At 35.0% G+C, this 922,746-nt stretch carries 784 protein-coding genes, 13 tRNA genes, 3 rRNA genes, 2 pseudogenes and 2 riboswitches (2 of these 804 cut by a window edge); of the genes and pseudogenes, 406 read left to right on the top strand and 396 right to left on the bottom strand.

What is annotated here, in order from left to right:
* Window positions 1–1,558 carry the 5' portion of a TonB-dependent receptor gene (locus tag G7A72_RS11405; protein ID WP_165152570.1) on the bottom strand. The gene continues 1,553 nt to the left of window position 1, outside the view, so 1,558 of the gene's 3,111 nt are visible here — the first part of the coding sequence; its start codon is at window positions 1,556–1,558; the stop codon falls past the left edge of the window.
* A gap of 349 nt (window positions 1,559–1,907) precedes the next feature.
* Between G7A72_RS11405 and G7A72_RS11400 the strand changes: the two genes are divergently transcribed.
* Complete coding sequence (locus G7A72_RS11400; RefSeq protein WP_165152569.1) at window positions 1,908–4,778, top strand: triple tyrosine motif-containing protein; 2,871 nt, start codon at window positions 1,908–1,910, stop codon at window positions 4,776–4,778.
* Between the two features lie 64 nt (window positions 4,779–4,842).
* On the opposite strand, the gene murF is transcribed toward G7A72_RS11400, so the two are convergent.
* Both murF and gldJ read right to left on the bottom strand, forming a co-directional pair.
* Window positions 4,843–6,129 (bottom strand): UDP-N-acetylmuramoyl-tripeptide--D-alanyl-D-alanine ligase, encoded by a 1,287-nt coding sequence (gene murF, locus G7A72_RS11395; RefSeq protein WP_165152568.1) that lies wholly within the window; start codon window positions 6,127–6,129, stop codon window positions 4,843–4,845.
* A gap of 65 nt (window positions 6,130–6,194) precedes the next feature.
* Window positions 6,195–7,889 (bottom strand): gliding motility lipoprotein GldJ, encoded by a 1,695-nt coding sequence (gene gldJ / locus G7A72_RS11390; protein WP_113667168.1) that lies wholly within the window; start codon window positions 7,887–7,889, stop codon window positions 6,195–6,197.
* A 214-nt stretch (window positions 7,890–8,103) separates the two neighbouring features.
* On the opposite strand from gldJ, the gene porU reads away from it, so the two are divergent.
* From porU to G7A72_RS11365, 5 genes are all read left to right on the top strand, one after another.
* Window positions 8,104–11,940 carry a type IX secretion system sortase PorU gene (gene porU / locus G7A72_RS11385; protein WP_165152567.1) on the top strand — a complete coding sequence of 1,279 codons (3,837 nt, stop codon included), beginning with the start codon at window positions 8,104–8,106 and terminating at the stop codon, window positions 11,938–11,940.
* Between the two features lie 38 nt (window positions 11,941–11,978).
* Complete coding sequence (porV, locus tag G7A72_RS11380) at window positions 11,979–13,148, top strand: type IX secretion system outer membrane channel protein PorV (RefSeq protein WP_165152566.1); 1,170 nt, start codon at window positions 11,979–11,981, stop codon at window positions 13,146–13,148.
* Between the two features lie 85 nt (window positions 13,149–13,233).
* The gene (gene cdd, locus G7A72_RS11375; RefSeq protein WP_113667165.1) at window positions 13,234–13,716 is read left to right on the top strand and encodes a cytidine deaminase; all 483 of its coding nucleotides are present in this window, start codon (window positions 13,234–13,236) and stop codon (window positions 13,714–13,716) included.
* Window positions 13,717–13,858: 142 nt separating this feature from the next.
* Window positions 13,859–14,857 carry a pyruvate dehydrogenase (acetyl-transferring) E1 component subunit alpha gene (pdhA, locus tag G7A72_RS11370; RefSeq protein WP_113667164.1) on the top strand — a complete coding sequence of 333 codons (999 nt, stop codon included), beginning with the start codon at window positions 13,859–13,861 and terminating at the stop codon, window positions 14,855–14,857.
* A 7-nt stretch (window positions 14,858–14,864) separates the two neighbouring features.
* On the top strand, window positions 14,865–16,538 hold the full coding sequence (locus tag G7A72_RS11365) for a pyruvate dehydrogenase complex dihydrolipoamide acetyltransferase (protein WP_165152565.1): 1,674 nt from the start codon (window positions 14,865–14,867) through the stop codon (window positions 16,536–16,538).
* Window positions 16,539–16,593: 55 nt separating this feature from the next.
* Here the strand turns inward: G7A72_RS11365 and G7A72_RS11360 are convergent, their stop codons facing one another.
* Window positions 16,594–17,835, bottom strand: coding sequence for a glycosyltransferase (locus tag G7A72_RS11360; protein ID WP_165152564.1), 1,242 nt, complete (start codon window positions 17,833–17,835; stop codon window positions 16,594–16,596).
* 111 nt (window positions 17,836–17,946) lie between these two features.
* On the opposite strand from G7A72_RS11360, the gene G7A72_RS11355 reads away from it, so the two are divergent.
* Entirely contained in the window at window positions 17,947–18,528 is a 582-nt protein-coding gene (locus tag G7A72_RS11355) for a tRNA-(ms[2]io[6]A)-hydroxylase (protein WP_099713544.1), read from the top strand.
* Window positions 18,529–19,960: 1,432 nt separating this feature from the next.
* Here G7A72_RS11355 and rrf read toward each other — a convergent pair.
* The 6 genes from rrf to G7A72_RS11325 all read right to left on the bottom strand — a co-directional run bounded on the left by rrf (window position 19,961) and on the right by G7A72_RS11325 (window position 27,401).
* Window positions 19,961–20,070: ribosomal RNA gene (gene rrf, locus G7A72_RS11350) — 5S ribosomal RNA — on the bottom strand.
* A 152-nt stretch (window positions 20,071–20,222) separates the two neighbouring features.
* Window positions 20,223–23,106, bottom strand: a 23S ribosomal RNA gene (locus tag G7A72_RS11345).
* Between the two features lie 128 nt (window positions 23,107–23,234).
* Window positions 23,235–23,308, bottom strand: a tRNA-Ala gene (locus G7A72_RS11340).
* A 91-nt stretch (window positions 23,309–23,399) separates the two neighbouring features.
* A tRNA-Ile gene (locus G7A72_RS11335) sits at window positions 23,400–23,473 on the bottom strand.
* A gap of 124 nt (window positions 23,474–23,597) precedes the next feature.
* Window positions 23,598–25,111 (bottom strand): 16S ribosomal RNA (locus G7A72_RS11330).
* Together the 16S, 23S and 5S rRNA genes with 2 tRNA genes alongside form the textbook arrangement of a ribosomal RNA operon.
* Window positions 25,112–26,174: 1,063 nt before the next feature.
* Window positions 26,175–27,401, bottom strand: coding sequence for an ABC transporter permease (locus G7A72_RS11325; RefSeq protein WP_165152563.1), 1,227 nt, complete (start codon window positions 27,399–27,401; stop codon window positions 26,175–26,177).
* Window positions 27,402–27,513: 112 nt separating this feature from the next.
* Between G7A72_RS11325 and G7A72_RS11320 the strand changes: the two genes are divergently transcribed.
* Entirely contained in the window at window positions 27,514–28,731 is a 1,218-nt protein-coding gene (locus G7A72_RS11320; RefSeq protein ID WP_165152562.1) for an exo-beta-N-acetylmuramidase NamZ domain-containing protein, read from the top strand.
* Window positions 28,732–28,773: 42 nt separating this feature from the next.
* Here the strand turns inward: G7A72_RS11320 and G7A72_RS11315 are convergent, their stop codons facing one another.
* Window positions 28,774–29,268: a YkgJ family cysteine cluster protein gene (locus G7A72_RS11315; RefSeq protein WP_165152561.1), complete on the bottom strand. Its 495-nt coding sequence runs from the start codon at window positions 29,266–29,268 to the stop codon at window positions 28,774–28,776.
* 73 nt (window positions 29,269–29,341) lie between these two features.
* Here G7A72_RS11315 and G7A72_RS11310 point away from each other — a divergent pair, with 73 nt between their 5' ends.
* Together G7A72_RS11310 and G7A72_RS11305 are read left to right on the top strand one after the other, a co-directional pair.
* Entirely contained in the window at window positions 29,342–30,058 is a 717-nt protein-coding gene (locus tag G7A72_RS11310; RefSeq protein ID WP_165152560.1) for a bifunctional 2-polyprenyl-6-hydroxyphenol methylase/3-demethylubiquinol 3-O-methyltransferase UbiG, read from the top strand.
* Window positions 30,059–30,074: 16 nt separating this feature from the next.
* On the top strand, window positions 30,075–30,617 hold the full coding sequence (locus G7A72_RS11305; protein ID WP_165152559.1) for a YfiT family bacillithiol transferase: 543 nt from the start codon (window positions 30,075–30,077) through the stop codon (window positions 30,615–30,617).
* A 66-nt stretch (window positions 30,618–30,683) separates the two neighbouring features.
* Here the strand turns inward: G7A72_RS11305 and G7A72_RS11300 are convergent, their stop codons facing one another.
* The 7 genes from G7A72_RS11300 to G7A72_RS11265 form a co-directional block, all read right to left on the bottom strand.
* Window positions 30,684–31,316: a 7-carboxy-7-deazaguanine synthase QueE gene (locus tag G7A72_RS11300; protein ID WP_165152558.1), complete on the bottom strand. Its 633-nt coding sequence runs from the start codon at window positions 31,314–31,316 to the stop codon at window positions 30,684–30,686.
* 212 nt (window positions 31,317–31,528) lie between these two features.
* Complete coding sequence (locus G7A72_RS11295; protein WP_165152557.1) at window positions 31,529–33,196, bottom strand: lipopolysaccharide assembly protein LapB; 1,668 nt, start codon at window positions 33,194–33,196, stop codon at window positions 31,529–31,531.
* Window positions 33,197–33,212: 16 nt separating this feature from the next.
* Window positions 33,213–34,133 carry a PstS family phosphate ABC transporter substrate-binding protein gene (locus tag G7A72_RS11290; protein WP_165152556.1) on the bottom strand — a complete coding sequence of 307 codons (921 nt, stop codon included), beginning with the start codon at window positions 34,131–34,133 and terminating at the stop codon, window positions 33,213–33,215.
* 233 nt (window positions 34,134–34,366) lie between these two features.
* A complete protein-coding gene (locus G7A72_RS11280) occupies window positions 34,367–35,167 on the bottom strand; it encodes an energy transducer TonB (protein ID WP_165152554.1) in 801 nt (266 codons plus the stop codon).
* A 38-nt stretch (window positions 35,168–35,205) separates the two neighbouring features.
* Entirely contained in the window at window positions 35,206–35,754 is a 549-nt protein-coding gene (locus G7A72_RS11275; protein ID WP_113664347.1) for a biopolymer transporter ExbD, read from the bottom strand.
* Between the two features lie 19 nt (window positions 35,755–35,773).
* Window positions 35,774–36,385, bottom strand: a complete 612-nt coding sequence (locus G7A72_RS11270; protein WP_113664348.1) for a biopolymer transporter ExbD — start codon at window positions 36,383–36,385, stop codon at window positions 35,774–35,776.
* Window positions 36,386–36,461: 76 nt separating this feature from the next.
* Window positions 36,462–37,280 (bottom strand): MotA/TolQ/ExbB proton channel family protein, encoded by an 819-nt coding sequence (locus tag G7A72_RS11265; RefSeq protein ID WP_113664349.1) that lies wholly within the window; start codon window positions 37,278–37,280, stop codon window positions 36,462–36,464.
* A 372-nt stretch (window positions 37,281–37,652) separates the two neighbouring features.
* On the opposite strand from G7A72_RS11265, the gene G7A72_RS11260 reads away from it, so the two are divergent.
* Window positions 37,653–39,173 (top strand): helicase HerA-like domain-containing protein, encoded by a 1,521-nt coding sequence (locus G7A72_RS11260; protein ID WP_165152553.1) that lies wholly within the window; start codon window positions 37,653–37,655, stop codon window positions 39,171–39,173.
* Between the two features lie 8 nt (window positions 39,174–39,181).
* Window positions 39,182–39,544, top strand: a complete 363-nt coding sequence (locus G7A72_RS11255) for a cupin domain-containing protein (RefSeq protein ID WP_113664351.1) — start codon at window positions 39,182–39,184, stop codon at window positions 39,542–39,544.
* 54 nt (window positions 39,545–39,598) lie between these two features.
* On the opposite strand, the gene G7A72_RS11250 is transcribed toward G7A72_RS11255, so the two are convergent.
* Both G7A72_RS11250 and G7A72_RS11245 read right to left on the bottom strand, forming a co-directional pair.
* Complete coding sequence (locus G7A72_RS11250) at window positions 39,599–40,936, bottom strand: NAD(P)/FAD-dependent oxidoreductase (protein WP_165152552.1); 1,338 nt, start codon at window positions 40,934–40,936, stop codon at window positions 39,599–39,601.
* A gap of 62 nt (window positions 40,937–40,998) precedes the next feature.
* Window positions 40,999–43,389: a penicillin acylase family protein gene (locus G7A72_RS11245; protein WP_165153743.1), complete on the bottom strand. Its 2,391-nt coding sequence runs from the start codon at window positions 43,387–43,389 to the stop codon at window positions 40,999–41,001.
* A gap of 176 nt (window positions 43,390–43,565) precedes the next feature.
* Here G7A72_RS11245 and G7A72_RS11240 point away from each other — a divergent pair, with 176 nt between their 5' ends.
* Complete coding sequence (locus tag G7A72_RS11240; protein ID WP_165152551.1) at window positions 43,566–44,207, top strand: flavin reductase family protein; 642 nt, start codon at window positions 43,566–43,568, stop codon at window positions 44,205–44,207.
* Between the two features lie 3 nt (window positions 44,208–44,210).
* Window positions 44,211–45,743: a cryptochrome/photolyase family protein gene (locus G7A72_RS11235; protein ID WP_165152550.1), complete on the top strand. Its 1,533-nt coding sequence runs from the start codon at window positions 44,211–44,213 to the stop codon at window positions 45,741–45,743.
* A gap of 78 nt (window positions 45,744–45,821) precedes the next feature.
* Here the strand turns inward: G7A72_RS11235 and G7A72_RS11230 are convergent, their stop codons facing one another.
* The gene (locus G7A72_RS11230; protein WP_165152549.1) at window positions 45,822–46,253 is read right to left on the bottom strand and encodes a YMGG-like glycine zipper-containing protein; all 432 of its coding nucleotides are present in this window, start codon (window positions 46,251–46,253) and stop codon (window positions 45,822–45,824) included.
* Window positions 46,254–46,342: 89 nt separating this feature from the next.
* The gene (gene kynU / locus G7A72_RS11225; RefSeq protein ID WP_091173326.1) at window positions 46,343–47,629 is read right to left on the bottom strand and encodes a kynureninase; all 1,287 of its coding nucleotides are present in this window, start codon (window positions 47,627–47,629) and stop codon (window positions 46,343–46,345) included.
* 181 nt (window positions 47,630–47,810) lie between these two features.
* Here kynU and G7A72_RS11220 point away from each other — a divergent pair, with 181 nt between their 5' ends.
* Window positions 47,811–48,545, top strand: a complete 735-nt coding sequence (locus G7A72_RS11220; protein WP_091173323.1) for an SIMPL domain-containing protein — start codon at window positions 47,811–47,813, stop codon at window positions 48,543–48,545.
* A gap of 216 nt (window positions 48,546–48,761) precedes the next feature.
* Here G7A72_RS11220 and queA read toward each other — a convergent pair whose 3' ends face one another.
* The 10 genes from queA to G7A72_RS11170 form a co-directional block, all read right to left on the bottom strand.
* Window positions 48,762–49,811, bottom strand: coding sequence for a tRNA preQ1(34) S-adenosylmethionine ribosyltransferase-isomerase QueA (gene queA / locus G7A72_RS11215; protein WP_091173319.1), 1,050 nt, complete (start codon window positions 49,809–49,811; stop codon window positions 48,762–48,764).
* Between the two features lie 187 nt (window positions 49,812–49,998).
* Window positions 49,999–51,222, bottom strand: coding sequence for a 3-phosphoshikimate 1-carboxyvinyltransferase (aroA, locus tag G7A72_RS11210; protein ID WP_165152548.1), 1,224 nt, complete (start codon window positions 51,220–51,222; stop codon window positions 49,999–50,001).
* Window positions 51,223–51,322: 100 nt separating this feature from the next.
* The gene (locus G7A72_RS11205; RefSeq protein WP_091173312.1) at window positions 51,323–51,649 is read right to left on the bottom strand and encodes a nucleotide pyrophosphohydrolase; all 327 of its coding nucleotides are present in this window, start codon (window positions 51,647–51,649) and stop codon (window positions 51,323–51,325) included.
* A gap of 1 nt (window position 51,650) precedes the next feature.
* Window positions 51,651–52,103, bottom strand: a complete 453-nt coding sequence (dtd, locus tag G7A72_RS11200) for a D-aminoacyl-tRNA deacylase (protein WP_091173308.1) — start codon at window positions 52,101–52,103, stop codon at window positions 51,651–51,653.
* Between the two features lie 47 nt (window positions 52,104–52,150).
* Window positions 52,151–53,128: a ribosome small subunit-dependent GTPase A gene (gene rsgA / locus G7A72_RS11195; RefSeq protein ID WP_091173304.1), complete on the bottom strand. Its 978-nt coding sequence runs from the start codon at window positions 53,126–53,128 to the stop codon at window positions 52,151–52,153.
* A 268-nt stretch (window positions 53,129–53,396) separates the two neighbouring features.
* Window positions 53,397–54,479: a bifunctional 3-deoxy-7-phosphoheptulonate synthase/chorismate mutase type II gene (locus G7A72_RS11190; protein ID WP_165152547.1), complete on the bottom strand. Its 1,083-nt coding sequence runs from the start codon at window positions 54,477–54,479 to the stop codon at window positions 53,397–53,399.
* A gap of 82 nt (window positions 54,480–54,561) precedes the next feature.
* Window positions 54,562–55,419, bottom strand: coding sequence for a prephenate dehydrogenase (locus tag G7A72_RS11185; protein WP_165153741.1), 858 nt, complete (start codon window positions 55,417–55,419; stop codon window positions 54,562–54,564).
* A gap of 184 nt (window positions 55,420–55,603) precedes the next feature.
* Window positions 55,604–56,749, bottom strand: a complete 1,146-nt coding sequence (locus tag G7A72_RS11180; RefSeq protein ID WP_165152546.1) for a pyridoxal phosphate-dependent aminotransferase — start codon at window positions 56,747–56,749, stop codon at window positions 55,604–55,606.
* A 51-nt stretch (window positions 56,750–56,800) separates the two neighbouring features.
* A complete protein-coding gene (locus tag G7A72_RS11175; RefSeq protein WP_113664364.1) occupies window positions 56,801–57,628 on the bottom strand; it encodes a prephenate dehydratase in 828 nt (275 codons plus the stop codon).
* A 390-nt stretch (window positions 57,629–58,018) separates the two neighbouring features.
* Window positions 58,019–59,272, bottom strand: coding sequence for a dicarboxylate/amino acid:cation symporter (locus G7A72_RS11170; protein ID WP_165152545.1), 1,254 nt, complete (start codon window positions 59,270–59,272; stop codon window positions 58,019–58,021).
* A gap of 148 nt (window positions 59,273–59,420) precedes the next feature.
* Here G7A72_RS11170 and gldA point away from each other — a divergent pair, with 148 nt between their 5' ends.
* Window positions 59,421–60,317 (top strand): gliding motility-associated ABC transporter ATP-binding subunit GldA, encoded by an 897-nt coding sequence (gene gldA, locus G7A72_RS11165; protein ID WP_165152544.1) that lies wholly within the window; start codon window positions 59,421–59,423, stop codon window positions 60,315–60,317.
* Window positions 60,318–60,385: 68 nt separating this feature from the next.
* Here the strand turns inward: gldA and metF are convergent, their stop codons facing one another.
* From metF to G7A72_RS11080, 17 genes are all read right to left on the bottom strand, one after another.
* Window positions 60,386–61,342 carry a methylenetetrahydrofolate reductase [NAD(P)H] gene (metF, locus tag G7A72_RS11160; RefSeq protein WP_165152543.1) on the bottom strand — a complete coding sequence of 319 codons (957 nt, stop codon included), beginning with the start codon at window positions 61,340–61,342 and terminating at the stop codon, window positions 60,386–60,388.
* 95 nt (window positions 61,343–61,437) lie between these two features.
* Window positions 61,438–64,116 carry a methionine synthase gene (gene metH, locus G7A72_RS11155; protein WP_165152542.1) on the bottom strand — a complete coding sequence of 893 codons (2,679 nt, stop codon included), beginning with the start codon at window positions 64,114–64,116 and terminating at the stop codon, window positions 61,438–61,440.
* 173 nt (window positions 64,117–64,289) lie between these two features.
* Window positions 64,290–65,291: a homocysteine S-methyltransferase family protein gene (locus G7A72_RS11150; protein ID WP_165152540.1), complete on the bottom strand. Its 1,002-nt coding sequence runs from the start codon at window positions 65,289–65,291 to the stop codon at window positions 64,290–64,292.
* A gap of 333 nt (window positions 65,292–65,624) precedes the next feature.
* Window positions 65,625–65,743, bottom strand: a riboswitch (SAM riboswitch).
* Window positions 65,744–65,835: 92 nt separating this feature from the next.
* The gene (locus G7A72_RS11145) at window positions 65,836–66,888 is read right to left on the bottom strand and encodes an NAD(P)/FAD-dependent oxidoreductase (protein ID WP_165152539.1); all 1,053 of its coding nucleotides are present in this window, start codon (window positions 66,886–66,888) and stop codon (window positions 65,836–65,838) included.
* Between the two features lie 110 nt (window positions 66,889–66,998).
* Complete coding sequence (locus tag G7A72_RS11140) at window positions 66,999–67,589, bottom strand: bifunctional precorrin-2 dehydrogenase/sirohydrochlorin ferrochelatase (RefSeq protein ID WP_165152538.1); 591 nt, start codon at window positions 67,587–67,589, stop codon at window positions 66,999–67,001.
* 2 nt (window positions 67,590–67,591) lie between these two features.
* A complete protein-coding gene (gene cobA / locus G7A72_RS11135) occupies window positions 67,592–68,365 on the bottom strand; it encodes a uroporphyrinogen-III C-methyltransferase (protein WP_165152537.1) in 774 nt (257 codons plus the stop codon).
* Entirely contained in the window at window positions 68,358–70,448 is a 2,091-nt protein-coding gene (locus G7A72_RS11130; protein ID WP_165152535.1) for a nitrite/sulfite reductase, read from the bottom strand. Before G7A72_RS11130 ends, cobA begins: the two co-directional genes overlap by 8 nt.
* 29 nt (window positions 70,449–70,477) lie before the next feature.
* Window positions 70,478–71,722: a sulfate adenylyltransferase subunit 1 gene (locus tag G7A72_RS11125; protein ID WP_165152533.1), complete on the bottom strand. Its 1,245-nt coding sequence runs from the start codon at window positions 71,720–71,722 to the stop codon at window positions 70,478–70,480.
* Window positions 71,723–71,896: 174 nt separating this feature from the next.
* The gene (gene cysD, locus G7A72_RS11120) at window positions 71,897–72,796 is read right to left on the bottom strand and encodes a sulfate adenylyltransferase subunit CysD (RefSeq protein WP_113637736.1); all 900 of its coding nucleotides are present in this window, start codon (window positions 72,794–72,796) and stop codon (window positions 71,897–71,899) included.
* Between the two features lie 110 nt (window positions 72,797–72,906).
* Window positions 72,907–73,608: a phosphoadenylyl-sulfate reductase gene (locus G7A72_RS11115; RefSeq protein ID WP_165152531.1), complete on the bottom strand. Its 702-nt coding sequence runs from the start codon at window positions 73,606–73,608 to the stop codon at window positions 72,907–72,909.
* 15 nt (window positions 73,609–73,623) lie between these two features.
* Window positions 73,624–74,526, bottom strand: a complete 903-nt coding sequence (locus G7A72_RS11110; protein WP_113637740.1) for a sulfite exporter TauE/SafE family protein — start codon at window positions 74,524–74,526, stop codon at window positions 73,624–73,626.
* 115 nt (window positions 74,527–74,641) lie between these two features.
* Complete coding sequence (locus G7A72_RS11105; protein WP_113664375.1) at window positions 74,642–75,052, bottom strand: Rrf2 family transcriptional regulator; 411 nt, start codon at window positions 75,050–75,052, stop codon at window positions 74,642–74,644.
* A 73-nt stretch (window positions 75,053–75,125) separates the two neighbouring features.
* On the bottom strand, window positions 75,126–76,298 hold the full coding sequence (locus G7A72_RS11100; protein ID WP_165152529.1) for a PLP-dependent aspartate aminotransferase family protein: 1,173 nt from the start codon (window positions 76,296–76,298) through the stop codon (window positions 75,126–75,128).
* A 62-nt stretch (window positions 76,299–76,360) separates the two neighbouring features.
* Window positions 76,361–76,786: an OsmC family protein gene (locus tag G7A72_RS11095; protein WP_113664377.1), complete on the bottom strand. Its 426-nt coding sequence runs from the start codon at window positions 76,784–76,786 to the stop codon at window positions 76,361–76,363.
* Between the two features lie 177 nt (window positions 76,787–76,963).
* On the bottom strand, window positions 76,964–79,378 hold the full coding sequence (gene thrA / locus G7A72_RS11090; RefSeq protein WP_165152527.1) for a bifunctional aspartate kinase/homoserine dehydrogenase I: 2,415 nt from the start codon (window positions 79,376–79,378) through the stop codon (window positions 76,964–76,966).
* A gap of 18 nt (window positions 79,379–79,396) precedes the next feature.
* A complete protein-coding gene (locus tag G7A72_RS11085) occupies window positions 79,397–80,359 on the bottom strand; it encodes an alpha/beta fold hydrolase (protein WP_371807547.1) in 963 nt (320 codons plus the stop codon).
* Between the two features lie 78 nt (window positions 80,360–80,437).
* Window positions 80,438–80,545: riboswitch (SAM riboswitch) on the bottom strand.
* 232 nt (window positions 80,546–80,777) lie between these two features.
* Window positions 80,778–80,987, bottom strand: a complete 210-nt coding sequence (locus G7A72_RS11080) for a hypothetical protein (protein WP_165152523.1) — start codon at window positions 80,985–80,987, stop codon at window positions 80,778–80,780.
* Window positions 80,988–81,737: 750 nt separating this feature from the next.
* Here G7A72_RS11080 and metK point away from each other — a divergent pair.
* Window positions 81,738–82,988: a methionine adenosyltransferase gene (gene metK / locus G7A72_RS11075; RefSeq protein WP_165152521.1), complete on the top strand. Its 1,251-nt coding sequence runs from the start codon at window positions 81,738–81,740 to the stop codon at window positions 82,986–82,988.
* 72 nt (window positions 82,989–83,060) lie between these two features.
* Here metK and G7A72_RS11070 read toward each other — a convergent pair whose 3' ends face one another.
* The gene (locus tag G7A72_RS11070) at window positions 83,061–85,811 is read right to left on the bottom strand and encodes a carboxypeptidase-like regulatory domain-containing protein (RefSeq protein WP_165152520.1); all 2,751 of its coding nucleotides are present in this window, start codon (window positions 85,809–85,811) and stop codon (window positions 83,061–83,063) included.
* Window positions 85,812–85,837: 26 nt separating this feature from the next.
* Entirely contained in the window at window positions 85,838–86,737 is a 900-nt protein-coding gene (locus tag G7A72_RS11065; RefSeq protein ID WP_165152518.1) for a GLPGLI family protein, read from the bottom strand.
* A gap of 114 nt (window positions 86,738–86,851) precedes the next feature.
* Between G7A72_RS11065 and G7A72_RS11060 the strand changes: the two genes are divergently transcribed.
* Window positions 86,852–87,643, top strand: a complete 792-nt coding sequence (locus G7A72_RS11060) for a hypothetical protein (RefSeq protein WP_165152516.1) — start codon at window positions 86,852–86,854, stop codon at window positions 87,641–87,643.
* Complete coding sequence (locus tag G7A72_RS11055) at window positions 87,643–88,257, top strand: deoxynucleoside kinase (RefSeq protein WP_113664383.1); 615 nt, start codon at window positions 87,643–87,645, stop codon at window positions 88,255–88,257. The genes G7A72_RS11060 and G7A72_RS11055 overlap by 1 nt, the downstream gene beginning before the upstream one ends.
* Before the next feature lie 83 nt (window positions 88,258–88,340).
* Here G7A72_RS11055 and G7A72_RS11050 read toward each other — a convergent pair whose 3' ends face one another.
* The 5 genes from G7A72_RS11050 to G7A72_RS11030 form a co-directional block, all read right to left on the bottom strand.
* Window positions 88,341–90,800: a sodium-translocating pyrophosphatase gene (locus G7A72_RS11050; protein WP_165152514.1), complete on the bottom strand. Its 2,460-nt coding sequence runs from the start codon at window positions 90,798–90,800 to the stop codon at window positions 88,341–88,343.
* A 111-nt stretch (window positions 90,801–90,911) separates the two neighbouring features.
* The gene (locus tag G7A72_RS11045) at window positions 90,912–91,442 is read right to left on the bottom strand and encodes an inorganic diphosphatase (protein ID WP_165152512.1); all 531 of its coding nucleotides are present in this window, start codon (window positions 91,440–91,442) and stop codon (window positions 90,912–90,914) included.
* A gap of 107 nt (window positions 91,443–91,549) precedes the next feature.
* Complete coding sequence (locus G7A72_RS11040; RefSeq protein ID WP_165152510.1) at window positions 91,550–92,152, bottom strand: DNA-3-methyladenine glycosylase; 603 nt, start codon at window positions 92,150–92,152, stop codon at window positions 91,550–91,552.
* Between the two features lie 141 nt (window positions 92,153–92,293).
* Window positions 92,294–94,780 carry a DUF5686 and carboxypeptidase-like regulatory domain-containing protein gene (locus G7A72_RS11035; protein ID WP_165152508.1) on the bottom strand — a complete coding sequence of 829 codons (2,487 nt, stop codon included), beginning with the start codon at window positions 94,778–94,780 and terminating at the stop codon, window positions 92,294–92,296.
* Between the two features lie 126 nt (window positions 94,781–94,906).
* On the bottom strand, window positions 94,907–95,887 hold the full coding sequence (locus G7A72_RS11030; RefSeq protein WP_066082989.1) for a pyruvate dehydrogenase complex E1 component subunit beta: 981 nt from the start codon (window positions 95,885–95,887) through the stop codon (window positions 94,907–94,909).
* A gap of 290 nt (window positions 95,888–96,177) precedes the next feature.
* On the opposite strand from G7A72_RS11030, the gene G7A72_RS11025 reads away from it, so the two are divergent.
* The 4 genes from G7A72_RS11025 (at window position 96,178) to G7A72_RS11010 (ending at window position 99,638) form a co-directional block, all read left to right on the top strand.
* Window positions 96,178–96,924, top strand: coding sequence for an electron transfer flavoprotein subunit beta/FixA family protein (locus G7A72_RS11025; protein WP_165152506.1), 747 nt, complete (start codon window positions 96,178–96,180; stop codon window positions 96,922–96,924).
* Between the two features lie 83 nt (window positions 96,925–97,007).
* On the top strand, window positions 97,008–97,976 hold the full coding sequence (locus G7A72_RS11020) for an electron transfer flavoprotein subunit alpha/FixB family protein (protein WP_113664388.1): 969 nt from the start codon (window positions 97,008–97,010) through the stop codon (window positions 97,974–97,976).
* 138 nt (window positions 97,977–98,114) lie between these two features.
* Window positions 98,115–98,744 carry a bifunctional nuclease family protein gene (locus tag G7A72_RS11015; protein ID WP_113664389.1) on the top strand — a complete coding sequence of 210 codons (630 nt, stop codon included), beginning with the start codon at window positions 98,115–98,117 and terminating at the stop codon, window positions 98,742–98,744.
* Window positions 98,745–98,813: 69 nt separating this feature from the next.
* The gene (locus G7A72_RS11010; RefSeq protein WP_165152504.1) at window positions 98,814–99,638 is read left to right on the top strand and encodes a thymidylate synthase; all 825 of its coding nucleotides are present in this window, start codon (window positions 98,814–98,816) and stop codon (window positions 99,636–99,638) included.
* 25 nt (window positions 99,639–99,663) lie between these two features.
* Here the strand turns inward: G7A72_RS11010 and G7A72_RS11005 are convergent, their stop codons facing one another.
* Entirely contained in the window at window positions 99,664–99,960 is a 297-nt protein-coding gene (locus G7A72_RS11005; RefSeq protein ID WP_165152502.1) for an isoamylase early set domain-containing protein, read from the bottom strand.
* 238 nt (window positions 99,961–100,198) lie between these two features.
* Here G7A72_RS11005 and G7A72_RS11000 point away from each other — a divergent pair, with 238 nt between their 5' ends.
* The 4 genes from G7A72_RS11000 to G7A72_RS10985 all read left to right on the top strand — a co-directional run bounded on the left by G7A72_RS11000 (window position 100,199) and on the right by G7A72_RS10985 (window position 103,056).
* Window positions 100,199–100,534: a 2TM domain-containing protein gene (locus G7A72_RS11000; RefSeq protein WP_165152501.1), complete on the top strand. Its 336-nt coding sequence runs from the start codon at window positions 100,199–100,201 to the stop codon at window positions 100,532–100,534.
* 9 nt (window positions 100,535–100,543) lie between these two features.
* Window positions 100,544–101,026, top strand: a complete 483-nt coding sequence (locus tag G7A72_RS10995) for a dihydrofolate reductase (RefSeq protein WP_165152500.1) — start codon at window positions 100,544–100,546, stop codon at window positions 101,024–101,026.
* Between the two features lie 592 nt (window positions 101,027–101,618).
* Window positions 101,619–102,350 carry a bifunctional demethylmenaquinone methyltransferase/2-methoxy-6-polyprenyl-1,4-benzoquinol methylase UbiE gene (ubiE, locus tag G7A72_RS10990; RefSeq protein ID WP_113664394.1) on the top strand — a complete coding sequence of 244 codons (732 nt, stop codon included), beginning with the start codon at window positions 101,619–101,621 and terminating at the stop codon, window positions 102,348–102,350.
* 1 nt (window position 102,351) lies between these two features.
* A complete protein-coding gene (locus G7A72_RS10985; protein WP_113664395.1) occupies window positions 102,352–103,056 on the top strand; it encodes a porin family protein in 705 nt (234 codons plus the stop codon).
* Window positions 103,057–103,108: 52 nt separating this feature from the next.
* Here the strand turns inward: G7A72_RS10985 and G7A72_RS10980 are convergent, their stop codons facing one another.
* Window positions 103,109–103,834 (bottom strand): RNA methyltransferase, encoded by a 726-nt coding sequence (locus G7A72_RS10980; protein ID WP_165152499.1) that lies wholly within the window; start codon window positions 103,832–103,834, stop codon window positions 103,109–103,111.
* A gap of 37 nt (window positions 103,835–103,871) precedes the next feature.
* On the opposite strand from G7A72_RS10980, the gene G7A72_RS10975 reads away from it, so the two are divergent.
* The 3 genes from G7A72_RS10975 (at window position 103,872) to accD (ending at window position 108,498) form a co-directional block, all read left to right on the top strand.
* Window positions 103,872–106,439 carry a BamA/TamA family outer membrane protein gene (locus G7A72_RS10975; RefSeq protein ID WP_165152498.1) on the top strand — a complete coding sequence of 856 codons (2,568 nt, stop codon included), beginning with the start codon at window positions 103,872–103,874 and terminating at the stop codon, window positions 106,437–106,439.
* 61 nt (window positions 106,440–106,500) lie between these two features.
* Window positions 106,501–107,568, top strand: coding sequence for a class II fructose-bisphosphate aldolase (gene fbaA / locus G7A72_RS10970; RefSeq protein ID WP_165152497.1), 1,068 nt, complete (start codon window positions 106,501–106,503; stop codon window positions 107,566–107,568).
* Window positions 107,569–107,643: 75 nt separating this feature from the next.
* Window positions 107,644–108,498: an acetyl-CoA carboxylase, carboxyltransferase subunit beta gene (gene accD / locus G7A72_RS10965; RefSeq protein ID WP_165152496.1), complete on the top strand. Its 855-nt coding sequence runs from the start codon at window positions 107,644–107,646 to the stop codon at window positions 108,496–108,498.
* 162 nt (window positions 108,499–108,660) lie between these two features.
* On the opposite strand, the gene G7A72_RS10960 is transcribed toward accD, so the two are convergent.
* Entirely contained in the window at window positions 108,661–109,911 is a 1,251-nt protein-coding gene (locus tag G7A72_RS10960; RefSeq protein ID WP_113664400.1) for an ABC transporter permease, read from the bottom strand.
* A gap of 194 nt (window positions 109,912–110,105) precedes the next feature.
* On the opposite strand from G7A72_RS10960, the gene purH reads away from it, so the two are divergent.
* The 6 genes from purH to rodA all read left to right on the top strand — a co-directional run bounded on the left by purH (window position 110,106) and on the right by rodA (window position 117,321).
* Window positions 110,106–111,632: a bifunctional phosphoribosylaminoimidazolecarboxamide formyltransferase/IMP cyclohydrolase gene (purH, locus tag G7A72_RS10955; RefSeq protein WP_165152495.1), complete on the top strand. Its 1,527-nt coding sequence runs from the start codon at window positions 110,106–110,108 to the stop codon at window positions 111,630–111,632.
* 54 nt (window positions 111,633–111,686) lie between these two features.
* Window positions 111,687–112,715, top strand: coding sequence for a rod shape-determining protein (locus tag G7A72_RS10950; protein WP_113664402.1), 1,029 nt, complete (start codon window positions 111,687–111,689; stop codon window positions 112,713–112,715).
* 92 nt (window positions 112,716–112,807) lie between these two features.
* A complete protein-coding gene (gene mreC, locus G7A72_RS10945) occupies window positions 112,808–113,632 on the top strand; it encodes a rod shape-determining protein MreC (RefSeq protein ID WP_165152494.1) in 825 nt (274 codons plus the stop codon).
* On the top strand, window positions 113,625–114,131 hold the full coding sequence (locus tag G7A72_RS10940) for a rod shape-determining protein MreD (RefSeq protein WP_113664404.1): 507 nt from the start codon (window positions 113,625–113,627) through the stop codon (window positions 114,129–114,131). The genes mreC and G7A72_RS10940 overlap by 8 nt, the downstream gene beginning before the upstream one ends.
* Entirely contained in the window at window positions 114,128–116,080 is a 1,953-nt protein-coding gene (gene mrdA / locus G7A72_RS10935; protein WP_165152493.1) for a penicillin-binding protein 2, read from the top strand. The genes G7A72_RS10940 and mrdA overlap by 4 nt, the downstream gene beginning before the upstream one ends.
* Window positions 116,081–116,085: 5 nt before the next feature.
* Window positions 116,086–117,321 carry a rod shape-determining protein RodA gene (gene rodA / locus G7A72_RS10930; RefSeq protein WP_165152492.1) on the top strand — a complete coding sequence of 412 codons (1,236 nt, stop codon included), beginning with the start codon at window positions 116,086–116,088 and terminating at the stop codon, window positions 117,319–117,321.
* Window positions 117,322–117,463: 142 nt separating this feature from the next.
* Here rodA and G7A72_RS10925 read toward each other — a convergent pair whose 3' ends face one another.
* The gene (locus G7A72_RS10925) at window positions 117,464–118,315 is read right to left on the bottom strand and encodes a DNA/RNA non-specific endonuclease (RefSeq protein ID WP_165152491.1); all 852 of its coding nucleotides are present in this window, start codon (window positions 118,313–118,315) and stop codon (window positions 117,464–117,466) included.
* A 175-nt stretch (window positions 118,316–118,490) separates the two neighbouring features.
* The gene (locus G7A72_RS10920) at window positions 118,491–120,671 is read right to left on the bottom strand and encodes a carboxy terminal-processing peptidase (protein ID WP_165152490.1); all 2,181 of its coding nucleotides are present in this window, start codon (window positions 120,669–120,671) and stop codon (window positions 118,491–118,493) included.
* 207 nt (window positions 120,672–120,878) lie between these two features.
* On the opposite strand from G7A72_RS10920, the gene surE reads away from it, so the two are divergent.
* From surE to G7A72_RS10895, 5 genes are all read left to right on the top strand, one after another.
* On the top strand, window positions 120,879–121,658 hold the full coding sequence (gene surE, locus G7A72_RS10915; RefSeq protein ID WP_165152489.1) for a 5'/3'-nucleotidase SurE: 780 nt from the start codon (window positions 120,879–120,881) through the stop codon (window positions 121,656–121,658).
* Entirely contained in the window at window positions 121,651–121,923 is a 273-nt protein-coding gene (locus tag G7A72_RS10910) for a hypothetical protein (protein ID WP_165152488.1), read from the top strand. Before surE ends, G7A72_RS10910 begins: the two co-directional genes overlap by 8 nt.
* Before the next feature lie 82 nt (window positions 121,924–122,005).
* Complete coding sequence (gene lpxB / locus G7A72_RS10905) at window positions 122,006–123,118, top strand: lipid-A-disaccharide synthase (protein ID WP_165152487.1); 1,113 nt, start codon at window positions 122,006–122,008, stop codon at window positions 123,116–123,118.
* Window positions 123,119–123,164: 46 nt separating this feature from the next.
* The gene (locus G7A72_RS10900; protein WP_113664411.1) at window positions 123,165–123,683 is read left to right on the top strand and encodes a C40 family peptidase; all 519 of its coding nucleotides are present in this window, start codon (window positions 123,165–123,167) and stop codon (window positions 123,681–123,683) included.
* A gap of 84 nt (window positions 123,684–123,767) precedes the next feature.
* The gene (locus G7A72_RS10895) at window positions 123,768–125,804 is read left to right on the top strand and encodes a ComEC/Rec2 family competence protein (protein WP_165152486.1); all 2,037 of its coding nucleotides are present in this window, start codon (window positions 123,768–123,770) and stop codon (window positions 125,802–125,804) included.
* Window positions 125,805–125,810: 6 nt separating this feature from the next.
* Here the strand turns inward: G7A72_RS10895 and G7A72_RS10890 are convergent, their stop codons facing one another.
* The 4 genes from G7A72_RS10890 to G7A72_RS10875 are packed head-to-tail and all read right to left on the bottom strand — an operon-like array spanning window position 125,811 to window position 131,849.
* The gene (locus tag G7A72_RS10890; protein ID WP_113664413.1) at window positions 125,811–126,269 is read right to left on the bottom strand and encodes a thioredoxin family protein; all 459 of its coding nucleotides are present in this window, start codon (window positions 126,267–126,269) and stop codon (window positions 125,811–125,813) included.
* Between the two features lie 44 nt (window positions 126,270–126,313).
* On the bottom strand, window positions 126,314–128,119 hold the full coding sequence (locus G7A72_RS10885) for a peptide MFS transporter (RefSeq protein WP_113664414.1): 1,806 nt from the start codon (window positions 128,117–128,119) through the stop codon (window positions 126,314–126,316).
* Window positions 128,120–128,123: 4 nt separating this feature from the next.
* The gene (locus G7A72_RS10880) at window positions 128,124–129,668 is read right to left on the bottom strand and encodes a peptide MFS transporter (RefSeq protein WP_165152485.1); all 1,545 of its coding nucleotides are present in this window, start codon (window positions 129,666–129,668) and stop codon (window positions 128,124–128,126) included.
* Window positions 129,669–129,677: 9 nt separating this feature from the next.
* Window positions 129,678–131,849: a S9 family peptidase gene (locus G7A72_RS10875; protein WP_165152484.1), complete on the bottom strand. Its 2,172-nt coding sequence runs from the start codon at window positions 131,847–131,849 to the stop codon at window positions 129,678–129,680.
* A 179-nt stretch (window positions 131,850–132,028) separates the two neighbouring features.
* Here G7A72_RS10875 and G7A72_RS10870 point away from each other — a divergent pair, with 179 nt between their 5' ends.
* Window positions 132,029–133,345 carry a hydroxymethylglutaryl-CoA reductase, degradative gene (locus G7A72_RS10870; protein ID WP_165152483.1) on the top strand — a complete coding sequence of 439 codons (1,317 nt, stop codon included), beginning with the start codon at window positions 132,029–132,031 and terminating at the stop codon, window positions 133,343–133,345.
* Between the two features lie 51 nt (window positions 133,346–133,396).
* Window positions 133,397–134,314 (top strand): GYDIA family GHMP kinase, encoded by a 918-nt coding sequence (locus G7A72_RS10865; protein WP_165152482.1) that lies wholly within the window; start codon window positions 133,397–133,399, stop codon window positions 134,312–134,314.
* A 98-nt stretch (window positions 134,315–134,412) separates the two neighbouring features.
* On the opposite strand, the gene G7A72_RS10860 is transcribed toward G7A72_RS10865, so the two are convergent.
* From G7A72_RS10860 to G7A72_RS10835, 6 genes are all read right to left on the bottom strand, one after another.
* The gene (locus G7A72_RS10860) at window positions 134,413–136,509 is read right to left on the bottom strand and encodes a peptidylprolyl isomerase (RefSeq protein WP_165152481.1); all 2,097 of its coding nucleotides are present in this window, start codon (window positions 136,507–136,509) and stop codon (window positions 134,413–134,415) included.
* Window positions 136,510–136,617: 108 nt separating this feature from the next.
* Window positions 136,618–137,877, bottom strand: a complete 1,260-nt coding sequence (locus G7A72_RS10855) for a hemolysin family protein (protein WP_165152480.1) — start codon at window positions 137,875–137,877, stop codon at window positions 136,618–136,620.
* 3 nt (window positions 137,878–137,880) lie between these two features.
* Window positions 137,881–138,078: a hypothetical protein gene (locus G7A72_RS10850; protein WP_165152479.1), complete on the bottom strand. Its 198-nt coding sequence runs from the start codon at window positions 138,076–138,078 to the stop codon at window positions 137,881–137,883.
* A gap of 12 nt (window positions 138,079–138,090) precedes the next feature.
* The gene (gene lptC / locus G7A72_RS10845) at window positions 138,091–138,645 is read right to left on the bottom strand and encodes an LPS export ABC transporter periplasmic protein LptC (protein ID WP_165152478.1); all 555 of its coding nucleotides are present in this window, start codon (window positions 138,643–138,645) and stop codon (window positions 138,091–138,093) included.
* Window positions 138,646–138,684: 39 nt separating this feature from the next.
* On the bottom strand, window positions 138,685–139,935 hold the full coding sequence (locus G7A72_RS10840; protein WP_165152477.1) for a hypothetical protein: 1,251 nt from the start codon (window positions 139,933–139,935) through the stop codon (window positions 138,685–138,687).
* On the bottom strand, window positions 139,928–140,662 hold the full coding sequence (locus G7A72_RS10835) for a type III pantothenate kinase (protein WP_165152476.1): 735 nt from the start codon (window positions 140,660–140,662) through the stop codon (window positions 139,928–139,930). Before G7A72_RS10835 ends, G7A72_RS10840 begins: the two co-directional genes overlap by 8 nt.
* 98 nt (window positions 140,663–140,760) lie before the next feature.
* Between G7A72_RS10835 and G7A72_RS10830 the strand changes: the two genes are divergently transcribed.
* From G7A72_RS10830 to acs, 9 genes are all read left to right on the top strand, one after another.
* Window positions 140,761–140,833 (top strand) — tRNA-Phe (locus tag G7A72_RS10830).
* Window positions 140,834–141,195: 362 nt separating this feature from the next.
* Entirely contained in the window at window positions 141,196–141,615 is a 420-nt protein-coding gene (locus G7A72_RS10825; protein WP_129752527.1) for a helix-turn-helix domain-containing protein, read from the top strand.
* A 102-nt stretch (window positions 141,616–141,717) separates the two neighbouring features.
* A complete protein-coding gene (locus G7A72_RS10820) occupies window positions 141,718–143,097 on the top strand; it encodes a porin (RefSeq protein ID WP_113664426.1) in 1,380 nt (459 codons plus the stop codon).
* 22 nt (window positions 143,098–143,119) lie between these two features.
* Window positions 143,120–144,655, top strand: coding sequence for an MFS transporter (locus G7A72_RS10815; RefSeq protein WP_165152475.1), 1,536 nt, complete (start codon window positions 143,120–143,122; stop codon window positions 144,653–144,655).
* A gap of 10 nt (window positions 144,656–144,665) precedes the next feature.
* Window positions 144,666–144,893 carry a DUF6814 family protein gene (locus G7A72_RS10810; protein WP_113665423.1) on the top strand — a complete coding sequence of 76 codons (228 nt, stop codon included), beginning with the start codon at window positions 144,666–144,668 and terminating at the stop codon, window positions 144,891–144,893.
* A 326-nt stretch (window positions 144,894–145,219) separates the two neighbouring features.
* Complete coding sequence (locus G7A72_RS10805; RefSeq protein WP_165152474.1) at window positions 145,220–147,925, top strand: sensor histidine kinase; 2,706 nt, start codon at window positions 145,220–145,222, stop codon at window positions 147,923–147,925.
* Between the two features lie 3 nt (window positions 147,926–147,928).
* The gene (locus G7A72_RS10800; protein ID WP_165152473.1) at window positions 147,929–148,291 is read left to right on the top strand and encodes a response regulator transcription factor; all 363 of its coding nucleotides are present in this window, start codon (window positions 147,929–147,931) and stop codon (window positions 148,289–148,291) included.
* 17 nt (window positions 148,292–148,308) lie between these two features.
* The gene (locus G7A72_RS10795; RefSeq protein ID WP_165152472.1) at window positions 148,309–150,207 is read left to right on the top strand and encodes an acetate--CoA ligase; all 1,899 of its coding nucleotides are present in this window, start codon (window positions 148,309–148,311) and stop codon (window positions 150,205–150,207) included.
* A 14-nt stretch (window positions 150,208–150,221) separates the two neighbouring features.
* Window positions 150,222–152,129, top strand: a complete 1,908-nt coding sequence (gene acs / locus G7A72_RS10790; protein WP_165152471.1) for an acetate--CoA ligase — start codon at window positions 150,222–150,224, stop codon at window positions 152,127–152,129.
* Window positions 152,130–152,252: 123 nt separating this feature from the next.
* On the opposite strand, the gene G7A72_RS10785 is transcribed toward acs, so the two are convergent.
* The 5 genes from G7A72_RS10785 to G7A72_RS10765 form a co-directional block, all read right to left on the bottom strand.
* Window positions 152,253–155,150 (bottom strand): alpha-amylase family glycosyl hydrolase, encoded by a 2,898-nt coding sequence (locus G7A72_RS10785; protein ID WP_165152470.1) that lies wholly within the window; start codon window positions 155,148–155,150, stop codon window positions 152,253–152,255.
* Window positions 155,151–155,216: 66 nt separating this feature from the next.
* Window positions 155,217–155,966 carry a SusE domain-containing protein gene (locus tag G7A72_RS10780; protein ID WP_113664432.1) on the bottom strand — a complete coding sequence of 250 codons (750 nt, stop codon included), beginning with the start codon at window positions 155,964–155,966 and terminating at the stop codon, window positions 155,217–155,219.
* 16 nt (window positions 155,967–155,982) lie between these two features.
* On the bottom strand, window positions 155,983–156,981 hold the full coding sequence (locus G7A72_RS10775; RefSeq protein WP_113664433.1) for a SusE domain-containing protein: 999 nt from the start codon (window positions 156,979–156,981) through the stop codon (window positions 155,983–155,985).
* A gap of 23 nt (window positions 156,982–157,004) precedes the next feature.
* Entirely contained in the window at window positions 157,005–158,618 is a 1,614-nt protein-coding gene (locus tag G7A72_RS10770) for a RagB/SusD family nutrient uptake outer membrane protein (RefSeq protein ID WP_113665424.1), read from the bottom strand.
* 10 nt (window positions 158,619–158,628) lie between these two features.
* Window positions 158,629–161,571 (bottom strand): SusC/RagA family TonB-linked outer membrane protein, encoded by a 2,943-nt coding sequence (locus G7A72_RS10765; protein WP_165152469.1) that lies wholly within the window; start codon window positions 161,569–161,571, stop codon window positions 158,629–158,631.
* 234 nt (window positions 161,572–161,805) lie between these two features.
* Between G7A72_RS10765 and G7A72_RS10760 the strand changes: the two genes are divergently transcribed.
* The 9 genes from G7A72_RS10760 to G7A72_RS10720 all read left to right on the top strand — a co-directional run bounded on the left by G7A72_RS10760 (window position 161,806) and on the right by G7A72_RS10720 (window position 174,086).
* Complete coding sequence (locus G7A72_RS10760) at window positions 161,806–162,828, top strand: LacI family DNA-binding transcriptional regulator (protein ID WP_113664435.1); 1,023 nt, start codon at window positions 161,806–161,808, stop codon at window positions 162,826–162,828.
* 190 nt (window positions 162,829–163,018) lie between these two features.
* Window positions 163,019–164,380, top strand: coding sequence for an MFS transporter (locus G7A72_RS10755; protein ID WP_165152468.1), 1,362 nt, complete (start codon window positions 163,019–163,021; stop codon window positions 164,378–164,380).
* A gap of 2 nt (window positions 164,381–164,382) precedes the next feature.
* Window positions 164,383–165,036, top strand: coding sequence for a beta-phosphoglucomutase (pgmB, locus tag G7A72_RS10750; RefSeq protein WP_165152467.1), 654 nt, complete (start codon window positions 164,383–164,385; stop codon window positions 165,034–165,036).
* A gap of 63 nt (window positions 165,037–165,099) precedes the next feature.
* On the top strand, window positions 165,100–167,403 hold the full coding sequence (locus G7A72_RS10745) for a glycoside hydrolase family 65 protein (RefSeq protein WP_165152466.1): 2,304 nt from the start codon (window positions 165,100–165,102) through the stop codon (window positions 167,401–167,403).
* 194 nt (window positions 167,404–167,597) lie between these two features.
* The gene (locus G7A72_RS10740; protein ID WP_165152465.1) at window positions 167,598–169,475 is read left to right on the top strand and encodes a glycoside hydrolase family 13 protein; all 1,878 of its coding nucleotides are present in this window, start codon (window positions 167,598–167,600) and stop codon (window positions 169,473–169,475) included.
* Between the two features lie 117 nt (window positions 169,476–169,592).
* Window positions 169,593–171,251, top strand: a complete 1,659-nt coding sequence (locus G7A72_RS10735) for an alpha-amylase family glycosyl hydrolase (RefSeq protein WP_165152464.1) — start codon at window positions 169,593–169,595, stop codon at window positions 171,249–171,251.
* Between the two features lie 80 nt (window positions 171,252–171,331).
* Window positions 171,332–172,009, top strand: a complete 678-nt coding sequence (locus G7A72_RS10730; RefSeq protein WP_165152463.1) for a glycerophosphodiester phosphodiesterase family protein — start codon at window positions 171,332–171,334, stop codon at window positions 172,007–172,009.
* The gene (locus G7A72_RS10725) at window positions 172,006–173,226 is read left to right on the top strand and encodes an NAD(P)/FAD-dependent oxidoreductase (RefSeq protein ID WP_165152462.1); all 1,221 of its coding nucleotides are present in this window, start codon (window positions 172,006–172,008) and stop codon (window positions 173,224–173,226) included. Before G7A72_RS10730 ends, G7A72_RS10725 begins: the two co-directional genes overlap by 4 nt.
* Window positions 173,227–173,351: 125 nt before the next feature.
* Complete coding sequence (locus G7A72_RS10720) at window positions 173,352–174,086, top strand: hypothetical protein (RefSeq protein ID WP_165152461.1); 735 nt, start codon at window positions 173,352–173,354, stop codon at window positions 174,084–174,086.
* Between the two features lie 8 nt (window positions 174,087–174,094).
* Here the strand turns inward: G7A72_RS10720 and G7A72_RS10715 are convergent, their stop codons facing one another.
* Window positions 174,095–174,571 carry a TspO/MBR family protein gene (locus G7A72_RS10715; RefSeq protein ID WP_113664443.1) on the bottom strand — a complete coding sequence of 159 codons (477 nt, stop codon included), beginning with the start codon at window positions 174,569–174,571 and terminating at the stop codon, window positions 174,095–174,097.
* Window positions 174,572–174,684: 113 nt separating this feature from the next.
* On the opposite strand from G7A72_RS10715, the gene G7A72_RS10710 reads away from it, so the two are divergent.
* From G7A72_RS10710 to G7A72_RS10685, 6 genes are all read left to right on the top strand, one after another.
* Window positions 174,685–175,767 carry a diphosphomevalonate/mevalonate 3,5-bisphosphate decarboxylase family protein gene (locus G7A72_RS10710; protein WP_165152460.1) on the top strand — a complete coding sequence of 361 codons (1,083 nt, stop codon included), beginning with the start codon at window positions 174,685–174,687 and terminating at the stop codon, window positions 175,765–175,767.
* A 41-nt stretch (window positions 175,768–175,808) separates the two neighbouring features.
* Window positions 175,809–176,003, top strand: coding sequence for a hypothetical protein (locus G7A72_RS10705; protein WP_113664445.1), 195 nt, complete (start codon window positions 175,809–175,811; stop codon window positions 176,001–176,003).
* Window positions 176,004–176,059: 56 nt separating this feature from the next.
* Window positions 176,060–176,998, top strand: coding sequence for a mevalonate kinase (locus tag G7A72_RS10700; protein WP_165152459.1), 939 nt, complete (start codon window positions 176,060–176,062; stop codon window positions 176,996–176,998).
* 92 nt (window positions 176,999–177,090) lie between these two features.
* Window positions 177,091–178,044 (top strand): geranylgeranylglycerol-phosphate geranylgeranyltransferase, encoded by a 954-nt coding sequence (locus tag G7A72_RS10695; protein ID WP_165152458.1) that lies wholly within the window; start codon window positions 177,091–177,093, stop codon window positions 178,042–178,044.
* 296 nt (window positions 178,045–178,340) lie between these two features.
* The gene (locus G7A72_RS10690) at window positions 178,341–179,249 is read left to right on the top strand and encodes a pseudouridine synthase (protein WP_165152457.1); all 909 of its coding nucleotides are present in this window, start codon (window positions 178,341–178,343) and stop codon (window positions 179,247–179,249) included.
* Between the two features lie 83 nt (window positions 179,250–179,332).
* Entirely contained in the window at window positions 179,333–179,695 is a 363-nt protein-coding gene (locus tag G7A72_RS10685; protein WP_073352809.1) for a nuclear transport factor 2 family protein, read from the top strand.
* A gap of 81 nt (window positions 179,696–179,776) precedes the next feature.
* Here the strand turns inward: G7A72_RS10685 and G7A72_RS10680 are convergent, their stop codons facing one another.
* On the bottom strand, window positions 179,777–181,924 hold the full coding sequence (locus G7A72_RS10680) for a M3 family metallopeptidase (RefSeq protein ID WP_165152456.1): 2,148 nt from the start codon (window positions 181,922–181,924) through the stop codon (window positions 179,777–179,779).
* 181 nt (window positions 181,925–182,105) lie between these two features.
* Between G7A72_RS10680 and G7A72_RS10675 the strand changes: the two genes are divergently transcribed.
* Window positions 182,106–183,869, top strand: a complete 1,764-nt coding sequence (locus G7A72_RS10675; protein WP_165152455.1) for a DUF885 family protein — start codon at window positions 182,106–182,108, stop codon at window positions 183,867–183,869.
* A gap of 114 nt (window positions 183,870–183,983) precedes the next feature.
* Here G7A72_RS10675 and G7A72_RS10670 read toward each other — a convergent pair whose 3' ends face one another.
* On the bottom strand, window positions 183,984–184,571 hold the full coding sequence (locus G7A72_RS10670; RefSeq protein ID WP_165152454.1) for a DUF937 domain-containing protein: 588 nt from the start codon (window positions 184,569–184,571) through the stop codon (window positions 183,984–183,986).
* Window positions 184,572–184,993: 422 nt separating this feature from the next.
* Window positions 184,994–185,075, bottom strand: a tRNA-Leu gene (locus G7A72_RS10665).
* Window positions 185,076–185,183: 108 nt separating this feature from the next.
* Here G7A72_RS10665 and G7A72_RS10660 point away from each other — a divergent pair.
* The 4 genes from G7A72_RS10660 to G7A72_RS10645 all read left to right on the top strand — a co-directional run bounded on the left by G7A72_RS10660 (window position 185,184) and on the right by G7A72_RS10645 (window position 189,075).
* A complete protein-coding gene (locus tag G7A72_RS10660; RefSeq protein WP_165152453.1) occupies window positions 185,184–186,572 on the top strand; it encodes a dipeptidase in 1,389 nt (462 codons plus the stop codon).
* Between the two features lie 318 nt (window positions 186,573–186,890).
* A complete protein-coding gene (locus G7A72_RS10655) occupies window positions 186,891–187,241 on the top strand; it encodes a hypothetical protein (protein ID WP_241258503.1) in 351 nt (116 codons plus the stop codon).
* A 2-nt stretch (window positions 187,242–187,243) separates the two neighbouring features.
* Window positions 187,244–187,618, top strand: a complete 375-nt coding sequence (locus G7A72_RS10650) for a BlaI/MecI/CopY family transcriptional regulator (RefSeq protein ID WP_121363828.1) — start codon at window positions 187,244–187,246, stop codon at window positions 187,616–187,618.
* The gene (locus G7A72_RS10645; protein WP_165152451.1) at window positions 187,615–189,075 is read left to right on the top strand and encodes an energy transducer TonB; all 1,461 of its coding nucleotides are present in this window, start codon (window positions 187,615–187,617) and stop codon (window positions 189,073–189,075) included. Before G7A72_RS10650 ends, G7A72_RS10645 begins: the two co-directional genes overlap by 4 nt.
* 178 nt (window positions 189,076–189,253) lie before the next feature.
* Here G7A72_RS10645 and G7A72_RS10640 read toward each other — a convergent pair whose 3' ends face one another.
* From G7A72_RS10640 to G7A72_RS10595, 10 genes are all read right to left on the bottom strand, one after another.
* Complete coding sequence (locus G7A72_RS10640) at window positions 189,254–189,943, bottom strand: hypothetical protein (RefSeq protein WP_165152450.1); 690 nt, start codon at window positions 189,941–189,943, stop codon at window positions 189,254–189,256.
* 154 nt (window positions 189,944–190,097) lie between these two features.
* Window positions 190,098–190,985: a hypothetical protein gene (locus G7A72_RS10635; protein ID WP_165152449.1), complete on the bottom strand. Its 888-nt coding sequence runs from the start codon at window positions 190,983–190,985 to the stop codon at window positions 190,098–190,100.
* 446 nt (window positions 190,986–191,431) lie between these two features.
* A complete protein-coding gene (locus G7A72_RS10630) occupies window positions 191,432–192,079 on the bottom strand; it encodes an HAD family phosphatase (RefSeq protein ID WP_165152448.1) in 648 nt (215 codons plus the stop codon).
* Window positions 192,080–192,572: 493 nt separating this feature from the next.
* Window positions 192,573–193,205, bottom strand: a complete 633-nt coding sequence (locus G7A72_RS10625) for a hypothetical protein (RefSeq protein WP_165152447.1) — start codon at window positions 193,203–193,205, stop codon at window positions 192,573–192,575.
* Window positions 193,206–193,677: 472 nt separating this feature from the next.
* Window positions 193,678–194,115, bottom strand: a complete 438-nt coding sequence (locus G7A72_RS10620) for a hypothetical protein (RefSeq protein ID WP_165152446.1) — start codon at window positions 194,113–194,115, stop codon at window positions 193,678–193,680.
* Window positions 194,116–194,302: 187 nt separating this feature from the next.
* Window positions 194,303–194,953 carry a DUF6624 domain-containing protein gene (locus G7A72_RS10615; protein ID WP_165152445.1) on the bottom strand — a complete coding sequence of 217 codons (651 nt, stop codon included), beginning with the start codon at window positions 194,951–194,953 and terminating at the stop codon, window positions 194,303–194,305.
* Between the two features lie 451 nt (window positions 194,954–195,404).
* Complete coding sequence (locus G7A72_RS10610) at window positions 195,405–196,082, bottom strand: SDR family NAD(P)-dependent oxidoreductase (protein ID WP_165152444.1); 678 nt, start codon at window positions 196,080–196,082, stop codon at window positions 195,405–195,407.
* 193 nt (window positions 196,083–196,275) lie between these two features.
* The gene (locus G7A72_RS10605; protein ID WP_165152443.1) at window positions 196,276–196,767 is read right to left on the bottom strand and encodes a gliding motility-associated C-terminal domain-containing protein; all 492 of its coding nucleotides are present in this window, start codon (window positions 196,765–196,767) and stop codon (window positions 196,276–196,278) included.
* A gap of 480 nt (window positions 196,768–197,247) precedes the next feature.
* Window positions 197,248–197,988 (bottom strand): DUF3667 domain-containing protein, encoded by a 741-nt coding sequence (locus G7A72_RS10600; RefSeq protein ID WP_165152442.1) that lies wholly within the window; start codon window positions 197,986–197,988, stop codon window positions 197,248–197,250.
* A gap of 449 nt (window positions 197,989–198,437) precedes the next feature.
* Window positions 198,438–199,808: a saccharopine dehydrogenase family protein gene (locus G7A72_RS10595; protein ID WP_165152441.1), complete on the bottom strand. Its 1,371-nt coding sequence runs from the start codon at window positions 199,806–199,808 to the stop codon at window positions 198,438–198,440.
* A 180-nt stretch (window positions 199,809–199,988) separates the two neighbouring features.
* Here G7A72_RS10595 and G7A72_RS10590 point away from each other — a divergent pair, with 180 nt between their 5' ends.
* The 3 genes from G7A72_RS10590 (at window position 199,989) to G7A72_RS10580 (ending at window position 203,324) form a co-directional block, all read left to right on the top strand.
* The gene (locus tag G7A72_RS10590) at window positions 199,989–200,381 is read left to right on the top strand and encodes a DUF423 domain-containing protein (protein ID WP_165152440.1); all 393 of its coding nucleotides are present in this window, start codon (window positions 199,989–199,991) and stop codon (window positions 200,379–200,381) included.
* Window positions 200,382–200,455: 74 nt separating this feature from the next.
* Window positions 200,456–202,057 carry a phosphoenolpyruvate carboxykinase (ATP) gene (gene pckA / locus G7A72_RS10585; RefSeq protein ID WP_165152439.1) on the top strand — a complete coding sequence of 534 codons (1,602 nt, stop codon included), beginning with the start codon at window positions 200,456–200,458 and terminating at the stop codon, window positions 202,055–202,057.
* Between the two features lie 166 nt (window positions 202,058–202,223).
* Window positions 202,224–203,324 (top strand): DUF4407 domain-containing protein, encoded by a 1,101-nt coding sequence (locus G7A72_RS10580; RefSeq protein WP_165152438.1) that lies wholly within the window; start codon window positions 202,224–202,226, stop codon window positions 203,322–203,324.
* Window positions 203,325–203,395: 71 nt separating this feature from the next.
* Here G7A72_RS10580 and G7A72_RS10575 read toward each other — a convergent pair whose 3' ends face one another.
* The 14 genes from G7A72_RS10575 to ruvC all read right to left on the bottom strand — a co-directional run bounded on the left by G7A72_RS10575 (window position 203,396) and on the right by ruvC (window position 215,582).
* Window positions 203,396–204,106, bottom strand: coding sequence for a PH domain-containing protein (locus tag G7A72_RS10575; protein ID WP_165152437.1), 711 nt, complete (start codon window positions 204,104–204,106; stop codon window positions 203,396–203,398).
* A gap of 587 nt (window positions 204,107–204,693) precedes the next feature.
* Window positions 204,694–204,984, bottom strand: coding sequence for an STAS domain-containing protein (locus tag G7A72_RS10570; protein WP_113664463.1), 291 nt, complete (start codon window positions 204,982–204,984; stop codon window positions 204,694–204,696).
* 177 nt (window positions 204,985–205,161) lie between these two features.
* Entirely contained in the window at window positions 205,162–205,509 is a 348-nt protein-coding gene (locus G7A72_RS10565; protein WP_113664464.1) for a hypothetical protein, read from the bottom strand.
* A gap of 107 nt (window positions 205,510–205,616) precedes the next feature.
* Window positions 205,617–206,324, bottom strand: a complete 708-nt coding sequence (locus tag G7A72_RS10560) for a LytTR family DNA-binding domain-containing protein (protein WP_113664465.1) — start codon at window positions 206,322–206,324, stop codon at window positions 205,617–205,619.
* Between the two features lie 13 nt (window positions 206,325–206,337).
* The gene (locus tag G7A72_RS10555; protein ID WP_113664466.1) at window positions 206,338–206,655 is read right to left on the bottom strand and encodes an Hpt domain-containing protein; all 318 of its coding nucleotides are present in this window, start codon (window positions 206,653–206,655) and stop codon (window positions 206,338–206,340) included.
* Window positions 206,642–207,679, bottom strand: a complete 1,038-nt coding sequence (locus tag G7A72_RS10550; protein ID WP_165152436.1) for an ATP-binding protein — start codon at window positions 207,677–207,679, stop codon at window positions 206,642–206,644. The genes G7A72_RS10555 and G7A72_RS10550 overlap by 14 nt, the downstream gene beginning before the upstream one ends.
* A complete protein-coding gene (locus G7A72_RS10545; protein ID WP_165152435.1) occupies window positions 207,679–208,812 on the bottom strand; it encodes an FIST signal transduction protein in 1,134 nt (377 codons plus the stop codon). Before G7A72_RS10545 ends, G7A72_RS10550 begins: the two co-directional genes overlap by 1 nt.
* Before the next feature lie 2 nt (window positions 208,813–208,814).
* Window positions 208,815–211,514, bottom strand: coding sequence for a PAS domain S-box protein (locus tag G7A72_RS10540; RefSeq protein WP_165152434.1), 2,700 nt, complete (start codon window positions 211,512–211,514; stop codon window positions 208,815–208,817).
* Entirely contained in the window at window positions 211,508–212,050 is a 543-nt protein-coding gene (locus G7A72_RS10535) for a heme NO-binding domain-containing protein (protein ID WP_165152433.1), read from the bottom strand. Before G7A72_RS10535 ends, G7A72_RS10540 begins: the two co-directional genes overlap by 7 nt.
* 2 nt (window positions 212,051–212,052) lie before the next feature.
* On the bottom strand, window positions 212,053–212,466 hold the full coding sequence (locus G7A72_RS10530; RefSeq protein ID WP_165152432.1) for a response regulator: 414 nt from the start codon (window positions 212,464–212,466) through the stop codon (window positions 212,053–212,055).
* Window positions 212,467–212,582: 116 nt separating this feature from the next.
* Window positions 212,583–212,948 carry an MmcQ/YjbR family DNA-binding protein gene (locus tag G7A72_RS10525; protein ID WP_165152431.1) on the bottom strand — a complete coding sequence of 122 codons (366 nt, stop codon included), beginning with the start codon at window positions 212,946–212,948 and terminating at the stop codon, window positions 212,583–212,585.
* Window positions 212,949–212,957: 9 nt separating this feature from the next.
* Window positions 212,958–213,755 carry a cyclase family protein gene (locus G7A72_RS10520; protein WP_165152430.1) on the bottom strand — a complete coding sequence of 266 codons (798 nt, stop codon included), beginning with the start codon at window positions 213,753–213,755 and terminating at the stop codon, window positions 212,958–212,960.
* 85 nt (window positions 213,756–213,840) lie between these two features.
* Window positions 213,841–214,977 (bottom strand): radical SAM family heme chaperone HemW, encoded by a 1,137-nt coding sequence (gene hemW / locus G7A72_RS10515; RefSeq protein WP_165152429.1) that lies wholly within the window; start codon window positions 214,975–214,977, stop codon window positions 213,841–213,843.
* Window positions 214,978–215,027: 50 nt separating this feature from the next.
* Window positions 215,028–215,582 (bottom strand): crossover junction endodeoxyribonuclease RuvC, encoded by a 555-nt coding sequence (gene ruvC / locus G7A72_RS10510; protein WP_165152428.1) that lies wholly within the window; start codon window positions 215,580–215,582, stop codon window positions 215,028–215,030.
* Between the two features lie 23 nt (window positions 215,583–215,605).
* Between ruvC and G7A72_RS10505 the strand changes: the two genes are divergently transcribed.
* Entirely contained in the window at window positions 215,606–216,568 is a 963-nt protein-coding gene (locus tag G7A72_RS10505; RefSeq protein ID WP_165152427.1) for a lysylphosphatidylglycerol synthase domain-containing protein, read from the top strand.
* 3 nt (window positions 216,569–216,571) lie between these two features.
* Window positions 216,572–217,681 carry a glycosyltransferase gene (locus G7A72_RS10500; RefSeq protein ID WP_371807546.1) on the top strand — a complete coding sequence of 370 codons (1,110 nt, stop codon included), beginning with the start codon at window positions 216,572–216,574 and terminating at the stop codon, window positions 217,679–217,681.
* Here G7A72_RS10500 and G7A72_RS10495 read toward each other — a convergent pair.
* The 3 genes from G7A72_RS10495 to G7A72_RS10485 are packed head-to-tail and all read right to left on the bottom strand — an operon-like array spanning window position 217,674 to window position 219,299.
* Window positions 217,674–218,387, bottom strand: coding sequence for a DUF4184 family protein (locus tag G7A72_RS10495; RefSeq protein WP_165152426.1), 714 nt, complete (start codon window positions 218,385–218,387; stop codon window positions 217,674–217,676). The two genes, G7A72_RS10500 and G7A72_RS10495, sit on opposite strands and share 8 nt — an antisense overlap.
* A gap of 3 nt (window positions 218,388–218,390) precedes the next feature.
* A complete protein-coding gene (locus G7A72_RS10490; RefSeq protein ID WP_165153737.1) occupies window positions 218,391–218,867 on the bottom strand; it encodes a hypothetical protein in 477 nt (158 codons plus the stop codon).
* Between the two features lie 42 nt (window positions 218,868–218,909).
* Window positions 218,910–219,299 carry a hypothetical protein gene (locus G7A72_RS10485; protein WP_165152425.1) on the bottom strand — a complete coding sequence of 130 codons (390 nt, stop codon included), beginning with the start codon at window positions 219,297–219,299 and terminating at the stop codon, window positions 218,910–218,912.
* A 51-nt stretch (window positions 219,300–219,350) separates the two neighbouring features.
* Between G7A72_RS10485 and G7A72_RS10480 the strand changes: the two genes are divergently transcribed.
* Window positions 219,351–219,851, top strand: coding sequence for a DUF456 domain-containing protein (locus G7A72_RS10480; RefSeq protein ID WP_165152424.1), 501 nt, complete (start codon window positions 219,351–219,353; stop codon window positions 219,849–219,851).
* Between the two features lie 124 nt (window positions 219,852–219,975).
* Here G7A72_RS10480 and G7A72_RS10475 read toward each other — a convergent pair whose 3' ends face one another.
* The 7 genes from G7A72_RS10475 to dnaE all read right to left on the bottom strand — a co-directional run bounded on the left by G7A72_RS10475 (window position 219,976) and on the right by dnaE (window position 228,247).
* Window positions 219,976–220,224: a GIY-YIG nuclease family protein gene (locus G7A72_RS10475; RefSeq protein WP_165152423.1), complete on the bottom strand. Its 249-nt coding sequence runs from the start codon at window positions 220,222–220,224 to the stop codon at window positions 219,976–219,978.
* Between the two features lie 67 nt (window positions 220,225–220,291).
* Window positions 220,292–220,368 (bottom strand) — tRNA-Asp (locus G7A72_RS10470).
* Window positions 220,369–220,650: 282 nt separating this feature from the next.
* A tRNA-Asp gene (locus G7A72_RS10465) sits at window positions 220,651–220,724 on the bottom strand.
* Window positions 220,725–220,810: 86 nt separating this feature from the next.
* Window positions 220,811–221,749, bottom strand: coding sequence for a DUF58 domain-containing protein (locus G7A72_RS10460; RefSeq protein ID WP_165152422.1), 939 nt, complete (start codon window positions 221,747–221,749; stop codon window positions 220,811–220,813).
* A gap of 167 nt (window positions 221,750–221,916) precedes the next feature.
* Window positions 221,917–222,234, bottom strand: coding sequence for a thioredoxin (gene trxA / locus G7A72_RS10455; RefSeq protein ID WP_024980008.1), 318 nt, complete (start codon window positions 222,232–222,234; stop codon window positions 221,917–221,919).
* A gap of 334 nt (window positions 222,235–222,568) precedes the next feature.
* Window positions 222,569–223,480: an outer membrane beta-barrel protein gene (locus G7A72_RS10450; protein WP_165152421.1), complete on the bottom strand. Its 912-nt coding sequence runs from the start codon at window positions 223,478–223,480 to the stop codon at window positions 222,569–222,571.
* 222 nt (window positions 223,481–223,702) lie between these two features.
* The gene (dnaE, locus tag G7A72_RS10445) at window positions 223,703–228,247 is read right to left on the bottom strand and encodes a DNA polymerase III subunit alpha (RefSeq protein ID WP_165152420.1); all 4,545 of its coding nucleotides are present in this window, start codon (window positions 228,245–228,247) and stop codon (window positions 223,703–223,705) included.
* 641 nt (window positions 228,248–228,888) lie between these two features.
* Between dnaE and leuC the strand changes: the two genes are divergently transcribed.
* From leuC to leuB, 4 genes are all read left to right on the top strand, one after another.
* Window positions 228,889–230,283, top strand: coding sequence for a 3-isopropylmalate dehydratase large subunit (gene leuC / locus G7A72_RS10440; protein WP_165152419.1), 1,395 nt, complete (start codon window positions 228,889–228,891; stop codon window positions 230,281–230,283).
* Between the two features lie 191 nt (window positions 230,284–230,474).
* Window positions 230,475–231,071, top strand: coding sequence for a 3-isopropylmalate dehydratase small subunit (leuD, locus tag G7A72_RS10435; protein WP_165152418.1), 597 nt, complete (start codon window positions 230,475–230,477; stop codon window positions 231,069–231,071).
* Window positions 231,072–231,210: 139 nt separating this feature from the next.
* On the top strand, window positions 231,211–232,737 hold the full coding sequence (locus G7A72_RS10430; RefSeq protein WP_165152417.1) for an alpha-isopropylmalate synthase regulatory domain-containing protein: 1,527 nt from the start codon (window positions 231,211–231,213) through the stop codon (window positions 232,735–232,737).
* A 33-nt stretch (window positions 232,738–232,770) separates the two neighbouring features.
* The gene (leuB, locus tag G7A72_RS10425; RefSeq protein WP_165152416.1) at window positions 232,771–233,832 is read left to right on the top strand and encodes a 3-isopropylmalate dehydrogenase; all 1,062 of its coding nucleotides are present in this window, start codon (window positions 232,771–232,773) and stop codon (window positions 233,830–233,832) included.
* Between the two features lie 162 nt (window positions 233,833–233,994).
* Here the strand turns inward: leuB and G7A72_RS10420 are convergent, their stop codons facing one another.
* On the bottom strand, window positions 233,995–234,357 hold the full coding sequence (locus G7A72_RS10420) for an RNA-binding protein (RefSeq protein WP_066079550.1): 363 nt from the start codon (window positions 234,355–234,357) through the stop codon (window positions 233,995–233,997).
* 153 nt (window positions 234,358–234,510) lie between these two features.
* Window positions 234,511–234,990, bottom strand: a complete 480-nt coding sequence (locus tag G7A72_RS10415) for a DUF6252 family protein (protein ID WP_165152415.1) — start codon at window positions 234,988–234,990, stop codon at window positions 234,511–234,513.
* Between the two features lie 198 nt (window positions 234,991–235,188).
* Here G7A72_RS10415 and G7A72_RS10410 point away from each other — a divergent pair, with 198 nt between their 5' ends.
* The 6 genes from G7A72_RS10410 to G7A72_RS10385 all read left to right on the top strand — a co-directional run bounded on the left by G7A72_RS10410 (window position 235,189) and on the right by G7A72_RS10385 (window position 240,428).
* Window positions 235,189–235,746: a 30S ribosomal protein S16 gene (locus tag G7A72_RS10410; protein ID WP_113664488.1), complete on the top strand. Its 558-nt coding sequence runs from the start codon at window positions 235,189–235,191 to the stop codon at window positions 235,744–235,746.
* A 15-nt stretch (window positions 235,747–235,761) separates the two neighbouring features.
* On the top strand, window positions 235,762–236,286 hold the full coding sequence (gene rimM / locus G7A72_RS10405; RefSeq protein ID WP_165152414.1) for a ribosome maturation factor RimM: 525 nt from the start codon (window positions 235,762–235,764) through the stop codon (window positions 236,284–236,286).
* A gap of 143 nt (window positions 236,287–236,429) precedes the next feature.
* Window positions 236,430–237,092, top strand: coding sequence for a tRNA1(Val) (adenine(37)-N6)-methyltransferase (locus tag G7A72_RS10400; RefSeq protein WP_165153735.1), 663 nt, complete (start codon window positions 236,430–236,432; stop codon window positions 237,090–237,092).
* Between the two features lie 232 nt (window positions 237,093–237,324).
* Complete coding sequence (locus G7A72_RS10395) at window positions 237,325–238,503, top strand: acyl-CoA dehydrogenase family protein (protein ID WP_113636539.1); 1,179 nt, start codon at window positions 237,325–237,327, stop codon at window positions 238,501–238,503.
* Between the two features lie 92 nt (window positions 238,504–238,595).
* Window positions 238,596–239,378, top strand: coding sequence for a DUF3050 domain-containing protein (locus G7A72_RS10390; RefSeq protein WP_165152413.1), 783 nt, complete (start codon window positions 238,596–238,598; stop codon window positions 239,376–239,378).
* Window positions 239,379–239,531: 153 nt separating this feature from the next.
* A complete protein-coding gene (locus tag G7A72_RS10385) occupies window positions 239,532–240,428 on the top strand; it encodes a serine/threonine protein phosphatase (RefSeq protein ID WP_165152412.1) in 897 nt (298 codons plus the stop codon).
* Between the two features lie 31 nt (window positions 240,429–240,459).
* On the opposite strand, the gene G7A72_RS10380 is transcribed toward G7A72_RS10385, so the two are convergent.
* From G7A72_RS10380 to trmB, 6 genes are all read right to left on the bottom strand, one after another.
* Window positions 240,460–240,777 (bottom strand): 2Fe-2S iron-sulfur cluster-binding protein, encoded by a 318-nt coding sequence (locus tag G7A72_RS10380; protein ID WP_165152411.1) that lies wholly within the window; start codon window positions 240,775–240,777, stop codon window positions 240,460–240,462.
* A gap of 186 nt (window positions 240,778–240,963) precedes the next feature.
* A complete protein-coding gene (locus G7A72_RS10375; protein WP_165152410.1) occupies window positions 240,964–241,203 on the bottom strand; it encodes a NifU family protein in 240 nt (79 codons plus the stop codon).
* Window positions 241,204–241,273: 70 nt separating this feature from the next.
* Entirely contained in the window at window positions 241,274–242,401 is a 1,128-nt protein-coding gene (locus tag G7A72_RS10370; RefSeq protein WP_165152409.1) for an Mrp/NBP35 family ATP-binding protein, read from the bottom strand.
* Between the two features lie 197 nt (window positions 242,402–242,598).
* Window positions 242,599–242,928, bottom strand: coding sequence for an MGMT family protein (locus tag G7A72_RS10365; RefSeq protein ID WP_165152408.1), 330 nt, complete (start codon window positions 242,926–242,928; stop codon window positions 242,599–242,601).
* 50 nt (window positions 242,929–242,978) lie between these two features.
* Window positions 242,979–243,614: a LysE family transporter gene (locus G7A72_RS10360; RefSeq protein WP_165152407.1), complete on the bottom strand. Its 636-nt coding sequence runs from the start codon at window positions 243,612–243,614 to the stop codon at window positions 242,979–242,981.
* Window positions 243,615–243,660: 46 nt separating this feature from the next.
* On the bottom strand, window positions 243,661–244,338 hold the full coding sequence (gene trmB / locus G7A72_RS10355; protein ID WP_113664497.1) for a tRNA (guanosine(46)-N7)-methyltransferase TrmB: 678 nt from the start codon (window positions 244,336–244,338) through the stop codon (window positions 243,661–243,663).
* A 232-nt stretch (window positions 244,339–244,570) separates the two neighbouring features.
* Between trmB and G7A72_RS10350 the strand changes: the two genes are divergently transcribed.
* Window positions 244,571–246,175: a murein L,D-transpeptidase gene (locus G7A72_RS10350; protein WP_165152406.1), complete on the top strand. Its 1,605-nt coding sequence runs from the start codon at window positions 244,571–244,573 to the stop codon at window positions 246,173–246,175.
* A gap of 262 nt (window positions 246,176–246,437) precedes the next feature.
* Window positions 246,438–248,483 carry a M13 family metallopeptidase gene (locus G7A72_RS10345; protein ID WP_165152405.1) on the top strand — a complete coding sequence of 682 codons (2,046 nt, stop codon included), beginning with the start codon at window positions 246,438–246,440 and terminating at the stop codon, window positions 248,481–248,483.
* Between the two features lie 93 nt (window positions 248,484–248,576).
* Here G7A72_RS10345 and G7A72_RS10340 read toward each other — a convergent pair whose 3' ends face one another.
* A complete protein-coding gene (locus G7A72_RS10340) occupies window positions 248,577–249,083 on the bottom strand; it encodes a nuclear transport factor 2 family protein (protein ID WP_165152404.1) in 507 nt (168 codons plus the stop codon).
* A 4-nt stretch (window positions 249,084–249,087) separates the two neighbouring features.
* Window positions 249,088–251,550 (bottom strand): AsmA family protein, encoded by a 2,463-nt coding sequence (locus tag G7A72_RS10335; RefSeq protein ID WP_165152403.1) that lies wholly within the window; start codon window positions 251,548–251,550, stop codon window positions 249,088–249,090.
* Window positions 251,551–252,154: 604 nt separating this feature from the next.
* Between G7A72_RS10335 and G7A72_RS10330 the strand changes: the two genes are divergently transcribed.
* Window positions 252,155–253,738, top strand: coding sequence for a murein L,D-transpeptidase (locus tag G7A72_RS10330; RefSeq protein WP_165152402.1), 1,584 nt, complete (start codon window positions 252,155–252,157; stop codon window positions 253,736–253,738).
* 189 nt (window positions 253,739–253,927) lie between these two features.
* Here G7A72_RS10330 and G7A72_RS10325 read toward each other — a convergent pair whose 3' ends face one another.
* Together G7A72_RS10325 and G7A72_RS10320 are read right to left on the bottom strand one after the other, a co-directional pair.
* Window positions 253,928–254,755 carry a Bro-N domain-containing protein gene (locus G7A72_RS10325; RefSeq protein WP_113664502.1) on the bottom strand — a complete coding sequence of 276 codons (828 nt, stop codon included), beginning with the start codon at window positions 254,753–254,755 and terminating at the stop codon, window positions 253,928–253,930.
* 192 nt (window positions 254,756–254,947) lie between these two features.
* Window positions 254,948–255,262: an HPF/RaiA family ribosome-associated protein gene (locus tag G7A72_RS10320; protein ID WP_091255890.1), complete on the bottom strand. Its 315-nt coding sequence runs from the start codon at window positions 255,260–255,262 to the stop codon at window positions 254,948–254,950.
* A 509-nt stretch (window positions 255,263–255,771) separates the two neighbouring features.
* On the opposite strand from G7A72_RS10320, the gene G7A72_RS10315 reads away from it, so the two are divergent.
* Both G7A72_RS10315 and G7A72_RS10310 read left to right on the top strand, forming a co-directional pair.
* Complete coding sequence (locus tag G7A72_RS10315) at window positions 255,772–256,164, top strand: (deoxy)nucleoside triphosphate pyrophosphohydrolase (protein WP_165152401.1); 393 nt, start codon at window positions 255,772–255,774, stop codon at window positions 256,162–256,164.
* Between the two features lies 1 nt (window position 256,165).
* The gene (locus G7A72_RS10310) at window positions 256,166–259,633 is read left to right on the top strand and encodes a DEAD/DEAH box helicase (protein ID WP_165152400.1); all 3,468 of its coding nucleotides are present in this window, start codon (window positions 256,166–256,168) and stop codon (window positions 259,631–259,633) included.
* Between the two features lie 229 nt (window positions 259,634–259,862).
* Here the strand turns inward: G7A72_RS10310 and G7A72_RS10305 are convergent, their stop codons facing one another.
* From G7A72_RS10305 to G7A72_RS10280, 6 genes are all read right to left on the bottom strand, one after another.
* Window positions 259,863–261,965, bottom strand: coding sequence for a prolyl oligopeptidase family protein (locus G7A72_RS10305; protein ID WP_371807569.1), 2,103 nt, complete (start codon window positions 261,963–261,965; stop codon window positions 259,863–259,865).
* Window positions 261,966–262,384: 419 nt separating this feature from the next.
* Complete coding sequence (locus G7A72_RS10300) at window positions 262,385–264,592, bottom strand: TonB-dependent receptor (protein ID WP_165152398.1); 2,208 nt, start codon at window positions 264,590–264,592, stop codon at window positions 262,385–262,387.
* 147 nt (window positions 264,593–264,739) lie between these two features.
* Entirely contained in the window at window positions 264,740–265,093 is a 354-nt protein-coding gene (locus G7A72_RS10295) for a hypothetical protein (protein WP_165152397.1), read from the bottom strand.
* Window positions 265,094–265,192: 99 nt separating this feature from the next.
* On the bottom strand, window positions 265,193–266,182 hold the full coding sequence (locus G7A72_RS10290; protein ID WP_113664507.1) for an aspartate-semialdehyde dehydrogenase: 990 nt from the start codon (window positions 266,180–266,182) through the stop codon (window positions 265,193–265,195).
* Window positions 266,183–266,544: 362 nt separating this feature from the next.
* On the bottom strand, window positions 266,545–266,961 hold the full coding sequence (gene mscL / locus G7A72_RS10285; RefSeq protein WP_113664508.1) for a large conductance mechanosensitive channel protein MscL: 417 nt from the start codon (window positions 266,959–266,961) through the stop codon (window positions 266,545–266,547).
* Between the two features lie 86 nt (window positions 266,962–267,047).
* Window positions 267,048–269,489, bottom strand: coding sequence for a bifunctional UDP-N-acetylmuramoyl-tripeptide:D-alanyl-D-alanine ligase/alanine racemase (locus tag G7A72_RS10280; protein WP_165152396.1), 2,442 nt, complete (start codon window positions 269,487–269,489; stop codon window positions 267,048–267,050).
* A 221-nt stretch (window positions 269,490–269,710) separates the two neighbouring features.
* On the opposite strand from G7A72_RS10280, the gene G7A72_RS10275 reads away from it, so the two are divergent.
* Entirely contained in the window at window positions 269,711–270,316 is a 606-nt protein-coding gene (locus G7A72_RS10275; protein WP_165152395.1) for a hypothetical protein, read from the top strand.
* On the opposite strand, the gene G7A72_RS10270 is transcribed toward G7A72_RS10275, so the two are convergent.
* The 5 genes from G7A72_RS10270 to G7A72_RS10250 form a co-directional block, all read right to left on the bottom strand.
* Window positions 270,311–271,012, bottom strand: a complete 702-nt coding sequence (locus G7A72_RS10270; RefSeq protein ID WP_165152394.1) for a porin family protein — start codon at window positions 271,010–271,012, stop codon at window positions 270,311–270,313. The genes G7A72_RS10275 and G7A72_RS10270 overlap by 6 nt on opposite strands.
* Before the next feature lie 434 nt (window positions 271,013–271,446).
* Window positions 271,447–271,533, bottom strand: a tRNA-Ser gene (locus G7A72_RS10265).
* A gap of 61 nt (window positions 271,534–271,594) precedes the next feature.
* A complete protein-coding gene (locus tag G7A72_RS10260) occupies window positions 271,595–272,623 on the bottom strand; it encodes an asparaginase (RefSeq protein WP_165152393.1) in 1,029 nt (342 codons plus the stop codon).
* Entirely contained in the window at window positions 272,613–273,749 is a 1,137-nt protein-coding gene (locus G7A72_RS10255) for a 1-acyl-sn-glycerol-3-phosphate acyltransferase (protein WP_165152392.1), read from the bottom strand. Before G7A72_RS10255 ends, G7A72_RS10260 begins: the two co-directional genes overlap by 11 nt.
* A gap of 65 nt (window positions 273,750–273,814) precedes the next feature.
* Window positions 273,815–274,594, bottom strand: coding sequence for a TatD family hydrolase (locus G7A72_RS10250; RefSeq protein WP_165152391.1), 780 nt, complete (start codon window positions 274,592–274,594; stop codon window positions 273,815–273,817).
* A gap of 155 nt (window positions 274,595–274,749) precedes the next feature.
* Between G7A72_RS10250 and G7A72_RS10245 the strand changes: the two genes are divergently transcribed.
* Complete coding sequence (locus tag G7A72_RS10245) at window positions 274,750–275,190, top strand: retropepsin-like aspartic protease (RefSeq protein WP_165152390.1); 441 nt, start codon at window positions 274,750–274,752, stop codon at window positions 275,188–275,190.
* Window positions 275,191–275,245: 55 nt separating this feature from the next.
* On the opposite strand, the gene odhB is transcribed toward G7A72_RS10245, so the two are convergent.
* Both odhB and G7A72_RS10235 read right to left on the bottom strand, forming a co-directional pair.
* Window positions 275,246–276,484, bottom strand: coding sequence for a 2-oxoglutarate dehydrogenase complex dihydrolipoyllysine-residue succinyltransferase (gene odhB / locus G7A72_RS10240; RefSeq protein WP_165152389.1), 1,239 nt, complete (start codon window positions 276,482–276,484; stop codon window positions 275,246–275,248).
* Between the two features lie 83 nt (window positions 276,485–276,567).
* A complete protein-coding gene (locus G7A72_RS10235; protein ID WP_165152388.1) occupies window positions 276,568–279,342 on the bottom strand; it encodes a 2-oxoglutarate dehydrogenase E1 component in 2,775 nt (924 codons plus the stop codon).
* Window positions 279,343–279,463: 121 nt separating this feature from the next.
* On the opposite strand from G7A72_RS10235, the gene G7A72_RS10230 reads away from it, so the two are divergent.
* A complete protein-coding gene (locus G7A72_RS10230; RefSeq protein ID WP_165152387.1) occupies window positions 279,464–280,006 on the top strand; it encodes a hypothetical protein in 543 nt (180 codons plus the stop codon).
* A gap of 8 nt (window positions 280,007–280,014) precedes the next feature.
* On the top strand, window positions 280,015–281,346 hold the full coding sequence (locus G7A72_RS10225; protein ID WP_165152386.1) for an alkaline phosphatase: 1,332 nt from the start codon (window positions 280,015–280,017) through the stop codon (window positions 281,344–281,346).
* Here the strand turns inward: G7A72_RS10225 and G7A72_RS10220 are convergent, their stop codons facing one another.
* Both G7A72_RS10220 and G7A72_RS10215 read right to left on the bottom strand, forming a co-directional pair.
* Complete coding sequence (locus G7A72_RS10220; protein WP_113664520.1) at window positions 281,347–281,697, bottom strand: hypothetical protein; 351 nt, start codon at window positions 281,695–281,697, stop codon at window positions 281,347–281,349.
* Window positions 281,698–281,854: 157 nt separating this feature from the next.
* Window positions 281,855–282,829 carry a polyprenyl synthetase family protein gene (locus G7A72_RS10215; RefSeq protein ID WP_113664521.1) on the bottom strand — a complete coding sequence of 325 codons (975 nt, stop codon included), beginning with the start codon at window positions 282,827–282,829 and terminating at the stop codon, window positions 281,855–281,857.
* A 210-nt stretch (window positions 282,830–283,039) separates the two neighbouring features.
* Between G7A72_RS10215 and G7A72_RS10210 the strand changes: the two genes are divergently transcribed.
* The 5 genes from G7A72_RS10210 to G7A72_RS10190 all read left to right on the top strand — a co-directional run bounded on the left by G7A72_RS10210 (window position 283,040) and on the right by G7A72_RS10190 (window position 289,972).
* Window positions 283,040–283,561: a YceI family protein gene (locus tag G7A72_RS10210; RefSeq protein WP_165152385.1), complete on the top strand. Its 522-nt coding sequence runs from the start codon at window positions 283,040–283,042 to the stop codon at window positions 283,559–283,561.
* A gap of 155 nt (window positions 283,562–283,716) precedes the next feature.
* Complete coding sequence (locus tag G7A72_RS10205; RefSeq protein ID WP_165152384.1) at window positions 283,717–284,313, top strand: TetR/AcrR family transcriptional regulator; 597 nt, start codon at window positions 283,717–283,719, stop codon at window positions 284,311–284,313.
* A 1-nt stretch (window position 284,314) separates the two neighbouring features.
* Window positions 284,315–285,655 carry a TolC family protein gene (locus tag G7A72_RS10200; protein ID WP_165152383.1) on the top strand — a complete coding sequence of 447 codons (1,341 nt, stop codon included), beginning with the start codon at window positions 284,315–284,317 and terminating at the stop codon, window positions 285,653–285,655.
* Window positions 285,656–285,659: 4 nt separating this feature from the next.
* Window positions 285,660–286,721 carry an efflux RND transporter periplasmic adaptor subunit gene (locus G7A72_RS10195; protein ID WP_165152382.1) on the top strand — a complete coding sequence of 354 codons (1,062 nt, stop codon included), beginning with the start codon at window positions 285,660–285,662 and terminating at the stop codon, window positions 286,719–286,721.
* 77 nt (window positions 286,722–286,798) lie between these two features.
* Window positions 286,799–289,972, top strand: coding sequence for an efflux RND transporter permease subunit (locus G7A72_RS10190; protein ID WP_165152381.1), 3,174 nt, complete (start codon window positions 286,799–286,801; stop codon window positions 289,970–289,972).
* A gap of 90 nt (window positions 289,973–290,062) precedes the next feature.
* Here G7A72_RS10190 and G7A72_RS10185 read toward each other — a convergent pair whose 3' ends face one another.
* On the bottom strand, window positions 290,063–290,503 hold the full coding sequence (locus tag G7A72_RS10185) for a LexA family transcriptional regulator (protein ID WP_113664529.1): 441 nt from the start codon (window positions 290,501–290,503) through the stop codon (window positions 290,063–290,065).
* Window positions 290,494–291,768: a Y-family DNA polymerase gene (locus G7A72_RS10180; RefSeq protein ID WP_165152380.1), complete on the bottom strand. Its 1,275-nt coding sequence runs from the start codon at window positions 291,766–291,768 to the stop codon at window positions 290,494–290,496. The genes G7A72_RS10185 and G7A72_RS10180 overlap by 10 nt, the downstream gene beginning before the upstream one ends.
* Window positions 291,769–292,170: 402 nt before the next feature.
* Here G7A72_RS10180 and G7A72_RS10175 point away from each other — a divergent pair, with 402 nt between their 5' ends.
* Complete coding sequence (locus G7A72_RS10175) at window positions 292,171–292,833, top strand: hypothetical protein (protein ID WP_165152379.1); 663 nt, start codon at window positions 292,171–292,173, stop codon at window positions 292,831–292,833.
* A gap of 96 nt (window positions 292,834–292,929) precedes the next feature.
* Here G7A72_RS10175 and G7A72_RS10170 read toward each other — a convergent pair whose 3' ends face one another.
* Window positions 292,930–293,802 carry an AraC family transcriptional regulator gene (locus G7A72_RS10170; RefSeq protein ID WP_165152378.1) on the bottom strand — a complete coding sequence of 291 codons (873 nt, stop codon included), beginning with the start codon at window positions 293,800–293,802 and terminating at the stop codon, window positions 292,930–292,932.
* A gap of 188 nt (window positions 293,803–293,990) precedes the next feature.
* Here G7A72_RS10170 and G7A72_RS10165 point away from each other — a divergent pair, with 188 nt between their 5' ends.
* Window positions 293,991–294,587 (top strand): hypothetical protein, encoded by a 597-nt coding sequence (locus G7A72_RS10165; RefSeq protein ID WP_165152377.1) that lies wholly within the window; start codon window positions 293,991–293,993, stop codon window positions 294,585–294,587.
* A 78-nt stretch (window positions 294,588–294,665) separates the two neighbouring features.
* Here G7A72_RS10165 and G7A72_RS10160 read toward each other — a convergent pair whose 3' ends face one another.
* From G7A72_RS10160 to aspS, 18 genes are all read right to left on the bottom strand, one after another.
* Window positions 294,666–295,649, bottom strand: coding sequence for a Gfo/Idh/MocA family protein (locus G7A72_RS10160; protein ID WP_165152376.1), 984 nt, complete (start codon window positions 295,647–295,649; stop codon window positions 294,666–294,668).
* A gap of 52 nt (window positions 295,650–295,701) precedes the next feature.
* Window positions 295,702–296,418, bottom strand: coding sequence for a DsbA family protein (locus tag G7A72_RS10155; RefSeq protein WP_165152375.1), 717 nt, complete (start codon window positions 296,416–296,418; stop codon window positions 295,702–295,704).
* A 197-nt stretch (window positions 296,419–296,615) separates the two neighbouring features.
* Complete coding sequence (locus tag G7A72_RS10150; RefSeq protein WP_165152374.1) at window positions 296,616–297,986, bottom strand: NADH-quinone oxidoreductase subunit N; 1,371 nt, start codon at window positions 297,984–297,986, stop codon at window positions 296,616–296,618.
* A 13-nt stretch (window positions 297,987–297,999) separates the two neighbouring features.
* Window positions 298,000–299,442 (bottom strand): NuoM family protein, encoded by a 1,443-nt coding sequence (locus tag G7A72_RS10145; RefSeq protein WP_165152373.1) that lies wholly within the window; start codon window positions 299,440–299,442, stop codon window positions 298,000–298,002.
* A 105-nt stretch (window positions 299,443–299,547) separates the two neighbouring features.
* Window positions 299,548–301,434, bottom strand: a complete 1,887-nt coding sequence (nuoL, locus tag G7A72_RS10140; RefSeq protein ID WP_165152372.1) for an NADH-quinone oxidoreductase subunit L — start codon at window positions 301,432–301,434, stop codon at window positions 299,548–299,550.
* 6 nt (window positions 301,435–301,440) lie between these two features.
* The gene (gene nuoK / locus G7A72_RS10135; protein WP_066079401.1) at window positions 301,441–301,761 is read right to left on the bottom strand and encodes an NADH-quinone oxidoreductase subunit NuoK; all 321 of its coding nucleotides are present in this window, start codon (window positions 301,759–301,761) and stop codon (window positions 301,441–301,443) included.
* A gap of 1 nt (window position 301,762) precedes the next feature.
* The gene (locus G7A72_RS10130) at window positions 301,763–302,275 is read right to left on the bottom strand and encodes an NADH-quinone oxidoreductase subunit J (RefSeq protein ID WP_165152371.1); all 513 of its coding nucleotides are present in this window, start codon (window positions 302,273–302,275) and stop codon (window positions 301,763–301,765) included.
* On the bottom strand, window positions 302,275–302,820 hold the full coding sequence (locus tag G7A72_RS10125) for an NADH-quinone oxidoreductase subunit I (RefSeq protein ID WP_113636426.1): 546 nt from the start codon (window positions 302,818–302,820) through the stop codon (window positions 302,275–302,277). The genes G7A72_RS10130 and G7A72_RS10125 overlap by 1 nt, the downstream gene beginning before the upstream one ends.
* A gap of 114 nt (window positions 302,821–302,934) precedes the next feature.
* Window positions 302,935–303,987: an NADH-quinone oxidoreductase subunit NuoH gene (gene nuoH / locus G7A72_RS10120; protein ID WP_113664539.1), complete on the bottom strand. Its 1,053-nt coding sequence runs from the start codon at window positions 303,985–303,987 to the stop codon at window positions 302,935–302,937.
* Window positions 303,980–305,029: a 2Fe-2S iron-sulfur cluster-binding protein gene (locus tag G7A72_RS10115; RefSeq protein WP_113664540.1), complete on the bottom strand. Its 1,050-nt coding sequence runs from the start codon at window positions 305,027–305,029 to the stop codon at window positions 303,980–303,982. Before G7A72_RS10115 ends, nuoH begins: the two co-directional genes overlap by 8 nt.
* An 18-nt stretch (window positions 305,030–305,047) precedes the next feature.
* Window positions 305,048–306,415, bottom strand: coding sequence for an NADH-quinone oxidoreductase subunit NuoF (gene nuoF, locus G7A72_RS10110; protein WP_165152370.1), 1,368 nt, complete (start codon window positions 306,413–306,415; stop codon window positions 305,048–305,050).
* A 1-nt stretch (window position 306,416) separates the two neighbouring features.
* Window positions 306,417–306,947 (bottom strand): NAD(P)H-dependent oxidoreductase subunit E, encoded by a 531-nt coding sequence (locus G7A72_RS10105; RefSeq protein ID WP_165152369.1) that lies wholly within the window; start codon window positions 306,945–306,947, stop codon window positions 306,417–306,419.
* An 85-nt stretch (window positions 306,948–307,032) separates the two neighbouring features.
* Entirely contained in the window at window positions 307,033–308,271 is a 1,239-nt protein-coding gene (locus G7A72_RS10100) for an NADH-quinone oxidoreductase subunit D (protein WP_165152368.1), read from the bottom strand.
* Window positions 308,272–308,306: 35 nt separating this feature from the next.
* On the bottom strand, window positions 308,307–308,828 hold the full coding sequence (locus G7A72_RS10095; RefSeq protein ID WP_113664544.1) for an NADH-quinone oxidoreductase subunit C: 522 nt from the start codon (window positions 308,826–308,828) through the stop codon (window positions 308,307–308,309).
* Window positions 308,829–308,831: 3 nt separating this feature from the next.
* Window positions 308,832–309,380 (bottom strand): NADH-quinone oxidoreductase subunit B, encoded by a 549-nt coding sequence (locus tag G7A72_RS10090; RefSeq protein ID WP_113664545.1) that lies wholly within the window; start codon window positions 309,378–309,380, stop codon window positions 308,832–308,834.
* Between the two features lie 86 nt (window positions 309,381–309,466).
* Entirely contained in the window at window positions 309,467–309,832 is a 366-nt protein-coding gene (locus G7A72_RS10085) for an NADH-quinone oxidoreductase subunit A (RefSeq protein ID WP_113664546.1), read from the bottom strand.
* Between the two features lie 286 nt (window positions 309,833–310,118).
* On the bottom strand, window positions 310,119–310,313 hold the full coding sequence (locus G7A72_RS10080) for a cold-shock protein (RefSeq protein WP_007137066.1): 195 nt from the start codon (window positions 310,311–310,313) through the stop codon (window positions 310,119–310,121).
* Between the two features lie 132 nt (window positions 310,314–310,445).
* Window positions 310,446–312,191 (bottom strand): aspartate--tRNA ligase, encoded by a 1,746-nt coding sequence (gene aspS, locus G7A72_RS10075; RefSeq protein WP_165152367.1) that lies wholly within the window; start codon window positions 312,189–312,191, stop codon window positions 310,446–310,448.
* Window positions 312,192–312,418: 227 nt separating this feature from the next.
* On the opposite strand from aspS, the gene G7A72_RS10070 reads away from it, so the two are divergent.
* Complete coding sequence (locus G7A72_RS10070; RefSeq protein ID WP_165152366.1) at window positions 312,419–312,763, top strand: toxin-antitoxin system YwqK family antitoxin; 345 nt, start codon at window positions 312,419–312,421, stop codon at window positions 312,761–312,763.
* A 241-nt stretch (window positions 312,764–313,004) separates the two neighbouring features.
* On the opposite strand, the gene G7A72_RS10065 is transcribed toward G7A72_RS10070, so the two are convergent.
* The 5 genes from G7A72_RS10065 to G7A72_RS10045 all read right to left on the bottom strand — a co-directional run bounded on the left by G7A72_RS10065 (window position 313,005) and on the right by G7A72_RS10045 (window position 320,579).
* On the bottom strand, window positions 313,005–314,675 hold the full coding sequence (locus G7A72_RS10065; RefSeq protein ID WP_113664549.1) for a sodium/sugar symporter: 1,671 nt from the start codon (window positions 314,673–314,675) through the stop codon (window positions 313,005–313,007).
* Between the two features lie 12 nt (window positions 314,676–314,687).
* Window positions 314,688–315,746, bottom strand: coding sequence for a UDP-glucose--hexose-1-phosphate uridylyltransferase (locus tag G7A72_RS10060; RefSeq protein ID WP_165152365.1), 1,059 nt, complete (start codon window positions 315,744–315,746; stop codon window positions 314,688–314,690).
* A 2-nt stretch (window positions 315,747–315,748) separates the two neighbouring features.
* Complete coding sequence (gene galK / locus G7A72_RS10055; protein WP_165152364.1) at window positions 315,749–316,915, bottom strand: galactokinase; 1,167 nt, start codon at window positions 316,913–316,915, stop codon at window positions 315,749–315,751.
* Window positions 316,916–317,035: 120 nt separating this feature from the next.
* A complete protein-coding gene (locus G7A72_RS10050) occupies window positions 317,036–319,432 on the bottom strand; it encodes a DUF4982 domain-containing protein (RefSeq protein WP_165153733.1) in 2,397 nt (798 codons plus the stop codon).
* A gap of 91 nt (window positions 319,433–319,523) precedes the next feature.
* Window positions 319,524–320,579 (bottom strand): aldose epimerase family protein, encoded by a 1,056-nt coding sequence (locus tag G7A72_RS10045; RefSeq protein ID WP_165152363.1) that lies wholly within the window; start codon window positions 320,577–320,579, stop codon window positions 319,524–319,526.
* A 99-nt stretch (window positions 320,580–320,678) separates the two neighbouring features.
* Here G7A72_RS10045 and G7A72_RS10040 point away from each other — a divergent pair, with 99 nt between their 5' ends.
* From G7A72_RS10040 to G7A72_RS10030, 3 genes are all read left to right on the top strand, one after another.
* Window positions 320,679–321,677 (top strand): GntR family transcriptional regulator, encoded by a 999-nt coding sequence (locus G7A72_RS10040; RefSeq protein WP_165152362.1) that lies wholly within the window; start codon window positions 320,679–320,681, stop codon window positions 321,675–321,677.
* Between the two features lie 314 nt (window positions 321,678–321,991).
* On the top strand, window positions 321,992–324,085 hold the full coding sequence (locus tag G7A72_RS10035; RefSeq protein ID WP_165152361.1) for a DEAD/DEAH box helicase: 2,094 nt from the start codon (window positions 321,992–321,994) through the stop codon (window positions 324,083–324,085).
* Window positions 324,085–324,750, top strand: coding sequence for a DUF2290 domain-containing protein (locus G7A72_RS10030; RefSeq protein WP_165152360.1), 666 nt, complete (start codon window positions 324,085–324,087; stop codon window positions 324,748–324,750). The genes G7A72_RS10035 and G7A72_RS10030 overlap by 1 nt, the downstream gene beginning before the upstream one ends.
* Before the next feature lie 151 nt (window positions 324,751–324,901).
* Here G7A72_RS10030 and G7A72_RS10025 read toward each other — a convergent pair whose 3' ends face one another.
* Window positions 324,902–326,242: a hypothetical protein gene (locus G7A72_RS10025; protein ID WP_165152359.1), complete on the bottom strand. Its 1,341-nt coding sequence runs from the start codon at window positions 326,240–326,242 to the stop codon at window positions 324,902–324,904.
* A gap of 1,228 nt (window positions 326,243–327,470) precedes the next feature.
* Between G7A72_RS10025 and G7A72_RS10020 the strand changes: the two genes are divergently transcribed.
* The 3 genes from G7A72_RS10020 (at window position 327,471) to G7A72_RS16765 (ending at window position 330,675) form a co-directional block, all read left to right on the top strand.
* Window positions 327,471–328,148 (top strand): recombinase family protein, encoded by a 678-nt coding sequence (locus G7A72_RS10020; protein ID WP_165152358.1) that lies wholly within the window; start codon window positions 327,471–327,473, stop codon window positions 328,146–328,148.
* A 681-nt stretch (window positions 328,149–328,829) separates the two neighbouring features.
* A complete protein-coding gene (locus G7A72_RS10015) occupies window positions 328,830–329,120 on the top strand; it encodes a hypothetical protein (RefSeq protein WP_165152357.1) in 291 nt (96 codons plus the stop codon).
* Window positions 329,113–330,675, top strand: coding sequence for a recombinase family protein (locus G7A72_RS16765; RefSeq protein ID WP_371807568.1), 1,563 nt, complete (start codon window positions 329,113–329,115; stop codon window positions 330,673–330,675). The genes G7A72_RS10015 and G7A72_RS16765 overlap by 8 nt, the downstream gene beginning before the upstream one ends.
* On the opposite strand, the gene G7A72_RS10005 is transcribed toward G7A72_RS16765, so the two are convergent.
* Window positions 330,629–330,708: transfer RNA gene (locus tag G7A72_RS10005), tRNA-Leu, on the bottom strand. The genes G7A72_RS16765 and G7A72_RS10005 overlap by 47 nt on opposite strands.
* Window positions 330,709–330,998: 290 nt before the next feature.
* Between G7A72_RS10005 and G7A72_RS10000 the strand changes: the two genes are divergently transcribed.
* From G7A72_RS10000 to pth, 3 genes are all read left to right on the top strand, one after another.
* Entirely contained in the window at window positions 330,999–331,940 is a 942-nt protein-coding gene (locus tag G7A72_RS10000; RefSeq protein ID WP_165152356.1) for a ribose-phosphate pyrophosphokinase, read from the top strand.
* Between the two features lie 43 nt (window positions 331,941–331,983).
* A complete protein-coding gene (locus G7A72_RS09995) occupies window positions 331,984–332,595 on the top strand; it encodes a 50S ribosomal protein L25/general stress protein Ctc (protein WP_073205004.1) in 612 nt (203 codons plus the stop codon).
* A gap of 287 nt (window positions 332,596–332,882) precedes the next feature.
* On the top strand, window positions 332,883–333,557 hold the full coding sequence (gene pth / locus G7A72_RS09990) for an aminoacyl-tRNA hydrolase (protein WP_113664564.1): 675 nt from the start codon (window positions 332,883–332,885) through the stop codon (window positions 333,555–333,557).
* 54 nt (window positions 333,558–333,611) lie between these two features.
* On the opposite strand, the gene G7A72_RS09985 is transcribed toward pth, so the two are convergent.
* On the bottom strand, window positions 333,612–336,311 hold the full coding sequence (locus G7A72_RS09985) for a reprolysin-like metallopeptidase (protein ID WP_165152355.1): 2,700 nt from the start codon (window positions 336,309–336,311) through the stop codon (window positions 333,612–333,614).
* A gap of 214 nt (window positions 336,312–336,525) precedes the next feature.
* On the opposite strand from G7A72_RS09985, the gene G7A72_RS09980 reads away from it, so the two are divergent.
* The 3 genes from G7A72_RS09980 (at window position 336,526) to bioB (ending at window position 339,369) form a co-directional block, all read left to right on the top strand.
* Entirely contained in the window at window positions 336,526–337,455 is a 930-nt protein-coding gene (locus G7A72_RS09980; protein WP_113665434.1) for a bifunctional riboflavin kinase/FAD synthetase, read from the top strand.
* A gap of 94 nt (window positions 337,456–337,549) precedes the next feature.
* The gene (locus tag G7A72_RS09975; protein ID WP_113664566.1) at window positions 337,550–338,005 is read left to right on the top strand and encodes a hypothetical protein; all 456 of its coding nucleotides are present in this window, start codon (window positions 337,550–337,552) and stop codon (window positions 338,003–338,005) included.
* Between the two features lie 278 nt (window positions 338,006–338,283).
* Window positions 338,284–339,369: a biotin synthase BioB gene (gene bioB / locus G7A72_RS09970; RefSeq protein WP_165152354.1), complete on the top strand. Its 1,086-nt coding sequence runs from the start codon at window positions 338,284–338,286 to the stop codon at window positions 339,367–339,369.
* Window positions 339,370–339,435: 66 nt separating this feature from the next.
* On the opposite strand, the gene G7A72_RS09965 is transcribed toward bioB, so the two are convergent.
* Window positions 339,436–343,290: a T9SS sorting signal type C domain-containing protein gene (locus G7A72_RS09965; protein WP_241258502.1), complete on the bottom strand. Its 3,855-nt coding sequence runs from the start codon at window positions 343,288–343,290 to the stop codon at window positions 339,436–339,438.
* A gap of 239 nt (window positions 343,291–343,529) precedes the next feature.
* Window positions 343,530–347,207 (bottom strand): T9SS sorting signal type C domain-containing protein, encoded by a 3,678-nt coding sequence (locus G7A72_RS09960; RefSeq protein ID WP_165152353.1) that lies wholly within the window; start codon window positions 347,205–347,207, stop codon window positions 343,530–343,532.
* A gap of 401 nt (window positions 347,208–347,608) precedes the next feature.
* Between G7A72_RS09960 and G7A72_RS09955 the strand changes: the two genes are divergently transcribed.
* A complete protein-coding gene (locus G7A72_RS09955) occupies window positions 347,609–348,088 on the top strand; it encodes a regulatory protein RecX (protein WP_165152352.1) in 480 nt (159 codons plus the stop codon).
* 15 nt (window positions 348,089–348,103) lie between these two features.
* Here the strand turns inward: G7A72_RS09955 and G7A72_RS09950 are convergent, their stop codons facing one another.
* The 5 genes from G7A72_RS09950 to G7A72_RS09930 all read right to left on the bottom strand — a co-directional run bounded on the left by G7A72_RS09950 (window position 348,104) and on the right by G7A72_RS09930 (window position 353,154).
* Complete coding sequence (locus tag G7A72_RS09950; protein WP_165152351.1) at window positions 348,104–349,258, bottom strand: beta-ketoacyl synthase N-terminal-like domain-containing protein; 1,155 nt, start codon at window positions 349,256–349,258, stop codon at window positions 348,104–348,106.
* A gap of 273 nt (window positions 349,259–349,531) precedes the next feature.
* Window positions 349,532–350,803 (bottom strand): adenosylmethionine--8-amino-7-oxononanoate transaminase, encoded by a 1,272-nt coding sequence (gene bioA / locus G7A72_RS09945; RefSeq protein WP_165152350.1) that lies wholly within the window; start codon window positions 350,801–350,803, stop codon window positions 349,532–349,534.
* Between the two features lie 85 nt (window positions 350,804–350,888).
* Entirely contained in the window at window positions 350,889–351,506 is a 618-nt protein-coding gene (gene bioD, locus G7A72_RS09940; RefSeq protein ID WP_165152349.1) for a dethiobiotin synthase, read from the bottom strand.
* Window positions 351,507–351,562: 56 nt separating this feature from the next.
* Window positions 351,563–351,955: a GxxExxY protein gene (locus G7A72_RS09935; RefSeq protein WP_165152348.1), complete on the bottom strand. Its 393-nt coding sequence runs from the start codon at window positions 351,953–351,955 to the stop codon at window positions 351,563–351,565.
* A gap of 47 nt (window positions 351,956–352,002) precedes the next feature.
* Entirely contained in the window at window positions 352,003–353,154 is a 1,152-nt protein-coding gene (locus tag G7A72_RS09930; protein WP_165152347.1) for an 8-amino-7-oxononanoate synthase, read from the bottom strand.
* Between the two features lie 346 nt (window positions 353,155–353,500).
* Here G7A72_RS09930 and G7A72_RS09925 point away from each other — a divergent pair, with 346 nt between their 5' ends.
* The 6 genes from G7A72_RS09925 to G7A72_RS09900 all read left to right on the top strand — a co-directional run bounded on the left by G7A72_RS09925 (window position 353,501) and on the right by G7A72_RS09900 (window position 359,377).
* Complete coding sequence (locus G7A72_RS09925) at window positions 353,501–353,989, top strand: hypothetical protein (RefSeq protein WP_165152346.1); 489 nt, start codon at window positions 353,501–353,503, stop codon at window positions 353,987–353,989.
* A 484-nt stretch (window positions 353,990–354,473) separates the two neighbouring features.
* Window positions 354,474–355,601, top strand: a complete 1,128-nt coding sequence (locus G7A72_RS09920) for a hypothetical protein (RefSeq protein WP_165152345.1) — start codon at window positions 354,474–354,476, stop codon at window positions 355,599–355,601.
* A gap of 81 nt (window positions 355,602–355,682) precedes the next feature.
* A complete protein-coding gene (locus G7A72_RS09915) occupies window positions 355,683–356,606 on the top strand; it encodes a hypothetical protein (RefSeq protein WP_165152344.1) in 924 nt (307 codons plus the stop codon).
* Window positions 356,596–358,152 (top strand): phosphatase PAP2 family protein, encoded by a 1,557-nt coding sequence (locus tag G7A72_RS09910; protein WP_165152343.1) that lies wholly within the window; start codon window positions 356,596–356,598, stop codon window positions 358,150–358,152. Before G7A72_RS09915 ends, G7A72_RS09910 begins: the two co-directional genes overlap by 11 nt.
* Before the next feature lie 122 nt (window positions 358,153–358,274).
* Window positions 358,275–358,742 (top strand): hypothetical protein, encoded by a 468-nt coding sequence (locus tag G7A72_RS09905; RefSeq protein WP_165152342.1) that lies wholly within the window; start codon window positions 358,275–358,277, stop codon window positions 358,740–358,742.
* A 92-nt stretch (window positions 358,743–358,834) separates the two neighbouring features.
* Window positions 358,835–359,377 carry a GNAT family N-acetyltransferase gene (locus G7A72_RS09900; protein ID WP_165152341.1) on the top strand — a complete coding sequence of 181 codons (543 nt, stop codon included), beginning with the start codon at window positions 358,835–358,837 and terminating at the stop codon, window positions 359,375–359,377.
* Window positions 359,378–359,425: 48 nt separating this feature from the next.
* On the opposite strand, the gene G7A72_RS09895 is transcribed toward G7A72_RS09900, so the two are convergent.
* The 7 genes from G7A72_RS09895 to G7A72_RS09865 all read right to left on the bottom strand — a co-directional run bounded on the left by G7A72_RS09895 (window position 359,426) and on the right by G7A72_RS09865 (window position 370,613).
* Window positions 359,426–359,707: a F0F1 ATP synthase subunit epsilon gene (locus G7A72_RS09895; RefSeq protein WP_091172385.1), complete on the bottom strand. Its 282-nt coding sequence runs from the start codon at window positions 359,705–359,707 to the stop codon at window positions 359,426–359,428.
* 80 nt (window positions 359,708–359,787) lie between these two features.
* Window positions 359,788–361,299 carry a F0F1 ATP synthase subunit beta gene (gene atpD / locus G7A72_RS09890; RefSeq protein ID WP_113636027.1) on the bottom strand — a complete coding sequence of 504 codons (1,512 nt, stop codon included), beginning with the start codon at window positions 361,297–361,299 and terminating at the stop codon, window positions 359,788–359,790.
* A 251-nt stretch (window positions 361,300–361,550) separates the two neighbouring features.
* Entirely contained in the window at window positions 361,551–363,101 is a 1,551-nt protein-coding gene (locus G7A72_RS09885) for an SGNH/GDSL hydrolase family protein (protein ID WP_165152340.1), read from the bottom strand.
* A 29-nt stretch (window positions 363,102–363,130) separates the two neighbouring features.
* Window positions 363,131–365,890: a TonB-dependent receptor domain-containing protein gene (locus G7A72_RS09880; RefSeq protein ID WP_165152339.1), complete on the bottom strand. Its 2,760-nt coding sequence runs from the start codon at window positions 365,888–365,890 to the stop codon at window positions 363,131–363,133.
* A 377-nt stretch (window positions 365,891–366,267) separates the two neighbouring features.
* A complete protein-coding gene (glmS, locus tag G7A72_RS09875; RefSeq protein ID WP_165152338.1) occupies window positions 366,268–368,115 on the bottom strand; it encodes a glutamine--fructose-6-phosphate transaminase (isomerizing) in 1,848 nt (615 codons plus the stop codon).
* 9 nt (window positions 368,116–368,124) lie between these two features.
* Complete coding sequence (locus G7A72_RS09870) at window positions 368,125–369,786, bottom strand: DUF4270 domain-containing protein (protein WP_165152337.1); 1,662 nt, start codon at window positions 369,784–369,786, stop codon at window positions 368,125–368,127.
* A gap of 20 nt (window positions 369,787–369,806) precedes the next feature.
* The gene (locus G7A72_RS09865; RefSeq protein WP_113664584.1) at window positions 369,807–370,613 is read right to left on the bottom strand and encodes a glycogen/starch synthase; all 807 of its coding nucleotides are present in this window, start codon (window positions 370,611–370,613) and stop codon (window positions 369,807–369,809) included.
* Window positions 370,614–370,721: 108 nt separating this feature from the next.
* On the opposite strand from G7A72_RS09865, the gene panC reads away from it, so the two are divergent.
* From panC to G7A72_RS09805, 12 genes are all read left to right on the top strand, one after another.
* On the top strand, window positions 370,722–371,570 hold the full coding sequence (gene panC / locus G7A72_RS09860) for a pantoate--beta-alanine ligase (protein WP_165152336.1): 849 nt from the start codon (window positions 370,722–370,724) through the stop codon (window positions 371,568–371,570).
* A gap of 14 nt (window positions 371,571–371,584) precedes the next feature.
* The gene (gene panD, locus G7A72_RS09855; protein ID WP_113636013.1) at window positions 371,585–371,935 is read left to right on the top strand and encodes an aspartate 1-decarboxylase; all 351 of its coding nucleotides are present in this window, start codon (window positions 371,585–371,587) and stop codon (window positions 371,933–371,935) included.
* Window positions 371,936–372,159: 224 nt separating this feature from the next.
* A complete protein-coding gene (locus tag G7A72_RS09850) occupies window positions 372,160–373,308 on the top strand; it encodes an alpha/beta hydrolase-fold protein (protein ID WP_165152335.1) in 1,149 nt (382 codons plus the stop codon).
* The gene (gene radA, locus G7A72_RS09845; RefSeq protein WP_165152334.1) at window positions 373,308–374,669 is read left to right on the top strand and encodes a DNA repair protein RadA; all 1,362 of its coding nucleotides are present in this window, start codon (window positions 373,308–373,310) and stop codon (window positions 374,667–374,669) included. The genes G7A72_RS09850 and radA overlap by 1 nt, the downstream gene beginning before the upstream one ends.
* Window positions 374,670–375,107: 438 nt before the next feature.
* Window positions 375,108–375,647, top strand: coding sequence for a DUF4375 domain-containing protein (locus G7A72_RS09840; RefSeq protein WP_165152333.1), 540 nt, complete (start codon window positions 375,108–375,110; stop codon window positions 375,645–375,647).
* Between the two features lie 337 nt (window positions 375,648–375,984).
* Window positions 375,985–377,256, top strand: a complete 1,272-nt coding sequence (gene serS / locus G7A72_RS09835; protein WP_165152332.1) for a serine--tRNA ligase — start codon at window positions 375,985–375,987, stop codon at window positions 377,254–377,256.
* Between the two features lie 121 nt (window positions 377,257–377,377).
* Window positions 377,378–379,183 carry a tetratricopeptide repeat protein gene (locus G7A72_RS09830; RefSeq protein ID WP_165152331.1) on the top strand — a complete coding sequence of 602 codons (1,806 nt, stop codon included), beginning with the start codon at window positions 377,378–377,380 and terminating at the stop codon, window positions 379,181–379,183.
* 69 nt (window positions 379,184–379,252) lie between these two features.
* Window positions 379,253–379,564, top strand: coding sequence for a DUF4286 family protein (locus G7A72_RS09825; RefSeq protein WP_113664590.1), 312 nt, complete (start codon window positions 379,253–379,255; stop codon window positions 379,562–379,564).
* Between the two features lie 147 nt (window positions 379,565–379,711).
* The gene (gene rsmA, locus G7A72_RS09820) at window positions 379,712–380,491 is read left to right on the top strand and encodes a 16S rRNA (adenine(1518)-N(6)/adenine(1519)-N(6))-dimethyltransferase RsmA (protein ID WP_113664591.1); all 780 of its coding nucleotides are present in this window, start codon (window positions 379,712–379,714) and stop codon (window positions 380,489–380,491) included.
* The gene (gene mgtE, locus G7A72_RS09815) at window positions 380,481–381,833 is read left to right on the top strand and encodes a magnesium transporter (RefSeq protein WP_113664592.1); all 1,353 of its coding nucleotides are present in this window, start codon (window positions 380,481–380,483) and stop codon (window positions 381,831–381,833) included. The genes rsmA and mgtE overlap by 11 nt, the downstream gene beginning before the upstream one ends.
* Before the next feature lie 178 nt (window positions 381,834–382,011).
* A complete protein-coding gene (gene proC / locus G7A72_RS09810) occupies window positions 382,012–382,788 on the top strand; it encodes a pyrroline-5-carboxylate reductase (protein WP_113664593.1) in 777 nt (258 codons plus the stop codon).
* A gap of 143 nt (window positions 382,789–382,931) precedes the next feature.
* Window positions 382,932–383,312, top strand: a complete 381-nt coding sequence (locus G7A72_RS09805) for a Dabb family protein (protein ID WP_165152330.1) — start codon at window positions 382,932–382,934, stop codon at window positions 383,310–383,312.
* A gap of 111 nt (window positions 383,313–383,423) precedes the next feature.
* Here G7A72_RS09805 and nhaA read toward each other — a convergent pair whose 3' ends face one another.
* Window positions 383,424–384,593, bottom strand: a complete 1,170-nt coding sequence (nhaA, locus tag G7A72_RS09800) for a Na+/H+ antiporter NhaA (protein WP_165152329.1) — start codon at window positions 384,591–384,593, stop codon at window positions 383,424–383,426.
* Window positions 384,594–384,739: 146 nt separating this feature from the next.
* Here nhaA and G7A72_RS09795 point away from each other — a divergent pair, with 146 nt between their 5' ends.
* The 4 genes and pseudogenes from G7A72_RS09795 to G7A72_RS09780 all read left to right on the top strand — a co-directional run bounded on the left by G7A72_RS09795 (window position 384,740) and on the right by G7A72_RS09780 (window position 386,950).
* Window positions 384,740–385,687 (top strand): 2-hydroxyacid dehydrogenase, encoded by a 948-nt coding sequence (locus G7A72_RS09795; RefSeq protein WP_165152328.1) that lies wholly within the window; start codon window positions 384,740–384,742, stop codon window positions 385,685–385,687.
* A gap of 36 nt (window positions 385,688–385,723) precedes the next feature.
* Window positions 385,724–386,085: pseudogene (locus G7A72_RS09790) on the top strand (VOC family protein).
* 42 nt (window positions 386,086–386,127) lie between these two features.
* Complete coding sequence (locus G7A72_RS09785) at window positions 386,128–386,511, top strand: DUF4234 domain-containing protein (RefSeq protein WP_091172353.1); 384 nt, start codon at window positions 386,128–386,130, stop codon at window positions 386,509–386,511.
* Window positions 386,486–386,950 carry a DUF2752 domain-containing protein gene (locus G7A72_RS09780; RefSeq protein ID WP_165152327.1) on the top strand — a complete coding sequence of 155 codons (465 nt, stop codon included), beginning with the start codon at window positions 386,486–386,488 and terminating at the stop codon, window positions 386,948–386,950. Before G7A72_RS09785 ends, G7A72_RS09780 begins: the two co-directional genes overlap by 26 nt.
* 73 nt (window positions 386,951–387,023) lie before the next feature.
* Here the strand turns inward: G7A72_RS09780 and G7A72_RS09775 are convergent, their stop codons facing one another.
* Window positions 387,024–388,826 (bottom strand): lysophospholipid acyltransferase family protein, encoded by a 1,803-nt coding sequence (locus G7A72_RS09775; protein ID WP_165152326.1) that lies wholly within the window; start codon window positions 388,824–388,826, stop codon window positions 387,024–387,026.
* A gap of 203 nt (window positions 388,827–389,029) precedes the next feature.
* On the opposite strand from G7A72_RS09775, the gene G7A72_RS09770 reads away from it, so the two are divergent.
* The 3 genes from G7A72_RS09770 to G7A72_RS09760 all read left to right on the top strand — a co-directional run bounded on the left by G7A72_RS09770 (window position 389,030) and on the right by G7A72_RS09760 (window position 392,187).
* The gene (locus G7A72_RS09770; protein WP_165152325.1) at window positions 389,030–389,791 is read left to right on the top strand and encodes an exodeoxyribonuclease III; all 762 of its coding nucleotides are present in this window, start codon (window positions 389,030–389,032) and stop codon (window positions 389,789–389,791) included.
* A gap of 169 nt (window positions 389,792–389,960) precedes the next feature.
* Window positions 389,961–390,902: an OmpA family protein gene (locus G7A72_RS09765; protein WP_113664601.1), complete on the top strand. Its 942-nt coding sequence runs from the start codon at window positions 389,961–389,963 to the stop codon at window positions 390,900–390,902.
* Window positions 390,903–391,149: 247 nt separating this feature from the next.
* The gene (locus tag G7A72_RS09760) at window positions 391,150–392,187 is read left to right on the top strand and encodes an aldo/keto reductase (RefSeq protein ID WP_165152324.1); all 1,038 of its coding nucleotides are present in this window, start codon (window positions 391,150–391,152) and stop codon (window positions 392,185–392,187) included.
* Window positions 392,188–392,286: 99 nt separating this feature from the next.
* Here G7A72_RS09760 and G7A72_RS09755 read toward each other — a convergent pair whose 3' ends face one another.
* The 5 genes from G7A72_RS09755 to G7A72_RS09735 form a co-directional block, all read right to left on the bottom strand.
* Window positions 392,287–394,254, bottom strand: a complete 1,968-nt coding sequence (locus G7A72_RS09755) for a transglycosylase domain-containing protein (RefSeq protein WP_165152323.1) — start codon at window positions 394,252–394,254, stop codon at window positions 392,287–392,289.
* Between the two features lie 202 nt (window positions 394,255–394,456).
* On the bottom strand, window positions 394,457–394,897 hold the full coding sequence (locus G7A72_RS09750; protein WP_113664604.1) for a hypothetical protein: 441 nt from the start codon (window positions 394,895–394,897) through the stop codon (window positions 394,457–394,459).
* Window positions 394,898–394,938: 41 nt separating this feature from the next.
* On the bottom strand, window positions 394,939–395,322 hold the full coding sequence (locus tag G7A72_RS09745) for a hypothetical protein (protein WP_165152322.1): 384 nt from the start codon (window positions 395,320–395,322) through the stop codon (window positions 394,939–394,941).
* Between the two features lie 143 nt (window positions 395,323–395,465).
* Window positions 395,466–395,990, bottom strand: coding sequence for a hypothetical protein (locus tag G7A72_RS09740; protein WP_165152321.1), 525 nt, complete (start codon window positions 395,988–395,990; stop codon window positions 395,466–395,468).
* A gap of 181 nt (window positions 395,991–396,171) precedes the next feature.
* Window positions 396,172–396,342 carry a hypothetical protein gene (locus G7A72_RS09735; RefSeq protein ID WP_165152320.1) on the bottom strand — a complete coding sequence of 57 codons (171 nt, stop codon included), beginning with the start codon at window positions 396,340–396,342 and terminating at the stop codon, window positions 396,172–396,174.
* Between the two features lie 247 nt (window positions 396,343–396,589).
* Between G7A72_RS09735 and metG the strand changes: the two genes are divergently transcribed.
* The 5 genes from metG (at window position 396,590) to G7A72_RS09710 (ending at window position 402,580) form a co-directional block, all read left to right on the top strand.
* The gene (gene metG, locus G7A72_RS09730; protein ID WP_165152319.1) at window positions 396,590–398,650 is read left to right on the top strand and encodes a methionine--tRNA ligase; all 2,061 of its coding nucleotides are present in this window, start codon (window positions 396,590–396,592) and stop codon (window positions 398,648–398,650) included.
* Between the two features lie 12 nt (window positions 398,651–398,662).
* A complete protein-coding gene (locus tag G7A72_RS09725) occupies window positions 398,663–399,559 on the top strand; it encodes a DMT family transporter (protein WP_165152318.1) in 897 nt (298 codons plus the stop codon).
* Window positions 399,560–399,595: 36 nt separating this feature from the next.
* A complete protein-coding gene (locus G7A72_RS09720; protein ID WP_113664609.1) occupies window positions 399,596–400,285 on the top strand; it encodes an HAD family hydrolase in 690 nt (229 codons plus the stop codon).
* A gap of 231 nt (window positions 400,286–400,516) precedes the next feature.
* On the top strand, window positions 400,517–401,773 hold the full coding sequence (locus G7A72_RS09715) for an OmpA family protein (protein ID WP_113665439.1): 1,257 nt from the start codon (window positions 400,517–400,519) through the stop codon (window positions 401,771–401,773).
* A gap of 177 nt (window positions 401,774–401,950) precedes the next feature.
* Entirely contained in the window at window positions 401,951–402,580 is a 630-nt protein-coding gene (locus tag G7A72_RS09710; protein ID WP_165152317.1) for a chloramphenicol acetyltransferase, read from the top strand.
* A gap of 85 nt (window positions 402,581–402,665) precedes the next feature.
* Here the strand turns inward: G7A72_RS09710 and G7A72_RS09705 are convergent, their stop codons facing one another.
* Window positions 402,666–402,998: a single-stranded DNA-binding protein gene (locus tag G7A72_RS09705; RefSeq protein ID WP_113664611.1), complete on the bottom strand. Its 333-nt coding sequence runs from the start codon at window positions 402,996–402,998 to the stop codon at window positions 402,666–402,668.
* Window positions 402,999–403,178: 180 nt separating this feature from the next.
* Here G7A72_RS09705 and G7A72_RS09700 point away from each other — a divergent pair, with 180 nt between their 5' ends.
* The 6 genes from G7A72_RS09700 to G7A72_RS09675 all read left to right on the top strand — a co-directional run bounded on the left by G7A72_RS09700 (window position 403,179) and on the right by G7A72_RS09675 (window position 409,970).
* Complete coding sequence (locus G7A72_RS09700; RefSeq protein WP_113664612.1) at window positions 403,179–404,708, top strand: bifunctional GNAT family N-acetyltransferase/carbon-nitrogen hydrolase family protein; 1,530 nt, start codon at window positions 403,179–403,181, stop codon at window positions 404,706–404,708.
* Window positions 404,705–405,055 (top strand): hypothetical protein, encoded by a 351-nt coding sequence (locus G7A72_RS09695; RefSeq protein ID WP_113635944.1) that lies wholly within the window; start codon window positions 404,705–404,707, stop codon window positions 405,053–405,055. Before G7A72_RS09700 ends, G7A72_RS09695 begins: the two co-directional genes overlap by 4 nt.
* Window positions 405,056–405,159: 104 nt before the next feature.
* The gene (locus tag G7A72_RS09690) at window positions 405,160–407,478 is read left to right on the top strand and encodes a M28 family peptidase (protein WP_165153727.1); all 2,319 of its coding nucleotides are present in this window, start codon (window positions 405,160–405,162) and stop codon (window positions 407,476–407,478) included.
* Window positions 407,479–407,489: 11 nt separating this feature from the next.
* Window positions 407,490–408,293 (top strand): SDR family oxidoreductase, encoded by an 804-nt coding sequence (locus G7A72_RS09685; protein ID WP_165152316.1) that lies wholly within the window; start codon window positions 407,490–407,492, stop codon window positions 408,291–408,293.
* A 1-nt stretch (window position 408,294) separates the two neighbouring features.
* Window positions 408,295–409,218, top strand: a complete 924-nt coding sequence (locus G7A72_RS09680) for a DMT family transporter (RefSeq protein ID WP_113664614.1) — start codon at window positions 408,295–408,297, stop codon at window positions 409,216–409,218.
* A 95-nt stretch (window positions 409,219–409,313) separates the two neighbouring features.
* A complete protein-coding gene (locus G7A72_RS09675) occupies window positions 409,314–409,970 on the top strand; it encodes a response regulator (RefSeq protein ID WP_165152315.1) in 657 nt (218 codons plus the stop codon).
* A 95-nt stretch (window positions 409,971–410,065) separates the two neighbouring features.
* Here G7A72_RS09675 and G7A72_RS09670 read toward each other — a convergent pair whose 3' ends face one another.
* Complete coding sequence (locus tag G7A72_RS09670) at window positions 410,066–412,129, bottom strand: M13 family metallopeptidase (RefSeq protein WP_165152314.1); 2,064 nt, start codon at window positions 412,127–412,129, stop codon at window positions 410,066–410,068.
* A 229-nt stretch (window positions 412,130–412,358) separates the two neighbouring features.
* Between G7A72_RS09670 and G7A72_RS09665 the strand changes: the two genes are divergently transcribed.
* From G7A72_RS09665 to G7A72_RS09645, 5 genes are all read left to right on the top strand, one after another.
* Entirely contained in the window at window positions 412,359–413,024 is a 666-nt protein-coding gene (locus G7A72_RS09665; protein WP_165152313.1) for an SCO family protein, read from the top strand.
* A gap of 151 nt (window positions 413,025–413,175) precedes the next feature.
* Window positions 413,176–413,418 carry a FeoA family protein gene (locus G7A72_RS09660; RefSeq protein ID WP_091172304.1) on the top strand — a complete coding sequence of 81 codons (243 nt, stop codon included), beginning with the start codon at window positions 413,176–413,178 and terminating at the stop codon, window positions 413,416–413,418.
* Window positions 413,412–415,514, top strand: coding sequence for a ferrous iron transport protein B (gene feoB, locus G7A72_RS09655; RefSeq protein ID WP_165152312.1), 2,103 nt, complete (start codon window positions 413,412–413,414; stop codon window positions 415,512–415,514). The genes G7A72_RS09660 and feoB overlap by 7 nt, the downstream gene beginning before the upstream one ends.
* 115 nt (window positions 415,515–415,629) lie before the next feature.
* Window positions 415,630–417,861: a TonB-dependent receptor domain-containing protein gene (locus G7A72_RS09650; protein WP_165152311.1), complete on the top strand. Its 2,232-nt coding sequence runs from the start codon at window positions 415,630–415,632 to the stop codon at window positions 417,859–417,861.
* 140 nt (window positions 417,862–418,001) lie between these two features.
* On the top strand, window positions 418,002–418,130 hold the full coding sequence (locus tag G7A72_RS09645) for a FeoB-associated Cys-rich membrane protein (RefSeq protein ID WP_121363983.1): 129 nt from the start codon (window positions 418,002–418,004) through the stop codon (window positions 418,128–418,130).
* Between the two features lie 2 nt (window positions 418,131–418,132).
* Here G7A72_RS09645 and G7A72_RS09640 read toward each other — a convergent pair whose 3' ends face one another.
* The 4 genes from G7A72_RS09640 to G7A72_RS09625 form a co-directional block, all read right to left on the bottom strand.
* A complete protein-coding gene (locus tag G7A72_RS09640; protein ID WP_165152310.1) occupies window positions 418,133–418,549 on the bottom strand; it encodes a hypothetical protein in 417 nt (138 codons plus the stop codon).
* Between the two features lie 47 nt (window positions 418,550–418,596).
* Window positions 418,597–419,415, bottom strand: coding sequence for a ZIP family metal transporter (locus G7A72_RS09635; protein WP_091172296.1), 819 nt, complete (start codon window positions 419,413–419,415; stop codon window positions 418,597–418,599).
* Window positions 419,416–419,417: 2 nt separating this feature from the next.
* Window positions 419,418–420,065, bottom strand: a complete 648-nt coding sequence (locus G7A72_RS09630) for a metal-dependent transcriptional regulator (RefSeq protein ID WP_165152309.1) — start codon at window positions 420,063–420,065, stop codon at window positions 419,418–419,420.
* 138 nt (window positions 420,066–420,203) lie between these two features.
* Entirely contained in the window at window positions 420,204–420,587 is a 384-nt protein-coding gene (locus G7A72_RS09625) for a Fur family transcriptional regulator (RefSeq protein ID WP_165152308.1), read from the bottom strand.
* An 89-nt stretch (window positions 420,588–420,676) separates the two neighbouring features.
* On the opposite strand from G7A72_RS09625, the gene G7A72_RS09620 reads away from it, so the two are divergent.
* The 16 genes from G7A72_RS09620 to G7A72_RS09545 all read left to right on the top strand — a co-directional run bounded on the left by G7A72_RS09620 (window position 420,677) and on the right by G7A72_RS09545 (window position 439,043).
* The gene (locus G7A72_RS09620; protein ID WP_165152307.1) at window positions 420,677–421,027 is read left to right on the top strand and encodes a MerC family mercury resistance protein; all 351 of its coding nucleotides are present in this window, start codon (window positions 420,677–420,679) and stop codon (window positions 421,025–421,027) included.
* Window positions 421,027–422,268 (top strand): GTP-binding protein, encoded by a 1,242-nt coding sequence (locus tag G7A72_RS09615; protein WP_165152306.1) that lies wholly within the window; start codon window positions 421,027–421,029, stop codon window positions 422,266–422,268. Before G7A72_RS09620 ends, G7A72_RS09615 begins: the two co-directional genes overlap by 1 nt.
* A 182-nt stretch (window positions 422,269–422,450) precedes the next feature.
* On the top strand, window positions 422,451–424,694 hold the full coding sequence (locus G7A72_RS09610) for a TonB-dependent receptor (RefSeq protein ID WP_165153725.1): 2,244 nt from the start codon (window positions 422,451–422,453) through the stop codon (window positions 424,692–424,694).
* Window positions 424,694–425,161 (top strand): thioredoxin fold domain-containing protein, encoded by a 468-nt coding sequence (locus G7A72_RS09605; RefSeq protein ID WP_165152305.1) that lies wholly within the window; start codon window positions 424,694–424,696, stop codon window positions 425,159–425,161. The genes G7A72_RS09610 and G7A72_RS09605 overlap by 1 nt, the downstream gene beginning before the upstream one ends.
* A gap of 21 nt (window positions 425,162–425,182) precedes the next feature.
* The gene (locus G7A72_RS09600) at window positions 425,183–426,349 is read left to right on the top strand and encodes a lycopene cyclase family protein (protein ID WP_241258501.1); all 1,167 of its coding nucleotides are present in this window, start codon (window positions 425,183–425,185) and stop codon (window positions 426,347–426,349) included.
* Window positions 426,350–426,450: 101 nt separating this feature from the next.
* Window positions 426,451–426,861, top strand: a complete 411-nt coding sequence (locus G7A72_RS09595; protein ID WP_091172289.1) for a BrxA/BrxB family bacilliredoxin — start codon at window positions 426,451–426,453, stop codon at window positions 426,859–426,861.
* A 140-nt stretch (window positions 426,862–427,001) separates the two neighbouring features.
* On the top strand, window positions 427,002–428,369 hold the full coding sequence (locus G7A72_RS09590) for a rhodanese-related sulfurtransferase (protein WP_165152304.1): 1,368 nt from the start codon (window positions 427,002–427,004) through the stop codon (window positions 428,367–428,369).
* Between the two features lie 6 nt (window positions 428,370–428,375).
* Complete coding sequence (locus G7A72_RS09585) at window positions 428,376–429,617, top strand: peptidase U32 family protein (RefSeq protein WP_165152303.1); 1,242 nt, start codon at window positions 428,376–428,378, stop codon at window positions 429,615–429,617.
* Window positions 429,617–429,847 (top strand): ferredoxin, encoded by a 231-nt coding sequence (locus tag G7A72_RS09580; protein WP_091172284.1) that lies wholly within the window; start codon window positions 429,617–429,619, stop codon window positions 429,845–429,847. Before G7A72_RS09585 ends, G7A72_RS09580 begins: the two co-directional genes overlap by 1 nt.
* A gap of 187 nt (window positions 429,848–430,034) precedes the next feature.
* A complete protein-coding gene (locus G7A72_RS09575; RefSeq protein WP_165152302.1) occupies window positions 430,035–431,333 on the top strand; it encodes a regulatory iron-sulfur-containing complex subunit RicT in 1,299 nt (432 codons plus the stop codon).
* Window positions 431,317–431,796, top strand: a complete 480-nt coding sequence (locus G7A72_RS09570; RefSeq protein ID WP_165152301.1) for a gliding motility lipoprotein GldH — start codon at window positions 431,317–431,319, stop codon at window positions 431,794–431,796. The genes G7A72_RS09575 and G7A72_RS09570 overlap by 17 nt, the downstream gene beginning before the upstream one ends.
* Before the next feature lie 9 nt (window positions 431,797–431,805).
* Entirely contained in the window at window positions 431,806–434,115 is a 2,310-nt protein-coding gene (locus G7A72_RS09565) for a penicillin-binding protein 1A (RefSeq protein ID WP_165152300.1), read from the top strand.
* 189 nt (window positions 434,116–434,304) lie between these two features.
* Window positions 434,305–435,006: a CoA transferase subunit A gene (locus tag G7A72_RS09560; RefSeq protein WP_165152299.1), complete on the top strand. Its 702-nt coding sequence runs from the start codon at window positions 434,305–434,307 to the stop codon at window positions 435,004–435,006.
* 38 nt (window positions 435,007–435,044) lie between these two features.
* Window positions 435,045–435,392, top strand: a complete 348-nt coding sequence (locus G7A72_RS09555; RefSeq protein WP_113664635.1) for a four helix bundle protein — start codon at window positions 435,045–435,047, stop codon at window positions 435,390–435,392.
* 51 nt (window positions 435,393–435,443) lie between these two features.
* Complete coding sequence (locus tag G7A72_RS09550; RefSeq protein WP_113664636.1) at window positions 435,444–436,103, top strand: CoA transferase subunit B; 660 nt, start codon at window positions 435,444–435,446, stop codon at window positions 436,101–436,103.
* A 192-nt stretch (window positions 436,104–436,295) separates the two neighbouring features.
* Window positions 436,296–439,043, top strand: a complete 2,748-nt coding sequence (locus tag G7A72_RS09545; protein ID WP_165152298.1) for a M4 family metallopeptidase — start codon at window positions 436,296–436,298, stop codon at window positions 439,041–439,043.
* A gap of 402 nt (window positions 439,044–439,445) precedes the next feature.
* Here G7A72_RS09545 and G7A72_RS09540 read toward each other — a convergent pair whose 3' ends face one another.
* From G7A72_RS09540 to hemA, 11 genes are all read right to left on the bottom strand, one after another.
* Window positions 439,446–440,885 carry a nucleoside recognition domain-containing protein gene (locus G7A72_RS09540; protein WP_165152297.1) on the bottom strand — a complete coding sequence of 480 codons (1,440 nt, stop codon included), beginning with the start codon at window positions 440,883–440,885 and terminating at the stop codon, window positions 439,446–439,448.
* A gap of 61 nt (window positions 440,886–440,946) precedes the next feature.
* On the bottom strand, window positions 440,947–441,660 hold the full coding sequence (locus G7A72_RS09535; RefSeq protein ID WP_099713896.1) for a 3'-5' exonuclease: 714 nt from the start codon (window positions 441,658–441,660) through the stop codon (window positions 440,947–440,949).
* A 164-nt stretch (window positions 441,661–441,824) separates the two neighbouring features.
* Window positions 441,825–442,295 (bottom strand): methylated-DNA--[protein]-cysteine S-methyltransferase, encoded by a 471-nt coding sequence (locus G7A72_RS09530; RefSeq protein WP_165152296.1) that lies wholly within the window; start codon window positions 442,293–442,295, stop codon window positions 441,825–441,827.
* A gap of 238 nt (window positions 442,296–442,533) precedes the next feature.
* Complete coding sequence (locus G7A72_RS09525) at window positions 442,534–442,920, bottom strand: c-type cytochrome (protein WP_165152295.1); 387 nt, start codon at window positions 442,918–442,920, stop codon at window positions 442,534–442,536.
* 40 nt (window positions 442,921–442,960) lie between these two features.
* Window positions 442,961–443,470 (bottom strand): DinB family protein, encoded by a 510-nt coding sequence (locus G7A72_RS09520; protein ID WP_165152294.1) that lies wholly within the window; start codon window positions 443,468–443,470, stop codon window positions 442,961–442,963.
* Window positions 443,471–443,472: 2 nt separating this feature from the next.
* Entirely contained in the window at window positions 443,473–444,465 is a 993-nt protein-coding gene (gene hemB, locus G7A72_RS09515) for a porphobilinogen synthase (protein WP_165152293.1), read from the bottom strand.
* Window positions 444,466–444,556: 91 nt separating this feature from the next.
* The gene (gene hemF / locus G7A72_RS09510) at window positions 444,557–445,465 is read right to left on the bottom strand and encodes an oxygen-dependent coproporphyrinogen oxidase (RefSeq protein ID WP_165152292.1); all 909 of its coding nucleotides are present in this window, start codon (window positions 445,463–445,465) and stop codon (window positions 444,557–444,559) included.
* Window positions 445,466–445,533: 68 nt separating this feature from the next.
* On the bottom strand, window positions 445,534–446,559 hold the full coding sequence (hemE, locus tag G7A72_RS09505; RefSeq protein ID WP_113635844.1) for a uroporphyrinogen decarboxylase: 1,026 nt from the start codon (window positions 446,557–446,559) through the stop codon (window positions 445,534–445,536).
* Between the two features lie 22 nt (window positions 446,560–446,581).
* Window positions 446,582–447,265: a uroporphyrinogen-III synthase gene (locus G7A72_RS09500; protein WP_165152291.1), complete on the bottom strand. Its 684-nt coding sequence runs from the start codon at window positions 447,263–447,265 to the stop codon at window positions 446,582–446,584.
* Entirely contained in the window at window positions 447,265–448,185 is a 921-nt protein-coding gene (gene hemC, locus G7A72_RS09495; RefSeq protein WP_165153721.1) for a hydroxymethylbilane synthase, read from the bottom strand. The genes G7A72_RS09500 and hemC overlap by 1 nt, the downstream gene beginning before the upstream one ends.
* Window positions 448,182–449,438 (bottom strand): glutamyl-tRNA reductase, encoded by a 1,257-nt coding sequence (gene hemA, locus G7A72_RS09490; RefSeq protein ID WP_165152290.1) that lies wholly within the window; start codon window positions 449,436–449,438, stop codon window positions 448,182–448,184. Before hemA ends, hemC begins: the two co-directional genes overlap by 4 nt.
* Window positions 449,439–449,667: 229 nt before the next feature.
* On the opposite strand from hemA, the gene G7A72_RS09485 reads away from it, so the two are divergent.
* From G7A72_RS09485 to G7A72_RS09450, 8 genes are all read left to right on the top strand, one after another.
* Window positions 449,668–450,543 (top strand): AraC family transcriptional regulator, encoded by an 876-nt coding sequence (locus G7A72_RS09485; protein ID WP_165152289.1) that lies wholly within the window; start codon window positions 449,668–449,670, stop codon window positions 450,541–450,543.
* A 99-nt stretch (window positions 450,544–450,642) separates the two neighbouring features.
* The gene (gene hemH / locus G7A72_RS09480; RefSeq protein ID WP_165152288.1) at window positions 450,643–451,698 is read left to right on the top strand and encodes a ferrochelatase; all 1,056 of its coding nucleotides are present in this window, start codon (window positions 450,643–450,645) and stop codon (window positions 451,696–451,698) included.
* Window positions 451,699–453,054 (top strand): MATE family efflux transporter, encoded by a 1,356-nt coding sequence (locus G7A72_RS09475; protein WP_165152287.1) that lies wholly within the window; start codon window positions 451,699–451,701, stop codon window positions 453,052–453,054. It begins immediately after the preceding gene.
* Entirely contained in the window at window positions 453,041–453,589 is a 549-nt protein-coding gene (locus G7A72_RS09470; protein WP_165152286.1) for a CopD family protein, read from the top strand. Before G7A72_RS09475 ends, G7A72_RS09470 begins: the two co-directional genes overlap by 14 nt.
* Before the next feature lie 53 nt (window positions 453,590–453,642).
* Window positions 453,643–455,115 carry a PAS domain-containing sensor histidine kinase gene (locus G7A72_RS09465; protein ID WP_371807545.1) on the top strand — a complete coding sequence of 491 codons (1,473 nt, stop codon included), beginning with the start codon at window positions 453,643–453,645 and terminating at the stop codon, window positions 455,113–455,115.
* A 10-nt stretch (window positions 455,116–455,125) separates the two neighbouring features.
* Window positions 455,126–455,908, top strand: a complete 783-nt coding sequence (locus G7A72_RS09460) for an enoyl-CoA hydratase/isomerase family protein (protein ID WP_165152285.1) — start codon at window positions 455,126–455,128, stop codon at window positions 455,906–455,908.
* A gap of 149 nt (window positions 455,909–456,057) precedes the next feature.
* Window positions 456,058–456,456 (top strand): hypothetical protein, encoded by a 399-nt coding sequence (locus G7A72_RS09455; RefSeq protein ID WP_165152284.1) that lies wholly within the window; start codon window positions 456,058–456,060, stop codon window positions 456,454–456,456.
* A 535-nt stretch (window positions 456,457–456,991) separates the two neighbouring features.
* A complete protein-coding gene (locus G7A72_RS09450; RefSeq protein WP_113664654.1) occupies window positions 456,992–457,309 on the top strand; it encodes an Hpt domain-containing protein in 318 nt (105 codons plus the stop codon).
* A 968-nt stretch (window positions 457,310–458,277) separates the two neighbouring features.
* Here the strand turns inward: G7A72_RS09450 and istB are convergent.
* Window positions 458,278–459,015 carry an IS21-like element helper ATPase IstB gene (istB, locus tag G7A72_RS09445; protein ID WP_113667236.1) on the bottom strand — a complete coding sequence of 246 codons (738 nt, stop codon included), beginning with the start codon at window positions 459,013–459,015 and terminating at the stop codon, window positions 458,278–458,280.
* A 17-nt stretch (window positions 459,016–459,032) separates the two neighbouring features.
* Window positions 459,033–460,580 carry an IS21 family transposase gene (istA, locus tag G7A72_RS09440; RefSeq protein ID WP_165151421.1) on the bottom strand — a complete coding sequence of 516 codons (1,548 nt, stop codon included), beginning with the start codon at window positions 460,578–460,580 and terminating at the stop codon, window positions 459,033–459,035.
* 60 nt (window positions 460,581–460,640) lie between these two features.
* Here istA and G7A72_RS09435 point away from each other — a divergent pair, with 60 nt between their 5' ends.
* Entirely contained in the window at window positions 460,641–460,925 is a 285-nt protein-coding gene (locus G7A72_RS09435; RefSeq protein WP_165152283.1) for a YncE family protein, read from the top strand.
* Window positions 460,926–461,282: 357 nt separating this feature from the next.
* On the opposite strand, the gene G7A72_RS09430 is transcribed toward G7A72_RS09435, so the two are convergent.
* From G7A72_RS09430 to G7A72_RS09420, 3 genes are all read right to left on the bottom strand, one after another.
* The gene (locus G7A72_RS09430) at window positions 461,283–461,936 is read right to left on the bottom strand and encodes an HD domain-containing protein (protein WP_113664669.1); all 654 of its coding nucleotides are present in this window, start codon (window positions 461,934–461,936) and stop codon (window positions 461,283–461,285) included.
* Window positions 461,937–462,026: 90 nt separating this feature from the next.
* Window positions 462,027–463,016, bottom strand: a complete 990-nt coding sequence (locus tag G7A72_RS09425) for an acyl-ACP desaturase (RefSeq protein ID WP_113664670.1) — start codon at window positions 463,014–463,016, stop codon at window positions 462,027–462,029.
* 10 nt (window positions 463,017–463,026) lie between these two features.
* Window positions 463,027–463,761 carry a 1-acyl-sn-glycerol-3-phosphate acyltransferase gene (locus G7A72_RS09420; RefSeq protein WP_113664671.1) on the bottom strand — a complete coding sequence of 245 codons (735 nt, stop codon included), beginning with the start codon at window positions 463,759–463,761 and terminating at the stop codon, window positions 463,027–463,029.
* A gap of 125 nt (window positions 463,762–463,886) precedes the next feature.
* Here G7A72_RS09420 and rnpA point away from each other — a divergent pair, with 125 nt between their 5' ends.
* Together rnpA and G7A72_RS09410 are read left to right on the top strand one after the other, a co-directional pair.
* Window positions 463,887–464,309 (top strand): ribonuclease P protein component, encoded by a 423-nt coding sequence (gene rnpA, locus G7A72_RS09415; RefSeq protein ID WP_165152282.1) that lies wholly within the window; start codon window positions 463,887–463,889, stop codon window positions 464,307–464,309.
* Between the two features lie 109 nt (window positions 464,310–464,418).
* On the top strand, window positions 464,419–466,050 hold the full coding sequence (locus G7A72_RS09410; RefSeq protein ID WP_165152281.1) for a S41 family peptidase: 1,632 nt from the start codon (window positions 464,419–464,421) through the stop codon (window positions 466,048–466,050).
* Window position 466,051: 1 nt separating this feature from the next.
* On the opposite strand, the gene G7A72_RS09405 is transcribed toward G7A72_RS09410, so the two are convergent.
* The 10 genes from G7A72_RS09405 to G7A72_RS09360 form a co-directional block, all read right to left on the bottom strand.
* Window positions 466,052–466,498 (bottom strand): GNAT family N-acetyltransferase, encoded by a 447-nt coding sequence (locus tag G7A72_RS09405; RefSeq protein WP_165152280.1) that lies wholly within the window; start codon window positions 466,496–466,498, stop codon window positions 466,052–466,054.
* Between the two features lie 44 nt (window positions 466,499–466,542).
* Window positions 466,543–467,520: a DUF4837 family protein gene (locus G7A72_RS09400; RefSeq protein ID WP_165152279.1), complete on the bottom strand. Its 978-nt coding sequence runs from the start codon at window positions 467,518–467,520 to the stop codon at window positions 466,543–466,545.
* Between the two features lie 48 nt (window positions 467,521–467,568).
* The gene (locus G7A72_RS09395; protein ID WP_165152278.1) at window positions 467,569–469,614 is read right to left on the bottom strand and encodes a LysM peptidoglycan-binding domain-containing protein; all 2,046 of its coding nucleotides are present in this window, start codon (window positions 469,612–469,614) and stop codon (window positions 467,569–467,571) included.
* Window positions 469,615–469,912: 298 nt separating this feature from the next.
* Window positions 469,913–471,100 (bottom strand): phosphoglycerate kinase, encoded by a 1,188-nt coding sequence (gene pgk / locus G7A72_RS09390; RefSeq protein ID WP_165152277.1) that lies wholly within the window; start codon window positions 471,098–471,100, stop codon window positions 469,913–469,915.
* Between the two features lie 442 nt (window positions 471,101–471,542).
* Window positions 471,543–472,505 carry a type IX secretion system membrane protein PorP/SprF gene (locus tag G7A72_RS09385; RefSeq protein ID WP_165152276.1) on the bottom strand — a complete coding sequence of 321 codons (963 nt, stop codon included), beginning with the start codon at window positions 472,503–472,505 and terminating at the stop codon, window positions 471,543–471,545.
* A 45-nt stretch (window positions 472,506–472,550) separates the two neighbouring features.
* Window positions 472,551–487,151 carry a T9SS type B sorting domain-containing protein gene (locus G7A72_RS09380; protein WP_165152275.1) on the bottom strand — a complete coding sequence of 4,867 codons (14,601 nt, stop codon included), beginning with the start codon at window positions 487,149–487,151 and terminating at the stop codon, window positions 472,551–472,553.
* 287 nt (window positions 487,152–487,438) lie between these two features.
* Window positions 487,439–490,924, bottom strand: a complete 3,486-nt coding sequence (locus G7A72_RS09375; RefSeq protein WP_165152274.1) for a type IX secretion system membrane protein PorP/SprF — start codon at window positions 490,922–490,924, stop codon at window positions 487,439–487,441.
* 1 nt (window position 490,925) lies between these two features.
* Complete coding sequence (locus G7A72_RS09370) at window positions 490,926–492,380, bottom strand: gliding motility-associated C-terminal domain-containing protein (protein ID WP_165152273.1); 1,455 nt, start codon at window positions 492,378–492,380, stop codon at window positions 490,926–490,928.
* Window positions 492,381–492,435: 55 nt separating this feature from the next.
* Window positions 492,436–493,719 (bottom strand): hypothetical protein, encoded by a 1,284-nt coding sequence (locus G7A72_RS09365; protein WP_165152272.1) that lies wholly within the window; start codon window positions 493,717–493,719, stop codon window positions 492,436–492,438.
* A 170-nt stretch (window positions 493,720–493,889) separates the two neighbouring features.
* Window positions 493,890–494,333, bottom strand: coding sequence for a hypothetical protein (locus G7A72_RS09360; RefSeq protein WP_113664682.1), 444 nt, complete (start codon window positions 494,331–494,333; stop codon window positions 493,890–493,892).
* 352 nt (window positions 494,334–494,685) lie between these two features.
* Between G7A72_RS09360 and G7A72_RS09355 the strand changes: the two genes are divergently transcribed.
* The 7 genes from G7A72_RS09355 to G7A72_RS09325 all read left to right on the top strand — a co-directional run bounded on the left by G7A72_RS09355 (window position 494,686) and on the right by G7A72_RS09325 (window position 500,513).
* Window positions 494,686–495,834 (top strand): DNA polymerase III subunit delta', encoded by a 1,149-nt coding sequence (locus G7A72_RS09355; protein WP_165152271.1) that lies wholly within the window; start codon window positions 494,686–494,688, stop codon window positions 495,832–495,834.
* A 4-nt stretch (window positions 495,835–495,838) separates the two neighbouring features.
* Complete coding sequence (locus G7A72_RS09350; RefSeq protein WP_113635803.1) at window positions 495,839–496,222, top strand: DoxX family membrane protein; 384 nt, start codon at window positions 495,839–495,841, stop codon at window positions 496,220–496,222.
* A 53-nt stretch (window positions 496,223–496,275) separates the two neighbouring features.
* Complete coding sequence (locus G7A72_RS09345) at window positions 496,276–496,785, top strand: acyl-CoA thioesterase (protein WP_113664684.1); 510 nt, start codon at window positions 496,276–496,278, stop codon at window positions 496,783–496,785.
* A gap of 201 nt (window positions 496,786–496,986) precedes the next feature.
* Window positions 496,987–497,994, top strand: coding sequence for a recombinase RecA (recA, locus tag G7A72_RS09340; RefSeq protein WP_113636065.1), 1,008 nt, complete (start codon window positions 496,987–496,989; stop codon window positions 497,992–497,994).
* Between the two features lie 142 nt (window positions 497,995–498,136).
* Entirely contained in the window at window positions 498,137–498,550 is a 414-nt protein-coding gene (locus G7A72_RS09335) for a membrane lipoprotein lipid attachment site-containing protein (protein WP_165152270.1), read from the top strand.
* Between the two features lie 17 nt (window positions 498,551–498,567).
* The gene (locus G7A72_RS09330) at window positions 498,568–499,110 is read left to right on the top strand and encodes an RNA polymerase sigma factor (RefSeq protein ID WP_165152269.1); all 543 of its coding nucleotides are present in this window, start codon (window positions 498,568–498,570) and stop codon (window positions 499,108–499,110) included.
* Window positions 499,107–500,513: a hypothetical protein gene (locus tag G7A72_RS09325; protein ID WP_165152268.1), complete on the top strand. Its 1,407-nt coding sequence runs from the start codon at window positions 499,107–499,109 to the stop codon at window positions 500,511–500,513. Before G7A72_RS09330 ends, G7A72_RS09325 begins: the two co-directional genes overlap by 4 nt.
* Here the strand turns inward: G7A72_RS09325 and G7A72_RS09320 are convergent.
* Window positions 500,497–501,258, bottom strand: coding sequence for a 1-acyl-sn-glycerol-3-phosphate acyltransferase (locus G7A72_RS09320; RefSeq protein WP_165152267.1), 762 nt, complete (start codon window positions 501,256–501,258; stop codon window positions 500,497–500,499). The genes G7A72_RS09325 and G7A72_RS09320 overlap by 17 nt on opposite strands.
* A gap of 257 nt (window positions 501,259–501,515) precedes the next feature.
* Here G7A72_RS09320 and trpS point away from each other — a divergent pair, with 257 nt between their 5' ends.
* Complete coding sequence (gene trpS, locus G7A72_RS09315) at window positions 501,516–502,493, top strand: tryptophan--tRNA ligase (RefSeq protein ID WP_165152266.1); 978 nt, start codon at window positions 501,516–501,518, stop codon at window positions 502,491–502,493.
* 100 nt (window positions 502,494–502,593) lie between these two features.
* Here trpS and G7A72_RS09310 read toward each other — a convergent pair whose 3' ends face one another.
* Together G7A72_RS09310 and dprA are read right to left on the bottom strand one after the other, a co-directional pair.
* On the bottom strand, window positions 502,594–504,222 hold the full coding sequence (locus G7A72_RS09310) for a hypothetical protein (protein WP_165152265.1): 1,629 nt from the start codon (window positions 504,220–504,222) through the stop codon (window positions 502,594–502,596).
* 188 nt (window positions 504,223–504,410) lie between these two features.
* On the bottom strand, window positions 504,411–505,511 hold the full coding sequence (gene dprA, locus G7A72_RS09305; RefSeq protein WP_165152264.1) for a DNA-processing protein DprA: 1,101 nt from the start codon (window positions 505,509–505,511) through the stop codon (window positions 504,411–504,413).
* A gap of 200 nt (window positions 505,512–505,711) precedes the next feature.
* On the opposite strand from dprA, the gene G7A72_RS09300 reads away from it, so the two are divergent.
* A complete protein-coding gene (locus G7A72_RS09300; protein ID WP_165152263.1) occupies window positions 505,712–506,659 on the top strand; it encodes an SPOR domain-containing protein in 948 nt (315 codons plus the stop codon).
* A gap of 57 nt (window positions 506,660–506,716) precedes the next feature.
* On the opposite strand, the gene G7A72_RS09295 is transcribed toward G7A72_RS09300, so the two are convergent.
* Complete coding sequence (locus G7A72_RS09295; protein WP_165152262.1) at window positions 506,717–508,984, bottom strand: helix-turn-helix domain-containing protein; 2,268 nt, start codon at window positions 508,982–508,984, stop codon at window positions 506,717–506,719.
* 55 nt (window positions 508,985–509,039) lie between these two features.
* Here G7A72_RS09295 and G7A72_RS16695 point away from each other — a divergent pair, with 55 nt between their 5' ends.
* On the top strand, window positions 509,040–509,168 hold the full coding sequence (locus tag G7A72_RS16695) for a hypothetical protein (RefSeq protein WP_256371144.1): 129 nt from the start codon (window positions 509,040–509,042) through the stop codon (window positions 509,166–509,168).
* Between the two features lie 112 nt (window positions 509,169–509,280).
* Here G7A72_RS16695 and G7A72_RS09290 read toward each other — a convergent pair whose 3' ends face one another.
* The 5 genes from G7A72_RS09290 to G7A72_RS09270 all read right to left on the bottom strand — a co-directional run bounded on the left by G7A72_RS09290 (window position 509,281) and on the right by G7A72_RS09270 (window position 516,731).
* Window positions 509,281–509,847, bottom strand: coding sequence for an OmpH family outer membrane protein (locus G7A72_RS09290; RefSeq protein WP_113664694.1), 567 nt, complete (start codon window positions 509,845–509,847; stop codon window positions 509,281–509,283).
* A 244-nt stretch (window positions 509,848–510,091) separates the two neighbouring features.
* Window positions 510,092–510,940, bottom strand: coding sequence for a bifunctional 2-polyprenyl-6-hydroxyphenol methylase/3-demethylubiquinol 3-O-methyltransferase UbiG (locus G7A72_RS09285; RefSeq protein WP_165152261.1), 849 nt, complete (start codon window positions 510,938–510,940; stop codon window positions 510,092–510,094).
* A 211-nt stretch (window positions 510,941–511,151) separates the two neighbouring features.
* Entirely contained in the window at window positions 511,152–513,023 is a 1,872-nt protein-coding gene (gene mnmG / locus G7A72_RS09280; RefSeq protein WP_165152260.1) for a tRNA uridine-5-carboxymethylaminomethyl(34) synthesis enzyme MnmG, read from the bottom strand.
* A gap of 145 nt (window positions 513,024–513,168) precedes the next feature.
* Window positions 513,169–513,588, bottom strand: a complete 420-nt coding sequence (gene ybeY, locus G7A72_RS09275) for an rRNA maturation RNase YbeY (RefSeq protein WP_165152259.1) — start codon at window positions 513,586–513,588, stop codon at window positions 513,169–513,171.
* Entirely contained in the window at window positions 513,585–516,731 is a 3,147-nt protein-coding gene (locus tag G7A72_RS09270; protein WP_371807567.1) for a hypothetical protein, read from the bottom strand. The genes ybeY and G7A72_RS09270 overlap by 4 nt, the downstream gene beginning before the upstream one ends.
* A gap of 309 nt (window positions 516,732–517,040) precedes the next feature.
* Between G7A72_RS09270 and gltX the strand changes: the two genes are divergently transcribed.
* Both gltX and G7A72_RS09260 read left to right on the top strand, forming a co-directional pair.
* Window positions 517,041–518,546, top strand: coding sequence for a glutamate--tRNA ligase (gltX, locus tag G7A72_RS09265; protein ID WP_165152258.1), 1,506 nt, complete (start codon window positions 517,041–517,043; stop codon window positions 518,544–518,546).
* Window positions 518,547–518,721: 175 nt separating this feature from the next.
* Window positions 518,722–519,711, top strand: a complete 990-nt coding sequence (locus tag G7A72_RS09260; RefSeq protein WP_113664700.1) for an SPFH domain-containing protein — start codon at window positions 518,722–518,724, stop codon at window positions 519,709–519,711.
* A 27-nt stretch (window positions 519,712–519,738) separates the two neighbouring features.
* On the opposite strand, the gene G7A72_RS09255 is transcribed toward G7A72_RS09260, so the two are convergent.
* The 4 genes from G7A72_RS09255 to G7A72_RS09240 form a co-directional block, all read right to left on the bottom strand.
* Window positions 519,739–520,011 carry a DUF6327 family protein gene (locus G7A72_RS09255; protein ID WP_165152257.1) on the bottom strand — a complete coding sequence of 91 codons (273 nt, stop codon included), beginning with the start codon at window positions 520,009–520,011 and terminating at the stop codon, window positions 519,739–519,741.
* Window positions 520,012–520,014: 3 nt separating this feature from the next.
* The gene (locus G7A72_RS09250; RefSeq protein WP_113664702.1) at window positions 520,015–520,365 is read right to left on the bottom strand and encodes a phage holin family protein; all 351 of its coding nucleotides are present in this window, start codon (window positions 520,363–520,365) and stop codon (window positions 520,015–520,017) included.
* Between the two features lie 36 nt (window positions 520,366–520,401).
* Window positions 520,402–520,731: a YtxH domain-containing protein gene (locus G7A72_RS09245; RefSeq protein WP_113664703.1), complete on the bottom strand. Its 330-nt coding sequence runs from the start codon at window positions 520,729–520,731 to the stop codon at window positions 520,402–520,404.
* Between the two features lie 302 nt (window positions 520,732–521,033).
* Entirely contained in the window at window positions 521,034–523,136 is a 2,103-nt protein-coding gene (locus G7A72_RS09240; protein WP_165152256.1) for a glutamine--tRNA ligase/YqeY domain fusion protein, read from the bottom strand.
* A 123-nt stretch (window positions 523,137–523,259) separates the two neighbouring features.
* Here G7A72_RS09240 and folB point away from each other — a divergent pair, with 123 nt between their 5' ends.
* Together folB and G7A72_RS09230 are read left to right on the top strand one after the other, a co-directional pair.
* Window positions 523,260–523,619, top strand: a complete 360-nt coding sequence (folB, locus tag G7A72_RS09235; protein ID WP_113664705.1) for a dihydroneopterin aldolase — start codon at window positions 523,260–523,262, stop codon at window positions 523,617–523,619.
* 83 nt (window positions 523,620–523,702) lie between these two features.
* Window positions 523,703–523,773 (top strand) — tRNA-Cys (locus G7A72_RS09230).
* Window positions 523,774–524,252: 479 nt separating this feature from the next.
* On the opposite strand, the gene G7A72_RS09225 is transcribed toward G7A72_RS09230, so the two are convergent.
* Genes G7A72_RS09225 through rnr form a run of 3 tightly spaced genes read right to left on the bottom strand, consistent with a single transcriptional unit; the run spans window position 524,253 to window position 527,832 of the window.
* Window positions 524,253–524,927 carry a LysE family translocator gene (locus G7A72_RS09225; protein ID WP_113664706.1) on the bottom strand — a complete coding sequence of 225 codons (675 nt, stop codon included), beginning with the start codon at window positions 524,925–524,927 and terminating at the stop codon, window positions 524,253–524,255.
* Window positions 524,928–524,968: 41 nt separating this feature from the next.
* Window positions 524,969–525,637 (bottom strand): head GIN domain-containing protein, encoded by a 669-nt coding sequence (locus tag G7A72_RS09220; protein ID WP_165152255.1) that lies wholly within the window; start codon window positions 525,635–525,637, stop codon window positions 524,969–524,971.
* Between the two features lie 5 nt (window positions 525,638–525,642).
* A complete protein-coding gene (gene rnr, locus G7A72_RS09215) occupies window positions 525,643–527,832 on the bottom strand; it encodes a ribonuclease R (RefSeq protein ID WP_165152254.1) in 2,190 nt (729 codons plus the stop codon).
* Window positions 527,833–527,951: 119 nt separating this feature from the next.
* Between rnr and G7A72_RS09210 the strand changes: the two genes are divergently transcribed.
* Together G7A72_RS09210 and rpiB are read left to right on the top strand one after the other, a co-directional pair.
* Complete coding sequence (locus G7A72_RS09210) at window positions 527,952–528,185, top strand: hypothetical protein (protein ID WP_091166467.1); 234 nt, start codon at window positions 527,952–527,954, stop codon at window positions 528,183–528,185.
* A gap of 741 nt (window positions 528,186–528,926) precedes the next feature.
* The gene (gene rpiB / locus G7A72_RS09205) at window positions 528,927–529,355 is read left to right on the top strand and encodes a ribose 5-phosphate isomerase B (RefSeq protein WP_165152253.1); all 429 of its coding nucleotides are present in this window, start codon (window positions 528,927–528,929) and stop codon (window positions 529,353–529,355) included.
* Here rpiB and G7A72_RS09200 read toward each other — a convergent pair.
* The gene (locus G7A72_RS09200; RefSeq protein ID WP_113664711.1) at window positions 529,352–529,630 is read right to left on the bottom strand and encodes a DUF1294 domain-containing protein; all 279 of its coding nucleotides are present in this window, start codon (window positions 529,628–529,630) and stop codon (window positions 529,352–529,354) included. The two genes, rpiB and G7A72_RS09200, sit on opposite strands and share 4 nt — an antisense overlap.
* 171 nt (window positions 529,631–529,801) lie before the next feature.
* On the opposite strand from G7A72_RS09200, the gene G7A72_RS09195 reads away from it, so the two are divergent.
* Genes G7A72_RS09195 through G7A72_RS09185 form a run of 3 tightly spaced genes read left to right on the top strand, consistent with a single transcriptional unit; the run spans window position 529,802 to window position 533,490 of the window.
* The gene (locus G7A72_RS09195) at window positions 529,802–530,851 is read left to right on the top strand and encodes a DNA-binding protein (RefSeq protein ID WP_113664712.1); all 1,050 of its coding nucleotides are present in this window, start codon (window positions 529,802–529,804) and stop codon (window positions 530,849–530,851) included.
* A 2-nt stretch (window positions 530,852–530,853) separates the two neighbouring features.
* Entirely contained in the window at window positions 530,854–531,315 is a 462-nt protein-coding gene (locus G7A72_RS09190; RefSeq protein ID WP_165152252.1) for a type II toxin-antitoxin system death-on-curing family toxin, read from the top strand.
* Window positions 531,316–531,366: 51 nt separating this feature from the next.
* Window positions 531,367–533,490 (top strand): Tex family protein, encoded by a 2,124-nt coding sequence (locus G7A72_RS09185; RefSeq protein WP_165152251.1) that lies wholly within the window; start codon window positions 531,367–531,369, stop codon window positions 533,488–533,490.
* A 39-nt stretch (window positions 533,491–533,529) separates the two neighbouring features.
* On the opposite strand, the gene tatA is transcribed toward G7A72_RS09185, so the two are convergent.
* On the bottom strand, window positions 533,530–533,703 hold the full coding sequence (gene tatA / locus G7A72_RS09180) for a twin-arginine translocase TatA/TatE family subunit (RefSeq protein ID WP_066075957.1): 174 nt from the start codon (window positions 533,701–533,703) through the stop codon (window positions 533,530–533,532).
* Window positions 533,704–533,915: 212 nt separating this feature from the next.
* Here tatA and G7A72_RS09175 point away from each other — a divergent pair, with 212 nt between their 5' ends.
* The 8 genes from G7A72_RS09175 to G7A72_RS09140 all read left to right on the top strand — a co-directional run bounded on the left by G7A72_RS09175 (window position 533,916) and on the right by G7A72_RS09140 (window position 543,099).
* Window positions 533,916–534,413: a peptidase gene (locus tag G7A72_RS09175; RefSeq protein WP_165152250.1), complete on the top strand. Its 498-nt coding sequence runs from the start codon at window positions 533,916–533,918 to the stop codon at window positions 534,411–534,413.
* Between the two features lie 38 nt (window positions 534,414–534,451).
* Entirely contained in the window at window positions 534,452–535,939 is a 1,488-nt protein-coding gene (locus G7A72_RS09170; RefSeq protein ID WP_165152249.1) for a GH3 auxin-responsive promoter family protein, read from the top strand.
* Between the two features lie 36 nt (window positions 535,940–535,975).
* Window positions 535,976–537,655, top strand: coding sequence for a hypothetical protein (locus G7A72_RS09165; RefSeq protein WP_113664717.1), 1,680 nt, complete (start codon window positions 535,976–535,978; stop codon window positions 537,653–537,655).
* A gap of 9 nt (window positions 537,656–537,664) precedes the next feature.
* On the top strand, window positions 537,665–538,654 hold the full coding sequence (locus tag G7A72_RS09160) for a hypothetical protein (protein WP_165152248.1): 990 nt from the start codon (window positions 537,665–537,667) through the stop codon (window positions 538,652–538,654).
* 105 nt (window positions 538,655–538,759) lie between these two features.
* A complete protein-coding gene (locus tag G7A72_RS09155; RefSeq protein WP_113664719.1) occupies window positions 538,760–539,308 on the top strand; it encodes a hypothetical protein in 549 nt (182 codons plus the stop codon).
* Window positions 539,309–539,442: 134 nt separating this feature from the next.
* On the top strand, window positions 539,443–540,711 hold the full coding sequence (locus G7A72_RS09150) for an oligosaccharide flippase family protein (protein WP_113664720.1): 1,269 nt from the start codon (window positions 539,443–539,445) through the stop codon (window positions 540,709–540,711).
* Window positions 540,711–541,976: a hypothetical protein gene (locus G7A72_RS09145; RefSeq protein WP_165152247.1), complete on the top strand. Its 1,266-nt coding sequence runs from the start codon at window positions 540,711–540,713 to the stop codon at window positions 541,974–541,976. The genes G7A72_RS09150 and G7A72_RS09145 overlap by 1 nt, the downstream gene beginning before the upstream one ends.
* Window positions 541,966–543,099 (top strand): glycosyltransferase family 1 protein, encoded by a 1,134-nt coding sequence (locus G7A72_RS09140; RefSeq protein ID WP_165152246.1) that lies wholly within the window; start codon window positions 541,966–541,968, stop codon window positions 543,097–543,099. Before G7A72_RS09145 ends, G7A72_RS09140 begins: the two co-directional genes overlap by 11 nt.
* Here G7A72_RS09140 and G7A72_RS09135 read toward each other — a convergent pair.
* Window positions 543,093–543,869 carry a 2OG-Fe(II) oxygenase gene (locus G7A72_RS09135; protein WP_113664723.1) on the bottom strand — a complete coding sequence of 259 codons (777 nt, stop codon included), beginning with the start codon at window positions 543,867–543,869 and terminating at the stop codon, window positions 543,093–543,095. The two genes, G7A72_RS09140 and G7A72_RS09135, sit on opposite strands and share 7 nt — an antisense overlap.
* A gap of 150 nt (window positions 543,870–544,019) precedes the next feature.
* On the opposite strand from G7A72_RS09135, the gene G7A72_RS09130 reads away from it, so the two are divergent.
* From G7A72_RS09130 to G7A72_RS09115, 4 genes are all read left to right on the top strand, one after another.
* Window positions 544,020–545,108 carry a DUF1972 domain-containing protein gene (locus G7A72_RS09130; RefSeq protein WP_165152245.1) on the top strand — a complete coding sequence of 363 codons (1,089 nt, stop codon included), beginning with the start codon at window positions 544,020–544,022 and terminating at the stop codon, window positions 545,106–545,108.
* Window positions 545,068–546,390 (top strand): O-antigen ligase, encoded by a 1,323-nt coding sequence (locus tag G7A72_RS09125; protein ID WP_165152244.1) that lies wholly within the window; start codon window positions 545,068–545,070, stop codon window positions 546,388–546,390. Before G7A72_RS09130 ends, G7A72_RS09125 begins: the two co-directional genes overlap by 41 nt.
* Window positions 546,387–547,370, top strand: a complete 984-nt coding sequence (locus G7A72_RS09120) for a UDP-glucuronic acid decarboxylase family protein (protein ID WP_165152243.1) — start codon at window positions 546,387–546,389, stop codon at window positions 547,368–547,370. Before G7A72_RS09125 ends, G7A72_RS09120 begins: the two co-directional genes overlap by 4 nt.
* A 113-nt stretch (window positions 547,371–547,483) precedes the next feature.
* The gene (locus G7A72_RS09115; RefSeq protein ID WP_113664727.1) at window positions 547,484–548,836 is read left to right on the top strand and encodes an exopolysaccharide biosynthesis polyprenyl glycosylphosphotransferase; all 1,353 of its coding nucleotides are present in this window, start codon (window positions 547,484–547,486) and stop codon (window positions 548,834–548,836) included.
* Here the strand turns inward: G7A72_RS09115 and G7A72_RS09110 are convergent.
* From G7A72_RS09110 to G7A72_RS09100, 3 genes are read right to left on the bottom strand one after another with little or no spacing between them, the layout of a single operon-like run.
* Window positions 548,833–550,017, bottom strand: a complete 1,185-nt coding sequence (locus G7A72_RS09110) for a glycosyltransferase family 4 protein (RefSeq protein ID WP_165152242.1) — start codon at window positions 550,015–550,017, stop codon at window positions 548,833–548,835. The two genes, G7A72_RS09115 and G7A72_RS09110, sit on opposite strands and share 4 nt — an antisense overlap.
* Window positions 550,017–551,105: a non-hydrolyzing UDP-N-acetylglucosamine 2-epimerase gene (gene wecB / locus G7A72_RS09105; protein WP_165152241.1), complete on the bottom strand. Its 1,089-nt coding sequence runs from the start codon at window positions 551,103–551,105 to the stop codon at window positions 550,017–550,019. The genes G7A72_RS09110 and wecB overlap by 1 nt, the downstream gene beginning before the upstream one ends.
* Window positions 551,106–551,109: 4 nt before the next feature.
* A complete protein-coding gene (locus tag G7A72_RS09100; protein ID WP_165152240.1) occupies window positions 551,110–552,423 on the bottom strand; it encodes a phenylacetate--CoA ligase family protein in 1,314 nt (437 codons plus the stop codon).
* Window positions 552,424–552,555: 132 nt separating this feature from the next.
* Between G7A72_RS09100 and purD the strand changes: the two genes are divergently transcribed.
* The gene (gene purD / locus G7A72_RS09095) at window positions 552,556–553,830 is read left to right on the top strand and encodes a phosphoribosylamine--glycine ligase (RefSeq protein WP_165152239.1); all 1,275 of its coding nucleotides are present in this window, start codon (window positions 552,556–552,558) and stop codon (window positions 553,828–553,830) included.
* 32 nt (window positions 553,831–553,862) lie between these two features.
* On the opposite strand, the gene G7A72_RS09090 is transcribed toward purD, so the two are convergent.
* On the bottom strand, window positions 553,863–554,093 hold the full coding sequence (locus G7A72_RS09090) for a uracil phosphoribosyltransferase (protein ID WP_113664732.1): 231 nt from the start codon (window positions 554,091–554,093) through the stop codon (window positions 553,863–553,865).
* A 132-nt stretch (window positions 554,094–554,225) separates the two neighbouring features.
* On the opposite strand from G7A72_RS09090, the gene G7A72_RS09085 reads away from it, so the two are divergent.
* On the top strand, window positions 554,226–555,155 hold the full coding sequence (locus G7A72_RS09085; protein ID WP_165152238.1) for a DUF6427 family protein: 930 nt from the start codon (window positions 554,226–554,228) through the stop codon (window positions 555,153–555,155).
* Here G7A72_RS09085 and upp read toward each other — a convergent pair.
* On the bottom strand, window positions 555,150–555,803 hold the full coding sequence (upp, locus tag G7A72_RS09080; protein WP_165152237.1) for a uracil phosphoribosyltransferase: 654 nt from the start codon (window positions 555,801–555,803) through the stop codon (window positions 555,150–555,152). The two genes, G7A72_RS09085 and upp, sit on opposite strands and share 6 nt — an antisense overlap.
* 86 nt (window positions 555,804–555,889) lie before the next feature.
* On the opposite strand from upp, the gene G7A72_RS09075 reads away from it, so the two are divergent.
* Both G7A72_RS09075 and G7A72_RS09070 read left to right on the top strand, forming a co-directional pair.
* Window positions 555,890–556,495, top strand: a complete 606-nt coding sequence (locus G7A72_RS09075; RefSeq protein WP_165152236.1) for a DUF4254 domain-containing protein — start codon at window positions 555,890–555,892, stop codon at window positions 556,493–556,495.
* A 53-nt stretch (window positions 556,496–556,548) separates the two neighbouring features.
* Window positions 556,549–557,577: a glycosyltransferase family 9 protein gene (locus G7A72_RS09070; protein WP_165152235.1), complete on the top strand. Its 1,029-nt coding sequence runs from the start codon at window positions 556,549–556,551 to the stop codon at window positions 557,575–557,577.
* A 131-nt stretch (window positions 557,578–557,708) separates the two neighbouring features.
* On the opposite strand, the gene G7A72_RS09065 is transcribed toward G7A72_RS09070, so the two are convergent.
* The gene (locus G7A72_RS09065; RefSeq protein ID WP_165152234.1) at window positions 557,709–558,761 is read right to left on the bottom strand and encodes a ferredoxin--NADP reductase; all 1,053 of its coding nucleotides are present in this window, start codon (window positions 558,759–558,761) and stop codon (window positions 557,709–557,711) included.
* Window positions 558,762–558,911: 150 nt separating this feature from the next.
* On the opposite strand from G7A72_RS09065, the gene G7A72_RS09060 reads away from it, so the two are divergent.
* The 23 genes from G7A72_RS09060 (at window position 558,912) to G7A72_RS08950 (ending at window position 580,723) form a co-directional block, all read left to right on the top strand.
* The gene (locus G7A72_RS09060) at window positions 558,912–559,253 is read left to right on the top strand and encodes a PadR family transcriptional regulator (protein WP_165152233.1); all 342 of its coding nucleotides are present in this window, start codon (window positions 558,912–558,914) and stop codon (window positions 559,251–559,253) included.
* Window positions 559,254–559,263: 10 nt separating this feature from the next.
* Window positions 559,264–559,944: a hypothetical protein gene (locus G7A72_RS09055; RefSeq protein WP_165150932.1), complete on the top strand. Its 681-nt coding sequence runs from the start codon at window positions 559,264–559,266 to the stop codon at window positions 559,942–559,944.
* A gap of 162 nt (window positions 559,945–560,106) precedes the next feature.
* A complete protein-coding gene (locus G7A72_RS09050; protein WP_165152232.1) occupies window positions 560,107–561,576 on the top strand; it encodes a DUF5687 family protein in 1,470 nt (489 codons plus the stop codon).
* A 49-nt stretch (window positions 561,577–561,625) separates the two neighbouring features.
* Window positions 561,626–562,321: an ABC transporter ATP-binding protein gene (locus G7A72_RS09045; RefSeq protein WP_113664739.1), complete on the top strand. Its 696-nt coding sequence runs from the start codon at window positions 561,626–561,628 to the stop codon at window positions 562,319–562,321.
* Window positions 562,322–562,646: 325 nt separating this feature from the next.
* The gene (locus G7A72_RS09040) at window positions 562,647–565,274 is read left to right on the top strand and encodes a tetratricopeptide repeat protein (RefSeq protein ID WP_165152231.1); all 2,628 of its coding nucleotides are present in this window, start codon (window positions 562,647–562,649) and stop codon (window positions 565,272–565,274) included.
* A 2-nt stretch (window positions 565,275–565,276) separates the two neighbouring features.
* Entirely contained in the window at window positions 565,277–565,663 is a 387-nt protein-coding gene (locus tag G7A72_RS09035) for a polymer-forming cytoskeletal protein (protein ID WP_113664741.1), read from the top strand.
* The gene (locus tag G7A72_RS09030) at window positions 565,653–565,889 is read left to right on the top strand and encodes an AtpZ/AtpI family protein (protein WP_113664742.1); all 237 of its coding nucleotides are present in this window, start codon (window positions 565,653–565,655) and stop codon (window positions 565,887–565,889) included. Before G7A72_RS09035 ends, G7A72_RS09030 begins: the two co-directional genes overlap by 11 nt.
* The gene (locus tag G7A72_RS09025; protein ID WP_113664743.1) at window positions 565,886–566,269 is read left to right on the top strand and encodes a hypothetical protein; all 384 of its coding nucleotides are present in this window, start codon (window positions 565,886–565,888) and stop codon (window positions 566,267–566,269) included. Before G7A72_RS09030 ends, G7A72_RS09025 begins: the two co-directional genes overlap by 4 nt.
* Window positions 566,270–566,400: 131 nt before the next feature.
* The gene (gene atpB / locus G7A72_RS09020) at window positions 566,401–567,552 is read left to right on the top strand and encodes a F0F1 ATP synthase subunit A (protein WP_165152230.1); all 1,152 of its coding nucleotides are present in this window, start codon (window positions 566,401–566,403) and stop codon (window positions 567,550–567,552) included.
* A gap of 41 nt (window positions 567,553–567,593) precedes the next feature.
* Entirely contained in the window at window positions 567,594–567,794 is a 201-nt protein-coding gene (atpE, locus tag G7A72_RS09015) for an ATP synthase F0 subunit C (RefSeq protein WP_031453874.1), read from the top strand.
* Between the two features lie 76 nt (window positions 567,795–567,870).
* Entirely contained in the window at window positions 567,871–568,362 is a 492-nt protein-coding gene (locus tag G7A72_RS09010) for a F0F1 ATP synthase subunit B (protein ID WP_113664745.1), read from the top strand.
* Window positions 568,363–568,364: 2 nt separating this feature from the next.
* Window positions 568,365–568,898: an ATP synthase F1 subunit delta gene (gene atpH / locus G7A72_RS09005; RefSeq protein ID WP_165152229.1), complete on the top strand. Its 534-nt coding sequence runs from the start codon at window positions 568,365–568,367 to the stop codon at window positions 568,896–568,898.
* A 9-nt stretch (window positions 568,899–568,907) separates the two neighbouring features.
* Entirely contained in the window at window positions 568,908–570,434 is a 1,527-nt protein-coding gene (locus G7A72_RS09000) for a hypothetical protein (RefSeq protein ID WP_165152228.1), read from the top strand.
* Between the two features lie 23 nt (window positions 570,435–570,457).
* Window positions 570,458–572,035, top strand: a complete 1,578-nt coding sequence (gene atpA / locus G7A72_RS08995) for a F0F1 ATP synthase subunit alpha (RefSeq protein WP_113664748.1) — start codon at window positions 570,458–570,460, stop codon at window positions 572,033–572,035.
* A gap of 85 nt (window positions 572,036–572,120) precedes the next feature.
* Entirely contained in the window at window positions 572,121–572,981 is an 861-nt protein-coding gene (gene atpG, locus G7A72_RS08990) for an ATP synthase F1 subunit gamma (protein WP_113664749.1), read from the top strand.
* 90 nt (window positions 572,982–573,071) lie between these two features.
* The gene (locus G7A72_RS08985) at window positions 573,072–573,515 is read left to right on the top strand and encodes a GNAT family N-acetyltransferase (RefSeq protein WP_165152227.1); all 444 of its coding nucleotides are present in this window, start codon (window positions 573,072–573,074) and stop codon (window positions 573,513–573,515) included.
* Between the two features lie 73 nt (window positions 573,516–573,588).
* Window positions 573,589–573,987 carry a hypothetical protein gene (locus G7A72_RS08980; protein WP_165152226.1) on the top strand — a complete coding sequence of 133 codons (399 nt, stop codon included), beginning with the start codon at window positions 573,589–573,591 and terminating at the stop codon, window positions 573,985–573,987.
* Between the two features lie 121 nt (window positions 573,988–574,108).
* Window positions 574,109–575,575, top strand: coding sequence for a lipopolysaccharide biosynthesis protein (locus G7A72_RS08975; RefSeq protein ID WP_165152225.1), 1,467 nt, complete (start codon window positions 574,109–574,111; stop codon window positions 575,573–575,575).
* A 154-nt stretch (window positions 575,576–575,729) separates the two neighbouring features.
* Window positions 575,730–576,164, top strand: coding sequence for a dUTP diphosphatase (gene dut / locus G7A72_RS08970; RefSeq protein WP_165152224.1), 435 nt, complete (start codon window positions 575,730–575,732; stop codon window positions 576,162–576,164).
* Window positions 576,165–576,249: 85 nt separating this feature from the next.
* Window positions 576,250–577,260 carry a sugar phosphate nucleotidyltransferase gene (locus G7A72_RS08965; protein ID WP_165152223.1) on the top strand — a complete coding sequence of 337 codons (1,011 nt, stop codon included), beginning with the start codon at window positions 576,250–576,252 and terminating at the stop codon, window positions 577,258–577,260.
* Window positions 577,261–577,311: 51 nt separating this feature from the next.
* Window positions 577,312–578,661 (top strand): lipopolysaccharide assembly protein LapB, encoded by a 1,350-nt coding sequence (locus G7A72_RS08960; RefSeq protein ID WP_165152222.1) that lies wholly within the window; start codon window positions 577,312–577,314, stop codon window positions 578,659–578,661.
* Window positions 578,658–579,446, top strand: coding sequence for a DUF4292 domain-containing protein (locus G7A72_RS08955; RefSeq protein WP_113664756.1), 789 nt, complete (start codon window positions 578,658–578,660; stop codon window positions 579,444–579,446). The genes G7A72_RS08960 and G7A72_RS08955 overlap by 4 nt, the downstream gene beginning before the upstream one ends.
* Window positions 579,447–579,505: 59 nt before the next feature.
* A complete protein-coding gene (locus G7A72_RS08950; protein WP_241258500.1) occupies window positions 579,506–580,723 on the top strand; it encodes a murein hydrolase activator EnvC in 1,218 nt (405 codons plus the stop codon).
* A 212-nt stretch (window positions 580,724–580,935) separates the two neighbouring features.
* Here the strand turns inward: G7A72_RS08950 and G7A72_RS08945 are convergent, their stop codons facing one another.
* A complete protein-coding gene (locus G7A72_RS08945; protein ID WP_165152221.1) occupies window positions 580,936–581,784 on the bottom strand; it encodes a polysaccharide deacetylase family protein in 849 nt (282 codons plus the stop codon).
* Window positions 581,785–581,799: 15 nt separating this feature from the next.
* A complete protein-coding gene (locus G7A72_RS08940; RefSeq protein ID WP_113664759.1) occupies window positions 581,800–582,825 on the bottom strand; it encodes a hypothetical protein in 1,026 nt (341 codons plus the stop codon).
* A gap of 279 nt (window positions 582,826–583,104) precedes the next feature.
* Between G7A72_RS08940 and G7A72_RS08935 the strand changes: the two genes are divergently transcribed.
* Entirely contained in the window at window positions 583,105–585,183 is a 2,079-nt protein-coding gene (locus G7A72_RS08935) for a TonB-dependent receptor domain-containing protein (RefSeq protein WP_165152220.1), read from the top strand.
* On the opposite strand, the gene G7A72_RS08930 is transcribed toward G7A72_RS08935, so the two are convergent.
* The 3 genes from G7A72_RS08930 to G7A72_RS08920 all read right to left on the bottom strand — a co-directional run bounded on the left by G7A72_RS08930 (window position 585,180) and on the right by G7A72_RS08920 (window position 589,345).
* A complete protein-coding gene (locus G7A72_RS08930; protein ID WP_165152219.1) occupies window positions 585,180–585,650 on the bottom strand; it encodes a cytochrome c in 471 nt (156 codons plus the stop codon). The two genes, G7A72_RS08935 and G7A72_RS08930, sit on opposite strands and share 4 nt — an antisense overlap.
* 3 nt (window positions 585,651–585,653) lie before the next feature.
* Window positions 585,654–586,778 (bottom strand): PQQ-dependent sugar dehydrogenase, encoded by a 1,125-nt coding sequence (locus tag G7A72_RS08925; RefSeq protein ID WP_165152218.1) that lies wholly within the window; start codon window positions 586,776–586,778, stop codon window positions 585,654–585,656.
* 236 nt (window positions 586,779–587,014) lie between these two features.
* Window positions 587,015–589,345, bottom strand: coding sequence for a glycoside hydrolase family 3 N-terminal domain-containing protein (locus G7A72_RS08920; protein WP_165152217.1), 2,331 nt, complete (start codon window positions 589,343–589,345; stop codon window positions 587,015–587,017).
* Between the two features lie 386 nt (window positions 589,346–589,731).
* On the opposite strand from G7A72_RS08920, the gene G7A72_RS08915 reads away from it, so the two are divergent.
* The 3 genes from G7A72_RS08915 to G7A72_RS08905 all read left to right on the top strand — a co-directional run bounded on the left by G7A72_RS08915 (window position 589,732) and on the right by G7A72_RS08905 (window position 592,083).
* Entirely contained in the window at window positions 589,732–590,151 is a 420-nt protein-coding gene (locus G7A72_RS08915) for a DUF2452 domain-containing protein (RefSeq protein ID WP_165152216.1), read from the top strand.
* Between the two features lie 205 nt (window positions 590,152–590,356).
* The gene (locus G7A72_RS08910) at window positions 590,357–590,920 is read left to right on the top strand and encodes a Crp/Fnr family transcriptional regulator (RefSeq protein WP_113664764.1); all 564 of its coding nucleotides are present in this window, start codon (window positions 590,357–590,359) and stop codon (window positions 590,918–590,920) included.
* Window positions 590,921–591,015: 95 nt separating this feature from the next.
* Window positions 591,016–592,083: an SDR family oxidoreductase gene (locus tag G7A72_RS08905; RefSeq protein ID WP_113664765.1), complete on the top strand. Its 1,068-nt coding sequence runs from the start codon at window positions 591,016–591,018 to the stop codon at window positions 592,081–592,083.
* 106 nt (window positions 592,084–592,189) lie between these two features.
* On the opposite strand, the gene G7A72_RS08900 is transcribed toward G7A72_RS08905, so the two are convergent.
* From G7A72_RS08900 to G7A72_RS08885, 4 genes are all read right to left on the bottom strand, one after another.
* Window positions 592,190–592,582, bottom strand: a complete 393-nt coding sequence (locus G7A72_RS08900; protein WP_206531504.1) for a Dabb family protein — start codon at window positions 592,580–592,582, stop codon at window positions 592,190–592,192.
* 143 nt (window positions 592,583–592,725) lie between these two features.
* A complete protein-coding gene (locus G7A72_RS08895; protein ID WP_165152215.1) occupies window positions 592,726–593,421 on the bottom strand; it encodes a hypothetical protein in 696 nt (231 codons plus the stop codon).
* A gap of 11 nt (window positions 593,422–593,432) precedes the next feature.
* Window positions 593,433–594,299: an alpha/beta fold hydrolase gene (locus tag G7A72_RS08890; protein ID WP_165152214.1), complete on the bottom strand. Its 867-nt coding sequence runs from the start codon at window positions 594,297–594,299 to the stop codon at window positions 593,433–593,435.
* On the bottom strand, window positions 594,300–595,406 hold the full coding sequence (locus G7A72_RS08885; RefSeq protein WP_165152213.1) for a hypothetical protein: 1,107 nt from the start codon (window positions 595,404–595,406) through the stop codon (window positions 594,300–594,302). It lies immediately after the preceding gene.
* Between the two features lie 142 nt (window positions 595,407–595,548).
* On the opposite strand from G7A72_RS08885, the gene G7A72_RS08880 reads away from it, so the two are divergent.
* The gene (locus G7A72_RS08880) at window positions 595,549–595,893 is read left to right on the top strand and encodes a helix-turn-helix domain-containing protein (protein WP_165152212.1); all 345 of its coding nucleotides are present in this window, start codon (window positions 595,549–595,551) and stop codon (window positions 595,891–595,893) included.
* A gap of 121 nt (window positions 595,894–596,014) precedes the next feature.
* Here G7A72_RS08880 and G7A72_RS08875 read toward each other — a convergent pair.
* Window positions 596,015–596,088: transfer RNA gene (locus G7A72_RS08875), tRNA-Asn, on the bottom strand.
* A 137-nt stretch (window positions 596,089–596,225) separates the two neighbouring features.
* Window positions 596,226–597,569, bottom strand: a complete 1,344-nt coding sequence (gene rseP / locus G7A72_RS08870; RefSeq protein WP_165152211.1) for an RIP metalloprotease RseP — start codon at window positions 597,567–597,569, stop codon at window positions 596,226–596,228.
* 190 nt (window positions 597,570–597,759) lie between these two features.
* Here rseP and G7A72_RS08865 point away from each other — a divergent pair, with 190 nt between their 5' ends.
* The 7 genes from G7A72_RS08865 to G7A72_RS08835 all read left to right on the top strand — a co-directional run bounded on the left by G7A72_RS08865 (window position 597,760) and on the right by G7A72_RS08835 (window position 607,682).
* The gene (locus tag G7A72_RS08865; protein WP_165152210.1) at window positions 597,760–598,827 is read left to right on the top strand and encodes an NADH:flavin oxidoreductase/NADH oxidase; all 1,068 of its coding nucleotides are present in this window, start codon (window positions 597,760–597,762) and stop codon (window positions 598,825–598,827) included.
* Window positions 598,828–599,131: 304 nt separating this feature from the next.
* Window positions 599,132–600,172, top strand: coding sequence for a Gfo/Idh/MocA family oxidoreductase (locus G7A72_RS08860; RefSeq protein WP_165152209.1), 1,041 nt, complete (start codon window positions 599,132–599,134; stop codon window positions 600,170–600,172).
* 168 nt (window positions 600,173–600,340) lie between these two features.
* Window positions 600,341–601,552, top strand: a complete 1,212-nt coding sequence (locus tag G7A72_RS08855; RefSeq protein ID WP_165152208.1) for an MFS transporter — start codon at window positions 600,341–600,343, stop codon at window positions 601,550–601,552.
* A 448-nt stretch (window positions 601,553–602,000) separates the two neighbouring features.
* On the top strand, window positions 602,001–604,838 hold the full coding sequence (locus G7A72_RS08850) for a carboxypeptidase-like regulatory domain-containing protein (RefSeq protein ID WP_165153713.1): 2,838 nt from the start codon (window positions 602,001–602,003) through the stop codon (window positions 604,836–604,838).
* Window positions 604,839–604,848: 10 nt separating this feature from the next.
* A complete protein-coding gene (locus G7A72_RS08845) occupies window positions 604,849–606,204 on the top strand; it encodes a DUF5689 domain-containing protein (RefSeq protein WP_165152207.1) in 1,356 nt (451 codons plus the stop codon).
* A 60-nt stretch (window positions 606,205–606,264) separates the two neighbouring features.
* Window positions 606,265–606,726, top strand: coding sequence for an FKBP-type peptidyl-prolyl cis-trans isomerase (locus G7A72_RS08840; RefSeq protein WP_113664791.1), 462 nt, complete (start codon window positions 606,265–606,267; stop codon window positions 606,724–606,726).
* 206 nt (window positions 606,727–606,932) lie between these two features.
* Window positions 606,933–607,682 (top strand): hypothetical protein, encoded by a 750-nt coding sequence (locus G7A72_RS08835; RefSeq protein ID WP_241258499.1) that lies wholly within the window; start codon window positions 606,933–606,935, stop codon window positions 607,680–607,682.
* A gap of 204 nt (window positions 607,683–607,886) precedes the next feature.
* Here G7A72_RS08835 and G7A72_RS08830 read toward each other — a convergent pair whose 3' ends face one another.
* A complete protein-coding gene (locus G7A72_RS08830) occupies window positions 607,887–610,004 on the bottom strand; it encodes a glycoside hydrolase family 97 protein (RefSeq protein WP_165152206.1) in 2,118 nt (705 codons plus the stop codon).
* Window positions 610,005–610,309: 305 nt separating this feature from the next.
* Window positions 610,310–611,956 carry a DUF6377 domain-containing protein gene (locus G7A72_RS08825; RefSeq protein ID WP_165152205.1) on the bottom strand — a complete coding sequence of 549 codons (1,647 nt, stop codon included), beginning with the start codon at window positions 611,954–611,956 and terminating at the stop codon, window positions 610,310–610,312.
* 240 nt (window positions 611,957–612,196) lie between these two features.
* On the opposite strand from G7A72_RS08825, the gene hflX reads away from it, so the two are divergent.
* The 4 genes from hflX to G7A72_RS08805 all read left to right on the top strand — a co-directional run bounded on the left by hflX (window position 612,197) and on the right by G7A72_RS08805 (window position 615,948).
* Window positions 612,197–613,447 (top strand): GTPase HflX, encoded by a 1,251-nt coding sequence (gene hflX, locus G7A72_RS08820; RefSeq protein ID WP_165152204.1) that lies wholly within the window; start codon window positions 612,197–612,199, stop codon window positions 613,445–613,447.
* Window positions 613,448–613,858: 411 nt separating this feature from the next.
* A complete protein-coding gene (locus G7A72_RS08815; RefSeq protein WP_165152203.1) occupies window positions 613,859–614,293 on the top strand; it encodes a GIY-YIG nuclease family protein in 435 nt (144 codons plus the stop codon).
* Window positions 614,294–614,447: 154 nt separating this feature from the next.
* Window positions 614,448–615,128 (top strand): hypothetical protein, encoded by a 681-nt coding sequence (locus tag G7A72_RS08810; protein ID WP_165152202.1) that lies wholly within the window; start codon window positions 614,448–614,450, stop codon window positions 615,126–615,128.
* Between the two features lie 265 nt (window positions 615,129–615,393).
* Window positions 615,394–615,948 (top strand): transposase, encoded by a 555-nt coding sequence (locus G7A72_RS08805; protein ID WP_165152201.1) that lies wholly within the window; start codon window positions 615,394–615,396, stop codon window positions 615,946–615,948.
* Between the two features lie 155 nt (window positions 615,949–616,103).
* Here G7A72_RS08805 and G7A72_RS08800 read toward each other — a convergent pair whose 3' ends face one another.
* The 8 genes from G7A72_RS08800 to G7A72_RS08765 form a co-directional block, all read right to left on the bottom strand.
* The gene (locus G7A72_RS08800) at window positions 616,104–616,952 is read right to left on the bottom strand and encodes a DUF3078 domain-containing protein (RefSeq protein WP_165152200.1); all 849 of its coding nucleotides are present in this window, start codon (window positions 616,950–616,952) and stop codon (window positions 616,104–616,106) included.
* Window positions 616,953–617,000: 48 nt separating this feature from the next.
* Window positions 617,001–617,516: a DUF2480 family protein gene (locus G7A72_RS08795; RefSeq protein WP_165152199.1), complete on the bottom strand. Its 516-nt coding sequence runs from the start codon at window positions 617,514–617,516 to the stop codon at window positions 617,001–617,003.
* 8 nt (window positions 617,517–617,524) lie between these two features.
* Window positions 617,525–619,357, bottom strand: coding sequence for an ABC transporter ATP-binding protein (locus G7A72_RS08790; RefSeq protein ID WP_113636247.1), 1,833 nt, complete (start codon window positions 619,355–619,357; stop codon window positions 617,525–617,527).
* Between the two features lies 1 nt (window position 619,358).
* Window positions 619,359–619,682, bottom strand: coding sequence for an SUF system Fe-S cluster assembly protein (locus G7A72_RS08785; RefSeq protein WP_113636249.1), 324 nt, complete (start codon window positions 619,680–619,682; stop codon window positions 619,359–619,361).
* Between the two features lie 182 nt (window positions 619,683–619,864).
* Window positions 619,865–620,284 carry a GxxExxY protein gene (locus G7A72_RS08780; protein ID WP_206531503.1) on the bottom strand — a complete coding sequence of 140 codons (420 nt, stop codon included), beginning with the start codon at window positions 620,282–620,284 and terminating at the stop codon, window positions 619,865–619,867.
* A 71-nt stretch (window positions 620,285–620,355) separates the two neighbouring features.
* Window positions 620,356–620,775, bottom strand: coding sequence for a SufE family protein (locus G7A72_RS08775; RefSeq protein ID WP_113664801.1), 420 nt, complete (start codon window positions 620,773–620,775; stop codon window positions 620,356–620,358).
* 23 nt (window positions 620,776–620,798) lie between these two features.
* Window positions 620,799–621,230, bottom strand: a complete 432-nt coding sequence (locus G7A72_RS08770; RefSeq protein ID WP_165152198.1) for a hypothetical protein — start codon at window positions 621,228–621,230, stop codon at window positions 620,799–620,801.
* Between the two features lie 19 nt (window positions 621,231–621,249).
* Window positions 621,250–622,464, bottom strand: coding sequence for an aminotransferase class V-fold PLP-dependent enzyme (locus G7A72_RS08765; protein WP_165152197.1), 1,215 nt, complete (start codon window positions 622,462–622,464; stop codon window positions 621,250–621,252).
* A 239-nt stretch (window positions 622,465–622,703) separates the two neighbouring features.
* Here G7A72_RS08765 and G7A72_RS08760 point away from each other — a divergent pair, with 239 nt between their 5' ends.
* Window positions 622,704–624,050, top strand: a complete 1,347-nt coding sequence (locus G7A72_RS08760) for a serine hydrolase (protein WP_165152196.1) — start codon at window positions 622,704–622,706, stop codon at window positions 624,048–624,050.
* A gap of 122 nt (window positions 624,051–624,172) precedes the next feature.
* On the top strand, window positions 624,173–624,862 hold the full coding sequence (locus G7A72_RS08755; RefSeq protein ID WP_165152195.1) for a hypothetical protein: 690 nt from the start codon (window positions 624,173–624,175) through the stop codon (window positions 624,860–624,862).
* 202 nt (window positions 624,863–625,064) lie between these two features.
* Here the strand turns inward: G7A72_RS08755 and sufD are convergent, their stop codons facing one another.
* The 5 genes from sufD to G7A72_RS08730 form a co-directional block, all read right to left on the bottom strand.
* Window positions 625,065–626,381: a Fe-S cluster assembly protein SufD gene (gene sufD / locus G7A72_RS08750; RefSeq protein ID WP_165152194.1), complete on the bottom strand. Its 1,317-nt coding sequence runs from the start codon at window positions 626,379–626,381 to the stop codon at window positions 625,065–625,067.
* An 81-nt stretch (window positions 626,382–626,462) separates the two neighbouring features.
* The gene (gene sufC, locus G7A72_RS08745) at window positions 626,463–627,215 is read right to left on the bottom strand and encodes a Fe-S cluster assembly ATPase SufC (RefSeq protein ID WP_099714056.1); all 753 of its coding nucleotides are present in this window, start codon (window positions 627,213–627,215) and stop codon (window positions 626,463–626,465) included.
* A 40-nt stretch (window positions 627,216–627,255) separates the two neighbouring features.
* The gene (locus tag G7A72_RS08740) at window positions 627,256–627,645 is read right to left on the bottom strand and encodes a four helix bundle protein (protein ID WP_165152193.1); all 390 of its coding nucleotides are present in this window, start codon (window positions 627,643–627,645) and stop codon (window positions 627,256–627,258) included.
* A gap of 70 nt (window positions 627,646–627,715) precedes the next feature.
* Complete coding sequence (gene sufB / locus G7A72_RS08735; protein ID WP_113664807.1) at window positions 627,716–629,164, bottom strand: Fe-S cluster assembly protein SufB; 1,449 nt, start codon at window positions 629,162–629,164, stop codon at window positions 627,716–627,718.
* Window positions 629,165–629,235: 71 nt separating this feature from the next.
* Entirely contained in the window at window positions 629,236–629,565 is a 330-nt protein-coding gene (locus G7A72_RS08730; protein ID WP_113636269.1) for an iron-sulfur cluster assembly accessory protein, read from the bottom strand.
* 168 nt (window positions 629,566–629,733) lie between these two features.
* Between G7A72_RS08730 and G7A72_RS08725 the strand changes: the two genes are divergently transcribed.
* The 3 genes from G7A72_RS08725 to G7A72_RS08715 all read left to right on the top strand — a co-directional run bounded on the left by G7A72_RS08725 (window position 629,734) and on the right by G7A72_RS08715 (window position 634,233).
* Entirely contained in the window at window positions 629,734–630,594 is an 861-nt protein-coding gene (locus G7A72_RS08725; protein ID WP_165152192.1) for an MBL fold metallo-hydrolase, read from the top strand.
* Between the two features lie 74 nt (window positions 630,595–630,668).
* Window positions 630,669–632,297, top strand: coding sequence for a S8 family peptidase (locus tag G7A72_RS08720; protein WP_165152191.1), 1,629 nt, complete (start codon window positions 630,669–630,671; stop codon window positions 632,295–632,297).
* Window positions 632,298–632,358: 61 nt separating this feature from the next.
* Complete coding sequence (locus G7A72_RS08715; protein ID WP_165152190.1) at window positions 632,359–634,233, top strand: M1 family metallopeptidase; 1,875 nt, start codon at window positions 632,359–632,361, stop codon at window positions 634,231–634,233.
* A gap of 63 nt (window positions 634,234–634,296) precedes the next feature.
* Here G7A72_RS08715 and G7A72_RS08710 read toward each other — a convergent pair whose 3' ends face one another.
* Together G7A72_RS08710 and G7A72_RS08705 are read right to left on the bottom strand one after the other, a co-directional pair.
* Window positions 634,297–635,502: an FAD-binding oxidoreductase gene (locus G7A72_RS08710; protein ID WP_165152189.1), complete on the bottom strand. Its 1,206-nt coding sequence runs from the start codon at window positions 635,500–635,502 to the stop codon at window positions 634,297–634,299.
* A 119-nt stretch (window positions 635,503–635,621) separates the two neighbouring features.
* Window positions 635,622–636,572 carry an L-threonine 3-dehydrogenase gene (locus tag G7A72_RS08705; protein ID WP_165152188.1) on the bottom strand — a complete coding sequence of 317 codons (951 nt, stop codon included), beginning with the start codon at window positions 636,570–636,572 and terminating at the stop codon, window positions 635,622–635,624.
* Between the two features lie 313 nt (window positions 636,573–636,885).
* Between G7A72_RS08705 and G7A72_RS08700 the strand changes: the two genes are divergently transcribed.
* Together G7A72_RS08700 and mfd are read left to right on the top strand one after the other, a co-directional pair.
* Window positions 636,886–637,491 carry a hypothetical protein gene (locus tag G7A72_RS08700; protein WP_165152187.1) on the top strand — a complete coding sequence of 202 codons (606 nt, stop codon included), beginning with the start codon at window positions 636,886–636,888 and terminating at the stop codon, window positions 637,489–637,491.
* Window positions 637,484–640,852, top strand: coding sequence for a transcription-repair coupling factor (mfd, locus tag G7A72_RS08695; protein WP_165152186.1), 3,369 nt, complete (start codon window positions 637,484–637,486; stop codon window positions 640,850–640,852). Before G7A72_RS08700 ends, mfd begins: the two co-directional genes overlap by 8 nt.
* Before the next feature lie 51 nt (window positions 640,853–640,903).
* On the opposite strand, the gene G7A72_RS08690 is transcribed toward mfd, so the two are convergent.
* The 4 genes from G7A72_RS08690 to G7A72_RS08675 all read right to left on the bottom strand — a co-directional run bounded on the left by G7A72_RS08690 (window position 640,904) and on the right by G7A72_RS08675 (window position 643,768).
* A complete protein-coding gene (locus tag G7A72_RS08690) occupies window positions 640,904–641,512 on the bottom strand; it encodes a transposase (RefSeq protein ID WP_165152185.1) in 609 nt (202 codons plus the stop codon).
* 67 nt (window positions 641,513–641,579) lie between these two features.
* The gene (locus tag G7A72_RS08685; protein WP_073354429.1) at window positions 641,580–642,236 is read right to left on the bottom strand and encodes an aspartate kinase; all 657 of its coding nucleotides are present in this window, start codon (window positions 642,234–642,236) and stop codon (window positions 641,580–641,582) included.
* Window positions 642,237–642,345: 109 nt separating this feature from the next.
* A complete protein-coding gene (locus tag G7A72_RS08680) occupies window positions 642,346–642,705 on the bottom strand; it encodes a YraN family protein (RefSeq protein WP_165152184.1) in 360 nt (119 codons plus the stop codon).
* A gap of 61 nt (window positions 642,706–642,766) precedes the next feature.
* Window positions 642,767–643,768: an LD-carboxypeptidase gene (locus G7A72_RS08675; RefSeq protein WP_165152183.1), complete on the bottom strand. Its 1,002-nt coding sequence runs from the start codon at window positions 643,766–643,768 to the stop codon at window positions 642,767–642,769.
* Between the two features lie 163 nt (window positions 643,769–643,931).
* Here G7A72_RS08675 and G7A72_RS08670 point away from each other — a divergent pair, with 163 nt between their 5' ends.
* The 3 genes from G7A72_RS08670 (at window position 643,932) to G7A72_RS08660 (ending at window position 647,352) form a co-directional block, all read left to right on the top strand.
* Window positions 643,932–645,041 carry an endonuclease/exonuclease/phosphatase family protein gene (locus G7A72_RS08670; protein WP_165152182.1) on the top strand — a complete coding sequence of 370 codons (1,110 nt, stop codon included), beginning with the start codon at window positions 643,932–643,934 and terminating at the stop codon, window positions 645,039–645,041.
* A gap of 40 nt (window positions 645,042–645,081) precedes the next feature.
* On the top strand, window positions 645,082–645,621 hold the full coding sequence (locus G7A72_RS08665; protein WP_113664816.1) for a 3-hydroxyanthranilate 3,4-dioxygenase: 540 nt from the start codon (window positions 645,082–645,084) through the stop codon (window positions 645,619–645,621).
* Between the two features lie 177 nt (window positions 645,622–645,798).
* Window positions 645,799–647,352, top strand: coding sequence for an aldehyde dehydrogenase family protein (locus G7A72_RS08660; protein ID WP_165152181.1), 1,554 nt, complete (start codon window positions 645,799–645,801; stop codon window positions 647,350–647,352).
* Between the two features lie 94 nt (window positions 647,353–647,446).
* On the opposite strand, the gene G7A72_RS08655 is transcribed toward G7A72_RS08660, so the two are convergent.
* Together G7A72_RS08655 and G7A72_RS08650 are read right to left on the bottom strand one after the other, a co-directional pair.
* Window positions 647,447–647,944 (bottom strand): DUF6646 family protein, encoded by a 498-nt coding sequence (locus tag G7A72_RS08655; protein ID WP_113665456.1) that lies wholly within the window; start codon window positions 647,942–647,944, stop codon window positions 647,447–647,449.
* 132 nt (window positions 647,945–648,076) lie between these two features.
* Window positions 648,077–648,802: a metallophosphoesterase family protein gene (locus G7A72_RS08650; protein WP_113664818.1), complete on the bottom strand. Its 726-nt coding sequence runs from the start codon at window positions 648,800–648,802 to the stop codon at window positions 648,077–648,079.
* Window positions 648,803–649,154: 352 nt separating this feature from the next.
* Between G7A72_RS08650 and G7A72_RS08645 the strand changes: the two genes are divergently transcribed.
* Window positions 649,155–649,934 (top strand): alpha/beta fold hydrolase, encoded by a 780-nt coding sequence (locus G7A72_RS08645; RefSeq protein WP_165152180.1) that lies wholly within the window; start codon window positions 649,155–649,157, stop codon window positions 649,932–649,934.
* Between the two features lie 20 nt (window positions 649,935–649,954).
* Here the strand turns inward: G7A72_RS08645 and G7A72_RS08640 are convergent, their stop codons facing one another.
* The 3 genes from G7A72_RS08640 to G7A72_RS08630 form a co-directional block, all read right to left on the bottom strand.
* The gene (locus tag G7A72_RS08640; protein ID WP_165152179.1) at window positions 649,955–651,094 is read right to left on the bottom strand and encodes an ATP-binding protein; all 1,140 of its coding nucleotides are present in this window, start codon (window positions 651,092–651,094) and stop codon (window positions 649,955–649,957) included.
* An 85-nt stretch (window positions 651,095–651,179) separates the two neighbouring features.
* Entirely contained in the window at window positions 651,180–651,935 is a 756-nt protein-coding gene (locus tag G7A72_RS08635) for an SDR family NAD(P)-dependent oxidoreductase (protein WP_165152178.1), read from the bottom strand.
* A 48-nt stretch (window positions 651,936–651,983) separates the two neighbouring features.
* A complete protein-coding gene (locus tag G7A72_RS08630; protein WP_165152177.1) occupies window positions 651,984–652,856 on the bottom strand; it encodes an aldo/keto reductase family oxidoreductase in 873 nt (290 codons plus the stop codon).
* Window positions 652,857–653,068: 212 nt separating this feature from the next.
* On the opposite strand from G7A72_RS08630, the gene G7A72_RS08625 reads away from it, so the two are divergent.
* From G7A72_RS08625 to G7A72_RS08590, 8 genes are all read left to right on the top strand, one after another.
* A complete protein-coding gene (locus G7A72_RS08625; protein ID WP_165152176.1) occupies window positions 653,069–654,073 on the top strand; it encodes a MoxR family ATPase in 1,005 nt (334 codons plus the stop codon).
* An 81-nt stretch (window positions 654,074–654,154) separates the two neighbouring features.
* The gene (locus tag G7A72_RS08620; RefSeq protein WP_165152175.1) at window positions 654,155–655,018 is read left to right on the top strand and encodes a DUF58 domain-containing protein; all 864 of its coding nucleotides are present in this window, start codon (window positions 654,155–654,157) and stop codon (window positions 655,016–655,018) included.
* Window positions 655,019–655,035: 17 nt separating this feature from the next.
* On the top strand, window positions 655,036–656,667 hold the full coding sequence (locus tag G7A72_RS08615) for a hypothetical protein (RefSeq protein WP_165152174.1): 1,632 nt from the start codon (window positions 655,036–655,038) through the stop codon (window positions 656,665–656,667).
* Entirely contained in the window at window positions 656,667–657,668 is a 1,002-nt protein-coding gene (locus G7A72_RS08610) for a VWA domain-containing protein (protein ID WP_165152173.1), read from the top strand. The genes G7A72_RS08615 and G7A72_RS08610 overlap by 1 nt, the downstream gene beginning before the upstream one ends.
* A 53-nt stretch (window positions 657,669–657,721) precedes the next feature.
* Entirely contained in the window at window positions 657,722–658,753 is a 1,032-nt protein-coding gene (locus G7A72_RS08605; RefSeq protein WP_165152172.1) for a VWA domain-containing protein, read from the top strand.
* 47 nt (window positions 658,754–658,800) lie between these two features.
* Window positions 658,801–659,568 (top strand): tetratricopeptide repeat protein, encoded by a 768-nt coding sequence (locus G7A72_RS08600; RefSeq protein WP_165152171.1) that lies wholly within the window; start codon window positions 658,801–658,803, stop codon window positions 659,566–659,568.
* 20 nt (window positions 659,569–659,588) lie between these two features.
* The gene (locus G7A72_RS08595; protein ID WP_165152170.1) at window positions 659,589–661,334 is read left to right on the top strand and encodes a BatD family protein; all 1,746 of its coding nucleotides are present in this window, start codon (window positions 659,589–659,591) and stop codon (window positions 661,332–661,334) included.
* 64 nt (window positions 661,335–661,398) lie between these two features.
* The gene (locus G7A72_RS08590) at window positions 661,399–662,142 is read left to right on the top strand and encodes a tetratricopeptide repeat protein (protein ID WP_165152169.1); all 744 of its coding nucleotides are present in this window, start codon (window positions 661,399–661,401) and stop codon (window positions 662,140–662,142) included.
* Window positions 662,143–662,163: 21 nt separating this feature from the next.
* On the opposite strand, the gene G7A72_RS08585 is transcribed toward G7A72_RS08590, so the two are convergent.
* On the bottom strand, window positions 662,164–662,667 hold the full coding sequence (locus G7A72_RS08585) for a CvpA family protein (protein ID WP_165152168.1): 504 nt from the start codon (window positions 662,665–662,667) through the stop codon (window positions 662,164–662,166).
* Between the two features lie 142 nt (window positions 662,668–662,809).
* Here G7A72_RS08585 and G7A72_RS08580 point away from each other — a divergent pair, with 142 nt between their 5' ends.
* The 3 genes from G7A72_RS08580 (at window position 662,810) to G7A72_RS08570 (ending at window position 664,798) form a co-directional block, all read left to right on the top strand.
* Window positions 662,810–663,166, top strand: coding sequence for a hypothetical protein (locus G7A72_RS08580; RefSeq protein WP_165152167.1), 357 nt, complete (start codon window positions 662,810–662,812; stop codon window positions 663,164–663,166).
* Window positions 663,167–663,276: 110 nt separating this feature from the next.
* Window positions 663,277–664,296, top strand: coding sequence for a phenylalanine--tRNA ligase subunit alpha (gene pheS, locus G7A72_RS08575; RefSeq protein WP_091166551.1), 1,020 nt, complete (start codon window positions 663,277–663,279; stop codon window positions 664,294–664,296).
* 94 nt (window positions 664,297–664,390) lie between these two features.
* Window positions 664,391–664,798 carry a hypothetical protein gene (locus G7A72_RS08570; RefSeq protein WP_113664830.1) on the top strand — a complete coding sequence of 136 codons (408 nt, stop codon included), beginning with the start codon at window positions 664,391–664,393 and terminating at the stop codon, window positions 664,796–664,798.
* 227 nt (window positions 664,799–665,025) lie between these two features.
* Here G7A72_RS08570 and G7A72_RS08565 read toward each other — a convergent pair whose 3' ends face one another.
* The 4 genes from G7A72_RS08565 to G7A72_RS08550 all read right to left on the bottom strand — a co-directional run bounded on the left by G7A72_RS08565 (window position 665,026) and on the right by G7A72_RS08550 (window position 668,513).
* Window positions 665,026–665,241, bottom strand: coding sequence for a hypothetical protein (locus G7A72_RS08565; RefSeq protein WP_165152166.1), 216 nt, complete (start codon window positions 665,239–665,241; stop codon window positions 665,026–665,028).
* A 35-nt stretch (window positions 665,242–665,276) separates the two neighbouring features.
* Entirely contained in the window at window positions 665,277–666,272 is a 996-nt protein-coding gene (locus tag G7A72_RS08560) for an NAD(P)H-dependent glycerol-3-phosphate dehydrogenase (protein ID WP_165152165.1), read from the bottom strand.
* A 308-nt stretch (window positions 666,273–666,580) separates the two neighbouring features.
* Complete coding sequence (locus G7A72_RS08555) at window positions 666,581–667,744, bottom strand: iron-containing alcohol dehydrogenase (RefSeq protein ID WP_165152164.1); 1,164 nt, start codon at window positions 667,742–667,744, stop codon at window positions 666,581–666,583.
* 4 nt (window positions 667,745–667,748) lie between these two features.
* On the bottom strand, window positions 667,749–668,513 hold the full coding sequence (locus G7A72_RS08550) for a type 1 glutamine amidotransferase domain-containing protein (protein WP_165152163.1): 765 nt from the start codon (window positions 668,511–668,513) through the stop codon (window positions 667,749–667,751).
* Between the two features lie 86 nt (window positions 668,514–668,599).
* Here G7A72_RS08550 and G7A72_RS08545 point away from each other — a divergent pair, with 86 nt between their 5' ends.
* Entirely contained in the window at window positions 668,600–669,496 is an 897-nt protein-coding gene (locus G7A72_RS08545; protein WP_165152162.1) for a LysR family transcriptional regulator, read from the top strand.
* Here G7A72_RS08545 and nadD read toward each other — a convergent pair whose 3' ends face one another.
* From nadD to G7A72_RS08520, 5 genes are all read right to left on the bottom strand, one after another.
* Window positions 669,497–670,108: a nicotinate (nicotinamide) nucleotide adenylyltransferase gene (gene nadD, locus G7A72_RS08540; RefSeq protein ID WP_165152161.1), complete on the bottom strand. Its 612-nt coding sequence runs from the start codon at window positions 670,106–670,108 to the stop codon at window positions 669,497–669,499. It lies immediately after the preceding gene.
* Window positions 670,109–670,196: 88 nt separating this feature from the next.
* Window positions 670,197–670,772, bottom strand: a complete 576-nt coding sequence (gene gmk / locus G7A72_RS08535; protein WP_165152160.1) for a guanylate kinase — start codon at window positions 670,770–670,772, stop codon at window positions 670,197–670,199.
* 116 nt (window positions 670,773–670,888) lie between these two features.
* Window positions 670,889–671,749 carry a YicC/YloC family endoribonuclease gene (locus tag G7A72_RS08530; protein ID WP_165152159.1) on the bottom strand — a complete coding sequence of 287 codons (861 nt, stop codon included), beginning with the start codon at window positions 671,747–671,749 and terminating at the stop codon, window positions 670,889–670,891.
* Between the two features lie 183 nt (window positions 671,750–671,932).
* A complete protein-coding gene (locus G7A72_RS08525; protein WP_165152158.1) occupies window positions 671,933–672,820 on the bottom strand; it encodes a DMT family transporter in 888 nt (295 codons plus the stop codon).
* A complete protein-coding gene (locus G7A72_RS08520; protein WP_121364157.1) occupies window positions 672,820–673,170 on the bottom strand; it encodes an arsenate reductase family protein in 351 nt (116 codons plus the stop codon). Before G7A72_RS08520 ends, G7A72_RS08525 begins: the two co-directional genes overlap by 1 nt.
* Window positions 673,171–673,246: 76 nt before the next feature.
* On the opposite strand from G7A72_RS08520, the gene G7A72_RS08515 reads away from it, so the two are divergent.
* Both G7A72_RS08515 and G7A72_RS08510 read left to right on the top strand, forming a co-directional pair.
* Entirely contained in the window at window positions 673,247–673,702 is a 456-nt protein-coding gene (locus G7A72_RS08515; RefSeq protein WP_165152157.1) for a DinB family protein, read from the top strand.
* Window positions 673,703–673,739: 37 nt separating this feature from the next.
* Window positions 673,740–674,198: a DinB family protein gene (locus tag G7A72_RS08510; protein WP_165152156.1), complete on the top strand. Its 459-nt coding sequence runs from the start codon at window positions 673,740–673,742 to the stop codon at window positions 674,196–674,198.
* A 278-nt stretch (window positions 674,199–674,476) separates the two neighbouring features.
* Here the strand turns inward: G7A72_RS08510 and G7A72_RS08505 are convergent, their stop codons facing one another.
* Together G7A72_RS08505 and G7A72_RS08500 are read right to left on the bottom strand one after the other, a co-directional pair.
* Window positions 674,477–674,932, bottom strand: coding sequence for a hypothetical protein (locus G7A72_RS08505; RefSeq protein ID WP_165152155.1), 456 nt, complete (start codon window positions 674,930–674,932; stop codon window positions 674,477–674,479).
* A gap of 118 nt (window positions 674,933–675,050) precedes the next feature.
* Complete coding sequence (locus tag G7A72_RS08500; RefSeq protein WP_165152154.1) at window positions 675,051–675,794, bottom strand: DUF3298 and DUF4163 domain-containing protein; 744 nt, start codon at window positions 675,792–675,794, stop codon at window positions 675,051–675,053.
* A gap of 101 nt (window positions 675,795–675,895) precedes the next feature.
* On the opposite strand from G7A72_RS08500, the gene G7A72_RS08495 reads away from it, so the two are divergent.
* Window positions 675,896–677,041 carry a cystathionine gamma-synthase gene (locus tag G7A72_RS08495; protein WP_165152153.1) on the top strand — a complete coding sequence of 382 codons (1,146 nt, stop codon included), beginning with the start codon at window positions 675,896–675,898 and terminating at the stop codon, window positions 677,039–677,041.
* A 94-nt stretch (window positions 677,042–677,135) separates the two neighbouring features.
* Here the strand turns inward: G7A72_RS08495 and G7A72_RS08490 are convergent, their stop codons facing one another.
* Complete coding sequence (locus G7A72_RS08490) at window positions 677,136–677,933, bottom strand: glutamate dehydrogenase (RefSeq protein ID WP_113664844.1); 798 nt, start codon at window positions 677,931–677,933, stop codon at window positions 677,136–677,138.
* Window positions 677,934–678,210: 277 nt separating this feature from the next.
* Between G7A72_RS08490 and gdhA the strand changes: the two genes are divergently transcribed.
* The 8 genes from gdhA (at window position 678,211) to G7A72_RS08450 (ending at window position 688,322) form a co-directional block, all read left to right on the top strand.
* Complete coding sequence (gene gdhA, locus G7A72_RS08485; RefSeq protein ID WP_113664845.1) at window positions 678,211–679,554, top strand: NADP-specific glutamate dehydrogenase; 1,344 nt, start codon at window positions 678,211–678,213, stop codon at window positions 679,552–679,554.
* A gap of 124 nt (window positions 679,555–679,678) precedes the next feature.
* A complete protein-coding gene (locus G7A72_RS08480; RefSeq protein WP_165152152.1) occupies window positions 679,679–681,967 on the top strand; it encodes a T9SS type A sorting domain-containing protein in 2,289 nt (762 codons plus the stop codon).
* 74 nt (window positions 681,968–682,041) lie between these two features.
* Entirely contained in the window at window positions 682,042–682,755 is a 714-nt protein-coding gene (recO, locus tag G7A72_RS08475; protein ID WP_165152151.1) for a DNA repair protein RecO, read from the top strand.
* Window positions 682,756–682,866: 111 nt separating this feature from the next.
* Window positions 682,867–683,331, top strand: a complete 465-nt coding sequence (locus tag G7A72_RS08470; protein WP_165152150.1) for a hypothetical protein — start codon at window positions 682,867–682,869, stop codon at window positions 683,329–683,331.
* On the top strand, window positions 683,321–683,524 hold the full coding sequence (locus G7A72_RS08465) for a helix-turn-helix transcriptional regulator (protein ID WP_113664849.1): 204 nt from the start codon (window positions 683,321–683,323) through the stop codon (window positions 683,522–683,524). Before G7A72_RS08470 ends, G7A72_RS08465 begins: the two co-directional genes overlap by 11 nt.
* A gap of 267 nt (window positions 683,525–683,791) precedes the next feature.
* Window positions 683,792–687,250: an isoleucine--tRNA ligase gene (gene ileS, locus G7A72_RS08460; protein WP_165152149.1), complete on the top strand. Its 3,459-nt coding sequence runs from the start codon at window positions 683,792–683,794 to the stop codon at window positions 687,248–687,250.
* Between the two features lie 6 nt (window positions 687,251–687,256).
* Window positions 687,257–687,637 (top strand): TraR/DksA C4-type zinc finger protein, encoded by a 381-nt coding sequence (locus G7A72_RS08455; protein WP_073209154.1) that lies wholly within the window; start codon window positions 687,257–687,259, stop codon window positions 687,635–687,637.
* 85 nt (window positions 687,638–687,722) lie between these two features.
* Complete coding sequence (locus G7A72_RS08450) at window positions 687,723–688,322, top strand: lipoprotein signal peptidase (protein WP_113664851.1); 600 nt, start codon at window positions 687,723–687,725, stop codon at window positions 688,320–688,322.
* A gap of 63 nt (window positions 688,323–688,385) precedes the next feature.
* On the opposite strand, the gene G7A72_RS08445 is transcribed toward G7A72_RS08450, so the two are convergent.
* The 3 genes from G7A72_RS08445 to G7A72_RS08435 are packed head-to-tail and all read right to left on the bottom strand — an operon-like array spanning window position 688,386 to window position 690,181.
* Complete coding sequence (locus G7A72_RS08445; RefSeq protein ID WP_091166339.1) at window positions 688,386–688,583, bottom strand: hypothetical protein; 198 nt, start codon at window positions 688,581–688,583, stop codon at window positions 688,386–688,388.
* Window positions 688,584–688,626: 43 nt separating this feature from the next.
* A complete protein-coding gene (locus G7A72_RS08440) occupies window positions 688,627–689,190 on the bottom strand; it encodes a 5-formyltetrahydrofolate cyclo-ligase (RefSeq protein ID WP_165152148.1) in 564 nt (187 codons plus the stop codon).
* Window positions 689,191–689,200: 10 nt separating this feature from the next.
* Window positions 689,201–690,181, bottom strand: coding sequence for a succinylglutamate desuccinylase/aspartoacylase family protein (locus G7A72_RS08435; protein ID WP_165152147.1), 981 nt, complete (start codon window positions 690,179–690,181; stop codon window positions 689,201–689,203).
* Between the two features lie 130 nt (window positions 690,182–690,311).
* Between G7A72_RS08435 and uvrC the strand changes: the two genes are divergently transcribed.
* The 11 genes from uvrC (at window position 690,312) to G7A72_RS08380 (ending at window position 706,946) form a co-directional block, all read left to right on the top strand.
* On the top strand, window positions 690,312–692,114 hold the full coding sequence (uvrC, locus tag G7A72_RS08430; protein ID WP_165152146.1) for an excinuclease ABC subunit UvrC: 1,803 nt from the start codon (window positions 690,312–690,314) through the stop codon (window positions 692,112–692,114).
* A gap of 36 nt (window positions 692,115–692,150) precedes the next feature.
* Window positions 692,151–694,349 carry a patatin-like phospholipase family protein gene (locus tag G7A72_RS08425; RefSeq protein WP_165152145.1) on the top strand — a complete coding sequence of 733 codons (2,199 nt, stop codon included), beginning with the start codon at window positions 692,151–692,153 and terminating at the stop codon, window positions 694,347–694,349.
* A gap of 184 nt (window positions 694,350–694,533) precedes the next feature.
* Complete coding sequence (locus G7A72_RS08420; RefSeq protein ID WP_091166334.1) at window positions 694,534–695,691, top strand: homogentisate 1,2-dioxygenase; 1,158 nt, start codon at window positions 694,534–694,536, stop codon at window positions 695,689–695,691.
* A gap of 205 nt (window positions 695,692–695,896) precedes the next feature.
* Window positions 695,897–697,057: a 4-hydroxyphenylpyruvate dioxygenase gene (gene hppD / locus G7A72_RS08415; RefSeq protein WP_165152144.1), complete on the top strand. Its 1,161-nt coding sequence runs from the start codon at window positions 695,897–695,899 to the stop codon at window positions 697,055–697,057.
* 292 nt (window positions 697,058–697,349) lie between these two features.
* Window positions 697,350–698,120 carry a DUF3108 domain-containing protein gene (locus G7A72_RS08410; protein WP_165152143.1) on the top strand — a complete coding sequence of 257 codons (771 nt, stop codon included), beginning with the start codon at window positions 697,350–697,352 and terminating at the stop codon, window positions 698,118–698,120.
* Complete coding sequence (locus tag G7A72_RS08405) at window positions 698,120–699,055, top strand: tryptophan 2,3-dioxygenase family protein (protein ID WP_165152142.1); 936 nt, start codon at window positions 698,120–698,122, stop codon at window positions 699,053–699,055. The genes G7A72_RS08410 and G7A72_RS08405 overlap by 1 nt, the downstream gene beginning before the upstream one ends.
* Before the next feature lie 20 nt (window positions 699,056–699,075).
* Window positions 699,076–700,296: a peptidoglycan DD-metalloendopeptidase family protein gene (locus tag G7A72_RS08400; RefSeq protein ID WP_165152141.1), complete on the top strand. Its 1,221-nt coding sequence runs from the start codon at window positions 699,076–699,078 to the stop codon at window positions 700,294–700,296.
* Window positions 700,297–700,474: 178 nt separating this feature from the next.
* On the top strand, window positions 700,475–702,127 hold the full coding sequence (gene pgi / locus G7A72_RS08395) for a glucose-6-phosphate isomerase (protein ID WP_165152140.1): 1,653 nt from the start codon (window positions 700,475–700,477) through the stop codon (window positions 702,125–702,127).
* 386 nt (window positions 702,128–702,513) lie between these two features.
* A complete protein-coding gene (locus G7A72_RS08390; RefSeq protein ID WP_165152139.1) occupies window positions 702,514–705,834 on the top strand; it encodes a TonB-dependent receptor in 3,321 nt (1,106 codons plus the stop codon).
* A gap of 94 nt (window positions 705,835–705,928) precedes the next feature.
* On the top strand, window positions 705,929–706,351 hold the full coding sequence (locus G7A72_RS08385) for a hypothetical protein (protein WP_165152138.1): 423 nt from the start codon (window positions 705,929–705,931) through the stop codon (window positions 706,349–706,351).
* A gap of 82 nt (window positions 706,352–706,433) precedes the next feature.
* Window positions 706,434–706,946: a septal ring lytic transglycosylase RlpA family protein gene (locus tag G7A72_RS08380; RefSeq protein ID WP_113664862.1), complete on the top strand. Its 513-nt coding sequence runs from the start codon at window positions 706,434–706,436 to the stop codon at window positions 706,944–706,946.
* Between the two features lies 1 nt (window position 706,947).
* On the opposite strand, the gene G7A72_RS08375 is transcribed toward G7A72_RS08380, so the two are convergent.
* Entirely contained in the window at window positions 706,948–707,415 is a 468-nt protein-coding gene (locus tag G7A72_RS08375; RefSeq protein ID WP_165152137.1) for a CYTH domain-containing protein, read from the bottom strand.
* A 297-nt stretch (window positions 707,416–707,712) separates the two neighbouring features.
* On the opposite strand from G7A72_RS08375, the gene G7A72_RS08370 reads away from it, so the two are divergent.
* The 3 genes from G7A72_RS08370 (at window position 707,713) to G7A72_RS08360 (ending at window position 711,539) form a co-directional block, all read left to right on the top strand.
* On the top strand, window positions 707,713–709,800 hold the full coding sequence (locus G7A72_RS08370; RefSeq protein WP_165152136.1) for a site-specific recombinase: 2,088 nt from the start codon (window positions 707,713–707,715) through the stop codon (window positions 709,798–709,800).
* A gap of 45 nt (window positions 709,801–709,845) precedes the next feature.
* A complete protein-coding gene (gene dinB / locus G7A72_RS08365; RefSeq protein ID WP_165152135.1) occupies window positions 709,846–710,928 on the top strand; it encodes a DNA polymerase IV in 1,083 nt (360 codons plus the stop codon).
* A gap of 95 nt (window positions 710,929–711,023) precedes the next feature.
* The gene (locus tag G7A72_RS08360) at window positions 711,024–711,539 is read left to right on the top strand and encodes a PAS domain-containing protein (RefSeq protein ID WP_165152134.1); all 516 of its coding nucleotides are present in this window, start codon (window positions 711,024–711,026) and stop codon (window positions 711,537–711,539) included.
* 55 nt (window positions 711,540–711,594) lie between these two features.
* Here the strand turns inward: G7A72_RS08360 and G7A72_RS08355 are convergent, their stop codons facing one another.
* From G7A72_RS08355 to G7A72_RS08330, 6 genes are all read right to left on the bottom strand, one after another.
* Window positions 711,595–712,365 carry a Bax inhibitor-1/YccA family protein gene (locus G7A72_RS08355; RefSeq protein ID WP_165152133.1) on the bottom strand — a complete coding sequence of 257 codons (771 nt, stop codon included), beginning with the start codon at window positions 712,363–712,365 and terminating at the stop codon, window positions 711,595–711,597.
* 161 nt (window positions 712,366–712,526) lie between these two features.
* Window positions 712,527–713,957 (bottom strand): pyruvate kinase, encoded by a 1,431-nt coding sequence (pyk, locus tag G7A72_RS08350; protein ID WP_113664868.1) that lies wholly within the window; start codon window positions 713,955–713,957, stop codon window positions 712,527–712,529.
* A 5-nt stretch (window positions 713,958–713,962) separates the two neighbouring features.
* Window positions 713,963–714,451 carry an IPExxxVDY family protein gene (locus G7A72_RS08345; RefSeq protein ID WP_165152132.1) on the bottom strand — a complete coding sequence of 163 codons (489 nt, stop codon included), beginning with the start codon at window positions 714,449–714,451 and terminating at the stop codon, window positions 713,963–713,965.
* A 114-nt stretch (window positions 714,452–714,565) separates the two neighbouring features.
* Window positions 714,566–715,306 (bottom strand): ribonuclease III family protein, encoded by a 741-nt coding sequence (locus G7A72_RS08340; RefSeq protein WP_165152131.1) that lies wholly within the window; start codon window positions 715,304–715,306, stop codon window positions 714,566–714,568.
* 6 nt (window positions 715,307–715,312) lie between these two features.
* The gene (gene fabF / locus G7A72_RS08335) at window positions 715,313–716,566 is read right to left on the bottom strand and encodes a beta-ketoacyl-ACP synthase II (protein WP_113665460.1); all 1,254 of its coding nucleotides are present in this window, start codon (window positions 716,564–716,566) and stop codon (window positions 715,313–715,315) included.
* Window positions 716,567–716,748: 182 nt separating this feature from the next.
* Window positions 716,749–716,985, bottom strand: coding sequence for an acyl carrier protein (locus G7A72_RS08330; RefSeq protein ID WP_007137004.1), 237 nt, complete (start codon window positions 716,983–716,985; stop codon window positions 716,749–716,751).
* A 176-nt stretch (window positions 716,986–717,161) separates the two neighbouring features.
* On the opposite strand from G7A72_RS08330, the gene G7A72_RS08325 reads away from it, so the two are divergent.
* Together G7A72_RS08325 and rnhA are read left to right on the top strand one after the other, a co-directional pair.
* Window positions 717,162–717,731, top strand: a complete 570-nt coding sequence (locus tag G7A72_RS08325; protein WP_165152130.1) for a phosphoribosylglycinamide formyltransferase — start codon at window positions 717,162–717,164, stop codon at window positions 717,729–717,731.
* A gap of 7 nt (window positions 717,732–717,738) precedes the next feature.
* The gene (gene rnhA / locus G7A72_RS08320) at window positions 717,739–718,212 is read left to right on the top strand and encodes a ribonuclease HI (protein ID WP_165152129.1); all 474 of its coding nucleotides are present in this window, start codon (window positions 717,739–717,741) and stop codon (window positions 718,210–718,212) included.
* A gap of 52 nt (window positions 718,213–718,264) precedes the next feature.
* On the opposite strand, the gene G7A72_RS08315 is transcribed toward rnhA, so the two are convergent.
* Window positions 718,265–718,612, bottom strand: a complete 348-nt coding sequence (locus G7A72_RS08315; protein WP_165152128.1) for a DUF6249 domain-containing protein — start codon at window positions 718,610–718,612, stop codon at window positions 718,265–718,267.
* A gap of 126 nt (window positions 718,613–718,738) precedes the next feature.
* On the opposite strand from G7A72_RS08315, the gene G7A72_RS08310 reads away from it, so the two are divergent.
* From G7A72_RS08310 to G7A72_RS08295, 4 genes are all read left to right on the top strand, one after another.
* A complete protein-coding gene (locus G7A72_RS08310; protein ID WP_165152127.1) occupies window positions 718,739–719,326 on the top strand; it encodes an RNA polymerase sigma factor in 588 nt (195 codons plus the stop codon).
* A 79-nt stretch (window positions 719,327–719,405) separates the two neighbouring features.
* Window positions 719,406–719,702 (top strand): hypothetical protein, encoded by a 297-nt coding sequence (locus tag G7A72_RS08305; protein ID WP_241258600.1) that lies wholly within the window; start codon window positions 719,406–719,408, stop codon window positions 719,700–719,702.
* A 204-nt stretch (window positions 719,703–719,906) separates the two neighbouring features.
* On the top strand, window positions 719,907–720,830 hold the full coding sequence (locus G7A72_RS08300; protein WP_165152125.1) for a PfkB family carbohydrate kinase: 924 nt from the start codon (window positions 719,907–719,909) through the stop codon (window positions 720,828–720,830).
* Window positions 720,831–720,956: 126 nt separating this feature from the next.
* The gene (locus G7A72_RS08295; protein ID WP_165152124.1) at window positions 720,957–722,855 is read left to right on the top strand and encodes an amidophosphoribosyltransferase; all 1,899 of its coding nucleotides are present in this window, start codon (window positions 720,957–720,959) and stop codon (window positions 722,853–722,855) included.
* Window positions 722,856–723,214: 359 nt separating this feature from the next.
* On the opposite strand, the gene G7A72_RS08290 is transcribed toward G7A72_RS08295, so the two are convergent.
* Window positions 723,215–723,823, bottom strand: a complete 609-nt coding sequence (locus G7A72_RS08290; protein ID WP_113664874.1) for a superoxide dismutase — start codon at window positions 723,821–723,823, stop codon at window positions 723,215–723,217.
* Between the two features lie 377 nt (window positions 723,824–724,200).
* Window positions 724,201–724,884: a ComF family protein gene (locus G7A72_RS08285; protein ID WP_165152123.1), complete on the bottom strand. Its 684-nt coding sequence runs from the start codon at window positions 724,882–724,884 to the stop codon at window positions 724,201–724,203.
* Between the two features lie 97 nt (window positions 724,885–724,981).
* Here G7A72_RS08285 and G7A72_RS08280 point away from each other — a divergent pair, with 97 nt between their 5' ends.
* Window positions 724,982–726,523 carry a glycine--tRNA ligase gene (locus G7A72_RS08280; RefSeq protein ID WP_165152122.1) on the top strand — a complete coding sequence of 514 codons (1,542 nt, stop codon included), beginning with the start codon at window positions 724,982–724,984 and terminating at the stop codon, window positions 726,521–726,523.
* 55 nt (window positions 726,524–726,578) lie between these two features.
* Here G7A72_RS08280 and G7A72_RS08275 read toward each other — a convergent pair whose 3' ends face one another.
* On the bottom strand, window positions 726,579–727,106 hold the full coding sequence (locus G7A72_RS08275; RefSeq protein ID WP_165152121.1) for a DUF3575 domain-containing protein: 528 nt from the start codon (window positions 727,104–727,106) through the stop codon (window positions 726,579–726,581).
* Window positions 727,107–727,614: 508 nt separating this feature from the next.
* Here G7A72_RS08275 and G7A72_RS08270 point away from each other — a divergent pair.
* From G7A72_RS08270 to G7A72_RS08255, 4 genes are all read left to right on the top strand, one after another.
* Window positions 727,615–728,427, top strand: coding sequence for a LytTR family DNA-binding domain-containing protein (locus G7A72_RS08270; protein ID WP_113664878.1), 813 nt, complete (start codon window positions 727,615–727,617; stop codon window positions 728,425–728,427).
* Window positions 728,428–728,603: 176 nt separating this feature from the next.
* Window positions 728,604–728,789, top strand: a complete 186-nt coding sequence (locus G7A72_RS08265; RefSeq protein ID WP_113664879.1) for a hypothetical protein — start codon at window positions 728,604–728,606, stop codon at window positions 728,787–728,789.
* A gap of 104 nt (window positions 728,790–728,893) precedes the next feature.
* Entirely contained in the window at window positions 728,894–730,918 is a 2,025-nt protein-coding gene (locus G7A72_RS08260) for a tetratricopeptide repeat protein (RefSeq protein WP_113664880.1), read from the top strand.
* Between the two features lie 20 nt (window positions 730,919–730,938).
* The gene (locus tag G7A72_RS08255; RefSeq protein ID WP_113664881.1) at window positions 730,939–731,634 is read left to right on the top strand and encodes a response regulator; all 696 of its coding nucleotides are present in this window, start codon (window positions 730,939–730,941) and stop codon (window positions 731,632–731,634) included.
* 61 nt (window positions 731,635–731,695) lie between these two features.
* Here G7A72_RS08255 and thiL read toward each other — a convergent pair whose 3' ends face one another.
* On the bottom strand, window positions 731,696–732,742 hold the full coding sequence (gene thiL / locus G7A72_RS08250) for a thiamine-phosphate kinase (protein WP_165152120.1): 1,047 nt from the start codon (window positions 732,740–732,742) through the stop codon (window positions 731,696–731,698).
* A 106-nt stretch (window positions 732,743–732,848) separates the two neighbouring features.
* Here thiL and G7A72_RS08245 point away from each other — a divergent pair, with 106 nt between their 5' ends.
* A complete protein-coding gene (locus tag G7A72_RS08245) occupies window positions 732,849–733,781 on the top strand; it encodes a 1-phosphofructokinase family hexose kinase (RefSeq protein ID WP_165152119.1) in 933 nt (310 codons plus the stop codon).
* A gap of 81 nt (window positions 733,782–733,862) precedes the next feature.
* On the opposite strand, the gene lepA is transcribed toward G7A72_RS08245, so the two are convergent.
* The 5 genes from lepA to G7A72_RS08220 form a co-directional block, all read right to left on the bottom strand.
* Complete coding sequence (gene lepA / locus G7A72_RS08240; protein WP_091166283.1) at window positions 733,863–735,659, bottom strand: translation elongation factor 4; 1,797 nt, start codon at window positions 735,657–735,659, stop codon at window positions 733,863–733,865.
* Window positions 735,660–735,769: 110 nt separating this feature from the next.
* Window positions 735,770–736,141 carry a hypothetical protein gene (locus tag G7A72_RS08235; RefSeq protein WP_165152118.1) on the bottom strand — a complete coding sequence of 124 codons (372 nt, stop codon included), beginning with the start codon at window positions 736,139–736,141 and terminating at the stop codon, window positions 735,770–735,772.
* A 1-nt stretch (window position 736,142) separates the two neighbouring features.
* Window positions 736,143–736,625, bottom strand: coding sequence for a DoxX family protein (locus G7A72_RS08230; protein ID WP_165152117.1), 483 nt, complete (start codon window positions 736,623–736,625; stop codon window positions 736,143–736,145).
* A gap of 20 nt (window positions 736,626–736,645) precedes the next feature.
* On the bottom strand, window positions 736,646–737,311 hold the full coding sequence (locus G7A72_RS08225; RefSeq protein WP_165152116.1) for a GIN domain-containing protein: 666 nt from the start codon (window positions 737,309–737,311) through the stop codon (window positions 736,646–736,648).
* A gap of 134 nt (window positions 737,312–737,445) precedes the next feature.
* Window positions 737,446–738,651, bottom strand: a complete 1,206-nt coding sequence (locus tag G7A72_RS08220; RefSeq protein ID WP_165152115.1) for an AraC family transcriptional regulator — start codon at window positions 738,649–738,651, stop codon at window positions 737,446–737,448.
* Window positions 738,652–738,801: 150 nt separating this feature from the next.
* Here G7A72_RS08220 and G7A72_RS08215 point away from each other — a divergent pair, with 150 nt between their 5' ends.
* The 3 genes from G7A72_RS08215 to dusB are packed head-to-tail and all read left to right on the top strand — an operon-like array spanning window position 738,802 to window position 741,859.
* Window positions 738,802–740,082, top strand: a complete 1,281-nt coding sequence (locus G7A72_RS08215; RefSeq protein ID WP_165152114.1) for a putative DNA modification/repair radical SAM protein — start codon at window positions 738,802–738,804, stop codon at window positions 740,080–740,082.
* Entirely contained in the window at window positions 740,060–740,827 is a 768-nt protein-coding gene (locus G7A72_RS08210) for a TIGR03915 family putative DNA repair protein (RefSeq protein WP_165152113.1), read from the top strand. The genes G7A72_RS08215 and G7A72_RS08210 overlap by 23 nt, the downstream gene beginning before the upstream one ends.
* A gap of 39 nt (window positions 740,828–740,866) precedes the next feature.
* Window positions 740,867–741,859, top strand: a complete 993-nt coding sequence (gene dusB / locus G7A72_RS08205; protein WP_165152112.1) for a tRNA dihydrouridine synthase DusB — start codon at window positions 740,867–740,869, stop codon at window positions 741,857–741,859.
* A 36-nt stretch (window positions 741,860–741,895) separates the two neighbouring features.
* Here dusB and G7A72_RS08200 read toward each other — a convergent pair.
* The 3 genes and pseudogenes from G7A72_RS08200 to rbfA all read right to left on the bottom strand — a co-directional run bounded on the left by G7A72_RS08200 (window position 741,896) and on the right by rbfA (window position 745,086).
* Window positions 741,896–743,324, bottom strand: a pseudogene (locus G7A72_RS08200) (MATE family efflux transporter).
* A 166-nt stretch (window positions 743,325–743,490) separates the two neighbouring features.
* Window positions 743,491–744,690: an FtsX-like permease family protein gene (locus G7A72_RS08195; RefSeq protein ID WP_165152111.1), complete on the bottom strand. Its 1,200-nt coding sequence runs from the start codon at window positions 744,688–744,690 to the stop codon at window positions 743,491–743,493.
* A 3-nt stretch (window positions 744,691–744,693) separates the two neighbouring features.
* A complete protein-coding gene (gene rbfA, locus G7A72_RS08190; RefSeq protein ID WP_091166278.1) occupies window positions 744,694–745,086 on the bottom strand; it encodes a 30S ribosome-binding factor RbfA in 393 nt (130 codons plus the stop codon).
* A gap of 241 nt (window positions 745,087–745,327) precedes the next feature.
* Between rbfA and G7A72_RS08185 the strand changes: the two genes are divergently transcribed.
* From G7A72_RS08185 to G7A72_RS08160, 6 genes are all read left to right on the top strand, one after another.
* Complete coding sequence (locus G7A72_RS08185) at window positions 745,328–749,020, top strand: UvrD-helicase domain-containing protein (RefSeq protein ID WP_165152110.1); 3,693 nt, start codon at window positions 745,328–745,330, stop codon at window positions 749,018–749,020.
* Window positions 749,021–749,067: 47 nt separating this feature from the next.
* Window positions 749,068–750,261 (top strand): glycine C-acetyltransferase, encoded by a 1,194-nt coding sequence (gene kbl, locus G7A72_RS08180; protein WP_165152109.1) that lies wholly within the window; start codon window positions 749,068–749,070, stop codon window positions 750,259–750,261.
* 112 nt (window positions 750,262–750,373) lie between these two features.
* The gene (locus G7A72_RS08175) at window positions 750,374–751,807 is read left to right on the top strand and encodes an OmpA family protein (protein WP_165152108.1); all 1,434 of its coding nucleotides are present in this window, start codon (window positions 750,374–750,376) and stop codon (window positions 751,805–751,807) included.
* Window positions 751,808–751,870: 63 nt separating this feature from the next.
* The gene (locus G7A72_RS08170; RefSeq protein ID WP_165152107.1) at window positions 751,871–754,648 is read left to right on the top strand and encodes a PD-(D/E)XK nuclease family protein; all 2,778 of its coding nucleotides are present in this window, start codon (window positions 751,871–751,873) and stop codon (window positions 754,646–754,648) included.
* Window positions 754,649–754,701: 53 nt separating this feature from the next.
* Window positions 754,702–754,953: a hypothetical protein gene (locus G7A72_RS08165; protein ID WP_165152106.1), complete on the top strand. Its 252-nt coding sequence runs from the start codon at window positions 754,702–754,704 to the stop codon at window positions 754,951–754,953.
* Window positions 754,950–755,621, top strand: a complete 672-nt coding sequence (locus G7A72_RS08160; RefSeq protein WP_165152105.1) for an ATP-binding cassette domain-containing protein — start codon at window positions 754,950–754,952, stop codon at window positions 755,619–755,621. The genes G7A72_RS08165 and G7A72_RS08160 overlap by 4 nt, the downstream gene beginning before the upstream one ends.
* Here the strand turns inward: G7A72_RS08160 and G7A72_RS08155 are convergent.
* The gene (locus tag G7A72_RS08155; protein ID WP_165152104.1) at window positions 755,618–756,400 is read right to left on the bottom strand and encodes an alpha/beta fold hydrolase; all 783 of its coding nucleotides are present in this window, start codon (window positions 756,398–756,400) and stop codon (window positions 755,618–755,620) included. The two genes, G7A72_RS08160 and G7A72_RS08155, sit on opposite strands and share 4 nt — an antisense overlap.
* Window positions 756,401–756,506: 106 nt before the next feature.
* Between G7A72_RS08155 and G7A72_RS08150 the strand changes: the two genes are divergently transcribed.
* Window positions 756,507–757,685, top strand: coding sequence for an AbiH family protein (locus tag G7A72_RS08150; protein ID WP_165152103.1), 1,179 nt, complete (start codon window positions 756,507–756,509; stop codon window positions 757,683–757,685).
* Between the two features lie 42 nt (window positions 757,686–757,727).
* Here the strand turns inward: G7A72_RS08150 and G7A72_RS08145 are convergent, their stop codons facing one another.
* Together G7A72_RS08145 and G7A72_RS08140 are read right to left on the bottom strand one after the other, a co-directional pair.
* A complete protein-coding gene (locus G7A72_RS08145) occupies window positions 757,728–758,528 on the bottom strand; it encodes a TIGR00266 family protein (RefSeq protein WP_165152102.1) in 801 nt (266 codons plus the stop codon).
* 259 nt (window positions 758,529–758,787) lie between these two features.
* Window positions 758,788–760,080 (bottom strand): aminopeptidase P family protein, encoded by a 1,293-nt coding sequence (locus G7A72_RS08140; RefSeq protein ID WP_165152101.1) that lies wholly within the window; start codon window positions 760,078–760,080, stop codon window positions 758,788–758,790.
* A 125-nt stretch (window positions 760,081–760,205) separates the two neighbouring features.
* On the opposite strand from G7A72_RS08140, the gene G7A72_RS08135 reads away from it, so the two are divergent.
* On the top strand, window positions 760,206–763,043 hold the full coding sequence (locus G7A72_RS08135) for a sialidase family protein (protein ID WP_165152100.1): 2,838 nt from the start codon (window positions 760,206–760,208) through the stop codon (window positions 763,041–763,043).
* Window positions 763,044–763,117: 74 nt separating this feature from the next.
* Here the strand turns inward: G7A72_RS08135 and aceA are convergent, their stop codons facing one another.
* Window positions 763,118–764,398, bottom strand: coding sequence for an isocitrate lyase (gene aceA, locus G7A72_RS08130; RefSeq protein ID WP_131990435.1), 1,281 nt, complete (start codon window positions 764,396–764,398; stop codon window positions 763,118–763,120).
* 46 nt (window positions 764,399–764,444) lie between these two features.
* Window positions 764,445–766,046: a malate synthase A gene (gene aceB / locus G7A72_RS08125; protein WP_165152099.1), complete on the bottom strand. Its 1,602-nt coding sequence runs from the start codon at window positions 766,044–766,046 to the stop codon at window positions 764,445–764,447.
* 119 nt (window positions 766,047–766,165) lie between these two features.
* On the opposite strand from aceB, the gene G7A72_RS08120 reads away from it, so the two are divergent.
* Window positions 766,166–767,647 (top strand): helix-turn-helix domain-containing protein, encoded by a 1,482-nt coding sequence (locus G7A72_RS08120; RefSeq protein WP_165152098.1) that lies wholly within the window; start codon window positions 766,166–766,168, stop codon window positions 767,645–767,647.
* A gap of 77 nt (window positions 767,648–767,724) precedes the next feature.
* On the opposite strand, the gene G7A72_RS08115 is transcribed toward G7A72_RS08120, so the two are convergent.
* On the bottom strand, window positions 767,725–769,086 hold the full coding sequence (locus tag G7A72_RS08115) for a hydroxymethylglutaryl-CoA synthase family protein (protein ID WP_165153711.1): 1,362 nt from the start codon (window positions 769,084–769,086) through the stop codon (window positions 767,725–767,727).
* 368 nt (window positions 769,087–769,454) lie between these two features.
* Between G7A72_RS08115 and G7A72_RS08110 the strand changes: the two genes are divergently transcribed.
* The 3 genes from G7A72_RS08110 (at window position 769,455) to G7A72_RS08100 (ending at window position 772,950) form a co-directional block, all read left to right on the top strand.
* Entirely contained in the window at window positions 769,455–770,120 is a 666-nt protein-coding gene (locus tag G7A72_RS08110; protein ID WP_113664906.1) for a succinate dehydrogenase cytochrome b subunit, read from the top strand.
* Between the two features lie 13 nt (window positions 770,121–770,133).
* Window positions 770,134–772,134: a fumarate reductase/succinate dehydrogenase flavoprotein subunit gene (locus G7A72_RS08105; RefSeq protein WP_165152097.1), complete on the top strand. Its 2,001-nt coding sequence runs from the start codon at window positions 770,134–770,136 to the stop codon at window positions 772,132–772,134.
* A gap of 69 nt (window positions 772,135–772,203) precedes the next feature.
* Complete coding sequence (locus G7A72_RS08100; RefSeq protein ID WP_113664908.1) at window positions 772,204–772,950, top strand: succinate dehydrogenase/fumarate reductase iron-sulfur subunit; 747 nt, start codon at window positions 772,204–772,206, stop codon at window positions 772,948–772,950.
* A gap of 81 nt (window positions 772,951–773,031) precedes the next feature.
* On the opposite strand, the gene G7A72_RS08095 is transcribed toward G7A72_RS08100, so the two are convergent.
* Window positions 773,032–773,595, bottom strand: a complete 564-nt coding sequence (locus tag G7A72_RS08095) for a hypothetical protein (protein WP_165152096.1) — start codon at window positions 773,593–773,595, stop codon at window positions 773,032–773,034.
* Between the two features lie 71 nt (window positions 773,596–773,666).
* Here G7A72_RS08095 and G7A72_RS08090 point away from each other — a divergent pair, with 71 nt between their 5' ends.
* Complete coding sequence (locus tag G7A72_RS08090) at window positions 773,667–774,437, top strand: amidohydrolase (protein WP_165152095.1); 771 nt, start codon at window positions 773,667–773,669, stop codon at window positions 774,435–774,437.
* Here G7A72_RS08090 and G7A72_RS08085 read toward each other — a convergent pair.
* A complete protein-coding gene (locus G7A72_RS08085) occupies window positions 774,434–776,092 on the bottom strand; it encodes an Ig-like domain-containing protein (RefSeq protein WP_165152094.1) in 1,659 nt (552 codons plus the stop codon). The genes G7A72_RS08090 and G7A72_RS08085 overlap by 4 nt on opposite strands.
* 218 nt (window positions 776,093–776,310) lie before the next feature.
* On the opposite strand from G7A72_RS08085, the gene mce reads away from it, so the two are divergent.
* Both mce and G7A72_RS08075 read left to right on the top strand, forming a co-directional pair.
* Complete coding sequence (mce, locus tag G7A72_RS08080) at window positions 776,311–776,712, top strand: methylmalonyl-CoA epimerase (RefSeq protein ID WP_165152093.1); 402 nt, start codon at window positions 776,311–776,313, stop codon at window positions 776,710–776,712.
* A gap of 142 nt (window positions 776,713–776,854) precedes the next feature.
* Window positions 776,855–776,928, top strand: a tRNA-Ile gene (locus G7A72_RS08075).
* 406 nt (window positions 776,929–777,334) lie between these two features.
* On the opposite strand, the gene G7A72_RS08070 is transcribed toward G7A72_RS08075, so the two are convergent.
* Window positions 777,335–777,922, bottom strand: coding sequence for a riboflavin synthase (locus tag G7A72_RS08070; RefSeq protein WP_113665462.1), 588 nt, complete (start codon window positions 777,920–777,922; stop codon window positions 777,335–777,337).
* A gap of 58 nt (window positions 777,923–777,980) precedes the next feature.
* On the opposite strand from G7A72_RS08070, the gene pdxA reads away from it, so the two are divergent.
* From pdxA to G7A72_RS08025, 9 genes are all read left to right on the top strand, one after another.
* Window positions 777,981–779,030 carry a 4-hydroxythreonine-4-phosphate dehydrogenase PdxA gene (pdxA, locus tag G7A72_RS08065; protein ID WP_165152092.1) on the top strand — a complete coding sequence of 350 codons (1,050 nt, stop codon included), beginning with the start codon at window positions 777,981–777,983 and terminating at the stop codon, window positions 779,028–779,030.
* Between the two features lie 85 nt (window positions 779,031–779,115).
* The gene (locus tag G7A72_RS08060) at window positions 779,116–779,658 is read left to right on the top strand and encodes a DUF177 domain-containing protein (RefSeq protein WP_165152091.1); all 543 of its coding nucleotides are present in this window, start codon (window positions 779,116–779,118) and stop codon (window positions 779,656–779,658) included.
* Window positions 779,659–779,667: 9 nt separating this feature from the next.
* Window positions 779,668–779,862, top strand: a complete 195-nt coding sequence (gene rpmF, locus G7A72_RS08055; protein WP_007137315.1) for a 50S ribosomal protein L32 — start codon at window positions 779,668–779,670, stop codon at window positions 779,860–779,862.
* Between the two features lie 172 nt (window positions 779,863–780,034).
* A complete protein-coding gene (locus G7A72_RS08050) occupies window positions 780,035–781,033 on the top strand; it encodes a beta-ketoacyl-ACP synthase III (protein ID WP_113634147.1) in 999 nt (332 codons plus the stop codon).
* 23 nt (window positions 781,034–781,056) lie between these two features.
* Entirely contained in the window at window positions 781,057–781,536 is a 480-nt protein-coding gene (gene accB, locus G7A72_RS08045) for an acetyl-CoA carboxylase biotin carboxyl carrier protein (protein ID WP_113634146.1), read from the top strand.
* Between the two features lie 98 nt (window positions 781,537–781,634).
* Window positions 781,635–782,981 carry an acetyl-CoA carboxylase biotin carboxylase subunit gene (gene accC, locus G7A72_RS08040; RefSeq protein WP_113664915.1) on the top strand — a complete coding sequence of 449 codons (1,347 nt, stop codon included), beginning with the start codon at window positions 781,635–781,637 and terminating at the stop codon, window positions 782,979–782,981.
* Between the two features lie 265 nt (window positions 782,982–783,246).
* Window positions 783,247–783,543, top strand: coding sequence for a hypothetical protein (locus G7A72_RS08035; protein ID WP_165152090.1), 297 nt, complete (start codon window positions 783,247–783,249; stop codon window positions 783,541–783,543).
* 33 nt (window positions 783,544–783,576) lie between these two features.
* The gene (locus tag G7A72_RS08030) at window positions 783,577–783,867 is read left to right on the top strand and encodes a hypothetical protein (RefSeq protein WP_165152089.1); all 291 of its coding nucleotides are present in this window, start codon (window positions 783,577–783,579) and stop codon (window positions 783,865–783,867) included.
* A 117-nt stretch (window positions 783,868–783,984) separates the two neighbouring features.
* The gene (locus tag G7A72_RS08025; protein WP_165152088.1) at window positions 783,985–785,328 is read left to right on the top strand and encodes a sigma-54 dependent transcriptional regulator; all 1,344 of its coding nucleotides are present in this window, start codon (window positions 783,985–783,987) and stop codon (window positions 785,326–785,328) included.
* Here G7A72_RS08025 and G7A72_RS08020 read toward each other — a convergent pair.
* Window positions 785,321–787,756 carry a hybrid sensor histidine kinase/response regulator gene (locus G7A72_RS08020; RefSeq protein WP_165152087.1) on the bottom strand — a complete coding sequence of 812 codons (2,436 nt, stop codon included), beginning with the start codon at window positions 787,754–787,756 and terminating at the stop codon, window positions 785,321–785,323. The genes G7A72_RS08025 and G7A72_RS08020 overlap by 8 nt on opposite strands.
* 112 nt (window positions 787,757–787,868) lie before the next feature.
* The gene (locus tag G7A72_RS08015) at window positions 787,869–789,782 is read right to left on the bottom strand and encodes a S9 family peptidase (RefSeq protein WP_165152086.1); all 1,914 of its coding nucleotides are present in this window, start codon (window positions 789,780–789,782) and stop codon (window positions 787,869–787,871) included.
* 237 nt (window positions 789,783–790,019) lie between these two features.
* Here G7A72_RS08015 and G7A72_RS08010 point away from each other — a divergent pair, with 237 nt between their 5' ends.
* Together G7A72_RS08010 and mtgA are read left to right on the top strand one after the other, a co-directional pair.
* Entirely contained in the window at window positions 790,020–791,138 is a 1,119-nt protein-coding gene (locus G7A72_RS08010; RefSeq protein WP_165152085.1) for an FAD-binding oxidoreductase, read from the top strand.
* Window positions 791,138–791,884 carry a monofunctional biosynthetic peptidoglycan transglycosylase gene (gene mtgA, locus G7A72_RS08005; protein WP_165152084.1) on the top strand — a complete coding sequence of 249 codons (747 nt, stop codon included), beginning with the start codon at window positions 791,138–791,140 and terminating at the stop codon, window positions 791,882–791,884. Before G7A72_RS08010 ends, mtgA begins: the two co-directional genes overlap by 1 nt.
* 67 nt (window positions 791,885–791,951) lie before the next feature.
* Here mtgA and G7A72_RS08000 read toward each other — a convergent pair.
* A tRNA-Ala gene (locus tag G7A72_RS08000) sits at window positions 791,952–792,025 on the bottom strand.
* 213 nt (window positions 792,026–792,238) lie between these two features.
* Between G7A72_RS08000 and G7A72_RS07995 the strand changes: the two genes are divergently transcribed.
* The 3 genes from G7A72_RS07995 to G7A72_RS07985 all read left to right on the top strand — a co-directional run bounded on the left by G7A72_RS07995 (window position 792,239) and on the right by G7A72_RS07985 (window position 794,502).
* Complete coding sequence (locus G7A72_RS07995; RefSeq protein WP_165152083.1) at window positions 792,239–793,006, top strand: enoyl-CoA hydratase/isomerase family protein; 768 nt, start codon at window positions 792,239–792,241, stop codon at window positions 793,004–793,006.
* 274 nt (window positions 793,007–793,280) lie between these two features.
* The gene (locus G7A72_RS07990; protein ID WP_113634136.1) at window positions 793,281–793,745 is read left to right on the top strand and encodes a 6-carboxytetrahydropterin synthase; all 465 of its coding nucleotides are present in this window, start codon (window positions 793,281–793,283) and stop codon (window positions 793,743–793,745) included.
* Window positions 793,746–793,749: 4 nt separating this feature from the next.
* Window positions 793,750–794,502: a UDP-2,3-diacylglucosamine diphosphatase gene (locus G7A72_RS07985; RefSeq protein ID WP_165152082.1), complete on the top strand. Its 753-nt coding sequence runs from the start codon at window positions 793,750–793,752 to the stop codon at window positions 794,500–794,502.
* Window positions 794,503–794,505: 3 nt separating this feature from the next.
* Here G7A72_RS07985 and G7A72_RS07980 read toward each other — a convergent pair whose 3' ends face one another.
* The 7 genes from G7A72_RS07980 to G7A72_RS07950 all read right to left on the bottom strand — a co-directional run bounded on the left by G7A72_RS07980 (window position 794,506) and on the right by G7A72_RS07950 (window position 801,385).
* Window positions 794,506–794,862, bottom strand: a complete 357-nt coding sequence (locus G7A72_RS07980; RefSeq protein ID WP_165152081.1) for a hypothetical protein — start codon at window positions 794,860–794,862, stop codon at window positions 794,506–794,508.
* 150 nt (window positions 794,863–795,012) lie between these two features.
* The gene (locus G7A72_RS07975; RefSeq protein ID WP_165152080.1) at window positions 795,013–796,281 is read right to left on the bottom strand and encodes an MFS transporter; all 1,269 of its coding nucleotides are present in this window, start codon (window positions 796,279–796,281) and stop codon (window positions 795,013–795,015) included.
* Window positions 796,282–796,291: 10 nt separating this feature from the next.
* Window positions 796,292–797,992 (bottom strand): single-stranded-DNA-specific exonuclease RecJ, encoded by a 1,701-nt coding sequence (gene recJ, locus G7A72_RS07970; RefSeq protein ID WP_165152079.1) that lies wholly within the window; start codon window positions 797,990–797,992, stop codon window positions 796,292–796,294.
* A gap of 103 nt (window positions 797,993–798,095) precedes the next feature.
* Window positions 798,096–798,443 carry a HopJ type III effector protein gene (locus tag G7A72_RS07965; RefSeq protein ID WP_165153709.1) on the bottom strand — a complete coding sequence of 116 codons (348 nt, stop codon included), beginning with the start codon at window positions 798,441–798,443 and terminating at the stop codon, window positions 798,096–798,098.
* A 15-nt stretch (window positions 798,444–798,458) separates the two neighbouring features.
* Complete coding sequence (locus G7A72_RS07960; RefSeq protein ID WP_165152078.1) at window positions 798,459–799,511, bottom strand: NAD(P)/FAD-dependent oxidoreductase; 1,053 nt, start codon at window positions 799,509–799,511, stop codon at window positions 798,459–798,461.
* Window positions 799,512–799,513: 2 nt separating this feature from the next.
* A complete protein-coding gene (rsmI, locus tag G7A72_RS07955; RefSeq protein ID WP_165152077.1) occupies window positions 799,514–800,227 on the bottom strand; it encodes a 16S rRNA (cytidine(1402)-2'-O)-methyltransferase in 714 nt (237 codons plus the stop codon).
* Window positions 800,228–800,305: 78 nt separating this feature from the next.
* Window positions 800,306–801,385 carry a hypothetical protein gene (locus tag G7A72_RS07950; protein ID WP_165152076.1) on the bottom strand — a complete coding sequence of 360 codons (1,080 nt, stop codon included), beginning with the start codon at window positions 801,383–801,385 and terminating at the stop codon, window positions 800,306–800,308.
* Between the two features lie 248 nt (window positions 801,386–801,633).
* Here G7A72_RS07950 and G7A72_RS07945 point away from each other — a divergent pair, with 248 nt between their 5' ends.
* The gene (locus G7A72_RS07945) at window positions 801,634–802,224 is read left to right on the top strand and encodes a thymidine kinase (protein ID WP_073352621.1); all 591 of its coding nucleotides are present in this window, start codon (window positions 801,634–801,636) and stop codon (window positions 802,222–802,224) included.
* 198 nt (window positions 802,225–802,422) lie between these two features.
* Here G7A72_RS07945 and G7A72_RS07940 read toward each other — a convergent pair whose 3' ends face one another.
* From G7A72_RS07940 to asnS, 5 genes are all read right to left on the bottom strand, one after another.
* Window positions 802,423–802,719, bottom strand: coding sequence for an STAS-like domain-containing protein (locus G7A72_RS07940; RefSeq protein ID WP_165152075.1), 297 nt, complete (start codon window positions 802,717–802,719; stop codon window positions 802,423–802,425).
* Between the two features lie 2 nt (window positions 802,720–802,721).
* Window positions 802,722–803,660: an ATP-binding protein gene (locus G7A72_RS07935; protein ID WP_165152074.1), complete on the bottom strand. Its 939-nt coding sequence runs from the start codon at window positions 803,658–803,660 to the stop codon at window positions 802,722–802,724.
* A 207-nt stretch (window positions 803,661–803,867) separates the two neighbouring features.
* Entirely contained in the window at window positions 803,868–804,119 is a 252-nt protein-coding gene (locus tag G7A72_RS07930) for a hypothetical protein (RefSeq protein ID WP_165152073.1), read from the bottom strand.
* Window positions 804,120–804,244: 125 nt separating this feature from the next.
* The gene (gene rpoN / locus G7A72_RS07925; RefSeq protein WP_113664931.1) at window positions 804,245–805,711 is read right to left on the bottom strand and encodes an RNA polymerase factor sigma-54; all 1,467 of its coding nucleotides are present in this window, start codon (window positions 805,709–805,711) and stop codon (window positions 804,245–804,247) included.
* Between the two features lie 82 nt (window positions 805,712–805,793).
* Window positions 805,794–807,230, bottom strand: a complete 1,437-nt coding sequence (gene asnS, locus G7A72_RS07920; protein ID WP_121364246.1) for an asparagine--tRNA ligase — start codon at window positions 807,228–807,230, stop codon at window positions 805,794–805,796.
* Between the two features lie 308 nt (window positions 807,231–807,538).
* Here asnS and G7A72_RS07915 point away from each other — a divergent pair, with 308 nt between their 5' ends.
* Window positions 807,539–807,997 (top strand): RNA methyltransferase, encoded by a 459-nt coding sequence (locus tag G7A72_RS07915; protein ID WP_113664933.1) that lies wholly within the window; start codon window positions 807,539–807,541, stop codon window positions 807,995–807,997.
* An 89-nt stretch (window positions 807,998–808,086) separates the two neighbouring features.
* Here the strand turns inward: G7A72_RS07915 and G7A72_RS07910 are convergent, their stop codons facing one another.
* Window positions 808,087–810,513 carry an RND family transporter gene (locus G7A72_RS07910; RefSeq protein WP_165152072.1) on the bottom strand — a complete coding sequence of 809 codons (2,427 nt, stop codon included), beginning with the start codon at window positions 810,511–810,513 and terminating at the stop codon, window positions 808,087–808,089.
* 197 nt (window positions 810,514–810,710) lie between these two features.
* Here G7A72_RS07910 and G7A72_RS07905 point away from each other — a divergent pair, with 197 nt between their 5' ends.
* A complete protein-coding gene (locus G7A72_RS07905) occupies window positions 810,711–812,981 on the top strand; it encodes a cation:proton antiporter (RefSeq protein WP_165152071.1) in 2,271 nt (756 codons plus the stop codon).
* Window position 812,982: 1 nt separating this feature from the next.
* Window positions 812,983–813,312 (top strand): multidrug efflux SMR transporter, encoded by a 330-nt coding sequence (locus G7A72_RS07900; RefSeq protein WP_165152070.1) that lies wholly within the window; start codon window positions 812,983–812,985, stop codon window positions 813,310–813,312.
* A gap of 80 nt (window positions 813,313–813,392) precedes the next feature.
* On the opposite strand, the gene frr is transcribed toward G7A72_RS07900, so the two are convergent.
* From frr to G7A72_RS07885, 3 genes are all read right to left on the bottom strand, one after another.
* Window positions 813,393–813,956: a ribosome recycling factor gene (gene frr / locus G7A72_RS07895; protein WP_099714201.1), complete on the bottom strand. Its 564-nt coding sequence runs from the start codon at window positions 813,954–813,956 to the stop codon at window positions 813,393–813,395.
* Between the two features lie 112 nt (window positions 813,957–814,068).
* Window positions 814,069–814,776 (bottom strand): UMP kinase, encoded by a 708-nt coding sequence (gene pyrH / locus G7A72_RS07890; RefSeq protein WP_113634118.1) that lies wholly within the window; start codon window positions 814,774–814,776, stop codon window positions 814,069–814,071.
* 67 nt (window positions 814,777–814,843) lie between these two features.
* Window positions 814,844–815,623 (bottom strand): patatin-like phospholipase family protein, encoded by a 780-nt coding sequence (locus G7A72_RS07885; RefSeq protein ID WP_113665465.1) that lies wholly within the window; start codon window positions 815,621–815,623, stop codon window positions 814,844–814,846.
* 105 nt (window positions 815,624–815,728) lie between these two features.
* Between G7A72_RS07885 and G7A72_RS07880 the strand changes: the two genes are divergently transcribed.
* Window positions 815,729–816,328 (top strand): thioredoxin family protein, encoded by a 600-nt coding sequence (locus G7A72_RS07880; protein ID WP_165152069.1) that lies wholly within the window; start codon window positions 815,729–815,731, stop codon window positions 816,326–816,328.
* A gap of 377 nt (window positions 816,329–816,705) precedes the next feature.
* On the opposite strand, the gene G7A72_RS07875 is transcribed toward G7A72_RS07880, so the two are convergent.
* From G7A72_RS07875 to G7A72_RS07855, 5 genes are read right to left on the bottom strand one after another with little or no spacing between them, the layout of a single operon-like run.
* Window positions 816,706–817,236: a hypothetical protein gene (locus tag G7A72_RS07875; protein WP_165152068.1), complete on the bottom strand. Its 531-nt coding sequence runs from the start codon at window positions 817,234–817,236 to the stop codon at window positions 816,706–816,708.
* A gap of 4 nt (window positions 817,237–817,240) precedes the next feature.
* The gene (truB, locus tag G7A72_RS07870) at window positions 817,241–817,942 is read right to left on the bottom strand and encodes a tRNA pseudouridine(55) synthase TruB (protein ID WP_241258599.1); all 702 of its coding nucleotides are present in this window, start codon (window positions 817,940–817,942) and stop codon (window positions 817,241–817,243) included.
* Window positions 817,943–817,948: 6 nt separating this feature from the next.
* Entirely contained in the window at window positions 817,949–818,770 is an 822-nt protein-coding gene (locus tag G7A72_RS07865; RefSeq protein ID WP_165152067.1) for an undecaprenyl-diphosphate phosphatase, read from the bottom strand.
* Window positions 818,771–819,013, bottom strand: coding sequence for a DUF3098 domain-containing protein (locus tag G7A72_RS07860; RefSeq protein ID WP_091166136.1), 243 nt, complete (start codon window positions 819,011–819,013; stop codon window positions 818,771–818,773).
* A gap of 46 nt (window positions 819,014–819,059) precedes the next feature.
* Window positions 819,060–819,935: an ABC transporter permease gene (locus G7A72_RS07855; RefSeq protein WP_165152066.1), complete on the bottom strand. Its 876-nt coding sequence runs from the start codon at window positions 819,933–819,935 to the stop codon at window positions 819,060–819,062.
* Window positions 819,936–820,104: 169 nt separating this feature from the next.
* Here G7A72_RS07855 and G7A72_RS07850 point away from each other — a divergent pair, with 169 nt between their 5' ends.
* A complete protein-coding gene (locus G7A72_RS07850) occupies window positions 820,105–823,119 on the top strand; it encodes a leucine--tRNA ligase (protein WP_165153705.1) in 3,015 nt (1,004 codons plus the stop codon).
* A 208-nt stretch (window positions 823,120–823,327) separates the two neighbouring features.
* Complete coding sequence (locus G7A72_RS07845; protein ID WP_206531540.1) at window positions 823,328–824,017, top strand: zinc metallopeptidase; 690 nt, start codon at window positions 823,328–823,330, stop codon at window positions 824,015–824,017.
* Window positions 824,018–824,114: 97 nt separating this feature from the next.
* On the opposite strand, the gene G7A72_RS07840 is transcribed toward G7A72_RS07845, so the two are convergent.
* The 3 genes from G7A72_RS07840 to G7A72_RS07830 all read right to left on the bottom strand — a co-directional run bounded on the left by G7A72_RS07840 (window position 824,115) and on the right by G7A72_RS07830 (window position 826,184).
* On the bottom strand, window positions 824,115–824,585 hold the full coding sequence (locus G7A72_RS07840; RefSeq protein ID WP_165152065.1) for an Lrp/AsnC ligand binding domain-containing protein: 471 nt from the start codon (window positions 824,583–824,585) through the stop codon (window positions 824,115–824,117).
* Between the two features lie 165 nt (window positions 824,586–824,750).
* On the bottom strand, window positions 824,751–825,500 hold the full coding sequence (locus G7A72_RS07835; RefSeq protein WP_091166128.1) for a uroporphyrinogen-III synthase: 750 nt from the start codon (window positions 825,498–825,500) through the stop codon (window positions 824,751–824,753).
* A 12-nt stretch (window positions 825,501–825,512) separates the two neighbouring features.
* Entirely contained in the window at window positions 825,513–826,184 is a 672-nt protein-coding gene (locus G7A72_RS07830; RefSeq protein ID WP_165152064.1) for a DUF4271 domain-containing protein, read from the bottom strand.
* Window positions 826,185–826,287: 103 nt separating this feature from the next.
* Between G7A72_RS07830 and G7A72_RS07825 the strand changes: the two genes are divergently transcribed.
* The 3 genes from G7A72_RS07825 to G7A72_RS07815 are packed head-to-tail and all read left to right on the top strand — an operon-like array spanning window position 826,288 to window position 828,802.
* Window positions 826,288–827,013, top strand: coding sequence for a polyprenol monophosphomannose synthase (locus G7A72_RS07825; protein WP_165152063.1), 726 nt, complete (start codon window positions 826,288–826,290; stop codon window positions 827,011–827,013).
* A 12-nt stretch (window positions 827,014–827,025) separates the two neighbouring features.
* Window positions 827,026–828,366: a dihydroorotase gene (locus G7A72_RS07820; protein WP_165152062.1), complete on the top strand. Its 1,341-nt coding sequence runs from the start codon at window positions 827,026–827,028 to the stop codon at window positions 828,364–828,366.
* A gap of 10 nt (window positions 828,367–828,376) precedes the next feature.
* Window positions 828,377–828,802 carry a DUF4296 domain-containing protein gene (locus G7A72_RS07815; protein ID WP_165152061.1) on the top strand — a complete coding sequence of 142 codons (426 nt, stop codon included), beginning with the start codon at window positions 828,377–828,379 and terminating at the stop codon, window positions 828,800–828,802.
* Window positions 828,803–828,815: 13 nt separating this feature from the next.
* Here the strand turns inward: G7A72_RS07815 and G7A72_RS07810 are convergent, their stop codons facing one another.
* Window positions 828,816–829,817 carry an NAD-dependent epimerase/dehydratase family protein gene (locus tag G7A72_RS07810; RefSeq protein WP_165152060.1) on the bottom strand — a complete coding sequence of 334 codons (1,002 nt, stop codon included), beginning with the start codon at window positions 829,815–829,817 and terminating at the stop codon, window positions 828,816–828,818.
* 127 nt (window positions 829,818–829,944) lie between these two features.
* Here G7A72_RS07810 and tyrS point away from each other — a divergent pair, with 127 nt between their 5' ends.
* Complete coding sequence (tyrS, locus tag G7A72_RS07805) at window positions 829,945–831,237, top strand: tyrosine--tRNA ligase (RefSeq protein WP_165152059.1); 1,293 nt, start codon at window positions 829,945–829,947, stop codon at window positions 831,235–831,237.
* On the opposite strand, the gene G7A72_RS07800 is transcribed toward tyrS, so the two are convergent.
* The 4 genes from G7A72_RS07800 to G7A72_RS07785 all read right to left on the bottom strand — a co-directional run bounded on the left by G7A72_RS07800 (window position 831,234) and on the right by G7A72_RS07785 (window position 836,983).
* Window positions 831,234–832,214 (bottom strand): acyl transferase, encoded by a 981-nt coding sequence (locus G7A72_RS07800; RefSeq protein ID WP_165152058.1) that lies wholly within the window; start codon window positions 832,212–832,214, stop codon window positions 831,234–831,236. The two genes, tyrS and G7A72_RS07800, sit on opposite strands and share 4 nt — an antisense overlap.
* Window positions 832,215–832,360: 146 nt before the next feature.
* Window positions 832,361–832,699 carry a T9SS type A sorting domain-containing protein gene (locus tag G7A72_RS07795; RefSeq protein ID WP_165152057.1) on the bottom strand — a complete coding sequence of 113 codons (339 nt, stop codon included), beginning with the start codon at window positions 832,697–832,699 and terminating at the stop codon, window positions 832,361–832,363.
* Between the two features lie 106 nt (window positions 832,700–832,805).
* Window positions 832,806–834,017, bottom strand: a complete 1,212-nt coding sequence (locus tag G7A72_RS07790; RefSeq protein ID WP_165152056.1) for a hypothetical protein — start codon at window positions 834,015–834,017, stop codon at window positions 832,806–832,808.
* Between the two features lie 185 nt (window positions 834,018–834,202).
* The gene (locus G7A72_RS07785) at window positions 834,203–836,983 is read right to left on the bottom strand and encodes a TonB-dependent receptor (RefSeq protein ID WP_165152055.1); all 2,781 of its coding nucleotides are present in this window, start codon (window positions 836,981–836,983) and stop codon (window positions 834,203–834,205) included.
* Window positions 836,984–837,159: 176 nt separating this feature from the next.
* Between G7A72_RS07785 and G7A72_RS07780 the strand changes: the two genes are divergently transcribed.
* Both G7A72_RS07780 and G7A72_RS07775 read left to right on the top strand, forming a co-directional pair.
* Window positions 837,160–837,843, top strand: coding sequence for a response regulator transcription factor (locus G7A72_RS07780; protein ID WP_165152054.1), 684 nt, complete (start codon window positions 837,160–837,162; stop codon window positions 837,841–837,843).
* Window positions 837,844–838,899, top strand: coding sequence for a cell wall metabolism sensor histidine kinase WalK (locus G7A72_RS07775; RefSeq protein WP_165152053.1), 1,056 nt, complete (start codon window positions 837,844–837,846; stop codon window positions 838,897–838,899). It begins immediately after the preceding gene.
* A gap of 73 nt (window positions 838,900–838,972) precedes the next feature.
* Here G7A72_RS07775 and G7A72_RS07770 read toward each other — a convergent pair whose 3' ends face one another.
* The 5 genes from G7A72_RS07770 to G7A72_RS07750 all read right to left on the bottom strand — a co-directional run bounded on the left by G7A72_RS07770 (window position 838,973) and on the right by G7A72_RS07750 (window position 846,344).
* Complete coding sequence (locus G7A72_RS07770) at window positions 838,973–840,028, bottom strand: glycosyltransferase (RefSeq protein ID WP_241258598.1); 1,056 nt, start codon at window positions 840,026–840,028, stop codon at window positions 838,973–838,975.
* A 178-nt stretch (window positions 840,029–840,206) separates the two neighbouring features.
* Window positions 840,207–840,836, bottom strand: coding sequence for a hypothetical protein (locus G7A72_RS07765; RefSeq protein WP_165152051.1), 630 nt, complete (start codon window positions 840,834–840,836; stop codon window positions 840,207–840,209).
* Window positions 840,837–840,919: 83 nt separating this feature from the next.
* The gene (locus tag G7A72_RS07760; RefSeq protein WP_165152050.1) at window positions 840,920–844,363 is read right to left on the bottom strand and encodes a DUF2460 domain-containing protein; all 3,444 of its coding nucleotides are present in this window, start codon (window positions 844,361–844,363) and stop codon (window positions 840,920–840,922) included.
* Window positions 844,364–844,553: 190 nt separating this feature from the next.
* Complete coding sequence (locus G7A72_RS07755) at window positions 844,554–845,810, bottom strand: aspartate kinase (RefSeq protein ID WP_165152049.1); 1,257 nt, start codon at window positions 845,808–845,810, stop codon at window positions 844,554–844,556.
* A gap of 27 nt (window positions 845,811–845,837) precedes the next feature.
* Complete coding sequence (locus G7A72_RS07750; RefSeq protein WP_165152048.1) at window positions 845,838–846,344, bottom strand: GNAT family N-acetyltransferase; 507 nt, start codon at window positions 846,342–846,344, stop codon at window positions 845,838–845,840.
* A gap of 170 nt (window positions 846,345–846,514) precedes the next feature.
* Between G7A72_RS07750 and fbp the strand changes: the two genes are divergently transcribed.
* Complete coding sequence (gene fbp / locus G7A72_RS07745) at window positions 846,515–847,534, top strand: class 1 fructose-bisphosphatase (protein ID WP_165152047.1); 1,020 nt, start codon at window positions 846,515–846,517, stop codon at window positions 847,532–847,534.
* Between the two features lie 51 nt (window positions 847,535–847,585).
* On the opposite strand, the gene G7A72_RS07740 is transcribed toward fbp, so the two are convergent.
* The 3 genes from G7A72_RS07740 to G7A72_RS07730 form a co-directional block, all read right to left on the bottom strand.
* Window positions 847,586–848,017, bottom strand: a complete 432-nt coding sequence (locus G7A72_RS07740; protein WP_165152046.1) for a TerB family tellurite resistance protein — start codon at window positions 848,015–848,017, stop codon at window positions 847,586–847,588.
* A 154-nt stretch (window positions 848,018–848,171) separates the two neighbouring features.
* Window positions 848,172–849,944 (bottom strand): cytochrome-c peroxidase, encoded by a 1,773-nt coding sequence (locus G7A72_RS07735; RefSeq protein WP_165152045.1) that lies wholly within the window; start codon window positions 849,942–849,944, stop codon window positions 848,172–848,174.
* A gap of 70 nt (window positions 849,945–850,014) precedes the next feature.
* The gene (locus G7A72_RS07730) at window positions 850,015–851,493 is read right to left on the bottom strand and encodes a hypothetical protein (protein ID WP_165152044.1); all 1,479 of its coding nucleotides are present in this window, start codon (window positions 851,491–851,493) and stop codon (window positions 850,015–850,017) included.
* A 488-nt stretch (window positions 851,494–851,981) separates the two neighbouring features.
* Here G7A72_RS07730 and G7A72_RS07725 point away from each other — a divergent pair, with 488 nt between their 5' ends.
* From G7A72_RS07725 to G7A72_RS07715, 3 genes are read left to right on the top strand one after another with little or no spacing between them, the layout of a single operon-like run.
* Entirely contained in the window at window positions 851,982–852,575 is a 594-nt protein-coding gene (locus G7A72_RS07725) for a HupE/UreJ family protein (protein ID WP_165152043.1), read from the top strand.
* Window position 852,576: 1 nt separating this feature from the next.
* The gene (locus G7A72_RS07720) at window positions 852,577–853,008 is read left to right on the top strand and encodes a dCMP deaminase family protein (RefSeq protein WP_113634092.1); all 432 of its coding nucleotides are present in this window, start codon (window positions 852,577–852,579) and stop codon (window positions 853,006–853,008) included.
* Window positions 853,009–854,583 carry a S41 family peptidase gene (locus G7A72_RS07715; RefSeq protein ID WP_165152042.1) on the top strand — a complete coding sequence of 525 codons (1,575 nt, stop codon included), beginning with the start codon at window positions 853,009–853,011 and terminating at the stop codon, window positions 854,581–854,583.
* An 84-nt stretch (window positions 854,584–854,667) separates the two neighbouring features.
* Here G7A72_RS07715 and G7A72_RS07710 read toward each other — a convergent pair whose 3' ends face one another.
* The 3 genes from G7A72_RS07710 to G7A72_RS07700 all read right to left on the bottom strand — a co-directional run bounded on the left by G7A72_RS07710 (window position 854,668) and on the right by G7A72_RS07700 (window position 856,186).
* Window positions 854,668–855,273 (bottom strand): FAD-dependent oxidoreductase, encoded by a 606-nt coding sequence (locus tag G7A72_RS07710; RefSeq protein ID WP_165152041.1) that lies wholly within the window; start codon window positions 855,271–855,273, stop codon window positions 854,668–854,670.
* A 5-nt stretch (window positions 855,274–855,278) separates the two neighbouring features.
* Window positions 855,279–855,479: a hypothetical protein gene (locus tag G7A72_RS07705; protein ID WP_113634088.1), complete on the bottom strand. Its 201-nt coding sequence runs from the start codon at window positions 855,477–855,479 to the stop codon at window positions 855,279–855,281.
* A 131-nt stretch (window positions 855,480–855,610) separates the two neighbouring features.
* On the bottom strand, window positions 855,611–856,186 hold the full coding sequence (locus G7A72_RS07700; RefSeq protein ID WP_371807562.1) for a MarC family protein: 576 nt from the start codon (window positions 856,184–856,186) through the stop codon (window positions 855,611–855,613).
* A gap of 186 nt (window positions 856,187–856,372) precedes the next feature.
* Between G7A72_RS07700 and G7A72_RS07695 the strand changes: the two genes are divergently transcribed.
* From G7A72_RS07695 to dgt, 6 genes are all read left to right on the top strand, one after another.
* Window positions 856,373–857,191 (top strand): hypothetical protein, encoded by an 819-nt coding sequence (locus tag G7A72_RS07695; RefSeq protein WP_165152040.1) that lies wholly within the window; start codon window positions 856,373–856,375, stop codon window positions 857,189–857,191.
* An 86-nt stretch (window positions 857,192–857,277) separates the two neighbouring features.
* The gene (locus G7A72_RS07690) at window positions 857,278–857,853 is read left to right on the top strand and encodes a DUF3109 family protein (protein WP_113634085.1); all 576 of its coding nucleotides are present in this window, start codon (window positions 857,278–857,280) and stop codon (window positions 857,851–857,853) included.
* A 790-nt stretch (window positions 857,854–858,643) separates the two neighbouring features.
* Entirely contained in the window at window positions 858,644–859,621 is a 978-nt protein-coding gene (locus G7A72_RS07685; protein ID WP_165152039.1) for a ribonucleotide-diphosphate reductase subunit beta, read from the top strand.
* Between the two features lie 177 nt (window positions 859,622–859,798).
* Entirely contained in the window at window positions 859,799–862,213 is a 2,415-nt protein-coding gene (locus tag G7A72_RS07680) for a ribonucleoside-diphosphate reductase subunit alpha (protein WP_165152038.1), read from the top strand.
* Between the two features lie 340 nt (window positions 862,214–862,553).
* Window positions 862,554–863,030 carry an RDD family protein gene (locus G7A72_RS07675; protein ID WP_165152037.1) on the top strand — a complete coding sequence of 159 codons (477 nt, stop codon included), beginning with the start codon at window positions 862,554–862,556 and terminating at the stop codon, window positions 863,028–863,030.
* Between the two features lie 104 nt (window positions 863,031–863,134).
* A complete protein-coding gene (gene dgt / locus G7A72_RS07670) occupies window positions 863,135–864,481 on the top strand; it encodes a dGTP triphosphohydrolase (RefSeq protein WP_165153703.1) in 1,347 nt (448 codons plus the stop codon).
* Window positions 864,482–864,484: 3 nt separating this feature from the next.
* On the opposite strand, the gene G7A72_RS07665 is transcribed toward dgt, so the two are convergent.
* Together G7A72_RS07665 and G7A72_RS07660 are read right to left on the bottom strand one after the other, a co-directional pair.
* The gene (locus tag G7A72_RS07665) at window positions 864,485–865,519 is read right to left on the bottom strand and encodes a DUF3078 domain-containing protein (RefSeq protein WP_113664966.1); all 1,035 of its coding nucleotides are present in this window, start codon (window positions 865,517–865,519) and stop codon (window positions 864,485–864,487) included.
* 38 nt (window positions 865,520–865,557) lie between these two features.
* Entirely contained in the window at window positions 865,558–867,339 is a 1,782-nt protein-coding gene (locus tag G7A72_RS07660; protein ID WP_165152036.1) for a 1-deoxy-D-xylulose-5-phosphate synthase, read from the bottom strand.
* Between the two features lie 93 nt (window positions 867,340–867,432).
* Between G7A72_RS07660 and G7A72_RS07655 the strand changes: the two genes are divergently transcribed.
* Window positions 867,433–867,876, top strand: a complete 444-nt coding sequence (locus G7A72_RS07655; protein WP_165152035.1) for a nucleoside deaminase — start codon at window positions 867,433–867,435, stop codon at window positions 867,874–867,876.
* Window positions 867,877–868,084: 208 nt separating this feature from the next.
* Here G7A72_RS07655 and G7A72_RS07650 read toward each other — a convergent pair whose 3' ends face one another.
* Window positions 868,085–869,629, bottom strand: a complete 1,545-nt coding sequence (locus tag G7A72_RS07650) for a ribonuclease E/G (RefSeq protein WP_165152034.1) — start codon at window positions 869,627–869,629, stop codon at window positions 868,085–868,087.
* Window positions 869,630–869,949: 320 nt separating this feature from the next.
* Window positions 869,950–870,240 carry an HU family DNA-binding protein gene (locus tag G7A72_RS07645; protein ID WP_066080765.1) on the bottom strand — a complete coding sequence of 97 codons (291 nt, stop codon included), beginning with the start codon at window positions 870,238–870,240 and terminating at the stop codon, window positions 869,950–869,952.
* A gap of 133 nt (window positions 870,241–870,373) precedes the next feature.
* Here G7A72_RS07645 and mutY point away from each other — a divergent pair, with 133 nt between their 5' ends.
* The 4 genes from mutY to gldD all read left to right on the top strand — a co-directional run bounded on the left by mutY (window position 870,374) and on the right by gldD (window position 873,867).
* Window positions 870,374–871,411, top strand: coding sequence for an A/G-specific adenine glycosylase (mutY, locus tag G7A72_RS07640; protein ID WP_165152033.1), 1,038 nt, complete (start codon window positions 870,374–870,376; stop codon window positions 871,409–871,411).
* Between the two features lie 44 nt (window positions 871,412–871,455).
* Complete coding sequence (locus tag G7A72_RS07635) at window positions 871,456–871,896, top strand: single-stranded DNA-binding protein (RefSeq protein WP_113664971.1); 441 nt, start codon at window positions 871,456–871,458, stop codon at window positions 871,894–871,896.
* 23 nt (window positions 871,897–871,919) lie between these two features.
* Complete coding sequence (locus G7A72_RS07630; protein WP_165152032.1) at window positions 871,920–873,215, top strand: gliding motility-associated protein GldE; 1,296 nt, start codon at window positions 871,920–871,922, stop codon at window positions 873,213–873,215.
* Window positions 873,216–873,303: 88 nt separating this feature from the next.
* Entirely contained in the window at window positions 873,304–873,867 is a 564-nt protein-coding gene (gldD, locus tag G7A72_RS07625) for a gliding motility lipoprotein GldD (protein ID WP_165152031.1), read from the top strand.
* A 190-nt stretch (window positions 873,868–874,057) separates the two neighbouring features.
* Here gldD and G7A72_RS07620 read toward each other — a convergent pair whose 3' ends face one another.
* Complete coding sequence (locus G7A72_RS07620; RefSeq protein WP_113634074.1) at window positions 874,058–874,435, bottom strand: heavy-metal-associated domain-containing protein; 378 nt, start codon at window positions 874,433–874,435, stop codon at window positions 874,058–874,060.
* Between the two features lie 109 nt (window positions 874,436–874,544).
* Between G7A72_RS07620 and G7A72_RS07615 the strand changes: the two genes are divergently transcribed.
* Window positions 874,545–875,411 carry a DMT family transporter gene (locus G7A72_RS07615; protein WP_113634073.1) on the top strand — a complete coding sequence of 289 codons (867 nt, stop codon included), beginning with the start codon at window positions 874,545–874,547 and terminating at the stop codon, window positions 875,409–875,411.
* A 70-nt stretch (window positions 875,412–875,481) separates the two neighbouring features.
* Here G7A72_RS07615 and G7A72_RS07610 read toward each other — a convergent pair whose 3' ends face one another.
* Window positions 875,482–877,530, bottom strand: coding sequence for an insulinase family protein (locus G7A72_RS07610; RefSeq protein ID WP_241258597.1), 2,049 nt, complete (start codon window positions 877,528–877,530; stop codon window positions 875,482–875,484).
* A gap of 11 nt (window positions 877,531–877,541) precedes the next feature.
* Window positions 877,542–878,867: a pitrilysin family protein gene (locus G7A72_RS07605; protein ID WP_165152030.1), complete on the bottom strand. Its 1,326-nt coding sequence runs from the start codon at window positions 878,865–878,867 to the stop codon at window positions 877,542–877,544.
* 237 nt (window positions 878,868–879,104) lie between these two features.
* Here G7A72_RS07605 and rplU point away from each other — a divergent pair, with 237 nt between their 5' ends.
* Together rplU and rpmA are read left to right on the top strand one after the other, a co-directional pair.
* The gene (gene rplU, locus G7A72_RS07600; protein WP_091259317.1) at window positions 879,105–879,527 is read left to right on the top strand and encodes a 50S ribosomal protein L21; all 423 of its coding nucleotides are present in this window, start codon (window positions 879,105–879,107) and stop codon (window positions 879,525–879,527) included.
* 23 nt (window positions 879,528–879,550) lie between these two features.
* The gene (gene rpmA, locus G7A72_RS07595; protein ID WP_086453627.1) at window positions 879,551–879,817 is read left to right on the top strand and encodes a 50S ribosomal protein L27; all 267 of its coding nucleotides are present in this window, start codon (window positions 879,551–879,553) and stop codon (window positions 879,815–879,817) included.
* A 118-nt stretch (window positions 879,818–879,935) separates the two neighbouring features.
* Here rpmA and G7A72_RS07590 read toward each other — a convergent pair whose 3' ends face one another.
* The 3 genes from G7A72_RS07590 to ahcY all read right to left on the bottom strand — a co-directional run bounded on the left by G7A72_RS07590 (window position 879,936) and on the right by ahcY (window position 882,421).
* Entirely contained in the window at window positions 879,936–880,280 is a 345-nt protein-coding gene (locus G7A72_RS07590) for a DoxX family protein (protein ID WP_113664977.1), read from the bottom strand.
* Between the two features lie 7 nt (window positions 880,281–880,287).
* The gene (locus G7A72_RS07585) at window positions 880,288–880,626 is read right to left on the bottom strand and encodes a DoxX family protein (protein ID WP_165152029.1); all 339 of its coding nucleotides are present in this window, start codon (window positions 880,624–880,626) and stop codon (window positions 880,288–880,290) included.
* A 478-nt stretch (window positions 880,627–881,104) separates the two neighbouring features.
* Window positions 881,105–882,421 (bottom strand): adenosylhomocysteinase, encoded by a 1,317-nt coding sequence (gene ahcY, locus G7A72_RS07580; RefSeq protein WP_165152028.1) that lies wholly within the window; start codon window positions 882,419–882,421, stop codon window positions 881,105–881,107.
* A 251-nt stretch (window positions 882,422–882,672) separates the two neighbouring features.
* Here ahcY and G7A72_RS07575 point away from each other — a divergent pair, with 251 nt between their 5' ends.
* From G7A72_RS07575 to G7A72_RS07550, 6 genes are all read left to right on the top strand, one after another.
* Window positions 882,673–883,302: a 4'-phosphopantetheinyl transferase superfamily protein gene (locus G7A72_RS07575; RefSeq protein ID WP_165152027.1), complete on the top strand. Its 630-nt coding sequence runs from the start codon at window positions 882,673–882,675 to the stop codon at window positions 883,300–883,302.
* 36 nt (window positions 883,303–883,338) lie between these two features.
* Window positions 883,339–884,055 (top strand): geranylgeranylglyceryl/heptaprenylglyceryl phosphate synthase, encoded by a 717-nt coding sequence (locus tag G7A72_RS07570; RefSeq protein ID WP_165152026.1) that lies wholly within the window; start codon window positions 883,339–883,341, stop codon window positions 884,053–884,055.
* 4 nt (window positions 884,056–884,059) lie between these two features.
* Window positions 884,060–884,689: a nicotinamide riboside transporter PnuC gene (gene pnuC, locus G7A72_RS07565; RefSeq protein WP_165152025.1), complete on the top strand. Its 630-nt coding sequence runs from the start codon at window positions 884,060–884,062 to the stop codon at window positions 884,687–884,689.
* The gene (locus tag G7A72_RS07560) at window positions 884,644–886,764 is read left to right on the top strand and encodes a DUF4301 family protein (protein WP_165152024.1); all 2,121 of its coding nucleotides are present in this window, start codon (window positions 884,644–884,646) and stop codon (window positions 886,762–886,764) included. Before pnuC ends, G7A72_RS07560 begins: the two co-directional genes overlap by 46 nt.
* A 13-nt stretch (window positions 886,765–886,777) precedes the next feature.
* On the top strand, window positions 886,778–887,179 hold the full coding sequence (gene arfB / locus G7A72_RS07555; protein WP_165152023.1) for an alternative ribosome rescue aminoacyl-tRNA hydrolase ArfB: 402 nt from the start codon (window positions 886,778–886,780) through the stop codon (window positions 887,177–887,179).
* A gap of 237 nt (window positions 887,180–887,416) precedes the next feature.
* A complete protein-coding gene (locus tag G7A72_RS07550; RefSeq protein ID WP_165152022.1) occupies window positions 887,417–889,570 on the top strand; it encodes a TonB-dependent receptor in 2,154 nt (717 codons plus the stop codon).
* A gap of 62 nt (window positions 889,571–889,632) precedes the next feature.
* Here G7A72_RS07550 and G7A72_RS07545 read toward each other — a convergent pair whose 3' ends face one another.
* Window positions 889,633–890,046, bottom strand: coding sequence for a hypothetical protein (locus tag G7A72_RS07545; RefSeq protein WP_165152021.1), 414 nt, complete (start codon window positions 890,044–890,046; stop codon window positions 889,633–889,635).
* A 162-nt stretch (window positions 890,047–890,208) separates the two neighbouring features.
* Here G7A72_RS07545 and greA point away from each other — a divergent pair, with 162 nt between their 5' ends.
* The 3 genes from greA (at window position 890,209) to G7A72_RS07530 (ending at window position 892,381) form a co-directional block, all read left to right on the top strand.
* A complete protein-coding gene (gene greA, locus G7A72_RS07540; protein ID WP_113634059.1) occupies window positions 890,209–890,685 on the top strand; it encodes a transcription elongation factor GreA in 477 nt (158 codons plus the stop codon).
* A gap of 34 nt (window positions 890,686–890,719) precedes the next feature.
* A complete protein-coding gene (locus G7A72_RS07535; protein ID WP_165152020.1) occupies window positions 890,720–891,109 on the top strand; it encodes an HIT family protein in 390 nt (129 codons plus the stop codon).
* Between the two features lie 99 nt (window positions 891,110–891,208).
* Entirely contained in the window at window positions 891,209–892,381 is a 1,173-nt protein-coding gene (locus tag G7A72_RS07530; protein ID WP_165152019.1) for a transglutaminase domain-containing protein, read from the top strand.
* Here the strand turns inward: G7A72_RS07530 and G7A72_RS07525 are convergent.
* The gene (locus tag G7A72_RS07525; RefSeq protein ID WP_165152018.1) at window positions 892,378–893,526 is read right to left on the bottom strand and encodes a PAS domain-containing sensor histidine kinase; all 1,149 of its coding nucleotides are present in this window, start codon (window positions 893,524–893,526) and stop codon (window positions 892,378–892,380) included. The genes G7A72_RS07530 and G7A72_RS07525 overlap by 4 nt on opposite strands.
* Before the next feature lie 173 nt (window positions 893,527–893,699).
* On the opposite strand from G7A72_RS07525, the gene G7A72_RS07520 reads away from it, so the two are divergent.
* The 3 genes from G7A72_RS07520 (at window position 893,700) to aat (ending at window position 895,727) form a co-directional block, all read left to right on the top strand.
* Window positions 893,700–894,581 carry a flavin reductase family protein gene (locus G7A72_RS07520; protein WP_165152017.1) on the top strand — a complete coding sequence of 294 codons (882 nt, stop codon included), beginning with the start codon at window positions 893,700–893,702 and terminating at the stop codon, window positions 894,579–894,581.
* A 24-nt stretch (window positions 894,582–894,605) separates the two neighbouring features.
* Window positions 894,606–894,986, top strand: a complete 381-nt coding sequence (locus G7A72_RS07515; protein WP_165152016.1) for a DUF3127 domain-containing protein — start codon at window positions 894,606–894,608, stop codon at window positions 894,984–894,986.
* A 102-nt stretch (window positions 894,987–895,088) separates the two neighbouring features.
* The gene (gene aat / locus G7A72_RS07510; RefSeq protein ID WP_165152015.1) at window positions 895,089–895,727 is read left to right on the top strand and encodes a leucyl/phenylalanyl-tRNA--protein transferase; all 639 of its coding nucleotides are present in this window, start codon (window positions 895,089–895,091) and stop codon (window positions 895,725–895,727) included.
* A gap of 61 nt (window positions 895,728–895,788) precedes the next feature.
* Here aat and G7A72_RS07505 read toward each other — a convergent pair whose 3' ends face one another.
* The 6 genes from G7A72_RS07505 to rplM form a co-directional block, all read right to left on the bottom strand.
* Window positions 895,789–896,349 carry a DNA-3-methyladenine glycosylase I gene (locus G7A72_RS07505; RefSeq protein ID WP_165152014.1) on the bottom strand — a complete coding sequence of 187 codons (561 nt, stop codon included), beginning with the start codon at window positions 896,347–896,349 and terminating at the stop codon, window positions 895,789–895,791.
* 3 nt (window positions 896,350–896,352) lie between these two features.
* Entirely contained in the window at window positions 896,353–897,006 is a 654-nt protein-coding gene (locus G7A72_RS07500) for a queuosine precursor transporter (protein WP_165152013.1), read from the bottom strand.
* 136 nt (window positions 897,007–897,142) lie between these two features.
* The gene (tsf, locus tag G7A72_RS07495) at window positions 897,143–898,105 is read right to left on the bottom strand and encodes a translation elongation factor Ts (protein WP_165152012.1); all 963 of its coding nucleotides are present in this window, start codon (window positions 898,103–898,105) and stop codon (window positions 897,143–897,145) included.
* Window positions 898,106–898,215: 110 nt separating this feature from the next.
* Window positions 898,216–899,013 (bottom strand): 30S ribosomal protein S2, encoded by a 798-nt coding sequence (gene rpsB / locus G7A72_RS07490; protein WP_165152011.1) that lies wholly within the window; start codon window positions 899,011–899,013, stop codon window positions 898,216–898,218.
* Between the two features lie 220 nt (window positions 899,014–899,233).
* Window positions 899,234–899,620: a 30S ribosomal protein S9 gene (gene rpsI, locus G7A72_RS07485; protein ID WP_113634047.1), complete on the bottom strand. Its 387-nt coding sequence runs from the start codon at window positions 899,618–899,620 to the stop codon at window positions 899,234–899,236.
* Window positions 899,620–900,075, bottom strand: a complete 456-nt coding sequence (rplM, locus tag G7A72_RS07480) for a 50S ribosomal protein L13 (RefSeq protein WP_073204674.1) — start codon at window positions 900,073–900,075, stop codon at window positions 899,620–899,622. Before rplM ends, rpsI begins: the two co-directional genes overlap by 1 nt.
* A 342-nt stretch (window positions 900,076–900,417) precedes the next feature.
* On the opposite strand from rplM, the gene G7A72_RS07475 reads away from it, so the two are divergent.
* Window positions 900,418–901,440 carry a LacI family DNA-binding transcriptional regulator gene (locus G7A72_RS07475; RefSeq protein WP_165152010.1) on the top strand — a complete coding sequence of 341 codons (1,023 nt, stop codon included), beginning with the start codon at window positions 900,418–900,420 and terminating at the stop codon, window positions 901,438–901,440.
* Window positions 901,441–901,523: 83 nt separating this feature from the next.
* Here G7A72_RS07475 and polA read toward each other — a convergent pair whose 3' ends face one another.
* On the bottom strand, window positions 901,524–904,367 hold the full coding sequence (gene polA, locus G7A72_RS07470) for a DNA polymerase I (protein ID WP_165152009.1): 2,844 nt from the start codon (window positions 904,365–904,367) through the stop codon (window positions 901,524–901,526).
* 334 nt (window positions 904,368–904,701) lie between these two features.
* Between polA and G7A72_RS07465 the strand changes: the two genes are divergently transcribed.
* The 3 genes from G7A72_RS07465 (at window position 904,702) to G7A72_RS07455 (ending at window position 908,024) form a co-directional block, all read left to right on the top strand.
* Entirely contained in the window at window positions 904,702–906,231 is a 1,530-nt protein-coding gene (locus G7A72_RS07465; protein ID WP_165152008.1) for a hypothetical protein, read from the top strand.
* Window positions 906,232–906,419: 188 nt separating this feature from the next.
* Entirely contained in the window at window positions 906,420–907,655 is a 1,236-nt protein-coding gene (locus G7A72_RS07460; RefSeq protein ID WP_165152007.1) for a metallophosphoesterase, read from the top strand.
* 72 nt (window positions 907,656–907,727) lie between these two features.
* Window positions 907,728–908,024, top strand: a complete 297-nt coding sequence (locus tag G7A72_RS07455) for a co-chaperone YbbN (protein WP_113665000.1) — start codon at window positions 907,728–907,730, stop codon at window positions 908,022–908,024.
* Between the two features lie 15 nt (window positions 908,025–908,039).
* On the opposite strand, the gene G7A72_RS07450 is transcribed toward G7A72_RS07455, so the two are convergent.
* Together G7A72_RS07450 and G7A72_RS07445 are read right to left on the bottom strand one after the other, a co-directional pair.
* Window positions 908,040–908,681, bottom strand: coding sequence for a polysaccharide deacetylase family protein (locus G7A72_RS07450; protein WP_165152006.1), 642 nt, complete (start codon window positions 908,679–908,681; stop codon window positions 908,040–908,042).
* A gap of 72 nt (window positions 908,682–908,753) precedes the next feature.
* Window positions 908,754–912,035, bottom strand: a complete 3,282-nt coding sequence (locus G7A72_RS07445; RefSeq protein ID WP_165152005.1) for a DUF2723 domain-containing protein — start codon at window positions 912,033–912,035, stop codon at window positions 908,754–908,756.
* A 238-nt stretch (window positions 912,036–912,273) separates the two neighbouring features.
* Between G7A72_RS07445 and G7A72_RS07440 the strand changes: the two genes are divergently transcribed.
* A tRNA-Gln gene (locus tag G7A72_RS07440) sits at window positions 912,274–912,344 on the top strand.
* A gap of 119 nt (window positions 912,345–912,463) precedes the next feature.
* On the opposite strand, the gene G7A72_RS07435 is transcribed toward G7A72_RS07440, so the two are convergent.
* The gene (locus tag G7A72_RS07435) at window positions 912,464–913,288 is read right to left on the bottom strand and encodes a universal stress protein (protein WP_165152004.1); all 825 of its coding nucleotides are present in this window, start codon (window positions 913,286–913,288) and stop codon (window positions 912,464–912,466) included.
* Between the two features lie 178 nt (window positions 913,289–913,466).
* On the opposite strand from G7A72_RS07435, the gene rimP reads away from it, so the two are divergent.
* From rimP to G7A72_RS07415, 4 genes are all read left to right on the top strand, one after another.
* Window positions 913,467–913,931, top strand: a complete 465-nt coding sequence (gene rimP / locus G7A72_RS07430; protein WP_165152003.1) for a ribosome assembly cofactor RimP — start codon at window positions 913,467–913,469, stop codon at window positions 913,929–913,931.
* Between the two features lie 13 nt (window positions 913,932–913,944).
* Window positions 913,945–915,198: a transcription termination factor NusA gene (nusA, locus tag G7A72_RS07425; RefSeq protein WP_165152002.1), complete on the top strand. Its 1,254-nt coding sequence runs from the start codon at window positions 913,945–913,947 to the stop codon at window positions 915,196–915,198.
* A 112-nt stretch (window positions 915,199–915,310) separates the two neighbouring features.
* Window positions 915,311–918,208, top strand: a complete 2,898-nt coding sequence (gene infB, locus G7A72_RS07420) for a translation initiation factor IF-2 (protein WP_165152001.1) — start codon at window positions 915,311–915,313, stop codon at window positions 918,206–918,208.
* A 78-nt stretch (window positions 918,209–918,286) separates the two neighbouring features.
* Complete coding sequence (locus G7A72_RS07415; RefSeq protein ID WP_165152000.1) at window positions 918,287–919,387, top strand: DUF6563 family protein; 1,101 nt, start codon at window positions 918,287–918,289, stop codon at window positions 919,385–919,387.
* A 165-nt stretch (window positions 919,388–919,552) separates the two neighbouring features.
* Here the strand turns inward: G7A72_RS07415 and G7A72_RS07410 are convergent, their stop codons facing one another.
* Window positions 919,553–919,942 carry an SPOR domain-containing protein gene (locus G7A72_RS07410; protein ID WP_113665007.1) on the bottom strand — a complete coding sequence of 130 codons (390 nt, stop codon included), beginning with the start codon at window positions 919,940–919,942 and terminating at the stop codon, window positions 919,553–919,555.
* Between the two features lie 215 nt (window positions 919,943–920,157).
* Between G7A72_RS07410 and G7A72_RS07405 the strand changes: the two genes are divergently transcribed.
* Window positions 920,158–921,492 (top strand): c-type cytochrome, encoded by a 1,335-nt coding sequence (locus G7A72_RS07405; protein WP_165151999.1) that lies wholly within the window; start codon window positions 920,158–920,160, stop codon window positions 921,490–921,492.
* 29 nt (window positions 921,493–921,521) lie between these two features.
* A protein-coding gene (locus tag G7A72_RS07400) for a TAT-variant-translocated molybdopterin oxidoreductase (protein ID WP_165151998.1) crosses the window boundary here: on the top strand, window positions 921,522–922,746 show its 5' end (the start). 1,832 nt of this gene lie beyond the right edge of the window; only the first 1,225 of its 3,057 coding nucleotides appear in the window; the start codon lies at window positions 921,522–921,524; the stop codon falls past the right edge of the window.

Below are 922,746 nucleotides of genomic sequence, written 5' to 3'. Positions count from 1 at the left end.
TATTGTAAGTCAATATATTTTCAATATTCCATGCAAAACTCTTATTTTCATTTTTACTTAAGTTATTTTTAAGCACATTTGATGTGGCACTCAAGTAGAACACTGGCGTAAATCCCTGTCCACCCCATGTAGACAATTTTGCTCCAAGAGTTGATCTTACTTTAATGTGTTTGGTAATAGCTGCTTCTAAATAAGTATTTCCTACGATATCATCAGCAGTACTATAACTTCCTAATCTAGTTTTGGCATACGCCAAAGGATTTGTCATTTCTTGACCTACTAAACTTGAAATTCCATAAGGATTTCCATTTCCGTCACGAATCACAGGATTTGAACTGTAAGGAGCGCCATTAGCTTTTGCAGGATCAGTTTCTACTAAAGGAGTAGTTGGATCTAAGTTGATAGCAGAACTTAATGGTCCACCAAATTCACTATTAGTATTCCCTATTCCAATTGATTTTTGTCTTGAAAAACCAAGCGTTTGACCAAAAGTAAAAACTTTAGAAAGTTTATGAGTAGAGTTCAAACGGAAATTCTTTTTAGTAAAGTTTGATATTTCTGTAGAAACAATCCCTTCTTGGTCTTGAAGTCCAAAAGAAGCATAAAAATTAGAAACATCATTTCCTCCACTAATACTTAACTCATGAGAATAACGAAAAGCACTGCTGTTAAAAATTGCGTTTTGCCAGTCCGTACCAACTCCTAAAGAAGCTACATTAGGAAATACCGCTACTCCACCTGCAGCAACAGACTTTTCGTTCATGATAGTAGCATACTGAGTTGCATTTAATAAATTTAAAGTTTTTTCTGGTGCAGAAAAACCTGAAAACCCATTGTAGTTAACAGAAATTTTTCCTGATTTTCCTTTTTTGGTTGTTACCAAAATTACTCCTGTCGCAGCACGCGTACCGTAAATTGCAGCAGAAGCAGCATCTTTCAACACTTCGATTGATTCGATATCAGATTGATTAAGGAATCCAATTCCGCCACCGTCAACAACAACACCATCAACAACCCAAAGAGGATTATTACCGCCCTCGCCAAAAGTGGTTACACCCCTAACACGTATTGTAGATGCAGAACCTGGTTGACCTGAACTGGCAGCAATAGTAACACCAGAAACTCTTCCTTGTAATGCTTGCTCAATTCGTCCGTTTGGAACTTTCTCAAGATCCTTTGCTTTCACACTGGAAATAGCTCCTGTTACAACACTTTTCTTTTGAGTTCCATAACCAACAACTACTACTTCTTGTAAACTTTCTGTTGAAGGCTTTAGTGTTACATCAATTTTAGTCCTTCCACTAATTAGCTCTTTTATCGTTGTATATCCTACATAGCTAAATTCCAAAGAACCTTTAGCATCAGTGCTAATTTGATAATTTCCATCAAAATCAGTTGCTACAGCTTTCGATGTTCCTTCAATTAAAATAGAGACTCCTGGAATTGGAAGTCCGTTTTCATCATATACTTTTCCGCTTACAGTAACATCTTGTGCTTGTGTGTAAACTGAGAATAGAATAGATAAAAGACAAAAAACAAACAGTTTTGTAAATTTCATATTTCTAAAAATTTTGGTTAATTAATTAGTAATTTAAAGCAATAGTAGCGCTATTTTTTTTAAATTCATTTTAATTATTTACTACAAAAACACATCAAACACTTTTTTATTACTTAACAAAAACACATCAAATAAAATATAAATAATTGCTAATTAACAGTTTAAATATTTTTTATGATTGTTATTTAAATGTTAATTAAAATTAAAACCACTACATTTATAAAATAAACAAATATTGTCCTTTAATTATAGAATTCATTAAAATACAACTCAATAGCTGTGCATTTATAAATACTACACATCATCCTTTTACAAACAATTATCAACGCAATATATACAGGCTCCAATCATGAAATTTTCTAAACTTCACATCCTAATTTTTCTGATTCTATCTTCTTTTGCTACTTATGGCCAAATAAAAAATATTGGCCTACCAGAAATCAGAAATTACAAAAGAAGAGATTACAAAGGAGGCACCCAAAACTGGAATATTGATCAAGACAAAAATGGCAATATGTACTTTGCTAATAATAATGGCCTGTTTCAATTTGACGGTTCGACTTGGAGAAAATACACTTTGCCTAATTTTTCCGCTATTAGATGTTTAAAAATTGCTAACTCCGGGAAAATATTCGTCGGTGGTTACGATGAATTTGGTTATTTTAAGTCAGATTCAAAAGGAAAACTAATTTATTTCTCCATTTCAAAATTGGTAAACCGTGAAAACATTAAAACAATTGACTTCATTTGGAAAATACACCTTGAAGGCGATGACGTCATTTTCCAGTCTTTTGCAAGAGCCTATATTCTCAACAAAAATAATCTCAAATTACTCGAAGCACCTGATAGATTCCAATTTTCATTTCAAATTAAAAACCAACTTTATTTTCAGGATGTTTCTAAAGGCATAATGAAATATGAAAGCGGACAATTGCAACCTTTGAAAGGCTCAACAACATTAAACAATACCGAAATTTGGGGAATGTTTCCTATGCCTGAAAATAAAATACTCATTACGACTTTAGACAAAGGATTGTATTTATATGACGGAGAAAAAATGACTTCATGGAATACGGAAGCTAATATTTTCATTAAAAAGAATAGTTCTTTAGGTGGTGTAACAATAAAGGATAAGTTCATCGTGCTGAATTCTGTTTTAGACGGTGTTATTATTTGCGATTTAAACGGCAAAATAATTCAACACATCAATCATCAAAAAGGACTTCAAAACAACACGGTTCTTACCTCTTTCATTGACAATAAGAACAATCTATGGCTGGGATTGGACAACGGAATTGCCTTTATAAATGAAAATTCTCCGTTTACCTATTTTGGATTTAGTTTTGGTTTAAGCACCGTTTACGCCTCAGTTATTTATAAAGGAAATCTTTATGTGGCAACGAATCAAGGACTTTTCTATCATTCTTGGAACAACACTATTAAAGAAAATAAATTCACACTTGTCGAAGGAACTACTGGACAAGCATGGAACATCCAAGTAATTGATGACCAATTAATATGCGCCCACAATAGAGGAGCGTTACTAATACTGGGCGAAAAAGTGGTTAAAACCTTAAATAATAAAGGCCATTTTGGGTTTAAGACAATTCCAAATCGTCCAAATTATATTATCGGCTCAACCTATAACGGCTTCACAGTATTTGAAAAAACAGCAAATAGCTTGGAATATAAAAACCAAATTGACGGTTTTGATAAATCTGCCAATACATTTGAAATAGATGAAAATAATTTATGGCTGAAAAAGGATGAATTAATCTATCAAATGAGAATTACAGAAGATTTAAAAAAATTCAAATCAATTAAAATACACCAGAATTTATCAAATTCAGCTGTAGGAATTGGAAGTATCCAACGTATAAAAAATACTATTTACTTTCAGACAAAAAACCGTTTTTATAAATACTCCCAAGAACAAGACTTGTTTTTTGAAGATAAAAAAATGAGCGCATTATTCAAGGAAATTCCAAAAATCTATTCCTTATCAGAGGATAATTACGGTAACATTTGGTACCTTTTTAATGAATCATTAGGCGTATTGATGAAAACCCCGAATGGAAAATATAAAAACACCTTGACTCCATTTTCAAATTTAACGGGGAATTTGGTTAATAATTACTTATCTGTAAATACAATAAATCCTGAGAACGTATTCATAGGTTTAAATGACGGTTTAGCACATTATAATACTAAACTATCAAATTATCTAGTTACAAAACCCAAAGCGTTTATCCGCAGTTTTTCCTATCCTGGAGACACTATACTTTTAGGAAATGGACAAAACAAGATTGAAAAACTTAAAATTCCATATGCATCAAATCAAGTAAAATTCACCTTCTCGTCACCGACTTATGAAAATCTGGAAAATATAGAATTTTCCTATCAGCTGGAAGGTTTTGATGACGGATGGAGCAATTGGTCCACAGTACCTATAAAAGAATATACTAATCTAAAAGAAGGCGATTACACTATGAAATTGAAGGTTAGAAACAGTTACGGAATCCAATCTGAAGAAGCTCTTGCTACTTTTACCGTTTCTCCCCCATTTTACAGGCATTTTTTAGCCTATTTACTTTACGTTTTGATCATTGTCGCTTCAATATTTTTTATTAGAAACAGAATAAAAATGAAAATTCGAAAAAATAAATATTATGAAACTATCGAACAACGAAGATTATACCTGGAAAAAGAATCCAAAATAAGACAGGAACAATACGAATTAGAGAAGGAAATTGAAAAATTGAAAAATGACAAATTGCAAATTAAGATTCTAGCAAAAGACAAAGAATTAGTCAATAACTCGTTGCAAGTAGTAAAGAAAAACAAAATCCTGAACGGTATAATCTATAAATTAAAAGACATCAATGTCGAATCCTTTGATGATTCCACTAAATTCCAATTTACAAAACTAAACAAAAGCATCACAAAGGAGGTGAATGCAGATAAAAGCTGGAAAGATTTAGAAAAACACATAAAAAATGTCCATTTTGATTTCCTAAAAAGACTAAAAGAAAAGTATCCAACAATATCTCCACGAGAACTGGATTTATCAACTTATTTATTGATGAATATGTCTACCAAAGAAATTGCCGAAATCATGAATATTTCCAGTGGCGGAGTAGAATTAGCACGCTATAGATTAAGAAAAAAACTAGAGTTAAACAAAAAAGAAAATCTTATAGGATTTTTAATGAGTATTTAATTGAAGTAAAAATGCCATCAAAATAAATCGTGATGGCATTTTTTCTGGTTGAATTGTTTCTTAACTACTCTATAAATTCCAAGGTTCGCTCCAACGCCATTCCACGAGATCCTTTAATTAAAATAGTACTATTATCGAATTTCATGTCAGACAAATCATTTGAAAAACTTTCAAAAGTATTGTAAAACCCAAAATTATCCTTCTCAATTTTACTTTCATAAAATGCGGATCCAACAAAATAACACTTTACATTTTCATACTTTGACAACATGGCAACAATTGCCTTATGTTCTTTTAAACTTTCGTCACCAAGCTCAAACATATCTCCTAAAATCATAACTTTATTAGCGTTGTCTAATTGCAGAAAGTTCTCAATTGCTACAGACATACTACTGGGATTTGCATTATAAGCATCGAGAATAAACTGATTTGAACCTTTTTGCACTAATTGTGATCTGTTGTTTTCAGGAATATAACTTTCTAAAGCATCTTTTATTTCACTGTCCGTGACTCCAAAATATTTCCCTATAGTCAGAGCTGCGTTAATGTTATTCGCATTATACAACCCTATTAAATGAGATTGAATTAGCAAATCTGAATAGCCGATTGTCACAAACGGATTCGCTTTGATCGAAGTGATATTGACATCAGCATTTGTTTTGTTAATACCGAAAGAATATGACTTTAGCAACTTTGACTTTTCTACTTGAATTGGGTCTTCCAAATTAATAAAGACAAGTTTATCATTTGCCGAAAGGTATTTATACATTTCGCTTTTGCCTTCAATCACACCCTCAACACCACCAAAACCTTCTAAATGAGCTTTGCCAAAATTAGTAATATACCCATAATCCGGCGTTGCCAATTCACAGAGAAATTCAATTTCTTTTTTGTGATTAGCTCCCATTTCAACTATCCCTATTTCAGTTTCTGAAGTAAAAGAAAGCAATGTCAACGGCACCCCGATATGATTGTTTAGGTTTCCTACGGTTGCTTTAGTTTTGTATTTTTTCGAAAGCACAACATTAATAAGTTCTTTAGTGGTCGTTTTACCGTTGCTTCCCGTAAGCGCAATTATAGGCAATTTTAGATAATCCCGATGGAATTTTGCCAATTCCTGCAGTGAGATCAAACTATCTTCAACCAAAATCGTTCTTTGGTCAATAAAATAAGATTTGTCATCAATTATCACATAGGAAGCACCTTTATCCAATGCCTCTTTCGCAAATGTATTCGCATCAAAACGCTCCCCTTTTATGGCTATAAATAAAGAGTTTGTCTCAATTTTACGAGTGTCAATTGAAACTGAGCTGCATTGTAAAAATAAACTATGAATGTAATTAATATCCATTTTAAACGATTTTAAAAAAAAAGCCCTAATCAAAGGGCTTTTTTTTTGTATTATATCTTAAATATTTAATTTCTCGGCGATCTTTTCTTATCTGCTTTTGGCCCTACTCTAGACATTGCGCATCTAAAACCGATATAATCCGTAGCCATATCTTGAGGAAAATATCTTCTTTGTGCAGGATCAAGCCAATAAGCTCTATCTCTCCATGAACCACCTTTATAAACTCTAACCTGATCATTAATCAAAGTAGACCTTTTATTTGAAGAATCATATTTCCGAACCATTTTACCTAAACTGTCTGTTGTAACATTATGTCTAGGAGAATTATACATGGATTTTTCGATTTTTGATTTTTCATCATCAGAGTCGGAACCTCCAAAATTATAATATTTACTAGACTGCTTGTCTCCATCCCTATAATTGATGTTATTACTTTTATCGAAATTTTGTCTCAAATAAGTTTCTTGCTCATCTACTGGAACTTGTGCAATCTCTCCTGGTAAGTTCCTAGCAATAATTCTACCATTACTTAAAGTATCATACTGAATATTATCTTTAGTGACAATTTCAATTTTACCATCTGCACCAATTTTATTTTTAGTATATAGATTCCCTCTAAAATAATTAAAATCATTTGCTTCATTGTCTACAATAGGTCTGTATACATCCGCAACCCATTCAGCAACGTTTCCAGCCATATCATACAATCCAAAATCATTTGCTGCATATTTTTTTACTTCATTAGTTATATCGGCACCATCATCAGACCAACCTGCAATTCCACCGTAATCACCATTTCCTTGCTTAAAATTCGCTAACTGATTCCCTTTATTTTGTCTTTTTCCAGAGCGAGTATACCCACCAGACCAAGGGTATTTTTTTTGACCTTTATATGAATTATACTCTCTTTGACCTACATCTGCAGCAGCTGCATATTCCCATTCAGCCTCTGTTGGAAGTCTATATTCTGGTAAAACAATCCCAGAAGATCTTTGTGCATAAACATTTTTTTCTTCCGTAATTTTACCGTCTTTATCAGCTTTTGGAGATTTAGCTTTTTTGGAACCTCTCCCACCTTTTAATACAATTTCTTCATTACCTCCAAAAGTGCTTGTAGGAGACTTTAAATAGGTCTCTGTACTAAAAGAGCTTTCTGCACTAACTTCTGTGTTTTTAGCATTCTTTTTGAGATACCCATTTTTTTCTAAAACTGCTTCGTTTACACGATCAGTTCTCCATTTACTAAATTCAACTGCTTGAATCCAATTCACACCTACAACAGGATATTCTGCATAAGAAGGATGTCTCAAGTAATTATTAGTCATAGTTTCATTATAACCTAATCTATTTCTCCAAACTAAAGTGTCAGGCGAAGCACCTTCGTATATGTTTTTATAATTTTCTTCACTAGGCGGAAAAACCATTTTCAACCAATCTAAATATTCTAAATACATAAAATTAGTTACTTCAGTTTCATCCATGTAAAACGACTGAACATGTTGCTGAGTTGGCGCATTATTCCAATCATGCATTACATCATCCTGCACTTTTCCCATTGTAAAAGTTCCACCTTCTACAAAAACCAAACCAGGCCCTGCTTCTTGCTTCTTATTACCCGAACCTGCTTTTTTACCATCAACGTTCCAACCTGTTGCTCTTGATGAATTTTTGGAGCTAGATTTTTTACTGCAACTAGCCAAACCGACAATCAATATAATTGATAAAATCAATCGTACGACCATAATTTTCTTTACTTTCATACTCTTTAGTAGGTAATAATTTTTGAAGCCGCAATATAATAATTATGATTTAATCTGCAACGTCCTTTTTTTAATAAATAATTATAACTCAATTCCATTTTATATTTGTATAAATCAGAACGCAAATTTATAATATTTATTATTTATAATAACGTTAAATGATTTATTTTTACTTAATAATTATTCCTTAAGTTGCACCGAGATTTACAAAACAATGAGAAAAACATTTCTGTTATATTGGACATTACTACCTTTTTTTTCATTTTCTCAAATAAAAGAGGATGTTGTAATCGAATGGTTGGGCACAAAAGAAATGTCATATGGTAATTTCACCATTAATATACCCAAATTTTCAGGTAATAGTTTTCATTATGATGCTTCCAAAAAAAACATCACTTACACCGTTATATTAAAAGATACGCCATATTTTGACGATAGTAAAATTCAAATTACTAATGTAATTTTTGAAAATATTACACTTTTGGATCTAGGCGATTTAGCCTCCGAAAATATACCGAAAATTATAAATCCTTCGATAACCATTTCTACTTCAAGAGACATAAGAGAGGCTTTCATATCACTTTCACCTATAATCAAGGATGATTTTGGATTCAAACGAATCAAATCCTTTTCGTATGAAGTTGGCAATAGCAATAATACCTCTAGAATCCAGCAATCTGGAAAAACTGTAAATACCATTTCAAATTCTGTCTTAGCAACTGGCAATTGGTTTCAATTTTATGTCGAAAAATCGGGAGTGTATAAAATATCTAAAAGTTTTCTGCAACAACTGGGAATTGACATTAATGCTGTTGATCCAAGAAAAATAAAGATTTACGGAAATGGTGGTCGAATGCTACCATTGTCAAACAATATTTATTATCCGAATGACTTAATTGAAAATGCCATTCAAATCAACGGTGAAAGTGACGGCGTTTTTAACAATGAAGATTATATCCTTTTTTATGGCGAAGGAGTTGACACTTGGAATCAAGAAAGCAGAACGCATTTAAATTTGTATGACAAAAAATCCTATTACTATATTACTGCAGAAGGCGCTGATGGAAAAAGAATTGCTCCTTTAGCACAGCCTGCAGGAAACAGCACTTTAACTCTAACTTCATTTGACGAATATCAATTCCACGAACAGGATCTTGTCAATATTGCCCGTTTGGGTCGTCAATGGTTTGGTGAATCATTTGATGTTAAGGATGAGCAGGAATTTGATTTTGTTTTTCCAAATCTTGACAGTTCAGTTCCTGTGAAAATCATGCTTACAGCAGCCTCAGCCGCTTTTACTTCAACCTCTTTCAATGTAACAGCAAACGGAAATGCGGCAGGAACCATTTCATTCCCTGCATTAAGCAGCAATTCAGGAACCGAGTTTATCGTTGCTTTTTTGCCAAACAACACTACTTTCAACGGGACAGAAAACATCAAAATAAAATTAAAATACAACAATAATGGCGTTCCAGGTTCCAAAGGTTTTCTAGATAACATTAGGCTTACCGCCAAAAGAAAACTTATAGGCTACGGAAAACAATTTCATTTTCAATATGATCAATCCGTTTCAAATCTTGGAGTTGTAAATTACGAAATTTCAAACGCGACTGAGATTTCTCAAATTTGGGATGTTACCGATATTTATAATATTAGCAAAATCGAAAATACGCGTCAAAGTTCCCTAAGTTTCAAAGCAAATTTGGGCGAACTGAGAAAATATATCGCAATTGATGCAGCTGATTATTACACACCATTAAAAGACAACAAATCAAAAATCGCGAATCAAAACTTAAAAGGCTCACTTTTTAAAAACAGTCAAGGTCAGTTTCAAGATATTGATTATGTAATTATTTCACCCTCGTTTCTAATTTCACACGCGGAAAAACTAGCCCGTTTTCATCGTACATATTCTAATTTAAATGTAAAAGTAATTCCATTAGAATTGATCTATCAAGAATTTTCTTCAGGAAAACAAGATGTTGCCGCCATAAGAAACTGCATTAAATACATTTATGAAAATGCTTCGGCGCTAGATAAAAGACTAAAATTCATCAATCTTTTTGGAGATGCTTCTTACGATTTCAAAAACCGAATCATAAACAATACGAATGTTGTTCCTATTTACCATTCTTTAAACAGCAACACAACCGGAGAATCTTCTTTTGCATCCGATGATTTTTTTGGATTAATGGACCCATCGGAAGGAAATGTTACTTCTTTTTTCGGCGGAATCGACATTGCTGTAGGAAGAATGCTTGTCAATGACACTAAACAGGCTGACGAAATGGTCAACAAAGTTATTGAATACCATGATTTAAAATCCTACGGCAACTGGAGAAATAACTTTGTACTTGTTTCTGATGATTCTGATATACCTGCAGATGCCAGTTTGCAAAACAGACAAAATAGCCTTGCGAATACAATAGCTTTAGAGAAACCTTTCTTGAATGTGAATAAAATTTTATTAGACTCTTATGCTCAAGAAGCCTCAGCGGGAGGTTCCAGATATCCAAAAGCGAGAACAGATTTTTTTAATGCTTTCGAAAAAGGGGCTTTAGTATTTAATTATTTGGGACATGGTGGCGAAGACGGTTTATCAGCTGAGAGAATTTGGGAAAAATCAGACGGACAAAACTTGAGCAATCAATTCAAATATCCTTTATTCATAACTATTACATGCGAATTCTCTAGGTTCGACAATCCGTTTAGGCCAACTGCAGGCGAATACACCTATTGGAATCCAAAAGGCGGAGCAATTGCCATGATTACCACAATACGTTCTATTGGTCAGTTTAGCGCCGAAAATTTCAACGATGCTTTGACAAAAAACTTACTATCATACGGTTCAAACCAATACACATCAATCGCAGAAGCGCTGAGAATTTCTAAAAACAGCAATCCAAATTCAGCCACCAATATTGTTTTTTACATTGGCGATCCAGCCATAATGCTCGCGGTAGCCAAACCAAAAATCAGGTTGACAAAAGTGAATGACATATCCGTCACCCAAACCATAGATGACTTCAAATCATTGGCAAAAATGAAACTTACAGGAGAAGTTACGGATGAAAACAACAATCCATTGACAAATTACAACGGAGAAGTTTCTACCACTATTTTTGACAAAACAGTCTCAAGAGTTACCTATAATAATGACGGAAATAGTCCTCCTATTAATTTCAATGTTTTAGGGGAAACCATATTCAGGGGAAATGCATCCGTGAATAATGGACAATTTGAATTTAGTTTTGTTGTGCCAAGAGACATCAGAGTTCCATTGGCAAACGGAAGAATAAGTTTTTATTCCAAAAAAAATGAAGTATTACAAAACGAAACAGGGTATGATTCTAGTATAAAAATAGGCGGAATAAATGAAAACGCTATAGCAGACAATATTAGTCCAAGAGTTAAGTTATATATGAACGATGAGACTTTTGTTTCTGGTGGAACAACTAATGAATCTCCCTTTTTGGTCGCGCATCTTGAAGATGAAAACGGAATTAATACAGCCAGCGGAATAGGTCATGATATCGTTGCTGTTTTAGATGGAGATGTAAGCAACCCTTTTGTTTTAAATGATTATTATCAAACCAATCTGGATGATTTTACTAGTGGAACACTGCGATTTCCGTTGCGCAATTTAGCTCCCGGATTACACACTATAACATTCAAAGCATGGGATGTATACAACAATCCAATTACAGCGGAAATACAATTTATCGTAGTAGGCGATGAAACAATAACATTGACACATGTGTTGAACTATCCTAATCCGTTCGTAAATTATACTGAGTTTTGGTTTACACACAACAGACCGTATGAGCCGCTCGAAGTTCAGGTTCAAGTTATGACAATAACGGGGAAAATTGTTTGGACAAAAAATCAAATTATCACCACCGAAGGATTTTTATCTAAAGAAATAACTTGGGACGGCAAAGACGATTTTGGTGACCGAATAGGAAAAGGAGTCTACGTGTATAAACTCACAGTAAAATCAAGCTCAACCAATAAGAAATCTGAAAAGTTTGAAAAACTTGTAATCCTTTAATATTATACTATATTTGTTTAATAAATATTCGCATCAAAATGAGAAAAATAATACCCCTATTTATCCTTTTATTTTTAGCATCTTCTGCTAACGCACAAGATCGAGTTATAAATCCAGGGGTTCCCTTTTTACTAGTCTCAGCTGACGCTAGAGCAGCAGGTATGGGCGACATTGGTGTTGCAACTTCTGCGGATGCTTTTTCTCAACAATGGAATCCGGCAAAATATGCTTTTGCAACTGATGCGCAAGGATTTTCCATCAGCTACACGCCATACCTTACTGATTTAGTAAATGACATATCATTAGGACAATTAACTTATTATCAAAAACTGAATGAGAAAAGTGCCTTTGCAGGAACTCTGCGTTACTTTGGTTTAGGTGAAATTGAACTGCGCGAAACTGGCGATCCTAACGAAACACCCAGATTAGTTTCTCCAAATGAATTTGCCATTGACGGATCGTATTCGTTAAAATTGAGTGAGAAATTTTCGATGGCTGTTGCGGGACGTTTCATTAATTCCAATCTAAAAGTAGCTTCAGACAGTAATGATGCTTCTTCTGCAAGTACATTTGCGGTTGATGTGGCCGGTTTTTATCAATCTGAAGAATTAGCCTATAATGAATTCAACGGAAGATGGAGAGCAGGATTTAACATTCAAAACTTAGGCCCAAAAATTAGTTATGACAATGATCAGTTTAACAACAATTTCATCCCTGCCAATTTAAAAATAGGAACAGGTTTTGATTTTATTTTAGACGACTATAATAAAGTGGCTGTGAATGTTGAATTTAATAAATTATTAGTTCCAACGCCACAAGACCCAGATTTAAACGGCGACGGAACTGTAACCTCAGAAGAGCGCAATCAAAATAATGACAATTACCGTTCCATAGGCTGGACATCTGGTGTTTTTAAATCTTTTGGTGATGCGCCTGACGGTTTTGGTGAAGAAGCAAAAGAAGTTACGTATGCTTTAGGTGCCGAATATTTGTATCAAGATTCCTTTGCAATGCGTTTGGGATATTTTCACGAAAGTCCTCTAAAGGGAGCACGTCAATTTTTCTCCCTTGGAGCAGGTTTCAAATACAATGTAGTTAAAGTAGATGTTTCTTACTTATTCTCAGCATCTAAAGTGAAAAACCCGCTAGAGAACACCCTTCGCTTTTCACTCACCTTCAATTTTGGTGAGAAATATGACGAATATTAAACTTAAATTAATTCATAAATAACGATCCAAATTTCAATCCCGATACTTCGGAGATGAAATTTGGATTTTTTTTCCTAAAAAAAGCATGAAAGAAATAACAATTACCACACAATTTAAAGTATTCGAATCCGTTCAGGAATTGCCAAATGACATTCAGGATCTAATGACACAAGCCGTTGAAGTACGAAAAAACGCTTATGCTCCTTATTCCAAATTCAGAGTCGGAGTGGCAATTTTTTTAGACAATGGTAAAATAGTACTTGGTTCAAACCAAGAAAATGCAGCTTATCCGTCAGGACTCTGTGCGGAACGTGTTGCAATTTTTTATGCTGGAGCAGTCTATCCGGAAGCCAAAATTTTAAAAATGGCAATTACAGCTGCATCGGACACAAACCAAACTACAGCTCCAATTCCGCCTTGTGGCTCTTGCAGACAATCAATTGCAGAATATGAAATTAAACAAGAGACCCCAATAGAAATCTATTTTATGGGAGAAATTGGTACAATATACAAATCAGAATCCCTGAAAAACTTGCTCCCATTTATGTTCGATAAAAAATTCTTGTAAAAATTCCAAAAATTGCCTATTAAATTTTAGTTCTTACTTGGAATGTCTTATTTTTGCATTTCGCAAATTTGTGGGAGGAAACTATTTTGCGTTATAGTACAAATTGATAATACAATAACACTTTAGCAAAAGAAAAATTCAGATGAAAGAAGTTACAAAAGAAGTATATTTAAAGTGGTATGAAGATATGCTGCTTTGGAGAAAGTTTGAGGACAAACTTGCAGCATTATACATCCAACAAAAAGTTAGAGGTTTTCTACATTTATACAATGGTCAAGAAGCAGTATTAGCTGGTGCACTGCACGCAATGGACTTGACAAAAGACAAAATGATTACTGCTTACAGAAATCACGTCCAACCAATAGGTATGGGAGTTGATCCTAGACGCGTGATGGCAGAACTTTTAGGAAAAGTTACAGGAACTTCAAAAGGTATGGGTGGTTCTATGCACATCTTTTCAAAAGAGCACCGTTTTTATGGTGGTCACGGAATTGTAGGAGGACAAATTCCTGTAGGTGCAGGATTAGCTTTTGCTGATAAATATTTTGAAACTGGCGGTGTCACTATGACCTATTTTGGTGATGGTGCAGCACGTCAAGGATCTTTACACGAAGCGTTTAACATGGCTATGTTATGGAAACTTCCCGTTGTATTTATTGTTGAAAACAATGGATATGCCATGGGAACTTCTGTAGAAAGAACAGCCAATCATACTGACATCTGGAAATTAGGTTTAGGATACGAAATGCCTTGCGGACCTGTTGACGGAATGAATCCTGTAAAAGTTGCTGAAGCAATGACTGAAGCAATTGACAGAGCACGTCGTGGAGACGGACCAACTTTCTTAGAAATGAAAACATACCGCTATAGAGGTCACTCTATGTCGGATGCACAATTATACCGTTCAAAAGAAGAAGTAGAAGAATACAAAAAAATCGATCCAATTACTCAAGTTTTAGATGTAATTAAAGATCAAAAATATGCTACAGAAGAAGAAATCGAAGCAATTGATAAAAGAGTAAAAGAGTTAGTGGAAGAATGTGTAACATTTGCCGAAGAATCTGAATACCCTCCTATTCAACAGCTATACGATGTAGTATACGAACAAGAAAACTATCCATTTTTACCTCATAAACTATAAATCAATTATGGCAACAATAATTACAATGCCTCGTTTGAGCGATACGATGACGGAAGGAACGGTAGCGACTTGGCTAAAAAAAGTAGGTGATAAAGTAAGCGAAGGTGATATCCTTGCAGAAATTGAAACCGATAAAGCAACAATGGAATTTGAGTCTTTTAACGAAGGAACACTTTTATATATAGGAATACCTGCAGGTGAAACTGCACCAGTAGACTCTTTATTAGCCATTATAGGAAAAGAAGGCGAAGATATTTCAGCTTTAATAGCTGCAAAACCAACAGACGCAGCTCCAGTAAAAGAAGAAAAAAAAGAAACTGAGGAAACAAAAGTTACTGAAAAAACAGCTTCTACTCCTGAAGCTACAAAATCCGCTGCACCTGCAGCAACTTCACTTCCAAAAGGAGTTGTAGTTATCACCATGCCTCGTTTGAGCGATACTATGACCGAAGGTACTGTAGCAACTTGGTTAAAAAAAGTAGGTGACACTGTTGCTGAGGGTGACATTCTTGCTGAAATCGAAACAGACAAAGCTACAATGGAATTCGAATCTTTCAACGAAGGAACTTTATTGTACGTAGGAATCGAAGAAGGTAATACTGCACCAGTTGATAGCCTTTTGGCAATCATTGGGCCAGCAGGAACTGATATCAGCGGAATTGCTGAAAATTATAAAACTGGCGGAGCGCCACAAGCTGCTCCTGCAGTGGCAGAAGAAAAAGAAGTTGTTTCAACAGAAAAAGCTTCGGAACCAATCGTTCAAGAACCATCAACTGACGGTCAACGAATTTTAGCATCACCATTAGCAAAGAAAATTGCAAGTGACAAAGGAATTCAATTGACACAAGTAAAGGGTTCTGGTGAAAACGGACGTATTGTAAAAAGCGATATCGAAAACTTTACCCCACAAACTGCAGCTGCTCCAGCACCGACAACTGCAGCTTCACCAGCAAAAACAGAAACTGTTGCTGCTGCAAAACCATTTGTTCCAGCAGGAGAAGTTTTCACAGAAGAAATCAAGAATTCGCAAATGCGAAAAATCATAGCGAAGCGTTTAGCCGAATCTTTATTTACAGCTCCACATTACAACTTAGTAATTGAGGTAGCAATGGATGAAGCTATGAAATCTAGAAGTATCATCAACAGCGTTCCTGACACAAAAGTATCGTTTAACGATATGGTGATAAAAGCGTGTGCAATGGCTTTGAAAAAACACCCAAAAGTGAATTCACAATGGAGAGAAGATTCAATTCTTATCAATCACCATGTGAACATTGGAGTTGCTGTAGCTGTTGAGGACGGATTAGTAGTTCCAGTATTACGTTTTACAGACGCTATGAGTTTATCTCAAATTGGCGGAAGCGTGAGAGATCTAGCAGGAAGAGCTAAAAACAAAAAATTATTACCTACAGAAATGGAAGGAAGTACTTTTACAGTTTCTAATCTTGGAATGTTTGGCATAACTGAATTCAATTCTATCATTAACCAACCAAATTCTGCTATTTTATCCGTAGGAGCTATTGTAGAAAAACCGGTTGTAAAAAATGGCCAGATTGTAGTAGGAAATACAATGATGCTATCTTTAGCTTGCGACCACAGAACAATTGATGGTGCAACTGGAGCTCAATTTTTACAAACATTGAAACAATTTATAGAAAATCCAGTTACTATGCTTGCGTAATAACTCGGTTTTTAAAACACAAATCCCGCCTTGTTTAAAAACTTGACGGGATTTTTTATTTATTCTTCTCCTCAATCCAACGCGACATATATTTCGTGCTTTTTAAAGTATGGTGTTGTAACATGGAACCCATAAAATTATTCATTCGATGTTGTTGTAAATTAGAGCATAAAAATTCTATTTTATTTTTAAAGTCACTCTCGAACAAACCTTTAGAATAGCGTTGACTAATAATGATAAATCCATTTTTCTGGGCTTTATGCCAAATTGCTTTGTCTTGATATAATTGCACTGCAGCATCCACAAAATCAGCTACATCATCCGTAATAAAACCATTCCAAGGCAAATCCCCGTGCATGGCTTCAGAACCAATAGCAGTTGTTACGCTTGGTGTCCCGCATTGCATCGCTTCTAATAACTTCCCTTTAATACCTGCACCAAAACGCAAAGGAGCCAAAACCACTCGCGCTTCCTGAACTACTTCTTTAGCATCGATAGCTCGTCCCAAGATTAAAAAGCCTTCTTTCTTGTTATGTAATTGTAGTACTTTTTGTGAAGGATAAGCGCCATAAACATTCAATACAGCTTCTGGAAGACGTTTTTTTATTAAAGGCCAAATCGTTTCCTTTAAATATTGAACGGCATTCCAATTAGGCTCATGAAGAAAATTTCCGATAAAAATAAAGTCTTTTCGATCTTCAAGAGAAGGTAGTTCTTGTATTTCGGCATGGCCAATTGTTTCCAATAAAAAAGGCAAATAATACAATAAAGCTTTATCTATTTTGAATGCAGATTCTAATAATTCCATTTCAAATTCGGAAATCATCAGAGACAAATCACAACGTAAAATACTGGCGATTTCCCGTTTAGAAACCTCTTCAACAAATAAATCAGTTATATTAAAAGAACGGTTTTCTTTGAATGCTTTATGGCGTGCCAAACGCAAACAATGCAAATCTTCAGTATCTAACAATCGTAGCGCATTCGGACAATTTTCGGAAACACGCCAACCAAATTGTTCCTCCATCATAAAACGGTCAAACAAAACCACATCTGGATTCAGTTCTTTTACAAAAACATCAAAACTGGAATTATTAACTTCTATTGATTCTTTTTCCACTTCATATTCTTGCAAATCAACCATGAAATCACTGTCTTGAGCTGGACTAGCAAACGTAATACTAAAACCTTGCATTTTAAAAAGTGAAATCAGATGCATCAGCCTTCCTCCTGCTGCGGATGAATTGGGTTCTGGCCAAACAAAACCGATAATTAAAAGCTTTTGAACTTGATTCATATTATTATAAAATTTCAATTGCAAAATAATGCTATTTTGAGTTCAATCTGGTCATTAGAACAAAAAATAGATTATAAAACACTAATTTTGTACTAAACAAATTTCAGTACCATGTTAGGATTAAAATTAGCCACAGACCCACGTTGGGTAAATATAGTTGAATCAAATATAGAAGAAATCTTGACGGATCATGCTTGGTGCGAACAAAAAGCTGCTTCTAATGCGATAAGTTTAGTTACTTACAATTCGGAATTAGAAGAGTTAGTAACCGAAATGTTAATCATTGCTAAAGAAGAATTAGACCATTTGCAATTGGTTCATAATTTAATAAAAAGTAAAGGATTGACTTTAGGCAGAGAAAGGAAAGACCATTATGTGAATGAACTTTTTAAGTTCATGAAAAAAGATGGCAGCCGAAAAGATGCGCTTTGTGACCGATTATTATTTTCAGCTATGATTGAAGCAAGAAGTTGTGAACGCTTTAAAGTTTTATCAGAAAACATAAAAGATGTTGAATTAGCCACTTTCTATAGAGATTTAATGATTTCCGAAGCGGGGCATTACACTACTTTTCTGGGATTTGCACGCAAATATGCTGACAATATAGATGTAGACAAACGCTGGAAGGAATGGATCGAATTTGAAACCTCGATTATCACAAACTATGGTAAACAAGAAACTATCCACGGTTAAGTAAAAGCAGGTATTATTTTATGTATTCCACAATAATCTATTTATAAAAACACTGATTTTTGTACCTGATTTTTGGATTTTCATAATTCTTAAAGGTTTATATCAAGTCCTGAAAAAGTGCTACAAGATTAATATTAAATAAAAGCAAAGTTTTTGAACAGTAGTAACCATCTATTTGATACTGTTTTTGCTTTATAGGTTATCATTTTAATTTGATTTTGTTCATGCATATTATGGGGAGTAAGCATATAATTTGAATAATATAGGGATGCGTATTGTAAATATTAATTGATTAGTTGACAATTGGTTCCATAACTTCTAAATCATGATTGTATTTATCAATCACAAACTCTTATTTTAATGTACCGTTTATTCTTTTCGCAATGGCATTTTCAAAAAGTTCAGAATTTTGAGTCATACTAATAAGTATTCCGTTTTTATTTAAAATACTTTGATAGTCATTAGCACAATACTGCAATCCTCTATCAGAGTGGTATTTAATGGATTTTTTTTTAGTTTAATGCCATTTTTGAGCAACAATACTGCTTTGGACAATCATATTATCAGCAACACTACACCCATAAGCTTTTTAGAATAGGTATCTGTTACAATACCAAGATAGCAAGCTTTTTCTTTTCCAATATAAATTATGTCGGAGACCCAAACTTGCTCAGGCCTGTTACTATCTAATCTAATAATTTGATTTTGATGTTTTCTAAATCGTTGATAAAAATTAGGATTCATATGGTAAGACCATTTTGGTTGAATCAATAAATGATTAGCTCTGAGAATGTCGAACAACTTACGCCTTCCAATATTAATCAATTGAAGCTGTTCCACTAAAATGTGTTAACTTTTTTGAGTTCCAACCCGAGGCATTGATTTCTTTACATCAAGATCCGTAGAAATTACTTTGGTAGCTTTAGCTTGTTGACTGACTTTTCTTTTCATTTTTCGATAATAAACCTGTCTGTCTACCCGGACGAAATAACAAGCAAACATTAATGTTTGTTGTTATTTTTGTCTAAAATGATTCCTTTTTTATCTGCAGCAAAAGCTTATTGTTCCAAAAATGACTTCTCCTTCTCAAGAGGTTTTCCCTTGGATCCAAGCTCCATTTTCTTTTGTTCTTGTGATTTCGGTATGGTAGAAGGGATTTGGTTTTCCCACTGAAGATACCAAATATCGTAACAATTCTACAACACTTTTACACATTCAATACCATACTTCTTAATAGCTTGAGTAGCTAAAAGCTATGCTATTTATATTTCCTGACCAATTGCAACTTAAAAGACATAAAGTAGTCCTTTTGAGTACGCTATACATATTTAATATTTTCTTCCATAACAATCTGTTTTGTGTATCGCTATTTCTAGACGAGAAATAATAAAACAAAAAATCCTCATCAAATGAATGATGAGGATTCTTCAAAGAAAGGCGACGACATACTCTCCCACATAACTGCAGTACCATCTGCGCAGGCGGGCTTAACTACTCTGTTCGGGATGGGAAGAGGTGAGCCCCGCCGCAATAACCACCTTAAGAGGTTATAATTGCTTTGGGCAATTACTGTAATGTTGTTTACATTGTATTATAAACATCAATCACATAATATCTTAACATACTGAGATAAAGAAAAAGTTTTTTTATTAGAAAGTTTCTTCTCTCCCGTCTTTTGGACGGGAGAGAAAAGCGTACATAAGCTTACGGGTTATTAGTACTACTCGACTATGACATTACTGCCTTTACATCTATAGCCTATCAACGTGGTCATCTCCCACGACCCTTAAAAGAAATCTCATCTTGTGGTGGGTTTCGCGCTTATATGCTTTCAGCGCTTATCCCTTCCAAACGTAGCTACTCTGCGATGCCACTGGCGTGACAACAGATACACTAGAGGTTTGTCCAATTCGGTCCTCTCGTACTAGAATCAGATCCACTCAAATTTCTTGCGCCCACAGTAGATAGAGACCGAACTGTCTCACGACGTTCTGAACCCAGCTCGCGTGCCACTTTAATGGGCGAACAGCCCAACCCTTGGGACCTTCTCCAGCCCCAGGATGTGACGAGCCGACATCGAGGTGCCAAACCCCCCCGTCGATATGAGCTCTTGGGGGAGATCAGCCTGTTATCCCCGGCGTACCTTTTATCCTTTGAGCGATGGCCCTTCCATGCGGAACCACCGGATCACTATGCTCTACTTTCGTACCTGATCGACCTGTATGTCTCTCAGTCAAGCTCCCTTATGCCATTGCACTCTACGCACGGTTACCAAGCGTACTGAGGGAACCTTTAGAAGCCTCCGTTACTCTTTTGGAGGCGACCACCCCAGTCAAACTACCCACCAAGCAATGTCCCCCGCATTACGGGGTTAGGCCTCAGATAAACAAAGGGTTGTATTTCAACAATGACTCCACAACGCCTAGCGACGCCACTTCACAGTCTCCAACCTATCCTACACATCATTTATCCAAGGTCAATACTAAGCTATAGTAAAGGTGCACAGGGTCTTTTCGTCCCACTGCGGGTAAGCGGCATCTTCACCGCTACTACAATTTCACCGAGCTCATGGCTGAGACAGTGTCCAGATCGTTACACCATTCGTGCAGGTCGGAACTTACCCGACAAGGAATTTCGCTACCTTAGGACCGTTATAGTTACGGCCGCCGTTTACTGGGGCTTCATTTCAATGCTTCTCCGAAGATAACATCTCCACTTAACCTTCCAGCACCGGGCAGGTGTCAGGCCCTATACTTCATCTTACGATTTTGCAGAGCCCTGTGTTTTTGATAAACAGTCGCCTGGACCTCTTCACTGCGGCCAGCATTGCTGCTGGCGACCCTTCTCCCGAAGTTACGGGTCTATTTTGCCTAATTCCTTAGCCATGAATCTCTCGAGCACCTTAGGATTCTCTCCTCGACTACCTGTGTCGGTTTGCGGTACGGGTACTTATTACCTGAAGTTTAGAGGTTTTTCTTGGAAGCCCTTAGGCGCACTATCTCTTTGTCCGAAGACTCCGAGTACTATCGTATTTCCCCAAAACCCGTGGATTTGCCTGCGGGTCTTATAGGTAGGTACTTCAACGAACTATTCCGTCAGTTCGCGGCGCTTTCATCACTCCGTCACCCCATCACAGTAATAACTAGTACGGGAATATTAACCCGTTGTCCATCGACTGTCCCTTTCGGGTTCGCCTTAGGTCCCGACTAACCCACAGCTGATTAGCATAGCTGTGGAAACCTTAGTCTTTCGGTGTGCGGGTTTCTCGCCCGCATTATCGTTACTTATGCCTACATTTTCTTTTCTAACCAGTCCAGCATGCCTTACGACACACCTTCTACCCTGTTAGAATGCTCCCCTACCACTTAGAGTAAACTCTAAATCCATAGCTTCGGTAATATACTTATGCCCGATTATTATCCATGCTCGTCCGCTCGACTAGTGAGCTGTTACGCACTCTTTAAATGAATGGCTGCTTCCAAGCCAACATCCTAGCTGTCTATGCAGACAAACCTCGTTCTTTCAACTTAGTATATATTTGGGGACCTTAGCTGATGGTCTGGGTTCTTTCCCTCTCGGACTTGGACCTTAGCACCCAAGCCCTCACTGTTATGAAACATTATATAGCATTCGGAGTTTGTCAGGAATTGGTAGGCGGTGAAGCCCCCGCATCCAATCAGTAGCTCTACCTCTATATAACTTTACGCATAACGCTGCACCTAAATGCATTTCGGGGAGTACGAGCTATTTCCGAGTTTGATTGGCCTTTCACCCCTACCCACAGGTCATCCGAAGACTTTTCAACGTCAACCGGTTCGGACCTCCACACTGTGTTACCAGCGCTTCATCCTGCCCATGGGTAGATCACACGGTTTCGCGTCTAACACTACTGACTAAAGCGCCCTATTCAGACTCGCTTTCGCTACGGATCCGTGGCTTAACCACTTATCCTTGCCAGCAACGTTAACTCGTAGGCTCATTATGCAAAAGGCACGCCGTCACCCCACGAAAGGGCTCCGACCGCTTGTAAGCGTATGGTTTCAGGATCTATTTCACTCCGTTATTCACGGTTCTTTTCACCTTTCCCTCACGGTACTGGTTCACTATCGGTCTCTCAGGAGTATTTAGCCTTAGCGGATGGTCCCGCCAAATTCAGACAGGATTTCTCGTGTCCCGCCCTACTCAGGATACCACTATCGTTATCTTCTTTTACTTATACAGGGCTATCACCTTCTTTGGCTCTACTTTCCAGTAGATTCTAATTCAATCCGCAACAAATGTCGTGGTCCTACAACCCCAATATTGCCGTAACAACATTGGTTTGGGCTAATCCGCGTTCGCTCGCCACTACTTACGGAATCACTTTTGTTTTCTTCTCCTCCGCCTACTTAGATGTTTCAGTTCAGCGGGTTTGCCCACCTATCGGTGTACTATGTCTTCAACATAGTGGGTTGCCCCATTCAGGTATCTACGGATCATATCGTGTGTGCCAATCCCCGTAGCTTTTCGCAGCTTATCACGCCTTTCATCGCCTCTGAGAGCCAAGGCATCCCCCATACGCCCTTATTTTGCTTATTGTACCAATCTTAAAATTAATTAAGACCGTTTCTTTTACTTGTCTAATGATAAACAAGCAAAAAATGCTTTCTACTTTTTATTATTTTCTTATCTCAATATGTCAATGAACTTTTATCCTTTCGGATCTGTGGAGAATAACGGAGTCGAACCGTTGACCTCCTGCGTGCAAGGCAGGCGCTCTAGCCAGCTGAGCTAATCCCCCAATCTAATTATGAATTGTGAATTATGAATTATGAAATATTTTCATAACTCCTCAACTCTAGAATTTCTTCTTTTCTTTTAAGTGTAAATTGTTGTCTCGGACAGACTCGAACTGTCGACCCCTACATTATCAGTGTAGTACTCTAACCAGCTGAGCTACGAGACACTCTTATTCTTAAATGGTATTATTTGAACTAACAGCAAGAGTAATAAAATGTTGGTATCTGTTTCCAACTTGAACTTTCGTCTTCTTTCCCTAGCGTGTATTGCTACTAACACTAAGGCTCTAGAAAGGAGGTGTTCCAGCCGCACCTTCCGGTACGGCTACCTTGTTACGACTTAGCCCTAGTTACCAGTTTTACCCTAGGCAGCTCCTTGCGGTCACCGACTTCAGGCACCCCCAGCTTCCATGGCTTGACGGGCGGTGTGTACAAGGCCCGGGAACGTATTCACCGGATCATGGCTGATATCCGATTACTAGCGATTCCAGCTTCACGGAGTCGAGTTGCAGACTCCGATCCGAACTGTGACCGGTTTTATAGATTCGCTCCTGGTCGCCCAGTGGCTGCTCTCTGTACCGGCCATTGTAGCACGTGTGTAGCCCAAGGCGTAAGGGCCGTGATGATTTGACGTCATCCCCACCTTCCTCACAGTTTGCACTGGCAGTCTTGTTAGAGTTCCCGACATGACTCGCTGGCAACTAACAACAGGGGTTGCGCTCGTTATAGGACTTAACCTGACACCTCACGGCACGAGCTGACGACAACCATGCAGCACCTTGTAAATTGTCTTGCGAAAAGTCTGTTTCCAAACCGGTCAATCTACATTTAAGCCTTGGTAAGGTTCCTCGCGTATCATCGAATTAAACCACATGCTCCACCGCTTGTGCGGGCCCCCGTCAATTCCTTTGAGTTTCATTCTTGCGAACGTACTCCCCAGGTGGGATACTTATCACTTTCGCTTAGCCACTGAGATTGCTCCCAACAGCTAGTATCCATCGTTTACGGCGTGGACTACCAGGGTATCTAATCCTGTTCGCTACCCACGCTTTCGTCCATCAGCGTCAATCCATTAGTAGTAACCTGCCTTCGCAATTGGTATTCCATGTAATCTCTAAGCATTTCACCGCTACACTACATATTCTAGTTACTTCCTAATAATTCAAGTCAGACAGTATCAATGGCCGTTCCACCGTTGAGCGATGGGCTTTCACCACTGACTTACCTGACCGCCTACGGACCCTTTAAACCCAATGATTCCGGATAACGCTTGGATCCTCCGTATTACCGCGGCTGCTGGCACGGAGTTAGCCGATCCTTATTCTTACGATACCGTCAAGACTCTACACGTAGAGTTGTTTCTTCTCGTATAAAAGCAGTTTACAATCCATAGGACCGTCATCCTGCACGCGGCATGGCTGGATCAGGCTTGCGCCCATTGTCCAATATTCCTCACTGCTGCCTCCCGTAGGAGTCTGGTCCGTGTCTCAGTACCAGTGTGGGGGATCTCCCTCTCAGGACCCCTACCCATCGTTGCCTTGGTAAGCCGTTACCTTACCAACTAGCTAATGGGACGCATGCTCATCTTTCACCGTTGTGACTTTAATATCATGTTGATGCCAACTCGATATACTATGAGGTATTAATCCAAATTTCTCTGGGCTATCCCTCTGTGAAAGGTAGATTGCATACGCGTTACGCACCCGTGCGCCGGTCTCTAATTCCGAAGAACTATACCCCTCGACTTGCATGTGTTAAGCCTGCCGCTAGCGTTCATCCTGAGCCAGGATCAAACTCTTCATCGTATATTGTTTGCTTAAATTGCTTCAAGCTATTGTTATTCGACTAAATTCTAGTGGTTTTTTCAAATCTCTCGATTCTATTACTCTTATTCTTTTGTTCCGATTTTCATCGGAACGGCTGTCAATTCAATATGTCTAGGAACGTGTTCTTATCTTTTTTTCAACTTCGTTTGAGCCACATCGTGTCTCTCTGGAAGCGGGTGCGAAAGTACAACTTTCTTTTTAACTGGCAAGAAAAATTTGAAGTTTTTTTTAAGATAAATTTTATCTCACTTTCTTCTCTTTTCTCATCAATCTGTCAAGGAACTTTGCGCGTTTTGCGGGGTGCAAATGTAACATCCGTTTTCTAATCTCACAAGCTTTTTGAAATCTTTTTTTAGAAAATAAATTTTCTGTTTTGATTCCTTTTGCTTGCCAGTATTTGAAAGAACGTCTGCGTTGTTGCGGGTGCAAAAGTAGCTCCTTTATTCGCTTTTACAAGCTTTTTCAACGCTTTTTTTTGATGTTTTCTTAACCCAATCTTTAAATCGCTGAAACAGTGAATTTTGAAAGTAAAAGTTTTTCCCTCTCCCCCGCCCTCTCCGAAGGAAAAGATGAACTTGTGTGTAAAAATGGCCGTCACTATAGCCTTAACCAGTTTAATAGCGACTTATTTTACCCATAAAATCTTGTTCAATTTATCATTTTTTACCTATTTCTTGGTTCGCATCTTCGTATCTTCTCCTATAAAAAGCTTGCCTTGCCTATTTTGTATGGAGAAAAAACTGTTGAATCAATAAAATGACTTTATACTTTACCTTATATATGACATTGCTTTTCTAATTTCTCCTATATATAAGGTTACCGGATTTTGTGTTAGTGTGAATTCTTCTGCTTTTGATTAAACTGAACATCTTAATTATTCGAGGCTCGCGTTAGGGATAGTAGTGGAAAGCCCGCAGCCCCGCCTTTTTTTGGTGGGACGAGGACTTATAGCGGATAGCCCGACTCATTATATAAAGAAAGGCGGTTATCTTTTTTGATAAATGCCTTTCTTTATATAAGGAGGAACGCCCAAAACAACATTCTAATCGAAACGAATTGCTTTGACTGGGGAAATTTTAGTTATTATATAGGAAGGAATTAGTAATACCAAGAAACAAACGGTTACGGTGAGCACGTTTAGCAATAGAATGAATCCCCAATTTAAATATACTGGCGCTTGATTGACGTAATAGTTTTCAGGAGGAAGTTGGATTATCCCGAATTGTTGCTGGATTAGTAGTAATGAGATACCGATTAAATTCCCCCAAAATAACCCTCTAACTATAAGATAAAAGGCATTGTAAAGAAATATTTTTCGTACTGACCAGTTATTAGCTCCCAACGCTTTTAAAATTCCAATCATTTGTGTTCGCTCCAGGATAAGTACCAATAGCGCTACTACCATATTAATAGTAGCAACTAGAATCATGACTACTAATATAACGATGATATTGAAATCAAATAGTTGAAGCCACTCGAATATATAACTGTATTTCTCGATTATAGTTTTTGTGTCTAATGTTGATGCTGTTTGCGCATAGACCCGTTCTCCGGTAGACTCAATTGCATTAAAATCGCTTACAAAAACTTCGAAAGCTCCGATTTGATCTGGAGTCCATTTATTGATGCGTTGCATGTGACGAATGTCTCCAATAATATATGTCGCATCGAATTCTTGAAAGCCAGAATTGAAAATCCCAACAACATCAAAATTCCTCAAGTTATACCCTTTCTCTTTCATGAAGAATGTATTGAAAGAATCCCCCACTTTTAAATTCAACCTATTTGCAATAAACTGAGAAATTACCACTTCCTCATTCAAATCTCCTTTGCCATTTGGAATTCTTCCTTCAACAATGTATTCTTTTATGTTATCCCATTTATAATCATTTCCAACTCCTTTGAAAATAATTCCTTCAAAAGCGGTTTCTGTTCTAATAATTCCAGCTTTACTGGCGATTGCTTGTATATGTTCCACTCCCGGAACCGATGTAAACTTTGGATAAAAATCCTGTTTCTTAGAAATTGGAACTAAAGTAACCTCGGATTGATTGTTGTCGTAATTGGAAATAATAATGTGTCCGTTGAAAGCGGAAACTTTTTCTCGAATTTTTTGCTGCAGACCAATTCCTGTCGCCACTGAAACAATCATCATAATCATACCAATGGCAATTGCCGAGATTGCAATTTTTATAATTGGTGCAGATATGCTACTTTTATAGTCTCTAGCAGTTATAAGTCGTTTGGCAATGAAATATTCTAAATTCAATTTGATTGTGTTTCTAATTTGGATTTGCTTCGCCAGTTTGCGTTGCTAAAGCCAAAAATACAGCTAAAACACGAATTACGCTAATTGGCCTTAATTTTATTTGAACCTTTATATGAATCCAATTTTCAAAATAACGCTTCGGTTTATTTTTCTAACAATCATTTCGACATCCTGCTCCGCCGGAAAAACAGATATAGAAAGAAATACAACAAACGATTTGGAACAAATTACTAAAAATCCTAAAACAGAAATCATAACAGGAGCAGATAATTACGCCAATTATTTACATTTATTAAAGAATCAGAAAATTGGAATTGTAACAAATCAGACTGGAATTCTCTCCAATAAAACACATTTAGTAGATTTTCTAATAGAAAAAAACATTGCTGTACAAAAAATATTTGCTCCCGAACATGGTTTTCGCGGAACTGCTGATGCGGGCGAACATGTGGTTGACGGAAAAGATTCTAAAACTGGGCTTTCAATTATTTCACTTTATGGTGACAATAAAAAACCGAAACCAGAGCAACTTGCAGGAATCGACATCATGGTTTTTGATCTGCAAGACGTAGGCGCACGATTTTACACATATATCTCTTCGTTACATTATATAATGGAAGCCTGTGCCGAAAACAACATTCCACTTATAATTCTTGATCGACCAAATCCTAACGGAAGTATTGTTGACGGTCCAATTCTTGAGCCAGCATTTACCAGTTTTGTAGGAATGCATTCAATTCCTTTGCTTCATGGAATGACTATTGGAGAATATGCAAAAATGATTAATGGTGAGAAATGGCTGAAAAACGGTATGCAATGTAAATTGACTGTTATTCCCTGCAGTAATTACAATCGAACAATGAATTATAGTTTACCTGTAAAACCTTCTCCCAATCTTCCAAATGATCAATCCGTGAATTTATATGCAAGTTTATGTCTTTTTGAAGGTACAAATGTAAGTGTAGGAAGAGGAACCGAGAAGCAATTTCAAATTTATGGCTCCCCTTATTTACCGAAAAGTGATTTTAGTTTTATTCCAAAACCAAATTTTGGCGCACAAAATCCTGTTTACAATGGAGTACTTTGTTATGGCGAAGATTTGTCAACATATCCAAGACTGAATCAACTCGAATTAAAATGGATAATTAAGGCGTATCAAACCACAATAGACAAATCAAAATTCTTCAACCCTTTTTTTACCAAACTTGCGGGAACCAAAAAATTACAACAGCAAATAGAAGCGGGAATTTCTGAAGATATAATTAGAGAAAGCTGGAAGAAAGGATTAATTGAATTTCAGGAAATGAGAAAGAAGTATTTGGTATACTAAAAAAGAATAAAGAACCAAGAAGCAAAGCTTGCCATAAATTATTTATAAAGGTAACTTCTTCTTCATTTCCTCTACAATATTAAAAGCTGCAGGACAAATAGCAACATTTTTTAGCGTTAAGTCCGTAATTTGTTGAAACTTTTTTCTATCCGTATGTGGAAATTCTCTACATGCTTTTGGACGAACATCATAAATCATACACGCATTTTCATTATCCAGAAAAGTACACGGTACACTTTGCAAAACATAATCTCTGTCTTCATCAATGCGAAGATATTGTTCAATAAACTGTTGTGGTTTTTGTCTAAGATATTTTGAAACACGTTCAATATCAGCATCTGTAAATAAAGGACCTGTTGTTTTACAACAATTGGCACATTTTAAACATTCTGTTTTCTTAAATTCAGCATCATGTAAATCTTGCATCACGTAATCTAGATTCTTTGGTGTCTTCTTTTTCAGCTTATCGAAATACTTTTTATTTTCGATATGCTTATCTTTGGCTTCTTTGGGAAGATTGTTTAAAATATGTTTCAAGTTTAAAATTTAAAGTTGGAACGACAAAAGTAGCAAACTTGAATCCTGAAACCTTAAACTTTAAACAAAAAAGATGAAAGACCTTTTTGGCAAAGCCATACTTGATTTTCAAACTAATAATTCCCCCGAAGATTTAATCACTGAAACCTCTATTTCTGAAGAAGATGAAATGAGCGTTGAATATTTATTTCGTTCGTATGCTGAAATGCCAAAACTAGAGCAAAAAGCTTTACAACTTGCAAATGGAAAAATTCTGGATGTAGGATGTGGCGCAGGAAGCCATAGTTTGTATTTACAAAACGAAAGAAATCTTGATGTTTACTCTATCGATATTTCTCAAAATGCAATTGAAGCTTGTCACCTACGAGGGTTAAAAAATGCTCAAGTTCAAAACATTCTTGAAATGGACTCTGACAATCCTGAAAATAAATTTGACACCATTTTATTATTAATGAATGGAACCGGTATTTTTGGAACACTAAAAGATACCACTAAGTTTTTACAGAAAATAAAAAGCTTGCTAAATCCAAACGGACAAATTTTAATTGATTCTTCGGATATCATTTACATGTTCGATAATGATGAAGATGGTGGAAAATGGATTCCGAGTAATGGTTACTATGGCGAATTGAGTTTTACTATACGTTATAAAAATGAAAAAGACGACGAATTCCCTTGGCTGTATTTAGATTACAACACCTTACAAAATGCGGCTTTCGCAAATGGACTACAAAGCGAGTTAATTCTTGAAGGGGAACATTATGATTATTTGGCGAAGCTTTCAATTTAACAGAACACATTTTAGCATGGAAAATACAGCATTAGAAAAATTACGCTATCCTATTGGGAAATTTATCGCCCCAGAAATCTATTCAAATGATTATCTCAATAGTAGAATATCCGAAATCGCCAGTTTCCCTGACCGTTTAAAAAAGGAAGTAGTTTCGCTGAGCGAAGAACAACTCGACACACCCTACCGAGAGAATAGCTGGACTGTTCGCCAAGTCATTCATCATTGCGCAGACAGCCACATGAATTGTTTCATCAGAATCAAATGGGCACTAACCGAAGATAAACCAGCAATAAAATCCTACTATGAAGATCGTTGGTCTAAATTACATGATAATTTAACAATGCCAATTCAACCTACTCTTTCATTACTGGAAGGTTTACACTTTCGTTTAGCATATTTAATGAATAGTATATCTCAAACAGACTTAGAAAAAATCTTTATTCATCCTGAAAACAACAAGGAATTTAAAATTAAAGAAATCATAGAAACTTATGCTTGGCATGGCAGCCATCACTTAGCACATATCACAGAATTGAGAAAACGAAAAGGTTGGTAATTGAGCACTTAAACAATCTTCTATAAAAGTAGAAAATGCCAAATACAGATCGTATTTGGCATTTTTTTATGGGATATTTAAGTATTTATGGGTTTGTAAAGAAACACGCCATTTAGGATTGTTCATGACATAATCTACAATCAGAGGTGTCATTTCTTCTTTTTTACTCCATTCTGGCTGAAGGAATAAAATAGCATTTGGATTTACTTTTTCAGCTTGTTCTTCGGCAAAAATAAAATCATGCTTATTATAAATGATTACTTTCAACTCGTGCGCATTATCATAAACTGTTTGAGTTGGAAGCTTATTTTTCTTTGGAGACAGACAAATCCAATCCCAAATTCCTGTCAACGGATATGCTCCAGATGTTTCTATATGTACCTTTCTATTATTAGCTTTTAGCTTTTGCGTAAGTAGAGACATATCCCACATTAATGGTTCACCACCAGTAACCACAACTGTTTCAGAATATTTACTAGCATTAGCAACAATTTGCTCAACACTGGTTGGTGGGTGCAATTCAGCATTCCAACTTTCTTTAACATCGCACCAATGACAACCTACATCACATCCTCCAATTCTAATAAAATATGCGGCTGTCCCTGTATGAAAACCTTCGCCTTGGATTGTATAGAATTCCTCCATCAATGGTAGCATGGCGCCCTTATTAACTTCTAACTGTATTTCTTTTGATAACATTCTTTAATTTTAAAGTGCAAAGATAGTTAATTTGAAAAGGAGATGAATTCAAAACAGTTACTAATGTAATAAACTTTGAATAAATCGAATTGCTTTAAATACGTTTTTTAGAAGGCTCAGAAAAAAAATTATATCAAAGTAAACATTTAAAATTTTAAACAAAAAAAACCGATAACCCTAGGGATATCGGTTTTTGATATTACAAAAAATTATTATTTTAAAATTTTAATAGACTCTGTAGCATAACTATTAGCTGGATCTAATGCAAGTGTTTTTTTGAAATACTCAATAGCTTTTGGCTTATCTGTATTTGCAAAACTTGCCGCCATATTATTATACGATTCAATGAATTTTGTCTTAACTGCAGGTTTAGCCAATTCTTCAGCTCCTAATGCAGTAGTTTTTGCAACATAATCTTCATAGTTCTTCACCATTACATCATCTTTTTCAAGGAGTCTATTTGTTCTAGCTCTGTACAAATAAGCTTCTAGATAAGTTGGCGATGCAACCAAAACTTTTTCAAAAGCTGCATCTGCCTTTTGTAAAGCAACAACGTCAACTTTTACATCCTTACTATTGTTAGCATAATAATTTGCCAAACCATAATAAACATTATCATCTAAATATGTCTTTGAATCATTAACATTAGATCCAAATTCAAACACTGAAGCAGCTTCTTTGTATAATTTTTGTGTGAATAATTTCTTCCCTACTTCACTTAGCTCTTGAACTGCCAAAGGCTCCATTTCAATAGCTTTTTTGATGTCGACAAGACCTGAACTCATAGCTGTTGGATCAATCGACAAACCATCTGCACTAGTACCTTTTTTAATTTTAGTTAAGCCTAAATATAAATAATCTAATGCTATTGCTTTGTTTCCTGGAGAGGTAATAAAAGTTTCTAACGACTTAATAGCAACATCCACATTACCATTCTTGTAAGCAGCATACCCTAAATAACGATAGATTCGTGGATTTACTTTATCCAATTCAATCATTTTATTAGCTTCAGCTTCAAGAGCCGCATAATCTTCCATTAGAATTAGAAAATCAGCACGACGCATTCTAGAATTTATAGAATAATCCGTTAATGACATATATTTGTCATAATATCCCATTGCTGTTTTATAATTTTCTGCCGCTTGAGATGGCTTATTACGTGCAATTTTATAATAGGTTTCAGCTAATTCTCTATATACAGGACCATAATTAGGATTGATAGCAATTACTTCATTGTACGCTTTTGAAGCTTCATCGTAAGATTTAGCACCTTTCAATAAAACACCTAGTTGCATTTTAGCCCTCAACAAAGAATTATCCAACTGAAAAGCACTTCTATAAGCTACATAAGCTTCATTTTGCTTCCCATCACCATAGTATGCGTCACCTAATGTAAGTTGCAATTGCGCATCTTGAGAATTATTTATTGCTGCACGAGTAAGAAGTGCAATAGCACTTTTATAATCAGGCTTGCTTGCGTTCATATATGCTCTAGCGATATAAACAAATTCTTGCACATCTTTCTTCTTCATGTCTTTTGATGCCAATGCAAACTTAGCTTGAGCTCCAGTTACATCGTTTTTATCTAAATCCATTTGACCTAAACCAATGTAATTCAGTTTAGCACCATCAGAAGCACTTAATCCTTGTTGAAAATAAATTTTAGCAGAGTCTTCAACACTTTGGGTAAGATAAACATTCCCTAAAGTAAAGTAAGCCGTACCATTTGAAGGTTTTGCTTTTATAATTGATTTTAAAATTGTTTTTGCACTTTCAAATTGCTCTGCATCAATAGCTTTTTTAGCTTGATTAATGTCTTGTGCTTGGGCTGTAAAAGCGGAAGCCAATATGGCTACACTAAAAGTTGTAAGTTTATTCATTTTCATTGTAGTTAATTTATTTCTTATCATTTTGGCTTTTTACTATTGTAAATTTCCTAGTAGGAATACGTATAGGCAGCAAACCAGATTTTAAAATTATTCTTTGACCGACATCTCCGCCTACAAATGAAGCAAATCCCATTCCTAAGCCAGAAAATCCCTGACAATTTATTATATACAAATCACGTGCCAAAGGGTATTTTTTTTCTGCTATATTATTTTGAGAAGGCAAAAAGTAGTTGCCCCCATTCAATCCTTTTACGCTTAAAGTAGCAACGTTATCAACATACTTTTGCATAGCTGGTTTTGGTTGAGAAAGCCAATTAACGCCCACAATTCCAATCATCCCATCATTTTCATACACATGCCTTATCACTTCATCATTATTTTTAAAAGAGAAAACGCCCTTTTGTGGTATTTCTTGAATACCCGCAAGATCCTTTAAATAACGTACAGTACTTGAATTAAGGTTATCGAATACTAATCCTTTTATATTGGCAATTGATTTTCCTTGCATAAAACTTATTACATCTTTTAGTGCTATTAGAGAATCTTTACTGTTTTTATTAGCAATAAAGGCCACAGCATCTGTAGCGAAAGGTGTAATTTTAGGGTTAATTTTTTTTTGCTTGAAGATATTGAGTTCTTCCTGTGTCAAATTTCTAGAAAGAATGGCAATAGCGCCTTTCTCATTAATTAAAGAATTAACTGTTTCCGCTTCTGATTTTGAGATAAGTTTAATTTTAGCCTCGTATTCATTCTCAAATACTGCCACTTGCTCCTCCATAATTGGAGTTAAGGTTTCATCAACAAATATTGTTGTAGAACCTTTTAGAATTGTTTCTTCTTTCTTTGAAGTAGTTCCTTGATTACAAGAGTAAAAAAATGCGAGTAATACAAAAAAAGTAAAGAACAGTATTTTAGATGAATTTTTCATAATCTAGTCGTTATTATCATTAATTATCCGAAAGAATCTAAACGATGCATAGGCAATTAGTAGTACTCCAAAAGCTATTCTGTAAATCGGTTGCATGGCTAAAGGAAAATTCTTCATAAAGATAATGAATAAACCTAAAACAAGATATAACAGAAAAAACAAAATTCCTAAAACAAGAAGAAATCGCTCTTTAAGCGATTTCTTCTTAATATTATTAAGTATGTTATTCAACATTATTCTGCAGATTGGATAGTAATAGGAAGAGAGTAAAGAACTCTTACTGGTTTACCATTTTGAACTCCAGGAGACCATCTTGGTGACTTTTTCAAAACGCGTATAGCTTCTTTTCCAGTTCCGTAACCAATATCTCTAATTACTTTAATATCAGTTAACGAACCATCCTTTTCAACTACAAAAGTAACGTAGACTTTACCTTTAAGTCCTTCTTCTTCTGGTGTAACATAATTATTACCAACAAATTTGTAAAATTTATCAATACCACCTGGAAAATCAGGCTTAACCTCGATACCAGCAGTATTATAAATCTGGTTGTCGGGAGCTTCTTCAACTACTGCCGCGGTTCCAGTTCCTACTGGCTCTACTGATAAAATAGCATCCGGATCTCCTTTAATAGTTTCAGCTCCTAATTTTTTGTCTTTAATTTCAACAGTTTTAGGTGGCTCTTCCGTTACTTCCTCAGCTTTTGCAACAACAGGCTTAACAAATTTTACCTGATCCACTTTTGGTGGTGGTGGTGGCGGAGGTGGTATATTTTTCTTTATTTCTTCTTTCTTTGGCGGTAACTTGATACTAACAATTTTAGTATCTAAAGTATCATCAACATCTGAATTTTCAGGAAGTAAACTTAATATAAGTGGCATACTAACTGCTAATGCAAAAACGACCGCACCAAAGATAAGCGCTCTAACTCCGGTCTTGTTATTTTCTTTTCTTAGTTCATAAGCTCCATAAGCTTTATTACGACCCTCGAATACAATATCAAGCCATTGGTTTGTGAATATATCTAATTTCATTTTTCTTAATTATTAGGTTAGTGAGTAATAAGAAATCCTTATTTACCTTCTAACAATTTTAGTTCTTCTGGTGAAAAATCATTTACAATAGCATTCGTAGGCACTCCTACTATTGCCATTTCATCAAGTATATCCACTAAGTTACGGTAATTTGATTTTTTACTTGGTTTGATAATAACTATTAAACCTTTATCTTTATTACCAGTATACTCAACTACTGACTTTTTTCTTTTCAGCAACTCTTTACGAATCCCTTCTTTACCGTAAGAAATATCTTTTGGACCTGCAATAGGAGTTGCTAATAATCCCATGTAGTATACCATCTTATCATTATCCCCTAATAAAACTGTTAAAGTACGATTTTCATCAACTTTTATATCTTTATTTTTAGAAGGATCATCATCCTTATCAGGTAAACCCAAAGGCATGGATTGTGGTTTAGACAACGTAGTCGTAAGCATAAAGAATGTAATTAATAAGAAAGCTAAATCAACCATAGCAGTTAAATCTACTTTTGAGTTTGATTTTTTACTTCTTACTTTACCACCTTTTTTGCCATCACCGTCGCCAGTATTTAATTCAGCCATTTTAGTGTATTTTTTTTAGTTATTTTTCAGTTGCTCTTAAACCAGTAACTAGATTGAAGCTATTGATTTTCTGATCTTGCAAGATATCCATCACTTGCTTAATTGCAGGATATTCTTCTTTCGCATCACCTTTGATTGCAATTTGCAATTCTTTGTCGTTCACCTTAATGTTTGCAATACGAGAATTATAAATCCATTCTTTTAATTGATTATCAAGAGAATCTTTTGGCACACCCGGTTGAACACCAGCTTTATTTCTGTCAGCAGTTTTCATTCCAATCAATTGTTTCAAATTAGAAATTGGCACACCAACACCTTCCATTAAAGCAAAAGTTTCAACTTCACTTTCAGTAAACTCAACACCGTATTTCTGTCCCATTAGTTGTAGAGCTTCCTTACGTACTTCTCTCCCTTTTAAGTCATAAAATACTTTTCCTTTTCCAACAGTTATAGTAGCTAAATTATCTTCTGGCAATTTAGACTGAACCGTTGACGCAGGGGTATCTACCGGTAATGCTTCCGGTATCTTTGCAGTTGCTGTCATTACAAAGAACGACAACAAAAGAAAAGCGACGTCACACATAGCAGTCATATCCGTAGACCCTGCTTTTTTCTTCATTTTTATAGCCATTAATATATTTTTTAATACTTACAAGAAAATAGAATCCGTTTCTCAGAAACTACTTTCTTGTAAATTAAATTATTAATTATTTTTGTGTACTTCTGTAGTGTCTGTAAGTATTTACAATTGTATTACCTGCCTCATCGATAGAGTAAGTCAATGTATCAATTTTAGAAGTAAAGAAGTTGTAAGCGATAATTGCTAAAGCAGAAGTCGAGATACCTGTAGCTGTATTAATCAAAGCCTCAGAAATACCATTTGCAAGAGCAGCTTGATCTGGAGTACCAGCAGCAGACAAAGCACTAAATGCCTTAATCATACCCGTTACAGTTCCTAACAAACCTGCAAGAGTACCTAAAGATACCATTGTAGAAAGAATAGTCATGTGTTTCTCTAACATTGGCATTTCTAGTGAAGTCACCTCTTCAATTTCTTTGTGAATAGTTTCTGCAGCAGCTTCGCTATCAAAACCTTCTCTCTTAACTTCTTGATATTTCAATAAAGCTGATTTTATTGGGTTTGCAACAGAACCTTTTTGTTTGTCACATGAAGCAATTGCTCCCTCAATATTACCACTTTTAATATCATTTTGTACGCTTGTCATGAATTGATCAAGATTTCCTTTACCTGCTGCTTTTGAAATTACAGCATAACGCTCAAATGAAAACACAACAACCATTAATAATAATCCTAATAACACCGGTACAATTGGACCTCCCTTGTAAACCATTGCCAACATATTTCCTGGTAGTGGGTGACCTGTGTTTACTCCGCCTTCAAAATTAGCGCCATTACCCATTATGAAATTCCAAATTAACCATCCAACAAAAATACATGCTACAATAATGATTCCTGAAATCATTCCTCCTCCGTTTGCCGCTTTTTCTTTTTTAACGTTTGCCATTTTTTTTAATTTTAATAGTTTTAAATAAATTATCTTAGTTATATTAAACTTGTAGTGGAGCAAATTTATATTTTTAGTTCAAATAAAAAAACTTTTTTTTATTTTATTATAATTAAATTTATTTCAAAAACATATTTACCATTTTTTAGTTTCCATTTATGTCAATAAACGCAAACAAATAGGCCTTCTTATATAAAATACCATATTTTTTTAAGAATATTTAACACAATATTTCAAAAACAAGCTGTTTAGCAAGAAAACTATTATTTTGTGACATTAACAATAAAAAAGCAGGAAAACTGCAGTATGCACTAAAATTGTTGGTTTTAGAAAAATATAATATCTTGCAAGTGATTTAAATATAAACTTATTATGAGCAAAAAAGAAGATTTTACCAAACATATTTCTGAAGGATACAGTTCCAAGGGAGAAAGTATTATTCTGGGTGGTGCAATATTAGACGGAGAGGCTTTGTCAGATACCTTCATAAAAGTACCTTTAAAAACATTAAACCGTCATGGTTTGATCGCTGGAGCAACCGGAACTGGAAAAACGAAAACCATTCAGGTCCTTTCTGAACAATTGTCAAGTTTTGGAATTCCAGTCTTAATGATGGATATAAAAGGTGATTTTAGCGGCATCGCAAAAGAAGGCGAAGAAAAGCCATTTATAACGGAACGCCATGCTAAAATCAACATTCCTTATTCAACAGCTAGTTTTCCGGTCGAAATTTTGACTTTGTCCGAGCAAAACGGAGTCCGCCTCCGTGCAACAATATCAGAGTTTGGACCTGTATTATTCTCAAGAATCCTAAATTTAAACGATACTCAATCCGGAGTAATTTCTGTTATCTTTAAATATTGTGACGACAATAAAATGCCTTTATTAGATTTAAAGGATATCAAAAAAGTAATCAATTATATTACTGAAGAAGGGAAAGACGAAATTGAAGAACATTATGGCAAAATTTCCACTTCTACTACTGGAACTATTCTCAGAAAAATAATTGAACTCGAACAACAAGGAGCTGATTTGTTTTTTGGAGAAATGTCCTTTGACGTTGAGGATTTAATGCGAATTGATGAAAATGGAAAAGGCTATATCAACATTCTTCGACTGACTGACATTCAAGACAAACCTAAGTTATTCTCGACTTTTATGTTGAGTTTATTGGCTGAAATCTACCAGCAAATGCCTGAAAAAGGAGATTCCGATCAACCAGAATTAGTCATTTTTATTGACGAAGCGCATTTAATATTCAACGAAGCCAGCAAAACTTTATTAGAACAAATAGAAACTATCGTAAAGTTAATTCGCTCTAAAGGGATTGGTATTTACTTTATCACACAAAACCCGATGGACATCCCAAGTGGCGTATTGGCCCAATTAGGTTTAAAAATCCAACATGCTTTGCGCGCTTTTACAGCCAATGACCGAAAAGCCATTAAGCAAACTGCTGACAATTACCCTACATCTGATTATTACAAAACCGATGAAATCCTGACCAGCCTTGGAATTGGAGAAGCTCTCGTTACTGCATTAAACGAAAAAGGAATTCCTACGCCACTTGCAGCAACAATGATGCGTGCCCCAATGAGCCGAATGGATATATTGACTGAAAGCGAAATTCAGGAAATCAACAATAAATCAAAACTGGTAAAAAAATACAGTGAATTGATTGATCGCGAAAGCGCCTATGAGATGTTAAATAAAAAAATCGCCGTTGTCGAAGAGGAAATAAACGAACAAGAGCAAAAACAGGAATCTCAAAAGCAACAAAACCAAGGACCAAGTACTGCTAGCGTAGTGGGGAAATCAGTTCTCAAAGTACTGACAAGCGCCACGTTTATAAGAGGTGCTTTTGGTGTATTAACGAAAATGTTTAAAAAATAACACCTCTAATGAAAAAATATTATGTTCAAAATACTCCTTTCGTTGTTCCCACTACCGATGGGAAACTAATAGAAGAACATCACGGAAAGGCATCTACGAATAATGCAGAAATTTCCATAGCGCATATGGTAGCTCCTTCTAAATGGAGTGAACCATTTCAAACTCCTGAATTTGATGAATACACCTATATTATTAAAGGTAAAAAGCAATTTATAATTGACGATGAAATTATCGTTCTGGAAACGGGGCAATCCATACAAATCGAGAAGAATACACGCGTGCAATATTCCAATCCTTTTGACGAACCTTGTGAATATATTGCGATTTGCAAACCAGCTTTCGATTTTACTAAAGTACATCGCGAGGAATAAGCAACAATACACGGAAAACGTTATTGATATATAAAACTAGCAACTTCTGAATATTTATCCCAAAAGCTCTAGGATTTTATTTTCAACAACTTCTGAATCCCATATTTCAGTAATGTTTTCCATTTTCAAAACTTCTTCCATGATTGCATTTTGATAATCTCCAATCGCTAAAGCTTCTGCATACGGACGATCACTAAAAGTAACGCGACTGTATAAAGGAATCCATTTTTCAGGATGCTTGTCTGAGAATGACTTTTCAATTTTCTTTTGCAAAAGAAAATTTTCATCAGCAGTCTTGGAACTCATTTCTAAAAAATTACGATACGAAAGTTCCGCAATCGCATCTGCATTTGGTTTTCGGGACTTTTGGTATTCCGAGAATATCGACTTCCAATCGTCACCATATTTCTCCATCATTTCATATAGCACTGAAATATCTTCAAAACCCGCATTCATTCCCTGACCATAAAAGGGTACAATTGCGTGGCTGGCATCGCCAATAAGTGCGATTTTATCTTTATAAGTCCACGGATAACATTTCATTGTTACTAATGTACTTGTTGGATTCTTAAAGAAATCTTCCGCAAGTTTTGGAATTACATCAATAGTATCTGGTAAGTTTTTTTCGAAAAAAGCTTCCACTAATTTTATATCATTTAGGGATGCAAAAGAATTTTCTCCTTCAAATGGCATAAACAAAGTACAGGTAAAACTTCCATCTAAATTGGGCAACGCAATCAACATATACGCTCCACGAGGCCAAATATGAAAGGAGTTTTTATCTAATTTATGTGTTCCGTCAGCATTTGCAGGAATATTTAATTCCTTGTAACCAATAGGCAAAAATTCTTGCGAGTAGTCAAACATACTTTGGCGTTGCATGCGGTGACGGATTCTCGAAAAAGCACCATCAGCACCAAAAACCATATCGTATTTTTTATCTTCCCACGCGCCACGTTCTGTTTCACCAATATGAAGGGTTGCATCATCAAGTGAAACATCCCATATTTTTTGTTCAAAAAAGAATTCTGCTCCGGCAGCTTCCGCCAAATCAATCATTTTCCTATTCAAAATTCCTCTTGAAATAGAATAAATCGATTCCCCTTCCTGACCGTAATTTTGAAAATTGAGTTTATCAACCAAATGGATCGCACGTTTTTCCATAGGAATGGCAATTTTACGAACCTCGTTTCCTATTCCTACTCCATCCAAAGCTTTCCATCCGCGATTAGACATCGCTAAATTAATGGAACGACCAGAAAATTGTATTTTTCGAATATCAGGACTTCTATCGTAAACATGAACCGTATGACCCGCTTTACGAAGATAAATAGCCAATAAAGATCCAACTAATCCTGAACCTACAACCGCTATTTTTATGGGAGTTTGCATTATTTTTTTATAAAAAGTTAAGCAAAATTACTGATTTATTATTTTAGGCTCTTTAAAAAGAATCATTTTTTACGGGGAATAAAAACCAATTTTGTTGAAGTTCTAACAATCTCGTCTTTATTCAGCATCATTCGCCTAAATTTACCGGCATTGTATAACTCTGCCTGATCGCTATAATGTTCACTCAATGGATTTCCTGATTGTCCCGTAGGCAATATACTCCAGCTGTTTTCTATATCCGAAAAATCAATAATTCTTCTTGTGGACGGACCTCCTTTTACGATGTAATTCCCATCATCCGTAAAATCAAAAAAGAGATTATTAATTACTTCTGTAGAACCTGAAACTTCAAAAGGCCCTACATTAAAGATACTTCTTAAAGCCGCTACTTTCCCCAACGGATGCTGATGTTCTAAAGTGTGTACTTTATTCCAAGTCCAATCCGAAACTGTACTTCCCAATTGGTTTTCTAGAGCTGCAACGGATTCTTTGAATGATTTTGAGACAATCTGACTCCTTGTTTCTTTCTCATTTTTGGTATTGATGTTATCCCACCAAAGTGATTTTTCATTCGTGATTTGTCTTGCAATAATTTGCTTCATGATGTGCGTTCCTAAAAACATCTTGAAATTTTCAGCACCAAGTTCATCTTCAAAAGTATTTTTTAAGTAATTAAAAATCCATTTATTATAGATTGTAGGAGCCACATCACTCAGATTATTAGTTCCTTTCCAATTTTTTAAAACACTAAGAGCTTGTTTTTCGTTTTCAGTAAGGGATTCCTGATCTACATTTGAGATTAAATCTTTCACAACTTTTGGAGCCACAGGAGAAGTATTATCAAAAATCATCTTCCCAACCGAAACCATATCCCAATCTGATTTTGGATTCAATAATTGCGTAATTCTTTTGGCTCGATCCTCTGGAAGATAATACCCCGGATACAAAAATCCGTCAATTGCTTCTGGTTGATTATTAGCGGAATACACATAATTCCATCTAGGGTTCACCGCCGAAGGATTTTTGGAGAAATCCAAAAACTCTTTAATATCATCCTCACCGCTCGCTCCATCGAGAATAAAATTCGGATTCACTCCTTCTTTATGCTTGTATAATTTTCCCGTTGCCCACCAAGCGACATTTCCTTTAGCATCGCCATACATCACATTCAATCCTGGTGCTGCAATTAGTGAAACTCCTTTCTGAAAATCTCCTTTGCTTTTAGCATGTGAAAGTGCATACACCGCATCAAGAATTTGAATAGGTTGTTGCGTATAAATCCAATACATAGAAACAGGTTTGTCTTGCTGTAAACCATCTATCAAATCGTTCATTATAGGTCCATGTCGAGTAGTTTTCACTTTCAAAACAACATTAGATGAATCTTTTACTTTGATTGTTTTCTCCTGAATTTCATACGTAGTGAAACCATTTGGCGTCCTATATTCATTGGCATTAGCCGGATTATTCTGCTCTTGGTACAAATCAATATCATCATTTTCAAACATGGTCAAACCATAAGCATATTCCCTGTTGTGTCCCAATAACGGATACGGAGTTCCTGCTAAATAACAGCCGTATAATTCGAAATCCGGAGTAACAATATGCGCTTCGTACCAAGTTCCTGGTTGTGAAAATCCAATATGAGGATCGTTAGCAAAAATAACTTTTCCGTTTTTAGTTTTCTTTGGAGCAATAACCCAACTGTTGCTTCCTATAAAAGGCGATACTGGCGACTGCTCCAAAAGCGACGCAACTGATTTTGAAATAGCCGCGTATTCTTGTGGTCTGTCTTTCGCATTTTTAATTTTTGTAGTATTGAAGGAACCGTCAATTCCAAAATCCTTCAAATATTCCATTCCATATTTGTTTCGAATGTCGGTCAATAACGGATCTGATTTTTGAGCCATTGCAAAACTAAAAGACATGTATCCAAAAATATTATAAACGTCTTTAATGGTAAACTTCTCTTTTTTGACGCCTACTAAACTGAACTCTATTGGTGTAGTTCCTTCTTCCATGCATTGATTGATTCCATCTAAGTAAGCCATAGTCAATTGATAACTTGGACTGTTTTTGTCCAAACCTGCAATCGCTTTGGCGGAAGCTTCTTCGATTCCTAATCCAGCAAAGAACTTATCGTTTTTCAATGCCACTGAACCAAAAATCTCCGATAATCTTCCTGGGGCGATACGACGCATCAATTCCATTTGCCACAATCTATCTTGCGCATGCACATAACCCAAGGCTACCATGGCATCTTGAGAAGTTGTCGCATAAATATGAGGAACACCAAATTCATCAAAATAAACGGTGGTTTCTTTTTGAATGTTTTTCAAGCGTAACTTGCCTTCGTATTTTGGTTTTAAGTAATAACCATAAACAAGCATCGTTACCGCTAAAACAATTACTAACGAAAGTAAAACGAGAAGGACTTTTCTAAGTATTTTCATCATTGGATAAATTGAAAAACAAATATATAGGATTTGGAAGTTATTTAAAAACTATTTGTTCCAATGTATTTATTTCAAACTAAATAGAATAAATCATTGATGAATTTAAAATATTTTGTTTAATTTATTTCATATTTAATTAAACAAAAGTATATTTGTTTCAAATATGACTAAATATGAAACACATTTCAAGAGACGATATTTCTCAAATGGAAAAAATCGAAAGATTAAATTTAATCAATTCCTGCACTGGTTATAAATCAGCTAATTTGCTTGCTACAAAATCCCTCGACGGAAAGTCTAATGTTGCCATTTTTAGTAGCGTAACGCATTTGGGAAGCAATCCTGCTATGATTGGATTCATAATGCGTCCTACAACTGTTCCAAGAGACACGTACAAAAACATCAAAGACACTGGATATTTTACAGTAAATCACATTACCGTTGACATGATTGAAGATGCGCACCATACGTCTGCAAATTACGAACTGGGAATTTCCGAATTTGATAAAACCAATCTGGAAGAAGAGTATAAAAATGACATTGAAATTCCATTTGTAAAAGGAAGTCCGGTGCAGTTGTATTGCAAATACGTAAACGAATATTACATCAAAGAAAATGATACGATTCATGTAATTGCGTCAATCGAAAATTTATTTTTTGAGGAAGAATTAGAACATAAAGATGGCTGGTTACAAATTGACCGAGGCAATGTTGTGGCATTAAATGGTCTTGATGGGTATTGTTTACCCAAATTAGTGGATCGTTTTCAATATGCCCGAAAGGAAATTCCAACCTCTTCCTTTTTTAAAAAATAACAAATGAAAAAACTGCGCTTAATCCTTGGTGATCAGCTCAATTCAAAGCATTCTTGGCTTCAGGAAAGTGATGACAACACAATGTATGTCTTGGCCGAAATGCGTCAGGAAACGGATTATGTCAAACATCACATCCAAAAAGTAGTGGCCTTTTTCGTGTCGATGAGGAATTTTTACACAGCGATAAAAGAAAATGGACATCAAGCAGTCTATTTTCAAATTACCGATGCTGAGAATCCACAGGACTTAGAAAAAATCATTGCCATTTGTATTGAAAGATATAAAATTCAAAAGTTCGAATACCAATTACCTGATGAATACCGACTGGACCAACAATTAAAAACGATTTGTTCCAATCTAAAAATCGAATCTGAAGCTTTTGACTCCGAACATTTCTATACCACGCGTACCGAACTTTCTGATTTTTTTGAGGGAAAGAAGTTGTTGCTGATGGAAAACTTTTATCGGAACATGCGCAAAAAACATCATATTTTAATGGATGGAAGCACTCCGTTAGGTAACCAATGGAATTTTGATGCTGATAATCGCAAAAAATATAAAGGTGAAGTCCCGGTTCCTTCAGAAAAGAATTTTCATGCGAATGTTTCTGAAGTTGCTGCACAAATAGTAGAAGCAGGAATTGTGACTTTTGGAAACATCAATCCAGATAATTTCAGTTGGCCTACTTCGCGTGAACAATCGTTGGAAGTTTTAGATTATTTCTGTAAAAATCTGTTAAAGCATTTTGGTGATTACGAAGATGCGATGCACACCGATGAAAAATTCCTTTTTCACTCCCGTTTGTCTTTTGCCATGAACAGTAAAATGCTTTCGCCAAAAGAAGTAATCGAGACCGTTATTTCTTTTTATCATGCCAATGAAACCGATATAACTATCTCACAAGTCGAAGGATTCGTAAGACAAATTTTAGGTTGGCGCGAATACATCCGAGGAATTTACTGGAAAGAAATGCCCAATTATGCCCAAATGAATGTCTTGGAAAATACAAATGAATTACCAGATTTTTTCTGGACCGGTAAAACCAAAATGAATTGCATGAGCCACGCTATCAATCAAAGTTTAGACGAAGCTTACGCACATCATATTCAGCGACTGATGGTAATTGGAAATTTTACTTTACTTACGCAGATTCATCCTGATGAAGTGGATGCATGGTATCTAGGCGTGTACATAGATGCCATTGAATGGGTCGAAATGCCTAATACCCGCGGGATGTCACAATATGCAGATGGCGGAATAATTGCCACCAAACCATATGTTTCCTCCGGAAGTTATATCAATAAAATGAGTAATAATTGTGCCAAATGCCATTATAAAGTGAAAGAAAAATTTGGTGATAACGCCTGTCCTTTCAATACTTTATACTGGAATTTCCTAGATGAGAAAAAAGAATATTTCAAAGGAAACCAACGAATGGGAATGATGCTGAATTTATTAAAGAAAATAAATCCCGAAGAATTATATAAAATCAAAGTAAAGGCGAATGAAATAATTGCCAATATGGATTCGTATTAAACCCAAATTTTCCCATAAAAAAAGAGTGTTTAAATTCTATTATGAACTTAAACACTCTTGTTTATATTACGGATAAATTTAATTCTTTTTGCTTCCGTCTATAATTGCTCCGGTTCCTGCACCTACTCCAGCACCAGCTACACCTCCAATAATAGCACCTTGTACTTTTTTCTTACTGATAATAGCACCAGTTGCAGCACCTACACCAGCGCCTATTACAGCACCTTTTGCAGTACTACTCCAGCCTTTTCTTTGCGTGGAAGTATTTGTTGTAGTCGTTGTAGTCGAAGGTGATTGCTTGTTTACAACAACAACTTCTTTTTGCGTTTCAATTCTAGCAGCTTCAATTTTGACCATTTCTTGCTTCATAGAGTCAATTACTCTTTCCTTTTCCATTTCAACTTTCATGGAATCTACCGTTGCTACTTTAGCCTTTTCAATTTCCATTTTTCCTTGGTTCTGACAAGAAACAACAAGTATAGCTACTAATATAAAATATAATGCTTTCATAATTTAAATTTTTTCAATTTGTAATACTACAAAGAAACGCTTAAAGTTGATAATTGCACTTATGTAATTCAATTAATAATTTATATAATTTAAAGATTCGCTTTGTCCAAAATTCCTGCCTTCAGAATCTGACCAAACATGTACATATCCTCATAAGATGTATATAAAGGAACTGGCGCTAAACGGATAACATTGGGTTCACGCCAATCCGTTATAACGCCATTTTTCATCAAATAATCAAACAAACTGCGTCCTTCCCCATGAAGAAGCACTGATAATTGTGACGCTCTTTCCGATTGATTTGACGGCGTAATAATTTCGAAACTACTGTCAACTTCTTTATCTATTTCGTGCAGAATGAATTCTAAATAGGAAGTAATTGCATTTCTTTTTTGGATTAAAGCGTCCATCCCTATTTCATCAAACATGTCGACTGATGCCAAATAAGGTGCCAATGAAAGTACTGGCAGGTTACTGATTTGCCAACCATCGGCTCCATGAACGGGATCAAAGGTCTGTTCCATCTTGAAACGACGTTCTTTATTATGTCCCCACCAACCCGCGAATCTCGGCAACTCCGAATTATTGTGGTGTTTTTCGTGAATAAAACACCCTGAAGCATTTCCTGGTCCTGAATTCATGTATTTATAACTGCACCAAGCTGCAAAATCAATATCCCAATCGTGCAATTCCAGCTTCACATTTCCTGCAGCATGCGCTAAATCCCAACCAACATATGCACCCACTTTATGGCCTGCTGCGGTTATGGTTTTCATATCAAAAACTTGTCCGGTGTAATAATTGACACCGCCAATTAAAACTAAAGCCAACTCGTCACCAACTTCTTCAATTTTTGCCAAAACATCTTCTAAGCGAATGTTGTGTTCGCCTTCGCGACGCTTGATTTCGACAATCACATCTTCTGGTTTGTATCCATGAAAATGAACCTGACTTTGAAACATATATTGATCCGACGGAAATGCTTTTTCTTCGCAAATAATTTTATATCTGGTCTTTGTAGGTCGGTAAAAAGAAACCATCAATAAATGAAGATTCACTGTCAAGGTATTCATTACCGTGACTTCACTTGAAAGTGCACCAACAATTTTACTCAACGGATTTGCAAATCGTTCGTGATAATCCCACCAAGGTTTTTCACTGTAAAAATGTCCTTCAACGGCGAGATTTGCCCAATCATTCATCACCTCATCTACATATGCTTTAGTACGTTTAGGTTGTAATCCTAGTGAATTTCCTGTGAAATAAATCACCTTTTTTCCATTTACCTGCGGAAAAATAAATTCATCTTGGTATTTATGTAATTGATCTTGTGAATCCAATTTTTTTGCAAATTCAAGGGTATTTTCGAATATCATGATTTGTATTTTGTTTTGTAAAAGTAGTAAAAATGGACGAATGATAATATAGTTAACATTGATTGGAAAGCTATACAATAGTTAAATTTTCGAATACAAAAAAATAGTTCCCAATTCCTATACGGAATTAAGAAACTACTCGTTATTTACTTATATTTGATTGAATTTAAAATTCTTAGCTATGCTTAAAAACAGTTTAAACGTTATTATTATTGCCATCGCTGTGGTAATTTCCTCGTATTTATTTTCGAATGCTTTTCAGAATCGAAATAAAAGTAACGATACCATAAGTGTGACCGGTTCCGGAAAGAAGGATTTTGTATCGGATTTGATTGTTTGGAGCGGTTCGTTTTCTAAAAAAAGCATGACTTTGAAAGATGCTTATGCCGCATTAGATGCTGATAGAGAAAAAATAAAAAGCTATTTATCCGGCAAAGGAATTGCGCCGAATGAAATGGTTTTCTCAGCGGTGAATTTCAATAAAGATTTTGAAACTACCTTCAATGAAAACGGAACTACAAGGCAGCAAATTTTTACTGGATTTACTTTAACCCAAAGTGTAAGTATCCAATCTAAGGAAGTAAATAAAATTGAGGAATTATCCAGACAATCCAGTGAATTGATCAACTCAGGCGTAGAATTTTATTCGTCTCCACCGGAATACTATTACACCAAACTAGCTGAGTTAAAAATAAAAATGATTGCCGAAGCCACAAAAGACGCGAGTATCAGAGCGAAAAGTATTGCTGAAAATGCTGATGCGAGTTTAGGGAATTTAAAGAAATCAGATATGGGCGTTTTTCAAATTACAGGTCAAAACTCATCGGAAGATTTTTCTTATGGCGGTTCCTTTAATACGCAATCCAAAAACAAAACGGCTAATATCACGGTACGATTGGTGTATCAAGTGAATTAGGAATACAAACCACTTTTATACATACAACGTCGTGTGAGGGATGGAAGCGGCATCCTTTATTTTCTTTCTTTAAGAAAATAAAGATACAGCGTAGAGCCCGACCCGCTTTTTCAGCGGGACACACACTATTATAAAACAAAAAATCTCGCCATTACTGACGAGATTTTATCCTCACCCCAACCCTCTCCAAAGGAAAGGGAGGAGAAAAAATGTTTTTTAGATAATCATCATTGCATCACCGTAAGAATAGAATTTGTATTCTTTTTCGATTGCTTCTGCGTATGCTTTTTTCATTAAATCATGACCACAAAATGCGGAAACCATCATTAATAAAGTTGATTTTGGCGTATGAAAATTAGTAATCATACACGTTGGAATCGTGAAATCATGAGGAGGAAAAACAAATTTGTTTGTCCATCCGTCAAACGGATTCAAGGTATTTTGCGAAGAAACTGAGCTTTCAACGGCACGCATAGAAGTAGTTCCTACGGTACAAATACGTTTCTTTTTAGCTTTGGCTTCATTCACAATATCACATGCTTCCTGAGTAATTTTTAATTCCTCAGAATCCATTTTGTGTTTTGATAAATCTTCAACCTCAACTGGATTGAAAGTCCCCAAACCTACGTGAAGCGTAACTTCGGCAAATTTAATTCCTTTGATTTCCAGTTTTTTCAATAAATGTTTCGAGAAGTGCAATCCTGCAGTTGGCGCTGCAACAGCTCCTTCTTCTTTAGCATAAATAGTTTGGTAACGTTCCGCATCTTCCGGAGTTACATCTCTAGAAATATATTTTGGGATTGGAGTCTCTCCAAGTTCTGTCAATTTATTTCTGAATTCTTCATACGAACCATCGTAAAGGAAACGCAATGTTCTTCCGCGAGAAGTTGTATTATCGATAACCTCAGCCACTAATGAATCGTCATCTCCAAAATATAATTTGTTACCAATTCTGATTTTACGTGCCGGATCAACTAAAACATCCCAAAGTCTTTGCTCAGAATTTAATTCTCTAAGTAAAAAAACTTCGATTCTAGCTCCCGTTTTTTCTTTATTTCCGTACAAACGAGCTGGAAAAACTTTCGTGTTATTCAGAATTAAAACATCACCTTCGTCAAAATAATCGATAACATCTTTAAACATTTTGTGCTCTATAGTTCCTTTCTTGCGATCAATAACCATTAGACGAGATTCGTCTCTGTTTTCAGCTGGATATTCTGCAAGAAGTTCTTTTGGCAAATCGAATTGAAAATGTGATAATTTCATTTGATAAATTTATGAGTTATGAATTATAAGTTACGAGTTAAGCCTCAATAAATTATAATAGTTTGCAAATATACGATTGTGAGATAGGCGTTGTCAAGTGTTTTGCTGTTTATTTTTCCTCACCCCAGCCCTCTCCGAAGGAGAGGGAGAAGAAAAACATCTTTTCGCCCAATGAATTGAGGGTGTGCTACAAAATTTCGAAACCTAAACTTTTTAAATCATTCCAAAAATCAGGGTATGATTTAGAAACTACTTCCGCGTTTTCGATGATAATTGGCACTTTTATAGCTAATGGTGCAAATGCCATCGCCATACGGTGATCGTTATAAGTCGCAATTTTAACATCAGGATTGATTTGGTTTGAAGCCATAAGCGTCAAGCTATCATTGGTCACCGATATATTCGCTCCCAATTTTGTCAACTCAATTCTAAGTGCTTCGAGTCGGTCCGTTTCTTTAATTTTCAAGGTATGCAAACCTGTCAGATGGCAACCAATTCCTAATCCAAGACAAGTAACAACTATGGTTTGGGCGATATCTGGTGTATTATTCAATTCTAAGGTTAAATTTTCAGGTTTAAAATCAGACTGTTTTACCAGAGTCATTTTATTTCCTTCAAAATGCGTTTCAACACCCATTTGTTTGTAGATTTCAACCAAAGCTGAATCACCTTGCAAACTGGTTTTTTTATAACTGTTCAATGAAATAGTAGCATTTTCAGCCAACGCAGCTAAACTAAAAAAGTACGATGCAGAACTCCAATCGGATTCTACGGTCATTACTTTTGATGCTACTTCTTGTTTTGGATATACCGTAATCACATTTCCTTCGAAACTGGTTTTGATATCCAAATCATTCAACAAAGCCAATGTCATTTTGATATAAGGAACCGAAGTGATTTCACCTACTAAAGTGATTTCGATACCGTTTTGCAGTTTTGGCGCCACTAATAATAATGCAGAAATGTATTGACTGCTTACATTGGCAGGAATGTTTACTTTAGAAGCTGTAATTTTTTGTCCTTTGATTCGAATTGGCGGATAACCTGCTTCTTTCTCGTAGGAGATTTTCGCACCCAATTGCTCCAAGGCTTCCACCAAAACTTTTATGGGACGCTCCGTCATTCGTTGAGAGCCGGTCAACACAACTTCGCGACCTTCGTTTACAGCAAAATACGCCGTTAAGAAACGCATTGCCGTTCCCGCATGATGAATATCTACAATTTCCTCGTTTCCTTTCAACGCTTTTTGCATGACTTCGCTATCATCAGAATTGGAAGTATTGGCCAAAGTAATATTTGGAAATAAGGCTTGTAATAATAGTAGTCGGTTGGTTTCGCTTTTTGAACCAGTAATATTTAATTGTGAATTATCAATTGTGAATTGTGAATTCGTACTTAATTTTAAATTCATGTAGCTAATTATGAGTTGTGAATTATGAATTATCAGTGATATAATTCAAGTTCGCAATTTACCACTCCACATTTATAATTCATAATTTATACTTCACAAATTATTTGAGTTTTTCGTTGTTTTTGTGACGGTCTTTGTCTCTAAAGGATTTCAAATCCATTTTTTTATCGAAAGCGGCTTGTAAATCGATTCCGGTTTGGTTTGCCAAACACAATACCACAAAGACTACATCGGCTAATTCTTCGCCAAGGTCTTTATTTTTATCGCTTTCTTTTTCGGATTGCTCTCCATAACGTCGTGCAATGATTCGCGCCACTTCACCTACTTCTTCGGTAAGTTGCGCCATATTGGTTAGTTCGTTAAAATAACGAACGCCGTGTTCTTTAATCCAAGTATCTACGTCTAATTGGGAATTTTTTAGGTTCATTTTATTCTCTATTTTTACTGTTAATTACTATCGTTACCGGTCCATCATTTAATAAAAGTACTTTCATATCCGCACCAAAAACACCAGTTTGCACTTTTTTTCCTAAATCTATTTCTATTTTTTTTACAAAACTCTCATACAATGGAATGGAAACTTGTGGTTTTGAAGCCTTGATATAGGAAGGACGGTTGCCTTTTTTAGTAGAAGCATGCAATGTAAATTGACTTACTACAATGATATCACCGTCAATATCTTTGACGGATAAATTCATCACGTCATTTTCGTCGCCAAAAATGCGAATGTTAGTAATCTTATTAACCAACCAATCTATATCTTCCTGGGTATCGGCATCTTCAACACCAACTAAAACCAATAATCCTTTTTGGATATCGGCTACAATCTCAGTATCGATGGTTACGGAGGCGGAAGAAACTCTTTGGAGAACTACTTTCATTCAGATTTAGGAATTAGGGCTTTTTAATCAACATTCACAATTCAGAACTATTCCCTTGTTTTATCGCTTATTATCCGGTCTTCATTATGAATATCAGTACGGTAATTTTCATCATCTCCTTCCAGAATTTTCAGGTAACTTCTATAACGGGACCAAGCAATTTCATCTTTTTCTAAAGCAGCTTTGATGGCGCAATGCGGTTCGTCTTTGTGCAGACAATTATTGAATTTACATTGCTCTTTCAATTTGAAAAACTCTGGGAAATAACCACTGATTTCTTCTTTTTCCATGTCTACAATTCCAAAACCTTTGATACCAGGCGTATCAATAATTTTAGCATCAAAAGACAAATCGTACATTTCGGCAAAAGTAGTCGTATGTTGTCCTTGTTTACTTGCTTCTGAAATTGTTTTTGTTTTTAAATGCAAAGAAGGCTCCATTGCATTTACCAATGTTGATTTCCCCACACCGGAATGCCCGGAAAACATGCTCACTTTGCCAATCATCATTGCTTTCAACTCCTCGATCCCTTTCATTTCAGTCGAAGAAACGCGAAGACATTTGTACCCTATTTCTTGATACACATGCTGCATATACAATTGCTCGTCTAGCGTGGCATCATCAAAAGTATCTATTTTATTAAAAACCAGTATCGTTTCAATTCCGTATGCTTCGGCAGTAACCAGAAAACGGTCAATAAAATTAAAAGTCGTTGGAGGATTATTAATGGTGACTAACAAGAAAACCCTATCAATATTAGACGCAATAATATGCATTTGATGCGATAAATTGACAGATTTCCGAACAATATAATTCTTCCTGTCATGAATTTTATGAATGGTTCCAGTAACGGTATCAGATGATTCTTCTAGTTCATAATCAACAATGTCACCCACAGCAATAGGATTGGTACTTTTGATTCCTTTAATTCGGAATTTCCCTTTCATACGGCATTCTATAAAATCACCTTGTTCAGATTTTACGGTGTACCAACTTCCTGTAGATTTATATACGAGTCCTGTCATTTAGGATTATTTGATTGAATATTAACGATTTTAGATTTCTAATTTAAAATCTAAGACTTTGCAAAGATAATTCTTTGTTTTAGGTTTATCCCGAAGCTTCGGGATAAAGTTTGAAGTTTTTCACTTTGAACAACTTTACATACAATTAAAAATAAAAAATCCCCACAACTTTTTTTTTACAAAAGCGGCAGGAATTTTTATAAAAATCTAAATTAATGGCTCACGAAATCAAAAATCAGAAATCGTTAATCCTCAATCTTAAATCATTTTATGCGTTCAACACTTTTTCTTGGTGCCCAATACTTTCTTGGTGTATTGCTTTGAACATTTTTAGTACAAATTCTTCCGTCAATCCTTTTTTCTCACCATCCAAAATCATTTTTCCAAGGATTTCATTCCAGCGATTGTTTTGCAATACAGCAACGTTCGCGTCTTTTTTCACTTGACCTATTTCATCTGCTACTTTCATTCTTTTACCCAAAAGCTCTAACAACGTAGCATCCAAAACATCGATATTAGCTCTTAATTTAGCCATTTTTTGAGTAAATGCATCCGATACATCGTTTACTTTTCTTACCTTCAAATCAATAAAAATTTGTTTCAAAGCATCCGGAGTCACTTGCTGCGCAGCATCACTCCATGCATTGTCTGGATCGTAATGTGTTTCGATAATCATACCGTCATAATTCAAATCTAAAGCTTGTTGAGTCACTTCAAGAATCATTTTGCGGTCTCCTGTAATATGAGACGGGTCAATTATTAAAGGTAAATCTGGGAATTTATTTTGCAATTCAATAGCAATCTGCCATTCTGGAATGTTTCTGTATTTTGTTTTTTCGTAAGTTGAAAAACCTCTATGAATTACCCCTAATTTTTCAATTCCAGCATTGTACAAGCGCTCAACGCCGCCCAACCATAAAGACAAATCTGGATTCACCGGATTCTTAACCAATACGATTTTTTTAGTTCCTACTAAAGCATCTGCAATTTCCTGCATTGCAAAAGGATTTACGGTAGTTCTTGCACCAATCCACAATACATCAATATCATATTCCAAAGCTAATTTTACGTGAGCCGCATTTGCCACTTCCGTTCCCATTAGCAATCCGGTTTGTTCTTTAGCTTTTTTCAACCATTTCAATCCAATTTCACCAATACCTTCAAATCCTCCCGGACGTGTTCTTGGTTTCCAAATTCCTGCTCTAAAAACACTTACATCTGAATCTTTCAATTCATGTGCAATTTTCAATACTTGTTCTTCTGTTTCAGCACTACAAGGTCCTGCGATCACAAATGGATGAGTCAAATTGAATTCATTCAACCAATTTCTCATTTCTTTCTTGTTTTCCATCTTTTCTAATTTTATTTTTTTTAGTTTTTGTGTTGTTCTATTTAATTGTAAATTTCTCCTGAAGTTTGAGGATGAACACTGATTATTTTTTAATATTCATTCCGTTTAATATTTCTTTTATTTTGTTGACACTTTGCATTTCATTATAAATCGCATCGTAATCTTCCTTTTCTAATAATTCTTTAAACTTTGATAAATTCGAAATGTATTCGTCCAATGTTTTTACAACCTGTTTCCTGTTTTGTTTAAAAATTGGCGTCCACATCGCTGGGGAACTTTTGGCCAAACGAACCGTACTTTCAAAACCGGAACCTGCCATATCAAAAATATCCTGCTCGTCTTTCTCTTTATTAATTACCGTTTTTCCCAGCATAAAGGCACTGATATGCGACAAATGCGACACGTAAGCAATGTGTTTATCGTGTGATTTCGGATCCATATAACGAATTCTCATCCCCATTGCCTTAAATAAATCCAACGCTTTTTCTTGTAATTTGAAAGTAGTTTTTTCCACCTCACAAATAATATTTGTCTTCCCTTGAAACAATCCTTTTATCGCTGCCGAAGGTCCAGAAAACTCCGTTCCTGCAATAGGATGTGTTGCTATAAAATTTCTCCTTTTAGGATGGCTAGCAACTACTTCACAAATAGGAATTTTGGTAGAACCCACTTCAAAAACGATACTATTATCGCCAATAACATCTAATACTTTTGGCAAAACAACCAGCGCTACATCAACAGGAACCGAAACGATTACAAAATCAGCATCGGCTAAATCTTCAAATGTGGCACCAGCATCCACAACTCCTAAAGTTATGGCTTCCGCCAAATGACTTTCGTTAGTATCAATCCCATAAATTTTGGCCTCCGGATGCAGCGTTTTAATGTCCAATGCCATCGAACCGCCTATTAATCCAATTCCTATTACAAATACTTTCATTTCTTGTTTTTTTGTAGCTAATCCTGCTATTCGTTTCAATCTTTTACTTTTAAAGAAAAAGTAAAAGGATTTCCACTGCTATCAGGGCTAGGGTTTCTCGTTTTTTTAGAATTTTTATTTGTTAGTTACAAGGTTTTGAAAACCTTGCAAGAAAATCTGAAATCTAAAATCGTTAATCAGCAATCTAAAATCTATTTATCGCTTCTTGTACTTTTTCTTCTTTTACACAAAGTGCAAATCGTATGTATCCTTCTCCATTAGAGCCAAAAATGGTTCCCGGCGTAATGAAAATGGATTTATCATATAAAATTTCATCAATGAATTTCTCTGCTGATGTAATTCCATCCGGCAATTTTGCCCAAACAAATAATCCAACACCTTCTTTATACACTTTACAGCCTAATTTTTCTGCCAGTTGTTCGGTAAGAATTCTGCGTTTTTTATAAATCGCATTCATCGATTCAAACCAAGTTTTGTCACTTTTCAAAGCTGCAATTGCTCCCTTTTGAATCCCGTAAAACATTCCGCTATCCATGTTGCTTTTCACTTTTAGAACTGCATCGATACAAGCTACATTTCCCAGAAGCATTCCCACTCTCCAGCCCGCCATGTTGAAAGTCTTGCTCAAAGAATTCAATTCTAAAACCACATCTTTTGCGCCTTCCACTTGCAATAAACTCATTGGATTGTCATTCAAAACAAAACTGTACGGATTATCATTAACCAACAAAATATTATGTTTCTTGGCGAAAGCCACCAACTTTTCAAACAATTCCAAACTTCCTCTTGCTCCTGTTGGCATGTGCGGATAACCAATCCACATTATTTTAACTTTCGATAGATCCAGTTTTTCCAAAGCTTCAAAATCCGGTTCCCAATTATTATTTTCTTTTAAATCATAATAAACTGGAACTGCTCCTACTAAATTAGTCACCGAAGTGTATGTTGGATATCCTGGATTTGGAATCAGTACCTGATCACCTTCATTCAAGAAAGCCAGCGAAATATGCATAATTCCCTCTTTGGAACCCATCAAAGGCAAGATTTCGTTAGCCGGATTCAACGCAACTCCGTAATTATTTTTGTAAAAATCAGCCATGCCTTGACGCAATTCTGGTAATCCTTGATAACTTTGGTATTGATGCGCATTTTCATCTTGCATTGCCAGAACTACTGCATCAATTACTGCTTGTGACGGTTGTAAATCCGGACTTCCAATTCCCATATTAATAATTGGTTTCCCTTCAGAAGCCAGTTGTCTTACTTCTCTCAATTTTGATGAGAAATAATATTCTTCAATTATATCGAGACGTTTCGCTGTAGTAATCATGTTTAAATTTTAAGATTCTTTTGACTTTGTAACTTTGTAGCTTTCGACTAATTATAATTTTGTGTTTTTATATTCGCCTAACACTTTGAAATACTCCGCCATAATGATCAATAATGACTTTGCTTTTGCATAATCTTCGTATTTCTCGAAAGTAACATCCACAAAAAACGAATATTTCCAAGGTGTTTCTATTTTTGGTAACGACTGAATTTTGGTTAAATTCAATTTACAATCGCTCATTACATTTAGTACTGCAGCCAAACTGCCACGTTTGTGATCCAATTCGAATTTAATGGACGCTCTGTTTATTTCGTTTTCCGGGACAAAAGAATTGTCCTTTTTGATAATCACAAAACGAGTCATATTGTTTTTAATCGTTTGAATTTCAGGAGCTAAAATCTCTAAATCATACATTTCCGAAGCGGTTTTACTGGCGATTGCAGCAATTCCTTTCAACTGTTTTTCCTGAATTCTACGTGCCGTTTCAGCAGTATCTTTGTCTTCGACTAATTTTATGTTTGGGTATTTTTTCAGGAATTCCATACATTGTAAAATAGCCATAGGATGCGAATGTACTTCTTGAATATCCTCTATTTTTTGACCTTTTAAAGCCATTAAATTTTGATGAATTCTTAAATAATGTTCTCCTATTATGTGCAAATTATTTTTGTCAATCAATGCATAATTCGGAATAATTGGGCCTGCAATAGAATTTTCTATCGCCATAACTGCCTGATCTGATTTGCCTGAAAGCAGGTTATCCACTAATTCTTCAAAAGACAAACATTCATCGACAGCAACTGCCTGACTGAAATATTCTTGAGCCACCTGATGGTGAAAAGAACCCGTTATCCCTTGTATTCCAATTATTTCATTCATTTTTACATCTTTTTAAGCAAAAAAAAATCCCGATTTTCATCGGGATTGTATATTTATAGTATCAATTTAATTTCATAATCAAATAACCATACAACAATCCCTTTCTACTTTCCAGAAGAAATAATAAGAATTGCTAAAATAAAATCGGTTACTCAACATCTTGTTGCTTTTTTGTATTAATTACTCTGCGAATGTATACATAATTTCCAGCTAACCCAAAAAAAAAGCTTCTTTTATTGAACAAAAAAGAGATTCGCTAAAAAACTGGTTATTAATTATGTAATAATTAAAAAAAGGCTTTTAAAATATTTTTTAATCAGCGTGTCTTTATAATTTTCAGCAATTGAAATATTCTTTTTCCTGAATTTCACCCTTAAAAACAAACCTAAATTACGCCACTAATTTTTCAGTAAGCCATTTTTTCCCTTCCGAAATTCGAGTTACCATCATTGCCGATACTAAATCACCATTTGCATTCAGCAGCGTCGCCATTGGATCAACCAAGGTTCCCACAATCATTGCGGCTGGCAAAGCCTGCTCCATAGGAAATCCATAAACGGTTATCGCCAGAATTTCTCCTATATAACCTCCATTTGGAATTCCGCCTTCAACTACCGAAACAATAACTGTAATTCCCAATGCCGTCAATAAGGTACTGGGGTCTGTGAAGTCTTTACCAAACATGGCAAAAATTACTGCAATTTTTATAATTGACGACATACTCGATCCGTCTTTATGCAACGGTGCTCCCAGTGGAATAACTACATTCCTGATGTGAGTCGGAATATTCATTTTTTCAGCACCTTCCAGATTGGCAGGAATTGTCGCAATGCTGCTGCAGGTTCCCAATGCTGTTAAGGAAGGCGTAATATTGTTTTTCCAAAATACTTTAAATCCTAATTTTCCTCCAGCTATAAAAGCGTACAAACTAAAAAACACGACAAAGTAAAAAGCGCAAACTGCATAATAAAGTCCCAAAGGTTTTGCGTAAGCGCCAAATAATTGCGGTCCAAATATCCCAACCTGATACGCAAAATAAGCACCCAATCCTATTGGAGCCGTCTTCATAATAATGTGTAACAATTGTTTCATCACTTCATTGCCTGAATTCAAGAATCTACTAAAATCTTTCCCTTTTTCGCCCGATTGCAAACTGGCAAATCCTATTAAAAACGAGAATATGATGAGCGCCAACATGCTTTTTCGAGAAAGTAGCTCATAAAAATCTCCCGCTGTAAGCAACTGGGTAATTTGTGAACCTGTGGTGCTTTCCTGAATAGTTTCTAATGGGATTTTAGAAATGATAATATCTTGCTGAATGGGAAATAACAACACACCAACTAGCATCAAAATAGCAGAAATCAGTACTGTACTTAAAAATACGCCAATGACAATGACAAACAATTTTCCTAGTTTCTCTGATTTTTCTAAATTAGCAATCGAAGAAGCGATCGTAAAAAAAATCAACGGGATAATTGCTGTAAACAATAAATTCAGAAATATATCGCCCAAAGGCTTAATCACCTCTACGCCTTTTCCAAAAACTAAACCCAAAATGCTACCTGCCAGAATTCCGCCAAGTAGCAATAAAATACTTTTGTAATTTTTCAAGAAACTGCCCGACTGTGTATTTTTCAAATTCATATTTATATAGTTTAGGGTAAATATATAAATCTAAAATAGAATATCATCCCGCTTTGTAAAACTTTGACTTAGGTCTTTTTAGCTATTGAGCTACAAAAAACAATAAATCAATGTTTTTTCTGTTTACTTTTGCAACAAATAAAATTCCATGTCAATAGAAGTAAATAACATATCAAAAAGTTACGGTGCCCAAAAAGCATTGGATAACATTTCATTTTCTATAAAAAAAGGAGAAATCGTTGGTTTTTTAGGTCCAAATGGAGCCGGAAAATCAACTTTAATGAAGATATTGACAACCTACATCAATGCCGATGAAGGGACTGCAATTGTAAATGGAAATGATGTAAACACTCAACAGAAAGCAGTGCAACTTTCTATTGGCTACCTTCCGGAACACAATCCGTTGTATTTGGATTTGTATGTGAGGGAATATTTGGCTTTTAATGCTGATGTCTATAAAGTAGCCAAATCCAGAATCGAAGAAGTAATTCAACTGACCGGTTTAAGTACCGAAAGTCATAAAAAAATAGGGCAATTATCTAAAGGATACCGCCAGCGCGTAGGTCTTGCCAACGCTTTGTTGCACAATCCAGATGTTTTGATTTTGGATGAACCAACTACCGGTTTAGACCCGAATCAACTAATGGAAATTCGTAATGTGATTAAGAACGTGGGAAAAGACAAAACTGTTTTCCTTTCCACACACATTATGCAGGAAGTCGAAGCCATTTGCGACCGCGTTATTATCATCAATAACGGTAAAATTGTTACTGACAAAAAACTAGACAATTTAATTTCTGAAGACAAGGAGCAAGTTATCGAAGTAGAATTTGATTATAAAATAGAGGAACAATTAATTGCTAAAATCGAAAATCTTGTCTCTTTTAAAAACACGCATGACATGATTTGGGAATTAACTTTCAAAGCGGACAAAGACATGCGCCCTGCAGTTTTTGATTTTGCTAATGCCAATGGATTGAAAACACTTCAACTGAATCAGAAAAATAAAAATTTGGAGGCAGTATTTAGAGAGATTACGAAGTAGTTTACAACTAAAAAAGCTCGTTTAAATCCAATTTTAAACGAGCTTTTTTTATGAAATACGATTAAAAATTAAAAAATCTTACTCGCAATTTGTTTAATATTTTCTGATTTTCCCATTGAATAATAGTGTAAAACTGGAACTCCGGCAGCTTTCAATTCTAAAGATTGTTGAATCGCCCATTCAATTCCTACTTGTCTGATATCTGCATTATTCTTACATTGATCAACTGCATGAATTAAATCTTCCGGCAAATCGATTCGGAAAATTTGTGGCAATACTTGCAAATGTCTTTGTACCGCAATTGGTTTAATTCCTGGAATAATAGGAACTGTAATTCCCATTTCTCTGGCTTTGGATACAAATTCAAAGTATTTTGCATTGTCAAAAAACATTTGTGTCACCACATAATCAGCTCCTGCATCCACTTTTTCTTTCAGTCTTTTCAAATCTGAAATTAAAGAGGGAGATTCTAAATGTTTCTCCGGATATCCCGCAACACCAATACAAAAATTAGCTTTGTTATCAACATCCATCACGTCATGCAGGTACTTTCCGCAATTCAATTGGTTAATTTGTTTGACCAAATCAACTGCAAAATCATTCCCTCCTAATTTAGGAACAAAAGACTGTTCGTCCTTCATCGCATCGCCACGCAAAGCCATCACATTATCAATTCCCAGATAATGACAATCGACTAATAAATATTCGGTTTCTTCTTTGGTAAAACCACCGCAAAGCACATGAGGAACTGTATCCACATTATATTTATGCTTGATTGAAGCACAAATTCCAAGAGTTCCAGGACGCATTCTGGTCAGTTTTTTTTCCAATAATCCATTCCCTTTATCGACATAAATAAACTCTTCGCGAGAAGTGGTTACATCTATAAATGGCGGTTTGAACTCCATCAACGGATCAATATTATCGTATAATTCCTGAATGCTTTTCCCTTTTTGAGGCGGAATAATTTCGAAGGAGAACAACGTTTCTCCTTTTGCAGCTTCTATATGTTGTGTTACTTTCATTTTCTTTAGTTTGAAGTTTAAGGTTTAAGGTTTAAGGTTCTCTCGAATAACTTTAAACTTTAAACTTTAAACAAAATTTCAACTTTAAACTATTTCTAATCCGCAATATTCGGGTTCAACCATTTCGTAGCCACTTCGGTCGAAACGCTTCTTCTTTTGGCGTAATCAATAACTTGGTCTTCTTTTATTTTTCCAAGTCCAAAATACTTACTTTCTGGGTTTCCAAAATAATATCCAGAAACCGATGAAGCCGGCCACATCGCCATACTTTCCGTTAAAGTCACTCCTATTTCTTGTTCTACATTTAGTAATTTCCAAATCGTTGGCTTTTCTAAATGGTCAGGACAAGCCGGATAACCCGGTGCTGGGCGAATTCCTTTATAAACCTCTTCAATCATAGCCTCAGTAGATAAATTTTCATCAGCAGCGTATCCCCAAATTTCCTTTCGGATTTTTTCGTGAAGGTATTCGGCAAAAGCTTCTGCAAAACGATCCGCCAATGCTTTCACCATAATCGAATTATAATCGTCTAAATCTTTTTCGAATTCAGCCGCCCATTCATCCACACCAAAACCGGTCGTTACACAAAACGCACCCATATAATCCGTTTTACCACAGTCTTTCGGAGCAATAAAATCCGACAGTGCAATATTTGGAGCACCTTTGGTTTTTTGTGATTGCTGACGCAGAGTCAAGAATTTCTCTAATACAGTTCCACTTTCATCGCTCAATTCAATATCATCATCATTTACTTGATTTGCAGGAAAGATTCCGTAAATTCCTTTGGCAGTCAATTTCTTTTCTTTCAAAATAACTTCCAACATTTCCTTTGCATCCGCAAAAACTGAAGTAGCTTGTTCCCCTACAACATTGTCAGTAAGAATCGCTGGATATTTCCCGAACAATTCCCAGGTTCTAAAAAACGGTGTCCAATCAATGTACGGAACCAAAACATCCAAATCAACTTCGATAGTTTTTGTTCCAATAAAATTAGGTTTCATTGGATTGTAGTTTTCCCAATCTAATTTAAGTTTATTAACACGAGCTTGCTCAATTGTCAAGAAATTTTTGTCGCGTGAACGATTTAAAAATGTTTCTCTAAAAGCATCATATTCTGCTCTGATGTCACTTGCATAAATTTTCTTTTCACTATTCAATAAATTTCCAGCAACCGTTACGGCTCTTGAAGCATCATTTACGTGAATTACAGTCGATTTATATTGTGGAGCAATTTTCACGGCAGTGTGCGCTCGTGAAGTCGTTGCTCCACCAATCATCACCGGAATTTTTATATTTCTTTTGTCTAATTCTTTAGCCAAATAAACCATTTCGTCAAGCGAAGGTGTTATCAATCCGCTCAAACCAATAATATCAACGTTGTGCTCTATTGCGGCAGCGATGATTTTCTCGGGAGCGACCATGACACCTAAATCGATGATTTCATAATTGTTACAAGCCAAAACAACTGAAACAATATTTTTTCCAATATCGTGCACATCTCCTTTTACAGTAGCCATTAAGATACGGCCTGCAAAACTCGAAACACCATCTTTTTCGGCTTCAATAAACGGCAATAAATAAGCTACCGCTTTCTTCATTACACGAGCAGATTTCACCACTTGTGGCAAAAACATTTTTCCCGAACCAAATAAATCCCCAACAACATTCATTCCTGCCATTAAGTTGATTTCGATTACTTCGATAGGTTTTGTTGCTGCAAGTCTAGCTTCTTCAACATCTATTTCTATAAATTCATCAACGCCTTTTACTAACGAGTGCGTCAATCGTTCCTGAATAGTTCCCGAACGCCATTCCTGAACTGCTTTTTCATTACTCTTTACGTCTCCCTTTACATTTTCTGCAAAGTCCAACAAACGTTCCGTTGCATCATCGCGTCTGTTTAAAATTACATCCTCAACACGTTCTAACAAATCTTTTGGAATTTCGTCGTAGATAGAAAGCATTTCAGGATTCACGATTCCCATAGTCATACCATGCTGAATCGCATGGTACAAAAACACTGAGTGCATCGCTTCCCGAACCGTGTCATTTCCTCTAAACGAAAACGAAACATTACTCACGCCACCGCTAATGTGCGCATGAGGAAGATTTTCTCTAACCCATTTGGTTCCTCTAAAGAAATCCAACGCATTCAAGCGGTGTTCTTCCATTCCTGTTGCCACTGGAAATATGTTTAAATCGAAAATGATGTCTTGCGGAGGAAAACCAACTTTGTTTACCAAAATATCATACGAACGTTGGCAAATTTCAACTCTACGTTCGTAATTATCAGCTTGTCCAGTTTCATCAAATGCCATTATAATAGCAGCAGCTCCGTAGCGCTTAATCAATTTAGCATGATGGATGAATTGTTCTTCCCCTTCTTTTAAAGAAATAGAATTCACAACACTCTTTCCTTGCACCACTTTTAAACCCGCTTCGATGATATCCCATTTCGAGCTGTCAATCATGATTGGAACTCTGGAAATATCAGGTTCTGCAGCAATCAAATTCAGGAATTTTGTCATGGCATATTCGCCATCGAGCATTCCTTCATCCATATTAATATCGATGATTTGCGCGCCACCTTCCACTTGCTCTTTGGCAATACTGAGTGCTTCTTCGTATTTTTCTTCCTTGATTAATCGAAGGAATTTTCTAGAACCTGTTACATTTGTACGTTCACCAATATTCACAAATACGCTTTCCGGCGTAATGATTAAAGGCTCTAATCCCGATAAAACAAGGTTTCTTCTAGTTTCTGCTTGTGCCATTTTTATTTTGTTTGATCCTTCACGATTTCAGCAAACGTTCAGGTTTCGTATATCTTATTATTATTTTGGGCGTGACCCAAAAAGGGTCGGGCTATTCGTTGCAAGTCCTCGTCTCGTCCGAAAAGACGAGACTGTGGGCTTTTCACTGCTATCCCTCACGCGGGCATTCTTGGTTACATCGTCGCTGTCGAAACTCTGGGCTTGTACTCCTTAGCGATATCAGCAATTAACTTAATATGTTCTGGCGTTGTTCCGCAACAACCGCCTATGATATTGACTAAATTATCGTCTAAATATTCTTTGATGAAAGCTTGCATTTGCTCTGGTGTTTCATCATACTCTCCAAAAGCGTTTGGCAATCCTGCATTAGGATGCGCCGAAACATTGAATGAAGTATTTTGTGACAACGTTTGCAAATAGGGTTTCAGCAAATCAGCTCCCAAGGCACAATTGAAACCAACACTTAGCAATGGAATGTGAGAAACCGAAACCAAAAAAGCTTCTACAGTTTGACCGGAAAGTGTTCTTCCTGATGCATCTGTAATTGTTCCTGAAACCATGATTGGAATATCGATATTACGTTCGTCTTTGACTTCTTCGATGGCGAAAAGTGCGGCCTTTGCATTTAACGTGTCGAAAATAGTTTCTACTAAAAGTAAATCACTTCCTCCGTCAATTAAGGCTTCTACTTGTTGTTTGTAAGCAATACGCAAATCATCGAAAGTTACGGCTCTGTAACCCGGATCGTTTACATCTGGCGACATGCTTGCCGTTCTGTTTGTTGGTCCTATTGAACCCGCAACAAAACGAGGTTTGTCCGGATTTTTGGCTGTAAATTCATCAGCTACTTCACGAGCAATTCGTGCTGATTCATAGTTGAGTTCATATACCAAATCTTCGAGATGGTAATCGGCCATTCCGATAGTGGTTCCAGAAAAAGTATTGGTTTCAACGATATCTGCTCCAGCTTCAAAATAAGCTGCGTGAACAGCACGAATCGCTTGGGGTTGTGTCAGTGACAATAAATCGTTATTTCCTTTTAAGGAATGTGGAAAATCTTTGAAACGTTCGCCTCGAAAATCTTCTTCGGAAAAATTGTAACGTTGCAACATGGTTCCCATAGCTCCATCGAGTACGAGTATGTTTTTTTTAATGGCTTCTTGAATTGTTGACATCTTTTGTTTTATTCTCGCAAAACACTAAGTATTAAGCGCTTATTATTAATTACAAAAGTTCACTATTTAAGCTCTTTAGCCCCGATTACTTCACTTAATTTCTATTCTCATAGGAGTTCAGTGAACTTTGTTTGCAGTGAAAATCCTTTCTCGTCCTGAACTTGTTTCAGGATCCTGAAACAAGTTCAGGACGAGAAAGATTGCAACGGAAAGCGGGAACGGTATTGGCAAAAAAACGCCAATTGTTCGCTCCTGATACTGAAATTAATTCAGCAGGCTAAAAAAATATATGTTGTCAAGAAAAGGTTTGAGAAATACTAAGTGAGTATTCGTGTGTTATCTATCTTAGATACTGAAACTGTTCAGTACAAAGTAGAATGTAGCACCTTCTTTAAAGATAAAGGGTTGCTAAGGTTTCATTGGGTCTTTCCCTCCGCCTTTCGTGATAACTTTCAATAAATATAGGAACAGTGCAAAGTAAAGACAAAGCGCTAATACTTGCAAGTATTAGCGCTTAATTTTTTAACTAGTTTGGGCTAAGTTGTTAAACTATTGCTTTCACCACGGCTTTTGGAGCTTCTTTACGAGTTCCGTCGAATCCGTCAACACCGGAAACTGTAGTGTATTTCAATACATATCTCTTACCTGGATTGATAATTTGGTAGGCTGCCTGACACATTAATGTTGCTTCGTGGAAACCACAAAGAATCAATTTTAATTTTCCAGGATAGGTATTAACGTCACCAATGGCAAAAATTCCTGGAATATTGGTTTGGTAATCTAAAGCGTTGTTTACTTTGATGGCGTTCTTTTCGATTTCTAATCCCCAGTCGCCGATAGGACCTAACTTTGGCGTAAGACCAAAAAGCGGAATAAAATAATCGGTTTCGATGGTGCGTTGTGCGCCATTTTCTTCGACTACTACTGCCTCAAGATGCTCAGCTCCTTTTAAACCTACTACTTCTCCAGGGGTAATCATTTTTATTTTACCGGAATTTTTCAATTCCTGTACTTTTTCTACAGAATCTAAAGCACCCCTGAATTCGTTTCTACGGTGAATCAAAGTCACTTCAGAAGCTACATTCGACAAGAAAATACTCCAGTCCAAAGCTGAATCTCCTCCTCCAGCGATTACAACTTTTTTATCTCTGAATTTCTCTGGATTTTTGATAAAGTATTTAATTCCTTTATCTTCATAAAATTCGATATCTTCGATTAATGGTTTTCTTGGTTCAAAACTTCCTAATCCACCCGCAATAGCTACTACAGGTGCATGGAATTTTTTTCCTTTATTAGAAGTTACAATAAAAGTTCCGTCTTCTTGCTTTTCAATGGTTTCAGCACGTTCACCAAGGGTAAATCCCGGTTCGAATTGCTTGATTTGCTCCATTAGATTATCTACTAAATCTCCCGCTAATACTTCAGGAAATCCTGGAATATCATAAATAGGTTTTTTAGGATATAATTCAGATAATTGTCCGCCCGCTTGTGGCAAAGCATCCAAAATATGACATTTTAATTTTAACAATCCTGCTTCAAAAACTGCAAATAAACCCGTAGGTCCCGCTCCTATTATAAGTATATCTGTTTTAATCATTTTTTTATTATTTATGTAATGTAATTGTGCTTAACTATTTAATTGCAAATGAACGATTGATTTTTATTACTTTAAATGATAAATATCAGTCGGATTTTTTGTTCTTTATGCTATTCTCTTGGTTCTTTATTCTTCAACGACTCGGTGATTTCATTCATTTTTTGAACTTTTTCTTCAAAATTCCCTTTTAGGGTTTTGCGATATTCATTTAGATTTTCAACCATTTTATTAATATCGTCCGGAATGATTTCTTCAAAAAACTCCCGTAATCTTTTGGCAGTTGTTGGTGATTTTCCATTGGTTGAAATTGCGATTTTTACATTTCCTTTGGTCACAATTCCGCCCAAATAATAATCACATAATGGCGGTGTATCCGCAATATTGCAAATCAAATATCTTTTTCTGGATAAATCATAAATCCTTTTATTCACTTTCAAATCATCCGTACAAGCAATAACCATGTTGCGTTTGCGAAGCATCCATCGATTGAATTTTCTATACGTCAATTGTACCGAAGGATGTTTTGCAGCGAGGCTTTCCAGTTCTGGTAAAAACTTTGGCGCCACCACCTCAACATTGGCGTTTGGACTTGATTTCAACATGAAAGATAATTTTTCTAAACCCACATTTCCGCCACCCACAATAAGTACGTTGAGGTTGTGTAATTTTAAAAAAATAGGATATAATTCGTTCCGTTCCAATGCTACTTTATTTCTTTTGATATGAATTCTTCGTAAAATCCTTTCAATTTATTACTTTCTTTTACTACTTCTCCAATGACAATTATGGCAGGCGAACTTAATTTATTCTCAGTGACAACCTGTTGAATTGTATTAATTGTTCCAACACCAATTTTCTCCTGAGCAGTAGTTCCGTTTTGAATAATCGCAACTGGAGTTTCGCCTTTAGATTCTTTTTGGAACAAATCAATAATCTGAGACAGTTTGCTCATCCCCATCAAAATCACAACAGTTGCCGATGATTGCGCTGCTAAAGCCACATCATTTGACAATTTTCTATCAGACGTTGTACCTGTAATTACCCAAAAACTTTCCGAAACACCTCTTTTGGTCAACGAAATCCCTTGATAAGCAGGAACAGCAATCGACGATGAAATTCCAGGCACTACAAATGTAGGTATCCCAAAACTTTCTACAAAGTCTATTTCCTCACCCCCACGACCAAAAATAAATGGATCACCACCTTTTAATCGAACCACATGTCCGTAGGTAAGCGCGTTATCTACAATTAATTGGTTGATTTGGTCTTGCGTGTATTCATGACAGCCTTTTCTTTTTCCAACGAATATTTTAATTGCTTTTTTAGGAGCATAACTTAAAATTTCTTCGTTTGCCAAAGCGTCATACAAAACGACATTGGCCTCAGCCAGTGCCTTTGCCCCTTTGATTGTCAGTAAATCCGGATCACCTGGACCCGCACCCACTAGCGTTACTATTGGTTGTATCTTTTTAAGCATCGGCTAAGTCTTTTTCTCTGTACGATTCAATTGCTTCAAAAAAGACAATTGCATCTTGAATGTAATTTTGTGCAAATTCAGCAGAAGGTTCATTCTGATTGATTTGGTATACTAAATCTCTTAATGATGATTTCAATTGAATGATATTCGTTGCTAAGAAAACTGTATCAAACAAATCGATGATTCCAGCTTGGTGATTTGTTTTTTGGTTTTCAGCCAATAATAAAGCTTTGGCTCCATTTACGAATCCTGCGTATGCCAAATAAATTGCATCAGCCCATTTTGCATCATCAAATGCTTCCTGTGCAAAAGTTAATTTATCTTTGGCTTCCAATAATAATGTAGCCACTAAATCAATTACAACACCAGCGCATTCTCCAACTCCCACTGCTTTCACGTAATTATCAGCATTTCCCCAATCTACAAAATCAGCTTCGGTAAGATTAGTCAAATCAGCTAATGGTTTCAAAAATTCGTAGAAGTATTTCTCACCTTTGGCATCATAATAATTCAAGAATGATTGTCCGTTTCCATTCGCTTCAAAATCATTTAAAATGAAACGCAATGCATCAGGTCCTCTCCTACTTGGAATTTTGATTACTTTATCCGAAAATCTTCCGTTTCCGTTTCCTAAATTTCCCCCTCCTAATAAAACTTGTAATGCTGGCGCCACTAATTTCCCGGAATTGATAGACATTCCCTGGAAACCAATTTCGGCCATATTGTGTTGTCCACAAGCATTCATACAACCACTGATTTTAATCGTGATCTCCTTATTGTTGCTGTATTGTGGATATTCTGTTTCTAAAACTCTTTCCAGTTCTACTGCGATTCCAGTACTGCTGGCAATTCCTAAATTACACGTATCTGTTCCCGGACAAGCCGTAATATCTGAAATAGTATTGTAACCAAGAGCTACAAAATCTAATTTGGCTAATTCTTGGTAGAAAAAAGGTAAATTTTCTTCTTTTACGTGACGGATTAATATGTCTTGTCTCAAAGAAAAACGCAATTCATTCGCTGCATAATTTTTGATTAATTCTGCCAAAGCTCTCGCTTTATCGGTATAAAAATCACCCAATAAAACTTTGATTCCAATCGCTACATAACCCGCTTGTTTTTGCGCAATTACATTTGATTTTTTCCAAGCTTCGAAAGCAGCAGTGTCTTCGATTGCTACTTTTGGAACTTCCAATAAAGGAGCTGGAATTGCACCATCAAAAGCTGTTGTATCTATTTCAACTGTTTGGTGAGACAATGCTTTTTTCTCTTCATCAACCAATTTTAAAAATTCATCTCTACCAATATCTTTGATTAAGAATTTCATACGAGCTTTCAAACGTTTTGCTCTTTCGCCATAGCGATCAAAAATTCTCAAAACACCTTCTGTTGTTGGAATAATTTCATTTACAGGAATAAACTCTGACAATAATTCGGCGTGATGTGGCTGAGAACCTAATCCTCCACCTAACATTACTTTAAATCCTCTTTCGCCATTTACAATTCTTGGAATAAATCCTAAATCATGTAAATAACTCAAGGCCGTATCTTTATCCGAAGAAGAAAATGAAATTTTGAATTTACGTCCCATTTCCTGACAAACCGGATTTCTTAAGAAAAACTGAAACATAGCATGCGCATAAGGCGACACATCAAAAGGTTCTTCTGAATCAATTCCTGCTGTTTCGCTGGCCGTAATATTTCTTACTGTGTTTCCACAAGCTTCACGAAGTGTAACATCATCTTTTTCTAATTCAGCCCAAAGTTGTGGTGTTCTGTCCAAACTCACATAGTGAATCTGGATATCCTGACGCGTTGTTATGTGCAAACGTCCGGTAGAATATTCATCGGAAACTTTGGTAATACGAGTCAGTTGTTCGCCGGTCACTTTACCAAAAGGCAATTTGATACGAATCATTTGTACGCCTTCCTGACGCTGACCATACACTCCTCTCGCTAAACGAAGGCTACGGAAACGCTCATCATCAATTTTTCCATCACGGAATAAAGCAATTTTTCTTTCTAAATCGATAATGTCTTTTTGGACAATCGGGTCTTCTATTTCGGTTCTAAAACTTTCCATCTGTGTGTTGTTTTTGGTAAAAGTTAGATTTAGTTTATAAATCCAACTCCAGCTGTGGTATTAGTAGCAACGTCTATTAAAATAAAAGCGCCGTTTGATTTGTTGTCATTGTAGGCATCAAAATACAAAGCTTTGCTTAATTTAATATTTACTTCGCCTATTTCATTAATGCTCAATTGAGTCGCTGGCGTTACCCCAGAATAATCTGTGGCGATTACGTTTTTCACGCTTTCAATTTTTGCCAAAACTCTGTTAGTATTGTGTTGTACCAAATATTTTGTACCAGCAACTAACTTTTTACTGTCCATCCAACAAATCGTTGTATTGATGTCTTTTTCGATTTTAGGCAACTCATCCGATTTTACAATCATGTCGCCTCTTGTCACATTGATATCATTTCCCAGTTCCAAAGTAATCGAAGAACCTGCTGTCGCTTCATCAAATTGCTGATCAAAAAAGTGAATATTGGTCACTTTAGATTCTGTCAAAGAAGGAAGAACTGTTACCGCATCGCCCACTTTGATATTGTTCCCGTATAATTTTCCGGCATACCCTCTAAAATCATGATATTCTTCCGTTTTTGGTCGGATAACCGTTTGAACCGGGAAACGTGCTTTTCCTGTTTCAAAAACATCTTCTGGCTCTAACGCTTCTAAATGTTCCAAAACCGTTTGTCCAGTGTACCAAGGCATGTTCTCTGATTTATCCGCAACGTTTCCTCCGTTAATAGCACTCAACGGAATATAACTTACGTTTTGCTCTTTGAATGAACTTTTGCTGTTCAATGCCTGAAAATCAGCTTTGATTTTGTTGTAAACTTCTTCCGAATAATCAACCAAATCCATTTTGTTTACCGCAACAATCACTTCTTTTACTCTCAACAAATTATTGATAAAAAAGTGTCTGTACGTTTGCTCAATAACGCCTTTACGAGCATCAATCAAAATGATCGAAACTTGCGAAGTCGAAGCTCCCGTAACCATGTTACGTGTGTATTCTACGTGACCCGGAGTATCGGCAATTATGTAACTTTTCTTGGCTGTCGAAAAATAAATATGCGCCACATCAATCGTGATTCCTTGTTCTCTCTCCGCAACCAAACCATCGGTAGCCAAAGAAAAATCTAAATAATCGTATCCTTTTTGCTTGCTGCTTTTTTCTATTGCTTCAATTTTATCTGTAGTCAATGATTTTGTATCGTATAATAATCTCCCGATTAAGGTACTCTTTCCGTCATCTACACTTCCTGCTGTTGCTATTTTTAAAACTTCCATATTACCGTTATATTTTCCCCTCCCCGACCCTCCCCGAAGGGAAGGGAGACGAGTCTGGTATATTTTTATTATTACTTCTCTACTTTTTATTTTCTAATTTCTTTTCCCAAACTCAAAACCAACATTAATCCAGTTTGGGCTCCCTTCCCTTCGGGGAGGGCTGGGGTGGGGATTCTAAAAGTATCCTTGTTGTTTTCTTTTCTCCATTGCAGCTTCAGAACGTTTGTCATCAATTCTGGCTCCTCTTTCTGAAATAGTTGAAGATCTGATTTCGCCAACCACCTCTTGAATCGTTGCCGCATAAGAATCAACAGCTGCTGTACAGCTCATATCTCCAACAGTTCTAAAACGAACAATTCGTTCTTCGATTTCTTCATCTTCTTCTTGGTACACAAATGGAGAATGGGACCAAATCATACCGTCTCTCAAGAATACTTTACGTTTGTGTGAAAAGTAAATCGATGGAATTTCGATTTGCTCTTGCTCAATATAACTCCAAACATCAAGCTCTGTCCAGTTCGAAATTGGGAAAACACGAACGTTTTGACCATTTTCGATTTTTCCGTTCAAAATATCAAATAATTCCGGACGTTGGTTTTTCTCATCCCATTGACCAAAATCATCACGAACAGAAAAAATACGTTCTTTAGCTCTTGCTTTTTCTTCATCACGACGCGCACCACCAATACAAGCATCAAATTTAAACTCTTCGATTGCATCCAAAAGTGTAGTTGTTTGCAAACTGTTTCTGCTGGAATATTTCCCAGATTCTTCAACCACTTTACCTTCGTCAATAGCATCCTGAACATTACGAACGATTAACTCTAATCCTAATTCAGCAACCAATTTATCTCTGAAAGCAATAGTTTCCGGAAAGTTATGTCCCGTGTCTACATGCAACAATGGAAAAGGAATTTTAGCAGGGAAAAAGGCTTTTTGTGCTAAACGCACCAATGTAATCGAATCTTTTCCACCAGAAAAAAGCAATACCGGTTTGTCAAATTGAGAAATTACTTCTCTAAAAATGTATATCGCTTCACTTTCTAATGCGTTTGTTTTTAATATGGTACTCATTATTATTAGTTTAAAAGTTTAAAGTTTAAAGTTTAAGGTTGTTTAAACCTCATCTAAAATCTCTTAACTATTATTATTTTTTCTTTTCTATTTATTCTAACCTCTGTTTTCTATTTCTGATGTAAACCACATTCCTTGTGACTAGATTCCCACCACCATCTTCCTGCTCGGATATCTTCTCCAGGGACAATTGCTCTGGTACAAGGTGCGCAACCTATACTGACGAAACCTTGTTTGTGTAAGGCATTTTGTGGCACATTGTTATCGTCTAAATATTTCTGAACCTCTTCTAATGTCCATTTTAATAACGGATTGAATTTTATAATGTCGAATTTTTCATCGTATTCAAAAAGGTCTAAATCATTTCTATTTTCGGATTGCTCGGCTCTCAAACCGGTAATCCAAATCGAATTTCCTTTTAAAGCTTTAGTCAAAGGCGCTACTTTTCGAATGAAACAACATTCTTTTCTATTCTCTACTGATTCATAAAAGCTATTTGGGCCTTTTTGATTTAATAACTCTTCAACCGCACTTGTTTCCGGAAAATAAGTTTTAATATCTATTTGATACTTTTTTAAAGTCTTATGAAAAACATCATAAGTCTCTTGAAATAATCTTCCCGTATCTAAAGTAAAAATGGTAATAGGTAAATTATTTTTTCCAATTAAATCCGTAATCACTTGGTCTTCCTGTCCAAAAGAAGTCGAAAAAACTACTTTATCTTTAAATTCATCAGCCAAAAAAGTAAGCGTTTCATCGATAGATAAGCTTCCTGTTTTTTCTAATAAAGTATTTGTTATCGCTATGCTCATAATTTCGTTTCTCTTTTATAATAATTTAGACAGTGTTTTTAAACTCAAAACAATAATTAAAACGCCTACCAAAATCATCATAGGCTTTCTCTTTATTCTATTGACTAAAATTGCGGCAATTGGAGCAGCAATCACACCACCCAAAATCAACCCTATAATCACTTGCCATCCTTGTATTCCTCCAAAAAGCATGAAAGTCACACCACTTGCAAAAGCTACCGCAAACTCCGCTGCATTGACAGAACCAATAGTATATCTTGGATTTCTACCGCGCCCTAATAAGGTCGAAGTCACAATTGGCCCCCAGCCACCGCCGCCAACAGCATCCATAAAACCTCCAAAAGAAGCTAAAATATTCAGTCGCTTGGTTTTCTTTTTAATGATGTTTTTCTGCATTGCTTTTCTGATGATTATAATTGCCAACCCTATCATGTATACCGCAATAAAAGGCTTTATCGCATCCCCATCAATTACATCCGACAATAAATAAGCACCTGCAATAGAACCTAAAACACCCGGAATCAATAGATGTCTCACTAGTTTTTTATTGATGTTCCCAAAGCGATGATGAGAAATAGCCGAAGCTCCTGTTGTAAACATTTCAGCAACATGAACTCCTGTACTGCTTATCGCTGGTGGAATTCCATAAGCCAATAAAAAAGAAGTAGAAGTTGCTCCATACCCCATTCCTAAAGTTCCGTCTACTAATTGTGCAAAAACACCAATACAGAAAAAGATTAAAAATTCCTGATTAAAGCCTGCTATTAGACCATTCCAAGAAAATTCAGCATGATGATTGTAAACCAATGTAGAAATTAATCCTACTAGTAAGACAACGGGAATAATAACCCACAAGCGTTCTTTAAAACTAGTTTCCGATTTTTCATTTATCGCAATGGTTTTCAATTCTTTACTCATACTTTTTTAATTCAATTTTTTTAAGCTTAAATCTATTGCCCTATCGGAATAGTAGATTATTATGCAAAAGTAAATAATTTAAGTTAACTACAAAATTTATTTTGTGATATATTCTTTAAAAGGCAATGTCAGCCAAGGTGTTACTTTCTAAGATTTTAAGTGTATTATCGCGCACCTCAATCATCAGTTTCCGAACCGCACAAGTAGCTTCATCTGAACAGTCTACACAAGGCTCATAAAAATTATGGCTGGCACAAGGAAGTAATGCAATTGGACCTTCAAGAATGCGATACACATGAGCCATATTGATGTCTTTGGGATCTTTTATCAAATAATATCCTCCACCTTTTCCTTTTTTGGCACCCAAAAAACCGGAATGGCGCAGTAATAATAAAATACTTTCTAAAAACTTGATCGAAATAGTCTCGCTCTTGGCTATCTCTGCTATTTGAACAGGAGAATTGTCTTTTTGGCGCGCCAAAAAAGTAAGAGCTTTTATTCCGTATTTTGTTTTTTTAGACAGCATAATTGATGTTTGATTTTCTTTTTCTTGATATCAAATCTACAATCTAAAATCGTTAATCCCAAATCAAAAATTATTAAGACAAAGCCTGCTCTAAATCAGCAATTACATCTTTCACCGTTTCCAATCCAACTGAGACACGTACCAAACCATCCGTAATACTCACTGCCAAACGCTCTTCAACTGATAACTTACTATGTGTAGTTGACGCTGGATGCGTAACAATAGTTCTGGTATCGCCCAAATTTGGTGACAAAGAACATAATTTTATTTTGTCTAAAAACGCCCTTCCTGCCTCAAGACCACCTTTTATTTCAAAAGCTACAATGTTACCGCCCAGCTTCATTTGCTTTTGAGCAATTTCGTATTGTGGATGCGATTTTAAAAAAGGGTATTTTACTTTATTAACCTGAGGATGACTTTCTAAAAACTCCGCTACTTTTAGGGCATTTTCACAATGTCTGTCTAAGCGAATCGCTAATGTTTCAAGGCTTTTTGACAAGACCCAAGCATTAAAAGGTGATAAAGAAGGTCCTGTCAATCGGGAAAACAAATAGATTTTCTGAATCAATTCAGCATCACCAACTGTTATTCCGCCTAAAACTCTCCCTTGCCCGTCCATTAATTTTGTCGCAGAATGTACCACTAAATGTGCACCCCATTTTATAGGTTGTTGCAAGTAAGGCGTTGCAAAGCAGTTGTCAATAACCAAAATCAAATTGTGCTTTTTAGCAATAGCTCCTAAAAGTTCCAAATCGATAATATCAACAGCTGGATTGGTAGGTGATTCTGCAAAAAGAATCTTAGTATCGGGCGTAATCAAACCTTCAATAGTTTCCGGCTTGTTAATATCAAAATAGGAAGTTTCAATATTCCATTTTGGAAAATAATTAATGAACAACGAATGTGTGGCTCCAAAAACACTGCTGGAAGAAACGATATGATCTCCAGATTTCAATAAAGCCGCCAAGGTTGAATACACCGCAGCCATTCCGGATGCAAAGGCAAAACCAGCTGCAGCACCTTCCATAGCACAAACTTTATCAACAAATTCGTTGGTGTTTGGGTTACTATAACGGCTGTAAATATTTCTGTCTTTTTCTTCGGCAAAAGAAGCACGCATATCTTCGGCATCTTCAAATACAAAACTGGAAGTTAAATACAAAGGCACTGAGTGCTCTAAAAATTGTGTTCTTTCTAATTGGTTGCGTATGGCTTGGGTTTCAAAACCAAATTCTTGATCGTTCATTTTTTTATCGTTTAAGGTTTAAGGCTTAAAGTTGTTGGTTAAATCCAAACACTTTGCTTAAACTACAATGGTTTATTATTCAAAACTACTTTGTAATGTATAGTTGCTGTTGGCTCTAATGTTTTAGAAACCGAACAGTACTTTTCGAAAGAAAGTTGTGCGGCTCTGGCTGCTTTTTCTTCATTGATGGGACCTTCCAAATAAAACACAATGTGAATATCCTTGAATGGTTTCGCTTCTCCAACTTGTACGCGTTCTCCTTCTACCTCAGCTTTGAAAGAGGTGATTTCCTGACGTTGTTTTTTCAAAATTGAAATCATATCAATAGCACTGCAACCCGCAACACCCATCAATACTAATTCCATTGGACTTGCGCCCATATCATTTCCGCCAAACTCTGGTCGGCTATCAACGTTAACTATATGTCCTCTTTCATTTTTTAATTCGAAATGGAAATTGTCGTTTATTCTGTTTAATGTTATTTTCATATTATTCCCCTCCCCAACCCTCCCCGAAGGGAAGGGAGCCAAGACTGGAGGCAGTCCCTTTTTTTATAATTTATATTTTATTGGACGAAGATAAAACGGATTTGCTAACGCAAAAATACACGCATTCTTGTTTTATATATCTGCAATCAAAAATCGTTAATCCGCAATCTTAAATCATTATCCTTTATCCGACAACCTCAAAATATCGCCAAAAACTCCTCTCGCGGTCACTGCTGATCCTGCGCCTGCGCCTTGGATCACAATAGGTCGGTCTCCATAAGACTCTGTGTAAATTTCGAAGAAAGAATCCGAACCTTTCAGCCCGCCTAAGGCAGTATCTGAAGGAACCGAAACTAATTTCACTTCCAAATTACCTTTGTCATTTTGCAAATCGCCTGACAATTCGCCTATGTATCGCAATACGTGATTTGGCTTTTGCTCGGCTTTTATTTTAGCATAAATTGGATCAAACTCCGTCAATTTATTCAAGAAATCAGAAACATCACCTTCACGCAAATGTTCTGGAATTAAATTTTGAATATCAATTTCTTCAAATTCATTTTGCAAGTCCAATTCCCTGGCCAAAATCAATAATTTTCTACCTACATCATTCCCGCACAAGTCCTCTCTTGGATCCGGCTCAGTATATCCGTTTTCAATCGCTTCTTTCAATATTTCGCTGAACGGAGCGTCTTTTGCAGAAAAATTATTAAACAAATAACTCAATGTTCCTGAGAAAACACCCTTAATCTTAGTAATATTTTCTCCAGAAAGATGCAATAATTTAATCGTATCAATCAATGGTAATCCCGCTCCAACATTCGTTTCATAAAGATAACTCTTTTGATTATCTGCTAGCACTTTTCGTAATTTTTTATAAAAACTATAATTTAATGTATTGGCTACTTTATTAGATGAAATCAAATCAAAGCTACTTTCTGCTAGAGGAATATAATTTTCAACAAATGTGGCACTTGCCGTGTTGTCAATTGCAATCAAATTCTCTAAGTGATGCTCGTTTGCGTATGCAATTACATCATCAATAGTGTAAGAAAATCCATTGTTTTGAATTTCATTTTTCCAATTTGGAGTAACCCCATTTTTATTTAAAAGTACATTACTAGAATTGGCAATCGCAAAAACATTCAGTTTGATGTCTTTTCTTTTTTCGATGGTTGCTGCTGATTCCAATATTTGGTTAATCAACGTTCCCCCTACTAAACCATGTCCGAAAATAGCGATATTAATTTTCTTTGAAACTCCAAAAATCTCACCGTGAATCACATTTAAGGCTTTGTTCAGTTGCGATTTTTTCACCACCAAACTCACGTTTTTACCTGTAACCGTATTATTGAAAAGAATCGGGACAATTTTATTTTTTATCAACGCCGTATAAGGCTTGTGAAACGTACTCAAATCCTGTCCAATGATAGAAATTACCGAAACATCATCGGTCACCGTGATTTTATTCACATCTTTAGAATAGAAATCATTTTCGAATTCTTTCTCTAGTTCAATCATGGCTTTAGTCGCTTTATCAGCAGCTACCACTAAACCAATTCCTCGTTCTGAAGAACCTTGAGAAATAATACTCACACTAATATCATTGTCACCCATCACTCTGAAAATACGGGCATCAACGCCAGTTTTTCCTAATAATCCTCTTCCTTCCAGATTCACTAAAGACACATTTTCAAGTACCGAAAGTGTTTTAATGCCTTCTTTATTAGAATTAGAAGTAATTAATGTTCCTTTATTTTCATGGTTGAAAGTATTCAAAATACGAAGAGGAATGTTTTTTTCCAATAAAGGGATAATCGTTTTGGCATGAAGAATCGTTGCACCAAAATTGGCTATTTCATTGGCTTCGTTAAACGACAAATGATCGATTTTTTTTGCATCAAGCACTAAGTCCGGATTAGCGGTATAAATTCCGTCTACGTGTGTGTAATTCTGTAATTCGTCCGCATTTAAGTAATTCGCTATCAACGAAGCGGTATAATTACTGCCGTTTCTTCCTAAAGTGGTCGTGTCATTATTATTATTAGAACCGATGAAACCTGTAATAATATTCACGGTTGTTCCGTTATTCTTCTTAAAATAATTGATTACGTTTTTCTTCGAAATTTGTTCTAAAGGTTGCGCATCACCAAATTTTGAATCGGTTTTAATCAATTCTCTGGTATCTGCAAAGCGAGCATTTATTCCGTTTTCAATTAAGATTGCCGTCAATAATTTTGCAGAAAGTAATTCTCCTTTAGATAAAACCTGGTCTTTAATTTTGTTACTGTAATCCCCAATTAAACTTACGCCTTCAAATAATTTCTCCAGAACATTGAATTCCTCAGACAAATCCACGTTCTCATATTCATCTTGTTGGTATTTTTTAAAATCCTCAAACAGCAGTTTATAATCCTTATTAGTAGCCGCAACCTTTAAAATTTCTTCTAGTTCATCTGTGGCATTTCCTCTTGCTGAAACCACAATTGCAATTTCCTCTCCTTGATTTACTTTATCAGTAATAATAGCAACCACTTTATTTATTCCGTCACCATTCGATAAAGATTTACCTCCAAATTTTAATATTTTCATTGTGTTGTGTTTTTTGGCTTAGAATATATCCTGAAGCAAATTGTGTAATTGTTTGTATTCTATCAAAAAAGCGTCGTGTCCGTGAATGGAAATAATTTCTTGATAACTGACCTTGTTTTTATATTTTTTTAATTCCTCGTAAGTAGCTTTATTTTCATTTGCAGTAAAAAACAAGTCTGAATTGATTCCAATAATATGAATCTCAGCTTCAATTTTTGACGTTATTTCTTCGAATGAATCACTATTTCTGGTAATATCTATCGTCTTCAACAGTTGATTCATCATTTTATAAGATGAGATTTGAAAACGTTTCTGTAATTTTTCGCCATGATGCAGCAACCAACTTTCCACATTAAAAATGGCTAATTCTTCATTGGTGGTTCGCTGAAATTTTGCAGCAAAAGACTCTGGTGTTCGATAGCAAAGCATAGCATGAGTTCGTGCATCTTCAATAGGTTTCGAAGAATTTTTCAAAATTTGTTCCTGCAAAAAACAGTTTGCAATTAACCAGTCTGTCGATTTCCAATCGGTTGCAATAGGAATTAAATGTTGTGTGATTTTTGGTTCTAATGCGACCATTTCCCAAGCAATTCCTCCGCCCACAGAACCGCCAATAATGGCGTATAGTTTTTTAATTTCCAAAAGCTGAATTCCTTCAATAAAAATTCTAGCAATATCTCTGGTGTTAAAGTCCGAATAATTTTCAATGATAAAACCATCAAATCCATTTCCGGGAACATTAAAAGCAAGTATCGTATATTTTGTGGTATCTATAGTTTTATTAGCGCCAATCAAATCATTCCACCAACCATTTTCGCCCACAACATGTGAATTTCCGGTTAAAGCATGATTGACCAAAACGATTGGAGCAGTATGCAATTCAGGTCCAAAAACTTGAAAACTTAAGTTTAAGGAAGCATAAAAAGCGCCACTTTCGGTGGTGAAATTTTGTAATGTAATAGATGTTGGTTTATTTTCCAATTGCAAATCTTTTATGATTTTTGACTTGTGTTTGGAAATATTAGAAAGAAAGCTAGGAGTTATCTAGACAATTTCTTAGTGTTATCTTTCCACGATGAGCGTGGTAGAATGCAGCACCTTCTTCGATAAATCGAAGGGTTGCTAAGGCTTCATCGGGTCTAATCCCTCTGCCTTTCTTTATAACATTTCAATACGTTTGTGAACTTATGATTGCAAATTAAGCACTAATTTTTTTAACAACCAAATTTTTATACGCAATCGATTTCTTTGTATGGTTCAAATAAAAACCTGAAAACAATAAACATACAAATGTTATTTTGACGAAGCATTACAAACTAATTACAGTTCTCACCTCGTCAAAACAACAATTTTAAATACTTTTTTGAAAATCTCAAAACCGAAAATGAATTCGGATTTCTTAAATAAAAAGCGCTTCATTCTCTTGTGAATACATTAGAAAAAGTAATGAATTAGGCACTATTTTTTGTGCCAAAGCATCATTTTTGGAAATTTCAAATCTAGGATGAATCAATTCATTTTTTGGATTGTTCTCCTCTTGTTTTTTATTCCTGTTATTAATCCTCTCTAATAATTGGAATGTTTTTGGAAAATACTTAGTTGTGCTCATAATTTTTAGATGTTAGGTTTTTAATTCGTTGTTGGTTTTATTCGCATTATGTTTTTTAAAATTAAAATATATTCTTAAAATAAAAAACCCTTTTAGATGTATATCCAAAAGGGTTTTAAGTTGTTTGTAAACTTATACTTTTGGAATCAACAGACGCAAATACACATAATGGCATTTGCAGCAATCATCGTATTGACAGTTGAATTATTTGTAAACTGGAATTTTATGTTATTCATTTATATTTTTTATTTCTGTGCTATTATCTCCGTTGTATTCAAAAAAAAAGCTTCCCGTTATCTGGGAAGCTTTTGCTATATAATTTAATTTAAAATTATGCAATAAGCGACCCTCAGGAATTATCCTGCGCGACTTTAAACATATTACAAATATTAAATTTCATCTTTTACTTTTTTATATATTCAAATTTGCAAATTATTTTTTAAAAATCCAAATAATTTTCAAAAATATTTATCGAAATCCTACCACTATTAATTTTGGCAAGCAAGAGAACCTGAAAAAAGAATTATCCGCAAAAAAAAGTTAAGATTAATTTGCAATTCAAAATGGTTTCATACATTTGCACACGAATACAAGAGGAAAAATTTGAACTGATTGCAACCTCTTCATAATGAAACAAATTCATTATGGATGCTGAAAATTTTTCAGTAGAAAAAATGCTAAAGCAGGAACCCTACTTTAGTCCTTTTCAGCAATTATTTTTTCTCGCTTAATTTAAAAATAATAACTATTATGGCCTATTTATTTACGTCAGAATCTGTAAGCGAAGGACACCCAGACAAAATTGCAGATCAAATTTCAGACGCATTAATTGATAATTTTTTGGCATTTGATGCTGATTCAAAAGTAGCTTGCGAAACTTTAGTAACTACTGGCCAGGTAATTTTGGCTGGAGAAGTAAAATCAAATACTTATTTAGATGTACAACAAATCGCTCGTGACGTAATCAGAAAAATTGGTTACACAAAAAGCGAATACATGTTTGAAGCCAATTCTTGTGGAATCCTTTCTGCTATTCACGAACAATCTGCTGACATTAATCAGGGTGTTGACAGAAAAAATCCTGAAGAGCAAGGCGCTGGTGACCAAGGAATGATGTTTGGTTATGCTACTAATGAAACAGAAAATTATATGCCATTGGCACTTGATCTATCTCATAAATTATTGCAAGAATTAGCTATTTTAAGACGTGAAAATAACGAAATTACGTATTTGCGTCCTGATGCTAAATCACAAGTGACTTTAGAATACAGCGATGACAACAAGCCAACTCGTATTGATGCTATTGTAATCTCGACACAACATGATGATTTTGACGAAGAAGCGACGATGCTTGCAAAAATCAAAAAAGATCTTGTTGAAATTTTGATTCCAAGAATCATTGCAAAAAATCCAGCTCACGCTCATTTATTCAATGCTGCTATCCAATACCATATTAATCCAACTGGAAAATTCGTAATTGGTGGACCACACGGAGATACTGGATTGACAGGAAGAAAAATCATTGTGGATACTTACGGTGGAAAAGGTGCTCACGGTGGTGGTGCCTTCTCTGGTAAAGATCCAAGTAAAGTAGATAGAAGTGCTGCTTATGCAACACGTCATATCGCTAAAAACTTAGTTGCTGCGGGTGTTGCTGACGAGATTTTAGTACAAGTTTCGTATGCTATTGGTGTAGCAAAACCAATGGGTATTTTTATTGATACCTATGGAACTTCAAAAGTGAATATGACCAATGGTGAAATCGCCAAAAAAGTAGAAGCTATTTTTGATATGCGTCCTTACTTTATTGAGCAACGTTTGAAATTAAGAAATCCAATTTATAGCGAAACTGCTGCTTACGGACACATGGGTCGTACTCCAGAAACAGTTACTAAAACTTTTTCTGCTCCAGGTGGAAATGAAAAAACAGTTACTGTTGAATTGTTTACTTGGGAAAAATTAGATTTCGTTGACCAAGTTAAAACTGCATTTGGATTGTAATACAACATTTATAATATAAAAAAGGGGATTTTGCATCTGCAAAATCCCCTTTTTTTATCTCCAAACTTCCTCTTATAAATTGTACTTTACAATAAGGGTTACAAATCGAGGCAGGATAATATTTTCATTGGCATTAAAACCATTCACGCTAAAAGAGTTATTCAATCTAGACCTTGTATTTAATAAATTATTGGCCTGAATTCTGTATTCAAATTTGGCATCCTTTTTAATATAATTCAAACTAGCCGTCATGATTTTAAAATCGTTTGTCACACCGTTGGTTTCATTTTTAAATCGATTAAAGGCATAATCCCAATTAACATTCAAACCATTCAAGAAATAATAATTCAGCTTTACAGTTGGTGTTTGTGTGGTGAATTTATTAGATGCTTGTTCTGAGAAATTCACACGGTAACCCAAATCTACGTTGGGATATTTTTTGAACTGCGTTGCAAAAGCCAAATTGTACGAATGATTTACATTTTCAATTCCTTGAATGAACTCTTGAGTAGCACCGTTAGTAACTCTTCTGTTTAGTACAAAATTGCGGTTCCATCCTGCATTTGCGCCAGCAGTAACTTTGTAATACTTTTTGAAGCTTTTAGAGTAGAACAAATTTCCGTTTAAATTTTCGTTCTCAGCATCTAAATTCAAACGGTCCGAAGTTGAATAAATACTTTGAAAAGAAACTCCATTAACTACCGGATCTTTGGTAGTTGTATAACTGATGTTTGCAAAAATTGTAGTGAAATTATACAAATTATACTTTGAGTAATTCAGTCTGTGACTAGTTACGAGTGAATTTTCCAATTGTGAATTTCCGCGCGTAATGCTATTAAAATTAGTAAAAACATACCCTTCGACCAACGCATTTACATCATTAAAACCATTTTTAACGTTGAAGTTATACGTCAAATTTTCCGATTTTTTCAAATCCCAACGCGCAAACATATCCGGCAATAATCGTGTAAAATTAAGTTTGAAAGGATTACCAAATTGCTCATTGGTGGTATTGTATTGATGAACAGAGAAGCCAGGATTAAATGTAAACTTCCCTACAATAAATTTATAATGCAATCCCAAAAACGCATCATTAAAACGGTAACGCACATCGTTATTATATGCCGCTTGCTCAACAGGATTAACGGTTTGATCTTGTAAAATTTGTAAAATACTCGAATTATACGACTGAAAAGCGTTCGTATTTCCTGCCGCTACATTCAATATACTTTTGTTCGAAATTTGATAAAAGTAATCGATTTTTGCATCCAGCTTATTGGTTTTTACAAATCTAGATTGTTCGATATTCAATGTGTTTTCATTGACAAAAACCGCACTTGGATCATTTGGATTTTGTGAAGTAGCGTTTTGATACGGATTGACTGAAAGTTGCGGATTGTAAAAAGGGTCTTCATCCTCGTATTGATGTTGCATTTCTAACACCCAAGTCGATTTTGGATTTTGAGTATAAAACATATTCAAACTCTGATTGAACGATGCTGGCGCTTGCTTTTGAAAAGCAATTACGGCATTATTATTAGTTACCGTATTCCCGTTAGAAGTAGATGTGAAATTAGTTTGGCTATTATCTACATCTTGTTGGTCATTTTTTCTAAAAAAAGCATCGTAATCCAATTGAAAGTTCTCGTTGGCTTTGTATTTTGAACCAAACTTAGAAATAAAAGCATTATTGCGAGATTCTGTATTGTTTTTTCTATTTTCTAAAGTCGCAATATTGGTGGTGTTTGGTTCAAAAATCCCTCTTTCTGAATTGGTAATAGACTGATTGAAGGTAGACGAGTAAGCCGCAAAACCAGATAGCGTCCATTTTTTGGAAACCGAATGATTCAAATTGAGCGCCCCAAATTTGTCACTTGCTTTAGCCACATTATCGCCGCCAGACAAACCAAAAAAGTTTCGATTAAGCGTAAGTGTTGTCCCATTGCGACCAATTGTATTTCGGGCTCCACCTGTTATTCTGAAAAAATCTGCAGAAGTCAAAGATACCTCACCAATATTATTCAAATTAACGATAGAGTTGATACTGGTTTTTGGAGAGTAATAAAATATTTTTGGATTAAAAACATAGCCTTTGTCATTAGCTAGACCAGCACTTACATCACCAAACCAAAATTTATCTTTTCCTTTTTTGAGTTTGATGTTAATCGCAATATCATCGTTGTTATTTTCAAGGCCTTTCATTTGAGATACTTCGTTGAAATTTCGCAGCACTTGTACTTTATCAACAGCATCCGAAGGAATGTTTTTTGAGCCCAATTTAGTATCTCCCTCCATAAATGGTTTGCCATTTACAAATAGTTTTGCTACTTTTTTTCCTTCTACTTGCACCTGACCGTCCGCCATTACTTCAAACCCTGGCAGTTTTTTAAACACGTCTTCAAGTTTACGCTCTTCGCCTGTTTTGAACGAATCCGTATTATAAACAATAGTGTCTCCTTTTATAGACACTGGCATTTCGCGAACAATCTCCACGCCATCAAGTTCGATTCCACCGGATTCCATGGTAATATTCTGCACCATATTTTCGGCTAGCGTAGTAACGGTAACTTCTTTATTTTGCATACCCAAATAACTCAGTTTAATTACATAAGCCGTATTGGGTTTAAGGTTCAACATAAATTTTCCTTTATCAGTCGTTATGGCATAGGCATCCATAGCTTTAGTAGTTTGGTTCACCGCCATGACATTGGCCATTTCTAAAGGCAGTTTTCCTTTGTCTTGAACCAATCCTTCCAAACGGATATTTTGAGCATAGGAAATAGGAACCACCACAAGGGCGATCAGAACTAGAATTTTTCTCATTTTAATTGGGTGTATAACTACAGGTATTAATTTCCAAAACGAATTTGCATGCCGCCTTCTCTGCCGCCACGACCTTGATTCATCTCTCTGAATTCCTCCATTTTTTTCATTACGGCTTCGTCATACTCTTTTTGAGAAACTACTTTTCCTTTGATTACGGATTTAATTTCTACTTTATCCTTTGGGTTCAGTACAATCTTAGAGCATAAAATGATTGTTCTGCCATCATTCACTTCCAAAATTAATCCCGGTAAACCCCAATATCCTTCTGGACCCTGGCTCACCGGTATTTCAGGGGTATACCATGCAGTAATTACTATTTCTTTAGGCACTTCAACCGCATCTAAAAAATTTGTTTTTTTATCATCCGCTGGTTTTGCTCCTTCTTTTTTATCCGCATCCTCTTTTCGCGGTCTCATGTTTCTAAAATCAGATGCGCTAGGTTTTTTTACAGCCGTGGCTTTATAACAAGTATATCCTCCAATTACTCTTGTTTCAGCTTCCATTTTCCAAGCTAGACTCGTAAGCGAATCTTTAACCAAAAATTCTTTTCCCATAAACTCTTTATCATTACTGTACTGTTTGTCTTTTACGTTTTTATAAAAGGTACCGCCGCCGCCAGCAAAGCTTGACATCATTCGGAATCCTCCACCCGCTTGTGTTGACGCTTCTAGCTTTTCTTCTTCCTTATAAATAGAAGCTGTTTTATTAAAGTTGAGGATAAATGTTTTTTCGAACATCTTCTTCATTCTTTCCTCGATTATTTTCTGCATGTCCGGAGTCATATTTTTGTTTCCCTCCATTCGGGTTTTAAAATCGGAAGTGCTGGTTTTTGATTCATACACCGCCATTCCTTGAAATTCCTGAGCTTGAAGTCCCATAAATGATGCAACTGCTAATACTAATGTGAAAATTACTTTATACATATTATTGGATTTTGATAAATAAGAGTGAAAAAGACTATTTTTGTTACAACCATTCTGTTAAAATAACAGTAAGACCTTTATAATTATAAAAGGTTTAATTGTAATTTCGCTTTCATGAAAAAAGTAATACTGTTGCTATTAATAGGTTCATTTTCAATGATGATTTCTCAAAATCTAAAGCAAAATGCTGTTTTAATGGATTCCATCCGTTTTGATGGTGATCAATTTCTGGGATATGATCCCTTTGGTTTTTATTACACCATAAAAAACAATGTCTTTTCTAAAATTAATACGCGAGACACTTTAGAATACAAGAATATTTCTTTGGGTAAAATCACCAAAGTAGACCTCCAAAACCCGCTTAAAATCGTATTATTTTACGAAAATTTCAACACCGTTATCCTTTTGGACAATCAACTGAATGAAATCCAAAAAATCAATTTTTCAGAAAGTACAATTCCTATTGTGGTTTCAGCAATTGGGATTGCGTCCCAAAATCAGCTTTGGATTTATAACAGTATGAATCAGCAATTAGGATTATTTGATTATCTGAACACTATTTACAAGACTATTTCAGTTCCTTCTGCGGAAAATATTAAGAATTATTTTTCAGATTTTAATGCATTTTATTGGATTGACAACAAAAACAATTGGTACGCTTGTGATATTTTTGGAAGAATTACAAACAACGGAAAAGTTCCTGATTTTGAATCAATTGAAATTATAAATAAAAATCAGTTTATTTATTCAACAAACGGAAGTTTAATTTTTCAGGATTTAGAAAAAGATCAAAAAACGGAGATTAAAATTGCAGAAAAAAGCTTTAAAAAATTTTATTACAAAGACCAAATTTTATCTATTTTTACATCCGAAGGAATTACAAATTATAAAATCATAATACCGTAATGCACATAGCAATAGCAGGAAACATAGGCTCTGGAAAGACAACTTTAACGCGCTTGTTAGCGAAACATTTCAAGTGGGAACCGCATTATGAAGACGTTGTCGACAATCCATACCTAGATGATTTTTACCATCAAATGGAACGTTGGTCGTTTAATTTACAAATTTATTTCTTGAATAGTCGTTTCCGTCAGGTAATGCAAATTCGCGAAAGCGGCAAAAAAATCATTCAGGACCGAACTATTTATGAAGATGCACATATTTTTGCGCCCAATCTTTATGCAATGGGTTTGATGACCAATCGCGATTTTCAGAATTACTCTTCTCTTTTTGAATTGATGGAATCCACAGTTAAAGCGCCTGATTTATTGATTTACTTAAGAAGTTCAATCCCTAATTTAGTAGGGCAAATTCATAAGCGAGGTCGTGAATACGAAAACTCAATATCTATTGATTATTTGAGTCGATTGAACGAAAGATATGAAGGTTGGATTCAAACCTACGACAAAGGAAAATTATTAATTATTGATGTTGACAACATAAATTTTGTTGATAATCCTGAAGATTTAGGAAATATTTTTAACCGAATTGATGCCGAATTGAACGGGTTGTTTTAAACAGATTTCACAAATTACTACAGATTTTCGTAAAGAAAAATGCCTCACAATTGCGAGGCATTTTTTATTTACAAAACTTTTAATTAATTCAGATTATCAATTTTTGCCTGAACTTCTTTATCGGTTCCTTCAAAATTTTGAACAGTAACTTTCCCATTAATATTTGTTTTAATGGTGGCTTTTACTTTTCCGTCAACATTAGTTTTTTCAATAGAAACTTCTTTAGACATCATATGATTTGGCATTGCAGCTGCATTCATATGTTCACAAGTTTTATTTGTACAACCCTTTGCTTTACATTCCTCCGCTGACATCGAGGTGCATTTTCCTGAAGCAACACAACAACTAGCTGTATCAGAAATTGTATGACTTCCATTTCCTAAAATAGGGGCAATTACAAGACCTATCAAACACGTCAATTTAATCAAAATATTCATTGATGGTCCAGAAGTATCTTTGAACGGATCTCCAACAGTATCTCCGGTAACGGCCGCTTTATGCGCATCAGAACCTTTATATGTCATTTCACCATTAATCATCACTCCTGCTTCAAAAGATTTTTTGGCGTTGTCCCAAGCACCTCCGGCATTGTTTTGGAAAACAGCCCAAAGCACACCAGAAACAGTAACTCCAGCCATATACCCTCCTAACATTTCTGCAATTAATTGGTTATTATCTGAATATACTAATTTGCCCAAAAGAACAATCGCGATTGGGAAACCAATAGTCAAAATTCCTGGCAACATCATTTCGCGCAAAGCGGCTTTGGTAGAAATATCGACACATTTTGCATATTCCGGTTTTCCTGTTCCTTCCATAATTCCAGGAATTTCCCTAAACTGGCGGCGTACTTCATACACCATATCCATCGCTGCTTTTCCAACAGAATTCATGGCCAAGGCCGAGAAAACTACCGGTATCATTCCGCCCACAAATAACATCGCTAAAACTGGTGCTTTGAAAATATTAATTCCATCAATTCCGGTAAACGTAACATACGCAGCGAATAAAGCTAGTGATGTTAATGCCGCCGAAGCGATTGCAAAACCTTTTCCTGTTGCGGCAGTTGTATTCCCTACTGAATCTAAAATATCCGTTCTGGTACGTACTTCTTTAGGTAATTCGCTCATTTCTGCAATTCCTCCGGCGTTATCCGAAATTGGTCCGAAAGCATCGATTGCCAACTGCATTGCCGTTGTTGCCATCATCGCTGAAGCAGCCAAAGCAACACCATAAAATCCTGCTAAAGCATAAGAACACCAGATTGCTGCTGCAAATAAAAGTACAGTTGGAAACGTAGAAATCATTCCCGTAGCCAAACCTGCAATTACATTTGTTCCTGCTCCAGTTGAAGATTTTTGTACAATGGCCATAACTGGTTTTGTACCTAATCCTGTGTAATACTCCGTAACCGATGAGATAACAGCTCCAACTACTAAACCAACAATCGTAGCATAAAAAACACGCATCGATGAAATTTCTTTAGTCCCTTCACCAAAGAAATCCATTTTCATGGTTTCCGGCAACATGTATTGTACTAAAAAATAACAGGCAATAAGAGTTAATCCTATTGAAAGCCAGTTTCCCCTATTCAAAGCGCTTTGCACTTGCGCTTCTTTTGCATTATCATCTGTAATTTTCACAACCATCGTTCCGATAATCGAAAATAAAATCCCAAAACCGGCGATTGCCATTGGTAATAAAATAGGTCCAATTCCGCCGAAAGCATCTTGAATATTCCCTCCCATATCTTTGATAACATAATTACCAAGAACCATCGCTGCTAAAACGGTTGCAACATAAGAACCAAATAAATCAGCTCCCATTCCGGCAACGTCACCCACATTATCACCAACATTATCCGCAATTGTAGCTGGATTTCGAGGATCATCCTCAGGAATTCCGGCTTCTATTTTTCCAACTAAATCAGCACCTACATCGGCAGCTTTGGTATAAATTCCACCCCCAACTCTGGCAAACAAAGCGATAGATTCTGCTCCTAGAGAAAATCCGGCTAATGTTTCTAATACAATAGTCATATCTTCTGTCGAAGTCCAAACTCCATTCATAAAAAAGTGGAAGAAGAAAATAAAAAAAGTGGTCAATCCTAGAACGGCTAAACCTGCAACTCCTAATCCCATTACAGTTCCACCGCCAAAAGAAACTTTTAAAGCTTGCGGCAAACTCGTACGTGCAGCCTGCGTAGTTCTAACATTTGTTTTTGTTGCTATTTTCATCCCCATGTTCCCCGCTAAAGCCGAGAAAAAAGCACCAAAAATAAAAGCAACCACTATTAATATGTGTGTCGTAGGAACGATAAATGAAATTCCGGCTAAAACAACACTTGCTCCAATGACAAAGAAAGTCAATAACCTATATTCTGCTTTTAGGAAAGCTAAAGCACCTTCGTAAATGTAATCCGAAATCTCTTTCATCTTACCGTCACCGGGATCTTGTTTTAAAACCCATGCTCGCTTCGTAAACATAAATGCCAGTCCAATAAATGCCATGGCTATTGGCAAATAAATCATTATTGTATTCATAATTTTGGTTTGGTTTTTGGTTAAAATTAATAGTGTAATAAAACGAATTTAAACAAAAAAGCAATACTCTTAACAGAATATTGCTTTTTTTGTAAAAATTATGATGTAAAATTATTTAATACTAAATAATCCTTCTGGTTTGTTTTCAATATCATTAAAACGCTTTATACATTCTTTGATAATGGCATACGCTTCATTCACATCGCCCCAACCACCAACATCTACTGTTTTGTTTTCAAGATCTTTATAAACCTGAAAGAAATGTTCGATTTCTTTTAGTAAATGTGGATTCATGTCTGACAAATCGTTTAGAGAGTTCCAGATTGGATCTGAAACCGGCACACAAATTACTTTTTCATCTGGACCTTTATCATCTGCCATGTGGAAAACACCGATTGGTTTTACTTCCATTACACATCCAGGAAAAGTTGGTTCATTTACCAAAACCAAAACATCTAATGGATCTCCGTCTAAGGCTAATGTTTCCGGAATAAATCCATAATCAGCAGGATACATCATTGAAGAAAATAACATTCTGTCAAAACGCATTCTTTTTATTTCGAAATCATATTCGTATTTATTTCTACTTCCTCTTGGTATTTCGATTAAGACATCGAAAGTTGTTAATTTGTCTGCAGTCATTTTAGTTTTTTCTTTTCTATATTTATGGGTGCAAAAGTAAGGAAAGTATCCCTTTTCACAATAAAAAATTCATGTTATCTCTTGATTAAATTTTAAGAGTGAGTACTTTAGTAAACCACTGTCCTATTTCGTTTCTTTAAATAATGGTGCCACAAAAGATAAGTTGCAAAGGAACGATACGGACTCCATTGTTTCGCATGAATTTCGATCGCGTCCTTATCATGAATATCCAGTAATTCCTTGATGGTATTTACCACTGCTATATCTCCCAAAGGCAATAAATCCGGTGCTTGCAAGCAAAACATCAAATAAATATCGATAGTCCAGTTGCCTATTCCTTTGATTTTGATCAGTTCTTCGCGCACTTGCTGAGCCGTTTTGTTTTGCAAAGTTTCTAAATCTAAATCTTTATTTAATATGGCTGTCGCCAAAGCTTTGATATAGGACGTTTTTTGACGGCTTACGCCAAGATTCCTATATTCGGCATCCGATACATGAAGAAGAATCTCGGGTACTACCGTTTTTAAAGTAGTTTTTATTTTTAAAAAAGTCGCTTTCGCCGAATCAATAGAAACTTGTTGTTCCAAAATCAATAATACCAAAGTCTCGAAACCTTGTGGCCTTTTGGGAATAGTTGGCATTCCGTATTCTTCAATGATTGACTTGAAAATGGCATCTTTTTCTAAAAGATAATCGATTGCTTCTTGCATAATCTGATGTTTTTTTAGCCAGGATTACTTCACTTAACATCTATTTTTAATAGGAGTTTAGTGAACTTCGTTTGAAATGAAAATCCTTTCATCTCGTTTTTTAACGGGATAAAAGATTGTAACGAATAGCCGGAATAGCTCCTAAAAATTAAACCCGAACGATCCTTTTACTGTAAAACGATTCGTTTCCGGCACATTGAGATAGTTCCCTCGCCAAGCAAAATCGATACGGAATACTTTGAAGATATTCCCAATTCCGGCGCTGTATTCCCAATAGCCTTTTTCCGGTGCATTGTACACCAATCCTGAGGCATTAATCGCTCTGTTTTCATCAGAAATACTACCATAAACCCCTTTTACAGATACAATTTCTCTCCAATTGAGTTTGCGCATAAACGGAATTCTAGAGAATAACCGGCCGTTGAAATTGTGATTCCACTGCAAAGTAGCATATTGGTCTGCAACAAATTCATAAAAATTAAGGTTACTAAAGGTATTTTCAAGTATGAAAAAAGTTTGATTTCCCGGGATCACGCTCATGAGTCCCAAAGGAACGGTTCCAAAAGTTTTTCCCACTTCCATGATGATATTAGTTCTCCCTAAAGGTCCGATGATAATGGGTTGTTTGTAGTACAATTGCAATTTGTCATATTTGAAATCACTATCCAATAATCCTTTAAAACCATGACTGTAATTAACAAAAAAGCGACTGTACGGGCTGTCGACATTTTCTCTTTCTACGGCAAATCCTATAGTTTTTCTTTTAGGAGTGTATTCAACCTGAAAATTAACTTCTGATTGTTTCACATCGCTTTTTGCAACACCATTTGCAATATCTGTATAATAATCCAGACTGAAAGTTGGCGATGCAGATTCGAGTGTGCGATAGGAAATTCCAGTTTGGAAAATCAAATTTTTAACAGGTTCAATTTCTACCGCAACATTGCTTAAATTAATGTTTGTCAATTTCCCGTTACTCCCCGATGAAAATACAGAAGACGAAGCGAAACTTCGGCCCAAAATATCGTAAGTCGTGGTTAGACTCGCGCCAATTTGCTCAATATCACGCCTGTTTCCTCCGGACAAAATGATTCTTTTTTTCTTATCGACCATCCATTTTCCGGAAAAACCATATTTGAATTTGTCATCCTTAAATCCATACGCTGTATAACCTTGTATACGCCAACTGTCGTTTGTACCAAAATACGTTCTTCCACCAGCTCGCAATCGAACACCTTCTACTTCGTTATAACCAAATGTGGAAAAAATAGGACCGTAATCAAAATTTCCAAACTGTAAAAAACCGCTTGCCAATACTTGAACCGTACTATAAATTTGTTTAAACTTTTTGACCGTTTGCAACGTATCCAGCATTTTATAAACCCCTAATTCGTCTTTGGTCAAATTCTCAAATCGGTTTTCGTCCCAATATTCATCTGATTTATTATAGACATCGGCATCCATATAATTGACCTCATCTTTATAAAAAGCAACTGGTTTTTCATTATTGAACTGATGGTTTCTATAGTAAGTAGTTCGTTTTCCGTAAACGCCTTTAGATTTTTCTTTTTTGTTTAAAGCAAAATCGGACATCAAATAATCCTTTGTCAATAAGAAAACTGAATCGCTGACCACCTCAAATTCCTGCTCTAAATAAATGTCTTTTACCCAGTTGATATTAGCACTTTTGGTAACCGCCATATTGATTTTCTTGATGGCAAATGTGGAATCATTAACCCAAAAATCTCCTTTAAAAGTCAATTCGTTTTTGCGCCTTGGATAGAAAACAATATTAAAACACCATTTATCATCAATATAAGCACTGTCTTTCAATACATAATTGTAAACATCAATCCCAGTTTTAGATAACGGACTGGTGAAACTTTTATCAAAAAAGGTTAAGTAATTATTGTAGATATCGTAAGTGGAATACAAATCTTTCACAAATGTCAAAATCTGTTGATTTCCATTAAATCCAGAAGTTTTACTGGCTTTAATTTTCTCTTTTAATTTCTTCAATTTATTGTCTCCGTAAACATCATTCAGTGTTTCGTTTACAAAAATGGGCAGATAGGTTTTACCCGTGATTTTTGAAGTATCCATTTGATTAAAGATAAACTCCATCCCTTTGAAAAGTTTACTTTTCATGAAAGCACTATCAATAGAATTCATGTCAAATTCTATTTTCTCATATTTCTCCATTTGGTATTGGTCAAACAAATACAACCCGTTTTGACGTTTTCTTTCCCAGATTTTTCGAAGAATATCTAACGCTGGATTATTTTTTTTAGACGTTTTTCCGGTAAAGATTACAACTTCGTTTAAACTCTCCGCTTCGTTTAGCTGAATTTTTAAATTGTAATTGACTAGTTTTTCTAACGTAATTTCTTTTTCAGAAAACCCAACAGATGAGATCAACAATACTGAATACGTTTTAGTAGATTCCAGATAAAATTTACCGTCTTCATTAGCAACAATTCCTTCACTTGAATTCTTGAAAACGACATTAGCAAAGGGAATCGGCTGATTCAATTTATCCACCACAACACCACTCACTTTTGTTTGCGCAAAAACAGCAGTTGCTGATACCAACAACAAAAGCAGGGAAAACAAGAAATTCTTTTTCATAATCATTCAAAAAAAAAACTTCATCAAATTAAATAATTGATGAAGTTATTAAGTTTAGACTTCTTAGATTGTGAGCGTTCTGAGATCGAAATCTTACAATCCAAGAAGCCTAGCAATCTAATTGATCTATTTTTTATACATTACTTTTTTAACCGCTTTTACTACGTCACCAGCATTTGGTAACCATTCTTTCAATAAAACCGGAGAATAAGGCGCTGGTGTATCTGCCGTTGTAATACGTTGAATTGGAGCATCAAGAAAATCAAAAGCACGTTCTTGAACAATATAGGTGATTTCAGAAGCAACACTTGCAAAAGGCCAAGCTTCTTCAAGAACCACTAATCTGTTTGTTTTTTTAACCGATGTTAAAATCGTCTCATAATCCATAGGACGCACGGTTCTCAAATCGATAATTTCACAAGATATTCCTTCTTTAGCTAATTCGTCAGCAGCAATATGTGCTTCTTTGATAATTTTTCCGAAAGAAACAATCGTTACATCCGTACCTTCTCGTTTGATATCCGCAACTCCTAACGGAATTACATATTCACCATCTGGAACTTCTCCTTTATCGCCATACATTTGTTCTGATTCCATGAAAATCACAGGATCGTTATCACGAATAGCCGCTTTCAACAAACCTTTAGCATCATAAACCGTAGATGGAACTACTACTTTAAGACCTGGAGTATTCGCAAACCAGTTTTCTAATGCTTGTGAGTGTGTCGCTCCTAATTGTCCTGCCGAAGCTGTTGGACCACGAAAAACGATAGGCACATTAAATTGTCCACCAGTCATCTGACGCATTTTGGCAGCATTATTTATAATTTGGTCAATCCCTACTAAACAAAAATTGAATGTCATGTATTCCACAATTGGTCTGCATCCGTTCATAGCTGATCCTACTGCAATACCAGTAAAACCAAGCTCAGCGATAGGAGTATCAATAACTCTTTTCTCGCCAAATTCAGCAAGCATTCCTTTAGATGCTTTGTAAGCACCATTATATTCTGCAACTTCTTCACCCATTAAGTATATGGACTCATCGTGACGCATTTCTTCACTCATCGCTTCGCAAATGGCCTCTCTAAATTGTATCGTTCTCATATTATATGTTGTATGTGTCTATTTTTCGAAAAGCAAAAATAAATATTTTATATCACTTAAAAGCATAAATCACGCTAAATTAATTCAGGATTTACTACGATAATTTTCAGGAGCTGTTTCCGGCTCTCCGCTGTATCTTCCTGTGGCTAAAGGAGCCACAGGAAGGATGCCGCTGCTATCCGGGCTACGAAATCGAAATAGTAACAAAAAATATTATGCATGCATAGTATATTATTCGAATTAATATTTTAAATTTGTAAAAGAAATTACGAATAATTAAATATATAAGTATGAAAATATTAGTTTGCATCAGTCACGTTCCTGATACTACTTCAAAAATTAACTTTGTCAACGGTGATTCTGAATTTGACACCAATGGAGTACAATATGTAATCAATCCTAATGATGAATTTGGTTTAACCCGTGCCATTTGGTTCCAAGAACAACAAGGCGCAACAGTAGTTGTTGTAAATGTTGGAGGACCAGAAACCGAACCTACTTTAAGAAAAGCATTAGCAATAGGCGCTAACGAAGCAATTCGTGTGAATGCTACTCCTACTGATGGATTTTTTGTAGCCAAACAACTTGCTGAAGTAATCAAAAACGGAGCATACGATGTAATTATCGCTGGAAAAGAATCTTTAGACTACAATGGTGGAATGGTACCTGGAATGATTGCCGGAATTTTAGGATACAACTTCCTTAATTCTTGCACAAGTCTTACTGTTGATGGAACTAATGTAAAAGCAGTTCGCGAAATTGATGGTGGAAAAGAAACTGTTGCTACTACTTTGCCGTTAATCATTGGTGGCCAAAAAGGATTAGTAGAAGAAAAAGACTTGCGTATTCCAAACATGAGAGGAATTATGACTGCAAGAACAAAAGCATTGACAATTCTGGAGCCAGTTGACGCTACTGTAAATACAAAAGCAGTAAAATTTGAAAAACCAGCTCCTAAATCAGCCGTAAAATTAATTGCTGCTGACAATTTAGATGAACTAATCAATTTATTACACAACGAAGCTAAAGTAATATAATTTTAAATTATGAATTTTAAATTGTGAATTAACGTTCTCAAATACATTTAAAATTTATAATTCAACATTTAAAACAAAAAATCATGTCAATATTAATATACGCGGAATACGCAGAAGGTAAATTTAAAAAAGTAGCATTCGAATTGGCTTCTTATGCGAAAAAAGTAGCTGAAAGTTTAGGAACTACCGTTACAGCAGTAACTGTAAATGCTGGTGATGTTTCGGAATTATCAAAATACGGAGTAGACAAAGTATTAAAAGTAAACAACGATAAATTATCCGGATTTACTGCAAAAGCATACGCTGATGTCATCAAACAAGCGGCTCAAAAAGAAAACGTGAAATTAGTTTTACTTTCTTCAACTACAGACAGTATTTATCTTTCGTCACTTGTTTCAGTGGCTTTAGAAGCTGGCTACGCCTCAAATGTGGTTGGATTACCAGTTTCAACTTCGCCTTTTCAAGTAAAAAGAAATGCTTTTTCAAACAAAGCGTTCAATATTACTGAAATTGCAACAGACGTAAAAGTGCTTGGACTTGCAAAAAACTCTTATGGGATTTTTGAAACGCCTTCAACATTAACGGAAGAAGATTTTAATCCAACTATTGGAGAAAATGATTTTGGTGTAAAAGTAGAATCAGTTGAAAAAGTTTCTGGAAAAGTTTCAATTGCAGATGCTGATATTGTTGTTTCAGCTGGTCGTGGATTGAAAGGTCCGGAAAACTGGGGAATGGTAGAGGAATTGGCAACCGTTCTTGGAGCAGCAACTGCTTGTTCAAAACCAGTTTCTGATTTAGGATGGAGACCTCACGGAGAGCACGTAGGACAAACTGGAAAACCGGTTGCTACAAACCTTTATATTGCGATTGGAATTTCTGGAGCAATACAACACATTGCGGGAATCAACTCCTCTAAAGTGAAAGTGGTAATCAACAGCGATCCGGAAGCACCATTTTTCAAAGTGGCTGACTACGGAATTGTAGGTGACGCGTTTGAAATTGTTCCACAATTAATTGAAAAATTTAAAGCTTTCAAAGCTCAGAATTCATAAATTATAGCATACCATTAATTTAAATGCTACTTAAAAACAAGATATTTGTATCTTTGCTTTTAAGTAGCATTTCTTTTTTGAAATTGCTGATTAATTTTTATCAAAAAAAGTACTTTGTACTTTCCCATAACAACAATTATGAGCTTAGTTAAATTATCCATAAAAGGAATTTCATACAGTCAAACTCAAAACGGAGCCTACGCTTTGATCTTGAATGAGGTTGACGGCGAAAGAAAATTACCCATTGTCATTGGTGCTTTTGAAGCCCAATCCATCGCCATTGCCTTGGAAAAAGAAATAAAACCACCACGTCCTTTGACCCATGATTTGTTCAAAAATTTCGCAGAACGTTTTGATATTGTCGTAAAACAAGTCATTATTCATAAATTAGTTGATGGTGTTTTTTATTCAAGTATCATTTGCGAAAGAGATAAAATTGAAGAGATTATTGACGCCAGAACTTCAGATGCCATTGCGTTGGCATTGCGTTTTAATGCTCCTATTTTTACATATAAAAACATTCTGGACAAAGCTGGAATTTATTTGAAGTCAAATCCTTTAGATCCTAACAAAGACTCTCAGGAAATTGATGATGTGCTTTCTAATCCTGACACTTTTGGACGAGAAGAAGAAAGCAATCAATCTGGAGAAACCTATTCGAAACACAGTTTACAAGAATTGAATGAGTTATTAGATCAAGCCGTCTCTCATGAAGATTATGAGAAAGCCGCAAAGATTAGAGATGAAATTTCAAAAAGAGAATCGTAAATTGACATTTCAGTTATTTGATAATTTGATTGCAAATAACCAATTAAAAAATCACCGAACCCACCAAAAATGAAGCAATATTTAGATTTAGTGCAACACGTTATGGAAAACGGTTGTCAAAAAGGAGATCGTACGGGAACAGGAACAAAAAGTGTCTTTGGATATCAAATGCGTTTTGACTTGAATGAAGGTTTCCCAATGGTTACCACCAAAAAACTGCACTTAAAATCTATTATTTATGAATTGCTTTGGTTTTTAAAAGGCGATACCAATATAAAATACCTTCAGGAAAACGGCGTTAAAATCTGGGATGCTTGGGCTGATGCCAATGGCGATTTGGGACCTGTTTATGGACACCAATGGCGCAACTGGAATAGTGAAGAAATTGACCAAATCTCTGAATTGATTAAAGAATTAAAAACCAATCCTAACAGTCGCAGAATGCTGGTTTCGGCATGGAATCCTTCGGTTCTTCCGGACACTTCAAAATCATTTGATGAAAATGTAGCTAACAATAAAGCCGCTTTACCTCCTTGTCACGCTTTCTTTCAGTTTTATGTTTCTGACGGTAAGTTATCGTGTCAGTTGTACCAGCGAAGCGCTGATATTTTCTTAGGCGTGCCTTTTAATATTGCTTCGTACGCATTACTCACTATGATGATTGCTCAGGTTTGCGATTTACAGCCCGGCGAATTCATTCACACTTTTGGTGACGCACACATTTACAACAATCATTTTGAACAACTCGAATTGCAATTGTCCCGTGAGCCAAAACCATTACCAAAAATGATTTTGAATCCTAATATAAAAGACATCTTCGCATTCGATTTTGACGATTTCACGCTCGAAGGCTACGAACCACATGCCTTGATAAAAGGTAGTGTTGCGGTCTAATCCAATAAAAAAAACGGTGTTTTAGTTAAACTACTAAAACACCGTTTTCATTTCCTGCAAACTCATTCCATTTGAAAGAATCTGCTTCGGGCTCATTGACAAATACTCCGTCGATTACGTATTTGAATTCGTAGGCCGCATCTTTATTGACATCGAAAACTCCTTTGAAAGTACCATTTTTTAATTTGCTCAAAGCACCATCAGCAACACTCCAATTATTGAAATCTCCTACAACGGAAGCTTGACTTGCCTCTTTTGCAGCTACTGAAAAAGTAACTTTACAAACTGGTTTTGTTTTTACAAACTGTTTCTTAATTGCCATAACACATTCATTTATAGATTTATGAAACAAAGTAAACAAAACATATTGAAGTTTCAATAAGCACTATAAAGATTTAATGGAATACGATAAACAATGTTAATTTTTGATAAATTTAACATTTTAAAGCACTGTAAATTTACTATTCAAAAATCAGAAAACGTTTTCTCCCAAAATTATCCCTACGCTAAACAACGACTTTGCGAAATAAATTTTACCTTTATAATCTAAAATTAGATCAATGGAAAAAGAATTACACGAACAATATGAGTATGCAAGAAGAAGAATAAAACAAAAGAAACGATTGTATTATCATTTCGTTCTCTTCGTTTTAGGAAGTTTACTACTGTTTGTCGCCCACAAATTTCTTAACAGCACCGTAGTTACCGATTGGTATCTTTGGATTATTACAATATGGTTGTTTCTCTTTATTCTACATTTTATAAAAATTTTCATCACTGATCGATTTATGAATAAAGATTGGGAAAGAGAACAAATTGACAGACTTGTCACTTTGCAAAAAAAGAAAATGGAGCAATTACAAACTCAAATAACTAACGATGAACTTAAACAATAGTAGACCATCATGATAATAATGATTGCGGCTGTTGCCGAGAATAATGCGCTAGGAAAAAACAATGAATTAGTTTGGCATTTGCCAAATGATTTCAAAAGATTTAAATCTCTTACCTCTGGCCATCATATTATCATGGGCAGAAAAACATTTGAAAGTTTTCTAAAGCCATTGCCAAACAGAACTCATATTATAATTACCAGACAAAAAGAATACCAAGCTGAAGGTTGCATAATTGTGGACAGTATTGAAAAAGCTCTTGAAATTTGCCCAAAAAATGAGGATTCTTACATAATAGGGGGCGGAGAAATATACAACCTGGGAATGCCTTATGCGGATAAAATAGATATTACCCGCGTTCACCAAGAATTTGAAGCGGACGCCTATTTTCCTGAAATATATCCTAAAGAATGGCAACTAATACTATCCGAATTTAATGAAAAAGATGAAAAACATCTTTATGATTATACTTTCCAAACGTTGATTAGAAAATAAAACAAAAAAACATCCTTTTTACGGGATGTTTTTTTTTAAACCATTGATTAAGAGAAATGAACTACTCTTGAAAGAGTATTTGATAACATAAAATAAAAATTACAAATACTAATAATACTCCAGAAATGGAGATTATAATATTTGATGTTTTTTGAGAATACATCTCAAAAAAGCCTTTAATACCAAATACCACGAAGGTACTAAAGACGAAAAAAATTAAAATTTCCAAAAACAAATTTAATCCTAAGAACGTATGTTGCGTTTTAGCTACTGTACTACTATGTAAAACAGCACTTTCAAAACAGCTAACAAGAACAAATGAGATAATTAACGCACAAAATATCCATTTGATTTGGTTCACAGACTCTCTTTTAATCATTTAATATGGTTATTTCTTGAACAACAAATTTGTACAATAAAAACTGGACACACAATACCCACTTTTAGTGATATTTCAAAAAATATAAAATTTTTTAAAACTCAGTAAATCAAATTCAAAATCCATTTTTAAAGTAAAATAAAACTTGACTCAATTTCTTAAAACTCATTTTAAGTTCATCAAGTTTGTGTTATATTTGTACAAATTAAAAAAATGTCAGAAAAGATAACTCCCTATAAAGATTCTGCCTTAGGCAAAAAAGAACAAGTTGCACAAATGTTTGATACTATTTCCGGAAATTACGATAATTTAAATCGTGTCATTTCTTTTGGAATTGATATAAAATGGCGTAAAAAAGTGCTGCAAATGGTCGCCAAATCCAATCCAAAAATCATTCTAGACATTGCAACAGGAACTGGAGATTTAGCAATTTTGATGGCAGAAACCAATGCTGAAAAAATAATTGGTTTAGATATTTCTGCCGGAATGCTGGAAGTAGGCGTTCAAAAAATTGCAGCTAAAAATCTTTCCAATACCATTGAAATGATTTTAGGCGACTCGGAAAACATGCCTTTTGAGGACAACTACTTTGATGCAATCACTGTTGCTTTTGGTGTCCGTAATTTTGAAACATTAGAAAAAGGCCTAGCTGAAATATTAAGAGTTTTGAAACCAAATGGCGTTTTTGTAATTTTAGAAACTTCCGTTCCAGACAAGACACCTTACAAACAAGGATATAATTTTTACAGCAAAAACATATTACCACTCATAGGAAAACTGTTCTCTAAGGATGATGTTGCATACGGATATTTATCTGAATCAGCAGCTGCATTCCCGTATGGCGAAGCACTAAACAATATTTTGAGAAAAACTGGGTTTATAGATGTTGTAGCGTTACCACAAACGTTTGGGGTTGCTACTATTTATTCAGCTTCTAAAAAATAACATGAAAAAATTAATTGTCTTTCTGTTTTTTGCTTTTATTCTAAATGGATATGCTCAAAATTCTAAAAATATATTTAGTAGAGACCCTATTATTAATTTGGAGAATTTTCAGCAAAAAAAAATCTATTATGGTTTCTATTTAGGATTTAATTCCTATGATTTCAAGATTGATTATAAGTCTGAAACTCCTGATATTCTCATTAAAAAAACTACCGGCTTCAATGTGGGGATTATTGGGGATTTAAAACTACAGAAATACATTAACTTGCGATTTGAACCCGGACTTTATATCACGAAAAGGGATTTGTATTATCCGAATTTTACTAACAGCAGCGATGCATTAAGAGAAGTAAATAGCACCTACATTCACTTTCCCTTATTATTAAAATTTTCTTCGTTAAGAACCGGAAATATTCGCCCTTATGCTCTAGGAGGAATATCATCTACATTGAACTTGGCGAGTAATTCTAAATTAAAGGATGACAATTTTCAACAACTTTTTCGAGTAAAATCATGGACTACAAATTACGAACTGGGTTTTGGGATTGATATATTTTCAGAATATTTTATATTTTCACCATCAATAAGAGGAGTTTTTGGAATTAACGATGAATTAATTAGAGACAACGATCCTAACAGTCCTTGGACAAGCAATATCGCTTCTATGAAAACAAGAGCTGTATTCATCAATTTTTCTTTCCACTAAAATAGTTTTCAGTCACAGTTTTCAATCCTCATAGCCAGCCTATGACTAAAAACTAACCGCGACAAAACTCGCTTAAAACAATGGCAGTTGCTGTGGCGACATTTAAACTCTCCGTTTTTTGAAGATTTCCAAAACGAGGAATTGTGAGTCGGCTGGTGACTGACTTTTCGAGTTCAATTGAAATTCCATTAGCTTCGTTCCCCATAATTATAACCCCTTGTTTTGGTAACTCCGATTTATAAATATTGGATCCATCCATAAAAGTGCCAAAAACGGGTAGTTTTGTCGTTGCCAAAAAAGTGTTCAAATCCATATAATTAACATTCACTCTGGCTATAGAACCCATTGTTGCCTGCACCACTTTTGGATTATAAACATCAACTGTTTCCTTAGAACACAGAATTTGCTGTATTCCAAACCAGTCACATAAGCGTAAAATAGTGCCTAAATTTCCGGGATCTCTGATTGAGTCAAGTGCCACAATTAGACCCGTTTCGATTATTTGTTTTTCAAGAGGCATTTTAAAGACGGCTAAACAGGAATTAGGCGTTGCCAATGCCGTGATTTTCTTCAAATCATTTTCTGATATAATAGTTTTCTTTTCTTTGAAAACTTCATCAAAATCATTTTGTGTGGTATACAAATGCTCCAATTCAAAATCAGAATCCAAAAGTTCCTGAATACCTTTTACACCTTCGGCAAAAAATAATTTATTGGCAATTCTATATTTTTTTTGCTGCAAACTCGTTATAAGCTTTATTTGGTTTTTACTAACCATAAAATAATGTACTTTTGAATTAAATATTTTAGAACACTTGAAAAAAATCTCCACAAAAATAACTGCATTTATTGTAATTGCAATACTAATTTGCGCATGTAACGCTGTAAAAAGAGTTCCAGACGGGAAACTACTGCTTACAAAAAATGAAATTACAATAAATGATAAAGTGATCAAGGATGAAAATGTGATTAATCAGCTGTATCAAAAACCTAACAGTACCTTGCTGGGCTACCGTTTGCGATTAAATCTTTACAATTTAGCAAACCTAAATCCTGATTCAACATACCAAGCCAAGTTTGCTAATAATCCGGAAAAATTCAAACGTAAATCAAAATGGTTGTCAGAAAAACAAGTGAACCGTCTTGGAAAATCTTTTTGGTACCACGGAATTCACGATTTTCTGAAAAGAACCGGTGAACCTCCGGTAATTATTGACAAAGAAAAAGCGGACAAATCATTATTACGACTGAAATATTATTACTTTAACAATGGATTTTTTAATGTAAATGCTACTTATAATGTAGATACATTGGCTATAAAAAAAGCTAAGATAAAATATGCCATAACTCCAGGAAATGCTTATTTTTTAGACTCTTTAAGAACGACAATATTAACACCTGCACTCGATTCATTATATCAAACAAATAAAACAACCACGTTCATCAAATCAGGGAATCAATACAAAACTGATGATTTTGAAAATGAAAAAAACCGGATTACCACACATTTCAGAAACAATGGAGTTTATTATTTTCAATCCAATTATGTTACTTTTGACATTGATACTATCAAAAAAGTGAATCAGGCAAATATCACCTTGATGATTAATAATTATTCCTATCAAGATGGCGATTCAACGCGAACCGAACCTTTCAAGATATATAAAATTAGTGACGTAAATATTTACACTGATTATTCTCCGAGTAACAACGCCTTAAATATCACAGACAGTACGACGTATAAAAATTTTAATCTTTATAGTCAGGAAAAATTAAAATACAAACCAAAAGCCATTACCAACGCTATTTTTATTACAAAAGGAGGCTTATATGCAGACAACAAAACCGTTTTGACGACCCGTTATTTGAATAATCTGAAAATTTTCAATTATCCGTCTATACAATATGAGGTCGACAAAAGAGACTCAACAGCTCAATCATTGATTGCCAAAGTATATTTAACACCAAGAAAAAAATATAGTTTTGGAACCACATTAGACGTCACACATTCAAATATTCAGGATTTTGGTATAGGACTGAGCGTTTCCGAAACAATTAGAAACGTGTTCAATGGCGCGGAAACACTTGAAATCGCAGCGCGTGGAAATATTGGTTCGTCAAAAGATTTAGCAAATCCCAAAAACAATTTTTTCAACGTTTCAGAATATGGATTGGATTTAAAACTAAACATTCCGCGAATTCTAATGCCGTTTAACACGGATAGAATTATTGCCAAAAGCATGATTCCATCCACGCTGATTACTGTAGGTTTTGCAAAACAAAGAAATATAGGGCTCGACAAAGAGAACTTCACGGGAGGGCTTTCCTACAATTGGACTCCAAAAATAAATCACACGGCTAAATTTGATCTTTTCAACACTCAGTTTGTTCGGAATTTAAATCCTAAAAATTATTTTAATGTTTACGGATCTTCTTACAATGCTTTAAATGAAATAAGCAAAGAGTACAATGCAAATCCTTCCTATTACAACAATGATATTGACAAAGACTTGCTTATTGAACAAGGGACAGCAGGTTTTACAAACGATGTCCTTACCGGTAATGCTAATTTTTTGAAACCTTTAGAAGCTGCTGATATCGAATCCGTAAAAAGTATTGAAGAGCGAAGACTGAGACTTACGGAAAATGATTTCATTTTAGCCACCAGTTTTACTTTTTCAAAAACAACAAAAAAAGATTTAACAGATAATAATTTCTATCTTTTCAGAACAAAAATAGAATCAGCAGGAACTATTTTGTCTGCTTTTGCAAAAACTTCAAATCAGAAAAAAAACAGCAATGGAAATTATGAAATATTTAATTTGGAATATTCTGAGTATATAAAAACCGAATTCGATTACATCAAACATTGGGATTTATCTAAGGAAAAAATCGTTGCATTCCGATCCTTTTTTGGAATTGCCATACCGTTTGGAAACTCAAATTACATTCCTTTTTCAAGAAGTTATTTTTCTGGTGGTTCCAATGATAACAGAGCCTGGCAACCTTATGGACTAGGCCCGGGAAGTAGCGGTGCATTGGACGATTTCAACGAAGCTAACATGAAAATTGCCATCAGTGCAGAATTTCGATTCAAACTTTTAGGAAATCTTAAAGGAGCTGTTTTTGCTGACGCCGGAAACATTTGGAATACATTGGATAATGTTGTGGATGAGAAATCAACATTTACAAGTTTGAGCGATTTAAAAGACATGGCTTTAGGTACGGGATTTGGAATTAGATATGACTTAAGTTTTTTCGTAATTCGTTTTGATTTAGGATTTAAAACCTACAATCCAGCCAATGAAACCAACAAAAGATGGTTTAGAGAATACAACTTTGCGAACTCAGTTTTAAATTTTGGAATAAATTATCCGTTCTAATGCTAATTAATTCTTATTTTTGCAAAACTAAAAACTAAAAAAAATAACTAAAAAAAGTACAATGGCACACAACATAAAACCAGGCGTAGCTACAGGAGATCAGGTTCAGGAAATTTTTAATTATGCTAAAGAAAAAGGATTTGCACTTCCAGCAGTAAATGTTACGGGATCAAATACTATCAATGGCGTTCTTGAAACAGCTGCAAAACTGAATGCTCCAGTAATTATTCAATTTTCAAATGGAGGAGCACAATTTAACGCTGGAAAAGGACTTTCGAATGCAGGTGAAAAAGCAGCAATCGCTGGTGGAATAGCTGGTGCACTACACATTCATACCTTGGCGGAAGCTTACGGAGCAACTGTAATTTTACATACTGACCATTGCGCAAAAAAATTATTGCCTTGGATTGATGGTTTGTTAGATGCTTCAGAAGCGCATTTTGCTAAAACCGGAAAACCTTTGTTTTCCTCTCACATGATTGATTTATCTGAAGAGCCAATCGAAGAAAATATCGAAATTTGCAAAGGCTATTTAGAAAGAATGAGCAAAATGGGAATGACACTTGAAATCGAACTTGGAATTACAGGTGGTGAAGAAGATGGTGTTGACAACTCAGATGTTGACAGTTCAAAATTATACACACAACCAGAAGAGGTTGCTTACGCATATGAAGAACTTTCTAAAGTAAGCCCAAGATTTACAATTGCAGCAGCTTTTGGAAACGTTCATGGAGTTTACAAACCAGGAAATGTAAAATTGACTCCAAAAATCTTAAAAAACTCTCAAGATTTTGTTCAAAATAAATTCAACACAGGACACAATCCGGTTGATTTCGTTTTCCACGGTGGATCAGGTTCTACATTAGAAGAAATCAGAGAAGGTATCAGCTACGGTGTTATAAAAATGAACATCGATACTGATTTACAATTTGCTTTCACAGAAGGTATTCGTGATTACATGGTAAAAAACATCGACTATTTGAAAACTCAAATTGGAAACCCAGAAGGTGCTGATGCTCCAAACAAAAAATATTACGACCCAAGAAAATGGTTGCGTGAAAGTGAAGTTACTTTCAACACAAGATTGGAACAAGCATTTGCTGACTTGAACAACGTGAATACATTATAATAAAAAAGTTTAAAGTTTCAGGTTTAAGGTTTCAAAACTTTAAACTTTAAACCTGAAACAACAAAAACAATAAATATGGCTTGGTTTAAAAGAAAAGAAAAAGGGATTACTACTGCTACCGAAGACAAAATGGATATTCCAAAAGGACTTTGGTACAAATCTCCAACTGGAAAAATTATTGATGCCGATGAACTAGCTCGTAACTTATTTGTAAGTCCTGAGGATGGTTTTCATGTTAGAATAGGAAGTGCTGAATATTTTCAAATCTTATTTGACAACAATGAGTTTGTTGAATTAGACAAGAATATGACTTCTAAAGATCCTTTGCATTTTGTGGACACAAAAAAGTATGCAGACCGTTTGAAAGACGTTATGGATAAAACTAAACTTAAGGATGCCGTGCGCACTGGAGTTGGAAAATCCAAAGGAAAAGACGTGGTTATTTGCTGTATGGATTTCGCCTTCATTGGTGGTTCTATGGGTGCAGTTGTAGGAGAAAAAATTGCAAGAGGAATTGATCACGCTATCAAAAACAGAATGCCTTTCATAATGATTTCTAAATCAGGTGGAGCACGAATGATGGAAGCGGCTTATTCTTTAATGCAATTAGCAAAAACATCTGTAAAACTCGCTCAACTTGCCGAAGCAAAACTTCCGTACATTTCATTGTGTACAGACCCAACAACCGGAGGAACAACTGCTTCTTACGCAATGCTGGGTGACATCAACATTTCTGAACCAGGCGCATTAATAGGATTTGCAGGACCAAGAGTTGTAAGAGACACGACAGGTAAAGATTTACCGGAAGGTTTTCAAACCGCAGAGTTTCTGCTTGAACATGGTTTCTTAGACTTTATTACACCAAGAAAAGAATTGAAAGACAAGATTAACTTGTATATCGATTTGATCCAAAATAACAGTATTAGATAAATGAATATCCCGAGCAATCGGGATATTTTTTTTTATAGATTAAACACAAACTAAAAGCAGCTTCCAAAAAATTTTGGAAGCTGCTTTTTTATATATCGTATATCTAAAATTATTAACACTAGAAGCAATTCAAATTCCAGTTAGATTTAGAATAGTACATCATTACATTCCTGTTCTAATTGCTTCAACAGGATCTAATTTAGACGCTGAAATGGCTGGAAGAATTCCTGAAATCACACCTACAACAATTGACAATCCGGAGCCAATTAAAATATTCCAAAAGCTCAAAACGAATTCAAAATCCAACACACTAGTTAAAAGCAGGGATAACAACCAAACTATCAGTAAACCAATAGCTCCACCAATAACACATAAAATAATAGCTTCAAATAGAAATTGAAAAAGGATAAATCTATTTTTGGCCCCTAATGACTTTTGAATCCCAATCAAATTAGTACGCTCTTTTACTGAAACAAACATGATATTAGCTACTCCAAATCCTCCAACTAAGAACGAAAAGACACTAATCAAAATTCCACCTCCACGCATGGCACTAATAATTCCATCTAATAAATCTGTAAATCCGGAAAGAACATTGATGAAAAAATTATCAATTTCATCTATTTTCATCCCGCGATAATTTCTTAGTTTCTGAGCAAGTTCCGCTTTAAAAGCATCCATATCAACTCCTTTGTCAGGCTTTACAAGGATTACCGGCGTCAACGCATCATTATTATCGCCGTACAACCTTCTTAAAAAATTCACCGGAATGAAAGCTGATGTATCATTACTATCCCCAAACATTCCTTCTCCTTGCTTTTTCAACATTCCAATAACTGTGAAACGCTGCCCGTAAAGACGAATGTTTTTTCCAATTGGTTCGCTTTCGCCAAAAAGACTTTTAGCAATATCAAAGCCGAGAACAATAACCGGAGCACCAGAATTAGATTCAGATTCATTATAAAACCTTCCTTTTTCAAACTCAAGACCTTGGATTTCTATGAATTCATGCGATACCGGAACGATATTCACATCACTTACGGATTCCGATTCGAATTTCAGGGATTCTCTACCCACAAAAAACTGATACGCCATCTGGTCTAAATCGTTCATAGAACTTTTCAGATACTCGTATTCATCGTATTTAACATCCGGAAATTGCTCTCTTTTCCATTGCGGAATTTCGGATGGACCAAAAGAAAAGCGCATCAAATAAATGGTATTTTTATCCAGACTACTCAAATCCTTTTTAATTTTTTTGTCCAAAGAATCTACAGCAGCCAGAACTGCAATAATCGAAAAAATACCTATCGTCACTCCTAACAAAGAAAGCAAGGTTCTTAATTTATTATTTCGCAACGCATTCATTGCAAACCCAAAACTCTCTTTTAATAATCGAAGATAAACTAACATACAATCTATTTGTTTAAGTAAAATTCTATAAATATTATTCAAAAACCTAATGAAAAATCATTTCGTTCCAGCGATGCGCCATTATTTTATGCTTCTTGTTGAAATAGCATTAAAAATTATAATTATCTCAATTTCAAATGGCTTAATTTTAACATTAAAAAACTATTTTTGCACTTTATAACTATAACTACATAATGAGCACAACTAAAACAATTCAATCTGCATTAATCTCCGTCTTTTCTAAAGAAGGATTGGAACCTATAGTAAGACAACTAAACAGTCAAAATGTTACACTTTATTCTACAGGTGGCACAGAGGATTTCATAAAAAACTTAGGAATCCCTGTAATACCCGTTGAAGATGTGACCTCTTACCCTTCTATTTTGGGTGGAAGAGTAAAAACATTACACCCAAAAGTTTTTGGCGGAATCCTAAATCGTCAAGATAATGAAAGTGATGTGCAGCAAATGATCGAGTTCAACATACCCCAAATTGATTTGGTAATTGTTGACTTATATCCTTTTGAAAAAACGGTAGCTTCAGGAGCAAGTGAAGCAGATATCATTGAAAAAATAGATATTGGTGGTATTTCATTAATTCGTGCTGCTGCAAAAAACTTCAAGGATACTGTAATCGTAGCTTCGGTTGATCAATACAGTTTACTTTTGGATTTAATTACAGAACAAAACGGTGCGACTACATTAGAAGACCGAAAATTACTAGCTACCAAAGCATTTCATGTTTCTTCTCATTATGACACTGCAATTTTTAATTATTTCAACACTGACGAAACCATTTACAAAGAAAGTATTGCAAATGGACAAGTTTTAAGATACGGCGAAAACCCACATCAAAAAGGATTTTTCTTTGGTGATTTTGATGCCATGTTCAACAAAGTTCACGGAAAAGAATTATCATATAACAATTTATTAGATGTAGATGCTGCCGTAAATTTGATTAATGAATTTAAGAATGATGGGCCTACATTTGCCATATTAAAACACAACAATGCCTGTGGTTTAGCTACAAGAGCTACAATTAATGAAGCGTACTTAGCAGCATTAGCTTGTGATCCAACTTCAGCTTTTGGAGGTGTTTTGATTTCCAATACTAAAATTGATGTAGCAACTGCTACTGAAATAAACAAATTGTTTTGCGAAGTTGTAATTGCTCCAGAATATGATGCTGAAGCCACCGCGATTTTACAAGAAAAGAAAAACCGAATTATATTAGTGCAAAATGAGGTTGCTTTGCCACAAAAACAAGTAAGAACGTGCTTAAACGGAATCTTAGTTCAGGAAAGAAACAACATCACTGACAATAAAGAAGCGTTAAGAACCGTTACTATAACTACACCTTCAGAACAAGAGATTCAAGATTTAATATTTGCTTCAAAAATTTGTAAAAATACAAAATCTAACACGATTGTTTTTGCAAAAAACGGTACACTTATTGCTTCTGGTACTGGACAAACATCAAGAGTTGATGCCTTGCTTCAAGCTATTGAAAAAGCTAAAAATTTTGGATTTGATTTGCACGGAGCATCAATGGCAAGTGACGCTTTTTTCCCTTTCCCAGATTGTGTGGAAATAGCTAAAAACGCAGGAATAACAGCGGTAATTCAACCTGGTGGATCTATTAAAGATGAATTGAGCATTAACTATTGTAATGAAAATAAAGTTGCAATGGTATTTACGGGAACGCGTCATTTTAAACATTAATTTGTTTAACTTTGCTCGTTTCAAATTTATAACATTTTAACCCTTAAAAAACTTATGGGATTTTTTGATTTCATGACCGAGGATATTGCGATAGACCTTGGTACCGCTAATACCTTAATCATACATAATGATAAAGTAGTAATTGACAGCCCTTCAATAGTTGCACGCGATAGAATATCGGGCAAAATCATTGCTGTAGGTAAAGAAGCCAGCATGATGCAGGGTAAAACACATGAAAACATTAAAACGATTAGACCTTTGAAGGATGGTGTAATTGCTGATTTTGATGCTTCCGAAAAAATGATAAGCTTATTTATAAAAAGCATTCCAGCATTAAAGAAAAGAATGTTTACTCCCGCACTAAGAATGGTGGTTTGTATTCCTTCTGGAATTACCGAAGTGGAAATGAGAGCGGTAAAAGAATCATGCGAAAGAGTTAATGGTAAAGAAGTTTATTTGATACACGAACCTATGGCTGCGGCAATAGGTATCGGAATTGACATCATGCAACCTAAAGGAAATATGATTGTTGATATTGGTGGTGGAACAACTGAAATCGCAGTAATTGCATTAGGTGGGATTGTATGTGACAAGTCAGTAAAAATTGCTGGTGATGTATTTACAAATGATATCGTGTATTATATGCGTACCCAACACAATCTTTTTGTTGGAGAAACGACCGCTGAAAAAATAAAAATTCAAATTGGTGCTGCTATTGAAGATTTAGAGACTCCTCCTGAAGACATGTCCGTTCAAGGTAGAGATTTATTAACGGGTAAACCAAAACAAGTTGAAGTTTCATACCGAGAAATTGCAAAAGCATTAGACAAATCAATACAACGTATTGAAGATGCAGTAATGGAAACTTTGTCTCAAACACCTCCAGAATTAGCTGCAGATATTTACAATACAGGTATTTATCTTGCTGGTGGAGGATCAATGTTAAGAGGTCTTGATAAAAGAATTTCTCAAAAAACAGATTTACCTGTTTACATAGCCGAGGATCCATTAAGAGCTGTTGTCAGAGGAACTGGTATGGCACTTAAAAATATCCCTAAATTTAAAAGTATATTAATAAAATAATAAAACTAGTAATTTTAGCAGCGACTGAAAATTTAAAAAAGTTGTGATAAAACAATAAAGTTGTAACTTAATTTGAAATAATAAAATACGAAATGCAGCAAATATTTAATTTTATGTATAAAAACAGTAATAGATTACTGTTTTTACTGCTTTTGGGTATTTCGTTATCGTTAACAATACAATCACATTCTTTCCATCGAAGTAAAATAATTAGTTCTGCAAACTTTTTAAGTGGCGGTGTTTATGAAAGAGTAAATAATCTAAATGAGTATTTGAATTTAAAAACTCAAAACGAAGCGCTTGCACTGGAAAATGCAAAACTTAAAAGTCTCTTATTTAGTAAAAAAGACACTACTGCGGTTAAAAAATTAGACAGCCTAAAAGGTGTGAAACCGGATGACATAGTTGTTTCTAAGGTAATACATAACTCCTATAATGTGTATGAAAATTATCTGACATTAAATTCAGGGGAAATAGACGGTATAAAACCTGACATGGGAGTCATAAACGATTTAGGTATCGTCGGAATTATTGAAAACACTTCTCCAAAATATTCTACGGTAATCAGTATTTTGAATAAAAGAACTCAAATTAATGCGAAAATTAAAAAGTCAAACCATTTTGGTTCATTGAACTGGAACGGCAAAAGCACGGGTTTTGTTCAATTGACAGATTTACCAAGATTAGCATTGATAAAGATAGGAGACACTATTGTCACAGGAGGGCAGTCAGTTATTTTTCCAGAAAACATCAACATTGGAACTATCGCAAAAATCTACAGAGACAAGCAAACAAATTTTTATACTTTAGACATTAAACTCTTTAACGACATGACTAATTTAGGACATGTGTACATCATAAAAAGGAAAGATCGTGAAGAAATCATTAATTTAGAAAAAAGAAAAAAAGATGAATAGCACCTTGTTCGTCAATATTTCCCGATTTATTCTGCTTTTGGCAATTCAGATTATCATATTCAATAATATGAATTTTTTGGGTTATATAAGCCCATTTCCATATATCTTATTTATTATCCTTTATCCGGTAAATGGTAACAAATCAGGCTTAGTAGCCGCTAGTTTCTTACTTGGAATCATCATGGATTTATTTAGTAATTCTGGAGGAACGCACGCTACAGCTTGTTTAGTTTTAGCCTATTTCAGACCTTCAATTTTTAAGTTTGCATTTGGTTTAAGTTATGAATATCAAACCATAAAACTGAATGATGTCCTAACACCCCAACGATTTTCTTTCATATTATTGTCGGTTGTAATTCACCACTTTACTTTATTTTTATTGGAGGCATTCCAATTGAGTTTCATATTAGACACTCTAATTACAACATTATTAAGTACACTATTCACAATCATTATTTGCATTATCATAATATATATTATTAAGCCAAACAAAAGATGAGAAAAGTCTTGTTGCCTTCCTTAATCATTCTTGCTACTTCTTTACTTGTAATGCGAATATTTTATTTGCAGGTTGTTGATGATACATTAAAGTTAAAATCTGAAAATAATGCCATTAAAAAAAAATACGAGTATCCTGAAAGAGGTTACATCTATGATCGAAAAGGAAAGTTATTAGTAGCCAATCAGGCATCTTATGACATTATGGTAGTACCAAGAGAAGTAAAAGAAACAGATACTTTAGAGTTTTGCCAATTATTGAATATCACTAAAGAAGATTTTATAAAAAAAATTGAAAAAGCTAAAGTTTATAGCCCCAGATTGCCCTCTGTTTTCTTGTCACAGTTAAACAAAAGTGAATTTGCTGCTTTTCAAGAAAAAATACGAAAATACGAAGGCTTTTATTTTCAGAAGCGCTCTCTTCGTGATTATGAAGTTGCATTTGGCGCTAATATTTTTGGATTTATCACTCAGGTCAATGAAAAATTAGTCGCCAAAAATCCATACTACAATAGTGGTGATTTGATTGGTCGACAAGGAGTCGAAGAGAGTTACGAAGATCTTTTGCGAGGCGTAAAAGGAGTGAAATATTTTCAGAAAGACAAATACAACCGTGAAATTGGTTCATATAAAGACGGAAAATATGACACTATCGCCGTTCAAGGAGAAGACATAAACCTTACTATCGATGCCGAACTCCAAAAATATGGAGAAGAATTAATGATTAATAAAAGAGGTGGAATTGTTGCTATTGAACCCAGAACCGGCGAAATATTAGCACTTGTGACTGCTCCTTCTTATGACCCTGGAATATTGGTAGGAAGACAACGATCTAAAAATTATACTGAATTATACCGGGACTCCATTGCAAAACCACTATATGATAGAGGATTACTAGCCGAATATCCTCCAGGTTCACCTTTCAAAATCTTAACAGGTCTTGTTGCACTGCAAGAAGGTGTAATTGATGAAAATACAACTGTATTTTGTAATCGCGGTTTCAGTTATGCCAGAGGACGTTTTATGGGATGTCACTGTCATGGTGGTGCGCTTCAATTGCACAGAGGGATATTTGAGTCTTGTAATTCTTATTTCGCAACGGCTTACATGCAAACAATTAATAAATATGCTAAACCAGCTCAAGCGGTTGATGTGTGGAGTAATCATGTTAAAAGTTTTGGTCTTGGACAATTTATGGGATATGATTTACCCACTGGTAAAAGAGGAAACATACCCGACTCAAAAACATACAAACGAATTTATCCTAACGGTGGGTGGAGAAGCACTACAATTGTTTCAAACTCTATAGGGCAAGGAGAAGTTTTGATGACTCCGATTCAGCTGGCTAACATGATGGCAACAGTTGCTAATGAAGGTTATTATTATACCCCTCACATCATCAAAAGAATCGAAGGCCATACGATAGATAAAAAATTCACCACCAAACATGTGACCACAATTGACAAAAGGCACTTTAAGCCTATGATCAGTGGCTTATTTGACGTATATAACTTAGGAACTGCGAGATCCCTAAAAGTGGAAGGAATTGACATATGTGGCAAGACCGGAACTGCTGAAAATTTCGCTAAAATTGGAGGAGTACGAGTAAAAATGGAAGATCACTCCATATTTGTAGCTTTTGCACCAAAAGACAATCCAAAAATTGCGATAGCTGTTATGGTAGAAAATGGAGGTTATGGAGCAACAATAGCAGGGCCAATTGCCAGTTTGATGATCGAAAAATACCTCAGACAGAAAATAACTAGACTAGATTTAGAAAAAAGAATACTTGCAACAAGTTTACAAGGGCGATATGCAAAATTAGGGGGCCTTTCGGAAGCAGTAAAATTACAATTAAGAATTAGTGATTCTCTTTTAAAAAAGAAAACCGTAATTCCAGTTTTGAAAGTAAAAATTGATTCCACCAAAGAAAATAAACAAGCTATTTAATTCCGATGAAAAACCAAAGTGTATCAAACAACATTGACTGGATCAGCATAATCATTTATGCTCTACTGGTTATTTTGGGATGGCTAAACATTTACTCCTCGTCTTTGTCTTCTATGGAAGATACTTATGAAAAGCAGCTGATATTCATCATACTAACCATTCCTTTAATTTTCATAGTACTCTCAGTGGATGGGAAATTTTACGAAAAATATGCAACTATCATTTTTGGGATTTCCCTATTATCATTGGCAGGTCTGTTTTTGTTTGGTAAAACAATAGCGGGTCAGCGTTGTTGGTATGCAATAGGAAGTTTTACCATTCAACCGTCTGAATTTGCAAAAGCAGCTACGGCCTTAGCTTTGGCAAAATATCTAAGCGACACGCAAATTAATCTAAAAGAGGTGACCCGTCAATGGCAGGCACTAGCAATAATTATACTACCTGTATTATTAATTTTACCACAGCCTGACCCGGGAAGTGCACTTATTTATAGTATATTTATAATAGTTTTGTATCGTGAAGGGCTTCCAGCTTGGTACGTTTGGACTGGTTTTGTAACCATTCTCCTGTTTGTATTAACATTGGTATTAGAACCACAATATGTCATCCTCATCGGCTTATTGGTTCTTTTGATAATACACTTCAAATCTAGATTAGCCGACAGGAATATCGTTTTGAGTAGTATTCTTTTCGTGCTACTTTCAGGATTTGTTTTGTCTGTAGACTATGTCTTTGACAATGTATTTAAACAACATCACCGAGACCGTTTCAATATCCTTTTAGGAAAAACTGTTGATATGAAAGGCATTGGATACAATACCAATCAATCCGAAATTGCGATTGGCTCTGGAGGTTGGTTAGGAAAAGGATTTCTGGAAGGAACACAAACCAAAGGTGGCTTTGTACCAGAACAACATACGGATTACATTTTTACTACTGTAGGCGAAGAATGGGGATTTGCTGGTTCGTTAGTGGTTATTGCGCTTTTTACTGGTTTGTTTCTTAGAATAATTTATTTAGCCGAAAGACAAAAAACAAAATTCAGCAGAGTGTACGGCTATTGTGTTGCGGGGATTTTATTCACACACTTCTTTGTAAATATCGCCATGGTTGTCGGGATTTTTCCAACAATTGGTGTTCCACTTCCCTTCTTTTCATACGGAGGATCTGGACTATGGGGTTTTACAATATTGCTATTTATATTTATAAAAATGGACGCGAATAAGGTGAATGAATGGTAGAAGTAATTAACCCTTGCTTAATCCTATAAAAATCTAAACATTCGCACACAATATCACTGTAAAACTTTTTTCACAACTAAACATGCTTATTCAAAAAGGCAGTAATCAGGTATACTTAAAAAAAAATTTCATTTCTTAGACATTACTTAAAGCTCCAGTTTTTGTAATCACTATTTTTTTCCAGTTGTTGCTCGACATTATCTTTTAATTTTGGAAAAAAGTCTATACCTGTCATCTTTTCAACAAGATCTACCGAAACAACAAAACTATATAAAGGTTTATTACTCTTTTCATTTGGGATTAAAAAAGCAATCATTTTAAAATCACCATTATAATAGTCTAACAATATCTTATAAAAAAAATTTGGAACTGAAACATTTTCTTTGCCAATTGTTTGTGAATCCTTGTTCAGCGCTCCTCCTGTAACGACATAAATCCCATCATATATACCTGCCCAATAGCGCACTTTTTGCTCCAACCTATTCCAAACTCCATTATTAAAATCATGCGTCTGTGGCGCTATATTTGAAGTAAGAAACGTATCATTATATGCTTCTTCTGAAAATTCCATATCACCTGCCGGGCACAAATGCCCTTTATCAAAACCAGACGTTTTATAATTTCTCCAGCTGGCTGAACCCGAACTAACTTTAGAGTCCTCAATAAAAAATGGTCTCCTAAAATTGCTATTCTTCAAAAATGATTTCTTCAATTCATAAGCAACCCATTCCGCTTGTTCAAACTCCTCATGATAGGACAAAGTATAATACTTGTGACTGACAACTTGATTTGTTGTAGAAGATGGCAAAAAATCAAATCCTTGTGCATTTTTAGGTAAATTAAATCGACCCTTATTTTCTTTCTTGTTGACAGAAATCGAATTGTTTATAAAAGTAGAATTTGACTTATCTACCTCCTGATTTTTTCTACAGGAAGAGCAAATACTAATTGTTAAAAATAAAACCAAAGAGGAATATAAAAATCTATTTTTCATAAACTTGAGATAATTGAATTAAACATTGCTAAAATAACGTCTTTTAATCCATAATAACAAGACAACCAAAGTATACTAAGCAACAAGAAAAGCATACATTACAACTTAAAACAATAAACGCCTCAAAAAAATTTGAAGCGTTTATTTAAATACGATTATTAATTTAAAAAGTAATTTACGATTTTGAAGCCAACTTATCCTTTTTTATTTTAACTGGCAAATTTTGCTTTGAAACGGATTTTGATTGTAAATCATCTAATACATTAAGAGCTTCTTCCACATAAATATCTTTTGATAATGCCTCATGCCATCTCTCTCTTTTTTCTTTCAAAGTAATATCTTTACTCATAGCGTCCGCTTCATAAGGTAACGAAGTAAATATCAACGAATTTTTATAATCTAGAATTGGTTTATATTTTTTCGCCTTCTCTTCAATTTCAGCTTGAGCCATTTTAAACTTATCAATGTTTAAACTGTAAACATTCTCTTCACTTCTGCTATCAATCCACTTCGCATTTTCCTCAATCAATTGAAATTGAGTATTTTTACTAATTCTACTTTTACTGTTAGTGATTGCCTGATTAAAGTTAGTATTGTTATTCCATACTTGATAATCCGCTTGGTCAATTTTATCCCAAGCCATAGCATTATCAACATCACGCTCTCCCATTTTTAAATAAGCATAACGGTCTGGCATAACAATATCACTCTGCACACCTTCTAATTGTGTAGACCCTCCGTTAATTCTATAAAATTTCTGAGTTGTTGTCTTTATTGCTCCTAAATCTCCAACAGAACTACTGCGTACAAAAGTGTTCAAATCATATACATTTTGTACCGTTCCTTTACCATAGGTTTGCTTACTTCCAATGATAATTCCTCTTTTATAATCTTGTATCGCTGCAGCCAAAATTTCGGAAGCTGAAGCTGAAAAATTATTTACCATAATGACCAACGGCCCGTCCCATTCAATTTTTGAATCTCTGTCGTACAGGACTTCCTTCTTTTTGCCTGCGGATTTTATCTGAACAATTGGCCCTTGTTCAATAAACAAACCTGCAATATCAACAACAGTCGATAGAGATCCACCACCATCATCACGAACATCAAGAACAATTCCGTTCACTCCTGCTTTTTTCAATCGGTCTACTTCTAAAGCGATATCTTTTCCGGCATCTCTACCATTTGCATTTTCAAAATCAATATAGAATTTTGGCAAATAAATTACACCATATTTCAATCCGTTTCTATCTACAATACTGGACTTTGCATAGGTTTCTTCTATTTCTACAATGTCTCTGATAATAGAAATTATCTTAATGGTTCCGTCTACTTTTTTAACGGTAAGACGAACTTCTGAACCTTTAGGCCCTTTGATCTTCTTAACAACATCATCAAGACGCATCCCAACTATATCTACTGCCTCACTATTACCTTGGGCCACTTTCATGATTAAATCTCCAGCTTCCAGTTGTTTTCCTCTCCATGCCGGACCACCAGAGATTAGCTCTGAAATCTCAGTCAAATCGTTTTTCTTTTGTAAACGCGCACCTATTCCCTCTAATTTACCGCTAATACTTACATCAAAACGTTCTTTTTCCTCTGGAGCAAAATAGTTTGTGTGCGGATCAAAACGTGCCGTTATAGAATTTATATAAACAGAAAACCAATCATTCCTGTCCAAATCTTTTATAAATCCAAAATACTCATCCAAAGATTTTCGTGAGCTTTCTCTAGTTTCCTTTTCTAAAATATCAAAAGATTTGACAACATAATTAGCTTCATTTTTCTTCTTATCTTCTTCTAATTTTTGTTTATCTATCAATGAAGACAAAGCAGACAATTTGATTTGTTTACGCCATTTGTCATTTAATTCCGTAACATTTTTTGGATAAGGAGATTTCTCATAGTCAATATTGAAACTTTCATCTGTATTAAAATCAAAAGGTTTGCTTAAAACATCCTTGTAAATCTTAGTGCTTTCATCCATTCTTTTCATTAAACGCTCATATGTTAAATTGAAAAAAGACAAATCTTTATTCAATAACTGGTCGTCCAATTGCAGCTCAAATTTTGAAAATTCATCAATATCCGATTGCAAAAAAAATCGTTTTGAAGGATCCAAAGCTTCTATGTAATCTTTGTAAATACCTTTCGAAAAAGTATCATCGATTGGTGCTGGACTGTAATGCCCTTTTTCAATAACAAAAGTTAACAACTCCAAAAGTAACTTGTCTTTTTCCGGATCATTTGCTTTCGATGCATTCATCTTAAATGCAAATAATGTCACCGAAATACATACGACAACAACTATAATTTTATAATTTCTTTTCATAAAGTTAAGAATAGTATTCATGAATTTTTATTCTAAGTTATGGTAAAAACTATGCCAACAGCAGCAGAGACCCCATAAATTTTTGTTAAAGATATAAAAAATGTTTTTCTATCATATCCTAAATGAATCAAGATAACATATTTTTATCTTTTGTTTACTAATTCCCATTCTGTGTCATTACATTTGCCATCAAAATCATAAAACTAACCTTTTTTTGCCATATTACTAATGAAAAAAAATAGACCTTTAATTTTAATAACGAATGATGACGGTGTTTCAGCGCCTGGAATTCGAGCATTAATATCTGTAATGGCTGAACTGGGAGAAATCGTAGTGGTCGCACCAGACACTCCACAAAGCGCAATGGGCCATGCTATTACTATAAACAGCACTTTATACCTCAATAAAATTTCAAAAGACAACGATCCTTTTCTGGAATATAGTTGTTCCGGAACACCCGTCGATTGCGTAAAACTAGCCGTTAACGAAATTTTAAAACGAAAACCTGACTTGTGTGTTTCCGGTGTGAATCACGGTTCAAATTCTTCCATAAATGTGATTTATTCTGGAACAATGAGCGCGGCTGTCGAAGCAGGAATAGAAGGAATTCCAGCTATTGGTTTCTCATTATTGGATTACGATTGGAATGCTGATTTCGACACAATAAAATCTTTTATACGCAAAATTTCGGTAGAAGTTCTTGAAAACGGACTTCCGGAAGGCGTAGTTTTGAATGTCAATTTTCCAAAATTAAAAGAAGAAGATATCAAAGGGATTCGGATTTGTCGTCAAGCGAAAGCAATCTGGGTAGAGAAATTTGATAAACGAAAAACGCCGCAGGGAAGAGACTATTACTGGCTTGCGGGAGAATTTGTAAACCAAGACAAAGGAGAAGATACAGATGAATGGGCTTTAGAAAATGGGTTTATATCCGTAGTTCCTGTTCAATTTGACTTGACCGCACACCACGCCATACAACAACTTAATACCTGGAAATGGAATGAATAAAAAAGACTTATTGCTCGGATTTTTAATAGGGATTGCAGCTACGCTGCTTGGGTCATATATTTTTATAACCTTTTTTACAGAGTTCAAATTTATCGCCGGAATTCAAATCATGAAATCTCAAGGTAATTTAGGCAAACTAATCACACTAGGATCTATTCTGACATTAATAGCATTTGGAATTTTACTTAAAATGAATAAAGAAATGATGGCTCGCGGTGTTGTCTTGGCAGTCATTGCGTTGGCGATTCTTACTTTATTTATTTAAGTTTATCTTTGCAGAAGAATAAAATGATTGCAGCGAAAATGATTTTATCCCTTTGATTGTAAAAATTCCAAATCGAAAAAACATGAAATATTATATAATTGCAGGAGAAGCTTCTGGTGATTTGCATGGTTCTAATTTAATGAAAGAGCTGTATAAAAAAGATCCAACTGCTGACATCCGATTTTGGGGTGGTGATCTAATGAAAAATGTTGGCGGAACTTTAGTAAAACACTATCGTGAACTAGCATTCATGGGATTTATCGAAGTGATTTTTAATTTAAAAACCATTCTGAACAACATCAAAATCTGTAAAAAAGACATTCTTGAATTTCAGCCTGATGTACTTATCTTCATTGATTATCCTGGTTTTAATTTGCGTATTGCCAAATGGGCGAAAGCATTGGGAATGAAAACCCATTACTACATTTCCCCGCAAATCTGGGCTTGGAAAGAAAGTAGAATAACAGATATCAAGCGCGATATTGATAAAATGTATGTGATTTTGCCTTTCGAAAAAAAGTTTTATGAGGAGAAACATCATTTTCCAGTAGAATTTGTTGGTCATCCACTGATTGATGCTATTCATAACCAACCAGCAGTTGATCCGGTTCTTTTCAGAAAAGAAAACCAATTAAACGACAAACCAATTATCGCTATTTTACCGGGTAGCAGAAAACAGGAAATTACAAAAATGTTAGCCGTAATGCTAAGCGTTGTCAAAGATTTTCCAGACTATCAATTTGTAATTGCGGGTGCTCCAAGTCAGGAATTTTCTTTTTATCAAAATTTTATCACTCAGGAAAACATAAAATTCATTTCTAATAAAACCTATGATTTATTACGAAATGCCACTGCAGCGCTAGTCACATCCGGAACTGCAACACTGGAAACCGCATTATTCAAAGTTCCTGAAGTTGTTTGTTATAAAGGCAGTTGGGCTTCCTACCAAATCGCAAAACGAATTATCACGCTGAAATACATTTCATTAGTAAATTTGATTATGGATGAAGAAGTGGTAACCGAGTTAATTCAAGAAGAATGCAACACAAAACGCATTCGGGAAGAACTCGAAAAAATATTAAAAACGGACCATCGCAATACGCTTTTAGAAAAATATGCGTTATTAGAAGAGCATTTGGGCGGAATTGGAGCTAGTGAGAAAACGGCTGCATTGATTGTAAATGACTTAAAATAATCTACAGTTTATTTCCGAACTTTAATATCAACTTAAAAAAACTCTTTTGAAACGTTTTGTATTCCTCTTATTCCTTGTAATCTTTTTTACGGCTTGTAAATCGACATCACCCATTGTAACTTCGAAAAAAGGAGCACCAAAAGAGAAATTATCTCGATCCGAAAAGAGAAAAACAAACCAATTAGCAGAACAATTAATTGAGGCAGCTGCTGATAATTTGGGCATAAAATATAAATATGCAGGAACAACTAAAGCGGGTTATGATTGTTCAGGATTAATGTACAGTATCTTTAATGCAGAAAACATTACTCTTCCGCGCAACTCATTACAACAATCAAAAATAGGGGTTGTTTTAAATCCAAAAAAAGATCAAGCTCAAAAAGGCGACTTAATATTTTTTAAAACTAACAAAAACAGAGAAATAAATCATGTTGGAATTGTGATTGAAGCGTCCGATGAAGAAATAAAATTCATTCATTCCTCCACCTCAAAAGGAGTAATTATTTCCTCTACTAAAGAACCTTATTACCAAAAAACCTTTGTTCAGATTAATCGTGTACTTTAATTAATAGACATTTAGCTAAAATTTATTTGTTTTTTAATTATAAAAATAAATACGTTTCTTACTAAAAATGTGTACTTTAGAACTATGAAAGTACTACATTTCCCACTGGCAAGAATAACAATCGGGTTTATATTAGGTATACTTTTTGCTTTTTACCTGCAACCTTCTATTTCGGCTGTTTTTATTGCACTTATCTCTTCTCTCAGTATTTTTATTTTGTTTTATTTTTTATCCAAAAGCAGAAGGAAACTCTCCCTTTATTTTGGTGTCGGAACTTATTTCTTGTCTTTTATCATCGGCGTTTCAACCCAAATTACACATACCGATTATTTCCAAAAAAGCAATTACATTCACAATACGAGTATTTTTGAACAACCTCATTTCATTTCTTTAACGATTCGCGAAAAAATGAAAAGTTCTCCGTTTAGCGATCGCTACCTCGCCATTGTGAATCATATCGATCAGAAAGAACAAACCGGCAGAATCATATTGAACATTCAAAACGACAGTTTACATCATGCTCTTCAAGTTGGAAATTCGTTATTAATAAAAGGCACTTTAACAAAAAACAAACCACCCAATAATCCCAATCAATTTGATTACAGCAAATACTTGGAAAACAAACAAATCTATGCGCAACTGTATGCTGATGTTGACGAAATCAAAATTGGAAGTAAAATAGAGAAAGACATTTGGTATTATTCATCCAAATTACGGACAAGGATTATTCGGAATTTAGAAAAAAACAACTTCAACAAAACAGAATTAAACGTTGCCATTGCTTTAATAATGGGACAACAACAAGATATTTCACCTGATATTATTCGGGATTATCAATACGCAGGAGCGGTTCATATTTTATCCGTTTCCGGATTACACATTGGTTTTATATTACTTTTTGTAACCTTTATTCTAAAACCAATCCCAAACACAAAACGAGGTTCATTTATTAAGTTAATCACAATCCTTATCTCTTTATCCATGTTCGGGATAATTGCGGGTTTAGCGCCTTCGGTAGTGCGTTCCGTGACGATGTTTTCCTTTGTCGCCATTGGAAATCATCTACGCAGAAGTGTCAATATTTACCACACACTGTTAGTTTCTGTTTTGTTGATTTTACTTTTTGAACCTTCTTTCCTATTTGATGTTGGTTTTCAATTAAGCTACATCGCATTGTTTTTCATCATTTGGCTGCAGCCCCTTTTATCCTCCATTTGGAAACCGAAATACAAAGTTTCAAAATATATTTGGGATATTCTGACAGTTTCCTTTGCCGCCCAAATAGGCACTTTACCACTGAGCATTTACTATTTCCATCAGTTTCCGGGTTTGTTTTTTATTACTAATCTGATTATAATTCCTCTTCTTAGCATCATCATAATTTTAGGCGTTTTGGTCATGCTTTTGGCTGCGTTCAATATGATTCCAATATTCCTGTCACAACTATTGGAATGGAGTATTTATTATTTAAACAAAATCATCAATGCAATTGCCTCATTAGAAAAGTTCATTATTCAGGATATTCCACTTCATTTTTACCTGTTGATTAGCAGTTATTTTCTACTGTTTACGATAATCATTTGGTTCAAAAAACCAAGCTTTAATAGATTATCTGTAATTTTAATATCCATCATTATTTTACAATTATCTTATTTTAGAATACAGTATAAAATTCTAAACGAAGAGGAATTAATAGTTTTCAACAGCAGAAAAAACACCTTGATTGCGGAAAGAAAAGGAGAAAACATTTTAATTTATGCCAATGACAGCTTTTTGAAAACCGCTCAAAAAAACAGTCTTTTAAAATCCTATCGCATTGGAAACTTAAGCACTTTACAACGAAAAAGGAAACTTCAAAATTTCATCTTCTTTAATGGAAAAAAGATTTTTGTTTTAGACAGCTCCGGAATTTATCCAAAAAATATACAACCTGATATAATCGTATTGACACAGTCCGCTAAAATAAATTTAGACCGTTTGTTCCAAATAATAAAACCCGAATTAGTTGTAGCTGATGCATCCAACTTTAAAAACATACAAAAACTATGGAAAGCCAGTTGTAAAAAACAGAAAATCCCTTTTCACGCAACTAGTGAAAAGGGATTTTATAAATTGAATTAAGAAATTTTATTTTTTCAGAAAACCATTTGCCACAGCTAACCAAGCTGATGGACCACCGGCAACATAACCGGTACTTCCAATGCCTTCAAAATTGACTTTGCCCTCTTTTGTGCTAGCATTTGCTAATATAATGGTTGGAAATCCTTGAATTCCAAAAGCCATTTGCAATTCATTATTTTGTTTTTTAATTTCCTCCGTCTGTGGCGCTTTCCTTGGATAATCCAATTCTACTAAAACTACATTCTCCTTGGCCCAAGCCGCAAATTCAGGAGTTTTCAAAACTTCTTTTTGCAAACGGATACACCATCCGCACCAATCGCTTCCCGTGAAAAACAGTAATAGTGGTTTCTTGGTTTCAGTGGAAATTGCCATTGCCTTAGTCACATTGGTTTCCCAAACTAATTCTTGTGCTTCGGCGGCAAATGAGCCAGCAAACAATAACAAAGCAACTATAATTTTCTTCATATTTATAATTTTATTGATTCAAAATCAAAAATGATGCCTAAAGTTTATCGCACACCGTGCATCAATTTTTTAATAACCGGAGTCATCGCAACGGAGAATAAAGCAACTACAATGGAAATAATAGTCAACATCCAAAAGAAGTAACTCAATCCGTGTTCATTGGCAATTTTATCAATATTTTCTCCAAACATACCTGCACCTTTCATACCAATTGCTACCGCTAAGTACCAAACACCAAACATGAATGCAATCATTCGAGCCGGAACTAATTTGCTTACATAAGACAACCCAACCGGTGATATACACAATTCAGCCATAGTATGGAAAAGATACACTAGAATCAACCAAATCATACTCACTGAAGCTGTTTTTGCACCTGCTTCGATTCCGCTTGCGCCAAAAGCTACACAAGCCATCCCAAGCGCTAATAATCCCATTCCAATTCCGTATTTCAAGTTTGCAGAAGGATTGTATTTACTTTCCCACCATTTAGAAAATAACGGCGCTAATGAAATAATAAACAAAGAGTTTAAGGTAGAAAACCAAGTTGCAGGAACTTCGGTTAATGCCGTGGTAACTTTGTCTATTTTCAATGCTTGCAAAGTTGAATCTGATAATGATAAATATCCAGCAGTATAATAATCTTTCGTCAACATCCAGATTGCTATAGCCCAGATAATGATAAAACTTACGCTTAGAATAATATTTGCAAGCGCATAGAATTTAAAGGTCTGTTTGAATAATAAAATTAACACCCAAGTGATAATTACTAGAGGTAAAATAGTAATCAATGAATTCATCACTAAAAACACTACGCTCCAATTACCTGTTAAAACACGATCTGTATAATCACTGGCAAAAATCGTTAAACTGTTTGGTGATTGTTCAAAAATTGCCCAGAAGAAAATAGTCAGAAATGCAAAAAATGTAACTGCGATCAATTTCTCCTTAGTAATTTTAGAATATTGAGTAAATCTGTAAACCAATAAGATAATGAACACAACTAAAGCGGAAACAATAGCTATAGAGTTTCCATTAGGTCCTAGGAATGAAAAAATATTCACTTTACCTCCCGATATTTTAGAAGCAGGATCATTTACAAGCCATAATAAAGCTAAAATAGAAGAGAAAGCTATTGCTGCTAATTGTATTGGAGAAAAAGGATTTCTTTTATCCGTATCCAAAGCTTCTGCTTTTGCTTTGCTTTCTTTACTTGGTTTCAAACCAATATCTCCAAAGATATCTTGAGACAACCAAAACTGTAACATTCCAAAGAACATAAAGATCCCGGCTAAACCAAAACCGTACGTCCATCCTACTTTTTCACCTAAATAACCACAAAGTAAAATCCCGAAGAACGCGCCGGCATTTACACCCATGTAAAACAAAGTATACGCACCATCTTTCTTTTCCGGACGGTCTTTGTACATTTCAGATACGATTGATGTCATGTTTGGTTTAAAGAAACCATTTCCAAAAACTAACAATACTAATCCTAAATAAATAGAAAATTCAGTTTCGACAGCCATAGAAGCATGTCCTAAAGTCATTAAAGTAGCTCCAACCACAACAGCCCATCTAAAACCAATAACTTTATCAGCAAAATAACCACCTAACATGGTAGATAAATAAACCAGACCTACATAGGATCCAAATAATGCAGAAGCATTTTCACGAGTCCATTCCCAACCACCATCTGTAAAGGAAGCGGTTAAAAATAATATCAATAAAGAACGCATTCCGTAGAATGAGAAACGTTCCCACATCTCTGTGAAAAACAAAACGAATAATCCCGCAGGGTGCCCTAAAACGGTACTTTTAAAAAATTGATCTGTATTATTTTGACTCATATTATTAATTGTTTAATTCTTTATCTACTCCGTGCATTAATTTTTTAATTACTGGCGAAAGTACTAATAGTAGCAGTCCGAAACCAAGTCCTGTGTAAAATAAATATTCAAAAAGCACTAAATAACTCTGTTTTGCTAAATTCAAATCTGGCGCTGTACCATTTGACGTATCGACAGAAGCGATATTCGCTAAAATGGAAGCTATAAATTCAGAACTGGCTGTTGCCAAAAACCAAACGCCCATCATGAAACCAACTATTTTAGCAGGGGATAATTTAGTTACCGCAGAAAGTCCTACCGGCGACAAACTCAATTCCCCACAAGTGTGTAAAAAATAAGCTAATATCAACCAAATCGCTGCTACTTTTCCTGCTCCAGAAAGATTTATCCCCATAACTAATGCTCCAAAACCTAAACCAACGAAAGCTAATGCAAAAGCAAATTTCACAGCTGTATTTGGATTGTATTTTCCTAATTTTGGCCATATCCAAGCAAAAACTGGAGCTAACAAAATTATAAATAAGGCATTAAAACTTAAGAATTGCCCAGCAGAGACTTCGTAACCGAATATAGTTCGGTCTAAAATCCGATCAGCAAATAAATTCATAGAAGTATAAGCTTGTTCAAACAGTGCCCAAAAGACAATCGTAAATACAATCAGAATGGTTAAAGCAATCAATTGATGACGTGCTTTTCCGTCTAACTGTGTGATCGCATAATAAACAATATAAATAAAGGAAATACCACCTGCAATTTTTAAAGCCCATGAAACCGCATCATGATTTTGAACCATTTGCCAAAACAATAATGTTGATAAAACACTTCCCACATAAATTAACCACTCATTTTTAAGTCCAAACGATTTGTTTTCTAAGAAAGATGGGTTATTTGACTCTCCTTTGCCCATTAATAATTTCCTACCGGAAATAAAAGTCAATAATCCAAAAAACATTCCGACTCCAGCTGCACCAAAACCGTAACTCCAACCATATTTTTCACCAAGCCAAACACAAATTAGCGTAGCCAAAAAGGAACCTAAGTTGATTCCCATGTAAAACAAAGTGAATCCGGAATCCCTTCTCTTATCGCCTTTTTCATATAATTCCCCTACCAATGAAGAGATGTTAGCTTTTAGAAAACCAACTCCGACAATTATTAAGGATAATGAAAAGTAAAATATCTGCAAGGCCGTTTCATCCCGTGTAATTTCGCCAGTAATGGATTGTGTTGCGGCATTCCCTTCATAAGCCATTCCTATATGTCCCAGCACCAACATAATCCCTCCAAAAACAATGGCTTTTCTAAAACCCAAATACCTGTCGGCAATAAAGCCACCTAACACTGGAACGGCATATACTAAAGCAGCGTAACTTCCAATCAGTAAATTTCCCGAACTATCCGAGAACAAATGGTACTTTGTCAGATAAAAAATCAACAAGGCTTTCATTCCATAAAAGGAGAAGCGTTCCCACATTTCGGTAAAAAACAATATAAAAAGCGCCTTTGGATGTCCAAAAAATTCTTCCTTATTCAATGCGTCGTTTGTCATAAAGCGCTGTTATAAATTTTCTTTAATAAAATTAGTCATTTTGGTGTACAACTGAACTCTGGTTTTTCCGCCGTAAATCCCGTGATTATTGTCTGGGTAAATTTGGGAATCAAATTGTTTATTGGCCTGAATCAAAGCTTCCATCATTTGCATGGAGTTTTGAACATGCACATTATCATCTCCCGAACCGTGAATCAAAAGGAATTTCCCTTTCAATTTATCCACATGATTTATTGGTGAATTATCATCGTAACCGCTCGCATTTTCTTGCGGTGTCGTCATGTAACGCTCCGTATACACACTGTCATAAAAACGCCAGTTTGTTACCGGAGCTACAGCAATTGCCATTTTGAAAACATCGTTTCCTTTCATGATACAATTGGATGCCATAAAACCACCATACGACCAGCCAAATATACCAATTCTAGCTTTATCAACAAATGCGTAATTTCCTAATACTTTAGCAGCATCTATTTGGTCTTCTACTTCGAATTTTCCTAATTGCAATTGCGTCACTTTTTTGAAATCAGCACCTTTAAAACCAGTACCTCGTCCGTCAACACACGCCACGATATAACCTTGTTGTGACAACATCATAAACCAATAATCATCAGTACTATTCCACTCATTGTTTACTTGTTGGGAACCCGGACCAGAATATTGGTACATGAAAACAGGATATTTTTTAGCCGGATCAAAATCTTTCGGTTTAATCATCCAAGCATTTAGTTCATCCCCTTTTGCTGTTTTCAAAACAAAAAACTCTTTAGCCGGTAAATCATAGCTTTTTAACTTTGCAGCCAATGATTCATTATTCTCAATAACTTGAATTTGTTTTCCTGCTTTAGCTTCGTTTAACGTATAAGTGGTAGGTTGAGACGCACTAGAAAAAGTATTGATGTAGTATTGAAAATTTGGACTGAATGTCGCAGCATTCGTTCCTGTAAATTGTGACAAACGCACTTTGTTTTTTCCGTCAAGACTTATTTTGTAAACGTCTCTGTTGATAGATCCATTTTCTACAGACTGATAGAAAACCGTATTTTTCTTTTCGTCTAAACCATAATAATTAGTTACTTCCCATTTTCCTTTGGTCAGTTGGTTTTTCAATTTTCCGTTTTTATCATATAAGTAAATATGATTGAAACCGTCTTTTTCGCTGGTCCAAATAAAACTGTTGTCTTTCAAGAAAGTCAAGTTATCCGTAACATCAACATACGCTTTGTCTTTTTCGTTCAAAACTACTTTTGCAGTTCCTGAATTACCATCGATAAATAACAAATCCAAATTGTTTTGGTGACGATTCAATACTTGCGCAGATAATGTATTCGCGTCATTTGTCCATTTCATTCTGGCAATATAAAAATCATTATAATTACCAAGATTTACATTTTTTACCGCATTCGAATTTACATCATAAATATGTAACGAAACTAATGCATTCTTCTCCCCTGCTTTTGGATATTTAAACGTTTGCATCATTGGATACAACTCTTTTCCAAACATGGACATCGAAAATTCCGGAACTTGACTTTCGTCAAAACGAATGTAGGCTACTTTTTTGCTGTCAGCGCTCCAATCGAAAGCTTTTACAAAAGCAAACTCTTCTTCGTAAACCCAATCCGTAATACCATTAATAATGCTGTTTTTTTGTCCGTCTGTAGTTATTGGAGTCGATTTATCAGAAGCTAAATCATATACATACAGATTATTTTCTTTGGCGTACGCTATCTTTTTTCCATCAGGTGAAAAAGTAGGTTCCTGAACCTGAAAATCAAATATTTTTTTTAATTTTTTATTGGCGATGTCATATAAATAATAATCAGCAGTAAACGAGTGACGGAAGATTTGATTGGTATTGCAAGCCAATAGAATCATTTTTTCTGAAGCGTCAAAAGTATAACTGTCAATCCCGCCTGATAATTCTCTGTGCGATTTTGTATCGATTAATGTAGATACTTTTTTTAATGTAGCAAAATCATACAAATCAATCTGCATGCTTCTGGACTGCCTGTCAGCATTCAAAACCGTGTACTGATTTGTATTTTTCAACGATTGCAATTCATCCATTCCCTGAGCGCGGAATGTACCATTATAAAGTTCATCAATTGTGATTTTATGTTGACCAACAACCGTAAAACACAAGAATAAAAATAATGCTATAATTTTTTTCGAATACATACTATTTATTTAAAGATAAAAACCGTCAATTTTAGTGAAAAAATTACAATTATCGGTCATTTTATATGTTAAATGTAAAAAGCAATGTGAAAAATAACCTTTCACTGAATATAATTTGATTGTAAATAAAACGGCTAAAACCGTATATTTGCAACTAATTACACCATAATCAATTGAGAATGAACAAGGCTATTAGCGGATTTTCTAAATTATCCAAAGAAGAAAAAATTAAATGGATTGCCAATCAATATTTTTCAACACCTACAGAAGCCATCGCCTTGCTGAAAAACTATTGGAATTCTGATGAAAAAATACAGAAATTACACGATGAATTCATCGAAAACACGATAACCAATTTCTACATTCCATTGGGAGTGGCTCCTAATTTCCTGATTAATGGAAAATACAGCACGATTCCCATGGCTATCGAGGAAAGTTCGGTCGTTGCTGCTGCCGCAAAAGCTGCTAAATTTTGGTCCACGCGTGGCGGATTTAAAGCAACCGTAATCAATACCGAAAAAATTGGTCAGGTTCATTTTATCTACAAAGGTGATGTTTCAAAATTGAATTTGTTTTTTGCCCAAAACAAAAGCAAATTTTTCTCAGAAACCGAATCGATTACCACCAATATGCAAAAACGCGGTGGAGGAATTTTAGACATTGTACTAAAAGACAAAACCGATTTATTGCCTAATTATTTTCAGCTGCATGCTACTTTTGAAACCAAAGACAGCATGGGTGCAAATTTTATCAATTCGTGTCTGGAACAATTTTCCAAAACATTAAAAGAAGAAGCGCACAATTATGACTTGTTCACGGAAACTGAAAAAGAGATTGAAGTGGTAATGAGCATACTTTCGAATTATGTTCCAAATTGCATCGTAAGAGCGGAAGTTTCTTGTCCAATAGAAGAATTAGAAGAGAAACACATTACGAATCCTCTGGAATTTGCCGAGAAATTTGTACAAGCCGTTCAAATCGCCGAAGTCGAGCCGTATCGTGCCGTTACGCATAATAAAGGGATCATGAACGGAGTGGATGCTGTAGTTTTGGCCACAGGAAATGATTTCCGTGCAGTCGAAGCCGGAATTCACGCCTATGCTTCCCGAAATGGAAAATATTCCAGTCTTTCCCATTCCAAAATCGAAAATGGTATTTTTACTTTTTGGTTGGAAATTCCTTTAGCACTAGGAACTGTTGGTGGCTTGACTTCTCTGCATCCATTGGTAAAATTGTCATTGGAAATGCTGGAAAAACCATCTGCCAAAGAATTAATGCAGTTTGTAGCTGTAGCGGGTTTAGCCCAAAACTTTGCCGCTTTACGTTCTTTAACTACAACAGGAATTCAGGAAGGACACATGAAAATGCATTTAAACAACATCATCAACCAGTTTGAAGCCACCGATGACGAACGCATTTTAATCCAGAAATATTTCAAAAAAAATACCGTATCTCATAGCGCCGTGGTCACCTATATTGAAAGTTTAAGAAAATAATTTTATCTTGAAGCAACAAAAAATAAGATTGCTTCGTTCCTCGCAAAGACAATGAAAAAAACATTTTACAGTAACGGAAAACTTTTAATCACAGGAGAATACCTGGTTCTTGATGGAGCTAAAGCCTTAGCATTACCCACAAAAAAAGGGCAAAACCTTATTATTGAAGAAGGAGGCAACAAAAAAATTATTTGGAAAAGTTATGATGGGGACGGAAGCATTTGGTTCGAAGACACTCTTTTATTCTCTGATATTTTTAAAGAAGTTAATCCTGAAAACGAATCCGTCAAGAATACACTTACGACCATTTTGCACGAAGCATTTAAACTAAATCCGGATTTCATTTTAAATTCAGATGGTTACACTATCATTACCGAACTTGGATTCCCAAAAAGCTGGGGCTTGGGAACATCTTCGACTTTGATAAACAACATTGCCCAATGGCTGCAAATTGATGCTTTCACATTGCTTAAAAACAGTTTTGGAGGTAGTGGTTATGATATTGCATGTGCGCAAAACGACAGTCCAATTGTATATAAATTGGAACAAGGAAATCCTACAGTTGAAAAAGTATCTTTTAATCCGGATTTTACGGACAACCTTTACTTTGTATATCTCAACAAAAAGCAAAGTAGTAAAAGTGCAATAGCTGCTTACAACATGAATAAAAAGAATAATCTGCCGAGGACAATCGCTTTAAATGACCTAATCACTTCTGAAGTTTTGAATGCCGCTACGCTTCCCTCTTTTGCTACAGCAATACAAAAACATGAAATACAAATGAGTAATATCCTGGAAACACAAACTATAAAGGAATCTTTGTTTCCAGATTTTAATGGTGTGATAAAAAGTCTGGGAGCTTGGGGAGGTGATTTTGTGATGGCAATTGCAGAGGATAATCCAACAGCTTATTTTACTTCTAAAGGATATAAAACTATAATTCCTTATGACGAAATGATTTTATCTTAGTTGTTATAATCCCATTCATTCATAAAAACCTAATAAAAGCAAAATCCCGATACATTAGCATGTATCGGGATTTTTATTTTGATTAATTACTTTTTTAACTAGTAATTAAAATCTTGTCTATTATCTTCAATTTTAGCGTTAGCTTTCAATGCAGGAACAACTCTATTCGCATCTGAAGCACTTTGCGCTTTCAATTTAGCAACGTAAGGCGCATGATTTTTCAATGCTGGCGCTTTTACTGTACTTGTGTTTTTAACCACATATACACCAGTATTTCCTTCAATTGGAGCTGACATTTTATTTGCTGATAAGGCAAATGCATTACCCACTACTTTTGGCTCTGGACCAACATTTGGCAACATTGCATTTTCCATAGTAAGACCAGCTGCTTGTTGCACCGTTCCACCTACTGCTTTCGCAATTGCTTCAAGTGAAGAACCCGTCATTTTTGCTTTGATCAGTTCCGCTTTTTTCTTATTTTTTAGTATTTGTTCTACATAAGGTCTGGCTACAGAAACTGCAACTAAACCAGATTTATCAATACTTTTTAACTTTGCAATAACGTGTCCAACATTAGCAACTTCAAATCTTTTCACAGATCCTTCTTTTACTCCATCTTCAAAAGCCCATCTTACGATTGTTCTTTGATTTCCTAATGTTCCAAAGTTTTCGTCCATTCCTTTTACGGAAACAGCCGGAGCAACTTTAAGACCCATTTCTTTTGCTACTTTATTAAAATCTTTATCAGCCGCATCCATTTCTAATTTGGTTGCCTGCGTAAATATTTTATCTGAAGTTGCTTCTGAAGCTTCAACTCTTTGGGCTACAGTAGCCAAACGAATTCCGTCTTGCTTATCCGTAATTTTAATCACGTGAAAACCAAAATCAGTTTCAACTAAACCTACTTTACCAATCCCATTAGTGAAAACAAAATCATTAAATGGTTTCACCATTTGATTTGGACCAAAATAACCTAAATCACCACCTTGTTGTGCAGATGAATCATCAGAAGCTGTAAAAGCCAACATCATGAAACTATCCGGATTTGCGGTTACTTGTGCCAAAATACTTTCGGCTTTAGCTTTAGCTTGTTCTTTAGTTCTTTTCTCTTTTTGATTTGGAACTTGAGTTCCTTCGTAACCAATTAGAATATGACTTGCTTTAGCATTTACCCCTGGTTTCATTCCCATAGATTTAGAAATGCAGTAGTATTTTCCAAACATATACGGACCATAAACTTGACCTGGAGCTAAGTTGAACAATTTATCAGCATCTACAGCAGGTAAATCTTTCTTAGCGATATATGTAGAATCATAAGGAACATCCGAATTTGAATTTACAAAGTCAATTGTATTAGTAGTTGATCTAAATCCTGCTACAGTATCATTTTTACCTGAAGCTTGATTGTACACTACACTTCCTGATAACAGCGCAGTAATTTTCGATTTTACTTCAGCTTCATCCGATGGAGATGCTTTGTCTTCGATCAAAACATATTCTACTTCACGAGATTCGTCAGCTTTGTATTTTTTTTCATCTTTCTTCATGAAATCCACAATTTCAGCATCAGTAATTTTAACTTCACTATCTTTAATTGTAGAATATAAACCGGCAACATAAGCAAAATTCACTTTATTTGCTTCCATTTCATATTTCATTTTTCCTTCGCTTTCAGTTGTAAAAACTGCAGCTTTGATCAATGTATTGTAAATTTGGTATTTTGCGTTAAGGTCTGCATCTTTCTCTCTATCTTTTAAGAATTGAGCTTGTGCAGGGTTCGCTTTAAAATATTCTTTGAATTTAGCAACATCAAATACTCCGGCAGCATTTAAAAACAATGGATTTCCACCAATATTTTGATCTGATTTCAAAACTTCCATTAGGTGTTTTTCACCTACTCTAAGTCCTAATTTTTCAAATTCAGAAGTTAACAAAGCAACAGAAACCTCTTGCTCCCAAACTCTGTTTGCGGCTTCAGTTGAAGTTATCCCTTGACCACTTTTTTCAACATTACTAACTTTAACTCTAAAATCCTCGAATGAAATATCTTTTCCATCGATGCTTCCTACATCTTTTGATGTACTGTTGAAACCACCGCTGTTGAATATATCACCTATGATAAATGCTAATAAACAAAACCCGATAACGAGTATCAGAAGAAGTGAACGTTGTCTAATTTTTTGTAAAACTGCCATTTTATTGTTGTTAATTTTTATATTCAGTTTGCGAAAATACAATTATCTAATTAATAATTATACTAGTAGCGTTTTATTTTGCAAGAAATTTTATTTTCATAATAAAAATCACTCTTGCACGGTCATTTTCACCAATTCAATTTTCTTATTTGTAGCTTCTTCAATTATAAAATGATAGTTGCCTATGGCAATTACGGCTCCTTTTTGCGGAATTTCTTTCGTGAAATCGACAATAAAACCGCCCAGTGTTCCGTAAGAATCTCCTTCCGGAATTTGAAGTTTATAGGTTTGGTTCAAATATTCCACATCTAAACGAGCCGAAAATAAAAAAACACCTTCACCCAATTCTTTTTCCAACAATTCTTCATCAGAATCATGTTCGTCTTCAATTTCACCAAAAAGCTCTTCTACAATATCTTCAATAGTAATAATTCCTGAAGTCCCACCATATTCATCTAAAACAACAGCGACACTTTTCCGCTTTTTGGTAAGCAAATTCATAGCATCTTTGATGAATATTGTTTCAGGCACAAATTCAACAGGAATCACAATTTCTTTGATATTTTTTGGTTTTTTAAACAAATCGAAAGAATGTACATAACCCACAATATCGTCAAGGGAATTCTGATATACCACAATTTTAGAATAGCCCGTTTCTATAAATAATTGTTTCAGTTCTTCGATAGAATCAAAAACCTCAACTGCTATTATTTCTATCCTAGGACTCATCACATCTCTGGCTTTCACACCTGAAAATTCCAATGCATTTTGAAACATCAATATTTCAGAATCCACGGTTTCATTATCCTCCACACTGCTCATTTGTTCCGTAATGTAATTTCCAAGTTCAATTTTACTAAAATACAACTGAATCGTATCTCCTTCGGTTTTGAAGAATTTCCTCAAAATGAAATCAGAAATCGCAATAAAAAAAGTGGAGATAAAATAGAAAATCTTATAAAAAATGTACGCGGGTATTGCAAAAAATTTTATTAACGAGTTGGCATAAATCTGAAAGAAAACTTTTGGAAAAAACTCAGCCGTAACCAAAATAATCAGTGCCGAAATAAAGATTTGCAATAGCAGACTTAACCAATCTGAGAAATGGAATCCCAGAGCAACACACCATTGCAGCACTATATCACCCATAAAAAAACCGTAAACCACCATTGCTATGGTATTCCCAATAAGCATGGCAACAATAAAATTTGTTGGCTTTTCAGTAAGCTTGGTCAGTATTTTTGATAGAAAATTATCTTGTTTTTTTTCGATTTCAAGATATATTTTATTCGAAGAGACAAAGGCTATCTCCATTCCTGAAAAAAAAGCACTTAGTATTAGACATAGTATGATAATACTAACTTCCATCAACTAGGAATTTTTGTTTCGATCTTCGAATTTTTTAGCAAATTTTCTCCTGAAGAAAAACATAAAAACCGCCAATCCTGCAATCATAAAACTCAACCAAGGATTTCCTAATGCTGGTTCATTCACTTTTGTAAAACCATCATAAATGAAATATGCACCAAAAACAAGATAAACGTATTGTGTATATTTTAAGTAATTCATTTTGTATTTATATTAATCGGCAGATTCTATTTCGCCTGTTATTTTTTGAGAGTTAATCACTTTAAAATCCCTGCTGAAATCAATTCCCTGACCATTAGAAACTCCTTTTGGATCGGTTAATTTAAACCTTCTTTCTGTAAAAAACCACTCGTTTTTTTGATCAAAATACAACTGTTCTGTTTCCAGAGTTTGTCCTTGTTCCGTGAAAATTTTCACTTTGCCTTGCAAATCAATAATACTCGTTCCTTCATAAGAGATTGCATAATTTGATTTGATAAAAGTTTTTTTTGCTTTTTTATCGTACAAAGTCACATCAATTCCTTTAGGAAATTCTGTAAAAGGAAATTCAACACTTGCGTAATCCAGCATTTTTGCACTCACCAAAACAGCTGTAATACGACCTGAATCCGTGTATTTTAGATTCACCATATCAGCGTCACTACTTGGAACAAATTCAGAAAAATTGATTTTTTGTATTTCTTTAAAATTACTTTCGCACCCAAAAAACAGTGTCACAGCAAAAACCGTGACAAACCATTTAAAATAATATTTTTTGAATAAAGTCATACAATGAACTTACAGAGAAGTTGTAGCAAACAATCTATACTAGTTGAATTTTCGTTTTTCAAACCATCTTTCATTTAGTGAAAAACCTACGCTCACGTTAGCATAATTTTCTTCCACTAAATTTGCCGCAGTAGTTCCTCTTTTACCAAATTCAAGACCAATATTTACATTTGAAAAGGTTCCCGTCAAAGGCATTCCAAATCCTACTGTTAACGCCATGTCCTCAATAGGCTCTGAATTAATTACTAAACCGGTATTTTCAAATCTGAAACCAGCTCTGTAAACAATTCTTTTGGCATAATTGGAAAATGAATTGTAATTTGGAATGTAATATCCACCGATGCTGTATTTAGAATGTTTCTCGTAGGTTACATTATCAAGTGAATTGTAACTATTACCTATAGAACCTGCTCCTTGAAAAGTATATCCAACCCCAACTAACCATTTTCTAGCTTCGCCAATACCTGCTTGCGCAGTATATTTACTTGGTATTTTGAAATTCTTCTCCGTTTTTACATCATCCAAAACATCAACAATTGATAAATCAAAATTTGAATTATAAAGTGCCGTTGAAATGTTTCTGGTGTTTTCAGTTTTCAAAGTGCTTTCTAATGAATAATTTACGCTACTAAAAAAAGATACTTTTTTGTTAATTTTAGTTTTGTACATCATTCCAAGGTTAAAATTCACACCAGATAAATCCACCGTATTTAATTCTCTTGTACCAATAGAAATATCTGTGATGTATTCAAAATTATTGGTTTCAATCTTCCCGAAATTATAACTGGCATCAGCACCAATATTAAAATTAGGAGTAATTTTATATCCGACACCAATAAAAGCCTTATTCATACCACCAGAACCATTAAATCGTCTGTTATTCACTGCCGGATCATCAGAAACGGATGAAATTTTATATCCAACAGAAGAATATGGAATCAAACCGAAACCAACTCCCCATTTCCCCAAAGGCAAACCTACGGCAAGATAATCTAAGGTTGTTCTGCGGGCATTTGCTGATTCAGTGTCCGTTTTCAATTTTGTAGTAGCATAAGTCCCTCCTAAAGTAAAGGTTGTCAACTTCAAATTTGCATAACTTGCCGGATTTTGTAAGTTCATGTGAATACTATCCTGTTCGATAGCAATTTCTCCCATAGAGCGATTTTCCAGTGTTCCTCTAAACCTTACATCACCTATACCATAGAAAGAATAGGGCGAAGATGTTCCTTCTTGAGCAAAAGATACTAATGATAAAAGCAAACAAGCGCTTACTACAATTTTTTTAATCATTTTTGATTTTATATTGAAATGTTTGGCTCAAACTTTCCAGAAGAAAATTTGAATTGGCAAATATGGTATTTTTTAATCGTTTAGCCAAAAAATCTGTATCGCCACCCGTTAAAATTATTATAAAATTTGGATATCTTGCTTTATATTCATCGATAAAACCGTCAATCTCATAGACAAATCCGTTAACAACACCTGAATGAATAGATTCAGAAGTGGAGTTTCCAATCAAATCCTGCGGAGTTTGCAATGATAACAAAGGGAGTTTCGCGGTGTAATTATGCAAAGCTTCATAACGCAAGCGCAGTCCTGGCGCAATGGCTCCACCCAAATAATTATCATTCTCATCAATAAAATCATAAGTAATACAGGTTCCTGCATCTATCACTAATCGATTCTGATTCGGAAACTGTAGTGTCGCTCCTGCAGCAAGAACCATTCTGTCAATTCCCAAGGTTTTAGGAGTCGCGTAACAGTTTCGGAACGGGAAAGAATCTTCATGTGAGATGAAATGCACTTTTAGCACTTTGTCAAAATCAAGAAAAGACTGTTTTTCAACATCACCGACAGAGGAAATGACCAAATCCGTTACATTTCGAAATTTTTCCAAAATATTTTCAATATTTTTTCGGAGTTCTATTTTAGAAAAAACAAAAATTTCAAAAAGGGTAGCATCCTCAAATACAGCAGCTTTAATTCTGGTATTCCCAACATCGACAACTAAAATCATAATTTGTTTTTTGATGTGGCGAAGGTACGAATTGATTTTTTTTAAAAAATGTTTTGGATAAACTAAAAATCATTCTATATTTGCACCCGCAATAGCGAGGTACCTTAGCTCAGATGGTAGAGCAATGGACTGAAAATCCATGTGTCCCTGGTTCGATCCCTGGAGGTACCACAAAACCCGAATAGAAATATTCGGGTTTTTTGTTTTTATACCTTTTCTACAATACCCTAAATCTTCTCGAATCGACAATCTATACCAAGCACGGTTGAGCATTTTTAGTTTTTAAACCATTGTTATAGTCCCAAACCTTTTCTTTTAGGTCAACAACCTCTCTTTTTAATTTGTTAAAGAATTATTTCGTCAGATGACAAATGGTTTACAAAATCAAACTCTTTTCACAAAGCAATTTAATCTACTAAAAACGCATCGATAATCAAATAAAAATAAAGGGTTCGTATTTTTTTTCCATTTTTTTTGCGAAATTAAAATAACAATAGTTGCAAAATTACTATATTTATGCAAAATTTATATATATGGAGATTTTAACCTGCCCGAAATGCCAAAGTAATCACATCATAAAAAGCGGCATAATCAACAGTAAACAAAGGTACTTATGTAAAAAGTGCAATTATTTTTTTACAGTTAATAAAATCGGTAAAAAGATAGATGATTACTATGTGACCAAAGCATTGCAACTCTATCTCGAGGGCTTGAGTTTTCGCGAAATCGAGCGGATTATCGGGGTTTCACATGTCACGGTAAGCAACTGGGTAAAGAGCTACAATATAAAAAAACCATCTCACGCGAATTACCACCCTACTTATAAGATTTTTAGTCATTTAGAACTAATTGAATATCTAAAAAACAAACAGTTACTCTCCGGTGCAGGAATGATTATTACCGAGCTTGGTGATAAATTTATGCTGATAAAATGGGAGCGGTTCAAAGATTAGCTATATCAGTTTACACAAAAATATATCAAAATTTTTTTCTAGAATTAAATAACTGAATTTGGCACTTTATTAACCAACCATTTAATAACCAATTCCTATTTTATGAAAAAAATATTTTTCACAGCTTCGGTCCTCTTACTGACTCTGCAGGGTTTTTCTCAGGGCTCAACAGATTATGCTGCAGGATTAAAATTTAACCTGAACGAAGATGGCTCCAAGTTCATGCGTGTGATTGCTTGGAATCAAATCTGGATGCGTTCTTCCGAAATGAATCCTGGAACCATGATTGGAGGAGAGGCAACATCAACTGCAACCGACATTGGTAATCGACGGTTGCGTTTTCTAGCTTATGCTCAAGTATCCAAAAGATACATGATCTTAACCCATTTTGGAATCAACAACCAAACTTTTATTAACGGTGGCGCAGCAGGAACCTCAGGTACTGGTGGCTACGGTGCCGGAAAAAAACCTGGTTTATTCTTTCATGACGCATGGAATGAATATGCAGTTGTATTGCCAGAAAAAGATAAGAAATTTAGTTTCACCCTCGGTGCTGGATTGCACTACTACATGGGATTGTCTAGACTAACGATGGCTTCAACGCTAAACTTCCTAACCATAGACGCACCAATTTTTAACTGGCCACTAATTGAAAACTCTGATCAGTTTGCCAGACAAGTGGGTTTATTTGCTAAAGGGAAATATGGCAAACTAGAATACCGCTTGAGTTACAACAAACCTTATGCTACCAACTTAACACCTACAAACACCACGAATGCATCGAATGCCGTAGCCGTAGACAACAGTGGTATGACAAAATGGTCTAAGGCTGGTTATTTCGAATACCAGTTTTTAGATCAAGAAGCCAATGTATTGCCTTTTAAAGTAGGTAGCTATTTAGGAACTAAAAAAGTATTCAACATTGGTGCTGGTTTTTACACTGCGCCTGATGCCACAAAAACTTCTGTAAACAGCACTATCAACAAACATGACATCAAACTTTTCTCTGCCGATGTTTTTCTTGATATGCCTATCGGAAAAAAAGAAAACAAAATGGCCGTTACAGGTTACAGTGTACTATATGACTATGATTTTGGTCCTAATTATTTGCGTAATGTTGGGATTATGAATATTGGCTCAGTAGATCCAAATTTCACAGGGAGTAGAGCTATAGCAGGAGCTGGAAATGCACAGCCAACGATTGGATCTGGAAATATTTGGTATACACAAGCGGGTATTTTATTGCCTAATAAAGAGGCAAAACCTAAAGTTAGAATCCAACCCTTTGGTGCTGTTACTTACAAAAACTTTGATGCTTTAACACAGTCAAGTACACAATTTGACGTGGGATCAAACTTTTTTATTGACGGACACCATGCCAAAATAACGGCACAATATTCAACTAGACCCGTATACACCTCTCTAACAAACCGCTCCGGATCATTAGGAGACTTCGTAGTACAACTTCAAATTTATCTATAATCAATTTTAAAAATAACAATACATGAAAGAAAAATCAACAAAAGGAATTTGGAAAGTTATTTCCGCATCCTCAATGGGTACCATGATCGAATGGTATGACTTTTACATCTTTGGAAGTTTAGCAGTTGTAATTTCAACTAAATTTTTCCCTTCGGATAATCCAACAGCTGCTTTCCTGTCAACTTTGGCAACATTTGCAGCAGGGTTTGTAGTTAGACCATTTGGAGCCCTTTTCTTTGGAAGATTAGGAGATTTAATTGGGCGAAAATACACCTTCATGGTTACTTTACTTTTAATGGGTGGTGCAACCTTCCTGATAGGTTGTATCCCGAGTTATGAAACTATTGGATTCATGGCACCTTTATTAGTATTAATTCTTCGTTTGCTTCAAGGTCTTGCACTGGGTGGTGAATATGGTGGAGCAGCGACTTACGTGGCCGAACATGCGCCAGTAGGACAAAGAGGATATTGGACTTCTTGGATTCAGACGACGGCAACAGTTGGTTTGTTCATCTCTTTAATGGTAATTCTTGCCACAAGAAATATCTTAACACCAGAACAATTTGATGAATGGGGATGGAGAGTTCCGTTTTGGTTATCCATAGTTATGGTTGGAGTTTCGTATTTGATTAGAAAAAACATGGATGAATCACCTGTTTTCGCCAAAGCTAAAAGCGAAGGAAAAACAAGTACAAATCCTCTGAAAGAAAGTTTTGGAAATCGTTACAATATGAAATTTGTATTATTGGCTTTATTTGGAGCTACAATGGGACAAGGTGTTGTTTGGTATACGGGTCAGTTTTATGCAATGAATTTCATGAAAACAGTAATGTCCATTGACTCCTCTCAAGTGGATACTTTATTAGGTGTTGCTTTAATTATTGGAACCCCATTTTTCGTGTTTTTTGGTTGGTTGAGTGATAAAGTAGGTAGAAAATACATTATGATGGGCGGTATGTTATTGGCCATTTTATTATACAGACCAATCTACAAACAAATGTACGAAACCACATCGGTGAAAAACAAAACCGAAATAGTCGAAAAAACTACGGTACTTGCTGAATTGAAAGAAAACAAGAAGCAAACCATGGATTCTATCTATACGACTAACAAAGAGTATGTAGATGGAACTACTTTTCAAGAAATAAAAACCGTACATTTAGAAAACGGCATAGCAATCGTGGTGGATGGTAAAGCGAAGGTTGACACTAAAACAACTGTTAAAATTAATTCTAGTGACAATTGGGCTTTGATATTTCTAGTATTTGTGCAAGTAATATTTGTAACGATGGTTTATGGACCTATTGCAGCGTTCTTAGTTGAAATGTTCCCTGTAAAAATCAGGTACACATCCATGTCATTGCCATACCACGTAGGGAATGGAATTTTTGGAGGATTACTTCCTGCTATTTCAACCTATTTTGTAACCAATGCGAAAGACCTAGGCCATCCGGAATTTTATCTTGAAGGTCTTTGGTATCCAATTGTTATCGCTGCAGTCAGTTTTGTAGTTGGAATGGTTTACATTAAAAATAAAGATAAAAACGCTCACGAATAAAAACACAGCTATGAATCAATTAAAAAGAATATTAGGACTAGTTTGGATTGCATTAGCAGCTGCCGCAGCCTATTTTTGCATCTTCACTTTTGGATTACCAAAATTGATGTCCGGAAAACAAGAAGACTTAGTTTTCGGAATAATTATACTCTTTATACTAACTCCATTAATTGTTTTAGGACTGGGAACCTTTGGGTACTTTTCCTTAATGGGTGATTACGATGAAAAAGACAGTTAATCAAACCATTACCAAAATAGACAGTCTCTGCATTAATTTGCAGAGGTTGTTTATTTTTTTAATCAAGCCTTAGATTCTAAAACAGAATTATAAAAAAAGGCGAAAGAACATTCTGCTGAAAAGCAAACCGCATTTCCTTATGAAAAAGAGACATGAACAAAAGTTGGTTATTCTTTCAATGCTAGTACTATTAGCGTTGAACATACCGCTTTTGCTGTTATTTGACAGTTCAAAACCACTTTTTGGATTCCCAATAATCTATATTTATATCTTCTCGGCTTGGTTATTTTCAATTGCTACTTCCTACCTAATCATAAAACGATATTATGAATAGCATTGGACTCTTATTAATATTGGTGCTTTATTTGTCGATTCTTTTTTACATTGCCTATTGGTCTGAAAAAAGAAGTCATTCTAAATGGACAAACAACCCCTACATTTATTCCTTTTCACTAGCCGTATATTGTACCGCATGGACCTATTATGGAAGTATTGGTGTTGCTGCAGAATCCGGTTTGAGTTATTTACCCATTTATTTAGGTCCTATATTAATTATCCCAACGTGGATGATTATTCTCAAGAAAATTATCCGAATTTCGAGAGTAAATAAAATCTCCAGTATTGCAGATTTTATTTCTTTACGATACGGAAACAGTAGATTTCTGGGAGCTTTAGTAACTACGATTTGCATTGTTGGTATTTTACCCTATATCTCTTTACAGTTAAAGTCAATTTCAGACACCTTTCATATTGTTACAAAAACACAATCGAGTGACAATATTTTCACTGATACAACCACTTATGTTTGCATAGCGTTGGCATTATTTGCTTCCTATTATGGTACCAAATATGTAGATGCTTCCGAAAAAAGACGCGGAATAGTTACCGCAGTGGCAATGGAATCTATCTTAAAGTTAGTTTTCTTTTTGATCGTGGGGATTTATGTTACCTATTTTGTTTTTGACGGTTTTGATGATATTTATCAAAAAGCAGCTGTCCTTAAAGATTTTGACAAAAAAAATACAATTGGTGGTATCACAAACGGAATCAACTGGTTCTTTCTTTGCATTTTATCGATGTTTGCTATTTTCCTTTTGCCAAGACAATTCCATACTGCGATTGTCGAGAACAATAAAGAAACCCACATCCGAACAGCGATTTGGCTTTTTCCGTTGTACCTGCTACTTTTCAACCTTTTTGTTTTTCCAATTGCTTGGGGCGGCAATATTCTTTTTGAAGGTAAAGGCCATAATTCAGATACGTATTCCTTATTGATCCCACAGTTTTTTGACAATAATGTATTGACGGTGATGGTTTTTCTGGGTGGATTTTCGGCAGCGATTTCAATGATTATTGTATCTTCAATTGCACTCGCTACAATGCTAAGTAACAACTTACTGATTCCGTATGGCTTCATTGGTTCACTAGAAAATTCTTCACAGAAAAAGAACAGTAAACGGATTGTAAATAGCCGAAAAATAGGGATTTTTTCTCTTATCATTTTGGCGTACGCCATTTATAGAATATTCATTTTAGACTATTCTTTGGTTTCCATCGGACTGGTTTCCTTTGTCGTTATAGCACAACTGGCTCCTTCCTTTTTTGGTGCATTATTCTGGAAAAGAGGTTCTAAATATGGTGCTGTAACCGGAATTATTCTTGGATTTTTAACCTGCTTTTACACGTTGCTAATTCCGTACGCTATTGGAATCACAAAATCAACCAGCCTGTTTATTCAGGAAGGACCTTGGGGAATTGAATTGCTGAAGCCTTTTCAACTTTTTGGTTTGGATTATTTAGACCCTATTCCACATGCTGTTTTTTGGAGCTTATTAATTAATATTCTGAGTTATGCTGCGGTTTCCGTGAGTTTCAAAGGCAATTACAGAGAACGAAATTATGCTGAAATGTTTGTGGATATTGACAAATACATCACCAATCACGAAAACGCTTTTGTATGGAAAGGAACTGCGTATATTTCTGATATTCAAAAAGTCTTACAGCGTTTTCTTGGCGAAGAAAGAACCAAAAGGGCTTTAACCATTTTCAATCTAAAATACAACATCGATAAAAATATTACGACTGCCGATGCCCGATTTATAAAATTTGCCGAGAATTTATTGACGGGACACATTGGTACGGCCTCCGCCAAAATATTAATATCGAGTGTGGTCAAAGAAGACAAAATCAGTTTGCCCGAAGTATTGCGAATTTTGGAAGAATCCAAAGAAAACATCATCATCAACAAGAAGTTGACGGACACTTCGAATGAATTAAAAAAAATATCAGAACAACTCAAAAATGCGAATCAGGAATTAGTCAATAAAGACATTCAAAAAGATGAATTTCTAGACACGGTTACCCATGAATTGAGAACACCAATAACCGCTATTCGTGCCGCAAGCGAAATCCTTCACGATGATGACGACATTCCCGAAGAGTTGAGAAAGCAGTTTTTGCAAAACATCATTTCCGAGTCGGACCGATTGAACCGTCTGATTGATAAAATTTTAGATTTAGAAAAATTTGAAACTGGAAAACAAAAGATTTATTTGTCTAAAAACAACATCACAAGAACGATAAAAAACACGTTGGATTCCCTCCAACAATTAGTAAAAAACAAAAATATCAGCATTGAATTTAAGGATGCATCCAAAGAAATAAAAGCTTTTTATGATGAAGAAAGAATCGTTCAGGTTATCCATAATTTAGTTTCGAATGCGATAAAATTTTGTTCGGAAACAGACGGAAAAATAGTGATTTCCATTGCTGAAAATAAAGACAATATCGAAGTCAAAATACACAACAACGGCAAGGGAATTAAAAAAGAAGATTTTGAAGCTATTTTTGATAAATTCTATCAATCTCGAAACCAAAACGTAAAAAAACCCATAGGAAGCGGACTGGGTTTAGCCATTTGCAAACAAATTATTGAACATCATAAAGGTAAAATTTGGGCTGAAGATAATGTGGTTGAAGGAGCCACTCTCATTTTTACATTACCCAATTATAATACAACAGAAAATAATTAAAAAATGAAAAAAATTTTAATTGTAGATGACGAACCAAACATTGTAATGTCACTGGAATACACTTTCAAAAAGAACAATTTTGAAGTTTTCATAGCGCGTGACGGACAGGAAGCACTGGATATTTTAAAAAAACAACTTCCGGATGTCATAATTCTGGATGTCATGATGCCCATGGTGGATGGTTTTGCCACATTGGAACAAATAAAAAAAGACGAACGACTGCGGCATTGCAAGGTCATTTTCCTTTCGGCAAAAAACAAGGAAAAAGATATTGAAAAAGGACTTTCATTAGGTGCTAATTTATATGTTGTAAAGCCCTTTTCAGTTAAAAAATTAGTCGATCAAGTTCATGAATTAATTCAATAAGAAACAAATTCAACACAATGGAATACAAGGAAATTTATGAGAACAGCATTGCGCATCCAGAAAAATTCTGGGCAGAACAAGCTGATGCAATTGAGTGGTACAACAAACCGGAGACAATTTTATCGAAAGACGAAAATGGATATCCGCTTTGGTACAAAGATGGAGAATTGAACATTTGTTATTTGGCGTTAGACAAGCACATTCAGGATGGTTGTGGAGATCAGGTCGCTTTTATTTATGATTCTCCGGTGACACAAACCGTAAAAAAATATACTTTTTCGGAAGTAAAAACCGAAGTCGCAAAACTCGCGGGAGGCATGCAATCATTGGGATTAAAGAAAGGCGACACGGCCATAATTTATATGCCCATGATTCCTCAAACCGCTTTTGCGATGTTGGCTTGCGCAAGAATTGGCGTGATTCATTCGGTTGTTTTTGGAGGTTTTGCGCCACATGAATTGGCCATCAGAATTGACGATTGCAAACCCAGAGCGATTATTACTGCTTCATCCGGAATTGAAGTCGACCGATTAATTGCATACAAACCTTTGGTAGATGAAGCTATTGCATTAGCGAGTCACCGACCAAAAAAAGTAATCGTTTTCAATAGAAAATTAGGTGCCCGAATTCCGTTTAAAAAGTATGATGTAGATTACGATGCATTGGTTTACGGCTCCGAAGAAACACCTTGTATTCCTGTAAATTCGAATCATCCGCTGTATATTTTGTACACTTCCGGAACAACAGGAAAACCAAAAGGAATTGTAAGAGATACTGGTGGATATGCCGTAGCATTGAAATTTTCGATGAAATACATTTACAATGTAAAGGAAGATGAGACTTTTTGGGCAGCATCGGATATGGGTTGGGCAGTTGGGCACAGCTACATTCTGTACGGACCGTTATTAAACCGAAATACAACTATAATTTTCGAAGGAAAACCCATAAAAACTCCGGATGCGAGTACGTTTTGGAGAATAATTTCAGAGCATAAAGTAGGCACGATGTTTACGGCTCCAACCGCCATTCGAGCCATCAAAAAAGAAGATCCTGACGGAGAATTCATCAAACAATATGATTTGAGCGCTCTAAAAAATCAATTTTTGGCGGGAGAACGTTGTGACAATGCCACACTGGAATGGTACCAACAGCACATTCCTGTTCCTGTAATTGACCATTGGTGGCAAACAGAATCAGGTTGGCCAATGATTGCCAATTCTCTTGGTATTGAAAAAATGCCTGTGAAATCTGGCTCTGCCACAAAAGCAGTTTGCGGATATGATATTCGAATTTTTAATGAAAACGGCGACGAATTAAACGCCAATGAAGAGGGCTTGGTGGTTGTAAAACTGCCATTACCTCCGGGAAATATGTTAGGAATTTGGGAAAATGAAGTACGTTTCAAAGCAGGTTATTTCAGTAAATTTGATGGATATTATCTATCTGGCGACGGTGGTTATAAAGATGAAGACGGATATATTTTCATCACCGGAAGAACGGATGACGTAATAAATGTAGCAGGACATCGATTGTCAACAGCAGAAATGGAAGAAGTTGTTGCTTCACATCATTCGGTGGCTGAATGTGCCGTTATTGGAATTCACGATGAGTTGAAAGGACAAATTCCTTTGGCTTTGGTGGTAACCAAATCAGGAGATGAAATCGAACATTATCAATTGGAACAAGAAATTATTAAACTGGTTCGCCAGCAAATTGGCGCAGTTGCCTCGTTGAGAAATGTAGTTATTGTACAACGATTACCAAAAACACGCTCGGGGAAAATCCTCCGAAAACTGATGCGCAGCATTACAGATGGCGAGGAATTCCAGATTCCTTCCACCATTGATGACGAAACCATTGTGGAAGAAATCGTTACCACATTAAAAAAGTATAAAATAGGCGTTTATAATATTTAAAATTTACCAAAATCATGAGTTACTATAAAATTAATAATTTAGAAGAGTACTTTAAACATTACAAAAAATCAGTTCGTGAGCCCAAAAAATTCTGGGATAAAGTAGCGTCTGAAAATTTTACTTGGTACCAAGAATGGGATAAAGTTGTAGACTTTAATATGGCTGAAGCCGATATAAAATGGTTTACCAATGCGAAAGTAAACATTGTAAAAAACTGTATCGACAGGCATCTTGCTAAAAAAGGAGATAAAACAGCTATCATTTTTGAACCAAATGATCCAAATGAAGAAGCTTTGCATATTTCCTATAATGAATTGTACGAACGTGTTTGCAAAATGGCGAATGTCTTAAAGGAACAAGGCATACAAAAAGGAGATCGTGTTTGTATTTACTTGCCAATGATTCCTGAATTAGCGATTACCACTTTGGCCTGCGCCAGAATTGGAGCCATTCACTCGGTTGTTTTTGCAGGATTTTCCGCTTCGGCAGTTGCAGCAAGAATCAATGACAGCGAATGTAAAATGGTAATCACCTCTGATGGTGGATATCGCGGGAATAAAACCATCGATTTGAAAAGTATCGTTGATGAAGCCTTATTGAATTGCCCTTGTGTAGAGAACGTTTTGGTTGCTAAAAGAATCAACTCCACTGTCAATATGAAAGAAGGTCGTGACCAATGGTTGCAGCCTCTTTTAGACCAAGCGTCGGATAATAATGTGGCTGAAATCATGGATGCCGAAGATCCTTTGTTTATTCTTTATACTTCCGGTTCAACAGGAAAACCAAAAGGAATGGTACACACTACAGCGGGTTATATGGTGTATTCAGCCTATACATTTAAGAACGTTTTTAATTATGAAGACAATGATATTTTCTGGTGTACCGCTGATATTGGCTGGATTACCGGACATTCTTATATTCTTTACGGACCGTTATTGAACGGAGCTACTACGGTAATTTTCGAAGGCGTTCCGTCTTATCCAGATTTCAGTCGCTTTTGGCAAACCATCGAAAAGCATAAAGTTACTCAGTTTTACACGGCACCAACGGCCATTAGAGCCTTGGCAAAAGAAAGCATCGAATACGTGCAAAGATATCAATTGACTTCTTTGAAAGTAATTGGATCCGTGGGAGAACCTATTAATGAGGAAGCTTGGCACTGGTACAATAACCACGTAGGGGATAAAAAATGTCCTGTGGTAGACACTTGGTGGCAAACCGAAACGGGAGGAATTATGATTTCGCCAATCGCGTTTGTAACGCCAACAAAACCCACCTACGCTTCGTTACCGTTACCAGGAATCCAACCCGTTTTGATGGATGAAAAACGCAACGAAATCGAAGGCAATCAGGTTACGGGAAGTTTATGTATTAAATTCCCTTGGCCAGGAATTGCCAGAACGATTTGGGGCGATCATCAAAGATACAAGGAAACCTATTTTTCTACCTTTCCAGGTAAATATTTCACTGGTGACGGCGCTTTGCGTGACGAAGTTGGGTATTACAGAATCACTGGCCGTGTAGACGATGTGGTAATTGTTTCTGGACACAATCTAGGAACTGCACCTATCGAAGATGCCATCAATGAGCATCCTGCAGTTGCCGAAAGTGCCATTGTTGGCTTCCCACATGACATCAAAGGAAATGCTTTGTATGGTTTTGTAATTCTAAAAGAAACCGGAGAATATCGAGATAGAGAAAACCTAAGTAAAGAGATTAACCAACACATATCGGATCATATTGGACCAATCGCCAAATTGGATAAAATCCAGTTTGTTTCCGGTTTACCAAAAACCCGTTCCGGAAAAATCATGCGTAGGATTCTGCGTAAGATTGCCGAAGGTGATTATTCTAATTTTGGCGACACCTCAACGTTGTTGAATCCTGAAATCGTAGATGAAATCAAAGACGGTAAAATATAGTTTTTTTTAGTTGTAGTAATTTGTTGAAAACTGTTCCATTTATGGAGCAGTTTTTTTTATACAAAAAAGGCTGTCCATGTAGGGACAGCCTTTCAAACACTTAAAACAAACAAACAAACCGTATTATTCCTTAATGAACTTCAATACCTGTATTCCATTATTCTCATCATACGCTTTTACTATATAGAAACCTTGATTCAAATCACTAATTATATATTGATGTCCTTCAGATTGATTTGCATCAAACGTTTTTACCAATTGTCCTGTTATAGAAAAAATCTGCACTTTAGAAGTCGCCGCATTTAAAGTAAAATAATCAGACGCAGGGTTTGGATACAACACAATCGTTGGTGATTTTTCGTAATCAGTTATTGCCAATGATGCTGTTTTATTACCGTAGATTCGGTAATCACCAGCCGGAATTGTTATTGGATCATTTACATTAACAACAGTGATTGTTGTATTATCCATCAAATTATACCACTCACCAGTATAAGGAAATCCAGTTGCTACATTTTGTGTGGTTACATTAAAATTAGCCAAGATCAAAACATCTTTAAGTTGGCTTGACGCCAAAGCACTATTGGAAATTCTGATATTTGGATACAACGAACTGGTATTCGACATGGTTGCAGTTCCTGAAAAAACAGGCTCTATAGTTTTCATCGTAATCATCTTAGACCAATCGTTATAAATTTTACTTCTATTGGCATCTCCAAGCCAATTATTAACCCATTGTGGTTGCTGTTTAGTATCTAATTTACAATCCCCAGATATTGCATCGGTCGACGTGTTTACCGTTCCATTATTACACGTAAAAATAGAATTTTCCCAACCTAATTCCCCAAAATGCCAAATCATCTTTGGTCCAGGAACCAATAAAGAAACCGCTCCAATTGCTGACATTCTAGACAAGGCTACATTTAATGTTTTTACATTATGAGCAGCATTGGTACTGTTCCCGAATTGTAAATTTTTATACATTAATCGTTCCTCATCATGACTTTCGGCATAACCCATCAATCTATTTGAGGTAAAGCCTCTGCTAGAACTATTCATACGAGAAATATTTCCAGAATATCCCATAGACAATTCATTGTATTGACTGGTCATTATTCCCCACATCATAATTCCCTTACTAATTCCATCAGACTCACCTGTAATTCTGTAATTCGCCCAAAGTTGCTCTTCATCATCATTCCCTAAGTGTTCAAAAATAGTATAATGTGTTGGGTCTAAACTCCAAGAATAATCAGCATATTTTCGCAATACCTCTACTCTATCTTGTTGTTTAACACCGGTACAAGCTTCTTGACCACCAGCAACATTGGCAGGACAATTTTGAGTAAAACCTTTGGTTAAATCCCAACGAAATCCGTCAATTTTATATTCTTCTACCCATTGTTTAATGACACGCTGCACATAATTTTGCGTTCTTGGCTGTTGGTGGTTAAAATCTTCTCCAACATTATAACTGTGCATAGCTGTAGTATTAAAATAAGGATTTTCAGTGGAAGGAGAACCCCAACCATCTCCATCAGGATCATTCATCCACATACGAAGCATTGGGTTTCTTCCAAAAGCATGATTTAATGCCACATCCAGAATTACAGCAATTCCGTTTTGATGGCACAAATCAACAAATTCTTTTAACTTTTCAGAAGTTCCATAAAATTTATCCAAAGCCATGTGAAAAGAGGTATTGTACCCCCAACTTTCGTTACCTTCATATTCCATCACAGGCATTAATTCAATCGCGTTTATTTTCAAATTTTTAAAATAATCGATTTTATTAATCAAGTCTTGATAGCTTCTATTGGCATCAAAATCACGAACCAACAATTCATAAACCACTAAATTTTCTTTTGCAGGTTTGACAAAATTTGTGGTGGCACTACTCCAAGCATAAGGAGTTTTTCCCGTTTGCAATACTGTTACTTCTCTGTCTTGACCTACTGGATAAACCGGTAGATTTGGATAACTGGAAGCAGGAATAAAAGGATCGTCATTAGGAGACAATACTAACGTCGAATACGGGTCAGCAGTTTTCACCAAAGAAGGAGTTCCAGCTATAGGTGTTGCATCAACTACCCAATATTGGTAGGTATAATTTGTTCCTGAAACTAATCCGGTTAATTCTAACCAAAATTTTCCTGAAACAGGGTCCTTTTTCATGGCAAAAGAACTAGTTGGTTGCCAATTGTTGAAACTTCCCGCTACGTAAATAAAATCTTTGAATGGAGCATCCAAAACCAAAGTTGCTTTTGTAACGTCGGTAGAATTATAATTGATTCCGTCCAATAAACCAGCAGGCATCGCCTCACTAACCACATTTGGATTCACTATCGCACTGAACTTTTTAGTGATTACAGTTGCCCCTTGAGTAACCTGCAATTCATAATTTTGATTTCCTATAATATTCGTATGATTATAAGAATAACTGGAAGCTGTTGCATTTGTATTTAATGTAATACCGTTTGCTTTCAATACATAACTGGCATTTCCACCCGTATTAGAAGCTGAAATATTCAAACTTCCACCTGAAGCAATAATTGTCGAACTATTTTCAGCCGGTGTCGATAATGTCACTTGGTACGCACCTACTTCAACAAAATTATCTTGCGATTTTTTGTCCCCAGTCCCATCCTTAGCTTTCACTAAGAAACCTATTTTACCTATTCCGTTTCTGTTATAGAAAACATTTGGTGTAAATGTCTTGGTATAGGTATCTGTAGCCGAATTATAGGTAAAACGATTCGCCTCGTTAGATGCGTTCCATATCCCATTCGTAGGGCAATCAATACTGTTCGCGTCATTTATATCAAAAGACCATGTCCAAATATATAATGCGTTTCCGGTAACTCCCCAGACACCTTCATTTACTGAGGCGCCATTGATGCTAATGGTAATAGCAGTTGTCTCCTCAAAAGTAGCTGGACTAACAGAATAAACGACCGACTGTTGTTGCCCAATTGCGATAATTGAAAAGAAAAGCGATACTAAAAGTATAATTTTTTTCATAGTTTTTGGGTTTTATAAAAAAAGGGCTATTAAAAAAATAGCCCTTTTACGGTAATTATAAAATAATTATAGTTTTGTAATGGTGTATGTTTTTTCTGCAAAATCGATAACAATTTTATAAGTTCCCGTCACAGCAACTGGAATATTAGCTCCTCCAGCATCTAGCGTCAAATTATTTCCGTTATCCCCAAAATTATCTGCCCAACCATCATCCAATCTAAATTTAAACTCACCACCTGCGATTAAGAGCATGGTAACTGAATACTTTTTAGTTGCTAAGTCATAATCCAAATTAGTATCAGAGTCCCATCCTGTAGGAGTGGCACTTCCAATAATTCCCCAGTTAGGCCATGCCGGATATGGTGTCAACTTTATAGTATAAGAGTTTGATGGTTGTGATAAACTTCCTGTTGTACCCACAGTAGATAAAACACGTACATCTACTGAGTTTTTAAGAAAGGGAGCAAAACCAGCACTTAACGCAGCAGAATTTAACTCATTTACAGTAAAATTCTTAAATTTACTTGTACTTGTAGCTACAACTGTTGGATTTGCAAATTTTGTTCCTGCAGCAGCAAACTCAATGCTATACGTAACAATGGTTGAAGTTCCATTATATGTAGCATAATCCCAAACAAAAGTAGTGGCAAGATCATTTGGTTTGTTTTTATCAAGTACTAAATCAAAACTTGTAGATGGTGTTTTTAGAGTTGGAGCAGCGTTTGTACTTACGGCTTCTCTATCCATAACTTCATCTGTACAAGATATTGCTGTGATACTGATAAAAGCAATTAGAAATCTAATTATATTTTTCATTTTTATATCTTTTAAATTATATTTTTTTAATTGTGTACGTCAATCCTGTAAAATCAACAGTTATATAATAGGTACCTGCATCCGTAATAGCAATATTGGAACCGCCATTATCTAATGATAAGTTATTTCCGTCATCCCCATAATTAGTACCCCAATCATGATTTAATCTAAATTTGAATGATCCCAATTTCATTTTCATGGTAATAGAATACTTTTTGGTTGTGGGATTGTAATCTAAAAGTGTGTCAGAATCCCAACCCGTTGTTGTGGCATCTCCAATTATACCCCAAGCATCTATGATTGGAGTTATGGTATATGTTTTAGTCGTAAAATTAGCTACAATGGTGTAATTACCTGCGGTAACAGGAATGTTAGCTGCTCCAGATTCTAAGGAAAGATTATTCCCATCATCTCCATAATTGGTTGTCCAGGCATTATCTAATCTAAATTTAAATTCACCAGTTGTTAAAGCTAATGAAATTGAATAAGTCCCACTTATTGGATTGAAAGCCATATCTGTACTTTTGTCCCAACCAAGTGGAGTTGCACCACCAATGATACCCCAGTTTGGAAGATAAGGAGTTACTTTTAAGGTATAGAAATTTGAAGTTTCTGCAGAAATACTGCTTTTAATACGAATCTCCATTTGACCTTCAATAAGAGCTGGTAATCCTAAGCTTTTCGCTGTTGCGTCTAAATTACCAACAGTCACGTCTAAAAACTGATTGGTCGTTGTACCTACTACTACCGGAGTTGCAAAGTTAGTTCCTGTTTTAGCCGCTTGAACTGTATAAGTTATGGTAGCACCTGTAACATTTGCAGGATCATTCCATACCAAGGTGGTCGCCAAATCGTTTAATTTTGCTCCATCAAGAACAAGATTAAAATCAGAAGTCGGAGTAAGCAATTTTAAACTTGAATCCGCTGTAAGAGCTTGTACGTCTTCAACATCATTTGCACAAGACAAGGATATCAGACTGATAAAAGCTATTAAACATTTAATTGAATTTTTCATGTTTATCTAAATAAAATTATTTATTAATATCCTGTATTTTGTGTTAAATTTGGATTAGCTGAAATAGCAGCTGTTGGTATTGGAAATACATTCTTTTCAGTACCAATTGAAGTACCGTTTGCAATATTTCCTTTCCAAGCCCAATTGTAGTTTCCGCCTCCGTATTTATTAAATCGGATTAAGTCTTGTCTTCTATGACCTTCCCAGTGTAATTCTCTAGATCTCTCGTCTATAACAAAATCAAGATTAACTTCTCCTTTAGATACATTTGCAGCCGTCGAACCATTATTAGCTCTTTCTCTTAAATCATTAATATATTTTAATGATTGTGCGGTTGTGTTTGTAGCTGTACTACCATTTGTAGCACCGTCTTTTCTCATTTGAGCTTCTGCATACATTAAATAAGCATCTGCTAACCTGAACAAAGGGAAATCCGTATCCACAAATGTTGAATTTACACCCGCAACTCCAGCAACAGTTTTATTTGAATATTTATGTAAAATATAACCTTGAGCTCCATTAGTTAAACTTGCGATTTCAAGCGTTCTTGCACCTGATGTAGTATATGTTTTTCTTGCATCAGTTAGGAATTTAGAACCATCAAACTTTTCCACAAATTGTTTTCTAAGTCTCAAGGCTCCACCCCAGCCTCCAACACCAAATTCTGCTCCATTTCCTTCAAGAGAGCCTACTTGTCCGTTGATCATAACGGTCGTTGCACCATAATTTTGAGTTTTAACCCCATCCGATTGTAATGTAAAAATCATTTCAGATGAAGTCTGATTATCTGCTTTAAAGTTGTTTAAATATTTTGTATTTAAAGTATACCCACCGCTAATAACCTCGCTACATTTAGCCATACATTCTGCATATTTTGGCGCTCCAATATATACTTCAGCATTCAAATACATCTTAGCTAAAATCATTTGAGCCATTGCTTTGTCTAATCTACCATATTCATTGGCTCTTGCAGCTTTTAAATTAGGAATTACGGCATTCAATTCTGTCTCAATAAAAGAGAACAACTGTTTTCTGTCATATTGAGGCCCCTTAAAATTCAAAGGATCAGTTTCTGTAACAAACGGTGCTTTACCAAACAAATCCATCATATTATAGTAAGCAAAAGCTCTTAATACTCTTACTTCATTTCTGTAAAAGTTGATTTCGGCAACGTCAGCAGTAGCGGTAATACCTCTTGCACTTAAAAGCTCTGGAGTAGATTGTCTTAAAAAATCATTAGCAAGTGCTACTTCCGCCATAGTTCTACTAAACATACCCAATAATATAGGATTGGCAGATGTCCAAGTATTTCTTTGTAATTCAGCTGTACCCTCATCGTTCTCATACGTCCACACTACTTCATCAGTAGTTAAGTTTTGCAAGTACCACATACATCTTCCAAACTGGCTTGTTCCTGCATCAATTCCCTGCAAAAACGATGAGCCTGCATCACCGGTACCTGTTAGACTAAGATTACCATAAACTCCAGCCAAGGCTTGTTTGTATCCCAAGGGCGTAGAAAACAATTGTTCTGGTGAATTAACTTTAGTATCTTCTGCTACTACATCTAAATCACTTGTGCACGATTGTAATGCAACAAAAGCAAATAGTATGTATATAATATTTATTTTTTTCATCATCTAATTATTAAAATTTAACATTTACTCCACCTAAAATTGAGCGTTGTCTTGGGTAAATGGTATTATCAACACCATTATTAGCAATTTCCGGATCTAATCCAGAATAATCTGAAATAACAAAAACATTTTGCATACCTGCAAACAAACGTAATGAGGCTTTACCTTCTAACCATTTTGGAAAAGTATACCCTAGTGTAATATTATCCATTCTTAAAAATGAAGCGTTTTCAACAAAAATATCAGACAAAACTACATTCGATGTTGTATTAAAATTTGTGTCTAAAACTGATGTTGGAATATTCCCAACCGTAGCTCCAGTTGTTAATAAATCATATTGAGCTCTACTTGCGTTAACGGCATTAAAAACTCTGTTACCAACACTTGCTCTTAAGTTGAAAGAAAAATCAAGGTTTTTATAATTCATAGTTGATGCAAATCCAAAAGTTGCTTTAGGATCAGGATTTTTATAAATATATTTATCATTAGAGTTGATAATTCCATCCCCGTCTAAATCTGCATAAGCACCTTCAATTGGTTTTCCGGCTGTATCATATAATTGTTTGTACAATAAGAAAGAATTTGGCGCATACCCAACACGGTGTACTTGACCTTGTGTTCCTGTCCCTGCCAGATTATCTCCAGTTCTAATAAAATCAGAATTTAATTCTGTGATTTTTCTTTCGAAAGCAGTTACATTAAAGTTTAGGTTCCAATTAAAATCTTCATTTTTCACAACATCGGAACTTAAAGCAAATTCAACCCCTTTAGTTGTAAAGCTTCCAATATTCTGCCAAGATCTATTTGAGAAGTTACTACCGTCTGCTGTTGCAACATCCGCTAACAAATCTTTTGAATCTTTGTAAAATACTTCCACACTACCCGAAACTCTGTTGTCATAAAGTCCGAAATCTAAACCTGCATTATAGGTTGTAGTTTCTTCCCATTTTAAATTTGAACTTTGTCTTGCAGAAACTGCAATTGGCAAGGCTACCGTTCCAAAATAATATTGAGAACTACCGCTTCCTAGATTATATTGTTGCAAATAATCATTGTTATTTCCAATTTCTTGTTGTCCAGTAATACCCCAACCCAATCTTAATTTTAAGTCAGAAATTGTTTTACTATCAGCAAAAAAGTCTTCTTTCATTTTCCAGGCAAATGCAGCAGCTGGGAAATTTGCCCATCTGTTATCTTTGTCAAATCGAGAAGAACCATCTCTTCTATAAGACAAAGTCATTAAATATTTATCATTGAAATTTAAATTGGTTCTTCCAAAAAAGCCAATATTAACTCTATCATAATCTACATTCGTTTTTGGAAACCCTGTCACACCTGTTGGTAAATTTGGATCATTAATATTTCCTGATTGATAGTTATCAGAATCCCATTTTTGGTACGAATAACCAGCCGTTGCATCAAAAACCAATTTATCAAATGTCTTGTTATATACCAAATAAGCATCTAACAACTTATTTTTTCTCATACTTTTTGAAAACTCATTGGTCCCGTAAGGAATGTCGTTGTTTGAACCTGAAGAAGCTACATTATTTGAAGCCAATTTAGTTCTTTCACCATCTGCTTGATCAAAACCTGCATTAATAACTGTTCGTAAAGCTGGAAAGAAATGAAATTTATAATCTACTTCAAAGTTTCCAAAAAAGCGATTGTTTTTTCCAGTATCAAACGTTTGCATTAATTGCGCCACAGGATTTCTTGGCGTTTGAGAAGTTAATCTTCCATTACTACGGTCATAATATTCAAAAAATCCACCGTAGATCGAAGTCTGATCATAGATAGGTTGTGTTGGATCAAAACGTAGCGCACTTCCTTCAACACCTTCTGCAAATCTGTTATTCTCATTAGAGTAATTCGCATTCAGTTTTATTTTTAAATGATCTTTCAAAAAAGATGGATTTAAAGCTAAACCAACAGTATTTCTATTAAAAGTATTTGTCAATCGCAAACCTTCCTGATACGTATTCCCCACTGTAAGACGAGATGGGATAGTATTAAACAGATTGCCTCTAATAGATATGTTGTTGTCAACATAATCCGTTTTTCTGTAGATTGCATTTTGCCAATCAGTATTTGCTGTACCTAACTTTGACACATCACCTGATCGTTTTTCTGCAATTAAAGTTCTAAAAGCAGCTGCATCAAATACACCAACTGTTTTGTCTATTTTACCACTTCCATACTGGAAATTATAATCTACAGAAAGTTGTTTCCCTCCCTTTTTGGTAGTAATAATAATTACACCGTTAGAAGCGCGAGATCCATAAATAGCAGTTGCCGAAGCATCTTTTAAAACCGTCATAGACTCAATAGTACTCGGATTTAATGAGGCTAAAATAGAAGTAGAACCATAATTTTTGTCTGAATTATTTTCAATTGGCAAACCATCGATTACTATTAATGGGTCATTACTTGCAAATAATGAAGATCCACCACGAATTCTAATTTGGGAACCAGAACCTGGAGCACCACTTGTATTTACGGTAACTCCCGCAACTCTTCCGTTAAGCAAGTTTTCGGCCGTTACATTTGCACCTTTATTGAAATCTTTAGTTGTTAATACTGTTACTGCACCTGTAGCATCTTTCTTTTTAACGGTACCATAACCTACTTGTACAACTACCTCCTTTAATTGATTTTCATCTTCAGCTAAAGAAACTGTCAAAGATTTTTGAGAATCATAATCCACGACAGAAACTTTGTAACCAATGAAAGAAAATATGATTTTGTCACCTTTCTTTACATTTGACAATTGAAACTTTCCGTCAAAATCTGTTGAAACACCATTAGAGGCACCTTGAACATTAACATTTACTCCTGGAACTGGCTGTCCTGACACTTTATCAATAACAGATCCATTTACAGTATTCTGAGCTAGAATACTGAAAGGCAGTAATAGTAATAAAAATAACAACTTTTTATAAATTGTTTTCATACTTTTTGTTTAAATTAATTTGAAATTTGGTTGTGTTTTTTAACTTTATTTTTACTTCGAATGTTAAATTTATGTAAATTTTGTCACGCTCGACAAGACCCCTTTTTTATTAAGTTACGAAAACGTAATAGTGTTGAAAACTTTCTCATTTATTTAATTTTTTACCACTTTTATTACCATTTGTAAAATTAAATTTTACCTTTATTAAGAAATAATTTTTACCAGAGCTTCAACATGAAAAGGAAAATAACGCTTAAACAAATTGCAAAAGAATTAGATGTATCCATTTCCACTGTTTCAAAGTCACTAAGAAACAGCCTTGAAATAGGCGAAGAAACCAGACTTAAAGTGCAGGCATTTGCTAAATTTTACCACTATAAGCCAAACAATATTGCACTTAGTTTAAAAAATAGAAAAACCAAAACAATTGGAATTATTATTCCCGAAATAGTCCACCACTTCTTTTCAACGGTCATTAACGGAATCGAACAGGTTGCAAATGAAAATGGATATAGTGTTATCATCTGCCTGTCAGACGATTCATTTGACAAAGAAGTCCTTAACATGGAAATGCTCGCTAACGGAAGTATCGATGGTTTTATCATGTCGCTCTCCAAAGAAACCCAATTCAGGGGCGATTTTCATCATATTACAGAAGTCATCAATCAAGGAATGCCTGTTGTCATGTTTGACCGAGTTACAAATGAAATCCTTTGCGACAAAGTCATTATTGACGATAAATCCGCCGCTTATGAAGCCGTCCAAAGCCTGATTGATAAGGGAAGAAAAAAAATTGCCCTCGTCACCACCGTTGATTATGTAAGCGTTGGAAAACTTCGTACCGACGGTTATATAAAAGCACTATTAGACAATGATATCCCTTTTAATGAAAACCTGATTATCAAGATAGAAGATGTAGATACCTGTGAAATCACTATTGGAAAACTATTAGAAGACAAAGCCATTGATGCCGTATTTGCCGTAAATGAACTATTCGCAGTTACCATAATCAAAACCGCCAATAAAATAGGGCTCAATGTACCTAAAGACCTAGCCGTTATTGCCTTTACGGATGGCATTATTTCTAAATATTCTACACCTACTATTACAACCGTCAGCCAGAGCGGAATAAAAATGGGGAATAAAGCCGCAAAAATGCTAATCGAAAGACTCGAATCCAAAGAAGATGAAGAAGATGAAAATTACAAAACCGAGGTTATCGAAACCCATTTGATAGAAAGAGAATCCACCAATTAAATTATTATTTGTTAAATTATTCATTACTACAACCTTGTAGTAGAAAAAGTTCTCCAAAATTTCATTCCGTAAAACAAAAGTTTGAAATATATTTTTATATTTACCCCTCAAAACTTTAACTTTTACTTCGAAAAATAAGATAAGTTTTGATAAGCATAGCGCTTATCGTATTAATATTTAAATTACGATAATGGAAAAGCGTAGATTAAGTTTCTGGGAAATTTGGAACATGAGTTTCGGTTTTTTGGGAATACAGATGGGTTTTGCCCTTCAAAATGCTAATGCCAGCAGAATTCTCCAAATTTTTGGCGCAGATGTGCATGAACTATCTTGGTTTTGGATTATTGCACCTCTAATGGGTCTTATTGTTCAGCCCATCATAGGACATTACAGTGACAAAACATGGGGGAAATTCGGAAGACGAAAACCTTTCTTTTTAGTAGGTGCTTTATTAGCTTCAATTGGACTAATATTAATGCCTCAAGCCGAAATTTTCATCGCTTTTCTACCTGCCTTATGGGTTGGTGCCGGAATGCTGATGATTATGGATGCGTCTTTTAATATCGCCATGGAACCTTTCAGAGCTTTAGTAGGAGATAATTTGAGAACGGACCAAAGAACACTTGGGTTTAGTGTACAAACCGCATTAATTGGTTTTGGTGCTGTTATTGGTTCTTGGCTTCCTTATGTTTTAACGAATTGGTTTGGCGTTTCAAATAGAGATGAGAATGGCGGCGTTCCTATGCACTTGATTCTATCCTTTGTGATTGGAGCTGCAATACTAGTCGTATCTATTTTGGTTTCCATTATTTCTGCCAAAGAATATTCTCCTGAAGAGTTAGCTCAATTTGAAGACGAAATGGTGCATCAAGAAACTAAAGTGGCTGATGCCAGTTCTAAAGAATCTAGTTTACTGGACATTTTTGATGATTTCAGAAAAATGCCTACCACGATGCGACAATTAAGCTGGGTGCAATTTTTCTCTTGGTTTGGTCTGTTTGGAATGTGGGTTTTTACCACTCCTGCCATAGCCCATCATATTTATGGTTTACCTATTTCGGACAGCAAAAGTGAAGCGTATCAAAACGCTGGTGACTGGGTTGGAGTACTGTTTGGTATTTACAATTTAGTTTCTGCTTTCTATGCTTTTGCGCTACCATATATCGCAAAAAAATTCGGAAGAAAATTAACCCACTCCATCTCTCTAATTATCGGTGGACTAGGATTAATTTCGATCTATTTTGTACCCAATGAAAATTGGTTGATTCTTTCCATGATTGGAGTTGGTATTGCTTGGGCAAGTATTTTATCTATGCCATATGCCATATTAGCTGGATCAATTTCCCCAATGAAAATGGGAGTTTACATGGGTATTTTCAACTTCTTTATCGTTATTCCCCAAATCGTAAATGCCTTAATTGGAGGACCCTTAGTTAAGTATATATATAATGACAACGCCATATTTGCATTAGTTACCAGTGGAGTCAGCTTCTTGATTGCTGCCATTTTAGTGGTAAAAGTGAAAGATGTTGATGACGTAATAAAACAATAATAATGAATACAAAAGCATTTATATTCGACCTCGACGGAGTAATTGTTGACACCGCGAAATACCATTATTTAGCGTGGCAAAAAATCGCTGCTGAATTAAATATCGAATTTACACACGAACATAATGAATTATTAAAAGGAGTCAGCCGCGTGCGCTCTTTGGATATCATATTAGAATTAGGAAAAGTAACCGCATCACAAGAAGACAAAGACCGATGGTTAGTTCAAAAAAATGAGGACTATTTGTCCTATTTAGTTGACATGGATGCAAGCGAGATTCTTCCGGGAGTTTTTGAAATTTTAAAATTTCTGAAAGAAAACAACCAACCCATCGCTTTGGGTTCAGCCAGTAAAAACGCAAGACCTATTTTAGAAAAAACAGGATTACTGTCTTATTTTGATGCTGTTGTAGACGGAAATGATGTGACGAATGCCAAACCAGATCCGGAAGTTTTCTTAATGGCTGCAAAATTATTGAACATAAAACCAGAAGATTCAATCGTTTTTGAGGATTCAGTGGCGGGAGTTCAAGCAGCAAATATTGGAAGAATGACAAGCATAGGAATAGGAGAAGCAAGTACTTTGCATGAAGCGAAATATATCTTTAAAGACTTTTCTGAGATAGAAACATCATTCATTGCAAATTTGATAAAATAAAACGAAATGTATTTTTAAAGTTTTGAGACAACTTGAAACCTTAAACTTTAAACAAAAAATAAAATGAATCAAGATTATATAAAACCGGATAATTGGTCCATCATTGAAGAAGGATTTGATGCAGAAAGCGTAAAATCATCCGAAAGTTTGTTCAGTATTGGCAACGGTGCCATGGGACAACGTGCTAATTTTGAAGAAAATTATACTGGAGAAACATTCCAGGGAAGTTATATTGCCGGAATTTATTATCCTGATAAAACCAAAGTGGGCTGGTGGAAAAACGGATATCCGGAATATTTTGCCAAAGTTTTGAATGCACCTAACTGGATTGGAATCGACATTGAAATCAACGGAGAAAAGTTAGATTTGAATACCTGTTCCGAGGTCAAAAACTTTCGCCGTGAACTCAATATGAAAGAAGGTTGGTACCATCGATCTTTTGAAGCAACGTTAAAAAACGGTACTGAAATTTCCGTAAATGTACGTCGTTTCCTTTCGTTGAAGTTGGATGAAATTGGTCTAATCAATTATGAAATCACACCTTTGAACAAAGATTCAAAAATAGTTTACAAACCCTATATTGATGCTGGTGTATCGAATGAAGATGCCAACTGGGAAGAAAAATTCTGGGAACCACTTGATGTAAAAAAGTCAGGAAATGAAGCTTTTGTAACTGCGCAAACGTTCAAAACACATTTCAAAGCAACCACTTTTATGCAAAATAGCATTTTGTCTAATGGTGAAAAAACAGGAATTTCTCCTTCTAATATTGATGCAACAACTGATAGAATTCAGTTTAGCTATGATGTAATTGTGGCTCAAGGCCAAAAATCATCGATACAAAAAATTGGTGGTTACACAGTTTCCTTAAATCATGAAAACACCATTACTGCTGCTGAGAAAGTAATTCAATCCGCATTAGGAATAGGATATAATCAAATGTTACAGGACCAAATTGCTGCTTGGGCAAAAATTTGGGAAATGTCAGACATTACCATTGATGGCGATGTAAAAGCACAACAAGGAATTCGCTTCAATATTTTTCAGTTGAACCAAACGTATTTAGGAAAAGATTCTCGATTGAATATTGGACCTAAAGGTTTCACGGGAGAGAAATACGGCGGATCTACGTATTGGGACACCGAAGCCTATTGCATTCCGTTTTACATGGCGACCAAAGATCAGGAAGTGGCTCGAAACTTATTGACGTACCGCTACAATCAATTGGACAAAGCTATTGAAAACGCCGCTAAATTAGGATTTTCTAATGGCGCAGCTTTATATCCAATGGTTACCATGAATGGTGAAGAATGTCATAACGAGTGGGAAATTACTTTTGAAGAAATTCATAGAAATGGAGCTATCGCATTTGCCATTTACAACTTTTACAGATACACTGGAGATTACAGCTACATTCCTGAAAAAGGATTGGAAGTATTAATAGGAATTGCACGTTTTTGGCATCAAAGAGCGAATTTTTCGACTAATTTAAACCAATACGTAATACTTGGAGTTACTGGTCCAAACGAATATGAAAATAACGTAAACAATAATTTCTATACCAATTATATTGCAAAATGGTGTCTCGAATATACGTACGAGCAAATTCAAAAAGTGTCTCTGGAATATCCTATTGACCACAAAAGAATTACTGAAAAAGTAAAAATCTCGGATTCCGAATTACAATCTTGGAAAAAAGTTTCGGACAATATGTACTTCCCTTTTTCAGAAGAACATAATGTTTACTTGCAACAAGACGGTTTCTTGGATAAAGAATTGGTTCGCGTAGCTGATCTAAATAAGAGCCAAAGACCAATCAATCAAAAATGGTCTTGGGATAGAATTTTGCGTTCGCCTTACATCAAACAAGCCGATGTTTTACAATGTTTTTATTTCTTCGAAGATCATTTTTCGAAAGAAGAATTGAAAAACAACTTCGAATTTTACGAATCCTTTACGGTTCATGAAAGTTCACTTTCACCTTGCGTACACTCCATTCAGGCGGCTTTATTGGACAAAATGGATATGGCATACACCTTCTATTTAAGAACGTCACGTCTGGATCTTGATGATTACAACAAAGAAGTAGAAGAAGGGTGTCATATTACCTCAATGGCCGGAACATGGATGAGTATCGTAGAAGGTTTTGGTGGAATGAGAATTAAAGATGATACACTTCATTTTTCTCCAAAAATCCCAAAAGAATGGGAAGGATATTCGTTTAAAATTAATTTTAGAAACCAAATTTTGAAAGTAGCAATCAATCATAAAGAAACTACTTTTTCGATTGTTGGCGATACCGATTTGGCACTCAAAGTAAACGGAAAATCCGTAATTGTGACACCGGAAAAGTTAGTTACCGTATAAGACAATTGCTGGAACTTGTAGTTAATTCTATCACTTGATTCGTGCCTTGACAGGCAAAAAAACAATCCCAATTCACATTGGGATTGTTTATATAAGTCTAATTCACATTCGAATTATACCTTACATAATTCCCTGAAACAGCACTCTTTTTTTTATAATCCTCATTAAAATTTAATGTAACAATCTATTTCACCATGAATAAAATTATTTCTTTACCTTTCCCAAATAGGAGCTTTCTAAAAAAAATAACCTTATTCCTTTTTTTTATGTCTGTAACGTTACATGCTCAAATCGACAAAGTAGAACCGCCTTTTTGGTATGCAGGAATGCAAAATCCGGAATTGCAGATACTTTTTTACGGTAAAGACATTTCTCAAAACCAAGTCACCGTTTCTAATGGGATAAAAATAACCAACGTAAAAAGAACCGAGAATCCAAACTACATTTTTGTTACAATAGACACTAAAAAAGTTGCGGCCTCTGATTTCGTTTTTACCTTTAAAAGCAAAAACAAAGAAACGTTCACACAAAAATATTCTTTAAATAAAAGAAGAGAAAATTCTGCGCAACGCAAAAGCTTTGACTCTTCGGATATGATGTATTTGTTGATGCCGGACCGCTTTGCTAATGGAAACAGGGATAACGACAGCGAGAACGCAACACAAGAAAAATATAACAGAGAATTACCAGGAGGAAGACACGGTGGCGATATTGAAGGAATTATAAGAAACTTGGATTACATTTCCTCCTTAGGCGCAACAACCATTTGGAGTACGCCACTCTGTGAGGATAACGATGCTAAGCATTCCTATCACACTTATGGTCAATCTGACGTTTATAAAATTGATCCTCGTTTTGGAACCAATGCTGATTATGTTCGCTTGGCTGCCGAAATGCACAAACGAGATATGAAACTAGTGATGGATTATGTGACGAATCACTGGGGAATTGAACATTGGATGATGAAAGATTTACCAACCAAAGAGTGGATTAATCAATTTGACACCTACACCCAAACCAATCATAAAAGAACGGTTATTCACGACACTAACGCATCTGAAATTGATAAAAAAATTACGATAGATGGTTGGTTCGTTCCTTCGATGCCAGATTTAAACTTGAAAAATCCTTTGACTTTAAAATACCTGATTCAAAATGCGATTTGGTGGATTGAATACGCTGATTTAGATGGTTTCAGAGTCGACACTTATAACTATTCAGATCCAAAAGGCATCGCAAAGTGGACAAAATCCATCACCGATGAATACCCAAATTTTAATATTGTAGGGGAAGTTTGGATGCAAAGCCAAGCACAAATGGCCTATTGGCAAAAAGACAGTAAAATTGCTGAAATTCAAAATTACAACTCGTATTTGCCAAGCGTAATGGATTTCACTTTGTATGAAGCAACAACCAAAGCTTTCAACGAAGATGAAGGAACTTGGGACAAAGGAATGGTGAAAATGTATGACAATTTTACCAATGATTTTCTGTATCCAAATATTAATAATATATTGATTTTTGTCGAAAATCACGACACCAATCGCATCAATCAAACTTACGGAAATGACATCCGAAAATACAAAATGGCAATGACTTTGATGGCTACCGTTCGCGGAATTCCGCAATTGTATTATGGAAGTGAAATAGGAATGGCCGGCGATAAAGACAAAGGTGATGCTGATATTCGTCAAGATTTTCCAGGCGGTTGGGAAGGTGATGAGAATAATGCTTTTGTCAAAGAAGGAAGAACTCCTGGACAAACTGAATATTTTGACTTTACTTCCAAATTATTCAATTGGAGAAAAACAAAAGCGGCGGTACATTTTGGAAAAATGACACACTACATTCCAGAGAACAATGTTTACGTTTATTTTAGATACAACAAAGATGAAACGGTGATGGTTTTAATGAACAACAGCAACGAAACAAAAACGGTAAAAACCAATCGTTTCAAAGAAAACATCAAAAACTTTAAAACCGGAAAAGATGTAATTTCTGAATTTACATTTGACGTTACAAACGAAATTATAATAGAACCTAAGTCGGTTTTGATTTTAGAATTGAAGTAATTAAAATTCTATCAGAAAAAGCATAAAACAAAAGCGCTTGACAGAAAATGTATCGCTATTATTTCAACTTATATGACTTATATGTTTCAAAAAAAACAATCATTTAACACTGAAAAAATGAAAAAATATTCAATCCCACTTTTACTGTTAACCATGACAATTTTAAGTAGTTGCTCCAGTACTAAAACGGTTGCTGAGAGTAACAAAATACCTTTCGTTTGGGAAGGAGCCAATGTTTATTTCCTGATGACAGACCGTTTTAACAATGGTGATACTTCAAATGATGTGAATTTCAACAGAACCAAAACAACGGGAAAACTTCGTGGTTTTGAAGGTGGCGATATCAAAGGGATTTCTCAAAAAATTGACGAAGGTTATTTTGATAAACTAGGAATAAATGCCATTTGGTTTACTCCAGTAGTGGAACAAATTCACGATGGCGTTGACGAAGGAACCGGTTTGAGTTATGGCTTTCATGGCTATTGGGCTAGAGACTGGACGAACTTAGATCCTAACTTTGGAACAAAAGAAGATTTGACTGCATTAGTTCAAAAAGCACACGCTCATGGAATCCGAATCATTCTTGATGGCGTAATCAATCATACCGGTCCCGTAACTCCAGAAGATACCGTTTGGCCAAATGATTGGGTGCGAACAGGACCCAATTGCGATTACAAATCTTTTGAAAACACAACCGCCTGTACGCTGGTTTCTAATCTTCCGGATGTAAAAACAGAAAGCAATCAAGCTGTAGCGTTGCCTCCTTTTTTAATCGAAAAATGGAAAAAAGAAGGGCGTTACGAACAAGAAATGAACGAACTGGATGCATTTTTTGCTCGTACAGGTTATCCAAGAGCACCAAAATATTACATCATCAAATGGTTGACGGATTATATTGCGGATTACGGAGTTGACGGTTACAGAGGCGACACCGTAAAACATACGGATGAAACGGTTTGGGCTGATTTTAAAACCCAATGTGATTATGCTTTTGCAACTTGGAAAAAAAATAATCCAAGAAAAGTTTTAGACAATAATCCTTTTTACACCATTGCCGAAGTTTACAATTATGGTATCAGCGGCGGACAAGATTTTGATTTTGGAGACAAAAAAATAAACTATTTTAAAAATGGTTTCAACAACATGATCAATTTCGAATTCAAATGGGATGCACAAAAAGACTATGAATTTATATTCTCCAAATATTCAGACAAGCTGAACAATGACTTGAAAGGATATAGTGTTTTGAATTATTTGTCTTCACACGATGACGGCGGACCATTTGATGCAAATCGTACCAAAACTATAGAAAGCGGAACAAAATTATTACTGAGTCCTGGACTTTCTCAAGTATATTATGGTGATGAAAGCGCTCGTTCTTTAGTTATACAGGGCACTCAAGGCGACGCAACCTTGCGTTCGTTTATGAATTGGGAAGCCATTAAATCAAATCCTGAAACCCAAAAAACACTGTTACATTGGCAGAAATTAGGTCAATTCAGAAAAAATCATCCATCAGTTGGAGCAGGAATTCACAAACAAATTTCGGCTCAATCGTATACTTTTTCCAGAACTTTCTCTAAAGGAGATTTTACGGATAAAGTAGTTATTGGATTGGATTTAGCAATTGGTACTAAAGAACTTTCAGTAGATTCAATTTTCGCAAACGGCACATCATTAAAAGATGCGTATTCCGGAAAAGAAGTACTTGTTGTGAATGGAAAAGTGACAATCGATTCTGAATTTGATATCGTTTTATTGGAATTGAAAAAATAATTCGAAAATAATTTCATCCAAACGCCTTTAGAAATGAAGGCGTTTTTTTTATGTTTATCTTTACCAAAAAATAAAAGACCATGCTCAAAATTGGACATCGTGGCGCAAAAGGATATGAACCCGAGAATACCTTTGTTTCGTTCCAAAAAGCATTAGACATGCAAGTGGACGGCATTGAACTCGACGTGCATTTAAGTGCTGATGGCGAAATAATCGTTATTCACGACGAAACTATTGACCGAACAACCAATGGAAAAGGTTTTGTAAATGCATTATCTTTGCGCGAATTGAATGCTTTTCGAATAAATGGGAAATACGAAATTCCAACTCTGAAGGAGGTTTTTGATTTGGTAAACCAAGATTGTTTTATCAATATTGAGCTCAAAAGTTATGAGGCAAGCGATAAAGTAGTTTCCCTTATTGAAAAATACGTCACTAAAAAAGGATGGAAATACGACCGATTTTTAATTTCCAGTTTTGATTGGAATGCGCTGCAACAAGTGGCATTTTTAAATGATAAAATTCCTATTGGCGTTTTAACGGAAACCGATTTAGACTTGGCTTTGGCTTTCGCCAAATTCATTCAGGCAAAATCCATTCACCCGCATTTTCATTTATTGACAAAAGAAAATACGGCGCAAATGCAACAAAAAGGATTGCAGGTTTTCCCTTGGACTATAAATGAATTAGAAGACATTCAAAAAATAAAAACATTCAACGTAAACGGAATCATCACTGATTTCCCAAATAGAATATGAACCAAAATTTCGATATAATAATAGTAGGCGGCGGCGCAGCAGGTTTTTTTACAGCGATTAATATTGTGGAGAAAAATCCAAAACTGAAAGTTGCAATTTTGGAACGCGGAGCTGAAGTATTGCAAAAAGTTCGGATTTCCGGTGGCGGAAGATGCAACGTGACGCACGCTTGTTTTGAACCTAACGAATTAGTGAAATTTTATCCGCGTGGCGAAAAAGAATTACGCGGTCCTTTTCATCAGTTTTCCTCCGGCGATACAATTGAATGGTTCGAGAAACATGGCGTGGAACTCAAAATTGAAGCTGACGGACGCATGTTTCCCGTTTCGAATTCGTCTCAAACGATTATTGATTGTTTCCTAAAAGCAACACAAAAACTGGGAATTGCAGTACTTACAGGACAAAGTGTGCAATCTATTTTCAATCCCGAAGTGTCGGGAGAAAATTTTTGGAAAATTGAAACCCAAACTGAAAACTATCTTACTGAAAAATTGATTCTGGCCACAGGCAGCAATCCTAAAGTATGGGAAATGTTACAGAATTTTGGTCACGCAGTTGTCAGTCCGGTTCCTTCCCTATTCACTTTCAACATCAAAGATTCCAGAATAAAAGAATTACCCGGAGTTGCGGCACAAGTAACCGTAAAAGTAAAAGACACCAAACTTACTTCAACGGGACCGTTGTTAATCACCCATTGGGGAATGAGCGGACCCGCAATATTGAAACTCTCGGCTTGGGGCGCCCGAATCTTGCATGACAAAAATTATCAGTTTACGATTTACGTGAATTGGTTGAATGATGCTGACAAAGAAGATGTCGAGAAAAAACTAAAAGAATTAAAACAGGAACACGCCAAAAAATCGGTTTCAAAGAAATCACCATTCGAATTAACCAATAGATTATGGGAAAGCTTGGTTCTCGCTTCCGGAATTGAAGCGGAAACAAAATGGGCCGATTTGTCTAAAATTCAATTGCAAAATCTAGCGAATCAACTGACGAACGGAACTTTCCAGGTCAACGGAAAAAGCACATTTAAAGAAGAATTTGTAACTGCTGGCGGAATCGATTTAAAAGAAATCAACTTCAAAACCATGGAAAGCAAATTACATGAAAACCTTTATTTTGCTGGTGAAATCGTAAATATTGATGCTATTACCGGTGGATTCAATTTTCAAAATGCGTGGACGAGCGGATTTATTGTGGCGAGTGCTATATAAAACCAAAGTCATTACATATCAGCACTTTAATTAAGAGAATTTTAGTTTTTGATTAACAAGACTTTACCATTCTGTTTTCATTTTCATGAAACGATTTGAATATGTTTGTAATCAAATCACTACGAATGATTAAAAACTACTTTTTTGCTTTCTTACTATTATTTGTACTTCAATCTGGTTTCTCACAAACTGAAAAATTAATCAACGGGAAAGTTTTACACGAACAATTTCCTGTGGAAAAAGTTGAAGTTGTCAATTTCAGCTCTAAAAAAGTCGCAGTTACAAACGCAGCTGGGCAATTTTTTATTATAGTAAAAGCGGGTGATGAACTCATTTTTATTTCAAAAGACCATGACATCAAAAAAATTGCATTAGATCAAAATACCATTGATAAAAATAACCTTCCTATTTTATTAATTCTTAAACCGGAAGAATTAAAAGAAGTAGTAATTACAAAAATACCATCCATAAAACTAGGCACTGACAAAGCCTACGAACAGGGAAAACTTGACCAATTAGCTGTAGAAAAATCAGCAAGAAGCTTAAAAACGGGCGTTTACAATGGTAGTATTGAAAACGGCATGGATTTAATGCGGATTGGCGGAATGATTTTAAAGTTGTTCATCAAAGAAAAAGAAGTCGTTAAAGGAACTCCTCAAATTGAATTCAAACAATTGGCAAGAAACAGCTATGACGAAAAATTTTATCATCAAACTTTAAAATTAAATCCTGACCAAATAGAGCTTTTCCTAGAATTTTGCGATGCGGACCCAAAATCAAAAACAGTAGCCGAAAGCAACAATGTATTGACTGTAATGGATTTTTTGTTTGCGAAAAATATTGAATTTAAAAAACTGTAAACAAAATTTTATCTATTCAACCACCAGATACTTCCATTTAAAACGGCAGCAAAACTTACCCAAGCCAAATACGGTAAAAACAAATAACCTGCAATTTTATTGATTTTGGAAAACTGAATGTACGTTTCAAAAATCATCAACCACAATACAATAATTTCTAATCCGGCTAACATCGGGTTGCGTAATCCAAAGAATAAATACGACCACAAAGCATTTAGCGCCAACTGTATCGCAAAGAAAATCAACGCTTTTTTCACGGCTTCTTTCTCAACTTCAATTCGGTCCCAAACTAAACCTGCCGCAACACCCATCATCACATAAAGCATACTCCAGACTGGTGCAAAAATCCAATTGGGCGGATTAAAACTTGGTTTTATCAAAGTGGGATACCAAGCAGTAATAGCAGAACGAGTAACCGTCCCAGAGAAATATCCAATGGCAAGACACGTAACAACAACAGCTAATATTCGGGTGATTTTATTCATTTTTATATTTTTCTAATGTGAGCCAAATTTAATCAAAAATTTAGTATAATTCGACGAATAAACAAATCTGCTTGTAAATCAAAAAAAGTATCTTTGCGTAAATTTATACATTCATGATTTCAGCAAACGATTTTATTCCATCAAAATATACGCATTCAGTTGAAAAGGGAAATTTTCAATGGAGCGCACCCAGTAACATTGCCCTCGTAAAATATTGGGGAAAAAAGGACAATCAAATTCCAGCGAATCCTTCGGTGAGTTTTACGTTGAATAATTGTAAAACGATTACCAAATTGGCTTTCACCAAAAAAGAAAACGATGGTACATTTTCCTTTGATTTACTTTTTGAAGGACAACCAAAAGAAGATTTCAAGCCGAAAATCCAAAAATTCTTGGAGCGAATTGCAATCTATTTGCCGTTTCTAAAAGACTATCATTTTACAATTGACACTGAAAATACTTTTCCTCATAGTTCCGGAATTGCTTCATCGGCATCTGGAATGGCTGCTTTAGCGATGAACTTGATGAGTTTAGAAAAAGTGTTAAACCCTGAAATGACTGAGGAATATTTCTATCAAAAAGCATCTTTATTAGCGCGTTTGGGTTCTGGAAGCGCTTGCAGAAGTGTAAAAGGACAAGTAGTAGTTTGGGGAAATCATGCTAATATCTCCGGAAGTTCTGATTTATTTGGAGTTGAATTTCCAAATGCTATTCATGCTAATTTCAAGAATTTTCAAGATACCATTTTACTGGTTGACAAAGGAGAAAAACAAGTTTCAAGCACCGTGGGACATGATTTAATGCACAACCATCCTTTTGCCGAAAGGCGATTTGCACAAGCACATGAAAACTTGGACCAACTGATTTCAATTTTTGAAAGTGGTAATCTAAACGACTTCATCAAAATTGTAGAGAGTGAAGCCTTGACATTACATGCCATGATGATGACCTCAATGCCATATTTTATATTAATGAAACCGAACACTTTGGAGATTATAAATGCAATTTGGAAATTTAGAAATGAGACTAAAATTCCAGTTTGTTTCACACTGGATGCTGGTGCAAATGTGCACGTTTTGTATCCTGAAAATGTTGCCGAAACAGTTTTACAATTTATTAAGAACGAATTAGTTGGCTATTGTCAAAATGGTCAGTACATTTGTGACGAAATTGGAAATGGCGCTGTGTTGATTTAACCTGTTTTTTCCCTATCTTTATTTTTTAAAGAGCTAAAATTATGGATATTCAATCAGAGAAATTAGAATTGATTAAAATGCTGTTAGAAACTGACGATACGACTATAATCGAGGCTATCAAAAACATTTTCAAATCACAAAAAAAAGACGTTTGGAAAGATTTATCTCCCGAACAACAAGAAGAAATTGATCTAGGAATCTTAGAAGCAAATCGCGGAGACCAAGTTGATTTATAAAAATTACTATACAAATACCTAATTATCAACCCCAAATTGTTAATTTAAAACATCATATGAAAGGACCTTTGTTTTACTCAAAAATATTACTCTTTGGAGAATACGGAATTATTCGTGACTCAAAAGGGCTTTCAATCCCTTATAATTTTTACAACGGAGCACTTAAAAAAGAAGAAAATCCATCTGAAGAAGCGATTAAATCAAACGGTCACTTGAAACGATTTGTAACGTATTTAGAAACGTTACAAAACGAGCAGCCAGATTTAGTAACTTTTGATTTAGACTCATTGAAAAATGATGTGGAAACTGGAATGTATTTTGATTCTAGTATTCCTCAAGGTTATGGTGTAGGGAGCAGTGGCGCACTTGTAGCTGCTATTTATGATAAATATGCACACAACAAAATCACGGTTTTGGAGAACTTGACTCGTGAAAAATTATTGCAATTAAAAAATATATTTTCTCAAATGGAGAGTTTTTTCCATGGGAAAAGTTCTGGCTTAGATCCATTAAACAGCTATTTGAGTATCCCAATTTTGATTAATTCGAAAGACAATATTGAAGCCACCGGAATTCCAACACAAAGTTTTGACGGAAAAGGTGCTGTCTTTTTATTAGATTCAGGAATTGTAGGCGAAACGGCTCCGATGGTAAATATTTTCATGGAAAGCCTAAAAGACAAAGGTTTCCGTGCGATGTTGAAAAATCAATTTGTAAAATATACCGATGCTTGCGTTGAAAATTTCCTTGGTGGAGACATGAAATCATTGTTCATGAATACCAAGAAATTATCAAAAGTAGTTTTGAATAACTTCAAACCAATGATACCGGAACAATTTCACGGAATCTGGCAGCAAGGCATTGACAGCAATGATTACTATTTGAAACTGTGTGGATCTGGCGGCGGCGGATACATCTTAGGTTTTACCGAAGATTTAGAAAAAGCCAGAGCATCGTTGAAAGATTATAAACTAGAAGTGGTATATCAGTTTTAGACATCCTCTACTCGACCCTCTCCCAAGGAGAGGGAGATTTAATCCTAAAATAGTTTCCTTATTATTGGGAACATATTCTTAAATAAATATAAATGTTAAGCAGGCAGCACAAACTTCTCCTAATGAAAATTGCAAGTTTGTTCTCTGTGGTTAGAGGCTATAACATTCCAGTAATTATTTTAGCCCAATACCTTTCGGCTGTATTTATTTTAGCTCCGGAAAAAAGAGCGTTAGATATTTTATTGGACTTCAATTTATTTATATTGGTTTTTGCATCGTCACTTACGATTGCTTCCGGATATATCATCAACAACTTTTATGACAGTCAAAAGGATTTAATCAATCGGCCAAACAAGTCTATGTTGGATCGATTGGTAAGTCAAAAAACAAAACTAAACGTCTATTTTACACTCAACTTTATTGTTGCTTTAATGGCTTTGTTTGTTTCCTGGCGTGTATTTTTATTCTTTTCAGGATATATATTTTTCATCTGGTTTTATTCCCACAAAATAAAAAAATACCCAATCATAGGAAACCTAATGGCTGCTTTACTAGCTGTTTTACCTTTTTTTGCGATACTATTGTATTTTTACACTCGGATTCCGTATGAAGAAATTGAAAACTATAAAAGACAATTAGGCGTTATTTTTTCGCATGCCAGTTTTTTGTTTTTATTACTGTTGATTCGGGAAATGATAAAGGATTTAGAAAACCTAAAAGGGGATTTAGTCAATGATTATAAAACGATTCCTATTGTTTACGGTGAGGAAGTATCAAAGAAAACCATCACGGTATTAACCATTCTGACTGTTTTACCCGTTTACGCTTTGATTGATATTTATGATGTGGGTTATATGGATATTTATTTTTACTGCTGCCTCATCGTTTTGATATTTTTCTTGTTATACTTATGGAAATCTAATGCGAAACCACAGTTTTTACTGCTTCACAATGTATTGAAATTCCTTATTGTTGCCGGAGTATTTTGCATTGTCTTGATTAACCCAAGTGTTTTATGGCACGGGAAAAGATTGTTGATGGTTTAATTTTGCCTTTTTCCAAATTATAAAAAGGATAAAAAACCATTCTCGAAATTCTCATATATTCCCCGATTAGCATAGCCCCGATAGTAGAGGAAATCCTTTCTAGTCCTGAACTTGTTTTAAGATCCTGAAACAAGTTCAAGACTAGAAAGATTGAAACGATAGCGGGAAATGGCTCCAAAAAACCACACTAAAATATATTAATTGGCTTATTAACTAGACAGTTAGCGTTTTTATAATTGGTGGTTATTGATTGTCAAGTATATAAATAGTATCTTTGCACAAATTATTGGAATATTATGAATAACAAGGAAGGCAATAATAAGAAAAGTGGTCCAAGAGCACCTAGCTCAAGACCAAGTTCGAATAAGCCAAAACCTGCCATGCAGAAGCGCGCTCAAGGGCCGAAAAAAGTTAAAGTAAATACTAAAGTTGCCGATATCGCTACTGATAAAGTAGAGAAAAAACCAAATCAAGCACCAAAGAGACCGAAAGTAAAAGACGAAATTCGTTTGAATAAATACATCGCTAATTCTGGTGCGTGTTCGCGTCGTGATGCGGATATTTATATTCAATCCGGAACGGTGAAAGTAAACGGAATTCCTGTTACCGAAATGGGATACATGGTAAAACCGGGAGATGTTGTGAATTTTGACGGTTCGACTTTGACACCGGAGAAAAAAGTATACATCTTGCTGAACAAGCCTAAAAACTTTACAACTGCGATGGACGAAGGTCAGGAATATCGTAATGTATTAGAATTGGTAAAAGGTTCTACGACTGCAAAAATTGGTGCAGTGGGAAGAATGGACAAGAATACAACTGGTTTGTTATTGTTCACGAATGACACGGATATGATTCGTAAATTTACGTTACCAAGTCAAAAATCATCTAAAATTTACCAAGTTTCATTGGATAAAAACTTGAAATTTGAGGATTTAGAAAAAATAAATAAAGGTTTGACGCTTGACGGACACCGCGTTTTTGTGGAAGATGTAAGTTACATTGAAGGTGAAGCGAAAAGTGAAATTGGATTACAATTAAGATCGGCTAACGTAAAAGTGGTTCGTTCTATTTTTGAGCACTTTAGTTATGACGTATTGCGTATTGACAGAGTTTCTTTTGCTGGTTTGACCAAAAAGAATTTACCAAGAGGAAACTGGAGGTTGCTTACTGACCAAGAAATTATCAATTTGAAGAACGTTTAATATTTCTTTGAAATATACAATGAAATCCCTTCCGTTTATACGGAATGGGATTTTTTTAATTAAAAATTCAATCCTAAATAAGTATGACACCAGAAAAATTACAATCAATTGCTTTTAAATGGTTTGAAACTTTCAATAATAAAGAATTAGAAAAATTATTGTCTTTATATGATGAAGATGCGGTGCATTTTAGTCCAAAACTAAAAATGTACAAACCGGAAAGTAACGGTTTTGTTACCGGTAAAGAAGCCTTGCGAGAATGGTGGAAAGATGCTTTTGAGCGTTTACCAAGCTTAAATTACAAAGTAAAATCGCTTACTGCCAATGGCGACCGCGTTTTTATGGAATATATAAGAACGGTTACTGGTGAAGAAGATTTGCTGGTAGCGGAAGTATTAGACATCAGAGAAGACAAAATAATTGCTTCCCGCGTGTATCACGGATAAAAACCGATTTTGATTAGAAACAAAAAACCCTACGACAATTTATTTATGTCGTAGGGTTTTTATTTTAGAACAAAATTACAATTATCCTTTAACTTTTTTAAGCGGTTCCGCTTTTTTGTCCAGACCACGTTTTCTCAACAGCGGTTCGATACTTGGCTCGGCACCACGGAAACGTTTGTACAAAACCATTGGATCTTCGGTTCCTCCTTTTTCCAAAACATTCTCACGAAATAATTTTGCTTTTTCAGGATTGAATAAAGTAGTTGTTTTGAACGCTTCAAAAGCATCCGTATCTAAAACACCTGACCAGATGTAACTGTAATATCCTGAAGAATATCCTCCTGAGAATATATGGCTGAAATATGTGCTGCGGTATCTTGGAATAATAGAAGAAATTAAACCAATTTTTGTCATTGCTGCTTTTTCGAAAGCGTTTGCATCAACAGTAATGTCTTTGGTTTGAGAATGGTATTCTAAGTCTAATAAAGACGCAGCAAGATATTCTGTTGTGGTAAACCCTTGGTCAAAAGTACCTGCTTTCTTCAATTTATTCACTAGCGTTTCTGGAATCACTTCGCCAGTTTTATAATGCTTTGCATACATTTTTAAAACTTCTGGTTCAGCTGCCCAATTCTCCATAATTTGAGAAGGAAGTTCCACGAAATCTCTTGGAACACTTGTTCCTGCTAAACTTTTGTACGTCACATTCGACAATAACCCGTGTAAAGAATGTCCAAATTCATGAAAGAAAGTGGTCACTTCATCAAAAGTCAAAAGTGCCGGAGCATTTGCTGATGGTTTTGTAAAATTACAAACGATAGAAACTACCGGAGCAACACGTTTGCCATCCACCGTTTTCTGACTTCTGTATGAGGTCATCCAAGCACCACCACGTTTCGATTCACGCGGATGAAAATCCATGTATAGAACACCCAGATGCGTACCATCCTTTTCTAAAACCTCCCAAACCGTTGCATCTTCATGGTATTTTGGGACATTAGTCAACGCTTTGAATTGAATTCCGTATAATTTTTCGGTTACTTGAAAAACACCTTTTCTAACATTATCTAAACTGAAATACGGTTTCAATTCTTCTTCGTCAAGATCAAAACGTTCTTTTCTGATTTTCTCCGTGTAATATCTCCAGTCATACGGTTGTACCGTGCCTTTAATTCCATCTTTAGCCATCATTTTCTGAATATCAGCGGCTTCTGTTTTAGCTATTTCCAATGCTGGTTTCCACAAATCATTCAACAACTTGTTCACATTTTCCGGTGTTTTCGCCATCGATTCCTCCAAAACATAATTGGAATGCGATTTATAGCCTAACAATCTCGCTTTTTGCCCACGAAGATTTGCTAAATCTACTGCATTCTTCTTATTATCAAATTCATTATCTTGATTCCCTCTCGTTTGGTAGGCATTCCAAATTTGCTTGCGCAATTCTCTATTAGAACTGTATTGCAAAAATGGCATTACACTGGAATTAGAAAGGGTGAAAACCCATTTTCCTTCTTTGCCTTTTGCTTTAGCATCAACAGCGGCTGCATCAATTAATCCTTGTGGCAATCCGGCTAAGTCTTTTTTATTATCAATAACCAACTCGTATGAATTGGTCTCCGCCAAAATATTCTGACCGTACTTTAAACTGGTTAGCGAAAGATCCCCGTTTATTTTACGCAATATTTCTTTGTCAGCATTGGATAAATTGGCTCCACTTCTAACGAAATCTTTGTACGCATTATCTAAAATTTTAGCTTGTTCTAGATTTAAGCCTAATGTTTCTTTTTTGTCCCAAAGCGTTTTTACTTTTGCGAATAATTTCTCGTTCAAGTAAATATTATCTCTGTGAGCGGAAAGATTTGGCGCCATTTCTTTGGCAATGCTCTGAATCTCTTTATTGGTATTCGCCGAATTCAAATTAGAAAAAACCGTGTTTACATTCGATAATAATTCTCCGGCATTTTCCATGGCAAGAATCGTATTTTCAAAAGTGGCAGGCTGCGTATTATTTGCAATAGCATTAATCTCCGCTTGATGTTTGTTGATTCCGTCTAAAATAGCGGGTTTAAAATGTTCATTTTTAATTTTGTCGAAAGGCGGCACATTAAACGGGGTGTCGTAAGCTTGAAAAAATGGATTCATAGTTGTGTTTTCTTTTTTTTCTTGTGCTTCAATTGTTAGCATATTCCCAATGACTAACAAAATGAAAAAGGATTTTTTTCTCATTTAGGTGTGATTAATTAGAATAGTAAATTTAGCCGAAATCTATTTAAAACAAGAACTACAACGGCGCCTTAACTAAATTTTATGACAAACAAAAACACTTTTATAAACGAAAAATTATTCTGACATTATAAATTGAAAAAAAATCAATAAATTAGCTCAATCTATTACCAAAATATACATTATGAGAAAAATAACCACTCTTTTACTTTCTGTAACCACATCATTATTGCTTGTTAACTGTAAATCCGAAGATAAAAAACAAGACTTCAGCAGTCTGACGAAAAATTATTTTGATGACAAAAATGCCATGAGTCCATTGGATGCGACTCAAAGTGGTCAAAATCAATACAACGATCAGTTGCAGTTTGAAATGACAGACAGTTTCAGAAAATCGCAAGCAGCTTTCTTTGACAAATACCAATCTGCACTGCAAAATATCACTGTCGAAGATTTATCAGAAGAAGAAAAAAACAGTTACGAAATCATCAAATGGGAAGTTGAGATTGGTAAAGATTTATTAAAACAACCTACAAATTTGCTTCCTGTTCATCAATTTTGGGGAACGCATCTTACTATGGGGCAGTTTGCAGGAGGAACCGGAGCACAACCTTTTAAAACAGAAAAAGACTATACCAATTTCCTAAAAAGAATGGACAAATATGCTGTTTGGATTGATTCAGCAATGGTTTACATGAAAAAAGGAATGGCAAAAGGTGTTGTGTTACCAAAATCGTTAACGGTAAAACTAATTCCACAATTTGCAGAAATGGCTACGCCAAATATTGAAGACAATCTATTTTACTCTTCAATAAAACTAATGCCTGCTTCTTTCCCTGAAAGCATAAAAGAACACTTAACAGCAAAATACACAGCGACAATCAATACGAAACTGATTCCGCAGTACAAGAAAATGGCTGATTTCCTGAATAAAGAATATCTTCCTGCTTCCAGAGCAACCAGCGGAATAGGAAGTTTGCCTTTTGGAAAAGAGTTATATGCAACCTATGTAAAACAATGGACTACTACCGAAATGACTCCCGAGCAAATTCATGAATTGGGATTAAAAGAAGTAGCCCGATTGAATGCCGAAATGGAAAAGGTAAAAAACCAAGTAGGCTTTAAAGGCACATTATTAGAATTCTTTGAGGAAGTTCGAAATAAAAAGGAGTTAAAACCTTTCACCAAACCAGAGGAAGTGATTGCTAATTTCCAAAGCATTTATACGCGCATCAAACCGAATGTAGATAAATTATTCGCATTGCAACCCAAAACGAATTTCGAAATCAGACGAACGGAAGCTTTTAGGGAAAAAACAGCCAGTGCTGAGTACAATCAAGGAACTGCTGACGGCACGCGCCCCGGTATTTTCTATGTTCCCATTCCAGATGTAGCGAATTATAATATGTATGGTGATGAAGATTTGTTTTTGCATGAAGCGATTCCAGGACATCACTTTCAAATATCATTACAACAAGAAAACGAAAGTCTTCCTGATTTCAGAAAATTCAATTGGTTTGGTGCTTATGGCGAAGGTTGGGCTTTGTACACGGAAAGTTTAGGAAAAGAACTTGGATTGTATCAAGATCCGTATCAGTATTTTGGAATGCTGGGCAATGAAATGCACCGTGCGGTTCGATTAGTTGTTGATACCGGCTTACATTCCAAGGGTTGGACTAGAGAACAAGCCATCAAATACTCATTAGCAAACGAAGCCGAAAGTGAAGCGAGCATTATTCCTGAAATTGAGCGTTACATGGCGATTCCGGGGCAAGCCTTGTCTTATAAGATTGGCCAGCTGAAGATTATGGAACTACGAAAAAAAGCAGAAACTAAAATGGGCGCTAAATTTGATATTAAAAAATTCCATGAAAAGGTATTGGAATCCGGAGTAATGCCATTGGCATTATTGGAAAAGAAAATTAATGCTTGGATAGAAAACAAATAATTCCCATTTATAGATATAAAAAAAGCTTCTCATTCGAGAAGCTTTTTTTATGTTATTGGCTCACTATTTAATACACTAGAGAGCGAGAGAGAAAGAAAGTAAGCAATACAACTGCTACCCTAGAAAAAAACTAAAAATATTAGAAGCAAAACTTGATTCGCTTTTTTCCTCTATAATTTCAAAAGTGGAAACTCCAAGAAGAAGTCGGATTCCTTCAGGCACAGTGCTCAAAATAATTCTTTTTTGGTCATTTATAAGCAACTGAAGGCTTTTGAAATTCTGATTTTGACTTTTAAAATATGAAAAAACAAACATTGCGGAAAAATTTAGTATAGCAGAAGCTGTTTCGCTTTTTACACCAATTTCGTTTGAAATCATTTCTGAAATCCTGTCTTTTTTATTTGAAAAAATTAAGTTTAGCGGTTTACAACCTTCTTTATTGAAGGAACTATTTATAATTAAAGTTTTTGTAGCTTCAAATTTAACATCGATATAAAACTCAGAATTAGAAATATATTCCATAAGTTCATCATAAAGATTTTTATCATCAAACTTATTATTCAATCCTATCAAGATAGTTGAAATACTTGTTTCTATAGACTTTTTCATTAGTGCTTCACTCTCATTGTATTCCTTACTAAATTTTGAAACAAGAAATGGTGAAATAAAACTTCTTAATTGATTATGTAAATATGCAACCATAGACCACCTGTTTAATTAATTTAAAATATCGACTAAATGTTATTTTTCACCGTTCAAGTGTTAAATTTATAAAAAATAATACTGATTTTTAATAAAATTTATATATATTTTACATCTAGTAGGTTTTAAACAGACACAAGTTCAAAATAAGTAATTTTTTTCTTTCAATAATACTTTTGTACAATTTAAAAAACAAAATACATCTGAAGTCAAAATAATATTTAATTCATTTTGTCATAAAACAAATTCCAAATTCTAAAATGCATTTAACTACATCATTACTAAGTATAAAGAAAGTATTAAAAATAGAAAACATTTTAAAAAGGGTCAATTTACAGCTAATTTTTCAGGAAATTAATGGTATAAATAAGAAAATAAAAAACCCTTTAACCGTTAGAATAACGATTAAAGGGTTTTTAAAGTGCGGATAATAGGACTCGAACCTACACGCCTTGCGGCACCAGATCCTAAGTCTGGCATGTCTACCAATTTCACCATATCCGCGAAATTCTGAGTGCAAATATAAGCATTACTTCTTAAGTTCAAAGGAATTTCTTCAAAAATTATTCACTCAGTTTTTCGTACTTTTGAGATATAAATAAAATTCAAATAATGGAAAATATTAAAGCATACGTTCAAGAACACAAAGATCGCTTTATCAACGAGTTAATCGAATTATTAAAAATCCCATCTGTGAGCGCAGATCCTGCATTCTCGAAAGATATCATCAATACTGCTGATGCCGTAAAGGCCAGTTTAGAGAAAGCAGGCTGCGATTTTGTCGAAATTTGTGATACTCCTGGCAATCCAATCGTTTATGGTGAGAAAATTATTGATCCCTCCTTGCCTACCGTTTTGGTTTACGGACATTATGATGTGCAACCCGCAGACCCAATTGACTTATGGACTTCTCCACCTTTTGAACCCGTAATCAAGAAAACCGAAATTCATCCCGAAGGCGCCATTTTTGCAAGAGGTTCTTGCGATGACAAAGGCCAAATGTACATGCACGTAAAAGCATTAGAATACATGGTTCAATCCAATACTTTGCCTTGTAACGTGAAATTCATGATTGAAGGCGAAGAGGAAATTGGTTCCAAAAGCTTGAGCTGGTTCGTAGAACGCAATCAGGAAAAACTAAAAAACGATGTGATTTTAATTTCGGATACTGGAATGATCTCGAATCAGCAGCCGTCAATTACAACAGGTTTACGCGGATTAAGCTATGTAGAAGTTGAAGTAACTGGACCAAACCGTGATTTACATTCTGGATTGTACGGAGGTGCCGTTGCTAATCCTATCAATGTGTTGGCCAAAATGATTGCTTCGCTTCATGATGAAAACAACCACATTACCATTCCTGGTTTCTACGATAATGTAGAAGAATTATCGACAGAAGAAAGAGCTGAAATGGCCAAAGCACCTTTCAATTTAGAAAACTATAAAAAAGCATTAGACCTTAATGACGTTTACGGCGAAAAAGGCTATGTAACGAACGAAAGAAATTCCATTCGTCCGACACTGGATGTCAACGGAATCTGGGGTGGTTACACCGGAGAAGGTGCCAAAACGGTGATTGCCAGCAAAGCTTTCGCTAAAATCTCGATGCGTTTGGTACCAAATCAAGATTGGGAACAAATCACCGAATTGTTTACCAAACATTTCACAAGCCTTGCTCCTGCCGGCGTTACCGTAAAAGTAAAACCGCATCATGGCGGACAAGGTTACGTAACCCCAATAGACAGCATTGGCTACAAAGCCGCAAACATGGCGTATACGGAAACCTTTGGCGTTCCCGCAATTCCGGTGCGTTCCGGTGGAAGTATTCCTATCGTAGCGTTGTTCGAAAAAGAACTGAAAAGCAAAACTATTCTAATGGGATTTGGTCTGGACAGCGATGCCATTCACTCGCCAAACGAACATTTCGGGATCTTCAATTACCTGAAAGGAATTGAAACCATTCCGTTGTTTTACAAATATTTTGTGGAGTTATCAAAATAAATTCCTTTCAATAAATACTAAATCCGCTCTAAACAGGGCGGATTTTTTTTGAGCGTTCCCCGCTGAAAATAGCGGGTCAGGCTGTCCGTTCTCAATCTTTTTATTTTTTAAAACAAAAAAATAAAAAGGATTTCCACTCCCATCCTTAACGCAAACCGCTGACTATCATAATATTTTTTCATTAAAACTTGTTTATTTCACTTTTTATTCTACATTTGTAGAGCAAACTCTATTTTCGTAGAACAAAATCATTTTATGCGACAAACTGTTATTGTAATCGGCTTGGTATTTTTGCTTTTTGGCTGCAAAACCAATCAAATGAAAAATAAACGTAGAGAAGGACTTTGGATTGAACAATACGCACAGGATAGTTCCCACTATAAATCAATTGGGAAATACCGAAAAGGAGATCCCGTAAAAAAATGGAGTTATTACTTAAATGGTAAAATCATAAAAAGAGAAAAATACAAAGACGACATCTGCAACACTACTTTTTATCATGAGAATGGAAAAATACAATCCAAAGGAAAAACAAAAATAGAAAGCACCGATAAGTACGTGCATTGGTTTTATTTTGGTGACTGGAACTTCTTCAATCAAGATGGAAAACTAATAACGATAAAGAAATACAATAACGGAGAATCATTTTCCGAAATAGAAATTAAATAAACATGCAACAACTAACGAACGCCGAAGAACAAGTAATGGAACACCTTTGGAAACTCGAGAAAGCCTTTATGAAAGACTTGCTTGAAGCCTACCCAAAACCAAAACCCGCAACCACAACCATTGCTACTTTATTAAAAAGAATGATCGACAAGCAATTTGTAGCCTACAATGAATTTGGGAACTCACGGGAATATTATCCTTTAGTCAAAAAAACCGATTATTTCTCGAAACACGTCAACGGATTGATTAGTAATTTTTTCAACAATTCGGCATCACAATTTGCCTCTTTTTTTACCACTGAAACGAATTTATCGCAAACGGAATTGGAAGATCTCAAAAAAATAATAGACAGTGAAATTCTAAAAAAGAAAAAATGAGCGACTTTCTAATCAAATCGACAATTACTCTATTCGTGCTACTGGCAGTGTATTATTTGTTTTTGGAAAAAGAAAAAATACACGTTTTCAATAGGTTTTACTTGTTGTTCAGCCTTGTTTTCTCGATGGTAATTCCATTTATAACTATCGAAGTCATTCAGGAAATAACACAACCTGCAGTCAATCCGGGAAATATCCAAATACTGCAAGGAAACGCTGTAATACTAGAAGAAACAAACTATCTAGCAATAGGATTATGGAGTTTGTATGCTGTAGTAACACTCGTTCTGGCGATACGTTTTATCAGTAATATCATCAAAATTTCTTCTAAAATGAAATCGAATACACCAATTGCCTATAAGAATGCAAAATTGATTTTGGTTCCCGAAAAAACGTTGCCGCATACTTTCCTGAATACGATTTTCATCAACGAAACGGAGTACAACAACCGTCAAATTGAAGCTGAATTGTACACACATGAACTCACGCATGTAACCCAAAAACACACGTTGGATATTTTATTCATCGAAATATTGAAAACCCTTTTCTGGTTCAACCCTATTTTTATTTTTTACAAAAAAGCCATACAACTCAACCACGAATTTCTTGCCGATGAGAAAGTCGTCACCTCCTATAACAATGTTCCTTTCTACCAATCTTTATTGCTATCGAAAGCGAACAAGAACCAAACTTTTTACTTGGCCAGTAATTTGAATTATTTAATAACTAAAAAACGATTACTTATGATGACAAAAACCACATCAAAAACAGAAGCTTTATTAAAAAAAGCAATGCTAATTCCTGTAGTAACTGCCTTATTGTTCTTATTGTGTACGAAAGTCGTTGCGCAAGAAACCAATGTAAAAAAAGAAACTACTCCTGCGAAACCCGGAAATTTATTTAAAACGTATTACGACAAAACTACTTTTAAAATCAAAGATGAAAAAGGAAAGGTTACCAGCGAAAAAAAATACAATGAACTAACTCCTGTAGAAAAGAGGGCTATACCTTCTATCCTATCAAAAGAAAAAGAATTGCCTACAAACGAGGAACTTCTGGCAACATTAAGCAAAGGAGCTCCTGAAGTAATTGAAATTGATGCGTACGATGCTAAAAATCAATTTGTCCAAAAAGGGGAAAATGAAGTCTATAATACCGCTGGAATAACAGAAAAACCAGATTTTCCGGGAGGAATTATAGAATTTTACAAATTCGTAGGGCAGAATTTTAAAACTCCAGAACAACCCAATTTAAAAGGGAAGGTTTACATCACTTTTATCATTGAAAAAGACGGTAGTATTAGTGACGTAAAAAACATTCGCGATATTGGCTTCGGCACTGGTGACGAGGCTGTGCGTGTTATAAAATCATCCCCTAAATGGTTACCCGGTAAAATGAATGGTGTTCCGGTTAGGGTAATGTATAGCTTACCAATAACTATACAATCAAAATCATAATAGTAAAAAAGAAATCCGCTTCAAAAGAAGCGGATTTACAAAACCAATATTTTGAGGCTTGGCGCAGATTTCAATTTATGATAACAAGTATTTGCGGCTAAACGAAAATAGAGTAAAAAACTGCAATTGCACTAAATTTACAAATTGAGCAAGACGTGTATTGCCATTAATTTTTATTTTAATCAAAATGAGTTAAAACAAAGTTGACATAGGAGAGCATTGAAACTATTTTTAATGAGTTAATTTCATTACCATAATTTATATCTTTTCCGTGAATTATTTCGTGTCTATTTAATCTAATTGGATATTTATTTAGCTCTTTTTCCCAACCATTAATTGCTCCTTTATTTTTGATTGGAGATAAAAGGAAATCAGAATATTTCATTTTTTTTTCTTCAAGTTTCACTTTAATTTCAGGTAGGTCTTTTACGTTTTTGAAGAATTTTGCGTCTAAAACATCATCACAGATTCCATCAATTATTGTTATGAATAGACATATCGAAGAATGAAATAATTTGTTTTTGTGTACATAAAATGCTTCGGTTATAATAGCATTCCTTTTTGGATAAGAAGATTTAAGATCATTTTCAATTTGAATCATTTTTTTATTATAATAATCCGATAAGTAGTCATCAAGTTTTTCTGGAAAATTACTATAAATTAATTTTAAGCATTTACTACTACTTATTTTAGACTCTTTAGAAAAATCATCAATATACCATCCATAAGAGGATATTTTATTAATTATTAATTCAACTCTGTCTTTTCTTAGATGACTAAAGCGGTTTCCAATTTCTCCATCTTTAATCATTTTGACAACGATTTCGACTAATGAATCATAACTTATTTGAAAACTTGATTTTTCCATTTTTAGTCTTAATTATTATTAACATTTTGCCACTTTGAGAAGGCTGAAAATTAGTATACGTTCAATTTTCATTTTAACGAAAACTTGATGCGAAACGATAATTCCACTAAATTCCAGCTAGCTCAAAATGGCTGTTGGCAGAAGTTTTTTCACTTCATATTCTTTTCTCCAATGTAATTTTAGTACTTGGTGTTTTTAGAAGTTCTTTTAATATTTCAATCTCATAATCAAATAGTTTCTCGATTCTTTTGTCTAATAAAAATGTAAAAAAAGTTATAATATCTTTTCTTTCATCTTTGAATTTATTTAAATATTTTAATCCAATTGTAGTTTCATTTTCATTTCCAACATAAAAATAAGTTGAACAATCAGTTTCTCTTTTACGACTCGTTTTCTTTTTTAATCTTTCCATTACAATATCTACTCCTTCAATGTCGGAATGTAGACATATACCTTCCATAGCTACATCTTTAATTTTTCCATTAGCTAATTCATTTATAAACAATTCTGACTCACGTTTATCCGAAAGACGAATAACTGTAATCAACGAAGATTGAGCTACATCATTACTTTTATGATTAATCTTCTTTATCAAATAAGGAATTGATTTTCGAGTGCCCGAAGTATGTAAACACGCATTTACTCTTTTGTAGATCCAGTCACTATGATTGTTTTCTAAAACATTAATCAATGCATTTTCGATTTCAGAGTTTTTCGAATTATGTAATAATTCTAAAACAGACTCTATAATATTACTTTTTTTATATTTCTGTAAAATTAATAATAAAGGTTTTACTTTAGTATTTTCATTTTTTCTTTGTTTACGTATTGAACTGTGGATTGACTTTTTTACATCTTCATTTTTTTCAGTGATGTACTTTTCAATCAAAAAATTTGTTATTTCATTTAACTCAAATTTTTCGCCAATTTCGCCAAGTTTCGTATAAGTTTCTATGACTTTATTATCATCAGTATTAGAATTAATAATATTTTTTAAAATTTCAATTTCAGTTATAATATCTTGATTATGTTCGGTTTTCATAGTTTCTGAGTCAAAATTTCTGCCAATTAATATATAACCGAAACAAACCTTCGTATACACACCCAAACATGGGTAGATAAGCGAAGGTTTGTTTGGCTTTGTGTTTTCCAAATATATTAAAATTTTCTTACAATTTTGTAAAATAAATAGCGTGTCATTGGAATACGTTGCGTGATGGACGGCAGCGAAAATCCTTTATGTTTTTTCTTTAAAAACATAAAGATTGCAGCGAACAGCCCGACCCGAAGTTGCCAGGAGGAACGACGAAGCAATTTGCAGGGTCACGCCCAAAAAAAAGAGGACACTAAATCCTCTTAATATTCTCTCTCACAATTTTAGGAAGACTCTATAGTTCATGCCAGTGACCGGTTCCGTTCAACACGGGTTTCATTGGTGGTGCTACGCACGCAACGAAACCCTGACTGTTAGCTGTTGTTCTTGTTAATTCAGTTTTCCAAATTCAATAAATTTGCTAGCTCTTCGAAACTATAGAAAATTATTGCTCCCTCATCCTTTAATTCTGTTTCATTGCTTTCATTTGCAAAACCATAAACTTTAAAACCTCCTTTTTTCGCGGAAATAACACCCGCTTTACTGTCTTCAATTACGATGCATTCATTTGTTGTAAATCCCATTTCTCTTGAAGCAAATAGAAATATTTCAGGTTCTGGCTTCCAACTATTAATTTGGTATGAACTGAATATTTTATTTTCAAATTTTTCAATTAAGCCTGTTATCGTTAAATTCAAATTAATTTTCTCTATTGGTCCACTTGAAGCAACACAATAAGAAATGGATAAGCTATCGATAAAATTTTTTACACCTTTAATTGGTTTTAATTCCGTTTTAAATGCTTCAAAAGTTTGTTTTCTATATTCACTTTCAAAGTTATCGGGTAATCTTTTATTCGTCAATTTTTCAATCTGCTGAAAACTATCTTTTAGACTTCTGCCGTTAAATTTTTTAATAGCATCTTCAATAGACATTTCAAGTCCAAATTCTTTTGCCATTGAAAGTAATATTTGATTTCCAATAATTTCGCTGTCAACCAAAACTCCGTCACAGTCAAATATTATACATTTAATATTCTTCATTCTCTTATTTAGGTTTCGGTTTTTAGAATACAGCTAACTTATATTTAAGCGAAATAAACCTTCGTAAACACACCCACATAAGGTTAGATAAGCGAAGGTTTGTTTCGCTTTATGCTTTTCAAATATATTAAAATTTTCTTACAATTTAGTAAAAAACGGCGCGTCATTGGAATGCGTTGCGTGAGGGATGGTAGCGAAAATCCTTTATGTTTTTTCTTTAAAAAACATAAAGATTGCAGCGAACAGCCCGACCCGAAGTTGGGAGGAGAAACGACGAAGCAATTTGCAGGGTCACGCCCAAAAAACAGTTTCCCCAAAAAAAAGAGGACACTAAATCCTCTTATAATTCTCTCTCACAATTTTACGAATACTCCATAGTGTTAACGGACTTGCAAACGGTTCTCCCGGAAATACGGGACAGGCTGATTAGCCGGAGTTTCATTGTTCGTGCTGCGCAAGTAACGAAACTGTAGCTATTGTGTGCAGTATTTATTTACCATATTTTCCACCAAGGTTTATCGCTATTTTCTTTAGATTTAATTTCATTTGTTCTTTCATCCTCTTTTAATTGATTTTTTGTTTCAATTATAGTTGTTGGTTTAATGAAATCTGGTGGATAAGTTTTTGAACCTTCAATATAATGATAAATTGCTTTTCCAAAACCTGTTTCGGCAGGTATATTTGGACTCTGTTGTATAATAAAAGCTGTAGCTATAGCAGTAGAATGCGCTAATTGTTCATATGATAATTTGTATTTATCCATTATTTCAAGTGCTTGGTTTTGCACTAAATTAATTGCGTCTAAAAATTCAATTTTAGTCTCTTCTCCTGAACTGCCATTCATTTTTTGATTGTCAATAGTAATTCCGAAATTTTGTAATACAAAATGAGTAATATTTATCAATTCAGGTCCTTTTATATTTGCATTTTCGGACAACACTACACTTCCTAGTTTAGCGTTTTCAATTTCAAAATTAAAAGATCTAAACAATAAACTTCCCGCAAGTCTTGCACAAGTAGAAATAGCATCCACAATATTCAACTCCCTAGTTTCATTTCCCAATTTAGAAGCAATAAGTTCTACAATGTCATTTACGGCTTCATTTTGTTCTTTACTTATATTCATATTTTTAATTATTTTGCTAATATTGCCCACATCCACTATATAACGAAACAAACCTTCGTACTTAGATCAAACCTGGGTGGATTGGCGTAGGTCTGCCTTGCTTTACGCTTCCCAAATATATTAAAATTTTCTTACAATTTAGTAAAATAAACGGCGCATTATTAGAATGCGTTGCATGAGGGATGGTCCCGAAGTTTCGGGAAAAATCCTTTATGTTTTTTCTTTAAAAACATAAAGATTGCAGCGAACAGCCCGACCCGAAGTTGCGAGGAGGAACGACGAAGCAATTTGCAGGGTCACGCCCAAAAAACAGTTCTCCCAAAAAAAAAGAGGATATTAAATCCTCTTATAATTCTCTCTCAAAATTTTAGGAAAACTCCACACTGTTAACGGACCTGCAATCTGTTCAGTTCAACCGGAGTTTCATTGTTCGTGCTGCGCAAGTAACTCTAAATGTTATCTAAATCTTTTTTTATGCATGCCAAAATTTCTTCCAATTCTCCATATTCTTATTTAGACTTTCGCTTGTCGAAAATAAAATATTATCCTTGATATGAACTTCAAGTCCATTAATGATAATTATTTCTTCATTGTCAATATTTGTAACATTACAACAAATTTCTTCTTTCCAGTTGTCTTTCCAGATTTCTGAAAGTATAAAATGAGCGATAACTCCTTTATTTTTATTGTCTAATACTTTTATCAATTCTGGCGTAGCTTTTTTTCCAATTGCTACAATGCTGTTTGCTAAATCTCCATGAATTCTTGGCGACATTGTTTTCACTAAAACTATGTAGGCATCTTTATTATTAATATTTTGAATCAGAGAATCTAAATTTTTCTTTTGAGCAATACTCAAATTAAAACTGAAGAAAAATACTGTAGAAGTGATACTTATAAATTTTTTCATTTTGTCGTTTTTATTTATTCCATTTTTTCTAAAGTTGCAGATAACATTTTGCAGCTTGCAGAAGTGGCGGATTAAGTAAGCCTAAAATTTCCGCTAAACACTGACTTTACAACTACAAAACCAACTTTAAATCAAGCCCAAAACCCGGCATTTCTACAAACTGCCATTGCGTGCTGGTTATTTATTTTTAATTGTATAAGTTTGGTTTTACTATTCCTTTTTTTGCAAAGTATTCTTTATTCATTTCAAAATGCATTTCTGTCATTTGGTTTAAATAATCTTTTAACGGTTTTAATCCATATTCAATTCTTCTTTTATCAATATTCAAACTATCAATTAAACCAATTTTTGGTTTCGCTTGTCCGTTTAATCTATAATTAACTTGAGTTCCAAAATTTTGTTTTTCTCCACTGTTTACATTTACTCTATCAAGTAGTAAAGCATAATTATCTGGATTCGCATTTCCTTTTTTTAATTCTTTTTTCATTGATTTCAAAACATTTTTTTGAAATTCAGGAAACTTATCACTGTGCTGAACTAAAATCCAAAAATCATTGCTTGCATTTTTCCCAATTTCATTAATTCCTAAATATCCATATTTTTTAAATAAATATTCGACTCTATTTTTGTTTTTTGTAAAAACACTGTCTTTAAATTTATACCAGTTTTCTAATGGATAATTTTTAAATTCTCCATTAGGTTTTCCTGCTTGCGCAATTTGGTCAATTTTATACATTTCTGTAAATTCTGTTTTCAGATTTTCAGATTCAGTTTTACTCAATTTAGTTGTTGAACAACTCAAAATTAAAAAAGTAAATATTATAATTATTTTTTTCATTTCTAAATTTAGATTTTTTGCCGAATTATGGTTTTAACTAGCACACAACTTGCATGTAAGCGAAGGTTTGTTTCGCTTTGCGTTTCCCAAATATATTAAAATTTTCTTACAATTTAATAAAATAAACGGCGTGTCATTGAAATGCGTTGCGTGAGGGATGGTCCCGAAGTTTCGGGAAAAATCCTTTGTGTTTTTTCTTTAAAAACATAAAGATTGCAGCGAAGAGCCCGACCCGAAGTTGCTAGGAGGAACGACGAAGCAATTTGCAGGGTCACGCCCAAAAAACAGTTCCCCAAAAAAAAGAGGACACTAAATCCTCTTAATATTCTTTCTCACAATTTTAGGAAAACTCCATACTGTTAACGGACCTGCAATTTGTTCAGTTCAACCGGAGATTTATTGTTCGTGCTGCGCAAGTAACGAACCTCTAGCTGTTGTGGGCAGTATTTATTTACCACAACATTTCTTCTTGCAATTCAGCATTCCAAAAAGTTCCAGTTTTCATTTCGGTTTCTATTAGTTTAAATATTCCGTTTGCAGAAAATTCAGTTGATAATGGTGCGCCTTTCGTTGATAATTTTGTATTTACCCAACCTGGATGAATTGAGTTCACATCAATATTTCTATCTTTCAATCTTGCAGATAAAGTTTTCGTGTACATATTTAATGCAGCTTTAGACATTCTGTAAGCAGTTGAATCGATTTTTGATATTATATTCAGCGTTGCCATAATAGAAGAAATGTTTAAAATTTTTCCGTTTTGATTTACTAAATCTAAAACAGTTTCGGTAAAATTCACAAGTCCAAAAACGTTCGTTTCAAAAGTTGATCTCAAACTTTCTAAATCTGGTTCCGTTTTATCTAAATCTGGCGCAATTCCAGCATTATTTACTAAAACATCAATTCCGTTGAATTTATTTCTAATTATTTTGTTCGCATTTTCAATTGACTTTTGATTTGTCAAATCTAATGCTACAACAAATAAGTTTTCAGAATTAATATTTTCAATTTTCCCATTTCTGGAAGTTCCAATTACATAATATTTTTCAGCAATTAGTTTCTCTGCTAATGCATTTCCAATTCCTGAATTTGCTCCTGTAATTAGGACAATCTTATTTTTAAAATTCATTTTTCTTTTTTAGTTTTTTTTTCGGCAATATAGCAGACAACATCCCGCTACTAGAGGGGGTTTGGGACTAAATTAAGATTTATTTTTCGGATTAGCCAAATCATCCCAAATACAAAACAATTTTTCAATTAAGCCAATTTTCGAAATCCGCTGTTGTAGCTGTTACCAAACGTTTATTCAATTCATATTATTTTTAAAATATAATTGGGTCGTCAAGAGGGAATGTGCATTCAGTTTCTGCTCTAAATACTTTACCTTCTTCTTCTGTTTTAACTATACACACATATCCATACTCAACGAATGTTTGTTCATTTTCCACTACAAGTTTATATTTCACAGTTCCGCTTTTAATATTATCTCCGCAAAAAGAGTTGGAGTTTTTACCATAATTTTCTGTTGTGAAAAGAATTTTATCATTTAAATCATATATGGTTAAAGAGTTAAATGAATATTTATATAAATTTTCCACCATTAAACAATCGTTAATACCATCTTCATTTGGAGTAAATACTGAAATAACATTTATTTTTCCAGCTGTTTGGTTAAGATTATTTATGTTCTTAGATTGCAATTGATTTTCTGCACAACATAAAAAAGTTTTTTGTTCAGTATCGGAATCATTGTTATTACAACTATAATTGACTAATAAGATTAAAGAGATAAAAAATACAATTCTGTTTTTCATAAAGTAGGTTTTTAAATGTTTGGTAACTTGTACATAAGCGAAACAAACCTTCGTATACACACCTAAACATGAGTACATAAGTGTAGATTTTTTTTGCTGGGCTTTCCAAATATATTAAAATTTTCTTACAAATCACTAAAACGACTTCTAATCATTGGAATGCGTTGCGTGAGGGATGGCAGCGAAAATCCTTTATGTTTTTTCTTTAAAAACATAAAGATTGCAGCGAACAGCCCGACCCGAAGTTGGGAGGAGAAACGACGAAGCAATTTGCAGGGTCACGCCCAAAAAACAGTTTCCCAAAAAAAAAGAGGACACTAAATCCTCTTATAATTCTCTCTCACAATTTTACGAATACTCCATAGTACCTCCCAGTAACCGGTTCTCCTGCAAAAAACGGGACAGGCTGTTCAACCAGAGTTTCATTGTTCGTGCTACCCTTGCAACTCTAGCTGTTAGCGGTAGTACTTTTTTATTTCGTTAATTAAAATATTTAAGTCCTATTGTGTTTAAGATATTGTTAGTTATTTGCTTTGTCAATAAATACAAAATAGCAATACTAATTACTCGAATGATTAATTGATATTTTTTCAGACCAAAGACAGAAAAATATTGATAATAAAAAATTATAATATACAAAAATGTTAGAGCTGCAGCAAAATAGTTTACACCTACAAGAAAATCTTTGTTATTGGTAAAAATCATAGAGCTGAATAGTACAAAACTAATTATTAATGTTCCGCATAACATATATAGGTTGAGGACTACGTTTTCTGCATAATTTTGTTTACTCTTTTTAAAAAAGAAATAACTCAAAATAGATATGATTGGTATATGTAGAAATACTGTAAATTTTGAATAATCTTTTAACACTTTTAAAAGACCTTCTACTGTTTTTTTATCATCATATAATCCTGATGCATCTATTTTTGTCCATTTTTTAATAAAATAGCCTATTGTCATTAAAAGAATTATGGTTGCAAAATAGTTAAAGTGTTTTACTCTTTTTCCTTGCACATATTCTCTAATACTGTGTCCTGGTCTGGTAAAGAGTTCTTTTATCGTATAGAAAAAGCCTTTGTCAAAATGAAATATTCCGTGAATAAAATCGTGTTGAAAAACGTGCGATAAGGAAAATCTGTGTGTCGATGTTGCTTGGCTGCAATTACTACAAAATTTGTCTATAATTTCTTTATTGCAATTTAAGCAGTTATTTGTCATTGGTCAGTTTTAATATTTTGTCAATTTATGTTTTCTTTTCTTGTCTTCTGTTGCGTCTGCGATAGTATTACCGCTGACTTGTATATAAGCGACAAACCTTCGTATACACACCCAAACATGGGTAGATAAGCGAAGGTTTGTTTCGCTTTGCGTTTTTCAAATATATTAAAATTTTCTTACAATTTAGAAAAAACGGCGTGTCATTGGAATGCGTTGCGTGAGGGATGGTCCCGAAGTTTCGGGAAAAATCCTTTATGTTTTTTAACCTGAATTTATTTCCTGTTCTAAAAAAACATAAAGATTGCAGCGAACAGCCCGACCCGAAGTTGCCAGAAGGAAAGACGAAGCAATTTGCAGGGTCACGCCCAAAAGATACACTAAATGGAACCAAAAAAACAAATCCGCTTCAAGAGGAGCGGATTTATCAAACTAAAAATCTAAAAAAACTACTAACTAAACTCTTTATCCGGATTGTATCCTAAATACGGCATGGATTGTTCCTTGAAAACAACACCGTATTCTTCTAATTCTTTCAAAATAGGCTCATAAACTTCCTTACGAATGGGCAACTGCACTCCCGGAGTCGTGATTTTACCATTCAAGATTAATAAGGTCGCCATTGCAACGGGTAAACCCACTGTTTTTGCCATGGCTGTATAGGTTTGATCGTCGCCAATGCAAACCATTTTGGAATCTATTTGTTCTTTTTTGTCATTATATTCGTATCCAAATTTGTGATACATGACAATCATATCTTTATCATCTTGCTGAAGCGTCCAACTATCCGTCAATATTTTTTCCAGAATTTGCGCCGGAGTGGCGTTTTTCAAACCTACTTTCTTGTTTGGATTGAACAAATCGAGTTCCAATAATTTGTCCCACATGATATCGTCTTGGTCAATTTTTAGAATCAAACGTGTCTTGATTTCTACAGAATCAGTGGGATGATATGGCAGGAAAGAATTTACAAATTCTCTGTAACTCATGTTCTCCGAATCCTCCATAACGTAACTGTCATCCGTCATTCCTAATTGCACAAACATATTCCACGCTTTCGAGAAACCCACTCTACGAATCGTTCCTCTGTATAACGTAAGTACATTATCTAAGCCATACACACTGCGGTATTTCAACGAATCGCGATTCGAATAGCCTTCAAATCGACCATATCCTTCCACTTGCAAAAACTCGGTTCTGCGAAACAAATTACAGTACGGAATGTATTTATAAGTCCCTTCCTGAATAAACTTGGCAGCGCCACCCTGACCCGCAAGAACTACATTGCGTGGTGCCCAGGTAAATTTATAATTCCAAAGATTCGTATCGGATTCCGGAGCTACAAGTCCACCACAAAAGGATTCGAATAAAATCATCTCACCGCCTTTTTCCTTAATTTCATCAATCACTTTCATCGCACTCATGTGGTCAATGCCTGGATCAAGTCCAATTTCATTCATGAAAATCAGATTATTTTCCTTTGCAGCAGCGTCTAATTCCTGCATGGCATCACTCACATAAGAAGCGGTAACTAAGTGTTTTTTATAAATAATACAGTCTTTGGCCACTTGAATATGCAAATGAGCCGGCAACATCGAGATAACAATATCAGCAATTTGCACGGCTTTTTTTCTTTGATCTTCATCAAAAATATCTAAGGCAATTGCCGTTGCATTGGGGTGATTGTTTGTCTTTTTTTGGGCTAAAGCCAAAGACAAATCACCAATAACAAGATGCAGATTCTCTTTTTCAGATTTATTTAAAAGATACTGAATCAAAGATGAAGCTGATCTTCCTGCCCCAATGATTAAAATTGTTCTCATTTTTATATATTTATAACACAAACATACAAAAATGTTGTATTTATAACAAATAGAAGTAAAATATTTTATATGGGTTCTTGAAAATTAATCTACAATACATCAATAGATGGAAAAAGTAACCCAGAAAACATTTTCAATTTAAGCACGGATGAGATACTTTTGTACTAAAATAAAACCAACATGGACAAAAAGATACTTTCAACAGGAGCAATTTTAGGAATGATTGCAATAATTCTTGGTGCTTTTGGCGCGCATGCCCTAAAAAAATTACTGTCTATCGAACAATTATCGACTTTTGAAACCGGTGTACGCTATCAAATGTACCATGCATTGTTTTTATTGTTTTTAGGACTACTGAAAGACGTTCCTCAAAAAACGAAAAAAGCTATCTATTTTTTAGTTCTTTTTGGGGTAATTTTATTCTCTGGATCCATATATCTGTTAGCTACAAATGATCTTACTTCTTTTGATTTTAAAATTATAGGATTCGTTACTCCTATTGGCGGACTCCTATTAATACTGGGCTGGGGCGTTTTATTATTGAATATTATGAATAAAAAATCACAAAATTAGAAGAATCAAACGCTAACTGAAATATAATTTCTACTTTTGCAGTCTATAAAAAGTAACTACACAATAATAAATTTATGGACAATAACACGCTTTTCTCGCAATCGATTTCGTTAAAAGAATTAGGAATTGAAAATGCCAAAATTCATTACCAGTTATCCCCTGAAGAATTACAAGATATAACTATAAAAACAGGTCAAGGAATTGAGACTTCTACTGGAGCATTAGCAGTGAATACAGGAGAATATACGGGTCGATCGCCGCAAGACCGTTATATCGTAAAAGACAGTATCAGTGAAAATCAAGTTTGGTGGGGAAAAGTAAACATCCCATTTGAACCAGCGGCATTTGAAGCTTTATACAACAAGGTTACCGCTTATTTATCAGACAAAGACATTTACGTTAGAGATTCTTATGTATGTTCTGACCCCAATTATAGATTAAATGTTCGTGTGATCACAGAAACTCCTTGGGCAAATTTATTTTGTTACAACATGTTTTTGAGACCTGAAATGGAAGAATTAGCAAATTTCGACCCAGAATGGACTCTTTTATGTGTACCAAGTTTTATGGCAGATCCAGCGGTAGACGGAACACGTCAAAGCAATTTTGCCATTCTTGACTTTACAAGAAAAGTAGTTTTGATAGGTGGAACTGGTTATACCGGAGAAATGAAAAAAGGAATTTTTTCTGCTTTGAATTTTATTTTGCCCGTTTTCAAAAATACGTTACCAATGCATTGCAGTGCCAATGTTGGAAAAGATGGTGACACTGCTATTTTCTTCGGATTATCAGGAACTGGAAAAACAACTTTATCTGCTGATCCAGACCGAAAATTAATTGGTGACGATGAACATGGTTGGACAAATGAAAATACGGTTTTCAACTTTGAAGGCGGTTGTTATGCAAAAGTGATTAATCTATCCGAAGAAAACGAACCAGACATTTTTAGAGCCATAAAAAAAGGAGCAATCCTTGAAAATGTAATCATCAATAACGACACTAATGAAGTTAATTTTGAGGATATTTCCATCACTCAAAATACCCGCGTAAGTTATCCTATTTTTCATATTGATAACATACAACCGGGTTCCATTGGGAAAAATCCAAAAAACATATTTTTCTTAACGGCCGATTCATTCGGAATATTACCTCCAATTTCTAAACTGACTCCAGGTCAGGCTGCGTACCATTTTATTTCTGGTTATACGGCAAAAGTTGCTGGAACTGAGGCTGGTATTACAGAACCTCAGCCTAATTTTTCTGCTTGTTTTGGCGCACCATTTATGCCATTACACCCAACAAAATACGCTGAAATGTTGAGTAAAAAAATGAAAGATGCCAATGTAAAAGTTTGGTTAATCAATACGGGTTGGACAGGAGGTCCTTACGGAATAGGAAGCCGAATGAAATTGAAATACACGCGCGCTATGATTACCGCCGCCCTAAACGGAGAATTGGACGATGTGGCTTATGAGAACCACCAAGTTTTTGGAATTGCAAAACCGCAAACCTGTCCAAATGTTCCTAGTGAAATATTGAATCCAAGAAATACTTGGGAAGACCCAGAACTATATGATCAAAAAGCGGTAGAATTAGCTCAAAAATTCAAAGCTAACTTCGCCAAATTTGAAGAATTTGCCAATGCCGAGATTATGGCGGGAGCACCAATCGCATAAGTTAATTATAATTCAAAAAAGAAAGAGAGCTGTTCCTTGTGAGCAGCTCTCTTTTATTTGGTACAAACCGTAACAAAATGCCTTAAATAAATACATATCAATTATTTATACCAAGATTCATTTTTTGGCGTTAAATTTGTAATCATCATTCAAAAAATCATCAATCATGTTAAAACAATTTTTTATCCTTTGTTCAGGAGCTGACAAAGACTTACTTGAAGGCTGTTCCGAAGGCGAACAAACCAAATATGTAGGTATTGGCGCCACCGTTTTCTTTACCGCTGTCATGGCTTTTCTTGCCAGTTCGTACGCACTGTTTACCGTCTTTGACAGTATATATCCCGCAATCGCATTTGGTATCGTTTGGAGTTTACTTATTTTTAATCTCGATCGTTTTATTGTTTCCACCATTCGAAAAAGAGACAAAATAGGAAGTGAATTCCTGCAGGCAACTCCCCGAATTATTTTGGCAGTGATTATTGCGATAGTTATTTCGAAACCATTAGAAATTAAAATCTTCGAAAAAGAAATTAATACTGTTTTGTTGAAAGAGAAAAATGCGATGGCATTGAATAACAAAAAAGAAGTAGCGAATTATTTTAAATCGGATTTGGATAAAAATAAAACAGAAATCGATAAGTTAAAGTCAGAAATCACAAACAAAGAAAAAGAAGTAAATACGCTGTATGAAACCTACATCACAGAAGCTGAAGGAACTGCTGGAACCAAAAAATTAGGCAAAGGTCCCGTTTTTAAAGAAAAAATTGCCAAACATGATTTGGCAAAACAAGAACTGGACACCTTACAAAAAACCAACTTGGCTAAAATTGCTGAAATGGAGAAAAACACTAAAACCCTCCAAACCGATTTAGACAAGAAAGTTAGCGAAACACAACCTATTATTGACGGATTTGATGGTTTAATGGCACGAATCAATGCCTTGGATAAATTACCTTGGCTACCTTCGTTTTTTATAATGTTGCTGTTTTTAGCCATTGAAACATCTCCTATTATTGCTAAACTTTTATCTCCAAAAGGAGAATACGATTATAAACTGGAAGATCTGGAAACAGCTTTGAAAGCAACAATCGAACAAGACAAATACCAACGTACTTTATTGGTAAAAACTAGCGCCACGATGCACGACAAAGTCTACGGAGATATTGCTGACGACAAACAGTTATATGATTTACAAAGAAAAAATGCTACTGATTTACTAGAATTACAATCTAATAATTTTGTAGAAAAGCAAAAGAAAACTTTATAATAAAAACAAAACCCGACAACTATTAAGTGTGTCGGGTTTTTATTATTTATTCCTTAGCGCTCTTTGCGAAACTACATATGACTCAAAATTTCTTTTTTGAAAGCGTCGTATTCGCCTTGTAAAATCAATCCGTTGTCCAATAATTTTTTATAATTCTGTAATTTTTCAAAAAGTTCGTCTTGTGATAAATCACTTAATGATTTATCTTTTGGACTTGTCGCAACCTCTTCGAACACTTGATTTTCAGCAATGAAATTGGGTTGTGAAACTGGCATTATTTCAGCAAAACTAGTTACTTCTTCTGTTTCCATCTCTTCAATAATCTCTACTTCTTCTATTGGAGAAACTGGAACTTCATCCATCATGGTTGCATTCAATACAGACCCAACTTTTAATATATCCAATTGTTCTTTGGCGTACGTAAAAATCTTTCTGGCTTGAATTTTAGGGATATAATCAATGGAAACCTCCATATTTGTTCTGGTTGTAAAAGAAAACTCAGAACCCAAAATATTTTCTTTCACAAAAGTACCTTCTATTTCGTCCCAAGTGTAATCAATGAAATTCATTGAAAGTCCCAGATTTTTAGGCTGACAAATAATAATTCTTTTATTGGTCAAAACAATACTGTCCGGTAAAACGGTAATTGCTGGTTTTTTTTGAACAGCTATATAACCTATTTCTTCATTTTTCATCAATAAATCACTCAGTTTTGAAGCGATTTTCTCAATAGCCTTTGGGTCTTGTTCTTCGTTTAAAAACTTTTTAAATTGTTCTTTCATATGATAGGCAGAATTTATTTCAGTGCGCGTTTATGTTTTTTTAATCCAACTTTATTGGCAAAAGTAATGCCTAATTTTCTAATTCCTGAATTTCGCTTTGCAATTTCTTTGTTAAACTTTTGAAAACCAAATGAAATCCATAAAAAAAGAGACTATGCAAATTGCATAATCTCTTTTTAAATAAAAATATTCGTGTTTCCTCTGTGTAATGAACTTACCGACGGTTATTAAATCATTACGCTAATAATATCGAATTATGAACTAACTTTAAAAAATCTAACACCATACTATTTAAAACGACATATTAATAATCATATTTGCAAGTACGCTACGTTTTTTATGGGTACACAAAAAGTAATATTTAGAAGATAAAGTCTGAAAAGTTATTACTGCAAATGGGTGAATAAATAAAAACATGCTTAAAGAGCCAAATTTAACGACTTAAACTGTAATGATTTATGAGATAAAAACTGTTAAACCATTATTTGACAGAAGTAGAATTGCTCTTATTAACTAAACTGAAAATCATTTAATTAGCGTAACTAAATGATTTAAATATGTTAATTATCACACAAAATATGTGGTTATTAAAGGAGAATGTCATGATAATTCAAGACGTTAAACAATTCTTGTACTTTTTTATTTTCTCTGCCAATGATGTAAAATAATATGTCGCACAAATCGGCTTTTTTATGTAAATCCGATAAAATATTAGCTGCATTACAATCTATATCAAGGACTTTATTCAAAGAGAGAACCATTGCATTGGAATGAATCATGAGCGTTTCAAAATGATTTTTTAAAGACTCTCCATTTTGAGAGTTTAACAACCCATTTATTTCATAAACTCCTCCATTATATGTGATTTGAATTGCCATAATTTTTTAACTATACTTGTTAATAAAGGCACAAAGATCATAAGTATTCTTGCGTAGACATCTAATTTTTCGACGAATAGACATTTGCTGCAGGTGAAACATCATCACTTTATACCTGACTCGTATAATGAGAGCCCTTAACCAAAAACAGTATTAAATAATTCATATCTAAATGACTTAATTTGCTAAATTTAATTGATCACAATCAAGACCAATTATTGTTCGAACCTCAACACTATTGGGTAAAAACACTTCATCATCAAGAAACTGTAAAAAAGGCTTTATGACATCATGCCTTACTGCAAGTATAGTTTCATTATCACAGCTTAATTTTTCAGCTTCAGATTTTGTTAAAGGTCCAGCCCAAGTCAAATTGTAACAATATCCAATACCTTTTCTTCTAACAAAAGTTATGTAAACGTCGTTTAGTACTGTCCAACGGTTAGATATTAAATAATATCCTGTGAGTACATCCCCGGAATAATCTAAAAAAATAATGGGTGCATTAAGTAATTTTACTTTCATAGCTATTATTATAAATACCCGGCAAAAATAAGCACAATGACGGTTAAAAGCAATTTTAATCGATGAAGTGTATTTTTTAGATGATTTTGTAATTTAATAGCTATATTTTACAAGACATTTATTCTTTTTAGAAGCTCCGTTTTGTTAGAACGACTTACTGGAATTACATCTTTGGCAATTAAGACACTATTGTCTTTAATATCAATAATTTTTTTAGTGTTGATAATAAAGGATCGATGTACTTTTAAAAATAAATCTTTTGGTAATTTATCTTCTATTTTCTTTAGTGTAGAATGAACTACATAATTTTTGCTCTCGGTTTTTATATGGATATAATCCCCCTTGGCTTCTACAATATTTACAGATGCCATTTCAATTTTTATCAATCTCCGGTCTATGTTGATATAAAACTCATTTGCATTATCCTCAACAATTTGTTTAATTTCTGTTGCTTTGGAAGTGATTTTATAGGCATTTGCTTTTTGAATTGCTTTTTGAAATCGATCTCCAGTAATGGGCTTTACTAAATAATCTACTATGCACTCGTACTCAAAAGCTTCTATAGCAAATTTTTTATCAGAGGTGACTAAAATTATTTTTGGAGGATTTTTTAAACTTTGAATGAAATCAAATCCTGTAAAATCAGGCATATGAATGTCTAAAAAGATTAAATCAACATCATTGTTATTTAAGAATTTTATAGCCTGCATAGCATTCGGAAACTCCTGCATTAGGTTAAGTTCAGGATATACAGTGATCATCTGAGTAATAATAGCTCTTGCCATCTCTTCGTCATCTATAGTAATGCAATTCATACAGTAAGAGGTGTTACAAACGGTTTACAAACTCTTGCATAATTTTCAAAATAGTTTCAAAATCAGCACGGAGACTTGTAGAGTTATTTTTTAGATTAACTTCATATTCTTCAGCAATATAATAACTTTTTTCTAAACCAAGTATAGATATTTTATGTTTTAGTTTATGAACTGATTGCGCAGCCTCGACAAAAATAGTGTTTGCCATTTGTTCTGAATAGCCATTTATTTCTTCGGGAAGTTCCTTTTTAAGAATACCAATTAATTTAGCTCTGAATTCAAGATTATCTCCTGAGAGATCGTTGATGTAGGTTAGATTAGGCTGCTCCATTTTCTTTGGGTATCGTAAAATGAAAAGTTGTTCCTATATTTTCTTGACTTTCCAGCCAAATGGTACCATTGTAAAAGTCAATAATTTTTTTCACAATAGAAAGTCCAATCCCTGAAGACGGGTCATTATTTTCTAATTTAGAGAAAATATCAAAAATTCTAGTCTGGTACTGTTCTGGAATACCAATTCCGTTGTCTTTTACATAAAAACTAATTTCCGTATCACTTTCTGAATTTCCAATTTCGACAGTAATATTTTCTTTATCATTGTACTTTATGGCGTTCTGTATTAAGTTTTGAAATAGCTGTTTATATCTAAAGTCATTTCCAAATACTTTGGGCAGGTGATTCTTAATTTTGATTTTGACCTGTTCAGAAATATGTATGGTTCTTAAAGTTTCCTCTATCAAAATATTTAAATCAATTATTCTGTCTTGATTTTCTTTATTATCAATAGCAGTATAGTTTAGGATTCCTTTAATTAAAAAATCCATTTTCTCCACATTAGAAAGAATTAAATTCAATGATTTCAAGTTAGTTTCATTCATCATTGCCTGATTATCTTCAATAAACCAGTTTATCAATGTATCAATGCTCCGCAAAGGTGCTTTTAAATCATGGGAAACCATATGAGCATATTCATTTAAAACCTGATTTTGTTTTTCAAGATTCAAAAGTAATTCCTCTCTTTGCTTATTGATTTTGATAATTTCTACTGATTGTTGCTTAATATATTCTGACGAATTAAAGGAATCAACATTTGATGTAATTGCTACATCCAGACTCATAGAATTAAGAATAAACTGCAAATTTTTATTGACTTCTTTTAAACTCCCCGCTTCATCTCTTAATTTTTGATTGGCTTCAAAAAGTTCATCAGAACTAATTTTCATTGCTCTATGCAGTAAGCCTATCTGATTTTCAAAATTGTTATAGGAATCATCAATCGCCGCTAGAAAGATATCTAAATCGTTCAGTCCGCCTTTAAGTTTTTTGTCTATTTGTCTTTTTAATAATGAATTCATTACTCGCTAATTAGGGTTAACGTCATTGTTTGATTATGAAGTTCACAAGAAGTACTTTCATTAAAAGGTGCCATCTCCCCGTATGAGTAAAATCCAGTCATTGGAATTTTTTCTCCAATAGTCTCACGAACATGCTCAACTTCTTCTTCTATTCTTTGGTTCATCACTAGTCTTCTGCCTATACAACTTACTAAGATGGCTAATTCCGGATCGGCTTTACGATTTTTCATTGCAAATTCAGCAGCAATTTGTGCTCCAGTTGCAATTCCGTCTACAGATGCCATCATTAACTGTACTCTTGCGTTCATTGGCACATCACCCGCTAAAATCATGAACTGATCATCATTGTTAATGTTCAAAATAGTTCGAACGACAGGTTCCTTTTTACCTTCCGGAGTTACATTTAAAGGATATAACAAGGAAGCTTGAGGCAATTCACTGGCTTTATCTCCCAAGTATTTTTTATACAAATCAAGTGCTGGCTGCCCATCAATTTCATAAAGAATATTTGCCTCTGATTTTGTAATAATTCTTTCTGGTCCAAATGGAATCCAACCACCAAAACTTGCGTAAGATATCTCTAAAGTATCTCCATAAAAACCAATTAAAATCACTTCTCCTTCTTTAGGATTTTCTTTGTACGAAGCAACTGTTTTTTCGAATCGTGCATCATCGCCGCACATTCCGCCAGTTATAGAAACTTCCAGATCAATATCATTTTCTAAACCTTTTATTAAAGAGCTTCCATTTACAAAACTACCCTCGGACAAAACAAATAAGTGTTTTAAGTTCTCTTTAGGAATTTTATTATATAGCGTTTTGCCTAGTGTTTGGGCATCTTTGCCGTAGTCTAAAATATTTTCCCGTTTCACTACAAAAGAGCTTTTTTCAAACTCTATTGCTGTCACTGAAATAGAATTATCAAATACGTTGCAGGAAACGATTTCCCCCGCTGTTGATCCAAAAACTAAATGTTCATAGGGAAATTCTTTTCGGATACTCTCTATTACAGCATCATCCTCCAAAAGCAATCTATTGGCGAACACTAAAACCAACGGATTTTTTAATGTTACTTTTTCTTGTAAATAGTTCCAACCTTGATTTTCCACTTTTGAAGCCTGAATAATTTTCATAGTTATTTATTAAGTTTTACAAAAAAGGTTGACCCCTCTCCTAATTCACTTTCGATCCAAATTTTACCATTATAGGCCTCAATAATTTTCTTTACGATTGCCAAGCCAAGTCCTGTGGAATGCTCACTTTTAGTATATGATTGAAAAGTCTTAAATACTTTTTCATAATGCTCTTTTGCAATTCCTACGCCATTATCTTTAACAGAGATTACATAATGATCAACGTATTCTTCTGAAGCTATTTCTACATAACCAGGATCCCGTTCTATATAATTTACAGCATTTCCTATAATGTTTTGGAATAATTGCTGAATTCTATAACGATCTGCCATGAGTATAGGTAATGTATTTTTTATAGCAATGGTCACATGTTTGGGAATGTGAATTATATCAATGATGCTTTGTATGATTTGATGTGTATTTACACTTTCTAAAGTTAGATTTTCTTTATCAATTTTAGAATAGGTCAATATCCCCTCGATTAAATGATCCATTTTTTCTACTTTATTTTCAATCATTGAAAAATATCCTAAAGTTTGCTCACTAAATGCTTTATCACTATCCTCTTTTATCCACGAAATTAGAGAATGAATACTACGCAAAGGTGATTTTAAATCATGGGAAACTATTTGGGCATAATCTTCGAGTTCTTTATTTGTTTTTGCTAATCTTGCAACCAATTCTTCTCTTTGATTTTCTAATAATTTCTTGTTAGATATATTTTCTTCAATAGCAAAGTATCGGACTATTTCACCTTTTTTATTATATAAAGCTTGCCCTTGTATTTTTACCCAATATTTCTCCCCCGATTTTGTGTAATTTACAATTTCACAATTAAAGGGTTGACCTTTGCTAATTTGATCTTTTAAATACCGAATAGTTTCAGGGTTTGTCTCTTTACCCTGCAACAGATTCCCTGGTTTTATTCCTACCAATTCCTCTTTAGTGTAGCCAGACATTTTCTCAAAACTGGAATTAACCCATTCTGTATTGCCCTGTGCATCAGAAATCACAACTGCATTTATATTTTTTTCAGCAATTAAGGAGAGCAAATAAATTTTTTCTTCTTGCTCTTTTTGCTCAGTTATATCCAGATGAATCCCTATGGAACCAACAATTTTTCCATTGATATCATAATTTGGTGCGCCACTGATTAGCCAATGTCTGTTCTCTCCCGTTTTATTTTTTATTTGTATTTCATATGAATCTGATACCCTTTGAGTCCGTAATATATTTTTTGTACCAACAAACTCTTTACTTTCTTTGGTCAGAAATAGATCTGAAGCATTTTTCCCAACTAATTCCTCCATACTGTAGCCACTAATTTCACTAAAACTATGATTCACTAAAGTGATACAATCATTTTGATCAACCTCAACCAAACCTAAGTTCATATTGGCAATGATGCTACTGTATTTCTCTTTTTCGTTTTGCAATAATGTTTGATGATTCTTTTTTAAGGTAATATCCACATAGGACCTAAGATTTCCTTTATAGATACCATCTCTAAAAATGGGAATATAGCTTCTCTCAAAAAACCTACCGTCTACGAGCTCTAATTCTTCATTATAAACAGGCTCTTTAGCTTTGAGGATACTATTTAATCTTGCTACATATAAATCCGGATTTTTGAAAAACCGTTTTAAATCCTCTACAGAATTAGAGTAATCCATCCCGATTAAAAGATCCGGCTCTTCTTCAAAATCAAACATCGAGCAGAATTTTTTATTTACCAATAAAACTCTTCTGTCTTCATCTTCTAGAATAACACCCGTTTGCAGGTTCAGAATTAGAAATGAAAGCCTGTCTTCCGATTCAATTAATTTAAAATCAGCATTCTTTTTTTCAGTTACATCTTCAATCATTGCAAAATACTGAATAACATTTCCTGCTGAATCCATAATAGGTTGTCCTTTCGTTTTAGTCCAAAAATAGCTTCCGTCTTTACGACCATGAACTAATTCTACGTCAAATGTTTCCCCTTTAAAAAAGGGGTCAATCATTTTATTTAAATCTTCTTTATTTGTAAACTCACATTTGCCAACCTCAACAGGAGTTTTTCCAATTATTTCTTCTTTAGAAAAGCCTGTCAATTTTAAAAAAGCATCATTACACCAAAAAATAATACCGTCTGGTCTAGTAAAAACAACTCCATTCTCATTAGCACTAGCCACAAGAGAAAGCCTGTTTAACTCTTGCTGATCCCTTTTTAAATCTTTTTTTTGATTATTAATTCTATCCAACAACTCTTTAAGTTCCTGAGTAGTTATTTCTTGCGTTTTCAGCACATGAAGAAGGTCCAATAAAGGATCGTGAAAAGCAAAATCGTGAAAGGTTAGTTTTTTTTCTATAACTTGGTTCATTGAAATAAACCATGGAGAACCTACAAATAAAATAGAATCTTTATATTCTTGAAATTGACCTCTTAAATCAACAGAATCATCTGTTGTTCCTAAAACGACAAGTTGATCAATAATTGTTTTTAATCCGTCAGTGGTGGAATTTTCAATATAAGGCCTTTTTACTTCAAAAGTTGAAGCAAAATTGTCGTTTAATTTGATTGATGGAAAAGTCTTAGATAAACTTTTACCCAACCCTATTATTTTTAGATTAGAATCAATTAGAATGTAAAAAGGAAACAACTTATTGAAGCTGTTTTCATCAAATTGAAATCCTAAGTTTTTCATTCTTTTTTTTACCAATTTACATAAAAAATTTCATGTGAACTACCCTCGTCTCGAGTTTGAATTAAACTTATGGTTACCGGCGTATGATAAATTATTCCCAGTCCTTGGATTATCCCTCTTACAAAATCTTGAAGCCCTTCTCTTTTTGAAAAATAATGCAAATGAATACTGTTTTCAGTGACTTCAGTAACTTTGAATTCTGGCGGAGTCAGTTTTGGATAAATCAGCATCACTCTATTATGAAAAAGAGGTAAGTTTATTAAAAATTCTTTTAAATTATCTCCCCCTGCTTCCATTAAACCACCGTACTTATCTTTTGTTGTTTTTACAACCCACCATTCTCCAAACGCAATTAAAACAGCACTCAATGTCATGCCCATTTCATTAGAAACTGCCTGAGCCAACTTAAAAGTCAAATCATCATCATAGGGCTCACTGCTTATAAAATAATCAACATCTACACCACTGCGTAATTTAATGGCTTCCCATTTATTCGCACCAAAATTAGCTATGACTAATTCTTCTATTGCCTTATTAACAATTCCATACATATCTACTGAGATATTAATTCATTTCTACTCCAGTATTCTATTAGATGTTTTATTCGATCGATGTATTCATCGTATTTAAGAGGTTTTAATAGATAACCCGCAATTCCAATTTTGTAACATTCTAATATATCTTTCCTATTGTTTGATGTAGTTAAAATCACGGCTGGGATGTATTTTAAATATTCGTCAGCTTTTAATATCCTTAAAAATTCAATTCCGTTCATTTTTGGCATATTTAAATCCAGCACAATAATATCCGGAACAGTTTCTTTTTCTTTTAATATTTTAATTGCTTCTTCTCCATTATTTGCTTCTAGAATTTTATGCTTAATATCTAAGGTACTTAAAACTCTATTGAATTTCATAACTTCAATAGCATCATCTTCAATTAATAAAATATTTAGTAATTTATTCATCTGTTTTATATAATGTAATTTTTAAAAATAAATAAATTAGAGATGGAATACCCTAATTTTCGATAAAATAGCCATTTACTGTAGTCGAACAACTGATTTTAAGCGGCGAATGGTTTTTAAGCACTGTAAAGTTCTGATTGCATCTTCTTTGTTAAACTTCCGAAAACCAACTCATAGGAATGATCAATCAACTCTCTAATTAAATTATCTGAAACCGATTCATTTACAGCAATTGTATTCCAATGGGTTTTACTCATGTGAAAACCGGGCTGAATGTCATCGTATTCCGCTCGTAATTCCTCGGCACGCTCCGGATCACATTTTAAATTAACTGATGGCCGTCCTTTTTCCCATTGACTTAAAGATGATAACGCAAACATTTTTCCGCCTACTTTAAAAACTAAAGTATCTTCATCAAAAGGGAAATGTTCCGTCACTCCTTTTTTAGACAAGCAATATTCGTAGTACGTTTCTAAATTCATTCTTTAAAATTATTTTGATTCCTCATTTAAAATAGCATACAAAACAGGCTTGCTCGGACTCGCGTCATTCTCAAAAGATGCGATTTGTAAATTCAGTAAATATGTGCCGTCTTTCACTTCATCTGTAACAAAAATCAATTCGGTAATTGTACAGTCCAATCGTGCATCAGCATTCAGATTGTTGACATCGGTTACATTCCAAAAGGCTTTGTGTGCCAATAATTTTCCGTCATCTTTTTCTTTATCCACACTTGGCAAATCAATTAATAAATGCTGAATTCCGCTTTCGCGAATGAAACGCGCAGCATCTTCCTCCAGATAAGGCGGATTAGTATTTGAATATTTTAAAGATTTTTTTATTTTAAAATTAGGAAGTGTTCTAATGATTAGAGCTTCTTTTGGAATACCTAATTTCAGTGTCACATCAAGCGCAGTCGAGATGCTTTCTAACGTGATTACCAAGTCTTCTCCTTGCAGTTCCGGCACAACCGAAATCAATTCAGCCACAAAGAAAAACTGTTTCAACGACTGATTAATGCTGTAAAATTCCCGTGTAATATGCCCCAGACATTCCGTGTGCGTTCCGTGCCCGTGGGGATTGAAGAAAATATTATTAAAGTTTGTCGAAGATTTCCCTTCCGAAACTTTCCCTATCCAATCCCCAAAAACCACGGGTTCAATAATTGGTTTTTCGATATACCAAGCAATTGGATTCTCATCTGTATTTGTCAATGGAATCGAAATATCAATGGGTTTTGATAAATCTACTTTAATTGTTTGATTGTTATGTTGAACTGTTACTAACACAAGTTGTTGTTTTTATGCTAATCAGACGCTACGACACAAAATTCCTTTCAACTTTGCGTAAAACTTTGCGACCTTTGCGGTTACGTTACTCTTCCAAATTTAAGTAAAATAAGTCTGATGCAATTCCATCCGCCAAAAACTTTCCTTTTGGAGTCGGTTTTAGAATGTTATTTTCGATAAAAACTAAATCATCACCAATGAATTTTTGAGATTGTTTGTTCAAATATTCCAAATAAATAATTCCAAATTCGGTTTCAATTCTATCCAAAGAAACACCCCAAATCGTTCGTAAACCCGTCATAACATATTCGTTGTAACGATCCGTAATCGAAAGGATTTCAGTTTCGTTAGGCAGTTTATTTTCTTGAATGGATTTTATATACAGCGAATTATTCGACACATTCCAACTTCTCGAAATGCCATCATAGCTGTGCGCCGAAGGACCAATTCCAATGTATTTTTTCCCCAGCCAATAGGCCGAATTGTTTTTGGAAAAATAGTTTTCCTTCCCAAAATTTGATAATTCGTAATGAATAAAATCATTGGTTTCAAGCGTTTCTACTAAAATAGCAAAGTGCGCTTGTGCAACTTCATCTTTAGGAGCTGCAATTTTCCCGGTTTGAATCAGTTTATTCAAAGCGGTTTTTGGTTCTACCGTTAAAGCATAACTCGAAATATGCGGGATACCAAAAGACAGTGCTGTTTCAATATTTTGTTTCCATTTCTCATTACTCATTCTGGGAATTCCGTATATTAAATCGAGGGAAATATTGTCGAAATACTTAGTGGCTTCTTCCAAACATTTTTTGGCTTCCGCCGAATTATGAGCTCTATTCATCAGTTGCAAATCGTCTTCAAAGAAAGACTGAATCCCAATGCTTAATCGATTAATTTTACTTTTAGACAATTCAATTATTCGTTCGCTTGACAAATCATCCGGATTGGCTTCCAGTGTGATTTCGGGATTTTCAATCACAGAATAATTGCTATAAACTGCAGCAATCAAAAAATTAATTTCTTCAGAACTTAAAACACTTGGCGTTCCTCCACCGAAATAAATGGTTTCGACTTCTTGATTCTCAAACTCACTTTTGCGTATTTGAATTTCTTTGGCAATAGCCAAAACCATTTCCTCTTTCTTCTTCATCGAAGTCGAAAAGTGAAAATCGCAGTAATGACATGCCTGCTTGCAAAAAGGGATATGAATGTAGATTCCGCTCATTAATTTAGTATTAAGCTTTTTAGTGTTCAGTTCTGCAAACTGGATACTGATTACTTTTTTATTCTTTCTTCATTTTGTTTTACAAAAGCATCCCAACCGGTATAACTTTTAGCGCCAACCACTTTTCCAGAATTGAAAAAATGACAAACCGCGGCTGCTAATCCATCAGTTGAATCCAGATTTTTAGGTAATTCTTTCAATCCTAAAAGCTGCTGTAGCATTTTGGCAACTTGCTCCTTGGTGGCGTTTCCGTTTCCGGTAATTGCCATTTTTATTTTTTTTGGTTCGTATTCCGTGATGGGAATATCTCTCGAAAGTCCCGCCGCCATGGCAACGCCTTGCGCACGTCCCAACTTTAGCATCGATTGTACGTTTTTACCAAAGAAAGGCGCTTCGATTGCGATTTCATCTGGATTGTGTGTATCGATTAACTCAATCGTACGTTCGAAAATGATTTTCAGCTTTTGATAATGATTGTCGTATTTGGACAATTGCAGTTCATTCAATTGCAAAAACTCCATTTTTTTATTGACAATTTTTATCAATCCAAAACCCATAATTGTCGTTCCCGGGTCAATTCCTAATATGATGCGTTCGTTTGCCAATTTTAATTTGTTATTTTGCAGTAATGATTACAATTCCACACAAAACTAAGCAATTCCTCGTACTTCTAATCAAACTTTTGATTGTGGGCGGTGCGTTTTATTTTATTTACAATCAATTGGCCAATAACGACAAACTGGATTGGCAAAAATTCATTGTTTTATTCCAAAAAAATCAATCCATTGGCGGAATCGCCTTTATTTTGTTATTGAGCGTTCTGAATCGGTTTTTTGAAATCTTGAAATGGCAAAACTTAGTAAAATTTATCCATAAAATATCTTTGGGAGAAGCAACCAAACAAGTTCTTGGCGCATTAACCGCGGGAATTTTTACGCCGAATGGAGTTGGAGAATATGCCGGAAAAGCATTGTTTTTTGACAAATCACACACTAAAAAAGTCATTTTTCTAAACCTGATTTGCAACGGAATCCAAATGATATTGACCGTTATTTTTGGAATTTTCGGGTTGTTGTATTTTAATGCGCAGTACAATGTGATTACCACAAAAACGGTAATGCTGCTTTTTGGAATGCTCCTACTACTTTTTATTGTTTTATTTTCAATCAAAAAAATTACTATCAAAGGCTATTCTATCGAAAAACTGATTCATAAGATTAATGAAATCCCAAAATCGATTCATCAAAAAAATATCTTTTTGGGCATTTGCCGCTATCTGGTTTTCTCGCACCAATACTACTTTTTGTTTCTGGCATTTGATGTTGATTTGCCTTACTTAACATTGATTGCGACCATTTCATCTGTTTATTTTTTAGCTTCCTCCTTGCCTACTTTTCAGTTTTTGGACTTTGCCGTAAAAGGAAGTGTCGCCGTTTATTTCTTTGGGATTTTAGGCGTAAACGAATGGATTGTAATTTTCATCTCAACTTTAATGTGGTTTTTGAATGTGGTTTTACCGGTGATAATTGGCACTTATTATGTATTAAATTTTAAAATTCTCTCCAAAGTAGAAGGAGACAAAAAGCAATAAAAGATGATGATTACCATTGTTTTATACATCATAATCTTCACGTATTGTTTGGCGATAATTGTACTGATTTATGGTTTTACCAAAGTGAATACAATTGAATATACCGGCTTAACGCCAAAAACAAAATTCTCCATTATTGTTCCTTTCCGGAATGAATCCGAAAATCTGCCTATTTTACTAGCAAGTTTATCAAAGTTGAATTATCCGATGGAATTATTTGAAGTGATTTTGGTCGACGATGAATCTGAGGAATCATTTAAAATTCCAAATTTAAAGTTTAAAGTTTCAGTCATAAATAACATTCGGGTTTCCAATTCACCCAAAAAAAATGCAATAGTAACTGCGATGCAAATTGTAACCTCGGATTGGATTATTACCACCGATGCCGATTGTGTAGTCAATACAAACTGGTTATTGACCTTAGACAATTACATTCAGCTTCATGATGTTGCGATGATTGCTGGCGCGGTAACGTATGATTGCGGTAATTCATTTTTGCATCATTTTCAGCAATTGGATTTGGCGAGTTTACAAGGCGCAACCATTGGGAGTTTTGGTATTCACAAAGGATTTATGTGCAATGGTGCTAACTTTGCATATACCAAATCCTTTTTCCAGGAGCTGAATGGTTTCGAAGGAAATGATGGAATTGCCAGTGGCGATGATGTATTCTTGTTGCAAAAAGCGATTTCAAAATCGGCCGAAAAAGTGCATTATCTAAAATCTGAGAATAATATTATCATCACCAAACCAATGAACGATTGGAGATCATTATTTTACCAACGCGCTCGCTGGGCCTCAAAAACGAGTTCGTATCAAAGTAGTTTCGGAAAAGGATTGGGATTGTTAGTTTTTGCTGGGAATCTGAGTTGGCTCTTAATTCTTGGTTCTTGGTTCTTAGGCTTAACTACTTTTCAAAATGTCTTTTTAGTATGTACTTTCAAGTTCACAGTTGATACCATTTTGATTTATAAAACCAATCATTTTTTGTCCAAAAGCAAAATGCGATATTTGCTTTTGAGTTGTTTCTTGTATCCTTTTTTTAGCACAATTGTAGCTTTGTATTCGCTGTTTGGGAAATACGAATGGAAAGGTAGAAAATTTACTAAATAGTTTTTTTATTTCTAAAAATCAATCCTGTCAAAGTAATTGCCAGTATTGTTGGAGAAATAATACTCACTATAGCATTACCTATTTGATTCAACTGTATTCCAAAATAAAATCTAACAGCAATAAAAACTGCTGTAAAAACAATAGAAAAAGACCAATAATTGAAATCAACTATTTTGCTGTTTTCATTTTTTTCTGGTAGCTTATAAATATAAAATAAAATCCACCCCAAGCCAATAATCGAACTTGCATGCTGTGCAATTTTATAAAACGGAATTGAAAATAATTCTAGATTAAAAAAAGAAAATCGTTGCACTATATAACCATCCCAATGCGTCATTGAATCCCATACTATATGCGAAACAGCTCCTAAAAAAAAGGAAATCAAAACTATAAAAACAGCACTTTTAAAATAAACTACCCAATTAAATTCTTTTAATTCCTGTAACCTATTTTGAAGAAAAGCAGGCAAATTTTCGATGAGAGGACGTTTTATAATTTCGTGAAAAGCAAACATTACTATAAAACCTAAAGGCAAATCAATTAGAAATATCCCTAAAAGCGTATGACTAATTTCGCTTTGCATTTTCATTCGGAAAAAATATTCAAAATCAGGAGACATGGAGCCAACTATCAAAGCCGTAGCTGACAATTTTTTATTTTTTAAAAATGGCAAAAGTATGGCTGGATGTGAAAATGTAAATGGCATTACTTACTCTACTTTTAGAATTACCGGAATAATAAATTGTGTTTTTACTGGAATACCGCGCTTAATAGCTGGATTAATTTTTGGAAAATCAACCAGACGAGCTTTCAGAATACTGTCAATTTTGATTTTGTCGTAGGCAACTGAATCCTTAGAAAATTGAGGCTCAAATCGCATCGTTGCATTAGGGAAGACAGTCACCTTAACTTCGATCGTATCCAGTTCAGGATAGAGAACCGAAAGTGTATCAACACTCAATTTCTCTTGAATCAGCTGCGTTAAAACTTCGAAAAAACACTGTTGACGTTGGGCTTTATTATCAATCTTTTCACAATCTACTACCGATGGGTATTCATCGACTTCTTTCCAGTTGATGGATTTCAGTTCCTTTTGCAATAATTCCTTTTCCGAAGGAATTTGCTTGTCAAAGTATTGACAGGAATTAAAAAATATAAATATTAAAAAGAGGTAATACTGCTTCAAGGTTCTGTTTTTGAATTGGTCTAATAATTTATAAAAATACAATTATTTTTTTTGAGATGCTTTCAAAACTAAATAATCTTTGTAGTTTTCAGCAAACCATTTCTTTTTACTTTCAGCAGCAATTTCTTTTTGATCCGGATACAAAGCTGCCAATCGATCTGAGAAAACAGCAATTTGAATTGTGTATGTATAAAATTCCTCTTTTGTAAGTACAATATTTGGATTCGATTTTTTTTCAAAAAACTCAAAAAAAAGCGCATCAAACTCTTTCAAAGAAAAATTCAATACTTTTACTCTGTTTTCTTTATAGATGGTCTCTTTCAAAAGCATATCATTACCACTTACCGTTTTCTCTTGCGCATTTACAGACCAAAAAGAAAGCGTAAAGATGAGCGTTGCTGAAAATAATTGTATTAATTTAATTCTGTTCATTTTATAAATACATGTTGCTTTTGTGTTTTCAAAATTACTAAAAATAAATTTATGGATATCTTACTTTTAATTCTTGGTTTCGCATGCATCATTACTGGCTTACTTGGCAGTTTTTTACCGGTTTTACCAGGTCCAAGTGTGAGTTGGGTTGGATTAGCATTACTTTATTTAACAAATGCTGTTCCGGCAAATTATTGGATTTTAGGAATTGCTTTGTTGATTACAATTGTTATTTCCGTTTTAGATTACGTGATTCCAGCCAAGGGAACCAAGAGATTTGGCGGTAGCTCGTACGGGATTTGGGGAACAAACATCGGCTTAGTTGTCGGGATTCTTGCTCCAATACCATTTGGCTTCCTCATAGGGCCGTTTGTTGGTGCGTTGATAGGAGAACTTATTTATGATTTTAAAGACCATAATCGGGCTTTGAAAGCGGCTGCAGGTTCCTTTGTGGGGTTTCTGGCTTCAAGTTTCATGAAGTTTGTGATTTGCGTTATGTATTTGGGATTGTTTATATGGATTGTTTGGCAACATAAATCCGAGTTATTTTAATTTATAAACATACTAAAACAAAAAAAGCTTTTCTTAACAGAAAAGCTTTTTTTTACTGGTCTCGTTTTTGGAACGAGAGGACTCGAAACAGTCTCGTACCTAAAGACGAGATAGGGCATTTGTGCTATTCAATTTGAAAATTACTTACTAATCTTTCTATCGAAGCAACATTAAGTTTTTTTAATCGTAATTCTTCTTTCAATGCTTCTGTTTTAGTTTCAAATTCTTTGAAATAAACCAAAATCCATGGACTTTTTTCAGACGTATATCGGCTTAAATCATTATTGTGCTCAAAAATACGCTTCTCAAGATTTTGAGTAAATCCTTTGTAAAATAATCCTTGATGATTTTTTATGTTATGAACAAAATACATATCGATTACTATTTGAACTTAACAAAAACAAAAAAAGCTTTTCTATTAAGAAAAGCTTTTTTATTACTGGCGGTCTGGACGGGACTCGAACCCGCGACCCCATGCGTGACAGGCATGTATTCTAACCAACTGAACTACCAAACCAGTATTTTAATCTATAACATTCTAATTCTTTAACCCAGTTCTGTAATTGAACCCGTCTCGTCCCAAAAAACGAGATGACAGACATGTATTCTAACCAACTGAACTACCAAACCTTCTTTCTTTTTAAATCAAAAAAGCTATCCACAAAAGTGGAAAGCTTTTCATTGGTCTAACTACTAAACCCGCTACGAGTTACAAATTCGTAGCAAACAACACAACTAACGTTAAAAACCTTATGGGGCAAAAAAGCCTTTCTGTTACGAAAGGCTTTCCCCAATATTGCGGTCTGGACGGGACTCGAACCCGCGACCCCATGCGTGACAGGCATGTATTCTAACCAACTGAACTACCAAACCTCTGCGTTATTGCGGTGGCAAAGATACAATAGATTTCCGTTTACGCAAGCGTTTTTTGAAAAAATAATTGATAAATTTTCGCCTTATTATCCAAAGTTTTGTTTTTCAACTAAGTATGTCATTAATATTTTTTCAAAACTTTCATCCACACTCACCGGAATGTACTTAATTCTATTTTGAGCACAGGTTAAAGCTAACTTCTTGAAGTAACTTTCCATCTCTTTTTCATATTCTTCCTTCACATTATCTGCAAAAACAGCCACTTCTTCTCCCGTTTCCAAATCAATAAACTTCCTTGGAGCATTATCAAAGTCAAAATTTAACTCTGTTTTCTTATCAACAACGTGAAACAGGACAACTTTATGCTTGTTGTGTTTCAAATGTTGCAGCGCATTAAAGAGTGCTTCTTCTCCGGATGATTCTGGACCGGACTGAAACATATCCGTAAATAAGATGATCATCGAACGACGATGGATTTTCTCCGCTATTTGATGCAAAAATGTAACTGTGTCTGTCTTTTTTTCAACAGGAGGTTTCACAAACAAGCCTTCGAGTGTATTCAAAATCATTCGGTGATGGCGATCACTACCTTTTTCAGGCGCATAGGACTCGTATCTATCCGAAAACACACTTAGACCCACAGCATCGCGTTGTTTCTTCAACAGATTCATTAAAACTGCCGAAGCCAATACTGAAAACCCAATCTTATTCTCAAAAAAGGTCTGATTCTCTTTTAGTTTTGGATAATGCATCGATGATGAATTATCAATAATAATATGACACCGCAAATTCGTTTCCTCCTCAAAACGTTTAGTAAACAGGCGATCCGTTTTAGCAAAAAGCTTCCAATCAATGTGCTTGGTGCTTTCACCAACATTATACACTTTATGCTCAGCAAATTCAGCTGAAAAGCCATGAAACGGACTTTTATGCATTCCAGAAATAAAACCTTCCACAACTTGATTAGCCAGCAGTTCTAGGTGCTGAAAACTAGAAATTTTCTCTATTTGTGATTCAATCTTCATCTACCAAATATATTAAAAGATTGAACGATTTAAAAATTAAAAGATTCCCGAAGCAAAACTTAATTAAGAAGCTGAAATCAATTCAGCTAAAACAAAAAAAAGGCCTGACTTTCGTCAAACCTTTTCTCTGAATCCTTACAGATTCTATATAAATCATAATCTACCGATTACAACAAAGCGTCTAAACTATCAGCGTAAGTTTGTTTCGGAGCAACTCCTACTTGTTTTCCTACTACTTCACCATTATGAAAAACCAATACTGTTGGGATATTTCTAACACCGTATTTTGCAGCAAATTCTTGATTTGCATCAACATCAACTTTACCTACAACAACTTTACCTTCGTATTCGTTGCTCAATTCATCAATGATTGGACCTACCATTCTACAAGGTCCACACCATGCTGCCCAAAAATCCACCATTACAGGTTTGTCTGATTTCAAAACTACTTCTTCAAAAGTAGCATCTGTTATTGCTAATGCCATAATATTTTATTTAAAGTTTATCGTTTGAATATTTCATAGTTCAAACTAGATTACAAATTTAGAAATTAAAAACAAATCAAACACTATTCCCAAATTAGTTTTGACTATTAATCCATTATCAATTCCTATTCTTGTTCGCTGTAAATTTCACCTTTTCTTTTCAGAAGCTATTTCCTGCTGTACACTGTATCTTTTCCAGCTTAAAAAAGCCTAAAAAGGTAATTGCGTTAGCAATTCGACCACGAGGGCTAAAACCCGTGTTCCCAAAACCTGTTTTTTTAAACAAAAAAAGGGATGCTTTCTCAAGCATCCCTTCATTTATAAAAAAGCGATATTACAAGCTATATTTCAATCCTAAAGTCAAACCAAGACCACTGATTCCAACATATGAACTTAATTCATCCATTGCTTTACTAGAATCCAATCCGTTTGGATTAGTTGCAGCATTATTTGAATTCACGTCCAAACGATCAACATAATTCGTATTAATTTGAGCCTGACTTCTACCTGCCAAAGCATTTTGACCATTCATAGTAAATTCAGTAGTTTCTTTCGATTTACCATGAACAGTAAAATTACGATACTCCACTTCTGCAAATGCAGAAATATGTTTTCCTAATTTATAAGAAGTTCCTAATGCAGCCATAAAACCTACGGTAGGATTTGGCTTCACTTTATCCACACTATGAACAGCCACGGTAGCTGGACTAGCCACACCAGTTGGCGCAATTGCATCTGTAGTAATTTCTAAATCCCCATGAACTGGCACAAGAACTCCAACTTTTGTGTAGGGTTCAAAACCATTTTGTTCTCCTAAAAATAAAACTAAAGCAGGTGCTAAATCAAAAGCAGTGATTTGTCCCACTGATTTAAAATTATAAATAGGGCGACCACCCGACATAAAAATTGCATCTGTAGTTGTTTGAGCCATTGTTTTATCGTTACTAGAATAATAATTTATCCCCATCTCAACACCCAAACGCGTATTAAATCTATAGCCAACAGTTGCTCCAGTTCTAAAACCTTCACCAAATGAACCTGTAACACTTTCTTCAGAAACTAATTTTCCGCCTACATACACTTTATCTAGTGCCGCATTCCCACCTACAGTAGGAAACTCAGTGGCAGCCGTTTGGATAAAATAAGATCCTCCCAATTTAAAATACCAACTTTCTTTTTTCTCTGTTTGCCCTACCATTGTCATAGAGCAAATTGCAAATCCTAATAAAAATAACTGCTTTTTCATAATTTCGTTTATTATCATTTATGCGAAAATAAACCATTTACACTGAAAATTTAATAACAAACACCACCAATTATATGTTAAAAATGATTAATGCATAATAATCAGTTGATTAGGGAATTTTAAAATAGGAATAAAGAATACAATTCAATTTCACACCAGCATGAATCCATCAAAAGTTAAAAAATTATGATTACTCCATTATCATTTACAATCCGTAAACCCTTAATTCAACTTGAAGTTAATTTGCATTTTCTCAAGTTCTACCAGCAATTCATTCGAAATTTTGATTTTCAATTTTCTGCTCGGCATAGTTAGTTTTGTAACCACCTTAACTTCTTCTACCTCTTCCACTTTTGCAACAGCATTAGTGTCTGGAATTTCGAGAGTTTCCATTTCAGAATTATCATTTTCATCAACAAAAGCAACTTCTTCATTTTCTAATTCAACTGGAGCAACAGCAACGAGACGTTTTGTTTTTTCCAATTCCATAACCTCAAAAGAAACAGTGTTATCGCCTTTGTTTTCTTGAAAAAGGTGACTCAATTTATGGATAAATTCTGTTTCTAAATCCTTAATATTTAGCAGCACAATTAATTTTCTAGCGAAAGTTTCTAATACATCTTGCAATTGTTTGACCTCAACAAATTGTAGTCTAGGCTCCCCTTTTTTACCAGTATCTCGGTCCGTCCAACCCTCTTTTACCAGTACTTTCATGAAAGTGAAATTATTCTGAATAAAGAAATGACGAAACTTTAAATACTCTTCCCCAAAAATTCGGAACTCATAACTTTCATCATATCCTTCTAATGTAAACATGCCCCAACCCTTCCCATTTTTGGCCACACGATGCTGCACGTTATTGATTATTCCTCCAAACGCAAGGTTTTTACTCACATGCAATTCCATGTTTTTCAACGCTTCCAGTTTGGCATTACAAAAATATTTCATTTCAAATTTGTAATCGTCTAAAGGATGTCCCGAAATATAAATCCCTACGACTTCCTTCTCTTTAGCTAATTTTTCCATCGTGCTCCAATCCTCGCAAGGAGGCACGATAGGTTCTGCGATTTGAACATCACTGCTGTCACCAAACAAACTCACTTGCGATGAATTCTCATTTTCCTGAAATTTTGCACCATACCGAATCGCTTTTTCATAAAAAGTAATTCCATCACCATCATCGTGGAAATACTGCGCTCTCGTTGTCCCTAAAAACGAATCGAATCCTCCGGCCAAAACCAGATTCTCTAATGCTTTTTTATTTGCGGCACGCAAATCAATACGCTTGGTCAAATCAAAAATCGACTTGTATCTTCCGTCTTTCCTATTCTCTACAATTGTTGCAACAGCTCCAGACCCCACACCTTTTACGGCTCCCATTCCAAAACGCACGGCATAGTCGTCATTTACGGTAAATTTGTAAAACGACTCATTTACATCAGGTCCTAAAACCTGTAATCCCATGCGTTTACACTCTTCCATAAAGAACGAAACCTGCTTAATATCACTCATATTATTCGAAAGAACCGCAGCCATATATTCGGCTGGATAATTGGCTTTTAAAAATGCTGTTTGGTATGCAATCCATGCATAACAAGTAGAGTGTGATTTATTAAACGCATATTCCGCAAAAGCTTCCCAATCTTTCCAAATTTTCTCCAGTTTATCTTCGGCATGGCCTTTGGCGGCAGCCTGACTGATAAATTTAGGTTTCATTTTATCCAAAACGTCTTTTTGCTTTTTTCCCATCGCTTTACGCAAAACGTCGGCATCACCTTTAGAGAAATCTGCCAGTTTTTGAGACAAAAGCATTACTTGTTCTTGATAAACCGTAATTCCGTAAGTATCTTTCAGTAATTCTTCGCAGGCATCCAAGTCATAAATAATTTCCTCTTCACCGTTTTTTCGCTTAACGAAACTCGGAATATAGGCAATTGGACCAGGACGATACAACGCATTCATCGCAATCAAATCGGGAAATACTGTTGGCTTCAATTCCTTCATGTATTTCTGCATTCCAGGACTCTCATACTGAAAAATCCCTACTGTTTCTCCCCGTTGAAAAAGTTCGTACGTCTTCAAATCATCAATCGGAAACGTGTCTGGATCAAGATCAATTCCGGTTCTGTATTTTACTAATTTAACGGTGTCTTTTATCAGAGTCAGGGTTTTCAAACCCAAGAAGTCCATCTTCAGCAATCCAGCACTTTCCACAACCGAGTTATCAAACTGAGTCACATACAAATCCGAATCTTTGGCGGTAGCCACAGGAACAAAATCAGTAATATCGCTTGGCGTAATAATTACTCCACAAGCGTGAATCCCTGTATTTCTAAGATTTCCTTCTAAAACTTTGGCTTGCTGAATGGTTTCTCCTCCTAAATCATCTTCATTAGCAAGACCTATTAATTCTTTTATTTTATCGTATTCTTCTGGACGAACCGCCTTTTTAATGATATCTTCTTTTTCATTTAAAAAACGAGCCAAATTCCATTTGGAAGGCATCATTCCCGGAATCAATTTCGCAATTTTATCAGCTTCGAATAAAGGTAAATCTAACACACGAGCAGTATCACGAATCGCCGATTTCGTGGCCATTTTACCATACGTTATAATTTGCGCCACTTGTTTTGAACCGTATTTTCGGATTACATAATCCATTACACTGCTTCGGCCTTCATCATCAAAATCGATATCAATATCGGGTAGTGACACACGATCCGGATTCAGGAAACGCTCAAAAAGCAGGTTGTACATCAACGGGTCAATATTGGTAATCTTCAAACAATATGCCACCACGGATCCTGCCGCAGACCCCCTTCCAGGCCCTACAGAAACGCCCATACTTCTCGCCTCAGCAATTAAATCCTGTACAATCAGGAAATAACCCGGATAACCGGAATTGGAAATCGTTAACAATTCAAAATCCAATCGTTCCTGAATTTCTTCAGTAATTACGGGATAGCGTCTTCTTGCTCCTTCAAAAGTTAAATGCCTTAAATACGCATTTTCACCTCGTACTCCGCCATCAACTGCATCTTCGGGATTATTGAATTCAACCGGGATTTCAAATTTTGGAAGCAAAACTTCCCGTGCCAAATCAAAAATTTCAATCTTATCCACAATCTCCGAGATATTCGAAATGGCTTCCGGCAAATTGGCGAAAAGCTGTTTCATTTCGTCTCCCGACTTGAAATAGTATTCCTGATTAGGCAATCCGTAACGATAGCCACGACCACGACCAATAGGCGTAGTTTGTTTTTCACCGTCTCGCACACACAACAAAATATCGTGTGCATTCGAATTTTCTTTGTCTATATAAAAGGTATTGTTTGTCGCAATAATTTTGACATCATGCTTTGTTGCCAATGAAATTAAAGACGCATTTACCCGATTTTCATCTTCCTGATTGTGACGCATCACCTCAATGTAAAAATCTTGTTTGAATTCGTTTTTCCACCAAAGCAAGGCTTCTTCGGCTTGGTTTTCACCAATGTTTAAAATCTTATTTGGGATTTCACCATAAAGATTTCCAGACAAAACAATAATATCTTCTTTGAATTCCTGAATGACTTTTCGGTCGATTCTTGGCACATAATAAAACCCTTCCGTATACGCGATGGAAGACATTTTAGCCAAATTATGATAGCCTTTTTTGGTCTTCGCCAAAAGTACTATCTGGTATCCATTATCCTTAACCGACTTGTTTTTATGGTCTTCACACACAAAAAATTCACAACCCACAATTGGTTTCATCGGAACTTCGGTAGGTTCCTCGCCATTTTCTATAGCTACTTTGTTTTTGGCTTCAGCTGCCTTATTATGGTATAAAATATCGCGCACGAAATGAAAAGCTCCCATCAAATTCGCATGATCCGTCATGGCAACTGCAGGCATTTTTTGCTGAGCTGCGGCTTTTACCAATGCCGCAATACTAATTGTAGATTGCAACACGGAAAACTGCGTGTGATTGTGCAAATGCACGAAAGGCGCATCAATAAGTACCTTTTTATTCTCCGAAAGTTCTGCTCTGGAAACGGCCGGTGCTTGTTTTTCACCAAACTGCTGCCGAATTTTATCAGATGCTTCCTTAAGATTTATATGTTTTAAACCAATGAGTTTAATCTCACTTGGATTCTTACTTTGAAAGTCTTGGAAATAACTGGCTGGAACATCGAGTTCTTCTTTTGTGAAAATATCCCGACGAATTAACTCTAGGAAACAACGCGTAGTTGCCTCCACATCGGCAGTAGCGTTGTGGGCTTCGCCGAAAGGTTTATTAAAAAGATACGAGTGCAATTCCGTTAACGTAGGCAACTTGAATTTTCCTCCTCGACCACCCGGCAATTTTAATAAAGAAGCGGTTACTTCGGTACAAGTGTCGAGAATGGGCATGGAACTCATTTGGCTTTCCACTCCCATTCTATAAAACTCACAACCCATAATATTGATGTCAAAACCTAAATTCTGACCCACAATAAATTTGGCTTTGCCTAATGCAATATTGAATTTTTCCAAAACTTCCGCCAGAGAGATTCCATCAGCTTCCGCTAGTTCCGTAGAAATACCGTGAATTCGTTCCGCGTCATACGGAATATTAAAACCTTCGGGCTTGACCAAATAATCTTGATGCTCGATGAGTTTTCCCATATCATCGTGCAACTGCCAAGCAATTTGAATACAACGCGGCCAATTATCCGTATCTGAAATGGGAGCGCCCCAACGCTTTGGTAATCCTGTAGTTTCGGTATCGAATATTAAGTACATATCTGGAGTTGAAGTGTTTGTGATTTTAAAAAATCGCAAAAAATGAATTTCAAATTTAGTTTTTTTAGAATAGAATTGAAGCAAATAAACAACAAAAAACAAATTTATTTTTGAGGACTATTCTCCTACTAAAACAACAATCATTTTGAACAAATCATCTTAATCGTACTTTGTTATAAAGATAAAAAGACCACATATTGATTTTTGGATGTCGTAGTATTTCATCAAATAAAAATACCGCAATACGATTAAAAAAAAGTCAACTTACTAATAAAATCAGGTTTAAAAATAGCTTCAACAAAAGTCAAATAGCGAATTTAAAATTAAAAAAAAATCAATTTAAAATCCCATTTAATTAAATATTCACAATCATAACTGCTTTTAAGACACGAATACTAACTATTCGATAAATATCAAAAAATTAAAAAAACTGACAATACATTTTATCTAAATAAAAAACTACACTACTAAAAAAGAAGTCTAAAAGACAAAATTCAGTTAAGAAATATCCGGATGAGATTTTGGGTATCGTATATAATGAAATATTGATAAGTAAAGACTTGATTGTTTTTTTAGTTTTGCTTTCATAGTTATCATCTTAGTCAACTTGGCTATAAAAAAATACATTAAAATATATCAAAATGAGTACTACATTATTTGACAAAGTATGGGATTCGCACGTGGTGCGTAAGATAGAAGATGGACCGGACGTGTTTTTTATTGACCGTCATTTCATCCATGAAGTTACTAGTCCTGTAGCTTTTTTAGGTTTAAAAGAACGAGGAATTTCGGTTTTATACCCAGAACGCACTTTTGCTACTGCGGATCATAATACACCTACCATAAACCAACACTTGCCAGTTGAAGATGCATTATCTGCCAATCAACTAAAAGCATTGGAAGACAACGCAGCAGAATATGGCATTTCGCACTGGGGACTAGGCCACAAAAAAAATGGAATTGTACACGTGGTAGGTCCTGAAAACGGAATCACTTTACCCGGTGCCACTATTGTTTGTGGAGACTCACACACTTCTACGCATGGTGCTTTTGGCGCAATTGCTTTTGGTATCGGAACTTCTGAGGTTGAAATGGTTATGGCTACACAATGCATCATGCAACCAAAACCAAAGAAAATGCGCATCAACGTAAATGGTAAATTGAGCAAAGGTGTTGGTCCAAAAGACGTTGCACTTTATATTATTTCTCAATTAACAACTTCTGGAGGTACCGGATATTTTGCAGAATATGCTGGAAACGTTTTTGAAGATATGTCGATGGAAGGTCGTATGACTGTTTGTAACTTGAGTATTGAAATGGGAGCTCGTGGTGGTATGATTGCACCTGACCAAAAAACATTCGATTTCTTAGAAGGAAGATTATACGCTCCAAAAGGCGAAGCTTGGACAAAAGCAGTTGAATATTGGAAAACATTAAAAACCGATGCTGATGCTGTTTTTGATGCAGAATTAAATATTGACGCTGCAGATATCGAACCAATGATTACTTATGGTACAAATCCTGGAATGGGAATTGGTATCTCAAAAAATATTCCAAATGCCAACCAAGTGGAAGGCGGCGAGGAAACCTACAAAAAGTCTTTGGCCTACATGGGCTTTGAAGAAAACGATGTAATGATTGGCAAACCAATCGATTTTGTTTTCTTAGGAAGTTGTACCAATGGTAGAATTGAAGATTTCAGAGCTTTTACAGAAATTGTAAAAGGGCGACAAAAAGCAGAAAATGTTACGGCTTGGTTAGTTCCGGGCTCTCATGTTGTAGAAGCACAAATCAAAGAAGAAGGACTTTTGGACATTCTTACTGAAGCTGGTTTTGTATTACGCCAGCCAGGTTGCTCAGCTTGTTTAGCAATGAATGACGATAAAGTACCTGCAGGAAAATATGCAGTAAGTACATCCAACAGAAACTTCGAAGGTCGTCAAGGTCCAGGTTCAAGAACATTATTGGCAAGTCCAATTATGGCCGCTGCTGCAGCAGTGACGGGAGTATTGACAGATCCTAGAGATTTGTTTTAAAAGATTTCAGATTGAAGATTAACGATTTCTGAATTCAGATTTCGCTAGTCCACAAATCACAGATTTCTTTAACAACATTCATATCAGAACAGACAATTTATATTACACAAAATAATATTAACGTTTACGATTATATTTTCCTCACGGTAAATCAAAAATCATAAATCGTTAATCATAAATCATAAATCACAATGGCATACGATAAATTTAATATCCTGACCAGTAGTGCAGTGCCACTACCAATAGAAAATGTGGATACCGATCAAATAATCCCTGCGCGTTTCTTAAAAGCAACTGAACGTATTGGTTTTGGAGACAATCTTTTCCGTGACTGGAGATACAATGGAGATGGCACTCCAAAAGCAGATTTTGTACTAAATGACGCAACGTATAGCGGGAAAATATTAGTTGGCGGGAAAAACTTTGGCTCAGGTTCTTCTAGAGAGCACGCAGCTTGGGCGGTTTACGATTACGGATTTCGCGCCGTTGTGTCTAGTTTTTTCGCAGATATCTTCAAAGGAAATTGCTTAAACATTGGTGTTTTACCAGTTCAAGTGAGTCCAGAATTCGCCGAAACTATTTTCAAGGCTATTGAAGCTGATCCAAAAACAAATTTAGAAATCAACCTTCCGGAACAAACTATTACACTAAAAGCTACCGGTCAAAAAGAATCTTTCGCTATATCTGGTTATAAAAAAGATAATATGATTAATGGTTTTGATGATATTGATTATTTGCAAAACATCAAAGAGGAGATTGTTGGGTTTGCAGACAAACTTCCTTACTAAAAAACAAACAATAAAAAAGCAGTTATCTAAAGTTCAATAGTATAATTAAGCCAGAGAACTGCTTTTAGCTTTTTATAAAAACACAAAAGCAAGATTTCAAATTACTGAAATCAAAACTACTTTTAGCATCAAATTTATAATGGAAAAAAGAAAAATTGAAATAATGGATACGACACTCCGTGACGGTGAACAAACCTCGGGAGTATCATTTTCTGCTGCAGAAAAACTAACCATTGCGCAATTGTTGTTGGAAGAATTAAATATTGATAGAATCGAAATTGCTTCTGCACGCGTGAGCGAAGGGGAATTTCAGGGTGTGAAAGGAATAATGAATTGGGCTAATGAAAAAAATTACTCCAATAGAATTGAAGTTTTAACCTTTGTAGATGGCGGACTTTCCATAGATTGGATGAAAAAAACCGGGGCCAAAGTCCAGAATTTATTAACCAAAGGATCTTTGAATCATTTAACGCATCAGTTAAAAAAAACACCCGAACAGCATTTTACCGAAATTGCTCAAGCCATAGCTTTGGCTCAGGAAAATAATATTGAGACCAATGTATATTTAGAAGATTGGAGTAACGGAATGCGTAATTCCCCTGAATATGTGTTTCAATATTTAGATTTTCTAACCAAACAACCTATAAAAAGAGTCTTGCTACCGGACACTTTAGGCGTTTTAATTCCTTCTGAAACTTTTGAATTTATTTCGAAAATTATAGCAAGATACCCTGATACTCACTTCGATTTTCATGCACACAATGACTACGATTTAAGTATCGCTAATGTAATGGAAGCTGTAAAAGCAGGAATTCAAGGACTCCACGTAACCGTAAACGGAATGGGAGAACGTGCTGGAAATGCACCACTTGAAAGTACTGTTGCTGTAATCAATGACTTTTTTCCACAAATAGAAATTGGCGTAAAAGAATCCTCATTATACTCCGTAAGTAAATTAGTGGAGACTTTTACCGGTTATAGAATTCCTGCCAACAAACCTATAGTTGGTGACAATGTGTTTACACAAACAGCCGGTATTCATGCTGACGGAGACAACAAAAATAATTTATATTTTAATGATTTACTTCCGGAACGTTTTGGAAGAAAAAGAAAGTATGCGCTTGGAAAAACATCTGGAAAAGCTAATATTGAAAAAAACCTTCAGGAATTGGGTCTTCAATTAAACCCTGAGGATTTAAAGTTAGTTACCCAAAGGATTATTGAATTAGGTGATAAAAAAGAAACCGTTACCAAAGAGGATTTACCTTATATAATCTCTGATGTTTTAGATAGTCAAACCTATCAGGAAAAGATTATTGTTGAGTCCTATATATTATCTCATGCAAAAGGCATGCGTCCATCGACCACTTTATCTTTAAAAATAGACGGTGAAATCATTGAAGAGCACGCACAGGGTGACGGGCAATTTGATGCTTTTATGAATGCACTGGCAAAAATATATAAAAGCAAAAATTTAGAATTACCTAAATTGATTGATTACGCTGTCCGAATTCCGCCAGGAAGTAGTTCTGACGCCTTATGCGAAACCATAATTACCTGGACGAATAATGAAAAAGAATTCAAAACCAGAGGACTGGATTCAGACCAAACAGTTGCCGCAATCATTGCAACACAAAAGATGTTGAATGTTGTTGCAGCCCAATAATAAATAGAAATACATTAATATAAAATATACCTAATGAAATTTAACATAGCCCTTTTAGCCGGAGACGGAATTGGACCAGAAGTAATCAATGAAGCTGTAAAAGTTTCGGATGCTATTGCAAAAAAATTTAACCATGAAATCACTTGGACGCCTGCACTTACAGGAGCTTGTGCCATTGATGCCGTTGGAGTTCCTTATCCTGATGAAACGCATGAAATTTGTATGGCAGCTGATGCTGTTTTATTCGGAGCCATTGGACACCCAAAATATGATAACAACCCAAGTGCGCCTGTAAGACCCGAACAAGGTTTATTATTGATGCGCAAAAAATTAGGTTTGTTTGCCAATGTACGTCCAACCTTTACATTCCCGTCTTTGATAGATAATTCTCCTTTGAAAAGAGAACGTATCGAAGGAACTGATTTGGTTTTCTTGAGAGAACTTACCGGAGGAATTTATTTTGGAGAAAAAGGAAGAAAAGACGATGGCGAAACGGCTTTCGACACCTGTACGTACACCAGACCTGAAGTACAACGTTTAGCAAAAAAAGGTTTTGAATTGGCGATGACAAGAACTAAAAAACTGTGCTGTGTAGATAAAGCCAATGTGATGGAAACTTCCCGTTTATGGAGAGAAACAGTACAAGCAATGGAAAAAGACTATCCTGAGGTAACAGTAAGTTATGAATTTGTAGATGCAGTTGCGATGCGTTTAGTACAATGGCCAAACACTTATGATGTCTTGATTACTGAAAATTTATTTGGAGACATCTTAACAGATGAAGCATCTGTAATATCAGGTTCTATGGGATTGATGCCTTCTGCATCTGTTGGAGAACATACTTCATTGTACGAGCCTATTCATGGATCTTATCCACAAGCCACAGGATTAAATATTGCAAATCCACTAGCGACAGTATTGTCTGCAGCGATGATGTTTGAAGATGCATTTGGATTAAAAGAAGAAGCAGAGGCTATTAGAGCAGTTGTAAATAAATCATTAGAACAAGGAATTGTGACCGAGGATTTAGCTTCTAAAGACTCAAAAGCATACAAAACGAGTGAAGTCGGTGATTGGTTAGTTGCTAATTTATAAATTTTAAAAATTTCATTTGTTTAAAAATTGAGTAATAGCTAAGATTACAACCTGAAAAAACAACACTCCCTTTTAGCTTTTACTCAGCTTTAAACAAAATAATAAACAATAAAAAAGGTGTCAATTTTCATTGACACCTTTTTTTATAGCTAGAAAAAAATATTAATATCCTCCTCTGTTTCCACCACCACGGTTTTCTCCACCACGGCTGTTTCCACCACCATAACCACCGCGTGAATCTCCACCACGACTGTTATTGTTAAAACTTCTTCTTTCACCTTCTGGTTTAGGCTCAGATTTGTTTACTACGATTGCACGTCCTTGAACAGTAGCTCCGTTCAATTCGTCAATTGCTTTTTGAGCTTCGTCATCATTTGGCATCTCAACAAAACCAAATCCTTTACTTCTTCCAGTAAATTTATCAGTAATAATTTTAACTGAATCAACTGCTCCGTAAGCCTCGAAAGACTCTCTTAAATCTGCTTCCTCAATACTGAATGGAAGGCTTCCAACAAAAATATTCATATGTACTTATTTAAATAATACAACAAATGTACTGTATTTTTTTCCTAATCTACTATATATTAGCTTATTTATGATTTTATTTTAAATCGTCAACTAAAACGATTCTAATAAAACAACTACGTTTTATATTTTAAAAATCTAATATCTCATAGGTTACGGAACTTGCTGACTTATTGGAACCTTATAAAAAACGCCTTGTTGAAAATTCAAAACATCACCTGCTAACGGATTGCCATCTGCATTTTCTGCATTAAATTTAAATGTTCCTGATACGGTACTATTTACATCATCATATTCGGTGATAACAATTTCACCGTCACCAATCCCAATTCCAGTTGTAAAGGAAATTTCATCCGCACCAACAGTCAATACATAAACAGCTGTTTTAGAGTTGCTGGTACCTAAAGGATAATTTTGAATAGCAGTAGAAGTGGTTCTTAAAGTTAAAACCTCATTTACAGTATATCCTTCAATCATCAAAGAACCGTCAGAAGCCAAGAATGCTTTAGAGTCCACTGCTCTCCAAAACACATTATCTTTCATACCTTGAAAAGAAGGGTTGTTAAAACTCACGTTTTCCTCACAAGAAAATATAGCAAAAACCACGACCAGAAACAGCAAATATTTTTTCATAAAAACTCTTTTGAACTAACAAAAATAAGGCAATAAAGCGTAAAAACTAGAATTTCATTAAAGAAAATCCAGTCAAAATCAACTTAACCCTTTACTATTCATTAAAATACACATCGAATTAGCATTTATCGATAAAAGATGTATCTTTGCACCCTTAATTAATCGAGGTCGAGTACCTCAAAATTTAATCATAAGATTATGTCAGTAAAAATTAGATTACAAAGACACGGTAAAAAAGGAAAACCTTTTTACTGGGTTGTAGCTGCAGATGCACGCTCAAAAAGAGACGGTAAATACCTTGAAAAAATTGGTACTTACAATCCAAACACAAACCCAGCAACTATCGATTTAAACCTTGATAGCGCAGTAAAATGGTTGCACAATGGTGCTCAACCAACTGATACTGCAAAAGCAATTCTTTCTTACAAAGGAGCTTTATTGAAACATCACCTTGACGGTGGTATCCGTAAAGGAGCCCTAACTCAAGAACAAGCTGATGCTAAATTAAACGCTTGGTTAGATGCAAAATCTGGAAAAGTTGATGCTAAAAAAGAAGGTTTAACAAAAGCACAAGCTGATGTTAAAGCTAAAGCTTTCAAAGCAGAACAAGATGTTAACGCTAAACGTTTAGCTGCAGCTGCTCAAGCAGAAGCTGACGCTATCGCTGCTGCAACACCTGCTGTTGAAGAAGTTGCTGAAGTTGAAGCTGAAGAAGCTCCTGCTGCAGAAGAAAATAACGAAACAACTGAAGCATAATTTTAGAAGGCGAAGATGCGTAAAGAAGATTGTTTCTACTTAGGTAAAATCGCTAAAAAATTTAGTTTCAAAGGAGAAGTTCTTGCCTATTTAGACACGGACGAACCTGAGTTATACGAAAACTTGGAATCAGTGTTTGTTGAATGCAACAAACACTTGGTTCCTTTTTTTATTGAAAGCAGTTCGCTGCACAAAAACGACTTCCTTAGAATTCGTTTTGAAGACATGAATACCGAGGAGGCCGCTGATGCCATTATAGGCAATGCCATATATCTTCCTTTAAAAATGTTACCAAAACTTACTGGTAACAAATTCTATTTCCACGAAGTAATTGGTTTTGAAGTTGAAGACAAACGTCTTGGTGTTGTCGGGAAAATTCAATCCATAAATGATACTACTGCCCAACCTCTTTTTGAAGTTTTAAACGGTGAAGTAGAAATCCTTATTCCTATGATCGACCATTTCCTTGTGAAAATTGACAGAGAAAATAAAAAAGTCATCATGGACCTGCCTGAAGGATTGATCGAAATGTATCTTTAAAAGATTTTTAGATTCGCTGCGCTTTTAGATTATTAGAAACGTCTGCGACTTTAGAAAAAATCTAAGTTGTCTAATATTCTAAAAAATCTAAGTTGTCTAAATTCCAATTCAAACAGTTCTCTCTTGAACAAGATCGTTGTGCCATGAAAATTGGAACCGACGGCGTTTTGTTGGGTGCTTGGACACCAATTGAAAACAATCCTTTTAGCATTTTAGATATTGGAGCCGGAACTGGAATAATCGCATTGATGCTTGCACAACGGAGTCATGCCGAACAAATTGATGCGTTAGAAATTGACGAAGAAGCGTACGAACAATCCGTAGACAATTTTGAAAACTCCCCTTGGAGCGACCGCTTATTTTGTTTTCATGCAGGATTAGACGAATTCATCGAAGAACCGGAAGACGAGTATGATTTAATTGTTTCTAATCCCCCATTTTATACTGATGATTACAAATCTGATAACGAACAGCGTGATTTAGCCCGTTTTGCTGACGCAATGCCTTTTGAAGATTTGATTGAAGCGGCTGATTTATTACTTTCGGAAAACGGAATATTCGCTGTAATTATTCCTTACAAAGAAGAGCAAAATTTTTTGGCTTTGGCCAAAGATTATGAATTATATCCTTTAAAAATAACTCGCGTAAAAGGAACTCCAACTACAGAAATTAAACGCAGTTTATTGGCCTTCAGCCGAAATGAAAATGTGAATTTTCCAATTGATGAATTAATAATTGAAACTTCGAGACATCAATACACTTCCGAATATATTGAATTGACAAAAGATTATTATTTGAAGATGTAATTCAAAATCACATCTAAAAATAACAGCACTACTACTCCAAACAAATTTTCCAAGAGAACTAATTATTTTATTGTAAATTAGTACATCAATTTTTAAATAAAACGAGCTTTGAAAAACCAACTTTATATTTAAAAATCAATTACTTCTAGGTTATAATATAAAAATATAACATTTGTTAATGCTTTTGTTATATTTCTTTATGTAAATTTGCATTACATTAAAATTAACATCCATGAAACCAGACTTATTTCAATCTCCAGATTATTACTTACTAGACGACTTACTAACCGAAGAACACAAATTAGTGCGTGACTCCGCACGTGCGTGGGTAAAAAAAGAAGTTTCTCCTATTATTGAAGAATATGCTCAAAAGGCAGAATTCCCAAAACAAATCATAAAAGGTTTGGGTGAAATAGGCGGATTTGGTCCTTACATTCCAGAAGAATATGGAGGAGCTGGTCTTGATCAAATATCTTATGGTTTAATCATGCAGGAAATTGAGCGTGGTGATTCTGGTGTACGATCTACTTCATCAGTACAATCCTCTTTGGTTATGTATCCAATTTGGAAATACGGCAATGAAGAGCAACGCGTAAAATATTTACCTAAGTTGGCAACAGGAGAATACATGGGATGTTTCGGACTAACGGAACCTAACTACGGTTCAGATCCAGGAAGTATGATTACCAACTTCAAAGATATGGGCGATCATTATTTATTGAATGGCGCCAAAATGTGGATTTCAAATGCTCCCTTTGCAGATATCGCTATTGTTTGGGCAAAAAATGAAGAAGGAAGAATTCACGGCTTAATTGTAGAACGCGGAATGGAAGGTTTTACCACTCCAGAAACGCACAATAAATGGTCGCTTCGCGCATCGTCTACTGGAGAATTAATTTTTGACAATGTAAAAGTTCCGAAAGAAAACTTATTACCAAATAAATCTGGATTAGGAGCACCACTTGGCTGTCTTGATTCAGCACGTTACGGAATTGCTTGGGGTGCTATTGGAGCAGCAATGGATTGTTATGACACGGCTTTACGTTATGCCAAAGAGAGAATTCAGTTTGACAAACCAATTGCAGGAACACAATTACAACAAAAAAAATTAGCAGAAATGATTACCGAAATCACCAAAGCACAATTATTGACTTGGAGATTAGGCGTTTTGAGAAATGAAGGCAAAGCTACAACGGCTCAAATCTCAATGGCAAAAAGAAATAATGTCGATATGGCAATTCATATTGCCCGCGAAGCAAGACAAATGCTGGGCGGAATGGGAATTACCGGAGAATATTCTATCATGCGACACATGATGAATTTAGAATCGGTGATTACGTACGAAGGAACACATGATATCCATCTATTGATTACCGGAATGGATATTACTGGAATTCCAGCTTTTAAATAGTAGTAAACGATTATTAAAGTATTTGTAAAATTGATAGAAAAAGCTTCTTGGAAACAGGAAGCTTTTTTATATTTACATAAAAAATACCATCCATGAATATTGAGACAATCAACAATAGCATTCAGCCCCAAAAAGAACTATTGTTACAACATTCTTTATACAAAAAAGTTAGAACCATTGAAGATTTACAGTGTTTTCTCGAAAACCATGTTTATGCCGTTTGGGATTTCATGTCGTTATTAAAAGCATTGCAATCTAAATTGACCTGTACAACGACTCCATGGTTTGCCACTCAAAATCCTCAAACCAGATATTTGATAAATGAAATAGTACTTGCCGAAGAATCTGATTTAACACTAGACGGAAACCGCTCCAGTCATTACGAAATGTACATTGAAGCGATGAAAGCTTGTGGAGCAAACACCGCTGGAATTGAAGATTTTTTATCCGAAGTAGATTCGCTTAAAAATATATTTGTTGCTATCAAAACAAGCAATTTACACCCTAATATCAAAGCGTTCTTAGATTTTACGTTCAGAGTTATTGAAGAGGGAAAATCTCATGAAATCGCTGCCGCTTTTACTTTTGGAAGAGAAGATTTGATTCCAAGTATGTTTACCGAAATCCTAAAAAACTTTCAAGCAAATTTCCCAGAAACAGATTTGAGTAAACTCATTTACTATTTTGAAAGACACATTCAACTGGATGCTGACGAACACGGTCCGATGGCAATGAAAATGATCACAGAACTTTGTGGAACAGATGCACAGAAATGGTCCGATGTAGAAGAGGTTTCAAAATTAGCCTTAGAAAAACGCATCGGTCTTTGGGATGCAATCGAAGAAACAATTACTATGAATGTTGCTTTGGTATAAATCCAACACATCCAAATAAACGTAACTATTATTTAGAAATGTATTATATCTAATTTCAAAATAATGAATAACGACTTCTTAAAAGAAGTACCGATGAAAAAAATAGCTTTATTAGCTATTTTTTTTATCTTTATTTTTCTTTAAAACAAACAAATGTCTTCTCAAGAACGATTAACAAAAGCCTACAAAGAAGCTGAAAGGATTCCTTTTGACGACCAATCCAAATTCATTCTTTTTAGTGATTGTCACAGAAGTGATAATAGTTTTGCCGATGACTTTGCAAGCAATCGAAACGTATACTTTCATGCAATGACTCAATATTACAATGATGGTTTTTCCTATTGTGAATTGGGTGACGGAGATGAATTATGGGAGAATATTTTTTTCAAAACCATCTTTGAAGCACACAAAAACGTCTATCTTTTACTAAAGAAGTTCCATGATTCCAATAGATATCATAAAATTTGGGGCAATCATGAAATGACTTTTCGGGATAAAGATCATGTAGCAAAAACACTTACCACCTATACAAATACACAGAACGACAGAATTGAACCTTTATTTTCTGGAATAAAATGCCATGAAGCTATTGTTTTAGTTCATCAGGAAACTAAGCAGGAACTATTTTTGACTCATGGACATCAAGCTGATTTCATGAATTATGTGGGTTGGAAAATCAATCGATTCATGGTGCGTCTATTGTGGAAACCACTCCAAATTTGGGGAATATCAGATCCTACAAGTCCCGCCAAAAATTATGTGGAACGTATAAAAATCGAACTCCGAATTAAAAAATGGATTGAGAACAACAATCGCAAAATCACCATTGTAGGCCATACGCATCGCCCCAGTTTTTCCTATCCAAGTCAGAACAGCACGCCTTATTTTAATGACGGGAGCTGCGTACATCCAAGAAGCATTACTGGCATCGAGATTGTAAATGGAACAATCACATTGATAAAATGGTTCATTGACACGAAGGAAAATGGTATTCTTCAAGTTGTTAGGGAAGTACTTGAAGGCCCGACAAATCTAAAAGATTATCAATAAAAAAGCGTTTGCCAAGGCAAACGCTTTTTTATTAATTTTCCGGAGCCAACTCCAGTTCTAATCCTTCGAGACTTTCGGTGATTGGTATTTGACAACCCAAACGACTGTTTGACTTTACGTAGAATGCTTCGGACAGCATTGCTTCTTCATCATCGCCCATTTCTGGCAAGGACACATCATTTAGCACATAACATTGACAAGAAGCACACATGGCCATTCCGCCACAAGTTCCTTCTACAGGAAGCTCATAGGCTTTGCATAATTCCATGATGTTCATGGCCATATCTGTGGGAGCCTGTAATTCGTGCACTACTCCTTCACGATCTTTAATTTTTATTAATACATCCATAAATCAGTTATGAGTTATAAGTTATGTGTTGTGGAATACAAATTTGCGTGAGGGATAGCAGCTAGCTACCGAAGTAGCGCGGATAGCCCGACGCATTTAAGAAAAAAGGCAGCTACCCAGTATATCGAGTAGCCTTTTTTCTTAAAAGGGTCACGCCCTCCTTCGACTGCGCTCAGGATGACAAATTTATAGAATGTTTACAACAGTTTCTATTTGGGGAGCAAACTTTTTGATGGTAGTTTCCACGCCAGCTCTCAGCGTCATTTGGTTTACACTGCAACTCGTGCATGCTCCTTCGAGACGCACTTTTACGTGTTTGCCATCTTCGATAGAAATCAGTGTAATATCACCGCCATCAGAATTCAAGAAAGGTCTTATTTCTTCGAGCGCTTTTTGAACTTCTATTGTTAATTCTTCTGTTGTCATTTTCTTTATTTAAAGATTGAAAGATTAGAAAATTGAAAGATTAAAAATCATTTTCAAAAGATTCTAATTTCTATTTTTTTACTGCTGAACAACCGGCCATAGTAGTAATTTTAACTGCCTCAGTCGCAGGTAAACTTTCATTTCTATTTACGGTTTCTTGCACTACATTTCTTGTGATTTGTTCGAAAACGGTTTCAATAACGGAACCGGTTTGCATTGCTGCCGGACGACCGTAATCTCCCGCTTCGCGAATGGATTGTACGATAGGCACTTCGCCAAGGAACGGCACGCCTAAGTCTTCTGAAAGATTTCTGGCTCCTTCTTTTCCAAAGATGTAATATTTATTTTCCGGTAATTCTTCTGGTGTGAAATACGCCATGTTTTCTATAATTCCCAATACAGGAACATTTATAGCTTCAGACATGAACATTGAAACTCCTTTTTTGGCATCGGCCAAAGCTACTGCTTGTGGCGTACTTACGATGACAACACCTGTAATAGGCAATGATTGTACGATTGAAAGGTGAATATCTCCTGTTCCCGGAGGCAAATCGACTAACATGAAATCCAATTCTCCCCAGTCCGCATCAAAAATCATTTGGTTCAACGCTTTTGAAGCCATTGGTCCTCTCCAGATTACCGCTTGACTTGGCGCTGTGAAAAATCCTATTGAAAGAATTTTCACTTCGTAACTTTCAACCGGTTTCATTTTTGATTTTCCATCAACGGTTACCGAAATTGGTTTTTCGCTTTCTACGTCGAACATGATTGGCATAGATGGCCCGTAAATATCCGCATCAAGAATTCCTACTGAGAAACCCATTTTAGCCAATGATACCGCTAGATTTGCTGTAACAGTAGATTTCCCTACTCCTCCTTTACCAGAGGCAACACCAATAATATTTTTGATTCCCGGTATTGATTTCCCTTTAATTTCCGGTTTGTCCGGAACCTCAACTTTACTATTAATTTTGATTTTAGCATCCGGAGATACTAATTCAAGAATTGTTTTTTTGATATCGTCTTCGGCACGTTTTTTTATGTGCATAGCTGGTGTATGCAATACTAAATCAACTACAACCTCATCGCCAAAAGTTATCACATTTGCTATTGCACCACTCTCCACCATGTTTTTTCCTTCTCCAGCTATAGTAATTGTTTCTAACGCTTTAAGAATATCTTTTCTATCTAATTTCATTTTTAGTTTATTGTTTTCTGTCGGCATTTAATACCAAAATATTATCTTTATTTAAACTGATTTCAGATTACAAAGATACTATGAAAAGTTCTTATTATAAAGGATTTGTATCGCATTTATTGATGTGAGAATTGACGGCAATTATCAGAGAAATATCGTTTTTTAATATCAAAAAATAACGTTCGGACTTTTAGGCGTTACTCCACTCTAACTTCCGGTTGCCAGAAATGTTTTTCGAAATCTACTATTTGGTTATCCACCACAACAATTCCTTCGTTTTCCAATAATTGTTGCATCAAATTGGTTCCGTCAAAATGTAATTTACCGGTAAGTAAACCCTTTCGATTCACCACGCGATGCGCCGGAACATCTTCCAGATTATGAGATGCATTCATTGCCCAACCTACCATTCGAGCAGAACGAGCTGTTCCTAATGCCTTTGCAATAGCGCCATAAGAAGTTACTTTTCCGTACGGAATTTGTCTGGCTATGAAATATACTCTCTCGAAAAAATTGTCGTTTGACATGATCCTGAATCTAATAAAAAGTCTCTTTATTGTTCTTGAGCGGTAAAAAATTATCGCAGATAATACCGTATGATATTAATTAAAGTGATTAAGGATATCAATCCGGTAATGCTACCTATAATTGTATTCATATTGCGCATCAGATAATCCGTTTTGTCTTGAATTTTTTGAAAAAAAGTGATGTAACAATAAAACACAAAAAAAGATCCTAAAACCACACCTGTTACAAAGGTAAAAACATTGGTCGTATCAAAATAAAACAAATTGTATGACGCTAATGTAACGCTTACAAAAACATAATAAGGAATAGGAAAAAAGTTAAGCGCAGAGAGCAACATCCCAAGAAAAAAACGAGTGGAAGTACTCTTATTTTTCATTTTACCTTTTTTCTTTTTTGGCTTTTTGGCAATCAATAAGAAATAAATCGTCAATACTGCAAAAATCCCAAAACCAACTTCCCGTAACAAAACAATAACATCCGGACGCTCTTTTATAAACTGAGCAAAAAATATAGCAAGCGCTGCTTGAAAGAAAATTATAATTACTGCACCTAAAACAAACCAGTACGCACTTCTTTTTCCTTCCTTGAGATTCACTTTAGCGGCCGTCATATTGATTAATCCCGGAGGCGTAATCCCTACAAAGGCCGTAACGAAACCCAAAAACAAAGAAGTGATAAAATTCATAGGCAAGGTGCAAGATCAAAAAAAGAAATCTGTTTCAAATATAAAACTATTCTTTAATTTTAAATCGAATATACGTAATTGCTTTGTTAATTTCTAAATATTGTTTTTCATAGAACGTCTGAAAAGCAGTTACTTCCTCTGGACTTCCTTCATTTACATACACATTATGATTGGCATACAAAACCTCGTGCCCTTCTCCATGCAACAACCCTAAAGTATACCCATGCATGAACTCACTATCGGTTTTTAAGTTTACAATACCGTCTTTTTTGAGGATTTTTTTATACAACTGCAAAAACTCTGAATTTGTCATTCTGTGTTTCGTACGCTTGTATTTTATTTGCGGATCCGGAAAAGTAATCCAGATTTCATCTACTTCGTTTTCAGCAAAAATATGGTTGATCAATTCGATTTGGGTTCTGATAAAAGCCACATTATACATTCCGGTTTCAACCGCTGTTTTAGCTCCACGCCAAAAACGAGCGCCTTTGATATCGATTCCCACAAAATTTTTATTTGGATATCGTTCCGCAAGGCCTACAGAATATTCCCCTTTTCCACAGCCTAATTCCAGTACCAATGGATTCTCATTTTTAAAGAATTCTGAGTTCCATTTCCCTTTCAACGGAAATAAATCGCCTACCACTTCTTCTCTTGTTGGTTGAAAAACATTGTTGAATGTCTCGTTTTCTTTGAACCGCTTTAATTTATTTTTGCTTCCCACTTTTTTAGAATATTTCGGCAAAATTAAGGAAATATATAAGACCGAATGCCGAAGCGGTAAAAAAATGAAAAAACGTTTTCAAAATCGCTATTTGTAAGCTGATATTTTATCCAGTTCTTTAAAAAATAACAGCCAAAGTAATGACTTTTGTACTATTTCCATTCTTAACATTCCTGTTAATGCGCTTTTAGCACACAAAATATTACTGTACCTTTATATAAATAAACTTGCTATGAAAAACTTCGTTTTATCTATTGCGGTATTATTATTTAGCTTCTCATTGGTTTACGCGCACCGCAACAAATCAAAAACGGGTATTGAATTGTTTTTTGCAAAAACACTTCCCACCCACAAAACTAAGAACTCTTTTGTCAAGATTGACAGCACAATTATTTACAGATTTTTCAAAACACATCCAAAATTAAAAAAATACAAATCAGATGTTATTGCATTATACAGAAAACGAAACCACAATGCTATTTGGCACGACCACGAAGGACTTATCGAGTTTGCCAATTTGCTGTACTCTAAAGTAAATTTATTGGAAGAAGAAGGCTTAAAATCACGCTTAGCTTATAAAGACAAGATTGACGTGATTTTTAGTGACGCATCTGCCAATAATTTGACCCAAACTGACGCAGAACTACTTTTGTCCTCCATGTACGTGTTTTATGCTAAAAAAGTATATGACGGAATTGATTCCGAAAAAGTGAAAGAAATGGGATGGTTTTTACCTCGAAAAAAACTGTCGTACGAGAATCTATTGGATTCGTTATTAGTAGATCCTCAAATATTAGATAAAAATGAGGAACAGCTGTTTAGTCAATATTACAAATTGCGGGATGTTTTAAAGAGATACCGCCAAATAGAAAAAAACGGAGACTGGAATCCCATAGCAATCGATTCTTTGGATAAAATATACAAACCAAATGATAGCGCAAAAACCATTGGACAAATCAGACAGCGTCTTGCCATTACCGGAGATTTAAAAGCCGATTCAAAAAGCAATGTGTACGATTCGGAATTGATGGCTGGAATAGTGAATTACAAAAAAAGAAATGGCTTCAATATCGATTATCTGATTGCCTCTAAGCATATTCATCGCATGAATATTCCCATCGAAAAACACATTAAAACCATAATAGCCAACATGGAACGCTGTAGATGGATTGACCCAGCGTTGACAAAAACCGAAGAATACATCATTATAAACATCCCTTCTTATCGGTTTTTCTTTAAAAAAAATGGCCAAAACGAATTGGAATCCAAAGTTTTTGTAGGCAAAAACATGACCGAAACTGTTGTTCTTAGTAGCAGTATTAGCAAAATAGTATTCAGTCCCTACTGGAACATCCCAAAAAGCATCATTGAAAACGAAATAAAAGATGCGATGGCTCTGGATGAAAACTATCTGGCCAAACATAATATCGAATGGAACAAAGGCAATGCAAGACAAAAACCGGGACCAAAAAACTCTTTGGGACTGGTTAAATTTGTCTTTCCAAATTCAGAAGACATTTATTTACACGACACACCATCTAAAGATTTATTTCAATACGAGTACCGAGCGTATAGTCACGGCTGTATCAACTTAGAGAAAGCAAAAGAATTGGCACTGTTACTTTTAAAAGACGATCCAGATTGGCCTATCGAACGCATCAATGAAGCAATGAAAGGAGAAAAGGAAACGGTGTGCATCCTGAAAAAGAAAATTCCAATACACATTGGGTATTTTACGGCTTGGGTAAATGATTCCGGAGAAATAAGCTTTTATAACGATATATATTTAAGAGACGACCGTCTAGCCGAACTGCTATTCGCCGATGATTCTAAATAAATTTATCACTCAGACCGCCTCGTTTTACCATCCTATTTTACTTCCATAGAAATGCACATTACAAGTCACTTATACTTTCTATAAAGTGCCAATTTTGTAGTGTTTTAACATTTATCTATTTCGTGTAAAAACTATATAAATCAGTAAAACCAATGGATGAAGTCACTTTATTAAAATTATTTTTGTTTTAAGTATTTACTAATCAATTTATTATAAAAAAGCGACTTTTTTTTAATTATATTTATGTCCTAAAATCCAACTTATGAAACCAAAATCATATCCAATTAAAACACAACTCGTGTTGGTATCATCCATTTTGTTGCTAGGTGCTTTTAACACTTCTGAAAAATCTGACCTGCTCCTTTCCGGGATCAACAAAGAAAACATGGACATATCTGCTAAACCAGGTGATAATTTTGACACCTATGTCAACGGAACCTGGAAAAAAAATACTAAAATACCAGATGATAAAGCCTCTTATGGTGCTGGCTATATGGTTTATGAAAAATCACAAGAAGACGTAAAAGCCATCATCGAAGCTTCTTCCAAAGGTGATTTTGCAGCCGGTTCTGATGAACAAAAAATCGGAGACTTTTATGAAGCCTACATGGACACTAAAATAAGAGATCAAAAAGGAATTGCACCCTTACTTCCGGAATACAAAAAAATTGATGCCATAACCAATTACACTGATTTAGCAGCTTATTTTGGGTATGCAAACACCTCCGGAAGCAACATTCCTTTTTCCGTTTCGGTAATGGAAGATTTAAAAGATCCAACGCAATACATGCTTATTTCTTGGCAAGGTGGTTTAGGATTACCCGACAGAGAATATTACTCTCTAGAAGATGCCAAATCAAAGGAAATCCAAAAAAAATACGTAACCCATATCGAGAAGATGCTGCAACTAGGAGGAATAGCAAATGCATCTGATTTATCTAAAAAAATCATGGCATTAGAAACTGTTTTGGCTGCGCAACACATGAAAAAAGAACAAACCCGTGACGTCGTAAAACTGTACAACAAATACGCTGTTACCGATTTGAGCCAACTCATGCCTGATTTTAATTGGGCGAGCATGTTAAAGAACGCCGGAATCCTGAACCAAAAAAACATCGTCGTTGCTCAAGTTGATTATATCAAATCGCTCAACACAATCATTAAAACTACTCCTTTAACCACTTGGAAAGCCTACCTGAAATGGAATGCTATTCATGGATCAGCGACATCGTTGAACACCGCTTTAGATAAGGAAAATTTTGATTTTTATGGCAAAACACTTAATGGAATACAAGCACAACAACCATTATGGAGAAGAGGTGTTGACCGAGTAAACAATAGTCTTGGCGAAATCGTTGGAAAAGTCTATGTAAAGAAACATTTCTCTCCCGCAGCGAAAGAACAAGTTACTCTTTTAGTTAAAAACCTTCTTAAAGCTTACGGAGAAAGCATAAAAACTCTGGATTGGATGAGTCCGGAAACCAAAAAACAAGCCTTAGACAAACTCTCAAAATTCACTCCAAAAATTGGCTATCCTGACAAATGGAGAGATTATTCTAGCTTGAAAGTTGTAAAAGGCGACTTGTATGGAAACCAGCAAAAAGCCACCACTTTTGAATACAACAGACAAATTAATAAATTAGGAAAACCTGTTGACAGAACCGAGTGGGGAATGACTCCACAAACCGTAAACGCCTATTACAACCCACCGCTTAATGAAATCGTATTTCCTGCAGCCATACTACAACCTCCTTTCTTTGATGTAAAAGTAGAAGGCGCAGCAAACTATGGCGGAATTGGAGCTGTAATTGGTCATGAAATAGGTCATGGTTTTGATGACCAAGGAAGCACCTTTGATGGTGACGGAGTGTTGCGCAATTGGTGGACACCTGAAGATTTAACCGCTTTCAAACAAAAAACAGGCGCATTAGTTGCGCAGTACAACATGTTCAAAGTATTTCCTGACCTCAATGTGAATGGCGAATTTACCCAAGGGGAAAATATAGGAGATTTAGGAGGATTATCCATTGCACTAAAAGCGTACAAAATGAGTCTAGACGGAAAAGCATCGCCAGTTTTAGATGGTTTCACTGGCGAACAGCGCGTTTTATTAGGCTGGGGACAATGTTGGTTAAATAAAACTCGTGACGAAGCTTTGCGAAATCAAATCGCTACTGATCCACATTCGCCGGCAAAATTCAGAGTTAATGGTGTCGTGAGAAATATTCCTGAGTTTTATACCGCTTTCAACATACAACCTACCGATTCATTGTATTTGGCTCCAGAGAAAAGAGTCAAAATCTGGTAATCATAGAATTTACAGTTCATAAAAAACCTCTGCTAAAACAGAGGTTTTTTTATGCAAAAAGAAGCATTCTAGCAGAAATGCAAAATAAATTTATTATTTCGATTTTAAGGTTTTGATCATGGCCTCTTCCAAAGAAGCTTTAACTTTTATTACTTCATTCGAATTTTCATTTGGAATCGTCATTGATAGAACATAGTGTTGAATTTTCCATTGGTTTCCTATTTTTACCAAAACGCCAGAACCACGACAAATCTTCATTTGAGTATCCAATAATTCATCAAACCAAGCTGTTTTTCCGGTTTTATCAAAAAAAACATGGCGTTCCAGAGCCGTAAAACTCCATGCTTTCCCTTTGTCGAAATGTGGTTTTGCATACGCTTGAAAAGCTGTCTTATTCCAATTCTCTGAAGCATCGGTACCAATGAAAACAGCATCATCTGTCATTAAACTGAAATAATCGTTATAGTTAGCTTGCGCTGCGGCTTTATGCCACGCATCAAGTGTGGCGCTGACGCTTGTTTTCGAAGGTGTTTGTTGCTCCATGCTGCTTTTGCATCCGAACAAACAAAAAATGATAAGAACTGCCAGTAGTTTTTTCATACAATTAAAGTTTTTCATGGTTTTTATTCCATCTGATTTTTATTTTTCCATCAACATCAACGGCCAATAAATGCAGTACGATTCCTTTCGTACGTTTTTCAGCTTTTTCCGCTTCATCGGTGATAAGTTCATCTTTTTTTGGATTTCTCAACGGAATAGTCATCGCTAAATTTGTACCTCTGTTAAACGAATAGACGCCATTTACATCTAAATTCAATACATTGGAACTCACTTTCAAATCATTTACATCAACTAAATCTCCATTGATTTTAAAATTTCCTGACAAATCACTAAAAACGATGTGGTTCACATTTCTAAAAGGAAAAGCGAACTTTCCTATATTTGTAATGGGTTTAAAATCGATTAAAGCGCCTTGAACCACCTTAAATTTAGCCGCACCGGAAAGAGAGTTCGTTTTTAATTCTCCGCCAGAAAGTAGTTTTCCTTTAAGCGCTGCCGAAGCTGTTAAAAACCCCTCTATGTTTTTAGGTTCAAAAGATTGAATCCCAAAATTATTCAAGCCTGCAAGGAATCGGCCAATGTTGACCCGGTTGATTTTCGCATTGGACTCCAGCAGAAAATGATCTCCATCAGGTACTAATTGCCCATCAAAAGCAATACTTCCGCCAACACTTTGAACCCAGCCATTTTTGACAATTAATGTATTGTTGAGTAACAAAATCGTTGCTTTCGCATTCGTCGCCTCGAGTTTACTGTAGACCATTTTGTCCGCTTTAACATGTAACGCCATTTGGCTCATTTCAATCACGGAATACAATTCATCTGAAAAATCATCTTTTTTGCTCTTGGTTTTTGGAGCTTTTTTACTAGTACTTGTAAAAACACCCACAAACTGTTTCACATCCAGAAAGGGAGCATAAATATCCCAGTTTACAACCATTTTTTCAGGATTTTCATAATACAACGTCAGGAAATTGTCAATTTTTCCTTCCATAAAAACCATATTCCTGCGGTCTTTAAAATTAATTTTTTTGATTAACAATGCTTGCTCCGTAAAATCAAGCTGAATGTCTGTTTTCACGAAAGTCAAATTCCGTGGACCATAATTTACAGTTGCATTTTTAACGGCTACACTTCCCGTGAATAAGGGTTTTTGTATTTTTAAGTGCACCACATCAAATTTGAAATCCAAATTCACTTTGGCCTGACCATCAGAAAAATGCATCAAATTCGCATTGACTATCTCATTTAGTCGCGAAACGGCAAAGTCCGATTTAAAACTACCTGACGCAGTGGTTTTCTCAAAATTAGAAATAATCCCGATTGGAATTGCAAATGGGATCGTTTTGTATTTCCCTGAAAAATCCGTTAAAGTTATAGTCGAGTTAATGTCGTTACAACCGGCACCTTTTTTATATTGGTTGGTGAATGTGGCCCCAAAACTGCAGTCCGTAATGATTCCGTCCGGTATCGTGAGTTCGTTATTTTTAATTTTTGTCGTCACCACAATTTCCGGATCGCCAGTGACATTCATATCGCCAATAATCGTGCAACCTACATCAATCGGTTTTTTTAAATCAAACTGATTAATTTTAGTACTGATATTAGCACTCAATAAAGCGGAAGCATCGCGCCACAAAATCGTAGTTTTTATGGCAATATCAAAAGGAGACTTGTTTTTATCCAAACTAAAATGGGCGTTGATATCAAAGAACTCCTCTCCAATTCCGAAATTCTCTGTGGCGACACTAATTTGGTTTTTTGGTTCTGAAAAATCAACTTTCAAAACCCCTTCTACCATTCTATTTTGGATAAAACTTCCTCTTTTGGTATTGAAAGCCATACTTTTGGCAAGCGTTTTCAAATACAAATTCGTGTGCCAATTCTCGCTATCATGATCTATTTGGCTTCGCAATGCAACGATATTAAAATCAAATAATTTATGTCCCAATTGATTTTCGGAAATAAAATGCACTTGATCTAGAGCGACTTCTTTTACTTTAGAATCTGTGGAGCTTTTTGACTTTTTGCTTTTTGGCTTAGGCCTAAAAATATTCGTGTTTACAATTCCGTTTTTTCCTTTAAACAAATGCAAAGTAGCCTGCTGGATTTCTATTTTGTCGATGTTAATCTCATTAGAAAGCAATCCCAAAACATTGACACGCACCTCAATTTGTTCCGCTTTGAGCAACGTTCGCTTGTGTAAAGACCACAAACTGTCCTTTAATTCTACTTGGCTTAACGCCAAAGTCATATTGGGGAAACCCTTAAAAAACTTGTAATCAATATCGCCAATATCGATTGTGCCGGTAATATTTTCGTTAATTTTTGCATTAATTTGCGTTACGATCTCCGCTTTATTATTCTTAAAATAAACCGATAAAACCGCGGAAGCTATCACCAAAAAAGCCACAATTCCCAGAAGTAAAAAACCAATTCTTTTGATTATTTTTCGAAAATTTATGGTTTGAAAATAAGATTTTATGCGCTGCAAATATTGATTCATACGTATTCCTTTACTATTTTAAATAAAGGTAGCTAAAAACATTCGGTTTAAGAATTAATAATCCAAAAACGGATTTCACACCCCCTTTGAGCGCCTGCTATGCCATTTTCATTTCTCGAATTTCAGACTGTTCAACCACATTTTAAAAATTAAATTCTGTGAAGTTCAATCTACTTTTTCATCTTGAAAAGTTCAATATTTTAAGATGTTCCATTGAGTGAAATCATATAAAAAGGAATAATTATTGGGTTTTATCGTTTGATGTTGCTTTTGTAAAAAAGGTAATATTATTCGGTTTTTTGTCTCTTTCGACAAAATGGAGTTGCAGGAACAATTTTACATCTTGCAGGACTATTTATTTCATAATTTTTGGTTTTCTAAAAACAAATTGAATCAAAAAAACCATCTCCAAAACAAAAATAAATTCATAACTAATTAATTTACAATTACTTAATTTTAATTCTAATTTCATACATATCCTTAAAGTAAAGATTGAGATGCGTTTTGTAAAAACTTATGCAGTCCAAGGCTGGTAGCACCTTACTGGATTTGATGTATTTTTGTAATGCCTTAAATTCATTCAAGGCGAATTAAAAGTTAATCTATGAAAAAGTTACATTCCCCCATCCTATTGGTTGTTTTTATACTGCTTTTTACTATTGTTTCCTGCAAAAAGAAAGATGGAAATACTGTGGCTGCCAATACTCAAACGAGTATAAATGCTATAGAATTTGCGTTTGACAGCACGCAAATCAAAACTTTCTTCGGGAAATATCCAAAACTGCAACCTTATCAAGGTGAAGTAGAACAATTGTACCGCAAGCATCAATTTCATTATATCTGGTTTGATAAGAATGGTCTTAATGAATTTGCCGGTTTGTTGTACAACAAGGTAAATAATTTGAGCAAGGAAGGAATAGAAACCGTGATTCCGTACAAAGAAAAATTAGACGATATCTATGACAATCCGGACGACAATCAAAAAGCAACTATTGACACGGAGTTATTGAGTTCTGCGCTATACTTTTTTTATGCGGATAAAGTGTACGATGGCATCGATGCTCAAAAATCGAAAGAGTTAGGTTGGTTTTTACCTCGAAAAAGACAATCGTATGTCAATTATTTAGATTCATTGTTGATCGACCCTTCGTTAATTCACAAAGAAGAAAAAGGCGTTTTGAAACAGTATTACCTGCTTAGAGATGTATTGCAGGAATACCGCAAAATAGAAAAGAAAGGCGGCTGGAAAACCATTGCGCTGGATCCAAATGTAAAATCGTATAAACCTGGCGACAGTGCCACTGCCATTGCGCAAATCAGAACACGTTTGTTTATCACCAATGACATTTCCCGAGATTCTAAAAGTGCCGTGTATGATGATGAATTAGCTACCGGAATTTTGAAATTCAAAAAAAGAAGTGGCAATTTGCTGAACAAAACGATTCTTCCGGAACACATCAATTATATGAACGTTTCCGTTGCGGATCGTATCAAAACTGTTATGGTCAATATGGAACGTTGCAGATGGATTTCGAATGACATCACCAAATCCAAGGAATTAATCGTGGTGAATATTCCGGCCTATGAACTGACTTTTTTCAGAGATGGAAAACCAGAATTACGCTCTAAAGTTGTTGTGGGGAAAGCGATGCACAAAACCGTTATTTTTAGTGCGCCAATGAAATATATCGTATTCAGACCGTATTGGAATGTGCCGACCAGTATCCTTAAGAAAGAAATTCTTCCTGCCATTGAAAAGAATCCAAATTACTTGGCCGAACACAACATGGAATGGAAAGACAGCAATGTAAGACAAAGACCTGGACCTGAAAACTCATTGGGATTAGTGAAGTTTTTATTCCCCAATTCGAATGCTATTTATTTACACGATACACCATCCAAAAGTTTATTTGGTAAGGAAGATCGCGCTTTTAGCCACGGTTGCATTCGTGTAGCCAAGCCAAAAGAACTGGCTGCTGCGATTATGAAAGATGACAAGAAATGGAATCCTGAAAAGATAGAAAGCGCGATGAACGGCGGAGAAGAATATTGGTACACGCTCAAAAACAAAATTCCGGTATACATTGGTTATTTCACTGCTTGGGTAGATGCGGACGGCGTGGTTCATTTCTATGAAGATGTTTACAAAAAAGACGAGGCATTAGCAACCTTATTGTTTGATAAGTAAAATTTATTCTATTTAAATAATCATAAAAACCGCAAATTCGCAAATTAAAATATGAAACACATATCTATAATTTGCGAATTTACGGTCAACATTATTAAAACGAAAAGCGAAATACACCAAAAAAATATCGTTTTAAAGTAAATTTGAGACGAACTTAAAACTAGTTGTTCGTCCTGTTTATTGTTTGTGCTATTCTTTTAATTTATTCTTTTCCTCTTTTAAAACTTTAGCATTTTGTGGGCTAACAATTTTTTTACCTGTTTGCGCTTCAATTTGCTTTCTAGTATCGCCGGCAATTTCACCACCTTTACGGGCTATTTTTTTATTATCTGCAAAAGTTTTAGGATTGTTTTCTTTGCTAATTTCTGTTGTGGTTGCTTCTGCCAACATATTTAATACCAATTCTAAATTGGTCATATTATCTCTTAGGTTTTCTTTTTTTAAGCTTTTTAAATTCTTGTATTGTTTAACTGTATTCCCACTCCAAGCTTGGGTAATTATATCGGTAAGTGAAGCAAATTCTTGTCCTTTCTTAACACCTCTATTTTCCCATTCATCGGTGAGCTCTTTTCTAACTTCTATGCTTTTCAGCCGCTGATTAATCCATGCTGTGGAGTATCCTAATTTCAAATAATTTTCCATCGCACGATCAATCGCCTTTTCTGGGTCTTGACTTTCTTCTATTCTTTCATAGCCTATTTTGGCTAACCATTGTTTAAAAGGCTCTGCTTTTGGCGACGGAATGGATTGAATCAAACGGAATAGTTGCTCTGTATCCGCAACATCTGTTAAACGCATCTTACCATCAGGAGCTACCATTTTCAAACCGTTACAATTTGTAACGGTTTCATTTCCTTCAGCCAAAAGTCGTTTTTTTAAAACTCTCCAATACACTTGTGGATTATTACTATCTGTTAAAGCGGCAATAATATCTACAATCGAAAAAAACCATTTCTCTTGTTCGTTATCCCAAGAGGAACGAATTTTTTGGCTTTCAAATAATTTTATGTTTTCCATTACTTTATTCTATAAATTTCATTTTCTCAAATTGCTACTTCTCAATGCCTTTCGATATTAAATTGAAAGTCCTAATTTACTGATAAAATTATTAAAACCACTATCCCAATTCTAAAGAATCTCAACCAAAAAAAAAAATGACACTATCTTATAAAGACAGTGTCATTTTTTTATTTGCCAAAAGGCAACTATTTAATAGGTCTTCTTTTTTTCGAAAGTTGTTTCCAACACTTTTTTGATTTTGTCTAAGGCACCGTGAAAGGCTTTCTCGGTTGTATCCGCATGATTGGTCACCGCTACAGGCTGCATGTTATTTGGTCTTGCTTCGATCAGGCATCGTTTGTCATTTACGCCACCTTTATCGCTGTTTTCGTCACCAAGATGCACTTCTAAACGGGTTATTTTATCTTCAAAACGTGCTAAAGTTGTTGCTATTTCATCCGCAATATACGCTTTCAAACGTGCGTGTCCTTCTACATTGTTGTCTGTGTTGATTTGTACTGTCATGTTTTTATATATTTAATGTTCTCTTCCAAATTTACCGATTGCAGTATAAAAAACCGAGCCAATTAATAAAACATTGGGAAAATAAATAGCAGAAAAATGGAATTTAAGGAAGGGAATGGATTACTAATGGCTCGTATTTTTTTATACCGTTGTTATGGCATGAATTAATCAAAAGCAAAAAATTAAAAGCATTACCCAAAATTAGAGATTTTAGTTGGGATGTAGTTTTTAGACAGCCTTTTTTCTTTCAATTTGTGGACGCGGAAAAGATTTCCAAGCGAGCATTATTTAGATAAATGCGAGCTATTAAATAATTATTGCTTATTGATCTGGACAACTCTTTTATTAGATAGAAAACTATATTTTCACAAACCTTATTATGGTCAGCGAATATTAAAAATTAGATTTTTCCAGTTAATACAACCCAATATTAAAAAAAGAAGTAATTTTCAGACTAGTTTACATAAGAAGGAAAGATTAAATAAAACTTATCAAAAAAATAAGAATAAATGAAAAATATTGAAGTTGTAGCCGCTATAATTATATATGAAAATAAAATTTTATGTGTTCAGCGAGGTGAAAACAAACTGGATTATATTTCAAAAAAATACGAATTTCCCGGCGGGAAAATGGAAAATGGTGAGACAAAAAAAGAAACTGTAAAAAGAGAAATATTAGAAGAATTAGAAATGCAAATCGAAGTTCAAGAAGAATTCATAACTGTTACGCATCAATACCCTCACTTTGTTTTAACAATGCATAGTTTTATTTGCAAATGCGATAATCCGAAACTAACACTAACAGAGCACATTGATTATAAGTGGTTAAAAAAAGATGAATTAGAATATTTAGATTGGGCTGCCGCTGATATTCCAATTATGAAAAAATTAATGACTTACTAAGATGAGTCCAATAAACATTAAATTAACTCAAAGCTTACAAACTGGTTTTATTAATCAAAACGTATCTTCTTACAAGGAATACTTACCACAATTATTGGTAAATGATAAAACTGAAGGAAAAAAAATTCTATCTACAATTATTAACGAATTAAATAATTGCGAAGAATTTTGGTTTTCGGTTGCATTTATCACTACTAGTGGTGTTGCTACCTTAGTAGAAACATTAATTACCCTTGAAAAAAAAGGAATTAAAGGGAAAATATTAGTTTCTCAGTATTTAAATTTCACTCAACCTGAAGCTCTAAAAAAAATTTTACAATTTAAAAATATTGAACTAAAAATTGCTGTTGATAATGCATTCCATTCAAAAGGTTATTTGTTTAAGAAAAAGGATATTTACAATTTAATAATTGGTAGTAGTAATTTAACCGCTTCAGCACTTTGCACCAATATAGAATGGAATTTAAAAATAACAGCAACACCGATTAGTCATATTATTTTCAATGCTATTAAGGAATTTACTACTGAATATGAAAAAGCATTATCTGTAGATATTGCATTCATTGATAATTATGAAATATTGTACAAAAAACAAATTGACTATACTAAATCACTTAAAAAGAAATTATTTATTTCTAATATAAAAGAAATAACTCCAAATTTAATGCAGGAAGAAGCGTTAGCCAACATTGAACAATTACGAATTCAAGGCAAGACTAAAGCTCTTTTAATATCAGCAACAGGCACAGGAAAGACCTATTTATCTGCATTTGATGTAAAAAAGGTTAATCCTAAAAAATTCCTCTTCATTGTACACAGATTAAACATTGCTAAAGCCGCCAAAAAAGGTTACGAAACAATTTTTGGCAATTCAAAATCTATGGGGATATACTCCGGAAATCATAAAGAATTAGATGCCGATTTTATATTTTCAACCATCCAAACAATTTCTAGAGATTCACATTTAAAACAATTTAATCCAAATCATTTTGAATATATCGTAATTGATGAAACACATAGAGCAAGTGCTGAATCCTATCAAAAAATATTGAATTATTTCAATCCTAAGTTTTTATTAGGAATGACGGCAACACCCGAAAGAACAGATGGACTTGATGTTTTTAAGCTGTTTGATTACAACATAGCCTATGAAATACGTTTACACAGAGCATTAGAAGAAAAAATGCTAAGTCCATTTCATTATTATGGAGTTACAGATATAACGGTTGATGGAAAAATATTAGATGAAGATTTTAATTTCAATTTTCTCGTTTCTGAAGAACGAATAGACCGAATAATTGAAAAAGCTAATATTTATGGTTGTGATAATGACAAAGTCCGTGGATTAATTTTTTGTTCCTCGAATAATGAATGTCTAGCTTTATCAAATGGTTTTAATCAACGAGGCTATAAAACTATTGCACTTTCAGGTGATAGTTCCGAAGAACAAAGAGCTCAATCAATAAAAAATCTTGAATCAAATGAGAAAGAAAATCAATTGGATTATATATTCACTGTTGATATTTTCAATGAAGGTATTGATATTCCAAGTGTAAATCAAATAATAATGATTAGACCTACTCAATCTGCTATAGTCTTCATACAACAACTTGGACGTGGGCTAAGAAAGATTGACAATAAAGGATATTTAACAGTAATAGATTTTATTGGGAATTATAAAAATAATTTTTTGATTCCTATTGCATTGTATGGAGATACAACTTATAATAAAGATTCGATAAGAAAACTCATCTCAAGTGGCAGTGATTTAATCCCTGGGACATCTACAATCAATTTCGATCAAATTTCAAAAGAAAGAATATTTGAATCTATAAATTCTGCTAACATGACATTGAAAAGAGACTTGGTAAAGGACTATACTCTTTTGAAGTTTCAGTTGGGACGTATTCCTATGATGATCGACTTCTTAGAACATGGTTCTAGAGATCCGTTCCTTTATGTAAAATATTCAAAGTCATATTTAAATTTCGTGATAGAATTAGAAGATAATTTAGAATTGCATATTGACATCAGGGAAAAGAAACTTCTTGAGCTTTTTTCAAATGAAATCAATAATTCGAAACGCATAGAAGAGAGTCTAATTTTAAAGCACTTAATTCATTCAAAAAAAATAGACATTGAAAATTTTAAATCCCAAATTAAAAAGGAATATGGATATTTAATCTCTGACGAAACTATTGATTCTTCTTTAAATAATTTAAATTTTAAATTCATAACTGAAAATAAAGACAAGAAACTTGTTACAGTCAATAAAATTTATGGGTTTAGTATATTAGAAAAAGTAGGTGATAAAATTATTATTAATGAATCGTTCTCAAAAACTTTAAATAATTCAATCTTTTTTCAATTCTTAGAAGACAATATTGACTACTCGATTAAAACATTTAATAAATTATTTAAGAAGAATAAATTCATTAATGGCTTTGTCTTATATAGGAAATATTCAAGGAAAGATGTTTTTAGAATATTAAATTGGGAAAGTAATCCTTTAGCACAAAATGTTGGTGGATATTTGATTAATTCAGACAAAACAAATTGCCCTATTTTTGTAAATTATCATAAGGAAGAAAGTATTTCTAGCACTACTAAATACGAAGATCGTTTTATAAGTAATTCAGAATTTGAATGGATGTCTAAATCAAAACGCACTTTAAATAGTCCTGATGTTAAATCAATACTAAATCACAAAAGCGAGTTGCGTTTACCTTTATTTATTAAAAAAAACAATGATGAAGGGACAGAATTCTATTTTATGGGAGATATGAAACCTACAGAAAATGGATTTGTCCAAACTTCTATTCCTGATGATAACGGAAAACTAGTATCTGTAGTTAAAATTAACTTTACAATGAATCATCCTGTTGAAGATTCTATCTACGAATATTTGACAAATGGTAAAGATATAGAATTAAATTCAAAAGAAATCATTGAACCAATTCCTGTTGTTGAAATCAATTTATCTCCTTTTAGAGTCTTACCTTTCGATGAAATTAATCAATATGTAAATTGCATTCCATTATACGATATTAAAGCAGCTGCCGGTAATTTTAGTGACTTGCAAATTAATGAAGAAACTGAATGGATTGAATTAAGCAAACCTTTTAAATATAATTCAGATTATTTTGTTTGCAAAGTAATTGGAGAGTCAATGAATAAAATAATCCCAAGCAATTCTTGGTGCCTATTTAAAAAAGACACAGGTGGCTCTAGAAATGGAAAAATTGTCTTAGTTCATCAAAGTAACATTCAAGATTCCGATTTCGGAAGAGGTTTCACAGTGAAATCATACGAAAGTAAAAAAAGTATAACGGAAGAAATCTGGTCACATAATTCTATAATATTAAAACCACAATCATATAACCCTACTTTCAAAAGCATAGTATTGGTAGACGATGATGATTTGATTGATTTAAAAGTAATAGGGCTTTTTGTAGAGATCTTAAATTAACAAAATTGTCATAAAAAAACGCTACTCTTTCGAATAGCGTTTTTTGAATTTTGTATCAATTTGTGATGTGATTGCTTTGCCACCTACCTCGCAATGACAATCGTGTGAGGAATCGAATGCACTAGCCCTGATAGCAGTGAAAATCCTTTATTTACGCCTTTTCGGCGGATATAAAGATTGCAACGGATAGCAGGAAATAGCTTCTGAAATAAATTCAGAATAAATTCTGTTATTCCAACTCTGGCAATAACACGACTCCCATGTTGAATAAGGTAAAGGCCTGAATATCGACATTTTCCTGAATGGTTGCTGCTACGGATTTTCCGGCGCCGTGTCCTGCATTGATATCAATACGGATTAGGGTTGGGTTTGTTCCAGTTTGTTTTTCTTGTAATTCGGCAGCAAACTTGAAACTGTGTGCCGGTACTACTCTATCATCGTGATCGCCTGTTGTGACCATGGTTGCCGGGTATTGAATCCCTTTTTGTATGTTGTGTACGGGAGAATATCCCTTGATGTAGCTGAACATTTCCTTGCTGTCCTGCGCGGTTCCATAATCATACGCCCAACCTGCTCCTGCGGTAAAGGTATGGTAACGCAACATGTCCATCACTCCCACTGCCGGTAAAGCAACTCGCATCAAATCCGGACGTTGCGTCATGGTAGCGCCCACGAGCAATCCTCCGTTTGACCCACCACGAATGGCTAGATACTGCGAAGAACTGTATTTTTGAGCAATCAGGTATTCTGCCGCTGCGATGAAATCATCAAATACATTTTGTTTTTGCATTTTGGTTCCCGCATCGTGCCATTTTTTCCCGTATTCGCCACCGCCACGTAAATTAGGCACGGCATAAACGCCTCCGTTTTCCATCCAAACGGCATTGGCAATACTGAAACTTGGTGTCAAACTCACGTTGAAACCTCCGTAACCGTAAAGCATGGTTGGATTTGTCCCGTCGAGTTTTAATCCTTTTTTGTGGGTGATAATCATCGGGATTTTGGTTCCGTCTTTAGAAGTATAAAACACTTGTTTGGACTCGTATTTCTCGCTGTCGAAATCTACTTTTGGTTTTTGATACACCGCCGAAGTTCCTGTTGCTGGTTCGAATGAAAATATTGAACCAGGCGTGATGTAATTTGTGAAGGAATAATACAAAGTTTTTTCTTTTTTCTTTCCGCCAAAACCACCGGCAGTTCCTACGCCAGGTAATTTAATTTCACGCACCAATTTTCCGGAATAATCATATTGTTTCACCACCGAAACGGCATCTTTCATATAATTAGCAAAGAAATACCCGCCACCTGTTGATGGAGACAACACATTCTCGGTCTCTGCAATAAAATCTTTCCAGTTTTCCGGTTTTGGGTTGTTGACATCGACAGTAACGATGCGTTTGTTGGGCGCATTCAAGTCGGTTTCTATGAATAATTTTCCGCCTTCGTTTTCGATAATGTTGTTATCACTTTTAAAATTATCCACAATAGTCACAATAGGACTGTTGGGCTTTGTCAAATCTTTGATGTACAACTCGTTTCCGTAGGTAGAATTAGACGCTGTGATAACCAAATAACGGTCATCCTCAGTCACGCCACCGCCTACATAACGGCGTTTTTGGTCGGTACCAAAAATTACTTTATCGTCTTTTTGTGCGGTTCCTAACTTGTGGAAATACAGTTTATGTTGATCGGTTTTTGCCGATAATTCGCTTCCTTTTGGTTTATCATAACTAGAGTAGTAGAAACCTTCGTTAGCTTTCCAAGAAACACCGCTGAATTTCACATCGACAATCGTGTCTTCGATTATTTTTTGGGTGATGGCATCCATAATAATGACTTTTCTCCAGTCGCTTCCGCCCTCAGAAATGGCATAGGCTACTTTAGAACCGTCTTTGGAGAAATCCAATCCGCCGAGCGAAGTGGTTCCGTCTTTAGAAAACGTGTTAGGATCCAAGAACACGGTTTCAGTTCCTTTGGCGTCTTTTCTGTACAACACCGATTGGTTTTGTAAACCGTTATTTTTATAGTAATAGGTAAAATTTCCTTCTTTGAAAGGCGCTCCTATTTTCTCATAATTCCACAGTTTTTCCATTCTTGCTTTTAACGCATCACGAAACGGAATTTGGGATAAATAACCATACGTCACTTCGTTTTGTGCTTTGACCCAAGCACCGGTTTCAGCTGATTTGTCGTCTTCAAGCCAGCGGTACGGATCCGGAAGTTTAGTATCGAAATATACATCAACAGTTTCTCCTTTGGTAGTTACAGGATAAGTTATGGGTTTTGGATTAGGATTTTGTCCAAAAGTCGCCATTGCAGAAGATACAGCCATTATTAAAAAAGTTTTTTTCATATGTTGTTATTTATTATTTTTCATCGGTCATCTGGAATTTGCATATCATCATTGGTACTTGCGACCCAATTACCGTCATGCTCATTTCATTAGATTCTGTTTTAGGTTGTTACAAAAATAGGGAAATAGTTAGTGTTGTAAATAAGGGAAAGTCTTAAATAAAACTAAAAAAGTGGTGAGATTGCAACATTTTCCTATGTATAAAAAAACTTTTATCAAATAAGTCATATAAGATGAAAACGCTTAAATATTGAATAATTGTTTTCAATAACAAAACAGCAACTACTTATATGACTTATGTGTTAAAAAAAATTAAACATATAAGCCATGTAAGTTAAAACCAAAAAAACGCTACTCTTTCGAATAGCGTTTTTCGATTTTTTGCTGATGCAAATGAATTACAAATTAAAATTAACACCCAAAACGATGTTTCTTCCAATGTTTGGAATGCCATCTGTTTTTAGACGGGAAAGATGCGCAATGTATCTTTTATCAAATAAATTATTCCCGTTAATGTTGACATCAAAAGCAGTTTTACCCAGTTTTACTGTTCCGCCAAAACCTAAATTAACCAAGTTATAACCATTCGATTCTGTTTCAAATCCACTTACATTTTTTTGGTTGAACGTACTGGAAACATTCAAAGTTGCAAAACCATCTTCCAACCAGTTTTTGATTTCGAATTCGGTTCTAATGGTGTTGTTCCAATTGTTAGCAGGGATTAACGGCAAGTAATCTCCGTTTTCTTTTTCGCCGGTCACAGTTTCAAAACTCGTTTCAAAATGCAACCAATCCAATGGATGCGGGTGAAAATGCAATCCGATTTCACCTCCATATAATTTGGCGTTATTCTGAATATAATCAAAAACAGCATTTTCGTCAATCACTGCTCCTGTTGGCGAAGTGTAGATATAATTGTTGATGTGATTGTAAAATCCGTTCACAAAAAACTCAAAATGATCCGTTTTGTATTCTAAATTTAAATCCGTTTGTACGTTTTGCTCGGTTTCTAAATCGCTATTTCCTACTTCATAGCGATTCGTTCCTTCATGCACTCCATTTGAAGTTAATTCGGCAAGGTTTGGCGCTCTAAATCCAGAAGCAACATTCAAACGCAACGTCAAATCATCGGCCAGATTGGTTTTGTAACCCAACGACGCATTAAAACTGTCGTATGATTTATCGATGGCTTCAAAAGAACCTTCTTCTCCTGCAATTCCCTGTGCATCCGTAGTAATATTTCTATTGTCGAAACGCAATCCGGCTTGCAACACATTTGTATTCCACTCATAATTAGCCGTTCCAAAAACACCAAAATCATTCGTTACCGCATCCGGAATTAAATATTCTTCTCCTGAATTTGTGTTGGTTTGGTGCATTCCCTGAACGCCCACAATGGTTTCTATTTTTCCCATTTTTGGTAAATGGTATTTTGCATTGTAATTGAATGTCTTCAGTTTCATGTGTAAAACGGCCACATTGCTGTCTTCAAACTCACTTCGATCATTTGCAACATACCCTAAATCTAGATCCAGTTTTGATTTTTCGAAAAAGAAAACATTGTTTAAACTCAATAAATGGTTAAAAACGCCTTGTTTTGGAAATCCGGTTTTCTTGCTCGTCGATTGGTCTGCTATGCCATCTTCCGGAATTCCTAAATCCAATTCATTGTAATTGTAACGCAATACACTTGAAAATTTAGCATTGCTGTAACCAATTCCTGTCTTGAAATCGGTTTCATTGTAACGGGTATTTGTCACTCGGTCACCATCTGCAATTTTATAATCAGAATGTGTGTTATAACTTCCACGAGCCATGAATTTCCAGTTGTCTGTAGATGTTTTCAAACCTAAAGAAGAACTGCTTCCGGCGGTATTGGAGAAATATTTTTGACTGAAGTTTGCTTTAAAAGTATTCGCATCGGCAAATTTTTCCGGGTTAAAATACAAAACACCACCCAAAGCATCTGAACCGTACAATAAAGAAGCTGGCCCTTTGATTACCTCAACACTTTCTATTCCTGAATCATTCAATCCCAAACCGTGTTCGTCACCAAACTGTTGATTTTCTATTCGAACGCCTTGCGAATACACCAAAACACGATTCCCACTCAAACCACGAATTACCGGTTTCCCAATAGATGTTCCGGTAGAAACCTGAGAAACTCCGGGAATAGTAGCTAATCCTTCGATTAAAGTGGCGGTTCCTTTTCGTTGCAAATTTTTGATACTTTCGTGCTCCACTTTCATCACGTTTTGTGATTGAATTTTATTGAAAGCGGTGGAAACAATAACCTCGTCCATTTCGAAAATTGCTTCTTCGAGAATAATATCAAGTGTGTTTTCTTTTTGAAGACTGTTTATGGTTTTATTTTGGGTTGCAAATCCTACGAACGTAAAGCTGATTTTTAAGTTTCTATTTGGCAGATTTGAAAAAGTATATTTTCCGTTTTCATCTGTAGTGGTTCCTTTATGCAATTCTGATGCATAGACTGAAACGCCTTTTATGGGTTGGTTTTTTAAATCGGTTACGGTTCCCGAAAGGGTATTTTGCGCTTGAAGCATCGCCGAAAACCCCAAAAATAGGGCTATAATAAATTTTTTCATTGAAAATGATTGTAGTATTCCTGCTGTCTGCTTTCTCCAAAGGAGAGGGAGCCGTGGCTGGAATTATTTAGTAAATAAAAATTATTCCAACAAAATCAAATTAATGAAGTTGCATGGAAAATGAATTCAACTGCAGCTGAAATAAATTCAGCTTAGACTATTTACTGGTGGACCTCGGAGGGAATACAAACTGCCGGAGAACGAAATAACTGTTTCCGCTGCGGTAAAAAAATAAGGGATTTCTACATTATTGGAGTACAATTGATAGGAGAAATCTTTTGGAGTAATATAACTACCAAAAGCGAATTCACAAACATAACAATGCTCAAATTTGTGGTGTTGATGCGTTATCTCCGTACCGGTAACATTGTATTTGTGGTGGCACTGCTTTTGGGAAAGCTGTTTTTCCAAATGCTCATAGGTATGAAATGACTGGAACAGCATTGAAAACAATACTGTAACAATCAGAGAAAGACTTACTATGAGTTTATTCTTTTTCATTCGAACCAAAGGTAACAAAAACAGCAAAAAAGAAAACCATTTGTTTCACAAAATATATTTTTGCGAAACAAATGGTTTTCATTTAAAACAAAATTTGATTTACACCAATTTAGCTGCAATCAAATATTCAGCAATTTGAATTGTATTTGTAGCAGCTCCTTTTCTCAAGTTGTCTGCAACAATCCACATATTCAATGTATTTTCCTGGCTTTCGTCACGACGAATTCTACCTACAAAAACGTCATCTTTTCCTTGTGCATACATTGGCATTGGGTACGTATAAGTATCGTTATTATCCTGAACCACTACGCCGTCGGTATGATGCAAAATATTGCGTACTTCATTTACATCAAAATCATTCGAGAATTCTACGTTTACCGCTTCACTGTGTCCGCCTACAATTGGCACACGAACCGCAGTTGCTGTAACGGCAATCGTTCTGTCATCAAGAATTTTTTGAGTTTCACGAACCAATTTCATCTCTTCTTTAGTGTATCCATTTTCTTCGAAGGAATCACATTGTGGAATCGCATTTCTGTGAATTGGGTACTTATACGCCATTTCACCTTGAACACCTGCGTATTCATTTTCCAATTGCTGCACTGCTTTTACGCCAGTTCCAGTGATGGATTGGTAGGTAGAAACAATCACACGTTTGATGTTGTATTTTTTGTGCAAAGGAGCCAAGACCAATACCATTTGTATTGTAGAACAGTTAGGATTTGCAATGATTTTATCTGCTGCAGTCAATTCAGCTGCATTGATTTCCGGAACGATTAATTTCTTGGTCGGGTCCATTCTCCAAGCCGATGAATTATCGATAACAGTTGTTCCTGCTGCCGCAAATTTTGGAGCCCACTCCAATGAAGTGTCGCCACCTGCAGAGAACAAAGCAATATCCGCTTTCATGTCTACTGCCGTTTGCATACCCACTACTTTATATTTTTTACCCTTGTATTCAATTTCTTTACCCACTGATCGCTCAGAAGCAACCGGAATTAATTCTGTTACAGGGAAATTTCTTTCTGCTAAAACTTTCAACATTACTTCGCCAACCATTCCGGTAGCACCTACAACTGCTATTCTCATCTTATATTTTTATTATTGAATATTAAATTTGAAATACAAAAGTAACTAATATTGAAAGCAAAACAAGTAGCTTCACAAAAAATAACAAAATGTTAAATTTATAACATCCGACTAAAAAAACAGGAAAATAAAAGTAAAATTGTTTCCAGTAATTGTTTCTTTTTGAATGGAAAAACTTGTGAAATAACGTTCTATATAATTTTTTAACCATTACGAAATTAAGAAGATTAAGTTTTAAAGTGCTTTGTAATGTAACTTAATTTCTTGATGGTAAAAAAGCCGATACTGTTTTAGACAAACTTTTAAAGAAAAACCGCTTCGGTTATGAAGCGGTTTAGTAAGAATATATAATGTAGCGGAAATTATTTTTTTAATAAATCTCTGATCTGAGTCAATAATTCTTCTTGTGTTGGTCCAGCTGGAGCAGCCACAACAACTTCTTCTTTTTTCTTAGCTTTTTCAGCAGCTCTTAAAACCACAAAAATAAAGAAAGCGATAATAACGAAGTTAATAATAGCTTGCACCAAATTTCCATAAGTTATCACGGCAGCGCCTGCAGCTTTAGCAGCAGCTAAGTCAGCATAACTATTACCATCGAGTGTTACGAATTTTTGCGTGAAATCAATCCCACCAGTAAGTAATCCGACGATTGGCATAATTACATCATCCACTGCTGAACCCACTATTTTACCAAAAGCACCACCAATTACAACTGCAGTAGCTAAACTCAATACATCTCCTTTCATTAAAGAAGCCTTAAAATCACCGAAAAATCCCATAATTTTTTTTTAAATTGTTAAACATTAGAAAACGAAAATAATAAAATTTTAACATACTTTTAATATTTAACATAAAAAACCAAGTTTTATCGATAAAAGACCCGTTTTACACGCTGAGAAACACTAGTAAGGATTTCGTAGGGAATTGTATTTAATTTTTCGGCGATAAAAGATACCGTTGGGTTTTCCCCAAAAATAAGTATTGAATCGCCCTCTTTACATTCGATTCCAGTGACATCAACCATGAGCATGTCCATGCAAATACTGCCAACTATATAAGCCTTTGTGCCTTTTATCATCACAAATCCTAAACCATTTCCCCAACCTCTGGAAATTCCATCGGCATAGCCAATTGGAATAGTGGCAATTTTTGTTGGTTTTTCGGCTACAAAACGGCGGCCGTAACCCACACTTTCTCCAGGACCAATCGCTCTTATTTGCGAAATCACTGATTTCAGCGAACCCACATTTTCAAGTTGTTTTTGTTCTTCGGCATCATTTGAAACGCCGTACAATCCAATTCCCAATCGGACCATATCGTATTGTGAATCTGGGAAATTACTGATTCCAGACGTATTTAAGATGTGTCGTAACGGATTTATTTGCAACTCAGACATCAATTTAGACGATAACTTTTCGAATAAAGCAATTTGAGCATGAGCAAAATCCATATGTTCAAGATCATCACTGGTGGCCATGTGTGACAAAATACTTTTTATTTGTATAGTTGTATTTCCTTTCAGCGCGGCTATCAGTTCATCAATCGTGTTTTCCTCAAAACCCAATCGGTGCATTCCCGTATCTAGTTTAATATGAATTGGAAAGTATTCTAAATTTTTCTGTTTCGCTATTTTCAAAAATGCATACAGTCCTTTCAAGCAGTAAATTTCAGGTTCTAATTGATGTTGAATAATGGCCGAAAAACTTGTATTCTCAGGATTTAGCACCATAATAGGTACCTGAATACCTCCGTTTTTTAATGAAATACCTTCATCGGCAAAAGCCACACCTAAATAATCAACCTTATGATATTCCAGTAATTTAGCTATTTCGAGTCCACCATTTCCATAACCAAATGCTTTTACCATCACCATAATTTTCACTTTTGGCTTCAACTTTGATTTAAAAAAATTCAAGTTGTAACTAATCGCATTCAGGTTGATTTCCAAAACAGTTTCATGTGTTTTCTCTTCTAACAAATACACAATTTCTTCAAACTGGAAGGATCTCGCCCCTTTTATCAAAATGGTTTCATTACCAAAATCCAAGTTTTCAAAATCAGCGACAAAGGCAGCAGTATTTTCGAACGTTATACAATTGGTAAATTTATTTTTAAAAGCCGAAATGGTTTCTCCAATACCAATAACACGGTCAATTTTATTGGAAATAATCAACTCGGAAACTTTAGCGTAAAGCGCCTCAGTAGCCAAACCACTTTGGAAAATATCAGACAAAATCACCGTTTTCTTCTTGTATTGCTTTTGACTTTCGAGAAAATCCAATGCAATTTTCAACGACTGAAAGTCCGAGCTGTAACTGTCATCAATAATACTGCAATTATTGATTCCGTTTTTGACTTTCAAGCGCATTTCTACCGGATACAACAATTCCATTCGGTTTTGAATGGTGGCTGCATCGTATTCAAAATACAGCAAAACCATCAAACAGGAGATGGCATTTTCGACCGAAGCCTCGTCTTGAAACGGTATTTTAATCTCAAAATGGTTCTGCCCGAATTCAATATTCAAAACAGTCTTGTCTAAAACGCTTTTTTTGGAAACAAAAACAGATGCACTTTTATCATTGAAACTCCACGAAAACGAATTGATTTCCGGATTGATAAGAGCATCTATACTTTTATTTTTATGATAAATTAAAACCTCAGCGTGCTCAAAAAGTTTTAATTTTTCGATAATTTTTTCTTCTGTGCTTGCAAACCCTTCATCGTGTGCAGTTCCAATATTCGTAAGAATTCCAATAGTCGGCTTGATAATCTGCTCTAATTTATCCATTTCAGAACGCGTGGAAATACCCGCTTCAAAAATCCCTAAATTATGTTTATCATTAATCGCAATTACCGACAGCGGAACACCAATTTGAGAGTTATAACTCTTTGGACTGCGGATAACGTTATAATCAGGACTCAATAAAAAGTTGAGCCATTCCTTGACAATCGTTTTACCGTTACTGCCGGTCAGCCCGATAATAGGGAACTCAAAAAGACTGCGGTAATTGGAGGCAAATTGTTGTAAGGCTGTAAGTGTATTTTCAACAACATAAAAATTCGCTTTCTCCTTACAATCATCCGGAATATGGGTTACAACGAAATTTTGAACACCATTTGCAATTAAATCTTTGATGTAAAGATGTGCATCACTATGAACGCCAACCAATGCAAAGAAAACAGTTTGAGGTCCGTTTTGCAATGAACGACTGTCTATGGAAACGCTGTCTAAATTTGTTCTTTCCGGGCTGCCAATATATTTTGCGGTGATTCTTTGAAGGCTATTTAGGATTTTTTGACTCATGGAATTAAAAGAGATTGAGGTGAATTTCTTTTCTGGGAAATATATGTATTGCCGTTCTTTTTGCTCTAATACTTCTCCAAAAATACCACTTCTTTTCAAAACGAGAACCTCGATATACTATAATTATGAGCATTCCCGTTTATAAATCATACAGAAACAACCAGATTATGCAGTACTCTTTTTCACAGATTGCTTATATTTGTTTTTGAAATAAATAACTCTTGAAAAAAATTCTTCCCTTTTTCTCTTACGTTTTCCATCCGATTTTCATACCGGCGATGGCCACGTTATTCTATCTTTTTTTGAATGGAACTGCATTTGTGACGCAAGAGAAACTACTTGTTTTTTTTCAAGTTATAATTGTAACATTATTTATTCCTGTCCTGGCTTTCCTTCTTTTGCGAGCTATAGGAAATGTTGATTCGATTATGCTATCTAAAGTATCACAGCGTAAAATTCCGTTACTACTGCATTGCTTTTTAATTATCTTGTTGGTGCGAAATAACATAACCATTGATCGTTATCCAGAATTGCATTTTTTCTTGTTGGGTGGACTTTTGAGTAGCCTCTTAGCGCTGATATTATTGTTTGGAAATATAAAAGCGAGCCTTCACATGATTGGTATGAGTTCCTTGACTGTCTTTACAATTGGCTTAAGCATGCACCTCCAAATTCAGAGTACTTTTACGATTGCAATGTTGATTCTCCTTAACGGAATTGTAGCTTCGTCCCGCCTCGAAATGAACGCGCACACTAATAAAGAACTGATTATTGGCTTTATGTTAGGCGCAATCCCTCAGTTACTTTTGTTGGTTTTATGGTTATAGAATATAGAATATAATTCCAAAATTCAGTGATTTCATATCAACGGATTTACCATCGACTTTCGCTGATTCAAACAACGGGTTCAAACCATAATATGCATATAAATTGATTGTATTATATCCTGATGAAATGTACGCACCATACTGAAATTTATTCAAATCTTTGTTTCCGGTTAGTACTACTTTGCCGGTGCTACCCTCAAAAATAGATTTATCATACAACAAATAACTGAATTTTATTCCGGTGTAAATGCGCCAGAACTTGTGGCTTTGATAGGTAGAAGTTCTCCATCTGAATTCAAGCGGAACATCCACGGAGAGTAGCGAAAATTTATTTTTAGTATACTGGGTATCTGAATCAATAATGGTGTAAACCGGTGTTTCGGCGGTAGAAGAAATCGCCAGATTCTGATTGTAATTATTATAAGTAAAACCAACACCAGTAGCAATAGCAACTCTTCGGTTCTTGTTGATGGGCATATCTCTCAAAAAACCCGCCGAGAATCCTGAAGAAAATTTACTTTGCGAGAAATCTGCAGGCTTGCTGGTAAGTGTGTTATACGTGACTGCAAAATAAAACTGATCTTCTCGATATAAAGAATCCACTTTCACGAAGACCGAGTCTTTAGTAGCTGTATTTTCTTGAGAAAAAACATTCAAAACTGATAAAAGAAGAAAACAACTAAGAAAAATTCGCATATTGTTTTGGGTTTAAATTGCTCAATGATTGGTTAAAACACAATTCAGGTTTCATTACTCATTGTAACGTCACAAATATACCATTTTGGTGGTTTTTTGATACGTAATAACAACAAATAATCATTCTGAAAACCTACACATCTAAAAATTATGAAAAACCACAGCTACTTAGACTTTTTTATTTCACGATTCATAATGGATTAGAACTGATGATTTCCAGAAACCTAATGTACTATTCTGCCATTGATACACTGATTTTTAATCTCCAAAACTCAAGATAGACTGTGTTGATCCCAAAAAGGTCGTCTGACTAAGGAAGTAATGCTTGGCATTTCATGCCTGACACTTTTTTGTTTTATAGCTCAGACAAATAAAAAAGTTTGCCACGCTGTAAAACAAAAAATGCTCCCCTTTTGGGAAGCATTTTTTTTCTGCAGAGAGGATGGGATTCGAACCCACGATGCAGTTACCCACATACTAGCTTTCCAGGCTAGCTCCTTCAACCACTCGGACACCTCTCTATTTTATTTGAGGTTGCAAATAACAATAAAAAAAATGATTTAGAAAAGTAAAATCTAACTATTATGCTATTTCACCGCGCAAAGAAGTTTCAAAAATAGTTTTGAAGTCTTTTTGAGCTATTTTTTGGCCCAACAAATACATTAATTTAGTGATTGCAGCTTCAGTTGTGATATCCTTTCCGGAAATAACTCCAATTTCTTTCATGCCTGTACTGGTCTCGTATTGTCCCATACTCACACTTCCACCGGAGCATTGAGTAACATTGACAATGTGTAAACCTGCAGTTATTGCTTTTCTTAATAGGTTTAAAAACCAATCTTCTGTGGGTGCATTTCCCGCTCCATACGTTTCTAAAACAATTCCTTTCAGATTTGGAATATCAAAAATCGCTGCCAAAACTGCTTCGCTAATCCCTGGAAACATTTTTATGATCGCCACATTATTGTCCAATTCTTTATGAACCTTGAATTCTATATTTTCACTTTTAGTTAGGAATAAATCTGGATTTAATTTCAAATGCACACCAGATTCTACCAATTCAGGATAATTTGGAGAGGTAAATGCTTTAAAATGTTCCGCATTTATCTTTGTAGTCCTGTTCCCTCTATATAGTTTATATTCAAAATAAAGACACACTTCGTTGATAACTGGTTCATCATTGTTTCGCAAAGATGCAATTTGAATGGCAGTAATTAAGTTTTCTTTGGCGTCTGTACGTAAATCTCCAATGGGTAATTGAGATCCAGTAAAAATTACAGGTTTCGATAAATTTTCAAGCATGAAACTCAACGCCGATGCCGAATAAGACATCGTGTCTGACCCATGAAGTACCACGAATCCGTCAAATGAAGTGTAGTTATCCTCAATAATAGTCGCCATTTTAGCCCATTCTTCAGGATTCATATTCGAGGAATCAATTGGATTTTCGAAAGAAATAGTTTCGATTTCACAATCTAATTGTTTCAATTCTGGAATGCGCTGTAATAATTTACTAAAATTGAAAGCTTTGAGCGCTCCCGTCTCAAAATCTTTCCTCATACCGATTGTTCCTCCAGTATAGATTAAGAGTATTTTGGCTTTATACAACATCGTGGTATTTTAATTTATTTACAACCGGGTTGGCATACATCGCTAGAAAACCGTCTAAGGCCACTGGATTGTCATGATCAATTCGCATTTCAAGTCTACGCTCGAATAATGATTTTTCATTTTCGGTGTATAAATGAGCAAAGCGATTGGTCTTATTTACAATATCAAATGCAATGAAATTTGTTGGCCACAATTTATAATTACTCAATATGGCATCATCAATTACTTGTGCCAAAGCTACTATTTGCTTATTCGAGCTGTCATTTTCAGTTTTGATGGCTTCAATTTCTGTATCTAAAACTTTGCCTACATGAATATGAATTCTTTTCTTTTGTCCCAAAGCACCGCTAAGAATCGTCATGAAATCTTCATTTTTCTCTTTAATGTAAACTTCATTATTGGCTTCAGCCATTAATTGAGGCATTTTCAAAGCATCAGTAGGATCATATTCGTATGAAATAGAAACCGGTACAATTTTTACTTTCTTAAAATAATCCATCAAATTCTTTTCATCAGAACCCATTCCAAGCATTTTCAAAACACCAGGATTGGTCTCGTCATTCCCATCTTTTGTTCTTCCCTCGCGTTGTGCAATCCAAACGGAACGGTTTTCATGAAGCAATAAATTCCCAATATATTCTGCCAATAACTTTGAGCTTTGCAGCATTTCCCTTGGCGTTAAACCGCGTTGAACAAGAAAGTTCCGGTTCAGTTTTGCTAATGTATTCAAGAATGCTTTTTTGACTAAATTATCACCAATTGCTGAAGCAGTCATCACTAAACCATGCTCAAATAAAGCCGTGTTCAACAACGTTGTATCTAAAAGAATATCGCGATGATTGGATATAAATAAGTACGAAGTATTTGGTTCTAAGTTTTCAAAACCGGAAGTAGTCAATCCTTCAGAGCTTTTCTCGAGCACTTTTTGTACCGATTTGTAAATGAAATTACACTGAAAATCACGAATAGAATGCGTTTTGCGAAGTTGTTCTTTCCAAACTTCATCCGCAACATCCGGGAAAGTAAAATTCATCAATGCTTTCATCATTGGATGATTAACTACATTATGAAGTGCTTCGTTTATTTCGGAATCATAAAATGGCCGAATGGCGTCAAATTTCTGCATTTTGGTTCTCAATTTTTGTGTGGGCAAATGAACAAAAAAAATATCAAAATAAGGTAAATTCTACTTTAAATCCCAAAAATAGCTTTAGAATTCTCTGTGGTGACCGCCGCAATTTCATTTGCCGAAAGGCTATAAATTTGCGCTAACTTATCTACTACATTAACAATATAACTACTTTCGTTTCTCTTTCCTCTAAAAGGAATCGGTGATAAATAAGGAGAATCGGTTTCCAGAACGATGTGTTTTAAATCAATTTGGTTCAGGAACTGGTCGATTTTCCCATTTTTAAAAGTCACTACACCGCCTATTCCCAACTTCATTTTATACGAAATCGCTTGTAAAGCTTGCTCATAAGTTCCTGTGAAACAATGGAAAATACCAAATAATTCTGGTGATTTTTCTTCCTCCAAAATTTCAAAGATTTCATCAAAAGCTTCCCGACAGTGAATCACAATGGGTAATTTGTACTGTTTTGCTAATTGTATTTGCCTTTTGAAAGCGATTTGTTGCTGTGGCAAATGGGTTTTATCCCAATATAAATCGATTCCTATTTCACCAACCGCATAGAATTTTCTTTTGGCTAATTCATTTTCTACATGCTGTAATTCCTCCAGAAAATTGTCTTTTACATACGTTGGGTGCAAACCCATCATCAAAAAAACATTTTCAGGATGATTTTTCTCCAATTCATACATCGATTCTGTGCAGGTAGAATCGATTGCGGGAATAAAAAAACGCGAAACACCAGCATCAATGGCGCGTTGTATCATTTCGTTTCGATCTTGATCAAATTCCTCTGAGTATAAATGGGTATGTGTATCGGTAATTGTACTATTTGTTTCCAAGTGTAAAGTTTAAGGGTACAAAATTACAAGAATAAAACTTGTCGAAAAAATGGTTTTAAAAAGATTCTCATAGAAAAATAGATTCGTACAATTCCTTCAACAACTCCATGTATCTTTGTAAAACAGAAAAAATTACTGAAATAAATTCGGCATAAATGAAGAACCTCCACAATATCCTTAAAAAGGAAAACTACAGAAAAGTAAAATTTAAAATTACTAAAACACAGCACCTTTTAATAAAAGCAAAAATCAATGGTGTGATAGGGAATTTTATTCTGGACACAGGAGCTTCAAACAGTTGTGTGGGATTTGAAAGTGTTGATTTGTTTTTATTGGAAGCAAAAAAATCCAAGACAAAAGCCGCTGGTGCGGGAGCCACCGGAATGTTTACCCAACTGGCTTTAAAAAATCAACTGCAACTTGGTTCTTGGAAGGATTCTGATTTTGAACTCGTTATTTTTGATTTGTCACATGTAAATGAAGCGCTAACACAGCACAAAGCGAAACCAGTTCATGGCATTATAGGTGCTGATATATTGATGAAAGGAAAAGCGATTGTGGATTATTACAACCATTATCTGTATTTGCTGAAATAAAAAATCCTGTTTAGAAAACTAAACAGGACTCTTATATATTTCCAAAACCTTAAAACTATAGTTCTAACGCTTTTTTAGGATTGTTATCCATCAATAATTCCATTGGGTTCTCTAATGCTTCTTTTACAGCTACCAAGAATCCAACAGACTCACGACCATCAATAATTCTATGGTCATAAGAAAGTGCTACATACATCATTGGGTGAATTTCCACTTTTCCGTTTACGGCAATAGGACGCTCAATAATGTTGTGCATTCCAAGAATTCCAGATTGTGGAGGATTGATAATTGGTGTACTCAACATACTTCCAAAAACACCACCGTTAGTAATCGTGAAAGTTCCTCCAGTCATATCATCCACTGTAATCTGACCATCACGCGCTTTGATTGCTAATCTTTTAATATCAGCTTCAACTCCACGGAAAGTCAAATTCTCTGCATTACGAACTACAGGAACCATTAATCCTTTTGGTCCTGAAACTGCAATTGAAATATCGCAAAAATCGAAAGCAATCTTATGATCACCATCCATCATTGAATTTACATCTGGGAATAATTTTAATGCTCTGGTTACTGCTTTAGTAAAGAAAGACATATATCCTAAACCAATTCCGCCATGTTTTGCTTTGAACGCATCTTTGTATTCATTACGCAACGTGTTGATTGGCGTCATGTTTACTTCGTTGAAAGTAGTCAACATTGCTGTTTCGTTTTTAGCGGCAACTAATCTTTCAGCCACTTTACGACGCAACATCGATAACTTAGTACGCTCTGATCCACGAGAACCACCTGTAGGCGTTCCCATTGAAGGCACAGCATTTACAGCATCATCTTTAGTTATTCTTCCGTCTTTTCCAGTTCCTGTTATGGAAGCTGGCGCTATATTTTTTTCATCTAATATTTTTCTTGCTGCTGGAGATGGAGTTCCTGAAGCATAAGTCGCTGCTGGAGCTGCTGCTACCGGTGCCGGTTTTGGCGCTTCTGCTTTAACTTCCGCTTTTGGTGCTTCAACTGTTTTTGTAGCTTCAGCAACTGGCGCATCACCTGATGGTTTTGCTCCGTCCGTATCAATATGGCAAACTACTGCTCCTACCGCAACTGCATCGCCTTCTTCTGCTTTTAAAGTAATTATTCCGCTGGCTTCTGCTGGCAATTCTAAGGTTGCTTTATCAGAATCAACTTCAGCAATTGCTTGGTCTTTTTCTACATAATCTCCGTCTTTTACCAACCAAGTTGCAATTTCAACTTCTTTTATAGATTCCCCTGGTGATGGGACTTTCATTTCTAAAATCATCTTTTTTTTGTTTAAGGTTTGAATTGTTTAAAGTTCAAAGTCACCTGAGAGCAACTTTAAACCTTAAACTTTAAACTATTTTTTTATCTGTATAAATTTTTATCAAAAACCATTCGTAAAGCATCAGCCTGACGACGTTTTGCTCTTGTATAGCTTCCTGCTGCCGGAGCTGCGTATGCTTTTAGGGACGCCAATCTCCATTTTACTAAATCGAAATTCATCAACATAAAGCTGTACGCTCCCATGTTTTTTGGTTCTTCTTGTGCCCAAACATAATCATCAGCGTTTGGATATTTAGCAATAATTTCTTTTAGTTGTTCCACTGGCAATGGGAATAATTGTTCGATTCTAACAACCGCAACATCATTTCTACCAAGATTCTCTCTTTCGGCAGTGATGTCATAATAGAATTTTCCAGTACAGAAAACTAGTGTTTTCACCTCGTCTTTATTCACTGTTTCATCATCGAATGTTTCTTGGAAACTACCTGTCGCAAATTCTTCAACAGAAGAAACTACTCTTGGATCACGCAACAAACTCTTTGGTGTAAACACAATAAGCGGTTTACGGAACGTTGTTTTCATTTGTCTTCTCAACAAGTGAAAGAAGTTGGCAGGCGTAGTACAATCCGCAACATACATATTATGTCTGGCGCAAAGTTGCAAATAACGCTCCATTCTGGCTGATGAATGCTCTGCTCCTTGCCCTTCATATCCGTGAGGCAATAATAAAACAATTCCGTTCTGGTTGTTCCATTTATCTTCTCCACAAGAAATGTATTGGTCAATCATAATTTGGGCTCCATTACTGAAATCTCCAAACTGTGCTTCCCAAATGGTTAGTGTATTTGGGTTTGCCAAAGCATATCCGTAATCAAATCCTAAAACTCCGTACTCAGACAAAAGTGAATTGTAAATATTGAATTTTCCGGTTGCTCCTTCTAAATTACTTAATAAAGTTACTTCTTCTTCTGAATCTTCCACTTTTACAACGGCGTGACGGTGAGAGAATGTCCCACGCTCCACATCTTGTCCGGAAATACGAACGTCGTATCCTTCTTTCAGAAGCGAACCATACGCCAAATGTTCGGCCATAGCCCAATCCAGCTTATTCGTCTCGAAAAACATTGTTTTTCTGTCGTTAATCAATTTTTGTATTTTGCTGATAAACTTTTTATCTGTTGGTAAGTTACAAATTACATTTGCTACCTCAGTAAGTCCTTCTTTTGAGAAAGTAGTATCAACTTTTTTAAGCATCTCAACATCTGAAACCTGCTCAAAACCTTTCCACTCATTTTTCATGAATGGGGTAATGATGGTCAAATCCTTTTTACGAGATTCTTCTAAGTTTATTTCTAGATTTGATTTGTATTCTTGCTCCAATCCTTTTACAAAAGTGTTGTCAATTACTCCATCAGCAAGTAATTTCTCCATGTAAATATCTCTTGGATTTTTGTGCTTAGCAATAATTTTATACAATACTGGCTGCGTAAAACGAGGCTCATCACCTTCGTTATGTCCGTATTTTCTATATCCTAATAAATCGATGAAAACGTCTCGACCAAATTGCATTCTGAAATCCAAAGCAAATGACATTGCGTGAACAACAGCTTCAGCATCATCCGCATTTACGTGCAATACTGGCGAAAGTGTTACTTTGGCAACATCCGTACAATAGGTAGAAGAACGTGCATCAAGGTAATTAGTCGTAAATCCTACTTGATTATTGATTACAATATGGATTGTTCCTCCGGTTTTGTAACCGTCCAATTGCGCCATTTGCACAATTTCATACAAAATTCCCTGACCTGCAATTGCGGCATCCCCGTGAACGGCGATTGGCAATACTTTAGAGAAATCGTTAGGAAAATACTTGTCTTGTTTTGCTCTTGTGATTCCTTCAATTACTGCACCTACAGTTTCAAGGTGCGAAGGATTTGGCGCTAAATTGATATTGATTTTTTTACCAGTGCTAGTCACTTTATCAGCAGTGAGACCCAAATGGTATTTTACGTCACCGTCAAAATATTCTTGATCGTAATCTTTACCATCAAACTCTCCAAAAATGTCTTGGGTTGATTTGCCAAAAATGTTTGCCAAAACATTCAAACGGCCACGGTGTGCCATTCCCATTACAAATTGCTCTACTCCTTTTTCGGCTGCTTTTTCAATTAAAGCATCCAAAGCTGGTATGATTGATTCTCCACCTTCCAGTGAAAAACGTTTTTGACCTACATATTTAGTATGCAAAAAGGTTTCGAAAGAAACAGCCTGGTTTAGTTTACTCAGAATGGATTTCTTTTCTTCCAATGAAAATTTAGGTTGATTGTCATTGACACCCAATTTTTTCTGAATCCACTCTACCACTTCCGGTTTACGGATATACATATACTCTACCCCAATGTGCTGGCAATATATAGTGTCAAGGTGAGTTATAATTTCCTGAAGCGTACAAGGCTGAATATTGATCACCTTGGCGGCATCAAAAACAGTATTCAAATCTGCTGAGGAAAGTCCGAAATTTGTGATTTCTAATGTTGGCGATGTTGTACGTCTTTCTCGAACCGGATTTGTTTTAGTGAACAAATGACCGCGAGAACGATATCCATCTATTAGTTTTAATACATTAAATTCCTTTTGAAGCTTATCAGAGACCAAACTTACATCCGTATTATTAGAGGCAAAATTTGCTATTTGTTCCACAGGGTTTTCCTCATTGTAAGTCGTCATTCCAAAGTCGAAACCCTGAAAAAAACTTCTCCAACTTGGCTCTACGCTATCTGGATTCTCTAAATATTGATCGTATAATTGTGCGAAAAATTCTGTGTGTGCTGCGTTTAAAAATGAAAACCTATCCATAATATTTAGTGAATATACCTTTTTTGTTAAAATAGTTTGGCAAAAGTACGATAATACAATAAATTTATAATTTATTTTAAGATACTTTTACATTGAATAATGTTAAAAAAACTAAAAACTCATGACAAAGAATTGCATTTATAGTATTCCCGAATCATTTTTGGCATTACTAACGGTATTTATTTCAAGTTGTCTGTTTGCGCAACAAAATAATTCGGATCCAAAAATCCAAAATCAGTTTTGGAAAAATGTACAATTTGGAGGTGGAATTGGATTAGGTTTTGGTTCCGGCTTTACGGACATTTCTTTGGCTCCAAGCGCCATTTATAATTTTAATGAATATGTAGCTTTGGGCGCTGGCGTACAATATAAATATTTAAAACAAAGAGATTTTTATGCTTCTCATTTGTATGGTGGAAGTGCGATAGGATTGTTTAATCCGATACCTGAAATCCAACTTTCGGCTGAACTGGAACAATTAAGAGTCAATGTAAATCTAGAAGGATCCAATACTAATTCACAGGACTATTGGAACACTGGATTGTTTATTGGAGCCGGTTACCGCTCCGGAAGTGCTACTATTGGCGGACGCTATAATGTTTTGACAGACAAAAACAACATTTACGGCAGTGCCTTTATGCCATTCATCCGAGTATATTTTTAAAATTAATCATGAAAAAAACTTTTCAACTCCTATTTATTTTTTTTGCAACTTACAGTTTTGCACAAAACAGCCTTTTGCAATCCGGTCCCATGGTAGGGTATTGCGAAATGACAGAAGCGGTGATTTGGCTACAAACCAGCGAAAAAGCTTCCGTAAAAATAACTTATTTTGACATTGACAATCCTGCTAGAATATTGTATTCGGATGTTTACTCTTCCTCGAAGGAGGTTGGCTTTACACATCATATTATTTTAGATCAATTAATTCCCGGGAAAAAATACAAGTATGATGTTTTTATAAATGACAAAAAAATAATCTTGCTTTACGAAACTTCTTTTTCAGCAAAAAAACTTTGGGAATGGCGCGAAGATGCACCAGATTTTACCGTCGCGGTTGGGAGTTGTTCTTATTTTAATGAGCCACCACTGGATCGGCCTGGCAAAGCGTATGGAAGCGAAAATGGAATCTTTGAAAGTATAGTCAAAAAGAATCCGGATATTATGATTTGGAGTGGTGACAATATCTATCTTCGAGAAGCCGATTGGGATAGTAAAACCGGAATTTATCATAGATATACGCATTCCCGGTCCATAAAAGCAATCCAACCGTTACTCGCAAAAACTCAAAATTTTGCTATTTGGGACGACCATGATTTTGGTCCGGATGATAGCGACGGCAGTTTTTACAACAAATTCCTAACTCAAAAAGCATTCAAAGACTTCTGGGCAAATAAAAGCTACGGCATGCATCCAGAACAAAATGAAGGCATTTATTCAACATTTAGCTGGGGTGATGCGCAATTCTTTCTATTGGATGACCGCTATTTCAAAACTCCAAACAACAGGATTACTGGTGAAAGAACAATATTAGGTAACACACAGTTAGAATGGCTGATTAACGCATTAAGTTTTTCAAAAGCCAGTTTTAAAATAATTGTAATTGGTGGCCAAGTATTAAATTCAGTTGCTGAAAAAGAGAATTATAGCAATTACCCGAAAGAGAAGGAAAAATTACTGCAAGAAATTCTAGATAATAAAATCAAAGGTGTGTTGTTTATAAGTGGCGACAGACATTTTACAGAGTTCTCTGAACTTCCGCGAGAGAACACTTATCCTTTGTTTGACTGGACTGTATCACCACTAACTTCCGGTGTGGCTTCTGAAAATGTGTGGAAGGAAAACAATATTTTTAGAACAAAAGGCAGCTTGATTGCGCAGCATAATTTTGGAACAATTTCATTCTTAGGTTCCAAAGAAAACCGTCAAATGAAGCTTACTGTTTTTGATGCTAAAGGAATTGAATTGTGGAATAAAACAATCTTAAAAAAGGACTTGGAATAATTAATACTTATTCCTGAACCAAACTTTTTGCCATTCTCTTTTTAGAATCAGAAAAGCGACTTGTTCCGCCAGAATTACTAAATCAGAACCATCGAGTTTTTTTATTTCTTCTTCGGAAACATCAATTATGTAAAGTAAATTGAGATATTCAGCAAATTTATACTGAATGAGTCGGTAGATTTTTTCATGAAGCTGTAACTTCAATTCATTAGGAGAAATACTCAAAGGAAAATCAATTGCTTCGTTAGCCAAATTGAAGTCCTTATTCATTTGTTCGATTAATTTCAAATATAAGTTTTCACCTTCGGCTTCAGTAAGTAGTAAATCGGTATTTTTTGGAACTATAAACATTTGATTTCAGATTGTTGATTAACGAATTTAGATTTTTGATTTTAAGAAACTCTCTAAATGTTTGATTTTTTTGAATTAAACTGATTTTTGAAATAAACCATTATTTACCCGAAGTAAAACTTCTGCGATCAAAAATCGTTAATCTGTAATCAAAAATCTAAACTTTCCTTCCCATTAGGTTTTCACCAAAAGCCTTCAACATTTCTTTTTTCTCTGTGCTGATATTCATTTTATCCAAGGTTTGAAAAGCCTTAAACGTAAAGTCCTGGATTGCATCCTGAGTTGCCTTTGAAGCACCAGAACTGTTGAACAGCGCTTTTACACGTTCTATTTTATCAGTATTATCTTCTGGCTGAATCGAAAATAAGCTTTTCAATTCCTGCGCTTCTTCTTCATTTGAAAATGCAACCGCTTTAAGATACAAATACGTTTTTTTGTTCTCAATTATATCACCGCCCACCTGTTTTCCAAAGGTTTCCGGATTACCAAAAGCATCCAGAAAATCATCCTGCAACTGGAAAGCCAAGCCTAAATTTAATCCGAAATCATAAATTAAATTAGCATTTTCTACAGAAGTTTCCGCAATTATTGCTCCCATTTTCATGGCAGCTGCCACTAAAACTGCTGTCTTATATTGAATCATTTTCAAATATTCCGCAATGGTTACATCGGTACGCTCTTCAAAATCAACATCCCATTGTTGTCCTTCGCAAACCTCGAGTGCCGTTTTGCTAAACAACTTTGCTAAATCCCTAAATATAAGAGGCTCGTATTGTTCGAAATATTGGTACGCTAAAATCAACATAGCATCCCCTGATAAAATTCCGGTGTTTAAATTCCATTTTTCATGCACGGTTTCATGTCCTCTGCGCAAAGGAGCATCATCCATAATATCATCATGTACCAACGAGAAATTATGAAAAACTTCGACTGCCAGAGCAGCAGGAAGGGCTTTCTTGTAATCTGCATCAAAAACCTCTGCGCTCATTAAAGTAAGCACTGGACGCATTCTTTTTCCGCCAAGATCTAAAATGTAATGTATAGGCTCATATAAATTTCTAGGTTCTTTGGTTTCGTATTGTGATTGCAAATAATCCGAAAGGAACTCCTGATACTGATAAATGGTATGCATAAAATAAATTTTCGGCTAATTTACAGTATTCAATTTGCATTACAAACTCCGTTTCATTATCAAATGTTAAATAAATCAAAATACAATGGAAACTATTTTGGTATTCAAAGTTTCCGTCTTACATTTGCACTCGAATTTAACATTTCAAATCCTTAGATACTTTTTTAAGTGATTGTTAGATCAATTAAATTTTAATACACCCGATGAATTATGAAAACTAAATGGACAATTGACTCCAACCAATCTGATGTTCTGATTAAAATGAGGCATTCAATTATTGCCTATTTAGCGGGAACCATCAACAAATTCAACGGGCATATCGATATTGAAAACAATGAAATTGAAGACGCCTCGATCGAATTTTCATTGGATGTAAACAACAAGGATGGAAAACTGGAACAAATAGACACGCATTTAAAAATGAATGACCTCTTTGATGTCAATGAATATCCTATCATTAGTTTTAAGTCAACTTCATTTGAAAAAGTAAATAAGAACATCAATTTCTTGAAAGGAAATTTGACTATCAAAAACATTACAAAAGTGGTGGAATTAGATGCGGAATTCATTGGAATAAACGCTTACAATGGCGATCAGAAAGCAGCATTTGAAATAACAGGTAAAATTAACCGTAAAGATTTTGGACTGACCTTTAATTCCTTCAATCAAACCAGTGGCTTGGCTTTGGGACAAGATATCAAACTGATTGCTAATCTTGAATTTACGATTTAACCAACCAATTTAAACTAAACGTTAAATAATTACAAATTAAATGGAAACTATTTTAGTTTTCAAAGTTTCCTTCTTACATTTGCACTCGATTTGATTAATCCGCTTTTACAAGAAAACTTAATTAAAACTCACTGAAACTATTTCAGCATATAAAGATGAAAGAAAAAATTATAAATAAAGCAAAAGATATGTTTTTGAGACTTGGTTTCAAAAGCATAACGATGGATGATATTGCTGGTGAAATGTGTATTTCAAAGAAAACAATTTATAAATATTTTGCCAATAAAGAATTGTTGATACAGGAAAGCACACAAGTGCTTCACAAGGAAGTTCACGAAATCATAACCGAAATTATCTCTCGAGATTATAATGCAATAGAGGAAAACTTCCAAATTAGAAAAATGTTTGCTGATATGTTCAAATCTTCAGACACCTCTCCTATTTATCAGCTAAAAAAACATTATCCAGAAGTATATGAAAAGGCTTTAGAGTATCAAGTTCAAGAATGTGAAAGCTGTTTTACACAAAACATTGAAAAAGGAATTGCTCAAGGCTTGTACAGAAAAGACATCAATATTGACGTTTATGTTAAACTTTATTACGCTTTGATTTTTACCATTAATGAAAATACCCGTTCCGAAAGAGAAGCTGCGGCCTTAGAAATGGAAGCACTGGAATATCACACCCGAGCAATGGCAACAGAGAAAGGAATAGCCGAATTAGAAAAAAACTTACTTAATCCAATTACATAAAATGAAAAAAACAATTCTTTTAATAATTCTGACATTTGCGCTTGGTGCCAATGCACAAGAAGTAAAAACCCTCACGCTAAGAGAAGCTATTAACTACGCTTTAGAAAATAAAGCCGATGCCAAAAAAGCAAAACTGAAAGTAGAGAACAGTGAATACCAAATTCAGGAAGTACGCTCCAGAGCTTTGCCACAAATATCGGCAAACGGAAATTTGACTTACAATCCTGTGATTCAAACTACTGTAATTGATGGAGCTGGATTTGGACAACCAGGAACAACTATTCAGGCCGCTTTTGGACAAAAATGGGTTTCAACAGCGGGAGTTTCTTTGACTCAAGCAATTTTTGACCAAACGGTTTTTACCGGTTTGAAGGCAGCAAAATCTACTAGAGAGTTTTACCAAATCAACAACCAGTTGAGCGAAGAACAAGTAATTGAACGCGTAGCCAATAATTATTACCAGGTTTATGTACAAAGACAAAAACTAACAGTTATTGATAGTACGTACAAAAATACGAATAAAGTAAAAGACATTATCAAAGGGCAATTTGACAACGGATTAGCTAAGAAAATTGATTTGGATCGAATTTTAGTGAAGATTTCAAACATCAATACGCAACGCCAACAAGTGCTGAATGCGGTTCAAATTCAGGAAAATGCGTTGAAATTTTATATGGGAATGCCGATAGCAACTCAAATTGAGATTCCACAAACTGCATTTGAAGTGGGACCACAAGCACTCTCTGAAATTCCAAATACAGCTAACAGAACGGAATATTTGCTTTTGAAGAAACAAGAACAACTTTTATTTTATCAAAAAAAGGCTGTTGAAGCTTCGTATTACCCAACATTATCATTGAACGCCGGATACAATTATATTGGTCAAGGTCCAAAAATGCCTATTGGAGGAAAACCAGCTGACGGAGTTTATTGGTCTGATTTCTCATCAATTGGACTAAATTTGAAAGTACCTATTTTTACTGGATTTGGTACCCGTGCCAAAGTAAGACAAGCCGATATTGAAATTAGAACGGTTCAAGAAGATTTAGTTGACACCAAATTAGCGCTTGATTTGGCTTTCGCCAATGCAAAAACGCAAATTGACAATAGCTTGACTACAATCAACAATCAAAAAGAGAATGCGCAATTAGCCAAAGAAGTTTTAGACAATACCAGAAATAATTATGTTCAAGGATTAGCTTCTTTAACGGACTTATTGGATGCTGAAAACGCTTTGACGGAAGCACAAAACAACTACACATCGGCCGTACTGGAATACAAACTGGCAGAAATACAATTAATCAAATCAAAAGGCGAATTAAAAACACTTATAAATAATTAACAAAATGAAAAAAAGCATACTTACCATAGTACTAATTGTTGCCACTTTAGGGATTATTGCCTACGTTTTAACCAATAATAAAAAAGAAAATGAAGCAAAAACTGCTGTAGTAGCAGAGAAAAATGCTAGCATTTCAGTAAAAGTAGCAACGGTAAAAACCGAAGAAGTTTCCCTTGATTTTGTAGCCAATGGAAATTTTGCACCACTACAAGAATTAAGTTTTTCAGCTGAGAAGCCAGGAAGAGTAGTTCGTGTTTTAGTTGATGAAGGTGACAGAGTGCGCATTGGTCAAACGCTGGCAATTGTAAGAAGCGAACAAATTACAGCTGATTTACAAACTGCACAAGCATCCTATCAAAATGCTTTAACCGACTACAGTCGTTTCGAAAATGCTTTCAAAACTGGCGGTGTGACTAAACAACAATTGGATCAGGCTAAATTGAGTTTAGTGACTTCAAAATCAAGATTGCAACAAGCAAAAGTGAATATTGGCGATACGAATATCAAAGCGACAATCAACGGAATTGTGAACAAAAAATACGTTGAACCAGGATCGGTTCTTGGCGCAGGAACACAATTGTTTGACATTGTTAATGTTTCTAAATTGAAACTAAAGGTCAATGTCAATGAAAATCAGGTTGCAGGTTTAAAAGTAGGAACAACACTATCTGTAAAAGCAAGTGTGTATCCAGATGCAACATTCTCAGGAAAAATCTCGTTCATCGCCCCAAAATCGGATGCGAGTTTGAACTTTCCTGTAGAAATAGAAATTGCTAATAACGCCGCAAATGATTTGAAAGCAGGAATGTACGGAACTGCTGAATTTTCTGCAAATCAAGGAAAACAATCGTTGATGGTTGTTCCTAGAAATGCTTTCGTAGGAAGTGTGAGCAGCAATGAAATATTTGTAATCGAAAACGGAACTGCTAAACTGAAAACGGTTACAGCCGGAAGAATTCTTGGTGATAAAGTAGAAGTTTTAAACGGACTTTCAGAGGGTGAAACTGTAATTGTTACTGGTCAAATCAACCTTCAAGACGGATCTAAAGTGGAAGTTATTAAATAGTCGAAAATCATAAAGCCAAAGGTCGAAAGTACACAACTTCATGTCTTTACAACTTTAAGATACAAAAATATAAATATATGAAATTAGCAGAAATATCCATAAAACGTCCTTCCTTAGTCATCGTATTGTTTACGATACTAACTTTAGGAGGATTGTTTAGTTACAGCCAATTAGGCTACGAATTGATTCCAAAATTTGAAACTAACGTAATTTCGATTGCAACTGTATATCCTGGTGCATCACCTAGCGAAGTGGAGAACACCGTTACTAAAAAGATTGAAGACGCGATTTCCTCGTTAGAAAACATCAAGAAGATCGACTCTAAATCCTTTGAAAGTTTATCTTCGGTGTCGATAACACTGACATCAAATGCTGATGTTAATATTTCGATGAACGATGCGCAGCGAAAGATAAATGCTATCATAAACGACTTACCGGATGATGCAGAAGCCCCTTCCCTAAACAAGTTTTCTTTGAGCGATTTACCAATTATGACCATTGGTGCCAACGGAAAAATGGACGAAGTTGAATTTTATGACTTAGTTGATAAAAAATTAGCGCCCGTATTATCTCGTGTACAAGGAGTCGCACAAGTAAACATTACCGGTGGACAAGAAAGAGAAATTCAAGTCAATCTTGATGCTGTAAAAATGCAAGCCTACGGACTTTCGGTACCGCAAGTGCAACAAAACATTTTATCCTCCAACTTGGATTTCCCAACCGGAAATATTCAAACCCGTGAGCAAAAAATATTAATCCGTTTAGCCGGAAAATATAAGAATGTTGAAGAATTAAGAAACCTAATTGTTTCTTCTAAAAACGGAATACAAGTTCGTTTAGGCGAAATCGCTGATGTTCAAGACACACAAAAAATCACTGAAAAAGTGGCTCGTGTCAATCAGAAAAGTGCTATTATTTTGCAAATCATAAAACAGTCCGATGCTAATGCGGTTGCGGTGAGTGAAGAGTTGGTGAAAACAATTGCTAAACTAGAAGCGGAGTACAAAACGACTGAATTAAAATTAGAAATCGCAAAAGACAGTACTGTATTTACACTTGAAGCTGCTGATGCCGTGGTACATGATTTACTTATTGCGGTACTTTTAGTAGCGTTTGTAATGTTGTTTTTCTTACACAGTATTCGAAACTCATTGATTGTAATGGTTTCGATCCCAGCTTCGTTAATTGCTACTTTCATCGGAATTTATTTAATGGGATACACCTTGAACTTGATGAGTTTATTAGGACTGTCTCTAGTTGTTGGTATTCTTGTGGATGATGCTATTGTGGTTCTAGAAAACATTTACAGGCACATGGAAATGGGCAAAAACAAAGTTCGTGCTGCCTATGATGGTACAGCCGAAATTGGTGGAACTGTAGTATCGATTACGCTTGTAATCGTGGTTGTGTTTTTACCAATTGCATTGAGTTCTGGACTGGTTTCTAATATTATTACGCAGTTTTGTGTAACGGTAATTATATCTACTTTACTATCATTAGTGGCATCATTTACTATTATTCCTTGGTTATCCTCCCGATACGGAAAATTAGAGCACATTGAAGGTAAAAACCTTTTCGGAAGAATCATCCTTGGTTTTGAAAGTTATTTAACGCGTTTCATCAACTGGATTTCTGGATTATTGACTTGGAGTTTAGATCATTACAAAACAACACTAGCTATTGTTTTAGTTATCTTTTTCAGCTCAATTGCATTGGTTCCTGCAGGGTTTATTGGAGGTGAATTCTTCGCCGCATCAGACAGTGGTGAGTTTTTAGTTCAAATCGAAATGCCAAAAGATGCCTCGCTAGAACAAACTAACTTCATGACACAAAAAGCAGAAGCTTTTTTAGAGAACGAAGCTTTTGTCGAAAGCCAGTTTACTATTGTGGGTCAAACCAGTGGTGGGCTTGGAGCTTCGCAAGCAACTGCATACAAATCAGAAATTAACGTGAAAATGGTCCAATTAGACCAACGCGATGAACCTGCAAATGTTTACGCTGCAAAAACCAAACGTAAATTAGAAAAACTATTAGTTGGTGCAAAAGTTAAAACCGTTCCGGTAGGTATTTTAGGAACAGCTGAAGATGCTACTTTAGGACTTATTGTAACAGGTCCAGATGTAGCAAGTGCCATGAAATTTGCCATTGCTGCTGAAAAAGAATTGCGTACTATTCCAGGAGCAACAGAAATCGAATTATCTGTAGAAGATGGAAATCCTGAAGTAAACGTAAAAGTGGACAGAGATAAAATGGCCGCACTTGGTTTGAGTTTACAAACAGTTGGTATTACGATGCAAACGGCTTTTAGCGGTAATACTGACGGACGTTTTAGAGCTGGAGAATACGAATATGACATCAATATTAAATACAATGCATTCGATAGAAAAAGTATTGCTGATGTAAGCAACTTGATTTTCATCAATGATATGGGTCAACAAATCAAGTTAAATCAATTTGCAACCGTTACGGAAGGTTCTGGTCCAAGCCAATTGGAACGTAGGGATAAAACGGCATCGGTGACAGTAAAAGGGCAAAACGTGGGAGTTGCTTCTGGAACAATTGTTGCGCAATGGCAAGAAAAAATAGATCAACTAAAAAAACCTACCGGTGTCAACTACATTTGGGGTGGTGATCAAGAAAACCAGTCAGAAGGTTTTGGAACATTAGGAATTGCTTTATTGGCTGCCATTATCTTGGTTTACCTTGTAATGGTTTCCTTATACGACAGTTTTGTGCATCCATTCGTAGTATTATTTGCTATTCCGCTTTCGTTCATTGGAGCATTACTAGCATTAGCATTAACGAATAACACCTTGAACATCTTTACGATTCTTGGAGTCATCATGCTTATTGGTCTGGTATGTAAGAATGCTATTATGCTTGTGGATTACACCAACCAACGTAGAGCCGCTGGTGAAACCATTAGAACCGCATTAATTCAAGCGAATCATGCGCGTCTTCGTCCAATTTTAATGACAACAATTGCAATGGTTTTTGGTATGTTCCCAATTGCATTAGCTGCTGGAGCTGGAGCCGAATGGAAAAATGGTTTGGCATGGGTAATTATTGGTGGATTAATAAGTTCCTTATTCCTAACCTTGATTGTCGTTCCAGTAATTTATGAAATCATGGAGAAATTGATTGCTAAATTCAGTAAAGGAGAAAAAGTTGATTACGAAGCGGAAATGGTAGCTGATTATGACCACATCGAATTAAGCGAAGATGGTTTTAATCCAAAACATACGGTATAAAACGTAATTATATTAAATAAAGAAAGGCTTCCATTATCATATTGGAAGCCTTTCTTTTTTAATACTATCAGTTCGAAATAAAAGATTTAACTATAATTTCTTAATCACATACGTCACAATTCCCCAAATAATTAATTGGTTTTCTTCAGTGACTTTTATAGGAGCATAATTGGAGTTTTCGGGCATCAGAAACAAACAGTCTTTCTCGACTTGCATGCGTTTCACCGTAAACTCACCATCAATGAAACAAATGGCAATTTTATTGTTTTGCGGTTCCAAGCTTCTATCCACGACAAGAACATCTTTGTCATTGATTCCGGCATCAATCATGGAATTTCCTTTGACTTTTATATAAAAAGTCGCCAATGGATTTTCGCTTAATTGTTTGTTCAAATCAATGCTCATTTCCATAAAATCAGCTGCCGGCGATGGAAATCCTGCTGAAACACCTTCGCTGATGAAAGGAATTCGCAATTCACTTTCAAAATCAGGCAGAAAAAAAGTTAGTTTTTGATCTTTGTTTATTGACATTTGATTTCGAGTATATCTTTAAAATTAGTGGTGTATTTAGGTGACAAATGCTTCTGATTCATGTTCCAGGTCAAACTTAAATTTTGGGTAGCCAACTTTACTTTCTTGTCACCAATCTTTTTATTCAGGCCGTCCATTACTTTCATCAATAGCAGATGTTTTGGATTTTCCTCATCAAACAGCTGCAACTGTTTTTTGTTTTCATCAATCAATTCAGTGACAATAACGCCCGCTTTTTTGAATTTTAAATGCTCATTTCCTTGGTGCAGCTTTTTCAGCATCGAGATCGCGGCATTAGAAATTGTCAGCGTAGAATTTGACCCATACGGTAATGTAACCGCCATATTAAAATAATATTTTGAAGTTTGCACTGTATGTTTATCCACCACAAGCATTACAATAATAGTATGACAGCAGGAGTTTTGTTTTCGCAATTTCTCGGCGCAAACGGCTGCAAAAGTCGCTACACGTTCGCGTAGCAAATCAAAATCAGCAATTTGTTTGGGAAAACTTCGGGTCGTGGCAATACTTTTCTTTTGGTCTACAGTGGGTTCTAAATCCAAAACTGATTTTCCTTCGAGTTCGTATTTTAAACGCATACCAACCACGCCCATTTCTTTTTTGATCCACGCTTCGTGTTGTGGCGCCGTAAAATCCAGTGCAGTCAAAATATTTTTAGCTTTCATCTTTTTATTCATTCGGTAACCAATTCCCCAAACGTCTTCAATCTTTGTCCATTTCAAGGCTTTGATTCGTTTTTCTTCGCTATCAATAACGTAAACACCTTTCGTTCTGTCTTGGAATTTCTTAGCAATTTTGTTGGCTACTTTTGACAACGCTTTGGTTTCGGCAAAGCCAATGCAAACAGGAATTCCTACCCATTTTTGCACACGGGTTTTCATTTGGATTCCATAATCATGATAATCAGAAATCGTTAAACCATCAAAATTCAGGAAGGCTTCGTCTATGCTGTAAATTTCTAGATTTGGTGTAAACTGACCTAAAATTGCCATTACGCGATTGCTTAAATCCCCATACAGCGCATAATTCGAAGAAAATAATTGTACATTTTTCTCTTTTACCAATTCCTTAATCTGAAATGCCGGTGCACCCATAGGAACCCCAACCGCTTTCGCTTCATTGCTTCTGGAAATGACGCAGCCGTCGTTATTTGACAAAATCGCAACTGGTTTTCCGTTGAATTTCGGCTGAAAAACACGTTCGCAAGAAGCGTAAAAATTGTTACAATCGACTAATGCATACATGCTGCAAAATTACTCAATATCCACTGATGGGAGTTTGTAACTAAAGTTAATTTTAAAGTAATGTTGATAAAAAATTTGATATGAAACGGGTTTTACAAATCGGAATTTTTCACTTTTATTGTGATTTTTTCTTAGACTAAACCATAAAAAATACATTTGGACTACCAAGAATTCTATTAAAAAAATCTTAATATTAGCTTCTGAATAAAATTATTTTATATTTTTTATAAATTTTAACCATTTGATTTAAAGTTAATTAAATGGCTAAAATCAATCTACCACTTAAAAACACAAAACCTTTATTCCATTTTCTGGCACGCTACTTGGATATACCTAATCAAATAAGTAAAAAAGCGAAAGCCGAAAAGCTCAAGAGTAGGCAAAATTCAAAATATAATTATCATGAAAAAAATTACCCTTTTAGTTGCTAGTATCTTCGTATTTGGAGGTAGTATAGCGAACGCAGCAGAGAAAATCGATTTTTCTGTAGAAAGAAGATCTCCAGTAGATTTTAGAAACGCCGACCCAATTGTGTTCACAGAAAGAGGAATTGAGTTCTTCGTGTTCCCTGACGGACAATTAGATTTTAATACACGCCCAACAACCGGTCGCGATATGTATTACAAATCAAGCCGAAAAAATGGTGTCAATAAAACCTTTGGCGCTCCGGGAAATATTCGAAACGGAAACTATGGTGTAAAAGTAGAACACGACAATATGGGTCGCGTACGACAAGTTGGGAATGTGTTCATTAACTATGATGCAAATGACAGAGTAAAACGAATTGGTTCTGTTTACATGACCTACAACCGTTATGCATTAGAAAGAGTAGGCGGATTGGAAATTATTTACAACCGTCGTGGTCAAATTGTTGACACCGTTGGAGCAGTAAAAGGAGGAAGAGCCTACCAATACGGCCAAAACAGTAACAGCAACAATGATTTTGGTAACAACCAAAACTCAAATGACGATGACCTTTACTATTACAGAACAAATGGTGTAAAAGCCAAAGTTGAAAAAACAAAAGTAGTTGACAATGCAGTCATTGTATTAAACAGAAGATAATTATTTGATTTGGAATAATTGGTTAGAAAAATCCCGCTGGTACTCGTATCAGCGGGTTTTTTGTTTGAAAAGCAATCTGAAATATAATTATTTATGCTACTTAAGCACCGATCTTAATTCCTGACGGTATTGCGAGGCGCTTTTGCCTGTAAACTCTTTGAACGATTTATTGAAATAACTAAAATTATTGAAACCACTTTCATAACAAATCTCAGTAATGCTGATAGGTTTCTCCGCTAGCAATTTCGAGGCGTGAACCAAGCGATAATCATTGACGAATTTGGTAAAGGTTTTATTCGTAATCTTTTTGAAATACCTGCAAAAAGAAGGTTCTGTCATACTCACCAATTCTGAAACTTCTTCCAGCGTAATATGTTCCTGAAAATTATCTTTTACGTAATTAAAAACAGCGTTGATGCGGTCATTGTCCTGCATTTGCATTTCCATCGAAAATCCATCGGCATTCAAAACTGTAGATTCTTTGGATAGTTCCAGCTCATTAAGAATACTCAACATCGTCAACAATCGCTCAAACTGCGGCTGTTGTTCCATCGATTCTATTTTCTTCCCGATATTTTTTTTGGTTTCACCATGAAAAGCAATTCCGGCTTTCGCTTGACTAAAAAGATTCCGAATATTCGTCATTTCGGAAATATCAAAAAAACCGTTACCTAAAAAATCCGGTTTCATTTGGATAACCGTTTCATTTTTATTCCCGGTTTCTTCATTGGTAAACCCACAATGCGGCAGATTGCTTCCTATCAAAATTAAATCACCATCCGTATAATACGAAATATGGCTTCCTATCTGGCGTTTTCCCGAGCCGCCATTTACAAAAACAAGTTCAATTTCAGGATGATAATGCCACAAGTGTGCTTTGCTATTCGCGTTTTCGACATATTTCGAAAAGTAAAAAGAACTCCCGAACGATGGCGCAATAATTTCAAAAGCTGGCGGTATAATTTTCATACAATTCCGTATTTAGAATTAGCACAAATTTACCAAAAACAGACACTCAATTAACTTTTTTAACCTTAATCGATTTCGTAAAAGGTAAAATAGCACACAAATTAGAAAATTCAGCACTACTCATACTGAATAGGTTACAGTAATTTAGCCTCAGATAAATATCATTATAAATCTAAAAATTTACAATTATGAAAAAGATTTTAAAATTTAGTTTAGTGTTAGCCGCAATAGTATTGACTGCCGCACAAGCACACGCCGGAAACGCAGATTTTTCACTGGATTTAATAAAAGAAGAAGGAAAAACGGTAAGTTTTAATTTGAAAGAGACAAAGAAAATTGATTTGTCCATTTATGACACCAATGACGGATTAATCTATCAAGAAAAAATTACTTCTGAAGAAAATATCAGCAGAACATACGATTTGACTGCTTTACCAGACGGAATTTACTTCTTGAAAGCAGAGAGTGATCTTAAAATTTCAAAGTACAAAATTGAAGTTGTAGGTAACAAGGCTAAATTATCAGCTGATGCCATTTCTGAGGTGTACAAACCAGTTTTAGTGAATAAAAACGGAATGGTTACCGTCAATATTTTAAACCTAGAAAAAACTCCGGTTAGTGTAGCCATTTACAACTCAGAGGAAAATGAAGTGTATAATGAAACTTTGACCGCTGATCTTTATGTGGGTAAAATATTTGATTTAACTAGCGCTCCTAGTTCAAAATATACGTTTGAGATTACTTATAACGGAAAAACATATATCGAAACAGTAGCTACCAAGTAGTGATTAAATAAATTCTTGTAGTAAAGAGGCTGTTCGATAAAGACAGCCTCTTTTTTTTGTTTCACACTACTGAAAACACTACATATTCCCGATAATCTGGTCCATAATCCAACTCGTATGTACTCCCGTTAAACCTGTGGAGGGATGAGTACTATTCCCAAGAAGGTCTTCTCGCATTTGCTGCACATGATACAACTGAATATTTTCAGGATGTTCAATGAATAATTCCGTTTTTCCTTGTGCGTTAGAAAGTACTATAGGATCATTTTCAAATACAGAAAACGTGATTTTTCCTTTGCTTCCATAAATGACCACTTTGTCTTCCCGTTCATAGCAACCAAAGTTCCAGCTTCCTGAACCAGTTATTCCAGACTCATGCAACCAGAAAGCAACCGCGGCATCTTTAGCCGAATACAATCCCTGTTGATTGAGACTTAAACCGGAAACCTCTTTTATATTTCCCAAAAGATGCGTAAATAAATCCAGACCATGACTGGCTAAATCATCAAAATAACCACCTGTAGCAATGTCGGTATCAGTTCGCCAATTGTATTCTCCAGATAAATCTTTAGCATTTGCCGACTTACTCAAATGCCATCTTATATGCCTGATTTCACCAATGCAATCTGCATCAAGCCAAGATTTTACCTGTTCAAAACGAGGCAATGTGCGTCTGTAATAGGCAACAAACAAAGGAATATTTTTTGTTTCAAAAGCATTATAAATGTCGAGACTGTCTTGATAAGTTGGCGCCAAAGGTTTTTCGATGCAACAAATCTTACCGGCTGCAGCGACCTTGAGTCCATAAAATTTATGAACATCGGGAGGTGTGGCAATGTAAATCGCATCAATTTCAGGATCATTAATCAAATCATCAGCATTCGTGTAATACTTACTAATTCCGTGTCTTTTAGCATAATCCGCAGCCTTAACCACATCTCTTCGCATTACTGCAACCACTTCAAAACCATCCGTTTTCTGGTATGCAGGACCACTTTTCAATTCGGTAACATTTCCACATCCCAATATTCCCCAACGGATTACTTTTGTACGTTCACTCATAATTACTAATTTTTCAATGCTTCTGACAATTTAGAAAAAATGGTTTGTAGTCTTAATCACAACCATCGATTCCACAACTGTCTCCATCTGTAGTATTCAATAGCGTTACTTTCGAATCAAATTTACCTTCTTCCCATACTTTTTCAAGTGTTTTCACAAATGTCTCCACATGTTGCGCACCCGAAACCGCATATTTATTATCGAAAACAAAGAACGGAACACCTTGAACACCCACTGACTGTGCTTCATTAATATCTTGCTGCACTTCATTGGCATAAGCATTCGAGTGCAATACTTCATCAATGGCTTCAGCATTCAGTCCTACTTCCAATCCCAATGCTTTCAAAGTATCTAAATCATTTATGTTCTTGCCTTCCGTCAAATAGGCTTTGAATAATAATTCTTCTAAGTCATTTGCCAAATTATATTTTTTTGCCAAATGCAACAAGCGATGCGCATGCAATGAATTCGCCATAACCGCTTTTTCGAAATGGAAATCCAATCCTGAATTTTTAGCATTTTGAGTCATATTATCCAGCATTTCTTGTGCCCAATCGGTATCTTTTCTATATTTTTCTGCCAAATGCTCGACCATATTATCCTCCGGAGAAGCTATAAAACTTGGATCCAATTGAAAGCTTTTCCATTCAATTTCAACAGCATCTTTATGTTCGAAATTCTGTAAAGCACCTTCTATTCTTCTTTTGCCTATGTAACAAAACGGACACATGATATCCGACCAGATTTGTATTTTTAATGTATTTCCCATCTTACTTTCTATAATTAAATTCAAATTAATTCTGAGATACAAAATTAATCAATTCAGTTTTCACCTTTTTGTGTTTTAGTATTTTATTATAGATACTGGAATAGTAAATATTTATTCCAATCCAGAAAACACGTTTAAACCAAAAAAACCATCAAAATTGCTCTTGATGGTTTTCTGTATATTTTTAAAATTTTGGTTTATGCCAATAAATCCAATATTAAAGAAGGGAATAAACCTAATGCGATATTCAACACAATTGCTATAACGGCAACAGCATAAATAATAACTGGCGTTCCTTTTCGTTCCTCGTTTGGTTCTTTGGTATACATCGCTAAAATTAATTTAAAGTAGTAACCAACACTAATAATAGAGTTCACTACTGCTACGATTACTACAGCCAAATAACCCGCTTGAATCGTTTGATTAAACAAAACCAACTTAGCAAAAAATCCTGCAAAAATTGGAATACCAGCCATGGAAAGTAAAGCTGCCGTAAGAATGGCTGCTAACAATGGATTCGTTTTTCCTAATCCGTGAAAATTAACCACATCTTCATTGTCTCTATTTTTACAAACATATAAAATCACACTAAAAGCTGCGATTCCAGATAAAGAATACGCTGATGCATAATACAACAAGCTTCCTGCTGATGTAGATAAACTCAATAAAGTCATCAACATAAAACCAGCATGAGAAACCCCTGAAAAAGCCAACATACGTTTTACATTCGTTTGTCTTAATGCCATAATATTACCAACGGTCATTGAAGCCATAGAAATAATAACAACTACCATTTTGAATGACTCAGAAACATCAGCATTCATAACCGATAATAATTTGTACAAAGTCGCCATAGCAACTACTTTAGCCAAAGTACTCATCAATGCTGTTGTCAACGCTGGAGAACCTTCGTAAACGTCCGGTGCCCAGAAATGAAATGGAACTGCAGCCACTTTAAATAACATTCCGATAGTTACCAATACAATTCCTATTGGGAACCAAACCGGCAACTCAGCAGATTGTGATAACTCACTGATTTCAGTAACATCAAAACTTCCCATGGCTCCGTAAATCAAACAGACACCAAAAAGAATGATTCCCGATGCAAAGGATCCCATCAAGAAATACTTCATTCCCGCTTCGTTACTTTTTAAATTCATACGATCACTTGCCGCAAGAATGTACAATGAAATGGATAATACTTCAATTCCTAAAAAGAACATCGCTAAGTTTCCAAAAGAAACCATAGCCACTGCTCCTGCCAATAAAAATATTTTTATGGCAATATAATCAGAGATTTTAGATTGGTGATTTTCGTAAAAGTTATGTCCTAAAGCCACCAAGAAAATGGTAAGCACAATAAACAAAGACGAAAATGTAGTTGAAAATTTACTCACAACAATCATGTTGTTGTAGTAACTCTCCGTAGAATTAAATTCAGATATGGTTAAACCCAACACTGCCAATAATCCAATAATTGTTATTGGAACAATGGCTTTCCTTAAATTAAAAATTTCAAATAAAAGGCATAAAACACCTAATCCTATTATAGCTATTAATGTATTCATTTTTTTATTTGACTTAGTTAATTCGGTTTATTTGAGTTAAAATTTCTTCCAGACTTGGCGTAATCAAATCGGTAATTGGCTTTGGATACATCCCAAAAAAGAACAAAACACCAATTATAAGCACCAATGTTATTCCTTCATTGATTGTTACATCAGCAAAAGGCTTTGTATTTGTTTCTCCCAACATTGCATGTTGAAACATTTTTAACATATAATACGCTCCTAAAATAATGGTTGTTCCTCCTAAAATGGCAAACCAAATATTGATTTGTGAAAGACTGTATAAAACGGTAAATTCTCCAACAAAGTTAAAAGTAGTAGGCAAAGCAACGGATGCCAAAACCAAAATCAAAAACATCGAAGTGAATTTTGGTGATTGCGTGCGAATACCGCCCATTTCAGCAATGGTCCTGGTTTCGTATCTTCTGAAAATAATTTCAGCGGCATAAAACAATCCAACAACTACAAATCCGTGAGCAATCATTTGTAAAACTGCACCACGCAATCCGTCTAATGTCAAAGTGTACGTTCCTGCTGCTATTAATCCCACGTGAGCCAAAGAAGAATACGCTAATAATTTCTTTAAATCTTTTTGTTTCAAAGCAACTATTGAACCGTAAATAACACCCGCAATTCCAAGTCCGATAAAAATGTACATGTACTCTTTGGCTGCCAATGGCGCCAATGGCAATTGCCAACGAATAACGCTATACAATCCCATTTTTAACATGATACCAGATAAAAGCATTGTCCCAACAGTTGGTGCTTTTTGATACACATTTGCTTGCCAAGTGTGGAAAGGAATTAATGGAATCTTAATAGCATATGCTAAAAAGAAAGCCAAGAATATCCATAATTGTTCCGTTGCTGTTAAGTTCAATTTGTATAAATCTTCTAATAAAAGACTTCCTGCTTTTTGATACATATAAACAAAAGCCACTAACATAAATAAAGAACCTGCTAAGGTGTAGATAAAGAATTTAACTACTGCTTTTTTGCGTTCTTCTACATCTCCGTTACCCCATACTAAAGCGATGAAGTAAATTGGAATCAATGATAATTCCCAGAAAATGTAATACAAAAGACCGTCCGATGCTAAGAATGTTCCTGCCATTGCAAACGACATAAACAAGATTAACGCATAAAATGATTTTGAATTTTTATAGTCATTTCCAAAAGAGGAAAATATAATTATTGGAGTCAAAACTGTGGTCAACAAAAGCATCGCCATGGATAATCCGTCTGCTTTTAGAGCAAAAGAAATATTAGGTTGTGTGATCCACTGGTTGATGAAACCGATGTTTTCACCTAAATTATAGTGATTTAATAATACAATAGAAGCGCCTGCAGCAGCTAACCCAAAGAACAAAGCCACTTTTGAAGCCAGTTTATCGCCTGCAAGAAAAGTTGCAAACGCACCAACCAAAAGTATAATTAATATTAGAGATACATTCATTTGTAATTTTTTATTGTTTTTTAAAGGTCAAATGTAATAGACTTTTAAAAGATAATTTATTTTAAAATTGAAATTTCGGTATTAAAAAGTCTATTTTATGATAGATTATTGTTGAGCTAAAAATAAATAAGAAACAATGGCACAAAGTCCTAATACGAAAACAAAAAGATAAAGACCAATGCTTCCATTTTGTATTTTCTTTCCTTGGTAACTTATTTCGTTGGTAACTTTTCCGAATCCAAAAACTAAAGCTGATAAACCCGTTTCTACAGTATCTCTGAAAAAACGAGACAAGAAATTAATCGGTTTAACAAAAATAGCATCATAAAATTCATCAACATAATATTTATTGTAAAGCACTTTAGAAAATCCTGTGATTGCAGCATCTTCAGTTGGAACTGTATTTTGTTTGATGTATTTGGCGTAAGCAATACCAATTCCTACTAATCCACCCACAACAGCAATAGCCATCAAGATATATTCTGTAGTTCCTAAATTGTGTTCAGCGGTTGCTAATTTTGGTAAAATTGGAATTAGATAATTATTCAACCAACTGTTTCCAGGCAAACTAATCATACCACCGATGGTAGCCAAAATTGCTAAAACAATTAAAGGAATGGTAATTAAAGAAGGACTTTCGTGCAAATGGTGTTTTTGTTCTGCGGTTCCTCTAAACTCTTGGAAGAACGTTAAGAACATTAAACGGAACATATAAAAAGCAGTCATTATAGAAGCAACCGAAGCCACAACCCATAACGGAATATTATGATGGAAAGCCACTAATAAGATTTCGTCTTTCGAGAAAAATCCTGAGAATAATGGAACTCCAGAAATTGCTAAAGAAGCAATCAACATTGTTGCAAAAGTAATTGGCATTGCTTTTTTCAAACCACCCATGTTGCGCATGTCTTGTTCTCCGTGTAAAGCGTGAATTACAGAACCTGAACCCAAGAACAAACAAGCTTTGAAGAAAGCGTGTGTGATTACATGGAAAACAGCCACTTCATAAGCGCCCAATCCCAAAGCCAAAAACATCAATCCCAATTGAGAAACGGTAGAATAAGCCAATACTTTCTTGATATCATTTTGAACCAATCCAATCGTAGCAGCAACTAAAGCAGTAACAGCTCCAACAATTGCAATTATCGATTGTACATCCGGAGTCAAATCAAATAAGAAATTCAATCTTGTAATCATAAAAATTCCTGCAGTTACCATCGTAGCCGCGTGAATCAATGCAGAAACTGGTGTTGGACCTGCCATCGCATCTGGTAACCAAGTGTACAACGGAATTTGTGCTGATTTACCACAAGCTCCAATAAATAAAGCGAAAGCAGCAACAGAAAGCCAATACATATCAAGATTTGTTGCACCGGCAATAGCCGTTTTTAAAGTAGCATAATCTAAAGTAGAGAATAAATTTCCAAGAATGAAAATCCCAACTAACAATCCTAAATCACCAATACGGTTCATGATGAATGCTTTCTTAGCAGCGTCATTGTACTCTTGGTTTTTATGCCAAAATCCAATTAACAAATACGAACAAAGACCTACGCCTTCCCATCCGATGAACAATACTAATAAGTTACTTCCTATTACTAATGTAATCATGAAGAATATAAATAGATTCAAATACGCAAAAAACTTGTGCATGTTTTCATCATCATGCATGTAACTGATGGAATACAAATGAATCAAAGATCCAATTCCAGTTACGAAAAGCAACCATAAAATTGATAATTGGTCCAATTGAAATCCAAAATCAACTTTGAAATTACTTATTTGAATCCAGTCAAAAAGTGAAATACGAATTCCTTCCGGTTGTGCTGCAATTCCACCAAAGAAATAAGCAGTTGCAATAAAAGAAACCAAAACTGAAAGTGTTCCTATTATTCCAGAAAGTGATTTTCCAAGGCTTTTGCCAAAGAAAACATTGATTAAAAATCCTAAAAAAGGAGCGAGAACTAAAACTAAAGCTATATTGGTATTCATTTCCATTTATCCTTTTAAGTTTTTTAGATTATCGATAGTAATTGAACCTAAATTTCTAAAAATAGAAACCAGAATTGCCAATCCTACCGCAACTTCTGCCGCAGCAACAGCCATCGAAAAGAACACAAAAACTTGTCCTTGCGCATCTTGATGATAGGTCGAAAATGCTACAAACAATAAGTTTACTGCATTCAGCATAATTTCAATTGACATAAATACGATAATGGCATTTCGTCTGTACAACACTCCGAAAACGCCAATACAAAAAAGTATTACGCTTAGGAATATATAATTTTCAATACCAATGTGGTTTAAAATATTGTTCATCTTATTTTTGCAATTTTTCTTTTTTAGACAATAACACAGTTCCAATCATAGCAACCAAAAGTAATATAGAAGCAAATTCAAACGGAACCATATATTCATTCAGCAGCACTTTACCCAATACTTTTATAGACTGATAATCTTCGCCGGTAGTTACATATTCTCCAACAATAGGTTTTGAATTGATGAAAATGGCAATTAAAACCAAACAAATCAAACAAAAAGAAACAATAGCTCCTAATCGTGTAATTCTAGGTCGGTGCACTTCTCTTTCCTCATTTAAATTCATCAACATGATGGTGAATAAAAACAAAATCATAATCGCTCCCGAATACACAATAACATGTACTATTGCTAAAAATTGAGCATTCAATAATAAATAATGACCTGCAATCGAAAAGAAACAAATCACTAAATAAATAGCACTGTGAATTGGATTTCTGCTAAAAATTGTCAAAAATGCGGTTGCTAATGTGATAGCAGCCAATACACAAAAAATTATAAGTACTGTAGACATTAGTTAGCGTTTTTAAGTTGAGCATTTTGCATTGCGATATCTAAAGGCATGACTAATTTATCTTTTCCAAAAATAAAATCTTCTCTTTCATAACTGGAAGGAACCAAAACTTTAGAAGTCGTCAGGTAGATAGCGTCTTTCGGACAAGCCTCTTCACACAATCCACAAAAAATACAACGCAACATATTGATTTCATATATCGATGCATATTTTTCTTCTCTGTACAAATGTTTTTCGTCAGCTCTGCGTTCTTCAGCCTTCATCGTAATCGCTTCTGCAGGACAAGACAACGCACATAAACCGCAAGCCGTACAGTTTTCACGACCTTGCTCATCACGTTTCAACATGTGCTGACCGCGATAAACCGGACTCATTTCACGTACTTGCTCCGGATATTGAATCGTTACTTTTCTCGTAAACAAATGCTGAATCGTTATTATCAAACCTTTGACAATCGCAACAAGATACATTCTTTCCCAAAAAGTCATCTCCTTGTTAGAGACTTGCTTTTTTCTTCCTGATAAGGATATAGTTTCTATTGACATTTTTTATTTTTATTTGAAGCTTAATCCTGCTATTCGTTTCAATCTTTTATGTTTTTAAAGAAAAAACATAAAAGGATTTCTACTGCTATCAGGGCTAGGGCTTTTCGGTACTTATTAAAATCCTAAATATGCAGCAATATCTGCTCGCAAAATTACAATTCCAGTAATTATAATATTAATAATCGCTAACGGGATTAGAATTTTCCATCCTAAATGCATCAATTGATCATATCTAAATCTTGGAATGGTCCAACGAACCCACATATAGAAAAAGATGAATCCACATAATTTGATAAACAAAGCACCAAATCCTAAAATATTGGCAATATTTACACCCCAATTTTCAACAACCCAACTCATTCCCGGATAATTATATCCTCCAAAGAATAAAACCGCTAAAATAGTGGAAGAGATAAACATATTCGCATATTCAGCAAATAAATAAAATCCCATTTTCATCGAAGAATACTCCGTGTGATACCCTCCAATCAATTCACTTTCGCATTCCGCTAAGTCAAAAGGAGTTCTATTTGCTTCTGCAAAAGCACAGATTAGAAAAATAATAAAAGATAGAGGCTGATAAAAAACATTCCAATTCATTCCAGCTTGTTGCTCAGATATTTCTCTTAGACTTAAAGTTCCAGTCATCATCAGCAATGCAATTATGGATAAACCCATAGCAATTTCATACGATACCATTTGCGAAGCAGCACGTACGGCACTAATCAAAGAGAACTTATTATTAGATGCCCAGCCACCAATCATGATTCCGTAAACACCCACTGATACTACTCCAAAAAAGTATAACAACCCAATGTTTAAATCAGTCGCCTGCAATAAAATATCTCTTCCAAACAAATGCAATCTGTCTCCCCAAGGAATTACGGCACTTGTCATTAATGCGGTACTCATTGCAATTGCAGGACCTACAAAAAACAAAAATCTGTTTGGTGTATTTGGTTCAAATTCCTCTTTCGAGAATAATTTTAAACCATCAGCAAGCGGTTGAAATAATCCAAAGGGACCAGCTCTATTTGGTCCAACACGGTCTTGAAGCCAAGCGGCAACTTTTCGTTCCGCCCAAGTGGAATACATTGCCATCAACATTGTCAAAGCAAAAACGGCAACAATAATGACACTTTTTTCTATGATAATAGTACTATCCATTATTACCCAAGCTTTTTTGATTAATAATGTCTTCTTCGGTCAATGGAATCTCAACCATGCTTATTTTCTTACGGTCTTCTTCTCTACCTAAAAGGATATGATCTTCAGTAGCGATTTCAACTTTCTGTAATTTCCTGTTGTATTTATTTTGGTTGATAACCGAGTCTTTTTCGAATGCTCTTGGTCCTTCAATAACCCAGTCTTTTATTTCTTTATGATCAAAACGACAACCATTACAAATAAATTCGTCTACTTCATGATATTCATCTTTTCGTCCGGTAACACGTTGGATTTCGTCACCAAACATCCAAACGGTAGTTTTTCCAGAACAAGTAGGGCAATCTCTGTGCGCATTATAAGGCTTGCTGAACCAAACTCTAGATTTAAATCTAAATGTTTTATCAGTTAAAGCACCTACCGGACAAACATCAATCATATTTCCGGAGAATTCATTATCAACCGCTTTAGAAATACAAGTTGATATATTAGAATGATCTCCTCTATCCATTACTCCGTGAACACGATCGTCAGTCAACTGATCTGCAACCATTACACAACGGTAACAAAGGATGCAACGGTTCATGTGCAATTGAATATTTGGACCAATATTTTCTGGCTCAAAAGTTCTTTTTTCTTCGATAAAACGAGTTTCTGATTTCCCGTGCTCAAAGCTTAAGTTTTGCAAATCACATTCTCCTGCCTGATCACAAACTGGACAATCTAACGGGTGATTAATCAATAAAAATTCTGTTACTGATTTTCTGGCTTCTTGAACTCTCGGTGAAGATTTACTGTTCACTTCCATTCCGTCCATACAACCTGTTACACAAGATGCCATTAATTTAGGCATTGGTCTTGGATCAGCTTCACTTCCTTTTGCAACTTCCACTAAACAACAACGACATTTTCCACCGCTACCTTTTAGTTTAGAATAATAGCACATTGCTGGCGGAACTACTTCTCCACCTATCATACGTGCTGCCTGCAGGATTGTTGTTCCTGGTTCTACTTCTATGCTTTGACCGTCTATGGTTACTTTCATTTTCTGAAATTCTTGACTTTATACGATTACTTTAGAAACTAAATGCTTTACTTTTTCAAAAGGTTCCGCAACAAAATGATCTCTATTCTTTATTTTTTCCGGGAAACGAATATGGTATTCAAACTCTTCTCTAAAATGACGAATTGCTGCTGCCACTGGCCAAGCTGCCGCATCACCTAATGGGCAAATGGTGTTTCCTTCAATTTTACTTTGAATGCTCAATAGCAAATCAATATCTTCTTCACGACCGTGACCATTTTCAATTCGGTGCAATACTTTTTCCATCCATCCTGTACCTTCACGACAAGGAGAACATTGTCCACAGCTTTCATGGTGATAAAAACGAGAGAAGTTCCAAGTATTGCGAACGATGCAAGATGTATCATTGTAAACAATAAATCCACCTGATCCTAACATAGAACCAGTTGCAAATCCACCGTCACTTAACGATTCGTAGGACATCAAACGGTCTTCACCGTTTGCCGTTTTATAAATTAAATGTGCAGGTAAAACGGGAACAGAACTTCCTCCTGGTACAAATGCCTTCAAAGGTCTGTCAGAACTCATTCCGCCTAAATATTCATCAGAATTCATGAATTCGTAAACACTTAAACCCAATTCAATTTCATAAACACCAGGATTTTTGACATGTCCTGAAGCCGAAATTAATTTGGTTCCTGTAGAGCGCCCAATACCAATTTTAGCATATTCTGCACCTGTATTATTGATAATCCAAGGCACAGCGGCAATTGTTTCCACATTATTTACGACCGTTGGATTTGCCCAAAGTCCTGAAATTGCAGGAAAGGGTGGTTTGATACGAGGATTTCCTCTTTTACCTTCCAAGGATTCAATTAATGCAGTTTCTTCACCACAAATGTAAGCTCCGGCACCACAATGAACATAAAGTTCTAAATCGTATCCTGAACCTAATATATTTTTGCCCAAAAATCCAGCAGCTTTTGCTTCGTTAATGGCTCTTTCTAATATTTTATACACCCACATGTATTCTCCACGAATATAAATGTAGGATAGGTTTGCACCCAAGGCATAACTGGAAGTGATCATTCCTTCAATCAATAAATGAGGAATAAATTCCATCAAATAACGATCTTTGAAGGTTCCAGGCTCTGATTCATCCGCATTACAAACTAAATGTCTTGGTTTTCCTGATTTTTTATCAATAAAACTCCATTTCATTCCCGCTGGGAAACCTGCTCCACCACGACCACGCAATCCGGAAGTTTTCACTTCTTCAACAACTTCGTCCGGCGTTAATGTTTTTAGGGCTTTTTCTACTGAAGCATAACCCCCGTTTTGACGGTACACTTCGTAGGTTTTAATTCCTGGAATATTTATTTTGTCTAATAATATTTTTTGTGACATATTATTTATCGTGTAATATTATTGTATCGTTTTTGCAATCTTCAATTAGCTGATCGATTTTTGCTGCCGTCAAATGTTCTTTGTAAAAATCGCCTAATTGCATCATTGGAGCGTAACCACAAGCACCTAAACACTCAACTCCTCTCACTTCAAAAAGACCGTCTGGAGTAGGCTCACCCACTTTTACACCTAATTTTTCACAAGTGTAATCCATTAAATCTTCAACCCCGTTCAAACAACAAGGAGAAGTTTGACAAAATTCGAACATGTATTTACCAACTGGCTTTTGGTTGTACATCGTATAAAACGACACTACTTCGTAAACTTCAATGGGTTTAATCAAAAGGATTTCGGCTACTTTATTCATTAATTCAATACTCAACCAATTCTCGTGAGCATCTTGAACTTCATGTAAAACAGGCAATAATGCCGATTTTCTTTTGTCTTCAGGATAATGACTGATTAATTCATTGATGCGCAACATCAATTCTTCAGTCATATTTATTTCTTGTTTGTGATACGTACGTTCCATTTTTTATTATTTCAAATTTTGAATTCTAATTTTCAAATGTTTTTGACTTTCATTCAAAATTCATAATTCATCATTTATAATTTTATTAAGCGTCTAATTCTCCGGCAATAACATTTAAACTTGACAAAATAACAATTGCATCCGACAGTAATGAACCTTTAATCATTTCTGGATACGCTTGATAGTAAATAAAACAAGGTCTGCGGAAATGCAATCTATAAGGAGTTCGACTTCCGTCCGTAACCAAATAAAAACCTAGCTCTCCGTTTCCACCTTCAACAGGATGATATATTTCGGCAACTGGAACGGGAACTTCACCCATCACGATTTTGAAATGGTAAATCAATGACTCCATACTTGTGTATACATCTTCTTTTGGGGGAAGGTAATAATCTGGAACATCCGCATGAAAGTCATTTCCTTCCGGCATTTTTGCTAATGCTTGGCGAATGATACTCAAACTCTCCCAAACTTCGGCATTACGAACACAAAAACGATCGTAAGTATCTCCCGATTTTCCAACAGGAATAATAAAATCAAAATCTTCGTAAGAAGAATACGGTTGCGCTACACGAACATCATAATCAACACCTGCAGCACGTAAATTTGGACCTGTAAACCCATAAGCCATAGCTTGTTCAGCCGTAATAGCTCCAACATTTACAGTTCTGTCAATAAAAATTCTATTTCTTTCGAATAAGTTTTCAAATTCTTTCCAAGCTGCTGGAAATTCTTCTAAAAACACATCTAATTTTCTAAAAGCTTCTGGTGACCAATCTCTTTCGAAACCACCAATTCTTCCCATATTAGTTGTCAAACGAGCACCACAAATTTCTTCGTAGATTTCGTATACTTTTTCTCTAAACTGAAACACATATAAAAATCCGGTATAGGCTCCTGTATCCACACCAAGAATTGAATTACAGATGATGTGATCCGTGATTCTTGCCAATTCCATTACAATAACCCTTAAATATTGCGCTCTTTTAGGAACTTCAATATCCAATAGTTTTTCTAATGTCATCCACCAACCCATATTATTTATAGGCGATGAACAATAGTTCATTCTATCGGTAAGAGGTGTAATTTGGTAAAAAGGACGGTTTTCGGCGATTTTTTCGAAAGCCCTGTGAATGTAACCAATGGTTGGTTCCGCTTCCAGAATTCTTTCTCCATCCATCAACAGGATATTTTGAAAAATACCGTGTGTAGCTGGGTGAGTTGGCCCCAAATTAAGAATAGTAAGCTCGCTTCCATCTTCATTTAGTTGGGCTGCAATTCTTTTAGCATAGCGATGCTCTGGTGGTAATAATAGTTCTGACATTTATTTAATGTGAAAAATTATAATAGTGTGTGTTTTTAATAATTGTCGGTTGTTCTTCCAAAGAAACGGTCATCTTTATCAGTTCTTCCACTGTCTTCCATTGGGAATTCTTTTCGCATTGGAAAAGAAATCATTTCATCCATATTCAAAATACGTTTCAATTGCGGATGACCAATGAAGTTTATGCCATAAAAATCAAACGTTTCTCTCTCCATCCAGTTAGAACTCAAGAAAATATTTGATATTGTTTTTATTTCCGGGTTTTCACCGTTGATAAACACTTTGATTTTAATCCTTTTATTTTCGTACCAATTGTGCAAATGATACACCACTGCAAATTGATGATCAACATCATTGTCAGGATAGTGGATTCCACATAAATCAGTTAAAAAATGAAAACGTAATATTGGGTCATTTTTCAAAAAAAGAATAACCGCCGTAATTTTATCGGCAGCAACTTCAAATGAAAATATATCTCTTTCTTGATTGAATTCAAAAACAGCTGAATCAAATGTTTCAACTAATTTTTCTTGGATTTGTATCGTTTCTAGCGCCATTATTTATTTGATGTTATAAGAAGCTAATAATTCTTGGTATTCTGGCGAACTTCTTCTTCTTACCGATTCCGTTCTAACCAACTCTTGCAATTTCATAACTCCATCTACAATTTGTTCTGGTCTTGGCGGACAACCCGGAACATAAACATCAACCGGAATCACCTTATCAATTCCTTGCAAAACAGAATAAGTATCAAAAATACCTCCAGAGGAAGCACAAGCACCAACCGCTATTACCCAACGAGGTTCGGCCATTTGCTCATATACCTGACGTAAAATAGGAGCCATTTTTTTTGAAATCGTTCCCATCACCATTAGCATATCGGCCTGACGCGGAGAAAAACTAACCCGTTCAGAACCAAATCGAGCTAAATCATAGTGTGACGCCATTGTTGCCATAAACTCTATACCACAACAAGAAGTCGCAAAAGGTAATGGCCATAATGAATTAGCACGAGCCATACCCACAACATCATTCAGTTTTGTAGCGAAGAAACCTTCTCCTACAACTCCTTCGGGTGGCGCTACCATATTTATTTTAGAATCACTCATTTTTTATTTTTTTGAATTACAAATTTTGAATTACAAATTAAAATGAAACCATTTATATTTTAAAATTCAGCATTTAAAACAAATCTTTATTCCCACTCTAGGGCTTTCTTTTTGATGATATAGAAAAAACCCACCAAAAGTAAAAGCATAAAAATCACCATCTTAACCATTCCTTCCATGCCGAGCTCTTTGAAATTGACCGCCCATGGATACAAGAAAATTACCTCAACATCAAACAAAACAAATAAGATTGCAACTAGGAAATATTTTACTGAAAATGGAATTCTTGCGTTTCCAACAGATTCAATACCACATTCAAAGTTTTTATCCTTTGCTTCAGAGGAACGCTTAGGCCCTAATTTACCTGAAACCAATATTGTACCAACTACAAAACCTACAGCCAAAATGAACTGCATGACAATTGGAATATAATTTAATTGATCGGATTGCATATTGTGTGTTTTTTTATTAAGAGTAAGTGGCAAAGATAACTTTCAAATTATTAAATAACAATTAAAACTTAAAAATACATCCTAACTACATCGATGTAAATTTACAATTTTTATTAATTATAAATAAGAAAAGACCGTTATCTTAAGATCTGTTTAACGTTTTTTTACTTAACAATTTTAAACACCAAGCTTATTTTTTCGGATGTCATAGGTACAAAAAAAAACGCTTCGATATAAATCGAAACGTTTTTACCATTCGTAGGCAAAAAAAATTAATTTTTTATGCTTAGATAACTGCTACTTTCGCAGCAACTTTTCCTTTTCTTCCTTCTTCTTCTTCATAGCTTACTCTATCACCTTCGCGTAATTCTTCCGCGTTGATTCCTGATGCATGAACAAAAATGTCTTTTCCTGTTTCTTCGTCTGTAATGAATCCGTAACCTTTAGACTCATTGAAAAATTTAACTGTACCTGTACGCATTGTAATTGTAATAATAATTTATAATGAAGCAAATGTAATATTTAATATAATACGAAATACTATCTTCTGTTTTTATTTTGTAAAAATATTGATATTCAACGTTTTCTAACAAATTATTCCGACCAATTGCAACTAAGCTAATTTTATATGAAGCTCTTTTAACTGTGATTCATCGATTACAGATGGCGCATCGATCATAACATCCCTTCCGGAATTGTTTTTTGGAAAAGCAATAAAGTCACGAATCGTTTCTTGTCCTCCAAGAATAGCAACAAGTCTATCCAATCCGAAAGCCAAACCTCCATGAGGTGGCGCACCGAATTGAAATGCATCCATCAGAAATCCGAATTGAGCCTTAGCTTCTTCTTCGGTGAAACCTAAATATTTAAACATCAATTGTTGTGTAGCTTTATCATGAATACGAATTGAACCTCCGCCAATTTCATTTCCATTCAAAACCATATCATACGCATTAGCACGAACTTTCCCTGGATCTGTTTCTAATAAGTGCATATCTTCTGGCTTAGGAGATGTAAAAGGATGGTGCATGGCATGGTAACGACCACTTTCTTCATCAAATTCCAATAAAGGAAAATCAACCACCCAAAGAGGAGCAAATTCGGCTGGATTTCTCAATCCTAAACGAGTTGCCAATTCCATTCTTAATGCGCTTAACTGTGTTCTTGTTTTATCAGTAGGACCAGAAAGCACAAAAATCATATCTCCTGGTTTTGCACTAGTGATTTTGGCCCATTGTGCTAAATCATCTTGATCGTAAAATTTATCAACAGATGACTTATAAGTTCCATCTTCATTGCATTTTACATAAACCATTCCGGACGCACCCACTTGTGGACGCTTCACCCAGTCAATCAATCCATCAATTTCCTTACGAGTATAATTTCCAACTCCAGGAACTGCAATTCCAACCACAAATTCCGCAGCATTAAAAACCGGGAATTCTTTGTGCTGTGCTACTTCATTTAATTCCCCAAACTCCATTCCGAAACGGATATCCGGTTTATCATTTCCGTAGGTTTTCATCGCATATTCATAGGTAATTCTTGGGAATTTCTCTACTTCTATACCTTTTATTTCTTTTAATAAATGTCTTGTCAATCCTTCGAAAACATTCAAAATGTCTTCTTGTTCCACAAAAGCCATTTCGCAATCGATTTGTGTAAATTCCGGTTGTCTGTCCGCACGTAAATCTTCGTCACGGAAACATTTCACAATCTGGAAGTACTTATCCATTCCGCCCACCATCAACAATTGCTTGAACGTTTGCGGAGATTGCGGCAATGCATAAAACTGTCCTTCATTCATTCTGGAAGGAACCACAAAATCTCTTGCTCCTTCGGGAGTAGATTTGATCAAATACGGCGTTTCTACTTCACAGAAATCCAAATCCGAAAGATATTTACGCACTTCCATGGCTACTTTATGACGAAACATCAAACTATTTTTCACCGGATTTCTTCGGATGTCCAGGTAACGGTATTTCATTCGGATATCTTCTCCACCATCCGTTTCATCTTCAATTGTAAAAGGAGGCGTAAGAGATGCGTTAAGAATAGTAAGTTCTGTCACTAAAATTTCGATTTCACCAGTCGCAATATTTTTATTTTTGGCTTCCCGCTCAATAACAGTTCCTTTTACCTGAATTACAAATTCACGACCAAGTGTTTTAGCCAACTCAAAAACAGATTTTTCAGTACGTCCTTCATCAAAAATTAACTGCGTAATTCCATAACGGTCCCGTAAATCAACCCAGTTCATAAATCCTTTATCTCGCGACTTTTGTACCCATCCCGCAAGTGTTACTTCAGTATTAATGTGTGAGGCATTCAATTCGCCACAGTTATGACTTCTATACATGTTCTAAATTTTTGATTATTTTGCCCTTTGGACACCGCTGCAAATTTAGGACTAATTATGAATAATGAATTGAGAAATACCATTTTTTAGTGTTAGATTTTTCATGAAAATTTCATTCCCAATGTTAAATTTCACTTCAATGTTACTAAATTGTTAACTTAAAGTTTTTTTATTGTAAAATGTTTTATATATTTGTTAAGCCAATATGAATTTAAAAATCCAATAACATGAAAAAATATATAATATTAACCGCATTACTATTTTCAGGAATAGCATTCGCTCAAGAAAACAACCCAAAATTAGAAGCTGTAGGTGACTTAGTCAAAACTACATACTACCATGAAAACGGAAAAGTACAGCAAGAAGGTTTCTTTAAAAATGGAAAACTAGAAGGAATCTGGATTTCATTTGACGTAAATGGAAACAAATTATCTGTCGCTAATTACGAAAATGGAGAGAAAACTGGAAAATGGCTTTTTTGGAATAGTAACAAACTGAACGAAGTAGAATATTCTAATAGCAGAATAGCTTCTGTAAAAACTTGGAAACAAGACGCGTTAGTTAACAATTAAAAAGAAATTTAAATATCATTAAAGCTTTCGTTATTCGAAGGCTTTTTTTGTGCCTTATATTTTTTGCTAAAACTACACTTTAGTAGATTATTGCTTCTAAAAAACAACACGTTTAGCATAAAACAATCTTTATAGAAATCTATATCATTTACAGCAATTCTCTTAAGACCTTATTATAAAATAAAAAAGCGATGAATTCAATATAATTGAAACCATCGCTTTTTTGAATTTAAGCTATTTTCTACCAGAAGATAGTATAGAAAGCGGCAATAAGCGAAAGTACTATCAACATCCCGACAGTAAAACCTGGAGACATTTTAAACATAGTTCTGTCAATTTCCAGACCATTTGTTTTAACGCCTCTTGCTGTTTCATACATACTAATGCTGTACATTCCGATAACGCAAATCAAGAAAACAAATCCCATTCTGTCAATAAAAGGAATTTCATAAACACCATTAGCATTTGGAACTGAAAAACCACTTGCATGAAGGAACGATAAGTCTACAAAAGCAGGCATGAATTTGAACAAGATTGAGAACATAAATCCACCAATTGTCGCAAATAAAGCCGCATTAGAAGTTGTTTTCTTCCAAAAGAATCCTAAAATAAACATGGCAAAAACGCCGGGACTTACAAAACCCGTATATTCTTGGATGTATTGAAACCCTCCTTTTTTATCAATTCCAAGAAAAGGTGCTACTATAACTGCAATTAACATTGCAACAACAATAGCTTTTTTCCCCACGTTAACTAATTTTTTTTCATCGGCATCCACATTCAGTTTCGTTTTGTAAATATCCAAAGTGAAAATTGTAGCAATACTATTCGCTTTTCCAGCTAAAGAAGCAACAATCGCAGCGGTTAAAGCTGCAAACGAAAGTCCTTTTAAACCCACCGGAAGCAAATTCAACAAAACTGGATAAGCACGATCAGGATTTACTGTACCATCTTGCAACATTTCAGCACCAAAATGCCCGTTCTGATACAATACAAAAGCTGCAATCCCAGGTAAAACAACAATTATAGGCATTAGCAATTTCAAGAAAGCAGCAAACAAAATCCCATTTCTTGCTGTTTTTAAGTCAGCTCCCAATGCACGTTGCGTAATGTATTGGTTGCAACCCCAATAATTTAAATTGATGATTAACATTCCTCCTATCAAAACTGACAATCCCGGTAAATCCATATAATTAGGATTAGATTTTTCAAAAATCATGTGGAAATGATCATTTGCTTGTGTCGTCATCAAATTGAAACCATTTATAACTCCCGTAGAACCAAACTCTTCGGCAACTAAATTCAGAGCTAAATACGTAGTTACCAAACCTCCCAAGATTAAAAAGAAAACCTGAATAACATCCGTATATCCAATCACTTTCATTCCGCCCAGTGTAATCATCACCGCAAAAAACGCTAAGAAAATCATACATAATGTGATATCCAAACCAGAAATACTGCTTATCGCCAAAGCTCCCAAATACAATATGGAAGTAAGATTGACCAAGACATACAATAACAACCAAAATACCGCCATAATCATGGCAACATTGCTGTTATACCTTTGATTCAGGTATTGTGGCATAGTGAAAATTTTGTTTTTCAAATACACCGGGATAAAGAAAATGGCAACAATAATCAAAGTAAGAGCCGCCATCCACTCATAAGTAGCAATCGCTAACCCCATCTTGAAACCACTTCCGCTCATCCCTATAAATTGCTCCGCACTAATATTACTAGCAATTAATGATGCGCCAATTGCCCACCAAGTAAGTGATCCTTCGGCTAAAAAATAATCTTTACTACTCGTTTCTTCTTTCTTTTTCTTATTGTAAATCCAGATTCCATACCCAACAATCAGGATGAAATAACATAAAAAAACAATATAATCTTGGATTGCTAATGTTTGCATTGGTTAAATTTTTTAGGTTTTGGTTAGTCGTTTATAGTGAACGTTTGATTGGTTTTTTAAAATTTCAGTACTTTTCTCCGGTGTGATATCTCTTTGTGATTCTCCCATCATTTCGTAACCTACCATAAATTTCTTTACAGTTGCAGAACGCAATAATGGTGGATAAAAATGCATGTGAAAATGCCATTCCGGATGCAACTCTCCATCTGTTGGCGATTGATGAATTCCTGATGAATATGGAAAAGAGGTTTCAAAAAGGTTGTCGTATTTGGTTGTCAATTGCTTTAGAATAATTGCAAAATCAACCACTTCCGCTTCCGTAAAATCAGTTATTTTATTCACATTTCGCTTGCTGACAATCATGGTTTCATACGGCCAAATCGCCCAAAAAGGAACCAATGCCACAAAATGATCATTATCAATCACAATGCGTTCATCTAACTTCAGCTCTTCTTTTACATAATCCTCTAAAAGCGTTTTGTTGTGTTTGTCAAAATAGGCCTTTAGATTACTTTGCGTTTTCTCCACTTCAGTTGGCAAAGAAGATTGCGCCCAAATTTGTCCGTGTGGATGGGGATTACTGCAACCCATCACACTTCCTTTATTTTCAAAAATCTGAACATGGTTGATATAATCTACGTTGCCCAAATCCGTATATTCTTTTTGCCAAGTATGAATGATATTTTCAATCGCATCGGCTGACATTTCTGGCAATGTCAAATTGTGTTTTGGCGAAAAACAAACTACTCTAGAAATTCCTCTTTCTGGTTTTGCTTTAAAAAAAGTTTCATTTTTGTTTTCTTCAAAAGCAATTTCTTCTTGCTTTAAAGCAGCAAAATCATTTTCAAAAACAAAAGAACTTTCATAGTCCGGATTGACCATTCCGTTCGCACGAACATTTCCCGGACACAAATAACAAGTTGGGTCATATTCTGGCAATGTATCCGAAGTTACTGTTTCATTCTGTCCTTGCCAAGGACGTTTCGAACGGTGTGGAGAAACCAGAACCCATTCGTTGATTAAAGGATTATAACGTCTGTGCGGATCTTCGTTGATATCAAAATTTTTCATTATTATGCGATGTAAAGTGATGTTCCATTTCCGATTTTAACATCGTAAATTTTTAATTCTATTCCGAAAGTATCTAAATAAAGTGCAGAAAGTTGCTTTTTAATTCGCTCTTCATGCCCTTTTTTAATCAAATTGATGGTGCAACCTCCAAAACCGCCGCCCATTAATCGGGAACCTACTACGGCATCTTCCTTTTTAAGCGTGTCTACAATCATGTCTAATTCGGCACAACTTACTTCATAATCAACCGATAATCCTTGATGCGTTTCGAACATTAATTTGCCTAAGGTTTCGATATCGCCTTTGTCCAAAGCGTTACAAGCCTGAGTTACTCGTTTGATTTCTTTTACCACAAAAAGACATCTTTTGAAAACATTGGCACTCATTACATCTTGCAATTCTAAAACATGTTGTTCGTTACAATCTCTAAAACTAGTTATCTGCGGAAAATTACTTTTTATAATCGCTATACCTTCTTCACACTGTTGTCTTCTTTCATTATAAGCAGATGTCATTAAGGAATGCTTGACATTCGAATCAAATAAAATCAAAGAATAATCATTAAAATCAGCATTATGATATTCGTATTCTAATGTTCTGCAATCAATTTTTATGACTTTGTTTTCTTGTCCCATAACACTCGAAAACTGATCCATAATTCCGCAATTGATACCCACCCAATGTTCCGCACTTTGACCCATTAAGGCAATATCTACCGGTTTTATTTTCAAGTCAAAAAGCTCATTGATTCCAAACAAAAACCCGCATTCTAATGCTGCCGAAGAAGACAAACCTGACCCTACAGGAATGTTACTGCTAAAAACACAATTGAACCCATCAAATTTAAAACCTTTGATTTTCAATTGATTAATAACTCCACGAATGTAATTTGTCCATACATTATCCGTCAATTCCATGTCCGTTGTCAAATCAACTTCAAACGAATCATCTAAATCTATAGCAATGATTTTTGAGGTATTGGTATAATTTTTTTCGAAAGCGAAACAAATAATCTTGTCAATTGCTGCTGGCAAAACATAACCATCATTATAGTCAATATGTTCTCCGATAATGTTAATTCTTCCCGGAGAGAGAACTATTTTCTTTGGCACTGAACCAAAGCTCTTTTCAAAGAAAGCTATCGTTTTTTTAATTAATAAATCGTTCATTTTATTTTAATTAATGGTGTGTTGTTTTCTAAATTTTCTGTTACTGCATTTAGCTTTAAGGCTGTTTTTATATTTTTTGTTTTCAAAAGTAAAGTTGCAATACTTACTTATCTTTTTTATTTATTTGGCTGCTGCCAAGGCCAATTTACCGCTCTTTAGCCCTGCTCCATTCACTTCAAGTTGTATATCACCCGCGGTTGTTTTCGATTTTATAAGCACTACCAATTTTCCGCTAAAAAGTTTCATGGTATCTTTATGAAACATTTCAAGTGAAGTGGCATCGCCATTGCAAGCCGCCCTGTAAGTACCCGCTCCAGTAACCTTAAATTTCAATTGGTTCGTCGCTGTAGGACAAACAATTCCATTTTGATCCACTACAGATACGGTTACAAAAGAAATATCTTCTCCATTGGCAGCAATTGTTTTCCTGTCTGCATCTAAAACAATTTGATAAGGTTTGCCGGCAGTATGCATTTCTTTTTCTTCAACAGCCTTACCGTTGTCATCAAAAGCCACCACTTTTACCGTTCCTGGCTCGTATTTCACATCCATCCACATCAGACGGTAGCGATTTTGTGGTGTATTGTTATTTTTTTTCTGCACACCCATGCTCTTGCCGTTGATAAAAAGCTCGGCACTGTTGTAATTGGTGTAAACAAAAACAGGAGTTGTTTGACCTTCACGACCTTCCCAGTTCCAATGTGGCAGGATGTGTAGGGTAGTTTCTTTCGTGTTCCAACGGCTTCGGTATAAATAATAACGGTCTTTAGGCAAACCCGCTAAATCGTTGATTCCAAAATAAGAACTTCGCGACGGCCAGCTTTCATCATAAGGCGTAGGTTCTCCTAAATAATCAAATCCCGTCCACACAAATTCGCCAATTACCCACGGTTTGTCATCTTGAAGTATAAAATCCTCATCGGGTACATTTGACCAACTGCAGGCTTCCAGATCATAAGAAGAAGATTGAAAATCTGGATATTGTTTCATTTTTTCTTGAACGACAGGAAATTTATAAATCCCTCTGGAGCTAACCGTTGAAGCGGTTTCTGAACCTAAAATAAACCCTTGAGGAAATTTTTTATAGGCTTCATCATATAAATGAACGCGATAATTCAGTCCTGGAATATCTAGCAAAGCACCAAAACCAGATTCAATAGTTGCTTTTACTTGATCCATACCAACTGTAACGGGACGAGTTGAATCTTCTCTATGAAAGATTTCCTGCAACCATTTGGCACGTTTTACTCCTTCTTCACCCCATTGATCCGGCACTTCGTTTCCAGAACTCCACATCACAATCGAGGGATGATTTCGTGTGGCTTGTACTAAATTCACGATGTCTTTTTCGGCATATTCTTCAAAAAAACGATGATACCCATTTTCTACTTTTGGCTTTGCCCATTCATCAAAACTCTCTGCTAAAAATAGAAAACCCATTTCATCCGCCAGCTCCAATTGCTCGAAAGAAGGCATGTTATGCGAACTGCGTATCGCATTGCAGCCCATATCTTTTAAAATTTGCATTTGCCTGCGAAGCGCCGCTTTGTTTACAGCAACTCCAAGAGGACCCAAGTCGTGGTGTAAACAAACACCTTTGAACTTAGTCACTTTTCCATTTAGACTAAAGCCTTTATTAGCCTCATATTTTATTTCTCGAATTCCAAAAACAGTTGTGTTCTCATCTTTCAGTTCTTTTCCAACATACAATTGGGAAACCGCTTTATACAAATAAGGAGTTTCGGGGCTCCACAATTTCAGTTTTTCTACTTTTATATTTTGATCGAACTCTTTTCCGAATTGTATAGTCGACTCCTCTGAATTTAGTTTGTGTCCTTCAGCATCAAAAATAGTGGTGACTAAACGAGTATTTTCTCCAGATGCTTTGGTCTTAATGTTAACTTTGGTCACATTTTCACTGATAAATGGTGTCGTTACAAACTGTCCCCATTGGTCAATGCTTTCTTCGTTTTTTATGATCACACTTACGTTTCGATACAATCCCGCACCCGGATACCAGCGCGAAGCGAACTCTTTATTGGTTAACTTAACCGCCAGTGTATTATCGCCTTCTTGCACAAACTGCGAAATATCAAAATAAAAGTAACTGTAACCGTACTTCCACTCGCCAACTTTTTTTCCGTTCCAATAAATTTCTGGTTCGCTCATAGCGCCTTCAAAAAGTAAGATGATTTTCTTGTGTTTCACATCTTTTGGCAAACGCACTGTGTTGCGGTACCAAGCAGTACCAATATGTGGCAAAGCTCCTGTTCTACCTGTTTTTTCAGTAGCTACGGTTTCTCCGTTTTGTACGATAGCCACCTTTTGAATATCTACATTTTTATCAAAAGGACCATAGATTGCCCAGTCGTGTGGTACGGTAACGGTTTCCCATTTCGAATCATTAAAATTTACTTTAAACGCCTCTTCAAAATCACCTTTTTGAAATTTCCAATTAGATCCAATATTGACTATTGATCGTGACTGTGCCTGAATTTCTCCAGAAGAAAAACCCATTAGAATTAGCAATAAGAAAATACAATATCTCAAAATCTTTTTTTTATAAAAACTTAAACAAATAGGAACTGTAACTTTTAAAATCTCTTAATTAAAAAGATTGAAATTTATAAATCGTTTTATGATGATAAGTCTCTTCTTTTTTCAAAACGGAACTCGGAAAATGTTTGTGATTTGGTGCATCAGGAAAATTTTGTGTTTCAAAACAAATGCCACTCAACGGATGATAATCTACATTTTCTTTCCCTTTTACAGTATTAAAACAATCTCCTCCTACATAAATATGAACCGCGGGTTGATTCGTATAAACCGTCATTTTCAGATTATTCTTTTTACTAAAAAGCGAAGCTGAAAATTCATTTTCTTTTTCTAAAACAAACGTAGTATCAATTATTGAAGGACATTTTTTTGGCTGTTTAAAATCAAAAGAAGAACCAGCCACATTTAAAAACCTTCCTGTTGGAATATTTTCATCGGTCGTCTCTACCGTTTTTTCGGAATTTACAATCAATTTCTGTTCAGAAACAGTATATTGATGGCCATCAAGATTAAAATAGCTGTGATGCGTTAAATTCACAATGGTATCCTCAGTAGTGTTCGCTTTGTATTCTATAATTAATTCATTTTCTTCAGACAAAGTATAAGTCAGCTCCACGGTCAATTCGCCTGGATAATTTTCTTCTTGAGCATCACTAACATAGTACAAGGTAATTGATGGGTTTCTGCCATTGTCTAGATTTTTAACTTTCCAATTTTTTTGGCTAAAGCCTAAATTTCCGCCATGAAGCGAATGATTGTTATTTTTTTGATACAAATGAAACGTTTCCTCGTTCAGTTTAAATTCGCCATTATTTATTCTTCCGGCAAATCTTCCTACAGTTGCCCCAAAGTAAGGAGCACTTTTTAGATTAAATGATTGCAAATAGGCATCTAAAGTATCAAAACCTAAAACTACATCAACCAGTTCGCCGTTTTTTAATGGTGTTTTTAAGGAGGTAACGGTTGCACCATAATTGGTAACCTTTATTTCCATTCCATTTTTATTGATTAACTGATAAATAGATACCTCTTCGCCATCTGGCACTAAACCAAATAATTCTGCTTCAGAATTGGCTATAAAATATGATATGTGTTTTATTTTTGTCATTTAATTATGAAATATGAAAAACCAAAAGTAAAATAATTGTTTTCATTAACATACCAGTACCTACCAGTTTTTGTATATTGCCGAGAAATTCACTGCTGTATGACAATAATTTCGATTCAGAACAACCTTGGAGTTCCTAAATACCGACAAATAATTAGCTCCGTTGAGAAGGCAATAGAAGACGAAAACCTGCAAAAAGGGGACAAACTTCCCTCCGTAAACAAAGTCTGCCTAGAATTCTCCTTGTCCCGAGACACGGTTTTGCAAGCCTATGAAGAGTTAAAAAAAAGAGGAATAATCTATGCTATTCTTGGGAAAGGATATTATGTAAAAAGTGTTGAAGTCACCATAAAACAAAGGATATTTTTACTTTTTGATGAATTGAATATTTTCAAGGAAGACATCTACAATTCGTTTTTGGAAAACATTGGAAATAATGTTCAGGTAGACATTTTCTTTCATCATTTTAACACTTCTGTTTTTCGAAAACTGGTAAATGACAGTAACGGTAATTATACAAAATACATTATCATGCCGACTAATTTAGTCGACGCGGCCACGATGATAAAAACCCTACCAGTTAACGATGTTTGCATCTTAGACCAGACCAATCCAGAATTAAAATCTTTACCTGCAATTTATCAAAATCACCTTAAAGACATTTATAACGGATTAGTAAAAGGAAAAACCAAATTAAGCAAATACAAGAAACTGATTATGATTTTTCCGGGATTTCGCGAACCATTGGGAATGAAAATAGGTTTTGAGAATTTTTGCAAAGACTTTGCATTCGATTATGAAATCATCACTGAATTCAAGAATCGGGAAATACAAAAAGGCGAAGTGTATATTATTCCAAGCGACCGAGATTTGGTTCGTGTTATTGAAAAATCAAAAATTCAGAAGCTACAATTAGGCAGTGATTATGGTATTATTTCTTATAATGAAACTCCACTCAAAAAAGTTGTCGAAAACGGAATCACTACCATATCAACAAATTTTGAAGCCATGGGAAAGTTACTGGCACAGATGATTACAAAAGGGAAAAAAGAACAAATTGAGAACAAGAGCGCTTTGATTATCAGGAATTCATTGTGATATAAAACCAAAAAAACCGCTTCTTTAGAAGCGGTTTTTGTACCCGTTACAGTTGAATTGTCGAATCTTTTCATTGAAGATTTGAAAAAGTTATCAATTGCTTATATAAAATTAAACACACTTTACACCTGAGCGTGAAGCATTAAAATATCTAACGAGTTTATGGATGATATTTATCTAATTGTTTGTATTAGTTATTTTTTTTGAATAGATGATAATATTCTTAATTTCCAAGTTTGATTAACTTTTGTCTTTATTAGCAGAAAATTTTTGCAATTGACTATATTTGTTTTCTTTTTTTAAATAATACTTCAATGGTTGATATAAAACACGGACAATCGAGTAATGCACCTGCTTCAACAGAAAGACTGGGGTCTTTTTTTAAGTCTCAGGTAGATTTAAATGGCAAACTATATATTGGTTATCCTATTCTATATACAGGGGGAGAAAGTATTACTCTCGATGCACTTTGGATTTCAAATGAGTATGGTATTATCGCTTTTGATTTAGTCGAAGGTACTCAAGCAGAAGATAGGACAGAGTATAGAGATGAGTTGTATTCTAAGCTATATTCTCTTTTACATCCATATAAGCAATTAAATATCGGAAGAAATTTGGCTGTAAATATTGAAGTAATTACTTACGCACCCGCTTGTTCAAATATAAAATTTGATTTAACGGCAACTGATTATGCAAGCTTAGTAAAAATAATTACAGAAAGAGATAATTGGGAACACCCAGAATTAATCATATCTGTAATATCCGTTTTGCAATCGATAGTAAAAATTAAAACTAATAGTGATAGGAGATATGTAAAACTGGAAAATTCTAGAGGTGCAATTATAAAACTTTTAGAAGAAACTATTGCAAATTTAGACAGTCAACAAGAGTCCGCAATAATTGAATATAAGGGAGGAATACAGAGAATAAGAGGTTTAGCAGGGTCAGGTAAAACGATTGTTTTAGCATTAAAAGCCGCATATTTACACGCTACAAATTCTGACTTAGATATTGTTGTTACATTTAACACAAGAGCGTTAAAAAATCAATTTATTGATTTAGTTGAATTGTTTTGTATTCAGAAAACGGGTAGAAAACCAAATTTTGACAAGATTAGAATTATGCAAGCATGGGGTAGCCCAAGTAGTACAGGAGTGTATTATGAGTTTTGCAAAACAAATGGAGTGATTTATCATGATTATCGAAGTATGATGGACAAAGACCATCCTTTTGATGCGGCTTGTAAAGAATCATTTGGAATGATAAAACAAACAATGATTAAGGAACTTTATGATGTAATATTAGTTGATGAAGCACAAGATTTATCTGAGAATTTTTTAAATATGGCATATACCATGTTAAGAAAAGACGCTAAGGGGAAAAAAAATCTAATTTATGCTTATGATGAATTGCAAAAGCTTAGTGTTGGCTATAGTTTAAGAAGTCCTAAATCAATGTTTGGTGTTGATGACATGAATGACATAATCTTAAAAAAGTGTTATCGAAATTCAAGACCTTTGTTAACGACTGCACATGCGCTAGGTTTTGGTATATATAGAGATAAAGGTTTAGTTCAGTTTTTTGACCAACCTGAATTGTGGGAAGATTTAGGATACCATACTAGTTCAGGTTCTTTACGAAAAGGAGATAATGTTGTTTTAAGTAGAAAAGATGAAGCTACTCATAAATTTATTGAAGATAATGTCAATATTGAAGACTTGATAATATTTAAATCTTTTCCTGATAAAGAAACTCAGGCTGAAAGAGTTGCTGAAGATATTATTAAAAATCTAACACAAGATGAATTATTATATAATGATATAATAGTCATTAATCCAATTGCATTGACAACAAAATCTGAAGTAAGTATAATAAGAGCAATTTTGTTTAAAAAAGGATTTAAAACTCATATTACTGGAGCATCGAATTCGGATGTTTTTTTTGAGACAAATTCGATTGCTTTTACTGGTATAAATAGGGCTAAAGGTAATGAAGTGCCAATGGTTTATATAATCAATGCTGATGAATGTTATTCGCATCCAATGCTAGCTGATAGAGATTTACAAAGAAGAAGAAATATTTTGTTTACCGCAATGACAAGAAGTAAGGCTTGGGTAAGGGTATATGGTTGTGGAAAAAGAATGGAAGCATTAATAAATGAATATGAAAGAGTTAAATCAAAAGAATTTGTTTTAGATTTCACTTATCCTTCACAGGAAGAGATTGACGATATGAATACTATTAGAAGAGACATATCAGATGATGAATTTGTGACAAATAAAAAAGAAATTGACCAACTTTCAGAGTTACTTCCTAGTATAATTCAAAAAATTGATAGTGGTGAAATGAGCATTGAAGATTATCCAGCTGAGATGCAACCGATTTTAAAACTTTTAATTTCTAAATAATGGCTAACCCAGTTAAAGAATATTATAAGTCCATATATCATATTACTGATAAATTAATTAAAGAAGGATTTGCAGTTTCTTTTAATTATCCTTCTCAAACATATAATTCAGTTAGTTGGTCTGGTAATAAAAATCTAACTCATGTATTGAAAGGACAACCTTATAAGGATGTTTATTATGAATGTCTTAATAATATGCAATACAATATTAAATTGCTTGACCATGCTCTCATACAGCTTTTTTATAAGTTTGATGGTTCATCCATAGTTTCATATCGTCTTGCTTATTTGCCACATCCAGAATTTGAAAATCTTCAACAAAATCCTGATGATTATGAGGATGTACATTATGGAAATACTCTTTTCAGTGAAATGTCGGATAAAATGATTATAACGACACCGATGAGGTTTGAATATGATGCAGATGTTAAAAAGTATGTTGAATTTGACCATCCTAAGTCGCATTTGACGCTAGGAAACTATAAAGATTGCAGAATTGCAATAAATAAGCCAATTTCTCCTAACAAGTTTATTTTATTTATTTTGAGAAGTTTCTATTTGGACAAGTTTAAAAAACACTTTAAAAATGAGGATTTTGATTGCAAATTTATTACACAGGAAAGTATTTCAATCAACGAAAAGAAGCAGTTTCATTTTAGTCATTAGTTTCGTAAATCATGATTATATTTGAATTTTTTCTATAATTTGTTAAATGGAAGAAATGGTTTTACGACAGACTTGGACTTGAAGTTGTCTTTATAAAATTAAAAAAATATCTGTTGATCCTGCGGAGCAGGATTAACAGATATTTGATTATTTAAGTTATTATTAAACTTTTTAGTTTTGAAATTATTGATTCTGTTATCGGTACTCCATCGTAATCATTATACTTTTGTTTAGTACTCTGTTTATTAAAATAATCCACAAGTTCTCCCATTTCTACGTTGGAACAGTCAATGCTAGAAATAATTTTCAACACATTTTCAACGTCATAGGATAGTTGTGCTAAAATATCATATAGGTTTACCATTTCATCCAGCGCATATTTTGGTAATTCCACCGCTACTGGTTCTGGAATCATTTCAATCAACTCCACATTCGTTTCCAAGGTCAATTCATCAATCTTAACACTGGTCTTAACACCATGCTCCAGAATAATCCTGTTCATGGTCTCGGCTACCAGTTCACTGTTCTTTTCCTCGCAAATAAGCGCATCATACACATACAGCACGTAAACTCCTTTAGCGTTCAAATCCCTGATTACTGAGCTCATGATACCCACCTCAACGGCAAACATCTTCTGAGAGGTAATCTTGTGACCATGTTCGCTTTTGTCTTTGTAAATCCTTGCCAGCATATCAGGTTGATTGTTGGAATAGTAGCCAAATAACGGAGACCTTCGCATGTCATCCCATTTTTTATTGAAAAAACTCAGGTGTTCAATCTTAACATTTTTGAGGTCAATGCCAGCCTTTTCCGCCACTAATCCGTGTGTGAGGTACGCCAACGAACCATCATACAGCTTAATGGCTATGTTTGGATGCAATGCGCTGTAATCACACTCGGTCAGCTTTATACCGTCAATGGTAATCTGCTCCCGTATCCATGCTGGCATAAGCGTGAAACTGTCCACCACACGACCGCCACTGTTCATATCTCCAGCACTTGGAATCATAAACCCTCGACCTGTCAGGAACTCAAATAGCTTGATATTATCCTCAACAAAACTTCTGTTATCAGCATCTAGCCAATAGTCATTTAGATGCTTGTTTCGCATGGTTAGGATTTTGCTCTTTTTAGTACAGCGACCATCTTTGGCTAGTTTTTTTCCAATAGCCAGCAGTTCTTCATTGGTTGGCAAGTCAATCTTTGGATACATCGCAATGAGATTGGAGCAGATTGGATTTGCGAAAGCTTCGCATAACTGCTCGTAATACATCTTGTTACGGTTGCCGATAATCCCTGTATCTTTGATGATATACTCAATAAGTCCCGCTTTTAGGTACGTATCAGTTATTCGGAACTTTTTGGAATATCCTCCTTTTTCGTAGCTGTCATTCACTTCGATAAACGCCCCAGTGTTTGTTCCGAATTTCAACACATCAATGATTTGAGTGTATATATAGGTATTGTCCTTAGATTTGGTTTGCTGGTGCAATATCTCTGAGCTTAACCGTTTCCATTTGTCATCGGTGTAGTACGTGCTGGCAAGGTTATAAAGGAACACCAGACACTTTTCAACTGCAATATCAATATTTGGGTCAATGGTTCTCAGCAGGTCTTTCGAGACGTATTTGCGTAGGTTGTACTCTGCTTTCTTTGGGATTAGGATGCTATTCACGTTTGGGAAACGCAGTGCTGATTCTGACAGCTTATAATCGTTTTGGAGCAATTCTAGGTCTCCAGTATCGCCAGTAAATGCGAAATCTTCATTTTTAAGGTTCATTTCGGTATTCTCTTATTCTCGTTCCATCACATAGGATGGATTATTGTCTCTTAGGTTTTACTTGGTAAGAGAAGCTGGGGCATGACTCCCAGCAACCAAGGATTTTAATGAGTGATTCTCTCAATATATTGCTTTCCTACAATATACCGAATTGTGCAAGCAAAGTCAAGCATTTAGGTCAACTATTTTTCAAAACACTTTAAATTAATTTTAACAACCATGTTTTTAAATAGCGCAAACTGAGCATACACCTATTTGAGTTATCATTCTCTAAAGTATTGATATTACTAGGATTTTAACCTTACTAATCAATAGTATTTTAAGTAACATATATGATAGAAGATTGAAGAGAGAGATTTAAACCTCAGCAACTGTTTAAACATTAATTATGTTCCGATTAGGCTACAGATGCTCCTGTAAACGCTAGGAAGCCTATCAAACGAGATTCCCTCCTCCCTTATAACATCCTCCCTCCCGTAACCCTTGTAAACACAGGCTTAGTTACCTGCCTCGATAATCTGAATAAGTACACTTTCCTATCTATAGCGATGGATATGTTCGTTCATTGCGCTATCCAAATCAAGAAAAAAATTTCTGAGAAAAAAATCAGATTCAATTTTAGCTGATATTTATAATAAAAGAGACCATGAGAATCAAAATAACCCTATCCCAACTAAAACAAGTACTTAAGACCCAAACCGTCAGATACCCGCTATCGTTCAAAGCGATGAACTTCACGGAAAAGGAACTTGCAGTGTTTTCAAAATTGATTCAATCCAAAGAATGAGGCTAACTACCTCGTTTTTTTGTGAGCTAAAGTGACCAAAAAAGCCGTGAGCCCAGGAAAACCAGGATTTCTCTTGTTTAATCCAAAATAGACCTGGACATTTGACGTGTAATAAATCACAAACGGACGTTTAAGATTTAAATCAACATCAAAATGAAAAAATTTGTAGCATATTATAGAGTCAGTAGAAAAGAGCAAGGAATATCGGGTTTAGGATTGTCAGCTCAAAAAAGTTCAGTTGAAAAATATGTAACCTCGCAGGATGGAACTATCGTAAAGAGTTTTACTGAGATTGAGACTGGTACTAATAAACGTGAACGCATCGAAATCCATAAAGCAATTCAACTGGCAAAAAACGAAGGAGCAATCCTAATTATTGCAAAATTAGACAGATTAGCTCGCAATGTGAGCTTTGTAAGTTCTTTGATGGATGCAGGTATTGAGTTTTTGGCGGTAGATATGCCCTCTGCCAACAATTTCACAATTCATATATTTTCAGCACTTGCTGAGCAGGAAGCAAAACTTATCAGCTCAAGAACCAAGCTTGCCCTTGCGGAACTTAAGAAAAAAGGAGTGAAATTAGGTAATCCGCAAAATCTAACCAGTGAGGCTAGAGCCAAGGGAGTTGATAAAATTAAAGAAAACGCCATAAACAATGACCGAAATCGACAAGCTCAATCAATAATCCTCAATTGCAAAGAGAAAGAAATGAGCTACAGACAAATTGCAGATTATCTTAATCAGCTCAATTTCAAAACCAGATATGGGAATAAATTTTATGCACCGACCGTACTTCAATTGTATAATAGAACTAACTTATTGACTACATAAATTGATTGAGTTATATACAAAAATAGAAAATATTAAAAACAAGAAATTACGTACTAATTATTAGTTAAATTGATTTATTTTTTCAATATTTTAAACAAGTTTAAAGCACTGAAAACAAGCTACATAAACTAATTTAACGCAAAATATCTTACTCCATATAACGTGATTAAGTTACCTAAAAAAGAATATCAAAAACATGTCATATCTTTGTGAAAGAAAATTAAAGGAATGGATTATTGCAAGAATCTTTTTCTTCATTCTGACAGCTAAAGAATGGAAACAGAGCAGGTTGTAAAGCTGAACAACCATGCTCTAAAAATCAAATGATATATTAGATTAACGATTTGGGTTAATACCCGAAGTGTATTCTTGTGCCCAAAATTTATGCTAAAGCATTTATTATATGGACTTGAATATAGTATGCATGCAATTTCTAAATCAAACTGGTTTAGGAGAGGTCGCTTTGTGACCTACAATAAAAAGAATTCCACCGTCAAAGTAAAGAATTGGAAAATGACGACAGAGTACCAACTTGTTAAGTATAACAGAATGCAAAAAAAAATTAAACAAAAAAGGAATAAAATACTCGGATGAAGAAATTGAACTAATCCGAAATGTGCTTTATAAATTGGCAGAAGTGTGCCAAATGAACAATAAATAAAAAATTTAAAAAAACAAGACATGATAATAAGAGACGAAGATATGAATGGTATGACATTACATAACTATATTGATAGAATAAAAATGAAGGGTACAGTATTGGTATCTGGGATACTTCAATTGCAAAATGACAAATATGCAGAAATTGCAATAATTAAATTCGAGGATAACTACTACGTTGGATGGGTGATTTTAGATACTTATATTGAACGTGTTTATGATGTTTACTTTGAGGTATTCCACAGATATAATGAAGCTTTAAGTTTTTATAATAGTTTGGGAGACCTATTAAACGGTACAAGATATGAATAGTACAAATGTTATCATCTATTGCCGTGTGAGTACGGATGAACAAGCACAAAAAGGGTTTAGTCTTGATTACCAAGAAGAAACCTTAAAACAATATTGTGAAAAAATGTCATACAATATCATAAAAATATATAGAGAAGACCACTCAGCTAAAAATTTCAACAGACCAGAATGGTCGAAGTTGAAAACATTTGCAAAAGCTAACAAAAAAGACATCTATAAAGTTTTGTTTGCAAAATGGGATAGGTTCTCTAGGAATACCGAGCAAGCTTTAACTGTTCTGAGAGAATTTGATTTAATTGGCATTGAGTTGAACGCTTCTGAACAATACTTAGGTATGACAAATCCAGATAATAAATTCATATTATCAATTTATCTGACAGCAGGAGAGGTTGAAAGGGATAAAATTAGTAGTCGAACCATTAGCGGAACTTACCAAGCCAAAAAGGAGGGGTATTTTACTGGTAAAGCACCTTATGGATATGATAATTTTCGAGATGAATTCAAAAAATCAACATTGAAACCTAACAAATATTCACATTTAGTCAAAAAGGCATTCGATGAGGTAGCCATGAATATAGAACCTGTTGAGGTTATTAGGAAAAGATTAAAAAATTCAGGAATGAAATTAGAAAAAAGTGCTTTTAACAAAATGCTAAAAAACGTTGTGTATGTTGGCAAAATAAAAGTTCCTGAGTATAAAAAAGAGTCTGCCATGCTTGTTGATGCTAAACATGAAGCTTTAGTAGATTTGGAGACTTTTAAAAAAGTTCAAGATGTTTTTAAAAGCAAAAGATGGCATGGAATCAAGCCAAATAATGAAAATTTAGATTTTCCGATGCGTGATTTTTTGACTTGTGAAATATGTGGGGGACAAATTACAGGAAGTAAATCTAAAGGAAGAGTTAAAAAATATGCATACTATCACTGTAGAAATACTTGTAAAACAAGAGTTCCTGTAGAAGATGCGCATATAAAAATCGCAAATATTCTTTTAGGTCTAAAAGTTAACCCCAATGTAAAAGAGATGTTTTCAGTGATTTTAAATGATTGTGAAGCAGAAATTAACGGTAATAGAGAAAACTCACTTAAAGCCAAAATTGAGCTTCAAAAGAGCCTAAAATCTAAAATCGAAGACACGGAAGACTTACTTATAAGTAAGGACATTAATAAAGAAAGATTTAATAGTATCATTGAACGTATCAATCTACAACTTAATGAAGTTAATAATGAAATTGAAATACTTAATACCAGAAAAGATTCAATCAAAACCTATGTTGATTCAGGACTTGAGTTACTTGTAAACCTAGACCAAATGTTTCTAAACAGTGATTACCATGGTAAAAGAATAGTAGCGGGTTCAATATTCAACCAAAAGTTAATTTTTGGAAATGATAATTGTCGAACCACTAAAGTGAATGAGGTAATTGAGGTTTTGACTAGGAATAGCAAAGGTTCGGGAGGTTATAAAAAAGGAAAAGCTGTCATTTCTGACAGCTTTTCCGCTAACGTACCCGGAGCCGGAGTCGAACCGGCACGGTTTCCCACAGGTGTTTGAGACCAGCGCGTCTACCAATTCCGCCATCCGGGCTTAGCAGACATGAAATAACGACAGTTATTTCAACGCAATAAAAGATGTGATTGTGTTTAAATCAACCATCAATTCCTTTAACACGGTGCAAATGTAAAAAATAATATTAAATGTTCAACTAAAAATACTTAATTTTTTCCTTTCAGAGTTGAATAAATTTTATAAATTTGCACCTCGTTAAAAACACAACACACAACTAACTACACCCGAGGCAAATACACACATAAGGCTTTAATCAAATGACAAAGCCGAACTGTATGGAACGCATCGGAATAAAAACAACAAATTAAATGTCACACCTAGAACCGGAAGCTAAAATTTTTGCTTGTTCACAAAGTGTCTATCTCGCAGAAAAAATAGCAAAACAATACGGAATCCCATTGGGAAAAATCACCATGTCAAAATACAGCGACGGTGAATTTCAGCCTTCTTATGAGGAGTCTATCAGAGGATTACGCGTATTTATCGTTTGCTCTACTTTTCCAACGGCAGATAATTTAATGGAAATGTTACTGATGATTGATGCTGCAAAACGCGCTTCGGCAAGACACATTACAGCAGTAATTCCTTACTTTGGTTGGGCAAGACAAGATAGAAAAGACAAGCCAAGAGTTCCGATAGGAGCTAAGCTAGTAGCTAATTTATTAGATGCAGCAGGCGCAACAAGAGTAATGACGATGGATTTGCACGCTGATCAAATTCAGGGATTCTTTGAAAAACCGGTAGATCACCTTTTTGCATCAACTATCTTTTTACCATATGTAAAAAGTTTAGGCTTAGACAATCTGACTATTGCTTCTCCAGATATGGGAGGTTCAAAAAGAGCATATGCGTATTCTAAATTTTTAGAATCAGATGTGGTGATTTGTTACAAACAAAGAAAAGAAGCCAACATTATCGATACCATGGAATTAATTGGTGAGGTAAAAGGTAGAAATGTAATCTTAGTAGATGACATGATTGATACCGGAGGCACTTTGGCGAAAGCCGCAGATTTAATGATCGAAAAAGGAGCATTGAGCGTAAGAGCAATTTGTACCCACGCGATTTTATCTGGTGATGCTTACGAAAAAATAGAGAATTCTAAATTATTAGAATTAATCGTTACCGATTCTATTCCGTTGAAGAAAGAATCAAACAAAATAAGAGTGTTGAGTTGTGCGCCACTTTTTGCTGAAGTTATGCACATGGTACATCATAACAATTCCATTAGTGGAAAGTTCATAATGTAACCCCAAACAAGTAATATTATTTAATAACTATATTTTTTTTACAATGAAATCGATTACAATTAAAGGATCAGAAAGAGAAAGCGTGGGTAAAGTTGCGACTAAAGCCCTACGTAATGCTGGATTGGTTCCTTGCGTATTATACGGAGGAAATCAGGCAGTTCATTTCTCAGCAGAAGTTATGGCTTTCAAAAACTTGGTTTACACTCCAAACGCTCACACAGTTGAGATCGATCTTGGAAAAGGAAAATCATTTAACGCTATTTTACAAGATATCCAGGTTCACCCAGTATCTGACAAGATTTTACACATTGACTTCTTTCAATTATTTGATGACAAAGAAATCACTATGGAAGTTCCTGTAAAAGTAGTTGGAACATCTAAAGGAGTTCTTGCTGGTGGTGTTTTACGTTTGAACACTCGTAAACTTAAAGTAAAAGCTTTACCAAAAAATCTTCCTGATTTTATTGAAGCTGACATTACTCCACTTGAAATGGGGAACAAATTGTACGTTACTAAATTAGTAAACGAAAACTACAAATTGATTCACCCTGACAACACTGTTGTTGCTCAAGTAAGAATCTCTCGTGCAGCTATGAAAGCAGCTCAAGAAGCAGCAAAAGCAGCGAAAGCTCCTGCAAAAGGAAAGAAAAAATAATATTTTTTCAATCATTCAAGAAAGCATCAGTTGTAAAACTGGTGCTTTTTTATGCGCATTACTTTTTTGTCATTGCGAGGAACAAAGCAATCTAATTATTCTATTTTAAATCATTAGGAGCACCATTACTCCTTTTCACAACAACGCTACTCCTGCTGTCCGCTGTATCCACGCAAAAAAGCTTGGGATGCCACTTCCATCAGGGCTATTAAGAACTATTTTATTTTCAATAACGATTTTCTAAAAATCTAATAGTCCAATATTCTAATTAAGTCTATTTTTGCACTATGATAAATTGGATTTCAAAATTATTCTCATCAACAAAAAAAGAGAATGATACAGATTGTATAAAACCAAAGGTTCACGAACACAAAAAAAACAATATAGAAAGCGTGAGTAATAAATTTTTAATAGTAGGACTCGGGAACATTGGCGCCGAATACGTAAACACAAGACACAACATTGGTTTTAAAATCGTGGATTTTCTGGCCCGTAAAGAAAGTGTTTCTTTCGAAACCGTAAAACTAGGCGCGCTAGCCCAATACAAATTCAAAGGAAGAACTTTTCTGCTTTTGAAACCCAACACTTATATGAATTTAAGCGGAAAAGCGGTTCAATATTGGATGGACAAAGAGAATATTCCGCTTGAAAACATTCTGGTTATTACAGATGATTTGAATCTGCCGTTTGGAACCATTCGCATCCGCCAAAAAGGAAGCGACGGCGGACACAACGGACTCAAAAACATAAATCTGGTGCTAAATACACAAAACTACGCCAGATTCCGTTTTGGCATCAGCGATGAATTCAAAAAAGGAAAACAAGTTGATTACGTCCTTGGCGACTGGGATGATGCTGAAAAAACGGCGCTTCCAGAACGACTGGAAGTAGGATCTGAGATTATAAAATCTTTTGGGACCGCAGGACTGGAAAACACTATGACCACCTTTAACGGGAAATAAAAAAAAGGGAAACGTTTCAAATAACGCTTCCCTTTTTTAATAATTCTATTTTGATTATTCAATCACAATCTTTCTGACCTCTTTTCGTTCTCCATCACTCACCGTCAATAAATAAACTCCTGCATAGACATTTTTCAATTGGATATTTTCATTAAAATTTGACTTGTTTTTAAAGTCATTTTCAAAAAGCTTTCTTCCTAATAAATCATAAACCATCACTTTTACTTCTGCATCGGATTTAGTGGTGAATTGAACATTAAAATTCCCTTTATTTGGATTAGGAAACACGACAAAATCATTGATTTCAAAGTCCGGCGTTGCTAAAGTATATGTTTTTGTACAAATTGCGATTGATGCAGAATCTATTGTGCCAACTTTACCTGTGTCTAAATCACGAACACGCAAAGTCCAATTTCCTTGCGGACTCAGCCCATTAAAGCTAGACAATAATTCAAAAGGCGCTACGGTTTGGGCAGTTTTCGCTGCACAATCAAGAGAAACTCCCAGATCATCATAATTCAACACTAAACTATTGCTTGTAGACCCACAACTTCTTTCAAACAACTTTACAACAGTACCTTGCGGATTTACCACTTCTATTTGCACATCGCTCAAATAAGTATGTGTAAAAGCAATAGCAAAATTCACATCAGAAATCACTTGAGCTGTAACTGGAACGGTCGCTGTTCTAGTGCGATAAGCTGTAGATTCCGGTATAGAAAACGGCGCTGCAAAAGCATACGTATTACAAGATGAAACAACGGAATACCCAATTGCAAAAGATTTACTGTTTACCGCATAATAAATATTTTCTGTTGGCTCAATTAGAATTCGGCAATCTTTAGCCGTTACATTTGGAACCGTAATAGTTTGTGAACCATCATTAGGCGTATTTGAAGCTAAAACTGTAGTAAAATTTAATCCTCCGTCAGTTGAAAGTTTGATATTCACATTCGCAGAACCGACTAGAGTGTTAGAATTATTTACGTTCCAAGTGACTGTTTGAGTCGATCCCTGCAACCAATCTGAATTTTCAGTGCTTTGTGATGTTACTTCAAATGGACCAGCTGCCCCACTTACGTTTACCATCATCACATCTGTATTTGTTTGCGCTGTTCCAAGAGCCGCATTGTCCCTGCCTGTTAAAGTAAACGAAAGTGTTCTTTCAATTGTAGAAACGGATTCCCAAGTCGTTGTTAATTCATTAGCCAAAACCGAACTTAAAGCAGGCATGTATCGAATTGGTGAACTACTTGGATAAAACGATCTAAAGTTAGGGCCATGTACTTTTGTAGGTGACGCAAAGCTAAAATTACCTTCTTCGCTAACCGCAGGATTTACAGTATTGATAGCGGTATCATTTTGCTCCCAACAATAGGTAATCACATCACCATTCAAATCAGAACCAGAACCTTTTAAGATAAATGCCGTCCCTTTAGGAATAGTATAATCTAAGCCTGCGCTGATTGTTGGAGGACTATTAGTGAGAACTTTACTTACAGGACATGTCTTAGTCGATAGATTATCTTGTATTTGCTTAATGCTTGCGTAGGCAAAATAATCATCTGAATTATTTTGAACATTATAACCCAAAGTAATTCCTGCATACGCCATGATAGTAGAACCGCTTCCTGGCTCCACATTTACGCCAGTATCCTCAATTTCGAAAGAAAACGTATGATTAGCTCCTAATTGATGTCCCATTTCATGCGCTACAAAATCAATATCGAAAGTATCTCCTTGAGGTACGGCATCACTTGGCGACGTATACGCACTTCCTTTTCCCGCGGGCTCAATATCAGAAGGATTTACACACACACAGCCTATACAACCAGCGTTTCCACCACCACCATCTGCGCCAAACAAATGACCAATATCATATCCGGCATCCGTTATTGTAGCGCTTAAATTTTCTTGTAATTCCAGGTTCCATGTACCCGCTGCTCCTTCTGCAGAATCTGAATACGGATCTGTAACGGCATCCGTATAAATTATAAGATTGTTATTTGTAATAATACTCAGTTTTATCGCTAAATCTTTATTAAAAATACCGTTAACCCTAGTCATAGTAGCATTCATGGCAGCCAAGGCATTTGCAACAGTCCCTCCATGAAATGCGGTATACTCACCGGTACAGGACAACGCTAATCTTAAAGTTTTAAAAACTTTAAGATTAGCAGCTATTTTGCCTGTCTTGTTTAAAAGTTCTTTATTCAAGGCGACATCTTCTGTTTTACAAGTGAAAGGCAAACTTCCGCGAACTCTGCTTTTGGAATCAAAAAGAACATAAACAGTATGATCTTTCGAATAAGGCTCGATAAATTCAGAGCCACTTTCCCCTCTAAGAATCATAGTCTGAATACCTTTTGGTGACAAACTAAAATACAAAGAAGCTTTTCGATCTGTAATTCCAATACCATTGTAGGCTCTTATATCAGGATTTTCTGCTTGCAACTCTGGTTCAAAATTAGAAGATTCCCAAACCCAAAATTTTTCTAAATCACCATTCATGTTGGGTATCGTAATTTCAATTCTGCTCTGCTTTGAAGTTTTATTTTGAAGTGTTTCCAAAGATTTTTTTATTGCAACTTCATTTAAATTAAACAACAACTGATTTTCAGTAACCGGTTTAACATTGATTCTATCATAAACTGCAACTTTATCCTGAACAATTCTCTTCCAAAAAGAGCCATCTTGGGCATGGATAGCAGAATTGGAAAAAATAATTATAAAAAATAGTATGATTCTATTCATAATATCATGATTTAACCATCAAAAATAAAGTATTTACAGTAATCGTTACTTCAATTATTTAATATTTTAAATCAAATTATGGAAAACTCAGCTGTTTTCTGTTTTTAAACCCCTTTTTTCATATTTTAATAAAAAATTATATTGAAATTCAATTAGCCATACCGCTACTTTTAAATAAGATACCTTAAATTTGCGCTTTTATAAAACACTTGCTTTGAAGATTTTTCATTCTATAAACGATTTCACTTCCACGAAAAAAACAATCCTAACTTTAGGAACCTTTGATGGAGTTCATATTGGTCACAAAAAAATTCTGAATAAACTAACCCAAAACACGGAGAACGAGAAATATGAAAGTCTTGTACTTACATTTTTTCCCCATCCCAGAATGGTTTTACAGGAACATTCTGATATAAAATTACTCAACACCATAGCTGAAAAAATAGATTTACTGGAAAAAATTGGCATCGAAAACCTAGTGATTCATCCTTTTGACGAAACGTTTTCGAGATTGACTGCCGAAGAATTTGTAAGCTCTATTCTCATTGATCGATTTCATATCCAAAAGATAATTATTGGTCACGATCACCGCTTTGGACGAAATCGAACTGCTGATATTGATGACCTCATCGCTTTTGGAAAACAGTATGATTTTGAAGTAGAACAAATATCTGTTCAGGAAATTAATGAAATTTCCGTGAGTTCAACCAAAATTAGAAATGCATTATTGGAAGGAGACATGACTTTGTCCAACGAATATTTAGGGTATGATTATTTTCTGACTGGTACTGTTATTCAAGGAAAACAACTGGGAAGAACCATCAATTTCCCAACGGCAAACTTAAAAATCGCAGAAAATTACAAGCTAATTCCAAAAAACGGAGTCTATATTGTGCAAAGTATTCTCAATGAAAAAACTGTTTTTGGAATGATGAATATTGGGTTCAATCCCACTGTTGACGGGCACAATCAGTCCATCGAAATTCATTATTTTGATTTCAATGCTGATTTATACAATCAGGAAATCCGTGTTTCAATACTTAAAAGAATTCGTTCCGAAGAAAAATTCGAATCGGTGGATTTACTGAAAGAACAACTTGAAAAAGACAAAAAAACTGCACTCTTGTACTTGAATAAATTTTGATTTTTTAATAACATATTACTATTTTTTCTGTAAATTTGAAAGTAATATCCTCTTTGTCATAACGATATGCTTTCTAACTTTTAAAACTAGTTATATGAAACTTCCAAAAGAATTAGTAAACGGATTCATTATTTTCATGGGAATTGGCTTTTATTTCCTATTAATGGAACTTTTAGGCCTAGCGGATATTTACTTATTACGTCTATTTAATGTCTTATTTGTATTTTTTGGAACCTATAAAACGTTAAAATCTAATTTCGCTGAAGGCAAAAAAGTATTAGTTTCTAATGCTGTTTCTGCATTACTAACTTCACTCACGGGCATATTTCTGAGCATTGTAGGTTTAATTATTTATAGCTACGCCAAAGGTGGAGACGCATATGTGGGCACATTGTCAAAAACATTTTTATTTGGTGGTGATCCATCCGTAATGACCTATTCTATTTCTCTGTTATTTGAAGGAATTGTTTCAGCGGTAATCGTTACCTTCATGTTGCTGTTATACTGGGACACCCGCTATTCCTCAGATAAGCATGGAGCAGAATCTTAATTTTTTATCCTTACTTAATTCCAATACCACTCCCCAATCGAGCATCTCCTATTGTTTTTACGGCGTTTATTTTTTTATGTTTTATAAATTATATATTCCTTCTGTTTAATAAATACCTTCGGATAAAGTAATTGAGTAACACTTTATAAAATTCTGAAACGCCCGCATACAACAGCCTACCTTTAACCAAAAAATATTTTACAAAAGGCTTTTCAATAGTATTACATTGGTTCTTTAGAACAATTTAACTACTTTTGACGCATCAAAAAATCGTATCGATGAGTATTACAAAACACAATTGGACCAAAGACGAAATTATCGCAATATATAATAAACCTATGATGGATTTGCTTTACGAAGCAGCGTCTATTCATAGAGAACATCACGATCCTAACGTGGTTCAGGTTTCTACTTTACTTTCTATAAAAACAGGTGGATGTCCAGAGGATTGTGGCTATTGTCCACAAGCCGCAAGATATCATACTGAAATTGAAGGGAATGATTTAATGTCAGTTAGCCAAGTGAAAGCGCAAGCTTTGCGAGCAAAATCAAGTGGATCATCCCGTGTATGCATGGGAGCGGCTTGGAGAAATGTAAAAGATGGCCCTGAGTTTGACCAAGTTCTTGAAATGGTTCGTACCATCAACAAACTGGATATGGAAGTATGTTGTACCCTTGGGATGATTACGGAAAACCAAGCACATCGATTGGCAGAAGCTGGATTATATGCCTACAACCACAATTTAGATACCTCTGAAGAATATTACAAAGAAGTAATTTCAACCCGCGGATTTGAAGACCGTTTGCAAACCATAGAAAATGTTCGTAAAACAAATGTTACTGTTTGTAGCGGCGGAATAATCGGGATGGGAGAAAGTATCGAAGACAGAGCAGGAATGCTTATAGCACTTTCTACGTTAAATCCACAACCGGAATCAGTGCCAATAAATGCCTTGGTAGCTGTTGAAGGAACTCCGATGGAAGAAGAAAAACCCGTTGAAATATGGGAAATGATCCGAATGGTTGCAACAACCAGAATCATCATGCCGGAAACTCAAGTACGTCTTTCTGCAGGTAGAATGAACATGAGCCGCGAAGGACAGGCCATGTGCTTTTTTGCTGGTGCCAATTCCATTTTTGCGGGAGATAAGTTATTGACAACTCCAAATCCTGATGTAAATGAAGACATGAAAATGTTTGAGATGTTAGGTTTAAATCCACAAAAACCATTCACAAAAGTTTCTCAACCACAAACTGTTGAAGCGGAAGATTCTCAATTTGCTCCATTAGGTGAAAAACCAAAATGGTCAAGACCAGGACACACTATCGAGAGAAATCTTGAAGCATCCGGTAAAGAAAAATAAACTTTATTTTGAATAAATATACAAAACCATCTTGGCTCACAAGATGGTTTTTTTATGCTACTTTCTCTAATAGATTATTTTCTTGGTAACTGATTGACCATTCTGCAAAAGTATTTTCACCAGCAAGACTTGATGTCCAACAAGCAAATTAAAAACTGAAAAATCAACATCATTTATCTCATTTTTTTGATATATTTCTCGTCCAGCTAAATTGTATATTGTAACCTCATCTATCGATTCTTTGGTTGAATTAATTTGCAACTGTTTGTTTTTACTCGATACAGAAATTGACTCTTCCAGATCGGCAAAATCGACAACGGACAAGCTTTTATCTCCGTAGCGCAATATAAAACGATCATCAAATGTTCCTATAGTTGTATTAAAAGCATAACTCTCATTTGTTATATCAATAATACTATTATTCAGTTTATCCTCTATAAAAACATTTTGATTTGCTAGAAGACCATCCACATGATCAATTTTAATCCTGAAATCTCCTGCTATCTTAACTTTGAAACCTAATTTGATTTCATCGGTTTCATTAAATGGCAATGACCTTCCTTGAATTACTAAATTCTTATTTTGATTAATACTATAAAAATCTAAATAATCATTCCCATCAAAACTCTCTCCGTCAAAGGAACTATCAAAATCATTAGTCGCTCCAGATGCATATCCTATCAAAACTTGTTTGAAAGTACCTTCATTATTGTACAAATTCAACCAAATACGGTGTTTGTCAATCACATTTTTTTTCAATTTTTTAGTTGTACTTGATTTAAAAAAACTCGCGTTTTGCCCAACTACACGCATACTGTTGTTAAAAAAGGCTGTCCCACCACCATTCACACTCGTTACAAAGAAAGCTTGACCAGCCGCTATTTTACCATCAGGAATTGTATTATTAACACCCAAATTTGTAGCTTTTGTTCCTGCTCCACCTAATAAATTATAAGAAGCATAATCATTTGATGCATATTCATTATTTGTAATTGGTGTATTATGTGTCCAAAAATATAGTGTCCCATCGATGATTTTTTCATTTAATTTCAAAAAGAGGTTCGCATCAATGGCAGATGGGTAAGGATTCCCTATGAGATTTGAAGTATCTGTTATACTTACAGGAACTGAGACCATCCCATTATTAGGAATACCTGAAAAAACCCCTCCATAAATAGCTGGAACTGTTGTTGAAAAACTTTGAGGACCTCTTATGATATATCCTTTACCGGACTCCATTACGTTTGTTGGTGATTCATTGCTCCATGAATCAGAAGCTGCATTAAAAGAAAAAAACTTATCTGATAAAGTATCAGGAGAGACATCAACCAATCTTTGGCCAGAAACGGGAGAAGACCAATAGGTATAATCAAATTTGACTATCGGAGTTGTTTCACGTTTATAGACAACTAGTCCAGTATTTGTTATTTGATCCTCAGATTGAAAAAGTGAGGCATTATTTTCCAAAATTAATGTTCCTAAACCAGAATAATCAAAAACTAAACCCAACGTATTTCCATTTGGAACACCAACACTAATTCCTGAACTGATAGAACATGAACAAGCATTCACAGAATTTAAAACAGGATAATTACCATTGAAAATAATTCTTTTTTCTGAAGAAGGCAAACCATTATTCCAAATTAAACCATCCCAAACGGTAGTATCCAAACACAAAAGCAACCGAGCAACCCGGTGTTTTGTCACACCTGAAACAGAGTTGAAATTGCCTCCTATCATCACTTTATTGTCTGGAGTAAAACACATACTGTACAGCGGACTATTTAAATCAGCCGAGAAAGAACCTTCAAAAGCACCAGCAGGCAAAAGTCGAATCATTCGCTTTACAGACGTTCCGTTATAAGTTCCAGAGAAAGTGCCACCTACCAAAATCTGTTTATCAGGCTGAATTAAAATAGCTCTGACATCTCCGTTACTAAAGCCCGTTCCAGTAGCAAAACCCGTATCTAAACTTCCATCAGAATTCAATCTCAGCAGTCGTTTTGCAGCAGATCCATTATAATTTAAAAAAGCACCTCCTATTACTAACTTTCCGTCTGATTGCTTCTCTATGCAATACACATTTTTATCAAAACCTAATCCTGTAACAAAACCTGCATCAACGCTACCGTCCATGTTTAATCGCACGATACGATTGTGGATAACACCATTAAAAGTCAAGAATCGACCGCCTAAAACTATTTTTCCATCGGACTGAACACTGACCGACTCAACCACTTCATCAGCCCCTAAACCACTAGTAAAGCTTGCATCAAGAGTTCCATCTGAAAACAAACGCGCTATCCTATTTACAGACACTCCGTTATACTTTGTAAAATTACCTCCAACGATGATTTTACCATCTGCTTGTAAGGCTACTCCATAAATTTGACTATTAAAACCCAAACCCGTATTAAAAGAAACATCAATAGAACCATCTGATAAAATTCTGGCAATCCTATTTACTAAAACCCCATTATAATTCAAAAAATTACCCGCTATTATAATTTTATTGTCTGGCTGGACAATCGCATTTTTGATTAATCCATCAGCGCCAGACCCGGAAATATTAAAGGTAGGATCAAGTGAACCGTCATTTAATAAACGTGCTATTTTTGGAGCGCCAAACCCATTGAATTTAGAAAAATTACCAACTACAATCGTTTTAGTATCGGATAAAGAAATGACCTTATAAACGGAGTTGTCAAAACCAACACCAGCAGTTAAATACCCAATATCTAAAGCGCCAAAAGCATCAATTTTTGCTAGCCTGCCTTGATTTTGGGAATCAAAAATAGAAAAAGAACCTCCGACATACCAAGAACCGCTTAATTCGGGCGCTATAGTGAGAACAGTTCCCGAAGATGGCCCTGAACTAATATCAAATGTTAGATTTATAACACCATTGGGTTCTAACAGTACCAATCGGTTTACCGCTATTCCATCATAAGTTCCTGTAAAAGAACCCCCCAAAATAATTGAACCAATAGTACTGATTTTGATAACTGAAACACCTCCATTACTAAAACCTAATCCAGCAATGAAACTAACATCAATAGAGCCATCATCATTTAAACGAAGTATTCTGTTATTTGTTAAATCATTATAATTTGTAAAATCACCTCCAATTAAAATTTTCCCATCCGTTTGAACCGCCAGAGATTTAACATCGTCATCAAAACCAGTTCCGGTAACAAAAGTTAAATCATTACTACCGTCCGTATTTAATCTAATTATTTTATTTGAAAGGATTCCATTGAACAAAGTAAATGATCCACCAAGAATTATTTTACCATTGGATTGAATTTGTATGGAATAAATAATACCATTGGCACCTGTTCCATTTAGAAAGGTGGAGTCCAAATTTCCGTTGGGTAATATTCGAGCGATTCGATTTACAGTATTCCCATTATAATTAGTGAAACTACCGCCTATAATTATACTCCCATCAGATTGCAGCGCAAGACTATAGATTACCCCTGAACTAGAAGCAATAGTGGTATTAAAAGTCACATCAAGAGATCCATCTGAATTCAACCTAAGTAATCGCTTAGTAGTTTGACTATTAAAGAGTGTAAATGATCCGCCAAGGAGAATTTTCCCATCTGGCTGAATCAAAGAACAATAAACTTTTCCATTAATTCCAGTGCCTAAACTAAAGCTAGGATCTTTGGTACCGTCCGGCAGCAATCTACATAAGTAAGGAGTGGCAACACCATTAAAATTTAAGAAATCACCTCCTACAATTAATTTCCCATCAGATTGAATCGAGACGGTTCTCACCGTATTATCAAAACCATCTCCTAATAGCCCATCATCATAGGTGTTAAAAGTGGCATCAACTCGCCCTTCTTGACAAGAAGCTGGATTAAAAATGGAAAGACTAAACACAACAACGAAGCAAAGAAGTTTTGATTTCAAATTTATGATGGATTTAAGATTTTTATCAATTATACTAACACACACTACCACAAGTGTTTATTAATTAAATATAAAAATATAGATAATCCAAATTATACGCAATACCCACATTTAGTGATATTTAGCCTAAATTACCAAATTGTTTAAATTTTTTCCTTTTTTAACTCCATTTAAAAAAAAATCCCATTCTGTTTTCATCAGAATGGGATTTAATAAAATTTTTAAAATACTATTTATTGCTAATAACTAACTTTTTTAGCTATGACCTGGCCATTGGTTAAGACAACTTTTACAATTACAATTTGATTCTTCAATATAATATTTGAAGTACGGAATTCATTTACATCTTTAAGTGTTTCTTCAAATACTTTTTTACCCAATAAATCAAATATTGTGACCCGTTTCATCGTTTCAAATTCGGATTTAATTTTTAATTCGTTCTTCTCTTTAAAAACTACAATTGTTTTATCTTCACTTTCAAAATCACCCGTTACAAGTGTTTTATCAGTGTAACGCAACACAAAACGCTCATTAAAAACTCCTTTCTCAGTTGTAAAATTATATGACGCTTCTTTTAAATTATGGATTACACCCAGCATTTTATCTTCAAGAAATACATTTTGAGCTGTAAAGAATCCATCTGTTTGAAAAATTGTTATAGTGAAGTTTCCTTTAATAGTTGTTTTATAACCCAACGGCACCTCATCACTTTGCAGAAATGGCAGCGCTCTTCCTTGAATTACAAAGTTTTTATCCTCGAGTATACTATAGAAATCAACAAATGTATTCCCATCAAAACTTATTCCGTCAAATGTTCTCTCATACTCATTTGTTGCTCCCGTTGCGTAGCCTATGAGTGTTTGTTTAAATGCACCTTCTGTATTTGAAAAATTCAACCACAGCCTGTTTTTATCAAAACTCGCATTCTTTTTTGATTTTGAGTTAGACCTAAAGAATTGGGAATTAGTACTTCCTCCCAATCGCATTGTATTAGTAAAGTTAAGCGTTCCAAGTGCAATACTACTTGCAAAAAAACCTTGACCAGAAGCAATTTCTCCCGCAGGAATTGTAGGCACTGGATTAACATCACTAGCTGCAGCGGTCCCAACTCCTCCTAATAAATTATAGGAAGCATAATCATCTGAATCATAAATATAATTAGAACCGCTTGGTGCTATGTCCGTATTATGTGTCCAAAAATATAGTGTTCCGTCTATTACGCCGTCATTATCTTGTAAAAACAAGTCTGCATCCAGTGCGGATGGATAAGGATTTCCAAGTAGATAGGAAGCGTCTGTTACCAATATTTCAACTGGAATAGTTCCATTGTTTGGCTCACCAATAAAATTAGCACGATATGTCCCTATAGGATTTGGAGCATAATTATTTTGTGGTCCACGAATAATGTATCCAATCCCTGGCTCCATCACTTTTGTTAACGAATTTTCTTGTATCCAATTATTATTAACAGCATCAAAAGAAAAATATTTATCCGCTAAAGTATTTGGTGATGTATTGTATAAAGTTTGTCCAGATACAGGTGAAGACCAATAGGTAAAATCAAACTTATCTACTGATGTTACTGTTTCCCTTTGATAGGTTATATTTCCTGAATTTATAGTAGGGTCTTCATTTATTTGAACTAAGCTAGCGTTGTTTTCAAATTTCATTATTCCTCCAGAAACTTTTAATTCATTAGTCAAGGTCATTGTTTTTCCACTTGAAACAGTAACATTTCCTGATTTTACTTCACAAGAACATGCAACTAAATCTGTGGTTTGGTTATAATTTGCAGTAAAAATAAGTTTTTTATCACTATTTGGCAATCCATTTGACCAAGCACCATTCCAAACAGTTTCTTGTAAAGAATCAATTTCTACTGCTTCCAGATTAGAAGAAGAACAACCACCAATTGATACCGAAAAATTATATGTGCCTGGGGCAAGCCCAGAAATAGTGGCTGAACTACCTGTGCCCGTAGTTGTTGCTGTATAAGTCCCACTTTGCGTCAAAGTCCAAGTCCCTACTGACGGCAAGTTATTTAAAATTACACTAGCTAAAGGAACATTACAAGTTATCGGCGTAATTGTTCCTTGTGTTGGTGCAGCTATAATTGATGAACCAATGTTTATTGGAGAACTTTCCGAACATCCTATTGCATCTGCATAATTCAAAATATATGTACCCGAATCTAAACCAGTTCTATTTAAAGTGTTTGCACCATCTGCCCAAGATAAATCTAATATATTTACATCAACTACATTAGCCCCCGATTGATACAAATCAATGTTTTTTGAATAGAGTAATTTATTTGATCCATCGAACAGTTCCAGCAACATATTTTGCCCTCTTTGTGAACAACAATCTGTGCGATTGTAGATTCTTATCTTATCTAAATTTTTTCCCGATTGCAAGTCAATTTGCACCCACTCATTGATATTAGATGATGCACTATGCCAAAAAGTATTTCCTGATATGACACCATTATTTATGTTTGAGGGTATATAATTAGGCCCGGCGCTATTCTGCCACACAGATGATCCTGTTGCAACGGACCCTAATGATGAAAGAGCAACATTAGTGCCTGTGAAAACTTCGAAAGCTTGAATTTCTGCCACTTGTTGCCAAGCATCAACATTATATTTCTGAGTTAATTTAATGTAACGTACACTTGTTATTCCTCCTGAAAGTGTAGGCGAAATAGAACCATTATTTGTCGTAGAGCAGGTCTCGTCAACCTTATTTGGAGTGATTGTTGGAGCGCTATTTATTATTACAGTAACATCAAATCTTGTTGAACTTTCACAACCTCCGACAGTTTGCGTTGCATAATAATTTGTTCCATTTACAAGATCTGTTGTTGTTGCCAATGCACTTCCTCCACTTGACGTAGTATACCATTTTATGGCAGTTCCTGTTGCAGTTAAATTCGATACTTTTGCACCTGAACAATACATTTGCAATGCAGTTCCTGTTGGCACTGTTGTATTACTCACGCTTGCTGTCACATCAAATCTTGTTGAACTTTCACAACCACTTATAGTTTGTGTTGCATAATAATGTGTTCCGTTTATTAAAGGGGTAGATGATGGTAATGCACTACCACCAGTTACGGCATTATACCACTTTATATCAGTTCCTGTTGCCGCTAAACTAGCTACTGTTGGGGATGTTGACGCACAAAAAACTTGTAAAACAGAACCCGTTGGCGTTACATTTGGCGTAAACCTATATATCTGACCACTAGAAGGTTTTGCATTTATAGTAGCTAAAACAGCAGTAGAGGAAGTTGTTGGATTAGTACTTGAATTACTCAATGTTAGAGAGGTACTAGCCGCATCATAAATTCCAATTGTTGCAGCTGGTGCGCCATTTATATTTGCAGTGCCTCGGTTATAAATATATTCTATAATGTTACTTGTTTCATACAACCACACCTGAAAAGATATAACATTTGCTGCAGATAAATAATTCCATTTCTGTCCTGACCATTCTATTTTAAATATCCTATTAGGTGCTGATCCGGTGACAACATATCTAGGTACACTAGTATTAGCTAAATCATCCCATAAAGGTGCCAAAAATGGTTTTCTATCAGAAATATCCGTAGCTGTCTTACCATAAAAAGTTTCGTTAATAGCTGTATTTTTAAATGACAACAACCCATTACTTGAAACTTGTATTTGAGAATAGCTTACTCCTCCAAAAACAAAATTAAATGGGGTTGTGGTATCTAATGGAAAAATTGAGGAAAAACCATCATCTTTAGTAGATGTTAATCCAAGTACATCTATTGCTCCTGTTAATGGGACATAAGTTCCATTAACAGGAGCAAAACAATATTTACTTGCACTTTGTCCATAACTTAAAACAAAAGTAAAAAAGAATGCAATTTGTAAAAGTAATTTTTTATTCATGTGGTATTATCGTTATATATCTTAACACTAAATTCAACAACTTCTTTCTTATTTTTTATCAAAAAAATAAAGAAATTAGCTAACATGGCAATATCGTTCCGTATTTTAAATAAAGCCCAATTTAATCGACCAAATACAAAATAATCTGTCAAAATACACTTTTCAGCCTAGCAAAATCTTTTGAAACTCACCTTGAAAACAAATTATTTCTTAGCCTGAACTTCCTCTACGACAACCTTTTTTGTTGAAAATTTAATTTCCTTTTTTATGATAAAAAACAACAAAAAATAAATTCATGTTTACCACTTGGATCACAATGGATTTAAAGCCTTATTTTTGAAATAAAATTGCGTATCTATTTTACAAATTGAAGCACAGAGAATCATTTTAAAATCAAAAAAATGAACCCAGTTTACTCTATAAAAGAAGCCATTAATAAAATAGAGCATTATTGCGCCTATCAGGAACGCTGTCACGAAGAAGTAGTTCAAAAATTAAGGAGCATGAAAATGGATTCTGATGAAATTGACACTATTTTAGTACATCTTATCAAAGATAATTTTCTGAATGAAAGCCGTTTTGCCTGCAGTTTCGCAAGAGGAAAACACCGCATCAAGTTTTGGGGAAAAATCAGAATTGTAAACGAATTAAAATTTCGAAAAATCACACCATACAATATAAATCTGGCACTAAAAGAAATCTCAACAGAGGAATATTTATCGACTTTTCATTCGCTGGCAGAAAAAAACTGGGAATCCGTGCGAGAAATTAATTTGATAAAAAAACGGAAAAAATGCTGTGATTATCTACTGCGCAAAGGATTCGAAAGCAATTTGGTTTATGAAAAAATTAAAGAGTTGGAGAATTTACAAGAGGAATAAAATAATCACAAAAAATTACAAACTCAAAAGCAAGCTCACTGCATTTCCACCAAAACCTACTGCATTAATCAGTACTTTCTTTATAGGTTTTGTTTGTTTTTGTACTTCCGCAAAAGGAACTCCGATAAATCTATTGTGTTGCATCATCAGTATAGCGAGTTCCATACTCAATATTCCAGATGCGCCAAAAGTGTGACCAATTTTCCATTTATTGGTAGTCAATAAAGGAAGGCTTTCGCCAAAGATTTTTTCTATCGCTTTATATTCTGTCAAATCACCTTTTATGGTTCCCGGAGCATGCATGACAATTACATCAACTTCGGATAAATTGGTGTTTTGCAACGCCATTTTCATTGATTTTTGGAAACAAGTCGCTTCCGCCGAAATAGAAATACTATGTTCCAATATCTCTGTAGCATAACCAATTCCTTCAATGTAAGCTAATGCGTTTTCTTTTTTCCCAATTTCGAGACAACACACGCCTGCACCTTCGCCAAGAATCATGGTGTTTTGCTTTTTTTCTAAATCAAGTGCCCGATTCGGATATTGTTCTGTGTTATTCGAATAAATTTTCAAAGCGCGCATTTGTGCAATCGTAAAATCAGTTAAAGGCGCTTCACTACCACCAACAAGAAATTTATCAGCCATTCCTGCTCGAAGCCACGCCACACCATTTAATACTGCGTGCAAAGCAGTAGAACAAGTTATAGAATGTGAGATTTCAGGGCCGGAACTTTGTAAATCATGGGCAACCCAAGAAGAAATATTTCCCAAAGTCGTCGTTGGTGAAGCTAGAGTTTGTGCTTTCCCAGTTTTTAAATAGTCCTGATAATGTTTTTCAAATAAATCTGTTGCACCACGAGACGAACCAATGTTAATCCCAAAAATATCGTTTTGTGTCCAACCCGCATTTTGCATTGCTTTACGCGAAGCTGCCATAGCATACAAAACTGACTTATCTAAAGACTTATATTTGTTATCTGACTCTTGTAAAGCATCCACAACTTCTTTTGAATGATTGTCCAACTTAGCAACGAAAGTTTTCTTATCGTCTAAATCATGTTCCGTAAAACAATGATTGTCATTGAGATAATTTTCCCAAATTATTTTTGAGTCAGCACCCAAAGGTGAAATGGAAGCTATGGCGGTTATGGAGATTATTGTTGACAAGATAGTACTATTATTTTGCGGCAAAGGTCGCAAAGTTTTTCGAAAAATTGGCACACAATAGCACCTATGCTACTGACAAAAAAAGATTTTTATTTTTTCAATCTGTGGAAATCCGTTTAATCCGTTCAATCTGCGGCTAAAAAAACTAGAAATCAATTGTAGCTATCTATCTGCCAGGTTAATGGCAAAAAAACAGCACACGGATAACACGGATTTAGCTGATAAAGACGGATTTTTTAATCTTGGAGAATCCTTTTAATTTGTGGCTAAAAATCAAACTATTTCCAGCGCCTTTTCAACCACATGATATACTTTTTGCAATTGCTCATCCGTAATAACGTAAGGAGGTAAAATGTAAACAATATTTCCAACAGGACGCAGAATTACTCCGTTTTCGATAAAAAAATCATAGAGTTTGTTGCGCAAAGTTCCATAGTAACTGGCAGAACTTTCTGTTTTTATTTCTAACGCAAAAATGACTCCCAACACACGAGTTGCAGTTACTTTTTTATGGTTTTTTATGCGCTCTTGAAAATCTAAATGACTTTTATTTACTCGAATAATATTTGCTTGCATTTCACTGGTTTGCAACAATTCTAAACTGGCCAAAGCCGCCGCACAACCTGTAGGATTTGCTGTAAATGTGTGACCATGAAACAATGCTTTATTAATGTCATCATCATAAAAAGCATCGAATAAATCCTGAGTAAAAGTCGTAATCGCCATAGGAATAGTTCCTCCGGTTAATGCTTTGGACAAGCACATCATATCTGGTTTTTCCACCAAATAATCCGTTGCAAAAGTTTTACCGGTTTTCCCAAAGCCTGTCATTACTTCATCCGCAATGGTTAAGACATTATTATCCTGACAAATTCGCATCAATTTATCTAACGATTCCGGTTCGTACATCACCATTCCTGCAGCTCCTTGAACCAATGGCTCAAAAATAAAACCCGCACAATTGCTATTTTCTATAACTGATTGTAAAGCATCGTAACTTTCCTGCTCCTGTCCTTTCACCGGAACTGGAATCCGAACCACATTAATAAACATTCCTTGAAAAGCTTCTATAAAAAACGAGATTCCACTTGCTGCCATAGCGCCAAATGTGTCCCCGTGAAATGCATTTTCGAAAGCAATTATTGTCGTTCTCTTTTCACCTTTATTGAAAAAATACTGTAAGGCAACTTTAATAGCGACTTCAACAGCCGTAGACCCATTATCAGAAAAGAATATTTTTTGTTGGTTTTTTGGTAAAATTTCCATCAACTTGTCAGCTACTAATATAGCAGGCTCATGTGTAAATCCACCAAACAACACGTGTTCTAATGTCGTGAGTTGTTTGTAAATCGCATCAGCTATAAACGTATTGGAATGCCCATAAGGATTTACCCACCAAGAAGCGATTGCATCAATATATTCCTTATTGTTTTCGTCCCAAAGCAAAGCGCATTTCCCTTTTTTAATGGCAATTGGTAACGCTGCAGTTTTGTGTTGGGTATACGGATGCCAAAGATATTGGCGGTCTCTATCTGTTAAGTTCATTTTGCAAAGATAAAAGAAGCAAGCTACAAGAAGTGAGAAAAACACAAAAAACAAGTCTTGATTCTTTCTTCTTGATTCTCAATTTTTATAGACTCAATAGATTTTCTCTAAATCGGTCTGCATATTCTTTAATTATATTTTGGTCAAAATAGGGTTCTTGCTCTATTCTTCCAACACATTTGATACCCGTTTTACTCAAGATTATTTTCTCTGTCGCTTTATTTTCATCTCCGGAGAAAACTATCCCCGCAACAGCGATTTTTCTGTTTTGCAAGGCTTCAATCGTAAGTAAAGTGTGATTGATACTTCCTAAATAATGTCGGGAAACCACAATCACTTTATATTCATTTTGGATTAAATCAATCACGCAATCAGTATCATTTAATGGTACGAAAACACCTCCCGCTCCTTCAACAACCAAATGATTTTCTGTTTTGGGTTCAATAATTTTCTTTAAATCAATCACAATCCCGTCCAATTCAGCAGCAAGATGTGGGCTCGCCGGTGTGTTCAAAGCATAGCTATTGGGATGAATCACCGTTTTTTCATTGGACAAAAATGATTTAATTTTATGGCTGTCGGAGTTTTGTAAATCGCCTGCTTGAACAGGTTTCCAATAATCAGCTTCTAAAGCTTCTGTAATAATGGCTGATGCAATGGTCTTACCTACATCGGTTCCAATTCCTGTTATAAATAGTTTCATAAGTTTGGCACACGGATGACACAGATTTAACTGATTGTCACGGATTTTTTAAAAATTTATATTAGCTTTTTTCTATCGTTGGTATAAATAGACCTTTTAAATTCTGGAGTTGTTCCAAAGTTTAGTAACAATCCAATTTCTACATCAGTTGCCTTTAGATAATTTAAAAGTTGGGCTTTATGCTCATCTAACAAATACCCACAGGCTTTAAGTTCAAGAATAATAGAGTCTTCAATCAATAAGTCCGCAAAATAGTCCCCTACCAATTGACTTTTATAATATACTTTAATTTGTTTTTGAGCTTCTACTTTGTACCCTCGGGATTTTAACTCTAAATACATGGCATTTTGATACACCTTTTCAAGAAACCCATATCCAAGTTCGTTGTAAACTTCAAAATAGATTTTCAAAATAGTATCGCTCAAATTCTTGTGCAATAAATCACCCATTGTATGTGTTTTAAATATAAAATCCGTATTAATCAGTTAAATCCGTATTATCCGCGTCCCATAAAAACAAAAGTACTCAACAATCGCAAGACTTCCGAGATTTCCTCATGCGAATTATAACTGTGTAAACAAAAACGCAAGCGTTCCTGGCCTTCTGGAACAGTTGGAGAAAGTATCGCTTTCACATCAAATCCTTTTTCCTGCAGTTGATTCGCGATAGTTTTTACTTTTTCATTTCCTGGAATAATGGCAGATTGTATCGCCGATTTGCTTCGAACAAAAAGTGGCTTTAAACCCAACAAATTCTTCTGCTGATTAAAAGAAATAATATTTTCTCTTAATTTTAAAATGGAATCCGAATCCTGTTTTAAATGCTGATAAGCAATCAAAATCGTTGCAACAGAATGTGGCGAAAGCCCTGTGGTATAAATAAAACTTCGGGCAAAATTTACTAAATAATCCCTTAACTCAACCGAACCTAAAATCGAGGCTCCATGACATCCCAAACCTTTTCCGAAAGTCATAATTCGGGCAAAAACGTGATCTTGCAAGCCCAGCATTTGAACAAATCCTTCGCCTGTTGAACCAAAAATTCCCAAAGCATGCGCTTCATCAACAACAAGATAACACTGGTGCTTAGTTGAAACCAAAATTAATTCTTCCAGATTTGGACAATCACCATCCATCGAAAAAACAGATTCAGTGACGATATAGATATTGGTGTTTAGATTCCGTAAAATTAATTTTTCTAGGTCTTCAAAATCATTATGATTGAACTTGTAGGCTTTCGCATTGGACAGTTGAATTCCGTCACGAATAGAAGCATGACACAATTCATCATATAAAATTAAATCTCCTTTTTGTGGAACCGAGCCAAAGAATCCAAGATTAGCATCATACCCGGAATTGAAAATTAAAGCCGATTCCGATTTGTGAAACTTTGCAATAAAATCTTCAGTTTCTTGATATATTTTGTGGTTTCCAGATAATAATCGGGAACCGGTCGCACCGTTTTGAGTAATTTCATTGGTAATTAAATACTGATGCGTTTCCTCAAAAATAATTTCTGATTGTGACAAACCCAAGTAATCATTGGAAGAAAAATCAATCTTTTTACTTGACAAAGGTAATTTTCGCAACGCATTATGCTGCTTTCGAATTTCAAGTTTTGCTGATAAATTCTCTGGAAAATGTTTCATAGTCCACAAAAATAAGCATCTTTTTTGGTTTATGGATTTTGGGAACTATTTGTTAGTTTTTCTATCAAATTTTAAAAATAAATAAAACTCATTTCTTCAAAACGATATTCAACTTGCTCACCAAAAAAACAATTCTATTACAAATTAACATTTGAATTAAAGCAATAAAAAAAATACTTATAATTTTTTCCGAAAACGGTTTCGATTTAGAAACTTCATAAAATTATGTTAAAAAAATCTTAAAATTAATATTGAAGATATTAACCTATGAAATAGTTTTCTACTTTCGACGAATATGAAACGAATTGCATCACTTTTTCTAATAGTAACGTTGTTCTACAACGCGATGGGATACTATCTTATGTTTGCTTATCAAGAAGAGCAAGCGTGGGTATCTTCTATGGAAAAAAAACACGATTCAGAGTTTCAAGTTATCCAATTAAACGCCACGTTATACTCATTTATCGAAGACACTGACTTTGAGTATGTGAATGAAGATGTGGTTATCAACAACAAGAGTTATCACATTTTCAAGAAAAGAATTCAAAACAACATACTTAGCTTATATTACCTGCGTAATTCACATCAAGATGCAATAAGCCAGGATTTAAAAGACATTGTTGACAATCAATTATTCAACGGATCCTCATCAAAAGAGTCTCCTGTCAAAAAACTACTAAAATCTTTCCTAAAAGATTATGTAGCAAATAGTGCTGTTTGCGTAGATTTTTCTCCAAAAACAACTGTACTTTCAAGTGAAGCTGTCATTATGCCAAACCAGGCGTTAGATTCAGGATACATTTCAGTATCGTATTCACCACCCGATTTCGTTTAAATCTTCTTTCATTTTAGTGGAATCACTCGCTTTTATCTGGCATTTGTAAAGTCAAGATAATCATGATTGCTTTTTAGCTAAACCTGTACTTTATTCCATTCTTTTAATAGAAATTATGCCCGTTTAAAATGCAAAATAGTCTTTTGTATTTTCTGAATTCATTTTTTTCGAATGAAATCAAAGGCTTATTTGTATTTCTATTCTGGTATATTTTGTACAACTAGCTTTCAGAATCATGACTTAAATGGATTTACAAATTCAAAAATGGACTTGTAAAAAAGTTCTTTATTTCAAAGAAAACCTTTAATCTATCCATTTCGCCTTGTAAATCCAAAGAAAGTATTTGGCGAAAGCCAACAGTAAATCTTGTTTTTAAGCGACACTAACAATCAAACAACCATTATTATTTTTGACACCGACCTTCTTTTAGGAAGAAGTTGTTGTTAACCTATTTATACAATTAACCATTCTAAAAAACCAAAACTTGAAAAATTTATCCGTTATACAATCCGTTTATATTTTTATCCTATTTCTTACAATTGCTTTTACCACCCAAAATATATCAGCACAAGGATGTGTCGCTATCAAAGGTAATGCGACAAGTTGCATGTCGATTCATGCTGACAGCACTACTGTTTCAGGATGGCAATTCGCCAGCAGCGGTCGTTATTTTAGATCATTCAGACACTTTTCTGGAACAGAGGAAAACAAAGACAGATTAGTGCAAAAAACAGAAGTTATCAATTACACTTCCGTTTTCAATCTTTCACTAACCAGAATATTAAATAACCGTTGGTCTGTTATGGTGGACCTTCCTATTTCAAATAATGTTCGCTCTTCGTTATACGAACATGGATTAGTAAATGGCACTTACGTAAAAAGAGAGCGTAATTCTACCAGCTCGTTTGGTATTGGCGACATTAGATTTGCAGCTTATAGATGGATGTTAGACCCAGCAAAAAGTACAAAAGGAAACATGCAACTAGGATTAGGGATAAAATTACCAACCGGTGATTACAACTACAAAGATTATTTTTACAATGTAGGTCCAAACGGATCAAAAGAATTGCGTCCGGTAGATCAATCCATTCAGTTAGGAGACGGCGGAACGGGATTTACATTTGAAGTAAATGCATTCTACAACTTCATAGAAAATTTTGGAGTTTACGGTAATTTCTATTACTTAATAAATCCACGTGAACAAAATGGAACTCGTACGTATCGAGAAACATTAGCATCACGATTAGCAAATGAAGCGATAATGAGTGTACCAGATCAATACATGTTTAGAGCTGGTTTTAATTATTCAGTAAATCAGGTAAAAGGATTGTCTATAGCCGCAGGTGCACGATTAGAAGGAATTCCTGTGAACGATCTTGTGGGTGGCAGTGGCGATTTCCGTCGTCCAGGTTATATCTGGTCCGTAGAACCTTCTGTGAACTATGAATATAAAAAAGTTATCCTGTTTGCATCGGTACCGTTTGCAGTGGTTCGTAACCGTACGCAAAGTGTAACCGACAAAGAAAATTCTATAAAAACAGGAACTCATGTTCAGGGTGACGCTGCATTTGCTGATTATACCATTAACATTGGTATATCAACCAGATTTTAAAATTAATAGCAGTAGCAAAATAGAAACAATATATTTTTAAACAGTAAAACACCAAACCATTAACCAAAAACCATTTTTTTGATGAAAAAAATTTATCTGAGTTGCCTGCTGTTGGCACCTTTATTTATAAATGCTCAAACAGAGATTGATGGAATTATGATGAGCAAAAACAATTTTTGTTTTGGAGCTGTATACCAACATAGCAGCTGGGACGAATATTGGGAAGTAACCTTTAAAAGAGAAAATCTTAATCTGGGTACTGTTAGTACAAAATCAGTTACCTTAAATGGAAACTATGGTGTTTCTGATAAATTGAATATCATTTTCAGTCTTCCTTACGCAGAAACAAAAGCTTCTGCTGGAACAATGGAAGGTCAAAAAGGATTGCAGGACGTATCGTTAACCATAAAATATATGCCTTTTGAAAAAACAATTGGAAAAGCCACCTACTCTTTATATGTTTTGGGAGGTCTTTCGGCTCCAGTTTCTGATTATTCAGCTGATTATTTACCCTTAAGTCTTGGTCTAAAAAGCAAGACAGCGTCTTTACGATTGATGGGTGATTATCAGAGAGGTCGTTTTTTCACCACGCTATCTGGAGCGTATGTAAAAAGAGCCAATATAACCATTGACAGAGATTCCTATTATACAGACGAAATACATTACACCAATGAAGTGGATATGCCAGACGCTATTTCTGTAAACTACAGAATAGGATATCGTTCCAATAGATTAATCGCCGAAGCAGTACTTGATAACTGGGTTACGCAATCTGGAGGATTTGACATTACAAAAAACAACATGCCCTTTCCAAGCAATACTATGAATGCATTAAAAGTAGGAGTAAATACTAAATACACGCTCAGAAAAATACCCGCATTATCTATTATTGGAGGATGCAATTTTGTTACACAAGGCAGAAATGTTGGACAATCAAACACCTTTTATGGTGGTTTATTTTATATCCTTAACTTAAAAAAAACAGTACAAGAAAATGAAAAATAAAATACAAAAAATAGCCTATAACAGTCTTTTGGTTTTGTTTCTTACGTTGAACTATTCTTGTAGTGACGAGTTAACAGAACGCAACGAACAATTTCCTCAATTAAATCCGGCTAATACAGATGATTTAGCCGGAACTTGGAAAACATTTCTATTGACTGCCCCGGATGAATTCTCTTTGGATGCGCCAATAGCAACTACCGCAGCTGCATTTACAAGAGAAATTAACGAAATAAAAAGTTATCAGGCAAGTGTAACACCAGAGCAGAAAAAAATAATAAAATACTGGAGTGCCGGAGGTGTTTTACGTTGGAATGAAATCATGCGAACATTAGTGGCAAGACACAATCGTCCGCCATATCAAAACGAAGACGGAACATATCCTGCACCATCTGCAGCAAGTCCATTTGCGAATCCTGAATTTCCTTTTTCAAATCCTCCATACGCAGCCAGAGCTTATGCTTATGTAAGTGCGGCGCAATACGATGCGATGATTGCAACTTGGCATTATAAAAAACTGTACAATAGAGCTGCACCTTTTATGGTTGATGCTACTTTACCGGTTTTAATTCCCAAAAGTACCTTACCTTCTTATCCATCTGAAGACGCTGTTTTAGCAGGAGTTACAGTTGAATTATTAAAATTATTGTTCCCAACAGAAATCGCCTACATACAAGAAAAGGCAGAAGAACAAAAATTATATCGCATTATTAGTGGTGCCAATGTCCGAAGTGATGTTGATGCCGGAATTATTTTAGGCAGAAAAATTGCAGGCAAATTTATCGCCAGAGCAGCTTCTGATGGAACCGGAGCAGCTATTGGTAATCAAGCGTTTTGGACTCAACTGGAAACTCAAACTTCTGCTACCGGAGAAACTCCATGGATATCATTAGATGTACCAGCAAGACCTCCAATGTTACCATTATTTGGAAAAGTAAAATCATTCTTAATGACTCCAGAAATGGTTGTTGCCAGCCGTCCGGTTCCTCCGCCTTCTACAAAATCAGAACAATTTGCAAAAGAATTAGCTGAAGTAAAAAGATATGGACAAAATGCCACCAGAAAAAACATGCAAATCGTTACTTTTTGGGCTGATGGTGTAGGAACTTATACGCCACCCGGACACTGGAATGCAATTGCCTCAGAATCATTTGTAGCACTCAATTATAGTGAAGTACGATGGGCAAGAAATCTTGCTCTATTAAATATTGCTATGATGGATGCGGCTATCAGCTGTTGGGATGCTAAATACACGTACTTTAACCCAAGACCATCACAAGTAGATCCGTCTATTAAAACATTAACAGGAACCCCTAATTTCCCGTCGTATGTGTCAGGACACTCCACATTCAGCGGCGCGGCCTACATAGTTTTATCACATCTAATTCCTGCAAAAGCACAAAGTTTTGTAGCTATGGCAAAAGAAGCTTCGGATTCTAGAATGTTTGGATGCATTCACTACAGAAGCGATTGTGAAAAAGGACTTGAACTAGGCGAAAGAGTAGGTGGTTTTGCTGTAGCAAGAGCTCTTATTGATGGTGCCGAATAACATAAAATAATTAAGTTGATAATTTGTTTTAATGGTTTGTTTTAAAAATTATTTATCAGCTCAAGCCTAACAGACGTTGGAAACCTGTTAGGCTTTTTTATAAAAACTAAAACTACTATACTATGAAAATACTATTTGAAGACTTATATTTTAGATTTAGTCACAAGATGGAGAAACACAGCATCAATATCATGCGTATTTCTCTCGGTGTTGTTTACATCTGGTTTGGTGGATTAAAAATTTTCGGTATGAGTCCCGCCGGCGAATTAGTAGAACAGACCGTTTATTGGTTTGAACCTAAAATATTCATTCCAATTCTTGGTATTTGTGAAGTACTTATAGGTCTTGGTTTACTTATAAAACGGCTCATTCCTTATACCATTGTATTGTTGTTAATGCATATGGCAGCTACATTTTTCCCTATTTTTATTCTAAAAACCATCTGTTTTGATGCTTTTCCTTACTGTCCTACTTTGGCTGGACAATACATTATCAAAAATCTCATCCTGATTTCTGGAGCACTTGTAATTGCATCAAAATATAATGAAAAGTATTATGCCAAAATGAATTTCAAATTAAATAAAAAATAAAATCTAAATGCATTTCAATCAATCAAAGATTTCCTAATTTTATAAGACAGTTAGTGCTATACCATTCATTAATCCGTGATTAATATAATCATATGAAAACTATACATTATAAAAGAGCGTCCACTATAGACGAACTGGAACAAATCAGAACCCTGCAATTACAAAATAACTCTCAAAATATAAGCTCTGAAGAAAAACTTCAAGAAGGATTTGTAACCGTGCAACACTCCGTTGCATTATTAAAACAAATGAATTCCGCTTGCGCACATATTATCGCCAAAGACAATGATATTTTAGTAGGTTTTGCATTAGTAATGCTTTCAAGCTTTAAAAACGAAATTGAAGTTCTAATTCCCATGTTTGAAAGAATCGATGAATTAGTACCAAAAGACAAAACCTATGTTGTTATGGGGCAAATATGCGTAGATAAAAACTATAGAAAACAGGGAATATTCCGTAATCTCTATCAGTTTTATAAAGAAGAATTACAAGACAAATATGAGTATCTCGTAACCGAAATTGCAACTACAAATCCTCGTTCCATGCAGGCTCATGAATCCATTGGCTTTAAAGTCATCTGTATATATGAGGAAGATGGAATCGAGTGGAATATCATCCTTTGGGACTGGACATAAAAAAACCCCGCAAATTGCGAGGCTTTCATTTATATAATCGAAATTACTTTAGTCAACTAAAACAATAACTTTATTGTCTTTCATTTCAATTGTTCCTGAATTGATAGCAAGTGTATAATTTTGAGCATCCAACTTCGTGAATTTACTCGCCACTTCTTTTGCAAAAGCAAAGTTTGATGCTGTAATTTTCACTACACCTTTTTCTAAAATAGAAACAATTGGCGCGTGGTTATTCAAAATTTGAAAGCTTCCATCAACTCCTGGCAGTGTTACCGAAGTTACTTCTGCTGAAAACAATTTTGCTTCTGGTGAAACTATTTCTAATAACATAATTCTTTTTAGTTTAAAGTTTAAAGTTTAAAAGTTTAAAGTTACGAGTGAACCTTAAACTTTAAACTTTTAAACTTATTTTAAGCTTCCGCTAACATTTTTTCTCCAGCTTCGATAGCTTCTTCAATTGTACCTTTAAGGTTAAAAGCTGATTCAGGCAAGTGATCTAATTCACCGTCAATAATCATATTAAATCCTTTGATAGTATCTTTGATATCAACTAAAACTCCTTTTAATCCTGTAAATTGCTCAGCAACGTGGAAAGGTTGAGATAAGAAACGTTGTACACGACGCGCTCTTGAAACGGCTAATTTATCATCTTCTGATAATTCTTCCATACCAAGGATTGCGATGATATCTTGTAATTGTTTGTATTTTTGTAAAATCTCTTTCACTCTTTGTGCACAGTCATAATGCTCATCACCTAAGATTTGAGGAGTAAGGATTCTTGAAGTTGAATCCAATGGATCCACCGCAGGATAAATACCTAACTCAGCAATTTTACGAGACAATACAGTAGTAGCATCAAGGTGAGCAAAAGTTGTAGCCGGAGCCGGATCCGTTAAATCATCCGCAGGAACGTAAACCGCTTGTACAGATGTAATAGAACCTTTGTTTGTAGATGTGATACGTTCTTGCATAGCTCCCATTTCAGTTGCTAATGTCGGTTGGTATCCTACCGCAGATGGCATACGACCTAAAAGAGCCGAAACCTCAGAACCTGCTTGTGTAAAACGGAAGATGTTATCCACGAAGAACAATACATCTTTCCCTTGATCAGTTCCTGCTCCATCACGGAAATATTCAGCGATAGATAATCCAGAAAGTGCCACACGAGCACGAGCTCCTGGAGGCTCATTCATTTGACCGAAAACGAAAGTAGCTTTAGACTCTCTCATTCCTGGTAAATCTACTTTAGATAAATCCCATCCTCCATTTTCCATAGAGTGCATGAATTCATCCCCGTATTTTATAATTCCTGACTCTAACATCTCACGAAGTAAGTCATTCCCTTCACGCGTTCTTTCTCCTACTCCTGCGAATACTGAAAGTCCACCGTGACCTTTTGCAATATTGTTAATTAACTCCTGAATCAATACTGTTTTACCAACTCCAGCACCACCAAACAATCCAATTTTACCCCCTTTTGAGTAAGGCTCAATTAAATCGATTACTTTAATACCTGTGAATAAAACTTCAGAAGAAGTAGATAAATCTTCGAATTTTGGAGCTGCTCTGTGAATTGACATTCCGTTTTCACCTGTTTTTGGCAATTCCGGTAAACCATCAATGGCATCTCCAATTACATTGAACAAACGTCCGTAAACATCGGCACCAATTGGCATTTGGATAGGATTTCCTGTTCCAACTACTTCATAACCTCTACTCAAACCATCTGTTGAGTCCATCGAAATGGTACGTACTGTATTTTCACCAATGTGAGATTGTACTTCAAGCACTAACAAAGTACCGTCTTTTTTTGTGATTTCTAATGAATCATAAATTTTTGGAAGTTCAACATCCTTACCGTTGAAAACTACATCAACTACTGGTCCAATGATCTGGGCAACTTTTCCTATTACTTTCGACATTACTTATGTATTTATTAAATAGCTATTTAGGTTTATGAAATAGTTCCAATCGAAACGTATCGATTAAATGCTTTTTTCAGTGTGCAAAGATAATTTTTTAAAATATAAAATCAATTATTTTTTATAAAAAATGGATATTTTTACTTCCTACCGAAGAAAAGGCTTTAAAACAATCCAATAACAACAATATCCTCAAAAAAATAACCACCTGCATAAGCAGATGGTTATTCGTTATTATTTACTTTTAAATCTTATAAAGTAGCTGGATACAGTATTCGATACAAGCTTACATCTTTATTTTTGAAATTAGCTCCAAACTTTGCATTAATAGCGCCAGTAAACAAATTAGCTATGATAGCATACCCTCTTGGACTTGGATGCACTCCATCTAAAGAGAACATTCCACCCGTTACAAACGCCGAAGTAACTTTGTAGTTATTGTAGATTATACCTCCATTTGCTAACTGATCCGTTACCCCTTTCAATTCAACAAATGCCAAACCTTTTGCATCCGCAACAGATTTTATAGTAGCATTGTAAGCATCTGTAGCAACTTTCACTTCAGCCACTTCAGCTTTGGTTAATACATGTACATCTTGCATTGGATATGTTACGCCAAAAACATTCAATGGCGCAGGAACTCCTGCAGGTGCAGATGCAATAACAGTTTGAGCAGTAAGCACCACAAGATCTTCTTTTGTAGCTTGTCTTGCTTGACCAAAAACTTGACCATAAAAAGCTGCCGTTGGAGCTCCTAAAGTAGGCGTAAACGCAGCAGTTAATTGCGCAGATAGATTAGGTAAACTCTCATCAAGAATTAATAATGGGTTTGACGCAGTTGTAGACAATAATTCTATTCTCGATCCCGCACCAAATGCCGTTAAAGCTTGTTTCAAAGGACCGTATAACTGTGCATTCAAACCTTGTATAGTAGCAGTCCCTACAGCAACATTTCCACGACCTAAGACTGATGCAGTCAATGGATTAAATGGAACAGTTGTAAAATATGGCAAAGCAGTTACATAAGGTAAATTTGCCACAACACCTTTAGCACCTTTGGCCGTCATTGCGTTAACGATGCTGTTATAAGCACCAGCAAACACCGCAGGATCTGTAATATCATTGCTTGCATAAGTCGCAGCATTCATATTACCCGTTTGGTTTCTACCCGAACCTCCTGAAGTAGCATAACCTAATACATCATTTCCACCTATCCATAAAGAGAAAAAAGTAGGATCTTGAGCAACAGCATCAGCTACTACAGATGTTGTAGCCGATGTTGCAAATCTCGCAAAATACGGATTCGCCTGACCTGTAGCTACTCCAGCCACATTTCCATAACCCTGCGCAACTAAATGATAACTTTTTGCACCTGGCACACCTAGATTACTGAATGGACCTGCTAGTTTTGTAGTAACTTCTGTTGATGGTCTTCCTGTAACTAGAGCAGGCGCAACACCATTAAAAAATAAGCGCTGGTTTAAGATTACATTTCCACCAAATAATAAACCACCAACATTGTCAGCCATTAAAGGCGTCTTAAATTCTCCTCCACCCGTTAATGCAAATTGCTGTCCTATAATATTTGCATATGAACCTTTTTGCCCTTCAACAAACAAGGCATTGTCACTAAAACCCGCGGCATAAGAATCTCCTAATGCTACATATTTTGTTACTACTGCCAATCCCGCAGTTAAAGGCTGCCCATCAGATGAGTTAGCGTCAGCTATTACTTCATCTTCATTATTACACGCTACAAATGCCAATGAAGCAAATAGTAGCCATTTGAAATTTTTTATCATTGTTCTTTGATTTTAGTTTTAATAAAGTATTACGGGTTGATTGTCCAAGAAGCAAAATATTGTTGACCAATTAGACCAGCTCCTAATACTTGACCATATTCTTTACCTCCAATATTTGAAGCACCTATTTTTAAAGTTGATTTCAAAGAAGGGAAGTTATAATTTAATTGTGCATCTATAACTGTTGCCGCCTCAATGGTACCATCAGCAAAAGAAGACTGCCACAAATACTCACTGTTCCATCTACCACTCACATTAAATCCAAAATTAGGAAACAATTTTTCGTTACCAATAGATGCTTTTACACGGTGTTTTGGCGTATTAAAACCAGCCTCAAAACTAGGATCTTTAGATTGGTCAAATTTAAATTCAGCATAATTATAGTTTGCACCTATTTCAAAATCTTTGTATACTTTTCTAGACAATCCTATACCGAAACCTAATGATTCTATTTCTAAAGCAGTATTTGTGTACAATTGAAAAACTCTGGTATTTCCGTTTGCAAGTGCATGTATCGCTTGTTGACCCGCTACACTTGTCAGTCCGCCACCATCAACAGCAGTTCCATACAAAGGAGTTACTACATTTAAATTTCCAATAAAATTGTTATATACATTATAATAACCATTTAAATCTACCGAAGTTCTATTGATAAACGAACGATATCCCAATTCAATTGCTTTCACTTCTTCTGGCTTAACTAAACCAACGTTAGTTTTTTGCAACAAAGCTGGATTTCCTGCTGCCGCAAATGCTGCTGCAGAAGTAGCCGTATATGAATTGTTATAAGCATTTGTCCCATTAATTGTTACTGTACTTCCACCAGCAAAACCTTGACCTACTGTTCCATTTATTGGCAAAGTCTCTACAAATCGAGTCAAGTTATCAGGTGCTGACCCTAACAGAATCGCACTTCCAACGTTAAATCCAATGTATTGATCTTGTGTAGACGGGTTTCTAAAACCAGTTTGAAAAGATCCTCTGAAATTATGATTTTTCGCTTGTCCTGCAGAATAAACAGCAGAAACTCTAGGAGAATAATTCCCATCAAAGTTTTGCGCTTTGTCATAACGAAGTGAAGCTGTTAACTTCAAACGATCATCCATCATTTTTTTCATCACCTGTGTGTATGCTCCGTATTCATTATATTTGATAGGACCAGCAGCATCTGTATAAATACGACCAAATGAATTCAACTGATATTCTCTATAAGAACCCCCAACTTGAATTTCAGCAAATTTGATCAAATCTTTAAAATTATAATTGGCATCAGAATGATAAATTCTTGAATTGTCAACCAACTTAGAACCAGTCAAAATACTTGCTTCATTTGTAACTTGGTTAAACGCGTTTTTGAACTCAGGAGTTCCTGGTAAAAATCTTCCAGTATCTGCTTTTGCTCTAGCTGCTCTATGCGCATCTGCTGGCAACATACCACCCAATGATGATTGCGCATATGTCGTACCATAATCTGTAAACCATTGTACATCTGACTTCCATTTACGATTTATATTAATCCCCGTAAACAACATGTCATAAGATTGACCCCCATCCTCTGTAGTTGTATATCCTCTCAAAAAGAAATTCTTTCCTTTAAATTCTAATTTATGCTGTTGCATAAAAAAGTTATTCAAATAATAACGGTTTGCACCTTGATATACCGTATTACCGTAACCAAATTTACTTTGAACAATTACTTCTAATCTTTCGTCACCGAAAGGGCGAATATGTAATGACAGGTCAATTTTTGTGTTTGAAACTTTATTATCAGTTAAGTCCACCTCATTATAACCTGTTCTTGAAACTTTATCGCTAGGTAAAGTAGGCGCACCAATAACTGTTGCCACTTCGTCACCATAAACATTGATTCCGTCATATCCATAATGAGTTCTATCTCTACCCGCTATCGTTTTATCATCATAATTCACAGCATGCCATTCTGTACCTCTCATGTAAGCAAAATTAGCTTTACCTGCAATGTATTTATTGAATGCTTTGGCCATACGAACTCCATAATCTACATAATCATTTGTTCCGGCTGCTTTTTGGCTGGTTTGACCAAACTTAGCATACGCTCTAATACCTTCGCTAGTAAATGGACTTTTACTCGTCATAAACAAAATTCCGTTAAAAGCGTTAGCACCATACAAAGCAGAAGAAGCTCCTGGTAACAACTCTACTGACTGAACATCAATTTCAGAGACACCTATTAAGTTTCCTAATACAAAGTTTAATAATGGCGAAGAGTTATCCATACCGTCTACTAATTGCATAAAACGAGTATTCGCCACAGTTGCAAAACCACGTGTGTTGATCGATTTAAACGACATACTAGAAGTATTCATTTGAACTTCTTTCATGTTTTCTAATCCATCATAAAAAGAAGGTGAGGCTGTTTTTTTAATTTCAGCAATACCCATTCTTTCAATAGTAACTGGCGACTCTAATACGCGCTCTGGCGTTCTTGAAGCAGAAACTACGATTTCATCTAGTTTATTCTCTTCATCCAATAACTTTACTGCAATTTTTTGACTAGCCGAAGAAACTGAAATTTTTTGAGATGTAAACCCGACACTTGAAACCTCAATAACAAAAGGTGGCTTTTTAGAAGATTGTAACGTAAATGAACCGTCAAAATCGGTTATCGTACCCGAAGAGTCTCCAACAATCTTAATGTTGGCTCCAGGAATAGGTTGGTTGTTACTGTCTGTAACAATACCTGAAATTGAGTTTTGAGCGAAAGTTAGGCTACAAAAAAACAATGACAAAAAAAGTAAATACACTCTCATTGGGTTATAATTTGTTGGTTTATGAAGCCAAAGTACAAATATTTTTGATATTAATAAAAAAGTCCCAAATAAATTTCACATTCATCAGTTAATTTGCCCCATTTGCGCTTATTTCGTATTTATAATTAATTATTTAATGTTAAATTTTGTGTTGAAAAAACAGAATATCATTATGCATGCATATAAAAAATGCATTAATCACAAAATAATTATTAATTTTTAGATATTTGATAAAAGTGATAAAAGTACCCAAATTTATAATTTTTTTCACTTTTGGAGACTTTAAAAGCATCTTATAAAATGATAATTTGACGCACAAAAAAAGCCTCGAAAGAAAACTTCCGAGGCTTTGTACTTATAAAGCAGTTAACTACTAATTATTCTACTGTCACTGATTTTGCAAGATTACGAGGCTGATCTACATTGCATCCGCGCATAACAGCAATATGATATGACAACAGTTGCAATGGTATAGTTGTGATCAACGGTGATAATGCATCCGAAGTTTCTGGAATTTCGATAACATAGTCAGCCAATTCACGTACTTGCGTATCTCCCTTGGTTACCACCGCTATAATTTTTCCACTTCTAGATTTTATTTCTTGAATATTACTTACAATTTTATCGTAATGCCCTTGTTTTGGTGCAATCACAACAACAGGCATGTGCTCATCAATTAATGCGATTGGTCCATGTTTCATTTCTGCTGCAGGATATCCTTCGGCATGAATATAGGAAATTTCTTTTAATTTCAAAGCACCCTCAAGAGCCACTGGGAAATTATATCCTCTTCCTAAATATAAACAGTTTGGAGCATCTTTGAAAACTGCTGCAATTTCTTTTGCTCTATCATTTGTCTCTAAAGCCTCTTTTACTTTTTCAGGAATAATTTCTAATTCTTGTAAATACGTATGAAAAACAGAGTTAGACAAAGTTCCTTTGGCTTTAGCCAAACGTAACGCAATCATTGTCAAAACAGTAATTTGTGTTGTAAATGCTTTTGTTGATGCAACTCCTATTTCAGGCCCTGCATGAGTGTAAGCACCAGCATGAGTTTCTCTTGAAATAGAAGAACCTACTACGTTACAAACCCCAAAAACAAATGCGCCGCTTTCTTTAGCCAATTTTATCGCAGCCATTGTATCAGCTGTTTCTCCTGATTGAGAAATTGCAATAACAATATCTTTACTGTTTATAATTGGATTTCTATATCTAAATTCAGAAGCATATTCTACTTCAACAGGGATTCTTGCAAATTCCTCAAAAATATATTCAGCTACTAAACCTGCATGCCATGAGGTACCACAAGCAACAATTATAATTCTTTCCGCATTTAAGAATTTTTCTAAATTATCCTCAACACCTGCCATTTGGATTAAACCTTCATTTGCATGAAGTCTTCCACGATAGGTATCTTTGATAACGCTAGGTTGCTCATAAATTTCTTTAAGCATAAAATGATCGTAACCACCTTTTTCAATTTGCTCCAAATTCATTTGAAGTTCCTGAATAGTAGGATTAACTAAAGAATCATCTTTAATTTTACGAACCTTCATTTGTTTATGCAGTCTAATATTAGCCATTTCACCATCTTCCAAGTAAATAGCATTTGAAGTATATTCAATAAATGGAGATGCATCTGAAGCTATAAAAAACTCTCCTTCACCAACACCTATTGCTAATGGGCTTCCTAAACGAGCAGCAACAATTTCATTTGGTGTTTTTTTATCAAAAACAGCAATCGCATACGCTCCTACTACTTGATTCAAAGCCACCTGAACTGCTTTTCCTAATTTTAAATTATCTTTTTTCTGTACTTCTTCAATAAGATTAATCAGCACTTCGGTATCTGTATCCGAATGAAAAATATATCCTCTTTTGATCAACTCTGCTTTTAAAGGAGCATAATTTTCAATAATTCCGTTGTGTACAATTGCTAAATCTCCTGAATTAGAAATATGTGGGTGCGAATTCACATCATTTGGAACACCGTGCGTAGCCCAACGTGTATGTCCTATTCCAATACTACCATTAGTTGTAATCTCTTTTGAAGCTCTTTCCTCAAGATCAGAAACTTTTCCTTTTGTTTTAGAAACCTTTAGGTTTTCACCATCAAATAACATGACACCAGCACTATCATAGCCTCTATATTCGAGTCTTTTTAATCCTTTAATTACAATAGGATAAGCTTCTCTATATCCAATATATCCAACAATTCCACACATAGTCTTTGTTTAATTAGGTTTTGTATAATAAATTTCAAGTTTTAATCTTTTCGCCTCGGCTACTGTAGATTTTCCGCTGTGTAAAACCGTTCCTAACGGATTCATAACCGAAGCTTTAGGCGCTTGACTAATATTCGCATTTGGAGTTTTTACTTTGTAAGATGCAATTACCCCAATATCTTCAGTAACCACAAGACCTAATTTAACATTAGTTGAATCTTTATTATTGATCAGATTTCGGACATGATTGGTGATTCTGATTTTATAAGTCAATCCCTTTTTACTAGTGGCGTCTTTTTTTATCATACCATCAAAAAATCCTTTTGATTTCTTTGTATCAACACTACTTGATGTTACATCTAAGTAATAATCTGTTATAGGTCGGCTGTTCTTAAAATCATACAAATAGATTCTTTGTGGTTCATAACTAGTAGCCATTGCAGCAGCATCAATATGAAAAACCAAATTAGCTTCATTCACCAATAATTTTTTGCCATCAGCAGGATTTCTTAAATCATCCAACTCATCTGAAATCCCATTCGGACCAGTTAAAACACCATTAGCATCATACCCTTTCAAATCTTTTTTATCAAAAAGATCCAAAACCGCTATAGAACCTTCACCGCCTTTTAAGAATAATTTATCATCCCCTTCGGTTTGGTTTCCGGTATTTGCTAAGGCATCATAAGCACTTCCATTAACACTATAATCATTTTTCAACAAACTAACAGTATTACCTGTCATATTAAGAACTATTGTCTTTTTAACTCTAGTTGTAGCACCACCAGTTGTTGAGGCTAAATCCTCTTTATATGTAATGGTTATTTTACCAGCTTTAAAATTCAACATTGCTAAATTTCCAGCGCTACTTCCTGATTTCTCCATTTTAAAATAAAGTCCTCTGAAGTAATTTTTAAAAACATCATTCGAGGCTAATTTACCTGAATTAACTGCGTCAAGGATTCTTGTTTTAAAATAATCTTTATTCAAATTTAATTGCATTCCCGGCGCTGTATACGTTGTCGTTTTAACACCTGTTACTGTATCGGTAGCGACTACAGGATGCTCAGCCGAATCAAAGAAAAATTCATCATTTTCAGCTTTGTTAGAACTATTATTCAAACGATCTGCAACCTTTAGATTATTGAAATCAGCATCTTGATCAGTGAAATATTTTTGAGCTTGTTGAAATCCTCCAACAGGATCTGCGTCTCTCATAAAATAACCAGATTCATAAACACTTAATTTCATTTTAGCTTTTTCCGGTCCGTAGATGGAATCTAAAACATATACGCGAGTTCCATCAGAATTAACTTTTAATTGTGTGACATCCGTGTAATAAGGAACTGTAAGAACAACACTTTCCACAAATAAATTTGTACTTACTGAGGTAATTAGCGCAGATAAAGTTAACTGAGTATTGAAATTTGCTGTTGTTTCACCAAAATTTGTACTGCTGTAGATCCCCAACGGATTTACTTCAAGATTATTGGATTGTATTGACCCTGTTTTTTGGTTATAACCCAATACACTATAAGTCTGCTTATTAAGATCAAAATTATTATCACCTATTAAATCTCCACCAATTTCATTATAATCTTTATCACAAGAATATAAAAAAACAACACTTACTACTAGAAGAATTTTCTTAAAAAAAGAATTATTGTACATATTTATTAAAAAAGTTTAATTTACAGAACCTCGTTTATATAGAAATTAGTATACGCTTCCGCGAATGCGTCTTTCGGTGCGAAAGGTAAAAAAGGTTTTCCTGAAGATTCTATAAATTTTGTTAAACTTGGAGAGAGGTTTTCTGAAGCAATAATCACAGCATCAGAATGTTTGACACTTGCCTTGATGATATTTTCGTAGTTAGGAACCTCAAGATCTGCTATCGCATCATCCGGAACTCCGTCAAATTTCACTTTATTGATCATTTCTTCGTTCAAAGTCCCTTCAAAAGACTGACTGTAGACTGAAGTAACAATTTTTGTTTCCGAAAATAAAGCTTCATTTTTATAAAAATGTTTCATGTAAATAGGCAACATTGCAGCCATCCATCCATGAACATGAATAATATCAGGAACCCAGTTGAGTTTTTTTACAGTTTCCACAACTCCTTTTGCAAAGAAAATGGCACGTTCATCATTATCAGGATACATCACACCTTCTTCATCGGCAAAAGTGGCTTTCCTTTTGAAATATTCATCATTATCAATAAAGTAAACTTGTATTCTCTCTTTTGGAATAGAAGCCACTTTTATAATTAATGGCATATCCAAGTCATTTACTACCAAATTCATCCCCGAAAGTCTAATTACCTCGTGCAATTGGTGTCTTCTCTCGTTAATATTTCCATACCTTGGCATAAAAATTCTTATCTGTCCTCCTTGATCATTAATCATTTTTGGAACGTCATAAGACATTAAAGAGACCTCGTTTTCAGCGAGATACGGCACCACTTCAGATGATACATATAATATCCTCTTATCTTTCATATTGTAATTTACTTAATTTATTGGCAATAAAAACCATGCAAAATTACAAAAATTTATGCAGTTATTAACTAAAATAGTAAGTTTGCATTTAATTTTAATAATACTGCCATGCATATTTTCTACGGAAAAGCATCTTTAATGGACTATTTGAAACCTATAAAAACCATCCATTCCACTATTGGATTTGTTCCAACTATGGGTGCGTTACATCAAGGTCATTTGGCTTTAATGCAGAAATCATTGCTGGAAAACGACACCACCGTTGTCAGTATTTTTGTAAATCCTACTCAGTTCAACAATCCGGAAGACTTGGCAAAATACCCGAGAACACTAGAGGAAGATGTGAAAAAATTAACCAATCTGAATCCAAATATTATCTTGTATGCGCCTACGGTTGAAGATATTTATGACGGAAAACCGGTTTCGGAACCGTTCGATTTCGACGGATTAGAAAACCAAATGGAAGGCAAATTCAGACCTGGACATTTCAATGGTGTGGGAACCATCGTGAAGCGCCTTTTTGAGATTATTGAACCAACCAACGCTTATTTTGGCGAGAAAGATTTTCAACAACTACAAATCGTGAAAAAGATGGTCGCTAAAAATCACTTAAAAGTGAACGTGATTGGCTGTCCTATTTATAGAGAAGCTAATGATCTTGCCATGAGTTCCAGAAATGAGCGTTTATCCGCGCAGGAAAGAGACGAAGCATCTATTATCTACAAAATTCTAAGCTCTGTAAAAGAGCAATTTTCGAAAAATAGCACCGCTAAAATTTCAGAATGGGTTCAAAAATCATTCGATAACAATCCTCATTTTACTTTAGAATATTTCACCATTGCTGATGAAGCAACGCTTTTGTCGTGCAGTCGAAAAAATAAAAATAAAAAATACCGTGCTTTCATAGCCGTATTAGTCAACAATATACGTTTAATTGACACCATTTCACTAAATTAATTTACTTTTGTAGCATGCAAATTCAAGTATTAAAATCAAAAATTCACCGCGTTAAGGTAACCGGGGCCGATTTAAATTATATCGGATCCATAACTATTGACGAATCATTGTTAGAAGCTTCAAATATTATTGAAGGCGAAAAAGTTTCCATTGTAAACATCAACAATGGAGAACGTTTTGAAACTTATGCCATAAAAGGCGAAAAAAATTCAGGAACCATTACACTCAACGGTCCTGCAGCAAGAAAAGTTCAAAAAGACGATATAATCATTATCATATCCTACGCAACCCTAGAATTTGAAGAAGCTAAAACCTTCAAACCGTGGGTTATTTTCCCAAATGAAAACGACAATTCGTTGACTTAATTTCTGTTCGAATTAAACTAACAAACATTTTCTAGCCACTGATTCTCTGATTTTGCATTTTAAAATCACAGAATCAGTGGCTAATTTTTTAAACACTGATTCCTCCCTTGATATCAAAGCGCAATCTTAACATTTTCCGGTATCCATTTTCAAATAAAAGTAATAATGTTTATATTGCTTGCTCTTATATGGAGTATTCTATACTTTCTAAACCAAACCAATTCATGAAAAAACTAATACTCTTATTACTATTTTCTGTTTCCGTATTTTCACAAAAAACTGTGATTGCTATTGATTCTCAAGTGCTTGGCGAAAGCAGAGAAATTACAATTGGACTCCCACCTTCCTTTGAAAAAAATCCAAATAAAAAATATCCCATTCTCGTTTTATTGGATGGAGACTACCTTTTTGATCCTTTTTACGGCGCTTTAAATTACGGTGTCTATTGGGATGACTTACCGGAAACCATTATCGTTGGCATCAGTCAAAACAAGAACAACGAACGATATGACGACTGCAATTATGACGAAGCTGATGGCGTTCCTTCTGAAAAAGGTGCGAAATTTTTCGAATTCATTGGAGCGGAGTTATTGCCCTACATAGAAAAGAAATATCCTGTTGCTCCTTTCCGCATTATTGCCGGTCATGACACGACTGCTGGTTTTTTGAACTTTTTTCTGTACAAAGACAATCCTATTTTCAATGCCTATATTTCATTGAGTCCAGAACTTGCGCCTGACATGGAAAACCGCATTCCGGAGCAACTTTCAAAACTCAAACAACCTATTTTTTATTATCAGTCAAATGGTGATGGCGATGTAAAAAAACTTCAAACATCAATCAAGCAACTAGACACTAATATAAAACAGGTCACCAATCCGTTACTGAATTACAAGTTTGATAATTTCGCTGGAGCTTCTCATTATTCACTGGTTTTGTATTCGATTCCAAATGCTTTATACCACTTTTTCGACACATACAAACCCATTTCTTCTACTGAATATTCAGAGAAAATTGCTATCCTTCAATCCGGCTATGTGGATTACCTAACTAACAAGTACGAAGTGTTAAATAAAAATTTAGGCTTAAAAATGCTCATTCGCGTCAATGATTTCAAAGCCATTGAAGCTGCAATTCTTAAAAACAAAGCGTATTCAGAATTGGATAAATTAGCGGAAATTGCTAATAAAAATTATCCAAAATCAATGCTTGCCGATTATGAATTAGGTTTAATGTATGAAAAAATGGGTGACATGAAAAAAGCAGCAAAACTATATCAAAATGCTTCTCAATTAGAAGAAATTGGCGACCTTACAAAAAACATGATGATGGAGAAATATGATGATATGATCAGTCAAACACCAAAAAAATAATGTCAAAAGTAAAAACAACTTTTTTTTGCCAAAACTGTGGCGCACAATATGCAAAATGGCAAGGACAATGTAATTCTTGTAAAGAATGGAATACTATTGCCGAAGAAATTATCCAAAAACAAGAAAAAACAGCTTGGAAAAGCGAAACTACTTCCAGCAGTAAAGCACCAAAACCGTTACGAATAAACGAAATTGATTCGGCTCAGGAAATCCGAATGGACACTACTGACAGTGAATTAAACCGCGTGTTGGGTGGCGGAATCGTTCCCGGCTCCTTAATTCTTTTAGGCGGTGAACCTGGCATTGGAAAAAGTACGCTACTACTGCAAATCTCTCTAAAGTTACCGTATAAAACTTTATATGTTTCGGGTGAAGAAAGCCAGAAACAAATAAAAATGCGTGCCGAAAGAATCACGCCCAGCGGAGACAATTGTTATATTCTTACCGAAACCAAAACCCAAAATATCTTCAAGCAAATTGAAGCCATCGAGCCGGAAATCGTGATTATCGATTCCATTCAAACCTTGCACACGGATTATATTGAATCCACTCCAGGAAGTATTTCTCAAATTAGAGAAACCACAGCCGAATTGATCAAATTTGCCAAAGAAACCAATATTCCCGTGATTCTGATTGGTCATATTACCAAAGACGGAAACATTGCAGGACCAAAAATCCTGGAACACATGGTCGACACCGTTTTACAATTTGAAGGCGATAGAAATCACGTGTACCGAATTTTACGTTCGTTAAAAAATCGTTTTGGTTCCACTGCCGAAATTGGTATTTATGAAATGCTCGGCAATGGTTTGCGCGAAGTTTCTAATCCATCCGAAATATTAATTTCGCATAAAGATGAAGAATTATCCGGAACCGCGATTGCCTCAACATTAGAAGGCATGCGCCCGTTGATGATTGAAATCCAGGCCTTGGTAAGCACCGCAGTCTATGGAACACCGCAGCGAAGCACTACAGGTTATAATGCCAAAAGACTCAATATGATTCTGGCCGTTTTAGAAAAAAGAGCAGGTTTTAGGCTTGGTGCCAAAGACGTTTTCCTAAATGTAACCGGAGGAATTTCAGTAGATGATCCAGCGATAGATTTAGCTGTTGTTGCCGCCATTTTATCTTCGAATGAAGACATTGCAGTCAATAAAGATTTTTGTTTTGCAGGCGAAGTGGGACTTTCAGGCGAAATACGTCCGGTAAACCGCGTGGACCAACGCATTCAGGAAGCAGAAAAGTTAGGTTTTTCGACCATTTTTGTATCCAAATACAATAAAATTGCGTTGAAAAATACTGGAATAAAAATTCGATTAGTTGCCAAAATTGAAGATGTGGCGAGTGAACTGTTTGGATGATTCAAGCAGCTATAACCAAAATATTTTAAGCTGTTTTATAAATCTACAGTCACTAAAAATTAGGCATATAAAATAGCTTAAAATATTTAGATTAATCCTTGTTTTAATAGCAGAAACACTATCGATTGACACGATAAATCTTATTATCACTGGCTTTAAAAATTTAAAGCTGACTTGCAATGACACAATAAATTATGCCCAAAGGACCCGAAAAAAAACACCAAAAATAAGGCGGGACAAACCAAGTTGCTAAATCGGAAAAAAGCTAAACTTCAAGAGGATAAAAAAGAAAAAGCAGCACGTTTGAAAACTTTGGTTTCAAAAATGAACTAGAAAAAAATAGGAACGAATATGATAGCATATAAATTGAATTGAATTGTATTTCATTTCTGTTTTTATTTACCCGAAATTTGCAACACATACTCAAATACAAAACAAATGGAATTCGGTAGAATAATTATTTCAGAAACAGCAATGAACAGTGAAAATCTCCAAGATGTGATTCACTCTAATATTTCGGTAATCAACTTAATGCGTGAGGAAGGTGTAAACGATGATTTGATTCACGAAGATGCTATAATGAGTTATTATTTAGATTATTATACCTCACAATATACCGAAGGGAATTTTGCTCAATTTGTATACAATTCGGGTTGGGATAAAGAACTGAACGAATTAATAGAAGAAGGTTTGGCATTGATTGGTGCTGAAAAGCATTTGGAATTGTTTCAGCAACAATCCAAAAAAGTAAAATTAATGAGCAGTGTAAAGTTGAATAAATTCCTGAAAGGGAAACTGGAAGGAGTAAATCCTATCAGAGATTTGCTCAACAACGACACTTTTTTCGAAATTGAAGAAAATCTGGTTACTTTGAATGCTACTTTTTTAAAAACCCATCCCGATTTTGAAGTCCTTTCTGTAGACGACATGTTTGCAACCTTAGAGGAATTTGTGGGGCATGAGATTAAAAGAGAATAGCTAATTATTAGGTGAAATTCATTTTGCATTATTTTTAACCACATAGAAACATAGTTTTTATATATTTTAAAAGTCGTTTCACTTTATTAGAGAAAATTATAGCTATGTGAATCCAAGACCCGAGCGATAGCGAACAGGCGAAGCAATTGGGACTATCCAACTCTTTTTTTCTATGTTTCTATGTGGTTAAAATTTTTAATCCGAAGTAAAAAAAAAGGGCTATTAGCTGTATCAAAAAGGCTTACTGGTTTTCATCAAAACTTTGTCCCGTTTCTATCAAACATTTCCTTAAATTTGCTTCCATTATTATAAAAGTTAGCGTTAAAAAAATCAAGCTATGTTACAAATCGCATTTATTAGAGAGAATCAAGAAAAAGTAATCACCGCTTTGGCAAAGAGAAACATCGATGCTACAAGTGTTGTTGAAGAAGTGGTACAACTGGACGAAAAACGTCGCGCTACACAAGTGGAGTTAGACAACATTTTGTCCGAATCTAATAAATTATCCAAAGATATTGGCGAATTGATGAAAGTAGGTGAGAAATCTAAAGCCGCCATTCTAAAAGAAAAAACTGTTTTAAACAAAGAGAAAAGCAAAGCTTTAGCGGAAACGGCTGATGCACTTGCCGCTGAACTTTTGGAAAAATTATATACATTACCTAATCTTCCAGCTGATATTGTTCCTGTCGGAAAAACACCAGAGGAAAACCTAAACGTTTTTGAGGAAGGTGAAATTCCAGTTTTGCACGAAGGAGCACAACCGCATTGGGAATTGGTGAAAAAATACGACATCATTGATTTTGAACTTGGAGTAAAAATCACTGGCGCAGGATTTCCGGTTTATAAAGGAAAGGGAGCACGATTACAACGTGCCTTGATCAATTATTTCTTGGATAAAAATACGGCAGCGGGTTACAATGAAGTTCAAGTGCCACACATGGTCAACGAAGCTTCGGCTTACGGAACGGGACAATTGCCAGACAAAGAAGGGCAAATGTACCATGATAAAACAGATGATTTGTACTTAATTCCAACTGCTGAGGTTCCAGTAACGAATTTGTTTCGTGACGTGATCTTAAACGAAAATGAATTACCAATTTTAACTACGGCTTACACGCCTTGTTTCCGTCGTGAAGCGGGTTCTTATGGTGCGCATGTACGTGGATTGAACCGTTTGCATCAATTTGACAAAGTAGAAATCGTTCGTGTAGAACATCCGGATAAATCATACGAAGCATTGGACGGAATGGTAGAACACGTGAAAAGTATTTTACAAGAATTGAAATTACCATATAGAATATTACGTCTTTGTGGTGGTGATATGGGATTCACATCGGCTTTGACATATGATTTCGAAGTATTTTCTACCGCGCAAGATCGTTGGTTAGAAATTAGTTCGGTTTCTAATTTTGAGACTTTTCAAGCAAATCGTTTGAAATTGCGTTTCAAAGACAAAGACGGAAAAAACCAATTGGCACACACCTTAAACGGAAGTTCATTGGCTTTGCCAAGAGTTTTGGCAGGAATTTTAGAAAATTACCAAACTCCGGAAGGAATCGTAATTCCTGAGGTTTTACGAGCGTATTGCGGATTTGATATTATAAACTAAAAATTTTAACATATAAGTCATGTCAGTTTTTGCAAAGTTTTAAATTTAGAGCAATGCAATTCTTATATGACTTATATGTTTAAAAAAAATTGATGTTTGACAAAACAAATTGCATGTAACAATGAAAAAACTCTTTCTACATATTACCCTGTTTTTTTCATTGGTTTGTTTTTCGCAAAACGAACAATTAGCGCAATACTATTATGACAAAGGTGATTTTGAAAAAGCAAAAATCAGCTATGAAGAATTGCTGAAAGAGATTCCGTTGAACTCCCAATATTTTTTAAGAATAATAGATTGTTCTCAGCAATTGCAACAGTTTGAAAGTGCCGAAAAAGCTCTTCAGCAACGACTTGAAAAACACAATCAAGGAAATCTTCTGGTGGAATTAGGGTATAATTTTCAGTTGCAAAAAAATGATGCCAAAGCCAAGATATACTACGAACAGGCTTTAGACCGGATCAAAAAAAATCCGAATGATGTCTTCGGGATATCAAATTCTTTTGAGCGAAAAGTACTCCTCGAATACGCGCTGAAATCCTACCAAACCGCTTCGGCATTAGAACCGAATTTTAATTTCAATTATCAAATAGGATTGCTTTACGGTCAATTATCTAATATGGAAATGATGATTTCCACTTTTCTGGATGAAGCGTTTGCGAATCCTCAAAACTCTATCAGAATCCAAAATCAGCTGGTTCGTTTTATGGTTGATGAAGGCGATGCTAATTTCAATGAGCTGTTGCGCAAAGCATTAATTATTAGAACCCAAAAAAACCAAGATGTTTTTTGGAATCATTATTTGAGTTGGTTTTATGTACAGCAAAAAGAATTCGAAAAAGCATTTATTCAGGAGAAAGCCATTTACAAACGCAATCCAGAATCACTTACTACTATCGTGAATTTAGGACAACTCGCCATTGATGAAGATAATGCTGAAGCAGCTAAAGAAATTTTGGGATTTGTATTGGAAAATACACAAGATTTAGAATTACTGATTCAAGCGAATTCGTATTTGATAACCATGAAAATTGAAAAAGCATCCGAAAATGACTTTGTAGCCATCAGTGCAGAATTAGACGGTTTGCTGAAACAATTTGAAATAAGTCCTTTTACCTTATCTTTGCAGCTGATTCAGGCGCATTTCACGGCATTTAATTTGAAAAAACCAGAAGAAGGAAAGGCAATAGTCAAGAGAGCGCTGGAATTGCAATTGAATGATTATCAGGTGGCCAATACCAAAATGGAACTGGCAGATATTCTGCTTTTCGAAGAAAAATTCAATCAGGCTTTGATCTATTATTCACAGATAGAATTGGATTTAAAGAATGATGTAATGGCGCATGAAGCCAGTTTGAAAGCCGCTAAAACGAGTTATTTCAAAACTGATTTTGCATGGGCATTGAAACAATTCAAGGAATTGAAATCAGCCAATACGCAGTTGATTGCCAATGATGCTTTGGAATATTTTCTGTTGATAAACGACAACACTGCAGCTGATTCGACACAAACAGCTTTGAAACAGTTTGCAAAAGGAGATTATCTGTTGTATCAAAACAGGAATCAGGAAGCTATTGCGCAGTTTCAGTCTATTTTAAAAAATAGTAAAGGACAGGGCTCGAGAGCTATGCTCGAACAGGCGAAGCAAATAGAGGCTGTGACCTTATTGCGATTAGGGAAAATATACGAAAAGAAAGGCGATTTTGCTTTGGCTTTAAGCCAATACCAAATGATTATAGATCACCACAGCGACGGAATTTATATAGATGAAGCGTTGTATTTTTCGGCAGAAATATATAACAAGCAGTTGCTGCCTGAAAAAGCAAAACCATTATATGAAAAGGTATTGTTCAATCATCAGGACAGTATTTATTTTGTAGAAGCAAGAAAGAAATTCAGGCAGTTGCGAGGAGACACTAATTTATAAAAACTGATTACTTAGATTCTTGGATTTTTTGAAAAGTCTAATAATCTAATAATCTAACAATCAAAAAAAATGATATTATACAACGTTACCACAAACATACACGAAAGCGTTCACGATCAATGGATGATCTGGATGCAACACAAACACATTCCTGAAATTTTAGCAACGGGAAAATTCTCGTCTGCAAGAATGGTGCGGGTTTTAATTGAAGAGGAAATGGGCGGCGTAACGTATTCGGTTCAATACACAACGGACAGCAAAGAAACTTTGGAGAAATATTACCAGGAAGATGCACCAGGTTTTCGCGAAGAAGGATCAAAATTATTTGGAGATAAAATGCTGGCGTTTAGAACGGAATTAGAGCTGATTGCCGATTATTAGAGCCAATGCTAGGAACGAAGCAATCATATTCAGTTGCGAGAGTTCAGTTGGGAAATAATAAATCTTGAAGTCACAATTTGTGCTCTCCAATTATAAAAAATATAACTACGCTTTGTGCCTCAGTGCCTTCGTGGCAAAACAAAAAACATGGAAAAAGTAAAAGCCAAAAAACACCTCGGACAGCACTTCTTAAAAGACGAAAGCATTGCAAAAGACATTGCTGACACGTTAAACTTAGAAGGATATGATGATGTATTAGAGATAGGTCCGGGAATGGGAGTTTTGACAAAATATTTGTTGGATAAACCGGTGAATACCTACGTTATTGAAATCGATACCGAATCAGTGACGTATTTAGATGAAAATTATCCAAAATTAAAAGATAGAATCATTTCTAAAGATTTTTTGAGGTATGATATTAATGAAACTTTTGAAGGAAAACAATTTGCTATAATTGGTAATTTCCCGTATAATATTTCAACTCAAATTGTGTTTAGAACTTTGGAATACCGCGATCAGATTCCGGAATTTGCGGGGATGTTCCAGAAAGAAGTAGCGCAACGTATTTGTGAAAAAAAGGGAACAAAGGCGTATGGAATTCTATCGGTTTTAGTTCAGGCTTTTTATGATGCCGAATATTTATTCACGGTAGATGAAAATGTATTTATTCCGCCTCCAAAGGTAAAATCAGGAGTTTTACGTTTGCGCAGGAAGAAAGATTACAGTTTGCCTTGCGGCGAAAAATTGTTTTTTACCGTAGTGAAAACGGCTTTTCAACAACGACGCAAAACGTTACGAAACAGTTTGAAAACCTTAAATTTGTCGGATAGTTTGAGAGAAGATGAAATTTTTAATCTTCGACCAGAACAGTTAAATGTAGAACAGTTTATAGCACTCACCCAAAAAATAGAAGCCGATGGAGTTTAAAATCAGCAAAGAATTAATACAAGAGTTAGAGCAACTCATTCAAAATAAAAACGACCAGCAACTGGAAGTATTATTGAATGACATGCACCATGCTGATATTGCTGAAATTCTTGATGAGCTTGATTTTAATGAAGCGACCTATATTTTTAAAGTTTTAGACAGTGAAAAAACCGCCGAAATCCTTCTGGAACTAGAAGATGATTTGCGGGAAAATATATTAAGCAGGCTTTCGCCAAAAGAGATTGCGGAAGAATTAGACGAGCTGGAAACCAATGATGCCGCCGATATTATTGCGGAGCTTTCGAAAGATTTAAAGGCCGAAGTAATATCCGAACTTCAGGATGTTGAGCACGCTAAAGATATTGTTGACTTGTTGCGGTATGATGAAGATACCGCAGGAGGAATCATGCACAAGGAATTGGTTAAAGTCAATGAAAATTGGAATGTCCTGACTTGTGTAAAAGAAATGCGCATTCAGGCCGAAAATATTTCCAGAGTCCATTCGATTTATGTTGTAGATGATGAAGATCGATTGAAAGGTCGTTTGTCACTCAAGGATTTATTGACCACTTCTTCCAGAACACCAGTTAGTGATGTTTACATTCGGAAATTGAACTCCGTAAAAGTAGACACAGAAGATGTTGAGGTGGCCCGAATCATGCAAAAATACGATTTAGAAGCTATTCCTGTCGTAGATGAAATGGGACGATTAGTAGGTCGAATTACGATTGATGACATTGTGGATGTAATCAAGGATGAAGCCGATGAGGATTACCAGTTGGCGGCAGGTATCTCGCAGGACGTTGAAGCAGATGACAGTATATTTGAACATACAAAAGCACGCCTGCCTTGGCTAGTTTTGGCTCTTTTGGGTGGTTTTATCTCCGTAAAAGTGCTCGGATTATTTGAAGGAGCAATGCTTCTGCATGGAAACTTATTCTTTTTTACACCGCTTATTGCTGCCATGGCAGGCAATGTTGGGGTGCAATCATCGGCAATTATTGTGCAGGGTTTAGCAAACAATACGTTGAGCGGATCTTTATTTAATAGATTGGTCAAAGAAGTGTCACTAAGTTTATTAAACGGACTGATTTTGGCTACGATATTATTTTTAGGAAGTCATTTTTTATTGAATGTCGAATTGATCATTGGAGTTATTGTTACTATAGCATTGATGTCGGTGATTATTATTGCTTCATTAATAGGAACTTTTGTTCCGTTATTGCTGGATAAATTTGGTATTGACCCCGCTTTGGCTACTGGACCGTTCATCACAACGAGCAATGATATTTGCGGAATTCTGATTTATTTTTCTATAGCAAAATTGATTCTGGGGTTTTAAAAGAGAGAAGAGAATAAAGAGAATAGAATAAAGAAGAAAGATAATAGAATATTGAGAGGGAATTCAACAACAAACTAATACAACTATAACTACACAACCAACACTTTTCCCTTACAGCTCCTTCTCTTTTGGAGAGGTCCCGAAGCTTCGGGAGGGGAGAGGAAAAACCACAACCAGCATGAAAGTACACATCATTGGCGGCGGAAACTTAGGTGTTTCTATCGCATTAGGATTATCAAAATTTTCACCAGAAAATCAAGTAACTATAACCCGAAGAAATACCTCCAGCATTCTGTATCTTGAAAAACTGGGTACTACGGTTTCTACAAATAACATTCATCAGATTCAGGAAGCCGATGTCATTATCTTAACCATAAAACCATACCAAGTAGATACCGTTTTAGCCGAAATCCTGCCTGAAATTTCCAACAAAATTATAGCTTCGGCCGTGAGTGGATTATCGATTGAAAATTTACAAAACAAAATCGGAACGGCTAATAGTGCGATCCGAATCATGCCCAATATTGCGGCACAATTTGGCGCATCAGCCACTTGTATTGCGTTTCACGAAAAAGACAAAGAGAAGGCACAACATGTAGTTGCTCTTTTTCAGAGTTTGGGAACCGCTCCTATTATTGACGAAAAACTGATGGATGCTGCAACTGTTCTTGCAGCTAGCGGAACTGCTTTTGCATTGCGATACATTCGCGCTTCGATGCAAGCCGGAATAGAAATAGGATTCGATTGGCAAACTGCTTTGGCCATATCCGCACAAACCGTAAAAGGCGCTGCTGAAATGCTACTAGAAGAAAAAGTACACCCAGAACAATTAATAGATCGTGTAACCACACCACAAGGCTGTACGATTGCGGGATTGAACGAAATGGAAATGCACGGATTCAGCTCGTCCTTGATACGAGGAATCAAAACTTCATTGAAACAAATCAAGGGGTAAGCCTCCACCTCCGCTAAATATTCGTGATACAAACGGCAAAATTGTCTATGACTCTACGCAAATTTTATTCTTAAGCTTTGCAAATATTGATATTTCACATTTGCATAAACACCTAAATAAATCTTATATTTAAAAAAACTATCATGAAAAAACTACTCCTTTTAGCATTTATTTTAATTTCAAGTTATACCGTAAATGCTCAAAAAGACAAGCAAAAACCAGTGCTTCGGCATGTGGTAATGTTTGGTTGGAAACCCGGAACAGATACCATAGCAATTGACAAAGTGGTAACTGCTTTTGGAGACTTGGAACATAAAATTAAATTAATAAAAGCGTATGAATGGGGAATTAACAACAGTCCTGAAAACTTAAATAATGGTTTGACGCATTGTTTTACCCTAACATTTAGCAGTGAAGCGGATCGAGATGCGTATTTGATTCATCCGGATCACAAATCTTTTGTGGCTGTTTTGAGTCCGGCACCGGATAAAGTTACCGTAGTGGATTATTGGGCTAGTAAGTAAACAGAAAGACACAATCCATATAATGGATTTAGTTTTTAAATAAAATTTGAACTAACATAAAAAGCTTCGTTTAATCTCTTAAACGAAGCTTTTTTATGAAATAGATTGAAGCTAAACTTTCTTGGATTGTTTTTTTGCTTTAGCGGGTTTCAAATTAAATTTTAACCATAAGAAACCGATAGTTCCCGCTATAAAGGAAGCAACCAAAATCGCAATTTTCGAATACGTGATTACTTCTTCTCCATCGTTTTTGAAGGCAAGCAATGTGATAAAAATAGACATTGTAAATCCTATTCCACCCAACATTCCTGCGCCTAGAATAGTGCTCCATTTTAAATCTCTTGGTAGCGTACCAATTCCCAAACTCACAGCAAGGAATGAAAACAACCAAATTCCTAATGGCTTTCCTACCACAAGACCTAACATAATTCCAATCGTGTTGGGGTGGTTCAATCCTTCATGCCAATCTGAGTTTATCGCAATACAGGTATTGGCTATGGCAAATAACGGAAGTATAAAAAACGCGACCGGATAATGTAAAAAATGCTGTAATCGATAGGAAGATGTCTTCTTGCCTCCGTCACCAAATGGAATTACAAAGGCTAATAATACTCCGGTTATAGTAGCGTGAACTCCTGAATTTAGCATGAAATACCACATTGCTGCACCACCAATTAAATAAGGAATAAGACTGTGCACTTTTCTTCGGTTCAGGATAAACAAACCACCCATAATGGCAAAAGCAATGAACAAATTCATATAAGCAATAGTGTCTGTATAAAATATGGCAATAACCATAATAGCGCCTAAGTCATCAATTACTGCAAGTGCGGTTAGAAATACTTTTAACGAGGTAGGAACACGATTTCCTAAAAGGGACAAAATACCAATAGCAAAAGCAATATCTGTCGCCATTGGAATTCCGGCTCCATTTTGCGTGATGGTTCCAAAATTTAATAATAAAAAGATGCCTGCCGGAACAATCATTCCTCCAAAGGCACCAAAAATAGGCAATGCCGCGTTTTTTATACTGGATAATTCTCCTTGATACATTTCGCGTTCTAATTCTAAACCAATGAGCAGAAAGAAAATAGCCATTAAGCCGTCATTAATCCAGTGAGTAATGGAATGGTTTCCGATTTCAGTTCCCCAAAAAGCAATATATTCGGTTTGAAAAGATGAATTAGCCAATAGCATGGAAACTATGGTAACGAATAGTAATAGGAGTCCGCCTGATTTTTCGCTTTCAAAAAAAGCTTTGAAGGTTTTTGTTAATTTCATTTTTTTGCTTTCTTTTATTACAAAACATAAGATTTATAATAAAAATTTATTAATCGCTAATTTACGATTTTACGACTTAATTTCCTCCGATAAATCAATAAACCGTAATTTTTTTGTTAATTTGAAGGATCAAAAACCGAACAATTATGGACATCAAAATCCTTCACATAGATAGCAATCATCCTGTACTTTGGGATCAGTTGCAACATTCCGGGTTTATAAATCACAGTGATTTTTCCTCTTCTAAAGAAGAAATCGAAGCCAAAATTCAAGATTACCAAGGAATTGTGATTCGAAGCCGCTTCAAGATTGACAAAGAATTTTTGGATAAAGCCGCTAATCTGCAATTCATTGCGCGTGTTGGAGCCGGATTAGAAAGTATTGATTGCGATTATGCGGCATCCAAAAACGTTACGCTCATAGCTGCTCCCGAAGGAAATAGGAATGCAGTTGCCGAACACACTTTAGGGATGATTTTATCCCTTTTTAATAAATTGAACGAAGCTGATTGCGAGATACGAACGGGACACTGGAATCGTGAAAGCAACCGCGGTCATGAACTGGACGGAAAAACTGTGGGGATTATCGGTTACGGAAACATGGGGAAATCATTTGCTAAAAAATTGCGTGGCTTTGATGTGGAAGTGCTTTGTTATGATATTCAGGAGAATGTGGGTGACGTTAATGCGAAGCAGGTTTCCTTACAAGAATTTCAGGAAAAAGTAGATGTAGTGAGTTTGCATATTCCGTGGAGTCCCGAAACGGACAAAATGGTTGATAGTGCTTTTATCAATGAATTTGCCAAACCTTTTTGGATTATCAATACGTCTCGGGGCAAGAATATTGTCACTGCTGATTTGGTTACGGCCATGCAAACCGGGAAAATTCTCGGCGCTGGTTTGGATGTTCTGGAATATGAGAAATTATCTTTTGAAACGCTTTTTAAAGACACACACACACCGGAAGCTTTCCAGTATTTGTTGAAAGCCAAGAATGTCATTTTGAGTCCGCATATTGCCGGTTGGACATTCGAAAGCCATGAGCGATTGGCACAAGTAATCGTTGATAAAATAAAAGCAAAGTATTTTGCTTAAGCCAAAGTTGAAGCGCCGGAGCAACGCGTTACCGGGATTGGCGGTTTCTTTTTTAAATCAAAAAACCTTAAAGAATTGGTAGCTTGGTACGGAAAACATTTGGGTTTAAAAACCGATCAATATGGTTCTACTTTTTGGTGGAAAGATAAAGACGGAAATGACTGTTCTACCCAATGGTCGCCATTTGCGGAGGACACGACTTATTTTGCGCCAAGCGAAAAAACGTTCGTCAAAACTTCCGAGTACATAATTTACAAGATTTGTTAAAAAAATTATTGGATGAAGGTGTAACAATTGTGGGTGATGTGCAGACTTATGAGTATGGAAAATTTGGATGGGTTCTCGATAACGAAGGAAATAAGATAGAACTTTGGGAACCAATCGATAAAGCATTTTAATAATTTTTTAATAGTAACTAACTTAAATTTAACCAAACCAAAATGGAAGAAATCGTACAAGAAACTTGGAATACTCCAAGGAAACCTATTCCAGTATTTAAAGTAGATCCAGTATTAGTATTAATTTTTGGGTTTTTAACCTGTGGATTGTATTTAATCTATTGGAACATAAAAGTTGCAGAAGTTTTTAATGCAGTTTCGGAGCGAGAAGTTATCTCACAACCTATTGCCATATTTGCAGGTTGTTGCTATCCTGTAAATATTTATTTCTTTTATTTAGCAGGTAGAGACGGACTTCCGGATGTATATCATAGATCTGGTTCAGTCCAAAAAGACGATACAGTTTTGTTGCTTATTTTAGGGCTTTTCTTTCCAATGATTGCTGCAATGATAGTTCAAAATGAAATCAATAAATTATATAAGTAATACTAAAGATAAACGTAAAATTTACGGAATTATGGGCGCTTTTCTTACGCTGATGATTCCGTTTTTTTTAATGTTTTTTAATGGGGACAATCATCTTGAAACCGATCAATCTTTGTGTCCTTTTAAAATGATTACTGGGTTTCCATGTCCTGGTTGTGGGATTACAAAATCATTGGTTTATTTTTATCATGGAGATTTTTACAAGAGCGTCAGCTATCATGTATTGGGCCCTTTTGTAATTGCATTTAGTGTTGTGAGTATTGTTGTGTTGATTATGGAGTTGATTACTAAAAAGGAGTATTTCAATACTGTTATGTATAATAAAAGACTGGCGTATGGTTTGGGTTTTTTCCTTGTTGGATATCATATCATACGGTTGATTTTCTTTATAAAAAACAATTCTTTAGATTCCATTTTGAAAGAATCAATCTGGAGGTAACTAGAAAACATAAAAAATCCCGTCTCGTATTTTTAGGACGAGACGGGTTTTTTTATAAATAGGTATTCTGTATTTAATCTTCTTTATCTGCTAATTTTCGTTCCAGTTCTTTCTGAAACTCTTCCATTACGGGTTTCATGGTGCTTTCCGGAATATCAGCAATTCTGATGTACATCAATCCGTCAACGGCGTTATTAAAAAGCGGATCTACATTGAATGCTACCACTTTTGCATTTTGTTTGATGTATTTTTTAATCAAAACCGGCAAACGCAAACTTCCTGGTTCCAGTTCATCAATGATTTTATCAAACTTATTCAAATCAGATTCGGCTTCATCAAAAATGAAATCCTTGTCGGCATCTTTTAGTTTTACTTTATACGCTTTCTTCGGGTGAATGTATTGCGCAATATAAGGATCATAATAATTGGACTTCATGAATTCAATCATCAGCGATTTAGAAAAATCTGAAAATTGATTGCTGATACTTACGCCACCCAATAAAAATTTATGTTCTGGATAACGCAATGTGGTGTGCATAATCCCTTTCCAAAGCAGGAAAAGAGGCATTGGCTTCTGTTGGTATTCTTTAATGATAAAAGCACGACCCATTTCTATGGACTTATGCATCATATCATGTAATTCAGGCTCAAATCGGAACAAGTCGTTGAGGTAAAAACCATTTATACCGTATTTTGGATAAATTTCTGAACCCAATCCCATTCGGTACGCACCAGCAATTTTATTAGCTTCATTATCCCATAAAAACAGGTGATGATAATATTGATCGTGCTTGTCTAAATCAATAGATTCATTTGTTCCCTCGCCCACTTCTCTAAAAGTTATTTCTCTGAGGCGTCCTATTTCATGTAGGATATTTGGTATCTTCTTTGCTTCTGCGAGAAACACTTCGTAATTTTTACTTTGTAAAAGGCGACAATCCGTACTTCGCAAAGCATCTACTTCTTTGGTCATTTTGTCTTGACTGGCAGCAGTTACAATAGTTTTTGGGCTTTTAGCAATTTTTAAAGTAGGCGTTGGCAAAAAAGGAATTTCTTTCTCGAAAGGATTGGCCAACATGTACGTTTTTTTCCTTAGAAACTCAGAGTACTCCTCTAAAGTGTTGTGCTCGTTTTGTTCGCTAACTGAAATTGGTTTTCCAATGCGCACTTTAATCACGCGTCGTTTCTGGCTAAATACTTCCGAAGGTAATTTTGCTGTTCTAAAAGTCCCGCTTATTTTAGAAAGCAAATAAAATAACCGACTGTTTTTTGCATGAAAATAAATAGGAACCACAGGGACTTGGGCTTTTCTGATTACTTTAATAGCGCCTTCTTCCCAAGGTTTATCCACCATTAATTTACCATCTTTGTACGTAGAAACTTCCCCGGCAGGAAACATTCCTAAAGGTTTACCGTCACTTAAATGGCGCAGTGTTTCTTTAATTCCCACTACGCTTGATTTGGCGTCCTTATGATTTTCAAAAGGATTTACCGGCATAATGTATTTCTTGAGCGGCTCAATACGGTGCAAAAGAAAATTGGCGATGATCTTGAAATTTGGTTCTCTCTCCAGCATCAATTTCAATAGCAAAACCCCATCAATTCCTCCCAATGGATGATTTGAAATGGTGATATAAGCGCCTTCTTTTGGTAAACGTTTTAAATCCTCTTCTGGAATTTCGAATTTTATTTGTAAATCATCAAGTATACCATTCAGGAAATCAACTTCTGTTAAATGTTTATTTCTATCGTATACTTTGTTTAACGTCGATATTTTTAGCACCTTCATCAGCATCCATCCGGAAAAAGTTCCCAGAACCCCGTACTTGTCTGCATTTATTGCTTTTGCAACTTCTTTCGCGGTTACTAAACCCATGTATTTTTTGTTTTTTTAGAGCAAGAAACAAAGATAGCAAAAAACTCCATTTTCTCTATTTTTCTCCATCAAACTTCTACTTTTTTGTTACATTTGAAACCCACATTCAACCAATATAATTTTTTCCGATAAAATTAAAAAGTGGGTTCCTGAGAATCGCAGGCAAAAAATAATTTTTCGGAAGAGATTCAAAATAATTTTTCATGAGAATAATTTCATACAACGTAAACGGAATCAGAGCAGCCATTTCAAAAGGATTTATCGACTGGTTGCAGCATGCAAATCCAGATATTATTTGCCTTCAGGAAATTAAAGCAACCGAAGATCAAATCCCTGTCGATGATATTGCAAAAGCGGGTTATCCCTACCAATATTATTATTCAGCAACCAAAAAAGGGTACAGCGGCGTGGCGATTCTCTCTAAAATTAAACCTAACAATGTCGTTCACGGAACCGGAATTCACCACATGGATTTCGAAGGAAGAAATCTTCGTGCCGATTTTGATGGATTTTCAGTGATGAGTTTGTACCTGCCATCAGGCACAAATATTGATCGTTTAGACCATAAATTCACGTTCATGGACGATTTTCAGAATTATATTGACGAACTCAAAAAAGAAACGCCAAACCTGGTTATCTGCGGGGATTACAACATTTGCCACGAGGCAATCGACATTCATGATCCCATCCGAAACAAAAATGTCTCCGGTTTTTTACCACAGGAAAGAACTTGGCTTGACGGATTTATGAAGTCCGGATTTGTGGATAGTTTTCGCCATTTCAACAATGAACCGCACCAATATACATGGTGGAGCTACCGCGCCGGAGCAAGAGGGAACAACAAGGGTTGGCGAATCGATTACAATTTAGTCAGCGATTCTTTAAAACATAAATTGAAAAGAGCCGTTATTTTATCAGATGCCGTGCATTCGGATCATTGCCCAATTTTAGTGGAAATAGAGTAACGTTTTCAGGAGCAATTTCCCGTCTCATCCTAAAGACGAGATTACATTTTTTTCTCTCGTTAAACAAAATTAGAAAAGGATTTTTCCTTTTATCGGCGCTAGAGTATTTGACTACAATTTAAATTTTTGGGTTCAAAACAACATTAGAAACAACATAAATACCAACCAAATGATTAAAAGAGTTTCCATCGGATTATTAGTATTGGCGCTTTCAACTTCTTGCGTGTCCAAGAAAATATACAATGATTTAGAAAGTAAATATGCCGATTCCAAAAAAGAAAACCGAAGTTTAGCAGATGAAAATGCTGATTTGCTAAAAGCTAAAAACCAATTAGAATTAGACCGCGACGGTTTGAAAAATGATTTGAGTAAATCCAAAGCGGAATTGGATAAATTGAAAGCAGATTACGCCGCAGCGCAAAATAAATTTAAAGTCTTGCAGGATTCGTACGCCGCTTTAGAAAAAAATAGCGGTGATGCTTTGCAAAGCAACATGAAGAAAAATCGTGATTTGCTGGAGCAATTAGACGAAAAAGGAAAAGCATTGGCTTTAGAACAAGACCGATTAAGCAAAAGCGCACAACGTCTGCAAGAATTGGAAGATTTGATTGCTGCCAAAGAAGCTAGTATGAAAAAACTAAAAGAAACCTTGTCTAAAGCCTTGAACAGTTTTGAAGGAAAAGGGTTGACGGTAGAACAAAAAAACGGGAAAGTGTATGTTTCTATGGAGAACAAATTACTTTTTAATTCGGGAAGCTGGGCTGTAGGTTCCGAAGGGAAAAAAGCAGTTGTAGAATTAGCAAAGGTTTTGGGTGACAACCCGGACATATCAGTACTGATCGAAGGTCATACGGATGATGATGCGTTTACAGCTTCAGGTCCAATTGCGGATAACTGGGATTTATCAACCAAAAGAGCGACAGCAATAGTTGCTATTTTGAGTGAGAACAAAAAAATCAACAAGCAAAATCTTACTGCGGCAGGAAGAGGAGAATTTTCGCCATTAACTAGCAATTCAACTGCAGATGGGAAAGCTAAAAACCGTAGAATCGAAATCATATTAACGCCAAGATTAGACGAAATTGCCGAAATGCTGAATGAGATAAATTAAAAAATAATTAAAGTTTCAAATCGAGAAAGGTTCAGAGTGTATGCTTTGGACCTTTTTTCTTTTACCGCAAATTCGCTAATTTTATCTTTTGATTGAAGGATTTTAAATTCGCAAATTCGCGGTTTATTTTTTTAAATATTCGGTTTAGTTTTAAATAAACGTTTCTCAATTTTCTGTTAACAGCAAATGCTAACGACAAACTAATTTTATCTTTGTTTACTAAAAATACAATGCAACTTTCTTAATTATGAAATACACAACATTACCCAATACTGATGTAAAAGTCAGCAAAATCTGCCTTGGAACGATGACTTTTGGGGAGCAAAACACCGAAGCTGATGGTCATGCCCAAATGGATTATGCTTTAGAAAATGGGGTTAATTTCTTTGATACTGCCGAAATGTATTCGGTTCCCGGGCGCGAGGAAACCTATGGGAGTACCGAAAAAATCCTTGGAACTTGGTTCAAAAAAACTGGAAAAAGAGAAGAAATAATTTTGGCATCCAAAATTGCCGGACCCAATCCAAATTTTGGCTACATGAGAGAAAAATTAGATTTTTCAACAGCCAGTATCAAGTTTGCATTGGATCAAAGTTTACGACGTCTGCAAACAGATTATATCGATTTGTACCAATTGCATTGGCCAGAACGCAAAACCAATTATTTTGGACAACGCGGTTTCAAAGTACAGGATGATGCTTGGGAAGATAACATTCATAATGTTCTTGAAACATTAGACGGTTTTGTCAAAGAAGGAAAAATCAAACATATCGGACTTTCAAATGAAAATCCTTGGGGAATCATGCGTTTTCTGGAAGAGAGTAAATATAATAATTTGCCAAGAGTAAAAACGATTCAAAACCCATATTCGTTATTAAACAGACTTTTTGAAAACGGTTCTGCTGAAGTTTGCCTGAGAGAAAATGTAGGTTTATTGGCGTATTCGCCGATGGCTTTTGGGGTTTTGTCTGGAAAATTCCTAACTGGTGAAGCGCATCCAAATGCCAGAATCAAATTGTTTCCGCAGTATTCTCGATACAACAGCGCACAAAGTACTGAAGCTACACGATTGTATCAGGAGATAGCCAAAAAAAATGGACTGACTTTAACGGAATTGTCTTTGGCATTTATTGCACAACAGCCGTTTGTTACCAGCACGATTATTGGCGCAACAACATTGGAACAATTAAAAGAAAATATTGATACGATTCAAGTTACACTTTCGGATGAAATTCTAAAAGCGATTGATGAAGTACAAGCCGTGATTCCAGATCCGGCACCGTAAATAAAAATCCATTTTTTGTCATTCCTACAAAGGAGGAATCCCATTATGTGAGATTCCTCCTTTGTAGGAATGACAATTTCTATTTATAATTCCCAATAATTAAAGATCAAATTCCTCTTCAATTGATAAAGAATCCACTTTTATTAACGTTGAATCTTGTACTTTGAATTTGATAAAAGATTTTGCTGGTCCTGAAATCAATATGGGTAAGGACTTATAAATAGTGTCTTCTGGAGTCAAAAGACCTCTTCGAAACATAATATTCGTTAAGAACGATTCTTGTTTTACAGCAAAATCTTTCAACATTCCCTGATCGTTAAACTGATACATGAATTTCTTAGGACTTGGAATAATTCGGGCGAGATACAAGCATTCGTTCAGCGATAATTCCGAAGGTGTTTTTTGGAAGTAAAACTGACTTGCTTCGCCAATTCCATATACATTTGGACCCCATTCAATAATATTAAAATACACTTCAAGCATGCGTTCCTTGCTCACAATTCGGTTATTTTCCAGAATGTAAACCAATAAAATTTCTTCCAGTTTACGGGATACGGTTTTCTCCCGACTTAGAAAAGCATTTTTTACTAATTGCATGCTGATGGTACTAGCACCACGGGAGAACTTTTTAGTTCGGATGTTTTTTACGATGGATTGTTTGAAAGCCTCGCTGATAAAACCACGGTGCGAAAAGAAAGAAGGATCTTCTGTTGTTAAAACCGACTTTCTTAAATACGGTGAAATTTGGTCTAAAGGCGTATAATTTGGATTGGCTGAACCAACTAAAACCGGTCGCTGCAATACATTTTTGATAAGTGCACGATATACAAATTCTCCATTAAGTTTGTTGAGATTGGCTTCTCCGTATTTTGTGATCTTTAGATTTTCTTTCTTCAATTTACTGTCAAAAACCAGCTGATTGGGTTTGTTTTGGTTAAAAGCAAAATCCAGTTTGTAGTCGAAAGTACCTGTAGCTTCCATTCCTTGAAAGTGGGTAAATAAACCATCAGGAAGCGAAGTGATAAAATCAAGTGCTTTCATTTTTGGAATATTGACCTTGAGTTTGTAAATTGTATCTTTTTCAGTTTCGTACGCCAAGTAAGGGTGAAATTTAATTTTATTCAATTGAACCGTTGAGCTGCTGTCTATCGAAATAAAATCAGAACCCAATAAGAATCGGTAATCAAATTTGGCGTTTTTTAGTAGTACATCTTTACTGGCAATTTTTGGATGATTGATTTTTAAATTGGCAATAGCCATAAACCCGTCAATGTGCAGTTCGTCACCGTCTTTATCGATGTTTTGAATGTTCAATCGAATCGAGTCAAAGCTTGACTTCAGGTTGAAACGCTCGTCTAAATATGGCATTTGGATGGCACCAGTATCAATATTAACGAAGCGTATATCTGCTTTTTTGTTTCTTGGATCGGCAAATCCTTTAATTTTCCATCGTTGTGAAATCGTATTGGTTTGAACTTTTATCGAAGTTTCGAGTTGTTTGTTGATTAATCGCAGTTTTTGGAAATTGATGGTTGCCTTTTTTCCGTTATCATCGAGTCGGAAAGAAAGATTGTCCAAAATCATATCTGTTGGGACTAAATTCAGTGCTTTTGAGATTATTCTGTAGGCAAACTGAGCGTAATTTCTTTTTTCATCACGAATTTCTGTTTGATTGTCTTTTTTTAGAAATGCATCATAATTTCCCGACTTTCCTTTTTTTACTAACTGGACAAAACCATTTTGCATTTCTAGAGTTCCAAGTTGCAAGTCGCCGGTGATTAATTTCCATAAATTGACACTGGTTTTTAGTTTTTGAATTTTAAAAAGAGTGTCTGCATTTTTTGGAACCAGAATTATTTTGGTAAGATTCAACCCCGATAATCCATCAAAAGATGCTTTTTTTATTGAAAAAGTACTATTGTAATCTACTTCCATCTCGTGTGATACCTTAGCGATGGTTTGTTGTAAAACGGCATCACGAAATATGTAAAAAGCAATAATCATGATGGCAAATAATACAAAAAGTATTTTCGCAGCAAGGATTATTTTTTGTTTTCCGGTTCTCATAAATGATTTGGATACTTGATAAAATCTAAAATAATGGAGTTTAGAATCTCGTGTATAAAGAAAAGCAAAATAATACCAAAGGAAAGTTTTTTATAGTTTTCTTTAGAATTTTGATGAATAATATAATTTCGTTCGAATGTAAACATAAAAAAACTACAACTTAAATAGTGCTGTAGTTTCTAAATTGTTTTGTTGTGGTCAATTAGCTTTTTGGCTTTGGTTCTTTGTATTCATAAGGATTGTAGAACCTACGCACTTTCTCCACAATTTGATTTAACGTCATTTTGTCTGCGGTTTCTACGGCTTTTAGTTTTCCGGGTTCAATTAAATGATCTTTCATTAATTTTTGTTCCAGTTTTGTTTTGGTTTGCGCCGGGCCAAAAACAATAAGTTCATCTGATTTTTTCACATACGAAAGAACAGATTTTATAAAATAATCCAGTTCTTGTTCTTTTCTGTTCTCAAATTTTTTGTCGCTATTGCCATGATGAACTCCTGAGAAAGTTCCTTTATTACCTTCGTCATTATGATGTACACTATTTTCAACCTCGGAATCTATTTCGGTAATTTTTTCTGTTTCACCATCAAGAGCAACAATTATTGCTTTTGAGGAATCTATCCAAATGCCAGTTTGTCTTTTCATGTCTTTGCTTTTTAAGTTAAAGTAGATTGTTTTTTCCTGTTTTATTGCAATAGAATCGCGCTTAGTTGACTTATTAAAACGTGTTCTGATTTATTTTTTCCTGAGAATGAAGAAGCTATGGCGTTAGCAGTTTTTAGAATCAGGGCATTAATTTCTGGAGTGAATAAGTGTAGATGTTCTTCCCTGAAAATTTTAAAGTCGGGCATGACTTGTTCCAATTCCCATTCATTGGCAACAAGCCAGTCAAAAACGATTTCGATTTCATAAGCAGCATCATCCCCAAATTCATTTAAACTATTTTCCAGCGGAAGCCATTCCTTTTTTATGATTTGTTTCAGTTTCTCGATTTCTTCTGTACGAATGGTTTTATCTATGGCCGCAATAGAATAGAACACTTTGCCTAAGTGTTCGTATAAATGAGTCATAGTTTGGTGAGAGGGTTTCATTTTATTTTCGTAAGACATTGTTAAACATAAAGTTACGAAAAATAATGAATCTCTTTCTTGATTTATTGTTTTTTATTTAAAATAAGAAACACATCAGTAGAATCTTGGAAACAAGAAAAGAGCTATTGTATTTTTGCCTCCAGAAATGACAACAAATTGTCTGTTTCCAGTTTTTGATTGGCGTATTTTCTTTGAAGTTCAGAACCTTCGCCCATTCTATTGTAATACTCCAACGCTTTTTTTGCAAAGAAGCGTTTGTGAAAATCTGGAAGTTCAGGAACTTGAGGGAATTTTACATGAAAAAGCATTTCATAATACGCTTGCCACTCCCTTTCGTTTTTATCTTCAACCAAGTTTTCTTTTGTTTTTTGACTCACGTGAATCATTTCATGCATCAGCAAATTGAGCATTAAATGCAGCGGATATTCGAAAGTGTTTTCAGGGATGCGTATGATTTGGGGTTCGCCAAGAGCACCTTCAGTAGTCATCAGGATAAATTCTGGTTTGGCCTTTTCCCTTAATTCGAAACCTTTGAAATTGGCGTTTTCTAAACCATATTCTTGTATTAAAAATTGGGCAGCGGCAATGGTATCTCCAAGTTCATGAAAGGTATTGACGATTTGCAAGTGTTCTGGATACGATTTCATTTTTTCTGCTTAAAATTATGTGAATGGATTGTAAATAGGCTTAGAATTGTATTTTGAAAATCTACTGCAAATTTAGTGTGAAACAGGGAATAATTGCAAAGTCTTTTCTATCCACGGATTTACTTTCGCAATTCGCCATCGCTCGTGTCAAATAGTAAAAAAGATAAATAAATGACAACATTTAACTGATATCAGATTCGCTACTATTCTTTTTCTGATTGATTTTGGCAACTAAAGTTTTTAATCGTAACGCTTTTTCTTTTTTTTCCTCCTGAAGCTTAGCCTTTTTCCGGTTTAGCAATTTGGTATGTAGAGCCTTATTTTTAGTGTTTTTTTCGGGTCCTTTTGCCATAATTTAAAAGCTACTTTAGTTTCGTTTACAAATATAAAAAAAGCCACATTAAAAACACAATGATATAAGTTGTAGCTTTTTACGGCATCTCTCTTTTTAAAAGGAATACCTAACCCCGACAACAGTGAAAATCCATTCTATTTTTCTATTAAAATAGAAAGATTGCAATCTCATCTTTAAAACGAGACAGGAAATAGCTTCAAATAAAAATTGGAATGCTTATTTTTGCGCTCTATAAAATTGAATCATGATACAGAATCCAAAAAGATATACGATTACAGCGGCATTGCCGTACACGAACGGACCGATTCACATTGGTCATTTGGCGGGTGTTTACGTGCCTTCGGACATATATTCCAGATATTTAAGATTGCAGGGAAGAGACGTTTTGTTTGTTTGCGGAAGTGACGAACACGGTGTCGCGATTTCGATGAAAGCCAAAAAAGAAGGCATTACGCCACAGGAAGTAATCGATAAATATGATGGAATCATTCGTAAATCGTTCTCGGATTTTGGGATTTCGTTTGATAATTATTCCAGAACTTCGGCTAAAATTCATCATGATACGGCTTCGGAGTTTTTTAGAAAACTGTACGAACAAGGTGATTTTATTGAGGAAGTGACGGAACAATTGTATGATGCGAAAGCAGATCAGTTCCTCGCAGACCGTTTTGTGGTAGGGACTTGCCCAAAATGTGGCAACGAAGAAGCCTACGGTGACCAATGCGAAAAATGTGGTTCAACGCTGAATGCTACGGATTTGATTAATCCAAAATCGACAATCACCGGAGAAACTCCAATCATGAAATCAACAAAACACTGGTTTTTGCCTTTGGACCGTTATGAAGATTTCTTGAAAGAATGGATTCTCGTTGGACATAAAAACGACTGGAAACCGAATGTTTACGGACAAGTAAAATCATGGATTGATGGCGGATTAGAGCCTCGTGCGGTAACTCGTGACTTGGATTGGGGTATTGATGTACCTATTGAAGGTGCCGAAGGAAAAAAATTATACGTGTGGTTTGATGCGCCGATTGGCTACATTTCTTCTACGAAAGAATGGGCCTTGCGCGAAGGAAAAGATTGGGAACCGTACTGGAAAGATCAGGATACAAAACTGGTTCACTTCATAGGGAAAGACAATATTGTTTTTCATTGCATCATTTTCCCAGCGATGTTGAAAGCCGAAGGAAGCTATATTTTGCCGGACAATGTTCCTGCAAATGAGTTCTTGAACTTAGAAGGAAACAAATTGTCTACGTCTAAAAACTGGGCGGTTTGGTTGCACGAATACTTGGAAGAATTCCCGAATCAGCAAGATGTTTTGCGTTATGCGTTGACATCGAATGCACCGGAAACTAAGGATAATGATTTTACCTGGAAAGATTTTCAGGCGAGAAATAACAATGAATTGGTAGCAATTTATGGAAATTTCATTAATCGTGTCGTGGTTTTAACCAATAAATATTACAACGGAATTGTACCTCAACCAAATGAACTTTCAGAAGTGGACGAAGCGACTTTAACCGAATTGAAAGCCTATCCAGCTGTGATTTCAAGTTCCTTAGAGCGTTACAGATTTCGTGAAGCTTTGAGCGAATTGATGAATGTGGCTCGTTTAGGAAATAAATATTTGGCGGATGAAGAGCCTTGGAAAGTCATCAAAGACAATCCGGAACGCGTACAAACGCAAATGTATGTGGCGTTGCAAATTGCTGCTGCGTTGAGTTCACTTTGCGAACCTTTCTTACCATTTACAGCAAAAAAATTATCAAGAATTCTAAAAATAGAAAGTCCGTTGAACTGGAATACTATTGCTCAAAATTCTGATTTAATTCCGGCTGGACACCAAATTGGGGAAGCTGAGTTGTTGTTTGCTAAAATTGAAGACGAGGAAATCCAAAAACAAATAGACAAACTGGAAGCAACTAAAACGGCTAATACGGCCGAAAATAAAAAAGCTGAACCACAAAAAGAAGCGATTCAATTTGAGGATTTTGCCAAAATGGATATTCGCGTAGGAACAATACTGGAAGCCGAAAAAATGCCGAAAGCCAACAAGCTTTTGATTTTGAAAGTAGATACCGGAATTGATGTTCGCACCATAGTTTCTGGTATTGCCGAAAGTTTTAAACCAGAAGATATTATTGGTAAAAAAGTTACTGTTTTAGTGAATTTGGCTCCAAGAAACCTTCGTGGCGTAGAAAGTCAAGGAATGATTTTGATGACCACCAATGCTGAAGGAAAACTGGTTTTTGTAAATCCAGATACCGATGGTGTTGCAAATGGAGAGACAATCAATTAAGAAAATTATAAAATGAAAATAAAAAAGCCGCAATTAGCTTTAATTGTTGGGATACTCTGCATTTCGATTTTTCCAATATTAATAAAACTTCGGTTAACTCCCGGACTAATTTCGGCTTTTTATAGAATGGCAATTGCAGTAACCTTGCTATTGCCGTATGTCATTATTACAAAAAAATTCAAGCTTCCAACTTTCAAAGTATTAATTCCTGCTATAATTTGCGGAATTTTATTTGCCTCAGATGTTGCCGTTTGGAATATTGCCATTCAAGAATCTAGCGCTACTCAGGCTTCACTGCTTACTAATTTATCACCGCTTTGGGTGGGCATTGGTTCATTTTTATTTTTAAAAACAAAACCCGCCACTAATTTTTGGATTGGAACTCTAATCTCATTATTCGGAATGATTATGCTGGTTGGTTTTCAGTTTTTCATCGAACTTAATTTTGACACTGCATTCCTGTTAGCCGTGTTATCGGGTATTTTATATGCTATTTACTTATTAATCAGTAAAAAAGTGCTTTCTAAAGTAGACGTGCTTTCATTTATGACCATCAGCCTAATCTCTTCAAGTCTATATTTAGGAATTCTCTGCTTAATACTAGAAGAACCTTTTTCCGGATTTTCTGATGCTGGTTGGCTGGTCCTGTTGATCCAGGCAGTAGTTTGCCAACTTTTAGCATGGTTATCGCTCAGTTATGCCACACAACACATGCGAGCTACAAGAGTGTCTTTGAGTTTGCTCGGTCAAGCCGTTTTGACTGCTATTTTAGCTTGGTTATTTTTAGATGAAATAATTACACTGCAAATGATTATCGGTGGAATTATTTTACTTTTGGGAATCCGAATTACCTTTTATTCAAAAACAATTTCAATGAAGAAAATTTTTTCAAAAACAGTAAAAGGTTAAAATAAAAACCTCAATTATTATCAAAATAAAATAAAAATGGAACTTAAAGTAATTGCTTTTGACGCCGATGATACCTTATGGATTAACGAAACGTATTTTGATGAAACCGAGAAGAAATTCTGTGGTTTAATGGAAGATTATTTGTCACATCAGGGAATTTCTAAAGAACTTTTTAAAGTCGAAATCGATAATTTAAAATTATACGGTTACGGAATCAAAGGCTACATTCTATCGATGATTGAAGCGGCAATGACTATATCGAATAACACACTTCCTATAGAAATAATCGAAAAAATCATTCAATACGGGAAAGAATTACTGGAGAAACCTATTGTTTTACTGGAAGGTGTCGAAGAAACTTTAGAAGCTTTACATGGAAAATACAAATTAGTGGTTGCCACCAAAGGCGATTTATTAGACCAGCGACGTAAATTACACAATTCAGGTTTAGGTCATTATTTTCACCATATCGAAGTGATGTCAGACAAACAGGAAATTGATTATTCTGATTTAATAAAACGATTGGAAATACAACCTTCCGAATTTTTTATGATTGGTAATTCATTAAAATCGGATGTTTTACCCGTTTTAGCAATTGGCGGACATGCCGTTCATATTCCGTTTCATACGACTTGGGCACACGAAAAGATTGATCATAAAGTAGAGCACGAAAACTTCAGCGCTTTTGAAAAAATCACCGAAGTGCTACAAAAACTAAAATATTAAAGCCTATTTCTAACCTCTTTTATTAATATCGCTAGTATTAACAATGAAATAACCACAATTTTAACGTTAATATTTTTATACAATCTATAAAATAAATTGCTAAATGTTGCCAATAGCATTGATTCGCAGCTAATTTATAGAATTAAAACTAATTCTTACATAATTAACGGTTTAAGTTTTCATATCCTTGATTATGTTGTACTTTTGCATAAAATTTTAAAAAAAATAATGATGAAAAAAATCATACTTACGTTAGTTTTTGCTTCTGCAATGACAACTTTAAGTGCTCAAACTGAGACTGAAAAAACTACAGAAAACGACTATAACAAATGGTCTATTGAATTAGCAGGTGGTGTTAACAAAACACAAAGACCTATGACTGCTGGTTACTTTACATCTACACCAAGTCCTTATGTGGCTGATCTAGGAGTAAGATACATGTTTAACAATAAATTCGGTTTGAAAGCGGATTTTGGTTACAACAGTTTTGAAGGAAAAAACAATTCAGTTGATTTTGACACTAAATATTACAGAGCAGACATTCAAGCTGTGGCTAACTTAGGAAGAATCATGAATTTTGAAACTTGGACAAACACACTAGGTTTATTAGGTCATGCTGGTTTTGGTTTAGCTCAACTAGAAGATCAAAATTCTGCTTTGAAAGACAGAATGGGTAATTTCATGGCGGGCGTAACTGGTCAAATTAAATTATCTAACAGAATTGCTTTAACTGGAGATTTTACAACAATCTTAAATGCATCTCAAGATGCTGCTTTTGATGCTGCAAGTACTCCTGGTGCAAGAGGTTTTTCTGGAATTCTTTTTAATGGTACTGTAGGTGTAACTGTTTACTTAGGTAAAAACGAAAAACATGCTGACTGGGTAATTGATAATGGAAACGAAATCGATGCGATGAAAAAACAAATCGCTGATATCGAAACTTCAATGTTAGATACTGATAAAGATGGTGTTGCTGATTATTTAGATCAAGAACCAAACACTATTTCTGGTGTAATGGTTGATACTAAAGGAAAATCAATTGATTTAAACAACAATAATGTTCCTGACGAATTAGAAAGTTATTTATTGAAAACTTACGGAAGTAATACTGATAAATCTGCTATCTTAAGTAACAATGAATTGATTAGAAACTTAATCAATGGTGGTTATGTTGCTACTTATTTTGATTTTAACAAATCAACTCCAACAAATGTTTCTACTGAAGGAACTGATTTTATCTTAACGTATTTAAGAAACAATCCTACTGCTTCAGTTGATATTATTGGTCATGCTGACGAATTAGGAAGATCAGAATACAATGATAAATTGTCTACTGCTAGAGCAAACAGCGTTAAAAATGTATTAGTGAAAGCTAACGTTGACGCTTCAAGATTAAATGTAGTTGCAGCAGGTGAAGATTCTTCAGTTGAAAAAGATTCAGATGCAGCAAGAAAATTAGTTAGAAGAGTTACTTTCAGAGTAAAATAATTCTTTCTCAATATTCTCTAAAAACCCTAAAGGAAATTTCTTTTAGGGTTTTTTTATGCCTTCTTATCCCGTCGAAAAACATTTTTCAGAAATCAATAAAAATAAAAGTTCCTCAAGAATGAATTTCTGATTAAGAAGATTAGCAGTACTTTTGAAAAACAAATAAAATTACGCATTTTGAAAACCCTTTTAGATATAGAAAATTGGCCTAGAAAAGAACATTTCCATTTTTTCAGACAATTTGAAGAACCATTCTTTGGTGCGACCGTAGATATAGATTGTACCAAAGCTTACGCGAATGCAAAAACACTGAACGATTCTTTTTTTAGTTATTATTTACATAAAACATTAGTAGCAGTGAATACGATTGAACCGTTTCGCTATCGAATTTCTGATGACCAAATATATATTTGTGACCAAGTAAATGCCTCGGCAACTATTGGTCGGGAAGATGGTACATTTGGTTTTTCTTTGATTGAATACAATCCAGATTTTACTGTTTTTGCAACAAATACTTCAAATGAAATTGAACGTATTCAGTCCACAACCGGACTTTTCACCCGAACATTTAATGACGACAATGTCATTCACTTTTCGGCGATTCCGTGGCTTGACTTCACCTCATTATCGCATGCCAGAAGTTATACTTTTCCAGATAGCTGTCCGAAGATTTCGTTTGGAAAAATGAAAATTGCTGACAATGGAAAAAGAACCATTGCAATGTCTGTACATGTGCATCACGGATTAATGGATGGTTTTCATCTCGGACAATTTGTGGATTGTTTCCAAGAATTGATGAACCAATAAAGGCATCCAATTTTTGTTTAAAAAAAAGTCCCGGTTTGCAGTTTAATTATACTGCAAACCGGGACTTAACAATTAGAAACTATTTTTACTTTCCTAAAAGCATTATTTCGTTTACCACTACTTCCGTGATATACCGCTTTTCTCCGTTTTTATCATCATAACTTCTATGTGTCAGTTTTCCTTCAATTGCAACTTCCTTTCCTTTGGTAACATACTTTTCAATGATTTCAGCAGTTTTTCCCCAAGCCACCAATTTATGCCATTGGGTTTCTTCTACTTTTTCTCCTTTGTCGTTTTTGTAACTTTCATTTGTTGCTAATGTGAAATTGGCTAGTTTTTTCCCACCGTCAAATGATTTGATTTCTGGATCATTCCCAACGTGTCCGATTAACTGTACTTTGTTTCTTAATGTACTCATGGCGTATAATATTTAAATGTTAGTATATGTTTTGTTGAATTGCTATTTCAAATCAACACTGCAAAGATGCGATGACAATCAAAAACTATTCGGTTACTAACTATTTACTTTCGGTTGTAACTATTTGTAAACGTTTGTAAATGGTAAAAAATCGTTATATTTGATAAAAATAAAATTTTTATGCAGGCCAAAATTAACAAAGTAGAGTTACGAAATCTGAAATTTGATGACTATAAAGAGTTAAAAAACTCAATGGTAGAATCGTATCCGGAAATGGTAGGTTCCTACTGGAGAGAACATCATATTGAAAAATTATTAAGCATTTTTCCAGAAGGTCAACTGGTAATTTTGGTAGATGGAAAAGTAGTTGGCTCTGCTTTGTCTCTAATTGTTGACGAAAGTTTAGTAGACAAAAACCACAATTACTCTGACATAACCGGAAAATACACCTTCTCTACCCACAACCCAAAAGGAGATGTGTTATACGGAATAGATGTTTTTATTCATCCAAATTATAGAGGACTGCGCCTTGGAAGACGATTGTACGACGCAAGAAAAGAATTGTGTGAACAATTGAATTTGAAAGCTATTGTTTTTGCAGGAAGAATTCCTAATTATGGACAACATGCAGAAACATTGACTCCAAAAAATTACATCGAAAAAGTAAAAAGAAAAGAGTTGCATGACCCTGTACTTTCTTTTCAGTTGAGTAATGATTTTCACGTAATTCGGGTAATGAAAAACTATTTGGAAGGCGATTCAGATTCCAAAGAATTTGCCGTTTTACTGGAATGGAATAATATTTATTACGATGAAAGTCCCAAACTAATAAACCTCGCAAAAAGTGTCATACGATTAGGGCTCGTTCAATGGCAAATGCGTCAATTGAATAATCTGGAAGCTTTATTCGAACAATGCGAATTTTTTGTTGATGTTGTTTCAGGATACGGCAGTGATTTTGCTTTATTTCCGGAACTATTCACCGCTCCCTTGATGGCAGATTACAACCATTTATCTGAGGCCGAAGCCATACGAGAGTTAGCAAAACATACGGAACCTATCCACAAACGTTTCCAGGAGTTAGCTATTTCTTATAATATCAATATCATTACAGGAAGCATGCCGTATTTAGAAAACGGCACGTTATACAATGTTGGTTTTCTCTGCAAAAGAGACGGAACTTCTGAGATGTATGCCAAAATTCATGTTACTCCAAACGAAGTTCAGCATTGGGGAATGACGGGCGGCTCACAAATTAAGACATTTGACACCGATTGCGGGAAAATAGGTATTATGATTTGTTATGATGTTGAATTTCCAGAACTTTCGAGATTAATGGCAGATGAAGGAATGAACATTTTATTTGTTCCTTTCTTGACAGATACTCAAAATGCGTATACGAGAGTCAAGCACTGCGCACAAGCTAGAGCGATAGAAAACGAGTGCTACGTAGCCATTGCTGGTTGTGTAGGTAATCTTCCAAAGGTGAACAACATGGATATTCAATATGCACAATCAGCAGTGTTTACACCTTCTGATTTTGCTTTTCCAAGTAACGGAATCAAAGCCGAAGCAACTCCAAATACGGAAATGACACTGATAGTCGATGTAGATTTAGACTTATTGAAAGAACTTCACGAGCATGGAAGTGTTCGAATTCTAAAAGACCGCAGAACTGACTTATACGACATCAAAAAAATAAATCCATGAACAAAACCTGCTTAGAATGTGGAGAAAAGATTGTGGGCCGGGAAGACAAAAAGTTTTGCAGCGACGGTTGTCGTAACGCTTTCAACAATAAAATCAACAAGGACAGTACTAATTTTATGCGCAACATCAACAACAAGTTGCGTAAAAATTACCGCATTCTATCTGAGCTAAACACCGACGGGAAATCAAAAGCCACACGAGCAAAATTGTTAAGTAAGGGTTTTGATTTTGAATTTTTTACCAATATCCTCCAGACCAAAACAGGAAACACCTACTATTTCCTCTACGACCAAGGCTATATGGTTTTAGAAAATGATTTTTATATGTTGGTCAAAAAAGACATTTAATAACGCAAATCCCCAAATCTATATAACCTATCATGAAAAAAGATTATTTTTCAATTTTTGCCGGCTTATTCATCTTAGCAATTCTGGGGCTAATTTATATTACGATGATGCCGCAATGGACTTCGGATGATGAAGGTTCTCTTTCTGATTTTTCAACTAAAAGAGCCTTAAACCAAGTAGAAGCAATTTCGAAACAACCTCATTTTGTAGGTTCTGCAAATCATGAAGTAGTTGCAAATTATCTCGTAAAAGAGCTGACTAAGTTAGGACTGGAGACTTCAATTCAGGAAGGATATACGCTTAGCGATTGGGGAAATCTAGTTCAATCCAAAAATATATTAGCCCGAATAAAAGGAACTTCTAACGCTAAAGCACTATTGCTACTTTCCCATTATGACAGCGCACCTCACTCTTACTCTCCTGGCGCCAGCGATGCGGGTTCTGGTGTAGCAACAATCCTGGAAAGTGTTCGTGCTTTTTTATACAATAAAACGCCGCATAAAAACGATATTATTATTCTGTTTTCAGATGCTGAGGAATTAGGACTGAATGGTGCTGCACTTTTTGTAACCCAACATCAGTGGGCTAAAGAAATCGGCTTAGTTTTAAATTTTGAAGCACGCGGCTCATCCGGTCCCAGCTATATGTTGATGGAAACCAACAAAGGAAATGCGGGATTAGTAAAAGAGTTCGCTTCCGCAAAAGCGACTTTTCCAGTTTCTAATTCCTTAATGTACAGCATCTATAAAATGTTACCCAACGACACTGATTTGACCGTTTTCAGGGAACAAGGCAACATTCAAGGTTATAATTTTGCTTTTATAGATGACCATTTTAACTATCACACTTCCCAAGATGACATCCATCATTTAAACAAAAACACATTAGCACATCAAGGTTCTTATTTGATGCCGCTATTAAATTATTTCTCAAACACAGATTTAAACACAACAAAAGCCAGCGAAGATTACGTCTACTTCACCATTCCGTACACCTTTATAAGTTATCCTTTCAGTTGGGTTTTGCCTATGGTAATAATTGCATTGGCGCTGTTTATTTTCCTGCTGTTTTTAGGAAAAGCTAAACGCATTCTGTCGTTTAGGGAAATCGGTAAAGGATTTATACCGCTTTTGGGTTCTTTATTTGCAGCTGGATTAATCACTTTATTCGGGTGGAAAGGCTTATTAATGGCCTATCCGCAATACAATGATTTACTCAACGGATTTACCTATAATGGACATGCTTATATTGCCGCTTTTGTATTATTATCCGTAGCGATAAGTATGGTTTTTTATCATTTATTATCTGAGCGAAAAGTAACTATCAATCATTATGCAGCGCCATTATTTTTATGGATTATCATCAACGGAATTCTAGCTTTTGTGTTACCAGGAGCAGGATTTTTAATTATTCCGGTGTACTTTGGGCTATTGATTTTTGGGCTTTTTATTGTGACTCAAAAATCGAACAAAACATTAAATCTCCTATTAAGCATTCCCGCTTTGATGATCATAGCGACTTTTATCCAAATGTTCCCAATAGGTTTAGGATTGAAAGTCCTGTTTGGAAGTGCTATCCTTACGGTGCTGACTTTTGGCCTATTATTGCCGGTTTTTGGGGCTTTCGCCAAAAAGGGAATCTGGTCCATACTGCTACTTTTGCTTTCCATTGGCTTTTTTGCGAAAGCACACTCCGAATCCGGTTACGAAGCTGGCAAAGCAAAATCAAACAGTTTATTGTATATTTATAATGCCGATACGGACCAAGCAAGTTGGGCAACGTATGACACCAATCTTGATTCCTGGACCAAAGGCTATTTGGGTGAAAACCCGAAAAACGCAACCAATTTGAACGAAATTCCTTTGTTCAGCAAATACAATTCTGGTTTTACGTACGCGGCGAATGCACCTAAAAAATACCTTCAGAAACCAAGTATTGAATTTCTGGAAGACCGAATCGTAGGCAATCAACGGTATTTGAAAATAAAAATTTCCCCAAATCGAAATGTTAATCGCTATGATATTTTTGCCAATGAAAAAATGGCTCTTCACAATTTCAAAGCTAATGGCGTGACAACATTAGGCAAAAAAAATTCACTTTATCAGCGAAAAGGCAAAAAGATATTGAGCTATTATGTGGTAGGAAATGCACCTTTAGAAATGCAGTTCAGCATGAATGTTTCAACAGTTTTAGATATGGAACTGTTAGAAAGTTCATTTGATTTGTTGTCAAACCCATTATTTGAAATCACAAAAAGAGAAAACTGGATGATGCCAACACCTTTTGTTCTGAACGATGCAGTGGTCATTAGACAAAAAATAAAAGTGAGTCCGGTTGTTGTGAATACTTTGGATGCTGCTGTAACACATCCTGTTGTAAAAGATAGTTTAACAGTTGCTAAAGACAGTTTGAAAGTCAATTAATTTTTCAAAAAATGACAAAAATTAGTATTCTAGGTTGCGGTTGGTTGGGTTTTCCTTTGGCGAAAGCCTTACTTTCAAAAGGATTTTCCGTGAAAGGTTCGACAACTTCTGATGAGAAAATAGCAATATTAAAAAATGCAGAAATTACACCTTTCTTAATTGCGCTTTCAGAAAACAAAACGACTGGAAACCTAACTGAATTTCTGGAAAATTCTAAAATTCTGATTATCGATGTTCCGCCGAAACTTCGTGGCTCGGGGACCGAAAATTTTGTTACCAAAATCAGAAATGTAATTCCGTTTATAGAAAAATCTTCTATTGAAAACGTGCTTTTCATCAGTTCTACTTCGGTTTATAATGATGATGATACTTTTGTTACTGAAGAAACAATCCCAAAACCGGATACGGAAAGCGGCAAACAATTACTGGAAACCGAACAGCTTTTGCAAAACAACAGCCATTTCAAAACAACGGTTTTACGTTTTGGCGGCTTAATTGGCGAAGACCGTCATCCTATAAAATTCTTAGCTGGCCGTGAGAATTTAGACAATCCTGATGCACCCATTAACTTAATTCATCAAGACGATTGTATTGGAATAATTCTAAAAATTATTGAAGCGGATTATTGGAATGAAACCTTCAATGCGGTGGCTCCATCACATCCTTCGCGAGAACTATACTACACCCAAAAAGCAAAGGATTTGAATTTGGCTTTACCAAAGTTTAATTCTGAACAAAATTCTGGTGGAAAAATAATTTTAAGTGCTCGTATTGAAAACGTTTTAAAGTATACTTTTACGAAACCAAATTTGTAACGTGAGAACTAAAATTAAGAATGCTGTTTCGTCGAAAGTTAGCGCCATTGGATTACCTATTTTGGCATTGTGCTGGGTCAGTTTTTTTTGGGGAACCACTTGGATTGCTTCAAAAGAAGGCGTAAAACACATGCCTGCTTTACAGCTTGTCGCTATCAGGCAATTTCTGGGAGGATTTCTTTATATTTCCTATTTTTTATATAAAAAAGCGCCTTGGCCAAAGGGAAAACAATGGAAAACAATTATCATTCTAAGCATTCTTAATTTTGTTCTAAGCAACGGATTAAGCACTTGGGGAGTAAAGTATATTAGTAGTGGTTTAGGAGCAATAATTGGCGCGTGCGTCCCTTTATGGATTGTGATCATTACTTTTTTCAGAGGCGAACGATTGTCCAGATTATCAGTTACGGGTTTGATTATCAGTTTTAGTGGCGTTTGCGTTATTTTTTACGACCATTTGAGTGATTTTTTGATTCCAAATTTCAGATTCGGAATAATTATTTCCATAATTTCTACATTGACATGGGCTTTTGGAACGTTGTACACGAAGAAGAAAGCGGCAACTTTTAATCCTTATTTTAGCTTAGGAATACAAATGTTCTTGTCCAGTATTTTAGTTTTTGCCTATACCGGCGCAACTGGAATATCTGTAAGTTTAAGTGAAATACCTGCAATTTCGTGGTGGTCTATTGGGTATTTAGTTGTTTTTGGTTCCATCCTTACTTTCATTGCCTTTATCTATGCACTTCAAAATCTTCCTGCTGAAATTAGCAGTGTTTATTCCTATATTAATCCCATTATTGCTGTGCTTCTGGGTGCTGTTATTTTTGGCGAAGTGCTTAATGCAGCAATTGCAATAGGCGGAAGCGTTACATTGTTTGGATTGTACTTAGTGAATTATTCATTGAGAAAAACACGAAAATGATACTGTTCTCACAAACCTGATAGCAACAGATAAAAAACTAAAATTCATTTTTACAAATAGATAGCACCAAATTTTAGCCCCCTAAATCAAATTATATGTCTCTAGAAATTTTATTGGTAGATGACCACATTATGATAACTGACTGTTACAAAATGGCTTTAACAGATTTAGAAATAAGCACACGAATTACATCTGCTAATTCGCTAGAAAATGCCTATAAATTCATTTTTGATAATGGTCCAGATGTACGCATCGATTTAGTAATACTAGATTTAAGCATGCCTGAATACCCCGAAAAAAACATAGAAAATGGAGAAGATTTAGCAAAATTAATTCGAGTAAGACATCCTAAAACTAAAATTATTTTTATCACAGGTTATTGCAACATTATAAGATTAAACAGCATTATACATGATATAAATCCAGAAGGTTTGATTGAAAAATCAGATCTTGATTTTAGTTCAATCAGTATTATTTGCAATAAAATTATTGCTGGAGAAATATATAAGAGTGAAAGAGTAAAAAAAACAATTGACGATTTTTCAACCAAAGAAATGTTTTTAGATACTATTGACAGACAGATTATAATTCTTATCAGTCAAAACACCAAAACGGTAAATATGCCTGAGCTATTGAACTTGAGCTTGAGTGCTATTGAAAAAAGAAAAGCAAAAATAAAAATATATTTTGGTGTAGAAAAAGGAAGCGACGACGCTATTATTAGGAAAGCCAAAAAAATAGGATTTGTTTAAGAAATCTTTTTCTAAAACAATTTAGTCTTTAGATTGTAAAAAAATATCCCATTCGACTGAACGAATGGGATATTTTTAGTTTTTTTTAAAACTGATTACCAGATTCTCACACGTTTTTCAGGTGCAATATACATGCCGTCAGCTGCTTGAATATCAAATGCTTTATAGAACGTATCTATGTTTTGCAAAGGAACATAAGCACGGTACATTCCTGGAGAATGCGGGTCTGTTTTCACTTGGTTTTTCAAGGCTTCATCACGCATTTTTGAACGCCAGATCGTTGACCAAGAAATAAAGAAACGTTGTTCTGGAGTATATCCGTCAATTAATCCCGGATTTCCATTTTCTTTTAAATACAATTGTAAACCATCATAAGCGGCATTTACTCCACCTAAATCTCCAATGTTCTCTCCCAATGTAAACTTACCATCTACAAAAGTTCCTGGAATTGGTTCCAAAGCGCTGTATTGAGCCGCAAGTGCTCCAGTTAAAGCAGAGAATTGTTTCAAATCTTCAGCCGTCCACCAGTCTACTAGGTTTCCATCAGCATTATAACGGGAACCTGAATCATCAAAACCATGTGAAATTTCGTGTCCGATAACCCCACCGATTCCACCATAATTTACGGCTTCATCCGCTTGATAATTATAAAAAGGCGGTTGCAAAATCGCTGCCGGGAATACAATTTCGTTATTTGAAGGATTGTAATAGGCATTTACCGTTTGTGGTGACATTCCCCATTTTTCTTTATCTACTGGTTTATTCAACTCGGCTAAGTTTTCCTCAAAACGCCATTTCGCCATGTTTTTTGAGTTTTCAAAATAGGTTCCACCTTCTTCCGGACTTTTAATCGTCAAGGCTGAATAGTCTTTCCATTTGTCAGGATATCCAATTTTTATTCTTGATTTATGCAATTTAGCAAGCGCGCTTACTTTTGTTTCTGCAGACATCCAAGATAAATTGTTGATTCTGTTTTCGAAAGCCAAGAAGATGTTTTTAATCATTTTTTCCGCTTTTACTTTGGCTTCAGCCGGAAATTTTTTCTCAACATATAATTTTCCTAACGCTTCTCCAACAGTTCCATTGATTGTTTGAAGTGCTCTTTCGTCACGTGGTCTCTGGCTTACAGCACCAGTCAAAGTTTTTCCGTAAAACTCAAAGTTTGCATTTTCAATTTCAGTTGACAATTGGCTAGAAGCTCTGTTCAACAAACTCCAACGCATGTATGCTTTCCAGTCTTCCACTTTATTTTCTTTGAAAATAGTTTCTAGAGCGGTCATGTATTTAGGTTGTGATACGATTACGGTATCCACTTTTGTCAATCCAATTTTTGTGAAATAATTATTCCAGTTGATGGATGGAGTCAATTTACTCAATTCAGCCAATGTCATTGGGTTGTAGGACTTACGACGGTCTCTGCGTTCTACTCTGTCTAATCTTGGTTTAGACATGGCAATTTCAAGAGCCAGGATTTTATCAGCATTAGCTTTTGCAACAGCAGGCTTATCGCCCAAGTACTGCAACATTTTGGCAACGTGTAAAACATATTTAGCACGTTTCTCTTTAGAATCGGCATCTTCAGAAACATAATAATCTCTGTCTGGCAAACCTACACCTCCAGGGCCTAAGTTAATCACGTTTCTACTACTGTTTTTCGCATCAGTTCCTACACCAGCACCCATGAATCCAATACCGCCAATAGGTTCCATTTCAATCATTAATGCTTCTAGGTCTTTAGCATTTTTTACGCCATCAATTTTTTTCAAGTACGGTTTCAAAGGCGCTATTCCTAACTTGTTTCTTCCTACAGTGTCAAGAATAGATTTATAAAGATTAATCGCTTTTCCTTGATCTGTATTCGATTTATAGATTGGGTTTGTTGTGGCGTCTTTTAAAATTGCCAAAGCATCAGCATCTGTTCTTTGACGCAATTCGTCAAAACTACCCCAACGGGTTCTGTCAGCTGGAATCTCCGTATTGTTCAACCAAGTTCCATTCACATAACGAAAGAAATCATTACTTGGTTTCACGTTTTTATCCATGTAATTCACATTGATTCCCGGTTCCTTAGCTGCAGGAGCGGTTTGCGCTTGACTCACCGCAAAGCCCATAATTGCGGGAATCACAAAAAGCAATTGCTTATTGCTGTTTTTCTTCATTTTTTTTAGTTATTAGTTAGTTTAACAAAGCTATTAATAAATTATTTGATATTTAGTTAAAAACAAATAATTACAAAAATATCTTTATTTGACTTCAATTTTTCTAAAAGGTTTAATCAGAAAAAATAATTTTATGTGCTTTATTTGGAAGGAATCTGCTTAAAATAAGATTGTGTTAATTTGATTTAAAACAATTTCTCTTTTCGTATTTTTGCATCAAAATAGCACTATGTTAGAGTTTTTTAAAAAATACCGTCTCTTTTTTGGGGTTTTCATTGTTCTTTCGGCAATCATTTTATCTTTATTTTATTCGGCTTTAAAGCCAAAAAAAACACTTCCCATTTTTAATCCCGCAGATGTAAATCCGGAATTAGTGGATAGCACGGTTCAGTATAAAAGCAAATACCATACGATTGCTGATTTTTCATTCATCAACCAAAACGGAAAAACCATCACCCAAAAAGATTATGAAGGCAAAATATATGTGGCTGATTTTTTCTTTACCACTTGCGGGTCTATTTGTCCAAAAATGACCACCAATTTATCCGATATCCAAAAAGCTTTCGCCAATAATCCAAAGGTGAAACTGCTATCTCACACCGTTTTTCCGGAAACAGACAGCGTTCCTGTTTTAAAAGCTTACGCCAAAAAACACCATGTTGATGATAACAAATGGAACTTAGTGACGGGAGATAAAAAAGAAATCTATACCATGGCCAGAAAGTCCTATTTAGCCGTGAAACTTGGAAAACCAAGTGAACTTTATGACATGGTTCACACCGAAAATTTTGTTTTGGTCGACACCAAAAAAAGAGTTCGTGGCTTTTATGACGGCACCAATAAAGAGGATATGAAACGATTAATTGAAGACATCACTTTTTTGAGTAACGAATAAGAAGCATTTAAACGAACCCCAGTTTTTACAAAGATATTCGGCATTATCTGTTGGATTGATTTGTTTTAATTACCGCATAAATGTGATAATTATCATTTGTGTTTGTATTAAAATGTGTATTTTTGCAATCTTAATTCAATCTAAATAAGGTTTGCAAACAACGATACATTCTCTCAAAAAAGGCGAAAAAGCCATCATAAAAGACTTTGACATCGACACAGTTCCATTAAAATTATTGGAAATGGGTTGCTTGCCCGGGAATATGGTTGAATTACTTCAAATTGCTCCTTTTGGAGATCCTTTATATTTGAATATTAATGGTTCACATGTAGCAATTCGAGTCGAAACTGCAAAAGAAATTGAGGTTGACATTATAAAAACCAACTTATGGTAAGCAAACAAAACATCAATGTCGCTTTGATTGGTAATCCAAATGTAGGTAAAACTTCTGTTTTCAATCAGCTTACGGGCTTGAATCAACAAGTGGGGAATTATCCCGGAATTACCGTTGAAAAAAAGATAGGTTTTTGCAAATTACCCAATAATATAAAGGCAAATATTCTGGATTTACCCGGAACATACAGCCTGAATGCCAGTTCCATTGATGAAAATGTAGTCATTGAATTATTACTGAATAAAAACGATAAATTATATCCTGACGTAGCCCTTGTCGTTACCGATGTAGAAAATTTAAAACGAAACTTACTTCTTTTTACCCAGATAAAAGATTTAGAAATCCCAACTATTTTGGTCATCAATATGGCTGACCGAATGAAATTTAAAGGGATTACGCTGGATATTCCGTATCTTGAAGAGCACTTAAAAACTAAAATTGCATTAATCAGTTCCAGAAAAGGGTATGGAATTGATGAGTTAAAAAAGTTGATTGTCAGCTACCGAACTATTTCAAGTGAACCTTGCCTGAATGCCTCTGTAATTGATCCGGAATATTTCAACAGTTTGCGCAAAGCATTCCCCAATCAATTGCTTTATAAATTATGGTTGGTGATTACTCAAGACGTAAATTTCCTGAATTTAGAACGTAATGAAGTCCGAAGCTCGTTCACTAAATCGCACTCTGATTTAAAACGCCTTCAGCAAAAAGAAACTATAAAACGCTACCAATTCATCAATGATGTTTTGAAAGTGGGACTAAAAATTGATTCCTCAGTTGCAAGAGACTACCGTAGCAAACTCGACCGCGTGCTAACGCATAAAGTTTGGGGATATGTCATTTTCTTTTTGATTTTGTTTGTTATTTTCCAATCTATTTTTGAATGGTCTAAAATTCCAATGGACTTCATCGATGCTTCTTTTGCGTCTTTGAGCACGCATGCTGCCGAAGAATTGCCAGCCGGAGTTTTAACCAATTTAATTTCGCAGGGAATCATACCGGGAATTGGCGGAATTTTGATTTTTATACCCCAAATTGCCTTCCTGTTTATGTTTATTTCGATACTGGAAGAAAGCGGATATATGAGCCGAGTGGTTTTCCTGATGGACAAAATCATGCGTAAATTTGGTTTATCGGGCAAAAGTGTGGTGCCACTTATTTCTGGTACCGCTTGCGCGATTCCTGCGATTATGGCAACCCGAAATATCGAAAACTGGAAAGAAAGATTAATTACGATTCTGGTAACTCCATTCACAACATGTTCCGCCAGATTACCTGTTTACGCTATCATTATTGCACTTGTAATTCCGGACAATCGTGTTTTTGGATTTCTGAACATGCAAGGAATGACTTTGATGTTGTTGTATCTTCTAGGTTTTGGAATGGCTATTTTCTCCGCTTATATTTTGAATAAAATTCTTAAAATCAAAGGAAAAACATACTTTGTAGTAGAAATGCCTAATTATAAATTACCGCTTTTCAAGAATGTGGGAATCAATGTGATCGAAAAAACAAAGGCTTTTATTTTTGGAGCCGGAAAAATCATTCTGGCTATTTCTATCGTTTTATGGTTCTTAGCTTCTTACGGACCCGGAGAAAAATTCAATAATGCCGAAAAAATTGTCATTGAGAATACGATAAACAATCCATTGCCGGAAGCTGAATTTGAAAATGCTGTCGCATCGCAAAAACTGGAAAACTCCTATATTGGAATCATGGGAAAAGCCATTGAACCTGCCATTTCACCATTGGGTTACGACTGGAAAATTGGAATTGCCATTATCAGTTCTTTTGCTGCTAGAGAAGTTTTTGTCGGAACATTAGCTACGATTTACAGCGTTGGCGGAAGCGATAATGAAGTTACCATCAAAAACAAAATGGCAGCCGAAATCAATCCCGTTACTGGAGAAAAGATTTTCAACTTTGCCTCTGGAATATCATTACTGTTGTTTTATGCTTTTGCCATGCAATGTGCCAGTACGTTAGCGGTTACTAAAAAAGAAACCAATTCCTGGAAATGGCCAGCCGGACAATTGATCTTCATGTCTGGATTTGCTTATGTTGTGGCTTTAATTGCATACCAAATCTTGAAATAAAACCTCGTTTATTTAATCAACAAACGTTAAATTTTACAATTTTTTTATTTTTAATTTGTCTAAATAAGATTTCGATTTTACCTTTGCACTCTAGATTTAATCTAAATAAAGATAAATGAAAAATGCCCTTTCGCTTGGAATATTCTTTCTTACGACAACCTTATTTGCACAAGAAATTGATAAAAATTTAAATGACACTGTCAAGACTTTATTGCCTGTGATTATCACAACAAAAATTCAAAGTCCAGAAAGAATGCCTGAAATAAGAGAAAACGTCTTGTTTTCTGGTAAAAAAAACGAGGTACTAAAACTTTCGAATATTAACGGAAACTTCACTACAAATAATTCTCGCGAAACTTTTTCTAGAGTTCCTGGAGTGAATATTTGGGAAAACGAAGGGTCAGGGATACAAATAAATGTAGGTGTAAGAGGGTTGAGTCCCAACAGAAGTTGGGAATTGAATACAAGACAAAATGGTTATGATATTTCATCAGACGTTTTTGGGTATCCAGAAGCATACTACAATCCACCACTTGAGGCAGTAGAAACAATCGAATTGATACGCGGAGGAGCTTCACTACAATTTGGACCTCAATTTGGAGGAATGTTAAACTATGTATTAAAAAGAGAGACAAAGAAAAAATTTACGTTTGAAACCCAAAACAGCGTAGGTAGTTATGGATTAATGAGTTCATACAACGCAATAGGTGGAACACTAAAAAACTTTTCATATTATGTATACAACCATTCCAGAAGTGCTGATGGATGGAGACAAAACGGAGAATATACCGTACGCAATACACACGCTTTCCTAGAGTACCGTTTTACTCCAAACACAAAAATCTCTGCAGAGTATACCAATATGGATTATGAGATGAAACAATCAGGAGGTTTAACTGATGCGCAATATGAACAAGACCCACAGCAATCCTCGCGCAATCGAAATTGGTTTGGAACACCTTGGAACGTTTTCTCGATTCAATTAGACACCAAGATCAATGAAAATTTAACGTCCAACACCAAATTATTTGGTCTTATTGGAGAGCGCAATAGCGTTGGGTTTACTGCCACTCCAAACGTTCCAGACGCCATAAACCCAACAACGGATAACTATGCAAACCGACGAGTAGATCGAGATTTTTACAAAAACTTTGGGGCAGAAAATAGAAATATTTTAAAATATAAATTGGGTTCAACCTCACACAACTTGGCTTTTGGAGCACGTGTATACCAAGCAACAACTATTCGTAAACAAAGCGGAAATGGTACCACAGGAAGTGATTTTGACTTATCTGTAACTAATGATTACCCTAGAAACATAAAATTCAAAACCGAAAACATTGCTTTTTTTGCTGAAAATCAGTTTAGAATTACGGAAAAATTTAGTGCAACACCAGGTGTGCGTTTTGAACATATAACCTCAAGAGGGGCAGGCTTATTTGCAGTAAACAATGGAGTTACTGTAAATTTTGACGCCGATCCTATCGTACGAAACAAAGCTTTATTTGGATTAGGTTTAGAATATAAATTTGCAAGTACAAATGTGTATGCTAATGTATCTCAGGCCTACAGACCGATACTTTTCTCTGATTTGACACCACCTGCAGTTACTGATGTGATTGATCCAAACTTAAAGGATGCAAGCGGATATAATGCTGATTTAGGATATAGAGGAAATATAAACAATTACATCAATTTTGACATTGGTTTATTTTACCTTGAATACAACAATCGTATTGGTGGAGTGAGACAGTTTACAAATAATGATCCATCACAAGGGACTTTTTTATACAGAACTAATTTAGGAACAACAGTCAACAAAGGTATCGAGAGCTTTTTTAACATCAATATTACACGTTTTCTAGAAGTTGATAAGCAAATAGGGAATGTAGACTTTTTTGCATCGATGAGTTTTATTGATAGTCGTTACACTGATTTTGATACTTTTACAACATCAGGAACACCCCCAAATACAGTTATTACAAGCTCAAACCTTGACGGAAAAAGAGTAGAAAATGCTCCGCGTTACATTCATAACTTTGGTCTTTCATGGGGGAAAAACAACATATCAACTACCCTGCAATACCGCTTAACAGGAAAAATATTTACAGATGCGAACAATACTACAGCACCTTCTGCCAATGGAGTTACAGGATTGCTAGATAAATACAATGTATTTGACTTTTCATCAGAGTATAAATTCTTAGAAAAATACAACATTCGAGCAGGAATAAATAATGTTCTTGACGATGCTTACGCTACAAGACGTGCTTCCGGATATCCAGGACCAGGTATCTTACCAAGTGAAGGAAGAACATTTTACATTTCCGTGGGGGCAAAATTTTAAATAGATGTAGAAAGCTGTTTCTTAATCTGAAGTAAAACTTTGAGATTTACTTTGGAATCATGGCGCAGTTGTAAAAACTTTGTCTTTAGTTTAACGCAAAAAAGCAACCTTTACGGGTTGCTTTTTCTTATATTTACAATATGGATATTCAAGAAATTTTAGCTTTTTTAGCACTCGGAATAGCACTGGCTTTTTTGATTAAAAAATTCTTTTTCAAAAAGAAAAAATCCGATAAAGACTGTGGCAGCGGTGATTGTGGTTGTAGCTAAAATTACTTTAGATAACCAATTTTCAGATAATACTCTTCCGAATCAATCTTGCTTCCTTCTTTTGGATACGGCACCACACCAATGCTTTTTATCTTCTTTTGTTTTTCTGGCAGATATTTAGAGAACCACTTTTTATTGTCTTTTTCGTTTTTCAGCGAAAACACTAAAGTCGTATCTTCAATCCATTTTGAATCTTTGTACACCGAAACAACAGCACTAGCTTCTCCCGCCCAAATACAAGTCACACCTTCAGGGCAACGAGAATCAGAAACAATTGCTTTTAAAACCAACTGAAATCCTTTTTGATTGGGACAGACTTTCTGCTTTATAGTTGTGTATTTAACTTTTTGTGATTCTGGGCTTTGCGCCAAAGCTACACTGCTGATCATCATAAAAAGGAATAGAATTGACTTTTTCATACATTATGTTTACAAGATTACTATATTCTTTTAAAAACACTAAGTTCCTAACTTAAAGCCACATCCAAGACCATCATCACAATAAATCCTCCAACGAATCCAAGCGTGGCAATATCCGTATTTTTATCCTGTTGTGTTTCCGGAATTACTTCTTCGACCACCACAAAAATCATCGCGCCTGCGGCAAAAGCTAAAGCGTACGGCAAAATTGGAGTGAAAAATGTGACTGCAAAAGCACCTAAAACAGCGGCAACCGGCTCAACTAATGCAGAAGATTGTCCGTACATAAAACTTTTCCATCGGCTCATTCCCATTCTGCGCAACGGCATGGCAACAGCGATTCCTTCCGGAAAATTCTGAATTCCAATACCAATTGCTAACGTAACAGCGCCCGCGATGGAAGCTTCCGGAATACCAGCAGCAACACCACCAAACAGAACTCCAACCGCCAATCCTTCCGGAATATTGTGTAGTGTAATTGCCGAAACCAGTAATGTGGTGCGTTGCCAAGGCGATTTGATTCCTTCGGTAACTTTAAAATTGATGTGCAAATGCGGCAACACTTTATCAATTCCAAAAATAAACAGCGCACCAAGGAAAAAACCAAAAGCTGCAGGAATAACTTTCGCAAATCCTTCCCCGCCCGTCATTTCAATGGCAGGAGCCAATAAACTCCAAAAACTGGCCGCAACCATAACACCTCCCGTAAACCCGAGCATTCCGTCAAGAACCGTCCGATTCATGGTTTTAAACATAAAAACAAACGAAGCCCCTAAAGCCGTTAGGAACCAAGTGAACAAACTCGCATACAAAGCGGCTAATATTGGGTCGATACTCGTGAAATAATCTACTATAGATTGAAACATAATTATTTGATATATAAATTACTGGCTATTTTATTTGAAATGGTTATTTCTTTGGTTCCAACCCGAATTCGGAAAGAGGAATCAAAATTTTCCTTTTCGATAATTTCAATTTGGGAACCCAAAGCAATTTCCTGTTTGTCTAAATATTTTAAAAAATCAGAAGAAGTATCTTTAACACCCACACAAATCCCGATTTTGTTTTTTTCGAATTCAGAAAGCAGTTGCTTTTCTACTTTTATTATGCGTCCATTAGCATCAGGAATGGGATCGCCATGCGGATCTTCGGTAGGATTTCCCAAAAAATCATCCAATTTATTGATCAGTTTTTCGGATTTGATGTGTTCCAATTGCTCGGCGATATCGTGTACCTCATCCCAAGAAAAATCTAGTTTCTCTACCAGAAAACATTCCCAAAGTCGGTGTTTTCTAACAATCATCTTCGCCGCTAATTTTCCTTTGTCAGTAAGGGAAACGCCTTGGTATTTTACGTAGTTCACAAAGTCTTTTTCGGAGAGTTTTTTGAGCATATCGGTAACGGATGATGCTTTAGTTTCCATTTTTTCAGCAATAGCATTAGTGCTAATATCTGCATCCGAAACGGAAGTAAGGTGGTAAATGGTCTTGAGATAATTTTCTTCTGAAAAGGTCATGTTTTGTTTTTTTGAATATTTTTTCCACATAACATATCATGCAGAAAAGAGTGATTGGAAACCAATTACAACAACAAATATAAACAAAAAAGAATACCAAAAATATATTTTTAGCCAAGTCTAAAATAAATTAGCAAACTATAAACAGTTCGGACACACACCAGACAGCGTAAAATTGACTTCTTTTACCAAATAGTTCAGCGGTAGTTTAAAGCTAGGCTCCACATTTTCCAGGCAAGTTACCAAGTGGCACTTCTCACAACTAAAATGAATGTGATTGTGGGAATGCGCAGCAGTATCATGAAGGTGATGGCAACTCGCATACTTGATGGTTCCGTCTAAATTTACAATTTTATGAATAACATCTTCGGTTACCAAGCGGTCCAAAACCCTGTAAATCGTAACTCGGTCACAAATATTGTTGCTTAACGCCTGAATTTCAGTATGCGATAAAGCGACTTCAGAATTTCTTATAATTTCTAAAATGGTCGTTTTGGCGGTTGTATTTCGAGTTGTTTTCATAATCAAATAAAATTAAACGCAACATTGTTGCGTTATAAATTATATTTCTATATTTGCAACACAATTGCATTAAGCAAATATAAAAGAAAATGAAGAAAACTACATCATTAAAAATGGATATTTTGGGGATTTCGAGTGCCGGATTATGCCTGCTCCATTGTTTAATTTTCCCTTTACTAACAATACTTCCTTTAGGATTGTCTCACAATCCGTATATTGATTTAGCTTTTGCTACTGTTGGATTATGGGCAGTTTTAAACATCATAAAGAAAGCAAGTTTAATCGTTGCACTATTGCTTTTAACTTCAATCACACTAATATTTCTGAGTGTGTTTATTGATATTTTTTTGGATTATCATACTAATTTATTAATTGTCGGTGGCATAGGAATGATCCTCGGGCATTTGATAAACTACAGCAATCATAAAAATACGCACTAATGAAAAAATTACCAGTAACCGTTTTATCAGGTTTTCTAGGAGCCGGAAAAACTACTTTGCTCAATCATATCCTACACAATAAAGAAGGTTTGAAAGTAGCTGTAATCGTAAATGATATGAGCGAGGTTAACATTGATGCCAATTTAGTAAAAGCAGAAAACACATTGTCTCGCACAGAAGAGCGATTAGTCGAAATGAGTAATGGCTGTATTTGTTGTACGTTGCGGGAAGATTTAATGGTGGAAGTCGAGAAATTAGCCAAAGAAAACCGTTTTGATTATCTGCTGATTGAAAGCTCCGGAATCAGCGAACCCATTCCTGTAGCACAAACGTTTTCATTTGTAAATGAAGAAGAAAACATTGATTTATCCCAATTTAGTTTTATTGATACGATGGTCACCGTGGTTGATGCCTTTAATTTCTTTAAAGATTTTGGCTCAGCCCAAACCCTTCAAGACCGAAAAGCATCCGATATTGAAAACGATAATCGGACAATTGTGAACCTTCTGGTCGATCAAGTGGAATTTGCCAATGTTATAATACTAAACAAAACTGATTTGGTTACACAAAAAGAATTGGAAACCCTGAAAGCATCCATTCAAAAATTAAATCCTGTTGCAACACTAATCACTTCCGTTCTAGGAAAAGTACCACCAAGCGCCATTTTAAACACGGGATTATTCAACTACGAAGAAGCCGAATCATCAGCCGGATGGATGCAGGAACTCGAAGGAATTCATACGCCTGAAACCGAAGAATATGGAATTTCATCTTTTGTTTTTCGAGACGAACGCCCATTGCACCCACAACGTTTTTGGCAATTCCTGACAAAGGATTTTCCCCAAAACATCATCAGAAGTAAAGGACTTTGCTGGATTGCTTCCAGACCCGAGCAAGCCATCAACTGGAGTCAGGCTGGAGGATCTATGAAGGCTGAAGGCGCAGGTGTATGGTGGGCCAGCATGTCGCTGGGAGAACGCATGACTTTTAGCAATTTTGTCGAAAACCAAGACATTATTGAAGAAAGATGGACAGCTAATTTTGGGGACCGCTTAAACGAAATCGTATTCATAGGCCTGCAAATGGAGGGAAATTTGATTCGGAAACAACTAGAAAATTGCCTTTGCACCGCCGATGAAATTATGGATTTGCAAGATGGTTTTTTCTCCAGCAAAGATGTGTTTCCTATTGCTAGAGCATATCAAAACGAGAAAGAAATAGCCGTTTTAAATGAAATATAATAGTTATAAATCCTGATCGTTTTGGTTAATTATTGGGTAATCAAGCGGTTCATTGTAATGATGAACCGTTTTTTTTATTCATAAATTAAAATTATTTTAAAGTTAATCAAATAAAATTTTTAGCTTTGTCTAAATTTAATTTAAGAACCGTGAAAAAGTTATATTATATATCTATTATTTTGATGTTTAACTTTGGCTACAGCCAAGAAAAAACGAGTCTTTCGGGATTTGTTTCATCAGAAAAAAAAGGAGTTTCGAAGGCTCTTGTATCTTTAATTGGAACAAAATACGCCACCCAAACAGATAGTTTAGGAAAATACAGCATCGAGAATATTGCTGAGGGAAATTATAAAATACAAATTGTTGCAGAAGGTTTTCAAACTTTAAAAAAGAACATAACCGTCAAAAGTAATGAAAACAATATTCTGGATTTTGAACTTTCAAATACCGAAAACCAACTTAACGAAGTCGTGGTTTCGGGAACACTGAAAGCGGTGAAAAGATTAGAAAGCGCTGTTCCAGTAGAAGTTTATTCTCCAATATTCTTCAAGAAAAACCCAACGGCCAGTATTTATGAAGCCTTACAAAATGTAAATGGCGTAAGACCACAACTTAATTGCGGCGTTTGCAATACGGGCGACATTCATATTAATGGGCTTGAAGGTCCGTATACTTTGGTTCTAATTGACGGAATGCCAATCGTGAGCAGTTTATCTACAGTGTACGGATTATCTGGAATTCCAAATTCACTGGTGGAACGAATAGAAATTGTAAAAGGTCCCGCTTCCTCTTTATACGGCAGTGAAGCCGTGGGCGGTTTGATCAATATCATTACTAAAAATCCAACAAACGCACCCCTATTTTCCGCCGATGTGTTTGCTACTTCTTGGCTAGAAACCAATGTTGATTTAGGAGTGAAACTCAATGTTGGCAAGAAAGCCACGGCACTTTTAGGTTTAAATTATTTCAGATACAATCAAAAAATTGACAACGATAATGACGGTTTTACAGATGTTTCACTTTCGGATCGAATTTCGCTTTTTCAAAAATGGACTTTCGACAGAAAAGAAAATCGATTGTTTACCATTGCGGCGCGGGGCGTTTATGAAGACCGTTTTGGTGGCGATGTGCGTTGGGAAAAAAAACACCGTGGCGGTGACGAAATCTATGGCGAAAGCATTTATACCAAACGAGCGGAATTGATTGGAAGTTACCAATTGCCATTTCAGGAAAAACTGATGCTTTCCTTTTCAGGAAATGTACATTTTCAAGACAGCCGATACGGCACGACGAGTTATATTGCGAATCAAAAAATTGGTTTTCTACAATTCACTTGGGACAAAAAAATAGAAAACCATGATTTACTTACCGGAATTGCCACCCGTTATAATTATTACGATGACAATACGCCAGCAACTTCAAAACTGGGAAATAACAACCCGGAAAAAACGTGGTTACCGGGAATTTTTGTTCAAGACGAAATCACTTTTACTGAAAAACACAAGCTATTACTGGGAATGCGTTACGATTACAACTCGTTTCACGGAAGCATCTTGACTCCAAGAATCGCCTACAAATGGAAATTGAATGACAATAACATCATTCGTTTGAATGCCGGAACGGGTTTTAGAGTGGTAAATTTATTTACGGAAGATCATGCTGCTTTAACCGGTGCCCGTGAAATTGTAATCGCCAATAACCTGAAACCGGAACAATCCATAAATGCCAATTTGAATTATATCAAGAAAATAAATTTCGATAACGGAACCTTTATCGGCATTGAAACTTCCTTTTTTCATACCCGATTCAGCAATAAAATTGTTTCGGATTATGATACCAATCCCAACCAAATTATTTATGAAAACATCAACGGTTATGCCATAAGCCAAGGAATCAGTACGAATATCGATTTTAATTTTCCAAATGGATTAAAAATCATCACAGGCGCCTCTTTGCTTGACAATAAAAACGTTGAAAATGGCCGAAAAGCAACTCCTTTTCTGACCGAAAAATTTACTGCAACCTGGAGTGTTTCGTATAAAATTCAAGCTATCGATTTAAATGTAGATTACACCGGAAATGTGTACAGCCCGATGCAATTGCCTCTTTTAAGCGCTTTGGATCCTCGTGCTCCGGAATCGCCTTGGTATAGTTTGCAAAACATTCAATTTACGTATTCTGGCTTGAAAAACTTTGAATTCTATGCCGGAATTAAAAACCTTTTGAACTTTTTGCCTAAACAAAACAATCCATTTTTGATTGCAAGAACCAATGATCCTTTTGATAAAAATGTAACCTACGATGCGAACGGTCAAGTGCTGGCAACACCTGAAAATCCGTATGGATTAACGTTTGATACGACTTATGTGTATGGACCCAACCAAGGAATCAGAAGCTTTTTCGGACTTCGATATACGTTGCGATAATGAAAAACAAACTTGCCATACTATTGCTCTTGTGCTGCGGAATTCACGCTGGATTTGCACAGTTGCATTCGGTTTCATTCGAAGAAATCGACAGTTTACAAAGTATCGAAAAGAGAAAAACTATTATTTTCATTCAAACCGATTGGTGTCAATTTTGTCATGCGATGAAAAACACCACTTTCAAAAACGAGGAAATCATCCAGGAGCTTAACACTGCTTTTTATTTTGTTAATTTCAATGCCGAAGAAAAACGAACGGTAGTTTTCAACAAAACCACTTTTCAATTCAAACCCACGGGAAATACTTCTGGAACACATGAACTAGCCATCGCCTTAGGTACAGTAAATAGGCAACTGAATTTTCCCGTTTTGTGTGTTTTAAACAGTGAAAACGAGACTATTTTTCAGTATAGCGGCTACTTAAACCCAAAAGAATTAAAGCTGATTTTAGCCAAACTAAAAGAATAAAATTGTCTATTTTTGGGGGAAATGTCAAATTCCCAAATGAAACACTACGATTATATTTTTACCGGCGCTGGATTATCGACTTTGATGACCGTATATAAATTGGTACAATCCGGTAAATTTAAGGACAAGAGTATTTTGTTATTGGATGAAAACACTAAAAAAACCAACGACAGAACCTGGTGTTTTTGGAAAACAACCGATTCGGTTTGGGAACAATCTATTTCCAAGAAATGGGATTCGGCTTTGTTTGCCAATGAAGATTTTCGCAGGGATTTAGACTTGCAACCGTATCACTACAATATGGTCAAAGGACTGGATTTTTACAACCAAGTATTTGATTTGCTTTCAAAACAAGAAAATATCACTTTTATAAATGAAAAAGTCTTAGAAATCGAAGAATCTGAAACTATAATTCTGGTACAAACTGAAAAAGAGAGTTTTTCCTGTTCCAAACTTTTCAATAGCATTTACAACAAATACAAAGCAGAAAGCCAGACAAAATACCCCCTTTTACAACAGCATTTTATTGGTTGGTTTATCAAAAGCGAACAGCCTGTTTTCAATTCGGAGCAAGCTACTTTCATGGATTTTTCGGTGGAACAAAAAGGAAACACCCGTTTTATGTATGTGTTACCCACATCAAAAACCGAAGCTTTACTGGAATACACCTTGTTTTCGCACCAGCATTTAAAAAAGGAAGAATACGAAAACGAAATCAAGAAATATATCGAAAAACTCGGCATTACAACTTATGAACTCGTCGAAAAAGAGCAAGGCAGCATCCCGATGACGTGTTATCCTTTTTGGAAATCAAATACTAAAAACGTACTCAATATAGGAACTTCAGGCGGTTGGACAAAAGCCAGTACGGGTTACACTTTCAAAAATTCCGATAAAAAATCAAGTGAATTAGTCGCCTTTCTGCAAAGGGAAACCGACTTCACGAAATTTCATAGAAAGACAAAATTCTGGTTTTACGATTTACTTTTGTTAGACATTTTAGACCGAAAAAACGAATTGGGTTCCCACATCTTTGCTTCGATGTTCAAAAAAGGAAATCCAACCTTGATTTTTAAATTTCTGGACGAGGAAACTACTTTATACGAAGACATTCAAGTGATTTTAAAATGTCCAAAAATGCTATTTATAAAAGCTATTTCCCATGTGGCTTCCAAAGCAATAAAATAACAATCAAACTATAACAAAACTTTATAATTGAACTTCTATTCTTGATTGTAAACTTTGTAACTTTGCAGGATAAAATTAATTTTGATTTAAAATAAAAAGATATGTATCCAGAAGAAATGGTAAAACCAATGCAAGCGGAATTAACTGCTGCAGGTTTTCAAGATTTACATAGTGCTGAAGCAGTAGAAAACGCAATGAAATTAGAAGGAACAACACTTGTAGTTGTAAATTCGGTTTGTGGTTGTGCTGCAAGAAACGCGCGTCCGGGAGCAAAAATGAGTTTAGATGGCGCTAAAAAACCAGACCATTTAATTACTGTTTTTGCAGGAGTTGACAAAGATGCAGTTGATGCTGCAAGACAACACATGTTCCCTTTTCCTCCATCATCGCCAAGTATGGCTTTGTTCAAAAACGGAGAATTAGTGCACATGTTAGAGCGTCACCACATTGAAGGTCGCCCAGCAGAATTAATTGCTGAGAACTTGAAAGACGCTTTCAACGAGTATTGCTAAAATTTACATTGCAACATAATTTAATCCTTTCAGAGTGCAAAGCTTTGAGGGGGTTTTTTATTTATGAACTTAGCGAACTTTGCGGTTAAATTATTTACTTTTGCAAAAAATATATTTCTCAACTTAAAACTGTTTATAGCATGCAACTGTATAACACATTAAGCGCAGAGGAAAGAGCCATCATGATTGATGATGCCGGAAAACAACGTCTTACGCTGTCTTTCTATGCTTATGCGCAAATCTCAAATCCAACACAATTTCGTAACGAATTATTTCTGGCGTGGAACTCACTTGAAGTTTTGGGTCGAATTTATGTAGCCAGTGAGGGAATCAACGCCCAGCTATCATTGCCTGCTGATAATTTCTATGCGTTCAAAGATTCTATTGAAGTCTATGATTTCATGAAAGGAATCCGATTGAATATAGCCGTAGAACAAGACGATCACTCGTTCCTGAAACTGACGGTAAAAGTACGCGACAAGATTGTGGCGGATGGTTTGGTTGACGAAACTTTTGATGTGACCAATATTGGAATTCACTTAAAAGCCAAGGAATTCAATGAACTTCTAGAAGATCCAAATACGATTGTGGTCGATATGCGAAATCATTACGAAAGTGAAATTGGACATTTTACCAAAGCTATAAAACCAGATGTTGATACTTTTCGTGAAAGTTTACCAATCATAGAAGAACAACTTGCTGAACACAAACAAGACAAAAAACTATTGATGTATTGCACCGGAGGAATCCGTTGTGAGAAAGCCAGCGCTTATTTCAAACACAAAGGTTTTGAAAACGTATACCAACTGGAAGGCGGAATTATTGAATACACGCGCCAAGTAAAAGCTGAAGGATTAGAAAGTAAATTCATTGGAAAAAACTTCGTATTTGATCACCGCTTGGGCGAAAGAATCACAGACGATATTGTTTCGCAATGCCATCAATGTGGGGAACCTTGTGACGTGCATACGAATTGCGTGAATGAAGGCTGTCATTTGCTTTTTATCCAATGTGACTCATGCAAGGAAAAAATGGAAGGTTGCTGTTCAACAGAATGTGTGAGCGTGATTCACTTGCCGGAAGAAGAGCAAAAAGCCATTCGCAGAGGAATTAAAAATGGAAATAAGATTTTCAAAAAAGGAAAATCAGATGTTTTGACTTTCAAAAACAACGAAGAAACGCATGGCGTTTTTGTTGCTGAAAAACCATCCCGAAGCGTCGGGACTTCCGTTAAAAAAGAACCAAAAGTTAAGAAGGTCTATATCGGAAAAGGAACGCATTTTTTTCCAAAACCAAGTATTGGTCAATTTCTAATTGAAGAAAACGAAATCAAAATTGGCGATACGATTCTAATCAAAGGTTCCACAACCGGAGAACAAAAAGTAGTAATCGAACAAATGCTGGTGAACGATTTAGCACAAGAAAAAGCAGTTTCGGGAGATACTTGTACATTCAAATTACCGTTCCGAATTCGACTATCTGATAAATTATATAAAGTTTTAGACTAATTTATCATGACATCGAATAACAAAATAGAACTTATGGCTCCCGCCGGGAACTTTGAGTCGCTTCAAGCCGGATTAGATAATGGTGCGGATTCTATTTACTTTGGCGTTGAGCAATTGAACATGCGCGCTAGAGCCACCGTGAATTTCACCATGGACGATTTGCCGGAAATAGCAAAACGTTGCGAAACTAAAAATGTTCGAAGTTATTTAACCTTGAACACTATAATTTACGACCACGATTTATCCGTCGTAAAAACACTATTAAACAAAGCCAAAGAAGCGAATATCACTGCAGTTATCGCTTCTGATCAAGCGGTTATCGCTATGGCGAGAGGCATTGGGATGGAAATTCATATTTCGACTCAACTGAATGTGACCAACATTGAAACCATAAAATTCTACAGTTTATTTGCAGACACGATGGTTTTAAGTCGGGAATTGAGTTTACGTCAAGTAAAAAGCATCACCGCTCAAATCGAAAAAGAACAAATTAAAGGTCCAAACGGAAACTTAGTGGAGATTGAAATCTTTGGTCATGGCGCTTTGTGTATGGCAGTTTCAGGAAAATGCTATTTGAGTTTACATTCTAATAATTCCTCCGCTAATCGTGGTGCGTGCAAACAAAATTGCCGCAAAAAATACACGGTAATTGACCAGGAAACCGGTTTTGAAATCGAAGTCGATAACGAATATTTAATGTCTCCAAAAGATTTATGCACTTTAGATTTTCTGGACCAAGTCATTGATTCCGGTATTCAGGTGCTGAAAATTGAAGGCCGTGGCCGCGCTCCTGAATATGTCGCCACCGTAATCAAAACGTATCGGGAAGCGATTGACAGTTATTATGAAGATTCGTTTTCTAAAGAAAAAGTAGTGGATTGGATGGAAGAGTTAAACACCGTTTACAATCGCGGTTTTTGGTCCGGTTATTATCTCGGACAAGAATTGGGAGAATGGAGTGATGTTTCCGGATCGATGGCTACACAGAAAAAAGTCTATGTAGGGAAAGGAACCCATTATTTCCCGAAAGCCAACATTGGTCAATTCAAAATTGAAGCGTACGACATTAAAATTGGAGATAAAATTCTGGTAACAGGACCAAGCACCGGAGCGCAGGAAATGATTATCGACGAAATGTTTGTCAATGATGTTACGGCTGACAAAGCCACCAAAGGCGATGATTGTACTTTAAAATTACCTTTCAGAATCCGAATGTCGGACAAATTATATAAAATTGTGGAAGCCTAATGGTTATTGTTACTTTACAAAGAGACAAATGTATTGGCTGTAATTATTGCGTTGAAATGGCGCCGGTTCAATTTCAAATGTCTAAGAAAGACGGAAAATCAGTTTTGATTCATTCGCAAAATGCCAAAGGTTTTTTTACTTTAAAATCACACGACCACACCATTGTTGAAAGTTGCGAATTGGCAGCAAAAGCCTGTCCGGTGAAAATAATTTCGGTGAAAGAAACTTAAGCTTTTAATTAAAGATAGATTTATATTCAACCCATTACAATTTTATTTGTAGTGGGTTTTTTTATTAAAAATTTATGATTTATTGACATAAATAGGCGTTGTTCCATAAAATTAAAAAATACTATCTTTACACATTAAACGTTTTAAGAACTTAAGTTGTGCTCGTCGCAACACTACATATAAGATTATGGCATGTACAAGTTGTTCAACTTCTGATGGTGGCGCACCTAAGGGTTGTAAAAATAATGGGACTTGCGGCACCGATAGCTGCAATAAATTAACGGTTTTCGATTGGCTTTCTAATATGAGTTTGCCTAATGGCGACGCCCCTTTTGACTGTGTTGAAGTACGTTTCAAAAACGGAAGAAAAGAATTTTACCGCAATACCGAGAAACTAACGTTAAGCATGGGCGACATCGTTGCTACTGTTGCTTCTCCGGGTCATGATATTGGAATTGTTACTTTGACAGGAGAATTAGTTAAAATTCAAATGAAGAAAAAAGGAGCCAATCCTGCAAGCAATGAAATTCCGAAAATATATAGAAAAGCATCCCAAAAAGATATTGATATTTGGTCCGCAGCAAGAGATCGTGAAGAACCGATGAAGGTTCGCGCACGTGAACTGGCGATTGCTCAAAAACTAGAAATGAAAATTTCAGATATTGAATTTCAAGGTGATGGATCAAAAGCTACGTTTTATTACACAGCCAATGACCGTATTGACTTTAGAGCTTTAATTAAGGATTTTGCTAAAGAATTCAGTACTCGAATTGAGATGAAACAAGTAGGTTTTCGTCAGGAAGCAGCTCGTTTAGGCGGAATTGGTTCTTGCGGAAGAGAATTATGTTGTTCAACTTGGTTGACGGATTTTAGAAGTGTAAATACTTCTGCGGCACGTTACCAGCAATTGTCATTGAACCCGCAAAAACTGGCCGGACAATGCGGAAAGTTAAAATGCTGCTTGAACTATGAGTTGGATACGTACATGGATGCTTTGAAACATTTCCCTGATTTCGAAACAAAATTAGTTACCGAAAAAGGAGATGCTATTTGCCAGAAACAAGATATTTTTAAAGGTTTAATGTGGTTTGCTTATACCAATAACTTCGCCAATTGGCATGTATTGAAAATTGATCAGGTCAAAGAAATTGTTGCTGAAAACAAACTAAAAAATAAAGTTTCTTCGTTAGAAGATTATGCTATCGAGCTAATTGTTGAGCCAGAAAAAAACTTCAATAATGCTATGGGGCAGGAAAGTCTGACTCGTTTTGACCAACCCAAAGCAAAGAAAAAACCAAATAAAAAACGCAAAACTGCGGGAGAAAATATAATTGTAGCTAATAATAATAAGCCAGCAAATAACAATAAACCTGCAAACAATAACAATAACAAACCTGCAAATAATAACCGCCAAGCTCCTGCTGATAAAAAACCTGCAGAGCCGAGAAAACCTATAATTATTACTAAAAATGTGGATAAAAAATAGCGCTTTACTGCTTTTGGTTGTAACCCTTTTTATTTCATGTGATAAAAAAAGGGTTTTTGATGAATATAAATCAGTTGGTAGTGCGTGGCACAAAGACAGTATTGTAACGTTCAATTTACCAGAATTAGATTCCACAAAACGATACAATCTATTTGTAAATTTGAGAGCCAATAACAATTATCAATTCAATAATCTGTTTTTAATTGTGGCATTAGAATTACCAAATGGTTTTACAAAAGTGGACACCCTTGAATACCAAATGGCCGAAACGGACGGAACACTTTTAGGAAATGGTTTCTCAGATTTAAAAGAAAGCAAGCTCTTTTACAAAGAAAATGTAAGATTCAAATCAAAATACAAAGTCCACATCAAACAAGCGGTTAGAGAAAACGGTAAAATTCCGGGTGTAACAGCTTTAAATGGAATTACAGAGGTAGGTTTTAGAATAGAAAAAAAAGAATAAAATAGTATTATGGCTATCAAAAAAAATAATAATCAAGCAAAAGGTACTGTCAAAGATGTTGCACATTATCAAAGGAAATTTTGGAAAATCTTCTTTATAGGCTTGGGAAGCATCGGTTTGTTTTTCTTATTTGCTTCCTGGGGAATCTTCGGCTCAATGCCTTCCTTTGAAGACTTAGAAAATCCTGATTCTAATTTAGCTACCGAAATTATTTCGGCTGACGGAGTAGTTTTGGGTAAGTATTTTGAAAAAAACAGATCTCAATTAAAGTATTCCGATTTACCAAAAAATTTAGTTCAAGCTTTAATTGCTACTGAAGACGCTCGTTTTTATGAGCATTCTGGTATTGATGGCAGAGGAACTTTAAGAGCTATTTCCAGTTTAGGAACAAGCGGTGGAGCGAGTACGTTGACACAGCAATTAGCCAAGCAATTATTCCATGGTGAAGGGTCTAAATTCCTGCCTTTTAGAATTGTACAAAAAATAAAAGAATGGATTATCGCCATTCGATTAGAAAGACAATACACTAAAAATGAAATCATTGCCATGTATTGTAACGTATATGATTTTGGAAATAATTCTGTTGGAGTAAGTTCAGCGGCAAAAACTTATTTTTCAAAAGAACCAAAGGATTTAACTATCAGCGAATCGGCAATATTAGTGGGAATGTTTAAAAATTCCGGTTTATACAATCCTATCAGGAACCCGCAAGGTGTAAAAAACCGTAGAAACGTCGTGCTTTTGCAAATGGAAAAAGGGAAAATCATTTCAAAAGAAGAGAAAGAAAGATTGCAAAGTTTACCAATTAAATTAAATTTCAAATTAGAAACACATAAAGACGGAACGGCTACGTATTTCAGAGAATATCTACGTGATTACATGAAAAAATGGGCTGAAGAAAATAAAAAACCGGACGGTTCTGATTATGATATTTATAAAGACGGTCTAAAAATTTATACCACGATTGATTCCAGAATGCAATTGCACGCTGAAGAAGCAGTTACTGCCCACATGGCAAACCTTCAAGAAGAGTTTTTTAGTCAATCTAAGGATAATAAAAACGCTCCTTTTGTCAATATTTCTTCTGTAGAAACACAACGCATTCTGAATCAGGCAATGAAATCATCTAACCGATGGGCTGTAATGAAATCAATGGATAAAAGCGAGGAAGAAATTATAAAATCGTTCAGCGAAAAAGCAAAAATGACCGTCTTTTCTTGGAAAGGAGAAAAAGATACCATCATGACACCGTTGGATTCTATTCGGTATTACAAACACTTTTTACAATCTGGTTTAATGGCTATGGAACCACAAACCGGTAATATAAAAGCTTGGGTTGGTGGTATTAACTACAAATATTTTCAGTACGATCACGTAGGACAAGGTGCCAGACAAGTAGGTTCGACTTTCAAACCATTTGTTTACGCAACTGCTATCGAGCAATTGAATATGTCTCCATGTGACTCGATTATTGACGGACCATTTGTAATCAGAAAAGGACGCCATCATGTTACCGAAGATTGGGAACCTAGAAATTCAGACAACAAATACAGAGGAATGGTTACCTTGAAAAGAGGTTTGGCGAATTCCATAAATACAATATCCGCAAAATTAATTGACAAAGTGGGTCCAGAAGCCGTAATCGATTTAACCCATAAATTAGGCGTAAAATCCGAAATTGTAAACCAACCTTCCATTGCGTTGGGAGCTGTAGAAATAACCGTTGAAGATATGGTTGCAGCCTATAGTACTTTTGCTAATCAAGGTGTTTATATGAAACCTCAATTTATATCTAAAATTGAAGATAAAAGTGGTGTTATCATCTACGAACCAATACCTGAATCGCACGATGTTTTAAATAAAGACATTGCTTATGCAGTCATCAAATTACTGGAAGGTGTAACCGAAGGTGGTTCTGGAGACCGTTTGCGTACCACTGGCGGCGGTAACGGAGACAACCGCTGGACCGGTTATCCGTATTCATTTAAAAATCCTATTGCGGGAAAAACAGGTACTACTCAAAACCAGTCTGATGGTTGGTTTATGGGAATGGTTCCTAATCTGGTAACCGGAGTTTGGGTAGGTTGTGAGGATCGTTCGGCTCGTTTCAAAAGCATTACTTATGGTCAGGGAGCCACAGCCGCATTACCGGTTTGGGGTTATTTCATGAAATTGTGTTATGCTGATCCAGCCCTTAAAGTTTCTAAGGAAGGCTTTGAAAGACCCGCAAATCTTTCTATAAAAGTAGACTGTTACGTTCCTAAAAAGGTAATAGACACGACAGCCGTAGAGCAAGATACCGAAGAGTTTGAGTTGTAAAATTTTCATCTGGAGCTAATCCAGCTAACCGCTATATCTTTCTGATCCTGAAAAAATCAGGACCAGAAAAGATGTCGCTTTTATCTGGGCTAGGGCTTTGGTTCTCAAATTCAAATTCTGTTGTTCATAGTATTACAAACAGACTTACTTCTTCATTAAATAAAATTCGACAAATAGAAACTCATTTTTATGATTAACAAAAAAGTAAATAACGTTCAGGAAGCCCTTCAAGGAATTGAAAACGGGATGACTATTATGCTTGGCGGTTTCGGATTATGTGGTATTCCAGAAAATTCCATCGCTGAATTAGTAAAAAAAGAAACTACGGACTTAACGTGTATTTCAAACAATGCAGGTGTTGATGATTTTGGTCTTGGACTGCTTTTGCAAAAGCGCCAAATCAAAAAAATGATTTCTTCTTATGTAGGCGAAAATGCCGAATTTGAACGCCAAATGCTTTCTGGAGAACTCGAAGTAGATCTTATCCCTCAAGGAACTTTAGCAGAACGTTGTCGTGCGGCACAAGCGGGGATTCCCGCTTTTTTCACACCAGCCGGTTATGGAACTGAAGTAGCCGAAGGTAAAGAAGTTCGCGAATTCAATGGAAAAATGCATGTTATGGAACACGCTTTCAACGCTGATTTTGCCATCGTAAAAGCATGGAAAGGTGACGAAGCCGGAAACCTAGTTTTCAAAGGAACTGCAAGAAACTTCAACCCTTGCATGGCCGGAGCAGCAAAAATAACCATCGCCGAAGTAGAAGAATTATTGCCTGCAGGAAGTTTAGATCCAAACGAAATTCATATTCCCGGAATACTTGTAAATAGAATTTTTCAAGGTGTGAAATATGAGAAAAGAATTGAACAAAGAACGGTTCGTGCAAAAAATTAAACAATTTAGCAATTTTCCAATATAACAATTAATAAAAAATGGATAAAGAGAATATTGTTGTCACTAAATCCATTGATTTTGCATTAGATATTATAGCTTTTTGTGAAATATTAGAAAATAAACGCAAATTTATTATTGCTAATCAACTATTAAAGTCAGGAACAAGTATAGGCGCTAATATTCATGAAGCACAAAATGCCGAAAGCAGAGCGGATTTTATTCATAAAATTAAGATTGCAGCCAAAGAACTAGAGGAAACAAAATACTGGCTTTTGCTTTGTGAAAAAGCATCCTCATATCCTTTTGATGAAAGCTTAAAAATTCAAATTAATGAATTAGGATTAATAGTTTACAAAATCCTAAGCACTAGTAAAAATAATAAGTAACAATTTTCAAAATTGATATATTGTTACATTCATAAATTGATACATTAAGAAATGGCTTTAGATAAAAATCAAATTGCAAAACGCATTGCAAAAGAATTAAAACACAACTATTACGTGAATCTCGGAATTGGGATTCCAACATTAGTAGCTAATTATATTCCAGAAGGAATTGACGTTGAATTTCAGAGCGAAAACGGAATTCTCGGTATGGGTCCATTCCCTTTTGAAGGCGATGAAGATGCTGATTTAATCAACGCAGGAAAACAAACCATCACCACTTTGCCCGGAGCAAGTTTCTTTGACTCCGCATTCAGTTTTGGAATGATTCGCGGACAACATGTTGACTTAACAATCCTTGGCGCGATGGAAGTTGCCGAAAACGGTGATATTGCCAACTGGAAAATCCCTGGTAAAATGGTAAAAGGAATGGGAGGCGCAATGGACTTAGTGGCTTCTGCCGAGAATATTATTGTAGCCATGATGCACGTTAACAAAGCCGGAGAATCTAAGATACTTAAAAAATGTACGCTACCATTGACCGGCGTGGGTTGCGTTAAAAAAGTAGTAACAGAATTAGCCGTTTTAGAAATAACACCGCAAGGTTTCAAATTATTGGAACGTGCTCCAGGTGTAACCGTTGAACATATCATCGCTTCTACTGAAGCTGATTTAATTATTGAAGGCGAGATTCCGGAGATGGTTATTGATTAAAAATCATATATTAATAGTAAAGGCAACTCAAAAGAGTTGCCTTTTTTTGTTTATTTTAATAATAAGAAAGAATATAGTAATCTATTTTAACAAAAAAAATAAACATTTTTAAAAAAAGTGTGGTAAAACCGTAAAATTAAACTCCAATAAATAAATAATTTTACAATCTGAAATTAACCAAAACTATACCACATGAAAACAAAATTACTCGGAAAGATTGTGCTCTTTGCTTCCGTTTCTTTTCTCGCATTGGAAACAAATGCCCAAGAAACTGACAAAAATGTAAAGCAAAAAATCACAGATGAAAAAGGAGAACCTACTTTAATCCTTTTTAGCGAAAAGTCTATCTACAAGACTTCAGATTCTCAAAAAGTACTAAAAGAGCAATTAGGACTGAAAGAAAATTCAAATTTCTCAAAAGTTAAAACTGAAACAGACGACTTGGGTTTTCTGCATGAAAAATTTCAACTATCCCATAAAGGATTAAAAGTAGAATTTTCAATGTATTCATTGCATTCGAAAAAGTCAAAATTAGAATCGATGAATGGAGAGTTTTACCAACTGGAAGACATTAACACCAATCCAGGTTTGACCTATGAACAAGCTCTTACTAAAGCAATTTCTCAAATTGGAGCAAAAGAATATCTTTGGGAAAAACCATTAGAAGCGGCTGCTATTGATTACACAAAACCTGCTGGTGAATTGGTTTTACTTCCAATGATGGATGACGAAAAGTCTAGCAAAAAAAACAACGACATTCGATTAGTCTATAAATTTGACATTTATGCCACTAATCCGGTAAGTCGAGGTGATGTATATGTTGACGCTTTAACTGGAGAAATAGTATTCTATAATGCAACCATTAAACACTTAGGCGAATACAGCCATGGAAACCATAACCTTGCTAAAAAATCAGATGGGAGAATAGAAAAGCCACTATTTGTTGCCGCAAATGCAGCAACTCGTTATAGCAGCGCACAAACCATTCAAACGGCATTGAGCGGTTCGTCTTATATTCTATCTGACAATACGCGTGGTAACGGAATAAACACTTTCAACATGAAAAAAGGAACCAGCTACACAGCAGCGGTTAACTTTACAGATGTTGATAATAATTGGACTGCCACTGAATTTAACAATACAAACAAAGACAACGGTGCTCTTGATGCACATTGGGGTGCAGAAAAAACATACGACTACTTTTCTGCCAAACATGCCAGAAACAGTTATGACAATGCTGGCGCCATCATAAAAAGTTATGTTCATTTTGATACTGCATACGACAATGCATACTGGAATGGAAGTGTAATGACGTATGGTGACGGAAGCGGAACATACTTTGACATTCTAACTTCTCTGGATGTAGCAGCGCATGAAATCGGACATGCAGTATGTGAAAAAACAGCAAATCTGGCTTATCAAAGAGAATCAGGAGCCATGAATGAAGGGTTTTCTGATATCTGGGGCGCTTGTGTTGAATATTTTGCAGCACCTACAAAATCTACCTGGTTAATTGGTGAGGATATTGAAAGAAGAGCCGGTAAAACAGCTTTACGTTCGATGAGTAATCCAAAATTAGAAGGACAACCTGACACCTATGGCGGAACAAACTGGAAAGTCATTAACTGTGGCACACCAACTCAAACAAATGATTATTGTGGTGTTCATACCAATAGCGGTGTTTTAAACCATTGGTTTTATATTTTATCTGTTGGGAAAACAGGAACAAATGACATTGGAAGTTCATACAATGTTACCGGAATTACTATCGATAAAGCAGCAAAAATTGCTTACAGACTAGAAAGCGTTTACCTATCGGCCAACTCCACTTTTGCGAATGCAAGAACATTTGGAATTCAATCAGCAGTAGAGCTCTATGGAGCAGGTTCTGCCGAAGTAATTGCCACTACAAATGCATTTTACGCAGTAGGTGTTGGAGCTGCTTATTCCGGCTCCACCGATACAGTTGCACCAACAGCACCGGCTAACTTAACAGCTGCAGGAACAACTTCATCCTCTACAAATTTATCATGGACTGCTGCTACAGATAATGTTGCCGTTACCGGATATTCAATTTATAACGGAGCAACTTTGGTGACAACCGTAACAGGATTAACTTATTCTGTAACAGGATTATCGGCCAGCACTGCTTATACTTTCACAGTAAAAGCAAAAGATGCTGCCGGAAACTTATCTGTTGCAAGTAATGCCGTTGCTGTAACAACCAGTGCATCCACAATAACTTACTGTACTTCCACAAGCAATAACACTTCTGGTGAAAAAATTGCCAAAGTAGTTTTAGGAACTATAAACAACACCTCAACTGGTACGGCGGGATACGAAAATTTCACTTCGCTTTCTACAAATTTGTCTAGAGGTTCTTCACAAGCTATCACGATTACACCATCTTGGACATCAACAGTTTATTCTGAAGGTTATGCTGTGTGGATAGATTACAACAAAAACGGATTATTTACAGATGCTGGAGAATTGGTGTTTTCAAAAGCAGCATCGAAAGTGACACCAGCAACGGGTACAATAACTATTCCTGCTACTGCCGCCTTGGGAGTAACAAGAATGAGAGTCTCTATGAAATATAACGGAATTCCAACTTCCTGCGAAACTCTAAGTTATGGTCAAGTTGAAGATTATAACGTCAATATCACGGCATCTTCAACTATTGAAACAACCGCACTAAGTATTGATAATGATGTTCTATCATTAAATTTATATCCAAACCCGGTAGAAAGCGTATTAAATGTTTCAATGAATGTTACAAATAAGGCAACTTACAGAATTTACAACATGATTGGACAAGAAATAAAAACTGGAAATCTTACAGAAAATGAGATTAATGTTTCTAATTTTAAATCTGGAGTATATATTTTTGAAGTAAAGGATGAGGAAAAAACAGTAACTAAAAAATTCCTTAAAAAATAATTCTCATTTATAGTAATAACAAAATGTTTTTAAAAGTAATGCCTCCAAAAGTTAGATACTACTTGGAGGCATTTTTTTGATAAACCACTTAAAGTTAAATGATAAATCTCTTTTACAAACAAGCTAAAATAACTTGAAAGACCTGAAATTCATCTCAAACAAACGGGGTATTACAATTTTACTTCTTTTCATCAAAATAATTATTCGTTCACTTTGAAAATGTCCGTCCCAAAAATTTATGGGATTCAAAATTTAAAAAAATGCTTAAAAGGTCTAAAATTTATTTTATTCCTCTCCTTTAATTATTGACATATTCATGTCGAAATAATGAATCATTGACTGAAGTAACATAAAGCTTAAAAAATTGCACTTCATTAATCATTATTAGCACAAGCTAATATGTTAAAAGAACCAAGTCGCAACAAAAATCGCAGTAATCACACAGATTAAATCTACGACAAGCATGGTTCCTAGTGCATAACGTGTGTTTTTAATATTTACAGAACCAAAATAAACGGCTATCACATAAAAAGTACTTTCGGCACTACATTGAAAAATACTGCTCAATCTTGCCGTTAAGGAATCCGCTCCAAAAGTATTCATCGAGTCAATCAAAAACCCTCTTGATCCGGCAGAACTAAAAGGACGAAGTAACGCAACCGGTAAAGCATCCGTGATTTCCTTACTTACTCCCATATTAGAAAAAATGAAAGCGATCCAATTGCTAATAATTTCAAATAAACCACTGTTTCTAAATAAAGAAATAGCAACCAGCATTCCCAAAACATAAGGAAAAATAGTCACTCCCGTTTTCACACCATTATTGGCTCCCACTACAAAGCTTTCAAAAACTGTAGTAGATGCTTCAGTAAATTTTTTCTCATGAATAAAAGAAAAGATCAATGTAAAAGCAATGATTCCGATTAATATTAAAGCAGAAAGATTAGAGGTAAAATAGTTTTTTCCAATTAAATCCAAATGATTTACATACATCAACAAACCAACAATAGCAGCTATTAAAACCATCAATACAATAACCAGAGAAGCGCTTTTGAAATTGATTCTTTGTTTGATTCCTACAATTAAAAAGGCGGCTATAGTACCAATAAAAGAAGTGATAATACATGGCAACATCACATCCGCTGGATTGCTGGCATTTGCCGCAGCGCGATATCCTATAATAGACGTAGCGATTAAAGTAAGTCCTGAAGCATGCAAACACATAAACATAATTTGCGCATCACTGGCTTTGTCTTTCTCTGGATTTATTTCTTGTAAACTTTCCATGGCTTTTAGACCAAAAGGAGTTGCGGCAGAATCTAATCCTAAGAAATTAGCAGCAAAATTTAAAGTCATGTATGAAATAGACGGATGGTTTTTCGGAATACTTGGAAACACTTTTACAAAAACAGGGCTTAATGCTTTCGCCAATTTTCCAGAGGCTCCGGAAATGATTAACAACTCCATTAATCCACAGAAAAAGGCCAAATAAGCCATCAGCGGAAGGACTAAATCTAACAAAGTACTTTTACATGTTGGCAATAAACCATCTGATTTTTGAACACCACTGTAGATTTTTACGGTTTTGTTTTTAAAAACATAAGTTGTATCCGCATTTAGCGTATCGCGATTGATAATCATGGTTTGCTCTGGCGCTTTTTTGATGCTGTCTTTAATGTAAGCAGGTAGCTCTTCGGCAAATTTCTCCGAAACCAGAATTGGATCATCTTTCTTTCCGTTCAAAACGTGGTCAATAGTATAACTGTCTCCAGAAAACAAACTAAACACTACAAATACAATTGCTGAAATAAAAATGACCAACCAAAATCTACTCAATACCATAATCTATAATTTTTGTAAATGTAATAAATCAATATCAATTGCAATAACAATGATATAATGCTTACACATGAATAATCTCGTCCTCAATTAACAATTCTTCCCTGCGTAATCTCAGAAAAATTTGTGCCACGGCGATGGTATCTTTCTCACAATAAGTAACAATGCGGTCAATGTCTTTGTCTACATAAAAAACATGTCCTACTTGACTGCCATCGATGTCGCCTTTAGGCGAAGGGATTCCAAGTACTTTACACATTAACTTTAAGGAAGTAAAATGTTTGTAATCGCCAAATTTCCACAATTCCAACGTATCCAAATGTGGGATTTCCCATGGTTTTTTTCCAAATAAATTCAGCTTGTTCGGAATGGCGATTTGGTTGATAATCATGCGTCGGGCGAGGAACGGAATATCAAATTCCTTAGCATTATGACCACACAAAACATGTTGCGGCTGATTGAAATGATTGTTCAGGAGATTATTAAAATCCAACAATATTTTCTTTTCTTCTCCAAAGAAAGAAGTCACTCTAAAATTCCGAATATCGCCTTTGATAGTAAAATAACCTACCGAAATACAAACGATTTTCCCAAACTCGGCCCAGATTCCCGCACGATCATAAAAATCCTCCGGCGTGTATTCATCTTTGCGCTGGTATTGGGTCTTATGCTCCCAAAGGTCTTTCATTTCAGCATCTAATGCATTGAAATCTTCGGCTTCCGGAACAGTTTCTATATCTAGAAACAGAATGTTATTGAGGTTTATTTTTTCTATCATCAGCTAGATTTGTTAGATTTTTTGACTTCCTAGATTTTTAGATTAAATACAAAAACCTAAATTAGTAAACTTGATCGATTTTTTTGAATCTGAGACAATCTAAATTTCTAACAATCAAAGAAATCTAATGTGTCTAACCTTCTAAAAATCTAAGAAGTCTGTTTTTAAAATAGACTTTGTTGTGTGGTTGGATTCTCATGTTCTAACAACCATTTTTTGCGCCATAAACCTCCTGCATATCCAGTCAATGAACCATCTGTTCCAATGACTCTGTGACAAGGAACAACAATCCAAAGGGGATTTTTCCCATTAGCAGAAGCAACGGCTCGAATGGCTTTAACATCACCCAGTTTTTTGGATAAATCCATGTAACTACAGGTTTTGCCAAATGGGATTTCCAGTAATCCTTTCCAGACTTTTTGTTGGAATTCAGTTCCTTTTGGATTGAGTGCAAAGTCAAAATCAATTCGTTTTCCCTCGAAATAATCATTGAGTTGCGTTACGGCTTCTTGCAAAACAGTTGGAATTCTATTTGAAATTTCTCCTTCATCCGAAACTGAAATTACGGATATTCCGCTTTCATCACCGATTATTGTGGCAATTCCTAAAGGTGTTTTGATGTAGGCTGTTTCCATATTTTAAAGATAAAAAAATTAACCACATTGTTCCTAAAGAAGTAACAAAGTTCAGAAAGAAATAAAAATCAGAACGTTTTGAACATAAAAAAACCACTCGCAGAGACGAATGGTTCTTGTGTTTTAGCCCCGATAGCAGCGGCATCTCCCGATTTAGAAAAACAAGGCTTTTTAGCCGTAGTTTTTGTTTATCGGGAATACAGCGAATAGCGGGATTAGCTCCTGAAAAATATCAGGATTATTTCAAATGTGAGTAAACGTAAGCTTCTAATGCTTTTAATTCCTCATCAGACATCGCTTTAGTAACCGCGAAGTTTGTTTTCATAACTTCATACTGACTTGGGTCAACAATAGGCTCACCTTCGCCCTTTAAAAACGTTACGATGCTTGCATTTTTATCTTTGTATATCTTAGCAATATCCTGTAAACTTGGTCCTATCACTTTCTTGTCTACTTGGTGACAAGCAACACAGTTTCCTTTTCCTTTGAAAATTTCCTCTCCTAATTCCTCTGGAGTTTGAGCAACTTCTTCGGTAGTGGTTGGGTATAAAGGTTCTTTTTTGACTTCTTCTTTTTTACAAGAAGCAAAGGCTAAAACAGCAAATAAAAACAACGTCTTTCTCATAATATTTTTTTTTAATTTTAAGAATCTAAATCACTAAAAATTACCACCCTATATATTTGGGTGGCTGAATTTGATTCAAATTCAAATATACTAAAATTTGTGCTCTGTGATGGGTAACATGATCTTGCATCAAGTTGAGTATTTGCAATTTTGATTTTGGACCAGCAAAAAAATCTACTTTTTGGGATAATTCAACATCATTGGTTTTTTGTACAAATGCCTTTGCTTTATCAAAAGAGGATTTTATTTCTTGGATTATTTGCGCTTTCGAAAGTCCTTTTACCGCTTCTTTTTTCTCATATTTCTCTTCCGAAAAATGTGTTGTACCCAACCAATTCATGTTGTCTTGTATGTGAAATAATTGTTCTCTAAATGACATTTCACGTTCAGCAGGCTTGTAATCATATTTATCCTCCGGCATAGCTTCTGCAACGGCTATTAAATAATCTTTGGAATTATCCCATTTCTCGATGAAAGTAGCAACTACCTCAACTTGTGCAAAAATGCTATTGGAAAGCAGTAAAACCGCTATTATTAAACATTTTTTCATGTTTATTTGTTTAAAAGTATTGCGGCTTCTTTGGCAAAATAAGTCGAAATCAAACTGGCTCCGGCGCGTTTGATACACATTAGTTGTTCCATCATTATCTGATCATGATCCAACCAACCTCTTTCGGCAGCGGCTTTAATCATCGCATATTCACCCGAAACGTGGTAAACCGTTACGGGAACATTTACCGCGTTTTTAACCTCGCGAACGATGTCTAAATAGGCAATCCCTGGTTTTACCATAACCATATCAGCGCCTTCTTCCACGTCCCACAACGCTTCTTTGATAGCTTCGATGCGATTGGCATAATCCATTTGGTAAGTTTTTTTATCTTTTGGAATTTCAGTGGCGTCAACAGGAGCGCTGTCTAATGCATCACGGAACGGTCCGTAAAATGCAGAAGCATATTTAGCCGAATAACTCATGATTCCCACGTTATGAAAACCGGCAGCGTCAAGACCTTCACGCAAACGCAATATGCGTCCGTCCATCATGTCTGATGGCGCTACAAAATCGGCACCGGCTTGCGCATGAGAAACGGCCATTTTTACCAAGGCTGCGTTCGTCGAATCATTTTCTACATCTCCGTTTGCAATGATTCCGTCATGACCATAAATAGAATAGGGATCCAAAGCTACGTCAGGCATTACAATCATTTCCGGACAAGCGGCTTTGATGGCACGAATTGCATTTTGCATTAATCCGTCTGGATTCCAAGCCTCATTTCCTTCGTTATCTTTTAAATTTTCACTGACTTTTACATAAATATTTACCGCACGAATTCCCAATGCAAATATTTCTTTGACTTCTTCTACCGTTAAATCTATCGAACGGCGAAATATGCCTGGCATGGAAGGAATTTCAACTTTGTAGTTTTCACCTTCAGCAATAAACATGGGAAACATAAAATCCGCTGGACTCAAACTGGTTTCACGAACTAAACTACGGATAGATTCATTCGTTCTTAATCTTCTGCCTCTGTGTAATGGGAACATATGATTTATGATTTTAGATTAGCGATTGCTGATTTATGATTTAAAACTAAATGTTGATAACAGAAAATCTGAAATCAAAAATCGTTAATCATCAATCTACAATCCAATTTTTAGGGTTTTCTAATACGTTTACTAATTTTTCTTCTTCGCTTCCAGGTTCAGCGTGATGATCGTAAACCCATTGCACATGTGGTGGTAAACTCATCAGAATACTTTCGATTCTTCCGTTAGTTTTTAGTCCAAATAAAGTGCCTTTGTCATGAACTAAATTAAACTCCACATAACGACCACGACGAATTTCCTGCCACGTTCTTTGTTCTGGAGTATACAGTAAATCTTTTCTCTTTTCTACAATTGGAACATACGCTTGGAGGAAACTATTTCCGACTTCAGATACGAAATCAAACCAGTTTTGCATACTCATGTCATCGGTTGCTTTGCAATAATCGAAAAACAATCCGCCAATTCCGCGGGCTTCATTTCGATGAGCGTTCCAAAAATAGGAATCGCATTGTTTCTTGTATTTTGGATAAAACTCCAGATTATGTTTGTCGCAAGCGGTTTTACACGTTTGATGAAAATGAAGTGCGTCTTCTTCAAACAGATAATAAGGTGTTAAATCCTGCCCACCACCAAACCATTGCTGAATTACATTTCCGTTGTCATCATACATTTCGAAATAACGCCAGTTCGCGTGAACGATTGGTGTCATTGGGTTTTTTGGATGCAATACCAAACTCAGTCCGCAGGCAAAAAAATCAGCTTCGCCTACATTGAACATTTTCTGCATGGCTTCAGGTAATTTTCCGTGAACTGCAGAAATATTAACGCCGCCTTTTTCGAAAACAGTTCCGTTTTCGATTACGCGGGTTCTTCCTCCTCCACCTTCCGGACGTTCCCAAAGGTCTTCACGAAATTTGGCTTGACCTTCAACCGCTTCCAATCCTTTACAGATTTGGTCTTGAAGGTTTTGTATGTATTGGTAAAATTGTTCTTTCATTATAAATTAGTTTTCAGTAATGGTTTTCAGCTACAAAAATGGAAACCGAAAACTGTGACTGTGACTGACTACTGATTGTATTCCTTCACTGCATCAATAAACGCTTTCGCGTGATCCACAGGAATATTTGGTAAAATTCCGTGACCTAAATTCACGATGTATTTATCTTTTCCGAATTCGTCAATCATTTCGTGCACCATTTTCTTGATAACCGGAATTGGAGATAACAATCTAGATGGATCAAAATTTCCTTGTAACGTGATGTTTCCACCAGACAAGTATCTTGCATTTCTTGGAGAACAAGTCCAGTCAACACCTAATGCTGATGCTCTACTTTTCCCCATTTCGCCCAACGCAAACCAACATCCTTTTCCGAAAACAATTACCGGTGCATCATCAGCCAATGCTTCAATGATTTGGTTGATGTATTTCCAAGAGAATTCTTGATAATCCACTGGAGACAACATTCCGCCCCAAGAGTCAAAAATTTGAACGGCATTTACTCCCGCTTTTACTTTTTCTTTTAGGTATAAAATGGTGGTGTCTGTAATTTTTTGTAATAAAACGTGCGCTGCTTCTGGATGTTGGAAACAAAATCCCTTGGCCATATCAAAACTTTTAGAACCTTTCCCTTCCACTGCATAACACATAATTGTCCAAGGAGAACCTGCGAAACCAATTAACGGCACCTCATCATTCAACATTTCTTTGGTCAATTTGATAGCGTCAAAAACGTAACCTAATGTTTCATGAACATCTGGAACGATGACTTTCTCCACATCTTGAATTGTACGAATTGGATTTGGTAAATACGGACCAAAATTAGGTTTCATCTCTACTTCGATTCCCATTGCTTGAGGAATTACCAAAATATCCGAAAACAAAATCGCAGCATCGGGAGCAATTCTTCGTATTGGTTGTACGGTGATTTCAGCAGCTAATTCTGGCGTTTGACAACGGGTGAAAAAATCATATTTATCACGCAAAGCGATGAATTCCGGTAAATATCTTCCGGCTTGACGCATCATCCAAACTGGTGGACGTTGTACAGTTTCTCCTTTTAGTGCTCTTAAAAATAGGTCGTTCTTAATCATATATTTTAATTTTAGCAGATTGCTAGATGCTTTCCGTTTTATAATATTCAATAACTTCCTCAATCACCTCTTCGATAGTTGGTGTTTCGGCAATTACTATGTTTTTAATTTTCTTTGTTTCTAATGCTGATGCTGTAGTAGTGCCTATGCAAAAACAAACTTCATTCTTTATTTTATTATTTGTCAAATAACTTTCAACGCCAGATGGGCTAAAAAATAGAATCCCGTCAAAATTCTCTTGGTCTGATATTTTAAAAGGCGCAAGTGTTGTTTGATACACCTCGATTTCATTAAAAGTTATTCCTGCGCTTTTTAATGCTTCTGGCAACGTTTCTTTACGCAAGTTTCCGCTCAAAAAAGTATAGCTTTCCTTATTGTAAATTAAAGTGATTATTTCAGCTAATTCAGATGCGTAATCTAAATAAACATCGACTGTAAAGCCATGCGCCTCCAATAATTCCTTGGTTTTAATACCGACACAAAAAACAGGTTTCGTCTTTAAAACTTCCCAACCGTTTTGTTCTATCAAACTTAAAACAGCATTTTGGCTACTAAAAATCAAGTTATTGTTGATTGTTTTCAGTTCAAAAAGGTTGTTTTTGATTTCGATGAAATCTTGTTCTAAAAGATCAAAATTAGCATCAAGAAATACTTGTCTTTGTTCTGCTGACAATGTTTTGGTGGATAAAATGCTTGTTTGACTCATTATTTCTTCAAATTAATTTTAATTGCTGTCATCAATTCTGCTCCGCCATTTTCTAAAATTTCTTTGGCACAATAAAAGCCTAATTTCTTCCATTCTTGCATCGGAACGGTTTTTTCGATTTCGATTTTTTGTTTCCCATCGATAGAAAACAAAACGCCTTTAAACAAAATATCATCTTCTACAAAAACTGCTAAAGCGCCGATTGGTGCCGTACAACCGCCTTCGAGTGTTTTTAAAAACTGTCTTTCGATATGTGTACATACTTCGGTATCAATATCATTGAGTTCGTTTAGCGCTTGCCTACAAAATTCATCATTTGCCATAGCTACAACAACCATAGCACCTTGAGCCGGCGCTGGAATCATCCAATCCAAATCGATATAATTAGAAGGTTTCAAGTTGATTCTTTCTAATCCTGCTGCTGCAAAAACGGCTCCGTTCCAATCGCTTTCCTGCAATTTCTGCATTCTCGTATTGACGTTTCCACGCAAATCCACTACTTTGTGATTGGGATATTTGTTCAGCCATTGCGCTTGACGACGCAAACTTCCTGTGGCAATGGTACCTTCACCATTAAGAAAATCAAGGTTTCCTTTGTGTACCAAAATATCTAAGGTATTCGCTCTTTCCAGAACTGCTGCCTGAACAATTCCTATTGGCAAAGCCGTAGGAACATCTTTCATGGAATGCACCGCAATATCTACGTCGCCATTTATCATGGCGATATCGAGTGTTTTAGTAAAAATTCCTGTGATTCCTAATTCGTAGAGTGGTTTGTCAAGGATGATATCTCCTTGTGATTTTACCGCTAAAATTTCGGTTTTATAGCCTAAATCATTTAGTTTTTTTTCGACATTATGGGCTTGCCAAAGCGCGAGTTCACTATCGCGGGTTCCTATTCGTATTGTTTTGCTCATTATCTTGTAGTCGCTCCTATTTTGAAAACTTTCTCAATCCATTCAATACTTTCATCTACCATAGTATCATCATCTTTCAAATGATTAGCGAAATGAGTAGTTATTTTTTGGATAATTCTGTTGCTGATAATCTCCGCTTGCTCTTCATTGAAATTTGAAATCTTTCTACTTTGGAAATCTAATTCAGATGTTTTTATCGCATTCAATTTTGCTTTCAACGCATTAATTGTCGGTGCAAATTTTCTGCCTTTGGTCCACGTAATAAATTCCTCTTTGATTTCTTCGATGATCGCTTCAGCAGCAGGAATGTGTTTTTTTCTATTTTCTAAAGTTTCGTCTGTTAGTTGTGACAAATAATCCATGTGAATCAAGGTAACACCATCAATTTCTTCCACATTTTCATGGACGTTTTTCGGAATTGATAAATCCAAAATCAACATTGGTTTTTTCAAATTCAGAATTGCTTTGTCAATAGTTGGATTTTGCGCTCCGGTTGCTACCACAACTACATCTGCTTTTTGTAGTTCCAAATGCAGTTCAGAATAATCTTTTACGATTAAATTCAATTTTCCAGCTAATTTTTCTGCTTTCTCTTTGGTTCTGTTGATTAATGTAATGTGTTCGTTTTTAGTATGTTTTACTAAATTTTCACACGTATTTCTACCAATTTTTCCGGTACCAAACAAGAGAATGTTTTTATTTCCAATGTCTTGAACATTGTTTATAATATAACGAACTGCGGCAAAAGAAACCGAAGTAGCGCCAGAACTAATTTCTGTATCTGTTTTTATTTTTTTACTGGCTTGGATTACTGCATTCACCAATCTTTCCATAAAAGCATTGGCTAAACCCAACGATTTTGACTGTGAAAAGGAATTTCTTATTTGTGAGATAATTTCAAAATCACCCAGAATCTGACTGTCTAAACCAGTTCCTACACGAAACATGTGGCTGATGGCTTCTTGATTTTTATAAACAAAACCTACCTTTTGAAACGCTTCAACAGAACCTTGACTATTCTCGCAAATTAATTTGATTAATTGAAACGGATGTTCCGCGTAACCGTAAATTTCAGTACGGTTGCAGGTAGAAGTAACTATTAAACTTTCTATTCCTTCATTCTTAGCTTGTTCCAGTAAACGCGTTTTTGCAGCAGCGTCTAAACTAAACTTACCTCTAATCTCAGCATCTGCTTTTTTATAGCTCAATCCAACTGCGTAAAAATAGTGATGCTTTGATGTGTTATTGTTTTCCATATTTGCACTTTTCAAGAAAGTGGAACAAAATTATCATTATAGTTTTTATAAAAGTAACGCTAGAAGTTCTTTTTGTATCGCTTCGTGATTTTTTAATTCTAATGGCTTATTTTACGGTAAAAAAAATCTATTTTTGTAATGAAATCAAGTCGTTTGAATTAAACTATTTAGAGTTGTTCTAAATAAAAAGGTTTGATAATTATGATTTTCATATTAAAAAAACATCGCTATGGGTTCTCAGGAAATTATAAAAATTGAAGATGACTTTACGCTCATTCGCTTTCAGAATGACAGTACCGATGCCTTTCAAGCCCAGCGTGAAGTGAGCAGTGGATTGATTCAGTTTCATTTTGGATTAAAAGGAAATGCGAAGTTTATCTTCAATCAAGGGAATTATGCTTTGGAATTGAAAGAGGAAAAATCATTGCTTTTATACAACCCACAAAAGGAATTGCCATTAAATCTGGAATTAGCCCCAAATTCCTGGGTGATATCTGTGATTATATCTATTAAGAAGTTTCATGCTTTATTTTCGACAGAAGCGGATTATATTACTTTTTTGAGCGCCGACAATAAGGATAAAAAATATTATAACGAAGGAAATATAAGTCCATCGATGGCAATTGTTTTATCGCAACTGTTTCATTACAGCTTGCATCCGTCGATAAAAAACCTCTATTACAAAGGAAAAGGATATGAATTATTGAGCTTGTATTTCAATAGAACCGAAGATCCAAACGCAGAACAATGTCCGTTTTTGATAGACGAAGACAATGTAATAAAAATCAAAAAAGCCAAAGAAATCATCATTGCAAATATGGCCGAACCGCCAGGATTACAGGAATTAGCAGATGAAATAGGCTTGAATTTAAAGAAACTAAAAATGGGTTTCAAACAAATTTATGGCGATACGGTTTATGGGTTTCTATTTGACTACAAAATGGATTTCGCCCGAAAATTGCTCGACAGCGGTTCGTATAACGTAAATGAAGTAGGATTGAAAATTGGGTACAGCACAGGAAGTCATTTCATAGCGGCATTCAAAAAGAAATTTGCCACTACGCCCAAAAAATATTTGATGTCAATCAACCCAAATATGCCGTAAACAATTGATTTCTTATATTAAACAATAAATAAAAAATAGTTAATCACAATTTATAAAAAAGTAAGTTTAATTACTTTTGTACCAACAAAAAAAGATAACATGAAAGGTGTATTATTAGTTAATTTAGGTTCTCCGGAAAGTCCAACTGCTAAAGATGTGAAACCATATTTAGATGAATTTTTAATGGACAAATACGTAATTGATGTTCCGTTTTTGTTGCGAGCATTATTAGTTCGTGGAATAATTTTACAAACAAGACCTAAAAAATCAGCTGCCGCTTACGCAAAAATATGGTGGGATGAAGGTTCTCCATTGGTTGTTATTTCCAAAAGAATGCACGAAAAAGTACAAAAGTTAGTTGACGTTCCCGTTTCCTTAGCAATGCGTTACGGAAATCCGTCTTTATTGTCTGGTTTACAAGAACTGCATGACAAAGGCGTGAACGAAGTGCTTCTTTTCCCTTTGTATCCGCAACATGCAATGGCGTCTACGACCACAATATTAGAATTAGCTGAAGAACACCGTAAAAAATATTTCCCAGAAATGAAATTTACGATTGTTCCTGCTTTTTATAACAAACCTGATTATTTACAAAACCTGGCTGATTCAATCAAAGGTCATTTACAAGGTTATGATTACGATCATTTATTATTCTCCTACCACGGAATTCCGGAGCGTCACATTCGCAAAACGGATGTTACTAAATCACATTGTAAAATTGATGGTTCTTGTTGCAACACGCCTTCGCCTGCACATGAATTTTGTTACCGTCACCAATGTTACGAAACGACCAAACAAGTGGTAAAATTACTGGGGATCCCAGAAGGAAAATACAGCCAGACTTTTCAATCGCGCTTGGCAGGAGATAAATGGCTAACACCATACACGGATGTAGAAGTGAACAAAATGCCTGAAAAAGGAATTAAAAATCTTGCTGTTGTAACGCCTGCTTTTGTATCGGATTGTTTGGAAACTTTGGAAGAAATTGCAATGGAAGCCAATCATGAATTTAAAGTTCACGGAGGAGAAAACTTCAAAGCAATTCCATGTTTGAATGACGGTGATGACTGGTGTAAAACCGTGAGCAACTGGATTTCAAATTGGTCGAACACATCTTCAACCGTTAAAGTTGACTCTGAAAAAATTAATGCTTAAATGGCTGTTACCGCCGATGAGTTAGGAACTCAGGACATCAAAAAACTCTTGATAAAACAAGCAGTCCCGTCTTCTATTGGGATTTTATTCATGTCGGTTAATATTTTAATTGATACTATATTTGTGGGTCAATGGATTGGTTCTTTGGCCATTGCGGCGGTAACTGTGGTTTTGCCCATCACCTTTTTGATTTCTTCTTTGGGAATGGCAATTGGTGTGGGCGGAGGCTCAGTCCTTTCCCGAGCATTGGGAGCCAATCACAAGGAAAAAGCATTGCATACCTTTGGCAATCAAATCATGATGACTTTTTTATTGGCATCAGTTTTTGTGCTATTTGGTCTATTTTTTAGTGATGAAATGCTAATGCTTTTTGGTGCTAAAGGAGCTATTGTGGAACCTGCTAAAGAATTTTTTATTCCCATAATTATTAGTGTTCCGTTTTTGGCACTTTGCATGATGGGCAATAATGTGATTCGTGCCGAAGGTAAAGCCAAGTTTGCGATGGTCGCCATGATTATCCCCGCTTTTGTCAATATTGCATTAGATATTCTTTTTATCAAATACTTAGATTTAGGAATGTTTGGTGCTGCTTTGGCTACAGCCATATCTTATTTTACCTGTTTCTTGTTTGTGCTTTGGTTTTTTGTTTTCAAGAGCGAACTCCAATTAAAAATGAAGCATTTTAAATTTAAAATGCCCATTGTCAAAGAAATTTCTGAGCTGAGTTTTGTCACTTTTTCTAGACAAGGCGTGGTGAGCATTTTATCCATCATACTGAACCATACTTTATACACGTATGGCGGCGAACATTCCGTTGCGATTTATGGAATCATAAGCCGAATGTTAATGTTTGCTTTGTTTCCAATTCTGGGAATTACGCAGGGATTTCTACCAATTGCCGGGTTCAATTATGGTGCGGGAAATTATTCAAGAGTGAAAGAAAGTGTACAACTTTCAATAAAATATGCTGCCATTTTAGCCTCGCTGATTTTTGTGGTTATTCTAATTTTTGCCAAACCTATTGTTGCCGTTTTTACGACTGATCCACTCGTAATTGACCAAACTCCGGAAGCGTTACGCTGGGTTTTTGCGGCTTCACCAATCATAGCTGTTCAACTCATTGGCGCAGCTTATTTTCAAGCAGCAGGAAAAGCAAAAAAAGCTTTGCTTTTGACGCTAAGCAAACAAGGATTTTTCCTAATTCCGTTAGTGCTGATTCTACCAAATTTTTTAGGTATTTTTGGCGTGTGGATTGCATTCCCAATCGCGGATGTTTTATCAACGCTATTAACTGGCTATTTTCTAAAAAAAGAAATGAACACAAAACTCATTCAAACTAACGATGGAATACTATAATTACCTTAAATCCTTACACCTCATCTTTGTAATCACATGGTTTGCAGGATTATTTTACATTGTGCGCTTATTCGTTTACCAAATAGAAGCAGCAGACAAGCCTTCGCCAGAGAAAGAAATTCTTCAAAAACAATACAAAATAATGACTTACCGTCTTTGGTACATTATCACTTGGCCGTCAGCAGTTTTAGCGAGTATTTTCGCTTTTTGGATGTTATTTTTCACGGATTTAGGGCAAGCGTGGCTAAAAATGCCGTGGATGCACGTAAAACTTGGCTTCGTATTTGCATTGTATTTATACCATGCCAAATGCCAACAAATATTCAAGCAATTACAAAATGACGAGGTAAAATACACTACAAATTTCATGAGATTGTGGAACGAAGGCGCAACAATTATCCTTTTTGCAGTGGTTTTTTTAGTAATTTTAAAAAATGCAGTCAATTGGATTTATGGTGTAATTGGAATCTTTCTCTTTTCCATTTTGATAATGCTTGGGTTTAAATTTTACAAAAGAATTAGAGAAAAAAAATAGTTTTATTTGCAGCTTCCAACCGGGACTGAGACTGAGACTGTAAACTAAAAAACATGTTCAAAAGCTTCAAAATAGCAATGCTTTCGTTACGAATCAGGATTTTCCTTTCGATGATCGTATTGATATTAATGGCTTCTGTGATATTGGCTTCGATTTCTATTATCCAATTTAAAAACGAAGCCAAAGAATACCACCAAGAACGTCTGATCCGCAATGAAAATGCAGTAAAACAACACATTAACTTCATTCTCTCAACAACGACTTATCCGCTGACCTCCGGTAATTTGGACTTGATTTTTAAGGATAAAATTCATGAGTTAGCCCACATTCACAACATCGAAATCAATATTTACAGTTTGGATGGAAAGTTGTTGAAATCTTCTAAAGAATCTTTTTCTGTTGATAAAGTAGCGCCTCCAATTCCTAAATACATTTTAAAGCTGGTACGTTCTTCGATAGAAAAAAGGTACGTGGACATTAAAACGATTGATGGCAAAAAAAATCGTTCTGCTTTCAGCCAGATTAAAGATGATAAATTCAAACCATTGGGAATCTTAAATCTGCCTTATGTAGAAGACGATGGCTATTATGAAAACGAACTCAAAAGTTTCTTGATTCGTCTTGGACAAGTCTATACGTTCATGCTTCTCATGGCTTTTGCCCTTGCTTATTTCCTTTCGTCCTACATTACAAAATCATTAAAGACCATTTCTGATAAGCTGAGTGAAACAAGTTTGAACCAAAAAAACGAGAAAATTGTTTTAGAAGCCAACAGTAAGGAAATAAATCTTTTGATAAAAGCGTACAACGGGATGGTGGATGAACTGGAAAAAAGTGCCATCAAATTAGCACAGAGCGAACGTGAGGAAGCTTGGCGCGAAATGGCGAAACAAGTGGCGCATGAGATCAAGAATCCGCTTACGCCAATGCGTTTAACGGTTCAGAGTTTTCAGCGAAAATTTGACCCGACTGATTCCAATGTAAAACAGAAAATGAACGATTACTCGGAAACGTTGATTCAACAAATTGATACCATGAGTGCGGTGGCTTCGGCTTTTTCAAATTTCGCATCGATGCCGGCACAGCAAAATGAAACCTTGAATGTGGTGGCTGTTGTAGAGCTGGCCATGGATATATTTAACGAGGATTACATTGTTTTCCAAAGTGATTCTCCCGAAATTATTTCGAAAATTGACAGAACGCAACTCATACGGATTATCACTAATCTGGCTAAAAATGCCATTCAGTCCATTCCAGAACAACAAGAGCATAAATCCGTTGTGGTTCGTATCAAAAAAGAAACAAACAATGTATTAATAACAGTTTCTGACAACGGAATTGGGATTCAGCCTAAAGATATTGACCGCATATTCGAACCTAAATTTACCACCAAAAGCAGCGGAATGGGACTTGGACTTGGAATAATAAAAAACATAATCGAAAATTATAAAGGAACGATTACCTTTGATACTGAATTTGGAAAAGGAACTACTTTCACGGTTTCACTTCCAATAATTAACTCTTAAAATTACAATTATGAACTACGAAAATCTTTTAATTACAACCGAAAATAACATTGCTACGATTACCATCAATCGTCCTACAAAACTAAATGCGTTGAATGTTGCGACGATTTCTGATTTGAACAAAGCGTTTAAAAACTTAGGGAAAAATGCTGAAATTCGTGTTATTATTTTAACGGGAAGCGGTGAAAAAGCGTTTGTAGCCGGAGCTGACATCTCTGAATTTGCTCATTTTTCGATTGAAGAAGGAACGCAATTAGCAGCAGAAGGACAAGAAAAATTATTTGATTTTATAGAAAATTTAAAAACTCCAGTAATTGCAGCCGTAAATGGTTTTGCTCTAGGTGGCGGATTAGAATTAGCGATGGCGTGTCATTTTAGAGTCGCTTCAGAGAATGCAAAAATGGGATTGCCTGAAGTTTCACTGGGCGTAATTCCGGGTTACGGAGGAACACAGCGTTTGCCACAATTAATAGGAAAAGGGCGTGCGATGGAAATGATTATGACCGCAGGAATGGTAACAGCACAAGACGCTTACAGAACTGGATTGGTAAATCACGTAGTTCCAGAAGCCGAACTTTTAGATTATTGTGTGAGCGTGGCGAATAAAATAATGAAGAACTCTCCGTATGCTATTGGCAAAGCCATAAAAGCAGTTAATGCTAATTTCAAAGAAGGAAAAAATGGCTATGAAGCTGAAATAAAAGCATTTGGAAAATGTTTTGGAACAGAAGATTTTAAAGAAGGAACAACAGCTTTCTTAGAAAAAAGAAAAGCAGTTTTTACTGGAAAATAATAACAAAAGAGAGCCGTATTGGTTCTCTTTTTAGTTTATAAGTCATTATCCTTTAAAATAATCTTTCTTCAAAAATGGATTGTTTGATTTACAACACTTAATTTTGCAGACCCGTTTCGGAATATAACACATCATCTAAAATTAAACTTATGTCCTTCCAACCTGTATTTGAACTTTTCTGGGAAAAGGTAAAAGAAAGCATCGAAAACCACACTTACGCTAAATTAACACTTGCCAAAACCATTGGTGATACCGAACTGAAAAACATCTATGTGCGTCCCGTTTTATTAGAAAATGACGTATTTAGTCTTTCGGTAACGGCGCGCTACAAAACCGAAGAAATAGAAAGTTTCCATACACTTGACGAAGCTTTTATTGTGTTGGCTCCGTATATGAATAACCCGTTTCTGACTGCTTTGCTGTTTACAACAGACAATGACATCTCCTTTAAACTCAATAAAAAAAGAGTGGGAAGTATTATTGAGCAAGCGCCGACTTTTAAAAACGCTTCGGATGTGATTATGGAAATGAAAGCGAAAGGAATTTAAAAAACAAGACATTTTGTTGAACCCTTAACACTCTGTTTTTATAAATATCTGTTTTCAGAAAGTCAATAAAATAAGGATGAACTCTTTTTCAATTGTTTAATCTTTAAAAACAGCTATATTTATCTCGGATTTTAAATGAAACTAAGAAATAAAATTAGCGTAACCGATCCAAAGTAACTTTAAAATTTGCAATAACATTAAAAGTAAAAGACGAAAAAAGTAATAAAAAACGAAATTCCAATTGGTAGTGACGATGAGCCATTTTTAAATATAAATATAGGCAAACATCATTTATCTAAAATAATACTCCTAGAACTAAATCTTTATTACGTCAGTAAATAATGGTACGACATAGCAAAGAACCCTATTAAACATTTTGTCGACATAAATTTTTTGAAAACTTCACAGTTATAATTCTTATAGTATAGTAAGACATTGCGCAATCACAAAAAAACTAATTTAATCGGGAAAACAATTAGATCAAATTTAAATCGTTTCCAAGAAAAACATTTTATTTAACCTACATTATAAATTTATGGAAGAACCTAATTTTACTTACCTTAACAGCTTAACCGCAGGAGACAAAGCCTTTGAAGAAAAAATATTAAAAATTATAATAACCGAGTTCCCTGAAGAAAAAAATCTTTATTTAAATAATATCATTTTAAATAAATTAGATCAAGCTGCTAACAATGTTCATAAGATTAAACACAAAATTAGCCTTTTAGGACTTGAACAAAGTTATGGATTAGCATCTCAGCACGAATTAAATTTAATTAACGATAATAGTATTCTTCACGAAGATTTTACTGAAATATTGAATACCATAAATCGTTTTTTAAAAGAATTGTAAAAATAGGATGATGTAAAATTTAATAGACATAAATTGAGTCTGTATTGCCTCATGAATTATGTTAATGCCAATAAAGTTGAGTATCATACGAACCTCAACAATTTAATATGTTAAAATTAAATTTAGGTTATTTATTACAAAATAAAAATCTTATTTATTTTATTTTTAAAATACTACTCAACCTATCCATTTAGCTTAGAAAACAAATTAGATAAAAATATTTTTTTTAAGTGCTTCCGCATAATTCCCGTTTAACTTCTAAAATATCAAAATTTAAGAAGATAAGACTTCTATTAATTAATAATTCACAAAAAATAAGACTAGAAAGTCTAAATAGTTACGCCGATAAATTAATTAAAAAACTATTTAAATAGTCTTCCGATTTCATCTAAATCAAAATCTCAAAAATTTAATTAGGACTATAAATGTATTTAAACGATTTTTTTTACTCTTAAACGATTTTTTTATTCTTTTTATATTGTTTTTTATATTAGATTTGAAAGTAAATAACGAATAATAATTTATTCTATTACTTTTATAAAACCAAACTTTTAGTTTTAACGATTTAAATTATATCTTAATTTAAATTTTTGAATTTGATGAGCACTGATAACCTATGCTGTACCCATTTTTCAGACAGAAATCTCAACGATTTAAGATAGGTTTTTAGTTTTATATTCTATTATCTTGGTTAAAATCGGAGATAACTTTTGGCTGTTTTAAGAAGCCAAAAAAAGTTATTCTGATTTTATGCCACTTCTTTTTTGTAATAATTATTATAAGGCGTTCCATAATCTAGTGACTGATGTGCAAATTCCAGTGATATTGACCACCCAATTCCAATTTAAAGTGAGCACCTGATTCCAATTCAAAATGACCACCTAATTCCGGAGCAAAATGACCACCCCATTTTTCATTAAAAACTACTCTTTTTCATCTGTTAATTAGTATTCAAATATACTTAAATATTAGCCTTTGTTTATCCCTCTTTTTTTTCTCATGGATTCTCCATGTAATTCGAGTCGATGAGATTGATGAATCAGTCTATCCAAAATGGCATCAGCTATGGTTTTTTCTCCAATGATGTCATACCAGCCTTGCACTGGGATTTGTGAGGTTACAATAATAGAACCGTTATTATGCCTGTCTTCAATGATCTCTAAAAGGGTAATTCGGTTACTGCTATCCAAAGCTTGGAGTCCAAAATCGTCTAATATAATAACATCTTGCCGTTCTATTTTGGCCAATTCTCTCAGGTAAGAACCATCTGCTTTGGCCATTTTTAATTTAGCAAACAGCTTCGAAGTATTAAAATAACTTACTTTAAAACCTTGGATACAGGCTTGATAACCCAATGCTGTGCCTAAATAACTTTTGCCTACACCAGTGCTTCCCGTTATTAAAATGTTTTCATTTTTTTCGACAAATTCACATTCTGCCAGACGCAGTATGGTATTTCGATCCAGATTACGGGTTTGGTCAAAATTGATACTTTCAATATTTGATTTGTAATGGAATCGGGCGTTGGTGATACTGCGGGCAATACGCCGATTGTGCCTTTCATCCCATTCGGCATCAATAAGCATCGATACAAACTGATCGAGCGTGTAATGGTCTGTTTTTCCGCTTTCAATGGCTGTTTTAAAAGCATTGTGCATGCCGTAAAGCTTCATTTGTTTCATTTTTGTTACTGTGGATTCATTCATGATTACTGTGTTTTAATTTAATTATAATACTGTTTTCCTCTTATGTTAGCGTGAATTGGAAGTTCCTGCTCAGGTTCTTGTTCAAATTCGATATGATCTAAGTTGTTTTCTAAAATATTTTGAATGGTCTTAAAATTGTAAATTTTAAAATCAAGTGCCCGCTTACAGGCATTTATTAATCGCTCTTTCCCTACCTTTTTCTCGAAGTTTAATATTCCCAAACAACTTTTATAAGCCTGTTCAGGATGGTTTCTACTTTCAATTATTTGCATAATATATTCTGCTACTGACTCGTCAATACTACTGGCCCAATCAATGAAGCGGGCAGCACTCCACTGAGCTACAAATTGATGCGTGCTAGCCATATGTTCCGGGATTGTGGTATAGATATAAGGTTTGTAATTCCTTGGATGGATGGCTATTCGATTGTATTTGTGATAGATCTCTACCGTTGATTTGGTATACAATAGTTTCGCTTTTTTCTTGACATATTGATACGGAACGCTATAGTAATTTTTGTCCTGACTTAATTGAACATGCCCATTTTGCATTACTGTTGCAAAGGATTGGTATTTGATTTCAAAACGTTCTTGTGGTAATGGACTTAGTTTTTGTTGCTCATCTTCTAAAAATAATTCTATCCGAGAGTACGGACGTCCTGTGAGTTTTCGACTGTTATGAGCATCCAATAAATCCCATATTTGCTGGTTTAATTCTTCCAGAGAAAAGAATTTAGTTTCTTTTAGATTTACATAAATCCTTCGATACAAGATCTTAACAGCTCCTTCAACCAATGATTTGTCTCGGGGTTTATAAGCCCTAGCAGGCAAGATTGTAGTTTGGTAATGTTCGGCTAAATCAGCTAAGGTTTCATTAATTGTGGGTTCAAAACGACTGCTTTTTATTACTGCAGATTTTAAATTATCGGGAACAATTGCCGCAGGAGTACCTTCAAAAAAACGCATAGCATTTTCTACCGAAGTAACAAAATCTTCTTTTTGTTGGCTCATGGAAGCTTCGGCATAGGTGTATTGACTGGCTCCTAATATGGCTACAAAAAATTGTACTTCTTTAATTTCTCCCGTGTCTTTATCAATGATGGAGAGTGTTTTTCCAGCATAATCCACATACATTTTATCACCCGCTTTGTGATTCATGTGCATCACTGGATTGACTCGTTTGCTCCATGTTTTATAATGATGTCCAAATTGCGAGCTTCGGTAACCATTAGGATTTAGGGCAATATATTGCTCCCACATGTGCTGTATGGTAACGCCAACTTTTTTTAGTTCGCGTTCCATTTTAGGAAAAAAATCATAAAGAATCTGCAGTTTGGGACTGATTGATTCCACGGTAGTGTGTGAAAACAAAAGTTCTAACTCAGCATCTGTTTTTTCGTTAATTACTTCAAAACTTAATCCTAGCACTTCAAATAAAGAAATATACTTCTTTACTGTATTTCTAGAAAGAGATAAGTACTTACTTATGAATAACTTACTTTTCCCGTTACAGTAGAATTTAATTGCTTTTCTAATTTTACTCATGTCTGTTATTTTGTTTGCCATAATCCGTATTTTTTTAACGAATGTATGGTGCTAACAACATGAAAAAGTTAGTAGTTTTTAATGTCCAATTTTAGCCCAAAATCAGGTGGTCAATTTGGACTGGAAAATGGTGGTCAGTTTGCTCCGAAACTGGTGGTCAATTTGAACTGGAATAGGGTGGTCAATTTGACTGGTTTTTCCAATACCCCTCGCCCAGAAAATATTTTAATGCACCCAAATGGCTTATATGCTTTTGTAGCAAATTCCAATGCTAATAAAATTGAAGTAATTGATATGAAAACTTTTACCGTTGTCAGCACAATTGGAACCGGAAAAGTTCCTGATGCAATGGTATTTATAAAATAAAACATATCTGAACTTAACACTAATCGCTTTTTTTAAAACCATCCCTCTTTAACAAGCAACCATTCGACGATATCTGTTAACTAATTTAAAAATAAACGATTTACAGCGGAAGTATTTAATAAATTAGGCGACTACTATTTTACTATACCACAACCAAAAAAAATAAGTATAAAAATCTCTTTTTATAAAATCACTATGTAATATTGCGTTTTTTTTAAAATTATAAAAAAGTAAAAAGACCTATTTTACAGATAAAATTAGGCCTTACACTATTTGCTAAATTACATAATAATCAACGTATTATAAGTATTCCCGAAATCGAAAATTAAAAAAAGATACTACATTCCTATCACCTGCTTATTTCTCCCCTTCCCATTCCGCATAAAATTGCACCAAAAATCCTTCCATGTAACGGTGTCTTTCTTGTGCAATTTGTTTTCCGGTTTGGGTATTCATCTTATCTTTTAAGAGTAATAACTTTTCGTAAAAATGATTAAGCGTTGGAGAATCATTCTTTTTGTATTCTTCCTTTGTCATACTGGAATTTGGAGCGATATTAGGGTCGTATAGAACTCTATTTTTAAATCCGCCATAATTGAATGTTCTGGCAATTCCAATGGCACCAATCGCATCTAAACGGTCTGCGTCCTGAACCACATCTAATTCTATGGAGGAGAATTTCTTTTCGAAATTACCGCCTTTGTAGGAGATGTTTTCAATGATATTCACCACATGAGTGATAATCTCCTCATCAACATTTTCTGATTCTAAAAATTCTCGGGCAATTCTTGGGCCAACGGTTTCATCGCCGTCGTGAAACTTACTGTCGGCAATATCATGAAGCAAAGCACCTAATTGAACTATTCCACTGTTACAAACTTCATTTTTTGAAATTAGAAGAGCATTTTTAAAAACTCTTTCGATATGGAACCAGTCGTGTCCGCCTTCGGCATTTTCTAATTTTTCTTTTACAAAAAGAATCGTTTTGTCTATTAAATCAGGGTTTATCATTGTTTATTATATTTTAAAAAAAATGTTGAATTTCAAAGTTTTCCAACTTCAAAATCCAACATTTCAATTCTTTATTTAGAACTCAAAAATCTATCGTACTAAAGCTGGCTCAACCCATTTGAAGATATGTGATTCTTGTGGAATGACTAATCTTTCAGATATTTTCGCCATTCTACCCGGTAATTTCATCAAATAATCACGGGCTTTTTCTGCTTCATCTGTCAAACCGGAAATCTTATCAATTTCCCATTTGTCAATTAATTTTTGCATAATATCTACATAATCCGCCGCAGTATAAACCCCAATTCGTTGTGCTGAATCAGAAAACTGTTCGAAAGCTGTGCTAATTTTTTCACCGGATTCTCTCAAGAAATGTGCTGGCATAACAATTTTTGCTTTCATCATGTATTGGAAAGCAAGCATCATTTCACTTGGATCAATCTGGAAAATTCGGTTTACAAATTCGCTATATGCATGATGATGACGCATCTCGTCACCAGCAATCATTTTGCACATTTTAGACAATTTGTTATCACCATATTTCTTAGCCATTTGCGCTACTCTGTTATGAGAAACGTATGTCGCTAGTTCTTGAAAACTCGTGTATACAAAGTTTTTGTATGGATCTCTTCCGGTTCCAATATCAAAACCGTCGTTGATTAAGTGTTGCGTTGTCATTTCAACTTCGCGCATGTTTACACGACCTGATAAATACAAATACTTGTTCAGTAAATCACCGTGACGATTTTCCTCACCAGTCCATTGTCTGATCCATTTAGACCATCCATTTCTTTCTACGTTATCAATTCCTTCTACGTCCATTAACCAGGATTCGTAGGTTGGTAAAGCTTCCTCAGTGATGGTATCACCTACTAAAGTTACCCAGAAATCATACGGTAATTCTTTTGCAATTTCACGTAGTTCTTTGACCTCATCAAAAAAAGTATCGCTTTGGGAATTAGGCAAAAAATCAGTTGGTTGCCATATTTTCTCCACTGGAATTAGATACTGATCGACAAAACTGTCTACGTTTTTTTCCAAAAACTGCATTACTTCTAATCGAATGTTTTTTATTGACATTATATATAAATTAAATTTTTATTCCTTGAACTACTGCTGTTTCTGTTTTCTCCATTAAATCAGCAAAATCATAATCCTTAACCGCTAAAGGTTTATGTACTACAAAGGTAAGGCGATTTCCTAAACCTAATGGGAAAAAACCGTATTTAACTATTTTCCAAGAGTTGTTTATACTTACTGGAACCACATATGCCGAAGGTGCATTCTTGCATAAAATTTTAAGACCAGTTTGCGAGAACTCTTTTGGTTTTCCCGTCTTGCTTCGTGTTCCTTCCGGAAAAATAACTGCCGAACGATTGTGTTTTTCAATATATTCTCCTAAACCTTTGATGGCCGGAATGGCTTGTTTGGGATCTTTTCGATCAATAAGAACAGAACCTCCGTGACGTAAATTAAAAGACACACTTGGAATTCCTTTACCTAATTCTATTTTACTTACAAATTTACAATGAAAACGGCGGAAAAACCAAATCATCGCAATAATATCATACATACTTTGATGATTGGACACAAAAATTAAAGGAACATTTTTTGGAATGCTTTCTCTGTTTTCAAATTTGTATGTTGTCCCCAAAAGATTTGTGCATCTCAACAAGAAAAAATTCAAATAATCGACACTTATTTTATGGGCTTGATAGCCAAAAACATGGAAGCAAACCCATTGTATCGGGTGAAAAATAACCAAAGTAAGACCGAAACATAAATAATAAATTACGGAAATGGGATACGAAATCAGTTTTTGCATGCTTTAAAAATTTGCCGTAAAAGTAAGAAATATATTTTTAGCGGTATTTAAATCCGAAACAATATACAGGCTCAACGTTTAATCGTAACTTTGCCAGTCAAAATCTAAGAATTTTTTCTATTAAAATGAACTTCACTTACCCAAAAAACGAAAAGCTTAAAAGTAAAATCACCATTGGATTATTGTTTACCGAAGGGAAATCAGTATCTAAATATCCGTTGCGATTGGTGTATAAAGCCGGTTCTTTTGGGAATCCCGAAGTGTCGGGAGAAAAAATAAAAATGGGCGTTTCTGTTTCCAAAAAGAACTTTAAGAAAGCCGTAGACCGCAATTATTTCAAACGTGTGTTGCGCGAAACCTATCGTCTGAACAAACACTTATTAATTGACAATCTGGACCAACCGTATTCCTTTATGTTTTTTTACCAAACGAAAGACCGCTTGACATACGAGGAAATTAATACCAAAACCATTCAATTGTTTGAGAAGTTTATTGCTCAAAACATTAAAAAACCAGCATCAGAAAGCGATTCTATTTCTGAAATTTAAACATTTGACCGATTTTAAATTGAACAAAGTTGTCTTTAGATTCCGTTGTTCACAATTATTTGGTGATTTATTGTTATTTTAGTGACTTCAAAATTAGTTAATTAAACCCATGGACTTCTTCAAAAAAAAATTCATAATTCCCATTGTCGCTTCGGCATTTCTGTTTATTGGAACCAGTTTCAAAGACGATTTTTTCGAAATTGCCAAGCAAATCGAGATATTCACCACACTTTTCAAGGAATTGAACCGGAATTATGTCGATGAAACGAATCCTGGGGAACTAATGGATAAGGCCATAAAAGGAATGCTGGCTAATTTAGATCCGTACACCGTGTATTTTAACGAGCAGGATGTGGTGCGATTCAAAATAAACAACACCGGGGAATATACCGGAATAGGCGCTTTACTGACTCGGAAAGAAGACAAATTAATCGTCAAGGAACCTTATAAAGATTTTCCTGCCGACAAAGCAGGTTTAAAGGCCGGAGATGAAATTATTCAGGTGGGCGATGTACTTTTGTATGATTTTAAAGATGAAGCTTCTCAGCTTTTTAAAGGTACTAAAAACACGAAAATTGACGTCAAATACATTCGTCAGGGAAAAGTAAATACAACACAGATTATTCTGGACGAAGTCGAAATCAAATCAGTTCCCTTTTTCGCAAAAATAGACGACAAAACGGGTTACATCGTATTGTCGCATTTTAACAAAAAAGCATCCTTGGAAACCAAAGAAGCTTTGGAACAACTCAAAAAAGAAGGTGCGGAACGCATTATACTAGATGTACGAGATAATCCGGGCGGACTATTGAATGAAGCCGTAAATATTTGTAATTTATTTGTTCCAAAAAATGAGATAATTGTTACTACAAAATCAAAAATAGAGAAACACAACAGCACCTACAAAACGACCAAAGATCCTGTAGATACTGAAATTCCTTTGATTATTCTTGTTAACGGCCGTAGTGCTTCGGCATCAGAAATTGTCGCTGGCGCACTTCAGGATTTAGATCGCGCTGTGGTGGTGGGAAGCCGCAGTTTTGGAAAAGGACTCGTGCAAAGACCGGTAGATTTAACGTTTGGAACGCAGCTAAAAGTAACTATTTCTCGTTATTACACGCCATCCGGAAGATGCATTCAAGCTTTGGATTACTCTCGAAAAGACAAAAATGGAATGGCAATAAAAACAGAAGAGAAGAATTTCAATGCTTTTAAAACTAGAAAAGGAAGAACCGTTTATGATGGTGGAGGAATTCAGCCGGATGTGGAAATGGAAGAAACAAAATCTAGTCCAATTACGAATGCTTTGCTTCGCAACGACGGGATATTCAACTATGCCACGGCGTATTATTATAAAAATCCGAATTTAGGAAATAAGATTCCGGTTATATCGGATACAGATTATTTAGATTTCAAACAGTTCTTGAAAGTGCAGAAATTCTCTTTTGACACCGAAACGGAATTGGCTTTGAAAAATACTTTGGCTGTAGCCAAAAAAGAAAAACTGGACGAATCAATTCAGGCAGAATACCAACAATTGCTAGCCGCACTCCAGAAAAGTGAAAATGCTTTATTGGACAAAAACCAAAAGGAAATCAAAAACCTGATGGTCGATGAAATCATCAAACGCTATCAATATCAGGAAGGATTGTATCACTATTACACCAAAAACAACTCTGAAATTAAGAGATCAGTAAGTATTTTAAACAACGCAGACTATAAAACAATTTTGAAAATGTAAATTAATTGCGTTGCATCTCAATATGTGGAATATCGTCTTCCAGATACATTTCACTCGTTTGCACAAATCCATGGCTTTCATAGAATTTTTTCAGATACAACTGTGCTCCTATAGTGATTTTGTTTTCGCCAAAATGATGTGCAATTCCTGCAATTGATTCCCGCATCAAGTCATGCCCCCATTTTCTGTCGCGGTAATTTGCATCAACCGTTACTCGGCCAATTGAGGCATTGTCAAAACTGATTCCCGGCTTGAAAAGTCTGGAATGTGCGACAATTTTACCTTCAAATTCTCCAATAAGATGCAAAGCCACTTTGTCCTTTCCATCAAGATCGAGGTAAACACAGTTTTGTTCCACCACGAAAATCTCGCTTCTCAAACGCAGTAAATCGTATAATTCGTGAACAGAAAGTGCGTCAAACGCCTTTATTTTCCATTGTATTGCCATGCCTTTTGTATGTTTTTTAGAATGCAAATAAAAGAAATTTAAGATTACCTTTTTGCAACAACAACTGATTTTATAATGGATTCCAATTCATGCATCAAATCTCGTTTGTCTTTTGAAGGCGCATAACAAAATCCTTCTAAAACTAAAATTCGGTTATAATCGGCATCTATGATAGCATAATTGATGAAAGGTCCGGACATAAAATCATTGTTCAACTGCCAGGTTCCCTTAGTTTCAAAGGTTTCTTTCCCATCCAGATTAATCTTAAAAAGGTACGGTGCGTACGCCTCTTCAGTAATCATATTCGTCTCCAGTTCCTTTCCGCTAATGTATAGTTTCCCAATGGAATCGCGCATTTTGATGATACCGGAAATTAAATCAGCCTCTTTTTTGATTGTGTTTAAGGGAACCTGATAGATTAAAAGGCTGGTATTTCCACCGATGAGTTCCTTCTTTAGCCACATAAAATTGCTTTTTTGAAGCACGTAAGCGTAACCGGACGGAATTTGTAATGAAACATGGAATTTATTTTCAATTACTTTAGGATCTATTAATGACTGCCTGTTTATTCTTTGACTTTCGGCTATTTCAGATTCTTTGATTATCTGAATCATTTGGGGAGCATTTTTTTCGATGCAATCGATAATATCTGTTGCTGTTTTACCCGAAATATGAAATACGTTTTGAGGGGATGCGTATTGATTTTTTCGGATTTCGAACTTGTTTTCTTCCGCTTTTTTGACCACAATAATCGCTCTGGTATCCGTCATGAATCCTTCTAAAAGCTTGACTGGATATTGATTGATATTGAATAAAGGTTCTTCTTGAGGCAAACCTATTACTGGCGATGCAAATTTGTTTCGGATGCTGTCCCCAATATCTCCATTCCACAACTGATCATCAATAATTACAGAAATAGTGTTGATTTTACCGGTCGTTTTACGCGGTAACTGATCATTTTCTTTTTTACAGGAAAACAATAGTAGCGCAACGAAAAGAAATAAAAAATGGGCTTTATTCATTATAATTCAATTATAAAATAAAACCCAAATTTATAGAAGTTTCTTCTATTATCCGTTAATTTTTAACTTCATTCCGGGTTTAATATCTTCACTGCGAATACCATTCCATTTTTTTAAGTCGGAAATGGTTACACCAGGGTGCTTTTTTGCGATACTAAACAAAGAGTCTCCTTTTTTAACATAATAATCAGCGCTTAATTTTTTAGCTGCTGAACTTGCATTTGATTTACTCTTGAAGGAATTAACTGTTGCTTTATCCGTGATAATCGCAAGTTCATCTTTGGCAACAATTAATGTTTTACCAATAGTAATCGTGTTGTCAGGTAAATTATTCCATTGTTTCAAATCAACGACTGAAGCTCCGAATTTACTGGCAATATTACCTAAATTATCTCCTTTCAAAACCACATATTCAATGTCTTTTCGTTCTGGATTTAAAGTCAGCTCTTTCTTAGAATCCAACCCAGTTTTGGCAATTTGTAATGACGTTCCGTAGTGTACCGTATCATTTGAAAGTCCGTTCCATTCTTGAATTTCGGCAACCGTCACTTCGTATTTTTCAGCAATACTTCCCAAGTTGTCTCCTTTTTGAACCACATAAAGTGTAGCGGAATCCGTTGTTAATGGTCCTGAATTAGTATTTATTTTTTCTTCTTTACCGCTTTTTGATTCAGAAGCCAATAAAGACTTGTTTTTTGAGACTACGGTATCAACCTTCGGTTCTTCCTTGATTGATCGAGCAACACTCTGACTTGTTATAATTTTCAGGCTTTTGCCATAAGTAAGCGTATTACTTTTCAGGTTATTCCATTTCTTAATTTCGGAAATAGAAACATCGTATTTATTGGCTACAGCCGATAAATTGTCGCCTCGTTTTACTTTATAATAAGAAGCTTTAGGCTGTATTGTGCGCTGAATCGTATAACTGGAAGTATCCTTTTCTACTATTGCTTTTGATACTTGAAAGGGTCTTTCGCGTTGGTCCAATTCATATTGTGTATACGCATAAATTTGATCTTCATTAGACGCAAAAACAGCAATTTTTTCTTGAGGTAATCTTAAATAATGATTTTGGTCGTGATAAAACGGAATCACATTCAGTTTATACGACGGATTCAAAACTTGCAATTGAACTACGGGAACATCCAACAAATCAGATATTTGCTTGAAAGTCATTTGCTTCTTAATCATTATGGTGTCCGTGGCAAAATGTTTGATTGCTGCTCTATTAGGAACAATTCCGTGTTCTTTATGGTATTCATAAATGTACATCGTTGCGAGGAAAGCCGGGACATATCCCTGTGTTTCTTTAGGAAGATTTTTTCTGATGTTCCAATAATTTTGCTGACCGCCGGAGCGTCTGATTGCTTTTGAAACATTCCCAGGGCCTGAATTATAGGAGGCCAAAACCAAATCCCAGTCACCAAATATTCGGTACATATTAGTCATATATTGGGCAGCTGCTTCACTGGCTTTCAAAGGATCACTGCGTTCATCCACATAGGAATCAATCTTTAATCCATACTGTTTTCCGGTTTGATACATAAATTGCCACAATCCGGTTGCCCCCATTTTAGAGACTGCTTTAGGATTTAAAGCGGATTCTACTATGGCTAAATATTTTATTTCCAATGGGACATTTTGTTTGGCTAAAGCCTCTTCAAAAACAGGAAAATAATACTCTGAAACCGCCATTAAACGTTCAAAAGATTTTTTTCGATTCTTCAAAAATGATTTGATGATGTTTTCTAATCCTTGATTGTATTCAATATTGAAAGGCGATTTCGCATCCATTGCAGCCAATCTTTCTTTGAGAAGTTCGGTTGATAATTCGTACTCAATTTTCTCATCGATATTAACATTCTTAATATCATCCGAAATGGTGTTGTACAAATCTAAATTAGTCAATTCCTTCATCCACAAACTATCTACGCAAGCGGATAAATCGTCTTTTACGAACGTTTTTTTAATGGAATCTAAGTAGGATAATTTTGTTTCAAATCTTGAAATTTCTTTATTTTCAAAACTTTCTTGAGCAAACAATTGCGACGATAACAGCAGCAAAAGTGATAATGTGGTATTTTTTATATTCATATTTTTACGATCAAAGACCTATATTACAAATGATTACAAAGCTTGTTTTTACAAACTTAATAGGTTTAAACTAAAAATTTCTATAAATATTGTTAAAAATGCAATCTTTGATTCATTTGCGAATAATTTTCGTTGTTTTGAAAGGCAAAACCACTTTAAAAAATCAAATTCTGAAATTTCACAAAAAAACCTCAGCAATAAGTACTATCGCTAAGGTTTTCTTTTTAATCCTGATTCCGTTTTTTGATTTTTAATTAGTACCAATAAAACGGTTTATAATGATTTTTCAATACAAGTATTAGTCTAAAATAGCTGCAATTCCAGGCAAAGTTCTACCTTCCAGCATTTCTAGCATCGCTCCTCCACCGGTAGAAACGTAGCTTACTTTATCTTCCAATCCAAATTGTTTAACTGCCGCTACTGAATCACCTCCACCTACAAGAGAGAACGCTCCGTTTGCAGTAGATTCTGCAATAAAGTTACCCAAAGCAATGGTTCCGTTGGCAAAATTTTCCATTTCAAAAACACCTAATGGTCCGTTCCAAAGAATCGTTTTAGATTCCATGATTACTTTTTTGAAGTTTTCCAATGATTTTGGACCTGCATCCAAACCTTGCCAACCGTCAGGAATTTCTTTTACATCAACGATTTTTGTTTCGGCATCATTTGAAAATGCATTTGCCGCTACAACATCAACAGGAATATGAATTTGAACCCCTTTTTCTTTAGCCAAACGCAAAATTTCCAAAGCTAATTCTTGCTTGTCATCTTCACAGATAGAATCGCCAATTTTACCGCCTAATGCTTTCACAAACGTAAAGGTCATTCCTCCACCAATAATCATGTGGTCAACTTTATCCAGAATATTCTCGATAACGGTTATTTTAGAAGACACTTTAGATCCACCAAGAACTGCTGTTACCGGTTTTTCACTGTTTTTCAAAACTTTGTTCAAGCTTTCAATTTCTTTGGCCAATAACAATCCAAAACATTTCTCCGTTGGGAAAAACTGTGCAATAATTGTAGTTGAAGCATGCGCTCTGTGTGCTGTTCCAAAAGCATCGTTTACATAAATATCACCAAGTGACGCTAATTCTTTTGCAAAAGCAACATCACCCGCTTCTTCTTCGCCATGAAAACGTAAATTTTCCAATAATAAAACTTGCCCAGCCTCCAATTTTTCAGCAGCTGTTTTAGCATCTGGACCAACGCAATCAGAAACAAATTGAACAGGTACACCAAGAACTTCTGAAGTTGTTTTTAGTATGTGTTTCAAAGAATATTTTTCTTCCACTCCTTTTGGTCGGCCTAAATGCGACATCAAAATTACACTTCCGCCTTGAGCAAGAATGGCGTCAATAGTAGGTTTTGCCGCTTCTATACGAGTAGCATCCGTTACATTGAAATTTTCGTCCAAAGGCACATTAAAATCAACACGAATTATGGCTTTTTTATTTGCAAAATTGAAATCACTTAACGTTTTCATCAGTCTGTTTTTTAGTTTGTTTTTTTTTGAAAGAGTAACAAATATAGAACTTTTTAAGTAGTATTAAATTAGAGAAAACCATATAAAATCAATTTTCAGCAACGAAAACGATGTAAATTATAAAAAGCTACATTCGATTTTATAAATATCTTTAATGCACCCAGAGTATCAAAAAACGCTTCAAAAACTCATTTAAAGGCTTTTTAAGGAATTTAAAATGCAAAACAAAGAGAATAAGTTGCTTTGTACTTTATGTCTTTCATGAGTTGCAAAGTATTCCATTATCTGTTCCCGCAGTCGAGAACTATTATGACCTCTCGACTGCGCTCAATGTAAAAAAAATCATTACAAATTAATGGTATACGGTGTAAAACTGTTTTAAGCAAAAAATCCGACACGCTAAAAAAACGTATCGGATATATTCTTAAAAAAAAGAAGGTTCTTAGTCGTGAACCGGACTTTGAGTACAAGGACAGTCACTGATTCCCTGAAGAAAATCCAATCCTATCGTAACCACATGTGTTCCTGAATTGTATGCCGAAAGCTCGTTAAGAGTCACCTGATAGGAATACCCAAAATAGAAATTAGACTTCTTAAAACCAACCATTGGCCCTACATTTAGTGGCTTTCCTATTTGATCATTCAAAAATCGATACGATATTCCACCCCAGTAGTAATCATCATAACGATTATATTTTCGGTACTTAATATTGATATCGGTACTGGAACGTCTGTCACTGGCAAACAATTGGTAGTAAACTGATGGTTCAATCTCTGCTCTATTATTACCGCTGTTTCTAAAAACATATCCGGAATACACCTGATAGTTTCTCAAAAGACTAGGTTCTATACCGCTAAAATTGTCAATGTCTTTATCTAAAATATTACTGGCATTGAAACTTAAATAAAAACTTTTGTTTCTATAGAGTAACCCTACATCAAAATTATTATTCGAAACAAACCTATTATTAGTAATTGCTGGATCGAAATCTATAGGATCGAGTGCATTTACATCAATCTTAAAATTATTGATATTGTATGAAATACCAAAAGATAAATATTGTTTAGAATAATAGTCGAGGATGATGTGATGGGCAAATGAAGCCTTGGCACCGGTTTGTCTGGTATTCCCATTTTTATCATTGTAGAGCGATACACCTACTCCAGATTGATCTGCAATCCTAAAATCTGCGTAGACGGACTGATTGTTCGGAGCGTCTTTGATACCTACCCACTGGGTCAATCCGTTAGCTCTGATTCTAAGGTTATCTCCAATCCCGGCAAATGTGGGTGAAATAACAAAAGGATTGTCCGCTAAGTATTGTGTAAAAACGGGCAAATTTAGCTCCTGACTGTAACTCGAAGCTACAGTCAAGAGAAAAAATGATACTATAATTTTTTTCATTTTAATAATTTTATTTTGAGATAACATAAGCCCTTCCGTTTACCATTATCTGTACAATGTGAAATGTCCAACAAATTCACGTGCATCTTTCACGTCTCTGATTTTAATGACGTACCAGTAATCCCCTGAAGGTAATTCGGTACCATTGTATTTACCGTCCCAAAATTGACCTTCTCTGTACGAACCTAATTTTCTACCGTATCTGTCAAATACATCATATACTAAATCCTTATAGTTAATCGTATTGGTAGGTGCCCAAGTATCATTATTACCATCTCCATTTGGTGTAAATACATTTGGAATTTTGATATCAATAAACTCAAAATATCGGGTCGCAGTTGCCGTACATCCATTTACATCTGTAACAGTTACTGTATAATCTCCAGATTTGTAAATAATAAAGTTACTTTTATTACCGTACGATTCTCCGTCTAACGTGTATTGGTAATTTCCACCACCACCTGTGGCAGTAGCTACAATTTCGTTTAAGCCACCATCCGCAAGGGTCAATGTTAATGGATCTACTTGTAAAACGTCAAATACAACTTGTTTGATACATCCGTTAGTATGTCTTACGTCTATCGTGTGTCGTCCTGCCGTTAAATTAGTAAACACATTACTGGCTTGGAACGTTGTTGATCCATCTAATGCATAATCTAGATCCGCTGGCAAGTTACTGGCATCTACCGTAACTGTTACGGAGTTGCTGGCACTATTATTAACACAATCGTAATTTACAGTCGCCTTTGGGTTTAATGTCACCGCTTCTCCTAAAATCACGGTATGTTCCGAGGTACAATTATTAGTATCACGAACATAAACAATATGCTCACTTCCTGATAGATTAGCAAAATCAAATTGCGTTTGACCAACGATTCCTAGAGTGTATGTTCCGTTTACATCATCAAGACTTACGCTGTAAGGAGCGCTTCCTCCAGTAATATTGATACTAAATGCACCATCAGCATCACCCGCGCATACTTCCGGAATCTCTGTACCCGGGATAGTAGTCACGATAATAGAATTTGGCTCAGTAATAACTACTCCAGTTGTGTATATATAGCAACCGTTCTCATCCTGAACAATATAATCATAGCTACCCGGTTTTAAATTATCAAAAATATTAGACTCAAAAAACTGGTTTAAATCCGGTGAAATAGCATATTTTATAATTCCTGTTCCACCAGAAGCCGTTATCACAATTTTTCCGTCGCCTTCACCTGCACATGTAATATTAGTCACTGCATGACTTTCTGTAAGAGGGAAATCCGGTTCTGTGATGATCACTGGAACTACAGTTCGTGCCTCACAATCCATACTGACTACATTTACCAGATACGATCCTGCCGGAAGATTTGTGAAATTCCCTGGAGAAGTTTGCACCGGTGTAAATGACAATGCGTTACCAGCCCCGTCCAATAAAGTGTAAACATAGTTTCCTAAACCACCTTGCGCCGTAGCTACAATTACTCCCGATCTATCTCCTTTACAGTTGATAACTGCATTTTGCCTATTTACATCAATCACTAAATCAGGAATTTTATCAATCGTGATGTCATTAGAAACCACACTAACACAGCCATTGGCATCACGTACAAAATATCGATACGTGCCTACAGGTACATTAGGTATAGTCGTAGCTGTCGCAAAAGTACCAAACAGAAGTACGTTCGATGATGGTGTAAAAGTACCGTCAGCACTATACGTATATGTTCCTGTTCCACCAGTTGCACTCAAGGTTGTGCTAGATAAAATATCACACGTTTGTGCAGTAGCCACTACCAAATTCGTAACAACGGCTAATGGTTCCCTAATTTCAATAGGTGTGGTAGAAGTCGTTCCACAACCCCAACCATCGGTTACGGTCACGGTGTACGTTCCCGCACCTAAATTGGTAAACACTGGATCCGCCTGTGGTCCTGAACTAATCATTGGCGTAGCCGAAGTGGTATTCAAGGTGTACAAATAATTGGTGCCTTGTCCTCCTGTTACTGGTAAAACCACGGTAATACTAGCATTTGTATCGCCTTTACACAATAATGTCGCATTGGTAGTAGTGGTTGTGAAAGCAATTGGTGTTGGGTTATTCAAAACTACTGTCGTGAATACTTCACAACCTTTAGAATCTCTTACTTTTACCACATAATTTCCAGCAGTCAAGCCGATAAAAGTACTAGTCGTACTCCAATCAGAAACAACTGTTCCTGCCAAGGTTTCTTCCAATCGGAATTCATAACCACCTGGCCATCCACCGGTAGCGGTAGCCGAAATTGAACCGTCATTGTTACCTGCTACACAAGTAATTTCAGTATGCGTTTTATCGATTACTAAAGCTTCATTAGGCCCTCCAATCGTAAAGTTTTTACTTACGGTACAGAACGGCGTGTTCGTCAGCGTTGCTGTAATCATAAACGTACCCGCAGGTAAACCATTGAGGGGTATTGGTCCAAATGTTAAACTACTAGTCATTGGTATCACCACTACTGGCGTTAATGGATTCGTAATATTATAAACCGTATAATCAAACGGTCCTGCATTGTCCACTGGTGAAGGCACTCTATCAATTAAAGTCACTCTAGCACTTCCGGAAGTATCATTTAAACAAGTTACAGCTACCACATTGTCAATGGTCAAGTCGAAAGTTTCAGGATTATTAACGTAATGTACACCGATGATTTCACAATTGGTCAATAGATTTTTAACCGTGATAAAATAATTACCTACGGGTAAATCAGTGAATATTCCAGTTTTATTGGTTTGTTTTGGATAAAGTCCTCCTTGTATTCCTGTAGAAGCATCAATATCTACTACAGTATATTCTAAATCAGCAGCTCCTGTTCCTATTGTAGTAGCCGAAACAGTAATATCTTCTGTTTTAGGAGTACAAGTGATCGGACGAGTAACATCCACCACCACTTTATCCAACTGTACATAAGGATTAATAATTATTGCAGTCGTTGTAGTACCTTCACATCCTTTATCATCATACACATTTACGATATAAGAACCTCCAGTTAAGTCTCCTTCGGTGTAGACATTGCTGGCACCAAATTGAACTTGTGTATTTGTTGGCGTTCCTACTTTAATAAACTCATAATTCAAGTACGTTCCTGAACCTCCTGATACTCCTGTTACCGTAATGGTAGCTAAGTTCCCTGTATTGTCTGTTGTACAACCGAATTGTACTGGAACTATAGCTGGTACTAGAATTGGATCTGGCTGAGTAACATTAATAATATCTGATTCAGAACACAATCTTCCTGAAGTTACGGTTACAGTATAACTACCCGCCGCTAAACCGCTGAATAAAGGTGAAGGTTGTGTTCCCGTTGCTGGAATAGTCACTGCTACTCCACCTGTAGTAGTTCCCGTCAAACTATAAGTATAAATTGGATTATTATTCACAATCAACGTTGGCGTAGCCATGTTAACGGTAATCGTACCATCCGATCCTCCGTTACAAGTTACATCGGTTGGGTCTAATACAAAATCAATGTCGGTATTAGGTAATAACATAATCACATCTGCTGATTTAACACAACCTGTTGCTATATCTCTTACGTAGAATGTATAAGGAGCGATTCTTGCTTGCAAACCACTAAACATATTAGAAGAGCCATAAGTAGTACCATCGTCACTATATTCATAATTAGCTACAATAGCAGATCCTTTACTAGCCGTTAGAGTCACCACACCGTCTGGATTCAAGCAAGTAGATAAGGTAGTAATTTCTGCTAGCAATTGCAGTGGTTCAAAAATCTTTACCGGTACAGCTGTTTGATTAATACAACCATTAGCATCTCTTACAAAAACATCATAATCGCCAGGCGAAGTAACAGATAATGAAGACGATGTTCCAAAACTATTGCCATCCAAACTGTATTCCAAAAGACCTACGCCTCCAGCACCCGATGCATTAATCGTATATCCCGTTGCAGACGCACATTGACTAGCTGCACTTGCTGTAACAGTTGGCACTGGATCTAATGAAATAGGTTTTGTTATAAAACGGAAACATCCGTTAGCATCTTTTACATATACGTCGATTAGATCAGGTGATACAGCTGTTGCTGATGTCGCAATTGTTTTGGTTTTTGAAGGAGAGTAGAATCCTATTGGACTTGTTCCAGTAGGCACAAAAGCAAATTCAAAGCCCGGCGTTCCGCCCACAATAGTGGTATCATCAACAGTAAGCACTGCTCCTGTAGTGTTACAATTTTGATTTTTAACGTTAACAATAAGATTAGTCAAATCTAAAGCCAATGGCTCAGTAATGGCCACAAGATTAGAAGTAACTGTACAACTTGGATACGCCGTTTGGGCAATCACTACAGTGTAATTATTTCCTGCAACTAAACCGTGAGGAAGTACAAATGGATTAGTTGAGGTATTTCCTGAACCTGTAAATGCTGTTGCAACACCACCTAACCATATAGTATAATTATAAGGACCAGTATAGTTGCCAATATTAATTTCAATAGCACCCGTTGCATTTGTAGCACAATCTACATTTGCAGCAGCGCTAGCCGTTACGGTCATGGTATTGAATACTGGAACGGTGTACGCATTTGAAATAATACTACAACCTGTTGTGTTGTCCGTTATTTTAAATTCATAAAAACTTCCTATTGATGTAGCAGGATAACTAATCGTATTTCCTGTTGATGGATTTACAAGTACATAAGCTGTACCATCTATAGAAACTTCGTATTTAAAATCATTTGGTAAAGCACCACCTGAAACAACTACATTAATAATTTCTGTAGGCGTGTTACAATCTGCTTGAGTACCTAAACTCGCTACAGCCGACACCAATTTAGGGAATGGAGCAATTGTAATTGGAACAGAACCTACACAACCATTCGCGTCTTTAGCAAAAAAAGTTAGGTTTTGTGTAGCACCTTTATCTATAACATCAAAAGTATTGGTAGATGACCAATTGACATTATCTCTACTAAAAGTATAATCTGCAAGCACTGTACCTGCTCCACCACTTGCCGTAACAGTAACCACAGTAGCATTAAGTGTATTGGTTGGAGAACAAGTAAAGGCTAAAGCTGATGCCGAAGCTACAACTGGAGTCGGATTAACAATAGTCTCTGAATCTGTAAACTCACATAATTTAGCATCTCTAACAATATAATTAACTGTTCCTGCAGCAAGTCCAGTAAATTCATTGGAATCTTGCCAAATCGTTCCTCCATCAATACTATATTCATAAGGTAGAACCCCACCAGTAGCCGTAATTTTGATAGCACCATCTGCTACGCCTACACAAGTTGGTTGCGTTACTGTAGCAGTTGCAGCTGGATTAACTTTAGCTGCAATATCTACAACCGTGCTTTCAACTGTACAATTATTTAAATCTGTAATTCTAAATTGATACGTACCCGCTGTTGTTACAGTATATGTAAATGACCTAACATCATTAGCAAAATTAACTGGTGCTAAATATGGCGCGCCATTGATAGATACTTCATATCTAAAATCAGGTGTAGTATCAGATGATGTAAATAATCCATCCGATACGGTCACTGTAATTAATCCATCTGGCGAAGTTGTACAATCTAACTCTTTGGTGCGTTCTGCAATTACAGATAATTTTTTAGTCAACGTTACAGTTGCACTATTAGAAGTACAACCATTGGCATCTATCACAACAATTGTTTGAGGCCCTGAACTCAAACCAATAACAGGATAAGGGAAAGAGATCACATCTTCGTAATCGCCTCCGTTTACCGAAATCTTGTATGGACCTACACCAGGTGAAGTTAAAGTTACATCTACTGCAAAAGCTCCTTCAACTGCACAAACATCTAGTACTGTTAAATCAATAACTGGTGAAGGATCTAGTAGTACATTTACCGGATCACCTATAATACAACCATTACTGTCTTTCACCCAAACATAATAACTTCCTGACTGTACATTAAACGTACTAGGTGAATCCCATAAAGGATCATTAGCCGCTGGAGCTGAAATTGAAGCATTTAGAATAAAACGATAAGGCGCAGTTCCACCATTTGCAATAGCTACTATTTCACCCGCATTTACATTACAGTTATCATTTTTAGTAGCAGTAACATTTAAATCCAAAAGAACTGGAGACTCTGTTATGGTAAAAACAGCAGATGCACTAGTACAACCATTGTTCGTTCCACCAACTTCGGTAAACGTAATATAGTACTGTCCTGGCGTTAAGCCTGCCGGAGATGTTATTGTTGACGGAGCTGCTGTTACTACTGATCCTGTGATTCCGGTAGAAACATTGGTTTGGTTCCTAAATATCTCGTAATTAACAGTAGTTGAAGTATAATTATCTAAAGTAAAGGTTACGCTACCTGTAGCAGTACCTGTACAGGTAACATTATTCTCCACGATAATATTAGACGTCAATGGAGTTGCTGGAGTTACAGCTCCCGTAGCAGTCTGGAAATAATAGCAGTCAGTGTTTTTGTCATAAACAACAAAGGTATACACTACACCTGGGGTAAGGTTTGTAAATGTTCTTTTTAATGGATCGGTAGAATCCGGCGGTAACAAATTGGTTGTAAACGGGGCAGTTGTTTGATCATAAATTCCAAAATAATAATCAGGAGTAGTTGGTGCCAGAGCTGGTATTACTTCTACAAATATAGTCGCCCCATTTGTACAATCAGCTGTTGTTGCTGTATTAATTACCAATAAATCAGGTGGAGGAAGCACTTGTATGTTACTTACAGATTTAGAACAGCCTCTAGAATCTGTTACTACAAGTTCAAAATTACCAAAACTTAAATTATCAAAAGTATAGCTAGTAGCTCCACTAGGATCAGAATGAGTAACTACGGCTCCAGTGGTAAGATTCCTTAACACATAGTTAATAGTACCAACTCCATTTGTAATTGCACTAACAGTAATCGAACCTAATTTAATATCTAAATCACACTTCATGTCAACTTTTGACACCATGTAATCAATTTCTAGCGGTTGATTTACAATTGCAAATCCTGGAAATTCACACCCTTTACTATCTCTCACGATGTAAGGATAACCAGTTACTGGAGAAGCTGCCAAATTAGAATATGAAGAAATTGATGAAAAAGCTGAACCATTAAAACTATATTCAAATGGAGCGAGACCAGCTATCGGGTTTATAGTTACTGCACCATTTCCTGATTGAAAACAAGTTAAGTTTGTCACCGTTGCTGTAGCGTTAACCGCTGTTGGTGTATTCGTGTTAACAATATTCGTTACTCTAATACAACCATTTGCATCTGTAATTTCAAATTGATATGATTTTCCAGTAGTAATTCCAGTATCAGTGTAATTAAATGTTGTTACTGCAGAAGTCGTTGGTGCACCATAACCAAGAGCATTAATATTAACTCTATATGAAAAGGGAGCTCTTCCACCAAAAATGGTTACTCTAATAGTAGCTTCTTGAGAAGGTGAGCAAGTAATGTCTTTCGTTCTAACAGCCGTTGCTGTTAATACTTCACTAACAGTAACTGTTTCTGTATCAATACATCCAAAAGCATCTCGTACCGTAATAGTATAATTGCCTGGGGCAACGTTGAACGTATTCGATAAAGTCCCAGTTGGAGCAACACCCGTATTGATAGAATACGTATAAGTACCTGAACCTCCCGTGGCTGTAGCTACAATTTCATTTGTATTTCCTGCAACAGAACATGCGGCAGTAACTGTTGGAGTTACTTCAAGTGCGGTGTATGATGCAATTGTAAAATTTATTGAACGGGAACAACCCCCTACATCTGTAACGGTAGCGGTATAATCACCAGCGGCCAGATTGTTAAAAGTTCTAGTTGTTTGATTTACAGGAGCCACTACAGGTACTGTTCCTGTTACTGTATAACTATTAGATCCCCATCCACCAGTTGTATTAATAGTGATACTTGCTGTTAATGCAGTACACGTAATAGGTGAAATAGTTGGAGGCGTAATAGCTAATGCTGCACTTGGTGCTGCTACAGTTACTGAGGCAGTCGTGGTACATTTAGTATTGTCATTAGTAATCAATAAAACATGTGCTCCTGCAGCTAAACCAGGGGCTAAAATATCAAATGTAGTTCCTGTAGCTGGTGAAGTTCCTGTAGTTGCAAGTAAAACGCCATCTATAGTATAAAAATAAGGTGTATTGTTAACAAATCCACCAACAGTATAACGAACAGATCCATCGCTATCACCAAAACATGTTACATTATTTACCACTACTCCACTAGCGGTAAGCGTAGGCAATACTGGTACAGAATAGTTTGTAGCGAACATACAATTTTTAGCATCTCTAACTTCAAAACGATAGGTTACTCCTGGATCTAGATTAGTAAAAGTAGCACTTGTTTGATACGTTGTTGTTGCTGCACTAGCTGGCGCAATAATTCTATATTCTAGTGGTAATGAACCGCCTGTTACGCTATCAATTGTAATGGCTGTTTTATTAGCTGTACAAGTTACCGCGGTATACGTAAACGTCATAGCCGTTGGCGGTGTCAAAGCAGCAATCACCATAGCTGGAGTAGATGTAATAGAACATCCTTTGGCATCGGTAACTGTTACGGTATAACTTCCTGCAACACTCAAATTAGGGAAAACTCCTGTGGTGTTTGAGGCTACTGTTGTAGCGCCTCTAGTTAACACATACGTATATCCTCCATTTCCTTGAGAAGCCGTAGCGGTTATTGTTGCGTTACTAGTACAAGTATAAGGTGTGCTAACATTAGCAGTTACGGTTATTGGTGTAGGTTCAAAAACAGTAGCTGTTCCATTAAAAATACATCCTTTGTTGTCTCTAATTTGATAAGGGTAAGAAGTTCCTCCCACGGATCCAGACAATGAACCATAGGTTACTGTATTGGTAAAAGGTAAAATACCATTAAAACTATAAGTAAAAGGAGCAACTCCAGTTAGGGCTTGTAAAGTAACACTTCCGTTGTTTAATGTCTCACAGGTTTCATTGGTCACTATTGCATTACCAGTTACCGCGACTTTTGCATTAATAGTAGCAGAGGTGTTGGTTATACAACCAATAGCATCTGTTATTTGAAATTGATAAACACCCGAATCCCCTGTAGTATAGGTAAAACTAGCGCTATTCCCAACAGGTCCAGCAAGAGTTCCTGTAGTCTGCCCCGATGTTAGTAGCACGTTAAATGGTGCCGTTCCACCAAAAATGGTCCCTGAAATAACTGCTTTATCGTTAGGCGCTGGATCACAATCCAGATCAGTAGTCACAGGAGCATTAGCGGTTAACTTATCATTAATCACTTGTTGCATTGTTTCAGCAGGACAACCATTACTATCAGTTACTCTAAAAACATAACTACCCGTTACAGCAGCATTGTGCGTAAATGTTGGTCCAGTAAACGTTGCGCTAGAACCACTAAAAGTTCCACCGTTTAATTGTGTTTGGTAACTATATGGTGCAAGGCCTCCAGAAATATTTACAGTTATTTGAGCTCCTGTACTGGGATCAAAACAAAGTGCTGTGCTAGGAACAATTGCCGCGGTTATCGCTGGTGGTGCTGTAATGGTGATTGGGAAACCAACCGTAGTCGCACAACCGTTGGCATCTTTCACGTAGATCCTATAATCTCCGGTACCAATATTAGTAAAGGCAGGATTGTTATTAAAAGCAACCACAGGAGTCGCTGATTCTACTAACGCTATTACTTGACGCAATTCGTACTGATAGGCTGGTGTACCTCCTGTAGCCACGGTTGTAATTTTAGCCCCAGTAGTACATGTTGCTGCTGTTTTAGTGGCATTGACAACAATTAGATCTGGTTGTGTAATAGTTACTGGGGGAAATTTTTGAGTACAAGCCGTAACGGTTGACCCTACAGGTCGAATAGCTACGGTATACGTATTTGGATCTAAACCAGAAATCTTGTGAGGCGAAGTAGTTAAAGCAATACTCCAATTTGTTCCATTATCTAGGGAATATTGGTAGCCTGTAACTGCGTCAAAATTAGTAGCACTAATAGTGATTTCGCCATTTTTCAAACCGTTACACGTTACATTTTTAGTTCCTGTAATTTGTGCAGTAAAGGCTTTTCCTGTTGGCACCACGACTGTGAAATCTTCCGTAGAGAAACAAGTTTTTGGTAATTGGTATACTCTAATGTCATCAATAGCCACATCGTTACCATTGGTATTACTTTTATTAGAACGAATAATAAAGGTTAGCGTGGTATTATTTCCAGGATTAAGCGTTATTGGCGTTTTAGGATATTTTTCCCATAATTCTGTTTTAGGAATATCGCCTGTTGTAAAAGTAGAGATTTCATTTCCAGTTGCATCAACCAGAGCTACAGCTAAACTTGCATTTATTTGACCATTGCCCTTTACAAGCAGATTCTTTGCATAGAGCTCAAAATTAATGGGTTGATTGGGTATGATGTCATTAATTACTTTTTTATAAATCACATCTGTGGTAGAAATTTTGTTTCCTAAGTTCACCACTAAGCATCTTCCTTTGGCTGTAGGAGGTACCGTTTGAGGAGTATGATCTCCTGGTTGCACCCAAGCACCAACATAAGGTTGCACTATTCTAGCGGTTACGGAATAATCACCATCTTCAATTACAATACTACTTTTACATTTGAAGGCAGCAACTTGACGTTCAAAACAATAAAAAGTGGTGTTGATTCCAGGAGATTCAGTGTCCTCTCCATACCCAAAGTTTTCAAACAACAAATTACTAAAGGTAGGCACGGCATTCAACTTGTACTCTACTTTAACTGCATGTGGTCCAGGCTTAACGTTAGTAAATACATTATTAGTAATAGGGATATTAGCTGAGCCATCCATATAATAATTATAAGTATAAGTAGATCCTCCAGGGTTAGCCACCGTCACGGTACTCGTAGCAGTACCATCACAATTAAAATCTACCGGAGTGTCTACTTTGATTTCAGGGGCAGCTGGTTCAACTTCTATTGTAACGGGCGCACTAAAAATACATTTATTGGCATCTCTAACATAAAGCGTGTAAGTTCCTGGCGCTTTGTAGGCATCATTTACCAGGGTCCAATCAGATGGATTCGTTGGATTATTAAAATTATATTCGTAAGGCGCGACACCTCCTTGTGGATTAGTGATACGTACTTTACCATAGTTTTTATTTGGAGCTACTCCACAACCGGCAAGTTCCGAAACTCCCATGGAGGCGGTTACCGCCTCTGCGGGTTGGGTAATAGTAATGGCGGGTTTTGTCTCGAAGCAATCCACACCACTCAAGGTATATCGTAAAACAGGGGTATACGTTCCTGGGGCTAAGCTAGAAAACGTCCCATTGGTCACATACGGTGTTGCTCCATTGTCAATACTATACGCCAAGGTGTAGCCATTGGCATTGGTCACATTAAATTTGATTTCTCCCGAGTTAGATCCGTAACATAAAATGTTGGTTCCCGCAACGGTATAAATAGGTTTAGGGTTGGCGTTGATCGTAATGTTCGGGATAGTGTAGGAGCAGTTATTTTTATCTACAACTCTGATGGAGTACGTACCCCCTGGACTAGGAATAGGAAATACATTATTAGTTACAAACGGTGCTCCATCGATAGAGTAATAATAAGGTGATGTGCCACCTTCTGGAGTTACGGTCAATTCTCCGTCATTGCAAGTAATAGGTTTTGTAATGTTAACCTTAGCGCTCAATGGAGTGACTGCATTAATTACAATAGTTTGTTTACCTGAACAGCCATTCTCTGTAATGGCTTCTACATCATAACTACCAGGACTCAAATCATCAAAAGTGTGCTTATTGTCTAATTTTAGACCAGAAGTATTGATAGGAATGGTTCCACCAGTAACGTAAATATTAAACTTATATTGTGGTTCCACATCATTAGCAACTACTAAAACATCTCCTTTGTCCCCATAACATCTAGGCTGGGAAGCATTAGCGGTAACGGTAAAATTTCGTTGACGAATGTTTATATTTTTTACTTCAAAAATACAAGCCTTGCCCACTATTCCTGTCTGTCTTATATACACTTTATATGCGTTTTCAGTAGTGATAGAAAAAGTATTAGAACTTTGATAATTTGTACCATCAATACTGTATTCATATCCTGTACTTGGTACGTCATTGACAATAATTTTCCCTGGAGTGGTACAAATAATATCTGTAGCGTCAACTTTTGGTTTTAAAGTATTTTGATAGACATTGAAATAAAATCGGTTAAAACAACCTCCATCATAATTAATTGTTACACGGTATTGTCCCGCAGCGTTTGCCAGAAAATTAGGGCCATTAGGTCCTGCAGAAGTCCAAGTACAACTCAAATCTTCATTGGCACACAAATCAGATAAATTTGCGGGTATAGCTGGGCAAGTAGTGGTTTCCCAAACAATACTACTGGTGCCTGTAATCCCTGTTGTAATGCTCCTAGAATCATCTAATCCACATAAAAATATTTTGGGTAAAGCCTTACCATTATTGGGACACACAGTGATGGTTCCATCGGGATTTTTGTTATCGGCAAATGCAATAATTGGATTTACAACGGTCCCTCCGAAAGGAGACACTGTAAAATCCTCTTTGTAATCCGTACATGGTGCGTTACCTACAGCGTACACTTTGTACACTCCCGGTTGTGTTACTGTAACAGTTTCGGTAGTAGCGGTAAACCCAAAAGGGCCCGTCCACGAATAACTCGCATATCCAGCAGGACCCGTAAGTATTTTAGTCGCTTGGCATAAAATTTGACTTTGCGTAAACAAACAATCATTTACTCCCACTAAAAAGTTAGTGGGTTGTGGTGAACCTAAATTACAGGTTGTAAATTTTGAAATACTAGGGTCATCTGTTATTTGTGTGGGATTAACTACTCCTTTGTAGGTAGCATACGCTGAGTTTTTTATGACATTGTTACAACGATCCACTAATGCATTACAGTTAGGTGCCACCTTTACTTTAAACCGAATTGCAGATCGAACAAAAGGTGGTCCAGGTGTTAAGTTCTTTATGACTAAGGCATCTGGAATATTAAAAATCAATGTTCTGGTGATCGCATTATAAGAATGGGTAACTCCTGTGGGTAATGATGTACCATCAATATCATCAGGATAAATAAAATCAACATTCTTAGGCAAAATGTCTTTGATAGTAAAACCCGTGGCATCATCATTCCCTTGATTTTCAAAACCAATGACATAGTTTAATTGTTGTCCTAATATAACATTAGCATTACTCGCGTCTGCCCCTTTATCGTCAAATACTTCTTTGGTCAGCAAGATGGTAGGCTCTATAATATCTACGGCAAAAGTGGTTACAAAAGCACCATAGCCATCTCCGGTTGTAGTTAATCTTAAAGTTGCACCTGTTTCACCATTAGGAACTACTGCATTAAGAGCATTAGGAACGATAACATTATCAATATCAAATCCGAGGGTATTAGTACTTTTTGGTAATCTGTTCAGTATATGCGAACCCTCATTAGAAATAGTTGCATTAAAGAAATTATTTGCAGGATTCCGAGCATCACTAATAGCAGTAAAAAGTGTAGGGACTGTTAATGCCTTGAATTGAAAGGTATCTCCATTACCACCCCCATCACCTTCAAGTGCTGCTACTCCAATTTTTGCATTAACAGGAAAAGGAGCCGGTAACGTTTTAAAACCACTGATTTGAAAATCTACTGATGGAAGATATCCTGGTGTGTTTACATCTGGATTCACTCCCACATAACCATCAAAAATCGAAATAAATTTACTAGGAACTGTGGGACTTTCATATACAACAACCAAGGTCCATCCACCTGCGCTACCACCATCTCTCTTACCTCTTGCTGCTCTTACATTACCTACAGTATATTCACCGTCAGCATCTGTTAAGTTAGCAACTAGTGAAGTTACGTCTTTAAAACAAACATAAGGGGAATCTTTAAAGGAATTCGATACATTTGGTCCATTGTATTTGTAGCCATCAAAAATAATTTGGTCCGCAACTAGATCTAAATAGGAAGTTGCATTAGGAATTTTAAATTTAATTTTATCAAAATTTTGGTCTCTTAATGAGCCTTCATATTTTGCTCCAGAATTAGTACTTCTATCATAAGGATAAATTGCAGACCAGTATAATCCAGCAAAAACAATTTTCTTACAACTGTTGTTAATTAATAAATTTGCGGTACTTGAACTAAACGTACTATTATCCGTATCTATATCAATGTATTCAACAAAAAAACTATTATTATTATCTCCAACAGTATTAAAAGGAAGATTGGCTTCTGTTGTCAATGCCGCTAAATTGGTTACAGAACCGGTGTAGGCTACTCCATTTACAGGAGCTGCTGGACTAAAAATTGCAGGATTAGTGTTAGCGTCTTTAGCTCCCACCTTATTGATAACTGTGTTTCCAATTAAGAGGACATCCCCTTTAACTTTCAAATATTTGTTTCCATTACCGTCATTGAGTCTGGCATCAAAAACTTTTCCAATCTGCCCATACGATGTTTGCCCTATTAAAATTGAAAAGGCAAACAATAAAATTAGCTGCAAAGCAAATCCTCTTTGAACCTGCTTAGCATTTGCAATGACAGGTGTTGCATCCTTTCGGGACAATAAAAATGATTTTATGAAAATAATCGCAGTATTAACTAAAGATACTCTTTTCAAAAAAGTAGTTTTTTTCATGGTATTAGTTTATTTGGGTACTTGCTTGATTTTCATTCAAAAAAAGGGAATTTCCTCCAAGCAAATTATATGGTATTTAAAAAATTTATATTGCTATTTAATTAAACGTAACACTCCTTCATTCCCTTTCTAATTAGAAATTGCGGAATCATCTTTAATGGCAAATACTATCCTAAAACAAGTTTAGAATAGCATCAGACCCAATTCATAATTTATGATAACCCATTGTATGCTATTGCTTTTATTCCTATCTGCCGTATTAAAGGCCTAAACGTTCTATTTTGTTGTTAATTCTCTACGCGCACCAGAACCATTTTTCCGTTATAAGGCTTACTACCGCGGGATTCCAGTGTTCTAGTTGCTTCTTGTAAATTGTCGAATTTATCCGAATAGATGAAATAATTCGTTGATTTAACATCGTAGAAAAAATTAATTTTTGGCTCTCCCGAAGCCACTGTTTTGGTAACAAAAGAATCTCTTTTGGCAACGTCAGCATGAACTGCAAGCACTAAATAATATCCAGTTTCTACGTTTTTAATGTTCTTAATAATTTGCATATTCATCTGCTCATTACCATAATCAAAATCTTCTGGTTTAAGTTTTGTTGTGCTAACTTTTGTTGTTTCTTTAATACGTTTCAACGTCTCTTGATCTTTCTGATACCTACTGTCCTCATTTTCAAAGTTGGCACGTTTTATTCGACGTTTCTTCTCTATTTCCGTTTCAATTTTAATTTTCTCTAATGACGTAATTAAATTAGTATTGGATTGTTCCGCTTTTAGTTGTTCCGCTTTCAACATGTCTATCGTTTTCAAATAGCTTTGTGTGAGTGCATCCTCTTTGTTTGGTACTTTTTTAATACGCTCTTCATATAAGTTTTTAAACGTGCTCAGCAATTGATTTTGGCTTTTATTAACCTGGTCAATTTCTGATTTTAAAGATTCCAATGCGCTATTTTCAGCGGAAACACTCTTAAATTCTTTTGGAGCACTTGCAATTCCTTTATCACTTAAATCATTTTCCGTTTTTAAGTCATTCAGTTCTTTTTCTTTTTGATTCACTTTTTCATTCAACTGATTTAATAATTGTAGCTGTGTCTTTCTGGCATTATCTAATGTTTCAGCTACATTATCCATCGTTTTTGCATTCTCATCCTTCGGTTTTGCTTTGGCTTTTGCATCGGCAGCTAATCTCGCATCGGCGTCAGATTTGGCTTTAGCATCAGCGGCCAATTTAGCAGTTTCTGCATCTAATTTCGCTTTGGCATCAGCAGCTAATTTCGCATCAGCGTCAGCTTTTGCTTTAGCATCAGCGCCCAATTTAGCACTTTCTGCATCTAATTTCGCTTTAGCATCGGCAGCTAATTTTGCTTTTGCATCGTTGTCAGCTTTCGCTTTAGCATCAGCGGCAAGTTTAGCAGTTTCTGCATCTAGTTTTGCTTTAGCATCGGTAGCTAATTTCGCATCGACGTCAGCTTTCGCTTTAGCATCAGCGGCAAGTTTAGCAGTTTCTGCATCTTGTTTGGCTTTGGCATCAGCAGCTAATTTTGCTTTGGCATCGGCGGCTAATTTCGCATCGGCGTCAGCGGCAAGTTTAGCAGTTTCTGCATCTTGTTTGGCTTTGGCATCAGCAGCTAATTTTGCTTTGGCATCGGCGTCAGCTTTCGCTTTGGTATCAGCAGCAAGTCTAGCAGTTTCTGCATCTAGTTTCGCTTTAGCATCGGCGTCAGCTTTCGCTTTAGTGTCAGCAGCCAATTTAGCAGTTTCTGCATCTAGTTTTGCTTTAGCATCGGTAGCTAATTTCGCATCGGCGTCAGCTTTGGCTTTAGTATCGGCAGCTAATTTTATTTTTGCATCGTTGTCAGCTTTCGCTTTAGCATCAGCAGCAAGTCTAGCAGTTTCTGCATCTTGTTTTGCTTTGGCATCAGCAGCTAATTTCGCATCGTTGTCAGCTTTCGCTTTGGTATCAGCAGCAAGTCTAGCAGTTTCTGCATCTAGTTTTGCTTTAGCATCGGTAGCTAATTTCGCATCGGCGTCAGCTTTCGCTTTAGTATCAGCGGCCAATTTAGCAGTTTCTGCATCTTGTTTCGCTTTCGTATCGGCAGCTAATTTTGCTTTGGCATCGGCGTCAGCTTTAGCTTTAGCATCAGCAGCAAGTCTAGCCCTTTCTGCATCTTGTTTTGCTTTGTCATCGGCAGCTAATTTTGCTTTGGCATCGGCGTCAGCTTTCGCTTTGGTATCAGCAGCAAGTCTAGCAGTTTCTGCATCTAGTTTTGCTTTGGCATCAGCAGCTAATTTTGCATCGGCGTCAGCTTTCGCTTTAGCATCAGCGGCAAGTTTAGCCTTTTCTGCATCTAGTTTTGCTTTCGTATCGGCGGCTAATTTTGCTTTAGCATCGGCGGCCAATTTAGCCCTTTCTGCATCTAGTTTCGTTTTGGCATCAGCAGCTAATTTTGCTTTGGCAACCGCGTCAGCTTTCGCCTTAGCATCAGTAGCTAATTTTGTTTTTGCATCCGTTGCGGTTACTGGTTGTGTTTTTGGCACCACTGGTTTAGGAGCAGTAGTTATTTTGGCATCAGCTATAGCTTTTGCTTTGGCGGCAGCATCTGCAGCAATTTTCTCTCTTTTTAATCGATTGGCTTCCAATAGTGCTTTTGACTTAGCCGCACTCTCTAATCTGGTTTGTGCAATGGCATCGGAAGTAGCCTTTGCATCGGCAAGTACTTTTTCTTTGGCTGCTTTAATTTCATTTTCTTTTTGAATCTCAGCAGTCGATTTAGGTTTGGCTTGAACAACTGCTTTTGGAGGAGCGACTTTTCGAGTTTCTATTGCAGGTATGATAGCTCCTTCTTCTTCATCATCATTATAATCTCCCTTAAATTTATAAGCCAAGACTATTTCATGGGAGGGTCCAAACTGTGTAAAACTCCCTACTGTTTTTTCGTAATTATATTCTAACGCTATTCTAGAAGTTAGGTTGAGTCCTAAACCTGCTGAAACGCCATGGAAACTGTTATAACCGGCTTGTACCCAAATCCCTTTAGGAATACTGAACATCATTAGTCCGGAAACAATTGTTTGATCTTTTTTACTTTCAGCTCTTACTAGTCCAGAAAACTTACTTTTATCAAAAAAGCCATAACTGTCTACAAAACCTGTATACATTATATGTGCTTGAATACTACGTTCCGGGTCATCTTGGACCATTTGGGAAGTTTGAAGATTATACAATACGGCATTTTTGATGGCTAAACCAAAATCAAAAAAAGCGGTCCCATAATTTATACCAGGACTTAAAGTAATTAAAGAGTTTGAGGGTATTGTTTCCAGCGAAGGATCAGGATAATTTGTCACTACTTTTCCAGTGTTGATACCACTTTTATAAAAACCTAAATTAACTCCAAAAGTCAAGTTGCTGTCTTGGTCCAAATACACATTTTGTGCAAAATTTGCAATTCCTCCAAAAGTAGTCAACACTCCATAATTCTGTTGAAAAAGTCCTAATGAAATCCCTTGATTTTCTCTAAATCGACCGGAATAACTAATTAAATACGTTTGTGGGGCATCTTCAAATTGTACCCATTCTCGTTTGTTGAAAATACTGATATACGAATTTTGTTCTCTGGCAAAACTAAAAGCTGGATTTAAAAGGAACTTGTTGAATTTGAGGGAATTTCTTACTGGAATATTAAACGAAGTCACTCCACCTTCTTGAGAATGAAGTACTTGAAGCAAACAGAAAAAAAACACAACGCTTAAAAAGATATTTTTCATGTTACTTGACTACCGTTATAGAACCTTTTTTTACTTTATTGTCTTGCGTAGTAATTATGTAATAATAAATTGGATTAACTGATTTAAAATCTAGCGCATTTTCCGGCCAATTATTTTGATAATTATTTGTTTGTAAGGCTATTTCCCCTCTTGAATTTAACAATAGTATTTCGGTATTTGTCCCACTTACATACTCTTGTGGCAAGATCCAGGTGTCATTGATTCCATCATTATTGGGACTGATAAGATTTGGAATCTTAGTAACGTTTGGATCAACAAAAGGAAAGTTTATTACAAAAGATAATTCTTTTTTGGATATACATCCCGTAGTTTGTGTAATAGTAAGAGAATAAGCTCCTTGCTCAGTAACATCTAAAGTATTTGAAACTGCTGCTGAAATTAAGGTGTTATTAAAGAACCATTCAAATTTAGGATTGCTAGCATCTGTGGTGGCAATGATGGTTTTAGTATCTCCTTCATTTATTATTGTTGTACTCGATACATTCAAAGAACCAGTAAAGGGTACATCTTGTAAGTTTATGGAAGCAGTTGAGGAACAGCCTCCAAAATCAACTTTTACCGAATATTTTCCTGCTGTGCTAGTTTGATATTGTTGACTTGTTGCCCCTGAAATTGCAACATCATTATTAAACCACTGATAGGAGTTTCCCGCTTGTGTGCTAAGTGTTGTTGGACCATCCGAAGGACAGAAAGGATTACCTTTACTAGAGGTTATTATTGCAGATGCACCTAATGCTTCTCCTACAGTTACTCTGTTTGAATAAGAATCTGAAGTACAAGTACCATAATTAGTCTCTACATAATAGCGCCCTGGCTGGTTCACCGTTAAACTTGCTGTAGTAGCTATAGGAACTAAGCTAGGTTCTTTAAACCATTTATAGGTAAGTGAAGGATATTTTAAAGGAGAGTCATTGGTTCCCGTTCCAGGATTATCTATCGTTAATAAATACGAGCCACCAGTACAGTAAGTGGCCGTTGAGTTGAAATTATTAATAGAAAATTGTGAGTCTTGAATTTTATAATACGCTGCAAAAGCATTTGATACTGGGCTAATTGAAGCTGGTGAAGTACTCCTAACTCTTATTTTATAACTTTCTCCTCCAATATTGGTAGGAACTGAAAAAATAAATGTCCTTGAAGTAGGTGTTGCTGTTAATGGTTTTTCTGTGGCACTAAGAGTGAATGGTACAGCGAAAGTACCTGAAGCATCCGAAAGTTCTAAAATAAACTGATTGGAGGGATCTAAAGCACCTGAAGGGCTAAAAGAAAAACTAACTTCGAATTTATTAAAATCAGAATTCGCACATACTTGAGTAAAACCAATAGCTGGTTTATTAATAGTTACTTGTGCATATAAATAAAAAATTGCCGGTAAGAACAGTAATAAAAAAACAATATTATATTTATTTAAAATGGTAGTAAAGCTACATTTCATAATTAATTTTTTGTCTGTTTTGGTCTTAAAATTGTCCGATGTACACCGGTAGTTTTTATTTAGATGCAGTAATTTTTGATAATTGTAAACGGTAATCCGGTTTTTTGTCGTTTGAAAAATCGATGAATGTCTCTGAGTTATTTCCTTTAGAATACACATTAAAAAATACACTTTGACCATACCAATTTTCTAAGTCTTCGTTATTGGTATTGTATTCCGTGAATATATTCCCATTACAATTATTGAAATACATCGCTTCGAATTGCAATTTCTTCAAATTCTTATCATTAATTTCAATTTTATTATCCAATAAAACTGCAGGGTTAAACCCCGATATCACGCTTTTCTTAAATATAAGGGATGCATTTTCTCCAACATAGACTGCTGATTTTATTAATCCTGCTTGAATATCTGCTTTCAAATTTTCACTATCGTTAACCATTGTTAGGTTTGTAGCCGTGACAACAGTTAATTTTTTCGAAAAATCAGTTTCTTCTTTTCTTTCATAACCCAAAACCTCAACACATCTCGAGTCAGAATCACTAGAAACATAAGAAGATCTAATTGCTAATGAATTATCAATTCTACATTGTGCACCTTGAGTGAACTTAAAGTCATCTTTTTTGGATCTAACAGAAACCATTTTACTCATGTTAAGTTCTCCGCCAAAAATATCAAAAGAGTTTCCTCCACAATAACTGACCATTACGTTTTCGACAATCGTCTTAGAACCTAAACCGGCTAATAATAATCCACTAAAATTATTACCTCCTTTAATTCTTTTTCCGGCAAATTCTATTCGAACATATCTAATAATACCAGAAGAACTAATAGAATTAGTTCCACCATAGTTGTTAAAGTTAGGGTCAAGCTCTAAATTTAATGAAGAGTAGTTTCCAAATTTATTAATGGGAGCATCACCTAATATAATAATCCCTCCCCAATCACCTGCTTTTTTAGAACTTGTATTTGAAGTAAATACAATTGGATCTGTCTCTAAACCATCCGCGATTAGTGTAGCTCCCTTTGTAATAATTAAAGCGCCCTTTGATTCAAAGTCACCTATTATTTTTGTCCCGGGTTCAATTGTTAAAACTGCATTGTTAGTAACATAAACATCTCCTTGTAGAACATAAATATTTCTTTTCAATAGCTTTGTGTTCACTGAGATGCTTCCGGCTAATATTTGATTTGCATCGCCATAATCAATAGTATTAGGTTTGAATTCGGTCCAGTTATTTAGCCAGTTACTCGAACCAAATATGCCTTTTTCTTGTTGCGCATTAACATTACAAACTACTAAAAGAAGGATCAATATTATTTTGGTTATGCTTTTCATTGAAATAAGTTATAAATAATTCGTAACATATCACTATGTAACTAAATTAGGATTAAAAAAACCAAATATCCTTTAACTTCAAAATCATGTAGATTAAAATCTACATGATTTTGAAATGTGTTGCCTTAAAACAATACATAGAACAAACAAAAATTTCTCTAATAAGGATATTAAAGCTCATTAAATACATGAAGTTCTTTCAATGTATTTTGATAAAATAAAATTGATGCTATTAAGTTACTTTTATCCGAATAGGGCATCATCTTCCTTTGAAAGTCTACTGTCGTTGTAAGAAAATTTGAAGTACTTTCAGACTGTAAATCTAACGACTTTCTATGTTCAGCATCGTCTGGAATTCCTAAATCTGCCATTGTTATTCCTGGTTTTGTAGCAAGTGCAACATACGGTAAAATTTTAACTAGAACCTTGATACGCTCTATATATAATTCAAGTAGCTCCCCCTTTTGCATCCCATTCAATTCTTTTTGATCATAATATTGTCTTATAGACGCAGTAGTACTAATGATACTTTTGGGTAAATTTTTGTTTTGAGCTGATACACTTCCTGCTACTAACAAAAAAAACAGACTGAAGAAAATAATTTTTCCTTTCATAGCTTTATTATAAAATTATTAATAAAACTCAAAAATATACAAATATTTTGAATTCACAACTTTTAGATACCATTTTAAGCTAAAATATAGTTTAATAAAAACATAAAAATTTATTAAAAAACAACATTTATCATTAATTATGTTTAAAATAATCATTGCTGACTCCTAATTTTAATGTATTAAAGAATTATTTTAGTAAGACAAATACTAACGTTAAACCTGTTGTTAAGAAATATGAGCCGAAAAAAACACGGTGAACCAAACGGACAATTACATTTCTTTACAAAACTATTGGACATAAACTTTGCCTGCTAAAATTTTAGACTAAACCATTTTCTGCTATCTTTGCTTCATGCAATTTTCAGAAATTTTAGGACAAGAACACATCAAAAGTCATTTGACAAAAAGTGCTGATTTGGGCCGAATTCCACATGCACAATTATTTGTTGGTCCCGAAGGAAGCGGTACCTTACCTATGGCGATTGCTTATGCACAATACATTATCTGCAGCAATCAAAACGCCGAAAACACCGGTTCAAATGAAGCGTGCAACATCAAATTCCAGAAAACTTCGCATCCGGATTTGCATTTTATTTATCCTACGGTCAGCACCGATGAAGTAAAAACGAAACCAAAAAGCATTGATTTTATCACGGAATGGCGCCAGTTTTTAGAACATAATCCGTACGGAAGTTTGTTTGATTGGTACCAAATGCTGGGTGTAAAAAACAAACAAGGCGAAATCAGGGTTGATGATGCTCAGGAAATCTTGAAATCCTTAGCTTTGAAATCTTACGAAGGCGGATACAAAATAATGATTATCTGGATGGCCGATAAGTTGAACATCGCCGCATCTAATAAACTGCTGAAATTATTGGAAGAACCTACGGACAAAACTGTTTTTATACTGATTTCAGAAAACGAAGAAGATATTATTCAAACCATTCGTTCCCGATGCCAAGTATTACATTTTAATGGATTGAGCGAAAAAGTAATCTCGGAAGCTTTGGTTTCAAAAGAAAATATAGAATCTAAAACCGCTGTAAAAATAGCGCATCAGGCACAAGGAAATTTCAACAAAGCATTGCAGTTACTACAACCGGACAGCGAATCCGTTTTTTTTGAAAAATGGTTTGTTGATTGGGTTCGGGCTGCTTTTAGAGCCAAAGGAAACGCAGCAGCTATTCAGGATTTGATTCAATGGAGCGAGCAAATTGCCGCTTTAGGAAGAGAAACTCAGAAGAAATTTTTACATTTTTGCATCGACATGTTTCGTCAGGCATTGCTGCTGAATTACCAAACGCCAAGTTTAGTTTACATGGAACCGCAAGTAGAAAAGTTCAAACTGGAGAATTTTGCGCCTTTCGTAAATGGTAATAATATCAACGATATTTTCAAAGAACTTTCCGAAGCCATGTATCATATAGAACGCAACGGAAATGCCAAAATTATTCTCACCGATTTATCCATAAAACTAACCCGATTAATCCACAAAAAATAAAAACATGAACAACATTACTTCTATTTTAATTTTAATTTTCCTGGCCATCACTTTCCTGCAGTCCGGTTACGACAAACTGTTTTATTGGAAAGACAATGTAGACTGGTTAAAAGGTCATTTTGCCAAAACACCACTAAAAAACCAAGTGCCATTAGCCTTACTAAACATTCTTATTTTGGAATTAATTTCCGGGATTTTATGTGTGGTGGGTTGTATCGAATTATTTGTGAACAACGGAAGAATATTTGGTTTCTACGGAGCCGTTTTCTCGTGTATCACGTTATTGATGTTGCTTTTTGGACAGCGATTGGCCAAAGATTATGATGGCGCCAGAACAATTGTAATCTATTTTATCCCAGCAATATTGGCCGTTTATTGGTTAAATTAAATATTACAACTTACTATTTTGAATAACAACAATTCTCTTTTTATATAAAAAAAATGACTCCAAAACATCCTTCAGAATCCCTGACAACATTAACCGATTTAGTTTTGCCAAGCGAGACCAATCCTTTGAACAATCTTTTTGGAGGAGAACTATTAGCCCGTATGGATCGCGCAGCAAGTATTGCGGCACGAAGACATTCCCGAAGAATTGTGGTGACTGCATCCGTAAATCACGTGGCGTTCAACAGAGCCATTCCACTAGGAAGTGTAGTGACTGTTGAGGCTAAAGTTTCCAGAGCTTTCAAGAGTTCGATGGAAATATACATTGACATTTGGGTCGAAGACCGAGAATCTGGTAACAAAACCAAAGCTAATGAAGCAATTTACACTTTTGTAGCAGTGGATGATACCGGAAGACCCGTTGAAGTACCCCAAATTCTACCGGAAACCGAATTGGAAAAACAACGTTTTGAAGCCGCATTGCGACGCAAACAGTTGAGTTTAGTTTTAGCCGGAAAAATGAATCCGCATGACGCAACCGAATTAAAAGCGTTGTTCACATAATACGCATAATTGACTTGTAATTTTAAATTCAAAATAGATTTAAAATATTCTTGAAAGAGAAATATTTAATTAAAAAAAGAAGTATTTTTACAAAACAAATGTTCAGTTTACAAATGAAATTTACAGGATAATTAGTCATCCTGTCAGTTTCTTACCGTTATAAAATAATACAAATAGATGAAAGAAAAGGTAAAAGAGAAGATGAGTACAGAGAAAGAATCCAAATTAAAAGCGCTGCAACTTACGCTTGACAAATTAGACAAAACCTACGGAAAAGGGACAGTAATGAAAATGGGCGACAAAGCCATTGAGGAAGTAGAAACCATTTCTTCCGGGTCTTTAGGAATCGATTTGGCATTAGGAGTTGGCGGTTATCCAAGAGGTAGAATTATTGAAATATATGGTCCGGAATCTTCTGGAAAAACCACGTTGACACTTCACGCTATTGCTGAAGCTCAAAAAGCAGGTGGAATTGCTGCTTTTATTGATGCAGAACACGCTTTCGATAGAAATTACGCTGAGAAATTAGGGGTAGATATCGAAAACTTAATCATCTCACAACCAGACAATGGAGAACAAGCTTTAGAAATTGCTGAGAATTTAATTCGTTCCGGAGCAATTGACATTGTTGTAATTGACTCGGTTGCTGCCTTGACGCCAAAAAGTGAAATTGAAGGCGAAATGGGAGATTCTAAAATGGGATTACACGCCCGTTTGATGTCGCAAGCACTGCGTAAATTGACAGGAACGATCAGCAAAACGCATTGTACCGTTTTCTTTATCAATCAATTGAGAGAGAAAATTGGAGTAATGTTCGGAAATCCAGAAACTACTACGGGTGGAAATGCATTGAAATTTTACGCTTCGGTACGTTTAGATATCCGTCGTTCTACACAAATTAAAGATGGTGACAACGTCCTTGGAAACAGAACCAAAGTAAAAGTGGTAAAAAACAAAGTTGCTCCGCCATTTAAAATCGCTGAATTTGACATCATGTATGGTGAAGGAATTTCAAAAACAGGAGAGATTTTAGATCTTGCCGTTGAATTTGAAATCATCAAAAAAGCGGGATCTTGGTTCAGTTATGGTGAAACCAAATTAGGACAAGGTCGTGATGCTGTTAAGTCTTTAATCAAAGACAATCCAGAACTAGCTGATGAACTTGAAGTGAAAATAAAAGCTAGAATAAAAGAACTAGCAGAAGCATAAATACTAAAACCCGTCTCGTACCCAAAAAGTCAGACGGGTTTTTTCATTTTTACACGCAACCTTTTGTTGAAATTTTTATCTTTTAGAAAACAGCTTAGAATTCAATTAAGAAGCTGAATTGTTTAAATTTAAAAATTAAGAAATGAAAAAAATTGTGCTTTTTATTCTGTTCATAACAACCTTGACCGGATGTTCAATTGATAATGATAATCAAGATTCTTATAGCTTTGAAGTGTTGCCTGTAGATAGCTATACGTTACCCGAAAAATTCATATTGGGAAACACCTATGAGATAAAAGTAAAGTATACAAGACCTTCCGAATGCCATTTTTTCCAAGGGATATACTATGATAAAAATTTAAACATAAGAACCATAGGAATTCAAACGGCAGTGAATACAAATCAAGTGTGTACACAACAAATTCCAGCACCATCCGAGGTTTCTTTTAACTTTTATGTAACCAATACCGGTTCCTATATTTTTAAATTTTACAAAGGAAAAGATACTGATGGAAAAAACCTTTTTGAGGAAGTGGAAGTTCCTGTAGTCAACTAACGAATAGTATAAAATCTGTGGGATTAGACCAAATAATTGCGGACTGTAAAAGAAATTACCCTAAAGCTCAGGAACAATTGTACCAGTTGTTTTCTAAAAAGTTTTTTGGGGTATGTTTAAAGTATTCCAGTAATTATGCTGATGCCCAAGACAACTTACAGGATGGATTTTTAATCATCTTCAAAAAAATCGAACAGTTTAGCGGCAAAGGGTCTTTTGAAGGCTGGGCCAAAAGAATAATGATCAATAATGCGCTTCAGAAGTATAAAGGAATTCGGTTCATGGAGATCATAAATGACAATATTCCTGAGGAAGAAGTCGAAATTGAAGACGAGAATATTTCTATTGACTATTTGATGCAAATTATTCAAGAATTACCCAATCAGTACCGATTGGTTTTTAATCTCTATGTTCTTGATGATTATTCCCATAAAGAAATAGCAGAAATGCTTACCATTACTACAGGAACAACAAAATCAAATCTTGCCAGAGCTCGGATGATATTAAAAGAGAAAATAGAAGCATATACCAGAATCGAAATAAAGTCATTGGCAAAATGAACGATAAAAAAAATATAGACCGGTTTTTTCAAGAACGATTCAAAGATTTTGAAATGTCTCCCAATGAACAAGTTTGGGAAAATATCCAAACTGAATTAAAAAAAGAGAGGAAAAAACGAAAAGTAATTCCGTTTTGGATAAAATTCCCAGGGATCGCAGCGGCTTTCCTATTGTGTTTATTTGCTTTGAACAGTCTTTTGAATAACAATCCAGATAGTCAAAACGGTATTGTTGTATCGCCAGAAATTTTAAAAAGTTCTACGGAAATCAGGGATTCTATTATTGAAAAGAAAAGTAACCCATTAGAAATTAAAAATGCTAGTTCAGTCGTTGTGAACAATACTAAAACGGAACAAAAAGATGGAAAAGAATCTACATCCAAAAATCAACCTGAGATCCATTCGAATAAGAAGAAAACTCAAGCTAATGCTGTTGTTTATTTACAAAAAAATCATCCTTCGGTAAAACAAGAAACAACAAACAGCACGGAACTTTCGACTAAAGTGATTATCGCTGAAACGAATAATGCATCAGATCAAACCTTGGAAAAAAAACGTTTAAACGAGACTGAAAACACTAAAATTGCTGCGACAGATGCTAAAGAACAGTCATTAGATACAGTTGAATCGCCAAACGAATTAGAAGAAATCCTCAAAAAGAAAAAAGAAGGAAAAGAAGAAGTTGTTGTTCTTAGTTCAAAAAACAAGTGGCAAATTACTCCAAATGTTGCTGCTGTATATTTGAATTCGAATTCAGGAGGTTCCGCTATTGACCCAAAATTTTCAGAAAATCAAAAAACAGCCGATAACAGCTTAAGTTTTGGTGTTGGGGTAAATTATGCTGTTTCTAAAAAAGTGACCTTACGAAGCGGAATTAACAAGCTCTCGCTGGGATATAATACGAATAACGTAATGTACTCGACAGGACTGGCAAATAATAACCTGGCGAATATTAAATATACATCAACTTCGTTAATAGAGATAAAAAACGAATCGAATTTGAATATGTTGTCCTTATTTGAAATCAACTTACAAAAAACAACTACAGGAACTATCAATCAAAAAATGGGGTACTATGAAGTTCCACTGGAGGTTTCCTACGCTGTTTTGGATAAAAAATTTGGAATTAACCTTATTGGCGGTGTAAGTACATTATTTCTTAACCAGAATAAAATTTCGCTAGTTTCCTCTGAAACTAAAATTACATTAGGAGAGGCACGTAATTTGAATCAAATTAATTTTAGCACTAATGTTGGCGTTGGTTTTCAATACCAAATCATGAAATCATTTAAAATAAATTTTGAACCCATGCTGAAATACCAGATGAACACGTTTTCAAGCAATTCAGGTAACTTCAAACCCATCTTCGTTGGGTTATATTCTGGAATCAGTTATAGTTTTTAATGACATCAGCATCAAAAGCTATAAGTTGATTGTATATTATTTCACGAACCTCTTCGCGAACTTCCTTGCGATCAACACCTTTTTTTCCTGAAGTCTCTATATGAGAATGCATTTTGACACGCATAATTCCCGGGCTTCCGCTAAAAAAAGTATAGGAGAATCTTTTTTTATTATCGGCAAAAGTAATAGGGACAATAGGAATTTCATGTTCTATCGCCAATCGAAAAGCACCGTCTTTGAAAGTATCCAACAGCACCGATTCATCATCCGGAACGCCGCCTTCGGGGAAAATACAAATGCTTAATCCTTGATTGATTCTTTTTTGAGCGCGGTTAAAAACTTCCATTCTGCTTTTTGAAGAGCTTCTATCCACTAAAATACAGGTTCTTTTATAGAAAAATCCGAATAAAGGAATTTTTGAGAGTTCTTTTTTACCTACAAAAACAAACGGATTTCTAGTCAGGGCAAGCATCAGCATAATATCGGCCATTGAAGTATGATTGGCAACAATCATGTAACTTTTTTGGTATTCCATTTCTTGGCTTTTATCTATTTTATAATAAAATCCCATCCCAAAAAGAATGAATTTTGCCCAAATACGAGCCATCTTAAAAAAATAAGGATAACCGCTTTCCGTCAAAATAGACAATACCAGAAAAGGAAACATCACCAATATGGGAATTGCCATCAAAATATAGAACCAAATGCGCCACAATACCCAAAAAATAATTTTCAATCCTCTCATAGGTTCAAAAGTAAGAAATCAGATGTTATGATGCTCAAAAAAAATTCTTACTTTTTTAACATGTGAGTCATCTAAGTTTTTATTTACTGGTCAATTATAAACTACTATTTTAAGGATCACAAAATTAAAGACTTAAATGACTTATATGGTGAATATAAATAAGAGATCCGATTTACAGAAGTTCATTTTTAAAATTTACGATTTTGCGGTAAAAAATAAAAAACTTTGCGAACTTTGCGCTTAAGAAAAAAGAAATAATGGCAAAAATACTTACAGGCGTTCAAAGTACCGGAACACCGCATTTAGGAAACTTACTTGGCGCAATCATTCCCGCAATAGCATTATCAAATAGACCAGAAAACGAATCGTTTCTTTTCATTGCCGATTTGCATTCGATAACGCAAATAAAAAACGGTGAAACCTTACGAACCAATACCTACAGTACCGCTGCAGCTTGGCTTGCTTGTGGTTTGAATGTGGATAAAGTAGTTTTCTACAGACAATCAGACGTACCACAAACAGCGGAATTATCCTGGTATTTGAGTTGTTTTTTTCCTTTTCAACGCTTGACATTAGCGCATTCTTTCAAAGACAAAGCCGATAGACTGGAAGATGTCAATGCTGGTTTGTTTACGTATCCGATGCTGATGGCTGCTGATATTTTATTATACGACGCAGAATTAGTACCCGTAGGGAAAGACCAATTGCAACATGTTGAAATCACACGTGATGTAGCGTCCCGTTTCAATCACCAAATGGGAGAAACGTTTGTACTTCCCGAGGCCAAAATTCAGGAAGACAGCATGCTGATTCCAGGAACCAACGGCGGAAAGATGAGTAAATCAGCCAATAATATCATCAATATCTTTCTAGATGACAAAGCGTTGCGCAAACAAGTCATGAGTATTGAAACCGACAGCACGCCACTGGAAGATCCTAAAAATCCAGATACTTGTAATGCTTTTGCTATTTATGCTTTACTAGCCAATGAAGAACAAATCATGGCTATGAAAACCAATTACCTTGGTGGAAATTACGGTTACGGCCACGCCAAACAAGCGTTGTTTGAGTTGATTTGTGAAACTTTCAAAACTGAAAGAGAGAAATACAATTACTACATCAATAATCTACCTGAAGTGGATGCTTTACTAAAAAAAGGTGCCGAAAAAGCTACTGCTATTGCCAATGGAGTTCTAGCAAGAGTGAGAGAGAAATTAGGATTTGAAATTCTTTAATTTTTCATATAAATACAAAATCTCTTTAATAAAAACGCGCTTTTATTAAAGAGATTTTATGTAAAACAATATTATTTATACGATTAAGAGGATATTAAGCTTATATTTCAACTAAAGAACTATTAGTCTGTTTTTTAACGCCTAAAATCCAAATTTCTTGTTTATATTTTCCGTTCACTTTACTAGCATATAAATTAAAGGCTGATTTATAAGTTTTATTTTTACTAATATAAACATACCTAAGGTTATTCTTTGGATTAACAAAGGAATAGGATTGAACTCCTTTAACTTTTAATTTTTTCATAAATTTAGTAGCGTTAGAAGGTACTTGAAATACACCAGCTACTAAATAATAATCTTTATTGAATGAAGCCCTTTTATAGCTTAAATTGTTGTTTGCGTTTTTTGACGAAATTTTAACTTCAGCACTATTTTCGCTTTTGACAAAATCATTTTTTGGAGCTACATTTACTGTTTCAGCAACGGTTGATTCTTGAACAACTGCAACTTCTTTTTTGCTCAAATTTAATTCTACATGATGCGTTTTTTGATTTGCTTCAACATAAAATTCTTTATGTTGTTTTAACTCTTCAGGAGAATTAACCTCAATAGGAGGAGTAACTTCAACAATAAAAGCATTAAAGAAAACAAAATAACGGTCTCCGAATGTTTTAAAGTTTAGAGTCGCTCTATTTGAATTATTCTCAATAATAGAATTATTTGGGTTTTGAATGGACATAATAAAAGAATCATAGCCCAATGTATTATTACTATTAGGAATTCTATCAGAAAAAATATTATTATCTAACGTAATTGAACTATTAAAAATATTCACATTATCTCTATTTGTATCCGATAATTTAGAAAAATCTAATGCATTTTCAGATTTAAAGGAAAGCTGATCGCCTCCTAGGTTAAAATCCCCCTCTAATGCGGCACAGGCAACTTTAGCGTTTATCTTACCAACGGCTAAGGTTTGAAATCCTGAAAAATTAATATCAACTGGCGTTTTTGTCACCCCTGCAAACCCGTCATAAGTGGCAATAAATTTACCCGACATGCTTGTATCTTCGTATATAAAAAATATTGACCACCCTGCAGAAACACCTCCACTTACCACACCAACCGTTGATCTAATATTTGCAACGGTGTACGTTCCCAGTGGCGAACTTGATTTTTTTACTAAATCTGTAATATCAGCATACATCGCATAAGGCGCGCTTTCACTAAAATTAGAATCCTTCACTCCATCAAAAATTAAATTTCCATGAATTTCATTATATTGATTTTCATTAGGTAACTTAATCTTGATTTTATCAAAAGATTCTCTTGTGGTATCGCTTGCTGTAAAAATATTAATTCCAGTTCTTTTAGAACTCTTGGTTGTATAAGTTGCTGACCAGTATAATCCAGCATAAAGTATTTTTTTTTGCTCTGGTTTATCTAAAATTAATTTTGCACTGCTAGATGAAAATGTTGTTTTATCAGTATCAATGTCAATATACTGCATATCAAACTCATCATTTAATTTTGTTTTTGAATCTATTTTATTGTAGGGAGTATTTGGGCTGTTCAAAAATTCTTGTCTATTAACTATGTTATTGGCAATCATTGTCATATCACCTTTAACATATATTTGACGACGCACCGAAAAAGGCACAGCTACTTGGCTAAATATTTCAAAAGAAATAAAAAAAAATAGTGAAAGGGGAATAAATTTTATATTCATTTAAAACAATTTAAATTTTACATAATCAATCAAAAACTATTAAAATCTATTAATAATTTCACAATATTAACAATTATTTATTAATAAACAATGGACTTTTGTTAATAAGTTTATTTAAAATGTTTAGTAATTTTGATTTTTTAGTTATTCTTAATATTCTTTAGGCAATATTATTGATAACATTTCAATTATATCGCCTCAAACAATTTCCCCGGCAAAGGTCGTATCACACCTTTCAATTCCATATTCAACAGCATTCCTGAGATTTTATAAATAGGGAAATCACAGCGCAAAGCAATAATATCCATGAGTTCTTTTCCGGTTTTAAGGAGGTAATCGTATACTTTTTGCTCCTCATCATCTAAGCTTACAAACAATTGTTTTTGTACCGATTTTGTTTCTTTCTGGATATCCCAATTCAAGATATAAATCAAATCCGCGGCGCTCGTCAAGACATTTGCTTTTTGGGTTTTTATCAGGTTGTTGCAACCCTGACTGTACTTATCCGTAACACGTCCCGGAACCGCAAAAACATCACGGTTGTAATCATTTGCCATATTTGCCGTAATCAATGAACCACCTCTATCAGCTGATTCAATTACGATGGTCGCTTCAGACATTCCCGCAACGATTCTGTTTCTTCGAACGAAATTTTCCTTATCGGGATTGGAGGAACTCCAAAACTCGGTCATGAAACCACCGTTTTGCTCGACTTTAGACACATATTTTTTATGGGTTTTCGGGTAAATTTGGTTCAAACCATGCGCTACAACTCCTATCGTCTGTAAATTATATTCCATTGCCAATTGGTGTGCGACAATATCAACGCCATACGCAAAACCACTGACGATTATAGGATCTAGCGGAGCTAAATCTTCTATCAATTTTCTGCAAAATTCCGTTCCGTACGAGGTAATTTGACGCGTTCCTACAATGCTGATTATTCTTCTATTTTTTAAATTGATATTTCCAGATGTGAATAATAAAAGGGGTCCGTCAATACAATGTTTCAACCGTTCCGGATATTCCTCGTCCTGAAAATAAACCGCATTGATTTCATTCCTTTTTATAAACTCCAGTTCTTGAGTTGCTTTTTCGAAAACGGATTTGTCTCTAAAATTTTTCAGCAAAACAGATCCTACTCCATCAATAGCAGCGAGTTGCGATGTTTTAGTATTAAAAACCGCTTCCGCAGTTCCAAAATGAGTCAGCAGTTTTTTGGCCATTATGTCGCCCACGCCTTCTATTCTTTGCAATGCCAATAAATAAAATAAATCCTGCTCTTTCATATATAGATAATACTTGTTTTTTATTGGAATATGGAATACGCCAGTTTAAAAAAAATCTTTATTTATGTTTGTATAACGATTAAACATGTCTATTTCATGCTAATTATTTGAGAGTGAAATGTATAAATTTTTATGCGGATTGTTAATAAAAATTGTGAATAAAATTTTGATAACTATTTTGGTTGTATAACTTTGTAAGTATGAAAATCGAAATATACATCGCGCAGCTATTATACCGTTATCAATGTGTTACCGTTCCTGGTTTCGGAGCTTTTTTAACCGAAATCCAATCGGCTAAACTAAACGAAAGTACAAATTCATTTTCTCCTCCCAAAAAAATGATTGCTTTCAATGCAAATTTGAAAAATAATGATGGTTTATTAGCCAATCATATCGCTTTAGCAGAGAAAACTTCATATGAATATGCCGTAAGTAAAATTCAATACGAGGTTTTTAATTGGAAAAAAGCATTTGAAGAAAACAAACTTATTTCTATAAAGAATGTTGGTGATCTTCGTTTGAACGCAGATAAAAACATTGTTTTCACTCCTTACGACCAAACGAATTATTTAACCAGTTCTTTTGGATTAGCTCCTTTTGTTTCACCACTTCTAAAAAGAGAAATCTTCGAAAAAGAAGTAGAAGCAATTGAAGAAAAAGAGACTATCACTATGGTTCCTGAACATACCAGAAACGTAAATCCATATTTAAAATACGCTGCTATTTTTGTTTTAGGATTAGGAATTGTAGGCAGTGTGGGTTATCCAATGTATCAAAACCAAATTGCCTCAGAGACAATACTTGTTGAAACTGCTGTTCAAAAACAAGTTCAAAATAAAATTCAGGAAGCTACTTTCTTTATCGAAAGCCCGGTTCCTGCAGTAACACTCTCTGTAAAATCCAATAAGGAAATGAAAATGCCGTATCACATTATGGCTGGAGTGTACCGAGAAGAGAAAAATGCAAACAAAACGTTGCAAATTTTAAATCGCTTAGGATATGATGCCAAACGGATCGCTCCCAATAAAAACGGTTTTTTTCCAGTTTTGTATGGCAGTTACGCCACATTTGCTGAAGCAGAAAAAGCTAAAAAAGAAATCAATGAAAAGCACAATCCCGAAGCTTGGATATTGATTCAATCACTATAAAAACAAAAACCCTATTCTTACCGAATAGGGTTTTTTAGTTTTAACACTTTCCAGTTTTTAATTCAAACTTGCTTTATACATTCTTGCCTCTTCCCAAGAAAATTTCTGTCCATGTTTATCCATCAATGTATTCAGTGATTCTTCTTTATATCCGGCAAAAGCATTTGCCAAATCCTGCATTTTATCCTCCGGTAAAACCTCAGAGATGGATACCGCTTTGGTTTGTATCAGTTTTACAAAATGGGAGTAAATCGTTTGTTTGGTCAGCACTCTAATTGTAGCAATATCTTCAATTGATTTCTTTTCCACCCACAATTCATAGGTTTCCTGAATAGTTGATTTTTTAGGCACTGCTGTTTTGGATTTCTTCGCACTGTAACGTTCCACGTCCCGATCGTCTTCAATCAGTGTAATGTTTAATTCCTTGAACTGATTTTGTATGGCTTCCGTTTTACGGCTGATGTAATTTTTAATGTCTGAAGACGTCAATTTCTCTTTCGAAATGGCTTCTCCCGCCACAACGGTTTCTATCAATAATTTGGCCTTCATCAAGCGCAAAACGGCTTTGGTTTGCAACTCTTCCAGTACTATTAATTCATCATAAAATGCTTTTACTTTTTTGATGCGCTTAACTTCTTCAATTTTCCAAAGGACTTCAAAAACCAAATCGTCCATTGGCTTTAGGAAATAACTGAAAGCGGCTTGAATGCGTTCCGAAACATGATTTAAATCGACTGTTTCCTGACCAAAAAGCTTATTCAATTGTGAAATGAATTTTTTGGATGGATCCAAAAGCTGTTCGATGACTTCCGTCTGTTTTCTTGCCCAAACGGCATGTTTGGATTTCTCTGAAATTTCAGATTTTTCGTTGTAACTGAATTTATGATTGCGCCATTCCTGAGCCAAATCATTCCAATCGAACGTGTTTATCAGATAGTTATGGATGAAATTTTTGGTTTCTAAATGCAAGGCATTCTCTAAAAAAGAATACGAAGCTTTGTTCAACGAATAATCCATCACATCCTGATCATTTGAAATGCCGTTCATGCGCAGCGGAGAAAGCAAAATAAGCCCTTCTAACGAGCGTAAACGAGATAATGCGACATAAGCTTGTCCAGGAAGAAAAACTTGCGAAACATCGAGCGCAGCTTTGTCAAATGTCAATCCTTGGCTTTTATGAACTGTAATTGCCCATGCTAATTTGATGGGATAATGCACAAAAGTTCCCAGAACTTCCTCCTCAATTTCCTTAGTGGTTTCGTCTACTTTGTAGCGAATGTTTTGCCATTCGTATTTTTCGACTTCTATGGTTTTGTTTTCTTCGGGAAAATGAACCAGGATTTCCTGATTCGAAAGCAATTTGATAACGCCCATTTTTCCGTTGAAATAATGCTTATCAAATGATAAATCATTTTTTACAAACATAATTTGAGCACCCACTTTCAACTGCAGTTGTTGTTCCACGGGAAAAATCTTATCTGGAAAATCTCCTGTTATTTCAGGATTATAAACCACTAACTTCCCTTCTAAGTCTTCCAAAGCCTGCGCATTCATCGTATCGGCTTTGTTATTGTGCGTAGTTAATGTTATGTAGCCTTTATTTGCTTTTAAATCAAAATCAGGTTTTACGTATTGATTTAAAGTTTGAATGTCCTGCTGGGAAATTTGGTTGTTGCGCAGATTATTCAAAACCGAAATAAATGTATCATCGGTCTGGCGAAAAATTTTAGACAATTCAATGTATAAAGGCGGATGTTGCTGCACAACGTGCGAATGGAAAAAGAATTTTCCTTTGTAATAGGTCTTCAGCGTACGCCATTCTTCGTCCCGAATTACCGGTGGCAACTGCAACAAATCTCCAATATACAAGACTTGGACACCACCAAAAGCAGTACTTTTCTTGCGTACTGTTTGCATCATATAATCCATAGCATCCAGTAAATCAGCGCGGAGCATACTTACTTCATCGATAATTAACAACTCCATATTGCGAATAACTGATTTCTTCAAACCGCTCATTTTGAAATGTCTGCGCAAAGTAGCTTTGGTTTCAAATTTGGTGCTTTCAGAAAATTGAGGCGATGAATTATCCGGAATAAATCCTCCAAACGGCAACTGAAACATCGAGTGAATCGTTACACCACCAGCATTTAAAGCGGCAATTCCTGTTGGAGCCACAACAACTGTGTTCTTGTGCGTGGTTTGGATAATTTCCCGTAAAAGGGTGGTTTTTCCCGTTCCTGCTTTCCCGGTAAGGAAAACGGATCGATGGGTTTGATTGATGAATCTTAAGGTGTAAGCGGCGGCTTCTGAAATGGTTTGCATTAGGCGTGTATATATAAAGCTAAAGTATTGAAAATTAGGAATACTATTTTAATATTTGAAAACATTTTATGTTAATAATTCCAATGTTTTTAGCCACGATAGTAGCGGAAATCCTCGAAATTTAGAAAGTGATTTTTTCCTGGCCGGAAAAGAGCGACCAACGGAAGCTCCTTTTGTGGGTTAGAAAAAACACTTGATAAACGAGAGATTACAGCGGATAGCGGGAAATAGCTTCAAAAAAAATGCCTTCAATCTAAAGCTAGACGAAGGCAATTTTTTGAATTAATATAAGAAAATTATTTTTTAACTTCTGCTTTTTCTTCCGTTTTAGCAGGTGCTTTGTATTTGTCGTTCAAGGCTTTGATAATTTCTTTTGTGATATCAAATTTATCTTCAGCATATAGAATTGAAGCCGCGTCACCGGTTCCGTAGATGTATGCATATCCTTTTTCTTTACCGTAAGCTTTGATGAATTTTTTCACGCCGCTTACTAAAGAATCCATTTCTTTTCCACTCTCCACTTGCAATTCCTGAGACAATGCTTGTTGTGCGTAACTTAATTGTTGTTCTTTCTTTTGTAATTCAGCACCTTTTTGTTGTGCCCATGCTTGACCGTTTGCTTGTGCTTGAGTTTGAAAACTTGCAGCTTCTTGTTTGAAACGATTAATTTCAGCTTCTAGTTGTCTTCCTTTTTCTTCTGCTTTTGTTTTATATTTTGCTTCAAGGTCTTTTGCCTCTGTATATTCTTTCATTAATTCAGAAGTGTCTACGTAAGCTGTTTTTACTTCTTTAGCTGCTTCGGCTGGTTTGTTACAAGCAACAATTGAAATTGATAACGCGATAATTAATAATGCTTTTTTCATTTTGATAAATTTCTAGTTTTGAGTATTGGTGACAAAAATATAAAAAAATAGATAGCATTGACATAAAGTTTAAAAAATGCTACTTTTTTATGATATAGGATTATATTATTATGATTAATGAATGTATAATTTATAACTATTAAAAACGGACTTCATATCTTTTAATTAAGAGAATTAGTTTTAAAATCTAATAATCACCCTCGGTTTAGTCAAAAAATACGCGTAAATGCGCTTAAAATGATTTTTAGTTGTTTTTTAGGATGTAAATGTGTGAAGAATACTCGAAATTCTTCTTCGCTTTCCAATTCGACTGCAAACCGATGAAAAAGGCTTTCATATAATTCATTTTACCGGTTTTGTATTTTTCAGAAAGTAAGCTCACGTAAAAAGAGTCGAATTTCATAGGAAGTACTTTTACCAATTTCATTTCTTCTTTTTCGAAAAGAATTTTTATTGCCGTTTTAGAAAAATGCCAAAAATGAATTGGCACATCATAAGCAGCCCAAAACTTTCCGTAATGCTTTGCGTCGAAAGATTTGAAATTTGGAACAGCAATAATTAAAGTTCCGTTTGGTTTTAGTAATCGTTTTAATTCTTTGATTTGGTTTTCCAAATTTGGAACGTGTTCCAAAACATGCCACATCGAAATCACATCAAAAGAATGATTGTCTAATTCGCTGGTTTCTCCAACAAATGAAACGCCTTTCTTTTTTGCAATCGCTTTTGCTTTTTCGCTTGGCTCCACTCCTATCGTATGCCAACCGTTTTCTTTGGCCACAGATAAAAAATCTCCTGTTCCGGCACCAATGTCTAAAATGCTTCCTTTATTTGATTGCAATGAATTGATTAAATTCAATTTATTTTTAAGCGCAATGGTTTTTACAAAATGATATGCTTTTTCAAATAAAGATCGTTTACTATCTGTGTGCGAAATATAATCAACGCTTTCGTAGTACTTTCCTAAATTCTCTAAGCTGGGTTGTGGAGACGTAATCAGCATGTCCAATTTATCATCATGATACAAATCGAAAATTTCCTGAGAAACAGAATAATCTTTAACGGTTAAAAAAGGCTGTTGTTTTGAAATTTCCATTAATTAATAGTGCTTTTATATTTTAATTTTAAACTAAACCCTGAAAACACCAAAGGATGCTTTCAGGGTTGAAATATTTATTTTTGCGATTCTTCAATTATAGCAAGGCTTCACAGCGTAGTTTCACGTGGAACAAATTGATTTAAGAATAAAGATTAACGATTTCTGATTTCAGATCTTTCATAAATCTGCAATCAAAAATCTACAATCCCTAACGTCCCATATAAATCAACAATACAGAAACATCACTTGGCGAAACACCACTGATTCTTGATGCTTGAGAAATAGTTACCGGACGAATCTTGCTTAATTTTTGTTTTGCTTCAATTGACATTGATTTGATTTTTTCATAATCAAAATTCTCAGGGATTTTTACATCTTCCAGTCGAAGCAACTTATCAGCATTGTTTCTTTCTTTTTCGATATAACCAGAATACTTCACTTGAATTTCTGCTTGTTCCAAAATTTCTTGATCCAAATCATTCTCTGCAACATAAGTTGCAACCTTATCGAATTTCATGATGTCTTCTAAATCAATTTGCGGACGAGAGAATACTTTGAACATTTTATCTCCTTGTGTTATCAACGCTGTATCTTTTGATTCTAAAATAGGATTTGCTTCTGCAACCGAAACGCTCGTTTCTTTGAAGAAAGCTACCATCTTTTCAGATTCGTTTAATTTGTGTTCCATTCTGCGCAAACGCGCTTCTGAAGCCAAACCTATTTCATGAGACATCGGCGTCAATCTGAAATCGGCATTATCTTGACGCAACAACGTTCTGTATTCTGCACGAGAAGTAAACATTCTGTATGGCTCTTCAGTTCCTTTCGTAATTAAATCATCAATCAAAACTCCTATATACGCTTCGTCTCTTTTTAAAATTAACGGCGCTTTTTCATGCACTTTTAAATGCGCATTTATTCCAGCCATCAATCCTTGAGAAGCCGCTTCTTCATATCCTGTAGTTCCGTTTATTTGTCCAGCGAAATACAACCCTTCAATAAGCTTTGTTTCCAAAGTATGTTTCAATTGTGTCGGCGGGAAATAATCATATTCGATAGCATAACCCGGACGAAAGAATTTCACCTTCTCAAATCCAGCAACAGAACTTAAAGCTTTAAATTGAATATCTTCAGGAAGCGATGTAGAAAATCCATTTACATAAACCTCGCACGTATTCCATCCTTCTGGCTCCACAAATAATTGGTGTCTTTCTTTATCAGCAAAACGATTAATTTTATCTTCAATCGAAGGGCAATATCTTGGCCCTAGACTTTTTATTCTTCCGTTAAACATTGGCGAACGATCAAAACCTTCTCTTAAAATATCGTGAACATCTAGAGAAGTATACGTCATGTGACAAGACCGCTGATGAACCAACGGAGAAGTAACATCCGAATAAGAGAACTTATCCGGTTTAGCATCTCCTTTTTCTTCATTCATTTTCGAGTAATCTAACGAACGTCCATCGACTCTTGGAGGCGTTCCGGTTTTCATTCGCCCGGATTCAAAACCTACGGCAACTAAATCTTCGGTAATTCCATGCGCAGCACTCTCACCTGCTCTACCTCCTCCAAATTGTTTTTCGCCAATATGAATCAAACCATTCAGGAAAGTTCCATTGGTCAACACAACCGATTTAGAACGAATCTCCACTCCAAGAGAAGTTCGGATTCCTTTTATTTTTCCGTTTTCAATAATCAAACCTTTAACCATTTCTTGATAAAAATCAAGATTTGGAGTTCCTTCCAACATCATTCTCCACTCCTCAGCAAAACGCATACGGTCACTTTGAACACGTGGCGACCACATGGCAGGACCTTTGGATTTATTTAGCATCTTGAACTGGATTGCAGTTCTGTCCGAAACAATTCCCGAGTATCCTCCAAGCGCATCAATCTCACGCACAATTTGTCCTTTGGCTATCCCGCCCATCGCTGGGTTGCATGACATCTGGGCAATATTCTGCAAACTCATTGTTACCAATAAGGTTTTTGAACCTAGATTTGCTGCAGCGGCTGCAGCTTCTGAACCTGCATGCCCTGCACCCACAACGATTACATCATATTCATTTAGAAACATCTTCTTTTATAATTTAATCCTTCTTCAGGATAGTAATTTTGAAATCTATATATTTTGTTCCACGTGAAACACTGTAAGCTAATTTTTAAAACCAATATTTAATGTTCCACGTGAAACACTTTTGATTTAAAAAATTTAAAAGACACTATTGTTCCACGTGAAACATAGCGATTTTTTCATCTTCTTTAGAACGCATTAAAAGTTCTTCGACCTCGCCTTTGTCTTTATAACCGCAGTAGTGCAAAATTCCATGAACTAAAACGCGCTTTAATTCTTCTTCAAAAGAAACATTAAAGTCATTAGCATTGTCTTTTACTCTTTCGATAGAAACAAAAATATCTCCGTGCAATTCATTACCCATAGAATAATCAAAGCTGATGATATCCGTTAACGTATCGTGCTCGAGATACTCTACATTAATTTTATGAAGATACTCATCGTCACAAAAGATGTAATTTATCTCACCTTCTTTCTTGTTTTCCGAGGTAATAACATTTCCCAACCAAGCAGCTGTAGCTTCTTCGTTGTCTAAATTAAAGTCGGTTTCGTAATTAAAATTGATCATTTTTTATTAAAATATTCTTGAACCTTTTGATTAAAATTCGAGCGCAAAGGTAAGGATTGTCTATTTAATATTTCTATGCTATTTAAATAATCTAATAAAGCAGCTGGCAGCGCATTAGATTGATTATTAAACTCCTTTTTATTGGTTTCAGATTGGCGTTTATTTTCTTCTCCTTGTTGCTGAATGGCAGAATTCAATTTCAACAATTCCTGTTTTACATTTAAAATCTTTTGAAGTATTTCATTCTTAAAACCTTTGTTCAACAATTGCTTTTCAATTTGCTTCATTTGTTCCAAAGCGCTTTGTCCATTTCCACCCAATCCTTGTTTGTTTAATTCGTTTTGTAATGCTTCACGTAATTGTTTTTGCTCTTTATAAATTTCCATAATAGCCTGTGCATCGCCTTCACCACCCTCTCCGTCTTGACCTGATTCCCCTGGCTTACCTTGCTTGCCATTTTGTCCCTTTTGACCTTCACCAGGCTTCTCGCCTTTCTTGATTCCGTCTTTCATTTTCTCGCCTAGACCCTCTTGTTTTTTAATAATATCCGGCAATTGCATTCCTTGACCTTGACCCGGTTTCGGTTTACCAGAACCCATACCTGACATTTGCATTTGCATATTGTTAAGCATATCACTTAGGAAATCTGCTAATTTGTTAGCCGCAGAAATGGTATATTGTTGATGCGACAAACCTTTTGGAACTTGAGCATCTGTTAAACTGGACAAAGACTTATCTACGTTGTAAACTACATTACCAATTTCTTTAGTAATATCCTCCGCAATTTTAGGATTGCGCAACGACATCGCAAACAAACTATCATCAACATGCTTGAACTGTTGTTTTAAATCCTGTTGGACTTTGATGTTTTTATTGAACGCTGGAGATCCTGATTTATGCTTTTTAAATTGATTCATCAAGTCTTCTTGGGACAAAGAAAATGCTAATAGGTTGTCCAAGATTTGTCTTAACATGGCAACATCTTCCTCCAACTGTTCCATCTCACCTTGCTCCAAAGTTTGTGCCATTTTTTGCGCCATCTCTTTCATTTTCTTAGATGCGCTTTTTTGATTTGGCTTAGCTTTATCTTTTTTGTCCTTCTTCAATTCCTCAGAGGCTTTCTTTAAATCTTCGTCAATACTTTTTTCTTTAGCATCGTCTTTAGGTAAATCCAAAGGTGATTTTAATTCCTTGTTTTCTTTATCCAAATCATTTAAATCTTCTTGGATTTTGTCAAACTCACTATTAATATCTTCTTGCTTGTCGAGTTTATTTTCCTTTTCATCATTAGATAATTTATCTTGCTTTTCAGATAGCTTGTCCAGTTTATCTCCTAATTGTTCTGCTTTCTTTTCTACATAAAACCTCTTCGTCAATTCCACCAACTGTTCTAAATTCTTAGTTTGGTTTTTACTGTTTTGTTTGAATTTATCCAACTTAGTCAACAACTCTTCATTCTGAATTTTATCGTTAAGTTCTTTCAACTCATCTAAAAGCTTCTGGTTTTTTTCCAATTCCTTTTCCGCTTTGTCCATTCGTTTTTGAAGTTCCTCTTTTAATTCATCCTTCTTATCGGTTTTGAATTGCTCCAAATTATCGTTCATTTTTTTTGTAAATTCTTTCATCATCTCATCTTGTTTCATTTGGCGCTTGATGAAATCATTTACTTTTTGCTGATCTTTGAAATCCAGATTTTCTTTTTCTTTTCCGGTTTTTTGCAACTTCTCCATTTCAGAGATTTGCTTATCCTGATTTTTTAAAGACTTCTCTAAACTATTGATATTGTCATTTTGCTGCTGCAAAATTTGATCTTCTTTCTCTTCATCTGTGGAAACACGATTCGAGAAAACAGAAGACTTTGTACTTTTGAAATTATGGATTGCATCGTTATCAAAAACTTCAAAATAATAATCATAAGACACGCCTTGCTCTACCGGAAGATTACTTGGAAACGAAAACACGAATTGATCAAAAGCACTTTTCTTAATAGCAATTGTTCCACGTTTAGCAGTTTGTGGCTTCTCTCTTTCGTAATAAACAATCTGAAGTTTAGACAAACCATTATCATCAGAGATTTGACCTAAAACATAGTTCTTAGCCACCTTCAAACTGTCTGGTGCATTGTTCACATTGATTGTTGGGAACTGATCTTTGACAATAGTAAGCTGATAATTGAGTTTTTCATAGTTTTTTACCTTATCATTTGAAGTAAGAATTTGATAATCTGTGTTTTGAACTATATTTTTTGATAAAACAAAGGTGTTTTCTGTTTTCGAAAAAGTAGCTTTCGAGATTCCATCCATCCACACTACATTTTGTGTGGCTTGTGTGTTCATTTTCCAATTCACACGCGTTCCTTCCGGAATAATTGCATTTCCTGTTCCTTTAATAGTTTCTGATTTTTTATTCAAATACGAAGGAAAGTTCAACTGCATTTCAAAATTAGCAATCGATGGAACCGTAATAACTTTCAATTCATAATCCGGAGAAGAAATAGCATTTCCCTCCACGTGGAACAAAATATTTTCTGAAGGCTTTGCCAATTTAAATTGAAACTCTCCCGCTTTAGTCGATTCCATAAAATAACTTTCATCATCAATAAAAATCATCGCATTCTCAGGAACTATTTTTCCTTCTGTTTTAATGCGAAGTATAAAATCCTTTCCTTGTTCAGTTTGTAAATTCGAATTAAGAACTACAAATTTAAATGGAGCAGGTGGCAAAAAAGTCGAATTGAAGTGCACTACTCTATTCAAACTTTGAGAAATCATATTGCTGTTTCCGGAGAAGTAAAAGAAAGCAAATAACGATATTGGAATTAAAGCCAAAGGAAAATATTTCCTGTTAACATTATAGTTTATGGCGTTCCCAAAAGGGATTGGTTGCAACGCATTGGCTTTTTGTTCAATAGAGGCAGCTAATAATTCCGATTTGATTTGATGTTCGTTCGGATTTGATAATTGTAAAAAGTTGGTCAGCTTGTCGCTCACTTCCGTAAAATGATTTCCAATAATTGACGAAGCCTGATTGTAATCGATTCCTTTTTGAAGTTTGAATAATTTAAAAATTGGAAACAAAATAAAACGAAACAACAAAAAGACTTCTACTCCAACGAACGTCCAAAATAAAATGGTTCTTCCCATTGGCTTGAGCCAAAGAAAATATTCAACAAAAAGCGTAAATAGGAAATACAACAATCCTAAACCGATAAAGAAAATAGTTCCCCGAATCAATTCGTTGGTGTAAAACTTTCTGATGAAAGCTTCTAGTTTTTGATAAATAAATTGCTGAGTTTCCAAAATTTCTGCTTTGTTTTTTGTAACCAATAAAAGTAATAATTTATATGAATAAAGAAATGTTAAAAATCATCAAACTCATTAATCTTACATTATCTCATTTTCAGATAATAACATGAGAAATCGAATTTGTATCTTCGCAAAAAATTTACAGCAATGTCTAAACAAATTCGGGTGCGTTTTGCACCAAGTCCAACTGGACCTTTACATATTGGCGGAGTTCGTACCGCATTATTTAATTATTTATTTGCAAAAAAAAACAATGGTGTTTTCTTCCTGAGGATTGAAGATACAGACCAAAATCGTTTTGTTCCAGGTGCCGAGGAATATATCATGGAAGCACTGGAATGGTTAGGAATTGCACCAGATGAGACTATTGGAAAAAATGAAAAATTTGGCCCATACCGTCAAAGCGAAAGAAAAGATTTGTACCAACAATATGCTGCTGAATTAATCAATTCCGGAAATGCGTATTATGCTTTTGATACAGCCGAAGCTTTAGATGCAGCAAGAAAAATACAAGAAGAACAAGGAAAAACATTTATTTACAATCATACCAACAGAGAAAAACTGGACACTTCGTTAGTGATTTCTGCAGATGAAACTGCTAAAAGAATTGCTGCGGGAGAACATTATGTCATCCGTTTTAAAACTCCGGTGAACGAAACGTTGCATTTGCATGACATTATTCGTGGTGATGTGAAATTTGAAACGAATCTTTTAGACGATAAAGTATTGTACAAAAGTGACGGAATGCCAACCTATCATTTGGCTAATATTGTGGATGATCATTTAATGGAAACGTCTCACGTAATTCGTGGTGAAGAATGGTTGCCATCAATGCCTTTGCACGTTTTATTGTACAGAGCATTTGGTTGGGAAGCACCGGAATTTGCACATTTACCATTGATTATGAAACCTGTTGGAAACGGAAAATTATCCAAACGTGACGGTGACAAAATGGGATTTCCTGTATTTCCATTGGATTGGAAAACCGCAGAAGGCGTTTCATCCGGTTACAGAGAAAAAGGATTTTTCCCGGAAGCCGTAATCAACTTTTTAGCATTATTAGGTTGGAACGACGGAACGGATAAAGAATTATTCTCGCTGGAAGAATTAGTAGCAGCATTTGACTTGAACAGAGTCCATAAATCGGGAGCTAAATTTGATCCTGAAAAAAACAAATGGTTCAATCACCAGTATTTAATCAAACAGGAAGATGCAAATTTGGCGAAAGCCTATGCTCCTATTTTGGCAGAAAAAGGGTTTTCTGTTGATGAAAGTGTCTTAACAAAAGTGGTTTCTTTGATCAAAGAACGCGCGCATTTTGTTTCTGAATTTTGGGAAATGAGTGATTTTTTCTTTGTCGCTCCAACTTCGTATGATGAAAAAGCAAGCAAAAATTGGAAAGCAGAAACTCCGGCATTAATGCAAGAATTAATTTCTGTAGTAGAAGAAATCACCGATTTCACATCTATGAATATTGAAACTATTGTCAAAGACTGGATGACGAAAAACGAAATTGGAATGGGAAAAGTAATGCAACCATTTCGTTTGAGTTTGGTTGGCGCGCTGAAAGGTCCTCACCTATTTGATATCGTTGAAGTAATTGGAAAAGAAGAAACGATTAACAGAATTCAAAAAGCAATAGCTACTTTGTAACCTCACAAAAAAATTATTTAACGAAAGGTATCTAATTCATAATTTAAGACTTATGAATTAGATGCCTTTCCTTTTATGTCACCTAAAATTTATCTATTAAAAAAAGTAATACGAAGTAACTAAACATTTTAATTTGTAAATTGTGAGATAATTTTTAACTAAAAATAAAAACATTATGAACATTGCTTTAATTATCCTACTGGTATTTGGGTTTTTCATTTTACTTTCTTCTTTTTTTACGGTCAAACAGCAAACAGCTGTTGTTGTAGAGCGATTTGGAAAATTTTTAAGTATCAGACAATCTGGTTTACATTTGAAAATTCCATTAATTGACAGAATTGCAGGACGTGTGAATCTAAAAATTCAACAATTAGATGTTATCATTGAAACAAAAACAAAAGACAACGTTTTTGTGAAGCTAAAAGTTTCAGTTCAGTTTATGGTTATCAAAGAAACCGTTTATGACGCTTTTTATAAACTGGAATATCCACACGATCAAATCACTTCTTATGTATTTGATGTCGTTCGTGCTGAAGTTCCAAAACTAAAACTGGACGATGTTTTTGAAAGAAAAGACGATATTGCCATTGCTGTAAAAAGAGAATTGAACGAAGCCATGACTACTTATGGTTATACAATTATCAATACTTTGGTAACGGATATCGATCCTGATATTCAAGTAAAAAATGCGATGAACAGAATAAATGCTGCCGACAGAGAAAAAACTGTTGCTGAATTTGAAGCTGAAGCATCCAGAATTAGAATTGTAGCCAAAGCGGAAGCAGAAGCAGAAAGCAAGCGTTTACAAGGACAAGGAATTGCGAACCAAAGAAGAGAAATTGCAAAAGGTTTAGTAGAAAGTGTAGATGTTTTGAACAGAGTTGGAATTAATTCTCAGGAAGCTTCAGCATTGATTGTAGTAACCCAACATTATGATACGTTGCAAGCTATTGGTGCTGATGCCAATTCAAATTTGATTTTATTGCCTAATTCTCCGCAAGCTGGAAGTGATATGCTCAACAATATGATTGCTTCGTTCAGTGCTTCCAATCAAGTGGGTGAATTGATGAAAAAGAGAAATGGAAAAGGAACTTCCAGAAGAGAAAAAGACATAGAAATACCTGAAAGACCGGAAGCTCCAGAAACACCGGAAACAGAAGAATAATTTACTTGAATTCATAAAAAAAGAGGCTTAATTGCCTCTTTTTCTTTTTGCAAACCAATTTTTTATAAACGGTATTGCTTTATTAAGTATGAATGGTGCTGCTGTTGAAACGATTGCTCCATAAGGAATTACAGAACTATACGATCCTATTAAATCGCTTACAATGTTTTGAGGTGTAAAGCTTTCTTTAGTTTTCTTTACTCCAAAAACCAATTTTTGATAACTGAGTTCTTTTTCAATCTTTAAAATTTCAAGTTCTCTATCAATTTGAGCGTATGAAGAATATTTTTTTGTTTCCATAATTTAGTCGTTAAAAAATATTTCAGAAAATTTCTCTAATATTGGTCCTTCTACAATTTTATCTTTTATTAAAAATAATAGACTGGTTATCAAAAGATATATTCCTCCAATTATTAAAAATCCCAATGGATAACTATCTAAATATTTACCAATTGCCATTGCTCCTGCTATTGAACAAAACAATAAAACCATACTAAAACACAAAAAAATCAATGCAAACTTAAGAATCATGGTCGTAGATTTCATTGCTACTTTGAAACCCCATAATTTATAATAAGCCACATTACTCTGGATATACCCTTGTATTTGTTCTTGAATATCCTCCGTATTTTCTTTTAATTCCTCAAAAGCCATAATTTTAATTTAAAATGTTTAGATAATCAAAAAAAATTATTTTTGAAATTTAGCGTTCTGTCTTTTTAACTCCGCTAATTTATCTTCTAAAAAAGAAATAACTTCTTCCGTTTTATGACTCATGTTCGAAACTAAATCTTCATAAGAATCTTCCAAGTCAAATTTAGCAGTTGTCAATTTATCATTTAACTGTGAAGATACGGTATCAAACTTATTTTGAAGATCATTTTTAGCATCATCAAAACCATCTTTTAATTTACCTCTGGTTTTTGACCCTTTATCCGGTGCATACAAAATTCCTAATCCAGCCCCAATTGCTACTCCTGCTAAAACAGCTAATAATGTATTCCCTGTATTATTCGACATAATTCTAAATTTTAAAAGTTTGCTTCATAAAGATACGGATTTATTAACAACAACCCGTTAACAACTCGTTAAAGTGTAATTTTACAAGACAAAAAGCAAATAAAAGCGAACTGTTCCACGTTTATTTAAATTCTATATTGATTGTCGTTCGTTTTAAAAATCCCTCTTAAAATCAATTTATGGACGTCGTTTTCGATTGAAAAAAATTATTAAAAAAAGTATATTTATAAGAAATTACAATAATAAGAAAAGCTCTCTAAGAAGAGAGTTTTTAATTGATAAAATCTATTTAAAAAAGAATCTTATATTTTAAGATCATTTAATAATTGTAGCACTTTTTCGTTTTTCTCGTTCGTTTTTAATTCTGAAAGTTGTGCTTCAAAAAGATTGAAATTACTCAAATCATTTTGCAAATTTTCAATTGCTAAAATTCGAACGGCTGCCATTTGACTTTTCAATGACATTGTATATAATTTTGTCAAAGCATCTTCTTCGATATCTTTTACCTGTACTCTATCAGAATGATGCAAAATCAAATTAGAAAATAACAACGAGTTATTATCATTTTTAATACTTTTGACAATAGTTTGGATAATTAAACTGTAATTATCAATACTTTTTATATTATCAACAACGCTTTTCAAGATTAAATTAGCACTGTTTTCATCTTTTTCTTTTACATATTTATTGATTTCTTTTTGCGTATTCATCAATAAATTTTCTTCTTTTTTGCCTTTTTCTTCCCAAGCATCTTTCAATCCAACCGTTTTATTAAAGACAATTTTGCCTTCAGCCGTATCTTTATCCACATTGAAATAACCCAAACGTTGAAACTGGAATTTCTCTCCAGATTGAACCGTTGCTAAACTTGGTTCAACAAATCCTTTTACAATTTGTAACGAACTAGGATTCATAAATTCTAAGAAATTTTTCTCTTTATGACTGTCTGGCGCTTCATCAATAAACAAACGATCGTAGAGACGAACTTCAGCTTCTAGAGCATGTTGTATCGAAACCCAATGCAAGGTTCCAGCTACTTTCCTTTGACTAGCTTCGCTCCCACTTCCGCTTCTGCTGTCTTCATCATACGTTACATGAATCTCTGTAATATTCCCAGCTAAATCTTTTTTAACACTTTCTCCTTTAATGATGTAAGCATTTTTTAGACGTACTTCTCTTCCTAAACTCAATCGAAAAAATTTAGCCGGAGCATCTTCTAAAAAGTCTTCTCTTTCAATAAATAATTCTCTAGAAAAAGGAACTTTTCTAAATCCTGCGCTTTCGTCTTCCTGATTATTTTCGGCTTCTAACCATTCTTCTTTATCTTCCGGATAATTAGTGATTACCAATTTTATTGGATCTAAAACAGCCATTACTCTAGGAGCCGATTTATTCAAATCTTCTCGCAAGCAAAATTCCAAAAGTGAAAAATCAATTATATTTTCTCTTTTGGCAACACCAATAATATCACAAAATTTACGAATAGAATTGGCTGTATACCCTCTTCTTCTCAATCCTGAAATCGTAGGCATTCTTGGATCATCCCACCCATTTACTATGTTTTCCTGTACCAATTGCAACAGTTTTCGCTTGCTCATTACGGTGTAATTCAAGTTCAAACGCGCAAATTCATATTGATGTGGTTTTACTTTTGAGTCATCATAAATTTGGTCCAAAAACCAGTTGTACAATTCTCTGTGCATTACAAATTCTAACGTACAAATAGAATGTGAAATTTGCTCGATATAATCGCTTTCTCCATGTGCAAAATCATACATTGGATATATTTTCCAATCGTTTCCAGTTCTGTGATGATGACGGTGTAAAATACGATACATCAATGGATCACGCATCAACATATTAGTTGAAGTCATATCAATTTTTGCACGCAAAACATGGCTTCCTTCTGGGAAATCACCGTTTTTCATTCCTTCAAACAAAGTCAAATTTTCTTCAACCGAACGATTTCTGTAAGGTCCATCCACTCCTGGTTGCGTAGGCGTACCTTTTTGAGATGCCATATCTTCTGACGATTGACTATCAATGTACGCTTTACCGTTTTTAATCATTTTTACAGCCCAATCGTATAATTGCTGGAAGTAATCAGAAGCATAGCGTTCTTCGGCCCAATTGAAACCCAACCATTGCAAATCTTCTTTGATTGCATCTACATATTCTTGCTCTTCTTTGGCAGGGTTTGTATCGTCAAAACGCAAATTAACTGGCGCATTGTACTTTAAACCTAATCCGAAATTCAAACAAATCGATTTAGCATGACCAATATGCAAATAACCATTAGGCTCCGGTGGAAAACGGAAACGTAATTTATCTTGAGGAAAACCGTTTGATAAACTGTCTTCAATGATTTGTTCTATAAAATGGAGTGATTTTTCTTCAGTTGACATTTTTTTGTTTTATTTTAGCAAAGGTAAAAAAGTTTAAGGTTTAATGTTTAATGTTTCCATAGAAACCTATGAAAAGTTAGCAATTCCGCTTTAAACTTTACACTTTAAACAAAAAATAAAATAATGGGAATCATAAAACTTAAAAATATTAGAACGTACTCCTACCATGGTTGTTTAATCGAGGAAGGAAAAATAGGATCAGACTATACGGTAAACTTAGAGGTGAAAACTGATTTGAGAAAATCCAGTATTTCTGATAATTTGAAAGATACTGTTGATTATGTGCTCTTAAATAGTATAGTTGTAGAGGAAATGGCGATTCGTTCTGACTTATTAGAACATGTGGCACACCGCATTTTGACGAGAATATTTGAAGAAATTCCTGAAATATCCAGAATTATTGTAGCGGTTTCTAAACTAAATCCTCCTATTGGCGGTGATGTTGAAGCAGTTACTATTGAATTAGAAGAATATAGAAGTTAGATTAAAAATATTTTTTAAAACTTTTAAACTTTAAACTTTTAAACTCTAAACTTTTTGAGTACTTTTGCCGTCCATTCAATTATGGCGTCGTGGCCGAGTGGCTAGGCTGGGCTCTGCAAAAGCTCCTACTCCGGTTCGAATCCGGACGATGCCTCTAAAACCTTCAAAGTAATTTGGAGGTTTTTTTATCTCAAATTTTTAGGAAAAATTAAATAAAGTTATGGTTCAAATCCGGATAATATTCTAAAACCTTAAAGCAATTTGGAGGTTTTTTTTATATCTAATTTTTAGAAAAAATTAAATAAAGTTAGAGTTCGAATCCGTCCCAAAGCTTCGGAAGATGCCTCTAAAAGAGATACAGAAATGTGTCTCTTTTTTTTATGTCAAATTTTTAGGAAAAATTAAATAAAGTTATGGTTCAAATCCAGATAATATTCTAAAACCTTAAAAGCAATTTGGAGGTTTTTTTTATGTCTAATTTTCAGGGAAAATTAAGTGTTAAGTCTTAATTAAACTTAAATTCTTAATGGTTTAAAAAACTTAAATGACTAACATGTTTAAATAAAAAAAGCCCTGAATCTAATTAATTTAGAGTCAAGGCCTTTTCTATTTTATAAAAATTAAAAACTAGATTTATTCAATCTTTTCAAATGCTTTTTTTACCATTTCTTTTTCTTCTGGGAACCAACCTTGAGTGATTAAAACCATCCCAAAAACCATCATTACAATACTGATTCCTTTTTTAATTTTTAGAATATTTACTGGTGTTAGTTTTGTTTTTAATTGCTTCGCTAAAAGAATTTTGATACAATCTACAAACAAATAAGTTCCAATAACTGCAATAAAAAAAGTAATCATTCTAGGTGTTTGCATTTCTAATTTTGGTCCAACAGAAATAATGATTGCTAGCCAAAAACCCAATACACCAATATTGATAATGTTCAACAAAAAACCTTTTATGAAAAGGCTTATATAGTTTTTTTTGACAATTTCCTTGTCGATAATGTCCGTATTGATTTTCTGTTCTTTTTTTAACTGTATGAAAGAAATTATACCATAAGCCAACATTAATACTCCACCGAAAATAAAAAGAGCCGGTTGATCTTTTAAACTTTGAATCAATCGGTAACTTCCTAAATATGCAATTCCAATAAAAACAATATCCCCTAAAATAACTCCTAAATCAAATACTAAAGCCGCTCTAAATCCTTTTATAATACTTGTTTCTAGTAAAATAAAAAAAACAGGACCAATCATAAAACTCAAGAAAATTCCCCACGGAATACCAGCTAAAATGTCGTTTATCATTAAAAATTTAAATTTATTACGCTAAAATTTAAACCAAAGTACTAATTTTTTTCTAAAATCGTACCGCCAATAAATACTTCCTTGTTAATCTGTTTAGGTTTACCGTAGATAAATATAGAGCCACCAGCACGAACTTTTGCATCAACTAATGTAGATGCATGAATTTCAGATTTTCCGCCAGCAGCAACGCTTATTGTAGTTTGTGAAGTCTCTAAATCCTTTGCGTTTAGAATACCACCTGAAGTAATTACAACATCTTGATTTTTCGCTTTTCCTGATAAAGTAACTATTCCACCAGCATTCGCTTTGATGTTTACTTTGTCAACATCTATTTCTAATTTTATTTCTCCTCCAGATTTTGCATTCAAATCTAAGCTTGTTTGTTTTAAATCTTTTTCGCTTGAAACATAACTTCCCTCACTAACTGCAATGCTTTCCAGGTTTTTAAAATATAGTTTAACAATAATATCATCTCCGGATAATAATTGAGGAAATGGCATTCTAATTTTTAATTCTCCATTTTTATTGACCGTTTCCACTTCGTCAGCGCGTGCTCCGGTTACTACAATTTTGTTTTCTGAAGCTTCAATTAATTTGACATTGATTTTATCAAAAACTTTAACTTCATCAAAATCTCCTAAGTTTCTGGTTACTTGAGCGTTTGCAAATTGACTTAAAAATACAAAAGCAATAATCACTAAATTTTTCATTTTTTTTATTTTAACGGTTCTTCAATTCTTCTTAAAAAATTAAAATCCAGTTGTTTTTTAACTAAATCGGCATTTTTTACTTTAACGTAAATTTCGTCTCCTAATTGTAATAATTTACCAGAAGTTGCGCCGGTTAGTGCATATTGTTTTTCGTCAAAAGTATAATAATCATCTTTTATATCTCTGATTCTACACATTCCTTCACATTTATTCTCGATGATTTCAACATAAATTCCCCACTCTGTCACACCAGAAATAACTCCTAAAAATTCCTCATCCTGATGATCTTGCATGTATTTTACCTGCATGTATTTGATAGAATCACGTTCTGCATTGGTTGCCAAACCTTCCATTGTTGACGAATGCAAACATTTTGTTTCATATGTTTCTTCATCAACAGATTTTCCTCCATCCAGATAATGCTGCAACAATCGATGCACCATTACATCGGGATAACGACGAATTGGTGAGGTAAAATGCGAATAATAATCAAAAGCTAAACCGTAATGTCCTATGTTATCCGTAGAATATTTGGCTTTACTCATACTTCTAATCGCAAGCGTATCAATTAAATTCTGCTCTTTTTTACCATTTACATCTTCCATTAATTTATTCAAAGCTTGTGAAATAGAACCTTGTTTAAAATCAATTTTATGTCCGAACTTGGCAATAACAGCTTGCATCGCAAAAAGTTTATCCTCATTTGGCTCATCGTGAATTCTATAAATGAACGTCTTTTTTTGTTTTCCAATATATTCCGCTACTTTTCTATTGGCCAAAAGCATGAATTCTTCAATCAAATGATTGGCATCTTTCGAAACTTTAAAATAAACGCCTTGAGGTTCGCCGGCCTCATCTAAATTGAACTTCACTTCTACTTTATCAAAAGAAATCGCTCCTTCAGCCATTCTTCTTTTTCTAAGAATTTTAGCTAATTCATCCATTTTTAGCGTCGCAGCAACAATTGCTGCTGAAACTTGATAGGAACTTCCTGTAATCGAAATTTCTTCCGGAATCACATCGTCTTTGGTTTCTATGATATATTGTGCTTCTTCGTAAGCAAAACGCTGATCAGAGTAAATTACTGTTCTTCCAAACCATTGATTCACTACTTGCGATGTTTCAGTGATTTCGAATATGGCCGAAAACGTATATTTTTCTTCATTTGGACGTAATGAACAAGCAAAATTTGATAATACTTCGGGTAACATTGGCACTACTCTATCCACTAAATAAACCGAAGTTGCTCTTTGATACGCTTCATCATCCAGAATTGTTCCTTCTTGAAGATAATATGAAACATCGGCAATGTGAATACCAATTTCGTAATTACCATTTTGTAGTTTTTTGAATGAAAGTGCATCATCAAAATCCTTCGCATCTTTTGGATCAATGGTAAAAGTCAGCGTATCACGCATATCGCGACGTTTGGCAATTTCACTTTCTTCTATCGAAGTATCAATTTTTTGTGCAAACGTTTCCACTTCAATAGGGAATTCTGACGGTAAACCGTATTCAGCAAGAATTGCATGGATTTCTGTATCGTGCTCTCCAGGTTTCCCTAAAACTTTTATTACTGAACCAAAAGGACTGTCAGCTCTGGCTGGCCAATCTTCGATGTGAACCAAAACTACATCTCCTTGCTCAGCCTCGCCTATTTTATCCTTTGGAATAAAAATATCAGTGTACATTTTTGGATTTGCTGTAGAAACAAAAGCAAAATTAGCTTGAATGTCAATAATACCGACAAAATCAGTTTTATGTCTTTCAAGGACTTCAATTACTTCACCTTCTGGTCTTTTTCCTTTTCTACGATTGTAAACATAAACCTTGACAATGTCTTTGTCTAAAGCGTGGTTTAAGTTATTTGTAGGAATAAAGACATCTTCTTCCATATCAGGACAAACAAAATAAGCTGTTTTACGTCCTGTCATGTCAATCTTACCTTCGTAATACTCTTTACTTTCAGCTTTCACTAAGTATTTACCTGGTTCTGACTCTATAATTTTATTTTGCGAAGCCAGAATTTTCAAATCTTTGATAATTTGATTTCTGCTTTCGGTATCTTCAAGCTCTAGCTTTGCTCCTATTTGTTTGTAGTTGAATGCTTTATTAGCACTTTGCGATAATATTTTTATAATTTTTTCAGAGAAATCTTTCCCTTTTTTTATCGGCTTTCTTAATCTTTTACTCATAAATCTGTTCTTAAAAGTCTAAAATTACAAAATACTAAACTGTTATCAGTACAGAGTGCACAGTTTTAAAGAAAATATAACTTTACAAAATAGTTGTATCTTTATAAAAAGTATCAAAAATGGAAGAATTTCAAACCATTGCAATTTTCAATTATTCCCATGAAATTGTAGTTATAAAGCATTTGCTGGAGCAGGAAGAGATTAACTATTTTTTTGAAAACGAAACGTTGGTTTCCATCGATCCTTTTGGCAGTTTCGCTTACGGTGGAATCAAACTCAAAATTCATTTCAACGATTTTGAAAAAGTCCAGGAACTGTTAGACAACTTGAACAACAATTTGAAAATCGTTTGAAACTGAAATCAATCTAAAATCAATTTTTTGACTTTGAATTTTTTGAAAGTTGTCAACATATATTTAAATAAACAAAAAGAAAATTTAAATTTAAAATCTTTCTTGGTTGTTATTATAGCTTGTTAATAGTGGCAATAAATTTATTTTAAAATGCATTGAAATCAAGTTTTAGGATGTTATTGGGAGTTATCAACATACTTATTCTAGGATAAAGTATTAGTTTTAAAGTGTTTTTAGATTTTAATTAACAATGGTTAATAACAGAAAAACTATTGGTTTTGTAAATAACTCACACTACCCTTTTTTGTTGATAACCTACTTTTTAATATTGATAACTATTCTAAAAATTCCTCAAACTAAATTAGGATTTAAAAACTGGGTTTTGGATTACTTTTTTTTTCGATACAACCAAAAAATAGTTCTTATTTTCTATCCAAAGTTATGAACATAACATGTTAATTTAAAGTTAACTGAATATCAAGCAATTGCGTTTTGCTATTAACAATGCAATTTTTTAACATTTATAATATAAAGTTTTCATTGATTTACAGCTAATTATACATTTAAAAGAATTGTTGATAACTGCTAAATAAATCATAATCTGATAGTTACAAAATGAATTCTTGTATGTAGTTTTGATGATGCATTTGAATTGAAATTATCAAATAAAGAAGCCTTAATTAATTCATCAGAATAGATTACTTTATTTAAATTTGCAGCACACAACTTAACACATATAATATGAAAATCTCCATAGGAAACGATCACGCAGGACCGGATTACAAAAAAGCAATTGTTGAAATGCTGCAAGCAAAAGGACATGAAGTAACGAATTACGGAACCGATTCAGCAGAAAGTGTGGATTATCCTGATTTTGGACGTCCGGTTGCCACAGATGTTTCTGAAGGAAAAGCTGATTTTGGAATCGTTATTTGCGGAAGCGGAAACGGAATTTCAATGACGGCGAATAAACAATCGAAAGTTCGTGCGGCTTTATGCTGGATGAAAGAAATTGCAGTTTTAGCGCGTCAGCATAATGATGCGAACATTATTAGTATTCCTGCGCGTTTTACTTCGATTCCACAAGCAGTAGAAATGGTAGAAGCATTTTTAAACACTGAATTTGAAGGTGGAAGACACCAAAATAGAGTAGATAAAATTTCTTGTTAGTACTCTATTATTCCAGAATAAAAAAGTACCAAAAGGATTAAAATTTGGATTACTATAATTCCGTAAAACCTCAAAAGGAAGCTTTCTTTTGAGGTTTTATGTCTAAAGAAAAGCATGGCTAACCCGGAACCAATTGTTCCGCCCAGAATACTTGTAAGCAATAAATTACGTTCAGAAATGCGCCTTTTTTGCTGAATGGCCAGCCGTTTGTCAACTCCTATTATTGAAAAAGCAACTAAATTAATAAGTGGAAAATACCAGAATAAAAAAGACATAAATAAGGAGTTTTGACTCAAAGGTAGTACTTTAGCATGTATAAAAACTAACAAAATAATGATGCTAATTCAGAAGAAATAGAATCTAATTTATTAAAAACGAGGATTGTTGAAGTAAATTGCTATTGTCATATGGCTTATTAATAAGAGATATTATTTAAAATATTAGAAATGAAAGATTTAACAAATTCACAGATAGACCGAAAAAATGTACTGAATAACAATATGGCTATCAAAGAAATATATAACCAATTAGGTTTTACGGGAATATATTTCGAGAATAAATACAGATTTACACTCAATCAGGTTGCTAAATTTTATGAAGTTGATACCAGAACAATTGAACGTATTTTACAAGATAACAATCATGAGTTACAAGATGCAGGGTATGAAATTTTTAGAGGGGTTAAACTCAAAATGTTTAAAGACTTCATAAATCAACTGACCGACATTGATGTCGGCCAGTTAATGCCAGATAATGACAATGAATTGGTTGGAAAAAGAGCTACAAGTTTATCAGTATTTACTTTTAAAACTTTACTTAACATAGGTATGCTATTACAAACTTCAGAAAAGGCCAAAGAAGTCAGAACATTTATGTTAAATGTTGTAATAGATGTATTAAATAAAAAATTGGGAGGTTCTACCAAATTCATTAATCAAAGAGAAGAAGAATTTGTCCCTGCCGCTATAAGAGAAATAAATTATAGAAAAGAATTTACTAATGCGGTTGATTTATGTATTACAAGCAATAAGTTTAAATATGGGCAATTAACGGACAAAATATATAAAAGTATTTTCAAAGAAAACGCTAAAGAGTATCGTAAAGTTCTTGATTTGAAAACTAAAGAAAGTGTGAGAGCAACTATGTATTCTGAGGTATTAGATTTAATATCAAGTTATGAAAATGGTTTTGCAGAATTTTTAAAAGATCAATTTGAGCTTAATAAAAAACAATTCTCTTTATCAGAAGCCCATGAAGTATTCTCTAATTTCGAAAAACTAACCAATAAAATTTATGAACCATTAAGAGAAAAAGCAAGAAGCTTGATGGCAAGCAGAGATATGGCTTTTAGAGATGCTTTACATGAAAAATTAAAAGATTATGTAAGTACAGTAAGTACAGAAGATTTCAATAAATTTTTAGGGGAGAAAAGTCAAGCATTGGAGGAAAGATTAAAAGAAAATATTGATGTGTTCAAAAGACTAAAAGACCGCTAGTTATGGAGTACTTTTATTTTGATATGACACATGCCGTTAAAGAACAAGATTTTATTATTGAAAATAGTGGAGGTAAAAAAGGAATCATAAATATTGGTTTAGTTGACAGTGTTTTAGAACACATTAAAAATGATTGGTATTATCCGGAATTTGAAAATAAAGTTTGTCATTTATTTTATTCGATAAATAAAAATCATGCCTTTGAAGATGGAAATAAAAGAACATCTATTGTTTTGACTTCCTATTTTTTAGAGATAAATGGATTTGATTTCAAAGTAAGTTACTTTATCAGAGAAATGGAAAACATTGCAGTTCACGTCGCTGATAATAGAATTAATAAAAATTTATTACAAGAAATTATTACATCGATTCTTTATGAAAATGACTATGATGAAGAACTTCAATTAAAAATAGTAAATGCAATATATCTAGAAGAGAGCAACCAAGAAGAAACGGAATTTTAAATACCTATTTAGGATAATAATAAAGAATCCTAATAAAAGAATTAACACATAATGACTAATATACAATTCATATCAAAAGGCGTTGCTACCGCAGCGATTAACATTCAAAATACCGTTCAATTATTACAGGAAGATTGTACCATTCCCTTTATTTCCCGGTATCGAAAAGACAAAACCGGTAATTTGGACGAGGTTTTTATTGAGCAAATTGCCAAATTTCAGAAAGAATACGAAGTGATTGTAAAACGCAAAGAAGCGATTTTAAAATCGATTCAGGAACAAAATGTACTTAGCTCAGAATTAGAAAAAAAAATCCAGCAAAGTTTCGATTTACAGGAATTGGAGGATTTTTATCTGCCTTTTAAAAAGAAGAAAAAAATTAAAGCTGACACAGCCCGTGAGAACGGATTAGAGCCATTAGCCAAAATTATTATGGCGCAGAATAATGATGATGTTGATTTTATTTCGACAAAATATTTGAACGAAAATATCATCAATGAAGATGCAGCATTGCAAGGCGCCAGAGATATTATTGCCGAATGGATTAATGAAAATATTTATGTTCGAAAGCAACTCCGACGATTGTACGAACGCAAAGCAACGATTACAACTAAAGTAGTAAAAACGAAGAAAGACGACGAAGCGGCGCAGAAATTCAGTCAATATTTCGATTGGTCAGAACCATTGAGTAAAGCACCTTCCCATCGATTGCTAGCAATGCTTCGCGCAGAAAATGAAGGCTTTATCAAGTTTAAAGTAGAAGTTGATATCGATGAAGCGTATGATATTATTGATGCATTAGTTTTAAAAAGCCAAAATAAAACCACGCCACACGTTCAATTAGCCATCGAAGATTCGTATAAAAGATTGCTGAATCCGGCTATTTCAAACGAAGCTTTGCAGGAGGCTAAAGCCAAGGCTGATGCCAATTCTATTCAGGTTTTTGCGAACAATTTGGGACAATTATTGTTAGCACCGCCTTTGGGTGAAAAACGAATTCTGGCCATTGATCCAGGATTTAGAAGCGGATGTAAAATTGTTTGTTTGGACGAAAAAGGAGATTTATTGTATAACGAAACCATTTATCCACATGCGCCTCAAAAAGAGGAAGCGATGGCGATGAAAAAAATTCGTTCGATGGTCAATTCGTATAAAATTGATGCGATTTCAATAGGAAATGGAACGGCTTCGAGAGAAACCGAATTCTTTATCAAGAAAATCGCTTTTGATAAACCGGTTCAAGTTTTTATCGTTTCAGAAGCGGGAGCATCGGTGTATTCAGCTTCAAAAATTGCCAGAGACGAATTCCCTAATTATGATGTGACGGTTCGAGGTTCGGTTTCTATCGGAAGACGATTGAGTGATCCTCTGGCGGAATTGGTAAAAATTGACCCGAAAGCCATTGGCGTAGGCCAATACCAACATGATGTAGACCAAACCAAACTCAAAGAAGAATTAGACAATACGGTGATTCGTTGCGTGAATTCAGTTGGAATAAACATTAATACGGCCAGCAAGCATTTACTGAGTTATGTGAGTGGAATAGGAGAGAAGCTGGCTGAAAATATTGTAAATTATCGTTCTGAAAACGGTCCATTTATAGATCGTAAACAACTCAAAAAAGTGCCTCGTTTAGGTGAAAAAGCGTATCAGCAAGGCGTTGCTTTTATCCGAATTTCGAATGCAAAAAACCCGTTGGATAATTCAGCGGTTCATCCCGAAGCGTATGGAATAGTGGAGAAAATGGCCAAAGATTTGAAATTGACAGTGCATGATTTGATTGCCAATAAAGAAAAAACAGCTTTGATACAACCAGAAAAATATATTACACCTGAAATAGGTTTATTGGGATTGAAAGACATTATCAAAGAACTCGAAAAACCAGGATTAGATCCAAGAAAGTCCGCCAAAGTTTTTGAATTTGACCCGAATGTAAAAACGATAAAAGATGTAAAAACAGGAATGGTTTTGCCTGGAATTGTCAATAACATCACCAATTTTGGTTGTTTTGTGGATATTGGCGTGAAAGAAAGTGGTTTGGTTCACATTTCCCAACTCAAAGCAGGTTTTGTGAGTGATGTAAATGAAGTAGTAAAATTACACCAACACGTTCAGGTAAAAGTAACGGAAGTCGATGAGGATAGAAAGAGAATTCAGTTGACGATGATCATTTAAACAAAAAAAAGGCTTTTCAAATTATGAAAAGCCTTTTTTTTATTTTGTTTCTTCTTCTTTTTTATCAGCTGGCTGACCGTCTTTGGCTGCGTTTTTGAATTCTTTGATTCCGCTTCCTAAACCTTTCATAAGTTCCGGGATTTTTTTACCACCAAAAAGTAATAAAACAATCGCTAATATAACGAGGATTTCTGTAACACCTAATCTTCCCATGATAGAATAATTTATTGCCGAAGCAAATTTGTAATAAACTTGAAAGCAAAGGTATATAGAATTAGTTTACGGAAATTCATTTTGACGCATTTATTTGGTTTCAACTGCGTTAAAAATTTATTAAAAATTAATTGTGGTTTGCAATAATCAAGAAAAACAAGGCAATACAAGCAACGACATTAATTGTTATATTTGTTCAATAATCAATTTATATGTCCAAGAAAAGACAAAAACGAAAAAAAATCAAAGAAAAACTATTCAATAAACGACGTTTAATCATACTAAACGAAGATACTTTTGAAGAAACTTTTTCGTTGAAACTTACTTTAATGAACGTTTTTGTGGTAGCAACATTAGGAGCAATAATTATTACATTTGTTACCACTTTTATTATTGCTTTCACTCCTTTACGAGAATTTATACCGGGCTATTCTTCTTCAAAATTAAAGAAAGAGGCTATGGAACTGGCTTTAAAATCAGATTCTTTGTCAAAAGCCTTGAAAAGAAATGAAGCGTATATCAAATCTATTCAGAAAGTGTTGACAGGAGAATTAGAATATGCAAAATTCAATAAAGACTCGATACTGGAAGCAGCAGATGAAATTAATACACCAGTTGATTTATCGCCATCCAAACAAGAACTGGAATTGCGGGAACAAGTAGCAAAAGAAGAGAAAAATTCGCTTTCTAAAAAATCAAAAAAAGAGTAAAAAAACAAATTTTTATCTTTTAAAGAACAAAAATAAAAATGTCAATAAAATCAATTGCAGCCAAAATATTTGCACAAAAAATATACAAGAAAACACAACTTTGGGCCAATAATCCTGTTGAAACTCAAAAGAAGGTTTTACAAAAATTAATCAAAGATGCGAAGCAAACACAATTTGGTATCGACCATCATTTTGACCAAATAAAAAATGAGAAGGATTTTGCCAATCAAGTTCCAGTTCGGGATTATGAAGCGTTAAAACCGTATGTGGATAAGGTAGTAAAAGGGGAGGAAAACGTCCTTTGGAAAGGAAAACCGCTCTATTTTGCGAAGACGTCCGGAACGACTTCCGGGGCCAAATACATTCCGTTAACTAAGGAATCGATGCCGTATCATATTGAGGCTGCTCGCAATGCGATTCTGCATTATATTCACGAAACAGGAAAAGCTGATTTTGTTGACGGGAAAATGATTTTTTTGCAAGGAAGTCCATTATTAGAGGAAAAAAACGGAGTTAAATTAGGTCGCTTGTCTGGAATTGTAGCCAATTTTGTTCCGAAATACCTTCAAAAAAACCGAATGCCCTCATGGGAAACGAATTGTATTGAGGATTGGGAAACCAAAGTAAATGCAATTGTCGGTGAAACCTTTGATAAAAACATGACGGTCATTTCAGGGATTCCTTCTTGGGTGCAAATGTATTTTGAAAAATTGCATCAAAAAGAAGGGAAGCCAGTAGGTGAAATCTTCAAAAATTTCAATTTGTTTATTTACGGCGGCGTCAATTATGAACCTTATCGCGCTAAATTTGAAAATCTTATTGGACGAAAAGTAGACAGTATTGAGTTATTTCCGGCTTCGGAAGGATTTTTTGCATATCAGGATTCGCAAAAGGAAAAAGGAATGTTACTGCTTTTGAACTCTGGTATTTTTTATGAGTTTATAAAAAATGATGAGTTTTACACTGATAATCCGAAACGATATACGATTGGCGAAGTAGAATTGGGAGTGAATTATGTTTTGATAATTTCTACCAATGCGGGACTTTGGGGCTATAATATTGGCGATACGGTTCAGTTTACCAGTTTTAAACCGTACCGAATAATTGTCTCGGGAAGAATCAAACATTATATTTCTGCTTTTGGAGAACATGTAATTGGGAAAGAAGTGGAAAGTGCGCTACAGGAAGCAATTATTGGAACTACAATCCGAATCAATGAATTTACGGTGGCGCCGCAAATCAATCCCGCAGCAGGATTACCGTATCACGAATGGTTTATTGAATTTGAAAACGAACCGGAAGACAGCGTATCTTTTGCGGAAGCGTTAGACAATGCCATGCGAAAACAAAACATGTATTATGATGATTTGATTGTGGGCAAAGTGTTGCAAAAAGTGGTAGTTACCAAAGTGGTTAAAAACGGTTTTCAGGACTATATGAAATCGATTGGAAAACTGGGCGGTCAAAATAAAATCCCTAGACTTTCGAATGATAGAAACATTGTGGATTTGTTAAAAAGTAAATAAATGTCTTACCTTTGAAGGTTAGAAAATAAGTAGAAAATGAAAGAAACAAAAAATATATCTCGCTCCAGAGCGCAAGAATCATCGGCAGCAATTGAAAAAATGTACATCACGATGCGTCACCTTTTTAACAGGGGATTTTACAAACCTATGGGAATTTCAGGCGATACCTTGCGCGAAGCATTATTAGCATTGCGACCAGAAATTTATGGAAATATTGCTGAAGAAAAAGTAGAATTGAACGGACTTTTATATGTAATTGAACGTCTTCCGGTAGGAATTGAAGAATGTCGATTTATCAATTTAACATCCGATGAAGGGTATTCTAAATCGCATTTTCAGGCGATTGTACCGCCAAAAAGACGTCGTAATTGTTACCGTATCGATGAGGAGCAAATGAATGTGGAGATTACAAGAGGACGTTCGGATATTTATGATATTCTGACGCATTTGACCTTTATATTTATTGAATCACACAAAATTAGAAACAGAGTTTTACTGGATGATGCTGGTGAGGTTTCCCGCGATTGGTTCAAACTGGAACAAGCGGTTTCTCAAAAGAAGAAACTGACTTTGGTAGAAAAAGAGAAAGCTATTTCGCACGCTGCCAATATTCTGGGAAGAACATTTGAAGAAGTATTGGATATTTATGACGCTTTTGGTTCAGCTGCTGCGCCAGATCGTTTCTTGCATGTTATCTTTTGGTTAGGGAAACTTGCCATCGAAGAAATTGTAGATGATAATAAGCGAACAATCACTTTCAGTCCTATTTTGAGAGAACGATTGGGACACCATATCCACGGCGAAATTTGGGCTACTAACATTAAGGAGGTTTTGAAAGAAAACCAACTTTTAGACCGTCCAATTCACGTAATCAGTGCGAACATGCACAGTGTGATGAATTCTATTTTTGCAACGGAAGTTTTGAAAACCAAGTTCAAAGACAAATCTGATTTCTTTATTTATGAAGAATTGAGTAAGTCCGGTGCCAATGCGGTTCGAAACCAAGTGGAAGAAGTCGCTTTGAAATGCGGAATGATTTCGTTGCCGGATACATCTGGAACAAATATCGACGTACAGATTTTTGATACCGCAAAAATTGATTGGGCAAAAACATCTTTTCCTAAAGCAAATATCGGTGACAAAGAACCAGTATTGATTGTTATGGATTATGCTTTTGGAGAACAAGCGTATGAAACCATTGATGAGCTGTTGAAACCGTTTAAAAAAGACATTTTATTGAATGTGGAATCAGTTTCTATCATGGGAAAAGCTGGAATTCTGGAAGGTGGAAAAGGAGATATCATGATTCCAAATGCGCACATCAATGAAGGAACGGCGGATAATTATTTTTTCGAAAATGAATTGACTGCTGATATGTTTGAAGGAAATGACATTGCTGTTTTTGCCGGACCAATGGTTACCGTTTTGGGAACTTCACTGCAAAACCGAGATTTATTGAAGTTTTTCCATGAGTCGACTTGGGGAATTATCGGACTGGAAATGGAAGGTTCTTATTACCAAAAAGCGATTCAATCTGCTTCTAAAATCAGAAAAAGTGTTCCTCATGATGTGAAGGTTAGATATGCGTATTATGCATCGGATAATCCTTTGGAAACTGGAAGCACATTAGCTTCAGGTGGATTGGGAACAACAGGTGTAAAACCTACCTATTTGATTACGATTAAGATATTGGAACAAATTTTCAACGTAAAATAAAAAGATAGGATGAACACTAACCAACCCAATAACCAAGAGGATCAAGAAATTGATTTGAATCACGTTTCAAAAAAAATAGGAAGTTTTTTTGATGGGATTGCCTCCTCAATTTTTAAAGGAATTCAGTTTTTTATTCGCAATGCAATACTAGTTTCTGTTCTGGTTCTTGTTGGATTTGGTTTGGGTTTTTATTTAGACAAGACACAAAAAAGTTATGACAATTTAATTATTGTTCAGCCTAATTTTGGTAGTGTTGATTATTTGTACTCAAAAGTTGATTTGATTGAATCAAAAATTAAATCAAGAGATACTGTATTCTTGAAAAATGTTGTTGGGATTTTGCGACCCAAACGTTTAAATAAAATACAAATCAAGCCCATTGCTGATGTATACAATTTTATTAGAAATACACCAGAAAATTTTGAGTTAATCAAGTTAATGGCAGACAATGGCGATATCAAAAAAATTATTGAGGATAATGTGACTAGTAAAAACTACTCTTACCACACCATTTCTTTTGTAACAGATCACGCAGTTGTTGATAAAGAAATGACTGAGCCACTTTTACGTTTTCTTAATGAATCCGATCATTATAAAAAAATTCAAGTGGCAAGTTTAAAGAATATTGAGGTCAAAATGAAGCAAAATGACACAATTATCTCTCAAATAAACAATGTATTAGGTTCTTTTTCTACTGCTGCAAATGCTTCTCAAAAAAGTGATAAGTTAGTGTATTACAATGAAAATACTCAGCTCAATGATATTATTAAAACAAAAGATCAATTGGTTGTAGAACAAGGAATACACCAAATCAATCTCTTAGGAAGTGATAAGATTATAAAAGACATTAGCACAACGACAAACATAAAAAAAACAGGTTTGCTTCATGGAAACAGAAAGATAGCACTGCCATTATTATTTATTATACTTTATGTTTTAGTCCATTCTTTCATAGTATTTTATAAAAAGCAATCATTAATTGCAAACGAAAGCAAATAGTGTTTTTATGGAGGTAATGGATTATTTAAAAGAGTAAATTAATAGTTAAATAGCTGGTATTTTGTAAAGGTTTTAAAAAGCAACAATGCCAAAAACTTTAAAAAAATGAAAAAAAAAATATTTTTTGCATGCTTGATTTTATCAATAGTATTTAGTTCTTGTAAAAAAGAAGAGATCAAAACAGTAGTAAATCCCGCTGAGGTTGAAACGAATAAAAACAGCTTTAAAATCACCTTGACTGCCACAGTTAGGGAAGATGATAATTTTCAGATGTATTATAGTCAAGATGACTACGAAGCTCCTTATCAAGAGGACAATTCGGTTTGGGTTGCTGTAAAAGCTAGTGATAAGCCCCAAGATATTGTTTTTATCCTGCCCCAAGATGTAATTCCAAATTACATAAGAATTGATTTTGGAACCAATGAGAAGCAAAAAGAGATCAGTATTCAAAACTTTAAAATGAATTATTTTAGCAAAATTTTTGAAGCTAAAGACTCCTTGTTCTTCGACTATTTTATTCCAAATGATTGCGTTAAAATTTTGGAAAAAAACAAATCAGTTGTTCAAAATATTCAGTCTGAAGACGGAAGATACGATCCATTATTTTATTCAGAAAAAGCACTTTATGATCAGATTCAATTGCTTATTAAATAACCGATTTTAAAGTTATATGGAGTCACAGTTTGTGGCTCTTTTTTTTGGATTAATGAAGCGTAGGTTTGGTTTAAAAATGAATTTGAAACAAGAATTACACTCCATATATTATATTTGTAATAAATCACATCATCTTGTTTAAATCAATAGGTCTACAGGTATTGAAAAATAGTAGAATTAAAAACGGTACTATTTATGGAATTGGTCAAATTGTAAATTTGATTAGTCCGCTTGTGGTCATGCCTTATTTGGTAGCGATTTGCGAAAAAGAAGGGCTAGGAAAAATTGGCGTTGGTTTTTCCTTTGCTTTAATATTTAATGTTTTGGTAGATTATGGTTCTTATATCAATGGGACCAAAGCTATTGCAATTACTAGAAACAACCTTGAAGTTATCAATCAAAAAATAGTTTCGATCTATGTAATGAAATTTTTTTTGCTTGTCATTTTACTTTTTGCTGCTTTTTTTTTGATTTGGTTTGTTCCTTTTTTTAACCAGGAACAAATGGTTTTCTTTTTTAGTTTGTCGTATGTATTGGGCCAAGTTATTAACCCTACCTGGGTTTTTCAAGGATTAGAAAATTACAAATGGATTTCATTTATTAATATTGTATCCAAACTAATTTATGTAGTGGGTGTATTTACTTTTATCAATACTAAGGACGATTACAAGTATGTCAACGCTTATTTGGGTCTCGGATTAATTGTCTCTAGCAGCATAGGCTTACTTTATTTGATAAAAAAATACAATTTACGGTTTTATTCTACTGTTTCTAAAGATGCTTTAGTGTTATTGAGGCAAGAGTTTTCTTTAACAATATCCCAGTTATTTTTGTCTTTTTATCAATATCTTCCCATAATGATTATTAGTTATCTGGGAGGAAATGTAATGGCAGGACAGTATAGAATTATAGATCAAATTGTAATGATTTTTAGGACTTATTTACAAATGTTCTTTAATTTTATTTATGCTGATGTTTGTTTGCAAATACATAAAAATCTTAAACATGGCATTACACATTGGTTGCGGTATTACGGTCTTAATTATGCGGTAGTGGTATTGTTAGTAATTGTTGCATTTGTGTGTACTAAGCCTATTTTATTGTTTTTTAATATTGGTTCAGATGAATTGGTTCAGATGAATGTTTTTTTTAAAACAGGTTTGATAATTCCATTGTTTATGGCTGTTTCCATTGCTTTAAAACAATTGCTTTTTGCTTTGGATAAAAATAAAGAATATATAAACATAACCATTGGATCATCTGTTTTTAGCATGCTTGTTTTTTTTATATTTATTAAAAATGTGGGACTTCAAGGCGCTTTTTTAGCCACGATTTTCATTGAAATAGTAGTGATTGTTTTATATTGTATTGTTTTGAAACCACTAATTAGATTGAAAAAATAATGATGAATTTTACAATTTATAAAAGTTTCCCGTACCAAATTTTATTCTTATTATGCATAGGAGTTTCGTTGTTTGCAAACTATGAACTTACTTTTACAGTATGGTTTTTAACTTTATTGGTTACCATAAAAAGAAAATATTCTGTTACCATAGTAAAATATTGCTCGATCTTCCTAGCTATACTTTTAGTTGCAACTGTCTCTACCTTCTCTAGTAAAACGACTCTTTTTTTATTTATTAGAGACTTTACATACCTTATAAAACCTATTTTAGGATTACTAGTGGGCTATCAGCTTTGTAGGTTTAGCAGTAAGTTAGCATTAAAGGTTTTTATCTATACAGGTCTAGCTATTTCAATACTACATTTGGTGACCTTATTTTTCACCATAATCCAATTTAGAACGCTAAGTGTTAATTTTTTGAGGCAGCAGGGCGGTTATTTTAGTGATTATGAAATATATGTTTTAATAGTCCTTATTTTTTATAAAAATTTAAAAATCGAAATTTCAAAGAAACAAAGAACGGCTTTATTACTTGTGATAGGTTTGTCTAGTTTTTTATATCTAGCCAGAACGAATTTGATTCAGTTTATCATTTTATATATGGGTCTAAAAGGATATTTAGTGTACAGTCACAAATCTTTAAAAGTTATTTTGTCTGTACTTTTATTCACAATTGTAGGCTACACAGCCATTGTTTACTTAAATCCAAAACGAGAAGGCAAGGGGATTGAAGCTTTTTTATACAAAATAAAAATTGCTCCCGAAGAGGCCTTTAAAACACGAATTAATAAGGATGACTGGAAAGATTTTAATGATAATTACCGGTCTTTTGAAAATATTATTACTGTAAAACAAGTTTCAAACAAGGGTACTCGTGCAATATTGTTTGGGGAAGGGTTGGGGTCAACATTAAATATTGGTCGAAAAATATTAACAAATGACAATGAGTACGTTCAATACATACCGATTGTTCATAACGGGTACATGACTGTTTTCTTAAAATCGGGGCTACTGGGAGTTATTTTGCTACTAGTTTTCTTGATTCATTTGTACAGACAAAAGAAATCTAATATTGAGGCCGTACAAGCTATAAATTATTTATTATTGGGTTCCAGTGTTTTTTTGATAGTATCTAATTGGGTTTTTTTAGGTTTGTATTTAAAATTAGATAACAAATCAATTATAATAGGATTTTTAATTGCATTAAGAGAAGTCATGTTAAGAGAGTGTAAAAGTCAAAAAAGCAGTTTAAATGAATATTAAAAACACAACCAACATCTTTGTTGACTGTCATGTTTTTGATAGCGGTTTTCAAGGGACTAGAACCTATATTCAAGGTCTTTACACGGCATTGATGCAATATGAAGACCTACATTTCTTTTTGGGTTCCAATAATCCAAAATCCTTACAAACTATTTTTGGAAATCACCCTAACGTGACGTACGTGCAATACCAGTTCCAAAATAAATACTTGAGGCTTCTTATTGATATTCCTAATATTATTAAAAAAAACAAAATTGACTTTGCGCATTTTCAATACACTGTGTCACCCATAAAAAGATGCAAATATATCGTGACAACGCATGATGTATTGTTTATTGATTTTCCAAAATATTTTTCGTTTTTTAGTAGATTTATCAATACCATTTTATACCAACAAAGCGCTAAATGGGCAGATATTAGACTTACGGTATCTGAATATTCCAGACAAAAATTAAAACAACATTTTGGTCTTTCAGATTATGTAGTAACGCCAAATGCAGTTGACGGTGCTTTTTTTGAAACCTATACTAAGGAGCAAGTCAAAGTTCGAGTTGCAAATGAATTTTCATTGAACGATTACATAATTTATGTAAGCCGGTGGGAACCCAGAAAAAATCATCAAATGGTGTTGAAAGCTTTTGTTGAATTGGAATTGTATAAAAAACACCAACTTCTTTTTTTAGGTAACGAAAGCATCTTTAATCCGGAGTATCAGGAAATATTTGATGGATTAACACCTGAGATAAAAAATAAAATAACAACCATAAATAATACTGATTTTCAAACGATGTTGTTGCTATTAAGAGGAGCAAATGCATCTGTTTATCCCTCATTTGCTGAGGGGTTTGGTATTCCTCCATTAGAATCAGTGGCAGCAAAAATCCCTACAATCTGTTCTGATAAAACGGCTATGTCTGATTTTATTTTTTTTAGGGAATTTTATTTTGATCCCTCCAAACAGAAGGAATTCAATCAGAAATTGCTTTATATTCTTGAAAACAATACAACCACAGAATTTGAAAAAATGGCGCATTCCATTAAAGAAATTTACAACTGGGAACACACTGCAACAGTTGTTTATGAACTCCTAAAACAGCATACAAATCAATCCAGATTTTATTGATTTTTTGCGGTGCCACTACCAAATAATTTATTTTTTGTTTTGACTAAAAAATTATAATTCTTAGCAAATTGTTTCTTTAAAAAGGAGGCATCATCTTTAGGAAACCAGTCGGTTGTTCTTTGTTTTTCAATTTGGCAGATATGATTTTGATATGCATATGTTGCAATTGATGTTCTAAAATGCCCTTCAGGAAAATTTGTTAAATCATATCCATGCAGCGTGTAAGGTGCACATTGCTGAATAACAAAACGATTAAAGGGAACATCCAGCTCAGCTTCTTCTCCAGTTCTTAGATCTTTTATTTTTAATTCACCCTTGTGCTCTTTTTTCCAGTCTTTGTTGAGGTATAATAACAGGTTTAATTCACGGTACCAGTTGTTGTGAATGGGATGGTAATTAAAGTCCAGATGCATGTCTAAAAAGCTGTTTTTCTTTCCTTGATGCAAGCCTCCACCGTGATTTTTTGGATCAACAAAAATGGATTTTGATGTGATATAGGATAATATTTTATTGAACCTTTCAGAGGATAAGTCGTCATACAGTTCATGTAATTCAGGGCTTAATACTTTATAATTTGATTTTTCAAATTTATTATTTGCAAATGCATAATCCCGACTTTTATTATGAAGTTCTGGAATGCTACCATAAGCTTTTATTAGTTTTTCCTCTTCACAAAATTGATCAATTATTAAGTGCGGAAACGGTTTAGCGGTTAGATACGCTAAGCGTAGTTGCTCTAAATTATGTTCTAAATTTTCAAAATTGATCATAAACAGCTTTGTAAGGTAATTTTAAACAAAAATAACTATTAATATATCGATTTAATTTAATTAGATTTAAATTTTCACCTTCAATTCCAGTATTTGAGTGTTTAAAACTTTTAAAATCAGTATTTTTGGAAATTGATTAAAAATAATGAAATGAAAATTGCAATTCTCGGTACTAGAGGAATTCCTAACAATTATGGTGGTTTTGAGCAATTTGCCGAAATTTTTGCAGTTTATCTCGCCCAGCAAAATCACGAAATTTATGTTTACAATACTCACGATCACATTTTTAAAGGAAAAATGTTTCAAGGAGCTCATATTATTCACAAGTACAATCCAGAACATAAAATAGGTACGGCAGGGCAGTTTTTCTATGATTTGAACTGTATTCTTGACTCCAGGAAAAGAAAATTTGATATTATTCTGCAATTAGGGTACACCAGTAATTCCATTTGGTCTTTTCTTTTGCCAAAAAAAGCTGTTATTATTACAAATATGGATGGGCTGGAGTGGAAGAGAACTAAATATTCTAATAAAACCCAAAGATTTTTGCAATTTGCAGAGAAGAGAGCTGTAAAAAGCAGTGATTTTTTAATAGCAGATTCCCTAGGAATACAAAAATATCTTAAAGAAAAGTACAACAAAGAGTCTTCATATATAGCGTATGGCGCAGCACCATTCTTGAACCCAAATGAGGAGTTGCTTTTACCCTACAACTTAGATAGTAATGCCTATGACTTATTGATAGCTCGGTTTGAACCTGAAAACAATATAGAAATGATTCTGGAAGGAGTTGCTGCTTCACAAAATGATAGACCGATAGTTGTTGTGGGTAATAGCAACAATAGTTTTGGTAATTATTTAAAACAAAAGTTTAAAGACAATCCTAGAATACGTTTTATAGGTGGAGTTTATAACAAAGAACATTTAGATAATCTTAGGTTTTTTTCATCACTTTATTTTCATGGTCATTCCGTGGGTGGTACTAATCCGTCTTTGCTTGAGGCAATGGCTGCAAAAGCATTGCTTGTGGCGCATAAAAATGAATTTAATCAAGCCATTTTAAAAGAGAACGCCTTTTATTTTTCGAATGCTAAGGAGGTTCAACAACTAAGAGAAACAGTCCATAAGAACCGTCACGAACAAATTGTTCAAGATAACTTTAGGACGATAATTCAGGAATTTAATTGGAACAAAATAAATGAATCTTACCTTACCTTATTCAAAAAAAGCCTTCAATAAAATTGAAGAATTGTGGCAAAATCAAACAGTTTTGGTTTATCTTTTAGCTGCAATGCTCATTACGCTTCCGCTGAAACACAACATCGGAAGCATGACTTGTATTATTTTTTTACTGGTTTGTTTTTCTAAGGCTAAAAAAGCTAATTTTTCAATTTCAAAAGTTGAAATACTTCCGATACTCCTCTATGTATTGATGATGCTTTCCTTATTATGGACTATTGATATGCGCACCACAACTGCTGGACTACAAAAAGAAATATTGGTTTTATTAATGCCCATTGCTTTTTGTTTTTTACCAAATTTAAACCAAGACCTTAAAAATCGGGTTTTTAAAATTTTCAGTTATTCAATGGTGTTTTTTGCCTTGTTTTGTTTAGCTAAAGCAGTGTTTAAATTTATAAATTCAGGAGATGCCAGTGTGTTTTTTTACCATGAATTGGTTACCGCTAGCCTCAATGCAATCTATGTTTCGGGTTTTGCCTCTTTTGGGATGTTCTATTTTTTGGTCCAAAAAAACAAAACAATTTCTGATCAATTAGTATTATTAACTCTAGTTGTTTTTGTGTTTTTATTGTCTTCAAAAAATATTATAATTTGTGATTTCATTTTGGTCATGGTGTATCTTTTCTTTTTTTCTGGGTTTTCTAGAAAAATAAAAACAGTAATATTTGTAGCCATTCTTTTGATTATAACAACTTTTATAGCATCAATAAAACCCATTAGAGACCGGTTTATGATTGAGTTTCAAACGGCACTGGTTGATGGCTCCTTAAAAGAAGGATCTGAGGCAACTAAAAATTCTGTCTACAGCATTAGTTTAAAACAAGCTTGGAACCAAGACCAGTTTCAGAAGAATGATTTTTTTCCAGGGGCTGCTTTTCGAGTTTATCAAACGAGGATTTTTATAGAAATGCTTCAAGAAGAAAGCATTTTTTTCACGGGATTCGGGTTAGATGCTGCTCAAACTAAAATTCAGGAAAAAGTAAAAGAACACCATTTACATGAGAGTTATGGTGTGTATAATTTTCACAATGAATATGTTCAACTGTTTTCTGAACTTGGTTTTTTTGGTTTTTTAATTCTGGTTAGTATGTTGTTTATCTCCATTAGAAACGGAATTAGAAATAAAGATTTTGTGCATATCGCTTTTTCGGTAACAATGATAGTGTTATTTTTGACCGAATCCTTTTTGAGTAGACAAAGAGGAATAATTTTTTTTATTGTTATTTACTGTCTGTTAAACAAGGTAAATCAGAATAAAGAACAGAACTTATTGCAATGAAAAGAATACTTATCACCGGAGCCGCAGGATTTTTAGGATCACATCTTTGTGACCGTTTCATAAAAGAAGGTTACTATGTTATTGGGATGGACAATCTCATTACGGGAGATTTAAAAAACATTGAGCATCTTTTCAAACTAGAGCAGTTTGAATTTTACCATCATGACATCACCAAGTTCGTGCATGTCCCAGGGAATTTAGACTACATTTTACATTTTGCTTCGCCAGCAAGTCCTATTGATTATCTAAAAATTCCTATTCAAACACTTAAAGTAGGCTCACTTGGCACCCATAATTTATTGGGTTTAGCCAGGGTTAAAAAAGCCAGAATCCTTATTGCATCAACTTCTGAAGTGTATGGAGATCCATTGGTTCATCCACAAACCGAGGAATATTATGGAAATGTAAATACCATCGGACCAAGAGGCGTTTATGACGAAGCCAAACGTTTTCAAGAATCTATAACTATGGCCTATCATACTTTTCATGGTGTAGAAACTAGGATTGTTAGAATTTTTAATACGTACGGACCTAGAATGAGACTCAATGATGGCCGTGTTATTCCTGCTTTTATTGGTCAAGCTATTCGAGGTGAGGACTTAACTATTTTTGGAGATGGATCACAAACCCGATCTTTTTGTTATGTAGATGACCAAGTTGAGGGAATTTTTAGGTTATTGCACTCTGATTATGTATATCCAGTTAACATTGGAAACCCGGATGAAATAACCATCAAGGATTTTGCCGAAGAAATCATAAAGCTTACCGGTACCAGTCAAAAAGTGGTCTATCACCCTTTACCAATAAACGACCCTTTGCAACGACAACCAGATACAACTAAAGCCAAAGAATTGCTTGGTTGGGACGCTAAAGTAGGCCGTGCCGAAGGAATGAAAATCACGTATGAATATTTTAAATCTTTATCTAAGGAAGAACTGTCCAAAGAGGAGCACAAGGATTTTTCTAAATATATTTTTTAAAGATGTGGTATCCTTTCATTCTACACGCAAATAGAATGGCTTAAAAGAATATTTCGTATTTTTAAAACGTACCCATACAAGTATGATTACAGGCCATTTTAATTTGTAATACTGTGAAAACAAAAACAGGAAGATATTCTGGTTATATTCGTCCATTTTCATTTGCCATTGATTTGTTAGTAATCAATGTCTTATTATTGTATATGACTGATTTTCCTGTGAAAACACCTTTTTATTTTGTTTTCATAAGTATTAGCTGGTTTGTGATTGCTGCTAACTTAGGTTTTTATGAAGTTTACAGGTATACTAAAGTTATTTCTATATTAAACTGCGCCTTAAAACAAGGCACATTATTTACTCTTTTTTGTCTTGCCTTAGCGTTTTATGAATCCTATAATTCAAGTTTTCAAAGTATTGGGTATTTTACTATGCTATCTTTATTAATTATTTTAATTGTTAAACTGTCTATTTATTATTTTTTAAAAAAATACAGGTTATTATATGGTGGAAACTTTAGAAAAGTAATTCTGATAGGCAATGTAAAAAGTACGGATCCTTTACAACAATTTTTTACAGAGAATCCAGATTATGGGTATAAACTAGAGCGTGTTTTTGAATTAGAAAATAATAAATCTAGAGCCCTCGAGGAAAGTTTTGATTATGTACTGGAGCATCAAATAGATGAATTGTATTGTTCTATGAGTGACTTAAATCAAAACCAAATTAATGAGATTGTTTTTTTTGCAGATAATAATTTAAAGACTTTGAAGTTTATTCCTAGTGAAAAGCAAATTCTTTCTCACAATTTTACTTTTGAATATTACAATTATATTCCTGTAATATCACTGCGTAATATTTTACTTGATGACACCTTAAACAAGGTGATTAAGCGCGTTTTTGATATTGTTTTTTCATTACTAATTATTTTAGGAGTGCTCTCATGGTTAACTCCCATACTAGCTGTATTTATCAAATTTGAGTCAAAAGGGCCTTTATTTTTTATCCAAAAAAGAAATGGACTAAATTACAAAGAATTCTTTTGTTACAAGTTTAGATCTATGGAACTTAATGATGAAGCCCACTTGAATCAAGTATCAAAAAACGATAATAGAGTTACTACAATAGGTCGTTTTATAAGAAAAACAAGTATTGATGAATTGCCACAATTTTTCAATGTTTTAATGGGCGAAATGTCTGTTGTAGGACCTAGACCCCATATGGTAAGTCATACTAGAATGTATGCACTTACAGTAGATAAATTTATGGTACGCCATTTTATAAAACCAGGCATAACAGGACTAGCGCAAACAAAAGGTTTTAGGGGCGAGGTAGAGGCGGATGAGGACATTATTAACAGAGTGAAATATGATATTTTCTACATGGAAAATTGGTCTTTAATTTTAGATTTAAAAATAATTTTCCAAACGGTTATCAATATTTTTAAAGGAGAAGAAAAAGCCTACTAGAAAACATTTTGTCGAATTAAATCTTCTATTTGTGTATTAAGATTAAACGAAGTTTGAACGTCATTAAAAATTCGTTTTTTCATTAAATCCAATTCTGCTTTTTGAATATTTGAAATGGTTTGCAGTTTCTCGTTCAAATCATCATAGTTTCCTACTTTGGCTACCCAGCCTAAATTATGCTTTTCAGTTATGGTTTCACCTTCACCACCACCAAAGTATAAAACTGGAAATCCCAATGCGCCATACTCAAAAATTTTAGAAGGAACAGAACCGTAAATTCTGGTCTTTAAAGGAACTATTGTCATATCAAACGATTTTAATTTTTCGTGTAAAGCTTTACGTTCTAACATGCCATAAAAGAAAATTTTCTTGTCTGCTCTGGACTGAATCAGCGCTTCAATTTGTTTTTTTTCAGCACCATCACCAAATAGGTGTAACTCGATATTTAAGCCTTCTAAATTGATTTTTTGACACATTTCTAAGACTCCTTGCGCCACGCCAAAAAGACCGGCATAGAAAATTCGAACAGGTTCGTTTTCTCGGGTTTCCAAATCCATTTCAATCGTTTTGTGGTCTGGAAAATTGCGATATAAAAAACATTTTTTTTCAGGGGAAATAGATTGGATATGAGTAATAATTTCGTTGGATTGACCTAAAATTAAACTTGCTTTTTTGTAGATAAAACGTTCTAAAAATAAAGAAACACGATGCGAAAATGAATTGGCTTTTAAAGCATTTAATTCAACGGCAGCCAATGGCCATAAATCAGAAACATTCAGAATAATTTTTTTTCGCTTCAGCGAAAGAACAAAAACTGAAATAAACGAAAGCAGTAACGGCGGGGATTGCACCACTACTTTTTGTGGTGTTTTTTGAAACAATAAGTAAAGAAATAAGCCCAAAGAAAAGGATAAAACCGATAGTAGTCTTTTGATTATATTTTTACTGTTGCTTGGATAAATCCAAAGACGTTTTACAAGAATATTTTGTAGATTTTCAGTAACAAAAAACTTGCCTTTGTATTCCGGAAACAGTTCGCCTTTGGGATAATTACCTAAAGGACAAATTACAGACACTGTATAATTATTTTGATGTAATTTTAAAGCCAGCTGCTCGATTCTATTTGCTGCAGCACCTTTTTCAGGCGGATAATAATTTGATATGATGAGGATTTCTTCCATTATTTTTTTGAAAGTAAAATATCAATTATTCGTTCAGAAGCGTTACCATCCCAAAGTTCAGGAATTCCGGATTTTCGAGGACCATTTTGAAGAAACTCTCCAAACATTTTATTTAGATTATTAACCGATGTACCAACTAAAGTATTCGTGCCTATGGTTTCCGTTTCAGGTCTTTCAGTATTATTTCGCATGGTAAAACAGGGAATTCCTAAAACCGTAGTTTCTTCTGAAATTCCGCCAGAATCTGTAATGACAGCAAAACTGTTTTTAATTAAAAACATAAAATTCAAATACCCTTGTGGTTCAACAAATAGGATGTTTTTCAAGTTCAAATTTGTTTCTCCTAAAATCGCTTTTGTTCTTGGATGAATAGGGAAAATCACTTTTTTATCACCAACCATTTTATCAATTCCTTGCAAAAGTTGAATCAATGATTGCTCTTCATCTACATTCGAAGGACGGTGTAAAGTCAAAATGATGTAATTCTTGGTTTCTAAACTGAATTCATTCCAAAAAATTGGTGCTGAAATGCGATTGAGGTTTTGATACAAAGTGTCTATCATTACATTTCCAATCAAATGAATATTAGAAGAATCTGCCCCATATTTCAATAAATTTTCTCCTGCCCAAATTGAGGTTGTAAAAAAATAATCGGTAATACTATCCGTAACAATTCGATTGATTTCCTCGGGCATTGTCATATCACCTGAACGAATACCAGCCTCTACATGAGTTAATTTAATATTTATTTTTTTTGCAACAATCGCACAAGCCATAGTCGAGTTGACATCGCCAACCACCAAAACTAAATCACATGGATTTTGCAGTAATTCTTGTTCAAAAGCAACCATTATTGCAGCTGTTTGTACTGATTGTGAGCCGCTTTTCACCTCTAAATTTACATTCGGCTCAGGAATATTTAATTCTTCAAAAAATGTATCGCTGAGGTTTTTGTCATAATGTTGTCCAGTATGCACCAATCGATAGGAGATTTTCGCACCTTCGCCTTGTTTTTTCTCTATCGCTTTGATAATGGGGGCGATTTTTATAAAATTGGGTCTTGCGCCTGCAACTATTGTGATTTTCATAGTATTATTTTACAAATGAAACAAATTGTTTTAATTTTCCGCTTTTGTTTCGTTCTAATTTTTCTTTTTTATGGAAAATGAATACCAAATCATTTTCTAAATAAAGTGTTATCGCTTTTTCAATTTTTTCAATTTGTTCCAAATTTAATTCGGTTTCGCTCACATATTCAATTTCAAAAGTATCTATTTTAGTTTGTTTTATCACAAATTCTTTTACGTTTCCATCGTCTTCAATAATACTTTTTGTCACATAATAGAAAGTAAGTCCGGGTGATTTTTTCCCGCTGGGTAAAATGGCAACATCATTGGTCCGGCCTATTAATTTTTTGAGAATCGGTTTTTGTAACGTGCTTTTTTCATCCAGAATTCCGATATCACCAATGTCATATCGTATGAACGGATGTGCTTTATTGAACAAAGAAGTTATGACGATACGACCCGAAGTGCCATTTGGAACCGCTTTATTACTTTCGTCCAAAATTTCCACAAACAGCGTTTCCGAATTGACTTGCCATTCTCCTGCCTTATTTTGAAAAGCAATCAAATCCAATTCCGAAGCGCCATATTCATTGACAATAGGAATGCCAAATTGCTTTTCTAAAAGGAGTTTATCTTCTTCAAAAAGCATTTCAGAAGTTACCATACATACTTTCAAAGTGGGACAAATTGTGGTTAATACGATGTTTCTCTTTTGTAAAAATTTAGCAAATAAAACAATGGAACTCGTATATCCATTGATGTAATCGAATTTTTTAGTTCGAAAATGATTCAAAAATACTTCTAAAACTTCATCCGACAAATCGAAAATAGAGAACCGAAACCGATGGCTCAAAAAATCCTTTAACCGTTCTTTTTTGTTTTCAATAAAATCCATTGGAATACCATAAAAACGCGCTTGGTAGGAAGTATTAAAATCGATCCCATACCAATCAAAACGGAATATGTTTGAAGCCCAAGTCAACGCATGACAGTATTTATCTTTGGCAAAAACAAAAGGAGTTCCGCTGGAACCGGACGTTTTATTAACGTAACTGTTTTTAGCGGAATAGCCTTCTGAAAGCCTTTCCAGTAATGGTTTTTGTAAGTTTTTCTTATTCAAAACGGGTAAATCTTCCCAGTTGGTAAAAGTTGTAATACCGACTAAATCTTTGTAAAAAGGATTGTTTTGCAAATGAAAATCGACAATTTCCACTTTTTTGTTTTCAACGAAGACTTCATGTTCTTTTTCAGAAAAGGCTACAATTTTCCGCAATTCGGCTTTAGCTTCCTTCATTGGGAAGCCATTTATTTGTAGCGATAAGTCGAATAGTCGAAACATTTTAAAGGTATATTCCATCAAAAATAATATTTACCAACAACTAATGATGGAGAACCAACAACTTTTTGAAATTTAATTATTTTTTAAGTTCAAAAGCAATTATTTTTGCACCACAACTAAACACAACTACACATGACAATTTTACTACTGGGTTCGGGCGGAAGAGAACATGCTTTTGCATGGAAAATGATTCAAAGTCCGCTTTGTGATACACTTTTTGTAGCGCCAGGAAATGCGGGAACGGCTTCTATAGCTACTAATGTTGCTATCAGTCCAACTGATTTTGAAGCTATAAAAACGTTTGTTCTTCAGGAAAAAGTAGCAATGGTTGTCGTAGGACCAGAAGATCCTCTAGTAAAAGGGATTTATGATTTCTTTCTAAACGATGCTGCACTAAGTCATATTCCTGTTATCGGTCCTTCAAAAATGGGTGCTCAGTTAGAAGGAAGTAAAGAATTTGCCAAAGAATTTCTAATCAAACATAAAATCCCAACGGCCGCTTACAATAGTTTTACTGCAGAAACGGTCGAAAAAGGATGTGAATTTCTGGAAACACTGCAACCGCCGTATGTTTTGAAAGCAGATGGTTTAGCTGCAGGAAAAGGGGTGTTGATTATTCAGGATTTGGCGGAAGCCAAAGAAGAATTAAGAAATATGCTGGTGCATCAAAAATTTGGTGAAGCTAGTTCTAAAGTGGTTATTGAAGAATTCCTGGACGGAATAGAATTAAGTTGTTTCGTCCTTACTGATGGAAAAAATTATAAAATATTGCCAACTGCCAAAGATTACAAACGCATTGGCGAAGGCGATACAGGTTTAAATACAGGCGGAATGGGAGCGGTTTCTCCAGTTCCTTATGTTGATGCTGTTTTAATGGAAAAAATAGAAACACGCATTGTAAAACCTACGATTGACGGTTTTCAAAAAGATGGAATTCCGTACAAAGGATTTGTTTTCATTGGGTTAATCAATGTCAATAACGAACCAATCGTAATTGAATACAATGTGCGAATGGGTGATCCAGAAACCGAAGTGGTTATTCCAAGATTGAAGACGGATTTAGTAGAATTATTTTTGGCTGTTGCCAATGAAAAACTAGACGAAATTAATCTGGAAATTGACGAAAGAAGCGCCACCACAATTATGGTTGTTTCTGGCGGATATCCTGAAGATTTCGAAAAAGGAAAAGTGATTTCTGGATTAGATAACATTCAAGATTCAATTGTGTTTCATGCAGGAACAAAATTAGAAAACGGAAATGTTGTTTCTAATGGCGGAAGAGTTTTAACCATAACTTCGTATGGAAATGATTTCGAAGAAGCCATAAAAAAATCTTACCAAAACATAGATAAACTACATTTTGATAAGATGTATTTTAGAAAAGATATTGGAAACGACTTAAAATAGTTTCCAATTATCGTTCACTTTTTTTTCAAATATTATTTTAAGAAAGAGTGAGCGGTAGTATCTTGCTTTTCAGTTCCGGCGTCTTCAAAAATTTTCAATTGTTTGATCCAATATACCATTGCCGAAGCACAAATAATCATGAAAATCCAATTGATTGTATTTGCAGCAAACCAAGATGATAGCTCTAATGAGCGTAAAAAGTCTAGAGGAGCAAATAAAATATTTACAAATAAGTATTCTATTCCTTCGAAAAATGATTTCATAATGTATAAGATTAATTTATTAATTGTCTTAAGGAACTTGGAATCTTAAAAAAGAGTATCTTTTTTGAACTTGGAGAGTTTCCTTTTTAAACAAGTACTATATTTACAACCACAAAAGTATAAAATATCCTTATGATAACAAGTGTTTTTAAAAAATCTACACCATTAAATTTTGCATTGGTCGTTATTTTAATGCTAGTTTTCTTTTTAATGTATCAAATTCAAGATTTATCTTGGTTCGGTTCTGCTTTTTTAATTTTTAAAAAAGCAACAACATTTATTATTTTGTTGGCATCGGTTTTCTTAATTGACTTTATTGCCCGCAGAAATGCACTTAGTAAAGACAGTAGTTATACGATTCTTTTCTACTTTTTATTTTTACTTTTTTTTCCTTCGGTACTGGATAATACAAATTTAATTATTTCTAATTTTTTTATTTTATTAGCGCTTCGAAGGTTAATTTCTTTACAATCGCTGAAAGCATCCAAAGAAAAAATATTTGATGCGTCATTATGGATTTTTCTGGCTTCTTTATTTCATTTTTGGAGTATAATATTTATTGTATTGGTTTTTATATCCATAATATTTCACGTTGCCAGAGATTATAGAAATTGGATACTACCTTTTATTGCTTTTTTTATAGCTATAATTATGTTTATGCTTTTTGCAACAGTATTTAATTTAAATGTTGTTGAATACATTCTGAAAAGTGTAAAAATAAATTTTAACATTGATTATTTTACAAATAGTTATCAAAATGGTGCTTTGTCTATTTACGCGACCGTAGCTTTATTTTTTGTAATTTCTATGTTTGCCACATTGTCAAGCCGACCACAATTGTTACATACTTCATACAAAAAAATCATTGCTTCTTTTTTTATCGGCGTACTTATTTATGTAATTTCTGCTAATAAAAGTAATGATTTATTAGTGTTTACATTTGCGCCTTTGGCCACGATGGCCACTAGTCATATCGAAGTACCACAACTTAAATTAAAACAGGAAATGGTACTTTTTGTGCTAATTGCCTGCAGCCTTTTTGCTTTTTTCAGCCAATTATAATTTCTCACCATAGGCTAAATCACCTGCATCACCCAGTCCAGGAACAATATAACTGTGTTCATTAAGCTTTTCGTCTAAAGAAGCAACCCAAAGATGACAGTTTTCCGGCAAGTGTTCTTCCAGATGTGCAATACCTTCCGGGGCAGCAATCACGACAGCGATATGTATTTCTTTTGGCTTTCCTCGTTCCATTAATTTATTGTACACCGCAACGATAGACTGACCAGTGGCAAGCATGGGATCAACTAGCACTAAATTTTTCCCGTTGATATCAGCAAGAGCTTGATATTGCACTAAAATATCAAAGTAATCATCATTATTGGGATGATGTCTAAAGGCAGAAACAAAACCATTTTCGGCGCTGTCAAAATAATTTAGAAAACCCAAATGCAATGGCAATCCGGCTCTCAGAATAGAACACAAAACCAATTGATCTTTGATCTCAGTCGTATTTTTAATGCCTAACGGTGTTTGGATTTCAATAGGCGCGTAATGCAGTTCTTTACTTAATTCATACGCCATTATTTCACCAATACGTTCAATATTTCTTCGGAAACGCATGCTGTCATTGTGGACATTCACATTCCGTATTTGTCCCAAAAAATGATTTAGGACACTGTTTCCTTCCGATAAATAATGAATTTGCATGGTTGTATTTTTGTAATTAAACTTCTAGTTATTTTTTTATGGTATAAAAGTATAAAAAGTATCTTTGTCTTTTAATATATAAAGATATGTTTTCAAAACTAGCGTACGCCGTATTCGAACAAAGTATCAAGGATTATCATCAATTTGATAATGTTGATCAGCCGATAAACAATCCTTTCCCGAAGGATAAATTTGAACATTTGTTGTATCACAAAAATTGGATTGACACCGTTCAATGGCATTTTGAGGATATCATCCGTGATCCAAATATTGATCCAGTTGCCGCTTTGACTTTGAAAAGAAGAATCGATGCTTCTAATCAGGAACGCACGGATATGGTGGAATATATTGACAGTTATTTTCTTCAAAAATACAGTCATGTTGTGGTAAAAGACCACGCAAAAATCAATTCAGAAAGTCCAGCTTGGGCTTTTGACCGATTGTCGATTTTAGCCTTGAAAATTTTTCACATGCAAGAAGAAGCTACTCGTGCAGAGGCTTCACAAGAGCATAGAGATAAATGTCAGGCGAAGTTAAATATTTTATTGGAACAAAGAACGGACTTGTCAACGGCGATTGATGATTTATTAACAGACATTGAAAACGGCGATAAATTCATGAAAGTGTACAAACAAATGAAAATGTACAACGATGATGATTTGAATCCTGTTTTGTACCAAAACAAGAAGTAAAAGATATTTTGAACATTAATTAATTGTCCAAAAAAATCCAACATATAGCCGTCATGAGACTTTCCGCAATGGGAGATGTCGCCATGACGGTTCCTGTTTTACGCACTTTTGTAAAACAGCATCCACAAGTTAAAATCACGGTTATTTCCAGACCATTTTTTAAACCCTTTTTTGAAGGAATTCCGAATCTTTCTTTTTTTGCTTTCGATGAAAAAGAACGGCACAAGGGATTTCTTGGATTGTTGCGTTTGTTCCAAGATTTGAAAGGTTTAAAAATTGATGCTTTCGCCGACTTACACAATGTTCTTCGTTCTAAAATCGTCCGAAACCTTTTTGCTTTAAGCGGAAAAAAAACAGCTTCGGTTGATAAAGGAAGAGCAGAAAAAAAAGCGTTGACGCGACCCGAAAATAAAGTTTTTAAGCAACTGCCTACGATGTTCGAAAGACATGTGAAAATATTCGAACAACTTGGTTTTACTATTGATTTATCCTCTCGAAGTGTCGGGACTTTATTTCCTGAAAAAGCAGTTTTGAGCCCGGAAATTTTAGCATTAATTGGACAAAAAAATCAAAAACTAATTGGAATCGCACCTTTTGCGCAATACGATTCTAAAGTGTATCCGTTGGATTTAATGCAGCAAGTGATAGATAAATTGGCTTTGGATACAACCAATACCATTTTACTTTTTGGCGGTGGAAAAAAGGAAATTGAACTATTAAATTCACTTTCCGCTAATAAAGAAAACGTCCTCAATATGGCGGGGAAAATTAAGTTTCAGCAGGAATTACAGCTCATTAGCAATCTTGATGTCATGCTTTCCATGGATTCCGGAAATGCACATATCGCCGCCATGCTTGGCGTAAAAGTCATCACACTTTGGGGCGCTACTCATCCGTATGCGGGGTTTTCTCCCTTTAATCAGCCTTTAGAAAATGCGTTGGTTTCTGATAGGAATCAGTTTCCTAAACTACCCACCTCAGTTTATGGAAATAAAAAAGTGGATGGTTATGAAGATGTCATGCGAACGATTTTGCCAGAAACAATAGTTTTAAGAATAAAAAAAGTTCTTTTGAACCATTAAGGAATTTAGAAAAATTAAGATTTAATTACACATCACAAGATGTTTTCAACATTTAGTTATAAAAAAAAGAGTTTGCATATTGCAAACTCTTTTTTTTAATTGAACACTGCTATTGTACGGAGAACAGTTTCCTAAACGTCATCATAATCTACATAAATAGTCTCTGATGTTGGATGTGCCTGACACGTAAGAATAAGTCCATCGGCAATTTCTTTATCGGTAAGGATGGAGTTTTTAGTCATTTCGGCAGTTCCAGAGGTAACGCGAGCCAGACAGCTGCTGCAGATTCCACCTTGGCACGAATATGGAGCATCAATGCCTTGTTTTAAAGCGGCATCAAGAACGGTTTGTTTTTGTGACATTTCGAAAGTTGTTTCCTCGTCATCCACCATGATGGTGATTTTTGAATGGCCGCCTAACGATTTTTCTATTTTATTTTCTTTGGTTGAAGAAGCAAATAATTCGAATTTAATATTAGATTCTTTTACATTATGTTCTTTCAAAACTCCGGAAACGATATTGATCATTTCTTCTGGTCCACACAAATAGAACTTATCAAATTCCAATTCCTTGTGTTTGTTATTCAGAACAAAATTCACTGTCGATTTCTCAATTCGCCCAAACAAAGCAGGATCCACTTTGGCTTGACTGTAGACATAATGAACAAAAAGACGACCTACATATTGCAGTTGCAAATCGTGCAATTCTTGGTGAAAGATGGTTTCTTCTGGCGTTTTGTTTCCGTAAACCAATACAAAAGAACTCTTTGGTTCGTTTTTCAATACTGTTTTTAGGATAGACATCACGGGTGTGATTCCGCTACCGGCAGCAAAAGCCGCGTAGTTTTTTTGTCGGTCCGCTTGCGGTTCAAAAGTGAATTTTCCTTCCGGTTTTCCTACTTCAAGAACATCGCCCGCTTTGAGTTTTGTGTTAGCAAATTGCGAGAAAGCACCGTTTGCGACCGCTTTCACAGCAATGCGTAATTCCCCGCTGTCAGGAGCTGAGCATATAGAATACGCACGACGAATTTCTTCACCGTCTAAGGTTAATTTTAGATTGATATATTGACCGGCAACAAAAGTATAATTCGCTTTTAATTCCTCAGGTACGTTAAAAAGTATTGAAACAGCGTCTTTGGTTTCGCGTTTTACTTCTTTTATGATTAATTTCAGAAAGGATGACATGATATTTTTTTTGCAAATATAGTAAACAGAATAGGTTTTTTGAATTCAAAATATTTGAAAATTTCAATACCTAAAACTATTATGTATAAGAATCTTATGTATATTTGTTTTTCAAAATGAGATTGCTTCGTGCCTCGCAATGACAAAAAAATGAAAAACTCACAATTATACAAAGGAAGTCTGAATACGATTATCATGAAATTGCTGGAGGAAAACGGCAAGATGTACGGGTACGAAATTACCCAGAAAGTAAAGGCGATTACGAAAGGCGAACTCAACATCACCGAAGGCGCTTTGTACCCGGCTTTGCACAAGCTGGAAGCCGAAGGTTTGCTGGATGTAGAAATTGAAAAGGTGGATAACCGCATGCGAAAATATTACAAACTTACGGAAAGCGGTCAGAAAGAAACCGTAAACCGACTCTCAGAACTCGAAGATTTCATTCGAAACATGCAGAGTTTAGTGAACCCAAAGCCTAATTTAGAATTTTAATTTTTTGAAGATGAAACTAACCACCGAACAAATAGCTCAAATAGAAGAAACCTTAGTTTTAAATGGTCTTGTTTATCAGGATGTCAAATTAGAATTATTAGACCACATTGCCTCAGAGATTGAGGAGAGACTGAGTAGTGAAGAAATGTCATTCGACATTGTTTTTAAAGCAGTTTTTGAGAAATGGGAACAATCGCTTGAAATTTCATCTAGCGGTAATTGGTTAGGAGCTTTTTTTAAAGCACCAAGAGTTGTAATTGAAAAATTAGTTACTTATTCTAAAATGCAAGTGGTATTTATATTAATGTCAGCTCTTGTTTTTGGTTTTGTTTTGGCTCTTATTGTTTCAAATATTCAATCACAACAAACTTTTAATAGCCTAAACTTAGGGTTAAAAGGAGCGTATTTGATATTGGTTTTAGCCACTGTTTTAAGTTTGTTTTTAATATGGTATTCTAAAATAAAAACAACTTATGGGAGGTTATTTCTTTATAGAGGTTGGCTCGTTTTTTTATTCTTTTTTCAGTTCAATATAAACATTGAACCACTAAAACATTTCGATAATAATAATTCCTTTTTATATAATTTTATTAGTTGTCTTTTAATAGGTTTCCCCTTTACTTATTCTTTTTTTCAATTATTATTGACTGTCAAACACTACAAAATAGTCAAAAAGTTAAAATTGGTGTAGTCTTATTTTCGTACAATTAAGTATTTTACTTTTCATCATTTTCAAAATAATCCCTTACAAAGCACAAACCTATTTGAAACAAACCTACCCGGAATATAAATTAGAAAATCTGTAACGTTTTCTTATTTTGACTACATATTACAAAACCAAAATAACCAAACTATGATTCAAAAATTCCTCTATCTCGAATGGAAAGCATTTTTTAGGTCAGCTTCCTTCGCAACTAATTTGGCTTTGAAAATCCTGATGGGTTTTGTCGCCGTTTATTTCATTTTAATTTTCTTAGCATTAGGAGTCGGAGCTTTTTATATTCTGAAGAAAATGAATCTGGACCCAATTGTTACCGTAAATCAATTCATGATTTACTATGTATTGATGGATTTAATTATCCGATTGCTGTTGCAAAAAATCCCGGTGATGAACATCCGCCCGATGTTAATTTTTCCCATAAAAAAATCGACAATTGTTCATTTCTCATTAGGAAAAACCGTTTTGTCCTTCTTCAATTTGGTGCACGCTTTTTTCCTGATTCCGTTTTGTGTTGTTTTGATTATCGAAGGCTATGATGTACTTTCAGTAGTGCTTTGGTACAGTGCCATTTTTTCTTTATTATTCATCAACAATTTTCTGAATATTCTATTCAATAACAAGGATAATTTATTCGCCATTTTCTTAGCAATCGCAGCTGTTTTAGGAGGATTACATTATTACGGACTTTTCAATATCACGGAAATTACAGCGCCATTTTTCAATGCTATTTTCAATACGTATTGGGCTTTTGCCATTCCAGTATTAGCTTTAATCGCGATATATTATGTTACTTTTCAGTATTTCAAAAAGAATTTATACCTCGATGCGGGATTGTCAAACAAACACGACGTTGCCAAAACGGAGGAGCTGACTTGGTTAAACCAATTTGGAACCATAGGAACCTTCTTAAAAAACGACATCAAATTAATCAAAAGAAACAAACGATCTAAAACCACTGTTGGATTGAGCGTCATGTTCCTTTTATATGGGCTTCTTTTCTTTACTAGTAGTATTGAAGCTTATAATAATCCTTTAATGCACATTTTGGGCGGGATTATAGTTTCGGGTGGATTCTTAATTACTTTCGGACAATTTGTGCCGAGTTGGGACAGCGCTTATTACCAGTTGATGATGACACAAAACATTCCGTACAAAGGCTATTTGAGTTCTAAATGGTGGCTGATGGTAATTGCTACAATTGTAACCACAACCATAGCGTCATTCTATCTCTATTTAGGGGTTCATGTTTATTTAACCATTGTCGTGGGTGCGATTTATAACATTGGAGTCAATTCTCATTTGGTTTTATTGGGTGGAGCATATACTAAAACACCAATCGATTTGAGTTCCGGGAAAGGCGCTTTTGGTGACAAAAAAGCATTCAATATAAAAACGATGTTGATTTCTATTCCACAGTTGGCTTTGCCCGTTTTACTGTATTGGCTGGGTTCAAAATATGCAAATCCAAATGTAGGCTTAGCGCTGGTAGCAGGTACAGGAGTGATTGGATTTGCATTCAAAGAGAAAGCATTTTCCGTGATTGAAAAAATCTATAAATCAGAGAAATACGCGACCATTGCGGCTTACAAACAAAAAGGATAATCCAGCGATTAACTAAATCAACAAATAACCGAATAAACTTTTTCAAAAAATGATACAAGTAAATAACCTTTCGAAAACATACAACGGAACAACCGTATTAAAAATAGATTCTTTAGAAATAAAAAAAGGCGAAAGCTTTGGATTAGTAGGCAATAACGGTGCTGGGAAAACCACTTTTTTCAGCCTATTATTGGATTTAATCCAGCCGTCCACGGGAAATATCATCAACAATGACATTCAGGTAAACACCAGTGAAAACTGGAAGCCGTTCACCGCTTCTTTCTTGGACGAGAGTTTCTTAATTGGCTACTTAACGCCCGAAGAATATTTCTATTTCATTGGCGATTTACGCGGACAAAACAAAGCCGATGTCGATGCTTTATTGGCCACACACGAAGAATTTTTCAATGGAGAAATCCTTAAAAACAAGAAATATTTGCGCGATTTATCCAAAGGAAACCAGAAAAAAGTAGGTATCATCGCTACCTTAATCGGGAATCCGGAGGTTATTATTCTGGACGAACCGTTTGCTAATTTAGACCCAACCACACAATTCCGATTAAAAAAAATTATAAAGGATTTAGCTGATAATCCGGAAGTAACCGTACTGGTTTCCAGCCACGATTTGCTGCACACCGTTGAGGTAAGTGACAGGATTGTCGCGCTGCACAAAGGCGAAGTGGTCAAAGACATTCAAACTTCTCAAGAGACTTTACAGGAATTAGAACTGTTTTTTGCGGTTTAAAATTTACGCAACAGACTCAGACAAAATTTTACCGCTAATTTGCGAATTGTATACTCCAATGCGTTTATACAATTTGTGAATTAGCGGTTTTCTTATGGCGTAACCCTGCGTCTCGTCCCAAAAGACGAGACTTCAGGTCGGGCTGTGCGCTGTATCTTTATTTTCTTAAAGAAAGAAAATAAAGGATGCCGTTTCCATCCCTTACGCACAGGCGGATTACCACAATATGATGTCATAATTTTCACGATAGCAAAAAGAAATGTATTTTTACCAGTGCATATACTAAAAAGTATATTTAATAGTTAATTGATAAAAACGTTTTCCATTGAAAATCAATATATTTAAACCATTATCCTTCATATTATTTTTTGCTTTTTTGGTAGCCTGTTCTACTAAAAAAGACACCTTTATGGCTAGGAATTCACATGCTTTAAGCACCAAATATAATATTTTATACAACGGTCAAGTAGGCTTGGATAAGGGAGTTTTGGCGGTAAATGCCAACAGCGATGATGATTTCTGGCAACTTTTACCGGTTGAAAAAATGCAAATCGTAGAAGATGTCACTTCCACTTCAAAACCTAAAAATACTGATTTTGAATTGGCAGAAACCAAAGCCACCAAAGCCATTCAAAAACATTCCATGAATATTGGCGGCAGAGAGAAAAACAGTCAAATTGACGAAGCCTATCTGATGCTTGGAAAAGCTAGATATTATGACCAACGATTTGTTCCCGCGCTCGATGCATTCAATTATATTCTGTACAAATACCCCAACAGCAGCCGAATTTATGAAGCCAAAATTTGGCGAGAGAAAACCAACATGCGTTTGGGAAATGATGCTTTGGTCATAAAAAACATCAGTAAATTATTAGAAGATCACGACGTAAAAAAACAAGTTTTTGCAGATGCAAACGCACTTTTGGCAGCTTCTTTTTTAAACATGGAGGAGAAAGACAGTGCAGTTGCTAAGATAAAACTCGCCATCGAATTCACCAAAGTAAATCAGGAAAGAGCCCGTTACCGTTTTGTTTTGGGACAACTGTATCAAGAATTGGGATACAAGGACAGTGCTGTTACTTCCTATCAAGCCGTGATTGACATGAACCGAAAAGCGGAGCGTAGATTTGTCATTCAAGCACATGCTAAAAAAGCGGAGTTGTTTGATTATCAATCGGGAGATTCAGTTTCCTTTGTAAAAACATTCAATAAATTGATTCAAGACCGGGAAAACCGTCCATACAAAGATTTGATTTTTCATCAAATGGGGGTATTTCACGACAAACAAAACAATCAGAAAACAGCATTGGATTTTTACAATGCATCATTACAAACGAATTCAAAAGATACCTATTTAGTAGCGTCAAATTATAGAAATTTAGGAAACATGTATTTTAGAAATACGGAATATCCTGCGGCAGCAAAATACTATGACAGTACTTTGGTTAAACTGAATAACAAAACAAGAGAATTTGTAAAAATCCAAAAAATAAGAAGTAACCTCGATGAGGTAATTTTGTATGAAGCGCTGGCTAAGAGAAACGACAGTATTCTAAATGTGGTTGCGATGAATCCTACAGATCGTTCGGCTTATTATGAAAAATACATTACTAAATTAAAGGAACAAGATGAGGCGAAAAGGCTTTTAGACGAAAAAAATAAAGCCAAACAGGAAAACATGAACAGGAACAATTCGATTAGTTCGATAGATCCTGTTTCCGGTCAAGATCCCACAAAATCAGTTCGAAAATCACCCATGGCTCCGCCTACTATTGCCAGTGCGGCTTCTCAATCAGCAGCGGGTAGTTTCTATTTTTATAATCCTACAACGGTTGCTTTTGGAAAAGTAGAATTCAAAAAAAATTGGGGAGAAAGAACTTTAAATGGCAACTGGAGAATCGCATCGGCAAATGCAAATACAACTGTAGTCGATTCTTTGAGTGTAAATAAACAAACTGTTGGAACGGAAGCGAACCCGAATAAAATAGTGGAGCAATACACGACTGATTATTACCTGAAACAACTTCCAACCGCCCAAATAGAATTGGACAGTATCAACAAAGAACGTAATTTGGCCTATTACCAATTGGGAATTATTTACAAGGAAAAATTCAAGGAAAATGATTTGGCTATCGCTAAATTAGAACAATTATTAAACAACAATCCTGAAGAAAAACTGGTTCTTCCGGCAATGTATAATTTGTATAAATTATATCAAATTACCGATATAAATAAAGCAGCAGCGATAAAAAATAAGATCTCAACGCAATTTCCGGATTCTCGCTACGCACAAATAATTAATAATACAAATCCAAGCGGAACTTCTCAAAACGAAACACCGGAAAGTGTTTATAATAAATGGTATAAAGCATTTCAGCAAGAACAGTTTGTTAGTGTGTTGGAAAATTCAGACGCTTTGATAAATCAGTTTTCAGGCGAGGAAATTGTATCTAAATTTGAGTTGCTTAAAGCAAATACCATTGGTAAACTAAAAGGAGTAACCGCCTACAAAAATGCATTGCAAGTGGTGGCGGATAATTATCCAAATAGTGAAGAAGGTAAAAATGCGCAAGTTATTCTGACTGAACAAATTCCTTTTTTAGAGAAAATGGAATTTAATACAGTGGAGACCAATAATTGGAAAATTCTATATATAGTAGGTAAAAAGGAAGATAATGATACAAAAGCTTTGGAAGAAAAAATAAAGAAGTTTATTAAAGAAAATAACTTTCAGGAGCTATCGTACTCTTACGATTTTTATAATGAGAAAGAAAGTTTTATTACCATTCATGGTTTAAATTCAGCAGCTTTTGCAAATAATATTGTTGCAAAGATTCAAGCTGATAAGTCCCTTGAAAGTAATCAGACCTCAATTGTGGTTTCTAATCAAAACTATAAAGTAATCCAGATTAAGAAAAGCCTTGACGCATATATAGCACTAAAAAGACAATAACTATGTTTGATAAAAAACAAAAATCCTATACTGATCTTTTGGGAAAAACCAATCGAATCGTGGAAGGGACTACCATAAAAGGCGATATCATATCGCAAGCTGATTTTAGATTGGATGGAAATTTAATCGGTAATTTTCAGTCTGGAGGAAAAATTGTCATTGGACCGGCAGGAAGTGTCGTTGGTGATATTGTATGCAAAAATGCGGATATCGAAGGAAAATTTGAAGGAAAAATTGAAGTTACAGAAGTCCTTAATGTAAAAGCGAAGGCCATCATTCATGGCGAAGTGTCTGTAGGGAAATTATCGGTGGAGCCAGGTGCTGATTTCACCGCTTCTTGTACGATGAAAACAAATATTAAAAATCAAAACTTGAATAATGGACAGTAAAACTCCAAATAAAAACAATTTCAATAAATGGTTAGTATTTTTGGGGATTCCGTTCCAAATGGGAGTTGTCATTTTCGCATTTACTTATTTTGGTATGTGGCTGGATGAAAAATATTCAGACGAATCCTCTTCTTTTTACACTATTATATTATCGTTATTGTCTGTTTTTATAGCACTTTATAACGTAATTCGCCAAGTTAAAAATATTAATAATAATAACGAATGATCAATTTTTTCTCGTTTCTGAAGTATTTAGTGCCCTTCACACTACTCTTATTTTTTGCTCAATATTATGGTTCATCGGCCTTCAGTCAAGATCATGATTTCTTTTATGCTACATGGAGTATTTACCTTTTCTTGTTTGGAACCACACTTTTAATATATGTATTGCTACTGTTTGTAAATGCCAATTTTCCGGATTTCACTGGTTTTGCTTTTCTGGGAACCACTTTCGTGAAAATGATGGCAGCTGTTGTTTTTTTGCTTCCATTGATTCAATCAGAAGGTCGAGAAACTAATTTGGATATTGCGGCTTTTTTCATCCCTTATTTCCTATTTTTGCTTTTTGAAACAGTTTTTTCGGTACGATTAATAAATAAAAGATAAGTTGCTTGAAAATAATGCAATACGATTGTAAAATTCATTTTTTAAAATCATCATTATAATTTTCAATTTTGAATTAAATATGTACCTTTGCAAAAAATTTTAAAAACGTAAAATCAGATACACAATTAATAATGGTAATTTCAAAAAAATCACTTCAATTCCTGTTAGTTACTTTTCTAGCGTGTATGCCGTTGGTTACTTTCGCAAATCCAACCGCGGATAGTCTTCAAAATCACACTGAAAACGCTGCTCCAGCTGCAGAAGCACATGGAGAAACAGGTCATTCTGCTGAAAAAGAATTCAATGCCACGGAATTGATTAATGATCACATTGGAGATTCTCATGAATTTCACATTGCGGATTATGATGGTCATCCTATTACGTTTTATCTTCCTGTGATATTGTGGACAAACAACGGATTGGAAATGTTCTCTTCTGAACAATTTCACCATGATAATGAAGGACACCATATTATTGATGTGAACGGTCAGAAATTAGTTCGTTTCAATGAGGTTATCTTTTACGCAGATAAATTTGAAACTTTAACTGAAGACCAAAGAAAAAACGGTGCTTTCGCGTTTGACGCCAGACCACTTGATTTTTCAATCACTAAGAATGTTTTCTCGATGTTGATGTCAGCACTTGTATTGTTCTTTTTGTTTCTTGCTGTAGCTCGTTCTTACAATAAAAATAAAATGGCGCCAAAAGGAATCGCTGGATTTCTAGAGCCATTAGTAATATTCGTTAGAGATGAAATTGCTATACCTAATATTGGAACAAAAAAATACGCGAAATACATGCCGTATTTATTGACTATATTTTTCTTTATCTGGATTAACAACCTTATTGGATTGATTCCGTTTTTCCCTTTCAGTTCAAATCTTACCGGAAATATCTTCTTTACATTTGTATTAGCATTGATTACTTTTATTGTAACTTCTTTCAGTGCCAATAAAGATTATTGGAAACATATTTTTATGCCTCCAGTTCCTAAAGCATTGTATCCTATTATGATTCCTGTAGAAATTATCGGAATGTTGACAAAACCTTTTGCATTAATGATTCGTTTATTCGCAAACATTACTGCAGGACATATTATCATCTTGAGTTTAGTTTCATTGATTTTTATATTCAAAACAGTAGCCGTTGCGCCTATTTCTGGAGCTTTCGTACTGTTCATGAGTGTACTAGAAATGTTGGTTGCGGCGTTGCAGGCTTATGTCTTCACGTTGTTGACAGCATTGTTTATTGGTCAGGCCGTAGCAGAGCACGATCATCATTAAAATGTGTTTTATTAATTATTAACTATATTAAATTTAGTATTATGGTATTAGCTGGAATCGGAGCTGGATTAGCTGTTATTGGTGCAGGTCTAGGTATTGGAAAAATTGGTGGTTCTGCAATGGACGCTATTGCTCGTCAACCTGAGGCTGCTGGAAAAATCCAGACTGCTATGATTATTGCTGCTGCACTTATTGAAGGTGTTGCACTTTTCGCAGTAGTTGTTGCGTTGATCGCAAAATAATTAAAGCCTAAAACTTCCTGATACGGTTGGTATCAGGGAGTTTTTATTTCTAAAACAAACTTTTAAATATAAATATATGAATTTTACAGCACCGGAGAGTTTAATTTTTTGGACCTCTATTATCTTTTTAGTTTTCTTCATCCTTTTAAGAAAATTTGCTTGGAAACCAATTCTTGGCGCAGTAAAAGGTAGAGAAGATTCAATCAATGAAGCGTTATCTTCAGCAGAAACTGCTCGTAGAGAAATGCAAAATCTTACTGCAGAAAACGAACGTATTCTTCAGGAAGCAAGATTAGAGCGTGATTCTTTATTGAAAGAAGCGCGTGAAATGAGAGAAAAAATGATCGCTGATTCTAAAGCTGATGCACAAGCAGAAGGCGCAAGAATGATTGAGCAAGCTAAAACAGCTATCTTAGCAGAAAAAAATGCAGCTATGGCTGAATTGAAATCACAAGTTTCTTCATTGTCATTGAGTATCGCTGAGAAAGTATTAAAAGATGAATTATCTAACAAAGAAGCTCAAACTAAGTTGATTGAGAATATGTTAGGTGACGTTAAATTGAACTAATTATGGCAAGTACAAGAGCAGCAATTCGTTATGCAAAAGCAATTTTGGACTTAGCAAACTCAAAAAATGTTGCCGAAGTAGTAAGCAGTGATATGAAAACTATTGCTACCACTATTAATGGGAATTTAGAATTGAGTACGTTTATTCAAAATCCTACTATTAAAGTTGCGGTGAAAGAAAATGCATTGTTAGAAATTTTTGCAGGTATCAATGGCGTAACTCAAGGGTTGTTTCATTTGTTATTTGAAAACAAAAGATTCGAAATATTAGGTGCAATTGCTACTGAATATGGTAAATTATCTGACTTAGCAAATGGGATTGAGTTAGCGCAAGTGACTACAGCTGTTCCTATGGATTCAATTTTAGAAGCTAAAGTTTTAGCAAAAATTGCTACGCTTTCAGATAAGAAAATAACATTAGAAAATATAGTAGACCCTACAATTATTGGAGGTTTTATATTGAGAATAGGGGACAAGCAGTACAATGCTTCAGTTGCCAATAGATTACAAGTATTAAAAAGAGAGTTAATCAACTAAATTCTAACAATGAAAAAAATTCTATTTTTATTTATTTTAAGTACATCGTTATTTTCTTTTGGTCAGAAAATAAAAGAAGATGATGATCAGATTTTATTTGATAATGTTGCTGTAGCGAAAGTTGAAAAGGACAAAGCAGGTACGCAATTTAAATATACTTCAATTAATAATGCCAATGCTATCATTGCAACCTTGAAGACACATAAAATTGATGCCCAAAATTCTAAAAGTTGGTTAGTTGTTACAAATCTAGATGGTACAAAAACTACAGAAGTAGATTTTGCTCTAATGTCTTTTACATTGAATTATAAAAAAGCTGTTGCAGAAATCCTTGCTAAAAAGTACAATATTTTAACGTCTAACGGTGTGGAGAATCTGGATGCTTTTTTTGCTGAAGAACGTCCAAGTATTTCAGCAGAGATTGAAAAATTGAAGGAAGCTTCTAAAGTTATTGAGAAAGACTTAGCTACTATGAACTATCAGGTTTTTCGTAAAGACAAATTGATTTTTTCTGGAGTAGTACCTAAAGATGCTTTTACAGAGAAATATAGTGCAGAACAAAACAAAGAATTTATGTCAAGAGTTGTTGCAAAATATGATGTATCTATGAAACAGAATGCATCGCCAACTCCGGTTTTAAATGTTGAAATCGCATCATTGAGTGGTAGAGTATTAGTTCAAGCTGTTGAGAGAGGCGGTAAAATGGTAGTAGCATTAGTTGAATCTGATAAAACTTTTACTTATGTTCCAACTGCAAAAATCAATAATGCGGATTTAGCTTCTTCTGAAAGTTTTGTAAAAGAATTAGTTGATATAACCTATTTGAATGGGCAAAAATATATGACTTTGATGGAGGCGGAAGTTCTTTTAGGAGCAAGACAAGCTGATAAAATGGCTAAATTTGATGCCGCTAAATTAAATTCATCTAATATTTATGATAAAATTGGGTATGCAATTGATCCAAAAGGAGAGAAATTAGAAGGGACACTTTCAATTGATTTCGAAAAAATTGTAATGAGCAGTTCATCTAATGGAATGGTTGATTTAGATGGTGTTGGAAAAATATTAAAAGTTTTAGCCAAAAACGAAAAAGGTGATCTAAGATATTACAATTATAAAGCAAAAGAGAATGTACTTTTTAGTATCGTTAATGATGATAAGTCAGAGACAAAGTATAGAGCTTTATTGGTAAAAGTTGAAGAGGTTGCAGCGCAAAAAGATAATTCTGCTCTTGACTTAGGTGCCATGGCTGGAATTTCTCTAGCTACAGCTTCATGGAAATATTTTAAAGAAGTACAAATTACAGATAAGATGAGTATTTATCAAGATATACCGTCAAATTCATACGTAATTAAAATACCAGCTCAAGAGAAAGGTTTTCAAATTTTGATTAAAAAAGGTAAAGAAGAAAAGTTTTACAGCAAATTAAAAGAATATATAGGAGAAACTATATCTAGTAGCGACATAGAAAAGATTGATTACAGTAACGTTAATGGTTTAAAAGATTTAGTTGATTTATATTCTAAATCAATATAAAAAAATAGGTAAAAATAATTATTATGGCGGAAATTAAACCTGCTGAAATTTCAGCAATATTAAGAAAGCAAGTAGAAGGTTTTGAATCTGGTGCTACACTAGAAGAAGTAGGAACCGTACTTCAAGTTGGAGATGGTATTGCTCGTATTTACGGGCTTTCTAATGTTCAATATGGAGAGTTAGTTGAATTTGACAATGGATTAGAAGCTATTGTTTTGAATCTTGAAGAAGACAATGTCGGTGTGGTACTTTTAGGACCATCTACAGGAATAAAAGAAGGTTCAACTGCAAAAAGAACACAACGTATTGCTTCTCTTAAAGTGGGAGAACAAATGGTAGGTCGTGTAGTAAACACACTTGGTTTTCCAATTGATGGAAAAGGACCAATCGGTGGAGATTTATACGAGATGCCTTTAGAAAGAAAAGCACCTGGAGTTATCTTCCGTCAGCCCGTTACTGAACCATTACAAACAGGTATCAAAGCAGTAGATGCAATGATTCCAGTAGGTCGTGGACAACGTGAGCTAGTTATTGGTGACCGTCAAACAGGTAAATCAACTGTTTGTATCGATACTATCTTAAACCAAAAAGAATTTTACGATGCTGGGAAACCGGTATTTTGTATCTATGTAGCTATTGGACAAAAGGCTTCTACTGTAGCAGGAATTGCTAAAATGTTAGAAGAAAAAGGTGCAATGGCGTATACTGTTATCGTTGCTGCAAACGCATCTGATCCAGCTCCAATGCAAGTATATGCTCCTTTCGCAGGTGCTGCAATTGGAGAATATTTTAGAGATTCAGGTCGTCCAGCTTTAATTGTTTATGATGATTTATCTAAACAAGCTGTTGCATACCGTGAGGTTTCTCTTTTATTAAGAAGACCACCGGGACGTGAAGCATATCCTGGAGATGTTTTTTACTTGCACAGTCGTTTATTAGAACGTGCTTGTAAAGTAATTGCTGATGATGGAATTGCTAGAAATATGAATGATTTACCAGATTCATTGAAATCAATTGTAAAAGGTGGTGGTTCTCTTACCGCTTTACCAATTATTGAAACTCAAGCTGGTGACGTTTCTGCCTATATCCCAACAAACGTAATTTCGATTACAGATGGTCAAATTTTCTTGGATGGAGATTTGTTTAACTCTGGTGTTCGTCCGGCAATCAACGTAGGTATTTCGGTATCTCGTGTTGGAGGAAATGCACAAATTAAATCAATGAAAAAAGTAGCAGGAACTTTAAAACTGGATCAAGCACAATTCCGTGAATTGGAAGCGTTTGCTAAATTTGGTTCTGATTTAGATGCAGTTACTTTAAACGTAATTGAAAAAGGAAAAAGAAACGTTGAAATCTTGAAACAAGGTTTGAACGATCCATATACTGTTGAAGATCAAGTTGCGATTATCTATGCTGGTTCTAAAAACTTATTGAGAAATGTTCCTGTGAACAAAGTAAGAGAATTTGAGAAAGATTTCTTGGAATTCTTAAACAACAAACACAGAGCTACTCTTGATGCGTTGAAAGCAGGAAAATTAACAGACGAAATTACAGATGTAATCGAAACTGTAGCAAAAGAATTATCAGCAAAATATAACTAAAAAAGTTTTAAATTTTAAGTAGTAAGTAGTAAGGTTTTCTTTATTACTTATTATTTAAAAATTACTACTTAATACTTACAAAACAATGGCAAATTTAAAGGAAATCCGTAATAGAATTACTTCCGTTTCATCGACGATGCAAATTACATCGGCAATGAAAATGGTTTCTGCAGCAAAGCTAAAGAAAGCACAAGATGCAATCACAGCAATGCGCCCTTATGCCGAAAAATTAACGGAATTATTGCAAAATCTTTCTGCTACACTCGAAGGTGATGCTGGTGGTGAATATACGACACAACGCGAAATCAAGAAAGTATTACTTGTTGTAGTAACTTCTAACAGAGGTTTGGCAGGTGCTTTTAATACGAATGCAATCAAAGAAGCTAAAAGCCGTGCTGAATTTTACGCAGGGAAACAAGTTGATATTTTTGCTATTGGTAAAAAAGGAAATGATGTTTTAAGCAAAACATTATCGGTTGTAGACAATCAAAGTACTGTTTTTGATGATTTGACTTTTGATAATGTGGCCAAAATTGCCGATTCACTAATGGAGAAATTCGTTGCCGGTGAATACGATAAAATTGAGTTGATTTACAACCAATTTAAAAATGCAGCTACACAAATCATTCAAACAGAACAATTTTTGCCCTTAGCGTCCCTAAAATCTGATCTTACGGTTAATCCTGGAGATTATATTTTTGAACCTTCAAAAGAGGAAATTGTGTTAACATTGATTCCAAAATCATTGAAAACACAGTTGTATAAAGGGATTCGTGATTCATTTGCTTCAGAGCACGGAGCGCGTATGACTGCGATGCACAAAGCAACTGACAATGCAACCGAATTGAGAAATCAATTGAAATTAACATACAACAAAGCACGTCAAGCTGCTATTACTAACGAAATCTTGGAGATTGTTGGTGGAGCAGAAGCGTTGAATGGGTAATATAGTATTGATTCAAAATATATTCTAAGAGCCAACACCTGTTGGCTCTTTTTTTGTTTAATTTTATAGTTTAAAATAATTCCTTAAAGAATGAATTTAGAAATTAGAGAACTCACCACAAAACAAGAAATGCTGTCGCAATATCCTGTCATGCAACATCTATATAGCAATTTTACTTTAGAAAAATACGATTCCTATCTTACGGAAATGATTCTGCATAATTACATACAAATCGCCGTTTTTGAAAAGGAGGTTTGTGTTGGACTCTCAGGATTGTGGTCAGGTATCAAACTATGGTCTGGTAAATATCTGGAAATCGACAACTTTATTGTGCATTCGGAGCATCGTAAAAAAGGCATTGGCAAAATGATGACGGATTATGTTGATGCTAAAGCAAAAGAACTGGGCTGTACCATGATTGTGCTAGATGCTTTTACCGGCAACTTTACCGCACATCGCTTTTATTACAACCAAGGATATGTACCAAAAGGATTTCATTTTCTTAAGATTTTAAACGAAGAAGGATTAAGTTAAATCGAGAATTATGAAAGGATATAAAATAATTTTTTTCGTATTCATTACTGCAATTAGCCTAAGTTTTTGTGCTATGAAACAAGAATTTCAAACGGAGTTCCCTCAAGAAATAGAGTCGTTTTTTTATCAGAAAATAAAAAAAGGTACGCAAAGCATTGTAATCAATTTTTATATCGAATTCAAAAAACCGCTTGCTGCAAACATCAAATTGGAGAAAATCTACTTTCACAATCAAGAATCTCCCGTTCAAGAAATTACACCAAAAGACTTTAAATCTTCATTTTTACAAAGCAATAAAAAAGAAGATTTGATTATGGATAAAAATCCTGCCAAAGAATATGGCAATAAAGCACCGGTCGTTCAAAAATCTAAATTTGATTTAAAATCCAATGAAGCAGTTTTGGAATATACTAAAGACGGTAAAACCCTTTTTTATAAAATATCGAATGTCCTAGAAAAACCCTTGCGATAATTTTTTGCAATTGAAAAGCTTTTGTAATTGATTTTTCTCTTTCAAAACAAACATTCACATCAGCGGTTTAAACCAAAGAATTAGTTATTTTTGTTTCCTTAATTTTAATAAAAACACCATTTTGGGATTATATAAAAATCTTTTTAAACAGACCGCCATTTACGGATTAGCAACGGTTGTTCCGCGAATGTTCAGTTTTTTATTAGTGCCCTTATACACAGATTTACTCCCAAAAGAGGAATATGGGAAGGTTTCCATCATTTTTGCCGGCATGATTTTCTTCAATGTCATTCTTTCTTACGGAATGGAAACCGCTTTTTTCAGGTTTTACAACAAAGAAACTAATAAGAATTCGGTAGTTGAAACTACGTCCGTTTCCATTTTTTGGACTTCCATTGCGTTCTTATTCTTAGCCTTATTATTCCGAAATACTATATCCAGTTGGGCTGAAATAGACGAACAGTACATCAGTTACACTATTTGGATTTTAGTGCTTGATGCCTTGGTAATTGTTCCATTTTCTAAATTAAGAGTCAATCAGCAACCCATAAAATACGCCATAATCAAAATAGGAAATGTAGCCGTCAATTTGTTTCTGAGCCTTTTCTTTTTGAGTTATTTACCCGCGATTGCAAAATCAAATCCTGACAGTATTTTACGTTCTTTATACTTGGAAGATTTTCAAATAGGCTATATTTTTGTGTCCAATATTGTTGCCAGCTTGCTGACATTTATACTGCTGTCACCCAATTATTTCAAACTCAAATGGCATTTTGATTATTCGTTGTGGAAACGCATGATGCAGTACGGAATGCCAATTATGGTTGCCGGAATTGCATTTGCCATCAACGAACAGTTTGACAAAATACTTTTAGGATATTTATTGCCTCCAGATATTGCCGCTGCCGAAGTAGGAGTATATTCCGCTTGTTACAAGCTTGGTTTGTTCATGGTTTTGTATCGTACGGCCTATACGTTAGGAATTGAGCCTTTCTTTTTTAGCCACTCGGATAATAAAGATGCACCACAAACCTACGCTACAATCACTAAATATTTTGTCATTTTTGGCTCTTTTATTTTATTATCCGTGATCGTTTTTGCAGATGTATTAAAAGTCATTATGATTCGGGATGAGTCCTATTGGGAAGCCATGAAAGTAGTACCGCTGATTATTCTTGCCAACTTTTTCTTAGGCATTTACACCAATCTTTCCGTTTGGTACAAACTAATAGATAAAACCCATGTTGGTGCCTATATTTCTATCGTGGGAGCCATAATTACACTGGTGTTAAATTACTTGCTGATCCCAACAATGAGTTATTACGGCTCGGCAATCGCCACTATTGCAGCGTACGGAAGCATGATGACCATCTCCTATTATTTTGGGAATAAGTATTATCCTATTCCTTATGACACGAATAAAATACTTATGTATTTACTGATTTCAGTAGGATTTTCGGCAGTTTCCTTTTATGGTTTCAGGGAGAATTATTACGTAGGAATCACGTTATTACTGGTGTTTATGTATTTTATATACCACAATGAAAAAGAATTATTAATCAAAATGTTGAACCGAAAAAAGAATTAGAATCTAGTTTTTAGGAGCTATTTCCTGCTATTCGTTGCAATCTTTTCCTTTTTAAAGAAAAAAGGAAAAGGATTTCCACTGCTATCAGGGCTATTACAAAAAATCAACAATACAAAAGGGCAAGTGCAACTTGTCTTTTCTTAATAAAAAAACAATGACAATAAACATCATCAACAAATCACAACATGCCTTGCCTAACTATGAAACCATAGCCTCGGCAGGAATGGACTTACGAGCCAACTTATCGGAATCCATAACACTAAAACCACTGGGAAGAGCTATCGTAAAAACAGGTCTTTTTATCGAATTGCCAATTGGTTTCGAAGCGCAAGTGCGACCAAGAAGCGGTCTGGCGGCTAAAAACGGAATTACGGTACTGAATGCTCCCGGAACAGTAGATGCCGATTATCGTGGCGAAATTGGAGTTATTTTAGTAAATTTATCCAATGAAGATTTCGTGATCCAAAACGGAGAACGCATTGCCCAACTCATCATCGCAAAACACGAACGTGCGGAGTGGAAGCAAGTTCAAGAACTGACAGAAACTTCCAGAGGAGAAGGCGGTTTTGGAAGTACTGGAGTGAAATAAATTTAATAATTTAAAGATTGAAAAATTTTAAGATTTGTGATAATTTTTAAATTTTTCAATCGTTTAATCTTTCAATAAAAAAAGCATGAAAATAATTGTCCCAATGGCTGGCCGTGGATCGCGCCTTCGCCCACATACATTAACCATTCCTAAACCTTTAATTCCTGTTGCAGGTAAACCAATCGTGCATCGCTTGGTAGAGGATATTGCCGGTGTTTTGAATCAAGATATTGAAGAAGTAGCTTTTATTATTCATGAAACATTTGGCAAAAAAGTTGAAGAAGAACTACTTGCTATCGCGCAAAAACTAGGCGCCAAAGGAACTATTTATTACCAAAACGAAGCTTTAGGAACTGGTCACGCCATTATGTGTGCTAAAGATTCTTTGAGCGGACCAGCAGTTATCGCTTATGCCGATACTTTAATTCGTGCAGATTTCGATTTAGACCAAAATGCCGACAGCGTGATTTGGGTAAAACAAGTGGATGAACCCCAAGCTTTTGGTGTTGTAAAACTGAATGAAGCGAATGAAATAGTAGAATTAGTAGAGAAGCCGGCAACTTTTGTATCCGATCTTGCCGTAATTGGAATCTATTATTTTAAAGATGTTGCCGTGCTGAAAAATGAATTGCAATTAGTATTAGATAACAATATTATCCACGGTGGCGAATACCAGATAAATGACGGTATCAAACAAATGATGGCCAAAGGCATGAAATTTGTTCCCGGTAAAGTGGACGAATGGATGGATTGTGGCAACAAGAATGTAACTGTGGAAACCAATTCTAGAATGTTAGGATTCTTGCATAATGATGGGGAACATTTAGTGGATTTTGATGTCAAATTAGAGAATTCGACGATTATTCCGCCTTGTTATATCGGTAAAGATGTGATTCTTAAAAATGCAACTGTTGGTCCTAATGTATCTTTAGGCGATGGCTGTCATGTTCTAGATAGTACGATACAAAACAGTTTGGTGCAAACCCACTCTCATATCAAAAATGCGAATTTAGACAATGCAATGATTGGGAATCACGCTAGTTTTGATGGTAATTTCACTAGCATCAGTATTGGAGATTATTCAGTATTGGAATAAATAAAATACAATTCCTGCATCTTTTTAGAATGATGCAGGATTAAATTTGAAATGAAAAAAAGCGCTTTCATAATTTTATTTCTCGTTTTGCAATGCAAAGCGGCTTTGCTATGGGCACAAACGGAGCCCGAGGAAATCAAGCTTGATACCGATCAGTTTCAGGAATTTTTTTATGAATCCTTACTTCAAAAAGGGATTGAGAACTATGATAAAGCGATAGTAGCTTTGGACAAAGCCGATAAATTAAAACCCAATGATGCAAGCGTTTACTATGAATTGGGAAAGAATTATTTAGCATTAAAAGAGTATAAAAGCGCCTATAATTATTTTGAAAACGCCACTAAGATTGATCCTAAAAACAAATGGTTTTGGATCGGAATGTATGATGTGAGTTACGATACTAAAAATTTTAATCAGGGAATTGCCGTTATCAATAAGTTGATTGAATTTGATCCAAAATACAAAGAAGATTTGACCTCACTTTATATGGGGACCAATCAGTTTGAGAAAGCTTTGGCGTTAATTCAGGAACTCAATGAAACTATTGGAAAAACAGATAGAAGGGAATTATACAAAAGCCAAATCTTGTCCGAAGGGAAGTTTCAGAACAACGAAATTTCGAATCTGGAAGGATTGATTGTTAAAAATCCGCAAGAAGAGTCTAATTATATCAGTTTGATATTTTTGTATTCTAAAAATAATGAAGAAACAAAGGCTTTTGAAACAGTAAAAAAACTCGAAAAAGCAATCCCAAATTCAGATTGGGCTCAAGTAAGTTTATTCAAAAATTATTTGGATTCAAATGACGCACCAAAAGCTATAAAAGCAATGAATATTGTTTTGGCTAGTGCCAAAATAGATTCAAAAATTAAACATCGGATTCTAAATGAATTTTTGATTTTCTCGGATAAGAATCCGCAATATTCGCCTGATTTAGAAAAAGCCGTTGGTTATTTCGAAAATGACAAAACTGTCGATGTTGCGAAAGAAATTGGAAAATTTTTTCACGCTAAAAAACAATGGGAAAAAGCCATTATTTATTATGAAAAATCCGTTAGTAATGGAGTTGGTGATGTTGTTGAAACGCATTTACTTTTGCTTCAAGCGCATACGGAGCTGAAAAAATTTGATGCAGTAGTCAAGAAAGCTTTAGAGCTGGTAGAGACTTTTCCAACGCAGCCTCAGTTTTATTATTATGCTGGTTTGGCTAACAATCAGCTGCAGCAATTTAAAAAAGCGAAGGATTTTTTAGAAATGGGCATGGATTATGTAGTGGAGAATAAGGAATTGGAAATAAATTTCAATATCCAAATTGGAGAAGCGTATAATGGTTTAGGAGATTTCAAGAAAAAAGACTTGTTTTTTGCTAAAGCCAATCAATTATTAAAAGAAAAAAAATGATCAAAAAAATTTCAATACTAGTACTACTTACTGTTTTTATGGTTTCTTGTAAATCGAAAGCCATTGCAGTTTCGGCCAGTAATCAGCCAGTTGCAGCGGCAGAAAAAATGTCGGCCAAAAAAATAATAGAAAATCATTACAACAATAAAAATGAATTTTCTACATTATATATTAAGTCAAGTGCCCGTTATGCCGATGATAAACAAACGCAAAATGTTACTGCTGAAATCAAAATCAAGAAAGATGAACAGATTTTGGTAAGCATTCGTTTTCTGGGAATTACAATGGCAAAAGCATTAATCACTCCTAAAACAGTGAGCTATTATGAAAAGATAAACGGGAAATATTTTGAAGGTGATTTCAGTAGCTTAAGCCAATGGTTAGGAACGGATTTAGATTACAATAAAATCCAGAACATGTTGTTAGGTCAGGCAATTGATGATTTGACCAAAGGCAAATATCTAGAAACGTTATTGGAACAAACGTATCGATTGGATGATACATCGAATAAAAATACGAAAAAATCATTCTTTTTGGATTCCGATAAATTTTTAGTTCAAAAACAAGAAATCACGCAAACTGCCGAAGAGCGAATGATCAAAGTAGCTTACGCTGACAACAAAGTGTATAATGAAGCTGTTTTGCCTACTAGCGTTTTAATCAATACGTTTCAGAAGAAAGGAAACACTGAAATTAATCTGGAATATAACTCGGTAACTTTCAATGAAGAACTTTCTTTTCCTTATAGTGTTCCAAATGGGTACAAAAGAATTATAATTAAGTAAATTAGCAAAAATATTTTTCCGATATGCCAAAATTTCTCCTAAGCCTAATTTTTATCTGTATGACCTCATTACTGTGGAGTCAGGAATCACAACAAGAAAAATTAGAAGAACGTAAAGCTCAAATTCAAAAAGAAATTAGAGAAAATGAAAAGTTATTACAATCTGTAAAGAAAAAAGAAAAATCTGCTGTCAATGTAGTAATCATTCAAAGCACTAAAATAAAGCTTAAAGAAAAATTAATAAACACGACTGAAAAGCAAACCAAATTGCTGAGTAATGACATGTATATTAATCAAGTTCAGATTAATAAATTGAAGAAAGAATTGGCAGAACTTAAGGAGGATTATGCCGAAATGATTGTCAAATCGTATAAAAGTCGTTCATCGGAAAGTAGAGCGATGTTTTTATTGTCATCTGAAAATTTTTTACAGGCGTACAAAAGAGCGCAGTATATGAAACAATATACCGGTTACCGCAAAATGCAGGGTGAAGAAATAAAAACGAAGTCTAATAAGCTTACTGATTTCAATCAAAAACTGAATGTACAAAAAACAGCAAAACAAAAACTGATTGCTGAAAATGAAAAAGAGCGCTTATCACTCGAAAAAGAGAAAAAGGAGCAATTGAAGTTAGTAAACGTTATCCAAAAAGACAAAAAGAAGATAGCCCAAGAAATCAAGAAAAAACAGCAGGAATACAGAACGATTGACAGACAAATCAATAAATTGATTCGGGAAGCAATTGCTGCAGCCAATAGAAAAGCGGCCTTAGAAAAAGCGAAAGCCAATCCAAGTGCGCCTGTTTCAAGAGCTGCTGTGTCATCGTCCAAAATTGAGTTGACGCCTGAATCAAAAATTATTGCAGATAATTTTAGAGCCAACAGAGGAAGATTGCCTTATCCGGTTGAAAAAGGATATGTGTCACTAGGATATGGAAACCAAACGCATCCTTTATTTAATACGATAACCGTACACAATAGTGGTGTGGAAATCACCACTGATAAAGGCGCAAGTGCCAGAGCCGTTTTTGGCGGAGAAGTAACCAGTGTTATTGTATTGTCACCCGTAAACAAAGCGGTAATGATACAACATGGAGATTACTTCACAGTATATCAGAATTTAAGTTCAGTAAATGTAAGTAAAGGGGATAAAGTAAGTATCAAGCAAAGTTTGGGGAAAGTAAGAACCAATGGGGAAACAGGAAAAACAATCATTAAATTCCTAATCCTCCAGAATACGACTTATAACAATCCTGAGGGTTGGTTGTCTCCGAGATAACGAAAGTTACATTATAAATGAAAAAGCACTATTATATTCCTTGGAATACGATAGTGCTTTTTTTATGGCTGTAATTTGTAGTTAATAAACTCATTAGAACTAAACTCATCGAAGGTTTCATAAAAACCTTTTCATCTGTTGTATTGCTAATTAATAGTTCGTGGCATTGATTTTATTGGATAAAAAATCAAAATTAGAAGCTTTTTAATTTGCTATTCTGTTTTATTAAAAGAAGAGTTTATGGATTTCATCATCCCTTCAGTAGACCAAGTTCCGGAAACAATAATACGCCTAATGGTATATAATGGATCTACAGGATCTCTTTTGGTAGACAAGATATAAGCCATTTCATAACCACTTTTCTTAATTTCAGGAATTGCAGCCGTATTCCATAAACCAAACGGATACGCAAAATCGGTTACCGGTTTCCCTATGATATCTTCCAGTTTTGCTTTTGGTTTTACTAATTGTGTATTCCAGTCGTCGCCCGTATATTTTGTAACCATATGATGATCCCAAGTATGTGCGCCTACCACATGCCCGTCGTAAGACAAGCTTTTGATTTGCTCTTTGCTCATATATCCGGGACGGTTAATAGAAACAGTCATGATGAAAAACACGCCTTTAAAACCGTATTTTTTCATCTCGGCTGCGCCAACGCTGAATTGTTCTTCTCGCGTATCATCAAAGGTAATCATTACTGGATTTGAAGGCAACGGTACATCATATACGAGATAGTCGTTCAATTGATTGGGTAAAATACTATGATAACCGGCATCAGATAAGGCTTTCATTTGCTGTGCAAAATTTGCTGGTGAAACCGTATATGTTTTTGTCATTTCACCATCACCCGCTTTCAATTCTTTAATATTATGATAACATAAAATGGGAACTTCTTTTTTCGAAAGAATGGCAGCGGCATCAGCAGCTACTTTTTTTGTTGCTACAACTTTAGCGGGAGTAACAACAAGCGGAACTTCTTGAGCTGTTTTACGAGGTTCTGATTGGCAGCTTACCATTAAAAATAGTCCAACGAAAACGGAATAAAAAATATTTTTCATGAATTCAATGGTAAATTATTGGTATTGAATGTAAATAGGTTTTGGAGTAAATTTCACTAATTCTTCCGGGCTGTACATTTTCCAGTCGTTTTTATTGTCATTTTTATAGAATAATTTAAAACCGGCAAATTGTACAGGTTCTCTATAAATATAACTTACGTAAGAATCTTTTTTTAATACTTTACTTCCAAAGCCATCCATATCCATAACGATTTGAACTTCGGGAACGGTTTTGATGTCTTTATAATTTTTGACCATTCCTTGTGTAAAACGGTGTATTACTAACACTTTTGGAGTCAGTTTATTTTTGCGCACAATATCTGCCAAAATAGTAATCGCGTCGTTAATATCCGCTGCCGTAAAATGCCCAATTTTAGAACCTGGACGCTCTCCGTTTTTCATCGAAAATTCAGGGTCAATTCCAAGGTGTACATTTGGCATAGAGAGATATTTTTCTAATTCCGCCACTTCAGATTTAACCGTACTGTGACCTACTTGAATATCTAAAAACACTAATGCATTGATGGGTTTTGCCCAGCTAATCACAGTGTCAATTTGTTTAAAAGGCATTCGTAAGCGGTGCATATTGTTTTTCCCCGGAGCACCTTGAGCCGTAACAGCAATGTAATGCAAGGCAGGAATTGCTTTAACAGTAGAATCAGCTGCCTGCCATTTGGCTACTTCGCCTTGCAGTTTTGCCAGCATTTCTTTTCTAGGGAGTTCGCCTAGAATCCCCATTCTGGTGGAATATAAATTTCCGTAATACGCAATAATTCTATTGTATGGTAATAACGCTCCCGGCAAAGGATAGGGCGCTTTTACAGGCCATCTTCCGGTAGTGTCATTGTTGCTTAAGGCAATCATTCTTTTGTTAAAATCAACAGTGTCAATTGTCAGAGTAGGCGTTTTTTCTTTAATGACGGTTTTTACAGTGTCTGATTTTTCTGTAGCGGTTACACCATCTGCCGCTTTTCCTTTTTCACAGGAAATGGTCATAAGCAGTAATGGAAGTGCAAGCAATGCAATAGCTGATTTTTTCATATATTAATTCTAATTTTTTTAATGTAAAGATAAAGTATTTTAGAAGCGAGAAGTCATTTCGAATTGTGTTTCAAAGCCTATTTATTATATAATTTACGGGTTCTAGTTTCAAATTTCTTCTAATTCAATATTCAAACGAAATCTATTTCAGATAATTGTAAGGTCGTGATTATAATTAAAAAAACAGTTTGCTTTGGTCACAATTTCAGAATAACTTTTGGAAATAAAAAGAAAAGGCTAACTTTATAAACGTTTTAACTCATTCAAATACGCAAACAATTGTTCAAAAATCCCGTTACTTTTCTTCTTTTTCTATGTTGTGCAACTGCTGTTTTTGGCCAAGTAAAAAAAGACACCATTGCTCTTTCAGAAGTCACGTTGAAAGGTTCACCAATCAAAAATACACTTCAAAATGTTGCGGCATCTGTTTCAGTAATTACTACTTCCGACATTAATAAAAGTGACGGAATTATATTGACTCCGGTTCTAAACAAAATTCCCGGCGTGACCATGCAACAAGGTGCTTTGAACACCAACAGGATAACTATTCGTGGCATTGGCGCGCGATCTCAATACGGAACTAATAAGATAAAAGCCTATTTTGATGGGATTCCATTAACTTCGGGTGAAGGTGAAACTACGATTGATGACGTTGATTTGGCAGCAATCGAAAAAATGGAAATCATAAAAGGACCAAATTCCACTAGTTTTGGATCCGGTTTAGGTGGTGTAATTCAGCTGTTTTCAAGAGAAACTCCATTGCTAGAATCGTTTGGGAAATCAACAGTCACTTTAGGGAGTTTTGGGTTGTTGCAAAGCCGAATTTCCGCAGGATACAGTGATTCCAAAACGAACGTATTCACAAGTTATACAGATTTAGAAAGCGATGGGTTTAGAGCCAATAGTTCCTATAACAGAAAATCATTTAACCTGCACGGCAAACAAAAAATTGGTTCCAAAGGTGATTTATCATTTTTGGGAACGTTCACCCGATTGAAAGCTTATATCCCAAGTTCTATCAATGAGACGGATTTAAAAAATAATCCGGAGAAGGCAGCCGCTACTTGGGCAGCCGCACAAGGTTTTGAGTCGTATGATAAATTCATGTTCGGATTAGGATACAATCATCAATTTTCTGAAAAATGGTCCATACAAACCAGTGTTTTTTCTAATTTTAAAGATGCTTACGAACCCAGACCATTTGATATTTTGGATGAAAATATAAGTTCGGCGGGTTTTCGTTCCAATGTAAATTATAAAGACCAATTGTTTTCTTTGCCGTTTGAACTAAGTTTTGGCACCGAGTTATTAACAGAAAAATACGAGTATTCCCTTTTTGAAAATTTGTACCAATCGCAACCGGGTCAGGGAAGTATTCAAGGTGATGAATTCAGCGCCATCAAACAAAACAGAAATTACACCAACTACTTTTTACAAATGGAACTTTGGATTTCCAAAAAGATGCATCTGGAAACTGGATTGGCATTAAACACAACCAAATATTCGTTAGAAGATGTTTTCGAAAATAATTCTGGGGGTCAAAAAATGCCATTCACTTTTGGAAATGTTTGGTCGCCAAGAGTTGGTTTGTCGTATCAAGTAAGCAATGGGAAAAATATATTTACGTCCGTCAGCAAAGGATTTTCGGTTCCTTCAGTTGCAGAAACATTGACTCCCGAAGGTCAAATAAACACAAATTTGAAACCAGAAATAGGTTGGAATTATGAATTAGGTTTCAAAGGAAACTGGCTTAAAAATAAAGTATACACCGAAGTAACGTTTTATACCACACAAATTGAAAATTTATTAGTGGCACGACGTACTGCTGATGATCAATTTGTAGGGATTAATGCAGGCAGCAGTTCCCATATGGGATTGGAATTCTTGGTTAATTACAAACTTTTGGAACTAACCCAATTTCAAATTACACCTTATTTTTCAGGAGCCGTGAATAATTTTAAATTCAAAGAATTCTTGGATGGTGATGCTGATTATTCGGGTAACCAACTAACGGGTGTTCCCGAAAAGCAATTTAATTTTGGAGTAGATTTAAACACAAAAAACGGATTTAGTGTAAACACGTCTTTCCGAACGATGGGTAAAATTCCGTTAAACGATTCCAATACAAAATACAGTGAGCGGTATTCGTTGCTTGATATAAAAACGACCTATGTTTTTACGATTCTTAAAATCTTGAAAACAGAGCTGAATGCCGGAATTAATAACGCTTTAGATACCAAATATGCGGCTAATATTTTGCCTAATGCAGTTGGTTTTGGCACTGCTGCTCCGCGTTATTTTTATCCCGGAAATCCCATCAATTATTACGGAGGTTTTTCAGTAGCGTATGTTTTTTAGATAGAAATCCTAAGTCTGGATTTTATTTTTTTGATGGCAGCGACTTCTTTCTCAGTAACGATTTTGGTTTGTTTATTGCTCCAAGAAATCATGATGTAATTCATCACATCAGCAACTTCCTGATCCGTAAGTCCCATGGCCGGCATGCTACTATTGTACTTTATTTTATTGACCACAATTTCGCCACTTTGTCCAAATTTCACCGCAGCGATGCTTTCATTTCTCTTAGTTTTTAACCAGTCAGAACCATCAAGAGGAGGGAAGTTGTTAATGTCTCCTTTGCCATTTGCACCATGACATTGCATGCAAAAATCAGCATAAATTTCTTTTCCGGGTGACTGAAATTTTGAAACAGCAGCGGTTTTAGTATTCAAGTCAATATAGTTGTCTGCGGAAAATGGGTTTTCGAAAGAGAAGCTTCCCAATACAAACACACCAAATCCCCAAAATAATTTCGTTGTCAACATCAGTTAGTTCGGTATAATTTTTACGATTCCTTTTCCTTCAACGCCCATATAAATATAGCCATCCGGGCCTTGCGCAACATTACGTACGCGACCAATATCAGTAGCAATTTTTTGTCTACCAATAACTTCATTGCCTTTCAACTTTAGCAATTCAAGGTATTGGAATTTCAAAGAACCTACCAGTAAATGTCCTTTCCAGTCCGGATATTTATCACCGGTTACAAAAGTCATTCCGCTTGGAGCGATCGAAGGCAACCAATAATAAATAGGTTTTTCAATGCCTGGTTTTTCGTTTTCTTTACTAATTGTTGTACCGTCATAATCGATTCCATAGGTAACCACTGGCCATCCGTAATTAGCCCCTTTTTTTATGATGTTGATTTCATCTCCACCCTGAGGGCCGTGTTCATGCGCCCAAATTTCCCCTGTTGCAGGGTTTTTAGCCATTCCTTGCGGGTTGCGATTCCCGAAGGTATAAATAGCTTCTTTTGTTCCGGTCTGACCTACAAATGGATTGTCTTTAGGAATACTTCCATCATCATTTAATCGGTATATTTTTCCGCCATCGCGTTTTATGTCTTGCGGATTTACAAAATGTTCTCCACGTTCACCAACAGAAAAATACAAATAGCCGTCGTTGTCAAATACTATTCGGGAACCAAAATGCTGACCTTTTGTAGTGTTCGGAGTAGCTTTATAAAGCGATTCAATTTGTATCAGACTTCCCTCCAATAATTTTGCTCGAATGAGTTTTGTGTGGCCGCCGGTACCTTCACCTTCATCGGAAGCATAGGTCATATAAATCCAGTCATTTTTAGCATAATCAGGATGTAAAACGATATCTAACAATCCGCCTTGTCCTCGAGAATATACTTTGGGAACATTTTTTATTTCGGTTTTTGCTCCGTTTTTGACGTGATACAGAATACCACTTTTTTCGGTAACTAACATGCTGCCGTCTTGCAACCAAGTCATACCCCAAGGGATAGCAATATCGGAGGCCACGGTTTCGAGTGTATAGTTTTTTACTTCATCTTTAATAGGAATGTCATTGGATTTTACCTGAGCATCACAACTGAAAGAAAGAAGAGATATAATTGAAAGAGAAACTAATGTGATTTTTTTCATGAGTTTGGTTTTTGAGTCTTTGTAAGACATAAATCTTTTTAAAGGTAGTAAAAGAGGATTTAAATATTCAATTCAGTATTTATTTTTACTTAGAATTAACAAAATGAAAGGATGGAATCCTTCTTTTTAGAATCGTATTTTAAATTATAATTTTAGAATTAGACATAAAAAAACCCCCAAATAGTGTCTAACTTTTTGGGGGCAGTCTATTTCAAGGTGGTTTAATTGTAATTTACTTATTTCTTAACGCTGTAGTTGGCAGTTCTGGCGTCTTTGATTATCCCTTTCCAGTTTAATCCAAAACCAAAATCATACACATTTCCATCAGCATCCTTATACGGAATCATGTCGTGAGGAACGTCTTCCAATTGTTTTTCAACGGTTGACATATTCAAAGGCATTTGTAAAGGCAGTAATCCGGAAGGTTCTGTTTTGCCCGAAACAATATCCAACAAAGCTTCTACTTGTACGCCAAATTCTCCCACGATGGCATCAACCTCTTTTTCAAATTCCGCAAAAACCATTGGGTTAGAAATATTCACAGACACTAATACTGGCTTTCCATTCATTGCTTTTTTCGTTTCCAGAATAGTATTTAAATCTGGATATGAATTCGATTTCGACGTTTTATTGAGATACGAACGGTTGGTAATCGTTGGGTCAATCACAGGATCACCGGCAGCAATACTTTGCGCTCTGGCATCAACTGCGGTGTAATCTTTTAATTGTAAACTGATGGGCACATATCCATTTCCGCCAGCTTCTCTGTCGGCTCTGCTGTATCCGCCACTTATCGGGCTTTTGATAAATACAATCGCAAAATCCGCTTTATTGGGATCTTCCGTTACGTTATAATATTTTTTAATCAACTCTAAATTAACCGGATATTCAATTTTTTCAGGAGATGGCTGACCAAAAAAGTTGATTCCTGCAGGAGTAACTCTTTTCGGAATATAAACCGTCTTCCCTTTTGCAATTGGCAACGTTTTATTTTGGTTTTTAATCAGTACAACCGACTTCAACTGCGCATCGTATCCAGCTTTCATAAACTCCGGTTTTCCCACAATAGCTTTGGTCTCATTAGGATCTAAATAGGCATTTTCGAATAATCCCACTCTAAAAATATTCAAAAGCAAACGAACTGCTGATTGCTCAAAACGCTTGCGCATAAATGGTTCACCGTGTTCTTTTATCCCCATTTGATATGCTTCAAGTACTGGATTAATGTCATTATTTCCACCAAATTGATCCACTCCCGCCATTAGGACTTTATAATGTCTTTCGGCCACACTTAATTTTTCAACACCCCAAGATTTACCCGAAAAAATATCAGGTTTAGCTCCTTCATCTGCAGTAATCAACCAATCGGTACAAACCACTCCTTCATACCCGTATTGGTCTCGTAATAAATCGGTAATAATGTATTTACTGAATCCGTTACCTACATTCTCCCCATATTTTTTATCCTGACCATACGAAATGGTGTAATACGGCATCACTGCGGAGGCTTTTTTAGTAGCTCCCTTTAATTGAAAAGCGCCTTCAGTAAAGGGTTTCAAATGGGTTTCGAAATTATTTCCCGGATATACTGCAAATTTTCCATAAGCAAAATGTCCATCACGACCTCCTTCTTCCGGACCACCACTTGGCCAGTGTTTAATCATTGCATTGACACTTTGATTTCCCCATCCTTCATACGCATTAATCGATTTTGGAGATGTTTGAAACCCGTCTACATAAGCTCTTGCCATATCAGTTGCGAGTTTTGGGTCTTCGCCAAAAGTACCCACAAAACGATTCCATCTTGGTTCTGTTGCCAAATCAATTTGTGGTGATAGCGCTGTGGTGATTCCCATCGCTCTATATTCTTTGGCAGCAATTGCGCCAAATTGTTCCGTGATAGCAGCATCAAAAGTAGCGGCTAGTCCTAATTCTTCTGGCCATTGTGAGATAGCGCCACCAGAACCCGCATTGTATTCAGCATCTTTATTGGCACCGTTTCGTGGATCAGAACTGTTGTTAGACGGAATTCCCATTCCTATACCTTCAACTAAAGCTTGTATATTATTATTCCAAGTAGCAGCAACCTTTGGACTTTCAACAGAAGTCATCAACACATGACGTAAATTGTCTTTAGTTAAAAATGCAACTTGCTGGTCAGACAAATCAGATGACTTTGCACCACTTTTTGAAAATGGTTTTCCGTTGTAAGTTCCAGTAAACATTCCTGCTTCTTGAGCTGGAATAGCTTGGTGCCTGCTGTACAACATTAATCCGGCCATTTGTTCCACTGTCATTTTAGAGGCAAGATCTTTGGCACGTTCTACTACCGGTTTTCTCCAATCTTCATAAATATCTAACTTGCCGTTTTTGTTTAAATCTTTAAAAGCCAAACCATCAACTTGTATGATTTTAATTCCTGATTTTGGCGAGTAGCCTAATGTTTGACCTCCTTTATTTTGTATAATAGTATGAGATTCTTTAGTGGTTTCGGTCCATTTGGATTGTGCCTTCAATGATACAGCTAGTAACAATAAAGACGGGAGGAGGAAGATTTTTGATTTCATGATGGTTTATTTATCAGTGTAATAGCATTTTATAGTTTCCAAATGTAAAAAATAAATGTGTTATTTCGACACATTGAAAAATTATTTTTAGGTTATTCCAATATGGTTTAAATACCACATTAATTATTGCCTCTCATAGCTTAATTATGTTGGTGATTTGCTATTATTGTTTAACTTTGCACTTGTTTTATTAAACAAAAAATATTTTTTCAATTGATATCTACATAAAATTGTAAAAAGCGTTTTGTTTATGAAGTAGGGTTAAGATAGAAAAGTGTTGATTAAATAAACATTTTTGTACCAATAGAAATATTACAAATAATATAGGATAGGTATTAATTTATTCCTTTTGAAAATTAATTATCTTGAAATAAAAGAAAAAGTAAATGGAAAATAAAAAACCAGATAATGTTGTTTACACAGTCGAAGCAGGATATAACGCCAATGTTTTGCCTTACGGAACAGGGGTTGGAGCACCCGTAATTAGAGTGGATGATGTGGTTTCTTGGAAAAGCAGAGGGATTGATAATGTGAATAAAGAGCTAGGGAATAAATTTAATGAACTCAAGCTTCAATATGAAAAGTTAATGCAAGAATACGAATGGAACGAATTAGTATACAGTGCTAAATTTTCATTTGAACCCGTTATTGGCGAAATCTATCATTTGTACAGAGATGCTGCAGGCGTAAACTTTCTTTCGTTGATAGGTCCGAACGAATGGAATAAAGAACATATTGGTACTTTTAAACTCAACAGTGATAAAAAATGGATTCTCCTGAATGCAGTTGATTCGCAGCTGTACTAATCTAAAATAATCGAGATAATTTGGAGATAGAGCGTTTCTTTATATTTCTAAAAACAGAATAGTTTTCTAAAAATGGCATTGAACTCATCGTGTTGTTTTCTTTGTATTTTACGTATGATTTTTAATTTTTGTATTCAAGATTGGCAATAAATCCTAATCGTTCTTTTTTAATTGTATTTTTATCCAGGCATTAAGCAAAGGAACTATGGAAGAAATTTTAAGACAACAAATTGAGAAAATTGTACCATTAACAGATGATGAATTTCGATTAGTGCTGTCTCACTTTTCGGTTGGTAACTATAAAAAACATCAATATATTGTTCAGCAGGAAAATCCTGTTCCGTATGTTCATTTTGTTGTAAAAGGGCTGCTGAAATCATTTTACATCGACAAATCGGGAAAGAGTCATATTTTGCAATTTGCAATGGAAGATTGGTGGATTACAGACAATCAAGGATTTTATAAGGAAGAAAACGCCACACTCAATATCGATTGCTTGGAAGACGCGCAAACCTATTATATTACGCTGGAAAATAGAGATCAACTCTGTGTAGCATTACTCAAAATGGAATTCTTCTTTTTGCAAAAAATGACGGCCGGAAATATTGCTCTTCAAAACCGCATTTTATCGTTGATGAGCAAAAATTCAGAAGAACGATACATTCAATTTATCCAATTATATCCGGATTTAATTCATCGCATTCCTAAAACTTTAATAGCATCGTATCTTGGTATTTCAAGAGAAACATTGAGTCGTTTATCGCATTGATGTGATATAGGTCACAAATTATCTGTGACGTATGTCCTTTATAATCCATGGAATGTTTTAGAATTTTGTACTTGATAAAATTTTAAAACAGAAATATGGAAAATATAGCACTAGTTGTTGGAGCAACCGGAATAACGGGTAGCAATCTCGCAGAAAAACTTATTGCTAAAGGGTGGACGACTTTCGGGTTAGCCAGAAATCCACGAAAAGATATAGAGAACCTTCAGCCTGTTGCTGCAGATCTTTTGGATTTGCAGAATTTAAAAACAGCTTTAAAAGACATTTCTCCCACTCACATTTACATTACAACTTGGATGCGTCAGGATTCTGAAGCCGAAAACATTCGGGTAAATAGCTTGATGATAAGGAACCTTCTCGAGGCATTATCTCCAAAAAATTCAGTGCAACACGTAGCACTTGTTACAGGATTGAAACATTATCTTGGACCGTTTGAGGCTTACGCCAAAGAAGGATTTTTGCCCGAAACTCCACTTAGGGAAGAGCAGCCGCGTCTTGATTTAGAGAATTTTTATTATGCTCAGGAAGATGAGGTCTATGCTGCTGCAGCCCGAGATGGTTTTACATGGAGCATCCACCGCCCGCACACGGTTATAGGAAAAGCAGTAGGCAACTTAATGAATCTTGGTACGACGCTCGCTGTATTTGCCAGCATTTGTAAAGAAACAGGCAAGCCATTTCAGTGGCCGGGTTCAGCAGCACAATGGAATGGACTTTCGGATGTTACGGATGCCAGAGTTTTGGCAGAACATTTAATATGGGCTTCCACTACTGCTGCGGCTCGTAACGAAGCATTCAACGTGGTCAATGGAGATTTTTTTCGTTGGAAATGGCTTTGGAACAAATTAGCGGAATCGTTCGGGATAGAGGCAATAGGTTTTGATGGTACGATTCATCCTCTTGAGGAACAAATGATACAAGAAGCTCCGGTCTGGAAAAATATGGCTACAAAACATGCTCTTGACGAGTCTGATTTAAACAAGCTGGCTTCTCCTTGGCATACGGATCTTGATTTAGGACGCCCGATAGAAGTGATGACGGATATGTCTAAAAGTCGCAAACTTGGTTTCCCTGTTTTTCAAAGTACTGAAGATTCCTTTCACGATTTGTTTGAACAGCTTCGCGCGGACCGATTGATTCCGTAGTTACCTTAAAATGGTGTGCATAAAATAGGGGTTTCAAGATTTGTTCTTGAAACCCCTATTTTATTTATATTTCGAGTGAATTGGCAACAGCCAACTCCTTCAATATTTATACATCTATAGCATCATAAACCACGACCTTTTCCCATAAATGTGAACAGTTCTTTATAAAATCCTGATGAATTGGATGGTCTTGGTATATTTTTTGGCCGGCTTCATCATCAAAAAACATGAGTTCTGAAACACTCCAAGAAGTGTCTACAACTTCCCGTTTCTCGGTCGATGCTATGACTCCTACATGAATTTTACGAATCGTTGGAATTGCCGCCAAAGTTTTCAAACCAGAAATCAATTGCTGTTTATCCGCTTCTGATTGAGGGTTCTTTAGCCAAAAAAATACATGGTGCAACAAGAATTTTTTCTTTGGACGCATTGCAAAGCCCATAATACCTGCAACTCCAAATAAAGCTGCGGAACCAATAAATCTTCTACGTATCATCATTTATTTATTTTAATAGGTAAATATCGAAATTTAATAAATAGAAAAAGAAAAATAACACCTTTTATTTGTTGGGATAGCTTAGCATAGAAAGCCCGAAATTACTGTCAGGTTTTTATCCAAAAATTATCAGATTCATGAATCAATTATTTCTTTGTTACTTTTAAATCTTTAAAATATCCTATTGTTCCTATTTCAACCCAAAGCGCAATACTACCTTTTTTAGAAGTTCCCAGCATTTTTGTAACGATAAAGCTAGGTGATTTTTGGTTATTAATATATAAAACCGCCTTTTCATCTTGAAATTCAATACGAACATCAATCCATTCATTAAGGCCAATGTCTGCATAAGTTTCATACAAACCATTTGCTTCTTTTCTCAATCGGCTAAACGTATTATCAGGATAGGAAAAATACTGAATGGTATGGTTTCTTCTCAATTGATCATCGGCTCTGCTATTACTTGGACGAAGGTAAATGGCATCAAAATTTTCATTCTCTTTATCTACTCGAAATGCTATTCCTATAAATCCTCTTGCGGCAGGAAAAGGAGAATTTTCCATGATTTGGCTTAACATTTTAATTTCAATCGTTCCGTTCTGGATGTCAACATTCGTTAATTTAACGTAAGTAGGACCGTCAGTTGAGGCGTCAATATTTTTTTCGTCAAAAGGGCATGCAATTAAGTCGCGCTCCACTTTTAAGACTTGAACACCATCCATGTTCACGATTGCTACTTTGGTATTCACCGCTTCAAATTCTGTATTCTGCCAAATAAATTTTTGAGCAAAAGCCATCGTTATATTTAAAAGAAGAATACTCAATAAAATTGCTTTTTTCATGTTCAACGGATTTAGTTTTCTTTTATAAACGGAGCGATACTAGCCCAAGTGGCGTTAAAATTTACAATAAAAGCAGGATGACCAGCATTTGGAATAATCGCTAACTGGTGATTTGGAATCAGTAATGCGGCATTTAAAACATTTTGTACCGAGTTGCCCTCATCTCGGTCGCCCGCCATCACTAAAACGGGGCATTGTATAGAACTTAGTAATTCAGCTCCTACGGTAAGTTGGCTATAACAAGTCGCGATTTGCTGAAACACCTCTTTTAGTCGATTCGGTTCTGGCATTAAGTCGCGTTGTTGTGCCCAAAATTCCGAATCCATTTCCATCGCTTGATTAAAGTTGAAACTAAAATCCCTTAATCCGGGATATAAAACACCCGCGCCTATCACAATCATTTTTTTAACTTCTTCAGGATACATCGAGCCAAATTTATAAGCGGTAAATCCGCCATCACTAAATCCAAGAATCATTACTTTTTCTGGGGTTACTTTACGGATTACCGCCAATACATCATTTGCTCTTTGTTCTAATGTCAATGGTTCGGTTCCGATTTCCGATTTACCATGCCCACGAGTAGAAACTGCTATTACCCGAAAACGTACGGAAAGGCTGTCTATGATTTTTGCCATTTCTACGGTTGAACCAAACAATCCACCATGTAATAGTACAATGGGTTGTCCTTTGCCATATACTTCATAATAAATTTTGGCATCTTTTGATTGTACATAATGTCCCGCCAGTGGATTATTTCCATAGGGAATGGTATTTATTTGTTCGTCTTTGCTTTGCATGAAATGACGCAACGGTTTTTGTGCAAATACACTGGAGCAAAAAACTACATGTATTAAAAATGCTAATATTACTTTTTTCATCTACTTTACTTTATAAAATAATCCTGCTCCATAAGAAGTTCCTACAGTTCCTGGCTTCAATTGCAAATAATAACGGCTGGTTTGATTTTCTTCAACAGCTAAACTTCCCGCTTTTTTAATCTTAAAATCTGAATTATACTTTAATTTTTTTGGATCGGCTGGGATTCCAAAATCTTGTGGACCACCACCTTTATTTACTAATTCATTATACCCGACCAACATAGAATTTTCAATCTTGTAAGCATTTTTGGCTTCTTTTTCCAGAACCCACAATACATTGGCACCACTGATTACATTATTATAAAATTTAAAATCCTCCATTGTCGACCAAGTCCATACGACGGCTCCATAACTATTTAAAATTAAATTATGATGCATTGTACATTGATCTGCCGGTGTATTCCACATAACAACAGCATCTTTAACGCCATAAAAAACACAATGGTCAACCTCTAATTCTTTACCACTTGCTAAAATTCCTAAGTGATTTGGAAGAGCAAATTTATTTCCTAAAAACAAACATTGTGTTATTCTCAAATCGCTTAAATTCTTACCGTCCCAAACGATAGGATAATTTCGAACTAAAACCCCTTCAGAAGGTTTTTCGTGTACTGGTTCACCCAATATGCGCAAACCTTGAATAGTCACGTGGCTTGTTTCAATCAAAATACCATAATTAGAACCACCTGTTACTTCCTTTTTCTCATTCGTTTCGATGTTAAAAGGCATCGTTGAAACAATTATAGGCATCTTACTCGGATTCCAATCGGTACTATCAGGTAAAATTTCAGCGCGAATTATAAGATGTTCCTTTTTTGAAAACTTCCAATTTACTGGATTAAAAACGGCAGTTTCAGACAAACCATATGTTCCCGCTGCGAGATACACTTGAATAGTCCCTTCGCCAACCATTTTGTTGACCCGTTTCGCCGCTTCGGGTAGTGATCTAATCGGCTTGTCCTTTGTGCCATCGGAATCATCTTTTCCTAGATCTGGATTTACATATAAATGTATACCAATTTTTTTCTCACTAGTATTTACTTGAGCACATATATTTAGGGAAGCAAGCAAAATAATTATTAGCCAGATACTTTTGTTGATTTTCATATAATTTAAATGTTAAAATACTCGTTTAGTAGGTCTAATTGGTACTTGTACGAATATTAGTTTTTACAAACGTACAAACGTTTAGTGTATATTTGTAACCAATAAATTAAATACCGGTAACCAATAGGTTACCACAAATTATATGAGATATATAGAAAACCCTTATGATTGTCCCGTAACAAGAGCCATGTCCATTTTTGGAGGTAAATGGAAACCCATAATTTTAAATTGTATTGGCGAAAGTTCTTTGCGTTTCGGGAAACTAAACCAATTAATGCCTGCTATTTCAAACAAGGTACTTTCTAATGAATTAAAAGAATTAGAAACATTGGGTTTAATCGAAAGAAAAGAGTTTAAAGAAAGTCCTCAAAGAGTAGAATATACTTTATCTAATTCAGGAAAAAGTTTGATGCCTGTTTTGCATGAAATTGCAAGCTGGGGTAATTCAAATGAAGCAAAAAAGATTGTTACGGAAATGGTAAAGTAGAAAATCCCATCCATAACTGCGTTAAACAAATTTTTCAAGATTTCAATTGTGGAAAAATCGGGAAGCCCTCGCTAATTTTTGATCATAAAAAAAGCCCGACATTGCTGTCAGGCTTTTAAAGCTCCCTCTCTTGGGCTCGAACCAAGGACCCTCTGATTAACAGTCAGATGCTCTAACCAACTGAGCTAAGAAGGAAACTGTATATTTTTATTCTGGTGTGAATGAACGTTTTTAATTGCTTTATTGTGATGTTTGTTTCAGTTGTAAAGCGGTGCAAAGATAGGCTATCATTTGGTTTGTGCAAATAAAAATCAAACTTTTTTTTATTTTTTTTACTTCCCTACAATTGCCTTGTAAATGTCATTTCCGTTAGCAAATAGTAACAGTGTTATAAGTAATACGAAACCAACCATTTGCGCATTCTCTAGGAATTTGTCACTTGGTTTTTTACCGCTGATAATTTCATACAATAAAAACATTACGTGTCCTCCATCAAGTGCCGGAATAGGTAATAAGTTCATTACACCAAGCATTATCGATAATAATGCGGTGATGTTCCAGAAAACTTGCCAGCTCCAAGTATTAGGAAAAATGTCGAATATGGCCTTAAAACCACCCACTGATTTATATGCACCCGTACTTGGACTGAAAATCATTTTCAATTGTTTTCCGTATCCTACTAATTGATCTTTTCCTCTGGTAATCCCAACCGGAATAGATTCCATCAAGCTGAATTCCTGTTTGCTTACTTTGTAATAGCCCAGTTTTTCAAGTAACGCCATACTTAATTGTCCAACACCAATTCCTAATTTTCCATCATTAGTAACCATAACTGGTACTTTTATTTCTTTCTCGTCTCTTAAAATAGTTGCTGCAATCGTTTTGTTTTTGTTGCTTTCCAAAACCACTTTAGCTTGGTCAAAATATTTTGTCGGTTGCCCGTTCAATGCAAGAATAATATCTTTTGGTTGCAGCGCAGTGTTTTTTGATCCAGGGGTAACAGCTCCCACTACAAATGGCATTCTGATATCCAGCAACACACTTTTTTCATGTTTTGATAATTGATCCACAAAATCATTTGGCATTTTGATGGCTTGTTCTGTCCCATTTCTTACAATAAGCACTTTTTTTGCCATGATAACTTTCATCGTAAGATCATTGTCAAATTTGACAATTTTCTCACCATCCACAGAAACTATATGATCTCCAGTTTGGAAACCCACGTTTTGCATCGCCTTGTTTTCTACTAACAAACCGTCTTTCAAATCGGCATTAGCAATATAAGTATCACCATAAGCAAATGCCATTCCGATGTAAATGATAAAAGCCAAAATAAAATTCACCGTAACACCACCTAACATAATAATTAAACGTTGCCAAGCCGGTTTAGAACGAAATTCCCATGGTTGCGGAGGCAAAGCCATTTGTTCTTTGTCCATGCTTTCGTCAATCATTCCGGAAATTTTTACATATCCGCCCAAAGGCAACCAACCGATACCATATTCGGTTTCGCCAATTTTCTTTTTGATAAGGGAATATTTAACGTCAAAAAATAAGTAGAATTTTTCGACTCTGGTTTTAAACAGTTTAGCAGGAATAAAATGTCCTAATTCGTGAAGTATAATAAGTAATGATAAGCTCAATAAAAATTGAGAAAGCTTGATAACTATGTCCATTTTTTAATTTTAGTTCTTTTATAACTCACAAAAGTAAGGTTTTCTATTTGTTTATTTTACAATAATTGTTCCATACCATTTTAAAAGTTTGTTAATTAATGTAAATTGAATTCTAAGTTTGAGTTGTGAATCTTAACTTTACTTTTTTGAAATGAGTATTTCTTGTTTCTTTCACTTTTAAAATAAAGATATGTCTTCAAAATTATTTTCTCCACTCACAATAAAAAGCATCACGCTAAAAAATAGAATTGCTATTTCACCAATGTGCCAATATTCGGCCCAAGATGGCTTTGCCAATGATTGGCATCTTGTACATCTTGGAAGTCGCGCCAGCGGTGGAGCAGGATTAATCATTCAGGAAGCAACTTCAGTTTCTCCCGAAGGCCGAATTTCTCCCGAAGATTTAGGACTTTGGAAAGACGAGCAAATCGAAAAAATGCATCAGATTAATCAATTTATTATTAGTCAGAAATCGGTTCCCGGAATCCAATTGGCTCATGCCGGAAGAAAAGCAAGTGCCGCATCACCCTGGAACGGAGGCCGAAAACTAGACGCAACACAAGGAGGCTGGGATACCGTGGCGCCAAGTTCCGTTGCGTATCATCATACTGAAAACGATCCTGTTGCATTAGACGAAGTGGGAATTCAAAAAGTAGTTTCCGACTTTAAATCAGCCACAAAAAGAGCGGTTCAAGCAGGTTTTCAGGTAATGGAAGTTCATGCTGCGCACGGGTATTTATTGCATCAGTTTCTTTCGCCTTTGTCTAATTTTAGAACCGACGAATATGGTGGAAGTTTTGAAAACCGAATCCGTTTGACACTCGAAGTCGTGGATGCAGTTCAATCAGAATGGCCGGAAAATCTGCCTTTATTCGTTAGAATTTCGGCTACAGATTGGGCAGAAGGCGGATGGAATGCTGAAGAATCCGTACAGCTGTCGAAAATACTAAAAGAAAAAGACGTCGATTTAATAGATGTTTCTTCGGGAGGATTAGTGTCTCATCAACAAATTCCGCTAGGCCCGAATTACCAAGTTCCTTTTGCGGACCAAATTAAAAAAGAAACTGGAATCCTGACTGGAGCAGTTGGTTTAATTACTGAAGCCGCTCAAGCTGAGGAAATTGTCGCTTCAGGAAAAGCAGATTTAGTGTTATTTGCCAGAGAATCCCTTAGAAATCCGAATTTGGGATTGACATTTGCACATGATTTAAATGCTGATATCGAATGGCCAAAACAATACGAAAGAGCTAAAAAGTAAGATTTTGATTTTGAAACATATAAGTCATGTAAGTTTTTTTTTAAGATTTCTTAGATGACTTATTTGTTTAAATTTTGAAACAGATAAGTCATGTAAGTTTTACTTTAAAAAATTCTAAAATAACTGTATAAAAACATTCCAATTCTTATATGAACTTATATGCCTTATATGTTAAAAAATAGGTTTCAGTCTCTATTTTTGAAAGAAAAGAAATGACAAGAACTTCACTACTTATTTAATTTTTAAAAACTTATGTGGTTTATATGTTTAAAAAACACAGGCCATTAATTTGAAAAATAATACCATGCAAAAAATAAAAACTGCTTTACTTTCCTACGGAATGTCCGGGAAAGTATTTCATGCTCCTTTTTTAAATTTTCACCCCGGATTTGAACTCCTTGGTTCTTGGGAACGAACTAAAAAATTAATCCACCAAGATTTTCCTTCGGTAAAAAGTTACGCCACCATGGAAGAGTTGTTAGATGATGATGTAGATTTAGTTATAGTAAATACGCCGGTGGAAACGCATTATGAATATGCAAAACAAGTCCTTTTGGCCGGAAAACACGCTATTGTCGAAAAAGCATTTACCACAACGGTAGCCCAAGCGCAGGAATTAGCGGCTTTGGCCAAAGAAAAAGGATTGAAACTGGCCGTTTTCCAAAACAGAAGGTGGGACAGCGATTTCAAAACAGTCCAGAAAATTATTTCAGACAAAGTTTTGGGTGACATTGTGGAAGCCGAATTCCATTTCGACCGCTACAATCCACTTTTAAGTCCGAAACAACACAAAGAAACCGTTAATTCCGGTGCTGGAATTCTGAAGGATTTGGGACCGCATTTAATAGATCAAGCCTTGTGTTTGTTTGGAATGCCACAATCCGTTTTTTCGGATATACGCATCACACGAGAGCATTCTTTGGTGGATGATTACATTGATATTTTACTGTATTACTCCAATTTCCGTGTCCGACTCAAAGCAGGATTTTTTGTTCGGGAAGCGATTCCAGCCTTTGTTATTCATGGTAAGAAAGGTTCTTTCCTGAAACCGCGTGGTGATGTTCAGGAAGACGAATTGAAATTAGGAAATAAACCAAATTTAGAAACGTGGGGAACGGAATCCATTGAAAAACGGGGACTTTTGCACACTGAAATTAATGGTGAAATTGTTCAGGAAATTATCCCCACACTTCAAGGGAATTACTACGACTTTTTTGACGGAGTTTATCATTCGATTATAAATGACGTTGTAGAACCGGTGACGGCACAAGATGGCGTTCAGGTTATGCAAATCATTGAAGCTGCTATTCAAAGCAGTGCCCAGAAAAAAGCAATTGACCTATAAAATATAACGCGAATTCGCTAATTTCTATACTTTTTTAAAAATTAGCGAATTCGCGGTAATCATTTTTTATAAACAATAACGTTGTATTTTTCCTTAAATGTGTTGTTTTGACACAACCAATGATTGCTTTTTGTAATTTTGACGCCTTAAATGCTAAAATAAATCACTTTGATAGATTTAAACTTTTTAGGAAGGTCAAAAACGAAAGCCAAACTCAAGAAAACATACACTGAAGCCAAGCTTTCTTATTTAAACCGAATTCGTTGGGCAGTTTCCATGTTCTACTTTGGGATGGGATTGTGTTTTGCCACTTGGGCCAGCCGAATACCGGATATCAAAACGACTTTGAACCTTAGCGAAGGAGATTTAGGAAGTATTTTATTCGCTTTGCCATTAGGACAACTAGTAGTAATGCCTTTTTCTGGAAAATTGGTCACTCGTTTTGGAAGCCACAGAATCTTGATATTCGCCCTTTCACTATATGTTTTTAGCATGACAAATTTAGGTTTGGCTGTTGCGGCTTGGCAATTGTCGTTTGGATTATTTGTGTTTGGAATCTTTGGAAATCTATCTAATATCGCTGTAAACACACAAGGCGTTTACACCGAAGTGCTTTTCAAAAAAACTATCATGTCGTCCTTTCATGGGATGTGGAGTTTTGCTGGATTCATAGGAGCATTAGTAGGATTAGGAATGCTGGCTTTTGAGTTAACGCCTTACATTCACTTTCTCATTGTGGCCGGAATCGTATTTTTGATGATGGCTTTCAACTATAAATTTTTAATAAAAGCCAAAGAAACCGTACAAACCGAAAAGAAAAAATTATTCTCAAAACCGGACAGTGCGCTGATTTGGTTGGGAATAATCGGGTTTTGTTGCATGGCAAGCGAAGGCGTCATGTTCGACTGGAGCGGTGTTTATTTCAAAGATGTCATCAAAGCGCCCGGACCATTAGTGATTTTGGGATACACTTCTTTTATGATTATGATGGCCGGCGGAAGATTCTTAGGAGACGGTCTGATAGGTAAATTTGGTCGAAAAACCGTCTTACAAATCAGCGGAATCATGATATCAGCCGGACTTTTTACAGCAGTATTCTTCCCATTTGTCATTCCCGCAACCATCGCGTTTATGTTTGTTGGATTGGGAGTTTCCACCATAGTTCCTACAGTTTACAGTGTGGCCGGAAAAACCCCAAATGTATCGCCAAGCGTAGCCTTAACCACGGTTTCCAGCGTCAGTTTTCTGGGTTTTCTTATGGGTCCGCCAATCATCGGATACATCGCGGAGCTGTCAAGCCTTAGATTTTCATTCGCATTTATCGGCGTTTTTGGGATTCTTATCGCCATAATGGTGTCCCGAATCAAAGCAATAGAATAACTATAAATTTTTAGGAGCACAACATTTCGTTTCCATAAAAACAAACTGTCCCGCTGTTCGCAGTATCCACGCCCAAAAGCGTGGGATACTTGCTGCCATCGGGGCTACTGAATTCGTTTTAATTATCTAAGAACTTTCCCAAAAAAAGGACTCACTAAAAATAATTTCATTGAAAATCAATATGTTAGTATTTTTTTTATACATTTAACATTATAATTCTTTCATAGATTATTTTTATTTGATACTGCATGCAAAATACCACTTAGTCAGCATTATCGTTTTTAAGGTTTATACCACTTTTTCCAAAATTCACTTTTAATTATTTAGCGTTATCCCATTTCGGATTACGTTTTCAATGTTTTTAGTTCAACCGTTGCAATTCATTGTAGCGGTTGAACTTATTATCACAATTCCCGCTTTTTATACTGTAACCTCATCATCTAAATCTATGAGTAAATTTTACGTTGCATTCTTCTTTATGGTTCATATTGGATGTAGTATTGCACAAAACAGTACGGGTTTTTTTGGAAAAGTCGTGGATTCCAAAACCCAAAATCCATTAGGTTTTGTCGTCGTCAGTGTTCAAAATACGACTTTAATGCAACTCACAAAAGAGGATGGTAATTTTAATTTTGATTCAGTTCCCACAGGAAATATATTGCTTCTGGTACACAGTCAGGGTTTCAAAGATGGCTTGTATCCCGTTGAAATTACCGAAGGACAAATGCTGGATTTGGGAACCATAACTTTAGAAGAAGACCAATCCACGGAACAGCAAAACAGCATCATCACACTTATCGAAAGCGATTTTGGCGAGGACAACAGCAGTTCCGAAAGTACTTCCGGACTTTTACAATCCTCCAGGGATGCTTTCTTGCAAGCCGCTGCTTTCAACTGGGGACAAGCTCGTTTTAGAGTTCGTGGATTAGACAGCGAACATTCCACGATGATGATTAATGGCGTTTCCATGAATAAAATTTATGATGGAAGACCACAATGGGGAGAATGGGGCGGATTGAATGACGCGCTCCGCAATCAGGAATTTACCCTGGGAACCGCTCCTTCGGATTATACTTTTGGCGGAATTTTGGGAACACAAGAAATTAATACGCGAGCTTCCATTTACAGACCGGGCTCCCGAATCTCATTTTCATCAACCAATACCAATTACAGTTGGCGCACCATGGCAACGCATGCTTCCGGCATGAATTCCCGCGGTTGGGCTTTTGTCGTTTCGGCAGGAAAGCGCTGGGCGCAGGAAGGATATTTTGAAGGGACCAATTATGATGCGAATTCCTTTTTTATAAGTCTCGAAAAAAAGTTAAGTGAGAAACATTCGTTAAATCTGACGGCACTGTATACCCCGAATTCCAGAGCCAAAAACTCTCCAAACACTGCCGAAGTTACGCAATTGACAAACGTAAAATACAATTCGTATTGGGGTTTTCAGGACGGTGAAAAAAGGAATGCCCGTATGAAAACCATTGAAGAACCTACGATTATGCTGAATTATTATTTTAAAATTAGTGATAAAACCAATCTGAATTCGAGTGTAATGTATCAATTTGGAAAAATTGCCAACAGCAACATCGATTATCAAAATGCCAATAGTCCGGACCCAACGTATTACAGAAAAATGCCCAGTTATTACAGCTCACTTTATGCACCGGATAACGGAGAATTTTCGGGAGCATTCACTCCAGATTATGAAAATGCGGAAAAAAGCAAAGTGGCATTTTTAGCCAATCCTCAAATTGATTGGGCGGCATTGTACCAAGCCAATCAAAATCCAATTTTGGATGCTAATGGAACAATTACGGGCTACGAACCCACAAAAAGTAAGTACGTTTTATATGAAGATCAAGTTGAAGATGAAACCGCAGTGGCCACAACAAATTTGACTGCGCAGCTGTCGGAAAATATTTTTATGAATGCCGGAGCGTCTTTCAAAAAACTAAAATCGCACAATTCACAAAAATTGTTGGACTTGCTTGGCGGTTCTTATTTTGAAGATATTGATGCTTTTTATAGCGGAAATCAATCGCAATCTGATTTGAATAATCCAGACCGTCAAGTAGTCGTTGGCGATACATACGGATACAATTATAATTATTTTGCCAATACTTTAGAAGCGTTTACCCAATTCAAATTCACCTACAACAAAGTAGATTTTTATCTGGCTCAGAATTTTTCAACCGCAAATTATCAAAGAGAAGGTTTGTACAAAAACGGAATCTATGAAACCAATTCCTTCGGGAAAAGTGAGAAAGTTGCGTTTGAAAACTTTGGCTTCAAAGCCGGATTCAATTTGAAAATCTCCGGTAAGCAGTTGATGACTTTCAATGCGGCACATTTAACTAAAGCACCTTCTTTGAAAAATACGTTTGCAAATTCCCGATTGAATAATACAATTGTAGATGGAATCGAAAGTGAGAACATCAGCAGTTTGGACGCTAGTTATGTTTATCGGTCTCCAAAACTGAAAGCGCGACTGACAGCCTATTATTCACTAATTAAAAATGCGACTCAAATTTCCTTCTTTTATGCCGAAGGAATTTTTGATGATGGCTCAGGATATTTAAACACCGATGCTTTTGTAAGCCAAACATTAACAAAATTGAATAAGAAGAATTTTGGGGCCGAATTCAGTTTGGAATACCAATTGACACAAACATTTAAAACCACTTTTTCAGCGGCTTTTGGTGAATATACGTATGACAGTAATCCAAAGGTGACGTTGACAAACGATGCCGAAGCAACTCCAGAAAATACCAGTCCGGTTTTTGATTTTGGAACGGCTTCCCTCAAAAATTACAAGCAAGCGGGAATGCCACAACGCGCGTACTCCGTGGGAATTGAATATCGAGATCCAAAATATTGGTGGATTAGCGCCAATGTAAATTACCTCACCAACAGTTATATTGATATTTCACCCATTTCCAGAATCGAAATTTTTTATAAGAATCCCGCAAGCGGTTTCAATTTTCCGGAGGCGACGGAAGAAAGAGCCGCAGTATTATTAAAACAAGAAGAATTTGATCCTACAATGTTGCTCAATCTCGTGGGTGGAAAATCATGGCGAATTTATGGAAAGAATGTTGGCGTTTTTGCCAGCATCAATAATGTACTTGATGTTACCTATAAAACCGGTGGTTACGAACAAGCCCGAAACGCCAATTTCAGACAAATTAATCAGGATGTTTCCAGCGGTACACCTTCTTTTGGACCAAAATATTTCTACGGATACGGCAGAACGTTTTTCGTAAATCTTTATATCAATCTATAAATTAAAGCAGATGAAATCAACATTTTACAAATCTATTCTATTTTTACTGTTGACAATCACATTTGGTAGTTGTGTGACAGATGAGGTTGTGGCTCCAAAATTAGTTTGTACACAGCCGGATTTAGTGACTAATAAATCAGTTAGCGAAGTTCATGCGGTCGCAAATGCCATTGTAACGCAATACAAATACGATGATATCATTGAGGCTTATGTGGTTTCCAGCGATGAATCGGGGAATTTTTTCAAATCGATTTCTTTTCAGACTTTGGCAAAAGCTACAACACCAGCCATAGGATTTAGCGTTCCTGTGGATGCTACAAATTTGTATATTGATTACAGGTTAGGCAATAAAGTATACATAAAGTTGAAAGATCAATACACGGATATTTCGTTTGGTGGCATGAGTATCGGAAGTATTTTTGTGAATTCCTATAATGAAGGCGGAGTAGGGCGGCTTTCGCAAAATGAGTATAAAAAAGTGTTGAATGCGTCGTGTACGAATGTCAAAGAGGAGGCTTTAGTTCGCTCGTTAACCATGTCGGAACTGCTAAATGATTCTAATTTGAATACATTGGTTGAGTTGTCTGATGTTCAGTTTTCAGCTGCTGCAGTAGGGCGTCATTATTTTGAGGAAACTAATAATGTGGGCGGTGCGACGAACTGGGGTTTGATGGATAAATTAGGCAATCAAGTGTATTTTAGAACGAGTAGTTTTTCTGATTTTGCAACTAAAATAGTTCCCAATGGAAGCGGAAAAGTGAGAGGAATTTTGACGAAATACGGAACGGATTACCAATTGTTGCCCCGCTCCGAAAAAGATGTGGTGATGACCGGAACAAGAGCAGTTCCTTTTTTCTCCCAAGATTTTGAAAAAGTTATCGATAAGTCAAATTTAAGCCTTCCCGGTTGGGCAAATATGGTCCAAAAAGGAACACTTTTCTGGAAAGGCACAGTGTATTCCGGAAACGGGTATGCCGAGTTTGCCATTAGTGGAACCAAAGTCGTTTCGAATATTGCTTGGTTGATTTCGCCAAAAATTGATATGGATGTTCATACGAAAGAAGTCCTGACTTTTAGGAGCGCTCAGCATCATTTAGATATCGATTCACCATTAAATTCTCTTGAAGTTTATGTTTCCAGTAATTTTGACGGATTGAATTTTGCTACTGCGACTTGGACTCCATTGGTGGTTAATTTACCGAAACAAGCCACGCCTTGGTATCAATTTATAGGAAGTGGCGCCGTAGATTTATCTTCGTACAAAGGCAAAATCAATATTGCTTTTAAATATACCGGTTCCGGCAAAAATCTGGCTCTGGATGGTGCTTTTCAAGTAGATGATGTTCAGGTTTTTGGTGATAAATGATTTTTATAAAAGGCTTTGCTTGAATTACTATATTTGCAGCCTTAACATTAAAATTAAATTATGAAATCTACCTTATTAGCCCTAATTTCTTTATTATTTGTTTCTTGTTTATCAGATAACGAATCATCTAAACCAGTTGATTACACGGTGCAAAACGAAAAAGAAATCGTGGATTACATTGCCAAAAATAAATTGACTGCTACAAAAACCGATTCAGGTTTGTATTATGTTATTAATGAAGCGGGAACTGGCGCTCAACCAACAGCTTCATCTAATGTAACAGTGGCATACAAAGGATATTTTACGAATGGAAATATTTTTGATCAAAGTAAACCAGAAGGAATTTCCTTTGGTTTGAACCAAGTGATAAAAGGATGGACAGAAGGTATTCCTTATTTTAAAGAAGGTGGAAACGGAGTTCTTTTAATCCCTTCTCATTTAGGGTATGGAAGCAATGGTAGCGGGCCGATTCCAGGAGGATCTGTACTTGTTTTCGATGTCAAACTGATTAAAGTAAATTAAGATTTATTGGTCAGCTATCATTAAAAATTTTAAAGTCTGTCCTATCAGAAACAGGAGTTATCTATTTGTTTAGATTGCTCCTGTTTTTTTGATAATAGATACACCTAAACGGATTGTATTCAAATTGAAGAATATATTTGGAGTAAAAATTTTATACTTTGATTGGTTTTTGTATTTTGGCAATTCCAAAAAGATATAGATACCGAATGAAAACCTACTTTATTGCCCTATTTATTATCACCTTTCCGTTTTTGGCACAAAGCCAAATTACAGAAAATTCAGTCAAGTTAAAGCAAATTAATATTGTAAAGACTAATTTTCGAAACTTAAAAAGTGGTGAGATTATAAATAAAACCATCTTATTTAAGGACGGAAAATTACAGTCCATTAAAACATCTGACGTTATTCAAAGTTTTTTTTATAATCCAAAAGAATTATTGGACATGACAGTCAAAGAACGACAAGGAAGTAACTGGAAAGAGGTTGTAAATTACGCTTATAATAAAGAGGATCAATTGGTAAAGTTTACCAAGAAATACGAAGAAGGTGGAGAACTTGTTACTAAAACAGTTACGATAACTTATGAAGGATCAAGAGTAAAAGCAGTAACTAAAAAAAGTAACAGTCATCAAACCCTGATTGAAGACATTGAATATGTTGTTGAAAATGGACTTATAGCCAGACGTTCTTCCAGGGATCGAAATCAACAAATAGTTAATAAAATAGAGTATGTGTATTCAAAAGATAATATTGTCAGACACAAAGGATTGATTGGTGATAAATCAATTAAGAATTATACTTTTGATGATAAAAACTCTGCTGATTTATTAATAGTGAAAAACATTTTTGGTCAAAATTATAAAACGATTGTGCCACTAGTTTCTTTTCATGAAGATGAATTTGATTTTGAATCAATATCTAATAATAATGAGTTAAGTTTTCCTCTACTGCAGTAAATGATATTGGTAAAAGCAGAAAATACAAATACAATAATTTAAACTATCCAGTATCCTGTTCCATTGTAGAAGAAAATGGGATAGTAAAAACGGAGTTTAATTATTTATACGAATAATAGAAAGTCAATGTATGATCCTGTTTTTCTTTCCGTATTTTTTAGAAAATAAAAAGGCTGTCTATTTAGACAGCCTTTTTTTAGTTAGTTACTTTTTGATTTCAACGATGCTTATCGCATAACCTCCACCCGGAGCACTGAGTTGTGCCAGTTTTGATTGGTTCGTTACTTTCATTTTACGAATCGTATATGCTTGTGGGTTTGTTTTATAATGTGCATCCTTGGCATCTGCATAAATGGTTGCCTCATATTTTTTTCCTTTTTCCAAGAAATCAAATTTGATTGTTGAGGTACGAGAAGTTTCTCCATTTACATTACCGATGAACCAATTATTCGTCACTTTTGCTTTACGCGCAACGGTAACATATTGACCGGGTTCTGCTTCAAGGTATTTACTGTCCGACCAATCTACTGCTACATCTTTGATAAACTGGAACGCATCTGGAAAACGGTCATAATTTTCTGGAGTATCAGCTGCCATTTGCAACGGGCTGTACATTGTTACATACAAAGCCAATTGGTTTGCAATTGTACTGTTTACATGGGAGTTGTTGTCCTTATTCATTTTACTCAAATCCATTTCAAAAATTCCAGGCGTATAATCCATCGGTCCGCCCACTAAACGTGTAAAAGGCAACACCGTCACGTGATTTGCTTTTGATCCGCCAAAAGATTGATATTCTGTTCCGCGTGCCGCTTCATTACCAATTAAGTTTGGATATGTTCGTGCAATTCCTGTAGGACGAACTGCCTCATGCGCATTCACCATAATTTTATAATCAGCTGCTTTCTCTATTGCGAATTGATAATGGTTATTCATAAATTGGTTATAATGATTTCCGCCATTTTCAATGATAGAACCTACATAACCACTTTTTACAGCATCATATCCATTGTCTTTCATAAACTGATACGCTTTATCCATGTGACGCTCGTAGTTACGTACAGAACCAGAAGTTTCATGGTGCATCATCATTTTAACGCCTTTTGATTTGGCATATTCATGTAATCCTTTGACATCAAAATCCGGGTAAGGAGTCAGAAAATCAAAAACATAATCTTTCGAATGTCCAAACCAGTCTTCCCAGCCTTCATTCCAGCCTTCGACTAAAACGGCATCAAAACCATGTTTAGCTGCAAAATCAATGTATTTTTTCACATTGGCGTTATTAGCACCATGTTTTCCATTAGGTTTTGCTTTTGAAAAATCAGTAACGCCAAGTTGTACCGTAGGAAATTCATCCGTATACGCCCAAGAACTTTTTCCAGTAATCATTTCCCACCAAACACCTACGTATTTAACGGGTTTTATCCATGATGTATCTTCAATTTTGTTAGGGTCGTTCAAGTTCAATGTCATTTTTGAAGCCAAAATTTCTCTGGCATCATCACTAACAATTATGGTACGCCAAGGCGAATGATTTGGCGCCTGCATGTGTCCTTTGTCTCCTTTTGAATCTGGTGTCAACCAAGATTCGAAAACCATAGTTTTATCATCCAGATTCAAATGCATGCATGAATAATCGATTAAAGCTGCTTCGTGTAAATTGATATACAATCCCTCCGCGGTTTTTAGCATTAACGAAGTTTGAACTCCTGTCAAAGAAAAAGAAGTTTGGGATACATTTGCCGTTTTTGCTTTTTCAGCTAATCCTCTGATTTCTGATAATTTTGAGGTAGTGTAATCATATTCTTGGGTATCATAATCACCAGGGATCCAAAACGCGGTATGATCGCCTGTCATGGCAAACTGAGTTCTTTCTTCTTTGATTACAAAATAAGTAAGGTTTTTTTGCGAAGGGAATTCATAACGAAATCCTAGACCATCGTCAAACAAACGGAAACGAATCACAATTTGTCTATCGGTTTCTTTTTGATTTAAGGTTACTGCCAATTCGTTATAATGGTTGCGAATGGAGGCTACTTCTCCCCAAACTGGTTTCCAGTTTTCATCAAAAGTTGTTGCTTTGGTATCAATAACAGTAAAGTCATTTAGCAACGATTTTTTATCATTTTTTAACTCAAGACCCAATTTACTTGGTTTTACAACTGCTTTATTTTTGTAGTTCAAACTGTAACTTGGAGTTCCGTCGTTTTGTAAGGAGAACTCCATTACAAATTTTCCATTGGGTGATTTTAACTGCTGAGATTGTGCAGGGCTAAAAAACGCGAGCCACATTAGGGCTGTGAAAAGAAATTGCTTCATTTTTTAAATAGAATTTGATAAATTAATTTTTCAGGTGTGGTAATAGATTCTGATTTTCACGAAATCGATTTATTGAAAAACCCATAGTTTTCCATATTTCTAAAAGGTAAAAGTAAACGCTTTACACACTACATATTTTTGTCATCATAAAAAAGTAGATTGCGTTTCTCATTTTTAAATGCAAGATACTGAATAACTGTTTATTATGTAAATTTAGTATTTAAAAAAAGTGGTAGATTTATAATAAAAAATAGACCTTTGTTATTGTTTTTATCCCAAAGACCTATTTGAAAAACAGCATTTTTCTATTTTAGATTGGTTCCAATCCGCATTACGTTAGCTTCAAAATCTTCTCGTGGACCAGCGGCTTTGTTTTTGAGTTGCGAACGGTAATTGTAAATTGTGGATACCGAATAGCGCAGGAAAGTCGATATTTTTGCGCTGTCCTTGATGCCCAAACGAATCAGTGCAAAGATTCTTAATTCCGTATTTAGGAGTTCGCCCTCCTTCAGTTGTATGGCTTCGTCGTCAATCAATAAAGCGCTGAATTCTTGTATAAAGTTAGGGAAGAGTTGCAGGAACGTCTTGTCGAAATTCGTTAGAAATGCTGCGAGTTCATTTTCGACAAACTGTTTTGATTTTACGGCACTAATCAGGTCGTTCATTTTTCCCGTTGTTGCCATCACATTCAATTTTCGGCGGTATTCGTCCAATTTTCCGATGTAGTCTGAACACTGATCCATGTAACGACCAATGTATATTTCTTTCAAAAGATTGGCTTCGGTCAGCGTATAATTGGTTTCATTCAATTTTTCATTGAAAGTATTTAGTTCAGTATTCAACTCCGAAAGCTTGCTGTTGGCCAAACTTAAATCCTGTTTTGCTTTGGATAATTTTTTCATTTGCTTGAAAAGTAAAAAAAGCACCGCCAACAAGAACATGGATAAGATACTCGCACTTATTAAAAACAGTACCAACTGAAATCGATTGGTTTCATTTTGTTTTTGATACGCCTCGTTGATAATAGGCAACATCTTTGAGATTTCGTAGGTTCGTAGGCGTGCATTACAAAAAAGAGCGTCTTCAAGAGAGCGTTTTATGTATTTGTAAGCGCGATCAATATCCCCGTTTTCATACATTAGAAAAGCCAACGAACGCAACGAAATATATTCTTTCTTGGCCAACTGCAAATCGGATATAGCCGAAATAGTCAACCATGTTTTCTCCTGATTAAAGTCTTTTTTTTGGCGATACGCCTGTGAAATAATGTAGGCAATAACCGCTCGATCATCACTGTTGTGAGCAATTTTCGGGAAATAGTTCAGTAATAAAGCCAGTGTTTCCTTGTGTTTTCCGGCATCAAGAAGCGTACTGGATTTCGCCATAATATAGGCGCTTGATTGCGGTTTGTAATAATTTAAAGAAGAATCACGGTACTTTTTTGTTAAAACAATATACTTATTCTTTTCCTGAAGTGAAGCCGCATAATCGGACATATAGCCATAAACGACACTGTTTACCGTAAAATAATAGCCTTTTAGTTCGGGTGAAGTAGTGATGTTGATTCGATTAAGAATTTCGGTTGCTTCCTTGTACATTCCTAATGTTCCCATGATGGAAGCTAGATTTAATCGGGCATGATTTAGCTTTTCAATGTCATTTAGTTTTTCGGCTATTTGAAAACTCTTTCGAGCGTAAATCAACGCGGAATCGGATTGATACGATTTATATTCAGCATACAACTTTCCGTAAACATCATATTTTTGAATATCGGACGAAGTAGAAAGCAGCAGTTCTTTGAGTTTGTTGATTTGAATCTCTTTTTTATCTGAATACAATTGGTAATCCGCAACTGTTTGATCCAATTCCTGCAATAATTGTTCAGAATTATTTTGGGCAAAAAGAAAAACAGGAAGCAAGAATGCAATAAGTACTGTCAAAAAGCGATTCATTCAAATGGTATTAAATTGCTGTAAAAATAATTAAAAATCCAATGGAACTCCTAAAGTAAGCAGTGCAAAGGTTTGAGATTTTACAATTACTGCAAATTTGCTAATTTCTTTTGGTGCTTCTTTGGTCTAATATGTCGTTCGACCAAAATACTATCATTATTCACACGTTATGATTTTTTTATAAACCCAGAACTCAATAAGTCCCTTACAAATCATTAAATTTGTAACTTATTCAAAAATATGTTAGAAAAAGAAGTATTAAATTTCGAAAAAACGGCTATAGTTGGTATTGTAACTCAAAACCAAAGTGAAGAGAAACTGCGCGAATATCTTGACGAATTGGAGTTTTTGACTTTTACCGCAGGAGGCCAAGTGGTGAAACGTTTTTCGCAAAAAATGGAACGTCCAAATCCTAAGACTTTTGTAGGAACTGGAAAAATTGAAGAGATTCATCTTTTTGTAAAAGAAAATGATATATCTACTTTGGTATTTGATGATGAATTATCGCCTTCACAGCAAAAAAATATATCTAAAATCATAACAGAATGTAAAATTCTGGACAGAACGCACCTTATCCTGGATATTTTTGCGCAACGTGCTGAAACTTCTTATGCAAGAACGCAGGTAGAATTAGCACAATGTATCTATATGTTGCCTCGATTATCGGGACTTTGGACACACCTTGAACGTCAAAAAGGGGGAATTGGAATGCGTGGACCCGGAGAGACAGAGATTGAGACAGACAGACGTATTGTACGGGATAGAATTGCTTTATTGAAAGATAAAATCAAAGCAATCGACAAGCAAATGGGAACGCAAAGAGGCAATCGCGGTTCCATGGTACGCGTGGCTTTAGTTGGATATACAAATGTGGGGAAATCGACTTTGATGAATGCCGTTGGGAAAAGTGACGTTTTTGTAGAGAACAAACTTTTTGCTACGTTGGACACCACCGTTCGAAAAGTAGTTATTAAAAACCTGCCTTTTTTACTTTCGGATACTGTAGGATTTATTAGAAAATTACCAACGCAACTGGTTGATTCTTTCAAAAGTACGCTGGATGAGGTTCGCGAAGCGGATTTGTTATTGCACGTAGTTGATATTTCGCATCCGGAATTTGAAGATCATATTGCATCCGTAAACCAAACGTTATTGGACATCAAGGCAAATGACAAACCCGTTATTATGGTTTTCAACAAAATCGATGCGTACAAGCATTTGACTATTGACGAAGATGATTTAATGACCGAAAAAACACCAAGACATTACACGCTGGAAGAATGGAAAGCGACATGGATGAGTCGAGTAGGAGAGCAAAATGCATTGTTTATTTCCGCTACCGAGAAAGAAAATTTTGAGGAATTTAGAGAACGCGTTTATGAGGCTGTAAGACAAATTCACATCACCCGTTTTCCGTACAATAAGTTTTTATATCCGGATTATAAAGACGCAGTGGAGAAAGAAGACAAAGAAGAAGAAGAAAACGAATAATTTTCAATTTATAGAGTACAAAGCTATCAGTTTGAGCGCAGTCTAGAACAGCGCTAGTGCAGCAACAGAATCCCTTTTGATATTTTCAAAAGGGATTTTTTTTGGGCCTGTCCCAGCTTTCTCTGCGTTACAGCTGCGTCAGGCTGTTCGCTATAATCTCCCGAAGAAAAATCGGAAGGATTTCCGCTGTCATCCTTCATGCGGAGTAGCGATAACAATAATTAAGAAATTAAAAGTCTATTTGATAATTTGTAAGATAATTATTAAGGTGTATATTTGAAAGTAATACTCTAAGCAGTAGCGTGTACCCACCCAAAATGAGAGGTATAAGCGCTATTTTTTAGCGGGTATATACATGTTGGGCGACATGGTACCGTGATTCTACTAAAAAATTAAATAAAATAACAAGTTATGGCAAGCAAAAAGGAAGCGTTGGAATTGGTCGAATTCTATGAAGAAAATTATAGAAATCCAAAATTAGAAAGATTTATTATAAGTGGATTATATGATTTAAATCCAGAAAAAGAAGCTCAACTAAATGTTGAAAGTAAATGGCCAAAAGAATGGCTAAATAATGGTAAAGCTGGAGTCTATTTCTTTTTAGATGAAAATCTTGAAGTAGCTTATATCGGAAAATCAAATCATTTTGGCTATAGATTTGGAAGTTATTTTGAATATGATGAGAATAAGAATTGTAAAACTAAACATACGTGGAAAACTAATCCTAGATTTGTCTTGACAGTTGCAGTCCCTGACGAATCGAAATTTGAATGTACAGGACTTGAAGAATTTTTACTTTCGAAAATTGTAACTACTGACAATAAATTATTCAATAATAGAGAATAAAACTACGTCGCCCAACCGCCATTTTGAGCTAGCTGGAATTTAGTGGAATAATCGTTCCACATCAAGTTTTCGTTAAGCCGAAAATTGAGCGGTTACGAACTTCCAGCCATCTCAAAGTGGCATAACGTCATGCACAATCATAAGAAACCTAGAAATGAAAAAAGAAACAAAAGATGACATTGCATATGGTGTTGCAAAAGCAGTTCTTGGTTCTATTCCTGTTGTTGGCGCGACAGCGTCAGAGCTTTTACAATTATTAGTCACTCCTCCATTAGAAAAAAGGAGAAATGAATGGATGATTGAAGTAGGCAAAAAACTAAAACAACTTGAACAGAAAGAAGAACTTGATTTGATTAAATTATCAAATAATGATGTTTTTATAGACGTTGTTTTGCAAACCACACAGTTAGCACTTCGAACAAGCGAAAAAGAGAAAATACAATATTTCAAAAACGTAATTTTGAATAGCGCCGTTGAAGAAAATCCAAACATAACTGAAGTGCAAATCTTTCTGAACTTTATATCGACTTTCACAGTTTGGCACATTAAAATCCTGAAATTATTTGACAATCCCGAAAATTGGTTTAAGAAAAATGGAAAGAGTTTGCCGAATTATATGGCTGCCGGTTTATCAAATGTTTTGGAAGAAGCATATCCTGAATTAAATGGAAAAAGAGAATTGTATGATTTGATTTGGGATGATTTGTCACGAGCAGGTTTACATAAAACTAGCGGTTTACATACCACAATGACAGGCTCAGGTTTAATGACTCCGAGAACAACAACCTTTGGAAAAGAATTTTTAGAATTTATAACTGAAAGTCCAATCGATTAAATGACTGTGCATAACAGCTAATACAACAGATTAGGGCAATTGGCTTGATAGAAAGTTGGTTTTGTATTTGGGATGATTTGGCAAAAAAACACCCACTAGCGCTCGTTTGTCCACATTCTCTGGTGCTCGTTTGCAACGAGTACCTACTTAAATTAAGAAACAAATTATAGCGTTTGCAACGCGGATCGTTAAAACCGGAGTTTCTTTAAAGGAGTATACGACTGTTTTATAGTAGCGTTTCTTAAAATCAATATTTTCAAAAAACATGTCTGAGAATTACAAAGTTATCGATAGTACAGTGCCTACTTTTATTACTATAACAGTTGTAGACTGGGTAGATTTATTTGTACGACCTAATTATTGTACTATTTTAGATGAATCCTTAAATTATTGTATCAAGGAAAAAGGATTGAGTGCTCATGCTTATGTATACATGACTAGTCACATTCATTTAATTGTAACAGCATTTGATGGAGAGTTGCAAAATGTTATTCGGGATTTTAAAAAATTCACATCGAAAAAACTAATAGAAGCCATAAAAGAACATCCTGAAAGCAGGCGAGAATGGCTGTTACGGAAATTTAGTTTTGAATCTCAAAAATCAGGAAGGGCTAAAAATTATAAAGTGTGGCAAGATGGTTTTCATCCGGTTATATTGGATACTTTAGAAAAAATAGAACAGCGTGTAAACTACATACATTATAATCCTGTTGAAGCCGAAATTGTTTTTCATGAAAGAGATTATGTAAACAGTAGTTATAGAAATTATGAAGAAGATAATACTGTTTTTTGTAATGTAAATGTCGAACCTTTATGGTAATCTGTTTACATTAGCCGCGTTGCAAACGCTTTATTTAGTTCACACAAGTAAGTAGGTACTCGTTGCAAACGAGCACCAGAGTACAGAGACACTACAGAACAAAAAAAAGACCTTTAGAAATTTCTAAAGGTCTTTTTTTATAAAAATGTATTTTCTTAGAAACCGTAGTTGACGCCTAAACCAAATACTTCTCTTACCTGAACGGCTTGAATCGAATTGTCATCATAAATGGCCTGTAATGCTACGTTAGCCGACAAGTATTTATTGATTTTCATAATCACATTCATTTGGTAATCAACATCCACGTTTTGAGGATTATCTAAATAATTGGAATATAAATTCAGTCGGTTTTCTACAGATACATTTGTCATGATATTGAATTTGTAGTATGCCGTAATACTGGCTCCAAACTCAAATCGAGTGGAGTCGCCTTGCAATACTCCAAAAGAAGGACCAAATTCAGTAAAATGAGGATGAACAACAACTAGTTTTGCAGTCGCCGGAGAAAAATTGACACTCAAATTATTACTTTTTTTCCACAGCATTCCTGGTCCCAACTGGAAATAGGCCGGAGAGAAAAAATGCGATATTTTATCGTCATTTTTGTCCAGTCCAGTGTCCATTTGAGTCTTGAAATTAAAAAACATCGAATAGTACCATTGACCTTTGGCTTTCTTTCCCCAAAGAGAATTCAGTTCCAGACGATCGTCCGTTTTTGCAGTTTTTTCGTCTCCTTTTATTTTGGTTAAACCGTACGCTAAAATAAATTTGTTATCCCAAACGATATCTTCTTTTTTATAATTGAAGTCATAATTCAGTCCAAAATTCCCCGCAATATTCGAAGTTCCACCGCCCAGCCATTGTTTATTATAAGCCGATTGATTAAAAAGCAGTGAGATGTTTCCTTTTTTGGTCCAATACTTAATCGTGTCTGTTGCCGTTTCTTGTGCAGCAGCAGAAAGCATGGCAAAAAGAAACACTACAGAAAAAGCTATTTTTTTCATGTTTTATATTTTAAATTACACTTTAAACTAGTACTAAACGTAAATATATTATCCCTTTTTAGGTGCTTTGTATAATGGAACGGCAGAACATGCTTCGCCATACATTATACTTCGTGCAAAAGGTTGCAAGTAATGCGCTGCTAATACATAAGCCCGCATCGGAACCGGTTTTCTGGAGCATCCTTTTATAATAACAGGCTTATTTTCATAAACCGAATAATCAATTTTAGGCAATAATTCTTCATAGAGTGAAGCGTCTAAATCTTCCAAAGTTCCATTGATAATTTTCTTCGCAAATGGCGCTAGTTGAATTGCCACCAAAATTGAAGCCCAAGCCGGAACAATAGCATCGGTACTGCAATCAATAGCTACATATTGATCTTGGTATTGTGACCAGTCGTGATTTTTTAATTCCTCTCTAAAGTCTTTTTCTTTCAATAAAAAACCTTCCAAAAGCCATTGCGAAATATCGATTTGCGTACGAATCCCTTTTGGATAATAATCTTCGAGATCGAAAACTTCCAAAACACTATTCGCAACTTTATTTATAATTTCATCTTCCATACCATTTTTTATAGATAGCCTTCAGCCTGCAGTGTGAACAGTTGGGCATATAATTTTTTATTTTCCATTAACTCATTATGCGTTCCTGATTCTAAGATCTTACCTTCTTGTAAGACTAAAATACGGTCTGCCTGTCTCACAGTGCTAAATCTATGAGAGATTATTACACTGGTTTTATCTTTTATTAATCCTATAAATCGTTCAAAAACTTCGCTTTCAGCTTTGGCATCCAGTGCTGATGTGGGCTCGTCTAGAATCATAACCTCAGCGTTTTTCATGTAAGCCCGCGCCAATGCAATTTTTTGCCATTGTCCTCCGGATAGTTCCTGCCCTTTGGCAAATCGTTTTCCTAGTTGTTGATCGTAGCCATACTTTAATTCAGAGACAACTTCGTTGGCCAAACTCAATTCAGCCGCTTTTTGTATTCGTTCGTAATCATTAATTTCATCAATTTTGCCGATGGCGATATTTTCTTTCACTGAAAATTCATACTTGAAAAAATCCTGAAAAAGGACTCCAAAATATTCTTGGTAATTGGCCTTATTATATCTATTTATATTGATGCCGTCAAGCAAAATTTCACCCGATGTTGGCTCGTAAAACCGAAGCAGTAATTTAGTAAGTGTTGTTTTTCCAGCACCATTCTGCCCAACGAATGCTATTTTTTCTCCAGCTTTTATAACAAAACTAATGTCTTTTACTATTTGATTATCAGATTCCGGATAAGCAAAATAGACGTTTTTAAATTCAAATCCGGTTTTGATTTTTTCTGGCAACGGAACCTCCTTTTCATTTTTATATTCGGACGGAATGTCAAGAAAATCAAAATAATCTTTCAGATATAAAGAGCTTTCGGATATCCGAGTAAATTTCGAAAAAAAATCTCGCAGACTACTCATTAAACGATTGAAGCTCCCGGATAAAAAAGTTAATTCACCAAGTGTAATTCCGCCCGAAAGAACTCTGTAAATTATAAAAACATATGCTGCATAATAACTAATTGATCCTAAAACATTAAATAAAAACCCATAACTGGAACGTTTTACAACGAGCGATTTATTTAATTTAAAATAGCGCGTTGCAAGGGTTTCAAATCTTTCGACCAGAAAGCTAGTTAATCCAAAAAGCTTAATTTCCTTTGCCGTTTTATCATTAGCGCCAATAAATCTAAGGTAATCCAATTCCCTTCTTTCGGAAGTCCAGCTTCTAGCCAGCGAATATTGTTGTTGACTGAAACGTACTTCGTTAATAAAAGAAGGAAAAATGCTTAAAATTAATAAGACAATTAAATAAGGTTCAAAATAAATCAATCCTATTACAAGCGAAAAGATAGAAATAGTAGTTTGCGCCTGACCTAAAACATTCGACATTAAATCAACACGACCTGCCGTTTGCGTTCTTGCTCGGTCAAGCTTGTCGTAAAATTCAGAATTTTCCAGCAGACTAATATCGATTTCATTAGTCTTTTTGATAATTTTAATTGAACTATTGATATTGTACTGATCTCCAAGAATTCCATCGGTAAGTGAAATTGCCCGACCTACTAAATCAGATAACACGACGAGTATAAACTCTATTGCTACAGAATGCCATAGCGCAGAATAATCCTTTTCGCCGTGTGTTGTAATTTGGATGATGGCATCAAAAATGAGTTTTCCAACCCATAAAATTGCAACGGGCAACAAAGCCGCAACGATTCTGCAAAAAGCTGATGTCAAGAATAACGTTTTGTTAGTACGCCAAATTTCTTTGAAAAAGCGGGGTATAAAAAAAAGCGAATCAAAAGAAGATTTTAGTCCAATTTTTTGATCGTTTAAAGATTTGGGTTGAGTCCGCGCCATTTTAAAGCATTCCCAATTCTAATTTTGCTTCCTCGCTCATTAAATCTTTACTCCAAGGCGGATCAAAAGTAATTTCTACTTCAGCATCTTTTACATTCTCTAATGATTTTACTTTTTCTTCCACTTCTCTTGGTAAACTTTCTGCAACCGGGCAGTTTGGAGAGGTAAGTGTCATCAGGATTTTCACTTCATAATCTGTATTAACCATCACGTCATAAATCAGTCCTAATTCATATATATCTACAGGGATTTCTGGATCGTAAATAGTCTTTAATATTTTTACTATTGATTCTCCTAATTCTGTGGTGTCTATTTCTTGTGTCATAATTTTGTCTGTTTTTTAAACACATAAGTCATATAAGTTTGTCTTTTCAAAGAAGATATAAGTATGTGTAAATTTTTATTTTAGTTTTTAATATTTTTAAACCATATAAGTCATGTAAGTTTCTTTGTTCAAAGTAAAACATTCATCTAATTTGCTTATATGACTTAGATGTTTAATTTTTTTTAGTCTTCAAGCCGCCTATATAATTCATTCACCATTGTTTTTTGACCTTCGTAGAAAATATTTTTCACATTAAAATTAATCAACAAACCAATTGGCGCATTTAATAAATTCATATAAGTAAGTAATTGTGCTTCATAAATCGGGTTAATTTCACTTACCGATTTTAATTCAACAACAAGAGCATTTTCTATAAATAAATCACATCGTAATTTAGATTCTAACTCATGTCCTTTATATTTTAAAGGGACCAGTAATTCAGAAGAATAATTTATTTTCCGTAATTCTAATTCTTTTTTTAGGCATTGATGATAAACACATTCCAGTAGACCCGGACCTATACTTTTATGAACTTCAATTGCTGCTCCATTAACCTGATACACTAAATCTTTTAGATAACTCCTCGTTATGTTTATAATCATCAGCTTAAGTTGGTAAAGTTAGTGTATGTTAATTTGAATTAAAAAAACTGATATGACTTATATGTTTGAAATCAATTCTGTGCATTGAACGCTAAAGCATACATTTTTATATTTTTTATCATCGATACCAATCCGTTAGCTCGCGTTGGTGATAAATGTTCTTTCAAACCTATTTCGTCAATAAAATTCATGTCGGCTTCGAGAATATCAGATGCTTTTTGATTGGAAAAAGTCCGAATTAATATCGCAATAATTCCTTTGGTCAAAATGGCGTCACTGTCGGCAGTGAAAACAATTTTATCATCCGTTTGTTCCCCCTGCAACCATACTTTTGACTGGCAGCCTTTAATCAGATTGTTTTCGGTTTTGAATTCTTCTTTTATCAAAGGAAGTTTTTTTCCTAATTCGATGATGTATTCATAACGCTCCATCCAGTCGTCAAACATGGAGAACTCATCAACAATTTCCTCTTGTATCTCTTTAATTTTCATACTATGCTGAATTTATTTCAGTTTTATTCTTTAGCTAATGACGTTATTGTATCCACTAATTTCTTGATTTCTTTTGGCGGAAAACCATGATCAAAACTATTCGTTTCATAGGCTTTTTCCTTGAAGGTGATTTTCAAATTCGCGATAGCCGCACCGTCATAAAAACGTTTTTCGGTTGGTGCTTTTAATTTGGATAAACTATCCAATTCCACCTTTTTAAAACAATCCACTAATTCTTTCCAGTCGGCATCCGAAATTTTCGTTGGTACCGGTTTATCATTTCCGTCTCTGTCTTTTGAAACCGTCAGCATCTGATTTTTCACCGTTATTTTTTGATAAAAACCTCTTGTGTTGGCAGTGTATTCAATAACAGCGGTTTCAATATCTTGTGCTTTGGTGCTATCGCAACCGTTGCCCATAAAAATAGTCAGAAATAGTAATGTTAGGATTTTCATATTCAAATATTTATAATTTTTAAGACAACATGGTTTGTGCTCTTTTAATAGCTTCAACCATGATGTCAATTTCTTCTTTGGTGTTATAAAAGGCAAACGATGCTCTTATTGTTCCTGGGATTTTAAAGAAATCCATGATGGGCTGCGCACAATGATGGCCTGTTCTTACTGCTATTCCTAATTTGTCAATTATAGTGCCAATGTCGTAGGGATGAATTCCTTTAATGTTAAACGAAATTACGGAAGTTTTTTCTTTGGCGGTACCAAAAATCTTCAAACCTTCAATTTCCAATAATCGTTTCGTCCCGTGTTCCAATAATTCTTTTTCTTGTTGTTGAATGTTGTCAAAACCAACTTCATTCATATAATCAACGGCAGTTCCCAGAACGATTCCACCAGCAATATTTGGTGTTCCGGCTTCAAATTTATGAGGCAATTCCGCATAAGTAGTTTTCTCGAAAGTCACTTCTTTGATCATTTCACCTCCACCTTGATACGGCGGTAATTTATTTAGCCAAGCTTCTTTTCCATATAAAATTCCAGTTCCTGTAGGACCACATATTTTATGTCCTGAAAAAACATAAAAATCACAATCCAATTCCTGAACATCTGGTTTCAAATGCGGAACAGCTTGCGCTCCGTCAATCAAAATCGCCGCACCAACTTCATGTGCTTTGTCAATCATGTATTTAATTGGATTGACAGTTCCAAGAGCATTCGAAATGTGATTTACGGTAACAACTTTGGTCTTATCCGAAAGTAATTTGTCATACTCTGACATAATCAATTCGCCATTTTCGTTCATTGGAATCACGCGCAAAGTCGCTCCCGTTTTCTCGCACAACATTTGCCAAGGCACAATATTGCTGTGGTGTTCCAATGCCGAAACTAAAACTTCATCACCTGGTTTCAAAATCGAAGCAAATCCATTTGTAACTAAATTGATTCCATGCGTTGTTCCCGAAGTAAAAAGTACCTCATGAGCAAATTTTGCATTGATATGATTTTGAAGTTTACCGCGTGAAATCTCATACGCATCAGTTGCTAACTGACTCAAAGTATGAACGCCACGATGAATATTAGCGTTGATTTCCTGATAATATTTTGAAATCGCATCAATCACCACTTGTGGTTTTTGCGAAGTGGCTCCGTTGTCAAAATAAACCAATGGTTTTCCGTTTACTTTTTGTGAAAGAATAGGGAAGTCGGCTCTAATTTTATTAATGTCTAACATTTTGTCGGCTTGTTTTTTTAATGTTTTTATTGGTCTGAAATAAAGCCAATAGTCAACATTTTTTTAGAGAAACTAATTTGGAATTAGTCTTTCATTATTTAGAATTTTTCTAAATACAAAAGTAGTGAAATTGGAATTAATTTTTAGCAAACACTTGTTAATAAAACTTGATTTTCTCAATTCGGTATCGGTTCAAAAATGTGGTTCTTTTTTATTAAATTGCTTCAAATTAGTTTTCTATGAAAAAATTATTCAAGTTCGTTGGTTTTGCTTCTTTTATCGGAATCTTTTATGTTGGGTTCACTACTTATCCAAAACTGGATTTAATTTCTGGCTTTTCGGCTAAAAGTATCGCTTCGGGACATTTTATTGATAATCGTTCGCAAGAAATGATTGAGAAAGGCGACAATGATATCGACATGATTGATTTGGCCAAAAACAAAATTGAAGATGCCGGAAAGTTTGCTGTGGCTTCGGTTTATGGTTTAAAAGCAAGAAAAGCAATTTACCGCGAAGGTTTGGGAGCGACTTTAATCAATGATGATTTTGATGTGTCAAAACCGTATTTAGTTCCCAAAAGAACAAAGTTGAACAACAATTTACCTTTTCCGTATGGAAATAAGGAACCTAAAGACAGCATTTTTACTAATGTTAATTATACTAAATTGAATGCGGCTGTCGCCAATGCTTTCGATAAAAAAGGAGAATTGAAAAAGAGAACGCGTTCCCTTTTAGTGATTTATAAAGACAAAATTATTGCCGAAAAGTATGATACCGGTTTCGATAAAAACAGTAGAATATTAGGCTGGTCCATGACCAAAAGCATTACCAGCGCTATGTTTGGAATTTTGGAGAAACAAAGGAAATTTGATATTGATGCTCCAGCTCCAATTCCAGAATGGGCAAACGACGAACGAAAATTAATAACCACAAGTGATTTGCTCCACATGAATTCTGGTTTACAGTGGGAGGAGAAATACGATAGAATTTGTGATGCTACCGAAATGCTTTTTCAAGCCGAGGATATGACGCGTTCCCAACTTGAGAAACCGGCGGCATTCAAACCCAACACGAGATGGAATTACTCCTCAGGAACTACGAATTTACTTTCCGGAATTTTGCGAAAACAGTTCAAAACGCATCAGGAATATTTAGATTTTTGGTATTCAGCTTTGATTGATAAAATAGGAATGAATTCTATGGTTATCGAAACCGATATGGCTGGAAATTATGTGGGTTCATCTTACGGTTGGGCAACAACGAGAGATTGGTCAAAATTTGGGTTACTGTATTTACATAACGGCAATTGGAATGGGGAACAAATTTTCAATGAAGGTTGGGCAAAATATACAGCAACACCTACGAATACTTCAGACGGAAGATACGGTGCTCATTTTTGGCTTAATGCTGGTGGCAGGTTTCAAGATGTTCCAAAGGATATGTATTTTTGTAGTGGTTATCAAGGTCAAATGATTTTGATTATTCCGTCACTTGACTTAGTTGTGGTGCGAATGGGTTTAAAAGAATCTCCAGAATTTAATTTTAATGAAATCATGAAGGGGATTATTGGGAGTTTGAAGGCATAAAAATTATGCTGTATTGTAACTCTAGATAGTTTGTCTTTTTTTAATATAAATTAGCATAATTGTCAATAGAATTTATGAGTATACTTAAAATTTTATATATTGGCCGTATAAAAAATATTAACATGAAAAAAATTACCTTATTAGCATTATTTACATTGCTTTTTCCAGTCTTATTAATTACATCTTGCTCTAATGATGATTCTGTTTCTGATGATTCAAAAGAGGTTTCTAGTGAAAGTTATTGGCCCCTGGCAATAAATAACCAATGGGTTTATAATGAAAATGGCACTCCGTCCACTGTAAAAATTACGGGAACTGAAAAATTTGGCGGGAACACTTATTACATAATTACAGAGCCAAATGAATATAATTTGAAAATTTGGGTTGCTAAGAAAGACAATACTTATTTTCTAAAAACAGGAGCTTTAGATATTGTCGAAAGTGGTATTAATATTAAAATGGATAGTTACGAGTTACCGGTATTTAAAGATAACTTAGCAATTAATGGACTATGGAATGGAACTGTTAAGGTAAATGTAAATTATAAAAGTGGTTCACAGTCTGCTTCTTCGCTAATGACTATAAAGTATTCAGGTGTTATTCTAGAGAAAGATGCGAGTGTTACTATTAATGATAAGGTTTATCCTAATGTTATTAAAATGAGTTTGAGACAAGAAGTTAATATTGAAGGGCAAACTACAAGTACTGAATCTTTATATTGGTATGCAAAGGGAATAGGCCCAATAAAATCTATAAACACCGTTGATGGTAGTACTGTAGAAAGTATTTTGGTTAGTTATATTATTAATTAAGTAATTGGTTGTACCATTTTTTAGCCCCGATAGAAATGAAAATCCTTTTGAGGTTTTTACCGAAAAAAGATTGCAATGGATAGCGGGAGTAGCTCCTAAATAAAGTCAACCACAAAGAGCAAAAAATAAAAAGGGCACAAAGTTTAGTAAAAAACCTTGTGCCCTTTGTGCGTAAATCTTTGCGGACTTTGTCTTTAAAAAACTACAAATCAAATCCCAATTTCACCCCTAATTTTGTGGCGATAATTTTGGTGATGCGTTGTTTTAATTCCGGTATTTTGATGTTTTCGATAACAGCATTCGAGAACGCATACATCAATAACGCTTTCGCTTCTTTTTTAGGGATTCCACGTTGTTGCATGTAGAACATTGCGGTTTCGTCTAATTGTCCAACGGTACAACCGTGAGAACATTTTACGTCATCGGCAAAGATCTCCAATTGTGGTTTTGCATTTATTGTCGCTTTGTCGCTTAATAAAATATTGTTGCTTTTTTGGAACGCATTTGTTTTTTGAGCATCTTTTTCCACATAGACTTTTCCGTTGAAAACTCCTGTAGAACGATCAGCATAGATTCCTTTATAATCTTGGAAACTTTCGCAATTTGGAGCCGCATGTTTCACTAATGTATAATGATCTACGTGTTGTTTTTCGCCAATAATCGTGATTCCGTTTAACGTACTTGTCAATCGTTCCCCAAAGTGATAAAAATTCAAGTTGTTTCTCGTCAAGTTTCCTCCAAAAGAGAAGGTGTGAACCGAAACGTGGCTTTCTTTTTGTTGAGAAACGTACGTATTATCTATTAAATTCGCTTCAAGCGTATCGTTTTGAATTTTGTAATAATCAACGATAGCACGTTTTTGAGCAAAAATCTCGGTAACAGAATTCGTTAAAACCGGATTTTCGTTTAAACTTTGATGACGCTCAATAATTTGAACATGAGAATTCTCACCAACAATCACTAAGTTTCTCGGCTGAACCAAAAGAGCTGCTTCATTTCCTGTTGAGAAATACATAATCTCAATAGGTTTGTCGGCCACTTTACTTTTTGGAATGTTGATATACGCACCTTCAATAGCGAAAGCCGTATTCAAGGAAGTCAGACTTTCGTCTTTGTTGGCAATTTGGTTAAAATAAGTATCAATAACCATTTTGTATTTTGGTTTGGTCAATGCCGATGACATCAAGCAAACATCAATTCCTTCGTGTGTGGTTGACGATAAATGCGAACTGAAAACACCATCAATAAACACCACTTTATAGGTGTCTATTTCGTGTAAAAAGTATTTTTTCACATGGTTGAATTCAACTGCATTTTCTTGTTTTGGAAAAACGGTAAAGTCATTTTTTAAGATGGCATTTAGCGAAGTGTATTTCCAAGCTTCGTCTTTTTTGGTCGGGAAACCTTTATTTTCAAAGTTTTTTATGGCGGCAGTTCTCACGTCATGAAGTTCAGAGTGAACATCGACGCGCTCTTCGAAAGCCATAAAAGACGATAGTAATTTTTCTTTTAATTCCATTTTTATATTGTTTAAAGTTTAAGGTTTAAAAGTTTAAAGTTATCTCGAGACAACTTTAAACTTTAAACTTCAAACAAAATTTTAAGCTTCTTGTTCTTGTTTAATCCAGTCGTATCCTTTTTCTTCCAATTCGTGTGCTAGTTCTTTTCCACCGGATTTCACAATTTTTCCGTTGTATAATACGTGAACGAAATCAGGAACGATATAATCCAATAAACGTTGGTAGTGTGTAATTACTACGATGGCGTTTTTGTCGCTTTTTAGTTTGTTAACTCCATTAGCAACAATTCGTAACGCATCAATATCCAATCCAGAATCGGTTTCATCAAGAATAGCCAATTTTGGTTCCAACATTGCCATTTGGAAAATTTCGTTACGTTTTTTCTCTCCACCAGAAAAACCTTCGTTTAGAGAACGAGACAAAAATTTACGGTCAATTTCTAATAATTCTGATTTTTCACGAATCACTTTTAGCATTTCATTTGCAGGCATTTCTTCCTGACCGTTTGCTTTGCGTGTTTCGTTGATGGCAGTTCTCATGAAGTTAGTAACTGAAACTCCCGGAATTTCAACCGGATATTGGAACGAAAGAAAAACACCTTTATGTGCTCTTTCCTCTGGTGCCAATTCCGAAAGGTCTTCTCCGTCTAAAGAGATTTCACCTTCGGTTACTTCGTAGTTTTCGTTTCCTGCAATGATGGACGCAAGGGTACTTTTTCCGGCTCCGTTTGGTCCCATTATCGCATGAATTTCTCCTGCTTTTACCTCAAGGTTGATTCCTTTTAATATTTCTTTGTCACCTATCGAGGCGTGTAAATTTTTTATACTTAACATGTTTTCTTTGTTTAAAGTTTAAAGTTTAAAGTTCTCGTGTTTACTGAAACTTGGTGCCTTTAAAATCTTTCTTGTTTAAATATGATATAAAATTGTTTATTTTTCCACTTAAATTTTCGAAGTCAGTTTTTAAAATTTCAAACTTTTCTTCATTGATATAATTGTAATCCAAAACTCGGTATAATTGCGACCTAGTTTCTCCAGCGGATCCTTTTGCAATAGACAAAAACTGTCTAAATTCTAAATTTCCGTTTCTCTCAAAACCTTCAGCAATATTATCCATTACTGAGCCTGATGATGCTTTTATTTGATCTTTAAATCTGAAATCATTTTTTAAATCTGATTCTACAGAAATAATATGAATTTCTTTTGCCAGTCGTCTAGCCTCTTTCCAAATTTCTAAATCTTCAAACTTAGTTATTGTCGCCATTCATTTTTGTTTAAGGTTTAAAGTTAATCATAAGTTGCTCAACTTTAAACCTTAAACTTTAAACAAATTTTTATCCTACAGATCCCTCAAGAGAAATTTCTAATAATTTTTGTGCTTCTACGGCAAATTCCATTGGCAACTTATTCAAAACATCTTTACTGAAACCGTTTACGATTAAAGCAATAGCTTTTTCAGTAGGAATACCTCGTTGGTTGCAATAGAAAACTTGGTCTTCGCCAATTTTACTTGTCGTAGCCTCATGTTCTATTTTTGCCGATGGATTTTTACTTTCTATGTAAGGGAAAGTATGTGCGCCACAATTGTTCCCCATTAATAACGAGTCACATTGCGAAAAGTTTCTGGCATTGTCTGCATTTGGTGAAATTCGGACTAAACCTCTGTAACTGTTCTGTGATCTTCCGGCAGAAATTCCTTTAGAAATAATGGTCGATTTAGTGTTTTTACCTAAATGAATCATTTTGGTTCCAGTATCGGCTTGTTGAAAATTATTAGTGACAGCAATCGAATAAAATTCTCCTGTTGAATTATCTCCTTTTAATATAACAGAAGGATATTTCCAAGTTATCGCTGAACCTGTTTCCACTTGTGTCCATGAAATTTTTGCGTTTTTCTCGCAGATTCCTCTTTTAGTTACAAAGTTGAAAACGCCACCTTTTCCTTCTTTGTTTCCAGGATACCAGTTTTGTACTGTCGAATATTTGATTTCGGCATCGTCCAAAGCGATTAGTTCCACTACAGCAGCGTGCAATTGATTTTCATCACGACTTGGAGCCGTACAACCTTCTAAATACGAAACATAACTGCCTTCGTCAGCAACTAATAAGGTTCTTTCGAATTGTCCCGTTCCTGCCTGATTGATTCTGAAATAAGTTGAAAGTTCCATTGGGCAACGAACGCCTTTTGGAATATAACAGAACGAACCATCAGAGAAAACTGCCGAATTTAGCGCCGCATAAAAGTTGTCTTTTTGCGGTACAACTGTTCCTAAATATTTACGAACTAATTCTGGATGCTCTTTGATGGCTTCAGAAATACTCATGAAGATAATTCCTTTTTCGCCTAATGTTTTCTTGAATGTAGTCGCTACTGAAACTGAATCGACCACGATATCCATCGCAACATTATTCATCATTTTTTGCTCATCGACAGAGATACCTAACTTTTTGTACATTTCTAAAAGTTCCGGATCTACATCGTCCAATGTTTTATTGGGATCTACCGCTTTTGGCGCTGAATAATAGGAAATCGCCTGAAAATCAGGTTTAGTGTAATGCACATTTGCCCATTCTGGCTCTGTCATTTGCTCCCAAGCACGAAAAGCCTCCAGACGCCAATCGGTCATCCATTGTGGCTCTCCTTTTTTGTGCGAAATAGCGCGAACGATATCTTCATTTAAACCAATAGGAAACGTTTCCGATTCTAATTCGGTGTAAAATCCGTATTCGTATTCTTTAGTTTCGAGTTCGATTTTTAAGTCGTCTTCTGTATATTTGCTCATTCTGATTTAAAGATTTAAAGATTTAAAAATTCAAAAATTGAATATTAAACTTTATTATTGATGTCTAAATATTAAAGAGAGAAACTCTCTCCACAACCACATGTTCTATTGGCATTTGGATTATTGAAAACAAACCCTTTACCATTAATTCCTCCTGAGAATTCTAATATTGTCCCGGCTAAGTACAGAAAAGATTTTTTTTCAACAGCGATAGTGATATCGTTGTCTACAAAAATTTTATCGTCGTCGCTTTTTGTTTTATCAAATTTTAAATCATAAGACAATCCAGAACATCCGCCGCTTTTTACACCCACTCGTACGTAGTCGATTGCAGCGTCAAAACCATCATCTTGCATTAAATCGATGATTTTTTTTCTTGCTGTGTCAGAAACTTTTATCATAGCTTATATTGATTTTGTCTAAATTAAGGACAAAGATAGTGCATAAAAATCTTTTTCCATAATTGATAACATTTTTATAACCAATGTAAAAATAGAAAAAACCTATTTGGAACCCATAAAAGCATTTGAATTACTTAACTTTGATTCCTCTCGAAAAAAACAAGAATCATGAAATTATACCCTATAGAAACTGGAAATTTTAAGTTGGATGGTGGAGCCATGTTTGGCGTGGTGCCAAAAACCATTTGGAACAAAACCAATCCAGCCGATGAAAACAATTTGATTGATATTGCGGCACGCTGTTTATTAATTGAAGATGAGAACCGATTGATTTTGATTGATACCGGAATGGGAAACAAACAATCGGAGAAATTTTTTGGGTATTACTCGCTTTGGGGAACACATTCCATGGATAAATCGTTGGCCAAATATGGTTTTCATCGCGATGATGTTACCGATGTTTTTATGACTCATTTGCATTTTGACCATTGTGGTGGAAGCGTACAATGGAATAAAGAGAAAACAGGATACGAACCGGCTTTTAAAAATGCTAAATTCTGGTCTAATGGAAATCACTGGGAATGGGCAACAAAGCCAAATCCCAGAGAAAAAGCATCGTTTTTATCCGAAAACATTTTGCCGATGCAGGAAAGCGGACAGCTGAATTTCATTCAAAGACCCGAAGGTGATTTTCTCGCAACATCGGAATTGGGTTTTGGCATTTTCTTTGCTGATGGACACACCGAAAAGCAAATGATTCCGCACATTAAATATAAGGACAAAACAATCGTTTTTTGCGCTGATTTATTGGCAACAGCTGGTCATATTCCTATTCCGTATGTAATGGGATACGATACTAGGCCTTTATTAACTATGCCAGAAAAAGAAAAATTCATGAATGCTGCGGCAGATAATAATTATTATTTGTTCTTGGAACACGACGCACACAATGAAATCATAACCGTACAAAAAACCGAAAAGGGAGTTCGCTTAGCAGAAGTTTTCACCTGCGAACAAATCTTAACATAGTGTTAATCATAACGCCTTTTCTAACAAAAAAAATTATTTTAGACAAATATTTCAAATTAACAAAAACATTTTCGATGAATACCATTAAACCTATTTACATTTCTGCTTTTGCACTTTTAGCATTAGTAGGATGTGGCGCTTCAAAACAAGTTTCAAATACTACTAATTCTGGACTGGTTGCCATAAGCGCTCCTTTGAACATCACTAAAAAATCGCCTATTACTGAAAACGATTTAAAGCGTTGGAGTCATTTAGACATTGTATCCGATACAATTCCTGGAATGAGTGTTGATAAGGCTTATGCCGAATTATTAAAAGGTAAAACTGGCGTTTCAGTTATTGTTGGGATTGTAGATTCTGGTGTGGATATTGAGCACGAGGATTTGAAATCGGTGCTTTGGACCAATACGAAAGAAATTGCCGGAAACGGAATTGACGATGACAAAAACGGATTTATCGATGATATTCACGGATGGAATTTTCTTGGAGACAGTACTAAAGAAAACTTGGAATACGAAAGAATCATCAAAGATAAAACTTTAGTTGATGACGCTACATATCAAGCGGCGAAAGCATTAAATGATAAAAAAGTGGCTGATGCGACTGCTGGAAAAACGCGTTCAGAGCAAATGCTAGAAACTATTGCTGCAGGTGATGCTGTTTTAGTCAAACATTTTGGCAAACCTGTTTATACAATCGAAGAGGTAAATGCAATTGTTTCGCAAGAACCGGCAACACAAAAAAGTAAAGCGGCTATGCAACAAATGCTTTCTTATGGATTGCCAATAGCGGAACTAAAAGTTGCTGTTCAAAAACAATTAGAAGAGCAAATTGCCCTTATAAACGGAGACAATCTGAAAACAGATTATCGTAAAGTGGTAGGAGATAATCCAAATGATATTACCGATACTAAATACGGAAACAACAATGTGATGGGACCAGACAAGAACGAAATTCTTCATGGAACGCACGTTGCCGGAATTGTTGCTCAAAGCAGAAACAACGTATTAGGTGGGGATGGTGTTGCTAATAATGTTCAAATCCTTACCGTTCGTGCAGTGCCAGATGGTGATGAGTATGATAAAGATATTGCACTTGGAATTCGTTATGCAGTTGATAATGGTGCCAAAGTAATCAACGGAAGTTTTGGAAAAAGTTTTTCTCCACACAAGCAATGGGTTTATGATGCTATAAAATATGCTGAGAAAAAAGATGTATTTATCGTTCACGCAGCTGGTAATGATGCAAAAGACATTGACTTTGCTGAAAATTTCCCTAACGATTCTGAAGATAAAGTAACTGAGTTTGCTGATAATTTAATCACAATTGGTGCTTTGAATTTTGAATATGGAAATAAAGTTGTGGCTCGTTTTTCTAATATTGGAAAAATTAATGTTGACGTTTTTGCTCCTGGTGTAAAAATCTACGCAACAACTCCAAACAATACTTATAAATATTTACAAGGAACTTCAATGGCTGCGCCAAATGCTGCCGGAGTTGCTGCATTAATCCGTTCGTATTATCCGAAATTATCTGCTCAACAAGTGAAGCATATTTTGATGGATTCAGGAATTGCCATTTCAACAGATGTTATTGTTGGTGGAAAAGCAAATGATACGCGTTCTTTTACTACTCTTTCTAAATCAGGAAAAATAGTAAATGCGTACAACGCTTTACTGATGGCTGAAAAAATGTCTAAATAATATTTAAACAATTCATTATATGGAAGGACAATTTGTCCTTCCATTTTTATTTAAATCAAATATGAAAAAACTACTTTTATTCTCTTTTGTCACTTTGAGTTTCGGAACTGTTTTTGCCCAAAACACTTCATATTGGCAACAGCATGTAGATTACAAAATGGATGTTTCCATGGATGTAAAAACATACCAATACAAAGGAAAACAAGAATTGGTTTACACCAATAATTCTCCTGATACTTTGAGAAAAGTATATTATCACTTGTTTAATAATGCTTTTCAACCTGGAAGCGAAATGGATGCAAGAATCCAAAGCATCAAAGATCCAGATGGCAGAATGGTCACCAAAGTAAAAGTTGGTGATAAAGAAGTCAAAGAAAGCCGCATTAAAAATTTGAAACCAAATGAAATTGGTTACTTACGAATTTCTAATTTCAAACAAGACGGAGCAGTTGCTAATGCTAATGAGATTGGGACTATTCTTGAAGTAACTTTGGCTAAGCCAATATTACCCAATTCCAAAACTACATTCACATTAGATTTTGATGGTCAGGTTCCCATTCAAATTCGTCGTTCCGGAAGAAATAATGCCGAAGGCGTAGAATTATCAATGGCGCAATGGTATCCAAAACTTGCCGAATTTGATTTTGAAGGTTGGCATGCCGATCCGTATATCGCTAGAGAGTTTCATGGAGTTTGGGGAAATTTTGACGTAAATATTACTATTGATAAGGATTACGTTTTAGGTGGTACCGGTTATTTACAAAACAAAAACGAAATTGGTCACGGTTACCAAGATCAAGGTATTGTTGTGTCTGTTCCAAAGAAAACTAAAACGTTGACTTGGCATTTTAATGCACCAATGGTTCATGACTTTACTTGGGCAGCTGATAAAAATTATATTCATGATATTGCCAAAGGACCAAATGGGGTTGATATTCATTTCTTGTACAAAAACAATCCGAAATTTGTACAAAACTGGAAAGATTTACAGCCAAAAACGGTTCAGCTGATGGAAATTTACAATAAAACAGTTGGAGATTATCCGTACAAACAATACTCCGTAATTCAAGGTGGCGATGGTGGAATGGAATATGCCATGTGTACGTTGATTTTAGGGCAAGGAAGTTTTGAAGGATTATTAGGAGTAACCGCTCACGAAATGGCGCACTCTTGGTTCCAGCATGTATTGGCTTCCAATGAATCAAAACACGGATGGATGGATGAAGGTTTTACTTCTTTCCTGGAAGATTTAGGAATGAATGAAATTGCAGATAAAAAAGTAGAAAACCCATTTACGGGAGCGTATGCTGGATATTTTTCAATGGTAAATTCAGGAAAAGAATTACCACAAGGAACACATGCGGATCGTTTTGACGAAAATAGAGTGTACAGCATTACTTCGTATAGCAAAGGAGAACTTTTCCTGACACAATTGATGTATTTGATAGGGAAAGAAAATCTCATGAAAACTTTAAAAAAGTATTACAGCGATTTTAAATTCAAACATCCTACGCCAAATGATATCAAAAGATCTGCCGAGAGAATTACGGGAGCAAATCTGGATTGGTATTTGACGGATTGGACACAAACCACAAATACTATTGATTATGCAATCAATGATGTAAAAGAAAATGCAGATAAAACAACGGTTACTTTAGGAAGAATAGGCAGAATGCCAATGCCAATTGATTTATTAGTGGAGTACACAGATGGAACAATGGAAAGTTTTTACATTCCATTGCGTATGATGAGTTTTGAAAAAGAAAATCCGAATCCAGCTATAAAAAGAACAGTTTTGAATGATTGGGCTTGGGCGTACCCAACGTTTGAATTCAACATTGCTAAATCAAAAGCTTCCATCAAGAAAATAACTATTGATCCAAGCGGATTAATGGCTGACATCAAGAAGGAAAACAATACCTACGAATTAAAGTAATAGTTTAAAGCCCTGAAAAGGGCTTTTTTTATGCAGTTTAATGAAAATATTGGTGCCTGGGAATTACCTTCGGAATTTAAAATATTCTGATAAAGGATGTTTCTTGTTTTTCAACATTTCAGAAACAAGTTCCATTCCAATAACTGAAAATGTGATGCCGTTTCCGCCAAAGCCCAAAACAAAATAAGCGCTTTGAAAATTGGGATGTTTTCCAATGTAAGGTAGACCGTCTTTGGTCTCGCCAAAAGTACCCGCCCAAACAAAATCCATTCTGAAATCATAATCAGGTAGAATTTTCTTCAGATATTTAGTCAACTTACCGGACTTGTCGTTGAGTAAGGAATCTCTTTTTGCAGCATCTACAAAATCTTCATCCTCGCCACCAATAAGCAATCGATTATCATCCGTGGTTCGCATATACATGTAAGGCTCTGCCGTATTCCAAAAAAGAGTGTCGTTAAGATATGATTGGTCATCCTCAAAACGTTCTCCCACAATGGCGTAAGTAGAAAGTAATTTTACAAACTTGTCTTTAATGATTTCGGTACTTTCAAAACCGTTGCAGTAAATTATTTTTTTTGCAGTGATGGTAGTTCCATGTTCCGTTAGAACGGTGACACCATTTTGTTTGTAAGTAACTTTTTTGATGTCGGTTTTATCGAAAATCTGCAATCCTTTTTTATGATCGTACGCTAGAATATCGTGAGCTAACTGGAAAGCATCTATACTGCCGCCTTGTTCCGATAAGATTCCACCATGCGAATGCTTGATATGAAATTTTTTATCAATTTCATCGGCTTCGAGCCATTTTACAGGCATTCCAATCTTTTTTCGAGCTTCGAATTCTTTTTTTAGCCAACCAACATCTTTCTTTAAAGCGGCAAAATAAAGCGATTCTTTTTTCTTGAAACCACAATCTGATTTTACTTGTTGCACTATTTTCTTCAAATCATCAATTGATTTATAGCACGCCCAATAACTGTCAACTGCAGCTTTTTCTCCAATCAAATTAATTAGTTGGTGTAAAGGCACGTCAATCTCATATTGCAACATGGATGTCGTAGCCGATGTGCTTCCGTGACCTATTTCTCTGCGATCGATCAGCATGGTTTTGTAACCATCCGCCATACATTGATGAGCTATAAGACTGCCGGTTATTCCACCACCTACAATTAGAATTTCTGTATCCAGATTTTCTCTTACTGATGGATAGGAATTGATGATTCCGTTTTTTACCAACCAAAAAGGTTCACTTGATTTTAGTTTCATGGCGCTCAGGTTTTTATCAAATTTAGTTAAAAAAAATAATTTTTAAAAAAAATCGGGTTTCAAAAAACTAGATTTTCACCCTAATTTTTTAAAACCCGAATACTATATAAATAAAAGAATTATACTTTTTCGGCACTCAAATTTTTCAACATATCCACTGTCATCGTTTCCAAATCAAATTCATGTTTCCATCCCCAGTCCTTTCTTGCTTCGGCATCATCAATACTTGCTGGCCAACTGTCTGCTATTTTTTGACGGAAGTCAGGCTCATAAGTGATGGTAAATTCAGGAATGTGTTTCTTGATTTCGGCAGCAATCTCCGTTGGCGTAAAGCTCATTGCAGCTAGATTGTACGAAGAATGAATTTTTATTTTGTCAGCCGGCGCTTGCATAATTTGGATGGTCGCAGCAATGGCATCGTCCATATACATCATCGGCATTTTAGTTTCTGAGGATAAAAAACATTCGTATTTTTTGTCCGAAAGTGCTTTGTGAAAAATGTCTACTGCATAATCCGTAGTCCCGCCACCAGGAGGCGATGACCAACTGATTAAACCTGGATAACGGATGCTTCTTACATCTACACCAAAAATATTATGGTAGTATTCACACCATCTTTCTCCCGCTTGTTTGCTGATTCCGTACACCGTTGAAGGCTCCATAATCGTGTATTGCGGGGTATTTTCTTTCGGAGTTGTTGGTCCAAAAACCGCAATACTCGAAGGCCAGAATATTTTTTTTATTTTTCCGGCTTTCGCCAAATTCAAAACGTGAAACAACGAATTCATATTCAAGTCCCAAGCAAATGCAGGATTTTTTTCCGCCGTTGCTGATAACAATGCAGCCATCAAATACACTTCGTCGATTTGGTGTACTTCTACCAAATGTTCAATTTGATTAAAATCCAAAGCGTTCACGACTTCAAATGGACCAGAATTCACCACATCAATATTTAACTTTCTGATATCCGAAGCTATTACATTTTCGGTTCCATATATTTTTCGCAACTTTTGGGTAAGCTCTGTTCCTATTTGGCCACAAGCGCCAATAATCAATATTTTTGTACTCATTTTTGTCTGTTTTGAAAAACAAAGATAACGTTTTCGTAAATAACACAACTTTGATGAAAATGATTGTAAAAATCTTAAAACAGTACCTAAAAATATGTTGAATTTCTTAATTTATCATGTTTTTTAATATAAAAATCAGTGTGGCAATATTAGATTGTTATTCCAGTACTGGAATTCATTATTGTAAATTTACTTTGTAACTTTGCACCTAAATTAATGGAAATTTTTAAAGGGTCATAATTACTTCTTTTTTAAAAAATTACAACTGTATTTGAACTACTTTCATCCATTAAAAAATGATAAATTGACGCACATGAAATATAAAATAGCCGTTTTATTCTCTCTGGTTCTTGTTTTGTTCTCTTGTAAAGATGACGATCAAAAACGTATTGCGGAAAATAAAAAAGAGAAACAAAAAAAAGAAGTCATATTCGCAAACATACAGAAAGGTTGGGTTTTATATGATGAGCCAGTAACCGAAGCGGGTGAAAAAAGCATTGCATCTTGGAATGAATGGCGTATGTTTTTGGCTGAATTAGCGCAAAAACCTAAAAAAAGGATCGAAGCTTTTCAGCAAAAATCAAAAGCGCTTTCGAAAAAAGTGCTGGCTTTGAACGACAATATTCCTTATGAATACAACAAACCTCAAATAAAAAGCAGGATTTCCACGTTGATTACTAAAGTTAGATTGCTGGATTTATTCATTCATTTGGATAATATTCCTGATAAAAAAGTGACGTTGTTAGTTTCAGAAATCAACTTGGAATTAGTCTCGCTACAAAGACAAATGGACAAAATTGTGGAGAAAAGTAAAATTCCGCTTGAGGAAGGAGAATCTGATTTGTTGAAAATGATGGATACTTCTAGAGCCATTCCCAATACACCTATAATCGACCCAAATATTCCACGCGTTGAGTAAAAAAATCTTATACAACACCTACGATAATTCGCCAAAAACCCAGCAAATAGTTGCGCGGTTATTAGAAAATAATCAAGTAAAAATGCAGCTTTCGGGACTTTTGGGTTCTGCAGTTTCGTTTGTAATTCGTTCTGTATTTAAACAATCGGAGCTTCCTTTTTTAGTTATTTTAAACAATAAAGAAGAAGCGGCGTATTACTTGAACGATTTGGAACAGATGATTGGGGAGCAAGATGTGCTCTTTTATCCCGGTTCATTTCGTCGCCCGTACGAAATAGAAGATACGGACAACGCGAATGTTTTGCTTCGCGCCGAAGTGCTAAACCGAATCAATTCCCGCAAGAAACCGGCTATTATTGTTACCTATCCCGAAGCGCTTTTCGAGAAAGTAGTAACCCGAAAAGAATTGGACAAAAACACGTTGAAAGTTGCTGTTGGGGATAAGATTTCCATCGACTTTATCAATGAAGTTTTGTTCGAATACGAATTCAAAAGAGTCGATTTCATTACGGAACCCGGAGAATTTTCGGTTCGTGGAGGAATTGTCGATGTATTTTCATTTTCGAATGATAATCCGTACCGAATTGAGTTTTTTGGAGATGAAGTAGAGAGCATCCGTACGTTTGATGTTGCCACGCAATTGTCTATTGAAACGCAAAAAAAGATTACAATAATCCCAAATGTGGAAAACAAAGTTTTTCAGGAAAACCGAGAAAGTTTCTTGGATTATATTTCGGAGAAGACAGTAATTTTCATTCAAAATACCGAAGATTTTTTATTGCAATTGGATAAACAATTTGGCAAAGCCGAAGAAGCTTTCGCAAAATTGTCGCAGGAAATAAAACGTTCTACGCCAGAACAATTGTTTTTGAATCAAGCAGCATTTATAAAAAGAGCGTTGGATTTTTCGATTGTGGAATTGAGTTCAAAAGCTATTTTTAGAACCAACAAAAAATTCGAATTTCACATTCAGCCACAACCGTCTTTCAACAAACAATTTGATTTGTTATTGAATAATCTGAACGAAAATCATTTCAACGGTTACAAGAATTATTTATTTTGTTCGAACGAAGCTCAGGCGAAACGATTTCATGATATTTTTGAAACGTTAGACGAAGCGAATTCTGAAAATATCCGCAAGCAATACAACACCATTGTTTTGCCTTTGTACCAAGGATTTATTGATGAAGAAAATCAAATAACATGTTACACCGATCATCAAATTTTTGAACGCTACCATAAATTCAATATTAAAAACGGCTATTCGAAAAAGCAGAATATCACCTTAAAAGAACTGACGACACTTTCGGTTGGGGATTATGTGACGCACATTGATCACGGAATTGGACGTTTTGGAGGGTTGCAAAAAATACAAGTAGAAGGTAAAACACAAGAAGCCATCAAGCTCGTTTATGCCGATAATGATATTGTGTACGTGAGTATTCATTCGCTGCACAAAATTTCTAAATACAACGGAAAAGACGGAACGCCACCCAAAATTTACAAATTGGGTTCAAATGCTTGGAAGATTTTAAAACAAAAAACCAAGGCACGCGTCAAACATATTGCATTCAATTTGATTCAATTGTATGCCAAAAGAAGACTCGAAAAAGGATTCCAGTTTGCGCCCGACAGTTATTTGCAAAATGAACTGGAAAGCTCGTTCATTTATGAAGATACGCCGGACCAAACTAAATCAACGGCAGAGGTAAAAGCCGATATGGAAAGTGATCGCCCGATGGATCGCTTGGTTTGTGGAGATGTAGGTTTTGGAAAAACGGAAGTTGCCATTCGTGCAGCTTTCAAAGCTGTGGATAACAGCAAACAAGTTGCGATTTTAGTTCCAACAACTATTTTGGCCTACCAACATTATAGAACGTTTACAGAACGATTGAAAGATATGCCGGTTTCTGTTGGGTATTTAAACCGTTTTAGAACCGCCAAACAGAAAGCAGAAACCTTAAAATTATTAGCCGAAGGGAAACTTGATATTGTCATTGGAACCCATCAATTGGTCAACAAAAATGTTGTCTTTAAAGATCTTGGACTATTGATTGTGGATGAGGAGCAAAAATTTGGTGTCAACGTAAAAGACAAACTTAAAACGATTGCCGCGAATGTTGATACGCTAACTTTAACGGCAACGCCAATTCCGAGAACCTTGCAGTTTTCACTAATGGCAGCGCGTGATTTATCAGTGATTACAACGCCTCCGCCCAATCGTTATCCTATAGAAACGAATGTAGTTGGTTTTAGTGAAGAGGTTATTCGGGATGCGATTTCGTATGAAATTCAGCGTAACGGACAGGTTTTCTTCATTAATAACCGAATAGAAAATATCAAGGAAGTAGCCGGAATGATTCAGCGTTTGGTGCCAAATGCCAGAGTTGGAATTGGTCACGGCCAAATGGATGGCAAGAAACTCGAGGAATTAATGTTGGCTTTCATGAACGGAGAATTTGATGTTTTAGTAGCAACAACCATTATCGAAAGCGGATTAGACGTTCCTAATGCAAATACGATTTTTATCAACAATGCGAATAATTTTGGATTGTCTGATTTGCATCAAATGCGCGGTCGAGTAGGACGTAGCAACAAGAAAGCATTCTGTTATTTTATTTGTCCGCCATATTCTGTCATGACCGATGATGCCAGAAAGAGAATTCAAGCTTTGGAACAATTCAGCGACTTAGGAAGCGGATTCAATATTGCGATGAAGGATTTAGAGATTCGTGGTGCCGGAGATTTATTGGGTGGCGAGCAAAGTGGTTTCATCAACGAAATTGGTTTTGATACCTACCAAAAAATCATGAACGAAGCCATTGACGAATTGAAAGAAAACGAATTCAAGGATTTATATCCGGAGGAAAACAATTTGGAAACTAAAGAATATGTCAAAGACCTGCAAATCGATACTGATTTTGAGTTGTTGTTTTCGGATGAATATATCAATAATGTTTCTGAACGATTGAGTTTGTATAATGAATTAGGCGCAGTCAAAAACGAAGAAGAATTGATTGTTTTCCAAAATAAATTGATTGACCGTTTTGGACCAATGCCGCCACGAGCCAAAGCATTAATGAATAGTATTCGAATCAAATGGATTGCAACCCGAATTGGAATCGAAAAATTAGTGATGAAACAAGGCAAGATGATTGGTTATTTTATCTCGGATCAGCAATCCGATTATTACCAATCGAATCGTTTTCATAAGGTGTTACAGTTTGTACAAAAACATCCTAATTTATGCAAAATGAAAGAAAAGCAAACACCAGCTGGTTTGCGATTGCTCTTGACTTTTGACAATGTGAAGAATACTAGAACTGCTTTGGAATTGATGGAGCTATTGGGAGGAGAATAAGATATTGCCAAAGCTTCCAGCCTTCAAAAGGCTGGAAGCTTTCTTTTAAACTTACTCCATAATCAATGCTTCAATTTCATCCAAATTTGGATTACTAGAATGATAATATTTAAAATTTTCCAAATCATGAAAATATTCTATTACCTTTTCTCTTTGTAATTTTGTCTTCTTGTTTGAGATAACTGTTCCATAAGAAGTCCAAGGGTATTCTATGATGTGTTCTGCGAACTTATGATGAACCGGATTATTGTGGATATAAAAAACAAGTTTTTGAAAGTAAGTTTCTGAATTAACTACTTTTCGCCTAAAGTTTTTTTCAAATAAACTACCTGTCCTTTTATATCGTTTATTCATAGCTAAAGTATAAGCATTGAATAAATTTGAAAATTGTTTTGAAGCACTAACTATTTTTGGTTTATCAGTTGAAGAGTATTCTAACTTTGTACTATCAATTTCTTCAGTTTCTTTGATGTAAACCAAAATGTGAAAATGATTTTTCATCAAACACCAAGCATAAGTTTCTGCTACGGGGTCAATATATTTCTCGTATAATCTCAAAAAATGTTTATAGTTCTCAAGTTCATAAAACAGATCGATTCCATTATTGCCTCTATTATAAATATGATAGTATTTACCGTTTTCAAGAGGAATTGGATTCATAATGTTTTTTAGTTTAAAAGCTTCCAACCTTTTGAAGGCTGGAAGCTTTGTTGATTAGCGGAATTTTCTAATTCTTCAAATCCTTAATCACTTTAAAAGCAACATCAACTTGTTCTTCACTCACTAAGATAGTAAATTCATTAGAAGTCGAAATTACTTCATTGATGATGATTCCTTCCCAGGCCAAACGTTGAAAAATGAAATAGTAAATTCCAGGAACGACAATGTTTTCTTTGGGTAATTTTACCGTAATCGAAGCTAAGTTATCTAGTTTTTGAATCAGTTTTTCAGTAGCAAAATGCTTGTCTACTAAATGATTGATACTGTTGCTAACCACAATGTTGGTTTCGTTCACTCCTCTGGATGAAGTGTAAAAAATATCCGGTAGCGTATTGATATCTGTAATTAAATCGGCTTGTTTATTCAAAACGGTGTCGGATGCTGCAAAAGTATAATCCGTTAAAGCCGAACGAACCGTGATTTCTCCGATATTTTTGATGACTTTGTTAATCTTGTGATTTAACCTAAAATCCAGTTCTTCTGTTAGTCTTTTTAAAGCCATAACAACTGCACCTTGTTTTACTTCCTTGCCAAATTCACTTTCTAATTCGGTCATTATGTTTCGGGATAATGAGGTCAAATTAATGATGCCTAATGATAATGCATTTAGTAAAAAAGGCTTTGTTTTGATGTAGTTTTCTACAATGGAAGAAACAGTTTTCATGATGTAATTTTTTTTAGTTGGTTGTTATTATACGCGTAGTTAGTGTGTAAATATGACGCAAATATAAATAAAAAACAATTTGTTACAAATATAACATTCAAAAAATCAATTAAAAATGATAAAAAGCATCGATAAGGTGCTCAATTACAAAAGATTTCCCTTCTTTATGGATAGCTATTATGTCAAAACGGACTTCAATATCTAAATTTCTTTCGTTGACAAAAGCGTCCACGGCCTTTACAAGTAGCTGAATTTTTTTTGGTTTTACAAAATCCTGAGGCAAGCCAAATTCTAATGAGGATCGGGTTTTGACTTCAACTATGGCAAGTATATTTTCTTTTTGGGCGAGAATGTCTATTTCGGCTTTTTGGAATGTCCAGTTGGTTTCTAAAATGGTGTAACCGTCTTTTCGTAGAAATTCGACCGCCATTTCTTCTCCAAGTTTTCCGAGTTCGTTGTGTTCCGCCATTGAAAAATTTTGTTTTTAGTTTAAGGTTTTTAAACTGCTGCAATCTTAAATCGAATTGTCTTTATTCAAAAACCAACGTACTGCATTTTTCATTGACATACATAGTCACTTTGTTTCCTAAAATCAATGCTCTATTGTCTTGAATATGTCCGGCAGGAAAATTATACAAGACGGGAATATTGTATTTTTTGGTAATATCCTCTATAATCTCAATGGCATTTTTTCCCCATGGAATGTCATTGTCTTTCATTTTTGTCATCGAACCCACAACAATTCCTTTGATACTTTCCAAACAGCCATTTCGTTTCAAGTTCATCATCATGCGGTCAATATGATACAAATATTCGTCTAAATCTTCTATAAACAATATTTTATCAGTACAATCAATCGCGGATGGGGAACCGAACAAACTGTATAGAATCGATAAATTTCCGCCCACTAATTCTCCGGTAGCTTTTCCGGGTCTGTTCATCAGGAATGGATCTATTTCATAAGACAATTTTTCACCAAATAACGCAATTCGCAGTGTTTCTATCGCTTGAGGAGTTGCTCTAGGAGCGGTTATTGGCATGATTCCGTGAATGGATTTGTAACCCATTGTATTCAAATGATTGTGTAAAACAGTCACATCACTGAAACCAACAATCCATTTCGGATTTTTTTTGAACGCAGTAAAATCCAGTAAATCAATCATCCGTACGGTTCCGTATCCACCTTTTACACACCAGATTGCTTTGATGTTTGGATTGTCCAGTTGCTGCTGAAAATCGGCGGCACGTTGTTCGTCGGTTCCGGCTAATTGGTCATTATCTAAACCTATCGTACTTCCAATGACTACTTCTAAACCCCAACTTTTCAATAGAGCAATAGCGGGTTTCAAGTTGTCATCTGTATTTTTTCGGGCTGTTGCCAAAATTGCTACTGTATCTCCTTTTTGTAAATTAGGCGGTGTAATCATGTTATATTGCGCTTGGCTGTTGAAAGATTGTAAAACAAAAATAAACAATAGAAATTGATATATTATAGTAGGGCGTGGTATAAAAGTAAATCGGTTTATGTTCATGCTTTAATGCTTTTCTGAAAAAATTCTAGTGGTATGGTCTTTAAATGATAAAAACAAAGATAGACAATTAGAAAATAATTATAAATTCACCTCAAATCACTATTTTTACAATAAGCTGATTTTAAAAAAAAATCTAATTAACGACCGGAAATAAATAATACTTATGAGAATTACCCACTGGATTCCTGTTCTTTTTTTATTTTTTCCAATAATAAAATCTACTGCGCAACAGAAAAAATACGTCATTCATACCGTAACGTTTTACAACTTCGAAAACCTTTTTGACACCATAAACGATCCGGATACTTTTGATGAAGAATGGACGCCAACGGGTTTGCAGCGATGGACCTACGATAAATATGAAAAAAAATTACGGAATTTAGTCCGCGTTTTGTCTGAAATAGGTTCTGCGGAAAATACCGATTCACCTACATTTATTGGCGGGTGCGAAATAGAAAACCGAGGCGTATTGGAGGATTTAGTCAAACAACCCAAATTAATCGAGAAAGATTACGGAATCATCCATTTTGATTCGCCTGATAAAAGAGGAATCGATGTGGCGTTGTTGTATCAGAAAAAGAAATTTCAGCCCACAAGTTACAGCAATATTCCGTTGTACATTTATAAACAAAGCGGAAATACGAATGAAAGTTCCAAAGTAAGTTCTGAAGAAAAAACAGATGATGAATTGCAAATAAGCACCAAAAATTATCGGGTTTATACGCGAGATCAACTTTTGGTAACGGGATTTCTCGATGGTGAGGAAATCAATATAATCGTCAATCACTGGCCGTCACGCTCAGGCGGCGAGAAAAAATCTAGTCCATTTCGCGAGGCCGCCGGCGCATTAAACCGAAAAATAATAGACTCTTTACAACGGATAAATCCAAACGCAAAAGTGATTACGTTGGGTGATTTGAATGACGGACCGTATAATAAAAGCGTCAGAATTGGGCTTGGCGCCAAAGCAAAAAAGGCAGATGTGCTTCCGTTTGGAATTTACAATCCATTCGAAGAAATGGCCAAAAGGGGATTTGGAACCATCGCATTTCGGGATGCTTGGGATATTTTTGACCAAATAATGGTTTCCGAAACCTTGCTGCAAACGGATTATTCCAGCTTTCGATATTGGAAAGCAGGAATTTACAACAAGTCATTCTTGATACAAAATAGCGGACAATACAAAGGATATCCGTTGCGGCATTCCACCACCGAAATAGGATTCAGCGACCATTTTCCGGTCTATATTTATTTGATTAAGGAAAAAAAATAACGTTTTAATATTTCATAACTTTACAATTAAAATAAAAATCATGGCAATAGCAAAACCTTTCAACCTCAATAAATGGATTGACGAAAACCGTCATCTGCTCAAACCGCCCGTTGGTAACAAGAACTTATATACAGAATCCGGTGATTATATCGTTATGGTTGTTGCGGGTCCAAACGCTAGAAAAGACTATCATTACAACGAAACCGAAGAGTTATTTTACCAACTTGAAGGCTCCATAAAAGTGATTGTTCAGGAAGACGGCGAGCGCAAAGAAATGGAATTGCATCCCGGTGATATGTATCTTAATCCCGCAAAAATTCCGCATTCTCCAGTTCGTTCCGAAGGTTCTATTGGGCTTGTCATCGAACGAAAAAGAGCCGGACAAGGATTTACAGACGGCTTGCTTTGGTTTTGCGATACTTGTAATCATAAGCTTCACGAAGTCTATTTTGAACTGCATAATATCGAGAAAGATTTCTTGCCTCATTTCGAACATTTCTACAATTCGGAACGCTTGAGAACCTGCGAAAAATGCGGAACTGTAATGGAAACTGACCCTCGATTTGTTGCCAAAAAATAATTTTCAGGAGCTCATCCTGCTATACGCTGTATCTTTGTCTCTTAAAAAACGAGACCTATAAAGGATGCCGCTTCTATCAGGGCTAAAAAATGAAAATATAAGTAGTAACGTTTACTATTTAACCTTAAATCAATATATTTGTAAAAAAATATAACAATTTTTAATAAAAAAGTTACAATGATAACAATAGCAGATCAATTCGGAATGAAGGAAGCATTGGCGCAATTGGGTGTAAAAGCCATAAATGAAGGGACGTCAACCGGGATAAACCATTTTTCAAATGGGGAAACTCTTGAAAGTTATTCACCAGTTGACGGTCAGCTAATCGGTACTGTAAAAACAACTACGGCTGCTGATTATGAAAAAGTAATGCAAACCGCTACCGAAGCTTTTAAAACTTTCAAAGTGATGCCTGCGCCACAACGTGGTGAAATCGTGCGTCAGTTTGGCGAAAAGTTACGTAAAAATAAAGAAGCTTTAGGCAAGTTAGTTTCCTACGAAATGGGAAAATCATTGCAAGAAGGATATGGTGAAGTTCAGGAAATGATAGACATCTGTGATTTTGCAGTGGGATTGTCGCGTCAATTACACGGATTAACAATGCACTCCGAACGTCCAGGTCACAGAATGTATGAGCAATACCACCCAATGGGAGTTGTTGGAATCATTTCTGCCTTTAATTTTCCAGTTGCCGTTTGGGCTTGGAACACGGCTTTAGCCTGGATTTGTGGCGATGTTTGTGTTTGGAAACCATCTGAGAAAACACCACTTTGTGGAATTGCCTGTCAAAATATCATTGCCGAAGTAATCAAAGAAAATAACCTTCCAGAAGGAATTTCCTGTTTGATAAATGGAGATTACAAAGTGGGTGAAATGATGACTAACGACAAGCGTGTGCCATTGATTTCTGCAACGGGTTCTACTCGTATGGGGAAAATTGTTGCGCAAGCAGTTGCAGGTCGTCTTGGAAAATCATTATTGGAATTAGGTGGAAACAACGCCATCATTGTAACTCCGGATGCTGATATCAAAATGACGGTTATTGGTGCTGTTTTTGGTGCGGTAGGAACGGCAGGACAACGTTGTACATCAACACGTCGTTTAATTATTCACGAAAGTATTTATGATAAAGTTAAAGATGCAATTGTATCGGCTTACAAACAATTACGTATTGGAAATCCTTTGGATGAAAACAATCATGTAGGTCCTGTAATTGATAAGCATGCTGTGGAAATGTACAATAAAGCATTAGAAAAAGTTGTTACCGAAGGCGGGAAAATCCTCGTGGATGGTGGCGTGCTTTCTGGTGAAGGATTTGAAAGTGGTTGCTACGTAAAACCAGCAATTGCAGAAGCTGAAAATTCTTTCGAAATCGTGCAACACGAAACTTTTGCACCTGTTTTATATTTATTGAAATATTCAGGAACTGTGGAGAATGCTATCGCAATTCAAAACGGAGTGGCGCAAGGACTATCATCCGCTATTATGACTAATAATTTGCGTGAAGCAGAACTTTTCTTATCTGTAGTAGGTTCTGATTGTGGAATTGCAAATGTAAACATAGGAACTTCCGGTGCAGAAATTGGAGGTGCTTTTGGTGGTGAAAAAGAAACTGGTGGCGGAAGAGAATCAGGTTCTGATGCTTGGAAAGTATATATGAGAAGACAAACGAATACCATTAATTACACAACAAGTCTACCCTTGGCACAAGGGATTAAATTTGATTTGTAGGACTAAAATAAAATAAACTAAAAAAGGCAATTTGAATAGTTCAAATTGCCTTTTTTTATTTCAAATTGCTTCGAGAATTGTTGTGAAAAGTGTTTTACAAATTGAAAGAAGCACCAATATTAAACGTGAATTGGTTGTTCAATTTATCAAAACCTATTGGATTTGTTTTGTAACTGGCAATTGGAATTCCAGCTTCGGTGAATATACCAAAACCTTCTGTAAAGAAATAACGGAAACCTAAATGTGCACCAAAATTTCTTAAACCTAAATCCAATCCTGGGTAAATATCCATTTTTGGATCTAATTCAAAAACATTTCCCAAGTTTGCATTGAATCGTCCTTTAATATCTACTCTATCTCCAAAATCAGGTTTGTTTCCTAAATCATCATTAGAAACGGATAGCAAATAAGAAGTGACAAATCCGAATGACATGTTTTCTCCAACACCAAAATCAGAAGAAACACGAATTCCTGATCCTCCGTTTTGAAGGTTAGCTCCAACATCAAATTTAACGTCGCCTTTTCCTTTGAAAGCCTGCGCATTAATCAAACCAACAGTCAATAGCAATAGTAATGTAATAATCTTTTTCATATGAAGATAATATTTGTTTTTTAATGGAATATAGAATTCGCATAGCTTCATTGGTGTTTGCGACCAATTTTCGGTTATGCTCATTTCATACTCTTATTTTTTTTTAGTGGCGCAAAAGTAGTTCAATAAAATCTAATTTCTTCCCTTCTCATCAAAATACAATTGGTTCAAAGGTTCGCTTTGCCAAAATTCCTTACTGTCAACATCCATAATAGTTAATGGTCCTTTGAAAGCCGCTCCGGTATCTACGTTCCAAACATTTGCCTTTTGTACGGGCGTGGTTTCACCTATTCGGGTTACGGGCGTGTGACCAATGTAGATTTCTTCGTATAAAGTAAAACGTTTTGGATAAAACGGGTGGTCAATTTTCATTGTTGTGTCTAATGCCAATGCGGTTTCCCATAAGGTTCTATCCCAATAAAAAAGGCCGGGAAAATATTCGAAATCGACACCATTCATATTGGTAAAACCAGCATGAACATACAAACGACGCTGCTCGTCCAGATGAAAATTAGCCAATGATTTTAGGAATTCAATGTGTTTTTGCTTTGTTTCTGCGCTAACAGATTCGTAGGCCAAAACCGTCGCTTCCCCGCCATGTTTGTACCACAACAGATTGTCTTTGCTTTCATCAAGCCATTCCAGCAGTAAATCATCGTGGTTTCCGCGAATGCAAATACAATTTTGTTTGGTTTGTAAATCAATTATAAAATCAAGTACCTGAGGGGATTGGCTCCAGCCATCAACGTAATCTCCCAGAAAAATCAGGGTATCTTTTTTAGTAACTTTGGCTCTTTCCATAATTTGGTGTAGCGCTCGCAAACCACCATGGATATCGCCTATAACAAGTGTTCTCATGTACTGTTTTTCTTTTTATTAATGTAAAAATAGCAGAAAATGAATACTATTTTTCAAGTCATAAAATTAGGTAAAAGTGCGATGAACCAAGCTTTTTTAGTTTATTTTTTTAAAAAAATTAAAGAATTCGTGTTATAACGTGAAATTGAAATATCACTGTTTTAGGTGATTGTTTTATTTAATTTTTCGGATTAGTTTTACAAAAAAACTTAAACTTTTTTCAAATGAGTACACTTATTACGTTATCATTGCTGTTAGCTAAAATGATTTGTCAATTTCTAAAAGAATTGATGGCTTTTATTTAATAAAAAAGCTACTAAATTTGTTTCAAAATTACTTTTTAATCAGATGAATGCTTAAAATTTACTTACAAATACTGGTTTTTTTCCTTTTATTAAGTTGTGCGACTAATAAAAACGTAACTATTGAAAAAGTCAATAACCAAGAATTTGAAATCAAGTCAGATAGCGCTAATTGGCTGGATTCTTCCAGAAACAGATTAATTCCGGTAGCGTTTTGTTTACCAATTGTAAATGATAAAATTTCAAATCAACAATTGGTAATAATCAGTCATGGATATGGAGAAAATAAGCCTTTCGCAAATAAATCATATTCATACTTAACGGAAAAGTTAGCATCCAAAGGCTATTATGTAGTCAGTATTCAGCATGAATTACCAACGGATGATTTGTTGCCTTTGACGGGAATCCCCCAAATTGTGCGACGATCAAATTGGGAAAGAGGAGTAGAGAATATCCTGTTTGTTCTGAATGAATTGAAAAAAATAAAACCAGAATTGGATTTCAAGCATGTAAATCTAATTGGACATTCCAATGGAGGTGATATGACGGTTTTGTTTGCTCATAAATATCCAAAATTAGTTGATAAAATAATTTCGTTAGACAACCGTAGAATGGAATTGCCCAGAACTTCTACGCCTAAAATTTACTCGCTTCGCTCCAGTGACCAACCTGCAGATGAAGGAGTTTTGCCTACTGTTACAGATCAAGAAAAGTTTGGAATAAAAATTATTAAACTCCCAAACACCATTCATAATGACATGAATGACAGAGGAAATAAAAGACAAAAAAGAGAAATTAATGCTTATGTATTGGGCTTTCTTACCGAGTAAAATTTATAAAATAATTGTAGTTACTGCACATCATATTTCATCTTTCTCAAAATCCGCAACGCCTCTTTAAATGATAAATACACTTGGTTGAAAGGTTTTATCAGTGTTTTTGCATCAATGAGTTTTTGTTTGGCTTCTTCGAAACCGTTGAGGTAACAAATCATAAAAGTAGAAGGTAAATTCTCTAAATCTTTATGCTCTCTTTCGGATAACGAAAGCCCTTTTTGAAGTTTTTTCAGTAGAGCAATATTGGCATTGTAAATGTGAAATAACATTTTCTTGTTGAATTCCGGTGGTTGAAACAGCATTTCTCTTTCAATTTTATAATAGCCATTATCATGAAAATGAATCGTTTGTTTTTCTAAAGGATAATAGCTCGTTTTGTCATTCAAGCCCAAAGGAACATATTCAATAATGGTAAAAGTATCTTCGTCAAAAGTAATTTCGACCACATCCTGAGCCGAATAAAACAGCTTGATTTGTTCGTTTATCAATTCGATATCTACGCGTGATAAATACGTTTTCTCACGAGATTTTTTGGCAATTCCAGCCCAGCAAATCACAAATAATTCTTTGAATACTTTATACTTTGGCGCCATATCCTTGTGGCGAAAATTCATGAAATCAATAACGCCATCGAGTGTATATTCGATGCTGTTTCTTGAGTTATTTTCGATTCCAATTACGGTTTCCGTATTCTGGTAATTTTTTTCAATTTCGCCTTCAACCGGCATCGTGTTACTGCCTCGCCGTATAAAAATACTGTTGGCAGGAATCGTGTGAATTCCTTTTTTGAAATGGGAAGTTTTGCTTTTTGGCTTGACCGTTACCAGTCCGATCACTTTATCTTTTGGCAAATTTGGGAAAGGCACATTTTCGTACTGAATTTTCGGAGGATTCTCCAGATATGCATTCACTAAATTCTGAATCCTGCTGTCGTCAAAAAAATCATCGCCCACAATAAGATTGTCATGATCTTCCACACCCACTACAATGTAGGAATTGTTTGTAGGATTCGAATTTGACAGCGCGCAAATATGTTTGAGAAACTTGGCTTTTCCTTCCCGTGTATGCAAATTCAACTGACGCTTTTTATCATAAAAACTACTCTCATCATTGTGAGCCAGCAGATTTTTAATAAGAATACGTTTGTTGATCATATAATTAGATTTTTAGTTTTCTTAGATTGTTGGATTCTTAGATTCTCCTAATAATCTAAGAATCCAACAATCTAAAAAATCAAATTTAAATATCTCTTTTTAAAATAGTCGCCGAGGCTTGCGCTGTGGGTAACACCATCAAATCGGCAATATTTACATGGTATGGTCTGGAAACTACAAAGTGAATAATATCAGCGATATCTTCTGGATGTAAAGGTTCAAAACCTTTGTAAACATTAGCAGCTTTCTCCGTATCGCCTTTAAAACGTACTTCGCTGAATTCTGTTTCTACGGCACCAGGATGAATGGCACCCACGCGAATTCCGTAAGGATTTAAGTCCATTCTCATGGCTTGGCTCAAGGCGTCAACAGCATGTTTGGAGGCGCAATAGACGTTTCCGTTTGGATAAACTTCTTTTCCGGCAATGGAACCAATGTTGATAATGTGACCTGATTTTCGTTCGATCATTTGTGGGATAATTGCTTTCGAAACATACAAAAGACCTTTGACATTGATGTCAATCATGGCGTCCCAATCGTCTAAATCCCCGTTTTGAATGGGATCTAAACCATGTGCATTTCCGGCATTATTAATCAAAACATCAATTGTGGAAAAAGCTTCCGGGATGGAATTGATGCTTTCAAAAACCGCTTTTTTGTCGCGAACATCAAAGGACAAAGTATGCACTTCAGTAAAATCCGAAAGTTCTTTTTCCAGATCATTTAATCGGTCTTCACGGCGTCCGCAAAGAATAATTTTATAGTTGTTTTTAGCTAATATTTGTGCTGTTGCTTTACCAATTCCGCTGGTTGCTCCAGTCACTAAGGCTGTTTTAGTCATGATTTTTTTTCTGTTTTTGATTCTAAAGTTGCTGAACTGAACACTATTTTAGGCTACATCATTCCCCATGCTTTCGGTCCAAATGGCAAACCAATCTTCTTTGTCTAATTCTAATTCTACTGCTTTCATCAATGATTGAATTCGGGCCACATTTACCGTTCCTGCGATAGGAATTACTTGCGCCGGATGTTTTAAAATCCAGGAAAGTAAAATTGAATCCGACCCCAAATGGTATTTTGAAACCAAGGTCGCCAGTAATTTTTTCAATCGTCTGGTTTGTGGAATATCTTTTCTAAAAACAGATCCAAGCGGATTCCATGACATCGGTCGAATGTTGTTGGCTTGCATAAAATCAAAACTTCCGTCCACCATTGGCTCAAAATTTGTTGCCGAAAATTGCACCTGATTGTATAAAACTTCTGTTTTCTGACTAATTAATTCTGTTTGTGAAGACGTAAAATTAGAAAGTCCAAAATCGATAATTTTTCCGTCTGATTTTAGTTTTAGAACCGCCTCGGCAATTTCATCCGCCTGCATCAAGGGACTTGGTCTGTGGAGTAAAAGAACATCCAAATAATCCGTCTGTAAATTTTTTAAGGAATTCTCAACGGACCATATAATGTACTCTTTAGAATACTCGTAATGTTTAATTTTATTGTCTCGGTTTCCGGTTACCATTTGGATACCACACTTCGAAATCAATTGTAATTTTTCTCTCGGAATTTTGCTGGAAGCGAACGCTTTTCCAAAGTCAGTTTCGGTGGTGTAATCTCCGTATATATCGGCATGGTCAAAGGTGCTGATTTTGTTTTCTAAACACACATTAATCATGTTTTCCATTTCTTTGGTATTGAGATTTTTATCCCAAATTCCCCAATTCATTACTCCCGCTACAATGGGTGATAATTTTGTTTTGCTCATGGTTTTTATTTTTTATTGAAATGCGTAAATCTTGTAATTCAAAGTATATTTTTCAAAGTTCTTAAAAATATAAAAATTGTATCACAATTAGTCCTTAAAATTAGGGGTTTTATTGAAGTTTTAACCATTTATTAACATCTTACTTCTAAAAAAAAATTCAATTTGCACCTTCAAAACGAAGGCATTAAATTCAAGGTTTTAAAAATAATAAAATGGAAGAAAATACGGCGACTTTAGACATCAGAGCAATCAATGAAAAAATCGAAAGAGAGAGTGCATTTATAGACCTTCTCACAATGGAAATGAACAAGGTTATTGTGGGTCAAAAGCACATGGTGGAGCGTTTGTTAATTGGACTTTTGGGTCAAGGACATATTTTATTGGAAGGTGTTCCGGGATTAGCAAAAACTTTAGCGATAAACACCCTTTCGCAAGCCGTTCAGGGATCTTTCAGCAGAATTCAATTTACACCGGATTTATTGCCAGCTGATGTTGTGGGAACAATGATTTACAACATTAAGGCTAATGAATTCTCCATAAAAAAAGGACCGATCTTCGCTAATTTCGTCCTTGCCGATGAGATTAACCGTGCTCCTGCTAAAGTGCAATCGGCATTACTGGAAGCGATGCAGGAAAAGCAAGTGACTATTGGAGATACTACTTTCAAATTAGACAGACCATTTTTGGTTTTGGCTACTCAAAATCCAATTGAACAAGAAGGAACGTATCAATTACCTGAAGCTCAGGTCGATCGTTTCATGTTGAAAACGGTTATTGATTATCCAAAAATGGAAGATGAACGTTTAGTGATTCGTCAAAACCTAAAAGGGAGTTACGAAAAAGTAAATGCTGTAGTTTCAGTGGAACAAATTTTACGCGCTCAGGAAGCAGTTCGTGAGGTTTACATGGATGAAAAAATAGAAAAATACATACTTGATATCATTTTTGCCACACGTTATCCAGAGAAATATAAATTAGCTGATTTGAGACCATTAATCAGTTTTGGAGCGTCACCACGTGGAAGTATCAATTTGGCGACTGCCGCAAAATGTTACGCTTTTATCAAACGTCGTGGTTATGTTATTCCAGAAGATGTTCGCGCGGTAGTGCATGATGTATTGCGTCACAGAATTGGAGTTACTTATGAAGCGGAAGCCGAAAATATTACTTCAGTGGACATCATCAACAAAATCGTAAACGAAGTAGAAGTACCTTAAAGTTTGTTTAAGGTTTAAGCTTTCAAGTAGTTGGATTACGAACTTGGAACGTTAAACTTTTAAACTTTAAACAAATTAAAAATGGATACAAAAGACCTCTTAAAAAAAGTCCGAAAAATAGAAATCAAAACCCGAAGATTGAGCGATCACATCTTTTCGGGAGAGTATCATACTTCTTTCAAAGGGCGTGGAATGAAGTTCAGTGAAGTGCGTCAATATCAGTACGGAGATGATATCCGTGCGATTGATTGGAATGTGACCGCACGTTACAACGAAGCGCACGTAAAAGTTTTTGAGGAAGAACGCGAATTGACCATGATGTTAATGGTTGATATTTCGGGTTCAGAAAGTTTTGGTTCGAAAAATCAATTCAAGAAAGACATTGTTACGGAGATTGCTGCAACGATGGCTTTTTCAGCAACTCAAAACAATGATAAAATAGGTTTGATTTTGTTTTCCGATGAAATCGAATTGTATATTCCGCCAAAAAAAGGAAGATCACACGTACTTCGAATCATTCGGGAATTGATAGAATTTCAGCCTAAAAGCCGTAAAACAGATATTGCTCAAGCCTTAAAATTTTTATCGGGAACTCAAAAAAAGAAAGCGATTGTGTTTGTGATTTCTGATTTCATGTCGGAAGATTATGAGCAAACATTAAAAATTGCTGCAAAAAAACACGATATAACTGGGATTCGCGTGTACGATATTCGAGAAGAAAAAATGCCGGATTTAGGTATGGTTTCTATGCTTGATGCTGAAACCGGAGCTGTCGAATTGATAAATACCGGTTCTAAAGCAGTGCGAATGAATTATGAAAAACAGTACCGCGACAAAGTCAATTATTTTAAAGAAACATTCAGTAAATCAGGTTCCGGTGTTGTAAACACTAGAGTTGACGAAAGTTATGTGACGAAATTATTAAGTTATTTCAAATCGAGATAAGGGTTCAATAATAAAAGATGAAAAAACAATTATACCTACTACTATTGCTGCTTTCGACTGCGGTTTTTGCACAACAAAAGCAAGTAGTCACAAGTATTGACACTACTAAAAATAAAATTGGTGCGGAATTTAAACTGTCCATAAAAACTACTGTTGATACTTCGTCTAAAGTGATTTTTCCCAAATTGAAAAACTTTGGAGCTTTAGAGGTGATTCAGTCGTATCCTATTGACACTGTCAAAATGGACGGCCGTTATGAATTAATCAAAAAATACGGTTTAACCCAATTTGATTCTGGTAGATACGTGGTTCCAAGTATCAGGATTTTTATCAACAGCAAACCGTTTTTGACGGATTCACTTTTGGTTGAAGTGGCAAATGTTCAAGTGGATACTTTGAAACAAAAAATGTTCGACATTAAGGACATTGCTCTAGCAGATAACCCGATTGGTGATTGGTGGAAATACCTGTTGATTATTGCTTTGATTGTAGGTATTGGAGCTTTTATTTATTGGTTTATTAAAAAACGCCAAGAAAAGAAACTACACGAAGAAATTTATAAAACTCCAATCGAGAAAGCGACTACTTTGCTGGATACTTTAGAGAAAAAGGAACTTTGGCAAAAAGGAGAAGTCAAAGCCTATTATAGTGAATTGACTGATATCGCAAGAAATTATATCGAAGAAGCAATTGAAATTCCGGCTATGGAAAGTACGACTTCGGAATTGATTCAAGGTCTTAGAGCAGCTTCTGTAAAAAAGAAAATGACGCTTTCGCAGGAAATAATTGAAAATTTGGAGCGTGTTTTGAAACAAGCCGATTTAGTAAAATTTGCTAAGTCAAAACCATTGGATTTTGAAATCACTGAAGACCGAAATAAGATTCAAAAAGCAATTCTTACATTAGACAATTCAATTCCTGTGGAAATTCCGGTAGAGGAAGACATGTTGTTGAATGAAGCGCAAAGACAAAAACAAATCCAAATTCAATTGCGCAAACAAAGGAACAAACGCATCGTAACTGCGGTGGCTTCGGTTGTTTTTTTATTGGCAGCGACCACTACTTTTTTCATTGTTACCAAAGGGTTTGATTATGTAAAAGACAATATTATTGGTCATCCCACAAAAGAATTATTGGAAGGTGAATGGGTAAAAAGTGAGTACGGAAATCCTGGAATTATCATAGAAACACCAAAAGTGCTTAAGAGAGTAGATTTGACAAAAACACTCCCTAAAAACGGAATGGCTTTGATCAAAGAAATGCAGTCTTTTGCTTATGGAAGTCTTTTAGACCGTTTTTATGTGATGGTTTCTACACTAAAATTCAAAGCAGAAACGCAAATTGATTTGGCAAAATCTATGGACGGTGCATTGCAATCACTGGAAGCGCAAGGAGCTCAAAACATGATTGTAAAACAAGAAGATTTTGAAACTAATGAAGGAGTCAAAGGATTGAAAGCCTACGGAACGTTCTCCCAAATTGATAGTGACAATAAGACTACTGCAAAAATGTATTATGAAGCAATATTGTTTAGCCAGGAAGGCGGATTGCAACAGATTTTAATTTTTCATGAAGAAGGAGATACGTATGGCAACGAAATATCGGAACGCGTTTTGAATGCTGTCGAATTAAAACAAGCAAGTAAATAATGGACAAAATAACATTTTTAAACCCAGAATTTTTTTGGTTGTTTCTGCTGATTCCAGTTGTAATTGTCTGGTTCATGCGAAAAAAGAACCATCAATCAGCCACGTTAAAAATAAGCTCGTTAGAAGGATTTAAAGGTTCTAACTCGTATTTGACAAAGCTAAAGCCGATGTTGAATGTACTTAGAATTTTGGCTTTATGCTCTTTGATTGTAGCTATGGCAAGACCAAGAACAGTCGATGTAAGTAATAAAACAAAAACTACTAAAGGAATTGATATTGTTATGGCAATTGACGTTTCAGGAAGTATGCTAGCCAAAGATTTGAAACCAAATAGAATGGAAGCCCTGAAACGAGTAGCCGCTGATTTTGTTGAAGAACGACCAAATGACAGGATAGGACTTGTGGTTTATGCCTCTGAAGCGTACACAAAAACACCGGTAACCAGCGATAAAGCCGTAATTCTGGATGCTATCAACAGCATTAAATACGACAATGTTTTACAAGACGGAACCGGAATAGGAATGGGATTAGCGACTGCTGTGAATAGATTGAAAGACAGTCAGGCAAAAAGCAAGGTGATTATTCTTTTGACTGATGGTGTGAATAATGCTGGATTTATCGAGCCGGAAACGGCATCTGATATTGCTAAACAATACGGAATCAAAGTGTATACCGTTGGAATTGGAACTAATGGAATGGCCATGTTTCCTTATGCTATCGCGCCAAATGGGAAGTTTTTGTTCCAAATGATGAAAGTGGAAATTGACGAGCAGTTGATGAAAAATATTGCCAGAAAAACAGACGGTAAATATTTCAGAGCTACAAGCAACAGCAAATTAGCCGAGATTTATGCTTCAATCAATAAACTGGAAACCACTGAAATCGAAGAATTAAAATTCTATGATTATGATGAAAAATTCAGACCTTTTATATGGTTCGCCGGTTTTTTATTATTGGTAGAAGTAGGATTAAGGAATACGGTTTTTAAAAGCTTTATATAATGACAGTCGCAAACTGAAAACTGTAACTGAAAACTGCGACTAAAAGTAAAAAAATGGAATTAGACGAAAAAAAATATTTATATCTTCTCTTTATACTGCCCTTGGTGGTGTTGGTTTTTCTGTTCAATTTATATTGGAAAAGAAAAAAACAACGCGAGTTTGGCGATTTAGAAATGGTAAAAAAACTGAGTCCGGAAAGTTCAGTTTTTAAACCCGTTTTGAAAGTATCAGTTTTGATTTTGGCTTTACTTGGACTCATTCTTGGTTTGGTAAACCCAAAGATTGGAACCAAAATGGAAACTGTGAAACGAGAAGGAATCGACATTGTTTTTGCTATTGATGTCTCCAAAAGCATGCTAGCCGAAGACGTAGCGCCAAACCGATTGGATAAAAGCAAGCAAATTGTTTCGCAAATTATTAATCAGTTAGGTAGTGACAGAATAGGAATTGTGGCTTATGCAGGAAGTGCTTTCCCAGTATTACCCATCACTACGGATTATAGCGTAGCCAAAATGTTTCTACAAAGCATGAATACTGATATGGTTTCCTCCGTAGGAACATCATTCAACGAGGCTATCAAATTATCGTCAACCTATTTTGATGATAAAAAAACAAGTAAGCTATTGATAATGATTTCGGATGGTGAAGACCATAACGAAGGTGCTGATGAAGCCGCCGAAGAAGCGAATAAACTTGGAATTAAAATCATTACAATTGGTGTTGGAACTGAAAAAGGAGGTACGATTCCATTAAAAAGAAATGGAATTGTCGAAGGTTTCAAGAAAGACAATAACAACGAAGTAGTGATAACAAAATTGGTTCCGGAAAGTCTGACAGCCATTGCAAAAGCTACAAAAGGAGGCTATGTAAATGGTAATAACACTAAAGAAGTACTGGAATATGTTAAAAATGCTTTGAATAATATTCAAAAAACCGAGTTTGAAGCGACCGAAATGGCAGATTTTCAATCGCAATTTCAATGGTTCTTGGGTTTTGCCTTTTTGCTGTTATTTGTTGATGTATTTCTGTTGGAAAGAAAAACAAGTTGGGTTAAAAAGTTGAATTTATTTAACGAGAATAAATAATTATTTCTAAAAGGTTTCAAAGCCTTCTGGATTTATAGATACAATAAATGAAAAGATTTAAAATTATCATAATTGCCTTTTTAATCGTTGCTTTCTCCGGGAAAGCCGGATTGCATGCGCAACAAAAAGATCGAATTCTGCCCAAAGGAAACCAAGATTATGCGGATAATAAATTTGTGGATGCGGAGGCTAATTATAGAATTTCGGATTCAAAATTTCCTAATAAAGCAGCTGCACCTTTTAATCTTGGAAATAGTATTTACAAGCAAAAACATTCTTCCGAAGCGAAGTTTGCTTACGCAAAAGCGTTAAAAAATTCGAAAACAAGACCTCAGAAACACCGTGCTTTTCATAATCTTGGAAATGTGTTCATGAATGAAAAAGATTATACACAAGCGGTAGAAGCGTATAAAAATGCCTTACGCAATGATCCAACGGATGAGGAAACCCGTTATAATTATGCTTTGGCAAAAAAAATGCTGAAAGACAATCCGCCAAAGGACGATAAGAAAAAAGACGAGAAAAAAGATCAGGAAAAGAAAGACGATAAAAAGGACGACAAGAAAGACGGCGAAAAAGATAAAAAGGACGATAAAGAAAAAGATAAAAAAGACGACAAAGGAGATCAGGACAAACAAAATAAAGATCCGAAACCCAACGATAAAGGAGAGCCAAAACCTGCTCCAGGAGGAATTTCTAAGGAACGTTTAGAAAATCTTTTGGATGCCGTAAATAAAGAAGAAAAGAAAGTTCAGGACAAAGTGAATGCCCAAAAAGTAAAAGGAAAACCAGTTAAAACGGAGAAGGATTGGTAATTCAATTAGATAGTTTGAAAATGAAAAAATATATAGCGGCGATTGTTTTTTTGGTGTGCAGTTCACTCAGTGCTCAGGTTCAGTTTGAAGCCAGAGTGAGTAAAACTACGCTTGGCTTAAATGAGAGACTGCGTATTGATTTTATGATGAATGTTGATGGTGATAATTTTGTTCAGCCGTCTTTTGATGGTTTCCGAATTATAGCCGGACCAAGTCAGCAGGTAAGTCAATCGTGGGTAAACGGAAGAAGCTCTTTTGAAAAAGCATATTCTTATTTTCTGACACCTAATCAAAAAGGGACATTCATAATCAAACCGGCGGCTATCGAGTACAACGGTCAAATTTACAAAACGGCACCTGTAAAAATCATTGTGACCGCCGCCACAGAACAGCCTAGAGATCCAAACGATATTCAAATGTCTGGGGATGAAAACCTGTATCTGGTTGCTGATGTTTCTAAAACAAATCCATACATCAACGAACCCATTACTGTAGTTTATAAATTGTATTTTGGTAACATTGGAATTTCAAATCTTGGAGAATCAAGTAAGCCTAAGTACAATGATTTTTGGAGCCAAAATATCGAGATCAAACAACCTGTGGCCGAGGAAGGAATTTTTAAAGGCCAGAATTTCAGGTTTATAGTGCTGAAAAAAGTAGTGTTGTATCCGCAAAAATCGGGCAGACTTAAAATAGAGCCATTGTCATTATCGGTAGATGTGCAATTACCAACCAATCGTAGGGATATGTTTGGTCGTATGATGCTTACAGAAACAACTAAACGTGTTTCGGCTGGAGCCAAAACCATCAACGTTAAGCCATTACCTGAGGCAGGAAAACCAGATGATTTTAGCGGTGCGGTTGGAGATTTTGATTTCAAAGTTACTCCATCAAAGACTAATTTGAAACATGGAGAAAGCCTTGATCTGGTTGTAAGTGTAACCGGAAAAGGAAATTTAAAACTATTCAGTTTGCCAAAACCAGTAGTGCCAAATGCACTGGAGATGTACGATGCCGTTCACAGCGAAGCTATCAGTACACCACTTTCTGGAATGGCTGGAAAATCGTCGGACAGTTATGCAATAATTCCGCAATATAGAGGGAATTATCCGGTCAAACCAATGCAATTTTCTTATTTTGATTTGAGCTCCGGAAGCTATAAAACGCTGCGTTCTCCGCAGATTATGATTAATGTTCTGGATGGCCCTACACCGGCTGATTCCACAGCAACAGGCAGAAATAAGAATAAAATTGCAGCAGTAGAGGAATTTAAGAATATCAAGTCAAAAACCAATCTTGTTACCATTGACAAAGAAGATTTCTTTGGATCGAATTTGTTTATTGGATTGTTATTGCTTCCTTTTTTACTGGTACCAATAATTGTGTTATTCAAAAAGAAGAAAGAAGCTATGGATGGTGATATTTCCGGAAACAGAATCCGAATGAATAACAAATTGGCCAAGAAATATTTATCAGAAGCTAAGAAACAAATCAAAAACAAAGAACTGTTTTACATTGCGCTGGAAAAAGCGATGCATAATTTCCTGAAAGCGAAATTACACATTGAAAGTTCAGAAATGAGCAAGGATAATATTCAGGAATTATTGTTGTCTCGAAATGCAAAACCAGAAGCTGTAAATGATTTTATTTCGCTTACTGAAAATTGTGAAGTGGCTCGTTATGCACCTTCGTCAAGTGTTACGATACAGCAGGATTTCGATAAAGCGGTATTTATAATCTCTGAATTAGAAAAACAAATTGCTTAATAAAATTAATTTTTGAGTAAATAGACTTTGCGCCTTTGTGACTTCATGGCAAAAAAACATAATAATGAAAAACATACTATACATATTATTACTTTCAACCCAGATTTTCTTTGCCCAAAACGGCTTCGAAAAAGGGAATGCCTACTATGCAAAAGGAAAGTACACTGAAGCTGTGGCAGCTTATGAAAGGGTTTTAAAGGAGAATAAGCAGTCCTCGGAATTGTATTTTAATTTGGGAAATGCGTATTACAAATTGAATGAGGTAGCGCCTTCGATTTACTATTATGAGAAAGCATTGGTGCTGAATCCAAAGGATAAGGAAAGCATAAACAACTTGAAATTCGCTCAAAAAAGAACCATTGATGAGATTAAAGTAATTCCAAAAGTGGGTTTTGGAAAGTTACTTCGGGATTTCACCGGAATTTATCATTACAATACTTGGGGATGGATTTCTGTAGGACTGGCGACATTTTTTTTATTGTGCTTTATCGGATATTATTTTTCACAAAGAACACTTTCTAAACGTATTTTCTTCTTTGGAATGTTTGCAGTATTTATTTTGATGGTCATTGCTTTATCTGCTGCAATTATTGAGAAAAGTGATTTTGATACAGAAAAACCAGCCATAATTTTTGCCGAAAGAACAAATATGAAGTCGGAACCCAGAGATGGTGGTAAGCCATTATTAGTGTTGCATGAAGGAACAAAAGTGTTTGTTTTTGAAACTATTGGAAAATGGAAAAAAATGCAACTGACTGATGGAACCGAAGGTTGGATCGAAACTAGTGCGATTAAGGAAGTGAAATAATAATATTCATCGTGATATTACTTACTTTTTCTTCAAACTACTATACCATTCCTTTAGTGACGGATACATAAATCCCGCTGTTTTTTGTATTGGATTGTAAAAAAGTGAATTGTCTAAAGTTTCTTTTTTGTCTAAAATATGATTGTAATTTATTTTTTCGAAAACTGCAAAAACAATACTGATAATCAAAACTGTTTTGAGCACTCGGAAAAAACCGCCTCCCAATTTATTCAACCAGCCTAAAAAAGCAAAATCAGCAATTCCAGTCAGGAACTTTCCTAAAATTGTTACCAATACAACCACTGCGATAAACGTAAGTATAAAGGCAACAACTTGAATTGTATTAGGATTCCACTTCACATATCCTACTAAAATATCTCGCATAAAGGAGGAAAATTTGACAGCAAAATAAATTCCCGCCAATAGCGAAACCAAAGACGCTAATTCCACAAAAAGTCCGTTTTTCAATCCTTTATAAAAAGCAAAAGCAAGTAGTACACCTAAAATAATATCTAAAAACCCCATGATAATTCATTAAAAAATAGAAACGCAAATATAAATGAATTGTTCTTTACCATTGCCAATTTTCAAGTTCTTATCTTTGCACGATATATTTGTAAAGGTTATGAATTAATAGTTCATAACTCATAATTCATAATTCAAAAAAATGTCAAGAGACACACAACTTAAAGAACGCTGGGAACAGCTTGTCAATATACTTTCCAATCAATTTTCGCAAGGTGAAGATCTAGATTTAGACGCCATTATTTATTTAATCGGGGTGCAGGAACTGGGAAAAGTCCATAATGAGTTTAAAAAAGATGAGAAATTAAACCTGATGCACATCGCAATTTGCAGGTTGTTAGAACCGTATGGTTTTTATGAATTCGAGTTTTTTGATGAGGACGGATGGCCACATTACAAAGTAAAAGAGGAATTACCACCGCTAAAAGCTGGAGAACAATCGGTTTTGATGAAAGAAGCCATTGTAAATTATTTCTTGGAACGGGAGGTAATAAAATAGCTAATTTAAACAACATTGTTAGTTTTAAATGTAATGCAACAAACTTGAAACTTTAAATGTGAAACTTGGAACAAATTTCTTAAATTTGCACTCTCAATTACGGAATGAAAATGATAGATAAGATAAAAGAATATATTGGCGAAGCGCAGGCCTTTTCAACGCAAAATACAGCAGAATTAGAGACTTTCCGAATTAAATTTTTAGGAAGCAAAGGACTTTTGAAAGAGCTTTTCGCTGAATTTAAAAATGTTCCTAATGACCAAAAAAAGGAATTCGGACAGGTAATAAACCTGCTTAAAACTTCTGCCGAAGAAAAAGTAAAATCCATTCAGGAAGCTTTGGAAAGCAAAGAAGAAAGTAAAGGGTTTTATGGTGATTTGACCCGTTCTGCGGAACCAATGATTATTGGCTCTCGTCACCCTATCTCATTGGTTAAAAACCAAATTATAGATATCTTTTCTACCATAGGTTTCAATGTTTCCGAAGGTCCGGAAATTGAAGATGACTGGCATAATTTCACTGCATTGAACTTACCGGAATACCATCCCGCACGTGATATGCAAGACACATTTTTCATTCAAACAAATCCTGATATTTTATTGCGTACGCACACTTCATCTGTACAAGTGCGGTATATGGAAAATAATAAACCGCCAATCCGCACCATTTCTCCAGGACGCGTATTTCGTAATGAAGCTGTTTCGTCCCGTTCACACTGTATTTTCCACCAAGTGGAAGGATTATATATTGACAAAGACGTTTCTTTTGCTGACTTAAAACAAACGCTTTTATATTTCACAAAAGAGATGTTTGGAAAATCAAAAATCCGTTTGCGTCCATCTTATTTCCCGTTTACAGAGCCAAGTGCTGAAATCGATATTTATTGGGGTTTAAAAACCGAAACTGATTATCGTATCACTAAAGGAACCGGTTGGTTAGAAATTGGTGGTTGTGGAATGGTAGATCCCAATGTATTAAAAAACTGTAACATCAGTCCGGAAGAATATACTGGTTTTGCGTTCGGAATGGGAATCGAAAGAATTGCCATGTTGTTGTATCAAATCGGAGACATTCGTATGTTCTATGAAAATGACGTTCGTTTCTTGGAGCAATTCAAATCCTCAATTTAGTCAAAAGTTATAAAGTCATAAAGTCGAAAGAAATTCCTGTTTTAGATTTTCCTCGACTTTATGACTTTACGAACTTAGATATTAAGATTAACTTATGAAAAAAGACATCATCATACCCGAAGTTGAAAACGTATTTTTTGCGGCAGTCCAGGAATGGAGTGACGATTTCATGGAAAAAGTATGGTACGCTTATTTAGTCAATGACAGCGATTTCTTAATCGAAAGTGTTATGGTGGTTTCTAAAGCTTTTGGAACAATCGATGGCGAAATGAAAAAAACATCACTTTTGCGTCACGCTTTTGTTGCCGTTCCTGCAGTTTCTGTGGTGAAAGTTGAAATGATTGAAAAAAGTGTTCTAGCGCTCAACAATGAGTTCATGCTTACGTTTTTCATGGATGGAAAATTATACGATAAAAAGTTTATTTTCAAAGCAAATTCCATAAATGAAACGGAAGTTGAAGAAGTACCAATTTTATTTGTTGACGGCGTTATCGTGAGATAAGCTAGTATTACTTTCTCTTTTTATTTTCTTCTTCCAACTAAAATAGCTGACCACAAATATCCCTGCAGCAACAAATAATAACATTCGGGATAGATTCTTTTTGGACAAAAACGCATCTTCAAAAGACATTTCGAAAAGGTCAAATCGAGTCGTGATGAAAGAAGCCATAAATCCCCAAATCGACCCACATTTAAGTTGAAATTTTCATTTTCCGCTTATAAAAGGATTTATGGGTTTTGTTGTTTAACTTTTGATTTCCAAGTAAAATAGCCCAAAATAAATATGCCTACCAAGATATAAGCAGCTGCACGAATATAAAAATTAGGCGTAGCAACTTGTTCCGAAAAAGGGATTTCTTTGATATCAAACAATACATTGAAAACCGTCATAAATACACCCCAAATCCCGCCAGTTTTAACCTGGTATTTCCATCTTTTGCTCATGAAGTGATTGTGTTTAGTTGTTATTTGAAGCTGAATTAATCCAGTTTATCAGTCAGTTTTTTGAAAACAGCTTTAGCTTCCTGACCTTCGTATAAAATACTGTAAACGGCATCAATAATTGGCGTTTTGGCACCATACGCCTGATTGAGTTTATAAGCGCTTTTTGCGGCATAATATCCCTCGGCAACCATACTCATTTCCATCATTGCTGATTTCACAGTGTAACCTTTACCAATCATATTTCCGAACATTCTATTTCTGGAGAATATAGAATAACCGGTAACCAATAAATCGCCTAAGTAGGCAGAATCATTGATGTTTCTTTTCATTTTGTGGACTTTTTTGATGAATTTCTTCATCTCACGAATTCCGTTACTCATTAATACTGATTGGAAATTATCGCCATAACCAAGACCATGAGCCATTCCTGCTGCAATTGCATAAATGTTCTTTAGCATCGCTGCGTATTCCGTTCCAATAATGTCGTCTGTAATTTTAGTTTTGATGTAATTTCCAGATAGATTTTTAGCTACGGTTTTAGCTTTGTCTGGATCGCCACACGCAATGGTAAGGTAAGAAAGACGCTCCATTGCTACCTCTTCTGCATGGCAAGGGCCAGTAATCACACCAATATTGTAATAAGGAATGTCATATTTTACATGGAAATGTTCGCCTACAATTAAGCTTGTTTCCGGAACAATTCCTTTAATCGCCGAGAAAATGATTTTATCTTTTAGAGAAACGGTCAATTTTGCTAATTCACCATCCAAAAAAGCAGATGGAATAGCAAAAATTATGTAATCTGCATACGCAATAGCTTCATTGATGTCGCTAGTAAGTTTCAGTTTATTGATGTCGAATTCTACAGAACTCAAATAGTTTGGATTGTGTTTGTATGCTTTAATGTGTTCAATAGCAGCTTCATTACGCATATACCATGAAATCTCGGTAAGATTTACACATAACATTTTTGCTATCGCTGTCGCCCAACTTCCACCACCTATTACTGCGAATTTTATATTTTCAGCCATTTTTTTATTGTATTTAATCAAAAGTACTTAAAAAACCATCAATTAAGCAAATTAAATTATGTCCAGAAACATACTGTTAGTCTGGGTTTATGGAGTTGTTATCTTAATTTTTTATAATTAAAACATGTATTTTTGATTTTACACACAATATAATTATATTGTTTTCGTTATTAATGTTTATTGTTTAGGAAATTAACAAAAAATGCGGATTGAATTAGTTAGTTATATTTTAGAATTTTAAAAGGCGTTCCCAAAAATGAGAACGCCTTTTTATTTAAACCAAGGTAATCGGTATTAAGTTATTTTAATTAATAACTCATTTCGACGATAGATTTCACCTTTTCTAAAGTGATATTTTGTTTTTCGCCTAACCCTAACCAACCTCTTTCTTTAAAACGATCTACTATAAAATCAGCTGTTTTATCATAATCTTTGGTATAATCAGATAATTTAGTGTCCATTCCCATCGTGTGGAAAAATTCAACAGTTTTGTTGATGGCTTCGTTTGCGATTTCATCCTCAGTTCCAGTTAAATTGAAAATACGTTTTCCGTATTGTGCCAATTTTCCTTTTTTGGTTTCAAACATTACTCGGTATAAATTTGGACCCACAACTGCCAATGTTCTGGCATGATCAATTCCATATAAAGCTGTTAATTCGTGCCCAATCATGTGTGTTGCCCAATCCGAAGGAACTCCTTTTTGGATTAATCCATTAAGCGCCATCGTACAACTCCACATAAAGTTAGATGCTAAAGCGTAATCTTTTGGATTTTCAACAACTTCTGGACCTACTTGAATCAAAGTTTGTAAAATACCTTCGGCAATTCTATCTTGAAGATATCCTTCGTGCGGATACGTTAAGTATTGTTCTAAAACATGGGTGTACGCATCTACAACTCCGTTTTGCAATTGTCTTTTTGGCAAAGATTCAATTACGGTTGGATCGCATATAGAAAATTTTGGAAACAATGCGCTACCACCAAAGGATAATTTTTCCTGCGTAGATTCAATAGTGACAACTCCGCCAGAATTCATTTCGCTACCAGTTGCCGGTAAAGTCAATACAGTTCCAAAAGGAATAATTTTAGATACATCTTTAGTTAATACTCGTTTTTGAAGAATATCAATAGGGTTTCCATCAAAGTTCACAGCTGCCGAAATGAATTTTACCCCATCAATTACAGAACCTCCACCAACGGCAAGGATAAAATCTACTTTTTGTTCTTTGATAATCGCAACTGCTTTCATTAATGTTTCAAAATGCGGATTTGGTTCAATTCCTGCAAATTCTACGATTTCAAACCCTTTTAGATTATTGATTACCTGCTCGTGAATTCCATTTTTGAAAATACTTCCACCGCCATACGCCAAAAGGATTTTTGCTCCTTGTGGCACTAACGTGGATAGTTTTTCAATTTGTCCTTTTCCAAAAACTAAATTGGTAGGATTGTATAATTCGAAATTTAACATCTTCTTATTTTTTTGAATTCAATTGGTTTAATAATTTCTCCGCAACTAGTTTTGACGAAGCTGGATTTTGACCAGTAATCAAAAGACCATCTTCTACAGCATACGGCTGCCAATCCCCAATTTTTGAATAAGTTGCACCATTAGCCTGCAACGCATCTTCTAGTAAAAATGGCACTACATTCGTTAATCCCACCGCTTCTTCTTCGGTATTTGAAAATCCGGTTACTTTTTTACCTTTAACTAAAAATTCCCCATTTATTTTTACGTTTTTCAACACTGCTGGTGAATGACATACAAACGCAACAGGCTTGTTATTCGTGTAAAAAGATTCAATTAAAGTACTTGAAGTTGAATCCGTTGCCAAATCCCACAATGGACCATGACCTCCAGGATAAAATACAGCATCATAGTCAGCTTGTTTAACATCAGCCAGTTTGTGTGTTTTACTTAGTTTGGCTTGTAGCTCAGTATCTTTATCAAATCTTTTAGTGTCTTCAGTTGCTGAAGATGGATCTGAACTTTTTGGGTCTATTGGTGGCTGTCCTCCCAGGGGCGATGCAATATCAATGATCACACCTTTATCTGCTAACTCATAATAAGGAGCAGCAAATTCTTCAATCCAAAATCCTGTTTTTTCTCCTGTGTTCCCTAATTCACTATGACTAGTTAGAACGAATAATACTTTTTTCATACCTTTTTTATTTTGTGCAGTTGCTGTAATACAACTTGCGGTTAATGCTATAATGGCAAATAATGCTATTTTTTTCATCTTTAATTTTCTTTGTACAAATTTAAGGTGAATATGTTATTAGTAAAAATAATTTAAATTATGTTTGTGATAAATATATTTATATCATGGTCAATCTAGAATGGTATCGAACGTTTAAATCGGTTTATAAAAACGGTAATTTTTCATTGGCTGCCAAAGAATTATTTATCAGTCAACCTGCTGTTAGTCAGCAAATGTCCATGTTGGAAGCCCATGTAGGATATAAACTTTTCAATCGAAAATCTAAAGGCGTCGAACCAACGGATTACGCTAAGTTACTCAATAATTTAATCATTGAAGCATTGGACCGATTGGAAAATGTGGAAAATGGTTTTCGTGCCAAAGCGTTCAATGCCAATCGATTAATTTCTATTGGGATTTCAAAGCATTTGATGCGAAGTTTGGGAAGCGCTTTGGTTTCCAAATTTGATTTTATCGATTTTAGCTTTCATGAAAATGATGCGCTTTTTGAATTGGTTGATTCTAAAAAACTTGATTTTGCAGTCGTCACCAAACAATATGACACTTTTGACACCATTCAGAAAAAGGTTGGCGAAATTAAACAAGTGATTGTAGGTTCTAACAGTATCGATGCTTCCGAGCTGAAATCTAGTATTAAAACAAAGGATTTCTCTGCAACGGAACAGTGGTTAAACGACCAAAAATGGTTCAGCCACAATGCGCAAATTCCACATATCAAATTATTTTGGTTGCATGTTTTTAATAAAAAAAGACCTTCGATGATTCCTAATTATATCATTCCATCCGAATATGAAATGCTGGAAATAATTTCCCAAAACACCGGAATAGCGGTTGTTTGGGATTGCAATGCGAGAAGTTTAATCGAAGAAAATAAAATCCAATTATTGTGGAACAGTAAGCAAATGCCAAGTACAGAAGTCTTCGTCTTATCCGGTAAAAACGATAATTTGAGTATGATTTTTGAAAATATTCAATTGGAATTGAAAAAGGTTTTGGGATAGTTACTTTTTATAAAAATTATTGTGATCAATGTATTCCCAAACTTTTGCAGGCAATAACGGCTGCACATTTTTCCCTTTTTTAATATTTTCCCGAATAAATGTCGACGATATTTCTACAACCGGAGCATCAATCATATGGATTTTTGGATGGTCTTTAAACAGTATATTCTCTGTTTCAATTGAAATTGCTTCGCCTGTTCGGCCTTTGGCCTCGAGTCTAGGATAAACATAAATATCATGGTTTTCGAGAATCACTTCGTAGTTTTTCCATTTGTGCAAAGATTTTAAATTGTCTTCGCCCATGATTAAGGAGAACTCATATTTTGGATATTTTTCTTCTAAATGAACCAAAGTATTTACCGTGTAATTAGGCTGGGACAATTTGAACTCAATATCTGAAGGTTTGATTTTAGGAAAATCCTCGGTGGCAAGATGCACCATTTGCAACCGGTGGTAATCATCGAGCAAAGTGCTTTTTTTCTTTAGAGGATTATGTGGGGTAACGACCATCCAAATTTGGTCTAAATCAGAATGCTCCGCCATGTGATTGGCAATAATAAGATGCCCAACATGAATGGGATTAAACGTTCCGAAATAAAGTCCAACTTTCATTAATTTAAAGATTTAAAAATTTAAAAATTAAATGATTTAAAGATTAGAAATAACTTTGAATTTTTCAATTCTTTAATTTTTCAATCTTTTAATCCTTAACAAAATTCTTCACCAATTGATATGCTTCTTCAAGAGCTATAGGCAAATCGTAGTTTTTTATAATCACATCAAATTGTGGTGCTGTTGCCAGTTCTACAGAGGCTTTAGCGATACGCATGTTGATTTTGTCATCACTTTCAGTAGAGCGTTCCTTTAATCGTCTTTTTAGTTCATCCACGCTTGGAGGTTTCACGAAAACAGCTAAAGTTTCTTCAGGAAATTTATGTTTGATGCGCAATCCGCCAGATACATCAATATCAAAAATCACATTCTTTCCTTTGGCCCAAATGCGTTCCACTTCACTTTTTAGGGTTCCGTAGAAATTATCGCGATAGACTTCTTCCCATTCCAAGAAATCTTCGTTTTTGATGTGTTTTTTAAATTCTTCGGTAGACATGAAATAATAGTCTTTTCCACTTACTTCTTCGCCTCTTGGTGCGCGGGAAGCTGCCGAAATAGAAAATTCAAGATTCAAATCTTCTTTGCTTAATAAATGTCTAACGATAGTAGTTTTCCCTGACCCCGACGGTGCTGAGAATACGATTAATTTTCCTCCTGTGCTCATTTTATGCTGAATTTATTTCAGTATCTGTTTATCTTTTCCTGCAAGGTTTCTAAAACCTTGTAGGTATGTTATAAAATTAATCAACCTGCAAAGTTAACAACAGTGCAGGTTAATAATTACAATACGTTTAATACTTGCTCCTTTATTTTTTCCAATTCGTCTTTCATCTGAACGACTAATTTTTGCATTTGTGCGTGATTGGATTTAGAACCCATCGTATTGATTTCGCGACCCATTTCTTGGGTGATGAAACCTAATTTTCTACCGTTAGCTTCGGTTCCGTTGATGGTTTCCAAGAAATAATCCAGGTGATTCGTCAAACGCACTTTTTCTTCGGTGATGTCTAATTTCTCTAAGTAATAAATTAATTCCTGCTCGAAACGATTTTCATCTACATTCACTTTAAGTTCTGAGATTGCAGTTTGCAAACGGTCTTTTATCGCCTGAACGCGTTCTGGATCAAGTGCTAAAGCTTCGGTCATATATTGACGAATATTGCCAATTCTTAATTGAAATTCTTTTTCAAGAGACATTCCTTCATCTTTTCTAAAGTTCAGGATGTTTTGCAACGCTTCTTCGATAACGGTTTGGATTTGTACCCAGTCGTTTTCATCGATTTCATCGCGTTCTATTTTCATGGTGTCCGGCATGCGAACTGCCATTTTCATTAGTTCAGTTTCATCAGCATCAGCATAAACTTCTCTTAACTGATTGATATATGCTTTTACAATTGGCACATTCACTTTCGTAGAAGTTTGTTCCGCGGTACTTTCGATAAAAATAGAAAAATCTACTTTTCCTCTTTCTAGTTTTAGTGCAATTTGGTTGCGTAAACCCAATTCCATTTCGCGGTACAGCGAAGGCATTCTCACATTCAAATCCAAACCTTTACTGTTTAAAGATTTTACTTCTACCGTGATTTTTTTGGTTGATAATTGCAAAGTAGCTTTACCAAAACCTGTCATTGATTGTATCATATAGTTGTATAAAAGAGGTCAAAGATACTAAAAAAGTGGTCAGTGGTCTATTTTTAGTATTCAGTGATTCGGCATAAGTAAATGTTTAGATATCAGATTTTATTTTTGAGTGGATATAAATAGCCTCATTAATATTAAAAAAGACAATAATCTGCGATTTGGCCACTGAACACTACTAGCTGATTACTGAACACTCTTCTTCTGTGACACCAAATAAACCCCGAAAAATATCAAAAATGCGGAACCAATTTTCACCAAGTTCAATTCGTCTTTTCCTAAACCAATTGCGAAAATAGTGGCGAATAGCGGTTGTAAATAAATAAAAACGGCAACCGTAGTTGGTTTTAATTCTTTCATCGAAAGTAAATTCAACAAATACGTCAAGAAAGTCGAAAAAACCACGACAAACCCTATTTTCCAGCAAATATCCATTGGAACCAAAGCCCAGTTCACAGCTTGAAATTGGCTCCAGCCAAAAGGCAAAACCATAATAAAACCGAACAAATAAATCCATTTTACAAACGTAAACGCATTGTATTTGTCCATTAATTTCTTGACGATAATCAGGTAAAATCCATAGGAAATGGCGTTGACCAAAACCAGAAAATTTCCCAAACCGGCGTTTGTTGCGCTGCCAATTGATTTTCCATACAGAATGAGAAAAGCAGTCCCGATTAATCCAAGGATAATCCCAAAAACCATTCGTTTTTGCATGCGTTCCTTCATGATTAATGCCGAAAGTGTCAAAACAATCATTGGTGTTGAAACCATGATTACGGCAGCGCTAATAGGAGAAGTAAGGCTTAATCCTTTGAAAAACGTAAGCATATTAAACGCCACACCAAAGAAAGCTGCGGCAACAATTCGGAGGAAATCATTGACAGCAATTTTCTCTTTTGGCATAAAAAGCCAAACCAGCCAAAACAATAGCACCGAACCGCCTACGCGTAACAAGATGAAACCATAGGCGTCAATATACAACGGCATGACGTCTTTGGCGATGGTAAACGTGACACCGTAAATTATGGAAACAATTGTGGCGCCAATTAGTGCAAGATTTCTTTTGGACATTATACCAAAGCTTTCATTACCTGCAACATATTTTGTTGGGTATTGCCAATATAAATTTTGTCTTTGATGATGAAAACAGGACGACTCAAAAAAGTGTAATGTTCCAAAATGTACTTTTTGTAATCCTCTTCGGTCAACGATTTATTTTTTAAATCCATCGATTTGTATAACTGTGCTTTTTTGCTGAAAAGCGCCTCGTAACTGCCGGAAAGCTCACGCATTTTTTCTAATTCGGCAACAGTAATTGGATCTTGTTTGATGTCGTGAAATTTAAAATCATGTTCTTTCGGTAATGATTTTATAATTTTTCTGCAGGTATCGCAAGAAGCGAGATAGTATATTATGTCCATGTAAATAGCGATTTCTTTGTGCAAAGAAAATTCATTTGACACGGAAAATGATTATTTTTATCAAAAAAATAAAAAAATGCATCAAACATTTGAAATTGCTAAAGCAAGTAGAAAAGTGTTGTCACAATTTCTGGAAAATTATACGTTGGAACAACTAAATAAAATAGCTCCGGAATTTAATAATAATCTGATTTGGAATATCGCTCACATTGTGGTTACGCAGCAACGATTAGTCTATAAATTTTCCGGAGTGCCTATGATAATATCGGATGAATTATTCGATAAATACAAAGGCGGGACCAAGCCAAGCCATGATGTTACACAAGCTGAGGTTGATGAAATCCGGTCATTGCTTTACGAAACTATAGATCAAACCGAAGCTGATTTTAATAATAAACTTTTTAAAACCTATCAGGAATATACCGCTTCAATAGGTGTAACTATTAAAAACATTGAAGGTGCTTTATCTTTTAATAACTATCATGAGGCACTACATATGGGCGTAATTATGAGTATTAGAAAGTTTGTATAAGTCAAAAAATGATTATTTTTATCAAAAAAATAAAAAAATGAATCAATTATTCGACGTCAGCACTACAAGCAGAAATATGGTTTCAAAATTTCTATCTGGATATACTCTTGACCAACTCAACACGATTCCGGAAGGATTCAACAACAATTTGATTTGGAACATCGGTCATATAATCGTCTCACAACAACTATTAGTTTACAAACTTTCTGGTTTGCCAATGATGGTTTCTGATGAATTAGTCGAGAAATACAAAAAGGGAACCAAGCCGGAACACATCGTAACCCAAGCTGAAGTGGACGAAATCAAATCATTATTGTTTGAAACTATTCAACAAACGAAAGTAGATTATGACAATCAAATTTTCAAAAACTACATGGAATATACTACTTCAACTGGCGATCATGTTTTAAGAAATGCCGAGGATGCCATGGCTTTTAGTAATTTCCATGAAGGGCTTCACATTGGAAATATGATGAGTATCCGAAAATTTATTTAGGATTTATTTCTAAGAATATGGGGAGCTTAATCCCGCTATTCGCTGCTATCTTTTCCTTTTTAAAGAAAAAAGGAAAAGGATATCCGCTTCTATCGGGGCTAGGGGATTTCTACAATTGAATGTTTACGTTTTAAAACATCTAAAACCTTAGTCAAAGTTTTGAACTTTGATTAAGGTTAATTTGGAAATAAAACGGATTTTATTTTTTTTGCTCTGAGAAGAAAATTTTCCAATCTAATTCTGAGATTGGATATCCTTTAATGGATATTTTTCTTGATTTAATCAGTGTATCTTATTTCTCTATATCTTTTAAAATACCAGTAAGTTCCAATGGTTAGTGTGGTTATACTAGTCAACCAAATAAAGTATCCATATTTTACTGATAAAATTTTACCAGAAGTTCCACTTTCTGAAGCTAGAATTGAATTCCAAGAATAAAATGAGATAGCTAGAATTACAGCTACAATATTAAATTTTGTAGCTACAGATTTATCCATAATTAAACAAAAAATGGATATAAGACATAAAGGATTAGCTAGCCAGATCAACCATTCTAAAAGACCACCACCCAAAATTGCAATGCTCCCCATCAAAAAGCATGACAATGACGATATAATTTTAACCCCTTGATATTCATATGAAAATGCATCGAAAGTCAGCGATGTTGCAAATATTGATAAACTCAATATAATTAGTAGTATCTTAAAAATGCTTTTTTCTATATTTTTTTTCACTGCTTATTAACTTATGATGTGAAATGCAAAGTGTTTTGTATTCACTTTCTTTACAAAGTGTTGAAAACCTTGATTTTCAAGTAGAACAATAATTAGAATCTTTATAGATTTAAATTATCTATTTAACAGCCAAATAATCATTCACTTCAGTGTACGGCAATAATAATTCTTTTGGTCCGTCAGCATACGATGCTGCTTCATAGGAATTGTAATAAAGCAACAATCCTTTATCGGTATAAAATATATTTTGTGGCAATTGGAATTTTTCTTTCTCAAACATCAATCCGGTTGCATTGATGGATTTGTTTGCAGGAATTTTGTATTTTGCCCTGAATTTTTTTTCGGCGAAAGCCTTGAAAGCTGCTTTATCGCTAAACAATTCATCATTCGAAATTGATTTTCCAGTATTTGGGTCAAAAAGCAGGGAGCGCAAACCTTGGTATCCATGAGCACCACCGGTGTAGGTGTAATGTTTTATTTCAATATTCAATACAGCATCTGATTGGTATTTTACATTTCCTTCAATGTCAGCTTCCCAGCCAAATTTGTCATTGGGAAATTCTTTCTGAAGTTTCTCGTAGGAATCAATAAATGAAGCCAATAAGCTATCATAATTAGTTGCTGAATAGGGCTTTTCTCCAAAATAAATAATCTCTTTCATTACTGAAAACACTTTTTTATTAATGCTGTCCGCTACAACCGGGACGGCATTTGCAACAGGTATTTTTACACTAATCGACGGACAATTTTCTTTGCATGGCATCGTGGTTTTTTTCTGAAAAGATTCCTCTTCAAAAACCAATTCGTTGGAACATTGCGCAGCAGAAAAAAGCAGTAAAGTGTAAATAATAAAGTGTTTCATCTCAAAATTGTTAATTAAATACAAAGGTATCAACTTGTGGCTTGGTTAAAATAAATTAAAGGGTAAATTTGTGAAACAATTTTGCATTAAAAATTCAACTTATGAAATTCAATACTAAAGTCATTCACGGTGGACAGCACCACGACCCAAGCACAGGAGCAGTTATGCCTCCAGTTTATCAAACCTCAACTTTTTTACAAACGAGTCCTGGGCAACCTATAAATCCAGATTATGAATACAGTAGAGCTGCGAATCCTACCCGAAGCGCACTTGAAAATGCTTTGGCAAGTATCGAAAACGGTACTCGAGGATTGGCTTTTTCATCAGGATTAGCGGCAACGGATTGTGTTTTGCGTTCTTTTAAATCTGGGGATGAAATCATTGCGATGGACGATTTATACGGCGGAACCTACAGAATGTTTACCCGTATTTATAAAGATTCTGGTATAAAATTCCATTTTGTGGATATGAATGACATCGAGAAATTCAAGTCATTAATCAATGAAAATACAAAACTGGTTTGGGTAGAAACACCAACAAACCCTTTGATGAAACTAGCCGATATTCAAGAAATTGCTAAAATCACCAAGGAAAATAAAATCCTTTTTGCGGTTGATAATACTTTTGCAACGCCTTATTTGCAAAAACCATTGGATTTAGGTGCTGATATTGTAATGCATTCGGCGACTAAATATTTGGGAGGCCATTCTGATGTTATTGCCGGAGCTTTAATTGTAAAAGACGAAGCGTTGGGAGAGCAATTGCATTTTCAACAATTTGCGACAGGAGCAACATTGGGGCCAATGGATAGTTTCTTAGTTCTTAGAGGAATTAAAACCTTGCATTTGCGCGTGGAAAGACATTGTGAAAATGGTGGAAAAGTGGTGGAGTTTCTAAACAATCACCCAAAAGTCAAAACAGTTTATTACCCGGGATTACCGAGCCATCCGTATCATGAAATTGCCAAAAAGCAAATGAGTGGTTTTGGTGGAATGGTTTCATTTACTTTTGTTTCGGGCAAAAAAGAAGATGCAATTGACTTTCTGGAGAAATTAAAAGTTTTCACACTGGCTGAATCTTTAGGCGGAGTAGAGTCATTAGCAAATCATCCTGCTCTGATGACGCATGCTTCCATTCCGGAAGACAAGCGCAAGGAAGTTGGAATTACAGATGATTTGGTTCGATTAAGCGTAGGTATTGAAGATGCTGAAGATTTAATAGAAGATTTGAAACAAGCATTGGCATAACTGAATATCTTAAATAAAAAAAGCTTCAATACTATCCCGAAGTGTCGGGATAGTATTGAAGCTTTTGCTTTTTATATCAATTGTTTAAATACTATTATAAGTAATAAATATAGCCCACATTAAACCAAACCAACCAGTCGTTTGCTTTATTCTCTTTGTAAATCTCCGGATTAGGATTTAAACCATCTACCCAGTTCGAAAAGAAATATTGAAATCTTAAGTCGACCATTAAATCCGATATAGGTGTTAATTTATAACGGGTTCCTACACTGGAAACAACGGACCAAACGGTACCGCTCTCCGTTGAAAATCCATAAGGACGACCGTCTGTTGGAGTTAGATATTTTGGAAAAGTTGTCAAAGGAGTTCCTAACGGACCCAAAGTGGAGGAGGCTTCGGCATTGTAATAGCTAAATTGTCCGCCAAGACTGATAAATGGACCTAAGCTACCTGTTCTTGCTGTGAAATCACGAATGCTCCACGGAGAAAATTCCAGTTGCATGCCAAGATTAGTTATTGCAGTGCTCCCAGTCATTGCTTTCAATTGCTCTTTTCCTAGCGAAGGTTTTCCTTCAACATATTCTCCAAAATGCTCTAATTTAGTTTTATTGTAAGATAGTTCAGATCGAAGTTTGAAGTGGTCATTAAAATAAGTCCTCGAAGTATAATTATAATCGGAATCATAAGTAAAATTTAGGTAATGAATAAGACCAATCCCAATTCCAGTGTTTCCGGCATTTGTAGAAAAATCATATCGTTCACCATAATCCGACTGAAAAGCTATTGGCCCGGCAATGATTCCAACCTCATGCGAAAACCCGTCGAATTGTGCATTTGAACTGTTAGAAAACCCAATAAAAATTAGTAAAAGTGGTATTATTTGTTTGATCATTAGGGTGTAAAATTTTCAAATCCTTACAAATATATAAAAACATCATTCATTTTTTTTAATAAACTAAAATTAAAAATAAGCAGACAAATTCTTATTTACTTACGAAAGTGGTAGTCTTTAGGTTTAAAAGTGTCTATCTTAAACATAATTGTTTGTGAATGGATAATAAAAAGATAATTCTATTGATAAATTCAAAAAACTGAGTCCGAATATTTTTATAAAATGTATCTTTGTAAATTATAACGAAATCGTTTTCTTAATTAATTATTTATAATCTATGTTACTAAAAATAAATGATTTTATGGCTCAAGTTGAAGCCAAGAATCCAAATGAACCTGAATTTATTCAAGCTGTTAGGGAATTTGCAGAAACTGTAATTCCATTTATTGCAGAGCAAAAAAAATACGATGGTAAAAATTTGCTTCTTCGAATAGCTGAACCGGAGCGTTCGATTATATTTCGTGTTCCTTGGGTTGATGATTTAGGAGAAATTCAGGTAAATAGAGGTTTCAGAATTCAAATGAATTCAGCAATTGGACCTTACAAAGGTGGAATCCGTTTTCATCATACTGTAAACTTATCCGTGCTTAAATTTTTAGCATTCGAACAAGTATTCAAAAACAGTTTAACCACTTTGCCAATGGGCGGAGGAAAAGGAGGATCTGATTTTGATCCACAAGGAAAATCTGATGGTGAAGTAATGCGTTTCTGTCAGTCTTTCATGACTGAATTGTGCAGACACATCGGGCCACAATTAGACGTTCCTGCAGGAGATATTGGTGTTGGTGCCAGAGAAATTGGTTATTTATTTGGTCAATATAAAAGAATCAAAAACGAATTTACTGGAGTCCTAACTGGAAAAGGATTGGCTTACGGAGGATCATTGATCAGACCAGAAGCTACGGGTTACGGAGTAGTTTATTTTGCGGAACAGATGTTGAAAACTATTGGTCAAAGTATTAATGGTAAAACAGTTTCTATTTCTGGATTTGGTAATGTTGCTTGGGGAGTTGCTTTGAAAGTAAATGATCTTGGTGGAAAAGTAGTTACTATTTCAGGTCCTGATGGTTATATTTATGACGAAGAAGGAATTTCTGGAGACAAAATTGACTTCATGCTTGAAATGAGAGCAAGAGGTGATAATAGAGCCGAAGCTTATTTAGAAAAATATCCAAAAGCTCAATTCCACAGAGGGAAAAGTGTTTGGGAAGTAAAAGTCGATGTTGCTATTCCTTGTGCTACTCAAAATGAGTTGAACGAGGAGGATGCTAAAAAATTAATTGCAAACGGTGTTATTTGTGTAACAGAAGCAGCAAATATGCCATGTACTTTAGAAGCAATCAAACAATTCTTGAAAGCTAAAGTTCTTTTTGCGCCAGGAAAAGCAGCAAATGCTGGTGGTGTAGCAGCGTCAGGATTAGAGATGACTCAAAACTCTATTCGTTTGAACTGGACCAGTGAAGAAGTTGATACAAGACTTAAGGAGATTATGGTTGGAATTCACAATCAATGTAAAAAATATGGTACAGACGAGGAAGGTTATGTGAACTACGTAAAAGGAGCAAACATTGCCGGATTTGTTAAAGTTGCTGATGCTATGCTCGCTCAAGGAGTGGTGTAAATCAGGTTAATTATAATTTAAAATGCCTTCTGCCGATGTTACTGGTCGAAGGCATTTTTTTTATGTAACAAAATGCTAAGACTTCCGTTTGTTCTATATTTGTAAATCAATAGTCATACAAATAATGAAAAAGAGCGTTTTATATTTTTTGCTTCTACTTTTTGTACAAATGGGTTTTGCCCAAAGCGATTTGTCATGGCAGGGTTATTTCTCTTACAACGAAATTAAAGATGTATCAGAATCTGGAACGGCTGTTTTTGCTGCTTCCGAAAATGCTTTGTTTTCAAAAAATTTAGTGACAAAAGTAATTAAAACAACCAATACCATAGACGGACTTTCCGGACAAACTATTTCATCTTTATACTTCAGTGCAACATTCAATAAGACAATTGTAGGATACGAAAACGGACTTATAATAGTGATTAATGAAGCCGATGGAAGCATGCTGAATGTTGTCGACATTATCAATAAACAACTTCCTCCCAATATTAAAAAAATCAATCACTTCATGGAATTTGAAGGTATTGCTTATGTTTCTTGCGATTTTGGAATCGTCCAATTTAATTTAGCGACCATGCTTTTTGGGGATACCTATTTTATAGGTGATAATGGAGCCGAAATTATTGTGAATCAAACCACAGTTTTTAATGGGTTTATTTATGCCGCTACAAACAATGGGATAAGAAGAGCTGCAATTGCTAATGAAAACCGTATCGATTTCAATCAATGGACAACGGTTGCTGCTGGAAACTGGTCTGGAATAACCGCTTTCGGGACTGATTCGTATGCTGTGGATAGTTTCGGTAATGTTCAAAAGCTTTCTGCTACATCAAGTTCTTTTACTGGATTTACTCAGCTTCCGCAGCGTTCAGTGGATATGCGAAGAACGACAGATTATTTGATAGTAACGACTTTGAATAGTATTTATATTTACAGCAATCAAATGGTTTTGGTGCGCCAAATAAATACGAATCAGATTCCGGAAAGTAATCTGGGTTTTACCTGCGCGACTATACTAGGAGATGCAGTTTTCATTGGAACAAAAGAAAACGGATTAATTACGACTTCACTTGCTTCGGCCGTAACCTTTGAAAATAGTACCCCTATCGGTCCGGCACGAAACAATATATTTTCGTTGCAGGTTACGCCAAATGTTCTTTGGGCGGTTTATGGAGATTATACCGCTGGTTACAATCCATATCCGCTAGACAGTTATGGTATCAGTAAATTTAACGAGAAAGGATGGCTGAATATTCCCTACCAGAAAGTTTTGGGAGCACAATCAATGACCAGAATTGCAATTAATCCAAGCAATGAAAACGAGGTTTATGCAAGTTCTTTTTTTTCGGGATTATTAAAAATAGAAAATGACGAACCTAAAATATTGTACAATCAAACCAATAGTGGTTTAGAATCTTTGACTTTTGTGGGTCCTGATTATGTAGATATACGGGTTAACGGATCGGCATTTGACAAATCTGGAAATCTTTGGGTTACCAACAGCCGTATAAAAAACGGATTGAAAGTATTGAAACCAAACGGACAGTGGCAAAGTTATGCGATGGATAATATCTTAGATTCTGCTATTGACAATAATTTTGGAACAATGGCCATCGATAAAAATGGAACCAAATGGCTTTCTACCAGTGAAGATGGAGTGATTGGTTTTAATGAAACTAATAATAAATTCAAAAAAATTACCTCAGGACCTGATACCGGGAATTTGCCAATTTCAAATGTGAGAGTGGTTGCGGTAGACAACAGAAACCAATTGTGGATAGGAACTACAAAAGGATTACGGGTTTTGCCCAATGTCAGCAGTTTTCAATCGGAGGAACAAATGACGGCAAATCCGATAATTATTTTAGAAGATAACTTAGCGCAGGAATTATTGTTTGAACAATTTATCACTGATATTGCTGTCGATGGTGCCAATAATAAATGGATTGGCACGGCGGATTCCGGTTTGTTTTTGGTGTCGCCAAACGGTCAGGAAACCAAATATCATTTTACAATCAATAATTCGCCGTTGCCTAGTAATGTTATTAATGACATTGGGATCAATAGTGCTACCGGCGAAGTTTTTGTAGCTACGGCAAAGGGAATGGTTTCTTTCAAAGGGGTTTCGACTGCCGCCAATGATGATTTGAGTAACGCGTATGTGTATCCAAACCCTGTGCGACCTGAATATCAAGGAACCGTAAAAATTGCCGGACTGTTGGATAGAGCGAATGTTAAAATCACCGATATTGGTGGTAATTTAGTTTATGAAACCACTTCTGAAGGCGGAACAATAGAATGGGATACGACTGCTTTTGGAAAATACAAAGTTGCTTCCGGTGTATATATGATTTTTATTTCTGCACAAGACGGAGTAGAAACCAAAGTTAAAAAAGTAATGATAATAAGGTAATTTGTTTTTGGTTTTGAGTTTGGTTTGTCTTTACAATCTGAAACTTTAAACTTTAAACTTTAAACAAAAAAATTGTGCAAGTCAAAACCAAAGCCATCGTCCTTTCGTCATTAAAATTTCAGGAAAAAAGCTTGATTGTCAAATGTTTCACGTTGTCGCATGGTTTGAAATCGTATTTCGTTCGGGATGCTTTTTCGAGCCGAAAAGCGAATCAGAAAATCGCTTATTTTCAGCCGTTGACCATTCTCGAAATTGAAGCGGTTCATAAAAATAAAGGGACTTTGGAAAATTTCAAAGAGATAAAAATTGCAACTCCTTTTCATTCGATTCATTCGGATATTTATAAGAGTACGATTGTGATGTTCATTTCAGAAATGTTGCATCATTCTATTCACGAAGAAGAAACGAATGAGCATTTGTTTACCTTTCTGGAAACCGCTTTGCATTGGCTCGATAATCACGATGAAATTGCTAATTTTCATTTGATTCTATTATTAGAAACTACAAAATATTTGGGCTTTTATCCTGATACTTCGGATATGGACATGCCTTTTTTCGAAATGAACGAAGGTATTTTTACGCCTTTTCATGCTGTCAGTTCACTTACGGAGCATGAAAGTAATTTGTTTAAAAAACTGATTGACTTGAAATTCGATAACAATCAGAAAATATTCCATGTCATCGAAAGGCAAATCGTTTTGAAGATACTGATTGATTACTACAGTTTTCATTTGGATGGCTTTAAAAAACCAAAATCATTAGACGTATTGAAAGAAGTTTTTTCATAGGACAAAAAAAATTTATTCATAATTTAATTTTGTATTAAAAAGTAAAGTATATTTGTCTTTAAATCAAGTTTGTTTTTCTTTATGGAAAGTAAGCTTTAACCAATTAACTTTATGGAACCAAAAGCAAAACAAGAAGGAGAAATTGAAAAAATTAATAAGTTTACAGGTTACCAGTTGCCTAATAAATTTAAAATTGTCGGTTTGGTGTTATTTATTGCTTCGGTTTTATCAATTATTACGTCTCTTAAGCTCTATATGCTAGATGTAAAATACCACGAATTATTTGAAAGAATCGCTTTGTCGAGTTCGGTTATAGGATTACTAATAATTTCAATTTCAAGAGAGAAAATAGAAGATGAGTTAATTGGAAAAATCCGAATGCAATCCTATAATTATGCAGTAATAGTGACAGTATTAGTCTATTTAATATTACCATTTATTCACTTTACCATTGAGTCAATTTTGTCATCAATGCCTAAAATAGAAGGTAGTAAGGACGTTGCTGTTTTAGCACTTTTACTAACTATTCAAATCCTTACTTTCCGCAAGTTAAAAAAAGCGTACAATGAAGAATAGACTAAAAATAGAACGCGCCATTTTAAATATTACCCAAGAGGAATTAGCAGAAAGAATAGGTGTTTCCAGGCAAACGATAAATTCAATTGAAACCAATCGCTTTGTGCCATCAACAGTTCTGGCGTTAAAATTATCAAGGTTGTTTGGAAAACCAGTCAATGATTTTTTTGAGCTGGATGATGATGACAAATAAGGGTTAAATACTTCAAATTCCTAAGAAATTCTATTGAATACAAAGTCATTAAAAACAATTATACTTTACAAGATTCAGTAGGAATTAAAATTCAAAAAGCCAAAATCGCTTAACGTTTCAAAAGAAGTTTTTGCTTAAAATAGAATGTTGTCGGACTTATTATGATTTTTATCGAATTCTCTAATCAATTTTGTCTATTTTCTCTCATCTTTTCTTTCTTTTATTCAAAATTCCTTACTTTCGCACCTCGATTTAGAAAAGGATAAAATGAGCACAAAATTTACTGAATACAAAGGACTTGACTTACCAACTGTGGCGTCAGAAGTTCTGGATTTTTGGAAGAAAGAAAATATATTCGAGAAAAGCGTAACCACTCGTGAAGGAAACCCACCATTCGTGTTTTTTGAAGGGCCGCCTTCGGCAAATGGATTACCGGGAATTCACCACGTAATGGCGCGTGCAATTAAAGATATTTTTTGCAGATATAAAACTCAAAAAGGGTTCCAAGTAAAGCGTAAAGCAGGCTGGGACACCCACGGTTTACCTGTGGAATTAGGTACCGAAAAAGAATTAGGAATCACCAAAGAAGATATTGGAAAAACCATTTCCATCGAAGAATATAACGAAGCGTGTAAAAAAACCGTGATGCGTTATACGGACGTATGGAATGATTTGACCGAAAAAATGGGATATTGGGTCGATATGGAAGATCCGTATGTTACGTACAAATCCAAATATATGGAAACGGTTTGGTGGATTTTGAAACAAATCTACAACAAGGATTTGATGTACAAAGGCTACACAATACAACCGTATTCTCCAAAAGCAGGAACAGGATTATCGTCGCATGAAGTGAACCAACCGGGAAGTTACCGTGATGTAACGGACACAACAGTTGTGGCACAATTTAAAGTGATTGACGCGCACAAAGAGTTGTTGTTCTCAAAGTTTTACGATTACATCAGTTCAAACAATTTACTGCATTATAAGTTAGAAGCGTTGGATTTAGACGAAATCTTTATCCTAGCTTGGACGACAACGCCTTGGACATTGCCAAGTAATACTGCTTTGACTGTAGGTCCAAAAATTGAATATGCTTTAGTAAAAACATTCAATCAATATACGTTTCGTCCGGCAACATTGATTTTGGCTAAGAATTTAGTTGGAAAACAATTCGGAAAAGGATTCTTTGAAAGTAATGAACCTGCTGATTTTGAAAATTTCAAAGAAGGCGACAAGAAAATCCCATATCAGGTTTTGGCGGAATGTAAAGGAGCTGATTTAGTTGATATTCGTTACGAACAATTAATGCCTTTAGTACTTCCGTATCAAAATGCTGAAAATGCTTTCAGAGTAATTTCAGGAGATTTTGTAACTACCGAAGATGGAACAGGAATTGTGCATACATCGCCTACTTTTGGTGCTGATGATGCAAAAGTAGCCAAAGAAGCTACACCAGAAATTCCGCCGATGTTGGTTCTTGACGAAAATGGAACTCCGGTTCCGTTAGTAGATTTACAAGGAAAATTCACTTCGCACGTGGGAGAATATGCCGGTAAATATGTAAAAAACGAATATTATAACGAAGGTGAAGCGCCGGAACGGTCGGTAGATGTTGAAATCGCCATCCGATTAAAAGAAGAAAACAGAGCATTTAAAGTAGAGAAGTATGTTCACAGTTATCCACATTGCTGGAGAACGGACAAGCCAATTTTATATTATCCTTTGGATTCTTGGTTTATAAAAATTTCTGAAGTTAAAGACAGAATGTTTGACTTGAACGAAACCATCAACTGGAAGCCAAAAGCAACCGGTGAAGGTCGTTTTGGAAATTGGTTGAAAAATGCCAACGACTGGAATTTATCCCGTTCAAGATTCTGGGGAATTCCTTTGCCAATTTGGAGAACTGAAGACAAACAAGAAGAAATCTTAATTGGTTCTGTTGAAGAACTATACAACGAAATTGAAAAATCTATCGCTGCAGGTTTCCAAAAAGAAAATCCTTTTAGAGGTTTCGAAATTGGAAATATGGCCGAATCCAATTACAATTTAGTTGATTTGCATAAAAATGTAGTCGATGAAATCACGTTGGTTTCTGCTTCTGGCAAACCGATGACGCGTGAAGCGGACTTGATTGATGTTTGGTTTGATTCGGGTTCTATGCCGTATGCACAATGGCATTATCCTTTTGAAAACAAAGATAAAATTGACGAAAACAAAGATTTTCCTGCTGATTTCATTGCAGAAGGAGTGGATCAAACACGCGGCTGGTTTTATACCTTACACGCCATTGGAACATTAGTTTTTGATAAAGTGGCCTATAAAAATGTCGTTTCAAACGGACTGGTTTTAGACAAAAACGGACAAAAAATGTCCAAACGTTTAGGAAATGCCGCAGATCCATTTGAAACCTTAAAAGAATATGGTCCAGATGCGACGCGTTGGTATATGATATCGAATGCGAATCCTTGGGACAACTTGAAATTCGACTTAGAAGGAATTGCTGAGGTGCGAAGAAAATTCTTTGGAACTTTATACAATACGTATTCGTTTTTTAGTTTATACGCTAATATTGATGGTTTCAAATTTGAAGAAGCGGAGATTCCGTTGAACGAAAGACCGGAAATTGACCAATGGATCATGTCAGAACTGAATACTTTGATCAAAGAAGTAGATGGTTTTTATGCGGATTATGAGCCAACGAAAGCAGCTCGAGCGATTTCAGAATTTGTACAGGAAAACTTAAGTAACTGGTACGTTCGTTTGTGCAGAAGACGCTTCTGGAAAGGGGAATATGCGCAGGATAAAATCGCTGCTTATCAAACTTTATATACCTGTTTGTTGACCATAAGTAAACTGGGTGCGCCTATCGCTCCGTTCTTTATGGACAAACTTTACAGAGATTTAACTTTAGCAACACAGTCGGAAAAATATGACAGTGTACATTTGGCGGAGTTTCCAATTTCGGTTGACAACTATGTTAATAAAATGTTAGAGAGCAAAATGCAGAAAGCACAAACCATTTCATCATTGGTTTTATCACTCCGAAAAAAGGAAATGATAAAGGTGCGTCAACCCTTGCAGAAGGTAATGATTCCAGTACTTGACGACAATCAAAGAGCTGAAATTGAAGCTGTTTCCGACCTTATAAAAGCAGAGGTAAACGTAAAAGAAATCGTACTTTTGGATGATGCTTCCGGTGTTTTAGTGAAACAAATTAAACCTAATTTTAAAGCACTTGGACCTCGTTTTGGGAAGGATATGGGATTGATTTCTAAGGAAATACAAGGGTTTTCAAAAGAGCAAATCAGCCAATTGGACAAGGAAGGAAGTCTGAATATTGTTATTGCAGGAAATAACGTAATTTTAACTTTAGAAGATGTAGAAATTACATCACAGGATATTGAAGGTTGGTTGGTAGCCAACTCAAACGGAATAACGGTTGCACTGGATATTACAATTTCACCAGCATTAAAACAAGAAGGAATAGCCAGAGAATTGGTAAACAGAATCCAGAATATCCGTAAAGATTCCGGATTTGAAGTTACTGATAAAATTAAAGTTCAATTGAAGAGAAACGGAATTTTAGAAGAGGCTATTCTTGAAAATGAAGCGTATATAAAATCAGAAACATTAACCAGTGATTTGGTTTTTGTAGATGATTTAGAAAACGGGACAGAAATTGAATTTGACGATATAAAAACAATGATTTTAATTTCAAAATAATACAAAATGGTAGATGAAGCAACAAGGTACTCTGACGCTGATTTAGCAGAGTTCAAAGAAATAATCTTGAACAAAATTCAAAAAGCACAAGCTGATTTAGATCTGATAAAAAGTGCGTACATGAATGATTTGAATAACGGAACTGATGATACTTCGCCTACCTTTAAAGCATTTGAAGAGGGAAGCGAAACAATGTCTAAAGAAGCGAATTCTCAACTGGCAATACGTCAGGAAAAGTTTATTCGTGATTTGAAAAATGCACTTTTTCGTGTAGAAAATAAAACTTATGGTGTATGTAAAGTTACAGGCAAACTAATTGGGAAAGAAAGATTAAAAATCGTTCCTCATGCAACAATGAGTATTGAGGCAAAGAATTTGCAACGATAAACTACTTGTTGTGTAATATTTAACGCTCCTAATGGAGCGTTTTTTTTGATTAAATTGTTATTTTTGCGCCATTAAAATTTATAAAATGTCATTACGAAAAGCGTATCTCCTTATTTTTATCTTATTGCTTGTTGATCAAGTTTCTAAAATATACATTAAAACTAATTTTATATTAGGCGAAGAAGTTGAAGTATTCAAATGGTTCAAAATTCTTTTTATAGAAAATGAAGGAATGGCTTGGGGGACTGAAATTCCGGGTGCGTACGGAAAATTATTCCTGACGCTTTTTAGATTGGTCGCTGTAGGTGGAATTGGATATTGGTTGTGGGATTCTGTTGAAAGAAAACACAGTTCCAATTATTTAATCGTAGCCATTTCATTGATTTTAGCCGGTGCTTTCGGAAACATCATTGATTCTGTTTTTTATGGGGTTATATTTGACGACAGTCAACAACAATTAGCTACTTTATTTTCGGATCAACCTTATGGAACTTGGTTTCACGGAAAAGTAGTAGATATGTTTTACTTCCCTTTTTGGCATGGAAATCTACCAAGTTGGTTGCCAATTTGGGGTGGAAAAGAATTTACTTTTTTCAATGCAATTTTCAACATTGCCGATATGGCGATTTCGACAGGAGTTGGAATCTTGATTTTCTTTAATAAAAAAGCCTTTCATCACGATTAGATTCAACGTTTTTGCCACATACAAAAAGACCTGTTCATGATTTGAACAGGTCTTTTTGCATAATTAGTTTTTGTTGTGTCCCGGTGCGTATCGTTTTGCACTTTTTCCACCATATATTTTTTTAGCTTGTCCTGGAGGAAGTTTTTTAGCTTTATAGGAAGATCTGCTGGTTCCGGTTTGGATGCTGCAATTTGAAAATGAAACAGCGAATAAAATAACCATAACGCTTACTGCAAATCTTGAATTTTTGAATGTTCTCATATATTATTTTGATTGTATCTACTGCGAAAGTACGCATTCCAAATTAAAACGAGTGAATTGAATTTGGCGTCACGCAATAATCCAGTTGTATATCGCCTTCAAAAACATCTTCAATAATTTCTTCAGGTTCGAAGAAAGACAGTCCAATTTTGATTACATCCGGTTTGCATTCCGATAAAAATTTATCGTAAAACCCTTTGCCGTAACCCACGCGATGCCCTTTTTTATCGAAAGCCAAAAGCGGAACAAAAACTACATCAATCTTTTTTGAGGGAACTTCAATACCATTTACAGGTTCTGGAATGTTGTATTCATTTTTCTTGATTTTAGTATTATCTGTCAATAGGAAATGCGTCATGTTTCGGGTTGCAAAATCAGCTTTGGAAACAATAATTTCTTTGTCTTTTCCAGATAATAAATGAAGAATAAATTCTGTATTAACTTCTTTTTGTTCTGTAATGGGAAGGAAAATATGAAAATAGGTCTTTTCCCAAAGCGGAATTGTCAGTATTTTATTGGCTACAGCCAAACTCATTTCTTCCACTTCATTTTCGGAAAGTAAATTCCGTAGGGCTTTGTATTTTTGTCGTAACGCAGTTTTGTTCATTTTAAATATTTTATTCTCCTTCTTCTCCAAGAGCATTCGACAAATGATAAATGGCATCGCCTTCATAGACAATTGGTGAATGATTGGCATTGATGATATAGCCATCGTTTGGCGCTTTTACTTTTCTTTCAAATTTTCCGTACGGATCCGTTATTGTGGCAAGAATAGTTCCTTTTTTTACAAATTTCCCAATAGTATCGTAATCATGCAATAATCCGGAGCATTTGGCGCGTATCCAGCCAGATTTTTCAATATAAATGGTGTTGGATTTTTGTTGGACCACAGTATGTTTTAAATCTAGCATATCAAGATGTTTAAGCAGACGTTTCGCTCCATTTATGCCTTCCTCGGCGATATCATTATTGATATCTAATGATTTTCCGCCTTCAAAAAGCAACATTTTGACATCCATTCTTTCACTAGAACTCCTAAAAGATCCCATTATGTTTCTGGAATATAAAGTGAAAGGTGCATTAAAAACATCGGCAAGAATTTTTAAATCGGCATTATTATTTGCTATTCTAATTTGTGGTGCATTGAAACGGCTGGCTCCACCGGCATGAAAATCGACAGCATATTCTACCAAAGGCATAATTTCGGCTAAAATATGAAACGCAAATCTGCTAGCCAAAGAACCTGTTTTACTTCCGGGAAAAACGCGATTTAAATCCCGACCGTCGGGAAATTCTCTGGATTTATTGACAAATCCGTATACGTTTATTATTGGAATACAAATTATTGTTCCTCTTTTTGGCTTGTTGATTTTTTTGTAAATGAGCTGTCGGACGATTTCGACTCCATTGATTTCATCACCATGAATCCCTGCCGAGAAAAGAACAACGGGACCTTCAAACTTGGAGCGTCGCACGATAATAGGGATGTTCAGTTTTGTGGTGGTGTGCAGTCTCGCAATTTCGACATTGATAGTTTTGCTTTCGCCCGGATTTATGCTTTCGCCAAAAAGAACAATAGGTGTGGTATTAATTTTCATCATAGGTTCTTGAAAGCATAAAAATAAGGATAATAACGAATTAGAAACTAAAATTCCGATAAAATTTTCCTCAGTAAGATTTCAAGAACATTGATTTGTATTTGGGGATTTTTGAGATTAACTTTGTTACATGAATCCAACAACTTTAGCCCTACAAATCCAAACCTTGCCTGATAATCCCGGCGTATACCAATATTACGACAAAGAAGGGAAAATTTTGTATGTGGGCAAAGCCAAAAATCTTAAAAAGCGAGTTTCTTCTTATTTCAATAAAATTCATGATACGGCCAAAACCAATGTGCTCGTAAAGAAAATTGTCACGATAAAACACATTGTTGTTCCTACGGAAACCGATGCGCTTTTGTTAGAAAATAATCTGATAAAAACCCTGCAGCCACGTTATAATGTATTGTTGCGGGATGATAAAAGTTATCCGTGGTTGTGTATCAAGAAAGAACCTTTTTCGCGCATTTTTGCAACCCGCAGAATGGTCAAAGATGGGTCGGAATATTTTGGTCCTTACACCAGTTTTAAGACTGTAAGTACTATTTTAGAGCTGATCAAAGAACTGTATCCGCTACGAACTTGTAATTATGATTTGAGTAAAAGCAATATCGAAAGCGGTAAATTTAAGGTTTGTCTTGAATATCATATTGGTAATTGTATGGGGCCTTGTGAAGGTTATGAAACTTTGGAGAATTACCAAAAACAAGTAGATGCTATTCGCGAAATCCTGAAAGGAAATTTCAAAGAGAGCATGAAAGATTTTAAACGTGTTATGACCAGTTTAGCTGCTGACATGCATTTTGAAGAAGCGCAAAAAATAAAGGAAAAAATTGAGATTTTAGAGAATTACCAATCGCGATCCACGATTGTAAATCCAAAAATTACCAATATTGATGTGTTTTCGATTGTTTCAGATGAAAGCGCGGCGTATGTGAATTTCCTGCAAATTTCTCACGGCTCGATTATTCGTTCTCATACGATGGAAATCAAAAAGAAACTCGACGAAACGGATGAAGAGTTATTAGAATTGGCGATTATTGAACTGCGAGAGCGTTTTCATTTGCTGTCCAGAGAAGTTATTGTTCCGTTTCATGTGGACTTGGGAGAGAATATAAAAATCACCGTTCCGCAACTAGGCGACAAAAAGCAAATTTTGGATTTATCAATCCGAAACGCTAAGTTTTACCGAATTGAACAACTCAAACAATTGCAAATTGTAGATCCGGATCGCCATACGAAACGAATTATGGCGCAAATGCAAAAAGATTTGCGATTGCCGGTCGAGCCAAGACACATCGAATGTTTTGATAACTCAAATATTCAAGGAACAAATCCTGTTGCGGCTTGTGTGGTTTTTAAAGATGGGAAACCCAGCAAAAAAGATTACCGCCATTTTAATATAAAAACGGTCGAAGGGCCCGATGATTTTGCTTCGATGACCGAAGTGGTTTACAGAAGATACAAACGATTGCTTGATGAAAATCAACCGTTGCCGAATTTAATCATTATTGATGGTGGAAAAGGACAATTATCATCGGCACTGAAAAGTATTGATGAATTAGGGCTTCGAGGAAAAATTGCCATAATTGGTATTGCCAAAAGACTGGAAGAGCTGTTTTATCCGGGAGATTCTATTCCGTTGTATTTAGATAAAAAATCTGAAACACTGAAAATTATCCAGCAATTGCGAAACGAAGCGCACCGTTTTGGGATTACGCATCACCGGGACAAAAGGAGTAAAGCAGCGCTGAATTCTTCGATAGAAAGCATTCCCGGCATTGGAGAAAAAACAATGCTGACTTTGATTCAACACTTCAAAAGTGTTAAAAGATTGAAATTAGCGACAGAAAAAGAAATTTCGGACGTTATAGGTGTATCAAAAGCCAAAAAAATTACCGAATTTTACAAGGCAACAAAAGAAAATTAACACCATCAGATTCTATTACGGAACAAATTGCTGCTTATGAAAAAAATCATACTATTATTCATTGTTTTTATCAGTTTGACCGTGTTTTCGCAAGAGCAAAAAAGACCTAAAATAGGTTTGGTTTTAAGTGGTGGTGGTGCAAAAGGTTTTGCTCATATTGGAGTTTTGAAAGTATTAGAGGAAGCTGGTGTCAAGATTGATTACATTGGCGGAACCAGTATGGGTGCGGTTATTGGCGGCCTTTATGCTTCTGGATATAATGCAACTCAAATTGATTCTATTTTTCAAGCGACAAATTTCAATGAATTAATCAACGATTTTATTCCCAGATCATCTAAAAATTTTTACGAAAGAAGAAATGACGAGTTATATGCGCTGGTTTTACCATTTAATAAAATGAAAATTGGAATTCCCGAAGCCTTGTCTAAAGGAATGTACAATTATAATTTATTGACTAGGATTACTAGAAACGTAAGGCATATCAAAGATTTCAATAAGCTTCCGATTCCTTTTTTGTGTATTGGAACTAATATTGAAACCGGAGAAGAAGTGCTGTTGAATAAAGGGAATTTGGCGCAGGCCATGATTGCAAGTTCAGCATTTCCTTCTTTGTTTTCTCCTGTCGAAATTGATGGGAAAATTTTGGTAGATGGTGGCGTTGTGAATAATTACCCAATTGAAGAGGTTCGGAAATTAGGTGCTGATATCATAATAGGTGTTGATGTTCAGGATGGATTATTGGATCGAACACAACTTAAAGATGCAACTAAAATTTTAGTCCAAATAACCAGTCTTCAGTCTATCGAAAGAATGAAGAAGAATATATCCAACACTGATATTTATATAAAACCAGACATTTCACAATACGGCGTGGTTTCTTTTGATAAGGGAAATGAAATTATAAGAAAAGGAGAAGAAGCAACATTTGCCGTTTATGAACAATTGAAAAATATTGTAGATGTGTCTAATCCATATCATAAACCAAAGATGGAGTTACGTTCAGACAGCCTGCAAATCCGAGCGATAAACAGCAATGAATTAGATAATTATACTAAAGAGTATGTTGTTGGGAAATTAAAATTTAAACCTGGAGCAAAAACCTGTTATGATGATTTGTTAAAGGGAATTAATAATATTAATGCAACTAAAAATTTCAGTTCCATTTCGTATTCATTGGAAGCAAACAAGCAAGATGTTGATTTGAATATTAATCTGAGAGAGAATCCGACAAAAACATATTTGAAATTTGGATTGCACTATGATAATTTGTTCAAAAGTGGTGTTTTAGTGAATTTGACGCGTAAAAAAGCAATTTTTAAAAATGATGTAGCTTCATTTGATATTGTTTTGGGCGACAATATCAGGTATAATCTTGATTACTATATTGAAAACGGATTCAATTTGAGTTTTGGTTTCAAATCACACTATAACCAATTCAATAGAAACGTAGCCAAAGGAATAAGCAGTACAACGCTCAATAATCCGGATATAAATTCTCTGAATGTGGACTTTACGGACATAACAAATCAGGCGTATTTCCAGTCTTTATTTGTTCAGAAATTCTTGATAGGCGGCGGTGTAGAGCTTAAATATTTAAAGATAAAATCAGAAACACTTGCTACTGTTGACCCAATAATTGACAACAGTAATTATTTTAGTCTTTTTGGGTACATGAAATACGATTCATTTGATAATAAATATTTCCCTAAAAAAGGATGGTATTTCACAGGTGATGTTCAATCGTATTTATTGTCGTCCAATTATACAGGTGATTTCAAACCGTATTCCATTGCCAAAGGAGATTTTGGAGTTGCAGCAACGTTGTTTAAAAACGCCACTGTAAAATTTCAAACCGATGCCGGATTTTCTTTTGGTCAGGAAAGTGTTGCCTTTTTTAATTTTGTTTTAGGAGGGTATGGATTTAATCCGTTGAATAATTTTAAATATTTATATGGGTACGATTATTTGAGCGTGGCAGCCAATAGTTATATAAAATCAACGGGAACGCTAGATTATGAGTTTTTGAAGAAAAACCACGTCAATTTTTCAGCAAATTTTGCTAATATTGGAGATCGGATTTTTGAATCAGTGGATTGGGTTTCGATTCCGAAATATTCTGGTTATGCCGTTGGATATGGTTTAGAAACAGTGATTGGACCCATAGAAATAAAATATTCTTGGTCTCCGGAACAGCCCAAAGGATTTACCTGGTTTAGTATTGGCTTTTTGTTTTAAATATAATTTATTTCAATAATAATTCCGATATTTGTTATAATGAAAACAAAATGGCTAGGTTTATTAGAGTATCTTCAATTCCTTATCAAGAGAAATCCGGAATAAGGACTCTTTTTTTTGATTTAGCATAGCACTTAATAAAGTAATCTAAACTTTAATTTGTTACACTTTTAAACAAAAAATCATGCCTTTATATCATAAATTAGGGAGTTTTCCCCAAAAAAGACACACACAATTTGAAAAACCAAACGGCGGTTTGTACTACGAACAACTCTTTGGGACTGAAGGTTTTCACGGTCATTCGTCATTGTTGTATCACGTTCACAGACCAACACAGGTAAAGGAGATTCTAAAATCTTATTCGGTTGAACCTAAAATTGCCATTGGAAAAAACATTAAATCATTGCTGCTTAAAGGTTTTGAGCTGAAGCCCGAAGATGATTTTCTAGACAGTCGGAAAGCGATGTTGGTAAACAAAGATTGTACGATAGGATTAGCCGCTCCAAGACAATCATTACGCAATTATTTCTATAAAAATGCCGATGCTGATGAAATGATTTTCATCCATAAAGGAAAAGGGAAATTGCGCACTATGATGGGAAATATTCCTTTTGAATATGGGGATTACTTGATTATTCCTCGCGGAATGATTTACCAAATTGATTTTGAAACTTCGGAAAACAGATTGTTTTACGTCGAATCCTTTGCACCTTTTTACACGCCAAAACGGTATAAAAACGAATCAGGGCAACATTTAGAGCATTCTCCTTTTTGCGAACGCGATTTTATTTTGCCAAACGAGTTAGAAACGCACGATGAAAAAGGGGATTTTCTGATCAAAATCAAGAAGGAAGGAATGATGCATGAAGTGGTTTATGCTACGCATCCTTTTGACGTTGTGGGTTGGGACGGTTACAATTTTCCTTATGGATTTAGCATTCATAATTTTGAGCCTATAACGGGGCGCGTTCATCAGCCACCGCCAGTGCATCAAACCTTTGAAACGGCAACATTCGTCGTTTGTTCGTTCTGTCCGCGACTGTACGATTACCACCCTAAAGCAATTCCGGCGCCTTACAATCACAGTAATATTGATAGTGATGAGGTTTTGTATTATGTAGATGGGGATTTTATGAGTCGTAACAATATTGAGCAAGGTCATATCACATTGCACCCAAAAGGCATTCCACACGGACCCGCACCGGGAGCTATGGAACGCAGCATAGGTCATACAGAAACCCATGAATTAGCCGTAATGGTCGATACGTTTCGCCCGCTAATGGTCACCGAAGAAGCCATGGGATTAGATGATGGTCAGTACTATAAATCTTGGGTAGAGTAATAAGGAGCTATTTCCTGCTGTACGCTTTATCTTTTTCTGGTCTCGTTAAAAAAAAGAGACCAGAAAAAGGATGCCGCTTCCATCAGGGCTAGGGCTTTAGAATAAACAACAACATAATTTTAAATTAATAAAATCCGTGTACATCAGTTTAATCCGCGTCATCCGTGTTATAAAACTAGAAGTACCGAATCAAAAAATAAATACCATGTCAAAAGAACTTAAATCAGTAGAATACGGACTAGAAAAAATATTTGAAGGAGCACAAGATTTCCTGCCTTTACTAGGAACCGATTACGTAGAATTCTACGTAGGAAACGCAAAACAATCTGCACATTATTATAAAACCGCTTTTGGTTACCAGTCTTTGGCGTATGCCGGACTAGAAACCGGAGTACGAGACAGAACATCGTATGTGCTAAAACAAGATAAGATCCGCATTGTATTGACTACGCCATTAACTCAGGATTCTCCAATTCATGAACATTTGAGAAAACATGGTGATGGTGTGAAAGTAGCAGCACTTTGGGTTGAAGATGCAACTAGTGCGTACGAGGAAACTATGAAACGTGGAGCGCGCTCTTTTATGGAGCCAACGGTTGAGAAAGATGAATTTGGAGAAGTAGTACGTTCCGGAATTTATACTTACGGGGAAACCGTTCATATTTTTGTGGAGCGCAAAAATTATACTGGTGTTTTCCTTCCGGGCTATAAGGAATGGAAATCCGATTACAATCCGGAACCAACAGGATTAAAATACATAGACCACATGGTGGGAAATGTGGGTTGGAACGAAATGAATACTTGGGTTAAGTTTTATGAAGAAGTGATGGGATTCGTAAATTTCCTTTCTTTTGATGACAAACAAATCAATACGGAATATTCCGCGTTGATGAGCAAAGTAATGTCAAATGGAAACGGAAGAATCAAATTTCCAATCAACGAACCTGCCGAAGGAAAGAAAAAATCGCAAATTGAAGAGTATTTAGATTTTTATGGCGGACCTGGAATTCAGCATATCGCCATTGCAACGGATGATATTATCAAAACGGTATCGCAATTGAAAGCCAGAGGAATCGAATTTTTGTCTGCACCTCCGCATACGTATTATGAAGCTATTCCGGAGCGATTGGGCGATCACATGAAAATGATGAAAGAAGATTTAAACGAAATCGAGAAACTCGCCATTATGGTTGATGCCGATGAAGAAGGATATTTATTGCAAATTTTCACAAAACCAGTACAAGACAGACCAACCTTGTTTTTTGAAATTATTCAAAGAATGGGAGCTAAAGGTTTTGGTGCGGGGAACTTTAAAGCGTTATTTGAATCAATTGAGCGAGAGCAGCAATTGCGAGGAACGCTATAGACACGTCTTATTTTTACATATTGTGAAAAAATAACCGATGAACAGCATGTTTTTTTGCAAATGTTGTGTTAAACTTTATTTTTAGAAAGAATAACTGAATTTGTTAGCTACCTTTGCACTCGCAAAAAGGGAAGGGGTGGTTTCCTTCCTGATTTCATATAAATTTCATAGTTTATAGTTTTTTGGTTAGTTAATAGCATAAAAACTCAGTCATTATTTGACTGAGTTTTTTTGTTTTGATATATTTGGAACAAATTTTGCTAATACAGTCAATAAATTGACAAAATAAGTAATGAAAAAACTAATCTTATTCTTTGTATTGCTTATAACAGTAAGCTTTGATTCTCCTCAGGAAGACGCTTACGGTGTGGGAGAATATTTTAAATTCAGAATCCATTACGGAATAGTGAATGCAGGTTATGCCACATTAGAAGTAAAAGATGCCACGCTCAACAATAAAAAAACTTTTCACGTCGTTGGTAGAGGATACACCACGGGGATGTCACGTTTTTTCTTCAAAGTAGATGACTTGTACGAAAGTTATATTGACAAGGAAACTAGAAATCCATACCAGTTTGTTCGAAAAATTGATGAAGGCGGATATACTAAAAACCAAGAAGGTTTTTTTAATCAGTCTGTTAATAAAGTTGTTGTAAAGGATTACAAACATAAAACTGAAAAAACACTTTACGTCCCAAAAAACACACAGGATATTCTGTCTACATTTTATTATTTAAGGAATCACCCTAATATTGATAAGTTAAAAATTGGGGAATCAGTGGCAATAGACATGTTTTTTGATGATGAAACTACTAAATTCAAGCTAAAGTTTATGGGGAGAGAAAATATAACCACTAAATTTGGCGTTGTTCCAGCAATGATTTTTAGACCTTTAGTACAATCAGGACGTGTGTTTAAAGAGCAGGAGAGTCTTACAGTTTGGATTTCGGATGATGATAATAAAGTACCACTTAGAATAAAAGCGAGTTTGGCGGTGGGATCAATAAAGGCAGATATAGAAGCGTATAAAGGTTTGAAAAATCCTTTTAAAACAAAAAAATAATGAACAATAACGACAATTCAGAAGCTATTTTAAAAGAAATTGAGCTTAAATATGAAGCAATAAATCAAAAAACGGAGACGCAGCTAGAAGGGTTATTGTGGTCAAAACCAATCACATATTGGGATTATATTCAAACAGATGCTTTGTTGAATCTGCAAATTCAAAGAACGACGCTTCCTGACGAAATGGTTTTTATCATGTATCATCAGGTTAACGAATTGATATTTAAAATGATACTTTGGGAGATGAGACAAATTTCCTATTGTGAAAACATTAATACAGTTTTTTTCACGGAGCGATTAATGCGAATCAGTCGTTATTTTGATATGTTGACTACCTCTTTCAGTATTATGGGAGATGGAATGGAAGTGGACCAATACATGAAATTTAGAAATACACTGACACCTGCCAGTGGTTTTCAAAGCGCTCAATACCGCCTAATAGAATTTTCTTCTACTGATCTAATAAACCTGATTGATCACCGTTATAGAGATACAATAGACAGAAATACACCGTATGAATTTGCATTGGAACATCTGTATTGGCAAGCCGCGGGGAAAGATTATCATACTGGAAAGAAATCTTTTTTACTGGAGGAATTTGAAAAAAAATACAAGAAGGAATTCCTAGCGCACATGGAGGAATACAACACCATAAATATTTGGCAAAAATTTAAGCAACTGCCGGAATTAGATCAAAAAAATCCCGAATTAGTTCAAGCGATGCGTCATTATGACCATACGGTGAATATTACTTGGGTAATGCAACATTTGAATACAGCAAAAAAATATATTGATCAAAGCGGTAAAGGAGATGGCGAAGCTACTGGTGGAAGTGACTGGAAAAAATACATGCATCCTAAATATCAAAGAAGAATTTTCTTCCCGGAATTGTGGAGTAGCCATGAATTAGAAAATTGGGGAGTAGAAATGTAAGTTGAATTAAAAAACACAGTTTGAAAAAAATATTTATAGTCATAATAGCATTATTTTCTTTAGTATCATGTAAAAAAACGGAGGAAATAGTTCCCGAAAAAGTAGTAAAACTTGTTCCTAAAAAAAGTGAATTTGGGTTTGTTCTTGCGGATTTTAATATAGTTAATGACACTGTAAAAAGGGGAGATACTTTTGGAACCTTATTAGAAGAACAAAACATAGGAGATCGCCAAGTATATGATATTATTGCAAAAGTAAGAGACATCTTTAATGTGAGAAGTATCAGGATAAATAAGCCTTTTACAATGCTTCGGTCCAAAAACAAGAAGCATGAATTACAGGTTTTTATATATCAACCGGATAATTTAAGTTATTACGTAGTTGATTTCCGAGATACAGCAATTGTTGTTTATAAAAAGATAAAACCCATTACCATCAAGCGACGTACTATTGGTGGAGTTTTAAAAGAATCATTATCCGAAACTTTGGGCAACGCCAAGATTGAAGGTGTTTTGGCTAGTAAAATAGCTAAAATTTACGCCTATTCTATTGATTTTATGAAACTCAAAAAAGGCGATCGTTTTGCAATAACGTTTACAGAGCGCTTTATAAATGACTCAATTTATGATGGAGTGGAGGAACTCGAAGCTTCTTTCTTTGAGTACCGAGGAAAAATTATTTATGCATTTCCTTTTGCTCAAAATCCCAATTCAGATAAAATAGAATACTACGATGAGAAAGGAAAAACACTTAAAAATTTCTTTTTAAAATCGCCCATAAAATTCAGCAGAATATCTTCTCGGTTTTCATCAAGTCGTTTTCATCCGGTTCAACACCGATGGAAAGCGCACAAAGGAACGGATTATGCAGCGCCACGCGGAACTCCTATTACTGTAACCGCTGGAGGTGTTGTAGAGCAAAGTGGTTTTACGGCCGGAAACGGAAATTTTGTAAAAGTAAAACACAATGGAACTTATTCTACACAATACCTGCACATGTCAAAAATCTTAGTGAGACGCGGACAGCGTGTTACTCAAGGGCAAGTTATTGGTTTGGTAGGAAGTACAGGTCTCGCAACAGGGCCGCATGTATGTTATCGTTTCTGGAAAAACGGAAAGCAAGTGGATGCGCTAAGGCTAAAATTACCTACTGGCGAGCCTATGACAGGAAGCAATAAAAGCCGTTTTATTGCACAAATAACGCCGTTGAAGTTTGAGTTAGATAATATTGCTAATTTGTAACCTGAGAATTTTTTAAAGTATTGTTACGCTGATAAAAAGGAATTACCTAATGGTATTTCACAACAGCACAATTCAATGGTTTTAAGGCTAAATTGTTATATAAATCAAAACCCATTTTCCATTAAAACAAATTTGAGTATTTTTGTCCCAATTTTAACAATACTACAAATCCTTTATAATGGCTTTAAATACTATAAACCCAACGGAAACAAATGCTTGGAAGAAACTTGAATTGCATTACAACGAAATGCAAAAAGCTTCGATGCAAGAATTATTTCAATTGGATCCTTCGAGAGCGAACACATTTAATTTACAGTGGAATGATTTTTTAATAGATTATTCTAAAAACATTATCAATACGGATACGATTCAGTTGTTGTTAGAATTGGCTGATGAAGTTGGGCTTAAAAGCGCCATTGCTGATTATTTTGAAGGAGCAATAATTAATCAAACAGAAAATAGAGCGGTACTTCATACAGCATTACGTGCCAGTCAGTCTGCAGTTGTTAAAGTGGAAGCAATTGATGTGATTCCTGAAATTTATGAAGTAAAAAATAAAATAAAAGCATTTACGAACGAGGTTACTTCTGGGGAAAGAACAGGTTTTACCGGCAAAGCATTTACGGATGTAGTTAATATTGGTATTGGAGGTTCTGATTTAGGTCCCGCGATGGCAGTTGAGGCGTTGCAATTCTATAAAAATCATCTTAATGTTCATTTTGTTTCAAATGTGGACGGTGATCATGTTAATGAGATTATAAAAAAGCTAAATCCGGAAACTACTTTATTTGTAATTGTTTCCAAGACATTCACCACACAAGAAACGTTGACTAATTCTGAAACAATCAGAAAATGGTTTTTGTCAAAAGACTTTGGCACAACACAAGAAGATATTGCTAAACATTTTGTCGCAGTTTCGACTAATATTCAAAAAGTAACTGAGTTTGGAATTAACCCGGACAATGTTTTCCCAATGTGGGATTGGGTTGGCGGAAGATTCTCTTTGTGGAGTGCTGTTGGACTTACGATAAGTTTAGCTGTTGGATACGACAACTTTGATGAATTGCTACAAGGAGCTAATGAAATGGACGAGCATTTCAAGACGGAAGAATTTGATAAAAATATGCCCGTTATCTTGGCATTATTGAGCATCTGGTACAATAATTTTTTTGGTGCCGAAAGTGAAGCCTTGATTCCGTACACACAATATTTACAAAAATTAGCGCCTTACTTGCAACAAGGAACTATGGAAAGTAATGGTAAAAGTGTAGGTCGAGATGGCAAGCCAGTCAACTACCAAACGGGAACTATTATTTGGGGAGAACCAGGAACGAATGCACAACACGCTTTTTTTCAGTTAATTCATCAGGGAACGAAATTGATTCCTGCAGATTTTATTGGATTTATAACTCCTTTATATGGAGACAATGATCATCATGATAAATTGATGTCTAACTTTTTTGCTCAAACGGAAGCTTTAATGCATGGAAAATCAGAAGAGCAAGTTCAAGCAGAATTTGATAAACAAGGAGTTTCAGAGGAAAAAGCTAAATTTCTTTTACCGTTTAAAGTTTTCTCAGGGAATAAGCCAACGAATACTATTTTAATCCAAAAGTTGTCACCAAAAACGTTAGGTTCATTGATTGCTATGTATGAGCATAAGATTTTTGTGCAAGGTGTTATTTGGAATATTTTTAGTTTTGATCAGTGGGGAGTTGAGTTGGGAAAACAATTAGCAAACTCTATTTTGGATGAAATTAATACAAAAACGGTTAATAGTCATGACAGTTCCACAACTTTTTTGCTAAATCATTTTTTGTTAAATAAGTAGTATTGATTTTTGAAATTAATACTTAAAATTTTATGAATTTTTCATAAGATTTCGATTTTACTCCTCTTTTTAGTAGTTTAAAAGTCTCAAAAACCTTGATTTAACTTAAATCAGGGTTTTTTTGTGGGTAAGTGACTCTGTTATAATAGTTTTTTTAAATATATATTAATTTTTTTAATGTTGAATATTGAAAATTATATGTGAATTATTCAATAAAAATCATTTATATCTATTGAAAACTATTTTATTCACTTAAAATACGGCAAAAAATGTTTTAAGTGAAATGTCCAGCTAATAATTAACGCCATTCTTAACGTTGTGTTAACTTTTTAAAGTAAAAATGTTATATTTTTGCCAAATATTTTTAAACTAAACAAGAAACAAAAATGAAAAGAATTATTTTTATTTTGATTATTTTTTTATCAGCTGTAGGACACTCGCAGGTTACTAGTTCTGCTATGTCTGGTACTGTTAAATCAAATTCTGGAGAGACCCTTCCAGGTGCTTCAGTTGAGGTTCGACACAATCCAACTGGGACTAAATATTATTCAACTACAGATTATAATGGAGGGTATGCTGTTCAAGGAATTAGACCAGGTGGTCCTTACACTGTTAAAGTAACTTATGTTGGTTATAAAACAACAGAAATTACAGAAATCAATGCTCCTTTAGGAAATAATTTGACTGTGAATATTGTTATAGAAGAAGAATCAAATGCTTTGAATGAAGTAATTGTTTCTACAAAATCGAAAGGGAATTTTAATAAAGGAAGAACTGGAGCTTCTCAACAGTTTTCAAACAGAGAAATCACAGCTGTTCCTGTAACTGGAGCACGTTCAATAAATTCAATCACCAAGTACAATGCCAATGCAGGTAGTAATGGTACTTTTGGAGGACAGGATTCAAGATTAAATAACTTTACTATTGATGGTTCTGTATTCAATAATGGTTTTGGTTTAGGTAGTGATTCACAAGCAGGAGGAAGAACTGGTTCTACAGCTATCTCTTTAGATGCTATCGAACAATTACAAGTAAGTATTGCTCCTTATGATGTGCGTCAGTCAGGGTTTTTAGGATCAGGAATAAATGCAGTTACTAAAAGTGGAACAAATGAAGTTGAGGGATCGGTTTATAATTCATTCCGTAGCAATAAAAAAGATTTTATAGGAACTAAAGCTGGAGACAGAGTAGTTATTCCTGGAAAATTTGAAGAAAAAATTTGGGGAGCTAGAATAGGAGCGCCAATCATTAAGGATAAATTATTTTTCTTTGGAAATTTTGAAACATTAGAAAACATAAGCCCAGCTACAACTTGGACATCTACGGGTTCTCCACAAGCAAGTGCTCAGGTTTCTGCACCTACTTTTGCGCAAATGCAAACACTTTCTACTTTCTTACAAGACAAGTTCAATTATACGACTGGTCCTTGGGAAAATTATGATGCGGAGAGAATTTCAAAAAAATTCCTTGCAAGACTTGACTGGAATATTAATGACAATCATCAATTAACAGCTCGTTACGTTTTTCATGACTCTAATTCGGATGAATTAACTTCAAACTCTAATTCATTAGGTTTTGGAAATAGAAGAACAAGTCCGCTTGCAATGTCTTTCAAGAATAGTGGTTATGTTATTTTAGATAATACTAGATCAGCTGTTTTAGAATTGAATAGTAAATTAAGCAATTCTTGGTACAACAACTTTATCGCTGGTTACGACAAACAAATTGAAGATAGAGCCTTACAAGGTGGTGGTTTGTTTCCAACAATTGATATCTTAAATGGTTCAAATACTTTTATTTCAGCAGGTTTAGATCCTTTTACTCAAGGAAACAAACTTTCGTATTCTACATTACACTTTACAGATAATTTGACTAAAACTATTGGGAAACATTCATTGTTATTTGGAGCTAACTTTGAGTATTTCAAATCAAGTAACTTGTTTTTCTCAGGATCTAATGGTGTTTATACTTTTAATTCACTTACTGACTTTTATGCAGCTGCTAATCAATCTGCAAACACAGCAGGAATCCCATCAACAACTGCCCTTCCTGCACGTTTTCAATTTAGATATTCTGCTTTGCCAGGAGCTGCAGAGCCATTGCAAATATTCAAGTCTAATAAATTAGATTTATATACTCAAGATGAAATGAAATTGAGCGACAGGTTTAAATTAACAGTAGGACTTCGTGCAACAGCAGTTTGGTTTGCTGATACAGCTCTTGAAAATCCTGCAGTAACAGCTTTAACTTTTGGACAAGGACAAAAATTTAATACTGGTGACATGCCTGATACTCAGTATTTGTTTGAACCAAGAGTTGGTTTCAACTTAGACTTAAAAGGTGATGCGAGTACATTACTTCGTGGAGGTAGTGGTGTTTTTACAGGTAGAGCACCTTCAGTTTATTTGTCTAATGCTATTGGAAATAATGGTGTACTTACAGGTTTTGTAGACGTAAGTGGACCAGCACTAGCTTCAGGCGGGTATGGTTTTACACCAAATCCTAATGATTATTTTATTCCGGAAACTCCAACTCTTCCTACTACGTTTGAATTGGCATTTACTGATAAAAAATTTAAATTTCCACAAGTTTGGAAAACCAATATAGCAGTTGATCAAAAACTTCCTTTTGGTTTTGTAGGAACAATTGAAGGGATTTTTCAAAGAAACATCAATGCAATACATTATTACAATGCTAATTTTGATGCACCGGTTGGAACTTTCAGTGGTCCTGATAACAGACCAAGATACGCTCGTACTGATGCAGGTGTTCGTATAAATGACAATGTATCTAGTGCAGTTGTTTTAACAAATACTGACAGAGGAACTTTCTACTCTACAACTTTTAAACTAGAATATCCTTATAAAAAAGGACTTTGGGGATCTTTCGCATATACGCATTCAAGTGCTAATGATTTATTATCTCCTGGCTCTATTGCCTCTGGTTCATGGACTGGCGCTAGATCTGTAAACGGTAATAACAATTTACCATTAGCATTATCTAACAATAACACGCCACACAGATTGGTTGGTATCATAGGATACAAAATTGAATATGGTAAAAATGTAGGAGCAGCGACTTCTATCAACTTAGGGTATATTGGAGAACAAGCTGGACCATTTTCTTATTCTTACGGTGGTGATATGAATGGTGATAGAGTTAACAATAATGATTTAATTTTTGTCCCATTGAAAGCATCAGATATTCAATTTTCGAATATAATAGCGTCGGATTTAAATTCTGCTTTAAGAGGAACTCCAGCAGGGAACGTAATAGTTTATACACCAGCACAGCAAGTTAGTGCTTATGACCTTTATATTAATCAAGATAAATATCTTTCTACAAGAAGAGGTCAGTATGCTGAAAGAAATGGTGGAGTTTTACCTATGTTGCATAGATTAGACTTATCAGCAACTCAAGATTTTTATATCACAATAGCTGGTAAAAAGAACAACTTCCAATTTAGAGCTGATATCTTGAACTTTACTAATTTCATTAATAAAGATTGGGGTGTTACACAAAGAGTAACAAATGCGAATGTTTTAAATTATAATACAACGGCTGCAAATGTTCCTTTTTATAAATTAGCAACTCAAGTAGAGGCTGATGGAAGTAGAGTTTTAATAAAAGATACTTTCCAGAAAAATGCTTCAACTTTCGATGTTTGGCAAGCACAATTTACACTTAGATATATTTTTGGTAAATAATACTTTAAAATTATAAAAATAAAAAACCACGCTTTTATGCGTGGTTTTTTTTATACCTTTTTTTCTTATATTTGTTAAAACAAAAACAGTATTTATGTACGATTTCATTCAAAAATTTCATTCTGGTTGGGCTTATTTAGCACTTTTAGTATTAGTGGTTGCGGTAGTTAATTCCTTTATTGGAATGTTTTCTAAAAAAGATTTCACTTCAAAAGATCGAAAAATTGCATTGTTCGCCTTAATTGCAATTCACATCCAGTTATTAGTTGGTATCATTTTATACTTTGTGTCTCCTTTAGGATTCGCGTCATTTGGACAAATGGCTGACAAAGCATTGCGGTTAACATCTTTAGAGCATCCGTTAATCAATATTATTGCGATTGCTTTAATAACAATTGGTTGGTCTAAGCATAAAAAATTATTGACAAGTGAATCAAAATTTAAAACTTTTTCTATTTTTTACGGTTTAGGTTTAGTACTTATTTTGAGTAGAATCCCTTGGAATATGTGGTTGTAAAACCCAAAATAGCTCTAGAAATAGAGCTTTTTTTTTCTAGGTATGGTTTTTGTAAAATAGAGTTAACTAAAACAAAATAGATATGAAAAAATCAATTACTTTACTTCTTTTAATTATTTTTATCAATTCGGTCAACAGTCAAAGTGCAGCTTCTGATAAGCAGAGATCTTTGGTTCAAAAAGCTGTTGTTCAAAAAGCTGTTGTCCAAAAAGACTCCATTAAAAAAAATAAAAGTTCTATTTTAAACCAAGAAAAGAAACTAGATTCTTTAGTTAGCGTTTTAGGTGTTTTCAAACCTTTCAAGAAAGAGGCGCATGCATCCTATTATGCAGATAAATTTAATGGAAGAAAAACTACCAGCGGTAGGAAATTTGATAATGATAAATATACGGCAGCACACAAAAAACTACCTTTTGGAACAAAAGTAAGAGTTACTAATGAAAAAAATGGAAAATGGGTAATTGTAGAAATTACGGATAGGGGTCCTTTTGTCAAATCCCGAGAAATTGATCTTACCAAGCGGGCTTTTATGGATATTACTTCAAATAAGGGAAGTGGGGGAATGCTGGTAACCATTGAAGTAATGGACAAGTAGATCACCAATTTTTGAATGGGTTTTTGCTTAAATAGGCATTGTAATATCGGATGTCACCCGTTACTTCTTTTCCCAGCCAATCTGGTTTTTCAAAGGTGTCGTTTTCAGAATCTAGTTCAATTTCTGCAATAATCAAACCTTCATTATCGCTGTAAAACTCGTCTACTTCAAATACATGATTGCCCTGTTTTATTTCAAAGCGGGTTTTATCGATAACGCCTTTCTCGCATAAAAGCAATAGTGATTCAGCTTCGGAGACTGGGATTTCTGTTTCCCATTCAAATCTGGACAATCCGCTGTCATTTGAGGCTCCTTTTATCGTCAAAAAACCTTTTTCACCTTTTATACGAACCCGAACAGTGCGCTCTGGAGCAGAACTTAAATACCCTTGCGCAATGTGATTTCTTGCGAAAGCTTCTTTCTTAAAGGAATCGTTTTTAACCAAAAATTTTCTTTCTATTTCAATCATTTTTTATAAATAAGTACAGAAATTTTTTTTTCAATTCTGCTGTGGGATTTTTTTTTTATTCCGGTATAGAAATTTTATGTTTTAAAAAAGAAGCTTTTTGTGTTACTTTTAAAATAAAACATTGTTTTCAGTTTATGATTTCTGATTTAATTTGATGTCTCTTAAGATTCAAAGGTATTAAAATTTTTACTTTATTAGATTTTGATTACTGATTCTGTTTTACAAGCCGTAATTTTATCAATAAGTTACAGTAGTTTGTTTTCCGATTTGTATTTTTACAAAAATTGAATGTAACTAATGAAGGCATTTTTCAAAGGAACACCAAAACCAACCATTGCTGGACTTTTAACTGAGTTTTTTGGTGAAGCACAATCATGGCGCGAAACAAATGATACTCTAGAGCCTCTTGTTGAATTAATTCGTTTAGTGCGACCTTTGAAAATCAAAAATGTACAAAGGGTAGATTTAGAAGAGATCATTACTTTTTTGAAGGAGAATTTTTCGTGTCGCAAACAGTTTTCTATATATCTCAAAGATATTTTAAAGGATAGAAAGTTTAATAAAATTCTTGCTGATGCTGCAATTCTTCAGGATGTAGATTTTATTTTTGAAGTCCAAAAACGAATTTTCGCTAGATTTTTGCCGTATCAACCCCAAAAAGATACTTTAGAATATATTCTCAATCAAGTTTTTTATCTTGCGAATGACGGTATTTGGATCAACAAAATTCCACTAAGTCAGTTGGAAGAATTATATGATCTTTTGAAATTTAAATCCATTTATGATAGTACGGAACCTACCTCTGTTTTGTCTGAATTATTAACTGCTATGCATTTACTCACACAACGAATCAGTGGGCGTGCTATGGAGACGGATGTGATCAAAATGGTACCGGAATTTGATGATCTTGAGAGTCCGTTTTCAGCTTTTGAAAAGGAATTATTCCTAATTGAAGAACGGATTAGAAGTTCGGATAGACATTATATTGTATCGGACGATTTATCGTATGCGCAGTTGTTGGTTTTGCATAAGCAGTGCGAAGGTTTTGTCGAGAAAGCATTTCATAACAGTTCAAAATACGGAATTTCACTTCGTGTAAATCAGAATTTACTTAAAATTAGACAGCAATTAGAACGGCTAAAATTTCTAATTTCGTTGCTGATTGTTGACAAAGAAAAGGACAAAAAAAATAATGGAATTATATTGGCGTTACGGTTGATAAAATTCAATTGTTATAAAAATAATGTTCGAAAATTTGTTAGTGAAAGCACTCAATTGATTTCTTATGAAATTACACAACACACAGCTAAAACAGGTGAACATTATATCACTGATAGTCGTGGTGAGTATTTTAAAATGTTCAGAACCGCATTAGGTGGTGGTTTCATTGTGGGGATATTATGTATTATTAAGGTTCTGCTCTCTAAGGCCGACACCAGTTTTTTTGGACATGCATTTCTTTATAGTATGAACTATGCGATTGGTTTTATAGCTATTTATCTTTTGGGATTTACTTTGGCAACAAAACAACCTGCAATGACGGCTTCTGCATTGATTAAAGCGCTAGAGGAAGGAGTCCTGAAAAAAGGAAAAGATGCTGAAAAATATAAAGCCTTTGCCATTCTTTTTGCTCGGGTTTTTCGCTCACAGTTTATTGCGTTTGTTGGAAATGTGATTATGGCTTTTCCAGTTTCATTACTTGGAATTTGGTTGATTGATTATTTCTTACATTACAATATTGCTGCAACTAAATGGGAATCTTTATTGATTGATTTGAGTCCAATACATTCGTTAGCAATTTTTCATGCAGCTATTGCAGGAGTTTTTCTGTTTTTATCTGGTATTATTTCAGGCAGCGTTGCAAATAGAGACAAACACAATCAGGTTTATTTTAGGATTACTGAACATCCTTTCCTTAAAAGAAATTTCGGAAAAACGAGAACTGTGAAATTAGCCAAACTGTATGAAAAAAGATGGGCAGGTATTATTTCAAATTTTTGGTTTGGAATATTTATGGGAAGTACAGCTTCAGTGGGATTGTTTCTGGGATTAAATCTCGACATTCGACACATCACTTTTGGCAGTGGAAACTTGGCTCTAGCATTATATGGAGCAAATTATGAAGTGAGTGATTCCATGTTATTCTGGGGTATTTTTGGAATTGGAATCATAGGTTTAGTGAACTTTATGGTAAGTTTCAGTCTTTCATTAGGTCTTGCATTCCGTTCGCGGGCTATTTCGTTGTTTGAATTGCGATTTGTTACGGTTTCCATTTGGAATCATTTTAAATCGAGACCCATTAGTTTCTTTTTTCCCACAGAAAAGAAAAGTAAATCAGTTGTGGTTGAAAATTATTTACAATCGGACGAACCAAAAAAGTCTTAGTGTGTAGAAGAAATGAAATAAGAACGGTGTGCCAATTCGTTTAAGATGCAGGAATCAATTCTAAATAGAAAAATTATACACGTAGATATGGATGCTTTCTATGCATCGGTAGAGCAAATGGACAATCCATTGCTGCGAGGGAGACCTATTGCGGTAGGTGGATCGGAAAATCGCGGTGTGGTGGCAGCGGCAAGTTATGAGGCGAGGAAATTTGGTGTCAGAAGCGCTATAAGTGGAGTTATGGCTAAGAAAAATTGTCCGGAACTTATTTTCGTCAAGCCACGTTTTGATCGTTACAAGGAAATTTCAAGTAAAATTCAAAAGATATTTTACGAGTATACGGATTTGGTGGAGCCTTTATCGCTTGATGAAGCTTATTTAGATGTTACTACTAATAAAAAAGGAAATCCAAGTGCTACGTTATTGGCACAAGAAATAAGGAAGCGCATTTTTGACGAAGTAGGTTTGACCGCTTCTGCAGGGATATCAGTCAATAAGTTTGTGGCAAAAATTGCCAGCGATTACAACAAACCTAACGGGCAAAAAACGGTAAATCCTGATGAAGTAATCTCGTTTTTGGAGGAACTGCCTATTCGGAAGTTTCATGGTGTGGGAAAAGTGACCACCGAAAAAATGTACCAACTGGGTATTTTTACTGGTTTGGAATTAAAAAGTAAATCGGTAGAGTTTCTGGAGAAGCATTTTGGAAAGTCAGGAGTTTTTTATTATCATGTGGTGCGAGGCGTTCATAATAGCGCAGTGAAATCAGATCGAATCACAAAATCAGTTGCTGCAGAACATACTTTTGATAACAATCTTTCATCTGAAATTTTTATGATAGAGAAATTGGAAGTTATTGCGACTGCATTGGAGAAAAGATTAAAAAGGTATAATGTGGCTGGTAAAACAGTGACATTAAAAATAAAATACAGTGATTTTTCACAACAAACCAGGAGTAAAACATTGCCATATTTCATTTCTGATAAAGTACTAATTTTAGAAATTGTAAAGGAGTTGTTGTATCAGGAGCGCATGAAAGATTCTGTGCGTTTACTCGGAATTTCATTGAATAATTTGAATACTGAGGATAAAAAGTTTGTGGTGGTGCAGTTAAAATTCGACTTTTAATTAATTGTTTGACCGTTCAACAATGGTTAAAGTCTTAAAATTGTTGTTTTATCGTTATAAATAAAATTACATTTGGTTTTTTAAATCGAAATATCATGAATAATTTTAGACAATATGAAGAGGCTATTGCGGTGTATCACAATGGTTTGAGTGTAAGAACAGCTCCAATTTTTTGTTGGGATTTTCACAATGAATTTTTGACTGCTGTAAAAAGTTTTTTCCTGGATTTAAAGAAACTAAATTCAATTGCTTCCCAAAACAAATGGACTCAGAATAACTGGGATATAGAAAATAGTCTCAAAGATGAAGTGATAATTGTTACTGATGCTAAATTGAAGATTGTTTTTGCATCCCAGAATATCGTAAAAATGAACGGGTATGTAGAAGCAGAGATTTTAGGTAAAAGTCCAAAAATGTTTCAAGGTGAAGCGACAAATCAAATTACTTCAAACGAAATTCGACTAGCCATATTAGATCATAAACCTTTTGAGAAAGTTGTAATGAATTATAAAAAGAACGGAGAAGTATATGCTTGTTTGATAAAAGGATATCCTGTTTTTAATACTAAAGGTGATTTAAGTCATTACATCGCTTTTGAGAAAGCTGCATAAAAGAAAAAACCTTTCAAGTTCTGAAAGGTTTTTTCTTTTATGCTAATTTATGGAATTAGCTTTTACTATTTAATTTAGAAAGCAATCTTAAAAATTCTATATACAACCAAACCAATGTTATCATTAGTCCCATAGCACCATACCATTCCATGTATTTTGGCATTTTTTGTTCAGCTCCTTTTTCTATTCGATCAAAATCTAAAAACAGATTTAAGGCAGCAATCACAATAACAAAAATGCTAATTCCAATGCTCATCATGGAGTTTCCATAATGCACAGGAACAAAACTCGTAAACATAGAAAACACCCAAGAGATAAGGTAATACGTTGCAATAGCTAAAGTTGCAGCGACTACCACTGATTTGAATTGTTCGGTTACTTTAACAATTTTATACTTATATAATCCCAGACAAACCATAAAAGTCACAAATGTTGCACCTACAGCTTGAATTACTATTCCAGGATACATTGCTTCGAATATTGCTGAAATTCCTCCAATAAATAATCCTTCGAATAAGGCATATCCAGGAGCTAAATAAGGAGAATATTGAGGTTTGAAAGCAGCAATAAGCACTAAAACTAATCCAACAACAGCACCGCCAATAGCAGGAGCCAAAGGATTCATTCCGTTAAAAGTTAACCACCAGATTACGGTTGCAGAAGCGGTGAGAAGTAAAAATAAGATTAAACTTTTATTGATTGTTCCTGATAAAGTCATCTCTTGATTGTAATCAATGACGGTAGCTTGATGCACTTGCTCATTTTTTGAAACGGCAGTGGAAAAAGTTTTGTTATTTAAAAATGGATTTTTAGAATTAAAACTCATAATTATTATATTTTTTGTTCTACCAAATATAAATTTTATTTAATAGAAGACCGTGTAATTTTTCCTAATTTTTTATGATGAATCTTAAAATGTCTTTAAAACAAAAAGTCTGTCTCATTTTCAAACGAGACAGACTTTTAAATATTTTTCAATAGCACTTGCTATTCAATTTCAGATACTCTCAAGGTATTTACCATTCCTTTATCTTTGATAGGCATAGCTGCTAAATTGATAAGGAAATCTCCTTTTTGTACAAAGCCTTTTTCTTTTACAATTTCATTGATATCCGTTACAGTATCATCTGTACTTACATCTTTAGTGTACATGAAAGATTTTACGCCCCATAATAAATTAAGTTGGGTAAGGATTCTTTTGTTAGATGTAAAAACTAAAATGTGTGCATTAGGTCTCCAAGCTGAAATTTGGAAAGCAGTGTAACCACTATTTGTCAACGTGCAAATTGCTTTCGCTTTGATAACGTTTGCCATTGTCGCAGCGTGATGACAAATTGTTTTGGTGATAAAACGTTTTGTTTTTATTTGAGGTGTGTTTTGTGGCACTTGAATTAGCGGAGAATCTTCTACAGCTTCAATGATTTGAGTCATTTTTTGAATAACCTGAACCGGATAATTACCGGTAGCTGTTTCTCCAGAAAGCATTACTGCATCTGCACCATCCATAACGGAGTTGGCAACGTCATTTACTTCTGCACGGGTAGGTGTAAGTGAAGTAATCATTGTTTCCATCATTTGCGTAGCAACAATTACTGGAATACGAGCTGTTTTAGCTCTGCGAATCAACTCTTTTTGAACTAAAGGTACTTCATGAGCAGGAAGTTCAACTCCTAAATCTCCACGAGCAACCATTAAAGCATCACAATACGCAACAATTTTGTCGATATTTTCTAATGCTTCCGGCATTTCTATTTTGGCAATGATTGGAATTTTATATTCGGAATGTTCTGCAATTAATTCCTGTAAATCTTGTAAATCTCTTGGTGTTTTTACAAAAGATAATGCAATCCAGTCTACATTTTGTCCAATGGCAAAAATAGCATCTGCAATATCTTTCTCAGTCATTGCTGGAAGAGATATTTTGGTATTTGGTAAATTAACTCCTTTTTTAGATTTCAATTCACCACCTTGAATTACTCTTGCTATAACTTCTGATTTTTTATCAGTCTCAACGATTTCAAAAATTAGTTTACCATCATCAAGCAAAATTCTTTCTCCTGGATTTACATCGTTTGGAAAGTTTTGATATTTCATGAATACTTTCTTTGCAGTTCCAAGGATGTCTTCAGCAGTTGTGAAAGTAATTAAGTCACCGTCCTGTACTACAACACCTTCTTCCATAACTCCAACACGAAGTTTAGGACCTTGTAAATCACCAAGGATTGCTGTAGTGTAGCCAAACTCTTCGTTTAAGCCTCGGATAATGTTTATCTTTTCTTTTACATCTTCGTAATCAGCATGCGAAAAATTCACTCGGAACACATTCACGCCTGCGTCAATCATGTCTTTAATGATTTCTCTTGTACTACATGCAGGCCCAAGTGTGGCTACAATTTTAGTTTTTTTGTTTGTAAGCATTTGTATTAAAAAATTAAATTGTTTTTAGATTTGATTTGATTTGTATCTACTATATAAACAGTTGATATGCTGTCTATGGTATTTAATAGGAGCTGAATTTTGGACACATCCATAGCATCGTCATTGTTTTCTATTTTTAAAAAATAGTCTACTTTTTTAAACTCAGGAAGTAAAAAGACTTTTGTTGCCACTTCCATTGCTACGTCCAAAAATAGATTTTGAGTAGTTCCTTTTTTATATTGGACCACCTCGTTTTTATTTTGAATTAAATTCCAGGTAATGGCACTTTCCATATCATTGTAATAAAATCGGGAAAAATTAGTCTCTCCTTCTTTTATATTGATTTGAATTTCATTCTCACTTTTACTTAGGTTTATAGGCAGCTTTTGATTAATAAAAAATGCCAATCGATAGTCTTCTAAGGAAGTATGAATTGCAATAAGATAGTAATCTATTTCGTCAAATTCGCCAAGATCCAGTTTATGAATAGCCATTTCATGAAAAAATAAGATGTAAATATAGTATTTCTAACGAAGTATAAGCCCCTCAAAACGTGTTGTTTTTGTTAATTTATGAACGAAAACGATATAGTTTTATTAAAATTGGGATTATTTTCTATCCATTTTTTCTTGAAATGCAAAATAAGCACGTTGGGATGCTTTTTCTTCTGCCTTCTTTTTAGAAGTTGCTCTTGCTTTTGCAATTACTTTACTATCGATGCTCAGTTTTACACCAAACAGCCGTTGTCCGTCAATGGCATTGTCTTCAAAAATATCATAATGAAATATTTTTTTCTCTTTTTGACACCATTCTATAATCAGACTTTTGTAGCTGATTACTTTTCCTTCCAGTCTTGCAATGTCTACGTAAGGAACTATAACTCTTTTTTGAATGAATTTTTCGCAATACACATAACCTCGGTCTAGGTAAATTGCTCCGACTAATGATTCAAAAATATTACCATGAATGTTTTCGCCAAAATGCTGCAGCGGCACTTTGCTTTCAATGTATTGGACTAGATTTAGATCTTTTCCCAATTCGTTCAAGTGTTCTCGGCTCACAATTTTAGAGCGCATTTTAGTCAAATAACCTTCGTCACCTGCGGGTGCTTTATTGAATAAATGAGCAGCAATAACAGAGCTTAACATAGCGTCACCCAAAAATTCTAAACGTTCGTAATTGATTGGATTTCCTAAAATATCGAGGCGATTTGAGGAGCGATGGGTAAATGCTTTTTTATAAAAATCAAGATTTACGGGAGCAAATCCTAAGATTTTCTGAATAGAATCAAAAAAAATCCCGTCTTCTGTAGAACGGGATTTTGAAAATATTTTTCTGATTATACGCATATATAATTAGATTTCTAATTTTTTAACCAATACACAAGCATTGTGACCTCCAAAACCGAAAGTATTACTCATCACAACATTCATGTCTCTTTTCTGAGCTTTATTAAATGTAAAGTTTAGTTTAGAATCTATGTTTTCATCATCTGTAAAATGATTAATGGTAGGAGGTACTATTCCATGTTTCAGGGAAAGAATCGAAGAAATGGTTTCGACTGCTCCCGCTGCTCCAAGTAAATGGCCCGTCATGGATTTAGTTGAATTTAAGTTCATCGTGTAAGCATGTTCGCCAAAAACATGTAATATTGCCTTAGATTCCGCCATGTCACCAAGTGGTGTTGAAGTTCCGTGCATATTTACACCATCAACATCAGTTGCTTGCAAACCGGCATCTCTTAAACAGTTCAACATTACATTTTTAGCACCTAATCCTTCAGGATGTGGTGCAGTAATGTGATACGCATCAGCTGACATTCCGCCACCACCTACTTCACAATAAATTTTTGCTCCACGTGCTATTGCATGTTCGTATTCTTCGAGTACTAATGCTCCGGCTCCTTCGCCTAAGACAAAACCATCGCGATCTTTATCCATTGGTCTTGAAGCAGTTTTAGGATCATCGTTTCTGGTAGATAAAGCGTGCATAGCATTAAAACCTCCCATTCCGGCTATTGTTACTGCTGCTTCAGATCCTCCAGTGACCATGGCATCCGCATGACCTAATCGAATGTAGTTGAAAGCATCAATAATAGCATTTGTGGAAGAAGCACAAGCTGAAACAGTGGTAAAGTTCGGACCTCTGAATCCGTATTTTATAGAAATATGGCCACCGGCAATATCCGAAATCATTTTTGGTATAAAGAAAGGATTGAATTTTGGTGTGCCATCACCGGCTGCAAAGTTCAACATTTCAATTTGAAACGTTTCTAATCCGCCAATTCCTGACCCCCAAATAACTCCAACTCTGTCTTTGTCTAATTTTTCGAAATTAAAACCAGCATCAAGCACCGCTTCATCCGATGAAACCATTGCATATTGCGCATAGCGGTCCATTTTTCGGGCTTCTTTTCTGTCTAAAAAATCTTCAGCATTAAAATTTTTCAATTCGCAGGCAAATTGCGTCTTAAATTTTGAAGCATCAAAATAGGTTATTGGAGCGGCACCGCTAACCCCGTTTATAAGTCCGTTCCAAAATTCTTCAATGTTATTTCCAATAGGTGTAAGAGCGCCTAAACCTGTTACAACAACTCGTCTTAATACCATAAATTCTTTATTTTTGTTATCTTTAAACAAATAAAACCCATGCTTTCTTTACTGTATTACTATTACAAAAGAGCCATGGGTATTACAATAAATATATTTTTGATTGAAATTCAATCTCGAATTTAATTTTTAAAAAAAATAATAACACCCGATTACATAAATGCAAACGGGTGTGTACTTTATTATTTTTTAGCTTCCTCGATGTAAGAGATTGCTTGACCTACAGTAGCGATGTTTTCTGCTTGATCGTCTGGAATTTGGATGTCAAATTCTTTTTCGAATTCCATAATAAGCTCGACAGTGTCTAATGAGTCAGCTCCTAAATCATTAGTGAAGCTTGCTTCTGTTACAACTTCGTTTTCGTCAACGCCTAATTTGTCTACGATAATCGCTTTTACTCTTGATGCAATGTCTGACATAATCTTTAATTTTAGAATTTAATTTGTTGGCAAAAATAAAAAACTTTATTTTAAAACAACTATTTAGTTAATAAATGTGACATCTAATTTATGAAATTTATTTTAACAAACCCGAGACAATGTTATTTATTTTCATTTTTTATGCCTTTTTTTGTGCAATTAAAACATGCTAGGTTATGAAAAAAATTGTGCTTTTTGCTTCTGGATCGGGTACTAATGCTGAGAACATCATAAAGTATTTTGTACAATCTAAACTGGGAACCGTGGTAGCGGTATTCACAAACAACCCAAATGCCAAAGTAATTGAAAGAGTAAAAAAGTATGGGGTTCCAACACAAATTTTCTCAAAAGAACAACTTTTTGAAAGTGAAGTATTACAAAAAATAAACGTAATTCAACCTGATTTGATTGTTTTAGCTGGTTTTTTGTTGAAATTTCCAGAAAATATCATTGCAGCCTATCCGGATAAGATCATAAATATTCATCCTGCATTGTTGCCAAAGTATGGTGGAAAAGGAATGTATGGGATGAACATTCACAATGCAATTGTTGCCAATAGAGAAAAGGAAACGGGAATTACCATTCATTTTGTAAATGAAAATTATGATGAAGGAAATATTATTTTTCAACAAAATGTTGTTTTAGCGGGTGATGAAACGCCGGAAGAAGTAGCTGCAAAAATACATGAATTAGAACAAAAATATTTCCCAACAGTAATTGCGGGAATCCTAAATCAAAAATCCTAATTCATAAATGGAACACGACGTACATATATACACTGATGGTGCTGCCAAAGGGAATCCTGGAAATGGCGGTTACGGAGTGGTGATGGAATGGGTAGGGAAACCGTATAAAAAAGAATTCTATGAAGGTTTTCGTCGAACTACCAATAATAGAATGGAATTGCTGGCCGTTATTGTTGGCCTTGAAAAGTTAAAAAATCCGAATACCAGAGTTTTAGTGGTTTCTGATTCTAAATATGTAGTTGATTCGGTGGTTAAAAAATGGGTTTTAGGTTGGGAAAAAAAAGGATTTATTGATAGGAAAAATTCCGATTTGTGGAAGCGTTTTCTGGTTGTTTACAGAAAACACAAGGTAGATTTCAAATGGATCAAAGGGCATAACAATCATGTTCAAAACGAAAGGTGTGATGAATTAGCCGTTATGGCTTCGATGCAAAAACAACTTTCTGTCGATGCTTTCTATGAAGCAATTGATTCGAAATAAAAAAACAATAACGTATCAAAATATTTTTTGATACGTTATATAAAAGAATTATTTATTCTTTGTCTAATTCTTTAGCCTTGTTAAATCCAACAAGTAAACCAATTCCTGCCATTGTGATAATAATTGAAGGATAAACCGCACCATCATTCAACCCGGTGTAAGTTGTAATTAGCAAAGCAATAAAAATTCCAACTCCACTTCCTATTAATAAAAAAGCTAGATTTAGAATGAAAACTTTCCACATAGGAACGCCTTTGTCTTTTCCTTGCAAAAAAATACTGGCATCTACGCCTTTTTCAATAAGAGCTAAGCGCTCTCGGTTTCTTGTAGAATAAACAAGATAAACAATTCCAAAGATCATAAGGAAAAAACTCAAAGGGATTAAAATTTCTGGACCCATAATTTCATAATTTAAATGATTGATATTTCATATGACGAAACAGATTTGATTTAGGTTACATATCTATCAAAAAAAATAAAAAAAATATGTGTAACCCTAATAAAGACATTGTCGTCTTACTAGTATATGGATAAGTTAAGTGATCAACATTATATCAATCATATTATACAAGGGGACACAAATGTGTTTAGCGTATTGGTTGATCGTTATAAGGAAATGATTTTTACTTTGGCTCTAAAGATGATTAAAAACAGAGAAGAAGCCGAAGAGGTTTCTCAGGATACTTTTATCAAAATTTACAATTCTTTAAATAAGTTTAAAGGAGATTCTAAATTTTCTACATGGATTTATAAAATTGCTTATAATACTTGTTTAGATCGTTTGAAAAAGAATAAAAAGGAAGAGAATACTATTTTAATTGATGAATTTTCAGATAATTTAGTTAAAACTTTGGATAACGCTTTTAGTGCTTTGGAAGAGAAAGAGCGAAAACAAACAATTCAGAATTGCCTGAATTTATTATCGAGGGAAGAGAATTTTTTATTAACGTTGTATTATTTTGACGATCAGAATTTAGATGAGATTGCAAAGATTATGGATATTAATTCCAACAACGTCAAAGTAAAGTTATTCAGAAGTAGAAAAAAGTTAGCAGTAATTTTAAAAAAGCAATTGGAACCGGAAATATTGGATTATTATGCGAGAGAGCGATAAAAACATTGAAAAATTTATAGGTAAAATAATGGCGGAAAGCAATTTGGAGTCGCCGTCAATTGAATTTACTTCAAAAGTAATGTCTCAAATTTTAGTTGGCGAAAAAATTAAAATTCAACATTATACACCGTTGATTTCTAAAACTATTTGGATTGTTATCATAGGGAGTTTAATTTCTTTGATTTTCTATGCATCCTTTGGGAATGAGTCATATAATTCGGAAATAGTTCATTCGTATGTTGTAAATATTTCAAACATATTTTCAGAGTTCCATTTTTCAATAAACACAATTTATGCTATTTTAATTGTTCCTTTAATGATTTGGGTACAAATACCATTATTGAAAAATTATTATGACAAGAAGTATCAGTTGTAAAATTTGTTTTTTACAATTTTATAGAGAGTTTCTAATCGTTCGACGATAAATTTTTTTTGGTCTGATCAAAGTAGCCAAAAGTCCAAAAAACGCACTTAATTACATGAAAATCAAATTAATAAATTGGCAAAACTTTACGCTTTAGACTCTTTGCAACTTTACAACTTATAAACTATCTTTGCGCCTTAATTCGAAACGTATATAATGAATAAATTATTGATTGTTGGAACAGTAGCTTTCGACGCAATTGAAACTCCATTTGGAAAAACGGACAAAATTTTAGGTGGTGCAGCAACTTATATCGGTCTATCCGCTTCTTTTTTTAATGTACAATCTGCTATAGTTTCTGTAGTTGGTGACGATTTTCCACAAGAATATTTAGATTTATTGACCTCAAGAAACATAGATATTTCTGGTCTTGAAGTTGTAAATGGTGGGAAAACTTTCTTTTGGAGTGGTCGTTATCACAATGACTTGAATTCTAGAGATACATTGGATACTCAATTAAACGTTTTGGCTGATTTTCAACCAAAAGTTCCTCAAGACTATAAAAATGCCGAAATAGTAATGTTAGGAAACTTACATCCATTGGTACAAAGCAGTGTTTTGGACCAAATGGAGACTCAACCTAAATTGACAGTATTAGATACTATGAATTTTTGGATGGATTGTGCGTTGCCAGAATTGATGGACGTAATAAAACGTGTAGATGTAATAACCATCAATGATGAGGAAGCGAGACAACTTTCTGGAGAATATTCTTTAGTGAAAGCGGCTGCAAAAATTCAAGCGATGGGACCTAAATATGTTGTAATTAAAAAAGGGGAACACGGAGCACTTATTTTTCATAATAAAGAAGTTTTCTTTGCGCCAGCTTTACCACTTGAAGAAGTTTTTGATCCAACCGGAGCAGGAGATACTTTTGCCGGAGGATTTGCAGGATATTTAACGCAGAGCGAAAATATTTCATTCGAAAATATGAAGAACGCAATTATTCAAGGATCGAATTTGGCTTCCTTTTGTGTGGAGAAATTTGGAACCGAAAGAATGGTTGATTTAGAGAAAATAGAAGTAGTGTCCAGATTACAACAATTCAAATCACTGACTCAATTTGACATAGAATTATAATATATGGAAACCTCGGAAACGGGGTTTTTTTGTTACCAAAAATTAGCAGGGAAATTCATCTGATTTATCATTTTTTACTCAGTTGAAATTATTTTAGAATAACACAACAACACAAACAACCTTACAATGAGCGATGCTTTAAAACACGAGTGTGGTATAGCCTTAATTAGATTACTTAAACCGCTTGAATTTTACAAAGAGAAATACGGAACGGCATTTTACGGAATCCAAAAAATGTATCTTTTGATGGAAAAGCAACACAATCGCGGTCAAGATGGTGCTGGTTTTGCAAGTATTAAATTAGACGTGGAACCAGGAGAACGCTACATCAGTCGTGTTCGTTCCAATCACGCGCAACCAATCCAAGATGTTTTTGCTCAAATAAACGACAGAATAAATGAGGAAATGGCCGCTCATCCGGAATACGCAGATGATGTGGCGTTACAAAAACATAAAATTCCTTATTTAGGTGAATTGTTTTTGGGACACGTTCGTTACGGAACTTTTGGAAAAAACAGCATCGAAAGTGTTCATCCTTTTTTACGTCAGAATAACTGGATGCACAGAAACTTGATTTTGGCAGGAAACTTCAACATGACGAATGTTAAAGAGCTTTTTCAAAGTTTAGTGGAACTTGGTCAGCATCCAAAAGAAATGGCAGATACGGTAACAGTGATGGAAAAAATTGGTCATTTTCTTGATGATGCAGTAACTGATTTGTACCAAGAGTGTAAAAATGAAGGATTGACTAAGAGAGAGGCTTCACCCGTTATTGCAGAGCGATTGGATGTAGCTAAAATTTTGACCCGAGCTTCTAAAAATTTAGATGGCGGTTATGCAATGGCAGGGCTTTTGGGACATGGTGATTCATTCGTATTTAGGGATCCGGCAGGAATTCGTCCCGCTTATTTTTATCAAGATGATGAAATAGTGGTAGTGGCCTCAGAAAGACCGGTAATTCAAACGGTTTTCAATGTTCCTTTTGAAAAAGTTCAGGAAATTGAACCAGGAAATGCATTAATCATCAAGAAAAACGGAACGGTTTCTATGCAGGAAATTCTTCCGCCAACGGTTAAGAAAGCCTGTTCTTTTGAACGAATTTATTTCTCCAGAGGGAGTGACGCCGAAATATATCAAGAAAGAAAAACACTGGGAAGACTCATTCTTCCTGCGGTTTTGAAATCAATTGATCAAGATACAGACAATACAGTTTTCTCTTATATTCCAAATACGGCTGAAACTTCTTTCTACGGATTGGTAGAAGCAGCACAGGATTTCTTGAATCAAAGAAAGAACAATTATATTCTGCAAAACAGAAATACATTAACGAAGGAATCACTGCAAGAATTATTAGCAGTAAAAATTCGTACGGAAAAAGTAGCCATTAAAGATGCGAAACTTAGAACCTTTATTACAGAAGATAGCAGTCGTGACGATTTAGTTGCTCACGTATATGATGTTACATATGGTGTTATAAAATCTACGGATAATTTAGTTATTATTGATGACAGTATTGTTCGGGGAACTACCTTGAAAATGAGTATCATCAAAATGATGGATCGTTTGAATCCAAAGCGAATTGTTGTCGTTTCATCGGCACCGCAAATACGCTATCCGGATTGTTACGGAATTGACATGGCTAAACTGGAAGGTTTAGTGGCTTTCAAAGCAGCATTAGAATTACTTAAAGAAAGAAACTTGTATCATATTGTTGATGAAGTGTATGCGAAATGTAAAGCGCAGGAAAATTTCAAGGACAGTGAAGTGGTAAATTATGTTACGGCAATTTATGCGCCTTTTGAAGCACAAGAGGTTTCGGATAAAATTGCTGAAATGTTGAGTTCACCAGAAATTAAAGCCGAAGTGAAAATTATTTTCCAAACTGTAGAAGATTTACACATTGCTTGTCCTAAGAATTTAGGAGATTGGTATTTTACTGGAGACTATCCTACGCCAGGAGGAAACCGAGTAGTAAACCGAGCATTCATGAACTTTTATGAAGGAAAAGACGCCAGAGCATATTAATATTTGGCCTGATGGGGTTTTAATCGGTTTTCTAAGTTGTTCATCTAATTTATTTGGTAGCAACGGAGAACTACTATAATTTTGAGTCACCATAATATTAGTAGGTTAAGTTTATGGTAGATTTGGGGCAAAAAGGGTGGAAGAGATTCCACCTTTTTTATTGGAATAAAGTGAGGTAAAAAGAAAATAGAATAGAAGAAATAGAATAGAAGAAAGAGAATAGAAAAAAGACGAATAAGCCAAGAGTTTATTCGTCTTTTTTGATATAAAATGTGGGCAAACTATAAGGCATAAAAAAAATAGACAAATTAACTTTTAAGTTATTTTGTCTATTCTCTATATTCTAATCTCTTAAAAGACTATTTCTCTAGAGCAAATCTTCTTGAAACTTCAGTCCAGTTAATTACATTGAAAAAAGCCTCAATATAATCGGGTCTTCTGTTTTGATAATGCAAATAGTATGCATGTTCCCAAACATCCATTGCTAAAATTGGAGTTCCGCCACAACCTACACCAGGCATCAATGGATTGTCTTGGTTTGGAGTACCGCAAACTTCTAATTTTCCACCTTTATGAACACAAAGCCAAGCCCATCCAGAACCAAATTGTGTTGCTCCAGCTTTGCTGAAACTTGCTTTAAATTCTTCAAAAGTTCCAAAAGAAGCTTCAATCGCAGCCAATAAATCTCCAGTTGGAAGTCCACCACCGTCTGGTGTCATAACCGTCCAAAACAAATTATGATTATAAAAACCACCACCATTGTTTCGAACTGGCATGTTTTTCATATCAAGATTAATCAAAATATTTTCGATGGTCTTACCTTCCATATCCGTACCTGCAATTGCAGCATTCACGTTGGTAATGTAAGCGTTGTGATGTTTCGTGTGATGAATTTCCATCGTGCGCGCATCAATATAAGGTTCTAATGCGTCATACGCATAAGGTAATTGTGGTAATTCAAAAGCCATAATATGATTGTTTAATGATTTATAAATATTTATTCAAATTTAAACATTAAACTTTGGAAACGGAAATTCTATTTCGTTATAATTTCATTAAATTAATTGATAGTGTGCTCTTTGGAGTTGTAACAGACTTATTTTCAGGAGCTATTTCCTGCTTTCCGCTACAAATGAAATTCACTGAACACCAATTAAAATAAAAGTATAGTGAAGTAATCTTTTTATTCGCCGAAAAGGCTCATAAAAAGGATTTCCACTTCAAACGAAGTTCACTGAACTCCTATGAGAATAAAAGTTAGGTGAAGTAATCAGGGCTAAAAAGCGGTTGTGCTTTAAATGGTCATTTTGTCTTAAACACCCGTTTTAGAACCAAAATTTCTAAATTATGATTGCGCCATTGCCATACATACAATGCTAATTTTTGCGCCAGGAATTTTCAGTAATGCTCTGGAACAAGCTTCCAGTGTTGATCCTGTTGTGATGACGTCATCTATTAAAAGGAAATGTTTATTGTGGTCTTTTTCAGTAAAGGAAACATCAAAAGTGCTTTCGATTCCTTCTGTCCTGCCTAATAAATTTTTCTTAGATTGTGTTTTCGAGTACACATTTCGAACCAAAATAGAACCATTATAATCGATATTTAAACCTGATGAAAGTGCTTTTCCAAAAGCAGTAACTTGATTGTATCCTCTTTCTTTTAGTTTTCTTCGGTGCAATGGAACAGGAACAATTTCATCAACAGATTGTAATAAATCGATCGTTTTTAAATCTTCAGCGTACCATTCGCCAAGAATTGCCCCTATTTCTTCATGTCCTTTGTATTTTAAATTATGAATGAGCTCCTGTACAATTCCCTTTTTATGAAAATAAAATAAGGCCGAAGTATGCATTACAGGAATTCGTCCATAAAACTTTTTGAAAGCATCATTTTCTGGATTCAAGTGATGATTCGTCAGCGGAATTTCGTGTCGGCAAACCGTGCAAATTACATTTTCATTGGACAATAAAAAAGAGCTGCAACCGGAACAGACTTTTGGAAAAAACAGATTAATAATGCTTTCAAACATGTAATCAGGGATTTATTTATAAAAATAGACAAATCAATGCTTCAATCTTTAACAATTTTCTTTTTTTTAAGTTCACTTTTTATATTTTTGCATCATTATGGCAAAACAAGAAGATTTATTTAAGAATGTAGTTTCGCACGCAAAAGAATACGGATTTATTTTTCCGTCAAGCGAAATATACGATGGTTTAAGTGCAGTCTATGATTATGCACAAAACGGAGTAGAATTAAAAAAGAACATACGCGAATATTGGTGGAAAGCAATGGTTCAAATGAACGATAACATTGTGGGTCTTGACGCTGCAATATTGATGCACCCAACCACTTGGAAAGCATCTGGCCACGTTGATGCTTTTAATGATCCATTGATTGACAACAAAGATTCGAAAAGAAGATATAGAGCCGATGTTTTGATTGAAGATTATGCTGAAAAGCTAAATCAAAAAGCAATAAAAGAAATCGAAAAAGCACGTGCTCGTTTTGGTGATGCTTTCAACGAACAGGAATTTGTTACGACAAATGCTCGTGTTATGGAGTACAAAGCTAAAGAAAGAGAAATTCTGGAAAGAATGGCGCGTTCTTTAGGAAACGAAGATTTGGAAGATGTAAAAGCATTAATCGAAGAATTAGAAATTGCTTGTCCGGAATCAGGTTCAAGAAACTGGACTGAAGTGCGTCAATTCAACTTGATGTTTGGAACAAAACTTGGTGCATCAGCAGATTCAGCAATGGATTTATATTTGCGTCCGGAAACCGCTCAAGGTATTTTTGTCAATTTCTTAAATGTTCAAAAATCAGGAAGAATGAAAGTTCCTTTTGGAATTGCACAAACTGGAAAAGCGTTCAGAAATGAAATCGTTGCGAGACAATTTATTTTCCGCATGCGCGAGTTTGAACAAATGGAAATGCAATTTTTTGTACGTCCAGGCGAAGAAATGAAGCATTATGAATTCTGGAAAGAAGCTCGTTTGAAATGGCATTTATCTCTTGGTTTAGGAAGAGAAAATTATCGTTTCCACGATCACGAAAAATTAGCGCATTATGCGAATGCTGCGGCTGATATTGAGTTTAATTTCCCTTTTGGATTCAAAGAATTAGAAGGAATTCACTCGAGAACTGATTTCGATTTGAAAGCACACGAACAATTCTCGGGTAGAAAATTACAGTATTTTGATGCTGAATTGAACCAGAATTATGTTCCTTATGTTGTGGAAACTTCAGTAGGATTAGACAGAATGTTTTTGGCAGTTTTTGCGACTTCATTAAAAGAAGAAACGTTAGAAGATGGTTCAACAAGGACAGTACTGAAATTACCTTCGGTTCTGGCTCCAACAAAAGCGGCTATTTTACCATTAGTTAAAAAAGACGGATTACCAGAAATCGCCCACAAAATCATTGACGATTTACGTTGGGATTTCAATGTGGCATATGATGAAAAAGATGCGGTAGGAAGACGTTATAGAAGACAAGATGCATTAGGGACTCCATTTTGTATTACTGTTGACCATCAAACAATAGAAGATCAAACGGTAACAATTCGTCATAGAGACACCATGAAACAAGATCGTGTGGCTATTGCAGACTTGAAATCCATTATCGAGAATGAGGTTTCAATGAAAAACTGGTTAATGAAAATGTAATTATTTTTGATTTATATAAAAAAAAGCTTCTCAATTGAGAAGCTTTTTTATGTTTTTAAAATCGGTAACCTAAAGTTATTCCGCCTCGACCAACAACCTCAGGGCTATTATCACTAAATAAATTGCGTCCTATTCCAGCATTGATTTCAAAGACAAATCCTTTTCTATGAATCCATTTGGATCCAAGACCAAAACCAAGAGCAAAATCAGTATAACGCTCTTCGTCGATATTGGTTAAATTTCCATTATTATCATAATAATACGTTTTATTATTGACACCAGCATTTATCATACTAAAACCTTCTACAAAAAAACCAGCTGCTGGTTTTTTTCCAAAATAAGCTCTGTAATATGGCGTAAGGCTAAAGTTAGTGTTTATGTCATCTTCATTTATGAAAAAGAGGGAGGCTCCAACACCGGCATCCTCATTAATTAGACGTTCATACGTTACTTCTACTGCGCCTAGTACTAAAAAAAGAGCATTTCCTTTTAATTCATTTCTTTTGAAATTTGTGGTTTCTTTTTCTTGGCTAAAACCCAAAAAAGAGGAAGTTAAGCATAGTAAGGCAAAAAGGTTTTTCATAGGGTTGTTTTTTTTGGATAAAAGTAAGATAAATTTGTAAAAAAAGCATTCTTAGTACATCAATTATTTTAGGTATTCATTGATTATTAGAAATGTGGCTAGCATAATAATTTGACATTTCGTTAGGACTAATAAAGCAATCACTCAGCCAATTATTAAAAGGGGTTCTACAATTTAGAGTACTAATAAATCCTTTTGTCAAAAAACAAATCAAATATTTTTAATGTGTAGCAAAAAAGATAACCTTAGGCCTTTTAGCAAACAGTTAGTTATAATAGAGCTCCATAACATTCGATTGTATTTCCTTCTTACTATTTATTTATGGAATTGTAATGCTAACAGTTTTCATAACAGGATTAAAAATTTGGTTTAAAGTAGTAATCTATTTTTATTACTTGTTATTTCATACTTTTGTTGATACAATTTCCTTAATGAAAACTAATTACATTTGAGTCTATTGTATATTTCATTTTAATGTAGGCTATAATCTATTCCAGAAAAAAACCAGATGAATTATTCGTACGTTATTATTGACGATGATCAAGAAAGTATTTTGAAAACTAAAGCAATTGCAGATGGTTTTTCAGAACTTTCCTTTATTGGCTCCGTACAAAATGCTGTGGATGGTTTAAACCTTATTTTAGAAAAAAAACCGGAAATAATTTTTCTTGAAATTGATCCAGTACATGTGGACTCTAATTTATCACTTGGTTTTATTGATACTTTACACAAATATTTAACGATACTTCCCAAGATTATTGTGACTACGCAAGAAAAGAATTTGGCTTTTGATTCTTTTCAATATGAAGTGAAAGAGTACTTATTGAAGCCGGTAACTCAATCGGATATTATAAAATTGATGTTGAGGTTAAATAAATCAAAAAGGGAAGAAGAAATAGGGATTGTCGAACGAGCAAAACATGTTGGTAATTCTCTATTTTCATCGGAACAAAAAATGCCAAATGAATTACATCCTTTACGATTGTGTATCAAATCCTATGGAGATCACAGGTATATTGATGCTAAAGACATTTGTTTCTTCCAAGCAGATAATAATTCTACAGACATTCATTTGAATAACGGTGAAATGATAACGGCTTTCAAAACACTAAAATATTTTGAAGCGGTATTATCCTATCCTTTTATTAGGATTCATAAAAGTTATATTGTAAATCGAAACTATATTTCTCGAATCCACAATGGAAACTCAGTTTGTTATATAAAAAACACCAATTCAAGATTGCCTTTTTCTAAATTGTACAAAGGTAATGTTGATCAAGTTATTTCTGATTTTGCTAATGGAAATTACCTAGAAATTTAAAATAATGCAGTTTACCCTAATTTGATACCTGTACACTACCAATTGAATATGTTCTACCACTAACCCTTTTTTAGGTGTTGTTTTTTGGGATATGCGAAGTAGTTTTACATCATGATACAGTGATAATCACCATCATAACAAATGTAAAAACAACAAAAACATAAAATCCCCAAATTATGAAAAAAGCAATAGTAACAATCGGATTATTTTCTTTAGTGATGGTATTAACTTCTTTTACTTCAAATGAAGAAATCACCTCAGTAACAAAAAAAGACAATAAAGCAGAGGTTTTTAAAATCGAAAATGTAAAATTGGAGATTAACGGGGCACAATCTGTAGGTGGGAACAAGAAAATGGATTAGTAGACTTTTTAAATATATTAAAAAGGTTGCCAAAGAAATTTGGCAACCTTTTTTTATGGGACTAATTTTATTTTGTTATTTTTGAAAGAACTATATTCTCTCTATTGAAATTTATCTCATCTATATTACTTGTTGTTGTACTCTTTTTTTTTGGTTGTAACCAAAAGAAAAAAGTTTCCTTTATTAATGAGGGTTCAGAAGACACACTCTCTTCTTATTTTTCTTTGGCAAATGATTTCGATTTGTCTCCTCAGTTGAGAGAGATATATATAAAAAAAGCATCAAAAATTGTTGCAGGTCAAGAAAATGACTCGTTGCATCGAGTAAATTTATTTAAAATTGCTAATCGATATTACAATTTAGACAAATTTGAAGAGTATAAAAAAACAGTGTTTGTGGTGCTGAAAAAATCTGAAGAGAAACAGGATTTTATTAGTCTTGCAAAGGGCTATACTTATTTAGCGGATTATTATGATTCTCAAGCAGTATCGGATAGTTCTTTTTTATATTATGACAAAGCAGAGAAAATGTATCTTGAATTAGAAGACAAGACTAATCAAGCGAGAATAATTTTAAATAAAGCCAATCTACAGTATAAAGAAAGTGATTTTTTAGCAAGTGAAATAATGGTATTCAAAGCTTTGGCAGCAATAAAAAGTATTAAGGCTAATAATATTCAATACGATGCCTATAATCTTCTTGGTGCGATATACAATGAGTTAGATGATTTTGATAATGCAATGACCTATCATAAGAAAGCATTGTCTAGTATTGATGATGAGTTGACGGCTTCTTTTTATCAACCGAAAGCGACTTCTTATAATAATATTGGTTACGCTTATCTCAAAAACGATAATTACGAGCAGGCTAAAAAGTATTTTCAAAAGGGATTAGAGCAGGAAAATGTGTTTAAGGATAAGCCTTCATTATATGCAATGTTAGTAGATAATTTAGCCTACTCTGAGTTTAAACTTAATGAAATGGAGGGTCTTCCTGATTTATTTTATAAATCATTAAAAATCAGAGATGATTTGCAACTTACAACGGGTATTATTGCAAGTAAATTGAACTTGTCGGAGTATTTTATTTCTGTGAAAAACATTCCAAAAGCAGGTCAATATGCCAAAGAAGCATTGGCATTATCACAAGAGACAAATAATTATCGCAATATTTTAATATCTTTAAAGCATTTGTCCATCATTGAGCCTCAAAATGCTGCGATTTATTCTAAAGAATACATTAGTGTCAATGAAAAACTTCAAAAATCAGAGCGAAAAATAGGGAATAAATTCTCCCGTATCGAATTTGAAACAGAAGAGGTGAAGGAAAAAAACTCCAATTTGACGACTAAAAACAGGAATCTGTTGTATGCTTTACTTTCTTTTACAGTGTTTGGATTGTTTCTGTATATCGTAAAGACACAAAAAAATAAGAATAAAGTACTTGTTTACAAACAAAGGCAACAAAAAGCCAATGAAGATATTTATAATTTAATGATTTCCCAGCAAAGTACTATTGAGACCGGAAGAGTTAAAGAGAAAAAAAGAGTTGCCCAGGAATTGCATGACGGTGTTTTAGGTAGGATGTTTGGTTTGCGGATTAATCTGGACAGTCTAAATAAATTTGATGATACCATCGCCGTTGAAAAAAGAAATAATTACCTGCTGGAATTAAAGAATATTGAACAGGACATACGTGAGATTTCCCATGATTTGAGTAGGGAAAAATCAGAATTAATTAATAACTTTGTAGCCATTCTAAACGACTTATTTGAGGACCAAAAGAAAACCTTTGAATCTAAGTTGATTCTAAGTATTGATCCAGCTATTAAGTGGGATTTAATGAGTAACTCGACTAAAATTAATTTATATCGAATTATTCAGGAGTGTTTGCAAAATATTAATAAATATGCCAATGCAGATACCATTACCATAAAATTTAAGAAAGCCGAAAATAATCTTGTTCTGGAAATTATCGATGATGGAATAGGTTTTAATGTGAACAGATCAAAAAAAGGAATAGGTTTACAAAACATCCGTTCTAGAGCCCATGAATGTAACGGTACGGTTGAAATAAATTCAAAAATGGGAGAAGGCACAGTTATTGCAGTCAAAATTGCGTTAGAATAAATATAAACACTTACAAATAAATGACAATTGATTCAACTGCAGACATCATAATCAAAAATAACATATTGATTGTTGATGACCATCCTTTTATAATTGAAGGATATAAAAATGCAATAACACGGTACCATCCAGATCAATATCATTTTTGTATTGATCAGGCTAAAGATTGTCAATCCGCATATGACATTATTACTAATCCGGATACGCCTCTATTTGACATCGCTTTTTTGGATATTAGCATGCCGCCGTATGCAGAAAAAAACATTTATTCTGGGGAGGATTTAGCAAAATTATTATCGCAATATATGCCGAATTGCAAAATTATTTTGTTAACCATGTTTACGGAGCTATTAAATATAAAAACCATTATAAAGACTATAAATCCGAGTGGGCTGGTTATAAAAAATGATTTAACGTTTGATGAATTACTTTTTGCATTCGATAAAGTTTTAAAAAACAACAAATATTACAGTGAGTCGGTTTTGAAAATGCTGAATCAATCTGAAGAAAATACGATACAAATTGATCAATTTGATAAACAAATTTTATTTCATTTATCAAAAGGTACTAAGTTAAACGAAATTACGCAATACATCCCGATTTCATTAGTCGCAATTGAAAGAAGAAAACTTAACCTAAAAGAGTTATTAAAGATAGAAGGCGGTAGCGATATCGACTTAGTCCGTGAGGCAAAAAATAAAGGATTGCTTTTCTAAATTTTCTTAAATAAAAAACGACACCTAGTAAGTGTCGTTTTTTGTGTTTTTTAATGAATTTTTATTCAGTTAGAGCATCCCAACCACGTGCTTTTAAAGCAATTTTGGTATTGGCACGAGTTACCAAATGAATACCTTCACTTTCTTGTGTCATATGGCCAATAATTGTGAAATTTGGATTTGCTTTGATTTTTTCAAAATCTTCCATGGCAATGGTGAAAAGCAATTCGTAATCTTCTCCTCCGTTTATGGCAACTGTTGTACTGTCGATATTGAATTCTTCACAAACATTAATAAATGTTGGATCGATAGGTAATTTATCCTCATATAAATTACAACCCACTTTGGACTGTTTGCACAAATGCATAATTTCAGATGACAATCCATCCGATATATCAATCATTGAAGTTGGTTTTATTTCTAAAGCATGTAATAAAGTACGAACATCTTTACGTGCTTCCGGCTTCAATTGACGTTCGATTAAATACGTATATGCATCTAAATCCGGTTGTGAATTTGGATTAACTTGAAAAACTTGCTTTTCACGTTCCAAAACTTGTAATCCCATGTAAGCAGCACCAATATCACCGGTAACCACTAATAAATCAGTTTCTTTGGCGCCGTTTCTGTACACAATTTCTTCTTCATCTGCTTCGCCAATAGCGGTAATGCTGATAATTAATCCCTTTTGGGAAGAAGTCGTATCACCACCTATAACATCGACATTATATTCGCGGGCTGCATGCGTAATTCCTTCAAATAATTCATCCAACGCTTCCAGTGGAAAACGATTGGATACCGCAACAGAAACTGTTATTTGTGTTGGCTTAGCATTCATCGCGCAAATGTCAGAAACATTGACTACAACTGCTTTATAGCCCAAATGTTTTAATGGCATGTAAGCCAAATCAAAATGTACTCCTTCAATCAGTAAATCCGTAGAGATAACGACCTTTTTATCTTTGAAGTCCAAAACTGCAGCATCATCGCCAATCCCTTTTAGAGTAGAAGGTTGATTGATTTCAAAGTTTTTTGTTAAATGGTCTATCAATCCAAATTCTCCTAATTGGGCAATACTTGTACGTTGTGGGGTTTTATCTTCGATCATTATTTTTTATTGTTTTGAGATTGCAAATATACAAAGAAATATTCGCCTCTAATTGTATCAATTTTCGCCATTTTTTTGCATCTTTAAGTAATTAAAATCATCAACAATGGAATCATTTGATATCGTTACTATAACAGTTAACTCGGCTTTGGATAAAAGTACCCATTTTAAAGGCTTGGTTCCGGAACAGAAAATTAGATGTGAGGAACCGAGGTTTGATGCTGGTGGAGGAGGCATCAACGTGTCTAAGGCAATTTCCCGTTTGGGTGGAACCTCATTGGCAGTTTTTACATCTGGCGGGCCTACAGGAAAAATGCTGGAAGAATTGGTTGTTAAAGAATCTATTGCCTATGAATCTGTTGCCGTTCAGAGTTGGACCAGAGAAAGTTTTGTTGCCGTGGATGACAATACGAATTCTCAATACCGTTTTGGATTTACCGGAGGAAAAATTTCCGAAGAAGAAAGCGAAAGAATTTTAGAAACCATAGCAGCTTTAAAATCAAAATTCCTAGTAGCCAGCGGTAGTTTGAATGAAGGTTTGTCAGCCGATTTTTATTCAAAAATCGCAGAAATTGCAAAAAAAACAAATGCTAAATTAATTGTGGATACTTCAGGCGAAGCATTAAAAAAAGCCTTAGAAGTGGGTGTTTATATGATCAAACCAAATGTTGGTGAACTTGCAAAACTAATTGGCGTAGAGCGATTAGAACTGGAGGAAGTAAATGAAGCCGCAAAACAAATCATAGCTAAAGGTGGCGCCGAAATCGTAGTTGTTTCTCTCGGTCCACAAGGTGCAGTGTTGGTTACAAAAGATTCATATGAGTTTGTTCCCGCTCCCAATGTGGCCAAAAAAAGTACTGTTGGTGCAGGTGACAGTATGGTGGGCGGAATGGTTTGGGCACTTTCGCAAAATAAAAGTCTGAAAGAAGTAATTCGTTGGGGAGTCGCTTGCGGTTCGGCAGCGACGATGAATGAAGGAACCCAATTGTTTAAATTCGAAGACGCCAACCGATTATTTGAATGGTTGAAGAATAAATAAAAACAAAAAAACCTGATGATTTTAAATCCTCAGGTTTCTACTATATTTATTCCTAGTTCCCCCTTCGGGGGTTAGGGGGATTTAATCATTCAGCTTCAAAACAGCCATAAACGCTTCTTGTGGAATTTCAACATTTCCAACCAGTCTCATACGTTTTTTACCTTTTTTCTGTTTTTCCAATAATTTACGTTTACGAGAAATATCTCCACCATAACATTTGGCGGTAACGTCTTTACGTAATGCTTTTATCGTTTCACGCGAAATAACTTTCACACCAATTGCAGCTTGAACAGGAATGTCAAATTGCTGACGTGGAATTAATTCTTTTAGTTTCTCACACATTTTTTTACCAATCGAATATGCATTGTCGGCATGCATCAAAGAGGATAAAGCATCAACAATGGTAGCGTTCAATAAGATATCTACTTTAACCAAATTAGAAGTTCGCATCCCAATTGGCGTATAATCAAACGAAGCATATCCTTTAGAAACGGTTTTCAAACGGTCATAAAAGTCAAATACAATCTCTGCCAAAGGCATGTCAAAAGTCAACTCGACACGTTCGGTAGTCAAATACGTCTGATTGGTAATCAACCCACGTTTTTCGATACACAAACTCATTACATTTCCAACATAATCGGATTTGGTAATGATAGTTGCTTTTATAAAAGGCTCTTCAACATGATCTAAACGAGAAGGCTCAGGCAAATCCGAAGGATTATTTACGATAAGCGGTGTTGTAGGATCTTTTTTGGTGTAAGCCAAATACGAAACGTTGGGAACCGTAGTAATTACAGTCATGTTAAACTCTCTCTCCAAACGTTCTTGGATAATTTCCATGTGCAACATTCCTAAGAATCCACAACGGAAACCAAATCCCAAAGCTGCTGAACTTTCCGGTAAAAATACCAGCGAAGCATCATTCAGCTGCAGTTTTTCCATAGAGTTTCTTAACTCTTCATAATCTTCAGTATCCACAGGATAAATCCCTGCAAAAACCATTGGTTTCACATCTTCAAAACCAGTAATTATATTTGTAGTCGGGTTTTTCGCATCGGTTAGCGTATCACCTACTTTTACTTCTTTTGCTTCTTTGATCCCAGAAATTAAATATCCAACATCACCTGCAGAAATGACTTGTTTTGGAACCTGGTTTAATTTCAAAGTACCAATTTCATCTGCAAAATATTCGTTTCCGGTAGCCATGAATTTAATCTTTTGACCTTTTTTTATTTGCCCGTTTTTCACACGAAAAATAACTTCGATTCCTCGAAACGGATTGTAATGCGAGTCAAAAATCAGTGCTTGTAACGGCTCGTCAACATTTCCTGATGGAGGCGGAATTTTTTCGATAATTGCTGCCAATATATTTTCAACACCAAAACCAGTTTTACCAGAAGCATGAATAATATCTTCTAATTTACATCCAAGTAAATCAATAATATCGTCACTTACTTCCTCAGGATTGGCACTTGGTAAATCTACTTTATTCAAAACTGGAATTATTTCCAAATCATTTTCTAAAGCCAAATATAAATTCGAAATCGTTTGTGCTTGGATACTTTGCGCAGCATCTACAATCAAAAGTGCACCTTCACAAGCTGCAATCGAACGAGAAACTTCATACGAAAAATCGACGTGTCCTGGAGTATCAATCAAATTCAGAATATATTCTTGCCCTTTATAGGTGTATTCCATCTGAATCGCATGACTTTTTATGGTAATCCCACGTTCGCGCTCCAAGTCCATATTGTCTAGCAATTGCGCTTTTTCCTCACGAGCAGTAACGGTTTGTGTTGCGCCTAATAATCGGTCAGCAAGCGTACTTTTTCCGTGGTCAATATGTGCAATTATGCAAAAATTCCTTATGTGTTTCATTTTCTGTATCTGTCAATTTTACTGATGCTCTCGCATTTAATTTGCAAATATAAGGTAAAAGTTTGACAGTTGAATTCGATTTAATTATGTGGTGTTTGAAAAATTAAGAATTAAGGATTTGTATGCTTATAATTGAATTTTGCTTTGTAAAAAGTAGTGTCTTTTGTGGAGAAATTAACTCTTCTGTTGTCTTTGTTTTTAAATTCTAAACTGTCATTTACCATAAATTTTATTTCAGTAAACGTATAACCAGTTTCAAAAGTAATGGTTAACTGGTATAAACTGTCTTTTTTAATGGCCCTCATTTCACTGCTTTTGTTCCATGATAAGGGTTTGTCATTCCCTTTTATACCCACAGTTTTGATGTTTTTTATTTCGGATGTATCCAATGTAAAAACAACTGTTTTTTGATAAGTTTTTTGAACGCAACCGGTCAAAATTAAAGAAAGTAGTAGTGCTATTATTGCTAGTTTAGTTTTCATATTATGTGTTGTTTTTAGATAATAAATAATCAATTCCAAATCTTCCTGAACCAAGGATTAAATAGAACATTGTTACCCAAAGAAATCCCATTGCGGCAAGACAATTCCATAATCCGTTATTGATTTGTTGCATGAAAATAGCAACCAGCATCGTGCAGATAATAAGGAATGATGTTACTCTTGTTTGCAGTCCCAGTAGTAAAAATATACCGCCAACTGCTTCTGCAAACGCACCCATCCAAGCAAAGAACGATGGAGCAATAGCAAAAATTCCTCCATAACTCGCTACATCATTAGGGAACCAAAAAGCGACTTCAAATAATCCTAAATTATTGTCAACTGGTGACCAAGGCATTCCGAATTTTGCGGCTCCAAAATCGAAGGCGAGTAAATATCCACATACAATTCGCGGAATTGTTAAAAATAAATCTTGTGACCAATTTGATAATAGTATAGGTTTTGTAATTCTAGTGAGTAGTTTCATATTTTTTAGATTTGAATTTGTTAGAGTTTAAGAATTAAATCACCATTGCCTGATTTTTTTGAGCCCGAATCAAAATTTGCTTTGCCTGTATTTATGATATCGCCATTTCCGGTTAATCTAGCTGAAAGCGTTTCAGAAACATTTACAGTTAAATCTCCGTTTCCAGTGCTTTTTAATTCAGCTTTTTTAACGTTAAGATTTGAAGCGTCAACATCGCCATTTCCAATTTTAATAATGTCCAAAACATCAATTGTACCGCTAACATTGCTATCGCCGTTTCCAGTATTTTCCAGTTTAAAGTAACGGCCTGAAATATTCTGAACACTCAAATTACTGTTTCCGGAATTTTTAATGACACTCGCTTCTGGCATTGTAATTTTGATTTTCAAATTGGTATTTTCAACATACATTTGATTGTCTTTGTTTCCTTTGAATTGAATTTTTAATTCATTCTCTGAAACATTTTCCGATAGACATAAAAGACTTTCTAGGTTGTCATCAATTGTAATTAAAATACTCCAAGGTTTACCAATTTCGACTTCGATTTTTCCATCTAAATCTTCAAAATAGACTTTGTCAAAGTTTTTGTAATAGAAGGTTTTTGTAACTATTTTTCCTGAACCCTTTAGTTGCGCATTTGCAAACGACGTAATTGTTAGTACGATTGCGAAGAAGATTTTTTTCATAATTTATGCTTTAGGTTTTGATGCTGTTAGTAATTAACAACAGGGCAAAGTTGGAGCATAAAAAACTGATGAGCGCTTCAAATTATAATTTGATACTCATTTTTAAAGTGTGTAAATCGTTAAATAAGTATATTTTATATAAAATCGAGATATTCTTTGGGTGTTTTTCCGGTATTTTTTTTGAATGCGCGGTTAAAAGTTGCTTTGGAGTTAAATCCACAATCGAAAGCAATTCCCAGTAAGGTCGATTTTTTATGTTCGCCATTTGCAAAACTATTTTTTACAGCTTCAATCCGGTAAGTGTTGATGCAATCGTTAAAGTTCATTTGAAAACCTTGATTGATGGTTTTAGAAATTATTGAAGCGTTGGTTTCTAATTTTTTTGCTAAATCCGTAAGTGTTAATTCAGGATTTTTATATAGTTTTTGTTCTTGAATCAGCGTTTCAATTTTAGATTTCCAATGCTCGATTTCGGGCGAAATCGTTTCTTTAAAAGTTTCATGCTGAATATCAATAATCGTTTCTGTTTCGTTGGGTTGATTTTCACCCAATAAAAGAACAGGGTTTTTATCAAATAATGACATTTTATACGGAATGGACGACAGTACAGGATTAGAATATCCCATGACAGCAACGTAATACATGACAATCGAAAAGAACAAATAAAACCACCAGCTACCTTTGTAAGATTTCATTTCTGGATAAATATATTCAATGATGTCAAAAATAATTGGCAAAACGAGCATTACCAAAAAGGCAATCAAGTACGTTTTTATCCATTTAAACAAAATGGAATCAGCGTAGCTTACCACCTGAAACATTAGTTTTTTGTATACATTATAGTATCGAATACTTAAAATAAAATAAATAATCATTGAGGCTAAACCTAGTTTTTGATACAATGTATCAAAATCCTTGTCCATTCCGTCTTTATAAAAGTAGTAATCACCATAGATGAACTTATCGTAAATAAAAATAGAGATGATATAAATAAAATAGATACATCCAGGAAGCAAATGACCAATGTCTTTTTTTGAAAATTTAAAAGAAGGATTCAACAAACTTTGCGTGTAAAAAAAGATTACGGGTCCAATAAAAAAGAGATGCTGTAACGGTGTGTAAAACAAAATATCCCGGTACGGTTGATTGTCATACCAGCCACCAAAACCAAGAAGCCAAGGTGCAATGTAGAGACTACATAGAAAAATAAAAAGACTCAGCCAATAATTCGATTTGTTTTCGGTTTTAATAGCTTTAGCAAGTAATAGACAACTGTAAATAATGCCTTGGGTAAAAGAAATAAGTAAAACGGAACTATAAAATCCAAAGTCAAAGTGCATCTGTGTGTTTTTGTAAAAATAGTATTAATTTATAATCGATTGTTATACTTAGTATTACTTTTTTTTGAGTGTTAATTAACTCAAAATAAAACTATAACAAGTGTTTTTATACCTAACTTTGCCTTCCTTTAAAATTAAAATATACTTAATTTGAACTTCGATAAAATCAAAGAAAAATTAGAAATTCTCGCTGACGCAGCAAAATATGATGTGTCATGTTCTTCTAGTGGCGGCAATCGAAAAAACACTAATAAAGGACTTGGTGATTCGTCAAGTTCGGGAATTTGTCATACTTATACAGAGGATGGGCGTTGTGTTTCGTTATTAAAAATTCTGTTGACAAATTTTTGTATTTACGATTGTGCCTATTGCGTTACTCGAAAAAGTAATGACATTCAGCGCGCTGCTTTTACCGTAGACGAAGTCGTTGATTTGACCATCAATTTTTATCGAAGAAATTATATCGAAGGACTTTTTTTAAGTTCTGGAATTTTCAAAAATGCCGATTATACCATGGAACGTTTGGTACGTGTGGCCAAAAAATTACGGTTAGAACATAATTTTAATGGATACATTCACTTGAAAAGTATTCCTGGCGCTAGTGATGAATTAATGCGCGAAGCCGGATTATACGCGGATAGGTTGAGTATGAATCTTGAAATCCCTACTGAATCTGGATTAAAATTATTGGCTCCAGATAAAAACCATCAGGACATGATAAACCCGATGCGTTTCGTGAAAAATGAGTTGATTCAATATAAGGAAGAAAAGAAAAAATTTAAAAGCACACCCAAATTTGCTCCAGCTGGTCAAAGTACTCAAGTAATTATAGGCGCAACACAGGAAAACGATTTTCAAATCATTCAGGTTGCGGATCATTTTTATAATAATTTTAATCTGAAACGAGTGTATTACTCCGGTTATGTTCCGGTTTCTAACGATGCTAGATTGCCGGCAATTGGCGGTCAGGTGCCGTTGGTTCGCGAAAACAGACTCTATCAAGCCGATTGGCTTATGCGTTTTTATGGCTTTAAAGCCAATGAAATTCTGGAAAAAAACAATCCGTTTCTTGATTTAGAAGTGGATCCTAAGATGGGTTGGGCGTTGCGAAACATCACGCAATTTCCGGTAATTATCCAGAATGCTCCACTAGAAATGATTTTGCGTGTTCCAGGAATTGGAGTAAAATCGGCACATAAAATTGTATATGCAAGACGATTCCAAAACTTGACAATGGAACATCTAAAAAAAATTGGCGTATCGGTAAACAGAGCCAAATATTTTATATCAGTAAGCAACGAGAATACCCATTTAAAATTCTTGAACGCCTTGAATTTAAAGGAAATTATTTTGGGTGATATGAAATCCAAGTTTGAGAAACCGTTTGATAATCAATTATCATTACTCAATGACGCAACTTTCTTACGATAATAGTTTTGAAGGCCTATTGACTGCGGTTTTCGAAATTTATGAATATAAATATCCAGAACCTAAAATCAGTAAAAAAGACGATCTTCAGCAGAATTTATTCGCCGAAAAAATAGAAATCACTACTGATGTTTCTAAATCGGACAGGGTGATTAAAAAACTCAATGCACAAATTGGAAGTGATGGTGTTCGTTGTATTATTTGGGCTTTTCTCTCCGAAAAACCAGCTGTTGAAGATGTGATTTTCGATGTAATTAATTACGCGGTTCAAAATCCTGCTATTAATATCATGAAGGATTTTTCGAATGAAAGTGTCTTGCAAATTTCTCAACTTACTAAAAATGTTGGTCGTGAGAAGCATCGAATGGAAGCCTTTATTCGGTTCGAACAATTGAAAGACGGTATTTATTTTGCTAAAATTGATCCTGATTTCGATGTTTTAACGTTGATTATTAGACATTTTAAAAATCGCTACCAAGATCAAAAATGGATTATTTATGATTTACGTCGCAAATACGGTGTGTATTACGATTTGAATGATGCCGAAATTGTGATGATGGATTTAGACATCAAATCATTGGATGATAAAAACAATCAAGTTTTCTCAGATACTGAAATCAATTATCAAAAACTATGGTGGGAATATTTTGATCATACCAATATAAAAGAACGTAAAAATACCAAGCTGCACGTTCAACATGTTCCCAAGCGCTATTGGAAATACCTAACCGAAAAGAAAATGTTTTAGACTTACAAACATTTACGTATTTTTGCAAAAAAAATTCCCTTGATAAAAATAGGCAACATAGAATTACCAGATTTCCCTTTACTTCTTGCACCCATGGAAGATGTGAGTGATCCGCCGTTTCGTAGATTGTGCAAAATGCATGGTGCCGATATGATGTATTCTGAATTTATTTCATCCGAAGGTTTAATTCGTGACGCCATCAAAAGCCGAATGAAATTAGACATCTTCGATTACGAACGACCTGTAGGAATTCAAATTTTTGGCGGTGATGAAGAAGCTATGGCCATGTCCTCCAAAATTGTTTCAACCGTAAACCCGGATATAATAGATATCAATTTTGGTTGCCCTGTTAAAAAAGTGGTTTGCAAAGGCGCTGGTGCCGGAGTTCTCAAAGACGTTGATTTGATGATTCGCTTAACACAAGCTGTTATTGATAGTACGCATTTACCGGTAACTGTAAAAACCCGTTTGGGTTGGGATGATAATTCCATTAATATTGATGAGGTTGCGGAGCGTTTGCAAGATATTGGTGTTGCCGCTTTGAGCATACACGCCAGAACCCGTGCCCAAATGTACAAAGGTCATTCCGACTGGTCGCATATTGCCCGCGTCAAAAATAATCCTAGAATCACGATGCCTATTTTTGGTAATGGAGATATCGATTCGCCGGAAAAAGCATTACAATATAAAAATGAATACGGCATCGACGGAATCATGATTGGTCGCGCTGCCATTGGTTATCCTTGGATTTTTGACGAAATCAAACATTACTTTAAAACGGGAGAACATTTAGCAAAACCAACGGTTATAGACAGAGTAGAAGCTGTCAGAAATCACTTGACTTGGGCCATGGAATGGAAAGGCGAACGATTAGGAATTGTGGAAACGCGTCCTCATTATACGAATTATTTCAAAGGAATTCATTCCTTTAAAACCCATAAACAAAAATTAGTAACACTAGATCGACCTGAAGAATTATTCGCCGCTTTGAATGAAATCGAAGAAGCTTACGTGGGATACGAGGTTGTTTAAAATAAAAAAGGCCTAACAATTGTTAAGCCTTTTTTATTATACTTTAATACGTTTCCATTTTCCTCTTTTGTAAAGAACGATACTTGCCAAAGTAGTTGCGGTTTCGGCTATAGGAATCGCTATAAAAAACACCAGTTGGTCCCATTTTATAATATTTGGATAATAAATAAGCCAACGGAATTTGGAATAACCAGAATCCGAAAAAATTAATCATTGTAGGAGTCCAGGTATCACCGGCACCATTGAATGTATTAATTAACACCATCCCTATTCCGTAAAAAACATATCCCAAACACATGGTTTGTAATGCTTCAACAGCAATCTTTTGAATAATCAGGTCGTTAGTAAAAAATGAAATCAGGGAGCTGGAAAAAACCAAGGTAATAACAGTAATAATAGCCATAAAAATCACATTGTATTTTGCAGTGGTAAAAACTGATTTTTCGGCACGTTCAACTTTTTTAGCACCTAAATTTTGACCTACCAAAGTTGCAGCAGCATTGCTTAATCCCCAAGCAGGAAGAATAAAAAACATCATAATGCGCAATGCCGTTTGATATCCCGCCGAACCATGATCTCCGCCGGTTGTGGCGACCAATTGTGCCAAAAAAATCCAACTGCAGGAAGCAATTACAAACTGTAATACTCCAGGGGTAGCGATTTTTACCAATGCTTTAATCTGTTCCAAATCTGGTATGAAATAAGAAGGTATGATTTTTAAAACTCCTCTGCCATTAAATAAATGATACAATTGGTAGAAAACACCAATACTTCTTCCTATAGTTGTTGCCATTGCGGCACCCATTAATCCAAAAGCAGGAATGGGTCCAAATCCATTAATTAATATGGGACATAAAATAATATTACAAATGTTAGCCAACCAAAGACTTTTCATGGCAATGGCTGCGTTTCCTGCGCCACGGAATATTCCGTTAATAAGAAATAAAAGCATGATACATAAACTTCCGCCCATCATAATTCGAGTGAAGTTTATCCCATATTCAGCAGCATCAACGGAGGCTCCCATAAATAACAAAATATCTTTGGCGTAAATGAAACCCAAAATGCTGATTATTGTATTGATAACAAATGCAATAATGATGGCTTGCATTCCGGCTTTTGCAGCAGCGACGGGATCTTTTTCGCCAATTCGACGAGCAACAACCGCAGTAGCGGCCATACTAATTCCGATAGCAATAGAATAAACAATCGTGATTACTGATTCGGTTAAACCAACTGCTTGAATAGCATAGCTACTTTGCTCTAAATGACCAACAAAATATAAATCGACTAGAGCGAAAACCGATTCCATAAGCATTTCCAATACCATCGGAATGGCTAAAAGAATTACCCCTTTTTTGATACTTCCAGAGGTATAATCAAAAGATTCATCTCCTTTGATAGCTTGTTTTAAAGTTGTGTAAATTCGAGAAAATAAGTTTTTTTCTACTGTTGTTTCTGTCATGATAAATTAGGATTAATGAGAAGATTAGTCCAGACTTATTAGCTGAACTTAAAGGTAAATAAAGGTGTCCTAATTATTTTACAAATAAAGAAGAACTAGACAGAAACTATCATAGCATTTAGATTTTAAGAAAAGTAAATGTAAATATTCTTTTTAATTAAAAAAATTAATCCAACAACTTCTTGCTCACGCGGCTACTTGCAATTAAGGAAGCAACAAAGCCAAGCGTAACAATTGTTCCCATAACAATAAGAACATTTTCGAGAGAGAAAATCACAGGATAAGCCAGTGTAGGAGTAATCATAACCAACTGAAAATATTCTTGTAACAATACGATTATAATTCCTAGAGCCAAGCCAATAATTCCGCCAAAAACACTCAATAAAGTGCCTTGAAGCAAAAATATTTTTCTTAAATCCTTGATTTCAGTTCCAAGATTAAAAAGGGTTTTTAGGTTTCCTTTTTTGTCTAAAATCATCATAATCAAAGCGCCAATCAAGTTGAAAAGCGCCACAACAATTACTAAAGTAAAGATTAAATATACCGCAATATTCTCCGTATTCAACATTTTATAGAGCGATTCGTTGAGTTGAGCCCTGTTTTTTACGGTGATTTTATTGTTGAAAATGGTTTGAAGTTGGTCTGTAATAGCACTTTCATCAGCATCGGTTTTCGTCCTGATTTCAATTCCGGAAACCTGATTGGTTTTATATTCCAGTAATTCTTGGGCCAAACCTAGATCTGCAAAAACATATTTCGAATCAAGGTCGTCGCTGATGGCATAAATCCCAACAGGAATTACATCTGTTTTGTTAAAAGCTTGTTCCGGATTTTCAATAGCGCCTTTTCCTGGCTTTGGAACTAAAACTTCCAACTGATTATTAAAATCCAATAATCCCATCGAGAATTTTTGGGAAATTCCATAACCTACCACTACTTGATATGTATCCGGTTTCAGCCACTGCCCGTTGAAAAGTTTTTTCTCGATAGCATTAACTTTGCTGAAATTAGAATCAACACCTTTCAGGTAAGTAACTTCTTGCTTTCCGTTAAAAGTGAATAAAACTCGCTCTTCAATAATTTTAGAATACGAAACCAAGCCGTCAATTTTCTTGATTTGGCTTTCCTGACTTGGAGAAATCAAAAAGGATTTTCCTAAAGTGCTGCTTATTTTTAAATCGGGATCAATGTCATTAGTAAATGAAAGACTAAAAACCTTCAACCCGCTAAAAACGGATAAAACCACAAACAAAGCCATAGCACCAACAATAATTCCCAAACTGGCAATACGATTGATGATGTTTATAGCATTGTTTTTACTGTTGCTAAGAATGTAGCGTTTGGCTATGTAAAGGGGGAAATTCAAATTTTATTGAAATCTGCGTTTGTCCAAAAGATCTCTGTTTTCAATAGGATTATCTCTATTGGCTAGCGCATTGTCAATTTTTTCAATGTAATCTAAAGAGTCGTCAATAAAGAAAACCAAATTGGGAACTTTTCTTAATTGCAAACGAACACGTTGTGATAAATCATGCTTAATATTTTTAGCATTGGACTTAACCGCCTCTAAAATCTCTTTTGCTTTTTCCTGAGGAAAAACACTTAAATGTACCGTCGCTACTGATAAATCTGTAGTCACAGTAACCTTGGATACCGAAATGATTAAATTAGCCAATCCGTTTTTTCTCACTTCACCTTGCAGAATATCAACCAAATCTTTTTGGATAACCCCACCTATTTTTTTCTGTCTATTTGTTTCCATGCTGCAAAAATACTACTTTTAAGTTTTATCCCGAAGTTTCGGGGCAAATTTTAAAAGTAACCTAGTAATACGTGTATTTTTAGAAGCTATTTCCTGCTGTACGCTATATCTTTCCTGCCATCCCGAAGCTTCGGGACGGCAGGAAAGGATGCCGCTACCATCAGGGCTAGGGATTTGGGAAATTAGAACGCTAATTCTAAATCAGAAATCTAAAAACGTTAATCAGAAATTTAAAAACGTAATGCAAAGACCTTCATTCTCCATATACGACGCATCGGCCGGCTCCGGAAAAACTTATGCGCTTGTCAAAGAATACCTAAAAATCATCCTTGTCGCGCCAAAAAATGATGCCTATCGCAACATACTCGCCATTACGTTTACCAACAAAGCGGTACACGAAATGAAATCCCGAATCGTAGGCAGTCTTTCTGAATTTGCCAAGGATGAACCAAGTGCAAAAGCGCAGGATTTAATGCAGGATTTGGTGAACGGAAAACGAAATGAAAATAATCCTGAAGAATGGAGCGAAGAACCAATAGGACTTTCGATTATCCAAATCAAAACTAAATCACAGCAAATCATCAAGCATATTATTCATAATTATGCTGCTTTTGATATTTCGACCATTGATAAATTTACGCACAAAGTGATTCGGGCTTTCGCGCATGATTTGAATTTACCTATGACTTTTGAAGTTACATTAGACACCGAAAATTTATTGATTGAAGCCGTTGATGCCATCATCGCGCAAGCCGGAGAAGATGAAACATTAACAAAACTGCTTATCGATTTCACGATGGAAAAAACCGATGATGATAAATCTTGGGATATTTCACGTGAAATTCTCGAAACGGGTCGTTTGGTTTTAAATGAAAACAATAGAAACGAAATCACGCATTTTCAAGATAAATCTATCGCTGAGTTTGTCGAAATCAAAACCAAACTTTCCGAAGCCTGCAAAGACTTAGAAAAGCAAACTATTGTTTTTGCTGAAGAAGCATTGACCTTAATTGATAAAAACGGGATTGACACCAAATCCTTTTCTAGAGGCACTTTTCCAAATCACATTAATAGTATTCAGCAAGGGAAATTCAATCCTAAGAATAAAATGTTTCATGAGTTTGATGATATTGCAATCAATAAAACGGCAAAAGATCGTGCGATTATTGAAAACCTTATTCCTGAATTTTTACAAATTCTATCGAAAGTTTATTCGACTTTCGAAAAAATAAATTTCTATAAAGCGTTCCTGAAAAATATTACGCCTTTGTCATTGCTGAATACGGTTAGTAATGAATTAGCCAAGATTCAGGAAGAACAAAATGTACTTTCCATCTCGGAATTTAATGCAATTATCCATCGGGAAATTCAAAACCAACCCGCTCCTTTTATATATGAACGATTGGGAGAACGCTACCGTCATTTTTTCATTGATGAATTTCAGGATACTTCCGAAATGCAATGGCAGAACCTGATTCCGCTGATAGATAATGCGCTTTCGGGTCAGGATGATTTTGGTGTAAAAGGAACTTTGATGATTGTTGGCGATCCTAAACAATCGATTTACAGATGGCGTGGCGGAAAAGCGGAACAATTTATTGAATTGAGTAAAGACCAAAATCCATTCAACAATCCCGATAAAAGACTTGAACATTTAGATAAAAATTACCGCTCTTATTCGCAGATAATCGAATTCAATAATGATTTTTTCAAATTGTTATCGAATGAATTCGAGCATTTGGATTATAAAGATTTGTATGAAAATCATAGTCATCAAAAAACGAATGACAAAACCGGTGGATACGTAAATATTTCTTTTATTCCAAGAGTAGAAACTTCGGAAGATGATGAAGAAACTTTGGATAAAACGGATTTGTATGTTTTGGCAACCTTAAATACGATTCAAAAAACGTTAAAACAAGGCTTTCAATACAAAGACATTGTGATTCTGACTCGAAAACGAAGTCAAGGAATTGCGATTGCGAATTATTTAACGGAGCAGGGAATTCCGCTTTTGTCATCCGAAACCTTGATGATTCAAAACGCCACCGAAGTTCGATTAATTATTCATTTACTGAAATACTTGAAAAACAGTTCTGACTTAGAATCCAAAGCAAATTTTCTTCAATATTTAGCTCAAAACAGTCAGGATAAATTACCGATTCATGATTTTATCGCTAAAGGAATGGCGTTATTTCAAGAAGCTGATTTCGAAGAGTGGTTAATGAGTTTTGATGTTTCGCTTTCGTTTCAAAACATTCGAAAAAAATCATTGTATGAAGCGGTGGAGACAATAATAGCAAAGTTCCTCACCCCAGCCCTCTCCAAAGGAAAGGGTGACGGAATAGTTAGTAGTGGGGATAAAAATAGTCTTATTGAATCAAATAAATTAGGGTTCATGACAGGCGGTAATTATTCTCATCTTTTGATAGAAAAAGCAAAAGAAATGCGAAAGCAGCCCACACATGCTGAGAAAGTTCTTTGGATGGAGCTTAAATCGAAAGCACTAGAAGATTATAAATTTAGGCAACAACATTTGATAGATGATTTTATTGTTGATTTTGTTTGCCTGTCCAAAAAACTGGTTGTTGAAGTGGATGGTGAATACCATTTTACTGAAGAACAAATTCAGTTGGATAATTATAGAACAATTACTTTAAATAAATTAGGCTATAAAGTCATTCGATTTACCAATGAGCAAGTAGTAAAGAGTATTTCAGAGGTTTTAAAACGAATAAAAGAAGAATTAATTCAACAAGAAGAAATTCAATACTCCAACTTATCGGTTTCGTCTCCCTCCCCTTCGGGGAGGGCCGGGGAGGGGAATGCCTACGTTCAATATTTCTTGGATATTGTTCTGGAACGAGATATTCGCAATCAAGCAGGAATTTCAGACTTTTTAAATTTCTGGGATAAAAATGCGGAGAAATTTAGTATTCCATCTCCGGAAGGAACTAATGCCGTTCGGATTATGACGATTCATAAATCGAAAGGATTGGAATTTCCGGTTGTGATTTTTCCTTTTGCTGAAGAAGATTATACCAGAAAACCAAAAGATAAATTATGGCTGAATGCGGAAGAACAGGATTTTGGTTTGCCAAAGGTTTTAATAGATAATAGCAGTGCTGTGGAAGGTTTTGGAGAAGAAGCTGCTGAGGTTTACAATCAAAAGAAACAGGAAGAATTATTGGATAATATTAATGTTTTGTATGTAGCTTTGACAAGAGCCGAAGAACAATTATATGTTATTTCGAACATGAATTTATCCAGTAAAGGGGAATTGCCAAAGAATAATATGTGTTTATTTTTTATTAATTATTTAGCTAACAAAGTTGGGTTTGATGAAAATCAATTGGAATATGAATTTGGGAATTCGATGAAATTATCTGTTGGGAAAGAGCACGTCGATACTTCAAAAACAATTCCTTTGGTAACGGAAATTCTGAATCCAAAGAATATAAAAATTGCGCAACGAGAAGCATTAATGTGGGGAACGCATCAGCAGGAAGCTATTGAATATGGTAATGTTATTCATGAAATTTTATCTTTTGTAAAAACTAAAAACGATGTTGATTTGGCAATTACAAAGTCTATTGAAAACGGATTGATCACTTTTGGTCAAAAAGAAATAGTTCTTAAAACGATTCATGAAATTGTTAATCACAGTGAATTAGAAATTTGTTTTGCTGAAGGAAATGACGTTTTGAATGAGCAAACAATCATTCAAAAAGAAGGAAGAACCATTAAGCCCGACCGAATGGTTTTGACAAAAAACAAAGAAGTGTTATTGCTGGATTATAAAACAGGAACACATAATGTGAAATACCAACAGCAATTAGAAAATTATCAAACAGCAATTGAATTAATGGGTTATAAAGTGACAAAAAAAGCACTTATTTACATCGGAAAAGAAATCGATGTAGTAAATTTGTAGCCTAAAAAGTGATTAATTCGCAAAATTGAACTTTAAAAACATAAAAAATGTACGGAAAAATAAAAGAACATCTTCAAGCAGAATTACAAACTATTGAAGATAACGGAATTTTCAAAAAAGAAAGAATTATAACTTCGCCTCAAGGAGCAGAAATCACTATTTCTACAGGAGAAACTGTTCTGAATTTTTGTGCCAATAATTATCTTGGATTATCATCGCATCCAGAAGTGATTCAGGCTGCTAAAGATGCTTTGGATACTCATGGTTTCGGAATGTCATCAGTTCGTTTTATATGCGGAACTCAGGATATTCATAAAACATTGGAAAGAAAAATTTCTGAATTTTATGGTACTGAAGATACCATTCTTTATGCGGCAGCTTTTGATGCTAATGGTGGAGTTTTCGAACCCTTGTTAGGAGAAAATGATGCGATAATTTCAGATAGTTTGAATCACGCTTCCATTATAGATGGTGTTCGTTTGTGTAAGGCGGCTCGTTATCGTTATGAAAATAGCAATATGGAAGATTTGGAACAACAATTAATTAAAGCTACTGAGGCAGGAACTCGTTTCAAATTGATTGTTACCGATGGTGTTTTCTCAATGGATGGTGTTGTGGCTCCTTTGGATAAAATTTGTGATTTAGCCGATAAATATGACGCGATGGTTATGGTAGATGAATGCCATGCTGCCGGATTCATTGGTGCAACCGGAAAAGGAACGCTCGAGGCAAAAGGCGTGATGGGAAGAGTCGATATTATAACAGGAACATTAGGGAAAGCACTTGGAGGTGCGATGGGTGGTTATACCACTGCCAAAAAAGAAATCATTGAAATATTACGTCAGCGTTCCAGACCGTATTTATTCTCAAATTCTCTTGCTCCAGCAATCGTTGGCGCTTCCATCAAAGTTTTTGAATTATTAGAAAAGGATACGACTCTACGTGATAAATTGGAGTGGAATACTAATTACTTCAAAGATGGGATGAAAAAAGCCGGTTTTGATATCATAGATGGCGATTCAGCTATCGTTCCTGTTATGCTTTATGATGCAAAATTATCCCAAACAATGGCTAATGAATTGTTAAAGAGAGGGATTTATGTTATTGGATTCTTTTTCCCAGTGGTACCTAAAGATAAAGCAAGAATAAGAGTACAACTGTCTGCTGCCCACTCTATAGAGCATTTAGACAAGGCAATTAAAGCCTTTACTGAAGTTGGAAAAACGCTGAATATTATATAATTCCCACTTTTAATCATGTTTGTAGGTTTTTTTTAACATATTATTTTGTAATTTAAAATTTACGTACTACTTTTGCTTATAATTAACTAAATTGTAATTAAAAAAATTAAGTATGAAACATCTTAACAAACTTTTTGTTGCTGTAATGATGGTGATGGGCTTAAGCTCTCATGCACAAGACAGTAATAATCCTTGGGCTATCTCTTTTGGAGTTAATGCCGTAGACACTAAAACTAGTGCAGGTGGAGGAAATAATTGGCTTGATCGTCATTTCTCTCAACCATTTGCAGTTAAAGACAATTGGAATATCCTTCCTTCAGTATCATACCTTAGTGTATCGAAATACGTAGGAGATAATTTCTCATTTGGACTTTCTGGTTCTGTGAACAAAATTGATAAATATGTGAAATTTGCTCCAACTGCTGTTGGTCATGATTCTCGTGGATATGTTGTTTCTAATCCAGGAGACTTAATGTACTATGGTATTGATGCAACTATCAAATATAGTTTGATGAACGTGATCAATTCTAAAGTGATTGACCCGTCTTTATCTGTTGGTGGAGGTTATACATTTTTTGGTGATAGCAGCTACGGAACTTTAAATCCAGGTGCTGGATTAACTTTTTGGTTCACTGAAAATGTTGGTTTAGAACTTGCTACAAAATATAAGAAATCTTTTGGTGATAGAGAAGATGCAGCTGGTGTTCCAGATGCTCCATCACATTTTCAACATTCAGCTGGTCTTATCTTCAAATTTGGAGGAAAAGATACAGATGGAGATGGAATTTATGACAAAGATGATGCTTGTCCAGAAGTTGCTGGTTTGAAAGAATTCAACGGATGTCCTGACACTGACGGTGACGGTATTCAAGACAGTGCTGATGCATGTCCTGAGGTTGCTGGTTTAGCTGCATTGAATGGTTGTCCTGATACTGACGGAGATGGAATTGCTGATAAAGATGATGCTTGTCCAGAAGTTGCTGGTTTAGCTGCATTGAAAGGTTGTCCAGATGCTGACGGAGATGATGTTGCAGATAAAGATGACAAATGTCCTTCTGTTGCAGGTCCTAAAGAAAATGCAGGTTGTCCTTGGCCAGATACTGACGGAGACGGAGTATTAGACAAAGATGACAAATGTCCTGAAGTTAAAGGTACTGTTGCAAACCAAGGTTGTCCAGAAATTACTGAAGAAGCAATTAAACAATTAAACAATTATGGTAAAACTATCTTGTTTAACTCTGGTAAATCTACTTTTAAACCACAAACTTTCCCAGTTTTACAATCAATGGTTTCTATTTTGAAAGAATACCCATATTCTAAATTCATGGTTGAAGGTCACACGGATAGCGATGGAAGTAATGAACTTAACCAAACTTTATCTGAAAACAGAGCTGCAGCGGTTAAAAATTACTTAATTGAAAATGGTATTACTACTGATAGATTGAGATCTACTGGTTTTGGTGAAACTAAACCAATTGATTCTAACAAAACTGCTAAAGGAAAAGCTAACAACAGAAGAGTTGAAGTTTCTTTAATTAAAGAATAATTTTTCCAAAATATTTTTAGAAAACGCCTCGATTTATCGGGGCGTTTTTTTTATTTTTATAAAATGACAAATACTTCTTTTTTAGATAAAATAGCAACAGTTTTAATTGAAAATTATTTAAGCGATCTTTCCAATACGATTGTAGTTTTACCAAACAAACGAGCTAAAATATTCCTGATTGAAGCGTTAAAAAATCAAATTACCACAAATATACTTTCTCCCGAAATTATAAGTATCGAGGATTTTGTGCAAAACATCGCGGGAATCCGAACCATAGATCCTATTGAACTATTATTTGAATTCTACGAAGTCTACTTATCTATTACCGATAAAGCAAACCAACAATCTTTTGAATTGTTTGCCAATTGGGCGAAAACACTCCTACAGGACTTCAATGAAATTGACCGATATTTATTAGAACCATCGCATGTTCTTTCGTATCTGAAAGATATTGAAGACATCAAAAAATGGGGAATTGAAGTCGAAAACAAAACGGCATTATTAGAAAAATATATTGATTTTTGGAAATTACTACCCAATTACTATCAATCCCTTTATACACATTTGCTAAACAAAGGAATCGGATATCAGGGTTTGATTTATCGTGAAGCAGTTAATAACTTAAATCATTTTTCGAATTCGGTACAAGGGAAACAATTCCTGTTTGCGGGTTTTAACGCATTGAATGCCGCTGAAGAAAAAATAATCCAACACCTTATTGCCTCTGATCAGGCCAAAATATATTGGGACGTAGACCAAACCTTTCTAAATGACCCGTATCACGATGCAGGACTGTTTGTGCGACGTTTCAAAGAAAGCTGGAAACATTATAAGCAGCATCCGTTTGAATGGATTGTGAATGATTTTTCGCAGACAAAAAGCATTCAGGTGATTGGCACACCAAAAACAATTGGCCAGGCCAAAATTGCCGGAAGTATTATCGAGAATGTCATCAATGAATCCCGAAGCCTCGGGACTGATGGCAAGCTAGATAAAGTGGCTGTGGTTTTAGGCGAGGAAAATCTTTTGGTCCCGCTTTTATATTCGTTACCGTCAAGTGTTGGTGCTTTGAATATTACAATGGGGTATTCGAGTAAGAACAATCCAGCGCAGATTTTGATTGCCAAATTATTCAAAATGCACACGAATGCATTATCCAGAAATGCCAAAAGTTATGTGTTGTATTACAAAGATGTATTGGATATTTTGACGCATCCTTTGGTGGAACCGTATGCAAAAACCAGCGCGCTTGTCCATACCATCAATCAAAATAATTATACTTTTATTACCCATCATAAATTGATGGAATTGAATGCAATTCCGAGTGAATTGTTTCTCTTATTATTCCAAAAATGGGAAAAGGGTTCAATTCCGGTTTTAGAGACCATTTCGAAATTATTGCAAACCATAAAAGAAAATTTAAGCAACGATAACGAAGAAGAAAAAATCACCAAAGCTTTTGTTTTTGCCATTTTCAAAGTCATTAACAAACTGATTAATTATTATTCGAAACATAAACATATCGATAAAATAGAAACGCTTTATGCCATTTACAAACAAGTAATTGATTTAGCGGAAGTTTCTTTTGAAGGTGAACCGTTGAATGGTTTACAGATTATGGGAGTCTTGGAAAGTCGTGTTTTGGATTTTGATACTGTTATTGTCACTTCAATGAATGAAGGAAAATTTCCGGCGGGAAAATCACAAAACTCGTTTATTCCGTATGATGTCAAACGCGAATTGGGTTTGCCAACTTTCAAAGAAAAAGACGCGATTTATACTTATCATTTTTATCATTTGTTGCAACGCGCCAAAAACATTTATTTGCTTTATAATACGGAAAGTGAAGGTCTGGATGCGGGTGAAAAAAGTCGATTCATAACCCAACTGGAAGTCGAAAAGCAAAAAAATCATATCCTTACGCACGAAATTTATAATGCTGTTTTACCCGAAACAGCGTATCAGCCGATGGTAATCCCAAAATCGGAAAGTGTGATGGTACGATTAAAAGAAATCGCCGAAAAAGGGTTTTCTCCATCGGCATTGACGAGTTATATCCGAAATCCGATTCAGTTTTATTTCCAGAAAATTTTACGCATCAGCGAAGTCGAAGAAGTAGAGGAGAACATTGCCTTGAATACCTTGGGAACTATTATCCACGAAACTCTAAAAGTTTTATACGAACCATTCATTGGTAAATTTATTTCAGAAAGTGATATTCTAAATTGTTTCAAACAAATAGACGCTGAGGTTTTGAAACAATTCAAATTAGTTTATAAAGAAGGCGAAATAAAAAAAGGTCGAAATTTATTGGCGTTTGAAGTGGCCAAACGTAATGTTTCGAATTTCTTAAAAGTAGAATTAGAAAGTATTAAAAATGGTGATGCGATAAAAATAATTGCTTTGGAACAAACTTTTGGAAGAACTTTAAATCATCCTAATTTGCCGTTTCAGGTATTGATAAAAGGAAATGTAGATAGGATTGAAGAGCGCAGCGGGGTCATTCGAATTATCGATTACAAAACAGGTAAAGTAGAAAAAGCGAGCGTCACTCTGAAATCCTGGAACCGATTAACCGAAGACATTAAAAGCGATAAAATCATTCAGGTTTTGGCGTATGCTTTCATGTATGAACATGAAGCAAAAGGAAAGCCAATTGAAGCCGGAATTATCTCTTTCAAGAATTTAAAAGCTGGTTTTCTTCCGTTTAATTTTAAAGAAGACAAAGAAGTAAATTCGATTATAAATGAAGAAATTTTGAGTAATTATTTAGAACAAATGGTTCTTTTATTAAGCGAAATTTTGGATGAAAGCATTCCTTTCGAAGAGAAAATAATTTAACAAAACTCCCAATCAGAAAATTAGCCAACATTTTTGAGTTTTACAAAAGCACTTTGACAATAAACGTGTCAATAAGCGCTTTGTCATGGGTTTTTGGAGGATTTGAAACCTTCAAATACGTACTTATTATTTTTGGTTTCTTCATTAGCCTTTTGATAAAAGAGGTAAATGCTAAAAATGAATATTTGTTTTATTACAATAATGGAATTTCAAAAATACAGTTATTCGTGTATGGTTTTCTAATGAATTTTGTTTTTTCGATGGTGCTGATTTTATTCATTAATGTAGTATTGAAATTCGTATGACTAAAAATATTTTAGAAGTAGACAGTGTTCAAAAACAATATGATGGAAAAATCATAGTTTCCGATGTGTATTTGAAATGCGAAACGTATGATATTATTGGTATTTTAGGAAGAAATGGTTCCGGAAAATCTACTTTGTTGAAAATCATTTTTGGAATTGTCACTGCTGACTTTAAATTTGTCCGAGTAGATGGCGTTGTGAAATCAAGGACCAGTGAGTTGCTAAATGAAATTAGTTACTTGCCTCAAGATAATTTTATTCCAAATTCATTCTCGATAAAAAAGACCATTCAATTGTCTATTGCCAAAGAGAAATTAAAGGATTTTTATGCCGATGAAATGATTCAATCAATGCTGAACAAAAAAATAAAGCATTTATCCGGCGGAGAATTACGGTATTTAGAAATTAAATTAATCCTCAATAATGCGTCAAAATTTGTTTTGTTGGACGAGCCTTACAATGGTTTGTCGCCCATAATGATTGAAAAAATTAATGAATTAATTACTTCAATGTCTTGTTTAAAAGGTATTATTATCACGGATCATAACTATGAAAATGTGATTAAGGTTTCCACAAAACTGGCGTTGATGAAAGAAGGAAAAATGCACCATTTGAAAGACAAAAGCGAATTGGTGGAAAAAGGCTATTTGAAATCAGGAATGATTTAGATGCTTTTGAAAAAAGCCAACAATACAATCAATAACTGGTCTTGGTTTTCAATGTGGCTCATGTGTCCGTCCGGAAAAGTCACTAATTTTACCGTTGTGTTTTCAATTTGTTCTTTGGTTTCCTCGTAATTCAGGACAGGATCTTTTTCGCCCAGAATTAATAATTTAGGATAGGGTGTAAGGTGCAACAACACTTCCCGATCTTGTCGTATTTTCATTCCTTCCAGTGACGCAACGATTCCTTGAAGAGGTGTTTTTAGAGCTTCTTTTTTTACGATTTCAATTGCTAATGAAAGGCGTTCTCTGTTGGATTCGCTGAATAAGTTTGCAATAGAAAGTGAAACAAAGTTCATAAAAGATTGTTTTACCGCTTTGATAGCTCGATCCCGATTTGTTTTTCGTTCCTCGCTGTCGGCTCTTGCGGTCGAGTTTAGTAAAACCAATCCTTTTATCGTGTCAGGATATAATTCGGCGAAAGCCAAAGCAACATAACCACCCATAGAATGTCCTACAAAAATGGCTTTTCGGATGCGCAATTCTGATAAAACTGCGTGAACGGCATCGGCATTATCTTCCATTGTTTGTACGTAACTCAAGCATTCCGTTTCTCCATGTCCCAATAAATCTATTGTAATGACGCGGTTTTTTTTGGCAAATTCTGGAATATAAAAATCCCACATGCCTTTGTTTTCCAAGAAACCATGAAGTAAGACAATAGCGGTTCCTTTCCCGGTATCGGAATAGGAGATGTTGGTATTTTTAAAGAGAACTTGTTTCAAAATGAAAATTTAGTTTACAAAAGTAACATTTTATTTTTTTAACCATTTAAGAATTATAAGGTCATGTAAGCAATTCATGAATGCGCTTGTATTAAAAATAGTATATTTGAGAAAAGCAATTATAAATATGAACAGACTTGTGATTATTGGAAATGGATTTGATTTGGCGCATGGATTACCGACTTCTTATAAAGATTTTATTGATGATTATTGGATTGATGTTTTGAAAGAACTTTATGACAATCATTCATACAGCGATAGTTTATTTGTTTCAAATATTTCACGAATTGGGAATGATTATAATGCAAAATCTGATTGGCAAAAAAGTGTTTATAATTTTGAAACATTGAAGTATTTTATTTCAAGATATGAGAGATACTGTACTTTAGAATTTACCAATAACTTTTTTTTAAATATTAATAATCAGATAAATATAGAAAAATGGGTTGATATTGAAAATCTATATTATAATCAATTAAAAATAATTACTAAGGATGGATCACTAAAATCAAATGAAAAAAAGCAACAGGTTGTTTTGTTAAATAAAGAATTTGAACAAGTTAAAAATCTTTTAGAAAAATATTTAAAAGAAAAAGTTGAAGAACAATATGATTTTACGTTGTATCGAGATAATCCCATTCAAGATATTCTCTTACCAGAATTAATAAACAGGTTTGACGAGAAAGAATTTCTAAATGAATTTCAAAATAGTGATCAATTATATGTTAAAGAATTTCTGCAAAAAGCACAAAAAAATTATGATCTCACTACTTTTTTTTTAAATTTTAATTATACAAAATTAGTACAAGAATATTTTTATGGATTTGCATATGCTAAACAAATAAATTACATACATGGTAAACTAAACGATTCTATTAATAGAGTTAATTTTGGTTTTGGAGACGAAATGGACGACGATTATAAAATGATTGAAAACATAGATGATAATGAGTATTTAAGAAACTTTAAGTCTTTTCAATATCTACAAAGTTCAAATTACAAACGTCTTTTAGATTTTGTTGAAAGTGATCAGAAATTTCAAGTTTATATAATGGGTCACTCTTGCGGATTATCAGATAGAACTATGCTTAATACAATTTTTGAACATCCAAATTGTATATCAATAAAGGTTTTTTACCATCAAAAAGAAAATGGAATTGATAACTACACTGAAATTATCCAAAATATATCAAGACATTTTAATAAGAAGAAATTAATGAGAGAAAAGATTGTAAACAAAACACTTTGTCAACCTTTACCACAAATTCAACTTCCTTTAAGATAAAAACTGCTCCCATTTCTGAAAGCCGTTTGTAATTATTAAAATTTAAAATCGTCTGTCGCCATCGAGTAAACTTCCTAATCCGCCTAATAAACTGCCTTCGTCACGACTGTTTCCGCCAGCTCTTGGTGCAGATGCGATAATTCTGTCCGCAAGTCGGCTGAAAGGCAAGGATTGTACATAAACCGTTCCCGGCCCGCGAAGCGCGGCATAAAATAATCCTTCGCCACCAAAAATGGAATTCTTGATGCCGCCAATAAACTCAATATCATAATCGACATCTTTTGTGAAACCTACGATGCAACCGGTGTCGACTTTTAGGATTTCGCCTGCTGCTAATTCTTTTTTGGCTAATGTTCCGCCGGTATGTACAAACGCCAATCCATCGCCTTCTATTTTTTGCATGATGAAACCTTCGCCACCAAACAATCCGCGACCGAGTTTTTTAGAGAATTCTATTCCCACAGAAACACCTTTGGCAGCGCAAAGGAAAGAATCTTTCTGGCAAATGAATTTTCCACCAAATTGTGTCAAGTCGATTGGGATTATTTTCCCTGGATACGGCGATGCGAATGAAACTTTGCTTTTGGTATTGTTTTGATTGATGAATGCTGTCATAAAAAGACTTTCGCCTGTTAAAACTCTTTTTCCGGCGCTTAAAAGTTTACCGAACAATCCGTTTTCTTGTTCGGAACCGTCTCCAAAAATGGTTTCCATTTGGATATTATTGTCCATCATCATAAAACTTCCCGCTTCGGCAATTACAATTTCCTGTGGGTCTAATTCTATTTCCACATATTGCATTTCCTCGCCGTAAATGTGGTAGTCTATTTCGTGTGCTTGCATGATTTCTGTGTTTTAAGTTTTTTAAATATGTCGGAAAGGTGATTATAAAGTTACAGCTTTAAGATGAATTTTGGAATTACAGATATTCTCGTTGAAGCGCAAGGGATAGAAGTGGAAAGCCCACAGTCTCGTCTTTTTTGACGAGACGAGGACTTATAGCGGATAGCCCGACGCAGCTGGAGTTTACGGAAGCTGGGTTGCGCCCAAAAAAAATCGGTTCACATTGCTGTAAACCGATTTGGTTGTATGTTTTAAGGAATTAACTGTTCATTAACTCTTCGATTTCGTCCACTTCAATTGGGATGTTGCGCATCATGTTGAACGGTTCGCCGCTTTCCTGAACGATGATGTTGTCCTCAAGACGGATTCCGAAACCTTCGGCAGGGATATAAATTCCAGGCTCAACGGTGAACACCATATTGGCTTGCATAGGTTCAGTCAGGATTCCGTAATCGTGCGTGTCTAATCCCATGTGGTGCGATGTCCCGTGCATGAAATATTTTTTATAAGCAGGCCATTCCGGTTTTTCATTTTGCACATCGGCTTTGTCAATAAGACCCAAACCTAGCAATTCTGAAGTCATTAATTTCCCCACTTCGATATGGTATTGTTTCCAAAGTGTTCCTGTAGTCAGCATTTTTGTCGCTTCATTTTTCACACGTAAAACGGCATTGTATACTTCTTTTTGTCTTTTGGTGTACTTTCCTGAAACTGGAATGGTACGCGTCATATCACTAGAATAATTCGCATATTCAGCTGCAACATCTAGTAAAATCAAATCACCGGCTTTGCATTGTTGGTTGTTTTCGATGTAATGCAACACATTGGCATTGTTTCCGGAAGCGATAATTGGAGTGTAAGCGAAACCACGGGAACGGTTGCGAATGAATTCGTGAATCAACTCGGCTTCGATTTCGTATTCGGTAACATTTGGTTTCACGAAAGTCAATAATCGTCTAAAACCAAGTTCGGTAATATTACAGGCTTTTTGGATTAAATCCAATTCTTCGGTTTCTTTTACAGAACGAAGACGTTGCAATATCGGGTTACTTTTTGCAACAGCATGTGCAGGATATTTCTCTTTCCACCATTTTACAAAACGGGCTTCGCGCGTTTCAGTTTCTACGGTAGCACGGTAATGCTCATTTGTATTGATGTAAATTGTTTCAGCATGAGTCATCATTTCGAACAAAACTTTTTCAAAATCCTGCAACCAATGCACGGTTCTGATTCCTGTTACTTCAAAAGCACGCTCTTTAGTCAGTTTTTCACCTTCCCAAATAGCAATGTGTTCGCTGGTTTCTTTCAAGAATACCATTTCTCTTTGATGCTCGTAAGGCGCATCCGGAAAAAGCAATAAAATACTTTCTTCCTGATCGACTCCGCTTAAATAAAATATGTCGCGGTGTTGTGCAAATGGCAAAGTACTATCGGCAGAAACGGGATAAATATCATTAGAATTGAAGATGGCAACACTTTTTGGCTTCATCTGAGCCATGAATTTTTCTCTATTTTTTATAAATAAATCTCGGTCAATTTGATGATATTTCATAACAATTCGTTTTTATACATTGAATATTCAAAAATACTAACTTTGAGAGAAACGGATGTTAATTACTGTATAAAATTTTCAGATAACTATTTTTATGATTAATTTTCCAATTCAAATCAGTTTTTATGAAAAAAATAGTACTCTTTTCTGCCATCATAGTCCAAAGTGTCTCTTGGGGACAAGTTTCTGCGGAAGCGATTCAGCAATCATTGGAAGCCAAAAAACAAATGGAAAATCAATCGCTTTTTCAGAATGTTGCTTTTGAAAATGTAGGTCCAACGGTGATGAGCGGAAGAGTGGTGGATGTGGATGTAAATCCGGAAAATCCAACCGAGTTTTATGTAGGATATGCTTCAGGCGGACTTTGGTACACGAATAATAATGGGATGAGTTTTTCGCCGGTTATGGATACGGCGCCTACGCAAAATGTAGGCGATATCGCGATAGACTGGAAACGAGGAACGATTTGGGTAGGAACTGGCGAAGTGAATTCGTCCCGATCGTCTTACGCCGGAATTGGAATTTTAAAATCCGAAGATAAAGGGAAGACTTGGCAAAATATGGGATTGCACGACAGCCATCACATCAGCAGAATACATATAAATCCATCAAATCCAGATGAAGTTGTTGTGGGTGCCGTGGGTCATTTGTATTCTAAAAATGAAGAAAGAGGAATTTATAAAACGAATAATGGCGGAAAAACTTGGAGTAAAACCCTTTATATCGACGATGAAACTGGTATTATAGATGTGGCTGTTTCGCCAAAAAACTTTAAGATTCAATTTGCAGCTTCTTGGAGCAAAAACAGAAAAGCGTGGGATTTTATAGGAAGCGGAGCCACTTCGGGAATTTATAAAAGTGAAGATGCAGGAATGACATGGAAGCTTTTTACGAATGCTGAAAGTGGATTTCCTATTGGCGAAGGCGTTGGGAGAATTGGTTTAGCGGTATATGATGACAATAACGTGTATGCTGTTTTGGATAACCAATTCAAAAGACCGTTGCAATCCAAAAAAAGCAATTCTTTACCAATTGCATTTTCTATGCCGGGAGACGAATTCTTGAAATTACCCAATAAAAGTCTGAATTCTATTTTAAAGAATTACGGATTAACCGAGAAATACAGAGCCGAAAACATCAAACATTGGGTTCAAAACGGGTATTTGCAACCTAACGAAGCGGCAAAAGTGGTTTTGGAAGCGATAAATAGTTTAGCCGAAACAGAAGTTATTGGAGCCGAAGTATACAAATCAAGTAACGGAGGAAAAAATTGGAGTAAGACCCACCAAGATTTTATTGATGATTTCTTTTATTCGTATGGCTATTATTTCAGTGTTATCTCTGTAGATCCAAACGATGTGAATAAAATTTATTTGTCAGGTGTGCCGATTATCAAATCAAATGATGGCGGAAAAACATTTACCTCCATAAGCGAAGAGAATGTTCATGCAGATCATCACGTAGTTTGGGTGAATCCAAATAAATCCGGACATTTGATTAATGGAAATGACGGTGGTTTGAACATTTCGTATGATGATGGAGCGCATTGGGTAAAAAGTAATTCGCATTCCGTAAGTCAGTTTTATGCAGTGAATGTAGATGAGCAAGAACCATATAATATTTATGGCGGGATGCAGGATAATGGCGTTTGGGTTGGACCAAGTACGTATAAATATTCCTCAGAATGGTACCAAACTGGAAAATATCCATACGAAAATTTGATGGGAGGCGACGGAATGCAAACTCAAATTGATAAAAGAAACCCAAATATTGTTTTTACAGGATTTCAATTTGGAAACTATTACAGAATTGATCGTGCAACTAACAAGCGAGAGTATGTTTCGCCAAAGCCAAAAAAGGACGAGAAACCGTTCCGATTCAATTGGCAAACGCCTATTTTATTGTCTTCGCACAATCAGGATATTTTATACATGGGGTCTAATTTCTTGCACCGTTCGATGAATCAAGGACAAACTTGGACCGCAATTTCCCCTGATTTGACGCAAGGAGTGAAGGAAGGAAATGTAGCTTTTGGAACAATCGCTGCCATCAGCGAAAGTACTTTACAGTTCGGTTTACTCTACACAGGAAGTGATGACGGATTGATTCATTTATCGAAAGATGGCGGGGCGACTTGGAACAAAATTTCGGAAAATTTGCCTCAAAAGCGTTGGGTTTCTAGAGTCGTGGCTTCGGCGCATAAGAAAGAAAGAGTTTATGCGACTTTAAATGGATATCGAAATGATGATTTCACTAGTTATGTGTTTATGTCAGATGATTTTGGTCAAAGTTGGAAAAATATCGCCAATAATTTGCCTGCAAGTCCTGTGAATGTAATTGTGGAGGATAATGTAAATGAGAATGTTTTGTATTTGGGAACGGATAACGGATTGTATGTTTCACTAAATAAAGGAACAACTTGGGATGATTTTTCGAACGGAATTCCGAACGTTGCGGTTCACGATTTAGTGATGCAAAAGGTAGCGAAAGATTTAGTGGTGGGAACGCACGGTCGTTCGATTTATAAAGTCAAATTAGAGCAAGTGCAACAGTTGAATGATAAAGTGGTAGCGGAAAATCTTCATGTTTTTGAACTTAAAAAAATCAAAAAATCAAGAGAATGGGGAAACAGCTGGAGTTCTTGGGCTAAAGCTTCAGAACCAAAAGCAGAGATTTGGTTTTATTCGAATGGGGATTCAGACGTGCTTTTGCAAATTGAAAACAGTTTAAAAGAAGTTATTTATTCTCAGAAGGTGAAAGCGTCAAAAGGATTGAATAAACACATTTACGATCTTTCAATGACTAAAACGGCAGCGGATAATTGGAAAAGTAAAGACAAAAAACTAAAATTGGAAGAAGCCAAAAATGGGAAATATTACCTTCCAATTTCAATCAATAAAATCAGTATTCAAAAAGGAAAAGAGAAAGTGGTTACTGATCTTGAAATTTTAGAATCAAAATAGAAAGTCTTTTTATTTTAAAAACAAAAAACACGATTCCATCTGAAATCGTGTTTTTTTTATGGTTGCTACTTTATTTAAAACTGAGCTACTTCTGTAGAATCTTTCATTGCGGTTGTAGAAGATTTTCCAATTGTCACGGTATTTTGTACCGCATCAAAATAGGATGTTCCTACGAAACCTTGATGTTTTACTGCTTTGAAACCATGTTTTTGCAAAGCAAATTCTCTTTCCTGCAATTCAGAATAGCCTGCCATTCCTCTTTCTTTGTAGGCTTTAGACAATTCGAACATGCTTGTATTCAATGCGTGGAATCCGGCTAAAGTGATGAATTGGAACTTGTATCCCATTGCTGCAAGATCTTCGCGGAATGTTTCCATTTCAGCAACGGATAATTTTGCAGCCCAGTTGAAAGAAGGCGAACAATTGTAAGCCAACATTTTTCCTGGGAATTTTGCGTGAATTCCTTCAGCAAATTGTCTTGCGTAATCCAGATCCGGATTACTGGTTTCCATCCAGATTAAATCAGCATAAGGCGCGTAACTCAATCCTCTGTCAATTCCTTGCTCCACGCCACAATTTACGTAGAAAAAGCCTTCTCCAGTTTTCTCTCCTGTGATGAATTTAGCATCTCTTGGGTCAATATCGCTAGTCAATAAGTTGGCTGCATCAGCATCTGTACGGGCCACAACAATTGTTGGCGTTCCCATCACGTCAGCTGCTAATCGAGCCGCAATCAATTTATTGATGGCTTCTTGCGTAGGAACCAAAACTTTTCCTCCTAAGTGGCCGCATTTTTTAGCAGAACTCAATTGGTCTTCAAAGTGAACTCCGGCAGCTCCTGCTTCAATCATCGATTTCATTAATTCGAAAGCATTCAGGTTTCCACCAAAACCAGCTTCGGCATCAGCCACAATAGGAACTAAGTATTCTTTTTTGTCAGCTGTTCCGTTAACCACTTGTATTTGATCCGCTCTCAAAAGCGCATTATTGATTCGTTTTACTACCAATGGAACGCTGTTAGCAGGATATAAAGATTGGTCAGGATACATTTCTCCGGCTACATTTGCATCAGCGGCAACTTGCCAACCGCTCAAATAAATAGCATCTAATCCTGCCTCTACTTCTTGAATGGCTTGGTTTCCTGTAAGCGCGCCAAGTCCGGCTACAAAATCTTGGGAATTTAGTTTATTCCATAAAGTATTCGCTCCAATTCTGGCAACACTATGTTCTATTTGATACGAACCTTGCAATTTTACAACTTCTTCAGCAGTATAGGGGCGCTCAATACCATTCCATCTTGGGTTTGTAATCCAGTCGGTAACTAATTCTTGAATTCTTGTTTCTGTAGTTTTCATTTTTCTTTTTTTTGGTTGTTTGTTAATAGGGATTGTAATTGATTTTTTAAATGTATTTGTATCCAGGAATGGTCAAAAATTCGATAAAATTGTCGTTCACGACTAGAATATCTAATAATTGTTCCGCTAATCTGTATTTTTGTTTTTCATGATTTTCATCTCCAACAAGCTTTCTGATTTTTTCAAATTCCTCCATCGCTATACGATGATAATAATTTGTATTTAATGTTTTTTTATTGTCCAAAACGACTTCGTTTTGTAACCATTGCCACAATTGCGATCTCGAAATCTCAGCAGTAGCAGCATCTTCCATCAAATTGTGTAACGCTGCGGCGCCTTGTCCGTTAAGCCATGAAGCGATGTATAAAACGGAAATACTAATGTTTTTTCGAACACCTTCCTCGGTAATGGTTCCTTTTGGAGTTTCGAGCAAATCACTTTCGGTAACGTGTACGTCTTCTCTTTTTACCTGAATTTGGTTTTTACTCGGCATGTATTTATCGAAAACTGTCATAGCAAGTGAAACCAAATCCGGATGTGCGACCCAAGTGCCGTCATGACCATTTTTTACTTCCCGTTCTTTGTCGGCGATTACTTTATCGAAAGCAATTTTATTAGCTTCTTCGTTGTTTTTTATCGGAATTTGCGCTGCCATTCCACCAATTGCGTGAATGTTTCGTTTGTGGCATCGTTGAATAACTAATTGGGAATACGCACTCATAAATGGAGAAGTCATCGTCACCTGATCTCTGTTTGGAACGATGAAAGCTGGGTTCTTTCTTAGTTTTTTGATGTATGAAAAAATGTAATCCCATCGCCCGCAATTAAGGCCTACAATATGCTCTTTCAATTCAAAGATAATTTCGTCTAATTGAAAACTGGCAGTTATTGTTTCGATTAAAACCGTGGCTTTGAATGTTCCGTTTTTTACGCCTAAATATTCCTGCGTAAATTCGAAAACTTCATTCCACCATCTTGCTTCCAGATAATGTTCCAGTTTTGGAATGTAAAAATACGGTGCCGTTCCATCTTCAATAAGTTGCTTATGATTGTGAAAAGCATATAATCCGAAGTCAATTAGTGATCCTGAAGTTTGTTCTCCGTTAATCAAAATATTTTTTTCAGGCAAATGCAATCCTCTTGGACGAACAAGCAGTACTGCAGTTTTTTCGTTCAGACTGTATTTTTTATTCTTTATAGTATCTTCAAGAGCAATGGTTTTATTTACCGCATCTTTCAGGTTTTGCTGTCCCGTCATTAAGTTGCTCCAAGTAGGAGAAGTGCTGTCTTCAAAATCAGCCATGAATGTTTTTGCACCCGAATTCAATGCATTAATGACCATTTTTCTGTCGACTGGACCGGTTATTTCGACTCTTCGATCTAATAAATCGTTTGGTGTTTGCGCCGCTTTCCAATTACTTTCTCTGATGCTTTTGGTCTCAGCAGGAAAAGTTGGTAAGGCACCTTGATCGAATAAATCCTGTTGTTTTTTTCTTTCGTCTAATAACAAAAGTCTTTTGGCATTGAATCGCTCGTGAAGTTCTACAATAAAATTAATGGCCTTGTCCGTCAAAATTTCTGGATAATGCACTTTCGTTTCATTGGAAAACTGTAACGATTTTTCGGTTGTTTCGGTATTTGCTTTCATGGTTAATATGTTTTACATGACAATGTTACGAAAAGTTTTTTACAAAACAAGCGAACGTACGCTAAAAATTAAAAATATTTTTTTTGCGGATTATATTTTTATGATTACATTTGATTATTATGAATATAGAAAAGGATTATATCAAGTTAATTTTTGGGCTTAAACTCAAGCAGGCTCGCACCAATAAGAATCTGTCACTATTTGGTTTGGCAAAAATCACAGACCTTTCAAAATCGTATTTAAACGAAATAGAAAAAGGGAAAAAGTATCCAAAAACGGATAAAATTATTCTGTTAGCCGAAAAACTCGATATTTCCTATGATAATATGGTGTCGTTGAAACTGGATAATAATCTGGCGCCCATTGGAGAAATTTTAAAATCGGGAATTTTAAAAGAGATTCCTCTGGAGATTTTCGGAATTCAGGAAAACGATCTTATCGACATTATTGCTAATGCACCTGCAAAAGTCAATGCGTTTATCAGCACGATTATCGAGATTGCACAACATTACAATTTGACAAGAGAGAGTTTCTTTTTGGCTTCGTTGCGTTCCTATCAAGAAGCCCACACAAACTATTTTGAAGATTTAGAACAGAAGGTGTTGCAGTTTTTGAAAGCGTTTCACGTGAATATTGAAGCTAAAATTTCGATCGAAGAACTCACGGCGATTTTAATAGAAGAGTATGGTTATACGATAAAAGAACTCGTTTTTTCGGAGCAAGAACAATTGGGGGATTTGAGATCGATTTTTGTGCCAAAAAGCAAGACGTTACTTCTTTCCTTAGATATTGATGAACCTCAAAAAGCGTTTATCTTGGCCAAGGAAATTGCGTATAATTACCTTGAAATCACCGAAAGATTATATACGTTCAGCTGGATTAAGTTTGATAACTTCGATCAGGTTTTGAACAACTTTTATGCTTCTTATTTTGCAGGAGCCTTACTTATTCCAAGACAAAAATTGATAGACGAACTGAATTTATTTTTGTCTAAAACAGATCCAAAACCACAGGAAATGATTGCATTGATGAGCGGTTTTAATGTTTCGCCCGAATCGTTCTATCAAAGGTTGACTAATATTTTGCCAAAAGACTTTCAGTTGAAGAACCTTTTCTTTCTGAGATTGTCGCATCAAATAGGAACGGATACGTATCAGATAAAAAAGGAATTGCATATCACGAACCAGCAGGAACCGCACGCTAATGAAATGAATGAACATTACTGCCGAAGATGGGTTTCTATTCGTACAATAGAGCAATCTTTGAAGCAAAAGAAAAGCCATTTTTTTGATGCGCAAATATCCAGTTATGAAAACAGCAAAAATGAATATCTTGTTTTTTCATCCGCAACACCGGATCCGTTTAAAGTAGATTGTATCCGCAGTATATCGGTAGGAATTTTGATTACGCCGGGAATGAAGAAAAAATTTAAGTTCATCGAGAATGATTCGCTTAAGAAACAGATTGTCGGGGTTACTTGTGAAACTTGTGCCGTTAAAAATTGTTTGGAACGCGCTTCGCCACCAATACAATTAGAGCAAAAAATGCGCAACGAAAATACGGATTTAATTGTGCAACAATACATGGCAAAATTCAGTTAGCGGAATGCTGAATTTTAAATAAAAAAGCACCGATAATTCAAATTTGAGCTTTCGGTGCTTTTTTTAGAAGTATAAAATTAATCCACCCATTTGTAATAACGAGCACCAATTAAATTAGGAATTTCATTTTCAATTCGATCCAAAAGCCATTCAGTTTTTGGAGTTCGAACGCTGATTTTTTGTTCCTTTTTATGCAGTTTGTTGTAAGTTTCAAAGTCAATTTCGTAACTTTTTTCTATTGTTTCAAAAAGATTGACGTCAGCAATTGCTAATTTCCAGTCTTTTTGAATGGTTCCTTCAAAAACCTTTGATTTTGAGCCGCTTCCGTACGCAAGAAAGCCAAATTTACTGCCGCTTATTTCTTTTTCAGTATCATAAAAATGAGCCAAAGTTGATAGTAGTCCCATGAAAATAGAACCTGTGTATAGATTTCCAATTAGAGAAGAAGCGATTTCGGCAGGCATTAATTTTTCATTTATAAATTCTTTGTAGGCTTCTGATTTGCTGATTTCTTTCAATTTATTTTGGTATTCCGAAGTGTCTTCATCTCCAGTGATAATTGTATTGGATGCGTCCAAAGCATAAATTTCAGATAACATTCTGCGTCCCTGAAAAGCATAAGGCAAGTGCATGACAATACTTTTCCAGGAATCGTAAACAGTTTCGGTGGTATTTTTTAATTTTTTGAATGAAAAATAAGCGTCTCTCGTTCGATCCATATAGCATTGATTCGAATATTGACCGTCAAAAACGGGTTGGTCTTTGTGGATTTCAACTTCACTTTCTAAATTTTCAAACCACGGTTCATTAGTTGTGTTTCCTGTAATTGCTGTTTTCGAAATCGTTCGGAACGGTTTAAAAAAGTCAAAAACTCCTTTTGTGCTGGTTGCCCAATTGTTTTCGAAAGCAATAATTCTTGGATTTGAAGTTATCAGCATTGCTAAAGCGCCAGCACCTTGTGTGTATTCTCCGGTAGAGTTTAAATCGTATTTTGCAAAATCAGTAGTGACAACAATTGCTTTTTTTGTTGGATTCAATGTTACAAAATCAATACAGTTTTGTATGGCATCAACTCCGCCAATACAAGCAAAAGTAAAATCAACCACATCACATTCTGATAACGTGTTTTCTCCAAATTTTTGTTCCATCAATGCAATCAAAAACGAGCTTATTGGTTTTGAGCTGTCAATGGCGCTTTCAGTTCCTACATAAATTCGGGCAATTTCGTTGAGGTTTATGTTGTTGTCTGAAATTAATTTGGTCAATGCATTGGCACCAAAAACTACCGTGTCTTGATGTATGTCTGGCAATGTCATTTTGATTAAGCCCAGTCCTTTTTCTAGTTTTTCGGGTTCGATATTTCTGGCTTTTGCCAAAGTATTTATGGGTAAATGTATTTTTGCAACATCAAAAGAGATAGCGTCAATTCCTGTTTTCATCATAATTTTTTTTCTTATAAAAGTAAAATTTAGGAGTTTAATGACAGTTTTTTTAGGGTTCTAAAAATAGTGTTTATTAAACTTTTAGGAATTTAAAAAAATTACCTAATCAAAATTATTGATATGATAAATTAAATCCCTATTTACGAGGATTATAGTAAATAGCAGCTGCAATAAAATTGTGCGATTATTTGCTTTTGTTTAACTAAATAACAGACTTTTAGCATCTTAAGTGCTGGTTAATAGCAAATTATTGGAATTTAGGTCTTAACACTTTAAAATCATTATAAATTATAACGAAAAGGTTGTAGTTCATTACTAATTGCTCTATTTTTGTATGATTTTTAAATTAATTCATACAAATTCCTATGGCAAAATCTGCATTATTAAAGTCATCGATAGCAAAAAAAGTCGCTATGGCGCTTTCTGGACTTTTCTTAATTTTATTTTTAGCACAACATTTTTTTATAAACAGTACCTCGGTTTTTAGTCCTGATACTTTTAACTCTATTTCTCATTTTATGGGAAATAATCCATTGGTTCAGTTTGTAATCCAGCCAATTCTTATTGTGGGAGTTATTTTTCACTTCGTAATGGGATTTGTTTTGGACTTTAAAAATAGAAGTGCAAGACCAATTAACTACATTAAGAACAATGGAGCGGCTAATTCATCTTGGGCATCACGTAATATGATTGTTTCTGGGGCTGTGGTTCTGGCTTTCATTTTGCTACACTTTTATGATTTTTGGGTTCCTGAAATGGTTTATAAATATGTAGAGGTTAATCCGCTTAACGAGACTCGTTACTTTGCAGAGTTGACTCATAAATTTGTTAGTCCAGTGCGTACAGGGATTTATTGTGTATCATTTTTATTGCTATCCTTGCACTTATGGCACGGTTTCAACTCTTCTTTTCAATCAGTTGGGTTCAATAATAAATACTCAAGATCGTTACATACATTAGGATATGCTTTTGCAATTGTAGTTCCTTTCGGTTTCATTTTTATTGCATTATTTCATCATTTTAATCATTAATATTAAATTATAAATGGCATTAGATTCAAAAATTCCAAATGGTCCAATAGCGGACAAATGGACAAATTATAAAGATCATATTAATTTAGTAAACCCAGCTAATAAACGTAATATTGATATTATCGTTGTTGGAACGGGTCTTGCAGGTAGTTCTGCTGCTGCAACATTAGCTGAATTAGGATATAACGTAAAAACATTTTGCTTTCAGGATTCTCCTCGTCGTGCTCACTCAATTGCGGCACAAGGTGGGATTAATGCTGCGAAAAATTATCAAGGAGATGGAGATTCAACTTTCCGTTTGTTTTATGATACTGTAAAAGGTGGTGATTACCGCTCTAGAGAAGCAAACGTACATAGACTTGCAGAAGTATCTGTAAACATTATTGATCAGTGTGTAATGCAAGGTGTTCCATTGGCACGTGAATATGGTGGACTTCTTGACAACAGGTCATTTGGAGGAACTTTAGTCGCAAGAACATTTTACGCTAAAGGACAAACAGGTCAACAATTGTTACTAGGTGCTTATTCTGCTATGAACCGTCAAATTGGTCGTGGAAAGATTAAATCGTACACACGTCACGAAATGCAAGATTTAGTGGTAGTGGATGGTAAAGCTAGAGGAATTATTGCTCGCGATTTAGTGACCGGAGAAATAGAAAGACACTCAGCGCATGCCGTAGTTATTGCCTCGGGAGGTTACGGAAATGTATTTTTCCTATCAACTTATGCTATGGGAAGTAACGCAACTGCTGCTTGGAAAATACATAAAAAAGGAGCTTTTTTTGCTAATCCTTGTTATACACAAATTCACCCTACTTGTATCCCAGTTTCAGGAGATCACCAATCTAAATTGACATTGATGTCCGAATCCTTGCGTAATGACGGACGAATTTGGGTTCCAGCAAAATTAGAGGATGCGAAATCTATTCGTGAAGGAAAATTGAAACCAACACAAATTGTTGAAGCAGACAGAGATTATTATTTAGAGCGTCGCTATCCAGCTTTTGGAAACTTAGTACCTAGAGATATTGCTTCTCGAGCTGCTAAAGAGAGATGTGATGCTGGTTTTGGAGTTAACAAAACTGGTGAAGCAGTGTACTTAGATTTTGCGGCAGCGATTGAACGCTACGGTAAAGAACAAGCATACGTAAAAGGTTTAGATGCTAATGATGCCGCATTAATAACAAAATTAGGTGCTGCACTTGTAGCTAATAAATACGGAAATTTATTCCAAATGTACGAGAAAATCGTTGATGAGAATCCGTACACAACACCAATGATGATTTATCCTGCTGTACACTATACTATGGGTGGAACTTGGGTAGATTATAACTTACAGACGACTATTCCTGGTTGTTTTTCTATTGGAGAATCAAATTTCTCTGATCATGGAGCAAACAGGTTAGGAGCTTCTGCATTAATGCAAGGTTTAGCTGATGGTTACTTTGTATTGCCTTACACAATAGGAGATTATTTAGCTCCAGATATCAAGACAGGAAAAATTTCTACTGATTTACCTGAATTTATTGAAGCAGAGAAAAATGTAAAAGCTCGTATTGATCAGTTTATCAATAATAATGGAACACATTCTGTTGATTATTTCCACAAAAAACTTGGAAAAATCATGTGGAATAAAGTTGGTATGGCTCGTAATGCGAAAGGATTAAATGAAGCAATCGAAGAAATTGCAGCGTTAAGAGAAGAGTTCTATAAAGATGTAAAAGTGCCAGGTGATGCGAACAGTTTTAATCAAGAGTTAGACAAAGCGGGTCGTGTGGCCGACTTCTTGGAGTTGGGTGAATTGTTTGCTAAAGATGCCTTGCACCGAAACGAATCTTGTGGAGGTCACTTCCGTGAGGAGTACCAATCTGAGGACGGTGAAGCACAACGTGATGATGAGAACTTTGCTTATGTTGCAGCATGGGAATACATGGGTAAACCAAGCGAGGCTGTACTTCATAAAGAACCATTGGTGTACGACAATGTTAAACTAGTAACTCGTAGTTATAAATAGGAATTAGTTCAATATCGAAAGTCGTATGGAAACGACTTTTTATAGTGCGACTTTCAAACTAAAGAAAATATGAAACTTACATTAAAAATATGGCGTCAGAAAAACGCCAAAGCAAAAGGAGAAATCGTTGAATATCCATTAGATGGAATTGAAGAGGATATGTCTTTTCTTGAAATGTTAGACGTTCTAAACGAAGGTTTAATAAATAAAGGAGATTTGCCTGTGTCTTTTGATCATGATTGTCGCGAAGGAATTTGTGGTTCATGTTCCTTGTACATCAACGGAGAAGCACATGGACCAGATAGAGGGGTTCCTACTTGTCAATTGCACATGAGAATGTTTAAAGATGGTGATACAATCTACATTGAGCCTTTTAGAGCAAAGGCTTTTCCTGTAATTAAGGATTTAGTAGTCGATAGAAGCGCTTTTGATAGAATCCAGCACGCGGGTGGATTTGTATCCATCAATACTTCAGGGAAACCTACTGATGCTAACGCAATTCCTATTCCTAAACATGATGCTGATAGAGCGTTTGATGCTGCAACTTGTATTGGTTGTGGTGCTTGTGTAGCATCTTGTAAAAACTCTTCTGCAATGCTTTTTGTGTCTGCAAAAGTCTCACAATACGCTTTATTACCGCAAGGAAAAGTAGAAGCTGCTGATCGTGTATTGAACATGGTTGCTCAAATGGATGCTGAAGGTTTTGGTAACTGTACCAATACTGGGGCTTGTGAAGTAGAATGTCCAAAAGGAATTTCTCTTGAAAACATTGCCAGAATGAATAGAGAATATTTATCTGCAAGTTTAAAAGGATAAAGATTCAAAGTATATAATTAAAAAACGCACTCAATGTCAAAGTTGAATGCGTTTTTTTTATGCAAAATAATCAATCTTAAATTAATCTTTCCATCCCCAAGGTGCGGAAGGTGTTGTTACTGTTTTTGTCAAGTCAAATTTTACGGTAAACAGTCGGTCAGAACCGATGCGTCTTAAGTTATAGGTAAAAGAAGTTTCGTCTAAAGTAATCCACCAGACATTTGCGGAAGCATTTGGAAGTAAATTACAGGTTTGTTGATCTGCTGGAAAAAACTGAAGCGTTGCTGAACCAGAATTAGATGCTGTTCCGCCGTATTGTGTCACCTTATCTTCGGAGCCGTCTTCGTGGCGGTGATCGTGTTTCAATTGGATTCGGTCATTTTTGTATGTTAATACCCAAGTTCTTGATTTGTCCTCTCCTACAAAAAACGGAATCCGAATCGTATTTTCGTCACAGTTGCGAATATGCATTACTAGTTTTTTATCCCGAAAAGTGTCATTGGCAGCGCCTTCTTTGACTTCTCCTTCAAAGGATTTTCCACATTGTTTTTGCAGGTTTTCCCAAAATTGTTTTGCTTCTGATTTCTCTTGTCCAAAAATTAAAATAGAGCATAACAGTGCGCATACAAGAAGTATCTTTTTCATAAAATTATTTTTTGCTAATATAATGAACTTCTGGTATTGTGATATTTCTTATTTTTATAAAAAATAAAATCATGCAAGTCACCCTGATCCAAGCTCCTTTAATTTGGGAAAATCCACAGTCAAATCGCAATTACTTTGAAGCAAGAATCAATTCAATTACTTCGGCAGTTGATTTAATTGTATTGCCGGAAATGTTTACTTCGGGTTTTACGATGAGCCCTGAGAATGTTGCTGAAACAATGCAAGGCGAAACAATAACTTGGCTTAAAGCATTGGCAAAAGCCAGAAATAGCGCAATAACAGGAAGTTTAGTGATAAAGGAAAACGGAAATTTCTACAATCGATTAGTGTTTGTTTTTCCTTCTGGAGCAATTCAATTTTATGATAAAAGGCATTTGTTTACTTTGGCTGGAGAAGACAAAGTTTATACGAGTGGTAACCAAAAAATAGTTGTAGACTATTTGGGTTGGAAAATTTGTCCGTTGATTTGTTATGATTTGAGATTTCCTGCTTTTTCCAGAAATAGTGAGGATTATGACTTGTTGATTTATGTGGCAAGTTGGCCAAAAATAAGAACCAATGCTTGGGATGCTTTATTAAAAGCCCGAGCGATAGAAAACATGAGTTATGCCATTGGCGTTAACAGAATCGGTGCTGATGCAAATGGTTATGAGTACATTGGGCACTCGCAAGCAGTCGATTTTCTAGGGAATTATGTACTGAAACCAGAAGAATCTGAAGGCTGTTTTACAGTACAGCTAGACCAAGAAAAAATGCTGGAAACCAGACAAAAATTAGGTTTTTTGAACGACAGAGATTGTTTTGAAATAAAAAATAGCTAATTCTGATTTTTCGTATCGGTTGTCTTTTTAGGTTCTGGAGTGTAGGGAATGCTCAAATCAAAAATTTGATTTACATCCCAATTAGCACGAACATCAATTTCTTTGGAGAAATAAATTACTTCTTCTGCCTGACGCTTTTCTAAATAATTTCCGGGATCCCACTCCTTGTTTTTGTTGGTGTCATAAATAGCGCGCAAGGTATAAAGTGCAGGTTCAATTAAATTAAAGTCTACGGTGGTGTTTTTATCAGTGTATTCAGTGGTCAAAACATCGCCTTTTGTATTAGTGAGTTCAACAATAACAGGAAATTGTTTGATGTTTTCTAATGACACAGTGAGATTCCCGTACTCAGCAGTACTCTTAGTGCTTAATTTATACGTTAAAGTGTCATTTGTTTGTTCAAAAAAATCAGTCAGCGCTCCGGGTAAGAGTTTAAAAGTATAATTTCCCGAAGGTTCCTTTTTGAAGTCAAAATACAATTTTTGATTAAACTCATCGTATTCTGATGTAAAAACCACTGCGGTTTTTGAATTGTTGATCACACTTATTTTCGAATTTTCAACGCGAATTATTGGAGTCGAACTTTCTAGTGCAAAGCGCTCTCGGAATTTCAGGTTGCCTGTTTGGATTGCTGAAATCTTTAATGTATCTTTTTTCTGGTCTTTGATTTTAAAATTGAAGTTCGCTTCGTATTTGTCTTTGGCTACAGCCAAATTCAGCGAATCAACTTTGATGGGTTTGTACCAGACTTGTAACGAATCCTTTTTTGGGAATTTAGTAATAATCGTAGACAAGATGTCATTGTTGGTTTTTAGTACTATTTTTGGACTTGCAGCTGCTGAATTCACATTGCCTTCGTATCCCACGAACAGTCTGTTTCCAGATGCTTGGCTTGGTTTAAAAGTTTTGAAAGGAAGCGACTCCTTGAATAATTCTAACTCGTAAAGCGTATCATTCGGAATAGTAATAAAGTCTGTGCTAAACCCAATTTTGTCTGTTTTTGGATTGTATTTGTTATTGCTATTGTAGTCTTTCATGGCTACAAGTAGATATTTTCCGGCTTTTAAATTCTCAAAACTAAAAGTCTTCAAGCTATCTAATGTGTTTGTTACATATCTTGGGCTCTCATTATATACTATTGAATCTTTAAAAGTGTCGTTCACGTCATAAAGCATAACTGAAACGAATGACTCAACTTCTTTGTCATAGGCGCTTTTTACTGTTCCTCCAAGGCTTAAAGAGTCAATATAATTGCCCGTAGAAAACACATATTTAAATTGATTGAATGGATTTCCTTCATTATTATCAGCGATGCTTTGGCCAAAATTAAAGCTGTAGGTTGTGTTGGGTTGAAGCGTGTCTTTGATTTTTATGGTAATCGTTTTGCTTGCCGTTGTAGGTAAAATCAACGGTTCGTTTTTCATTGGGGGTGAAATAATCAACTGTTTGTTGAGATTTTTGAGTTTAATGTTCTCGTCAAAAACTAGTTTGATTTCGTTTCCTTTGAAGTTTTTGCTAAAATTTTCCGGAAAACTTGCCTTTAAAACAGGGGCGATTGTATCTTTCAAACCGCCAGTAATGGATCCTCTTTTTGCACATCCAACAGTAATTAAAAGCAATAGAAAGAAGGTATATTTTAAATTGTTTTTCAACATATCAAATCATAATTAGAATTTACAAAATAACAATTATAATTCATGCAATCGAAATTTTTTAATGAATTATTATGAGTGATTTAATTCCCCTTACTTTTTAAATTGCTTACTTTTTTTATTTTTAATGTTTAATTTTACATCAGTAAGTGGTACAATATTAATTAGTAGCGATATTTGAATTTTCAAACCAAAGTAGCGTTGCTTTCAAAACATATATAATGAGAAAAATAGAACACATAGGGATCGCTGTTAAAGACCTGGAAGTATCGAATTTAATTTTCGAAAAACTTTTTGGCGCTCCGGCATATAAATTTGAAGCGGTAGAAAGTGAAGGAGTAACAACTTCTTTTTTTTTGAATGGACCCAATAAGATTGAACTTCTTGCGGCAACTAACCCAGAAAGTCCAATTGCTAAGTTTCTGGAAAAAAAGGGAGAGGGAATTCATCATATTGCTTTTGATGTGGAAGATATTGTTTCGGAAATAGCGCGTTTGAAAAAGGAAGGATTTGTAATCTTGAATGAAACTCCAAAAAAAGGAGCTGATAATAAGTTAGTTGCATTTTTGCATCCAAAAAGTACGAATGGTGTTTTGATTGAATTGTGCCAGGAAATAAAATAATTTTATTATGGGTAAATGGGTAGTAATCTAATATTCAGCTGGTTTCTGTTTTAATAAAGCTAATAATTGAACTATATTCAAATCTAAGTCAAAAATATTTGGAGCAAATGAAAAATAGTGGTAATATTGCACACTCTAAACCGGTCCTATAGCTCAGCTGGTTAGAGCACCTGACTCATAATCAGGTGGTCCCTGGTTCGAGCCCAGGTGGGACCACAAACCGCACTAATTTAGTGCGGTTTTTTTATTTATAAAATTTTTAGTTGAATGAGTTTGTCTTGCACTTTTATAAAAAAGACACTTATTAGTTGAATTAGGATTGAAGATGATTTGTTTTTTAAAAATAGATTTTTATATTTGATATTATGAAAATAGTTCAGAAAAATGCGTTGTGTTTTATTCTCTTTTTTTTTAGCATTTTTAGTGTAATTGCTAATGGAAATCCTCCTGCGCCTACTAGTAGAAAACCTCCGACTCCCCCAATTTTGCCTATAGATGAAAATATATATGTAGTAATGATAATCGCCTTACTATTTGGAATTTACATCATTTATAATTTTAAAATAAAACAAAAAACTCCAATGTAAATTGGAGTTTTTTGTTTTATGATGGAGTGGAATTGTTATTTGTTTGCATACAATCGGGAAACATATTTTCCTATGACATCAAATTCCAGATTTATTCTTGTGCCTACTTCAAAAGTGTTGAAATTGGTGTGTTCATGGGTGTAAGGGATAATAGCTACACTAAACTGATTTTTTTTTGAGTCTACAACTGTCAAACTAACTCCATTTACTGTGACGGATCCTTTTTCTATGGTGATGTTGTTTAGGTTTTCATCATATTCAAAAGTGTAAAGCCAGCTTCCGTCAGTTTCTTCGGCGGTAATGCAGGTGCCTATTTGGTCCACATGTCCTTGTACGATGTGTCCGTCAAGTCGGTCGCCTAGTTTCATAGCTCTTTCCAGATTGACGCTGTCGCCAATTTTCCAGTCGGATAGGTTTGTTTTTTTTATGGTTTCGTCTATCGCTGTTACTGTGTAAAAAGTGTCATTTAGGGCAACAACCGTAAGGCATATTCCGTTATGAGCAACGCTTTGGTCTATTTGAAGTTCGCCGGTAATCGATGAATTCATCGTGATGTGCACGTTAGTGTTCTCTTTTTTTATTTCTTGGATGGTGCCAAGGGTTTCTATGATTCCTGTAAACATTTCTTGTTTTATTTTACTAAATTTGCACTTCAAAATTAGCAATAAATAACGGTATGTCATGATGAAAAAAGCAGAAAATATAATCGTAGGAATTTCTATTGGAGATTTAAACGGTATTGGAAGCGAGGTTGTTTTAAAAACATTCGAGGATTCTCGTATGTTAGAGTTGTGTACTCCTGTTATCTTTGCGAATGTTAAGTTGTTGTCTTTTGTAAAAAAAAGTTTTCAATCGACTTCTTTGCTTCATGGTATTGATAAACTAGATCAAATTGTCCCTGGGAAAATTAATGTTTTGAATCTTTGGAGAGAAAGTGTGGATTTGAATCTGGGTGTAAATGATTCAAAAGCCGGAGAATACGCGATAAAATCATTTGTTGCTGCAACTAAAGCTTTGAAAGAAGGCTTGGTTGATGTGTTGGTAACGGCGCCTATAAATAAATATAATATCCAGTCTGAGGAGTTTAAGTTTCCGGGGCATACGGATTATTTAGATCAGGAATTAGAAGGGAATGCACTTATGTTGATGGTTCAGGATAATTTAAGAGTAGGATTGTTGACGGATCATATTCCTTTAAGTGAAGTGGCATCTCATCTTACGGAGGAGCTAATCAAGAAAAAAATTGAAACCATAAAACAGTCTTTGATTCAAGATTTCAGCATAAATAAACCTAAAATTGCAGTTTTGGGATTGAACCCACATTGTGGTGACGGTGGAGTTATTGGTAGTGAGGATGACTTGATACTGAAACCTGCATTAAAAAAAATATTTGACAAAGGAACTTTGGTTTTTGGGCCCTTTGCTGCCGATGGTTTTTTTGGCAGTAACCAATACGAGAAATACGATGCTGTTATAGCTACTTATCACGATCAAGGGCTGATTCCTTTTAAAACATTGTCTTTTGGTAAAGGAGTGAATTATACTGCGGGTTTAAATAAGATAAGAACTTCGCCGGATCATGGTACTGCTTACGACATAGCAGGAAAGGGAATAGCGGATTTCAACTCTTTTAAAGAGGCGGTATATCTGGCATTGGATATTTATCACTCAAGAAATCAATATGCCGAAATCAGTGAAAAACCATTGAAAACAAAAGAAAAGCAGTTGTGAACAAAAAAAAGTGAATAACATTATTAGTTTTGCAATAATTTTATATCTTTGCACTCCCGAAGTTTAGGGGCAAATTGTTGTTGAAATGAAGAACACAAAAGAATATTTAATTCCTTTTATAGGATTAAAGCTAGGGAAACATCATTTTGAGTATCAAATCAGTAATGCGTTCTTTGAAATCTTTGATTATAATGAATATCAAAATTCAAATATCAAAGTAAATGTAGTTTTAGAGAAGAAAAGTACGCTGTTAGAGTTGAGTTTTAAGCATAAAGGTGTTGTAAATGTACCTTGTGATCTTACCAGCGAAGATTTTGATATGCCAATCAAAGGCAAGATGAAATTAATAGTTCGTTTTGGTGAAGAATTTAATAATGACAATGAGGAATTGTTAATTTTACCTCACGGAGAATTTGAAATAGATATTGCACAATATGTTTATGAAATGATTGTGTTGTCAGTGCCTCTAAGACGTGTTCATCCAGGCATAAAAGACGGAAGTTTACAAACGGAAGCTTTGACTAAGCTGAATGAGCTTGCAGTAAAAGAAATAAAAGAAGAAAATAAAGAAGAAGAAAATATTGACCCGCGATGGGACAAATTAAAGCAACTATTAACGGATAAATAATATAGTAAAATGGCGCATCCTAAGAGAAAAATCTCCAAAACAAGAAGAGATAAAAGAAGAACACATTACAAAGCTACTGTAGCACAAATCGCTACTTGTCCTATCACTGGAGAAGCACACTTATACCACAGAGCTTACTGGCATGAAGGTAAAATGTACTACAGAGGGCAAGTTGTTATAGATAAATCTGTAGCTGTTGCTTAATACATTTTTGTAAATGATATTCGAACTCTCACATCGTGAGAGTTTTTTTGTTGTCTATAATTTTAATTAAATAAGAAGTTCCAAATCAATCAGAGTGGAATTTTTTTTGTAAATTTCGAGTCTTTTAAAAAATTTTCAAATGGCAACATTTGGCTAGAAATAAACGCATACGATGAATACAATTACAGCCGCAATTACCGCTGTTGGAGCCTATGTTCCAGACTTTGTACTAACGAACAAAGCTCTTGAAGCTATGGTGGATACCAATGACGAGTGGATCACCTCTCGTACAGGAATAAAAGAAAGAAGAATCCTAAAAGATGATGAAAAAGGAACTTCTTTTTTGGCCATAAAAGCGGCACAAGATTTATTAGCCAAGGCTAATATCGATCCGCTGGAAATAGATTTGTTGATTATGGCAACCGCTACGCCGGATATGCCAGTTGCTGCTACAGGTGTATATGTTGCTACTCAAATTGGAGCAACTAATGCTTTTTCTTATGATTTGCAGGCTGCTTGTTCCAGTTTCTTATTTGGAATGTCAACCGCAGCTGCTTACATACAATCCGGTAGATATAAAAAAGTACTTTTAATTGGTGCTGATAAGATGTCCTCTATTGTTGATTATACTGATAGATCAACTTGTATTATTTTTGGTGATGGCGCTGGTGCAGTATTATTCGAACCTAATTATGAAGGATTAGGATTGCAAGACGAATACTTGCGCAGTGACGGAATTGGCAGGGATTTTTTAAAAATTGATGCTGGAGGTTCACTTCATCCAACTTCTATTGATACAATAAAAGAAAAAAGGCATAATATTATACAAGATGGGAAAACAGTGTTTAAATATGCTGTGACAAATATGGCTGATTCAAGCGAATTAATTTTGAAAAGGAATAATTTGACAAATGAAGATGTAGATTGGTTAGTTCCTCATCAAGCCAATAAACGTATCATCGATGCAACAGCAAATAGAATGAATCTAGAGGATTCTAAAGTGCTGATGAATATCGAAAAATATGGAAATACCACTTCTGCTACTTTACCATTAGTACTTAGCGATTTTGAACATTTATTCAAAAAAGGAGACACGATAATTTTAGCCGCTTTTGGTGGAGGATTCACATGGGGTTCTATTTATCTAAAATGGGCGTACGACAAAAAATAAATTTAAACTAAAAACAAATAATTATGGATTTAAAAGAAATTCAAAATCTTATCAAGTTTGTAGCAAATTCAGGAGTTGCAGAAGTTAAGTTGGAGATGGATGATGTAAAAATCACTATCAGAACAACTTTGGAAGGAAATGTAACAGAAACCACGTATGTTCAGCAAATGCCTGCTCAAGCACCACTTCAGCAAGCGGCAGTTCCTCAGCAAATTGCGCCAGTAGCAGCTGCTCCAGAAGTTCCTGTAGTAGAAAACGCTCATTATATCACTATAAAATCACCAATCATTGGAACTTTTTATAGAAAACCATCTCCGGATAAACCAATGTTTGTTGAAGTAGGTAAAACAATTTCGAAAGGTGACGTACTTTGTGTAATTGAAGCCATGAAATTATTTAATGAAATTGAATCTGAAATTTCTGGTAAAATTGTAAAAATATTGGTTGACGATATGTCGCCAGTTGAATTTGACCAACCTTTATTCTTAGTAGATCCATCATAAGAAATTATAAATTATAAATTATAAATTTTGAGTGATGAGTTTTCGTTATTTGAAATAATTTAAAATTTAAAATTCAACATTTAAAATTTCAAAAAAAGATGTTTAAAAAAATATTAATTGCAAATAGAGGGGAAATTGCGTTACGCGTAATTAGAACGTGCAAGGAAATGGGTATTAAAACGGTAGCTGTTTATTCTACTGCTGATGCCGAAAGTTTACACGTTAAGTTTGCTGATGAAGCGGTTTGTATAGGACCACCTCCAAGTAACTTGTCCTATTTGAAGATGTCGAATATAATTGCTGCTGCAGAGATTACAAATGCAGATGCAATACATCCGGGATACGGATTTCTTTCTGAAAATTCTAAATTTTCTAAAATTTGTCAAGAACATGGTATCAAATTCATTGGAGCATCTCCTGAAATGATTGATCGAATGGGAGACAAAGCTTCCGCTAAATCGACTATGATTGAAGCAGGCGTCCCTTGTGTTCCTGGTTCAGTAGGGATTTTAGAATCGTATGATCAAGCCCTACAATTATCGAGAGATTTTGGTTTTCCAGTAATGCTTAAAGCAACTGCTGGTGGTGGTGGTAAAGGAATGCGTGCGGTTTGGAAAGAAGATGAATTATTAAAAGCTTGGGAAGGTGCCCGTCAGGAATCTGCTGCAGCTTTTGGAAATGACGGAATGTATCTGGAGAAATTAATCGAAGAGCCTCGTCATATCGAAATTCAAGTTGTGGGTGATGCCTACGGTAAAGCATGTCATCTTTCTGAAAGAGACTGCTCCGTGCAAAGACGTCATCAGAAATTAACGGAAGAAACTCCATCTCCTTTTATGACTGACGAATTGCGTCAGAAAATGGGAGAAGCAGCAGTTAAAGCGGCAGAATATATCAAGTATGAAGGAGCTGGAACGGTAGAATTCTTAGTGGATAAACACCGCAATTTCTACTTCATGGAAATGAATACGCGTATACAAGTGGAGCATCCTATTACGGAACAGGTTATTGATTATGATTTAATTCGTGAGCAAATTCTTGTTGCAGCTGGAGTTGCGATTTCAGGTAGAAATTATTTACCTCAATTACACGCTATTGAATGTCGTATCAACGCGGAAGATCCTTATAATGATTTTCGTCCTTCACCAGGGAAAATCACTACATTGCATATGCCTGGAGGACACGGTGTTCGTTTAGATACGCATGTGTATTCTGGTTATACTATTCCGCCAAATTATGATTCAATGATTGCGAAGTTGATTACAACGGCACAATCTCGTGAAGAGGCAATTAGTAAGATGAGAAGAGCCTTAGATGAATTTGTTATCGAAGGTATAAAAACGACTATTCCTTTTCACAGACAGTTAATGGATGATCCTCGTTACATTGCTGGAGATTATACAACTGCATTTATGGATACTTTCAAAATGAACGATCCAGAATAGAAATTATACAATTACGTTAAAAAACCTTGCAGTGATGCAAGGTTTTTTTGTTTAAAATAGTTTCAAATGCGATCTGTTTTTGTGTAAAAATTATACACGTTACTCAGTTGATTACCCACTTTTCCCAAATAAAAAAATTATTAAATTTTAAAAAACGTTGTTTTTAAAGGGTTTAGAGCTGTTTTGTGTAACGTTTGAAGAATGGTATGATTATTCTATTATACTAAACAACAATAACAAATAAATAATTTAAAAAACACATATCATGAAAAAATTAATTTTATCCGCAGCAATTGTTTTAGGAAGTTTATCAACTTATGCTACTTCAGTTCCAAACACAAATGAGGTCACAAAAACAGTAACGGTTCAAGAAGAATATACCGAAATGAAACTTGAAGAAGTTCCAGTTGCAATTACTGAGGCGTTGAAGGCTACTTATCCTAGTGCGATTTTAGACAAAGCATACATCAATGCAAAAAAGGAGTACAAATTAGATATAACTCTTGGAGATAAAAAAGGAAATCTGTTTGCAGATGAAACCGGAAAATGGATTCAAAAATAAAAGATTAAATAATAGCAATTAAAATAAAATAGTATGAAAAAGTTACTCTTATCAGCAGCAATCGTTTTAGGAAGTTTATCAAGTTATGCGAGGGAAGTTCCAACAGTGCAGGTACAAAATCAATCTTCTGTTCTTCAAGAAGGATATATTGAAGTTGAAAAAGTTCCTGATGCTGTCAAAAAAGCGCTAGAAACAGCCTATCCGGGAGCAGTTCTCGGAAAAGCATACATCAATTCAAAAAAAGAATATAAACTAGAAATCACAGTTAAAGACCAAAAAGCTACTGTTTATGCGGATGCAGCTGGAAACTGGATAAATAAATAATTTAGGGAAATTTTTATTTTAAAAAGAGAGATTGTTTTCACAGTCTCTCTTTTTTTTGCAAAAAATTATGAGAATACAACTTAAATAACTTTATTTTAGCATTAAAGTTAAAATGTAATGACCAAAATTTTATTGATTGAAGATGATGTGGCTTTTTGTAAATTATTAGAAAAATTTCTGATAAAAAAATCCTTTGAGGTAACGACAGCATTTTCAGCTGCGGAAGCGAAATCTAAAGTAAAAAACAGTGAATTTGATCTGATTATCACAGATTTAAGACTTCCTGATTATGATGGAATCCTTCTTATGACTGAAATAAAAGCTATACATCCTGCTGTCCCAGTGTTATTAATGACTGGATATTCGGATGTGAGCACTGCTGTAAAAGCGATAAAAAATGGCGCAGCAGATTATATCTCCAAGCCTTTTAATCCAGAAGAAGTACTTTTGGTTATCAATAATGCTTTGCATTCAAATAGTAAAGAATTGAATAATGTTGCTTCAATTTCTAAAAGTGTAAAGCAAGCAACAAAAAAAGCAGAAAATAATTTTGTTCAGGGAATTTCTAAAGCTTCCCAAAAACTTGCTGAGTACATCCAACTGGTGAGTCCAACAAATATGTCGGTTTTAATTATCGGCGAAAGCGGAACTGGAAAAGAAGTAATTGCCAAAAGTATTCATGAAAACAGTTCTAGAAAAAACACTAATTTCATTGCGGTTGATTGCGGTTCCATTCCAAAAGAGTTGGCTGCGAGTGAATTTTTTGGACATGTAAAAGGATCTTTTACCGGTGCAATTCAGGATAAAATCGGTTTTTTTGAAGCAGCAAATGGCGGAACTATTTTCTTGGACGAAATAGGAAATCTTTCTTATGAAAACCAAATCCAACTGTTACGTGCTTTGCAGGAAAGAAAAATTAAACCCGTAGGCAGTAATAAAGAAATCAACGTTGATATCAGAATTATTACCGCAACAAATGAAGATTTGCGAGAAGCAGTAAAAAGAGGTGATTTTCGCGAAGATTTGTATCACAGGATCAATGAATTCTCCATCCATTCGCCTTCATTAACAGAAAGAAATGAAGATTTAATGCTCTTTTCAGATTTTTTTCTGGAAAAATCAAATCAGGAGCTAAATAAAAATGTCCTCGGATTTTCATCTGAAGTGATGACTATTTTTCAAAATTATAGATGGCCTGGAAATCTTAGGGAACTTCAAAACTGTATTAAAAGAGCAATACTTTTAACACAAGGGGATTTTGTTGAAAAAGCGGCGCTTCCGGCTGAATTTTTTCAAAATGAAGAGAAAGTAACTACTGATTTTTCTTTATCAGAAAATGAAAAAGAAACTATTATGGAAGCTTTAAATAAAACAAATAACAATAAAACAGAAGCGGCTAAATTGCTTAAAATCAACAGGAAAACATTGTATAATAAATTAAAATTGTACAATATTAATTAATTTTTTCCTTTTCCAGATGTATAAAAAGAGCTTTTAGTTTATTTTTTAAATCGGAAACTGCTTGTTTAATTTCATCCGAGGAAAGATCCTCAAGTTCCAATTGGTCTAAAATTATACTAATATCCAATGCTTTTATTTGTTTAAACATTGGATTCATTTTATGGGCGATATTTTTTATTTCCTCAAAATTGCTTTCAGTCGCAGCTTGTTCTAATTCATTTAAACTTTCTATTGTATTAGTCATAAACGATTCTAAAATTTCTTTTAAAGCCTCTTTGTCATCAGCTAAGAATAATTTTAGCGGTTTCAATGTGTATGTTTTTGTTGTGTTTTTGGGATGACTCATCACAGGTAAAACAGCAGGAATTTCACTGTTATCTAGAATAGCTTTGATGGTTGCCAAAACAGTTTTTGGAGTATATGGTTTCCTGATAACGGTTGTAAATCCAGAATTTTGGTAGTGTTCTAAATCGATGTCATTTCTTCCAGTTACAGCTATTATAGGTTGATTTTCATAATTAGAGATGGTTTTGTTTTGTAATTCTTTCAAAAATGAAAAACCATCCATAATTGGCATCTGAATATCAGTAATGATAAAGTCGAAAGAGTTGTTTTTTATCCACGAAAGTGCATCCTGTGCCTTGTCAAAGGGGAAAACAAGATACTGCTGCTGCCGCAAAACCTCTGTGGTCAATTGCAATAAATTTTGATCGTCATCAATAATAATCGCGGTATATTGTTTTTTTGAGATTTCGATTCCTGTTTCACTACGAGATAATTGCGTATCAAAAATTAACGGAATTTGGATTTCAAAAATACTTCCAGTACCCAGTTTACTTTTCAAATGCAATTCGCCGCCTAAAATAGCGACCATTTTTTTAGAAATCGTAAGGCCCAAACCTGTTCCACCATATTTTTTTTCGATTTTTTCATCAGCTTGTGTAAATTCTTCAAAAATCAATTGTTGGTTCTTATCTTCAATTCCAATACCTGAATCTTCGATTAGGATGATTATTGTATTGGTTTCCGAATTAACGTTAGCTTCAATTTTTATAAACCCTTCCTCGGTAAATTTGAAAGCATTCCCAATGATATTAGATAATATTTGTCTTAAGCGAAACGGATCTCCAATTATTTTTTGGTGCAGATTAGGATCAATTTCAATGATGAGTTGTATCGGTTTTTGATTGTAAACGGATTGAATGCTGTTGCTTACTTCAGTAATAATATCGGGCAAAGAGAATGCGATTTTTTCAATGGAAATTTTTCCGGCTTCGATTTGCGTGAAATCCAATAAGTCCTGAACCAGTTTTGAAATATAGTCGGAGGAACCCTTGATGTTCTTGGTAAAGTGCAATTGTTTGGTGTTTAAATCTGAATTACCAAGCAGTTCAGTATACCCAATAATAGTACTTAAAGGTGTTTTTAAATCATGGCTTACCGTTGAAATAAGTTGCTCTCTGCTGGTAAGTAATTTTTTAGCCTTAAGATTAGCAGCCTCTAATTGTTTCTTATATGATTGTGTCTTAGAAAAATCATTTAGTATTAAAATCAGAAAAAATAATGTCAGCAGTAACCCAATTATCGCTGCGGTAGTAACAATTTGATTGGTTTTTTTTAAAGATTCCTCTCTTCCTAAATAGCTTTTGGTGGTGTTGAGAATAATTTCCCGTTCTATAATCCCAAGAACTTTTCTCAATTGGTCCGAGATTGAAAGTTCGTTTTGAAGCAATTTATTTTCCTCAAGACTCAATAGCTTTTTCTTATTTGCGGTCTCTTTTTGTACTTCATTCAGCAACATTTTTGAAACCGATAAAATAGAATCAGAGGCCTTTTTACTTAACGTATTGGTGCTGTCATCAGGGATGTTTTGATTGAGATAGGCAACATATTTCTTGAGTACGTTGCGCTCATAATCACCCATCATCGAGGGGTTTTTTGCAAAATCCTCTAATTGAAGTTTCCGCATCGAAGACTCCATTTTTGTCAAATCAGAGATGGCATTACTGACTGCAATTTCATCTTCGGTTTTGTTTTTTATTGCTTTTAATTGCTGAATGTTCTGAATTTTTTTGGATAATAAAACCTGTACACTGTCCAGTAATGTGATCTGATATGGAGTAGAAACCGCCGCTTTCAAGGAATCAATGTCAACTTTCAGCACTGTAGTCTTTGCAACATAATTTTTGAAATCTTTCTCGGATTCCGACTGAATAGCGATTCTGGCCAGACTTTCTGTTTTGTATAAATCGGACAAGACATTGCTTACCTTCAAAATAGACCCGTTTTTCTCGGTAAAACTTCTTTCAGTTGAAGAAAAACTCTTGTTTTCAGAATATAGAAACCAGCCGACGCTTCCAAAAAGCAGCACTAAAACTAGGTAGCTTACGAAAACTTTTATCGGAATGTAACTTTTTTTATTGTCCATTTTTCAAAGATAAAAATTAGAAAAGGCTTTAAAGTTAAGATATTCAAAATATTTTGGCATCAACAAAAAAACCTCACGGAAAAGTGAGGTTTCATTTATCAATAATTCTAATCTACAACGTCTCTTTCAGCCATTTAAAAAATTCACCTTGCCAAACCTGAGCATTTTGAGGTTTCAACACCCAATGGTTTTCTTCCGGAAAATACAAGAATCTACTTTTTATGCCACGTAATTGTGCTGCTTGGAACGCTTCTTGACCTTGTCCAATTGGTACACGAAAATCTTTTCCGCCCTGAATAATTAAAATAGGTTTGTTCCATTTTTCCACTAAAGTCATTGGGTTGAATGTCGTGTACGTTTTTTGAGCTACAGCATTATCTTTCTCCCAATACGCACCACCAAAATCCCAGTTGCTAAAGAAAACTTCCTCAGTAGTTCCAAACATGCTTTGGGTATTGAAAACGCCATCATGGGCAATAAATGTTTTGAATCGGTTATTGTGTATTCCGGCTAAATAGAAAACAGAATATCCGCCATAACTGGCGCCAACGCATCCTAAACGGTTTGCATCAACATATTTTTCCTTCGCCACATCATCAATTGCCGATAGGTAATCGTCAATCACTTGTCCACCCCAGTCTTTGCTGATTTGCTCATTCCATTCTACACCGTGACCCGGCATTCCGCGACGGTTTGGAGCCACAACAATATAGCCGTTGGCAGCCATCAACTGCAAATTCCATCGGTAGGAATAAAATTGTGTCAATGCAGATTGTGGTCCGCCCTGACAATATAATAGCGTTGGGTATTTTTTTGTGGCGTCAAAATTAGGCGGAAGAACGACCCAAACTAACATTTTTTTACCATCCGTTGTCGTTACATATCTTCTTTCAGTTTTGCTTAGCGTCAAAGAATTATAGGTTGCCGAATTGACATTGGAAAGTTGTTTCCAAGTATTTTTGTTTAAATTATATGAAAAAATTTCCGCTGCATGATTCATGTCGGTTTTCGTTACGATGATGTTATCGCCTGAGAAACCAACTAAATCATTGACATCAAAATCGCCAGTTGTGATTTGGCGAACAATGATTGCTCCCGAAGCTTCGGGATTGGTCAGACCTGGAAAATTAACTTCAAACAATTGTTTGGTTCCGTCTATCGGCGCCACAAAATAGATTTTTTTCCCGTCAGGACTCCAAATGAAATGATCAACTGTTCCGTCCCAATTCGCCGTTAAGTTCATTTTCATGCCTTTGAAACTCACTATCAGGTCGTTTTTATCGGCTTCATAACCGTCGCGTTTCATTTGCAACCAAGTCAAATTTCCTGTTGGAGAAAATTGTGGAGCGGTATCATATCCTAGGTTTTTCTCGGTTCTATTGCTAGTTTTTCCCGTTTCCAGATTGTATTCGAAAATATTGGTGTTGGTGGAAACAGCATAATCGGTTCCTGCTTTTTTCTTGCTAACGTACAAGATGCTTTTGCTGTCTGGCGACCAAATGTAATCTTCGTCTCCACCAAAAGGTTTTTGTGGACTGTCAAAATTTTCGCCTTTCATAATGTCAATTCCCACTGCGCTTTCTTTGTTTTCTTTGTAAAAAACATGATTGTATTTTCCTTCGTTCCAAGTGTCCCAATGGCGGTAATTCAAGCCATCATAGATTTGAACGTCTGATTTTTCCAGTTCCGGATAAAAATCTTTTCCGTGGACTTTTTCGATTTTTACTTCTTCATTGTAAACGATATATTTCCCATCTGGAGAAGTATTTTTGTCTTTTAATAGGTTTTTGGTATCTTTTACTTCAGTTGGATTTCCTCCATTTATGGGTAAAATGTAGAATTTTGAGTCGGATTTGTTTTCTTGGACCGAAGGTGTGGTCACTTTATAAACTATATTTTTTCCATCTTTGGAAATACCTAAAGGAGTGACTCTTCCTAGTTTCCAGAGCAGTTCCGGGGTCATTACATTTTGTGCCATAGCAGTTAAACTAATCATTAATAAGGGTATAAACAGTATTTTTTTCATTGTAATAATTGATTTTTTCGAATGCTAAAATTAGCCAATTTAAATTGATGTTTTTTCGTTTTTAACACTTGCTTTTTAGCCCCGATAAAAGTGGAAATCCTTTCTAGTTCTGAACTTGTTTCAGGATTCTGAAACAAGTTCAGGACTAGAAAGATTGAAACGGATAGCGGGATTAGCTCCTGAAATAAATTGAGAATAAATCTAAAAAATTATTAATTTTATGAAAAATATTTAGACATGGATTTGAGCTATTGGGAATTAAAAAACTGGTTTACTGATGTCGATTATACCATCGTAGGAAGCGGTATTGTTGGCTTGCACGCTGCATTGCGCTTACGAGAAAGATTCCCGGACAGCAAAATTCTGGTATTGGAAAAAGGAATGTTGCCGCAAGGTGCAAGTACTAAAAATGCTGGTTTTGCGTGTTTTGGAAGTCTTTCAGAAATTATAGACGATTTAAAATCCCACTCGGAAGAAGAAGTAATTCATCTTATCCAAAAACGTTGGAAAGGATTGCAATTGTTGCGAAAAAGACTCGGTGATGACACGATAGATTTCAAACCGTATGGCGGATATGAGTTATTTTTAAAAGATGATGAGAGTTGTTACAGTGAGTGTGTCGGGAAATTACCGTTCATCAATGAAATTTTAAGACCACTTTTCAAAGCGGATGTTTTTGCCAAAGAAGTAGATCGTTTTGGATTTGGCGGGATACAGGAATATTTAGTTTTCAATCCATTTGAAGCACAGATTGATACCGGAAATATGATGCAGGCGTTATTGAAAGAAGCGGTTTCTAAAAATATTTTAATTTTAAACCAACAAACTGTTACCTCTTATTTCGACAAAGGAAATGGAGTGGAAGTGGAAGTGGCGCTTGGCGATTTCATCTTTAGCAGTAAAAAAATACTGTTTGCGACGAACGGTTTTGCAAACGGATTGACAAATGTAGCTGTTAAACCGGCCAGAGCACAGGTTTTAATCACGGAACCTATTAAAAATTTAGACATAAAAGGGACTTTTCACTTAGATCGAGGGTATTATTATTTTAGGAATATTGGAAACAGAATACTGTTGGGCGGAGGAAGAAACCTGGATTTTGAGACGGAAAACACAACCGAATTTGGACAAACAGAAATCGTCCAAAAAAAATTGGAACAATTATTAAAAGAAGTAATTTTGCCGAATCAGGATTTCCAGATTGCACACCGTTGGAGCGGGATTATGGGTATTGGCAACAGCAAGAATCCTATCGTTTCACAACTGTCCGATAATGTCTACTGTGGCGTGCGATTGGGTGGAATGGGAGTGGCAATAGGAAGTTTGATTGGAACAGAATTAGCAGATTTAGTATAATGGCAACGAAAATAACACCAAGAAAATCAAGACAACCCGTTAAAAAAGAACCGACCTCTTTTATGAGCAAACTAACCCGTTTTTTATTCAAAGCATTGCTATGGTTCTTTGGACTCTCTTTATTTTTTGTGGTATTTTTTAAATTTGTCCCCGTTCCGTTTACACCTTTAATGGTTATTCGGGCGATTGAAAATAAAGCTGCCGGGAAAGAAGTTTTTTTCAGCCACGACTGGGAACCAATTGAAAATATCTCGATGAATCTTCAAAAAGCCGTAATCGCCAGTGAAGATGGAACGTTTTTGAAACACAATGGTTTTGATTTTGTTGCGATGCAAAAAGCGTATAAAAGCAATGAAAGAGGTCGAAGAATAAAAGGAGGAAGCACCATATCACAACAAACCGCCAAAAATGTTTTTCTTTGGCAAGGCCGAAGTTATTTGAGAAAAGGACTTGAAGCTTATTTTACGGTTCTGATTGAAATTATTTGGGGTAAGGAACGCATCATGGAAGTGTACTTGAATAGTATCGAAATGGGAAATGGTGTTTATGGAGCGCAAGCGGCTGCAGAACATTGGTACCGAAAAGATGCATCGAGTCTTACACCGATACAGGCAGCTGGAATTGCTGCGATATTACCCAATCCAAGAAAGTATTCAGCGACTAGTTCTTCTTCATATATCAATAGACGAAAAGCTAAAATTGTGCGCGTGATGCGAACTGTTGGTAAAATAGATTATTCGAAATAGTTGTCTTTGATTATAAAAATAAAAAAACCGTAAACTCTTACTTAAAAGATTTTACGGTTTTGTTTTGTGGAGAATATCGGATTCGAACCGATCACCTCTTGCCTGCCAGGCAAGCGCTCTAGCCAAATGAGCTAATCCCCCAATATTATTTATAAAGTAATTAAGAACTTCGAACTAGTCGCCCTCACGAAAAATTTCGGGATACTCTAGCCAAATGAGCTAATCCTCCAACCGTGTTCGCAAATATAACATATAAATTTTCCAAAAAGCAAATTTCAAATTACAAATCTATTCTATTTGAAAAAAAGCCAAATCCTACTTTACTTTTTTTAACTTTACATCAAAATCCCCGCTATGGTATCAGAAAACCCAACAGGTTCGCTCTTCACAACAATCGAAAACAAAATCGCAACCCTTTCATTTGGTCATCCTTCGAGCAATTCTTTTCCCAGAGAATTGTTAGATCGTCTAACGAATGAGTTCGCTGTTTTGAGTTCAAACCCAGCTGTTTCGGTGATTGTTATTCAAAGTGAAGGCTCGGGAGCTTTTTGTGCAGGCGCTTCTTTTGATGAACTTTTGGCCGTTTCGGATGAAGCTGCAGGAGCCCATTTTTTCTCTGGATTTGCACATTTAATCAATGCCATGCGTTTGTGTTCCAAGCTTATTGTGGGCCGCGTTCACGGAAAAGCAGTTGGCGGCGGCGTAGGAATTGCATCCGCTTGTGATTACACCTTGGCCACAAAAAATGCTTCCATAAAATTATCAGAATTAGCGATCGGAATTGGTCCCTTTGTGATTGAACCCGTTGTTTCTAAAAAAATCGGAAAGACGGCAATGGCCGAAATGACGCTCGCAGCTCACGAATGGAAAACTGCTGATTGGGCCGCAGCCAAAGGATTGTACGCCAATACTTTTGAAACCATCGAAGAATTGGACTCCGCAATAGCTGATTTCAGCACTAAATTTTCCAGTTATAATCCCGAAGCTTTATTGGAAATGAAAAAAGTGTTGTGGGAAGGAACGCAACATTGGGATACATTATTGTTGGAACGCGCCGCTATTTCGGGTAAATTGGTGTTGTCTGATTTTACCAGAAAAGCGTTGTCCCAATTCAAAAAGTAATTTTTTCAGGATTAATTCTGAATTTTTTTCAGGAGCTATTTCCTGCTGTTCACTATATCTTTTTACACGATGAAGAAAAATCACCTTATAAAAAGGATGCCTCCCGAAGCTTCGGGATCATGAGGGCTAGAACATTTGGGAACTATCAAATTCAGATTATAAACAAAATAATTCCATCCTATCTCCCTCCCTTTTGGAAAGGATTGGGAAGGGGAAAGATTTACATCTCATTTCTCATATCAATTTGCTAAATTTGCATCAAAATTAAACTCCGATGAGCAATATCAGAATTACAAAACAATTTAGTTTCGAAACCGGACACGCCTTATACGGTTATGATGGGAAATGTAAAAATGTTCACGGACATAGTTATAAATTGTCAGTAACAGTAATTGGAACTCCAATTACGGATCGTTCCAATGTAAAATTTGGAATGGTGATTGACTTCACGGATTTAAAGAAAATTGTAAAAGAAGAAATTGTAGATCAATTTGACCATGCGACAGTTTTCAACGGAACAACGCCGCATATCGAATTGGCAAATGAATTAATGACCCGCGGACACCACGTTATTTTGGTAGATTACCAGCCAACGAGTGAAAATATGGTAGTAGATTTTTCTCAAAGAATTATCAATAGATTACCACAAGGAATCACTCTTTTTTCCCTAAAACTGCAAGAAACCGAATCTTCTTTTGCAGAATGGTTTGCCAGTGATAATATGAAATCCATACTGTAACTTCATGCAATTACCCCATAACAAAAAAATATATTTCGCCTCCGATCAGCATTTTGGCGCACCAACACCTGAATTGAGTTTTCCGAGAGAACAAAAATTTGTGGCCTGGCTCGATGAGGTAAAAGGCGATGCCGAAGCTATTTTTCTATTGGGCGATTTATTTGATTTTTGGTTCGAATATAAAACCGTAGTCCCAAAAGGATTTATTCGTGTTTTAGGTAAACTCGCCGAAATCCGAGACAGCGGAATCCCTATTTATTTCTTTGTGGGAAACCATGATTTATGGATGGCCGATTATTTCCAGAAAGAACTGAATATTCCTGTGTTTCATGACAATCAAGAATACACTTTTGGAGATAAAACATTCCTTATTGGCCACGGAGACGGAAAAGGTCCGGGCGATTTAGGATACAAACGCATGAAAAAGATATTTACAAATCCGTTTTTCAAATGGCTTTTTAGATGGCTTCATCCGGATATTGGCGTGAAACTGGCGCAATATCTTTCCGTAAAAAATAAGCTGATTTCTGGTGATGAAGATGTAACTTTTCTTGGCGAAGACAACGAATGGCTAATTCTCTATTCCAAAAGAAAACTGGAAACCAAACACTACAATTACCTTATTTTTGGACACCGCCATTTGCCTATGAAAGTTACCGTAGGAGAAAATGCCGAGTATGTGAATCTGGGTGACTGGATTACGTATTTTACCTATGGTGTTTTTGATGGCGAGAATTTTGAGATTAAAAAGTATTAATCCCTAATTCATTCCTTCTCCATACAAATAATCATCCAGATTTATTTTAAACAAAGTGCCTTCCACCAAGTCTTTTACGGCATCTAATTCTTCCATGGAAACGGCTAAGTCAATTTGGGAACAAGGCGTTTTTAGTAAAAATTTGTAGCATTTATTTTTCAGTTCACAATCGTCGCAGCATTTATTTTGCATATAGCTGTCTTCAATACAGCGCTTAAATAGTTGCAGTTCCTGTTTGGTAAAATAAAAACCCATTTCTCTAAAAACAAGTTGGACTTTGTCCAGTACGAGATCATTGTCCTTTCTCCAGTAAAAAGCAGTGCCTAAATTGTTATGATATATTTGTTTTATTTCTTGCATGTGTCATCAATTTGAAACAAATATAAGTATTATTTATATTTGTTCTAAATAATAAAACATAAAAAAGAAATAAAAAAAGTCGGTAAGTAATCTTGAGATTAATTTACTGAAAGATAGTAAAAAGTGTTTTTTCTAAAAAAAAACTATTTATTACTCGCTCTTTTCGTGTTCCTCAACATCTTTTTGTAAGTCCAGTTTTCTAAAAGTAGGCGATACGGCTCCGGTAATAAATACGGTAATCAATGTCATGCTTCCGCCAAAGACCACTGCGCTAACAGTTCCCATCAGTTTTGCGGTTAATCCACTTTCAAAAGCTCCTAATTCATTAGAGGAACCCACAAAAATTGAATTCACAGCCGCAACACGGCCGCGCATGTGATCCGGGGTTTTAAGCTGCAAAATAGTTTGGCGTATCACCACCGAAATCCCATCGAAAACACCGCTAAAAAATAAAGCTGCAACGGACAACCAAAAAATAGAAGAAAGTCCAAAAACGATAATACAAATCCCAAACGCAAAAATAGCCGACAACAATTTCATGCCCGCATTTTTAGTAAAAGGAATATAAGCTGAGATTATTAACATCAAGAAAGCGCCAACAGCCGGAGCGGCTCTCAAAACACCAAATCCCTTTGGTCCCACTTTCAAGATATCTTGTGCAAAAATGGGTAACAACGCAACGGCTCCACCAAAAAGAACAGCAATCATATCCAGTGATAAAGCGCCTAAAATAGTCTTATTATTGAACACAAATTTCACTCCTTCTTTCAAGCTTTCCATAATGGGTTCGCCAATCTTTGGATTCAAAATAGGCTTAGTTGCAATTTGGGTTAAAGCAATCAACGCCAAAATTGAACATCCTAAAACGATGGACATAGACCAATGAACACCAATCCAATTAATAGAAAAACCAGCTACTGCAGGACCTAAAACCGAACTTATTTGCCAAACGGAACTGCTCCAAGTGGCAGCATTGGGATATAATTTTTTAGGAACAATTAACGCTAAAAGAGAAAATATCGTCGGGCCAAGAAAAGCACGTACCAATCCTCCTAAAAATACGAAAAAGTAAATGGAATATAAAATAGTTTGGGTAGAAAAGTCTTTGATGAAAGGGGGCCACGTGAATAAGAACAAACCCAAACTGATGATTGAAAAACCTAAAATACATTTGAAAAGCAATCCTTTTTTCTCCTTTTGGTCCGCAATATGTCCAGCAAACAAAGCCATCGAAATTGCCGGAATGACTTCCATTAATCCAATGATTCCTAGCGATAATGGATTCTTGGTCAAACTGTATACTTCCCATTCAATGACAATAAACTGCATTGACCAACCAAAAACCATGGCAAAACGCAATAATAAAAAAATATTAAATTCTTTATAACGGAGTGCTGAATACGGGTCATTTTTTTTCATAGCAACAAAATCATTGTTTGATATCTCGCAATCGCAATTGCAAACTTAATTTACCCTTCCATTCGTTTTCATCGATGCAATACACTGCTTGAAAAGGTTTTTGATGCGTAGTCAGCTCGATTTTGTTTCCCAAATTAAACCCAATTGCAGCGATGCCTTCGGTCCCGGGGCTTCGGGATTGTTTGACAAAAAGTTTTAGATGTTCGTCTTCTTGCCCCATAGGTTTTCCATAACCAGTGTCTTTGATGTTTTTAGTCAGGAAAATTGGAGTCATATTTTGTGGTCCGTACGGTTCAAATTGTTTCAGGATTCGGATTAATTTTGGTGTAATATCCGCAAAATCAATTTCGGCATCAACGGCAATTTCTGGTGTCAACATATCGGGATGAATGGTTCTTTCGACTTCTTTTTCGAAAGCATCTTTGAAGATTTGGTAGTTCTCTTCCTTCAATGTCATTCCTGCAGCATACATGTGACCACCGAATTGTTCCAAATGTTCGGTACACGCTTCAAGCGCATTATACACATCGAACCCTTTTACGGAACGAGCTGAAGCGGCATATTTATCCCCACTTTTGGTAAAAACAAGTGTCGGACGATAATAGGTTTCAATCAACCGGGAAGCGACAATTCCAATCACTCCTTTGTGCCAATCTTCTTGAAAAACTACAGAGGTAAAACGTTCTTTTTCGTTGTTTTCCTCAATTTGTTTTAATGCTTCTTTGGTGATTAATTTGTCTAAATCTTTTCGCTCCGAATTATAAGCCTCGATTTCAGAAGCAAATTGTTGGGCTTGCTCAAAATCAAATTCGGTTAATAATTCCACTGCATGATTTCCATGCTTGATACGTCCGGCGGCGTTTATTCTGGGTGCGATGATGAAAACAACATCGGTAATGTCTAAGGTTTGTTTTTTTATTTGGTGAATGATAGCTTTAATTCCTGGTCTTGGGTTAGAATTAATAACTTGCAATCCAAAATAAGCCAGCACCCGATTTTCTCCGGTCATTGGGACGATATCAGCAGCAATCGCAGCTGAAACTAAATCCAAATACGGAATCAAATCATCGATAGTTTCATTTCGGTTTTGGCCCAAAGCCTGAATCAATTTGAAACCTATTCCGCAACCGCACAATTCATCATAAGGATAGGTGCAATCGTCTCTTTTTGGATCGAGAATGGCAACGGCTTCGGGTAAGAATTCTCCCGGCCTATGGTGGTCACAAATGATAAAATCGATGTTTTTTGCTTTGGCGTACCCCACATGATCGATAGATTTTATACCACAATCCAAAGCAATAATAAGCGAAAATCCATTGTCATCAGCAAAGTCAATTCCTTTAAATGAAATTCCATAGCCTTCGTCATAACGATCCGGAATGTAGGTCGCCACGTTTGGGTAATACGTTTTTAAATAGGAAGAAACGAGTGAAACTGCCGTGGTTCCGTCTACATCATAATCACCAAAAATGAGAATATTTTCCTCATTTTCAATTGCTTTTTCAATTCGGGCGACTGCTTTTTCCATGTCTTTCATCAAATATGGATCGTGCAAATCTTCTAAACTCGGGCGAAAAAACCTTCTGGCATCTTCAAATGTTTCAATACCGCGTTGCACTAATAAAGTGGCCACAAAATCTTCTACATTCAGCGCTTTCGCCAAATGTTGTACAGTCTCCTCGGAAGGTTTTGGTTTTAAGGTCCAACGCATATTGATTTGGTATTATAAAATTTAGGAATTCGAAAAGGGAACCACCGCTAATTCGCTAATTATGTCTGTCGATTTATAATAGGAATTAGCATTTTAACAATTTTTATTTTTTCAACACTAAAGCACTTCCGTAAAAGGCAATTCCATCCCAACCGGTTTTTATGAAATTACGAATATTTTGATGATCAGTTCCGTTTGGATTTTGTAAAACATCTTCGTAATAATAGGCTCCAAAACAGGCTAGTGTTTCTGCTTCTGATAAGTTTTGAATTTCGGCGAACGAAAATAATTTACAAGATCCTGAATTTTCTCCTGCTGCATTGTGTTGCAAACCATTCTCAAATGCTGTGGGTGTAAAGTCGTAGTTTTCTTCGATAGTAGCAATGGTTTCTGAAAACACTATCGCTTCAGGTGTTTGTTTTAATTTCTCTAAGAAAGCGGCTATAGTCATATTGATTTTCATTGTTTAGAATTGTGAGGCAATTGTTTTCGCGGCAAAAATAGCGCCATCCATATAACCAGGGTTTTGATTGGCTGTTTCAGCTCCGGAAACATATAATTTTTCGTTTAGTAATGGTGTTTTGAAAAGGGAATGTCCGTTGTTTTGGTGCGCTAATACGAGTTGTTCATACGGCTGAAATGTAAGTGGTTCTTCCCGCCAAACGTTCTCATAATAGCATACATAATCGGTAGCTTCTGGCCCAAAGAAAGCCGTTAGTTGCGCTATTACTTTTTCTTTGCGTTCTTCAAAAGACAGGACTGCGGTTCCCCCATTTAGGAAACCTTTCAATGCAAAACCGGAATTATCGGCGGTGCTGTGGTCGTACATTTCCTGAATAATACTGGCTTGACTGAATAATGTTCCAGAATAGTTATTCTGTTTCCAAAAAGGAGTTTTATATTCCACAGCGAATTTTATGGATTCTCCCATCCAAGTATGCGTTTTCTTCGCTAGTTGTGTGAAATTGTCGGGTAATTTGGGTTCAAAAATCACCGAGTTTACAAACAAATTGGGTGGAATAGTGCTGATTACTTTATCGGCTGAATAAGTGTTTCCGCTTGAATCCGTGACTATTAATTGATTATTTTGTTCTTTTATTGCGACTATTTTGGTTTGTGTTTTAATATTTTGCATCCCAATCTCAGAGACCAATCTATCAATTAGTGCTGCCGTTCCGCCCTCAATGCGAAAAGAAGGTTCTTCGGAATCTGATATTTCAAATTTCTGTGGCGGTACAAAAGACATTGTTTCAAATAATGAAATGCCCTTTGTATGTTGTCTAAAATAGGGGAGTTCTAAAGTATGAAGTACTTCTAAAAGATGTTTATGTTGATTTCCGAACCAAGTCGCGCCCATTTCCATTGTGACAGCTGTTGTTCCGGTTATGGTTTTTATGCGGCCTCCAATTCTGGTATTAGCTTCTAATATCAGAACTTCTATTCCCTTTTTTTGCAGTAAAAAAGCAGTGTAGAGTCCACAAAGTCCCGCACCGATTACAATAACTTTTTCCTTTTTCATGATTATTCTTCAGCTGAGAATTTAGATTTTTTAGGTTCTTTTGTTATTGGTTTTCCACCTACAACCACAACAATCTCTCCTCTCGGAGCTATTTTTTCAAAATGAGTCAAAACTTCTCGTACCGTTCCTCTAACATTTTCTTCATGTAGTTTTGACAATTCTCTACAAACACAAATCGGTCTGTCTTCACCAAAATAAGTAATGAATTCCGCTAAAGTCTTCACTAATTTATGCGGTGAAACATATAAAATCATCGTTCTGGTTTCTTCGGCTAAGGCCAAATAACGGGTTTGTTTCCCTTTTTTGTCAGGCAAAAAGCCTTCGAATACAAATTTATCATTGGGCAAGCCACTGTTCACTAATGCAGGTACAAATGCGGTTGCTCCAGGCAAACATTCTACTTCAACTCCATTTTCAACACAAGCGCGGGTTAATAAAAAGCCTGGGTCCGAAATAGCAGGTGTCCCTGCATCCGAGATTAATGCGATATTTTCTCCAGCTTTTAAACGAGAAATTAAATTCTCAACGGTTTTGTGTTCGTTGTGCATGTGATGGCTGTACATGTGGGTGCCAATTTCGAAATGCTTTAACAATTTTCCACTCGTACGCGTATCTTCAGCGAGAATCAAATCGACTTCCTTAAGAATCCGAATGGCTCGAAAAGTCATGTCTTCAAGATTGCCAATAGGCGTAGGAACGATGTATAATTTTGACATAGATAAAATAATTAAATACAAATTTTATAGGAAATCTGTATTTGTTCAAATGTATATTCAGAAAAAGTTACAGGAAAGTTACAAGAATTTTTTCTCTATAATATCCATGAAACGTTCCTCATAATCTTGTTTTCCTTCCCAATTGTTGTAATCTGGTTTTACCATTTCCTGTACAAAATCTCGGGTTTCGTAGAAAGTGTCAAACGTGATAAGTTGGCTTAAAACACGGTTGTAATCCTCGCTGCTGTTTCCAAAAAGATGTTTTATAAAGGCCAAACGATCATTCAAATCGATGTTAATCCCTTTGGCTAATTTATCATTCAAAGAAACTGTTTTTGGCTCCGCTTTTTCAGCAGATTCTGCTGAAACATTTTCTAATTTTGGCTCTTCAGCAGGTAACACTTCTTTTGGAGTTTCAATAACTATTGCAGTGGGAATATTATCGACTTGCTGTTTTTTTACAAAAAGTGTATCGTGGTAATTGCCACCTAATAAATCTTCAAAAGAGATTTGTACGGCTTCTGTTTTCTTTGGTATTTCCAGCTCGGCCTGCACTTCTTTTTCCTGTGATAATTCGAAAGCAGGTTCAAAAGGCGCTTCAGGCTCTTCTGTTTCTTCTTCTATTTCCATTTCTGTGTTCGCAACTGTTTCTTGTTCTACCACAGTCTTTTCCTCTTCCTCGCTCGCGTCAAGTATTTCTTCTGTTTGTTCCAAAGGCATTTCATCTGCATCTTCAGCAACAGTTTTCTCAGTGATTGTTTCTTCCTCTTGAATTTCCTCAGTTACCATTTCTTCTTCCTCGGCAGCACTCTCTTCCTCTATGGTAACAGTTTCTTGTTCCTCTGAAGGAGTTGTTTCTTCTGTTTGTTCTAAAGTAGTTTCAGCAACTTCTTCCACAACAGTTTCTTCAATTACAATTGCTGCTTCTGGTTGAGTCGACTCGGTTTTATCGTAAATAGTTTCTATTTCTTTGCTAATTTCCGTTACACCAATAGTTGGTTTTGCTTCACTAAAATGTTCGTCCACAAATCGTAAGACAGAAAGTTTTTCATATAACTTCTGTGTTTCCAGATATAATTGATTGATGTCAGATTTATTTTTTAGCTGTAATATTCTGTGTGCAATGCTGATTAAATCGGCTTCCAATTTTTTTTTCATAACTGTTGAAATTATAGGGTGTTAGGCGGGGCTTTTTTGATGCGTTTTTGTATTACCTTTTATATCGCCTCCAGAAAAGGGATTCTTTGTGCACGCGATTTTTATTTTTTTAAATAAGTGCTCGCAAATCTCCGATTTGATATAAATTTTATACTTTTGAAACGACGTAAAAGTATAAAATTTTTAAGTCGGTTTGTCTATTACAAAGTAATAAAAACTATTCATTTTTTAAGTCAGAAAAATACAAAATGTTTCTCGAAAATACAGTAAATCATAAAGAACAATTTGGTTGGATCGAAGTCATTTGTGGCTCCATGTTTTCGGGTAAAACCGAAGAATTGATCCGTCGTTTGAAAAGAGCGCAGTTTGCCAAGCAAAAAGTCGAAATTTTCAAACCGGCAATCGATACACGCTATGATGATGAAATGGTGGTGTCTCATGACGCCAATGAAATCCGTTCCACGCCTGTTCCTGCTGCCGCAAATATTGCTATTTTGGCGCAAGGTTGTGATGTGGTAGGAATTGACGAAGCGCAGTTTTTTGATGACGAAATTGTCAAAATTTGTAATGATTTGGCGAATCAGGGAATTCGGGTAATTGTTGCCGGATTAGATATGGATTTCAAGGGAAATCCTTTTGGACCAATGCCCGCATTAATGGCAACTGCCGAATATGTTACCAAAGTGCATGCCGTATGTACCCGCACCGGCAATCTCGCTAATTATAGCTTCCGAAAAACCGACAATGACAAACTCGTTATGTTAGGAGAAACAGAAGAATATGAACCGTTGAGTCGTGCCGCGTATTATCATGCGATGCGGAAAGATCAGGAGAAGTAAATCCTCTCCCCTCCCGACGCTTCGGGACTCTCCGAAGGAAAGAGAGCCGGAACTGGATTGAAATATAAAAATATAAAACCCTTTCGGAGTTCTAAACTCGGAAAGGGTTTGTCTTTTTATAAAATCATTTTTTTGGATTGCTTTAAAGAAAAACTACACAATAAAACATATAATCTTTAAGGATTATCAATCATTTTTTTATGATTCTTGATTCATCTCTAGGGCACTTTGTATACCAATTTTTATAATTGTTTTTAAATCATTTGAAGTATTTATAAATTCAATTCTGTCGAAGAATGATTCGGGACCTAATTTTAAATAGAGAAATCCAAATATCTGTTTAGCGCAAAAAGTAGCCATTGATTTAATATCAGCTAAATTTATTTTTATCTTTTGTTCTTTAGCAAGAGATGTTTCAATTAATTTTAATATTTGTTCCCCAATTTCTTTATTACTAATTATTGGGCCATATTGGTTTAATACTATTGTTTTCATTTTTACCAATTAATTTTAATTTTACTCAAATCACCTTCATTATGATCCTCAATATCACTTAATGTGATTGGTTTCAATAAAGGTAAGGATAAATATATTATTGTTCCTTTCCAATATCCACAACTATTTGTTAATTCTTTTCCAAAGTCATTTTTAAAACTTGCTCCCTCAGAATAAATATGAAATCTTCCATTTGTTTTTGTTGCAATTTGATTCAAAATCCATAATCCATAACCCATATGATTTGACATTTTTTTTGAAGTTATACCTTTTTCAACAGCTTTTTTTAATTTATCTGATTTACTTATAATTGATTCATCTAAGACCTTATTTAAGGAAGTTATTATTCCATTTCCTGTGTCTGCACAAACTATTTCAATCTGGTTTTTATTACCTTCTGCAACTAAAATTGAGTTAGTATCATCAATGGCATGTTCCCAAAAATTCAATAAAATTTCAGATAAGCACAAAAAAATCATTGAAACAACTTTTTCATTTTCTTGATAATAATTTTCTATTTTAGGAAGAAAATTATTTTTCAATGCAGTTTCAGAGTAATCATTAGAGCGAAGTAATGCTTGAGGTGCAATAATGAATTTTTCATCAACTTTTACTTCTAATTTTTTATAACCTTTTTCTGAAATGTCCTTATTAGATACAAAAGAATATATTAAATCTGTAAAACCATACTTTTCCCATTGTTGTTCCACATATTTATTTACAATCATTTCGGGTCTCCTAAAACAATTATTTTTATAGGTATATTCAATGAATTTATAATTCATTAAAATGCCAAGTAAAGAAGTTTTTGTAACTTTAGTTAAGTCAATTTTAACATTGGAAATACTTTTGTTTTCCATTTTAAAAGCATCTTCTAAGTTTGCCAGTAAAGTTGTAAAATTATTTGGTTTAATAATTTTTGGAAATTCAAATCTTATCATTCTCTAAAAATCCCTTCCATTTTCGTAAATAATTCTGTTTCCCTTCTGTAGTCTTTTGTTCTATAATTTGTTAATACTGTTTTAAAATAATCATTAATTTCATTTATGAGATATTGTTCCTTTTTACTTAAATATAGTTTATTTTGACCAACGTAAGCTTGAATGTCTTGAATGTCGATTAAGAATAAATTGTTTTCATTTCTGCCATCATAAAAAAGTTAATTTATCTTGGAGCTGATAAATTTTTTCAAATATTTCAATTCTTCTTTTTTCTTTTAATGTGAAAGAAAAAATTTTCTTTTCTTTATTTTTTAATTTGTGATCTGATAATATATTTACTAAACTCATTAATATGTTGATAATCATAAAAATCAACAGTGCAATGGATAATTTATTATTGTTATCAACGTTGTTAGAGAATTTACCAATTAATTCTTGTAATACACCTATGTCATTCATAAAGATATGTTTGTACAATATTAATTTTTTATTTTAACTTAGCAGTTATTTTTTTTAAAACTTCGGAAATATTTGCGTTTAGTATTGTCACACAATCAAAAATGTAATTCCAAATCCGTAATTATTTACATCTTTTTTCTCATTCTCGCTACCGGAATATCGAGTTGTTCCCTGTATTTTGCGATTGTTCTTCTGGCAATTGGATAGCCTTTTTCTTTAAGAATTTCGGCCAATTGATCATCCGGAAGTGGTTTTTTCTTGTCTTCTTCTTCAATGGTATTCTGAAGAATTTTTTTGATTTCCAATGTCGAAACATCTTCGCCTTGATCATTTTTCATCGCTTCCGAGAAGAATTCTTTTATCAGTTTAGTACCATAAGGCGTTTCCACATACTTGCTGTTTGCTACGCGTGAAATCGTAGAAATATCAAGACCTACCATATCAGCAATATCTTTCAGAATCATCGGTTTCAACTTGGTTTCATCACCGTCCAAGAAATATTCTTCCTGATAATGCATAATAGCATTCATGGTTACAAAAAGCGTTTCCTGACGTTGTCGTATCGCATCGATAAACCATTTAGCCGAATCCAGTTTTTGTTTGATAAACTGCACCGCATCTTTTTGTTGCGCTGATTTATCACGGGAATCTTTGTAGGTTTGCATCATTTCCTGATAATCTTTAGAAACGTGCAGGGAAGGAGCATTTCGTCCGTTTAAGGTCAATTCCAGTTCACCGTCCACAATTCTGATGGCAAAATCAGGAACTACATTTTCAGTTACTTTGTTGTTTCCAGTAAACGATCCGCCTGGTTTTGGATTTAGTTTTTCTATTTCGTGAATGGCTTTTTTAAGTTGCTCATTCGAAACATTGTATTTTTGTAATAGCTTATCGTAATGTTTTTTGGTAAAAGCATCAAACTGATTTTCTATAATATCAGTGGCTAATTCCACGTATTCTGTTGGTGTTTTGTGTTTCAATTGCAACAATAAACATTCTTGCAAATCACGTGCTCCTACGCCGGATGGTTCGAGTTCATGAATCACCTGCAGCATTTTTTCCACCATCTTTTCGTCGGTGTAAATACCTTGTGTAAACGCCATGTCGTCTACCATATCTGGAACGCTTCTGCGGATATAGCCCATGTCATCAATACTTCCTACTAAAAATTCAGCAATTTCACGCTCTTCATCATTCAGGATAAAAGTATTCAACTGATTGATTAAATCCTGATGAAAACTCACCGGTGCTGCAAAAGGCGTTTCGCGATCATCGTCATCATCGCTATAATTGTTAGCCTGTGTTTTATAATCTGGCGTTTCGTCGTTGCTTAAATATTCGTCAATATTGATGTCTTCTGCGTCAATACGCTCTGATTCGGCATCATCATAATCGTCATAATCTTCGTTTTCGAACTCATCCTTTTCATACTCATCTTCTTCTTTTCCGGCTTCCAAAGCTGGATTTTCGTTCATTTCTTCCAATAAACGTTGTTCGAAAGCTTGCGTAGGCAATTGAATTAACTTCATCAGCTGAATTTGCTGTGGAGATAATTTCTGGGATAATTTTAAATTTAGAAATTGCTTTAGCATTTTTATTGTTTAAAGTTTAAGGTTTAAAGTTTAAGGTTGCTGAATTTTCAACAACTTTAAACTTTAAATCTGAAACAAATTTTTAAAATTCCGCATTCATAGGTGTTCTTGGGAAAGGAATTACATCACGAATATTAGTCATTCCTGTTACAAATAACACCAATCTTTCGAATCCAAGTCCAAAACCAGAGTGAACCGCTGAACCGAATCTTCGGGTATCTAGATACCACCATAATTCTTCTTCATCAATTCCTAAGGCTTTCATTTTTTCAACCAAAACATCAAAACGCTCTTCTCTTTGAGAACCTCCCACGATTTCTCCAATTCCAGGGAAAAGGATGTCCATCGCGCGAACTGTTTTTCCGTCTTCGTTCAAACGCATGTAAAATGCTTTGATATTTGCTGGATAATCAAACAAGATTACCGGACATTTAAAGTGTTTTTCTACCAAGTAACGTTCGTGTTCTGATTGTAAATCAGCACCCCATTCGTTAATAATATAGTTGAATTTTTTCTTTTTATTTGGCGTACAATCTCTTAAAATGTCAATTGCTTCGGTGTATGAAACTCGTTTGAAATTGTTTTCTAAAACAAAGTTCAGTTTGTCGAGCAAAGCCATTTCGCTTCTTTCAGCAACTGGTTTTGATTTCTCTTCATCCAATAATCGTGTTTCCAAGAATTTCAAATCCTCCGGACATTTGTCCATCGTGTATTTGATTACATATTGAATAAAATCTTCGGCCAAATCCATATTATCATTCAAATCATTGAACGCCACTTCCGGCTCAATCATCCAAAATTCTGCAAGGTGACGAGAAGTATTCGAGTTTTCAGCTCTAAAAGTTGGTCCAAAAGTATAAATCTGACCCAAAGCCATCGCAAAAGTTTCTCCTTCCAGTTGTCCCGAAACCGTTAGGTTCGTTTCTTTCCCGAAGAAATCTTCTTTGTAATTCACTTTTCCGTCTTCAGTTCTTGGTGTTCCGTCAAATGGCAAAGCAGTAACTTTAAACATTTCACCAGCACCTTCAGCATCCGATCCCGTGATAATTGGCGTATTCACATACACAAAACCTTTTTCTTGAAAATAGCTGTGAACCGCGTATGATAATACTGAACGCACTCTCATTATGGCTCCAAACATATTGGTACGAACTCTCAAATGCGCATTTTCACGCAAGAAATCCAAGCTCGGTTTGTTTTTTGGTTGTATCGGGAATTTCTCTGCATCTGAATCTCCAAGGATTTCAAGTTTAGCCACCTGAATTTCAAATTTCTGTCCGGCACCTTTACTTTCCACCAAAGTTCCTGTTACAGATATTGCGGCTCCAGTCGTAATTCTCTTCAAAGTCTCGTCTGGCGTGTTCTCAAAATCGACAACGCATTGTATATTATCAATGGTCGAACCATCATTTAAGGCAATAAATTGATTGTTTCTAAAAGTTCTCACCCATCCTTTTGCATTTACTTCATGAAGCGTTTTTGTGCTGTTTAGTAAGTCTTTAACTTTTGTATGTCTCATTTTATGTATATAATTGATATTAAAAATTGTCTCGTGACTGAACTGCAAATATAAATGATTTGTTTGAAAAGTCATTGTAAGAAATAGGGTAATCAGGAGCTATTTCCTGCTATTCGCTATATCTTTTACTTTTTAAAGAAAAAAGTAAAAGGATGCCGCTGTTATCAGGGCTAGGTTGTGGTGGAATTTTAGGTTTTCAAACAAAATTAGAAGCTGTCTCAATAAAAATCGACAGTATAAACAAAAGACTGCAGGTATAAATATTTTAAAAACTTGACAAACCTACTAACAGTTTGTATTTTTGCCCTATGAACGACAATTTTGTAACAGAGTATTTTGGCATTGGGATTCAAAACGGTAAAACTCCTGAGAATTTGGGTGTATTATGGCGCACAGCACAAAATCTTGGTGCAAGTTATATTTTTACAATTGGTAATCGGTATGCTAAACAGTCTTCCGATACGCATAATGCCGTAAAGTCAATTCCTTATTTTCACTATGAGTCGTTTGAAGACTTCTATAAAAACTTGCCAAAAGGTGCCCGATTAGTAGGTGTCGAATTAGATGAAAACGCAACTGATTTAGAAACTTTTGAACATCCAAGACGTTGTGTATATCTATTGGGCGCTGAGGATAGCGGGCTATCAAAAGCAGCTATTGCAAAATGTCATTACCTCGTAAAATTCAAATCCGAGAAAAGTTTGAATGTTTCTGTTGCAGGAAGTATTGTTCTTTATGATCGGGGACTTAATAAACCCAGATCTTAAAAAAACAGTTTATTATATTCTATTTTAAATCTAATCCTGTCAGGATACAAAAACATGACAGGATTGGAAAGATTATATTATAATAGCGACTAATTATCCAATTTTTTCTTTTCTAAATCATCAATTTCGGCATCGCTTGGTTCGATGATATCTATTTTCGGTTCTATAAAATCTTGTTCGTTGGCCAGTGTTTTATTCAAGGTCAGTACCAAAGCTGGCAGCAACATTAAATTTGATAGCATTCCAAACAATAATGTTAACGAAATCAATCCTCCAAGTGCAATTGTACCTCCAAAACTGGACAACATAAACACCGAAAATCCAAAGAACAACACGATAGAAGTATAGAACATGCTCAAGCCGGCATCCGTAAATGTGGCGTAAACCGATTTGCGGATTTTCCAGTTGTTTTTCTTTAATTCCTCACGGTATTGAGACAAGAATCGAACGGTATCATCCACCGAAAGTCCAAATGCAATTCCAAAAACCAATATCGTCGATGGTTTCAGTGGAATGTCCAGAAATCCCATGATTCCTGCAGTTAACATTAACGGCAGTAAATTTGGAATGATGGAAACCAGTACCATTTTGAACGAGCGGAACATAAAACCAATCAAAAGCGCAGTCAAGAAAAAGGCAAATGCCAGCGACGAAAGTAAGTTGTCCAGGAGGTATCCTGTTCCTTTCTGAAAAACCAAAGCTTTTCCGGTGATAGTGACTTTATATTGATCTGGCGGGAAAATTTTATCGGCTTTCTTGCGAATTTCGGCTTCAATTTTGGCAATATTATCGCCGTTTTCATCGCGCATAAAAGTCGTGATTCGGGCAAATTGTCCCGTGGAATCCACGTAACTTTTCATCAGATTGTCTTTCGAATTTTTTGTGGCATTTTTAGCATAAGACAAAATAAACGACTGTTCTTGTGAACTTGGTAAATCGTAATAATCGGGGTTTCCGTTGTAATACGCCTGTTTGGAATATTTTACCAGATTCACAATCGAAATAGGTTTTGATAATTCCGGAATTTCGTCAATGGTTTCCTCCAGTTCGTCCATTCGCCTCAGCGTAGACAATTTCATGACTCCTTTTTTGCGTTTGGTGTCAATCATAATTTCCAGCGGCATAACACCATCAAATTCTTTTTCGAAGAAAACAATATCTTCAAAAAAGGCTTCTTTTTTAGGCATGTCTTCAATCAAACTGCCGGAAATACGCATTTCGTAGATTCCTACAATGCTTATGACAAGCAAAACAATCGAAACGACATAAATTGAAAACCGATTGTATTTTACGTTTCTCAGAATCCAATCCATGAAGACCTTCACATAATTACGGTCTAAATGCTCGATGTGACGTTCTTTTGGTGCCGGAATATAACTGTGAAAAATAGGGATGACAATGATACACAAAAAGAAAAGTGCCATAATATTGATGGAAGTCACCACACCAAATTCTAATAATAATTGATTGTTTGACGCCACAAATGTAGCAAAACCTATCGCAGTGGTAAGGTTTGTCATCAAGGTTGCCATTCCTACTTTGGTGGTGACGCGCTGCAATGCTTTGGCTTTATTGTGGTGAATTTTATATTCCTGATGGTATTTATTGGTCAGGAAAATACAATTCGGAATCCCGATTACGATGATTAATGAAGGAACTAAAGCCGTTAAAACCGTGATTTCGTAATTCAATAATCCTAAAAATCCAAACGACCACATCACGCCAATAATAACAATAATCATTGATATTAATGTCGCTCTAAAACTTCTAAAAAAGAAAAAGAAAAGCAATGAAGTGACTAATAATGAGGCTCCAATAAAGATGCTAATTTCATCGGTGATGGTTTTTGCATTCAGCGTTCGGATGTAAGGCATTCCTGAAACGCGCAGGTCGATTCCAGTTTCTTTTTCGAATGTTTCGACTGCGGGAATCAATTTATCAAGGACAAAATCTTTTCTGGCTGCCGTGTTTACAATTTTCTTATCCATGTAAACAGCAGAGCGAATGCTTCCCGATCTTTTGTTGAAAAGCAATCCTTCATAAAAAGGCAAATCATTGAAAAGTTCTTTTTTTATTTTTTGAAGATAGGCCGGGTCAACAGTTTTGCTTTGGTCCACAAAAGGAACCAGTTCAAAGGTTTCCAACGAATCATTTTTTTGTAATTTCTTTAAGTCATTTAACGAAACCACTAAATCAACCGCTTTGTCTCCTTTGAGGGTATTCATCATTTTACTCCAGGAAGCATAGGCTTTTGGGGTAAATATGGCGTCGTCTTTTACACCGATAATGACCAGATTTCCTTCTTCACCAAATTTGTTCAAAAAGGCGTTGTACTCAATATTTACAATATTATCATCCGGCAATAAATTGGCTTCGGTAAAAGTGAAGTGGATATTTTTCCATTGCAGTGCTAAAAGCGCAGTTATCACAACAATAATGGATAACATTAAAATTCTATTTCTAAGGACAATTCGGGCTATTAATTCCCAAAATCCTAAACTGAACCACTTGATCATATTTCCTGTTTAACGGCGGTAAAGGTAGTTAAAACCGCTATAAATCATTTGTTTTAACGGAAACTTTTTAGAAGTATATGCCAATATTAACGCAACTTTATTTTATTTGCAATTAAATATTTTTTTGAGATATAATTGATACATTTGAATTCTCATCGTGATGGTTCACAGTTGAAAATGCTGACATAAAATAGTATATGAAGAATTATAAAAACACAGTTTTTTATTTGGTTATAACGGGCGGTTTTACTGCTTTGATGTATTGGATTATAACCAAAGGAAAACGTTTAGAAGTGGCAGAAACAATAGTTACACCTGAAAGCGGAAGGGGTTCTTGGGGAGATTTTTTAGTTTCCATGCAGCATAATTTTCAAGATCCTTTGGCTATTCTTCTGGCACAAATCATAACCATTATTCTTGTTGCCCGAGTTTTTGGATGGATTTTCAAGAAAATAGGACAACCCTCCGTAATTGGTGAAATTATCGCGGGAATTGTGCTCGGGCCCTCATTGTTAGGGATGTATTTTCCGGAATTTTCGGGCGCTTTATTTCCTGTTGAATCCTTGGGTAATTTAAAGTTTTTGAGCCAGATAGGATTAATCCTTTTTATGTTTGTCATCGGAATGGAACTTGATTTGAAAGTGCTGAAAAATAAAGCCAATGAAGCGGTGGTCATCAGTCATGCGAGTATCGTAATTCCATTTGCTCTTGGAATAGGACTAGCATATTTTGTGTACAATCGATTTGCTCCTGAAGGTGTTAAATTCCTTTCTTTTAGTTTGTTTATGGGAATTGCGTTGAGTATCACTGCATTTCCGGTTTTGGCCAGAATCGTGCAGGAACGAGGAATTCATAAAACGAAACTTGGTGCGATTGTCATTACTTGTGCTGCTGCCGATGATATTACGGCATGGTGTATTTTGGCGGTGGTAATTGCCATTGTCAAAGCAGGAACTTTCGTTAGTTCTTTATACATCATTATGTTGGCAGTGCTTTATGTTATAGCGATGATTTATATTGTAAAGCCATTTCTAAAGCGAATTGGAGATTTATATGGTTCAAAAGACACTATTATCAAACCGGTTGTGGCTATCTTTTTTCTGGTGCTTATTATTTCGTCTTATGCTACCGAAGTGATTGGGATTCATGCATTATTTGGAGCGTTTATGGCGGGAGCAATTATGCCTGATGTTCCAAAATTCAGAACCATATTCATAGAAAAAGTAGAGGATGTGGCGTTGATTCTTTTACTGCCATTATTCTTCGTATTCACTGGTTTGAAAACTGAAGTAGGTCTTCTTAATGATCCGTATTTATGGAAAGTTACCGGTTTTATTATTTTGGTTGCAGTAGTTGGAAAATTTTTAGGAAGCGCCTTGGCAGCCAAATTTGTTGGTCAGAGTTGGCGTGACAGTTTAACAATTGGCGCTTTGATGAATACTAGAGGTTTGATGGAATTGATTGTTTTAAATATTGGATTAGAGCTTAAAGTTTTGACCCCCGAAGTGTTTACCATGATGGTGATTATGGCGCTTGTTACTACTTTTATGACGGGACCTGCTTTGGATTTAATCAATTACATCTTTAAAACGAAAGATGGAGTTGAAGTTTTGGAACCGACAAACCATAATAAATACCGCATTTTAATTTCATTTGGAAACAATGAAAAAGGAAAATCCTTGTTGCGATTGGCCAATAGTTTGATAAAAAAACAGAAAAGCACCTCGAGTATTACCGTGATGCATTTATCTCTAAGCGATGAGGTGCATACTTTTAATTTAGATGATAAAGAAAAAAATAGTTTTTATCCCATTGTTGAAGAATCCCAACTGCTGAAACAGGACATCACTACCATTTTTAAAGCAACGATGGATATTGAAACTGAGATTGCTGATGTCGCCAATCAAGGCGATTATGATTTGTTATTGATAGGTCTGGGAAAATCAATATTTGAAGGTACCATTCTTGGAAAAGTAATCGGATTTACAACAAGAATAATTAATCCGGATCGTTTGATTGATAAGTTTACCGGGAAAGAAGGCTTGTTCGAAAACTCTCCTTTTGACGAAAGAACGAGACAGATTATTTCTAAAACCAAAATGCCAATTGGGATTTTGATTGATAAAGATTTGCAGCACGTTAATCATGTTTTCATTCCTATTTTCAGTCCCGAAGATTCGTTTGTGATTGATTTTATTCAGAAATTAGTTTACAATAATAACGCTAAAATTGTTATTTTGGATGTGAATGGACATCTTACAACTAATTTTGTAATGAACAGCGCTATTGATTCTTTGGAGCAAAAATACCCAAACAATGTAGTTCTGATATCTGATAAAATTATTAAAGAGGAATTTTTGGCACAGCAGGATTTAATGCTGATTAGTCTCGAAAGTTGGAAAGAACTAGTGGATTCCAGAAGTGATTGGTTGAGTGAAGTTCCTTCGGTATTAATTTTAAAACAATAAGATGAACTGGATATTATTGATTATTGGAGGCCTTTTTGAAGTGGGTTTTGCTACTTGTTTAGGCAAAGCGAAAGAAAGCACCGGAATGACAGCAACATTATGGTTGGGCGGATTTTTGGTTTGTTTGACAATAAGTATGGTGTTGCTTTACAAAGCCACACAAACATTGCCTATAGGAACTGCTTATGCGGTTTGGACGGGAATTGGAGCAGTAGGAACAGTTCTTGTTGGAATTTTTGTATTTAAAGAACCAGCTGATTTTTGGCGAATCTTTTTCATCACCACATTAATCAGTTCTATTATTGGATTGAAATTCGTTTCGAGTCATTAAAGGGAAATTCAATTTTTTGAAATAAAAAATCCGTCTCGTTAGTTTAACGAGACGGATTTTTAATAAAATTTGAAAGGGAATTACACCTTCATAATTTCAGCTTCTTTCACTACTAAAAGTTCATCAATTTTACGGATATAACTATTGGTTAAGTTTTGAACTTCTTCTTCGGCACTTTTACAAATGTCCTCGGAAGTTCCTTCTTTTTCTAATTTTTTAATATCTGTATTCGCATCCTTTCTTGCATTTCTAATTCCAACTTTAGCATCTTCTGCTTCAACTTTGGCTTGTTTGGCAAGATCGCGTCTTCTTTCCTCAGTCAATGCAGGAACACTGATAATAATTACATCACCGTTGTTCATCGGATTGAAACCAATATTGGCCACCATAATTGCTTTTTCAATTACTTGTAGCATATTTTTTTCAAAAGGTTGCAGTGTAATTGTTCTAGCATCAGGAACACTAATTTTTGATACTTGAGAAAGTGGCGTTGCAGATCCGTAATAATCTACAAATACACTTCCAAGCATGGCCGGAGAAGCTTTTCCTGCACGAATATTCAAAAATTCTTTTTCTAAATGCGCAATAGAACCCGTCATGGATTCTTTAGTACTATCTAATATAAATTCAATTTCTTCAGTCATAATTTAGGTTTTTAGATTTTTAGACTTATTACGTTTTTAGATTTTTTTAGATTTTTAGTGTTGCTAATCATCTTGTTTGTCTATCTAAAAATCTAAGGAGTCTAACAGTCTATTATATATTTACTACAGTTCCTATATTTTCTCCTTCGCAGATTTTCAATAAGTTTCCTACTTTATTCATATCGAAAACAACGATTGGTAATTTATTTTCCTGGCTTAATGTAAATGCAGTCGTATCCATTACATTCAATCCTTTTTTAAGGACATCTTCAAAGGAAATGAAATCGAATTTCACGGCTGATGCATTTTTTTCTGGATCGCAATCATAAACACCATCTACACGAGTTCCTTTTAAAATCACATTGGCATTTATTTCAATACCACGTAAAACCGCTGCAGTATCCGTTGTGAAATATGGATTTCCGGTTCCGGCCCCAAAGATTACGATTCTTCCTTTTTCCAGATGACGATCTGCTCTTCTTTTAATATAAGGTTCTGCTATGGATTCCATTTTCAGCGCCGTTTGCAGGCGTGTTTTCATACCTTTTTCTTCCAGTGCGCCTTGTAATGCCATTCCGTTGATCACGGTGGCCAGCATTCCCATATAGTCTCCTTGAACTCGATCCATTCCTGCGCTCGCTCCGGCAACTCCTCTAAAAATATTTCCACCACCTATTACAATAGCGATTTCTACTCCTTTATCATGAATTTGCTTGATTTCGTCAGCATATTCAGCAAGTCTTTTAGGGTCAATTCCGTATTGCAAGTCGCCCATTAAAGCTTCGCCACTTAGTTTCAGAAGAATTCTTTTGTATTTCATGTGTGTGTTGAGTTGATTGGTGCAAATATAGAATATTCTTTTTTTTTAATATAATGTTGCTTAAATTTTATAAACTAAGTTTTTCATACGATTTTTTTGCGGCTTCATAACCAATGTTAAAAACCGCATTCATCTTTACTTTACTGGTTTCAAAGGTGCTATAAAGACACAAATCCTTTGGTTCAATAACCCAGTCGCAAATATTAAATTTATGCATATTTGAATTTGCCGAAAGTATATCAAAAGCCCGCGTCGTCACTGCCTTGATGGAACGCAAATCTTTGGCTTCAATTTTCTGAATCGGACTTACATAAACTCCTATTACGGTATCACATTGACCTTGTAAAATATCAGTAGGAAAATGGTTTAATATCCCACCGTCACTGTATATACTCCCTTCGATTTCATACGGAGACAAAATTCCCGGAAAGGCAGAAGAGGCTAAAATGGCATCAACGATTTTTGTACTGGGAGCAAATATTTTTAGTTTTCCCCGAACCATGTCAGTTGCTGTAATTTGAATTGGAATTTTCAAATCGCTCAAAACGGCATCGCCAAAAATACTGTGAAAATAAAAACGGAAGGATTCGGAATCAATTAGTCCTGCTTTTTTGAAAGTCAGATGTTTCCAATGAAAAAGATAAATAGACTTGAAAAATTCCAAAATTTCTTCAGGTGTTTTTCCCCAAGCATACAAGGCACCTACGATTGATCCCGCGCTAGTTCCCGCAATTTGACACGGTTTGATATCTTGTTCTTCCAGAAATTTAATCACCCCAGCATGTGCTAACCCTTTAGATCCACCACCGGAAAGAACCAGTCCTATTGATTTTGTTTTTAAATCCATCATTATTATTTGTCATAAAATTACTCTTTTTGCGGAATTGAAAGTGATAGATATCATATTAATGCTTCTTTTTTATGGTAACTTTGTGAAAACAAATAATTCATTATGAAAATTCCAGTAGCCAAAGCATTGTTTAATAGCCATTCGTATTCTGAATACAGAAAACTTATTACAGATTTATTACTTGAAAAAAAATCAACCGGTGAAGAACAATCAGAAGATTTAACACATTACAGTGAACTAAACGAAACCCGAATGCATCGTCTTGATAAAACGATTCAAATATCAGAAGAGATTATTCAGAAATTAAAATCCTTGAAAAGCGAATTTATTTGGTTAGTGATTTCTGAAGGTTGGTGTGGAGATGCCGCACAATTATTGCCAATTATCAATAAGATGGCAGTAGAATCCGGAAAAATTGATTTAAGAATTGTGTTGCGTGATGAAAATGAAGAATTGATGAAGTTATTTTTAACCAATAAAAAGCAAGCGATTCCAATACTGATTGTCGTAGATAAAGAAACGGGAAGTGTGCTGGGAAATTGGGGTCCGAGACCTAAAGCTGCCGCGAATTTAGTTGCTGATTATAAAAAAGAATTTGGTGTTATTGATGAAACTTTAAAAACTAACTTGCAATTATGGTATTTGCACGATAAAGGAATTAGTACTCAAGATGAAATAATTAATTTAATGCAGACGCTATAGTTTAAATTCAAACTGCGTGTAAACTTCTTAAAATCAAACAATTAATTTTTTTGTATTTAAAAAAATTGTATATTAGTAATCTGAAAACCAAGTCTGCTATTTGATTTACTTTTTTGTTGGTGTTTAAAAATATTGTTTAACAATTTAAATAACATCGCTATGAAAAAGCTATTTGAAAAGGTTTACGATTATTTGTCTAATTTACTATTTGGAGGTAAGAACATACCTCATTATTAAATTAATTTGGCGTAGCCAAGTAGAAAAAAGAGTATGGATTAACAGTACTTTAATTTTAGAAAAAACACATAATAAATCCAATTTTGTATTTATCATGTGTTTTTGCTTTTTATTCGATTGGAGAATTTAGAAAGTATTCTTTAAAAAGTGATTAAAGAAAGTCCTAAACTGATGCTTCCAGTATCTTTTTGATTATTAATATGAATCGCGTAATGGCTTAGTTCAATAAATATAATCAAATCGTCAGGTGTTTGAATACCCAAACTTATTTTTTTATACTCTCCCATTAAATCCCCGCGACCTAGCGCCATTGCTTTTCCTAAACCCAGTTGTAATGCAATTCGAGTATCCTCACTAATTTTTGGACTTAACTTTAGATTTGCAAAAACTGGAACAATAACTAATTTTTCGGTCCATTGCCAGTCTATTCCAGTATTGATTCCTAAAGCAATCCATTTGTTGTAATGTACTCCATAGCCTATTTTAGTGTTCAGTCCATCGGGCAGGAACCAAGAGCTGTTTTTGTTGCCATTCGCATCTGTTTCTTCACGTTCCGGATTTCCTTTAATAGGAATGGCTACATCAAATTGAATGTAGGTAAATTTTTTATTTTGGGAAAAAGCAGAAAAAGTAAAAAAAAGCGAAACGGTTAAGATTCTTAAAAGTCTCAAAATATTAATTATTTGATGCTAAACTATCTTCGAAAGCGATAACATCTATGCCGTCTTTTACGTCATAATTACCAATTTTTGTTCGGCGCAAAGCCGTTAAATGTGAACCAGAATTCATTGCTTTTCCAAAATCAAAAGCCAGTGAACGAATGTAGGTTCCTTTGCTGCAAACGACTCTGAAATCAACTTCAGGAAGTGCTATTCTGGTAATTTCAAATTCATGAATGGTTGTTTTTCGAGTCGCAATTTCAATGGTTTCTCCTGCTCTGGCATGTTCGTATAATCGAACACCATCTTTTTTTATAGCAGAATATATAGGTGGTTTTTGATCTATTTCGCCTAGAAATTGTTTGACAGTTTCATGGATTAAAGCTTCGTCAATATGTTCTGTTGGGAAAGTTTGGTCGATTTCCGTTTCTAAATCATACGAAGGCGTTGTGGCTCCAATGTGAAAAGTCCCGGTATATTCTTTGGCTTGACCCTGAAGTTCGGTGATTCTTTTGGTGAATTTTCCGGTACAAACTAATAACAATCCAGTTGCCAAAGGATCCAAAGTTCCGGCGTGACCAATCTTGAATTTTTTTGGCAGATTCAGTTTGGTTATTAAAGCCCATTTTAATTTATTCACCGCCTGAAAGGAAGTCCAATTCAAGGGTTTATCGATGAGTAAAATTTGTCCATCTTGGTAATCTTCGGCTGTCTTCAAAGGAATTTATTTAAAGTATGAAAAGTAAATCAATAAAAAGATTCCAACGATTATTCGGTACCAACCCCAAGGTTTGAAGCCGTATTTTTTGATGATTTCAATGAAGAATTTAATGGCTATAATGGCAACAATAAAAGCAACAACGTTTCCTATCAAGAACAATTGTATGTTTTCGTTTGATTTTAAAATCAATTCGTAGCCTTTCATTTGTGAAGACTCGTAGGTTTTCAAGAATACAGAGTAACAGGTAACGGCCATCATGGTGGGAACTGCCAAGAAGAAAGAGAATTCCGCTGCGGCATGACGCGTTAATCCTTGCTGCATTCCTCCAATGATTGAGGCAGCAGATCGACTTGTTCCCGGCATCATTGCTAAACATTGCCAAAAACCGATGATTACTGCTTTTTTAATGGTGATGTCTTCCTCTTTAAGAACCGTTGGACTTTGAAAACGACTGTCGATAAAAAGTAAAATTACGCCACCTAAAATCAATACAATCGCAATGGGAATTGGATCTCCTAGAACGGCTTCAATCTTATCATCGAATAATTTTCCTAAAACCAAAGCAGGAATTACGGCGCAAATCAGTTTTATGTAAAAGTTGATGGCAACACTTTTTGAAGAGAAATCGAAAAATTTCTTCCAATACAAAGCGACAACGGCCAAAATGGCTCCAAATTGAATAGAAACCTGAAATAGTTTCACAAAATCATCCTCTTGAATTCCAAAATAAGAACTTAGAAAAACCATGTGAGCAGTCGAGGAAACAGGAAGATATTCGGTTAGTCCTTCTATAACAGCAATTAAAAATGCTTGTAATGTATTCATTTATGCGTTTTTGGGATTCTTAAGAATGGCATAAATAGTAATTCCAAAACCGATTAAAACGGTTGTTGGCGCCAATCGGATTCTTCTGAAATTGAAAATGTCTTCACTAAACACATTTGGATCGTCACTTCCACCGCCTGACATTAGAATAAATCCCAAGGCAATAACTCCAATCCCAATTAATAAGATTTTGTAATTTATTTTATCAAAAAGAAATTCTGGTTTCTGTTCGTTGTTTTTCATAAAGTCATTGCGAGGAACGAAGCAATCTTATTCCTCATTATTAAAATTAATAAAGATCGTCTGTTCTCAAGTTCAAGAAACGTTGTGTTGCAAAATACGTGCTTAACCAAGTAATTAAAACGCCAATTCCTAAAACTGCCAATAATACCAAGCCAATCATAGTTTTGTCTTCTAAAATACCAAGATTTGGAAAACTGGTTTTAACATAAATCAAAACGCCAATTAATGCTAAAACTGCCAAAACTGCTCCAATCATTCCCAATTTTATGCTTCGCATTACAAAAGGTTTTCTGATAAAGGCTTTTGTAGCACCAACCATTTGCATGGTTTTGATGATAAATCGGTTCGAATGTATCGATAAACGCAGCGAACTATTAATCAGTAATACGGCAATAACAGCAAGGAATCCGCTGATTATTAAAATCCACATACTCACTTTTTTGATGTTATCGTTCACTAAATTCACTAATTGTTTGTCATATACAATATCCGAAATCATAGTATTTTTGCGCAAGCCAGCTTCAATTTTTGTGATACTGTCCTTAATTACATAATCTCCTTTCAAGTGAATATCGTAGGAGTTTTGCAATGGATTTTCACCTAGAAATTCCATAAAATCCTCACCAATAATATCCGTATGTTCTTTAGCGGCAGCTTCTTTGGTCACATAAGTGTATGATTTCACAAATGGACTTGCTTTTATTTGGGTTCCAAAAGCTTTCACAATGCTGTCATTGGCTTCATTCTTGAAAAAAACCGTCATGGCAATATTTTCTTTGAAATCGTTGGCTAATTTTTTAGAATTTATAATAAAAAGTCCTAATATTCCCAATAGAAACAAAACTAAGAATACACTTAGCACTACTGAAAAATAAGAGGAAATTAACCGGCGTTTTTGAAAATTATCAAAGGAAGAACTCATAGTTTACTAAAATTATTGGGTAAAAATAATAAAGAATTTCTTTATTTAAAGTTAATAACGCTCAAAGTTTCAACTTTCGTACAATAAACGTAAATTTGGCACCTGAAAATAATCATTGCCAGAAAAAATGAAAGAAACTGACTTAGCCAGTTTCTCTGAAGCTTATACTATGAAATACAATCCAAACGAAATTGAAGCCAAGTGGCAAAAATATTGGTTAGAAAACCAAACATTTAAAGCCGAAAACAATTCAGAAAAACCTAAATATTACGTACTTGATATGTTTCCTTATCCATCTGGAGCGGGATTGCACGTGGGACATCCGCTGGGATATATCGCCTCTGACGTGTATTCAAGATACAAAAGACACCAAGGTTTTAATGTGTTGCACCCAATGGGCTACGACAGTTTTGGATTGCCTGCGGAACAATATGCCATACAAACGGGACAACGCCCAGAAGATACAACTTCGGTAAATATTGACGGTGGAACAGATAAAGAAGGAAATAAAATTGCGGGATATAGAAAGCAATTGGACAAAATTGGATTTTCGTTCGATTGGAGCAGAGAAGTGCGCACTTCAAATCCGGATTATTACAAACATACACAATGGATTTTTATCCAATTATTCAATTCTTGGTACAATAAAAACAGCGATAAAGCCGAAGATATTTCGACTTTGGTTTCCATTTTTGTAATAGAAGGAAATGCAAATGTCAATGCGGTTTGCGATGAAAATATAGAAGCTTTTTCGGCAAATGAATGGAACGCTTTCGCAAAAGAACAGCAGGAGAAAATTTTGCTACAATATAGATTGACGTATTTAGCCGAGACTGAGGTGAACTGGTGTCCGGGATTAGGAACGGTTTTGGCAAATGATGAAATCGTAAATGGTGTTTCGGAGCGAGGTGGCTTTACGGTTGTTCGTAAAAAAATGACGCAATGGAGCATGCGAATTTCGGCTTATGCAGAACGTTTATTACAAAGTTTAAATGATATTGATTGGAGCGAAAGCATCAAGGAAAGCCAAAGAAACTGGATTGGAAAATCGGTTGGTGCTACTGTGGAATTCAATGTTCAGAATTCAGAAGCTAAAATTGCGGTTTTCACAACGCGTCCCGATACTATTTTCGGCGTTACGTTTATGACATTGGCTCCGGAACACGAATTAGTTTCTCAAATTACAACTGCAGAACAAAAAGCGGAAGTGGATGCCTATATAGAAAAAACCTCAAAACGTTCCGAAAGAGAACGTATGGCTGATGTAAAAACTATTTCTGGAGTATTTACCGGAGCGTATGCAGAACATCCGTTTACTAAAGAACAAATTCCAGTTTGGATTGGCGATTATGTTTTGGCGGGTTACGGAACAGGTGCAGTTATGGCGGTTCCTTGTGGCGATGAAAGAGATTATGCTTTTGCGAATTTCTTCAAAGGTCAACAAGGTATGTCAGCCATTAAAAATATTTTCGACAAAGACATATCTGAAGCTGCTTTTGGAGCCAAAGAAGGTTTTCAATTGGTAGATTCTGATTTTCTAAATGGATTAGATTATAAAAAAGGAACCCAAAAAGTAATTGCCGAATTAGAAAAATTAAATCAAGGAAAGGGAAAAACGAATTACCGTTTGCGTGATGCCGTTTTTTCTCGCCAGCGTTATTGGGGAGAGCCGTTTCCGGTATATTATGTGAATGGCTTGCCGCAAATGATTGATGCGCAACATTTGCCAATTATTTTGCCGGAAGTAGAGAAATACTTGCCAACCGAAGACGGTTTGCCACCTTTAGGAAACGCTATGGTTTGGGCTTGGAATACCGAAACAAATTCAGTTGTAAATACGGATTTGGTTGACAACAAAACAATTCATCCTCTTGAATTGAACACGATGCCGGGTTGGGCGGGAAGTTCATGGTACTGGATGCGTTATATGGATGCGAACAATGAAAATGAATTTGCCAGCAAAGATGCTTTGGCGTATTGGGAAAGCGTTGATTTATACATTGGCGGAAGCGAACACGCTACAGGTCATTTATTGTATTCTCGTTTTTGGAATAAATTCCTAAAAGACAAAGGTTTTGCGCCAACCGAAGAACCATTCAAAAAACTGATCAATCAGGGAATGATTTTGGGAATGAGTGCGTTTGTTTATAGATTTTCTTGGTTAGTAAGTTCAGCACCTTCTGAAGGCAATGAAATGATTAAACAAATGGGATCATTTTTAATTTCAAAGAATAAATATGATAAAATAATAAAAGGTGATTTAGAAGAATTAGAAAAAACGAGAGCTTTTTATTTGAAAAAATTAAGTGATTTGTTTCCCGAGAAAATGCCAATAGATACTATCGGAGAAATTCAAATAAATTCAATTCACGTTGATGTTTCAATGGTAAATTCCTCTGATGAATTAGATATTGAAAAATTTAATAAATCAAGAGAAGAATATAATAATGCAATTTTTGTTACGGAAGAAAACGGTAAATACATCGTTGGTCGTGAAATCGAAAAAATGTCGAAATCCAAATACAATGTCGTAACGCCGGATGATATTTGTACTGAATACGGAGCGGATACGTTGCGTTTGTACGAAATGTTTTTAGGACCATTGGAACAAGCAAAACCTTGGAACACGGCAGGAATTTCGGGAGTTTTTGGATTCTTGAAAAAACTGTGTCGTTTGTATTTTGAGGACAATGGTTTGATTGTTACCAATGACGCACCAATCAAAGACAACTTGAAATCATTACACAAAACCATCAAAAAAGTGGCGGAAGATATTGAAGGTTTCTCTTTTAATACATCAGTTTCTCAGTTTATGATTTGTGTGAATGAATTGTCCGCTCAAAACTGTCATTCACGTGCAATCTTGGAGCCATTAGCAATTGTGATTTCGCCGTATGCACCACACATCGCCGAAGAATTATGGTCGTTGTTAGGAAATACAGGTTCGATTGCGACAGTTGCTTTTCCTGTTTTTGAAGCTAAATATTTAGTGGAGAGCGAAAAGGAATATCCAGTTTCTTTCAATGGAAAAATGCGTTTCACGATGGTTTTACCTTTGGATTTAACCAAGGAACAAATCGAGGAAATTGTAATGAAAGACGAAAGAACCATCAAACAATTAGAAGGCAGAACGCCAAATAAGGTGATAATTGTTCCTGGAAAAATAATTAATTTGGTGGGATAGGTATTCCATATTGCAACAATCATATTAATCCAAATTCTATTTTTAGAATTTGGATTTTTTAATTCTAATAAATAAAAATCTGCGCAAATCCGTTTCATCTGCTTTATCCGTGTTCCATTTTACCAATGCCAAATTGACAAAATAAAAAATTGGTTCAGATTTTGATAATTCTTTTATAACTTTAACAATACAATTAAAAAACAAAAATATGGGAATGGGTTATTTGATTCTTGCCGGAGCAATTATGCTTTTCAGCTGGTTAGTTAGTTCAAGACTAAAGAGTAAATTTGAACATTATTCTAAATTACAATTACAAAACGGAATGTCAGGCGCTGAAATCGCCGAGAAAATGCTTGCCGATAACGGAATTCGCGATGTGAGAGTGATCTCTACACCGGGTCGTTTGACGGATCATTACAATCCAGCAGATAAAACCGTGAATCTAAGTGAGGCGGTTTACAACCAACGCAATGCTGCTGCGGCAGCGGTTGCGGCGCACGAATGTGGTCACGCCGTACAACACGCTGTGGGGTATCAATGGCTTACGATGCGTTCTAAGTTAGTGCCTGTGGTGAATGTGGCATCAACGTACATGCAGTGGATTTTGCTTGCCGGAATCTTAATGATGAAAACTTTTCCGCAATTATTATTGGTAGGAATTATCATTTTTGCAGCAACCACTTTGTTTTCAATAGTTACTTTACCAGTCGAATATGATGCGAGTAATCGTGCGTTGGCTTGGTTAGAAAACAAAAGAATGCTGACGCAACAAGAACAAGCGGGAGCTAAGGATTCCTTGAAATGGGCTGCCCGAACGTATGTCGTGGCTGCTTTAGGATCAATTGCTACGCTGTTGTATTACGTTTCCATTTATATGGGCGGAAGCAGAAGAGATTAGACTTTTAGATATTTAGACTGCTTAGATAATTAGAAAAGCCGTTTGTTTGTAAGCAAACGGCTTTTTATTTGTGCTTATGATCTAACAATCTAAAAATCTAAAGCTGAATCTGTCTGTCGATTTGCTGGTCTAAGGAAATGAAGGTTTCTGTTCTGGAAACGCCTTCTATCGCTTGGATTTTGGTGTTGAGCAACTGCATTAAATGTTCATTATCGCGACAAATAATTTTTATCAGAATCGACCAGTTACCCGTAGTGTAATGGCATTCCAAAACTTCGGGGATTTTCTTTAAATCACGAACTGCTTCTGGATTTCGGGCGGCTTTGTCCAGATAAATCCCAACAAAAGCCATCGTGTTGTATCCTAATATTTTATTGTTTACGGTGAATTTTGATCCCGAAATAACGCCGGATTGTTCCAGTTTTCGCAAACGTTGATGAATTGCCGCTCCTGAAATCCCTATTTTATTGGCGATTTGAAGAATTGGTTTTCGGGCATCTTCCATCAGGTTGCGTAAAATTTCTTTATCGATGCCGTCAATTTCTACTACTAGGGAATTGATTTTCATGAGTTGTTATTTTAAACTAAAATATTAAATTTAGTTTGAATTGGAAATCAAATTTAAGTAAAAAACGATTAGTGTAAAGAGTAACTCGCCTTTTTTATAATTTACGCCATAAAAAAAGCCATTCGGATTACGAATGGCTTTAATTGTATCTAAAAAGTATTTTCTTTATTTTCCTTTATTGGCTTCAATAATGTATTTTTCCAAAGCCATTGTCATCGAAGGTGTTGCTGGTGTTGGTGCAAGAATATCCACTCTCAAACCGTGATCCAATGCTTCTTTTTGAGTTGTACTCCCAAAAACGGCAATTCGGGTGTCGTTTTGTTCGAAATCAGGAAAATTCATGAATAATGATTTTATTCCGGTTGGGCTAAAGAAAGCCAAAACATCATAATATACATCGGCCAAATCGGATAAATCACTCATTACGGTTCTGTAAAAAACGGCTGGAGTCCAATCTACTTTTAGTGCGTTGAGCGTTATTGGCGCATCGGCATTCAATTGGTCTGAAGCAGGTAATAAGAATTTTTCGTCTTTATATTTTTTAATCAGCGGAGATAAATCAGCAAAATCTTTCGGTCCAACGTAAATTTTACGTTTTCTGTACACAACGTATTTTTGCAGGTAAAAAGCAATAGCTTCTGATTGGCAGAAGTATTTTAATCCTTCAGGAACTTTGTAACGCATTTCATCAGCTACTCTGAAAAAGTGGTCAACAGCATTTTTACTCGTTAAAATTATCGCGGTGTAATGGTTGAGATCGATTTTTTGAAGTCTAATCTCTTTTGCATTAACTCCTTCTACATGAATAAAAGGTCTGAAATCAATTTTTACTTTATGCTTTTGTTGAAGTTCAAAGTAAGGTGAGTTTTCCACCTTAGGCTCAGGTTGTGACACCAAAATTGTTTTCACTTTCATATTTAACGTTTTCTAAGCACTCCCTTTTGTAAACCAATAATACATAAAATAATAGGGAGCTATTTCGAGAGCGCAAAGATATAAAATAAAATAAAACAACTTACCGAATATTAAATTTTGATAATTTTTTATTGAAATAAAATATGTTAAAGCGTTGATGAATAATATCATAGCTATAATCACTAATGGAATATTTCTTGAAAAGGAGTCGTAATAAAACAAAATTATATTGAATGGAAGTATGAATAATCCAATATAAGTTCTGTAAGTTACCTTTTGAAGGTTAAACTGCTCCATAAATTCTTCGATATTGAAGGAAGTAGCAATTATTTTTTCAATTAAATATTTCGATAAAATGAAGAAAACCAGAAACGTAAATATCTGGATGTAAAGCAGCCAATCTGTTTTTGATGCATTGCCAAAATAACTCAGCGAAATTTGAATAAAAAATGCAAGAGAAATCACTTGGACAAAAAATAATGCGACAGTAAATCCACTTTTTAAATGGCTGCTGTCTCTGTACACTTTGGTGTATTTATTCGAAAAAATCAGATTTGCAAAATCACCAAATCGATTTTCAAAAATAGATTTGGTAATCGCAATAATAGCAAATGACAGAACGAAAAGCACGGTTGCCCAGTCTTTGTTCTCAGTTATTCTTGGATGAAGTATAGTTTCGATCATAACGCTGCAAAATTACTAATTTTTCCATCATTCTTTTTATTATAATTTTATTAAGGCTGAAATGGCATAAAAAGTTTACTTTTGCGGTGAAATTAGTCGAAATATGAATGATTGTATTGTTATAATTCCTACCTATAACGAAATTGAAAATATTGAAAGCATTATTCGATCGGTGCTTTCGCAACACAAACCCTTTCATGTTCTGATTATTGATGATAATTCGCCGGATCACACTGCTGATAAGGTTGTTTTACTTCAGAAAGAATTTGAAGGCCGTTTGTTTTTGGAAAAAAGAGAAAAAAAATCTGGTTTAGGAACAGCTTACGTTCATGGATTTAGATGGGCTTTGCAGCATAGATATGATTTCATTTTTGAAATGGATGCTGATTTTTCCCATAACCCCAACGATTTAGAAAAATTATACACCGCCTGTCATTTTGGTGATGCTGATTTAGCGATTGGCTCCCGTTATGTCACTGGTGTAAATGTGGTAAACTGGCCTTTGAGTCGCGTTTTGATGTCGTATTTTGCATCGGTTTATGTGCGAATGATTACGGGAATGAAAATTCATGATGCCACAGCGGGATTCGTTTGTTATAAAAGAAAAGTTTTAGAAGAGATCAATTTAGATAAAATAAAATTTGTTGGTTACGCTTTCCAAATTGAAATGAAATACAGAACGTATTGTAAAAAATTTAAAATTACGGAGGTTCCAATTATTTTTACCGACCGGACAAAAGGGCAATCCAAGATGAGTAATTCAATTATAGTTGAAGCCGTTTTTGGAGTTATTGCGCTTAGATTAAAAAGATTAGTCAACACATTATAAGAAAAAGATAGGATGAACAGGGTTTTAATTAAGAATGCCAAAATAGTAAATGAAGGGGTAATTTTTGAAGGCGATGTATTAATTGAGAATGACTTAATTGTTGAAATTTCAGAAAGTATCAGTGCTAAGTTCTCCGATTGTAAAATTATTGATGCCGAAGGGAGTTTTCTGATTCCGGGAGCTATTGATGATCAAGTACATTTCAGAGAGCCAGGACTCACGCACAAAGGCGATATTGAATCCGAATCAAGAGCTGCTGTTGCGGGCGGAATCACTTCATACATAGAACAACCCAATACGATTCCAAATGCGGTTACTCAAGAAATATTAGAGCAAAAATATGAATTGGCTGCACAGAAATCGTATGCGAATTATTCGTTTATGATGGGTGCTACTAATGATAATTTGGAGGAAGTTTTAAAAACAAATCCAAAGAATGTTGCTGGAATCAAAATATTTTTAGGTTCATCAACCGGAAATATGTTGGTGGATAACGAAGCAACACTAGAAAAAATATTTTCCAGTACGCCCATGCTTATTGCGGTGCATTGCGAGGATGAAACTACAATACAAAACAATTTAGCGAAATACAAAGAAGAGTACGGAGAGGATGTTCCCGTTACGTTGCATCACCTGATCCGAAGCGAGGAAGCGTGTTATATTTCGTCTTCCAAAGCCGTTGCTTTAGCTAAGAGAACTGGTGCTCGCTTGCATATTTTTCACCTTTCGACCGCCAAAGAAATGGATTTGTTTACGAACAAAATTCCTTTGGAAGAAAAGAAAATCACTTCCGAAGTTTGCGTGCATCATTTATGGTTTACCAATGATGATTATGCTACAAAAGGCAATCTGATTAAATGGAATCCTGCGGTAAAAACAGCCAATGATAGAAAAGTACTTTGGGAAGCCTTACTGGATGATCGTATTGATGTGATTGCTACAGATCACGCCCCACACACTTTAGAAGAGAAAAAACAATCCTATTTGAATGCGCCCTCCGGCGGTCCACTGGTTCAACATGCTGTTGTGGCTATGTTTGAAGCGCACCACCAAGGGAAAATAAGCGTGGAGAAAATTGTGGAGAAAATGTGTCATAATCCGGCTAAAATCTTCAAAATTGAAAAACGTGGTTTTATCAAAGAAGGCTATTATGCGGATTTGGTAATTGTAAATGCAGGTTTGCCTTGGAGCGTAAAAAAAGAGAATATTTTGGCTAAATGTGGTTGGTCTCCATTTGAAGGTTTTACTTTTAAATCCAGAATTACCCATACTTTTGTAAACGGACAATTAGTTTACACCGCTTTTAAGGTAAAAGATATTCGTGCAGGAAAACGTTTATTATTCGAAAGATAAAATTTATCAGATGAAAAAAATCATACTAATTTTAGCAGTATTGGCGCTCTTTATAAGTTGTAAAGAGGAAGTAGTACAAAAACCGGAACGTCTTATCGAGAAAGATGTGATGCTTGATGTGATGTATGATTTAGCTGTTTTAGAAGCAATAAAATATCAAAATCCAGTCTCTTTGGATACTTTTAAAATAAATCCAAGAGACTTTATTTACAAGAAATATAAAATTGACAGCCTTCAGTTTGCCAAAAGTAATGTTTATTACGCGTCAGATTATGAAGACTACAAATTGATGTTTGAACAAATTACAAAACGATTGGATGCCAGTAAAAAAAGCGCCGATTCATTAGTGAATTTGGAAAAAAAGAAAAAGAAACCGGTTCTTCAAAACAACAAAAAACCAGCTCCTATTGTTGGTGACACTACAAAATTGAAATAGAAAAATTGCAGTTTTAAAGTTTCGAAATGTCTTTTATGTACTGGTGAATGTCCTTGAAATCAGTTTTCAAGAAGTCTTTAATCTTCTGATTGGAATAATTATTTACCGAGTAGGAAGCTCTTGCAGTTGCTTTTGATAACTTTCTCTTTTGTTGAAAAACAGTCGAAACAAACCAATCCAATCTCCAGAGTATTTCCATAAAAAAAGGTTTTGCGTGAATTTCAGGTCGTTTCACGTCAAGTGCATCAGCCATCGCGTTCAGAATGTCACGGAAAACACTATTTTCTTCAATCAAAGTAAAGCGTTCGTTTTTGATTTGGCTTTGCATTAATTGGTAAGCGATTCGAACAACATCAGTAACGGCAACAAATCCGGTGGAACCCAACGTGTAAAATTTCGATCCATTTTTTACTTTCGTAAAAAGTTGTCCGCTTCCTTGTTCTCTAAAGCCGGGTCCAAGAATTACGCCCGGATTTACAATTATTACCTCTAAACCTTCTTGCTGTCCACGCCAGATTTCCATTTCGGCACCATATTTAGAAATGGCATAATCATTATGGTACTTTTCCGGATTCCATTCGGTTTCTTCGGTGATGAATTTTTCATGTGGCAGTAAATCGCCCAAAGTGGCAATGGAACTTATAAAACACAGTTTTTTTATTTGATAGGCGATACTGAAATTCACAATATTCGCAGTGCCTTCAATATTTGTTTTTCGCAATATATCTTCATCCTTTGGATCAAAAGAAATCAAAGCGGCGCAATGGTACACGGTGTCAATATTTTGAAAGGCTATTTCTAACGAAGGGACTTCGGTAATGTCTGCTTGAATCCATTCGATTTGATTGAACAACGATTCCTTTTTGTACATGGAGAATAGCGACTTGGTTTTCTCTATTGAAGTTACGCTTCGATAAATGGCACGTACTTTTTGTGTCCCGATACTTCGCGATTCAATTAAATGAAGCAATAAATGTGCGCCTACTAAACCGGTTCCTCCTGTGACTAAAATCATGCTACGAAAATACGAATAATTTTTTTCGAATAACCTATTAAACAAATAACCTAATCCGCAATAAATTTTATCTTTGTGCACACGAAGCCTAAAAGGCTGAATTGACGAAAGTAAATTGATTAAAAAGATGAAGAATTTTATTGAAGAAGTAACTTGGAGAGGAATGCTCCACGATGTTATGCCCGGCACAGAAGAACATTTGATGGAACAAATGCGTGTGGCGTATGTGGGAATTGACCCAACTGCCGATTCATTGCATATAGGACATTTAGTAGGCGTGATGTTGTTGAAACATTTTCAACTAGCGGGACACAAGCCATTAGCATTAGTGGGTGGTGCAACAGGAATGATTGGTGATCCATCCGGAAAATCGAATGAAAGAAATTTATTGGACGAAGCGACTTTGCGTCACAATCAAGAAGCTATAAAAGGACAATTATCTCGTTTCTTAGATTTTACTTCTAATTCGGCTAATGCAGCAGAATTAGTGAATAATTACGACTGGATGAAGAATTTTTCTTTTCTGGATTTTATTCGTGATGTAGGGAAACATATTACGGTAAATTATATGATGGCGAAAGATTCTGTGAAGAAACGTTTGTCTTCTGAAGCCGCCGAAGGAATGTCATTCACGGAGTTTACGTACCAATTGGTTCAAGGATATGACTTTTTGCATTTGTACAGAGAAAAGAATTGTACGTTGCAAATGGGTGGAAGTGACCAATGGGGAAACATCACTACGGGAACTGAATTAGTGCGTAGAATAGCCAGTGGAAAAGCATATGCATTGACTTGTCCATTGATTACAAAAGCGGATGGAACCAAGTTTGGAAAATCTGAAGGTGGAAATATTTGGTTGGATTCGGCCAGAACTTCTCCATATAAATTTTACCAATATTGGTTGAACACTTCGGATGTTGATGCCGCAAAATACATTAAGATTTTCACTTTTTTATCTAAAGATGAAATCGAAATTTTAACTGAAAAACATAAAGAAGCACCGCATTTACGTTTGTTACAAAAACGTTTGGCCGAAGAAATTACAGTGATGGTACATTCAGCAGAAGATTTAGAAAATGCGATAAAAGCGTCGAATATTTTGTTTGGGAATTCTACTTCTGATGATTTGAAACAATTGGATGAAGCTACTTTCTTAGATGTTTTTGATGGTGTTCCTCAAGCGGAAATCAGCAGAAACGAAATTGAAACCGGAATCAATATTGTTGACGTTTTAAACGAAAAAACGGGATTTTTAAAATCGAATGGCGAAGCTAGACGCGCTTTGACGGCTAATTCTATTTCAGTAAATAGAGAAAAAGTTGCTGAAGATTTTGTGCTTTCGAACAAAGATTTAATCAACAATCAATTTATATTGTTGCAAAGTGGAAAGAAAAACTATTTTGTGGTGAGAGTGGTTTAAAGAACCATCAAATTACAGCCTCGAATATCAGAGTTATCGAAACGTCCCAACACCTCGAAAGAGTTGTTGGGATTTTTTTTGCCTAAATCCTGCGTAGCAATAAACGAACAGGAATTGATGTTGGCCAAATCAATCACGTTGATTCCGCCTGTTTTTCCGTCTTGAATATAAGTTAAAGCATCTTCGGTATCGCGAACGAGGATTTGTATCCAGGAAGGGCACTCAAACACGCCGTTCCCTAAAGAATACGCTTGCGAAAGCAATTCGGTCATTCCATATTCAGAATGTATGGATGAAACGCCAAATCCTTTACACAATTGTTCGTGCAGTTCTTCCCGAATCATTTCTTTCCGCTTGCCCTTCATGCCGCCTGTTTCCATGATAATGGTATGCTGCAATTGAAACTGATGCTGCTCTATTAAATCCATTAAAGCAAAAGTTACACCAATCAAAATTACATTTTGACCTGCTTCATCTAAAGCGATAAGCTTGGCAATCAGTTCGTCGTGATTGTGCAGGTAAAAACCACTTTCAGGATGATTGGAAAGTTCAATTAAATCCTTGACCATGTAAATTAAGGAAGAGCCTTCCCGTTCCAGATAGGATGGAAGTAAAGCTAAAACAACATAATCTTCAATATTGCCATAAAATTCTGAAAATCCTTTACGGTAACTCTCTACGTATAAGGTAATATCGGTAACCAGATGTTTGCTGGTAATCATTCCGGTTGTACCGCTACTGGTAAAGGTTTCCTGAATAGGATTGGTATTCGAAACCACCTGATGACTCTTAAAAAACTGAATTGGTAAAAAGGGAATCTGTTGTAGCGATTTTACTTTGTGAGGATCTGTTTTTAGAAAATCACAAAATTCCTGATAGACTAAGTTGTTTTCGTATTGGAAACGAAATACTTTCAAAGCAATTTTTTCAAATTGTTTTTGACTGGAAATAGAAAATATATCGGAGGCTGTGATCAAGAATTTTTTTTGCAAAAGTAATCAAAAATTTAAAGGCAAACCAATAACGGAATTGGATAAACTTGATTCTTAGGATTGATTCTATTTGAACAAGATATAAAAAAAGCCCCAATTGCAATTGGAGCTTTGATAGTGTATTTTTGAAATTATCGGATGATTAATTTTCTGGTCGCTGATGCTTCTTTTTCATTAATTTTTATGATGTAAACACCAGAGGATAGATTAGAAACATTTAATTCTCTTGAGCTTATCGTGGTTTGAAGTACTTTTTTTCCTAAAACATCAAAGATAATTATTTCTTTATCCAAGTCGTTTTTCGTAGAAATGTAAACTTTGCCATTACTCACAGGGTTCGGATACAAGCTTAAACCTTCTATAGTAGCGGTTTCTTGTGTTCTTGGTTGCGGTTTAGTTTCCTGAGCACTAACGCTCAGAGAAAATAAAAGAACCAATACAGTAATAATATAAAAGTAGTTTTTTGCCATCAGATCATTTTGAATAGTAAATATACAAAATATATTTCAAAAAGCATACCAAAAAAAAACATCCTGATTGCTCAGGATGTTTACTATAAATCAATTGGATTGTTTATTACAAATTTGATAATAAATTAACGCCATCAACAATTGCCCAAGCTCCAGGAGTCAATGCAGCTCCAGTTGCTGTTGTGCTTGTTGTAAAATTTGCAGGTAAAAATGAAACTGTAAAAGCTGCACCAGCACCCCATTGAGTCGTAGTAGCGTCTGCAATTTTCACATTCAACATTTTTATTTTACCAGTAAGAACTTGGTTAGTGTTTGTTGCAGCTTCTTGAATTCTAACGGCAACTGCATTTACTGTTGTAGTTCCTGAAACTGCAGTATTTGTGTATCCTGAAATTACTACATTAGAATATTCTCCGTTACCTTCTTTCTTGAATTGGATTGCATCAATTTCTAGTGGATTTCCAGCTTCAGTTGCAGTACCTGCTGCTCTTCTTAAAGTAATATTAGATACTTTAGGGAAGAATGCATTGTTTACACTTTTTGCTTCGATTTCCATTCCAAAATTTCCAGCTCCAGTTTGATATGCGTACCAGTTTGTATTTGCTTGACCTTGCCATCCATCTTGCCAGTCAAAAGAATCATCTGTGTTTCCGTAAGAAATAAGGTTTTTAGCACTTACAGTTCCACCGTAAAATTCAAAACCATCATCAGCTCCTTTGTAAGCAACAAGATTTTCTAATACTGTTCCTGAACCTACTGAATAGAATGAGAAACCATTCATTTCAGAATTTCCGTCAAGGATTTTTTTACCTGCATATTCTACTCGTACATATTTTAAAGAACCACCATTATGAGCAGCATTTGTACCACCGTAAACAATGTTTGTTCCGTCTTCAGAAGTTGCAGTTGTAATAGGAGTTCCGTCAGCAGTTTTTCCAGAAACGATAGGAGCATCACCAAACATGATTATACCACCCCAAGAACCTGCAGTTTTAGATTTTTCAGTAAACACTACAGGCTCTGCTGCTGTTCCTGAAATATTTAATTTTCCGCCTTTTTCTACTAATAAAGCATCTGTACCATCAGCTGCATCAGCAGTAATTAGTGAACCAGCTTCAAAAGTTAAAGTAGCATCGCTTTTTACTCTTACAGTACCTTTGATAGTATAAACACCTTTTGTATATGTTTTTGATGCTGTGATATCTCCTGTGATTTCACCTGTCGCAGTCGTTGGAGGCGTTACTATTGGGTCATCGCTTGAAGTACAACTTGTAAAAACCAAGCTCAATAATGCAAGACTGAATACTAATTTTTTCATTTTTTAATGATTTTAAAATTATAAGTTTTTTTGTTAATTATTTATTTCAAAAGTACTTCTGAGGTTCTGAATTTTAGTTACGTAATTGTTATTAAAGTATTATATAACAATGAATTTGATGTAAACTTTATGTTACTTATGTAAACAAAAAAAAGAGCTATTATAGCTCTTTTTTTTTGTTGTTTTTAAAACGTGTATCCTATGTTAAAGGAGAATCCGACACCCTTTTTGAATTCTCTTAAAATCAGTGAGTCTTCTGTTATGTCTAAAGTACTTTTGCTTCCCAACTCTTTTTTGTAACTTGGATTTAAGATGTTGTCAATACCAAATTTAAGTTCGATACTTTTTGAAATTGAGTTAGTCCAAACAAAATCTAATTTACTAAAAGATTTCTCGTAGATATGATCAATTCCTGAAGAACCTACTGCGAAAATACGATCTCCATAAACGTTATATACCAAGGTCATAGAGTTTTTCCAATCTTTATTAAGGATAAAGTCATATTTCAAATCAGAATTGATTAACCAACTTGAAGCACCTTGCAGTTTACGGTTAGTACTGTTTTCTAATTCATTTCCTTGTTTTTTAAGGTCAATTTTAACGTCAGTACTCATTAACGATGTATTGAAGCCTAAAGAGAAATTAGAAAGCGATTTGCTAATTCTGCTCAATTGGAAAAGCATTTCTATCTCGGCACCATAAATAACTGCTTGCTCTGAGTTTTTGAAAGTTGTGATTTGACCTCCACTATTTGCAGTTGGTTTGAAAACTCTTTCGATTGGGTCGTTGATCATTTTTCCAAATACACCTACAGCAAACATTTCTTTGTTGTTAGGAAACAATTCATATTTGAAATCTACATTATAGTTTTCACTGTCTTTCAAATCTGGGTTTCCACTCTCTGAAGTTCCATCAGCATTAATGTAATTTATTGGTAACAACTCCATCGCAACTGGACGGGTTATAGTTTTTGCTAATGACACTCTCAAATTACTATTTTCATTCAAAAGACGTTTTGCGTTTATAGATGGTAAAATGTCAAGCTTGTCATCTGTCTTTTTTCGGAAAGCGCTACCAAACGGATCGCCTTGTTCTCTGTATTTTATAGTACGAGTTGAACTTTCACCTCTAATACCAGCATTCAAATCCCATTTTTCTCCAAGATTCATAAACAAATTGAAGTATCCAGCATTAACAAACTGATTCAATTTTACTTTGTAATCTCCGTTAGATTCTTCCTGAACATAAACAATTCCGTTGTTGATATCTTCATTGATGTTTTGGCTTATAGTACTTAAATCAGCAGTATAGTTTCTCTCTAAATTCCTTCTTCCTGAGAAGAAACGGTAAGAAGATTCCATGTCGTTCAGCGAACTGTTGTATCCAATAGATAATTTATTAGAATCTTCATTGTCTCCAAATTTTAAATTATATTCTAAAAGTGAAGAGTAATAGAAGTTTCCTTTTACATCAAGGAATTGACGGTTTAAGTTATTACCACCATAAGACATATTTATTTGGGTGTCATCTAGTTTTACACCTGTGATAAATTTTCTATCCGGTTGTTGAAAAGAAGTTTTTACATAAGAACCACCAGCTTTTAAACTGTGTTTCCCGTCTTCGGTTAATTTATAATCTCCGTACAATTGTGTGTTCCAATAGTTAGATTCTTCGTATTGGTTTAATCTGATAAGATTATTTGTCTGATTAGCTAAGCTGTTTGTGTATCCTAGCTGATCTTGAATTTTGCTTTCAGTCGCTTTAATCAAGAACGTGTTGAAGTTCAAGTTAAAACGGTTTGTCTTGTATTTCAAACCTGCTAAACCTGAAAATGTAGTGAAATAACTGTATTGAGTATTGTACAAATTATTATCATAATTTCCTTGACCAAGATTGAAAGTTCTGTCTACACCTTCTCTAAAAGAGTATTTATTGTCAAAATTGAAAGACATTATGTAACTAATATTTCTTTCTTTTTCAAGACTGAATTTTTGAGCATGTAAAAATCCAATACTTGAATTCAATGGGCTTTTCGTATTATTTACATCCCATGATTTTTTACCAAAACCATTCTCATATTCCGAAGGAGAAAGTTTTTGTCCTCTTGGAATTGATCCAAAGATACTAGGAAGCGCTCTGTCATTCCCAATAAGGCCTAAAGAACCTTTCGTTGAATTTGCATCATCAGAAAGCAGGAAATCTTGAAGGTTATTGTTGGTAGTATAGCCAAAACCAATGTTCAATTTCGTAATGTTTTTGGGTTGAGGTGTTTCAATATTAACGGTTGCTCCTGCAAAATCTCCAGAAATGTTAGGATTGAAAGTTTTGTAGATATTTAATACTCCAACAACATCAGTAGGAAACAAATCTAAAGGAATGATTTTCTTGAAAGGACTGTTTGATGGGGATTGCAAATCGTTTATCAATAAGTTATTGTAGCGGTCTTCCAGTCCTCTGATAAATAAACCTCTTCCATCTACCTTAGTGATTCCTGTAATTTTTGTTAATCCTTCTTCAACGTCGCTTACACCTTTACGGGCCATTTCTTGTGCGCCGATACTTTGTTTAATTACAACCGCCTGTTTTTGGTCTAATAATAATGCAGTTTCCTTTTCTCTGCTTGCAGTGTTTTTTATAACGACATCTTCCAGTTTATAGCTCCCTGAACCTAATGCCTTGTTTACAGTTACAGTTTCATCAGCAACCACTGTTACAGGAATCTCAACAGATTCGTAACCTACAAAACTTAACTGTAAAGTATAGTTTCCTGGTAGTATTTTTATGGTATATTTACCATCAATATCAGTATTGGTTCCTATATTTGTTCCTTTGATAAGAACATTAGCAAAAGGTAATGACTGATTATTAGCATCTTTGTCTGTTAAGATTCCGGCTATCGTTCCTTTATTCTGTGCGAAAGAAACAGCAGTTATAAATAACGTTAAAAATAGTAACTTGAATTTCATTTGGTTTAATTTTTTTGCAAAGTAACGCCTGAAATGTAAAATGTAAGTTACTCACTTGTTATGGTTATGTTTTGTTTTGGGTCCAAAAATGCACCTAATATTAAATTACGGTTAACAGCTTTTCAGTACCCCAATTATTGTTACATTTACAATTCAAAAACAATTTTTGGCGCTTTATGAAGAAAAAACACACGAAGATTCTATTAGTAGACGACGAACCGGATATCTTAGAAATTGTAGGGTACAACCTCTCTGAGGAAGGATATCAAATCTTTACAGCGGCTAACGGAAAAGAAGCTGTAGCTAAAGCTAAAAAAGAAATTCCAGACCTTATTATAATGGATGTTATGATGCCAGAAATGGACGGAATGGAGGCTTGTGAAAATATTCGTAAAATCCCGGAACTCAGCAATGTTATAATTACGTTCTTGACTGCCAGAAGTGAAGATTATTCCCAAGTTGCAGGTTTTGACGCTGGTGCCGATGATTATATTACAAAGCCCATCAAACCTAAATTATTAGTTAGCAAAGTAAAAGCTTTGTTGCGCCGATTAAAAGAAAAAGAACAAAACAGCGAGACATTAAACGTTGGCGGAATCGAAATCAATCGCGAGGAATACAAAATTGTAAAAGATAATGTTGAAATTGCTTTGCCAAGAAAAGAATTTGAACTGTTTTATTTATTAGCTTCAAAACCAGGAAAAGTATTCAAACGCGATGAAATTCTGGACAAAGTTTGGGGTAATGAAGTGGTTGTGGGCGGAAGAACGATTGATGTTCACATCCGAAAATTACGGGAAAAAATTGGAGAAGATTTTTTCAAAACAATAAAAGGTGTTGGGTATAAGTTTGAAGTATAAATGACTATAAATTTTAAAAAAACATATCGCTTTGCCGTAAAATCGGCGCTCTATGTCACCCTTTTTTCTACCGGATTAGTTGGTTTTCTTACCCATTGGTTTTTTAGTTTTTCCTACCAGTTTTGTTTGATTTTTGCCTTGTCAATTGCTACTTTCTCCTTTATTGTGATTCAATATCGGGTAGAACGTTTTATTTATAAAAAGGTAAAAAAAATATATGATGACGTTTCTTTATTAGAATCAAGCACTTTTAGAAACCAGCCGATAACAACGGATATGGCGACACTTACTCGTGAAGTCAAGAAGTTTGCAACTGATAAAAAGCTGGAAATAGAAACGTTAAAAGTCCGTGAAGAATATAGAAGAGAGTTTCTTGGAAACGTTTCTCACGAACTCAAAACCCCACTTTTTACGGTTCAAGGGTATTTGTCAACTTTGCTTGACGGAGCCATGAACGATAAAACAATCCGAAAAAAATACTTAGAACGTGCCGAAAAAGGAGTGGAAAGACTCATCTATATTGTTCAGGATTTAGATATGATTTCCAAACTTGAAATTGGCGACTTGAATTTAGAAATAGCTGAATTTGACATTGTTAAACTCGTTCAAAATGTATTTGATTTGCTCGAAATGAAAGCTTCCAAGAAAGATATTTTGTTGATGTTTGATATGAAATACAATAAGCCGGTTTTGGTTGTTGGAGATCAGGAAAAAATTCAACAAGTGGTGATGAACTTGATTGTAAACTCCATAAAATATGGAAAATTAAAGGGTTCAACCGAAGTGAGTATCGAGGATTTGACAGATGAAAAAGTAATTGTTCGTATTACTGATAACGGAGAAGGAATAGAGAAAAAAAATATTCCTAGACTTTTTGAACGTTTTTACAGAGTGGATAAAAGTGGCGCAAGAACCGAAGGTGGTTCCGGATTGGGACTATCAATTGTAAAGCATATTATTGAAGCTCATGATGAGAAAATTTATGTAGACAGTACATTTGGTGTGGGTTCTGAATTTTCTTTTACTCTTGAAAAAGCTAAAACGACTAAAATATAATCTGAAAAAATATATTTTAATACCAAAAAACCGATTTTTCTAAATCGGTTTTTTTGTGGGTAATTATTAGAAACTATTTTTCAAAAACCGCAAATAAATTTGTCCAGTCAATTTTAGAATCTAAGCGTGGAAGTCCTTTATAATCCTGAATTTCTTGAATATTTTCCATTCTAAAATCATTTTGATTCGCATAAGGAACTAAGCCTTCCTTTTTTAATTTTTTAGCCAAATATTCCTGTTCGTATTGTCCTGGTGTTGGAATAAAAAATGCTTTTTTTCGCAATTGCGCAAGATCCATTATTGTAGTGTATCCAGAACGACAAAGGACCATTTCACTTTCGTTAAAAGCTTGTTCGAGTTCGGTAGAATTCATGAAGTTGTAATAGGTAACATTTTGTTTTACAACAATTTTCTGTTCTGATTCTACGTTTCCTTCAATGAAAATTGCATTTCCTTTGAACCGATTGATTTCGTTTTTCAAATGATTTTCCAGTATTCCTCGTTGAGGTTCAGGACCGGAGAGAATCACCAGCAAATCATATTTTTTTGGTAATAGTTTCTTTTGAAGTCGGCTCAAAGGGCCTATATATTTAGTTTTGAGGCTGATACTTTCAATATGACCTAGTTTTCCGGTTAGATTTATGGAACCTTCAAGATCCGGAACCCAGCATTCTATATATTTTTTTATAATATATTGATGTACTTTACTTGTTATCCAAGTGGTGTTTCCAGTCATGACATTCAATTGATGGGTAATAAACACGGATGGGACTTTCTTGCTGTAAACTCCTAATCGATTGTCTGAAATAATACCGTCTATTGCATATTGTTTAATCCAGTTTTCAATTATTTTTTTTTCTTCTAAAATAGCTCGGACCATTTTTGGACCATTCTGTATTAATTTCCATTTGAAATTGGCGCCATTTTTAGCATATTCTATTTGGTAGGAGGGAAGTTCCAGTGCTTGTACGGTAGGGAATTCTTTTTTTAGTAAAGTCAATGCAATTCCATCGGATGCAATAATGGGAGTGTAATTGTTTTCTAATAAGGCTTTGATAATGGGAATACATCGTGTTGCATGGCCTAAACCCCAATTCAATGGTGCGATTAGGATAGTCTTTTGTTTCATTTTCAAATCCATGTGCGATAAATAGGTTCGTTGTTTTTTATTTGAAAGTTAGGAAATGAACCCGTTTTGTATATTTCGAAGGTATTACTAAACTATTAAATTATGGGGCAATTATACTTTTATAGAAAAATAAAGGCTATCCTAAAAGATAGCCTTTGTGAAATATTTTATAAAAAAATTATTCTTGAATATACGTTTTATTACCGTTGGAGTTGATGTAGTATTTTCCTCCCCTAGGACCAGTATATACTTTTTTTCCATTGTATTCACCTGTTATTTTATCGGCAATTTTAGGTGCTTTTTCAGTAGTCTCTTTTAGTTTTTTTGCTGGCTTGGTAGCTGTAGCTTTCTCTTTTGCTTTTGTAGCTTTTTCTTTTACAACTTCAGTTTTTTCTTTTGCTGTCGTTGCTTTCTCTTTTGCTTTTGTTGCTTTTTCTTTTACAATTTCAGTTTTTTCTTTTGCTGTCGTTGCTTTCTCTTTAGCTTTTGTTGCTTTTTCTTTTACAACTTCAGTTTTTTCTTTTGCTGTCGTGGCTTTAGATTTAGCTTTTGCTGCTTTTTCTTTTGCTGCTTTTTCTTTTGCTGCCATTGCTTTAGATACTTTTTCTTTAGCAACTTCGGTTTTTTCTTTCGCTGCCGTTGCTTTTTCTTTTGTAGCATCTGCTTTGGCTTTTGCTTTTTCCTTTGCTTTAGCTTTTGCTAATTTTTGTGTGGTAGCTTTTGTTGCTTTCTTTTCAGTTGCCGTTTCTTGGGAATAGGCGCTCACCGATAAAATAATAGTTAATAACAATACAAATAATTTTTTCATAGCATTTTTTTTATGTTTAGTTATATAAAAATAGCAAAAAAATATATTCAAAATGAATTCAAACAAATTTATCCTTCTTTAGCTTAAAAATAAGCTCTCAACTGCATGCTCCCAGTATGAATGGCTTGGCTTGTTTCGCTTTTTCGACCCTGATAATTAAAGTTTATGTCTAAAAATTGCGTAATGTTTTTTTGCAAAAGCAATCTCCAAGTCAGGTTTTGCCCAGTTTGTAATCCCTCCAACATTTGAAATCCTACCGAGGAAAATTCATTTCCATCAAATTTATTTTGGTAAAAAGAAACTTCACCGTTCATCGTGAATTTTTTTGTACCTGAATAGGAAAAGGCAGTTCCAAAACGGTTTTGCAGCAGCGTTTCTGAAACTCCTATCTGATTTTCTTTCTTTTGTAACTCATAAAAGATATCCCAACTGGTGTTTTTGGAAAATAAATAACTGATTTTTGGAGCCAATTGATAACCGCTAATATCGAAGTTTTTCTCGGGGAAATTTTCAGATTCAATTGCGGTTTGAATTGTTTTGGCAAAAAAAACAAAAAGCCAGCTTTGGTGATACAAATGATTGTATTGCAATTGATGAGAGCTGTTGGTAGCTTCCTGTGAACCGATGGATAATAAGTTTTTTGTTTTATTTTCTAAATAGGAATACGTAGTAGAATGGTTTTGTTTCCCTCGATTGTAAAACAGACTGTTTCTTAAACTGGAGTTTAGGCCTAGTACATTTTCATTGGAACCGCTAAACGGATTTAAGTCGAAATTGTTTCCATCACTTCTTATTTTTCGGTCGATTATAAAGGCAGTTTGATTGTAGAAATAGGAAAGTAATTTTTTGATTCCGGTTTCGTTTTGCCATTGATTCGGGTTTAAAGTCACGGATTGTGAGAACTTATTTTGATGTGTTTTTATATAAATCCGGTTGGGTAAAAATACCCGGATAAATTTCGCCTGATCGATAAATGGAGCGACTTCAAATTCCTGTAATTCCTGAACTCCATTGTCATTGTAATCATTCCAAGTATAGACGCCTTGACCTGCAGAAACTTCGAGATAGGTAAATTCTTGTTGCGGAATGGTTCCGGAATTCGTTTCATAAACCGTTGTGCTTAAAATTAGTTGATTAAAAAAACGATCCGTGTACACGATTCTGGAATTCAATGTGGGTTCTTTTTTTCGTGTGGCATCCACGAATTCTAAGACTCTGTAATTGGCAAAGATGGACAAATCACTTTTATTGGTTTGAATTAATTTCGATTTCAGCATAAAAGTTTGAGACGAATTTACACGCTGAATGAAACTCCCGATACTTCGGTTTTGCAAGCTGTCATTGGTTCTTCTTAAATAACCTAATTCTACAAAAACCTTGGTGCTGTCACCTCTCCCGGCGAATACACCATACTCTGTAAATTTTTGGCTCAAAGCCGTAAACTGATTTGTCGTTTTATTTTTTTCCTGATTGTCCTCTAAGCGCAAGCTGGAACCGACCCAATTTTTATCAAAATGCAAACGCATCTGAGACTGGTTTCTTAAGAATTTAGAAGATAAAGTAGGTGCGTCACTTTTTAGGAAACTCCCTTGATTTTGAAAAGTCCAATTTTTTACTCGAAATAATCCATTTACAACATGCCTACTACCTGAAAAATTTTCAGAGAAATCTAGTTTTTCAAATTGATACAATAGTAATCCTTTGTTGGTGGATTTTGGTTTTGGATTTAAATCCAATTGTAATCCGGAAACGAACAGACTTTGATTTCCAATGCCAGCAGTTCCTAAGTTCCAGTCCCTGTCAAATTCGATGTTATAAAGCCGCTCCACTGAACTGAAATTGTTCTGAATGAATTGGTAATTAGCGAAAGCATCCATCTGCCATTTTTTCGAAAAAATACGCTGCTTGGTATTTATTTTTCCAGCAAGACCTTTGTTATTCGCGTCATCAATATTTGAAAATAAATTTTTATCATTATTGCTGATGCCAATTTCAAAATCAACAGCTGTTTTTTCATCTGGGTTGTATTTTCCTAAAAAGGTGGCTACTTGTACTTTTGTAGGTGCAATAAGTTGAATTATGGGTTCATAATTTCCTTGCAGAATCCCGTTTGCTGGAGCAATGTATTGATAAACTCGAGTGATTGTGGCTGAATTTGTCACAATATAATTCCCGTTATTGGCTCCTACTAAAGTGAATCGAACATTGAATAATTCCTGTTGTACGTCATTTGAATATTCGAAAATTTCAACGGCATTAGCAGTCGTTTTTCGGTACAGTACTTTGTTCTCGGAGTAGGAATCTGAATAGGCTGAAGGCGCGGTCATTAAACTAGAATTGTCTCCGGCATTGACTAATATTTGAGCTTGTTCCTGTGACAAATTCTGTTGTAAAGGCTGGTTTTTCAAGTCGTTTTCCGAATATAAATAACCACCAAAACTCCATTTTTTATTTTCATGTGTAGCTCCGGCATAGGTTACAAAACGCGTGTAATTACGGTCGGAATATTGATATTCTATAGCAATTCGCATTTCGGAAGTGATGGTAAAAAGTGGCGTAAATACAATTTCACCTGCATTATAATCAATCGTGTAATCATTGTTTTCTCCTCGTTTCAGTAAAATCCCATTGACATAAACCCGCTCTGAACCGGAAACCACCAGAACGTATAATTCACCGTTTTGCCCTTTTAATTTGTACGGACCCTGATTTCCCTCTTGTCCCACAATATCACTTTTGGCATATTGACCGCGGACTAATGCAGCAGATGCAAATACATTCGTTTTGTTTTCTTCAGTTCCAAAGTTGAAACTTGTCGCCAGTCCCTGTACTTTTTTATTGAAATTCAGGAATTGGGTGTTCTTGTTTTCCAGAAAAATATCACCTGCACGGATATTCCATTCATCGCTGAATAATTCCATGAAAACATTGTCAAACTGATCTAGTTTTTGGGAATATCCGCCATCTTGCAACGGAATATTACTGTCTTGAATTGAGGCTCTTAAACTTACTTTTTCGGATATTTTTCCGGTGATTTGCAAGTCTAAATTGGAATTCAAAACAGCATTTTGATTGTTTCCTATAGTCACGCCACGTGTAATGCTTCCGGAAGTATTTAAACCGTCAAAAGGTACGTTTTTATTGGTATTTTTATTTCCAATAGCATACAAGTTACCTTGTCCGGCTTCATTGCTAACAACTTTTGATGCGTCATAAATGCGGTATTCTTTGGTAAGAATTTCGGGAAATTTCAAATACTGTATGGTCAGTGAATCGGATTTGAAAGCGCTGTTTTCCTTTAAAATTAAAGTTCCCTTTTCGAAATTTATTGCAAATAAAGTATTGTCAATTTGTTTGTCATTGGCGTCAAGCAATTTGAAAAAACTAGAATTAAGGCTTTCTTTTTCAATGTAAATAGTATCGCGCGAAGGAAGAATTTTTTTGGTTTTGTACAGCGAATTTATTTGCTGTGCATGAAGCCCAGAAAAACAACCGATTAGAATCCAAAAAAGTAATTTTTTCAACATAAATACTATAACTCGAAAGTATCAAAAGTAGTATTTATAATTTGATAATCAGAACTTGCGCCACGCAGAAAATATTGGAAAAAATAAATAGGTATTGTGTCAATTCTAGTGCTTTTTTTACTTAAAACAATGAGAAATGGGAATCAAATTAAATTTCGATTCCCATTTCTTACTACTTGATAATAAGTGTTTACGCTTCTTTTGTCACGACTTGCATCGTTTCACGACTGACTTGTTTCAATAGTACTATTTTATTTTCTTCGACAGTTTGTGCCGCTTTGTCATCAAAATGTCGAATGGTATATAAAGTAACATTTTCGTTAAATTCAACTTTAAATTTTTTCGACAAAATGGCATTTAGTGCTTTAAAATTATCGAATTTGTCCTCCACACATACCGAAAAACTAATCGCTGAATTCTGGATTAAATTTACTTTTATTTTGAACTGGTGAAACAAAGCAAAAATTTCGCTGATGTTTTCTTCCATGATAAAAGAGAAATCTATGGAGGAAAGCGAAATCAAAAGTTGGTTTCTTTTGACAATAAAACAAGGTAAATAAGGTTCTAAATCCACTCCTTTAGAAACGCTTGTTCCTTTTAATAATGGATTTATAAACGATTTTACATACAAAGGAATTTCCTTTTTTTGTAAAGGCTGTAATGTTTTTGGGTGAATAACCGTTGCGCCGTAAAAAGCTAGTTCAATGGCTTCGCGATACGAAATTTGATTCAATAAACTGGCGTTTTCAAAATATCTCGGGTCGGCATTCATAACTCCGGGAACATCTTTCCAGATAGTTACGCTTTCGGCATTTAAACAATATGCAAAAATTGCAGCGGTATAATCCGAACCTTCACGACCTAAAGTCGTGGTGAAATTATTGTCATCTGAACCCAAGAAACCTTGTGTAATATTTAGGGTTTTTCGTTTTACGTTTTTGGCAATGTTCTTTTGTGTTAATTCCCAATCTACTTCCGCATCTCGATAATTAGCATCCGTTTTTACAAAATTACGCACATCCAGCCATTGCGTTTTTATGCCCATGAAATTCATGAAATGACTGAGAATTGTTGTCGAAATTAATTCACCATAACTTACAATCTGGTCATACACAAAATTATAATTAGGAGATTTATTATGTGTCAAAAAATATTCTAAATCAGCAAATTGTGTATTGACAGCGGCAAAAACTTCATTTTTTTCATCGTCAAACAGATCCATCAATATTTGATTGTGGTATTTTTTCACTTCTTGAACGGATGAATTTAGCTCAGCTGATTTGTCGAAATAATTTTTGATTACAATTTCTAGTGCATTCGTTGTTTTCCCCATTGCAGAAACTACTAGCAATACATCCTCGTAACCCACTTTTTGTAAAACGTCGTACACGTTTTTTATTCCTGCGGCATCTTTTACAGAAGCTCCTCCAAATTTGAATACTCTCATATTTTAAACAAAAAATTGTTCTTTATTTTATTTCAATTTATTCTCTACGAAATTGGTAATTCCAAGTTCGTCCATTTGCACCACATGCCAGTCACGTAATACTTTTGCACCTGATTTTTCGTAAAATTCAATTGCAGGAGTATTCCAGTCGAGCACATTCCATTCCACTCTTCGAACTTGGTCTTTTTTACCCTGTTTTAAAATTTCAGAGTACAAAGCATATCCTAATCCTGTGCCGCGCATACTCTCTTTTACCACTAAATCTTCTAAATGGATAGTTTTCCCTTTCCAAGTAGAATAGCGATAATAGTACAATGCTATACCCACAATTTGCTTAGGCTGTTTGCTATCGTTCGAGTCGTCTTCTATTTCAGCAACAAAAACATGAAAGAGAGGAACAGGGCCAAAACCATCTCGAATTAAATCGTCAACAGTTATAAGAACAGCATCTGGCTCTTTTTCAAATTCGGCCAACTCTTTAATTAGACCTAAAACAGCTTGCATATCTTGCGGATTTCCTCTTCTAATATTCATAAATTTTTATTTTAATGATTTAAAAACGCAATAAAACAGCCTTTTTATGTATATTTTTTGTGTTTTATTCAGCAAATATACAATACTGTCAAAGTAAATAAATAGTATTGAATTTGTTTTCACAAAAAAAACGATATTTGTGATGTCAAATTAACTACATCGATTTCGTAATGGAAGAACGCAACAAAACACTAGGAGAATTTATTATTGAAAACCAAAATGCCTTTCAATATTCGTCAGGCGAATTATCCCGAATTATCAACTCCATCCGATTGGCTGCTAAAGTGGTCAATTATAAAGTAAACAAAGCCGGATTAGTTGATATTGTTGGTGCCGCCGGAGAACAAAACATACAAGGCGAAGACCAGCAAAAATTAGATGTTTATGCGAATGAGGTTTTCATTCAAACTTTGATTAATCGCGAAATTGTTTGTGGTATTGCCTCCGAAGAAAATGATGATTTCATTACGGTTGAGGGAAGCGATAACAGCCATAATAATAAGTATGTTGTTTTAATGGATCCGCTTGACGGTTCATCAAATATTGATGTCAATGTTTCAGTTGGAACTATATTTTCGGTTTATAGAAGAGTGACTCCAATAGGAACTCCAGTTACATTGGAAGATTTTTTACAACCCGGTATCAATCAGGTTGCGGCAGGATACGTGATTTATGGAACATCGACCATGTTAGTTTACACAACAGGACATGGCGTGAACGGATTTACACTGAATCCGGCAATTGGTACCTTTTATTTATCACATCCAAAAATGAAATTTCCTACTGACGGCCACATTTATTCTATTAACGAAGGGAATTATGTTCATTTTCCGCAAGGAGTAAAAAATTATATCAAATATTGCCAGTTAGAAGAAGGAGATCGACCGTATACTTCTAGATATATAGGAAGTCTGGTTTCAGATATTCACAGAAATATGATTAAAGGCGGAATTTACTTGTATCCTACGAGTTCTAAAGCCCCAAAAGGTAAATTACGATTGTTATATGAATGCAATCCGTTAGCTTTTATTGCGGAACAAGCCGGGGGAAAAGCTTCTGACGGATTTAATAGAATCATGGAAATTCAACCAACAGCTTTGCATGAACGCGCTCCTTTTTTCTGCGGAAGCTACAATATGGTAGAAAAAGCCGAAGAATTTATGCATAAAGCAGAATTAAGTAAGTACTAGAAACAAAAAAAGCTTCCGTTTTTGGCGGAAGCTTTTTTCAAAAATTTTGTCTTACTTGTTCATGTTTTTCATTTCGAAAACAAAAGTGTCTAAATCCACTTCTTTATCCACTAATTTAAGCGCTTTGTCAACGATGTAATCTACGTTTTCAGTATTAAAGCCTAAGCCTACACCAATTTTTCTAAGCATTACTTCTTGTTTGTCACCTAAATGATGATCTACATTCACAATACGGGCTAGATCATACAAGCGCTCCATTCTTTGTTCGTATAAATAAGGAGGATTGATCGGGTAATTTAAAGGGTTCTCTAAAATTTCCTCATATTCTGCTTGAGAAATTTCTAATCGAATTGCCAGTTTGTCTAAAAATGCTTTTTCTTCAGGAGAAAACTTCCCGTCAGTAAGCGCTACGCGTACAATTGATGCAAAATGACCTTTATTTCTTTGTTTGAATTCGCTATCAAATAAATCTGAAAATGACATAGTTATTGGTTTTATATCTTACAAAGATAAATCTATTTTTAAATTAATTATTTTAATTTTGTTTAATTTTTTTTCGAATACTAGTGTCAATTGTGGTTGTTTGTAGTTAAAAATGCTAGGCTAATATTTTCCTAAAGCTGCGTTTGTATATAACTCATTTAGCATCTGAAAGTGTTTTCATAAAAGCGACCAATGATTTTTGCTCCGCCAAAGACAAGTTGAGTTTGTCTGAAGGTAAGGTTTGATTTTCTACAGCAATACCATTTCCTTCGCCGCCACCTTCATTATAAAAAGTCACAACTTCTTCTAAAGTTTTAAAAACGCCATTATGCATATACGGCCCCGTTTGTGTAATGTTTCGGAGTGTTGGCGTTTTAAAGGCACGTTTCAGTTGTGCCATTTTGTATTGTGTAAATCGCCCTAAGTCTTGATCTATGATTTTTCCGTTTTTGGTTTGAGGAGTTCCTATTACTTCTTGCTCTGTTTTTTTATAAATAGGCGGTACTGTTCCATTAAACAATGGGATAAAATGACACGTAGCACATTTAGCTTTTCCTGCAAAGAGATTAAAGCCTAGTTTTTCTTCCGTTGAAAAAGTAGTAGAAGTACCCGAAAAGTACTGATCAAACTTAGAGTTGAATTTATTTAAGGAACGAACATAACTCGCTATTGCGTTTTGCAATTGCCATTCTTCTAATTTTTTTGCATTAGGAAAAGCATTTTTAATTAATTTTTTATAGGCTGAATCGCCTTGAATTCGGGTTAAATTGTCTTTTAAATTTCCATGCATTTCATCTTTATTTTGAATAACATCCAGACTTTGTTTCTCTAAATCAGGTTGTCTCATGTCCCAAAATTGAGCATTTTGTAATGAGGCATACGTAAGAGTAGGAGTGTTTCTAGGTAAACTAATTCCGTTTAAGGATCGATTTGTTTTTTGTCCGTCTGTGAATGCTAGTTCCGGATTATGACACGTAGCGCAATTGCGTCTCCTATCTTTTGAAAGGGAGGAGTCATAAAATAATTTTTTGCCAAGATCAGCTTTTGCTCTAGAATACGCATACTCTTGTGACGGAATAAAAGCGTTGACATTAAACGTATTTTTTTCAAAAAGTGTTTTTGCATCTGGATTGATGGCATTTGTCTTTGCAACATTTTTAATAGTGTTGTCTTGTTGAAACTGAACTAGCTTTTCGGATATTGGATTTAAATATTCTTTAATAAAGGTAGCGCGATCAAAGGAGTTGAAATTGGTATTCGTATCGCAAAAAGTGTTTGCGTGGTCTATCAAATCAAAAAGTAAGACTTTTGTTTTTGAATTATGGGTATTCAATTTTTCAAGTACGGCTTTTAAAGAAGATAAACTGGCCTTAGCTTCTGGGATGGATTGATTGGCTATTGGTGAATCAAAACCGGTTATGCCAAGTGTTATTATGCGATATACTTCCATTTTGCTGGCATCAATAACATAATCAGGGCTGATAGTGATTACAGATAAATGTTCTTTGACTTGTGCAATTAAACCTTTTAAAACGGCAATTTCTCTTTTTAAAGCACTGGAATTACTGGCAGAGTATTGCGGGTAAATAAGTTCTTCAATGACTTGAAAACCACTTGGCGACAAGAATTTGTTTTCTTCAACTTCCAATTCATCGAGTGCTGGCCCGTTGATAAATCGCGCTGGATCTGGCGTAAAATATTCGACAGCCCATTCTATTTTTTTGTAAGCAATTCGACTTGTTTCAAATGATTTTTGTAGTTGTTTTTGATTTGGATTTTCGTTTGCAACCTTTTCAAATGCACGTACTTCTTGGTTCAGTTTTTCTAAATTAGATAACAGCTCTTCTTGAATGGTTAAGCTTGTATATTGCTTTTGGCAAGAAAAAAATAGCAGGAATAGGGGCAGCAGTTTTAATAACGGTTTCATGTTATGGTTTTTATTATATACAAAAGCAACCCAAAATTTCGGGTTGCTTTTATACCAATAGTTGAGGTAATTATCGTTGTACGTTTCGGATGATTATGGTTTGACCACCTTCTTTATTTGTATTTAAACCACTACCGTCTGCATTTAAAAAAGCATCTTTTTGCCATGTATGAGGATGTATGTTTACGATAAATGTATTAGGAACACCAATTACATCTGAGATGTCTTCCATTGCGCCATATTCCCAACTTCCAAAACGCAATTCATTGGTTTGGTTGTATGCTGTATTCCATGCTGCATCGGTTCTTTTGTGATTCATTGTTAACCAAGGTTTGTTCACTTTTGAGGCGATGTTGTACTGCCAAATATAGGAATCATGTTGTGCGGCAGAGTAGAATGAATCTCCGTCTTCTTGTGTATAGACAAAGTTTTCGGTAACACATATGTTATCAGGATTGATAATTCCTGTTCCAGGAGTTGAATCACCTTCAATAACTAATTCTAATTTACCAATAAGTGGGTTGGTATCGTTTAATACTAATTTATACACACGACCCCACATAGTGAATCCGGCTACGGGAGCATTTGAACTTGCTTGACCCGTTGCAGTAAAGTACAATTCTCTATTGTTTTTAGCAGATCCTTTTCTGTAATCTACATCTTCAACTCTAGAGAAACGAATGGCTCCTAAATTGTTAACTGTTGTGTTGATTACCGCACCGGTTAAGTTTTTTGCGTTTGGAATCTCTACAAATGATACGTCAAACGAGGACCCTATGTTCATAGCTGTTTCTACTTGGTTACCATCGTTTCTTTTCAACGCATACAGTTTACCGTTAGATAAATCGCCAACAGTTGAACTCATATACATAATAACCTGGCCAGCACTTGCGTGAGAAGTCGTATAGGACTGATCTTCTCCAATTACAATTACCGTTTTTCCAGGGTAAGCATCCTTAGTAAGTGGCACCGCGTTTTCCATACTCGCTTTTCCTAATGCTGGTAAAACTCGGTCTGTTCTGTTTTTCATACTTGTAAGTCCTAACGGATCAATACCATGAACCATACTTTCCTCACCACTTTCTCCAGCAGTTAAAAATAAAGGCCCAAATCCATGAATTGCAGGTGAAGCTAAAGTTGCTGAACATAATCGGGTTAATCCGCCCACTGCGTCAACAATATAATCTCCTTTTATAGGTTTAAGGGTTTTATCAAAATAAACTCTTGATACGGATTTTAATATTTCATGATTGGTAATCATAATGTAACCATCGCCTGCAGGATCTTTCATAAATCCAGCACCGTCTGGTTGAGCACCGTAAATAAATGATGGTGATTGTGCTAAAACATCTGAACTGCTTAATAAGGATGTAATCTGCAAGTTTTCAAAACCTTCTTTTGCTACTGCTAATGCTGGAACTGCAGAAATATTTGAGAAATTAATGGAGGTGTTTAAAGCAGGTGTTTCATTGTTGTCGTCTTGACACCCTACCACTGTAGCAAGAAGAAGCGATGATAATGCTATTTTTTTTAAATAATGCTGTTTCATGATAATCTAGATTTGTTTGTTCGATTACAAAACTATTGTAACAAACCGGATCTTAGTTTAGGTCAATATTGTAGATTCATCAATAAAATGTTACAGTATTATTAACACATCGTAAACCTGTTAATTTAAGGTAAAATTAAGATTACTGTTTGATTTGTAAGATTTATATATTTCAATAGCCATTTTTTTTCTATATTCATTGGGAGTGTTGACGGTTTTGTTGCTGCCTGTGATTGTTAGCATTGTACTCAGTTCTTTCATTTCAATGCTATTGCCTCGCTAGATCATGACGCTAGTAAAGCAACGTCATATAACAGGTGTTGTGAGCATTACTTTTGGATGATAAACATGCCTTTATTTGGTTTCCTATATTCGTTTTTTAAGGAAGTAGTTGTATGATTTTCATCCAATTTATTAAAAATTCTAAGGATGGATTTTCAAAATTAATCGTAAGTTTACAACCCCTTTATCAACCTAATAAATTACCCATGTCAGAATTTTGGATTTACTTTCAAATAGGATTAAAACACGTTTTAGATATTCATGCTTATGATCATGTTTTATTTTTAATTGCGCTCGCCATTCCGTTTTCCTTCAAGGATTGGAAGCGAGTTGTACTTTTGGTTACCCTTTTTACTATTGGTCACACGATGGCTTTAATGCTTTCCGTTTTTGGTATAATTGCCATAAAAGTGAATGTTGTCGAATTATTAATTCCAATAACGATTCTAATAACTGCATTGTTTAATCTTTTTACGGCAGGAAAATCAAGCAAGAAAGAAAGTGTAAATGTGGTATTTTTTATCACACTTTTCTTTGGAATTATTCATGGATTGGGTTTTTCAAATTATTTTAAATCGATTCTTGGCGGAGATGCAACTTCTAAAGTTTTACCATTGTCCGAGTTTGCACTGGGAATTGAAGCGGCTCAGATTGTAGTGGTTTTTGTTGTTTTGATAGTGTCCTACATTGTTCAAACCGTTTTCAGATTCTCAAAACGCGATTGGACTTTAGTCATGTCGGCATTCATAATAGGAGTAGTGATACCATTAATTATAGAAAGTGAAATCTGGATTAGATAAAATGAACGAAAAAAAATTAAATAAATACGATAAAGCGTACCTTAGAATCGCCAAAGAATGGAGTTTGCTTTCCTACTGTAAACGCAAACAAGTTGGTGCGATTATTGTGCGTGATAGAATGATAATCTCGGACGGATACAACGGAACGCCAACCGGTTTTGAGAATTGCTGTGAAGATGAGGAAGGATTAACGCGTTGGGATGTTTTACATGCTGAAGCAAATGCGATTCTGAAAGTGGCGCGGTCAACGCAATCCTGCGAGGGTGCTACTTTATATATTACACTTTCACCATGCAAGGAATGCAGCAAATTAATTCATCAATCCGGAATAAAAAGAGTGGTCTATCATAATGGATATCGGGATGATTCCGGCATTCAGTTTTTGATAAAAGCAGGAGTAGAGGTGGAACACATTGCAATTTTAGAAGAATAAATGAACTTTAATACAAAATATTTACCCATTCTTATTTTTTCAACACTTGCTTTAGGTGTTGTCTTGGGTGGAATGTTGAATTTTCCTAACACAGCTGATTATCTTGTCAAAAACAATTCGAAAAGCAAGTTGAACAAACTCATTGATTTTATCGATAATGAATACGTGGATGATGTTAATACGGATTCTATTGTAAATCTTACTGTCGATAATATCTTGGCACAACTTGACCCGCATTCCGTATATATTCCGCCAAGTGAGCAGCAAGAAGTGATGGAAAGCATGAAGGGCAACTTCGTGGGAATAGGGGTGAATTTTTATATGTATAAAGATTCCGTAGCGGTAATAAAACCTGTTGCAGACGGCCCTTCGGCAAAAGCTGGGATAAAGGCTGGCGATAGGATTTTGTATGCCGATAAAACAAAATTATTTGGACGTAAATTACCCACTGACAGTTTATATTCTAAACTAAAAGGAACTGTGGGTTCTGATATTGAACTAACAATTTACAGAAAATCCGAAGGCAAAAAAATTAAAGTAAAAATTAAACGGGATATAATTCCACTAAAAAGTGTTGACGTCGCTTTGCTTTTGGGGAATAAAACCGGTTATATAAAAATAAACAGATTTGCCGAAACTACTTATAAAGAGTTTATGGAAGGTTTGTCTAAAATTAAGCAACAAGGAGCTAAATCACTCATTATCGATGTTCGGGATAACGGTGGCGGATATATGGAAGAAGCGATTGCCATTGCCGATGAATTGTTGGCGGATAAACAACTGATTGTTTTCACCAAGAATAAAAACGGAAATATTGATAAAACATTTGCCACTGCTAAAGGGAATTTTGAAAAAGGAAATGTTTTCGTCCTGATCAATGAAAACAGTGCTTCAGCAAGTGAGATTCTTGCCGGTGCGATCCAGGATAATGACAGAGGAACCATTGTAGGCCGCCGCTCTTTTGGAAAAGGATTAGTACAGCGCGAAATGGATTTTGCAGATGGTTCAGCCGTTCGATTGACAATTGCCAGATATTACACGCCAACAGGTCGTTCAATTCAAAAACCCTATTCTAAAGGAAATGAAGCTTATTTCAAAGAATCAGAAGCGCGTTATGGAAATGGGGAATTGTATGAAAAAGACAGTATCAAAGTCACTGACACGATAAAATTCAAAACTAAAAAAGGGAAAATTGTATATGGCGGTGGCGGAATTGTTCCGGATGTTTTTGTGCCACTCGAAGTGGAACACGGAAATGAAAGTACCGTTTATTTATTACAATCTGGAATCGTGGGTAATTTTGTTTTTGAGCAATTGGATAAGAATAGAAGCGTTTTCAAAGGGCTGTCTTTCGAACAGTTTCAAACTAAAATGAATGCCACTGATTTGTATTTCAATGCATTTAAAAAATTTATTCTGGGAAATGGTTTGGAGCTCAATTTTGATAAAAGTAAAGCTTTGGTAAAACGCTATTTAAAGGCAGAGTTTGCCCGACAAATATATGGTGAGAGCTATTATTATGAAATTGTATTGCCCGAAGACGCTATGGTGAAAAGAGTTTTGAGTCAGAAATAAACTGGAATATAATTGAATTCGGATTCTATATTACAGAGATAATGAATAGTTTAGAATTGAACTATTAAGTTCCATTCATTTTTTTTACCGAATGCTGTTGTGGGCGTGAGTCTGAATTCCATCATTCCATAAAGTAAGAATGTCTGTTGCAACCGCAGCGCCACTTCCGGAAGCAATCGCCAGTTGGCTTCTCCAGCCAGCTAAAGTTCCCATCACATAAATCCCATCAGCAACTTTGTGGTCGTTGTTTTTGAGTTGTATTCGTTGCTTTTCGGGAAGTGATTTTTGATGTGGTTGTAGATATTCCATTAAACCTTCGATTGCAAAAGTATTTGCTGAACCAGTTCCAATAGCAATTATACTCGTTTGGTAGCTTTTTTTATTAGTAGTCACTGTAAATTCAGGATAACTGCCTTCTATTTTAAGTACTTTTTCATTGGGAATTTGCACAATGTGCGGATACGTTTCTGAAAGATGTGTGATGCTGTCTTTCATCAAATCAGCGCCCAATGTTCCCGGAGGAATTCCGTATGCATTGTTAAATAATGCTTCTTGAAGAGAAGATGTTTTTTGATGAGTAAAAATGCCAATTTTTTTATTGGCAACAAAAGATTTGTTTTTGGCAGAACCTAAAACAAGTGAACATGACATTCCTGAAACGCCACCACCTAAAATAAGTACATCAAACAAAACGATTACTTTTCGTTAGTTTTTTCCTCAATTCTTTTTGAAATTCTAAAGATTAACAGAATCATTACAGCACAAAAAGAAGCTGCGATTCCAATAAAAGCAACTACACTTTCTCCTTGAAATGGATTTCTAAAATCCAGCAAAGTAACATTAAAAAGGATTAGAGCGATTGCTAAAAACACCAATATATTAGTGAAAATTTTCATAGTACGTTATTGTTTTTGTTTTGAAATAAAAAAATAGTTGGGACAGTAGTTTTTAAATTGGAATGAAATTGATAAAAAATCTAATTAATTTTGTAGCATTAAATTAGGGGGTAAATTTATGAAAATTTAATTTAGACAAACAAACCTTTAACATTCGCAGCGAATAATTTAACAGCAATTGCAAGCAGTACAACGCCAAAAGTCTTGCGGATGACTCCAAGTCCATTCTCTCCTAGCATTTTTTCAATTTTAGAAGAAGATTTCAAAACGATATATACTAAAATGATGTTCAAAATTATGGCAATAACGATATTAATAGTGTAAAACTGCGATCGTAATGAAAGTAAAGTTGTCATGGTCCCGGCGCCGGCAATCAGAGGAAATGCTAACGGAACAATGGAGGCGGAACTGGCTTCTTCATCACGATAAATCCTGATTCCTAAAATCATTTCCAACGCCAAAAAGAATAAGACAAAAGATCCTGCAACTGCAAATGAATTGACGTCGATGCCAATTAATTTTAAAAGTTCTTCACCTGCAAAAAGGAAAACAATCATGATTACAGCGGCAACAATAGATGCTTTTTCAGATTCAATGTGTCCGTGTTTTGCTCTTAAATCAACAATTATCGGGATCGATCCCACAATGTCAATTACGGCAAAAAGTACCATTCCTACTGTGATTATTTCTCTAATGTCGAATTCCATAATTTGCTTGTTTGTTTACTGCAAAAGTATAGAATTTAGTTTGGTTATGGACTACGTTGATTTTTTATTTATGGACGTAATTCATTCTTTATTTTTATTTAATAATTAGTATTTTTTATTTTTTAAAAAAGTATAAGTATCTGATAATCAATTTGTAAATTTGTTATTAATTTAAAATTCACAGCGATGAAAACGATACGATGGGTTTTTAGTGTAGTGCTGATGTTTCTTTTTGTAAATACTACAGAAGCGCAAATTTTGAAAAAAATTCAGAAAAAAATTCAAGATAATGTAACGCGAAAAGCAGTTGATAAAAGTACAGACACAACTGACGAAGAGGAGCAGCAAATAATGAATAAAAAATTGAATGCTGATGTGATGGCAATGGCGTACGGAAAAAACAAAGTAGACCCTGCTTTGGTTCCGGATTCTTATTCGTTCAGTTGGAAATATTCTTTGGAGATTCAGAGTGAAAATGAAAAGGCGATGATTATGGATTATTTTTTAGAGCCTAATGCGGAATATTTTGGTTTCAAAATGGGGGAATCCGGTGAGATGTTTATGGTAATTGACAGCAGAAATAAGTTGATGATTACTGCTTTTGAACAAGAAAAAGAAAAGGTTGCCATGGCTTCTAAAATGCCTGATTACTCAGAGATAACATCAAAAGAGAATGAAAGTGACGGATTTTCATACAGGTCGCTTCCCAATAAAATAATTATGGGTTATAATTGTAAGGGAATCGAAGCTACAAGTACGGATTTTGTGATGGTATTTTATTATACAAATGAGGCCAAAGTGAGTTTTTCGGATATGTTTAGATCTCAGCAAAGACAGAAAACTCCGGATGTTTTAAAACGCTATTTTAAAACCGGAGACCGATCTTTGATGATGACAATGAGTATGAAAGACTTGAAAGATAAAGGAAAAGTCACCACCATGAAGTGTGTTGTTTTAGAGAAAAATTCTCGAGAATTTCTAAAATCAGATTATAAATTCATGTAACTTATTTTTTATTTTCTTCTATTTTGTTTTCGAATTTTATGATTTGCTGAGGTGCTTTTTTGAATTTCTTTGAATACCTTTGCAAAATGTTTCAACTAGGAAAAACCATCGTCTCAGAAGACTTACTCGAAAAAGATTTTGTTTGCAATTTGACCGCTTGTAAAGGCGCTTGCTGTGTAGACGGCGACGCTGGAGCGCCATTAAGTTTGGAGGAAACTAAAATCCTCGAATCTATTTATCCAAAGGTCAAACCCTTTTTGCGTAAGCAGGGAATTGCTGCTATTGAAGCGCAAGGAACTTGGGTCAAAGGAACAGATGGTGATCTTGAAACACCATTAATCGATGATAAAGATTGCGCTTACGTAATTTTTGATGGTAAAACGGCTTTGTGCGGTATCGAACAAGCGTACAACCAAGGAATAATCGACTGGAAAAAACCGGTTTCTTGTCATCTTTATCCTGTGCGTGTGAAAGATTTTACGGAATTTGCCGCTGTTAATTATGACAAATGGGATATTTGTGATCCAGCCTGTTCTTTAGGTCAAGAGTTAGAAGTTCCGGTTTATAAATTTGTCAAAGAAGCTTTAGTAAGAAGGTTTGGAGAGGATTGGTATGCCGAGCTTGAGACAGTTGCCGAGGAACATAAAAATAATTCAAAATAGAATAAAAAAATCTTGTTTTCTATTTTAAAAATCCTATATTTTACGGTACTTTACACTATTTTTTAGATTTTAATAAACTGATTTACAGTTTGTTATGGTTTTAATAAAAATCTATTTATTTTTCCTTTTGTTAAAAACTATGGCTTATTGTGGATAAGTTTGGCTTTTAGTTTCATCAATATTTGACAATCTTTGTAAAGATGAAAGTCAAAAAAAAAGAGCCTACAGACTCAGAAAGTCTTTGGCTCAAGTTTTGGAAACTCACTCCGTCAATTGTTGGTTTTGGACGACTCATTTTTGACGTAGTGAAATTATTTATCGAAAGATAGAATAATTTAAAAGCCGATATAATCGTAGTGATTGTATCGGTTTTTTAATGCATCAAAAATAGTGTATAAATATTTGAAACAAAGTTAAAGTGCACTTAAAATTATGAACAATTTAATTTTTTGTATTGATAAGTTTTTCAAGTGTATTTATTTTTAATTAATGATGTGTTTTGTTGGCGAAATTTAAAATATTTTTTTTAAAAATAAAATCAAATTTTCTTGTTTACTGTTTTTAAAATCCTATATTCTACGGTACTTTGTGCCCTTTTTTTTAGTTTTAAATATTTGATTTTTAAATATTTAAAATATTTGTGAGAAATGGTCTTCTATTGAGCGTTTGTTAAAAACTATAACCGATTGTGGATAAGTTTGGCTTTTAATTCCAGCAATATTTCACAATCTTTGTAACTCTCAAAACGGAATTTATTCCGTTAAAAACTCAAAAAAACAAACTACTATAAATGGCACAACTTGAACCAATTTTACAAGAGAATAAAAATCGTTTCGTGATTTTTCCTATCAAACACCATGATATTTGGGAATTTTATAAAAGTATGGAAGCCAGTTTCTGGACTGCTGAAGAAATCGATTTGTCACAAGATTTAAATGACTGGAATAATAAGCTTTCTGACGATGAGCGTTATTTTGTTAAACACATTTTGGCATTTTTCGCAGCGTCAGATGGAATTGTAAATGAAAATCTTGCTGAGAATTTTGTGAACGAAGTGCAATATGCAGAAGCAAAATTCTTTTACGGGTTCCAAATCATGATGGAAAACATTCACAGTGAAACGTATTCGTTATTGATTGATACTTATGTGAAAGATGAAGTGGAGAAAGATGAATTGTTCAATGCGTTAGAAGTTTTTCCGGCAATTAAGAAAAAAGCGGATTGGGCTTTGAAATGGATTGAATCAGATTCGTTTGCTGAAAGATTAATTGCTTTTGCAGCGGTGGAAGGAATTTTCTTTTCGGGAGCATTTTGTTCTATTTACTGGTTGAAAAAACGTGGATTAATGCCAGGATTGACATTTTCTAACGAATTGATTTCGCGTGATGAAGGGGTTCACTGTGATTTTGCCGTGCATTTACACAACCACCACTTGGTGAATAAAGTGCCAAAAGAAAGAATCAGAAGTATCATTGTAGATGCATTGAATATTGAAAGAGAATTTATCACCGAATCGCTTCCAGTGAGTTTGATAGGGATGAATGCAGTTTTGATGACGCAATATCTAGAATTTGTTGCGGATAGGTTATTGGTTGAATTAGGTTGCGAAAGAGAATACAATACTACAAATCCGTTTGATTTTATGGATATGATTTCACTTCAGGGAAAAACAAATTTCTTTGAAAAGAAAGTGGCCGAATATCAAAAAGCTGGTGTTATGAATACCGATGAAGATGCTCAAAAAATATCGTTTGACGCTGATTTTTAGAAAATAGTTATTGTAGTATCGGGTGCTTTAGCCCCGATGGAAGGGAATATCCTTTTTGTTTTTTCTTTAAAAACAAAAAGATTGGAATGACAGCGGGATTAGCTTCCCAAAAAAAAATTAACAAATACCCAAAAAAATAGGAAAGGGATTTTCTGTTTTTTAAAAACAATTGAGCTTATGTATGTAATTAAGAGAGATGGCCACAAAGAGCCGGTAATGTTCGACAAAATCACGGATAGAATTAAAAAACTATGCTATGGTTTGAATGATTTGGTTGATGCCGTGAAAGTGGCAATGCGCGTAATTGAAGGACTTTATGATGGTGTGTCGACATCGGAATTGGATAATCTTGCTGCCGAAACTGCTGCGTCAATGACTATTGCGCATCCGGATTATGCACAGTTAGCCGCTCGTATTGCAATCTCAAATTTACATTCGAATACTAAAAAATCATTTTCGGAAACGATGAATGATATGTTCAATTATGTGAACCCAAGAAACGGTCAATACGCACCGTTACTTTCTGAGGAAGTGCATAAAGTGATTATGGATAACGCGGAATTTTTGGATTCCCACATTATATACAATAGAGATTTCAACTACGATTATTTTGGTTTTAAAACCTTAGAAAGATCGTACTTGCTAAAAATAAACGGTAAAATCGTGGAGCGTCCACAGCACATGCTGATGCGTGTTTCTGTTGGAATTCACTTAGACGATTTGAAATCGGTGATTGAAACGTACGACTTAATGTCGAAAAAGTTCTTTACGCATGCAACTCCTACATTGTTCAATGCAGGTACGCCAAAACCTCAAATGTCAAGCTGTTTCCTTTTGGCAATGCAAGACGATAGTATCGACGGGATTTACGATACGTTGAAACAAACGGCTAAAATCTCGCAATCAGCGGGTGGAATTGGGCTTTCTATTCACAATGTAAGAGCGACTGGTTCTTATATTCGTGGTACAAACGGGACGTCCAACGGAATTGTTCCTATGTTAAGAGTTTTCAATGATACTGCAAGATATGTAGATCAAGGTGGAGGAAAACGTAAAGGAAGTTTTGCTATTTATATCGAAACTTGGCATGCGGATATCTTTGAATTCCTGGACTTGAAAAAGAATACTGGAAAAGAAGAAATGCGTGCGAGAGATTTGTTCTTCGCGATGTGGACTTCGGATTTATTCATGAAACGTGTGCAGGAAGACAGTTATTGGACCTTGATGTGTCCTAATGAATGTCCAGGATTGTATGATGTGTATGGTGAAGATTTCGAAAAAATGTACACGGATTACGAAAAAGCAGGAAAAGGTAGAAAAACCATCAAAGCGCATGAATTGTGGGAGAAAATCCTAGAATCTCAAATTGAAACTGGAACACCTTACATGTTGTACAAAGATGCGGCGAACAGAAAATCAAACCAAAAAAATCTGGGTACCATTCGTTCTTCGAATTTGTGTACGGAGATTATGGAATTCACTTCTAAAGATGAAATTGCGGTTTGTAACTTGGCTTCACTTTCGTTACCAATGTTTGTGGAAAACAAAAAATTCAATCATGAATTGTTGTATACCGTTACCAAACGAGTAACCAGAAACTTAAATAAAGTAATTGACAGGAATTATTATCCGGTAATTGAAGGAGAAAATTCTAATAAACGCCACAGACCAATTGGCCTTGGAGTGCAAGGATTAGCTGATGCTTTCATCATGTTGCGTTTGCCGTTTACGAGCGACGAAGCGAAAAAACTGAATCAGGAAATTTTTGAAACCTTATATTTTGCAGCCGTAACCGCATCGATGGAAATGGCCAAAGAAGAAGGTCCATATTCTAGTTTTGAAGGTTCGCCAATTTCACAAGGGGAATTTCAATATAACCTTTGGGGATTGAAAGATGAGGAATTATCAGGACGTTGGGACTGGACTTCATTGAGAAAAGAAGTAATGGAACACGGAGTAAGAAACTCATTATTAGTGGCGCCAATGCCAACGGCTTCGACTTCACAAATTTTGGGTAACAACGAAGCATTCGAACCATATACTTCTAATATTTACACGAGAAGAGTACTTTCAGGTGAATTTATTGTGGTAAACAAACACTTGTTGCACGATTTAGTGGAACGTGGTTTGTGGAACGAAAACTTGAAACAAGAATTAATGCGTAACAACGGTTCAGTTCAAGCACTTAATATTCCGCAAGACTTGAAAGAATTATACAAAACCGTTTGGGAAATGTCAATGAAAGACATTATCGATATGTCACGTCAACGTGGTTATTTTGTAGATCAATCACAATCGTTGAATTTGTTTATGCAAAATGCCAATTATTCTAAATTGACATCGATGCATTTCTATGCTTGGCAATCCGGATTGAAAACGGGAATGTATTATCTAAGAACAAAAGCTGCGGTGGATGCAATTAAATTTACATTGAACAACGATAAAAAAGCAGAGCCAATCGAAATCAAAGAGCAATCAATCGCTGTTCCTGCAGTTGCAGAAGCAGTAGAAATGACTGCCGATGAATATAGAGCGATGCTAGAATTGTCTAAAAATGCTGGTCCAGACGAATGTGAAATGTGTGGGAGTTAAGGATTTCAGAATGATGATTAACGATTTTTGATTTTTGATTGAATCGTAATAAATAAAATTTTTGTCATTTGGGTGAAAAAGAAATATTAAGCAGCTATTGTAATGATAGCTGCTTTTTTTTTGGAGCTATTTCCCGCTTTTCGTTACAAATGAAATTCACTGAACTCCTATGGAAATAACAGTAAAGTGAGGTAATCTTTTTATTCGCCGAAAAGGCGAACAAAAAGGATTTTCACTGCAATCAGGGCTAAAATAGCAAGAGCTAACAGTTTAAATTTGTAAATAATTCACTATATTTGAGATAATTCATACTTTAAACAATCCTTTTATACTAAATGCCATGGAAAATAAAAAATTTACTGTTACTGATGATTTACTAGCTTCCAAAGGCCAACGTCTACTGAATTTCGTTATTGATTTATTTATAATTTACGTTATCGAAATAAGTATTGGTACGACCATAATTCTAATTGGAGATTTAACGAAAAGTGATACAGCATCAAATTGGGTTTCCTCATTAAGCATAGTTGAGAGTTTCTTTTTTGGACTTGTCATCTTGTTTTTTTATTATGGACTTACTGAAATGTATTTTTCTAGAACCTTCGGGAAGTATTTCACGAAAACAATGGTTGTGAAGCATGATGGTTCAAGACCCAATATGAAAAGCATTATTATACGAACACTTTCTAGATTAATTCCTTTTGAGCCTTTTTCTTTTTTAACTGCTGAGCGAGGATGGCATGATACTTTATCAGTTACCTATGTGGTGAAAAAGCATGATTTTATAGCCAAAAAGAAATTGTTTTCGGAGGAATAAGAAATTAGAAAAGATAAAAATAGCAGTCATTTTAGGCTGCTTTTTTGTTTTTAAACACATCCTTTTCTTTATATTCGCTCCTTCTAAATACCAAAAATAAAATGATGAACTGGGAACAACTTTTATCACTAAAACGACAAGGCGACAAAGGCAAAAGATTACGTGTAGAACAAGACGATACCCGCTTGGGTTTTGAGGTTGATTACGACCGTATCATTTTCTCAGCCGCTTTTAGAAGTTTACAGGATAAAACACAGGTTATTCCTTTATCAAAAACTGATTTTGTGCACACCCGATTGACGCACAGTTTAGAAGTTTCGGTTGTGGGTCGTTCATTGGGGCGATTGGTGGGTAAGAAAATTATCGAGAAATATCCGCATTTGAAAGAAGTTCATGGCTATCACATGAATGATTTTGGGGCTATTGTTGCTGCGGCTTCGTTGGCGCATGATATTGGAAATCCACCATTTGGACATTCCGGTGAAAAAGCGATTGGAGAATATTTTTTCATTGGAAAAGGGCAACAATACAAAGACCAGCTTACGGCAAAAGAATGGCAAGATTTAATTGATTTTGAAGGGAATGCGAACGGTTTTTCGGTACTGACGGCTAGTCGTCCCGGAATTGAAGGCGGACTTCGGATATCCTATGCAACTTTGGGTGCTTTCATGAAGTATCCAAAAGAAAGTTTACCAAAAAAACCAACCAAAGACATTGCTGACAAAAAATATGGTTTCTTTCAAACCGATAAAGCTTTTTTTCAAGATGTAGCTTTAGATATGGGTTTGATTCCAAATAAATCAGGCGATAATATAGGTTTCGAAAGACATCCTTTGGCGTATTTAGTGGAAGCTGCCGATGATATTTGTTATACCATTATTGATTTTGAAGACGGAATAAACTTAGGATTAGTTTCTGAGGATTTTGCGTTGGAATATTTAATAAAATTGGTAAAAGACAGTATTGATACATCTAAATACAAAACTTTGGAAACCAAAGAAGATCGCATTAGTTATTTGCGCGCTTTGGCTATTGGAAGTTTAATCAATGATGCTGTAAAAGTATTTGTCGAAAATGAAACGTTAATACTGAACGGAAAATTTCCTTTTGCCATAATGGACAAAAGTAAGTACAAAGCCCAGATGGATGATATTATCAAGATTAGCGTTGATAATATTTACCAAAGCCGTGAAGTCATTGAGAAAGAAATCGTAGGTTATCAGATTATTCAAACGTTGTTGGATAAATTCATAACGGCTTTTAATAATAAATACAATGGAAATGCGTCTAATTACGACTCTTTAATTCTGAAAATGTTGCCTGAGAAACACCATTTGGAAAAAGAGAATCTATATGCAAGATTACTGCATATTTGTCATTTTGTATCGCTGCTGACTGATGGAAATGCACTGGAATTATTTGAAACTATTAATGGGAGAAAAAAGAATTAACTTTTAAAAAACATATTCAATTCCAACACCTATTGCTTGTCGAACTTGTGTTTTTGGGCCTTCAGTTACTTGTATTCCAGCAATTTCTTTTTTTGATTTGATATCGTCGTCGTAGATAACATGTGCTCCAATATTGGCTTTCACATATTGATTTACCACAAGTTCTATCTGCAAGTCGCAATCAATATCTATATTTCCAAAACGATTTACATAATCAGAATATAAGCTCAGCCGATTTTCTAAACTGATATTTTTGAAGATTTCTTTTTTGAATTTATTAGTAATCAGAAAACCAAGTTCCATTTTTACCTGTTCTCCTGCAGTTAATAGGTTTCCATCTAAATCGTAGGTGGCTTTTACAACTCCAAAAGCACCCTGATCAGCCAGTCTTTGGTCTAAAACTAAGGTTGTTTTAAATGTAAATGGAGAGATGTAGAAGGTTCTGTTTTTTTCTTTATTGATATTTTCAGCGCCTATTCCCATAAAAATATAAGCGGGTGCAAAGGGTTTTGAAATAGCTATTTCCGTATTTGGATAGGCGTAACCATTCGTAAATTGCGTATTAAAATTAAATTTAGCCGAATGAAACCAGTTTGAAAGTGTGTCTTTTCTATATCCAAAAGTAGAATTTAAATGGATGGCGTCGTCTGTTTTTCGAAGATCGATTCCATCTTGTTTATTCAAACCGTATCTAATTATTAATTCATTTGACCAGTTATAATTACTTCTGTTATAGACTCTGTGAAATTTACCTTTAAATAAACCGGAAATTGAACTTGTTCCTCCTGCGCTCCAGTTGACAAATGCTACCTCAGAGATGTCAAAGCCTAAACTGTTTTTTTTACTCCAATAGGATAATGGAAGGTAATGTGTTTTTGTTTGTATTTTTAGTGGAACACGCAATGCTTTGCCTGCAGTTGTTAGTGTGGTTATAGGTTTAAGTCCGTCGGAAAGAGTGGTGTTTGTCGTTTCTTGAGAAAAACTATTAAGAGGAAATGTGAAAGTCAGCAGTAATAAAGTGAAGGTTAAAAATTTCATTTTGGGCTAGTTGTATTTGAGGTTGCAAAATAATTATTTTAATAACTTGAAAAAAGTATTTCAAGACTTTTAACGTCAATTTTGCAATATTGTTGTAATTCGGCTACAGTTCCATGTTCAATAAACGCATCAGGAATACCCAAAACAGTAATTTTTGGCGCATAATTGTTCTCTGAGGCAAACTCGAGAATTGCACTTCCAAAACCGCCTTTTACAGTTCCGTCTTCAATTGTAGTGATGGTTTTAAAGGTGTTAAATATATCTTTTAATGCCTTTTCGTCTAATGGTTTAACAAATGAAAAGTCATAATGCGCAATAGTTTCCGGATGTTTCATTTTGGCTATAGCCAAAGAGACATTGTTGCCAATAGTTCCATTGGATAAAACAGCAACTTTTGAACCTTCTTTGATGCAGACACTTTTTCCAATTGCTATTTTTTCATACTTCCCTAGATGTTGTGTTTGCCAATCTTGAATGACTCCGCGACCTCTTGGATAGCGAATGGCTATAGGATGATTTAATCCTAATTGCGCTGTGTATAAGATATTTTGCAAGGCTATTTCATTCATTGGCGCATGAATAATCATGTTAGGAATGCAACGCAAATAAGCCAAATCGAAAACACCGTGATGCGTTGCACCGTCCTCTCCGACCAAACCAGCTCTGTCCAAACAAAATATTACAGGAAGGTTTTGTAGCGCCACATCATGGATTATCTGGTCGTATGCTCTTTGTAAAAATGTCGAGTAAATATTGCAATAAACTAGCATGCCTTGTGTCGCCATTCCGGCGGCTAAAGTCACCGCATGCTGTTCTGCAATTCCCACGTCAAAAGCACGTTTTGGAAAGGCATCCATCATGAATTTTAAAGAACTTCCCGATGGCATAGCAGGAGTAATTCCTATTATTTTCTCATTTTTTCTAGCCAAATCCAATACGGTCAAGCCAAAAACATCCTGATATTTTGGAGGTAAATTTTCTTCGGATTTAACATGGATTTCTCCAGTTAAAGCGTCAAATTTTCCCGGAGCATGATATTTTACCTGATCCTTTTCGGCTTGTTGAAGACCTTTCCCTTTTGTGGTAATGATATGAAGGAATTTAGGTCCTTTTATTTTTTGTAAACGTTTCAGTTCTTTAATCACGGCAAAAATATCATGGCCGTCTATTGGACCCGAATAATCAAAATTCAAGGATTTAATCATGTTATTTTGCCTCGGATTTTTTCCTTCTTTTACAGCAGTTAGGTATTGTTTCAAAGCACCTACACTTGGATCAATCCCGATGGCGTTATCATTAAGAATCACCAATAAATTAGCATCCGTAACTCCGGCGTGATTTAATCCTTCAAAAGCCATCCCTGAGGCAATTGAAGCGTCGCCAATAACAGCAATATGTTGTTTACTGTAATTACCTTTCAAATTAGAAGCAATCGCCATTCCTAAAGCTGCCGAAATAGAAGTAGAGGAGTGGCCTACGCCAAAAGCATCGTAAATACTCTCACTTCTTTTTGGGAAACCGGAAATACCGCCGAGTTGCCTGTTGGTATGAAAATTTTCTCTTCTTCCTGTGAGTATTTTATGGCCGTAGGCTTGATGGCCTACGTCCCAAATCAATAAATCATTTGGGGTGTCAAAAACATAATGCAAGGCAATTGTCAATTCGATTACTCCTAAGCTTGCGCCAAGGTGACCTTCTTTTGCAGCCACAATGGCGATAATAAAATCGCGTAATTCTTGTGCAACTTGAGGAAGTTGCGCTTCGTCAAGCAAGCGTAAATCGATTGGGTTATTGATGTTTGAAAGTAAATTATCTGACATAAAGCAAAGGTACGATTTGAAATTGTATTTTTACAGTCGATAAAAAAAGTTGTTTCACAAAGAATTTAAATTTGCGAATTTGCGGTCTATATTATGATAAATCCTTTCACCGACGAATATTTTATGAAAAAAGCTTTGCAGGAAGCTGAAGTGGCTTTTGAGAAAGGCGAAATTCCTGTTGGCGCTCTAATTGTCATTGATAATAAGGTCATTGCCAGAAGTCATAATTTAACCGAATTACTTCATGATGTTACGGCTCACGCCGAAATGCAATCCATCACTGCTGCAGCGAATTATCTTGGCGGGAAATATTTAATAGGTTGTACACTATATGTCACACTGGAGCCTTGCCAGATGTGTGCCGGTGCTTTGTACTGGAGTCAAATTTCGAAAATTGTGTATGGTGCTAGCGATGAAAATCGCGGTTTTGTAAAAATGGGTACGCAATTGCATCCTAAAACTACTGTTGTTTCTGGGGTTTTGGCTAATGAAGCTTCGGAGTTGATGAAGCGATTTTTTGTCGAGAGAAGGAAGTGATACTATAAACGAATGCCTTAGCCCAGATAGAAACGGCATCCTTTTGCAAAGCTGCCAGCCTTTTGAAGGCTGGTAGCTTTGCAAAAGATATAGCGAATAGCTGGAAATAGCTCCTAAAAACAAATAAATTATAAATTACAGATTGCTTCGACAAATCTCGCAATAACGCACAAAAAAACCGCCAATCTCACGAAAGGCGGTTTGCAATTTAATCTATGACAGCATTTTCTTTTTTGTCGTAGAAATGATATTCTAAATACGTGTAAGCATCACGAGGTATAATTTTCACCCATTTTTTATGTTCAAGAAACCATTTTGAACGTAATGATGGAAAACCTTTGGTAAGGTATGCGGCCACAAAAGGATGTACATTTAGCACAACATCTTTGTGGTTTTTTAATACTCTTTCCAGATCAAAAGCGATTTTATCAATGATTTGAATTGGCGCTTCAATTTCGCCACTTTCATTGTTTGGATCTTCTTCTCTGGTTTTAATATTTACTTCAGGTCTTACTCTTTGTCTTGTAATTTGAACTAATCCAAATTTGCTTGGAGGTAAGATCTTGTGTTTTGCTTTATCATCGCTCATTTCTTCTTTCAAGAAATCGAACAACACTTTACGATTTTCAGGATTTGACATATCGATAAAATCAACTACGATGATACCACCCATATCACGAAGACGTAATTGTCTTGCGATTTCGGCAGCTGCAATCATATTGACTTCCATGGCTGTATCTTCCTGGTTGGTGGCTTTATTAGAACGGTTTCCGCTGTTTACGTCAATGACGTGCAAAGCTTCAGTGTGTTCGATAATAAGATACGCCCCTTTACTCATGGATACTGTTTTTCCAAAAGAAGTTTTGATTTGTCTCTCTATGTTGTATTTCTCAAAAATAGGTGTGTCTTTTGATTGATAAAACTTAACAATTGATTGTTTGGATGGTGCAATTTCTTGCAAATAATCCTTTGTTTGGTTGTACAACTCTTCATCATCAATTTGAATACCACTAAAGGTATCATTAAATACATCTCTTAATATTGAAGAAGCTCTGTTGAGTTCTCCTAATACCTTAGACGGATGATGAGCGGTCGGTAATTTTTTACACATTGCAGTCCATCTGCTGAGCAGGTTCTGCAAATCTTTTTCTAATTCGGCTGTATTTTTGCCTTCTGCTACTGTGCGAACAATAACACCAAATCCTTTTGGTTTGATGGATTGTACTAATCGTTTCAAGCGTTCTTTTTCTTTTTTGTCTTCTATTTTTTGTGAAATAGAAACGCGGTCAGAAAACGGAACCAAAACTATAAATCTTCCGGCAAGAGAAAGCTCAGCGCTAATTCTTGGTCCTTTTGTAGATATAGGTTCTTTGACGACTTGTACTAAAACAGATTGATTGGAACTCAAAACATCAGTAATGGTGCCATCTTTGTCTATTTCTTTTTCAAACTGAAAGTTTTTTAGGGAGAAATCTTTTAATTTACCTGCGCTTACAAGTTTTATGAATTTCAGTTGGGAAGCTAAATTAGGTCCTAAATCATGATAATGTAAAAAGGCATCTTTTTCGAAGCCTACATTTACAAATGCAGCGTTAAGTCCGGCAACTGGTTTCCTGATTTTGGCAATAAAAATATCACCAACCTGGAAGTTGCTTTTTTCTTCTTCTTTGTGTAATTCAATTAGTTTTCCATCTTTTAATAAGGCAAAATCTACGGCTTCAGAACTAGATCGGATGATTAATTCTTTATTCACGCTGTACATTTTTATCTATTCGCCAAAGCGAACAAATGGATTAAACAATATTTTAACAGGTATTGAACCCGGGGAGGAAAAGACTTAGAAAATCAAAGAGACAAGAAGCAAGATTTATAAGTCTTATTTCTTTCTTCTTTGTTCTAGTTTTCTTTTTCTCAATTTCAATGAACTTTTAAAAAGAAAAAAGTAGTTTAAAACTACTTTTTCTTTTTGTGACGGTTAGCTCTCGCTCTTTTTTTACGTTTGTGCGTTGCTACCTTATGTCTCTTTCTTTTTTTACCACTTGGCATGTCTTGTCGATTTTATGATTAATATTATTATTTTGCTTCGTTATTTGTTTTCACTCCTTCTACAAAAACTTTTGCAGGTTTGAATGCAGGAATGTTGTGTGCAGGAATTTTTATTGTGGTATTCTTAGAAATATTTCTTCCTGTTTTCTCAGCTCTAGTCTTCACTATAAAACTTCCAAAACCTCTTAAATAAACATTGTCTCCAGTTTCTAATGAATTTTTCACTTCATTCATAAAGGTCTCTACAGTTGCTTGTACATCTCCTTTTTCAAGACCTAATTTTTCTGAAATTTTTGCTACGATATCTGCTTTCGTCATTTTCTTTCCTATTTATAATGTTGTACTATTTTTTTGAGTTTGCAAATATAGGAATTTAAAAAACAATTATTCAAGCTAATTCATTAAATTTTAATCACATAAACTTTTACTTTTGCTAACAAATAATTAAAACATGATTTTTTCTAACTTGTTAATACAATGGTATTTACAAAATAAACGCGATTTACCTTGGAGAAATACCACTGATCCGTACCCTATTTGGCTCTCTGAAATCATGTTGCAACAAACGCGTGTGGCACAAGGAATGCCTTATTTTTTGTCTTTTACAACCGCTTTTCCCACTGTTTTTGATTTGGCGAAAGCCAATGAAGAACAGGTTTTGAAACTCTGGCAGGGATTAGGATATTATTCCAGAGCCCGAAACTTGCATGAAACTGCGCAGCATATAGCACAAGAATTATCGGGAATTTTTCCAGGTAATTATAATGACTTGTTGAAATTGAAAGGAGTAGGAGAATACACTGCGGCCGCTATCGCTTCTTTCTCCTATAATGAACCTGTTCCGGTTGTTGATGGGAACGTGTTTCGGGTTTTGTCCCGTTATTTTGATGTGGATACGGATATTGCTCAGGCTTCCTCCAAAAAAGAATTTGCTGCTTTGGCTTTCGAACTGATGCCAAAGGATAATCCGGCAACCTTCAATCAAGCCATTATGGAGTTTGGTGCGTTGCAATGCGTTCCTAAAAGCCCGAATTGCGGTATTTGTGTTTTCAACGAAAGTTGCGCTGCTTTGCAAAAAAATAAAGTCGATCAGTTGCCTGTAAAGTCCAAAAAACTAAAAGTTAGAAACCGATACTTTAATTATCTAGTTCTTGAAGACGAAACGGGAAATACAATTATACAGAAAAGAACGGACAAAGGAATTTGGCACAACTTATATGAATTCCCTTTGATCGAAACCGAAAAAGAAGAAGATTTTAGTACTATTGCTACTCTTACTCAAACCGATTTTAGTAGCCAATACGAAATTATGAGTATGTTAGAATACAACGAAAAAAGTATCATTCATAAATTGTCACACCAACATTTACACATCAAGTTTTGGAAAGTAAAAGTAAAAGGAACAATTGAAAACGGAATCGATACGGAAACTTTGAGAACGTTTCCGTTCCCAATTGTGATTCATAATTTTATTGAAAAGGATTTATAGAGTTTCTAAAAAAATGTACCTTTGATGAAATACCATATTCTAAAATGAACGGAACATTAAATAAGGTTATGCTAATTGGTTTTCTTGGCGACGACATCAAAATGCATTATTTTGATGGTGGCAATTGTATCGGAAGATTTCAATTGGCTACAAACGAAGTGTACATCAACAAAACTACCAACGAAAAAATCACTTCTACAGAGTGGCATAATCTGGTAGTACGCAATAAAGCGGCTGAACTTTGTGAAAAATACCTTTCTAAAGGAGATAAAATATACGTGGAAGGACGCATTAAATCACGCCAATGGCAATCAGAGGATGGAAGTACAAAACACACCACAGAAATTCAGGTAACCGAATTCACTTTTCTTTCCACAAAAAAAGACAGTGAAAACAACAAACAAATTCCTGCAGTTGATGTTCCGAAAAACACTAATTTTGACTCGGAAAATAATGTCTTGCCTATTAATGACTTGCCATTCTGATTGTTTAATTAATCTTAACTAATTTGGACCCAGAGCCCAGTTTATTTTTTTCTTACGCTATTGATACTACAGTAGTGTTTGGTTTTATAGGAATTGCCATTTTGCTGTTTTGTTCCGCATTAATTTCAGGAGCTGAAGTAGCCTTGTTTTCGTTGTCACAAAAAGACATCGACGAAACGATACAAGAAAATAACTCCAAAGGGAAAATTATTGTTTCACTTTTAGCAAAACCTAAAAAATTGGTTGCAACACTTCTGGTTGCGAATAATTTCATCAATATCTCCATAATACTTTTGTTTTCAGTAGTTGGAAATACTATTTTTTCGGAAATTACAGCGCCACTTTTAAAATTTACTTTGGAAGTATTGGCCGCTACTTTTTTGATTTTGTTATTTGGCGAAGTTTTGCCGAAAGTATATGCCAGCAGAAACAACGTAAAGTTTGCCAAGGGAATTGTGTATCCAATTGCTTTTTTGGACAAATTGCTTTCGCCAATAAGTTTGCCTATGCGAGCGGCAACGATTTATTTCCACAATAAATTAGCGAAGCAAAAAACAAATTTTTCTGTTGACCAATTATCACAAGCCTTAGAATTAACAGCATCGGATGAAACTTCTACAGAAGAGCAAAAAATTTTAGAAGGAATTGTAAGCTTTGGAAATACAGATACCAGACAAGTTATGAGTCCCAGAATCGATATTTTTGCTTTAGAAATAGACGAAACCTTTGCCGGTATTTGTCCTAAAATTATAGAAAAAGGGTATTCCAGAATTCCGGTGTATCGAGACAATATAGATCAGATAGAAGGCGTTTTGTTTGTTAAAGATTTGTTGCCACATATTAATACAAATGAATTTGATTGGAAATCGTTGTTGCGAGAGCCTTTCTTTGTTCCTGAAAATAAAAAATTAGATAATCTTTTAAAAGATTTTCAAAGCATGAAAAGTCATTTGGCTATCGTTGTTGATGAATATGGCGGAACATCAGGATTAGTTTCACTTGAGGACGTCATTGAAGAAATTGTTGGAGATATCAGCGATGAATTTGACGATGAACATATTAATTTTTCTCAAATTGACGATAAAAATTACCTTTTTGAAGGAAAAATAAACCTTAAGGATTTTTATCGAATCATTGATGTCGATGAAGAGTTATTCGAAATCAAAAAAGGAGAAGCTGAAACACTGGCTGGTTTTATTCTTGAAATTTTGGGAAATTTTCCGAAAAAAAATCAGAAAATTTCATTCGAAAATTGCTTGTTTACAGTTGAAGCCGTGGATCAAAAAAGGGTAAAGCAAATAAAAGTAACTCTTGAGTAATCCTCGACTTAAACCCTCTAAGCAATCAGAATCATTGTAAAATGTGTTTCTTTAGAAAAAGAAAAGATTAAATAAATTTAGAAAAAAGATGTTAAAAAAAATAGTCGCTTTTTCAATAATAAGTATAATATCATTGTTAGTTTTTAGTTGCAAAGATGATGTCCTGCCAAAACCTTCCAGCTATTTGCGATTGGATTATCCAGAAGCTAAATATGTAAATTTCGAAAACGAATGTCCTTTCACATTCGAAATGAATTCTGATGCGGTTATAAAAAAAGACAAGAATTGTGGTTTGACGATTACATACCCGAAAATGAAAGCAACTATTTATTTGACGTATAAACCAGTAACCAAAAACATTAATGAACTGTTGCGTGATGCTCAAAAACTGACTTTTGAGCATGTTATAAAAGCAGATGATATTCTGGAACAACCCTATTTGAATTCAGACAAAAAAGTGTACGGGATGTTTTACCAGGTAGAAGGAAATGCGGCGACAAATTCACAATTTTATGCCACGGACAGTACCAGACATTTTGTAACTGGCTCTGTTTATTTTTATGCAAAACCTAATTATGATTCTATTATGCCAGCAGCAAGTTATGTCAAAAATGACATGCAGCGACTAATGGAGACCTTAAAGTGGAAATAACAAGGATAAAGATTTACCAAAATATTGCTTAACAATAAATAATCTTTAACAACATATAAGACATTTAAGTGCAAATAAGCCCGTGAATACTAAATTCCGAGCTTTCTAAAAGGACCTTCAATGACTTATATGTTAAAAAAAAGCATCCCCAGTAAGAGAATGCTTTGCAGTAAAAAATGTGAAAGTCAATTTACGACTTCATCTTCAAAACTTTATACGTTTTACCATCGGCAGCAGCTTCGACAACTGTTGTCAGTTTTTCTGGTGTTTGAACTGTTTTGTCAAAAGTTACTGTGGCTAATTTTGTATCAAAATCTACCGTTGCTTTTTGGACACCATCTAGTGCGGTCAAATCTTCTTGAATAGTTTTGGCGCAGCCTACAGCGCATGTCATTCCTTCTACAGAGAAACTCGCTGTTTGAAGATTAGCAGCAGCAATTTCTTTTTTAACTTTTGGAGCTTCTGTAATTGCAGTTTCTTTTGCAGCCATCTCTGTTTCTTTTTCCTTACAGCCTACAAATAAAACACTGGTAAGTACTATCGTTACGATTGATTTTTTGATATTCATTATGAAGTATATTTTAAAGATTAAAAGCGTTTTTGTATTTCGCAAAATTAATTAAAAAAAGAAGGACTAATTCATAAAATAATTACAATTTTGGGGCAAAATTATTTTTATGGAATCAAAGCAATTAAAATGGGTATACTTAATGGTTCTTGCCTTGGTTTGGGGAAGTTCATTTATACTGATAAAAAAAGGATTAATCGGTTTAACAGCTTTACAATTGGGATCGTTGCGAATTATTTTTGCAGCTGTTTTTTTATTGTTGATCGGGTTCAAAAGTTTGTCTAAAATTCCGGTACATAAATGGAAATACATTGCCTTAACTTCTATGTTTGGGACATTTATTCCGGCTTATTTGTTTGCGATTGCCCAAACCGAAATTGATAGTTCTGTTAGTTCTATTTTGAATTCGCTTACTCCTTTGAATACATTAATTCTGGGTGCATTAGTTTTTGGATTGCAGTTTAAAAGAAATCAGATTTTTGGGATTCTAATTGGTTTAATAGGAAGCGCTTTGTTGATTTTGAATGGTGCTATTCATCATCCGGAACAAAATTATTATTATGCTATTTTGGTTTTAATAGCTTCTATATGTTATGCAATAAATGTAAATTTAATCAAAAAATATTTGCATGATTTGAGTCCATTGAGCATTACTACCGGGAATTTTATGGTGTTGTTTTTTCCGGCATCCCTAATCTTATTTTTCTCTGGATTTTTCGAAGTGGTGCACGATGTTAAGGTGCAGGAAGCGGTTTTATTTATAATGGTTCTTGGGGTTGTAGGAACCGGAATTGCGAATATTCTATTTTTTAAATTGATCCAAATGTCTTCACCTGTTTTTGCTACTTCGGTAACGTATTTGATTCCCGTTGTTGCTTTTTGCTGGGGGTTATTAGACAATGAAATGTTGACGCCGGTTCAGTTTTTTGGCGCTTTTATTGTTTTAATTGGCGTGTATTTATCAGCTAAGAAATAGGTTCAATAATAGTATTAAACGATGAAGGCTGCCTAAAAAGACAGCCTTTGATTATTTATTCAAGATTTGATTATAGAAAATCAGCATCCGAAACACCTTCGTTGATTTTTACATCAGACATTTTTATGTCCAATTCAAAACCTACATTTTGGATGATATTAAAAGGAACTTTAACTCCTTTTACTTCTTTGTAATCTGCATAATTTGTAGTTTGTGTGATGCTTTGACCACCTTGTTCTACCACTTTAGATTCTGCTAATTTTAAACCAGAAACTACATCATAATATAGAGTAGTTTTACCGTTCTTAACGGCATAAGCGTCTTTTCCATTAATTGACTCGATAGTTTCTAGTGTTAAACCTTGTTTTTTAGAAAGAGATAATTCTTCAAAAGGTGTTGCAGCTGCTCTCATGTCTGTTAGCATCGTTCCTTCGATGTTCTGACGTTGCCCTTGCTGCATTACATAAGCTCCTTTTTCATTTACTACTTGTTTCATTAAGCTCATAGTTCCCATGGCTAATTCAACCATAAGCTTTCCTTTGGCATCAATTTTAGAAGTAAAATTTAATGGAGAAGGTGCTTGTGGAATTGTTGTAGTTCCGGTCATTGCGATTGTTTTTACTTCTAATGCTGCTTTTTCGCCGCCAATAGCTTTGATGTAATTGTCAATAACGCTTTTTGCAGTAACTCCAGCTGGAACCGATTTTTTGAATTCAGGTTTAGCCGTTGGGTTTCCGTATTTATCAAAGTACGATACCGGGAATTTTAATTTTTCTAAACTAGGAGCTACATCAGCTGCTTTTCCTACTATTACAATTCTGCTGTTGTCTGCCAAGAAGTATTTATTGGCTACTCTCAAAATATCATCTGCTGTTACAGCACTGATGTTTTTGATGTAGTTTTCATAGAAGTCAGCTGGTAAGCTTTGTGTTTGAATTCTCAAAGCATATCCTGCTACCGTTTGTGGTTTTTCAATTTGCATTACAAATCGTCCTATGTATCCTGCTTTTACATTGGCTAACATTTCATCAGTCACTTTCTCTGTTCTGATTTTTTTGAATTCTTTGAAGATTTCAACAACAGTACTATCAGTTACTGCATTACGAACTTGTGTAGAAGCATTGAAAGTAGAAACGCTTTTGTCACCAGAAATACTAGTTCTAGCGCCGTACGTCCATCCGTGAGCTTCTCTTAGGTTCATGTTGATATAGCTATTGAAATCACCTCCTAGGATTTGATTGGCAACCAAGACAGCAAAATAATCAGGATCAGTCATTTTAAGGTTCGAAATATTTACAACCGCAACTTCTGATTGAACTGCATTAGGCATGTCAATAAAGTTGATTTGTGAATACTGAACGTCTTTTGGATCATTAAAAGTTGTCGATGGCGCAGTTGCTTTTTTCCATGAACCAAAGAATTTCTCTACCATTTTTTTTGTTTCGCTGAATTTTACATCACCCACAATAATTAGGTAAGCATTACTTGGAACAAAATAAGTATTATAATTCGCTTTTACATCAGCAAGAGTTACGTTTTTCAACGTAGCTTCACTTACATATTCTCCGGCAGGATGGTTTTTTCCATAAGTCAAAACATCTACAACTCTTGCTGCTACTGCTGAAACGCTTTTTTCATTCGCTTTTAAGCCTTCGATAAGTTTTGTTTTTTCTTTGTCAAATTCTTCTTGAGTGAAGTTTGGGTTTAATGCACCGTCAGCCATTAATTCCAATACTCTTCCAGAATATTTAGACAATGCACTTGCTGATGCACCGTTTGAACTAAAATTGATGTTGGCTCCCAGAAAATCAACTTCTTCATTGAAAGCTGCTTTCGAAATTTTTGTGGTACCGCTTCCAATTAAAGTACTGGTCATATCAGCAACTCCTTTTTTGTCGCCTTCAGTATACGGATCATTGTCTAAAGTAAGACTGAATGCTACTCTTGGTAATTTATGGTTTTCAACGACCATAACTTTTAAACCATTTTTTAATTCAAAGGTTACCGGTTTTCCAATTTTTATCGTTGGAGCGACTCCGGGTTTTGGCTGAGGGATGATTTGTCCTTGCATGATTACTGTTAAGAACAAGCTTGATAAAATTAATATTGATTTTTTCATAATGATATATCTTAGTTTTGAGCTTTGTCTTTAGATGGAACATAATCCAAAACTAATCTTTGGTTTGGATTTAAATATTTCTTGGCAATATCTCTGATTTCCTCACGAGTGATAGAATGGTAGATTTCGATTTCGGTGTTGATTAAGTTTACATCACCGTATAACAAATGATAAGAAGCCAAGTTGTCAGCGATACCGTCAATGGTCGAGTTGCTGTTTACATATTGGTTTTCGAATTTATTTTGTAACTTTTGTAGATCTTTTTCAGAAATCAATTCTGTTTGTAGTTTTGCAATTTCCAAGTCAATTTCGGCAAGAATATTCTCGGCAGTATTTGGAGCTTGTGGCAAACCGTAAATGATGTAGCTTCCATAATCTTCTTGACTGTTGCTAAATGCACCAATTTGTAAGGCCATTTTCTTGTCATCAACTATTTTCTTGTATAATCTTGAACTTTTTCCATCACTTAAAATAGAAGAAATCATGTCCAATACTCTAGCGTCTCTGGTTTTCATAGATGGCGTTCTATACGCTGCTACGATTGCAGGGATCTGGATATTAGCATCTTCAAATTTTGCTTTTATGGTTTGAGTAATTGGTTCTTCAACAAATGTTTCTCTTTGGATAGCAGCACCTTTTTTGATTGGTCCAAAATATTTTTGGATCCATTCCTTGGCTTGTTCATTTTTGAAATCACCGGCAACAATCAAAACAGCATTGTTAGGAATGTAAAATTTCTTGTTGAAAGCTTGGAATTCTTCTAAAGTTGCGGCGTCTAAATGGCTCATAGAACCAATAGTTGCCCAACGATACGGGTGTTTTGTGAAGATATTCTTTTTTACTTCCGCTAAAAAGTTTCCGTAAGGCTGATTGTCAACACGAAGTCTTTTTTCTTCCTTTACTACTTCGTTTTGGGTATCAACACCAATTTGATTGATTACTGGGTGTAACATTCTTTCTGCTTCCATCCATAAACCTAATTCTAAGTTGTTAGAAGGGAAAACTTCATAATAATAGGTTCTGTCATCAGTAGTGTTGGCGTTATTTACACCACCGTTTCCAGTTACAATCTTAAACCACTCACCACGTTTGATGTTTTCAGTTCCTTCAAACAATAAATGTTCAAAAAAGTGAGCAAAACCAGTTCTCTCTGGATTTTCGTCTTTGGCACCCACATGGTACATTACTGATGTAATAACGGTAGGAGCAGATGGGTCGTTGTGCAAGATCACATGCAAGCCATTGTCTAATTTGTATTCCTCAAAAGCTACTTTTTGCGCAGAAGCGACTCCTCCCAGCATAAACAAAGCACCTAAAGCCATTAATGAATTTTTCATAAGGTTAATAATTTTGTTAATATGTATTATTTGTAGTGCTTTTAGATTTTTGTTACATCAAAAGCAGTTCGGTGTGGGAAATTTAACACTAGTTCATCATGTTCTTTCGTAAATTTGGTTCAAAAGCGTCTTAAATAAGGAATTCTGGCGTAAAAAATATTTTTTTTCTTCAACAAATTGCGAGGTAAATATTTAATTGTATATTTGCAACCTTAAAAATTATTAAAACAATTCAGTATGTATGCAATCGTAGAGATAGCAGGGCAACAATTCAAAGTAAGCAAAGACTTAAAGGTTTATGTTAACCGTTTGACTAATGAAGAAGGTTCAAAAGTTTCTTTTGACAAAGTTCTTTTATTAGATGATAACGGAACTATCACTTTAGGCGCCCCAGCTATAGAAGGTGCTTCAGTAGAAGCTAAAGTGTTACAACACTTAAAAGGAGATAAAGTTATCGTTTTCAAAAAGAAAAGAAGAAAAGGATACAAAAAGAGAAATGGTCACAGACAATATCTTACTCAAATTGTAATTGAAGGTATTACTGGTGTTGGTGCTAAAAAAGCGGCTCCTAAAAAAGCAGCAGCTGAAGCAACTACAGAAGAAGTTGAAGCTCCTAAGAAAAAGGTAGCTAAAGCTAAAAAAGAAGATACTCAAGAATAATAACAAAATAAAACTAATACGTCATGGCTCACAAGAAAGGTGTCGGTAGTTCTAAGAATGGTAGAGAATCAGAATCAAAACGTTTAGGCGTTAAGATATTTGGTGGTCAAGCTGCTATTGCTGGGAACATCATCGTAAGACAAAGAGGTTCAAAACATAATCCAGGTGCAAATGTTTACATCAGTAAAGATCACACCCTACACGCAAGAGTAGATGGAGTTGTTTTCTTCCAAAAGAAAAGAGATAACAAATCTTATGTTTCTATACTTCCATTCGAAGTTGAAGCATAATTGATTTTCTCAATTATTTAAAAACCCGTTTCGATTTTTATCGAGACGGGTTTTTTATTTTAATTTGAATTCTGATTAAATAGTATTTTGGTAATAAATAAAACCATTTCGAATAGGTTTACATTAAAGTCCTATACAAAATGTAGGTGTTAAGTACGAAATAAAAAAACGCTGGTAAAGATATTAATAAAGAATCTTTCATCTTGATGCGAACTCCAGTACCAAGAAGCATCAACAAAGCCAGCCCTCCTGAGGCCAGAAGCAAGATAGTGTTGTTCTTAATGCCAACGCCAATAAACAAACCAATAGCTCCCGCCAATTCTAAAAAAGCTGTTAATGGACCAAATTTTTCAAGTCCAAATCGCTTAAACTCATTTTTCATGTTCGTTGATACAAAATAAGCTATTCCGTAAATAAGAAAAGAAGTTGCTGAAAATAAAATAAGTATATCTAGGTAACTCATATTTTGATTATTTGGAAACGTATAGTGCCACAAAAAGAGATGTTGCCAAAAGTAGTAACGAAGGAAGGTGTTTGATCCATGGATTTTTTACTTTGAAATGAAAAAACTGTGCCGAAGCCATTAAAAAAGCCATTAAAAGAGCAGGGATAAAAACGAGTTCTGGATACCATATTCCAGTTACTAATAATGTTGCTAACACTATTTTTGAAGCACCTACCATATTTCGTGTCAAATCAGAAAGTCCGTATTGTTTAAATTCTTTTACAATGTTATCAAATCTAAAAATCCAAACATAACCTACAGACAATGCTATTACAAGTTGGGCGATAATGGTATAAGTATTCATAATTTTATTTTTAAGGTTTTTACAAGCTTTATAGGGAGTTCTTCAAACAAAGAAATTCTTTTAAATTTTTTAAGTAATCAAAGATACCATAAACTTAAATTAGAACTGGGTTGTGGTGTATATTTCTTAGGAAATAGTGTTTGTTCATTAATAGTTAGCTTCAGATCTAGCTGAGGTTACTAGAATTTACGTTTAGCATAAGGTAGACTTCCCGTCTGAAAGTTTGTTTGTCAGTAAGATGTGCACAGCGTTAATGTTAATAATATCGCATCTCAGTGTCTTTTTTGAATTATGGTAGTTAATATTAGTTTGTTGCTGTTGTATTATTACTTTTTGGTTTAGAATATTTTACTTCAATTAACCCAAAAACGTTTTATAATGCAATTTTTTAAAGAATAAAAACAAAAAACCCTTGCTCCCGAAACTTCGGGACTGCAAGGGTTTTAAAAATTTAATAATCTAAAAAACTAATTCTAGACTAGTATCTGTAATATTCTGGTTTAAATGGACCTTCAACAGGAACTCCAATATAATCCGCTTGATCAGAACGTAAAGTCTCTAATTCAACACCTAATTTAGCTAAGTGCAACATTGCTACTTTCTCATCTAAATGTTTTGGTAACATATATACGTCATTGTTGTATGCCGCGCTGTTTTTCCACAATTCGATTTGAGCCAAAGTTTGGTTTGTAAATGAGTTACTCATTACAAAACTTGGGTGACCTGTAGCACAACCAAGGTTTACTAAACGACCTTCAGCCAAGATAAGGATGTCTTTTCCAGCGATTGTATATTTATCAACTTGTGGTTTGATTTCAATTTTTGATGCACCGTGGTTTGTATTTAACCAACCCATATCAATTTCATTATCAAAATGTCCGATGTTACAAACGATAGTTTTGTCTTTCATTTTTTCGAAATGAGAGCCCAAAACGATATCTTTATTTCCAGTAGTAGTAATGATAATATCAGCAGTAGCAATAACTGTATCTAATTTTTTTACTTCAAAACCGTCCATTGCAGCTTGAAGCGCACAAATTGGGTCAATTTCAGTAACTGTAACAATAGAACCAGCACCTCTAAAAGAAGCTGCAGTTCCTTTACCTACGTCACCGTAACCACAAACGATTACTCTTTTTGCAGCAAGCATAACATCAGTTGCACGACGAACCGCATCAACTGCTGATTCTTTACAACCGTATTTGTTATCAAATTTCGATTTAGTAACCGAATCATTCACATTGATAGCAGGCATTGGCAATGTTCCCGCTTTTACTCTTTCGTATAATCTGTGAACTCCAGTTGTAGTTTCTTCAGATAATCCTTTGATTCCAGCAACTAATTCCGGGTAACGGTCAATAACCATGTTAGTCAAATCTCCACCGTCATCAAGAATCATGTTCAATGGTTTTCTATCTTCACCAAAGAATAATGTTTGCTCAATACACCAGTCAAAGTCTTCCTCATTCAAACCTTTCCAAGCATAAACTTGAATTCCTGCAGCAGCAATTGCAGCAGCAGCTTGATCTTGAGTAGAAAAAATGTTACAAGAACTCCAAGTCACTTCAGCACCAAGAGCGATCAACGTTTCAATCAAAACCGCAGTCTGAATTGTCATGTGCAAACAGCCTGCAATACGAGAGCCAGCAAGTGGTTGTTCGTTTTTATATTCCGCACGAAGCGCCATTAAACCTGGCATTTCAGCTTCTGCTAGTTCAATTTCTTTTCTTCCCCAAGCTGCTAGAGAAATGTCTTTAACTTTGAAAGCCACAAAAGGCATAGTCGATGTACTCATTTATAGTATATTTGTATTGTAAAAATTTTTGCAAATTTACGGAATAACTTTAGAATTTAACTATTTTCTAAAAGATTTATGAATTGTTTAATTCGCTAATCTTTTGAACATTAACTAAATAATTTCTTGAAGCTGAACTTGTTTTGGTTTCAGGAGCTATTTCCCGTTATTCGCTATATCTTTTTACACGCAAAAAAGCGTGAAAAAAGGATGCCACTGCTACCGGGGCTAAAAAACGAAACTATAACACGATGCCACTTTACAAAACGATACATATTAATTCTAGAACTCAAATTCTCGTTTGGAAAGTAACCGAATCCTATGGGGAATTATTAGAACAAGTCGTCTTAAACGATAGCAATCGCATTCGCCTTGACGGAATGAAATCAGAGATGCACCAACGCGCATTTCTTAGTGTTCGTAAGTTATTACAAGAAGCTGGCCACACGGACTTAGATCTGTTTTATGATCAATTCGGTAAACCACATCTTCAAGGAGAAAAACACATTTCGATAACGCATTCCCATAATTTTTCGGCAATTATCATCAGTGATGAAACCGTGGGAATCGACATCGAATTACAACGGAGCAAAATCATCCGAATCGCTGATAAATTCTGTGATTCGGAATTTCAGTTTTTGGATTTGGAGAGTGAGGAATACATCGGAAAACTAACTGTTATTTGGGGTGTTAAAGAAGCTATTTTCAAAATTAGAAATGAAAAAGGAATCAGTTTCAAAAATCATATAAGTGTCTGCGATTTTAAACTAGAAAGTAAGCAAACTATCGCTGAACTTCATTTTGATAATTTAGTAAAAGATTTCAAAATTCATTTTGAAGAAATAGAAGGATTTACTTTAGTTTATGCCTTCGAAAATTAAAACAAACCGCAAATTTGCTAATTAGCGGTAAAACTTATGGAGAACCTATACAGCCAAATAATACAAGCCAAAAGGAATAATCAAAAATTATTAGCTATCCTTCTTGATCCTGATAAAATTGATTTGAACACTGTAGCAGAACTAATTTTAAAAATAGACCAATCACCGGCAACGCATATTTTCATTGGCGGAAGCCAGGTTACAACAAATATTCAAGACGAATTGATTGTAGAAATCAAGCAAAATTGTGATTTACCCATTGTTCTTTTCCCCGGAGACCCATCTCAAATTTCAGATAAAGCCGATGCGATTTTGTTTTTGTCGTTAATCTCTGGTCGCAATCCGGATTTTCTGATTGAACATCAGGTAAAAGCAGCTCCCATTTTAAAGAAAACCAAACTCGAAGTCATTTCAACAGGATATATTTTGATTGAAAGTGGAACTGAAACAGCCGTAGAAAGAGTGAGTAAAACCCAGCCTTTAGATAGAAATAATCTTGATTTAGCACTAGCAACGGCACAAGCAGGGGAAATGTTAGGCAATAAGTTGATTTATCTGGAAGCGGGAAGTGGTGCTAAACAGGCTGTTCCGCTGAAAATGATTGCATTAGTTGCTCAAAATGTTGAAATTCCGTTACTTGTTGGTGGCGGAATTGTAGATTTGCAAGGAATTCAAAACGCTTATGATTCCGGAGCCGATTTAGTAATTATAGGAACTGCTTTTGAAAATGATAATAACTTTTTTAACGTATAATTGAATGATTGATTATTTTTTTTCGCAATACAGCCAATACCCAACATTAGATGTTTTTTTAGAAATTGTTGCTGTCATCTTTGGATTATTAAGCGTTTGGTACGCCAAAAAAGATAATATTTTAGTTTTCCCAACCGGATTAGTAAGTACCTCAATATTTGTGTATTTACTATGGAAATGGACTTTGTGGGGCGATATGATGATCAATGGCTATTATTTTGTAATGAGTATTTATGGCTGGTACCATTGGACTCGGAAAAAAGGAGATACTGAAGAATTCCCCATTTCAAAAATTTCGAGTTCTGAAAAACGAATTGCGATAATTCTTTTTATATTTACCGTAGCCTTTGTGGTTTCGGTATATCATTATTTCGGAAAATTTACTACTTGGTACGCGTATGTAGATACATTTATTACAGGGATTTTCTTTGTCGGAATGTGGCTCATGGCCAAAAGAAAAGTAGAGAATTGGATATTTTGGATTATTGGAGATGTAATTTCCATTCCGTTGTATTTTGCAAAAGGCTATACTTTTACCAGTTTTCAATATATAGTATTTACCATAGTTGCCATTTTTGGCTATTTAGAATGGAAGAAAATCTCAGACAGCTCTCAAACGGAGCTACAAAAATAATTAAAATAGCTTTATTTGGTCCCGAAAGCACTGGCAAAACTACATTGGCCAGACAGCTTGCGGAATATTATAAAACCGACTGGGTTCCAGAATTTGCACGCGATTATCTTCAGGAAAAGTGGAATTCAAGTCAGCAAATATGCACTCTTGATGACATGCTACCCATTGCTTATGGTCAAACTACATTAGAAAACGAGCGAACACTGATTGCCAATAAATATCTTTTTTGTGACACGAATTTAATGGTGACCAAGGTTTTTTCGGAAGTGTATTATAATCATTGTGACGCTTTGATTCATCAAGCAGCTTGCGAACATGAATATGATTTGTTTTTTCTGACTGATATTGATGTGCCTTGGGAAAGAGATGATTTAAGAGACAAAGCTGAGGGTAGAAAATCTATTTTTACGATTTTTAAGCAATCTTTAATCGATAATAATAAACCATTTATAACACTTTCGGGAGACAAGGACTTGCGACTAAAAAAGGCAGTTGCTATAATTGATAATTTGACTAAAGCTAGAGAATTAGGATTTTCATCGGCTGATTTTGTTCAAATCTACAACAATGAAATTCCTCTTGAAAATATTGTCGAGCAGTTAGATTTTTTTAAAAACGGAATTCCTAAAACGGAATTAATTGAGCCTGCATCCATATCTAACGGGATTTTGAAATTATCTGAGAAAGATTTTCAAGAAAAAGCCGGTTTTTTTGATGCAAATAAATCAAACTTGATGTTAAATAAATTTGTTCCTGCATCTGGTGCTGCTAGTAGAATGTTTAAATTTTTGACTGAATTTTTGACTGAATTTGACATAGAAAATGAATCGATAAACGCGTACATCAATCGAAAAAAAGCAAGTAAGCTTTCTATTTTTATAGTAGGATTGGAAAAATTTCCTTTTTTTGAAGCAGTTGACAAGCAACTGAGAGCTGAATTTACTGATTTTGATACTATGGATCGAAGTTTGAAAAATTATTATTTCATAAAATTTCTGCTGTCAGCAGATCATTTTGATTTTGCAAATCAACCTAAAGGGATTCTTCCTTTTCATAAATATAAAACCCATATTGCAACTCCAGTCGAAGAACATTTGTGGGAATGTGCTCATTATTCGAGTGCTGATAATGGTTCCCATTTGCATTTTACGATTTCAGAATCACATCAAAAGCAATTTGAAGACATTGTTGATTCTATTAAATCTAAAATTGAAAAGGAATCAGACGTGACAATAAATGTTAATTATTCGTATCAAAATAAAAGCACAGATACGCTTGCGGTAACTATGAAAAATAAGCCGTTCCGGGATAAAAATGGACAATTAGTTTTTAGACCTGGAGGCCACGGCGCTTTGATTGAGAATTTGAATAATTTGGAAGCTGATATTGTTTTTATCAAAAATATTGACAATGTAATTCAAAACAATGTAGAGAAAATTTCTTTGTATAAAAAAGGATTAGCGGGAATATTATTGGCGATTCAACAGCAGGTTTTTAGTTGTTTAAATGCTTTGGATGTTGCATCAATTGAACCCGATTTGATATATGAAATTATTCTTTTTTTGAAGGAAAAGTTAAATATTACAATGAAGGAAACTTTTCATACGTACAGTTTGGAAAATAAAATCACGGAAGTAAAAGTTATTTTAAACAGACCAATACGTGTTTGTGGAATGGTAAAAAATGAAGGGGAGCCAGGAGGAGGGCCATTTTGGGTGCGAAATAGTCAAGGTACGGTCTCCTTACAAATTGTAGAAAGTTCCCAAGTTGATTTGGCTAATGACAATCAAAAAATAATTCTGAATGCTGCCACCCATTTCAATCCAGTTGATTTAGTTTGTGGTATTAAAAATTACAAAAAAGAGAAGTTTGATCTGACTCTGTTCGTGGATAATAATAGTGGTTTTATTGTAGCGAAAAATGTAGCAGGCAAAAATATTAAAGGATATGAATTACCGGGTTTATGGAACGGCGCAATGGCAAACTGGTTGACTGTATTTGTTCAGGTTCCTTTGATTACTTTTAATCCAGTAAAAACAGTAAATGATTTATTAAAACCAGCACACCAGTCCTGAAAATTTAACTGCAATGGAAATTGAAAAAATCATATCCGAATTAAGTTTTAAAGCCGTCCGCAGCAGTGGAGCCGGTGGTCAGAACGTAAATAAAGTTTCCTCGAAGGTGGTGTTGAGTTTTGATTTGCACCATTCTCAGGCTTTAACAGAAGAAGAGAAACTTTTGGTTGAAACTAAATTATCTTCTAGATTGACTACTGATGCTGTTTTAATCTTGAACTGTGATGAAGACCGAAGTCAGTTTAGAAATAAAGAAATTGTGACCAAGCGATTTTTGGAACTGATAAAAAATGCATTGCTTGTTCCAAAGGAAAGAAAGCCCACCAGAATCCCTAAATCTGTCATTAGAAAGCGAATAAAGGATAAAAAGAACATTTCTGAAATTAAAAAGACACGTAGAAAACCTGATTTTTAAAATTTATTCCAATTCATAATTTATAATTCACAATTTATAATTAGTTTTGCGCTGTCTCAAAGGGGTGCTCTAAATAACGAGCTGAGATCATACCCAACGAACCTGAGCGAGTAATGTCGCTAAGGGAAAAAATGACAAAAAAATAGCGTGCACACTATCTATTTGTCATAGGAAACAATCATTTATTAATTTAACAAAAGGAATAATTCCCCCTTTTATTCGTAACCTTATTTACGGATGAATACTTTATTTTATTTTACAAGCCGCAAAGGCGGAAAGGCGAAACTATCAAACATACTTTCGATTCGTCTATTTTCTATTTTCTTTTCTCTATTTTCTTTTCTCTCTTTTGCTCAAGTAAAAGACACTACGAAATTAAACCAACTTGATGAAGTCTTGGTGTCAGCAGTGCGGGTTACGACAAAAACGCCGGTTAGTTTTAGTAATTTAGGCAAAAAGGAAATCAAATTCCGAAACTTAGGACAGGATATTCCTATTCTGATGAATTATTTACCGTCAGTTGTTACTACATCTGACGCTGGAAATGGAGTGGGATACACCGGAATTCGGGTTCGTGGTAGCGATGCAACACGTGTAAATGTTACCATCAATGGAATTCCTTACAATGATTCTGAAAGTCACGGAACTTTTTGGGTGAATATGCCTGATTTTGCTTCTTCGGTAGAGAGTTTGCAATTGCAACGCGGTGTAGGAACTTCTACTAATGGAGCCGGGGCTTTTGGGGCGAGTTTAAACATGTTGACGGATAATTTTGCCAAAGATAGCTCGGGTGAAGTCTCAAATTCGGTGGGCAGTTTTAATACCAGAAAGCACACTGTAAAATTCAGTACGGGTTTGATGAATGATCATTTTGAAATTGCGGGACGTTTATCAGCGATTAAGTCGGACGGATTTGTAGATCGCGGAGCATCTGATTTGAAATCGTATTTTCTTCAGGGAACGTATGTGGGCAAAACTACTTTGATAAAAGCATTAGTTTTTGGTGGGAACGAAAAAACGTACCAATCTTGGAACGGAATAGATGGTGAAACGCTAAAAAATGACCGAGCGTTTAATTCAGCAGGTGCCTTCACGGACGAACAAGGAAATGCTCGTTTCTATGACAATGAAACCGATAATTACCAGCAAGATCATTCGCAATTGCTTTGGAACGAAAAAATATCCGACAACTGGAGTACGAATTTTGCGTTGCATTACACAAAAGGCAAAGGATTTTATGAAAACTATAAAGAAGATGCTGATTTTGCCGATTATGGATTACAGCCCGTTGGTGCAGTTTCAACAACGGATTTAGTGCGTCAGAAATGGTTGGAAAATGATTTTTATGGAACTACTTTTTCTGCTAATTATAAGGATGAAAAACTGGATTTGATTTTTGGAGGTGGTTGGAACAAGTATGAAGGCGACCATTTTGGAAAAGTCATTTGGGCACGATTTGCTTCTCAGAGTGAGTTAGGAAATCGTTATTATGATGATTATGCCAATAAAACGGATGGAAATGTTTTTGCTAAAGCCAATTACCAAATCACGGAGCAATTAAGTTTGTTTGGAGATTTGCAATATAGATCAGTCAATTACAAAGCCAATGGCGTTCAGCCAACACTTGTGGATGATACTTTTAATTTCTTTAACCCTAAAACGGGATTAACTTACACAATCAATTCTGGAAATTCCGTGTATTTGTCATACGCCAGAGCCAATCGTGAACCTAATAGGAGTGATTATGAAGGCGGAAACGTAAAGCCGGAGAAGTTGAATGACTTTGAATTGGGTTGGAGATACGTTTCGGAAAAAGTACAATTTAATTCGAATGTGTATTATATGGCCTATAAAGATCAATTGATTTTGACAGGGAGTTTAGATGATGTAGGTGCTCCAATACGCTCTAACAGTGAAAAAAGTTATCGTTTAGGACTGGAAGTTGATGCCACAATAGCGTTGACAGATCAATTGATTATTCGTCCTAATTTTACTTTGAGTGCTAATAAAAATACGGATTTAGCGGTAGAAGGTCAGGATTACGGCACAACAGATATTGCGTATTCGCCATCAATTATTGCGGGAAATATTTTGGTTTACACCCCTATTGAAAATCTTCATATTTCATGGATGCAAAAATTCGTCGGGGAACAATACATGAACAACATCGAATTACCGGCTGCAAAATTGGCTGATTATTTTGTCAATGATTTAAATGTTGCCTATACTTTTAAACCTAAAACCATCTTCAAAGAAATTGTGTTGACGGGTTTAGTGAATAATTTTTTAGATAAGAGATACGTTTCTAACGGCTATATGTATGATATATACCCATACTATTACCCACAAGCGGGAATTAATTTCCTTGCCGGTTTGACGTTGAAGTTTTAGAATAATGATTTACTTTTAATGGAGAAATCCTGATGGTTTAACTGTCAGGATTTTTTTTGATTTTAATTATAAACCCGAAGCACATTTCCATTAACTTGAACTCGGTATTGTTTCAATGGGTATTGTAAAGGTCCTTGTCCGGTGAATAAGCTGTACTCAGAATTATCGCAGCCGCAAACGGCATTGATGCCATTTATGGTCATTGTAGAACAAGCACTAATCGTTTGATTAGGGCAAGCAGCATCAAAAGCATTATAACCGCTGCCAGTATTAAAAATAATCAAACCTCGTGCGCCTATTCCAGAAATATAAACTGCATTACTAACGAATTTCAAATTAGAATACGCAGGTAAATTCAGATTGACATCTATTGTGAAAGTATAATTTGGAACAAATGGATTAGAGTTGTTTATACCGGAATCACTGCACGATAAAAAGAATGGAATAATAAGAAAAAGAAGTGCGTATTTTTTCATTTTAAAATAGTGTCAAAGTATTAGTGAAACAAATTTAATTTATTTAACTTTGAAATATATATGATTAACATATATTTACAAGCGAAAAAAAAATAATAGTATCTTTGTGGAAAGAAATCCCGTCCTGATGGGATTTTTTCTATTTATATAAATGAGGAATTTATGAGTACAGTATCGTATTACACGGCAGAAGGGTTAAAAAAATTAAGAGAAGAATTGGATTATTTAAAGAGCGTAATGCGTCCTAAAGCATCTGCGGATATAGCTGAAGCAAGAGATAAAGGTGATCTTTCAGAGAATGCCGAATATGATGCGGCTAAGGAAGCGCAAGGAATGCTTGAAATGCGTATTGCTAAGCTCGAAGAAGTGCATTCCAATGCCAGATTAATTGATGAATCTCATTTAGATCTTTCTAAAGTATTGGTTTTATCGAATGTAAAAATCAAGAACCAAACTAATGGTATGGAGATGACCTATACATTAGTCGCGGAAAGTGAAGCCGATTTGAAAACTGGAAAAATCTCTGTGACCTCACCAATTGGGAAAGGTTTGCTAGGAAAATCAGTGGGTGAATTTGCTGAAATCACAGTTCCGAACGGTGTTTTGAAATTCGAAATTTTGGAAATATCTCGCGACTAAATAGTTAAAGGTTCAAACGATTAATCGATACAACATGTCAAGTATTTTTACCAAAATCATAAACGGAGAAATTCCGTGTTACAAAATCGCTGAGGATGAAAACTTCTTGGCTTTTTTGGATGTAAATCCAAATGCAAAAGGACACACACTTTGTATTCCAAAACAAGAAATTAATAAGATTTTTGAGATGGAAGACTATTTGTATCTAGGGTTAATGCAATTTTCTAAAAAAATTGCTGTCGCTCTGGAGAAAACAGTTCCGTGCAAACGTATTGGGATGGCAGTTGTAGGACTTGAAGTTCCCCATGCGCACGTTCATTTGATTCCGTTGAATGAAATGGATGAAATGCGTTTTCAAAATAAAGTAACGTTATCCAAAGACGAATTTGAAGCTTTGGCGGCAAGCATAAAAACCAATTTATAATAGTTGAATAAATAAAATAATTTGGTATGGTTTTCGTTTAAAAGGGAATAGGTGTAAACCTGTTCCCTTTTCTACTTTATCAAGCCTACATTATATATTATGAAAAAAATTTTTTTGTTGTTTTCTTTCTTTTTCTCCTTGCTTAGTTTTGGACAGGCAAATTCCGGATATGCAGCAGTTGATACTAAAATGGCGGCAATCCCTGCAAATGCAACAACTTCTACACAAGCAATTGCAAACTACATCAACGCTAATTTCAAAACAGAAACGGATAAAATTAGAGCTGTTTTTTATTGGACTACATCCAATATCAGCTATGATGTTGCTAATATGTTTTCCGTAAATTTCAATGAAACCGAACAGGAACAAATCGCAAAGACGTTAAGAACTAAAAAAGGGGTTTGTATTCATTATGCAGTGGTTTTCAATGAGCTTTCGCAAAAAACAGGAATTCAATCCTATATAATTGAAGGCTATACAAAGCAAAATGGAAAAGTAAGTGACTTAGCTCATGCTTGGGCCGCTGCAAAAGTTGATAAAAAGTGGTATATATTTGATCCAACTTGGGGTTCCGGTTATGTAAATAATGGTAGGTTTTCAAAAAAATTAAACAATTATTATTTTAAGGTAGTTCCTGCTACAATAATTGCTTCCCATATTCCATTTGACTATTTGTGGCAATTTTCGAATTATCCTATTACCAATACGGAGTTTTATAAAGGGAAAATTCAAATCAATAAAACTAAGAAATACTTTGATTTCGAGAAAGAAATCATCAAATATAATGCATTATCTGAGGAGGATCAATTATTTGCTTCGGCAGAAAGAATAGAGAAAAATGGATTGAAAAACGCCATGATTTTGGAGCGTTACGAAGGAAAAAAGCAACAGTTGACTTATCTGCGACAAAATACAAATATTGAAAAATTGAATACCATTGTGAATGAAATGAATCTGGCAGTTATTCTATTGAATGATTTTATTCATTACAGAAACAATAAGTTCAAACCTGCTTTATCAGATGATGAAATTAGCAGCATGATTGAAACACCAAAAGAGAAACTGGTCAATTGCCAGAACAATATTTACAGCGTAGGTTCTGTTGGTAGTCAAAATGCATCTAATGTGTCATCCATTAAAAAATCAATTGGAGCAGCTTTGGCGCAAGCCGAAGAACACTCGTTGTTTGTAAAAAATTATTTGAGCAAGTCTAAAATAGTCAGAAAAACAATGTTCTCTAAAGTTACTTGGTTTGGTGTTCCGTTGAATTAAATTACTTTTTTAAAACTGACTTGCATCGTTGTTCCTTTTCCAATTTCGGAATTCAGCACTTTTATGGTTCCTTTATGGTATTCTTCCACGATTCTTTTGGTTAATGAAAGGCCTAATCCCCAACCTCTTTTTTTGGTAGTAAAACCAGGTTCAAAAATGCTTTTGAATTGTTTTTTCTGAATTCCACCGCCTGTATCTGAAACGTTTATTTTTACATAGTGGCCTTCTTGCTCAATTTCTAAAGCTAATTTTCCTTTTCCTTTCATCGCATCGATAGCGTTTTTCACCAAATTCTCGATTGTCCAACTGTGTAAAGTGGGATTCAGAGACACCATAATTGGCGATTTTGGTGCTTTGAATGAAAACTCAATTTGTTTGGAAAATCGGGATTGCAAATAGTCGTAAGACTGAAGCGTTTCTGAGACAATATCTTTGTTTTCTAATTTGGGTTCTGATCCTATTTTCGAGAAACGATCGGTAATGGTTTGCAAACGTTCAATGTCTTTTTCAATTTCAAAAGTCGTGCTTTCGTCCACATTTTCAGATTTCAATAGTTCAACCCAGCCAATCAAGGAAGAAAGCGGTGTTCCTATTTGGTGTGCGGTTTCTTTAGCCATTCCGGCCCAAAGTTTGTTTTGCGTCGCCATTTTGGTACTTCGGTAAAAATTGTAAACTAAACCGCCAAAAAGCACAATAATCAGCACCAAAGCAACGGGGTAATATTTTAATTTATTCAGTAAAGCCGAGTTTCCGTAGAAGAGTTTTTGAAATTTTCCCGGGACATATTCAATGACAATGGGCTCATTTTCACTTTTTAAATCATGTAAAAAAGCAAATGCCTTTTTTTTGTTTTTTACAATAGCTTCGTCAATATTTACGGTATTTATGATGCTATCATTTTCTGTAAGTATAATAGGAATCGAAGTATTGTCACTAAAAATTTGAAGAGGAAGTTCAACATCGGTATTTTCACCGGCATTAATTAGTGTTTTTTGAGCTTGAGCCCAAAGATTCATTTTTAATCGTTCTTCATTTTTGAAGATTTGAAAAAAAGTGTAGGTGTTCCATAGGATCAGTGAAATGATTAAAAAAGAGGCAAAAATTATGATCCAACGGGTTGTATTTCTTCTTTCAGAAAACTGCATAAATGAAAATTTGAATGATAAATATAACGAAATAAATCCTGTTGTATTTTAGTTTTAGACAAAGAATTTTTTTTAGAAAAAATCGACAGTTAATTTTATTCTAATTTGTTGTACTCCTTCAAAAACTGATTCGATTTGTCTACTTTTGTATCTTCAGAAAAAAAATAAAAAATATGATTACGATTGATCCTAAAAGTATTGAAACGGCTAAATTACAAGGTTATCTGCAGAGTTCTGTTGGGCCAAGACCCATTGCTTTTGCTAGTACCATGGATGCGGAAGGGAATCCTAATGTGTCGCCTTTTAGTTTCTTTAATGTGTTCAGTGCAAATCCACCCATTTTGATATTTTCACCGGCGAGACGGGTTCGTGACAATTCGATAAAACACACGTTAATCAATGCCGAAGCTACTAAGGAAGTTGTAATCAATGTCGTAAATTATGATATGGTACAACAGATTTCTCTGGCAAGTACGGAGTATGCTGATGGTGTGGATGAGTTTTTAAAATCAGGCTTGACGCCAATTGCTTCAGAAGTGGTAAAACCGTTTCGAGTGAAAGAATCGCCTGTTCAATTTGAATGCAAAGTGACGCAGATTATTCCACTAGGAACAGAAGGTGGAGCAGGAAATTTAGTGCTTTGCGAAGTTTTGCGAATACATATTGACGAATCTGTTTTAGACGAAAATGGAGCAATCGACCAATATAAAATTGACTTAGTTTCCAGATTAGGTGGCAATTGGTATTCGAGATCAAATCAAGGACTTTTTGAAGTGCCAAAACCGTTATCTACGTTAGGGATTGGAGTAGATGCAATTCCGAATTTTATAAAAGAAAGTTCGGTTTTTGATGGAAATGATTTAGGAATGTTAGGGAATGTAGAAGCCTTGCCTACACCAGAAGAAGTTAGTATATTTGTACAGCAAAATTTTGCGGTAAAAGGAGTTTTAAGTTCCGATGATGCTGATAAAGTGCATCTTGAAGCCAAAAAATATTTGAATGCCAATGATGTTTCTTCTGCATGGAAAGTACTTTTGGCAGAGAAAAAAAAATAGAGCAAAACAATTAAAACAGAGAAGATGGAAGTTACAGGAAAAATTAAAATGATCGATCAAACTAAAGAAGTTGGATCTGGAGGTTTCAAAAAAAGAGATGTAGTTGTTACAACCGATGAGCAGTATCCACAACATATTCTAGTTCAGTTTGTTCAAGATAAATGTGACTTATTGAACAGTTTTCAAGTAGGTGAGCCAGTAAAAATTGATATTAATCTTAGAGGTAGAGAATGGACAAATCCTCAAGGGGAAACAGTTTATTTCAACACTATTCAAGGATGGAGAATTGGAAAATTGCAAGCTGATGCTCCTTCTGCTGCACAAATGCCACCTATGCCTGCTGCTGAAGCTTTTGCACCAGCAACAAACTTAAACGAAGAAGAAGCTGACGATTTGCCATTCTAAAAGATAAAAAAGTTATAATTTAGAAGTCAGAAGTTTGAGTTTTACTTGAATTTCTGACTTTTTTATTTTTTTGAAATTGCCATTGATTTTTGAAATTAAAAAATGTATTATTTATCTCAAGCCTTATTTTTTCCTCCTATTGACCAGGCCAACCGCGATGGAATTCTAGCCATTGGTGGTGATTTATCTCCCGAACGTTTACAACTTGCTTATAAAAGCGGTATCTTTCCGTGGTTTGAAGATGGTGAACCTATTATGTGGTGGTCACCAAACCCAAGAATGGTTTTGTTTCTGGATGAATTGGTAGTTTCTAAAAGTATGCGAAATATCCTGAATCGGAATAGTTTTAAGGTGACTTTCAATCAGAATTTTAGGGACGTAATTTCTAATTGTCAAAACATAGAACGTGACGGTCAAAACGGAACTTGGATTACGAATGACATGATTGAAGCCTATTGTAAAATGTACGAGTTAGGCATAGCAAAATCAGTTGAGGTTTGGCAAGATGAGGTTTTGGTTGGGGGTTTATATGGAATTGATTTAGGTCACATCTTTTGTGGTGAAAGTATGTTTTCAAAAGTTTCAAATGCTTCCAAAGTGGCTTTTATAACTTTGGTTCACCAATTAAAAGTAGAAAATTACAAACTGCTGGATTGTCAAGTTTACAATCCGCATCTTGAAAGTTTGGGTTGCAGGGAAATTGACAGAACCGCTTTTATGGAAATTCTGAAAAGTATATAATATTCATATTTCGAATTTGTATGATTCTATTTTGTGGGAAACTGTTACTATAAAACGCAAACTAGCTTTTCTTCCAACAATCGGCTACATGATCATCAACCATTCCAGTGGCCTGCATGTGTGCATAAATCACGGTGGAACCCACGAATTTGAATCCGCGTTTTTTTAAATCTTTACTTATCTCATCAGAAAGTGGAGTAGTTGCAGGAACTTCTTTTAAGGATTGTCGGTTGTTTTGAATTGGTTTTCCATCAGTAAATTTCCAAATGTAATTTGAAAAACTTCCAAATTCTTCTTGTATTTTCATAAACGCTAAGGCATTCGAAACGGCTGCGCGAACCTTTAATTGATTGCGGATAATTCCCGCATCTAATAACAATTCCTGAATTTTATCTTCGTTATAAAGCGCTACTTTTTTATAATCAAAATCATTAAAAGCTAGTTTGAAGTTTTCTCTCTTTTTAAGGATTGTAATCCAACTTAATCCTGCTTGGAAAGTTTCCAAGATTAAAAATTCAAATATTTTTTGATCCTCATAAACTGGAACTCCCCATTCTTCATCATGGTATTTTTCGTAAATATCAATTCCAACGCACCATTTACATCTTGTTTTTTCTTCCATTTTTTATTCTTTTTCAGAGGCTAAATAGTTTTTTATAACATAATGGCCTAAGTAAATTAAAGGAGTCAAGAGAATAGCAATTCCGAGTTTAAAAGTATACCCGGTAATTGCAGATGTGATAAAAGTATCAAAATTTATTTTTCCAGGTAACCAAAAAGCAATTCCCAAAACAATAAAAGAATCGAATAATTGCGAAATAATTGTCGATCCTGTGGCTCTGAGCCATATTTTTTTGTTTCCTGTGCGGTTTTTGAAAAACCAAAAAACAGTTACATCAATCAATTGTGAAACTAGAAATGCAATGATACTTCCAACGATAATCCACATACTTTGTCCAAAAACGGCAAAAAACTGCTCATCGTTGACTGGGCTTATTCCTTTTGCGGCGGGTATATTGATCGCAAAAAGTAAAATAAGGAACGAATAGGCGATTAAACCAGCTGTGATTAGAGACAATTTCTTTACTCCTTTTTCTCCAAAATATTCATTGATTAAATCAGTTGTCAGGAAAACAATAGGCCAAGGTAAAATACCGATGCTCATTACAAAGGGACCTATTTGTATCAGTTTTCCACCGATGAGTTCTGCAGTAACAGCATTAGTGATAAAGATTCCGGCTAGAATAACAAAGACAAGCTCTTTTTTGGTTTTGAACATAAATGAAAATTAAATTTCAAATTTAGGGTTTTAATTTTAAAAGAAAAATCCCATCTCGTTTTTTCAAATAAGATGGGATTTTATATAAATTCGGGTTGTGAAATTCACTATTGTGATCTTCGTTCCTCGCAATAAATCATCCTAAAGTAACTCTTTTGAAACCTGTAATCTCAACGTTGAATCCTTTAACATAATCGCTAACTTTTTTACTGTCATCTTTGATGAAGTTTTGATCTAATAAGGCTTTCTCTTGATCTAAGGTAGTATTGTCAGAGATGAAACGTTGAACTTTTCCAGGGATAATTTTATCCCAAATTTGTTCTGGTTTACCTTCAGCTTTTAATTCTGCTTTAGCATCCTCTTCAGCTTGTTTTAAAACTTCTTCAGTTAATTGAGAGAAAGAAATGTATTTAGGAACATTTTTTAATGTTTTTCCTAAACGTTTTGCTTCTTCATTTTCTTTTTCGATGATAGCAATACGAGCAGCAAGTTCAGAATTAACGAAAGATGGGTCAAAATCTTTATAAGATAATGTATCAGCTCCCATAGAAGCAACTTGCATAGAGATGTCTTTAGTTAAAACGTCGCCATTAGCAATTGGTGAAGATATTGCAGTTAAAGCAGCAATTTTGTTAACGTGAACATAAGATCCAACGAAAGCACCTTCTAAAATTTCAAAACCACCGATTTCAATTTTTTCTCCAATTACTCCAGTTTGCTCGATTAGTTTTTCAGCAACAGTAATTCCGTTGAAATCTGAATCTAAAAATTCCTCTTTAGAAGAGTAGTTAATCGCTCTTTCAACTAATTCTTTAGCTAAAGTTACGAAAGCTTCGTTTTTACCTACGAAATCTGTCTCACAGTTTAAAGTGATGATAGCTCCTTTAGTTTTGTCTGCATTAATAAAAGATACAGCAGCTCCTTCAGAAGATTCACGGTCAGAACGGTTAGCAGCTACTTTTTGTCCTTTTTCTCTAAGGTTTTGAATAGCTTTGTCAAAATCTCCATCAGCTTCAACTAAAGCCTTTTTACAGTCCATCATTCCGGCACCTGTAGTTTGTCTTAATTTATTTACGTCTGCAGCAGTAATTGTTGCCATAATTTTTTTATTTAAAGATTAAAAGATTGAAAGATTTAAGGATCTTATTATTAATTCTACAATCAATAATTTTTAATCTTTAAATCCTTCAATCTTTAAATTTATTTTATTTATTCTTCAGTTGCAGTTGGCGCAGCAGCTTCTACAGCAGGAGTAGCTTCTACAGCTTCAGCAGCAGGAGCAACAACTTCAGCAGTAGCTTCACCTTCTTTGTCAGAACCTCTATCAGAAAGTCCTTCAACAATTGCAGCAGTAACTAAAGTTAAAATTTTATCAATTGATTTAGAAGCATCATCGTTAGATGGGATTACGAATTCAACCTCTCTTGGGTCAGAATTAGTATCCACCATAGCGAAAACTGGAATGTTTAATTTTTGTGCTTCTTTTATTGCGATATGTTCCGCTTTGATATCAACTACGAACAATGCAGCTGGTAGTCTTGACATGTCAGCAATTGAACCTAAGTTTTTCTCTAATTTAGCACGAAGACGATCAACTTGTAAACGCTCTTTTTTAGAAAGAGTCATGAAAGTACCATCTTTCTTCATTTTATCAATAGTAGCCATTTTTTTAACAGCTTTACGGATAGTTACGAAGTTAGTTAGCATTCCACCAGGCCATCTTTCAGTGATGTAAGGCATGTTTGCAGCTTTTGCTTTTTCAGCAACGATGTCTTTTGCTTGTTTTTTGGTAGCAACGAATAATATTTTTCTACCTGATGCAGCGATTTTTTTCAAAGCGTCATTCGCTTCTTCAATTTTTGCTGCAGTTTTATATAGATTGATAATGTGAATACCATTACGCTCCATATAAATGTAAGGAGCCATGTTTGGATCCCATTTTCTAGTCATGTGTCCGAAATGAACACCTGCTTCTAGTAAGTCTTTTACTTCTACTTTGTTTGCCATTTTGTTCTAGTTTACGTTCTGTTGATTAGCAATGCATAAATGGCGATTTCTCGGCTTTATACATTTAGATGCTAAACTATTTCCTACCTCGGTAGGAGAGCAACAACAACTGTTTTTTTTAAAATTTTTATGCTGAATTTATTTCAGCATCTTTTTCGTTTAAGCTGATAATAAAACCAGTCTATGAACGTGAGAATCTGAATTAAATCCAGATTGAATATTAACGTTTAGAGAATTGGAATCTCTTACGAGCTTTCTTCTGACCGAATTTCTTACGTTCAACCATTCTTGGATCTCTTGTTAATAAACCTTGTGGTTTTAATATCCCTCTGTTTTCAGCATTTACTTCACACATAACGCGTGCTAATGCCATTCTTACAGCTTCTGCTTGACCAGTTGAACCACCTCCGTAAACGTTCACTTTTACGTCAAAGTTGCTTACATTTTCTGTCATAGACATCGGTTGTAATACTTTGTACTGTAAAGTTGCAGTTGGGAAATAAGTTTCGAATGGTTTTTTGTTCACAACGATTACTCCTGTTCCTTCCGAAACATAAACACGTGCAACAGCCGTTTTTCTTCTACCAATTTTGTGAATTACTCCCATTACTTAAGATCGTTAAGGTTAACTGTTTTAGGTTTTTGAGCGCCTTGTTTGTGCTCTGATCCTACAACAACATTTAAATTTCTAAAAAGTTCAGCACCTAATTTATTTTTAGGTAACATTCCTTTAATAGCTTTCTCTACTAATAATGCAGGGTTTTTTGCTTGCAATACTTTAGCAGTTAAAGTTCTTTGACCACCTGGATAACCTGTGTGACGAATATAAGTCTTTTCGTCCATTTTGTTACCTGTAAGGTTGATCTTTTCTGAGTTGATAACGATTACGTTATCACCGCAGTCCACGTGTGGTGTGTAACTTGGCTTGTACTTACCTCTCAAAATCATAGCGACTTTTGAAGCAAGACGACCTAAGTTGTGACCATCAGCATCTACAACAATCCACTCTTTTGTAACTGTGGCTTTGCTTGCTGATTGTGTCTTGTAGCTTAATGCGTCCATAATATATTTTTAATTAAACATTCCATCCCCAATAAAGGGGTTGCAAAAGTACAATTAATTATTTTAAATACAAATACCTTAAATGAATATTTTTTTCTCGTTTTTACTCTGATAATCAAATGTATATTTAAAATTATATTCTAAGATTGAATTTGTGTTTCTCACTTCTGCCTGAGTTGAATCCAATGTGCTGTCATTTTGATTTAATTTTATTGTATATTTCTAATTTACAGCAGCAAATTTTACATTTTATTGGCTATTTTTGTCATTTAAGTGGGTAATAATCTATTTATTCATATCTTGTTACTTTTTTATTATTAAAATTACTCCAAATATGTCCTTATGAAAGCTAAAGCAACTTTAAAACAAATCGCTAAAGAACTGAATGTTTCTGTTTCTACAGTTTCAAAAGCGTTGAACGATAGTCCGGAGATTAGCGAGCAGACAAAGGTTAAAATTAAAGAATATGCGAAGCTTAAAAATTATAAGCCTAATGTAATAGGTCTTAACCTTAAAAATAGAAAAACCAAAACGATTGGCGTTATTATTCCAAATATTCTGAATTCCTTTTTTGCAAAAGTATTTAGTGGTATTGAGAAAATCGCTGATGAAAAAGGATACAATGTTATTATGTGTATCTCTAACGAATCAGCAGAAAAAGAAGCTCATACGCTGGAAATGTTAAGCAATGGAACCATTGATGGATTTATTGTTTCGGTCTCTGAAGAAGCACAAAAAAATCATGATTACGAGCATTTTTCTGCAATCATTAATGATGGAACTCCCATTGTTATGTTTGATCGAATTGCAGACGGCGTTGATTGTGACAAAGTAATTGTAGATGATTTTGACTCCGCTTTAAATTCGACCCAACATTTAATTGATTTAGGATGTAAGAATATCGCTTTATTATCCTCTATTGATAATTTGAGTGTAGGGAAGTTAAGAGCTGAAGGGTATTTGAAAGCTTTAGAAAATAATAATATCTCGGTAAATAACGATATCATTTTAAGAACGGATTCAGAAGATGATTTAAAAGATAAAATTGAGAAAGTTTTTGAAAACAAAATAGACGGAATCTTTGCTTTAGAAGAGAATGATTCAGTAGCCGCTTTGCGTATAGCACTCAAAAAAGGATTTAAAGTTCCAGAAGATATTTCTATTATAGGATTCGCTGACGGAATTCTTGCTTCCCGCAGATTGTCTCCTAGTTTAACTACGGTAAGTCAGCACGGGATAGAAATAGGAGAGGTGGCTGCTAAATTACTTATTGATAGATTAGAATCTAAAGAAGAGCACGTTCCTTATGAAACCGTTGTAATCAAGACGAAATTGAAAGAAAGAGAGTCAACAAGAAATTTGTAGCAACTCATTTAATATAACTATAAAAAAATCTCTAATCGTTTTTGAATGATTAGAGATTTTTTTTTAAGTATTATGGAAGATATTTAATGCGCTTCCAACCAATCTTTTCCTGCTCCTAAATCAACATCCAGCGGAACATCTAATTTGAAAGCATGTTCCATTTCATGTTTGATCATCGGTTTAATTTTTTCGAGTTCATCATTATGTACGTCAAACACAAGCTCATCGTGAACCTGAAGTAGCATTTTACTTTTCCAGTTTTCGGATGTTAGTTTTTCATGAATGTTAATCATCGCAATTTTGATGATATCGGCAGCACTTCCTTGAATTGGTGCATTTACCGCATTTCGTTCTGCACCGCCACGAACAATGGCATTTTGCGAATTAATATCTTTCAAATAACGACGACGCCCTAGGATGGTTTGTACATAACCGTTCTCTCTAGCAAAATCTATTTGTTCCTGAATGTAGGATTTTAATCTTGGATAAGTTTGATAATACGCCTCAATTAAATCAGCGCTTTCTTTGCGGGATAAGTTAGTTTGATTACTCAATCCAAAAGCCGAAACCCCGTATATAATTCCAAAATTTACCGTTTTGGCATGACTTCGTTGCTCGCGAGTCACTTCTTCCAGCGGAACATTAAATACTTTTGAAGCGGTAGATTTGTGAATGTCTTCATGATTTTGGAATGCCTTAATCATGTTTTCTTCCCCACTTAATGCAGCTATTACACGTAATTCTATTTGAGAATAATCGGCAGAGACTAGAGTGTAGTTCACATCTCGGGCAACGAATGCTTTTCTAATCTGTCTTCCACGTTCCGTGCGAATCGGAATGTTTTGTAAGTTGGGATTATTCGAACTCAAACGACCAGTTGCTGCAACGGTTTGCATATAGTCGGTGTGAATGCGATTTGTGATTTTGTCAACCTGATTCGGTAAAGCCTCAACATAAGTGTTTTGTAATTTCACCAATTGTCTCCAATCCAGAATGTCTTTCACAATTGGGTTTTCGGCGGCTAAATAACTTAAGATTTCCTCTCCCGTTGCATATTGACCGGTTTTAGTTTTCTTTTGTTTTACACCTCCAATTTTTAATTTATCGAATAAAACATCACCTAACTGTTTCGGGGAAGCCAGGTTGAATTTCTCTCCGGCAGTTTCAAATATGTTTGCTTCTAATATTTTAATGTCATCGGCTAATGTTTTCGACAGTGATTTTAAGAAATCTACATCCACACGAATTCCTTCTTTTTCCATATCAGCCAGAACTTTTACTAATGGAATTTCGATTTCCTCAAAAAGTTTTTTGGTTCCAGTTTTATCCAATTCTAAGGTGAATATTTCCTTTAGTTGCAAGGTTACATCGGCGTCTTCAACAGCATATTCTTTGATTTCCTCTAGTTCAACATCACGCATTGATTTTTGATTTTTTCCTTTTTTCCCAATTAAAGTTTCAATGGATTGAGGCGAATATTTCAAATACGTTTCTGATAAAATATCCATATTATGACGCATATCCGGATTGATCAGATAATGGGCAATCATCGTATCGAATAATTTTCCTTTCACATTAACATTGTAATTAGAAAGAATCTTTAAATCGTATTTTAAATTCTGACCAATTTTCTCAATGCTTTCATTTTCGAAAAAAGGAACGAATTTCCCAATTAAAGTCTGTGCTTCCTCTTGATTTTCTGGAAATGGAACATAGAATCCTTTTCCTTTTTCGTAAGAGAAAGATATCCCAACCAATTCTGCGTGTAAGGCATCAAGTCCGGTAGTCTCCGTATCAAAGCACACTGAAGTTTGTTTTTGTAAATTTTGCAACAGCAATTTTAAACCTAAATCACCTTGAATAATCTGATAAGAATGTTCGGTATTTTCTAATGAATTGTAGTATTGATGACGGGTTTCCTCCGAAGAATCATCTTGGATGGCACTTCCAAAAAGGTCGAACTGCTCTTCGTTTTTTGGTTGCGGTTTTTTATACAGTTTAGTTTCGTCAACTGGATTGCTGGTGGCGGTTGCACTTCCCCCTTTTTTGAATATGGCATCAAATTGTTCCGCCATTCTACGGAATTCTAATTCATTGAATAGCGCATCCGTTTTCTCGACATCTGGAGTTGATAATTCATAATCGGCTTCATCAAAAATAACGGGACAGTCCAGTAAAATGGTTGCTAAAGTTTTGGATAATAACCCTTTTTCCCTGTTTGCTTCAATGTTCTCTTTCATTTTTCCTTTCAGCTTGTCGGTATTTGCTAAAAGGTTTTCCATGGTTCCAAATTCTTTCAACAGTTTCTTAGCCGTTACTTCGCCTACGCCAGGAAGTCCTGGAATATTATCGGCAGCGTCACCCATCATTCCAAGAAAGTCAATTACTTGGTCTGGTCTTTCGATTTCAAATTTTGCCAAAACCTCTGGAATTCCCCAAATTTCAATTCCATTCCCCATTCGGGCGGGTTTGTACATGAAAATATTTTCAGAAACGAGTTGTGCAAAATCTTTATCAGGGGTAACCATAAAGACTTTGTAATTCTGTTTTTCAGCTTGTTTTGCAATAGTCCCAATTAAATCGTCAGCTTCATAGCCTTTTACCTCAATGATAGGAATATGCATGGCTTTCAGTAAATCTTGAATGTACGGAATAGCAATTTTGATCGCTTCGGGAGTGGCATCACGATGGGCTTTGTATTCTGGAAATATGTCGTTTCTAAGTTGACTTCCGCCATTGTCAAATGCTACGGCTAAATGGTCTGGTTTTTCCCTTTTGATTACATCCATTAAGGAATTCATAAAGCCCATAATGGCTGATGTATCCATTCCTTTTGAGTTGATTCTTGGATTTTTTATAAAAGCATAATAACCTCTGAAGATTAAGGCGTAGGCATCTAGAAGGAACAGGCGTTTTTGTTGTGACATGAATTGTGATTTTGTAAAGTTTTCAAAAGTACAAAACTTGTTATATAAAGGAGTGTAGGATTGCAGGATTTGTAAAAAATTCTATTTAAAAGTGTCTCTGTTCATAAAATAATACTCAAAATAACTAATAGAAAATGTAATTTTAATGTAAAAATGACAGAGAGAGAAATTAATATGAATAGTTATTAGGGTAAAATAGTTAAATCAATTTTTGTAACTTTTATATTATATTTTAATAAAATAACATGCATTTAGTCGATTATATTTACCTTTGGTCGGTATTTTTAATAAAAATTTTTAATTTTATTTTTGATATTAACATAATAAATTTGTTATGAAAAAACATTACTTTGCTAAAAAGGTATTACAAGCCTGTTTGTTATTTTTGATAACGATGACAACAAATATGTCAGCCCAAGTTGGTATTGGAACCGTAACTCCACATGCTAGTTCTGTTTTGGATGTGTCATCAACCAATCAGGGAATGCTTACGCCAAGAATGACTACATCGCAGAGAACAGCTATTGTGACTCCTGCCGATGGGTTGATCGTGTACGATACGGATTTGAAATCTTTTTATCATTACAATAGTACTACAGTATCATGGAACAGAATGAGTAGTGACGCGAATGGCAGACTTAAATTTAAACGTATAAAATCTACAGATGTTCTGGCTACTGTTTTGGCAGCGGAGAAGACCTTAGGTGGTAATATCACATATAAATTAGACCCAGGAACTTTGTATGAGATAAATGGGGCTGTGATACTAGATTTACCAATTGAATTGAATAATGCTTACATTGCTGGTTTGGACTCTGGAGAGGATAAATTAGTTAAAGTTAGTGGAGATCTTTTTACGGGAACAACAGGTGGGTCAGTTAGGGTATTGACTTTAGTGGCATCAGGCGGAAATGTTTTTAATATTACAGCAGTAGGTACTCAAAATTTAATTTTAAGAGATGGTATTATCGCAAATTCGGCTAATGTAGGTCTTATCAAAGGCTTTTCGCTGGTATTTGTGAGTATTATACAATATGTCGGCAATTCAAATGGAATTATTTATGAGAATATTGAAAAGTTGTTGATTAACAATGCAGGATGGTTTGGGGGTGCTTTACCTCTTGGTAATTCTGGTACTTATGAAAAGATTGTTGGTACATTTGGACAAGTGGCCAAACAAGGAGGATTTAGTGAAGTTACAGGAACGAATATTGGTTTTGATGTATTTTCAGATCCTACTATTACAGGAGATGCTGTTATGGAGTCAGTAGTTTTTACAGGGGCGGTTTCGGGTGCAGGGGCTTATGTAAAACCTTATACAGTTGGGAGTTATGCAGGTTATAATTTTAATAACAGTTGGAATGTACGTTGTGCAGGAATTCCAACCGAAGGAGATTCGTTTGCAACGGGTAATTTATATGATTCGAATAATACATCATCTTCTCGAACAACCGCCACAAACGTAAGTCAAGATTATAAGGTTATTACAAATGCAACAGCTTCGAGTAATCTTTATAGAGTGGCAGCCAATTCGACAGGAAGATTGACGTACTTAGGTAAAAAAGGCAGGATTTTTAATGTAAACGCATCTGTATCTTTTAAGGAATCATCAGGGGCAACAGGTAACACTAATTATGTTTTTTATTTAGTTAAAATTGGAACAAATGGAACAACGGTAACTCCGCTTCAGGCAACTGAAACTTTTATCGACACCAATAGCGGATTTGTACAGTCTTTTCCGATTTCGGGAACAGTACAGTTAAATACGAATGAATCAGTTGAAATTTATTTAAAGAGAATTACAAATCCCACATCTCCTAAAATTAGTATAGACGTTTACTCTTTAAATATATCGATGAATTAAAAACAATAAAAAATCAATTTACAACTTACTAAAAACCGCATTATTTAAAACTATATAGTGCGGTTTTTATTTACATTTCACTTTTTCGAATTTTAGCTGTTCTTTAGCTTTAATCAACCGTTAAATTTTAACTAATAAAAAAACATTTTGGTTAATTCTTTTGTTATTTTGTCTAAAATTTGATTAAAATGATCTTTCGTATCGTATTCTTGTGCCTAATCCTTCTTATTATTGAGCTTTATACTTTTCAGGTATTAAAAACTTTGATAAAATCAAAGCCAATTTTGTATTCCATTCAGCTTATTAGCATTGTAGTCTTAATATATATTGTTTATTCGATAATGCAATTTGACCGAAGCGTTGGCCAAACCCAACACATGATGGTTGTCATGGGTTTGCTGCTGATTGTTTACGTTCCAAAATTAATTTTGACTCTAGTTTTAATGGGGGAAGACATTTTTAGATTGGGTGCAGGGACCGTGAATTATTTTATAGATTATGACAAAAGCACAGATTTTCTTAATTCCAGACGAAAGTTTATCAGTCAAGTAGGGTTGGGGTTAGCGGCAGTTCCTTTTTTATCTTTAATTTATGGAGTAACCGTTGGGAAATACAATTATAAAGTAATCAAACAGCGTATTTTTTTTCCTGATTTACCGGAAGCTTTTGATGGTTTTACGATTACTCAAATATCAGATGTTCATAGTGGCAGTTTTGATAATCCTGAAAAAATTAATTACGCGATTGATTTGGTTAATGAGCAAAATTCCGATTTGATTTTGTTCACTGGTGATATCGTGAATACAGATGCTAAGGAAATGCATCCTTGGATAGAAACGTTCAATAGAATTAAAAAACACGAATATGGCAAATATTCCGTTTTGGGGAATCACGATTATGGCGAATATGTAACTTGGCCATCAGAAGCTGCAAAAGAGGATAATTTCAAAGCTATAAAAAGTTTGTATGGCGAAATTGGTTTCAATTTATTGTTGAATGAACATACATTTATCGAAAAAGGAGATGCCAAAATAGCATTGGTTGGTGTAGAAAATTGGGGACATAACTTCAAACAGGCTGGAGATTTGAACAAAGCTGCGGGACCTTTAAAGAAAGAAGATTTTAAGATTCTGATGAGTCATGATCCATCGCATTGGGAACACGTTGTGCAACATGATGAGAAGCATTATCACCTCACGCTTTCGGGTCATACACACGGAATGCAATTTGGAATTGAAATTCCAGGATATTTCAAATGGAGTCTGGCACAGTATGTTTACAAACAATGGGCTGGTTTGTACGAAAATCTAGGGCGATACGTTTATGTAAACAGAGGATTTGGTTTTCATGCCTATCCTGGTAGAGTAGGAATTATGCCGGAAATAACGGTCATTGAACTAAAAAAGGGAACTAATGTGGCATAATACGTTAAAAATGCTACATTTGTAAAATAAATATCTCTTTTTAGTGAATTTAAAAATTAAATTTTTGGTTTTATGTCAAAATTTGGAGAACTTATAAATACTCAAGTACCTGTGCTACTTGATTTTTACACAGAATGGAACGAATCTTCCGTTTCAATGCATCCTGTTATCAGAGATGTAGCCGCTGCTCTTGGCGATAAAGCCAAAGTGATTAAAATTGATGTGGATAAAAATCAAGAATTGGCGGATGCTTTACGAATCAAAGGTTTGCCTACATTGATGATTTACAAACAAGGTCAAATGATTTGGAGACAATCTGGAGAATTAGATGCTAATACCCTTATTGGAATCGTTCAGGAGCAATTGTAAAATTGGTTTTGGATTTCACAAAACATCACAATTAAAATTATTTTCTTTTAAAAAATCCAATGTTTTTGGCAACACGTATTCAAGATTTTTGAATGCTTTTACGCTGTCGTGAAAAACAATGATACTTCCCGGTTTAACATTTGACAACACATTATCTAAACATTTCTCTTTAGATATTGTGGTATCAAAATCAGCGCTCAGCACATCCCACATAATTATTTTATAGTCCAAGTTCTGAATCGCTTTAGATTGAGCCGTTTTTATTTTGCCGTAAGGAGGACGAAATAGTCTGGACTTTAGAGTTTGATTTATGTTTTTGCTAACCGCTTCTTCGCATCGTGCAACGTTTTCAATATAATCTTCAGTAGAATTATTCCAGCCATTTAAATGGTTAAAAGTATGATTTCCTATGGAATGCCCTTCGCTAACTACTTTTTTGAATATTTCGGGATGCTTAGTGATATTATCTCCAATACTAAAAAAAGTAGCTTTAAAGTTGTATTTTTTTAGTTCTCCCAAGACCCATTCAGTCACCACAGGAATAGGTCCGTCATCGAATGTGAGATAGACCGTTTTTCCTGTATTGGAAACATCCCAAGTATAATTAGAAAATATTTTTTTGATAAACCAATTCGTTTTAATCCAGTAAAATTTCATTTTTTAGTTTTAAAAGTAAAAAAAATAGCGACATTTTTCAACGTCGCTACCTTTTCTAATTGCTATTCAAGATTACTCTTTTTCTCGTTCAAAACGTTCAAACATTTTAATGTATGTGTTGAATGTAATTTTATGTTTATTGTAAAAATTAGTATCTCCATTTTCTTTCATGACTTGCAAAAGGCTTCTGTAGCGCTCAATATCAGTGATGATAGGAATGGCAATACTACTTTGTTCAGATGATTTAAGATTGCCATAATAGTTTAGGTTCTCATGATACTTATTTACCAGCTTATTTAGTAATTGTTGCGCTTTCACTTTGTCGCCAATTTTGTAATAACCGTCAGCAAAAGGTTCTACTAATGAATAATAGCCAAAATATTCCAAAGGCATTTTTGTCATCGCTAAATCGATAATATTTTTTGCCTTGTCTTTTTTGCCTTCAATGATCAACTGATTCATCAATCTTGAAAGGTTACTTCTGTACGTTATGCTGTTTTTACGGGTTTCAGGATCATGATAAATAGTACTACTTTCGCTGTTGCCCCAATCCCATTTCATAACTTTAGCATACATTTTATCAGAGTCTATTTGTCCCATTTCAAGAGGACCACCATCTTTAGGGATAGTTGTTTTAATAGGGACTAATTTGTATACCATACCTTCCAGTTGAAGGTACTCTTTCATCCAGATATAATCTTCGTTATCAAATGCGCCTCCGCTGAAATAAATAGGTCGTTTCCAGTTATTATTGGCAACAATATCCAGCATCATTAATCTGTTTTTGTACAATGCATTTTTACTGATATCCAAATCAATATAAGGAACTATAGAATCGTTGTATTTAGCCGAAACAACTTTGTTTTGAATAATGGTGTTTTTGTCAACCGGAATTCTGATTTTATTGGTAGGATAAAAATGAATAGTTTGTCCGTTTTGCATTTCAACCGTTGATTTTGGATTTTTAATAAAATTGATAAAATCTTTTATTTCCCAACGGGTTTCTACTTTTGGAATGTGAGCCACATAATCCAATTTATCACCCACGTATTGATCGTGTGTAAATGAAATAGGCAATGGGTCAGATTCGTATGTTTTCGTTTTCATTTGATCGATATACCAATCCGTCATGAATAAACTAGTATTTACGATTTTGACATCTGTTCTTACTTTTTCAATTTCTTGGGCGTACCAAAGTGGGAAGGTATCGTTATCCCCAATTGTAAATAGAATAGCATTTGGATCGCAAGAAGTAAGGTAAGCTTTGGCCATTGCTACAGCGGTAGATTTTCCGGAGCGATCGTGATCATCCCAGTTTTGAGCTGCCATAAGAACCGGAGCTGCCAGTAAACTTGCTGTAATAATTATTGGTCCGGCAATTCTTGGGGCAAGATATTTTTGTACGCTTTCATATAAAGCATAAACTCCAAAACCAATCCAGATGGCAAACACATAAAAAGAGCCGACTAATGCATAATCTCTTTCTCTAGGTTCGAAAGGTCTTTCATTTAAGTATATTTTCAGTGCTATTCCCGTAAAAAGAAATAAAGCCAGTAATACGTAGAAACTTTTTAAATCTTTATTGGCATGATACATTATACCAATCAAACCAAGGATAAATGGTAAAAAGAAATATACATTTCTTCCTTTATTATTCACCACATCCGTAGGGAGGTTGTCTTGACTTCCTAAATGCAGTTCGTCTATAAAGGATATTCCGCTGAGCCAGTTTCCGTCCAGGTAATCGTATCTCCCTTGAACGTCATTTTGACGGCCAACAAAATTCCACATTAAATACCTCCAATACATATAACCAAATTGGTATTCAACCATAAAACCAAGATTGTCAGCAGTTGTTGGTTTGTCAACCAATAAATAATCACCGTAACTTTTTAGAAACTTTACATAACCTTCATTGTCAATTTGATTTTGAGCATAAGCTTGTCTGAACTCATTTATGATTTTTTCGGTTTCATTTTTCAGTTGTGCAATTGCTTTATTATAATCTTCCTCGCTTAGCTGACTCGGGTCAATTCCGTACTTCGCAAGATCGTCTTCATAAGGATAATTAGGATTTAACCTAAATTGTGGCGGATTCGTGAAATTCATATAATTTTCAATATGATCACCACTCCACATTCGTGGTAAAATAGTTTTGTGATTGTCATCCGTATTTTGCTCCGCATTCTTGAAATTATTTACAATAACATATTTGCCTGTTTTGTAATCTCTTTCGTAATTGGGTGCTTTATCCAAATAAGGATTGTCTTCGTCTAAACCTGAAAAAGCTTCTGTGTATTGAGGACCATAAAACAAAGGATTTACACCGTATTGTTCTCTGTTATAGTACGCAAGTACTTCGCGTGCATCAGAAGGTTTGTTTTCATTGATTACAGTATTGGCGTTAGCACGTATAGGCAACATGGTCCATGTAGAAAATCCGATTAGGATAAAAAGAACACATAATATTAAAGTGTTGTATGTTGCCAAGCCCTTGTTATTCGTGTATTTTAAACCAAAATAAAACAAAGCTGCCAGCAAAACAGTAACAAATATAGTTCCGGAGTCAAACGGTAATCCTAAGCTATTCACCATAAATACTTCGGTTTTACCAAAGAATCCCATAGTCATAGGAAGGAGTAGTTTGAATATAAAAAGTAAAATAGCGATTACGATTACATTTGCAAGCAGAAAGCTTTTGATGGTAACAGCTTTATAGTTTTTGAAAAAGTACAAGAAACCTATGGCAGGAATAGTTAACAAAGCCATGAAGTGAACTCCAAACGAAAGTCCAACAACAAGGGAAATGATTAATAACCATTTGTTTCCTCTTGGTTTATTCATGTCCTTTTCCCAGCGTAATCCCAGCCAAAATAATAAAGCAATAAATAAGGAAGCCATGGCATAAACTTCTGCCTCAACTGCATTATACCAAAAACTATCAGAGAAAGTATACGCTAAAGCACCTACAAATGAACTTCCTAATATTACAATCTCATTATTCTTATTTGATTCTGAAAATCGAGAAATTAATTTTTTTAATATCATTGAAGATGACCAGAATAAAAACAAAATGGTAAATGCACTTGAGAATACTGACATCATATTTACCATTAAGGCAATTTTAGTATCGTCCGTGGCAAACATGGCGAAAAAAGCACCAATCATTTGGTATAATGGAGCTCCAGGCGGATGGCCAACTTCTAATTTTGCTGCTGTGGCAATATATTCACCGCAATCCCAGAAACTCATTGTGGGTTCAACTGTTAATGTATAGGTTAATAATGCGATTCCAAATGTAAGCCAACCAATAATTGTATTCCATTTATTAAAATTGAATGCTGCTTTATCCATGTACTAAAGTTTATTTTAATTGTAAGTCACAAAGAAAATGTTTTTTTGTTTAACCTCCATAGCATTAACACTATTTTCTGGAAAAGTAATGCGATTCAATAACATGTTGATTATAAAGGCTTTTTGTTGTTTGCTTGAATTAAATTCAATTTAAGGCGAATTTTTTTTGATAAAAATGCCAAAAAAGTTTGTGCAAACTAAAATTTATTTTAAATTTGCACTCGCTTAGCAGCAATGCTGGTCTATGGTGTAATGGTAACACAACTGTTTTTGGTGCAGTCTTTCAAGGTTCGAGTCCTTGTAGACCAACAGAAAACCCCTCACATATGAGGGGTTTTTTTATGCCTTTTTGCTAAGGTAATTAATTAATAGAATCGTGTCCCTTTTTCAATTTTCGATATTAACGGCACGGTTTAAATATTTGTAAATTAAATTTTGAAAGTTATTACAGGTTTTATTGCGTGATTTACTAAATCTTCACTGATGCTTCCATTAAAAAAATGGGATAATCCAGTTCTTCCATGGGTGCATAAACCAATTAAATCAGCGTCTACCGTATTGCTGAAGTTTAGAATGCCTGTTTCAATATTGGAATCGTTATAAATTTGCATGGAGTAGTTTTTGACTTCAAAATCTGCAATAAAATTCTTCATGGTCTTCTCGCCCATTGATGTTGTTTTAAAACTGTTGGGTGTGCAAATCATGACTAAAATTAAATTTGCATCAAATATTTTTGCAAACTCAATCATTTTCAGAAAAGGTTTTTTGATTTCTGTCGAAAAATCAGATGCAAATACAATGTTTTTAATGTTAAATGTATCTAAGTTCTTTTTGATGACTAATACAGGGATGTCTGAAAGGCGTACTACTTTTTCTGTGTTAGATCCAATGAGGATTTCTTCGATGCCTGAGGAGCCATGTGATCCCATGACTATTAAGTCTATTTTGTTTTTTTTATTGAATGATAATATACCATCAAAAGCTTTTTCAAATTGAACTGTGGTAGTAATGGTGATTCCTTGTAAGTGTGGCTCTTCCTTGATTTTTTGAAGTTTTTCATTCGCTTTTTTTATAAAAAGCATGACCTCGGGAATACTGCTGCCATTTGTTACTGCATCATTCATTTGATTGGGCAGTTCTAGTAGATGAAGCAGAAATATCTCTGCCCCATTTTTTTTAGCAATTTGCGCGGCTGCTTTCAGAGCGTCTTCAGCATGTTTAGAAAAATCAGTTGGAACTAAAATTCGTTTCATAATTTAGGATGGTTTAAAATTATAGGAAAAAGGGTCTTTTAAATTGTCTAATAAAGATAAGAAATATTTTAACAGCAACTGATTATTTTAAATTATAAAAAAAAAGACTATCTTTGCACGGTTATTTATTAAAATCTAGATAATGAGGGGACTAAATGTCCCCTCTTTTTATAAAAATATGACATTTAAAGAAAAAGTAAATACGTTGTTGGCAGAATGCCTTTTAGAAAAGCCATCAATTTTTTTGATAGACCTAGTTATTACTGATGCTTTCAAGGTTATTGTAACTTTAGACGGGGATAATGGGGTGGCGCTGCAGGATTGTATTGATGTAAGCCGATTTATAGATAATGACCTGGACCGAGAGGAACAAGATTATTCTCTTGAAGTAGCTTCGGTAGGTGTTGGGTCTCCATTGAAATTAGTAAGACAGTATAAGAAAAATATAGGACGAACATTGATTGTAAAGACTGGGGCAGAAATAATTGAAGCAGAATTAGTGGATGCTAATGATGATTTTGTAATTTTGTCTTGGAAAGCAAGAGAGCCTAAAAAGATAGGGAAAGGGAAAGAAACAGTTCAAAAGGAACTTAAACTACCTTACGCAGACATAAAAGAAGCAATTGTTACAGTAACATTTTAATTAAAGAATTCGCATGGAAAATTTAGCATTAATCGATTCATTCTCAGAGTTTAAAGATGATAAACTTATTGATCGTGTAACGCTTATGGCAATTTTGGAAGATGTATTTAGAAATGCATTGAAGAAAAAATACGGTTCAGATGATAATTTCGATATCATTATAAATCCTGATAAAGGAGATATGGAGATATGGCAAAGAAGAGTAATCGTTGCGGATGAGGACTTAGATTTTGATCATCTTGAAATTACATTGACTGAAGCTAGAAAAATAGAGCCTGATTTTGAAATTGGTGAAGAAGTTTCCGAAGAAGTAAAATTAATTGATTTAGGGAGAAGAGCAATTTTAGCTTTACGTCAGAATTTGATTTCTAAAATTCATGAACATGATAATACGAATCTTTACAAACAATTTAAAGATTTAATAGGCGATATCTATACTGCTGAAGTGCACCATGTGCGTCCAAGAGTTGTGATTTTAGTTGATGATGAAGGAAATGAAATTATTTTACCAAAAGAAAAACAAATACCTTCTGACTTTTTCCGTAAAGGGGATAATGTTAGAGGAATAATAGAAAGCGTTGAATTAAAAGGAAATAAACCTCAAATTATTATGTCTAGAACTTCTGAGAAGTTTTTAGAGAAATTATTTGAACAAGAAATTCCAGAAGTGTTTGACGGTTTAATTATGGTTAAAAAAGTGGTAAGAATACCAGGTGAAAAAGCAAAAGTAGCCGTAGATTCTTATGACGACAGAATTGATCCTGTAGGAGCTTGTGTAGGTATGAAAGGGTCTCGTATTCACGGAATAGTTCGTGAATTAGGAAATGAAAATATTGATGTTATCAATTATACAAGTAACATGCAGTTGTTTATCACAAGAGCTTTAAGTCCTGCAAAAGTGTCTTCTATTAAAATAAATGAAGAGACAAAAAGAGCGGAAGTTTTCTTGAAACTTGAAGAAGTTTCTAAAGCTATTGGTCGTGGTGGGCACAACATTAAATTAGCAGGTTTATTGACTGGTTATGAGCTAGACGTTATTCGTGAAGGAGATGTTGCAGGTGCTACAGCTGATGAGGATGATGTTGAATTGACTGAGTTTTCAGATGAAATTGAAGACTGGGTTATTGAAGAGTTTGCAAAAATTGGTTTGGATACGGCAAAAAGTATCTTGAAACAAGATGTAGAAGATTTAGTAAGAAGAACAGACCTGGAAGAGGAAACGATTCTAGATGTAATGAGAATATTGAAAGAAGAATTTGACAGTTAGTCAAAGTGTCTTCAACGATAAACATGCCACTTTACAATTAATTCTTGCTCGGTAGGTATCGAGTTGGGAGTAAAGTGAGGAATAACAAAAAAGGTAATAATAAAAAGGTTTTATGTCTGAAGAGAGAATTATTAGAATAAACAAAGTTTTAAGGGAATTGAATATTTCTTTAGAAAGAGCTGTGGATTATCTAAAAGATAAGGGGATTGCTATTGAAGCAAATCCAAACGCAAAAATTTCTGATGATATATACAATGTCTTGTGCGGTCAGTTTGCAGGTGACAAAGGGAATAAGGAGGCTTCTAAAGAAGTAGGGGAAGAGAAAAGAAAAGAAAAAGAAGCGTTGCGTTTAGAACGAGAGAAAGAAATCGAAGACAAACGTAAGATTGATGAAGAGCGTCTTAAACAGCAAGAGGTTATAAAAGCGAGAGCGGTTATAGCAGGACCTGTTCAAGTGGGTAAGATTGATCTTAATCCAAAAAAACCTTCCATTGTCCCTTCTGTGAAAGCTGTTGAAAAAGTGGAGACTCCAGTTGTTAAAGTACCTGAGGTAAAACCAGTACAAAAAGAAGTTTCAGCAGAAAAACCGTCACTAGAAAAACCTTTGGAAGAAAAAGTTGTTTCAGACAAGAAAGAGGTAAAACCTGTTGTTGGGATAAAAGAGGTTAAAGTAGAGGCTCCGAAAGAAGTTCCTGCTGAGCCAAAAGTAGTTGAAAAAGTAGAAGCGGTTAAAGCTGATGAAGCGCCTGTTGATGAAACCATCACGACGCAATATCAAAAACTATCGGGGACTACTTTAACAGGTCAAATAATTGATTTATCTCAATTTAACAAACCGAAAAAGAAAAAAGAAGAACCAAAAATCACTCCGAATAAACCGGGTGCTCCAGGTTCAGCTGCTGCCAATGCAAATAAAAACAAGCGTAAAAGGATTGCTCCTAAACCAGGTGCTCCTAGACCGCCTGCAACACCAGGAGTTCCGGGTGCGCCAAATCCTAACAAGATTACACCTAATGTAGGTGGCGGAGGATTCAATGCTAACAGAAGTTCAAGACCTGGTTTTGTAAAAGGAAACAGACCTGCTATTGTTGCAAAAGTTGAGCCTACAGAAGAGGAAGTTAAAAATCAAATTAGAGAGACTTTAGAGAAACTGCAAGGTAAAGGTGGTAAATCTAAAGCGGCTAAATATAGAAGAGATAAAAGAGATACGCACCGTCAGAAATCTGATGATGAGCAAAGAGCTATTGACGAAGGAAGTAAAACTATTAAGGTTACTGAATTTGTAACAGTTGGTGAAATTGCAATCATGATGGATGTGCCAATTACTAAAGTTATTGGTACATGTATGTCGCTTGGAATCATGGTTACCATGAACCAACGTCTTGATGCGGAAACGTTGACTATTGTTGCTGACGAATTTGGTTATGAAGTTGAATTTATCACTGTTGATATCGAAGAAGCAATTCAGGTTGTAGAAGACAGAGAAGAAGATTTAGTTTTTAGAGCGCCAATTGTAACCGTAATGGGTCACGTCGATCACGGTAAAACATCGTTACTGGATTACATACGTAAAGAAAACGTAATCGCAGGAGAGTCTGGAGGAATTACACAGCATATTGGTGCCTACGGAGTAACTTTGGATAACGGACAAAAAATTGCATTCTTAGATACACCGGGTCACGAGGCATTTACTGCGATGCGTGCGCGTGGTGCTCAAGTTACCGATATTGCTATTATTGTGATTGCTGCTGATGATGACATCATGCCGCAAACTAAAGAGGCAATTAGCCATGCTCAAGCAGCCGGAGTTCCTATCATATTTGCTATAAATAAAATTGATAAGCCAAATGCTAATCCTGAAAAAGTAAAAGAAAGATTAGCAGGTATGAATTTACTTGTTGAAGATTGGGGTGGAAAAATTCAATCACATGATATTTCTGCGAAAGTGGGAACAGGAGTGAAAGAATTACTAGAAAAAGTATTGTTAGAAGCGGAGCTTTTAGATTTAAAAGCAAATCCCAATAAGGCAGCTTCCGGAACTGTTGTTGAAGCTTTCCTTGACAAAGGAAAAGGATATGTTTCTACAATTTTAGTTCAAAACGGAACATTGAAAATTGGAGATTATATGTTAGCTGGTAAGCATCATGGTAAAATCAAAGCCATGCATGATGAAAGAGGGAATATAGTAACTGTTGCGGGTCCTTCGACTCCGGTTTCAGTTCTTGGTCTTGACGGAGCAGCAACAGCGGGTGATAAATTCAATATTTTTGAAGACGAAAAAGAAGCGAAACAAATTGCCTCTAAACGTTCTCAATTGATGCGTGAACAATCCGTACGTACACAACGTCATATTACATTGGATGAAATTGGACGTAGAATTGCATTGGGTCAATTTAAAGAATTGAACATTATCCTTAAAGGTGATGTTGATGGTTCTGTTGAAGCATTGTCTGATTCGTTCTCTAAATTATCTACTGAAGAAATTCAAATCAATATTATCCATAAAGGTGTTGGAGCAATTACTGAAACTGACGTAATGTTGGCTTCTGCTTCAGATGCAATTATCATTGGATTTAATGTTCGTCCTGCTGGAAATGCAAGACAATTAGCAGACAAAGAGGAAATCGATATTCGTTACTACTCTATTATTTATGCCGCTATTGACGACTTGAAAGATGCAATGGAAGGAATGTTAGCTCCTGAAATGAAAGAAGAAATTCTGGGTACTGCTGAGATCAGAGAGATATTCAAAATCTCTAAAGTAGGTTCAATTGCAGGTTGTATGGTAATGGATGGTAAAATTGTCAGAAATGCTAAAATGAGAATCATTAGAGATGGTGTGGTTGTCTTTACAGGGGAATTGTTAGCGTTAAAACGTTTCAAAGATGACGTGAAAGAAGTAGCTAAAGGATATGACTGTGGTATTCAAGTGAAAGGATACAATGACATTGAAGAAAGAGATGTTATCGAATCGTACCATGAGGTAGCAATCAAAAAGAAATTGAAATAGAATTTTAATATTTTATAAAAAAAAATCCCGATTTTGTCGGGATTTTTTTATTTTTATAGGGTATCAAAAATTAAATTTATGAATAAATTATTTGGATTATTTTTTGTTGTTGTTAGCACCGTTGCTTTTTCTCAAAATAAAACCGAATTCCATAAAGTGTCTTTAAAAGATAAAAAAGATAAAGCGGTTGGTTTTAATTTTTATGTTGAAAATGTTTATGATGGAAGACAGTTTAAAGAAAATATTGGAACCGTTCAAAAAGGAGGGTTTAATAGAAAAGTATTGGCTAATTTTGAAAAATCTTTACCGGTTGAATTTTTTGATTATCTCGCAGTTATTTGTCCGTCCGATGGAGGTAAATCTAAGATTTCTATCCGAATAAATGATTTGTACGTTTCAGAACTTACTCGTGCAATGTCCGAAACAGGATATGCAACTGTAGCAATTGATGTAATAGAAACTAAAGATACTGTTGATTATGTAGTGGGTTCTTATTCTGCCTCAACAGAAAGTAACGGTATGGATGTTACCGGCACACATGATGAACGATTAAAGACGGTATTACAGGAATGTTTAACAAATTATATGAAAACAAGTGAGAAAGATAAAACTGCTAATTTATATGATAATAATATTAGTATTAAAAACAAATCAATAGCAGATGTTCCTTCTAGAGGTGTTTATATTAATTATGCAGACGTTTTAAATGATAAACCAATATCTATAGCTGATTATGAAATAACGAATAAAAAAGATCGGTTTTATTTACTTAACAAATTGAGCCGGTCGGAAGAGTCAAATTATTATGGATTTAGTGATGGACAAGATTTTTATATCAATGTTTCAAAATATGCAAGTGTAAAGTATTATGCCAAGACGGAAATTATTAGTGGTAAGTATTATATTGAGAATGTAATTTATAATTCAAATAATGCCATCGCTATGGGTGCTATGTTTGGATTGATTGGTGTTGCAATCGCAGCTTCGACCAGTGATGGTTCAATTCCAATGCTAATTGATAGTTATACAGGCCAACCATCATTTTTATCAAATAGTGAGATGAAAGTAATGTTATCCACTCATCCGGAACTTCTAAAAGAGTTTAGGGATGGTAACAAAAGCAGTCTAGCTAAAAAAGAGATTCTAAAAAAATATTACCAACAAACGCTAGGGCAGTAAAAACGTCATTTGTCTAAGTCTTTGTGTTGAATGTTGTGATTGTTTTGGTGAAATTTAACTCAAAGATTTAAACAAAGAAAGAAAAGCAACTCGATTAGAGTTGCTTTTTTTGTACTTTTTTTATTCGTGAAATTTTGAATATTACACTTTAAATAATGATAAATTTTAGTTGTTTGGCTTTATTAAATGAACATTAGTATAGCTTTTTTTGATTGCTATCAAATTGCGTTCTGCTTCAATTCGTGTTTTGAAATTTCCTACCCAAACTTTATAATTTGGTGTGAAAAATATAATTGTACCATCTAAGGTGCTGAATTCTTGCCTGAATTGATTCAGTGTGTTTTTAGCTTTGTCGCTTTCTCCGCTGAAAATTTGAATTTTATATCGGTCATTTACAGCATTGGAAACATTTGTTTTTCTCTTTTCATTTAGTAATTGTTCAAATTTGTAGTCCTGATTTACAGTAATATTTCCATCTTGTGCAGTTGCGTTGAATGCGAAAATTAATAATGTTACAGAGATAAAAAAGGCTTTTCTAGTGGCTAAAATTCTCATAATGTGATTGTTTTTGTGCAAAAGTAATATTTAATGATTGATACCAAATAGCAAATGTTATTTAGAATAGATATAAATTGAAATTAAGACTATTTTAAGGTTTTGAGAATAGTTCTTAAGTCGTATTTTTGTCCAAGTTTTAAAATAAAGGATCAGTTTTTATAATGCAATTAGAAAAAACTGTGCCAATTTTTAGTAGATAATCATTATACTATATGAAAAAGGTGGGTAACCATAATTCGATCTCAAGGAAATTATTTTTAGGCTTAGCCTTATCGTTAATTTTCTCTTTAACTTCATCTGCTCAAGAGGCTGCTCCTGCAGCGACTGATGCAGCTGCGGCTCCAGCTGCAGCAACAGGTGGAGATGCTGTAAAAGGTAAAGAATTGTTTAATGCAAACTGTGCGGCATGTCACAAGCTTGATGCGAAAGCAACAGGTCCGGCTCTTAGAGGTATTGCGGGTAAATATGATGCTTCTTGGCTTCATAAGTGGGTTCGTAATAGCTCGGACTTAATTAAGTCAGGTGATGCTCAGGCGGTGAAAGTTTTTGAAGAAAACAATAAGGCAGTAATGTCGGCTTTTCCTCAATTATCTGATGGTGATATTGATAATATCATTGCTTATACTTCAGAGCCAAAGGCTGAAGCTCCTGCGCCACCAGCTGGTGGTACTGAAGCGGTTCCTGGAACTGGTGGTTCTGACGGTGGTGTTTCAAATAATATCATATTAGGTGCTTTAGCGCTTGTAATGCTGATTTTAGTGGTGATGTTGTTTTTGGTAAACCAAGTTTTGTCTAAGGTTGCGAAAGCAAATGGTATTGAAACGGCTCCGAAAACTCCAACGACTCCTATTTGGAAAGCATTTGCCAGAAATCAATTTTTAGTTTTAGTGACTGCGGTGTTTTTGCTTTTGGCTAGTGCTTATTTTGTTTATGGATTTTTGATGCAAGTGGGTGTTGATCAAGATTACGCTCCAATACAGCCAATTCATTATTCTCACAGAATACATGCTGGTGATAATGAAATTAATTGTAAGTACTGTCACTCTGCTGCTAGAGTAAGTAAAAACGGTGGAATTCCTTCATTGAATGTTTGTATGAACTGTCATAAAAATATAGCTGAAGTTGCAGAAACTACTGCTACTCCAGAATACAGCAAAGCATTTTATGATGAGCAAATCCAAAAATTATATACTGCGGTGGGTTGGGATAAAACTACGCAAACTTATACTGGAAAAACTCAGCCTGTAAAATGGGTTCGTATTCATAATTTACCTGATTTTGTTTATTTTAATCACTCGCAACACGTAACTGTTGCTGGAATTGAATGTCAAACATGTCACGGTCCAGTTCAGGAGTATGAGATTCAAAAACAATTCGCTCCACTAACAATGGGTTGGTGTATCGATTGTCATAGAAAAACGGACGTTAAAATGGAAGGCAATGAGTATTATACTAAAATACATGATGAACTTTCTAAGAAATACGGTGTAGACAAATTGACTGCAGCGCAAATGGGAGGTTTAGAATGTGGTAAATGCCACTATTAATCAAATTATTAAGATTTTAATATTTATATATGTCATCAAACAAAAAATACTGGAAAAGTGTTGAAGAACTAGACAAAAATAGTTCTATTGTTGAGGCGCTTAGAAATAACGAATTTGTTGAAGAAATTCCTACTGATGAGTTTTTAGGAAATAATGACGCTTTGTCATCTTCGTCAACATCACGTCGTGATTTTTTAAAGTACGTTGGTTTTAGTACTGCGGCAGCTACGCTTGCAGCTTGCGAAGGTCCTGTAAACAAATCAATACCTTACGTGCTTCAGCCGGAGCAAATCATTCCGGGAGTTGCGGATTATTATGCAACTTCTGTTTTTGACGGTTTTGATTTTGCTAATCTTTTGGTAAAAACTCGTGAAGGGCGTCCTATTAAAATAGATAATAATACTATTGCTGGAGCTAAGTTTAGTGCTAATGCAAGAATTCATGCGTCTATTCTATCTTTATATGATAGTATGCGTTTGAAAGAGCCTAAAATTGAAGGTAAAAATTCAACTTGGTCAGCTGTTGATTCAAAAATTAAATCAAGTATAGCTGATGCTGCCGCAAAAGGTGGTCAGGTGGTGCTTTTGACAAATACATTAGCAAGTCCGTCAACTGAGAAATTGATTGCTGAGTTTATTGGTAAAAACCCTAATGCTAAACATGTTGTTTATGATGCTGTATCTGAATCTGAAGCATTAGATGCTTTTGAGACAGTTTATGGAGAAAGAGCTTTGGTTGATTATGATTTTTCTAAAGCCTCTCTTATAGTTTCTGTTGGAGCTGATTTCCTTGGAGATTGGCAAGGTGGTAGTTATGACTCAGGTTATGCAAAAGGAAGAATTCCTAAGGCTGGAAAGATGTCTCGTCATTTCCAATTAGAAGCAAACATGACTTTGTCTGGTGCTGCTGCTGATAAGCGTTTGCCAATGTCTATTGCTAATCAAAAACAGGCATTAGTTCATATATATAATATTGTAACTGGTTCTTCTGTTGCTGTAAGTTTAGAAGATAGATTTAAAGCAGAAGTTACGAAAGCGGCTCAACAGTTGAAGGCTGCCGGTTCAAAAGGAGTATTAGTTTCTGGTATTCAAGATAAAAATGCTCAATTGTTGGTTTTGGCTATCAATCAAGCATTGGCAAGTGAAGCTTTCACTACTTCTGGAACAAGACAGATTAGAAAAGGTTCTAATGCAAAAGTTGCTCAATTGGTTAATGATATGAAAGCGGGAAGCGTTCATACATTAATAATGAGTG

Source organism: Flavobacterium sp. Sr18 (genome assembly GCF_011064265.1).
GTDB classification, from domain to species: Bacteria; Bacteroidota; Bacteroidia; order Flavobacteriales; family Flavobacteriaceae; genus Flavobacterium; species Flavobacterium petrolei.
Note: the sequence above shows the minus strand (reverse complement) of the source record. Positions and strands in the feature narration are given on the sequence as shown.

Coding starts and splice junctions, on each gene's coding strand:
- G7A72_RS10550 (WP_165152436.1), bottom strand. CDS start 207,679: ATGAATTCATTATTAAAAAGACAAATAGACAAAAAACTTAAAGGCGGA.
- G7A72_RS10640 (WP_165152450.1), bottom strand. CDS start 189,943: ATGGAAAAATCAAGTTTTCAAATAAGTTATGATTCATTAGTCGAAATC.
- mreC (WP_165152494.1), top strand. CDS start 112,808: ATGCAGCAAATATTTAATTTTATGTATAAAAACAGTAATAGATTACTG.
- G7A72_RS09350 (WP_113635803.1), top strand. CDS start 495,839: ATGAACAACATTACTTCTATTTTAATTTTAATTTTCCTGGCCATCACT.
- G7A72_RS10415 (WP_165152415.1), bottom strand. CDS start 234,990: ATGAAAAAATATTTGCTGTTTCTGGTCGTGGTTTTTGCTATATTTTCT.
- G7A72_RS08740 (WP_165152193.1), bottom strand. CDS start 627,645: ATGGCGACAATAACTAAGTTTGAAGATTTAGAAATTTGGAAAGAGGCT.
- G7A72_RS10420 (WP_066079550.1), bottom strand. CDS start 234,357: ATGAATATTTTTGTTGGAAGCCTTCCATTCAGTATTGAGGAAGCAGAT.
- lepA (WP_091166283.1), bottom strand. CDS start 735,659: ATGAAACACATAAGGAATTTTTGCATAATTGCACATATTGACCACGGA.
- bioB (WP_165152354.1), top strand. CDS start 338,284: ATGAGTATTACAAAACACAATTGGACCAAAGACGAAATTATCGCAATA.
- rbfA (WP_091166278.1), bottom strand. CDS start 745,086: ATGGAAACAAATAGACAGAAAAAAATAGGTGGGGTTATCCAAAAAGAT.
- G7A72_RS08860 (WP_165152209.1), top strand. CDS start 599,132: ATGCAAAAAATAAAAACTGCTTTACTTTCCTACGGAATGTCCGGGAAA.
- G7A72_RS08660 (WP_165152181.1), top strand. CDS start 645,799: ATGATAACAATAGCAGATCAATTCGGAATGAAGGAAGCATTGGCGCAA.
- hemH (WP_165152288.1), top strand. CDS start 450,643: ATGAAAGGTGTATTATTAGTTAATTTAGGTTCTCCGGAAAGTCCAACT.
- leuD (WP_165152418.1), top strand. CDS start 230,475: ATGGCATACGATAAATTTAATATCCTGACCAGTAGTGCAGTGCCACTA.
- pdhA (WP_113667164.1), top strand. CDS start 13,859: ATGAAAGAAGTTACAAAAGAAGTATATTTAAAGTGGTATGAAGATATG.
- cobA (WP_165152537.1), bottom strand. CDS start 68,365: ATGCTTAAAAAGATACAACCAATAGTAACGCTAGTGGGTGCGGGTCCA.
- G7A72_RS09765 (WP_113664601.1), top strand. CDS start 389,961: ATGATTAAAAGAGTTTCCATCGGATTATTAGTATTGGCGCTTTCAACT.
- G7A72_RS10190 (WP_165152381.1), top strand. CDS start 286,799: ATGAAATTAGCAGAAATATCCATAAAACGTCCTTCCTTAGTCATCGTA.
- G7A72_RS10480 (WP_165152424.1), top strand. CDS start 219,351: ATGGATATCTTACTTTTAATTCTTGGTTTCGCATGCATCATTACTGGC.
- G7A72_RS08590 (WP_165152169.1), top strand. CDS start 661,399: ATGAAAAACATACTATACATATTATTACTTTCAACCCAGATTTTCTTT.
- bioA (WP_165152350.1), bottom strand. CDS start 350,803: ATGAACTTAACAGATAGAGACCGCCAATATCTTTGGCATCCGTATACC.
- G7A72_RS09070 (WP_165152235.1), top strand. CDS start 556,549: ATGAGACTTTCCGCAATGGGAGATGTCGCCATGACGGTTCCTGTTTTA.
- G7A72_RS09575 (WP_165152302.1), top strand. CDS start 430,035: ATGGCATGTACAAGTTGTTCAACTTCTGATGGTGGCGCACCTAAGGGT.
- surE (WP_165152489.1), top strand. CDS start 120,879: ATGAAAAAAAATAGACCTTTAATTTTAATAACGAATGATGACGGTGTT.
- G7A72_RS10500 (WP_371807546.1), top strand. CDS start 216,572: ATGATGATTACCATTGTTTTATACATCATAATCTTCACGTATTGTTTG.
- G7A72_RS11050 (WP_165152514.1), bottom strand. CDS start 90,800: ATGAATACAATAATGATTTATTTGCCAATAGCCATGGCATTTATTGGA.
- G7A72_RS08600 (WP_165152171.1), top strand. CDS start 658,801: ATGAAAAGATTTAAAATTATCATAATTGCCTTTTTAATCGTTGCTTTC.
- G7A72_RS10015 (WP_165152357.1), top strand. CDS start 328,830: ATGATAATAAGAGACGAAGATATGAATGGTATGACATTACATAACTAT.
- nuoF (WP_165152370.1), bottom strand. CDS start 306,415: ATGTCACAAAAAATATTATTAGACAAAATAAATATTCCAGGAATTAAA.
- G7A72_RS08640 (WP_165152179.1), bottom strand. CDS start 651,094: ATGATCAACAAACGTATTCTTATTAAAAATCTGCTGGCTCACAATGAT.
- G7A72_RS08160 (WP_165152105.1), top strand. CDS start 754,950: ATGACTAAAAATATTTTAGAAGTAGACAGTGTTCAAAAACAATATGAT.
- G7A72_RS08410 (WP_165152143.1), top strand. CDS start 697,350: ATGAAAAAACTAATCTTATTCTTTGTATTGCTTATAACAGTAAGCTTT.
- rpiB (WP_165152253.1), top strand. CDS start 528,927: ATGAAAATCTCCATAGGAAACGATCACGCAGGACCGGATTACAAAAAA.
- G7A72_RS10100 (WP_165152368.1), bottom strand. CDS start 308,271: ATGTCAGAACTATTATTACCACCAGAGCATCGCTATGCTAAAAGAATT.
- G7A72_RS08060 (WP_165152091.1), top strand. CDS start 779,116: ATGAAGAACACAAAAGAATATTTAATTCCTTTTATAGGATTAAAGCTA.
- G7A72_RS08790 (WP_113636247.1), bottom strand. CDS start 619,357: ATGGCGCGGACTCAACCCAAATCTTTAAACGATCAAAAAATTGGACTA.
- G7A72_RS07750 (WP_165152048.1), bottom strand. CDS start 846,344: ATGAATATTAGAAGAGGAAATCCGCAAGATATGCAAGCTGTTTTAGGT.
- G7A72_RS09520 (WP_165152294.1), bottom strand. CDS start 443,470: ATGAAAAAATGTTTAATAATAGCGGTTTTACTGCTTTCCAATAGCATT.
- G7A72_RS10185 (WP_113664529.1), bottom strand. CDS start 290,503: ATGTCAATAAACAAAGATCAAAAACTAACTTTTTTTCTGCCTGATTTT.
- G7A72_RS07885 (WP_113665465.1), bottom strand. CDS start 815,623: ATGGATTTAAAAACAAAATCAATAGGACTGGTTCTTTCCGGTGGTGGA.
- G7A72_RS09405 (WP_165152280.1), bottom strand. CDS start 466,498: ATGGCAATACAATGGAAAATAAAGGCGTTTGACGCACTTTCTGTTCAC.
- rpsB (WP_165152011.1), bottom strand. CDS start 899,013: ATGGCAAACAAAGTAGAAGTAAAAGACTTACTAGAAGCAGGTGTTCAT.
- G7A72_RS07615 (WP_113634073.1), top strand. CDS start 874,545: ATGGAATCAAAGCAATTAAAATGGGTATACTTAATGGTTCTTGCCTTG.
- G7A72_RS09570 (WP_165152301.1), top strand. CDS start 431,317: ATGTGGATAAAAAATAGCGCTTTACTGCTTTTGGTTGTAACCCTTTTT.
- cysD (WP_113637736.1), bottom strand. CDS start 72,796: ATGAGTACCATATTAAAAACAAACGCATTAGAAAGTGAAGCGATATAC.
- accD (WP_165152496.1), top strand. CDS start 107,644: ATGGCTTGGTTTAAAAGAAAAGAAAAAGGGATTACTACTGCTACCGAA.
- G7A72_RS08700 (WP_165152187.1), top strand. CDS start 636,886: ATGAAATATAAAATAGCCGTTTTATTCTCTCTGGTTCTTGTTTTGTTC.
- G7A72_RS09355 (WP_165152271.1), top strand. CDS start 494,686: ATGCAATTTTCAGAAATTTTAGGACAAGAACACATCAAAAGTCATTTG.
- G7A72_RS08770 (WP_165152198.1), bottom strand. CDS start 621,230: ATGAAAATCCTAACATTACTATTTCTGACTATTTTTATGGGCAACGGT.
- G7A72_RS08345 (WP_165152132.1), bottom strand. CDS start 714,451: ATGGCTATTCATAAACTGGATCTTGGCGAATTTGACGAAATAGATTAC.
- rsgA (WP_091173304.1), bottom strand. CDS start 53,128: ATGACAGGACTCGTATATAAATCTACAGGAAGTTGGTACACCGTAAAA.
- purD (WP_165152239.1), top strand. CDS start 552,556: ATGACAATTTTACTACTGGGTTCGGGCGGAAGAGAACATGCTTTTGCA.
- G7A72_RS08930 (WP_165152219.1), bottom strand. CDS start 585,650: ATGTTGACAACGAAATTATTTTGGGGATTTGGTGTGTTTGTATTGGGA.
- G7A72_RS08110 (WP_113664906.1), top strand. CDS start 769,455: ATGGCAAAATCTGCATTATTAAAGTCATCGATAGCAAAAAAAGTCGCT.
- G7A72_RS08985 (WP_165152227.1), top strand. CDS start 573,072: ATGAATTTAGAAATTAGAGAACTCACCACAAAACAAGAAATGCTGTCG.
- G7A72_RS09090 (WP_113664732.1), bottom strand. CDS start 554,093: ATGAAATCATTTTTCGAAGGAATAGAATACTTATTTGTAAATATTTTA.
- G7A72_RS09460 (WP_165152285.1), top strand. CDS start 455,126: ATGAACTACGAAAATCTTTTAATTACAACCGAAAATAACATTGCTACG.
- pyk (WP_113664868.1), bottom strand. CDS start 713,957: ATGCTTACAAACAAAAAAACTAAAATTGTAGCCACACTTGGGCCTGCA.
- G7A72_RS07550 (WP_165152022.1), top strand. CDS start 887,417: ATGAATACTTTATTTTATTTTACAAGCCGCAAAGGCGGAAAGGCGAAA.
- G7A72_RS10205 (WP_165152384.1), top strand. CDS start 283,717: ATGAAAGAAAAAATTATAAATAAAGCAAAAGATATGTTTTTGAGACTT.
- G7A72_RS10805 (WP_165152474.1), top strand. CDS start 145,220: ATGAATAGCATTGGACTCTTATTAATATTGGTGCTTTATTTGTCGATT.
- G7A72_RS11275 (WP_113664347.1), bottom strand. CDS start 35,754: ATGGCTGAATTAAATACTGGCGACGGTGATGGCAAAAAAGGTGGTAAA.
- G7A72_RS08375 (WP_165152137.1), bottom strand. CDS start 707,415: ATGATTGAAATAGAAAGAAAATTTTTGGTTAAAAACGATTCCTTTAAG.
- G7A72_RS10825 (WP_129752527.1), top strand. CDS start 141,196: ATGGAGATTTTAACCTGCCCGAAATGCCAAAGTAATCACATCATAAAA.
- G7A72_RS10150 (WP_165152374.1), bottom strand. CDS start 297,986: ATGAATACATTAATAGCTATAATAGGATTAGGTGTTTTATGCCTTTTA.
- tyrS (WP_165152059.1), top strand. CDS start 829,945: ATGAAGAATTTTATTGAAGAAGTAACTTGGAGAGGAATGCTCCACGAT.
- G7A72_RS07685 (WP_165152039.1), top strand. CDS start 858,644: ATGGCACAACTTGAACCAATTTTACAAGAGAATAAAAATCGTTTCGTG.
- G7A72_RS08895 (WP_165152215.1), bottom strand. CDS start 593,421: ATGAAAAAAGCAATTTTATTGAGTATTCTTCTTTTAAATATAACGATG.
- G7A72_RS10335 (WP_165152403.1), bottom strand. CDS start 251,550: ATGAATCAATATTTGCAGCGCATAAAATCTTATTTTCAAACCATAAAT.
- G7A72_RS09140 (WP_165152246.1), top strand. CDS start 541,966: ATGAATATTAAAAACACAACCAACATCTTTGTTGACTGTCATGTTTTT.
- G7A72_RS07780 (WP_165152054.1), top strand. CDS start 837,160: ATGAAGAAAAAACACACGAAGATTCTATTAGTAGACGACGAACCGGAT.
- G7A72_RS07850 (WP_165153705.1), top strand. CDS start 820,105: ATGAAATACAATCCAAACGAAATTGAAGCCAAGTGGCAAAAATATTGG.
- G7A72_RS07675 (WP_165152037.1), top strand. CDS start 862,554: ATGGAAAATAAAAAATTTACTGTTACTGATGATTTACTAGCTTCCAAA.
- G7A72_RS07795 (WP_165152057.1), bottom strand. CDS start 832,699: ATGGCAAAAAACTACTTTTATATTATTACTGTATTGGTTCTTTTATTT.
- G7A72_RS09795 (WP_165152328.1), top strand. CDS start 384,740: ATGGACATCAAAATCCTTCACATAGATAGCAATCATCCTGTACTTTGG.
- G7A72_RS08385 (WP_165152138.1), top strand. CDS start 705,929: ATGTACGATTTCATTCAAAAATTTCATTCTGGTTGGGCTTATTTAGCA.
- dprA (WP_165152264.1), bottom strand. CDS start 505,511: ATGAAAGAGCAGGATTTATTTTATTTATTGGCATTGCAAAGAATAGAA.
- purH (WP_165152495.1), top strand. CDS start 110,106: ATGAGCACAACTAAAACAATTCAATCTGCATTAATCTCCGTCTTTTCT.
- G7A72_RS10300 (WP_165152398.1), bottom strand. CDS start 264,592: ATGAAAAAATTTATTATAGCCCTATTTTTGGGGTTTTCGGCGATGCTT.
- G7A72_RS10290 (WP_113664507.1), bottom strand. CDS start 266,182: ATGAGAATAGCAGTTGTAGGTGCTACCGGAATGGTTGGCGAAGTAATG.
- G7A72_RS09025 (WP_113664743.1), top strand. CDS start 565,886: ATGATCAATTTTTTCTCGTTTCTGAAGTATTTAGTGCCCTTCACACTA.
- gltX (WP_165152258.1), top strand. CDS start 517,041: ATGTCTAAACAAATTCGGGTGCGTTTTGCACCAAGTCCAACTGGACCT.
- G7A72_RS07790 (WP_165152056.1), bottom strand. CDS start 834,017: ATGAAAAAATTAGTATTCAGTCTTGCATTATTGAGCTTGGTTTTTACA.
- G7A72_RS09060 (WP_165152233.1), top strand. CDS start 558,912: ATGAAAAACTCACAATTATACAAAGGAAGTCTGAATACGATTATCATG.
- G7A72_RS09695 (WP_113635944.1), top strand. CDS start 404,705: ATGAACAAAACCTGCTTAGAATGTGGAGAAAAGATTGTGGGCCGGGAA.
- G7A72_RS09675 (WP_165152315.1), top strand. CDS start 409,314: ATGTCTCTAGAAATTTTATTGGTAGATGACCACATTATGATAACTGAC.
- G7A72_RS09700 (WP_113664612.1), top strand. CDS start 403,179: ATGCAGGCCAAAATTAACAAAGTAGAGTTACGAAATCTGAAATTTGAT.
- G7A72_RS09300 (WP_165152263.1), top strand. CDS start 505,712: ATGAAAATCGAAATATACATCGCGCAGCTATTATACCGTTATCAATGT.
- G7A72_RS09225 (WP_113664706.1), bottom strand. CDS start 524,927: ATGATAAACGACATTTTAGCTGGTATTCCGTGGGGAATTTTCTTGAGT.
- G7A72_RS07900 (WP_165152070.1), top strand. CDS start 812,983: ATGAACTGGATATTATTGATTATTGGAGGCCTTTTTGAAGTGGGTTTT.
- G7A72_RS10255 (WP_165152392.1), bottom strand. CDS start 273,749: ATGCAGAAATTTGACGCCATTCGGCCATTTTATGATTCCGAAATAAAC.
- G7A72_RS10870 (WP_165152483.1), top strand. CDS start 132,029: ATGAACAAGGCTATTAGCGGATTTTCTAAATTATCCAAAGAAGAAAAA.
- G7A72_RS09735 (WP_165152320.1), bottom strand. CDS start 396,342: ATGGCAAAAGGACCCGAAAAAAACACTAAAAATAAGGCTCTACATACC.
- G7A72_RS10380 (WP_165152411.1), bottom strand. CDS start 240,777: ATGGATGTATTAATAAAAATTAAAGATCGTGAAGGAGTAGTGCACGAA.
- G7A72_RS11080 (WP_165152523.1), bottom strand. CDS start 80,987: ATGAGCACAACTAAGTATTTTCCAAAAACATTCCAATTATTAGAGAGG.
- G7A72_RS10765 (WP_165152469.1), bottom strand. CDS start 161,571: ATGAAAACAATTTATAAAAAGTTGTTATTTTTATTACTATTACTGCCT.
- G7A72_RS10060 (WP_165152365.1), bottom strand. CDS start 315,746: ATGAAAAATTTTGATATCAACGAAGATCCGCACAGACGTTATAATCCT.
- G7A72_RS10865 (WP_165152482.1), top strand. CDS start 133,397: ATGAAAAAAACATTTTACAGTAACGGAAAACTTTTAATCACAGGAGAA.
- G7A72_RS10345 (WP_165152405.1), top strand. CDS start 246,438: ATGAAACCAAAATCATATCCAATTAAAACACAACTCGTGTTGGTATCA.
- pnuC (WP_165152025.1), top strand. CDS start 884,060: ATGATTGATTATTTTTTTTCGCAATACAGCCAATACCCAACATTAGAT.
- G7A72_RS09050 (WP_165152232.1), top strand. CDS start 560,107: ATGATTCAAAAATTCCTCTATCTCGAATGGAAAGCATTTTTTAGGTCA.
- G7A72_RS08145 (WP_165152102.1), bottom strand. CDS start 758,528: ATGCAAGCACACGAAATAGACTACCACATTTACGGCGAGGAAATGCAA.
- G7A72_RS08515 (WP_165152157.1), top strand. CDS start 673,247: ATGCATCAAACATTTGAAATTGCTAAAGCAAGTAGAAAAGTGTTGTCA.
- rpmA (WP_086453627.1), top strand. CDS start 879,551: ATGGCTCACAAGAAAGGTGTCGGTAGTTCTAAGAATGGTAGAGAATCA.
- G7A72_RS10625 (WP_165152447.1), bottom strand. CDS start 193,205: ATGAATATAAGTAAAGAACAAAATGAAGCCGTAAATGACATTGTAGAA.
- panD (WP_113636013.1), top strand. CDS start 371,585: ATGCAAATTCAAGTATTAAAATCAAAAATTCACCGCGTTAAGGTAACC.
- G7A72_RS07725 (WP_165152043.1), top strand. CDS start 851,982: ATGTCAGAATTTTGGATTTACTTTCAAATAGGATTAAAACACGTTTTA.
- G7A72_RS11265 (WP_113664349.1), bottom strand. CDS start 37,280: ATGGCAAACGTTAAAAAAGAAAAAGCGGCAAACGGAGGAGGAATGATT.
- G7A72_RS08185 (WP_165152110.1), top strand. CDS start 745,328: ATGCAAAGACCTTCATTCTCCATATACGACGCATCGGCCGGCTCCGGA.
- G7A72_RS07975 (WP_165152080.1), bottom strand. CDS start 796,281: ATGAAAAAAAATGACCCGTATTCAGCACTCCGTTATAAAGAATTTAAT.
- G7A72_RS07825 (WP_165152063.1), top strand. CDS start 826,288: ATGAATGATTGTATTGTTATAATTCCTACCTATAACGAAATTGAAAAT.
- G7A72_RS08555 (WP_165152164.1), bottom strand. CDS start 667,744: ATGTTAAATTTCGAATTATACAATCCTACCAATTTAGTTTTTGGAAAA.
- G7A72_RS09975 (WP_113664566.1), top strand. CDS start 337,550: ATGAAACTTCCAAAAGAATTAGTAAACGGATTCATTATTTTCATGGGA.
- G7A72_RS11220 (WP_091173323.1), top strand. CDS start 47,811: ATGCTTAAAAACAGTTTAAACGTTATTATTATTGCCATCGCTGTGGTA.
- G7A72_RS09400 (WP_165152279.1), bottom strand. CDS start 467,520: ATGAATAAAGCCCATTTTTTATTTCTTTTCGTTGCGCTACTATTGTTT.
- arfB (WP_165152023.1), top strand. CDS start 886,778: ATGGAAATTGAAAAAATCATATCCGAATTAAGTTTTAAAGCCGTCCGC.
- G7A72_RS08890 (WP_165152214.1), bottom strand. CDS start 594,299: ATGAAAAAAGTAATATTAGCATTTTTAATACATGTAGTTTTTTGCTCC.
- G7A72_RS10525 (WP_165152431.1), bottom strand. CDS start 212,948: ATGAATTTAGAAACGTACTACGAATATTGCTTGTCTAAAAAAGGAGTG.
- G7A72_RS11170 (WP_165152545.1), bottom strand. CDS start 59,272: ATGAATTTGAAAAATACACAGTCGGGCAGTTTCTTGAAAAATTACAAA.
- G7A72_RS08670 (WP_165152182.1), top strand. CDS start 643,932: ATGAGAATTACCCACTGGATTCCTGTTCTTTTTTTATTTTTTCCAATA.
- G7A72_RS11045 (WP_165152512.1), bottom strand. CDS start 91,442: ATGACTGCAGACAAATTAACAACTTTCGATGTCTTAATCGAAATACCA.
- G7A72_RS07475 (WP_165152010.1), top strand. CDS start 900,418: ATGAAAGCTAAAGCAACTTTAAAACAAATCGCTAAAGAACTGAATGTT.
- G7A72_RS08815 (WP_165152203.1), top strand. CDS start 613,859: ATGGCAAGCAAAAAGGAAGCGTTGGAATTGGTCGAATTCTATGAAGAA.
- G7A72_RS10000 (WP_165152356.1), top strand. CDS start 330,999: ATGTCACACCTAGAACCGGAAGCTAAAATTTTTGCTTGTTCACAAAGT.
- lpxB (WP_165152487.1), top strand. CDS start 122,006: ATGAAATATTATATAATTGCAGGAGAAGCTTCTGGTGATTTGCATGGT.
- G7A72_RS08405 (WP_165152142.1), top strand. CDS start 698,120: ATGAACAATAACGACAATTCAGAAGCTATTTTAAAAGAAATTGAGCTT.
- G7A72_RS07840 (WP_165152065.1), bottom strand. CDS start 824,585: ATGAAAATCAATTCCCTAGTAGTAGAAATTGACGGCATCGATAAAGAA.
- rpoN (WP_113664931.1), bottom strand. CDS start 805,711: ATGCTAAAGCAATTTCTAAATTTAAAATTATCCCAGAAATTATCTCCA.
- G7A72_RS09470 (WP_165152286.1), top strand. CDS start 453,041: ATGGAATACTATAATTACCTTAAATCCTTACACCTCATCTTTGTAATC.
- G7A72_RS11310 (WP_165152560.1), top strand. CDS start 29,342: ATGAAAGACCTTTTTGGCAAAGCCATACTTGATTTTCAAACTAATAAT.
- G7A72_RS11025 (WP_165152506.1), top strand. CDS start 96,178: ATGAAAATATTAGTTTGCATCAGTCACGTTCCTGATACTACTTCAAAA.
- G7A72_RS08325 (WP_165152130.1), top strand. CDS start 717,162: ATGAAAAAAATTGTGCTTTTTGCTTCTGGATCGGGTACTAATGCTGAG.
- rpmF (WP_007137315.1), top strand. CDS start 779,668: ATGGCGCATCCTAAGAGAAAAATCTCCAAAACAAGAAGAGATAAAAGA.
- G7A72_RS09535 (WP_099713896.1), bottom strand. CDS start 441,660: ATGATAGAAAAAATAAACCTCAATAACATTCTGTTTCTAGATATAGAA.
- G7A72_RS07855 (WP_165152066.1), bottom strand. CDS start 819,935: ATGAGTTCTTCCTTTGATAATTTTCAAAAACGCCGGTTAATTTCCTCT.
- G7A72_RS09905 (WP_165152342.1), top strand. CDS start 358,275: ATGAAAATACTATTTGAAGACTTATATTTTAGATTTAGTCACAAGATG.
- rnhA (WP_165152129.1), top strand. CDS start 717,739: ATGGAACACGACGTACATATATACACTGATGGTGCTGCCAAAGGGAAT.
- G7A72_RS07810 (WP_165152060.1), bottom strand. CDS start 829,817: ATGATTTTAGTCACAGGAGGAACCGGTTTAGTAGGCGCACATTTATTG.
- G7A72_RS09565 (WP_165152300.1), top strand. CDS start 431,806: ATGGCTATCAAAAAAAATAATAATCAAGCAAAAGGTACTGTCAAAGAT.
- G7A72_RS10050 (WP_165153733.1), bottom strand. CDS start 319,432: ATGGGTTTTTCTTCTGGAGAAATTCAGGCACAGTCACGATCAATAGTC.
- G7A72_RS07845 (WP_206531540.1), top strand. CDS start 823,328: ATGGGAATGGGTTATTTGATTCTTGCCGGAGCAATTATGCTTTTCAGC.
- G7A72_RS07930 (WP_165152073.1), bottom strand. CDS start 804,119: ATGAATGACATAGGTGTATTACAAGAATTAATTGGTAAATTCTCTAAC.
- murF (WP_165152568.1), bottom strand. CDS start 6,129: ATGGATATTAATTACATTCATAGTTTATTTTTACAATGCAGCTCAGTT.
- G7A72_RS08370 (WP_165152136.1), top strand. CDS start 707,713: ATGAAGGCATTTTTCAAAGGAACACCAAAACCAACCATTGCTGGACTT.
- nusA (WP_165152002.1), top strand. CDS start 913,945: ATGGAAAATTTAGCATTAATCGATTCATTCTCAGAGTTTAAAGATGAT.
- gmk (WP_165152160.1), bottom strand. CDS start 670,772: ATGAGCACAGGAGGAAAATTAATCGTATTCTCAGCACCGTCGGGGTCA.
- G7A72_RS11205 (WP_091173312.1), bottom strand. CDS start 51,649: ATGAACCTAAAAAATTCCCAATTAGACGTAGATACTTGGATTAAAGAA.
- G7A72_RS08725 (WP_165152192.1), top strand. CDS start 629,734: ATGAAATTATACCCTATAGAAACTGGAAATTTTAAGTTGGATGGTGGA.
- G7A72_RS08910 (WP_113664764.1), top strand. CDS start 590,357: ATGGAAGAAATTTTAAGACAACAAATTGAGAAAATTGTACCATTAACA.
- G7A72_RS10615 (WP_165152445.1), bottom strand. CDS start 194,953: ATGAAAAAAATAATTATAATATTTACTTTTTTAATTTTGAGTTGTTCA.
- G7A72_RS09760 (WP_165152324.1), top strand. CDS start 391,150: ATGAAATACACAACATTACCCAATACTGATGTAAAAGTCAGCAAAATC.
- G7A72_RS10315 (WP_165152401.1), top strand. CDS start 255,772: ATGAAAAATATTGAAGTTGTAGCCGCTATAATTATATATGAAAATAAA.
- G7A72_RS07535 (WP_165152020.1), top strand. CDS start 890,720: ATGTCAAGTATTTTTACCAAAATCATAAACGGAGAAATTCCGTGTTAC.
- G7A72_RS10580 (WP_165152438.1), top strand. CDS start 202,224: ATGTTAAAACAATTTTTTATCCTTTGTTCAGGAGCTGACAAAGACTTA.
- dnaE (WP_165152420.1), bottom strand. CDS start 228,247: ATGTACTTAATATTCGATACCGAAACTACAGGATTACCAAAGCGTTGG.
- G7A72_RS09290 (WP_113664694.1), bottom strand. CDS start 509,847: ATGAAAAAAGCATTATTAATTATCGCGTTATCAATTTCAATTGTTGCT.
- G7A72_RS11130 (WP_165152535.1), bottom strand. CDS start 70,448: ATGGAAAGTTTTAGAACCGAAATAGAAGACCCGATTGTCCAAAAAGAC.
- G7A72_RS11185 (WP_165153741.1), bottom strand. CDS start 55,419: ATGAAAGTATTTGTAATAGGAATTGGATTAATAGGCGGTTCGATGGCA.
- G7A72_RS10105 (WP_165152369.1), bottom strand. CDS start 306,947: ATGGAACGTACGTATCACAAACAAGAAATAAATATGACTGAAGAATTG.
- G7A72_RS10570 (WP_113664463.1), bottom strand. CDS start 204,984: ATGGCAATTCAAATCACATATAATGGAGGAGTTTATGAAATAAATGGG.
- G7A72_RS08800 (WP_165152200.1), bottom strand. CDS start 616,952: ATGAAAAAAATAGCTTTTTCTGTAGTGTTTCTTTTTGCCATGCTTTCT.
- G7A72_RS08595 (WP_165152170.1), top strand. CDS start 659,589: ATGAAAAAATATATAGCGGCGATTGTTTTTTTGGTGTGCAGTTCACTC.
- G7A72_RS09360 (WP_113664682.1), bottom strand. CDS start 494,333: ATGAAAGGAAAAATTATTTTCTTCAGTCTGTTTTTTTTGTTAGTAGCA.
- G7A72_RS09270 (WP_371807567.1), bottom strand. CDS start 516,731: ATGGGAAGAACCATTTTATTTTGGACGTTCGTTGGAGTAGAAGTCTTT.
- G7A72_RS09585 (WP_165152303.1), top strand. CDS start 428,376: ATGACATCGAATAACAAAATAGAACTTATGGCTCCCGCCGGGAACTTT.
- G7A72_RS10215 (WP_113664521.1), bottom strand. CDS start 282,829: ATGCATACCATTTATCAGTATCAGGAGTTCCTTTCGGATTATTTGCAA.
- G7A72_RS10035 (WP_165152361.1), top strand. CDS start 321,992: ATGGTTGATATAAAACACGGACAATCGAGTAATGCACCTGCTTCAACA.
- G7A72_RS09135 (WP_113664723.1), bottom strand. CDS start 543,869: ATGATCAATTTTGAAAATTTAGAACATAATTTAGAGCAACTACGCTTA.
- G7A72_RS09380 (WP_165152275.1), bottom strand. CDS start 487,151: ATGAAAAAAACTACTTTTTTGAAAAGAGTATCTTTAGTTAATACTGCG.
- G7A72_RS07465 (WP_165152008.1), top strand. CDS start 904,702: ATGAAAAAACATTACTTTGCTAAAAAGGTATTACAAGCCTGTTTGTTA.
- G7A72_RS11005 (WP_165152502.1), bottom strand. CDS start 99,960: ATGGCAATTAAGAAACAGTTTGTAAAAACAAAACCAGTTTGTAAAGTT.
- G7A72_RS11355 (WP_099713544.1), top strand. CDS start 17,947: ATGTTAGGATTAAAATTAGCCACAGACCCACGTTGGGTAAATATAGTT.
- G7A72_RS09310 (WP_165152265.1), bottom strand. CDS start 504,222: ATGAATATAAAATTTATTCCCCTTTCACTATTTTTTTTTATTTCTTTT.
- G7A72_RS11070 (WP_165152520.1), bottom strand. CDS start 85,811: ATGAGAAAAATTCTAGTTCTGATCGCCCTTGTGGTGGTTCCTATTTCC.
- mtgA (WP_165152084.1), top strand. CDS start 791,138: ATGGCAACGAAAATAACACCAAGAAAATCAAGACAACCCGTTAAAAAA.
- rsmI (WP_165152077.1), bottom strand. CDS start 800,227: ATGTCAAAATTATACATCGTTCCTACGCCTATTGGCAATCTTGAAGAC.
- G7A72_RS11065 (WP_165152518.1), bottom strand. CDS start 86,737: ATGTATAAAGTAATTTTCACATTAGTATTAGCAGTTGCATCATTTATG.
- G7A72_RS09935 (WP_165152348.1), bottom strand. CDS start 351,955: ATGGGTGATTTATTGCACAAGAATTTGAGCGATACTATTTTGAAAATC.
- G7A72_RS10890 (WP_113664413.1), bottom strand. CDS start 126,269: ATGAAGAAAATTATAGTTGCTTTGTTATTGTTTGCTGGCTCATTTGCC.
- G7A72_RS09740 (WP_165152321.1), bottom strand. CDS start 395,990: ATGAAATCGTATCCAGAACACTTGCAAATCGTCAATACCTTTCATGAA.
- G7A72_RS09145 (WP_165152247.1), top strand. CDS start 540,711: ATGATGAATTTTACAATTTATAAAAGTTTCCCGTACCAAATTTTATTC.
- G7A72_RS09850 (WP_165152335.1), top strand. CDS start 372,160: ATGAAAAAACTAATACTCTTATTACTATTTTCTGTTTCCGTATTTTCA.
- G7A72_RS09625 (WP_165152308.1), bottom strand. CDS start 420,587: ATGAAAACAACTCGAAATACAACCGCCAAAACGACCATTTTAGAAATT.
- G7A72_RS10610 (WP_165152444.1), bottom strand. CDS start 196,082: ATGAATTTTAAAAATAAGATTGTCCTAATTACAGGAGCAAATTCAGGA.
- G7A72_RS09485 (WP_165152289.1), top strand. CDS start 449,668: ATGGGTTCTCAGGAAATTATAAAAATTGAAGATGACTTTACGCTCATT.
- G7A72_RS08950 (WP_241258500.1), top strand. CDS start 579,506: ATGACCTCATTACTGTGGAGTCAGGAATCACAACAAGAAAAATTAGAA.
- mce (WP_165152093.1), top strand. CDS start 776,311: ATGAGAAAAATAGAACACATAGGGATCGCTGTTAAAGACCTGGAAGTA.
- G7A72_RS10590 (WP_165152440.1), top strand. CDS start 199,989: ATGGACAAAAAGATACTTTCAACAGGAGCAATTTTAGGAATGATTGCA.
- G7A72_RS09085 (WP_165152238.1), top strand. CDS start 554,226: ATGATAACAAGTGTTTTTAAAAAATCTACACCATTAAATTTTGCATTG.
- G7A72_RS08230 (WP_165152117.1), bottom strand. CDS start 736,625: ATGAAACTACTCACTAGAATTACAAAACCTATACTATTATCAAATTGG.
- dut (WP_165152224.1), top strand. CDS start 575,730: ATGACAATAAACATCATCAACAAATCACAACATGCCTTGCCTAACTAT.
- G7A72_RS10535 (WP_165152433.1), bottom strand. CDS start 212,050: ATGTATGGAATTGTTAATAAGGCAATAGAAGAATTAGTCATAGCTAAT.
- G7A72_RS07690 (WP_113634085.1), top strand. CDS start 857,278: ATGTTTCAACTAGGAAAAACCATCGTCTCAGAAGACTTACTCGAAAAA.
- pgmB (WP_165152467.1), top strand. CDS start 164,383: ATGAATACAAAAGCATTTATATTCGACCTCGACGGAGTAATTGTTGAC.
- gdhA (WP_113664845.1), top strand. CDS start 678,211: ATGTTACTAAAAATAAATGATTTTATGGCTCAAGTTGAAGCCAAGAAT.
- G7A72_RS10645 (WP_165152451.1), top strand. CDS start 187,615: ATGAGCGACTTTCTAATCAAATCGACAATTACTCTATTCGTGCTACTG.
- G7A72_RS07775 (WP_165152053.1), top strand. CDS start 837,844: ATGACTATAAATTTTAAAAAAACATATCGCTTTGCCGTAAAATCGGCG.
- G7A72_RS08520 (WP_121364157.1), bottom strand. CDS start 673,170: ATGGACATAATATACTATCTCGCTTCTTGCGATACCTGCAGAAAAATT.
- G7A72_RS09895 (WP_091172385.1), bottom strand. CDS start 359,707: ATGTTATTAGAAATAGTTTCACCAGAAGCAAAATTGTTTTCAGCAGAA.
- G7A72_RS07610 (WP_241258597.1), bottom strand. CDS start 877,530: ATGAAAAAATCAATATTAATTTTATCAAGCTTGTTCTTAACAGTAATC.
- G7A72_RS08925 (WP_165152218.1), bottom strand. CDS start 586,778: ATGAAAAAAATCACATTAGTTTCTCTTTCAATTATATCTCTTCTTTCT.
- G7A72_RS10850 (WP_165152479.1), bottom strand. CDS start 138,078: ATGAATTACTTAAAATATACACAATACGTTTATCTTGTTTTTGGTGCA.
- G7A72_RS09395 (WP_165152278.1), bottom strand. CDS start 469,614: ATGAATATAAAAAATACCACATTATCACTTTTGCTGCTGTTATCGTCG.
- G7A72_RS08610 (WP_165152173.1), top strand. CDS start 656,667: ATGGACAAAATAACATTTTTAAACCCAGAATTTTTTTGGTTGTTTCTG.
- G7A72_RS11115 (WP_165152531.1), bottom strand. CDS start 73,608: ATGAGCATAGCGATAACAAATACTTTATTAGAAAAAACAGGAAGCTTA.
- G7A72_RS07720 (WP_113634092.1), top strand. CDS start 852,577: ATGAACGAAAAAAAATTAAATAAATACGATAAAGCGTACCTTAGAATC.
- metK (WP_165152521.1), top strand. CDS start 81,738: ATGGCCTATTTATTTACGTCAGAATCTGTAAGCGAAGGACACCCAGAC.
- G7A72_RS08500 (WP_165152154.1), bottom strand. CDS start 675,794: ATGAAACACTTTATTATTTACACTTTACTGCTTTTTTCTGCTGCGCAA.
- G7A72_RS08945 (WP_165152221.1), bottom strand. CDS start 581,784: ATGAAAAATATTTTTTATTCCGTTTTCGTTGGACTATTTTTAATGGTA.
- G7A72_RS08380 (WP_113664862.1), top strand. CDS start 706,434: ATGAAAAAATCAATTACTTTACTTCTTTTAATTATTTTTATCAATTCG.
- G7A72_RS08655 (WP_113665456.1), bottom strand. CDS start 647,944: ATGAAAAAGATTATTACATTACTATTGCTATTGACTGTTGGTTTGATT.
- G7A72_RS09375 (WP_165152274.1), bottom strand. CDS start 490,924: ATGAAAAATATCTTTTTAAGCGTTGTGTTTTTTTTCTGTTTGCTTCAA.
- G7A72_RS10685 (WP_073352809.1), top strand. CDS start 179,333: ATGACACCAGAAAAATTACAATCAATTGCTTTTAAATGGTTTGAAACT.
- G7A72_RS10390 (WP_165152413.1), top strand. CDS start 238,596: ATGAATATTGAGACAATCAACAATAGCATTCAGCCCCAAAAAGAACTA.
- nadD (WP_165152161.1), bottom strand. CDS start 670,108: ATGAAAGTTGGACTTTATTTCGGAACGTTTAATCCCATTCATGTTGGG.
- G7A72_RS09785 (WP_091172353.1), top strand. CDS start 386,128: ATGGAAGAAATCGTACAAGAAACTTGGAATACTCCAAGGAAACCTATT.
- G7A72_RS07860 (WP_091166136.1), bottom strand. CDS start 819,013: ATGAAAAACAACGAACAGAAACCAGAATTTCTTTTTGATAAAATAAAT.
- G7A72_RS10650 (WP_121363828.1), top strand. CDS start 187,244: ATGCAACAACTAACGAACGCCGAAGAACAAGTAATGGAACACCTTTGG.
- G7A72_RS09825 (WP_113664590.1), top strand. CDS start 379,253: ATGATATTATACAACGTTACCACAAACATACACGAAAGCGTTCACGAT.
- G7A72_RS08530 (WP_165152159.1), bottom strand. CDS start 671,749: ATGATACAATCAATGACAGGTTTTGGTAAAGCTACTTTGCAATTATCA.
- G7A72_RS08785 (WP_113636249.1), bottom strand. CDS start 619,682: ATGACACAAGAAATAGACACCACAGAATTAGGAGAATCAATAGTAAAA.
- aceA (WP_131990435.1), bottom strand. CDS start 764,398: ATGAAAACTACAGAAACAAGAATTCAAGAATTAGTTACCGACTGGATT.
- G7A72_RS08115 (WP_165153711.1), bottom strand. CDS start 769,086: ATGAAAACAGGAATTGACGCTATCTCTTTTGATGTTGCAAAAATACAT.
- G7A72_RS10350 (WP_165152406.1), top strand. CDS start 244,571: ATGAAAAACTTCGTTTTATCTATTGCGGTATTATTATTTAGCTTCTCA.
- G7A72_RS10560 (WP_113664465.1), bottom strand. CDS start 206,324: ATGAATTGCATTACTATAGATGACGAAGAGATGGCAAGAGCTATTATT.
- G7A72_RS07620 (WP_113634074.1), bottom strand. CDS start 874,435: ATGAATATCAAAAAATCAATCGTAACGATAGTACTTACCAGTGTTTTA.
- G7A72_RS10485 (WP_165152425.1), bottom strand. CDS start 219,299: ATGAACAGAATTAAATTAATACAATTATTTTCAGCAACGCTCATCTTT.
- G7A72_RS08620 (WP_165152175.1), top strand. CDS start 654,155: ATGGATACAAAAGACCTCTTAAAAAAAGTCCGAAAAATAGAAATCAAA.
- G7A72_RS09170 (WP_165152249.1), top strand. CDS start 534,452: ATGTCAATAAAATCAATTGCAGCCAAAATATTTGCACAAAAAATATAC.
- G7A72_RS10125 (WP_113636426.1), bottom strand. CDS start 302,820: ATGTCAATAGAAACTATATCCTTATCAGGAAGAAAAAAGCAAGTCTCT.
- G7A72_RS11400 (WP_165152569.1), top strand. CDS start 1,908: ATGAAATTTTCTAAACTTCACATCCTAATTTTTCTGATTCTATCTTCT.
- G7A72_RS08780 (WP_206531503.1), bottom strand. CDS start 620,284: ATGATTATAAACATAACGAGGAGTTATCTAAAAGATTTAGTGTATCAG.
- G7A72_RS07500 (WP_165152013.1), bottom strand. CDS start 897,006: ATGTTCAAAACCAAAAAAGAGCTTGTCTTTGTTATTCTAGCCGGAATC.
- G7A72_RS11360 (WP_165152564.1), bottom strand. CDS start 17,835: ATGAATCAAGTTCAAAAGCTTTTAATTATCGGTTTTGTTTGGCCAGAA.
- G7A72_RS10095 (WP_113664544.1), bottom strand. CDS start 308,828: ATGGCGCTAGAAACGATACAAATCCAAGAAAAATTAGTTGAAACATTT.
- mscL (WP_113664508.1), bottom strand. CDS start 266,961: ATGGGATTTTTCGGTGATTTTAAGGCTTCTTTAATGAAAGGAGATGTA.
- G7A72_RS08305 (WP_241258600.1), top strand. CDS start 719,406: ATGTCTCAAATTTTAGTTGGCGAAAAAATTAAAATTCAACATTATACA.
- G7A72_RS10960 (WP_113664400.1), bottom strand. CDS start 109,911: ATGTTAGTTTATCTTCGATTATTAAAAGAGAGTTTTGGGTTTGCAATG.
- G7A72_RS08705 (WP_165152188.1), bottom strand. CDS start 636,572: ATGAGTACAAAAATATTGATTATTGGCGCTTGTGGCCAAATAGGAACA.
- G7A72_RS10875 (WP_165152484.1), bottom strand. CDS start 131,849: ATGTATTCGAAAAAAATTATAGCATTATTTTTATTCTTGTGTTTTACG.
- G7A72_RS08210 (WP_165152113.1), top strand. CDS start 740,060: ATGACGCAACTTTCTTACGATAATAGTTTTGAAGGCCTATTGACTGCG.
- dgt (WP_165153703.1), top strand. CDS start 863,135: ATGAACTGGGAACAACTTTTATCACTAAAACGACAAGGCGACAAAGGC.
- G7A72_RS09190 (WP_165152252.1), top strand. CDS start 530,854: ATGGAGTACTTTTATTTTGATATGACACATGCCGTTAAAGAACAAGAT.
- G7A72_RS10620 (WP_165152446.1), bottom strand. CDS start 194,115: ATGAAAAAATTTATAAGTATCACTTCTACAGTATTTTTCTTCAGTTTT.
- G7A72_RS11030 (WP_066082989.1), bottom strand. CDS start 95,887: ATGAGAACGATACAATTTAGAGAGGCCATTTGCGAAGCGATGAGTGAA.
- G7A72_RS10260 (WP_165152393.1), bottom strand. CDS start 272,623: ATGTTGTATAAAGCCAAAATACTCTTAATCTATACTGGAGGAACAATC.
- dtd (WP_091173308.1), bottom strand. CDS start 52,103: ATGAAAGTAGTTCTCCAAAGAGTTTCTTCCGCCTCCGTAACCATCGAT.
- G7A72_RS10310 (WP_165152400.1), top strand. CDS start 256,166: ATGAGTCCAATAAACATTAAATTAACTCAAAGCTTACAAACTGGTTTT.
- G7A72_RS08905 (WP_113664765.1), top strand. CDS start 591,016: ATGGAAAATATAGCACTAGTTGTTGGAGCAACCGGAATAACGGGTAGC.
- G7A72_RS09995 (WP_073205004.1), top strand. CDS start 331,984: ATGAAATCGATTACAATTAAAGGATCAGAAAGAGAAAGCGTGGGTAAA.
- G7A72_RS07715 (WP_165152042.1), top strand. CDS start 853,009: ATGAACTTTAATACAAAATATTTACCCATTCTTATTTTTTCAACACTT.
- G7A72_RS08845 (WP_165152207.1), top strand. CDS start 604,849: ATGAAATCAACATTTTACAAATCTATTCTATTTTTACTGTTGACAATC.
- G7A72_RS11150 (WP_165152540.1), bottom strand. CDS start 65,291: ATGTCAACAATTCAAGAAGCCATTAAAAAAAACATACTCGTACTCGAT.
- G7A72_RS09725 (WP_165152318.1), top strand. CDS start 398,663: ATGAAAATAAAAAAGCCGCAATTAGCTTTAATTGTTGGGATACTCTGC.
- G7A72_RS10605 (WP_165152443.1), bottom strand. CDS start 196,767: ATGAAAAACAGAATTGTATTTTTTATCTCTTTAATCTTATTAGTCAAT.
- G7A72_RS07435 (WP_165152004.1), bottom strand. CDS start 913,288: ATGAAACGAATTTTAGTTCCAACTGATTTTTCTAAACATGCTGAAGAC.
- G7A72_RS08170 (WP_165152107.1), top strand. CDS start 751,871: ATGACAAATACTTCTTTTTTAGATAAAATAGCAACAGTTTTAATTGAA.
- G7A72_RS08545 (WP_165152162.1), top strand. CDS start 668,600: ATGGTCAATCTAGAATGGTATCGAACGTTTAAATCGGTTTATAAAAAC.
- G7A72_RS07410 (WP_113665007.1), bottom strand. CDS start 919,942: ATGAGAATTTTAGCCACTAGAAAAGCCTTTTTTATCTCTGTAACATTA.
- atpB (WP_165152230.1), top strand. CDS start 566,401: ATGGTAATTTCAAAAAAATCACTTCAATTCCTGTTAGTTACTTTTCTA.
- G7A72_RS07450 (WP_165152006.1), bottom strand. CDS start 908,681: ATGAAATTTTACTGGATTAAAACGAATTGGTTTATCAAAAAAATATTT.
- hemF (WP_165152292.1), bottom strand. CDS start 445,465: ATGAAAGAACAATTTTACCAATACATACAAAACCTTCAAGACCAAATC.
- G7A72_RS07585 (WP_165152029.1), bottom strand. CDS start 880,626: ATGAATACTTATACCATTATCGCCCAACTTGTAATAGCATTGTCTGTA.
- recJ (WP_165152079.1), bottom strand. CDS start 797,992: ATGCGTTGGACCTTAAAACCAAAACCTTCCGAGGAGACTGTACAACAT.
- galK (WP_165152364.1), bottom strand. CDS start 316,915: ATGAACGATTTATTAATTAAAAAAACGATAGCTTTCTTTGAAAAGAGC.
- G7A72_RS09865 (WP_113664584.1), bottom strand. CDS start 370,613: ATGAAAGATAAGAGGATATTATATGTATCATCTGAAGTGGTGCCGTAT.
- ileS (WP_165152149.1), top strand. CDS start 683,792: ATGAGCACAAAATTTACTGAATACAAAGGACTTGACTTACCAACTGTG.
- pdxA (WP_165152092.1), top strand. CDS start 777,981: ATGATGAAAAAAGCAGAAAATATAATCGTAGGAATTTCTATTGGAGAT.
- G7A72_RS10165 (WP_165152377.1), top strand. CDS start 293,991: ATGAAAAAGATTTTAAAATTTAGTTTAGTGTTAGCCGCAATAGTATTG.
- G7A72_RS07515 (WP_165152016.1), top strand. CDS start 894,606: ATGGAAGTTACAGGAAAAATTAAAATGATCGATCAAACTAAAGAAGTT.
- G7A72_RS09430 (WP_113664669.1), bottom strand. CDS start 461,936: ATGATAAACCCTGATTTAATAGACAAAACGATTCTTTTTGTAAAAGAA.
- G7A72_RS11190 (WP_165152547.1), bottom strand. CDS start 54,479: ATGGAAAACAAGAAAGAAATGAGAAATTGGTTGAATGAATTCAATTTG.
- G7A72_RS10885 (WP_113664414.1), bottom strand. CDS start 128,119: ATGAGTCAAAATAATACAGATCAATTTTTTAAAAGTACCGTTTTAGGG.
- G7A72_RS09720 (WP_113664609.1), top strand. CDS start 399,596: ATGGAACTTAAAGTAATTGCTTTTGACGCCGATGATACCTTATGGATT.
- mutY (WP_165152033.1), top strand. CDS start 870,374: ATGATTTTTTCTAACTTGTTAATACAATGGTATTTACAAAATAAACGC.
- G7A72_RS08760 (WP_165152196.1), top strand. CDS start 622,704: ATGAAAAAATTATTCAAGTTCGTTGGTTTTGCTTCTTTTATCGGAATC.
- G7A72_RS10320 (WP_091255890.1), bottom strand. CDS start 255,262: ATGACAGTACAAATCAACACAGACAACAATGTAGAAGGACACGCACGT.
- panC (WP_165152336.1), top strand. CDS start 370,722: ATGCATATTTTCTACGGAAAAGCATCTTTAATGGACTATTTGAAACCT.
- G7A72_RS09775 (WP_165152326.1), bottom strand. CDS start 388,826: ATGGGTTTAGTAACCGCGAAAGAAGTTGCAAAAGCAATAAATGCAGAC.
- G7A72_RS07830 (WP_165152064.1), bottom strand. CDS start 826,184: ATGATCGAAACTATACTTCATCCAAGAATAACTGAGAACAAAGACTGG.
- G7A72_RS09605 (WP_165152305.1), top strand. CDS start 424,694: ATGAAAAACAAACTTGCCATACTATTGCTCTTGTGCTGCGGAATTCAC.
- G7A72_RS10740 (WP_165152465.1), top strand. CDS start 167,598: ATGAATAAAATTATTTCTTTACCTTTCCCAAATAGGAGCTTTCTAAAA.
- G7A72_RS08665 (WP_113664816.1), top strand. CDS start 645,082: ATGGCAATAGCAAAACCTTTCAACCTCAATAAATGGATTGACGAAAAC.
- G7A72_RS09335 (WP_165152270.1), top strand. CDS start 498,137: ATGAAAAAAATTGTGCTTTTTATTCTGTTCATAACAACCTTGACCGGA.
- rpsI (WP_113634047.1), bottom strand. CDS start 899,620: ATGGGAGTAATTCACAAAATTGGTAGAAGAAAAACGGCTGTTGCACGT.
- G7A72_RS10600 (WP_165152442.1), bottom strand. CDS start 197,988: ATGACAAATAACTGCTTAAATTGCAATAAAGAAATTATAGACAAATTT.
- G7A72_RS08645 (WP_165152180.1), top strand. CDS start 649,155: ATGCTTAAAATTTACTTACAAATACTGGTTTTTTTCCTTTTATTAAGT.
- G7A72_RS09580 (WP_091172284.1), top strand. CDS start 429,617: ATGGTTATTGTTACTTTACAAAGAGACAAATGTATTGGCTGTAATTAT.
- G7A72_RS09930 (WP_165152347.1), bottom strand. CDS start 353,154: ATGAAACATTTTCCAGAGAATTTATCAGCAAAACTTGAAATTCGAAAG.
- ybeY (WP_165152259.1), bottom strand. CDS start 513,588: ATGATCAATTTTAATTACGAAACCGACTTTAATTTAGACAACGAAGAA.
- G7A72_RS07735 (WP_165152045.1), bottom strand. CDS start 849,944: ATGAAACCGTTATTAAAACTGCTGCCCCTATTCCTGCTATTTTTTTCT.
- G7A72_RS08360 (WP_165152134.1), top strand. CDS start 711,024: ATGAATAATTTTAGACAATATGAAGAGGCTATTGCGGTGTATCACAAT.
- G7A72_RS10785 (WP_165152470.1), bottom strand. CDS start 155,150: ATGAAAAAAATTATACTTTTAGTATCGCTTTTCTTTTCAATTATCGCA.
- pheS (WP_091166551.1), top strand. CDS start 663,277: ATGATAGATAAGATAAAAGAATATATTGGCGAAGCGCAGGCCTTTTCA.
- G7A72_RS08865 (WP_165152210.1), top strand. CDS start 597,760: ATGTCTTCAAAATTATTTTCTCCACTCACAATAAAAAGCATCACGCTA.
- G7A72_RS07770 (WP_241258598.1), bottom strand. CDS start 840,028: ATGAAACAAAAGACTATCCTAATCGCACCATTGAATTGGGGTTTAGGC.
- G7A72_RS09635 (WP_091172296.1), bottom strand. CDS start 419,415: ATGTTTCAATCTATAGTAGATTATTTCACGAGTATCGACCCAATATTA.
- aroA (WP_165152548.1), bottom strand. CDS start 51,222: ATGAATTTAAAATTAAGTACGAATTCACAATTCACAATTGATAATTCA.
- G7A72_RS07905 (WP_165152071.1), top strand. CDS start 810,711: ATGAAGAATTATAAAAACACAGTTTTTTATTTGGTTATAACGGGCGGT.
- G7A72_RS10360 (WP_165152407.1), bottom strand. CDS start 243,614: ATGAATTTTATCACTTCTTTGTTTTTGGGTTTCGTTACGGCCTTTGTA.
- G7A72_RS09530 (WP_165152296.1), bottom strand. CDS start 442,295: ATGGAAACAGCCTACATCAAAACACCTTTAGGAATTGCCACAATAATC.
- fabF (WP_113665460.1), bottom strand. CDS start 716,566: ATGGTATTAAGACGAGTTGTTGTAACAGGTTTAGGCGCTCTTACACCT.
- G7A72_RS08135 (WP_165152100.1), top strand. CDS start 760,206: ATGAAAAAAATAGTACTCTTTTCTGCCATCATAGTCCAAAGTGTCTCT.
- G7A72_RS10370 (WP_165152409.1), bottom strand. CDS start 242,401: ATGAAATTAGATAGAAAAGATATTCTTAAAGCGTTAGAAACAATTACT.
- G7A72_RS10760 (WP_113664435.1), top strand. CDS start 161,806: ATGAAAAGGAAAATAACGCTTAAACAAATTGCAAAAGAATTAGATGTA.
- G7A72_RS09770 (WP_165152325.1), top strand. CDS start 389,030: ATGAGAATAATTTCATACAACGTAAACGGAATCAGAGCAGCCATTTCA.
- G7A72_RS07705 (WP_113634088.1), bottom strand. CDS start 855,479: ATGAAAATTTTCACTAATATATTGGTGTTTTTAGCAATCGCTCTAATC.
- G7A72_RS07965 (WP_165153709.1), bottom strand. CDS start 798,443: ATGACTATAGCCGCTTTCTTAGAGAAATTAAAACAAACACCTGAAGCG.
- trpS (WP_165152266.1), top strand. CDS start 501,516: ATGGCAAAAATACTTACAGGCGTTCAAAGTACCGGAACACCGCATTTA.
- G7A72_RS08445 (WP_091166339.1), bottom strand. CDS start 688,583: ATGAGAACATTCAAAAATTCAAGATTTGCAGTAAGCGTTATGGTTATT.
- G7A72_RS08880 (WP_165152212.1), top strand. CDS start 595,549: ATGAGATATATAGAAAACCCTTATGATTGTCCCGTAACAAGAGCCATG.
- G7A72_RS10725 (WP_165152462.1), top strand. CDS start 172,006: ATGAACCAAAATTTCGATATAATAATAGTAGGCGGCGGCGCAGCAGGT.
- G7A72_RS10030 (WP_165152360.1), top strand. CDS start 324,085: ATGGCTAACCCAGTTAAAGAATATTATAAGTCCATATATCATATTACT.
- nuoH (WP_113664539.1), bottom strand. CDS start 303,987: ATGGATAGTACTATTATCATAGAAAAAAGTGTCATTATTGTTGCCGTT.
- G7A72_RS07605 (WP_165152030.1), bottom strand. CDS start 878,867: ATGAAAAATTCATTAATGGCTTTAGGTGCTTTGTTTATGCTGGGAGGA.
- porU (WP_165152567.1), top strand. CDS start 8,104: ATGAGAAAAACATTTCTGTTATATTGGACATTACTACCTTTTTTTTCA.
- G7A72_RS16765 (WP_371807568.1), top strand. CDS start 329,113: ATGAATAGTACAAATGTTATCATCTATTGCCGTGTGAGTACGGATGAA.
- G7A72_RS07695 (WP_165152040.1), top strand. CDS start 856,373: ATGAAAACGATACGATGGGTTTTTAGTGTAGTGCTGATGTTTCTTTTT.
- G7A72_RS09745 (WP_165152322.1), bottom strand. CDS start 395,322: ATGACTCATTTATACGAACACTTAGGCAAAGTGTTCTATTCTATTGCG.
- G7A72_RS08420 (WP_091166334.1), top strand. CDS start 694,534: ATGCCTTTATATCATAAATTAGGGAGTTTTCCCCAAAAAAGACACACA.
- G7A72_RS10635 (WP_165152449.1), bottom strand. CDS start 190,985: ATGAAAACCGAACATAATCAAGATATTATAACTGAAATTGAAATTTTA.
- G7A72_RS09960 (WP_165152353.1), bottom strand. CDS start 347,207: ATGAATAAAAAATTACTTTTACAAATTGCATTCTTTTTTACTTTTGTT.
- G7A72_RS08220 (WP_165152115.1), bottom strand. CDS start 738,651: ATGCACTTTGACTTTGGATTTTATAGTTCCGTTTTACTTATTTCTTTT.
- G7A72_RS08085 (WP_165152094.1), bottom strand. CDS start 776,092: ATGTTGAAAAACAATTTAAAATATACCTTCTTTCTATTGCTTTTAATT.
- G7A72_RS10045 (WP_165152363.1), bottom strand. CDS start 320,579: ATGACAAAAATAAAACACATATCATATTTTATAGCCAATTCTGAAGCA.
- G7A72_RS11125 (WP_165152533.1), bottom strand. CDS start 71,722: ATGGAAGTTTTAAAAATAGCAACAGCAGGAAGTGTAGATGACGGAAAG.
- G7A72_RS11105 (WP_113664375.1), bottom strand. CDS start 75,052: ATGCTGTCTAAAAAAACAAAATACGGAATAAAAGCTCTTACTTTTTTG.
- G7A72_RS09955 (WP_165152352.1), top strand. CDS start 347,609: ATGAACCCAGTTTACTCTATAAAAGAAGCCATTAATAAAATAGAGCAT.
- G7A72_RS10995 (WP_165152500.1), top strand. CDS start 100,544: ATGATAATAATGATTGCGGCTGTTGCCGAGAATAATGCGCTAGGAAAA.
- G7A72_RS09195 (WP_113664712.1), top strand. CDS start 529,802: ATGAAAGATTTAACAAATTCACAGATAGACCGAAAAAATGTACTGAAT.
- G7A72_RS10895 (WP_165152486.1), top strand. CDS start 123,768: ATGAAAGTACTACATTTCCCACTGGCAAGAATAACAATCGGGTTTATA.
- G7A72_RS08730 (WP_113636269.1), bottom strand. CDS start 629,565: ATGATAAAAGTTTCTGACACAGCAAGAAAAAAAATCATCGATTTAATG.
- G7A72_RS10715 (WP_113664443.1), bottom strand. CDS start 174,571: ATGAATAAAATCACCCGAATATTAGCTGTTGTTGTTACGTGTCTTGCC.
- G7A72_RS10755 (WP_165152468.1), top strand. CDS start 163,019: ATGGAAAAGCGTAGATTAAGTTTCTGGGAAATTTGGAACATGAGTTTC.
- G7A72_RS08585 (WP_165152168.1), bottom strand. CDS start 662,667: ATGGGGTTTTTAGATATTATTTTAGGTGTACTACTTGCTTTTGCTTTT.
- G7A72_RS08470 (WP_165152150.1), top strand. CDS start 682,867: ATGGAACCAAAAGCAAAACAAGAAGGAGAAATTGAAAAAATTAATAAG.
- G7A72_RS08025 (WP_165152088.1), top strand. CDS start 783,985: ATGACCAAAATTTTATTGATTGAAGATGATGTGGCTTTTTGTAAATTA.
- G7A72_RS09645 (WP_121363983.1), top strand. CDS start 418,002: ATGGATATTCAAGAAATTTTAGCTTTTTTAGCACTCGGAATAGCACTG.
- rnr (WP_165152254.1), bottom strand. CDS start 527,832: ATGAGTAAAAGATTAAGAAAGCCGATAAAAAAAGGGAAAGATTTCTCT.
- G7A72_RS08120 (WP_165152098.1), top strand. CDS start 766,166: ATGAATATAGAAAAGGATTATATCAAGTTAATTTTTGGGCTTAAACTC.
- odhB (WP_165152389.1), bottom strand. CDS start 276,484: ATGATTTTAGAAATGAAAGTCCCATCACCAGGGGAATCTATAAAAGAA.
- G7A72_RS11270 (WP_113664348.1), bottom strand. CDS start 36,385: ATGGCTATAAAAATGAAGAAAAAAGCAGGGTCTACGGATATGACTGCT.
- G7A72_RS10695 (WP_165152458.1), top strand. CDS start 177,091: ATGTTAAGCAGGCAGCACAAACTTCTCCTAATGAAAATTGCAAGTTTG.
- G7A72_RS08840 (WP_113664791.1), top strand. CDS start 606,265: ATGAAATCTACCTTATTAGCCCTAATTTCTTTATTATTTGTTTCTTGT.
- G7A72_RS09885 (WP_165152340.1), bottom strand. CDS start 363,101: ATGATAAAAAATTTCAAATGGCTACTATTTGCTTCATTGGCATTTGTA.
- G7A72_RS08265 (WP_113664879.1), top strand. CDS start 728,604: ATGAAAAAAGCAATAGTAACAATCGGATTATTTTCTTTAGTGATGGTA.
- G7A72_RS10675 (WP_165152455.1), top strand. CDS start 182,106: ATGAGAAAAATAACCACTCTTTTACTTTCTGTAACCACATCATTATTG.
- aat (WP_165152015.1), top strand. CDS start 895,089: ATGTATTATTTATCTCAAGCCTTATTTTTTCCTCCTATTGACCAGGCC.
- G7A72_RS07525 (WP_165152018.1), bottom strand. CDS start 893,526: ATGCAGTTTTCTGAAAGAAGAAATACAACCCGTTGGATCATAATTTTT.
- G7A72_RS09780 (WP_165152327.1), top strand. CDS start 386,486: ATGAAATCAATAAATTATATAAGTAATACTAAAGATAAACGTAAAATT.
- G7A72_RS09925 (WP_165152346.1), top strand. CDS start 353,501: ATGGGATACTATCTTATGTTTGCTTATCAAGAAGAGCAAGCGTGGGTA.
- G7A72_RS10340 (WP_165152404.1), bottom strand. CDS start 249,083: ATGAAAAAACTACTGGCAGTTCTTATCATTTTTTGTTTGTTCGGATGC.
- G7A72_RS09650 (WP_165152311.1), top strand. CDS start 415,630: ATGAAAAATGCCCTTTCGCTTGGAATATTCTTTCTTACGACAACCTTA.
- G7A72_RS08315 (WP_165152128.1), bottom strand. CDS start 718,612: ATGGGTCCAGAAATTTTAATCCCTTTGAGTTTTTTCCTTATGATCTTT.
- G7A72_RS10230 (WP_165152387.1), top strand. CDS start 279,464: ATGACAAAGAATTGCATTTATAGTATTCCCGAATCATTTTTGGCATTA.
- atpG (WP_113664749.1), top strand. CDS start 572,121: ATGGCAAATTTAAAGGAAATCCGTAATAGAATTACTTCCGTTTCATCG.
- G7A72_RS08580 (WP_165152167.1), top strand. CDS start 662,810: ATGTCAAGAGACACACAACTTAAAGAACGCTGGGAACAGCTTGTCAAT.
- G7A72_RS08450 (WP_113664851.1), top strand. CDS start 687,723: ATGTCATTACGAAAAGCGTATCTCCTTATTTTTATCTTATTGCTTGTT.
- G7A72_RS11300 (WP_165152558.1), bottom strand. CDS start 31,316: ATGTTATCAAAAGAAATACAGTTAGAAGTTAATAAGGGCGCCATGCTA.
- G7A72_RS09550 (WP_113664636.1), top strand. CDS start 435,444: ATGGCTTTAGATAAAAATCAAATTGCAAAACGCATTGCAAAAGAATTA.
- G7A72_RS08490 (WP_113664844.1), bottom strand. CDS start 677,933: ATGATCAAACAAATAATACCACTTTTACTAATTTTTATTGGGTTTTCT.
- G7A72_RS09455 (WP_165152284.1), top strand. CDS start 456,058: ATGTCCTTCCAACCTGTATTTGAACTTTTCTGGGAAAAGGTAAAAGAA.
- G7A72_RS10365 (WP_165152408.1), bottom strand. CDS start 242,928: ATGTCAAACGACAATTTTTTCGAGAGAGTATATTTCATAGCCAGACAA.
- G7A72_RS09160 (WP_165152248.1), top strand. CDS start 537,665: ATGAACACTAACCAACCCAATAACCAAGAGGATCAAGAAATTGATTTG.
- G7A72_RS08720 (WP_165152191.1), top strand. CDS start 630,669: ATGAATACCATTAAACCTATTTACATTTCTGCTTTTGCACTTTTAGCA.
- pgk (WP_165152277.1), bottom strand. CDS start 471,100: ATGAAAACGTTAAGTGATTTCAATTTTGCAAATAAAAAAGCCATAATT.
- mnmG (WP_165152260.1), bottom strand. CDS start 513,023: ATGTTTCTAAATGAATATGATGTAATCGTTGTGGGTGCAGGGCATGCA.
- G7A72_RS11365 (WP_165152565.1), top strand. CDS start 14,865: ATGGCAACAATAATTACAATGCCTCGTTTGAGCGATACGATGACGGAA.
- G7A72_RS07505 (WP_165152014.1), bottom strand. CDS start 896,349: ATGGAAGAAAAAACAAGATGTAAATGGTGCGTTGGAATTGATATTTAC.
- G7A72_RS09715 (WP_113665439.1), top strand. CDS start 400,517: ATGAAAAAAATCATACTTACGTTAGTTTTTGCTTCTGCAATGACAACT.
- G7A72_RS08070 (WP_113665462.1), bottom strand. CDS start 777,922: ATGTTTACAGGAATCATAGAAACCCTTGGCACCATCCAAGAAATAAAA.
- atpE (WP_031453874.1), top strand. CDS start 567,594: ATGGTATTAGCTGGAATCGGAGCTGGATTAGCTGTTATTGGTGCAGGT.
- G7A72_RS09120 (WP_165152243.1), top strand. CDS start 546,387: ATGAAAAGAATACTTATCACCGGAGCCGCAGGATTTTTAGGATCACAT.
- G7A72_RS07545 (WP_165152021.1), bottom strand. CDS start 890,046: ATGAAAAAATACGCACTTCTTTTTCTTATTATTCCATTCTTTTTATCG.
- G7A72_RS10385 (WP_165152412.1), top strand. CDS start 239,532: ATGTCTTCTCAAGAACGATTAACAAAAGCCTACAAAGAAGCTGAAAGG.
- ubiE (WP_113664394.1), top strand. CDS start 101,619: ATGTCAGAAAAGATAACTCCCTATAAAGATTCTGCCTTAGGCAAAAAA.
- G7A72_RS09130 (WP_165152245.1), top strand. CDS start 544,020: ATGAAAATTGCAATTCTCGGTACTAGAGGAATTCCTAACAATTATGGT.
- G7A72_RS10690 (WP_165152457.1), top strand. CDS start 178,341: ATGAATAACAAGGAAGGCAATAATAAGAAAAGTGGTCCAAGAGCACCT.
- G7A72_RS08355 (WP_165152133.1), bottom strand. CDS start 712,365: ATGAGTTTTAATTCTAAAAATCCATTTTTAAATAACAAAACTTTTTCC.
- atpD (WP_113636027.1), bottom strand. CDS start 361,299: ATGTCGAAAGTAATAGGAAAAGTTGCCCAGATCATTGGACCAGTAGTT.
- G7A72_RS11295 (WP_165152557.1), bottom strand. CDS start 33,196: ATGAATAAACTTACAACTTTTAGTGTAGCCATATTGGCTTCCGCTTTT.
- G7A72_RS08525 (WP_165152158.1), bottom strand. CDS start 672,820: ATGTCCAAAAGAAATCTTGCACTAATTGGCGCCACAATTGTTTCCATA.
- frr (WP_099714201.1), bottom strand. CDS start 813,956: ATGACTGAAGAAATTGAATTTATATTAGATAGTACTAAAGAATCCATG.
- G7A72_RS09870 (WP_165152337.1), bottom strand. CDS start 369,786: ATGTACAATAATTCTTTTTTTAAGAAAATTCTTCTAGTAGTAAGTGTT.
- G7A72_RS10175 (WP_165152379.1), top strand. CDS start 292,171: ATGAAAAAAATTACCCTTTTAGTTGCTAGTATCTTCGTATTTGGAGGT.
- G7A72_RS11305 (WP_165152559.1), top strand. CDS start 30,075: ATGGAAAATACAGCATTAGAAAAATTACGCTATCCTATTGGGAAATTT.
- G7A72_RS08175 (WP_165152108.1), top strand. CDS start 750,374: ATGAAACATCTTAACAAACTTTTTGTTGCTGTAATGATGGTGATGGGC.
- G7A72_RS08570 (WP_113664830.1), top strand. CDS start 664,391: ATGAAAAAAGACATCATCATACCCGAAGTTGAAAACGTATTTTTTGCG.
- G7A72_RS10925 (WP_165152491.1), bottom strand. CDS start 118,315: ATGAAAAATAGATTTTTATATTCCTCTTTGGTTTTATTTTTAACAATT.
- accC (WP_113664915.1), top strand. CDS start 781,635: ATGTTTAAAAAAATATTAATTGCAAATAGAGGGGAAATTGCGTTACGC.
- mrdA (WP_165152493.1), top strand. CDS start 114,128: ATGAGAAAAGTCTTGTTGCCTTCCTTAATCATTCTTGCTACTTCTTTA.
- G7A72_RS08710 (WP_165152189.1), bottom strand. CDS start 635,502: ATGAAACTAAAATCAAGTGAACCTTTTTGGTTGGTAAAAAACGGAATC.
- G7A72_RS08255 (WP_113664881.1), top strand. CDS start 730,939: ATGACAATTGATTCAACTGCAGACATCATAATCAAAAATAACATATTG.
- G7A72_RS08050 (WP_113634147.1), top strand. CDS start 780,035: ATGAATACAATTACAGCCGCAATTACCGCTGTTGGAGCCTATGTTCCA.
- G7A72_RS11035 (WP_165152508.1), bottom strand. CDS start 94,780: ATGAAAAAGAATTTCTTGTTTTCCCTGCTTTTGTTGTTGGTATCAGCA.
- G7A72_RS07575 (WP_165152027.1), top strand. CDS start 882,673: ATGCCACTTTACAAAACGATACATATTAATTCTAGAACTCAAATTCTC.
- G7A72_RS10375 (WP_165152410.1), bottom strand. CDS start 241,203: ATGACAACAGAAGAATTAACAATAGAAGTTCAAAAAGCGCTCGAAGAA.
- G7A72_RS09610 (WP_165153725.1), top strand. CDS start 422,451: ATGTTTAACTTTGGCTACAGCCAAGAAAAAACGAGTCTTTCGGGATTT.
- leuB (WP_165152416.1), top strand. CDS start 232,771: ATGAAATTTAACATAGCCCTTTTAGCCGGAGACGGAATTGGACCAGAA.
- G7A72_RS11280 (WP_165152554.1), bottom strand. CDS start 35,167: ATGAAATTAGATATATTCACAAACCAATGGCTTGATATTGTATTCGAG.
- G7A72_RS09065 (WP_165152234.1), bottom strand. CDS start 558,761: ATGTCATCCTTTCTGAAATTAATCATAAAAGAAGTAAAACGCGAAACC.
- G7A72_RS09880 (WP_165152339.1), bottom strand. CDS start 365,890: ATGAGAGTGTATTTACTTTTTTTGTCATTGTTTTTTTGTAGCCTAACT.
- G7A72_RS09110 (WP_165152242.1), bottom strand. CDS start 550,017: ATGGAAGAAATCCTCATCATATCAAATTATTATCCGCCTGAAAAAGGT.
- G7A72_RS09985 (WP_165152355.1), bottom strand. CDS start 336,311: ATGAATAGAATCATACTATTTTTTATAATTATTTTTTCCAATTCTGCT.
- G7A72_RS10705 (WP_113664445.1), top strand. CDS start 175,809: ATGGATATTCAATCAGAGAAATTAGAATTGATTAAAATGCTGTTAGAA.
- tatA (WP_066075957.1), bottom strand. CDS start 533,703: ATGGGAAGATTAGGTGTTACAGAAATCCTCGTTATATTAGCGATTGTT.
- thrA (WP_165152527.1), bottom strand. CDS start 79,378: ATGAAAATATTAAAATTTGGAGGTAAATCTTTATCGAATGGTGACGGA.
- nhaA (WP_165152329.1), bottom strand. CDS start 384,593: ATGAAATTAACAAAAACCTTCAAAGCTTTTTTTGAAAGCGAAAAATCA.
- G7A72_RS09500 (WP_165152291.1), bottom strand. CDS start 447,265: ATGAGTCAAACAAGCATTTTATCCACCAAAACATTGTCAGCAGAACAA.
- gldA (WP_165152544.1), top strand. CDS start 59,421: ATGTCAATAGAAGTAAATAACATATCAAAAAGTTACGGTGCCCAAAAA.
- G7A72_RS09200 (WP_113664711.1), bottom strand. CDS start 529,630: ATGTCTTTTTTATTCTGGTATTTTCCACTTATTAATTTAGTTGCTTTT.
- G7A72_RS07415 (WP_165152000.1), top strand. CDS start 918,287: ATGAATAAATTATTTGGATTATTTTTTGTTGTTGTTAGCACCGTTGCT.
- G7A72_RS08330 (WP_007137004.1), bottom strand. CDS start 716,985: ATGTCAGACATTGCATCAAGAGTAAAAGCGATTATCGTAGACAAATTA.
- G7A72_RS09465 (WP_371807545.1), top strand. CDS start 453,643: ATGTTCAAAAGCTTCAAAATAGCAATGCTTTCGTTACGAATCAGGATT.
- radA (WP_165152334.1), top strand. CDS start 373,308: ATGTCAAAAGTAAAAACAACTTTTTTTTGCCAAAACTGTGGCGCACAA.
- G7A72_RS07990 (WP_113634136.1), top strand. CDS start 793,281: ATGAGCAATATCAGAATTACAAAACAATTTAGTTTCGAAACCGGACAC.
- hemE (WP_113635844.1), bottom strand. CDS start 446,559: ATGATTAAGAACGACCTATTTTTAAGAGCACTAAAAGGAGAAACTGTA.
- G7A72_RS08310 (WP_165152127.1), top strand. CDS start 718,739: ATGGATAAGTTAAGTGATCAACATTATATCAATCATATTATACAAGGG.
- G7A72_RS08095 (WP_165152096.1), bottom strand. CDS start 773,595: ATGAAAAAGATACTTCTTGTATGCGCACTGTTATGCTCTATTTTAATT.
- G7A72_RS10210 (WP_165152385.1), top strand. CDS start 283,040: ATGAAAACTAAATGGACAATTGACTCCAACCAATCTGATGTTCTGATT.
- G7A72_RS08020 (WP_165152087.1), bottom strand. CDS start 787,756: ATGGACAATAAAAAAAGTTACATTCCGATAAAAGTTTTCGTAAGCTAC.
- G7A72_RS08615 (WP_165152174.1), top strand. CDS start 655,036: ATGAAAAAACAATTATACCTACTACTATTGCTGCTTTCGACTGCGGTT.
- G7A72_RS07460 (WP_165152007.1), top strand. CDS start 906,420: ATGATCTTTCGTATCGTATTCTTGTGCCTAATCCTTCTTATTATTGAG.
- G7A72_RS08630 (WP_165152177.1), bottom strand. CDS start 652,856: ATGAGCAAAACAAAATTATCACCCATTGTAGCGGGAGTAATGAATTGG.
- G7A72_RS11175 (WP_113664364.1), bottom strand. CDS start 57,628: ATGAATGAAATAATTGGAATACAAGGGATAACGGGTTCTTTTCACCAT.
- G7A72_RS10710 (WP_165152460.1), top strand. CDS start 174,685: ATGATTTCAGCAAACGATTTTATTCCATCAAAATATACGCATTCAGTT.
- G7A72_RS10780 (WP_113664432.1), bottom strand. CDS start 155,966: ATGAAAAATATAATTAGATTTCTAATTGCTTTTATCAGTATCACAGCA.
- G7A72_RS07760 (WP_165152050.1), bottom strand. CDS start 844,363: ATGTTGAAAAAATTACTTTTTTGGATTCTAATCGGTTGTTTTTCTGGG.
- G7A72_RS09325 (WP_165152268.1), top strand. CDS start 499,107: ATGAACGATAAAAAAAATATAGACCGGTTTTTTCAAGAACGATTCAAA.
- G7A72_RS10430 (WP_165152417.1), top strand. CDS start 231,211: ATGGAAAAAAGAAAAATTGAAATAATGGATACGACACTCCGTGACGGT.
- G7A72_RS08850 (WP_165153713.1), top strand. CDS start 602,001: ATGAGTAAATTTTACGTTGCATTCTTCTTTATGGTTCATATTGGATGT.
- G7A72_RS09030 (WP_113664742.1), top strand. CDS start 565,653: ATGGACAGTAAAACTCCAAATAAAAACAATTTCAATAAATGGTTAGTA.
- G7A72_RS07880 (WP_165152069.1), top strand. CDS start 815,729: ATGAAAATTCCAGTAGCCAAAGCATTGTTTAATAGCCATTCGTATTCT.
- pth (WP_113664564.1), top strand. CDS start 332,883: ATGATAAATTGGATTTCAAAATTATTCTCATCAACAAAAAAAGAGAAT.
- G7A72_RS08965 (WP_165152223.1), top strand. CDS start 576,250: ATGAAAATAATTGTCCCAATGGCTGGCCGTGGATCGCGCCTTCGCCCA.
- G7A72_RS10395 (WP_113636539.1), top strand. CDS start 237,325: ATGAAACCAGACTTATTTCAATCTCCAGATTATTACTTACTAGACGAC.
- uvrC (WP_165152146.1), top strand. CDS start 690,312: ATGAATCCAACAACTTTAGCCCTACAAATCCAAACCTTGCCTGATAAT.
- G7A72_RS09910 (WP_165152343.1), top strand. CDS start 356,596: ATGAAAAATAAAATACAAAAAATAGCCTATAACAGTCTTTTGGTTTTG.
- G7A72_RS07660 (WP_165152036.1), bottom strand. CDS start 867,339: ATGTCAGATAATTTACTTTCAAACATCAATAACCCAATCGATTTACGC.
- G7A72_RS08425 (WP_165152145.1), top strand. CDS start 692,151: ATGAAAAAAATCATACTATTATTCATTGTTTTTATCAGTTTGACCGTG.
- G7A72_RS07570 (WP_165152026.1), top strand. CDS start 883,339: ATGGAGAACCTATACAGCCAAATAATACAAGCCAAAAGGAATAATCAA.
- G7A72_RS11015 (WP_113664389.1), top strand. CDS start 98,115: ATGAGCTTAGTTAAATTATCCATAAAAGGAATTTCATACAGTCAAACT.
- G7A72_RS09590 (WP_165152304.1), top strand. CDS start 427,002: ATGCAACTGTATAACACATTAAGCGCAGAGGAAAGAGCCATCATGATT.
- atpH (WP_165152229.1), top strand. CDS start 568,365: ATGGCAAGTACAAGAGCAGCAATTCGTTATGCAAAAGCAATTTTGGAC.
- rodA (WP_165152492.1), top strand. CDS start 116,086: ATGAAAAACCAAAGTGTATCAAACAACATTGACTGGATCAGCATAATC.
- G7A72_RS08765 (WP_165152197.1), bottom strand. CDS start 622,464: ATGTTAGACATTAATAAAATTAGAGCCGACTTCCCTATTCTTTCACAA.
- G7A72_RS09840 (WP_165152333.1), top strand. CDS start 375,108: ATGGAATTCGGTAGAATAATTATTTCAGAAACAGCAATGAACAGTGAA.
- G7A72_RS08140 (WP_165152101.1), bottom strand. CDS start 760,080: ATGAAATATCATCAAATTGACCGAGATTTATTTATAAAAAATAGAGAA.
- G7A72_RS08565 (WP_165152166.1), bottom strand. CDS start 665,241: ATGAGCAAAAGATGGAAATACCAGGTTAAAACTGGCGGGATTTGGGGT.
- G7A72_RS08105 (WP_165152097.1), top strand. CDS start 770,134: ATGGCATTAGATTCAAAAATTCCAAATGGTCCAATAGCGGACAAATGG.
- G7A72_RS08675 (WP_165152183.1), bottom strand. CDS start 643,768: ATGAACATAAACCGATTTACTTTTATACCACGCCCTACTATAATATAT.
- G7A72_RS09755 (WP_165152323.1), bottom strand. CDS start 394,254: ATGAGAACCGGAAAACAAAAAATAATCCTTGCTGCGAAAATACTTTTT.
- pckA (WP_165152439.1), top strand. CDS start 200,456: ATGGACAATAACACGCTTTTCTCGCAATCGATTTCGTTAAAAGAATTA.
- G7A72_RS07940 (WP_165152075.1), bottom strand. CDS start 802,719: ATGAAAACAATAGTATTAAACCAATATGGCCCAATAATTAGTAATAAA.
- G7A72_RS11245 (WP_165153743.1), bottom strand. CDS start 43,389: ATGAAAATACTTAGAAAAGTCCTTCTCGTTTTACTTTCGTTAGTAATT.
- G7A72_RS10980 (WP_165152499.1), bottom strand. CDS start 103,834: ATGGTTAGTAAAAACCAAATAAAGCTTATAACGAGTTTGCAGCAAAAA.
- G7A72_RS09830 (WP_165152331.1), top strand. CDS start 377,378: ATGAAAAAACTCTTTCTACATATTACCCTGTTTTTTTCATTGGTTTGT.
- G7A72_RS08015 (WP_165152086.1), bottom strand. CDS start 789,782: ATGAAAAAAATACTGTTTATACCCTTATTAATGATTAGTTTAACTGCT.
- G7A72_RS10305 (WP_371807569.1), bottom strand. CDS start 261,965: ATGGCTGTATCTTCTGCAATGGCGACTTTTGGACAAAATCCTAATCCA.
- G7A72_RS09185 (WP_165152251.1), top strand. CDS start 531,367: ATGACTAATATACAATTCATATCAAAAGGCGTTGCTACCGCAGCGATT.
- G7A72_RS10475 (WP_165152423.1), bottom strand. CDS start 220,224: ATGTATTTTGTTCATAACATAAAAAATCATCAAGGATTATTTTACAAA.
- thiL (WP_165152120.1), bottom strand. CDS start 732,742: ATGATCGAAGATAAAACCCCACAACGTACAAGTATTGCCCAATTAGGA.
- G7A72_RS10655 (WP_241258503.1), top strand. CDS start 186,891: ATGAAAAATAAACGTAGAGAAGGACTTTGGATTGAACAATACGCACAG.
- G7A72_RS10660 (WP_165152453.1), top strand. CDS start 185,184: ATGGAAAATATTAAAGCATACGTTCAAGAACACAAAGATCGCTTTATC.
- G7A72_RS08225 (WP_165152116.1), bottom strand. CDS start 737,311: ATGAAAAAAATCTTCTTCGCAATCGTACTAACAATTACGTCGTTTGCA.
- hemW (WP_165152429.1), bottom strand. CDS start 214,977: ATGAGCGGAATCTACATTCATATCCCTTTTTGCAAGCAGGCATGTCAT.
- G7A72_RS09690 (WP_165153727.1), top strand. CDS start 405,160: ATGATGCCGCAATGGACTTCGGATGATGAAGGTTCTCTTTCTGATTTT.
- G7A72_RS07645 (WP_066080765.1), bottom strand. CDS start 870,240: ATGACGAAAGCAGATATCGTAGCAAAAATTTCAGAAAAATTAGGTCTT.
- pgi (WP_165152140.1), top strand. CDS start 700,475: ATGGCTTTAAATACTATAAACCCAACGGAAACAAATGCTTGGAAGAAA.
- istB (WP_113667236.1), bottom strand. CDS start 459,015: ATGAATGAATCCACAGTAACAAAAATGAAACAAATGAAGCTTTACGGC.
- G7A72_RS07985 (WP_165152082.1), top strand. CDS start 793,750: ATGCAATTACCCCATAACAAAAAAATATATTTCGCCTCCGATCAGCAT.
- G7A72_RS10245 (WP_165152390.1), top strand. CDS start 274,750: ATGAAGAACCTCCACAATATCCTTAAAAAGGAAAACTACAGAAAAGTA.
- G7A72_RS08245 (WP_165152119.1), top strand. CDS start 732,849: ATGGAATCATTTGATATCGTTACTATAACAGTTAACTCGGCTTTGGAT.
- G7A72_RS10180 (WP_165152380.1), bottom strand. CDS start 291,768: ATGTATGCATTAGTCGATTGTAACAATTTTTACGCTTCTTGCGAACGT.
- kynU (WP_091173326.1), bottom strand. CDS start 47,629: ATGATATTCGAAAATACCCTTGAATTTGCAAAAAAATTGGATTCACAA.
- G7A72_RS09665 (WP_165152313.1), top strand. CDS start 412,359: ATGTTAGAGTTTTTTAAAAAATACCGTCTCTTTTTTGGGGTTTTCATT.
- G7A72_RS08690 (WP_165152185.1), bottom strand. CDS start 641,512: ATGAATCCAATTCCTCTTGAAAACGGTAAATACTATCATATTTATAAT.
- G7A72_RS09685 (WP_165152316.1), top strand. CDS start 407,490: ATGACAAAAATTAGTATTCTAGGTTGCGGTTGGTTGGGTTTTCCTTTG.
- G7A72_RS10270 (WP_165152394.1), bottom strand. CDS start 271,012: ATGCGAATTTTTCTTAGTTGTTTTCTTCTTTTATCAGTTTTGAATGTT.
- G7A72_RS09705 (WP_113664611.1), bottom strand. CDS start 402,998: ATGAGTACATTAAGAAACAAAGTACAGTTAATCGGACACGTTGGGAAT.
- G7A72_RS08285 (WP_165152123.1), bottom strand. CDS start 724,884: ATGTTTGAAAGCATTATTAATCTGTTTTTTCCAAAAGTCTGTTCCGGT.
- G7A72_RS09525 (WP_165152295.1), bottom strand. CDS start 442,920: ATGAGAAAGACGTTGTTTTTATTTGCTGTTTTAGCCTTTGCTTCTTGT.
- G7A72_RS08980 (WP_165152226.1), top strand. CDS start 573,589: ATGAAACAAGAATTTCAAACGGAGTTCCCTCAAGAAATAGAGTCGTTT.
- G7A72_RS10745 (WP_165152466.1), top strand. CDS start 165,100: ATGAATCAAGATTATATAAAACCGGATAATTGGTCCATCATTGAAGAA.
- ahcY (WP_165152028.1), bottom strand. CDS start 882,421: ATGAGTACATCGACTATGCCTTTTGTGGCTTTCAAAGTTAAAGACATT.
- G7A72_RS09600 (WP_241258501.1), top strand. CDS start 425,183: ATGTCAAATTCCCAAATGAAACACTACGATTATATTTTTACCGGCGCT.
- G7A72_RS10735 (WP_165152464.1), top strand. CDS start 169,593: ATGAAAAAATATTCAATCCCACTTTTACTGTTAACCATGACAATTTTA.
- glmS (WP_165152338.1), bottom strand. CDS start 368,115: ATGTGTGGAATTGTTGGATATATTGGATATAGAGAAGCTTATCCTATT.
- G7A72_RS08715 (WP_165152190.1), top strand. CDS start 632,359: ATGAAAAAACTACTTTTATTCTCTTTTGTCACTTTGAGTTTCGGAACT.
- G7A72_RS09320 (WP_165152267.1), bottom strand. CDS start 501,258: ATGAGAGGATTGAAAATTATTTTTTGGGTATTGTGGCGCATTTGGTTC.
- G7A72_RS08685 (WP_073354429.1), bottom strand. CDS start 642,236: ATGAAAACTGTTTCTTCCATTGTAGAAAACTACATCAAAACAAAGCCT.
- G7A72_RS11180 (WP_165152546.1), bottom strand. CDS start 56,749: ATGATTACTACAGCGAAACGTCTCGATATAATTGAAGAATATTATTTC.
- G7A72_RS10855 (WP_165152480.1), bottom strand. CDS start 137,877: ATGGAAGTTAGTATTATCATACTATGTCTAATACTAAGTGCTTTTTTT.
- G7A72_RS09425 (WP_113664670.1), bottom strand. CDS start 463,016: ATGTCAATAAAAAACATTCGATTAGAAGTAATGCAGTTTTTGGAAAAA.
- G7A72_RS07915 (WP_113664933.1), top strand. CDS start 807,539: ATGAACGACAATTTTGTAACAGAGTATTTTGGCATTGGGATTCAAAAC.
- G7A72_RS08605 (WP_165152172.1), top strand. CDS start 657,722: ATGGAATTAGACGAAAAAAAATATTTATATCTTCTCTTTATACTGCCC.
- G7A72_RS11255 (WP_113664351.1), top strand. CDS start 39,182: ATGAAAAAATATTATGTTCAAAATACTCCTTTCGTTGTTCCCACTACC.
- G7A72_RS07560 (WP_165152024.1), top strand. CDS start 884,644: ATGGAAGAAAATCTCAGACAGCTCTCAAACGGAGCTACAAAAATAATT.
- G7A72_RS08680 (WP_165152184.1), bottom strand. CDS start 642,705: ATGGCGGAACACAACGAACTCGGAAAACTTGGAGAAGAAATGGCGGTC.
- G7A72_RS10160 (WP_165152376.1), bottom strand. CDS start 295,649: ATGAGTGAACGTACAAAAGTAATCCGTTGGGGAATATTGGGATGTGGA.
- metH (WP_165152542.1), bottom strand. CDS start 64,116: ATGGCACAAGCAGAAACTAGAAGAAACCTTGTTTTATCGGGATTAGAG.
- G7A72_RS08775 (WP_113664801.1), bottom strand. CDS start 620,775: ATGAAAATTAAAGAGATACAAGAGGAAATTGTTGATGAGTTCTCCATG.
- G7A72_RS09620 (WP_165152307.1), top strand. CDS start 420,677: ATGAAGAAAACTACATCATTAAAAATGGATATTTTGGGGATTTCGAGT.
- G7A72_RS07950 (WP_165152076.1), bottom strand. CDS start 801,385: ATGAAAAAAAAATTGGAAGCCGATTTAATCAGCATTGCACACAGAATA.
- nuoL (WP_165152372.1), bottom strand. CDS start 301,434: ATGAATACCAATATAGCTTTAGTTTTAGTTCTCGCTCCTTTTTTAGGA.
- G7A72_RS10820 (WP_113664426.1), top strand. CDS start 141,718: ATGAAAAAAATATTTTTCACAGCTTCGGTCCTCTTACTGACTCTGCAG.
- G7A72_RS10070 (WP_165152366.1), top strand. CDS start 312,419: ATGAAAAAATATATAATATTAACCGCATTACTATTTTCAGGAATAGCA.
- G7A72_RS11010 (WP_165152504.1), top strand. CDS start 98,814: ATGAAGCAATATTTAGATTTAGTGCAACACGTTATGGAAAACGGTTGT.
- G7A72_RS07740 (WP_165152046.1), bottom strand. CDS start 848,017: ATGTCATTTTCAGATTTATTTGATAGCGAATTCAAACAAAGAAATAAA.
- G7A72_RS09560 (WP_165152299.1), top strand. CDS start 434,305: ATGATTAACAAAAAAGTAAATAACGTTCAGGAAGCCCTTCAAGGAATT.
- G7A72_RS10495 (WP_165152426.1), bottom strand. CDS start 218,387: ATGCCATTTACATTTTCACATCCAGCCATACTTTTGCCATTTTTAAAA.
- G7A72_RS08635 (WP_165152178.1), bottom strand. CDS start 651,935: ATGACTAAAACAGCCTTAGTGACTGGAGCAACCAGCGGAATTGGTAAA.
- G7A72_RS08960 (WP_165152222.1), top strand. CDS start 577,312: ATGAAAAAAAGCGCTTTCATAATTTTATTTCTCGTTTTGCAATGCAAA.
- G7A72_RS09670 (WP_165152314.1), bottom strand. CDS start 412,129: ATGAAGAAAAACAGCAATAAGCAATTGCTTTTTGTGATTCCCGCAATT.
- G7A72_RS10325 (WP_113664502.1), bottom strand. CDS start 254,755: ATGGAAAACATAAAATTATTTGAAAGCCAAAAAATTCGTTCCTCTTGG.
- G7A72_RS10565 (WP_113664464.1), bottom strand. CDS start 205,509: ATGAAAGTAAAATTACTTAATGCACCCATTATTTTTTTAGATTATTCC.
- G7A72_RS08805 (WP_165152201.1), top strand. CDS start 615,394: ATGTCTGAGAATTACAAAGTTATCGATAGTACAGTGCCTACTTTTATT.
- G7A72_RS09545 (WP_165152298.1), top strand. CDS start 436,296: ATGAAAACAAAATTACTCGGAAAGATTGTGCTCTTTGCTTCCGTTTCT.
- gldJ (WP_113667168.1), bottom strand. CDS start 7,889: ATGAAAGTAAAGAAAATTATGGTCGTACGATTGATTTTATCAATTATA.
- G7A72_RS10170 (WP_165152378.1), bottom strand. CDS start 293,802: ATGAAAATTATACCGCCAGCTTTTGAAATTATTGCGCCATCGTTCGGG.
- G7A72_RS08465 (WP_113664849.1), top strand. CDS start 683,321: ATGAAGAATAGACTAAAAATAGAACGCGCCATTTTAAATATTACCCAA.
- G7A72_RS09295 (WP_165152262.1), bottom strand. CDS start 508,984: ATGCAAACCATTTCAGAAGCCGCCGCTTACACCTTAAGATTCATCAAT.
- aceB (WP_165152099.1), bottom strand. CDS start 766,046: ATGAAAGCAAATACCGAAACAACCGAAAAATCGTTACAGTTTTCCAAT.
- G7A72_RS07765 (WP_165152051.1), bottom strand. CDS start 840,836: ATGAAAAAATTATTTGTATTGTTATTAACTATTATTTTATCGGTGAGC.
- G7A72_RS08650 (WP_113664818.1), bottom strand. CDS start 648,802: ATGAGAACACTTGTTATAGGCGATATCCATGGTGGTTTGCGAGCGCTA.
- asnS (WP_121364246.1), bottom strand. CDS start 807,230: ATGAGACATACAAAAGTTAAAGACTTACTAAACAGCACAAAAACGCTT.
- G7A72_RS09285 (WP_165152261.1), bottom strand. CDS start 510,940: ATGGAAATTTCAAAACAACAGCCTTTTTTAACCGTTAAAGATTATTCT.
- metF (WP_165152543.1), bottom strand. CDS start 61,342: ATGAAAGTAACACAACATATAGAAGCTGCAAAAGGAGAAACGTTGTTC.
- kbl (WP_165152109.1), top strand. CDS start 749,068: ATGTACGGAAAAATAAAAGAACATCTTCAAGCAGAATTACAAACTATT.
- G7A72_RS08440 (WP_165152148.1), bottom strand. CDS start 689,190: ATGAACAAAACTGCGTTACGACAAAAATACAAAGCCCTACGGAATTTA.
- G7A72_RS09915 (WP_165152344.1), top strand. CDS start 355,683: ATGAAAAAAATTTATCTGAGTTGCCTGCTGTTGGCACCTTTATTTATA.
- G7A72_RS10545 (WP_165152435.1), bottom strand. CDS start 208,812: ATGAAAATTATTCAGGCTTCAAAAGTGGAAAATCAAGGTTGGAACTAT.
- G7A72_RS07935 (WP_165152074.1), bottom strand. CDS start 803,660: ATGATAAGATTTGAATTTCCAAAAATTATTAAACCAAATAATTTTACA.
- G7A72_RS07680 (WP_165152038.1), top strand. CDS start 859,799: ATGTATGTAATTAAGAGAGATGGCCACAAAGAGCCGGTAATGTTCGAC.
- G7A72_RS11020 (WP_113664388.1), top strand. CDS start 97,008: ATGTCAATATTAATATACGCGGAATACGCAGAAGGTAAATTTAAAAAA.
- G7A72_RS07590 (WP_113664977.1), bottom strand. CDS start 880,280: ATGAGTTACCTAGATATACTTATTTTATTTTCAGCAACTTCTTTTCTT.
- G7A72_RS08550 (WP_165152163.1), bottom strand. CDS start 668,513: ATGAAAAAAATAGCATTATTTGCCATTATAGCATTAACCGCAAGTTGT.
- G7A72_RS07980 (WP_165152081.1), bottom strand. CDS start 794,862: ATGCAAGAAATAAAACAAATATATCATAACAATTTAGGCACTGCTTTT.
- G7A72_RS09640 (WP_165152310.1), bottom strand. CDS start 418,549: ATGAAAAAGTCAATTCTATTCCTTTTTATGATGATCAGCAGTGTAGCT.
- G7A72_RS10940 (WP_113664404.1), top strand. CDS start 113,625: ATGAATAGCACCTTGTTCGTCAATATTTCCCGATTTATTCTGCTTTTG.
- pyrH (WP_113634118.1), bottom strand. CDS start 814,776: ATGAAATACAAAAGAATTCTTCTGAAACTAAGTGGCGAAGCTTTAATG.
- G7A72_RS08290 (WP_113664874.1), bottom strand. CDS start 723,823: ATGGCTTTTGAATTACCACAATTACCTTATGCGTATGACGCATTAGAA.
- G7A72_RS08915 (WP_165152216.1), top strand. CDS start 589,732: ATGGAAAATAAAAAACCAGATAATGTTGTTTACACAGTCGAAGCAGGA.
- G7A72_RS10020 (WP_165152358.1), top strand. CDS start 327,471: ATGAAAAAATTTGTAGCATATTATAGAGTCAGTAGAAAAGAGCAAGGA.
- G7A72_RS10950 (WP_113664402.1), top strand. CDS start 111,687: ATGGGATTTTTTGATTTCATGACCGAGGATATTGCGATAGACCTTGGT.
- G7A72_RS08280 (WP_165152122.1), top strand. CDS start 724,982: ATGGCAAAACAAGAAGATTTATTTAAGAATGTAGTTTCGCACGCAAAA.
- G7A72_RS10130 (WP_165152371.1), bottom strand. CDS start 302,275: ATGTCTACAGTACTTATAATTTTTTGTGTATTGGCTGCTATCACATTA.
- G7A72_RS11060 (WP_165152516.1), top strand. CDS start 86,852: ATGAAAAAAGTAATACTGTTGCTATTAATAGGTTCATTTTCAATGATG.
- G7A72_RS08955 (WP_113664756.1), top strand. CDS start 578,658: ATGATCAAAAAAATTTCAATACTAGTACTACTTACTGTTTTTATGGTT.
- G7A72_RS08900 (WP_206531504.1), bottom strand. CDS start 592,582: ATGATGATACGTAGAAGATTTATTGGTTCCGCAGCTTTATTTGGAGTT.
- gldD (WP_165152031.1), top strand. CDS start 873,304: ATGTTAAAAAAAATAGTCGCTTTTTCAATAATAAGTATAATATCATTG.
- G7A72_RS10815 (WP_165152475.1), top strand. CDS start 143,120: ATGAAAGAAAAATCAACAAAAGGAATTTGGAAAGTTATTTCCGCATCC.
- G7A72_RS09475 (WP_165152287.1), top strand. CDS start 451,699: ATGGCTGTTACCGCCGATGAGTTAGGAACTCAGGACATCAAAAAACTC.
- G7A72_RS09010 (WP_113664745.1), top strand. CDS start 567,871: ATGAATTTTACAGCACCGGAGAGTTTAATTTTTTGGACCTCTATTATC.
- G7A72_RS07405 (WP_165151999.1), top strand. CDS start 920,158: ATGAAAAAGGTGGGTAACCATAATTCGATCTCAAGGAAATTATTTTTA.
- G7A72_RS09260 (WP_113664700.1), top strand. CDS start 518,722: ATGAACATTGCTTTAATTATCCTACTGGTATTTGGGTTTTTCATTTTA.
- G7A72_RS07910 (WP_165152072.1), bottom strand. CDS start 810,513: ATGATCAAGTGGTTCAGTTTAGGATTTTGGGAATTAATAGCCCGAATT.
- G7A72_RS10235 (WP_165152388.1), bottom strand. CDS start 279,342: ATGGATAGGTTTTCATTTTTAAACGCAGCACACACAGAATTTTTCGCA.
- G7A72_RS08825 (WP_165152205.1), bottom strand. CDS start 611,956: ATGAATCGCTTTTTGACAGTACTTATTGCATTCTTGCTTCCTGTTTTT.
- G7A72_RS10410 (WP_113664488.1), top strand. CDS start 235,189: ATGTCAGTAAAAATTAGATTACAAAGACACGGTAAAAAAGGAAAACCT.
- G7A72_RS08920 (WP_165152217.1), bottom strand. CDS start 589,345: ATGAAATCAAAAATCTTCCTCCTCCCGTCTTTATTGTTACTAGCTGTA.
- G7A72_RS10200 (WP_165152383.1), top strand. CDS start 284,315: ATGAAAAAAACAATTCTTTTAATAATTCTGACATTTGCGCTTGGTGCC.
- G7A72_RS07785 (WP_165152055.1), bottom strand. CDS start 836,983: ATGAAATTCAAGTTACTATTTTTAACGTTATTTATAACTGCTGTTTCT.
- G7A72_RS09175 (WP_165152250.1), top strand. CDS start 533,916: ATGTCCAAGAAAAGACAAAAACGAAAAAAAATCAAAGAAAAACTATTC.
- G7A72_RS11095 (WP_113664377.1), bottom strand. CDS start 76,786: ATGAAAATAACATTAAACAGAATAAACGACAATTTCCATTTCGAATTA.
- G7A72_RS07520 (WP_165152017.1), top strand. CDS start 893,700: ATGATTACGATTGATCCTAAAAGTATTGAAACGGCTAAATTACAAGGT.
- G7A72_RS09595 (WP_091172289.1), top strand. CDS start 426,451: ATGTATCCAGAAGAAATGGTAAAACCAATGCAAGCGGAATTAACTGCT.
- G7A72_RS07820 (WP_165152062.1), top strand. CDS start 827,026: ATGAACAGGGTTTTAATTAAGAATGCCAAAATAGTAAATGAAGGGGTA.
- rplU (WP_091259317.1), top strand. CDS start 879,105: ATGTATGCAATCGTAGAGATAGCAGGGCAACAATTCAAAGTAAGCAAA.
- G7A72_RS10835 (WP_165152476.1), bottom strand. CDS start 140,662: ATGATTTTAGTTGTCGATGTTGGGAATACCAGAATTAAAGCTGCTGTA.
- G7A72_RS08795 (WP_165152199.1), bottom strand. CDS start 617,516: ATGGAAGATGAAATTATAAATAAAGTTGCGAATAGTGTTTTGGAAGTT.
- G7A72_RS09125 (WP_165152244.1), top strand. CDS start 545,068: ATGAATCTTACCTTACCTTATTCAAAAAAAGCCTTCAATAAAATTGAA.
- G7A72_RS08810 (WP_165152202.1), top strand. CDS start 614,448: ATGAAAAAAGAAACAAAAGATGACATTGCATATGGTGTTGCAAAAGCA.
- recA (WP_113636065.1), top strand. CDS start 496,987: ATGAGTACAGAGAAAGAATCCAAATTAAAAGCGCTGCAACTTACGCTT.
- cdd (WP_113667165.1), top strand. CDS start 13,234: ATGAAAGAAATAACAATTACCACACAATTTAAAGTATTCGAATCCGTT.
- G7A72_RS08340 (WP_165152131.1), bottom strand. CDS start 715,306: ATGCGTATAATCAGAAAAATATTTTCAAAATCCCGTTCTACAGAAGAC.
- G7A72_RS08435 (WP_165152147.1), bottom strand. CDS start 690,181: ATGAAAATTAATACCACACCTATTGTTCTTTTTGGCGAAAGCATAAAT.
- G7A72_RS08295 (WP_165152124.1), top strand. CDS start 720,957: ATGAGCGATGCTTTAAAACACGAGTGTGGTATAGCCTTAATTAGATTA.
- sufD (WP_165152194.1), bottom strand. CDS start 626,381: ATGGAATTAAAAGAAAAATTACTATCGTCTTTTATGGCTTTCGAAGAG.
- G7A72_RS08390 (WP_165152139.1), top strand. CDS start 702,514: ATGAAAAGAATTATTTTTATTTTGATTATTTTTTTATCAGCTGTAGGA.
- G7A72_RS10670 (WP_165152454.1), bottom strand. CDS start 184,571: ATGGTTGCATATTTACATAATCAATTAAGAAGTTTTATTTCACCATTT.
- metG (WP_165152319.1), top strand. CDS start 396,590: ATGATACAGAATCCAAAAAGATATACGATTACAGCGGCATTGCCGTAC.
- G7A72_RS11320 (WP_165152562.1), top strand. CDS start 27,514: ATGAATCCAATTTTCAAAATAACGCTTCGGTTTATTTTTCTAACAATC.
- G7A72_RS11100 (WP_165152529.1), bottom strand. CDS start 76,298: ATGAACGATCAAGAATTTGGTTTTGAAACCCAAGCCATACGCAACCAA.
- G7A72_RS10450 (WP_165152421.1), bottom strand. CDS start 223,480: ATGAAAAAGCAGTTATTTTTATTAGGATTTGCAATTTGCTCTATGACA.
- G7A72_RS07995 (WP_165152083.1), top strand. CDS start 792,239: ATGGTATCAGAAAACCCAACAGGTTCGCTCTTCACAACAATCGAAAAC.
- G7A72_RS09540 (WP_165152297.1), bottom strand. CDS start 440,885: ATGGTATTGAGTAGATTTTGGTTGGTCATTTTTATTTCAGCAATTGTA.
- queA (WP_091173319.1), bottom strand. CDS start 49,811: ATGAAATTATCACATTTTCAATTCGATTTGCCAAAAGAACTTCTTGCA.
- G7A72_RS10155 (WP_165152375.1), bottom strand. CDS start 296,418: ATGGGAAATACATTAAAAATACAAATCTGGTCGGATATCATGTGTCCG.
- acs (WP_165152471.1), top strand. CDS start 150,222: ATGAGTTACTATAAAATTAATAATTTAGAAGAGTACTTTAAACATTAC.
- G7A72_RS11110 (WP_113637740.1), bottom strand. CDS start 74,526: ATGAGTAAAGAATTGAAAACCATTGCGATAAATGAAAAATCGGAAACT.
- wecB (WP_165152241.1), bottom strand. CDS start 551,105: ATGAAAATCACAATAGTTGCAGGCGCAAGACCCAATTTTATAAAAATC.
- G7A72_RS11290 (WP_165152556.1), bottom strand. CDS start 34,133: ATGAAAAATTCATCTAAAATACTGTTCTTTACTTTTTTTGTATTACTC.
- G7A72_RS09245 (WP_113664703.1), bottom strand. CDS start 520,731: ATGTCGAATAATACAGGGAATACATTATTAGCTGTTTTAGCAGGAGTA.
- fbaA (WP_165152497.1), top strand. CDS start 106,501: ATGGCACACAACATAAAACCAGGCGTAGCTACAGGAGATCAGGTTCAG.
- G7A72_RS09435 (WP_165152283.1), top strand. CDS start 460,641: ATGTCCAATTTTAGCCCAAAATCAGGTGGTCAATTTGGACTGGAAAAT.
- rplM (WP_073204674.1), bottom strand. CDS start 900,075: ATGGACGCATTAAGCTACAAGACACAATCAGCAAGCAAAGCCACAGTT.
- G7A72_RS07865 (WP_165152067.1), bottom strand. CDS start 818,770: ATGAATACATTACAAGCATTTTTAATTGCTGTTATAGAAGGACTAACC.
- mgtE (WP_113664592.1), top strand. CDS start 380,481: ATGGAGTTTAAAATCAGCAAAGAATTAATACAAGAGTTAGAGCAACTC.
- G7A72_RS08755 (WP_165152195.1), top strand. CDS start 624,173: ATGAAAAAAATTACCTTATTAGCATTATTTACATTGCTTTTTCCAGTC.
- G7A72_RS10795 (WP_165152472.1), top strand. CDS start 148,309: ATGGAATACAAGGAAATTTATGAGAACAGCATTGCGCATCCAGAAAAA.
- atpA (WP_113664748.1), top strand. CDS start 570,458: ATGGCGGAAATTAAACCTGCTGAAATTTCAGCAATATTAAGAAAGCAA.
- dinB (WP_165152135.1), top strand. CDS start 709,846: ATGCAGGAATCAATTCTAAATAGAAAAATTATACACGTAGATATGGAT.
- G7A72_RS09805 (WP_165152330.1), top strand. CDS start 382,932: ATGAAAAAACTACTCCTTTTAGCATTTATTTTAATTTCAAGTTATACC.
- rseP (WP_165152211.1), bottom strand. CDS start 597,569: ATGGACATAGTTATCAAGCTTTCTCAATTTTTATTGAGCTTATCATTA.
- G7A72_RS10920 (WP_165152490.1), bottom strand. CDS start 120,671: ATGAATACTATTCTTAACTTTATGAAAAGAAATTATAAAATTATAGTT.
- G7A72_RS10040 (WP_165152362.1), top strand. CDS start 320,679: ATGACAATAATTTCGATTCAGAACAACCTTGGAGTTCCTAAATACCGA.
- G7A72_RS08300 (WP_165152125.1), top strand. CDS start 719,907: ATGAATAAATTATTGATTGTTGGAACAGTAGCTTTCGACGCAATTGAA.
- G7A72_RS08030 (WP_165152089.1), top strand. CDS start 783,577: ATGAAAAAGTTACTCTTATCAGCAGCAATCGTTTTAGGAAGTTTATCA.
- G7A72_RS10555 (WP_113664466.1), bottom strand. CDS start 206,655: ATGGAGCAGCCTAATCTAACCTACATCAACGATCTCTCAGGAGATAAT.
- leuC (WP_165152419.1), top strand. CDS start 228,889: ATGAGTACTACATTATTTGACAAAGTATGGGATTCGCACGTGGTGCGT.
- G7A72_RS10730 (WP_165152463.1), top strand. CDS start 171,332: ATGCTCAAAATTGGACATCGTGGCGCAAAAGGATATGAACCCGAGAAT.
- G7A72_RS10775 (WP_113664433.1), bottom strand. CDS start 156,981: ATGAAAAATTCAATTAAATGTTTAATAGCTTTTATCAGTCTGATATCC.
- G7A72_RS11250 (WP_165152552.1), bottom strand. CDS start 40,936: ATGCAAACTCCCATAAAAATAGCGGTTGTAGGTTCAGGATTAGTTGGA.
- G7A72_RS07455 (WP_113665000.1), top strand. CDS start 907,728: ATGTCAAAATTTGGAGAACTTATAAATACTCAAGTACCTGTGCTACTT.
- G7A72_RS10195 (WP_165152382.1), top strand. CDS start 285,660: ATGAAAAAAAGCATACTTACCATAGTACTAATTGTTGCCACTTTAGGG.
- G7A72_RS07445 (WP_165152005.1), bottom strand. CDS start 912,035: ATGGATAAAGCAGCATTCAATTTTAATAAATGGAATACAATTATTGGT.
- G7A72_RS07665 (WP_113664966.1), bottom strand. CDS start 865,519: ATGAAATTTTTAACCTTCACTTTATTACTGCTGACTTTCACATTTCCT.
- tsf (WP_165152012.1), bottom strand. CDS start 898,105: ATGGCAACAATTACTGCTGCAGACGTAAATAAATTAAGACAAACTACA.
- G7A72_RS10080 (WP_007137066.1), bottom strand. CDS start 310,313: ATGCGTACAGGTACAGTTAAATTTTTCAATGAGTCTAAAGGTTACGGA.
- serS (WP_165152332.1), top strand. CDS start 375,985: ATGTTACAAATCGCATTTATTAGAGAGAATCAAGAAAAAGTAATCACC.
- G7A72_RS08560 (WP_165152165.1), bottom strand. CDS start 666,272: ATGGCTGAAAATATAAAATTCGCAGTAATAGGTGGTGGAAGTTGGGCG.
- rsmA (WP_113664591.1), top strand. CDS start 379,712: ATGGAAAAAGTAAAAGCCAAAAAACACCTCGGACAGCACTTCTTAAAA.
- G7A72_RS10085 (WP_113664546.1), bottom strand. CDS start 309,832: ATGCAATCCGATCAATTAAATTATATTCCAATTGTCATGCAGTTCATT.
- hflX (WP_165152204.1), top strand. CDS start 612,197: ATGTTAGAAAAAGAAGTATTAAATTTCGAAAAAACGGCTATAGTTGGT.
- G7A72_RS11145 (WP_165152539.1), bottom strand. CDS start 66,888: ATGATTAAAACAGATATACTTATAATAGGAGCGGGACCTACGGGTTTA.
- G7A72_RS10770 (WP_113665424.1), bottom strand. CDS start 158,618: ATGAAAAAAATAAATATTATATACATACTATTTGCTTTTGTTGCATTA.
- G7A72_RS09165 (WP_113664717.1), top strand. CDS start 535,976: ATGAAAGAAACAAAAAATATATCTCGCTCCAGAGCGCAAGAATCATCG.
- G7A72_RS09900 (WP_165152341.1), top strand. CDS start 358,835: ATGAAAACTATACATTATAAAAGAGCGTCCACTATAGACGAACTGGAA.
- G7A72_RS10910 (WP_165152488.1), top strand. CDS start 121,651: ATGAATAAAAAAGACTTATTGCTCGGATTTTTAATAGGGATTGCAGCT.
- hppD (WP_165152144.1), top strand. CDS start 695,897: ATGTCAAAAGAACTTAAATCAGTAGAATACGGACTAGAAAAAATATTT.
- G7A72_RS09420 (WP_113664671.1), bottom strand. CDS start 463,761: ATGCAAAAACTGATTTCGTATCCCATTTCCGTAATTTATTATTTATGT.
- G7A72_RS10595 (WP_165152441.1), bottom strand. CDS start 199,808: ATGAGAACAATTTTAATCATTGGGGCAGGAAGATCAGCTTCATCTTTG.
- G7A72_RS08100 (WP_113664908.1), top strand. CDS start 772,204: ATGAAACTTACATTAAAAATATGGCGTCAGAAAAACGCCAAAGCAAAA.
- G7A72_RS07835 (WP_091166128.1), bottom strand. CDS start 825,500: ATGAAAGTGAAAACAATTTTGGTGTCACAACCTGAGCCTAAGGTGGAA.
- G7A72_RS09155 (WP_113664719.1), top strand. CDS start 538,760: ATGAAAAAAAAAATATTTTTTGCATGCTTGATTTTATCAATAGTATTT.
- fbp (WP_165152047.1), top strand. CDS start 846,515: ATGGAAGAACGCAACAAAACACTAGGAGAATTTATTATTGAAAACCAA.
- bioD (WP_165152349.1), bottom strand. CDS start 351,506: ATGAAACTATTTATAACAGGAATTGGAACCGATGTAGGTAAGACCATT.
- G7A72_RS10330 (WP_165152402.1), top strand. CDS start 252,155: ATGAAAAAGTTACATTCCCCCATCCTATTGGTTGTTTTTATACTGCTT.
- aspS (WP_165152367.1), bottom strand. CDS start 312,191: ATGTATAGAAGTCATAACTGTGGCGAATTGAATGCCTCACACATTAAT.
- rimP (WP_165152003.1), top strand. CDS start 913,467: ATGACATTTAAAGAAAAAGTAAATACGTTGTTGGCAGAATGCCTTTTA.
- G7A72_RS09385 (WP_165152276.1), bottom strand. CDS start 472,505: ATGAAAAAAATTATAGTATCATTTTTTCTCTTGACTGTAGCTTCGAGT.
- hemB (WP_165152293.1), bottom strand. CDS start 444,465: ATGTTCCCATTACACAGAGGCAGAAGATTAAGAACGAATGAATCTATC.
- G7A72_RS07960 (WP_165152078.1), bottom strand. CDS start 799,511: ATGAAAAAGGAAAAAGTTATTGTAATCGGTGCGGGACTTTGTGGACTC.
- G7A72_RS08940 (WP_113664759.1), bottom strand. CDS start 582,825: ATGAAAAAATCAGCTATTGCATTGCTTGCACTTCCATTACTGCTTATG.
- G7A72_RS10810 (WP_113665423.1), top strand. CDS start 144,666: ATGAATCAATTAAAAAGAATATTAGGACTAGTTTGGATTGCATTAGCA.
- G7A72_RS10505 (WP_165152427.1), top strand. CDS start 215,606: ATGATTACAATTCCACACAAAACTAAGCAATTCCTCGTACTTCTAATC.
- G7A72_RS11260 (WP_165152553.1), top strand. CDS start 37,653: ATGAGCAAAAAAGAAGATTTTACCAAACATATTTCTGAAGGATACAGT.
- G7A72_RS08885 (WP_165152213.1), bottom strand. CDS start 595,406: ATGAAAATCAACAAAAGTATCTGGCTAATAATTATTTTGCTTGCTTCC.
- G7A72_RS08010 (WP_165152085.1), top strand. CDS start 790,020: ATGGATTTGAGCTATTGGGAATTAAAAAACTGGTTTACTGATGTCGAT.
- G7A72_RS10800 (WP_165152473.1), top strand. CDS start 147,929: ATGAAAAAAATTTTAATTGTAGATGACGAACCAAACATTGTAATGTCA.
- G7A72_RS10220 (WP_113664520.1), bottom strand. CDS start 281,697: ATGTTTATAGTTCCAAAAAATACCGATTTACTACTTACTGAAGCCGAA.
- G7A72_RS08480 (WP_165152152.1), top strand. CDS start 679,679: ATGAAAAAGAGCGTTTTATATTTTTTGCTTCTACTTTTTGTACAAATG.
- G7A72_RS10880 (WP_165152485.1), bottom strand. CDS start 129,668: ATGACAAACGACGCATTGAATAAGGAAGAATTTTTTGGACATCCAAAG.
- G7A72_RS10460 (WP_165152422.1), bottom strand. CDS start 221,749: ATGAAGATTGAATCACAAATAGAGAAAATTTCTAGTTTTCAGCACCTA.
- G7A72_RS10860 (WP_165152481.1), bottom strand. CDS start 136,509: ATGGCAGTTTTACAAAAAATTAGACAACGTTCACTTCTTCTGATACTC.
- G7A72_RS08235 (WP_165152118.1), bottom strand. CDS start 736,141: ATGAAAACTAAACTAGCAATAATAGCACTACTACTTTCTTTAATTTTG.
- G7A72_RS10720 (WP_165152461.1), top strand. CDS start 173,352: ATGATTAAAAACTACTTTTTTGCTTTCTTACTATTATTTGTACTTCAA.
- G7A72_RS09055 (WP_165150932.1), top strand. CDS start 559,264: ATGAAACTAACCACCGAACAAATAGCTCAAATAGAAGAAACCTTAGTT.
- trxA (WP_024980008.1), bottom strand. CDS start 222,234: ATGGCATTAGCAATAACAGATGCTACTTTTGAAGAAGTAGTTTTGAAA.
- G7A72_RS10985 (WP_113664395.1), top strand. CDS start 102,352: ATGAAAAAATTAATTGTCTTTCTGTTTTTTGCTTTTATTCTAAATGGA.
- G7A72_RS09750 (WP_113664604.1), bottom strand. CDS start 394,897: ATGAAAAGACAAACTGGCATTTGGATAGATTCCTCAAAAGCAATAATT.
- G7A72_RS09615 (WP_165152306.1), top strand. CDS start 421,027: ATGAAAAAATTACCAGTAACCGTTTTATCAGGTTTTCTAGGAGCCGGA.
- accB (WP_113634146.1), top strand. CDS start 781,057: ATGGATTTAAAAGAAATTCAAAATCTTATCAAGTTTGTAGCAAATTCA.
- G7A72_RS10400 (WP_165153735.1), top strand. CDS start 236,430: ATGAAAATTGGAACCGACGGCGTTTTGTTGGGTGCTTGGACACCAATT.
- G7A72_RS10680 (WP_165152456.1), bottom strand. CDS start 181,924: ATGAGAAAAAAATCCTTTTTCATTTTGTTAGTCATTGGGAATATGCTA.
- sufB (WP_113664807.1), bottom strand. CDS start 629,164: ATGAGCAAATATACAGAAGACGACTTAAAAATCGAACTCGAAACTAAA.
- G7A72_RS09210 (WP_091166467.1), top strand. CDS start 527,952: ATGGAAGAATTTCAAACCATTGCAATTTTCAATTATTCCCATGAAATT.
- G7A72_RS09365 (WP_165152272.1), bottom strand. CDS start 493,719: ATGAAAAGCATAACCAAAATAATATTGATCCTTCTTTTAGTAGTTTGT.
- G7A72_RS09630 (WP_165152309.1), bottom strand. CDS start 420,065: ATGACCTTTTCAGAAGAAAATTATCTCAAGACCATTTACCACCTTACT.
- hemA (WP_165152290.1), bottom strand. CDS start 449,438: ATGGAAAACAATAACACATCAAAGCATCACTATTTTTACGCAGTTGGA.
- G7A72_RS07815 (WP_165152061.1), top strand. CDS start 828,377: ATGAAAAAAATCATACTAATTTTAGCAGTATTGGCGCTCTTTATAAGT.
- G7A72_RS11000 (WP_165152501.1), top strand. CDS start 100,199: ATGGAAAAAGAATTACACGAACAATATGAGTATGCAAGAAGAAGAATA.
- G7A72_RS10280 (WP_165152396.1), bottom strand. CDS start 269,489: ATGAGTCAAAAAATCCTAAATAGCCTTCAAAGAATCACCGCAAAATAT.
- infB (WP_165152001.1), top strand. CDS start 915,311: ATGTCTGAAGAGAGAATTATTAGAATAAACAAAGTTTTAAGGGAATTG.
- G7A72_RS09410 (WP_165152281.1), top strand. CDS start 464,419: ATGGACTTCTTCAAAAAAAAATTCATAATTCCCATTGTCGCTTCGGCA.
- G7A72_RS09370 (WP_165152273.1), bottom strand. CDS start 492,380: ATGAAATGTAGCTTTACTACCATTTTAAATAAATATAATATTGTTTTT.
- G7A72_RS09555 (WP_113664635.1), top strand. CDS start 435,045: ATGGATAAAGAGAATATTGTTGTCACTAAATCCATTGATTTTGCATTA.
- G7A72_RS08270 (WP_113664878.1), top strand. CDS start 727,615: ATGAATTATTCGTACGTTATTATTGACGATGATCAAGAAAGTATTTTG.
- G7A72_RS09345 (WP_113664684.1), top strand. CDS start 496,276: ATGACTCCAAAACATCCTTCAGAATCCCTGACAACATTAACCGATTTA.
- G7A72_RS07945 (WP_073352621.1), top strand. CDS start 801,634: ATGTTTCTCGAAAATACAGTAAATCATAAAGAACAATTTGGTTGGATC.
- G7A72_RS10225 (WP_165152386.1), top strand. CDS start 280,015: ATGAAAAAAACTTTTCAACTCCTATTTATTTTTTTTGCAACTTACAGT.
- G7A72_RS09045 (WP_113664739.1), top strand. CDS start 561,626: ATGATACAAGTAAATAACCTTTCGAAAACATACAACGGAACAACCGTA.
- G7A72_RS10700 (WP_165152459.1), top strand. CDS start 176,060: ATGAAAGGACCTTTGTTTTACTCAAAAATATTACTCTTTGGAGAATAC.
- G7A72_RS08035 (WP_165152090.1), top strand. CDS start 783,247: ATGAAAAAATTAATTTTATCCGCAGCAATTGTTTTAGGAAGTTTATCA.
- G7A72_RS10630 (WP_165152448.1), bottom strand. CDS start 192,079: ATGAAGAATATTAAATGTATAATATTTGACTGTGACGGAGTTTTGGTT.
- rimM (WP_165152414.1), top strand. CDS start 235,762: ATGCGTAAAGAAGATTGTTTCTACTTAGGTAAAATCGCTAAAAAATTT.
- G7A72_RS08455 (WP_073209154.1), top strand. CDS start 687,257: ATGGTAGATGAAGCAACAAGGTACTCTGACGCTGATTTAGCAGAGTTC.
- G7A72_RS09255 (WP_165152257.1), bottom strand. CDS start 520,011: ATGGAAACAAAAAAATATTCTTCATACGCTCAAATTGATAGAGAACTT.
- polA (WP_165152009.1), bottom strand. CDS start 904,367: ATGTCACAACAAAAACGCCTGTTCCTTCTAGATGCCTACGCCTTAATC.
- G7A72_RS09450 (WP_113664654.1), top strand. CDS start 456,992: ATGGAAGAACCTAATTTTACTTACCTTAACAGCTTAACCGCAGGAGAC.
- G7A72_RS10575 (WP_165152437.1), bottom strand. CDS start 204,106: ATGAAAGAACAATTTAAAAAGTTTTTAAACGAAGAACAAGACCCAAAG.
- G7A72_RS07655 (WP_165152035.1), top strand. CDS start 867,433: ATGATAAATCCTTTCACCGACGAATATTTTATGAAAAAAGCTTTGCAG.
- porV (WP_165152566.1), top strand. CDS start 11,979: ATGAGAAAAATAATACCCCTATTTATCCTTTTATTTTTAGCATCTTCT.
- greA (WP_113634059.1), top strand. CDS start 890,209: ATGAGTACAGTATCGTATTACACGGCAGAAGGGTTAAAAAAATTAAGA.
- G7A72_RS10840 (WP_165152477.1), bottom strand. CDS start 139,935: ATGATTAAAAAAATTGTAGTAAGCGCTTGTTTGCTTTTATCATTAGTA.
- G7A72_RS10065 (WP_113664549.1), bottom strand. CDS start 314,675: ATGCAAACATTAGCAATCCAAGATTATATTGTTTTTTTATGTTATTTC.
- G7A72_RS07700 (WP_371807562.1), bottom strand. CDS start 856,186: ATGGAATTCGACATTAGAGAAATAATCACAGTAGGAATGGTACTTTTT.
- feoB (WP_165152312.1), top strand. CDS start 413,412: ATGGTAAGCAAACAAAACATCAATGTCGCTTTGATTGGTAATCCAAAT.
- G7A72_RS10145 (WP_165152373.1), bottom strand. CDS start 299,442: ATGAATGTATCTCTAATATTAATTATACTTTTGGTTGGTGCGTTTGCA.
- G7A72_RS08510 (WP_165152156.1), top strand. CDS start 673,740: ATGAATCAATTATTCGACGTCAGCACTACAAGCAGAAATATGGTTTCA.
- upp (WP_165152237.1), bottom strand. CDS start 555,803: ATGCAAATTCATTATTTATCGGAAGGAAACAGTGTCCTAAATCATTTT.
- proC (WP_113664593.1), top strand. CDS start 382,012: ATGAAAGTACACATCATTGGCGGCGGAAACTTAGGTGTTTCTATCGCA.
- istA (WP_165151421.1), bottom strand. CDS start 460,580: ATGGCAAACAAAATAACAGACATGAGTAAAATTAGAAAAGCAATTAAA.
- G7A72_RS10530 (WP_165152432.1), bottom strand. CDS start 212,466: ATGAATAAATTACTAAATATTTTATTAATTGAAGATGATGCTATTGAA.
- G7A72_RS08625 (WP_165152176.1), top strand. CDS start 653,069: ATGGAAGAAAATACGGCGACTTTAGACATCAGAGCAATCAATGAAAAA.
- G7A72_RS08275 (WP_165152121.1), bottom strand. CDS start 727,106: ATGAAAAACCTTTTTGCCTTACTATGCTTAACTTCCTCTTTTTTGGGT.
- sufC (WP_099714056.1), bottom strand. CDS start 627,215: ATGTTAAGTATAAAAAATTTACACGCCTCGATAGGTGACAAAGAAATA.
- folB (WP_113664705.1), top strand. CDS start 523,260: ATGGGAATCATAAAACTTAAAAATATTAGAACGTACTCCTACCATGGT.
- G7A72_RS10295 (WP_165152397.1), bottom strand. CDS start 265,093: ATGAAAAAGAATAAACTCATAGTAAGTCTTTCTCTGATTGTTACAGTA.
- lptC (WP_165152478.1), bottom strand. CDS start 138,645: ATGACTTTATTCAAAAAATATTATTTTAAATGGTTTGTCACGGTTTTT.
- G7A72_RS09035 (WP_113664741.1), top strand. CDS start 565,277: ATGTTTGATAAAAAACAAAAATCCTATACTGATCTTTTGGGAAAAACC.
- G7A72_RS09240 (WP_165152256.1), bottom strand. CDS start 523,136: ATGTCAACTGAAGAAAAATCACTCCATTTTATAGAACAAATCATTGAA.
- G7A72_RS11055 (WP_113664383.1), top strand. CDS start 87,643: ATGCACATAGCAATAGCAGGAAACATAGGCTCTGGAAAGACAACTTTA.
- G7A72_RS11240 (WP_165152551.1), top strand. CDS start 43,566: ATGAAACACATTTCAAGAGACGATATTTCTCAAATGGAAAAAATCGAA.
- G7A72_RS09220 (WP_165152255.1), bottom strand. CDS start 525,637: ATGAAAAATTTAGTGATTATTGCTTTTGTATTTTTAAGTCAATTTGCA.
- G7A72_RS11040 (WP_165152510.1), bottom strand. CDS start 92,152: ATGCAAGAAGCAATCGATTATCTTTTAGAAAAAGATGCCATTTTCAAG.
- G7A72_RS08090 (WP_165152095.1), top strand. CDS start 773,667: ATGCAAGTCACCCTGATCCAAGCTCCTTTAATTTGGGAAAATCCACAG.
- G7A72_RS10090 (WP_113664545.1), bottom strand. CDS start 309,380: ATGAGTGATTCTAAAATAAATATGGTAGCGCCACCCGAAGGAGTTGTA.
- G7A72_RS09100 (WP_165152240.1), bottom strand. CDS start 552,423: ATGTTTCGACTATTCGACTTATCGCTACAAATAAATGGCTTCCCAATG.
- G7A72_RS07530 (WP_165152019.1), top strand. CDS start 891,209: ATGAAAAAAATTTTTTTGTTGTTTTCTTTCTTTTTCTCCTTGCTTAGT.
- G7A72_RS09075 (WP_165152236.1), top strand. CDS start 555,890: ATGTTTTCAAAACTAGCGTACGCCGTATTCGAACAAAGTATCAAGGAT.
- G7A72_RS09250 (WP_113664702.1), bottom strand. CDS start 520,365: ATGGCTTTTGAGGAATTAAAAGAAAATACGGAGGATATTCAAGAACAA.
- rnpA (WP_165152282.1), top strand. CDS start 463,887: ATGAACTTCACTTACCCAAAAAACGAAAAGCTTAAAAGTAAAATCACC.
- G7A72_RS07635 (WP_113664971.1), top strand. CDS start 871,456: ATGAACGGAACATTAAATAAGGTTATGCTAATTGGTTTTCTTGGCGAC.
- nuoK (WP_066079401.1), bottom strand. CDS start 301,761: ATGAACAATATTTTAAACCACATTGGTATTGAAAATTATATATTCCTA.
- G7A72_RS11235 (WP_165152550.1), top strand. CDS start 44,211: ATGAAAAAACTGCGCTTAATCCTTGGTGATCAGCTCAATTCAAAGCAT.
- G7A72_RS08495 (WP_165152153.1), top strand. CDS start 675,896: ATGAAATTCAATACTAAAGTCATTCACGGTGGACAGCACCACGACCCA.
- G7A72_RS07755 (WP_165152049.1), bottom strand. CDS start 845,810: ATGAGAGTATTCAAATTTGGAGGAGCTTCTGTAAAAGATGCCGCAGGA.
- G7A72_RS09000 (WP_165152228.1), top strand. CDS start 568,908: ATGAAAAAAATTCTATTTTTATTTATTTTAAGTACATCGTTATTTTCT.
- G7A72_RS08835 (WP_241258499.1), top strand. CDS start 606,933: ATGAAAACCTACTTTATTGCCCTATTTATTATCACCTTTCCGTTTTTG.
- G7A72_RS10115 (WP_113664540.1), bottom strand. CDS start 305,029: ATGAAAGTAACCATAGACGGTCAAAGCATAGAAGTAGAACCAGGAACA.
- G7A72_RS08830 (WP_165152206.1), bottom strand. CDS start 610,004: ATGAAGCAATTTCTTTTCACAGCCCTAATGTGGCTCGCGTTTTTTAGC.
- G7A72_RS11230 (WP_165152549.1), bottom strand. CDS start 46,253: ATGAAAGCATTATATTTTATATTAGTAGCTATACTTGTTGTTTCTTGT.
- G7A72_RS07730 (WP_165152044.1), bottom strand. CDS start 851,493: ATGAAACAGCATTATTTAAAAAAAATAGCATTATCATCGCTTCTTCTT.